The 922,746-nt window shown below is 61.4% G+C and carries 772 protein-coding genes, 5 tRNA genes, 3 rRNA genes, 31 pseudogenes and 1 riboswitch (2 of these 812 cut by a window edge); of the genes and pseudogenes, 351 read left to right on the top strand and 460 right to left on the bottom strand.

The window, feature by feature from the left end:
• The 8 genes from B0G71_RS35425 to B0G71_RS35390 form a co-directional block, all read right to left on the bottom strand.
• Positions 1 to 242 carry the beginning of a glycosyltransferase family 25 protein gene (locus B0G71_RS35425; RefSeq protein WP_258875797.1) on the bottom strand. 583 nt of this gene lie to the left of the window's left edge, so 242 of the gene's 825 nt are visible here — the first part of the coding sequence; the start codon lies at positions 240 to 242; its stop codon lies beyond the left edge, outside the window.
• Positions 242 to 1,543, bottom strand: a complete 1,302-nt coding sequence (locus tag B0G71_RS35420) for a flippase (protein ID WP_258875730.1) — start codon at positions 1,541 to 1,543, stop codon at positions 242 to 244. Before B0G71_RS35420 ends, B0G71_RS35425 begins: the two co-directional genes overlap by 1 nt.
• 39 nt (positions 1,544 to 1,582) lie before the next feature.
• Positions 1,583 to 2,827 (bottom strand): UDP-N-acetyl-D-mannosamine dehydrogenase, encoded by a 1,245-nt coding sequence (gene wecC / locus B0G71_RS35415; RefSeq protein ID WP_116147786.1) that lies wholly within the window; start codon positions 2,825 to 2,827, stop codon positions 1,583 to 1,585.
• A 34-nt stretch (positions 2,828 to 2,861) separates the two neighbouring features.
• The gene (wecB, locus tag B0G71_RS35410) at positions 2,862 to 4,010 is read right to left on the bottom strand and encodes a non-hydrolyzing UDP-N-acetylglucosamine 2-epimerase (RefSeq protein WP_116147784.1); all 1,149 of its coding nucleotides are present in this window, start codon (positions 4,008 to 4,010) and stop codon (positions 2,862 to 2,864) included.
• 94 nt (positions 4,011 to 4,104) lie between these two features.
• Positions 4,105 to 6,315 (bottom strand): polysaccharide biosynthesis tyrosine autokinase, encoded by a 2,211-nt coding sequence (locus B0G71_RS35405; RefSeq protein ID WP_116147782.1) that lies wholly within the window; start codon positions 6,313 to 6,315, stop codon positions 4,105 to 4,107.
• A 3-nt stretch (positions 6,316 to 6,318) separates the two neighbouring features.
• Positions 6,319 to 6,741, bottom strand: a complete 423-nt coding sequence (locus B0G71_RS35400) for a low molecular weight protein-tyrosine-phosphatase (protein WP_243856771.1) — start codon at positions 6,739 to 6,741, stop codon at positions 6,319 to 6,321.
• Positions 6,742 to 6,752: 11 nt separating this feature from the next.
• Positions 6,753 to 7,907, bottom strand: coding sequence for a polysaccharide biosynthesis/export family protein (locus B0G71_RS35395; protein ID WP_116147779.1), 1,155 nt, complete (start codon positions 7,905 to 7,907; stop codon positions 6,753 to 6,755).
• A gap of 200 nt (positions 7,908 to 8,107) precedes the next feature.
• Positions 8,108 to 9,523, bottom strand: a complete 1,416-nt coding sequence (locus B0G71_RS35390) for an undecaprenyl-phosphate glucose phosphotransferase (RefSeq protein WP_116147777.1) — start codon at positions 9,521 to 9,523, stop codon at positions 8,108 to 8,110.
• 443 nt (positions 9,524 to 9,966) lie between these two features.
• Here B0G71_RS35390 and B0G71_RS35385 point away from each other — a divergent pair, with 443 nt between their 5' ends.
• A complete protein-coding gene (locus B0G71_RS35385; protein ID WP_116122033.1) occupies positions 9,967 to 10,944 on the top strand; it encodes a 2-dehydropantoate 2-reductase in 978 nt (325 codons plus the stop codon).
• Positions 10,945 to 11,049: 105 nt separating this feature from the next.
• On the opposite strand, the gene B0G71_RS35380 is transcribed toward B0G71_RS35385, so the two are convergent.
• From B0G71_RS35380 to oxlT (B0G71_RS35370), 3 genes are all read right to left on the bottom strand, one after another.
• Positions 11,050 to 12,501 (bottom strand): aldehyde dehydrogenase family protein, encoded by a 1,452-nt coding sequence (locus B0G71_RS35380; RefSeq protein WP_116147775.1) that lies wholly within the window; start codon positions 12,499 to 12,501, stop codon positions 11,050 to 11,052.
• A 65-nt stretch (positions 12,502 to 12,566) separates the two neighbouring features.
• Entirely contained in the window at positions 12,567 to 13,538 is a 972-nt protein-coding gene (locus tag B0G71_RS35375) for a LysR family transcriptional regulator (protein ID WP_116147773.1), read from the bottom strand.
• A gap of 29 nt (positions 13,539 to 13,567) precedes the next feature.
• Positions 13,568 to 14,911, bottom strand: a complete 1,344-nt coding sequence (gene oxlT / locus B0G71_RS35370; protein WP_116147771.1) for an oxalate/formate MFS antiporter — start codon at positions 14,909 to 14,911, stop codon at positions 13,568 to 13,570.
• A gap of 405 nt (positions 14,912 to 15,316) precedes the next feature.
• On the opposite strand from oxlT (B0G71_RS35370), the gene B0G71_RS35365 reads away from it, so the two are divergent.
• Together B0G71_RS35365 and B0G71_RS35360 are read left to right on the top strand one after the other, a co-directional pair.
• Positions 15,317 to 16,264 carry a LysR family transcriptional regulator gene (locus B0G71_RS35365; protein ID WP_012427868.1) on the top strand — a complete coding sequence of 316 codons (948 nt, stop codon included), beginning with the start codon at positions 15,317 to 15,319 and terminating at the stop codon, positions 16,262 to 16,264.
• Positions 16,265 to 16,360: 96 nt separating this feature from the next.
• Positions 16,361 to 16,666, top strand: a complete 306-nt coding sequence (locus B0G71_RS35360; RefSeq protein WP_116147769.1) for a hypothetical protein — start codon at positions 16,361 to 16,363, stop codon at positions 16,664 to 16,666.
• Between the two features lie 62 nt (positions 16,667 to 16,728).
• Here B0G71_RS35360 and B0G71_RS35355 read toward each other — a convergent pair whose 3' ends face one another.
• The 5 genes from B0G71_RS35355 to B0G71_RS35335 form a co-directional block, all read right to left on the bottom strand.
• Positions 16,729 to 17,640 carry an NAD(P)(+) transhydrogenase (Re/Si-specific) subunit beta gene (locus B0G71_RS35355; RefSeq protein ID WP_116147767.1) on the bottom strand — a complete coding sequence of 304 codons (912 nt, stop codon included), beginning with the start codon at positions 17,638 to 17,640 and terminating at the stop codon, positions 16,729 to 16,731.
• Between the two features lie 64 nt (positions 17,641 to 17,704).
• Positions 17,705 to 18,523: a fumarylacetoacetate hydrolase family protein gene (locus B0G71_RS35350; protein ID WP_116147765.1), complete on the bottom strand. Its 819-nt coding sequence runs from the start codon at positions 18,521 to 18,523 to the stop codon at positions 17,705 to 17,707.
• Positions 18,524 to 18,552: 29 nt separating this feature from the next.
• Positions 18,553 to 19,800, bottom strand: a complete 1,248-nt coding sequence (gene frc, locus B0G71_RS35345; RefSeq protein ID WP_106282483.1) for a formyl-CoA transferase — start codon at positions 19,798 to 19,800, stop codon at positions 18,553 to 18,555.
• A 391-nt stretch (positions 19,801 to 20,191) separates the two neighbouring features.
• On the bottom strand, positions 20,192 to 20,911 hold the full coding sequence (locus B0G71_RS35340) for a GntR family transcriptional regulator (protein WP_012427873.1): 720 nt from the start codon (positions 20,909 to 20,911) through the stop codon (positions 20,192 to 20,194).
• Positions 20,889 to 21,107: a hypothetical protein gene (locus tag B0G71_RS35335; RefSeq protein WP_106282484.1), complete on the bottom strand. Its 219-nt coding sequence runs from the start codon at positions 21,105 to 21,107 to the stop codon at positions 20,889 to 20,891. The genes B0G71_RS35340 and B0G71_RS35335 overlap by 23 nt, the downstream gene beginning before the upstream one ends.
• A gap of 483 nt (positions 21,108 to 21,590) precedes the next feature.
• Between B0G71_RS35335 and B0G71_RS35330 the strand changes: the two genes are divergently transcribed.
• The gene (locus B0G71_RS35330) at positions 21,591 to 22,994 is read left to right on the top strand and encodes an OFA family MFS transporter (protein WP_116147763.1); all 1,404 of its coding nucleotides are present in this window, start codon (positions 21,591 to 21,593) and stop codon (positions 22,992 to 22,994) included.
• A 10-nt stretch (positions 22,995 to 23,004) separates the two neighbouring features.
• Positions 23,005 to 23,133, top strand: coding sequence for an oxalate:formate antiporter (locus B0G71_RS35325; protein WP_106282486.1), 129 nt, complete (start codon positions 23,005 to 23,007; stop codon positions 23,131 to 23,133).
• 110 nt (positions 23,134 to 23,243) lie between these two features.
• Here the strand turns inward: B0G71_RS35325 and B0G71_RS35320 are convergent, their stop codons facing one another.
• From B0G71_RS35320 to B0G71_RS35305, 4 genes are all read right to left on the bottom strand, one after another.
• On the bottom strand, positions 23,244 to 26,138 hold the full coding sequence (locus tag B0G71_RS35320; protein ID WP_116147761.1) for a YadA-like family protein: 2,895 nt from the start codon (positions 26,136 to 26,138) through the stop codon (positions 23,244 to 23,246).
• 430 nt (positions 26,139 to 26,568) lie between these two features.
• Positions 26,569 to 27,789 carry a sensor histidine kinase gene (locus B0G71_RS35315; RefSeq protein WP_116147759.1) on the bottom strand — a complete coding sequence of 407 codons (1,221 nt, stop codon included), beginning with the start codon at positions 27,787 to 27,789 and terminating at the stop codon, positions 26,569 to 26,571.
• Between the two features lie 280 nt (positions 27,790 to 28,069).
• The gene (locus B0G71_RS35310) at positions 28,070 to 28,495 is read right to left on the bottom strand and encodes a DUF3830 family protein (RefSeq protein WP_116147757.1); all 426 of its coding nucleotides are present in this window, start codon (positions 28,493 to 28,495) and stop codon (positions 28,070 to 28,072) included.
• A gap of 481 nt (positions 28,496 to 28,976) precedes the next feature.
• On the bottom strand, positions 28,977 to 29,897 hold the full coding sequence (locus B0G71_RS35305) for a helix-turn-helix domain-containing protein (protein WP_181916881.1): 921 nt from the start codon (positions 29,895 to 29,897) through the stop codon (positions 28,977 to 28,979).
• A gap of 173 nt (positions 29,898 to 30,070) precedes the next feature.
• On the opposite strand from B0G71_RS35305, the gene B0G71_RS35300 reads away from it, so the two are divergent.
• A complete protein-coding gene (locus B0G71_RS35300) occupies positions 30,071 to 31,072 on the top strand; it encodes a LuxR family transcriptional regulator (RefSeq protein ID WP_116149162.1) in 1,002 nt (333 codons plus the stop codon).
• A 110-nt stretch (positions 31,073 to 31,182) separates the two neighbouring features.
• On the opposite strand, the gene B0G71_RS35295 is transcribed toward B0G71_RS35300, so the two are convergent.
• Together B0G71_RS35295 and B0G71_RS35290 are read right to left on the bottom strand one after the other, a co-directional pair.
• Positions 31,183 to 31,944, bottom strand: a complete 762-nt coding sequence (locus tag B0G71_RS35295; RefSeq protein ID WP_106282490.1) for an ABC transporter permease — start codon at positions 31,942 to 31,944, stop codon at positions 31,183 to 31,185.
• Entirely contained in the window at positions 31,941 to 32,867 is a 927-nt protein-coding gene (locus B0G71_RS35290; protein WP_106282491.1) for an ABC transporter ATP-binding protein, read from the bottom strand. The genes B0G71_RS35295 and B0G71_RS35290 overlap by 4 nt, the downstream gene beginning before the upstream one ends.
• Before the next feature lie 390 nt (positions 32,868 to 33,257).
• On the opposite strand from B0G71_RS35290, the gene B0G71_RS41585 reads away from it, so the two are divergent.
• Positions 33,258 to 33,674 carry a hypothetical protein gene (locus B0G71_RS41585; RefSeq protein ID WP_181916880.1) on the top strand — a complete coding sequence of 139 codons (417 nt, stop codon included), beginning with the start codon at positions 33,258 to 33,260 and terminating at the stop codon, positions 33,672 to 33,674.
• Between the two features lie 169 nt (positions 33,675 to 33,843).
• On the opposite strand, the gene B0G71_RS35280 is transcribed toward B0G71_RS41585, so the two are convergent.
• The 3 genes from B0G71_RS35280 to B0G71_RS35270 all read right to left on the bottom strand — a co-directional run bounded on the left by B0G71_RS35280 (position 33,844) and on the right by B0G71_RS35270 (position 36,954).
• Entirely contained in the window at positions 33,844 to 35,505 is a 1,662-nt protein-coding gene (locus tag B0G71_RS35280) for a tannase/feruloyl esterase family alpha/beta hydrolase (protein WP_116147752.1), read from the bottom strand.
• Positions 35,502 to 36,635, bottom strand: coding sequence for an OpgC domain-containing protein (locus B0G71_RS35275; RefSeq protein WP_116147750.1), 1,134 nt, complete (start codon positions 36,633 to 36,635; stop codon positions 35,502 to 35,504). The genes B0G71_RS35280 and B0G71_RS35275 overlap by 4 nt, the downstream gene beginning before the upstream one ends.
• A gap of 130 nt (positions 36,636 to 36,765) precedes the next feature.
• The gene (locus B0G71_RS35270) at positions 36,766 to 36,954 is read right to left on the bottom strand and encodes a hypothetical protein (RefSeq protein ID WP_116147748.1); all 189 of its coding nucleotides are present in this window, start codon (positions 36,952 to 36,954) and stop codon (positions 36,766 to 36,768) included.
• A 232-nt stretch (positions 36,955 to 37,186) separates the two neighbouring features.
• Between B0G71_RS35270 and B0G71_RS35265 the strand changes: the two genes are divergently transcribed.
• Both B0G71_RS35265 and B0G71_RS35260 read left to right on the top strand, forming a co-directional pair.
• On the top strand, positions 37,187 to 38,344 hold the full coding sequence (locus tag B0G71_RS35265) for an acyltransferase (RefSeq protein WP_116149160.1): 1,158 nt from the start codon (positions 37,187 to 37,189) through the stop codon (positions 38,342 to 38,344).
• Between the two features lie 126 nt (positions 38,345 to 38,470).
• A complete protein-coding gene (locus tag B0G71_RS35260) occupies positions 38,471 to 38,731 on the top strand; it encodes a hypothetical protein (RefSeq protein WP_181916879.1) in 261 nt (86 codons plus the stop codon).
• An 82-nt stretch (positions 38,732 to 38,813) separates the two neighbouring features.
• Here B0G71_RS35260 and B0G71_RS35255 read toward each other — a convergent pair whose 3' ends face one another.
• Positions 38,814 to 40,718 (bottom strand): AAA family ATPase, encoded by a 1,905-nt coding sequence (locus B0G71_RS35255; RefSeq protein ID WP_116147744.1) that lies wholly within the window; start codon positions 40,716 to 40,718, stop codon positions 38,814 to 38,816.
• A gap of 530 nt (positions 40,719 to 41,248) precedes the next feature.
• Here B0G71_RS35255 and B0G71_RS35250 point away from each other — a divergent pair.
• Positions 41,249 to 42,274, top strand: a complete 1,026-nt coding sequence (locus B0G71_RS35250) for a nitronate monooxygenase family protein (protein WP_116147742.1) — start codon at positions 41,249 to 41,251, stop codon at positions 42,272 to 42,274.
• 352 nt (positions 42,275 to 42,626) lie between these two features.
• Positions 42,627 to 43,667 (top strand): AraC family transcriptional regulator, encoded by a 1,041-nt coding sequence (locus tag B0G71_RS35245; RefSeq protein WP_116147740.1) that lies wholly within the window; start codon positions 42,627 to 42,629, stop codon positions 43,665 to 43,667.
• A gap of 4 nt (positions 43,668 to 43,671) precedes the next feature.
• On the opposite strand, the gene B0G71_RS35240 is transcribed toward B0G71_RS35245, so the two are convergent.
• Entirely contained in the window at positions 43,672 to 44,985 is a 1,314-nt protein-coding gene (locus B0G71_RS35240; protein ID WP_116147738.1) for an MFS transporter, read from the bottom strand.
• Positions 44,986 to 45,443: 458 nt separating this feature from the next.
• On the opposite strand from B0G71_RS35240, the pseudogene B0G71_RS35235 reads away from it, so the two are divergent.
• Together B0G71_RS35235 and B0G71_RS35230 are read left to right on the top strand one after the other, a co-directional pair.
• Positions 45,444 to 46,286: pseudogene (locus tag B0G71_RS35235) on the top strand (shikimate dehydrogenase family protein).
• 123 nt (positions 46,287 to 46,409) lie between these two features.
• Entirely contained in the window at positions 46,410 to 47,033 is a 624-nt protein-coding gene (locus B0G71_RS35230; protein ID WP_116147736.1) for an ABC transporter ATP-binding protein, read from the top strand.
• Between the two features lie 103 nt (positions 47,034 to 47,136).
• Here the strand turns inward: B0G71_RS35230 and B0G71_RS35225 are convergent, their stop codons facing one another.
• The 9 genes from B0G71_RS35225 to B0G71_RS35185 form a co-directional block, all read right to left on the bottom strand.
• Positions 47,137 to 48,144: an NAD(P)-dependent alcohol dehydrogenase gene (locus B0G71_RS35225; RefSeq protein ID WP_116147734.1), complete on the bottom strand. Its 1,008-nt coding sequence runs from the start codon at positions 48,142 to 48,144 to the stop codon at positions 47,137 to 47,139.
• Between the two features lie 204 nt (positions 48,145 to 48,348).
• Positions 48,349 to 48,663: an antibiotic biosynthesis monooxygenase gene (locus tag B0G71_RS35220; protein WP_116147733.1), complete on the bottom strand. Its 315-nt coding sequence runs from the start codon at positions 48,661 to 48,663 to the stop codon at positions 48,349 to 48,351.
• Positions 48,664 to 48,822: 159 nt separating this feature from the next.
• Entirely contained in the window at positions 48,823 to 49,782 is a 960-nt protein-coding gene (locus B0G71_RS35215) for a hypothetical protein (RefSeq protein WP_116147731.1), read from the bottom strand.
• Between the two features lie 153 nt (positions 49,783 to 49,935).
• On the bottom strand, positions 49,936 to 51,492 hold the full coding sequence (locus tag B0G71_RS35210; RefSeq protein WP_181916878.1) for a tetratricopeptide repeat protein: 1,557 nt from the start codon (positions 51,490 to 51,492) through the stop codon (positions 49,936 to 49,938).
• A 136-nt stretch (positions 51,493 to 51,628) separates the two neighbouring features.
• On the bottom strand, positions 51,629 to 51,964 hold the full coding sequence (locus B0G71_RS35205) for a copper-binding protein (protein ID WP_116149158.1): 336 nt from the start codon (positions 51,962 to 51,964) through the stop codon (positions 51,629 to 51,631).
• Between the two features lie 55 nt (positions 51,965 to 52,019).
• Positions 52,020 to 53,315: a multicopper oxidase family protein gene (locus tag B0G71_RS35200; RefSeq protein WP_116147729.1), complete on the bottom strand. Its 1,296-nt coding sequence runs from the start codon at positions 53,313 to 53,315 to the stop codon at positions 52,020 to 52,022.
• Position 53,316: 1 nt separating this feature from the next.
• On the bottom strand, positions 53,317 to 54,729 hold the full coding sequence (locus B0G71_RS35195) for a TolC family protein (RefSeq protein ID WP_116147728.1): 1,413 nt from the start codon (positions 54,727 to 54,729) through the stop codon (positions 53,317 to 53,319).
• Positions 54,726 to 55,025: a hypothetical protein gene (locus B0G71_RS35190; protein ID WP_116147726.1), complete on the bottom strand. Its 300-nt coding sequence runs from the start codon at positions 55,023 to 55,025 to the stop codon at positions 54,726 to 54,728. Before B0G71_RS35190 ends, B0G71_RS35195 begins: the two co-directional genes overlap by 4 nt.
• 99 nt (positions 55,026 to 55,124) lie before the next feature.
• Positions 55,125 to 55,574 carry a hypothetical protein gene (locus tag B0G71_RS35185; RefSeq protein WP_116149156.1) on the bottom strand — a complete coding sequence of 150 codons (450 nt, stop codon included), beginning with the start codon at positions 55,572 to 55,574 and terminating at the stop codon, positions 55,125 to 55,127.
• A gap of 152 nt (positions 55,575 to 55,726) precedes the next feature.
• On the opposite strand from B0G71_RS35185, the gene B0G71_RS35180 reads away from it, so the two are divergent.
• Both B0G71_RS35180 and B0G71_RS35175 read left to right on the top strand, forming a co-directional pair.
• A complete protein-coding gene (locus tag B0G71_RS35180) occupies positions 55,727 to 55,924 on the top strand; it encodes a heavy-metal-associated domain-containing protein (RefSeq protein WP_116147724.1) in 198 nt (65 codons plus the stop codon).
• Positions 55,925 to 55,953: 29 nt separating this feature from the next.
• Positions 55,954 to 56,349 (top strand): DUF305 domain-containing protein, encoded by a 396-nt coding sequence (locus B0G71_RS35175; protein ID WP_116122063.1) that lies wholly within the window; start codon positions 55,954 to 55,956, stop codon positions 56,347 to 56,349.
• A 31-nt stretch (positions 56,350 to 56,380) separates the two neighbouring features.
• Here the strand turns inward: B0G71_RS35175 and B0G71_RS35170 are convergent, their stop codons facing one another.
• Positions 56,381 to 57,430, bottom strand: coding sequence for an AraC family transcriptional regulator (locus B0G71_RS35170; protein WP_116147723.1), 1,050 nt, complete (start codon positions 57,428 to 57,430; stop codon positions 56,381 to 56,383).
• A gap of 228 nt (positions 57,431 to 57,658) precedes the next feature.
• On the opposite strand from B0G71_RS35170, the gene B0G71_RS35165 reads away from it, so the two are divergent.
• A complete protein-coding gene (locus tag B0G71_RS35165; protein WP_116147721.1) occupies positions 57,659 to 58,495 on the top strand; it encodes a class I SAM-dependent methyltransferase in 837 nt (278 codons plus the stop codon).
• A 241-nt stretch (positions 58,496 to 58,736) separates the two neighbouring features.
• Here the strand turns inward: B0G71_RS35165 and prpF are convergent, their stop codons facing one another.
• From prpF to prpC (B0G71_RS35150), 3 genes are all read right to left on the bottom strand, one after another.
• Positions 58,737 to 59,924: a 2-methylaconitate cis-trans isomerase PrpF gene (gene prpF / locus B0G71_RS35160; protein ID WP_116147720.1), complete on the bottom strand. Its 1,188-nt coding sequence runs from the start codon at positions 59,922 to 59,924 to the stop codon at positions 58,737 to 58,739.
• 111 nt (positions 59,925 to 60,035) lie between these two features.
• A complete protein-coding gene (acnD, locus tag B0G71_RS35155) occupies positions 60,036 to 62,633 on the bottom strand; it encodes a Fe/S-dependent 2-methylisocitrate dehydratase AcnD (RefSeq protein ID WP_116147718.1) in 2,598 nt (865 codons plus the stop codon).
• A gap of 286 nt (positions 62,634 to 62,919) precedes the next feature.
• On the bottom strand, positions 62,920 to 64,089 hold the full coding sequence (gene prpC, locus B0G71_RS35150) for a 2-methylcitrate synthase (RefSeq protein WP_116147717.1): 1,170 nt from the start codon (positions 64,087 to 64,089) through the stop codon (positions 62,920 to 62,922).
• Between the two features lie 219 nt (positions 64,090 to 64,308).
• Between prpC (B0G71_RS35150) and prpR the strand changes: the two genes are divergently transcribed.
• A complete protein-coding gene (gene prpR, locus B0G71_RS35145) occupies positions 64,309 to 66,294 on the top strand; it encodes a propionate catabolism operon regulatory protein PrpR (RefSeq protein WP_116147715.1) in 1,986 nt (661 codons plus the stop codon).
• On the opposite strand, the gene B0G71_RS35140 is transcribed toward prpR, so the two are convergent.
• From B0G71_RS35140 to B0G71_RS35090, 11 genes are all read right to left on the bottom strand, one after another.
• Complete coding sequence (locus B0G71_RS35140; protein WP_116147714.1) at positions 66,251 to 66,706, bottom strand: AraC family transcriptional regulator; 456 nt, start codon at positions 66,704 to 66,706, stop codon at positions 66,251 to 66,253. The two genes, prpR and B0G71_RS35140, sit on opposite strands and share 44 nt — an antisense overlap.
• A complete protein-coding gene (locus tag B0G71_RS35135) occupies positions 66,703 to 67,872 on the bottom strand; it encodes an FAD-binding oxidoreductase (protein ID WP_116147712.1) in 1,170 nt (389 codons plus the stop codon). The genes B0G71_RS35140 and B0G71_RS35135 overlap by 4 nt, the downstream gene beginning before the upstream one ends.
• Positions 67,869 to 69,251 (bottom strand): NAD(P)/FAD-dependent oxidoreductase, encoded by a 1,383-nt coding sequence (locus B0G71_RS35130; protein WP_116147710.1) that lies wholly within the window; start codon positions 69,249 to 69,251, stop codon positions 67,869 to 67,871. The genes B0G71_RS35135 and B0G71_RS35130 overlap by 4 nt, the downstream gene beginning before the upstream one ends.
• Positions 69,236 to 69,550 carry a (2Fe-2S)-binding protein gene (locus tag B0G71_RS35125; RefSeq protein ID WP_116122072.1) on the bottom strand — a complete coding sequence of 105 codons (315 nt, stop codon included), beginning with the start codon at positions 69,548 to 69,550 and terminating at the stop codon, positions 69,236 to 69,238. The genes B0G71_RS35130 and B0G71_RS35125 overlap by 16 nt, the downstream gene beginning before the upstream one ends.
• The gene (locus B0G71_RS35120) at positions 69,547 to 71,391 is read right to left on the bottom strand and encodes an ABC transporter ATP-binding protein (protein WP_116147709.1); all 1,845 of its coding nucleotides are present in this window, start codon (positions 71,389 to 71,391) and stop codon (positions 69,547 to 69,549) included. The genes B0G71_RS35125 and B0G71_RS35120 overlap by 4 nt, the downstream gene beginning before the upstream one ends.
• Positions 71,391 to 72,341: an ABC transporter permease gene (locus tag B0G71_RS35115; protein ID WP_106282519.1), complete on the bottom strand. Its 951-nt coding sequence runs from the start codon at positions 72,339 to 72,341 to the stop codon at positions 71,391 to 71,393. Before B0G71_RS35115 ends, B0G71_RS35120 begins: the two co-directional genes overlap by 1 nt.
• Positions 72,338 to 73,291 (bottom strand): ABC transporter permease, encoded by a 954-nt coding sequence (locus B0G71_RS35110; RefSeq protein ID WP_106282520.1) that lies wholly within the window; start codon positions 73,289 to 73,291, stop codon positions 72,338 to 72,340. Before B0G71_RS35110 ends, B0G71_RS35115 begins: the two co-directional genes overlap by 4 nt.
• A gap of 82 nt (positions 73,292 to 73,373) precedes the next feature.
• On the bottom strand, positions 73,374 to 74,990 hold the full coding sequence (locus B0G71_RS35105) for an ABC transporter substrate-binding protein (RefSeq protein WP_116147707.1): 1,617 nt from the start codon (positions 74,988 to 74,990) through the stop codon (positions 73,374 to 73,376).
• Between the two features lie 94 nt (positions 74,991 to 75,084).
• Positions 75,085 to 76,359, bottom strand: coding sequence for an FAD-binding oxidoreductase (locus B0G71_RS35100; RefSeq protein ID WP_116147706.1), 1,275 nt, complete (start codon positions 76,357 to 76,359; stop codon positions 75,085 to 75,087).
• Positions 76,360 to 76,403: 44 nt separating this feature from the next.
• Positions 76,404 to 77,072, bottom strand: coding sequence for a haloacid dehalogenase type II (locus B0G71_RS35095; RefSeq protein WP_116122075.1), 669 nt, complete (start codon positions 77,070 to 77,072; stop codon positions 76,404 to 76,406).
• 236 nt (positions 77,073 to 77,308) lie between these two features.
• Positions 77,309 to 77,545 (bottom strand): hypothetical protein, encoded by a 237-nt coding sequence (locus B0G71_RS35090; protein WP_116147704.1) that lies wholly within the window; start codon positions 77,543 to 77,545, stop codon positions 77,309 to 77,311.
• A 278-nt stretch (positions 77,546 to 77,823) separates the two neighbouring features.
• Here B0G71_RS35090 and B0G71_RS35085 point away from each other — a divergent pair, with 278 nt between their 5' ends.
• The 4 genes from B0G71_RS35085 to B0G71_RS35070 all read left to right on the top strand — a co-directional run bounded on the left by B0G71_RS35085 (position 77,824) and on the right by B0G71_RS35070 (position 81,760).
• Positions 77,824 to 78,696, top strand: a complete 873-nt coding sequence (locus B0G71_RS35085) for a GNAT family N-acetyltransferase (protein WP_116122077.1) — start codon at positions 77,824 to 77,826, stop codon at positions 78,694 to 78,696.
• A gap of 5 nt (positions 78,697 to 78,701) precedes the next feature.
• The gene (locus B0G71_RS35080; RefSeq protein WP_116147702.1) at positions 78,702 to 79,628 is read left to right on the top strand and encodes a glyoxylate/hydroxypyruvate reductase A; all 927 of its coding nucleotides are present in this window, start codon (positions 78,702 to 78,704) and stop codon (positions 79,626 to 79,628) included.
• A gap of 184 nt (positions 79,629 to 79,812) precedes the next feature.
• On the top strand, positions 79,813 to 81,210 hold the full coding sequence (locus tag B0G71_RS35075; RefSeq protein WP_116147701.1) for an aspartate aminotransferase family protein: 1,398 nt from the start codon (positions 79,813 to 79,815) through the stop codon (positions 81,208 to 81,210).
• Between the two features lie 52 nt (positions 81,211 to 81,262).
• Positions 81,263 to 81,760: an Lrp/AsnC family transcriptional regulator gene (locus B0G71_RS35070; protein WP_011491802.1), complete on the top strand. Its 498-nt coding sequence runs from the start codon at positions 81,263 to 81,265 to the stop codon at positions 81,758 to 81,760.
• A 52-nt stretch (positions 81,761 to 81,812) separates the two neighbouring features.
• Here the strand turns inward: B0G71_RS35070 and B0G71_RS35065 are convergent, their stop codons facing one another.
• On the bottom strand, positions 81,813 to 82,769 hold the full coding sequence (locus B0G71_RS35065) for a LysR substrate-binding domain-containing protein (protein ID WP_116147699.1): 957 nt from the start codon (positions 82,767 to 82,769) through the stop codon (positions 81,813 to 81,815).
• A gap of 147 nt (positions 82,770 to 82,916) precedes the next feature.
• Here B0G71_RS35065 and B0G71_RS35060 point away from each other — a divergent pair, with 147 nt between their 5' ends.
• The 16 genes from B0G71_RS35060 to B0G71_RS34980 all read left to right on the top strand — a co-directional run bounded on the left by B0G71_RS35060 (position 82,917) and on the right by B0G71_RS34980 (position 99,322).
• Complete coding sequence (locus B0G71_RS35060) at positions 82,917 to 83,999, top strand: tartrate dehydrogenase (RefSeq protein WP_116147698.1); 1,083 nt, start codon at positions 82,917 to 82,919, stop codon at positions 83,997 to 83,999.
• A gap of 33 nt (positions 84,000 to 84,032) precedes the next feature.
• Positions 84,033 to 85,022, top strand: a complete 990-nt coding sequence (locus B0G71_RS35055) for a succinylglutamate desuccinylase/aspartoacylase family protein (protein WP_116147696.1) — start codon at positions 84,033 to 84,035, stop codon at positions 85,020 to 85,022.
• A gap of 34 nt (positions 85,023 to 85,056) precedes the next feature.
• A complete protein-coding gene (locus B0G71_RS35050; RefSeq protein WP_116147695.1) occupies positions 85,057 to 85,401 on the top strand; it encodes a cupin domain-containing protein in 345 nt (114 codons plus the stop codon).
• A 409-nt stretch (positions 85,402 to 85,810) separates the two neighbouring features.
• On the top strand, positions 85,811 to 87,169 hold the full coding sequence (locus B0G71_RS35045) for an MFS transporter (RefSeq protein ID WP_116147693.1): 1,359 nt from the start codon (positions 85,811 to 85,813) through the stop codon (positions 87,167 to 87,169).
• Between the two features lie 196 nt (positions 87,170 to 87,365).
• Positions 87,366 to 87,692, top strand: a complete 327-nt coding sequence (locus tag B0G71_RS35040) for a hypothetical protein (protein ID WP_116147691.1) — start codon at positions 87,366 to 87,368, stop codon at positions 87,690 to 87,692.
• A gap of 334 nt (positions 87,693 to 88,026) precedes the next feature.
• On the top strand, positions 88,027 to 89,499 hold the full coding sequence (locus tag B0G71_RS35030; RefSeq protein ID WP_116147687.1) for an NAD-dependent succinate-semialdehyde dehydrogenase: 1,473 nt from the start codon (positions 88,027 to 88,029) through the stop codon (positions 89,497 to 89,499).
• A 382-nt stretch (positions 89,500 to 89,881) separates the two neighbouring features.
• Positions 89,882 to 91,240 (top strand): MFS transporter, encoded by a 1,359-nt coding sequence (locus B0G71_RS35025; protein WP_116147685.1) that lies wholly within the window; start codon positions 89,882 to 89,884, stop codon positions 91,238 to 91,240.
• A 60-nt stretch (positions 91,241 to 91,300) separates the two neighbouring features.
• Positions 91,301 to 92,503, top strand: a complete 1,203-nt coding sequence (locus B0G71_RS35020) for an acyl-CoA dehydrogenase family protein (protein ID WP_404935435.1) — start codon at positions 91,301 to 91,303, stop codon at positions 92,501 to 92,503.
• Between the two features lie 24 nt (positions 92,504 to 92,527).
• Positions 92,528 to 93,082 (top strand): 4-hydroxyphenylacetate 3-monooxygenase, reductase component, encoded by a 555-nt coding sequence (gene hpaC, locus B0G71_RS35015; protein WP_116147681.1) that lies wholly within the window; start codon positions 92,528 to 92,530, stop codon positions 93,080 to 93,082.
• A 2-nt stretch (positions 93,083 to 93,084) separates the two neighbouring features.
• Positions 93,085 to 93,774 carry an EthD family reductase gene (locus B0G71_RS35010; RefSeq protein WP_116147680.1) on the top strand — a complete coding sequence of 230 codons (690 nt, stop codon included), beginning with the start codon at positions 93,085 to 93,087 and terminating at the stop codon, positions 93,772 to 93,774.
• A 29-nt stretch (positions 93,775 to 93,803) separates the two neighbouring features.
• Positions 93,804 to 94,754: a LysR family transcriptional regulator gene (locus B0G71_RS35005; protein WP_116147678.1), complete on the top strand. Its 951-nt coding sequence runs from the start codon at positions 93,804 to 93,806 to the stop codon at positions 94,752 to 94,754.
• Positions 94,751 to 95,650, top strand: a complete 900-nt coding sequence (locus B0G71_RS35000; protein ID WP_116147677.1) for a LysR family transcriptional regulator — start codon at positions 94,751 to 94,753, stop codon at positions 95,648 to 95,650. Before B0G71_RS35005 ends, B0G71_RS35000 begins: the two co-directional genes overlap by 4 nt.
• Positions 95,651 to 95,775: 125 nt before the next feature.
• Positions 95,776 to 97,098, top strand: a complete 1,323-nt coding sequence (locus B0G71_RS34995; protein ID WP_116147675.1) for an MFS transporter — start codon at positions 95,776 to 95,778, stop codon at positions 97,096 to 97,098.
• A 99-nt stretch (positions 97,099 to 97,197) separates the two neighbouring features.
• A complete protein-coding gene (locus tag B0G71_RS34990) occupies positions 97,198 to 98,247 on the top strand; it encodes an amidohydrolase family protein (protein ID WP_116147673.1) in 1,050 nt (349 codons plus the stop codon).
• Positions 98,244 to 98,912, top strand: coding sequence for an RraA family protein (locus tag B0G71_RS34985; RefSeq protein WP_116147671.1), 669 nt, complete (start codon positions 98,244 to 98,246; stop codon positions 98,910 to 98,912). Before B0G71_RS34990 ends, B0G71_RS34985 begins: the two co-directional genes overlap by 4 nt.
• 11 nt (positions 98,913 to 98,923) lie before the next feature.
• Positions 98,924 to 99,322: a hypothetical protein gene (locus B0G71_RS34980; protein WP_116147669.1), complete on the top strand. Its 399-nt coding sequence runs from the start codon at positions 98,924 to 98,926 to the stop codon at positions 99,320 to 99,322.
• A gap of 25 nt (positions 99,323 to 99,347) precedes the next feature.
• On the opposite strand, the gene B0G71_RS34975 is transcribed toward B0G71_RS34980, so the two are convergent.
• Positions 99,348 to 100,202 (bottom strand): AraC family transcriptional regulator, encoded by an 855-nt coding sequence (locus B0G71_RS34975; protein WP_116147668.1) that lies wholly within the window; start codon positions 100,200 to 100,202, stop codon positions 99,348 to 99,350.
• 19 nt (positions 100,203 to 100,221) lie between these two features.
• Positions 100,222 to 100,935, bottom strand: coding sequence for an alanyl-tRNA editing protein (locus B0G71_RS34970; RefSeq protein ID WP_116147666.1), 714 nt, complete (start codon positions 100,933 to 100,935; stop codon positions 100,222 to 100,224).
• Between the two features lie 221 nt (positions 100,936 to 101,156).
• Here B0G71_RS34970 and B0G71_RS34965 point away from each other — a divergent pair, with 221 nt between their 5' ends.
• Positions 101,157 to 102,077: a LysR family transcriptional regulator gene (locus B0G71_RS34965; protein WP_116147664.1), complete on the top strand. Its 921-nt coding sequence runs from the start codon at positions 101,157 to 101,159 to the stop codon at positions 102,075 to 102,077.
• Between the two features lie 10 nt (positions 102,078 to 102,087).
• Here the strand turns inward: B0G71_RS34965 and B0G71_RS34960 are convergent, their stop codons facing one another.
• The 11 genes from B0G71_RS34960 to B0G71_RS34910 form a co-directional block, all read right to left on the bottom strand.
• Entirely contained in the window at positions 102,088 to 105,120 is a 3,033-nt protein-coding gene (locus tag B0G71_RS34960; protein ID WP_116147662.1) for a winged helix-turn-helix domain-containing protein, read from the bottom strand.
• Positions 105,121 to 105,301: 181 nt separating this feature from the next.
• Positions 105,302 to 105,820 (bottom strand): DUF3331 domain-containing protein, encoded by a 519-nt coding sequence (locus B0G71_RS34955; protein ID WP_116147660.1) that lies wholly within the window; start codon positions 105,818 to 105,820, stop codon positions 105,302 to 105,304.
• A 47-nt stretch (positions 105,821 to 105,867) separates the two neighbouring features.
• The gene (locus B0G71_RS34950) at positions 105,868 to 106,857 is read right to left on the bottom strand and encodes an MBL fold metallo-hydrolase (protein WP_181916877.1); all 990 of its coding nucleotides are present in this window, start codon (positions 106,855 to 106,857) and stop codon (positions 105,868 to 105,870) included.
• 77 nt (positions 106,858 to 106,934) lie between these two features.
• Positions 106,935 to 108,662: an FAD-dependent oxidoreductase gene (locus B0G71_RS34945; RefSeq protein ID WP_116147658.1), complete on the bottom strand. Its 1,728-nt coding sequence runs from the start codon at positions 108,660 to 108,662 to the stop codon at positions 106,935 to 106,937.
• Between the two features lie 53 nt (positions 108,663 to 108,715).
• A complete protein-coding gene (locus tag B0G71_RS34940) occupies positions 108,716 to 110,263 on the bottom strand; it encodes an alginate export family protein (RefSeq protein ID WP_181916876.1) in 1,548 nt (515 codons plus the stop codon).
• Positions 110,253 to 111,203, bottom strand: coding sequence for a VOC family protein (locus B0G71_RS34935; RefSeq protein ID WP_116147656.1), 951 nt, complete (start codon positions 111,201 to 111,203; stop codon positions 110,253 to 110,255). The genes B0G71_RS34940 and B0G71_RS34935 overlap by 11 nt, the downstream gene beginning before the upstream one ends.
• Positions 111,204 to 111,251: 48 nt before the next feature.
• A complete protein-coding gene (locus tag B0G71_RS34930) occupies positions 111,252 to 111,503 on the bottom strand; it encodes a DUF1427 family protein (protein ID WP_116147654.1) in 252 nt (83 codons plus the stop codon).
• A 41-nt stretch (positions 111,504 to 111,544) separates the two neighbouring features.
• Positions 111,545 to 112,186 carry a phosphohydrolase gene (locus B0G71_RS34925; protein ID WP_116147652.1) on the bottom strand — a complete coding sequence of 214 codons (642 nt, stop codon included), beginning with the start codon at positions 112,184 to 112,186 and terminating at the stop codon, positions 111,545 to 111,547.
• 141 nt (positions 112,187 to 112,327) lie between these two features.
• Positions 112,328 to 113,797, bottom strand: coding sequence for a mechanosensitive ion channel family protein (locus B0G71_RS34920; protein WP_116147650.1), 1,470 nt, complete (start codon positions 113,795 to 113,797; stop codon positions 112,328 to 112,330).
• A 39-nt stretch (positions 113,798 to 113,836) separates the two neighbouring features.
• Positions 113,837 to 115,705 (bottom strand): amidohydrolase, encoded by a 1,869-nt coding sequence (locus B0G71_RS34915; protein WP_116147649.1) that lies wholly within the window; start codon positions 115,703 to 115,705, stop codon positions 113,837 to 113,839.
• A 239-nt stretch (positions 115,706 to 115,944) separates the two neighbouring features.
• Complete coding sequence (locus B0G71_RS34910; protein ID WP_116147647.1) at positions 115,945 to 116,580, bottom strand: hydrolase; 636 nt, start codon at positions 116,578 to 116,580, stop codon at positions 115,945 to 115,947.
• 382 nt (positions 116,581 to 116,962) lie between these two features.
• On the opposite strand from B0G71_RS34910, the gene B0G71_RS34905 reads away from it, so the two are divergent.
• Positions 116,963 to 117,784: an alpha/beta fold hydrolase gene (locus B0G71_RS34905; RefSeq protein WP_116147645.1), complete on the top strand. Its 822-nt coding sequence runs from the start codon at positions 116,963 to 116,965 to the stop codon at positions 117,782 to 117,784.
• Between the two features lie 657 nt (positions 117,785 to 118,441).
• Here B0G71_RS34905 and B0G71_RS34900 read toward each other — a convergent pair.
• Positions 118,442 to 118,720: a hypothetical protein gene (locus B0G71_RS34900; protein WP_258875796.1), complete on the bottom strand. Its 279-nt coding sequence runs from the start codon at positions 118,718 to 118,720 to the stop codon at positions 118,442 to 118,444.
• A 260-nt stretch (positions 118,721 to 118,980) separates the two neighbouring features.
• Between B0G71_RS34900 and B0G71_RS34895 the strand changes: the two genes are divergently transcribed.
• The 5 genes from B0G71_RS34895 (at position 118,981) to B0G71_RS34875 (ending at position 124,851) form a co-directional block, all read left to right on the top strand.
• Positions 118,981 to 120,135, top strand: coding sequence for a low temperature requirement protein A (locus B0G71_RS34895; protein WP_116147643.1), 1,155 nt, complete (start codon positions 118,981 to 118,983; stop codon positions 120,133 to 120,135).
• A gap of 785 nt (positions 120,136 to 120,920) precedes the next feature.
• Positions 120,921 to 121,700 carry an MOSC domain-containing protein gene (locus tag B0G71_RS34890; RefSeq protein WP_116147642.1) on the top strand — a complete coding sequence of 260 codons (780 nt, stop codon included), beginning with the start codon at positions 120,921 to 120,923 and terminating at the stop codon, positions 121,698 to 121,700.
• A 510-nt stretch (positions 121,701 to 122,210) separates the two neighbouring features.
• Positions 122,211 to 122,711, top strand: a complete 501-nt coding sequence (locus tag B0G71_RS34885; protein ID WP_116147640.1) for a DUF305 domain-containing protein — start codon at positions 122,211 to 122,213, stop codon at positions 122,709 to 122,711.
• Positions 122,708 to 124,186: a YncE family protein gene (locus B0G71_RS34880; RefSeq protein ID WP_116147638.1), complete on the top strand. Its 1,479-nt coding sequence runs from the start codon at positions 122,708 to 122,710 to the stop codon at positions 124,184 to 124,186. The genes B0G71_RS34885 and B0G71_RS34880 overlap by 4 nt, the downstream gene beginning before the upstream one ends.
• Positions 124,187 to 124,545: 359 nt before the next feature.
• The gene (locus tag B0G71_RS34875; protein WP_241974887.1) at positions 124,546 to 124,851 is read left to right on the top strand and encodes a hypothetical protein; all 306 of its coding nucleotides are present in this window, start codon (positions 124,546 to 124,548) and stop codon (positions 124,849 to 124,851) included.
• 215 nt (positions 124,852 to 125,066) lie between these two features.
• Here B0G71_RS34875 and B0G71_RS34870 read toward each other — a convergent pair whose 3' ends face one another.
• From B0G71_RS34870 to B0G71_RS34860, 3 genes are all read right to left on the bottom strand, one after another.
• Complete coding sequence (locus B0G71_RS34870; RefSeq protein ID WP_258875728.1) at positions 125,067 to 126,017, bottom strand: NmrA family NAD(P)-binding protein; 951 nt, start codon at positions 126,015 to 126,017, stop codon at positions 125,067 to 125,069.
• 66 nt (positions 126,018 to 126,083) lie between these two features.
• On the bottom strand, positions 126,084 to 126,626 hold the full coding sequence (locus B0G71_RS34865) for a carbonic anhydrase (protein ID WP_116147634.1): 543 nt from the start codon (positions 126,624 to 126,626) through the stop codon (positions 126,084 to 126,086).
• Positions 126,627 to 126,714: 88 nt separating this feature from the next.
• Positions 126,715 to 127,701 carry a nitrilase-related carbon-nitrogen hydrolase gene (locus B0G71_RS34860; RefSeq protein WP_116147632.1) on the bottom strand — a complete coding sequence of 329 codons (987 nt, stop codon included), beginning with the start codon at positions 127,699 to 127,701 and terminating at the stop codon, positions 126,715 to 126,717.
• A gap of 219 nt (positions 127,702 to 127,920) precedes the next feature.
• Between B0G71_RS34860 and B0G71_RS34855 the strand changes: the two genes are divergently transcribed.
• The 3 genes from B0G71_RS34855 to B0G71_RS34845 all read left to right on the top strand — a co-directional run bounded on the left by B0G71_RS34855 (position 127,921) and on the right by B0G71_RS34845 (position 133,552).
• Positions 127,921 to 128,892, top strand: coding sequence for a GlxA family transcriptional regulator (locus B0G71_RS34855; protein WP_116149150.1), 972 nt, complete (start codon positions 127,921 to 127,923; stop codon positions 128,890 to 128,892).
• Between the two features lie 527 nt (positions 128,893 to 129,419).
• Positions 129,420 to 130,337, top strand: coding sequence for a helix-turn-helix transcriptional regulator (locus B0G71_RS34850; protein WP_106283210.1), 918 nt, complete (start codon positions 129,420 to 129,422; stop codon positions 130,335 to 130,337).
• A gap of 278 nt (positions 130,338 to 130,615) precedes the next feature.
• Complete coding sequence (locus tag B0G71_RS34845; RefSeq protein ID WP_116147630.1) at positions 130,616 to 133,552, top strand: winged helix-turn-helix domain-containing protein; 2,937 nt, start codon at positions 130,616 to 130,618, stop codon at positions 133,550 to 133,552.
• Positions 133,553 to 133,594: 42 nt separating this feature from the next.
• Here the strand turns inward: B0G71_RS34845 and gcvA are convergent, their stop codons facing one another.
• The gene (gcvA, locus tag B0G71_RS34840) at positions 133,595 to 134,485 is read right to left on the bottom strand and encodes a transcriptional regulator GcvA (RefSeq protein WP_181916874.1); all 891 of its coding nucleotides are present in this window, start codon (positions 134,483 to 134,485) and stop codon (positions 133,595 to 133,597) included.
• A 132-nt stretch (positions 134,486 to 134,617) separates the two neighbouring features.
• On the opposite strand from gcvA, the gene B0G71_RS34835 reads away from it, so the two are divergent.
• The 7 genes from B0G71_RS34835 to B0G71_RS34805 all read left to right on the top strand — a co-directional run bounded on the left by B0G71_RS34835 (position 134,618) and on the right by B0G71_RS34805 (position 143,566).
• Positions 134,618 to 135,463 carry a transketolase gene (locus tag B0G71_RS34835; protein ID WP_116147626.1) on the top strand — a complete coding sequence of 282 codons (846 nt, stop codon included), beginning with the start codon at positions 134,618 to 134,620 and terminating at the stop codon, positions 135,461 to 135,463.
• Entirely contained in the window at positions 135,460 to 136,458 is a 999-nt protein-coding gene (locus tag B0G71_RS34830) for a transketolase family protein (protein WP_181916873.1), read from the top strand. The genes B0G71_RS34835 and B0G71_RS34830 overlap by 4 nt, the downstream gene beginning before the upstream one ends.
• Before the next feature lie 88 nt (positions 136,459 to 136,546).
• A complete protein-coding gene (locus B0G71_RS34825) occupies positions 136,547 to 137,311 on the top strand; it encodes an SDR family NAD(P)-dependent oxidoreductase (RefSeq protein WP_116147622.1) in 765 nt (254 codons plus the stop codon).
• A gap of 164 nt (positions 137,312 to 137,475) precedes the next feature.
• Entirely contained in the window at positions 137,476 to 138,519 is a 1,044-nt protein-coding gene (locus B0G71_RS34820) for a TRAP transporter substrate-binding protein (RefSeq protein WP_116147620.1), read from the top strand.
• 4 nt (positions 138,520 to 138,523) lie between these two features.
• Complete coding sequence (locus B0G71_RS34815; protein WP_116147618.1) at positions 138,524 to 140,383, top strand: TRAP transporter large permease subunit; 1,860 nt, start codon at positions 138,524 to 138,526, stop codon at positions 140,381 to 140,383.
• 150 nt (positions 140,384 to 140,533) lie between these two features.
• On the top strand, positions 140,534 to 142,582 hold the full coding sequence (gene tkt / locus B0G71_RS34810; protein WP_258875727.1) for a transketolase: 2,049 nt from the start codon (positions 140,534 to 140,536) through the stop codon (positions 142,580 to 142,582).
• Between the two features lie 18 nt (positions 142,583 to 142,600).
• On the top strand, positions 142,601 to 143,566 hold the full coding sequence (locus B0G71_RS34805) for a D-2-hydroxyacid dehydrogenase (protein ID WP_116149146.1): 966 nt from the start codon (positions 142,601 to 142,603) through the stop codon (positions 143,564 to 143,566).
• Positions 143,567 to 143,624: 58 nt separating this feature from the next.
• Here B0G71_RS34805 and B0G71_RS34800 read toward each other — a convergent pair whose 3' ends face one another.
• The gene (locus B0G71_RS34800) at positions 143,625 to 144,401 is read right to left on the bottom strand and encodes an SDR family NAD(P)-dependent oxidoreductase (RefSeq protein ID WP_116149144.1); all 777 of its coding nucleotides are present in this window, start codon (positions 144,399 to 144,401) and stop codon (positions 143,625 to 143,627) included.
• A gap of 191 nt (positions 144,402 to 144,592) precedes the next feature.
• Between B0G71_RS34800 and B0G71_RS34795 the strand changes: the two genes are divergently transcribed.
• Entirely contained in the window at positions 144,593 to 145,210 is a 618-nt protein-coding gene (locus B0G71_RS34795; protein WP_258875725.1) for a TetR/AcrR family transcriptional regulator, read from the top strand.
• Between the two features lie 62 nt (positions 145,211 to 145,272).
• On the opposite strand, the pseudogene B0G71_RS34790 reads toward B0G71_RS34795, so the two are convergent.
• Together B0G71_RS34790 and B0G71_RS34785 are read right to left on the bottom strand one after the other, a co-directional pair.
• Positions 145,273 to 146,757, bottom strand: a pseudogene (locus B0G71_RS34790) (esterase-like activity of phytase family protein).
• A 247-nt stretch (positions 146,758 to 147,004) separates the two neighbouring features.
• The gene (locus tag B0G71_RS34785; protein ID WP_116147616.1) at positions 147,005 to 147,976 is read right to left on the bottom strand and encodes a LysR substrate-binding domain-containing protein; all 972 of its coding nucleotides are present in this window, start codon (positions 147,974 to 147,976) and stop codon (positions 147,005 to 147,007) included.
• Positions 147,977 to 148,077: 101 nt separating this feature from the next.
• Here B0G71_RS34785 and B0G71_RS34775 point away from each other — a divergent pair, with 101 nt between their 5' ends.
• From B0G71_RS34775 to B0G71_RS34750, 6 genes are all read left to right on the top strand, one after another.
• A complete protein-coding gene (locus tag B0G71_RS34775) occupies positions 148,078 to 149,157 on the top strand; it encodes an ABC transporter ATP-binding protein (RefSeq protein WP_116147615.1) in 1,080 nt (359 codons plus the stop codon).
• Positions 149,158 to 149,222: 65 nt separating this feature from the next.
• Positions 149,223 to 149,936: an HAD-IA family hydrolase gene (locus tag B0G71_RS34770; protein WP_116147614.1), complete on the top strand. Its 714-nt coding sequence runs from the start codon at positions 149,223 to 149,225 to the stop codon at positions 149,934 to 149,936.
• 4 nt (positions 149,937 to 149,940) lie between these two features.
• Positions 149,941 to 151,278, top strand: coding sequence for an FAD-binding oxidoreductase (locus B0G71_RS34765; RefSeq protein ID WP_116147613.1), 1,338 nt, complete (start codon positions 149,941 to 149,943; stop codon positions 151,276 to 151,278).
• The gene (locus tag B0G71_RS34760; protein WP_116147612.1) at positions 151,275 to 152,183 is read left to right on the top strand and encodes an ABC transporter permease; all 909 of its coding nucleotides are present in this window, start codon (positions 151,275 to 151,277) and stop codon (positions 152,181 to 152,183) included. Before B0G71_RS34765 ends, B0G71_RS34760 begins: the two co-directional genes overlap by 4 nt.
• Positions 152,180 to 152,974 carry an ABC transporter permease gene (locus B0G71_RS34755; protein ID WP_116147611.1) on the top strand — a complete coding sequence of 265 codons (795 nt, stop codon included), beginning with the start codon at positions 152,180 to 152,182 and terminating at the stop codon, positions 152,972 to 152,974. Before B0G71_RS34760 ends, B0G71_RS34755 begins: the two co-directional genes overlap by 4 nt.
• Before the next feature lie 25 nt (positions 152,975 to 152,999).
• Positions 153,000 to 154,427 carry an aldehyde dehydrogenase family protein gene (locus tag B0G71_RS34750; protein WP_116147610.1) on the top strand — a complete coding sequence of 476 codons (1,428 nt, stop codon included), beginning with the start codon at positions 153,000 to 153,002 and terminating at the stop codon, positions 154,425 to 154,427.
• 80 nt (positions 154,428 to 154,507) lie between these two features.
• On the opposite strand, the gene B0G71_RS34745 is transcribed toward B0G71_RS34750, so the two are convergent.
• Both B0G71_RS34745 and B0G71_RS34740 read right to left on the bottom strand, forming a co-directional pair.
• Positions 154,508 to 156,187: a GMC family oxidoreductase gene (locus B0G71_RS34745; RefSeq protein WP_116149140.1), complete on the bottom strand. Its 1,680-nt coding sequence runs from the start codon at positions 156,185 to 156,187 to the stop codon at positions 154,508 to 154,510.
• Between the two features lie 120 nt (positions 156,188 to 156,307).
• Entirely contained in the window at positions 156,308 to 157,369 is a 1,062-nt protein-coding gene (locus tag B0G71_RS34740) for an ABC transporter substrate-binding protein (RefSeq protein WP_181916944.1), read from the bottom strand.
• 396 nt (positions 157,370 to 157,765) lie between these two features.
• Here B0G71_RS34740 and B0G71_RS34735 point away from each other — a divergent pair, with 396 nt between their 5' ends.
• From B0G71_RS34735 to B0G71_RS34725, 3 genes are all read left to right on the top strand, one after another.
• On the top strand, positions 157,766 to 158,389 hold the full coding sequence (locus B0G71_RS34735; RefSeq protein WP_258875724.1) for a hypothetical protein: 624 nt from the start codon (positions 157,766 to 157,768) through the stop codon (positions 158,387 to 158,389).
• Positions 158,390 to 158,644: 255 nt separating this feature from the next.
• Positions 158,645 to 160,297 (top strand): cyclic nucleotide-binding domain-containing thioredoxin-disulfide reductase, encoded by a 1,653-nt coding sequence (locus B0G71_RS34730; protein WP_116147609.1) that lies wholly within the window; start codon positions 158,645 to 158,647, stop codon positions 160,295 to 160,297.
• 204 nt (positions 160,298 to 160,501) lie between these two features.
• On the top strand, positions 160,502 to 160,792 hold the full coding sequence (locus B0G71_RS34725; RefSeq protein ID WP_116147608.1) for a hypothetical protein: 291 nt from the start codon (positions 160,502 to 160,504) through the stop codon (positions 160,790 to 160,792).
• A 401-nt stretch (positions 160,793 to 161,193) separates the two neighbouring features.
• Here B0G71_RS34725 and norR read toward each other — a convergent pair whose 3' ends face one another.
• Positions 161,194 to 162,789, bottom strand: coding sequence for a nitric oxide reductase transcriptional regulator NorR (gene norR / locus B0G71_RS34720; RefSeq protein WP_116147607.1), 1,596 nt, complete (start codon positions 162,787 to 162,789; stop codon positions 161,194 to 161,196).
• Between the two features lie 112 nt (positions 162,790 to 162,901).
• On the opposite strand from norR, the gene hmpA reads away from it, so the two are divergent.
• The gene (gene hmpA / locus B0G71_RS34715) at positions 162,902 to 164,083 is read left to right on the top strand and encodes an NO-inducible flavohemoprotein (protein WP_116147606.1); all 1,182 of its coding nucleotides are present in this window, start codon (positions 162,902 to 162,904) and stop codon (positions 164,081 to 164,083) included.
• Between the two features lie 79 nt (positions 164,084 to 164,162).
• On the opposite strand, the gene B0G71_RS34710 is transcribed toward hmpA, so the two are convergent.
• The 3 genes from B0G71_RS34710 to B0G71_RS34705 all read right to left on the bottom strand — a co-directional run bounded on the left by B0G71_RS34710 (position 164,163) and on the right by B0G71_RS34705 (position 165,461).
• On the bottom strand, positions 164,163 to 164,450 hold the full coding sequence (locus tag B0G71_RS34710) for a hypothetical protein (RefSeq protein WP_116147605.1): 288 nt from the start codon (positions 164,448 to 164,450) through the stop codon (positions 164,163 to 164,165).
• Between the two features lie 71 nt (positions 164,451 to 164,521).
• Positions 164,522 to 164,668: a hypothetical protein gene (locus tag B0G71_RS41580; protein WP_158608205.1), complete on the bottom strand. Its 147-nt coding sequence runs from the start codon at positions 164,666 to 164,668 to the stop codon at positions 164,522 to 164,524.
• Positions 164,669 to 164,936: 268 nt separating this feature from the next.
• Entirely contained in the window at positions 164,937 to 165,461 is a 525-nt protein-coding gene (locus B0G71_RS34705) for a phasin family protein (protein ID WP_116147604.1), read from the bottom strand.
• A 752-nt stretch (positions 165,462 to 166,213) separates the two neighbouring features.
• On the opposite strand from B0G71_RS34705, the gene B0G71_RS34700 reads away from it, so the two are divergent.
• Positions 166,214 to 166,705: a low affinity iron permease family protein gene (locus B0G71_RS34700; RefSeq protein ID WP_116147603.1), complete on the top strand. Its 492-nt coding sequence runs from the start codon at positions 166,214 to 166,216 to the stop codon at positions 166,703 to 166,705.
• Between the two features lie 54 nt (positions 166,706 to 166,759).
• On the opposite strand, the gene B0G71_RS34695 is transcribed toward B0G71_RS34700, so the two are convergent.
• The 3 genes from B0G71_RS34695 to B0G71_RS42760 form a co-directional block, all read right to left on the bottom strand.
• Positions 166,760 to 167,791, bottom strand: coding sequence for an alpha/beta fold hydrolase (locus B0G71_RS34695; protein ID WP_116147602.1), 1,032 nt, complete (start codon positions 167,789 to 167,791; stop codon positions 166,760 to 166,762).
• A gap of 127 nt (positions 167,792 to 167,918) precedes the next feature.
• Positions 167,919 to 168,233: a DUF4148 domain-containing protein gene (locus tag B0G71_RS34690; RefSeq protein ID WP_116147601.1), complete on the bottom strand. Its 315-nt coding sequence runs from the start codon at positions 168,231 to 168,233 to the stop codon at positions 167,919 to 167,921.
• Between the two features lie 198 nt (positions 168,234 to 168,431).
• A complete protein-coding gene (locus B0G71_RS42760) occupies positions 168,432 to 168,563 on the bottom strand; it encodes a hypothetical protein (RefSeq protein WP_404935493.1) in 132 nt (43 codons plus the stop codon).
• 284 nt (positions 168,564 to 168,847) lie between these two features.
• Between B0G71_RS42760 and B0G71_RS34680 the strand changes: the two genes are divergently transcribed.
• On the top strand, positions 168,848 to 169,594 hold the full coding sequence (locus tag B0G71_RS34680; RefSeq protein ID WP_116147599.1) for a hypothetical protein: 747 nt from the start codon (positions 168,848 to 168,850) through the stop codon (positions 169,592 to 169,594).
• A gap of 186 nt (positions 169,595 to 169,780) precedes the next feature.
• Here B0G71_RS34680 and B0G71_RS34675 read toward each other — a convergent pair whose 3' ends face one another.
• Together B0G71_RS34675 and B0G71_RS34670 are read right to left on the bottom strand one after the other, a co-directional pair.
• Positions 169,781 to 171,250: an MEDS domain-containing protein gene (locus B0G71_RS34675; protein ID WP_116147598.1), complete on the bottom strand. Its 1,470-nt coding sequence runs from the start codon at positions 171,248 to 171,250 to the stop codon at positions 169,781 to 169,783.
• Between the two features lie 302 nt (positions 171,251 to 171,552).
• Positions 171,553 to 172,422, bottom strand: a complete 870-nt coding sequence (locus B0G71_RS34670) for a class I SAM-dependent methyltransferase (RefSeq protein ID WP_116147597.1) — start codon at positions 172,420 to 172,422, stop codon at positions 171,553 to 171,555.
• Between the two features lie 128 nt (positions 172,423 to 172,550).
• Here B0G71_RS34670 and B0G71_RS41575 point away from each other — a divergent pair, with 128 nt between their 5' ends.
• Positions 172,551 to 172,700, top strand: a complete 150-nt coding sequence (locus B0G71_RS41575) for a hypothetical protein (RefSeq protein ID WP_166678903.1) — start codon at positions 172,551 to 172,553, stop codon at positions 172,698 to 172,700.
• A 15-nt stretch (positions 172,701 to 172,715) separates the two neighbouring features.
• On the opposite strand, the gene B0G71_RS34665 is transcribed toward B0G71_RS41575, so the two are convergent.
• Entirely contained in the window at positions 172,716 to 173,279 is a 564-nt protein-coding gene (locus B0G71_RS34665; RefSeq protein WP_258875723.1) for an ester cyclase, read from the bottom strand.
• Positions 173,280 to 173,568: 289 nt separating this feature from the next.
• On the opposite strand from B0G71_RS34665, the gene B0G71_RS34660 reads away from it, so the two are divergent.
• Together B0G71_RS34660 and B0G71_RS34655 are read left to right on the top strand one after the other, a co-directional pair.
• Entirely contained in the window at positions 173,569 to 174,624 is a 1,056-nt protein-coding gene (locus B0G71_RS34660) for a Dyp-type peroxidase (protein WP_116147596.1), read from the top strand.
• Positions 174,617 to 175,420: a family 1 encapsulin nanocompartment shell protein gene (locus B0G71_RS34655; RefSeq protein ID WP_116147595.1), complete on the top strand. Its 804-nt coding sequence runs from the start codon at positions 174,617 to 174,619 to the stop codon at positions 175,418 to 175,420. The genes B0G71_RS34660 and B0G71_RS34655 overlap by 8 nt, the downstream gene beginning before the upstream one ends.
• 63 nt (positions 175,421 to 175,483) lie before the next feature.
• Here B0G71_RS34655 and cydB read toward each other — a convergent pair whose 3' ends face one another.
• The 4 genes from cydB to B0G71_RS34635 form a co-directional block, all read right to left on the bottom strand.
• Positions 175,484 to 176,491 carry a cytochrome d ubiquinol oxidase subunit II gene (gene cydB, locus B0G71_RS34650; protein WP_116147594.1) on the bottom strand — a complete coding sequence of 336 codons (1,008 nt, stop codon included), beginning with the start codon at positions 176,489 to 176,491 and terminating at the stop codon, positions 175,484 to 175,486.
• A gap of 4 nt (positions 176,492 to 176,495) precedes the next feature.
• Entirely contained in the window at positions 176,496 to 177,884 is a 1,389-nt protein-coding gene (locus B0G71_RS34645) for a cytochrome ubiquinol oxidase subunit I (RefSeq protein WP_116147593.1), read from the bottom strand.
• Positions 177,885 to 178,097: 213 nt separating this feature from the next.
• Positions 178,098 to 180,878, bottom strand: coding sequence for an ATP-dependent Clp protease ATP-binding subunit (locus B0G71_RS34640; RefSeq protein ID WP_116147592.1), 2,781 nt, complete (start codon positions 180,876 to 180,878; stop codon positions 178,098 to 178,100).
• A 390-nt stretch (positions 180,879 to 181,268) separates the two neighbouring features.
• Complete coding sequence (locus B0G71_RS34635) at positions 181,269 to 181,649, bottom strand: TraR/DksA C4-type zinc finger protein (protein ID WP_116122142.1); 381 nt, start codon at positions 181,647 to 181,649, stop codon at positions 181,269 to 181,271.
• A gap of 231 nt (positions 181,650 to 181,880) precedes the next feature.
• On the opposite strand from B0G71_RS34635, the gene B0G71_RS34630 reads away from it, so the two are divergent.
• Positions 181,881 to 182,264 carry a DUF6566 family protein gene (locus B0G71_RS34630; protein ID WP_243856472.1) on the top strand — a complete coding sequence of 128 codons (384 nt, stop codon included), beginning with the start codon at positions 181,881 to 181,883 and terminating at the stop codon, positions 182,262 to 182,264.
• Between the two features lie 86 nt (positions 182,265 to 182,350).
• Here the strand turns inward: B0G71_RS34630 and B0G71_RS34625 are convergent, their stop codons facing one another.
• Entirely contained in the window at positions 182,351 to 182,707 is a 357-nt protein-coding gene (locus B0G71_RS34625) for a host attachment protein (protein ID WP_258875722.1), read from the bottom strand.
• Between the two features lie 389 nt (positions 182,708 to 183,096).
• On the opposite strand from B0G71_RS34625, the gene B0G71_RS34620 reads away from it, so the two are divergent.
• Positions 183,097 to 183,966 (top strand): LysR family transcriptional regulator, encoded by an 870-nt coding sequence (locus B0G71_RS34620; protein ID WP_116147590.1) that lies wholly within the window; start codon positions 183,097 to 183,099, stop codon positions 183,964 to 183,966.
• A gap of 55 nt (positions 183,967 to 184,021) precedes the next feature.
• On the opposite strand, the gene B0G71_RS34615 is transcribed toward B0G71_RS34620, so the two are convergent.
• Positions 184,022 to 185,008, bottom strand: coding sequence for a zinc-dependent alcohol dehydrogenase family protein (locus B0G71_RS34615; RefSeq protein WP_116147589.1), 987 nt, complete (start codon positions 185,006 to 185,008; stop codon positions 184,022 to 184,024).
• 347 nt (positions 185,009 to 185,355) lie between these two features.
• On the opposite strand from B0G71_RS34615, the gene B0G71_RS34610 reads away from it, so the two are divergent.
• A complete protein-coding gene (locus B0G71_RS34610; RefSeq protein ID WP_116147588.1) occupies positions 185,356 to 185,700 on the top strand; it encodes a DUF4148 domain-containing protein in 345 nt (114 codons plus the stop codon).
• A gap of 108 nt (positions 185,701 to 185,808) precedes the next feature.
• Here B0G71_RS34610 and B0G71_RS34605 read toward each other — a convergent pair whose 3' ends face one another.
• From B0G71_RS34605 to B0G71_RS34590, 4 genes are all read right to left on the bottom strand, one after another.
• Positions 185,809 to 186,222, bottom strand: a complete 414-nt coding sequence (locus tag B0G71_RS34605; RefSeq protein WP_258875795.1) for a GntR family transcriptional regulator — start codon at positions 186,220 to 186,222, stop codon at positions 185,809 to 185,811.
• Positions 186,223 to 186,404: 182 nt separating this feature from the next.
• Positions 186,405 to 186,743, bottom strand: coding sequence for a DUF190 domain-containing protein (locus B0G71_RS34600; protein ID WP_116147587.1), 339 nt, complete (start codon positions 186,741 to 186,743; stop codon positions 186,405 to 186,407).
• Between the two features lie 150 nt (positions 186,744 to 186,893).
• Entirely contained in the window at positions 186,894 to 188,108 is a 1,215-nt protein-coding gene (locus tag B0G71_RS34595; protein WP_116147586.1) for a mechanosensitive ion channel family protein, read from the bottom strand.
• Positions 188,109 to 188,332: 224 nt separating this feature from the next.
• Positions 188,333 to 188,821, bottom strand: coding sequence for an SRPBCC family protein (locus B0G71_RS34590; protein WP_116147585.1), 489 nt, complete (start codon positions 188,819 to 188,821; stop codon positions 188,333 to 188,335).
• Between the two features lie 253 nt (positions 188,822 to 189,074).
• Here B0G71_RS34590 and B0G71_RS34585 point away from each other — a divergent pair, with 253 nt between their 5' ends.
• From B0G71_RS34585 to B0G71_RS34550, 7 genes are all read left to right on the top strand, one after another.
• Positions 189,075 to 189,509, top strand: a complete 435-nt coding sequence (locus B0G71_RS34585) for a MarR family winged helix-turn-helix transcriptional regulator (RefSeq protein ID WP_116122153.1) — start codon at positions 189,075 to 189,077, stop codon at positions 189,507 to 189,509.
• Positions 189,510 to 190,350: 841 nt separating this feature from the next.
• On the top strand, positions 190,351 to 191,448 hold the full coding sequence (locus B0G71_RS34575; RefSeq protein WP_116147584.1) for a sugar ABC transporter substrate-binding protein: 1,098 nt from the start codon (positions 190,351 to 190,353) through the stop codon (positions 191,446 to 191,448).
• A gap of 8 nt (positions 191,449 to 191,456) precedes the next feature.
• Positions 191,457 to 192,446, top strand: coding sequence for an ABC transporter permease (locus B0G71_RS34570; protein WP_241974875.1), 990 nt, complete (start codon positions 191,457 to 191,459; stop codon positions 192,444 to 192,446).
• A complete protein-coding gene (locus tag B0G71_RS34565; protein ID WP_106283167.1) occupies positions 192,446 to 193,216 on the top strand; it encodes an ATP-binding cassette domain-containing protein in 771 nt (256 codons plus the stop codon). Before B0G71_RS34570 ends, B0G71_RS34565 begins: the two co-directional genes overlap by 1 nt.
• Before the next feature lie 150 nt (positions 193,217 to 193,366).
• On the top strand, positions 193,367 to 195,001 hold the full coding sequence (locus tag B0G71_RS34560; protein WP_116147583.1) for a D-alanyl-D-alanine carboxypeptidase/D-alanyl-D-alanine-endopeptidase: 1,635 nt from the start codon (positions 193,367 to 193,369) through the stop codon (positions 194,999 to 195,001).
• A 186-nt stretch (positions 195,002 to 195,187) separates the two neighbouring features.
• Positions 195,188 to 195,496 (top strand): hypothetical protein, encoded by a 309-nt coding sequence (locus B0G71_RS34555; RefSeq protein WP_116147582.1) that lies wholly within the window; start codon positions 195,188 to 195,190, stop codon positions 195,494 to 195,496.
• Between the two features lie 53 nt (positions 195,497 to 195,549).
• Positions 195,550 to 196,398: a transposase gene (locus tag B0G71_RS34550; protein ID WP_241974874.1), complete on the top strand. Its 849-nt coding sequence runs from the start codon at positions 195,550 to 195,552 to the stop codon at positions 196,396 to 196,398.
• A gap of 42 nt (positions 196,399 to 196,440) precedes the next feature.
• Here B0G71_RS34550 and B0G71_RS34545 read toward each other — a convergent pair whose 3' ends face one another.
• The 5 genes from B0G71_RS34545 to B0G71_RS42250 form a co-directional block, all read right to left on the bottom strand.
• Positions 196,441 to 196,650 (bottom strand): hypothetical protein, encoded by a 210-nt coding sequence (locus tag B0G71_RS34545; RefSeq protein WP_116147581.1) that lies wholly within the window; start codon positions 196,648 to 196,650, stop codon positions 196,441 to 196,443.
• A 409-nt stretch (positions 196,651 to 197,059) separates the two neighbouring features.
• Positions 197,060 to 197,692: a response regulator transcription factor gene (locus tag B0G71_RS34535; RefSeq protein WP_116122159.1), complete on the bottom strand. Its 633-nt coding sequence runs from the start codon at positions 197,690 to 197,692 to the stop codon at positions 197,060 to 197,062.
• Positions 197,670 to 199,319, bottom strand: coding sequence for a response regulator (locus B0G71_RS34530; protein WP_116147579.1), 1,650 nt, complete (start codon positions 199,317 to 199,319; stop codon positions 197,670 to 197,672). The genes B0G71_RS34535 and B0G71_RS34530 overlap by 23 nt, the downstream gene beginning before the upstream one ends.
• Complete coding sequence (locus B0G71_RS34525; RefSeq protein ID WP_116147578.1) at positions 199,316 to 201,481, bottom strand: ATP-binding protein; 2,166 nt, start codon at positions 201,479 to 201,481, stop codon at positions 199,316 to 199,318. The genes B0G71_RS34530 and B0G71_RS34525 overlap by 4 nt, the downstream gene beginning before the upstream one ends.
• 195 nt (positions 201,482 to 201,676) lie before the next feature.
• Positions 201,677 to 202,345: a hypothetical protein gene (locus B0G71_RS42250; RefSeq protein WP_258875721.1), complete on the bottom strand. Its 669-nt coding sequence runs from the start codon at positions 202,343 to 202,345 to the stop codon at positions 201,677 to 201,679.
• Here B0G71_RS42250 and B0G71_RS34515 point away from each other — a divergent pair.
• Both B0G71_RS34515 and B0G71_RS34510 read left to right on the top strand, forming a co-directional pair.
• On the top strand, positions 202,340 to 203,221 hold the full coding sequence (locus B0G71_RS34515; RefSeq protein WP_116147576.1) for a hypothetical protein: 882 nt from the start codon (positions 202,340 to 202,342) through the stop codon (positions 203,219 to 203,221). The genes B0G71_RS42250 and B0G71_RS34515 overlap by 6 nt on opposite strands.
• 196 nt (positions 203,222 to 203,417) lie before the next feature.
• Complete coding sequence (locus tag B0G71_RS34510) at positions 203,418 to 203,915, top strand: hypothetical protein (protein WP_116147575.1); 498 nt, start codon at positions 203,418 to 203,420, stop codon at positions 203,913 to 203,915.
• A 23-nt stretch (positions 203,916 to 203,938) separates the two neighbouring features.
• Here B0G71_RS34510 and B0G71_RS34505 read toward each other — a convergent pair whose 3' ends face one another.
• Entirely contained in the window at positions 203,939 to 206,185 is a 2,247-nt protein-coding gene (locus B0G71_RS34505; protein WP_258875720.1) for a PAS domain S-box protein, read from the bottom strand.
• Between the two features lie 386 nt (positions 206,186 to 206,571).
• Between B0G71_RS34505 and B0G71_RS34500 the strand changes: the two genes are divergently transcribed.
• The 3 genes from B0G71_RS34500 (at position 206,572) to B0G71_RS34490 (ending at position 210,096) form a co-directional block, all read left to right on the top strand.
• Complete coding sequence (locus B0G71_RS34500; protein ID WP_116147574.1) at positions 206,572 to 207,891, top strand: MFS transporter; 1,320 nt, start codon at positions 206,572 to 206,574, stop codon at positions 207,889 to 207,891.
• A 48-nt stretch (positions 207,892 to 207,939) separates the two neighbouring features.
• Positions 207,940 to 208,908, top strand: a complete 969-nt coding sequence (locus tag B0G71_RS34495) for a dihydrodipicolinate synthase family protein (protein ID WP_116147573.1) — start codon at positions 207,940 to 207,942, stop codon at positions 208,906 to 208,908.
• A gap of 111 nt (positions 208,909 to 209,019) precedes the next feature.
• Entirely contained in the window at positions 209,020 to 210,096 is a 1,077-nt protein-coding gene (locus tag B0G71_RS34490; protein ID WP_181916871.1) for a LacI family DNA-binding transcriptional regulator, read from the top strand.
• Positions 210,097 to 210,124: 28 nt separating this feature from the next.
• Here the strand turns inward: B0G71_RS34490 and B0G71_RS34485 are convergent.
• The 4 genes and pseudogenes from B0G71_RS34485 to B0G71_RS41570 all read right to left on the bottom strand — a co-directional run.
• Positions 210,125 to 210,256 (bottom strand): annotated as a pseudogene (locus B0G71_RS34485) (SDR family oxidoreductase); the annotation flags it as partial.
• Positions 210,257 to 210,731: 475 nt separating this feature from the next.
• Entirely contained in the window at positions 210,732 to 213,305 is a 2,574-nt protein-coding gene (locus B0G71_RS34480) for a hybrid sensor histidine kinase/response regulator (protein WP_116147572.1), read from the bottom strand.
• Between the two features lie 28 nt (positions 213,306 to 213,333).
• Positions 213,334 to 214,371, bottom strand: a complete 1,038-nt coding sequence (locus B0G71_RS34475; protein WP_106283147.1) for a 3-oxoacyl-[acyl-carrier-protein] synthase III C-terminal domain-containing protein — start codon at positions 214,369 to 214,371, stop codon at positions 213,334 to 213,336.
• A gap of 103 nt (positions 214,372 to 214,474) precedes the next feature.
• Entirely contained in the window at positions 214,475 to 214,636 is a 162-nt protein-coding gene (locus B0G71_RS41570; protein WP_181916870.1) for a hypothetical protein, read from the bottom strand.
• A gap of 327 nt (positions 214,637 to 214,963) precedes the next feature.
• Here B0G71_RS41570 and B0G71_RS34470 point away from each other — a divergent pair, with 327 nt between their 5' ends.
• Positions 214,964 to 215,161, top strand: a complete 198-nt coding sequence (locus B0G71_RS34470; protein ID WP_116147571.1) for a hypothetical protein — start codon at positions 214,964 to 214,966, stop codon at positions 215,159 to 215,161.
• Positions 215,162 to 215,265: 104 nt separating this feature from the next.
• Here the strand turns inward: B0G71_RS34470 and B0G71_RS34465 are convergent, their stop codons facing one another.
• Entirely contained in the window at positions 215,266 to 215,451 is a 186-nt protein-coding gene (locus B0G71_RS34465) for a hypothetical protein (RefSeq protein WP_106283145.1), read from the bottom strand.
• Between the two features lie 776 nt (positions 215,452 to 216,227).
• On the opposite strand from B0G71_RS34465, the gene B0G71_RS34460 reads away from it, so the two are divergent.
• The 3 genes from B0G71_RS34460 (at position 216,228) to B0G71_RS34450 (ending at position 219,216) form a co-directional block, all read left to right on the top strand.
• Positions 216,228 to 217,298 carry a GlxA family transcriptional regulator gene (locus tag B0G71_RS34460; protein WP_116147570.1) on the top strand — a complete coding sequence of 357 codons (1,071 nt, stop codon included), beginning with the start codon at positions 216,228 to 216,230 and terminating at the stop codon, positions 217,296 to 217,298.
• Between the two features lie 322 nt (positions 217,299 to 217,620).
• The gene (locus tag B0G71_RS34455) at positions 217,621 to 217,848 is read left to right on the top strand and encodes a hypothetical protein (protein ID WP_116147569.1); all 228 of its coding nucleotides are present in this window, start codon (positions 217,621 to 217,623) and stop codon (positions 217,846 to 217,848) included.
• Between the two features lie 372 nt (positions 217,849 to 218,220).
• Positions 218,221 to 219,216, top strand: coding sequence for a GlxA family transcriptional regulator (locus tag B0G71_RS34450; RefSeq protein ID WP_116122172.1), 996 nt, complete (start codon positions 218,221 to 218,223; stop codon positions 219,214 to 219,216).
• Between the two features lie 57 nt (positions 219,217 to 219,273).
• Here the strand turns inward: B0G71_RS34450 and rfbD are convergent, their stop codons facing one another.
• The 13 genes from rfbD to B0G71_RS34385 all read right to left on the bottom strand — a co-directional run bounded on the left by rfbD (position 219,274) and on the right by B0G71_RS34385 (position 231,532).
• Positions 219,274 to 220,176, bottom strand: coding sequence for a dTDP-4-dehydrorhamnose reductase (gene rfbD / locus B0G71_RS34445; RefSeq protein ID WP_116147568.1), 903 nt, complete (start codon positions 220,174 to 220,176; stop codon positions 219,274 to 219,276).
• The gene (gene rfbC / locus B0G71_RS34440) at positions 220,176 to 220,724 is read right to left on the bottom strand and encodes a dTDP-4-dehydrorhamnose 3,5-epimerase (RefSeq protein ID WP_012428088.1); all 549 of its coding nucleotides are present in this window, start codon (positions 220,722 to 220,724) and stop codon (positions 220,176 to 220,178) included. Before rfbC ends, rfbD begins: the two co-directional genes overlap by 1 nt.
• Positions 220,721 to 221,608, bottom strand: a complete 888-nt coding sequence (gene rfbA / locus B0G71_RS34435; RefSeq protein ID WP_116147567.1) for a glucose-1-phosphate thymidylyltransferase RfbA — start codon at positions 221,606 to 221,608, stop codon at positions 220,721 to 220,723. The genes rfbC and rfbA overlap by 4 nt, the downstream gene beginning before the upstream one ends.
• A 3-nt stretch (positions 221,609 to 221,611) precedes the next feature.
• Positions 221,612 to 222,673 carry a dTDP-glucose 4,6-dehydratase gene (gene rfbB / locus B0G71_RS34430; RefSeq protein ID WP_116147566.1) on the bottom strand — a complete coding sequence of 354 codons (1,062 nt, stop codon included), beginning with the start codon at positions 222,671 to 222,673 and terminating at the stop codon, positions 221,612 to 221,614.
• A gap of 115 nt (positions 222,674 to 222,788) precedes the next feature.
• Positions 222,789 to 223,784 carry a helix-turn-helix domain-containing protein gene (locus B0G71_RS34425; RefSeq protein ID WP_181916869.1) on the bottom strand — a complete coding sequence of 332 codons (996 nt, stop codon included), beginning with the start codon at positions 223,782 to 223,784 and terminating at the stop codon, positions 222,789 to 222,791.
• 231 nt (positions 223,785 to 224,015) lie between these two features.
• Positions 224,016 to 224,951: an SIS domain-containing protein gene (locus tag B0G71_RS34420; protein ID WP_116147564.1), complete on the bottom strand. Its 936-nt coding sequence runs from the start codon at positions 224,949 to 224,951 to the stop codon at positions 224,016 to 224,018.
• The gene (gene kdsB, locus B0G71_RS34415; RefSeq protein WP_116147563.1) at positions 224,948 to 225,739 is read right to left on the bottom strand and encodes a 3-deoxy-manno-octulosonate cytidylyltransferase; all 792 of its coding nucleotides are present in this window, start codon (positions 225,737 to 225,739) and stop codon (positions 224,948 to 224,950) included. The genes B0G71_RS34420 and kdsB overlap by 4 nt, the downstream gene beginning before the upstream one ends.
• Entirely contained in the window at positions 225,723 to 226,277 is a 555-nt protein-coding gene (locus B0G71_RS34410) for an HAD family hydrolase (protein WP_116147562.1), read from the bottom strand. Before B0G71_RS34410 ends, kdsB begins: the two co-directional genes overlap by 17 nt.
• Positions 226,274 to 227,134, bottom strand: coding sequence for a 3-deoxy-8-phosphooctulonate synthase (gene kdsA, locus B0G71_RS34405; RefSeq protein WP_116147561.1), 861 nt, complete (start codon positions 227,132 to 227,134; stop codon positions 226,274 to 226,276). The genes B0G71_RS34410 and kdsA overlap by 4 nt, the downstream gene beginning before the upstream one ends.
• A gap of 114 nt (positions 227,135 to 227,248) precedes the next feature.
• The gene (locus tag B0G71_RS34400) at positions 227,249 to 229,489 is read right to left on the bottom strand and encodes a polysaccharide biosynthesis tyrosine autokinase (RefSeq protein ID WP_116147560.1); all 2,241 of its coding nucleotides are present in this window, start codon (positions 229,487 to 229,489) and stop codon (positions 227,249 to 227,251) included.
• Between the two features lie 42 nt (positions 229,490 to 229,531).
• Complete coding sequence (locus B0G71_RS34395) at positions 229,532 to 229,969, bottom strand: low molecular weight protein-tyrosine-phosphatase (RefSeq protein WP_116147559.1); 438 nt, start codon at positions 229,967 to 229,969, stop codon at positions 229,532 to 229,534.
• Positions 229,970 to 229,971: 2 nt separating this feature from the next.
• Positions 229,972 to 231,183, bottom strand: coding sequence for a polysaccharide biosynthesis/export family protein (locus B0G71_RS34390; RefSeq protein ID WP_258875719.1), 1,212 nt, complete (start codon positions 231,181 to 231,183; stop codon positions 229,972 to 229,974).
• A gap of 58 nt (positions 231,184 to 231,241) precedes the next feature.
• Positions 231,242 to 231,532: a hypothetical protein gene (locus B0G71_RS34385; RefSeq protein ID WP_116147556.1), complete on the bottom strand. Its 291-nt coding sequence runs from the start codon at positions 231,530 to 231,532 to the stop codon at positions 231,242 to 231,244.
• A gap of 83 nt (positions 231,533 to 231,615) precedes the next feature.
• Between B0G71_RS34385 and B0G71_RS34380 the strand changes: the two genes are divergently transcribed.
• The 10 genes from B0G71_RS34380 to B0G71_RS34335 all read left to right on the top strand — a co-directional run bounded on the left by B0G71_RS34380 (position 231,616) and on the right by B0G71_RS34335 (position 243,809).
• Positions 231,616 to 233,031, top strand: a complete 1,416-nt coding sequence (locus B0G71_RS34380) for an undecaprenyl-phosphate glucose phosphotransferase (RefSeq protein ID WP_116149128.1) — start codon at positions 231,616 to 231,618, stop codon at positions 233,029 to 233,031.
• 138 nt (positions 233,032 to 233,169) lie between these two features.
• Entirely contained in the window at positions 233,170 to 234,309 is a 1,140-nt protein-coding gene (locus B0G71_RS34375; RefSeq protein WP_116147554.1) for an NAD-dependent epimerase/dehydratase family protein, read from the top strand.
• 28 nt (positions 234,310 to 234,337) lie between these two features.
• Positions 234,338 to 235,204, top strand: coding sequence for a glycosyltransferase family 2 protein (locus tag B0G71_RS34370; RefSeq protein ID WP_116147552.1), 867 nt, complete (start codon positions 234,338 to 234,340; stop codon positions 235,202 to 235,204).
• 86 nt (positions 235,205 to 235,290) lie between these two features.
• Positions 235,291 to 236,532: a capsular biosynthesis protein gene (locus B0G71_RS34365; RefSeq protein ID WP_258875718.1), complete on the top strand. Its 1,242-nt coding sequence runs from the start codon at positions 235,291 to 235,293 to the stop codon at positions 236,530 to 236,532.
• Positions 236,533 to 236,538: 6 nt separating this feature from the next.
• Positions 236,539 to 237,903 carry a lipopolysaccharide biosynthesis protein gene (locus B0G71_RS34360; RefSeq protein ID WP_116147548.1) on the top strand — a complete coding sequence of 455 codons (1,365 nt, stop codon included), beginning with the start codon at positions 236,539 to 236,541 and terminating at the stop codon, positions 237,901 to 237,903.
• A gap of 4 nt (positions 237,904 to 237,907) precedes the next feature.
• Positions 237,908 to 238,549: a DapH/DapD/GlmU-related protein gene (locus tag B0G71_RS34355; protein WP_116147546.1), complete on the top strand. Its 642-nt coding sequence runs from the start codon at positions 237,908 to 237,910 to the stop codon at positions 238,547 to 238,549.
• Positions 238,542 to 239,723, top strand: a complete 1,182-nt coding sequence (locus B0G71_RS34350; protein ID WP_116147544.1) for a hypothetical protein — start codon at positions 238,542 to 238,544, stop codon at positions 239,721 to 239,723. The genes B0G71_RS34355 and B0G71_RS34350 overlap by 8 nt, the downstream gene beginning before the upstream one ends.
• A 149-nt stretch (positions 239,724 to 239,872) precedes the next feature.
• Positions 239,873 to 241,306, top strand: a complete 1,434-nt coding sequence (locus tag B0G71_RS34345) for a mannose-1-phosphate guanylyltransferase/mannose-6-phosphate isomerase (RefSeq protein WP_116147542.1) — start codon at positions 239,873 to 239,875, stop codon at positions 241,304 to 241,306.
• A 190-nt stretch (positions 241,307 to 241,496) separates the two neighbouring features.
• Positions 241,497 to 242,276, top strand: a complete 780-nt coding sequence (locus B0G71_RS34340; RefSeq protein WP_116147540.1) for a WecB/TagA/CpsF family glycosyltransferase — start codon at positions 241,497 to 241,499, stop codon at positions 242,274 to 242,276.
• Positions 242,277 to 242,297: 21 nt separating this feature from the next.
• A complete protein-coding gene (locus B0G71_RS34335; RefSeq protein WP_116147538.1) occupies positions 242,298 to 243,809 on the top strand; it encodes a glycosyl hydrolase family 28-related protein in 1,512 nt (503 codons plus the stop codon).
• A 69-nt stretch (positions 243,810 to 243,878) separates the two neighbouring features.
• On the opposite strand, the gene B0G71_RS34330 is transcribed toward B0G71_RS34335, so the two are convergent.
• Together B0G71_RS34330 and B0G71_RS34325 are read right to left on the bottom strand one after the other, a co-directional pair.
• Positions 243,879 to 244,064: a hypothetical protein gene (locus B0G71_RS34330; RefSeq protein ID WP_106283119.1), complete on the bottom strand. Its 186-nt coding sequence runs from the start codon at positions 244,062 to 244,064 to the stop codon at positions 243,879 to 243,881.
• A 31-nt stretch (positions 244,065 to 244,095) separates the two neighbouring features.
• On the bottom strand, positions 244,096 to 244,323 hold the full coding sequence (locus tag B0G71_RS34325; protein ID WP_116147536.1) for a hypothetical protein: 228 nt from the start codon (positions 244,321 to 244,323) through the stop codon (positions 244,096 to 244,098).
• Between the two features lie 278 nt (positions 244,324 to 244,601).
• On the opposite strand from B0G71_RS34325, the gene B0G71_RS34320 reads away from it, so the two are divergent.
• The 3 genes from B0G71_RS34320 to B0G71_RS34310 all read left to right on the top strand — a co-directional run bounded on the left by B0G71_RS34320 (position 244,602) and on the right by B0G71_RS34310 (position 247,471).
• Entirely contained in the window at positions 244,602 to 245,597 is a 996-nt protein-coding gene (locus B0G71_RS34320) for a helix-turn-helix domain-containing protein (protein WP_116147534.1), read from the top strand.
• 399 nt (positions 245,598 to 245,996) lie between these two features.
• Complete coding sequence (galU, locus tag B0G71_RS34315) at positions 245,997 to 246,878, top strand: UTP--glucose-1-phosphate uridylyltransferase GalU (RefSeq protein WP_116147532.1); 882 nt, start codon at positions 245,997 to 245,999, stop codon at positions 246,876 to 246,878.
• Between the two features lie 284 nt (positions 246,879 to 247,162).
• Complete coding sequence (locus B0G71_RS34310) at positions 247,163 to 247,471, top strand: hypothetical protein (RefSeq protein ID WP_116147530.1); 309 nt, start codon at positions 247,163 to 247,165, stop codon at positions 247,469 to 247,471.
• On the opposite strand, the gene B0G71_RS34305 is transcribed toward B0G71_RS34310, so the two are convergent.
• Positions 247,472 to 250,213, bottom strand: coding sequence for an MGH1-like glycoside hydrolase domain-containing protein (locus B0G71_RS34305; RefSeq protein ID WP_116147528.1), 2,742 nt, complete (start codon positions 250,211 to 250,213; stop codon positions 247,472 to 247,474).
• A gap of 233 nt (positions 250,214 to 250,446) precedes the next feature.
• Between B0G71_RS34305 and B0G71_RS34300 the strand changes: the two genes are divergently transcribed.
• Entirely contained in the window at positions 250,447 to 251,397 is a 951-nt protein-coding gene (locus B0G71_RS34300; RefSeq protein ID WP_116147526.1) for a pseudouridine-5'-phosphate glycosidase, read from the top strand.
• 71 nt (positions 251,398 to 251,468) lie between these two features.
• Positions 251,469 to 251,918, top strand: coding sequence for a DUF2501 domain-containing protein (locus B0G71_RS34295; protein ID WP_116147524.1), 450 nt, complete (start codon positions 251,469 to 251,471; stop codon positions 251,916 to 251,918).
• A 148-nt stretch (positions 251,919 to 252,066) separates the two neighbouring features.
• Here the strand turns inward: B0G71_RS34295 and B0G71_RS34290 are convergent, their stop codons facing one another.
• Positions 252,067 to 253,029 (bottom strand): GlxA family transcriptional regulator, encoded by a 963-nt coding sequence (locus tag B0G71_RS34290; RefSeq protein ID WP_116147522.1) that lies wholly within the window; start codon positions 253,027 to 253,029, stop codon positions 252,067 to 252,069.
• A 149-nt stretch (positions 253,030 to 253,178) separates the two neighbouring features.
• On the opposite strand from B0G71_RS34290, the gene B0G71_RS34285 reads away from it, so the two are divergent.
• Positions 253,179 to 253,898 carry a GNAT family N-acetyltransferase gene (locus tag B0G71_RS34285; protein WP_116147520.1) on the top strand — a complete coding sequence of 240 codons (720 nt, stop codon included), beginning with the start codon at positions 253,179 to 253,181 and terminating at the stop codon, positions 253,896 to 253,898.
• A gap of 330 nt (positions 253,899 to 254,228) precedes the next feature.
• Here B0G71_RS34285 and B0G71_RS34280 read toward each other — a convergent pair whose 3' ends face one another.
• Positions 254,229 to 255,029, bottom strand: a complete 801-nt coding sequence (locus B0G71_RS34280) for a hypothetical protein (protein ID WP_241974867.1) — start codon at positions 255,027 to 255,029, stop codon at positions 254,229 to 254,231.
• On the opposite strand from B0G71_RS34280, the gene B0G71_RS42245 reads away from it, so the two are divergent.
• Both B0G71_RS42245 and B0G71_RS34275 read left to right on the top strand, forming a co-directional pair.
• On the top strand, positions 255,013 to 255,723 hold the full coding sequence (locus B0G71_RS42245; protein WP_258875716.1) for a hypothetical protein: 711 nt from the start codon (positions 255,013 to 255,015) through the stop codon (positions 255,721 to 255,723). The two genes, B0G71_RS34280 and B0G71_RS42245, sit on opposite strands and share 17 nt — an antisense overlap.
• 930 nt (positions 255,724 to 256,653) lie before the next feature.
• Positions 256,654 to 258,471 carry a serine aminopeptidase domain-containing protein gene (locus B0G71_RS34275; RefSeq protein ID WP_116147516.1) on the top strand — a complete coding sequence of 606 codons (1,818 nt, stop codon included), beginning with the start codon at positions 256,654 to 256,656 and terminating at the stop codon, positions 258,469 to 258,471.
• Positions 258,472 to 258,493: 22 nt separating this feature from the next.
• On the opposite strand, the gene B0G71_RS34270 is transcribed toward B0G71_RS34275, so the two are convergent.
• Complete coding sequence (locus tag B0G71_RS34270) at positions 258,494 to 259,753, bottom strand: RNA polymerase sigma factor (protein ID WP_116147514.1); 1,260 nt, start codon at positions 259,751 to 259,753, stop codon at positions 258,494 to 258,496.
• Between the two features lie 6 nt (positions 259,754 to 259,759).
• Positions 259,760 to 260,131, bottom strand: coding sequence for a YciI family protein (locus tag B0G71_RS34265; protein WP_116147512.1), 372 nt, complete (start codon positions 260,129 to 260,131; stop codon positions 259,760 to 259,762).
• Positions 260,132 to 260,617: 486 nt separating this feature from the next.
• Between B0G71_RS34265 and acnB the strand changes: the two genes are divergently transcribed.
• On the top strand, positions 260,618 to 263,203 hold the full coding sequence (acnB, locus tag B0G71_RS34255; RefSeq protein WP_116147510.1) for a bifunctional aconitate hydratase 2/2-methylisocitrate dehydratase: 2,586 nt from the start codon (positions 260,618 to 260,620) through the stop codon (positions 263,201 to 263,203).
• A gap of 6 nt (positions 263,204 to 263,209) precedes the next feature.
• Here acnB and B0G71_RS34250 read toward each other — a convergent pair whose 3' ends face one another.
• The gene (locus B0G71_RS34250; protein ID WP_116147508.1) at positions 263,210 to 264,649 is read right to left on the bottom strand and encodes a DEAD/DEAH box helicase; all 1,440 of its coding nucleotides are present in this window, start codon (positions 264,647 to 264,649) and stop codon (positions 263,210 to 263,212) included.
• A gap of 918 nt (positions 264,650 to 265,567) precedes the next feature.
• Between B0G71_RS34250 and B0G71_RS42240 the strand changes: the two are divergent.
• A pseudogene (locus B0G71_RS42240) lies at positions 265,568 to 265,672 on the top strand (hypothetical protein); the annotation flags it as partial.
• A 116-nt stretch (positions 265,673 to 265,788) separates the two neighbouring features.
• Here the strand turns inward: B0G71_RS42240 and B0G71_RS34240 are convergent.
• The 7 genes from B0G71_RS34240 to B0G71_RS34210 are packed head-to-tail and all read right to left on the bottom strand — an operon-like array spanning position 265,789 to position 272,354.
• Positions 265,789 to 266,700 (bottom strand): SDR family NAD(P)-dependent oxidoreductase, encoded by a 912-nt coding sequence (locus B0G71_RS34240; protein ID WP_116147506.1) that lies wholly within the window; start codon positions 266,698 to 266,700, stop codon positions 265,789 to 265,791.
• A 35-nt stretch (positions 266,701 to 266,735) separates the two neighbouring features.
• Positions 266,736 to 267,191 carry a MaoC family dehydratase gene (locus B0G71_RS34235; protein WP_116147504.1) on the bottom strand — a complete coding sequence of 152 codons (456 nt, stop codon included), beginning with the start codon at positions 267,189 to 267,191 and terminating at the stop codon, positions 266,736 to 266,738.
• A complete protein-coding gene (locus B0G71_RS34230; protein ID WP_116147502.1) occupies positions 267,188 to 268,354 on the bottom strand; it encodes an acyl-CoA dehydrogenase family protein in 1,167 nt (388 codons plus the stop codon). Before B0G71_RS34230 ends, B0G71_RS34235 begins: the two co-directional genes overlap by 4 nt.
• A 14-nt stretch (positions 268,355 to 268,368) precedes the next feature.
• Positions 268,369 to 269,583, bottom strand: coding sequence for an acyl-CoA dehydrogenase family protein (locus B0G71_RS34225; protein WP_116147501.1), 1,215 nt, complete (start codon positions 269,581 to 269,583; stop codon positions 268,369 to 268,371).
• 57 nt (positions 269,584 to 269,640) lie between these two features.
• The gene (locus tag B0G71_RS34220; protein ID WP_116147499.1) at positions 269,641 to 270,825 is read right to left on the bottom strand and encodes a lipid-transfer protein; all 1,185 of its coding nucleotides are present in this window, start codon (positions 270,823 to 270,825) and stop codon (positions 269,641 to 269,643) included.
• Entirely contained in the window at positions 270,822 to 271,151 is a 330-nt protein-coding gene (locus B0G71_RS41565) for a hypothetical protein (RefSeq protein WP_181916868.1), read from the bottom strand. Before B0G71_RS41565 ends, B0G71_RS34220 begins: the two co-directional genes overlap by 4 nt.
• Before the next feature lie 57 nt (positions 271,152 to 271,208).
• A complete protein-coding gene (locus B0G71_RS34210) occupies positions 271,209 to 272,354 on the bottom strand; it encodes an acyl-CoA dehydrogenase family protein (RefSeq protein WP_116147495.1) in 1,146 nt (381 codons plus the stop codon).
• 295 nt (positions 272,355 to 272,649) lie between these two features.
• Between B0G71_RS34210 and B0G71_RS34205 the strand changes: the two genes are divergently transcribed.
• Positions 272,650 to 273,354, top strand: coding sequence for a TetR/AcrR family transcriptional regulator (locus tag B0G71_RS34205; RefSeq protein WP_116147493.1), 705 nt, complete (start codon positions 272,650 to 272,652; stop codon positions 273,352 to 273,354).
• A 111-nt stretch (positions 273,355 to 273,465) separates the two neighbouring features.
• Here the strand turns inward: B0G71_RS34205 and B0G71_RS34200 are convergent, their stop codons facing one another.
• Genes B0G71_RS34200 through B0G71_RS34190 form a run of 3 tightly spaced genes read right to left on the bottom strand, consistent with a single transcriptional unit; the run spans position 273,466 to position 276,135 of the window.
• Entirely contained in the window at positions 273,466 to 274,989 is a 1,524-nt protein-coding gene (locus B0G71_RS34200) for a DUF1254 domain-containing protein (protein WP_116147491.1), read from the bottom strand.
• Between the two features lie 23 nt (positions 274,990 to 275,012).
• The gene (locus B0G71_RS34195) at positions 275,013 to 275,294 is read right to left on the bottom strand and encodes a DUF1214 domain-containing protein (protein WP_116147489.1); all 282 of its coding nucleotides are present in this window, start codon (positions 275,292 to 275,294) and stop codon (positions 275,013 to 275,015) included.
• Positions 275,295 to 275,346: 52 nt separating this feature from the next.
• Entirely contained in the window at positions 275,347 to 276,135 is a 789-nt protein-coding gene (locus B0G71_RS34190; protein WP_116147487.1) for an enoyl-CoA hydratase/isomerase family protein, read from the bottom strand.
• A 217-nt stretch (positions 276,136 to 276,352) separates the two neighbouring features.
• On the opposite strand from B0G71_RS34190, the gene B0G71_RS34185 reads away from it, so the two are divergent.
• From B0G71_RS34185 to B0G71_RS34165, 5 genes are all read left to right on the top strand, one after another.
• Positions 276,353 to 277,474, top strand: a complete 1,122-nt coding sequence (locus B0G71_RS34185) for a CaiB/BaiF CoA-transferase family protein (protein WP_116147485.1) — start codon at positions 276,353 to 276,355, stop codon at positions 277,472 to 277,474.
• A 92-nt stretch (positions 277,475 to 277,566) separates the two neighbouring features.
• A complete protein-coding gene (locus B0G71_RS34180) occupies positions 277,567 to 278,805 on the top strand; it encodes a thiolase family protein (protein WP_116147483.1) in 1,239 nt (412 codons plus the stop codon).
• A 136-nt stretch (positions 278,806 to 278,941) separates the two neighbouring features.
• Positions 278,942 to 280,495 (top strand): class I adenylate-forming enzyme family protein, encoded by a 1,554-nt coding sequence (locus B0G71_RS34175; protein WP_116147481.1) that lies wholly within the window; start codon positions 278,942 to 278,944, stop codon positions 280,493 to 280,495.
• 55 nt (positions 280,496 to 280,550) lie between these two features.
• Positions 280,551 to 281,297 carry an SDR family NAD(P)-dependent oxidoreductase gene (locus tag B0G71_RS34170; protein ID WP_116147479.1) on the top strand — a complete coding sequence of 249 codons (747 nt, stop codon included), beginning with the start codon at positions 280,551 to 280,553 and terminating at the stop codon, positions 281,295 to 281,297.
• Positions 281,298 to 281,547: 250 nt separating this feature from the next.
• The gene (locus B0G71_RS34165; protein ID WP_116147477.1) at positions 281,548 to 282,669 is read left to right on the top strand and encodes a porin; all 1,122 of its coding nucleotides are present in this window, start codon (positions 281,548 to 281,550) and stop codon (positions 282,667 to 282,669) included.
• Between the two features lie 225 nt (positions 282,670 to 282,894).
• Here the strand turns inward: B0G71_RS34165 and B0G71_RS34160 are convergent, their stop codons facing one another.
• The gene (locus B0G71_RS34160) at positions 282,895 to 283,494 is read right to left on the bottom strand and encodes a TetR/AcrR family transcriptional regulator (RefSeq protein ID WP_241974861.1); all 600 of its coding nucleotides are present in this window, start codon (positions 283,492 to 283,494) and stop codon (positions 282,895 to 282,897) included.
• A 195-nt stretch (positions 283,495 to 283,689) separates the two neighbouring features.
• Here B0G71_RS34160 and B0G71_RS34155 point away from each other — a divergent pair.
• The 3 genes and pseudogenes from B0G71_RS34155 to B0G71_RS34145 all read left to right on the top strand — a co-directional run.
• A pseudogene (locus tag B0G71_RS34155) lies at positions 283,690 to 283,782 on the top strand (IS5/IS1182 family transposase); the annotation flags it as partial.
• Between the two features lie 177 nt (positions 283,783 to 283,959).
• A complete protein-coding gene (locus B0G71_RS34150; RefSeq protein WP_199730181.1) occupies positions 283,960 to 284,139 on the top strand; it encodes a hypothetical protein in 180 nt (59 codons plus the stop codon).
• A 195-nt stretch (positions 284,140 to 284,334) separates the two neighbouring features.
• A complete protein-coding gene (locus B0G71_RS34145; protein WP_116147474.1) occupies positions 284,335 to 285,303 on the top strand; it encodes an SDR family NAD(P)-dependent oxidoreductase in 969 nt (322 codons plus the stop codon).
• A gap of 351 nt (positions 285,304 to 285,654) precedes the next feature.
• Here the strand turns inward: B0G71_RS34145 and B0G71_RS34140 are convergent, their stop codons facing one another.
• Positions 285,655 to 286,545: a LysR family transcriptional regulator gene (locus tag B0G71_RS34140; protein ID WP_116147472.1), complete on the bottom strand. Its 891-nt coding sequence runs from the start codon at positions 286,543 to 286,545 to the stop codon at positions 285,655 to 285,657.
• Between the two features lie 122 nt (positions 286,546 to 286,667).
• On the opposite strand from B0G71_RS34140, the gene B0G71_RS34135 reads away from it, so the two are divergent.
• Entirely contained in the window at positions 286,668 to 287,408 is a 741-nt protein-coding gene (locus B0G71_RS34135) for an SDR family NAD(P)-dependent oxidoreductase (protein ID WP_116149126.1), read from the top strand.
• Positions 287,409 to 287,455: 47 nt separating this feature from the next.
• Positions 287,456 to 288,049 carry an NADPH-dependent F420 reductase gene (locus tag B0G71_RS34130; protein WP_116147470.1) on the top strand — a complete coding sequence of 198 codons (594 nt, stop codon included), beginning with the start codon at positions 287,456 to 287,458 and terminating at the stop codon, positions 288,047 to 288,049.
• Between the two features lie 57 nt (positions 288,050 to 288,106).
• Here B0G71_RS34130 and B0G71_RS34125 read toward each other — a convergent pair whose 3' ends face one another.
• From B0G71_RS34125 to B0G71_RS34085, 9 genes are all read right to left on the bottom strand, one after another.
• On the bottom strand, positions 288,107 to 289,636 hold the full coding sequence (locus tag B0G71_RS34125; protein WP_116147468.1) for a UxaA family hydrolase: 1,530 nt from the start codon (positions 289,634 to 289,636) through the stop codon (positions 288,107 to 288,109).
• Positions 289,637 to 289,654: 18 nt separating this feature from the next.
• On the bottom strand, positions 289,655 to 290,788 hold the full coding sequence (locus B0G71_RS34120; RefSeq protein ID WP_116147466.1) for a mannitol dehydrogenase family protein: 1,134 nt from the start codon (positions 290,786 to 290,788) through the stop codon (positions 289,655 to 289,657).
• A 25-nt stretch (positions 290,789 to 290,813) separates the two neighbouring features.
• Positions 290,814 to 291,824 carry a zinc-binding alcohol dehydrogenase family protein gene (locus tag B0G71_RS34115; RefSeq protein WP_106283077.1) on the bottom strand — a complete coding sequence of 337 codons (1,011 nt, stop codon included), beginning with the start codon at positions 291,822 to 291,824 and terminating at the stop codon, positions 290,814 to 290,816.
• A 114-nt stretch (positions 291,825 to 291,938) separates the two neighbouring features.
• Positions 291,939 to 292,268 carry an L-rhamnose mutarotase gene (locus B0G71_RS34110; RefSeq protein ID WP_116147464.1) on the bottom strand — a complete coding sequence of 110 codons (330 nt, stop codon included), beginning with the start codon at positions 292,266 to 292,268 and terminating at the stop codon, positions 291,939 to 291,941.
• Between the two features lie 10 nt (positions 292,269 to 292,278).
• Entirely contained in the window at positions 292,279 to 293,127 is an 849-nt protein-coding gene (locus tag B0G71_RS34105; RefSeq protein ID WP_181916867.1) for an amidohydrolase, read from the bottom strand.
• Entirely contained in the window at positions 293,124 to 294,140 is a 1,017-nt protein-coding gene (locus B0G71_RS34100; RefSeq protein WP_116147462.1) for an aldo/keto reductase, read from the bottom strand. Before B0G71_RS34100 ends, B0G71_RS34105 begins: the two co-directional genes overlap by 4 nt.
• A 114-nt stretch (positions 294,141 to 294,254) precedes the next feature.
• A complete protein-coding gene (locus B0G71_RS34095; protein ID WP_106283074.1) occupies positions 294,255 to 295,199 on the bottom strand; it encodes an ABC transporter substrate-binding protein in 945 nt (314 codons plus the stop codon).
• A gap of 68 nt (positions 295,200 to 295,267) precedes the next feature.
• The gene (locus B0G71_RS34090) at positions 295,268 to 296,296 is read right to left on the bottom strand and encodes an ABC transporter permease (RefSeq protein ID WP_116122238.1); all 1,029 of its coding nucleotides are present in this window, start codon (positions 296,294 to 296,296) and stop codon (positions 295,268 to 295,270) included.
• Positions 296,289 to 297,809 carry a sugar ABC transporter ATP-binding protein gene (locus B0G71_RS34085; protein WP_404935492.1) on the bottom strand — a complete coding sequence of 507 codons (1,521 nt, stop codon included), beginning with the start codon at positions 297,807 to 297,809 and terminating at the stop codon, positions 296,289 to 296,291. Before B0G71_RS34085 ends, B0G71_RS34090 begins: the two co-directional genes overlap by 8 nt.
• 267 nt (positions 297,810 to 298,076) lie before the next feature.
• On the opposite strand from B0G71_RS34085, the gene B0G71_RS34080 reads away from it, so the two are divergent.
• Positions 298,077 to 298,817, top strand: a complete 741-nt coding sequence (locus tag B0G71_RS34080; protein ID WP_106283072.1) for a FadR/GntR family transcriptional regulator — start codon at positions 298,077 to 298,079, stop codon at positions 298,815 to 298,817.
• A 153-nt stretch (positions 298,818 to 298,970) separates the two neighbouring features.
• Here the strand turns inward: B0G71_RS34080 and B0G71_RS34075 are convergent, their stop codons facing one another.
• The 7 genes from B0G71_RS34075 to B0G71_RS34045 form a co-directional block, all read right to left on the bottom strand.
• Positions 298,971 to 299,840, bottom strand: a complete 870-nt coding sequence (locus B0G71_RS34075) for an alpha/beta fold hydrolase (RefSeq protein WP_116147460.1) — start codon at positions 299,838 to 299,840, stop codon at positions 298,971 to 298,973.
• A gap of 81 nt (positions 299,841 to 299,921) precedes the next feature.
• The gene (mhpT, locus tag B0G71_RS34070) at positions 299,922 to 301,157 is read right to left on the bottom strand and encodes a 3-(3-hydroxy-phenyl)propionate transporter MhpT (protein WP_181916866.1); all 1,236 of its coding nucleotides are present in this window, start codon (positions 301,155 to 301,157) and stop codon (positions 299,922 to 299,924) included.
• A gap of 69 nt (positions 301,158 to 301,226) precedes the next feature.
• The gene (gene dmpG / locus B0G71_RS34065) at positions 301,227 to 302,249 is read right to left on the bottom strand and encodes a 4-hydroxy-2-oxovalerate aldolase (RefSeq protein WP_116147456.1); all 1,023 of its coding nucleotides are present in this window, start codon (positions 302,247 to 302,249) and stop codon (positions 301,227 to 301,229) included.
• Between the two features lie 12 nt (positions 302,250 to 302,261).
• Positions 302,262 to 303,203, bottom strand: a complete 942-nt coding sequence (locus B0G71_RS34060; protein WP_116147454.1) for an acetaldehyde dehydrogenase (acetylating) — start codon at positions 303,201 to 303,203, stop codon at positions 302,262 to 302,264.
• The gene (mhpD, locus tag B0G71_RS34055; RefSeq protein WP_116147452.1) at positions 303,200 to 304,003 is read right to left on the bottom strand and encodes a 2-keto-4-pentenoate hydratase; all 804 of its coding nucleotides are present in this window, start codon (positions 304,001 to 304,003) and stop codon (positions 303,200 to 303,202) included. The genes B0G71_RS34060 and mhpD overlap by 4 nt, the downstream gene beginning before the upstream one ends.
• Entirely contained in the window at positions 303,993 to 304,955 is a 963-nt protein-coding gene (locus B0G71_RS34050; protein WP_116147450.1) for a 3-carboxyethylcatechol 2,3-dioxygenase, read from the bottom strand. The genes mhpD and B0G71_RS34050 overlap by 11 nt, the downstream gene beginning before the upstream one ends.
• Before the next feature lies 1 nt (position 304,956).
• Positions 304,957 to 306,798: a bifunctional 3-(3-hydroxy-phenyl)propionate/3-hydroxycinnamic acid hydroxylase gene (locus B0G71_RS34045; RefSeq protein ID WP_116147448.1), complete on the bottom strand. Its 1,842-nt coding sequence runs from the start codon at positions 306,796 to 306,798 to the stop codon at positions 304,957 to 304,959.
• A 213-nt stretch (positions 306,799 to 307,011) separates the two neighbouring features.
• Between B0G71_RS34045 and B0G71_RS34040 the strand changes: the two genes are divergently transcribed.
• Together B0G71_RS34040 and B0G71_RS34035 are read left to right on the top strand one after the other, a co-directional pair.
• Positions 307,012 to 307,827, top strand: a complete 816-nt coding sequence (locus tag B0G71_RS34040) for a DNA-binding transcriptional regulator (protein ID WP_116149120.1) — start codon at positions 307,012 to 307,014, stop codon at positions 307,825 to 307,827.
• A 189-nt stretch (positions 307,828 to 308,016) separates the two neighbouring features.
• On the top strand, positions 308,017 to 308,928 hold the full coding sequence (locus B0G71_RS34035; RefSeq protein ID WP_116147446.1) for a substrate-binding domain-containing protein: 912 nt from the start codon (positions 308,017 to 308,019) through the stop codon (positions 308,926 to 308,928).
• 289 nt (positions 308,929 to 309,217) lie between these two features.
• On the opposite strand, the gene B0G71_RS34030 is transcribed toward B0G71_RS34035, so the two are convergent.
• Positions 309,218 to 310,573 (bottom strand): MFS transporter, encoded by a 1,356-nt coding sequence (locus B0G71_RS34030; protein ID WP_181916942.1) that lies wholly within the window; start codon positions 310,571 to 310,573, stop codon positions 309,218 to 309,220.
• Positions 310,574 to 310,771: 198 nt separating this feature from the next.
• Between B0G71_RS34030 and B0G71_RS34025 the strand changes: the two genes are divergently transcribed.
• Entirely contained in the window at positions 310,772 to 311,668 is an 897-nt protein-coding gene (locus B0G71_RS34025; RefSeq protein WP_116147444.1) for a LysR family transcriptional regulator, read from the top strand.
• A 17-nt stretch (positions 311,669 to 311,685) separates the two neighbouring features.
• Here B0G71_RS34025 and B0G71_RS34020 read toward each other — a convergent pair whose 3' ends face one another.
• The 14 genes from B0G71_RS34020 to B0G71_RS33955 form a co-directional block, all read right to left on the bottom strand.
• Positions 311,686 to 313,371 (bottom strand): cation acetate symporter, encoded by a 1,686-nt coding sequence (locus tag B0G71_RS34020; RefSeq protein WP_116147442.1) that lies wholly within the window; start codon positions 313,369 to 313,371, stop codon positions 311,686 to 311,688.
• Complete coding sequence (locus B0G71_RS34015) at positions 313,368 to 313,691, bottom strand: DUF485 domain-containing protein (protein WP_116147440.1); 324 nt, start codon at positions 313,689 to 313,691, stop codon at positions 313,368 to 313,370. Before B0G71_RS34015 ends, B0G71_RS34020 begins: the two co-directional genes overlap by 4 nt.
• A 111-nt stretch (positions 313,692 to 313,802) precedes the next feature.
• The gene (locus B0G71_RS34010) at positions 313,803 to 314,789 is read right to left on the bottom strand and encodes a nitronate monooxygenase family protein (RefSeq protein ID WP_116149116.1); all 987 of its coding nucleotides are present in this window, start codon (positions 314,787 to 314,789) and stop codon (positions 313,803 to 313,805) included.
• A 35-nt stretch (positions 314,790 to 314,824) separates the two neighbouring features.
• Complete coding sequence (locus B0G71_RS34005; protein WP_116147438.1) at positions 314,825 to 316,033, bottom strand: CaiB/BaiF CoA-transferase family protein; 1,209 nt, start codon at positions 316,031 to 316,033, stop codon at positions 314,825 to 314,827.
• Positions 316,034 to 316,073: 40 nt separating this feature from the next.
• On the bottom strand, positions 316,074 to 316,886 hold the full coding sequence (locus B0G71_RS34000; RefSeq protein ID WP_116147436.1) for an oxepin-CoA hydrolase, alternative type: 813 nt from the start codon (positions 316,884 to 316,886) through the stop codon (positions 316,074 to 316,076).
• On the bottom strand, positions 316,883 to 318,022 hold the full coding sequence (locus B0G71_RS33995) for an acyl-CoA dehydrogenase family protein (protein WP_116147434.1): 1,140 nt from the start codon (positions 318,020 to 318,022) through the stop codon (positions 316,883 to 316,885). The genes B0G71_RS34000 and B0G71_RS33995 overlap by 4 nt, the downstream gene beginning before the upstream one ends.
• A 10-nt stretch (positions 318,023 to 318,032) precedes the next feature.
• A complete protein-coding gene (locus B0G71_RS33990; RefSeq protein ID WP_116147432.1) occupies positions 318,033 to 319,241 on the bottom strand; it encodes an acyl-CoA dehydrogenase family protein in 1,209 nt (402 codons plus the stop codon).
• A 12-nt stretch (positions 319,242 to 319,253) separates the two neighbouring features.
• Positions 319,254 to 320,435 (bottom strand): acetyl-CoA C-acyltransferase, encoded by a 1,182-nt coding sequence (locus B0G71_RS33985; protein WP_116147430.1) that lies wholly within the window; start codon positions 320,433 to 320,435, stop codon positions 319,254 to 319,256.
• A gap of 38 nt (positions 320,436 to 320,473) precedes the next feature.
• Complete coding sequence (locus B0G71_RS33980; protein ID WP_116147428.1) at positions 320,474 to 320,704, bottom strand: hypothetical protein; 231 nt, start codon at positions 320,702 to 320,704, stop codon at positions 320,474 to 320,476.
• Between the two features lie 163 nt (positions 320,705 to 320,867).
• Positions 320,868 to 321,779 carry a LysR family transcriptional regulator gene (locus tag B0G71_RS33975; protein ID WP_106283064.1) on the bottom strand — a complete coding sequence of 304 codons (912 nt, stop codon included), beginning with the start codon at positions 321,777 to 321,779 and terminating at the stop codon, positions 320,868 to 320,870.
• 95 nt (positions 321,780 to 321,874) lie between these two features.
• Positions 321,875 to 322,894, bottom strand: coding sequence for a zinc-dependent alcohol dehydrogenase family protein (locus tag B0G71_RS33970; RefSeq protein ID WP_181916865.1), 1,020 nt, complete (start codon positions 322,892 to 322,894; stop codon positions 321,875 to 321,877).
• A gap of 116 nt (positions 322,895 to 323,010) precedes the next feature.
• A complete protein-coding gene (locus tag B0G71_RS33965; RefSeq protein WP_106283062.1) occupies positions 323,011 to 323,442 on the bottom strand; it encodes a tautomerase family protein in 432 nt (143 codons plus the stop codon).
• 201 nt (positions 323,443 to 323,643) lie between these two features.
• Positions 323,644 to 324,528, bottom strand: a complete 885-nt coding sequence (locus B0G71_RS33960; RefSeq protein ID WP_116147424.1) for a 3-keto-5-aminohexanoate cleavage protein — start codon at positions 324,526 to 324,528, stop codon at positions 323,644 to 323,646.
• A 47-nt stretch (positions 324,529 to 324,575) separates the two neighbouring features.
• Positions 324,576 to 325,982, bottom strand: coding sequence for an NAD-dependent succinate-semialdehyde dehydrogenase (locus tag B0G71_RS33955; RefSeq protein WP_116147422.1), 1,407 nt, complete (start codon positions 325,980 to 325,982; stop codon positions 324,576 to 324,578).
• A 163-nt stretch (positions 325,983 to 326,145) separates the two neighbouring features.
• On the opposite strand from B0G71_RS33955, the gene B0G71_RS33950 reads away from it, so the two are divergent.
• The 5 genes from B0G71_RS33950 to B0G71_RS33930 all read left to right on the top strand — a co-directional run bounded on the left by B0G71_RS33950 (position 326,146) and on the right by B0G71_RS33930 (position 331,099).
• Positions 326,146 to 326,442 carry a DUF1330 domain-containing protein gene (locus B0G71_RS33950; protein ID WP_106283233.1) on the top strand — a complete coding sequence of 99 codons (297 nt, stop codon included), beginning with the start codon at positions 326,146 to 326,148 and terminating at the stop codon, positions 326,440 to 326,442.
• A gap of 274 nt (positions 326,443 to 326,716) precedes the next feature.
• Positions 326,717 to 327,493 (top strand): enoyl-CoA hydratase/isomerase family protein, encoded by a 777-nt coding sequence (locus B0G71_RS33945; RefSeq protein ID WP_116147420.1) that lies wholly within the window; start codon positions 326,717 to 326,719, stop codon positions 327,491 to 327,493.
• Between the two features lies 1 nt (position 327,494).
• On the top strand, positions 327,495 to 328,781 hold the full coding sequence (locus B0G71_RS33940; protein ID WP_116147418.1) for a CaiB/BaiF CoA-transferase family protein: 1,287 nt from the start codon (positions 327,495 to 327,497) through the stop codon (positions 328,779 to 328,781).
• A 54-nt stretch (positions 328,782 to 328,835) separates the two neighbouring features.
• The gene (locus B0G71_RS33935) at positions 328,836 to 330,200 is read left to right on the top strand and encodes an MFS transporter (RefSeq protein WP_116147416.1); all 1,365 of its coding nucleotides are present in this window, start codon (positions 328,836 to 328,838) and stop codon (positions 330,198 to 330,200) included.
• 98 nt (positions 330,201 to 330,298) lie between these two features.
• Positions 330,299 to 331,099, top strand: coding sequence for a TetR/AcrR family transcriptional regulator (locus B0G71_RS33930; protein WP_116147414.1), 801 nt, complete (start codon positions 330,299 to 330,301; stop codon positions 331,097 to 331,099).
• A gap of 187 nt (positions 331,100 to 331,286) precedes the next feature.
• Here the strand turns inward: B0G71_RS33930 and B0G71_RS33925 are convergent.
• Positions 331,287 to 331,715: pseudogene (locus B0G71_RS33925) on the bottom strand (transposase); the annotation flags it as partial.
• A 255-nt stretch (positions 331,716 to 331,970) separates the two neighbouring features.
• Between B0G71_RS33925 and B0G71_RS33915 the strand changes: the two are divergent.
• From B0G71_RS33915 to B0G71_RS42235, 3 genes and pseudogenes are all read left to right on the top strand, one after another.
• Positions 331,971 to 332,345: a phage holin family protein gene (locus B0G71_RS33915; RefSeq protein WP_116147412.1), complete on the top strand. Its 375-nt coding sequence runs from the start codon at positions 331,971 to 331,973 to the stop codon at positions 332,343 to 332,345.
• Entirely contained in the window at positions 332,342 to 332,581 is a 240-nt protein-coding gene (locus tag B0G71_RS33910; RefSeq protein ID WP_116147410.1) for a hypothetical protein, read from the top strand. The genes B0G71_RS33915 and B0G71_RS33910 overlap by 4 nt, the downstream gene beginning before the upstream one ends.
• Positions 332,553 to 332,779 (top strand): annotated as a pseudogene (locus tag B0G71_RS42235) (IS3 family transposase); the annotation flags it as partial. The gene B0G71_RS33910 and the pseudogene B0G71_RS42235, both read left to right, overlap by 29 nt.
• Positions 332,780 to 333,033: 254 nt before the next feature.
• Here the strand turns inward: B0G71_RS42235 and B0G71_RS33905 are convergent.
• The 3 genes and pseudogenes from B0G71_RS33905 to B0G71_RS33900 all read right to left on the bottom strand — a co-directional run.
• Positions 333,034 to 333,207, bottom strand: a pseudogene (locus B0G71_RS33905) (GlsB/YeaQ/YmgE family stress response membrane protein); the annotation flags it as partial.
• Between the two features lie 258 nt (positions 333,208 to 333,465).
• Positions 333,466 to 333,654 (bottom strand): hypothetical protein, encoded by a 189-nt coding sequence (locus tag B0G71_RS41085; RefSeq protein ID WP_147308738.1) that lies wholly within the window; start codon positions 333,652 to 333,654, stop codon positions 333,466 to 333,468.
• Between the two features lie 289 nt (positions 333,655 to 333,943).
• Positions 333,944 to 334,255 carry a DUF4148 domain-containing protein gene (locus tag B0G71_RS33900; RefSeq protein ID WP_116147408.1) on the bottom strand — a complete coding sequence of 104 codons (312 nt, stop codon included), beginning with the start codon at positions 334,253 to 334,255 and terminating at the stop codon, positions 333,944 to 333,946.
• 341 nt (positions 334,256 to 334,596) lie between these two features.
• On the opposite strand from B0G71_RS33900, the gene B0G71_RS33895 reads away from it, so the two are divergent.
• Positions 334,597 to 335,772 carry a porin gene (locus B0G71_RS33895; protein WP_116147406.1) on the top strand — a complete coding sequence of 392 codons (1,176 nt, stop codon included), beginning with the start codon at positions 334,597 to 334,599 and terminating at the stop codon, positions 335,770 to 335,772.
• A gap of 236 nt (positions 335,773 to 336,008) precedes the next feature.
• Here the strand turns inward: B0G71_RS33895 and B0G71_RS42230 are convergent.
• The 6 genes and pseudogenes from B0G71_RS42230 to B0G71_RS33870 all read right to left on the bottom strand — a co-directional run.
• Positions 336,009 to 336,206: pseudogene (locus B0G71_RS42230) on the bottom strand (hypothetical protein); the annotation flags it as partial.
• 102 nt (positions 336,207 to 336,308) lie between these two features.
• Positions 336,309 to 336,614, bottom strand: coding sequence for a putative quinol monooxygenase (locus tag B0G71_RS33890; RefSeq protein WP_116147404.1), 306 nt, complete (start codon positions 336,612 to 336,614; stop codon positions 336,309 to 336,311).
• Between the two features lie 49 nt (positions 336,615 to 336,663).
• The gene (locus B0G71_RS33885) at positions 336,664 to 337,638 is read right to left on the bottom strand and encodes a zinc-binding dehydrogenase (RefSeq protein ID WP_116147402.1); all 975 of its coding nucleotides are present in this window, start codon (positions 337,636 to 337,638) and stop codon (positions 336,664 to 336,666) included.
• A gap of 53 nt (positions 337,639 to 337,691) precedes the next feature.
• Positions 337,692 to 338,702, bottom strand: a complete 1,011-nt coding sequence (locus B0G71_RS33880; protein ID WP_116147400.1) for a zinc-binding alcohol dehydrogenase family protein — start codon at positions 338,700 to 338,702, stop codon at positions 337,692 to 337,694.
• Positions 338,703 to 338,939: 237 nt separating this feature from the next.
• A pseudogene (locus tag B0G71_RS42225) lies at positions 338,940 to 339,162 on the bottom strand (IS6 family transposase); the annotation flags it as partial.
• A gap of 255 nt (positions 339,163 to 339,417) precedes the next feature.
• On the bottom strand, positions 339,418 to 340,515 hold the full coding sequence (locus tag B0G71_RS33870) for an NADH:flavin oxidoreductase/NADH oxidase (RefSeq protein WP_116147398.1): 1,098 nt from the start codon (positions 340,513 to 340,515) through the stop codon (positions 339,418 to 339,420).
• Positions 340,516 to 340,602: 87 nt separating this feature from the next.
• On the opposite strand from B0G71_RS33870, the gene B0G71_RS33865 reads away from it, so the two are divergent.
• Positions 340,603 to 340,920, top strand: coding sequence for a helix-turn-helix transcriptional regulator (locus tag B0G71_RS33865; protein WP_116147396.1), 318 nt, complete (start codon positions 340,603 to 340,605; stop codon positions 340,918 to 340,920).
• A gap of 426 nt (positions 340,921 to 341,346) precedes the next feature.
• On the opposite strand, the pseudogene B0G71_RS33860 reads toward B0G71_RS33865, so the two are convergent.
• Positions 341,347 to 341,844: pseudogene (locus B0G71_RS33860) on the bottom strand (GAF domain-containing protein); the annotation flags it as partial.
• Positions 341,845 to 341,888: 44 nt separating this feature from the next.
• Here B0G71_RS33860 and B0G71_RS41560 point away from each other — a divergent pair.
• The gene (locus B0G71_RS41560) at positions 341,889 to 342,089 is read left to right on the top strand and encodes a hypothetical protein (RefSeq protein WP_181916864.1); all 201 of its coding nucleotides are present in this window, start codon (positions 341,889 to 341,891) and stop codon (positions 342,087 to 342,089) included.
• A gap of 206 nt (positions 342,090 to 342,295) precedes the next feature.
• On the opposite strand, the gene B0G71_RS33850 is transcribed toward B0G71_RS41560, so the two are convergent.
• On the bottom strand, positions 342,296 to 343,501 hold the full coding sequence (locus tag B0G71_RS33850) for an alcohol dehydrogenase catalytic domain-containing protein (protein WP_220377335.1): 1,206 nt from the start codon (positions 343,499 to 343,501) through the stop codon (positions 342,296 to 342,298).
• 500 nt (positions 343,502 to 344,001) lie between these two features.
• Between B0G71_RS33850 and B0G71_RS33845 the strand changes: the two genes are divergently transcribed.
• Positions 344,002 to 344,394 (top strand): DUF3331 domain-containing protein, encoded by a 393-nt coding sequence (locus B0G71_RS33845; RefSeq protein ID WP_116147394.1) that lies wholly within the window; start codon positions 344,002 to 344,004, stop codon positions 344,392 to 344,394.
• Between the two features lie 533 nt (positions 344,395 to 344,927).
• Here the strand turns inward: B0G71_RS33845 and B0G71_RS33840 are convergent.
• Both B0G71_RS33840 and B0G71_RS33835 read right to left on the bottom strand, forming a co-directional pair.
• Positions 344,928 to 345,167 (bottom strand): DUF6566 family protein, encoded by a 240-nt coding sequence (locus B0G71_RS33840; RefSeq protein WP_116147392.1) that lies wholly within the window; start codon positions 345,165 to 345,167, stop codon positions 344,928 to 344,930.
• Positions 345,168 to 345,195: 28 nt separating this feature from the next.
• Positions 345,196 to 345,384, bottom strand: a complete 189-nt coding sequence (locus B0G71_RS33835) for a hypothetical protein (RefSeq protein ID WP_258875715.1) — start codon at positions 345,382 to 345,384, stop codon at positions 345,196 to 345,198.
• A 568-nt stretch (positions 345,385 to 345,952) separates the two neighbouring features.
• Between B0G71_RS33835 and B0G71_RS33830 the strand changes: the two are divergent.
• Both B0G71_RS33830 and B0G71_RS33825 read left to right on the top strand, forming a co-directional pair.
• Positions 345,953 to 346,408 (top strand): annotated as a pseudogene (locus B0G71_RS33830) (alkene reductase); the annotation flags it as partial.
• Positions 346,409 to 346,623: 215 nt separating this feature from the next.
• Positions 346,624 to 346,902, top strand: coding sequence for a host attachment protein (locus B0G71_RS33825; protein ID WP_309546279.1), 279 nt, complete (start codon positions 346,624 to 346,626; stop codon positions 346,900 to 346,902).
• Positions 346,903 to 347,128: 226 nt separating this feature from the next.
• Here the strand turns inward: B0G71_RS33825 and B0G71_RS33820 are convergent, their stop codons facing one another.
• Together B0G71_RS33820 and B0G71_RS33815 are read right to left on the bottom strand one after the other, a co-directional pair.
• Positions 347,129 to 347,416 (bottom strand): DUF1330 domain-containing protein, encoded by a 288-nt coding sequence (locus B0G71_RS33820; RefSeq protein ID WP_116147386.1) that lies wholly within the window; start codon positions 347,414 to 347,416, stop codon positions 347,129 to 347,131.
• A gap of 281 nt (positions 347,417 to 347,697) precedes the next feature.
• Positions 347,698 to 349,743: an FUSC family protein gene (locus B0G71_RS33815; RefSeq protein WP_116147384.1), complete on the bottom strand. Its 2,046-nt coding sequence runs from the start codon at positions 349,741 to 349,743 to the stop codon at positions 347,698 to 347,700.
• Positions 349,744 to 350,200: 457 nt separating this feature from the next.
• Between B0G71_RS33815 and B0G71_RS33810 the strand changes: the two genes are divergently transcribed.
• Together B0G71_RS33810 and B0G71_RS33805 are read left to right on the top strand one after the other, a co-directional pair.
• Positions 350,201 to 350,596 (top strand): BON domain-containing protein, encoded by a 396-nt coding sequence (locus B0G71_RS33810; protein WP_309546278.1) that lies wholly within the window; start codon positions 350,201 to 350,203, stop codon positions 350,594 to 350,596.
• A gap of 327 nt (positions 350,597 to 350,923) precedes the next feature.
• Entirely contained in the window at positions 350,924 to 352,438 is a 1,515-nt protein-coding gene (locus tag B0G71_RS33805; protein WP_116147380.1) for an acetyl-CoA hydrolase/transferase family protein, read from the top strand.
• 199 nt (positions 352,439 to 352,637) lie between these two features.
• On the opposite strand, the gene B0G71_RS42755 is transcribed toward B0G71_RS33805, so the two are convergent.
• Together B0G71_RS42755 and B0G71_RS33795 are read right to left on the bottom strand one after the other, a co-directional pair.
• Positions 352,638 to 352,958 carry a DUF3331 domain-containing protein gene (locus B0G71_RS42755; protein WP_181916863.1) on the bottom strand — a complete coding sequence of 107 codons (321 nt, stop codon included), beginning with the start codon at positions 352,956 to 352,958 and terminating at the stop codon, positions 352,638 to 352,640.
• Between the two features lie 295 nt (positions 352,959 to 353,253).
• Positions 353,254 to 353,520 carry a hypothetical protein gene (locus B0G71_RS33795; RefSeq protein ID WP_116147376.1) on the bottom strand — a complete coding sequence of 89 codons (267 nt, stop codon included), beginning with the start codon at positions 353,518 to 353,520 and terminating at the stop codon, positions 353,254 to 353,256.
• Positions 353,521 to 354,693: 1,173 nt separating this feature from the next.
• Here B0G71_RS33795 and B0G71_RS33785 point away from each other — a divergent pair.
• The 5 genes and pseudogenes from B0G71_RS33785 to B0G71_RS33765 form a co-directional block, all read left to right on the top strand.
• Positions 354,694 to 354,790, top strand: a pseudogene (locus B0G71_RS33785) (IS6 family transposase); the annotation flags it as partial.
• Between the two features lie 109 nt (positions 354,791 to 354,899).
• Entirely contained in the window at positions 354,900 to 355,871 is a 972-nt protein-coding gene (locus B0G71_RS33780) for an LLM class oxidoreductase (RefSeq protein WP_116147372.1), read from the top strand.
• A gap of 350 nt (positions 355,872 to 356,221) precedes the next feature.
• Positions 356,222 to 357,265 (top strand): SDR family oxidoreductase, encoded by a 1,044-nt coding sequence (locus B0G71_RS33775; RefSeq protein ID WP_116147370.1) that lies wholly within the window; start codon positions 356,222 to 356,224, stop codon positions 357,263 to 357,265.
• A gap of 473 nt (positions 357,266 to 357,738) precedes the next feature.
• Positions 357,739 to 358,212 carry a hypothetical protein gene (locus B0G71_RS33770; RefSeq protein ID WP_116147368.1) on the top strand — a complete coding sequence of 158 codons (474 nt, stop codon included), beginning with the start codon at positions 357,739 to 357,741 and terminating at the stop codon, positions 358,210 to 358,212.
• A 100-nt stretch (positions 358,213 to 358,312) separates the two neighbouring features.
• Positions 358,313 to 359,020, top strand: a complete 708-nt coding sequence (locus B0G71_RS33765; protein WP_147308737.1) for a hypothetical protein — start codon at positions 358,313 to 358,315, stop codon at positions 359,018 to 359,020.
• 303 nt (positions 359,021 to 359,323) lie between these two features.
• Here B0G71_RS33765 and B0G71_RS33760 read toward each other — a convergent pair whose 3' ends face one another.
• The gene (locus tag B0G71_RS33760; protein ID WP_116147364.1) at positions 359,324 to 360,226 is read right to left on the bottom strand and encodes a LysR family transcriptional regulator ArgP; all 903 of its coding nucleotides are present in this window, start codon (positions 360,224 to 360,226) and stop codon (positions 359,324 to 359,326) included.
• A gap of 73 nt (positions 360,227 to 360,299) precedes the next feature.
• Here B0G71_RS33760 and B0G71_RS33755 point away from each other — a divergent pair, with 73 nt between their 5' ends.
• The 6 genes and pseudogenes from B0G71_RS33755 to B0G71_RS33730 all read left to right on the top strand — a co-directional run bounded on the left by B0G71_RS33755 (position 360,300) and on the right by B0G71_RS33730 (position 366,145).
• Positions 360,300 to 361,340, top strand: coding sequence for an arginase family protein (locus B0G71_RS33755; protein ID WP_181916862.1), 1,041 nt, complete (start codon positions 360,300 to 360,302; stop codon positions 361,338 to 361,340).
• A gap of 93 nt (positions 361,341 to 361,433) precedes the next feature.
• Positions 361,434 to 362,216, top strand: coding sequence for an ABC transporter substrate-binding protein (locus tag B0G71_RS33750; RefSeq protein WP_116149110.1), 783 nt, complete (start codon positions 361,434 to 361,436; stop codon positions 362,214 to 362,216).
• Between the two features lie 406 nt (positions 362,217 to 362,622).
• Positions 362,623 to 363,501, top strand: a complete 879-nt coding sequence (locus B0G71_RS33745) for a site-specific integrase (RefSeq protein ID WP_116147360.1) — start codon at positions 362,623 to 362,625, stop codon at positions 363,499 to 363,501.
• A gap of 15 nt (positions 363,502 to 363,516) precedes the next feature.
• A pseudogene (locus B0G71_RS33740) lies at positions 363,517 to 363,711 on the top strand (transposase zinc-binding domain-containing protein); the annotation flags it as partial.
• 58 nt (positions 363,712 to 363,769) lie between these two features.
• A complete protein-coding gene (locus tag B0G71_RS33735; protein WP_116147358.1) occupies positions 363,770 to 365,038 on the top strand; it encodes an IS256 family transposase in 1,269 nt (422 codons plus the stop codon).
• A gap of 429 nt (positions 365,039 to 365,467) precedes the next feature.
• Complete coding sequence (locus B0G71_RS33730) at positions 365,468 to 366,145, top strand: hypothetical protein (protein WP_147308736.1); 678 nt, start codon at positions 365,468 to 365,470, stop codon at positions 366,143 to 366,145.
• Between the two features lie 89 nt (positions 366,146 to 366,234).
• Here the strand turns inward: B0G71_RS33730 and B0G71_RS33725 are convergent, their stop codons facing one another.
• From B0G71_RS33725 to B0G71_RS33680, 9 genes are all read right to left on the bottom strand, one after another.
• Positions 366,235 to 367,239, bottom strand: coding sequence for a LysR family transcriptional regulator (locus B0G71_RS33725; RefSeq protein ID WP_116147354.1), 1,005 nt, complete (start codon positions 367,237 to 367,239; stop codon positions 366,235 to 366,237).
• A 3-nt stretch (positions 367,240 to 367,242) separates the two neighbouring features.
• Positions 367,243 to 367,953, bottom strand: a complete 711-nt coding sequence (locus tag B0G71_RS33720) for a TetR/AcrR family transcriptional regulator (RefSeq protein ID WP_258875714.1) — start codon at positions 367,951 to 367,953, stop codon at positions 367,243 to 367,245.
• Positions 367,954 to 368,187: 234 nt separating this feature from the next.
• Positions 368,188 to 369,051, bottom strand: coding sequence for a 4Fe-4S dicluster domain-containing protein (locus B0G71_RS33715; RefSeq protein WP_116147352.1), 864 nt, complete (start codon positions 369,049 to 369,051; stop codon positions 368,188 to 368,190).
• Between the two features lie 10 nt (positions 369,052 to 369,061).
• The gene (locus B0G71_RS33710) at positions 369,062 to 372,040 is read right to left on the bottom strand and encodes a molybdopterin-dependent oxidoreductase (protein ID WP_116147350.1); all 2,979 of its coding nucleotides are present in this window, start codon (positions 372,038 to 372,040) and stop codon (positions 369,062 to 369,064) included.
• A 108-nt stretch (positions 372,041 to 372,148) separates the two neighbouring features.
• Positions 372,149 to 372,421 carry a hypothetical protein gene (locus B0G71_RS33705; protein WP_116147348.1) on the bottom strand — a complete coding sequence of 91 codons (273 nt, stop codon included), beginning with the start codon at positions 372,419 to 372,421 and terminating at the stop codon, positions 372,149 to 372,151.
• 76 nt (positions 372,422 to 372,497) lie between these two features.
• Entirely contained in the window at positions 372,498 to 373,202 is a 705-nt protein-coding gene (locus B0G71_RS33700; protein WP_116147346.1) for an OmpW family protein, read from the bottom strand.
• Between the two features lie 676 nt (positions 373,203 to 373,878).
• Positions 373,879 to 375,867, bottom strand: a complete 1,989-nt coding sequence (locus B0G71_RS33690) for an acyl-CoA synthetase (protein ID WP_116147344.1) — start codon at positions 375,865 to 375,867, stop codon at positions 373,879 to 373,881.
• The gene (locus B0G71_RS33685) at positions 375,864 to 376,820 is read right to left on the bottom strand and encodes a fumarylacetoacetate hydrolase family protein (protein ID WP_116147342.1); all 957 of its coding nucleotides are present in this window, start codon (positions 376,818 to 376,820) and stop codon (positions 375,864 to 375,866) included. The genes B0G71_RS33690 and B0G71_RS33685 overlap by 4 nt, the downstream gene beginning before the upstream one ends.
• Positions 376,821 to 376,853: 33 nt before the next feature.
• On the bottom strand, positions 376,854 to 377,924 hold the full coding sequence (locus tag B0G71_RS33680; protein ID WP_116147340.1) for a VOC family protein: 1,071 nt from the start codon (positions 377,922 to 377,924) through the stop codon (positions 376,854 to 376,856).
• Positions 377,925 to 378,266: 342 nt separating this feature from the next.
• Here B0G71_RS33680 and B0G71_RS33675 point away from each other — a divergent pair, with 342 nt between their 5' ends.
• Positions 378,267 to 379,022 carry a TetR/AcrR family transcriptional regulator gene (locus B0G71_RS33675; protein ID WP_116147338.1) on the top strand — a complete coding sequence of 252 codons (756 nt, stop codon included), beginning with the start codon at positions 378,267 to 378,269 and terminating at the stop codon, positions 379,020 to 379,022.
• A 68-nt stretch (positions 379,023 to 379,090) separates the two neighbouring features.
• Here B0G71_RS33675 and B0G71_RS33670 read toward each other — a convergent pair whose 3' ends face one another.
• From B0G71_RS33670 to B0G71_RS33645, 6 genes are all read right to left on the bottom strand, one after another.
• Positions 379,091 to 379,828 carry a membrane integrity-associated transporter subunit PqiC gene (locus tag B0G71_RS33670; RefSeq protein ID WP_116147336.1) on the bottom strand — a complete coding sequence of 246 codons (738 nt, stop codon included), beginning with the start codon at positions 379,826 to 379,828 and terminating at the stop codon, positions 379,091 to 379,093.
• Complete coding sequence (locus tag B0G71_RS33665) at positions 379,825 to 381,420, bottom strand: intermembrane transport protein PqiB (RefSeq protein ID WP_116147334.1); 1,596 nt, start codon at positions 381,418 to 381,420, stop codon at positions 379,825 to 379,827. The genes B0G71_RS33670 and B0G71_RS33665 overlap by 4 nt, the downstream gene beginning before the upstream one ends.
• 8 nt (positions 381,421 to 381,428) lie before the next feature.
• Positions 381,429 to 382,814 carry a paraquat-inducible protein A gene (locus B0G71_RS33660; RefSeq protein ID WP_116147332.1) on the bottom strand — a complete coding sequence of 462 codons (1,386 nt, stop codon included), beginning with the start codon at positions 382,812 to 382,814 and terminating at the stop codon, positions 381,429 to 381,431.
• A gap of 93 nt (positions 382,815 to 382,907) precedes the next feature.
• Positions 382,908 to 384,383 (bottom strand): efflux transporter outer membrane subunit, encoded by a 1,476-nt coding sequence (locus B0G71_RS33655; RefSeq protein WP_116147330.1) that lies wholly within the window; start codon positions 384,381 to 384,383, stop codon positions 382,908 to 382,910.
• 2 nt (positions 384,384 to 384,385) lie between these two features.
• Positions 384,386 to 387,559: an efflux RND transporter permease subunit gene (locus B0G71_RS33650; protein ID WP_116147328.1), complete on the bottom strand. Its 3,174-nt coding sequence runs from the start codon at positions 387,557 to 387,559 to the stop codon at positions 384,386 to 384,388.
• A complete protein-coding gene (locus tag B0G71_RS33645; protein ID WP_116147326.1) occupies positions 387,556 to 388,734 on the bottom strand; it encodes an efflux RND transporter periplasmic adaptor subunit in 1,179 nt (392 codons plus the stop codon). The genes B0G71_RS33650 and B0G71_RS33645 overlap by 4 nt, the downstream gene beginning before the upstream one ends.
• Positions 388,735 to 389,160: 426 nt before the next feature.
• Between B0G71_RS33645 and B0G71_RS33640 the strand changes: the two genes are divergently transcribed.
• Positions 389,161 to 389,940, top strand: a complete 780-nt coding sequence (locus B0G71_RS33640; RefSeq protein WP_116147324.1) for a TetR/AcrR family transcriptional regulator — start codon at positions 389,161 to 389,163, stop codon at positions 389,938 to 389,940.
• An 87-nt stretch (positions 389,941 to 390,027) separates the two neighbouring features.
• Here B0G71_RS33640 and B0G71_RS33635 read toward each other — a convergent pair whose 3' ends face one another.
• The 4 genes from B0G71_RS33635 to B0G71_RS33620 form a co-directional block, all read right to left on the bottom strand.
• Positions 390,028 to 391,083, bottom strand: a complete 1,056-nt coding sequence (locus B0G71_RS33635) for an AI-2E family transporter (protein WP_116147322.1) — start codon at positions 391,081 to 391,083, stop codon at positions 390,028 to 390,030.
• Between the two features lie 18 nt (positions 391,084 to 391,101).
• Positions 391,102 to 391,431, bottom strand: coding sequence for a hypothetical protein (locus B0G71_RS41080; protein WP_147308735.1), 330 nt, complete (start codon positions 391,429 to 391,431; stop codon positions 391,102 to 391,104).
• 148 nt (positions 391,432 to 391,579) lie between these two features.
• Positions 391,580 to 391,870, bottom strand: coding sequence for a hypothetical protein (locus tag B0G71_RS33625; protein WP_181916861.1), 291 nt, complete (start codon positions 391,868 to 391,870; stop codon positions 391,580 to 391,582).
• Positions 391,871 to 392,049: 179 nt separating this feature from the next.
• Positions 392,050 to 392,232: a hypothetical protein gene (locus B0G71_RS33620; protein ID WP_116147316.1), complete on the bottom strand. Its 183-nt coding sequence runs from the start codon at positions 392,230 to 392,232 to the stop codon at positions 392,050 to 392,052.
• 760 nt (positions 392,233 to 392,992) lie between these two features.
• Between B0G71_RS33620 and B0G71_RS41075 the strand changes: the two genes are divergently transcribed.
• From B0G71_RS41075 to B0G71_RS33585, 7 genes and pseudogenes are all read left to right on the top strand, one after another.
• Entirely contained in the window at positions 392,993 to 393,265 is a 273-nt protein-coding gene (locus B0G71_RS41075; RefSeq protein ID WP_147308734.1) for a hypothetical protein, read from the top strand.
• A gap of 350 nt (positions 393,266 to 393,615) precedes the next feature.
• Complete coding sequence (locus tag B0G71_RS33615) at positions 393,616 to 396,156, top strand: DUF3772 domain-containing protein (RefSeq protein ID WP_116147314.1); 2,541 nt, start codon at positions 393,616 to 393,618, stop codon at positions 396,154 to 396,156.
• A 257-nt stretch (positions 396,157 to 396,413) separates the two neighbouring features.
• Positions 396,414 to 396,728 carry a hypothetical protein gene (locus B0G71_RS33610; RefSeq protein WP_116147312.1) on the top strand — a complete coding sequence of 105 codons (315 nt, stop codon included), beginning with the start codon at positions 396,414 to 396,416 and terminating at the stop codon, positions 396,726 to 396,728.
• 508 nt (positions 396,729 to 397,236) lie between these two features.
• On the top strand, positions 397,237 to 397,836 hold the full coding sequence (locus tag B0G71_RS33600; RefSeq protein ID WP_116147308.1) for a YMGG-like glycine zipper-containing protein: 600 nt from the start codon (positions 397,237 to 397,239) through the stop codon (positions 397,834 to 397,836).
• A gap of 187 nt (positions 397,837 to 398,023) precedes the next feature.
• The gene (locus B0G71_RS33595; protein WP_258875650.1) at positions 398,024 to 398,947 is read left to right on the top strand and encodes a site-specific integrase; all 924 of its coding nucleotides are present in this window, start codon (positions 398,024 to 398,026) and stop codon (positions 398,945 to 398,947) included.
• Between the two features lie 8 nt (positions 398,948 to 398,955).
• On the top strand, positions 398,956 to 400,161 hold the full coding sequence (locus B0G71_RS33590; protein ID WP_116144540.1) for an IS91 family transposase: 1,206 nt from the start codon (positions 398,956 to 398,958) through the stop codon (positions 400,159 to 400,161).
• A gap of 521 nt (positions 400,162 to 400,682) precedes the next feature.
• Positions 400,683 to 401,414, top strand: a pseudogene (locus tag B0G71_RS33585) (type IV toxin-antitoxin system AbiEi family antitoxin domain-containing protein).
• A gap of 62 nt (positions 401,415 to 401,476) precedes the next feature.
• On the opposite strand, the pseudogene B0G71_RS33580 reads toward B0G71_RS33585, so the two are convergent.
• The 9 genes and pseudogenes from B0G71_RS33580 to fdnG form a co-directional block, all read right to left on the bottom strand.
• Positions 401,477 to 401,770: pseudogene (locus B0G71_RS33580) on the bottom strand (IS256 family transposase); the annotation flags it as partial.
• A 511-nt stretch (positions 401,771 to 402,281) separates the two neighbouring features.
• Entirely contained in the window at positions 402,282 to 402,500 is a 219-nt protein-coding gene (locus B0G71_RS33570; RefSeq protein ID WP_116147306.1) for a hypothetical protein, read from the bottom strand.
• 301 nt (positions 402,501 to 402,801) lie between these two features.
• Positions 402,802 to 402,897, bottom strand: a tRNA-Sec gene (locus tag B0G71_RS33565).
• A gap of 30 nt (positions 402,898 to 402,927) precedes the next feature.
• Positions 402,928 to 404,841 carry a selenocysteine-specific translation elongation factor gene (gene selB, locus B0G71_RS33560; protein WP_116147304.1) on the bottom strand — a complete coding sequence of 638 codons (1,914 nt, stop codon included), beginning with the start codon at positions 404,839 to 404,841 and terminating at the stop codon, positions 402,928 to 402,930.
• Positions 404,838 to 406,268 carry an L-seryl-tRNA(Sec) selenium transferase gene (gene selA / locus B0G71_RS33555; protein ID WP_116147302.1) on the bottom strand — a complete coding sequence of 477 codons (1,431 nt, stop codon included), beginning with the start codon at positions 406,266 to 406,268 and terminating at the stop codon, positions 404,838 to 404,840. Before selA ends, selB begins: the two co-directional genes overlap by 4 nt.
• Positions 406,269 to 406,303: 35 nt before the next feature.
• Entirely contained in the window at positions 406,304 to 407,299 is a 996-nt protein-coding gene (gene fdhE, locus B0G71_RS33550) for a formate dehydrogenase accessory protein FdhE (RefSeq protein ID WP_116147300.1), read from the bottom strand.
• Between the two features lie 110 nt (positions 407,300 to 407,409).
• Positions 407,410 to 408,066 (bottom strand): formate dehydrogenase subunit gamma, encoded by a 657-nt coding sequence (locus B0G71_RS33545; RefSeq protein ID WP_116147298.1) that lies wholly within the window; start codon positions 408,064 to 408,066, stop codon positions 407,410 to 407,412.
• On the bottom strand, positions 408,053 to 408,985 hold the full coding sequence (gene fdxH / locus B0G71_RS33540) for a formate dehydrogenase subunit beta (protein ID WP_116147296.1): 933 nt from the start codon (positions 408,983 to 408,985) through the stop codon (positions 408,053 to 408,055). The genes B0G71_RS33545 and fdxH overlap by 14 nt, the downstream gene beginning before the upstream one ends.
• 9 nt (positions 408,986 to 408,994) lie before the next feature.
• A complete protein-coding gene (fdnG, locus tag B0G71_RS33535) occupies positions 408,995 to 412,063 on the bottom strand; it encodes a formate dehydrogenase-N subunit alpha (RefSeq protein WP_147308733.1) in 3,069 nt (1,022 codons plus the stop codon).
• 193 nt (positions 412,064 to 412,256) lie between these two features.
• Between fdnG and B0G71_RS33525 the strand changes: the two genes are divergently transcribed.
• The 5 genes from B0G71_RS33525 (at position 412,257) to B0G71_RS42215 (ending at position 416,258) form a co-directional block, all read left to right on the top strand.
• A complete protein-coding gene (locus B0G71_RS33525; RefSeq protein ID WP_116147291.1) occupies positions 412,257 to 412,616 on the top strand; it encodes a beta-xylosidase in 360 nt (119 codons plus the stop codon).
• A gap of 201 nt (positions 412,617 to 412,817) precedes the next feature.
• Positions 412,818 to 413,882 carry a selenide, water dikinase SelD gene (gene selD / locus B0G71_RS33520; protein WP_116147289.1) on the top strand — a complete coding sequence of 355 codons (1,065 nt, stop codon included), beginning with the start codon at positions 412,818 to 412,820 and terminating at the stop codon, positions 413,880 to 413,882.
• 90 nt (positions 413,883 to 413,972) lie between these two features.
• Entirely contained in the window at positions 413,973 to 415,040 is a 1,068-nt protein-coding gene (gene mnmH / locus B0G71_RS33515; protein WP_116147287.1) for a tRNA 2-selenouridine(34) synthase MnmH, read from the top strand.
• Positions 415,041 to 415,064: 24 nt separating this feature from the next.
• On the top strand, positions 415,065 to 416,120 hold the full coding sequence (locus tag B0G71_RS33510) for a permease (RefSeq protein ID WP_116147285.1): 1,056 nt from the start codon (positions 415,065 to 415,067) through the stop codon (positions 416,118 to 416,120).
• A gap of 3 nt (positions 416,121 to 416,123) precedes the next feature.
• A complete protein-coding gene (locus tag B0G71_RS42215) occupies positions 416,124 to 416,258 on the top strand; it encodes a hypothetical protein (protein WP_012428369.1) in 135 nt (44 codons plus the stop codon).
• A gap of 245 nt (positions 416,259 to 416,503) precedes the next feature.
• Here B0G71_RS42215 and B0G71_RS33505 read toward each other — a convergent pair.
• From B0G71_RS33505 to B0G71_RS33470, 8 genes are all read right to left on the bottom strand, one after another.
• Positions 416,504 to 416,580: transfer RNA gene (locus tag B0G71_RS33505), tRNA-Val, on the bottom strand.
• Positions 416,581 to 416,644: 64 nt separating this feature from the next.
• Positions 416,645 to 418,135, bottom strand: coding sequence for a M81 family metallopeptidase (locus B0G71_RS33500; RefSeq protein ID WP_116147283.1), 1,491 nt, complete (start codon positions 418,133 to 418,135; stop codon positions 416,645 to 416,647).
• A complete protein-coding gene (locus B0G71_RS33495; protein WP_116147281.1) occupies positions 418,132 to 419,412 on the bottom strand; it encodes a Zn-dependent hydrolase in 1,281 nt (426 codons plus the stop codon). Before B0G71_RS33495 ends, B0G71_RS33500 begins: the two co-directional genes overlap by 4 nt.
• Before the next feature lie 33 nt (positions 419,413 to 419,445).
• A complete protein-coding gene (locus tag B0G71_RS33490; RefSeq protein WP_116147279.1) occupies positions 419,446 to 420,147 on the bottom strand; it encodes an ABC transporter ATP-binding protein in 702 nt (233 codons plus the stop codon).
• Positions 420,144 to 420,911, bottom strand: coding sequence for an ABC transporter ATP-binding protein (locus B0G71_RS33485; RefSeq protein ID WP_116147277.1), 768 nt, complete (start codon positions 420,909 to 420,911; stop codon positions 420,144 to 420,146). The genes B0G71_RS33490 and B0G71_RS33485 overlap by 4 nt, the downstream gene beginning before the upstream one ends.
• A complete protein-coding gene (locus tag B0G71_RS33480; protein ID WP_116147275.1) occupies positions 420,908 to 421,963 on the bottom strand; it encodes a branched-chain amino acid ABC transporter permease in 1,056 nt (351 codons plus the stop codon). The genes B0G71_RS33485 and B0G71_RS33480 overlap by 4 nt, the downstream gene beginning before the upstream one ends.
• Positions 421,960 to 422,820, bottom strand: a complete 861-nt coding sequence (locus tag B0G71_RS33475; RefSeq protein WP_106285786.1) for a branched-chain amino acid ABC transporter permease — start codon at positions 422,818 to 422,820, stop codon at positions 421,960 to 421,962. The genes B0G71_RS33480 and B0G71_RS33475 overlap by 4 nt, the downstream gene beginning before the upstream one ends.
• Before the next feature lie 90 nt (positions 422,821 to 422,910).
• Positions 422,911 to 424,119: an ABC transporter substrate-binding protein gene (locus B0G71_RS33470; protein ID WP_116147273.1), complete on the bottom strand. Its 1,209-nt coding sequence runs from the start codon at positions 424,117 to 424,119 to the stop codon at positions 422,911 to 422,913.
• A 275-nt stretch (positions 424,120 to 424,394) separates the two neighbouring features.
• On the opposite strand from B0G71_RS33470, the gene B0G71_RS33465 reads away from it, so the two are divergent.
• Together B0G71_RS33465 and B0G71_RS33460 are read left to right on the top strand one after the other, a co-directional pair.
• On the top strand, positions 424,395 to 425,243 hold the full coding sequence (locus tag B0G71_RS33465; RefSeq protein WP_116147271.1) for a FadR/GntR family transcriptional regulator: 849 nt from the start codon (positions 424,395 to 424,397) through the stop codon (positions 425,241 to 425,243).
• 415 nt (positions 425,244 to 425,658) lie between these two features.
• Positions 425,659 to 426,123, top strand: coding sequence for a hypothetical protein (locus B0G71_RS33460; protein ID WP_106285789.1), 465 nt, complete (start codon positions 425,659 to 425,661; stop codon positions 426,121 to 426,123).
• A gap of 245 nt (positions 426,124 to 426,368) precedes the next feature.
• Here B0G71_RS33460 and rrf read toward each other — a convergent pair.
• The 5 genes from rrf to B0G71_RS33435 all read right to left on the bottom strand — a co-directional run bounded on the left by rrf (position 426,369) and on the right by B0G71_RS33435 (position 431,711).
• Positions 426,369 to 426,482: ribosomal RNA gene (gene rrf, locus B0G71_RS33455) — 5S ribosomal RNA — on the bottom strand.
• A 207-nt stretch (positions 426,483 to 426,689) separates the two neighbouring features.
• Positions 426,690 to 429,571: ribosomal RNA gene (locus B0G71_RS33450) — 23S ribosomal RNA — on the bottom strand.
• A gap of 323 nt (positions 429,572 to 429,894) precedes the next feature.
• Positions 429,895 to 429,970 (bottom strand) — tRNA-Ala (locus B0G71_RS33445).
• A 52-nt stretch (positions 429,971 to 430,022) separates the two neighbouring features.
• A tRNA-Ile gene (locus tag B0G71_RS33440) sits at positions 430,023 to 430,099 on the bottom strand.
• A gap of 81 nt (positions 430,100 to 430,180) precedes the next feature.
• A 16S ribosomal RNA gene (locus B0G71_RS33435) occupies positions 430,181 to 431,711 on the bottom strand.
• Together the 16S, 23S and 5S rRNA genes with 2 tRNA genes alongside form the textbook arrangement of a ribosomal RNA operon.
• 795 nt (positions 431,712 to 432,506) lie before the next feature.
• On the opposite strand from B0G71_RS33435, the gene rpoD (B0G71_RS33430) reads away from it, so the two are divergent.
• Entirely contained in the window at positions 432,507 to 434,504 is a 1,998-nt protein-coding gene (gene rpoD, locus B0G71_RS33430; protein ID WP_116147269.1) for an RNA polymerase sigma factor RpoD, read from the top strand.
• Positions 434,505 to 434,588: 84 nt separating this feature from the next.
• On the opposite strand, the gene B0G71_RS33425 is transcribed toward rpoD (B0G71_RS33430), so the two are convergent.
• Entirely contained in the window at positions 434,589 to 434,969 is a 381-nt protein-coding gene (locus B0G71_RS33425; protein ID WP_116147267.1) for a hypothetical protein, read from the bottom strand.
• A 395-nt stretch (positions 434,970 to 435,364) separates the two neighbouring features.
• Between B0G71_RS33425 and B0G71_RS33420 the strand changes: the two genes are divergently transcribed.
• Complete coding sequence (locus tag B0G71_RS33420; protein ID WP_116147265.1) at positions 435,365 to 435,823, top strand: PRC-barrel domain-containing protein; 459 nt, start codon at positions 435,365 to 435,367, stop codon at positions 435,821 to 435,823.
• A 236-nt stretch (positions 435,824 to 436,059) separates the two neighbouring features.
• Here the strand turns inward: B0G71_RS33420 and B0G71_RS33415 are convergent, their stop codons facing one another.
• From B0G71_RS33415 to B0G71_RS33370, 10 genes and pseudogenes are all read right to left on the bottom strand, one after another.
• On the bottom strand, positions 436,060 to 436,875 hold the full coding sequence (locus B0G71_RS33415) for a YfaP family protein (protein WP_116147263.1): 816 nt from the start codon (positions 436,873 to 436,875) through the stop codon (positions 436,060 to 436,062).
• A 22-nt stretch (positions 436,876 to 436,897) separates the two neighbouring features.
• Positions 436,898 to 437,692 carry a YfaP family protein gene (locus B0G71_RS33410; protein ID WP_181916860.1) on the bottom strand — a complete coding sequence of 265 codons (795 nt, stop codon included), beginning with the start codon at positions 437,690 to 437,692 and terminating at the stop codon, positions 436,898 to 436,900.
• 92 nt (positions 437,693 to 437,784) lie between these two features.
• The gene (locus B0G71_RS33405) at positions 437,785 to 439,623 is read right to left on the bottom strand and encodes a DUF2300 domain-containing protein (protein ID WP_116147261.1); all 1,839 of its coding nucleotides are present in this window, start codon (positions 439,621 to 439,623) and stop codon (positions 437,785 to 437,787) included.
• 16 nt (positions 439,624 to 439,639) lie between these two features.
• A pseudogene (locus B0G71_RS33400) lies at positions 439,640 to 444,442 on the bottom strand (alpha-2-macroglobulin family protein).
• Positions 444,439 to 445,191 carry a DUF1175 domain-containing protein gene (locus tag B0G71_RS33395; protein ID WP_404935491.1) on the bottom strand — a complete coding sequence of 251 codons (753 nt, stop codon included), beginning with the start codon at positions 445,189 to 445,191 and terminating at the stop codon, positions 444,439 to 444,441. The pseudogene B0G71_RS33400 and the gene B0G71_RS33395 overlap by 4 nt, the downstream one beginning before the upstream one ends.
• Positions 445,192 to 445,221: 30 nt before the next feature.
• The gene (locus tag B0G71_RS33390) at positions 445,222 to 447,012 is read right to left on the bottom strand and encodes a DUF2138 domain-containing protein (RefSeq protein ID WP_116147259.1); all 1,791 of its coding nucleotides are present in this window, start codon (positions 447,010 to 447,012) and stop codon (positions 445,222 to 445,224) included.
• Between the two features lie 459 nt (positions 447,013 to 447,471).
• A complete protein-coding gene (locus B0G71_RS33385; RefSeq protein ID WP_116147257.1) occupies positions 447,472 to 448,668 on the bottom strand; it encodes a PLP-dependent aminotransferase family protein in 1,197 nt (398 codons plus the stop codon).
• A gap of 120 nt (positions 448,669 to 448,788) precedes the next feature.
• Complete coding sequence (locus B0G71_RS33380) at positions 448,789 to 449,961, bottom strand: FAD-binding oxidoreductase (protein ID WP_116147255.1); 1,173 nt, start codon at positions 449,959 to 449,961, stop codon at positions 448,789 to 448,791.
• Between the two features lie 127 nt (positions 449,962 to 450,088).
• Positions 450,089 to 451,588: an aldehyde dehydrogenase family protein gene (locus B0G71_RS33375; RefSeq protein WP_116147253.1), complete on the bottom strand. Its 1,500-nt coding sequence runs from the start codon at positions 451,586 to 451,588 to the stop codon at positions 450,089 to 450,091.
• A gap of 330 nt (positions 451,589 to 451,918) precedes the next feature.
• Positions 451,919 to 452,806, bottom strand: coding sequence for a LysR family transcriptional regulator (locus B0G71_RS33370; RefSeq protein ID WP_116147251.1), 888 nt, complete (start codon positions 452,804 to 452,806; stop codon positions 451,919 to 451,921).
• Between the two features lie 273 nt (positions 452,807 to 453,079).
• Here B0G71_RS33370 and B0G71_RS33365 point away from each other — a divergent pair, with 273 nt between their 5' ends.
• On the top strand, positions 453,080 to 453,448 hold the full coding sequence (locus B0G71_RS33365; protein WP_116147250.1) for a response regulator: 369 nt from the start codon (positions 453,080 to 453,082) through the stop codon (positions 453,446 to 453,448).
• 177 nt (positions 453,449 to 453,625) lie between these two features.
• On the opposite strand, the gene B0G71_RS33360 is transcribed toward B0G71_RS33365, so the two are convergent.
• The 6 genes from B0G71_RS33360 to B0G71_RS33335 all read right to left on the bottom strand — a co-directional run bounded on the left by B0G71_RS33360 (position 453,626) and on the right by B0G71_RS33335 (position 460,740).
• On the bottom strand, positions 453,626 to 455,005 hold the full coding sequence (locus B0G71_RS33360) for an MFS transporter (RefSeq protein ID WP_116147248.1): 1,380 nt from the start codon (positions 455,003 to 455,005) through the stop codon (positions 453,626 to 453,628).
• Positions 455,006 to 455,250: 245 nt separating this feature from the next.
• Entirely contained in the window at positions 455,251 to 456,063 is an 813-nt protein-coding gene (locus B0G71_RS33355; protein WP_116147246.1) for a CoA ester lyase, read from the bottom strand.
• Positions 456,060 to 457,448 carry an MmgE/PrpD family protein gene (locus B0G71_RS33350; protein WP_116147244.1) on the bottom strand — a complete coding sequence of 463 codons (1,389 nt, stop codon included), beginning with the start codon at positions 457,446 to 457,448 and terminating at the stop codon, positions 456,060 to 456,062. Before B0G71_RS33350 ends, B0G71_RS33355 begins: the two co-directional genes overlap by 4 nt.
• Positions 457,449 to 457,515: 67 nt before the next feature.
• Positions 457,516 to 458,694, bottom strand: a complete 1,179-nt coding sequence (locus tag B0G71_RS33345) for a CaiB/BaiF CoA-transferase family protein (protein ID WP_116147242.1) — start codon at positions 458,692 to 458,694, stop codon at positions 457,516 to 457,518.
• Between the two features lie 10 nt (positions 458,695 to 458,704).
• Positions 458,705 to 459,868, bottom strand: coding sequence for an acyl-CoA dehydrogenase family protein (locus B0G71_RS33340; protein WP_116147240.1), 1,164 nt, complete (start codon positions 459,866 to 459,868; stop codon positions 458,705 to 458,707).
• A gap of 29 nt (positions 459,869 to 459,897) precedes the next feature.
• Positions 459,898 to 460,740, bottom strand: a complete 843-nt coding sequence (locus B0G71_RS33335) for a MaoC family dehydratase N-terminal domain-containing protein (protein WP_116147238.1) — start codon at positions 460,738 to 460,740, stop codon at positions 459,898 to 459,900.
• A gap of 285 nt (positions 460,741 to 461,025) precedes the next feature.
• Between B0G71_RS33335 and B0G71_RS33330 the strand changes: the two genes are divergently transcribed.
• The 3 genes and pseudogenes from B0G71_RS33330 (at position 461,026) to B0G71_RS33320 (ending at position 465,725) form a co-directional block, all read left to right on the top strand.
• Entirely contained in the window at positions 461,026 to 461,844 is an 819-nt protein-coding gene (locus B0G71_RS33330) for a 2OG-Fe(II) oxygenase (RefSeq protein WP_116147236.1), read from the top strand.
• A 323-nt stretch (positions 461,845 to 462,167) separates the two neighbouring features.
• Positions 462,168 to 464,084 (top strand): FUSC family protein, encoded by a 1,917-nt coding sequence (locus tag B0G71_RS33325; RefSeq protein ID WP_116147234.1) that lies wholly within the window; start codon positions 462,168 to 462,170, stop codon positions 464,082 to 464,084.
• 623 nt (positions 464,085 to 464,707) lie between these two features.
• Positions 464,708 to 465,725, top strand: a pseudogene (locus B0G71_RS33320) (IS110 family transposase).
• Positions 465,726 to 465,978: 253 nt separating this feature from the next.
• Here B0G71_RS33320 and B0G71_RS42210 read toward each other — a convergent pair.
• The 7 genes and pseudogenes from B0G71_RS42210 to B0G71_RS33290 all read right to left on the bottom strand — a co-directional run.
• Positions 465,979 to 466,227 (bottom strand): annotated as a pseudogene (locus B0G71_RS42210) (PAAR domain-containing protein); the annotation flags it as partial.
• 40 nt (positions 466,228 to 466,267) lie between these two features.
• Positions 466,268 to 466,948 (bottom strand): hypothetical protein, encoded by a 681-nt coding sequence (locus B0G71_RS41070; RefSeq protein WP_147308732.1) that lies wholly within the window; start codon positions 466,946 to 466,948, stop codon positions 466,268 to 466,270.
• A complete protein-coding gene (locus B0G71_RS33310; RefSeq protein WP_116147230.1) occupies positions 466,932 to 468,323 on the bottom strand; it encodes an N-acetylmuramidase family protein in 1,392 nt (463 codons plus the stop codon). The genes B0G71_RS41070 and B0G71_RS33310 overlap by 17 nt, the downstream gene beginning before the upstream one ends.
• A gap of 50 nt (positions 468,324 to 468,373) precedes the next feature.
• The gene (locus B0G71_RS33305) at positions 468,374 to 471,061 is read right to left on the bottom strand and encodes a type VI secretion system Vgr family protein (RefSeq protein ID WP_116147228.1); all 2,688 of its coding nucleotides are present in this window, start codon (positions 471,059 to 471,061) and stop codon (positions 468,374 to 468,376) included.
• 112 nt (positions 471,062 to 471,173) lie between these two features.
• Positions 471,174 to 471,758: pseudogene (gene tssG, locus B0G71_RS33300) on the bottom strand (type VI secretion system baseplate subunit TssG); the annotation flags it as partial.
• 719 nt (positions 471,759 to 472,477) lie between these two features.
• Positions 472,478 to 473,218, bottom strand: a complete 741-nt coding sequence (locus tag B0G71_RS33295) for a CbtA family protein (protein WP_116147226.1) — start codon at positions 473,216 to 473,218, stop codon at positions 472,478 to 472,480.
• Positions 473,219 to 473,229: 11 nt separating this feature from the next.
• The gene (locus tag B0G71_RS33290; RefSeq protein ID WP_012428410.1) at positions 473,230 to 473,451 is read right to left on the bottom strand and encodes a CbtB-domain containing protein; all 222 of its coding nucleotides are present in this window, start codon (positions 473,449 to 473,451) and stop codon (positions 473,230 to 473,232) included.
• A 38-nt stretch (positions 473,452 to 473,489) separates the two neighbouring features.
• Positions 473,490 to 473,632, bottom strand: a riboswitch (cobalamin riboswitch).
• Positions 473,633 to 473,695: 63 nt separating this feature from the next.
• Between B0G71_RS33290 and B0G71_RS33285 the strand changes: the two genes are divergently transcribed.
• The gene (locus B0G71_RS33285; RefSeq protein ID WP_116149102.1) at positions 473,696 to 474,283 is read left to right on the top strand and encodes a histidine phosphatase family protein; all 588 of its coding nucleotides are present in this window, start codon (positions 473,696 to 473,698) and stop codon (positions 474,281 to 474,283) included.
• A gap of 18 nt (positions 474,284 to 474,301) precedes the next feature.
• Here B0G71_RS33285 and B0G71_RS33280 read toward each other — a convergent pair whose 3' ends face one another.
• The 4 genes from B0G71_RS33280 to B0G71_RS33265 form a co-directional block, all read right to left on the bottom strand.
• The gene (locus B0G71_RS33280) at positions 474,302 to 474,742 is read right to left on the bottom strand and encodes a hypothetical protein (protein WP_116122366.1); all 441 of its coding nucleotides are present in this window, start codon (positions 474,740 to 474,742) and stop codon (positions 474,302 to 474,304) included.
• A gap of 99 nt (positions 474,743 to 474,841) precedes the next feature.
• Complete coding sequence (locus B0G71_RS33275) at positions 474,842 to 475,864, bottom strand: alpha/beta hydrolase (protein ID WP_116147224.1); 1,023 nt, start codon at positions 475,862 to 475,864, stop codon at positions 474,842 to 474,844.
• A gap of 19 nt (positions 475,865 to 475,883) precedes the next feature.
• The gene (locus tag B0G71_RS33270) at positions 475,884 to 477,242 is read right to left on the bottom strand and encodes an MFS transporter (protein ID WP_116147223.1); all 1,359 of its coding nucleotides are present in this window, start codon (positions 477,240 to 477,242) and stop codon (positions 475,884 to 475,886) included.
• Positions 477,239 to 478,315: an alpha/beta hydrolase gene (locus B0G71_RS33265; RefSeq protein WP_116147221.1), complete on the bottom strand. Its 1,077-nt coding sequence runs from the start codon at positions 478,313 to 478,315 to the stop codon at positions 477,239 to 477,241. Before B0G71_RS33265 ends, B0G71_RS33270 begins: the two co-directional genes overlap by 4 nt.
• 249 nt (positions 478,316 to 478,564) lie before the next feature.
• Here B0G71_RS33265 and B0G71_RS33260 point away from each other — a divergent pair, with 249 nt between their 5' ends.
• The 8 genes from B0G71_RS33260 (at position 478,565) to B0G71_RS33225 (ending at position 488,239) form a co-directional block, all read left to right on the top strand.
• On the top strand, positions 478,565 to 479,467 hold the full coding sequence (locus B0G71_RS33260; protein WP_116147219.1) for a LysR family transcriptional regulator: 903 nt from the start codon (positions 478,565 to 478,567) through the stop codon (positions 479,465 to 479,467).
• An 85-nt stretch (positions 479,468 to 479,552) separates the two neighbouring features.
• Positions 479,553 to 481,070, top strand: a complete 1,518-nt coding sequence (locus tag B0G71_RS33255; RefSeq protein ID WP_116147217.1) for an ATPase domain-containing protein — start codon at positions 479,553 to 479,555, stop codon at positions 481,068 to 481,070.
• A gap of 3 nt (positions 481,071 to 481,073) precedes the next feature.
• A complete protein-coding gene (locus B0G71_RS33250) occupies positions 481,074 to 482,732 on the top strand; it encodes an ATP-binding protein (protein ID WP_116147215.1) in 1,659 nt (552 codons plus the stop codon).
• A gap of 118 nt (positions 482,733 to 482,850) precedes the next feature.
• Positions 482,851 to 483,327 carry a MarR family winged helix-turn-helix transcriptional regulator gene (locus tag B0G71_RS33245; RefSeq protein ID WP_116147213.1) on the top strand — a complete coding sequence of 159 codons (477 nt, stop codon included), beginning with the start codon at positions 482,851 to 482,853 and terminating at the stop codon, positions 483,325 to 483,327.
• Between the two features lie 6 nt (positions 483,328 to 483,333).
• On the top strand, positions 483,334 to 485,436 hold the full coding sequence (locus B0G71_RS33240; RefSeq protein ID WP_116147211.1) for an FUSC family protein: 2,103 nt from the start codon (positions 483,334 to 483,336) through the stop codon (positions 485,434 to 485,436).
• 48 nt (positions 485,437 to 485,484) lie between these two features.
• Complete coding sequence (locus tag B0G71_RS33235) at positions 485,485 to 485,694, top strand: DUF1656 domain-containing protein (protein ID WP_116122375.1); 210 nt, start codon at positions 485,485 to 485,487, stop codon at positions 485,692 to 485,694.
• Complete coding sequence (locus tag B0G71_RS33230; RefSeq protein WP_116147209.1) at positions 485,691 to 486,719, top strand: HlyD family secretion protein; 1,029 nt, start codon at positions 485,691 to 485,693, stop codon at positions 486,717 to 486,719. The genes B0G71_RS33235 and B0G71_RS33230 overlap by 4 nt, the downstream gene beginning before the upstream one ends.
• Positions 486,716 to 488,239 carry an efflux transporter outer membrane subunit gene (locus B0G71_RS33225; RefSeq protein ID WP_116147207.1) on the top strand — a complete coding sequence of 508 codons (1,524 nt, stop codon included), beginning with the start codon at positions 486,716 to 486,718 and terminating at the stop codon, positions 488,237 to 488,239. The genes B0G71_RS33230 and B0G71_RS33225 overlap by 4 nt, the downstream gene beginning before the upstream one ends.
• Before the next feature lie 288 nt (positions 488,240 to 488,527).
• Here the strand turns inward: B0G71_RS33225 and B0G71_RS33220 are convergent, their stop codons facing one another.
• Positions 488,528 to 488,989 (bottom strand): (2Fe-2S)-binding protein, encoded by a 462-nt coding sequence (locus tag B0G71_RS33220; RefSeq protein ID WP_116147206.1) that lies wholly within the window; start codon positions 488,987 to 488,989, stop codon positions 488,528 to 488,530.
• Between the two features lie 34 nt (positions 488,990 to 489,023).
• Positions 489,024 to 491,294 carry a xanthine dehydrogenase family protein molybdopterin-binding subunit gene (locus B0G71_RS33215; protein WP_116147204.1) on the bottom strand — a complete coding sequence of 757 codons (2,271 nt, stop codon included), beginning with the start codon at positions 491,292 to 491,294 and terminating at the stop codon, positions 489,024 to 489,026.
• A gap of 377 nt (positions 491,295 to 491,671) precedes the next feature.
• Here B0G71_RS33215 and B0G71_RS33210 point away from each other — a divergent pair, with 377 nt between their 5' ends.
• Both B0G71_RS33210 and B0G71_RS42205 read left to right on the top strand, forming a co-directional pair.
• The gene (locus B0G71_RS33210) at positions 491,672 to 492,007 is read left to right on the top strand and encodes a type II toxin-antitoxin system RelE/ParE family toxin (RefSeq protein WP_116147202.1); all 336 of its coding nucleotides are present in this window, start codon (positions 491,672 to 491,674) and stop codon (positions 492,005 to 492,007) included.
• Positions 492,004 to 492,276 (top strand): annotated as a pseudogene (locus tag B0G71_RS42205) (helix-turn-helix domain-containing protein); the annotation flags it as partial. The gene B0G71_RS33210 and the pseudogene B0G71_RS42205, both read left to right, overlap by 4 nt.
• Positions 492,277 to 492,509: 233 nt before the next feature.
• Here the strand turns inward: B0G71_RS42205 and B0G71_RS33200 are convergent.
• The 4 genes from B0G71_RS33200 to xylA all read right to left on the bottom strand — a co-directional run bounded on the left by B0G71_RS33200 (position 492,510) and on the right by xylA (position 497,866).
• A complete protein-coding gene (locus B0G71_RS33200; RefSeq protein ID WP_116122382.1) occupies positions 492,510 to 493,709 on the bottom strand; it encodes a sugar ABC transporter permease in 1,200 nt (399 codons plus the stop codon).
• Positions 493,706 to 495,265: a D-xylose ABC transporter ATP-binding protein gene (xylG, locus tag B0G71_RS33195; protein WP_116147198.1), complete on the bottom strand. Its 1,560-nt coding sequence runs from the start codon at positions 495,263 to 495,265 to the stop codon at positions 493,706 to 493,708. Before xylG ends, B0G71_RS33200 begins: the two co-directional genes overlap by 4 nt.
• A 79-nt stretch (positions 495,266 to 495,344) precedes the next feature.
• The gene (gene xylF / locus B0G71_RS33190) at positions 495,345 to 496,373 is read right to left on the bottom strand and encodes a D-xylose ABC transporter substrate-binding protein (protein WP_116122384.1); all 1,029 of its coding nucleotides are present in this window, start codon (positions 496,371 to 496,373) and stop codon (positions 495,345 to 495,347) included.
• Between the two features lie 170 nt (positions 496,374 to 496,543).
• The gene (gene xylA / locus B0G71_RS33185; RefSeq protein WP_116147196.1) at positions 496,544 to 497,866 is read right to left on the bottom strand and encodes a xylose isomerase; all 1,323 of its coding nucleotides are present in this window, start codon (positions 497,864 to 497,866) and stop codon (positions 496,544 to 496,546) included.
• 271 nt (positions 497,867 to 498,137) lie between these two features.
• Here xylA and B0G71_RS33180 point away from each other — a divergent pair, with 271 nt between their 5' ends.
• From B0G71_RS33180 to B0G71_RS33170, 3 genes are all read left to right on the top strand, one after another.
• Positions 498,138 to 499,355, top strand: a complete 1,218-nt coding sequence (locus B0G71_RS33180; protein WP_116149100.1) for a DNA-binding transcriptional regulator — start codon at positions 498,138 to 498,140, stop codon at positions 499,353 to 499,355.
• Between the two features lie 33 nt (positions 499,356 to 499,388).
• Positions 499,389 to 500,474, top strand: a complete 1,086-nt coding sequence (locus tag B0G71_RS33175) for an aldose epimerase family protein (RefSeq protein WP_116147195.1) — start codon at positions 499,389 to 499,391, stop codon at positions 500,472 to 500,474.
• A gap of 170 nt (positions 500,475 to 500,644) precedes the next feature.
• Complete coding sequence (locus tag B0G71_RS33170; protein WP_116147193.1) at positions 500,645 to 500,947, top strand: DUF4148 domain-containing protein; 303 nt, start codon at positions 500,645 to 500,647, stop codon at positions 500,945 to 500,947.
• Between the two features lie 229 nt (positions 500,948 to 501,176).
• Here the strand turns inward: B0G71_RS33170 and B0G71_RS33165 are convergent, their stop codons facing one another.
• The 6 genes and pseudogenes from B0G71_RS33165 to B0G71_RS33145 form a co-directional block, all read right to left on the bottom strand.
• Positions 501,177 to 501,638, bottom strand: a complete 462-nt coding sequence (locus B0G71_RS33165) for a hypothetical protein (RefSeq protein WP_116147191.1) — start codon at positions 501,636 to 501,638, stop codon at positions 501,177 to 501,179.
• Positions 501,639 to 502,088: 450 nt separating this feature from the next.
• Entirely contained in the window at positions 502,089 to 503,021 is a 933-nt protein-coding gene (locus tag B0G71_RS33160) for an MBL fold metallo-hydrolase (RefSeq protein WP_116147189.1), read from the bottom strand.
• A gap of 221 nt (positions 503,022 to 503,242) precedes the next feature.
• Positions 503,243 to 503,494 (bottom strand): annotated as a pseudogene (locus B0G71_RS33155) (IS5/IS1182 family transposase); the annotation flags it as partial.
• 115 nt (positions 503,495 to 503,609) lie between these two features.
• Positions 503,610 to 503,759: a hypothetical protein gene (locus tag B0G71_RS41550; protein ID WP_181916859.1), complete on the bottom strand. Its 150-nt coding sequence runs from the start codon at positions 503,757 to 503,759 to the stop codon at positions 503,610 to 503,612.
• Positions 503,760 to 503,924: 165 nt separating this feature from the next.
• Positions 503,925 to 505,385 carry an amino acid permease gene (locus tag B0G71_RS33150; RefSeq protein WP_116147188.1) on the bottom strand — a complete coding sequence of 487 codons (1,461 nt, stop codon included), beginning with the start codon at positions 505,383 to 505,385 and terminating at the stop codon, positions 503,925 to 503,927.
• A 207-nt stretch (positions 505,386 to 505,592) separates the two neighbouring features.
• Positions 505,593 to 507,518, bottom strand: coding sequence for a potassium transporter Kup (locus tag B0G71_RS33145; protein WP_116147186.1), 1,926 nt, complete (start codon positions 507,516 to 507,518; stop codon positions 505,593 to 505,595).
• A gap of 596 nt (positions 507,519 to 508,114) precedes the next feature.
• On the opposite strand from B0G71_RS33145, the gene B0G71_RS33140 reads away from it, so the two are divergent.
• Positions 508,115 to 508,435, top strand: coding sequence for a pyrimidine/purine nucleoside phosphorylase (locus B0G71_RS33140; protein WP_116147184.1), 321 nt, complete (start codon positions 508,115 to 508,117; stop codon positions 508,433 to 508,435).
• Between the two features lie 112 nt (positions 508,436 to 508,547).
• Here B0G71_RS33140 and B0G71_RS33135 read toward each other — a convergent pair whose 3' ends face one another.
• On the bottom strand, positions 508,548 to 511,664 hold the full coding sequence (locus B0G71_RS33135; RefSeq protein WP_116147182.1) for an EAL domain-containing protein: 3,117 nt from the start codon (positions 511,662 to 511,664) through the stop codon (positions 508,548 to 508,550).
• Positions 511,661 to 512,455 carry an ABC transporter substrate-binding protein gene (locus tag B0G71_RS33130; RefSeq protein WP_116147180.1) on the bottom strand — a complete coding sequence of 265 codons (795 nt, stop codon included), beginning with the start codon at positions 512,453 to 512,455 and terminating at the stop codon, positions 511,661 to 511,663. The genes B0G71_RS33135 and B0G71_RS33130 overlap by 4 nt, the downstream gene beginning before the upstream one ends.
• A 370-nt stretch (positions 512,456 to 512,825) precedes the next feature.
• On the opposite strand from B0G71_RS33130, the gene B0G71_RS33125 reads away from it, so the two are divergent.
• Complete coding sequence (locus tag B0G71_RS33125; protein ID WP_116147178.1) at positions 512,826 to 513,887, top strand: catalase family peroxidase; 1,062 nt, start codon at positions 512,826 to 512,828, stop codon at positions 513,885 to 513,887.
• Positions 513,884 to 514,426 carry a cytochrome b gene (locus tag B0G71_RS33120; RefSeq protein WP_116147176.1) on the top strand — a complete coding sequence of 181 codons (543 nt, stop codon included), beginning with the start codon at positions 513,884 to 513,886 and terminating at the stop codon, positions 514,424 to 514,426. The genes B0G71_RS33125 and B0G71_RS33120 overlap by 4 nt, the downstream gene beginning before the upstream one ends.
• Before the next feature lie 87 nt (positions 514,427 to 514,513).
• On the opposite strand, the gene B0G71_RS33115 is transcribed toward B0G71_RS33120, so the two are convergent.
• The 6 genes from B0G71_RS33115 to B0G71_RS33090 all read right to left on the bottom strand — a co-directional run bounded on the left by B0G71_RS33115 (position 514,514) and on the right by B0G71_RS33090 (position 520,519).
• A complete protein-coding gene (locus B0G71_RS33115; RefSeq protein WP_116147174.1) occupies positions 514,514 to 516,256 on the bottom strand; it encodes an ABC transporter substrate-binding protein in 1,743 nt (580 codons plus the stop codon).
• Between the two features lie 108 nt (positions 516,257 to 516,364).
• A complete protein-coding gene (locus B0G71_RS33110) occupies positions 516,365 to 516,646 on the bottom strand; it encodes a DUF2160 domain-containing protein (protein WP_116147172.1) in 282 nt (93 codons plus the stop codon).
• Positions 516,646 to 517,455, bottom strand: a complete 810-nt coding sequence (locus tag B0G71_RS33105; protein WP_116122399.1) for a carbohydrate ABC transporter permease — start codon at positions 517,453 to 517,455, stop codon at positions 516,646 to 516,648. The genes B0G71_RS33110 and B0G71_RS33105 overlap by 1 nt, the downstream gene beginning before the upstream one ends.
• Positions 517,445 to 518,341, bottom strand: a complete 897-nt coding sequence (locus B0G71_RS33100) for a carbohydrate ABC transporter permease (RefSeq protein WP_116147170.1) — start codon at positions 518,339 to 518,341, stop codon at positions 517,445 to 517,447. The genes B0G71_RS33105 and B0G71_RS33100 overlap by 11 nt, the downstream gene beginning before the upstream one ends.
• Positions 518,338 to 519,426 (bottom strand): ABC transporter ATP-binding protein, encoded by a 1,089-nt coding sequence (locus tag B0G71_RS33095; RefSeq protein WP_116147168.1) that lies wholly within the window; start codon positions 519,424 to 519,426, stop codon positions 518,338 to 518,340. Before B0G71_RS33095 ends, B0G71_RS33100 begins: the two co-directional genes overlap by 4 nt.
• Positions 519,413 to 520,519, bottom strand: coding sequence for an ABC transporter ATP-binding protein (locus B0G71_RS33090; RefSeq protein ID WP_116147166.1), 1,107 nt, complete (start codon positions 520,517 to 520,519; stop codon positions 519,413 to 519,415). The genes B0G71_RS33095 and B0G71_RS33090 overlap by 14 nt, the downstream gene beginning before the upstream one ends.
• Positions 520,520 to 520,879: 360 nt before the next feature.
• On the opposite strand from B0G71_RS33090, the gene B0G71_RS33085 reads away from it, so the two are divergent.
• Entirely contained in the window at positions 520,880 to 522,778 is a 1,899-nt protein-coding gene (locus B0G71_RS33085) for a S9 family peptidase (RefSeq protein WP_116147164.1), read from the top strand.
• Here B0G71_RS33085 and B0G71_RS33080 read toward each other — a convergent pair.
• The 3 genes from B0G71_RS33080 to B0G71_RS33070 form a co-directional block, all read right to left on the bottom strand.
• Positions 522,767 to 523,555 carry an alpha/beta fold hydrolase gene (locus B0G71_RS33080; protein WP_258875713.1) on the bottom strand — a complete coding sequence of 263 codons (789 nt, stop codon included), beginning with the start codon at positions 523,553 to 523,555 and terminating at the stop codon, positions 522,767 to 522,769. The genes B0G71_RS33085 and B0G71_RS33080 overlap by 12 nt on opposite strands.
• 102 nt (positions 523,556 to 523,657) lie before the next feature.
• Positions 523,658 to 524,374 (bottom strand): glutathione S-transferase C-terminal domain-containing protein, encoded by a 717-nt coding sequence (locus B0G71_RS33075; RefSeq protein WP_116147162.1) that lies wholly within the window; start codon positions 524,372 to 524,374, stop codon positions 523,658 to 523,660.
• A gap of 176 nt (positions 524,375 to 524,550) precedes the next feature.
• The gene (locus B0G71_RS33070) at positions 524,551 to 525,573 is read right to left on the bottom strand and encodes an SGNH/GDSL hydrolase family protein (protein ID WP_116147160.1); all 1,023 of its coding nucleotides are present in this window, start codon (positions 525,571 to 525,573) and stop codon (positions 524,551 to 524,553) included.
• A gap of 322 nt (positions 525,574 to 525,895) precedes the next feature.
• Here B0G71_RS33070 and B0G71_RS42750 point away from each other — a divergent pair.
• Positions 525,896 to 526,000 (top strand): annotated as a pseudogene (locus B0G71_RS42750) (LysR family transcriptional regulator); the annotation flags it as partial.
• Between the two features lie 111 nt (positions 526,001 to 526,111).
• On the opposite strand, the gene B0G71_RS33060 reads toward B0G71_RS42750, so the two are convergent.
• Together B0G71_RS33060 and B0G71_RS33055 are read right to left on the bottom strand one after the other, a co-directional pair.
• A complete protein-coding gene (locus B0G71_RS33060) occupies positions 526,112 to 526,696 on the bottom strand; it encodes a hypothetical protein (RefSeq protein ID WP_116147158.1) in 585 nt (194 codons plus the stop codon).
• A 341-nt stretch (positions 526,697 to 527,037) separates the two neighbouring features.
• Entirely contained in the window at positions 527,038 to 527,427 is a 390-nt protein-coding gene (locus B0G71_RS33055; protein WP_116147156.1) for a hypothetical protein, read from the bottom strand.
• A gap of 464 nt (positions 527,428 to 527,891) precedes the next feature.
• Here B0G71_RS33055 and oxlT (B0G71_RS33050) point away from each other — a divergent pair, with 464 nt between their 5' ends.
• The 8 genes from oxlT (B0G71_RS33050) (at position 527,892) to B0G71_RS33015 (ending at position 537,835) form a co-directional block, all read left to right on the top strand.
• Complete coding sequence (gene oxlT, locus B0G71_RS33050; protein ID WP_106282701.1) at positions 527,892 to 529,223, top strand: oxalate/formate MFS antiporter; 1,332 nt, start codon at positions 527,892 to 527,894, stop codon at positions 529,221 to 529,223.
• Positions 529,224 to 529,287: 64 nt separating this feature from the next.
• A complete protein-coding gene (oxc, locus tag B0G71_RS33045) occupies positions 529,288 to 531,030 on the top strand; it encodes an oxalyl-CoA decarboxylase (protein ID WP_116147154.1) in 1,743 nt (580 codons plus the stop codon).
• Positions 531,031 to 531,054: 24 nt separating this feature from the next.
• Entirely contained in the window at positions 531,055 to 532,305 is a 1,251-nt protein-coding gene (gene frc / locus B0G71_RS33040) for a formyl-CoA transferase (RefSeq protein ID WP_106282699.1), read from the top strand.
• 105 nt (positions 532,306 to 532,410) lie between these two features.
• On the top strand, positions 532,411 to 532,842 hold the full coding sequence (locus B0G71_RS33035; protein WP_116147152.1) for a PAS domain-containing protein: 432 nt from the start codon (positions 532,411 to 532,413) through the stop codon (positions 532,840 to 532,842).
• Between the two features lie 80 nt (positions 532,843 to 532,922).
• Positions 532,923 to 533,849 carry a LysR family transcriptional regulator gene (locus B0G71_RS33030; RefSeq protein WP_116147150.1) on the top strand — a complete coding sequence of 309 codons (927 nt, stop codon included), beginning with the start codon at positions 532,923 to 532,925 and terminating at the stop codon, positions 533,847 to 533,849.
• Between the two features lie 347 nt (positions 533,850 to 534,196).
• Entirely contained in the window at positions 534,197 to 535,414 is a 1,218-nt protein-coding gene (locus tag B0G71_RS33025) for a YbfB/YjiJ family MFS transporter (RefSeq protein WP_116147148.1), read from the top strand.
• 49 nt (positions 535,415 to 535,463) lie between these two features.
• Positions 535,464 to 536,567 (top strand): nitronate monooxygenase family protein, encoded by a 1,104-nt coding sequence (locus tag B0G71_RS33020; RefSeq protein WP_116147146.1) that lies wholly within the window; start codon positions 535,464 to 535,466, stop codon positions 536,565 to 536,567.
• Positions 536,564 to 537,835 (top strand): MFS transporter, encoded by a 1,272-nt coding sequence (locus tag B0G71_RS33015; RefSeq protein ID WP_116147144.1) that lies wholly within the window; start codon positions 536,564 to 536,566, stop codon positions 537,833 to 537,835. Before B0G71_RS33020 ends, B0G71_RS33015 begins: the two co-directional genes overlap by 4 nt.
• Positions 537,836 to 537,853: 18 nt before the next feature.
• Here B0G71_RS33015 and pstS (B0G71_RS33010) read toward each other — a convergent pair whose 3' ends face one another.
• Positions 537,854 to 538,888, bottom strand: a complete 1,035-nt coding sequence (gene pstS / locus B0G71_RS33010) for a phosphate ABC transporter substrate-binding protein PstS (RefSeq protein ID WP_116147142.1) — start codon at positions 538,886 to 538,888, stop codon at positions 537,854 to 537,856.
• Positions 538,889 to 539,356: 468 nt separating this feature from the next.
• Between pstS (B0G71_RS33010) and B0G71_RS33005 the strand changes: the two genes are divergently transcribed.
• Positions 539,357 to 540,319 (top strand): CHAD domain-containing protein, encoded by a 963-nt coding sequence (locus B0G71_RS33005; protein WP_258875712.1) that lies wholly within the window; start codon positions 539,357 to 539,359, stop codon positions 540,317 to 540,319.
• Between the two features lie 61 nt (positions 540,320 to 540,380).
• On the opposite strand, the gene B0G71_RS33000 is transcribed toward B0G71_RS33005, so the two are convergent.
• Positions 540,381 to 541,418: a transporter gene (locus tag B0G71_RS33000; RefSeq protein WP_116147138.1), complete on the bottom strand. Its 1,038-nt coding sequence runs from the start codon at positions 541,416 to 541,418 to the stop codon at positions 540,381 to 540,383.
• Between the two features lie 309 nt (positions 541,419 to 541,727).
• Here B0G71_RS33000 and pstS (B0G71_RS32995) point away from each other — a divergent pair, with 309 nt between their 5' ends.
• Positions 541,728 to 542,753 (top strand): phosphate ABC transporter substrate-binding protein PstS, encoded by a 1,026-nt coding sequence (gene pstS, locus B0G71_RS32995; RefSeq protein WP_116147136.1) that lies wholly within the window; start codon positions 541,728 to 541,730, stop codon positions 542,751 to 542,753.
• Between the two features lie 71 nt (positions 542,754 to 542,824).
• On the opposite strand, the gene B0G71_RS32990 is transcribed toward pstS (B0G71_RS32995), so the two are convergent.
• Positions 542,825 to 545,560, bottom strand: a complete 2,736-nt coding sequence (locus B0G71_RS32990; protein ID WP_116147134.1) for a DNA-binding protein — start codon at positions 545,558 to 545,560, stop codon at positions 542,825 to 542,827.
• 352 nt (positions 545,561 to 545,912) lie between these two features.
• On the opposite strand from B0G71_RS32990, the gene B0G71_RS32985 reads away from it, so the two are divergent.
• The gene (locus tag B0G71_RS32985; RefSeq protein WP_116149098.1) at positions 545,913 to 546,590 is read left to right on the top strand and encodes an arylsulfatase; all 678 of its coding nucleotides are present in this window, start codon (positions 545,913 to 545,915) and stop codon (positions 546,588 to 546,590) included.
• Positions 546,591 to 546,637: 47 nt separating this feature from the next.
• On the opposite strand, the gene B0G71_RS32980 is transcribed toward B0G71_RS32985, so the two are convergent.
• Positions 546,638 to 547,087 (bottom strand): hypothetical protein, encoded by a 450-nt coding sequence (locus B0G71_RS32980; RefSeq protein WP_116122421.1) that lies wholly within the window; start codon positions 547,085 to 547,087, stop codon positions 546,638 to 546,640.
• Between the two features lie 613 nt (positions 547,088 to 547,700).
• Between B0G71_RS32980 and B0G71_RS32975 the strand changes: the two genes are divergently transcribed.
• Complete coding sequence (locus B0G71_RS32975; RefSeq protein WP_116147132.1) at positions 547,701 to 548,333, top strand: helix-turn-helix domain-containing protein; 633 nt, start codon at positions 547,701 to 547,703, stop codon at positions 548,331 to 548,333.
• A 30-nt stretch (positions 548,334 to 548,363) separates the two neighbouring features.
• Here B0G71_RS32975 and B0G71_RS32970 read toward each other — a convergent pair whose 3' ends face one another.
• Together B0G71_RS32970 and B0G71_RS32965 are read right to left on the bottom strand one after the other, a co-directional pair.
• Positions 548,364 to 551,363: an FAD-binding and (Fe-S)-binding domain-containing protein gene (locus B0G71_RS32970; protein ID WP_116147130.1), complete on the bottom strand. Its 3,000-nt coding sequence runs from the start codon at positions 551,361 to 551,363 to the stop codon at positions 548,364 to 548,366.
• A 42-nt stretch (positions 551,364 to 551,405) separates the two neighbouring features.
• On the bottom strand, positions 551,406 to 552,443 hold the full coding sequence (locus B0G71_RS32965; protein ID WP_116147128.1) for a DUF1338 domain-containing protein: 1,038 nt from the start codon (positions 552,441 to 552,443) through the stop codon (positions 551,406 to 551,408).
• A 168-nt stretch (positions 552,444 to 552,611) separates the two neighbouring features.
• On the opposite strand from B0G71_RS32965, the gene B0G71_RS32960 reads away from it, so the two are divergent.
• A complete protein-coding gene (locus B0G71_RS32960) occupies positions 552,612 to 553,544 on the top strand; it encodes a LysR substrate-binding domain-containing protein (protein ID WP_181916858.1) in 933 nt (310 codons plus the stop codon).
• Between the two features lie 19 nt (positions 553,545 to 553,563).
• Here the strand turns inward: B0G71_RS32960 and B0G71_RS32955 are convergent, their stop codons facing one another.
• Both B0G71_RS32955 and pcaQ read right to left on the bottom strand, forming a co-directional pair.
• Positions 553,564 to 554,697 (bottom strand): 4-hydroxyphenylpyruvate dioxygenase family protein, encoded by a 1,134-nt coding sequence (locus tag B0G71_RS32955; RefSeq protein WP_116147124.1) that lies wholly within the window; start codon positions 554,695 to 554,697, stop codon positions 553,564 to 553,566.
• Between the two features lie 250 nt (positions 554,698 to 554,947).
• On the bottom strand, positions 554,948 to 555,934 hold the full coding sequence (gene pcaQ, locus B0G71_RS32950) for a pca operon transcription factor PcaQ (RefSeq protein WP_116147122.1): 987 nt from the start codon (positions 555,932 to 555,934) through the stop codon (positions 554,948 to 554,950).
• A gap of 108 nt (positions 555,935 to 556,042) precedes the next feature.
• Here pcaQ and pcaH point away from each other — a divergent pair, with 108 nt between their 5' ends.
• Positions 556,043 to 556,747 (top strand): protocatechuate 3,4-dioxygenase subunit beta, encoded by a 705-nt coding sequence (pcaH, locus tag B0G71_RS32945; RefSeq protein WP_106282682.1) that lies wholly within the window; start codon positions 556,043 to 556,045, stop codon positions 556,745 to 556,747.
• Between the two features lie 3 nt (positions 556,748 to 556,750).
• Positions 556,751 to 557,338 (top strand): protocatechuate 3,4-dioxygenase subunit alpha, encoded by a 588-nt coding sequence (gene pcaG / locus B0G71_RS32940; RefSeq protein ID WP_116147120.1) that lies wholly within the window; start codon positions 556,751 to 556,753, stop codon positions 557,336 to 557,338.
• A gap of 147 nt (positions 557,339 to 557,485) precedes the next feature.
• Here pcaG and B0G71_RS32935 read toward each other — a convergent pair whose 3' ends face one another.
• Positions 557,486 to 558,718 carry a serine hydrolase gene (locus B0G71_RS32935; protein WP_116147118.1) on the bottom strand — a complete coding sequence of 411 codons (1,233 nt, stop codon included), beginning with the start codon at positions 558,716 to 558,718 and terminating at the stop codon, positions 557,486 to 557,488.
• Between the two features lie 164 nt (positions 558,719 to 558,882).
• Complete coding sequence (locus B0G71_RS32930; RefSeq protein ID WP_116147116.1) at positions 558,883 to 559,146, bottom strand: H-NS family nucleoid-associated regulatory protein; 264 nt, start codon at positions 559,144 to 559,146, stop codon at positions 558,883 to 558,885.
• Between the two features lie 464 nt (positions 559,147 to 559,610).
• Between B0G71_RS32930 and B0G71_RS32925 the strand changes: the two genes are divergently transcribed.
• The 3 genes from B0G71_RS32925 to B0G71_RS32915 all read left to right on the top strand — a co-directional run bounded on the left by B0G71_RS32925 (position 559,611) and on the right by B0G71_RS32915 (position 561,263).
• Positions 559,611 to 560,246, top strand: coding sequence for a LysE family translocator (locus tag B0G71_RS32925; RefSeq protein ID WP_116147114.1), 636 nt, complete (start codon positions 559,611 to 559,613; stop codon positions 560,244 to 560,246).
• Positions 560,247 to 560,544: 298 nt separating this feature from the next.
• Positions 560,545 to 560,748 (top strand): cold-shock protein, encoded by a 204-nt coding sequence (locus B0G71_RS32920; protein WP_106282677.1) that lies wholly within the window; start codon positions 560,545 to 560,547, stop codon positions 560,746 to 560,748.
• A gap of 290 nt (positions 560,749 to 561,038) precedes the next feature.
• Positions 561,039 to 561,263: a hypothetical protein gene (locus B0G71_RS32915; RefSeq protein ID WP_106282676.1), complete on the top strand. Its 225-nt coding sequence runs from the start codon at positions 561,039 to 561,041 to the stop codon at positions 561,261 to 561,263.
• 51 nt (positions 561,264 to 561,314) lie between these two features.
• On the opposite strand, the gene B0G71_RS32910 is transcribed toward B0G71_RS32915, so the two are convergent.
• Positions 561,315 to 562,946: an acyl-CoA synthetase gene (locus tag B0G71_RS32910; RefSeq protein WP_116147112.1), complete on the bottom strand. Its 1,632-nt coding sequence runs from the start codon at positions 562,944 to 562,946 to the stop codon at positions 561,315 to 561,317.
• Positions 562,947 to 563,155: 209 nt separating this feature from the next.
• Between B0G71_RS32910 and B0G71_RS32905 the strand changes: the two genes are divergently transcribed.
• Positions 563,156 to 563,902: a Crp/Fnr family transcriptional regulator gene (locus tag B0G71_RS32905; protein WP_116147110.1), complete on the top strand. Its 747-nt coding sequence runs from the start codon at positions 563,156 to 563,158 to the stop codon at positions 563,900 to 563,902.
• A 185-nt stretch (positions 563,903 to 564,087) separates the two neighbouring features.
• On the top strand, positions 564,088 to 565,647 hold the full coding sequence (locus tag B0G71_RS32900; protein ID WP_116147108.1) for a methyl-accepting chemotaxis protein: 1,560 nt from the start codon (positions 564,088 to 564,090) through the stop codon (positions 565,645 to 565,647).
• Positions 565,648 to 565,776: 129 nt separating this feature from the next.
• Here B0G71_RS32900 and B0G71_RS42745 read toward each other — a convergent pair.
• Positions 565,777 to 566,059, bottom strand: a pseudogene (locus tag B0G71_RS42745) (transposase).
• 323 nt (positions 566,060 to 566,382) lie between these two features.
• On the opposite strand from B0G71_RS42745, the gene B0G71_RS32890 reads away from it, so the two are divergent.
• Positions 566,383 to 567,465, top strand: coding sequence for a porin (locus B0G71_RS32890; RefSeq protein WP_241975019.1), 1,083 nt, complete (start codon positions 566,383 to 566,385; stop codon positions 567,463 to 567,465).
• Positions 567,466 to 567,604: 139 nt separating this feature from the next.
• Here B0G71_RS32890 and B0G71_RS32885 read toward each other — a convergent pair whose 3' ends face one another.
• The 9 genes from B0G71_RS32885 to B0G71_RS32850 form a co-directional block, all read right to left on the bottom strand.
• Entirely contained in the window at positions 567,605 to 568,738 is a 1,134-nt protein-coding gene (locus B0G71_RS32885) for a porin (RefSeq protein ID WP_116122434.1), read from the bottom strand.
• A 937-nt stretch (positions 568,739 to 569,675) separates the two neighbouring features.
• On the bottom strand, positions 569,676 to 569,834 hold the full coding sequence (locus tag B0G71_RS41540) for a hypothetical protein (RefSeq protein WP_181916856.1): 159 nt from the start codon (positions 569,832 to 569,834) through the stop codon (positions 569,676 to 569,678).
• 202 nt (positions 569,835 to 570,036) lie between these two features.
• Positions 570,037 to 570,243: a hypothetical protein gene (locus B0G71_RS32880; protein ID WP_181916855.1), complete on the bottom strand. Its 207-nt coding sequence runs from the start codon at positions 570,241 to 570,243 to the stop codon at positions 570,037 to 570,039.
• A gap of 461 nt (positions 570,244 to 570,704) precedes the next feature.
• A tRNA-Ile gene (locus tag B0G71_RS32875) sits at positions 570,705 to 570,792 on the bottom strand.
• Positions 570,793 to 570,945: 153 nt separating this feature from the next.
• Entirely contained in the window at positions 570,946 to 573,351 is a 2,406-nt protein-coding gene (rpoD, locus tag B0G71_RS32870) for an RNA polymerase sigma factor RpoD (protein WP_106282668.1), read from the bottom strand.
• Between the two features lie 91 nt (positions 573,352 to 573,442).
• Positions 573,443 to 575,314, bottom strand: a complete 1,872-nt coding sequence (gene dnaG / locus B0G71_RS32865; protein WP_116149096.1) for a DNA primase — start codon at positions 575,312 to 575,314, stop codon at positions 573,443 to 573,445.
• Positions 575,315 to 575,395: 81 nt separating this feature from the next.
• Positions 575,396 to 575,842, bottom strand: a complete 447-nt coding sequence (locus B0G71_RS32860; protein ID WP_116147100.1) for a GatB/YqeY domain-containing protein — start codon at positions 575,840 to 575,842, stop codon at positions 575,396 to 575,398.
• 234 nt (positions 575,843 to 576,076) lie between these two features.
• Positions 576,077 to 576,289: a 30S ribosomal protein S21 gene (gene rpsU / locus B0G71_RS32855; protein ID WP_106282666.1), complete on the bottom strand. Its 213-nt coding sequence runs from the start codon at positions 576,287 to 576,289 to the stop codon at positions 576,077 to 576,079.
• 68 nt (positions 576,290 to 576,357) lie between these two features.
• Positions 576,358 to 577,575 carry an NAD(P)/FAD-dependent oxidoreductase gene (locus B0G71_RS32850; RefSeq protein WP_116147098.1) on the bottom strand — a complete coding sequence of 406 codons (1,218 nt, stop codon included), beginning with the start codon at positions 577,573 to 577,575 and terminating at the stop codon, positions 576,358 to 576,360.
• Positions 577,576 to 577,696: 121 nt separating this feature from the next.
• Between B0G71_RS32850 and tsaD the strand changes: the two genes are divergently transcribed.
• A complete protein-coding gene (tsaD, locus tag B0G71_RS32845) occupies positions 577,697 to 578,725 on the top strand; it encodes a tRNA (adenosine(37)-N6)-threonylcarbamoyltransferase complex transferase subunit TsaD (RefSeq protein ID WP_116149094.1) in 1,029 nt (342 codons plus the stop codon).
• Positions 578,726 to 578,799: 74 nt separating this feature from the next.
• On the opposite strand, the gene folE2 is transcribed toward tsaD, so the two are convergent.
• From folE2 to B0G71_RS32825, 4 genes are all read right to left on the bottom strand, one after another.
• A complete protein-coding gene (gene folE2, locus B0G71_RS32840; protein ID WP_116147096.1) occupies positions 578,800 to 579,606 on the bottom strand; it encodes a GTP cyclohydrolase FolE2 in 807 nt (268 codons plus the stop codon).
• Positions 579,607 to 579,862: 256 nt separating this feature from the next.
• On the bottom strand, positions 579,863 to 581,770 hold the full coding sequence (gene dxs, locus B0G71_RS32835) for a 1-deoxy-D-xylulose-5-phosphate synthase (RefSeq protein WP_116149092.1): 1,908 nt from the start codon (positions 581,768 to 581,770) through the stop codon (positions 579,863 to 579,865).
• Between the two features lie 85 nt (positions 581,771 to 581,855).
• A complete protein-coding gene (locus B0G71_RS32830; protein ID WP_116147094.1) occupies positions 581,856 to 582,737 on the bottom strand; it encodes a polyprenyl synthetase family protein in 882 nt (293 codons plus the stop codon).
• Entirely contained in the window at positions 582,734 to 583,042 is a 309-nt protein-coding gene (locus B0G71_RS32825) for an exodeoxyribonuclease VII small subunit (protein ID WP_106282661.1), read from the bottom strand. The genes B0G71_RS32830 and B0G71_RS32825 overlap by 4 nt, the downstream gene beginning before the upstream one ends.
• Positions 583,043 to 583,328: 286 nt before the next feature.
• On the opposite strand from B0G71_RS32825, the gene B0G71_RS32820 reads away from it, so the two are divergent.
• A complete protein-coding gene (locus B0G71_RS32820) occupies positions 583,329 to 584,435 on the top strand; it encodes an aromatic ring-hydroxylating dioxygenase subunit alpha (protein WP_116147092.1) in 1,107 nt (368 codons plus the stop codon).
• Positions 584,436 to 584,657: 222 nt separating this feature from the next.
• Complete coding sequence (locus B0G71_RS32815) at positions 584,658 to 585,527, top strand: sulfurtransferase (RefSeq protein ID WP_116147090.1); 870 nt, start codon at positions 584,658 to 584,660, stop codon at positions 585,525 to 585,527.
• A 109-nt stretch (positions 585,528 to 585,636) separates the two neighbouring features.
• Here B0G71_RS32815 and B0G71_RS32810 read toward each other — a convergent pair whose 3' ends face one another.
• The 3 genes from B0G71_RS32810 to polA all read right to left on the bottom strand — a co-directional run bounded on the left by B0G71_RS32810 (position 585,637) and on the right by polA (position 590,890).
• A complete protein-coding gene (locus B0G71_RS32810; protein ID WP_116147088.1) occupies positions 585,637 to 586,521 on the bottom strand; it encodes a dienelactone hydrolase family protein in 885 nt (294 codons plus the stop codon).
• Between the two features lie 113 nt (positions 586,522 to 586,634).
• Entirely contained in the window at positions 586,635 to 587,984 is a 1,350-nt protein-coding gene (locus B0G71_RS32805; RefSeq protein WP_116147086.1) for an NAD(P)/FAD-dependent oxidoreductase, read from the bottom strand.
• Between the two features lie 164 nt (positions 587,985 to 588,148).
• Positions 588,149 to 590,890 (bottom strand): DNA polymerase I, encoded by a 2,742-nt coding sequence (polA, locus tag B0G71_RS32800; RefSeq protein ID WP_116147084.1) that lies wholly within the window; start codon positions 590,888 to 590,890, stop codon positions 588,149 to 588,151.
• A 1-nt stretch (position 590,891) separates the two neighbouring features.
• On the opposite strand from polA, the gene B0G71_RS32795 reads away from it, so the two are divergent.
• Entirely contained in the window at positions 590,892 to 591,635 is a 744-nt protein-coding gene (locus B0G71_RS32795) for a TIGR00730 family Rossman fold protein (RefSeq protein WP_106282655.1), read from the top strand.
• Between the two features lie 60 nt (positions 591,636 to 591,695).
• On the opposite strand, the gene B0G71_RS32790 is transcribed toward B0G71_RS32795, so the two are convergent.
• Positions 591,696 to 592,613: a transcriptional regulator GcvA gene (locus tag B0G71_RS32790; RefSeq protein WP_116147082.1), complete on the bottom strand. Its 918-nt coding sequence runs from the start codon at positions 592,611 to 592,613 to the stop codon at positions 591,696 to 591,698.
• Between the two features lie 97 nt (positions 592,614 to 592,710).
• On the opposite strand from B0G71_RS32790, the gene B0G71_RS32785 reads away from it, so the two are divergent.
• Positions 592,711 to 593,280: a chromate transporter gene (locus tag B0G71_RS32785; protein ID WP_116149090.1), complete on the top strand. Its 570-nt coding sequence runs from the start codon at positions 592,711 to 592,713 to the stop codon at positions 593,278 to 593,280.
• The gene (locus tag B0G71_RS32780) at positions 593,277 to 593,807 is read left to right on the top strand and encodes a chromate transporter (protein WP_116147080.1); all 531 of its coding nucleotides are present in this window, start codon (positions 593,277 to 593,279) and stop codon (positions 593,805 to 593,807) included. Before B0G71_RS32785 ends, B0G71_RS32780 begins: the two co-directional genes overlap by 4 nt.
• 56 nt (positions 593,808 to 593,863) lie before the next feature.
• Here B0G71_RS32780 and B0G71_RS32775 read toward each other — a convergent pair whose 3' ends face one another.
• The gene (locus B0G71_RS32775; RefSeq protein WP_012428586.1) at positions 593,864 to 595,390 is read right to left on the bottom strand and encodes an AMP nucleosidase; all 1,527 of its coding nucleotides are present in this window, start codon (positions 595,388 to 595,390) and stop codon (positions 593,864 to 593,866) included.
• Between the two features lie 199 nt (positions 595,391 to 595,589).
• Between B0G71_RS32775 and B0G71_RS32770 the strand changes: the two genes are divergently transcribed.
• Positions 595,590 to 595,985 (top strand): hypothetical protein, encoded by a 396-nt coding sequence (locus tag B0G71_RS32770; RefSeq protein ID WP_012428587.1) that lies wholly within the window; start codon positions 595,590 to 595,592, stop codon positions 595,983 to 595,985.
• Positions 595,986 to 596,086: 101 nt separating this feature from the next.
• Here the strand turns inward: B0G71_RS32770 and B0G71_RS41535 are convergent, their stop codons facing one another.
• Positions 596,087 to 596,263 (bottom strand): hypothetical protein, encoded by a 177-nt coding sequence (locus B0G71_RS41535; protein ID WP_181916949.1) that lies wholly within the window; start codon positions 596,261 to 596,263, stop codon positions 596,087 to 596,089.
• On the opposite strand from B0G71_RS41535, the gene B0G71_RS32765 reads away from it, so the two are divergent.
• From B0G71_RS32765 to B0G71_RS42195, 6 genes are all read left to right on the top strand, one after another.
• Positions 596,210 to 597,205, top strand: a complete 996-nt coding sequence (locus tag B0G71_RS32765; RefSeq protein WP_106282651.1) for a homoserine kinase — start codon at positions 596,210 to 596,212, stop codon at positions 597,203 to 597,205. The genes B0G71_RS41535 and B0G71_RS32765 overlap by 54 nt on opposite strands.
• Positions 597,196 to 598,002 carry a BPSS1780 family membrane protein gene (locus tag B0G71_RS32760; protein ID WP_106282650.1) on the top strand — a complete coding sequence of 269 codons (807 nt, stop codon included), beginning with the start codon at positions 597,196 to 597,198 and terminating at the stop codon, positions 598,000 to 598,002. Before B0G71_RS32765 ends, B0G71_RS32760 begins: the two co-directional genes overlap by 10 nt.
• A gap of 166 nt (positions 598,003 to 598,168) precedes the next feature.
• Positions 598,169 to 598,621, top strand: a complete 453-nt coding sequence (locus tag B0G71_RS32755) for a MarR family winged helix-turn-helix transcriptional regulator (RefSeq protein WP_012428590.1) — start codon at positions 598,169 to 598,171, stop codon at positions 598,619 to 598,621.
• A 174-nt stretch (positions 598,622 to 598,795) separates the two neighbouring features.
• On the top strand, positions 598,796 to 599,215 hold the full coding sequence (locus B0G71_RS32750) for an organic hydroperoxide resistance protein (protein ID WP_106282649.1): 420 nt from the start codon (positions 598,796 to 598,798) through the stop codon (positions 599,213 to 599,215).
• A 202-nt stretch (positions 599,216 to 599,417) separates the two neighbouring features.
• Positions 599,418 to 600,917 (top strand): deoxyribodipyrimidine photo-lyase, encoded by a 1,500-nt coding sequence (locus tag B0G71_RS32745; protein ID WP_116147078.1) that lies wholly within the window; start codon positions 599,418 to 599,420, stop codon positions 600,915 to 600,917.
• A gap of 48 nt (positions 600,918 to 600,965) precedes the next feature.
• Positions 600,966 to 601,061 carry a tryptophan-rich sensory protein gene (locus tag B0G71_RS42195; protein WP_258875710.1) on the top strand — a complete coding sequence of 32 codons (96 nt, stop codon included), beginning with the start codon at positions 600,966 to 600,968 and terminating at the stop codon, positions 601,059 to 601,061.
• A gap of 239 nt (positions 601,062 to 601,300) precedes the next feature.
• Here the strand turns inward: B0G71_RS42195 and B0G71_RS32735 are convergent, their stop codons facing one another.
• On the bottom strand, positions 601,301 to 601,477 hold the full coding sequence (locus tag B0G71_RS32735; protein WP_095422103.1) for a DUF3563 family protein: 177 nt from the start codon (positions 601,475 to 601,477) through the stop codon (positions 601,301 to 601,303).
• A 107-nt stretch (positions 601,478 to 601,584) separates the two neighbouring features.
• Positions 601,585 to 602,781 (bottom strand): PHB depolymerase family esterase, encoded by a 1,197-nt coding sequence (locus tag B0G71_RS32730; RefSeq protein ID WP_116147076.1) that lies wholly within the window; start codon positions 602,779 to 602,781, stop codon positions 601,585 to 601,587.
• Between the two features lie 420 nt (positions 602,782 to 603,201).
• On the opposite strand from B0G71_RS32730, the gene B0G71_RS32725 reads away from it, so the two are divergent.
• From B0G71_RS32725 to B0G71_RS32710, 4 genes are all read left to right on the top strand, one after another.
• Positions 603,202 to 603,903, top strand: a complete 702-nt coding sequence (locus B0G71_RS32725; protein ID WP_116147075.1) for a phosphatase PAP2 family protein — start codon at positions 603,202 to 603,204, stop codon at positions 603,901 to 603,903.
• A 136-nt stretch (positions 603,904 to 604,039) separates the two neighbouring features.
• Positions 604,040 to 604,813: a molybdate ABC transporter substrate-binding protein gene (modA, locus tag B0G71_RS32720; protein ID WP_116147073.1), complete on the top strand. Its 774-nt coding sequence runs from the start codon at positions 604,040 to 604,042 to the stop codon at positions 604,811 to 604,813.
• Between the two features lie 21 nt (positions 604,814 to 604,834).
• Positions 604,835 to 605,509 (top strand): molybdate ABC transporter permease subunit, encoded by a 675-nt coding sequence (modB, locus tag B0G71_RS32715; RefSeq protein ID WP_116147071.1) that lies wholly within the window; start codon positions 604,835 to 604,837, stop codon positions 605,507 to 605,509.
• 1 nt (position 605,510) lies between these two features.
• Positions 605,511 to 606,212: a sulfate/molybdate ABC transporter ATP-binding protein gene (locus B0G71_RS32710; protein ID WP_116147069.1), complete on the top strand. Its 702-nt coding sequence runs from the start codon at positions 605,511 to 605,513 to the stop codon at positions 606,210 to 606,212.
• A gap of 26 nt (positions 606,213 to 606,238) precedes the next feature.
• Here B0G71_RS32710 and B0G71_RS32705 read toward each other — a convergent pair whose 3' ends face one another.
• Positions 606,239 to 607,075: a TOBE domain-containing protein gene (locus tag B0G71_RS32705; protein WP_116149088.1), complete on the bottom strand. Its 837-nt coding sequence runs from the start codon at positions 607,073 to 607,075 to the stop codon at positions 606,239 to 606,241.
• 202 nt (positions 607,076 to 607,277) lie between these two features.
• On the opposite strand from B0G71_RS32705, the gene B0G71_RS32700 reads away from it, so the two are divergent.
• Entirely contained in the window at positions 607,278 to 608,072 is a 795-nt protein-coding gene (locus tag B0G71_RS32700; protein WP_116147067.1) for an SDR family NAD(P)-dependent oxidoreductase, read from the top strand.
• Between the two features lie 72 nt (positions 608,073 to 608,144).
• Here the strand turns inward: B0G71_RS32700 and B0G71_RS32695 are convergent, their stop codons facing one another.
• On the bottom strand, positions 608,145 to 608,528 hold the full coding sequence (locus B0G71_RS32695) for a tautomerase family protein (RefSeq protein ID WP_116147065.1): 384 nt from the start codon (positions 608,526 to 608,528) through the stop codon (positions 608,145 to 608,147).
• A 102-nt stretch (positions 608,529 to 608,630) separates the two neighbouring features.
• Here B0G71_RS32695 and B0G71_RS32690 point away from each other — a divergent pair, with 102 nt between their 5' ends.
• The 4 genes from B0G71_RS32690 (at position 608,631) to B0G71_RS32675 (ending at position 610,461) form a co-directional block, all read left to right on the top strand.
• Complete coding sequence (locus B0G71_RS32690) at positions 608,631 to 609,491, top strand: LysR family transcriptional regulator (protein WP_116147063.1); 861 nt, start codon at positions 608,631 to 608,633, stop codon at positions 609,489 to 609,491.
• A 58-nt stretch (positions 609,492 to 609,549) separates the two neighbouring features.
• Positions 609,550 to 609,792: a DUF4160 domain-containing protein gene (locus tag B0G71_RS32685; protein ID WP_116149086.1), complete on the top strand. Its 243-nt coding sequence runs from the start codon at positions 609,550 to 609,552 to the stop codon at positions 609,790 to 609,792.
• Positions 609,789 to 610,190: a DUF2442 domain-containing protein gene (locus tag B0G71_RS32680; protein ID WP_116147061.1), complete on the top strand. Its 402-nt coding sequence runs from the start codon at positions 609,789 to 609,791 to the stop codon at positions 610,188 to 610,190. The genes B0G71_RS32685 and B0G71_RS32680 overlap by 4 nt, the downstream gene beginning before the upstream one ends.
• A gap of 61 nt (positions 610,191 to 610,251) precedes the next feature.
• Positions 610,252 to 610,461, top strand: a complete 210-nt coding sequence (locus B0G71_RS32675) for a hypothetical protein (RefSeq protein WP_116147059.1) — start codon at positions 610,252 to 610,254, stop codon at positions 610,459 to 610,461.
• Positions 610,462 to 610,468: 7 nt separating this feature from the next.
• On the opposite strand, the gene B0G71_RS32670 is transcribed toward B0G71_RS32675, so the two are convergent.
• Positions 610,469 to 611,077 carry a hypothetical protein gene (locus B0G71_RS32670; RefSeq protein ID WP_116147057.1) on the bottom strand — a complete coding sequence of 203 codons (609 nt, stop codon included), beginning with the start codon at positions 611,075 to 611,077 and terminating at the stop codon, positions 610,469 to 610,471.
• Positions 611,078 to 611,189: 112 nt separating this feature from the next.
• On the opposite strand from B0G71_RS32670, the gene B0G71_RS32665 reads away from it, so the two are divergent.
• Positions 611,190 to 611,627: an MbcA/ParS/Xre antitoxin family protein gene (locus B0G71_RS32665; RefSeq protein ID WP_116147055.1), complete on the top strand. Its 438-nt coding sequence runs from the start codon at positions 611,190 to 611,192 to the stop codon at positions 611,625 to 611,627.
• The gene (locus tag B0G71_RS32660; RefSeq protein ID WP_116147053.1) at positions 611,624 to 612,325 is read left to right on the top strand and encodes an RES family NAD+ phosphorylase; all 702 of its coding nucleotides are present in this window, start codon (positions 611,624 to 611,626) and stop codon (positions 612,323 to 612,325) included. The genes B0G71_RS32665 and B0G71_RS32660 overlap by 4 nt, the downstream gene beginning before the upstream one ends.
• 148 nt (positions 612,326 to 612,473) lie before the next feature.
• On the opposite strand, the gene B0G71_RS32655 is transcribed toward B0G71_RS32660, so the two are convergent.
• The 4 genes from B0G71_RS32655 to B0G71_RS32640 form a co-directional block, all read right to left on the bottom strand.
• The gene (locus B0G71_RS32655; RefSeq protein WP_181916854.1) at positions 612,474 to 613,211 is read right to left on the bottom strand and encodes a metallophosphoesterase; all 738 of its coding nucleotides are present in this window, start codon (positions 613,209 to 613,211) and stop codon (positions 612,474 to 612,476) included.
• A gap of 144 nt (positions 613,212 to 613,355) precedes the next feature.
• Entirely contained in the window at positions 613,356 to 614,780 is a 1,425-nt protein-coding gene (locus tag B0G71_RS32650) for a cytochrome c (protein WP_116147049.1), read from the bottom strand.
• 19 nt (positions 614,781 to 614,799) lie between these two features.
• Positions 614,800 to 616,401, bottom strand: a complete 1,602-nt coding sequence (locus B0G71_RS32645) for a GMC family oxidoreductase (RefSeq protein ID WP_116147047.1) — start codon at positions 616,399 to 616,401, stop codon at positions 614,800 to 614,802.
• Between the two features lie 122 nt (positions 616,402 to 616,523).
• Entirely contained in the window at positions 616,524 to 617,117 is a 594-nt protein-coding gene (locus tag B0G71_RS32640) for a sugar dehydrogenase complex small subunit (RefSeq protein ID WP_181916853.1), read from the bottom strand.
• Between the two features lie 361 nt (positions 617,118 to 617,478).
• Between B0G71_RS32640 and B0G71_RS32635 the strand changes: the two genes are divergently transcribed.
• The 8 genes from B0G71_RS32635 (at position 617,479) to treY (ending at position 637,167) form a co-directional block, all read left to right on the top strand.
• Positions 617,479 to 618,141, top strand: coding sequence for a DUF1345 domain-containing protein (locus B0G71_RS32635; protein WP_116147045.1), 663 nt, complete (start codon positions 617,479 to 617,481; stop codon positions 618,139 to 618,141).
• Between the two features lie 466 nt (positions 618,142 to 618,607).
• Complete coding sequence (locus B0G71_RS32630; protein ID WP_116147043.1) at positions 618,608 to 622,051, top strand: maltotransferase domain-containing protein; 3,444 nt, start codon at positions 618,608 to 618,610, stop codon at positions 622,049 to 622,051.
• The gene (treS, locus tag B0G71_RS32625; protein ID WP_116147041.1) at positions 622,048 to 625,512 is read left to right on the top strand and encodes a maltose alpha-D-glucosyltransferase; all 3,465 of its coding nucleotides are present in this window, start codon (positions 622,048 to 622,050) and stop codon (positions 625,510 to 625,512) included. Before B0G71_RS32630 ends, treS begins: the two co-directional genes overlap by 4 nt.
• Positions 625,505 to 627,715: a 1,4-alpha-glucan branching protein GlgB gene (gene glgB / locus B0G71_RS32620; RefSeq protein ID WP_116147039.1), complete on the top strand. Its 2,211-nt coding sequence runs from the start codon at positions 625,505 to 625,507 to the stop codon at positions 627,713 to 627,715. Before treS ends, glgB begins: the two co-directional genes overlap by 8 nt.
• A gap of 110 nt (positions 627,716 to 627,825) precedes the next feature.
• Complete coding sequence (glgX, locus tag B0G71_RS32615) at positions 627,826 to 630,045, top strand: glycogen debranching protein GlgX (protein ID WP_116147038.1); 2,220 nt, start codon at positions 627,826 to 627,828, stop codon at positions 630,043 to 630,045.
• A 140-nt stretch (positions 630,046 to 630,185) separates the two neighbouring features.
• Entirely contained in the window at positions 630,186 to 632,108 is a 1,923-nt protein-coding gene (treZ, locus tag B0G71_RS32610) for a malto-oligosyltrehalose trehalohydrolase (RefSeq protein ID WP_116147036.1), read from the top strand.
• Positions 632,105 to 634,315 (top strand): 4-alpha-glucanotransferase, encoded by a 2,211-nt coding sequence (gene malQ / locus B0G71_RS32605; RefSeq protein ID WP_116147034.1) that lies wholly within the window; start codon positions 632,105 to 632,107, stop codon positions 634,313 to 634,315. The genes treZ and malQ overlap by 4 nt, the downstream gene beginning before the upstream one ends.
• Entirely contained in the window at positions 634,312 to 637,167 is a 2,856-nt protein-coding gene (gene treY / locus B0G71_RS32600) for a malto-oligosyltrehalose synthase (RefSeq protein WP_116147032.1), read from the top strand. The genes malQ and treY overlap by 4 nt, the downstream gene beginning before the upstream one ends.
• Positions 637,168 to 637,305: 138 nt before the next feature.
• Here treY and B0G71_RS32595 read toward each other — a convergent pair whose 3' ends face one another.
• Positions 637,306 to 638,649, bottom strand: a complete 1,344-nt coding sequence (locus B0G71_RS32595; RefSeq protein ID WP_116123870.1) for a hemolysin family protein — start codon at positions 638,647 to 638,649, stop codon at positions 637,306 to 637,308.
• 92 nt (positions 638,650 to 638,741) lie between these two features.
• Positions 638,742 to 639,563: a sensor histidine kinase KdpD gene (locus B0G71_RS32590; protein WP_116149082.1), complete on the bottom strand. Its 822-nt coding sequence runs from the start codon at positions 639,561 to 639,563 to the stop codon at positions 638,742 to 638,744.
• A 185-nt stretch (positions 639,564 to 639,748) separates the two neighbouring features.
• Here B0G71_RS32590 and B0G71_RS32585 point away from each other — a divergent pair, with 185 nt between their 5' ends.
• Both B0G71_RS32585 and B0G71_RS32580 read left to right on the top strand, forming a co-directional pair.
• Positions 639,749 to 640,090, top strand: a complete 342-nt coding sequence (locus tag B0G71_RS32585; RefSeq protein WP_027803023.1) for an FKBP-type peptidyl-prolyl cis-trans isomerase — start codon at positions 639,749 to 639,751, stop codon at positions 640,088 to 640,090.
• A gap of 32 nt (positions 640,091 to 640,122) precedes the next feature.
• Positions 640,123 to 640,902: an AraC family transcriptional regulator gene (locus B0G71_RS32580; RefSeq protein ID WP_116147030.1), complete on the top strand. Its 780-nt coding sequence runs from the start codon at positions 640,123 to 640,125 to the stop codon at positions 640,900 to 640,902.
• Between the two features lie 161 nt (positions 640,903 to 641,063).
• Here B0G71_RS32580 and B0G71_RS32575 read toward each other — a convergent pair whose 3' ends face one another.
• The 18 genes from B0G71_RS32575 to B0G71_RS32485 form a co-directional block, all read right to left on the bottom strand.
• Positions 641,064 to 642,254, bottom strand: coding sequence for an O-succinylhomoserine sulfhydrylase (locus B0G71_RS32575; protein WP_116147028.1), 1,191 nt, complete (start codon positions 642,252 to 642,254; stop codon positions 641,064 to 641,066).
• A 315-nt stretch (positions 642,255 to 642,569) separates the two neighbouring features.
• Positions 642,570 to 644,120: an amidophosphoribosyltransferase gene (purF, locus tag B0G71_RS32570; RefSeq protein ID WP_106282621.1), complete on the bottom strand. Its 1,551-nt coding sequence runs from the start codon at positions 644,118 to 644,120 to the stop codon at positions 642,570 to 642,572.
• Between the two features lie 162 nt (positions 644,121 to 644,282).
• A complete protein-coding gene (locus B0G71_RS32565) occupies positions 644,283 to 644,777 on the bottom strand; it encodes a CvpA family protein (protein ID WP_116147027.1) in 495 nt (164 codons plus the stop codon).
• 7 nt (positions 644,778 to 644,784) lie between these two features.
• Positions 644,785 to 645,705 (bottom strand): SPOR domain-containing protein, encoded by a 921-nt coding sequence (locus B0G71_RS32560; RefSeq protein ID WP_116147025.1) that lies wholly within the window; start codon positions 645,703 to 645,705, stop codon positions 644,785 to 644,787.
• Positions 645,706 to 645,734: 29 nt separating this feature from the next.
• On the bottom strand, positions 645,735 to 647,045 hold the full coding sequence (gene folC / locus B0G71_RS32555) for a bifunctional tetrahydrofolate synthase/dihydrofolate synthase (protein WP_116147023.1): 1,311 nt from the start codon (positions 647,043 to 647,045) through the stop codon (positions 645,735 to 645,737).
• Positions 647,046 to 647,342: 297 nt separating this feature from the next.
• Positions 647,343 to 648,215 carry an acetyl-CoA carboxylase, carboxyltransferase subunit beta gene (gene accD, locus B0G71_RS32545; protein WP_012428630.1) on the bottom strand — a complete coding sequence of 291 codons (873 nt, stop codon included), beginning with the start codon at positions 648,213 to 648,215 and terminating at the stop codon, positions 647,343 to 647,345.
• 80 nt (positions 648,216 to 648,295) lie between these two features.
• A complete protein-coding gene (gene trpA, locus B0G71_RS32540; protein WP_116147019.1) occupies positions 648,296 to 649,108 on the bottom strand; it encodes a tryptophan synthase subunit alpha in 813 nt (270 codons plus the stop codon).
• Between the two features lie 50 nt (positions 649,109 to 649,158).
• Positions 649,159 to 650,070 carry a site-specific DNA-methyltransferase gene (locus B0G71_RS32535; RefSeq protein ID WP_116147017.1) on the bottom strand — a complete coding sequence of 304 codons (912 nt, stop codon included), beginning with the start codon at positions 650,068 to 650,070 and terminating at the stop codon, positions 649,159 to 649,161.
• Between the two features lie 11 nt (positions 650,071 to 650,081).
• Entirely contained in the window at positions 650,082 to 651,275 is a 1,194-nt protein-coding gene (trpB, locus tag B0G71_RS32530) for a tryptophan synthase subunit beta (RefSeq protein ID WP_106313332.1), read from the bottom strand.
• A gap of 60 nt (positions 651,276 to 651,335) precedes the next feature.
• Positions 651,336 to 652,049 carry a phosphoribosylanthranilate isomerase gene (locus B0G71_RS32525; protein ID WP_116147015.1) on the bottom strand — a complete coding sequence of 238 codons (714 nt, stop codon included), beginning with the start codon at positions 652,047 to 652,049 and terminating at the stop codon, positions 651,336 to 651,338.
• On the bottom strand, positions 652,046 to 652,858 hold the full coding sequence (gene truA / locus B0G71_RS32520) for a tRNA pseudouridine(38-40) synthase TruA (protein WP_116147013.1): 813 nt from the start codon (positions 652,856 to 652,858) through the stop codon (positions 652,046 to 652,048). The genes B0G71_RS32525 and truA overlap by 4 nt, the downstream gene beginning before the upstream one ends.
• Positions 652,855 to 655,479 carry a FimV/HubP family polar landmark protein gene (locus B0G71_RS32515; RefSeq protein WP_116147011.1) on the bottom strand — a complete coding sequence of 875 codons (2,625 nt, stop codon included), beginning with the start codon at positions 655,477 to 655,479 and terminating at the stop codon, positions 652,855 to 652,857. The genes truA and B0G71_RS32515 overlap by 4 nt, the downstream gene beginning before the upstream one ends.
• 139 nt (positions 655,480 to 655,618) lie before the next feature.
• On the bottom strand, positions 655,619 to 656,740 hold the full coding sequence (asd, locus tag B0G71_RS32510) for an aspartate-semialdehyde dehydrogenase (RefSeq protein ID WP_116147009.1): 1,122 nt from the start codon (positions 656,738 to 656,740) through the stop codon (positions 655,619 to 655,621).
• 364 nt (positions 656,741 to 657,104) lie between these two features.
• On the bottom strand, positions 657,105 to 658,172 hold the full coding sequence (leuB, locus tag B0G71_RS32505; RefSeq protein ID WP_106313336.1) for a 3-isopropylmalate dehydrogenase: 1,068 nt from the start codon (positions 658,170 to 658,172) through the stop codon (positions 657,105 to 657,107).
• Positions 658,173 to 658,332: 160 nt separating this feature from the next.
• Complete coding sequence (gene leuD, locus B0G71_RS32500; RefSeq protein ID WP_116122652.1) at positions 658,333 to 658,986, bottom strand: 3-isopropylmalate dehydratase small subunit; 654 nt, start codon at positions 658,984 to 658,986, stop codon at positions 658,333 to 658,335.
• 87 nt (positions 658,987 to 659,073) lie between these two features.
• Complete coding sequence (locus B0G71_RS32495; RefSeq protein WP_116122653.1) at positions 659,074 to 659,232, bottom strand: entericidin A/B family lipoprotein; 159 nt, start codon at positions 659,230 to 659,232, stop codon at positions 659,074 to 659,076.
• A gap of 6 nt (positions 659,233 to 659,238) precedes the next feature.
• A complete protein-coding gene (gene leuC, locus B0G71_RS32490; RefSeq protein ID WP_106282608.1) occupies positions 659,239 to 660,648 on the bottom strand; it encodes a 3-isopropylmalate dehydratase large subunit in 1,410 nt (469 codons plus the stop codon).
• Between the two features lie 273 nt (positions 660,649 to 660,921).
• Entirely contained in the window at positions 660,922 to 661,626 is a 705-nt protein-coding gene (locus B0G71_RS32485; protein WP_116147007.1) for a Crp/Fnr family transcriptional regulator, read from the bottom strand.
• 199 nt (positions 661,627 to 661,825) lie between these two features.
• On the opposite strand from B0G71_RS32485, the gene B0G71_RS32480 reads away from it, so the two are divergent.
• From B0G71_RS32480 to B0G71_RS32470, 3 genes are all read left to right on the top strand, one after another.
• Positions 661,826 to 662,716: a hypothetical protein gene (locus B0G71_RS32480; protein ID WP_116147005.1), complete on the top strand. Its 891-nt coding sequence runs from the start codon at positions 661,826 to 661,828 to the stop codon at positions 662,714 to 662,716.
• 122 nt (positions 662,717 to 662,838) lie between these two features.
• A complete protein-coding gene (locus tag B0G71_RS32475) occupies positions 662,839 to 663,297 on the top strand; it encodes a hypothetical protein (RefSeq protein ID WP_147308731.1) in 459 nt (152 codons plus the stop codon).
• Positions 663,298 to 663,355: 58 nt separating this feature from the next.
• Positions 663,356 to 663,793 (top strand): PleD family two-component system response regulator, encoded by a 438-nt coding sequence (locus B0G71_RS32470; RefSeq protein ID WP_116147001.1) that lies wholly within the window; start codon positions 663,356 to 663,358, stop codon positions 663,791 to 663,793.
• A gap of 269 nt (positions 663,794 to 664,062) precedes the next feature.
• On the opposite strand, the gene B0G71_RS32465 is transcribed toward B0G71_RS32470, so the two are convergent.
• Positions 664,063 to 664,518 (bottom strand): helix-turn-helix domain-containing protein, encoded by a 456-nt coding sequence (locus B0G71_RS32465; RefSeq protein WP_106282603.1) that lies wholly within the window; start codon positions 664,516 to 664,518, stop codon positions 664,063 to 664,065.
• A gap of 241 nt (positions 664,519 to 664,759) precedes the next feature.
• Here B0G71_RS32465 and B0G71_RS32460 point away from each other — a divergent pair, with 241 nt between their 5' ends.
• On the top strand, positions 664,760 to 665,698 hold the full coding sequence (locus B0G71_RS32460) for an SDR family oxidoreductase (protein WP_116146999.1): 939 nt from the start codon (positions 664,760 to 664,762) through the stop codon (positions 665,696 to 665,698).
• 200 nt (positions 665,699 to 665,898) lie between these two features.
• Entirely contained in the window at positions 665,899 to 666,519 is a 621-nt protein-coding gene (locus tag B0G71_RS32455; protein WP_116146997.1) for an NADPH-dependent F420 reductase, read from the top strand.
• Positions 666,520 to 666,570: 51 nt separating this feature from the next.
• On the opposite strand, the gene B0G71_RS32450 is transcribed toward B0G71_RS32455, so the two are convergent.
• Entirely contained in the window at positions 666,571 to 666,939 is a 369-nt protein-coding gene (locus tag B0G71_RS32450) for a helix-turn-helix domain-containing protein (RefSeq protein WP_116149080.1), read from the bottom strand.
• 111 nt (positions 666,940 to 667,050) lie between these two features.
• On the opposite strand from B0G71_RS32450, the gene B0G71_RS32445 reads away from it, so the two are divergent.
• The 3 genes from B0G71_RS32445 (at position 667,051) to B0G71_RS32435 (ending at position 669,073) form a co-directional block, all read left to right on the top strand.
• Complete coding sequence (locus B0G71_RS32445; RefSeq protein WP_116149079.1) at positions 667,051 to 667,785, top strand: SDR family NAD(P)-dependent oxidoreductase; 735 nt, start codon at positions 667,051 to 667,053, stop codon at positions 667,783 to 667,785.
• Positions 667,786 to 667,855: 70 nt separating this feature from the next.
• Positions 667,856 to 668,455 carry an NADPH-dependent F420 reductase gene (locus tag B0G71_RS32440; RefSeq protein ID WP_116146995.1) on the top strand — a complete coding sequence of 200 codons (600 nt, stop codon included), beginning with the start codon at positions 667,856 to 667,858 and terminating at the stop codon, positions 668,453 to 668,455.
• A gap of 222 nt (positions 668,456 to 668,677) precedes the next feature.
• Positions 668,678 to 669,073, top strand: a complete 396-nt coding sequence (locus B0G71_RS32435) for a nuclear transport factor 2 family protein (RefSeq protein ID WP_116146993.1) — start codon at positions 668,678 to 668,680, stop codon at positions 669,071 to 669,073.
• A gap of 224 nt (positions 669,074 to 669,297) precedes the next feature.
• Here the strand turns inward: B0G71_RS32435 and B0G71_RS32430 are convergent, their stop codons facing one another.
• The 4 genes from B0G71_RS32430 to B0G71_RS32415 all read right to left on the bottom strand — a co-directional run bounded on the left by B0G71_RS32430 (position 669,298) and on the right by B0G71_RS32415 (position 675,093).
• Positions 669,298 to 670,104: an oxidoreductase gene (locus B0G71_RS32430; protein ID WP_116146991.1), complete on the bottom strand. Its 807-nt coding sequence runs from the start codon at positions 670,102 to 670,104 to the stop codon at positions 669,298 to 669,300.
• A 35-nt stretch (positions 670,105 to 670,139) separates the two neighbouring features.
• Positions 670,140 to 673,280, bottom strand: coding sequence for an efflux RND transporter permease subunit (locus B0G71_RS32425; RefSeq protein ID WP_116146989.1), 3,141 nt, complete (start codon positions 673,278 to 673,280; stop codon positions 670,140 to 670,142).
• Positions 673,277 to 674,392, bottom strand: a complete 1,116-nt coding sequence (locus B0G71_RS32420; RefSeq protein ID WP_116146987.1) for an efflux RND transporter periplasmic adaptor subunit — start codon at positions 674,390 to 674,392, stop codon at positions 673,277 to 673,279. The genes B0G71_RS32425 and B0G71_RS32420 overlap by 4 nt, the downstream gene beginning before the upstream one ends.
• 83 nt (positions 674,393 to 674,475) lie before the next feature.
• On the bottom strand, positions 674,476 to 675,093 hold the full coding sequence (locus B0G71_RS32415; RefSeq protein WP_116149077.1) for a TetR/AcrR family transcriptional regulator: 618 nt from the start codon (positions 675,091 to 675,093) through the stop codon (positions 674,476 to 674,478).
• A gap of 75 nt (positions 675,094 to 675,168) precedes the next feature.
• Between B0G71_RS32415 and B0G71_RS32410 the strand changes: the two genes are divergently transcribed.
• Both B0G71_RS32410 and B0G71_RS32405 read left to right on the top strand, forming a co-directional pair.
• Positions 675,169 to 676,629 (top strand): efflux transporter outer membrane subunit, encoded by a 1,461-nt coding sequence (locus B0G71_RS32410; protein WP_116146985.1) that lies wholly within the window; start codon positions 675,169 to 675,171, stop codon positions 676,627 to 676,629.
• Positions 676,630 to 676,705: 76 nt separating this feature from the next.
• The gene (locus tag B0G71_RS32405; RefSeq protein ID WP_116146983.1) at positions 676,706 to 677,287 is read left to right on the top strand and encodes a TetR/AcrR family transcriptional regulator; all 582 of its coding nucleotides are present in this window, start codon (positions 676,706 to 676,708) and stop codon (positions 677,285 to 677,287) included.
• Between the two features lie 311 nt (positions 677,288 to 677,598).
• On the opposite strand, the gene gltA is transcribed toward B0G71_RS32405, so the two are convergent.
• From gltA to B0G71_RS32370, 7 genes are all read right to left on the bottom strand, one after another.
• Positions 677,599 to 678,900 (bottom strand): citrate synthase, encoded by a 1,302-nt coding sequence (gltA, locus tag B0G71_RS32400; RefSeq protein ID WP_012428642.1) that lies wholly within the window; start codon positions 678,898 to 678,900, stop codon positions 677,599 to 677,601.
• 91 nt (positions 678,901 to 678,991) lie between these two features.
• Entirely contained in the window at positions 678,992 to 679,264 is a 273-nt protein-coding gene (locus tag B0G71_RS32395) for a succinate dehydrogenase assembly factor 2 (protein ID WP_106282590.1), read from the bottom strand.
• A gap of 1 nt (position 679,265) precedes the next feature.
• Complete coding sequence (locus B0G71_RS32390; protein WP_012428644.1) at positions 679,266 to 679,970, bottom strand: succinate dehydrogenase iron-sulfur subunit; 705 nt, start codon at positions 679,968 to 679,970, stop codon at positions 679,266 to 679,268.
• Positions 679,971 to 679,994: 24 nt separating this feature from the next.
• Positions 679,995 to 681,770 (bottom strand): succinate dehydrogenase flavoprotein subunit, encoded by a 1,776-nt coding sequence (sdhA, locus tag B0G71_RS32385; RefSeq protein WP_116146981.1) that lies wholly within the window; start codon positions 681,768 to 681,770, stop codon positions 679,995 to 679,997.
• Positions 681,771 to 681,774: 4 nt separating this feature from the next.
• The gene (sdhD, locus tag B0G71_RS32380) at positions 681,775 to 682,143 is read right to left on the bottom strand and encodes a succinate dehydrogenase, hydrophobic membrane anchor protein (protein WP_116146979.1); all 369 of its coding nucleotides are present in this window, start codon (positions 682,141 to 682,143) and stop codon (positions 681,775 to 681,777) included.
• A 3-nt stretch (positions 682,144 to 682,146) separates the two neighbouring features.
• On the bottom strand, positions 682,147 to 682,563 hold the full coding sequence (gene sdhC / locus B0G71_RS32375) for a succinate dehydrogenase, cytochrome b556 subunit (protein ID WP_116146977.1): 417 nt from the start codon (positions 682,561 to 682,563) through the stop codon (positions 682,147 to 682,149).
• Between the two features lie 157 nt (positions 682,564 to 682,720).
• Complete coding sequence (locus B0G71_RS32370) at positions 682,721 to 683,521, bottom strand: GntR family transcriptional regulator (protein WP_116146975.1); 801 nt, start codon at positions 683,519 to 683,521, stop codon at positions 682,721 to 682,723.
• 491 nt (positions 683,522 to 684,012) lie between these two features.
• On the opposite strand from B0G71_RS32370, the gene B0G71_RS32365 reads away from it, so the two are divergent.
• From B0G71_RS32365 to acnA, 6 genes are all read left to right on the top strand, one after another.
• Positions 684,013 to 684,996: a malate dehydrogenase gene (locus tag B0G71_RS32365; protein WP_106313340.1), complete on the top strand. Its 984-nt coding sequence runs from the start codon at positions 684,013 to 684,015 to the stop codon at positions 684,994 to 684,996.
• A 252-nt stretch (positions 684,997 to 685,248) separates the two neighbouring features.
• The gene (locus B0G71_RS32360; RefSeq protein ID WP_116146973.1) at positions 685,249 to 686,265 is read left to right on the top strand and encodes a CoA ester lyase; all 1,017 of its coding nucleotides are present in this window, start codon (positions 685,249 to 685,251) and stop codon (positions 686,263 to 686,265) included.
• Between the two features lie 160 nt (positions 686,266 to 686,425).
• Positions 686,426 to 687,613, top strand: coding sequence for a 2-methylcitrate synthase (prpC, locus tag B0G71_RS32355; protein WP_116146971.1), 1,188 nt, complete (start codon positions 686,426 to 686,428; stop codon positions 687,611 to 687,613).
• Between the two features lie 103 nt (positions 687,614 to 687,716).
• Complete coding sequence (locus B0G71_RS32350; RefSeq protein ID WP_116146969.1) at positions 687,717 to 688,223, top strand: hypothetical protein; 507 nt, start codon at positions 687,717 to 687,719, stop codon at positions 688,221 to 688,223.
• Positions 688,224 to 688,248: 25 nt separating this feature from the next.
• Entirely contained in the window at positions 688,249 to 689,700 is a 1,452-nt protein-coding gene (locus B0G71_RS32345; protein WP_116146967.1) for a bifunctional 2-methylcitrate dehydratase/aconitate hydratase, read from the top strand.
• A 40-nt stretch (positions 689,701 to 689,740) separates the two neighbouring features.
• Positions 689,741 to 692,458, top strand: a complete 2,718-nt coding sequence (gene acnA / locus B0G71_RS32340) for an aconitate hydratase AcnA (protein WP_116146965.1) — start codon at positions 689,741 to 689,743, stop codon at positions 692,456 to 692,458.
• Positions 692,459 to 692,569: 111 nt separating this feature from the next.
• On the opposite strand, the gene B0G71_RS32335 is transcribed toward acnA, so the two are convergent.
• The 8 genes from B0G71_RS32335 to B0G71_RS32300 form a co-directional block, all read right to left on the bottom strand.
• The gene (locus tag B0G71_RS32335) at positions 692,570 to 693,658 is read right to left on the bottom strand and encodes a hypothetical protein (RefSeq protein WP_116146963.1); all 1,089 of its coding nucleotides are present in this window, start codon (positions 693,656 to 693,658) and stop codon (positions 692,570 to 692,572) included.
• Positions 693,655 to 693,909, bottom strand: coding sequence for a hypothetical protein (locus B0G71_RS41065; RefSeq protein WP_147308730.1), 255 nt, complete (start codon positions 693,907 to 693,909; stop codon positions 693,655 to 693,657). The genes B0G71_RS32335 and B0G71_RS41065 overlap by 4 nt, the downstream gene beginning before the upstream one ends.
• 347 nt (positions 693,910 to 694,256) lie before the next feature.
• Positions 694,257 to 694,892 carry a response regulator transcription factor gene (locus tag B0G71_RS32325; RefSeq protein WP_116146959.1) on the bottom strand — a complete coding sequence of 212 codons (636 nt, stop codon included), beginning with the start codon at positions 694,890 to 694,892 and terminating at the stop codon, positions 694,257 to 694,259.
• A 113-nt stretch (positions 694,893 to 695,005) separates the two neighbouring features.
• Positions 695,006 to 696,097: an OmpA family protein gene (locus B0G71_RS32320; RefSeq protein ID WP_116146957.1), complete on the bottom strand. Its 1,092-nt coding sequence runs from the start codon at positions 696,095 to 696,097 to the stop codon at positions 695,006 to 695,008.
• Positions 696,098 to 696,251: 154 nt separating this feature from the next.
• Positions 696,252 to 697,091, bottom strand: coding sequence for an ABC transporter permease (locus B0G71_RS32315; protein WP_116146955.1), 840 nt, complete (start codon positions 697,089 to 697,091; stop codon positions 696,252 to 696,254).
• Positions 697,092 to 697,106: 15 nt separating this feature from the next.
• On the bottom strand, positions 697,107 to 698,384 hold the full coding sequence (locus tag B0G71_RS32310) for an ABC transporter permease (protein WP_116146953.1): 1,278 nt from the start codon (positions 698,382 to 698,384) through the stop codon (positions 697,107 to 697,109).
• A gap of 119 nt (positions 698,385 to 698,503) precedes the next feature.
• Positions 698,504 to 699,553: an ABC transporter substrate-binding protein gene (locus B0G71_RS32305; protein ID WP_106281714.1), complete on the bottom strand. Its 1,050-nt coding sequence runs from the start codon at positions 699,551 to 699,553 to the stop codon at positions 698,504 to 698,506.
• Positions 699,554 to 699,661: 108 nt separating this feature from the next.
• Entirely contained in the window at positions 699,662 to 700,759 is a 1,098-nt protein-coding gene (locus B0G71_RS32300; RefSeq protein WP_116122683.1) for an ABC transporter ATP-binding protein, read from the bottom strand.
• A gap of 129 nt (positions 700,760 to 700,888) precedes the next feature.
• Here B0G71_RS32300 and B0G71_RS32295 point away from each other — a divergent pair, with 129 nt between their 5' ends.
• Complete coding sequence (locus tag B0G71_RS32295; RefSeq protein ID WP_116146951.1) at positions 700,889 to 702,436, top strand: PLP-dependent aminotransferase family protein; 1,548 nt, start codon at positions 700,889 to 700,891, stop codon at positions 702,434 to 702,436.
• 8 nt (positions 702,437 to 702,444) lie between these two features.
• On the opposite strand, the gene B0G71_RS32290 is transcribed toward B0G71_RS32295, so the two are convergent.
• The gene (locus B0G71_RS32290; protein WP_116146949.1) at positions 702,445 to 706,218 is read right to left on the bottom strand and encodes a DUF748 domain-containing protein; all 3,774 of its coding nucleotides are present in this window, start codon (positions 706,216 to 706,218) and stop codon (positions 702,445 to 702,447) included.
• A gap of 228 nt (positions 706,219 to 706,446) precedes the next feature.
• Positions 706,447 to 707,865, bottom strand: a complete 1,419-nt coding sequence (locus B0G71_RS32285) for a DUF1254 domain-containing protein (RefSeq protein ID WP_116146947.1) — start codon at positions 707,863 to 707,865, stop codon at positions 706,447 to 706,449.
• A gap of 294 nt (positions 707,866 to 708,159) precedes the next feature.
• Between B0G71_RS32285 and B0G71_RS32280 the strand changes: the two genes are divergently transcribed.
• The 3 genes from B0G71_RS32280 (at position 708,160) to B0G71_RS32270 (ending at position 713,915) form a co-directional block, all read left to right on the top strand.
• Entirely contained in the window at positions 708,160 to 708,810 is a 651-nt protein-coding gene (locus B0G71_RS32280; protein WP_116146945.1) for an FMN-binding negative transcriptional regulator, read from the top strand.
• Between the two features lie 127 nt (positions 708,811 to 708,937).
• Positions 708,938 to 711,598, top strand: a complete 2,661-nt coding sequence (locus B0G71_RS32275; RefSeq protein WP_116146943.1) for a heavy metal translocating P-type ATPase — start codon at positions 708,938 to 708,940, stop codon at positions 711,596 to 711,598.
• Between the two features lie 343 nt (positions 711,599 to 711,941).
• On the top strand, positions 711,942 to 713,915 hold the full coding sequence (locus tag B0G71_RS32270) for a methyl-accepting chemotaxis protein (RefSeq protein ID WP_116146941.1): 1,974 nt from the start codon (positions 711,942 to 711,944) through the stop codon (positions 713,913 to 713,915).
• A gap of 79 nt (positions 713,916 to 713,994) precedes the next feature.
• Here the strand turns inward: B0G71_RS32270 and B0G71_RS32265 are convergent, their stop codons facing one another.
• Positions 713,995 to 714,648 carry a glutathione S-transferase family protein gene (locus B0G71_RS32265; protein ID WP_116146939.1) on the bottom strand — a complete coding sequence of 218 codons (654 nt, stop codon included), beginning with the start codon at positions 714,646 to 714,648 and terminating at the stop codon, positions 713,995 to 713,997.
• 219 nt (positions 714,649 to 714,867) lie between these two features.
• Between B0G71_RS32265 and B0G71_RS32260 the strand changes: the two genes are divergently transcribed.
• Entirely contained in the window at positions 714,868 to 716,331 is a 1,464-nt protein-coding gene (locus B0G71_RS32260; protein WP_116146937.1) for a polyhydroxyalkanoate depolymerase, read from the top strand.
• 110 nt (positions 716,332 to 716,441) lie between these two features.
• Here B0G71_RS32260 and B0G71_RS32255 read toward each other — a convergent pair whose 3' ends face one another.
• The 6 genes from B0G71_RS32255 to B0G71_RS32235 form a co-directional block, all read right to left on the bottom strand.
• Positions 716,442 to 716,876 carry a cupin domain-containing protein gene (locus B0G71_RS32255; protein WP_106281694.1) on the bottom strand — a complete coding sequence of 145 codons (435 nt, stop codon included), beginning with the start codon at positions 716,874 to 716,876 and terminating at the stop codon, positions 716,442 to 716,444.
• Positions 716,877 to 717,052: 176 nt separating this feature from the next.
• Positions 717,053 to 717,664 carry a flavin reductase family protein gene (locus B0G71_RS32250; protein ID WP_116146935.1) on the bottom strand — a complete coding sequence of 204 codons (612 nt, stop codon included), beginning with the start codon at positions 717,662 to 717,664 and terminating at the stop codon, positions 717,053 to 717,055.
• Positions 717,665 to 717,791: 127 nt separating this feature from the next.
• Positions 717,792 to 718,706 carry a 3-hydroxyacyl-CoA dehydrogenase family protein gene (locus B0G71_RS32245; RefSeq protein WP_116146933.1) on the bottom strand — a complete coding sequence of 305 codons (915 nt, stop codon included), beginning with the start codon at positions 718,704 to 718,706 and terminating at the stop codon, positions 717,792 to 717,794.
• Positions 718,707 to 718,859: 153 nt separating this feature from the next.
• Positions 718,860 to 719,159, bottom strand: coding sequence for a hypothetical protein (locus B0G71_RS32240; protein ID WP_116146931.1), 300 nt, complete (start codon positions 719,157 to 719,159; stop codon positions 718,860 to 718,862).
• A gap of 444 nt (positions 719,160 to 719,603) precedes the next feature.
• Entirely contained in the window at positions 719,604 to 719,762 is a 159-nt protein-coding gene (locus B0G71_RS41530) for a hypothetical protein (protein WP_166678917.1), read from the bottom strand.
• A 488-nt stretch (positions 719,763 to 720,250) separates the two neighbouring features.
• Complete coding sequence (locus B0G71_RS32235; RefSeq protein WP_116146929.1) at positions 720,251 to 721,693, bottom strand: hypothetical protein; 1,443 nt, start codon at positions 721,691 to 721,693, stop codon at positions 720,251 to 720,253.
• Positions 721,694 to 722,223: 530 nt separating this feature from the next.
• Between B0G71_RS32235 and B0G71_RS32230 the strand changes: the two genes are divergently transcribed.
• A complete protein-coding gene (locus B0G71_RS32230) occupies positions 722,224 to 723,333 on the top strand; it encodes an AGE family epimerase/isomerase (RefSeq protein WP_116146927.1) in 1,110 nt (369 codons plus the stop codon).
• A 105-nt stretch (positions 723,334 to 723,438) separates the two neighbouring features.
• Entirely contained in the window at positions 723,439 to 723,720 is a 282-nt protein-coding gene (locus tag B0G71_RS32225; RefSeq protein WP_258875709.1) for an HNH endonuclease, read from the top strand.
• Between the two features lie 86 nt (positions 723,721 to 723,806).
• On the opposite strand, the gene B0G71_RS32220 is transcribed toward B0G71_RS32225, so the two are convergent.
• Positions 723,807 to 724,082: a hypothetical protein gene (locus B0G71_RS32220; protein ID WP_116146923.1), complete on the bottom strand. Its 276-nt coding sequence runs from the start codon at positions 724,080 to 724,082 to the stop codon at positions 723,807 to 723,809.
• Between the two features lie 218 nt (positions 724,083 to 724,300).
• On the opposite strand from B0G71_RS32220, the gene B0G71_RS32215 reads away from it, so the two are divergent.
• Positions 724,301 to 724,504, top strand: coding sequence for a cold-shock protein (locus B0G71_RS32215; RefSeq protein ID WP_007178724.1), 204 nt, complete (start codon positions 724,301 to 724,303; stop codon positions 724,502 to 724,504).
• 112 nt (positions 724,505 to 724,616) lie between these two features.
• Here B0G71_RS32215 and B0G71_RS32210 read toward each other — a convergent pair whose 3' ends face one another.
• On the bottom strand, positions 724,617 to 726,239 hold the full coding sequence (locus tag B0G71_RS32210; RefSeq protein WP_116146921.1) for a methyl-accepting chemotaxis protein: 1,623 nt from the start codon (positions 726,237 to 726,239) through the stop codon (positions 724,617 to 724,619).
• Between the two features lie 269 nt (positions 726,240 to 726,508).
• Here B0G71_RS32210 and B0G71_RS32205 point away from each other — a divergent pair, with 269 nt between their 5' ends.
• The 3 genes from B0G71_RS32205 to B0G71_RS32195 all read left to right on the top strand — a co-directional run bounded on the left by B0G71_RS32205 (position 726,509) and on the right by B0G71_RS32195 (position 728,778).
• Positions 726,509 to 726,943 (top strand): PaaI family thioesterase, encoded by a 435-nt coding sequence (locus B0G71_RS32205; protein WP_012428699.1) that lies wholly within the window; start codon positions 726,509 to 726,511, stop codon positions 726,941 to 726,943.
• A gap of 121 nt (positions 726,944 to 727,064) precedes the next feature.
• Complete coding sequence (locus B0G71_RS32200) at positions 727,065 to 727,367, top strand: helix-turn-helix transcriptional regulator (protein ID WP_106281679.1); 303 nt, start codon at positions 727,065 to 727,067, stop codon at positions 727,365 to 727,367.
• Between the two features lie 58 nt (positions 727,368 to 727,425).
• A complete protein-coding gene (locus B0G71_RS32195) occupies positions 727,426 to 728,778 on the top strand; it encodes a pyridoxal-dependent decarboxylase (RefSeq protein ID WP_116146919.1) in 1,353 nt (450 codons plus the stop codon).
• Between the two features lie 166 nt (positions 728,779 to 728,944).
• On the opposite strand, the gene B0G71_RS32190 is transcribed toward B0G71_RS32195, so the two are convergent.
• The 9 genes from B0G71_RS32190 to B0G71_RS32150 form a co-directional block, all read right to left on the bottom strand.
• A complete protein-coding gene (locus B0G71_RS32190; protein ID WP_012428702.1) occupies positions 728,945 to 729,793 on the bottom strand; it encodes an ureidoglycolate lyase in 849 nt (282 codons plus the stop codon).
• 66 nt (positions 729,794 to 729,859) lie between these two features.
• On the bottom strand, positions 729,860 to 730,603 hold the full coding sequence (locus tag B0G71_RS32185) for an SDR family oxidoreductase (protein WP_116146917.1): 744 nt from the start codon (positions 730,601 to 730,603) through the stop codon (positions 729,860 to 729,862).
• A gap of 44 nt (positions 730,604 to 730,647) precedes the next feature.
• Positions 730,648 to 731,478 carry an amidohydrolase gene (locus B0G71_RS32180; RefSeq protein WP_116149075.1) on the bottom strand — a complete coding sequence of 277 codons (831 nt, stop codon included), beginning with the start codon at positions 731,476 to 731,478 and terminating at the stop codon, positions 730,648 to 730,650.
• A 7-nt stretch (positions 731,479 to 731,485) separates the two neighbouring features.
• Positions 731,486 to 732,526, bottom strand: coding sequence for an aldo/keto reductase (locus B0G71_RS32175; RefSeq protein WP_116146915.1), 1,041 nt, complete (start codon positions 732,524 to 732,526; stop codon positions 731,486 to 731,488).
• Between the two features lie 114 nt (positions 732,527 to 732,640).
• Positions 732,641 to 733,960, bottom strand: coding sequence for a UxaA family hydrolase (locus B0G71_RS32170; protein WP_116146913.1), 1,320 nt, complete (start codon positions 733,958 to 733,960; stop codon positions 732,641 to 732,643).
• Between the two features lie 42 nt (positions 733,961 to 734,002).
• Positions 734,003 to 734,335: a UxaA family hydrolase gene (locus tag B0G71_RS32165; RefSeq protein WP_181916852.1), complete on the bottom strand. Its 333-nt coding sequence runs from the start codon at positions 734,333 to 734,335 to the stop codon at positions 734,003 to 734,005.
• A gap of 25 nt (positions 734,336 to 734,360) precedes the next feature.
• On the bottom strand, positions 734,361 to 735,356 hold the full coding sequence (locus tag B0G71_RS32160; protein ID WP_258875789.1) for an ABC transporter permease: 996 nt from the start codon (positions 735,354 to 735,356) through the stop codon (positions 734,361 to 734,363).
• Positions 735,357 to 735,405: 49 nt separating this feature from the next.
• Positions 735,406 to 736,926, bottom strand: coding sequence for a sugar ABC transporter ATP-binding protein (locus B0G71_RS32155; protein ID WP_116146909.1), 1,521 nt, complete (start codon positions 736,924 to 736,926; stop codon positions 735,406 to 735,408).
• A gap of 8 nt (positions 736,927 to 736,934) precedes the next feature.
• On the bottom strand, positions 736,935 to 737,984 hold the full coding sequence (locus tag B0G71_RS32150; protein WP_241974843.1) for a sugar ABC transporter substrate-binding protein: 1,050 nt from the start codon (positions 737,982 to 737,984) through the stop codon (positions 736,935 to 736,937).
• Positions 737,985 to 738,257: 273 nt separating this feature from the next.
• Here B0G71_RS32150 and B0G71_RS32145 point away from each other — a divergent pair, with 273 nt between their 5' ends.
• The 3 genes from B0G71_RS32145 to B0G71_RS32130 all read left to right on the top strand — a co-directional run bounded on the left by B0G71_RS32145 (position 738,258) and on the right by B0G71_RS32130 (position 742,635).
• Complete coding sequence (locus B0G71_RS32145; RefSeq protein ID WP_106281662.1) at positions 738,258 to 739,046, top strand: IclR family transcriptional regulator; 789 nt, start codon at positions 738,258 to 738,260, stop codon at positions 739,044 to 739,046.
• Between the two features lie 131 nt (positions 739,047 to 739,177).
• Positions 739,178 to 739,723 (top strand): hypothetical protein, encoded by a 546-nt coding sequence (locus tag B0G71_RS32140; RefSeq protein ID WP_106281660.1) that lies wholly within the window; start codon positions 739,178 to 739,180, stop codon positions 739,721 to 739,723.
• 1,031 nt (positions 739,724 to 740,754) lie between these two features.
• Positions 740,755 to 742,635, top strand: a complete 1,881-nt coding sequence (locus B0G71_RS32130) for a hypothetical protein (RefSeq protein WP_147308729.1) — start codon at positions 740,755 to 740,757, stop codon at positions 742,633 to 742,635.
• Between the two features lie 189 nt (positions 742,636 to 742,824).
• Here the strand turns inward: B0G71_RS32130 and B0G71_RS32125 are convergent, their stop codons facing one another.
• The 3 genes from B0G71_RS32125 to B0G71_RS32115 form a co-directional block, all read right to left on the bottom strand.
• The gene (locus tag B0G71_RS32125) at positions 742,825 to 744,363 is read right to left on the bottom strand and encodes a ShlB/FhaC/HecB family hemolysin secretion/activation protein (protein WP_258875708.1); all 1,539 of its coding nucleotides are present in this window, start codon (positions 744,361 to 744,363) and stop codon (positions 742,825 to 742,827) included.
• A 409-nt stretch (positions 744,364 to 744,772) separates the two neighbouring features.
• The gene (locus tag B0G71_RS32120; protein WP_258875707.1) at positions 744,773 to 746,680 is read right to left on the bottom strand and encodes a filamentous hemagglutinin N-terminal domain-containing protein; all 1,908 of its coding nucleotides are present in this window, start codon (positions 746,678 to 746,680) and stop codon (positions 744,773 to 744,775) included.
• A 243-nt stretch (positions 746,681 to 746,923) separates the two neighbouring features.
• A complete protein-coding gene (locus B0G71_RS32115) occupies positions 746,924 to 749,284 on the bottom strand; it encodes a GNAT family N-acetyltransferase (RefSeq protein ID WP_116146901.1) in 2,361 nt (786 codons plus the stop codon).
• Between the two features lie 392 nt (positions 749,285 to 749,676).
• On the opposite strand from B0G71_RS32115, the gene B0G71_RS32110 reads away from it, so the two are divergent.
• A complete protein-coding gene (locus B0G71_RS32110; RefSeq protein WP_116146899.1) occupies positions 749,677 to 750,546 on the top strand; it encodes a LysR family transcriptional regulator in 870 nt (289 codons plus the stop codon).
• Between the two features lie 113 nt (positions 750,547 to 750,659).
• On the opposite strand, the gene B0G71_RS32105 is transcribed toward B0G71_RS32110, so the two are convergent.
• From B0G71_RS32105 to B0G71_RS32010, 20 genes and pseudogenes are all read right to left on the bottom strand, one after another.
• Positions 750,660 to 752,261, bottom strand: coding sequence for a peptide chain release factor 3 (locus B0G71_RS32105; RefSeq protein WP_116146897.1), 1,602 nt, complete (start codon positions 752,259 to 752,261; stop codon positions 750,660 to 750,662).
• Between the two features lie 404 nt (positions 752,262 to 752,665).
• The gene (locus tag B0G71_RS32100) at positions 752,666 to 753,646 is read right to left on the bottom strand and encodes a fimbrial protein (protein WP_116146895.1); all 981 of its coding nucleotides are present in this window, start codon (positions 753,644 to 753,646) and stop codon (positions 752,666 to 752,668) included.
• A gap of 57 nt (positions 753,647 to 753,703) precedes the next feature.
• Positions 753,704 to 756,307, bottom strand: coding sequence for a fimbria/pilus outer membrane usher protein (locus B0G71_RS32095; RefSeq protein WP_116146893.1), 2,604 nt, complete (start codon positions 756,305 to 756,307; stop codon positions 753,704 to 753,706).
• A gap of 226 nt (positions 756,308 to 756,533) precedes the next feature.
• Complete coding sequence (locus tag B0G71_RS32090; protein WP_116146891.1) at positions 756,534 to 757,277, bottom strand: fimbria/pilus periplasmic chaperone; 744 nt, start codon at positions 757,275 to 757,277, stop codon at positions 756,534 to 756,536.
• A gap of 90 nt (positions 757,278 to 757,367) precedes the next feature.
• The gene (locus tag B0G71_RS32085; protein ID WP_116146889.1) at positions 757,368 to 757,937 is read right to left on the bottom strand and encodes a fimbrial protein; all 570 of its coding nucleotides are present in this window, start codon (positions 757,935 to 757,937) and stop codon (positions 757,368 to 757,370) included.
• Between the two features lie 858 nt (positions 757,938 to 758,795).
• Positions 758,796 to 759,776 (bottom strand): fimbrial protein, encoded by a 981-nt coding sequence (locus B0G71_RS32075; protein ID WP_147308727.1) that lies wholly within the window; start codon positions 759,774 to 759,776, stop codon positions 758,796 to 758,798.
• A gap of 8 nt (positions 759,777 to 759,784) precedes the next feature.
• Complete coding sequence (locus B0G71_RS32070; RefSeq protein ID WP_116146884.1) at positions 759,785 to 760,936, bottom strand: fimbrial protein; 1,152 nt, start codon at positions 760,934 to 760,936, stop codon at positions 759,785 to 759,787.
• A 339-nt stretch (positions 760,937 to 761,275) separates the two neighbouring features.
• Positions 761,276 to 763,918 carry a fimbria/pilus outer membrane usher protein gene (locus B0G71_RS32065; RefSeq protein WP_116146882.1) on the bottom strand — a complete coding sequence of 881 codons (2,643 nt, stop codon included), beginning with the start codon at positions 763,916 to 763,918 and terminating at the stop codon, positions 761,276 to 761,278.
• Between the two features lie 131 nt (positions 763,919 to 764,049).
• Positions 764,050 to 764,310, bottom strand: coding sequence for a hypothetical protein (locus B0G71_RS42575; protein WP_309546288.1), 261 nt, complete (start codon positions 764,308 to 764,310; stop codon positions 764,050 to 764,052).
• A 54-nt stretch (positions 764,311 to 764,364) separates the two neighbouring features.
• A pseudogene (locus B0G71_RS42570) lies at positions 764,365 to 764,769 on the bottom strand (fimbria/pilus periplasmic chaperone); the annotation flags it as partial.
• Positions 764,770 to 764,868: 99 nt separating this feature from the next.
• A complete protein-coding gene (locus B0G71_RS32055) occupies positions 764,869 to 765,429 on the bottom strand; it encodes a fimbrial protein (protein WP_116146880.1) in 561 nt (186 codons plus the stop codon).
• Between the two features lie 447 nt (positions 765,430 to 765,876).
• Entirely contained in the window at positions 765,877 to 767,259 is a 1,383-nt protein-coding gene (locus B0G71_RS32050; RefSeq protein WP_116146878.1) for an MFS transporter, read from the bottom strand.
• A 120-nt stretch (positions 767,260 to 767,379) separates the two neighbouring features.
• Positions 767,380 to 768,819, bottom strand: a complete 1,440-nt coding sequence (locus B0G71_RS32045) for an NAD-dependent succinate-semialdehyde dehydrogenase (RefSeq protein WP_116146876.1) — start codon at positions 768,817 to 768,819, stop codon at positions 767,380 to 767,382.
• Positions 768,816 to 769,853, bottom strand: coding sequence for an aldo/keto reductase (locus B0G71_RS32040; RefSeq protein ID WP_116146874.1), 1,038 nt, complete (start codon positions 769,851 to 769,853; stop codon positions 768,816 to 768,818). Before B0G71_RS32040 ends, B0G71_RS32045 begins: the two co-directional genes overlap by 4 nt.
• 89 nt (positions 769,854 to 769,942) lie before the next feature.
• Positions 769,943 to 770,467, bottom strand: coding sequence for a formaldehyde-activating enzyme (fae, locus tag B0G71_RS32035; protein ID WP_116146872.1), 525 nt, complete (start codon positions 770,465 to 770,467; stop codon positions 769,943 to 769,945).
• Positions 770,468 to 771,069: 602 nt separating this feature from the next.
• On the bottom strand, positions 771,070 to 771,360 hold the full coding sequence (locus B0G71_RS32030; RefSeq protein ID WP_116146870.1) for an H-NS family nucleoid-associated regulatory protein: 291 nt from the start codon (positions 771,358 to 771,360) through the stop codon (positions 771,070 to 771,072).
• A 134-nt stretch (positions 771,361 to 771,494) separates the two neighbouring features.
• Entirely contained in the window at positions 771,495 to 772,694 is a 1,200-nt protein-coding gene (locus B0G71_RS32025; protein WP_116146868.1) for a serine hydrolase, read from the bottom strand.
• A 232-nt stretch (positions 772,695 to 772,926) separates the two neighbouring features.
• Positions 772,927 to 773,130, bottom strand: coding sequence for a hypothetical protein (locus B0G71_RS32020; RefSeq protein ID WP_106281630.1), 204 nt, complete (start codon positions 773,128 to 773,130; stop codon positions 772,927 to 772,929).
• A gap of 427 nt (positions 773,131 to 773,557) precedes the next feature.
• Entirely contained in the window at positions 773,558 to 773,818 is a 261-nt protein-coding gene (locus B0G71_RS32015) for a hypothetical protein (protein ID WP_116146866.1), read from the bottom strand.
• A gap of 87 nt (positions 773,819 to 773,905) precedes the next feature.
• The gene (locus B0G71_RS32010) at positions 773,906 to 775,387 is read right to left on the bottom strand and encodes a sigma-54-dependent Fis family transcriptional regulator (RefSeq protein ID WP_116146864.1); all 1,482 of its coding nucleotides are present in this window, start codon (positions 775,385 to 775,387) and stop codon (positions 773,906 to 773,908) included.
• Between the two features lie 311 nt (positions 775,388 to 775,698).
• Between B0G71_RS32010 and B0G71_RS32005 the strand changes: the two genes are divergently transcribed.
• Entirely contained in the window at positions 775,699 to 777,099 is a 1,401-nt protein-coding gene (locus tag B0G71_RS32005) for a GntP family permease (RefSeq protein WP_116146862.1), read from the top strand.
• Between the two features lie 102 nt (positions 777,100 to 777,201).
• A pseudogene (locus tag B0G71_RS32000) lies at positions 777,202 to 777,474 on the top strand (RidA family protein); the annotation flags it as partial.
• A 431-nt stretch (positions 777,475 to 777,905) separates the two neighbouring features.
• Here the strand turns inward: B0G71_RS32000 and B0G71_RS31995 are convergent.
• Positions 777,906 to 778,271 (bottom strand): helix-turn-helix domain-containing protein, encoded by a 366-nt coding sequence (locus B0G71_RS31995; RefSeq protein ID WP_258875706.1) that lies wholly within the window; start codon positions 778,269 to 778,271, stop codon positions 777,906 to 777,908.
• Positions 778,272 to 778,424: 153 nt separating this feature from the next.
• Between B0G71_RS31995 and B0G71_RS31990 the strand changes: the two genes are divergently transcribed.
• The 7 genes from B0G71_RS31990 to B0G71_RS31960 all read left to right on the top strand — a co-directional run bounded on the left by B0G71_RS31990 (position 778,425) and on the right by B0G71_RS31960 (position 782,107).
• Entirely contained in the window at positions 778,425 to 778,805 is a 381-nt protein-coding gene (locus B0G71_RS31990; protein WP_147308726.1) for a hypothetical protein, read from the top strand.
• 249 nt (positions 778,806 to 779,054) lie between these two features.
• A complete protein-coding gene (locus B0G71_RS31985) occupies positions 779,055 to 779,633 on the top strand; it encodes a hypothetical protein (RefSeq protein ID WP_116146858.1) in 579 nt (192 codons plus the stop codon).
• Positions 779,630 to 780,013 (top strand): hypothetical protein, encoded by a 384-nt coding sequence (locus tag B0G71_RS42190; RefSeq protein ID WP_258875705.1) that lies wholly within the window; start codon positions 779,630 to 779,632, stop codon positions 780,011 to 780,013. The genes B0G71_RS31985 and B0G71_RS42190 overlap by 4 nt, the downstream gene beginning before the upstream one ends.
• Before the next feature lie 33 nt (positions 780,014 to 780,046).
• Complete coding sequence (locus B0G71_RS31975) at positions 780,047 to 780,472, top strand: putative phosphothreonine lyase domain-containg protein (RefSeq protein WP_116146856.1); 426 nt, start codon at positions 780,047 to 780,049, stop codon at positions 780,470 to 780,472.
• 31 nt (positions 780,473 to 780,503) lie between these two features.
• Entirely contained in the window at positions 780,504 to 780,749 is a 246-nt protein-coding gene (locus B0G71_RS31970; RefSeq protein ID WP_116146855.1) for an excisionase family DNA-binding protein, read from the top strand.
• 23 nt (positions 780,750 to 780,772) lie between these two features.
• Positions 780,773 to 781,597 carry a Sir2 family NAD-dependent protein deacetylase gene (locus B0G71_RS31965; protein ID WP_258875704.1) on the top strand — a complete coding sequence of 275 codons (825 nt, stop codon included), beginning with the start codon at positions 780,773 to 780,775 and terminating at the stop codon, positions 781,595 to 781,597.
• 111 nt (positions 781,598 to 781,708) lie between these two features.
• Complete coding sequence (locus B0G71_RS31960; protein WP_258875703.1) at positions 781,709 to 782,107, top strand: hypothetical protein; 399 nt, start codon at positions 781,709 to 781,711, stop codon at positions 782,105 to 782,107.
• Positions 782,108 to 782,296: 189 nt separating this feature from the next.
• Here B0G71_RS31960 and B0G71_RS31955 read toward each other — a convergent pair whose 3' ends face one another.
• The 3 genes from B0G71_RS31955 to B0G71_RS31945 form a co-directional block, all read right to left on the bottom strand.
• A complete protein-coding gene (locus B0G71_RS31955; RefSeq protein ID WP_147308725.1) occupies positions 782,297 to 782,794 on the bottom strand; it encodes a hypothetical protein in 498 nt (165 codons plus the stop codon).
• A gap of 20 nt (positions 782,795 to 782,814) precedes the next feature.
• Positions 782,815 to 783,882 carry an alanine racemase gene (gene alr / locus B0G71_RS31950; RefSeq protein WP_116146850.1) on the bottom strand — a complete coding sequence of 356 codons (1,068 nt, stop codon included), beginning with the start codon at positions 783,880 to 783,882 and terminating at the stop codon, positions 782,815 to 782,817.
• A 99-nt stretch (positions 783,883 to 783,981) separates the two neighbouring features.
• Positions 783,982 to 785,274, bottom strand: coding sequence for a D-amino acid dehydrogenase (locus tag B0G71_RS31945; protein ID WP_116146848.1), 1,293 nt, complete (start codon positions 785,272 to 785,274; stop codon positions 783,982 to 783,984).
• Positions 785,275 to 786,184: 910 nt separating this feature from the next.
• Between B0G71_RS31945 and gabP the strand changes: the two genes are divergently transcribed.
• Entirely contained in the window at positions 786,185 to 787,588 is a 1,404-nt protein-coding gene (gabP, locus tag B0G71_RS31940) for a GABA permease (RefSeq protein ID WP_116146846.1), read from the top strand.
• 608 nt (positions 787,589 to 788,196) lie between these two features.
• Here gabP and lhpH read toward each other — a convergent pair.
• The 3 genes from lhpH to B0G71_RS31925 form a co-directional block, all read right to left on the bottom strand.
• Positions 788,197 to 789,204, bottom strand: coding sequence for a trans-3-hydroxy-L-proline dehydratase (lhpH, locus tag B0G71_RS31935; RefSeq protein ID WP_116149058.1), 1,008 nt, complete (start codon positions 789,202 to 789,204; stop codon positions 788,197 to 788,199).
• A gap of 20 nt (positions 789,205 to 789,224) precedes the next feature.
• Positions 789,225 to 790,343, bottom strand: a complete 1,119-nt coding sequence (locus B0G71_RS31930) for a branched-chain amino acid ABC transporter substrate-binding protein (RefSeq protein WP_116146844.1) — start codon at positions 790,341 to 790,343, stop codon at positions 789,225 to 789,227.
• Between the two features lie 260 nt (positions 790,344 to 790,603).
• Positions 790,604 to 791,521: a DMT family transporter gene (locus B0G71_RS31925; protein WP_181916851.1), complete on the bottom strand. Its 918-nt coding sequence runs from the start codon at positions 791,519 to 791,521 to the stop codon at positions 790,604 to 790,606.
• A 362-nt stretch (positions 791,522 to 791,883) separates the two neighbouring features.
• Here B0G71_RS31925 and B0G71_RS31920 point away from each other — a divergent pair, with 362 nt between their 5' ends.
• From B0G71_RS31920 to B0G71_RS31900, 5 genes are all read left to right on the top strand, one after another.
• Positions 791,884 to 792,609: a haloacid dehalogenase type II gene (locus B0G71_RS31920; protein WP_116146840.1), complete on the top strand. Its 726-nt coding sequence runs from the start codon at positions 791,884 to 791,886 to the stop codon at positions 792,607 to 792,609.
• 112 nt (positions 792,610 to 792,721) lie between these two features.
• Positions 792,722 to 793,444, top strand: a complete 723-nt coding sequence (locus tag B0G71_RS31915) for a haloacid dehalogenase type II (RefSeq protein ID WP_116149057.1) — start codon at positions 792,722 to 792,724, stop codon at positions 793,442 to 793,444.
• A gap of 48 nt (positions 793,445 to 793,492) precedes the next feature.
• Complete coding sequence (locus B0G71_RS31910) at positions 793,493 to 793,984, top strand: Lrp/AsnC family transcriptional regulator (protein WP_116146838.1); 492 nt, start codon at positions 793,493 to 793,495, stop codon at positions 793,982 to 793,984.
• 15 nt (positions 793,985 to 793,999) lie between these two features.
• Positions 794,000 to 794,314 carry a hypothetical protein gene (locus B0G71_RS31905; RefSeq protein ID WP_147308724.1) on the top strand — a complete coding sequence of 105 codons (315 nt, stop codon included), beginning with the start codon at positions 794,000 to 794,002 and terminating at the stop codon, positions 794,312 to 794,314.
• Positions 794,315 to 794,613: 299 nt separating this feature from the next.
• On the top strand, positions 794,614 to 795,750 hold the full coding sequence (locus B0G71_RS31900; RefSeq protein ID WP_258875702.1) for a porin: 1,137 nt from the start codon (positions 794,614 to 794,616) through the stop codon (positions 795,748 to 795,750).
• Between the two features lie 64 nt (positions 795,751 to 795,814).
• Here B0G71_RS31900 and B0G71_RS31895 read toward each other — a convergent pair whose 3' ends face one another.
• The 6 genes from B0G71_RS31895 to B0G71_RS31870 form a co-directional block, all read right to left on the bottom strand.
• Positions 795,815 to 797,287, bottom strand: a complete 1,473-nt coding sequence (locus tag B0G71_RS31895) for an NAD-dependent succinate-semialdehyde dehydrogenase (RefSeq protein WP_116146834.1) — start codon at positions 797,285 to 797,287, stop codon at positions 795,815 to 795,817.
• Between the two features lie 63 nt (positions 797,288 to 797,350).
• The gene (locus B0G71_RS31890; RefSeq protein WP_116146832.1) at positions 797,351 to 798,733 is read right to left on the bottom strand and encodes an aspartate aminotransferase family protein; all 1,383 of its coding nucleotides are present in this window, start codon (positions 798,731 to 798,733) and stop codon (positions 797,351 to 797,353) included.
• 133 nt (positions 798,734 to 798,866) lie between these two features.
• Positions 798,867 to 799,475 carry a hypothetical protein gene (locus B0G71_RS31885; protein ID WP_116146830.1) on the bottom strand — a complete coding sequence of 203 codons (609 nt, stop codon included), beginning with the start codon at positions 799,473 to 799,475 and terminating at the stop codon, positions 798,867 to 798,869.
• On the bottom strand, positions 799,472 to 802,438 hold the full coding sequence (locus B0G71_RS31880; protein ID WP_116146828.1) for an FAD-binding and (Fe-S)-binding domain-containing protein: 2,967 nt from the start codon (positions 802,436 to 802,438) through the stop codon (positions 799,472 to 799,474). The genes B0G71_RS31885 and B0G71_RS31880 overlap by 4 nt, the downstream gene beginning before the upstream one ends.
• A 137-nt stretch (positions 802,439 to 802,575) precedes the next feature.
• Entirely contained in the window at positions 802,576 to 804,138 is a 1,563-nt protein-coding gene (locus B0G71_RS31875; RefSeq protein WP_116149053.1) for a PucR family transcriptional regulator, read from the bottom strand.
• 48 nt (positions 804,139 to 804,186) lie between these two features.
• Positions 804,187 to 805,473 carry an MFS transporter gene (locus tag B0G71_RS31870; RefSeq protein WP_116146826.1) on the bottom strand — a complete coding sequence of 429 codons (1,287 nt, stop codon included), beginning with the start codon at positions 805,471 to 805,473 and terminating at the stop codon, positions 804,187 to 804,189.
• Between the two features lie 252 nt (positions 805,474 to 805,725).
• Between B0G71_RS31870 and gabT the strand changes: the two genes are divergently transcribed.
• The 5 genes from gabT (at position 805,726) to B0G71_RS31845 (ending at position 811,285) form a co-directional block, all read left to right on the top strand.
• Complete coding sequence (gene gabT / locus B0G71_RS31865; protein WP_116146824.1) at positions 805,726 to 807,024, top strand: 4-aminobutyrate--2-oxoglutarate transaminase; 1,299 nt, start codon at positions 805,726 to 805,728, stop codon at positions 807,022 to 807,024.
• A 3-nt stretch (positions 807,025 to 807,027) separates the two neighbouring features.
• Positions 807,028 to 808,230, top strand: a complete 1,203-nt coding sequence (locus tag B0G71_RS31860) for an aldehyde dehydrogenase family protein (protein WP_116146822.1) — start codon at positions 807,028 to 807,030, stop codon at positions 808,228 to 808,230.
• Positions 808,231 to 808,310: 80 nt separating this feature from the next.
• Positions 808,311 to 808,649, top strand: coding sequence for a tRNA-binding protein (locus B0G71_RS31855; protein WP_116146820.1), 339 nt, complete (start codon positions 808,311 to 808,313; stop codon positions 808,647 to 808,649).
• Between the two features lie 45 nt (positions 808,650 to 808,694).
• Complete coding sequence (locus B0G71_RS31850) at positions 808,695 to 810,299, top strand: amidohydrolase family protein (RefSeq protein WP_116146818.1); 1,605 nt, start codon at positions 808,695 to 808,697, stop codon at positions 810,297 to 810,299.
• Between the two features lie 8 nt (positions 810,300 to 810,307).
• The gene (locus B0G71_RS31845) at positions 810,308 to 811,285 is read left to right on the top strand and encodes a GTP-binding protein (protein WP_116146816.1); all 978 of its coding nucleotides are present in this window, start codon (positions 810,308 to 810,310) and stop codon (positions 811,283 to 811,285) included.
• A 121-nt stretch (positions 811,286 to 811,406) separates the two neighbouring features.
• On the opposite strand, the gene B0G71_RS31840 is transcribed toward B0G71_RS31845, so the two are convergent.
• From B0G71_RS31840 to B0G71_RS31830, 3 genes are read right to left on the bottom strand one after another with little or no spacing between them, the layout of a single operon-like run.
• Positions 811,407 to 813,233 (bottom strand): CocE/NonD family hydrolase, encoded by a 1,827-nt coding sequence (locus B0G71_RS31840; protein WP_116146814.1) that lies wholly within the window; start codon positions 813,231 to 813,233, stop codon positions 811,407 to 811,409.
• A gap of 13 nt (positions 813,234 to 813,246) precedes the next feature.
• Positions 813,247 to 813,780, bottom strand: coding sequence for a GAF domain-containing protein (locus B0G71_RS31835; protein ID WP_116146812.1), 534 nt, complete (start codon positions 813,778 to 813,780; stop codon positions 813,247 to 813,249).
• Complete coding sequence (locus B0G71_RS31830; protein WP_116146810.1) at positions 813,777 to 815,186, bottom strand: MFS transporter; 1,410 nt, start codon at positions 815,184 to 815,186, stop codon at positions 813,777 to 813,779. Before B0G71_RS31830 ends, B0G71_RS31835 begins: the two co-directional genes overlap by 4 nt.
• Before the next feature lie 182 nt (positions 815,187 to 815,368).
• Here B0G71_RS31830 and B0G71_RS31825 point away from each other — a divergent pair, with 182 nt between their 5' ends.
• Positions 815,369 to 816,298: a LysR family transcriptional regulator gene (locus B0G71_RS31825; protein ID WP_116146808.1), complete on the top strand. Its 930-nt coding sequence runs from the start codon at positions 815,369 to 815,371 to the stop codon at positions 816,296 to 816,298.
• Positions 816,299 to 817,107: 809 nt separating this feature from the next.
• The gene (locus B0G71_RS31820; protein ID WP_116146806.1) at positions 817,108 to 818,088 is read left to right on the top strand and encodes an NADPH:quinone oxidoreductase family protein; all 981 of its coding nucleotides are present in this window, start codon (positions 817,108 to 817,110) and stop codon (positions 818,086 to 818,088) included.
• Positions 818,089 to 818,596: 508 nt separating this feature from the next.
• Here the strand turns inward: B0G71_RS31820 and B0G71_RS31810 are convergent.
• Both B0G71_RS31810 and B0G71_RS31805 read right to left on the bottom strand, forming a co-directional pair.
• Positions 818,597 to 819,679 (bottom strand): CaiB/BaiF CoA-transferase family protein, encoded by a 1,083-nt coding sequence (locus tag B0G71_RS31810; protein ID WP_116146804.1) that lies wholly within the window; start codon positions 819,677 to 819,679, stop codon positions 818,597 to 818,599.
• Entirely contained in the window at positions 819,676 to 821,031 is a 1,356-nt protein-coding gene (locus B0G71_RS31805) for an MFS transporter (protein WP_258875701.1), read from the bottom strand. Before B0G71_RS31805 ends, B0G71_RS31810 begins: the two co-directional genes overlap by 4 nt.
• Positions 821,032 to 821,313: 282 nt before the next feature.
• Between B0G71_RS31805 and B0G71_RS31800 the strand changes: the two genes are divergently transcribed.
• The 6 genes from B0G71_RS31800 to B0G71_RS31775 all read left to right on the top strand — a co-directional run bounded on the left by B0G71_RS31800 (position 821,314) and on the right by B0G71_RS31775 (position 827,469).
• Positions 821,314 to 822,636, top strand: a complete 1,323-nt coding sequence (locus B0G71_RS31800; RefSeq protein WP_116146802.1) for a Rieske 2Fe-2S domain-containing protein — start codon at positions 821,314 to 821,316, stop codon at positions 822,634 to 822,636.
• Between the two features lie 27 nt (positions 822,637 to 822,663).
• Positions 822,664 to 823,626, top strand: coding sequence for a PDR/VanB family oxidoreductase (locus tag B0G71_RS31795; RefSeq protein WP_116146800.1), 963 nt, complete (start codon positions 822,664 to 822,666; stop codon positions 823,624 to 823,626).
• A gap of 59 nt (positions 823,627 to 823,685) precedes the next feature.
• A complete protein-coding gene (locus B0G71_RS31790) occupies positions 823,686 to 824,996 on the top strand; it encodes a CaiB/BaiF CoA-transferase family protein (protein ID WP_258875700.1) in 1,311 nt (436 codons plus the stop codon).
• Complete coding sequence (locus B0G71_RS31785; RefSeq protein WP_116146796.1) at positions 824,993 to 826,177, top strand: thiolase C-terminal domain-containing protein; 1,185 nt, start codon at positions 824,993 to 824,995, stop codon at positions 826,175 to 826,177. Before B0G71_RS31790 ends, B0G71_RS31785 begins: the two co-directional genes overlap by 4 nt.
• Positions 826,174 to 826,617: a Zn-ribbon domain-containing OB-fold protein gene (locus tag B0G71_RS31780; RefSeq protein WP_116146794.1), complete on the top strand. Its 444-nt coding sequence runs from the start codon at positions 826,174 to 826,176 to the stop codon at positions 826,615 to 826,617. The genes B0G71_RS31785 and B0G71_RS31780 overlap by 4 nt, the downstream gene beginning before the upstream one ends.
• A 72-nt stretch (positions 826,618 to 826,689) precedes the next feature.
• Entirely contained in the window at positions 826,690 to 827,469 is a 780-nt protein-coding gene (locus B0G71_RS31775; protein ID WP_116146792.1) for a FadR/GntR family transcriptional regulator, read from the top strand.
• A gap of 23 nt (positions 827,470 to 827,492) precedes the next feature.
• Here the strand turns inward: B0G71_RS31775 and B0G71_RS31770 are convergent, their stop codons facing one another.
• Positions 827,493 to 828,725 carry a porin gene (locus tag B0G71_RS31770; protein WP_116146790.1) on the bottom strand — a complete coding sequence of 411 codons (1,233 nt, stop codon included), beginning with the start codon at positions 828,723 to 828,725 and terminating at the stop codon, positions 827,493 to 827,495.
• A gap of 238 nt (positions 828,726 to 828,963) precedes the next feature.
• Here B0G71_RS31770 and B0G71_RS31765 point away from each other — a divergent pair, with 238 nt between their 5' ends.
• From B0G71_RS31765 to B0G71_RS31745, 5 genes are all read left to right on the top strand, one after another.
• Positions 828,964 to 829,776 (top strand): helix-turn-helix transcriptional regulator, encoded by an 813-nt coding sequence (locus B0G71_RS31765; protein ID WP_116146788.1) that lies wholly within the window; start codon positions 828,964 to 828,966, stop codon positions 829,774 to 829,776.
• A 140-nt stretch (positions 829,777 to 829,916) separates the two neighbouring features.
• The gene (locus B0G71_RS31760) at positions 829,917 to 830,969 is read left to right on the top strand and encodes an aromatic ring-hydroxylating dioxygenase subunit alpha (RefSeq protein WP_116146786.1); all 1,053 of its coding nucleotides are present in this window, start codon (positions 829,917 to 829,919) and stop codon (positions 830,967 to 830,969) included.
• Between the two features lie 8 nt (positions 830,970 to 830,977).
• Complete coding sequence (locus B0G71_RS31755; protein ID WP_116146784.1) at positions 830,978 to 832,039, top strand: alcohol dehydrogenase; 1,062 nt, start codon at positions 830,978 to 830,980, stop codon at positions 832,037 to 832,039.
• Positions 831,948 to 833,525, top strand: coding sequence for an aldehyde dehydrogenase family protein (locus B0G71_RS31750; protein WP_258875787.1), 1,578 nt, complete (start codon positions 831,948 to 831,950; stop codon positions 833,523 to 833,525). The genes B0G71_RS31755 and B0G71_RS31750 overlap by 92 nt, the downstream gene beginning before the upstream one ends.
• Before the next feature lie 192 nt (positions 833,526 to 833,717).
• On the top strand, positions 833,718 to 833,942 hold the full coding sequence (locus B0G71_RS31745) for an antibiotic biosynthesis monooxygenase (protein WP_258875699.1): 225 nt from the start codon (positions 833,718 to 833,720) through the stop codon (positions 833,940 to 833,942).
• Between the two features lie 353 nt (positions 833,943 to 834,295).
• On the opposite strand, the gene B0G71_RS31740 is transcribed toward B0G71_RS31745, so the two are convergent.
• From B0G71_RS31740 to B0G71_RS31730, 3 genes are read right to left on the bottom strand one after another with little or no spacing between them, the layout of a single operon-like run.
• Positions 834,296 to 835,282, bottom strand: coding sequence for an NAD(P)H-quinone oxidoreductase (locus B0G71_RS31740; RefSeq protein ID WP_116146778.1), 987 nt, complete (start codon positions 835,280 to 835,282; stop codon positions 834,296 to 834,298).
• A 14-nt stretch (positions 835,283 to 835,296) separates the two neighbouring features.
• Positions 835,297 to 835,626: a carboxymuconolactone decarboxylase family protein gene (locus B0G71_RS31735; protein WP_116146776.1), complete on the bottom strand. Its 330-nt coding sequence runs from the start codon at positions 835,624 to 835,626 to the stop codon at positions 835,297 to 835,299.
• A gap of 13 nt (positions 835,627 to 835,639) precedes the next feature.
• A complete protein-coding gene (locus B0G71_RS31730; RefSeq protein ID WP_116146774.1) occupies positions 835,640 to 837,076 on the bottom strand; it encodes an NAD-dependent succinate-semialdehyde dehydrogenase in 1,437 nt (478 codons plus the stop codon).
• Positions 837,077 to 837,430: 354 nt separating this feature from the next.
• Between B0G71_RS31730 and B0G71_RS31725 the strand changes: the two genes are divergently transcribed.
• Positions 837,431 to 838,387 carry a LysR family transcriptional regulator gene (locus B0G71_RS31725; protein WP_116146772.1) on the top strand — a complete coding sequence of 319 codons (957 nt, stop codon included), beginning with the start codon at positions 837,431 to 837,433 and terminating at the stop codon, positions 838,385 to 838,387.
• Positions 838,388 to 839,065: 678 nt separating this feature from the next.
• On the opposite strand, the gene B0G71_RS31720 is transcribed toward B0G71_RS31725, so the two are convergent.
• Positions 839,066 to 839,536 (bottom strand): RDD family protein, encoded by a 471-nt coding sequence (locus B0G71_RS31720; protein WP_116146770.1) that lies wholly within the window; start codon positions 839,534 to 839,536, stop codon positions 839,066 to 839,068.
• Positions 839,537 to 839,684: 148 nt separating this feature from the next.
• Between B0G71_RS31720 and B0G71_RS31715 the strand changes: the two genes are divergently transcribed.
• A complete protein-coding gene (locus B0G71_RS31715; protein ID WP_116146768.1) occupies positions 839,685 to 840,947 on the top strand; it encodes a putative Na+/H+ antiporter in 1,263 nt (420 codons plus the stop codon).
• 52 nt (positions 840,948 to 840,999) lie between these two features.
• On the opposite strand, the pseudogene B0G71_RS31710 reads toward B0G71_RS31715, so the two are convergent.
• Positions 841,000 to 841,125, bottom strand: a pseudogene (locus B0G71_RS31710) (phosphate ABC transporter substrate-binding protein PstS); the annotation flags it as partial.
• 432 nt (positions 841,126 to 841,557) lie between these two features.
• On the opposite strand from B0G71_RS31710, the gene B0G71_RS31705 reads away from it, so the two are divergent.
• Positions 841,558 to 842,475, top strand: a complete 918-nt coding sequence (locus B0G71_RS31705; protein ID WP_116146766.1) for a CHAD domain-containing protein — start codon at positions 841,558 to 841,560, stop codon at positions 842,473 to 842,475.
• Between the two features lie 36 nt (positions 842,476 to 842,511).
• Here B0G71_RS31705 and B0G71_RS31700 read toward each other — a convergent pair whose 3' ends face one another.
• Positions 842,512 to 842,736 carry a hypothetical protein gene (locus B0G71_RS31700; RefSeq protein WP_116146764.1) on the bottom strand — a complete coding sequence of 75 codons (225 nt, stop codon included), beginning with the start codon at positions 842,734 to 842,736 and terminating at the stop codon, positions 842,512 to 842,514.
• 171 nt (positions 842,737 to 842,907) lie between these two features.
• Positions 842,908 to 843,105, bottom strand: a complete 198-nt coding sequence (locus tag B0G71_RS31695; protein WP_116146762.1) for a DUF3562 domain-containing protein — start codon at positions 843,103 to 843,105, stop codon at positions 842,908 to 842,910.
• Positions 843,106 to 843,501: 396 nt separating this feature from the next.
• On the opposite strand from B0G71_RS31695, the gene B0G71_RS31690 reads away from it, so the two are divergent.
• From B0G71_RS31690 to B0G71_RS42740, 7 genes are all read left to right on the top strand, one after another.
• The gene (locus tag B0G71_RS31690; RefSeq protein WP_116146760.1) at positions 843,502 to 843,948 is read left to right on the top strand and encodes a hypothetical protein; all 447 of its coding nucleotides are present in this window, start codon (positions 843,502 to 843,504) and stop codon (positions 843,946 to 843,948) included.
• 162 nt (positions 843,949 to 844,110) lie between these two features.
• Positions 844,111 to 844,818 (top strand): phosphate signaling complex protein PhoU, encoded by a 708-nt coding sequence (phoU, locus tag B0G71_RS31685; RefSeq protein WP_116146758.1) that lies wholly within the window; start codon positions 844,111 to 844,113, stop codon positions 844,816 to 844,818.
• Between the two features lie 317 nt (positions 844,819 to 845,135).
• Complete coding sequence (locus tag B0G71_RS42185) at positions 845,136 to 845,261, top strand: hypothetical protein (protein WP_258875698.1); 126 nt, start codon at positions 845,136 to 845,138, stop codon at positions 845,259 to 845,261.
• 627 nt (positions 845,262 to 845,888) lie between these two features.
• Positions 845,889 to 846,260 (top strand): PAS domain-containing protein, encoded by a 372-nt coding sequence (locus tag B0G71_RS31680; RefSeq protein WP_116146756.1) that lies wholly within the window; start codon positions 845,889 to 845,891, stop codon positions 846,258 to 846,260.
• On the top strand, positions 846,257 to 847,597 hold the full coding sequence (locus B0G71_RS31675; RefSeq protein WP_116146754.1) for a diguanylate cyclase: 1,341 nt from the start codon (positions 846,257 to 846,259) through the stop codon (positions 847,595 to 847,597). Before B0G71_RS31680 ends, B0G71_RS31675 begins: the two co-directional genes overlap by 4 nt.
• A gap of 66 nt (positions 847,598 to 847,663) precedes the next feature.
• Positions 847,664 to 848,455, top strand: a complete 792-nt coding sequence (locus tag B0G71_RS31670) for an EAL domain-containing protein (RefSeq protein ID WP_116146752.1) — start codon at positions 847,664 to 847,666, stop codon at positions 848,453 to 848,455.
• 113 nt (positions 848,456 to 848,568) lie between these two features.
• On the top strand, positions 848,569 to 848,895 hold the full coding sequence (locus tag B0G71_RS42740) for a tetratricopeptide repeat protein (RefSeq protein WP_404935422.1): 327 nt from the start codon (positions 848,569 to 848,571) through the stop codon (positions 848,893 to 848,895).
• Between the two features lie 159 nt (positions 848,896 to 849,054).
• Here the strand turns inward: B0G71_RS42740 and B0G71_RS31660 are convergent, their stop codons facing one another.
• The 3 genes from B0G71_RS31660 to B0G71_RS31650 form a co-directional block, all read right to left on the bottom strand.
• Positions 849,055 to 850,455, bottom strand: a complete 1,401-nt coding sequence (locus tag B0G71_RS31660) for an amidase (RefSeq protein WP_116146750.1) — start codon at positions 850,453 to 850,455, stop codon at positions 849,055 to 849,057.
• 24 nt (positions 850,456 to 850,479) lie between these two features.
• Positions 850,480 to 851,589, bottom strand: a complete 1,110-nt coding sequence (locus B0G71_RS31655; RefSeq protein WP_116146748.1) for a GTP-binding protein — start codon at positions 851,587 to 851,589, stop codon at positions 850,480 to 850,482.
• A gap of 80 nt (positions 851,590 to 851,669) precedes the next feature.
• Positions 851,670 to 852,371, bottom strand: a complete 702-nt coding sequence (locus B0G71_RS31650; RefSeq protein WP_116146746.1) for a cyclase family protein — start codon at positions 852,369 to 852,371, stop codon at positions 851,670 to 851,672.
• Positions 852,372 to 852,679: 308 nt separating this feature from the next.
• Here B0G71_RS31650 and B0G71_RS31645 point away from each other — a divergent pair, with 308 nt between their 5' ends.
• Entirely contained in the window at positions 852,680 to 853,498 is an 819-nt protein-coding gene (locus tag B0G71_RS31645) for an IclR family transcriptional regulator (RefSeq protein WP_181916850.1), read from the top strand.
• Positions 853,499 to 853,534: 36 nt separating this feature from the next.
• Here the strand turns inward: B0G71_RS31645 and B0G71_RS31640 are convergent, their stop codons facing one another.
• From B0G71_RS31640 to B0G71_RS31630, 3 genes are all read right to left on the bottom strand, one after another.
• Positions 853,535 to 854,938 (bottom strand): MFS transporter, encoded by a 1,404-nt coding sequence (locus B0G71_RS31640; protein WP_116146742.1) that lies wholly within the window; start codon positions 854,936 to 854,938, stop codon positions 853,535 to 853,537.
• A gap of 152 nt (positions 854,939 to 855,090) precedes the next feature.
• Entirely contained in the window at positions 855,091 to 855,837 is a 747-nt protein-coding gene (locus B0G71_RS31635) for an SDR family NAD(P)-dependent oxidoreductase (protein ID WP_116146740.1), read from the bottom strand.
• 44 nt (positions 855,838 to 855,881) lie between these two features.
• The gene (locus B0G71_RS31630) at positions 855,882 to 856,658 is read right to left on the bottom strand and encodes an SDR family NAD(P)-dependent oxidoreductase (protein WP_116146738.1); all 777 of its coding nucleotides are present in this window, start codon (positions 856,656 to 856,658) and stop codon (positions 855,882 to 855,884) included.
• 1,415 nt (positions 856,659 to 858,073) lie between these two features.
• Here B0G71_RS31630 and B0G71_RS31620 point away from each other — a divergent pair.
• Positions 858,074 to 860,476 (top strand): recombinase family protein, encoded by a 2,403-nt coding sequence (locus tag B0G71_RS31620; protein WP_258875697.1) that lies wholly within the window; start codon positions 858,074 to 858,076, stop codon positions 860,474 to 860,476.
• Between the two features lie 192 nt (positions 860,477 to 860,668).
• Here the strand turns inward: B0G71_RS31620 and B0G71_RS41060 are convergent, their stop codons facing one another.
• The 3 genes from B0G71_RS41060 to B0G71_RS31610 form a co-directional block, all read right to left on the bottom strand.
• The gene (locus B0G71_RS41060; RefSeq protein ID WP_181916849.1) at positions 860,669 to 861,436 is read right to left on the bottom strand and encodes a hypothetical protein; all 768 of its coding nucleotides are present in this window, start codon (positions 861,434 to 861,436) and stop codon (positions 860,669 to 860,671) included.
• Positions 861,437 to 861,936: 500 nt separating this feature from the next.
• Positions 861,937 to 862,299: a hypothetical protein gene (locus B0G71_RS31615; protein WP_116146735.1), complete on the bottom strand. Its 363-nt coding sequence runs from the start codon at positions 862,297 to 862,299 to the stop codon at positions 861,937 to 861,939.
• 289 nt (positions 862,300 to 862,588) lie between these two features.
• Entirely contained in the window at positions 862,589 to 862,804 is a 216-nt protein-coding gene (locus B0G71_RS31610; RefSeq protein ID WP_116146733.1) for a hypothetical protein, read from the bottom strand.
• Between the two features lie 179 nt (positions 862,805 to 862,983).
• Between B0G71_RS31610 and imuA the strand changes: the two genes are divergently transcribed.
• The 4 genes from imuA to B0G71_RS31590 are packed head-to-tail and all read left to right on the top strand — an operon-like array spanning position 862,984 to position 869,256.
• Positions 862,984 to 863,691, top strand: a complete 708-nt coding sequence (imuA, locus tag B0G71_RS31605; RefSeq protein ID WP_116146731.1) for a translesion DNA synthesis-associated protein ImuA — start codon at positions 862,984 to 862,986, stop codon at positions 863,689 to 863,691.
• On the top strand, positions 863,621 to 865,090 hold the full coding sequence (locus B0G71_RS31600; protein ID WP_181916848.1) for a DNA polymerase Y family protein: 1,470 nt from the start codon (positions 863,621 to 863,623) through the stop codon (positions 865,088 to 865,090). The genes imuA and B0G71_RS31600 overlap by 71 nt, the downstream gene beginning before the upstream one ends.
• 6 nt (positions 865,091 to 865,096) lie before the next feature.
• Complete coding sequence (locus B0G71_RS31595) at positions 865,097 to 868,246, top strand: error-prone DNA polymerase (protein WP_116146729.1); 3,150 nt, start codon at positions 865,097 to 865,099, stop codon at positions 868,244 to 868,246.
• A 47-nt stretch (positions 868,247 to 868,293) separates the two neighbouring features.
• Entirely contained in the window at positions 868,294 to 869,256 is a 963-nt protein-coding gene (locus tag B0G71_RS31590; RefSeq protein ID WP_116146727.1) for an SOS response-associated peptidase family protein, read from the top strand.
• A gap of 129 nt (positions 869,257 to 869,385) precedes the next feature.
• Here the strand turns inward: B0G71_RS31590 and B0G71_RS31585 are convergent, their stop codons facing one another.
• Positions 869,386 to 870,162 (bottom strand): hypothetical protein, encoded by a 777-nt coding sequence (locus B0G71_RS31585; RefSeq protein ID WP_147308722.1) that lies wholly within the window; start codon positions 870,160 to 870,162, stop codon positions 869,386 to 869,388.
• 260 nt (positions 870,163 to 870,422) lie between these two features.
• Here B0G71_RS31585 and B0G71_RS31580 point away from each other — a divergent pair, with 260 nt between their 5' ends.
• The 9 genes and pseudogenes from B0G71_RS31580 to B0G71_RS31540 form a co-directional block, all read left to right on the top strand.
• On the top strand, positions 870,423 to 874,826 hold the full coding sequence (locus B0G71_RS31580; protein ID WP_116146723.1) for an ATP-binding protein: 4,404 nt from the start codon (positions 870,423 to 870,425) through the stop codon (positions 874,824 to 874,826).
• 1,535 nt (positions 874,827 to 876,361) lie between these two features.
• Positions 876,362 to 877,222 carry a hypothetical protein gene (locus tag B0G71_RS31575; protein WP_116146722.1) on the top strand — a complete coding sequence of 287 codons (861 nt, stop codon included), beginning with the start codon at positions 876,362 to 876,364 and terminating at the stop codon, positions 877,220 to 877,222.
• A gap of 166 nt (positions 877,223 to 877,388) precedes the next feature.
• Positions 877,389 to 878,831, top strand: coding sequence for a hypothetical protein (locus B0G71_RS31570; protein ID WP_116146720.1), 1,443 nt, complete (start codon positions 877,389 to 877,391; stop codon positions 878,829 to 878,831).
• 253 nt (positions 878,832 to 879,084) lie between these two features.
• A complete protein-coding gene (locus tag B0G71_RS31565) occupies positions 879,085 to 879,930 on the top strand; it encodes a restriction endonuclease (RefSeq protein ID WP_116149045.1) in 846 nt (281 codons plus the stop codon).
• A 63-nt stretch (positions 879,931 to 879,993) separates the two neighbouring features.
• Positions 879,994 to 880,208: pseudogene (locus tag B0G71_RS42180) on the top strand (hypothetical protein).
• A gap of 900 nt (positions 880,209 to 881,108) precedes the next feature.
• Entirely contained in the window at positions 881,109 to 882,506 is a 1,398-nt protein-coding gene (gene gmtY / locus B0G71_RS31555; protein ID WP_116146718.1) for a gamma-mobile-trio recombinase GmtY, read from the top strand.
• Positions 882,499 to 885,600, top strand: coding sequence for a gamma-mobile-trio protein GmtX (gene gmtX, locus B0G71_RS31550; RefSeq protein ID WP_258875696.1), 3,102 nt, complete (start codon positions 882,499 to 882,501; stop codon positions 885,598 to 885,600). The genes gmtY and gmtX (B0G71_RS31550) overlap by 8 nt, the downstream gene beginning before the upstream one ends.
• Positions 885,597 to 886,235 carry a gamma-mobile-trio protein GmtX gene (gene gmtX, locus B0G71_RS31545; RefSeq protein ID WP_116146716.1) on the top strand — a complete coding sequence of 213 codons (639 nt, stop codon included), beginning with the start codon at positions 885,597 to 885,599 and terminating at the stop codon, positions 886,233 to 886,235. The genes gmtX (B0G71_RS31550) and gmtX (B0G71_RS31545) overlap by 4 nt, the downstream gene beginning before the upstream one ends.
• Before the next feature lie 149 nt (positions 886,236 to 886,384).
• A pseudogene (locus B0G71_RS31540) lies at positions 886,385 to 886,513 on the top strand (RidA family protein); the annotation flags it as partial.
• Positions 886,514 to 886,535: 22 nt separating this feature from the next.
• On the opposite strand, the pseudogene B0G71_RS31535 reads toward B0G71_RS31540, so the two are convergent.
• Positions 886,536 to 888,533 (bottom strand): annotated as a pseudogene (locus B0G71_RS31535) (ATP-binding protein); the annotation flags it as partial.
• Between the two features lie 244 nt (positions 888,534 to 888,777).
• Positions 888,778 to 889,125, bottom strand: a complete 348-nt coding sequence (locus B0G71_RS31530) for a hypothetical protein (protein ID WP_116138977.1) — start codon at positions 889,123 to 889,125, stop codon at positions 888,778 to 888,780.
• Between the two features lie 212 nt (positions 889,126 to 889,337).
• Here B0G71_RS31530 and istA point away from each other — a divergent pair, with 212 nt between their 5' ends.
• Genes istA through B0G71_RS31515 form a run of 3 tightly spaced genes read left to right on the top strand, consistent with a single transcriptional unit; the run spans position 889,338 to position 891,809 of the window.
• Positions 889,338 to 890,840, top strand: coding sequence for an IS21 family transposase (istA, locus tag B0G71_RS31525; RefSeq protein ID WP_116138979.1), 1,503 nt, complete (start codon positions 889,338 to 889,340; stop codon positions 890,838 to 890,840).
• Entirely contained in the window at positions 890,827 to 891,594 is a 768-nt protein-coding gene (gene istB / locus B0G71_RS31520) for an IS21-like element helper ATPase IstB (protein WP_116138981.1), read from the top strand. The genes istA and istB overlap by 14 nt, the downstream gene beginning before the upstream one ends.
• On the top strand, positions 891,591 to 891,809 hold the full coding sequence (locus B0G71_RS31515) for a hypothetical protein (RefSeq protein WP_116138983.1): 219 nt from the start codon (positions 891,591 to 891,593) through the stop codon (positions 891,807 to 891,809). Before istB ends, B0G71_RS31515 begins: the two co-directional genes overlap by 4 nt.
• 85 nt (positions 891,810 to 891,894) lie before the next feature.
• Here B0G71_RS31515 and B0G71_RS31510 read toward each other — a convergent pair whose 3' ends face one another.
• Positions 891,895 to 893,496, bottom strand: coding sequence for a hypothetical protein (locus B0G71_RS31510; protein WP_181916847.1), 1,602 nt, complete (start codon positions 893,494 to 893,496; stop codon positions 891,895 to 891,897).
• Positions 893,497 to 893,803: 307 nt separating this feature from the next.
• On the opposite strand from B0G71_RS31510, the gene B0G71_RS31505 reads away from it, so the two are divergent.
• The 7 genes from B0G71_RS31505 to B0G71_RS31475 all read left to right on the top strand — a co-directional run bounded on the left by B0G71_RS31505 (position 893,804) and on the right by B0G71_RS31475 (position 901,797).
• Complete coding sequence (locus B0G71_RS31505; RefSeq protein ID WP_116146714.1) at positions 893,804 to 895,504, top strand: PAS domain-containing methyl-accepting chemotaxis protein; 1,701 nt, start codon at positions 893,804 to 893,806, stop codon at positions 895,502 to 895,504.
• A gap of 256 nt (positions 895,505 to 895,760) precedes the next feature.
• Positions 895,761 to 896,369 carry a DinB family protein gene (locus B0G71_RS31500; RefSeq protein ID WP_116146712.1) on the top strand — a complete coding sequence of 203 codons (609 nt, stop codon included), beginning with the start codon at positions 895,761 to 895,763 and terminating at the stop codon, positions 896,367 to 896,369.
• A 274-nt stretch (positions 896,370 to 896,643) separates the two neighbouring features.
• Positions 896,644 to 896,895 (top strand): hypothetical protein, encoded by a 252-nt coding sequence (locus tag B0G71_RS31495; RefSeq protein WP_007178686.1) that lies wholly within the window; start codon positions 896,644 to 896,646, stop codon positions 896,893 to 896,895.
• A 340-nt stretch (positions 896,896 to 897,235) separates the two neighbouring features.
• Positions 897,236 to 898,228 (top strand): DedA family protein/thiosulfate sulfurtransferase GlpE, encoded by a 993-nt coding sequence (locus B0G71_RS31490; RefSeq protein ID WP_106281617.1) that lies wholly within the window; start codon positions 897,236 to 897,238, stop codon positions 898,226 to 898,228.
• A gap of 90 nt (positions 898,229 to 898,318) precedes the next feature.
• A complete protein-coding gene (locus B0G71_RS31485; RefSeq protein ID WP_116146710.1) occupies positions 898,319 to 900,049 on the top strand; it encodes an FAD-dependent oxidoreductase in 1,731 nt (576 codons plus the stop codon).
• A gap of 140 nt (positions 900,050 to 900,189) precedes the next feature.
• The gene (locus B0G71_RS31480) at positions 900,190 to 900,465 is read left to right on the top strand and encodes a hypothetical protein (RefSeq protein WP_116146708.1); all 276 of its coding nucleotides are present in this window, start codon (positions 900,190 to 900,192) and stop codon (positions 900,463 to 900,465) included.
• 96 nt (positions 900,466 to 900,561) lie between these two features.
• Positions 900,562 to 901,797 carry a winged helix-turn-helix domain-containing protein gene (locus B0G71_RS31475; protein ID WP_116146706.1) on the top strand — a complete coding sequence of 412 codons (1,236 nt, stop codon included), beginning with the start codon at positions 900,562 to 900,564 and terminating at the stop codon, positions 901,795 to 901,797.
• Positions 901,798 to 901,819: 22 nt separating this feature from the next.
• On the opposite strand, the pseudogene B0G71_RS42560 reads toward B0G71_RS31475, so the two are convergent.
• The 3 genes and pseudogenes from B0G71_RS42560 to B0G71_RS31460 form a co-directional block, all read right to left on the bottom strand.
• Positions 901,820 to 901,942, bottom strand: a pseudogene (locus tag B0G71_RS42560) (LysE family translocator); the annotation flags it as partial.
• Positions 901,943 to 902,132: 190 nt separating this feature from the next.
• Positions 902,133 to 902,390: a hypothetical protein gene (locus B0G71_RS31465; protein ID WP_012428738.1), complete on the bottom strand. Its 258-nt coding sequence runs from the start codon at positions 902,388 to 902,390 to the stop codon at positions 902,133 to 902,135.
• A gap of 110 nt (positions 902,391 to 902,500) precedes the next feature.
• Positions 902,501 to 904,684 (bottom strand): hypothetical protein, encoded by a 2,184-nt coding sequence (locus B0G71_RS31460; RefSeq protein ID WP_116149039.1) that lies wholly within the window; start codon positions 904,682 to 904,684, stop codon positions 902,501 to 902,503.
• Positions 904,685 to 905,289: 605 nt separating this feature from the next.
• Between B0G71_RS31460 and B0G71_RS31455 the strand changes: the two genes are divergently transcribed.
• The gene (locus B0G71_RS31455) at positions 905,290 to 905,697 is read left to right on the top strand and encodes a hypothetical protein (RefSeq protein ID WP_116146704.1); all 408 of its coding nucleotides are present in this window, start codon (positions 905,290 to 905,292) and stop codon (positions 905,695 to 905,697) included.
• Positions 905,698 to 905,876: 179 nt separating this feature from the next.
• Here B0G71_RS31455 and B0G71_RS31450 read toward each other — a convergent pair whose 3' ends face one another.
• The 3 genes from B0G71_RS31450 to B0G71_RS31440 form a co-directional block, all read right to left on the bottom strand.
• Positions 905,877 to 906,431, bottom strand: coding sequence for a TetR/AcrR family transcriptional regulator (locus B0G71_RS31450; RefSeq protein WP_116146703.1), 555 nt, complete (start codon positions 906,429 to 906,431; stop codon positions 905,877 to 905,879).
• 74 nt (positions 906,432 to 906,505) lie between these two features.
• The gene (locus B0G71_RS31445; RefSeq protein WP_116146701.1) at positions 906,506 to 907,237 is read right to left on the bottom strand and encodes a GNAT family N-acetyltransferase; all 732 of its coding nucleotides are present in this window, start codon (positions 907,235 to 907,237) and stop codon (positions 906,506 to 906,508) included.
• Between the two features lie 44 nt (positions 907,238 to 907,281).
• Positions 907,282 to 908,163 carry an NmrA family NAD(P)-binding protein gene (locus B0G71_RS31440; protein ID WP_116146699.1) on the bottom strand — a complete coding sequence of 294 codons (882 nt, stop codon included), beginning with the start codon at positions 908,161 to 908,163 and terminating at the stop codon, positions 907,282 to 907,284.
• A gap of 240 nt (positions 908,164 to 908,403) precedes the next feature.
• On the opposite strand from B0G71_RS31440, the gene B0G71_RS31435 reads away from it, so the two are divergent.
• Both B0G71_RS31435 and B0G71_RS31430 read left to right on the top strand, forming a co-directional pair.
• Positions 908,404 to 909,408: an alpha/beta hydrolase gene (locus B0G71_RS31435; protein WP_116146697.1), complete on the top strand. Its 1,005-nt coding sequence runs from the start codon at positions 908,404 to 908,406 to the stop codon at positions 909,406 to 909,408.
• Positions 909,409 to 909,470: 62 nt separating this feature from the next.
• Positions 909,471 to 910,439, top strand: a complete 969-nt coding sequence (locus B0G71_RS31430; protein WP_116146695.1) for an alpha/beta fold hydrolase — start codon at positions 909,471 to 909,473, stop codon at positions 910,437 to 910,439.
• 202 nt (positions 910,440 to 910,641) lie between these two features.
• On the opposite strand, the gene B0G71_RS31425 is transcribed toward B0G71_RS31430, so the two are convergent.
• The 8 genes from B0G71_RS31425 to B0G71_RS31390 form a co-directional block, all read right to left on the bottom strand.
• On the bottom strand, positions 910,642 to 911,844 hold the full coding sequence (locus B0G71_RS31425; RefSeq protein ID WP_116146693.1) for a betaine/proline/choline family ABC transporter ATP-binding protein: 1,203 nt from the start codon (positions 911,842 to 911,844) through the stop codon (positions 910,642 to 910,644).
• Positions 911,841 to 912,494 carry an ABC transporter permease gene (locus B0G71_RS31420; protein WP_116146691.1) on the bottom strand — a complete coding sequence of 218 codons (654 nt, stop codon included), beginning with the start codon at positions 912,492 to 912,494 and terminating at the stop codon, positions 911,841 to 911,843. Before B0G71_RS31420 ends, B0G71_RS31425 begins: the two co-directional genes overlap by 4 nt.
• A gap of 15 nt (positions 912,495 to 912,509) precedes the next feature.
• On the bottom strand, positions 912,510 to 913,406 hold the full coding sequence (locus B0G71_RS31415; protein ID WP_116146689.1) for a glycine betaine ABC transporter substrate-binding protein: 897 nt from the start codon (positions 913,404 to 913,406) through the stop codon (positions 912,510 to 912,512).
• Complete coding sequence (locus tag B0G71_RS31410; protein ID WP_116146687.1) at positions 913,403 to 914,119, bottom strand: ABC transporter permease; 717 nt, start codon at positions 914,117 to 914,119, stop codon at positions 913,403 to 913,405. Before B0G71_RS31410 ends, B0G71_RS31415 begins: the two co-directional genes overlap by 4 nt.
• Positions 914,120 to 914,646: 527 nt before the next feature.
• Positions 914,647 to 917,670, bottom strand: a complete 3,024-nt coding sequence (locus B0G71_RS31405; protein WP_116146685.1) for an FAD-binding and (Fe-S)-binding domain-containing protein — start codon at positions 917,668 to 917,670, stop codon at positions 914,647 to 914,649.
• Between the two features lie 33 nt (positions 917,671 to 917,703).
• A complete protein-coding gene (locus tag B0G71_RS31400; RefSeq protein ID WP_116146683.1) occupies positions 917,704 to 918,453 on the bottom strand; it encodes a 2-keto-4-pentenoate hydratase in 750 nt (249 codons plus the stop codon).
• 38 nt (positions 918,454 to 918,491) lie between these two features.
• Entirely contained in the window at positions 918,492 to 919,778 is a 1,287-nt protein-coding gene (locus tag B0G71_RS31395) for an MFS transporter (RefSeq protein WP_116146682.1), read from the bottom strand.
• Between the two features lie 213 nt (positions 919,779 to 919,991).
• Positions 919,992 to 921,212 (bottom strand): alanine--glyoxylate aminotransferase family protein, encoded by a 1,221-nt coding sequence (locus tag B0G71_RS31390; protein ID WP_116146680.1) that lies wholly within the window; start codon positions 921,210 to 921,212, stop codon positions 919,992 to 919,994.
• A 161-nt stretch (positions 921,213 to 921,373) separates the two neighbouring features.
• On the opposite strand from B0G71_RS31390, the gene B0G71_RS31385 reads away from it, so the two are divergent.
• Together B0G71_RS31385 and B0G71_RS31375 are read left to right on the top strand one after the other, a co-directional pair.
• A complete protein-coding gene (locus tag B0G71_RS31385; RefSeq protein WP_116146678.1) occupies positions 921,374 to 922,099 on the top strand; it encodes a GntR family transcriptional regulator in 726 nt (241 codons plus the stop codon).
• 597 nt (positions 922,100 to 922,696) lie between these two features.
• Positions 922,697 to 922,746, top strand: the start of a protein-coding gene (locus tag B0G71_RS31375) for a hypothetical protein (RefSeq protein WP_116146676.1). 340 nt of this gene lie beyond the right edge of the window; 50 of the gene's 390 nt are visible here — the first part of the coding sequence; its start codon is at positions 922,697 to 922,699; its stop codon lies off the right edge, out of view.

Below are 922,746 nucleotides of genomic sequence, written 5' to 3'. Positions count from 1 at the left end.
CGCCACACCGACCGATGGCTCATGAAGCACGCCACCTCCGCACTAGTCAGCGAACGTCCGTAGCGGCGGCGAGCCGCGGCGTCGTCGTAGACGGCATTCAGTTCGCTATGCGTGAGCAAACGCCCGTCGACCGCGTCCTCGATATGAAACTCGACGCCACGGTCGGACAACAATGCTGCGATCGCGTCGCGGCGTCCCGAGCGAGGCAGAGATATGACGTGAATGGGTGCCAGACTTTCCATCATCGATTCAACAATTGCGTAAAGTGGTGGCGCAAAGCCGGCTTGCTCAAGATCATCGACACGTAGACGACCAGCAACACCGCTTCTGCGACAAGCAGCGATATCGCCGCCCCCTGGGCGCCGAAGCGCGGCGTCAGAACGATCGCCAACACGACGTTCAGCACACCTGCTGCCAGCATCAACAACGACCGGATACGAGCGTTGCCGAACGGCACCAGTACTTGCAATCCGAGGAAATAAGCCAGATTGCCGAAGACGGTCGCAAGGCAAAGCATATTCAGGAGCGACGCGGCACCTGCGTAGCCGCCGCCCAATACCAACGTAGTGAGCGGTGCCGAAACGCGGCCGACAAAGACCAGTCCGCCAAGCGTGGCCAACACGGTGGCGAGCGCGCCAAATACCGTCAGCCGGGCGGCGGACCTGGGCTGCGCACCGAACAACGAAGTGATACGCGGATAGCAAACCGTGTTGATTTGAGCGGGTACCATGTTGGCCACGGTCTTGAGCTTGTCGGCGGCCGTATAGATGCCCACCTGATAGGGCGTGGTCATTGAAGCGAGGATGACCGCGTTCGTCACGCCGAAAAGACTTACGGACGCCGAGGAGACGAACATGTCGGCACTTTCCTTGATGCGCTGCATGACCGAGCGCACCGAAACGGAAGGGCGTCGCAACACGTCCAGGCGCCGTGCCGCAACCAGCGAGAAGACGCCGGTAAAAACCGCCGCCCCTGCCTGGATTCCGGCTGCGAAAGCGACATCGTCGCTGTGACGCACGAAGACGAAGGTCAGCGGTAAAGCCGCAAAGCGGCCAGCCAATGCTACTGTCGCAAAGACTGAGAAACGCTCCAGCCCTTGCAATAGCCAGTTCAATGTAAAGACATTGCCGATGACCATCGGCCAGGCTGCGAGCACCACGGGAAACACCGAAGCCAACTTGCGATCGAAGTGCGCAACGACCAGCAGCACGGCAAACGCGATCACACACAGACACGCTTTCGCGGCCATCGTCGACCATACAAGTTCGTTCAGCCGCTCCGGATGCCCCCGGCGCTCGACCACCGCTTTGGGACCGCTGAGAAAAAATCCCCATTCGGTCACGAGCATGCCGTATGTGGCAATCGCCGTCGCATAGCCGAGCATGCCAAAATGCGCCGCCCCAAGCACCCGCGTCAGATAGGGAAAGGACGCAAGCGGCACGAGATAGTTACCGATCTGCCAGACCATCATCGCCACGAAGTTCGTGCGCATACGCGGCGTCTTCAGCATCGGCATGCTGCCCGTAGTTCCCCGATCACTCACGAACGGCTCCAATTGGGGGCCGACGAGCGGCGCGCGCGATCACGCATGCGCCAGCACCCCACGCGTGTCGATCACCACCTTCGCCTGAAAGCGGACGGGATCCACACGCCGAAACTGCGCATGGTCGACCAGAATGACAATAATGTCCGCCTCCAGCAGCGCTTCGTTCAATTCACAGAGGCGAACCTTGCCATCGAGCGATGCCGGCAACGTTCTCACATTCGGTTCGACGACGACCACCTGGCCGGCGAATCGCTCCGCTAGTTCGTCGGCGATTTCGACGGCCGGGCTTTCGCGCAGATCGTCAATATTCGCTTTGAACGCCAGCCCGAGACACGCAATCACCGGATCCTTGAAGCGCCGCGCCGCGCGTTCCACGCGCTCTATTACATAGCCCGGCTTTGCGTCGTTGACCGTTCGCGCGGTGCGGATCAGGCGCGCCTCGTCCGGCGCAGAGTCCACGATGAACCACGGATCGACGGCGATGCAGTGGCCCCCCACTCCCGGCCCCGGCTGCAGGATGCTCACCCGCGGATGGCGGTTCGCAAGACGGATCAACTCCCATACGTTGATATCGAGCTTGTCGCAGATGATCGAAAGTTCGTTCGCAAAGGCAATGTTGACGTCGCGGAATGAGTTCTCCGTCAGCTTGCACATCTCGGCAGTGCGGGCATCCGTCAGGATACAGTCGCCTTGCACGAAGCTTTGATAGAGCTCACGCGCCAGCTCGCTACAGCGCGGCGTCATGCCGCCGATTACGCGGTCGTTCTCGACCAGCTCGCGAATCACGTGGCCAGGCAGCACGCGTTCAGGACAATGAGCGATGCGGATGTCCGACTGCTCGCCCGCCTCTTGCGGGAAGGAGAGATCGGGACGGAGTTGTGCCATCCAAGCTGCCATCTGCTCAGTTGTCCCAACCGGTGAAGTCGATTCGAGGACGACAAGGTCGCCCTTCTTGAGCACCGGCGCGATCGCCTGGCTCGCTGCTTCGATGAAGCGGAGGTCCGGCTTGTAGCCGTCGGAGAAAGGCGTCGGCACAGCGATCAGAAACGCGTCCGCAGGCTCCGGCGTGATGGTCGCGCGCAGATAGCCTTGCGTGACTGCCGCGTGCACCAGCATGTCGAGTTCAGGCTCGACAATATGAATGGCGCCACGGTTGATGGTGTCGACCGCATGCTGACTGACGTCCACGCCGATGACACGTTTGCGGCGTGCCGCAAACACGGCTGCAGTAGGAAGCCCAATGTAGCCGAGGCCGACCACCGAAACAGTTTCAAAATCCATTTCTTTTCTATATCCGTAAGCAGGGTATGTTCGCTCAGACCGCCAGAGCCGGACCGAAACGTTTTTCAAGTAGCGCGCTCGCAATGCGAGCGCAAGCATGGCCGTCGCCATAGGGGTTGCCGCGCACGCTCATCGCCTGGTAGACGGTTTCGTCGCACAGCAGCTGCGATACGGTCTGGATGATTTTCTGCACGTCGGTGCCGACAAGTTTCACTACGCCCGCATCGACAGCCTCCTGACGCTCGGTGGTTTCGCGCATCGCAAGCACCGGCTTGCCGAGCGAAGGTGCCTCTTCCTGAATCCCACCGGAGTCGGTCAGGATCAGATAGGCACGGTCCATCAGACAAACGAACGGCAGATAGTCGAGCGGCTCGATCAAATGAACATTGGCAATGCCGCGGAGAATCCGGTTCACCGGCTCGCGCACGTCCGGGTTGAGGTGAACCGGGTACACGATGTCCACGTCGGGATACGAATTCGCGATCCGAGCCAGCGCCGTGCAGATACGCTCGAAACCGCCGCCGAAACTCTCGCGCCGGTGTCCCGTCGCCAGAATCAGGCGCCGTCCTGGCGACAGCAACGGGAGATGCCGCTGCGCTTCGTCGCGTAGCCGCGTATCGCTTGCCAGTTGCTGCCGCACGTGCAGGAGCGCGTCGATCACCGTATTGCCCGTTACCACGATGCGTTCGTCCGGCACGTTCTCCGCGAGCAGATTCTGTCGGGCGCGCTCGGTCGGTGCGAAGTGCATCGCGGCAAGCACGCTGGTCAGCCGACGATTCGCCTCTTCCGGCCACGGCGACAGAAGCTCACCCGTTCGCAGGCCCGCTTCCACATGGCCGACGGGCACGCGCTGGTAAAACGCCGCGAGGCTGGCGGAGAAGGTTGTCGACGTATCGCCATGCACCAGCATCAGGTCCGGGCGGCAGTCCTTCAATACATCCCGCATGCCGAGCAGGATGGAACTCGTCACGTCATAGAGATCCTGATTCCGCTTCATCACGTTCAAGTCGAAATGAGGACGGATCTGGAACAGGTTCAATACCTGATCGAGCATCTCGCGATGCTGGCCGGTTACGCAGACGAAACAGTCAATTCCCTCGGCGCTCTTGAGTTGCCTCACGAGAGGCGCCATCTTGATGGCCTCAGGACGGGTTCCGAAGGTAAGCAGAATCCTCTTGTTCATAAGCGAGTGGTTGGCTGGTCGCGCACCTGGAAGCGCCGCGACACGACTATCGTGGAAGACGCCGCGTGGCGCCGTGACTAGATGCTGCAATCCGTCATGCGGATTTTTCGGCCCCGTATTCGGAGAACGCGCCGTACGCACTGGCCCGTTGCGGAACGTCGTTCAGCAGAACGCCGTCGACGGTATGGCCGCCGTTACTCAGCTGACGCACGCTCTCCTGGAGTTCGGCCGCAGAGTGCCGTCCGTGACGAACGACGAGTAACGTCAGGCCCGCGTGCTTGCCGATCAGTACCGGGTCGGTCACGGCCAATACCGGCGGCGAATCGACGATGACCACGTCGTACTGTTTGCTGAACTGTGCCAACAATTTGCCGAAGGACTCGCTCATGAGCATTTCGGCCGGACTCGACGCAACGCTGCCACTCATTAGTACGTCGAGGTTGGGCAGGACCTGGTAGTGCACCGCGCTTGACGGCTCGACTCCGCCGATCACGTCTGACAAGCCGGGTTTGCTCGGGAGCGAAAAGTATCTGTGCACGTCACCTCGGCGCATGTCCGAGTCGACTAACAACACGCGTTTGCCGCCAGCCGATAGCACCGCTGCCAGATTCACCGAGAGAAACGACTTGCCGACGTCGGGCCTTGGCCCCGTCAACATCACGATGTTGTTGTGCGAATTGAGCAAGCCGAACTGCAACGCCGTTCTCAAGCTACGGATGCCTTCCACCGCCACGTCATCGGGTTGCGCCGCCGCGAGCACGTTCAGTTCCGACCCGCCGCCGCGAGCCGATTGATGCAACGTCCGCTGCCGCGCGCTTCGAGACACGATCGCGTACACCGGCACGCCGACCGCGCCTTCGATTTCCGACGGCGTCTCGAGTCCGCGATTCAAGGTACTACGCACGAATGCGATAGCGCATCCGAGCAGCACACCGATCAGGCCCGACAGCGCGATCACCAGCGCTTTCTTCGGTTTGACCGGTTTTTCGGCTACCTCTGCGTAGTCGACCGTGTGGACGTTGCCGAGTTGGCCCGCCTTCAGCACACGCAACTGCTGCGTGCTATCCAGCAGCTTGGTGTACAGGTCGGTGTCGACCCGCACGTCGCGCATGAGGCGCAGCGCCTGTTGCTGTGTGCTCGGCAAAGCCGCGACTTTCTCGTTGAACGAGCGTTGTTGTTCCTGCAACTCACCGATCTGGGCGTCGATCGCCTGCACGGATGGATGTTCCGCCGTGTAACGCTGCGCGAGCGCGGCGCGCTGCTGCTGCAACTCGACCAGTTTGGTTTTGCTATCGACGATTGATTGCAGCAGAAGCTTGCCCTCTGCTTCCAGATCAACAGTGCCGTTTTGCGCGCGGAACGCGTTATATTTGGCCTCGGCCTCGTCCAGATCCGCACGCAGTTGGGGAAGCTGGTCGGCGAGGAACTGCAGCATCTGCTGTGCTTGCGCGGACTTCCGGTCTACATTTCGCTGAACATAAATGCTCGCCACGCGATTCACGGTAGCGGCGATCCTCGCAGCATCCCCGCCTTCGAGCGAGACGGCGACAATACCCGACTGTTTGGCCTTCTCGCTAATGTCGAGTGCGGTCCGCAGATCCGCTGTCGTCAGTTGCGTCGAGGCCCTCGCCAGATTGAACGACGTGCCAGCGCGCGCGACCATGTGGTCCACTCTCAATTGCACCGGCCCGAACCGTGTGACGCCCTGCTCCGCGATGCCCACGCGGCCGCGTAGCACCGTATGGCCATCCGCATCGCGCAGTTCGAACGCCTGATCCGCACCGACCATCAATTTGAAACGCTGATCGTACAGCGCAGCTGGGACGTCGAATTGGGTCACGCCCAAAGCCTCTCCGCCCCAGGCGAAACTGCTCATTCCGAGGAAGGGACTCGCCGGACTGCCGGCCGGCGCCTGCCGTGCGATCAGCGCGCCGATCAGAGGAAATCGGTGCGGCGTGGCATTAACATCGAGATGCAAACTCCGGACAGTTTCTTCGACCACCATTCGCGAACGGATAAGTTCGATTTCCGCGTCGGTCGATGCCTTGCTCTGGAACAGCGAAGCGAGGTCGCCTAGCTTGTCGTTGAGCGTATCGCTGCCGGGGTCGCTGTCGACCTGAATCATTACATCGGCTTTGTACAGAGGCGTGCCGAAAAATGCATAGGTAATGCCGAGAAACAGCATTGCCGCCGTGGTCAACACGATCAAGAGCCGATTTTCGCTCAGCAATGCGAAAACTTCGGATAGCGTGATTTCCTTTTCGCCCAGCGCGTCGGCCGAGCGTTCTCGATCAAGTAATTTCATGATTTAGTGCGTCAGCCTGATAATGTCGTCGCACCATTTCAAAACGCTGTGCTCGATTTGCGCGAAGGCCAGTTCGAAAATGACACGATGCCGCTGATATGGATCCACAATGTCGAGCTGTTCATGTTCGCCCAGACGAAAAACCTTTCCTCTTGCAGAAGGAAAGCGATCGAGAATCAACGTGCGCTGGGAATTCGTCATGGCCAGCACGACATCCGCCGCGCGTACGTGTTCGTTGCTAAGCGCCTCGGCTACATGACCGCTGATGTCCACGCCGTGCTGGCATGCAACCTGAACCGCGAGTGGATCCGCGTGCCTGCCAACGAGCGCTCGCGTACCCGCGGAACTCACTGAGACAGCAGGCAGCGCCCGTTCAAGAATGGCCCGCGCAACCGGACTGCGGCAAACGTTTCCCTCACACACCATCAAAACCCCGGTCATTTCGCAATGACTCCAGCTGTCAGACCCGTGTTAATCAACGGCATCAACAGACTCAACACGCGATTGAAGCGAACAAGACCGCTACCATCCACGTACACCACGTCCTTCGGTTGCAATTCGAAATCCTTCGCAAGCAGCATCGCGACCGGTGAATGCGCGTCGAGGTGAAACACCTGCGGCGTCCCGGTCAGTGAGCCGCGGATCACGAACATCTGCGCGGCATCGGCGGTCGAAGCGTTCACACTGCCGGCCTGCGAAAGTGCATCGGCCAACGTCATGCGACCCGTTCGGCGTGGAATCGCCGAAACCGGTTTGTTGACTTCACCCATCACATACACGTCGTTCTCATCGCGCGAAACGACACGCAGCAGATCACCCGCCTGCAGAAAGAGGCGCGACGGGCTCAATCCTTGAGCGAGCATTTGCGTCAGATTCACGCGATAAGAGCGATCACCGCGCACCAGAACGAGGTCGCTCTGATCGGCCGCCTCACTGAACCCACCGGCGCGGCTGACAGCTTCGTAAAGCGTCATTGGCACATCGTTGACCGCCAGCACGCCCGGGCTATGCACTTCCCCGTCGACGTAAACTTCATGCGCGCGGTAAGAAGCCATTCGCACTGTCACCTGCGGCTTGACGAAGTACCTGGCAAGCGCACTGCTTAGCCGCTGCTGAATCTCTTCGGCGCGCAGGCCCGCCACATGCAGCGTGCCCGCATAGGGAAATGTGAGTGCGCCGTTCTGGTCGACGACAAATCCCGCAAGCGGATCTCCCGGCCTCGTCGACGATTGGGTTTGCGAAGAGCCGAGTGCCGCAGCGAATTCCGGATGATCCCAAACGACGATCTGCAGCACGTCACCGGGACCGACCGTGTAGGCCTGGGGCGCTCCAGAGAGTAATTGCGAAACTTCGAGCTGCTGCTGTTTGCGGCTTTGTGCGAGCTGCGAAATCAGCGCAGCATCGAGTTCCGTTATCGCGATGTCTGGCGTACCACTCGTTGCACTCGCCTTTTCGCCCGGCGCACCAATGCTGGTTTCCCCAGCCGTGCCGGAAGTGACATACGTACCCGAGTGATCCTGCGCCTGAGACGTGTCCATCCTCATCCCCGGCGCCACCGAGCACGCACTCGCCAACAAACTTACTGCCGTCATCACCACCCCAAGCCTGAAGGCGGGTCTGGCCAGAAATACCGCTAACATCGTGTTCAACCTATTCAAACCAGCGTGCCGAGGCAACGCTCTCGCCACCCAACATCGGGCAGATGTAATCCATAACTCGTGGCGATCTCTGCCTTTCTATGCAGAGTATTGCCTCACAAAAACTCGCCGGCGCCACATCGCGAAACCGCATTTCAATACGCATTCCGATGCAACAACCCTCTCACCACCGTCGCCAGCACAATCCGCATATCCAACCCAAACGACCAGTTCCGCAAGTAATACAAATCGTGCTCAACTCGCGCCTGCATCTTCTCGACCCGATCCGTCTCACCGCGAAAGCCATTCACCTGCGCCCACCCGGTAATACCAGGCTTAATCCGGTAGCGATGGATATACCCATCGACAATTCCCCGATACTGATTATCGTGTTCGATCGCATGCGGCCGCGGCCCAACCACCGACATTTCCCCACGCAACACATTCAGAAACTGCGGCAATTCATCAAGGCTCGTGCGACGTAAGAACGCGCCGACACGAGTCACCCGCGCGTCTCCTCGCGTGGCCTGCAGAACCACACCTGGCTGCGCCGAGTGCTCGCGCATCGAACGAAACTTGTAAATGCGAAAGACGCGTCCGTCCGCACCCTTACGCCGCTGGGTAAACAACACCGGTCCCTTCGAAGTCGCCTTGACGGCAACCGCAATCGACAACATCACTGGCAACAAAGCCAGCAGCGCCACACTCGCGAACAACCGGTCGAAAACCGCTTTCTGAACCAGCGCGTACGGTGTCATCGGCGAGGCCATCAGATTGATCGCCGGCGCGCCGATCAGATCGACCACGTTTCGATCGAACATCGCGAGACTGCGCACATCAGGAATGAAGCGCAAATTAACAAGGTCACCACTGAATTCGTCGAGCACCTTCAGCACGGTGTCTTCTTCGGACATCGGCAGCGCGATCCATACCTCTTCAATCTGTTCACGGCGCACCCAGTCTGCGAATTCGCGCAGCCGCTCGAACGACGGCAAGCCGTCAAACCCGGACTCACCATCCTGTCGCGTGTTGAACGTGGCAACCGCCCGGAAGCCCGCATCCGGTGAGTTCATGATGTTGGCGATCACAGCGTCGCGATGCGCGCCGGCGCCAACCACAGCAACCATTCGCAGATTCCGGCCGCCACGTCTCATCCGGCCGAGTACCGCATGCACCACCCACCGCGAAGCGACCAGCGCCGCAGCGGCGATCACGGTCCAACTCACGCACCAAAGCCGGGACACCGACGCAGCGCGATGAAGCAGGAACAACATCGCGAGCCCGCAGGCTTGCACGGCGATCCAGCCGAGCACCAGTTTGACGCTCAGCCGCCATTTCGAGCGGCCACGCCATGAGCCATACACGCCGAACCAGGGCAGCAGCAAAACAGCGAACGCAATATCGAGAGCGACGAAGGCGCCTTCGAGAATCGAATACCCTGAGCGAGGCATGAACAGCAGCGAGGCGAGCGCCGCCGACAACGCGATCAACGTCGCATCTAGCAGGCGCGCCAGCACGCTTTCCATCTCCGCCAAATCCCGGCCAGCGGTTTTACGAATCACCGTGTGCATGAGACCGGGCCTAGCGCGGAGCCGCCGATCCGACACCGCGCGACTCCCGCACAGACGTCACACGCAAGAACACAACGGGATAACTCACATCAAGCTTTGACTTCATGGCACCACTCTCAAAATTCCTTTCGCGATGCCACGTGCATGCGCAACTTCTCATAGAGGCCGCATTCTGCGCCCACGAAGATTGGAGAGGCTTAAGAGATTTCCGAATCGTTCGCGGCATTCGTCCGCCATCTCCCCTTGCCTTCCGATTCGGTCCGGTCCTGTCCTACGTTTTTTCGGGCGCCGCGCCACCCATAACCTATCCCTAATGCACCTCTCCACAAACTTTAACTATCCGCAATCGTCCCGCCCCCGTATGCTCGAACAATGACCTGCAACCGTGCACGGCAAGACACGGCATCGGGCAAGCGACTATTCATCGTCAGAGGAGCGGCATCATGAAGATCTGTGTCTTCGGAGCGGGAGCAATCGGCGGCTTGATGGGTGTGCAACTCGCACGCGCCGGTGCGGATGTGAGTTTCGTCGCGCGCGGTCCGCATCTCGCGGCCATGCGCGAGCACGGTGCGCGTCTGATCATGGACGGTGAGACGTTCAGCGCACCGGTGCGCTGCACGTCCGACCCGCGCGAACTCGGCGTGCAGGACTTCGTGATCATTACGCTCAAGGCGCATTCGCTGCCCGGCGTAGTCGATGCAATGCAGCCGCTGCTCGGCAAGCACACGGCCATCGTCACGGGCGTCAACGGCATTCCGTATTGGTACTTCTATCAGCACGGCGGACGCTTCGCCGGCACGCGTCTCACCAGCGTCGACCCGGACGGCAGTCAATGGACGAAGCTCGGCCCCGAACGGGCGATCGGCTGCGTGCTCTACCCGGCTGCCGAAATCGTCGAACCCGGCGTCATCAAGCACGTGTACGGCAAGAAATTCCCGATCGGCGAGCCGAGCGGAGAACGCACGCCGCGTATTCAACAGTTGCACGAGATCATGCAGGCGGCGGGTTTCGAGGCGCCGATCCGCGACAATATCCGCGACGAAATCTGGCTCAAGCTATGGGGCAACCTGTGCTTCAACCCGATCAGCGCATTGACGCACGCCACGCTCGACGTGCTCACCAGCGACCCCGGCACACGCGCGGTATCGCGCACGATGATGCTGGAGGCCAAGCGCATTGCGGATCAATTCGGCGTGCACTTTCGCGTCGACGTGGAAAAGCGTATTGATGGCGCGGGCGCGGTCGGCGCCCACAAGACATCGACGCTGGTCGATCTGGAGAATCGCCGGCCGATGGAGATCGATCCGCTGTTGACCGTCGTGCAGGAAATGGGCCGCCTCGTCGCCGAGCCGACGCCGACTATCGATGTCGTGCTGGCGCTCATTAAACTGCGTGAACGGATGGCGTTGCAAGGAGATTGAGACTCGATAGAGAGCGCGCGATCAGAAATTCGTTCGCTCTCCCGCCTATCGGCAAAGGCAAACATAAAAGGATCGAACGCCAAAACGCGTTCGATCTTTTTTACGCTACTGATCGATGGCGAGCCACACAGCCTTGGGCTCGGTGAAGTTCTCGATCGCGACGTCACCGTGTTCGCGGCCGAACCCCGAGTCGCCTGATCCTCCCCACGGCAGACGCACATCGGTGTAGCCGTATGTGTTGATCCACACGGTCCCCGCCCTCAGGTCCCGCGCAACCCGATGCACCCGGCCGATGTCCGCGCTCCACACCCCCGCCGCGAGGCTGTACAGCGTGCCGTTTGCAATCCTGATGGCGTCGGCTTCGTCGTTGAAGCGAATCACGCTCGCCACAGGCCCAAATATTTCCTCCTGCGAAATGCGCATTTCATGCTCGACGTTGGCAAACACAGTCGGCTCGACAAAGAAGCCGCGCTCGCCCACGCGCGCGCCACCCGTTACGAGCGACGCGCCCTCTGAACGACCCGCTTCGACGTAGCCCAGCACCGTCTTCATCTGCGCCGCGGAGATAAGCGGTCCCATCGACGTTTCGCGCGACGACGGATCGCCGACCTTGATCGACTTCGCGCGCGCGGCGAGGCGCTCGACCACTTCGTCGTACACATCGCGATGGGCGAGAATGCGCGACCCCGCCGAACACACCTGGCCGGTATTGAAGAAGATGCCCGACGCCGCGGCGCGCACCGCGTTGTCGAGATTGGCATCCGGGAAAATCAGGTTGGCCGATTTGCCGCCGAGCTCCAGCGTGACGCGCTTGAAATTGCCGGCGGCGCCTTGCAGAATGCCGCGCCCCACCGAGGGCGAGCCCGTAAACGTCACCTTGTCGACGCCGGGATGCGCGACCAGTGCGTCGCCGACCACCCGCCCTTTGCCCGTGACGATATTCAGCACGCCCGGCGGCACACCCGCTTCAAGCGCGAGTTCGCCGATGCGCAGCGCGGTCAGCGGCGTAATCTCCGCGGGCTTGACGATCAGCGTGCAACCGCACGCGAGCGCCGGCGCGATCTTCCACATGCCGATCATCAGCGGGAAATTCCACGGCACGATCGCGGCGACTACGCCGACCGGTTCACGCAACGTGTACGTCAACGCATCGGGGCGCACCGGCACGACCTGACCGTTGATCTTGTCGCACCAGCCTGCGTAGTATTCGAGCGTATCGATCGCGGCCGGAATATCCTGGCGCATCACCGCCGCGATCGGTTTGCCGGCGTCGAGGCTTTCGAGCGCGGCGAGTTCCTCGAGATTCGCGCGCATCAGACCGGCGAGGCGCATCAGAATGCGGGCCCGCTCAGCGGTCCGAATGCCGTTCCATACTTTCAACGCAGCGCGCGCGGCGCGCACGGCGGTGTCCACGTCGGCGGCGCTGCCTTGCGCAACCAGCGCGATCGGCTCTTCGGTGGCGGGGTTGATGTCGACGGAATATTCGCCGGTGCCGGGCGGCAAGCGCTTGCCGTCGATCAGCAGATCATGGCGCCTGAGGTCGGTTTCAGTTTCCATCATGAAGCTCCTTGCTTGGATGTTGCGTGGGCTGAGTGCGTGCGAGCCGCTTCGATTAAAAGACGCTAGGGCTCGTGGAGGACGGCGCCGTCGCGTGCAACGGTCGGCTTCGTCTGCATCTGCGAAGCGGACGGCGACACGTCGGCGGTCTGTGAAGGAGTGGAGAATTGCGCCCAGGCTGCTGCGGCGTTGGGTCGGAGGGAACGGTTGCGGCGATGCACGAGCACTGTCGCCAGATTCATCGCGGGTGCGAGCGGCCGGCTGACCAATGAGGCGCCTATTGCGGGCCAATGCGTGTCGATTGGCAATATGCCGACGCCGAGGCCGAGCTCAACCATGCGCAGCACCGCCGCGACATGTCCGAGTTCCTGCACCGGCCGTCGTTTAACGCCGTTCGCGTTGAAGGCGAGTTCGAGCGCCCCACGCACACCTGTGTCTGCGTTCAGCGTGATGAGCGCCCATTCGTGCAACTCGCTCCATGCAACACTCGCGTGGCGCGCAAGCGGATGCGCAGGCGGCATCACCGCATGGAGCGGTGTCGTGAAAACCAGTTGCGCGTGCAACAGGTCGCCGGCAAGCGGCTCGGCCATCGAGACCACACCGAAGTCCACCTCGCCCTGTTCGACGCTCGCGAGCACGCCGCTTTGAGGCTGATCCCTGACGGAGACAGCTAGCTCAGGAAAAGCCGCCGCGCAGCGCGCGAGTCCCTGCGCCACCCAACTCGACGACAACACCGGATTGCTGGCGAGCACCACCACGCCGGTGTGACCGTCGTAAGCCGCCCGCTCTTCGCGCAGCGTGAGTTCAATTTCATCGAGCAGGCGGCCAATTCTTCGCTCGAGGCTCGCCCCTGCGTGCGTCAGTTCGACCTGGCGCGTGGTACGGTCGAACAGCTTTAATTCCACGGCTTCTTCGAGTTCGCGCACGCAACGACTCACCGCCGACTGTGTCAAGTCGAACTCACGCGCCGCGCGCGTAAAACTCCGCTCACGCGCGACGGCGACAAATACCTTGAGTTGCTGCAACGAAACATTCATGACGTCACTGCCGGGTGTGGGCCATTCACCTATTCTCCTGTCTGCTCAGGCCAATGGCTCAAGCGCGAAGCCTTGCCGTTGCCGGCAACGGCCAGCACACCTTGCGGCTCATTGTGCGTTTCGATCCAGCGCGAGCGCATCGGCGCGAGTATGAACTTCGCGGAAATGCCCGCGACGATCGTCACGACGGCGGAGACGATGAACACGAGATTCCATCCGCCCGTCGCCGACAACACCGACGCGATCGGTACCAGCAACGAAGCCGTACCCTTGGCGGTGTACAAGGTGCCGGCGTTGGCTGCGGCATATTTGCTGCCGAAGGTATCGGCACAGATCGCCGGGAAGATCGAGAAGATTTCGCCCCAGAACAGGAAGATCAATGCGGCGAACGTCATGAACGCGTACGGGTTAGTGCCGTATTGCATCAGACCGAGCAACGCCAGGCCTTCGCCAATAAAGATCACGAACATCGTGTTTTCACGGCCGAGTTTGTCGGAGATGAAGCCGCACAGCGGACGCGTAAAACCGTTGCAGACGTTGTCGATGGAAAGCGTGGCGGTCAGCAGCGGCAAGGTCATGCCGAAGAGCGTCATCGGGATGCGTGCGAGGCCCCAGTCTTTCGCGATCGGACCGATCTGCGCGGTCGCCATCAAACCGCCCGCGGCCACGGCGACGAACGACACGTAGATCACCCAGAACACCGGCGTCTTGATCATCTGCCCGGGGGTGAAATCGACCTTCGACACGGCGAACTTCCTCTTCGGTGCGGCTTGCGAGCGCAAGTTCGGCTTCTTCAACAGCAGCGCAAGCGCGAGAATGCACCCGCCTTGAAGGATGCCGAAGAAAAAGAACGTATGCTCATAACCCGAACGCGTGATCATGTTGGCAATTGGAATCACCGTCACCGCGGCGCCCGCGCCGAAGCCCGCAGCGGTGAGACCCGCTGCAAGTCCGCGCTTGTCGGGAAACCATTTCAACGCATTGCCCACGCACGTGCCGTACACGCCGCCCGCACCGATACCGGCGATGACGGCGGAGACGTACAGCATCGGCAGGGTCGTGATGTACGAGTTCATCACCCACGCAACGCCCGCGCAAATCGCGCCGCCCGCGACTACGGGCCGCGGTCCGAACCTGTCGACGAGCCAGCCTTCGAGCGGCACAAGCCACGTTTCAGTGAGGATGAAAATCGCGAACGCAAGTTGAATGGATGCTTCGCCCCAGTGATGCCGCGCGTTCATCGGCGTGACGAACAACGTCCACGCATATTGAAGATTGGCCACCAGAGCCATGCACACCATGCCGATGACGAGTTGCCACCAACGGTTGCCCCAAAATGCGCGGCTCGTAGTCTGCTGACTGATATCGTCCATTCGCTTGTCTCCACTATTTGTCTGGTGCAGCCGGCTGGCGTCCCGCAGGAAATCGCCCTGCAACGCGCCGTACTGTATGCGTCCCACCTTATGTTATGACCCGAAAAAGCCGCGCTCTTCGGGAATATCTGATATTTGCGTCTTTAATTCGCTGCTTTAAAAATAGATCGACTTAAATCATCTCTTTGTGGGAATTTCTTTATTCCGATCAATTAATGCCTTTAACCGCGAGACGCCGGTTGTTTCGCCCATCAGGGCTCGCATCCAAGCGTTAACCCGAGTTTTTCGCCACGCGCTCCGGCGGCAATTCCGCTTTCTTATACAGAGCCATGCTAGGGTCATTGCTGAATTACTAATAATTAAAGTTTGTTATTATGTTGATTCACATTTGCTTATACATCGGTCATGACGATGCGGAATGCGACTCTGCGGCAACTGAAGGTTTTCGAAACGGTGGCGCGCCACCTGAGCTTCTCGCGCGCCGCCGAGGAATTGCACCTCACCCAGCCGGCCGTTTCCACTCAGGTCCGGCAACTCGAAGAACACGCCGGGCTGCCGCTGTTCGAACAACTCGGCAAAAAAATCTATCTGACGCCGGCCGGCACCGAAATGCTTCACTACAGCCGCGCGATCATTCAGCAGTTCCACGAAGTCGACGAAGCGATGAGTCAGCTCAAAGGCGTCTCCGGCGGCAAGCTGAATGTCGCGGTGATCAGTGCCGGCGACTACTTCTTTCCGCGGCTGCTGGCTGAATTCACGCGCCGTTACTCGGGCGTCGTGCTCAACCTCGCCGTGCACAATCGCGAGGAACTGCTGCATCAGCTGGCTACCAACCAGACCGATCTGGCGGTGATGGTGCGTCCGCCCCACGAGACCGATGCGACCAACGAGCCGTTTGCACCGCACCCGTATGTGATCGTGGCGGCGCCCACGCATCCGCTCGCCAATAAGCGCAACATCAAGTTCAGCCAGTTGGCGAACGAAGCGTTTATCGTGCGTGAGCGTGGCTCGGACACGTGGAATTCGATGGAAGAAGGCTTCGCCGGGCGGCTTGCCAACCTCAAGATCGCCATGGAGATCAAAAGCACCGAAACGATCAAGCAGGCCGTAATCGCTGGCATGGGTATCGCCTTTCTGTCCGCGCATACCATCAGCCTCGAATTGCAGCTCGGTCACCTTGTCGTACTCGATGTCGAGAGCTTTCCGGTCATGCTCAACTGGTACGTGGTGCATCGAAAGAACAAGCGACTGCCGCCGGTGGCAGTCGCCTTCAAACGCTTCCTGATGGAGGAAGGCGCGAATCTGATCGAGAAGATCACGCGCGTCAAGGAATTGAGCGTGTATAAGCAGTAGGCTATGAAGATCCAATGAAACTTTAACTATTGCAGATTCATCAGGACTTCTATGCTGCAAGCGAGTTCCATCACTCGTCTGCCCAGGAGTCCGGTCATGAATCACGCTTTGGTTGAGTCTCATCCCAGCGCACACACTGCCCGTGTTGCCGCGAACCATCCCGACGACGCCCACCTGAGCGCGTACAACGCCGCCTTCAGCGACCTCGGCCTGCGCTTCCGCTGGGACCGCGCCACCCTCGACGTGCTCAAGGAATTCAATAGCGAGGCGGCGCGGATCACTGCCTATATCGAGCGCTTTCACGCCCATCTGCATAGCGCATACGACGCCGACTTTCTCGCTCAAATGATTCTGCACAAGAAGGCGCAGTACTTCAGCGAGTTCGCGCCGACGGCCGATTGAGGGTGTTCGCGGGGTCACGGTCCCGCGACGCGTCACGCCCGTCCACCTGAAGGTGTGAGCATTCATGGCATTCGCCGTGTCGCGGCGCGAGCCGGCCGGCGGCGGTCGCACGCACGTTGCCGCACCTGGGCACTCACACCATTGCTGCCGTTTCGACGATACGGGTAGGCCGCCGTGCGTACGCAGTATGTCGTTATGTCGCGCAGCATCCAGCTCTGCTCTTCCCCGCCGCGCCATTCGATTCGTGCGAACAGCCCATGCTTGCCCATCGTCAGGCTATGACAGCGCGCGGCAAAGGCGAGTGTGCTCGAATCGTGACCATGCTCGTGGCTGTCGGAGTACTCGCGGCTGAGCATCAAATGTACGCCCATCGCACAAGCCAGCGCGCTCATCGCGAGGAGCGCGGCGAGTCCGAATGGCTGCGCCGGTTCGGTCACGAATCCGTAGCCAAGCCAGCCGCATAGTAACAGCGCAAACAGGTTGACGATGCCGTGCCCCGGACGCGCCACCACGCTGAGTTGCAGTGCGCCGCGCAGTTTGCAGAACGCGATGGCCGACGTGGCGAAGATCAGTGCGCCGATGAACACGGCGACACAGAGCTCGACGCGCTCGACATTCGCCTGCGCCGCCGACGACAGATAACGCGCGAAGCCGCCCGACATCACAGCGAGCCCCATGCTGCTGGCCAACAGCGCAACGAGGCGCGGGCGCCGCGTCAAGTTGCGCCGACGCACCAGCCACGCGCCGAGCACCGCGCCCGCCACGGCTGCGCCGACCACGCCGTCGCTCGCGCCTATGCCGGCTGCGAAAAGACCGGCGAGCGCGGCGGCCAATGCGCCCGCATGCCAGTCAGGACGGCGCTTCGGTCGCCGTTCGAGCGGCAGTTGCCCGACAGCGGCAAGCGCAACGGCCAACACCGAAGCAAACACCAGGGCCAGCGAACACCAGACGGTACTGTCATACGCTAGCGGCATGCGTGCTCCTTCGTACCGGAATGCATGGGCGCGATCCCAACGGATCGCGCAATCGGTCAAGCGTTCAGACAGCGCCTGCCACGGCCGGCTCCGCGCCTGCGGCGGCGCCCGCGCGCACGGCGCTCAAGGTGTTGCTCAGCGTGCCGATCCCGTCGACCGTGACCGTTACTGTCGCGCCATCCTTGATCGAACCGACGCCGACCGACGTGCCGCACGCGATCACATCGCCCGGCTCGAGCGTGAGATCCTGCGAGATCAGACTCACCTGCTCGGCGGGCGAGAAAACCATGTCGGCGAGCGGATAGTTCTGCCGCTCCACGCCATCGAGCATTGTGATGAGATGTGCCTGCTGCCAGTCGAAACCGGAGACGATCGCCGGGCCGACACAGCAGAACGTATCGAAGCCCTTCGCCCGGCACCATTGCGGAAAGTGCGGATTCTCGTTCAACAGATCGGCCGCGGTGACGTCATTCACGAGCGTGTAGCCGAAAATCGCTTCGGCCGCCTCTTCGACACTCGCATCGCGGCAGCGCCGTCCGATCACAATGCCGAGCTCGCCTTCATAGGCGATCTTGCCGGCATAGCTGAGCGGCCGCCTGATCGGCTCACCTGAACCGATCACCGAACCCGCGGGCTTCAACAAGAAAAGCGGGTGCGCCGGCACCGGTTTGTCGAGCTTCGCCGCCAGCGCGTGAAAGTTGTTCCACAGCGCGACGATCTTGCCGGGCGCGCACGGCGCGAGCGGCGTCAGTGCGCGCGTCGACAGCACCGCGCCAGTCGGCACCGGGTGCTCCAGACCTTCATACTCGTGCAGATAGCCACCCTCCACACGGCCGAACACGACGCCGCCGTCGCTCGACATGAACCGCATCCATGTATCCATACGTCGCTCCCTGTTTACGTGGATCGGGCCTAGATCGCGCCGGCGGTGCGCAGCGCACTGACCTGCTCGGGCGAATAGCCGAGTTCGGCCATGACTTCGTCGGTATGTTCACCCAGCAACGGTGAGCGCGTGACCTCGGTCGGGCTGTCGGACAGTTTGATAGGATTGCCAACCGTCAGATACTTGCCGCGAGTCGGATGATCCACTTCGACAATCGTGCCGGTTTTGCGCAACGACGGTTCTTCGGCGATTTCCTTCATCGACAGAATCGGTCCGCACGGAATGTCGTACTTGTTCAGAATCTGCATGGCCTCGAACTTGGTCTTCGTCATGGTCCAGCGTTCGATCTCGGCGAAGATATCCTTAAGATGCGGCAGACGCGCGGCGGGCGTTGCATAGTTGGGATCCGTGGCCCACTCTTCCTTGCCGATCACATTGCAGATCTTCGCCCAAACCGGCGCCTGCGTGATGAAGTAGATATACGCGTTCGGGTCGGTCTCCCAGCCCTTGCACTTCAGGATCCAGCCCGGCTGACCGCCGCCCGACGCATTGCCCGCACGCGGCACCGCTTCGCCGAACTCTCCGTTCGGATACTGCGGATACTCTTTCATCACGCCGGTACGTTCGAGCCGCTGCTGGTCGCGCAGTTTCACGCGGCACAGGTTGAGCACGCCGTCCTGCATCGCGGCGAGTACGCGCTGACCGCGTCCGCTGTGTGTGCGCTGATAAAGCGCCGTGACGATACCGAGCGCCAGATGCAAGCCGGTGCCGCTGTCGCCGATCTGCGCGCCCGTCACGACCGGCGGGCCGTCGTCGAAGCCGGTGGTCGAGGCCGCGCCGCCCGCGCATTGCGCGACGTTCTCGTAGACCTTGCAGTCCTCGTACGGCCCAGGACCGAAGCCTTTTACCGACGCGACGATCATGCGCGGATTCAGTTCCTGAATCCGCTCCCACGTGAAGCCCATGCGGTCCAGCGCGCCTGGCGCGAAGTTCTCGACCAGCACGTCGCATTTCTGGATCAGCGCCTCGAGCACCTGCTTGCCTTCAGGATTCTTCGTATCGATCGTGACGGAGCGTTTGTTGTGGTTAAGCATCGTAAAGTAGAGGCTGTCCACATCGGGAATATCGCGCAGCTGCTCGCGCGTGATATCGCCCGCGCCCGCCCGCTCCACCTTGATGACATCCGCGCCGAACCATGCAAGCAGTTGCGTGCAGGTAGGCCCGGATTGCACATGCGTGAAGTCGAGAATGCGCACACCGTCGAGTGCTTTGCTCATGTCCTGTCTCCTGTGTCGACCAAGGCTTGCGCATCAGCGCCTTACTCTGGTCCTGAGCAACGTAGTTGTTGAAAGGGCGTCTACTTGTAATTTCCTGGCAATTTCGGGGCGTTCTCCGCGGCGCTGACTATGTATGCGGCTTGTCTTCGCGGCAAAAAACGTTGGCTCTGTCTCTTGATGCGAGTGAGACACCGGCATCGGCTTTCGGTCCGCATCTTTTGATATATCACATACCATATTTTTCAGACCGTCAAGCGAGGTTTATCCCGCATTCGCCGGGAAGCCGCGCGCCGCCTGCGTTCGACACAAATAAAAAAGGCCCGCGGTGTCTGCACCGCGGGCCCTTCCTGTCCTACTCATCCGTCAAACGCCGCCTCGCGAGGCCGCCGCGTCAGTCCAGAAAATCGCAATTCGCCTCGACGAACGCCGCCAGATCCAGCGAATGCTGACGGGTGAGACGCTCGGCCAGTTCGGTATCGCGCTTCTCCAGCGCTTCGATAATGCGCAGATGATCGACGATCGAGCGCGATGCGCGGTCGCTCTGCGAAATGGTCATGCGGCGAATCGCGCGCACGTGGATGAAGATGTTCTTGATCGTGTCGAGAATGATCTGCGACTTGGACAACTCGACAATCGCCTGGTGAAACGCAATGTTGGCGTCCGAATACTCGGCGATGTGTTCAGCCGGCGTCGCGTCGCGGAAGTTGTCGAACATGTGGCGCAGACGGGCGATCTCCTCGTCCGTGGCGTGCAGCGTGGCAAGACGCGCCGCCATGCTTTCGAGCGCGGCCCACATCTGGATCATCTCGACGATTTCACGCTTGCTCTTGCGCACGATATAGATGCCGCGGCGCGGCACCATGCGCAGAAAACCTTCCTGTTCGAGCAGCGTCATGGCCTCACGCACCGGCGTGCGGCTAACGCCGAGCGACTCGCTCAGCACCCGCTCGTCGAGACGGATTTCCTCACGGTTCTGATAGATGTCCGCGTCGGCAATGGCCTGGCGGAGCATCGCATACGCCTGATCGCGCAAACTCGCGCTCGCGCCGATCGGCTGCAATGACAACGTCAACGGTGTGGCCACTGCTTCAGTTTGAAGTTCTGACGACATTCATCGCCTCTTGTTGAACATGCGCACGATACGGTCTTGCTACTGCCACGCGTTGCTCGCCCAAGCCGACGAAGCGGCCATGTTGCGCTGCAAGCTGCGCGACCGGCTGCGGAATCCAGCGGGTCAACAGCACAGTGGCGGCAGAGCCTAAACCGACAACAGCAATGGCAAACAGCGAGAGAGGAACAACTTCCATTTGTAACTCCGAATGATTGAGTGAAGGAATAACTCAATCATATGCTGCAATGCCGCAAAAATCAATATTCCGTATGTAGTATATCAGTCGCTGTTGTTTTTAGGATTATCTGCTCACGGTAGCACGGGCCGCTCCGGGGTGTTCGGCCAAGCGGGCCGACGTGGCAAAAGATGCCGAAGTCCGGCTGCCGTCCTGTGAGAATCCGGTAGCTTATTCCGGACAACGCCACCATCAGGCCGCGATTCGACAGATTACGGTCGTGTTTCATCAGGCAAACGCCATATGTATTTGCATCTCATATTGCCAAGGGCTTGATCGCCCCCTATCGTTCGACGAAGTTGATTTCGTCGCGAATCCGAGCACGCCATATGCAATGAAAATACATATATTGGCGGCATCGAAAACCGCAATTTTTACGCCACAAGACCTAAAGCATTCTTGTGCAAGGCCGATAACAACTAATTCGTCACCGGGAGACCGACCATGAGCAGCATCACCGAGCCGAGCGGGAATTCAGGCTCCGCCCCCTTCTTTTCCAAGCAGGCCACCGTCGCGAAGCCAGGCTTTTCGCGCTGGATGGTTCCGCCCGCGGCCCTTGCCGTTCACCTCTGCATCGGCCAGGCGTACGCCTTTTCCGTGTTCAACGGTCCGTTGACAAAAGTCATCGGCATCACGCAATCGACTGCTGACGACTGGTCGCTGACCTCGCTCGGCTGGATCTTCTCGCTGGCGATCGTGTTCCTCGGTTTGTCGGCGGCCTTCGCCGGCAAGTGGCTCGAACGCGTCGGCCCGCGCCGCACGATGTTTACCGCCGCATGCTGCTTCGGCGGTGGATTCCTGGTTTCCGCGCTCGGCGTATATCTGCATCAGATCGTGCTGCTCTATCTCGGCTACGGCGTGATCGGCGGAATCGGGCTCGGCCTCGGCTACGTGTCGCCGGTGTCCACGCTGATCCGCTGGTTCCCGGATCGCCGCGGTATGGCGACCGGCATGGCGATCATGGGCTTCGGCGGTGGCGCGATGATCGCCGCGCCGTTGTCCGTGGCGTTGATGAATCACTTCCGCAGCGCGACCAGCATCGGCGTGGCCGAAACGTTCGTCGTGCTCGGCATTGCGTATTTCATCTCGATGACGATCGGCGCACTCGCGATCCGCGTGCCGCCGGCGGACTGGAAGCCGGCCGGCTGGACGCCGGGCGCCACGAATCAGAACAAGATGATCTCGCGCAATCACGTGCATATCGATCAGGCGTTGAAGACGCCGCAGTTCTATCTGATCTGGCTCGTGCTGTTCCTGAACGTGACGGCCGGCATCGGCATTCTCGGCCAGGCCTCGGTGATGATTCAGGAGAGCTTCAAGGACACGGTGTCGGCAGCCGCGGCGGCCGGTTTCGTCGGCCTGCTGTCGCTCTTCAACATGGGCGGCCGTTTCGTGTGGGCGTCGGCGTCGGACTGGATCGGCCGTAAGAACACGTACTTCATCTTCTTCGCGCTCGGCGCAGTGCTGTACTACCTCGTGCCCGGTTTCGCGGCGTCGGGCCACATCGCCCTTTTCGTGCTCGCCTACTGCGTGATCCTGACGATGTACGGCGGCGGCTTCTCGACCGTGCCGGCTTATCTCGCCGACATGTTCGGCACGGCGTTCGTCGGCGGCATTCACGGGCGTCTGCTGACGGCGTGGGCCGCGGCGGGCGTCGCCGGTCCGGTGCTGGTGAACTACATTCGCGCTTATGAAGTCGCGCAAGGCGTCGCCAAGGCGGACGCGTACACGATGACCGTTCACATCATGGCCGTGCTGCTGGTAGTCGGCTTCGTCTGCAACCTGCTGATCAAGCGTGTGGACGACAAGCACCACATGACCGACGCACAACTCGCCAAAGGCGCTTAAGGAGACTCGCATGTCGACCATTCAAGCAGTGAATCAGACCAGCAAGGTCAAACTTGCCGTCTTCTGGCTGTATGTGACACTGCCGCTGGCATGGGGCGTGGTCAATACGCTCTCGCAGGCGATGAAGCTCTTCAAGTAAATGTCGTTCGGCACCCCGCGCGCTCGGACGTGCGCGGTGCCTCTGCAGCGAGTGTCACTCGCTGACTGTCTAGCGGCGCGTTTCAAGCACGCCGATTTCCCGCCGCCCCGCTACCACTGATACGCCGCCCCGGCCGTGACCGCAGTGGTGGCGGAACTGATGCCCGCGCCGAGTTTCACCTTCAAACTCTGTGTGACGCGCGCCGAAAGACCCACCGCCACCGCCTGATAGCCTTTGTAACCAGCCGTTCCGACGCCGATTGCGAGGTTCTTCGTGGCATCGACTTCGGGGATCGAGGTCAGCGCCAGCGCCGATGCCGTTCCGGAGTACGCGCTGCGCGCCATGTCGCTCAAACCGCCCTGGAACTGCTGCATGTTGACGGCGTCGGTCGGCCCCTGCCCCGCCGCGACGTTGGTAATACGGCGCTCGCTGCCGGACGAGCCTACCGACACCGTGTTGGTCACATCGGCCACCGAGCCCTCGCCGATTGCGACCGAATTCGGCGCCGATGCTTTGGCGCCACCGCCGATCGCCACAGAACCGTTGCCGATTGCCTGCGCAGCGTTACCCGAACTATTGACGGCAACATAGGGCGTGCCGCTGGTCTGGTTGTTCCGCACCACGTTGATCTGCTGGCTAAGCGTGCTGACAGTCTGGTTGGTGGTCCAGAGTTGCGCTCCTGTCACCGCGTCGGTACTGGTGGCCGATAGCGTGCCGTCCTGCAGATTGGTCAGTTGGACTTTCGGCGCATTGGCCACCGCGCCGCCGAGCGTGATTCGGTCATGCGCCGAACTGTCGTACTGCACCGCATTCGCAACCGCGCCGCCAAGGTTGCCGACGGTGGTTTGCAGACCGGCAATATCGCTGCTGTTCTGCGTCACGCGCCCGTCCAGGTTGGTGATCGCGCCGCCGACATTGTTCACGACCGTGCCGCCCACGCTATACGACGGCGCCGAGACCGAACCGTCCGCGTTGACGGTCGCCCCGCCGCCGAGCGCCACCGCCGTGCTCGCCGCCTGCGCGTACAGCTGCGAGCCATTGACCGCGTTGCTGCTGGCCGGCCCCACCGCGCCGGCTGCCACGCCTGTGACGACGCGGTTGCCCGCCGTGCCGGCCATGTCGATCAGCTTGCCGTCCGTGGTCGCACCGACGTTGATGACGCGCGACACGGGATCCTGCGTGACCATCCCAATACCGCCGCTCTGCATGCTTTGCTGCAAGGTGTTGAGGCCGGTGTCGAGCGAGTCGAGCGCGTTGCCGACGGTGGTTTGCGTACCGCCCTGCATGTGATAGCTGGGGCCGGTCAGCGAACCGTCGGCGTTGATCTGTGCGCCGCCGCCCAGCGCGGCCACCATCGGTCTGAACTGGCCGAGACTGACCGCGGAGGCATCCGTGGTGCCGGCCGCAATGCCCGTTAACTCCCGTGCGCCGCCGGTCCCGGTGAAATCGACGCGAGCGCCGTTCGTGTCCTTCGCCACCGTGAGATTACGCGAGGTCTGATCCTGCTGAACCAGCCCGATCTCGCCATTGCTGATCTGGTTCGTGATGTTGCTCACGTCGCCTTCGATCGTCGTGGTGCGCTGATCGAGGCTGCTGATATTCGTGGTGTTGTCCGTGGTGCGCTGATCGAGATTGCTGATATTCGTCGTGTTATCCGTGACCCGTCGATCGAGGTTGCTGATATTCGTCGTGTTGTCCGTGACGCGCTGATCGAGATTGCTGATATTCGTCGTGTTATCCGTGACCCGTCGATCGAGGTTGCTGATGTTCGTCGTGTTATCCGTGACGCGCTGATCGAGGTTCGTGATGCTGCCGGTGTTCTGCGCGATGGCCTGATTGGTGGCGAACAGTTGCGCGCCGTTGACGGCGTCCGAACTGCCGGCGGCAAGATTCGCGGCGCGCACGTTGGTGAGCCGGACCGGCGCGCTACTGCTGCCTAGCGTGACGGTATCGTGAGAACTCGAATCGTACTGAACGGAATCGGCGCTGGCCTGGGTGGTGGTCGTGACGACGGCTGCGAGCGCCGAGCCGACATCGTTGTATATCCTCCCACCGACTTTATAGACGGGCTTCGCAATCGTTCCGTCAGCAGCAACGTCGGTCCCGCCTCCCAGCACGCCCGCCATGCCCTTCAACTGCGAGACGTTAGTGGCATCGCTGCCCTGGGTGCCGGCCGCGACATTGGCGATCTGCCGTTGCAGCGTGGCGCTGCCGATTGAGACGGTATTCGCCCGGTCCGCGGAGGAATCCGCACCCAACGCAACCGATCCCGCTGCCGTGGCCGTCGCGCCGGAACCAAACGCGATTGCCTTCGTGGCGGCCTCCGCGATAAAGGCGCCGCTACCCGCCGCGATCGAGTTCGCCGCGTTCGTCTGGACGCTCGTCCCGATCGCCAATGCGTTGACGTTCTGAACGGCTGCGTTATAGCCGATTGCAACACCGTTCTCTGCAAAATTGTTGCTTGTCGCACCAGCGCCCACCACCGTCGCATTCGGTGCCAACGCAGCGGCTCCCGCGCCGACGGCGGTCGTATTGACGCGCGCCGCGCCCGAACTGGTGCCAACGGCGAGTGCGTTATTGTCGATGGCCATCGCGCCGACGCCGATCGCCATTGCGTTCTCGCCTCCCGACGCGGACGTCGTCAAAGCGGGTGTCGTGAACTGACTGACGGCAATGAATTGAGTGACGGGTACGGGATCAGCCAGCGCAGCAGTTGCAAGCGTTAGCGTTTTTGAACGGTTCACGTTGGACTCGGGCGTTTGGCCGACAGTCGCCGGATCGGCGACATCCCATTCGACAGGCGCATTCATGAGTGGGTTGGGCGACTCCCCGGCCGCTTTCGCTGGCAAAGCCATCACTAACGTCCCAAACAGACTGGTGCCGACGGCTAGCAGTGCGCTATAGCCCGCAACCCCTCGCCCACCACGGCCTTTCGTCACCTCGGACCCCGCCGCGTATGTGCGGGTCGTGCTATTCCATACGGTCTCATAAGACTTGTTCAACATTCCTCCCAATCTTTTATAGAAGATCCAAAGCACCAGGATTTTTACTATGTCATCCTAATTATTTAACGCGATCCAATAGAAACTTAAGACAGCGTGACTACCTGGTCACGACCACAAAGTCGCCGAGCACAAATATACCGTGTAAAGCGATTTTTTAGCTTATATTGGAAAAACGGCATAACGCGTTTAAGACCAAAAATGCCAAACGTCTTATATCGCGCTCATTATTTCTAGGCACTTCTAAGAAGAAATTTTGACTATTCCGAATCAGCGCACGAGGCAGCGCTAATTCCGTTCGAAGTTCTCAAACGGGACGAAAATCGACCGCAACGGGTCTACCCTCGGCAGTCAAACGGAAGTCATACGGGAGAACAACACGTGAAGAAGCGTGAACTGATAGAGCGGGTGACGCTATTCCCAGGCAGATCTATCAGCCACCCGCGGCCTCCAGACGCATCGGAAAACTGATCTCGAAGATCGTCCCCTCGCCTTCGTGCGAGTCGAAGCGAATCTCGCCCTGCAGCACCCGGCACAGTTCCTTGACGATCGCGAGGCCCAGGCCCGCGCCCGGAATGTCCTCGTCCGTGGCGCGCTCGAACTCCTTGAACACGCGCTCGCGGTCCGACGCGCCGATGCCCACGCCCGTATCCGATACGCGCAGACGCCAGCGATCGTTTTCCATCGCCGTCATGCTCAATTCGACCTCGCCCGCCTTGGTGTATTTGGCCGCGTTGGTCAACAGGTTCAGCGCGACCTGTTTGAGTTTGAGACGGTTGGAGACGACCACGTCCAGCGCGCCGTCGAAGGCGGTCTGAAGCTGCAGCCCTTTCGCTTCGATCGTGCTTTCGCAGGAGATCACCAGTTCGTCGAACAGCTCGCGCAGTGCGAAGCTTTCCAGCACGAGCGGACTGTCGTCGCCGAGCACCACCGAGTATTCGACCAGTTCGTCGACCAGCGTTTTCATATCGGCCGCCTGACGGTTCGCCAGCGCGAGCGCGGTCTCGATTTTGGCCGGCGCGCGGCCGATCAGTTGCAGCGCCATCGAAAACACATTGAGAAAGTTGCGCAGATCGTGCACGACGCTGCGCGTGATCTGCATGCGCGACTCGTACAGGTCGCCGACCAGCCGTTGCTTGAGCGTCAGCTCGTGATTGGCGCGCTCGAGGCGCTCGGTATAGTCGTCGATCGTGCGGTCGCGTTCGTTGACGACCTCGCGAATCGACGTCAGCGTGACAAAGCTCACGGCTTCGTCGATGAAGTGCCGCGCCCGCTCCTCGTGACGCCGCGTGAAATACGGCCGCGCTTCGCTGAATTCGACGATCGCGCCGGTCAGCATCTGCCTGAACAGATCGAGCTCGCGCACCAGTTCGTCGATCCGGTAGCCTTGCTTCCAGCGCAATTTGCCGTGCAGGCGCGCGTCGCGTTCGATCGCGCTCTCGACGTGGTCGAGATCCTGGCTCTCCAGCACGCTGCAGATTTCGTCGAGGATATTCGGGATGTGATCGGCCAGTTGTTCGTAGGTCAGCCGGTCAGATTCGGTCAATTCTGCGTCATGAAAGACAGCCTTCATCCAGCGTTCGGTCAGTTCGACCTGTTGCAGGCGCAACTGTTTGGCGAAAGCGGTGAGCGGCAGTACGTGCGAGTCTGTCATGTGGGAGACCTGGCGCCGCATGGCGGCGAAAATAGGTGTTCCGCGCCGTCCCAGCAACACTACCTTCGGGACATACTTAACGCGACCGCATGGACTGCAAACCGCGCTCAGGAGGCAATGGTGAGCGCTGCGCAAGCCGCCCGGGCGCCTCCAGTATGCGCGATTTATGGAACAAAAATTAACCAGGGTTAGGACGTGTCCGCCCGGCTCGTCCCAAAGAAGGAAGTCCGGGAGGTTGCCACCCGGAGGCCATCCCCTTGCGCGAAACTGCGCCGCCGCTTCAGATCTTTTCGAACAGCACGTCCTGCGCGCCTTCCCACAGCACTTTGGTGCCGAGCTCGCGCAGCTTCTCCTTGCCTTCGACGATCGTCAGGAAGTGATTGCCCGCGAGCTGCCCCATCTTGCTCGCGAAGCAGCACGAACCGTACGCGAGAATGATCTCGGTTTCGCTGTAGCCGCCGGGATAAAACAGGATATCGCCGACCGACGGATGGCTCGTATGGTTCTCGAAGCCGACCGCGTTGCCGTCGTTTTCGAGCTTGAAGTCGCCGAGCGGCACCCAGCATCCTTCGCCGCTCCAGCGCACGTGAATGAGCTTTTGCCGGTACGGCAGGAGCTTCAGGAACGCGGCCACGGTTTGCGGTGCGTCCGGGTGGGTTTCGGCGGTAAAGACATGGCCGCAGGAGGTGATTCGGAGTCGGTTCATCGCCAGGTTTCCAGTGTGAAGGTGAAGGGAACGGTCGGTCGGAGCAGTTGACGCAGGGCGGGGGCCAAGCCGCGGGCACATGATTCTGTCGTCCGATGCAAGGCTTCGACAGATACAGTTGCTGTCCGACTGGTCAGTCCAGTTGGCCCCGTGCCAATGTTTTGAGCGAATTACGCCCGGCAAGCCACATCGGCACACGCATGCCAGGTCCAACCACCTCGCCGCCACGAAAGTTCGTAGTTTGCAAGCTGCGCAATGCACAGCACACTGCGCGATGTGCGTGACTCGCCGAAAGCGGCTCATCGGTTGAATCTTCCGGCGACCCGATCTTCTCCGCGGTCGGAGTCAGGGCGGCAGCACTGGCCGGCGGCGAAAGCGGCGAGGGGCGAGGCGCTCTCATCAGGCTGCCTCGAATCGTCCACTGCCGTCCCGCCATTGCCGCGCTGACCAGCCGGCCACTTCCAGCCGCGCAATCCGTACTTCAGCCGCGCAGCCGGTAAGCGAGCGGCGTTACGCCGTAGCCACGCTTGAACTGCACGGAGAAATGACTGGCATTCTCGAAACCAACCGCGATCGCAATCTGCAGCACGGTTTGACCGGTGGCACGCAACAGCCGCGCGGCTTCCTCGAGCCGCAAGCGCGATACATACTGATGCGGCGTCTCGCCGGTCTCGCGGCGAAACACCCGCGCAAAATGGAAACTGCTTAGCCCCGCCTGCGCGGCCAGTTCGCTGATCGCCAGATCACCATCGAGATTGGCGCGAATGTAATCGGTTACACGGCGGACCCGGCGCGGCACGAGGCGCTCCGGGCGCGCCGGCGTTGCGGCGGGCCCGGGACGGCCGCGCGCATAGTGCTGCAACAGATGCGCGGCTAGCGCGTGGACCAGCGCATCGACATACAGACGCGAGTCGGACGGATCGGCGGCGGCGCGATGCAATGCAGAAAGCATTGCGGCGATCAGCGGATCGCGAAACTGCATCGCGTCGCCGAGGGACAGCTCACGGGAGCCGCCCAGTTCCATCTGCTCGGCGACGCTATCGACCAGGCTGCGCTCGAGGTGCAAATGGACGGTCGACAGCGGCGCATCGCTGATCGAACGCCAGCGCCAGGAGATCGGCGCGGGCGGCACGAACCAGACGTCGCCCATATGCAGATCGGCGCTTTCCCAGCGGCCGTCCAGGTTGCGTTCGAGATGCTCGGCGCCGCTCGCGAGCGTCATCAGCGTGAGGTCCTGCAAGCCGGGCGCTTCCAGCAGCTCCTGCTCGGCCGGTTCGAGATACGAGCGCAGCACCAGGTGCCGCCACGGGCGATCCACGCTCGACACCAGTTTCTGGCCCGCCATGTAGCGGTCGTAGGCGAGCGTCGTTGTGAGTTTTGGAATTCGTACCATCACGTCCATTCCCAGGGAGGTGCCATATGAAGAGTGAACCCTGCCATGCCCGCGTTGCCGATTCTCTATCGCAGCAAGAACTCAAAAATGATAGCAAGGAACCGGCTACCGCAATTTCTGGAAATAGCTAATCATTCAGGTTGTCGTCTTTCACGCGTTTCGAACGCTGGAGCTACCGTTTCATGGAACACGAATGCGATACGGTGCCGCACTGGTTGACCGGTTCGCCGCAAGGTGAAGCCGGGCACGCGTCGGCAGCATACAACTCGGCGGTTGCCGCCCAACCGGCTTACCCGGCCGGCACACGGCAACTCGAGAAATCAGCCCACGCGGCTGAAGCATCCAGGGCACCCAACCGCACCGCAACAGGCGTGGCGCCCGCAGGCTTTCTCACGCTCTTCACCGAGGAGGAGATCGGCACGCCCTCGCCCGCCGCGCGGCGCGCCGCACCCGTCATCAGTCCGCTGGTGCGCTTTGGCAGCGCGCAGGACCGCATCGAATTCGTGCGGCGGCGCATCAGGCAACTGGGCTTCGACTCGTTCAGCTATACGGCCACGCGGACGTCGGCGCATCACAAGACGATGTTCGTGCTGACCAGCTACGAGTCGCAGAACTGGCTCACGCGTTATTTTCGCGAGCGGTATTTCGAGCTCGACCCGCGCGTGGCCCTCGCCTCGCCGACCGGCATGCCGTTTCTCTGGAACACAGCCGATATGCGCGCCGACCTGCCGCGTGCGCAAATGCGCAGCGAACGGCTCGGCGGGCTGATCGACATGCTGGAGGCGACCGGGCGCAAAAGCGGCATTCTCACGCAGATGCCGCTGCCCGAGCCGGAACTGAGCGCGAGCCTGTGCTTCAACTCCGAGATCGGCAATCCGCGCTGGATGACCGAGTCGATCGTGGCCGAAACGCTGATGTTCGCGCACACAATCCACGAATTTATCTGGACGCACGCGAAGAGCGTGATCGGCATCGCGCCCGCGCAGCAGCAACGCGTGACGCTGAGCGAATTGCAGCATGCGGTGCTGAAGGCGGTCGTGCAGGGTCAGCGAGACAAGGAGATCGCCTACTTCCTTGGGCTGTCGCCGCATAACGTCGATTACCACTTGCGCCGTCTGCGCCAGTTGTTCAACGTGCGCAACCGCGTGCAGTTGATCAATGTCGCGCAGGCTTATGTGACGTAGAGGCTGGCAAAGCTCAGAGCCGGCACGCAAACGCGTGCCGGCCACTCGGAAGCCGGTTGCGATCGCACCGCGCTTGCTGGGCTGACGCCTGCATGCGCGCGCCCATGCCCTCAGGTCTTGAGCCGATAACCCGTCTTGAAGATCCACGCGACGATCAACAAAAACACGGCCAGAAACAGTGCGGTCATGCCGAGACTCACCTCGACATTCACATCGGCGAGACCATAGAAGCTCCAGCGAAATCCGCTGACCAGATAGACGATCGGATTGAACAGCGTCACGACCTTCCAGAACGGCGGCAGCATATTGACCGCATAGAAACTGCCGCCGAGAAAAGTCAGCGGCGTGATGATCAGAAGCGGCACGAGTTGCAGCTTCTCGAAACTATCCGCCCAGATGCCAATAATGAAACCGAGCAAACTGAACGTCACCGCCGTGAGCACGAGAAACAGGATCATCCAGAAAGGATGCTGCACTTGCAGCGGCACGAACAAGCCCGCAGTCGCGAGAATGATCAGCCCGAGCAGGATCGATTTGGTGGCCGCCGCGCCCACATAACTCACGACGATTTCTAGATACGACACCGGCGCCGACAACAACTCGTAAATGGTGCCGGTAAAGCGCGGAAAGTAAATCCCGAACGAAGCGTTCGAAATGCTTTGCGACAGCAGCGACAGCATGATCAAGCCCGGCACGATGAAGGCGCCGTAACTGATGCCGTCCACTTCCTTGATGCGCGAACCGATCGCCGCGCCGAACACGACGAAGTACAGCGAAGTCGAAATCACCGGCGCGATAATGCTCTGCATCAGCGTGCGCCAGGTGCGCGCCATCTCGAACTTGTAGATGGCGCGAATAGCGTAGATATTCATTGGTTACCTCGGAGCAGACTGACAAAGATGTCTTCGAGCGAACTTTGGGTCGTGTGCAGGTCCTTGAAGCGGATGCCGGCGTCGTCGAGCGCCTTGAGCAGCGCGATGATGTCGGTGCGCCCGCCCTCGCCTTCGTAGGTGTAAATCAGTTCGTTGCCGCCCTTCGCGACGTCGAGCCCGTAACCGGCGAGCGAGGCCGGCACTTGCTCGAGCGGGCTTTCTAGTTGCAGCGTCAACTGCTTCTTGCCGAGCTTGCGCATCAACTCCGTTTTCTCTTCGACCAGCATGATTTCACCCGCACTGATCACGCCGATGCGATCGGCCATTTCCTCGGCCTCGTCGATATAGTGCGTGGTCAGGATGATCGTCACGCCGCTCTCGGCGAGCGAGCGCACCAGCTTCCACATGTCGCGACGCAGTTCTACGTCCACGCCCGCGGTCGGCTCGTCGAGGAACAGCACGCGCGGCTCGTGCGAGAGCGCCTTGGCGATCAGCACGCGCCGTTTCATGCCGCCCGAGAGCGTGATGATCTTGCTATTGCGCTTTTCCCATAGCGAGAGGTCGCGCAACACCTTTTCGACGTAGGCCGGATTTTTCGGCTTGCCGAACAGCCCGCGGCTGAACGAGACGGTCGCCCAGACGGTTTCGAAGGAGTCGGTGGTCAACTCCTGCGGCACGAGGCCGATCAGCGAGCGCGCACCGCGGTAGTCGGTTGCGATGTCGCGGCCGTCCACCGTCACGCTGCCGGCGCTGGCGTTGACAATGCCGCAAATGATGCTGATAAGGGTCGTTTTGCCCGCCCCGTTTGGCCCGAGCAAAGCGAAGATTTCCCCGCGGTTGATCGCCAGATTGATGTTTTTAAGTGCATGAAAACCGGTGGCATAGGTTTTCGACAGGTTCGTGACTGAGACGATTGGCTGCATGGAATCGACGATGGCAGACACCGTTGTTTGATTAGAGGGAGCGATGCTAAAGCAGCATCGCACCCGCAATGTAAAGGAAAGTGGGAAAGCGTGCAGCGCATCACGGCAGTGCGCCGGAAGCGCGCGGGGTCGAGGCAGGGATGGAAGCGCGCCGCACCGGCACGGCAAAAGGCGCAAGTTGACCGGCTTCGCTGCAGTGCAAAATAGTTCGGTTTCCAAAGCGGTTTGGTCGCGCGACGCCGGGAACGCCTCCTGCTCGATTGCAGGCAGTGCCGCCGCGGCGCCTGTCCGAGCAAAACGCGCTCGAGCGAGGCACACCGCTTGCGGCAGTCCATGCATGCAAGTGACAGGCGCTTGCGTGACATTAGACCGACTCTATGGAGGTGAACCATGAAACGCATTACCAGGACGATTTTCGCTTCGGCACTCGTGATGGCATTGTCGGGCGGCGCTTATGCGCAGGCAGGCGGCGGCGCGGGAGGGGCCGGCGGCGGTGCGGGTGGTGGCGGCACCGGCGTGGGTGCGGGCGGCGGCACGACCGGCGGCGCGGGTGGGACTGCCACACCGGGCACGGGCGCCGGGTCGATGAAAAGCCCGAGCGAGTCCGGCTACGGCTCGCCGGGTGTGACCGGCACCGGTGGCGGTATGGGCACCGGCACGGGGGCGACACCCAACAGCCCGTCGATGAACCGCTCGAACAGCGGCATGAGCAATGGCATGAACAAAGGCACGAACAAAGGCATGAGCAACGGGACCGGTAATGGCATGAACAACGGTGCCGGCGGCACGATGCAGAACGGCCAGTAACACAGGCGTCGTTAGATTGACCGGTTCAGTTTCGAACGGGGCGGCAGCGCTGATGTAAAGCATCGCCGCCCTCTTTTTTTGAAGCGTCGATCACGCGTTCATCCACCGGGGGCTCGGATCACGCACGCGAGTCATTCCTCTTGCGAGGCATTTTTTCACTAACTACCGTTCACGGCTCCGCGCAAACGAAACTGTTGGCGGAATTCACATTGCCTTTGCCGACATAGCGCGGAAACAACGGATAGCGGCACAGCGGACGCGAGCGCCCATTGGTCGCCGCCGCGATATCGGTTGCCGTCAGCGTCTCGGGCGATGCCCCGCGAGTCACCCAATTGTCGAGCGCGCCCAGCAGATCGACCGATGGAATGAACACGCCGCTGCCGTGCTGGAATCCCGGCACCATGTACAAGCGCATGAAACTATTGACCTGGTCGATGCCGAACCTCGCCACCAGCCTGTCGTAATAAGCGATGGTCTGGTTCGGGCTGATGACCTCGTCGGCGAGGCCTTGCAGCGTGATGAGCTTGCCGCCGCGCGCGATGTAGCGCGTGAGGTCGGGGTTCATCGCGCCGATCGTCTGCGACAGCGCGACCAGTTGCGCGCGATATTTGCCGGGGTGTTGCGGGTCGAACCTGAGCGAGTCGAAGCCGGCGTCCCGCGCGACGAAGTAGCGGATATAGCCGTCGCCTTGCGCGAACAGGTAGCCGTTGGCAAAAAACGTCGGCACCGGCAAGCGCTCCGGCTGATGCGCAAGGCCGAGCAGGCCGGTCAGATGCGTGCCCTGAAAAATGTTGTAGCCGCGATAGCCGTCGACATCCCACGCCAAACGGTAGGGCAAGGAGAGCCCGTCGCGCATCACGAGCAAAGTGGAGAGTTGCGTGTTGGTGAGGCATTCATCGTGCGAAGGCGTGCGTCCGCTGCAGCGCAACGAATCGATGATCTCCGCCTCGCGCTCACGGCATGCGGCGACGTCGCTGACAATGCCGTCCGCCGCGCCGTCGAGCCGGTCGCACGCGGCGAGCGTGCGTTGATAGACGTGTTCGAGCAGCATCGGTGGAATGAAGCCGCCGGGCGTGCTGTATTCCGCCTGGCCGAGTTTCACGCCCAGCAGACGTACGCCAGTGAAATTGAGCGCGGGCGAATTCGCGATCACGCCGTCGTAATCGTCGGGATAGCGCTGCATCACGGTGTAGCCTTCGCGGCCGCCGGTCGAACCGCCGGCGAAATACATGCGTTGCGGCGGCCGGCCGTATGCGCGGACAATCAGCGCAAGCGCGGCATCGTGGGTTTTCTTCAGATGCGCAAAGCCGAAGTTGGTGACCGCCTCGTCAACGAGGCCGAACACCGCCACCGATGAATCGCCGACGTGCCCTGAGTCGTCGCCGAAGGTTGCATAGCCTTGCGCGAGCGGCGCGCGGTTCGGCGAAAACGGCATCACGCCGGTGCCGCTCACCACCACGCCGTTGTAACCGCCTCCACCAATCTGCAACGCGCGGCCGTTCCAGCGGCGCGGCAAATTCAGATCGAAACGGATATCCGGCGTCGTGGCGCTGAACCCTTTGATGCGGCCGGTGATACGGCAATACTCGCCGCCTTGCTGATTGCCGGGTGCGGTCGCGCTCACCATCGCCGCGCTTTCGATCTGCACGCCGGCAGTGGGCAACGCAATCAGTTCGGGTTGCAGGACGGCACCCGCCAATTCCGCACAGCGCATGGCGAGCGGCGCTTCCGCGAGCGCCGGCTGAGCAGCAAGCCACAACATCGCGCCGACAATGCGGATGACCGCGCGCGAGTTTCGCGCGACACGCGCACAGCGCCGCCGCGACCTCATCCGTAACCCGCGCCATTGGCGACCGCAGCCGACTTCTGCCCTTTCCAACCGTTCCAGCCGCGCGCGATCATCAGCACGGCGCCGATAGCGACGAGATCGCCGCCCAGACCGATCAGCACGCCGCGAAAGCCATGAAACATATGCGGCGTCGCCGTATCGACGATCAGCGAAACGAGTGTGCCCGCAACGAAACACACGAGCCCCGTGCGGCCGACGGTCACCACGGCAGGCAGCCGCCGCGCGAGCCACGCGATGCTGCCCAGACGCACGAACTGTGCGGCGAGCCAGGCTATGACGATGAAGTTGATCACGCGGTCAGGAGACAGATTCTGTTTAAACGCGCCGGGCAAAGGTTGCGTCAGCACGAAGAGTTTGACGATAGCGAACGCCAGCACTGCGACCACCGCGACTCGCGTGAACCAGCGCGCGGTACGGGTTGCGTGAAAGCGCTCGCTGATGGGCTGCACCCGGCAGAGAATCCCGAGTACGAACATCAGTTGCCATGCAAACGGATTAAAAGCCCAGGCGGCCACATCGTCAATGCTGAATAATGCGGCCAACGGCCGGGCCAGCGCCCAGATCAGCAAGCTCAGGCTCACCGCCATGAGCGGCGAACGCCGCGCCAGCGGCACCGCGAACGGCACGCTGAGCGCGAAGACCACGTACATGGGCAATACGCTCGACAGATAAGGCTGGCGCCGCAGCAGCATGATATCGAAAGCGTCGCGCAGCGGCTGAACCGCAAAAGGCGGCCAGCCGGTGAGCTCCACCATGGGACGGTTCAGATTCAGCGTTGCGAGAACGGCGCCGGACAGCAGCGTCAAGACCGCCGTCAACAGATAGGCACGGTAGATTTCCCAGCAGCGCCGCATGAAGCGCATCTTCGCCGCGTTCTCGCCGCGGCCCGCGAGCACCGCCGTGTACGCCGCCGCCGATGCATAGCCGCCAAGAAACACGAACACTTCCGCCGAATCGCACAACGCGTAGGCATGCAGCATCAGATGCGACAGCGTGCTGCCGGGAATGTGGTCCAGCACGATGACGATCAGCACGACGCCGCGGAAGAAGTCCACTTCGATCGAACGCCCTCCAGGAGGACTTCCATCGGGGCAGCCGCGACGGGTTTCCATTCAGGTTCTCGCAGGAGAGACGCACGCATGCCGCGCGTCGTTTTTCGTAGAAACACCATGACAATAAAACGTTCCCAGCGAGGCTGCGCAGATCAACGCCGCGCGCTGACAACCCGCCTCTAATTTCGGATCACGTGGCGGCGATTTGAAATTCGGTTGTCGGCATGCGGTAATACTGAGTCATCGCGTCTTCAATTCGCGGCAAGATTTGCCGCTTTAATTCGGCGTCGAGCGGGGGATCGGTAATCGGCGCGGAAAATAAATCGCTGGATGCGATGCGCGATTTTTTTCGCTTTTTTTCATCGTAGGATGGTTTCATGCACGCCCGTCGGACCTCGCGCGATTCGCGCGACGCCACCGTTCGACGGCGGCCACTCATGTGGACCGGACACGCGGGCGGCCGATCCGCGATCGGCCGGCTCGCCGAGCGTCATTGCGACGCCTTCAACTCGCCACGGCCGACCCGAGCGTCACCGATGCGCGCCGGTCCTTCCACTACCGCCCAGAACGGCTGCGCCGCGCGCGCCGCCTTCGCAATGGAAGACGACCACATGAACAACAGAATTGCCGGCTTCGACGGATTGCGTGCGATCGCAGTCCTGATGGTATTTTTTCAGCACCGCCTGTTCGGCGACATCGGCGAGATCGGCCATCTCGGTGTATGGATCTTTTTTGCGCTGAGCGGTTTTCTGATCATCGGCATTCTTGCCGCGCGACGCGCACGCATTGAAAGCGGCGCGAGCCGATTCGGCGCCGAATTGAAGCGCTTTCTGTTTCGCCGGACCCTGCGCATTTTTCCGATCTACTACCTGATGCTGGTGGTGATGTGCGTGCTGATGGCATTCGGCATGGCAAGTCCCGAACTGGCGAGCGGCATGCCGTTTCATTTCGCCTATCTGTCGAATATCTGGATCGGCTCGGTGCTGCACTATTGGCCGGGGCGCTACTCGCATTTGTGGAGCCTCGCAATCGAAGAACAGTTTTATCTCGTGTTCGCACCGCTCCTGCTGCTGCTTGCCACGCGCCGGCATCGCGCGGTGTGTGTCGCGATCGTCGTGGCCGGGCTGGGTTCGCTGCTCGCCATGCGCGCGGCGCATTGGCAGGAAATCACCATTTACACGCATCCGCTGACGAACTTCTGGTTGCTGGCGTTGGGTGGCATTGGCGGCTTGATGATCGCGGGACAAGCGAGCCGCTTGCGAGGCTGGCTCGGGCACGGCGTGACACTCTTCGCGCTGAGTCTCGCGCTGGTGGGCTTCTGCGCGACCGAACCGAGATGGAGCGAGGTGGACAGTCCACTGCTGTTCACCATGGTCAGTGCTTCGTACGGTATGTGCATCGCGGCGCTGGTGTGCTCGATTGCCTGCTGCCGCAACGCCTTCGTGATCGGCCTGCTCGAAACGGGCTGGCTGGTGAGCTTCGGGCGAATCAGCTATGGCTTTTACCTCTATCACAATCTGATCCCGGACCTGACGCGCAACCATCACGCCGCGGCGCTCTTTGGCGGCACGGTGCCCGTGTGGGCGCACGTCGTGGGCATCGCTGGGTCGTTTGTGATCTCGCTTGCGATGGCGATGCTGTCATGGCGGCTGATCGAAGAGCCGATCCTTCGTTTGAAGACGCGGCCTGCGTCGGCGGCGTCGCCCTCGCGTCGTGAGCGGACGGAGCATTCGTCGAGGAACGACAGCACCGCATCCGACGCAGCCTGATCCAGGCGCGACTTACGCTCACTTGCAAGCGGCGCAGTTGGGGGCACCATTAGCTCGCGTTCGAAATGGGCCGTGGTACGCGCATTGCTGCACAACGGTGTACCCCAATCAACCGGAGAGCCCGTCGTGGCAACCATGGACAATTCCCCGAACGAGCAAGAGCACGAGCCCGCGCGCCAGCCCGAGGAAGATCCCGGCAGACCGCCCACCGAGGTTTCCAAGCCGATCGGCGACGCAATCCCCACGCCGGTCGAACCGGGTCTCGATCAACCACTGCCGAAAAAAGGCGAGACGCTGCCGCCCGCTAACGAAGCCGATGGCGCGGCACTTGGCGATACCGAAACGCCTCCGGGCGTTCCGGAGCCCGGACCATCGGATTTCGCGTAGCTAGTGCCAGCCAATAAAAAAGCGGCGCCATTAACTGGCGCCGCCCATTGATTGTGATCGGGGCAATCAGTCGATCAACCGTTCAAGCCGCTTCCGGCTCGTGAACGATCTTCAGTGCGCTCTTGTGTTCCCTGATCAACCGGTACACGGTTTCTCCGGGCACGGTCTCCTGCTCGAGCAATTCGTCCGCAATCGCGCGCAGCACCGGCTCGTACGCATGCAGCAAGCCGTAACACAGTTGGTTCAATTCCTTGAGCAGCACATTCGCATGCTCGATGGCGCTTTTCATTTGCAGACCCGCGTACTGCGACGGCAGCGCCGCCAGGCTGAACAGATCGCCGTCGCTGTTGAAACCGAATTTCGACACCATGTCGAGGCTGATGCGCGACGCTTCCTGCAAATCCGAAGCGGCACCGCTCGATGCTTCGGAGAACGTCAGAATTTCCGCGTTGCGGCCGCCGAGCAACACCTGGATTTCGTTGCGGATCTCGGTCTCGCGATACAGATGCTTGTCTTGCGCTTTCGTGATCAGCGCGACGCCAAGCGCACCGCCGCGCGGCAAAATCGTGACCTCTTCCAGCACCCCCGTGCCCAGCAGCGCGGCGACGAGGCCATGCCCCGCTTCGTGCACGGCGATACGGGTACGTTCGTCTTCGCTCAGCGCGCGCTCGGCGCCGCTCACGTCGCCGATGCGCGCGATCTTGATCGCTTCCATGAAATGCTTCGAGGTGATTTCGGTGCCGCCCGCCTTGCGAGCGACGAGTCCCGCCTGATTCACCACCATCGCGACCGTTGCCGGCGACAAACCGGTGGTGAGGCGCGCCAGTTGATCGTAGTCGATGTCAGCGGCTTTCGACTTCAGCTTCTCCGCGTAGAAACGGAAAATCTTCGCGCGGTCTTCGCGATCGGGCAAACGGACCTGCACGGTGCGATCGAAGCGGCCCGGCCGGCGCAATGCCTCATCGAGATTGTCGGGGTGATTGGTCGCCGCGACGATAATCACGCCTTCGTTCGAAGCGAAGCCATCCATTTCCGCCAGCAGCTGATTGATGATGCGGTTGCTCTCGGCTTCGACTGGACCGCTGCCCGTATCCGTGCGCTTGGCGAGCCCGTCGGCTTCGTCGATGAAGATCACCGTGGGCGCATTCTTGCGCGCCAGTTCGAACAGATGCTTGACCTTCTGGATGCCGACGCCGTAATACTTCGCGCTGAAATAGCTGCCCGTGATCGAGATGAAGTTCGCGCCGCACTCGCCGGCCAACGCCTGCGCAAGCCGCGTCTTGCCGACGCCGGGGCCGCCCACCATCAGAATGCCGCACGGGGCGCGCACGCCCATCGACGTGAACTGCTTCGGGTCGGAGAGATAGCCGCGAATGTCCGCGAGCGCCGCCTTCGCTTCGCCCGCGCCGATCACGTCGTCGAAACGCAGTGCGGGCGCCCTCGCGAGCAGCGTCGCGCCGCCGCGCATTTCGCGGCGCATGAACCACACCATGCCGCCGACCAGCAGTAACGGCAGCAGCACGCTGATGGCGTCGCGCACCTGATCGAACGCCTGCACCCAGCGCGCGCCGCCGGTTTGAATATCCGCATCGGGAAGCCAGACGAGTTGATAGGCGGCGGCTTCGTCCGTCTTCGGCTCGCCGAGCAGCAGCGCGTGAGAGAACGTCGCGTTGTGGTCGGTGACGAAGTATTTCGTGCCGTCGCGCTTCGAGACCAGAATCGCGTTGGGACTCACGCCGATCGCGGCAACCTTGGCGTCGTGAATATCGCGCAGCATTTGCGAGGCGTCTTTCTCTTCGTGCGTCCATGCCGAGGAATCGTGGCGCATCTGGCTCGCAACGCCGGTCAATGCAGGCGCGACCTGTGCCGCTCGCTGCTGGTAATGCCACACGCCGAAGGCGAGCAGCACTGCGATAAGCGCCGCCACCACCGAGGCGGCGATCTTGCGCGTGCGTCTTTTACCAAGCGAATTGTTTCGCGGCTTCATGAGTCACTTCCAAAAACGGGCCCAAAGCGAGCCCCGATACTTGTCAAAGTTCAGGTGGGCAGAGGTTGGCGGAGGGGAATCGACTGATGCGACACCATGCAAGACCGGAAGACAGGACAGCCAACCATACGTCCCTTTTTTACGACGTGTCCACGGCCAGTATGCCGTGCCGCCGCTTCTTCCAAATCGCAGAAAAGGCCTAGTTCTACCGTCTATCCGGCGCTTTCGAGCCGCCATATTTTGGGGAGCGAGCGCTGTGTTCAGCCCGCTGTGAGACTGCTCCGGCGCACAGTTTATCAGCGCTAAATTCATTGCGTATTCCGCACATCTACTATTAACCGCTCCCTATTTAAAGCGGTCAGAATTACTGAATATAGTCTTGTCCATGCGCGCTTATCCTCCGACGAAAAATGCCCTGCCGCCGCGTTCATCTGCATCTACTCTAAAAAGACCACCGTGGATGCAGGTTCGCCGCGGCGAGCTGCACAATCCTGTGCATCACCGCGACGCCACACGATGGGGGGACTGCCATGCACGACAACACGCCGGTATTCGATACAGCGCTGACCCGTTTGCTCGGTTGTCGGCATCCCGTCATTTCGGCTGGTATGGGCGGCCCGGCGCGCGCGGAGTTAGCGGTGGCCGTTTCTGAAGCCGGCGGCTTCGGTCTGCTCGGCATGGTTGGAGAAGCGCCGGAAGTGATCGAGTGCGAAATCGCCGCCGTGCGCGCGACGACGAACCGGCCGTTCGGCGTCAACCTCATTCCTTTCCGGACGGAGCCCGCGCTGCTCGATGCGCAACTCGACGTGTGCCGGGCGGCGCAGGTGCCGGCCATGTGCTTCTTCTGGGACGTCATGCCTGACGTGGTGAAACGGGCTAAAGATGCCGGCGCGCTCGTTCTCTGGCAGGTCGGCTCGCTCGACGAAGCGCTCGCCGCGCAGCAGGCCGGCGTGGACGCAATCATCGCGCAAGGCGTGGAAGCCGGCGGCCACGTGCGCGGGCGCATCGGCATCATGGCGCTGCTGCCGGAACTCACGCAGCGTTTGCGCGTGCCGGTGGTGGCCTCCGGTGGCTTCGCTACGGGTGGCGGCCTGGTTGCCGCGCGCGCGCTCGGCGCGGCGGGCATTCACTGCGGCACGCTATTCGTCGCCACGCATGAATCTTTCGCGCACGACTATCACAAGCAACGGATCGTCGACGCCCGAGCGGGCGACACCGTGCATACCGACATCTACGCGATCAACTGGCCGCCCGGCTCGCCGGTGCGCGTGCTGGCCAACAGCGTGACGCGCGAGGCCGGCGGCAATCTGTTCGGCAATCGTCCGCATGTGTTGCCGCGCGAAGAAATCGCACACGACGACCAGGGACCGATCTACAAATTCAGCACGGTCTCCCCGCTACGCGACACGGTGGGCAATCTGGAAAAAATGGCCTTGTTCGCGGGGGAATCGTCGGCGCTGGTCGAGCGATGCGCGTCGGCGGCGGAAGTTATCCACCGGCTCATGAACGAGGCGGCGGACGCAGCGGCGCGGGTTCGCGCCGCAGGTGTGCATTGACAGTCAGGTGATGGGAAGGTGCGACGGGCCTCTTCGGGCCCGTTCGCATCGTCGCCACTTGCTCTCTCAGGTTCTGCTGTTTTTATTGGCTTTTGTTAGCGATGCCGGCCTGCATCGATCTGGTTCTCCTCGGCGCGGCGCTATATCTGCGCGCAGTTTCGATTCCCGTTGCGGCGGCGGTCGACTGCCTGCCACGCCGTCCGCGAAAACGATCTGCATCTGATCACGCAACATTAATGCAGCTTTTTTGTTAGGCTTGACCGTCCGTCTCAAATTCGGACGGCGGCACGTGAAATCCCGCATGCGCGCCGCAGCCCGCCGAAACACATTTCCCGCTTGCAGCAACCGATTAATGAACCAGCGTACTCCGCCGCACCATGTGGCCGCGGCCGCCGCGGCCAATTCGCGCTCCGCCACGTCGACGAGCCGTTTCAGCACGCACGGACTGGCGCCCGACGAACAATTCCTCGCCTGGCGCCGTCGCGTGGGGCATGTGGTCGACGCGCCGCCGTCGAAAGCGCGGATTGCCGGGGGATTTCGCGGCGAAATCGATTTATACGCGGTCGGCGGCATGGTTTTTACCGACTGCCGCACCGATTCCATGCTGCTGGAGCGCTCGGTAGCCCGCGTATCCACCGATTCGCGGCGCGACTACGTGTTTCAGCTCTTCGTGGAAGGGGAAATTGGCCACGTCACCGGCATGCACAAAAAGCGCAGCGCGCCGGGCTCGGTGGCAGGCATTGTCGCGTTCGATCTGAACCAGCCGTTTCGCGCCGAACGCCCGGACTGCCGCCTTCTCAGTCTGTTCGTACCGGCCGCGGTGGTGGACGAGGCATTGCGCGACGGCGCGGCGATTCACGGCCGCATCGTCCAGCAAGGCTCGCCGTTGACCGGCGTCGTGCTGGATCATATGACGGCGCTCGCCCGCGACATCGCGCGGCTCGATCCGGCCAGCGCCATCCATGCGTTGCAGGCGGGCACGCAGTTGCTGATGGCCGCGTTTCGCAAGGAGGCGCGCCTGAGCGGCGCGGGCCGCGCCGCGCTGCAGGCCGCGGTGATGGGCCGGATACGCCGCTATATCGAGGCCAATCTGCACCAGGGCGACCTCACGCCGACCAGCGTGGTTCAGGCGCTGCAACTCAAGCGCGCGACGATCTATCGCTGGTTCGAGCACGAAGGCGGTCTCGGCGCCTATATCCGCAATCGACGTCTGCGCGAGGCGGCGGACGAACTAGTCCGTTATCCGCATCTGCAGGTCGCGGAAATTGCATTTGGACTCGGCTTTCAGAGCGCGTCGGACTTCACCCGCGCGTTTCGCCGCGCCTTCGACATGAGCCCGCAGGACATGCGCGCCCGTGCCTTCGTCCTGCAGCAGTTGCACGACGCGGCCTAGCGCTTCAGGCAGGCGATTGCGACGCGCTTGCAGCGCACGCGTCCGCCTCGGGCTCCACTTCCGGGAACGCCTTCAGCGCGATCAGCGTTAGTGCGGCGGCGGCCATCAGATACCAGGCCGGGATCATCGGATCGCCTGTCCGGCTGATGAGCCACGTCACCAGAAACGGCGAAAATCCGCCGAACAGCACCACGCCAAAACTGTAAATCACCGACAGTCCGGCCGCGCGCCGGTGAGCGGGGAATGCTTCCATCATCAGCACCGAGGCGGCGCCGGCATTGTTCACCGCGAGCGCCACGTAAGCCGTGATGATGACGAGCGCCGCGAGATCGCCCGCACCGTGTGTCAGCGCCCAGAACGCGGGCCATGCCGCCGCCAGCGAGGCGAGAAGCGACGCGTACTGCAGCGGCTTGCGGCTCGCGAGCCGGTCGGCCGCGCGCGCGATGAGCGGCGTCACGAGCAGAATCACGACGCCCGAAAGGCACGCCGTCAACAGACTGATGGTCGGCGGCCGGTGCAAGGTACGCGCCAGATAGGCCGGCATGTAGAACACGGTGATATAGATGCTTACCGAAGGCGCGGCCATCATCAGAATGCCGCAAACGAGCGGGCGCGTATGCTCCGCGAACAGCCGCCGCGGACTGAGCCGGGTGCGCTCCCGCGGCGCGGCCGCCGGCATGCGGCGGCGCAGATACCAGCCGACCGGGCCGATCAGGCCGCCCAGCACGAACGGAATCCGCCAGCCCCATTCGTGCATGGCGGCGGGCGACAAAAGCGCCGTGGTGCCCGCCCCGACCAGCGCGGCGGCGAAAGCGGCCGCGCCCTGACTGGCGCCGCGCCAGCTCACCATGAAACAGCGGTGTCGATAGCCGGCCGATTCCATCAGCGAGGCCGACGCCGGGCCGATCTCGCCGCCCGCCGCGAGCCCTTGCGTCAGGCGCGCGAGCACCATCAGCACCGTCGCCGCCGGGCCGATCGACGCATAGCCCGGCAGGCAGGCGATCAGCCACGTGCCGAGCGTCATCAAGGCGAGCGATACGGTGAGCCCGGCTTTACGGCCGCGGCTGTCGGCAATATGGCCGATCATGAGCGCGCCGAGCGGGCGCATCACGAAACCCGCGCCGAAGGTGGCGAGCGACAGCAATAGCGACGACGCCGGATTGTGCGACGGAAAGAACAGATTGCCGATCACGACGGCCGAGAAGCTGTAGACAGTGAAGTCGTAAGCGACGAAACCATTGCCGATTACGATGGCGGCGACGATACGCCTGAGTTCGGCGCGGGACAGCGGGACCGCTTTGCCGGCAGCAGTGTGCATGAGTGACTGTCGACGCATGTGTCGAGGTATTCAGGAAGGTTATGGAAGAAACGCGAGTTGCCTGTTCGACTTAACGGCGAGGTATCACGCTGCACTTTTACGGGTCCGGGCCTTGGGTCTCGCACAAACTGGCGCGCGCCGCCAGTAAGCAACGCAGCCAGAGGCTCAAGCGGCGCGCGGCCGTCCCTCACGCTTCGGCTCGACCGCTGCACCACGGCCGCGACCGTCGCCACGCGCAGACTGCGCTTGAAATACGGCGAACTCATACCATTCCACAAACGCGAAGCGCAAGATATTTCTGCATTCATGGAGGAATGACGCTGCGCGTACTGATGTCAGGAGGAAGCGGTTTTCTCGGGGGAACCGGTCCACGGACCGTTCGCGCAGTACATACTCAAGCCAGATCGCCCGGCATCGCGGCATGACGAAAGCCAGGCAACACTCTGGAGACACACAACATGACACAATCCGACGCCTCTTCTTTTTCCACCTCGCTGGATGAAGGCCTCAGCGGCGCCACGCGAGTGGTTTTCATCGTCGGCGATCCGATCGCGCAGGTCCGTTCGCCGTCCGGCGTGACCATCGCTTTGCGCGCGGCCGGACGCGATGCGGTGGTGGTGCCCGCGCACGTCGCGCCCGCCGATCTGCCCGCATTTTTTGCGGGCGTGACGCCCATGCGCAATGTCGACGGCGTGATCATTACCGTGCCCCACAAGTTCAGCGCCATCAGGTACTGCGGCTCGCTCACCGAGCAGGCGAGCTTTCTCGGCGCGGTCAACACTTTGCGCCGCACGGCGGACGGCATCTGACACGGCGGCATGTTCGACGGCACCGGTTTCGTGGCGGCGCTCGTCGATGCGGGTTGCGATCTGCGCGGCAAACGTGCGCTGCTGGTCGGTGCGGGCGGCGCGGGCTCCGCGATTGGACATGCGCTGGTGCAAGGCGGTGTGGCGTCGCTCGAGGTGCGCGATAACGATGCCGAACGCACGGCGTCGCTGATCGGCCGGTTGAACGCGCTCGGCCCGGGTGAAGTGCGCGGTGCGGCCGCTTCCGTGGATGCCAATGCCTATGACGTGGTCGTCAATGCATCGCCGCTCGGCATGCGCGCGGACGACCCGCTGCCCATCGACGTATCGCGTTTGCCGGCCACGACATTCGTCGGCGATGTGGTGACGAAGCCGCCGCTTACGCCGTTGATCGAAGCCGCCCGCGCGCGTGGATGCCCGACCGTGACGGGCACGCAAATGTTCGCCCGCGTGTGCGACCGGATGGTGGCGTTTTTGCTGGATGCCGATCGGTAAGCGAAGCTTCGGACGCGACAGCGTCCACGGCTCACGCTGCTACACTTGCGCGACGCCAACCTGTAGAAGACATCTGCCACGCGATTCAACGCGGCCAGTCGTCTCCTGATTCACGCTCCAACCATGCTTCGATTCGAAAACCTCAGCAAACGCTACGGCGAACGCCCCGTCTTTGAGGCACTGCATTACGACACAGCATCAGGATGCGTCGCGTTGAACGACGAATCCGGCAGCGGCAAGTCGACGTTGCTCGGCATCCTCGCGGGCACAATCGAACCCGATAGCGGAGAGGTGTGGCTCGGCGGCCATTCGCTGCGCAGTGCGCCGCGGGTCGCGCAATCCGTGCTCTCCTACGTGCCCGAAGACTGCATGCCTTGTTCGGATCAGACCGGTCGCGAGTATCTGAACACGGTGGCATCGGCGCGAAACACCGCTGTCACCGCCGGCGCGTTGACGCTCGCGGACCGCTTCGGTCTCACGCCGCATTTCGACAAACGCTTCGAGCAGATGTCGTTCGGTACGCGCAAGAAGTTTTTCCTGACGTCGGCCGTGCTCGGCGACACCCAGGTGCTGATCGCAGATGAACCCGTCGGCGGACTCGACGCCGCCGCCCGCGCCGTGCTGGTTGATCTGTTCAAGACCCTGGCACAAACACGCACGGTGTTTTTCTCGAGCTACGACGAGGTCTTTACGTGTGCGTGCGAAGCGCACAGCGTCAACTTCGCCGACTTGGGAAAGCGCGCCTGACACGCTTGCATGCCCTGCATACCGTTTGTAGCCCTTGCGGCGATATGGACAACGCGAGCGAAACCGGCACACGTCGGCATTCACTCGCACACGCTAACGGTCCTTACACCGCCACGCAAATCTTCCCGAAGTGAGCGCCGGATTCCTCGTGCGCAAACGCCTCGCCGAGTTTCTCCAGTTCGAACGTGCTGTCGATCACCGGCTTGATGCCGGTCACTTCAAGCGCGCGGATCATGTCGCGCTGATCCTGACGGCTGCCGACGATCAAGCCTTGCAGGCGCTGCTGCCGCGCCATCAGCGCCGCGGTCGGCACCGGCCCTGCCCTTCCGGTCAACACGCCGATCAGCGCGATATGGCCACCTATCCGGCACGCGGTGATCGACTGCGGCAAAGTGCCCGGCCCGCCGACTTCGATCACATGATCGACACCGCGGCCACCGGTCAGCGAGCGGACCTGCTTGCCCCATTCCGGGTTCTCGCGATAGTTGATCGTGTGGTCGGCTCCGAGTTCGCGAAGCCTCTCTAGCTTCGCGTCCGATGAAGACGTCGCGATCACCGAAGCGCCCATCGCTTTAGCGATCTGCAAGGCGAAAATCGACACGCCGCCGGTGCCGAGCACGAGCACCGTGTTGCCGGCCTTCAACTGGCCGTCCACGACGAGCGCGCGCCATGCGGTCAGCCCCGCTGTAGTCAACGTTGCGGACTCGGCGTGGCTATAGCCGCGCGGCGCATGTGTGAAGTAGTGGCTCGGCAGCACGACGGCTTCGCGTGCATAGCCGTCGACGCCGTCGCCGGGTGTGGTCGTGAAATCGGCGATGGCAGGCGGCCCGTTTTCCCAAAACGGGAAAAAGCACGACACCACGTGATCGCCCGCTTTGAATTCCGACACGCCCGCACCAACTGCCTCGACGACGCCCGCGCCGTCCGCCATCGGAATCCGCCCTGCTTCAGCAGGCAGATTGCCGCTCACCACGCCATAGTCGTGAAAGTTCAAGGAGTTCGCGTGAATGCGCACGCGAATCTGGCCCGCCGCGGGCTGACCGGGATCGGCGATGTCGACGACCTGGAGATTGGCGACAGTAGCGGGCGAACCGATTTTGACGGCTTTCATGTTTTCGTTCCTCTGTGAGTTGCGCCGGCGCGCGACGCGTCGCGGCGAAATGCTCGCAAAAGAATACCGCAAGCCTGCTCAGCGCGTAGTCGAGGCGCGCACCGGCTGACGCCGGCGAAACACTCGCTCAAAGCGCATTATCAACGGGGGAGTCCCCTCACGACGCCCGTGAATGACACGGGACGCGTCGCGAACGTCATGCATTCATTTGACGGTTTGAATGACTTCGAAGCCTTCGAATTCCGGATGCCCGAGATAGAGCACGCGATTGTCGCCGCCCGCGTTGCGATGCGCGGCGCGAAAGGCCTCGGATTGCGTCCACGCCTCGAAGGACGCGTAGTCCTTCCAGATCGTATGGCTGGAATAGAGAACGTGATCGTCCTTCTGCGGACCCTTCAGAAGATGAAATTCCACGAAACCCGGCACCTCTTTCAGATGCGTATCGCGCGTGGTCCACAGATGTTCGAAAGCAGCTTCGGATCCGGGCGTCACTTTGAAACGGTTCATGGCAATGTACATGCTGAAGGCCTCTTTGCAGTCACGATGTATCTGACGGATTGCCGGATTCGAACGAATCGTTCCGGCAAAACCGTCAGGCGGCCTTTTATTATATGCGCGCCACTCTTCGTACCCGTGTCAAGACTGCGATACGGCCAACGCACCCGACACCGTCCGCGTTCAGGCCGCCTTGTCCTGCGCCACCTGTTCGAGCCATAGCCGGCTGTCGGGAAACCAGAATGCGTCTGGCCGCGGCGGCGACACGAGTTTCACCGGCAGCGACGGATTGAATATTCTGGACCATGCCGACAGATACGACGGCGTCTTCACCAGATACCCGCAACGGGACAACAGCAGACTGGAGACCAGCGCTTCGCGGCCGATTTCGAGTCCCGGATAACCGCTGAAATGAATGGGCGTATTGCCGTACGCGAGGAGTTTCGCGGGCGCCACTTTGACCGGCCTGGAAAACGGCCACACGGCGAAGTAGTCGAGAAACGCCTGTTCGTCGCTTGAAACGAAAACGTTGCTCAAGTGCGGGTTTTCAGCAAGTGTCGTTTCTATTTGGCGGCAGAAATCGCTCCATGAAACCGGGATGGCTTCCAGCGATTTGTCCGTGCCTCTGAAATGCGCACCAAGCGTGGACGCGCCGATCTCTAGCTTGCTGCAGATCGCATCGACTTCATCGACGATATGGGCGGCTGGGCGGTAATGTGCGAAGAATAGTTCGCTGGCGCTCTTGAGCTGAAGCTGAGTCTCATAGCGTTGACGAAACCCTAACTGGACCAGGTCGCGAACCGTCGATTTTCTCACCTTGCGCGCAAGCGATGCCCCGGCCTTGCCATTCACGGACTCGAAGAAGGACGAGAACCAGTCGATGGTTCCCTCAGCGTCTCCGTAGAGACCGCCGCGTGCGCTGATGGACGGCGTCAAAGACTTCTCATTGCAATACATCAGAATAAACAGGACCATCTGCATCACGGAGAAGAAACCAGAGTTCTCCTGAATTTCAATGGCAAAGATTCCCCTGTTTAACCGCTGTGTTGCATGAAGTGAGATGCGACGCGGTGTGGCAACGGAATGCTTGAACCCCTCACTGCGTCGGATCTGTTTCGCCCGATCGACTACTTTTCTTAGCATGCCCGGCTCCTAATGGAATCTAGGTATTTTTAATTTCGCACGCGTCTATGCATGAAGAAGTTCACGACGCCCGAGCATAACATCTGCGAAGCGCGCGGCGAGTAAGTTCCGCCCGTCTTCGTGAGCTAACGCACAAAGGATCGGTAAGACTTCCTATAACTTGCGCCCGGTCGAGCGGCGCAAAGCATCGGCGACACGTTCGAGCACGCCGTCCCAGTCGCCGCGTTGCGACTGCGTGAAGAGCCGCACGCTGGCGTACCAGGGGCTATCGTCGCGATCGCGCAACCAGCGCCAGCAACCGGCGAAGCGGTTGAGCAGCCACACCGGCTTGCCCATTGCCGCGGCCAGGTGTGCAACCGAAGTGTCGACGCAGATCACCAGATCGAGGTTGTCGATCAGCGCGGCGGTATCGGCGAAGTCCGTCACGTCGTCCATCCAGTCCGTCAAACGCGCGTTGCATGTTGCATCGGCGCGCTTCGCGGGGTCATCCGTCTTTTGCAGACTGATCCAGCGCACATTGGGCAACGCGAGCAACGGCGCGATCTGCGCTGGGGTCAAGCTGCGCGCCCTGTCTTCCGTCAGACCTGAATGGCCACCTGCCCACACCAGGCCGACGCGCGGCAAGCCGGCGTCGGGCAGCAGGGCAAGCCGCGCGCGCCATGAAGCGGAGCGAGCGGCATCCGCATGCAGATAGGTGCCGGCGGGAATGTTGTCGAGCCGCGTGCCGAACGCCATCGGCAGCGACATCAAAGGACAATGCCAGTCCCAGTCGCTCAGGTCGGACAAGCCGTCGTCGAGCATCACGAGGCCTGGCAAATGCGCGAAAGATTCTTCGTACAAGCGCCGCAACGACGGCGGGCATATGTAGCCGACGCGCGCAAAACGTTCCAGCGCCATCGGCAGATAGCGCACGAACTGCAGGCTGTCGCCATGGCCCTGCTCCGGGATGACAAGCAGACGCGCGCCGTATGCGGGCGCTCCCTGGCTGGCACTCGGGATGTCCAGGCGCTCGCCCTTCCATTGAGGCAGGGGCAGCGTCGGGCGCGCCGATACGGGGCGCCCGTCCGCATCAACGAAATTGGCCCAACGGTCTTCGAAATACGGCCAGGCCTCTTCATAACGGCCGGCGGCCAACAGGACCTGACTGAGGCTGGCACGCGCGCCGAGGTAGGACGGCGCGAGCGTGATGGCTTGCCTGAGATGCCATGCGGCTTCACTCAGCGAGCCGAGATCCTTGAGGACCACACCCAGATTAGCAAGCGCTTGTGGATGATCCGGCTGGAGTTCGAGCAAGCGACGGTAGACCACCGCGGCATCTTCGGAACGTCCGAGCACTTGCAGGATGACCGCCATGAAGAAGCAGAGCGGCAGTGACGCCGGTTCGAGCGCGAGCCCGCATTCGGCCGTTTGCAAAGCGCTTGCATACGCACGCAGTTTGATCTGGATAATACATAAGGTGCCGTAATACGCCGGGTGCGAGCGCACTTCGAGCGCCCGCTCGACCCAGCTTTGCGCCGACTCGAGCTGATTCGATGCGAGCGCAACCAGCCCATGCGTATGCAGCGCGTCCGCATGTCGGGGGTCTTGCCCGATGACCCGGTCGAGGAGTGTTCGGGCCATGTCGAACTCGCCTGCGAGGCGCGCCTGCTCGGCCTGATTGAACCAGACATCAAGGGTTTCTTCGGATGGCAAAGCGGGATGGGTCGGCATGTTCGGCGCAATAAGAAAGATGGTCTCGTGTCGCGGGCGATGCTGCCTGCCCCGCGACACTGTGTGCGCGGATTATCCTTACCGCTCATCGGCCAGTCTGTAGGAGCGCTCCGAAACGCCCCTCACGCGAAGCGCGCTACCGCTTCTCCAGTTTCACCACCGTCAGCACTCCGGCCACCTCGTCGGCGATGAAGTCGATCGTGTCGCCCGGCTTGACCTGCGCGAGGATTGCCGGGTCCTTGACCTTGAATACCATCGTCATGGCATCCATGCCGAGGTTTTCCAGAGGCCCATGCTTGATGGTCAGCTTGCCGGCCGCCGCGTCCACTTTCCTGACTTCGCCATGCGACATCGCCGTTTGCGCATCGGCGCTCGCACTCATTTGCGACTCACTCGCCTCGCCCGCCGCGTACGCCGACGCGGAAATCATCACCATGCAACCCATCGCCATTGAAGCCAACCGATTCTTCATCTCACACGCTCCCACGTTAAATACGATCCACACGGCCAGCTCGCGACCGTCGACGTCAACCATCCGGCAACTCGCCGGTATATTCATAAGCCACCGTTCCCTTCGGATGCCTGAACCAGCCCGGGTCGCGGTAGTCGTTGCGACCCAACCCTTCGCGCACTTTCACTACCGCAAACATGCCGCCCATTTCGAGCGCGCCGAATGGGCCCGTGCCGGTCATCATCGGCAATGTGTTGTCGGGCAGCGGCATCTCCATCGCGCCCATCGAGCCCCCCGTGCTGCCCATCGCCATGTAGTCGGGCACCAGCCGGTTAATGCGTTTGGCAAGGTCCTGCTGCGGCACGCCTATCATGTTCGGAACCTTATGCCCCATCGCGTTCATCGTGTGATGAGACTTGTGGCAATGAAATGCCCAGTCGCCGGGACGATTCGCGGCGAACTCGATGGCGCGCATCTGCCCGACCGCGACATCGGCGGTCACTTCGGGCCAGCGCGCGGACGGTGGAATCCAGCCGCCGTCCGTGCCCACCACTTCGAAGTGGTAGCCGTGCAGATGAATCGGGTGATTGGTCATGGTCAGATTGCCGACGCGGATCCGCACGCGATCGCCCGCGCGCACCGGCAATGAATCGATGCCAGGAAACACGCGCGCATTCCACGTCCACATGTTGAAGTCGGTCATCTCGTTGACACGCGGCGTGAAGCTGCCCGGGTCGATGTCGTAGGCGGACATGATGAACACGAAGTCGCGGTCGACCTGCATCACGCCCGGATCTTTCGGATGGACGACAAACGCGCCCATCATGCCCATCGCCATCTGCACCATCTCGTCGGCGTGCGGGTGATACATGAAGGTGCCGTGCCTCTCAAGCTGGAATTCATAGACGAAGGATTTGCCCGGCGGAATATGCGGCTGCGTGAGACCGCCCACGCCGTCCATGCCGCAGGGCAGCGACATGCCGTGCCAGTGGACCGTGGTGTGCTCCGGCAAGCGGTTGGTCACGAAGATGCGCACCTTGTCGCCTTCCACCGCCTCAATGGTCGGCCCAGGCGCCTGACCGTTGTAGCCCCAGAGGTTCGCGCTCATGCCCGGCGCCAACTCACGCACCACCGGTTCGGCAATCAGATGAAACTCCTTCCAGCCGTTCTTCATGCGCCATGGCAGCGACCATCCGTTGAGTGTGGCAACCGGCGCGTACGGCCGGCCGTTCGACGGCGCGCGCGGCGGCTGCATGGAGGACGTGGCCATCGACGGTGCTTCGGGGAGCGACGCGGCGCCGGCCTTGCTCACCAGTGCGGCTCCCAGCAAAGCGGCGCCCGAGCTGCTCATAAAATGTCGACGAGACACCATGTCATTGACCTTTGGATTCTTCGGATTGGGTGGACGACGCCGCGAGCGCGGTCATCGGCAAACGGCCGCCGACCGCCTGTTGCAAATCGGTCTGCGCTAGCCAGTAGTCCTTCAGTGCGTCGATAGCGCTATTCACCGCGCCGACCTGGTCGCGCGAATCGGCGAGCAGTTCGAACACGCTCGCCAGCATGCCGTTATAACGAAGCAGCAGTTCGTCGGAGATGGTTTTGCGGATCGGCACGACTTCGTCGCGATAGTGCTTCGCGAGCGCGTAGCCGGACACGTAGGTTGAATACGCTTCGCGCACTTCGGAACGCGCGTTGATGGCGGTCCCGGCGAGGCGATTCGCCGACTGCATATAGATCGCTTCAGCGCGCGCCACTTTGGCGCTGCCCCAGTCGAATAGCGGAATCTCCACACTGATTTCATAGCCCTGCTCGCGTCCGTCGGACGTCGTGAAATTGTTTTGATAGCCCACGTCCAGCACGTTGATGAAACGCGTCGCCTTGCTCAATCCCAATGAACTCGCGGCGCTTTGCGTTTGCAGTTTCGCGGCCTGAATATCGAGCCTGTTTTGCATCGCAAAGGTTTCCAGATCCTGCAACTCGGGGCGTGTGGCAGGCAGATCCGGCAGAAGCTCGGGCAATGCGTATTGCGCTTGCGAACCCCACAGGCCCATCACGCGAGTGAGCTTTTCTCGCGCGGATGCCGACTGCTGCCGCGCTCGTGCCACTTGCGCCATCGCATCGGCGTAGAAGGCCTGCTCGCGCGCGTAATCGAGCTGGCTGAAGTTGCCGGCCTGCTGCATGCGCCGTGCGAGTTCGGTGCTGGCCTCGGCCGAGCCCTTCACCTGCTCCGCGTAGGTGGCCGACTGCTTTGCAGCGACCGCGCGGATGTAGGCGCGCCGTGCATCGGCGGCGACTTCGAGCATGGCGTTGGCGGCTTGCAAGCGGGCCTGTTCGAAGCGACGGCTTTCGATGCGCGTCGTCAACGGCATCGTCAACACGCGCAACATGCCGAGCGTGAACGTGCGACTGATACTCAGGTCGTCGCTACCACGCGTGCGGCTAAACGAGAAGCCGGGATTCGGCAAGCGTCCCGCCTGAACGAGGTCCGCCTCGGCGATACCCAGTTCGCCGTACGAAGCCTGCAAACCGCGGTTGTTCAGAAGCGCGATCTGGACAACCTCGTCCATGCCGAGCGGCGCGGACAGCAGTTCCTGTGTGCGTTGGGCGACGGCATTCCGGTCGTCCTCGGTCTTGATCAGGACGGCGTCTTTACCGAGTCGCTCGGACGCAACGCTCGACACGGTGCCGAAACCGCCGTCCTTCGAAAACGCCGTGCAGCCCGCAAGTAAAGTCACCGCGACGGACATGGCCACGGTGCGGGCGACAGGAAACAGGCACGGCCTCATTTCGCCGCCCCTTCACGATGAGAACTGTGAGCGTCTTCTTCGGCCTCAGCGATGCCCGAATGGAGCGAGCCATGGCCCGCTCCGGAGCGGCCCGCTGCATGCGTCACCGCCCGGTTGAGCGCCGGCCAGCTCGCCGCCTGCTGCTCACGGTATGGCCGATAGTCGGCCAGTACCGACGGCGTATCGAGCGCCGGCACGGATGCCGCCGCATCGGCCGGGTCAGGGAGTAGGGATATAGCGTGCGCAAGCGCCGGCAGACATGCCGCCGCGCCGAGCGCCACAATGAACGTTCGCATGAATCGTCTCGTCAAGTACGGCCACGACGCACGGCACACGGCCGTCCATCGGGGCGGAATGAAACAACGGGAACCACGCAGCGTGAGGCTGCGAAAGAACTAGACGAGAGAGATGCGAGGAGGCCGTTCGACGCCGCCGGTCAGAAACGACGCGACGCGCACAGCGGGAGGCAGGGGAACAGCGAAATGAGCCGCGTTGGCGGACAAGGACGCAAGCGGCGTAACGGGCAACGCGCCGCCGAAACAGCAGGACGCGCAAGTGGAGCATGCGTGCGCATGATGCTCGCCGCCTGCGGGACTGTGATGCTGAAGATGAGCCCCGGCGTTATTGTCGGCGTGGTCGGCTTGTTCGGCCAGCATCGCGGCATGGTCGTGATGATGGGTCATTGCATCGGTTGCCGCCTGGCGCGCGGGTGCCGCATCGCCCACGGAATGCGAGGACCCGCATTTCATGGAGACGGCCGCGAACGACTGAACCGGTAGGCTCAGCACGAGCAGCACGACGATGAAGAGTTTGAGCCAGTAAGACATGGGTACGGAGTCTAGCATGCAGATTTGCAAAATCGTAAAGCTGAAAACGATGCCGCGCATGATGGCTTTGCGCGCGCCAATAAGATTTCAACCAGCGACGAAAACCTGCTTGACCTTACCGCCGTGGGAAGGTCCACGCTGGAGTCATGACTTCTCATTGGAGGTAGGAAATGGAATTCGACGTCCCGGATATGTCCTGCGGCGGGTGCGCCAACGCAATCAAGCGTGCAGTCACGAGTCTCGATCCCGCGGCGAGGCTCGAAGTCGATGTCCCCGTTAAAATCGTCAAGGTTACGTCGACGCTGGCGGCCGGACAACTCATCGAGGCCATCGAGGCGGCGGGTTTTCATCCGTCGCCACGAGGCTGACGGACACCCTTTCCCAACGGACATTCACAATGAAAAAACTTCACGCCTTTCGTGCCCTTTGCCTGTTCAGCGGCTTTGCATTTGCTGTCGCGACCGCGCCCGTCCACGCCCAGCAACCGGCCGCCATGCCTGGCATGGACATGTCGAAGTCGGCGGATGCCGGCACCGGCGACGCGACGCAAGCCTTCAAGGCCGCCGACGACAAAATGATGCGCGACATGAGCGCCGACTATACGGGCAACGCCGACAAGGACTTCGTCGCGCACATGATTCCGCATCATCAAGGGGCGATCGAAATGGCGCAGGTCGAGTTGAAGTACGGCAAGGACCCAGAGTTGAAGCGGCTGGCCAGAAACATCATCAAGGCGCAGCATGATGAAATCGCGTTCATGAAGAGCTGGCAGGCGAAGCACGGGGTGAAGTGAGGACGGCGCACCCGCTCGCGCGGCTGGCGCTCTAGGCGCCTCGATCGTCGAACGATCCGTCCACGGCGGCGGCCGCCGCGCCGGCAGAGCCCGCGGAAGTCGCCGCCGTCTCGCCCCGGCTCCTCCGCCACCCGGCCGGCGGCATTCCGAACTCGCGCTTGAAAGCCCGATTGAACGCCGCCTCCGACTCATATCCCACCTGATCCGCCACCGCCGCCAGCGACTTCGTCCCAACACGCAACTCCTGCGCGGCAATCTGCAAACGCCAATGCGCGAGATACTGCATAGGTGGCTGACCGAGCAACTGGGTGAATCGCTGCGCCAGCGCGGAGCGGGACAAGCCCGCTTTGCGCGCCAGTTCATCGACCGTCCAGCCGTGTGCCGGCTGCGCATGCATCAACGCAAGCGCACGACCGACGAACCGGTCTCCCACACCGGCGAGCCAGCCCTTCCGATCGGACGGCAGCGCGTCGATGCAACGTCGCACTGCCTCCACGAAGAGCAGCTCCGATAGCCGCGCAAGAACAATCGCACTGCCCACTCGCCATTCCGCTGCCTCAGCCGCCGCGAACCGTAACGACGATTCGAGCCACGCGGACTGCGGGTCATTGCGCATGTCGACCTTGAAGATGCGAGGCAGTGCGGACAGCACCGGATTGCTCAACGTGTCGTCGCACGCGAGAAAGCCGCACACCAGACGCGTGCGGTCTCCACCCCCGCCGTAGCGAAGCGCCATTAACTGTCCCGGAGCATTGCGCAACTGATTCTCGAGCAGTTCGCCAGTGGGTCCGGGCGCGATGTCGAGCGAACTGCCGAGCAGATGCGCTTCGCCTTGCGGTACGACAAGCAGTTCGCCCGCAGCCACGTAAATAGCGGACTCAGGGTCCTCCGGGAGAGAAGCCCAGCAGCCTCCCTCGGTGATCAGATGGTAGGAGACGATACGTTCGGCCGGAGGAAGGAAGCTGCCGCACAACGCCGCGTCAGCCTGGCCGTACAAACACCAGGGTGCGGTGAAGTCGCCATTTAAATACACGGCGCCACCAAGGCGAACCAGGCGGAGCACGTCAGAAAGAGCGTCCATCGTTGTCCACGAACTTCGGCGTCCTGCGCAAAAGATCTGGACGCCCGGTCATTCACCGATTTAACAGTCGCACCGATACTAGCATCCATGCGAATCCCTTACAACAATGCTAAGGAATCTTGAATGAATAGAACACTTAACCACAATTAAGGAGGCACCACATGAATTTATAAACCCTGGCGCAATAACACTAGCGTGCATCGCACAACTTTTTCTCTGGAGCATCTCATGTCTGAAGTCCAATCTTCTTCATCACAAACCTCCGAATTCGCTGACGTCAAAGCGCGCCAGCACGCCGCGTGGGAAACGGGCAATTACGCCGTGGTCGGCACAACGCTACAGATCGTCGGAGAAAACCTGTGCGAAGCACTCGACTTGCGCGCCGGCAGCCGCGTGCTCGATGTCGCGGCGGGAAACGGCAACGGCACGCTCGCCGCCGCGCGCCGCTGGTGCGACGTCACCTCGACCGACTATGTGGCCTCGCTGCTCGACGCGGGGAAAGCTCGCGCGCAAGCGGAAGGTCTGACAGCGGTGCAGTTCCGCGAAGCCGACGCCGAAGCGCTGCCCTACCCGGACGCCTCGTTCGATATCGTCATGTCGACCTTCGGCGTCATGTTCACGCCCAATCAGGAAAAGGCGGCCGGCGAGCTGGCGCGCGTATGCAAACCCGGCGGCAAGATCGGCCTCGCGAACTGGACGCCGGATAGCTTCGTCGGCCAGGTGTTCAAGACGATCGGAAAATATCTGCCTCCGCCGCCTGGTCTCAAGTCGCCGGCGCTGTGGGGCACCCGGGCGCGGCTCGACGAGCTCTTTCATGGCAGTGTGCGCAGTGTCGCCGTGACGAGCCGCGAATTCATGTTTCGATACCATTCGCCGGCGCATTGGCTCGAGTTCTTTCGGACCTACTACGGCCCGATGAACAAGGCATTCGCCGCAATGGACGGCGAACGGCAAGCGGCCTTCCAGCTCGATCTGATGACGCTGATGGAAAGCCGCAACCGGTCCGGCGACGGGACGCTCGTACTGCCCAGCGAGTATCTCGAGATCGTGATGGTGCGGCAATGAACGGGGTCGGCCGCGTACTGGCCGGCGCGGCTGTCTACTTTTTCGATCGATGGCCACAGGCCAGCGCCGTCGGCTTGCGGTGTATGTCGCTAGCTCTCGGCCTGCCGCTGTTTTCGTCAGTTTGTTTCTTCGGTCTTCGGTTCGTTCTCGCCAGCTTCGGGCTGATGTCTTAGGCTTTGCCGTTGCATCAAAACCCGTTTTTTCCCGGCTTCGTCCGTTGCGGACGAAGCCGGACGTTCGCTCAGCGCTCCTGCGGCACCCGCACCCAGCCTTCCATCAGCACCCGCGCGCTGCGGCTCATGATGGCCTTGGTGACGGTCCACTCGCCGCCGCGCTCGCTCGCCTCGGCGCCGACCCGCAACGTGCCCGATGGATGACCGAAGCGCACCGATTCTCTGGCGCCGCCGCCCGCCGCGAGATTCACCAGCGTGCCGGAAATCGCCGCCGCCGTGCCGATCGCTACGGCTGCGGTGCCCATCATGGCGTGATGCAGCTTGCCCATGGACATCGCCCGCACCAGCAGATCGACATCGCCCGCGTCAATCTGCTTGCCGCTCGACGCCACATACGCAGCCGGTTTCGCGACGAACGCGACCTTCGGCGTATGCTGGCGCGTGGCGATCTCGTCGAGGTTCTTGATAAGCCCCATGCGCAACGCCCCATGCGCGCGAATCGTCTCGAACATCGCGAGCGCCTTGGGGTCGCTGTTGATCGCGTCCTGCAACTCCGTGCCCTTGTAGCCGATCGATTCCGCATCGACGAAGATGGTCGGAATGCCCGCGTTGATCATGGTCGCCTTCAGCGTGCCCACGCCCGGTACGTCCAGATCGTCCACCAGGTTGCCGGTGGGGAACATCGAGCCGCCCGCGCCCTCTTCTTCCGCAGCCGGATCCATGAATTCGAGCTGCACTTCCGCGGCCGGAAAGGTCACGCCGTCGAGTTCGAAAGCGCCGGTTTCCTGCACGGCGCCATCGGTCATCGGCACGTGTCCGATGATCGTCTTGCCGATATTCGCCTGCCAGATGCGCACGACAGCCATGCCGTCGCGCGGAATGCGGCTCGGGTCGACGAGACCCGCGCTGATCGCGAACGGCCCGACCGCGGCGGAGAGATTGCCGCAATTGCCGGTCCAGTCGATGAACGCCTTATCGATCGATACCTGCCCGAACAGGTAATCCACGTCGTGATCGGGCCGGCTGCTTTTGGCGATGATCACCGTCTTGCTGGTGCTCGATGTCGCGCCGCCCATACCGTCGATCTGCTTGCCATACGGATCGGGGCTGCCGATCACACGCATCAGCAGCGCGTCACGCGCGGCGCCGGGCACCTGGGCCGCTTCGGGCAAATCTTGCAGGCGGAAAAACACACCCTTGCTGGTGCCGCCACGCATGTAGGTGGCTGGAATCTTGATCTGGGGTTGGTAGGCCATGAAAATCGTGTCCTGATGTGGGCGGGTGACATGGCATAGCGTGCCGTGTCACCCTGTCCCGCGTTGTAGCGTCCGCCGCTTCAGGCGAAGCGATCCGAAAAACCAGCCATCTCAAGCCGCCTTCTTCGACGACTCGAGAAAGTCCTGCGCAAAGCGTTGCAGCACACCGCCGGCTTCGTAAATGGAAACCTCTTCGGCGGTGTCGAGCCGGCACGTCACCGGCACCTCGACCTGCTCGCCGGTCCTGCGATGAATCACCAGCGTGAGGTCAGCGCCCGGCTTGCGCTCGCCGACCACATCGAACGTCTCCGTGCCGTCGATTGCCAGCGTGAGCCGGTTCACACCGGGCTTGAACTCCAGCGGCAGCACACCCATGCCCACCAGATTCGTGCGGTGAATGCGCTCGAACCCTTCGGCGACGATTGCTTCCGCGCCGGCCAGACGCACGCCCTTCGCCGCCCAGTCACGCGACGAACCCTGGCCATAATCGGCACCGGCAATCACGATCAGCGGCTGCTTGCGTTCCATGTAGGTTTCGATTGCTTCCCACATGCGCGTGACCTTGCCCTCGGGTTCGATGCGCGCGAGCGATCCGGCTTTCACCTTGCCGTCTTCAAGCACCATCTCGTTCTTCAGCGTCGGGTTCGCGAAGGTGGCGCGCTGCGCCGTCAGGTGATCGCCACGGTGCGTCGCGTAGGAATTGAAGTCCTCTTCCGGCAAGCCCATCTTCGCCAGATATTCGCCCGAGGCGCTATCCGCCAGAATCGCGTTGGACGGCGACAGGTGATCGGTCGTGATGTTGTCGCCGAGCACGGCGAGCGGACGCATGCCTTTCAGGGTGCGCTCACCGGCAAGCGCGCCTTCCCAATACGGCGGACGGCGAATGAAGGTGCTCATCGGGCGCCAGTCGTAGAGCGGATTGGCTTTCTCGCCTGTATCGACGGAAACCGCGAACATCGGTTCATACACCTTGCGGAACTGCTCCGGCTTCACGCTCGACGCGACGATCGCATCGATTTCCGCATCCGACGGCCAGATGTCCTTCAGCGTGACGGCGTGGCCATCGGCATCGATACCGAGCACGTCTTTCTCGATGTCGAAACGGATCGTGCCCGCAATCGCATACGCGACTACCAGCGGCGGCGAAGCGAGAAACGCCTGCTTCGCGTACGGATGAATGCGGCCGTCGAAGTTGCGGTTGCCCGACAGCACGGCGGTCGCATACAGGTCGCGCTCGACGATCTCCTTCTGGATCGCCGGATCCAGCGCACCGGACATGCCATTGCACGATGTGCACGCATACGCCACCACGCCGAAGCCCAGCTGCTCCAGTTCCGGCAACAGCCCGGCCTCTTCCAGATACAGCGTGACCGCCTTCGAGCCCGGCGCGAGCGAGGTCTTCGCCCACGGCTTGCGAGTCAGTCCGCGCCGGTTCGCGTTGCGCGCGAGCAAACCCGCGGCGATCATATTGCGTGGGTTGTTGGTGTTCGTACAGCTCGTGATCGCGGCGATGATCACCGCGCCGTCCGGCATCAAACCCGGCTCGTTCTCCACCTTGCCGCTGATGCCGCGCGCCGCCAGTTCCGACACCGGCAAACGGCGATGCGGATTCGACGGACCGGCCAGTGTGCGCACCACGGTCGACAGATCGAACTTCAGCACGCGTTCGTATTCGGCATTAACGAGGCTGTCTGCCCACAGGCCGGTTTCCTTCGCATAGGTTTCCACCAGCTTCACGAGTTCGTCGTCACGGCCGGTGAGCTTCAGATACTTGATGGTCTGTTCGTCGATCGAGAACATCGCGGCCGTGGCGCCGAATTCGGGCGCCATGTTGGCGATCGTCGCGCGGTCGCCGAGCGTCAGATTGGCCGTGCCCGCGCCGTAGAACTCGAGGTACGCGCCGACCACCTTTTCCTTGCGCAGGAATTCGGTCAACGAGAGCACCACGTCGGTCGCCGTGATGCCTTCGGCCGGCTTGCCCGTCAGTTCCACGCCGACGATATCGGGCAGGCGCAAATACGACGCGCGGCCCAGCATCACGCTTTCCGCTTCGAGCCCGCCCACGCCGATCGCGATCACGCCGAGCGCGTCGACCATCGGCGTATGCGAGTCCGTGCCGACCAGCGTATCCGGAAACGCCACGCCGTCTTTCACCTGCACCACCGGGCTCATACGCTCCAGGTTGATCTGATGCAGGATGCCGTTGCCCGGCGGAATCACGTCGACATTCCTGAACGCACGTTTGGTCCAGTTGATGAAATCGAAGCGGTCTTCGTTGCGGCGATCTTCGATCGCGCGGTTCTTCGCGAACGCATCCGGATCGAAACCGCCGCACTCGACGGCCAGCGAATGGTCGACCACGAGTTGCGTCGGCACCACCGGATTGACCAGCGCCGGATCGCCGCCTTGCGCGGCAATCGCGTCGCGCAGGCCGGCGAGGTCGACGAGCGCCGTCTGGCCGAGAATGTCATGACACACCACGCGCGCCGGGAACCACGGGAAATCCAGCTCGCGCTTGCGTTCGATGATCTGCTTGAGCGACGCAGTCAACGTGACCGGATCGCAACGGCGCACGAGGTTTTCGGCGAGCACGCGCGACGTGTACGGCAGTTTGTCGTAAGCGCCGGGCTGGATCGCGTCGACCGCGGCGCGCGTGTCGAAGAAATCGAGCTGGGTGCCGGGAAGGCGTTTGCGGTTTGCAGTATTCATGGCGTAGGGGACAAGACAGTAATGATCCGGGGACGATGGCGGCGGCCGATCACGATCGGCGGCCCCTTTCTTATGGCGTTTCCCTGGCGGGCCCGTCAGGCAGCACGTGTAGTTTAGCGCGCGGCAGCATGCCGGTCGGGTTTGCAGGCGGCCGCGCAAACGCGCCGCAAAAAACGGCGCTGGCTTGGGGTTTAAGAAAGCCAAGGCCCAACTTCATTGCGCCGCGCTCTTTAGACGCAATGGAGGAGAAACGCTTACTTGCGTGCGGTTATGCGCTCACGCGACTTCAAACACGCTTGGCGAGCGGCACGAACGGCAGGTCGTCAGGTCCGGTGTAATTCGCGCTCGGACGGATGATCTTGTTGTCGATGCGCTGCTCGATGATGTGCGCGCTCCAACCCGCCGTGCGCGCGATCACGAAGAGCGGCGTGAACATTGCCGTAGGCACGCCCATCATGTGATACGAGACCGCGCTGAACCAGTCCAGATTCGGGAACATCTTCTTCGCCTCCCACATCACCGACTCCAGCCGCTCGGCGATATTGAACAGCTTGCTGTTGCCGGCTTCCTTCGAGAGCTTTTTGGCGATTTCCTTGATGACCTTGTTGCGCGGATCGGAGATCGTGTACACCGGATGGCCGAAACCGATCACCACTTCCTTGTTCTCGACGCGCTTTCTGATGTCCGCTTCGGCTTCGTCCGGCGTCTGGTAGCGCGACTGGATCTCGAACGCGACTTCATTGGCGCCACCGTGCTTCGGTCCGCGCAGCGCGCCGATTGCGCCGGTGATAGCCGAATAGATGTCCGAGCCCGTGCCGGCGATCACCCGGCCGGTGAACGTCGACGCATTGAATTCGTGTTCGGCGTACAGGTTCAGCGACACATGCATCGCATCGACCCATGCCTTCGACGGCTCAACGCCGTGCAGCAGATGCAGGAAGTGGCCGCCGATCGAATCGTCGTCGGTTTCCACTTCGATGCGCTTGCCGTTGTGCGAGTAGTGGTACCAGTAAAGCAGCATCGAGCCGAGCGAGGCCATCAGCTTGTCAGCGATATCGCGCGCGCCCGGCAGGTTGTGATCGTCTTTCTCCGGCAGCACGGTGCCGAGCACCGACACGCCGGTGCGCATCACGTCCATCGGATGCGCGGCGGCCGGGATCCATTCGAGCGCGGCCTTGACGTTGGCGGGCAGACCGCGCAGCGCCTTCAGCTTCGTTTTGTACGCGGTCAGCTCGGCCTGGGTCGGCAGCTTTTCGTGCACGAGCAGATAGGCGATTTCTTCGAATTCGCAGGCGCTCGCGATATCCAGAATGTCATAGCCGCGGTAATGCAGGTCGTTGCCGGTCTTGCCGACCGTGCAGAGGGCCGTGTTGCCCGCTGTCACGCCGGACAGGGCGACGGATTTCTTCGGTTTGAATGCGCCCGCGTTGGGCGTGCTGTTGTCTGCTTCGCTCATGGGTTCGTCTCCTAATGCATGGGGATGCTTTTTGAACGCAGCCTGAAATGCAAAGAACGGGCCAGCCGCTTCGACGTGCGCTAAGTGCCTGATTTCATAAGAGACACGCGATCGCATCAACCGGCATTCAATTTCACAACTGAAATGCTGATTTCAAATCAGAAACGGATGCGCGCATAATAGACGCACTTCACCCGCCTCGCCGCGAGCCGCCCTCCCTTGAGCACACCTCTTTTCGAACCCGCCCAGCGCCCCCGCATCTGGGCCGTGAGTATCAGCCGACTGCGCGATCTGTTCTTCGATATCGCCGGCGAATACGTGGAACGCGCGGATCTGCGCATCGTCTCGCACGGTTTCGAAGACGCCGTGCGCGAGATCGACGCCGCGGGCGCGGGCCGTCCGGATGTGGTGATTGCCGGCGGCTCGAACGGCGCGTATCTGAAGACGCGCGTGTCGGTGCCGGTCGTGCTGATCAGCCCGACCGGCTTCGACGTGATGCATGCGCTCGCACGGGCGCGACGCGACGGCGCGAAGGTCGCGCTCGTCACGCACGGCAACACGCCTGACGAAGTGCGCCGCTTCGTCGCCGCCTACGCGCTCGACGTCACGTTCGCCTCGTATCAATCGGCGCAGGACGCGGAGAGCGTCGTGCTCGATCTGCGCGATCGCGGCATCGACGTGGTGGTCGGTCCTGGCATGGTCACCGATCTCGCGGCGAATGCCGGCATGGGCGCGGTGTTTCTATATTCGCGCGCGTCGGTGCGCGCGGCCTTCGACACCGCGCTCGAAGTCGCGCAAGCCACGCGGCGCGAAACGGTCCGGCGTCAACGGCTCGACAATCTGCTGCAGCATCTGCGCGACGGCGTCGTCGCGCTCGACGCGCAAGGCCGCGTCGAAGCGATGAACCAGCGCCTGGCCGCCGTGCTCGGCCTCGACGCGGCGAAGGCCGTGGGCCGCGTGCTGCTCGAACTCGCGCCCGATCTCGCGGGCAGCCTGCCGGACGCCGACGGCGACACCTTGTGCACGGTGCGTGGCTTGAGCTATGTCGTGCATCGCGGGCCGCTGGCGAGCAGCGGCGCGGCGGCGGGCACGGTGCTGACGTTTCAGGAATCGCGCGCGGTCGAACGGCTCGACCGGACCTTGCGCTCGCGCCAACGCGTGCAGCAGTTCAGCGCGCGTTACCGGCTCGACGATATCGTCGGCGCGTCCGAATCGATCGAACGCGTGCGCGCGCTCGTGCGGCGCTACGCGCGCTCGGACGCCACCGTGCTGATTCTCGGCGAAAGCGGCACGGGCAAGGAGATGGTCGCGCAGAGCATGCATCAGTTGAGCGCGCGGCGCGACTTCGCCTTCGTCGCGATCAATTGCGGCGCGTTTCCGGAGGCGCTGCTGGAGAGCGAACTGTTCGGTTACGAAGAAGGCGCGTTCACCGGCGCGCGCAAGGGCGGCAAGGCGGGGCTGATCGAAGTGGCGCACCGTGGCACGCTGTTTCTCGATGAAATCGGCGAAATGCCGCTGTCGCTGCAAAGCCGGCTACTGCGTGTGCTGCAAGAGCGTGAAGTGGTGCGGCTCGGATCGACTGAGCCGACGCGGGTGGATATTCGCGTGGTCGCGGCAACGCATCGCGCGTTGACCGAGGGCATCGAAGCGGGCAGCTTTCGCGCGGACCTGTACTACCGGCTCAACATTTTGAGCATCGCGCTGCCGCCGCTGCGCGAGCGGCCGACCGATCTGCTGCCGCTCGCCGTCGAACTGCTACTGCAAGCCGCCGCGCGCGAACCGAGGCTCGCGGCGCGCCTGCCGGACGCGGCCGCCGCCGGGCGCCTGCTTGCCGCGCTCGCGGAGCCGCTCAAGCGCTACGCGTGGCCGGGCAACGTGCGTGAATTGCAGAACGTGATCGAACGGATCGCGGTCGAACTCGCCGATGCGAATGCCGAAGCCGAAGCCAATGCGGGCGCGACGTCGGAACACGCCGCCGAACCCGTTCTCACCCGCGACATGCTGCGCACGGTCGCGCCTGAAATAATCGAGCCGCACGCGCGCACGAAAAAAGCCGCGCTGACCCTGCGCGAACGCAGTCGTCACGTGGAAGCCGACGAAATCCGCGCCGCGCTCGCCGCGCACGACGGCGATCGCGACGCGGTCTGCGAGGCGCTCGGCATCAGCAAGACGACGTTATGGCGGAAGCTGAGCGCGACGCAGTAGGCGTCCCGTTCAAGCTATTCAAGCCGCTAGCGCCACTCAAACCGCCAGCGCCATTCGCTGCGCTCGCCCCACCGTGCCGCGCCGCATTGGCCGCGGCCCGCGCGATGAACATGCTGGGCGTCATGCCGCAGCATCGCTTGAAATGGCGGCCGAAGTGGCTTTGGTCGAAGAAACCGACCTCCGTCGCCACCACCGATCCCGGCACGCCTTCGAGCAGCAGCGTCTGCGCGCGCTGGATCCGCAGCCCGCACAGATAGCGGTACGGCGATGAACCGTATTGCTGCCGGAACACCGTGGCGAAACGCGACACGCTGAGCGCGGACAGCGCGGCGAGTTGGGCGAGCGTCACCGGTTCGTCGAAGTGAGCTTCGATGAAAGCGCGGGCCGCATTGAGGCTGATGGACTGTTTCATGACGTCACGATGGTCGAGCGGGCCGCCGGTTGTTTCGTGAAACGCCGGATGGAAAACGCGTCGAGAGGAATCGCCGTGCTGCCCGTATCGACGAGTTCCGCCAGCGTTTCGCCGACGCCCGGGCCGATCTGAAACCCCGACCCACTGAAGCCGAACGCGTAGAACAATCCGTCGACCTGACCGCTCGGACCGATCACCGGCTCGCTGTCGGGCAGATAGCTTTCCACGCCGCTCCACACGCGAATCACATGCAGCGGCGCCAACGCGGGCACGAGCCGGCGCATTTGCGCGAGTTGCCGCACGGTGTTGATCGGCAACACGGAAGCGCGGCTCGTCACGGCGTCGGCGGGACCGGCAGGACCTCCACCGACGATGATGTTGCCGCGCGGAATCTGGCGAAAATAAATGCTTTCTTCCTTGATCGACGTGAACACGCCCATCGACGACTTGAACACGTACGGCACCGGCTCCGTCACGCACATTTGCGGTCCGCGCGCGGTGAGCGGCGCGGATTCGCCGAACTGTTCGGTCAGCCGGCACGCCCACGCTCCGGCGCAGATCACGAGTTGCGCCGCCCAATACACGTCGCCGCGCGCGCTTTCCACGCGAAACCGGCTACCGTCTTTTTCGACGCGCACGATCTCCGTGTCCTCGATCACCCGCGCGCCCAGCCGGGCCGCCGCGCGGCCGAACGCGGGCGCGGCGAGGCGTGGATTGGCGTGGCCGTCGAGCGGAGAGATCGAAGCCGCCAGCACCTCGCGGCCGAGAAACGGAAAGCGCCTGAACAGCGCTTCGCCGTGCAGCACTTCGAGTTCGAGACCGTAGGCGCGGGCGTCGATCGCGTACTGGTCGAAATTCTCCACGTCCTTCTGGTGGTAGCACACACGCGTATGACCCGACGGCAGAAACTCGATGTCCTCGCCGAGCAGTTCCGTGGAACGTTGCCAGGTACGCAGCGCGCGGTTCGCCATCGCCAGTTGCGACAACGCACGGCCCTGACGGCGAACGCCGCCGAAGTTCACGCCGCTCGCCTGCTGACCGGTGAGTCCGCGTTCGAGCAGAATCACCGAACGGTTGCGCCGGCGCAGGAAGAACGCTGTCGTCGTTCCCACGATGCCGCCGCCAATCACGATCACATCGGCTTCGTTCGCGGTCGTCGCGCTCATTCGATCACCTCGTCGCTCACCGCTTCGGTCAACGCCACCGGCAGCGGTTTGACCGGCGCCTGGCCGCGCAGCCGTCCCACTGAAGACAGCGGCACGCACGCCGCAGCCGCAATGATTTCCGCGCCCGCGTGGCCGCAATAGCGCCCCTGGCAACGACCCATGCCGACGCGCGAAAACGCCTTCGCGCGATTGGCCTCTTTAGCGCCGGTCGCGCGCACCACGCGACGCAACTCGCCTGCCGTGATCGTTTCGCAACGGCAGACAATCGTTTCGTCCGGCAGCGACGTGGCGAATTTCGCCGGCCACGGAAACGCTTCACGCAAGCCCGCGGCAAAACGCGTAAAGCGCGCGAGTTCGGCGCGCAAGTGCTCCACGCCGTCGACCGGCAGGCCGTGATCCTGCAAGGCGGCCAGCGCCGCGAGACGGCCCGAGCGTTCCGCTGCGTCCGCGCCGCGCACTCGCGCGCCGTCGCCGGCCAGATAGACGCCTTTGATGCTGCTGCGGCCATCGGAGTCGATTTGCGGCAGCCACTGCCGAGCGGCCTCGTCGAACAGAAAGCGACAGCCGGCAAGGTCCGCGAGTTGCGTCTCGGGCCGCAGGTGATAACCGAGCGCGACGGCATCGCACTTGAATTCGAGCCGCTTGCCACGGGGCAACGTCACCTCGACCGCGCTCACGCCGTCTTGCGCCGAGCCTTTGATTTCGAGCGGCACTACACCGCGATGAACCGGCACGCGCGCGTCGGCCAGCACGCGCGTCAACGCAATGCCTTTTCTGAGCGCGGCGGGAATCGCCAGCAAACGCGGCAACGCGGCCACGCGCTGCATGAACGTCGAAGTGTCGAGCACCGCGGCAACCTGCGCGCCCGCTTTCACGTACTGCGCGGCCACAAGGTACAACAGCGGACCGCTGCCCATCATCACGATGCGCGAGCCGATCACGCAGCCTTGCGACTTCAACGCGACCTGCGCGCCGCCGAGGCTATAAGTGCCGGCCTGATGCCAGCCCTTGACCGGCATCAGCCGATCCGTCGCGCCGCTGCAAACGATCAGCGCGTCGAACGCGAGCTCGTGATAGCGCGTGCCGCTCACCAGATGCACCGTGTTCGGCGAAATGTTCCAGACCAGCGTTTCCGGCAGATAGTCGATCCTGCTTTTCAACGCATCGAAGCTCTCATGCAGCGACGTGGCTCGCTCGGCCTCGGTGCCGTAGAGCGTCTCGTAGCTGCGCGAAAACCCTTCCGGCTGACGCCGATAAATCTGCCCGCCGTCGCGCCGCCCTTCATCGATCACCACGGGCCGCAGCCCCGCTTCGACGAGCGCCTGCGCCGCGCGCACACCCGCCGGGCCGGCGCCGACGATGACTACGCGCGGGGCCATACACCCTCCCCGGCTTCCGCCAGCTTCGTGACGATCGACATGCCGGGCAGTGCCGGCGTGCTGCATGCGCGCACGCGCTCGCCTTGCGCGGTCCACACCCAGCAGTCCTGGCAGGCGCCCATCAGACAGAAACCGGCGCGGCGGCCGTCGCCGAATTCGGAGTCGCGCAACGTACGCGTGCCGGTGAGCAGTGCGACCATCAGCGTGTCGCCTTCGGCGGCCTCGCGCACGACGCCGTCCACCGTGATCGGAAAGGTCTTGCGGCCCGTTTCCGCGACGCGTACAAATCGTCCGCTCATGCCGCGGTCGCCTCCACGGTCTGCAGGCGGTTCAATTCGGCGGCCGGATGGTGGCACAGAATCTCCGCGCCCGAAGGCAGTTTCTTCAACGAAGGCGGCGTTACGTTGCACTTGCCGTCGATACGCACCGGACAGCGCGCGCGGAACGAGCACAACTCGGCAATGTCGGCGCTCTCGCCCATCGCCGGCAAGGCGGTCGCGACAATGTCGCGGCGCGCGTCGAGCCAGCCGGGTTTCAAGGCCGGCACCGAATCGACCAGCAGGCCCGTGTACGGGTGATACGGCGGCGCCGCCAGCACCTCGCGCTGCCCTGCTTCCACGCGATGCCCTGCGTACAGCACGATCACTTCGTCGCAGATCGCGCGCACCGTCGAAATATCGTGGCTGATGAACATGTACGACACGCCCAGTTCGCGCCGCAATTCGGCGAGCAGATCGAGAATCGCCGCGCCGACCACCGTGTCGAGCGCGGAGGTCACTTCGTCGCACAGAATCAAGGCTGGATTGGCGGCGAGCGCACGTGCCAGATTCACGCGTTGCTTCTGGCCTCCAGAGAGTCCGGCAGGCGTACGCTTGGCGATCGAAGCCGGCAGCTTCACCAGATCGAGCAACTCCAGCATGCGTTTTTTTGCGGCCGAGCCACGCAGATGGTGATAGAACGCAAGCGGCCGCCCCAGAATATCGGCAATCGAATGGCTCGGATTGAGCGCCGTATCGGCGTTCTGAAACACGATCTGGATCTGCCGATACTGCTCCGGCGTACGGCGGGAGATTTGTGCGTGCAACGGCTCGCCGTTGAACAGCACCTCGCCGCGCCCGCGGTCGACCAGGCCCGCCACCACGCGCGCGAGCGTGGTCTTGCCGGAGCCGGATTCGCCGATCACGCCGAGCGTGCTGCCGCGTGGAATCGACAGACTGACGTCGTCGAGCACGCGCACGGCAGGCACGCCTTGCCGGTCGATCCGTCCATAGCCCGCCGACAGCCCGCGAATCTCCAATAGCGGCGGCACGTGTTTGCCGAGATTTGGCGGCAACGTCAGCACGGCTTCCGGACGCCGCGTCGCGGCCAGCAACTGACGCGTGTACGCATCCACGGGCGCGTCGAGCACTTGCGCGACCGCGCCGTTCTCCTTCACCGCGCCACCGTTCAACACGACGATGCGGTCCGCCATCTGCGCGACCACCGCCAGATCGTGCGACACGTACACGGCCGTGGTGCCGAGTTCGCGAATCACCTTCTTGAAGGCCGCAAGTACTTCGATCTGGGTGGTGACGTCGAGCGCGGTAGTCGGCTCGTCGAACACGACGACGGCCGGATCGGTGATCAATGCCATCGCTGCCATCAAGCGCTGCAACTGACCGCCGGATACCTGATGCGGATAGCGCGCGCCGATCGTTTCCGGCGCGGGCAGCGCGAGCGAGCGGAACAGTCCGATCGCTTTGGCGCGTGCGGCTTCTTTCGTCATCAGGCGATGCAGCAGCGCCGGCTCGATGACCTGATCCATGATCGTGCGCGCCGGATTGAAGCCCGCCGACGCGCTCTGCGCGACGTACGCGACGGTGCGCGCGCGCAACGCGCGGCGTCCCTTCGCATCGAGCGACAACACCTCGAGCTCGCCGATGCGCACCGACCCGCCGCTGATCTCGCAGCCCGCGCGCGCATAGCCGAGCAATGACAGCGCGATGGTCGTCTTGCCCGAACCGGACTCGCCGATCAGCGCGAGCACCTCGCCCTTCTTCACCGAGAAATCGACGCCCTTGACGATCTCCGTCACCGGCCCCGGTGCGGCACCCGCGACGACTCTCAGGCCCTTTACCTCGATCATGTCCCGCTCAGCCATCACGCACCTCCCTGCTTGCGGTTGCGACGCCGCAAGTTGTCGATCAGCAGATTCATGCCGATGGTCAGCGTCGCAATCGCGACGGCCGGCATCAGCACGGCGGGCGCGCCTTCCGACAAGCCGCCGATGTTCTCGCGCACGAGCGAACCCCAATCGGCGTTCGGCGGCTGCACGCCGAGGCCGAGAAAGCTCAACCCGCTCAGCAGCAGCACGATGAACACGAAACGCAGGCCGAAATCGGCGAGCATCGGATGAATCATGTTGGGCAACACCTCGACCCGCGCGATATAGAAGATGCCTTCGCCGCGAGCGCGGGCCACCTGCACGTATTCGAGGCTCATCACGTTCACCGCGAGCGAGCGCGAAATGCGGAACGCGCCGGGAATGTAGGCGGCCGCGGCGACCGTCGTCAACATCGGAATCGACGACCCAAACGCGGCGATCACGACGAGCGCGAGCACCTTGCTCGGAATCGAAATCAGCGCGTCGAACAGGCGGCTCAGAACTTCATCGACCACGCGGCCCGAGACCGCCGCGAGCAGGCCGAAGAATGTGCCGATCACGCTGGCGAGCACGGCGGCCGCGAGCGCGAGGCCGACGGTATAGCGCGCGCCGTAGAGAATCCGGCTCAGCATGTCGCGGCCGAGGTAGTCGGTGCCAAGCGGGTACGCCGCGCTGTAACGGCCGAAAATTTCCGTCGAGGTCAGCGCACCGCCTTTGTACGGCGCGACCAGCGGTCCGATGAACGCGACCAGCAGCCAGAACGCGACCATCAAGAGACCGATCAGGCCGAGTACCGAGAAGCGGTGCACCAAGCGTTTGAACACGCCGTGTTTCAGCGGCGCGACTTCGACAGGCGCGGGCTCGACGACCACTTCATCGCGGCGCACGTCGTACAGTTCGGTGCCGGCGTGAGGAACATGGTGGGGATTGGTAGGTTGGCTCATCATCGACGCAGCCTCGGGTTGGATACGATTTGACACAGGTCGGCGATCAGCACGAGCGCGAGATACGCCGCGCAGAACACCATGACGCAACCTTGCACGAGCGGCATGTCGCGGTTGGTGACCGCGTCGACCATCAGGCTCGCAAGGCCCGGATAGTTGAAGATCGATTCGACGATCACCACGCCGCCGAACAGATACGACAGACTCAGCGCCACGGCGTTGGCAATCGGCCCGACGGTGTTCGGCAACACATGCCGCCACACCACGCGCACCGGCGAGGCGCCCTTGAGCAAGGCCATTTCCACATACGACGAATTGAGCTGGTCGAGCACCGCGGCGCGCGTCATGCGCGCCATCTGCGCCACGAGCACGCAGCACAGCGTCATTACCGGCATCGCGTAGATGCGCAGCAGCGCGCCGAACGAATGCACTTCCGACAGATACGACAGGGCCGGCAGCCAGCGCAGCTTGACGGCGAAGATCAGCACGGCGATCGTCGCGATCAGGAATTCCGGCACGGCGACCGTGGAGAGCGTCAGCACATTGAGCGTGCGGTCGAGCAGCGAGCCACGGAACATCGCCGACGAAATGCCGATCAACAGCGCCACCGGCACGGACACCACCGCCGTCAGTCCGGCGAGCACCAGCGAGTTCGGCAGGCGCGTCGCGATCAGTTGACTGACGGGCAGATTGTTCGACAACGACGTGCCGAAGTTGCCGCTCACCACGTGAAGGAGCCACACGAAGTAGCGTTGCAGCGCGGGCTGGTCGAGGCCGAACTGATGCCGCAGCGCGGCCACGGCTTCGGGGGTTGCCGCCTGGCCGAGCGCCTGTTGGGCCGCGTCGCCGGGCAGCAGCCCGGTGATCGCGAACACGACTGCCGACACCAGCAGCAGCGTAAGCAGCGCGAGGCCAAGGCGCGCGGCGATGAGACGTTGCGCATGTGCTTTCATCGAGAATCGCCTCCATTGCGGTTGAAGCCGCGCACCGCCGATGAGGCGGCGCGCGTGTTGCAGGGCGTGCCCTGAGTCGAGCTCAGGCTTCGAGCCAGACGTTTTCCGCGAACATGTAGCCCATCAATCCGGCGAGAGGAATGGAACCGAGGCCCTTGAGCTTGTTCGTGTACGCGTCGAGCGAACTCTGGAACATCGGAATGCCGACGCCGCCCGTGTCATGTACCAGCACCTGCATATCGCCGTACAACTGCTTGCGCTTGGCGTCGTCCGGTTCGCCGCGTGCCTGCAGCAGCAACTGGTCGAATTTCGGACTCTTCCAGTTAGCCTCGTTCCACGGTGCGTCCGACTTGAAGAACTGCGTGAAGATCACGTCGGCGCTCGGCCGCGCGTTGATATTGCCGAAACCCAACGGATGCTTCATCCAGTGGTTCGACCAGTAGCCGTCGGCCGGTACGCGCGACACCTGCAGATTCAGACCGGCTTGCGGCGCGACCTGCTGAAGGAACATTGCCATTTCAACCGAGCCTTCCGCCGCCGGCGACGCGAAAATCTGGATCGGCGCGCTGCCCACCTTGGCTTTCTGGAAATGGAACTTCGCTTTGTCCGGATCGAAGGCGCGTTGCGGCAAGCCGGCCAGGTAGTACTTGTTGGTCGGATCGATAGGCTGATCGTTGCCGATGGTCCCGTAACCCTGGAAGATCGCGCGGCGCATCTGCTCGCGGTCCTGCAGGTACATCATGCCGCGACGGAAATCGTCGTTGCCGGTAATGCCGCCTTCGTCGCGCACGATCAGGTCAGTGTACACGCCGCTCTTCGTCTCCAGCACCGAGAAGCCGCCCGCACCCTTGATCTGCGTGGTCGAACGCGGGCTCACCGCGTTGATCAGCTGCACGTCGCCGGAAAGCAGCGCGTTCACGCGCGCCGACTCGTCGCCAATGCCGATCAGCTCGATTTCGTCGAGGTGCGGCATGCCCGGCTTCCAGTACTTCTCGTTCTTCACGCCGACCGTGCGCACGCCCGGCGAAAATTCCTTGACCTTGAACGGGCCGGTGCCGATCGCCGTTTTGAAATCCTTGGTGCCGTCCTTGATGATCTGGAAATGCGAGGTAGCGAGGATCACCGGCAAATCGGCGTTCGGACCTTCCAGCGTGATCGTCACTTCGTTCGGGCCGGTGGCCTTCACTTCCTTGATCTGATCGGCCAGCGTCTTCGCTTTCGAAGCGGTGGCCGGATCCTTGTGGCGCATGATCGAATAGACCACGTCGGCCGGCGCGAGGGCTTTGCCGTCGTGGAACTGCACGCCATTGCGCAGCTTGACGACCCACACGGTGGCGTCTTTCGTATCGAGCGAGGTCGCCAGCGACATCTTCGCGCCGAGATGCGAGTCGAGTTCGGTCAGGCAGTTGTAAAACATGAAGCCGCGCACGTAGTCGGTGCCGAGCGCGCCCTTCGCGGGGTCGAGCGTATCGGCCGCGGAGGCGGACTGCGTCGCCACGCGAATCTTGCCGCCCTGCTTCGGCTTGGCTTGCGCCAGCGCCTCGCCGCTCGCGGTCAGAAGGCCGGCGCCCGTCACCGACATCATCCCGGCTGCGGCCATCGCGCGCAGCACGCCGCGCCGCGATGCACCTTTGGCGGTCAACCGCTCCAACTCGGTGCCGAGACCAAGAGCGCCATGTTGCGAGTTTTCCTTATTCATCGAACTTCTCCGCGAGGTAGAGCTATGGGGTTGAGCAGGCGTGGCTGCGTTTTTTTAACTTCCGGGTGCAAGTGTCAATCCAACAACGAAACCATCAGTAGAAAATGTCTTTGATACGGTAATACGTGCCCACCAGCGGCAGAAACCAGGGCTTGCCGGTATGCCCGGGAATCGCGGGCCACTCCGACTCGCGCCACGGGTTCTGGTCCTCGTGGCCGTCCATCACATCGGCCATCACCTGGCCCATGTGCGTCGACATCTGCGTGCCGTGGCCGCTATAGCCCATCGAAAAATAGATGCCGTCGTGCTGCCCGGCGTGCGGCAGACGGTCGGCGCTCATGTCCACCAGACCGCCCCAGCAATAGTCGATGCGCGCGCTTGCGAGCATCGGGAACATCGCGGCGAGGCCTTCCTGCAGGATGCGTCCGCTCTTTGCATCGGACGGGCGTTCGGACGCCGTGAAGCGCGCGCGGCCACCGAACAGCAGACGCGAGTCCGGCGTCACGCGGAAATAGTTGTGCATCAAACGCGTGGTCGTGTACGCGCGCCGGTTGGGGAACACTTGCGCCAGCAACTCGGGCGACAAGGGTTCGGTCACGACGATGAACGAACCGATCGGCGCGAGGCGCCGCCGATACCAGCCGAACGGGCCGTGCCGCGACGGACCTGTCGCGATCAGCACCTGCCTTGCGCGCACTTCGCCGCGCGCCGTGGCGATCCGAAAGCCACTGCCGTCTTTCACGATGGCGGTGACCGCCGCGTTCTCGTACAGCTTTGCGCCGCGCCGCACCGCCGCCTCGGCGAGACCGACCGCGAACTTGCCCATGTGCATCTGGCCGCCGTGGCGTTGCAGCAGCCCGCCGTGAAAACTGTCGGACTGGATTTCGCTGCGAATACGGCTGCGGTCGATTAGTTCGATATCCGTATCGACTTCACGGCGAATCGCTTCCGCGGTCTTCTCAAGATGCGCGAGGTGATGCGGCTTGGAGGCCAGTTTCAGCTTGCCGGTCGCGATGTAGTTGCAGTCGATGTTTTCCTCGCGGATCAGCCGCTCGACCGTATCGACCGCATCTGAAAACGCACGGTAGCAGGCACTCGCGCGCTCCACACCGAGTTGCGCGACCAGCGCGACGAAGTCCTGCGCGACACCGGTATTGACCTGCCCGCCGTTGCGCCCGGACGCGCCGCCGCCGATACGGCCGGCGTCGAGCACGGTCACCGCGGCGCCGCGCTTGCCCAGCGCCTGCGCCGCCGACAGCCCGGTGAAGCCGCCGCCGATCACCACCACGTCGGTCTGGCCGTCGACCGGACCCTCGCACGCCGAAAGCAGGGGCGGCGCGGTGTCGAGCCAGTAGGAATCGAGCTTCATCCGGTCTGTCCTTGAGATGGGCAATGAACGTGAAAAACCGGCGCTTACAGGCCGAGTTCCGAAGCCAGATGCGGAATGTCCTGGACCTCGTAGTACTGGTAATAAGGCGTGGACGGTTCGTGGCCGCGGTTGACGAATACCTTGTGCTTGATGCCCATGTCGTGCGCGGTCATCAGGTCGTAGCGCAGGCTCGACGATACGTGCAACACGTCTTCCGGATTGCAGTTGAGCTGGTCGAACATGTATTCGAAGCCTTGCATGCGCGGCTTGTACGACTGCGCCTGCTGGGCGGTGAACACCTTGTGGAACGGCGCGCCGAGCTTGTCGACGTTGCTCTGGATCTGGTCGTTCGAAGCGTTCGAGAGAATCACCAGCTTGTACTTCTTCGCCAGACGAGCGACGCCTTCCGGCACGTCCGGATGCGGGCCCCAGGTCGGCACGGCTTCATAGATGCTCTGCGCACCCGCTTCGTTGAATTCGACGTTCACGCGCTTGCACGCGCGGCGCAGCGCATTGACCACCACGTCGCGATACGGCTTCCATGCACCGAGCACTTCATCGCGACGATAGCCCGCGTAGAACGCGACGAGCTTTTCGAGGTCTTCACCGCTCAGCAAGTGGCCGTACTGTTCGCGCGTCATGTCGGCCATGCGGAATTTCGTCAGCGTGCCGTAGCAGTCGAAGGTGATGTATTTCGGTTCGAATTCGATCATGGTGCAGTCCTATCGTGATGGTGAACCCGCTGTCGGAGTTCATTGGCGGAAACCGCTTTGCGTGAGACCGGAGCAACGCGTCTAAGCGCGCGAGCCGGTCGACTAAACCTCAATTCCTGTTAAAGATTTAATCAGCGCAAAAACATAGATGTTCCTGATTAGTGCGCTGCTGGTGACACAAACATTGCGTTTTAACGCCGCTGACAGCACAGAATGCGGCGTTCGGGCGGAAAGCCTTATCCCGCCTGGATTTGCGGCCGGCGCGCGAGGCGTGCATCGCGCGTTCGGGCGCGCAGCTTGATCAGCACGCTTTCGAACCGCAGGCTGGCCTGGTAAGCGTGGCGGCCGGGATTCCTGCCGCCGCCGTAGCGCAGCGTCGCGCCCGGCTTCAACTCGGCGAAGGTCTCGCCGATGCGCTCGGACAGCGGTTCGACAAGACTTCGCTCGACGTCGTCCGGATTGAAGCTGTCCATGAGCAAGGTCTCCTGGGTGATTAACCAGTGGTCCGCGCGGTGCGTTTCGTGAATGCTTGCGCCATGACAAAATCGTAGAGCCGCGGGCCTGACATATATCGCCGACAAAATTCGCCTCGCAGCAGAAGTTACCTGTAATGCGCACCCAGACCTGGCGTTTTGCATCGAATTTCGATGCGGCCCTGTCCGTGGGCCTCGATAAAAAGATCGTCCTAGTCACACCGCGCACCGGATGACACAGTGACGGCGTAAGCCTTCAGTCAATCAGGGAGTACGGCGTGTCCGATTCGATTACCTATAGACGCTTCACCCTCGACGACATTCCCGCCGCGCACGCGTTGACGGTCGAACTCAAATGGCCGCATCGCGCGGACGACTGGAGATTCGTCCTCCAGCTGGGCGTGGGTTTCGTCGCGGAAGACGCGAGCGGCGTGATCGGCACGGCCCTATGCTGGAAATACGGCGCGCAGCGCGCCTCGCTCGGCATGGTGATCGTGTCGCCGCAAAGCCAGGGGCGCGGCATCGGCAGAAAGCTGATGGAACTGGTGCTGGAAGAACTGGGCGGCCGGGTCACGTTCCTGCACGCCACCACCGCCGGCCAGCCGCTTTATGAAAAGCTCGGCTTTCGTGCCGCGGGCACGCTCGACCAGCATCAGGGCGCGGCGTTTCAGCCGCCGCTCGTATCGCTGCCGCCGGGCGAGCGTTTGCGCCCGCTCGGTTCGAGCGATACGGCGCGCCTGGTCGAACTGGCGTCGCGGGCCAGCGGACTGGATCGCGGCGAGGTATTGCCCGCGCTGCTTGACACCGCCGATGGCATCGCGCTCGACCGCGATGGCGAACTGATCGGCTTCGCGCTGTTTCGCCGCTTCGGCCGCGGCTTTGCGATCGGTCCGGTGGTCGCGGCCGCCTCGGAGGATTCGAGCCGCGCCAAGGCGCTCATCAGCCACTGGCTCGCGCTGAACGAGGGCGTGTTCGTCCGCGTCGATACGCCCAGCGATAGCGGTCTCACGGAGTGGCTGGAAGAGTTGGGCTTGCCGCGCGTGGACACGGTCGTCAGAATGGTCCGCAACGCCACGCCGGGCGAGCCCGCGAGCGCCGGCCAGGACTCGCATTACCTGCAATACGGCATCATCAACCAGGCAATCTTCTGACCGACATGGCCTTCCTCTATAAAGCCGATCCGGCGCGCGGCGCGCAGTGGGCGAAACTCTTCGCGCAGAAAGCGCCTGAGCTGCCGTTCCATATCTGGCCCGATCTCGGCGACCCGGCCGCCATCCGTTATCTCGCCGCCTGGCAACCGCCCGAAGATCCCACGCGCACCTTCCCCAATCTGGAGGTCGTGTTCTCCGTCGGCGCGGGAATCGATCAGTTCGATCTGTCGGGCGTGCCGGAGCATGTGCCCGTGGTGCGCATGATCGAGCCGGGAATCGTCGAAGGCATGGTCGAGTACGTCACGCAGGCCGTGCTGACGATTCATCGCGATCTGTTCGACTACGGCCTTCAGCAACAGCAGCAAGTCTGGCGCGAGTTGCCGCTCAAACCGGCGAGTCAACGCCGCGTCGGCGTGCTCGGCCTGGGTGTGTTGGGCACGGCCGTGCTGGAGCGGCTGCGGCTGTTCGGCTTCGACTGTGCGGGATGGAGCCGTTCGGGCCGCCAGATAGAAGGCGTGACCTGCTATGCGGGCGAAGACGCGCTGGATGCGTTTCTCGCGCGCACCGATATCCTGATCTGCCTGCTGCCGCTCACGCCCGCCACGCGCGGGCTGCTCGACGCGGCGTTGTTCGCGAAGCTGCCGCGCGGCGCGTCGCTGATTCAAACCGGTCGCGGTCCGCATCTGAATCAGCAGGATCTGCTGGCGGCGCTCGAGAGCGGCCAGTTGCACAACGCCATTCTCGACGTGACCGATCCCGAGCCGTTGCCCGCCGGTCATGCGTTGTGGACACATCCACGCGTGCGCATCACGCCGCATATCGCCAGCGCGACGCGGCCCGAAACCGCCGTTGAAGTCGTGCTGGAGAATCTGCGCCGCCATCGCGAAGGCATGCCGATGGTCGGTCAGATCGACCGCGCGCAAGGCTATTGAGGGCAGTACCGCCTGAAACGCCCGCGCGGTGGTGCTTTTCAGCGTCCGCAGCAGAAAATGCCAAGACGGTGCATCAAAACGCGTCGTGCGAGCTTTTCAGGCAATTGTTTAGGTAAGCGGGCGATCGCCGCTGATCAGTAGTATGGAACGGTCAACAGCCCCTTCCCGCGACGAGATACCCACCATGCCGATTCAATCGCTCATCGAAGCCGACCGCAAGCATCTGATTCACCCGGTCATCAACTACCGCGCGCACGAAGCACGCGGCGTCACCGTCCTCGAATCCGCCAGCGGCGCGTTTCTGCGCGACGCGGCCGGCAACGAATTGCTCGACGCGTTTTCCGGACTCTGGTGCGTGAACGTGGGCTACGGCCAGCAGAGCATTGTCGACGCCGCTGCCGCGCAGATGCAGAAACTGCCCTACGCGACCGGCTATTTCCATTTCGGCTCGGAACCGGCCATCGAACTCGCGCAGAAGCTGGTCGAAGTGTCGCCCGCGTCGCTGCAACACGTGTACTTCACACTCGGCGGGTCCGACGCGGTCGATTCGGCGCTGCGCTTCATCACGCATTACTTCAACGCCACGGGGCGGCCGTCGAAGAAGCACATCATCGCGCTGCAACGCGGCTATCACGGCTCGTCGACGACCGGTGCCGGTCTTACCGCTCTGCCCGCGTTCCATCGCAACTTCGATCTGCCGCTGCCGAACCAGCATCATCTGCCGTCGCCGTACGCCTACCGCAGCGATTTCGCCGACGACGCCGCGCTGATCGCCGCCTCGGTCGCAGCGCTCGAAGCAAAGGTGGCCGAGCTTGGCGCCGACAACGTCGCCGCGTTCTTCTGCGAACCGATCCAAGGCTCGGGTGGCGTGGTCGTACCGCCGGTCGGCTGGCTCAAGACCATGCGTGAAAGTTGCCGCAAGCTGGGCATTCTGTTCGTCGCCGATGAAGTCATCACCGGTTTCGGTCGCACGGGTCCGCTGTTTGCCTGCCAGGGCGAAGACGTCGAACCGGATCTGATGACGGTCGCCAAAGGCCTGACGGCGGGCTACGCGCCGATGGGCGCCGTGCTGATGTCGGACGAAATCTATCAGGGCATCGCGGACGGCGACGCCGAAGCCGTGGTCGGCCACGGCCATACATATTCGGCCCATCCGGTGAGCGCGGCGATCGGCCTCGAAGTGCTGCGCCTCTATCACGAAGGCGGCCTGCTCGCGAACGGCGTGGCGCGCGCGCCGCGTTTCGCGCGCGGCCTCGATGCACTGCTCGCGCATCCGCTGGTGGGCGACTCGCGGCATCGTGGCCTGCTGGGCGCGCTCGAACTTGTCACCGACAAGGACAGCAAGGCGGGCTTCGACCCGGCGTTGAAACTGTCCGAACGGATCGCCGCCGCCGCGTATGAAAACCGCCTGATTTTCCGTGCGTTCGGCGACAACATCCTCGGCTTCGCACCGGCGCTTTCCTACACCGAGGCCGAGTTCGATCTGATGTTCGAACGGCTCGAAAAGACCCTCGACGACGTTCTCGCACAAGCCGATGTGCGCGCCGCGTTGAAGGTCAAAACTCATGCCACTGCATGCTAGAGTAGAGGGCCATCCCAGCCCCCACCACGATCGCCGGAGCGACAACGTTACGATGAGCAGCGACTGCAAGCTAGACCGGATTGACCTGCGCATACTTTCCCAGTTGCAGAAGAAAGGCCGCATAACCAACGTCGAGCTTGCCGACGCGGTCGGCTTGTCGCCCAGTCCTTGCCTGATCCGGGTCAAGCGTCTGGAGAAAGCCGGCTACATCATCGGCTACGGCGCGCAGATCCAGCTCGAAAAGCTCGGCGACGTGCAGATCGTGTTCACCGAAGTCACGCTCGCCGATCATCGGCGGGAAGACTTCATCAAGTTCGTGAATGCGATTCGCGACGTCGACGAAATTGTCGAGTGCCATCTGGCGAGCGGCGGTTACGACTATCTGCTGAAGTTCGTCACGCGCAGCGTGAGCCACTACCAGAGCATCGTGGAAGGACTGCTGGAACGCGATATCGGCATCGAGAAGTACTTCAGCTACGTGATCATCAAGTCGCCGTTCGTGAAGAGCCATTACCCGCTCGAAACGCTGTTCTCGCAGAATCATCACTAGGCATTGCTTTGTTGTGGCCGGCCGGATCTTGCCGTCGTTCAGCGTGCAGTATTCAACGTTCGGCAATGCCGGCCACGTTCGCGCCGGCCGCATCGTCGCCCGGCGCGTTGCCTTGCGCGAATTCCTCGCTCAAAAAGTCCACGCAGACGCGCACCTTCGCCGACTGCGCGAGGCGTGCCGGATACACCGCCCACAGGTTCGCCGGTTGCGTGACCTCGGGCAACACCTGCCGCAACTGGCCGCTTTCGAGCAGCGGCCGCACATCCCACATGGAACGCAGCACGATGCCGCGTCCGGCCAGCGCCCACTCCACCGCCACTTCGCCGTGATTGGTCGACAACGGTCCGGTGACCTTGATCGACACGGTCTCGCCGCGCACCGTCAAACGCCACAGACCGAACGGATGGTCGCGCTCCTTGATCGCGAGACAGGCATGCGAGGACAGCTCGGCAAGCTGGCGCGGCGCGCCATGCCGCGCGATGTAATCGGGCGACGCGCACAACACGCGATGATTCGACGCGAGCCGCCGCGCGATCAGATGCGGCGCGATCTCGTCGCCGATCCGCACGTCCAGGTCGAAGCCCTCGCCACCGACATCGACGAGGCGGTCGAACAGATCAAGCCGCACGCTCAGTTGCGGATAGCGCTCGGAAAAGCGCGCGAGCGCGGGCGCGACGAAGCGCCGGCCGAAGCCGAAGCTGCTGGAAATGCGCAGCTTGCCGCCGGGAATGCGGCGCGTGGTGGAAACGTCTTCCACGAGCTGATCGACGTCGTCGAGAATCTTTTCGGCCCACGTGTAGACGCGCTCACCGGCTTCCGTGATCGCGACGCGGCGCGTGGAACGGTGCAATAAACGCGTACCGAGCGTAGTCTCGAGCACGTTGATGCGTTTGCTGACATACGCCGCGGACACCGACAAGGCCTCCGCCGCCGCGCTGAAACTGGACTTGCGCGCTACTTCGCAGAACACGCGCAAATCGCCGAGATCGGGTGATGGGACGGCGGTCATGGGTCGATTGCTCGCACCTGAGTTTGTACACGAATCGTGCACAGTGGCTTAACTAAAGCGACTATTTTAGTCTGAAATAGCAGGAATAAAATAGCCGTTATCGAATCGTCCAGAAGCCCCAACAGAACCCAAGCGGAGGAGCACAACATGTCGAAGAAATATCGGATCGCAGTCATTCCCGGCGACGGCATTGGCGTTGAAGTCATGCCGGAAGCCGTCCGCGTGCTGGAGGCGGTGAAAACGCGCTTCGGCATCGAGCTGGAGTATCAGCACATTGAATGGGCGAGCTGCGAGTACTACGCGAAGCACGGCAAGATGATGCCGGACGACTGGAAAGCGCAACTGCAATCGGCCGACGCGATCCTGTTCGGCGCGGTCGGCTGGCCCGACACCGTGCCCGACCATATCTCCCTGTGGGGATCGCTGCTCAAGTTCCGCCGCGAATTCGACCAGTACATCAATCTGCGCCCGGCGCGCCTCTTTGCCGGCGTGCCTTCGCCGCTCGCCGGCCGCAAGGCGGGCGACATCGACTTCTGGATCGTGCGTGAAAACACCGAGGGCGAGTACTCGTCGGTGGGCGGCGTGATGTTCGAAGGCACGGAGCGCGAATTCGTGCTGCAGGAATCCGTCTTCACGCGGCACGGCAGCGAGCGCGTGCTGAAGTTCGCATTCGATCTCGCGCAACGGCGCGAGCGCAAGAAGATCACCGTGGCTACCAAGAGCAACGGCATCGCGATCAGCATGCCGTGGTGGGACAAGGTTGCGGCCGGCATCGCGGAGCAGTATCCGGACGTGACGTGGGACAAGCAGCACATCGACATTCTGTGCGCGCGCTTCGTGCTGAGCCCGGATCGCTTCGACGTGGTGGTGGCCACCAATCTGTTCGGCGACATCCTGTCGGATCTCGGCCCTGCGTGCACCGGCACGATCGGTCTCGCGCCGTCGGGCAATCTGAATCCGGACCGCAAATTTCCGTCGCTGTTCGAACCCGTGCACGGATCGGCGCCGGACATCGCCGGCAAGAACATTGCCAATCCGATCGCGATGATCTGGTCGGCCGCGATGATGCTCGACTTCCTCGGCAACCACGAGGGCAAGGAGCGCGAGGCGCACGACGCGATCCTCGCCGCCATTGAAGCAACGCTGGTGGAAGGCCCGCATACCGGCGACCTCGGCGGCAAGGCGAACACCACTGAAGTCGGCCAGGCGATTGCGGCAAAACTCGCCTGAGTCTTTCGTTCACTTTCTGCCAGGACAACTCGCATGAGCATGGAAGCCTACCCCATTGAAGTCGAATTCCCCGATATCTCGGCGCACGAACAATCGGCGTCCGGCATCGCTTACGTGCATACGTTCGATTCGGGCGCGCCGGGTCCGCATGTCATGATCAACGCGCTGACGCACGGCAATGAAGTGTGCGGCGCGATCGTCGTCGACGAATTGCTGCGCCGTGAGTTGCGGCCGCGGCGCGGGCGTCTCACGCTGGCGTTCGCCAACGTCGACGCTTATCGGAGTTTCGATCCCGCGCAGCCGGATGCGGCCCGCTTCGTCGATCAGGACTTCAACCGCGTGTGGACCGCCGCGATGCTCGACGACACCTCGCGCACGTCCAGTGAACTGGAACGCGCGCGCGCGATGCGGCCGGTGATCGACGCCGTCGACGCCCTACTCGATCTGCATTCCATGCACGAGAAGAGCAAGCCGCTGATCGTGGCGGGACCGCTGCAAAAAGGCATCGATCTCGCCGTGCGGCTCGGCACGCCGGCCACCGTGATCTGCGACGAAGGCCATCCGGAAGGCCGCCGCATGCGCGACTACGAAGGTTTCGGCGATGCGGCCAGTTCGAAGAACGCGCTGCTGATCGAATGTGGACAGCATTGGGAACAGAGCGCGGTTGCGGTCGCGCGCGACACCACCGCGCGCTTCCTGTTGCTCGCCGGCGTGATCGACGAAGCGGACCTGCCGGAAGGTTGGCTTGCTCCACTGCCGCCGGTACAGCACATTGTCCGCGTGACGCAGCCGGTGGTGGCCACCAGCATGGATTTTCGTTTTGCGGCGCCGTACACGGGTCTCGAGATCTTCGCCGAGTCCGGCGCCGTAATCGGCTGGTCCAACGGCGAGCCGGTCACCACGCCCTACGACAACTGCATGCTCGTCATGCCTTCGCTGCGGCAACTGCGGCCCGGCGTGACCGTCGTCCGGTTAGGCAAGATCGAGCAGACCGTGACGAACACCCAAGCCAGCGGCCAGTAAAGCGGCCCGTGCACACTCAAAAGGTAACGTGAAGATGAAGGTACAGCAGCTCAAGCAAAGCGTGAATCTGCAGAATCTTGAAGACTGGGGCAAGGTAGGATTGCCCGATACGACGCCAATTCAGGTGTCAGGCGTGCAACGCGTTATCAAGGGCAGCGAAGCCGTCGATACCGGCATCTTCGAATGCACCGCCGGCACCTATCGCCGCTCGGTCAAGCAGGCCGAGGTGATGCACTTCATTGCGGGACGCGGACGCTTTACGCCTGACAACGAAGAGACCATTCACTTTCAGAGCGGCGATACGCTCTTTTTCGAAGCTAATACAGAAGGGCTCTGGGAAGTCGAAGAGACGATGCGCAAGGTCTACGTCATCTTCTGAACGTCGCGTCATAAGTTGCACCGAGCGGCGGCCTGCACCGCGCCAAACCGCTAAGGCCGGCGCTCCACCCTCTCTCTTGCCCCTCCTCCCCGCGCGCGCCTCGACCATTCGGCTCTGTCGCGCCGCCTCCCAGCGCTCCCCGCTTTCCCATGCGCGTCCGCGACAGCGTCGGGTAATCCCGCGTTGCTCCCATGTTGTCGTCCTACTTACAATTCAGCTTCGTTCGCAGATAGAATCTACGTTCTTATTATGAACATTTACGCGTTGCAACTATTACTTGCCGTCCCTGCGGCGTAACTGGTTCGCCGCGGCATGGGCGTCGCACGGCTTCTAAAACGGCGTCCGATCGTATAAAAAGAAAAGGCTCGTTCCCGCGAGCCTTTGCTTATCCGGCAGTGAGGAGACCATCATGAACCGCAGCACGGCTGTGAACGTTCAAGCATTTATCAACGAACATCCCTTTTCGCCGTTCCAATGGCTCGTGTTCTCCATGTGTTTCATCATCGTCCTGCTGGACGGTTTCGACACGGCGGCGATTGGCTTCATTGCGCCTTCGTTGATCGCTGAATGGGGCATCACCAGACCGGCGCTCGCGCCCGTGCTGAGCGCGGCGCTGTTCGGCCTCGCCTGCGGCGCGCTCGGCTCGGGTCCGCTGTCCGACCGGCTCGGGCGACGTTCCTTGCTGCTCGGCTCGGTGCTGCTGTTCGGCGTGGCGTGCCTCGGCTCCGCCTTCTCGACCAGCATCGAACAACTGACGACACTGCGCTTCATCACCGGCGTCGGTCTCGGCGCGGCCATGCCGAACGCCGTGACGATGATGGGCGAATACTGCCCGGACCGCCGCCGCGCGACGGTGATCAACCTGATGTTTTGCGGCTTCCCGCTCGGCGCCGCGTTCGGCGGGTTCCTCGCGGCGTGGATGATTCCGCATTTCGGCTGGCGCAGCGTGCTGCTGCTCGGCGGTATCACGCCGCTTCTGCTTCTGATCGTGCTGGCGATCAAGATGCCGGAATCGGTGCGCTACATGGTGGCCAATAACAAGCCGGTCGAACGGATCCGCGCGGCGCTCGCGCGCATTTCGAGCGAAGCTGCGCAAGCGGGCAGCTTCGTCATGACCGAAACGGCGCCGCAAACCGGCGGCAAGGGTGCGGCGGTAGTGCTGTCGCGCTCGTACATCATCGGTTCGGTGATGCTGTGGATCACCTATTTCATGGGTCTCGTGATCTTCTACGCGTCGATCAACTGGATGCCGATCCTGCTGAAGGACGCCGGACTCACGCCGCAACGCGCGACACTGATTTCCGCGCTGTTCCCGCTTGGCGGCGTGGGCGCCGTGCTGTGCGGCGTGCTGATGGACCGCTTCAACGCGAACCGGATCATCGCGGCCTGTTATGCGTTGACGGCCGTGAGCGTGTACTTCATCGGTCAGGCAGTGGGCAATGTGGGCGCGCTGGTGTTCATCGTGTTCGTCGCGGGCGTGCTGATGAATACCGCGCAATCGTCGATGCCCGCGCTCGCCGCCGCGTTCTACCCGACCGAAGGCCGCGGCACCGGCGTGGCGTGGATGCTCGGCATTGGGCGCTTCGGCGGGATTGCCGGCTCGTTCCTCGTGGCCGAACTGACGCGTCGCCATTTTTCGTTCGCGGGCATCTTCGCCATGATCGCGGTGGCGGGTCTGATTTCGTGCGTGGCGTTGCTGATCAAGCAGGCGGCGCGGCCGCATGTGGCGAACGTGGGTGCGCCGAAGGCGGAGTCGTTCGGGCATTGAGCGGGTGAGTCGAATGCGTACCTAATCGACTCAAATCATGAGTCGATTAGCTCCCACGAGGCTGAACGGCCGGTTGCACGTAATTCTGAGGCCGGATTCGGCATAAAGCTGTTGTCCCTGACAGTGAAGGGTTCGTGACTTTCCCGATAAACTACGCGCTTGTTGACCCGTGCCCATCTACCACAGGATTCAGGGAATGAAACGCGTAGTCGTATCCGCGCTGCTTGCGGCGTGCCTCGCGCAGCCGGCCGTTCAAGCCGTTGCGCAAACCGTCAGCGATCAATGCTTCGCGATCGGCGATATCGCCGGACAGGTCGCCTCCTGGCGCGCGCACAAAAAGACCAGGGCGCAAGCGCTCGAGCAGGCGGCCAGGTACTACAACGATGCGGCTGACCGGCAAGCGGTCAGCGCCATCATCGAGAAGATCTACAGCCCGGACGCGCCGCGCATGACGCCGGATCAGGCCAGCATGGCGTTCACGTCGGATTGCGCGAACCGTAAGGCGCAGACGCCCAGGCAGTAGCGCCTGCACTGCCTCTGGCGTTTGCGCAGCGCCCTGCTACGTCAGCGCGTTGCCGTGACAATGCGCTGAACCCCGCTCATTGCCGATCGGTTCTGTCGAACGACCAGCCGGTTCAGGCGACCTTCCACGCGCAGGCATCGGCCGTTCTTGAACGTGCCGGCATGAATCAGCAGAAAATGCTGTGATCGCCACAAAAAAAACGGCATGCGCACCACCGGCGCCTCGATTGGCAATTTCATCGATTGCGGCAGAGGCGTAGCATCGATCCATCAATCGACGCGCGTACGCGGCCGCGTGCCTCGCTACGTCAAGGGCAACCTGAAGGAGCAACCGAATGTCTCTCGCATTGACACGCAATGAACTGATTCGCTCGCAGAACCTGATCGACGGAGCATGGACCGGCGCCGCCGACGGCGCCCGCTTTGCCGTCACCAACCCGGCCACCGGCGAGACGATCGTCGAAGTCGCCGACAGCGGCGCCGCTGACGCGCGTGCCGCCACCAACGCCGCAGCCCGCGCGTTCCCCGCCTGGCGCGACAGGCTGCCGCGCGAGCGCGCCGAGATTCTGCGCCGCTGGCATGCGCTGATCGTCGCCAATACCGACGACCTCGCGAAGCTGATGTCGATGGAACAAGGCAAGCCGCTCGCGGAGGCCCGCGGCGAAGTCGCTTATGGCGCGTCGTACGTGGCCTGGTTCGCCGACGAAGCGACCCGCATCTACGGCGATCTGATTCCGCAGCAGCAGCGCGGCAAGCGCATGAGCGCGGTGAAGGAGCCGGTCGGCGTGGTCGCGGCGATCACGCCGTGGAATTTCCCGCTGGCCATGATCGCCCGCAAGATCGCGCCCGCGCTCGCGGCGGGTTGCACCGTGGTCGCCAAACCCGCCGAAGACACGCCGCTCACCGCGCTCGCCCTCGCCGCACTCGCTCAGGAAGCCGGTTTGCCGGATGGCGTGCTGAACATGCTGTCGGCGTCGCGTGAACAGGGCATTGCCGCCGTTGCCGACTGGCTCGCCGACGCACGGGTACGCAAGATCACCTTCACGGGTTCGACGCCGGTGGGCAAGCATCTCGCGCGCGAATCCGCGGGCACGCTGAAAAAGCTCTCGCTGGAATTGGGCGGCAACGCGCCCTTCATCGTATTCGACGACGCCGATCTCGACGCGGCCGTTACCGGCCTGATGGCGGCGAAGTTCCGCAATGGCGGCCAGACCTGCGTGTGTCCGAACCGCGTCTATGTGCAGGCCGGCGTCTATGAGCGTTTCGCCGATCTGCTCGCGAAACGCGTCGGCGCGCTGAAAGTTGCGCCTGCAACCGACCCGCAAGCGCAAATCGGCCCGATGATCAACGAACGCGCGATCGAGAAAATTGCCCGTCACGTGGAAGACGCCGTCAAACATGGCGCGAAGGTGCTAGTGGGCGGCAGGCGCCTGACGGAATTCGGACCGAACTACTACGCGCCGACCGTGCTGACGGACACGAAGGAAGGCATGCTCGTCTGCTGCGAAGAGACCTTCGGCCCGGTCGCGCCGCTATTCCGTTTCGACGACGAAGCCGAAGCGATCCGTCTCTCCAACGACACGCCGTTCGGCCTCGCCGCCTACTTCTATACGCAGGACGTGAGGCGTATCAACCGCGTGGCCGCGCAACTCGAAGCAGGCGTGATCGGCATCAATGAGGGCGCGGTGTCGAGCGAAGCGGCGCCGTTCGGCGGCGTAAAGGAATCGGGCTACGGCCGCGAAGGGTCGAAGTATGGGCTCGACGATTACATGTCGATTAAGTACATGTGCCAGGGCGGGCTGGATTGACGGGCCGCCCTCCCGCAAGAGCCTGAACACCTGAACGCCTGAACACCCTGCCGCCGAACGCCATCGCTTCCCAGTTGTGAGAAGCGCTGCGCCGAGGCGGCAGTTCTCATTTTACCCGCAATAAATCCAGTACGTCGCCAGACCCAACGCGTTCGCCGCTCAAGAGAACGCAGCCCCTCTCGCCGTAACACCCCTCGCGCGAAATACCGTAACCGTCATGCACACGATTCATGACGGCCATTTTTGGCCTGAATTTGACCGCCTATTTCCGCGGTCATATTGTTCGACCATGCCTGCCGGCTCGTTTCGCCGCTCCTGCCGAACACCATGACAAGAACGCGCGACCCTCCACATCGTGACCCTCCACCTGCCATGACCCGCCATGAATTCTGACGCGACAGCCGCTCTGACACCTCTGCCCGCAACCCGGCCCACCAGCAAGGTTCGTCGCGCAGTGACGACCGCCGTGCTCGGGCAGGTCCTCGAATGGTATGACTTCTTCCTTTACGGCACCGCTGCCGCGCTCGTGTTCGGCAAGCTGTTCTTTCCCGTCGGCAGCGATCCATTGACGGGTACGATCGCCGCATTCGGCGGCTTTACGGTGGGCTTTATCGCGCGGCCTATCGGCGGCGTGTTATGCGGCCATATCGGCGATCGCTACGGCCGCAAGACGGTCATGATGCTGACGCTGCTCGTGATGGGCACGGCCACCGTCTGCATGGGTCTGCTGCCGACCTATCAACAGATCGGCCTTGCCGCGCCCGTCTTGCTGGTGCTGTTGCGCATTCTGCAAGGCCTCGCCGCCGGCGGCGAATGGAGCGGCAGCATCCTGCTGATTCACGAAAGCGCGCCCGCCTCGCGGCGTGGCGCGCTCGCCGCCTGGAGTCCGTGCGGCGCGGCGTTCGGCTTCGTGCTGTCCACCGCCGCGTTTCTGCTCGTGCAAACGCTCTCGCCCGCCGACTTCCACAGCTGGGGCTGGCGCGTGCCGTTCCTCTGCAGCGCCGTGCTGGTCGCGCTGGGTCTGTGGATGCGCCGCTCCGTCGACGAAAGCGCGGAGTTCGCCGCCGTCAAGGCGACGCACCGCGACGCCCGCATGCCGATCGTCGAAGTGCTGCGCCAATGTCCGCGTCAGGTGCTGACCGTGTTCGGCCTGCGCTTCGGTGAAGGCGCGGCGTCGTACATCTTCTTCGCGTTCTCGATTGCGTACGGCCAGTTCATCGGCCTCAAATCGAGTTGGGTGCTAGGCGGCCTGACCGTGTCGATGCTGTTGATGATTCCCGTGTCCCTGTTGATGGGCCGTCTCACGGACCGCGTCGGTCGCAAGCCGGTTTATCTCGCCGGCGCCGTGGCGATGGTGCTGGTCGCCTACCCGTATTTCACGCTGCTCGGCTCCGGCGTGCTGTGGAAAGTCGTCGCGGCGCTCGTGCTCGCCAACAGCATCACGCTCGGCATTCTGGAAGGCGCGCAGCCTGCTTTCATCAGCGAATTGCTGCCCGTTCATTTGCGCTTCTCGGGGCTCGGCATTGGCCGCGAGATTTCGTCGGTACTCGGCGGCGGCCTCTCGCCGATGGTGGCGACCGCGCTGCTCGCGCATTACCGCAGCGCCGCGCCGGTGGCGATTTATCTCGCCGTGCTCGGCTTGATCACGGTGCTCGCGACCTGTCTCGCGCCGGAAACCTTTCCCAAAGCGCTACGCCTTCAGGCGAAAGCCAAAGAGCACGCCGGGCACGAAAGCGTCTAAGCGCGCTTCTTCCGCACCCATTCACTTTCTTTCGAAGCCGTCATCATGCAAAGCCTTCAGATGAGCACTCTTTCGACTTACGCCTACAAACCTCGCGCGACCGATCACGCGGATCCGTATCCCGACTACACCGGCCCGCTCACACTCGATGCGCTGATCGGCGAGATCGAGCGCCGCCGCGACGAGTTCGATCATCTCTCGCATGTGCCGCGCGACATGATCGCGAAGATGAAGCGCGCCGGCATCTTTCGGGCGAGCACGCCGCAGCGCTTCGGCGGCGACGCGCTGCCGCCGGCGCAATTCCTGCGGATGCTCGAACGCATCGCGAGCGCCGACGGCTCCGCCGCGTGGGTCGCGGCGTTCGGCTCGGCGAATACCTACCTCGCCGCTTTGCCGATCGAAACGCAGCAGCAGATTTACGCCGCCGGCCCCGACCAGGTTTTCTCGGGCGGCCTCTATCCGCTGCAACCCGCGACGAAAGCGCCGGGTGGCTTCGTGGTCAGTGGGCAGTGGCGCTTCGCGAGCGGCTGCAAGGGCGCCGACTGGATCGGCGTCGGCATCGGCGGCACGCCCGCCAATTCCGGCGATGCGGGCGCGGGCAAGCCGTTCACGGCCGTGTTCCCCGCGCATGAAGTGGAGATCGTCGAGAACTGGAACGTGGTCGGCATGCAGGGAACCGGCAGCCACGATTTGCGGCTGCGCGAGAAATTCGTCGATACACAATGGACCTTCGTGCGCGGCGGCGCGGCGCTGATCGACGAACCGCTTTACCGCTATCCCGCTGTCGCGTACCAGGCGCAGGTGCACGCCGCCGTCAACATCGGCCTCGCGCGCGCGGCGCTCGACCTGCTGACGGACATGTCCGGTTCGACCAAAACCACCACCGGCGCGCCGCGTCTCGCCGACCGTGGCTACTACCGCTCAGGCCTCGCGAAAGCGGAGGCCAACTGGCGCAGCACCCGCGCGTTCTTCTACGAATCCGCCGAGGCCGCGTGGCGGACGATCATCGACGGCGATCCCGTTTCCCAGGAGCAGGCCAATCTGTTGCGCCTCAGCGCGACGCACGCCGCGCAGATCGGCGCGGAAGTGGTGATGCAGGCGTATCAGATGGCGGGCATCGCCGCGATCTATCGCGAGAACCGTTTGCAGCGCCTCGTGCGCGATTCGATCGTCGTGACACAGCATGCGTTTCTCGGCGAAGGCACGTATGACGCATCCGGCGCGCTGTTCGCCGGCGTGCCGCCGGTCACGCCGTTTCCCTAACGCGGCGCGTCCCGACTCAGGCCAATGCAAAAGGAAAACATCGTGACGATCGAAGACACCAGAAAGCGTTTCCGCGATGCGATGGCGTGCCTGCCGGCCGCCGTCAACATCGTCACCACGGACGGACCCGGCGGCCGCTGCGGCATCACTGCAAGCGCGGTTTGCTCGGTGACGGACGCGCCGCCCACCATGCTGGTCTGTATCAATCAGGCCAGCTATGTGCATGACGTACTGCATCGCAACCGCAGCGTGTGTATCAACGTGCTTGCCGCCGGGTGCCAGGAAGTGGCCCGTGATTTCGCCGGCATGACAGCGTGCTCGATGGACGAGCGTTTCGGACGCCATGCGTGGACCAGCGGCGCTTTGCAGGCGCCGGTGCTCGCGGATGCGATCGCCAGTCTCGAAGGCGAGATCGTCGACATCAAGACGGTCGGCTCGCACTCGGTCATGTTCGCGCAGATTCGGCACATCGCGTTGCGCTCGGACGGCGACGGGCTCATCTATTTCGGCCGCGAGTTTCATCGGCTGACACGGCCGCAAGCGGCGGCGCACCTGGCTGCAGCGCCGGGCGCGAGGTGAGCGTGGAAGTCTGCTTCTTTCTCCTTGGCCACGGTACGTCTGCATCTGCGCCTCGCTTCGAGCCAACACCGCGAAACGTAGAGGGATTGCGCCGTTATGTGACCCACGTACCCGCGGCATCGGACGACTGCGATCCTTTGTCGAAGTCCGACGTATCCGCGCGACCTCGCTGCGTGCTGCAATGGTATTTCGACGACCTCGAACTGCTTGAACAAGCGCTGCAACCGAAGGGTGCGATTCACGACGTCGTAAAGGAATCTGCGAGCACGGGTCTCACCTTTGTGCAGCAAGCCATGGCGGTCAGGCAATTCACCACCCCGGATCCAGGCGATCTTGACGCACGCGCCGAACGCTGCACCTACCTCGTCAGCTACGAAGGCGAAGCGCAAGACTTCAACGCGTGGCTCTCGCATTACCTCGCGCATCATCCACCGCTGATGGCGCAATTGCCCGGCATTCGCGAGCTCGAAATCTACACGCGGCTCGATTACCGCTCGGGTCTCGACGTCGAGCGCGCCATGGCCATGCAACGCAACAAAGTCGTCTTCGACGATTCCGCGTCGCTAGCGGACGCGCTGGCCTCGCCGATACGCGCCAGCATGAAGCAGGATTTCAACGCTTTTCCGCCCTACAGCGGCGCGACGCTGCATTTCCCTATGCGTAGCATTTACGGTAATCTGAAACCCAAATAAACGCCCGCCCTCGCCGCGATCCGAACGTCATGACCAAGTCGCACCCCGGCATTACGGATTTGAACCTGCTGCGCGTATTCCTGGCCATCTCCGATCTGCGCAGCCTGACCGCCGCGGGCGAGCGTCTCGGACTCACACAACCGGCGGTCAGCCACGCGTTGCGCCGGCTGCGCGTTTTATTCGACGACCCACTGTTCGTTCGCACGCCCACCGGCATGGTGCCCACCGACGCCGCATTGCGCCTGCACGCGCCGTTGACTCAAGCGCTCGGCATCATCAACGACGCGGTCCAGCAAATCGCCAAATTCGATCCCGCCACGGCGCAGCGCGTGTTTCGCGTGTCCATGTCGGATATGTCGGAGTTCTATTTCCTGCCGCCGCTTCTTTCGATGCTCGACCGCAGCGCGCGCGGCATTCGCCTGGAGATCGCGAACGTCTCTGTCGATTCGGTGAGTTCGGCCATGCGCAGCGGCAAGATCGACCTGGCGCTCGGCTACGTGCCTGGTCTCGATCCAGGATGCGTGAGCAGGACGCTGTTCGTCGACGAACATGTTTGCGTGGTGCGGGCGGGCCATCCGCTGCGCAAACAGAAGCCGACCAAAGACGACCTTGCGAGCCTGCGCTACGTCTACGCCAGCACCAATGCGACCGGTCACCGGATGGTCGAACAGTGGCTCGAAGAATTGAATCTGCGCCGTGATATCGTGCTGCGCCTGCCGCATTTCGTGGTGGCGCCGGAGATCGTTCAGCATACCGACCTCGCCGTGATCTTTCCGCGAAGTATCGCGCAGCGCTTCAATCGCAACAAAGCCTTTCGCATTTTGCCGTTGCCGTTCGCGCTGCCGCCCATCGAAATCCAGGTCCACTCGCACTCGCAATTTTCGGCGGATCCGGGCATTGCGTGGTTGCTCGATGAGATTTACGGCATGTTCCATCAATCGCCTGATAGCGGTAAGACACGAATGGGAAAACCGCTATGAACATCAGAGCCCTGCAATGCTTCGTGATTCTCGCGGAGGAACTCAATTTCAGCCGCGCCGCCGAGCGCCTGCATATCGCGCAGCCCGCGCTGAGCCAGCAGATCCGTTCACTCGAAGAACGGCTCGGCACGCAACTGGTGGATCGCGCACGACGTCCGTTGAGTCTCACCGAAGCGGGCCACTATCTGTGCAACGAGGCGCGTCAGATTCTCGGCTCGCTGGAACAGGTGACGCTCGTCGCGCAGGAAATCGGCGTGGGCCGGCGCGGCTGGCTGAGTGTGGGCTTCACGCGTTCGTCGATGTACAGCGTCTTGCCGCCCGCGCTGAACGCGTTTCACAAGGCGTATCCGCAGGTCGAACTCAAACTCTTCGAAATGCTCACCGAAGAACAGACCGATGCGCTGCGCGACATGCGCATTCACATCGGCATCGGCCGGCAGCCGCTGACGGTTGAAGGCTGCACCTCGTATACGCTGCTTCGCGAGCGCGTCGTGGCCGCGCTCGACCCCAGTCATCCGCTTGCAGCGCAAAAGAAGGTGAGCATCGCCGATCTCGCCGACACGCCGCTGATTCTGTACCCGAAGCATCAGAATGCGCAGTTCAAGCGCTCGGTGCAATCGCTCTATCGCGATGCGGGCATCACCCCGCTCGTCGCGCACGAGGCTTATGAAATCCAGACCGCGATTGCCCTGGTTGCGGCAGGCCTGGGCGTGACGTTTATCGGCGAATCCGTGGCGCGGCACGCACGCACCGATGTGGTTTACCGTCACCTTACCGGACCGGGCTCGTCGTACCGCTCCACGCTTGCCGCCACCTTCCGCACCGACGACGCTTCGCCCCACCTGCGGGCGTTTCTGGCTTGCCTTCCCGCACCGCTCAAAACCAGTGCACTATAAGCAAAAAGCTATAGAAGAATAAGCAAGCGGTCTTGGACTCCCTGTCCGCACGTTCTTATCATTGACCTCACACATGATTAGAACGCAGCGTTGGCTAAGGCTATCGCCGCAAGGTAGGAGACAGGATGACCGCGATCAACGAAGCCGTAACCATGCGAAAAGTCTACGGGCGCCTCATGCCCCTGCTCTTCGCGATGATGTTCTTCAACTATCTCGACCGGATCAATATCGGTTTCGCCGCGCTGGACATGAACAAGCAGCTCGGTTTCAGTCCGGCCGTGTTCGGCTTCGCGGGCAGCATCTTCTTCGTCGGCTACATGCTGCTGGAAGTGCCGAGCAATCTATTGCTGCATCGCGTCGGCGCACGCCGCTGGATTGCCCGCATTCTTCTGACGTGGGGCGCGGTCGCCGCGGCCACGGCTTTCGTGTTCAACGATTCGAGCTTCTACGCGCTGCGGTTTCTGCTCGGCGTGATGGAAGCGGGCTTTCTGCCGGGCGTCGCGGTCTATCTGACGAAATGGTTTCCGGTGCGTTACCGTGCGCGGGCGGTTGGAGGTTACATCATCGCCGGTTCGTTTTCGGCGGTGCTGGGCGGCCCGATTTCGACCGCGTTGATGACCTACGCGAACGGCATTCTCGGTTTGCAGGGCTGGCAGTGGATGTTCATCCTCGAAGGCGTGCCGGCCATGCTGCTCGGCCTGTTGACGCTGCGCATCATGACCGAACGCCCCGCCGACGCCGACTGGCTGTCCGACGACGAAAAGCGCTGGCTCGAGTCGACGCTCGCCGCCGAGCGTCAAGCCGTAGGCGGCAACGCGCATTTTCCCTTGCTGCGTGTGGCGGGCGACATCCGCGTGTGGAGCCTGGCGTGTCTATTCGGTTGCGCGCTGGTCGGTATTTATGGCCTCTTCCTCTGGCTGCCGCAGATCGTCAAGAGTCTTGGCCATCTGAGCAATCTCGAAGTCGGCTTTCTGTCGGCTGCGCCGCCCTTGCTCGGCGTGTTGGGCACCTTCCTGATCAGCCGCAGTTCCGACCGCACCGGCGACCGCAAGAAGCACCTCGCCTTCGTGTACGGCATGAGCGCGCTGGCCATTGCCGGCAGCGCGTACGCACCAAACCCCGTGATCGCTTATGTGCTGCTGTGCGTCACCGGTTTGTTCATCTATGCAGGCAACCCGCTGTTCTGGAGTCTCGCGTCCTCCTTCAGAACCGGCGCAGCAGGCGCGGCGACGATCGCGCTGATCAACACCATCGCGCAGTTCGGCGGGCTGGTCGGCCCGTGGAGCATCGGCCTCGTGCGCAATGCGACCGGCAACTTCAAGCTGGCCTTGCTGACGATCGCGGCCTTTCTGATTGTCGCGACGATCATCGCGCTAGTCATGCGGGTCGCGCCGGTTGAAGACGAAGCGAACTCGCTCGCCACCGGCGACGCCGCGCCGCGCGCCTGAAAGGCCGAGCGGCAACACATAACGCCTGACAAAACAGCGGACTGAATCTGCGCACGCATTACCTGCGTGCGCAAGGACAACTTACAGGATTTGCACACCATGATCATCGATTGTCACGGTCATTACACGACCTCACCGCGCCAGCATGAAGCCTGGCGCGCGCAGCAGATCGCCGCGCTGAAGGACGGCGGCACGACGCCACCGCGGCCCGTCATTACCGACGACGAGATTCGCGAGAGCATCGAGGGTGGCCAGTTGCGGATTCAGCGCGAACGCGGGACGGACCTCACGATTTTCTCGCCGCGTGCGGCCGGCATGGGTCATCACCTCGCCACTGCCGAAGCCAACGCGCTCTGGTCGAGCGAATGCAACGACCTCGTGCATCGCGTGTGTGACCTGTTTCCGCGCAATTTCGTCGGCGTATGCCAGTTGCCGCAAGCGCCCGGCGTCGCGCCCGCGAACTGCATCGGCGAATTGCGGCGCTGTGTCGAAGAGCTCGGCTTTATCGGCTGCAATCTGAACCCGGATCCGTCCGGCGGCCACTGGTCCGGCTTGCCGCTCACGGACCGTTGCTGGTATCCGCTCTATGAAGCGATGGTGGAGCTCGACGTGCCGGCAATGATCCACGTCTCGTCGTCCTGCAATCCGAATTTCCATGCGACGGGCGCGCATTACATCAACGGCGATACGTCGGCGTTCATGCAGTTGCTGCAGGGCGATCTGTTCGCCGACTTTCCCACGCTGCGCTTCATCATCCCTCATGGCGGCGGTGCGGTGCCCTATCACTGGGGACGTTATCGCGGACTCGCGCAGGACATGAAGCGTCCGCTGCTCAGCGAATATCTGCTAAAGAACGTGTTCTTCGATACCTGCGTCTATCACCAGCCCGGCGCCGAACTGCTCGCCAAGGTCATTCCGGTGGGGAACATTCTGTTCGCGTCGGAGACCATCGGCGCGGTGCAGGGTATCGATCCGGAGACCGGCCACTATTACGACGATACGCGCCGCTATATCGACGCCATCGAATGGCTCAGCGACGCGGACCGTCAGCGTATCTACGAAGACAACGCGCGCCGTGTCTATCCGCGGCTCTCGCGTCAACTCGATCTACAACTCGCTGCGCAAGTAACTCAAGGGGCAACGGTATGAATCCAATCGGATGGCGCGAATACGACTCCGCGCCTCAGGCCGACGCGGCCACGCTCGAAACACTTCGTGAACTGGCCGTCTCGCTGCTGAGCGACAACATGGCGCGCGCGAGCGGCATGGTGGGCTTGCGGCCTTATCACCAGCCGCGCCCGATGGCCGGCACTGCAGTCACGGTCCACACACGGCCGGGCGACAACCTCGCGATACATCGCGCGTTCGACTTTTGCCGGCCCGGCGACGTGCTGGTGATCGACGGTGCGGGCGACCTCACGCAGGCGCTGATGGGCGAGATCATGGCGAGCTTCGCGGAAAGTCTCGGCGTGCAAGGCCTCGTAATCGATGGCGCGATCCGTGACGTCGGTTCGCTGCGACAGCGCGAGTTTCCCGTCTATGCGCGCGGCGTGACGCATCGCGGGCCGTACAAGAACGGACCGGGCGAAATCAACGTGCCGGTCACGGTCGGCGGCACGGTGGTGCATCCTGGCGATATCATTGTCGGCGACGAAGACGGCCTGCTCGCGATCACACCCGCCGACGTGGCAGCGGTGATCGAAGGCGCGCGCCGCCAGCACGCGAAGGAAACGGCGGCGCTGAAGTCGATTGCCGAAGGCAAGTTCGACCGTTCGTGGGTCGTTCCGCACCGGGAACGGATGATGAACAACTGACCGTGAGCCCCATGGCGCAATATCTGAACGCTGCAACACTCCTCGAACTCGCGCGCGCCGCGCAGACGCGCGCCATCGCGCCCTGCACGTGCACGAAAACGCCGCTCGACGGCTGGCAATCGCAGCCTTTATCGCTCGATGAAACGCAGTTCGAGGAAATCGGCACCTTGATGCCGGAGGACGATCCGGAGCCGACGTTCAGCGAGTATCTGCCGGGCAAGACGACATACTGGGCGGTGGATGCGCCTATCGCGCCGCGCTACTTTCCGTATAACCGCTGCGCCGTGTGGCAATGCTCGCTGTGCGGGCGGCTTTATCTGCGTTACGTGGAAGGCGGCGGGTATTTCGTGGACCGCAGGATCCGTGCGGTGAAGGCCGAGTTGATCGAGGATGTGCCTTTGCCGGCGTGATAGCGGCGACGCGGACGCACGCCGCCTAATGCCCCGGCTTCAACGCCGCATACGCCCCGGGCGTGATCCCATAGGCTCGCTTGAACAGCCGGTTGAGATGGCTTTGATCGTAAAAGCCCACGGCCGCCGCAGCCGTCGCCGCACTCTGCCCTGAGGCAAGCATCCGCTTCGCCGCCAGCAACCTCACCTGGGTCGCGTAGGCGTGCGGCGGCAGCCCGAATTCCTTGCAGAAAGCGCGCGTGAGGTAGTAGCGGCTCAGTCCCACCAGTTCCGCCAGTTCATCGACTGAAATATCGCGCTCGTAATTGGCGGCGACGTACTCCCGCACCTGCTCCATCTTGCGCGCCTCGCGCCGAGGTTCTCCCACCTCCTCAGCCGAGCGCCCATAACGTCCGACCAGCATCCCCATCGCAGCCCACCAGTTCGCCTGACGCTCCATCAGCGAGACAGCGCGCTGTTCGTCCAGGCTCGCATGCGCCTTGACCAGCAGGCCCGCGAGGTGCGGATCCTGATACAGCCCGGGTGGAATCAGCAGCGGTCTGTCGGCGCGCGCGTCGGGAGAGAAGACTGCGCTGAGCGCGCCGAGCCCTTCCATGTCCAGGTAGATCGCGCGATAAATCCATTCGCGCCCCTCCCAGACCTCACCGCTATGGTATTCGCCTGGCCCGAAGACCAGCACGCTGCCGGGGCCGGCAACCTCGCTGCCCGCGCGCGTGTGACATTGGCCCGCGCCGGTTTCGGTCATGACGATGACGAGTTCGTCATGCAGATGCCGGTCGAACTTGTGATTGCCGTAACGGGCGCTCGCGAGACATGCGCCGTCGAGCGCGCCGTCGCGCCAGCAGACCACTTCCGGCTCGCTCTTATCCGATGTCTCCATAGCTCGTGCCCCCTGTTCTTCAAACCAGTTCGATTCTGACCCGGCGATTACGACGGCCCTTGTTCTCTATCTTCGCGATGCGAATGGGCCGCGACTGCGCGGTGTTGGTCAGGTGAGTGCCGCCGCATGCCTGCCGGTCCAGATCGCCGATCTCGACGATGCGCACCGTGCCGTCCGGCGTCGGCGGCGGCGCCACCGAGAGGCTGCGGATCAGACCTTGCGTCGCCTTTGCTTGGTCGGCGCCGACGTAATAGGTGCGCACCTCCATCGCGCTGCGGATCACCTCGTTGACCGGCTCTTCCAGCAGACGCAGCGCGTCGTTGTCCGCTTCGGGCAGATCGAAGTCCATGCGCGCGGTGCCGTCGGCGTTGATCTGTGCGCCGGTCACGAGTGCGCCGGCAAAGCGCTGGTACACCAACGCGTTGAGAATATGCGTGACGGTATGGAGTTGCGCGACCGTGGCGCGGCGCGCCGAGTCGATGGCCACGTGCACGTTGCCGTCCAGTTCGAGCGGTTCGTCGAGCAGATGCCAGAGCATGTCCCCTTCCGCGGCGACACCGGTGATGCGCACGGCGCCATGCGCGTGCGTCAGCGTGGCGGCGTCCGACACCTGGCCGCCGCCGCCCGGATGCAAGGCGGAACGGCCCAGCACGACCGCGCCAGGCCGCGCGGCAATCACGGCCGTTTCAAAGTCCAGCAGATCCGGCTGCTCGTGGCAAAGATAATGCGGCACCTTGATGTCCTCGCGGAAATTGACTGAATACGCCTAGGATACCCAGTCCCGCGGGCGGCCGTCTTGGTTAAAAATGCCCTGCGGAGGCTGACCGGGCAAACTCATGTCGGCGGATATGGAACAGCCTCTGCCGGAAGCGCTCCGGACAAGGCCCGTTTCTCGCGAATTCCAGTATCCTGAACCATCTCCCTGAACGCACCCAACCGCCCCGGCTTTCCTCAATGAATCTATCTTTTGAAGTCCTGCAGGTACTCGATGCAATCGATCGAACCGGCACGTTTGCGAACGCCGCCGAAACGCTTCACAAAGTGCCGTCGTCGCTCAGTTATCTGGTTCAGAAACTCGAACTCGATCTCGGCGTCAAGCTGTTCGACCGCACTGGCCGGCGTGCCACGCTGACGCACGCGGGACGCGTGGTCGTCGAGGAAGGCCGGCGTCTGCTGGAAGCGGCCGAAGCGCTCGAATTCAAGGCGAAGCGAATTGAGCACGGCTGGGAATCCGATCTGCACATCGCCGTCGACGAGATCATTCCGTTCGACCTGCTCTGGCATCACGTCAGCGAGTTCTACAAGCTGAAGCTGGAAACGAAGCTGCATCTGTCGAAAGAAGTGTTGGGCGGCTCGTGGGACGCGCTGCTCACTCGTCGCGCGGATCTGATCGTCGGCGCGGCCGGCGATCCGCCGCCTATTCCCAATCTGATCGCGAAACCGATCGGCTCGCTGAAACATGTGTTCGTGGTGGCGCCGGATCATCCGTTGGCGTCGATACCCGGACCGCTCACGATGGACATCGTCGCGCGCTATCGCGCGGTCGCGATCGGCGATACGTCGCGCAAACTGGCGCCGCGCACGATCGCGCTCGCCGTCAATCAGGAAGTGCTCACGGTGCCCACGCTCGAAGCCAAGCTTGCCGCACAGATCAGGGGCCTCGCCGCGGGCACAATTCCGGAATGCCTCGCCGTCAACGCGCTGAGGCAGGGCGAGCTGGTGCAAAAGGAAGTGATCGGCATGCGCGACGTCACGCACTTCTACCTGGCGTGGCGCGACAACGAGAGCGGCAACGCGCTGCAATGGTGGGTCGATCAGTTGAACCGGCCGGACCTGATCGACGACGTAGTGCAACAGCGCATGCTGCACGGTTGAGGTTCGATGACTAGCAGGCTTCGCTGATCTCGCCCGGTGGCGGGTCGTCGAACGACGCCGCATTGGCATCCGCATGCGGGTGCATCCGCGTATCGATTGCTGTTGCAATACCGGCCGGCGCGCACGCTTCAGCCGCCGCACGCAGCAATGTTTTAGCCGCCTTGAAGTCGTCCCAATCGCGGCCCTCCGTCAGTCTCGCGCAAGCGGACCTCAGCAGTTGCACCGCCTCCGCGCTCCGGCCTTGCGCATGCCAAAGCCGCGCGAGGCTAGTCGCGGCCCGCAGTTGCAACGTGCCGCAACCCTGTACCGACGATTCTTCGACCGCCGCGGTCAAACTCGCCTGCGCCTGCGTCGCCGCGGCGCCGAACGGCGACTGGCCAAAGCCGTCTTCCATCAGCACTAGTTCGGCGTGCACGCGTCTGAGTTCGGCCGCATACCACTGGTCGCCGGTTTCGTCGCCCCGCGCGAGCGCGTCGACCACGGCGGCGATGCCCTCTTCGAGCTGTCCGGCACGGCCGAGCGCAAGGCCGTATTGCGCGACGAGCATGGCGCGTGGCGCGGCGTAGCCGAGCGCGTCGAGATCGTCCAACGCGGTGCGGAAGCTGTGCACGCGCTGCGCGCTGCTGTCATCCAGCGAATGCAGGTATTCGTCGAAACAGCGGCAGCACGCATGCGCCACACGCAGCCCGCCGCGCGTCGACACGTCCTGCAATAGCGCGATGGCCTGAGCCGCCCGCTTACGATCGCCCGCGAGCAGCGCCAGCGGAATTTCCGCTTCGACCAGCACATAACACGTGACGATAGCCTGCTCCTGCCGGCACGCTTCGGCAACGCATGCCTCGGCGACCCTGAGCGACTGATCGCGCGCGCCCTGCAAGCCGAGCACGCGAGCAAACGTCGCGCGGCCGACCACACCCTGATCGATGGATTGCCCGAGCGGCAGCCGATGCTGCAGACGGCCGGTATGCTGCAAGAGCTGATCGAGCGACGCGCGCGCCTGGTGCTGATCGCCCGCATAGTGCGAGGCGATGCCAAGCAGGCGATGAGCGAGAATCCTGTTGGCGGTATTGCCCGTCTCGGCGGCGAGCAAAGCGAAGCGCTGCGCGAACGCCAGCGCGTTGCGCGCCTCGCCGGACGACTGGCTCGCGTTCCACATGCCCCACAACGCGCGCGCTTCGAAGGTCTGATCACCGAGCGCAATCGCGAGCGCGAGCACTTCGGCCCAGATGCCGAGCGTCTCGCGATCCGGTCCATTGACGTAGACAAGCGCCGCACCGAGCGCGGCCAACAGTTGCATGCGCACGCGTAAATGGCGCGGCGAGCGCGAGCCCTGATACGTCGCGTGCACGGCGTCGAGCGCGCGCCGCGTCCACACGCAGCATTCGTCGACCAGCGAAAGCTCATACAGCAGCGACACGAACTTCACCGCCAGCGTTTCACCCAGCGCGGCGTCGCCTTTGGGCGATAGCGCCCAGCCCAGCGCGGCTCGCAAATCGTCGAGTTGCTCGCGCATGCGGTGATGCCAGCCGTGCCGTTCGGCGCCCGCGGCGTCCGCTTCACGCGCTCCATTGGAGGCGTCGCTCGACGGATCGCGTTCGAGCAGGTTGGAGAAATAGTGTGCGTGAGCGAGCGTGATGAGACGCCGCTCGCCGTTGTCGTCGAGCTTTTGCATCGCGTAGGCACGCGTGGTTTCCAGCAGCCGATACCTCGCCTTGCCGCGCTCGGCCTGCATCACCACCAGCGATTTTTCGACGAGCCCGGATAGCGCCGCGATCACGTCGGATTCGCGCAAGCGTTCGTCGCTCACCAGAGCGATCGCCGAGTCGATCATGAAACTGTTGACGAAAACGCCGAGCCGGCGCAACGTCGTGCGCTCCGCGTCGTCGAGCAACGCGTGGCTCCAGTCGAGCGTCGCCTTCAAGGTCTGGTGGCGCGGCAACGCAGTGCGATTGCCGCCCGTCAGCATGTTGAAGCGGTCGTCGAGATGATCGGCGAGCGTCTCGATGCCGAGGATGGCGGCGCGGGCCGCCGCCAGTTCGATAGCCAACGGAATGCCGTCGAGGCGGCGGCATACGGTGCCGGTCAAATGGATGCTTCTGTCGTCGGACGAAAAACGCGCGTCGATCGCGCGGGCGCGTGACAGGAACAACTGGACGGCACTGTGTTGCAACACACACTGGCTCTCAGCGTCGCGGGCGGGCACGTCGAGTGACGCCACCCAGTACAGGTGTTCGTCCACGACACGCAGAGGTTCGCGGCTGGTCGCGAGAATCCGCATGGCCGGACTCACGTTCACGAGCGCTTCGGCCAGTTCGGCCGCGGGACCTAGCACATGCTCGCAGTTGTCCAGCACGACCAGCACACGCCGTTCGCCGATTTCCTTGCTGATGCGGGCCAGCGTAAGCGGGCCACTCGCGGCGCTCACGCCCACGCTATTGGCGAACATGGCGAGCGCGCTGTTCGCGTCCACGGCGCACGCAAGCGGCACGAGATACACACCTTCGGGAAAGTGCGCCAGTAAGCTGCGTGCGATCTCGATGGCCAGGCGCGTCTTGCCGATTCCGCCCGAGCCGACGAGCGTCACGTGACGCGTTGAAGCGAGCGCCTGTGCAATGTCGTTGATTGCCTGGTCCCGCCCGATCAGCGGCGAGCTATTAGCCGGCAGATTGTTGGGAGTACCGCGAAGGGATGCGCTGTCTTCAGCGGCGTCGGACGCGTTATCGCGAGCGGCATTGCCCGCCTGTTCTGCGGATGCGTCTCGCGACACCAGCCGGTAGCCTCTTCCCGACACGGTCTGTATGAGGTTGCGGCTCTCGCCCAGCACCTTGCGCAGGGCGGACATATGCACCTGAAGATTGTTCTCTTCAACGATAGTGTCCGGCCAGACCTGCTCGAGCATGGCGCTCTTCGACACCAGCGCGCCGTTCGCGCCGATCAGCACGGCCAGGATGTCGAATGCACGGCTGCCGATGCGCACAGGCTGGCCGTCGAGAAACAGTTCCCGGCTGGCGAGGTCCACCTGAAGCGGGCCAATGCGGATCATTGCCTGAGTATCCAAGACGCTGCGGGAAAGAAAACACTGAGCATTGATCACTCAGCGTTATGTCCCCGAAGTCTAGACCAACCGCGAATACGCATGCGCGGAAAAAACTGAACCTATCGTTCAAATTTTTTGTACTGAGCAAGCGGCTGCTGGTGACGGACCGCGTGCCCGCAGTGGCGCGCTAACGCGAGTCGCCCGTCAAGACAGTGGACGTCATGCAGGCAATGACGGAAGCCAGAATCATGGCGTCTGCATTGGCGGGAACCGCGCTGCGTATTCTCGGCTTGTAGATTGCATCGTCACGGCGAATCGTCGCGCCGCTCAGTGCGCAGCGTCCCTTGATGCGGGCGCGGCAGCAGATCCACACCTGGTCGACGTATTGACAGCGGGTCGCGTCCCGCCACAGCACGGCGATCGATGTGTCCGACAGACGCTCGAGTATTTCGATCTGGATATGACGCGACGGCGTGTCCGCCGCGCCGGCGACGCGTTTAGCCCGCGGCTTGAGATAGGCTTCGCCTTCGGTCTCGTTGCAATAGCCCGCCAACAGCCGGTTGATCACGTGATCCCATACCGGCGCGCGCCGGTCGTCCGGCATCGCCGGCGCGTTCTCGCTGACCTGACAGCACGCTCCACGACGAACGCGCGTCTCGTACTGAACCGTATCCGTGCGTTGCGTCAAGGGGGTTTCGATATGCATGATGCTGCTCCCGAAGTGTGTGCGGGTGGAACCGATCAGCACTGATGTCACCGGCCGGGTGCGGCCTCGTAGTTGACCGGCACCCAGTCGTATCTGCGGCCGTTTTTTCTGACGTGCCCGAGGCCCGGAAAGGCGACATGCGCCGCGCCGATCAGATAGCGTTTGCTGGCCGCGAGTTCGAACGACGAGCGGCGCGAGCGCTGCGCGTCCGCCGCGCTGGTGTCGTATTCGACCGAAGCCGCGGGGTCCCGTAACTGGATCGACGCGACGTGGATAATGTCGCCCCACACCAGCAAATCCTGCGATTCGCTCTCCACCAGATAGCCGGTATGGCCCGGCGTGTGGCCGGGCAACGCGACCGCGCGAATGCCCGTTTCGAGTTCGGCGTCGCCACTGAACGGCTTGAAGCGTCCGGCCGCGACGTAAGGCGCAACAGAGGCGCTGGCCGCGTCGAAGAAGGTGCTGAGAAAAGCCGGCGCTTTCGACTTGTTGAGCGGGTTCAGCCAGTAGTCGGCTTCAACCTGGCTCACTCGCACAACCGCGTTCGGAAATGCCATCTGGCCGTTCGATACGATGCCGCCGACATGGTCCTTATGCAGATGCGTCAGCAGCACTTCGTCGATCTGCTCGGGCTGATAGCCGGCCGCGCGCAAGTTCTCGGGCAGTTTGCCGCAGCAGTCGCCGTACAGCACGCCAGCGCCGGAATCGATCAGGATCAGCTTCGAACCGGTGTTGACCAGAAACGCGTTGATGGAACCTTGCACCGGCGCCTGCAGAAAATCGCGTTGGAGATCGCGAGCGATTTCGGCTTTCGACACGTCCTTCACCACTGTATCGATCGGAAACGGATGCGTGCCGTCGAGCAGTGCGGTCACTTCAAAGCCGCCGAGCATGATCCGGTAGAAGCCTGGTCCCTGCGTTTTCACCTGAGGCGCGGCGGCGAACGCGGAATCGCTTACCATGCTCGCCGCCAGACTCAATACGAACGCGCACCACATGTTTGCATGCATCGTCCATTTGCGCCGTATCCACTTCATGATTCGATCCCTGGTGTTCATCGTGAATATGCTGAAAAGCATAGCGGCCACTTGCCAGGCGCACTCGCTAATTTTTATTAATCATCCTGAGTAGTCACCGTCGCGAGCTGGCTCAGATACGCATGAATCTGCGCGACGACCGCTGCGCCGTCACCCACGGCGGCGGCCACCCGTTTCGCGGATTCCGAGCGCACGTCGCCCACCGCGAACATGCCCGGCACGCTGGTTTCGAGCGGATATCGCGCGCTGGCTTGCGAGAATCCATGTTCGCTGCGCGCAAAACCGGTGACGACGAAACCGCGGTTATCCAACTCCACGCCGCTCATGTCGAGCCAATCCGTCTTCGGGTCCGCGCCAATAAACAGAAACAGATGGCGCGATGCCACCACTTCGTCCTCGCCATCCTGTTCGTGCCGCACGTGCAGATGCGTGAGTCCGGCTTCGTCACCTTCCAGCGCGCGCAGTGTGCAACTGGTGCAAAGCGTCACGTTGGGCAAGGAGCCGATCCGGTCGAACAGATACTTCGACATGCTCGCGTTGAGGTCCTTGCCACGAATCAGCACGCGAATGCTGCGCGCGAAGTTGGCGAGGAACACCACCGCCTGACCGGCGGAATTGCCGCCGCCCATCAGCACGATGTCCTGGCCTTTCACCAGCTTCGCTTCGATCGTCGACGCCCAGTAGTACGTGCCGCGTCCCTCGAAGCGCTCGAAACCCGCCACCGCCGGCTTGCGATACGCGGCGCCGCTCGCCACCACGACCGTGCGCGCGTTGATGCGCTGGCCGTCGAGCAGCGTGAGCAGGAACATGCCTTCGTTGCGGCACACCTCGACGACCTTGCCGGGAATCGCCAGATGCGCGCCGAACTTCAGCGCCTGCTGGAACGCGCGCGCGGCGAGCGCCTGCCCCGAAATGCCGGTGGGAAAGCCGAGATAGTTTTCGATGCGCGAACTCGCGCCGGCCTGGCCACCCGGCGCCCTCTGATCGAACACCGCAACCGAGAGTCCTTCCGTCGCGGCGTACACGGACGCCGCAAGTCCCGCCGGTCCCGCGCCGACGATCGCGACGTCGTACACATGCGACTGCTCGAAGGTCGGCACGAGTCCGAGGCACGACGCGAGCTGCACTTCGTCCGGCGCGCGCAGCACGTTTCCGTTCGGGCAGAACACCAGCGGAAAATCGCCGGGGCCGGTGGTCATGCCGCCCAGCAGCGTGATGGCTTCGGGATCGGTGCGCGCGTCGATCACCATCGCGGGATAGGCATTGCGACGCAGAAAACCTTGCAGCCTGATGAGCCGATCATCGTTCCCATTGCCGACGATGATCGGCCCCAGCCCCTGCTCGATCAGCCCGAGCCGCCGCAGAATCAGCGCGCGCATGATGTGTTCGCCGAGTTGCGCGTCGGCGACGATCAGCGCCCGCAGGCGCTCCGGCTCGATCACGAGCGTCTCGGCGTCGGTCAATGCCACGCCGTCGATCAATGCGGGCTTGCCGGAGAGTTGGGCCATCTCCGCCATGAAGTGGCCGTCTTCATGTTCCGTGACGAGCGTCGAGCGTCCGAAACTGTCGCGTGAATAAATGCGCACGCGGCCGCGCAACAGCACGAACAGGCCGAGCGCGATCTTGCCGGTTTCGAAGATCAGTTCGCCGGCCTTGAACGACATCGGCGTGGCGAAACGCCGAAGGCTTTGAATCTCCGCGGGTGAAAGCCGCGGGAACATCTGGTGCTGCCGGTATTCCAGCGACGAATACGGAAACTCGAGTTCGGACGGCGCCGCTTCGACCTGTAGATCAGGCGTGCTCATAAAAAATAACCTCTTCTGACACGCCTCGCTGACGACGTGTTGCCGATACGGCGTTACCAGCCGAACTTGAGTTCGGCGCCTACATAGTCGGAATTGCGCGCACCCAGGTCGCGCAGCGACGGTCCGACCTGAAAATGCACGGCTTCGAGGGCGGCGGCGAGATTCGCGGTGACCGCATAGTCGGCGCGCAGTTGCGTATAGAAACCGGTCCAGCGGCTGCCGTGTCCCGCCGTCCCCGGCACGACTGCCGAGCCTTGCTGATATACCGCGTCGGCGGTGGTCTCGCGCCATTGCAGCCCGACGCCCGCGAGCAGCGAGAGCTTGCTGTTCGGTTTGACGATCAGCGACGGCTTGACGTGAATCACGTTCGAGTAGCCGGTATAACCGGCGAGCGCGAAGTAGTAGCCGTTCGGAAAGAGCGGATTGAAGGTGCCGATGCGGCCGTCTCCCGGATGCGTGTCGCCCGAGGCCGCATCGATCTGCAGACCGAGACGCGGCGTCCACGGCAGCGAAGCCAGCGTGTAGCCGGCGAGCGTGCCCACCGCCCACGCACCGATCGTCTTGTTGCCGACATGGCCCGACTGATACATCGCCTCCGCGTCCCAGTCGATGTGATTGACCGAGCCGGCGTAACGCGCGTCGAACACGTCGCGATGCTCGTTGCCGGTAGCGTCGAGAAAGCGCGCGTTGCTGCGGTTGTAGCGCGAGTAATAGGCGGACAGATCGCCCGGACCGACTGCCTTGCGCTCGACCCGCACGCCGCTGAAGGTCAGGTCGCGATTGGAAACATCGTCGAAATCCGAGTTGTCGCGGTACTGCACCGGCTGCGTCGCATAAGCGATCCAGCGCCACGGGCCGGTTTCATAGTCGGCCCAGATGGCGTCGAACGCCTGGCGCACGTTCGGGCCGTCACGCACGGAAATGAACCGCTGCAAGTCGAACGCCATCTCCTGGCGGCCGACGCGGAACTTGAAGGTGCCGGGTCCGAGCGGCTCGGTGATGGCGACGAACGCCTGGCGCAGGTCGAGCGGATTCTTGTCGACCGGCGAGACGTTGTCTTTACCGAAAGGCCGCGCGTCCTCGAACTGCGTGAAGATCTGCACATGAGGGCCGAGGCGCACATCCGCGTGAACTTCGAGACGTTGCAGCACATACGTGTCGTCGTGGCCCGAACCGAGGCCGAAGAGCGGCGCGTCGTTCATTTCGAGCCGCTCGCGCAGCACCATGCCGAGCGAGATATACGCGTCGGGATTGCCGAACAGCGGAATGTATTTCAGCGAGTCGAAGGGCTTCTTCGGCACGCACGGATTGGCGAGCGCCGACCAGTTTTCCTGCCAGCGGTTGAACATGACAGCAGGCCGCGCGCATGAAGTGCCTGCCGCCGTTGCCGTTGCCGTTGTGCTCGGCGTACTGGTCGTGCTGGTATCGTCCGCACCGCCGAGCGCGGTGTCCGCCGCCGACGCCGGCAGTGCGGCCGCCAGCCCCGCGCTGATCAACAGCGCGCGGGCCGCGCGCAGCGCCGAGCGCCGGCGTAACCGCTCGCGCGGCCGCACCGCCTGCAAGGTCTGCAACGTCCGCATGAGGCCTGCTTTACTGGCCATCGTGCACTTCGGCGATATACCCGCCCGGGAATTCGAGCACCGCGCTCTTGCCGGCTTCGCTGCTGTACGGCTGCGATACCACCTTCGCGCCGGCCGCTTGCGCGCGCTCGAGCGTCTGCGCCAGATCGTCGACGGCATAGCCAGTCGTTTCACGTCCGAACGGGAACGGCAGCTTGCCGTCCGTGACGAACACCACCATGCGGCCGAAGCCCGAATTGATGCGGATCTCGCGAATCGTCTCGCCGGGACGGCCAATCACGCCGGCATCCGCGCGCGGGTTATCCGACACCACCTTGCCATGCGAAAAATGCACCCAGCGACGCACGAAGTTGTTGGCCTCATAACGCGACACATACACGCGGTTATCCGGCACGCTGTGCAACGGCGCGTAGTTCGGCGCCTTGGTGTGCCAATAGAGCTGCATCGTCAGGCCGCCCGGCCATTGAATGATCGCGTCCTTGCCGATTGGATCGTCGAAGCTGTCGACCAGCACGTCGGCGCCAGCCGCGCGCGCCGCCTTCACCGCCTGGTCGATGTTGGTGACCAGATAGCCGGTGCGTTCATTGCCGAACGGATAGGGAATCGGCGTTTCGAAGCCGAACACCGACAGCATGCCGACCGGCGTCTGCACGTATTGCGACGCGGTCTTGCTCGGCGTCGGCGTGACCGTGAACACTGCGCGCGGCGACGCCTTGCCGCCGAACGTGGCGAGAAAGCTGGTGACGAACGCGTCGAGATCCGCCGAGGCGACGTACACATGGGTCGTGTCGTACTGCGCGCCGACCGAGACGTCGGGCATGCGCGCCGCGAGCGCGGTCTTGCCGCTCGAGACTTCCGGCGGGCCGTTATCGGCGAATGCGGACGAGACCGGCGCAAGGCCGATCAGTAAGGCTGCGCAGAAAGCCGCAATGGGACGAAAGCGTTGAAGCGATGTGAACATGTGATTACCCGATCGTGTTAGCAATATCTGAATAGGCGGCTGGCAGGATCAGCCACCCTCTTTTGTCGCGCCGGGCGTGGCCGGCTTTTGCGCCGGGCTGCCCGGCTGCCGCTCGACGACCTGAACCGTGGTCGCCTGCGCGAAAAACTGCGCTTTGACGACCGGTATCGCGTGCTCGCCCAGCACCATGCCGAGCAGGCCGGCAAGCGCGATCAGCGGCGGCGCCGGCGACTGCACCTTGAGCAGCCAGTAAAGAAGTCCAACGCCGAAGCCGACTCCCAATGAAATGATGTAGCCCATGCTGATTTCCTTTGTATGCACACTTGCGGCGAACCGCGTCGTCAATTCGCCCACTCCGAACCCAGCACCAGCCCGCAGAAATTCAGCCGGCGATAGTTCGGGTCCCACCTGTCCAGCACGTCCGCATTGACGGTGCCGAACGTCGTCTCGGGACGATGCTCCATGCCGCGCGCGTAGGCTTCGATGATCTGCTTCTTGAAGCCGGCTTCGCGCGGACAGGCCTGCACGATCTCGTCGCGCTGCTGCGCGGTGAACTCGCCATAGCGGGCGCCGCGAATGTCCATCTGCACGCCCGCGCTCACCAGCGCGACGAGCGGCGACAAATGCTCCGGAATGCCCGGCGTGGTGTGCAGCGCGATCGCCGCCCAGACCTCGCCGATCGCGCCGACGGCAACGCCGTACTGGAGCATGAAGTCGCGCGCCTCGTTCGCGCTGTCCACTTCATAGCGACAAGGGGACCGCTGATGCCGCACATTCAACCCGACGTTGTGAAACAACGCGCTTACGTACAGCAACTCCGTGTCGAACGTGAGCTTGTCGCGCACGCCGGTCAACACGCCGAACAGATATGCCCTGAGCGCGTGATGAAACATCAGGCTCGACTCCGTGGCGCGGATCCGATCGGTTGCGGCCCGCGCCAACGGACTGTCGGGAATGTCGACTCCCGCGATGGTCTTCTTCACGTCTCCTCCTCCCTATCCGACATTCGCTTGCGGGCGCGCCTCGCCGACAGACTGTTCAATGCAGCGTAGCGAATTAACCTCATAAAGACTTTGGCGAATCCTTAAAAAGACTTAATCGACGCGGCACGGCTCGCACTGCGTTCACAGCGTGAGGTCATGGATGCGCCGGACCCCATCGCGAATCCATTGCAGCAGACCGCCGGAGCCTGAATCGGCCTCGTCCGGCGACGCCAGCATCAGCTTCTCCGTTTCATGGTGTTCGGACAGCAGCCGGCACATTTCGCGTCCCACTTCGGGGCGCCGCGTGAGAATCGGCGTCAACGCGGCCTTGTCGAGCCGGAAAACGGTGACTCGCGTCAGCGCATGAACGATCACGCCGGTCTTGACGCCCGCCAGGATGCCCGACTGGCCGATCGAGTCGCCCGGCGCGAGACGGCGCAGTTCGAGCTCGCCACTGTCCTTCGGCACGGTGACTTTCGCCACGCCGCTCGCCAGAATGTGCAACGCGTGGCCGCTTTCGTCGGCCGCGCTGTAGATGGTTTCGCCGACATCGAACTCATGGCGCGTCAGTTGCGCGGCCAACTCCGCGATGCCGCTGTCGTCGAGCGTCTGGAAAATGAGCACGCTGCGCAGCAGGCGCTGCTTTTCATCCGCGGCCTCGTTCACGGGCTCGACCACGGACAGCGGATGCAGCACCACACCGCGCGATGACAGATGCCGGTGCGCGAGATCGAATAGCTCGTTGCGCACGTCGATCTTCCTGCTCAGCGAATCGACATAGCAGACGATCTCGTACTCGATCGCGTCGTTGGTCGCACGCCGCACGCTGACTACCGGCTTCGGCTCGGCAAGCACGTTCTCCGAGCTTGCCGCCGCGTTGGCGAGCGCCTGCAACACGGTGGCGGGCCGCACCGAAGGCTTGACCGGCAGCAGCACGCTGATGCCGTGCGTATGCGAAGGCTGGTTGGCATTGACGATATTGGTGCGCGCCGCCACGCTGTTGGGAATCACGACGATGTTGCCCTGCCCGTTGAGCAGGCTGGTCGCGCGCCAGTTGGTTTCGACCACCTTGCCTTCCACTTCGCCGATCGTCACCCAGTCGCCAATCGAAAACGGCCCCGTTGCGTTGAGCACCACGCCTGAAAACACGTCGTTGAGCGTGCTCTGAATCGCGAGACCGAGCACGATCGCGAGCGCGCCCGAGGTCGCGAGCAGGCCGCGCACCGGCAGTTCCAGCACGAAGGCAATCGCGCCGACCGCGGCCGCCAGAAACACCAGCGCGCCGAACACGTCCTGAAACAGGCGCTCCTTGTGCCAGCTCTCCGGCAGCACGGTGCGATCCAGCACGATCGTCACGAGCCGCGCGCCTTGCAGCCACCACACCACCTCCAGCAATTGCGCGAGCAGATGACGCACCGGCTCGTCCGGCCACGGCGCCGCGCGCAGCGGATTCATGCCGTAACCGAACAGCACATAGGTCGACAAGCCGAACATCAGCGCGCGCAGTGCGAGACGTCCCTTGTCTGTTTTACGGGTCATGAAACGCCAGGCGAGGAAATCGAGAACCAGAATGCCTAGCCCATACAGCACACCATCGTTCAGGGTCGGCATAAAGGTTCTCGCTGGCCTCGTGGCATCAAGCGGTGAAGGTCAGAACGCGAAACAGCTACAACCCAGCGCGCCCCAGAAGCCGTTCGAATCGCTGACCGGCACGTTCTTGCGCCACGCCCAGCCGTGCGCGTGGGCATGCACGCCGCACAGATTGACGCAACCGTCCACGCACGCCACCGCCGTCGGTTTATAACGGCTGTAGCCGCCGAACTCCGCGACCGGCGACCACGACGGACTGACCGGCAGATCAGGCGGCGCGAGCGGCGCGAACTCGTCGTCCGCATAGACGACCTTGCCGCCCACCACCGTCATGTTCGAGGTGAGGAACTTGATGCGGCTCTCGTCGACGGTGAAGAAGTCTTCGCTGAGCACCGCGAAGTCCGCGAACTGGCCGGGCACCAGCGCACCCTTGCGCTCTTCCTCGTTCGAGAACCAGGCGCTGCCCACCGTATAGCGGCGCAGGGCTTCCATGCGATCGAGCCTGTTCTCGGCCGAATACATCTGCGTGCCGCCCACCGTCTTGCCCGACACCATCCAGTACAGCGAGACGAACGGATTGAAACTCGCGACGCGCGTCGCGTCCGTGCCCGCGCCGACCGGCAGGCCGGCGTCGAGCATGTGGCGGATCGGCGGCGTGCGCTTCACCGCCTCTTCGCCGTATTGATGAATGAAGTACTCGCCCTGATACGCCATGCGGTGCTGGATCGCAATACCGCCGCCGAGCGCCCGCACGCGCTCGATGTTTTTCTGCGTGATGGTCTCGCAGTGGTCGAAGAACCAGCGCAGTCCGTTGAACGGAATTTCGGCGTTGACGCGTTCGAACACATTCAGGAAGCGTTCGATCGACTCGTTATAAGTCGCATGCAGCCGGAACGGCCAGCGGTTCGCCACCAGCAGCTTGACGACGGCTTCGAGTTCGTCTTCGAGCGAGTCGGGCAGATCCGGGCGCGGCTCCAGAAAGTCTTCGAAGTCCGCAGCGGAAAACACCAGCATTTCGCCCGCGCCGTTCACGCGCAGGAAGTCATCGCCCTCACCGGGTTTGGTCATCTTCACCCACCTGGCGAAGTCTTCGATTTCCTTCTTGGCGTTCTGCGTGAACAGGTTGTATGCGATCCGCACGGTCAGTTCGCTGTGCTTGGCCATGTCCATGATGACGGCATAGTCGTCGGGATAGGCTTGGTAACCGCCGCCCGCGTCGATCGCGCTCGTCACGCCGAGGCGGTTTAGTTCGCGCATGAAATGGCGCGTGGAATTGCGCTGATCCTCGGGCGCGAGCTTCGGGCCTTTCGCGAGCGTCGCGTATAGAAGTCCGGCGTTTGGCCGCGCGATCAGCATGCCCGTCGGATTGCCGCGCTTGTCGCGCTGAATCTCGCCGCCGGGAGGATTAGGCGTGTCTTTCGTATAACCTACCGCGCGTAGTGCCGCTGCATTCAGCAGCGCGCTGTCGTACAGATGCAGGATGAACACCGGCGTATCCGGCGCAATCGCATTGATTTCTTCGAGCGTCGGTCCACGGCGCTCGGCGAACTGGAATTCGTTCCAGCCGCCCACCACGCGCACCCACTGCGGCGCCGGCGTGCGGGCCACCTGCTTGCGCAACATGTCGAGCGCGTCGGCGAGCGACGGCACGCCGTCCCAGCGCAGCTCCATGTTGAAATTCAGGCCGCCGCGAATGATGTGCAGGTGCGAGTCGTTCAGCCCCGGAATGACCGTACGGCCTTTCAGATCGATGTGGCGTGTCGCGTCGTTGGCGTGCCGCATCACGGCATCGCGCGAACCCGCGGCGACGATACGGCCGTTCGCCACGGCGAGCGCATCGGCGAAAGAGCGCTTGTCGTCCTGCGTGGCGATCTTGCCGTTGAAAAAGACGACCTCGGCCGGCGTCGGCGCGGAAGGTGTGGAAGTCATGGCGGTCCTCATGGGAGAGCGCTCCGCCGGCCACGCACGGAGCTATTTCCGGGCAAGCCCGGAAATCGGGAAACTGGGAAGCCTGGAGGCGCACGGCCGGCGCGCCTTCTAACGAGCACTCGAACGGATGCCGCGGCCGGCATGAGCCTGGTGGACATGCCGGCCCACGGTCGTTGAACGGCGCGGCATCCATACGCTCCGGCCGGCGTCATGCCGCGCCGGTGCGCTGAGTCAGCCGGTTAGCCCGCTTCGCTCGCGTGCTCGCCGAGAATCGACTTGGCGTATCGGACGCCGATGCCATAGGCGCTGTGCGCCTTCAGGATGTCCATGCAGCCTTCGTACGTTTCGCTGCGTCCCCAGTCACGTTGCAGTTCGAACATGTACTGGAACGAGGTCATCGGCACCGCGCCGGCCTGGATGATGCGTTGCACCGCGCGTTCGTGCGCTTCCGTGGTGATGTCGCCGCACGCGTCGGTCGGCACGTAGATTTCGTAGCCTTCATTGATCATCTGGATGGTCGGGAACGATACGCATACCTCCGTCCACAGGCCGGCGAGCACGATCTTCTTGCGGCCGGTCGCCTCGATAGCCTTGCGGAAATTCACGTCTTCCCACGAGTTCATCGACGTACGGTCGATCGGCGTGTACTCCGGGAAAACCGACTGCACTTCCGGCACCATGTCGCCGCTGAACGACCTGGCGGCCACCGTGGTCAGGATCGTCGGGACCTTGAAGAGCTTCGAGGCCTTCGCGATTGCCTGGACGTTGTGCAGGATAGTGGTCCGCTCATGCGACGTCGTTCCGAAGAACATCTGCGGCTGGTAGTCGATCAGGGCAACCGCACATGAATCAGGGGTCAAGAGTTCTTTAGGCATTACGGGCTCCGTATTGAATGGACAAAGCATGTCTGAGAGACGTGCCGTGCTCGCTTGAACAGCGAGGAAAACTGGAGCCGAGTCTATCGACGGGGCTTCGCGGAGTCCTTGTGGAAGTCCTTAATCGTTCTTAAAAATGATGACAGTGTGGAGTTGATTGCATTCCTGCAAGCGCGAGTGCGAGGTGTCGCCAGGTGGGGTCGACGCGCGCCGGTAGATCGGCGCACACAAGCAAGCGCATTCAGAAGAATTAAGCAATCTGAAGTTCTCTACAGTGGCTCGCACCGTACGATTGAAAACTGCGATGGCCGCCACAACGGGCGGCAGCGGCAACGCACACGCAGGCAATGCATCCCACTCACAGCATGGAGAGCGTCACACGATGAACACGGTAACCACGAAAGACGGCACGCGAATCTTCTTCAAGGACTGGGGCACCGGCAAGCCCGTTGTCTTCTCGCACGGCTGGCCGCTCGACGCCGATGCGTGGGACGCGCAAATGCTGTTCCTGGTGCAGAAGGGCTATCGCGTCATCGCTCACGACCGGCGCGGCCACGGCCGCTCGGATCAGCCGTCGCACGGCAACGACATGGACACCTACGCCGACGACCTGGCCGCGGTCATCGATGCGCTCGATCTGAAGGACGCGACGCTCGTCGGCCATTCGACGGGGGGCGGCGAGGTGGCCCACTACATCGGCCGCCACGGCACCGCGCGGGTGGCGAAGGCCGTGTTGATCGGCGCCGTTCCGCCGCTCATGCTTAAGACCGAAGGCAATCCGGACGGCCTGCCGATGTCGGTGTTCGACGGCATTCGCGCGAACGTGGCGTCGAACCGTTCGCAGTTCTATAAGGACCTTGCCGTGCCGTTCTACGGCTTCAACCGGCCCAATGCCGAAGTCTCGCAAGGCACGATCGACGAGTTCTGGCGAGAAGGCATGCTTGGTTCGATCCATGGCCAGTATGAATGCGTCAAACAATTCTCCGAAGTGGACTACACCGAGGACCTGAAGAAGATCGACGTGCCCACGCTGATCCTGCACGGCGACGACGACCAGATCGTGCCGATCGACGACTCGGCCCGCCTGTCGGCGAAGCTGGTGAAAAACGCCACGCTGAAGGTTTATCCTGGCGCACCGCACGGCATGTGCACGACTGAAGCGGCCAAGGTCAACGCCGATCTGCTCGAGTTTCTGCAAAGCTGATAACGGCCGGAGTGCCGGTTGTGGATGCAGTCGCACGGCGCAAGTTGAATACGTTGTAGACGCGGCGCGGCAGCCTGGCGGATTCACTTCGTCGGGCGCCGCGCCGCGTTGTTTGCCGGCTCGAATTAGCTTGTCCAAGATAGGTTGTCGGCGTTTTTGCTTTGCGTTCATACTCCCCGCCGAATGCGGGTTCAGAATTTCCATGCCGCATTCGCATGGCGCCATGGTTATCGCGACGGCGCACAGGTGTAATCAAAGGCCTACGGGTAACCGCGCCGCATATGCGCGGCGGTGCGACAAAGTTAGTGCGACTGCTTTACTTTCGCGCCAGAGTTGCATCTCGCGGATTCGATCGGCTGTCGTCGACCCTCAACTGCCATTCGACCCGACGCCCGCACTACGGCTTCCAGAAGTGGAACCGCCATTCGAGCAGCCGTCTCGGCCGGCAAGTTCTCGCCCTTGCGGACCTTCGACGAGGCTTCCTTGCACGTCGGCGATGTGTCGGGTTGCCGCCATTAACAGCGTCGCGCAGCAGAGGGCCGTTTCCTGCATTCGCGAACTCACAGTTTCGGTAAAGTCGAGATGTGGCGCGGTAGCGGTAGGTTCGGTTTGTCTGTTGCCGCCCCTTTCGTCTGGCGTGCCCGAGTAACCGTCGCCTTAGACCCGTTTCCACATCCCGCTCAGCGAACCGGACGCGCAGATCTCCCGCATCCGCAATACGATGGCCAAACCGTCAGGATGTATCATGACAGATACCGGCGTCTCCCATGTCGTCGTCAGGTAGCCAACACCTGTGCCTAGCGCCCAGCCGCCGAGAACGTTCCTCTGCCAATGGGCGTGCGATTTCATGCGAGCAAGGCCATCGTAGAACGGCGAAAGCTCATGCGTCCATACAGCAGGGTAGCGCCGTCCATAGTGGACGATTAAAGGCGTCACGAAGCTCGCCTGGAGCGTCACTTCGCCGCTCGGAAAATTTTGTCCTTCCTAAACCAGGCATTCATCGCCCCCGCGGCCCTTGGTCAGGCGCATGATCTCGACAAGTACGTCGCCCTGGCGGTAGTCGATGAACTTGTCAGCGCCCACTATTCGATCATTATGTAGGCAATCCTAGATAATCTACGAGCCGCCTCGTCCTGCCATTCTTATCGCGACACAACCCGCGGACGCGCCCGGCGCAAGCACGACAATGAGGCGATATGCACAACACAAAATATTTCGAACCCAATCGCCGCGCCACCTGGCTCGAGTTGTTCTTCGACCTGATTTTTGTGGTAGCGATCGGTGACGTAACGCATATCTTGAGCCACACGCACGATGGTCATCTTGACCCACTCCAGTTCTGGCAATACGTCCTGATTTTCATACCTTTGTGGTGGATTTGGGCCAGCCACACGATGTATGCCAATCGGTTCGATGCCGATGACCGGAAGCATCGGGTGGCAACCCTGTTCATCATGTTCCTGCTGATTATCATCTCAGGCTTGATCGACCAACGATTCCTGGCCAGCTTTGACGTTATCATCGTCTGCTACGCCGGTTCGAAATACATCGTCGCCATGATGTATTTCGTGTCCAAATACCGGCATAAGGAAAGCGAGGCACTCACAACGGCAGTTGGCTGGGTAATCGTCGCTGGCACCACCATCGGCCTCGCTTCGATCCTGTTCCCGGCGCCACAGCGATATGTCGTGTTTTACCTTGGAATACTGTTCGATCTGATTGTGTTCATCTTTTTTTTGCCGCGTCGTCTCCAAGGCATCCCAGCGCATACCGAACACCTGATCGAGCGTGTAGGTCTGCTCACGCTCATCATGCTGGGAGAGTCCGTTATCAGCCTGTCGACGGGACTGGCCAATATCAGCTGGACTGTGGAGAGGCTGGTGACCGCCGCCACCGGCTTCGTGACGATATCGAGCATCTGGTGGGTCTACTTTGACAGTTTTCACCTGCTGACCAAACAGAAGCTCGCGACCGGCCATTCGGTCCTGTACTCGCATTTTTTCGTTTTCATCGGCCTGTCGATCCTGGCCAGCCTGATCCGGCACGCGATCCTGGACGACATAGTGGTATCCGACTTCCGGGTGCTGTCGGTCATCGGCGCGGTCTGCTTTTTCATTGGCAAGCAGTACGGCTATTTCATGGAGCGTCCCGCGTTGCGGCGCCAACTGGTCGTCAACACCCTGATCGTATTCGTGTTGATCGGGTTTGCCCTGCTATTACCCAGAACCGGTTACATCCTGTTTGGTATTACCGCTGCGGTGATTTGTTATGCTTTCCTTAGTCTCAGATACCTGAACGTCCCGCCCCAGCGTCACGACCGTCCGCGCCACAGCGCTATCACAGGAGACTAGCCATGAGCGACACCGCAAGTTCTCCAGCCACGATGCGCGGCTGTGCCATCTGGGTCTGTGGAGACGTTCGGCCGCTCGTCGTCCTGCAGCGGCCGCTGTGCCCGCGTCAGACAAACGTCAGCTACGGCCGATCAAGCAACGTTCACTATCTTTAATTGAATGGCCGCTTCCTGAGTTGAGACGACGTCTGAGTGTCCCAGCGACGGTGCGGGCGAATGACGGTTCCTGGCCGACACGGGGCAGCACCGCGGCAGACCGATGCAGCACTGATTGGGCGACGATCTGATAGAACGCCCATACTCCCGCCGAAACTTCCGCCGCAGCAAAGCGAACGACGCCGGGTCCGGACTCGATCTCAAAGATCCGCGCTAAATGCCGTTGCGTTCGATACTGTGGATGAGGCAACTCGATGGGCGGTTCCGGCGATCGCCCTCCATTCGAAACTCCATGGATTCAACGCGGGAGACGTCAACGACTTTTTCAACAGCATCGGCCGGATTCTGTCCGACGACGCTCGGCGGAAGCCGGCGCCTTCCCGTCCCCAGTTAGTTTCTGCGAATGCCGCCACTGCGCTCCAGAGCGACCGTTCTGCCCCGCCGCTCGAACGCAACTAGACGTCACCGATTTGTGTCCCCGCCTGTCCATGCTCACAAAGGACTGTTCTGCGCATATCGAGCGAGCCGCTTGTCGATCCAACCCCGGTTCCTGGTGGCTTGTCACCCTCACCAGGTGCTATGTTAAGCACTGCGGGACTAATGGCGAAAATCAGTGATGGGACAGGAATAATGGCGAAAATTATCAATCTCTACCGCTATCCAATCAAGGGTCTCTCTCCCGAGCCCTTGACGAAAATGGCCGTCAGCCACGGGCAAGGACTGTCCTTCGACCGCGCATTCGCGCTGGCGCTCGGCACGACGCGTTTCGATCCGGAAGCCCCCGAGCCGCTCGACAAGGGCCATTTCCTGATGCTGCGCAAGAATGAAAAGCTTGCCGCGCTGGCGACGCGGCTGGATCCAGAGACCGGCACGCTAACCATTCGCTATCGCGGTGAGCTTGTGCTTGAGGCGGCGACGACGAGTGCTGCGGGCCGCGAGGCGATCGAGGATTTCATGGCGGCTTATCTGGGCGAAGCGACTGAAGGCCGCCCCCGCCTCGTCTCGGCCGCAGGCCACAAATTCACGGATGTCGGCGTGGTCTCGCCAGTCATGATGAAAGCGATCTCGGTGATCAACCTGGCCTCCGTGCGGGCGCTTGAGGAGGCGACCGGGACTTCCGTGCACCCCCTGCGCTTTCGCGCCAACATCTATCTCGACGGCGTGCCTGCCTGGGCGGAGCTCAACTGGCTCGGTCGGGAAGTCGAGATTGGCGGGGTACGCTTTCGCGGGGCCCTACCGACGCGGCGCTGTGCCGCCATCAACGTCAATCCCGAGACCGCCACACGCGACGCCAATCTGCCGAAAGCGATCATGCAGCATTTCGGCCATGCCGATCTCGGCATTTATCTTGAGGTGCTGAGCGACGGCGTCTGTTCGGTCGGCGATGCGGTGACGGTCGTCGCCGCCTGACGAGCCCGGAGGGGTAATCAGGGTTTCGAGATTCTGTTCGTCGGACCAGCGCTTCACTTCCGGCTTCCTTCGGATTCCAGGTTGCCCGCAGCACCGTTGCCTTTCGCTAACTTCCCCTTGTCGGGCCCGACGCGGTTTGGCCGAACCCGGAAGTTAGTCGCAAGCCGCACCGCCAACGGCGTCGAACTTCGGCTCTCGACCCGTATCGGCTGTCGGGAACGGTGCGGCATCAAGGGCCGCGGCTGATGATCTTCGGACCTTGCTTCGCTCCGGTTCACAGCCTGTGTGGGCCACGCGATGTCATCTTCAGATCGTCCTCCTCGCGCACTACCATTCCTTTACGAACTGATGACCTTGACGCGATTTGACGGCACTCGGCAGGCTATGCCGCGGCGCCCAATCGGGCCGCAAACCCTCATCTGCGCGAAATCTGTGTGAGATACGGAATAACTCCGCATCTGACAGGTTCACTCCAATGAGACACCTGTTTATAACAACGGGAGAACCATCGTGCGTACCCCAAGCCCCCGTACCGCGCTGACGATCCTGAGCGTCGTCATTGTTCTGGCGATCTCGGCGCTTTGCGACTCACCTGCCTTCACTGCCGGCTTACAGACCGACGGTACGTCCAACGAAACCCCCTTCCTGGCGGAGAACAATACCGCCATGACAAGGATGATGGACGGCATGTCGACGAGACCGACAGGCAACGTTGATCGCGATTTTGTCGCAATGATGGTGCCTCACCATCAAGGCGCCATCGACATGGCGCAGGCCGAACTGCGTTACGGTCACAACGAACAGTTACGCCGCATCGCGCAAGAGATCGTCGTCGAGCAACAACAGGAAATTGTCGCCATGCGCGTCGCACTCGGGCAGCCATTGCCGCCACCTGCCGCCGCCCCGGACCAGCAAAAGCCGGCGTCTATGCCTGTCGCACCTGTTCACCGGCCGTCCGACCACGGCATGCAAATGAACACGCCAAACCCTATGCAGGAGGACCAGCAATGAAACGCCAATCAAGAATCACCATCGCGTTGTCTGCAGCCATGCTGGTGGCGACTCAGCTCGCGTGCGCTGGGCAGGCCCCTGGATCGCAGTCCGATCCTGACATTCCCGTAAGCCATCACGACCGCGTTTACGCCGCTGAGCAGTTTTCGAACACGGTGTCGGTGATCGACCCGGCCGACACCACGCTGCTCGGCCTGATTCGGCTCGGCGATCCCTCGCCGGGCAATTTCAGTCCGTTGTATAAAGGTCAATTACTTGTGCACGGCATGGGTTTCTCGCCGGACCATCACACGATTGCGGTTGTCTCGATCGGATCGAACTCGGTTTCATTCATCGACACGCAGACTAACGCCGTCAAGCATGTCACCTACGTTGGCCGCTCGCCTCACGAGGCTTTCTTCACGCCCGACGGAAAGGAGGTCTGGGTGACCGTGCGTGGTGAAAACTACGTCGCGGTACTTGACGGAAAAACGTATGAGGAGAAAACACGCATTACTGTCCCGGCTGGCCCCGGAATGCAGATATTCTCGCCGGACGGGAAATACGGTTATGTCTGCTCGTCCTTCAACCCGGAGATCGAGGTGGTGTCCGTGGCCGACCACAAGATCGTCGGCACGGTCCAGCAGGCCAGCCCTTTTTGTCCCGACCTGGCGGCGACGCCTGACGGCAAGCAGGTCTGGTTCACGCTCAAGGACACCGGCAGGGTCCAGGTGTTCGATGCAAGGCCGCCATTCGCGCTGATCAGGACACTCGACACAGGCCCAATCACGAATCACGTGAACATCGTACATAACGACAAGGGCACGTTCGCGTACGTCTCCGTTGGGGGCTTGAATGTGATCAAGGTGTTTCGAACTGACAACTTTTCGCAGGTCGCGACGATACCTGTCGGCAACTTGCCGCACGGGCTCTGGCCGTCGGGCGACGGCAGCCGCATCTATGTCGGGCTGGAGAACGCCGACGCGATGGCTGCGATCGACACACTGAGCAACAAGGTCATCGCGACTGTGCCCATTGGCCAGGCGCCGCAGGCCGTCACCTATGTGCCGAATGCGGTGCCGGAAGGTGATGGTACGCAGAATCTGCAGACGTTGGGACTCGCTGGTCAGAGCGTCCACCTTGCACTGGTGCCGGCGGGCGCGGGCAAGATGGCGGACGTCACCCATGCACCTACGACTGTCGCGTTGTTCGACCAGGGCCTGGTGCAGGTTCTCCAGGCCGCTGTCACTGGTCTTCAACCGAAGCAACCCTATGTTCTAGGTCTTGCCGATAACCCCGACGGCACGGGTGACCTGCAAGTGCTCGCGAATTTCATGTCCAATCCGGCCGGCTCGGCGATCGTCAACGCTCTCGGGCAGATTCGCCAACTGGTCACACCAGGAATGGGCCATGCCGCTGACAAGCGCCGCTACCTCGTTGTCGCCCCGCAAGCGTCGGGTAAGCCAGGTGCCCCCGTACAGGTGCAGTCGCCGTAACCGGTTCCGCCGCCACGTCTCGTTCGCGGTGGCGGAACGGTGTGCGGTGCGGCTATCTGATTCTGGTAGTCACGGGAGCGATCCCGTCGCGGCGGCGAATTGAACGACCTGCTCCTGAGGGGAACAGACGCCGGAACGTCTGAGCGACGGCATGAGGGAACGACGCTTCATGGCCGGGTCCTGCCTGTTGGGGATCCGCAGGACATGACCCGTTCGAATCAGTCCCGCTTCGCAATCACACCTCCGCTACAGGACAATCATCTCGGCGGAGTGGTAACGTCGTGTCGACAGAACCCCGCGTTTGTAAGGTCCCTGTGCCACACTTTGATGTCAACCTATCGTCGACGCAGGTAAATGCGATGGATCAGCTACATACTGCCATGACTGCCCCCATTCTTTGCGCCGACTCGGCGGTGTGGTTTTCCGCCTATGGGTTCGGCTGGGGATACTGCGCTTTCGCGCTGCCGTTTGAAGTCGTTAGTGAAGAGCTTGGCGCTCGCAATGAAACCGTCCAACAGGTGCGACTCGCGTTCGAGTTGAACAAACGACGAATTCTAAGTACCGTGCAACAGTATGAAGCAGCATCTGCAACAGGCGAGCGCATAACGCTCTCGGTCGCGGATCTTCAGCGCCGGACGCCCGAACTCGTTTACTTCGGAGCATAAATGCCGACAGATCGCGCTTGGCCGACCTCTGCCTGACGGCGATCGGCCGCACGCGACCCACAGCCGCCCTTCAATCCTACGCAGTCTGAACGGCTGCTCACAGCGCGTATCTGCCCGATAGCCGTATCATCGCTCGACCTGAGTTGCACTTGACGTTTAGATCTGAGCGAGCAGTCAGCGCAAGAGGTGTCGTCAATCAGCACGTCCCTCGAGGTCTAGCGTTGCGTTGTCGGTTGAAAAATTCGGCGGTTCTCGATGACATAATCGCGCACTGAAATCGGCTTTCGACCGGTAAGCTGTTCGACGATGTCGTTCGCGCCGGCGAATTCGCCCGCCTGGTAACCGCGATACACCGACGTAATGTGCTGGATGAAATGTGCCGATAAGCCGATTTGCTCAAGGCGCGCCTCAAATGAATCGAGGCTTTCCGGCTCGTAGCGCACGGGGCGGCCGAGCGCGTCGCCAACTATCTTGGCCACCTGCTCGTGATTCAGTTCTTCGGCACCGAATAATGGGTATGTCTTGCCCGCATGAGACTCGGGATCTAACAGGATGCATGCAATCACCCGCCCTTGGTCGGCGGCGGCGATCGGCGCGTGACGACCATCAGCGGCAGGCACGCGCAGCAAGTCATGATTCGCGATTTGCGAGAGCTGAAACCCGTAGGTCAGCCATTCCATAAACAATGTCGGCCGCAAATGCGTGACCGGAACGCCGGCCCAATCGAACACACGCTCGCCATACCAGTGCGCGAGCGAGGCCTGGCTGCGCGCATGGGCGCTCGCGGAAATCTGCGACATGTTGACAATCGAGCAAACGCCTGCGAGCTTTGCGGCGTTCGCAAAATAGGCGGTCGCATCGACGAGTTGCGCTTGCATGATCGGGTAGACGAAGTACGCACCAGTCACGTCTCGCAGCGCCGCTTGAACAGCATGACTGTCCAGCAGATCGCCAACAACGACTTCAATGTCTTTTGCCCGCAGTGCGGAGGCGCGCTCGTCGTCGCGATGGACCAGGGCTCGCACGCGCGCGCCCTTCGATAGCAGTTCGTCAATCGCGGCGCCGCCCGTGGCGCCTATGGCGCCCGTAACCAGATACAGATCATGCTTCATCTCATACTCCAGGTTGGAGGGAAGAGGCACGCTGAGCTCTTCACTCGTCGACATATGGGACAGCGGTAGGTATTCAGGACAGACTCTGGGATTTACCAGCTCTCGCATCCCGTGGATTCGTCAAACTGTCGACTCGCGCAAAGGTGCGGCAGGAACGACAGTTTTGATGTGGCCGGTTTTGACGTCATAGACCAGACCCGACACGATCAGGCTATCCGGGAGCTCTTTGTTCGCCCTGAGTGCGGCGACGTCGAGAGCCACTGCCTCGTACGGCTGCGTGATTGCGAGATCATCGAGCCCGGCCATATCTACACCAAGATGCTTCGCGAGCAACGCAGGTGCATGCTTATGGCAACCGATGATCCCGCAATCGGTATGCTGGAGCAGGACGAGATTGCGCGCACCGTCGGGGCGTCCCGCTGCTTTGGCGACGACACTCAGCACGGCCAGCGTTTCAAGCAGCGAATTGTTGATGCGGCCACCGACGTTACGGATCACGGCCGCTTCGCCCTGCTTCAAGCCCAGCACGTTGGCGGGATCGACGCGAGGATCGACGCAGCCGACGACGACCGTTCCCGTCGATGGCATCATCTTGAGTTCGGGTGCGAACGCGGTGTTAGCGAAGTCGGCGTTGCGCTCCAGCATGACGTCGTTAAAGTCCATTTTCTTTACTCCTGCGCGTTTGGGGCAGAATTGCCCGGTTGAATTCCATTTGTCGGTTGCATCGAAATCGCGCGACTCCACGTGTGGCTCACGCGAGTGCTTCCAAAGGCGTGGCTGGCTCTTCACCCGGCGCGAGTAACGCTCGCTCGATCACGTGTGTCTTCGGCGTGCGGTCGATCACCAGCCCGAGCACGTCTGGACGGCTGTAATGACCGCGCGAGTCCATCATGCGTTTGCGCTTGTCGATCTGCCAGAAATCCAGATCCGCAATGATCTCGCCTTCCCCTTCACGCAGCGGTTCGCCGCCCATGTACTCTCCCTCCGGCGAAATGATTGCAGTGAAACAGCCGCTGGAGATTGGGCCAATCTGGTTTGTGTTGGTATCTTGCAGAATCTGCTGTTGTTGTTCGGGAGTCAGCCACGCAGTCGCGTTGACCACGAAGGCCCCGGCCTCCAGCGCGTGCTGGCGGATGTTTACGGAAATCTGCTCCGAGAAAAGATCACCTGCGAACGAACCAGGATACATGGCCGAATGGATTTCCTCGCCATCGGCCATCAGCGCGTAGCGTGCAAGCGGGTTGTAGTGCTCCCAGCAGGCCAGCTGGCCAACGCGGCCCACGGCGGTATCGATTGCACGCAGGCCTGAGCCATCGCCCATTCCCCAGACCATTCGCTCGTGATAAGTCGGCGAGAGCTTCCGGCGCCGCTGCACGAGCGTGCCATCGGCATCGAACAGGAGTTGCGTGTTGTAGATCGTGCCGCCGTCGCGTTCATTGACGCCAATCGACACCACCATTCCAGCCTGGCGTGCCGCCTCGCCGATTGCGCGAGTCGTGTCGGACGGGACAGTCACCGCCTGCTCGAGCAGCTTGTAATGCTCGGCACCCATGGCGAATGGCGATTCGATGAACGAGAAGTACGGATAATAGGGAACGACAGTCTCGGGGAACGTCGCGAACTGGACGCCCTGCTTGCCGAGCTCCAGAATTTTTCTGACGACTTTATCGACAGTACCTTCCCGGCTATAGAGGACAGGCGCGATCTGGACGGCTGCGGCACGGATGATTTTCGACATGATGATGTTCCTTTCGCTGGCTGCGACGCGGATAAGAGAAGTGCTTGTACCTTAACGTCGCGGGCCATTACGATCCATGTCGTTGTTGCCACCATTCATGACATCCGTCGCCGTGGAGCAGTAAGCTCACTACTTAGATTCATCAGTCTGCTATTGGGGAATTCAACCCAGACGGCGCTCATTCAGACCATGTTCATACTGCGAACGGCAGGATCAGATATGCACCGGATTGGCTTTATAGTGCCGAGAAGATTTCAGATGATGAGCCTCGCGGCTCTGACGGTGTTCGAGATCGCGAACATGCCGCCGAGAGGCCCGTGCTACGAGGTCCATCTCCTGTCTGAACGCGGTGGTCCTGTTGTATCTTCGGGTGGCATGACATTGGAAACCGAGGCGTTTGGCGAGCCGGCATTCGACACCGTCATCGTGGGCTCGATCACTGAAATGAAAATGCCATCTTCCGACGCACCTGTGGTTGCGTTCGTCAAAGAGGCAGCGAAGGCATCCAGACGGATAAGCTCGATCTGCAGCGGCGCGTTTGTCCTCGCCGAGGCAGGACTACTGGATGGCAGACGCGCAACCATGCATTGGGCTCACGCGTCCGAATTCAGGGCACGCTTCCCGAATGTCCGCACAGAAGAAGATCGGATATTTGTCAACGATGGTCCGTTCTGGACTTCGGCGGGAATGACAGCGGGCATCGACCTCGCCCTGGCGTTGCTCGACAGCGACCTCGGCCCCGATGTCGCAAAAATGGTTGCCAGACTGCTTGTCATGAATCAGCGTCGACTGGGTGGTCAGCTGCAGCACTCCGCACTGCTGGACATGACACCCAAATCCGATCGGATCGAACTGGTCCTCGCGCACATTCGCCGCAACCTGCGCAATCCCCTCACCATCGAAGAGCTTGCGGAAGTAGCGAACCTCAGCCCTCGCCAGTTCAGCCGCGCATTCGTGGCCGAGACGGGTCAGTCGCCTGCCAAAGCTGTCGAACAGCTTCGTCTGGAAGCAGCCAGGTTCATGATTGAGCAAGGCCGCCACACTATCAACGTCGTGGCACAGGAAACGGGTTTCGCGGATCGGGAACGGATGCGCCGCGCGTTCGTCCGCACGTATGGGGTACCTGCTGATATTCTGCGCAGGAGCGCCCGGGGGAACCCGCCGCCGGCTACTGAAGTCGCTGCGGCGTAGCGACCTTGGCCCACGCGCGGCTCATCCACAGATGGCCGATGTCCGAGCGAAGGAGACGTTCGAGTGTCCGCATCTCGGCAACGACGAGCGGCCAATATTGGCCGACTTCTGTCCGACTCGGCCTCGGCGCAGTAGATGCTCACGCTACCAGACAATGTAGTCCAGTCATACCAACCTTGTCGCTCAGTCGCACAACTGCGGCGGCAGTCGCACTCACTCTGTCGCCCTACGCCACCGATATCTGTTACGCCTATATGTCAGCGCAAAAATAAATCATTTCGGCAAGCTGAAAAAAATAAAACCGGCTGCGCCAACGATAAGGCGCGACACCACGCCTGAACGCTCCAGAGCCCACGCTTCCGCATCAAATATGTCCTTCTGCCTGTTATTAAAGCACCGCCCATTTAACTCCGCACTATCACCTTCCGCGCCGATTAAGCCATAATCCCGCTTGCTTACATTTTTTAATTTTCAGGTAAATTGCTAAAAGCAGTGCGACCGCTGCGCGACGATCGAGGTGACCCATTATGTTGAACGCCACACTGACCGCCACCACCGCCCCGGCCGCACGATCCAAAGACTCGCTGGGATGCCTCTCGAACCAGCTCGGCCGGGACCTCGAACTCGACACGGGCGAGTTCAAGTTTTATCGCAAGTCCACCGCGGACGACAAACCAAGCGCGGTCGCCATGCACGGTTCCGATCGCGGCTTCCTGATCGGCGTGTCGCTCAAGCCAGGCCACCGGCGGCGCATCTATTCGGCGCACCGTTGGACGACCCACGACTTCGGCCAGGATAGCGTCTATATCCGCGACTTCGCGGACGACTACCAGGCCGATCTGCAACGCGGATTCGATTTCGTGCTGATCGAACTGTCGCGTGCTTTCATCGCCAACGCCTGTTATGAGCGCAACGGTTCAAACGTGCCGCGCCTCGCCACGCTCGCCGGTCGCCACGATCCAACGCTCGGCCACTTCGCGCAGATCCTCTCGCTCACGCTGGACCGCAAGAGCGACGCAAGCCCGCTGTTTGTCGAACAGTTAGGTCTCGCCATCGGCACACATCTGCTCGATCGATACGGCGACACGGCGTGCTCGTCCTTCAGCAAGACCCGGCGCCTTTCGAGCTTGCAGGAAACGCGCGCCAAAGACATGTTGCTCGCCAAGTCGCAAGGCAACGTGTCGATCGAAGAAATCGCCAACGCGTGCAACCTCTCGCGCAGCTACTTCATTCGCGCCTTTCGCGAAACCACGCATCGCACGCCGCATCAATGGCTGCTCGAACGGCGCATCGACCGGGCTCGCGATCTCCTGAGAAATTCGGACTATTCCCTTTCCCAAATCGCCATTGCATGCGGCTTCTCCGACCAGAGCCATTTCACGCGGACCTTCTCGCAACTGGTCGGTACGCCGCCCGGCACATGGCGCAGACAGGCCACCGGCTGAGCGGCCAGACGTCGAACACACGCCGCTGACGGCGCCTGCCGCCTCCTGAATCATGCCGCAATTGCAACGAATCAACCGTATTCGCACGCACCGTTAGACTTTCCTACAAAGCATCGCACTAACCGACAAGACGCGCGTGATTTGCCAAGGTACTTTCGAGCCCATCGACGATGGCTGTTCGAGCCTGCGCCGCCGCAGCGAGGACATGCAAGGCGCTCAATAGCTACCGAGCGGCACATCGCCCTCTCACGCTCATTGTCCCGGGACTTGAAAACGACATGATTGAACTAGGCCGCTTTCAAATCGATCTGGAAATGCGCATCGTGCGGCGAGACGGCGAAGCGCTGCATCTCGGCTCACGCGCCTTCGACATTCTCGCCGTCATCGTGTCCGCCGCCGGCCGTCTCGTCACGAAAGACGAATTGATGAATGCGGTCTGGCCGAACACCGTGGTGGAGGAGAACAACATCCAGGTGCATCTGTCGGCGTTGCGCAAAATTCTCGGCGCGGACCGGCATCTGATTCTCACCGTGCCCGGCCGCGGCTATCAGCTTGTGCATCGGCAAAAGCCGGCCCCTGTGCGGCCCGCCGATCAGGTCTGCGCCGGGCGTCCTTTGCCTTCGCCCAAAAGCCGTCTCGTGGGCCGAGACGCGGCAGTCGAACAGCTCCGCGCGATGCTGCAGGACGCGCACGTGCTGACGCTGGTGGGCGCGGGCGGCATCGGCAAAACCAGTCTCGCGATCGAAGCCGCGCGTCAAGCTGAAGAGAATTTCGCCGAGCCAACCTGCTTCGTCGAACTGGCCACGCTGACCACTTATGACGGCGTACTCGGCGCCATCGCGGAAGGCTGCGGGCCGCTCACGGAAGGCGCGACGCCCGCCGTCACGCAACTCGCCGCGGCACTCGCGCACAGGCATCGGCTACTGGTGCTCGACAATGCCGAGCATGGGATCGGTTTCGTGGCCGAAATCGTGGAAGCATTGACAGCGGAAAGCGATTCGCTGCGTGTGCTCGTGACGAGCCGTGAACCGCTGCGCATCATGCCCGAAACCGTATTTCGCGTGGATCCCCTGGACGTACCGCGCTTGCATTGCACCGATGCGGAGATCCTGCAACAGTCGGCCGTGAATCTGTTTCTGCTGCGCGCCAACTCATTGCAGTACAAGGTGGGGGCCGAGAGCGCCGAATTGCGGCTGGTCGGCGAGATTTGCCGCAGGCTGGACGGCATTCCACTCGCGATCGAACTGGCCGCGGCGCGCGTCGCGGCGCTCGGCGTGGAGGGCGTGCATCGGCGGCTGGACGATCGCATGGCCATTCTCGCGGGCGGCTACCGCACCGCGCTGCCGCGCCATCAGACCTTGCGCGCCACCTTCGACTGGAGCTTCGCATTACTCGACGAAGACGCGCAGTGTCTCTTCCGGCGGATCGCCGTGTTCGGCGGCGTGTTCACGTTCGAGGCCATGTGCGCGGTCGTGTGCGATTCCACGTTGACGATCGCGAATGCGATCAGCGGGATCAGCGAACTGCTGGCCAAATCGCTTGCCAACGTCGAGTTCGACGGGCCGGTCGCCAAGTACCGGCTGCCCGAATCGACGCGAGCCTACGCGTTGGAAAAACTGCAGGCCGAAGGCGAGCGCCCGGCGTTCGCTTCGCGCCACGCGCGCTATCTGTCCACCTGCTTTCAGTTGCGCACGGCGACGGCCGTGCCGCGCGACGCCGTGCGCGCCACGATTCTCCACCACTCATTCGACGACGCGCGCAGCGCGTTCGACTGGGCCTTCTCCCCCGAAGGCGATGTGTGTCTCGGCGTCGATCTCGCGTCCAACCTCGCCGATGCGCTACTCGACGGCGGCATGATCGCGGAGGCCTGCGCACGCGCCGAACGGGCGGTCGGCGTACTCGACCAGCTTCCGGTCGGCACGGTGGGCGCCGCCTGCGAGATGCGGCTGCGCGCGGCGTTGGCGACGGCCTTGCCGTCGGTTCACGGGTGCGTGGCGCGGTCGGCCGAACTGTGGCGCGATGTCTTCGCGCTGGCGATCGCGAGCGGCGACCGCGCGTTTCAGGCGCGCGCGCTGTGGGGCCTATGGAACATGATGCTCTCCAGCAGCAACATCCACGAATCGATGAAGTTCGCGCGGCAATTGCAGCGTCTCGCCGAAGACGAAAGCAATGCATGGCAAGCCGTTCTGGGCGACCAGGCAGTGGCCATATCGCAGCATTGTCTCGGGCAGCACGCGGAGGCCAAACGGAGACTGCTGGGCGCGCGCGAACGCTTTGCGCAACTTGAGGGCGAGTCGCAGCGGGACAGCGCGTTCGCCGTCGATCCGCTCGTCTATTGCAATGGGACGCTCGCGCGGATCGCCTGGCTTCAGGGCCAGCCTGGTGAGGCCATGACGCTGGTCGATACGCTCGTGAGCCGGGTTCGCCCGGAAACAATGGAGCCATCGCTCACGCACATGCTCGGCGCCGTGGCCGCGCCGCTCGCGCTGCTGTCGGGCGATCTGAGCCGCGCCGGGGCGTACCTGGAGATCATGCGCTCGCAGGCAGCGCTGCATCGCTTCGACGCGTGGGTGGAGTATTGCGGCTGCCTGAGCGCTTACCGCGACATCCTCGACGGACAGGTGGCGCCGGCGCTGCCGATCCTGGCCGCATCGCTCGATGCGTTGATTGCGCGCGGCTTCAGGCGCCTCGTTACGTTGTTTGTCGTCGTGCATGCGGAGGCGCTCGTGAGCGTGGGACGCACTCGCGAAGCGACCAGCCGACTGAACGACGCGCTGGCGTTTTGCCAACATCACGGTGAACTGATGTTTGTGCCGGAAATCTGGCGTGTGCTGGGGATCGCCGCGCACGCTGAAGCCGGCGTGCAAGCCGGTGCCGGCGAAGAATTCAGCGACAGGCTCACTCACGCGCTCACCTGTTTCGCGACGGCACTTGAAATGTCCCGCGCGCAGGGCGCGAGAATGTGGGAGCTGCGCGCGTCGCTGGCCACGGCGGCACTGCTGCGCGACCAAGGCCGGAATGACGAAGCGATCGAAGTGCTGGAACAGATCGCGCCGTATTTCGACGCGTCGGCCAGCGCCGCCGATGTGCGCTCGCTGTTCACGATGATCAGGGCGCTGCGCTCACGTCACGGCAAGACACTGCAACCAGCAGTGTTCGAAATGCCGCGGCATGAAGCGCATCGGTTTAGCGATTCCATCGAACGCGTCGGCTAGGCGCGCTACCTGCTGTTGAGTTGCGCGACGGCGGCGCCCACCTCACCGCTGCAGTTCAGCAAACAACCAGTCCTGAAAGTTGCGCAGCTTCGGCAAATCCGCACGCGACTTCAACAGATTCAGCGTGTAGCCATGCACGTTCAGGCCATCCACGCCGAACGGCGCGACCAGTCGCCCGGTTTCCAACTCGCGCTGCGCAAGCAGCAGACTCTCCAGACACACACCCAGTCCATCCACCGCCGCGCTCAACGCCATGAACGAGCGGTCGAAACGCGGCCCGCGTCCAATATCGATCCGCGTCTTACGATGCAAACGCATCCAGTCCCGCCAGCCGACCAGGCAGCCCTCGCTATGAATCAACGGATGGTGCTGCAAGTCCGCGACGCTACGCAGCGGATAGTCGCCGCTCATCAGCGCGGGCGCGCATAGCGGCACGATCGTCTCCGGCGGCAATTCCAGCACCAGCGTGCCGGCCGGTTGCAGCTTGCGCGGACCATAGCGGATGTCGATATCGACCGCTTCCGAAATCAGGTCCGCCGCTTCCGATGACGCATTCAAACGCACGTCGATATCGGTATGCGCCGCGCTGAAACGCGCGATGCGCGGCATCAGCCATTGGGTCGCGAAACTCGGCGTGCAGTGAATCGTGAGGATGTCGCTCTTCGCCACGCGGCCGATCTCGCGCGTAGCCGCGTCGATGCGCGCGAATGCCGAGCTGATTTCCTCTGCGTATTGCCTTCCCGAGTCCGTCAACAGCACCGTGCGATGCAGCCGATGGAACAGACGAATGCTCAATTGCTCTTCGAGCAGCTTGATTTGATGGCTAACCGCCGAGGGCGTCACGAACAGTTCTTCTGCTGCGAGCGCGAACGACGAGAGCCGGGCGGCTGCTTCGAAGGCTTGTATCGACTTGAGCGTAACGCGATTGTGCATGGCAGCATCCACGTGAATTCAATTCATCTATCGGCCATCTTAATTCGTTTGAGCGATATCTGGTGTCCGATTACGCTTGTCATCACTGGCTGCGGCATGGAATGCAGCCCACGCAAAACAGGAGACGAGACAGTGAATCCCAGAGAACCCGCACCGTACCCCCAGCTCGCGGAGCACGCCTACCAGATCCGCCGCAACGCGCTGCGCATGGGAGAGGTGCAAGGGCAAGGCTATATCGGCCAGGCGCTCGACATTGCCGACGTGCTGGCGGTCGCCTATTTCCGCGCCATGCGTTATCGCGCCGACGATCCCGACTGGGAAGGCCGCGACCGCTTTCTGCTTTCCAACGGCCACTACGCGATCGCGCTGTACGCGGCGCTGATCGAAGCCGGCATCATCGCCGACGAAGAACTGGAGACCTACGGCAGCGACGACAGCCGCCTGCCGATGTCCGGCATGGCGAGCTACACGCCCGGCATGGAGATGTCCGGCGGCTCGCTCGGCCAGGGGCTGACGATCGCGGTCGGCCGCTGCCTGGGTCTGAAGCGCAAGGGTTCGGACGCCACCGTCTACACGCTGTTTTCGGACGGAGAACTCGACGAAGGCGCGGTGTGGGAAGGCCTGATGTCCGCCGCGCACTGGAAGCTCGACAACCTGATCGCAATGGTCGATGTCAACAACCAGCAGGCCGACGGGCCATCTTCGGCGGTCATGGCATTCGAGCCGCTGGTCGACAAGCTGCTCGCGTTCGGCTGGTTCGTGCAGCGTGTGGACGGCAACGATCTCGCGGCTGTGGTCGCCGCGTTCGATGCAGCGCGCGCGCATCCCGAAGCGCAGCCGCGCATCATCGTCTGCGATACGCGCATGGGCTGCGGCGTGCCGTTCCTCGAAGCACGCGAGAAGAGCCACTTTATCCGCGTCGATGCGCACGAGTGGCAACTCGCGCTGCAGGCGCTCGAAGCCGGGAGAACCGTATGAGCGCCGCCGCACCGAAACCGCGTCTGAAGACTTCGGCGATGATCGCCTCGATCGCCGGCGAAGGCCAGATCACCCGCTCCGCTCCGTTCGGCCACGCGCTGGTGGAGCTGGCGCGCAACCGGCCCGAAGTGGTCGGCATGACCGCCGACCTCGGCAAATACACCGACCTGCATCTGTTCGCGAAGGAATTTCCCGAGCGTTTCTATCAGATGGGCATGGCCGAACAACTGTTGATGGGCGCAGCCGCCGGCATGGCGCACGAAGGCGCGCAGCCGTTCGTCACCACGTATGCGGTGTTCGCCGCGCGCCGCGCCTACGACTTCATTCATCAGGCGATCGCCGAGGACAACCTCGACGTCAAGCTGGTGTGCGCGCTGCCCGGCCTCACGACTGGCTACGGTCCAAGTCACCAGGCGGCAGAAGACCTCGCTCTGTTCCGCGCGATGCCGAACCTCACGGTGATCGACCCGTGCGACGCACTCGAAATCGAGCAGATGGTGCCGGCCATTGCCGACCATCGCGGCCCGGTGTACGCGCGGCTTTTGCGCGGCAACGTGCCGGTCGTGCTCGACGAATACGACTATCAGTTCGAACTCGGCAAGGCGAAGCTGCTGCGCGACGGCGCCGAAGTGCTGATCATCTCGTCGGGGATCATGACGATGCGCGCGCTCGAAACGGCCACGGCGCTCGCCGCCGACCGCATCGACGTGGGCGTGCTGCACGTGCCGACCATCAAGCCGCTCGATGCCGTCACACTGCTGCGCGAAGCGCGCCGTCCGGGGCGCCTCGTGATCGTCGCGGAGAACCATACCGTGATCGGCGGCCTCGGCGAGGCGGTCGCCACCGTGCTGCTCACCAATGGCGTCACCCCGCCCTTCCGTCAGATCGGCCTGCCCGACGCCTTTCTCGACGCCGGCGCGCTGCCGACGCTGCACGACCGCTACGGCATTTCGACCGAAGCGATGTGCGACACGATCAAAGGCTGGCTGCGCTAGGCGTCGATTTCATCAGTACAAGCAAGTGTAGTCACCGATAGCAAAGACAGTAGCAAACCATAAACATCACATTCAGGAGATCCGCAACATGTCAGAGTCACGTCTTCTCGACGGCAAGGTCGCCGTTATTTCCGGCGGCGCGTCGCCGCGCGGCATCGGCATGGCGACCGCACGCAAGTTTGCCGCTCATGGCGCGCGCATCGCCATTTTCGATCTCGACGAAAACGCCGCTATAGAGGCTGCGGCGTCGATCGGGCCGGAGCATCGCGGCTATGTGTGCAATGTCACCGACCGTGGCGCATGCCAGGCCGCCGTCGAGCGCACCGTCGCCGATTTCGGTTCGATCGATATCCTGATCAATAACGCCGGCATCACCCAGGCGGCCAAATTCCTCGACATCGACCCGGAAAGCTGGGACCGCATTCTCGACGTCAACCTGCGTGGCGTGCTGTATCTGTCGCAAGCGGTCGTGCCGCAAATGAAGAAGCAGAAGAGCGGTTCGATCGGCTGCATGTCGTCGGTATCGGCGCAGCGCGGCGGCGGCATTCTCGGCGGCCCGCACTATTCGGCGGCCAAAGCCGGCGTGCTTGGTCTGGCGAAAGCGATGGCGCGCGAACTCGGCAACGACGGCATTCGCGTGAACTGCGTGACGCCAGGCCTGATCCAGACCGACATCAACGCCGGCAAGATCAGCGACGACAAGCGCGTCGAAATTCTTTCGGGCATTCCGCTGAATCGCCTCGGCGTACCCGACGATGTGGCCGGCGCGTTCCTGTTCCTCGCGTCGGACCTGTCGTCGTATATCACCGGCGCGGTGATCGACGTGAACGGCGGCATGCTGATTCACGGCTGATTCAACGCCGATTCGTCCAGCAGGACAGGCTGCGCGGCGGGAGGCCGGCGGCCTCGATGGAGACCTCGTAGTAGAGAACAAACGGACGCGGCGCGCGACACGTGCAGCCGCCGCGCTCGCGACCCCAGAAAACATAACGACACGCCACATTGGAGGAAGACACCATGACTACCCGTTCGAACGCCCCGCAGGGCATCAGCCGCCGCACCTTTCTGAAAGCCGGCGCGACCTTGTCCGCAGCCGTGCCGTTGTGGAGCGTCTCGCGGCGCGCCATGGCGGCGCCCGAGTTCTCGTACAAACTCGCCACCGGCCAGGACCCGACGCATCCGGTCAACATCCGCGCTCAGGAGGCGATCAATCACATTCGCGAAGCGACCAACGGCCGCCTCGACATCAAGCTGTTTCCGCAGAACCAGCTCGGCTCCGACACCGACCTCCTCTCACAGGTGCGCAACGGCGGTGTGGAGTTTTTCAACCAGGCCTCGTCGATTCTCGCGACGCTCACGCCGGCCGCGGGCATCGTCAATACCGGCTTCGCGTTCAAGGACTACGACGCGGTGTGGAAAGCCATGGACGGCGACCTCGGCAATTACATTCGCGGGCAGATCGGCAAGTCCGGACTCGTTTCGGTCAGCAAGGTGTGGGACAACGGCTTCCGGCAGATCAGCTCGTCCACGCGCGCGCTGCGTGCGCCGGCCGACCTGAAGGGCTTCAAGATCCGCGTGCCGCAAGCGCCGATGCTGACTTCGCTGTTCAAGGCGCTCGACGCGGGCCCCGCGCCGATCAACTTCAATGAACTCTATTCGGCCTTGCAGACCGGTGTGGTGGAAGGCCAGGAAAATCCGCTGCCGATCATCGCCACGGCCAAGCTCTATGAAGTGCAGAAGTACATCAGCCTCACTTCGCACGTGTGGGACGGTTACTGGATTCTCGGCAACCGCGCCGCGTGGGAGCGACTGCCGGCGGACATGCGCACCATCGTCACGCGCGAATTCGAAAAGGCCGCGATGCTGCAGCGCGCGGACATCGCGAAGCTGAGCGGTTCCCTGCGCGACGATCTGAAAACCAAGGGCATTACTTTCATCGACGTGGATCGTGAGTCGTTCCGCGCCGCACTGGCCAAGACGAGCTTCTACCACGACTGGAAGAGCAAATACGGCGACGAAGCCTGGAGTCTCTTGGAGAAGTCCGTCGGAAAACTGGGGTGATGCGATGATCTCGATCTCTTACTCACACGAGCGGCAGCACCGCTTCGCCTGTGCGCTCGATTCAGCGCTCGGGCATCTGGTGGAGATTCCCGCTGCCTTGCTCGTGCTGGCGGAAATCGTCGTGCTGCTGGCCGGCGTGACGAGCCGCTATATCCTGCACGCGCCGCTCGTCTGGTCCGACGAACTGGCCTCCATGCTGTTCCTCTGGCTCGCCATGCTCGGCGCCGTGATCGCCTTGCGGCGCGGCGAGCATATGCGGATGACCGCGCTGGTCGGCATGGCGCCGCCGGGCGTGCGCGCGTTTCTCGACGTCGTGGCGATCGCCGCGCCGATCGCGTTTCTCGCGATGGTGATCGGGCCGGCCATCAGCTTCGCGCAGGACGAGTCGTTCATCACCACGCCCGCGCTCGAACTGTCGAATTCGTGGCGCGCCGCCGCCTTGCCGATCGGTTCCGCACTGATGCTGCTGGTCGCCGTAGTGCGCCTCGCGCGCATGGGCAACTGGCGTCTCGTGCTGGGCGCGGTCGCGACGGTCGGCGCGCTGGTCGGCATTTTTATCGCGCTCGGACCGGTGTTGCGCGATCTTGGCAATATCAACTTGCTCATTTTCTTTGTCGGCCTCGTGGCGCTCGGCGTGCTGAGCGGCGTGCCCATCGCGTTCTCGTTCGGTCTCGCCACCTTCGGTTATCTCGCGCTGACCACGAACACGCCAATGCCGGTGGTGGTCGGCCGCATGGACGAAGGCATGTCGCATCTGATCCTGCTGTCCGTGCCGCTTTTCGTGTTCCTCGGCCAGTTGATCGAGATGACCGGCATGGCAGCGGCGATGATCGCGTTTCTCGCGAGCCTGCTGGGTCACGTGCGCGGCGGTCTTTCGTACGTGCTGGTCGGCGCGATGTATCTCGTCTCCGGTATCTCAGGATCGAAGGCCGCCGACATGGCCGCAGTCGCGCCGGTCCTGTTCCCGGAGATGAAAGCGCGCGGCGCGAAACCCGGCGACCTGGTCGCGCTGCTCGCCGCGACCGGCGCGCAGACCGAGACGATTCCGCCGAGCCTCGTGCTGATCACGCTCGGCTCGGTGACCGGTGTGTCGATCTCCGCGCTCTTCACCGGCGGCATGCTGCCGGGCATCGTACTGGCGATCACGCTGTGCATCGTCGTGCAATGGCGCTATCGGCGCGAGGACATGTCGAGCGTCAAGCGCGCGACGCGCAGCGAGATTCTGCGCAAGCTGGTGATCGCGTTTCCGGCGCTCGCGCTGCCGTTCGTGATTCGCGCGGCGGTGGTCGAAGGCATCGCGACGGCGACCGAAGTCTCCACCATCGGCATTGCGTATGCGGTGCTGGCCGGCTTGCTGATCTATCGCCGCTTCGAGTGGAAGCGGCTCAAGCCGATGCTGATCGATACGGCCACGCTGTCCGGCGCGATTTTGCTGATCATCGGCGCGGCCACCGCGATGGCGTGGGCTTTGACGCAATCCGGCTTCTCGGGCCAACTCGCGCAGACGCTGGGCGCTTTGCCGGGCGGCGCGGCGATGTTCATGGCGGCATCGATCTGCATGTTCGTGATTCTCGGCAGCGTGCTTGAAGGCATTCCGGCCATCGTGCTGTTCGGTCCGCTGATGTTTCCGATCGCGCGGGCCATGCATATCCACGACGTGCATTACGCAATGGTCGTGATCCTCTCGATGGGCGTGGGCCTGTTCGCGCCGCCGTTCGGCGTGGGCTACTACTCGGCTTGCGCGGTGAGCCGCATCCATCCGGACGAAGGCATGAAGCCGATTCTCGGCTACATCGCCGCGTTGATGGCCGGGCTGATCATCGTGGCCGCCGTGCCGTGGATTTCGACGGGCTTCCTGCATTGAGCCTTTGATCTCCTGAAGCGCGAGGCCAAAACCGCAAGGCTTCGCGCGATGTTCTTCCGCCCGCTTCTTTGGGCCACGCCAATCGATTGATTCAATTTGTCTGACTGCCGCCGCTGCCCGTGAAGCAGCGGCGTAGAGGAGCCTTTTGCCATGTCCACCACCGAAGCCCCGTCTGCCGCATTGAATGCTTCGCCTGCTTCGATCACGCCGCAGGTCCAGGTTGCGCAAACCGCGCCCTTGCCGTTAGCCGACGCGATCCGCTTCCTTTCCATCGATGCGATTCTGCGCGCCGGCGAAGGCCATCAGGGCGTGCCGCTCGGCATGGCGGAAATCGCGACCGCGCTGTTCACGCGCCACCTGAAATTCAATCCGGCTGATCCGACCTGGCCCGACCGCGACCGCTTCGTCCTCTCCAACGGCCACGGCTCATTGCTGCTGTATTCGCTGTTGTATCTGACCGGATATGACGCGATCGGGCTGGAACAGATCAAGTCTTTCCGCGAACTCGGCTCGCACTGCGCGGGGCATCCCGAGTACGAACCCGCGCACGGTATCGAGGCCACCACCGGTCCGCTCGGCCAGGGCATCGCCAACGCGTTCGGCATGGCGATCGCCGAAGCGTATCTCGCGGCAAAATTCGGCAGCGGCCTTGTCGACCACTACACGTATGCATTCGTCGGCGATGGTTGTCTGCAGGAAGGCGTCGGCCAGGAGATGATTTCGCTGGCCGGCCATTTGCAACTCGGCAAGCTGATCCTCTGCTGGGACGACAACCGGATTACCGACGACGGCAGCACTTCCCTCTCGATCAGCGAGGACGTCTGCGCGCGCTTTCGCGTCGGCGGCTGGCATGTCATCGAGGTCGACGGACACGATCTCGAAGCGGTGTCGGCGGCATTGACTATCGCCCGCGCCGACCTGCGGCCTTCGATGATCGCGTGCAAGACCGTGATAGGCCGCGGCATTGCGCGTCTGCAAGGACAGCGCGGCGGTCACAGCGGCAAGCTGTTCCAGGCGGACGCCGACGCGGCCCGCGACGCACTCGGCTGGCCGCACGCTCCATTCGAGATAACCGCGGAGATTCTCGGAGAGTGGCGCGCGGCAGGACGGCGTAGCGACCCGCAGTACTACGCATGGCACGAACGTCTCGCCGCGTTGCCCGCCGCGCAGCGGGACGAGTTCGAACGGGTCCAGTCAGGCCACCTGCCGCACGGCTGGCGCGACGTGCTGGCCGACTACCGCAAACGCGCCGTGGAGCGCGACGAGCCGCAGCCCGGCATCACCGTGTCGGGCGAGATCAGCGATCTGCTCGCGCCGCTGCTGCCGGAACGCATGGTGGGCTGCGCCGATCTCGAAGCGCCCACCGGCCACAAGCGTCAGCTGCATGCCTTTACGGCCGAGGACCGCAGCGGCGCCTACGTCCACTGCGGCGTGCGCGAACATGTGATGGGCTCGATGGCCAACGGCATGGCCGCGCATGGCGGCGTGATCGCGACCAGCGTCACCTATCTGGCGTTCTCCGACTATCAGCGTCCGGCCATGCGCATGGCGGCGCTGATGGGCCTGCCGGTGCACTACGTGTTCAGTCACGATTCGATCGGCGTCGGCAAAAATGGACCGACGCATCAACCCGTCGAAATTCTCGCCTCGCTGCGCGCGATGCCGAACATGCGCGTGCTGCGTCCCGCCGATGCCGTCGAAGCCGCCGAGTGCTGGGCGCTCGCGCTCGAACATCGGCGCGGGCCGAGCACGCTGGTGTTCGCCCGCCAGGCGCTACCGTTGGTGCGCCGGGAACATAGCGCCGAGCCGTTGTCGCAACGTGGCGCCTATGTACTCGAAGAGGCTGAGGGCGGCGCGCGCGTCGTGACGCTATTGGCAACCGGTTCTGAAGTCGCATTGGCCGTGCAGGCGCGCCGCCAGTTGCAGGACGAAGGCATCGCGACGGCCGTGGTGTCCATGCCGTGCTGGGAGATTTTCGACGAACAGGACGACGCCTATCGCGCGGCCGTGCTTGGCGCGGGCACCGTGCGAGTCGGCGTGGAAGCGGCGTTGCGGTTCGGCTGGGACCGCTATCTCGGTGAGCGCGGCGGCTTTGTCGGCATGACCGGTTTCGGCGCTTCCGCTTCGGCGGAGACGCTGTACGAGCACTACGGCATCACTGCGCAGCATATCGTCGCTGAAGCGAAGCGGCATCTGTAAATCATCGGGGACATGACCATGCATAAGATCGTTTTTCTGGACCGCTCGACCCTTGCGCCACAAATCGTGCTGCGCGAGCCGCGCTTCGAGCATCAGTTGATCGAGCACGAGCGCACCACGCCGGAGCAAGTGATCGAGCGTCTGGCCGGCGCGTCGATTGCGATTACCAACAAGGTGGCGCTGACGGGGGAAGTGTTGGAGCAGTTGCCGCAACTGAAGCTCGTTGCGGTGGCCGCGACCGGCACGGATTGCGTCGACAAAGCGGCGGCTCAGCGGCTCGGCATTGCGGTGAGCAATATTCGCGGCTACGCGATCAACACGGTGCCCGAGCATACGTTCGCGCTGATCCTCGCGCTGCGGCGCAATCTGGTCGCCTATCGCGACGACGTGCTCGCTGGCGAGTGGCAGAAGTCCGGACAGTTCTGTTTCTTCACACACGCGATTCACGATCTGGCCGGCGCGCGGCTTGGCATCATCGGCGAAGGGGTGCTGGGGCAGCGTGTAGCGGAACTCGCCAAAGCCTTCGGCATGCAGCCGATGTTCGCCGCGCACAAAGGACGCGAAGGTCTCGGCCCGCTATACACGCCGTGGGACGACGTGCTCGCGACGAGCGACATCATCACCGTGCACAGTCCGCTCACGCCGCAAACGCGCAATATGCTCGCCATGCCCGAGTTTCGCGCGATGAAGCGCCGGCCGTTGATCATCAACACGGCGCGCGGCGGACTCGTGGATGAAGCCGCGCTCGTGCAGGCGCTCGACGAAGGGCTGATCAGCGGCGCCGGTTTCGACGTGACCGCGGGCGAGCCGCCCGCCGACGATAACCCGCTGTTGCGCGCCGCCGGCCGGCCGAATGTGATTCTGACGCCGCATGTGGCGTGGGCGTCGGATGAAGCGCAGCAGAGTCTGGCGAATCAGTTGATGGATAACATCGAGAGCTTCGTCAACGATACGCCGATGAATCTGGTGAGCGGAGCGTATTGAGCTTGCTAGCCGCGCCGCCTGCATGTCGAGCGACGCGGCTGCCTGCCTTGAATGCCGCTTACGCCTGACGGAAAATCGGCGCGCCCCACGGTGCCCCGATCGTGCCGCCATCCACGACGATTTCCGCGCCGGTCATTCCCGACGCGTCGGTGGAAGCAAGGAACAACACGGCTGCGGCGACTTCTTCCGGAGCGGCGAGGCGCGCCATCGGAACACGCGGCGCGAGCGCCTGTTCGGTGCCGTCGAGCGTCGCGCCCTCGCGCGCGCCACGCGTCCAGATCGGCGTGCGCGTGCCGCCCGGGATCACTGTATTCACGCGAATACCGCGCTGCACCAGTTCCGACGCGAAGACCTTCGCCATACCCGTGATGCCGGCCTTGGTGGCCGAGTACGCCGACGAGCCAGGCGAGCCGAGTTCACGCATCACCGAGCCGTTCAGCACGACTGCGCCACCCGCGCTCATCAATGGCAATGCGGCTTGCACGGTCAGAAAGACCGCCGTCAGATTCGTGCGGAGAATGGCCTCGAACGCCGCGGCCGTCGTGCCGCCGAGCGGCGTCGGACCCGAGATGCCGGCATTCGCGAACACGATGTCCAGCGTGCCGAATTTGCTCTTGATCTGTTCGAACAACGCGTCGATGTCCGCTTCGTTATCCAGATTGGCCCGCACGCCCAGCGCGTTTTCTCCGAGTTCGGACACGGCCTGATCCAGCTTCGCACTGTCGCGGCCGGTGACCACCACCTTCGCGCCTTCGGCAATCAGCAGCTTCGCCGTGACGAAACCAATGCCGCTATTCCCACCGGTAATCAACGCTGTCTTTCCTGAGAAACGCATCATCTCTCTCCTTGATTGCGCCGCGAACGCGCCGATAGTCACGGCCGTGCGACGCCTGTAACGGTTAAGCGGCCAACAAACGCCGCCGCGTGCGGACATCCGCGAAAGATGCCCTCATCCAACATTCTGCATGTTGATCATCATGCACATTTTCAGTATTATGCTCATCATGCAGATTGTCAAGAGGGGTGATGGAGATGGGCTACTCGCAGGCGCAAAAAGCAGAAAGCCGGCAGCGTGTGCTGGAAACAGCGGCGCGGCAGATTCGGGAAGATGGCATCGAGGCGCTCGGTGTGGCGGACTGCATGCGGCGCGCCGGTCTCACGCATGGCGCGTTTTACGGTCACTTCGAGTCGCGTGACGCGTTGATCGTCGAGGCGCTGGAGTATGCCGTCGCGCTGAGCGAGAAACGGATCGCCGCCACTGTCGCGGCGGCAAATGCGAACGGCTCGGCGAAGAAAGAACCGCTGCGCGTGATCGCCGAAATGTTTCTCAGCGAGAAACACATCAAGGATCCGGGCAACGGCTGCGCGTTGTGCTCGCTTGCCGGCGAAGCGCGGCACGCGGCGCCGGCGGTTCGCGAGAGTTTGACGCAATACGTGCACAAGCTGGCGTCGCGCATCGCGCAGACGTTGGCCGGCGATAGCGAAAGCCTGGCGCTCGGCATTGTCGCGACCATCGTCGGCGCAGTGACGCTGGCGCGTGCTGTCGACGACCCTCAAACAGCCAGATCAATTCTGGCGGGCTCGCTGGATCTGATCGTGGCGCAAGGCGCCGAAGCCTGGCTTGATGGAGCGGCGCCGGCATAGGCCTGCGCCGCCCTTCTGTCGCCTCAATGCGCGTCGAAAACTACAAGGCGCGCGTCGGCACTTCAATGATCGTCGTCGCGATCGAAGCCGCACATGCGGTCCGACTCGCCGTGGTCGCGGCGGTGGTCGCCGTGATGATCGTCATCCACGCCGGGCAATTTTTGCGCAACGTAACCGGGCAAGTCGCTCGGGTCCCACGCGAAGGCGAAAAACTGATTCGGGTTCGCGATACCGGCCGGGTGGTTGGTATCGGTAATCGTGCCTAAGAAGTCGTTGTCGTTGGCGACGAACAAGGTGTGCTTCTTCACACCGCCCACCACGACATCGGGACCGAATGCCAAACCTTCCAGCTTCGCCGGAATATCGTTCGCGTTGTAGCCGTGGGCGGTGAGCGCGGCGACCAGGTCCACAAACAGCGTCTTTTGCACCGCATACGGCGCGAGGCCGACCTCGCCGCTCGCGTTGCCCACGTCCTGAGCACCGTTCAGGTCGATATGAAACACCTTCTTGAACACGGCCGTCGAGTCATCGCCCAGACCCTAGCCGTCCCGCTCATCCATCAGCATTTCGTGATCGTTGACGGCCACCACGTCGCTAATGGTCGGATATTTGGGTTTGGCTGGCGTGCCGATGTTCGTCAGCGGATACGCGAACTGGGTCGTCTTGCCGGTGCGCACGTCGATCCTGACGATGCGCGTGTACGCGCCTTTCGTGCCGCCATCCTGGATCAGCGGGCTTTGCATCGCGCCGAACAGCGTCTTGCCGTCCGGCGAGATCGCGAGACCTTCCATGCCCTTGTTGGCGACACGGCCCGAGATGTTCTCCGAGATTTCGTCGTTGCCGATCGGGCTCAGTGTGGCAACCGCGAACGCGTCCGGCAGCTTGTACGTGTCGATCCGGCGGCCACTGCGGCGATCAAAACGGTACACGTAAGGGCCGTACTCGTCCGAGATGAAGACGCTGTCGCCGTCGTTGCTCACGCGCACGCTTTCGGGATCGAAGCGCGCGTCGCGGTCGTTCGTCGACAGGCGTGTCGGATCGAAGTTGTCGGAGCGGCCGGTGAAGTAGTTGGTGTGGTTGCGGCGGTTGAGCGCGGGCGCGCCGTTGGGCACGCCCGCGGCAGCGCCTGTGCCGTAGACCAGCCTGTCGTCGGTGCGGAGCAGCGTCGTGGCGAGCAGGGTCGGCGTCATCGTGTACGGAAGCGACGCACCGCTCGCGCCGGGTTTCAGGCGCAGGCGCAAAGTCTGAAAACGGTTGATATACGAAGCGGTGTCGTCGATCGCCGGGTTGTACGACACCGCATTCGGGCCGCGGTCCGGTACGGCGACGAACGTATGGCATCCCGCGTAAGCGATGCCTGAACCGAGACCACCGAGCAGATTGCCCGCCACGCCGTTCTCCAGCGGCGCCGCGGTTTCCTTCGATAAGTCGCTGGCGAGGCCGCTGAGCTGGCCGACCGCGATGAGATCGATGCCGGCATGCGCGGCCGTTGCGAAGAAAAGCGACGAAGCGATCGCCGTCAGAGCAAAGATTCTTGAACGGGACACGGTGTCTCCTTGATTGGAAGGCTTGTTTGTCGACGGATCGGGCGCGCGGCGTCGTGCGTGGGCGCTTTTGTCCGTGTGGATGTGCGAAAAACGTTGAAGGCGGGCCGGCCCGCGGGCCGTCGGCCGATTGAAGGCCGCCGGTAATACTGCGTGAGGTTCGTGACCGAATAATGACGTCTGGAACCAGCCTTGAGACAACGGCGGCAGCATTGCACTGCGCCGGAAGGGTCGATGGGTGCCCGCGCCCTTACCCGATCGCCAATCCTGCGTCGGCCAGCGAACGGCGCAAACCCAACTTCGGATACGCCCGATCGACCGCGCGCACGTCCGCGCGCGTTTCCTCGATGATCCAGTCGCGCACGTCCGCCGCGGCGGGCCGCAGCGGGCGGCTCTCCGGCCACACCAGACAGCAGCGCCGGTTGGTGACGATCAGTTCCTGTTCGGCCGGCTGAAGCGCGCCTTCCAGCAGCCAGTGCGACACCACGTTCAACCAGCCGAGCGCCACGCCCTGGCCGAGCAACGCGGCCTGCACGACGATCGCGTAGTCGTTGAAACTCAACATGCTCGCGGCGTGCCGGCCGTGTGCCGAGAACGCTTCAAAGCGCTCATGCCAGCCGCGCTCGCCGTCGTCCATGACGATCACCGTGTCGCCGTGCGCGCGCCCTGCCTCGGTGGCCGCGATCTCGTCGTAGCGCCGGTTGCACACCGGCAGCAGTGTCTCCGGCATGACCAGCACGCTGTTCTCGCCGATTTCGTCCTCGCGCCGAAAGCGCATGCCGAGATCCACGTCGACGAGCGGCCCGCCGATGCGCCCCGAGATCAACTGGAACCGCAAGTCGACATGGGGAAACGCCTGATTCAGCCGGTTCATGCGCGGCATCAGCCAGTGCGTGGTGAAGGCCGTGGACACCGACAGCGTGACCGACTCCACGCCGGTGGCGCGCGCCTCGATCTCGCGGATCGCGCCTTCAATGCCGTTGAAGCCCTCGGAGATCTTCCGATACAGAATCTTGCCGTTCTCGGTCAACTCGATGCCGCCGCGCACGCGCTCGAACAGCCGCACGCCGAGATGGTCCTCCATGCGCGCGAGCATGCGGCTTACCGCGGGCTGGCTCACATATAGCTCCTGCGCCGCGCGCGTGAAGTTGCCGCAGCGCGCGGCGGCTTCGAACACGAACAGCGCATTGGCGCTCGGCAGTTTTTTGCGGAGATTAGGCATGATCTGATGTTATGCCTTCTCCAACAATTTGGGAATTGCCGCCAAAAAAGGCGAAGCCTATATTTTCCCTAACGCAGGCTTCTACAGCGAGACATGACGCAATGGACGCACGAGCGAAAACAGGTGTTTCGATCCGATCGGCAGCGAAACGTTATGGCCAGGTGGTGGCCCTCGACGACGTTTCACTCGACATCGCCCCCGGCGAATTCGTCTCGCTGCTCGGCCCTTCAGGCTCGGGCAAGACCACCCTGCTCGGCATTCTCGGCGGCTTCGTGCAGCCGAGTTCGGGCGCGGTCTGGGTCGGCGAGCGCGACATTACATTTGCGCCGCCGCATAAACGCGACATCGGCATCGTGTTTCAGAACTACGCGCTGTTTCCGCATATGAGTGTCGGCGAGAACGTCGCGTTTCCGTTGCGCGCGCGCCGTCAGCCGAAAGGCACGTGGGCGAAGAAAGTCGCCGACGCGCTGGCGATGGTCGAACTCTCCGGCTACGAAAGCCGCGGCATCGGCCAGCTTTCCGGCGGTCAGCGGCAGCGCGTGGCGCTCGCCCGCGCGATGGTGTTCGAGCCGCAACTGATCCTGATGGACGAGCCGCTGTCCGCGCTCGACAAGCAGCTGCGCGAAACCATGCAGATCGAACTGCGGCGGCTGCATCGCAAGCTCGGCGCGACGATTGTCTATGTCACGCACGATCAGCGCGAGGCGCTCACCATGAGCGACCGCGTGGCCGTGCTGAAAAACGGCCGGCTGGTGCAGATCGATACGCCCGAACGGCTCTACGACCGGCCGTGCGATGCCTTCGTGGCGAGCTTCATCGGCGAGGCGACGCTGCTCGACGTGACGCGCGCCGGCGACGACGCCGTGCGTCTCGGCGATACCGTTCTGCGCACCGCGCATCCGCTGCCGCATGGCAACAAACTGCTGCTCGCGGTGCAGACCGAAAAACTCGTGATCGACGGCGGCGGCGATGGCAACGGCGGCGTGAACCGTCTATCGTGCCGCGTCACCGAGGTGCTGTATCAGGGCGAAAGTCTGCGCGTGTTCGCCGCGCTCGCCGACGGCACCGCGATCAGCCTCAGGCAACCCGGCGGCCACGACGCGCGCCGCCGCATTCCCGAGCCAGGCGCGCAGATGAGCGTCACGCTCGACCCGCAGGACACGATCGTCGTGCCCGCCTGATTTTCTCCGCCCACGCATGGGGCACTCCCTCCCCGTTTCACCGCACATTGCAAAAGGATGATTTCATGAAGCTCACCGATTTCAAGGTCCTGACGTTCGACGTCGTCGGCACACTCATCGACTTCGAGCGCGGCGTGCTCGCCTCCGTTAGGCGCATTGGCGGCCCGAAAGCGAAGGACCTGACCGACGACCAGATTTTCGAGCCGTACATGCGCGGCCGTGCGGCTTATCCGGGCCGTTCGAGCCACGAAATGGCGAATGTCTATCTGTCGCTCGCGAAAGAACTCGGTCTGCCTGACGACGCACAATCGGCCGCCGCCTTCCAGCGCGACGTGCTCGAATGGCCGGCGTTCGCGGATTCGGTCGCGGCGCTCAAGCGTCTGCGCAAGCACTTCCGCCTGGTCGCGATGACCAACGCGGACCGCGTGGCACTCTCGGCCTACGCGCACACGCTCGGCGATCCGTTCGACGACACCGTCTGCTGCGATGAAACCGGCGTGGCCAAGCCCGACCCGCAATTCTTCGCGTACAACCGCGGCCGTCAGGCGGCGTTCGGCTACAAATTCGGCGAAATCCTGCACACCGCGCAGAGCCAGTATCACGACATCGGCATCGCCACGAAACTCGGCTATGCGACCTGCTGGATCGAACGCCGTCAGAACGTGAAGGGCTTCGGCGCCACGCCCGTGCCGGAAGCGGTGACCACGCCGACCTTCAAGTTCGCGACGCTCGGCGCGCTCGCGGACGCTGTCGAAGCCGAAGCACACCTCGCCGCCTGAGCCGATGCTCGCGCCGATGACACCTCCCACGCCCGCGCCTGATTCGCTCTGGCGCGCGCTCCTGACGGCATCGCCTGGCGCCGCTGCGGCGGTCAGCACCGGCGTACCCCTCACGCACGATCTCGACGTCGAGGTCGCCGTGATCGGTGCGGGCTACTCGGGGCTCGCCGCGGCGTATACGCTGCAAAAGCGCGGCGTCGACTGCGTGGTGCTCGATGCGAATCCGGTGGGCTGGGGCGCGAGCGGGCGCAATGGCGGCGTGGTGTCGTCGAAGTTCCGACTGTCGTTTCCCACCATCGACAAGCTGCACGGCCTCGAAACCGCGAAGCGCATGCATCGTCTCGCGCACGACGGCGTGCGGGTCGTCGAGACGCTGGTCGATGAATTCCAGTTGGCGGGTGCCCGCTTCGAACACACCGGCAGCCTGCGCTGCGCGCACACGGAGACCGCGCTCACCGCGATCCGCGCTGAAGCCGACTGGGTTCGCACGAATCTCGGCGATACCTCCATGACCGCGCAATCGCGTGCCGACATCGAACGCGAGACGGGTTCCAAGGGCTTTGTCGGCGGCGTGCTGAGCGCGGACGCCGGCACCATTTTGCCGCTCGAATACGTGCGCGGACTCGCGAGCGGCCTCACACTGCGCGGCGTGCCGATCTACGAATCGACGCCGGTGCAGCAGATGCAACGCGCGCCCGGCGAGCCGCGCGTGACGCTGCGCACACCCGGCGGCACGGTGCGCGCGAAGCAGGTCATCGTCGCGACCAATGCGTATTCGGATCTCACCGACGCCACCGCACCGTACCAGCGCGAACTCGTACCGTTTCGCAGCGCGATGATCGCCACCGAGCGACTTCCCGCCGACCTCGACGCGCGCCTGATGGTCGAGCGCCGCAGCTACACCGAAACGCGGCGCATGATGAAGTGGTTCCGCAAAGTGGACGGCCGCATGCTGTTCGGCGGACGCGACGCGTTCGGCAAGGAAGGGCAAACAACCGGCTTCGACGCGCTGCAGCGCGCCATGGTCGCGCTCTTTCCCGATCTCGCAGACCTGCGCGTGGAATATCGCTGGTCGGGTTATGTGGGCATGACGTTCAATTCGCTGCCGCATGTGGGACGCAGCGACGACGCCACGACCTTTTGTCTGGGGTATAACGGGGCAGGCGTCGCGATGGCGAGCCTGCTCGGCCAGCATGCCGCCGCGCTCGCGCTCGGCGAAACGCCCGAGCTTTCACTGCTCGGCGCGCCCGGTCTGCGGCCGGTGCCCTTCCATTCGCTGCGCGCGCCGGGTGTGAGACTCGTCGCGGCGTGGTATCAGTTTCTCGACGCCGTAGGTGCATGATGACAACCGCCAAACGGATGCTCCAGGGAACCACCTTGATGCAGGCCACCGAGTCCGATCCCGCCGCGCGCTATCAACGCCGCGAGGACCGCACGATGCTTCTCCTGATGACCCCGGCGCTCCTCGTGATCGTGGTGCTGCTGGTCGTGCCGCTCGCGTGGCTGTCGTGGCAGTCCATCTATCACGACGGCTTCACGCTCGAAAACTACCGGCGCATGTTGACCGGCGCTTACCTCGATACGTTTCTGCTGACGTTCAAGCTGAGCATTATCGTGACCGTCATCACGCTGCTGCTCGGCTATCCGGTGGCGTACTTCGCCGCCTCGCTGCCGCCGAAGCTGAGCGCGCTTGTGCTCGGCATGGTGATTCTGCCGTTCTGGACCAGCGTACTCGTGCGCACCTATGCGTGGCTCGTGCTGTTGCAGCGCACGGGGCTGGTGAACAAGGCGCTAATCGCCTCGGGACTCGTCGACCGGCCAGTGCAGCTTGCCTACAACCAGTTCGGCACGGTCATCGCGATGGTGCATATCCTGCTGCCGTTCATGGTGCTGCCGCTTTATTCGGCGATGCAGAAAATCCCGTCGAATCTTTCGCAAGCCGGTGCGAGTCTCGGCGGCTCGCCGCTGCACGTATTCCTGCGCGTGTTCCTGCCGCTGTCGCTGAGCGGCGTGTTCGCCGGCGTCACGCTCGTGTTCGTGCTGTGCCTCGGCTTCTACATCACGCCTGAACTGATGGGCGGCGGCAAGTCGATCATGGTGTCGATGGTGGTGAGCCGCAACGTCGAGATCTACAACAGTTGGGGCGCGGCGAGTGCGGTAAGCGTTGTGCTGCTGATCTGCGTGTTCGCGATTTTCTATGCCGCGAGCCGCGTGGTGCCACTCGACAAGACCTTGGGCGCGAAATGAACAAACTCCCGTTCGGACGGATCGTCCTCGGCGCGAGCGTCGTGCTGATTCTGCTGTTCCTGATGGTGCCGGTGCTGATCGTGGTGCCGCTGTCGTTCTCCGACACGCGCTTCATGACCTTCCCGCCGCCCGCCTACTCGCTGCGCTGGTATCACTCGTTCTTCGACAATCCCGCATGGATCGACGCGGCGCGCACCACGCTGAGTGCTTCGATCTGCGCCGCGCTGATCGCCACGCCGCTCGGCGTGGCCGCCGCCTACGCGATCCAGAACGGCACGCACTGGATCATGCGCTATCTGCGCACCCTGCTGATGCTGCCGTTGATGGTGCCGATCATCATCGTCGCGGTCGGCGTGTTCTTCGTGTACTCTCAGGCCGGCTACGTCAATACGCTCGGCGGCCTGATTCTCGCCGATACAATGCTCGGGCTGCCGTATGTGCTGATTTCGGTCGGCGCCGATCTGCGCACTTTCGACCGCACGCAAGAGATGGTCGCGCGCAGTCTCGGCATGAATCGCTTTCGCAGTTTCATGACGGTGACGCTGCCGCAGATCAAGGCAAGCGTCATTTCCGGCGCGGTGTTCGTGTTCATTCAGGCGCTCGACGAAACGGTGGTCGCGCTGTTCGTGTCGGGCGGTTCGAACCAGACGCTCACGCGCCGCATGTTCGTGACGCTGCGCGACGAGATCGATCCGACCATCGCCGCGATCAGCACGATGCTGACCGCGCTGACGCTGTGCCTCGTAATGATCGTCGTGGTGAGCCGCCGCTCCAACGCGGCGCGCGCCTAACCTCTCTCTGAAGAAACGTGACTACATGCTCAACGCACTGAAGTTTTATATCGATGGCGCATGGGTCGAGCCGTCCACCGGCGCACGCCGCGCCGTCGTCGATCCCTGCACCGAGCAAGCCATCGCCGAAGTGGCGATGGGGACGCCCGCTGACGTGGATCGGGCGGTAGCCGCCGCGAAGCGCGCGTTCGTGTCGTTCTCGCAGACCACGCCGGCCGAACGCCTCGCATTGATCCGCCGCATTCTCGAAGTATTTCTCGAACGTCAGGACGAAATGGGCGACACGATCTCGCGCGAACTCGGCGCACCGCGCGCGATGGCGCGTGCGTGGCAAGCGGGCATCGGGCGGCGGCATCTCGAAGAACTGATTCGCACGTGCGAAACCTTCACGTGGCAGCGCAGGAAGGGCACGACGCTCGTCAATCACGAACCGGTCGGCGTGGTCGCGCTGATCACGCCATGGAACTGGCCGATCAATCAGATCGTCTGCAAGGCCGCGCCCGCCATTGCGGCCGGATGCACGATGGTGCTCAAGCCCAGCGAAGTCACGCCTCTCAATGCGTTGCTGTTCGCGGAGATACTCGACGCGGCAGGCGTGCCGCCAGGCGTGTTCAATCTCATCAACGGCGACGGGCCGACTGTCGGCGCGGCGCTCGCGGCGCATCCCGATGTCGATATGGTGTCGTTCACCGGTTCGACACGCGCGGGCGTCGAGATAGCGAAGCTCGCGGCGCCGACCGTGAAGCGCGTGCATCAGGAACTGGGCGGCAAGTCCGCGAACATTCTGCTGGACGACGTCGATTTCGAAGCGGCTGTGACGGCCGGCGTCAACTCGTGCTTCAACAACAGCGGCCAGTCGTGCAATGCGCCGACGCGCATGCTCGTGCCCGCGGCGCGCCATGACGAAGCCGTGGAGATCGCACGGCGCGCGGCGCAGGCGCAACGTGTCGGCCCCGCCGATCACGAGCGCACGACCATGGGACCGGTGGTCAGCAGCGTGCAATTCGAGCGTGTGGAGCGGCTGATTGCGGCCGGCATCGACGAAGGCGCGCAAGTCGTGGCGGGTGGCCTCGGGCGTCCGCCGGGTCTGGAACGCGGCTATTACGTGCAACCGACGGTCTTCGCGGATGTGCGCCCTTCCATGACGATCGCGCGCGAAGAGATCTTCGGCCCGGTGCTCGCGATCATGCCGTATCGCGACGAGGAAGAAGCGATTGCGATCGCGAACGACAGTCCCTTCGGACTCGCGGCTTATGTTCAATCCGCCGATCTGGAGCGCGCGCGGCGCGTGGCGTTCAGGCTTCGTGCGGGCAGCGTGTATCTGAACTATCCGTCATGGGATGCGGGCTCGCCGTTCGGCGGATACAAGCAGTCGGGCAATGGACGCGAATACGCCGAATGGGGACTTGAGGCGTTTCTTGAAGTGAAGGGTATTGTCGGATTCGGCGACTGAGCGCCGGGCGCCGATTAGACCGTTCATCGCTTGATGCTTGACGGGCCGCCGCGCTGCAACGCGACGGCCCGTCATTGCATTCACATACGCCCGCGCAACATGTCCGCAATCCGCTCCGCGATCATGATGGTCGGCACATTCGTGTTCGCGCACGGTATGGACGGCATCAGCGACGCGTCGCACACGTAGAGGCCGCTGACGCCATACACCGCGCCGCGCGGGTCGCAGACAGCGAGCGGATCGTCGGCCGCGCCCATGCGGCAGGTTCCGGACGGATGCCAGGTGCCGCCCACGGAACGCGTCACGAAGCGCGTCAACGCGTGATCGTCGGCGAGCAAATCGTTTAGCGTCACGCCTTGTGTGACCACGCTGCGCACCAGCCACGCGCGCAACGGTCCGGCAATGTCCAGCAGCAGGCTCAGCATGCCGCGTTGCAATGCGTTCCACGCGCCCGGCACGGCCACGCTCGCGACACGCGGCGAATAGCTCGAAGGCAGCAGCGTCGCGCGGTGCTTCGCCATCATCGGATCGGCGAGTGTGCGCGCGCCGAAGCGCAGCGCGAGCTTCAGCCGTTCGAGATCGCGCGCGTCGGCGAGCATGTTGAAATCGACGATGGGTTCGTCTTTCGGATCAGCCGACGCGAGACTCACGCGGCCGCGCGAGTACGACTTGTTCACCCAGAAGAAGATCGTGCCGAGCCGGTGGCCGACCGAATGCCAACCCGAGCGCGACAGGATCGCACCGTGCATGTCTCCGGGCACTGCCCCGCTCACCCCCGACGAGAAACGCACGATCGCCTGCTCGTGATGCTCGTTCGGATATAACGTGCAGGAAGCGCGCGGCAGAAACGCCGACACGGCAATCGACGGATGCTCCATCAGATTGCCGCCGACACCGCCTCGATCCGCCACCACCTCGATACCGAGCGCGGCGAGCTCGGCTGCCGGGCCGATGCCGCTTCGCATCAGCAGCGCGGGGCTGTGAATCGCGCCCGAACAGACGATCACATGTTTGGCGCGCAACGTTTCGTTGCGGCCGTCCTGGCTGATCACGCGCGCGCCGATCACGAGCTTGCCGTCGAACAGGATGCGCTCGACGAGCGTGTGCGTGCGGATCGTGAGATTCGGTCGAGCGCGCACGGCGTCGTCGAGATAGCAGACCGAGGTCGGGATGCGTTCGCCGGCTGCGCTCACCGCGATCGATCCAATGAACGTGCCGTCCTGCCACTCGCCGTTCTGGTCGTCACGCCGCGGGTGGCCGCGTGCGTCGAGCGTGGCGAGCACCGCGCGCACGAATGGCGAGATACGCGCCCACGGCGCGCGCTGGATACGAACCGGTCCGCTCTTGCCATGTAGCGCACCGTCGAAGTCGCAATCGGTTTCGAGCTTGCGGAAGTACGGCAGGCAGGCGCTCCAGTTCCAGCCGTGCGCGCCGAGCGCGTGCCACTCGTCGTAGTCGGCCGGCGCGCCGCGATTCGCCATCAGCGCATTGATCGCCGAACCGCCGCCGAGCAGGCGCGCCTGTTCGTAACGGCGCGGCGCAGCCGGGGCGCTCATGCATGCCTTCAGTCGCCGCCAGATGTTCGCGGTGTCGAGATAGGCGCGGCCGGGATAGCGGCTGCGCACTGCCTCGGGCATATCCGTTCGCGAGATATTGCGGCCGGCCTCGACGAGGCAGACGGTCTTGCCGGCATCTTCCGACAGGCGCGCGGCGAGCACGCAACCGGCCGAGCCGCCGCCGAGAATCAGATAGTCGATCACGTTCGATGAGTGCGCAGACGATGAGCCGTGCGGGACGCGCGACAAGCGCTCAGCGTTGCGCGCGCAATTCGGCGCGTTGGCGTTCAACGGCCTCGACTCGCGCGCGCAAGATGATGGCGCTTACTGCATGAACTTGAGCCAGCGCGCCTTCGCCTGGACGCCCGCGTCCGACGCCCACCATTCTTCCGACATCAATGCCTGCTTCGACGCATTCTCCGGCGAACTCGGCAATTCGCTTGCGCGCTTCGCGTCGATCTTGCCCGTCTTGAATGCAGCCGGATTGCCCGGGCCGTAGTCGATATAAAGTGGCAAGTTGGCTTGCAATTCCGGCGACACCGCGGCGTTGATGAACTTGATCGCCTCAGGCAGGTTCGGCGCATTCTTCAGCACGCAGAGTTGCGTGTCCTGCAGAATGCCGTCGTTGAAGGTGAAGTCGACATCGGGATTGTCCTTGCGCACCGCGCTTGCACGGCCGTTCCAGATCATCGTCATGTCCACTTCGCCGTCGTGCAGCAATTGCGCCGACTGGCCGCCCGAGGTCCACCACACGGTCACGTCCGGCTTGATCTGCTGCAGCTTTTTGAACGCGCGGTCGACGTCGAGCGGATAGAGCTTGTCACGCGGCACACCGTCGGCGAGCAGCGCGGCTTCGAGCACGGTCTGCGGATCGTTGCGCAATGCGCGCGTGCCGGGGAATGCCTTCACGTTCCAGAAATCGGCCCAGCTCTGCGGCACTTTTTTCAACGACTTCTTGTTGTAGCCGATCACCGTCGAATAGAACTCGTACGCGACCGAGTACGGCGTGCGGTATTTCTCCGGCATGGCCGCCCCATTCGGAATCTTCGAGAAGTCGAGCTTTTCCAGCAGACCTTCCTTGCCGCCGCGCAGGCAGTTGGAGGTCGGCGTGTCGACCACGTCCCAGATCGGCTTGCCGGTCGCGGCCTGGGCTTTGATCTGCGGCCACGCGTCCGGAATGCTGTCCTGGTTCACCGTGATGTTAAGCAGCTTCGCAGCCGGGTCGAGAATCGCCTTGGTCTGCGCTTCCTGATAGGTCCCGCCTTGCGAGACAAAGGTGATCTTGCCGGCGGCGGCAAACGCGGGCGTCAAACACGCGGGCGCGAGATTCGCGACGCCGAGGATCAGAACAGCGGCAAGCGGGCGCAACATGGGCTTCTTGATCACGACGGGGTCCTCGAAACGGTTGAGCGAACATATCGTCGATGTCATGCATCGTTGAGCCCAATATAGTGAGTCTATTTATTCGCCACAACGCCGGAATTGTTTGAGTGCCCATGACGTCACGTTATAACCCGGCAAAACCCCAATGCCGTGAACACGCCTGCTTGCGTACTGCTCAAGGCGCGCGGCTCACTCGACACGGCGCGGGGACTTCTCAACGAAACGCGCAGAGGCGGCGGGCAGCTGATAGTGACGGACCGGCCGTCGAGCGGTGTCAGAACGGTGTCAATACGCAGGGAGAAAACCGCATAAATCGCATTGCAAAACGCCGCGCCAAATGTTTTTTGGCGGTCGATTATCATGACTCGATCACCTCACTCGAATGGTTCGGTGTTGGATATGACGAATACAGGCAAGGCGTTGGTCGTCGCGCTGGTGCTGGTGGACGTGGGCTTCATCGCTTACCAGCTTCTCCCTAAAAGCAATCGCTCCGAAGTGGCGCCGGACGCGGTGACGGCCAGTTCCGTCGCCACGGCGCCAGTTAGTCCGCGCGTGGACGGCACGCATGTGACCGCGGGCAACGTGGTTGCCACTTCGCCGTCCGCGAACAGCACGGGCGAGAGCGCGGGCGCACCGTTGTCGCCCAAAGCGGGGCCTGCCCTCAACGGCGCGCAGCCACAGGCATCGCGACATAAACCGCCGGGCCGCGCGCCTGCATCGGCGGAAGCGCGCGAGTCTGTCGCTGCGAAGGCGAACACCGTGCAGCCGATTGCACGCGCGCGAAGCGATCTGACCCGGCATGGTTCGAATGCCGTTGCGGCTGCCATGACGGAACAACTCGTCAGGGAATCGTCCAAACCCGATCCGTCGCTGCCGATGCCACCGCCGACGCAGGCCGCACCGGCCAGCCAGGACCACCGTGGGTCGAACCCCGTCGCCGCCGCGATGACGCAGGAACTGGTAAGACAATCCGCACGAATCGGTCCAGCTTCTCAGGCGCCGGCTCCAGGCGGAACGCAGTAATACTGCAGTCCGAACTAATTGAATGACCGCGTGGCTTCGATCCACAGGTAGCTCCCCAACTACACGGCAGCATGGCTGTCGCGTGCATTTCGAACGTCGCACCTCGCCGCAATTGGCCCAATCGCCGAACGTTTGAGCGCGATGCCGCGTGCGCTTCGTCGCAGACTCGAAGCATGAAGTCGCCGGGCGAACGGCCTATACTGGTTCGGACTCCCGCAGACCGTCCCTCCTCCACCTGCCTGTCTGGACCCAGCCATGCTGACAACCGACGACATCCGGTCAGTACCGCTCTTCGCCACCCTCTCCGACGACGAACTCGACCATCTTGCGCACACGTCCGCGGACCTCCATCTGTCCGCCGGGGAGTTCGCGGTTCACGAAGGCGGCGAACGCGCACTGTACGTCGTGCTCACCGGCAAGATGGAAGTGATCAAGACGTTCGACGGTATCGAGCGCACGCTAGGCTGGCGTTTGCCCGGCACGATCTTCGGCGAAGTGCCGCTTGCGCTGAGTTCGCCGTTTCCCGGCGCGTACCGTGCGGCGGAGCCGTCCCGCGTCATGCGCGTGGACGCTCAGCGTTATTACGAACTGGCGGCCGCATCGCCCGCTGTGGCGCTCAAGATGGGCGCGCTCGCGCGCGAACGCATCGGCGGCTTGCAGGGGCTTTCCGCTGAACCGCCCAAGGCGCGCGTCACCATGGTCGGCAGCCGCTGGGACGATGCCTGTACGGCGCTGCGGCATTTCCTCGCGCGCAACCAGATCAGCTACGACTGGATGACGCCGGACGCGCCCGAACTGCCCAGGCGTTGGCCCGGAACCTGTCCGGCGGAAGAAGAGTGTCCGTCGCTGCGACTGGTCGACGGCACGGTGCTGAACCGGCCCGAGACCCGCGAGCTTGCCGGACTGCTCGGTCTGCAAACGCAGCCCCGTCTCGCCGAATACGACACGATGATCATCGGCGGCGGCCCGGCCGGTCTTGCCGCGGCGGTGTACGGCGCATCGGAAGGCTTGCGCACCATCGTGCTGGAACGCGAAGCGCCCGGCGGCCAGGCCGGCACCTCCTCGCGTATAGAGAACTATCTGGGCTTTCCTAACGGCGTCTCCGGGGACGAACTCGCGAGCCGCGCACTGCAGCAGGCAAGGCGGCTCGGCGCGGAGATTCTGGTGACTCGGTCAGTCGACCGGATCGATGTGCAGGCGCGTAGCGTTCACCTCGACGGTGGCGACATCATCCGGACGCGCACCATCATTCTTGCGACGGGTGTCACGTGGCGGCGTTTGTCGATGGAAGGCTTCGACCGGTTTATCGGTAAGGGTATTTACTACGGCGCGTCGCGCAGCGAAGCGAACGCGACGCATGGCCTCGACGTGTATCTGATCGGCGGCGGCAATTCGGCCGGCCAGGCCGCGTTGTACTTTGCCAATCATGCACGCATGGTGACGCTCGTTCTGCGCGGCGATTCGCTCGAAAAGAGCATGTCGCGCTATCTGATCGAGCAGCTGCGCGGCAAGTCGAACGTGGCGGTGCGACTGCGGGCGGAAGTCGTGGGCGCGTACGGCGATACCCATCTGACGGCGATCGACGTGCGCGATGCGTCGAGCGAGGAAGCGCGCCGGCAAGATTGCGGAGCATTGTTCGTGTTCATCGGCGCCGACGCGCAGACCAGCTGGTTACCCGAAGAAATCGCCCGTGATGCGCGCGGCTACGTGCTCACCGGCGACGACGTCGTCAAGGCCGGACGCTGGTCTCATACCCGGGATCCCTACCTGCTCGAATCGAGCGTGCCCGGCGTGTTTGCCTGCGGCGACGTGCGCCTGAGCCCGGTCAAACGCGTTGCTTCCGCAGTCGGCGAGGGCAGCATGGTCATCGCGTTCGCCCACAAATATCTGCAGCAGGACGCCCGCTAGCGACGGTCGCGCCGCGCGGCTATTCGGCCCGCGCGCGAAAGCGCGGCGGCCGCTGGACGGCGGCGCCGACAACGCCTATTCTTCAGCGGAATACGTCGGTTTTCCGATCATCGCAGATTGACTAAAAAACAGGCTTCTGTTCGGCCGATTGGAACCTGCCCCGCCGGCGCACACTTGGCGTACCCATTGCGCAAGGAGCCCACGATGTCTACCCGCCACGATAAAGATAACGAGTTCGAAATCGGCCTGCCGGCTGCTTCGACGCCTGAATGGACCAGTCCGGTGCCGGGCGCCGACGCCGCAACAATGCGCGGGTTGCACCTCGCGTCGGAGAGCGTGCTGTGCCTCGCGACGCAGACCTACGACGCCGTTGCGCGCGGCGACGCGGCAGGCGCGGAGGCGACGCGCGCCTCGCTCGAACAGCAACTGCAACTGGCCACGTGCCTGATCGACGAGCTTCTGTTCGACGGCAGCGGCCCGCATACGACGCATTGACCGGCCCGCCGGCCGAACAGCACCCATCGCAGTCTCACCCTCTGAAAATTGACATGAGCGCTCTGACGGTAATTTTCTGCATCTGGGCCATGGTGGCCTTTTGCGCAATCCTCTTTATTCGCGGCGCCACGTCGCGCGTGGAGCGTCCAACCCAGGCACCGCAAAAGCGCCCGGCGCGCTTTTCGATCGCGGAGTAACTTCAAGCAGTGATTCCGATTCGCACGTGAGAACACCTGCGAATCGTTCGAACGTTCTCATCGGAATAGTCGTACGGCAAAAGCGGCGCGGCAGCCCATCATCACCATAGGTCGCAACGACCAGGCAGCCGCCGCAGCATGAATCCGAGCGGTGCAGTGCTGCCGGCTTCATCTGCGCTGCCTTTTATCCCATGGAGATCGTCTTCATTTAAGGCCGAGCCGTTTAGCCAACCGGTTCAGATTCGCTCGGTCAAGACCAAGCTCGCGTGCGACCGCCGCCCAATTCTGATCGTGACGGGCCAACGCGTCGACAACGGTGTTCCGCTCGAACTCGGTGACCGCGCTACGAAAATCCTTCGATCCGGTCTCAGTTGTTTCAGCCTGCGTTTTCTGGACCCTGTCTTCGTCCGGTGCGGCCGCCAGCGCAAAGTCGGCGGCCGTCAACGTCAGAATCCGGCGACGCTCGCGATTCGCCGCCAGCGCCTTGAGCGCGCTTCGGCCGATCAGGTGCTCCAACTCACGCACGTTCCCCGGCCATGGATAACGCAGCAGCATGGCTTGCGCGTCCGTCGCCAGACGCAGACTCAAAAGACCGAGCCGCGAGCGATTCTCTTCGAGAAAAAACCCCGCCAGCAGCAACACGTCGCGGCCGCGCTCGCGCAACGGCGGCACGCGTAACGGATAGACGCTGAGCCGATGATAGAAGTCCGCGCGAAACCGCCCGGCGCGAACCTCTTGAGCCAGATCGCGATTCGTCGCGGCGATCAGCCGCACGTCGACCTTGTGCTCGTGGTCCGAGCCGATGCGCTGCAACTGGCCGTTCTGCAAAACCCGCAACAGCTTGGCTTGCACAAGTAGCGGCAGCTCACCCACTTCGTCGAGAAAAATCGTGCCGCCGTCGGCCAGTTCGAACTTGCCGCGCCGGTCCGACGATGCGCCGGAGAACGCGCCCCGCACGTGCCCGAACAGTTCGCTCTCGACGAGCGTATCCGGCAGCGCGGCGCAGTTCAGGCTGATCAGCGGCTTGTTCGCCCGCGCCGAGAGCGCGTGGATCGCGTTGGCCACGAGTTCCTTGCCGACGCCGGTCTCGCCGGTGATCAGCACAGTCAGATCGCTACCGGCGACCACCTCGATTTCCTTCATCAGATGCGTGTGCGCGTCGCTGCTGCCGACCATCTCGCGCCGGCTCTGGCTGCTCGCCTGCCGGTAGGCTTCAGCACGCGCCCGCTCTTCCTCGCTGCTGCGCGCAAGCGTGTCGATTCGCTCGACGACGCTCACGGTAGCGGCGGCAAGGCCCAGAAACGCCCGCAGCGACGCCATGTCGATGCTGTCGAAGCGCGCCGGGTCGAGCGCGTCGAGCGTGAGCAGCCCCCACGGCCTGCCGCGCACGAACAGCGGACAGCCGAGGCAGTCATGCACTTCGAGATGCCCGGCCACGCCTTGCACGAGGCCGTCGTAGGGATCCGGCAGATCGGAGTCGGCGGCGAAGCGGGTCGGCTCCGGCCGCGACAACAGCTGCTCGAAGCGCGGGTGGTCGCTTATACGAAAGCGGCGTCCGAGCGTATCGCTGCTCAATCCGTCGATGGCGAGCGGCACCAGCGTGTCGCCCTCCAGACGCAATAGAGCGGCCGCGTCGCCGGGAAACAGCGCGCGCAGGCTGCTCAGCAGACGGCGGTAGCGTTCGCGGTCGGACAGTTCGCGCGAAAGATCCTGGATCAGCGGTGTCAGGACGTCCAGCAGTGCTTCCGCAGTCAGATTGACTCCATCAGGAGTCTTTTCGACTAAGGTCGAATTGACCATCATTAAATTCAGATCGTTGATTTAATTACATTTTATACCTGGCACGAAACATGGATACATCAGCACATCAGTCGAAGCACGACTGGATATCCACCAACTACCAGGACTTCCCATGCTTTCCGCCGAACACCGCGCCATCGTCAAAGCCACCGTTCCTCTTCTCGAAAGCGGGGGCGAGGCGCTGACCACGCACTTCTACGACATGCTGATCAGCGAACATCCCGAAGTGCGTCCCATGTTCAATCTCGCCAATCAGGCGAGCGGCGCGCAGCAGCGCGCACTGGCCAACGGCGTGCTGATGTACGCACGTCACATCGATCAACTCGAACAGTTGGGCGGGCTGGTCTCGCAGATCATCAACAAGCACGTCGCGCTGAATATCCTGCCGGAGCATTATCCGATCGTTGGACAGTGCCTGCTCAGATCTATCCGCGAAGTGCTCGGCGCGGAGATCGCCACCGACGCGGTCATCGAAGCGTGGGCCGCCGCCTATCAGCAACTCGCCGATCTGCTGAGCGGCCTCGAAGAGAAAATGTACGCCGAGCGCGAAGCGGCGCCGGGCGGCTGGCGCGGCACGCGGCTCTTTCGCGTCGCCCGTAAGGTGCGGGAAAGCGACGAGATCACGTCGTTTTATCTGCGTCCCGACGACAATGGCGAGTTGCTCGCGTTTCATCCGGGGCAATATATCGGCGTGCGGCTCGTGATCGACGGCGAGGAAGTGCGGCGCAATTACTCGCTCTCGGCCATGTCGAACGGCGAGGAATACCGGATCAGCGTGAAGCGCGAACCGAATGGCAAGGTGTCGAACCATTTGCACACGCACGTCAATGAAAACGATACCGTGGAACTGTTCGCGCCGGCGGGGGATTTCAAGCTCGAAGACAGCGACAAGCCGCTGGTGCTGATCAGCGGCGGGGTGGGCATCACGCCCACACTCGCCATGCTGCAAGCCGCACTGAAAACCGATCGCCCCGTGCACTTCATTCACTCGGCGCGTCACGGCGGCGTGCATGCGTTCCGCGACGTGGTCGACCAGCTGGCCGCGCGCCATCCGAAGTTGAAACGTTTTTATTGCTATGAGCAGCGCCGCGCGGAAGATGCCGACGCGCACGGCATCGGCTATCTGGACGAAAAGCATCTCGACGCGTGGCTGCCCAGGACGCGTGACGTCGACGTCTATTTCCTCGGACCGATCGCGTTCATGAAGGCCATCAAGAAGCATTTGAAGGCGATTGGCGTGCCGGAGTCGCAGAGCCGGTATGAGTTCTTTGGTCCGGCTTCCGCTCTCGAATAAAGCGCGGGTTGCGGTTGACGTGCAAATAGCCGGAGCCGGCTATTTGCATGCAACGGCCGGGCGCGTTGAAGTCACGCCTTTAGCAAAGCGTTGCGCTCGTCACCCAGGACATGCTCTTGAAGCGCGCGATCATGGCGTCCACCAACTCGCGTTGCGCTTGAGCCAGCGCGATCGTGACCTCTTCAAAACCGCTGCCCGGAAGCGTCGTGACAGCGACTGTCTCGACGTTGCGGGAGAATGGAAATAGCACCTGCCAGATTGCGGCAATGCGCATACCGTGAAGTGCCGCGCGCACCACGAGTCGATGACGGCCCGGGGTGTGCGATGTCAGTACCTGCAATCCGCTCTCAGAAGATTCACTGGTCATGTCGTGTCCTTTTATATTGACTGATCCGCGTTGCTCGCGGCTTTTCGATGTTTGCCGATTCTCCCACCTTATTAAGGCATCTTGATGATTCCGCTCAAGCGTCTGAGCAAGGCGTCGGCATGCTCGCGCTCGACCTTCGATATTTCGCGCTGGTTCAGTATTGTCTCGATACGTTGACGCCAATAATTCGGTTCATTGACGACCGACGTGTCGGCCATCGAATCACCTTTTGAAAGCAATCTCTCTAGCGTTGTGACTATCGTTTCAATATGCGAAAGATCGTTCCTATAAGAAGCGTGACTTCCCATTACATTCCCGGCTTACTTTATCAAGCGCCTTTGGACCGCCCTTCAAACGGGTTGGCAAGCAATGCGATACCCATTTCGTTTCCGAATCGGCCGATCCGTCTGCTTGGAGGAAAGCGAAACAACAGCCCCCGGCGCATTTGCGCCAGGCTGCGTGAGCATTGCTGTTGACTGACTGGCTTTATTTGACCCGCGCCTGAGCAGGCACCGTCAACTGACTGGCTTGCGCCATGGCAATGGCTTGCGCAGTGGCTTTGCGCATCGTGTCGTAGGCAGCGCCCGCACTGGAAACCGCCGACTTGAACGCAGTGACCGCGAGTTCGGAACCTGCGGGCGCATTGCGCGCGAAGTCGTTGAACGCCGTCTGCATTTTCGTGTTGGATTGTGCGAACTGGTCTTCGAAAATCTTCAGAAACTCGGCTTGTGCGTCATTCGCGATTTCAAACATGTGACTGTTATAAGACAGTACTTTCTCTGCGACGGGCTTGGCGTTGCTGGCCTGATGAACAAACAGCTCGACCGGCGTCTTACCCGATATCGCCATCTGCCATGCCTGCTCGCTCTCCGCAAGCGTGGCCCTGGCTGCCTGCAGGTTCAACTTAGCCAGCTCTTCAAAATACTGGAATGTTTGCTGCGCAAACGAAAAGGCGACGGCAACATTGGCACTTTGCAGGGAGATGAATTGTTCTGGCGTCGAAAAATACACTCTGGACTCCTTCGTTAAGACGTTCACATTGCTCAGACAAGAGACATGCGAAACCAGCGGGATGCAAGCAGATTGTTGACCCTCGAATTGCCCCAAGCTGCTCGAATCGTTTTGCGATGCAGCATTAGATGAAACATTCTAACTTTGTTAAATCTGCACCTGGCGCACTCTTTTGTAGGTAATTACCCTTGGCTGATGGCGCGGTTCTGGCTGAGGAATCGCGTGGCGGCGATGGCTGAAAGATCAGCGGAATAGGCGCCGCCTCGGCGCATGCGCCGACGTGTGGGAAGCAACGTGGAGAACACTGTCGATAAGCGGCTTGGTCGCGCTATGAAATGCGTGAGCAGATGTGCGATAGACGGTCAAATGCATGCGCATGTGACCGTCTTCGCAGCGGAGAAAAGAATCAATGTGATGCGGATTTACAACCATTTATCCGCAGCGCAGCGCCATTCAATGCGGCGGCAATACCAGTGGGCTTCAATTGGTATCAGCAATAAACGTCGGGAGTATTTTGGCCGCGTGCACGGGATCGGGCGCCCATGAACGCCAATTCCCTCTTCCTGCGAATCAACACGGATCGGGTGCCGGACACTCAGCGCGCTGAGGGCGCTGTCGGATTACCTCGAACAGCATCCTGAATCGAACGTGTTGGGGTAAATCGGCGGGCCGCTGACGTGCTTCGAGCCATGCCCGTGGGCCAGGTCGCGCCTGTGCGATGATGCCTCACGTCAAACCGCCCCCCGGAGGTCATGATGAGCGGCAAATGGTTTTCGAAGTTCGCAAGCTTCCTTTCCACGATGACCGGCAGGCCGCTCACCTTTGTCCTGGCCGTCGCCATGGTGATCGTCTGGGCCCTCACCGGCCCGCTCTTTCACTACAGCGATACGTGGCAACTCGTGATCAACACGTCGACCACGATCGTTACGTTCCTGATGGTCTTCCTGATCCAGAACACCCAGAACCGCGACACCGCCGCAATGCAGATCAAGCTCGACGAGTTGATCCGCGCATTGGGAGGGGCTCACAACGCCCTGCTCGATCTGGAAGAACTCGAGGAAAAGGACTTGACGCGCTTTCGACGACACTACGAAAAGCTGGCTGAAGAAGCGCGCGCTGTGTTGCGCGCCGGCGGCAGCGACACCGATTCGCCGTTCGTCGACAATCGCGATGATCGTGACGAAGACCGGCGAAGCGGTAAAGGTCGCGACGGCAAACCTGGAGCGGCGGAGCAACGCGGCTAGCCAATGCATTGGTTGCGTGCGCACGCTTTGCAATAGCCGTCAGCGCGCGCAATGCTAGAAACGTGCGACGTCGATCACGGCATCGGCAAATGCTTTCGGCGCTTCCTGCGGCAGGTTATGGCCGACACCACCGCCGATGTTCCGATGCGCGTACTTGCCGGTGAACTTCTTCGCGTACGCCGCCGGGTCCGGATGCGGCGCGCCGTTCGCGTCGCCTTCCATCGTGATGGTCGGCACGGCGATCGTCGGCGCCGCGGCCAGGCGCTTCTCCAGATCGTCGTATTGCGGCTCGCCCCTCACCAGTCCCAGACGCCAGCGATAGTTGTGAATCACCACCGCGACATGATCAGGGTTGCTGAACGATTGTGCCGAGCGCTCGTACGTTGCATCGTCGAAATTCCATTTCGGCGATGCCGTATGCCAGATCAGCTTGTTGAAGTCGTGGCGATTCGCGTCGTAACCCGCCGCGCCGCGCTCCGTCGCGAAGTAGAACTGATACCACCAGGCCAGTTCTGCTTTCGGCGGCAACGGCGTGCGGTTCGCCTCCTGGCTGCCGATCAGATAACCGCTCACCGAGACCATCGCCTTGCATCGTTCCGGCCACAGCGCGGCGATGATATTCACCGTGCGCGCGCCCCAGTCGAAGCCGCCGAAAATCGCCTTGTCGATCTTCAACGCATCCATCAACGCGATGATGTCGACCGCCACCACCGCCTGCTGGCCATTGCGCGGCGTATCCGCGGACAGGAACCGCGTCGTGCCATAGCCGCGCAGATACGGCACGATGACGCGATAGCCGGCCGCTGCCAGTAACGGCGTGACTTCGGCAAAGGCATGGATATCGTAGGGCCAGCCGTGCAGCAGGATCACAACCGGACCGTTCTGCGGGCCCGCCTCGGCGTATCCCATGCTGAGCGTGCCCGCGTTGATCTGCTTGACGGTGTCGAACGAGGCGGCGCTCGCTCCCGCCTTCGTGCTATTGGACTGTGCGTTGGCAAGCCCGCTTAGTCCCAGTTCCATCAGGCTGAGGCCCGCAACCGCCGTCCCGAGCAGACGACGCCGCCGGGTGTTGATCTGGTCAGACATGGCTAATTCTCCTTATGTGCGACAGCGCTGAATTGAACGGTGCGCCCGCGCGACGCACCGAATGGTTGAAGCGAAACATCGCGAGGCGTGGTCGACAGAAGCGCCCGCCCTCGAAGCCGAGTTTAAGTTACGGCTTCGCGTAGATCGCGCCGAGACCGATCACTTCTGAGTCCGACGCACGCGAGCCCGATGCCGAGCTGCCAGCCGTCGCCGAGCCGTATGACGATGCCGTCGGTCCGTTTTGCGCACTCACGCGAGCTTCGGCAGCCAGGATATTCCTGGGGTATTGCGTCTCATCGCTCGCGGGGTTGTAACCGGCCTTCTCCAACTGCACGAGTTCCGCGCGAACCTGCGCCCGGGTGAGCGGCTGATTCGATTGTGCGAACGACAAAGCCGGCAGAGCAACGGCAGCGGCGACGATAAGCGATTGAATGACTTTCATGACTTTCACCTCGAGAAAATGTCTTCCACGCAAACGCCCGTTTGCGTTCTGGTTAGCAAGGCCAGTTCGGCTGGCTTGGAAGCATTAGACCCCGTGGACGTATCTGGCTTATGTCGGCAATGCCCGTTGATGAAACGTTATGTACCTTGATACGGTGCGGATACATTGCGATACAAAGAACGGGGCGACGTTAAGGCTTCATCCCGCCGCTAAGTCCTCGCCCATGATGAGCAGAAAGGGTGTTGCCTGGGAGGAAATGCTCAGTTTCCTGTAGAGATTGCGCCGGTGAACCTTGGCCGGGGCGGGTGATACACCCAACTGTCTCGCCATGTTCCTGGTCGATTGACCGGTGAGAATCATCAGCGCGACTCCGGTCTCGCGATGGGTCAGTCAAGCATTGGATCGCCTGTGCAATGCTTTGTGTCTCCGCGATCAACTGAGGTTTTCTGTTGGGCCAAAAGACCATCGCCACTGGGTTGTCGAAGTGGACCACTTTGCGCAACCGGTGGCGGAGTTTTTCTACCAGACGTCCGAGCCGCTGATGAAACGCGACATCGCATACCTCAAGCGGTATGTCAGTGCGAACGCAATTCAAAGCGGGGCGGTAACTTACAATGCTGCGGATGAGCCAATCTTCTACAGCATCGAAGCGAGACCTGCTGACTTCCTATTTCTCGAGTGGCGATGCCATTCGCAGTCGAAGCGTCAGTGACATCGTGCTGTCAGGCATGCTCGACGTGCCACCGCTCCCCGCTCGTGTGCTTGCGGATTGGGACAGGGAGACGTCGTCGCGCATGGTCCTCGAGCCCGGTGACGTCGAGGTCATGCCGTTGGCGCGAACGCAAGTGCGCTGGCCGGACTATACGCGCTGCGTGCGAGCAGCGTCCGAATGGACGGCTGCGCTCGGCTTGCCCGGCGTGCTCGCCGTCAGCGACATCGCGCTCATGGCCTGCCGTGGCGCGAGATATCACCATGACGGCGCGCAATATGGCGGTGCGGCCTTCTGCAATCTTTTTCTCAGCGAAGACAAGGGGCTGGATGTGCATTTCCCCGGTACGGGTCATCGCATTCCTCTGACCCGCGGCACGGCCTTGATATTCGACACCGGCCAGCCACATGGGGTGATCCGGCGCGGCAGCAGCGGATTCAATGCTGCCGACTTCGCTGCGGATCAGGATTGCACGCAAATATTCCTGACGTGGGAGCTTCCCATCGAAGACGTGCATGTGGCGCAGACGCTGAACGTTGCCTTCGACATTGCCTCTTCAACCTCTTTGCACGCGGATAAAGAGCAAGTGTGCGTGAATGGCGAACCCGCCATGGTGTGCCCGGAAACCGGTCGTTGGTGTCGGGTCGAATGATCGTCGAGGTTTAAGCGGGCTGTCGCGGTTGAGCCTTGCCTCCTGCAGGCAAGCCTTAACATTGCCCTCCAGGCGTTCGCCGCGCTGGTGGTGACCGCACCGGCGTTTCTTGCGGCCCGCGGCCTGAGGCGACTCGGCCGCAACCGCACATGCATGGCCTGACGACGCGTTAAGCCATCGCGTTCGCTATACGGCAATACCTTGCGTGACCGGCGCGGCGCAAACCGCTTCGCATTCGTGCGCTGCGGGCGCGATCGCCGTGATTGGCGCGACTAGCTTTGCCAGCGGCAGGCGTACCACGAACTCCGAGCCGCGGCCCAGTCCCCCGGAAAACGCTTCGACGGTGCCACCATGGCTCGCGACGATATCGCGCACCACCGCCAATCCGAGTCCATGCCCCCTGGTGCCCAAGGCGTGGCCCGCAAGCCCGCGCGCGTAGGGCTTGAAGATGCTTGCAAGCTCGCCCGGCGCGATGCCGGCCCCTTCGTCGCTCACGCTGATATAGCAGTAACGCCCGGCGCGGGACGCCGTCACCTTGATCGCATCCGCAGCCGCCGAATATTTGAGCGCGTTGATCAGCAGATTGACGAACACCTGGGTCAGCTCGCCGAAGTCGCCTTGCACCCGCAGCGGTGCGTCGCCGGCCGTCACCTGAATCGGTGCGTGATCTGGCGCGCCCGCTTCGGCTACCAGCACACAATGCGCGAGCAGATCGCCGACATCGACCGGCGCGCGATTCACCACCGCTCTTTCGCGCGACGTACATGCCAACGCGCCCAGCGCCGGATCAACAGAACCGGCGAACCCGGCATCGTCCGGCGCCATCAATTGCTGGGCCAGTTGACCGAGCACGCTTGCCTGCCGTGAGAGTAGAAGGGCGTATCGCGTCAACTGTTCGTCGTGGCCGTACTGGGTGTTCAACAAACGCGCGAGCAGTCCGAGCGGCGTGATGGCATTGCGGATTTCGTGGCCTATCGTTGCGCCGCTCAAAGCCTGTTCCGATTCATCGCTACGCCCGGCAACAGTGACGACGTGCTCGGCACGTTGCACACTCCGCCCGCCAGCCCGCTCGCGCGCATGCCCGGAAGCCTCGACGCGCGGCCGCTCGATCTTCGCATCGTGCAGACGCTCGATCTCCCGTGCCTGCGCAGTGCGAAGCTTCTGCACGCAGTACGTGCACAAACCGATGATCGGCCGCGCAGCAAGCTTCTCCTTCAGCGAGGCTTCATAGTCGAGCAGCGCAACCCAGTCGGTGGTTTCGTTGCAGACGGCGTCGCCGGCCACTCGCAATCCTTCGAAGCCTCGCCCCAGCGCGTCGTTGATCGCCTTCGACCATAAGCCCACGGTGGCACCGCCGTTGAAGCCCGTTTTAGGCGAGGCGTAAATCTGCGCGCCGTCGAGAATCTGCAATTGGCCTGCATCGATATATTCCGCGAGTGCGGGCGCGGTTCGCGTGAGCATATAGCGGGCTTTGTCGGGTCCCAGCAGCGCGGGCGCGATCCACACGGCCGCTTCGCGATTGGCGAGTCCCGCATGCAGGAAGTCCGCGGTGACGCTGAGCAATTCGCTCCGCGATTCGTAGAAGTGACACAGATGGGAGCCCCAAGTGAGGGCGCCAAGCGCTGGAAAACCGCTTTTACGAGGTCCGGTGGTCATCGTTTCCCTCAGAGTGCGTGGGTCAAGAACCACAGTCGCGCCAGGCTTTAACGATGTCCCGCGCGCTCGAATATGAATGTCACGGCACCACTCGCGTCGATCCGCCGATCCTGTTGAAGGACAGGAAGCGGCTCCGCCGCGTTGGTGCTCGATATTTGGGATTCAGCAGAATTTGAAAGTACGCGAGGGCCAGCTTTGACAGAATAGATATTTTCCCTATGCATGATTTTGGGCGGCAATGAGCGTCTGGTCACATGCGCGTCAATCACGTGTGGTATTCGATCTGGAAAGGGGCAATGCGCTCACGGCGGCCAGGTGCTCGCCACGAGCAGATCCTCCGCATTGTTCGGCGGGCGCAGACCGTCGGTCCTGCCGGAGAAGTAGCGCTGCGTCAGATCGGCCGCCGGGACGTGTATCGCTTCGCCAAAGCCGGCTTCATGGGCCAGCGCCAGCATCTCCGGTGGAGTGAAGAAGCTGATGAAAGGTGTCCCGCTTGCTCGCGCGCCCTTCTCCGCCATCTCGAGCCCCGGACGTACCTCGGGGTCCGCCAGATGCAGCGGGAGCAGGAAGGTCATGGCAAGCGTCGATCCCGGCGCGAGAGCCGCGACCTCGCGCAGCGTGGCCATGTTCGCTTGCAGTGTGAGATACATACTGACGCCCGTGGAGACCACGATCGCCGGCTTGCTGTCATCGAAGCCGGCAGCCGTCAACTCGTCCCGCCAGTTCCGGCCCGCTTCGAAATCGACCGGCACGAAGCGCAGCCAATCCGGCACGCCGTAGCCGAGTTCATTCAGCCGCTGGCGCTTCCATGCCTGAGGACCTGGCGGGTCGATCTCGAACACCTTGAGGCGGGACGCGATCTCCGGCCTGCGCTGCGCGAAGCTGTCGAGCCCCGCGCCGAGGATCACGTACTGACTCAGCCCGCGCCCGGCCTGTTCCACGACCAGATCTTCGATGAAGCGCGCACGAGCCACGATCGAAGCGCGAAACGGACGCGTGAACTGCGGGTCCATGTCTCCGCGTCCGCGCCAGTCGTCGCCTGGAGCCAGCAACTTGAGGCCCACTGTGTCTTCCAGCACATGCGGCGGCGGGTCCGCCTCGACATGCAGCGCGCGCCACAAGGCGACACGCGCAGCGGTGCTGTCGGGCGCCGCATTTCGCTTCTCGTTCATGAGTCTCGATCCGGTTCTTTGTTTCCGGGCTCCGATTCGACATCGCACACCAGCACCTGTCGCAATCCTGCCGCGCGCAACAGGCTATGATTGCCAGGTGAATAGACGAGCCGATGACGGGGGACAGCGTGTCACAGACAAGCTCTGATCGCAAGACGACCTTCAGCACACGCCTCTTATGGTTCATTGGACTGTGGCTGCTCGGCGTTGCCGGCGCAGTGCTGCTCGCGCTGCCGTTCCGGCTTCTGATCGCCGCGGCCATGCATTATCAGCATTGATTCGTTGTTTCCACCTCAATGCCGGTCGAGCATTTTTGGCAACTGGCCAAGCTGTCGAAATAGCGATAGCCAATCTTCGAGGTGCCAGGTTTTCTCGATCAGATTTCCGCGCATCTGATGGAAAGAATGAATCGCGAATTTCACATGCTTCGAACTCGCGTCGATGCCGAGCAGCTTGCCCGTTTGCGTGCCGCTGATCTCCGCGCGCACCCCTATCCGGTTGCCATGCACCAGCAAATCGAGAATTTCGACTTTCAAGTCCGGCAGCGCGGTCGCTATGTCGTGGAACACTTGAACCATTTGACCGGGCCCGGGGGCGGCGCCGCGAGGCTCCGGGATGTACTGCCAGTCAGGGGTGACAACCTTCGCCAATAACTCGACGCTTTTCTGCTCGAACGCTCGATAGAATCCTTCAACCGCTTCTCGCGCCACCGCTTCATCGGTACCTGAGGTCATGATCTGCTGCTCCTGAGGGTGCAAGTCGCCATGGTAGACCGAATCATTCCGGGCGGCTTCACGGCATTCAACGTCAGCCCGCCTTCCATTTGCATGCGAATGAATGCGGCCGTTTTTTGCCAATCCGCCGCGCCATAGCGCGTCCCGAAACTGGCACCCAGTACCCACAAATTATCTGCCCGGTATAACATCTGTGAGCGTGATGGACGTCAACCATGTCACGCATGTTGCGCCCTTCATGCGACAAGCCAAAGCGGCATGCGTGCGTGCGGCGTCGCGGTGACCGCAACAGCTAACCTGCTTCAATCATTCAAACGAAACTCGCGCCCGCCTCCGGCATGAAACGCGCAGGCGGAACGACGTGGGTTCTACTGCTGTACGAACCCGTAACGGTCTCTAAACAATCAAGCCGATGCCCAACGAAATCCCGGAACCGCAAGCAATTTGTAATGACGTCTCCCGCAGCGCAATCTTCATTGTCGCGACCATCGCGAACGACCGCGATCAGGAAGCCAAGGTGCGCGAGTGGTGCGGCGACATTGCCGCCCTTGTGCGCGCGGTCGGCAAGCGTGTGCCTGCCGGCAATCTGTCGTGCGTCTGCTCGTTCGGCTCCGACGCGTGGGACAGGCTGTTCGGCGCGCCGCGGCCCGCCCTCCTGCATCCGTTCCGCGACATCGGCGAGGGCGAGCGTCGCGCGTTGGGGACACCGGGCGATTTCCTGCTGCACATCCGCGCCGATCACATGGATCTCTGTTTCGAACTCGCCACGCAGTTGCTGGGCGCGCTCGGCGACGCGGTCACCGTGGTCGATGAAGTTCACGGATTTCGCTACTTCGATATGCGCGACATGGTGGGTTTCGTCGACGGCACCGAGAACCCGACAGGCCGCGCCGCCGATGAATACACGCTGATCACCGAAGACCCCGGCTTCGAAGGCGGCAGCTATGTCCTCGTGCAAAAGTACCTGCACGACATGGACGGATGGAATGCGCTTTCGGTCGAGACTCAGGAGCGCATTATCGGCCGCAAGAAATTGTCCGACGTCGAACTCGACGCAGCGGTCAAACCGTCGTCGTCGCACAGTTCGCTGACCACGATCACCGAGAACGGCAAGGAAGTGAAGATCTTGCGTGACAACATGCCATTCGGCCGTCTGGGCGCGGCCGAATTCGGCACCTACTTTATCGGCTACGCGCGATCGCCCGCGCCGATCGAGCAGATGCTGGAGAACATGTTCATCGGGCGGCCGCCGGGCAACTACGACCGGCTGCTCGACTATAGCCGCGCCGTCACGGGAGGCCTGTTCTTCGTGCCGTCGGCCACCTTGCTCGAAGAACTCGCAGACCGCGATCCGCCGAGCGTCACGGCCGCCATCGAAACACAACCCGAACCCTCTTCGCCCGCCGAGCCGCGCCACGACGGCTCGCTGAATATTGGCTCTCTCAAGGGAATCTCCCAACATGAATAACCTGCATCGCGAGCTCGCCCCCATTTCCAGTGCCGCCTGGTCGCAGATTGAAAACGAAGTGGCGCGCACCTTCAAACGCAGCGTAGCCGGCCGTCGCGTGGTCGACGTCAAGGGTCCGGGTGGAACCGAGTTGTCCGGTGTCGGCACGGGGCATCAGACCGCGATTGCCGCGCCTCAACAAGGCGTCGTGGCCAGGCTCGCGGAGGTCAAGCGCGTAGTCGAGTTCACCGTGCCGTTCGAGTTGCAGCGCGAGGCGATCGACAGCGTGCTGCGCGGCGCGAACGACGCCGACTGGCAGCCCGCGAAAGACGCAGCGAAAGAACTCGCCTATGCGGAAGATCGCACGATCTTCGACGGATACGAAGCAGCGGGAATCGGCGGGATTCGCGAAGGCTCGTCGAACGCGCCGCTCGCGCTGTCCGCCGACATCGGCGATTATCCGCACGCGATCGGCAATGCACTGGAGGCGTTGCGGCTCGCCGGCGTGGACGGCCCTTATTCCGTGCTGCTCGGCTCCGACGCCTACACGGCGCTCAGCGAGGCACGCGACCAGGGCTATCCGGTGATCGAGCACATCAAGCGGATCGTGAACGGCGACATCGTCTGGGCGCCCGCGCTGAGCGGCGGAAGCGTGCTCTCCACGCGAGGCGGCGACTTCGAGTTGCACCTCGGTGAAGACCTGTCGATCGGCTATCTCAGCCACACCGAATCGGTCGTGCGCCTCTATCTGCGCGAAACGCTGACATTCCTGATGTTGACGAGCGAAGCCTCCGTGTCGCTGACGCTCGCTGAATAAGCGCGGGCCGTTGCGGGCTCAGGCGCGCAACGGCCGTTTCATTCGCGACCGGCGGCGCCGGTGTCAGTGGTAGCCGGCATCCCCTTCCCGCACCTTGCCGCGGAACACGCGGTACTGCATGGCGTTGTAGACGAGGATGACCGGCAGCACGATCACCGTGCCGACCAGCGTGAAGAGCTGGCTCGAATGACTCGACGAGGCTTCCCAGATCGTCAGCGAAGGCGGCACGATGTTCGGCCAGATGCTGATCAGCAAGCCGCTGTATCCGAGAAAGCACAGCGCAAGCGTGAGCAGGAACGGCATCGCTTCATGCTGCAGGCGAAGCGATCGAAAAATGCCCCACACGCAGGCCAGAACAAGAATCGGCACCGGCATGAACCAGCCGAGATAGCCGCTTCCGAACCAGCGATGCTCGACCGCCGGCAATCCGATCACGGTCCACAGACTCACCACGAAGATGATCCCCAGCAGCACGGCCAGCAGCGGCCGCATCACCTCGCGCATCTTGTGCTGCAGTTCGCCTTCGGTCTTGAGGATTAGCCAGCCGCAGCCGAGCGTCGCATAGGTGAAGAGCACGCCGATGCCGCAGAACAGGCTGAACGGCGACAGCCAGTCGAACGGGTCGCCGGCGAAACGGTCATCGACGATCTTGATGCCTTGCAGCAGCGACCCCAGCACGATGCCCTGGCAAAGGCCCGCGAGAGCCGACCCGGCGATAAAGGCGAGATCCCACGCATGCTGGGTCCGCGTGGCCTTCGCGCGCAATTCAAAGGCCGCGCCGCGAAAGATCAGCCCCACGACCATCAGGATCAGCGGCAGATAGTTTGCCGGCAGCAGCGTCGAATAGACGACCGGGAACGCCCCGTATAGCCCCGCGCCGCCGAGCACGAGGAACGTTTCGTTGCCGTCCCAGACCGGCGCGATGGTGTTGAGCATGACTTGCCGATCGCCTTTCTCCTCGAAAAACGGAAACAGCAGGCCGATGCCGAGATCGAAGCCGTCCAGCATCACATAGATGAAAACGCCGAGGCCGATGATCGCAGCCCACACGACCGGAAGATCGATTTGCATGGCCTCACTCCCGTTCCAGCGCGTCCAGCGGACGATTGCGCAACACCGGATGTTTAACGGACCGGCGGGCGTCGACCTGTTCTTCCGGTCCACGCTTCATCATCTTGAGCATGTAGTAGACCCCCATACCGAATACCAGGAAGTACACCAGCACGAAGATCAGCAATGACACGCCCGCTTGCTGGGCACTGATCGGCGAGAGTGAGTCTTCGGTTCGCAGAACACCATAGACCGTCCAGGGTTGGCGGCCGACCTCCGTCGTCACCCACCCGGCCAACAGCGCGACGATTCCCGACGGCCCCATGCACAGCACGAAAACCTGATACCAGCGCGTCTCATAGAGCCGGCCTCGCACCCTGAGCAGCAACCCGAGCAAGGCGGCCAACAGCATCAGCATGCCGAGGCCCGCCATGATCCGGAAGGTCCAGAAGATGATTGGCGAATAAGGGCGGTCTCTGGCGGGAAAGGTCTTGAGCCCGCGGATTTCTCCATCCCAGCTATGGGTCAGAATGAGGCTGCCCAAATGCGGGATTTGCAGCGCATAGCGCGTGACTTCCGCATTCATGTCGGGAAAACCGACCAGATTGAGCGCCGTGCCGCCTTTCTCGGTTTCCCATAGGCCTTCGATTGCAGCGATTTTTGCCGGCTGATATTGGCGCGTATTGAGGCCATGCGCATCGCCGACAAAAATCTGCACCGGCGTGAGCAAAAGCAGAATCCACAACGCCATCGAAAAGCTGCGTTTGACGGGTCCGTCGCGCCGGCCATGCAACAGGTGCCACGCCCCGCACGCAGCGACGATAAAGCCCGCCACAATGAACGCGGCGATGGTCATATGCGCGAGCCGGTACGGGAACGACGGGTTGAAAATCACCTTCAGCCAGTCGACCGGTACGATCCGGCCGTTCATCATGGCGAATCCTTGCGGCGTTTGCATAAAGCTATTCGACGCGAGAATCCAGAAAGTGGACATCAACGTGCCGAGCGCCACCATCAGCGTGGCGAAGAAGTGCGCGCGCGGACTCACGCGCTGCCAGCCAAACAGCATGACACCGAGAAAGCCCGCCTCGAGAAAGAACGCCGTCAACACTTCATATGTCAGGAGCGGTCCTGTGATGTTGCCGGCAATGGTGGAAAAGCCACTCCAGTTGGTGCCGAACTCGTAGGCCATCACCACGCCCGAGACCACGCCCATGCCGAAGCCGACCGCAAAGATCTTCGACCAGAACAGAAACATGTCCTTGTAGACCGCGTCGCCGGTCAGCAACCAACGCCCTTCCAGCACGGCGAGGAAGCTGGCCATGCCTATGCTGATTGCGGGGAAAATGATGTGAAACGAAACCGTGAATGCGAACTGAAGCCTGGCGAGGTGGAAGGCATCGAAGATTTCCATGATTGAACGGCGGCTCCAGGTTGTACCGGCACTTGCGCAAAGATGAACGCCTCGCGAAGCTGAGAGACATCACTCAGCCGGCGAACCGCGCGCCTCCCGTCTCTTTCCTGGTAGAAGAGTTCGGGAGGCATCATCAGGTCCGCTTCCGGATAATACCCGCCACACCGCCGACACGCTCGCTGCGTGTCCTTGCCCGTTGCCCACGCCACGCCGTCAGGAACTGGCGCCCTCCGTGGACTCCGTGCTGCCGACTTCGTCGGACGACTTCTTCTTTGTCCGGCTATTGACGCGCTTCGCCTTGGGCGGCGTCGCCTCGCCGCGAACGAACTTCACTTCGCCGCTGTCCTTGTCATAGCTGACCTCGACATTGTCGCCCGATTTCAGTTTGCCGCCGAGAATCTCCTTGGCAAGCCGCGTTTCCAGTTCCTGGCGAATCTGGCGCTTCAACTCGCGGGCGCCGAACTCCGGCCGGTAGCCGGCCTCGGCCAGATGGTCGACAACCGACTCGTCGATCTTGAGCGTGATGTCCTGAGCCGCCGCGGTGCGCGTGACCCGCTCGAGCTGGATCCGCACGATCGAGCGGATATTCTCGCGAGTAAGTCCGTGAAAGACGATCACCTCGTCGATGCGGTTCAGGAACTCCGGACGGAAGTGGCCCTTGAGCACATCCATCAACTCCTCGCGAAGCTTCTTTTCCGGCAACTGGTCCGCCTCGGGCTTCTCGAGGTTATCCATGATGATATGTGCGCCGAGATTGCTGGTCGCGATGATGATCGTGTTGCTGAAGTCCACCACGCGGCCCTTGCCGTCGGTCAGACGGCCGTCGTCGAACACCTGGAGCAATACATTGCTCACGTCCGCGTGGGCCTTCTCGATCTCGTCGAGCAGAATCACGCTATACGGCCGCCGCCGCACCCGCTCGGTCAACTGGCCGCCCTCGTCATAGCCGACATATCCAGGCGGCGCGCCGATCAGGCGTGCCACGGCGTGACGCTCCATATACTCGGACATGTCGATACGAATGACCGACTGTTCATCGCCGAACACCGTTTCGGCCAGCGCCTTCGCGAGTTCGGTCTTGCCGACGCCGGTCGGTCCGAGGAAGAGGAAAGTCGCGATAGGCCGGTTCGCCTGGCCGAGTCCGGCACGCGATAGGCGTACGGCGTCGCTCACGGCAAGCACCGCGTCGTCCTGGCCGACCACGCGCTCACGCAGTTTGTTTTCCATGTCCAGCAGCTTCTGGCGCTCTTCCTGTGTCAGTTCCGTGACCGGAATGCCGGTTTGACGCGACACCACTTCGGCGATGGCCGCCACGGTGACTTCAAGCGTTTCCGAACCGGTCTTGCGCTGCCATGCCTCCATCTGCTCATCGAGTGTCGTCTGCTTTTCGCCGATACGTTCCTCGAACTTCTTCGCCTCGTCATAGCGCTTTCGCGAGGACGCGTAATCCTGCTCGCGCTTGAGTTGAGACATCTCGGCTTCGAGTTCCTGGATGTCCGCCGGACGCGAGGTCGCGCCGATCCGTACGCGCGCGGCGGCCTGGTCGATCAGGTCGATGGCTTTGTCGGGCAGAAAGCGCGACGTGATGTAACGGTCCGACATTTCAGCGGCCGCGACAAACGCATCGTCCGCGAAGGTCACCTGATGATGCGCCTCCAGCTTGTCGCGCAGACCGCGCAGGATGACGATGGTCTGCTCGACGGTCGGCTCGGGCACCAGCACCGGCTGAAAGCGCCTCTCCAGCGCGGCGTCTTTTTCGATGTACTTCTGGTATTCGTTGAGCGTCGTCGCGCCGATCAGACTGAGTTCGCCGCGAGCCAGCGCCGGTTTGAGCACGTTCGCGATGTCGAGACCGCCCTCGCCGCCGCCCTGGCCGGCGCCCACGATCATGTGCAACTCGTCGATGAACAGAACCAGCTCGTCCTTCTTTGCCGTCACTTCGTCGATCAGCGTTTTTGCGCGTTCCTCGAACTCGCCGCGATACTTCGCGCCCGCCACCATCGAATTGATATTGACCTCGACGAGCCGCTTGCCGCGCAGATTTTCGGGAACCTCGTCGTTGACGATGCGCTGCGCCAGGCCTTCAACAATGGCGGTCTTGCCGACGCCGGGCTCGCCGATCAACACCGGATTGTTCTTCCTGCGCCGCGCGAGCACCTCGATCGTGCTTTCGATTTCCTGCGCGCGGCCCAGCACCGGGTCGAGCTTGCCCTGGCGCGCGAGCGCCGTGAGGTCACGGCCGAACTTGTCGAGTGTGGGCGTGCCGGTCGGTGCATCGACGCGGCCGTCCTCGGCGCCTTTGCCGACCACCTTCACCACTTTCTGCCGCAGCCCTTCCGGCGTCACACCATACTTCTTCAGCAGCGTGCCCGCGATACTGTCCGGCACCGCCGCAAGCCCGATCAGCAGATGTTCCGGGCCGACATACGAATGACCCAGATCGCGCGATGCCTGGAACCCGTACTGGAACACTTTCTTCAGGCGCGGCGAGATGGTCATTTTCTCGATCGACGCATCGGGATTCGCGGTGCCCTTCTGCGCGTGCTGATCGATATAAGCCTTGATGTCCTGCGGCGAGAGCTTGAGTTCCTTGAGCAGCGCGGTGCCGACATCGTTGTCCGCCAGTACATACAGCAGATGTTCGGTGTCAAGCTCGCTTCGCTGGAGTTCGTGCGCTTTCTCTGCCGCACGCTGCAACAACTCGAGCGTCTGTTCGCTGAAGGCGTCGGTTGCGTCGACCGATTCGCGCGGCACCTCCGCGGAGAGACTCTCGTTATCGTCGTCTTCCTCGTGCGCGCCGCCCATCCCGCCGAAGAAGCGTGACAGACCACCGCCTCCCAATAGCGAGTCGAACGGGTTCGCCATGCTCTGGTGGCGCATTAATTGACGGTAGTCGTAGTCGCAAATCGATAAAGTTTTCCGCTCGCCGTTCTGCACAACGGTCACACGGGCGACGGCGGGACGGGCGTTACAGATTTCGCAAAGGGCGGGCATCGTAAAATCACCTTTCTGAGTTAAGGCATCCGATGTTGTTAAAAATTTTAGGACGCGTTCAAGTGAAGGGAGAACGCTCGGAACCTGTCGCCGGCCTTTCGTTATGGTTATGCGCGAGGCCGATGCTCCGCTGTTCAGCGTTCAAAATGGGCGTCGCTTTCGAACAGATAGCGATGCACGAGCGGCTTGCGTCAACCGGCATGCGCTTGCGCTCTCTCACTACGCGTCTGGTCGCCGCATGATTGGCATAACGAACCTAAATAAGCCGCCCTTGAATTCTATGAGTGGATTGTGAGTAAGGGGACATTGGTTTTTCCGATGGGGCGCATGGGCCGACATGCCGACGCTATCGCGCGGCGAGGCGACGCGCTCTAATGCGCCTGGTCGTCACTACTTGCGAGCCTCGCGGCGGCTCTGCTCCGCCACGGTGAGAATCGCTTCTGGCATGACCTCGAGCCGCTCTTTCGGGATTGGCTGGCCGCTTTCGTCGGAGAGGCCGTAAGTGCCGTCGTCGATTTTCTGCAGCGCCCGCCCAATATCCGCAATGCGCTGGTCGTTCACGTCGTGCAGCGACTGATTGATTTCATTCTGCGCCATTCCCTGCGCCGCGTCCTCGTACTCCTCGGCCTCGTCGCCGTGCTCCTCCCGAGCCGTTCGATCGTCTGCGATCGTCTCTGCTTCGCCGCCCAGCAATTCCCGGCGCAGCGCCTCCAGGCGCTTGCGCTGCTGCGCGATGAACTCGTCACTCAAGCCGCTCTGTTGGTTCGACATGGTGTTCTCCCTCCGTATGATTGGCCCGCTGAACGTTGGGACGGCGCCGTCAACTGTCGTCGACGTTGTCCGCGTAATGGTCGACGGTAACCTTGCATTCGTCGATCACGACCTGAAGAAAAGCAGGCTCGTTTCTTTCCACCCATCTTTTCACGTGCAGGAAACGCTGCGTGCCGAGGTCGATTTCTTCATACGAGTGCGAGGTTTCGTGCGCGCCAGCTTGCGACCACCATGGTCATGCTACCGGGATTACGGCATGATGGCGCTAGCAGCGACACGCAGGCTAAGGAGAAAACGATGCCAGCATCCACTGTTTTCTATGGCGAGTTCGAGATGGTCGTGCGCCCCGAGACCAATAAGTTCGGCGCCTGGATCGCGAGTGTGAGTCTGAAAAATAGCGCGGGTAAAGTGGTCGATATTCGCCCGATGACCGTTCAGCCCGAATGGCTGACCGAAGAAGAAGCGATCAGAGACGCGGTCGAATGGGGCCGCAGGTTCATCGATCGTGAGTTCGAGACGCCGCAACCGCACTCCTGGGTCAGCGCCCGGTCTCGCGCGGAAGACTGGTTCCGCGATGCAGAGGAAAAATCGCACGGGCCGGACATCAGTTCCTGAACGCGGCAAACCTGAACGCTGCAAAGCCGGCCCTGCAACACGCTTGCAGGCTCAGTGAAATCTTTGCGCAGCCGCTCTCTACTTCTCTACTTACGCAGACGCGCCTCGATTTCCTGTTTACTGAGCGACACCAGATCTTCGCTGATCTGCTCGAATATCATTCGACGCGCTTCCTCGCTCAGATTCGAACGCACCATGCCGAGGAATTTCGCCTCCATGGCGAGCCGCAGCCGATTGTAGAGTTGACGGAGCCGCCCTTCTTCCAGATAGGTGGCAACCCGCTTTGCAAATTTCTCGCGGTCTTTCTCAGTCAGCGCCGTACCGGTGTATTCGTCGTTGACGAGAACTTCGACCTCCTGCAAGTCGAGCTTAAGCCCAGGCGTCTGGAAAACACGCGCGCGACCTCCGTCAGCCACGACAAGCCAGGTAACTTCAACCATCATGCACCTCTGAGCAGAATTTCCAGCGCATACGCGGCGCTCGCTCGCCGACAATGCCGGCGACACTCACTCAAGATAGCAGTTCGGACCGGCTACGCCCAAGATCAATTCACTGATTTTCTCGAGCCGTGCCGCCGCATTACCCACCGCGGCTGAAGACAAGCCGAGTTGCTGCCCGGCATCCGCGACACTGCGCAACTACGCGGCGCGGGAAAAGGCCTTGAGAGCGTTGAGACTGTCCAGACGCGTCCGCACGATCGCGGACATTGATGTCCGATAAGCCAGGAATGTCAGCATATTGATGGTCGCGGACGCAGTCCTCGGCTTCGGCCCGACGCCAAACCGCGAAGTTCGGTACGATAAGGCCGCCTGTCGCACGAGCACATCCTGCTATGAACGAAATGACAATGGATTGGGGCGATGTCCGCGTGTTTCTCGCGATCGCCCGTTGCGGCACACTCGGCGCCGCCGCGCGTCAACTGGGACAAACCCAGCCCACCATGGGTCGCCGGCTGCGTGCGCTCGAAAGCGCGGTCGGCCAGGCCCTGTTCCAGCGTACCGCCGACGGCTTCGTACTGACCGACGAAGGCACTGCGGTGTTGAGTTTCGCGGAGCGAATGGAAGAAGAAGCGCTCGCGTTCACACGTTCGCTCGCAGGGACCACGCAGCAGTTGACGGGGTCGCTGCGCGTGTCGTCCTCGGACTGGTTCGGCATTCATGTGCTCACCCCCGTGTTCGCCGGGTTTCTCTCACGGCATCCGCAGCTCTCGATCGAGTTAATCACAGATTCGCGACGCTACAGTCTTTCACGCCGTGAAGCGGATCTCGTGTTTCGCATCACGCCGTTCGACGAACCCGACGTGATCCAGCGAAAGGTCATGGATCTGAACTACGCGCTGTACGGGCACGCCGATCTGGTGGCGCCGCAGGCCGGCGATGGCGCGGGGCAATCGCTCATTACGATGGACGGCGCCTTCGAGGCCTTGCCCGACGTGACATGGATTCGCCGCATGCTGCCGAATGCGCGAGTCGCGTACGCCAGCAACAATCGCGGCGTTCAGGCGCGCATGTGTGCCGAGGGCGGCGGCTTCGCGGTGCTGCCGTGCGCGCTTGGCGACAACACGCCGGGACTGCGGCGCATCGACCTCGGCGAAACGCCACCGGGCCGCGAAGTGTGGCTCGGCTACCATCGCGACCTTCGGCGGCTGGGGCGGTTGCGGGCGTTGATCGACGTTGTCGTCGACAAACTCGCCAACACGTAATTGACGTCTGGCCGCCGCTGAATTCACTCACGATTGCCGCCCCGCGCGGCCAGCGTCACTCGATATCGACGACGATCTTGCCCCGCGCGCTGCGATCGGTGATTGCGTCGTACCCTTGTTCCGCCGAGCGGAGATCGAAGCGGCGCGGATCGAGTCGCGGCGTCAATTGACCCGCTTCGACAAGGCGCGTCGCCTCGCGCAGCATCTCGCCGTGATGCGCCCGGTTCTCGCCGCTCAGCAGCGCATGCAGGGTGAATACGCCCGAGTACGTCGCCTCGCGAAACGACAGCGGCGCGAGTGCATGCGTACCCCAGCCAAGCGCGCTGACCACATGGCCGAAATGCTTGACCGCCGCGAACGATGCATCGAGCGTCGCGCCGCCCACCGTGTCGGCAACCACCTCGAATCCCGCCCCGCCCGTATGCTGCGCGACATATTGCTCGACGTTCTGCGCGGCGTAATCGATCGGCGTGGCGCCGAGGCGCATGAGTTCGTCCTGATCGCGTGCGCTCGCAGTCGCGAACACCTGTGCTCCCAGCGCCCGCGCGAGTTGCACCGAAACATGGCCCACGCCACCCGCGCCTCCTTGCACGAGCACCGTCTGCCCGGCCTGAAGCTTCGCGCGATCCACGATCCCCATGTAGGCGGTGATGAACAGGAGCGGCAGAGAGGCGGCTTCGCGCATCGACAGATTGGCGGGCTTCAGCGCGAGCAGATCCGCGTCGACCGCGGCATATTGCGCGAGCGAACCTTGAATGCCGCCGACACCGCCTGTCATGCCGTAGACCTCATCGCCCGCTTTGAAACGCGTCACGCCCGCACCCACCGCCTCGACCACGCCGGCCATGTCGATGCCGAGCACCAGCGGCAGCGGATGTTTTGCATGAGCGGCGCCGCCTGCGCGGATTTTCGTGTCGAGCGGATTGAGACCGGCCGCCGCGATACGCACCCGCACCTGGCCGGGCGACGGTTCAGGGCGAGCCACGGTGGTGAGTTCCAGCGATCCGTTGTACTGGGAGAGAACGAGGGCTTGCATTGTCATGGTCAACGTTCCTTGCAAATACCGGTGAAAGGAAAAGCAGATGGAGCGAATAGTGACCCATGCAAACAGGTCTGAAAACTTACAAATACGCACGCTTGCCATGCATTAATGCATGAGGCAACGCCTGCGCCGCCGACCGCTTTGCGCACCCGACCCCTGAAGGGGGCAGGCCCAACATTTCAATTTCGTAATGAACCGGTGGGGATCGCGTCAGGTGCGCAAGCGCAATATGGTTTCCAGACGCTCAGAGAAGAAAGACCCGCGCAATACCAGTAGCATCGAATGAGCTGCTGCTATTCAACGAATTCCCCTCGATCAACCCTCGTATTTATTTCGGAGTCTGAATCATGAAGAAAACTATTGTTTGCCTCGCCCTCGCTGCCGCCGCCCTGTCCGCGCCGGTGCTCAGCTTCGCGCAATCCAACGGGCCGGTGACACGCGCCGAGGTCCGCAGCGATCTCGTGCAGTTGGAGCGGGCCGGCTACAGCCCGGCGCGTTCCGACGACGCCAGCTATCCGGCCGACATCCAGGCCGCCGAAGCAAAAGTCGCCGCGCAATCCACGCATGAGCAAACGCAGAGCTACGGCGGTGTGCCGGCGAACGGCACGTCGTCCGGCGGACCGGCGCATACGGCGATGCAATCGACCTGTATCGGTCCGGCCAGCTTCTGCACCCCGTACTTCGGCAAATAAGCGATATGCCGCGCCGGTCCCGTGCTTGGCGCCAGACGCACGGGACCGAGTTTGATGAAGCGCAGCGTTTTCATGCGCGAGGCAGACGTCGCGGCGGCCGCACGCGGCTCAATCCTGCAAGCCGCGCACGTACCGATAAGAACAGCGGCTCGAATCGACAAAGCGCACGCGAAACTCGACCGGCTGGTCTTTGAACGTGAAGGCCGTGCGTTCGATGCGCAGCACCGGCGCGCCGACTTCGATATTCAGCGCGCGCGCCACTTCTTCGTCGGCGGCTGCGCCGCCCAGATCTTCCACGACGCGCACGACTGAGATTCCAAAATGCTCCTGGTAAAAGCCATAAATGGAACCGCGCCGTGCCTTGAACATCTCCGCTTCCAGCGTCGGGAACACGTCGAGCGGAAACCACAAACGATCGAGCATGACAGGCACGTCATCATGCAGCCGAAGATTGTCGGCGGTGGCAAGCCGTGCGCCGCGCGCGAGCTTGAGCGTCGCGGCGAGTTCCGGGCTCGGGCCAATCGCGGCGCACTGGATTCGCCCAGACCGTCCCTATCTCGGCGAGCCCGAAGCAAAAGCGAAGGAGGCCGGCGGTTTTGCGGCGCGTATGGACGCTTACTGAACGCGGCGCCTGGCCGACGCTTGCCGGTTGGCGACGAGTTGGGCACGTCGAACCTCACGCAGTGTGAGCACGAAATCGTAGGCTAGGACTTCGTAGCGTTGCCGCTGTCATCGCCGATAACGCCGAACTCGACGGCCGTCTTCACGTAGAACAGATGCACGCCATCGGCGCGCAGCCGGTCGAATAACCGGTCGGCTTCGTCGCTCGTCACCGCCATCACGACGGACAAAGGCTGGTCCGCCAGCTCGAAGAAATGTGTGGAGTGAATGCGGTGATGGTGGCCGATTCCTTCGCAGCCTGGTATCACGGTCGCGCCGCGCAGGCCAAGTTCGCCCGCAAGATGGACGAGCCAGTCGGCCAGCGGCTTGCCGCGATGGCGGCGATCCTGTTGAGTAAAGAAAGTGACCTGATAGCCGTTCATGTCGGTGTCTCCTGTCCGCGCTGATTCGCTGTCGATTATTCTTATCAGTGGAGAGGCACGGGCATACCTGCGTCGCCCGTTCAGTGCAGTCGTTGGCATCATCAGCCAAGCTATGGAATAAGTGTAGATGCCGGGCAGAACGAGTGCCAGCTAGGGCTGCCGGGATGCCCGGCATTCCTGCTGCCAGCAGCGCAGGCCGAACAGTGGCACGAGCCCATAAGCGTGGTCCAGCATGTCCGACTGCAGGTTTTCGTATGGTTCCCAGCTGGTTTCGTCGACGTAGAGAAAAATCTCCAGCGCGACAACGGGCTGGCTGGACTGCACCTGGCGAATCACAACGGGCATGTCGTGGCGGATCGCCGGATGAGCGCGAAAATGCGCACCCAGATAGAGGCGATACAGGCCGAGGTTCGTGCGGCGCTGCCCGCCGCCGGGCGCGAATGCCGCGAGCGGTGGGTCGATATCGCTGTGCAGCCGGGCGAGCAGCGCCTCGTCGGGAAAGCGGACCGTGTCGGCGTCGAAATGAATCGAATGCTTGACGCGCCTGCAGCCGGACTCGGTCATGCCACGCCAGTTCTTCACACCGTTCGTCAGCAAAACGTAGCTCGGCACCATGACGATCGAGTTGTCGAAGTTCCGCACCTTGATCGTGTTCAGCGCAATGTCGATCACCGTGCCGTCGGCGACGAAGCCGGGCACTTCGATCCAGTCGCCCACCCGCAGCATGTCGTAGGCGGCGAGCTGGATGCTGGCGACGAAGCCGAGCAGCGTCTCCCGGAAGATGATGATGAGGAGCGCCGTCATCGCGCTGAGGCCCGTTAGGAAGTAAGCGGGCGAACGCTCGAGCAACACCGAAATCACGGCGATCAGCGCGATCACGTAGAACACGATGGTGGCGATCTGCAGGAAGCTCTTGATCGGCCGCTCGCTCGAGGACGGGAAGTGGCTGTAGCGCTCGCTGACGCTGTCGAGGAACGCCAGCGCGGCGCGCAGCAGCGTGTACACCATGTAGCAGGCCGCCAGCACCGACAGCGGATGCCCGAGTGCCGCGATCATCGGGAACGTGATGCCGGAAAGCAGCGGGCCGGCCGCGTAGACGATGGCGGCGGGCACGAGCGGCGCGAGCCGATGAAAGACCTTGTGGCGCTCGGCGGCTCGCAGCCACTTGTGCCGTTCCTGGCGCGCGAGGCGGCTGACGATCAACAGCATGATCGTACGCGTCACGTAGTAGCAGATCGTGCTGGCCAGCAAAATCGCGACCAGCAGCGCCACGACGAGCAGTATCGCGACAAGCTCGCTGTCGGTGTAGACGTGGAACTGATGCCAGGTTGGTCCGCTTTCGATTCGCAGCGCATTGTCGAACATGGTTTCTCCCATTGCCGGCGAACCTGTCGCGGCCGCAGCGATTCCCGACGCCCGCAGCTTACGTACTCTCTTCTCCAACCGCCGCCGCAGCCATGTTCGCAACGTGTGACCCGGGAAGAACCGCGGCTGCGATTGCGCGTGCGGCTCTTGAACGGCAGACTGCATCGTACAACTTGCGGATTCGCGAATGCACTGATTGAACCCTGCCCTGCCCGGGTCGAGTTTTATCCCTGCTTGATCTCAAGGAGCCGCGCGTCAAGCCGCCGCGCTAGCGCCGCGCCGCCTTCGCGCATCACCACGTCGTGATTCCATTGGAAAACCGGTCGCAGCAACGGCGCCAACGCATTCATCCACGCGCGTTTCGTGTGCACGCACCAGTCATAGCGGACCACGGTCAGGTTGCGCCCGTCGGTCGAAAAGCTCCACCGGCCTGCGCCTTCGACGTCGCCACTGGCCTCCCCCTCCAGCGCGACCAACGGGTCGACGCGCGTCACCCGCATATCGAACACGAGGCGGTAGGGCAACCGGCCTTTCCACGTGTAGCGTTGAACGACGCCCACGCCTTGATCCGAACCCGCCTCCAGTTGGTCCACGCGCTCGACGTTATGCCACCATTCGGGCCAGCGCGCCGAGTCCTGGATTGCCGCCCACACTTCCTGCACTGGCGCATCGATGCGCCAGATGGTGGAAAAGCGGTATTCGACCGTGCGCAAGCTGCCTCCATTCTTAATCTTGTTCCGGAGATTTTGGCAGATGCTCCTTGCACTTGCCACCACCGGCGAAACTGCGCCGCGCGACAAAACGTAGAACAGCCGGAAGCAGCCGGCGGCCGCTGACGCGCTCGGCGTCAGGATTAACTGTTGCTCGTCGTCCGATAGGAGTTATGCTACGATAAAAGTTCGCACACGAACTAAATTACAGCAAAAAAAGCGCCGTCCGCCGGAGCGCAACAGGTGAGGTTGAAACATGGATCATCGGCTCGTGTATCTGCTCAACGTGGGCCAAAAGCGCCTGCATCGGTGGTCGCAAACTCGGACCGCCGCAGGTGGAGTCACTGCGGCGCAGGCGGGGCTGCTTTTCTTTCTCGGGAAAAACGACGGTGCACTCACGAGCGAGGCGGCTGCGGCGCTCGATCTCAAGGCACCGGGAATGAGCGGGCTGGTCGACAGAGCGGAGCGGGCCGGTCTCCTGGAACGCCATTCGGACGAACTCGATGGGCGCGCATCGCGACTTTGGCTAACGGCGGCAGGACGCACCGCACTCAAGCGGTCGAAGTCGGGCCTCGCTGAGCTGAATGTCAGGCTGACGGAAGGATTTACGGAGGCCGAGATCGACGTGGTTGCGCGCTGGCTGACGAGTTTGCAGGACAAGTTCCCCGATGTCGACGAGGAAACGGCGTAAGGCGACACCTGAGGACGGCGGCAGCAGCGTGTCGCCGTGTTGCCCGGCAGTGTTCGCCGCTCCCATCAGCGTGGAATCCTGGTGAAGTCCGGCCGGCGTTTCTGAGCAAACGCCAGGAATGCTTCTTTTGCCTCCACGGCGGCAAGCCGCCCCATGAATGTGACTTTCTCGATCCATCTGGACTGTCAGCCGCTCGGTGTCCCGCATGAGCCGTTTCGTTGCTGCCAGTGATCCGTAGGCACGCAGGGCACATTTGAGTCCATCAACATATTCGCATGCGAAATATATAATATTCGCATACGAAGTAACCGTGTTTGTCATCGACCAGGCGGGTCAGCGAACGTCGTTGCGGGACGCAAGTGCGACCCGCTTTTGGAAAACATCGGGAATTCGACCGCGAACCCGGCGACTTCCGGTACGCCGCACTTCATGCGTTCTGCAAGCTTTCAGAAAAGCGCGATATGCGTCGCGAATCCCAATAATTGGTCTGCAGCAACCCTGAACCGTCGGGCAGTATGGAGCGAACGCTTCCCGTTCTTCTCATCCGTCTTCTTTCAGGCATCAACTCGGTAGTAATACTATTAAATCGGTGTATCGTGCACAAAAAAAGCCGCGCGTTGCACGCCAGTCATTCATATTCAAACGAGTTAAGGGTATACATCGATTAGTAGCCAAAAGTGCGTGATATAGCATTTTCGTGGGGTAGTCATGCGTACGCGCGTGCACGTGGGCTTTCCGAAAGGAGCGATGCCCAGCTCCGGCACCTGTCTTGCCGGAGTTTTTTCTGCTTGCGCCGTTACAACCAGTGAAACGTTCTACAACTGAGAGACGGGAGACTGAGATGGCGCAATCGAAGGAAGACAAGGACGAAGTACAGGGGACGCGTCGTGGATTGCTGCAGGGCGCAGGCCTGACCGCAGCACTGGCGCTAATGGGTGGAATGGGCGGCATGAGTGGAATGATCTCGTCGGCCCAGGCGGCGGAAGGCGGCTCGTTTCCGGCACACAAACGTTGGAAGATCGTGTTCGTCAACCATGTCACGACGAATCCCTTCTTCGTGCCCACGCAATACGGCATTCAGGACGCGACTGCCTTGCTCGGCATGGACTATCAATGGACCGGCTCGGCCAATGCCGACATCGGCGAAATGGTGAATGCGGTCAACGCGGCGATTGCCGCGAAAGCCGATGCGATCGCAGTACCGATCGTCGACCCCAAGGCGTTCGACAAACCCATCCAGGCCGCGCTCGACGCCGGCATTCCCGTGTTCGCCTATAACGCCGACGCGCCTTCGGGTTCCACCAATCCGCGCCTTGCGTACATCGGCCAGGATCTTTATCTGTCCGGCTACCAGATGGGCGAGCGGATCGTGAGCCTCATCGACAGCGGCCTCGTCGCGCTCTTTATCGCCACCCCCGGCCAACTCAACATTCAGCCCCGGCTCGATGGCGCGGCGGCTGCAATCAAGAAATCGGGCAAGAAGATCGACGTGCAGACCATCGCCACCGGCGCGACCGTCAACGAAGAACTCTCGAAGATCAAATCCTTCTTTCTCGGCCACCAGGATCTCAAAGGCATGTTCGCGGTGGACGCGGGAAGCACCCAGGGCGTCGCCGAAGTCATGAAGGAATCCAACCTGCCGTCCAAGGGCGTGCACGGCGGCGGCTTCGATCTGCTGCCGCGCACGGTCGATCTGATTCACGACGGCTTCCTCGACTTCACCATCGACCAGCAGCCGTACGTGCAAGGTTTCTATACCGTGGTCGAGGCGTTTACCTTCCTCGCCTCCGGCGGCCTCGTCGGGCCGGCCAACGTCAACACGGGCCTGAAGTTCGTCACCAAGGGCACGGTCGATCCGTACCTGAACACATCGACGCGCTATGAAGGCAAGAGCACGAAGCCCCAGATCGTGCCACGCACGGGTGCGATCAAAGGGTGACGTCTTCCGTGACGGACGCCCAGCAAGCCGCCAAACGTCCGAGGCGCTGGTCCGGCGCGCTCGGGCGTTCCAGCGAGATCCGCATCTTCGCGGTGGCGCTCATCCTCTGCATCTACTTCGAGACAGTCAATCATGACTTTCTGCTGACCGGCGCGAGTCTGCAGAATCTCTCGCAATTCATCGCGCCAGTGGCGATCATTGCCTTTGGCGAAATCATGCTGATGATCGGCGGGGAGATCGATCTCTCTGCCGGGATGGTCTTCGCGTTTGCGCCTTTCATCATGCATTTCGCCATCGAGGCGGGCTTGCCGCCGTGGCTCGGCATGCTCACCGGCCTGGTGGCCGCGGCCATCGTCGGGCTGATCAATGGCGCGGTGACGGTGTACCTGCGCATCCCATCGTTCGTGACGACGCTCGGCACCTTGTTCTTCGTGAACGGCCTCACGCTGACCATCTCGCGAGGCACGCCGGTTTCGCCACCGGAAAATTCAGCGTTCGCGGCATTCATGGGCGAATGGGGCTACAGCGAAATCATCTGGACGCTCGCCATTGCGGCCTTCATGCACGTGCTGCTGCGCCACACGCGCTGGGGTTTGCATACGATCGCGTCGGGCGCGAATCCGCTGGGCGCGAGCGAGGCGGGGATCCAGGTCAGACGCCTGAAGCTCGGCAACTTCATTCTTGCGGCGCTGCTCGCCGGACTGACCGGTATCCTGGAGGGATTCCGCATCACGTCGATCGATCCGCAAGCAGGCGGCAACCAGATCATGTTTCTCGCCGTCGCCGCTGCCGTGATCGGCGGCACACCCTTGGCCGGCGGGTCGGGCACGATCATCGGCGGACTGATCGGCGCGGCGGTGCTCGGCATTCTCAACGACGGCTTCACGCTGATCGGCATCAACGCCTTCACCTTCAACATGATTCTCGGCGCGGCGATTCTCGGCGCCATGATCTTCAACATCCACGTGGTTCGTCTCGCGCGCAAGGGGGAGTTGTAATGTCCGAAGTGCTGGAGGCGCTGCGCGGCGAAGACATCGTCAAACGTTTCGGCGCGGTCACCGCGCTCGATGGCGTTTCGCTCACGCTGAAACAGGGCGAGATTCTTGGCGTGCTCGGCGACAACGGCGCGGGCAAATCGACACTGATCAAGATTCTGACAGGCTTTCATCAGCAGACGAGCGGCAAGCTTTTTGTCGGCGGCGAGGAAACGTTGCTGCGCTCGGTCGATCACGCCCGTTCACTCGGCATTGAATGTGTGTATCAGGATCTGGCGCTCGCCAATTCTCTGAGCATCTATCACAACATGTTCCTGAATCGGGAGATCATCCGCCGAGGGCCATTTCGGCTGTTGGACAATCGCGCCATGCGCGAGCGCGCCGCGGAGTGTCTTGAAGAAATCGGCGTGCACGTGCCCTCGGTCGATCTGCCGGTCGAGCAGCTTTCGGGCGGCCAGCGGCAAGCTATCGCGGTCGCACGCGCAGTCAATTCGAACGCAAAGATCCTGTTGCTCGACGAACCGCTGGCCGCGATGGGCGCCCGCGAGGCGGGACTCATCATCGACCTGATCCTTCGGCTCAAGGCGAAAGGCGGCCTGTCTATCGTCATGATCATGCACAACTACGCGCAGACGCTCGACATCGCGGACCGTGTGATGCTCATGCAACGCGGACGGGTGACTTATCAGCGCGAGGCAGCCAGCACGTCGGTGGAAGAACTGATGGATATCGTGCGGCGCGAATATCGGGCGATGCGGTCGGCGACGCATTAATAGCCGAACCGGCGACCCGCCGGCTTTGCTCCTGGAGCTTATCGAATAGCCGCGCCCCGCTCGCAAGCGCCGAACCCGAATACGTTGCGAGTCGAGCCGCTTAACGAACAGTCAAGTGCGGTCAAGTCCAGCCAACGCCGGAGACATGCCATGAGCCCGACAATGGATCGACAGTGGACGCGGTGGGCCGCAATCGCGAGCGCCGCTCTGCTGGTGTCGTGCGGCGATTCGCTCAGTTCGAGTCCGACAGTTCCCGATTCGATCATGCAGGTGATGCAAAAACCGGTCTACAAGAACGCGACCTGGTCGATGCAGGTGGTCGATCTCGACTCGGGCCACGTGATCTACGACCTGAATTCGAGCGCCCAGATGTTGATCGGCTCAGTGCGCAAGCTCTTTTCGGTCGGCTCAGCACTGAATCAACTGGGCGCGCGGCACCAGTTCGTCACGCCGGTCTACCGGCAGGGCACGCTCGATGCGGGCGGCACCCTCACCGGCAATCTGATCCTGCTGGCAAGCGGCGACCTGACGATGGGCGGCCGAGCCAACCCGGACGGCACGATCGCCATCACGAACTTCGATCACAACGAGGCCAACTCGCTGGGCAACGCCATACTCGCCACGCCCGATCCGCTCGCCGGCTTCAATTCCCTCGCGGCGCAGGTGGCGGCGGCGGGCATCAAAACGATCAATGGCGATGTCGTGATCGACGACCGGCTTTTCGAGCCCTTCGACTTTCGCGGCGAATTCGACGTGCGGCCGATCTTCGTCAATGACGATGTGGTCGACGTCACCCTGAACCAGAGCGCCGAAGGCTCGGCCGTTCCGTTCGACTGGCGGCCCAAAACAGCCGCGTTCAGCGTGCAATCCACGCTAGCGACGGGCAGCGCGGCCTCGCAACTGGACATTGAACTCGCACCGGAACTGCCGTTGTGCATCGGCTCACCAGGTTGTATCGGCAACATAACCGGCAACGTGCCGGCGGGTTTCACACCGCCACTGACGAACGCCTACCCGCTGATCCGCACGTTCCGCGTGACCCAGCCTTCCAATTACGCTCGCACCGTGTTCATCGAAGCGCTGGCGCGCGCGGGTGTCACGGTTTCGGCGACGCCCGTCGCCGCCAATCCGGTTCAGTTGCTGCCCGCGCGAGGCTCGTATTCGAGCGCGACGCAGGTTGCGCAACTCATTTCGCAACCGTATGAGCAATACGTCAGATACGTCATGAAGGTCAGCTATAACATCGGTGCCGACACCAGCCTCATGCTGTTCGGTCTCGCACGCGACGGTTCGACGACGCTGACCGGCGCGCTAGCGGCGGAACAGGTCCAACTCTCGAACACGTTCAAGATACCGTCGAGCGAGTACCACTTCATCGACGGCAGTGGCGGCGGCGACTCGACGGCGAGCGGCACGGCGGTCATCGCCATGCTCAGAGGCATGAGCACGACGCAGGTCTTTTCGCCCTTTTTCGACGCGTTGCCGGTGCTGGGCGTGGACGGATCGCTGGCCACCATCACCGCCTTCGAATCCGATGCGACGCTTGCAGGGGCGAAAGGCCAGGTGCACGCGAAGACCGGCACTTACGTCACGGAGAACCCAAACACGCCATCGCTGCCGTTCCTGAGAGGACAATCCCTCGCCGGCTATATCGATGCGAAAAGCGGCCACCGGATCGCGTTCGTACTGACGGTGAACAACGTTCCTATTTCGGGCATCAGCGACGTGCTCGCAGTGTTTCAGGACGAAGGCACGATATCGGCGATGCTCTGGAAACTGCAGTAGTGCGGGCGCGTCCGCTCTTTGCGTCGATATAGCCGGTCATCGGCAGACGCAGACCGGGCCGGCTAAGGATTTCCTGACCCGAAGTTCAGCATCGACCCCGCTCATTTTCTTGATCTCCTGACAGCACTGCGAAAACTGGCCGCATACGATGAACGCACGCCGATCGTCCTTCGTCCGAGTGCTGCCATGGTTCCGTATCTGTCTGAAAGAGAAAATTCGATCGAGCACGTCAATGCGATGTGCTTGCGCCTCTTCGACCGGTGGTGCGAAACCAGAAGCGTCGTACCGCTAGCGTATCTGCTAAAGGGCTGGCCGATGACGAACGGCGACCCCGACACCCTCCGGCGTCTCGGAACCGCGTTGCGTGAGCTCAGACGGCAACATCTGCACGATTCCAACGACGCCGCCTTTCAGGAAGTCTGCGAGCTATCGGATTGTGTAGACGATCTGCTGATCCTTTCCTCCCTGCCAACGTCGGTGACAAGCGGCTGGTAGCGCGAACGGCGACAGCCGGGCCCGCGCAATGCAATGAGTAGGGGGAGGACAGCGTGCATTTCAACGAAATCAGTGACGAAGAGTGGCTGCTGCTCGCGCCCGTCCTGGCCGATCCCCCGCTTATACACCGGCAGCGCGGCCGGCCACGCGCAGCGGTTCGCGCGGTGGCGAATGCCGTGCTGTGGGTACTCACAACCGGCGATCCCTGGTCCACGTTGCCAAGCCACTATCCGTCGGTGCCGACGTGCCGGCACCGCTTCGAGGCGTGGCGTTCGAGCGGCGCCCTTGCGCAGATGTACCGGATCCTTTCGAGCAGCGGCCGCAAGTTCCGGTGCGGTCCGCAACTGACACTGGAACGCCGCAACGCCGTGACGCGCGGCATCGACCGCCAGACTCGAGACGAAGGTTTTCGGCGGGTGTTCTGGAGAGACCAGGCGTCGTGGCAGACATCGCGCGAGACATGGCAGTCGTCCCAAACGGCGGATATTTTCAAGGATCTTGCGCGCGATCTCCCGCACCCCGCCAACTCCGAGCATGCCATGCCCGAGCGCGTCGAACCCCGCGCGCCGGTGACACACCTCCCTGCCATTCATCGAGTCGCGGCGCCATGGATGGGCCTCGCGTCGAAAGGCCGAACCGAATCCGACCCGCGCGGTTACGTCATCTACATTGCCGCCGATCGGCTGGCGAACGCCCGTTTCCGCGGATGGACCGAGATCGTGCGCGACGATCGGCGAGTTGCGCGCTCAGGGCTGATCGGGCCGAGCTTCAAGAATTGCGAGACGGCACAGCAATACGCGCTCGAATGGGCCTGGCGGTGGATCGACGAGGAAAGCGGTGAAGACGGCAACGCCGCCGAACTGGACAGCGACGTCCGGCAGCAAAAAACGCGCGCGGGGTGAGCGACGCATCGACGCGGCGGATGCCCCGGCGCGTCCGCTGCGTCAATGCACCACGCCGAAGATCGCGTTGACGCCCTCCGCGGGTGTCAGGCCCACGTCGAAGTAACCTTCCAGCCTCAAAGCGGTCGCGTCGTCGAGTATGAAAGGCGGCTGGATGAAGCCGGTCGCGAATGCGTGGTCGTACCAGTCGCTCAGCCACGCGCGCAATTTGGTTTCGTGGCCCGACAGCGTCCCCAGGTTGTCTGCGTTCATCTATAAACTCCTTTGTGCGGCCTTGTTCACGTCAACTGGCGAGCGGTTCGAAGCTCATTCTGCACAGATCCTTTGCCGGCGGAAATACGTGCCAGGTACCATCGTCGTGCCGGAAGAAGAACAGCAGGATCGGACCGTCCGGACGCCTGATTTCGACGCATACCCGGCAAATCCGACCGTCCGGCGAACCATGCAGCGTAAGCACACGAACGGGTAGCGTACCCGCCGTTGCCAATAATTTGTCGCGCAGTCCGCGTAGTGAGCTTTTTGTCGCATCCACATCTGCCCCCGCACTTCAGGTTCCCATTTGACAATCGTGGGACAACGGCGAGGATTCTTCAGTCAGCAGCGCCGGATTGTTGATTCGGGAAATGCTGCTTCTCGCCTCAGGATATCCCTAAAGCCTCTGTCACTCCGTCACCAGACCGTGCCTGATCGCATACCGGATCAGCTCGGCGTTGTTGTTCAGGCCAAGCTTTTGCATCAGACGCATCTTGTGGGTGCTGATGGTCTTGGCGCTGAGCGAACACGATTCGGCGATCTCGTTGATGCTTTGACCGGCCGCCAGCATCCGTAATACCTGAAATTCACGGTCGGACAACACCTCGTGCGGCGGCGCATCGCCGGAATGCGTTTCGAAGACCATGGCGTCGACCAGTTTCGGGTCGATGAATCGCCCGCCTCCGGCCAGTTTACGGATCGCCGCGAGCAGCACGTCCGGATCGCTGTCTTTCGTCACATAACCGGTCGCGCCGGCGCGCAGCGCGCGCGACACGACCTGCGCCTCGTTATGGATACTGAGCACGAGGATCGGCAAGGGCGGCTGCTCGAGACGTACGCGGCGGATCAGATCGACTCCGCTGATGCCGGGCATCGTCATGTCCAGTAGCACGAGATCGAAGCGCCTCGCGCGCAGCCGGTCGAGTACTTCCGAACCTTGCGCGGCTTCGGCGGCGACGACGATATCCGAGGTCGTCGCGATAATCTGTTTCAGTCCGCCACGCACCACGGCGTGGTCGTCAGCAATCAGGACGTCGATCATTTTCTGCCCCGCCTGTATGCGGAATGTAAATGGAAATAGCGGTGCCCATGCCCGGCGCACTGTCGATGGTCATCGCGCCGCCGATCAGACGCGCGCGCTCCTGCATGCCGAGCAGTCCGTAGGAATACCCGGTCCGCGCCATGTAGGGATCGAAACCGCAGCCGTCGTCGCTTACGTGAAGTTTGAGCGCCGACGCCGTGCTGGTCAGCGTGACGTCGGCCCGCGTTGCATGCGCGTGGCGCCCGACGTTGGTCAGCGAAGCCTGAACGATGCGAAATACCGCTGTGGCGCACGTCTCCGGCAGCACCGGTTCGCCTCCGTTGATATGCAACTGGCAAGGAATGCCATGGCGCCGAATGAAGTCCTCCACGAGCCACTCCAATGCCGACACGACCCCGAAGTTCAGCGCCACCGGCCGCAGATGGTTCGCGACATTGCGGACCATCCAGATGGTCCTTTCGACGAGTTCGCGCATGTCCTCGGCTTTGCGCATCGCGTCCGGATCCTGGCCGAGGCGCATTTTCAGCAGCGAGACATCCATCTTCAACGCGGTCAGCAACTGGCCGAGTTCATCGTGAATCTCCATGGCGATGCGCTTGCGCTCTTCCTCGCGAATCGCCTCCATATACGCGGACAACTCGCGCAACTGGTTGCGCGATTCGAACAGCTCCTGCTCGATACGTTTGCGCGACGTGATGTCGTTGAGGCCCACGTAGATCGCCGGAGTATCGCCGAAAGTCGCCACGCGCGCGGTCGCCATGGCCCAGAACGGCGAGCCGTCCACGCGCCGCATGTGGACTTCGCTGTTGTTGAAACTGCCCTCCGTGCGCAGATGCGAGACGAGCCGGTCACGATCGACGGGGTCCATATAGAAGTCGACGATATTGGTCAGCGTGCGCATGCCGTTATCGAGACCGAACAGTTCTCGCAGTGGCTCATTCACGTACAGGATGACGCCTTCGGGCATCGACGTGATGCACAGCGGGATCGGGCTGGTTTCGACAATCGTGCGAAAGCGCGCTTCGCTCGCCTGCAATTTCGCTTCCGCACGGCGGCGCTCTTCGATCTGGGCGGACAGCCGCGCGTTCGACTCCGCGAGTTGCCGCGTGCGCTGCTCGACCTGCTGTTCCAGCGCATCGCGCGCGCTCGACAGTTCCGTCTCGGCCTGCTGGCGCACCGCTATCTCGTTCAGAAGCAGGCGGTTCTGCGCGATGAGCTGCCGGTGCATCACGCGCAAGGCGAGATGGGTTTCGATGCGCGCCATCATTTCGTTGACGCGCACAGGCTTGGCCACGTAATCGACGCCGCCGGCCGAGAAACCCTCGACCATGTCTTCCGCGCCGGTCAACGAGGTCATGAAAATCACCGCGATGTCGCGCGTGCGCGGATCCGCCTTGAGCCGCCGGCAGGTCTCGAAACCGTCGATGCCGGGCATCTTCACGTCGAGCAGGATCAGGTCGGGTTGAGAAAACAGCGCGCGTTCGAGCGCCTCTTCGCCATCTAGCGCGACGAGTACCCGAAAGCCGCGGTCCGTCAGGCTCTCCACGACCACGCCGAAATTCGCCGGCGTGTCGTCCGCGATCAGAATGGTCGGCCGTTCGCCGGCCTCCGTATTGAGCTCGTTCATGGCCTGGGCTCGACGTTCAGATGCCGCTCGACCAGATTAAGGATGGCTTTCGACTGGTAGTCGCGAGCGAGCGCGCAGAGTTGCGCCGTGAACGAGCGATAACGTGAATCGCCCGCCGCCACGCTCTCGGCCCAGACGATAATTTCATGCATATCGCCAAGGCGGGCAAGGTGATGCAGTTCTTCCATCTGTTGCTGAGGCACGGCCGCAAGACTGATTTCGGGCGTCGCGGCGCGAGCGGACGACGGCTGCGACGCATGGCTCCACGTCAGTCCGAGCAAAGTGGCGATTTGTGCCAGCAGCGCTTCGAGGTCGACCGGTTTGGGCAGGAAGGCGTTGACGCCCGCTTCAATGCTCATCACCCGGTTGACCCCGGATGGGCTGGCGGACATGGCAACGATGGGGACATTGGCGAACTCCCGCGATTGGCGCAGGTTGCGTGTGAGGTCGAATCCGTTCATCTCGGGCATCACGATGTCCGTGAGAACCAGCGCGGGTCGTTCGCGCTGCGCCACCTCCAGCGCCTCGCGGCCGTTTTCCGCCTCGACGGTATCGAAGCCGAGACGGCCCAGCAGATCCACGATGATCGCGCGATTGATCTCGACGTCGTCGACCACCAGCACCTTCCTGCGTGGCCCTTCATAGCCCGTTGCGGTGAACGAGAGCGGCGCCGGCTCCGCCGTCTTGCGCAACACGGGTGCCACGCTCGCTGCCGGCAGTTCGAAGCGGAAGGTACTGCCCTGCCCGATCTGGCTCTCCACCTCGATCTCGCCACCCATCGCTCGCACGAATTCGCGGCTGATGGCGAGGCCAAGCCCCGCCCCGCCGGCTCGCCGTTCGGCCGCGCCCAACTGCTCGAACGGCTCGAAAATCGTATTCAACTGATCGTGACCAATGCCGATCCCCGTGTCGCGCACCTCGAAACGGACACGGTTGGGCTCGGACCGCGAGATATGCAGGCTGACGCACCCTGAATCGGTGAACTTCACGGCATTGGCAAGCAGGTTGAGCATGACTTGCCGCAGGCGCCGCTCATCGGCACGCACACCGGCAGGCGCCTCTGCGCTGATGTCGCAAATGAAGTCGAGGCGCTTCTGCTCCGCTTTCACGCCGATGATGTCGCGAATGACATCGACAAACCCCGCCAGCGGCACGTCGCCGATTTCGACACGCAGCTTGCCCGCTTCGATCCTCGCGAAATCGAGCGTGTCTTCAATCAATGTCAGCAGATGTTCGCCACTATGGCGAATGGACGCAGCGCGTTCGCGCTGCCGCTCGCTCAGCGTGTCATCGCGTTCGAGGATCTGGGCATAGCCGAGAATGCCGTTCAGCGGCGTCCTCAACTCATGGCTCATATTCGCGAGAAATTCGCCTTTGGCCCGGTTGGCCGCTTCGGCCAGATTGCGTGCTTCGCGTTCAGCCGCCGTGTCCTGCTCGTCACGATAGGCGCAATACAACCGCGCGCCCATCGCGTTAAATGCAGCCGCCACGCGATCCAGTTCGTCCGGCTCGCGCCGTTTGCGCCGCTGGAGACTGAACGGCCGGGGCGGTTCACGAAAATCGTAGTTTTCCACCATGCGCGCGATGGCCGCGACATGCCGCATCACGAGACGGGACAGAATGTAGACGATAAACAGCGAGACGAGAAAGGTGTTGGCGGCCTGAGTGACCAGGATCATCACCGCGGTACGCGTCAGTTCATGGTAAAGGTCGAGCAGCGTCGCCTCGACGTAGAGCTTGCCGATCTCGCGCTGCTTGCCTTGCACGCTGTAGTAGAGCGGGAATTCGCGGGCGATGACCCGACCGGCCGAGCGATGGCCCGCGCTCAGATAAGGAGATTGCCCCTCTTTGCCCGCCTCACGAATTTCCACGGCACGAATGTCCGGGAGACGCAGAATGCCGTTCAACTCCAATTGCAGCTGCGAACCATCCAGACGCCAGAGCGCTTCCGCGAGACTGTCGCGACTGCTGCGATCAATGTCCACAAGGCGATTTTCAATCTGCTCCACGCCCCGGTAGTAGTCGCTGTAAAGCTGCAACCCGGTCAACAACACGGTGACGACGCAACTGACCAGCAGCACAGTCACGAGAAGCCGCGAGACGAGGCTACTCCTGAAGCTGCCGATCAAACTCCACCATGCGTCGAACAGGTTGTGCTTCATACATCCCCGCGAGTGCTACGGTTCTTGTTTCGTCTATTCTGCACTCGTTGCGCGCTGCGCGGCCCAGATCTGTTGGCCGCCGCATCGGCAGGGTGGCGATTTGACGCTCGCCTGCCCCAGCCAGTTACTCTCATTTGCCGGTCTGCGCCGGTGGTGTTTCCGGGAGAAACGCGTTCCGATCGAGCTGACGTGAATCTACATGACGTAAATGTTCGATTCGACAGGCGGCATATCGTTGATCGCCGGCGGCAAGCAGATTCGCGGATACAGCAGAATCTCATCGATGCATGACGTCAGCTCGCCGAGGATCGGCCGCACGCGGCCGCCAAGGGCGCCGGGGTTCGACATCCTGAGTTCGCGCAATCCGTCCGACAATTTTTTCACGGACGCGTGCCCCCAATCCGGCAAAGGCCAGCAGTGCAACAGATAGCTGAGCGGTATCACGCTTCTGCTTTCACACCAGATGTCGAACAGGCGCTCGCAGCCGGCATTGAGGAACTCAACCGCGACTTCGCGGCTTTCCGAATGACCGTTCATAACGGATCCACTGAGATAGACGATTTCGATAGACCATCCTAGGGAGGCCGAAAGTGTCACACAGTCAGGAAGCGCGGAAAAATGCACTTCCGATCCGCTGAATATGCCGTCAGGAAATCCTGAATGGCCGTGCACGAGCGTTCGCGTGCCTGGAGCCTTGCATCGACCTGTTTCAGATCGCATCGCGCTGCCTGACAAAGGGATTACACGATTTGTCAGCACCGGCAGGACGTGGCACGATGAAATACCAGTCAGGCAAGAACCTGTGCGGACAAGCGCCTGTTTGAGCGCGTCACGGCTGATTCGAGAAACCATCCATTCATGCATCGCAGGCGCTTTGTTCTGGCCGCGCTAAGTGCGGCGGGCAGCACGCTTCGGGCACGCGCCGCCCCGGCCGACCCGTCCGTCCACTTCGACATCGTCTATCCCCGCATTCGTCCTACCCGCGACGTGCAAGCCGCGTTTGCGCTCGCCGTGCTCGATCTCGCCATGAAAATGGCCAACGCCTCCTACACGTTGCGATCCGCCGACATCGAAATGGAACGCGGCCGCGCGCTTGCCGAACTGGCCGGCCCCGACAATATGATCAATCTGCACTGGACGAGCATGGAGGCGCAGGCCGAGCGCGGCCGGAACGTCGTGCGGATTCCGATACACCGTGGTCTGATCGGCCACCGGGTGTTCATCATCAGGAAGGATCGGCAAGCCGATTTCGACAAGGTCGAGCACTTCTCCGATCTCAAAGCGTTCATGTGCGGCCAGGGACTCGGCTGGATCGATACGAAAATCCTGAGAGCTGCCGGCCTGAACGTCCAGACCTCGACCTATGACACGATGTTCGAGATGACCCAGGGCGGCCGCGTCGACTTTTTCCCACGCGGCTTAGTGGAAGCATTTACCGAACTGGAAGGACGCCAGCACCTGGAGCCCGATCTCGTGGTCGAGAACCGCCTGCTGCTGAAATATCGATCGGATTTCATTTTCTATGTTGCAGCGGGCCATGAAGCACTGGCACAGACCATCGAAGCGGGGCTCGTCGCCGCGTATCGCAATGGCGCGTACATGAGGCTGTTCAACACCCATCATTACATTCAGGATGCGCTCGCGCGCGGAAATATCGCGTCCCGGTTGACCTTCACGCTCGACAACCCCTTCCTTTCCGAAGCCGACCGGAGGATTCCAGACGAGTACTGGATGAGCTGATGTCGCCGGCGGCGGCTTACTCCGTTGGCAAAAAAAAGAAATGCCTGGGCCAAAATCAGGAAATCCTGACATCAAACTCAATCGGGCGTCGCCGTATACATGGAAAGGCGGCGCGAATCCCCCGACGCGACGCCCTTTCGAATGCAAGCGGGGTCATTCATCGCCACTCACGAATCCTACACATGGACATTGACAGGTGAAGCCGCACACGTTCGTCCTACAGGCGCGGCTTTGCGATCGCGCCACGGCGCTCAAGACGCGCATGGCCGAAGCGCATGACAAAGCGCAGCAACTGGTCGAGCGCGCCGAGGGCTGCCTCGCGGTGCTGGATCACGTGCGGCAGGGCACGTCCACCGCGGCCAACATCTCACTCGCGGACGATGCAGGTCCGCTCATCGCGGCGCTGCATCGCGCGGAAAGCGACTGGCACGATCAGTTGCAGATGTTGAAGGCGCTGCTGACCGAACTCATGCAGCAAAGTCGAAGCAAGCGCGGCGAGATCGAGTCGCTCGCCGCGCTTGCGTTTCGCTCGCAGACGACTCCTGAAGCAATCGCCGCAGCCGAGCGCGCCGTCGAAGTGCATCAGTCCCACTTTCAGGAAGTCGACGCGCAACTGGAAGTGGCGCGCGCATGGTTCGAAAGCTTCGACCTGCAGATCAACGCGATTGTCGCCGGTTTGCGGAAGTCGTCTTAACGGTTCGACCAGGTTCTCGACTGCTATGAAGCGTCGTCGGCCGGTATGCGCACGGTGATCGACGTGCCGCTGCCCACCGCGCTGAGCACCGAAATCTCGCCGCCCAGCATCAGCACGCGTTCTCTCATGCCCACCAGCCCGAACGACTTCATCCGCGCCGCCATCGAATCGAAGCCGCAGCCGTCGTCGCTTATTTCGAGGACCCAGCAGCGTCCGGTCCGTTCGAGCGAAATCGTGACCTGGGTCGCTGCGGCATGACGCGCGACATTCGTGAGCGCCTCCTGCACGATGCGAAACAGTGCGATTGCCCGCGCCTCGTCGAGGACCAGACTATCGTCAGGAATCCGTAGATGGCAGGCCACCCGGCCGTCACGCGAGAATTCGGCAGCCAGCCACTCCAGCGCTGCGACGATGCCGGCATCGATCGCGGCGGGACGCAGCGATGCAACCACATTGCGAACCACCTGCATGGTGTCGTCGGCGAGCGCCAGCAGGTCCCGGAAACGCCCGGCCAGCGCCGGATCGTCTTGCGCGAACTCGATTCGCATGGCCGATACACCAAGCCGCAGCGCCGTCAACTGCTGTCCCAGTTCGTCGTGCATCTCGCGGGCAATGCGCTTGCGCTCTTCCTCACGCGCGGTTTCGCGTAACGACGTCAACTCCTGCAACAGCGCATACGATTCGCGCAAACGAAGTTCGGCCTCCATCCGCTCGGTGATGTCGGTCCAGATCGTCAGCGCACCGCGTATGTCGCCGTTAGCGCCGTGCTCGGGCACCGCGCTGACGTGCCAGCCCACTGGCTTGCCGTTCTTCTCCGACGTGAGATCCACCTTCGCGCCGATGCCGCTTGCCATCACCTGCTCCAGCGTGGCGGTGATCATCCGCAACTCGGGCATCACACTGTCCGATAGCTCGGCAGGCGCTTTATCGATGGCGTCCGCTGCGCGAATCCCGTTGACCTGTTCGAACCTCGGATTGACGTAGCTATAGCGACAGTTGCGGTCGTAGCGAACGATCATCTCCGGCGCGTTTTCGGTCAGCGTACGAAACAGTTGCTCACTGCGCTTGAGTTCGTCGATGTCGCGGCATATGGCAAGCACGGTGGCGACCTGGCCGTCGGCGGCAAACTCCGGCACCATCCGCATGTGCCCCCATCGCACCTCGCCGTTGGCGTTGCGGAACCGCACTTCGTCCATGCGCTCCGTGCCGGTCTCGACAACGCTCCGCAGACGGTCCCGATACCGTGGCACATCGACCACTGGCGACTCGTCCACGCTTCCCGTGCCGGTGGCATCGTCGGCCGTCGGCGGCAGGATCGCTCGTAGTGCCGGATTGGCGTACACGCGACGGCAGTCGCGGTCATAGCGCGCGATATAGTCCGGCGAATGCTCCACCAGCGCTCGGAATGCCTGCCCGCTCGCATGCAAGCGCTCTTCCGCCTTCTTGCGTTCGGTGATGTCGCGCCCCAGCGCCAGCACGCTCGTGATCTCGTCGTGCAGCCCGCGCTCCGCGAGAATGCGGACGTGGTGATAGCTCACGTCATTCGCGCCGTCGCGCAACGTGAGTTCGTGCGTGCGTTCCGCGCCTGTTGCCAGCGTGGCCGCCAGCGCATTCTGATAGGCGACGAACTGGGGATCGGCGGTGTGTTCGGTCGGCGTCGCACCGAGCATTTCGTGCAGGGGACGGCGCAGTATCGCGGCAAGTCCGGAGTTGGCATAAACCAGCCGACAGTCGAGGTCATACCGGCAAATGATATCGGGCGTGCTTTCCGCGAGGCGGCGGAATTGCGCCTCGAGTTCCAGTTGCGCGATCAGGAGCTGCTCGGTGCGCTTGCGCTCGGTAATATCGCGCACGAGCGCGAGGTTATACGGTTGGCCTTCGTACTCGAAATAGCTCGCGCTGATCTCGACCGGCAAGGTCGTGCCGTCCTGGCGGCGCTGCATCGACTCGATCATTATCGAGCCGTTCTCGCGCAGCTCTTTCCAGACGTCGAGCCACCGTTCAAAGTTCCACTCGGGATCGACATCCATCACGCGCATCCGCAGCAACTGCGTCTGACTGTATCCGAGCATGCGGCAGGCCTCCTCATTGACGTAGATGAAGCATGCATGCTGGTCGATCAGATAGGCAGCATCGCTGACCAGGTTGAGCGCGCAGCTCTTCAGGTGCATGAGCGCATCTGGTTCGGCCGCGGGGAGCTCGAGGCGTCCAACGTCCTGCCGGGTCGCGGCTGCCGGCGCCTTGTGTGGGTCACCGCTGATCTCTTTCATTGAATTGCGCGCGTGTCGGGTCAGTGGTTGCGTGTCGTCGTCGATAACCGGCCCCGTCCGCCTGTATCGCGGGCAGGGCAGACAACTTACTCGATAAGCATAGCCCGGAATGCAGCGGCGGAAAATTCGGTCTGGCGCCAGGCGAAGGAGCGATTAGCCGCCTCTTCGCTTTCAATAACGTGGCATTCGTCGGCCAATCGCCGGGGTTTACCCTTTAACGCATCGCTATCGCTTGCAATCTCTTCGAAGAAAGGCACAAAATGTAAGCGCTATCATTTGAATCAGTGAAGCAAAGATGTCAGTAAAAACCCCACGATTCGCGCAAAATGCCGTTAAATGTAAGCGCTAACATTGGTGATAGAACGAAACATTCGGAGACAACGATCATGAGCGCAACACCGAGCCTCGAGCAGGCGCCACCGCGAATCCGCCGCGCCCAGATCGTGGCGCTCACACTGCTGATGGTGAGCGGCATCGTCAACTATCTGGACCGCGGCACGCTCGCGGTCGCCAATCCGCTGATCCGTCACGACCTTGGGCTGTCGCTCGGACAAATGGGACTGCTGCTCTCCGCCTTCTCGTGGAGCTACGCGCTGTTCCAGTTGCCGGTGGGCGGCCTCGTCGACCGCATCGGGCCGCGCAAGCTGCTCGGCATCGGCCTGATCGTGTGGTCGCTCGCGCAGGCGGCGGGCGGATTCGTCTCCACCTTCGGCTGGTTCATCCTCGCGCGGATCGTGCTGGGTATCGGCGAGGCGCCGCAGTTTCCATCGGCGGCCCGGGTGGTCAGCAACTGGTTTCCGCTGCGCGCGCGCGGCAAACCGACCGGCATTTTCAACTCGGCGTCGCCGCTCGGCACGGCGCTGGCGCCGCTGTGTCTTTCGGTTCTCGTCGTGCAGTTTCACTGGCGCTGGGCCTTCATCGTGACGGGCGTGGTCGGCCTCGTCGTCGCGCTCGTGTGGCTCGCGGTGTACCGCGACCCTGTCAAGGCGACCATGACCGAAGCCGAGCGGCACTATCTCGAGGGCGACGAAGCGGACCGCAAGCCGGCACCCACGGTCACCTTCGCTGAATGGCGCTCGCTGTTTTCGCACGGCACCACGTGGGGCATGCTGATCGGCTTCTTCGGCTCGGTCTATCTGAACTGGGTGTACCTCACGTGGCTGCCCGGCTATCTGACGATGGAACGGCACATGAGCCTGATGCATACGGGCGTCGCGGCATCCATACCGTTCTTCTGCGGTTTTGTGGGCTCGCTGACGGCCGGCTGGTTCTCCGACCTCATCACGAGCCGCAGCACGAGCCCGGTTGCGAGCCGCCGCAACGCGGTCGTGATCGCCATGCTCGGCATGGTCGCGTTCACGATTCCCGCAGCGCTCGTCGAAAGCAACACGATCGCGATCGTGTGCATCTCGGTGGTGATCTTTCTGGCGAATGCCGCATCCGCGAGTTCATGGGCGCTCGCCACTGCCGCCGCGCCGCCGAACCGCGTCGGCTCGCTCGGCGCGATTCAGAACTTCGGCGGTTTTCTGGGCGGCGCGCTCGCCCCGATCCTGACGGGCTACATCGCGCAGAGCTGGTCGTTCGTCCCCGCGCTGCTGACGGCCGCGGGCATCGCGTTTATCGGCGCGATGAGCTACCTCCTGCTGGTGCGCAAGCCGATCGAAGACCCGTCCACCCCAACCGAACCCGTGCGAGCGCCCGCGTGAAAAGCGCGCCGCCCAGACTCAACGAACCCTTTCAGGGAGATCACGAGCATGACCACTTGCAAGCAATTCGCCACCTCGATCGAAGGCATCGTCCCCGTGATGCTGACGCCATTCGACGACGCCGGCGCCATCGATTACGCCGGACTCGAACGCCTGATCGAGTGGTATATCGCGCATGGATCGGATGCGCTCTTTGCCGTCGCGCAGTCGAGTGAAATGCAGTTCCTGACGCTCGCCGAACGGGGCGCGCTGGGACGCTTCGTCGTCGACAAGGTGGCGGGCCGCATCCCGGTCGTCGTCTCCGGCCATATCAGCGACGACCCCGACGCGCAGGCCGAGGAACTCAACCTCGCGGCACGCACCGGCGCACAAGGCATCGTGCTGGTGACGAACCGGCTCGATCCGAAGCAGCAGGGCACGGAGACGTTCACGGCGAACCTCCGGCAACTGCTCGCGCGCCTGCCGTCCGACATTCCGCTCGGTTTGTACGAATGCCCCGCGCCCTACCGCCGTCTTCTCTCCGATGACGAACTGAAGCTGTGCATCGATACCGGCCGCTTCGTCATGCTGAAAGACGTGAGCTGCGATCTCGCCACGGTGAAACGGCGCGTCGCGCTTGCCGAAGGCTCGCCGCTGAAAATCCTGAACGCCAATGCGGCCATCGCGTGGGACGCGATGAAGGCGGGTTCCGCCGGCTTCAACGGCGTGTTCACGAACTTCCACCCGGATCTGTACAAGTGGCTGCGCAACGATGCGGCGCAAGACCCGGCTCTGGCAGAAGAGCTCGCTACGTTTCTCGTGCTCGCCGCCGTCTCCGAGTCGCTCGGCTATCCAGCTCTCGCGAAGATCTACCATCAACGGATCGGCACGTTCGGCTCGATTCGCTGCCGCGTGATCGACTACGACGTGCGCGAACGCTTCTGGGCGCTGGACGCGGTGCTCGACAAGATCGTCGCCGGCACTGAGCATTTCCGTGGGCGTATCGCGGCACTCGGAGCGCACCGCCCGGTCCACTAAGGCTTGCCTGGAGGATTTCCGGATCACACAAGCGTCCGCCGCCGCTGTCGCGCGCGTCCGCGGCGGTAAGATGGCGAGCGTTCCCCGATTCACTCTGCGCGCTCCAACCTGATGCCTGACTCTCTCGACCCGCCGGCCGCCGCCCGCACCCAGACGAACCGCGCTCGCCGCGGCACGGGCCGCAGCGTGCTTTCCGATGTCGCCAAGCTTGCGGGCGTCTCCACCGCGACCGTCTCGCGGGTCTACAACGAGCCGGACAAGGTCTCCGCGAACGTGCGTGAGCGCGTCGAGCATGCCGCGCTCACGCTCAACTGGTTTCCGAACGCGGCGGGCCGCGCCCTCGCCTCCACGCGAAGCCACATCGCCGGCATCATCATTCCGACCTTGGATGATCGCGTGTTCGCCTCACAAGTGAGCGGCATGCAGGCGGCGTTCGCGGCGCGCGGCATCACGCTGGTGCTCGGCTGCTCGAATTACGACCCCGCGCAGGCGCTCACGCAGGTGCGCGCGATGCTGGCGCGTGGCGTGGAAGCGATGGCGGTGGTGGGCGAGGCTCATCCGCCCGAACTGTTCGATGCGTTGCGGCTCTACCGCGTGCCGTATGCGGTGACGTACGCGTATCGCAAGGACAGTCCCCACACCTGCATCGGCTTCGACAATCATGCGGCCTATGAGGAGATCACCGAACATCTGATCGGCCTCGGGCACCGCGCGTTCGCGGTGTGCATCCAGCCGACACGCGACAACGACCGCGTGCAGGCGCGCGTCGCGGGCATTCGCGCGACACTCGAACGTCACGGCCTCGCGGTGCGGCCGGAGCATATGTTTGAAGGCGAATCGACGATGGGATTCGGGCGGCGCAGCCTGCGCACGATCTGGCAAGCGTCGGGCGAGCGTCCCACCGCGATCGTCTGCGGCAACGATGCTATCGCGCTGGGCGTGTTGCGCGAGGCCGAGGAACTGGGCATTGCGATTCCGGGCGAATTGTCCGTCACCGGATTCGACGATCTGGAAATGGCGCGGGAAATCCGCCCCGGGCTGACCACCATGCGCGTCGACACCTACGAGATCGGCCGGCTTGCCGCGCAGTATCTGCTCGACACGCTCGACGGCAAGCATCCGCTGCACGGGCACGAGGTGCATGCGTTGTTTCAGCTCAGGCAATCGACGGGACCGGCCGCGAGATAGTCTCGCGGCGCGATGCCTCATCGACGGATTACAGTGTGGCGGTCACGCCGCCGTCCACGTGAAGAATGTGGCCGTTGACGAAGTTCGAGGCGTTGCTCGCCAGGAAGACCGCGGCGCCGACGAGATCTTCTACGTCGCCCCAACGCCGTGACGCTTCACGGGCCTGCTCAACCATTGCATGATCGCTCTCGGGTTGCAGACGCTGTCTCGCGACGCGAAAAGATGCAGTACACCGGCTTCGCCCACAGGCGGCTCGAGCGTATCGAAATGACGTGCGACCAGCGCCCCGGGAAACTCATGATCGGTCCATCCCGCCACGCTCGCAATCGCCACGGACAAGGGAATGTCGAGGAACACGAATCGCAGGCTCGCGCATGCGCTCCCGGTAACGCATGTTCAATGCGGAGCACGACAGCACCGCGGCACCTTGGATTGCGTCCATCCGCCCGCAGAGAAGGTCGAGCCATGGCTCGCGATCGCTGTCGCACCGATATGGACATAACGGTAGATCGCCCCTGCGAATCACGCCAAGGCGGCTTCGTGCTTGCCCGATAGCAAAGGCTTATGAAGCGCGATTCTCCGGCACGTCGCGAGGCGGATAAGCGCCGCCGTCGCCGAACGGCGCTTAACGCCCATTAGTCGCCCATTGAGTCCCCGTTCTCGCCGCGCGCTTTGGCTGAAGTGAAGTAGGTCCGCAACGCGGGGGCCGAATGATCGCTCAGCGAGCAGATTTGCGCCAGCCAGTCGGCTTCCGCGGGCCATTCGCCGTCCACCACGCGCGGATAGATCTGCCGCACGAACTGATGCAGCGCCTTTGCGCCGATGTTGCCGCTGATGCCGAGCAGCACGTGCAAGGCGCCGTGCGTCGATTCGAGGTCGCGGGCCGCCACGCTGGCGGCAAGCTGCGCCACAGTCGAGCGAATCTGTTCGATGCCGTTGAGGAACGTCTGGTCCAGCAAATCGAGCGCCACCAGTTCTTCGAGGTGTTTCTCGTCGAGCAGCGAGCCTTCCCTGATCGGCGCCGGCCTGGCGGCTTGCACGGCGGGCGTCTGTGCCGGTTCTGGTTTGCCCGGCCCTTGCGACGCACGTTGCTGGGCAAACTGTCTTGCAAGAGACGCATAGAGCGCGCCGATCTGCACGGGCTTGACCATGACCTCGTTCATGCCTGCGGCCAGGCATGCCTGCACGGCTTTCATATCGGACTGGCCGGTCAATGCAACGATGGGAAGCCGGGCATACGCGTCGGCACGAGCACGGATCGACGCGGTCGTTTCCACGCCGCCCATGCCCGGCATGTTCATGTCCATCACGATGGCATCGACGGCGTCGTTCTCCTCCAGCCTCGCCAGCACGTCCGGCCCATGTTCGGCCTCGACGACGCGCGCGCCGCATCGCTCCAGATAACCTTTGGCAATCCGCCTGCTATAGGTGTCGTCGTCCGCGACCAGAATCGTTTTGCCGGCGAAACCGTCGAACGGGTGGCTCTGAACATGCCGATCGCCGCTTTCGAAAAGCTTTTGAAGCGTCGCGATCAGTTCCACCGCGCTGGCGGATTTGCTGATCAGATCGTCCATGCCGGCGCGGCGGGCGAGCACCCGCGTCACATTGCCCGGCTCGGCCGTAAGGGCGGCGATCAGAACATTCCAGTTTGGGTGTTGATGGTCGGCGCGAATCTTCTCGGCCGTGGTGTAGCCGTCCATGAGCGGCATATTGATGTCAATCAGCACGAGGTCGTGCGGCGCCGACTGTTGAAGCACCCTCAATGCCGCCTCGCCGTTTTCCGCCTCGCTCACCTGCGCCCCGACCTTCGACAACGCGCGGCGGCTTCGCGTCCGCTGAGCGGCATCGTCGTCCACGACGAGAATGCGTTTGCCGGCAAAAAATGGCGTGGCGCGCTCGAAAACCTTCTGCTCATGCTCGGCCACTTCGCGGCTGGAGACCGCAGGGAATTGCAGCGTGAACTGCGTAAATTTGCCGACCTCCGAGCGGCAGGCAATCGTGCCGCCGAATGCGCGCATTGCGCGCTGGCAATAGGCAAGGCCGAGCCCCGTACCCGCCGAATTGCCCGCGGTGCGGAAAGGCTCGAAAAGATGAGGCAGGAGGTCGGGCGCGATGCCCGGGCCGGTGTCATGAACCAGCACCGTCTGGCGGTCGATCGTCAGCGTGAGTGTCGCCAATGGATGCGCCGCAATGTGATGCAGCGCGTTCTTGATCAGATTGAACAGCGTGAACAGATAGACGGTTTCGTCCACCTTGAAGATGAAGTCGTCCAGCACCACGAGCCGGACTTTGGCGCGCTCCTTCTGATCGCCGAAGCCGTATTCGTCCAGCGCTTTACGCGTGGTGGCCGCCGCGCTCAGATAGGTGAAATGATCCGCGCGGATGGGTTTCGCGCTGACTTCATCGAGTGTCATCGCGATGATGCGCAGCCCCCGATCGATCGACAATTGGCCATGGGCAAGGTGCCGGTAAAGCAATGCCGCCCTGTCGTGCGACATGGCCGGCGTCGGGCTGGCATCCGTCACCGCGGGCAGCGCCTCTTCCATGCGATCCAGCACGTGCCTCAACTGGCTGAGAGGATTGCGCATTTCATGAGCGATCGAACCGGCGAGCGCACGGAACGCCACATTTTTTGCCTGCGCGACGATGCCTTTCAGATTGCTGTAACTGAACGTAAGGCCGGCGAAAATACCGAACGTAAAAACCGGCAGATACGTGTAGAGAAATAGTTGCCCGTCCACGTGCAGGGATTGCGGAATGACGATCCTGGCGCACAGGATGGCAAAACCAATACCCAGCATCAGATTGAGTGCTAACGCAACGACCGACGGAAAAATGGCGATCAGGAAAAACACCATGCCGAGCTCGGCCATCGACCAGAGCATCGAATAGTGACCGGCAATCAGGTAGTAAGTGAAAAAGAACGGTAGCGAATAGGCTACCGTTACGAAGTAATACCACGGCAGGAAGCGCGCGACCGAAGCAGGCCAGAAACGGTGCAATAGCAGCAGCGTACAGGCCGCCGTACCGATAGCGCGCATCGGCAGGCTTTCGTTGGGTTGAGGATCGATGTACGTCCACCACAGCCAGTACAGCGGATGCCCGATCGCACCGATTACGCCAACAGCCAGCACGCTGTAGTCCGACACCTTGGCCGATTCATAAACCAGTCGGTTGAGATAACGGATGCTCCCTGAAATGGCTCTCATGTCGTGCTTTATCTTGACTTGCCCAGCCTCAGAATTTGAAGCTGCTGACGTTGAACGACATGCCGGCGCTGCCGACCCAGCACAGCACTCTGTCGCCTCTCTTCAACCGCCCGCCGTCTTTTGCCAGTGAAATGGCAGCCGGAATCGACGCCGAAACGAGATTTCCCGTCTCCGGATAGATGTGATACATCTTGTCGTCGATCCCTACCTTGGCACCATAACCCTGCCACGCCGCCTTGGAGGATGCATGGGTGAAGACGATGTCGATGTCCTTCTTGGGAACTGGCAGTTTAGTCAATACCGCGGACAACTCGTCCGAATTTTTGTGAAGCTCATGGCCGAATGACGTGAAACGCATATCGCCGTTCTTGCCGATCCGCTCGGTCGGATGGCAATACCCTTCATAGCCGGGAATTGGAATAGTGCACAGGTCCGACACTGCCGGCTTCGCGCGAAACGCGAAGGTGAAATTATCCGGCTCTTTGGCGACGAGCAACGTCGCGGTCGCCGCCTCGCCAATCGTGAACGACGGCAACGTATATTCGATTTGAGCCTGGCTCTTCAACGCGAAATTCCCCGGATAGAGTGGGCCGCCCGCAAGCATATTGAACTCGGCATTCACAATCATAGCGTTTCTGTACTGACCCGACTTGAAAAGGCTGTCGATGATCGCCATGGCCCGGGTCCAGCTCATGCATGCGTCGACCACATCGAAACACTCGGCGTTCACGAAGCCGAGCGTGCTGGCCATCATGTGGCTGTTGCCGGGCTCGAGGAAGCCTCGTCCGATACCGACATAAATAAACAGCTCGATGTGTTCCGGCTTCAGATACGTTTCCGATAGCGCCTTGCGCGTCGCCATGGCGACATGATCGATAGGCGACTCGTGGCTTTCACACCAGCGCCGGTTGACCAGTCCGCTTCTGTCGAGCAAGGTCTTGATGGTGCGCATCCCCCGGTCGATATCACCCTCGTAGTCCCTGGAATGGAATCGAATCATATCGATCACTTCCTCGTTCGTCACGATCCTGGAGGGCAAGCTGACGGCTACGTCTTTGATAAGCATAAAGAATCCATGAATAAATTAACGCGGTGGGTAGAAGTACCTTTTGCGCCATGGCACGCGAGTATCTGGGACACCAGATACGCGGCCTCGCGGCGCTGGTACATTAACGCGTCCACCGCGATTCATGAAAAAAGTCGCGTCTGGTGTGTTGGCAATGGGAATGTTGGGTGGTGGGGAGGGCTGCAGCGCCGATGGTGCCGTCGGTGCGGATCTGCGCGGTCGCGTTCAGCGGCGTGTCCTTCTGCCTGCGTGAGCCCTTTTTCATGTCCTGTTCCGTCAAGAACGTGACCTCATCCGCCGCGCGCGTCCGTAGCCTCCTTCCAGCGACTAGACTTGGCTTCGGTCTTTCGAGGGGGCGCTTCTCTCAAGCGAACCCCACCCCTCGATCTTTCAGCCTGCCGCTCCCTCGGGCGGCAGGCTCTTTTTTTTGTGGACCGCTTCAAATTCAGGCAATAGCCGCTCGTGAGCCGGGAGGATCAGGCCGCTGCATGCGGCTCCAGCTTCATCCGCGACGGCGGCTGCTGTCGTAACCCGTGGGTCGAAGACGAGTACCGTTCCAGTGGGAAAACCGCGTGACGCTTTCGAGGCAAGCATGCAGCTACCGACCGTAGACAACTTCATCAAAGACTCGCAGCACGGCGTCACCTACAACATCTGCGCCTATCGCAAGCTTTCGGTTCAAGAGATGACACGCGCGATGCAAGTCTTTATACAACAACAGGGCAAGCGCCAACCGAAGCAAGGAACAGTCGTCAAGATCTTTTCCCTGCTCGGGTTTGGGGATCAGTAGCCGTGTTGAAGCCTGGGACGTCGATTGACGGACGTTGAACGCGCTCGCCATTGCAGGTGTGCCGGCATGCTGCGCGGCAAGATGAACAGGGTCGACTAAACCGTCTAGTCCAACATTGACAGCAGATCGGCGAGGTTCGTGTCGGGCAAGCGCTTCGCAACCATGTCCCAGAAGATCACGTCGTGCATTGCGCTCGCATCTTCCGCCGTCTTCCATTCGCGCGCACCGACGATCGAATCAGCCGTTTCGCGAGCTGCGGATACGATGGTCTGAATATCTTGTTTCTGCATGAACCCGTTAACGGTCGCATAACGAGCTTATTTAGCCTCATGCGCAATCGTTTGCCAAAAAAGTTTAATCACTGCCCCCCGCACGGGACGATGCCAGCGGTGACCTGACTGAACATGGCGCATCACGGAGTTCAAGCGTCCGCTGTGCCCGAGGAGGCGGGACAAGACGGCCGCTCTGCGACTCAGGTGAACCGCGGTGCATGTGAGCACGCACTTGTACTTCGCGCATCCTGAGCGTCGGGCGAAATTCTACCTCTTCCGCCGCGCCGCACCGTTTTGCGGCGTTAATTGGAAAACTTAAGTCCGAAACGAGCACATGGTTGGAGCCGCCTGACAACCTACCCGAGACACAGGTATTCCCGACATCGGCCGTGGCGCTCGGTTGCGACACCCGCGGCGCCGCAAATGCACCACCTTTGATCAACCCGACATGCATTCACCAAAAAAATATTTCGCCGCTAATAGACTATGCACTTTTATAGAGCAGAATTATCATATCGACGAGATAAATCGATAAATGGATGCACTTTGCATGCCGCCCCTGTCTGTTGCGAACCGCGATAATCATTTCTCAATCTTACCCGTTACGGAACGAATCAGGCGCTCAGCAAGGCTGCTCGCCATCTTTCCACTCAACTCCGCAACAGCCAATGTGTTGGTTAATTCAGCCATGAAATACTGCCAAGAGAATTACACGTATAGCATGATCTAATAAGAAAAAAGACGGAGTCTTGGGGAGAAGTCTCTGTAGACCACATATTTCCGGGGGAAAATAAATGGATTTGGTACATACTCTGCCGCGCAGTTCGCGGCACAGTGCCGTGCCGATGCAAACGAACGATCTGACTCGCATCGACATCGCGCTGTTCAACGGATTCGCATTGCCTACGGTCGCCGCACTGATCGAGATTTTTCAGCGGGCTAATTCGCTGGTCGCCGCACCGCGATCCGGCCGCGCACGTTACGACGTCTCGCTGCTTTCCGCCGCGGGCGGACGCATCGCCAGTTCATCATCGGTCTTTGTCTGGACCGACGACGTCCAGTCGCATCGGGGCACCAATGAGCCGCACCTGTTGTTCATCGCAGGCGGCGCCGGCGTGCAGCAGGCATGCCGCGACGAGCGATTGAGCGAGTGGCTTCGCCGCAGGCATCCGTTCAGCGAGATCGTGCATCCGATCGCGGAAGGCCAACTGCTGCTTCAGGCCGCCGGGCTGCCCAGCCGGTACTGCCCGCTTCTCTACGGAGACAACGAAGCACCCGGGTTGCATCGGGCGCGGTTGACGGAAGCGCCAGGCGCCGTATCGACAGCGCTGCGTATCGTCGAAGAGGATCTCGGTGCCGATCTTGCGCGGCGGGTTGCCGAGTCGATCGCGCCGCAACCCAAGACGCCCTTCGGCTCGTCGGTCACGCTTGACGTGACGCCTCAGATCAGTGAGAAGATTCTCGCGTCGGCGCGCTGGCTGGAAGCGAACGTCGCCCGGCCCATCTCGATCGACGACGCGGCCCAGGTCGCAGCGATGAGCGAGCGCAACTTCCTGCGCCGCTTCAAGAGCGAGATCGGCATGACGCCCTCGGACTATCTGCTTCGCGCGCGCCTGAATATGAGTTGCCGGATGCTGATTGAATCGCGCCTGCCTGTCGACAAGATCGCGCGCCACTGCGGTATCGGCAGTGGCGGACAGTTGTCGAAGCTGTTCAGGAAATATCTGGAGACCACGCCAACGGACTATCGAACGCGCAACCACGTGGCACTGCAGAATCCCAAAGCACCGCTACCGGATCAACGGCGCGAGTTCGATCCAGGCGTTCTGATCGAAACCGACTACGCAAGTCAAGTCGAAGCGTAGGACACAACCCAGCGGCACTTGAAAGAACATGCCGCGTTGAGCGCCTTCCATGTCATGTTCAGTCAACAGCGTGACGCAATCCGCCGCTCGCGTCTTGAGTCCGCTTCGAACGAATACACTTGGCCTCGGCCTTTCGAGGGGCGCCTCTCCTGGTCAACCCCCAACCCCTCGATTTTTCCAGCCTGCCGCTCCTTCGGGCGGCAGGTTTTTTTTCCCCCTTCATATCAGGGTGGAGTCACGTGTGCCGCTATGCGCCAGGCTTCTCGCGAGGCACATGCATCCGCGTCCTTGATTCATACGAAACCTCCCTAACGGAGCGCGCATGGATGACAAAGTGATTTACGTGTACGAGTACACGGGTGGTTTTGGTACGTACCGTACTACTGGAAAAGGTTTCGCATGTCATCTTCCCCTTGTTGGCGACAACGTAGTCATGAAGGTCGATGAACTGGGATTCGACGATGTTCTTAAAGTGAAGTCTCGACTCTTCGAGTACGACAAAGCGGGGGCATTGACCGTTACGTTCACACTATCTCATACCGTCACATAGGATCACTATATATCGACGGCAAGTTAACTTTTTCGATAATCGCACGCCCTATCAGGCCCACACTCGATATTCAAATTCCCTCCAAGGATGAAGGCATCCTGGTTCTTTGCTCGATACTCCATTGCAGCCCGTTCAATAGAGCCGCATTTCATTCCCTCTCAAAACTTACCCACATTTCAAATTAAACCCGCCTCCTATCCAGCGGATAAATCCATTTCTCCCGAAACAGCTCATGACTTGCCAATTCTTGCCAACACCTTGGCAAATTCGGCCAGTCGTTAATGCAGTGCAACAACGTTATGTAGCATTCGATCAAACAATTAAGAGCGGCTTAGAGACGGCCGGCAAGTCACTCATTTCCGGGAAAGTACGATGGAGTTTCTTTGCAACGTGAAGCATAAGAATGCACTTCAAGCACCCGCTTTGCCGCAGAGCACCGGCGCCATCCATATCGGCATTGCATTGTTCAATGGATTCGCACTGCCCGATGTGGCTTCCATCATCGAGATATTCCAGTCGGCGAATGCCCTGAGTGACACCGGCGAGCCCCGTCGAACGCGCTATGAGGTCTCGCTGTTGTCGGCATCCGGCGGGCGTATTGCCAGTTCTTCCTCGGTGTTCGTGTGGACCGACAGTGTCGAATCGCGCGGGCACGACGATAACTTCCGCGCGCTTTTCATTGCCGGCGGCACCGGCGCAACGAACGCGTTCCGTGACGATCGTCTGATCGTGTGGCTTCAGCAGGCGTTTCCGAGAAGCGGCATGGTCCATGCAATCGCGGAGGGACGCCTGATGCTCGAAGCGGCGGGTTTCTCGAACGCCTACGGCGCTCGCATTGAGAACGACAGTTACGCACGGAGCGCATTCCCATCGCGACCTCTCGTCGACTCGCCCAGCCCGCTGCGAACCGCGTTGCGCATCGTTGGCGACGATCTTGGCCCCGAGGTCGCGCGGCAAGTCGCCGACTGGGTTGCGCCTCAGGGCGAAACGCAGTTCAGTGCCATCCTGCGTAGCAAAACGGCATCGCATATCAGCGACAAGATCCAGGCGTCCGCGCAATGGCTCGAGGCCAATGGCGCTCGCCCGATATCCATCGACGATGCCGCACAGATCGCGGCGATGAGCGAACGGAATTTCCTGCGGCGCTTCAAGAGCGAAATGGGTGTGACGCCGTCGGAATACCTGCTCTATGTGCGACTCGACATGAGCTGCCGCCTTCTCGCCAAAACCAGCTTGCCCGTGGACAAGATCGCGCGTCGGTGCGGCATTGGCAGCGGTGGACGGCTCGCCAAGCTGTTTCGCAAGCACCTGCTTACCACGCCGACGGAGTATCGAATCAGCAAACAAGGTTCGCGCAGTGCGTCCTAACGCACGCCGGCGGTAAATCCACGGTCTCTTTCCAGAGCCCTGAGAACTCTGGAAACTTCAAGCGGTGCGCTCGAATCGCTCGTCTAGCGTCTGAGCAAGCGCATCCCACCAATGGGGTCGCACGAGGCCGAATCGCTCGTCGAAGCGGTCGTTGTTAAGAGCCGAATTGCGCGGACGTGCCGCACGTGTCGGAAACGCCTCGCTCGGTACAGCCTCGATGTGCGTGACGCGTACCCGGCCCGACGGTGCGAGATTGCGCGCATAGTCGATGATCGCAGAAGCATAGCCGTGCCAACTGGTCACGCCTCGCGAGGTCAAATGAAAAAGTCCGCTTTGAAAGCGTGCTTCCTGGCGCTCGCGCATCGCTTGTGAAATAGCGTGGGCAGTAACGTTGGCAAGCATTCTTGCGGGCGTCGGTGTGCCGAGCTGATCATCGACGATCTTGAGCGCTTCACGTTCTGCGGCGAGCCGAAGCATCGTCAGCATGAAGTTTGCCCCGCGCGTCGCGTAGACCCAGGAGGTGCGGAAGATCAGATGATCGCATTCGGACGCGATGATTGCGAGTTCCCCATCGCGCTTGGTCGCACCGTACACATTCAGCGGCGCGGTCTCGCTATCTTCCGTGTAAGGCTCCGCCGACTTTCCGTCAAATACGTAATCCGTCGAGAAATGAACAAACAATGCGCCCGCACTTTTTGCCGCGCGGGCCATTACGTCGACAGATTCGGTATTGACGAGCCGTGCCGTCACGCAATCGTCTTCCGCCTTATCAACCGCCGTATAGGCCGCGGCGTTGACAACGACGTCCGGGCGGTAAAACCTCATCAACCCGTCAAGCAGCGCCGGCTTGCTGAGATCCGCGACTTCGCGATCCCAACGAACTACCTCACCCAGCGGCGAAAGCGAGCGCGCGAGCTCCCAGCCGAGTTGTCCTTGCACGCCTGTGATCGCGATTCTCATCAATAAACCTCAGCCTCGTTAAAGCGGCTACCGGCGGCATCTTTCGACGAAACGAACGGAACACCGTTCAGTTCCCATTCGACGGCGATGTCCGGATCGTCCCAACGCAACGTACGTTCGTGTTCCGGATGCCAGAATGCAGTCGCTTTATAAAGGAACTCAGCAACGTCCGACAATACGACGAACCCGTGTGCAAAGCCCGGCGGAATCCATAGCTGCCGTCGATTCGAAGCGGACAGCCGTACGCCGACCCACCGCCCGAACGTGGATGACCAGCGCCGCAGATCGACGGCGACGTCGAATACCTCACCCACTACCACCCGAACCAGCTTGCCTTGTGGATGCTGGATCTGGTAATGCAGGCCTCGCAGAACGCCTTGCGCTGAAATCGAATGATTGTCTTGCACGAACGTATAGCCGCGCGCCACTTTTTCTTCGAACTCAACCTGATTGAACGTCTCGAGGAAAGCACCGCGTGAATCTCCAAACACTTGAGGCTCGATGACCTTCACGTCAGGAATTGCAGTATGTCGAACTTGAATGGTCATGTGTGGATAGCCGGAATGAGAGATGACAGATATCGGCCGTAGTCAGTCTTCTGCAAAGGCGCCGCAAGACGGGCCAGTTGCTCGGCATCGATCCAGCCACGCCGGAATGCGACTTCCTCCGGACTTGCAACCAGCAAGCCCTGTCTCTGTTGTAGCGTCGCGATAAATGTCGCCGCATTGATCAGCGATTCGTGCGTGCCGGTATCGAACCAGGCAAAGCCTCTGCCCAGCGTTTCCAGATGAAGCGCTTCGCGCTCCAGGTAGTGCCGATTCACGTCAGTGATTTCCAGCTCGCCGCGTGCGGACGGCTCGATATTCGCAGCAATGTCGCAGACGTCGCCGTCATAGAAATAGAGACCTGTAACGGCAAAATTGGAACGCGGCTTCTGGGGCTTTTCCTCGATACTCAGAACCTTGCCCCGAGCGTTGATCTCCACCACGCCGTAGCGTTGCGGGTCGTGCACGTGATATCCGAAGACGGTCGCGCCTTTGGTTCTCAAATGCGCATTGCCGAGATGCGCACCCAAGTCCGCGCCATAGAAAATGTTGTCGCCCAGAATCAGCGCGGACGGTTTCCCACCGATAAACTCGCGGCCGAGTATGAATGCCTGAGCGAGCCCGTCCGGTGACGGCTGTACTGCGTACGTGATCTGCATACCCCACTGACTGCCGTCGCCGAACATCGCCGCGAAGCGCGGCGTGTCGTCCGGCGTCGAGATCAGCAGAACCTCGCGAATGCCCGACATCATCAGCGTGGACAGCGGATAGTAAATCATCGGCTTGTCGTAGATCGGCAGCATCTGCTTGGAGATAACGCGCGTGATCGGGTACAGCCGCGTACCAGACCCGCCGGCGAGAATAATGCCCTTACGGTTCGAGTCCATCGTTCAAGCTCTCTTCAGTACGCTTTCGGGGTTCCAGCGCCGATAGGCGCCAGAGCGGATTTCCTCGAGCCACGCATCGTTTTCGACGTACCACTGCACCGTCGTCGACAACCCGCTCTCAAACGTCTCGCGCGGCACCCAGCCGAGTTCGCGACGCAGCTTCGTTGCATTGATCGCGTAACGCCGATCGTGTCCCTTGCGGTCCGAGACGAAAGCGATCTGCTCGCGATAACTGCCACTCTCGCGCGGTTTTATCCCGTCGAGAAGATCGCAGATGAAATGAACGACTTCGACGTTGGCTTTTTCGTTATCCCCGCCGATGTTATATGTCTCCCCCGGTATGCCACGGGCGAGCACCGTGCGAATCGCCTCACAATGGTCGCCGACATACAGCCAGTCACGCACATTGCCGCCGTCGCCGTATACCGGCAGTGCGCCGCCGCTTAGTGCACGTTGGATCATCAACGGAATCAGTTTCTCCGGAAACTGATAAGGCCCGTAGTTGTTCGAACAGTTCGTGGTCAGCGTAGGCAATCCATAGGTGTGGTGGTATGCGCGGACGATATGGTCCGAACTCGCTTTCGATGCCGCATAGGGACTGTTCGGCGCGTACGGTGTCGTTTCCGTGAATGCGGCATCGTGGGCCGACAGCGAACCGTACACTTCATCTGTCGACACATGCAGGAAGCGAAACACATTACGGTCCGTACCGTTCAGCCGCTCCCAATACAGCCGCGCGACATCGAGCAGTTCACCGGTGCCCGTCACATTTGCATCGATAAACTCGCGCGGACGGTCGATCGAGCGATCGACGTGACTCTCCGCTGCAAAGTGCACCACGGCACGCGGTCGATATTCTTCAAAGATCGCGCTCATGGCTGCGCGATCGCCGATATCGCGGCACACGAACACGTGACGAGGATCGTCGTGCAGCGCTCGCAACGTGCCGTAATTGCCGGCATACGTCAACTTGTCGATATTGAGTATCGGCTCATCGTGTTGGGCAAGCCAGTCGATGACGAAATTTGCGCCGATAAAACCGGCGCCACCCGTGACGAAGATCATTTGAAGTTCTCTTAGATGACGGCTCTTACACTGTGAATCGTAAAGGCGCGACTATTTTTCTATCGGCCATATCGTTGGCGCATTCAGACATTCGCCAGTTACCCGCGTGGATCGCTCACACTGACTCATTCGGATCGATCGCGTCAGTCGCCGAATTCAATCCCTGCCGATTCGCATCACGAAACTCGCTCGGCGTGAGAGAGAGTCGACGTCTGAATATTTTTGCAAGCCGCTCGCCACTTCCCATTCCGCAACGTCGCGCGATCGTATCGATCGGCAAACTGGTTCGCTGGAGCAGGCTGCGTACGACACCCAATCGAATCTCGAGCAAATACTCCGAGGGCGTGATCGACACCTCCGCCCTGAAACGACGCAAAAAAGTTCGCTCGCTCATATTCGCGACCTCGGCTGCGTGCGCAATCGAGATCGGGTGCATATAGTTCTCTCGCAGCCAATTTGCCCCCGCTCTGATCGGTGTCGTCCATTCCATCGATGACGCGCCGACGGTTTGCGCATCGGGACTACTAGTCGACGCCCGAGGACTTGCGTGTTTTCTCACAGCATTACGCGACGAAGTGAGATAAAGCAGAATCTGCGATTCGATCTGTTTTCGCTCATGCGTGCTGGTCGCCGCCAACGCCGCAACAAACGATACCCCGGCTTCTGTCATAGACAACGCCAGTCTCGAGCGCGTGCGAGCGCTGCTCAACTGTCGTCCGCGCCGCGCGGTACTCGGCGAAGCCATCACGAATCGATGCAATGAGCTATCGCTATCCCACACGACGATATCGGCTCGCGCCACCAAGGTCGACACCACGCGCAACACATCAGGATCTTCAGCCGCACCCACCCTGCACTCCGCGCCGACTACGAACACACCGTCGAATTTCTCCGATAACCGCGGTTCGATCGCCTCTGTCCAGATCCGGATTGAAAGCGAGTCATCCACATAGCCGCCTCCAATCGACAGAAACGACACCTTGAATATCAGGCCAGGCGACGGCGACCTTTCCTCCCCGATACCGTCGTCGTGAGCGCCATTGAAGATATCCGCCAGCGCGTCGACCTCTTTGATAGAGAACCCGGTGAATACGACTATCGCAATCTTCACTTCCGAATCCATGGAAGATGATGCGGCGCTCTCGGAGAATGCTCCTTTAGCTCTTGTGCGGTTTGTGTACGGGTGCATGTTCCTGTTTCCGCGGCCAGCGCTGGCGTGTCACCTATTCTCACCGCCGATATTACTCACAGCGTGCTGTTGACAACGATCGCTGGCTACCGGTGCCATAGATTTGTCTGAAATGACGCTAGCCACTGTGCGAAACGCACCAAGCATGCACCTTTACTTCTTGAAAACACCGACAATGTGCTGTTGTTCCAATACCAGTAGCGAAGTAATCCGCCGTTCGTCGAGCAATGCCAACGCATCCTGCACGCGCGTGGCGGGTGACACCATCGTGGGCTCTCTCGACATGAAGTCTCGCGCGCATTTTTCGAATGCATGGGGTCCGTGGAGTTCGATCAAGCGGCGAACGTCACCGTCGGTAATCAGGCCCCAACCCGTTTCGTCGCGAACGATTGCAATCCCAAGACTGCCGCGCGTCATCTCGCTGACGATCTCCATGACCTTCGCATCGGGTCCGACGAACGGAAGCTTGTCGCGCACCATCTCGTCACCCACGGTGCTCAGCAATCGCCGTCCAAGCGATCCTCCAGGGTGAAAACGCGCGAATCCCTCCGGCTTGAAATCGCGCGCCTCCATTAACGTCACGGCGAGGGCATCGCCCATTGCTAGCGCCGCAGTCGTCGAAGCGGTCGGCGCCAGTTGAAGCGGACAGGCTTCTTTCTCGACACCGATATCCAGATGGCAATGCCCCGCGCGAGCAAGCGTCGACTCACGATTGCCCGTCATTGCGATCACGAAGTTGTGATTGTTTCGCAGAAATGGGAGCAACTGCACAACCTCGTGAGTTTCACCCGAATTTGAAATGGCGAGAAACACGTCGTCACTGGTGACCATTCCGAGATCACCGTGGTACGCCTCGCCGGGATGCATGAAAAACGCCGGCGTGCCGGTGCTCGCGAAAGTTGCCGCGATCTTCTTGCCGATGATTCCAGACTTACCCATGCCGCACACGATCACACGGCCGCGCGTTTCGAGAATACGCGCTATCGCCTGCGTATAGTCGTCGTCCAGGGCCGACGCGAGCGCGGCAACGGCACTGGACTCCAAAGCGAAAACGCGTTTCGCCGACGAGATGTAATCGTGAGCCGTCATGATCTCCCCGAAGCGTTCACAAACAGTATTTCCCTTACTCGCGCCACATCCTCGTTCGTATCGACACCCGGCGGCGGAGCTTCAGGCCATTCGAATACGCGAATCGGCATACCCAGCCAGATCGCGCGCATCTGTTCCAGCTTCTCGAGTTCTTCGAGTTCGCATGAAGGGGTCTCCGTCAATCGGTAGAGCGCGGAGCACCGATAGGCGTAGATACCGATATGACGCAAGTACGCGGTCAACGGCCACTCGCCTTGGGGAAGATCGCGGCAAAACGGAATCGCCGAACGTGAAAACACGATTGCCTGCCCGTGGGCGCCGACCACGAGTTTGACGACGTTTGGATCAGTCAAATGGGACACTTGGGTCAAAGGGACCGCAACAGTCGCCATGTCGAGAGTCTGCGCATTCGCGCAGAATTGCACGAACGACGCAAGCAACGGCTGTGGAACGAGCGGTTCATCACCCTGCACATTAACGACGAGATCATCTGGATTCCAGCCCGATTCACGCGCAACTTGCGCGCACCGATCAGTTCCGGACTGATGTTCGGGGTCGGTCATCCGGACCGGAATCCGGTACGCCTCCAGACTGTCGACAATCCGCTCGTCGTCTGTGGCCACCACGATATCCACCGTCTCGGGCAATGCCGCTCGAACAGATCCATACACCCGCACGATCATCGGCGCGCCGGCCAGATCGATCAGTGGCTTGCCGGGCAAGCGAGTCGAACCAAAACGAGCTGGAATCACCACGTGGATCGAAGCAAGGCTACTGGACGATCGCACTGCGCACCTCCCCGGTCAAAAACGATTGATACATCTCGTCGAGCGTCATCCCGTCGGCCAACAACACGTTCTCTGCGACTTCACGGGCGACGCCGTGGCCGCCACGCGCGCGCGTGACATGATCCGCGTGCCGCAATACAAGCACGTGTGCATCGCCTGGGGCGAACGCGCGGCCGGCGCGCAACATCACCGGCAAATCGATCACGTCGTCGCCGACGTAGACGATCTCCTCGTCCTGCAAGCCCCGCTCCAGCTTGATCGCCTCGTACGCGGACAACTTGTCGTGGCTGCCGGTCACCACCAGGTTAAAACCGAGCTCTTTCGCCCGGCGTGTAAGCGGCGCACTCGATCGACCGGACAATACGCCCGTCGCAATTCCGTATTCACGCAGCAGTCCGATCGCCACGCCGTCGCGTACGCTGAAAGACTTGAGGTGTTCACCTTCGCCATTGAAATGCAACGAGCCGTCCGTCAGCACGCCGTCCACATCGAATAGAACAAGGCGGATTTTTCCCCGATACTTTCGTGGCCCGCTCATTGAATATCCAGCGCCGGGAAGCTCTTGACCAGATCGTCAAGGTCCTTCATTTGCCGGAGAAACGGTTCGAGCACGGCAAGCGGAAGCGCGCTCGGACCATCACAACGCGCGTGATCGGGATCGGGATGTGCTTCCAGAAAGAGACCGCCCAGACCGACCGCCAGACCCGCACGTGCAAGCTCGACGACCTGGCGGCGCCGGCCGCCTGAAGCGGCGCCGCCCGGATCGCGATATTGCAGGCTATGCGTCACGTCAAAGATCACCGGCGCGCCATCCGACGCTTCGATCATCTGCCGGAAGCCAAGCATATCGACCACCAGATTGTCGTAGCCGAACGAACTGCCGCGCTCGCACAGAATGACGCTGTCGTTACCAACTTCACGGCACTTGCCGACAATGTGAGCGACCTGCGTCGGGCTCATGAATTGCGGCTTCTTGATGTTGATTACGCGGCCCGTTTTCGCAATAGCTACGACGAGGTCCGTCTGCCGCGCGAGAAATGCCGGCACCTGGAGCACATCGACGACCTCCGCGACACGCGCGGCCTGCTCGACCTCGTGTACATCGGCAATGACCGGCATGCCGAACTCACGTTTGACCGCTGCAAAGATACTCAAACCTTCATCCATTCCGACCCCACGATAAGAATGGATCGACGAACGATTCGCCTTGTCGAACGAAGCCTTGAAGACGAATGGAATGTTCAACTTCGCCGTCGTCTCGACATAGTGGCGGCACGCGTACAGTGTCGAATCGAGGTCTTCGAGAACGTTGATGCCGCCGAACAATACGAACGGCAGACGGTTCGAGACCGTTACCGCGCCTGTGATTTCTACCGCACGATCGTTTATCTTCATCGCTCACGTCCACGCCAGAAAGAGTTAGAACGGTTGACCTGAATCGCCCTGCTCAGAGATATCCGGGCGCGGCGACCTTCAGTCTTTGGGTCTCATGCACTGTACGCGTTGACGTTAGCTACGCGTCTCGCCACCGTATTCATAGGCTGCATAGCGATATGAACCATATTTGGAGCCGTAACCATACCGCGCGTGCGACAGATTCAGCCCGTTAAAGAGTACGCCGTTTGCCTCAACGCCGTTTTGGGCGAGCCGCTTGACCGACTCTCCGATCTCGCCCGCTTTCGTCACCGCCGCCCGGGCGACCAGGAACACAGTGCCTGCGTTCGGCGCGAGAATTCCGGCATCGGCGGCTGCGAGTGCAGGCGCCGTGTCAATCAGCACGATGTCGTACATCTTCGACAGGTCCTGGATACAAGACGCCACACGGTCACCTAGCAACAACTCTGCGGGATTTCGCGGCAGTGTCCCAGTCGAAACAAAGTCCAGTCGCGGAATCAGATCGCGCCGCACGACCTGCTCGAATGTCGAGAGACCCGACACCAGCTCTGAAAATCCGCCACCGCGTTCAAATCCGAACGACTGATGCAAATGCCCTTTGCGCAAGTCACCATCGATCAGCAGCACTCTTTTGCCTCCCGCCGCCAGCACCGCCGCAAAATTCGCCGACACGAACGACTTACCCACGGCCGGCGCCGACCCGGTCAACAGTACGACGTTGTTTCGCGCGTTGACCATGGCAAACTGCAACGCAGTTCTCAGACTACGTAAGCTTTCGATAGCCGGATCGCTAGGCGAATCGGCGGCGAGAACGTGTGTACCCGCTTTCTTTGCGCTCGACGTCTTGCTTAGCTCCTGTTGACGCTTACTCAACGGGATCGTCGCGTACACATGAAGCCCCGTGCGGCGCTCCAACTCGGTCGGATCGCTGATGCCGCGGAACAGCATGTTGCGCACAAAGGCAAGCACCGCGCCCGCAAACAGGCCGACGACCAGCGATCCAGCAAGGACGATCAACTTTTTCGGCTTGACCGGCTTCTCAGGAATCGCTGCCGTGTCGACAAGCCGCACATTCCCCGTCTTGCCCGCCTTGACGAGCTGCAATTGCTGAAAGTTGTTCAGCAAGGACGTGTAGAGATCAGTATTGACCTGAACGTCGAGTTGCAACTGAACAATCTGCTGCTGCACGTCGGGCAGTTGCTTGATTCTGGAGGTTGCCGCGTCGCTGTATTGACGCAACGTCGCAATCTGCGAGTCGATCGTGCGGATAGCCGGATGGTGTCCATTGAATCGTGCCGCGAGTCCCTGGCGTTGCTCCTCGAGTTCGAGCAGCTTGGTCTTCGCGTCGACGGACTGCTGCAATACCACCTTCGCTTCCTCAGTCAGGTCCACGCTGCCGAGTTTGTTGCGTGCCGCCGTATAGCGTTGCTGGGCTTCGTCGAGACGCCGCTTGATCACCGGCAATTGCGAGTTCAGAAACTCCAGAGACTGCGCCGCTTCAGCAGACTTTCGTTCGACGTTCTGCCGAATGTACTGATCGCCCACCGCGTTCAACTCCGCCGCTACGCGCACCGGGTCGGTATCGAGCAGACTGGCAATCAACACGCCCGATTGCTTCACCTTCTCTTGAACGTCGAGGTTGTTTTGCAAGTCGGTGATACTTTTCATTCTCGAGTGGCGTCTAAGGACAAACTGCGTATCCGGCTTGCCTCGAATGGATTTCACCCAGAGAAGAATCTTTCCACAGCACGACGGTACTGACTCGACCCGTCCAACCTGACCGACAAACGGTTCAGGGAGATCGTCGCCGGTCAACTGGTAGTGCGTCGCGTCGATCACCGTCAGGCGGAATTTGTCGTCCTCGAGCGATGTCGGTACGTCGAATTGCGCCACGTCGATACGCTCGTTTCCCCATGCGTAGCCGCCGATGCCGAATAGGCCAGGTGTGGAAAGCTCCTGATTGCGGCGGGCTATCCAGTTCCCGATCAACGGAAAGTAGCGCGGCTGTGCGTCGATAAACAGTTTGAGGTTGTCGACCGCACGCGTAACGACAAGGCGTGATGCCAGAATCTGACTTTCTGCAGCAGCCGTCGACTTCACGTCGAACAACGACGAAACATCGCCCAGCAGGCCTTTTTCCGCCGAGCTTTCCGGGCTGTCTTCGACCTGTATGAGCAGATCGGCCTCATAGACCGGATTGCTCAGAAACGCGTAGAGCGTGCCGGCCACGACGAAGAAGGCGACCACAATGCCGATCAGCCAACGGCTTTCTATCAGCACGTCGAGGATCGTCACGAAGTCCAGTTCTTCTTCGCTATCGGGTGCCCCCGTGGGAGGCAATTTAGTTTGCGTCATCAAATAGGTGCCAAGGTAGCGAGCGGAAAAACGCCCGCTCGGTTAAGCCACAATTTTGAGTCGCTCGACCCAGTCTTCGATCGCGCGGTCAATCAAGGTGAGGCACGCTTGAAAATCCGAACGCTCGCCTCCGTAAGGGTCGAAAATATCCTGATCAATGAATTCTCCCAGCCGAAATACCTTTCCACGCGTGGTCGGATAACGATCGACCACGCTCTGCTTCTGTTTTGCGTCCATCACGAAGATCACATCCGACTGCGCACACAGAGACGCCGAGAGCGGCCTGGCGCGGTGATCGTCGATCACAATGTCGCGCTCGCGCATCAACTCACGCGCAATCCGGTCGGCAGGGTGGCCGATGAGCGCGCCCAGTCCCGCGGACTCGACCCGAACATGGCGCAGCCGTGCGCGCAAAAGGCCAACCGCCATTGGACTTCGGCAGATGTTGCCGATACAGACCACGAGAACCGATTGGACCATGTTCAGTTACCCGATGCGGTTCGTTGCAGGTAATAAGCACCGGTCGCACTGCCCACCAGAGGCGTCACGACGCGGTACCACCTGATCACGCCTGGCGCGTCTACATACACGACGTCGTCCGGCTTCATTTCAAACCCGGCGGCAAGCACCATTCCGGTCGGCGACTTGCTGTCGAGATGGAATATCTTCGGAAGCCCATCGTCCGATTTCGCGCGCACCACGTAGATTTCACCCGCATCGCCGGTCAACTGGCTGACACCACCCGCGTCGCCCAGCGCATCGCTTAGCGTCAGGTGACCATTCGTCTTGAACACGACAGGCCCCGGCTTCACGACTTCGCCCGAGACCACGACCCGATGTTCGATTAAAGGCGGGACCCGGATCGCGTCCTGGTCACGGATCGCAATGTCCTTCGGATTGAGCCCACGCTTCAGCATTTCAGGAAGATTGATCCGATGCGTGATGCCGCCGCGGGTCAGTTCGATTCTGCTCAGGTCGCCGGTTGCCGCGACGCCGTTTGCCTGATTCAGCATCTCGGCCAGCGTCATCGGGACATCGGTGATCTGCTTGACGCCCGGCTGGCGCACTTCGCCGTCGATATAGGCTTTCTGACTGCGGTATCCAATGACGCGCACCGTCACCTGCGGATCGTTGAGGTTCTGCTTCAGGTGATCGATCAATTGTTGCTGCAATTGCAGCTCCGTCAGTCCACTGGCCTTGATCTTCCTGACATAGGGAAACTGGACGTATCCGTCCTTGCTGACGACAAAACCAGGCAGACTCTGCGCCGTCATACCCACCGTAGCCGGAGAAGCGCCCGAGTCCGTGCCGATCGCGTAACTGAGGTTAGGCATCACCAGTTCCGGGTGATCCCAAACGATGATGGACAGTACGTCCTGCGCTCCGATCCGATAGGGTGCGGGTGGCGCGATCAACGATGCATAGCTGGTGTCTGCCGCAATGGCCGCCTTGCGAGTTGACGATTCCTGCTCGATCAGCTTGAACGTAATCGGCGTGATCACCGGCACTGAAGAAGGATCCTCGGGATCGATCGGCTTATGGGGATCGAAACTCATCCCTGGCGCAAATGCGCAAGCGCCAAGTGCAACCACCGAACACAAGGACAAGCGTTGAATAAGTAATGCAAAGCGATTTCTCATTGGCAGTGTGCTAGGGCAGTATGGATCTGCAGACTTCGAAATGACCGACTGCAAAAGCGAAGACCCGTGGACTATTCGAGGGCCCTTGAATGTCAGTCGCGCTTTACGGTTGTTAGACCGCATCGCACAGTCTGCCGTCGCTTTCTTGACGGCTTGTCTTACCGGGATCGGATATTACCGATGCTGCGACGCGGCGAATCGCGTTGACCGAAAACGGCATGCATTTGGCGAAATACGGAAAGTCCCGGGCGGCGCCGGTCGACTTCGAGGCTGGGTCCCCGGACTTTTTACCCAATACGACTGAATCGGAGATCGAGGCGCCACGCGGCTTCCGGCCGATGCCAAAACGCCATGCATGAGCACGTTGAGTCGATTCGGACGATTCATTGCCGTTTTCCGTCATCGGAATTGTCGTCGCCAACCTCGTGGTTATGATGCGACGCAAAACCGGTTAGCGCCTGCAAACAAATCGCTAGGGGAATGAAAATGCAATCAGTCAAACCGCTTGAGTTTCATCCCGGTACTCGCGCACCTGAATTTCTCTTCGCGCTGCTTGATGCGTGTCTCGTATTGGCGGGCGCCGAGATTGCGTATGTATTCCGTTTCGAAGACTTCACTGCGTGGAGTAACTCCACGCTGCTTCTCGTCGCCTTCAATACGGCGATGACCGCACTGCTATTCCCCACGTTGGGTATCTATCAATCCTGGCGAGGACGGAATCCGCTGGAGATGGTGACGCTTGTTACGATCGGCTGGGTGGCCGTCTTCGTCCTGGGACTCGTACTGGTCTTCACGACACATCAGGCACACACCCTGTCGCGGCTCTGGTGCGGGACGTGGCTCGTCACGTCGCTTGCGCTGCTCGTCACCTTGCGGCTCGCGCAATATCACTTGTCGAAACAGCTATGGCGACGCGGCATCAATGTCCAACCGGTCGCCATCGTCGGCGCGAATCCGCTCAGCCTTACGTTGATCGATCGCTTGCGTAAGAACGCCCAGTCGGGCTTCTATCCGGAATGTGTCTTCGACGAGGATCCGCAGGCCTCCACGTATGCCGGCGGACTTCCGGTGATCGCCTCTCTCGACGGACTTGCCGATACGGTGCGCACCCGAAGCATCAAGGAAATCTGGCTCGTTCTGCCGCTGCGGGAAGAAGCGCGGGTACACGCCGTATTGAACGCATTCCGGCATGACTTCGTGAACGTCCGCTTCATTCCGAACGTGCGTGACATTTCCCTTTTCAACCACTCGGTCTCCGAGGTCGTGGGGCTATCCGCAATCAATCTATTGGCGTCGCCGTCAGCAGATCCACGTTTTGTACCGAAACAGATTTTCGACCGCACCTTCGCGGCTCTTGCGCTGCTCTGTTTGTTGCCGCTGATGCTCGTCATCGGAATTCTCGTGAAGTTGTCCTCGCCCGGTCCGGTTTTCTTCCGCCAATGGCGCAAGGGCGCGAACGGCAACGAATTTCAGATCTACAAGTTTCGGACGATGGTGGTTCATTCCGAAGATGCCGGCCAGTTGACTCAGGCCAAACGGCGCGATCCTCGTGTGACGCCGATAGGCGCGCTGCTACGCAAGACCAGTCTCGACGAGTTGCCGCAGTTCATCAATGTCCTCAAAGGCGACATGTCCGTAGTCGGTCCGCGCCCGCATGCGTTGCAGCACGACGAACTCTACAAAGACCTCGTGAACGGCTACATGTTTCGCTACAGGATCAAACCTGGCATTACGGGCTGGGCGCAAATCAACGGCTATCGCGGCGAAACCGACAAGATCGAAAAGATGCAAGGACGAATCGCCTTCGATCTCTATTACATCGAGAACTGGACGTTCGGTCTCGATCTCAAGATCGTTCTGAAAACGTTTATCCATGGCTTCGGTGGCGCCCAAGCGTATTGAAGGCACGCGTTACTTTCGACCTGCACGCATTCCGGATTTGCCAGTCGCCAAATCCGTGTCTCGCGTCCCCGGTTCAGCGCTGCGATTCACAGTAAAAGCAGCCCTTTTTTTGACCTTTATCTCAATCTTCGAGCTCGCATGAATATCCTGATCACCGGCGGTGCCGGCTTTATCGGCAGTGCACTCGCGCGTACGCTTAACCGCCTCGGCGACACTGTTACGGTACTGGACAACCTTTCTCCGCAGATTCACGGGACTAATCCGGATGAATCTCCGCTGTTCAAGTCGTTGCCTGAATCCGTGCGCTTCATCAAAGGCGACGTGCGTCGCCGTGAAGACTGGCAAGCCGCACTGGAGGGTCAGGAAGCCGTCATTCACCTGGCTGCGGAAACGGGGACCGGTCAATCCATGTACCAGATCGACCACTATGTGGAGACCAACGTCCGCGGCACGTCGCTAATGCTCGATTTACTCGCCGAAGCGCGCGACGCTGGGCATGGCACCGTCCGCCGGCTCATCGTGGCGTCGTCCCGTTCGATCTATGGCGAAGGCAAATATCGCGGCCACGCGGGCTACGTATATCCGGGCACGCGGAAAGCCTCTGACATGCGTCTCGGACTGTATGATTGCCTTTGCCCGGAAACCGGCGAACGTCTCGAACTGGTCCCAACCGACGAGACCTCCAAGACGCATCCCAGCTCTGTCTACGGCATCACGAAGCTGTTTCAGGAACAACTGGTTCTCACTGTCTGCGAGACGCTCGATATCGGCGCGATCGCACTCCGCTTTCAGAACGTGTATGGACCGGGCCAGTCGCTGCGTAACCCGTACACCGGCATTCTCTCCATCTTCTCCACGCTGCTGCTTCAGGGCAAAGACGTCAACATTTTCGAGGACGGCCTCGAGAGCCGCGACTTCGTCTATATCGACGACATCGTCGAATCCATTGTGCTCGCGCTTGATGCGACGAATAAAGCCGGTGTCGCCTACAACGTCGGATCCGGTAAGGCAACGAGCGTGCTTCAGGTCGCGCAAACGCTGAAGCGCTTCTACGGCGCCACCGGCGCGCTCAACATCACGGGCAATTTCCGTCTCGGCGACATCCGCCATAACTATGCGGATTTGAAAAAGATTCGCAAAGAGCTCGACTTCGAGCCGAAGGTGTCGTTTGCAGAAGGTGCGATGCATTTCTGCAAGTGGGTCGAGGAACAAACCATCTCTGATGCAGGCTACGACCAGTCGGTCGCCGAGATGCGCAGTCGCGGGCTGTTGAACTAAGCGCCCTCACTCTTCAAGGAAATTCGTGATGAAAATTGGCATTGTGACCGTGCTTTTCAAATCGGACCCGGTGATCGCAGGGTTTATTGCGAGCATGAACGCTCAACGATTCACGGATTTTCATGTCCTCTGTATCGAGAACGACGTCGACAACCGTGCGTGCGAAGCGGCAATTCGCGCGGATCTAAAGGTTCCGTTCACATTCATTCGCAACAAATCGAACCTGGGTGTGGCCACGGCGAACAACCAGGGACTGGACTTCTTTCTTCCAGATGAGAGCTTCACGCATGTCCTCTTCCTGAATAACGACATTGAAGTCAACGCCGATTTCCTCCAGCAGCAAGTGGATATTCTGAATGCCAATCCACACGTCGACGCGCTCGCGCCAAAGAGCTTTTACTATGACACGCCCGGCAAACCGTGGTATGCCGGTGGCAAACTGAGCTACCTCAAAGGCGGCTGCCGTCATTTCGGCCATAACAAACCCGATCGACTGACCAAAAATCTTTTGTATCCGGTTGACTACGCGCCAACTTGCTCGCTCATCGTCAGGTCGCGTCTGTTAAAGGAATCGGGAATCCGGATGTGGGAGGAGCTCTTCGTCTACTACGACGACACGATCTTCTGCCTCGAACTGAAAAGGGCCGGAATCAAGATGTATTACACGCCGACCATTCATCTTCAGCACAAGATCAGCTCTTCAACGGGCGGCAGCCGCTCAGATTTTTCACGTTATTACTTGACGCGCAACTGGCTTTACTGCGGATTGAAAACACGCAATCTCGCTGTCGCCGCGTCGGCAATCGTGTTGACCGTTTTTCATGCGGCGGCACGTCACAAGATCGAACTTCGCGCATTACGCGACGCGCTTCTGATGAAACGGGCTGTCGCATAACCACGTTCGACATCGTATCCGGCCGGCGGTTGGCTCGCTCACACACTATGAAAACTAAAGTTGTCACGCTGGTTTACTACCATCCAATGGCGCGCTTCTTCTGCGCGATAGAGGATGCATGGAAGCAGTTGGATCCCAACGTCGAATTTCTCCATCTGGCGGTTTTTCCAAGTGCGTGGGCGTACTTCCGGTTGCATGGGCGTGCGACCAAGGCGCTGTCGTGGAGGGCATTTCTGAAGAGGGTGAAGGACCGTTCGACCGATCCTGACGTCATTTCGGCTCTGATCCGCTTCCACTCATCCGATCCCGGTATGACCGATCCGCAACGGGACGCGCTTGACCGCCACGCACGGAAAATGCTCGACGTGAGCCGATCGGTGATCGAGCAGTTCGATCCGGACGTAGCCATCCTGAGTGGCGACACACGTTTGCCCGCCGAGGTGTTGATGCGCACCCTGGCCGATTCGCGTGCGACGACGTGGTTTTTCGAGCAGGGACCGTATCGCACCACGCTACTGGATCGCGAGGGAGTCAACGCGAATTGTTCGTTCCGTACGGCTCTTGCCGATCTTCCTGCGACGGGTCCTGAGTTGGTCGTACCTAGTCAGCGTCCGAGATGGAACAATCGTCTGTACTCGATGGTCGACAAGCTTGTCGTTGCACAATCGCGGCTTACCGGGTTGCTGCCTCCCGATCTCCGACCGTATCGCCTGGAGAAGTGCCCGTCTGCGCGTTACAAGGCATTGGTGCGCCAATCGGACACCGTGTCCGACCGGCGAAAGACTCTCCTGCTCGCAATGCAGGTGCCCGAAGACGCGAACAACATCTATCACAATCCACTTCAGCTCAGCGACGCTGGATTGATCGAGTTCGTCATGGCCGGTATCCCACCCGACTGGAAAGTCGTCGTCCGTGAACATCCGCTGTACCGCCGCAAATACAGCGCGGCATTCTACGCGCTAGTGGAACGCCTGGAGAGAATCGAACTCAGCGGCCGGTCGCTCCCCGAGGATATTGCCCGGACATGTATAACGGTCACGGTCAACTCGTTGACGGGACTTGATGCTTTCGCGGCCGGCCACAGGGTCATCGTGCTCGGCGAATCGTTTTACGATCATCTCAACGGAATTCTGCCGGCACGTACGCCAGCCGAACTCGGCCATCTGATCGAACACCCCACCGACAGGTCGAATCCCGCCCCGAACATGTTGCTTGGCGCGCTGGTCAACCGGTACTTCTTCCCCGGCCACTTTACCGACGTCGATCTCGGCTATACGCGCGGTATCGCTGCGCGCGTAATCGAGTCGCTCCGCGTTGAGACTCGATAAACAGTTATGACAGCAGCCGGACTTCCGCCGTCGCCGAGCATTGCCAAACGTATTGCGTCGAGTTTCGTCTTCAGACTCTCGGGCGCAGTGACGAATTTTTCGTTCGTGATCTTTCTCGGCCGTTATCTCGGCGCGTCGCAGACGGGTCTCTACATGATTGGCCTGGGGTTTCTGTCGGTGCTGTCGACATTCTGCCGGCTCGGCCTCGAACAGATCGTGATTCGCGAGGGCGGTCCGATGGTACGCGATCGTCAGTGGACACAGCTACGAAGCTTGTACCGCCAAACCATGCTCCTCGCCGCTGTCGCGAGTCTCGCCCTCACGCTGACGGTCATTCTTCTATCGAAACCCCTGGCGCTGTATGTCTTTGATAAGCAGGAACTTGTCTCTGTATTGGTGTGGTTCGCGGTAGCGTTATTACCGACTTCGATCGCGATGATGCACGTACCGTTTCTGCAGATCATCGGCAAGCCGGAAAGAAGCATTGCCGTGTTCAGCCTTTGGGTACCGCTCATCTCGTTCCTTTCACTATTCTGCATGCCGCCCTCGAACGCGGTGACGGCGGCGTATATCTTCGTTGGCGCATCAACCGTCAACCTCGCTATTGCGTACATTCCCTTCAGCAGGTTCATGCGCAGCGCCGGTGGTCTCACCAGTCCGATCGGCCCGGTATGGAATGTCCAATTACTGCGGCCAGCACTGCCGCTGCTGATCGGCAACACCTGCCAGATGGCGCTGCTCTGGATCGCGGTTTTTGCGCTGGGCATTCACTCTTCTCCTTCCGACGTGGGCGGTTATTCGGTCGCACAACGCGTTGCGCTGACGCTTTCGGGCTTCCTGATCCCACCCATCGACGCGCTAGTGGGGCCAAAACTTTCGATGATGCGTGGCACCGCCAGCAAGCACGACATCGAGTGGATTGTTCAACGAGTATCGGCTGCACTGCTGATCCTGGTGTCGGGTCTTTTCGTCGTCCTGGTCATATCGGGCCACCACCTGCTGCGACTATTCGGCAATGACTTTGGGGCGGGTTACGGCCCCCTTCTATTTTTGAGCGCGGGACAACTCGCCGTGGTCGCAAGCGGTTCAATACGTCCCTTACTGGTCGTTCACGGACTGGAGAGAGTCATCCGTAATGCGATGGTGATAGCGACCCTGGCGTGCATTGCCCTTGCCGCGTTTCTCGTGCCGGCGCTTGGCGGGACCGGCGCGGCACTCGCTACCGCTCTTGCACTGGCAGGCGAAAAACTCGTAGAGGGACTTGTGGCGTGGAAGGTTCTGGGTATCTGCGTCTATCCGTCGCTGTCGTTCTACCGACGTGAGATCACCACCCTCCTGAAGCCCCACGCCAAACGTACACAAACGGAATAGACACGTGAATATAGGCATCTTCTTCAAGATCCGGAATCGTCTTCGGACGTCACTTCAGAGCATCGTGTATCCATTTTTCTTCACTCGGTTCGGGGCACGTTCCCGCATTCTCAGGCCAATCCGGATCGACGGATCGGACAACATCGCGATCGGCACTGACGTCTTCATTAACAACTTCGCATGGATCGAGACGATTCACGCGTTCTCCGTGCAACCCAGACTTGAGATCCGCGACCGTGTATACATCGGCAACAGCGCACATATTATTGTCACCCAGTCGATCGAAATCGGATGCGACGTACTGATCGCCGACCGGGTCTATGTCGCCGACTATATTCACGGATACGAAGACATCCACAAACCGGTCAAGACGCAAAACCTGATTCAGCGCCGCCCGGTCAGCATCGGGGATGGCTCGTGGATTGGCGAGAACGTCGTAATACTCGGAGCCAGAATTGGCCGCAACTGTGTGATCGGCGCTAACGCCGTCGTCACAAGCGACATCCCCGATTTCTGCGTCGCCGTCGGCGCACCTGCCCGCGTGGTTCGCCACTGGCATCCGGATCATATGGAATGGTTAAAGGGCGGGCCTTCTGCGCGTAACGCCTGTCCCGCTAGTGTCACAACCGAAATCAATCATGCTTAGTGCCCTCTTCCGGCGCGAAATCCGCGCCTCGTTACTGCTGACCGCAATCCTGCTTGTCAGCGGCGGTTGGATCGTTGTGGTTCGCGTTGGTAATTCCGCGATGATCGCCGCAATCGTCGTCGTTCTATTTTGCAGCTTCCTGGTATCCGTACGTTTTCCTCGAGCGATCCGTGGAAGCTACGGGATTCTGGTTATCGCGATCTTCGTTGCCAGCTACGCGCAGGATTTTCAGATCGACGACAAGGAACTTTTCGTCATTCTAAAAGCGCTAATCGCGGGCGTCGCGTGCATCTATTTCAAGCGGACACGCCGCGACTTCCGCGAGCTTTTCGTCGATGTAATGTATTACATGGCGATCATCTCGCTGGTCCTTTATCCGCTCGCGTACGTGGCCCCCGGCATCGCACGCCATATCGATGACGAATACAGCACGGTCTTCGGCCTTCTCTACGTCCGCTCGACCGATCTTCAGCGCTTCAATCACTACCGCAATCAGGGCATCTTCTGGGAAGCCGGTGTTTACGGCGTCATGCTGACGATGGCCTTTGCATACAACTGTCTGAAGTACAAGAAACGACCCAATTGGGTATTTATTCTGGCTGCTCTCTCCACTCAATCCATGGGAGCCCTGTCGGTCTTGATGCCATTCGCTGCCTATTGTTACGTGCATCAGCGCCAGCCGCGGCTCGCAAATCTCGCAGCCGTCATGTTGGGCATTGTGGTGGCACTTGTACTGGCCGCCCCTGGCGCGATCGACGACGCCTTCTCCACCCTCTTCGGCCGCTCGCTGCAAGGCGACTCGAGTATCACCGTGCGAATCAACGACATGACACTCGGGGCGCGCGCCGCGGCTGACAGCTTGCTGCTCGGCCGTCCAAGCGGCGATCTCGACGCCTACAACGCACTTGCACTGGACGAGTATGGGTACATCAAGGAGAACGACGCCGGCATATCGAACTCGATTACCGGCATGATCTACAAATACGGGGTACCTGTCACCGTGATCTATTGCTGGGTTCTCTGGCTCCGGGTGCGTAGGGATTTCGGATCTATGGCGCCACTTGTTTTTGCCGTTTTCGCCGGCTTGCTAATGATCGAACCACTCGGTCTGTCTATCTTCATCTTCATGCTTCTCGCCTATCGAGACTATCCTTCGGTAGCCGGCCGGCAATAGGCCCGACATGTCTCACGAAGCCCAATTTCAAAGCGGTTGTAGTGGGTTACCCGGATCTGCCAAAAGTATGTCGAATAAAGACAGTCGACGCACAACACATAGGTTGCTCAGTAGAGTCACACCGAACGAGGCACACAGGATAGAAGCACATGAGCATTTTCCCAGTTGTTCTATGTGGCGGCAGTGGCACGCGGTTGTGGCCGATGTCTCGTGGCGGTCAACCAAAACAGTTTCTTACGCTGGCGGGCGAGCACTCGCTGTTGCAGACTACGCTGAAACGCGTCAATGCCCTCGACAACACTAAGCCGCCGGTTTTGGTTTCAAATGCCGAATACCGCTTTCAGCTTGCCGATCAATTAAAGGAAATCGCTCTCGACGTCTCAGCGATCATTCTTGAGCCAGTTTCGAGAAACACCGCAGCGGCGATTGCGGCCGCGGCACATTTCGCTGTCCAGGATGATCCCAAGGCACTGTTGCTGGTACTGCCGTCCGATCACGTCATTCAAAACGTAGACGCGTTTCACAGTGCCGTCGAAACCGGCATAGCTCTGGCGCGCGATGGACGGCTCGTCACATTTGGAGTGGTGCCGACTGCGCCGCACACCGGGTTTGGATACATCCGCAAGGGTGAGTCGTTGGCGGACATGGAGCACGAGGCATACAACGTCAGCGCCTTCGTCGAGAAACCTGACGCCGCGCTCGCTGCCGAGTTGCTGGCTAGTCGCGATTACCTGTGGAACAGCGGGATTTTCCTGTTTGGCGCGGCCGTCTACCTGGACGAACTGAAACGATACGAGCCAGACGTTGCCCGTCTCGCGGACCAAGCATACAAAGATGCACGTCCTGACCTGCAATTTTTCAGGCTCGGCAAAGATGCCTTCACCGAATGTCCCAGCATCTCGGTGGACTACGCAGTTCTTGAGCGTACCGATCGCGCGGCGGTTATCTCTGTGGACGATCTTGGCTGGAGCGATATCGGATCGTGGTCCGCACTGCATGAGATTGCGCCGCAAGACGAGCAGCGCAATGCGCTTATAGGCGACGTGCTGCAAGATTCCGTATCGAATTCCTATATCCGCGCTGAACACCGCATGGTCGCGGCAATTGGCGTCAGCGACCTGGTAATCGTCGAAACGGCAGACGCTGTGCTCGTCGCGCATCGCGATCTGGCCAAAAACGTGAAGACTATCGTCGACAGCCTCAACGCAACCGGACGGCGCGAATCCGTTACCCATCGGCGCGTGACGCGCCCGTGGGGCTCGTATGAATCCATCGACCAGGGCGAGCGCTTCCAGGTCAAACGGATCGTTGTCAATCCCGGTGCTCAATTGAGTCTTCAACTGCACCATCATCGGGCCGAGCATTGGATCGTGGTCAGGGGCACGGCGTTGGTTACGAACGGCGACCGCGAAGACTTGTTGACCGAAAACCAGTCTACCTATATTCCCGTTGGGGTATCGCACCGACTGTTCAATCCGGGAAAGATCCCACTCGAGCTGATCGAAGTTCAATCCGGAGCGTATCTCGGCGAGGACGACATCGTTCGGCTTGAGGACCGCTATGGCAGAACCGGCACCGCATAGCGCTTAAGCGCTGCGCGCGCCTGCTTCTATAGAGGCGGGCCGGCGGATCTCACCGCGCGATCTTGGGTGTATCAGGCCGACACAAGGGAGATTCCACAAGGTCCTAAGTTACTTAGTTATCCAAATTCTCTGGCAGAAATAAATCCTGTCAGAGCGCTTCGTCACGTCTTATCGACCTGAGGCCTGTTAAATGACCACCAAATGCACGATGTTCGGGATAGAGATAGACGCCATCTCAATGGATACGGCCGCAAAGACGTTGGCACGGTGGCTTGAATCGCCGCGCACAAGATGTCGTTACGTGGTCACGCCGAATGTGGACCATATCGTCAAACTTCGAAACTCGCTGGCATTCCAGGCTGCGTATGCAGACGCTTCGATGATACTGGCAGACGGTAAGCCGCTGGTGCTCGCATCGCGGATGATGGGTCGCGCATTAAAGGAGGCGGTGCCCGGCAGCGATCTCGTACCCAGTATCCTTCATCAGGCGCGATCAATGAATCAGCCCATGCGCGTGTTTCTGCTAGGCGCCGGCCCAGGTGTAGCGGAGCGCGCCGCGCAGATCATTACGCAACGCTGGTTGAACGTTCTGGTAGTCGGTACGTACTGCCCTCCTTTCGGATTCGAGACGTTGCCGTCCGAGTGCGATCGCATTCTCGACGAAATCGCCGCAGCTGAGCCAGATCTGTTGATCGTTGGACTCGGTGCGCCCAAGCAGGAGCTATGGGTGCATGAAAACAGGGCGCGCATCAGCGCAAAGGTGGCGATCTGCGCGGGCGCGACGATCGACTTCATTGCAGGCGAGAAGGTGCGCGCGCCGGTCTGGATGCGCAGGACTGGCCTCGAATGGCTGCACCGGATCGTCACCGAGCCCCGGCGTCTGTTGCGTCGCTATGCACACGACGCTTTAGTCTTCCCAACTGTTCTGGTCAGGGAACTCGTGAGCAACGCCGTTGCGCGCAATAAATGATCGACGACAGAGAGTCATACCGTGACTAACCGACGACAGGCAATCAAGGGTGCCCTCGCAGGCACGATTCTCAGCGCAGCGGCGGCCGTCAACGGGCAAACGAAACGGGACGCTTCATCCGTAGATACGGGGTTATCGAAGGACACGCCGTCTGGAGCAAGCAACGCTCAATCAATCGCATTCAAGGCGGCCGCGCCGACGAGTATCGTCCGGACGGTGGCCGAAGAGTTGAACGACGCCGACATCAATCCCAAACGATTTGGTGCAAAGGGCGATGGCCGCACCGACGACAGCGCGGCGATCCAGTCTGCGATCGACCTGCTCGAAGCACGTGGCGGCGGTGTGGTTCGCTTTCCTGCCGGGCGCTATCGCTGCAATGTCATTTTGAAGAACGGCGTGTCGCTCGTATCGAGTAGCACGATGTTCGGCTATCTTCCGGGCCACATTTCCGGCGTAACGCTGGTACAGGCAGACCACGGCTTCGTGGTCGATACGCCAACGGCACTCGTACGCGGAATCGGCATCAGCGGCATTAATTTCGAAGGACGCGGCGCCAATTTCCCCGGTGGCGGGGTGCGCTTTCAACTGGTCAAATGGGCGGCTCTACGACGTTGCACCGCCAACAATTTCGCCGATCAGGGCTTTCAGCACCTCGCAGGGTTTGGTGTCGTGTTTGAAGATATTCTGACGACGAACGTCTTGCTCAATCGCCAGCGCGACCGAATTTCCGGATGCATCGAAACGTTCGGCACCGACGATTTCCTCAACCGCATCGAAGCCAACCCTTCTCTGATCGCGGGTCGCGGTCTGGTCACGCCGGACCTTCTTCTGTGCGGGATTGTCGTGGGCGGGGCAAACAACTTCCTGTCGAATTGCATTGGCGAGGATGCCGAGCGCGGTATCTACATCGCACCGTTGCGAGGATCACAGCACCGCATTTCGCAATGCCGTGGCGACTCCAATATCGGCCACGGCTTCTATGTGGATGGCAGCGCCATATGGAGCACATGCTTCGGCTACAACAATAGTTCCGCCGAGGTCGGCACCTACAGCGGCTTCTACATGTCGTCGAAGTCGCGCTCGAACGTGCTGACCTCATGCCGCTCCGAGGGCCGAAAAGAACGTCTTCAGAAGTATGGTTTCGAGGACTACGTCAGCGAATCCGATCCGGATGCGCGTAATCAATACTTCGCCTGCGCGGGCAGTTTCAATCAGGCTGGATTATTCCTGGTGCAGAACCATGAAGGGTCGAGCGTGTCAGGCGCGCCGCTCACCATTAAGCCTCCGGCTGGGACGCGGATCGTCAACGTCACCGGCTCAGGTCTCGTTGTGCTTGATAACTACATGACGCCCACGGACATCTCGTATTTTTCCGGCGCTGCCGATGGTCAAACGATTCGCGTACTGGGTAATCCAAATGTGACGATCGTTCACGGATCTGGCATCGTGACGCGTTCATCTAAAGACGTTGTGCTGAAAGCGGACACGATCTACGCATTTACCCGATACGTCGACAAGTGGTACATGAATTGAGTGGAGCGGAAACAGTAGGACCCGTGCGATGCGAAATGTTGCTTCACCTTGAACGAGCCTCGCACGGTGCTATTTAAGAATGGCCAGCAGATCGGCAACGCTTATATCGGGCAATTGTTTGGCAAGCATGTCCCAGAAGATCAGATCGCGCATAGCACTCGCATCTTCGGCCGTAGTCCACTCACGCGCGCCGACGATGGAGTCGGCCGTCTCGGAAGCGGCACTAACGATTGTCTGAATTTCTTCTATACGCATGAATGCGTTATCGGCTACGTTCGGGACTTATTTAGCCCTGCGCGTTGAGAAAATGGCAAACCGCCGAAAAATTCTGCTTGGATCCGGTTTTCAGGCGGGTGAACTGGCAGTGGCAGTCCCATGATAGCTGGAGTTTTTGCCGCAAATTACCCCAGGAAAGCCCTACCTTGAAAAAGATCGGCTCGAGTGACATCCCGTACAGGTTGAGCGGAGCGGCGGCCACCGTTCTGGCGATTCGTTTTATATCGCGTTCTCGCATAACCCATATCTATAAATGCGCTATACACTCCGTCTCATTTCACGGGCAAATTTATGCATATACGCATAAATCCCGTCCAAATGGATTACAGATGTATCGGACAACGGATTCTCTCCGCTAAAACGGAATTTCTGCAGCCGGGTCGTGAACAGCCAATGTGTTGGCCAAATCGGACATGTAATAATTACGCTAAAATTGATGGTTAGCATGCAAAAGATAAGAAAAACACAGAGTCCAGGGCGGGGCTTCGAAGGCTAAAACATTCCGGGGGAAAACAAATGGAGCTGGTACATACTCTGCCGCGCTGTTCGCGGCAAAGTGCCGTGAGAACACAGACGCGTGAGATGACTCACGTCGACATAGCGTTATTTAACGGGTTTGCGCTGCCAAAAGTCGCGGCAATTATCGAGATTTTCCAGAAAGCGAATGCGTTCAGCGCATCACAGCAATTACATCGCGCGCGTTACGACGTCTCTTTGCTGTCGGCGGCAGGCGGCCGCATCGCAAGCTCGTCTTCGGTGTTCGTCTGGACTGAAAGCGTCGAGTCGCATCAGGTCAGGAATGACAGACATCTGCTGTTCATTGCAGGCGGCGCGGGTGTACCGCATGCGTGCCGCGACGAACGCCTTAGCAATTGGCTGCGCCGCAGGCATCCGTTCAGCGAGATCGTTCATCCGATCGCCGAGGGCAGGCTGTTACTGGAAGCAGCAAAGCTTCCCAGCCGCTACTGTGCCCTCTTATATGGCGAGAATGAAACGGGCGACTACTATCAGGCACGAGCACTGAGCGAAGCCCCGACCGAGGTCGCCACAGCACTGCGTATCGTGGAAGAGGATATGGGACTGGAAGTGGCGCGTCATGTCGCTGAATCGGTTGCCCCTCAGCAGGATGTGCCTTGGGACACGTCCATTTCCCGCAGCGGAGCGCCCAAAGTCAGTGAAAAGATCATGACGTCGGCGCGCTGGTTGGAGGCAAACGTCGACCGGCCCGTTTCTATCGACGCGGCCGCGAAGGTGGCCGCGATGAGCGAGCGCAACTTCCTGCGCCGCTTCAAGAGCGAGATCGGGATGACCCCCTCCGACTATCTGCTTCGCGCTCGTCTTAACATGAGTTGCCGGATGCTCGTCGAGTCGCGCTTGCCTGTCGATAAGATTGCACGACGTTGTGGCATTGGCAGCGGCGGTCAGTTGGCCAAGTTATTCAGGAAGTATCTTGCGACGACACCCACCGATTACCGCTTGGGCAGGGCACCGTCTCCCGCGGAGCAATCCTGAGCGTACGTCTCGGCTAAGCTCCTCCGGTAAAGCGCGTCGCAATTCCGTTGGCCGCCCCTTCCTCCCCAACTTTCCGCGAAGAGACTATTTCTAGCATCGTTATGCGCGGACTGGATCGCAACAGAACCTCGCCGCTGTCATCGATGCCATGGATCCACGCGCTATACGCCCTGCGCCGTGGTGCTCCCCGCCAGGCCTTCACGTATCCGCTTTAGCCAAAAGCGGCGCTTCTTCCGCCATCTCGCATCCATAGCCGGTTTTCGCCTCTATGGTTACGCTCGACCACCCGAGTCGATCTATCCGACACTACGCAAACGCTGCCTGGTCAGCTTCGCTTTGGCCCGTCTTGGAAGGCCGGCTACTCTCTAACGTCTGTATCGCGAACACCCCGGACAACTCATGCTCAAAGTTACCAAGGCCATATTTCCGGTGGCGGGTCTCGGCACCCGGTTCCTTCCCGCCACGAAGGCGAGCCCGAAAGAGATGCTTCCGATTGTCGACAAGCCGCTGATCCAGTACGCGGTCGAAGAGGCAATGGCGGCCGGCATCACCGAAATGATCTTCGTCACGGGCCGCAGCAAGCGTGCGATCGAGGACCACTTCGATAAGTCATATGAAATCGAGGCCGAACTCGAGGCGCGCGGCAAGGACAAGCTGCTGGAACTCGTGCGCAGCATCAAGCCGAGCCATGTGGACTGTTTCTACGTACGTCAGCCGGAAGCGCTGGGCCTGGGCCACGCGGTGATGTGCGCCGAAAAGCTGGTGGGCGACAACCCGTTCGCCGTGATTCTCGCGGACGACTTGCTGTATGGCACGCCGCCCGTCATGACGCAGATGATCGAGGTGTTCGACCACTATCACAGCTCGGTGATCGGCGTCGAAGAGATCCCGGCTCAGGAGACGAAGTCGTACGGTATCGTCGACGGCAGGGAGTGGGAAGACTCGATCATCAAGATGTCGGGCATCGTCGAAAAGCCGGAGCCGAGCGTGGCGCCGTCGAATCTCGGCGTGGTCGGCCGCTATGTGCTGAAGCCGCGCATCTTCGACCATCTGCGTGCGTTGAAGCCGGGCGCAGGTGGCGAATTGCAACTCACGGACGCGATTCAGTCGCTGCTCGCCGACGAACAGGTGCTGGCGTACAAGTATCACGGCACGCGTTTCGACTGCGGCAGCAAGCTGGGTTATCTGAAGGCAACCGTCGAGTTTGCCTTGCGTCACCCGGAAGTGGCCGCCGATTTCGAGGAATATCTGCTTGCGCGCTCGCCAGTGGCCGCAGGCTGACAGACTGATCTGCCGCGGATACGTCCAACACCTCCGCAGGTTTTGCGACCGAAGGAATGGGCATTCGTCCGGCGGCCGGTGAATCTTGACGATATCGGCCAAGACTATGGTTCATTCAGCCGCGCCTTCGTGCCGCTAGCGCGGCATCGGTAATATCAAAACCTGTCGCGCCGTCTCTCGGCGTCGAAGAGCGATTGTCCCAAGTCAGTCGACCATTCGACCGCAAACTTCGAACGGACGGTTTTCATTCAAGGCGGTTTAACGTAGCGGGCGCACAGGAAGTTATGGGCGAGTTTATTCCAGAGTATCTGGTCCGAGAACAGGCAGCCGTGGGTGCGCTCGTATTGTTCGCCATTCTGCGCATTGTCTGCGCCGCTGTCGCCGTCGAGAAGGGTTGGCGCATATCCGTCGTGCAATCTTATTGCATTGCGATTGCAGTACTTTACTGCGTACCCCAGTTATTTGATCTGTTCGCGCACTCGTACGGAATGCGAGCCGCGGCTGCGGCCGCGGAACTCGAAGGTAAGGCGGCGGGCTCAGCGGTTGCACTCTTTTTCGCGCCCATTCTGAGCCACAAGCTCGGCTACGAATAGTTACCGCGCCGCAGCGGACGCGGCATCTTCCCCCACCGCCGCATCCGCCGACGCAACATCGGCCGCTACATGCGACAGCTTCATCATGCGCGGCTGAAGCAGCAGCGCGACGAGCCCGCTCCAGCCGGTCTGGTGCGAAGCGCCGACGCCGCGTCCGTTGTCACCGTGAAAGTACTCATGAAACAGGATGAGATCCTGCGAACGCGGGTCGGCCTGCAGCATCGGATAAGCAGCCATCACGGGCCGCACACCTCGCGCATCTTTAAGAAAGAGCGTGGTGACGCGCCGCGCAAGGTCGTCGGCAATCTCGCTCAGCGAACAACGCTTGCCCGATCCTGTCGGATAGTCGATGCGGAATTCATCGCCGTAGTAGCGATGGAACTCATATAGCGATTCGATCAGCAGGTAGTTGACAGGAATCCAGACCGGCCCGCGCCAGTTCGAATTGCCGCCGAAAACGCGCGAGTCCGATTCGGCCGGCTGATATTGAATGCAGACATTCACGCCGTCATGGTCGAAGACATAAGGTGTATCGCGATGCACGAGCGACAGCGCTCGCACGCCGTGCTTGGAGAGAAATTCGTTTTCGTCGAGCGCGCGGCGCAGCAGTGTCGTCATCCGGTGTCCACGCAACAACGACAGCAGCGTGGTATTGCCCTTGCCGGGTTCGGTCCAGCGCGACACCAGCTTAGCCAGATTCGGTCGATGATCGAGAAACCAGGTTAGCCGTTCGCGCAATCCCGGCAGATGACCGTACACGCGATCCTCTAACACGTGAACGGCGAACATCGGAATCAACCCGACAATCGAACGAATGCGCATTGGCACACGGGTTCCGTTTGGCAGGTGAAGTACGTCGTAGAAGAACTCGTCCTGTCCGTCCCATAGCCCCGTTTTGCACCCTTCGCTGCAACTGACCGCTTCCGCGATATACAAAAAGTGCTCGAAGAACTTCACCGCAATTTCAACATACGCGCTGTTCGTCATTGCGAGTTCGAGGCCGATCTGCATCAGGTCGAGTGCGTACGAGGCCATCCATGCCGTGCCATCCGCCTGATCGATGCGCCCGCCGGTGGGCAGCGGCGAAGACCGGTCGAAGATGCCCACGTTGTCGAGCCCAAGAAAGCCGCCCTGAAAGATGTTGTGATCATCGGCGTCCTTGCGGTTGACCCACCACGAGAAATTGAGCAGGAGCTTGTGGAACATGACTTCAAGAAACGCGTGATCGCCGACGCCCGTCACCTCGCGGTCGAGTTCATACACGCGCCATGTGGCCCACGCATGCACCGGTGGGTTGGCGTCGCCGAACGCCCACTCGTAGGCGGGTAATTGTCCATTCGGATGCATATAGCGCTCCTTCACGAGCAGCAGCAATTGCTTCTTCGCGAAGTCGGGATCGATCATGGCGAACGCGACCGCATGAAAAGCGAGATCCCACGACGCGTACCACGGGTACTCCCACTTGTCGGGCATCGACACGATGTCGCCATTGCACATGTGCCGCCAGTCCGCATTGCGGCCGTTCCTGCGAGCTCTCGGTGGCGCCGGTTGGCCAGGGTCGCCGTCGTGCCAGCGCGTCACGTCGAACTGGTAGTACTGCTTCGACCACAGCATGCCGGCGAGCGCCTGGCGCTGCACGAGCCGCGCATCGGCGTCGGCGATGTCGTGCTGAAGCGCCGCGTAGAATTCGTCGGCTTCCTCTTGCCGGCGCGTGAAAAGCGCTGGCATGTCGAGATGCGCGGCGTCCGCAGCCGCTTCGGGACGCCAGCGCAGGTACAGCACCGAGCACTCATGTGGCGCAAACTGCAGGGCCACATGCGCGGCGGCACGAGTGCCCTTGTCGCGCCGGATTGCGTGCTCGTCGCCGTCAACGAGGTAGTCGTTGAAGCCGTCTTTAAACGGCCCTGCTCCATCGACGCCGAAAATCCGGCGCACATTCGTTTCGTTTTCGCAGAAGAGCCACTCGATCGGCTGTTGCGCAGACGCCGTCACGATCATCGTTGCGAGTGCGGGGTGGCGCGCGACGACACACGCGCCATCCTCGCTATTCGACTCCAGCGTAAGCGACGGCTTGCCGGGCTTACCCGACCAGGCCCATCTGTTGCGCGCCCAGAATTGCGGCAGTAGATGAAGCGCCGCGCGCTGATCCGCGCGGTTTTCGACGGTCACCCGCATCACGATATCGTCAGGGGTGTGCTTCGCATACTCCACGCAAACGTCGAAGTATCGGTTGTCGTCGAACACGCCCGTATCGAGGATTTCATATTCGGGCTGGTCCGCGCCGCGCCGCAGATTTTCGTCGATGAGGTCCTGGTACGGGTACGCGTCATGAGGATACTTGTACAGCATCTTCATGTACGAATGCGTCGGCGTGCCGTCGAGATAGAAGTAAAGCTCCTTCACGTCCTCGCCGTGATTGCCCTCCTCATTCGCCAACCCAAAGAGCCGTTCCTTGATGATCGGATCGTGGCCGTTCCAGAGCGCGAGCGATACGCACCAGTCGAGTGGGTCGTTGCCGAATCCGGCAATGCCGTCCTCGCCCCAGCGGTACATGCGGCTGCGCGCATGATCGTGCGGAAAGTAGTCCCATGCGGTGCCGTGTTCGCTGTAGTCTTCGCGAACAGTGCCCCATTGCCGCTCGCTCAGATAAGGCCCCCAGCGGCGCCAGCGGTCGAGTTCGGGGCCATGAAGACGGGCACCTTCGTTCGACTGGAGCAGATTGGTTGCGTGTAGCGGCGACATGGCACCTCCGGGACCCGACATCGACCATCCAACACGTTCAGGACATCAAGCGTCTGTCCTTTTTCATCAGGAGTACCGTTGCGCGGCGCACCGCCGTGCTTCAACAAACGCTTCCAGCAAGGGCGGCCAGACACTTCTCTAATGATAAGCGCCATCGCGCTGCAACGAGTGAACCTTGCGGCCGCCTCTTGTTGCATACTTAAACGAAATATACCGCCGGGAAGATCGTGACGATGACGAACCTTGCTCACTCATGGTTGAGTTTCAGCGGAGCTGTGGCCGCTGCACAGGCTGCCGGCCGCCCGCTCGTCGCGCTGGAATCGACCATCATCGCTCACGGCATGCCCTATCCTGAGAACGTTCGCACTGCGCGCGAAGTGGAGGCCGTGATCCGCGGGCTGGGTGCCGAGCCCGCGACTATCGCATTGATCGACGGGCGAATCCGCATCGGCCTTTCGAACGACGAACTGGAACTGCTCGGGCGCTCGGACCAGGTACACAAGGTCAGCCGCCGCGATCTGCCGGCCGTGCTGGCCGGCGGCGGCCTTGGCGCCACGACGGTAGCCGGCACGATGATATGCGCCGCCTTGGCCGGCATCGAGGTCTTCGTGACCGGAGGCATTGGCGGCGTGCACCGGGGCGCGCCGGAAAGCTTCGACATTTCGGCCGACCTGCAGGAACTGGCGAAGACTTCGGTGGCGGTGGTTTGTGCGGGTGCGAAGTCCATTCTCGACATCGGACTCACGTTGGAATACCTGGAAACGAACGGCGTGCCGGTGCTCAGTTGCGAGCAGGACAATTTCGCCGCGTTTTACACGCGCGACAGCGGTTTTCGCGCGGACCTCAGGCTGGACGACGCGGCGGAGCAGGCGCGCTTCATCCGCACCAAGTGGGACTTGGGTCTCGCGGGCGGCGTGGTGTTGAGTACGCCAGTGCCGGAAGCGGCAGCGATGAAGTCCGAGGAGATCGACGCGCTGACCCAGCAGGCGCTCGCGGAGGCCACGGAGAAAGGTATCACCGGTAAAGCCGTGACGCCCTTCCTGCTGGCTCGCATCAAGGCATTGACGAGTGGACGCAGCCTGACGACAAACATCGCGCTCATCAAACACAATGCCGAAGTCGGGGCGAGATTGGCGCTGGCGTTGGCACATGCAGGGCGCGGGGCCTGTTCGAATCGTCGATGACCTCGTTCTTTGTTTAAGTCCGTAAGGCACTATAGTGAAGACTACCTTCACTCCACGGCAAGAGGGCTTCCATGATCGCATGCAACCGTCGCACCTGGGCCAACGGGCTCCTGGTCGCTACATTGCTCTATTTTCCAACCGCCCACGCCCAACTCGGCAACCTTCTCAATCAGAGTGGAAATGGCGCCGCCGCTGGTGGACTCGACAGCCTGGGCGGTTTAGGCAGCGGGTTGTCGTTGCAGTCGCTAACGTCCGGCAGCACGGGCAATGTCGCGGGCGTGCTTGAATTTTGTATCAAGAACAACTATCTCGGTGGCGGCGCGTCGTCGATCAAAGATGGGCTCATGAGCAAGCTGCCGGGCGGTTCATCGTCGAGCGACAGCGGGTACACCGACGGCGCCAAAGGCATCCTGAACAGTGGCGACGGTAAGCAGGTGGACCTGAGTGGCGGCGGTCTGAAGGAGCAGATCACGAAACAGGTCTGCGACAAGATTCTGGCCCAAGGGAAATCTTTGCTTTGAGCAAGTGACGGCGCACTCCATCCGAAGAGAATGGCGATGTGACTTCGTTCGCGTTGAGAGCGCGTTGGCAGCTATACCGAAACGAAACCGGTTGACCACCGGCTGTTCTGATCAAGTCGCGATGGTTCGGCGAACCATCGTCGGAACGCTAGCGCATTTCGGCTCGAAGTTCGCGCACCCCGCGGCCGAGCCTTCGGCGCAGCAAAGTCCGCAACGTCGCCGAGTCGGCGTAACCCACCTCGCTCGCAATTCTCTCGAGGTCGTAGCCGATTGAGACGAGGTTCTGCGCCCGCTCGATTCGCAAATCCTGAAAGAAGGCCAGTGGCGACTTACCGAGCACGGCCTCGGTACGGCGCTGCAAAGTGCGCGGTCCGATCGACAACGCTGCCGCTGCCGCCTGAAGCGAAAACCCTGCCGAAAGATTGTCGCGAGCCCATCGCTCGAATCGCGCGACCAGCGGATCGGCGTGAGCGAGGTGATCCGGAATGATGTATTCGGACTGGGAAGAACGCTTGTCTATGAGCATGAACCGGGCAACCAGCGTCGCCAGTTCGGGGCTTGCCTGACGCAGCAACCAGAGCGCAAGGTCGAGATGACCGATCGCGGAACCCGCCGTCACCACGCGTTGTGAGGCGACGACCATGCGCGAATCGTCCAGATTGACAGCCGGATAGCGTTGGCGGAAGAAAGGCGCGAGCGACCACGTGGTTGTCGCCTCGCGGTTATCCAGAAGTCCGGCTTCGGCCAGCAGGAAAGTCCCGATACAGGCAGCCGCGACGCCGACGCCGTCGGCATGCCAGCTGCGAAGGTACGCCATCGTATCGCGCACGTCTGGACGGCTCAGCGCCTCGATCAGGCGCTCAGGCTGTCTGACATTCGGCGCAGACACCACCACCCAATCGGGACGGCTAACGGTGCTCGCGGGTTCGACCGCGGTCGACAAGCCATGCGCGGTCCGAATGCGTTTGCGCACGCCAACGACTCTGACATCGAAAGGCGGTGCGGCGAAGCCTTGGGCCACGGCCAGCTCGTTGGCAGTCGCAAAGGTATCCAGCAGGACCGTGAGCCCGGTATCGAACAGGCCGTCCAGTGCGAAGATGACCACTTTCATGTCGCAAATAGCTCTATTAATGTCATTTGCGACTATAGCCTCGCGCCTGTCGGGCGTCTAGACTGCACAGCAATACGGCCAGCGTGACACGCTGGCGGATCATTCAGTCAAGCCGCCTGCACACAGTGGCGCTTGCAAAGGGAGAAAGCATGAGCGGTTCGATAGACGCTGACCTCGACCGTCCGATCTGGGCGGCCCTCACCACGAAGCAGACGCACCTGGGATATGGCGATGCCCTTGCCCGCCGATACCACCTCGATGTGGCGCCCTTCGCTGCCTTGGCATCGGAAACGCCCGCGGCATATCAGGCGCTGCTTCAGCTTTTGCTGCCTCACGAGCAGGCCGCCGTGCTGCGCTCCGATGAATCGATCGGTCAGCTAGACGGGCTTCAGACCACACACGCGGGCGTGATCCATCAAATGATCGCCCGGCACCGCACAGCAGCGAGCGCGGACGACCGCGACGTAATTCGCCTGGGTGACGCGGACGGGAAAGATATGCTTGAGCTCGCCCAGAAGACCAAACCCGGTCCTTTCGGCAAGCGAACGGGCGAAATGGGCAACTACATTGGAATTCGCGAGCAGGGGTGTCTTATCGCAATGGCCGGCGAACGGATGCGCGTTGACGGATACGTTGAGATCAGCGCTGTTTGCGTAGATGAAGACTATCGGGGACGTGGCCTTGCGGGGCGGCTCATCAAAGTCTTGCGAAGAGAGATCGAGCAACGGGGGGACACGCCGTTTCTCCACGTGTTCAGCAACAACACCGCCGCGATCGGGTTGTACGAGCGTCTGGGATTTGAATTGCGTCGCACGTTTCAGATTACTCGTGTCGGACATGCTGATTCACGTTCGGGCGCAGGCGCTTAATCCCATTCCGGAAGACGTCGAATCAGGGGCTTTGGACGTTTTGTATCGCTTCGCGACTCTTCCTTAACTTCCCCTCATCCTCGACGAGTCACGAAACTTCGACGCGCCATATAGCCCGAAAAAAGGGAAGGTCACCCGGCCGAGACAACCAGCGTCGATTCAAGCCCAGTTGATGGAGGGTCTCGGTCCTGGACAGTTTGCGTCACCGCGAACGGGTTTCGCAGCAGCCTGAAAATACCGCTTGGGCCGGCACCAGGCCGGCCCAACCTGCTCGTCAGGCAGCCGGGGCAAGATCCGTTGCGGCATCGCACCACCGGCAGAACGCTTGCATCAGCCGATGCGCGCGTTTGTAACCGTCACCGTCGGGCCACCCTTGTCCCAGTCTTCCAGGCTCAGCCCGGTTTTCTTCCAGACCGGATTGGCGCTGGTAATCGATCCATTCACGACGTAGCCATTCAATTGCAGGCCCTGCACGTTGAATGAACCGCCGGGACTGCCCGTATCCGTATGGCCGGTAATGCTGATGCTGACCGTCTTGTTGACCGGACCCGGGAAGAAGCCAAAATAAACGTTAATCCCGCCGCCGGCGCAGTTATTCGTCGTCGGGCTGACGATGCGGATGTTTTGAAACACGGCGCTATTGTCATTCGGTTCGATATCGAGACCGGCGCCGGGAGCCGTTCCGCCGATATTTTCCCAAAGCGGACTATTAAACGTGATGCCGCTGCCGCTGATAATCGATACGCCCTGGCGTCGGCATCCGGTCGCGTGGTGCGAATTGACCGTGATGTTCGTGCTGTAGCCGTTGCTCTTTTTATCGCTATTGTTGATATAAATGCCGTCTCCCCAGCAATTGATCGTGGTCGGAGACGTAATGGTGCAATTCGTCGCGCCGTTAATCGAGATCCCCATTCCCCATTCGCCCGACTTGGCCGAATTCAATTCCTTGCTGCCGTCGAGATACGGGCTTTCAAGCGTGACATTATCCACGTCCGCCAAGCGCAGGATTTCATACGTATCGGTATTGTGCGCCAGCAGTTTGATCGAAGCGCCGCTTGCAAAGCGCACGTGGCTATTGGTGCGCAGGTCGAGGCCGGCCACATCGATCCGGCTCTTGCCGGTAATCAGCAAAATCTGTCCAATGGAGCCGTCGATTGCGCGCTGGAGTGCGACGCGATCGTTCGTGGTCCCATCGCCTTTTACGCCGAACGACGTGTCGAGAAGAACGCCCTGGGTGCTCGTCGGCGAGCTCGCGCCAGCGGGGGAGCTTGCCGCCGCCGGCGAGCTTGCCGTTGCCGGCGCGCTCGCTCCGCTCGACGAACTGGCGCCGCTCGGGTTCGATGCGCCGCCGCCGCGTCGGTATCGGTCCGCGACCGCGTCGGGACTAGCGGCATCGCCACCACCGCCGCATGCGGCGAGCACGAACGCGCCGCCGCCGGCCAACAACGACGTCAGAAATTTACGACGGACCGTGAGTTCAGTATTGGAAACGGGGAGGCTTGCCGCTGGTGTATTCTTAATCATTCAAGTCTTTCCAACTATGCCGGCGCGATCAAAAGCCAAAGCCCAGGCGAACGACCGCAACCATACAGGCGTTAATAGGGAAATTAAGCGAGATAACGGGCGCAAAGCCCGAACGCTTAAGTACGAGTTACCCCGCGTAATCGGCATGCGAATACGCGCGGGCGCAAGCGAATACCCGAAGAGATCTCCGCTTAAAGCAAAGAGAACTTCAGGATTGGTAAAGCAGGTCTTCCGGAAGGGTTCGCCAGACTTGCATTTCGATGGCGCTGAAGCGGCCGATGAGATGCATAGTAATAGCTAGAAGGTAAATTATTACCATCTCTTAATAATCGTATCAGATTAACAAAGTCAGTCCTACGTCACACTTGTTACAATATGTACATCATATCATCATACTTTTTACAAGATCCGGAACAAATTCCCTGAACCTCCATCTTTTCAATGACTTCCGTACCGATACTTTTGTCTGTTGAATGGTAAATTTTTCTAAACGTATGACGAGAAAAACGTATCAAGAACGACACATTTTTATTGTCTGATTAAATAGAAATAAATATATGAGTAATTTATTCGAAAGGAACTGAACACGGAGAATTCGCATTATGCGCGCTTTCACGCACCAGCGCACGACGCGGAGGCCGAATCGAGCTGCATTGGCGGTTTCCAGCGCGCGTCGGACACCTGCGCGCGCAGCGTGTTTGAACGTCGCTCGCCTACTTGTCCGATAAATCGATTTACCGGTGTCATGTATCAAACAACGCATTTGGCGTATTTTTATTTTGTCGGACGAGTACCGGCGAACAATCTCATTCCGCTTTATGTCCCGGTTTTGTCTGCAGAACGATTTTCCCCGAGAATAAATTACTTCAGCAATCGCCAGCACTATGTGCGAATTCGCACAGTGCGCGTGAAATTACTTTAAAACGTAACAGCTACGGGTAAATCCTTAATCGACTTTTTAAAAAATACGCGCAATCAGTGAATGTTTGTTAAAAGGCAAACGTTGTTGAGATCAAATTCATTCTCTGCCTCATGCAATGTTGTTTAGCGCACCGAAGCGGCCTCTAAAGAGCGATCCAATCGACCAAAACGCTCAAAACAAAAAGAGGCTCACACTGATGCACTACGAGACAAGAACATTGCGCGGTGCAGTTGCAAAAGACCTTGCAACGCCCGCTTTTTGCAACCCGGCCCCAGTCGGCGACAACAACCAGACCGATCGAGGCTAGCCATGAAACCGATCGCATTCGGTGGACGCTTTGGATGGTTTCATGCTGGAGAAGGCACGCATGGCATGGTGCTCTGCAGCCCGTTCGGCCATGAGGAGCCGTGGTGCCACAAGGGCATCCGATATCTCGCCGAAGAACTGTCCGCGTACGGTATTCCCACACTGCGCTTCGACTATCTGGCAACGGGAGACTCCGCGGGCGTCGACGGCAATGCCCATCACCTTGAAGCCTTCGTGTCCGATATCGTCGCGGCCGTCAAGCGCCTGAAGGAACAAACCGGCGTGACCAGCGTGACGCTCTGCGGCTTGCGTCTCGGCGCAACCCTCGCTGCGCTGGCGTCGCGTGCATGCGCGGCCGACTCGCTCGTGCTGCTCGCGCCCGTCACACGCGGGCGCACCTATCTGCGCGAACTGGCGGCGGTGCGCAAGGTCTGGCTCGACAATCTCGCCCCGTCCTTGCGCGCAACGCAGCGCGACAAGCCGTTCAACGTGCTGGGACAGGTTTACAGCGACAGGCTTTGCAGTGAACTGGACGCGCTCGATCTGTCGAAGGCGATGGACATGCACTCCGCGGTTCTCACGCGCGCGCTCGTGCTCGATGCGCGCGCCCGCGCCAGCGCCACGCTGTGTTCGACGCTGCGCGGACGCGGCGTCGCGGTCGAAACGGGCGTGCTGGAAGGCTACCTTGAATATATGGATGAGACGAAGTCGTCGACTGTGCCGGCTCGCGCGTTCGACGAGGTCGTCAAATGGATCGTGGACGGCGCCCCGGGAACGCGCGTCCACAACCAGGTGAACAGAGGCGCACGGCCGAGCGTATCCCTCGACGACGAAGCGATCATCGAAACGCCCGAAGCCCGCGAGCGCCCGGTCATCTTCGGCGCCAACGGCCTGTTCGGCATGCTGTGCGAACCACGCGGCAGGATCGCGTACGGGCCCGTCATGCTGATCACCAATACTGCCGGCAGCGTGCATCATGGCGACAGCCGGCTTTCGGTTCGAATCGCGCGGGAAATGGCCCGGCGCGGCATTCCATCCATGCGCATCGACGCGCGCGGCATCGGCGACAGTCCTCCGCGTACGCCACAAGGACCACTCGATCTGGTGCCGAAGATCCACGCATCCACGACCATCGAGGATGTCGCGACAGCCGCCGCCTGGCTCAAGCGCAAGGGCTATCAAACGGTCATCTCCTTCGGGATCTGCTCGGGCGCCTACAGCGCCTTGCGCGCGGCGCTCGTGGAGCCGGCTCTCACGGCCGTCATCGCGGTCAATATCGTGCGTTTTTACATACCCCCGCACATGTCGATGGCTGAACTGGAGGAGTTGCAGCGTAACTCGCTGAAGCGTGTCGGGCCCGCGATATTCAAGCCGTCCAAATGGTGGCTCGTCCTGAGCGGAAAGCGCAAGTTCCGGCCCATCGCGCAGGCCGTCGCTGCAACTCTGCTCGCGCGTCTGCATTCGCATCGGCTGGACGCATCCGGCCACCGTACCGGCGCGGCCGAAGCCGATACGCTGACGCACCCGCACGGCGTCGTTCACACGCTCGAACGCAAAGGCGTGCGGACTCTCTTCGTCTACGGTTCAAGCGACGAAGGAATGGATCAGCTCAATGCGCATTTCGGTAAGCGCGGGAAGAAGCTGTCGCGCTTTTCGCATGTCAAGGCGGTCGTTCTCGATGAGCTCGATCACGCGCTCTTCGATCCGCGAGCGTCGGCAAAGGTCATTGCGCTGAGCGAGGCGTTCATCAAGGATCTGCATCAGAAGGCAGCGGCGCCGAAGGTCGTCAATCCGCTGTTGGCCGTGCAGCAGCAGCGTTGAGCGAGAAGCCGGGGCGATTTTTCTAACTTCCCGCCGATGACACCTCGGCGCGCTTGCGCTGCAGAAATCGGCGCACGGACGGATCGCGCTCGAGTCCGATCGCGAGATCGTACGCGCCGAGCGCTTCAGCCGCCGCGCCGGCACGCGTGAGCAGATCGGCGCGCGCGGCCCAGTACGGCTGGTAGTCGGCCAGGCGCGGATCGTCTGCGTACGGCTCGAGCGCGTCGAGCGCCGCCAGCGGGCCGTCGCGTTCCGCCAGCGCGAGCGCGCGGTTCACCGCGACCACCGGCGACGCTGCAATCGCGAACAGCGCATCGTAAAGCTGCACGATCTCGTCCCAGTTCGAGCGATGCGTGCGGCAGCGGTGCACATGCGCCGACTGCAGCGCGGCTTCCAGCTGAAAGCGTCCGATTGCGTTGAATGCGCTCGCGCGCAGTAACAGTGCGTCGGCTGCATCGATCATGGGCGCGTTCCATGTCGCCGGATCCTGAGCCGAGAGCGGCACATAGTCGCCGGCCGCATTGCGTCGCGCGTCGCAACGCGCCTGCGCATACAGCATGAGCGCGAGCAGACCCAGCGTCTCCGGCTCCTCGGGCAACAGTTCGACGAGCAGGTGTGCAAGGAACAACGCCTCGCCGGTGAGATCGCGCCTCTCTGTATCGCGGCCGAGCGGGTCGGTCCACCCTTCCGCATACGCCGCATAGACCGCTTCCAGCACCGCCGCAAGCCGGTCCGGCAACTCCTCGCGCTCGGGCACGCTGAACGGAATGCCCGCCGCGCGGATCTTGTTCTTCGCCCGCACGAGGCGCTTGCTCATCGCGGCCGGCGACATCAGGAACGCGGAGGCAATCGTCTTCGCTTCGAGCCCCAGCACGACTTGCAGCATCAGCGGCGTGCGAATCGCGGCCTCGAGCGCAGGGTGCGTGCAGGCGAACAGCAGCGCAAGCCGCCGGTCGGGCAACGCGGCTGCTTCACGCTCGTCGATCTCGTCGGCGAGGATCGTGAGCTGGTTCGTCACTTCGTCGCCGACGCGGCGATGCCGCGCGCCGTCGATTGCCCGGCGCCGCGCGACCGTCATCAGCCACGCTTCGGGATTCGCGGGGCAGCCGCGCTCCGGCCAGTCGGCGAGCGCGGCCGCAAACGCGTCGGCCAGCGCGTCCTCGGCCGCGGCGACGTCGCGCGTGCGCATTGCCAGCAGCGCGACGAGCTTGCCGTAACTGCGACGCGCGACCGCCTCGGCGATCGCACGCGCCGCGCCGTCAGCGCTCACGGCCGCAGCCATACTGACTCATGCAACGGAAGGCGCATCGTACGGAGCGGTCCAGACCGGGCGCACCTCCATGAGGCCGTGCGCCGCGCCGGGGCAACGCGACGCCCACGCGATCGCCGCGTCCAGGTTGGGCACATCGATCAGGTAGTAGCCGGCCAACTGCTCCTTCGAATCGGAGAACGGTCCGTCAAGCACCTGCGGCTTACCGTCGACGAGCCGCACCGTGGTCGCCGTGTTCGTGTGCTGCAGCCGGTTGGCGCCGACCAGAAGGTCCGCTTTTTTCAACGATTCGGTGTACGCGTGATAAGCGGCGACGCCTTGCTGCCGCTCGCTGTCGCTCATCTGGTTCCAGCCGTTTTCTTCCGAATAGATCATCAACAGGTATTGCATAGGAGCCTCCGTCATGGGTTGAGGCGGGTGAACTGCATCGGGCCGCCATCACAATGACGCGTGGGCCGCATGCTGACGGACAGCAGGCCGCGAAAAATGTCGGACGGCAATGCATGGTAAAGCTAATCGGCTTCACGCAGCGCATGGAGATCGTCCAGCGCTTCGGCAAGGAAGGCGGCAAATGCGTGGCAGGTTCCGCTGATCGGGTCGGATTCGAGGGATGCTATTCCGGTGACTTGCGCGGCACGGCGGGGCGGCTCACGAGCCGCCCGTGCGCAGTGTTCATCCGGGTTTCAAGGGACGCCACCGTTGAGCCGGCGTCTCTCGGCCTTCCAAAACCAGTTCTTCGACGGCCACTCTTATATAAGATATAAGACAATTGACCTCAAGCGCCCATCCCTTTAAAATTGCACCCAAACGCTATCCGGCACAGCCATGGCGGGCCGGAAGCGATCCCCTGAAACGCCAACATCAGCAGGTTCTTTCATGCTTGAAAACTTTCGCGCTCACGCAGCCGCACGCGCCACGCTCGGCATTCCGCCACTGCCGCTGACCGCCCAGCAGACGGCCGAACTGGTTGAACTCCTCATCAACCCGCCCGCAGGCGAAGAGCAAACCCTGCTCGACCTGATCACCAACCGCGTGCCCGCGGGCGTCGACGAAGCCGCCCGCGTGAAGGCCGGCTTCCTCGCTGCCGTCGCCAAGGGTGAGACCGCCTGCGCGCTGATCTCGCGCGCTCGCGCCACGGAACTGCTCGGCACCATGCTGGGTGGCTACAACATCCAGCCGCTGATCGAACTGCTGTCGGACGCGGAAGTCGGCACCGTTGCCGCCAACGCGCTGAAGAAAACCCTGCTGATGTTCGACGCGTTCCACGACGTCAAGGAACTGGCCGACCAGGGCAACGCCAACGCGAAGGCCGTGATGCAAAGCTGGGCCGACGCCGAATGGTTCACGAGCCGTCCGGAAGTGCCGCAGAGCCTGACCATCACCGTCTTCAAGGTGACGGGCGAAACCAACACGGACGACCTCTCGCCGGCGCCGGACGCCACCACCCGCCCGGACATCCCCTTGCACGCGCTGGCAATGCTGAAAAACGCGCGTCCCGGCATCACGCCGGAAGAAGACGGCAAGCGCGGCCCGATCAAGTTCATCCAGGCGCTGAAAGAAAAAGGCCATCTTGTCGCCTACGTCGGCGACGTGGTCGGCACCGGCTCCTCGCGTAAGTCGGCTACCAACTCGGTGCTGTGGTTCACGGGCGAAGACATCCCCTTCATCCCGAACAAGCGCTTCGGCGGCGTGTGCCTCGGCGGCAAGATCGCCCCGATCTTCTACAACACCATGGAAGATGCGGGCGCGTTGCCGATCGAACTCGACGTGTCGCAAATGGAAATGGGTGACGTGGTCGAGCTGCGTCCGTACGAAGGCAAAGCGCTGAAGAACGGTGCGGTAATCGCCGAATTCCAGGTCAAGTCCGACGTGCTGTTCGACGAAGTGCGCGCCGGTGGCCGTATTCCTCTCATCATCGGCCGTGGCCTGACCGCCAAGGCGCGTGAGGCGCTCGGCCTGGCGCCGTCCACCCTGTTCCGCCTGCCGCAGCAGCCGGCCGACAGCGGCAAGGGTTTCTCGCTCGCGCAGAAGATGGTCGGCCGTGCGTGCGGCCTGCCGGAAGGCCAGGGCGTGCGCCCGGGCACCTACTGCGAACCGAAGATGACCTCGGTCGGCTCGCAGGACACCACCGGCCCGATGACCCGCGACGAACTGAAAGACCTGGCGTGCCTCGGCTTCTCCGCCGACCTCGTCATGCAGTCGTTCTGCCACACCGCCGCTTATCCGAAGTCGGTGGACGTGAAGACGCACCGCACGCTGCCGGACTTCATCAGCAATCGTGGCGGCATCGCGCTGCGTCCCGGCGACGGCGTGATCCACTCGTGGCTGAACCGTATGCTGCTGCCCGACACCGTCGGTACCGGCGGCGACTCGCACACGCGCTTCCCGATCGGCATCAGCTTCCCGGCGGGTTCGGGTCTGGTCGCGTTCGCCGCAGCCACCGGCACGATGCCGCTGGACATGCCGGAATCCGTGCTGGTTCGCTTCAAGGGCAAAATGCAGCCGGGCGTCACCCTGCGCGACCTCGTCAACGCGATCCCGCTGTACGCGATCAAGCAAGGCACGCTGACGGTCGCCAAGCAAGGCAAGAAGAACATTTTTTCGGGCCGCGTGCTCGAAATCGAAGGTCTGCCCGATCTGAAGGTCGAGCAGGCGTTCGAACTGTCGGACGCATCGGCCGAGCGTTCGGCTGCCGGCTGCACGGTGCACCTGAACAAGGAACCGATCATCGAGTATCTGAACAGCAACGTCACGCTGCTCAAGTGGATGATCGCGCAGGGTTATCAGGACCCGCGCAGCCTGCAGCGCCGCATCAAGGCAATGGAAGCATGGCTCGCCGATCCGCAACTGCTGTCGCCGGACGCGGACGCCGAGTACGCAGCCGTGATCGAGATCGACCTCGCCGATATCCACGAGCCGATCGTCGCCTGCCCGAACGACCCGGACGACGTGAAGACGCTGTCCGACGTGGCCGGTGCGAAGATCGACGAAGTGTTCATCGGCTCGTGCATGACCAATATCGGTCACTTCCGTGCCGCGTCGAAGCTGCTGGAAGGCAAGCGCGACATTCCGGTCAAGCTGTGGGTCGCGCCGCCCACCAGGATGGATCAGAAGCAACTGACCGAGGAAGGCCACTACGGCGTGTTCGGCACGGCCGGTGCGCGCACCGAAATGCCGGGCTGCTCGCTGTGCATGGGCAACCAGGCACAGGTGCGCGAAGGCGCGACGGTCATGTCCACGTCGACCCGTAACTTCCCGAATCGTCTGGGCAAGAACACGAACGTGTACCTCGGCTCGGCCGAACTGGCGGCAATCTGCTCGCGTCTGGGCAAGATTCCGACCAAAGAGGAATACATGGCCGACATGGGCGTGCTGACCGCCAGCAGCGACAATATCTACCAATACATGAACTTCGACCAGATCGAAGACTTCAAGGAAGTGGCAGATACCGTCGCGGTGTAAACAGGCTTAGCGTTTGCCGCGGCCACCCGCGGATCTGGCAGCCGGCTTGCGTGACTCCGCAACCGGCTTGCTGGCGGATTTGCTGCGTGGCTTTGGCACGCCGAATGAGTGACCGCGGGACGAGCTTGTACCTTTACCCGCGGCCACAGCGCCCTGCGCCGCCGGCTTGCGTTTGTTTTCGCCACTTTGCGGGCGCGATTTTTTGCTGGGCACCTGCGCTGCGCCCGGCGCAGCTTGCGGCACTTTCGGCTTCTTAGGCTTCTTGGGTTTCTTGATGATCTCGCCTGTCGCGCTAGTTTGCGGCACGCGGTGTTCGGCTTCAAAACCCGGCTCTTCCTCACGGCGCAACGTTTGCCGGATCAGCGCTTCGATCGCGGCCAGTTGCGGCGCTTCATCGGCGCAGACAAGGGACACCGCCACGCCGCTGGCACCCGCGCGGCCGGTACGGCCAATACGGTGCACATAGTCTTGCGCCACGATCGGCAGATCGACGTTGATCACCAGCGGCAGGTCGTCGATATCCAGCCCGCGCGCCGCCACATCGGTGGCTACCAGCATTTGGACTTCGCGCGTCTTGAAGCGCTCCAGCGCACGCAGGCGCGCCGGTTGCGGTTTGTCGCCGTGGATGGTGTCGACCGCATAGCCCGCTTCATCCAGCATGGCCGCGAGGTATTCCACGCCGTTGCGGGTTTTGACGAACACCAGCGCGTGCTGCCACTTGTTCTCAGCCACAAGGTGCATGAAGAGGTCCGGCTTGTTCTTCTTATCCACCGGCACCACCCACTGCTTGATCCTGCTGGCCGTGACGTTGGGCGGGCTGACGCTGATATTGACCGGGCCGCGCAGAATGCCCGCCGCCATCACGCGGATATCGTCCGTAAACGTGGCGGAGAACAGCAGGGTCTGGCGCTCGGCGGGCAAGGCAGCAAAGACGGCGTTGAGTTCGCGCGCAAATCCCAGATCGAGCATGCGGTCGGCTTCATCCAGCACCAGCGTTTGTACCTGATCGAACTGCACTGCGTTCTGGCGATGGAGATCCAGCAAACGGCCCGGCGTGGCAACGAGCACATCCACGCCTTTGCGCAGCTTCATCATCTGCGGGTTGATACTCACGCCGCCGTAGGCGGCCAGAAATCGTAAGTCGAGGCCTTTGCCGTACTCGATAAAGCTTTGCAGCACCTGTTCGGCCAATTCACGCGTGGGCACCAGCACCAGAACACGTGCGCGGTTGCTGGACACCGCCGGGCCGTGCTGCACCAGCCGTTGCAACAGCGGCAGCGCAAAACCCGCCGTTTTGCCCGTGCCGGTCTGTGCCGCGGCCATGACGTCCTTGCCACTGAGCACAGCAGGAATCGCCTTGGCCTGCACCGGCGTAGGTGTCTGGTAATTGAGGTCCTGCACATTACGCAGCAAAGGATCGATCAGGCCAAGCGAGGCAAAAGACATTGGCGTATTCCTAGCTAAAGCAGCAATTCTAACGGTTACCGCCTGACACATTGCAATCGGCGCAGGTGGGCGACGATGAATGCGTTAGACGTCCGGGCGTTTCGTGGACACCGTCGGTCTTCGGATGGCGGTGGGAATGCAGCGTACGCAATCCGTACTCTACGCACGTCTTCTACGCGGCTCGGCAACGCCTTATGTCTCGCCGGCAAACCATGGATGGCCGTGATCTATTACACCTGGGATCAATACTGCTTATCGCAAGAACGTAAGGCGTCAGGCCAACGTTTTCCGATCTGCTCGATATTCCTCATGCACTCGCTGCGCACCGCAAGCTTGCTGGACGACGGGTGGCGATTTTGACCTCGGCTAGCGGCGCCGGCACGCTCGTTACCGATAGTCTCGGTATGGCAACTTCGAGACCCGACCTCCTGACGAGGCGACCGCTGCAAAGCTGCGAGCACTCCAGACCGGCGGTGCCCGACCTGATGGCCTGCGCGATTCGCGATTCGCTGCCCGGCAGCGACAGACCTGTAATGGCGTTTGTGAGTCCCCACGCGCCGGAGATCACGCGCATGCTCAACGAGCAGACAGTGCCCGCTTTCCCGTCGCCCGAGAGAGCGTAACGAGAGCGCTAGCTGCAATGGGGCAGCATCGCGAGTACATGCAACGTGCCGTGAGTTCGGACGAACAACACGCCGAAGCAGAAGCCGACGTTAGCGATCTACCCGCCGGATCACTTAACGAAGCGCCGGCGAAAAAGCTGTTTGCGCGCTTCGGCGTGTCAGTGGCGCACGAACGTATCGTCACGAACGCAAATGACGGAGAGACTGCTGATCGCGAGCTGGGTGGCAAGGTCGTGCTCAGCTGCTGTCTAACAAGATCACACACAAGAGTGATGTCGACGGCGTAGCCGTCGGTGTGGCCACTGACAGTATCGGAGCGCGCCTGAACCGCATGCGCGACGAGGTTGAAACCGCAACCGGCGCATCTGCGGACGCATTTCTCGTGCAGGAAATGGTGACAAGTGGAACAGAACTGATTCTTGGCCTTCATCGCGACGCGTTGGGCACGGCCTTGCTGCTTGGCATCTGCCGAGCGCCCCTTGCGCGCCATCCACGGCACCCGGATACATCAAACTTTCATCCGCGCAACGCTTCCACTGCGCTATTGATGAACCGCTGCACCTCTTCGCCCGCTTCGCTATACGCGCGCGCACTGCTCCAGTCGGCAATTTCGCCGAAGCGGCGAGCGATGGTCTCCGGCGTCAGTTCCTCATCGCGCAGATGGCAAGGCGCGGTCTCCATGACTGTCGCAACTGAAAACGAGCCCCCGCCCGCGGATAGCACGACCCTGGAAGGCGCGTCGCCGCTGCACAGGAACAGCACGCCGGGCGTGACGCGCTCGGGGCGAATGGCGTCGAGCGCGTCGGCGGCCAACAATGCCTCGGTCATGCGGGTTGCCGCGATCGGCGCGATCGTGTTGACCCTGATGTTGCTCCTCACGCCTTCCTGATGAAGCACGTTCATCAGCCCGACCAGCGCCATTTTGGCGGCGCCGTAGTTCGCCTGGCCGAAGTTTCCATAGAGCCCTGCGGCGGACGTCGTCATGACGATACGGCCGTACTTTTGCTCGCGCATGATGTCCCACACTGCTTTCGTACAATGCACCGAGCCCATCAGATGCACGTCGAGCACTGTCTTGAACTCCGCCAGATCCATCTTCGCGAAGCTCTTGTCGCGCAGAATGCCCGCATTGTTGATCAAGATATCGACGCGGCCGAACGTGGCCATCGCCTGCGCAACCATGTCGGCGACCTGCGTATAGTCGGCAACGTCGGCACCGTGCGCGATCGCGCTGCCACCCGTGGCGCGGATCTCATCCACGACTGCTTGCGCCGCCGACGATGAACCGCCGGTACCATCCCGATTTGCGCCGAAATCGTTAACCACCACTGCTGCCCCGCGCGCGGCAAGAGCGAGTGCGTGTTGCCGCCCAAGGCCCGCACCTGCTCCTGTGACAACGGCGACTCTGCCGTCGAAGCGAATGCTCATTTTATCTCCCTCTCCTTAAGTACAAGCCGCGCGGGTCAGTAGAAGAAGCGCACGATGGATTCGGCCACACACGCGGGCTTGCTCTGCCCGTCGATTTCAACAATCATTTCGAGCTTGATTTGCGCGCCGGTGGTTCCCAGCGGGTCCCATTCGACAAGCCTGAACTGTGCGCGCAAGCGCGAGTTCACGGGAACCGGTGCCGCAAAGCGCACCTTATTGAGGCCATAGTTGAGCGCCGAACCGATGCCACGTACCTCGAACGCGGTCGCGAGGAAGGTGGGCAGCAGGCTCAGCGTCAGGAGGCCGTGCGCGATCGGCATGCCGAATGGACCGCTGCGCGCGCGCTCGACATCGACGTGGATCCACTGGTGATCGCCGGTCGAGTCCGCGAACAGATTGATGCGGTGCTGATCGATGACGAGCCAGTCGCTTATGCCGATCGATTCCCCGACAAGCGGCTTGAGGGCTTCGATGCTTTCGTAATGTTTCATGCGTTTTCCGTGGACAAACTCAACGCATCGCGCAGCGAGGCCGCGCAATATGCGTCGTGCTGGTCGCTGGTCCCGTACAGAAGGTCGCCAACGACGGCGCGTTTGAAATAGTGGCCAATCGTGTATTCCTCGGTCATGCCGATCCCGCCGTGCAACTGAATTGCCTGACCGCATACCTGCCTCGCCGTCCGGCCGATCAGCGCCTTGGCCGCCGATACCGTGTGCTGACGCGTCGCTTCATCGTCGTTTTCGAGCGATGCCAGCAGCACATACAGCATTGAGCGTGCAAGCTCCATCTCGGCGGCCATGTCGGCCATCCGGTGCTGCAACGCCTGAAAACTGCCAATCGGTACGCCGAATTGCTTGCGTACCCTCAGAAACTCCGCCGTTGCTACGACCGCTGCTTCCATCGAGCCCACGAGCTCCGCGCACAGCGCGGCGGTTCCGTGAGCAAGGCCGTGGCGAAGCGCGCTCAGACCACACCCCGGATCGCCCAGCGCCGCTTGCTGGCCGACCTGCACGCCGTCGAGTTGCAACTGCGCGGCCCAGCTTCCGTCATGCAGCGGCACCGGGCGCACCGTCACGCCTTGCATCGTAGCGTCGACGAGGAAGAGCGCCGGGTGGTCGCCGCTTGCACCGTTGCCCGCGATGCGCGCCGATACGATGAACTGATCTGCGCCGGGCGCACCCAGCACGGCCGTCTTCTGTCCGTGGAGCCGGAAGCCGTTTGCATCGCGAGTCGCGAGCGTCTCGACGACCGCCGGATTGCCGCGCGACGAAGCCTCCTGGTACGCGAGCGCGATACGACACGTGCCCTCGGCGATACGTGGCAAGAGCACATCCATCTGCGCGGGCGTGGCCGCCGCCACGAAGGTCTGCACCGCCAGCACCGCGCAGCCGACGAAGGGATCGACCACCAGCCCCCGACCCAGCTCCTGCGCGATCAACACGGTGTCGAGCAACGATCCGCCCAGACCGCCGTACTCTTCCGGCAACGCCGCGGCAAGCCAGCCGTTCTCGGCGAACGAGGACCAGTTCCGCGCGTGATGATCGCAGCCCGCCTTGACCTGCGCGGTGCGTCTGTCGAATGCATACGCTCGCGCGATGTAGCGACGTACGCTGTCCTGCAGCATCTGCTGTTCCGAATTCAACTGGAAGTTCATGGTGATCTGTCGCGTCAGAGTTGAAACATCAGCTTGGCAATGATTCCGCGCTGAACCTCGCTCGTGCCGCCGTAAATCGTCGACGCACGTCGAAAAAACATTTCGCTGGCAATACCCGGCCCTAGGCCCGGAGCTGGCATCGGCAATGCGTCGTGCGTCGCACCGGACCCGACATGCGCGTCAGCTTCTGCATAGGCATATGCCCCGTAGTGGCCCAGTGACTCGACCAGAAACTCGCTCATGCGCTGCTGGAGTTCGGTGCCGCGAATCTTGAGCATCGAGCCCAGGACATGAGCGCCAGGACTATGGTCTTCCTCCATTGCCGCGACGCGCTGCACCAGCATGCCAATGGCTTGCAATTCGGCTTCGAGACGCGCGAGCCGTTGCGCGAATTCAGGCCGTTCGATCAGCGGCTTGCCCTCCACCACCAGCGTGGTGGCGAGCTTGCGCAACTGCCGCCGAAAGCGTACGAGCGTCGGCAGATCCGCCGTCGCCGCATGCTCGTTGTTGAGCAGAAACTTCGTGACGGCCCACCCCGCGCCCTCGCCTCCGACACAGTTGACCACCGGCACACGCACGTTGTCGAAGAACGTCTCGTTCAGGTGATGACAGCCGTCGATCGTCAGAATGGGGCGCACTGTGATACCCGGCGTTTTCATATCGGCGAGCAGGAAGCTGATGCCGGCCTGCTTTTTCACGGACGTGTCCGTGCGCACCAGCATGAAGATCCAGTCCGCCTGATGCGCATAACTGGTCCAGATCTTCTGCCCGTTCACGACGTAGTGGTCGCCTTCGCGTACGGCCTGCATGCGCAGCGAAGCGAGATCGGAACCGGAGCCAGGCTCGGAAAATCCTTGGCACCACAGACGGTCGCCGTCGAAGATCGGCGGCAAATGTTCAGCTTTCTGCGCCGCCGTGCCGAAGTGATTCAGCACGGGGCCGAGCAGGCGTTGGCCAAACACGTCCTGGGTCGGCGCGCCCGCCGCCGCGCACTCCTCGTCGAAAACCAGGCGCTGTTGCGCGGTCCAGCCGGTGCCGCCATGGTCCGCCGCCCAGTAGGGCGCGCCCCAACCGTGCTGGTTGAGAATGCGTTGCCAGCGCACGAGATCGGCGTGCGGCGAACGCACGCCGTGCTGCGAGCCGGCCAGCTCGGCCGGCAGGTTCTCACGCAGGAACGCGCGGACCTGCTGGCGAAAGGCGTCGAGGCCCGTGTCCGGTCGAAAGTCCATCGGACGTTACTCCTGTTGAGGAATCAAGATGAGATTATTCGAAGCGGCAGCGCGCGCTCAGACGCGCTCGTACAAGGTCACGACGCACGCGCCGCCCAGCCCGACGTTGTGTTGCAACCCGAGCCTCGCGCTGGGCACCTGGCGCGCCTCGGCCGCGCCGCGCAGCTGTTGGACCAGCTCCACGCATTGCGCAATGCCGGTAGCGCCGAGCGGATGCCCCTTCGACAGCAGCCCGCCCGACGGGTTGGTCACGAACTTGCCGCCATACGTGTTGTCGCCATCGACGACGAACTTTTCCGCCTCGCCCTCAGCGCACAGACCGAGCGCCTCGTAAGTGAGCAGCTCGTTGTGCGCAAAACAGTCGTGAAGTTCGACCACGTCAATGTCCTGTGGGCCGATACCCGCCTGCTCGTACACCTGGCGCGCCGCCGCCTGCGTCATGCCGGCACCTGCGATCAGGCGCATGTCGCGGTTCTCGAAGGTGGCGGCGAAATCGGTGGTCATTGCCTGCGCGGCGATCTTCACCTTGCGGTTCAGGCCATGCTTCTGCGCGAACTGTTCCGAGCAGACAATCGCCGCGGCAGCGCCGCTGGTCGGCGGGCATGCCATCAGACGCGTCATCACCCCTTCCCACAGCATCGGCGAGGCCATTACCTCGTCTTCGGTGACAACGTTGCGGAATACCGCGAGCGGATTATTAGCCGCGTGGCGGCTTGCTTTAGCGCGGATTTTCGCGAACGTCGAGAGCTTCGTGCCGTACTGCTTCATGTGCGCAAGTCCCGCACCGCCGAAATAGCGCAAGGCCGGCGGCACGTCTGACGCGCCGACGAGATCTTCGGAAATCGCGTCGAAATGGTCGAACGGCGACGGACGGTCCTTGAAGATCGTGCCGAGCGCGCCGGGATTCATCTGCTCGAAGCCGAGCGCGAGCACGCATTCCGCAGCGCCGCTCGCCACCGCCTGACGTGCGAGATAAAGCGCCGTCGAGCCAGTCGAACAGTTGTTGTTCACGTTGATGACCGGCACGCCGGTCATGCCCACGTTGTAGAGCGCGCGCTGACCTGCGGTTGAATCGCCGTACACGTAGCCCACATAGCACTGCTGCACCTGCGCATAGCCGATGCCTGCATCGGCCAGCCCGGCGTTTGTGGCCCGGGCGGCCATCTGCGGATAAGGTTCGTTCGCGCCCGGCTTGGTGAACGGAATCATGCCGATGCCGGTTACGTACACGTCTCGACTCATGGTGTGCTCCGCGATAAATCGGTTGAAAGGAAATTCATGGCGACGCGATCGCCTTCCTGCATACCCAGTTGCTGTAGCGCGCCGGTGAGTTGCGCCACGCGATGGACGAACTCGCGGAAACATCGCGCGCGCCCCGCCAAGCGCGTGGCGACCCGCTCGGGATATTGCTGCACCGCGCGATGCAAAGACCGGGTTGCGTACATCATGTCTCCGTCACTTTTTCTGGCGTTATAGCGCTTGTTGTGTGAACTGGATGTTAGAAGCGAAGGCCAAACGCGACGATTGCGCTTGGCCCGGATTACATTGGAAAAGACCCCAATCGACACAACTATGCCAATCGGGTCTAACGCTAGCGGCGTACTTTATGCGGCTCGGCGCCGGTTTCACATCAGGCTGCGCGCGATGATCAACTTCTGGACATGGCTCGTGCCTTCGTAGATCTTGCAGACACGCACATCGCGGCTATAGCGCTCGACTGGGAAGTCTGTCAGATAGCCGTAGCCGCCATGAATCTGGATCGCGTCCGAGCAAACCTTTTCAGCAATCTCGCTCGCGAACAGCTTGGCGATCGATGCCTCCTTCGAACATTCGATACCTTCCCCGCACAGACGCGCGGCATGCAGCGCGTACTGATAGGCGATCTCGACCTGCGCGGCCATATCGGCGAGATCGAAACTCACACCCTGCAGTTCCGCGATCGGGCGGCCATAGGCTTCGCGATCCTTTGCATAGGCGACAGCGGCGTCGAGCGCAGCGCGTGCGACGCCGGCCGCGATAAACGCGATGCCGATGCGCCCGTCCGACAAACCGGACATGACGAGGCGATAGCCTTCGCCTTCGGCGCGCAGCAGGTTCTCGCACGGCACGCGGTAGCCTTCGAGTGAAATCGCGGCCGTATGCGCCGTGTGCTGGCCAAGCTTGCTCTCGATGCGAGTGACGGTGTAGCCCGGCTGTTTCGGGTCAATGATAAAAGTACTCGCGCCGCGCTTGCCCGCGTCCTTGTCGGTCAACACGAAGGCGATCGCAACGCCCGCTTCGCTGCCGTTCGAGATGAACTGCTTCGCTCCGTCGAGAATGTAGTGGTCGCCGTCGCGGCGGCCCGTGGCGCGCAGTGCGGCGGTGTCGGAACCGGCTTGCGGCTCGCTCAGCAGGAACGCGCCGATCGACTCGCCCCGCGCCATGGCCGGCAGATAGCCACGCTTTTGCTCCTCAGTGCCGTGGATCGAGATGCACAGCGCCGTGAAGTTATGCACGTGCAAAATCGTGGCGAGCCCCGCATCGGCGCCGGCGAACTCGTACTGGGCAAGGCAAAATTCGACGACGCCCGCCCCCACCCCACCGTACTCTTCCGGCACCAGCATGCCGAGAAAGCCAAGCTCGGCCAACTGCTTCAGTTCGGCGTGCGGCCACGCGGACGTGCGGTCCCGCTCCGCGGCGGTCGGTGCGATCACCTCCGCGGCGATGCGGCGCGCCGAGTCGCGAATCATGATCTGTTGCTCAGTGAGAAATGCTGTGGATTTGTCTGCCATGGGTGTCTCCTTATTCCGGGTGCGTCGATCGCCGTTCTGAATTCTCGCTCCGCAACGTCGCAACCGCCTGGTGGCCCGCTGCTTATTTACGCGGGGGATTATTTTTTCTACTCATGAGTAAATTGTTATTCTTCGTCGTCACATTGTCAACCTGAAAACTTTCCTGCTCTTTCGGCCGGGCCCTGGCAGGTGACAGTACGGTGCTTCGCAGTGCATTTCCAGTTGAGTTCCAGCGTCATCACCGCCGGTTCGACCGCATGGTAAGATTCATTTAACAAATGACGGCATCTTGACCATGACCTCGACTGCGCGCAAATCTACTGGCACCCGAAAATCGAAAGAGTCTTCCGCGCGGTGGAAAGACGCGCTGCCTTCGCGCGAAGACCTGCAAAAGCTGAAGAAAACCGCTTTAATCCGCGAGGCCGGCCGGGCATTCAAGGCGAAGGGGTTTCACAACACGTCGCTCGACGAAGTGGCCGAGGCGCTAAACGTCACCAAGGCAGCGCTGTACTACTACGTGAAGGGCAAGCGCGAACTACTGTTCGAAACGCAGAAACTCGCGCTCGACATGGGTGACGTCGCCCTGGAGGAAGGTCAGCATGGCAAGACCGGGCTTGACAAGCTCGAACGGACCATCGGCCGGTTTGTAGTACTAGTGACAGAGGATTTCATTTCGCACGCGTTCGTGTCCTCGCTCGACGACATGCTGCCGGAGCACCAGGAAATCGTTCGCAAGCGCCGCCGTGCTTTCGATCTGCGTATCCGGGAATATATCCAGGAGGGCATCGAAGACGGTTCCGTCGCGCCTTGCGAGCCGAAACTGGCCGTGGCCTGGCTGATGGGCTCGATCAACTGGATTCCGAACTGGTTCAATCCGGAGGGCGGCTACGGCCCGGAGGCGATCGCAGAGGTGTTCGTCAACTTCATGTCACGCGGGCTCGCGGCTGGATCCGCGAAGGCCCGCCCTCGTCCGCGCAAGACCACCACCGAAGCAGCCTAGACGTTCCGAACGCCGCCACGAGACGTGCACGCGCTGGACCGCGCGTATGCATGTGCCGGCAGTGAGCCGTGTATTCGCGTCGCGCCTTCCCTCGACACGACGCGTACACGCTCACTGAATCCGCTGCGCGGCAGGCGGAGTCCAGTGACCCGCCGTGATCGCCGCTGCGGGCCAATATGCTCGCATCATCAAAGAAAAATCCCCGTCGTGCGGCGCTGGCAGCCAGTTCGCCCGTTGTGCTGGATCGGCAGGCGGCTCGGACTGAATGTACACGGTCAGCGAGCCATCCGGGTTCGGCCTGAGATCCGTATTGCGCGTACCGATTGCATAACGGCCAAGCGGGTTCGGCACGAAGAAGTGATATGCGTCATACAGCGTCAGCGACCAGAAGCCCTGCACCGGCGGCCACTGTCCCTTCGCGAACGTGATCGCATACCGGTTGTGCGCATTGAGCCGCTCGCCGGCTGCATCGAGGTCCAGATAGAAGTACGTCGCCTCCTCCGGCTTGTTGACGAAAATATTGGAGCGCGCGACAGCGGTCCGGGTCAAATAGTCAGTGCCGAAGCGCCCGCCGTTGCGTTGCGTCGTCCAGTGATGTGCGAGTGGTATGCCAAAGTTGCGGAACTGAAGCAAGGGGTCGACGAGATCCTTGTCCGCGCGCGTCGCTTCGTCGATTATCGCGGCCTTGAGCGACGGATTGCGCCGCGCCGCCGCGATCACCGCAAGCGCTTCCGAGTAGCGTGCCTCTTCACCCGGCATGGGTGGGGCGTCGGCCAGTACCGCAGGCAAGCCGTCGAAGAAGCGCTCCGGAAACACCCAACGCGCTTCGCCGGGACTGGCACCCTCGTGAGCCGGCATCGGAAACGCGGGCAACTTTTTCCAGTCGTGCTGTTTGAACACGCCGTCAAACATCGCCAGCGGATACATGTCGATGCGGTTCAGCAACGGCTGGATGGCCGCGTTGTCCTGCGGCGTGTCGGTCTGAAAAACGCGCGGCACGACAAATGCCGTGCGGGTGCCCGAGCGAATCACCTGCGCGATACCCTCCGGCACCGCGCCGTGCCAGTCCGGGCCCGCCAGCAGATAGAAGCCGGGTTTCGTGTCGTACATCGACCCGAGGTTGGCGACGCTGTCGGTGCGCAGATCGACAATCTGATAGACCCAGAAACGCTTGCCGAAATCCGGAACCTGGATCACGACCGGGCTCTCGTCGAGCGCCGCGACGCCCGCGCCGTACACAACGTCCTGATTCGGGCACGCGACCAGCCGCTCTGCGGGGTCCACGTAACCGGTCAGCATCGCGAGACGGTTGAGCGGGGCAATCGGCATGATCCCGCCGACGAGCCCAGGCGCCGGCGCGCGGGTGAATGCAAGACGGCGGTTATAGGCGTTGACCATCGGCCACGCCCAGAAGTAGGTATTGCGCGCGACCATGCGCGCATAAGCCTCGGTCATGGGCGAGGCCGGTATAACAGGCGCTTCGTCCGTGCGGACCGCGCCGCTCGCCGCTGCGGGGCCGGCCCCTGCGGCTTGCGTAACAACCGGCACGCGGCCGGTTTCGCACCCGCCCAACGCAAGCAGTGCAAACGCGAATGCCGCGAACAACTGGAATGAACTCGAAAGCAGTTTGCGCATGAATGATTCCTCCGAAAGTCGACTCAACGCTGCCCGACTAGCGGGGGCGGGAAATACTGTTCCGCCGCCGCGCCAGCCACCGGGCCATATAGCCGGAACGTCAGGTTGTAGTTCGTACCAGGCTGCGTGGGCAACCAGTTCGATTCAGGGACACTGTCAGGACGCACAGGACCGAACGCGAGCGTGACAGAGCCGTCCGCGTTGGGCTGCACACGCGACTGGCGGTTTAGCGCATAACGTCCCAGCGGATTCGGCACCACCTTGTAGTGAGTCGAATCGACTTCCGTGACCGATCTGGTCTCCATCAAGTAAGTACAGGTGGCCGCTCACGCGCGCGCAAGCGGCCACCGGGGCGAATCAGCGGCCGGTGAACTGAGGCGCACGTTTTTCCTGGAACGCGGCAAGTCCCTCGCGGATGTCGTCGCTGTGTTCGTGGAGCGCGGTCATCAGCAGTTCCTGGCGCAGCGCCACCTCGGCGGGCTGCTCGATACCGTCATTCACAAGCGCCTTCATCCGGCTCAAGCCGAGCGGACTCTTCGCGGCTATCGTCTTCACAAGCGCGTCAACCGCCTCGCCAAGCTGCGCGTCCTCGACGACCTGATTGACAAGTCCCGCCGACTCCATCGACCCGGCTGAGACGAATTCGCCCGTGTACATCAGATATTTCGCGCGCGTCACGCCGATCTTGCGCGGCAGGCGAACCGAGCCGCCGCCGCCGGGCAGCAGACCGTAATTCGCATGCGCGTCGCCAAAGCGGGCCGACCTCGCCGCGATCACAAGGTCGCAGCACAGCACCAGTTCAAGGCCGCCCGCGAGCGCCATGCCGTTCACGGCGGCAATCACCGGCCGGGGGAAACGTTCGAGACGGTTCAGCAGCGCGAGCAGCGCGTCGAGGAAGCGGCTTGCGCCCGGCTGGTCGCCATCGCGCTCGCCACGTACAAATTTCAGATCAGCGCCGGCGCAAAACGCGCGGCCCGCGCCGGTCAACACGACCACACGCGCGTCGTCCCGTTTCGCGGCTTCGTCGAGCGCCTGTTCGATTCCCCGAACCACGTCGGGCGTAATCGCATTCATCGCTGCGGGGCGATTCAGTGTGATCCACATCGCTCCGTGCCGTACCTCGGCGATAACGGGCAATTCCTGCATGGTGTCTTCCTCCTGAAAGAGTCTCGGTTCGCTTGCCCGGCGCTGGATGTCCGGGCTTGATTTTAATATTGCGTATCAATACTAACTCATCGGTAGAAACTATGCCAATATAGCGCCTCAACAGCGCGACACGCGCGACGACAGCGCGGCGCATGCACAGTCTTCACGCGACCCGCTGGATCGCAGTACCAAACATCTTGCATGACAGGAGACACCTATGAGTTTGCCTTTGGAGGGTGTACGCATCCTCAGCCTTGCTGAACAGTATCCCGGCCCGTTCGCCACGCTCGTGATGGCCGATCTGGGCGCCGACGTGATCGTGGTCGAGCGGCCGCCGGCTGGCGACCCGGCCCGACAGTTGCCCGACTTTCACGCCGCACTCAACCGCGGCAAACGCTCGGTCGGCGTCGATCTGAAAACCGACGCGGGACGCGCAGCACTGCGCGAACTGATCGCTTCCGCGGACGTGTTGATGGAAGGTTTCCGTCCCGGCACGATGGCCCGCCTCGGCTTCGGCTACGACGATGTCGCGAAGCTCAATCCGCGCATCGTCTATCTGTCGATCTCGGGTTTCGGCCAGAACGGACCGTATCGCGACCGCCCCGCGCACGATCTGTCTTATCAGGCAATCGCAGGCCTGTTGCACCGCCAGGCTGCCAGCGGCCAGATAGAAGCGCCGCCTGAACTTGCAATCGGCGACCTCTCCGCGGCGATGTTCGCCGTCACGGGCTGTCTTGCCGCCCTGCTCGAGCGTACCCGCACCGGCCTCGGCCAGTACGTCGACGTGTCGATGACCGACGGCCTCGTATCGTGGATGAGCGTGTTTCTTTCGCCGGCGATGAACGGCGGACGCCTCGGCATGGCTGAAATCAATGCCCAGCCTGCTTACGGCGTGTTCCGCTGCGAGGACGAGCTTTTGCTGACGCTGTCGATCGCGCACGAAGACTGGTTCTGGGCTCCGCTATGCGAGCTTCTCGGCCTCACCGATATCGCGCACGTGACAAACGCGGAGCGCGCACCGCGCGAAGCTGAACTTCGCGCCCGCATTGCCGAAGCGCTGCGCCGCAAGCCGCGCGCTCAATGGGCGCCGCTGCTCGATCTGGCAGGCGTGCCCTGGGGGCCGGTGAACAGTCTCGACGAAGTCGTGAATGACCCGCACTTTCGCGCCCGCGGCATGTTCCGCGAGGTCGACGAACGCGGCGGCCGTCGCGCCTGGCACGTAGCGCAGCCACTCGTATTCGGCGGCGTACATCCCGGACCTACGCGCGCGGTGCCCGCCGTCGGCGAGCATGACGCCGAGTTGCTCACGCAAGCCGTCAACGCACGGGCAGCCGGGTAAACATGGACTTCTACCTTATCGACTATATTTTTACTCCCAAGTAGAATTTGATTCATTGGATGTGCCTATCCTCAAACAGCATGGGAATTGAAATGAAAGATATCTATGTGGTTGGCGTCGGCATGACGCCGTTCGGCAGGCTACTCGACCAGAGCATTAAATCGTTGGTACGCAACGCCACCCAAGCGGCGCTCAAGGACGCGGGCATCGAAAAGAGCGCTCTGGAAGCGGCGTTCTACGGCAATGCATCACAAGGTCATATGGACGGCCAGCACATGATTCGTGGCGAAATCGCGCTGCGCGACATGGGCATCGGCGGCATTCCGGTCGTGAATGTCGAGAATGCATGCGCGAGCGGCAGCAGTGCATTCGTGCTGGCGGTCAACCATCTGCGCTCGGGCGCCGGAGACGTTGCGCTGGCTGTGGGCGCCGAAAAAATGTTTTCGGAAGACCGTGAGCGCATGTTCTCCGTATTCGATAGCGCACTCGACGTTTCGCGAGCCAAAGAAATTCACGCGGAGTTGTTGCGCATTGGCGAAGGCGTCGAGATTCCGGCAGGATCGACGTCGCCGAAGCCCTATAGCGTGTTCATGGACGTCTACGCGGCGTTCTCCCGCGCGCACATGAAACGCTTCGGCACCACGCAGCGCCAGATCGCCGCCGTGTCGGCGAAGAACCACCGTCACTCGGTACACAACCCACTGTCGCAATACCGGGTCGCTTACACCGTGGAGGAAGTGCTGGCCGCGCCGCCCATTACGTACCCGTTCACGCTACCGATGTGCTCGCCGGTATCCGACGGCGCTGCTGCTGCCATCCTGTGCACCGCCGACGCGCTCAAGCGTCTGAACATCGATCCGAAGCGCGCGATCCGCGTGCTGGCTTCGGTGGTCCAGTGCGGCACGGACCGCTCGCCCGACGACATCGAGCAGCACGTCACCGTGCAGGCTTCGCGCCGCGCATACGAGCTGGCCGGCATCGGTCCGAAGGACGTGTCGGTGGCGGAGGTGCATGACGCGACCGCAATGGGTGAGATCGTACAGATCGAGAATCTCGGGTTCTGCGACTTCGGCGACGGCGGCCCGATCTCCGAGCGCGGCGAAACGTCAATCGGCGGCCGGATCCCGGTCAACCCGTCCGGCGGTCTGGAATCAAAAGGACACCCGGTGGGCGCGACGGGCCTCGGACAGGTGCATGAGCTCGTCACGCAACTGCGCGGCGAAGCCGGCCCGCGTCAGGTGGATAACGCGCGGTTCGCGGTCGCGGAAAACGGCGGCGGCCTGTATGGACTCGAGGAAGCGGTGGCCTGCATCACGATTCTGGCGCGCTAGGGCATCACGGGCGAGCGCACCGCAGCGGCCTCCTTCAGGAGGCTGAGCTGGCGGCGGGCAAGAAGCCGCTGCCGCCGCCTATCATGAATGAAAAGGTAGCCGCCGAGCACGGCTACGTCGACTCAAGGAGACTGATATGCGTCTTGCTGATTACTTCGATTCGGCTGTGTCCCGGCATCCGGACCGCGAGGCATTCGTCGATGGAACGACGCGCATCACGTTCGCCGAGGCACAGAAGTTCGTCCATGCCGCCGCGCACGCGCTCACGCTCGAGCCTTCGCTGAGGCCCGGCGCACATGCGGCGATCTACGCACCGAACGACTACCGGGTCAGCCTGCTGCAGTTGGCGATCAACCGCGCGGACATGGCCTGGGTTTCGGTCCACACACGCAATACGGTGGAAACCAATGCGGCCGTGCTTGCGTTCGCCGATTGCGAGCTGGTTTTCTTTCACAGCGCATACGCCCACATCGTGCCTGCGCTGAAAGCCGGCCTCGCGGCTGGTTGCAGGTTCATCTGTATTGACCAGCCGTCGGAACATGGCGAGTCGCTCGACAGCTGGATGCCGAATCATCGTGACCCGTTCGTCGCGCCGCCGGAAAACCCCAATCAACATGCGCTGCTGCAGCCGACCGGCGGAACGACGGGACCGTCGAAAGGCGCGCTGCATGACAATCGCTCGCTCGAAATGGGGCTGATCGCGGTTTTCTCCGAACTGAACATTAATCGGGACTCGCGCGTGCTGGCTGTGGCGCCGCTCACGCACGCCGCGTGCATGCTCACGCTGGCCGCGGCGATCCGCAATGGCTGCACCGTCGTGCTGCCCTCGTTCGACCCCAAGGTGGTCCTGCGCACGATCGCTGAAGAACGTATCACGCATTTGTTCCTGCCGCCCACGGTCGTCTACGCACTGTTGAGCGATCCCGCGATGGCGGGCGCCGATCTTTCGTCGCTACGCTGCCTCGCCGTCGGCGCAGCGCCTATTGCCCCGGAAAAAATGAAGGAGGCTGTCCGCCGCCTCGGGCCGGTGATCTACGAAGTCTATGGGCAGAGCGAGTGCGGCTTTCCCGTAGTCGTCAAACGGCCGTCCGACTATCTGCTGACTGATGGCACCTTCGATGAAGTCGCGCTGCAATCCGCGGGAAAGGCCGCGCAGTTTGCGTGTGTCGAAATCATGGACGACGCCGGCAACATCGTCGGCCCCGGAGAAAAGGGGGAAATCGTCGTGCGCTCCACGACTGTCATGCTCGGCTACTACAAGAATCCCGAGGAAACGGCACAAGTGTCACAGTTCGGCTGGCATCACACGTCCGACATCGGTATCAAGGATAAGCGCGGGTTCATCACCGTGGTCGATCGCAAGAAGGACATGATCGTCAGCGGGGGCTTCAACGTCTTTCCGGGCGAAATCGAGGCGGTCATCAACTCGCACCCCGCTGTTCTCGATTGCGCGGTAATCGGCGTGCCGGATGAGAAATGGGGCGAGGCGGTCAAGGCCATTGTCCAGTTGAAGAACGGCGAACATGTCGGCACGGAACAACTTACCGAGCTATGCAAACGCGAACTCGGCAGCGTGAAAACGCCGAAGACTTTCGAGTTCTGGGAAGACCTGCCACGCAGCGCGGTCGGCAAGGTGCTCAAACGTGAGATTCGCGGCAGGTACTGGGCAGGTCAGTGGCGCGCGGTGTGACGTCCGCGCTTGATCGCTTCATTCTTAGACATCAAACCAGGAACAGGGCAAGAACATGAATCTGCAGAACAAGGTTGCAGTCGTCACCGGCGCGGCATCTGGCCTCGGCCTCGCCACCTGCAAGGTGCTTGCGGCAGCGGGCGCCAAGGTGGTGGGCTTCGATCTCGACGGCGCGAAGCTCGGAGAAGCGCTCGGGCCCGATATCAAGGGCGTCGCGGTCGACGTGGCGAATGAAGAAAGCGTCAAGGAAGGTATCGCTACGGTCGTGCGCACGTACGGAACCGTGCACGTCGCGGTCAATTGCGCAGGCATTCTCGGGCCGTCCAAGACGATCTCCAAAGGACAGCTTTTCCCGTCCGATCTGTGGCACCGTGTGCTGTCGGTGAACCTCACCGGCACCTTCAACGTGCTGCGTCATGCGGCGCTCGCGATGACAGCGAATGAGCCCGAAGAAAACGGCGAACGCGGCGTAATCATCAACACCGCATCGGGCGCGGCGCGTCAAGGTCAGATGGGACAGGCGGCCTACAGCGCAAGCAAGGCCGGCGTGATCGGCATGACGATTCCGGTTGCGCGCGATCTTGCCGAGCACGGCATTCGCGTGCTGTCGATCGCACCGGGTCTGTTCGAGTCGGGTATGTCGGCAGGCATGCCGCCGAAGGTGTCCGAGACGATCGTCGGCAAGCTGCTGTTTCCCCAACGCATGGGCAAACCCGAAGAATTTGCGGGCCTCGTCCGGCATATTGTCGAAAACGCCTATCTGAACGCCACCACCTTCGATATCGAGTGCGGAACGCGTTAATCGTCACGGCGCGCGGCGCGCCGTGATCCAAATGTCCCTTTCCGCTTCCAATCGTAATCCGCGTTAATTCGATGGTGCAGCACCCGGCCTTCACCAGGCAACGAGCGTCCATTTTGATAAGGATTCCTTTTAATAAAATGAGATGTGGTGATTTTGAAATGAAGTGACCGGCTTCAACAATCAAGAGAAGCCCACCTGATTTTGCCTTACCCGCGTCTGTCGATGCGGCATAAACATAGAGGAGACATGCATGCGTTTTATTAGCAAGGGCATTTTCACCACCAGCTTGGCGCTCGCGGCGGGCAGCGCCGCCGCGCAGTCGAGTGTGACGTTGTACGGGGTGGCAGACACGTTCTTCCAGTACCTGAACAAGGGGGGAGCGAGTTCGGTTTCCCAGCGAAGCGGCGGCTCAACGGGTTCGATGGTCGGCTTCAGAGGCAAGGAGGATCTGGGCGGCGGGTTGAAGGCCGTGTTCGACCTGGAAAGCGGTTTCAACATCAACAACGGTGCATCCTTCGCCGATACCACCACCCTTTTCTATCGCCAGGCATGGATAGGGCTGCAGCAGGACAAGTACGGCACGCTTAGCTTCGGTCGTCAGTATCAGCCGAGCTTCTGGGCCGTTTATCCAACCGACCCGTTCCGTGGCAACGAAGTACTCTCGCCGCTTTCGGCGGCCGATCTCGCCGCGGCCTCCGACCGTCGTACGCTCGCGGTTCAGTATGCGCCGGGACGGATCAGCAATACGATTTTCTATCAGTCGCCCAACGTTGCAGGCGCGAAGCTTTATGCCATGTATGGTTTCGCAGCGACGGCTACGCAGCCAATCCCGACCACATCGGGGAATATGATCGATGTCGCGCTGACCTGGCAAGGCGCCGGCCTTTACGCAGCCGTGGCTTACCTGAACCAGCATTCCGGCGTGGAGACCATTGCGGGTCTGCCGCGCTCGCTTAACCTGCTCGGGACTGAGCATTTTAGCGGCGCACTGGCGTATCAGATCGGCATAGTGAAACTTCAGTTTAACTACTCGTATGCGCGCCCCAAAGATGCTGCGCCTGGGTCGATGGCGGCGCTCCTCGGCGCAGGACACGCTCTGAGCTACGGCGAGTTAGGTGCGACGATCCAGGCCACGGACGCCGACGAAGTCCAACTCGCAGTTGTCGAGCGCGACGTGCGCGGCGTGCACGACAATGCAGTCGGCTTCCAGGTGGGCGTCGACCACAATGTGTCGAAGCGGACCAGCTTTTACGCGCGGGCGGGCTACATCAAGAACAATGGCAGTTCGACGATGAGCTGGCCGGGTATTTCAGTGACGGAGCCTGATGCATCTCAAACGCTTGTCGCCATCGGCATGACCCATCGCTTCTGACATTCCCGCGGTTTTGTTCCGTGAAGGCCCGCCGATGTGGCGGGCCGCCGCCGTGTGTGTCGCGTCTGTATCGACCGCGCGCGGAGAGATCAAGTTGGAAACGAAGGCCTGCGAGGCCGCCCCGCTCTTGCCGAACCTGCACGACTATTCACAACGTTCGCGACGTGAACAACGCATGCGTCATTAGTCTCGCCTTCGTGCGTCGTGGCATCGTGTCGAAGGAAGTCAGGTGGCAGAAGATGATTTGCGTTTTCGGGCACTACGCGCGCCGGCAGGCCACATCGAGAGCGCCTGCTCGGCAACAGCCTCAAGCATGGCACGACTGAAGCCGGCCTTCGCCTGAACAGCCATGCCGTGGGCGACGGCGCACACATACGCCGCTAGCGCGGCACAGTTGGCAGTCTCCGGCAAGTCCCCTTCAAGCTGCGCCCGTTCGAGCCGCTCGCGCAGCGATGCTTCTCCGTCCGCCCGCGCCTCGATGACCGCGCGGCGGACGGCTTCCGAATCGTTCGAGACCGCGAGCGCACCGTGGACGCCCAGACACCCTTTGCGATCCGGATAACGCGTATTGAGTTCGGCCGTGCCCTTCAGAATGCATGTTGCCACTTCTCGCGAGGTCGGCCGCTCCAGCGCCGCCTTGAAAAAACCTAGGTAGTGCTCGTAATAGCGCTCAAGCGCTCGACGGAACAAGTCCTCCTTGTTGCCGAACGCGGAGTAAAGCGCAGGGCGTTGGACACCCGTGGCCTGCGTCAGATCGGCGTACGACGCGCCCTCGTAGCCCTTGCTCCAGAACACGCCAAGTGCCGCATCCAGCGCGTGATCCACATCGAACTCGCGGTGACGTCCCATAACTCACCTTGCCTCGCTCTTCTCATAACGGTCGGGATTGACCAGCGATCTTCCCGAAACCATACCGGACGTTATCGTAACATACGTTACGATTCACCACCATCCGCAGGGATAGGTCCAATCACCTACCGAGGAGTCCTCTCGTGCAGGGCATCGTCAGACGGCTTAACGGTGATCGCAAAGCGCCGGACCGAGCACGGCAGCCGTCCCGGCAAATTTCGCTGGGTGATTGAACGGACTCATTCGTGGCCCCACAACTTCCGTTGACGATCTCGCGACGGCGCGACGTCTCATCTTGACCAGACATCAATCGACGTTTCAACGACGGACCGCTTGACAGCCTCGCGCCCAATAACGTAACGTTCGTTATCGTAATGAATGTTATGCAATTCACCCGACGTTCGAGGGCGTTGGCATCGAGTTACCACATGAGGCCCTTTCGTGCAGAAATCATTGAATGGCAAAGTCACCCTCATTACGGGCGGGTCGCGCTGGCTCGGTGCCCATACGGCGGAAGCATTCGCCGAGCTAGGGGCAGACCTGGCGATCAGCTACGTCGCGTCGGCCGACAAAGCCGACACGGGCGAGGTAATCAGCGTGGCGGGCGGCCTGAGTATCTGACGGGTTCGGGCCGGCACGTGCGAGCCTGCGCCCACCTTTCTGACCCGCCCTGTCCAGCTTCTCAGTTGCTGGTCGGGGCACCCATTTGATCTTTCAACGTGCTGATCCTGTACAGCGGAACGCGCTCGTCGGTACGTCAGGATCAGGCAGAAGAAGATCAGAGTCCTTAGTAAACATGAAACCCAAGGAAAAGAAATGACCGAAAAATTTGGTGCAAAGTCGACCGCCGACGAGGTGCTCTCTGGTGTCGATCTCAGGGCAAAGCGGTTTCTCGTCACAGGTGCATCATCGGGCATCGGGCTCGAAACCGCCCGCTCACTGGTTGCGCATGGCGCCAGCGTGGTCGGTGCCGTCCGGGACCTCGCCAAAGCTGAACGGGCTGTTGCTTCCGTCCGTGACGCTGCGTCGCGGGCCGGCGGCAGCCTCGAACTGATCGAACTTGATCTTGCCTCGCTGCAGAGCGTTCGCGCCTGCGCTGACAAGCTGCTGGCTGACGGCAGGAAGTTCAATGCCATCATCGCCAACGCCGGTATCATGGCAACGCCGTTTGGGCGGACGGTCGATGGCTTCGAACTTCAGTTCGGGACCAATCATCTTGGTCATTTTGCTTTGGTCACCCGGATCGAGCGGCTGCTCGTCGATAACGGGCGTTTGGTCGTGTTGTCGTCGCAAGCGCACCGCGTCGCCGATGTCGACCTGAACGATCCGAACTTCGAGCAACAGACCTATGACCCGTTTGTCGCCTACGGCCGATCAAAGACAGCCAACGCTCTATTCGCAGTCGAATTTGACCGGCGACATCGCGATCGCGGCGTTCGGGCAACCTCGGTAATGCCAGGCAACAGTCTCACTGATCTCCCGCGCCATTTCTCTCAGGAAGACCTGAAGGGTCTATTCGAGACCGTCGGCAAGGCGCGCGCCGAAGCAGGTCTGCCCCCGCCCGAGCTAAAGGAAATTCCGCAGGCGGCGGCGACTTCGGTATGGGCCGCAGTCGTGGCGGACAAAGCCGAGGTCGGCGGACGTTACCTCGAAGACTGCGCGGTCGCCCCGATCAACGACACTGCCAACCCGTTTGCCGACGGCTCGCGAGCGTATCTGCTCGACGTTGAGAAGGCCAGCTTGCTTTGGGCGAAAAGCGAGCAGTTGATCAACGCCGCGTCCTGAGACAATCAAAGGACATGATATCGACCGGTTCCGCCATCTCTTGTTAGGTGCAGTCAGCGACGGTCTTTTGACTGTGCCGGCGGTTTCCGAGCTAAAGGGACGAGCGCCACGACGAGCGGTCGGGCTGGTACGGAAACGGCGTCGCGAGTGACAGGTTTGATCGCCGCGGCGCCGGCAATCTTATTGCCGGTCCGGAGAACCGCAGAACCTCGACCGATTGCTGCCCGAAGATGCCATTGGATGTGTGCACGGCGCACCTGGCAACCGTCCTTGCCTGACCGCACCCGCGCCGAGACGAATGTGAATGAGCCTCTCTGAGCGACGCCTCGAGCGCCGAATGATGCCGTTTTCCTACATGCGCTGTGGGAGTGCCAAAGCAAAAAAGTCCGTCGCGCGACGCACGCGTGCCGGTACAAAGCGTCGTTTCGGCCAGATGAGACTGACGTCTCTGACCTCACTTATGAATTCGTCGAGAACCGTGATCACGTCCGGATGTCGGAGTTCATCGGCAAGAGACACCTTGGCGAACAGGCCAATACCGACACCGGCCAGAACGCCAGTGCGGATCGTTTCGACACTGTTGGACGAAAGATTTCCGCGCACGGACACACTGAATCGACCTTCCGGGCCTACAAACGGCCAATTCGCCGACTCCGTCAGGCCGCCATATAAAAGGCAATTGTGATCGACGAGCTCGGCGGGAGTCTTGGGTATTCCGTGTTGCTCGAAGTACCTGCGGGAGCCGACGCATACAAGCGGGGTGCTAGCCACGCGCCTGACAACCGCATCGAGATCGTCGACGGCGCCCACCCGGATCGCCAGATCGATCCGATCTTCCACCATATCTCGTACGAACTCCGAAAGAACAAGATCGACCTGAAGGCCGGGATTGAGTGACAACAACTCCGGTATGAGTGGAAGGACGTGAAGGCGGCCGAAAGTAGCGGATACGGCGATCCGGATCAGACCGGACGCATTAAGCACGCTGCTGGTCAGTTCGCTGTCGGCTTCATCCATTTCATCAACAAGGGGTTTGGTCCGGTCGTAATATCTCTGGCCCTGGTCCGTCAGCGTCACGCTGCGCGTGCTTCGATTGAGTAGCATCACGCCGAGGCGTTTTTCCAGCGCGCCGATCGCCTTGCTGATCGCGGACTGCGACTCGCCGGTTCTACGCGCGGCGGCGGAAAAACCGCCAGCCTCGACAACGGCGATGAAAGCGTTCAATTCGTGAAACCTGTCCATGGCATTCCTCTCATCTGATCCATTCCGTCCAAGAATAGATCTTATGGGAAATTTGCGGATTATCATTCCCGGCGATGGTAATTACCATGGACCTGTCATTCACGAACAGGCAGAAGGTCTCAATGTCCACTCTCGCAGGCAAAATTGCAGTCATTAGCGGCGGCACCACCGGTATCGGTTTAGCGATCGCCCAGCGGTTTGTTGCCGAAGGCGCTCACGTCTTTATCTTCGGCCGTCGGCAGGCACAACTCGACGAGGCGGCCGAACTGATCGGGCGCAACGTCACCGCCATCCAGGCTGACGCCGCGAACCTTGATGACCTCAACCGGGTCGCAGCGGCAGTCAGGGACAAAAAGGGTGTCGTCGATATCATCGTGTCGAATGCGGGCTTTACGGAGCAAGCTTCGGTCGACACTCTCACGCCTGAGCACTTCGACAAGGCGTTCAACCTCATGGCCCGCGGTCCCGTCTTCCTGGTGCAGAAGCTGCTGCCGCTGATGTCAGGGGGCGGATCGATCATTCTGGTCTCGTCGGGCATGCACATCATGGGCATTCCTGGCCACACCGCCTACGCGGCGACCAAGGCCGCGTTGCGCTCCTATGCCCGCACCTGGGCTGCGGAGTTTAAGGACCGCGGCATTCGCGTCAATCTGCTCAGCCCTGGTGCAACGGACACTCCGATTCTCCACACTCAATCGATGGCACGCGAGGATCTGGTCAACATGTACCAGAGCATGATCCCGCTCGGTCGACTCGCTCGGGCTGACGAGCTTGCCAACGCGGCGCTCTTCCTCGCATCCGACCAGAGTTCGTACATGACGGGCGCGGATTTGATGGTCGATGGCGGCATCGCCCAGGTCTGACAGCTACGGTCGGCGGCGAGGCCTTTCGATATACACAGGAGATTTCAATGAGCTACGCAATCATCGGGCTTGGCAAGATCGGCACGGCCATCGCTCAGGCGTTTGCCCATACGGGCCTCGAAGTAATCGTGGCAGGCAGGCGATCGCTGGACGCACTCGCGGCGCAGATCGGCCCGTCTGTCGTCCCCCAGCGTGTCGATGACGCGGTCAAGGCCGACGTCGTCATCCTGGCCGTCCCCTTCGCCACGCATAGCGAAATCGGACGGACCGCCGAGAGCTGGCAGGGGAAGGTGGTCATCGACGCAACCAACGCATTCGGCGTTCCCCCGGAAGAACTGGGCGGGCTGCCGTCGACCGCCGCCCTTGCGAAGTCGTTCCCGGGGGCGAAGGTGGTGAAGGCCTTCAACCACCTGCCGGCAAGCGTCCTGGCCAAAGGCGCGAGGACGCCCCAGGGAGGCCGGCGGGTCGTGTTCGTCTCCAGCGACGATGACGCGGCCAGCGCCTCGGTGGCCGCACTTGTCGACAAGCTCGGCTTCGCCCCGATCGAGCTGGGGAAGATTGGCGAGGGCGGCCTGCTGGTCCAGGCACGGGGCAGCACGTGGGCTCAGCTTATTTTCCAGGACCTGGCCAAGTTCGACTGATCGAAGCGATCCTGGAACCGTAAAATGTCCTTCACGCCTCGGGGGACTCGCCTGCTTTCACATGACAGCGCCGAGTTGCCACGGAACAAACTCACTGTCTCCCATGCCGTGCTGTTCGCTGCAGGTTTTTCTTCCTGACGCCGTGTCCAGCATCAACTGGAATATCTGGGCTCCAGCCTGAGCAATACCAAGCGTTCCATCAAGGATCGTTCCACAGTTGAAATCCATATCCATGCTCATCTGCTCGAACATCCGGGTGTTCGTCGCGAGCTTCAGCGAGGGCGTCGGTTTGCACCCGTACACTGACCCACGGCCCGTGGTGAAACAGATCAGGTTCGCGCCGCCCGCGACCTGCCCCGTCGCCGATACCGGGTCATAGCCGGGGGTGTCCATGAAAACGAGTCCGTGCTGCGTGACGGCTTCGGCGTATTCATACACCTCCATCAAACCCGTACTCCCGCCCTTGGCGACCGCACCCAGTGATTTTTCCAGAATGGTCGTAATCCCTCCGGCCTTATTACCCGGCGAGGGATTGTTGTTCATGTCGCCGTGATGGGCGCGCGTATACGCTTCCCACCAGCGCAGCTTTTCCAATAGCCTGTCCGCCACCCGCGGCGAAGCCGCACGCGACGTCAGCAGGTGTTCCGCGCCATATATCTCCGGCGTTTCGGACAGTATGGCCGTTCCTCCATTGCGTACCAGAAGATCAACGGCGCAACCCAATGCCGGATTGGCGCTGATCCCCGAGTACCCATCCGAACCGCCGCACTGCAGCCCGACTTTCAGGTGCGTTGCCGACACGGTACTGCGGTTTGCGCGATCGGCGAGCGTCAGCATGTCGCCGACTATCTCTATGCCCTTTTTAATGGTTTCACGCGTTCCGCCTTCTTCCTGAATCGTCAGCGTGGCGATCAAACCGTCCGGTCTGGCGGCCAGCGTATCGACCAGCGGCGCGATCTGGTTCACTTCGCAACCGAGGCCGACCAGCAGCACGCCTGCGAAGTTGGGATTGTTCGCGTACCCGCGCAAGGTACGGCGCAGCAATTCGATCCCCTCGCCAGACCCGGCCATGCCACAGCCGCTGCCATGTGTGATAGCCACGACTCCGTCGACTGATGGAAACGCCTTGAGCGCATCGTCCTTAAACGCGTCGGCGATATGCCGGCATACGGTTGCCGAGCAATTTACGCTCGCGATCACGCCGATAAAGTTTCGTGTACCGACGTCTCCATTGGCTCGCACATATCCCTGAAACGTTGCCGGCCGCCCGTTCACTTCAGTCGCTTCGTAAGCGGTACCGCTGGCGAGTTCGTTCCCAACCTCGCTCATGCCGACGTTATGGGTATGAACATGCTCCCCCGCTTCAATATGATGCATGGCGACACCGATGACCCGCCCGTACTTCAGAATGGCAGCGCCCTTTTCAATGCGGCGCACAGCCACTTTATGGCCAGACGGAATCGACGCGCGGGTGCGCAGTGTGGACGCCCCGAGATTCACCTCGACCCCAGCCGGTACTGCATGGCGCGCGACCGCGACATTGTCCTGTTCGCGCAGAAGAATAAAAGAATCCGATTCCGTGTTCATGACTTTCCCGAAACAGTTCTAAACCGATGCGACGCGCTCGAGCATCGCGCGTATTCGCAGCGGTCCGGGCTCAACGCCGAGTGTGTCGGCAAGTTGCACAAGCGGCAGAAAACGCCGCTGCATTTTTTCTGCGTGATTCTGAGCGATGTCCGCGATCCGATGCTCAAGAAAGGGATTGAGCAGGCGATCACGTAACTCGACGAGATAGGCCAGAGCCTGCTCGTGCTGACCCAACGCTGCAAATGTCGGGAGTACATCTTCCGCCCAGACAGTTTCCAGATTCGCACGCAGGATCGGGTCGTTCATTGCCTGATAGACGGTCTCGTCAGCCGGCCTGCGGTCCTCCAGCCAGCGCTCGGCCAGATAGCTGTGACCGAGATTAAGCAGGAACAGCTTCAGACGCTCGAAGCGCTGCAGGTCGTCTGTCAAAACGATGTTCTCGTGTGTGCAAGGCAGAACCAGCCCCGGCTGCTGCTCAATCGCCCACAGCGCATACGGTTCGGCAACCGCGCCTACCGGTTCAATCGCCTGTGAAACGATGCGATCGACGAGCGAATTGGCCCATATGCAGTGCGTTCGCAGGTAGGTAATAAACAGTTCCGGCATCCGCCAGTTTGTCGCGAGCGTCACAACAAGTTCGCGCAGCGTATCGCCGTTATTGACCACGAGTTCGCATGGAAAAAGGGAGAGCGGCGCATCGGGGTTGCGTTCCCAACGGCCATGAAGCAACACCAGCAGCTTGGCCGGAAAGCTATGTGGCACGCACTCCGGGTGAGTCACGAGGGCCGCGGTGTCCCGGTCATCGAGCTGGAATCCCCGGTCTCCCGTATTGGAGACAATCACTTCGACATGTTCTGCTACGGCATCTCGCACTTGTGCCCAATGCGTCCCGGCGTGCCATGCTGCGCGCACCGCGTTGGCGCTCAACATCTCGTCCACCGGCACGCCGCGCCACATACCTCTAATCCGTACCGGATAAGGCCTGCCCTCTGCCATCGCCGCAATACGCTTCTGACTGGACTCGCTGCTGGTGGTCTGCACGACCGTAATGCCACCGAGCGCGGCGCCGCGCGTCAGCGCTTCCGAAACGAACAGGTCGACATGCGCCTGGAGAAAGCGGCTGGTGCCGAACTGGAGAATTGGCTGGCTCATGGCTTATATCCGATCTGCGCCTTCGTCAGCATTCGATGATGGCTTTCACCACGCCTGCGGACGGTTCGAGCAGTTTCGAAAATTCCGCGGGAACATCGGCAAGTTTCATCCGGTGTGTGTTGAGTGCCGCATCCGGCACCTGGCCGGCGCGCATAGCCCTGAGCACCGTTTCGAAATCTTCCGCAGTGGCATTGCGGCTTCCGATCAGGGTGGCTTCGCGCTTGTGGAACTCCGGATCGGAGAAAGTGATCTTGTCTCTCACCACGGAAATCAGCACGTATTTTCCGCCGTGCGCAATAAACTCGAAGCCACGCTCCATGGCAGCCGGATTGCCCGTCGCGTCGAAGACCACATCGAAGAATTCACCGTCGGTGAGTCTCGTCAGCTCATCCACGTCGGTATCGCCGATTTGCACGGTAGCCGCCACTTCGATTTTCCCGGCGCAGAAGTTCAGGCGATCGAGCCGTGTATCGAGCGCTGTCACCGTGGCGCCGCGCAGACGTGCAAAGATCATCGCGGCCATCCCGATCGGACCTGCCCCGACCACCAGCACGCGCTGTCCTGCCTGAACATCGGCGCGACGAACCGCGTGCGCGCCAATGGCGAGAAACTCGATCATTGCCGCCTGATCGAGCGTGATGCCTTCAGCCTTGTGAACGAACTGACGCGGCAAACTTAGGTACTCCGTCAATGCGCCATCCCGATGCACGCCCAATACCTGAATGTTCACGCAGCAATTCGTTTTTCCGTTCCTGCAGGCAATGCACTGGCCGCATGACAGATAGGGCATGACGTAGACCGGGTCGCCGGCGACCAGGCCGGAGTCCGCATCGGCTTCTTCGACCGTGCCCGACAGTTCGTGTCCCATCACGCGCGGGTAGGAGAGAAATGGCTGGTTGCCGGTAAAGATGTGCAGGTCAGTGCCGCATACGCCGACGCGCCGCACTCGTAGCAGCACTTCGCCGCGCTCGCGCGATGGCATTGAGCGCGTCCCGGCGCGTAGTACTCCGGGCGTTTCACAAATAACAGTGAGCATGAGGTTTCCCTTTTCAGATACAGAGCCCGCGACGCCATGATGCGGTTTCGATGCGGGCCCGGTTAATTTGATTCTCTATGGCGAGATCACCCGAGTGCAGTGTCGGGACCATGCCTATTCGACGTAAAAAACCTCTTCCATCCGTGCCCAGTGTTCCGACGGCGCACGACTCGGCAACGGTTTCTGGCACGGGCCGCACAGGCTCCACCAGCGTTGCGTTTCCGGGTCGTTCGCAATCTCCGCCATATCGCTTTCATAGTCGGACCCGACGTATTCCCAGTAGCCGAACAACAGGTTCTCGGGCTCCCGCAGGAATATCGAGTAGCGGGTGACATTCGAGCGTTTCAGGTGATTGAGCACCGTCGGCCAGACCTGCGCATGCAAGCGTTTGTATTCGTCGATATGCCGCGGATCGATACCGATCACCATTCCCATGCGTTGCATCACACTCTCCCTATTCTTCGAGCCGGTAGAAGCGATAAGCGTTGCCGCCGAATACGGCGCCTTTGTCCTCTTCATTCGCATATCGATCGCAGTAATCGTCACAGGCGGCAAGCCAGCCGGCGTAGTCACCGAAATGTGTCGCGAGCCGCTGGACAGGCCAGTCACTTCCCCACAGAAGACGACGCGGGCCGAACAGTCGGAATAGCGTCTCCACATAGGGCTCGAAAGCGGCAACGCCGATTTCTGGCGGCGCTTCCGTCCATAAGCCAGACAGCTTGCAATGCACATTTTCGAGTCTGGCCAGATCGGCCATGTCGGTTCGCCACGGCTCCAGTTGGCCGGTAGCGATCAGCGGCTTGGCTGCATGATCTATAACGATCCGCAGGCCGTGGTAACGCTTCGCGAACGCGACCAAACCGGGGAGTTGACGCGGAACAACCAGCGCATCAAATGCAAGGTCATTGGCGAGCATCGCGGTAATTGCCGGCCGCAATACCGGGTCGTCAATCCAGTTGTCGTCTGGAAGATCCTGCAGCATCGGCCGCAGCGCTTTCAACTTCGGGTGGCGGGCCAAAGCATCGATCTGTTGCGGCGCGTCCGGTGCTTTCAGGTCGACCCATCCCACCACTGCGCGAATGAAAGAATGACGCTCCGCCAGTTCGAGCAGGAACCTGGTGTCATCGCTGTCAGGCAAGGACTGGACCAGCACGGTTCCGCCGATGCCGCATCGTTCAAGCAGCGGTTCAAAATCGGCCGGCTCGAAGTCTCGATAGATCGCTCCAAGACTGGCAGGCGGCCAATGTCCTACACGCGCCGCCAGGCGCCAGAAATGGTGATGTGCGTCGATACGCAGGCTCACAGGCTCCCCCCGGGCACAGGTGCGGCGTCCGCAATCAGACCATCCGACTTCAGCTTCTGCCACAACCCGGCCGGCAGCGTCTGCTCGAACCACGCGACGTTCTGCCGAAGTTGTTCGACACTGCGCGCGCCCACCACGCACGACACAACCGCGGGATGCGCAAGCGGAAACTGCAGTGCCGCAGCGGGTAACGGGACCTCGAATTCGCGGCAAACCTCAGCCAGCCGGTGAACGCGCGACACGACAGCGGCGGGGGCGTCCCCGTAATTGAACTTGCCATTACCGGCCAGCACGCCGGAATTGAACACACCGCCGGCCACGATCGAATTCCCATGCCGTACGCAATCGTCGAGAAACGGTGACAGGCAATCTTGCTCGAGGAGCGTGTAACGGCCCGCGAGCAACGTCACATCGATCTGTATCTCCTGCATGGCTTCATGCACAACCTGCCATTCATTCACGCCAAGACCGAAGGCTTTGACCTGCCCTGCACTTCGCAGCGCGTCGAGTGCGCGAAAGCCCCCACCCGTGGTCAGCTGCCTCCAGAATTCGACGTTCGCGTCTCCATGTGTCATTCGACCGACGTCATGCACATACAGTAGATCGATCTGCGGAAAGCCGAGACGCTGCTGGCTGTCTTCGAACGACCTCATGACGCCATCGAAGCTGTAGTCGTAATGCGGCCGGAAAGAAAGCGGCTCGGCCCACCCGTCGTCGCCGCATTGAACAGTCGGGTCCGGACGTAGAAGCCTGCCCACTTTCGTACTCAGCACGAACTCGTTGCGTGGGCGCGCTGACAACGCGTCGCCCACGCGGCGCTCGGAAAGCGTGTACCCGTAGAACGGCGCGGTGTCGAAGTAGCGCAGACCAAGCGACCACGCTTCGTCCATCAGTGCGCGCGCCTGTTGCGGCGGCATGGTGCGATAGAGGCCGCCAAGTTGCGAACAACCCATGCCGAGTGCGCTCAGTTGCACGCCGCCACGCGACAGCTCACGCAGATCACCTGCTTTCATCAAAAATTCCGCCTTCAGGGATTCGTTTCTCGATGTTCAACGCTTTACCGCGCGTCCTGAACGGCGCAGTCCTCAAGCGCGGACAACGCCACCGGGCGTCGTCCGCGCCGCGCTTCAATACAAGACGTTCTTCGCAGCCGGCTGATCGATGTTGTTCTTGTCGACCATCACGACACCGGTATCCAGTTGCTTCGTAACCGGCTTGTGTTCGATGACTTCCACCGCCGTTTTGACGCCTTTGTAGCCCATTTGATAGGAACCCTGAACAGCGATGGCCTGGATGGTTCCGTCCTTGACGAAGCCCTGCAGGTCCTGGTTGCCGTCAAAGCCGATCGCGACGATCTTGCCGGCTTTCCCGGACTGCGCCAACGCGCGTCCCACTCCTACGGCAGTCGGTTCATTCGCACCGAAGATGCCCTTCAGATCCGGATTGGCCGACAGCACGTCGGTCGTCTGATTGAGCGCGGTCGCCATCTGCGACTGCGAATAGAACGGTCCGACAATCTGCAGCTTCGAGTGTTCCGCGAGATACTTCCGGAACCCGCCCACGCGGCCAATCTCGGAACCCGCGCCGGCAACGTACGACATCACAGCGACCTTCCCTGTCTGTCCGACACGGTCGATCATTGCTTTGGCGCACATCTCGCCGGCCTTGGCGTTATCGGTCGAGAGAAACGACTGGTAATACTGCTTGCCGGAATCGGACACGAGCGAGTCGATCAGGACAACCGGAATTTTTGCCTCCCAGGCCTTCTTCATTGCGGGGACCAGTGCATCCGGATCGGACGGCGCGAGCACGATCGCCGCAACATGCCGGTTCACCGCGTTCTCGACCATATTGACCTCGTCGGCCACCGCTGACTCGGTCGCCGGTCCCTGAAACGTCATCGTGTAGCCGTTCAGCCCCTTCATGCCCTCCGCTGCACCTTTCTGCACGTTCTGCCAGTAATTCGAGTTGGCCGTTTTGACGATAACGGCGATCTCTCCGCCCGCCGCATTCGCGTGCGCTGCCACTGCGGTCAAAAGCGCGGCGGCCCATGCCAGATATTTCTTTTTCATGTCTCACTCCTTGGGTTGGTGATTGCAATGCATTGTTGGACTTCTCGAATGGCATCATTCGATGTGCTTTATCTACGGTTTCTAACCTGATCGATCCAGACCGTGCCGAGAATGACCAGTCCGATAATGATTTGCTGGACGAAACTCGATACGCCGTTCATGTTCAGGCCATTGCGCAGCACGCCGATGACGAACGCACCAATGGCCGTACCCGAGATCGTGCCGACACCGCCCATCAGGGACGTCCCGCCAATCACGGCGCTGGCGATCGCATCGAGCTCGTACATGACGCCTTCGTTTGGTTGCGCTGTGACGAGACGCGACATCAGCACGCAACCCGTCAGACCGGCGAGCACGCCGGACAGCACATAGGTAAATAAAGTGACGCGTCGGACATTGACGCCGGAGAGCCGCGCAGCTTCGGCATTCGATCCGACTGCGTAGATGTGACGGCCAAGCGAGGTGCGCGTCAGCATGATCGACACGGCCACCGCCAGCACGACCATGATGATCACGGGATAGGGAATGCCCGGAAATACCGTATCGGGGAAGCCGTCCGCTCCGATATGCGAGATGCGGAACAGCGCGCCGTTTCCGAGTTCGCCAAACGCGTCACCAAGTCCCGAAACCGGGCGCGCGCCAGTGATCTGAAGTGCGAGACCGCGCGCGACCAGCATCATGCCGAGCGTGGCGATAAACGGCGGCAGACCCATACGTGTCACGCACAAGCCATTGACGAGTCCGCACAGGCCGCCCACCACGACGCCGCCGAGCATGCCGAGGGGAATCGGCACGCCAGCCTTGACCAGCAACGCGGCGACCACACCGGACAGCGCGAGTACGGAACCCACGGACAGGTCGATTCCGCCCGTAATGATCACGCAGGTTGCCGCCACGCCGAGATAGGCAATCGACGTCACCTGCAACGCGACCGTCATGCCGTTTTCCACCGAGAAGAACGCCGAACTGGTCGATGAAAAGACGACCACCAGCATGATCAGACTGCCGAGCGCGGCAAATTTCTGGATCAGGTCGCGACGGCGGAGTTTCGCGCTGCTGTCGACGCTAGCGGTCTGGTCAGATGTTATTTCAAGCATGGTTTCGTCCCGATGCGAAGTGCATGATTTCTTCCTGATTGGTGTGACGCGTCTCCAGAACTCCGGCGATCCGGCCTTCGTGGAATACCGCGATACGATCGGACATGCCGAGAATCTCGGGCAATTCCGAACTGATCAGCACGACGCCGATGCCCTGCGCGGCGAGCTGATCCATCAGCGTGTAGATCGCGTATTTCGCGCCCACATCGATCCCGCGCGTGGGTTCGTCGAAAAACAGAATCTTCGATTCGCGAAACAGCCATTTGCCGATGACAACCTTCTGCTGATTGCCGCCGGACAGGTTGCGCGTGAGTTGATGGACCGTCGGCGTGCGGATGCCGAGCGTTTCGACGTAGCGCCGTGCGGTGGCCGCTTCGTCGGCAAAGCGGATGAAGCCCGCGCGCCCCGACACCGCTTCGATATTGGCCAGCGTGATGTTGGTCGCGACCGGCATCTTCAGCGCGAGGCCGTCGCTCTTGCGGTCTTCCGACAGATACGCGATACCGTGGCGAATCGCATCGATAGGCGAGCGGATCGAGACACGCTCGCTGCCGATATGAATCTCGCCGCCGTCCGGCTGGTCGGCACCAAAAATCGCCCGCGCCACTTCGGTCCGGCCTGCGCCCATCAAACCGGCGAAGCCGAGAATCTCGCCGCGCCTCAATTCGAACGAAACCGGCCCGAATGCCGGTGCGCGCGACAGATTGTCGACACGCAGCAGCACGTCCTGCGTCGGAACCGACCGGCGCGGCGGGTACGCATCGTTCAGTGCCCGGCCGACCATCCGCGCAACGATCTCATCCATGCTGGTCGCCGCGAAATCGTCGGTTGAAATGTGGCGCCCGTCGCGCAGCACCGTCACTCGGTCGACAATCTGCTTCATTTCGTCGAGACGATGAGAGATGTAGACAATGCCCACCCCGCCCTCGCGCAACTCCTTGATGATCCGGAACAGGTGCATGGTTTCGGATTCCGTGAGCGACGAAGTGGGTTCGTCCATGATCAGCACCTGGGCGTCGAGCGAGAGCGCCTTGGCTATTTCAACCATCTGCTGCTGGGCGATCGACAGCGTCCCCACCAGCCTCGTGGGTGGCAACGACAATCCAATGCGGGCGAGCGCCCGCCGGGCGTCGCCATTCAGCCGCGTGCGATCGATGAACGGTCCGCGTTTGGGCTCGCGTGCCAGGTAGATGTTTTCCGCAATGGAAAGGTGCGGCACCAGATTCAGTTCCTGGTGAATGATCGCAATGCCGGCTTTCTGTGCCTCGAGTGAGGACGCGAACCGCCGTTCCAGCCCGCGAAAAACAATCGTGCCGGCATCCGGCTGGTATTGGCCGCTGACGATTTTCATCAGGGTCGACTTGCCCGCGCCGTTCTCGCCGCAAATCGCGTGTACTTCGCCGCGGCGCAATTCGAAGTGCACGTCATCCAGTGCAACCACACCGGGGAACCGCTTGCCCAGCCCGCTGAGTTTCAATAGCTCCGTAGGTTCCTTCGAACCGAAGCCGCCCACCGCGCGCGGGGCCAGTTCAGCGCTCAAGTCTGTCACGCGTGTCTCCTTCTTTATGCGGCGCTTGTGATGGTCAGGCCAATCTGAGGCAGATTAGAGAATAAAAAGCGAAACTGGTCAAGCCAATTTTCATACTTTGTAGATTGGCCTTACCTAGAATAAACCCCTATGTTTCCCATCGAATGCGCGGAGAACCTGTCGGAGCTTGCGTGATAGACTTGACCGCCAGGCGCGCCAGGCGCCCGGGCCACTTTTCCTTCTGCCAGCAAGATGAAACAGACTGAGCCAAAGCGGCTTTACCAATTGGTCGCCGACCAGATTCGCGGCCTCATCCACGGGGGCGATTTCCCTCCGGGGTCGAGGTTGCCGGCTGAACGCGAGTTGTCGCAGCAACTGGGCGTTTCGCGCCCGTCGCTGCGCGAGGCGCTAATCGCGCTGGAAATCGGCGGCAGCGTCGAGACGCGCATGGGTTCGGGTGTCTACGTGCGCGAAACCGCAAATGAAAGCGAAGGATCGCTGGCGGTACTAGGCGAAAGCCCGACGGAAATCATGCAGGCACGAGCCGTAATCGAAGGCAGCCTCGTCGTGCTCGCCAGCACGCGACTCACAGCCGCCTCTCTGGACCGGTTGCGGCGCAGCGTGGATGCCATGCATCGCCTTGCCTCCGCCGGCAAATCTCCGCTGGAACCAGACCGGCAATTCCACCTCATCATCGCGGAAGCGGCGGGCAACACGGTGTTGAGCCGATACGTGGCCGATCTGTTCGACGCGAGGCGCGATCCGATCGGGGCGAGGATTAGCGAACTCGCCGAAAATACGACTACATGGATGGCTGCCGTTGAAGAGCACGAGAGAGTCCTGCATGCACTGCAGGCAGGAGACCCGCTTGCCGCACAAGCAGCGATGCGATCGCATCTGAAGTCTTCTGAAGAGCGTTGGGTCGGAAGCGACATGAAGAAGGTCGCGCCCAACGATGCGGACAGTAAAGCTGCCCGCGTGCGATTGGGTTGAGTGGCGAATTCAAGCGGGTTGTGGTTCCCTCGAACTTTCGCCGGGTGTGCAGCGAGTTTAAATGGGCTCCGAGGAGAAGCCGACGGTCACCGCACGGCGACGCTTCATCTTTTGATCTTGCACCGGCTTCACGCTCCCTCATCGTGAAGCTCCTCACCGCCCGAGGAACTCAAGCACCATTTGATTGAACTTCGCGGCATGCTCCCACTGCGCCCAGTGGCCGCATCGACCGAAAACGTGAAAGTCTGCGTTGGGCAGGCCCCACACGAGACGCAAGCCGACATCCATCGGAACAAAGCGGTCGTCACGACCCCAGATGACGAGTGCTGGCGCCGCGATCTCAGAAAGACGATGACCGGCATCCGGAAACTGCTTCGGGTTCGCAGCGAGGCTCTTCACGAAGTTCTCGAGGTGATCGCGCCGCGCCAGCATGTTCGCGAGACGTGCCTGCATCAGTTCCTCGGTCAGCGTGGTGGTGTCGAACACAAAGACGTTCAGCATCCGTTTCAGGTTATCGAGGGTCGGTTCGCGATAGAGCGCCTGCAGCAATTTGATGCCCTCGGTGGGCATCGGCACGAACTGGCTGGGGCCGCCTGTGCCGCCGCCCATAAGCACCAGCTTGCCGACCCGCTCGGGATTCGCCAGAGCAAACGCGACCGCGCTATGGCCGCCCATCGAATTGCCGACGATATGCGCGCGTTCAACGCCGATCGCGTCCAGCAATCCCTTGAGCATGCGCGCATTCAGATCGGAGCGCGAGCCGCTGCATACGACGGAGTCGCTCTTGCCCCAGCCTGGGCAGTCCAGCAGAATCACCCGGTAGCCGGCATCGACGAACGCGTCGACGTTGCGGTTGAAGTTCGCCCATCCGCTCGCGCCTGGGCCCGACCCGTGAAGCATCACGACCGTCTCATCACCGAGGCCGGTATCGTTGTAATGCAGACGCAGTTCGGCATCGCCTTCGCCGATGCTCACGAATTTGCTGGTTGCGGTTTCGCTTTGAAGTTTCGTCGCTGCTGTCATTTCAGTTACCTCGTTTGTGTTCGTACCGGGAGCAGGCGCTACGTAACGAGCGCCCGCGCATGTGTCTGGCAGGCACGCGCGCTAGTGCGCGACGGCCATGAACTGCCCGCGCGGAAACCGGGCCACTACGAGCAGCGCCGCGACGGCCGCCACCGCGATCAGCGGAATGCTCGCGGCCACCAGCACCGACGCACTCTGCCCGATGGCGAGCAACTGGCCCGCGATCAACGGCCCGAGGATCGAGCCCATGCGGCCCACAGCGACGGCGGCGCCCACGCCCGTGCCGCGAACTTGCGTCGGATAGATGCTGCTGGCAAGCGCATACAGCACCGATTGCCCGCCGACGAGGAAGAGACCCGCCAGCAGCCCGCCGAACGCCATCGTGGCGCCGGTGCTCGCGCTGGCGAGCACTGCCAGCGCCCCGGCTATGCCCACGTACATACCGGTAACCGTGGGCCGCCGGCCGATTCTGTCCATCAGACCCGCAATGACGATCGCGCCGATACCGCCGCCGATGTTGAACATCATCTGCACGACGCCCGACTGCGTACGCGTGAGTCCCCGGCTTAGCACCATCGACGGAAGCCAGTTGATCAGGAAATACAACACGATCAGCGTGCCAAGAAAGCTGACCCACAGCGCGAGCGTGGTGCCGGCGCGACCTTCCTTCCACAGCGCCCGCGCGACCCCCGGTGCCGCCTCATGATGCGCAGCGTCGTCGGACCTGGTCGCGATGAATTGCGCGGATTCCTTCAGGAAAAGCGCGAGCAACGGCAGGGTCAGCAACGGTCCGATGCCGCCGACGTAGAAGATATGCCGCCATCCTTCATCGCCCGGGCTCACGATGCCGATGACCGCAGCGATTGCCGCGCCGAAAGGCATGCCGCAATACATCGCGCCCACCGCCGTGCTGCGTTGCTGCGGCGGCACGGCCTCGGAACAGAGGGCGATCAGATTGGGCATCGCGGCGCCGAGCCCGAGACCTGTCATGAAGCGGGCGGCGAGCAGACTCTCGAAGTTCCAGACCTGCGTCGTCGCGATGGAGAAGAGGCCGAAGAGCGCAACCGACAGCATCAGCACGCGCTTGCGGCCCATCCGGTCGGCGAGGCGTCCTCCGATCGCGGCCCCCGGCAGGAGCCCCAGCGCACCGACGCTGAAGGCCCAGCCCATCTGCGCGACAGCGAGGTGGAATTCGCGCGCCATGCGTGGGGCGGCGACGCCCGTCGATTGAAGATCGAGTCCTTCGAGCAGCGCGACGACGAGGCACAGTCCGATGGTGATGGCGCCGTTTGCGCGGCGCGGTGCTGAGATGTTCATGAAAAGTCTCCGATGTAGGTTCGGCATCGCTCTTGGCGGCGATCGTGCCGTGGGTAGCGCTGTGTTCGTTCAGACGCGCGCTTCGAGTTCGCGCTTCAGGTCCAGTGCGACATCGACGATCATGTCCTCCTGCCCGCCCACCATGCGGCGGCGGCCAAGCTCGACGAGAATGTCGACAGTCTTCAGGCCGTACTTCTTCGCCGCAACTTCCGAATGGCGCAGGAAGCTCGAATAGACGCCCGCGTAACCAAGCGCCAGCGTCTCGCGATCCACGCGAACCGCGCGATCCTGCAACGGCCGCACGAGATCGTCTGCGGCGTCGAGCAGCGTGTAGAGATCAGTGCCATGATTCCAGCCGAGGCGCTCGGCTGCCGCGATGAAGACTTCGAGCGGCGCGTTGCCCGCTCCCGCACCCATGCCCGCCAGGCTCGCGTCGATGCGGTCACACCCTTCCTCCACCGCGACAATCGAATTTGCGACACCGAGGCTCAGGTTGTGATGCGCGTGCATGCCCGTTTGGGTGGCGGGATCGAGCACCTCCTTGAATGCGCGAAAGCGCGCGCGGATGTCGTTCATGTTCATTGCGCCGCCCGAGTCGACCACATAGATGCATGTCGCGCCGTAGCTCTCCATCTTCTTCGCTTCAGCGGCGAGATGCTCGGGCGTCGTCATGTGGCTCATCATCAGGAAGCCGACGGTGTCCATGCCGAGTTCGCGCGCGTATTGGATATGCTGCTTCGAGATATCGGCTTCGGTGCAATGGGTGGCGACGCGCACGATGCGCGCGCCTGCGTCGTATGCGGCCTTGAGATCGTGGATGGTGCCAATGCCCGGCAAAAGCAGCGTGGCAATTTTTGCGTGGCTCACGACATCCGCCGCCGCTTCGATCCATTCGAGATCGCTGTGCGCACCGAAGCCATAGTTGAAGCTGGATCCTTGCAGACCGTCGCCGTGCGCGACCTCGATGCTGTCGACTTTCGCCCGGTCCAGTGCGCGGGCGATATCCTGCACGTTCGCGATCGAATACTGATGACGGATCGCATGCATGCCATCGCGCAGCGTAACGTCGGAGATATAGAGTTTCTTGCTCATGTTCATGCTCCCTTATGCGTTCGCGAGAGATTGCGCCATGCGTTCCGCAGTGGCTAGCGCGGCCGATGTCATGATGTCGAGATTGCCGGCGTACGCTGGCAGATAGTGTGCAGCGCCTTCCACTTCAACGAACACGGAAGTTTTCAAGCCACTAAAGCGGCCAAGGCCCGGAATGTTGAGTGGCGCATCAGCGGTGATCTCGTCGAACTGCACCTTCTGCTTGAGGCGATAGCCCGGCACGTAGGCCTGCACTGCTGCGGCCATGGACTCAACGGATGCCTCGATCTTCGCGCGGTCCGCGAATTCGGAGAGAACATAGACGGTGTCGCGCATCATGAGCGGTGGCTCGGCCGGGTTGAGCACGATGATGGCCTTGCCCTTCGCCGCACCGCCCACGGCTTCGATCGCCTTGGAGGTGGTCTCGGTGAACTCGTCAATGTTGGCGCGCGTGCCCGGCCCTGCCGACTTGCTGCTGATCGACGCGACGATTTCCGCGTAGTGCACTCTCGCCACGCGCGACACGGCCGCTACCATCGGAATGGTCGCCTGGCCGCCACAGGTCACCATGTTGACGTTGCGGCTCTCGACATGCGCATCGAGGTTGACGACCGGCACGCAGTACGGGCCGATGGCCGCGGGCGTGAGGTCGATCAGGCGGATGCCGGGCTTGAGCGCACGCAGGAACGCATCGTTCTTCACGTGAGCACTTGCCGAGGTCGCATCGAATACAAATTCGATGTCGTTGAATACAGGCATACGCACTAATCCCTGAACGCCTTCATGGGTTGTCGCGACGCCGAGACGCGCGGCGCGTGCGAGGCCGTCGGATGCCGCGTCGATGCCCACCATCGCGGCGATTTCCAGATACTTGCTGTGGCGCATGATCTTGATCATCAGATCGGTGCCGATGTTGCCGGATCCGATGATCGCGGCCTTGAGTTTGTCGGTGGTCATGGAAGTTCCTGGTCGGTAAAAGTAGCGCGGACGCTGCCCAGTCCGTCGATTTGCGCGGTGAACGTGGCGGGTCCGGTGACAGCCACCATCGGCCCGAGCGCACCTGTCAGCACGATGTCGCCGGCACGAAGCGGCGTGCCGAGTTGCGCCATGCGATCGGCGAGCCACACGGCTGCGTTTAGAGGATTGCCGAGGCATGCCGAGCCGTTGCCGCGAGAAAGCACCTCGCCGTCCTGCGAGAGCGTCATCGCGCAGGCTGCGAGATCGAGTTCTGCGAGCGGTACGGGACGGCTACCGAGCACGAACATTGCGCTCGATGCGTTGTCAGCAACCGTGTCCACGAAGCGGATGTCCCAGTCGCGGATGCGGCTGTCGACCACTTCGATTGCGGCAAGCGCGTAGGCGCTCGCGTCGATCAGGTCAGCGAACGTGTGCCTCTCAAGCACGAGGTCGCGCTGCAGCACGAGCGCGATTTCCGCTTCGACCTTCGGCTGGATCAGGCGCGAGAGCGGCATCGGTGCATTGTCGCCGTAGGCCATCGATGCGAAGAGCGTGCCGAAGTCCGGCTGGTCCACGCCAAGCTGGCGTTGCACCGCAATCGACGTGAGACCGATCTTGCGGCCGACCACGCGTTCGCCTTGCGCGCATCGCGCGTCGACGCGGGCGCGCTGCACGGCATACGCGAGCGCCGCATCGTCGCCCCCAGGAATCTCATCGCGTACGGGTGCGACGGATTGTCTTGCGGATTCGGCATCGCGAAGGCGCGCGGCCAGCGCAAGCACGGTTTGCTCATTGGGCATGAAAGTCTCCTTGGGTCCCGGGTTGTGCATGCATCGCGCCGAAGCCCGCGATCCATTCGGGGATAGGCCGGTAATAATCGAGCGACGCCCGATAAGAGCCGTAAGCGGCAAGCGCGCCAAACGCGGCGATCCAGGTGCGGATCTCGTGAGCGGACTTGCCGCCGTCGCGGGTGATCGCCGAGTTGGTCATGCAATCGACGGCGGTGAGGTCGCCGGCGGCGAGCAGATCCAGAAATGTGCGGTCCCACTCAGGATTGAGTGGATGCAGATGGCTGTCGCCGGCGGTAAAAGACTTCGCTGCCGCCACCGTGCGCGCCTGCCGCGCCTCGCGCGATTCGGCAGACGGATTGCGCCCGGCGATCAGCCGCTCGGCGACCTCGGCGTTCGCACCGGCGATCTCCGGCACGGGCGGTTCGTGTGAGATGCCGCCGGAACCGATCACGAGCACGCGCCTGGCTGTGCGCGAGAGAAAGCGGCCGATCGCATCGCCGAGCAGGCGCGAGCGGCGGCACGATGCCATCGGCGATGCTACCGAGTTGATGAACACCGGTACAACCGGGTAGCGATCAAGTCCACCGGTCAGCACATCGAGGGCTTGCGCGCAGCCATGATCCACCTGCATGCGGTACGACACGGACACATCGACTTCGCTTGCAAGCACGGCCTTTGCCAGAGCGAGCGCGACGTCCTCCGGCACGTCAAGCGGGCCGGCAAGACTGTTGAAGTCCCCGATGGCCGTCGCCGCGATACCGATGCAAAACTGCGGCATCACGTCATAGAAGAAGCCGTTGTAGTGATCAGGCGCGAACGCGATTACCAGTTCTGGATCGAAGGATTCGACGCGGGCGCGGGCGGCACGCTGCACTCGCTCCACTTCCGCGACGATCTCGGGCGCGGGATCGTGATAACCGTGCAGCGGCGTGTGAGACAGGCATTCGAGAAGGATCGGCATGTCAGACTCCCGTTTCGACCGCGATGGCCGTTTCGCCTGCAACTTCATTCGCGGGATGAATATCCGGGAAAGCGAGCGTTGGCGAACCCAGCTTGCCCGCCAGTTCTTCGATGCCCCACGACACTTCCTGCGGCGAACACATGCCCGCGACAAAGCGGTCCGGGCGCAGCAGCACGACCGATTCCGGCACGCGCGTGAACCAGTCCTTCAGTCGGCCGCTCACGTCGCCGACGGCGATCACGCCCGCCGGCACGTCCTCGCGATACATCAACTGCGTATCTGGCTTCGCGATCACGAAGCAACCGCCGAGTCTCTTCCACGTTTCGCGTGCCTCCGGCGTCAATCCGAAGCTCGGGTCCGAACCCCATCCGATGATCGCGAAGCGATTGCCGATTACATCATCGAGACGCAAGACGGCGCCATCGACTGAACGCACGCGCGGCTGGATGAACATGCGGCCCACGGGCGACTGGCTCGCGGAGTCGCGCCCGTGTACGAGACGGCCGAGCAGCGACTCACGCTTCTCGCTCATCAGCCCGAGCATCCGTCCGAGCGCCGTATGACCGAAACCGTCGAGCAGGCGCGCGAGGAAGCCGTCGCGCTGCTCGCGTTCGGGCAATATCACTACGCCCGATTCATAACGCGGCATCGGCTTGAAACGCATCTCGACGAAATATCGCTTGAACGAAGGAAGCATGCCGAGCGACCGGACGAAGCCGTCGCGGAACTTCGTGCCGAGCCTGCTAGTTGGCGCGAAGATGTCGCCGGCCACCTCCGACAAGTGGATCATCGAGCGCGCGTGCGCGCGCCGCTCGGTCGTGTATGTATCTAGCAGGCTGTCGCCGGCGAGACCCTTTACCACCAACGCCAGCTTCCAGCCGAGATTGTTCGCATCACGAATACCGCTGTTGTAGCCTTGTCCCTGCCACACCGGCATGATGTGTGCGGCGTCTCCCGCGAGCAGCACGCGCTTCACGCGGAACGTGCTGGCAAGCCGCGCGTTATGCGTGTACACGCGTTTCCTGATGTAATCGACCTTCTCGGGATTGCCGACCACCTTGCGGATCAACGCCGCCATGTTCTCGGGCTTCGAGAGTTCTTCTTCCGTTTCCCCCGGCATGACCATAAATTCGAAGCGCCGGATTCCGTGCGGCAACGCCGCCGACACATAGGGGCGCGCCGGGTCGCAATGCATGTAGACATGGGGTGAGCCGATCGGATCGTTGCGCACGTCGACGACGATCCACTGATTCGGCTTGGTGCGTCCTTCGAACGGTACGTCGAGCACGCGGCGCACGAAGCTGTTGCCGCCGTCCGCGCCGACCATGTAGGTAGCGCGGATCGACCTGATCGCGCCACTCGCAGCCTGCGCGTCGATCGTCACGCCGGTGTCGTCCTGTGCAAAACCCGCTACGGTGTGTCCGAATAGCACCTGTACGTGCGCGAAGCGTTGCAGCCCCTGAAACAGGATGCGATCGGCAAGCGGCTGAATGAACGCGTTGCGGCGCGACCAGCCGAATTCGTCAGTGCGTGGCTCGATTGACGCGAAACAGCGGCCCGTGCGCGTGACGAAGCGCATCCAGTGGTCCGGCGTCGTATGAGGCAGCAGTTCCTCTGCCAGGCCGACTGACTGGAACACACGCAGAGCTTCATCGTCGAGCCCGATAGCGCGCGGGTAGTCGATGATCTGGTCGAGCTTTTCGATCAGCACGACGCGTACGCCCTGCAGTCCCAGATAGTTGGCGACCATGAGGCCGACGGGTCCGGCGCCGATGATGGCGATGTCGGTTGACACAATCTCGGGACGGCCGCTGACGGCCGCCGTGTCGATGGCGGAATGCATGTCTGTCTCCTAAGGTGCGCGACGAATGAGGTTCGTGGTCGCGTCCGGTACTGTCTGGTTCAGTCACAGCCAGGAGAACATGCGTGACAGCGTCACGTGTCTCCTTGAATAGTTGGTTTTGATGCAGTCTATGGAGCGCGCCCCAGCCGCTCAACAAAATCCAGAAAATGTGCATAGAATGCACATAATTGATTTATAAGGATGTTTTCAGCGGTGACGAAATACACGAACGTTCGTGGGCTGGCGCGTGGCCTCCAGGTCCTGCGCGCACTGAATTCAATCGAAAGCGGTCGCGCCACGAGCCAGCAGATCAGCGATGCAATTGGCTTGCACCGCACGACAGTGCGTCGCTTGCTGGAGACGTTGGTCGAAGAGGGGTTCGTTCGACGGAGTACGTCGGACGACAGCTTTCGCCTGACGCTCGACGTCCGTTCGTTGAGCGAAGGCTTCACGGACGATGAACGCATCGCGACCATCGCCCCGCCGATCATGGGTCGATTGCTCCAGAAAGTCGCGTGGCCATCCGATCTGACGACGCCCGACGGCGACGCCATGATCATTCGCGAGACGACGCATCGGTTTAGTCAGCTATCTTTTCATCGGTCGATGGTCGGCCGACGCTTGCCCATTCTGCTGACGGCTTCCGGCCGTGCCTATTTCGCGCTGTGCCCCGACGGCGAGCGAGAGGACATTCTCGATATGCTGCGATCGGGTGCCGGCGGCGATGAACAAAAGGCGCTGGCCTCCAACGATGCCCTCGTTCGCAGTCTCGTCCGACGCGTGCGCGCTGATGGATTCGGTTCGAATCACGGCGATTGGACGGCTCAGAACAAGATCGGCGCCGTTGCGGTTCCGATCGTTTCGCGCGAGCGGGTACTTGCGAGCCTGAACGTAGTTTTTCTGTCGCGCGCGGTAACGCTTGCGGAAGCGAAGCGCCGCTATGTGCCCGAACTAAAATGGGCCGCGGACGAGATGGTGACGGCACTCGAAGCCGAGGAAGATGCGTCCCAGTCCGGGAAAAAAACTTAGTGAAATAAGCGCGTTGGATGGCTACATCGGCTTATTATTCCGCAAGGTTGGTGAAAATTGGCCCGAGGTAACGATTTCGCATGGCTGGCAAGAACCTTCATAACACGGCAATGCTCTCCCGCAAGCTTACGCGGTCGGCTCCAGGCCACTGCCAGTGGACACACCATGCTTGGACCTCTGAGATTATTCATGCTGCTTTGGTCGTTGGCGGGGATCGTGCAGACCGTGCATGCGACCACGATCGGCGTCGTCCTACCGGGCTCGTCGCTTGTTTTTTACCAGACGATGCTCAAGGGAATACAACAGTCGGCCCGTGATCATCATGTAGATCTGCTGACCCGCAGCCCGTCCGACGGTGAGTCGCTCGATACATCAAATATCCAGTTGCGCATTATCGATTACATGGTGACGCAAGGAGTCGCGGGTGTGCTACTTGCACCGGAACCATTGAAAAGCGACACGCGGGTTTCAATCCCTGTCCCCCTGATCCTTGTCGATCGGTATAACGCCGATTACGACGGCATCTCGACCGTATACACAGACAATTTCGGCGCAGGCAGGAAGGCCGCCCTCAGCCTGGTACCGGTTTTGAAAAAGGGTGCCAAGGTGGCGATGCTGCGGCTCGCGCCCAACGTCAGTTCGACTACCGCGAGAGAAAGCGGATTCTTAAGCGTCGCCCGGAGCGAGGGATGGGATGTGGTGATCGATACCTACGTCGGGTATCGCCCCCGCGATGCCGAAGCACGGATCGCTGAGGTGTTAAACACGTACCCAGGCCGCCTGGATGCCGTTTTCGCGCCGGCCGAACCCATCGCCTACGGCGCTCTGCGGGTAATTGAAAATGCGGCAGTCGGCCAGCGCCCGCGCCTTGTGCTGTTCGACTGGCGTCCGGAATTCCTGGAAGGCCTCAAAAGAGGAATCGTATACGCCGCCATATTGCAGGACCCTTATCGCATGGGTTACCTCGGCTTGGCATCGCTAGTGGAGGCACTGCAGGGCCATCCGCCGCCCCGCAATATATTTGTCGACGTGGTCACCGTTACGCCAAAAAACATGAACGACCCGGCGATCCGTTCCTCGTTGGCAAAGTACGCGAAATAGCCGGCGTGAGCCACGAGCGTGTTCAGTAGCGCTTGACGGGGCAACCGTTGCCGCCACTTGAACCCCCACCCAGTCCGTCCTTCTATGGACTGCTTCAGGCTTGGGGAAATCACATGCATCCGCCCGCCTCTTGAAGTGCCCACGTCACGGAATCGCAGCTAATTGACCAGACACCGCAAAACTTCATGCTGAGATCACTTCATGTCCGCCGTGTTGCAGACGCGAGTGGCCTACACGGCCACCGTCCTGGCGGTGACGTCACCCATGCGTGTGGCACGCGATGCCCATTTCACTCCCCGGCGCTCCCTGCCCGATGCGGGTGCGCCATCAACCGCAAGCCGCTCGCTATGCCGCCAATGCCCGCGAACATCGCGCCGCCAAGCAGAGCGAGTATCGGCCCGTGCTGTCCGTCCAGTCCAAAAAACAACGCAACCAGCGCAGCGCCCGTGGCCTGTCCGATCAGGCGCGAGGTCGCGACGACACCGCTGGCGCCGCCGCTGCGCGCGTGCGGCGCGCTTGCCATCAACGCCTTGATGTTCGGCGACTGGAAAAAACCGAAGCCGACACCGCAGATCCCCATCCGTATCGCGATCGAGTACGCGCAAGGATGTGCGGGTAGCAACGAGAGCGACACGAGACCCACGCACAGACAGGCGAGCCCGGCCGCGCCCAGTGCGCCAGCCGGATAGCGATCCGACAGGCGTCCGGCAATGGGCGCGACAAGCGCAACGACAACGGGCCAGGGCGTAATCAGGAACCCCGTCTCAATCTGGCTGCGATGCAGCACGTCTTCGAAGTAGAACGGCAGCGATACGAACGCGAAGCCCTGCGCGGCGAACGCGCACACCGCCGTTACGGCCGACAGCGCGAACTCAGGCCGCCGGAACAGATCGACGGGCAGCATCGGCGCGAGTCGCGCGGCCTCGCGCCGTATCAGGCACACGCCGAAAATCAGTGCGATGACAAGCGCGCCGAGCACTCGAATCGTGGGCGCACGCTGCCCTCCTTCGCCGAGCGCGAAGATCAGCGATGCAAAGGTGATCACGTTCAGCAAGGCCGCGACGGGATCGAACGGATGCGCGCCTCTGGCCGTATGTGGCAGCGCGGGCACCGCAAACGCGAGTGCAATCAGCCCAAGCGGCACATTGATCATGAAGAGCCATGACCACGATGTGGTCGAAAGGATCAATGAGGCGAGGGTCGGCCCGACGGCGACCGACACGCCGACGACAAGCGCATTGACCCCCACGCCGCGTCCAAGCCGATGTCGCGGATACAGCGCACTGACGAGCGCAATACTGACGCTCGTGATCGCGCTGCCGCCCACTCCTTGCAGAAGCCGTGCGGCGGTGAGCAATGACAGCGTCGGCGCCGCCGCGCAGGCCAGCGATGCGGCCGTGAACAAGGCCAGGCCGCCGATATAGACGCGCCTGTGCCCGAACACATCGCCCAGCGCCGCGAAAGGCAGTATCGTCGCGACCATCGCGAGTTGATAGCCGTTGACGATCCATACCGATTCGGCCGGCGTCGTATGTAGATCGGCGGCGATCGCGGGCAGCGCCGTGTTGGCGATTGCGGTATCGAGCGTCGCCAGCGCAACGGCGAGCATGACGGCCACCGTCGCGAAGCGGTTCGCCGCTGGCATCGGCGCCTCGACGCCAGTTATCACCGCATTGGAAAGGTCGGACAAGATGCCTCCTCGAATCGAACGAAACATGATGTCGTCATTGTTCGACGCGCCACGCGGAAAGCGCGGCGAGCTTTGATTCCGGGGAGGAATACCGGCGCTCCAGCGAATAGATTTACGCTAGAGTGGGACCGAACAACGGCCGGCGGAGAAAGAATGAGAATCGAAGACCTGCACGTGTTCTCCGTGCTCGCTGAAACGCGTAATCTGCATCGAGTTGCCCAGAAAACGGGGCTGACACAATCCGCCGTGTCGAAGATCCTGCAACGGCTGGAAACGGAATTCGACACCCGCCTCGTCGACCGCACAGGCCGGGGTGTCGAACTGACGGCGGCAGGACGCGTGCTGGTGGAGCGTGCTGCCGATGTCGGTGCATCGGTCGCGCAAACCTATGCTGACATGTCAGCGGCAAAGTCCGCATCGGCGGGCAAGATTCGCATCGGCGTCGTGCCCGCCCTGCTGGAATCCGCGCTGCTGCCCATCCTCGCCCGCTATACGGCTCGCGAGAGCACCGTCTCGTTCCGGCTCTCCGTGCAGGTGTCGGCGCTACTATTCGACGAACTGAAGGACGGGCAACTCGATCTCGCGCTTTGCTTTACGCCGCAGACCGTCGCGGACGAAGAACTCCAGTCCGATGACATCGGCAGCCAGCGCTACCGGATCGTCGCGCGGCAGGGTCATCCGCTCGCGCATACGCCTGCCGATCCACGCCTGCTGCAAGCGGCAAATTGGTTGCTGCCGCTGCCAGGACATGGGTTGCGCCAGATCGTGGATCGCTACTTCCAGGACCACGATCTGGCGTCCCCGCAGGCCGTGATCGAAACCGACGCGTCGATTTCGCTGCTGACATCGCTGCTGCGCAACAGCGATCTGATCACGATGCTGACCGAACAGATGCTCCAGACCTATGCGGGACGCGATCTCGCGGCCCTGCCCTACGAAACGGCATTATTCGAAAGCAAGGTTCGGCTTTTCTATCGCAGGAAAACCCCCATGTCGCCAGCCGTGCGGCGATTTCGCTCGACGTTGCGTGAAGCGCTGACCGATTCCTGAATGCAATCGCTTGCGCTTCAATGGTCGACGGCCTTTATCGGCAGCAAGCCCGTCTGCCCATAGAACTCCTGCAACGCAAACGCTTCCTGCTCCCGCTGCGCGCGAGCACCGCGATCCAGTATCGAAAAGAGCCAGATTCCCGCAAACGCTAGCGGCACTGAAACCAGCGCGGGATTGTCGAGAAACACGGGCGTATGCGCGTGATGCAGCACGTCGACCCACACCGATTTCGACAGCAGCGTCAGCAGCACGGCGGATATCAGGCCGAGCGCGCCGCCAACTACCGCGCCGCGCGTCGTCATGCCGCGCCAGAAGATCGACGACACCAGCACCGGGAAGTTCGCGCTCGCCGCGATGGCCGCCACGAGGCCGACCAGAAACGCCACATTGACATGCTCGAAGAGAATGCCGAGGCCGATGGCGACGACGCTTAAAATCGGCGTCGCTGCGCGCGAAATGCGCATTTCATGGGCTTCATTCGGCTTGCCTCGCGCGAGCCAGCACGCGTACAGATCGTGCGAAACCGTGGTCGCGCCGGAGAGCGTGAGGCCCGCCACCACGGCCAGGATCGTCGCGAACGTGACGGCGGCGATGAACCCGTAAAACAGGTTGCCGCCCACCGCCTGCGCCAGCTTGACGGCAACCATGTTTGAACCACCCAGCAGGTCGCGCGTGAGATTGAAATGCCCGTCTGCCGCCGTCTTGAAGAACTCGGGATGCTGCGCGAGCAACGCAATCGCGGAGAAGCCGATAACAAACGTCAGCAGATAGAAGTAGCCGATGAACCCCGTTGCGATGAATACCGACTTGCGCGCCTCTTTCGCGCTCGGCACCGTGAAAAAACGCATCAGGATATGCGGGAACCCCGCCGTGCCGAACATCAGCGCGATGCCGAGCGACAGCGCGTTGAGCGGGTCCTTCAGCAGCTTGCCGGGCGCCATGATGCTGAGCGCGCCGGGATGAACGTCGACGGCGCGCCGGAACATCTCGTCGGGACTGAAACCGAACTGAGCGAGCGCGGTAACGGCCATGAACGTCGCGCCGCATAGCAGCAGCACGGCTTTGATGATCTGCACCCACGTGGTGGCCGTCATGCCGCCGAAGAACACGTAGACTACCATCAGCGCGCCGACAATCACTTCCGCCATCCAGTACTTCAAGCCGAACAGCAACTGGATCAGCTTGCCCGCGCCGACCATCTGCACGACCAGATAGAACACCACGACGACGAGCGATGTGCTCGCCGTCAACAGACGGATCGGCGCCTGCTCGAAGCGGTAGGCGACCACGTCGACGAACGTATATTTGCCCAGATTGCGCAAGGGTTCAGCGAGCAGGAACATCACAAACGGCCAGCCGACCAGAAAGCCGATCGAATAGATCAGGCCGTCGAATCCGAACAGATACACCATGCCGGAAAGGCCCAGGAACGACGCCGCCGACATGTAGTCCCCGGCGATCGCGAGCCCGTTCTGGAAGCCGGAGATACCGCCGCCCGCGCTATAGAAATCGCGCGTCGTGCGCGTTCTACGCGAAGCCCAGCGCGTGATGCCGAGCGTTACGAGCACGAACAGCAGGAACATGCCGATCGCCACCGGGTTCAGTTCGACGCGGTCAGCCACCGGAGCTTCGATGCCCGACGCGCGAGCGAGCGCCGCTGTCGATGCGAGACCCGCGCACAATAAAGAACGAACGAGCTTCATGCTTCACTCTCCTGCGATGCGTTGACGAGTAGCGCGCGCATCGAAGGATCGAAGCTGCGGTTTGCGTGAAACACGTACCAGGCGGTCAGCGCAATCGCCACCGCAATGATGCAGACGCCCACGAGTACGCCGATCGTGGTCGTCGCGCCCGCATACAACGGTCGCGCCAGCAGATGCGGCGCCACCGCGACGAACAGGATAAAGCCGTAATACGTGGCGATCATCAGCGCGGTCAGCGTGAAGCTGAATCGGCGGCGTGACGCGATGAGCCGCCGGTACGCGGGGCTCGCCTGGATTGATTCGATATGGGCTTGCTGCATGCGTTTGTCTCCTGCCTGCTGTCTGTTGTCTGTTGTCGGAACGAAATGAGCGTCTCGGGGCTCGATGCAACCGCGCCGCGGGCTTCTGTCGGCACCGCTTGCCTGGCAGCGTCAGTGGCTCGCCAGCCGTCCCATCGCCTGCCGCATGTCGCACTCGAACCGGAGCACGATGTCAGCAAGCGGTTCGATCCGGTCGGTGAAGGCGAGCGACTGTCCGGCGGAAAGCAATCCCTTCGACCAGTCGCCCGTCACATAAGCGTTGCGACCGATCTTGCCCGCGACCATCGGCATCAGGTCGGCAATCGTGATGTCCGGGTTCTGTGCCTCGAGTTCCTTCACGGCCGCCGTCGTCTCGTTGCGCAGCGTCCGCACGGTATTGCGCACGGACTGCATGCACAGATCGGTATCGGTCGGTCCGGCTTCCACCAGACGGCGTTTGTAGTCGTCGTGCGCCCAGATCTCTTCGGCCACGGCGAAGCGCGTACCGACCACCACGCCCGACGCACCCATCGCGAGCGCCGCGGCAAGCTGCGAACCGCGACCGATGCCGCCGCCGATCAGATAGGGAATGTCGAGGTGGCTCTCGGCCCACGCGGCGTTGACGAACGAGCCCACCATGTCGAGACCGGGATGTCCGCCGCATTCCGCGCCGACGATCGCCACGGCATCGACGCCGACAGCGGCAGCCTTGACCGCGAACCGGAGCGCGGGCACTTTGTGAAGCACCTTGACGCGAGCCGCTTTGAGCAGCGGCATGAATTCCTCAGGATTGCGCCCAGAGGTTTCGACGTACTTCACGCCTTCGTCGGCGACCAGCTCGAACACCTCGCGCGTTTTCTCGCCCGGGACGAGCTTCGGCAGCATCGACACGTTGACGCCGAACGGGCCGCCCTCGCACAGTTCGCGGCAGCGCCGGATCTCGGCCCGCAGTGCATCAGGCTCAGGGAAGCTCGCGGCCGTGATGAAGCCGATGATGCCGGCACGCGAGGCGGCGGCGACATAGTCTGCATCGGCGAGCCACATCAGGCCACCGGCAACGATCGGCAGCCGCGTGCCGAACAGTTCGGTCACAGCATTCGTAAAAGCGGTTTGACTCATTGAACGGTCCTTGTGCAATAACGCGTGATCCAGCGTCACACGACGCCTTCTGCCTTCAGTTGCGAAAGCCGTTCGGCGGACAGCCCGAGCAGCGACTGGAGTACATCGTTCGTGCCTTCGCCGAGTTGCGGCGGGGCTGTGCGAACCGGAAGGCGCGCGCCGTCGAAGCGATATGGCGGCGCGAGCACATGCGTGCTGCCTGCTTCGGGATGTGTGTAGGTGGTCACGAGTCCAGCCTCTTCCGCTCGCGTCGAATTGAGCGCTTCGTGAAGGCCCGCGACCTCGCCACAAGGAATGCAGGCTTGCGTCAAACGTTCGAGCAACACCTTGCGCTTGCGCTTCCTGATCTCTTGCTGGAGTTCGGGTGCGAGTACTTCGCGGTGTGTGGTGCGGGAAATGTTCGTGCGAAAACGGTCGTCGTCGACGAGATCGGGACGCTCGATGACCTCGCGACAGAATCGCTCGTACTGGCGGTTGTTGCCGACCGCAATGACAAGCGGGCCATCCTCTGCATCGAATACGCCGTAGGGCATGATCGACGGATGCGAATTGCCGTAGCGCGGCGGATCCTCGCCCATGATCAACGCCTCCAGTCCGTAGTACGACGTGATCATCAGCCCGCAATCGAAGAGCGCCATTTCAATGTGGCGTCCCTTGCCCGTCTTCTGACGCTCGAAGAGTGCTGCGAGCACCGCCTGTGCGGAGTACATCCCCGTGAACAGATCGACGGCGGCTACGCCGAACTTGAGCGGCGGCTGATGGGCCTCGCCGTTGAGCGCCATCAGCCCGGCTTCGCCCTGAATGACAAGATCGTAGCCGGGCCGCGCCGCTTCCGGCCCGCGCCGGTCGTAGCCGGAGATCGAGCAGTAGATGAGGTTCTCGCGTCCTTCCTTGAGTTCCTCATAACCGAGGCCCAGTTTCTCCGCGCCGCCGAACTTGAAGTTCTGGATCACGACGTCGCACTGCTGTGCCAGTTCGCGGGCGATCTGCTGGCCCTCTTCCGTTTGCAGATCGAGACACACCGATCGCTTGTTGCGGTTCACGCTGTTGAAGTAAGCCGTCTCGGTCGTGCCGACGCGGATGCCCCAATCGCGCGTGTCGTCGCCGCGCTTCGGATGCTCGACCTTGATGACTTCTGCGCCGAGATCGCCGAGCACCATCGCGCACCACGGCCCCGCCAGCACGCGGGATAAATCGAGAATGCGAACACCGGCAAGCGGCAGGGATGAATCGAGGTTCGACATGACAGATCCGGAATGACAAAGAGTGACGAAGGCGCCGCGTCTAGCACGAACTGACTTCGGACGCACGGCGCAACGCCGAAAAATCGGCGGCGCGCTTATCGAAAAAGGCGTTGATGCCTTCGGCGGATTCATCGTCGCCAAGCGATTCCGCCATGTAATCGGCTTCGAGGTCGAGCTGCGCGTCCACCGTGTTTCCACCCGCGTGGCGGCACAGACTCTTGATCCGTGCGATCGCGCGCTCGGGTCCCGCCGCGAGCGATTGCGCGAGCGCCACGGCTTCCGACAGCGCGCTGCCCGGCTCGGCGAGTCGATTCGCGACGCCGAGTGCATGCATGCGTTCGCCCGTGACGGGCCGCCCCGTCAGACACAGCTCCGTCATCAGCTGCCGGGAGACGGCACCGGACAGAAACGCCGTCGCCCCGCCGTCGGGCGATAGGCCCACCTTGACGTAGGCCACGGAGAACGACGCGTTGCGCGCGGGCACGAGCATGTCGCATGCGAGTGCGATCGAGAGCCCCGCGCCGGCTGCCGCGCCTTCGACCGCTGCGATCACTGGCTTGCCGCAGTCGCGCAGCGAGCGAATCATGTTGTGCAGACTTTCGATGCCCGCGCGCCGCTCGGACGGCGTCGCCAGGCGCCGCTGCGCCAGCCGTTTCAGGTCGCCGCCCGCGCAGAACGCGCCGCCCACGCCCGTCAGCACGATAGCGCCGACTTCGCGATCGTTTTGCGCCGCTTCGATGGCAGCCGGAAGCGCCGCGTACACCTCGGCCGTGAGCGCATTGCGCGCAGACGGATTGTTGAAGGACAGCACCTGCACCGCGCCTTCGCGGTGTGCAAGGATAGGTTCGTTCATCGTGATTCACTCCGGTTCAAGGTGATGTAGCGTTCGAGATGGTGGTCTTCATCGCCCAGTTGATGGTCGATCATCACGAGGCGCTTCGCGTAGTGGGCAAGCGGCAGTTCCCATGTCATGCCGATGCCGCCGTGCAACTGGATGGATTCTTCGGCGACCTGCGCACCGACGCGGCCGATCGTGTACTTTGCCGCCGACAGCGCGCGTTCGCGCTCTACCCGGCCCGCGCCAAACGCGGCGGCCGCATTGATCACCGCAGAGCGGGCCTGCTCGATCTCCAGCAACAGATCAGCCATGCGGTGCTGCAATGCCTGGAAGCTGCCGATCGCGACGCCAAACTGCTTGCGCGTGCGCAGGTACTCGAGCGTGTGTTCCTTCGCGACGTCCATCGCGCCGAGTGCCTCGGCGCACAATGCGAGCACGCCCGCGCCAATGCTGTGCTCAAGCGTCGTGAAGCCCCCATCGCGTTCGCCGAGCAATGCCGTGTCGGGAAGACACACTTCGTTGAGGCAGATTTCGGCAGCGCGCCCGCCGTCGATCTTTCCGTAGCCGCGCAGCGCGACGCCTTCCGTCTCGCGCGGAACGACGAAGAGCGAGATGCCCTCTTCGGCGTCGGCGGCACCGCTGGTACGCGCCGAGACGAGAAAGAAGTCGGCCTCGGCGCCCAGCTGGACGACAGCCTTCCTGCCCGTCAGCACCCAGCCATTCGAACTGCGCATGGCGCGCGTGGTCACCTTCGCGAGTTCGTAGTGCGAGCCGGGTTCGTCGTGAGCAAGCGCCGCAGCAGTGTGGCCTTCGATCAAACCGTCAATCAGCGCCTTCTGTGCGTCGCTGCCAGCCAGGGCCAGCGCGCGCCCGACCATCAGGGCGCCGAGGAACGGTTCGACCACGAGGCCGCGTCCCAGGCTCTCGAAGACAACGGCAATATCGAAACCCTGTCCGCCGAAACCACCGTCGGCCTCGTCGAAGAGCGCGCCAACGACGCCCAGTTCCGCAAAGCGAACCCACAGTTCACGGCTGAAGCCCGAATCGCTGCGCGCGAGTTCGTCGCGCTTCGCGAAGCCGTACTGCTCGCTCACGAAACGGTTCAGCGTATCCGCCAGCATGCGGCGGTCTTCGGTATGCTGGAAATTCATCGCGGTCCTCTTACAGTCCCAGGATCATCTTCGAGATGATGTTCTTCTGGATTTCATTGGAGCCGCCGAAAATCGACAGCTTGCGGTTGTTGAAATAAAGCGCGGCGGCGCTCGCGGCCTCGTCGGGGCCAATGGGCGCATCGTCATGGTCTTCGTGCAGCGCTTCTTCGACAAAGGGCTGTGCGTACGGCCCCATCGCGCGGCGCATCAGCGACGTCAGTTCCTGGCGAATCTCGGTGCCGCGAATCTTCAGCATCGAGCTTTCCGCGCCCGGCACACCGCCGCCCGCTACCGCGGCGATCACGCGCAGGTTGGTCGTCTTCATGTTCTCCAGGTCGATTTCGACGCGGGCGACGCGCGCCGCAAAGAGCGGATCGTCGACGAGCGGACGGCCGTTGCGCGTCACGTTCTGCGCCGCGCGGCGCAAGCGCGCCAGCGCTGCGACCGAGAAGCCGACGCCCGCGATGTTGGTGCGCTCGTAGGTCAGCAGATACTTCGCGATCGTCCAGCCCCGGTTCTCCTCGCCGACCAGATTCGCAGCGGGCACGCGCACATCGGTGAAGAACACTTCGTTGATTTCGTGTTCGCCTTCGAGCGTGATGATGGGACGCACTTCGATGCCCAGCGAATTCATGTCGACGAGCAAGAAACTGATGCCCTCCTGCTTGCGTACATCCGTCGCCGTACGCACGAGGCAGAAGATCATGTTCGCGTGCTGGCCGAGCGTCGTCCACGTCTTCTGGCCGTTGACGATGTAGTGCTCGCCTTCGTCATCGATGCCGCGCACCGCGCTCGTCTTAACCGACGCCAGATCGGAACCCGAACCCGGCTCCGAATAACCTTGGCACCACCAGTCGGAACCATCGAGAATGCGCGGCAGCCAGTGACGCTTCTGCGCTTCGTCGCCGAACTTGATGAGCACGGGCCCCAGCATATTTACGCCGAACGGCACGATGCGCGGCGCGCCCGCCAGCGCGCACTCGTTCTCGAAGATGAACTTCTGCACGGTGTTCCAGCCCGGACCGCCGTATTGTTCGGGCCAGTGATTCGCGAGCCAGCCCTGTTCGTTCAGGATCGCGTGCCATTCGGCCATGTCGTCGCGCGTGAGGCGCAAGCCGTTGCGCACCTTGCGGGAGAGCCGCGCGGGCAGTTTGTCGTTCAGGAAGCGCACGACCTGCTGGCGAAAGGCTTCCTCCTCAGGGGTGAAGTTCAAATCCATATGCTGTTTCTCTCAATAGACTTCGAAGAGGCCGGCGGCGCCCATGCCGCCCGCAATGCACATCGTGACGACCGCGTACTTCACGCCACGACGCCGGCCTTCGATGAGGACGTGACCCGCGAGGCGCGAGCCCGTCATGCCGTACGGATGGCCGATGGAAATCGCGCCGCCGTCGACGTTGAGGCGCTCGGACGGAATGCCCAGGCGTTGCTGGCAATAGACCGCCTGCGAGGCGAATGCTTCGTTGAGTTCCCACAGGCCGATATCGCCGACCGTCAGCCCATGGCGTGCGAGCAGCTTCGGTACGGCAAGCACCGGGCCGATGCCCATCTCATCCGGCTCGCAGCCTGCTACCGCGAGACCCCGGAATGCGCCGAGCGGAGTGAGGTTCGCGCGCTCGGCGGCTTTCGCTTCCATCATCACGCAGGCCGATGCGCCATCGGAAAACTGCGACGAGTTGCCTGCCGTGATGAATTTGTCGGGGCCTTTGACGGGGGCGAGCTTCGCCAGCGCCTCAATGGTGGTGCCGGGACGATTGCAGGTATCCGCCGAGACCGTGACCTCACGCTGGCTGACGGCGCCCGTCTCCTTGTCGGTCACGGCCATCGTGGTCGTCACGGGCACGATCTCGTCGGCATAGCGGCCGGCGAGTTGTGCCTCCGCCGTGCGCCGCTGGCTTTCCACCGAGAAACGGTCCTGCGCTTCGCGGCTGATGCCGTAGCGCTGCGCCACGATGTCGGCGGTATCGATCATCGTCATGTAGAGCGAAGGCTTGTGCTCGACGACCCACGGGTCGAGCGCGGTCACGCCGTCTTCACGCGTACGGATGCTGGAGATGCTTTCGACGCCGCCCGCGATCATCGCCGGCGCACCGTCGACAACGATACGGCCAGCCGCCATCGCAATGGCCTGCAGGCCGGACGCGCAGAAACGCGTCACCGTCGTGCCCGCGATCGACAGCGGCAAGCCTGCACGGATCACCGTCTGGCGCGCGATGTTGCGGCCCGTGTTGCCTTCCGGATAGCCGCAACCGAGGATCGCGTCCTCGATCAGTTCCGGGTCGACGCCCGAGCGTTCGACGGCCGCACGCACCGCGAACGAAGCCAGCGTGGGACCGGGTGTGATGTTGAATTCTCCACGGTGCGCTTTGGTCAATGGCGTGCGCGCGGTGGAGACAATGACGGCTTCTCGCATGGTCTGGCTCTGCAAAGTGGGATGAAGAATGGAACGATTCAGGGGGTGTGATTGAGGCTCGCCAGCGTGGCGTCGCGCTCGACGAGATCGACGATCAGCGGCGACGGCTGCCAGAACACCGGGTCCTGTTCGGCGGCTCCGATAGCGTCGCTCAGTGCGCACCGCACCGCGACGCCCAGCGCGTTGACGGGCGGATTGTCGACAGTGACGACAGGAATGCAGTTGCGCAGCTCACGCCTGACGGCGTGTCCGGCCGAGTGGGAAGTCATGTCCCGCGTCTCCATGTATTTCGTGTTGACTGATTGTTAAATGCGCAGCGCGCATTGACAATCCAACTGACAGTTGACGAACTGTTAACTGAAAGTTGACACTGGACATGGGAAAGCCTTGATCGAGCGGGATGATGTGCCCGTCGGAGTGAAGCCGGGCGGTCTAGCTCCAGGCTTGCGCGAGCGAAAGGATTTCGGCGCGCAGGTAGTCGATCAGCGCCTGCGTCGCGGGCGACGGGTAGCGATTAGGCAACGTCACGATATACAACGTGTTCTGCATGCCGGCTACACGGAAATGCGGAAGGACTCGCGTCAGTTCGCAGCTCATCGGAGCGAGCGGCACGTAGGCCGGCAACAGACCGATGCCCATGCCCTGACACACGGCTTCCGTCAGAAATGGATAGTCCGAAGACTGCAGCGCAGGCTGCATCGTGATCACGTGGACGTCTGTCTCGTCCTCGCGGTGCGTGAGCGTCATCGTGACGCGGCGGCCAGGATAAGGTGATGCGACCAGCGTCTGCTTTTCGAGGTCGCTCGGACAGTCGATGGGACCGTGCTTGTCGACGTAGTCCGCCGACGCAACCAGATTCCAGTCGATCGAGCAGATAACGCGCGCCACGTAATCGAGCGGCGGCGTTGTCGTAATTCGTATCGCGACGTCGACTTCGGCTGCGATCAGGTCTTCGATCCGGTTGTTGAACGTGACCGTGAGCGCGATGTTCGGATGCATGCGCGCGAACTCCAGCAGCTTGCCGCCGAGAAACATCCTGCCGAAGCCCGTGGGCACGCTAATGCGAACACGGCCGCTCAACGTCTGTCCGAGGCTGTCGATCGAGGCCCTCGCCGTGCTCAGGTCTTCGAGCATGCGCTGTCCGCATTCGTACAGCGTGTGGCCGGCTTGCGTCAGTTCGAAACTGCGTGTGGAGCGGCGCAGCAGTTGCGCACCCGTCTCGCGCTCCAGCAGCTTGAGCCGCTGACTGATGTTCGCGCGCGTCATGCCCAGTTTGCGTGCGGCGGCGCTGAGGCTACGCGACTCGACGATTTCGACGAACAGGCTGACCAGGTTCAGATCCATGATTTGACGGTGCGCGTGATTGCCAGGCGATCGACTGCGGCCGCTTTCCTATTTCCAGAATAGGCCGCCAGTTTAAGTCAGCCGCGGCCAGGACCTCAGCGCTGCGCGAACACCAGCAGCGGCTTGGCGTCGTGTGCAGCGCTTTCAGCAGCCACGAAGGCTTCGTGTGCGCGGTCGAGGCTGTAGCGCTGCGCTGCCGGCGGCTTCAAGGTGCCCTCGGCCATACGATCGAGCAGACTGCGCAGCGTCTGGCTGGCTTCACTCACTCCTTTGCGTGCGAGCCACGAGAAGATCAGCCAGCCGCGCACCTCGGCAGCCGAATAGATCAGCGCCGGGGCGAAAATCGGCATCTCGAACGCTGCCGGATCCGTCTGACGATGCGACGACAAGGCGCCGTAGACAAGCATGCGACCATTCGTGGCCAACTGACGCGCAAGCGTGGCGCCTGTCTGGCCCGCGACGCAGTCGATCGCGCTTACGATGCCTTTGTCGCCAGTGGCCGTTTTCAGTTGCTCGGGCCAGCGTTCGTCAGCCGTGCATAACACGACGTCACCGCCCAGTGCCTGTATCTCGGCGACCTGCTCTTCACGGCGCACGAGGTTGATGGTGCGGAACCCCTGTGCCTTTGCGATCTGCAGCACGAGGCGTCCGACTGTCGAGCCCGCCGCGCTCTGGACCAGCCAGTCGCCGCGTTCGAGCTGATGCTCGGACATCGTCATCGCCCATGCCGTCGTCGGGTTGATCAAGGCCTGCGCCGCGTCTTCGTCGGAGACTGCAGCCGGAACCGGTATCGCACGGTCGGCTGGACTGATGACTTGCTCTCGCCACGTTCCTGGCACGTCCAGCAGCACAACACGTTCTCCTACCCGCGTGCGTGACACGTCGCTGCCCACGGCGTCGATGACGCCGACGCCCTCTGACCCGGGCGACGCCGGAAGCACCGGCTGACGCTGACGGGCGAAACGACCGCGAATCACGTGCAGGTCGGAGGGATGCACGGGTGCGAGAAGCATCTTCACCCGGACTTCACCGGGCCCGGGGGTGGGTTCGGGCAAATCACGCCAGTGGACTACCCCTGACGGCTCGCCGTTACGTTCGATTATCAAGGCCTTCATGTGCTCTTCCATACGGTCGGGAGAGACTGCGGCGAAAGCCGGACTTTCACCGCAATCGATTGGGTTCAGCGTGTCAATAGACTCAGCCCCAATAGCTTCAGACGAAGCTGATCGCTTCAACCTTCGCTCGGCTCATATGGCGACGCCCGGTTTTCGCGTTTCCATTTCTTTTCAGCTTCCGTATCGGGCCGAGGTGGGCGAATGCCGTCGATCAACCACAGTTGTTGCGGCGTTTCGCCGACATGCAGTTCGTAGTGATAGCCCCGCTCCTGGACGAATGGCGCAATGGCAGCGTTCGCCTTGCGCAGCCACGACTCCGTCCACGCGACGTCGTTGGCGATATGTCTGGCGAAATGATCCAGTCGGATTCTGACGAAATCGCCTCGCGACTCACCTCCCATGAAAAAGGAGTCTTTCGGCTGTTCATGAAACAGAACGCCGACGTAAAAGGGAGGAATGATGTAGATACCGGTGATTCGTTTCGCCATCTCCTGCTTGTCTTCAGCCGTGTAGGCACCGGGGGGATGATAGATATTCCACAAGGGCATTTTTGTCTCCATACATCAATAGATGCCGCGTTTCTTATGTCAGAACATCCAGTTGTCTTGAAAGATAAGGCGAACCAGACATGAGCGACGCGGCGTGATAGATAGCCCAAGGATAGGCTACCGTTTGAAATCAATGCTTGCGCAATGCAGCATTGATGGCGACTCGTCACATAGAAGTGCAATCACATCGTCGCACCCGTTCTAGTGGCGACGGGGAAGGCCGAGTATGCTGCGCGCCTCGTCGGGTGTTGCCACCTCCCCGCCGATGCTTTTGACGATACTGACCGCGCGTTCCACCAGCGCCGCGTTGCCCGGCGCCAGTTCCCCTTTGGCCAGATAAAGGTTGTCCTCCAGGCCGACGCGTACATGCCCGCCGAGAATCACGCTTTGCGCCACGATCGGAAACTGGGCACGCGAGATGCCGAATGCCGACCAGCGGGCATTCGCGGGCAGATAGCGTTTCATCTGCAGAAGGCTCTCGGTATCCGCGGATGCGCCCCACGGCACGCCAAGACATAACTGGAACAACGGCGCCTGCAGGATGTCCTGCGTTTCGATCAGATGGCGAGCGAGGCGCACGTGGCCCAGATCGAATACCTCGAGTTCCGGTTTCACGCCGGCTTCTTCAATCAAGGTTGCCATCTTGATCAGATGGTCCGGCACGTTCACGAATGCGCGATTGCCGAAGTTCATCGTTGCGATGTCCAGCGTGCAGATTTCCGGGCGCAACTCCAGCACATGCCGCACGCGCGCCTCGGGCGTCATCATCGTGCTGAGTTCGCTTCCGCGGTTCGGGTCCTCGTCGCTGGGAACGAAACGCGCCCCCGGTCCTGTCGTCAGGTTGATCAATATCGGGCATCCACTTTTGCGGATGCGCGCAACGACTTCGCCGTAGTGCGCCAGCTCAGTGCTTGGCGCGCCGGTCTTCGGGTCACGAACGTGAATGTGCGCGATGCTCGCGCCCGCTTCACATGCAGCAATGGCCTCATTGGCAATCTGCTCGGGCGTTACCGGAACGGCGGGGTTCACGCGCTGGGTATCGTCGCTGCCAGTGAGTGCACAACTGATAATCGTCTTGCTCGTCATGGTGTCTGTTCAAAAAGAGAAAAGAATCAGGCGCTGCAATCGCGCGCTCAGGCGGCCCGCGCGGGGCCGAACGGTGAAGCGCCGACAGGCGCAACGCGGATCAGTTTCTTGTTGACGAATTCGTCGAAGCCCAGCAGAGACAGCTCTCGCCCAAAACCTGAGCGCTTGATGCCGCCGAACGGCAGTTCCGCCGACGTGCCGAACGGCTGATTGATGAACACCATGCCACTGTCGATCTGTGCGGCTACTTGCTCGCCGCGGTCGGTATCGGCCGTAAACACCGACGCACCGAGACCATAAGGCGTCCCATTGGCTAGCGCGATCGCAGCCGCTTCGTCCTCGGCGACATAGAAAGCGGCGACCGGGCCGAACAGTTCTTCGGCGAAGATGGGGTTCCGCGGCGAGATGTCGGTGAGGACAGTCGGTTGCAAATAGAAGCCCGGACGCTCGACACGTTTTCCGCCACACGCAATGCGAGCGCCATGCGAAGCCGCGCGATCGATCTGCTCAAGCAGCAGCTGCAACGCGCGCTCCGACGAAAGTGGTGCGACGGCGGTCGCCGGATCGGCTGGATCGCCCGTCTCGAGCTCTGCCATCCGCTGCGTGAAGCCCTCCAAAAAAGCGGCACCGCGTTCCTTGCCGACCACGATAATGCGCTTGGAGCCCACGCAGCATTGACCTGCATTGAGCATGCGGCCTGCGACCGCGCTTTGGATCGCCCAATCGAGCGGCGCATCGTCGAGCACGATGAACGGATCGCTGCCGCCCAGTTCCAGAACGACCTTCTTCAGATTACGGCCCGCACGCTCGGCGACCGCAGCGCCGGCGCGCTCGCTGCCCGTCAGCGTTACGCCCTGCACGCGCGGATCGTCGATGACACGGCCAGCCTGTTCGATCGAGATGAACAGATTCGTATAGACACCTTCCGGCGCGCCCGCTTTCTCGAACAGCCGGGCGAACGCCAACGCCGATTGCGGGACGCTTTCCGCATGTTTGAGCAGCAGCACGTTGCCGACCATCAATTGCGGCCCGGCCACACGCGCAATCTGGTAGTACGGAAAATTCCACGGCTCGATGCCGAAGAGCACACCGATTGGCTCGATATGCACGGCAGCACCGGGCGCTTCATCGAGCGCGCGCGGTTTCAGATAGGCATGCGCGTGTTTTGCGTAGTAGTCGAGAATGTTCGCCGCCGACTCCACTTCCTTGCGCGCCTCGCCCCTTCGCTTGCCCATTTCCAGCGTCAGATAACCCGCATATTCGTCGGCCTTCTCGCGCAACAGCGTCGCAGCGCGCGACACGATGCGAGCCCGGTCGCTGACGGGACGACGACGCCAGTCGGTTTCAAAAGCGCGCTGCGCGGCAGCGAGTTTCGCTTCGAGCGACTCGTCGGTTATATCGTCGTAGGTGGCGAGCAGTTCGCCGCTTGCAGGATTGATCGTCGTGTACGGCATGAAGTTCTCCGCAAAAAAGTTGGCAATGAGTCATCGCGTTGATAAATGCTAACACCGTTAACAAACTCTACGACCAGCTTTTTGGCCAGGAAAAACCCTCATTGATATTCATGTTAACGCCGTTACTATTGTCGTGTATCTTCTTCAAATATGGGAAGGCGAAATGGCAAAGGGATATTGGGTGGCAGCGTATCGGGCGGTCCATGACGCGAGCAAACTCGCGGCGTACGGCGTCCTCGCGACACAGGTAGTGAAAGCAGCGGGTGGAAAATTTCTGGTGCGAGGCGGCGAAGTCGTTGCGTTTCAGGCTGGCATAAAGGAACGGACCGTCGTGGTCGAATTCCCGAGCTTCGATCAGGCGCTCGCTACATTTCAGAGTGAGGCATATCAGGAAGCTCTTGCCGTATTGGGAGACGGCGCCGAAAGAGACGCGCGCGTCGTGGCAGGCCTCGATGATTGAAATGCTCGTCCGCTCCCCGCCGTGGACTTCCGGAGAACGTTTTGGCTTGTGAACACAAATCGCTGCGTACTTTGGTCGAACATTGGCTTCCCTCCTGCACAGGCTCGGCCCGCGATGGGCGCCAGCTGTGCCTTTACTCATTGACATTGATCAACCACCGGAGTTGGGAGGCCACCTATTCAAGTTAATGCCGGCGCTATTTTTTTGATTAAATGTTATGCTTGTTAACATGCAGGCATGCGAGAGATACAAATCTGAAGAACCCGGAGCAAAAATGGACGAAGCAATTGTTCAGACAGAAATCAAAGGCCACGTAACGGTCCTTACGATGAACCGCCGACCGCACAATCTGATGGGCCCGACGCTTTATCGCGCGCTACTCGATGAATTCGACGAGGCGGTCAAACGCGGCTCGCGCGCGATCCTGCTGCGCAGCGGTCTGCGGCATTTCTCGGCCGGCGCTGAAGTGGCGCTCTTTCCGGATCGTATTGCCAAACAAGGCAAAGCACTGATGGATCCGCCCGAGGTGCTTCGTGGCTTCGAAAGCCTTCCGATCCCCATCGTTGTCGCGGTGAACGGCACCTGCCTCGGCGGTGGCTTCGAAGTGGCGCTCGCCTGTGACTTCAGCGTCGTCGCCGAATCAGCCAGGATCGGCTCGGTCGAGGTCGCGCTCGGCTTGCACCCGCTGCTCGGCGGCATCCAGCGTCAGGTGATGCGTGCCGGTCCGGCGCGTGCGAAAGAGCTCGCGTTGCTCGGTCGTCGTTACGACGCGGCGACACTCGAACGCTGGGGTTTGATCAATCTCGTCGTGCCCGACGACAAGCTCGATGAAGTAGCGTTGTCCGTCGCGCAGGAACTGGCGGCCGGTCCGACCGTCGCGCATGCAGCCACCAAGCAGCTAGTACGGGTCGCGGTCAACGAAGGCGTGGCCGCTGCCGACGAGGCGATGTTCGAACTGCAAAAGCCAATCTGGGCGTCGCAGGATCTCAAGCGTGGACTGGAGGCCTTCGATAAGGCCGGCCCCGGCACCGCCGTTTTCGAAGGAAACTGACATGACCGGACCGCTCGAAGGACTCAAGGTCGTCGACTTTTCCCGCGTGCTGGCCGGCCCGCTGTGCGCGCGGACGCTAGCCGATCTCGGTGCTGACGTCATCAAGATCGAGCCGCCTCGGCCCGACGTATCGCGTGCCGCGTTCCCGAATCGCGACGGCATGTCCGGCTACTACGCCCAGCAAAATAGCGGCAAGCGCAATATCAGCATCGATCTAAACGCGCCGGGCGCGCGTGAGTTCGTGCTACGCCTGTGCGACGAAGCCGACATTGTCGTCGAAAACTTTCGAGCCGGGACACTCAAGGGTTTCGGACTCGACTACGACACGCTTTCCCGCCGCAATCCAAAGCTGGTCTATGTATCAATCACCGGCTATGGCCAGCGCGGTCCGTGGGCGTCGCGCATGGCTTACGCACCGACCGTGCAGGCCGAAACGGGATTCACGCACAACACGTTGCGGCATTTCGACAGTGCAAGCGAGGGCCACAGATGGACCGATCCCCTATCGCATGCGGACGTCTATGCGGGCCTGCAGGCGACCATTGCCGTGCTCGCGGCAGTGCGCAAGCGTGAAGTCACTGGGCGCGGCCAGTATATCGACGTGGCCATGGCGGCAGTGATGCTATCAATCAACGAGCGCGCGCACCTCGATCTCGCGGGTGTCGATACGGGCGCCGAACCGGGCATCCTTGGCGCCGCCGATGGACCGCATTTCGTCGGCCCCGGTGGCGAAGAGTTCGTGGCGGCGCAAAGCATCGTCGGCAGCAACACGTTTCCGAACTACTTGCGCGCCATGCGCCGTATGGACCTTGCACAGGACCCGCGTTTCAGTAGCGCTGAGCGCCGCCTGCAAAACTACGAGGCGCTGCACGCAGTGATCCAGACGTGGATGCTGTCGTTCCGCGATCTTAAGACGCTCGATGCGCAACTCGACGAAGCCAAGATCGCGATGGGCCAGATTCGTACGCTGAAGGAACTGGCCGAGACCGACTGGGCAAGGCAATGGGGTGCTGTACACGAGATTTCGGATCGTCGCGGCGGGTCGTATCTGATACACGGCTATCCATGGAACTTCTCCGATGACGAGCTTGGCATGCGCAGCGCGCCCGCGTTTCGCGGCGAGCATAACGAGCAGGTGTTCCGCGAAGCAGGAATGGCCGATAGCGAAATCCGCCATGCAATCGATACCGGCATTCTGGTCGGCGGCCCAGTACCGTCCGCAACGAAGATCGGGGCCACCGTTCTTTCGCAAGCGCGTGAGTTGCAGAATGTGACCGACGAGCTTTGATCGCCGCGATATGCGTCGTAGCACCTGTATCGACACAAGACATCGGAGGACCGAATGGAAGTGGTCAATGAAGCTCGTCAAGAGGAGGCATCGTCTGATGACGACGCCCTCCTTCGGAAAGCCTACGCTTCGGCGCAATGGAGAATACTGCCGATACTGTTTGGCCTATGGATGCTGGCGTGGGTTGGTCGTTCGAACGTCGCTTTTGCAAAGTTGCAAATGGTGGTGGACCTCCGGTTCAGCGAAACGGTCTACGGACTGGGCGCCGGCCTCTTCTTCGTCGGCTACGTGCTGTTCGGCATACCGACTACGATGCTGCAAAAGAAGCTGGGAGCACGTGCCGTGCTTGCTGGCATTGCCGGTGCATGGGGACTGACGAGTGTCGCGATGACATTCGTCAACAGCGCGCCGACGTTCTATGCGCTGAGGTTCCTGCTCGGCGTATTCGAGGCCGGTTTCTACCCCGGTGTCGTGCTGTACTTCAATGCGTGGTTCCCGGGGAAAAGGCGCACGCGCAACTTCAGCATCTTCCACTCAGGATCACTTTTCTCGACGGTCACGATTGGCTTAACGGGTGGATTCGTACTCGATCACATGAGCGGACTGGCCGGATTTCAAGGCTGGCGATGGATGTTCTTCGCTCAGGCGGTCCCTACCGCCGTACTGGCCGGCGTTGCGTTCATGATCCTTCCCGACCAGCCCCCCACCGCCAGGTGGCTCTCGGCGCGCCAGCGTACGCTCATCGAGGACGATCTCCGGCAGAACGCCGAAACGATGAGCGATACCGGCGAAGACGAACGCCCTCTGTTATTCAACCCCGCCATCTGGATCTTGAGCGCCGCCTACTTTAGCCTGCTGGCCGCTACCGCCGCACTGTTTTTCTTCTCCCCGACGATACTGCGTGAAGCGGGATTCGGCGGATTCAAAGAGATCGGCCGTGCGGTCGCTGGTGCCTGCGCATTGGGGGCATTGGGCAATGTACTTATCTGCAGCATCGGGGGCAGTGCGCAGCGTCGCCGGCTCTTCTGTGCGCTGGCGTCGGTCTTTACTGCTGTGAGCCTTTCGGCGCTCGTTTTCGTATGGCATGGCAGTACGACCGCGACGTTTTTCCTGCTAGTTCTTGGTTTCGCGGGAACGGGAGCCGGTATAACGCTCTTCTGGCAAATGTCTGTCGGTCTTCTCAGCGGCAAGTCGATGGTGGTCGGCGTGCCATTGATCAGTTCCGTCGCCAACATCGCCGGCTTCGTTACACCGTTTCTGATTGGATATGTCCGCGACGCAACGGGCACTTACGCGAGCGGGTTTATTATGATCGCCTGCGTCCAGGCACTCGGCGTCGTGGTGCTTCTTTTCGGCGTGCAACGCATTGTCAGGAAGCGACCGTCCATTGACGATGTATCGGTTCGATGTCCAATGTGATGAGAAGATGCCGGCGTGGGCGCGCAAGGTACTCGTGGCGAGCCCACCGGCAGCCTACCGAGTCATTACGCGGCTAGAATGCCCGTAGCGGACTACGGTTGTCGGCGCGCGATCAGCAATACTGCGTGCCTCTTCGCGCAGAATATATAATCGATTCCTTGTTTTACTCCACGAACGAAGGCCACGTGAGTCCCAAGTCACCTATCGCGAAGAATGCGGATTACCACCACGGCAATCTCCGCAACGCGCTCATCGAAGCGGGGCGCAGTGCGCTCATGGAAGTATCCGCACAGGACTTGAGCCTGCGTTACCTCGCGCGCATGGTGGGCGTATCGGAAGCCGCGCCCTCGCGTCATTTCTCGGGTATCGACGAATTGCTGGCGACGATCGCGGCGAGTGGTTATCGTGATCTCGCTGCGCTGCGCGTTGCGATCCGTGACAGCGAAGATACGGCGCTTTCCAAAGCGTACCGGATGATGCGGGAGTATGTTGAGTTCGCACAGCGCCACAATGGACTGTTCGGCCTGATGATTGGCCCTCGCATCGTCGCGCATCAAGCGTATCCAGAGCTCATCGAGGAAAGTAACCGGTCTTTTGGCTTATTTTCCGAAACGATCGAGGCACTGGCAATCGAAACTGGCTGGTCCCAGGCCGATCTGAAGCTGGTGACGCACGCGGCGTGGAGCATGGAACATGGTCTCGCCACGCTCATCCTGGCGAATCGCGCACCACGAGCTGACACGAAAGTCTCAATCTCAAAGCTAATCGATTTTGTATTGATGACCTTGCTTAGCGCGATCACGGCCGGTCCGGATCACCTCGAGCGCGTGATCCAGCAATGCGAACTCTCCGGAAAGAAAGCGGTGTCGCGCACGGCTCGCAAACGCGCCAAAGCGTAGTCATCGCCGCCGTTGTCCTGATGTCAAGTTTCAGTTAAGGAAGGTCTGCACAATTCATTTTCGAAGTGCCTCCCGTTCGGTTTCAGCGTGGTGTCAACGTTGAGAGCATGTTAGGGCTTTGATTGCCCAACTCGTGCACCACGCCAAGCCAGGCTTGCTGAGATTTTCGGCCTCAGCGTTCTGGTATTCAGGCTTTCCGCAAAGCGCAGCGCGCCATCCACAAATTGCCCAGAGCAAATAACGTTGTGATCTGGGCGGTGTTTTTCATTAATCCCCTATACCGGGTCTTCGTGTAACCAAACTGACGCTTGAGGACGCGGAACGGGTGCTCGACCTTGGCACGGATGCCTGCCTTCAGGCGTTCGATCTCGTCGTATATCCTGTCCAGTCGGTCACCCAGATCCAGTTGTCTGCGCTTGCGGGGTCTCATCGCGATATGCCAGCGAACTGCGTCAGTCTCGCAGCGCTTCTCGATACCCTGATATCCGGCGTCAGCGTACACATCCGTTTCTTTCCCGTGCAACAAGGCTTCGGCTTCGGTGATGTCATGCACGTTGGCCGCCGTACCGATCACCGTGTGAACCGGGCCGGACTTCGCATCCACGCCGATGTGGGCAAGCGAATTGAGTGGCAAAGCGCAGCAACTCTATGCCGACTTTGTGGATGTCGTACGCGAATCTACGGTGGAGCGGCCGCTCGCGGCGCTGGCAATTGCCGCTGGCGTCGGATTCATCCTCGGGGCGTTACGCGCGGCAAATCGCTCGAGGCCCGATAACAGCCGATGCGACTGGAGAGATCGGGAGTAAGGCCATTTACATCAGGTGGCGCGCCAGGGCGCTTCCACAACGAGCCGACCTAGAGGAGTTCCGCAATGTCCATGCGTTCGAAAGTTGCGAAGTGGCGAAACGTCGGCAGATTTTGCGTCGGGCGAGCCAACGACTATGGTGAGTTGCTCGGGGTCGAACTTGAGGAGACCAAAACGCGCCTGGTCCGCGAGTTGAGCGCACTGGTTGCCCTGGCCGTCGCCGGGCTGTTCACACTGTCGTTCGTGTGCATTGCGATCATCGCGACCGCGTGGCGTACGCCTTACTTTCTCCAGGTGGTATGGGGCGTTGCCGCGACGTGGCTGGTGGTTTCAGTGATTTCTTTGCTCTTCGTCCGCGCCCAGAAACCTGGACGCTCGCTTCATCTTTTGCAGAGAGAAATCCGGAGCGATCTCGACACGTTGAAGGAGGCGCTGAAATGAACCGCACCGTTAACATCAGGGAAGCCGAGGCCGCCATCCTGCTGCGCATGGCGGAAGCACCGCGCGTCACGCTGCCATTGGCGCTATGCGTCGGCGCCATCGTCCTCGGACCTCGCCGGACTATCGTCATTGCCGGCCACTCCGGGATCACCGCATGGCTTGGAGGCACCGTCCGGAAGGTCTTGCTCAGCAAAACCCAGGCTGCAGCGGCAGATAGTCGGTCACGAAGTGCATGATGTGGAGTCGGCGGAACTGGCTGCGTTGCTGATGCGACGTGCCAGTGTGGCGGATCGCGCGGCAGGACGTCCGCTGCCGCACTGCGATAACGGCAGCCGGATGAAGGGTGCGACGATGCTCGCCACCCTGAAAAACCCAAGGGCGTGGCCTCGTTCAGCCGGCCCCCGGTGAGTGACGACAACCCGTTCGCGGAATCGCAACGGAAAGAACTAAAGCCGGTTGCTTGAAGTGACGCGACAACTGGCGCGGGGCCAACAAGAGAGGACCGGCACCAAGGCGTTCCGAAGTTGAAATATCGCGCGGAAATTCGCTTGAGTTGATTCGGCGATGAAGATGCGGTCGGGCGCGTCTTCATCCCTTTTCGTTGGTGCTCGGCCGCCTGCCGGACTGATTCTGGCCCAGCCCACTTACGATCGGTAGCGGCGCGCTCAGTGTATAAAAGGTGAGCGCTCTAGAGTGGACGCGTGCGGCCCCGGCTGAAAAGTCGCAGAACAGCGAGCAGGATGACCGCACCAATGAACGCCGTTATCAGCGAGCCGATGATGCCACTGCCCAGATGAAGTCCGAGGGCTCCCCCAAGCCATCCTCCGATAAACGCTCCAACAATTCCGACGATGATATCGACACTGCGGGAGCACTTTCCCTTCTGTGGAATCCACTGACCGAGAACGTCGTCGATGGTCTGGCTTATCAACTTCTGGAAGCCGTCGAGACCCGTCGGGTGTCGCGACTGATGATCGATGGCCTGGCAGGTTTCGAGCGCGCTGCGGTTGATAGTCACGGGGTTATCGAGTTTCTCGCGGCACTGACCAACCCGTTGCGCACCGCGATCCGGAAAAGCGACAGATCTCCAATCAATCATTCGGAATACGGAATACGTTGCTCATGCATGTGTTCGTACCATGTTAATAACCGCGCGGGTCGGCCGTTCATCGTCGGAAAGCGACGTGCTCCGGTTGATGATCGAGCCGGTGACAACGACGATTGACGGAGGCGGGCTCGCACCCTTCGCGACATCCGACTCGACAATCAACGCTGCTTCCGTAACTGCATCTCGTTGATAGTCATCCACGAAGTGTGTTTCCTGCGCCCCATCCGGACACTGACTCTCACAAAAGAAGTCCCCACCTGACTGGCGAAGAAATTCGAGGAGTATTGCCGCGCCCCTTTCCAAGCTTGAATCCAGCGGGCGTGGGGCGCCCGCTGGAGGAAGTTCGATACGAAACTGGCCCGCTGCCGAGCATTGCCGCGATAGGGAGCCAGTTCTTCAAATACGGACGCCCAAGGTGCTGCGCGCTCGGATGACGGTGCTCAATGACTGCACGCATTCTGCATCTTGTTGGCTATCGCGTATCAACGCATTAGGGATGGTTGTACATCGCGTTCCAGTCCGCCTTTGACACTGCTGGGCGTCCTGCTTCCGACGAACCGCTCACTACACCGCCGTAACCACTTGCCGAGCCGTTCTGCGCAGCAACCTTGGCTTCAGCAGCCTGAATTTCAGCCGGATAGGTCGCATCGTTACGGGCTGACGGGTCATAGCCAGCCTTTTCGAGTTGAATCAATTCAGCGCGCACCTGCGCACGGGTCACCGGCTGGCTCGATTGGGCGAACACGGCAATCGGAGCAGCAAGGGCAGCGGCAACGACGACAGCTTGAACAAGTGAATTCATGGTACTTACCTCCAGACTTTGTTTGTCTTGTTACGAACACCTTGTTCGTAACCATGACTACATTTTAGGTAAGCGCACTCTTAATATTAAGCCCGAGGTCAGGAACGGATTGTTGCAATATATCGAGCAACCCTGAGTAACACTGAGGACTGCAACTCCAAAAAAAATCCACGTTCGAGAGGGGGAGCAATCCACATTCCTACACCGCAAATAAACAACACTCCGTAATTGGTATCTATGCCGCCACGAAATGACAGGCTACGCTTCATTCACGGTTCAGTTCTATTGTTCGAGCGTTGAAAAACTTTCCCGGTTAGCTTACCCATTACTGTGGATTGCTAATGAACAAGATACTTATTTCCACCGCCACTGGCGCACTTTTCGCTGCCGCGGCGTCGTCGGCCTTTGCACAAAGCTCGGTCACGCTGTACGGCATCGTCGATGAAGCCATCCGGTATCAGACGAATGCTGGCCCGGGTGGCAACGACCAGGTCGCCATGACGTCCGGCCCGGAAACTCACAGCCGCTGGGGCCTGAGAGGCAGCGAGGATATGGGGGACGGCTGGTCCGCGGTGTTCCGCCTTGAAAACGGCTTCGAAGCTTTTAATGGGCAACTACATGTCCCTGGCACCCTGTTCAGTCGGCAAGCTTTCGTGGGTCTGTCGAACAAAACGTGGGGCTCGCTGACTTTTGGCAGGCAATATGCGCCGGCCTATGACACCTTGGGCGACATCTTCGACCCGCTGACCGTTGGCAACTATTGGCAAAACAGCTGGATGTATAACGGCATCGGCCCCTACCTCGAAGTCAACAACTCGGTCAAGTACAAGGGCAGCTTCGATGGCCTGGATGTCAATGCCCTTTACGGCTTTGGCAACCAGCCGGGCGCGGTTGGTCTCGGCGCCACCTATGCCGTCGAACTGACATACACGTACGGCCCTGCCATGCTCAACGCAGGCTTCCAGCAGGTCTCCGTTCCGACATCTGCGACCGGCTCTTCGGCTGGCACCAGTGTCGGCAGCTCAATCAATGGCGCCAAAACCAACTTCCTGCACATCAGCGGCGCGTTTCAGGTCACCCACGATATCCGCCTCCTGGCCGGTTGGCTGCGGGGGCAGGACCAGACTGGTTTGACCGACAGCTACATGCAGCAATCTGGCGCGCCGACACTGAAAAGTGGCAGTCCCAACCGTATCGACGACACTTATTACGTCGGTGCGAACTGGCACGCCATGCCTGCGCTGCTGTTCACGTTCGCCTACTACTACGGGCAAACGCGCAATGCTGAACTGCTCGACGGCACGCTCGGGAGGGGGGTGAACCAATCGGGCACCGTTCTCGCCGAATACTCGTTTACGAAACGGACGGAGGTCTACGGGATCACGGACTTCGCGCGCGGCACAGGCGCGTTCTCCGCCGACTACCCCGGCGGAGTCAACGGTGAGGGCGTTCCGACCAACACCATTGGCCGGACCAATCAGGTAGGCGTGGCAATCGGACTTCGCACGATATTCTGAAGACGCGTTCGTCCCCTTCGACGCGGACTCCGATTTCATGCGGATTTTAGCCACGGGGTGAAGCCAGCCGCCCGGACTTTGGGTCTTCGGCGGCTCATATGGCCTGGTGCCGTGGCGACTTCCCGCGCGCCGCGAGGAGCGAAAAAGACGGCGGTGCACCGACGCAGCGGTTTCATGCGACTATCCGCAGCATCGTCGAAGTCCTGAAAAGGTCGACGACACCCAGCGGGTGCCATCGAATGGTCCACTTCGACACCGCGTTTTGCCATCATTTCCTCAAGGTTGGGCGGGCCCAGCGATTATGCGACGTGCCACTGCACGCGCCACAGCATCAAATCCAGAGGACGGTGCAGTCGCTTCACCACGTTGGCGATGCCAGGTCGCAACGTGTTGCGCGGCGTCCCGTCGTCCTGGCCATCGCGGTCGTCAGCCATTTCTGTCCGCCGGATTTTGCCTCAATGCCTTGTTGCGACAGACCCTGCCGCATTGGGGCGTCGTGGTTTCGCGCGGGGTAATCGTTCCGTTGCCCCTGGGACTTACTCATCCCGGTCAACGGCAACAGGGTGGAGGACGGCAACCATTGGCGCAGCCATCAACCACTCGCCGGCCTGCTCTCGATACCTGAGGTAATGGGCGCTCTCACGGTGAGCTTCCAGCGCAGCTTCGTCCGCATAAGCCTCGATCAGGTGGAACGTGGCGGGTCGTGTGCTGTCGCGGTACAGGTCGTAGCGCCGGATGCCCGGTTCCTGTCTGCTATGCGTGAGCAGCACGCGTAGCGCTGCCTCGACGTCGGATTCCCTTTCGGGGCGGGCCTGTAGCGTGGCAATGACTTCAACGGTCATAAAGGTTCCTTTCTATCTTACGGTTGAATTGGATAAGTTTGCTGGCGGCTCACAGCCTGATCACCACTTTGCCTTGTGTGTGTCCTGCTTCAGCCTCACGCAATGCCGACGGCACCTCGTCGAGCGAAATGATGCGGGTAATCTGCGGGTCGATGCGTCCTTCCGCAACCGATCGGGCCAAGGTTTCGCCTGCGCGCGCGATGTCACGCAGGTTGTCGGCGTCTCCGTGCTGGTAGGCGAAGCCCAGTGCCACGTCATGCAGCGAAATGGCTTTTTCCCAGGGCGGAAGGTCCTTGTCCTGTGGACGACCGACCACGCACACCATCTCGCCGTTGTGGCGGAGCAAAGGCAGCAGGGCCGTGGCCGAGTCAGCCGACACCAGATCGATTACCGCATCGACGCCGCGACCCTGGGTCAGGCGCATGGCCTCGGCCAGCACGTCAGCCTGGCGGTAGTCGATAACCTCGTCAGCGCCCAGCGAGCGGACGCGGTCCACCGAACGTGATGCGGTTGCAATGACGCGCGCGCCGGCCTGGCGGCACATCTGCACCGCAAAACCCCCTACGCCGCCGCCAGCGCCCGTAATCAGAACCGTCTGGCCCGGTTGCTGCAGTTTCAGTTTCCGGTGCACCGCCTGCCAGGCCGTCAGCCCGGCGCAAGGGAGTGCCGCAGCCTGCTCGAACGACAGGTCGTCCGGCAAAAGGCTCAATACCGCCGCGTCGACGACGACGTACTCCGCATAGGCTCCCCAGCGATACAGATTGGTCAGTGCCATCACGCGCTGGCCTGGCTCCCATCCCGTCACATCCGGGCCCAAGGCATCGATCTCGCCAGCGGCATCGATGCCCAGGATATGGGGCATGGCCAGGCCGGCGCCATTGCGCGCGAACTTGAAGTCCACCGGGTTGATGCTCGAGGCCCTCACTCGCAGGCGGACTTCGCCCGCGGCTGGCGTGGGGATGGAAACATTCGCTGGCACCAGTGTGTAGTCCGGTCCCGCTTGTTGAAGAAGCAGAGTTTTCATTGTGTCATTCATGCTATGGCAGCTTTGGTTTTCATGGCGCGTTCCTCAAAATCTCAAAAGCCGGACAGCACGATCTTGCCGCGCGCCTTGCCACTCTCGAGCAAGGCATGGGCGCGGCGCAGATTGGCCGCGTTGATGGTGCCGAAATGGTCCGCCAGCGTCGTGCGCAGCACGCCAGCGTCTACCAGCCCGGCGACCCGGACCAGAATATTGTGCTGCTCGATCATGTCCGGGGTCTGGTACATCGAACGGGTGTACATCAATTCCCAATGCAGCGAGATGCTCTTGGGCTTGAGGATCGGCACGTCGAGCGACTCGGGGTCATCGATCAGCCCCAGCTTGCCCTGCGGCGCCAGCATCTCGGCGATTTCGATCAGGTGCTTGTCAGTGTGGGTCAGGCTCGCCACGTAATCGACCTCGTCAATCCCAAGGCCGCGCAACTGCTCCGGCATCGGTTGCGTGTGGTCGATCACATGATGCGCTCCAAGCTCGCGCACCCAGTCGCGTGTTTCCGGCCGCGATGCGGTGGCAACCACGGTCAGGCCGGTCAGCTGGCGCGCCAGCTGGATCAGTATCGAGCCGACGCCGCCGGCGCCGCCAATGACCAGCAGCGTCCCGATCGGGTTTTTGCCTTCGCGCACTTGCAAACGGTCGAACAGCAACTCCCACGCCGTGATCGTGGTCAGCGGCAGCGCGGCCGCTTCCTCGAAGCTAAGACTCTTCGGCATCGGGCCGACGATGCGCTCGTCGACCAGGTGCAGCTCGCTGTTGGTGCCCGCCCGTAACAGCGAACCGGCGTACATGACGCGATCGCCGGGCTTGAACAGGGTTACTTTGTCGCCCACGGCGCGCACCACGCCGGACGCATCCCAGCCCAGCACCTTGGGTACCGCTGGTGGCGGCAGCACGCCGCCACGGATCTTGGTATCGACCGGGTTCACCGAGATCGAATGCACTTCCACCAACAGGTCGTAACCAGTTGGCTCCGCCTCGGGCAACGTGGTGTCGGTCAGGGCATCCGGCGAACCGAGCGGAACCGACTCGTTATAGATAACGGCTTTCATATGTACTCCATAAAAATGACGCTTCAAGTTACAGCGGGCCGCGTTTGTTCACTCGCTAATATCGTCAGGAACGCATAGGGCAATGACCCTCGCGCCGTGAATGAACTGCATGCCCTGCACTGATGCTCAGTAGTAGTGGCGCAGGTTGATCATCGTATAGGCGGGAGTCTTGAATGCGGAGTGGACCGGCCCAGGCGCTGCACAGGCTATGTCTCTCGTTAAACATAGATATTCTGATCAGATAGTATGCTCGAATTCGGCGTCGACGGTCCAAGCATGCGAGCGGCGATTCGTTTCTTGAGTATCGGCAATGACACGCCGCGTTCATCTGATGTCTGGGCAAGGCGAAGTGTTGCCTGATTGGGCCAAAGCATGAGAGAAACGCCTGCGTGCAAAGTACATAGCGAAGACCGCACATGTGTCGTCCGCGCCTGCGAGTCGGCTGATGGCTTCTATGAGCAAGTGAAGGAGCCGATTACCGTCTATCCCGGCCTTTCAGTGAGTGACATCTTCAATGCGTTCTACGAATGCGGCCGCCGGATGACGGCCTTCACTGGAAACTCCGACAAACTCCTGGCATGGACCCACACGCGGCGCCGGGCGCTCGCGCTTAGAAGGCAAATCAGACGTGCCGTCTGCCCGCCGCATGAAGCGCAGCGCAAACGGCACATCAGTACACCAGCACATCACTACAAAAGGGAACCGACGCGCAAACTTACGCGACCGCGTAGCGTTCAAGCCAATGAGCATAAGGCGCCGGCAACGTCCACGACGGACGCTCGATACTCAGCTTCTTCGCCGCATGATACGGCCAGTGCGGATCGGCCAGATGCGCGCGGCCGACCATCACCAGATCCAGTTGACCGTCCTTCACCGAACGGTCCGCCAGTTCCGGCGTGTCGATACCCCACGCCGACGAAACCGGAATCCCGGCCTCGCGGCGCACGCGCTCGGCGATCGGCGCGAGAAACGCCGGCGCCCACGGAATCGCCGCCTTCGGCGTGGAGAAGCCCACGCTGACGCTCAGCATATCCAGTCCCTCACGCTTGAAATTCCTCGCCAGTTCGATCGATTCGACAAGGGTTTCCTCGTCGCGGCCGTCGTACTCGATCACGCCGAAACGCGCCGTCAACGGCAGATGCTCCGGCCACACCTTGCGCACCGCCGCCAGCGTTTCGAGCAGGAAGCGGCTGCGGTTCTCCAGGCTGCCGCCGTAGGCGTCGTCGCGCTGGTTGGAATGCGTCGAGAAGAAGCTCTGGCCGAGATAGCCGTGCGCGAAATGCAGTTCGAGCCATTCGAAGCCCGCGTCACGCGCACGCTTCGCGGCCGCGACGAAATCCTCGCGAACGCGCGCGATGTCGTCGAGCGTCATGGCTTTCGGCACCTTCGGCAGACCGCCGCCGAATGCGATTGCCGACGGCGCGATGGTTTGCCAGCCGCGGCTGTCGTCGGCGGCGATATGGTCGTCGCCTTCCCACGGACGGTTGGCGCTCGCTTTGCGGCCCGCGTGACCGATCTGGATGCCGGGCACCGAGCCCGCGGCCTTGATCGAGGCCACCACCGGCGCGAAAGCCTGCGCCTGCTCGTCCGTCCAGATGCCGGCGCAGCCCGGCGTGATACGGCCTTCAGGCGACACGGCCGTTGCCTCGACGATCACCAGGCCCGCGCCGCCGCGCGCCAGACCGGCCAGGTGGATGCGGTGCCAGTCGTTGATCAGGCCGTCTTCGGCGGTGTACTGGCACATCGGCGGAATCGCAATCCGGTTACGCAGGGAAACGTCTTTGAGCTTGTAGGGCTGGAACAATGCGGACATCAGGCTAAACTCCTCTGGACTTGCTTGTACGGTAGTTCGATAAACATCGAATAACGAAGTATCGCAGAAACCTTTATCATTTGCAGCATGCGCACTTATAACCACCCCGCCGCCGAGGATTTCGCGCTCGGGCGGCTCTTTCATGCACTCAGCGACCCGGTCCGCCTCGAGATCGTGCGGCGCCTCGCGTCGGTCGACGAGGCCACCTGCGGCGAACTCGACGGCGGCCGCCCGAAGTCGAGCGTGTCCCATCACTTCCGGATCCTGCGTGAAGCGGGTCTCGTGCGCACGCGCGTGGCCGGCACCGTGCATCAGAATTCGCTGCGGCGCGCGGAACTGGACAGCCGATTTCCCAGCTTGATGGAGGCGATTCTCAAGCAGATCGTCGCGGAACCGACGCTCTGACCTGGCGGCTTCCGCTAAGCCCGCCAGGCGTTTGTCGGACTTTCCGATGAAAGCGGTCATGCGGCGCGCGCATTGGGCGTTAATGAATCAAGTTATTTGTGCAGGAGGTGCGGGTCGCCAGGCCAGCATGCTCGATGCTTCGTCTAGCCCAGGTGTGGTAGACGGCGCCTGAATCGGCACTCAATCGCGGCGCGCAGCATCCGAACGACTATGAAGGAAGCCGCCAAGAAATGTGGGGGACCGATCTACTCCGTTCTGTTAAAGCGTCGACGAGTTTTCCGGAACTCTGCATTGATCGCGTCGAGTTGCCGTCGCTCTGCTTAGCCTTGTGCGCATACTTGCCGACATCGCTTTCGACAAGCAGGTCGGTGACCGAATGATGCCGCTGCGGATCGAACCGTGTTTGTCCGACGCTAAAGCGGATTTCATAGCTGCGAGTTCGATCGCCGCAATCTCCCGCTCCACGATCTGCGCCAGGTCGCGCAAGAGTCCGCGCTCTTCGCTCCCGAATTCTCGCGGGCGCATATCGATCACACACAGCGTGCCGAGTTTGCTGCCGTTCGGTGCAGTCAGCGGTTGCCTGGCATAAAAGCGAATGCCGGGCGAGCCTGTGATGAGCGGATTGTCATAAAAGCGCGCGTCGTTGCGAGCATCGGGAACCACCAAGACGTCATCGTGCAAAATGGTGTGCCCGCAAAAGGAAATGTCGCGCTACGTCTCCGCGACGCTTAAGCCTATACATGACTTGAACCACTGTCGGTTCTCATCGACCAGACTCACAAGTGCGGCCTGCACATTGAAAAGGCGACGTGCGATTCGCGTCAGCCGGTCAAATCGTTCCTCACCGGGCGTGTCTAGCAGTCGGAGCGCGCGCAGCGTGGCGAGGCGCACAGGTTCGTTAATGGGAATGGGCGCGGCAAGCATAACAGTGTGGATCCCTTGCAAACAAGGTTTGAGGGACAGGCGTTATGGATAACCAGAACGACGGCGTCGCGAGATGCGAACAGGCTGGCCGCGAGCAAACCAGCCAAGCTCGACGTAACGGCGACAGTCACCCCCGCCTCAAGATGCTGGTCGAATACAGGCCGCAGCCCGCGTATTCGGGCTGTTTAGCGTTACAAAAATCGCATGAAGTTTTTTCGCACGGCTATCTGAGTTGCAAACAATGACCTAACCGCGATCCCACAACGAGTAGCAATTACGTTTCAAAACTTGCATATCAGATCCGCCGTCATACGCGGGTAACTTGGCGCGGCAAGTCGCTGAGGCAGGCTTGTCTGCCTGCTTGGCGGCTCACGCGCTCGCCTTAACCGTTAAGACCAAATGCAAGCCCGAAGGGGAGCAGCAGTCGAGCGGCACGTGTCGTCTGCCGGCTCTATGCGGCTTTCTTCACGCTGCTGTGCGGATCGATGACGAATTTCTTCGGCGAGCCCTCGCTGAACGTCTTGTACGCCTCAGGCGCCTGCTCCAGCGTGATGATCTCAGTGTTCAGCATGGCGCTAAGATAGGGCATCCGATCCCACAGGATCGCCATCATCAGGTCGCGGTTGTAGTGCATGATCGGTGCCTGCCCCGCCGTTAGTTTCGGCGACTTGATCCAGGCCTTGCCGAAGTCAATCGGAAGCTGGCCCTTCTTCGTCAGATCGGTGCTCGCCTTCGGATCGGCGTCGGTATAGATGCCGGGGATGCCCATTGCCCCACCGGCTCGCACCACTTCGATAAGCGTGTTGATTACCGCCTCCGAGTGCTCGCTGTTCGCCTCCGGACCACAGCCGTGCGCCTCCAACCCGACGCAATCCACGCCGCAATCCACCTCCCGCTTGCCCAGGATCGCTTCGATCTGGTCGGCCACCGGCGTGTCCCTGGTGAGATCGACCACCTCGCAGCCATTATTCTTCATCAGGTCCAGCCGTGCCCGGTTGGTATCGGCCACGATGATGCAGGACGCGCCGATCAGGCGAGCTCCCGCCGCGGCACACCGGCCCACCGGCCCGGCCCCGGCGATATACACCGTAGAGCCCACCTTGGCCCCGGCCTCCATCAGGCCATGAAAGCCGGTCGGCAGGATGTCCGACAACAGCGTGAGATCGCGGATCTTCTCCATCGCCTGGTCCTTGTCCGGGAACGACAACAGGTTCCAATCGGCGTAAGGCACCATGAGGTAGTCGGACTGGCCACCCTGCCAGCCGCCGAGATTGAAGCCATAGGCGCCGCAATCGACGGCGTCATTGACGTTCATGCACACATCGGTGTGCCGCTCCTTGCAATTGCGGCAGCGCCCGCAAGAGACGTTGAATGGGACCGAACATATGTCGCCCGTCTTGATGAACTCGACGTCCGGCCCGACCTCGATGACTTCCCCCGTCATCTCATGTCCCATCACCATCCCCACAGGCGCGGCAAAGCGGCCATGGTAGATATGCTGATCGCTGCCACAGATATTCGTCGTCACGATCTTGAGGATGGCGCCGTGATTGGCTTTCTTGCCTGTCGGCGTGACCAGCTTCGGATAGTCGAAAGTCTGCAGTTCCATCTTCATCGGACCCATGAACGTTACTACGCGATTGCCACTCGCAGCCATGATATTTCTCCTTGTTCGGTGGTTGAGGTCCGATCGATGTTCCAATCGTGGCCCGGGTAAGGCGTCGCGCTCGAATGGAGCGCGCTGGTCATCGCGATCCCGACCACGTATGCAGGCCAAGAGATGACGCCCATCTCGTCGACGTGGCCATTGACCCGATGACGGTGACAACAAGACTAGACTCCAGCCGGTTGTACTTCTTCCTCATTCCTGCAAAGACGTGTCGGATATCTGCGCTCGTGCTGCGCGGATTTCAGATGTGAACGTACGGCAGCAATCCGAAAAAATTGCGCAGGTGCAGGGAAGAAAATCGGCCAGGCGCGTCCTATCGTTGTCCTACCGTGCTTTGATCGAGCAGGGCATCCTTTCAGAAAAACACCGTCGCTGCGTGACGGGAACACGCACGACGATCGTTTGATCACGTGATGGACCTTTCGATTGCTGGCTGTGTCAGTTGGCTGATCTCTCTGTTTGTCTGATGAGAATCGAGGAACCGCATCATGCAAGCTGCCCTTGAAGAACACAGAACGAGGCAATCGACGATGGCCCTCCTCTCGGCCGAAGGCGAACTGCATCTGCCCGTTAAGTCCCGTCACGTTCGCCCGATGCGCGATGACGGCTACTTCCGGAAATGTGTTATCCGGCTCCTTGAGCGTACCAGTCCGACCTCGGCAACTATTGCGTGGAGCGACGCGACCTCCTGCTGCTACGGCGCACAGCTATGGCGTCGCCGCATCGCGAAGAAAGCCGGGGTCTGTTGCCTGAGCGGCCAGACCATTGCAAAGGGCAACGCCGTATATCGACCCAGACGTGTCCGACCCATACCACGAAACATCGATGCAATGATTCTGGCCGCAGTGCTGGAAACCGTCTCTCTGGAAGAAGGCATCTGACAGTTCTCCACTTGTTGGTCACGGGTCAAGCACGAAGAGGTTTTGATCGAGAGGAATCTTCTCTACAAATGGCAGAGCGCTGCTCTCGTTAGTGCAGGATTCGTTGCAAGCGTCCTCATGCCGGTCTTGCAGATCATGCTTGAACCTTTTGGCGATGGCTCTTTACAGCCTCGACTGCCTCGGTAAATGTATCGCTGTCATTTTGAGCGCACGCCCCAGGAGCGGAGAGCGACATGAACCCAGGCTAGCGGACGCAGATCTGTTCATGCTCGTGACCCAAGGCGGTCGTCGGAGCGATGCAGGAAGTCGCGTATCGTGTAGCCGACTGCGCTGCGCATGCGTCCACAGATCCTGACCATGAATATGTCATCCCATTGAGGAGATTCAGAACTGTCTTCGCTCTTCTCGCGTTTCACAGGCAGGCGGCTGCGTCGGGATAAGTGCGGTCGCCCGTGTTCGTGCAGTCCAGGTTCATCGAAGGGTAGCGTCTTTCGCTAAACTGCCGTTTTTTATTCGCTTTCGCTGAGGTTCCATCACATCGGGTGGTGCGACCCTTCCACCTTGTGATCGACAAACCGCGTGCCCCATTCGATGCCGTCCCGCACCGCCTCCTCCTCAGCAAGCCATTCCGGCTGAACCGTATCCGGACGGAATTCGGCCACGGTGCTGTCGGCACGGCGCACACTTACCTTCGCCTGCCAGGCGCCGTACGCGTTCTGCTCCGGCTGCACCACGATCTCGTAGCCTCGATGTTCCAACGTGTGCCGCTGCATCACTCGCTCCGGTTTCGTATCAAGGGCGTCAACCTGGAAGCACGAACTCGGTGCGCATGTGTTCGATCACCTTCTTGAGATGATGTGCGTAATCTGCGCCGAGGTCATCGAGCGGCACTATGTTCCAGTTGCGGCCGGATGCGTCCGGCGGATGTCGCTCTGGCAGCGGTATGCGCACGCGCAAAGCCCCCGGTACGTCGACGCCGATTTTCGCCATGCGGCTCTGCAGTTCGTCGCGAATATGCTCCGGGGATCGAACAGTCTTCGGCATCGGTCTGCCTCCCTTTGGTCGCAAGTCCGGGTTGTGACTGAACGGCGCATACGTTCATCGTGCAAGAGCATGCGCTAACGATGCTTTAAGTCTAGTCGCTAATCCGGAAATGTTCGGACAATCGGCCGCTTCTGCGGTGTTATTGCGGATCTGGCTGACGTGGCGGCCTGCAATAAATTTGCGCGTTGGCTATTTTGAGTTCGTGGAACGTCTGTAATGTGCGGACGTTCTTTCGACGCAGCGTGTGAAGTTCGAAGCGAACCCCCGGTCTTGAACCTTTCGAAAGCGGCAGTGTAGTTGAGAGCCGGGCATGGACGCATCCAATCCCCAATGCAGCGATGGATCGAATGAGCGCAGGATCGCGACACATCTGAGCAGGAATTGGAAAGAAGCGCACGCGGGTCATGGCTAGACTCGGCGTAAAGCGGAACTCTGTGATGTGAACGACGCCGACGCTTTGAAGCATCGATGGCAGCGCTTTTCGGGCCACGTCCAAAACGCCAGGAGCGAATTTATGTCCGATACGGAAATCGCACCCAAGGTACCCGGGCAGAACGACGAACAGGTCAAACTGCGCAAGCTCTTCGAACCCATAAGGATGGGGCCGCACACACTCCGTCATCGTGTCGTGATGGCGCCGCTGACGCGTTCGCGCGCGAGCCGACCAGGCAACATACCGTCGCAGCTCAATGCCTGTTATTACGCGCAGCGCGCAGCGGCCGCGCTCATCATCAGCGAAGCGACGCAGGTGTCGATGCAAGGACAGGGCTATGCATGGACGCCCGGGATCCATAGTCGAGAGCAGGTCGAAGGCTGGCGGCTCGTGGCGGACGCCGTGCACGAGGCGGGGGGATTGATGTTCATGCAGCTCTGGCACGTCGGACGCATATCGCACCCCTCGTTGCAGCCCGATGAAATGCTGCCCGTTGCGCCGTCCGCACTCCTGCCGAAAGCAGAGGCGTTTGCGCAGGAGCGCGGGGAGGCCCCACGGTCCGTCATCGATGGGCGTTGGAGATAGACCGTCGTTGACCGGCGAACTCGCTGCCGCCACACGACGATTTGCGATGGCCGCCGAGTCGGCGACCCGTCACGCTGGGAGGCCGCGCCATGGCTGTCACTACTTGGGTTGTCGTTGCGGACGGCAGCCGTGCTCGAATCTTCGAAACGCCGGGACTTAAACTGGATTTGCGAGAGATCGAAGATCTCGTCAATGTCGCCCCTGCTGGAGCGGCGCTGAGCGAAAAAGATCGTGAAAAATTCGCGAAGACCGTCGCCGACTACGTCGAACAGGGACGGCTTCACCAGCGGTATCAGCGATTGCGATTTGCCGTGGAGCCGAAATTTTTGGGGATGCTGCGCGCGCGTCTGAGCGAGGAAACGCGTCGGATGATATTCGAAGAGATCAACGAAGACCTCTCGGCCCTCGATGCGCGCGAAATTCAAGCGCACCTGCGAAGGCATTGACGGTGACCGCGACGGACCCCTCACGACAAGTTCTGGCGACCAGTGATCGGCGATCGACCAGGATAGCTGTCCTCCTCCGAAATTCGGAGTATCAGCTTACCTAGCCCAGACACCTCGCACAGACAACGCGTAATGCGAGCTGCCGACGGAACGCAAGCGCGCTCCGGTCGCGTGGTCGTGAGCCAAGCCCGCTGAGTTCCACGCGCCGGAGCGTCGCCGCCTTTCGTCACACGCCTTCGACGAGAACTGCGCGGTAACGCGCGCCCTTGAATCGGTGCTGAACGACCTCCTGATACGCCGGGCTGTCGTACCACGCACGCGCGGCCGCTGTCGACGGAAACTCCACGATCACGACACCCTCTGGCGCGTCGCCCTCAAGGACCTGCTGAGGTCCGTAGGCAGCGAGAATCTTGACAGGATGACCTTTGAAGGTCTCGCCCACTTTGCTTTGGTAGACGTCGAGCTCACCTTGATCCTGCGTGCTTTCCCTTGTGAAGACAATATAAGTCGCCATGTCGTGCGCTCCCGCGGTGGTGTGAAGGTGCACAGGATGATGCCATGAACCGCATTTAGCCTCCAGCGCAGCGTCGGCGCGGATGCCGACCCGTAACTTGGGCTAGACAACCACCCGATCCTCGCAGTCCGACATTCCCGAGCCGATCACCGCAGGGATTTCCCCAGGCGATCTCCCTCCTCGCGTCGGACGCCTATCGGACCCACTGCGGTCATACGAGGTTCTGCCACGCAGGAGGCTGCTTCCCGCGGAACAACGCCCACCCATTGACCGCTCGCCGATCAGGAAGCGTTGCCAGGCGCCGCATTGGGAAACAACGACAGCCGAAGCCCAATGAGCGCATGCAGCGCACCTTTGCGCAGCTTGTAGCCGGGTGCATCCGGATCGGCCGCGAAGTTGGCCATGATCCGCGCGATGGCGGCATCAACGTCGATTGCAAGTGCCAGAGGTACGCTTTGACGGTGACCCGATTCGACACACCGTTCATAGTGCGACCGAATGTCGTCGAGCACCCGGTTTAACACGACTGGCAACTCCCCGGGAAACTTGCCCGAGAGTCTGCGCAGGTCGAGTGTATTGAGCGCGATGCGCATGTCGCGCAGGCTTTCGATCGACGGGTTGGCGTAGTCCTCACTTGGCGCCACGCGCGGAATAAGCTGCATGAGCCGGTCGAGCATGCGCGCGTTCAGATCGCGTTGCTGACCGACTGATAACGTGGACCCGCTCAAAATGACATCCCTCCAGTTGGAACGGGTCAGCCGCGCCGCCGCGGCATCTGCTCCAAACGGGCGGATTACCCCCGTCATCAATGAAGCGAAGAGCACCCCGGCCAGCCCTGCGAGATTGGCATTCAGGAAGTTGAGAATGTTCGCGTCATACGCGCTGTCGATACCGAGAAAGGTCGCGGTCGTCAGCGCAACAAGGGTCGATCTCAACGCCCATTTCGGGCGAGGTATCAATAGTCCAAGTGGAACGAAGACGAAAGAAAAGAAAATGACCAGCACCGGAAAGTCCTGGCCACTCGGTAACACGACGAACAGATAGAACGCTGAAATGAAAACGCTCATCGTCGCGCACCTGACGAAAGTGATCATCATGGGCACGGGCTCATCGAGTGCGGCGAAAAAGCAGACGCCGATAGCGCCCAACGAGACAGCCGCCGCACCGTCCTGCCAGCCGGAAGCGATCCACAGGCACGACAGAACGAAAACGACGAGTCCCGCCGAGAAGGCGGAGAACAAGGCAAGACCACGGTCGAGAAACGCGTGCCGGGTGCCGACCCGCCAATGCCGGAAGCGCGGCCGCCAGTTCCCCCGTTCGTGAACGATGATAAGGCGCAGGGTCCGGCAATCGACCCAAAGATCCACTAACTGCCGCAACCGCCACAGCGCGCTGGATAACAACGCCGCCTGCCAGGTCGTCAGTTCGTTACGGGCCGATTCCAGTTGCGCAATACGCATCCGCAATAGGGGCGCCTCGCGCTCCGGGTTCTCGCTGAGCGGCGCGTCCATCCAGCGTCCGATATCGCGCAGCAGTTCGCCGATGCCTGCGGGCGTGTCGGTGCCCGATTTCTGAACGGCCGCGAGTATGTCCGCGAGCGCCGACGTGATCGGCAGTATCAACTCCATCCGGCCTTGAAGTTCCTCGCTGCGAGCGAGTATCACGGGGCTGGCGTGATCGTACGCCAGCTGGCTCAACAGCAACTCGAAGCCGCGCGCACTCGACGCCATCTTTTGACGGCTTCCTGAAACCAGCGCTCCCGCAACTCGGCCATCCAGCGACTCTTTCAGGTAGAGAGTGGCCTCGCGGAACCACGAGTCGGTTCGCTCGATCAGCGTTGGCGCGAGCCGGTTCGGGAAAAGAACGCTGCCGACGATGCTTGCGCAGACGATGCCAAGCGTGATTTCTTCGGTCCGCGCCACTGCAACATCGAAGATGGTCAATGGGTTCGACACGGCTGGCAGGGCAATGACGGACAGCGAATAACTGGCAAGCAGAAACACGTAACTGCGCGCGGCTCGCGTCGAGATCGAAATGTACACGAACACGCTTGTCCATAGCGCTATGAGCGCGCTCAGCAGATAAGGCGTTTCCGCGAATGGCGGCACGAGGGCGACGGAGGCAAGCGCCCCAAGCACGGTACCGAGCGCGCGGTATAGCGCCTTCGATCGTGTCGCTCCGACAAACGGGTTCGATACGATATAGACCGATGCCAACGCCCAGTATGGCCTCGGAAGGTCGAAGTAGAACGCGATGTAAAGCGCGAGCATCCCTGAGAGAAAGGTCTTTAGCGAAAAAATCCAGTCACGTAGCGAAGGGAGTTTCATCGGAAAGATCGCGTTGGGATGAGTCTCTCTCCCAGCAGGTCGGGTTGGGCTTGCAGTGAAACCACCAACAGTGTGCTACGTTTCGCCGGATTCTGCGTGGTCAATCACACGTGGCTGCATGCGCGTCGAGGCCGCAAGTTTTTCGTGCGTCGGCAAAGCGCAGGGCCCAGACCACCAGTTTCCTTTTTTCGCGACCGCGTGTGCCTGGGATCAGCTTGTATCCGGACCTTGCCATCCCTGCCTTGCGGCTCTTCACATGACCGATCAACGCACGAGGCTGTCGTGCCAACGACGGGATGTTCACCTTCTGCGCTCAGCATGGGCGCCTCTGCGCAATGAATCAAGTAACACGAACATTCTGTAACGACCCAATGGACCCGAAATCGGGCCTGGTTATCCTCTAGATAAAGTATCGCTTGGATATCGCGCATGGCCGCCTAGAATTCATCGTGCCCCCATGACATTCAAGCGAACCTGGAACCAGACGATGAAGACAATCAATGTGCTCAGACTTGCCGCGGTCACGCTAGCGACCGTGTTTTCCGTCAACGTGTGGTCGCAAACGGCTGGTACCGCCGCGCCCTCCTCAGGCGCGCCGTCGGCAAGTGCAGGAATGTCGAAGAAAGAGATTCGTAAAGCTAACAGGGCGCTGAGCAGGAAAGTGTCCCAGGCGCTTCAGAAAGGCGGCGTTCAGATGAACGGCATGAACGTAATTGCCAAACGCGGTGCAATCACGCTCGCCGGGCACGCCGCCGATCCGACTCAGATCGACAAGGCCACCGCTATCGCACAAGGTGTCGATGGCGTCTCGTCGGTGAAGAACATTATGACGGTTCAATATGGAGGGCAGTAGGCCGCGGCACGCGAGTGTGTCCATGGCGCACCCTTGTGCGCCGCGAAGTTCGTGTGAAATCGATAGGCGCGTGATGAGTATCGGGTAGTCTCGAAGCGCTGGTCGGGCGATCGCGGCGGTCCGCCTGAAAGAGCTGCGCCATTTCCCACGCAGCATGGTGACGGCGAATTCGGTGATTCGGCGGACCGTACGCATGAGAATACCGAGTGTCGCAATGGCGCGCAATGATAGTCACCGCCGCGCCGGTGGCCATGCCGCCAGGTTTTGCGTTGCTCGAGAGTCTGGCCCAGCGTCTTCGTCGTACCACTATTCGTTCAGCAATCTGCCATGTCATCTTCACGCATCCTCGCCCCCGCATTGCGCTCGTTGGTCCGTTCTGCCGACGAAGCCGCTGCCCAGATTCGCCCCAAAATGACCGTCGCAATGAGCGGCTTTACCGGATCAGGCTACCCAAAAGCGGTGCCGAGTGCGCTGGCGAGGCAAATCCAGGCGGCGCACGAGAGCGGGGAGGATTTCCGCATCAACGTGCTGACAGGCGCCTCGACGGCCCCGGAACTCGACGGTGCGCTGGCCCGCGTCGACGGCATCTGCATGCGCCTGCCGTATCAATCCGATCCCACGCTGCGCGACAAGATCAACGCGGGCGAACTCGAATACCAGGACATCCACTTGAGTCATGTTGCGCAATATGCGTGGTTCGGCCTGTTCGGCGATATCGACGTGGCAATCGTCGAAGTCGCCGGCATTCGTGAGGACGGGCTGCTGATTCCTTCCGCGTCGGTCGGCAACAACAAGACGTGGCTTGAGAAGGCCAGGAAGGTGATCCTCGAAGTTAACTCGCATCAGCCGGCCGGCCTCGACGGGATGCACGACATCTACTACGGCACCGCGCTGCCGCCGAACCGCGAGCCGATTCCGTTGACGAAGAGCAGCGACCACATCGGCGAGCCGTATCTACGCTGCCCCGCAGACAAGATCACCGCGATCGTCGAAACCAACGCACCGGACCGCAGCAATGCCTTCTCGGCGCCGGACGCGACGTCGAAGCAGATCGCCGCGCATTTACTCGACTTTTTGCGTCATGAAGTTTCGCGCGGACGTCTGCCGACGAACCTGCTGCCACTGCAGTCGGGTGTCGGCAATATCCCCAACGCGGTACTCGCGGAATTGAACGCGGCAGGCTTCTCGAATCTGACGGCGTTCACGGAAGTGATCCAGGACGGCATGCTCGATCTGCTCCTCGACGGCACGCTTAGTTGCGCTTCGGCGACGGCGCTGTCGCTGAGCCCGGACGCGGTCACGCGTTTCGCGAACGATATCGACATGCTGCGCGAGAAAATCGTGCTGCGTCCGCAGGAAATCAGCAATCATCCGGAACTCGTGCGCCGCCTGGGCTGTATTGCTATGAACGGGATGATCGAGGCCGATATTTACGGCAACGTGAATTCGACACACGTGATGGGCACGAAAATCCAGAATGGAATCGGCGGGTCGGGGGATTTCGCGCGCAACGGATATCTGTCGTGCTTCATGTCAACCAGCCTGGCGAAGGATGGGGCGATCTCCCGGATCGTGCCGATGGCGAGCCATGTCGATCATACCGAGCATGATGTGGCTGTAGTCGTGACCGAGCAGGGTCTCGCGGATGTACGCGGCCTGTCGCCGAAGCAGCGGGCGCGGAAAATCATTGCGAACTGTGCGCACCCTGATTTCCGGCCGATGCTCGAGGATTATTTTGAGCGGGCATGCCGTGAGAGCTTTGGCAAGCAGACGCCGCATCTGCTGGGCGAGGCTCTAAGCTGGCACGAGCGCTTCGTGCGCACCGGCTCAATGAAGCCGTAATGGCGGCGTTCCGCGCCTTGCGTGCTGGCGCACACAGGCGCAACACTCCTTCCCCTTGCGCACCACCAGCGATCGTTTTTGATCGGTGATCCCCGTAGTCGGCTTGAATATGCCGCTTGTTGTCCGAGTACTCGCGTGGCCAAGTCGCCTTTCACCTGCACTGCGATAGCATTCGCGCGCATGGGAACCGGTAGTTGCTTCACGTATCCCCGCCATGCATGACGAACCTCGGACTTGTGGGATCACTGAGCGCACCGTCTTCCCGAGACAGTGCGGCGGGAAGGATCATCTCGCCTGCGTTGGCAGGACGGGGACGCGAAAACGGCATGAACACGGGTGTCCCGGCAGCGATTGTGCGCCCGCTGAGCACGCACGTCCCCTTATGTGGTGCGTGCCTCAGTCGCCATATCTGCTCTGCGTAACAGCACCCCTGCGGATCACGCCAGGAAACGGTAATAGCGTTCCGGTCGGACCGGTCGAGAACGTCCACCAGTTCGCTTCGGCTGTGAGAATGCTTCATGGAGCGACGCTCCGCGTCGCGCGACGGCGCTGTCCGGCGTACAAGCCCCTGCGACAGAACAGATGGGTGATCGGTTAGCGTTTTCGATCGCAGCAGGTCCAGGATGCCCGACCAGATTCGGTGCTGCTGCCGCCTCGTGACCATGACGTGTTGTCCTCCGTACTGAGCCACCGGCCTCTCAACCGCATCATGGAAGTGAGACCACCGCATGAAGACCCTGCTCCATCGCAGAAAGCCACAGTCTCGCGGGCACCGGCCCTAAGCGAGGATATAACCCACCGCTAGCGAAGCTAGGTTAGCTTCCCTGATAAATATCGCACGACAGTCCGATCACGCACGGTTGACCTCCCCGGGTTTTGCCATAACCATTCCGTCCGCCGGGCTGGGCACCGTAGTCCCAGACATTGTCGCGGTCCATCGGTCTCGCCGGCTGCGTTGCATTCATTGGCTGCTGCCCGGATGACTGATCAACATTGCCCGACGGTTGCATTCCTTGAGCGTCGGCAGCACCAGCCGCCGTGAGCAGAAATATCGCGACGACTGCGGACGTTTGCACTTTCATTTCATCACCTCTTCGTAGTCAACGGGTCGCGTGAGCGACACCAGTTTAGCTGGGAAGCGAGTCCGCACAAGAGAACGCACGGTTGAACCGTCGCTTCAAGTGAGCCGCGCCAAGAAAGCCTGATCGACGCGAAAAGAGGATTGGCCTTGAGCGCAGCCAATATCTACTTCATACCCCGTGCCTATCGCCGGCAACCATTTAAAACTCAAGCTTCCCGAGCGACCAAACGGTCGCTATGAGGCCATTTCCGCTTGCCCTCGAAGTCGGTCGAGCCTCTCGCGTGTCGAGGCACCGGCGCCATCATGACGCGCCTGATCCCGAAAGAATGACAGCGGCACACGGTAAGCCGCACGATCTGCGGGCCAAATCGCCCAAGCGCTTATTTCCATGGAATTGGGAGGGTGCTGAGTACAGCGTACCCGGTCGGGGTCCAGGGCGCGAGTTGGAGTCCGAATTGGCAATTTCAATGGACATTGTGATCCCTAGGCATGTAGCAGTAGCCTCTGCAAATATGTTATAGCGCAGGCAATGACACAGAGTTAGCGAATAATTGAGTCAGCTCTCCGGATGATGTGGAGGAGGCTTCTGGAGGCTAGATAAGGTTGGCCGCAGACCAGGTGAGCTGCGCACCATACTTCACTATCTGATCACCGTTCGAAGAACGTCGCAGCCAGGAAATCCTTGACCGGCCCTCTTGCAGTGTCCGAGTGCCAATGAAGAGAGTTTGTAGCGCCGTTGCTCCAAAGAGCGCGTCGCTCTGCGGCTCTTTCATCGCGAAACAATCCAGATGAAATTGACGCCGGAAAATAGCGCTCTGATCCCCCTTGACGCCAGTGACGAAGACGTGGCTTCTCGGCACTACTTTCAATGAATAAATGACCAACGTCTCTACACGAGCCACGCTGTGCGCCCGCACGCGAGGCGTCGACCGGAAAGCGTCGAGAGCAACATCTGCAGTGCTCCGGCTAAGACCGTTCCTCTTACCGATTCAGTCATTCAGATAACTCGCGACGAAGCAAGATTTCGACACGTTTTGACAGAAACGAGAAAGAAACGCTGGCTCCCTTCCTTTAGACTTATTCCCGTCGCCCGAAAGGTTGTAGTGCAAGTAGCGATCAACGAATTGCTTAGAGTGTCGGACTGACGGATTTGATATCTTGCGACCGTGACGCGATGATTCTTCGAGCGCTGGTATCTGCGCTACAAGCTAAGCCTGCGCGATCTCGTCAAAATGATGGCTGAGCGAAGACTGGCGCTTGCTGACACGACGCAGAAAATCGCAGCGTTCGAGGTGGCCTTGAAAGCGCTGATTAGATACCTGCTCGCAGGCGTCTTTCAGCCCCTCGGAAATCTAGATTTTGAAATATGCAGGCCAGAGCATGTTTACTCCCAATTCCATTCCCTATCAGCAACAACCTGGCTTTCAGCGCACCTACCGCCAAGGCCGCTTGAGCCTGGGTCTTTTCTTTCCCCTCGAAGCCTTCACCGGCGATACGCCGAGTATGTCCGACCAGGTGAGCCTGGCCCAACGTGCGGAAAAGCTGGGTTTCTCTGCCCTCTGGTTTCGCGACGTGCCGTTGCGCGACCCCAGCTTCGGTGACTCGGGCCAGGTCTTCGATCCTTGGGTCTACCTGGGTTTTATGGCGGCACACACTCGCTCGATTGCGCTGGGTACCGCGTCGGTCATCCTGCCAATCCGCAATCCCCTACACACCGCCAAGGCCGCGACCAGTGTCGATCAGCTCAGTGGTGGCCGCCTGCTACTCGGCGTGGCTTCCGGTGACCGTCCAGTAGAGTTTCCAGCATTCGGTGTGGACCCGGAGCAACGCGGCAGCCTGTTCCGCGAATACCTCGAGGTATTTCGCGAGGTTCAGCTCACCAGTTTCGTGCCTTTGACCTGGTCTGGCGGCAGGCTGGAGGGGGCAGATCTGATTCCCAAGCCGACCACAGCGGAGATTCCTTTCTTCGTCACCGGCCATAGCCGCCAGACGCTGGAGTGGATCGCCCGCTACAGTCATGGCTGGATCACTTATCCGCGCGCACCGAAGGCTCAGCAACTGATTGTCGAGCGCTGGCGCACGGCGGTTCGTGCCGAATGTGGTGAACTGTTCAAACCCTTCACCCAGTCGCTATACATCGACCTGACAGATAACCCGCAGACACCACCACGGCCGATCCACCTGGGCTATCAACTTGGGCGATATCACCTGATCGCGCTGCTGCACAGCTTGCAGGAGGAGGTCGGCGTTAACCATGTGATCGTCAATTTGAAATACGGCCAACGCCCCGCAGGGGACGTCATACAGGAGCTCGGTGAGTTCGTTCTACCTGACTTCGTCGTGTCGACATGAGCCGGGAGGGTGCCGGAAAGCGACGATCGGCGCGTTCTATCCGGCCACCGCCACGCCCGGCACATCAGCACTACCCGCTCAGGTAGCCAAAACCTGGGCGAAGAAGGTCCGGGTGCGAACCTCGATACTCTTGCGCGGCGCGGCTTCCGGCGGCCCATGGGGTCCTGATCGGGGCGGTAAGGAGGGCGAAGCGCGCACCGATCAACGGCGCCATAGTTCTTCAGCGGGCTTCGATCTCATAGGGGAATTACAGATTAAGGCGATGTCGCTTCGTGGGGCTGGGAAGCAGCAGACCTGAAGTCGCGATTGGCTGAACATTCTCGTTACGAATCTCTGGAGAGCACACGAACATGAAAACAGTAGTCGTATCAGGCGCGGTGGGAGTTATCGGACGCGGAGTACTCGCACACTATGAAACCAAGGGCGTCGATCTGGTCGCCGTTTCCAGACGCGCACCTGATTTCCCGACGCGCGCCAGGCATTTAGCAGTCGACTTGCTGGACAGAGAGGCCTGCGAGGCGCTACTTGCACAAGTACCGGAAGCGACGCATCTCGTGTTCGCAGCCTACCAGGAGAAGCCGACGCCTGCGGAACTGGTCGAGGTGAATCTGCGGATGTTGAAGAACATGGTTGAGGTCATGGAAAAGCACGCTCCGAACCTGCAGCACGTCGCGCTGATGCAGGGAGGCAAGGCATACGGCGTGCATATTGGCCCGATTCCGTCGCCAGCGAAGGAGAGCGACCCGCGCCATATGCCACCGAACTTCTATTACGACCAGGAGGATTTCCTTCGGGACCGTTCAGTCGGCAAATCGTGGTCCTGGACTGCATTTCGTCCCGAGGGTGTTGCAGGGGTTGCCGTGGGCAATCCCATGAATCTGCTGATGGTGATTGCTGTCTATGGAACCTTAGCGAAGGCCCTGGGCGTTCCAATGTCTTTTCCTGGCTCGCGCGCCGCTTACGACGCGCTCTACCAGATTACCGATACTCGAATTCTCGCGAGCGCCGTCGATTGGGCAGGCGAGTCCGACGCATGCCGAGGCGAGATTTACAACATCACGAATGGCGATTACTTCAGATGGTCTCGCGTCTGGCCGCGTCTGGCGGAGTTTTTCGATGTGTCGGTCGGCGAGCCGTTCCCCATGTTGTTACAGCAGATGATGGCCGACAAGGCAGAACTGTGGAACAGGCTGGTCGAGAAGCACAACCTTCGAGACTACCCGTACGACCAGATCGTGTCGTGGAAGTTTGGCGACATGATTTTCAAAACGACCTTTGACAATATCTCTAGCACGATAAAGGCGCGCAAACATGGTTTTCATGATTGCATCGATTCAGAGGAAATGTACATCGAGATGCTAACCGAGCTCAGGGAGCAACGTTACATTCCTTGAAAGGTTCTGTCGCGCGAAGGCCATCATATAAAAATTCGACGACTGAGATTGACATGGCCGCGATGGCCATAACGGGCAAAACGCCCATTTGCACGATCAGCACGCAGTCGACCAGCACCATCGCCGACATCCCAAGGCGCTCGCGCCAGAGACGGCTGCCACAGCCCCGGCCAAGTATTCGCCCGTGCTTCGCCTCGCAGCGCATATGCGAAAAAAAGTCGGGCGCGAGGCCCGACTAAAGGACGCGCGACATCGAGGTCCGTGTCGCGCACCTGAGAGAATTGCGATTCTCGACGGAACCTGACGAACTTAATGTGACGCGGATCACTATTGCGAACTGAATCTCCCGCTACGCCGCTTGCTTAATCCACCCCTGCTCCTCCATCGCCCACACGCTGTCTACCATTCAGGGGCTGGGAGCGGCCCGCGAGCCTGCATTACGCCTCGCTACGCTGTTTGTAGCCGGAGATACTGTGGGACTTCATGCCGCCGTACTCGAAGCCGCCCGACATCAGGTGGACAAGTTCGAGTTTCGTGTCGAAGCCGACTCCCAGTTCGCGGTGGAGGGAGAAGGCGTTGAGGCAACAGTGGACGATGTCAGCCTTGACATTCCCGATGCGACCGGCGCAACGCTGGACACTATATCGCACGACGACGGGCAGGCGGTGATCAGGGTTAGTGGAACCGCCTCTTTGAATATCGACGTGCACTTCAGCTTTGAAAAATTTGACAGCGTTGATCGCGATTACGTGGGCATGGGTAGCGCCACAATTTCTGACGACGTCGAAATTGAGTTCGAGGCGCTGGTGACGGTCCAGATCGATGCAGATGTGCTGACACTAGACGGTGTCGAATTGCTGCCGGTAACGCACGACATGCATTTCAACGACATCGAACCGGACTGGATGACCGACCACGACAACTACGACACTTACGACCGGCAGTAAGGTGAGCGCAAGTTGGTCATATCTATGACCGCATCCTGCCGCAAAGCCGGCTTGGACCACTTCGCTCACTGAGCGCGCCACAAACAGGATGATGGAAAACATGGCGATCAAGCGGTGGCTTCATCTCAGTGAGCTCGGTAGCGACCCGTGGGTGCTGCCCATCTATACCGCTTGGAACCAGGCCGTGGAGGAACACCGTGTGGCGGCGCGGACGGATGCAATCACCGAGGCGGGACTACACATCACGACTCGGCTGAATCTGCTTCGTCACATTGTGCGCCGGCTAAATCAGGATTGGGACGCCCTGGCAAAAGAGATCAACAACCACGTCAGTAGCGAGCACCACTACACACCGGACCGCGAAGGCATCGCGTTGCCCGTCGACGATCACATGAAGTACCTGATAATAGCCGACTTTCATTCCGTCCTCTCTGAGGTCGACGCCTGCATCGACTCCATGAAGGCCTTCATGCACGCCCTGCACGACCACGTCGGCCAGCCCATCACGCCAAAGCAACGCATCGAGATGATCAATTCGTGGATGCACGAGCGTGGTGTCGACCCCAAATGGTTTAACCGACTGTCCAGCGCCCGGAATTTCATCGCGCATGTCGGCGCGTTCTATCTAGCCCTAGACACCACCGATCCTCACTGGGACCTGCTGCTGGTCAAGAGGAACATAAAGCAGTTTGATGACCCAGACACCCACGTGCGGTTCTTCAGCGTCACGCAGATCGTGGAGGATTTCCTGGACTGTAGGGCGGCAATGCAAGTGCATCTCGTCGCCCTGTTCGAAGCCGCGAAATGATCGCGCTTTCGGGCACTACTCACTGAGCATGGTGAATGCCTGCTCGCTGCTTGTGAACAGTCACCACAGAGTTGGAAACTGTTAGCCCGTAAAGGATCGTGTTATGCCATTTGCATCGAACACACGGCCGAGACGATCATCGCACTCGGCCGTGGGGCGCTGGTCGGCCATCAAGAGACAGCGGTTCGGCGCCACCGAATGGCCGGTCATGGCGCCATCGCAGCCAGCTAAAGCATCGATAGTCGGTGTCTCTATCGCCGTGGTCTCGCCGCTGCCTCCTGGCGAATCCCAAGTGGGTCGAGGTCAGGTATCTGAGTCGGTGTTTTCGAGGCTACTTCGAGCAGCAGCCAGCACGGCCTCAGACAGCGTCGACAGCAGGGGTGAATCGACCTTCCAGACCTGCCAATAGAGTGGAATGTCCAGCACGGTGGAAGAAAGGCGTATCAGATTTCCTGCAGAGACGTGCTCTTTCACAACGGCGGTGGGCAACATACACCAGCCCAGCCCAAGCAACGCCGCTCTTACCTGATCATGTGTGCCACTGGGAATGAAATGCACGGGGCACGACAACGGCTTACGGCTTGCGCGTCGCACCAGCTTACTTTCAATGAAATCGTTTCTGTCGGCACGAAGCATCGGTGTGACGGCAATCGATCGCTGGTTGAATCCTGAGTCAAACCATTCCGCCGCGAAAGAACGACTCGCTACCGCTATGTAGTTCAATGCACCAATGTGCCGAACTGTGCATCCAGGGACCGCGACGCTTTCCGACGTAACTGCAGCAACGACAGTACCGTCACGTAACGAGCGCTGCGTGTGATCTCTATCCATCGCGCGCAGATCGAGTTGTGCCGTCGACTTCTTTGCGAATTCCGCCATTGCGCCGAGAAACCACGTTGCGAGTGAATCGTAATTCACCGCCACGGATACTACACGTGCCTCGCGGCGAGCCTCGTCGATCAATAGTTCGGCCGCCTCGTCCTGTAGCAACTGAATTTGCTGGGCCAACCGCAATACGACCTCTCCGGGCTCGGTTAGCCGAACCGGCGAAGAACGTACGACAACCGGGCGCCCCACACGATCCTCAAGCGCCCGGATGCGCTGCGACACCGCTCCCGGCGTAACGTTTAATTGCCTGGCAGCAGCGTCAAAACTTCCCTCTGTTACCACTGCGCGTAGCGCAGCGAGCTCTCGCAGTTCGATCATGGGCGGTAACAATAGTTTTGCTAAAGTCAGATTATAAACATTAGCTTCACAAGTGTTTGTGGCGCTTGTACCTTTGAGCCGTTCCCCGCAAACGACCCTGAGAAATCAAGTGCAAGCCCATACGTCGCAATCGAGCCGCCCAACAGCCACAACGCTCAGAAATACATCCGAGCCACTGCGCCCGTTCCTCGACTGGCCGGTCGTAACGACCCCATCCGAATGGTCGGGAAACGTCGCGCTGCTGGGCGTTCAGCGCAGCGAGCCTTACACCAGAGATGGAGTTCCCAACGATCAGGCGCGTGCGCCCGACGAAATTCGCCGGCTGTCCTTCCAGTTCTGCGATGGACCCGATCACTGGGACTTCGATCTCGATCGCCCCCTCTGCGAGTTGGCCGGGATGCGTCCAATCGACTGCGGAAACATGACGTTCAGCGATGGCGACTATGAGGCGTTTAGTACCTGGCAAACCTCGGTGTTGCGACAGATGTGGCGTAGCGGCATGCAGGTCGTTCTATTGGGTGGGGACCACGGCATCACTATCCCCGCAATCGAAGCAATGGACGTCTTAAACGAGCCCGTACACATCGTCCACATCGACGCGCATCTGGACTGGCGAGACTCTGTCGGAGACGTTCGTAACGGATATAGCAGCCCGCTGCGTCGTGCCAGCGAAAAACCGTGGGTAGGTGGGATGACGCAAATCGGATTGCGGGGCACAGGAAGCGCGCGTCGCAGTGAAATTGAAGCTGCGCAAGCGTACGGATCGCGGCTTTTCACGGCAAATGAAATCCATCGCAACGGAATGCAACAGGTCGTCGACACTCTTCCCGAAGGAGGTCTTGTCTACGTCACCATTGACGCCGATGGACTTGACCCGTCGCAAATGCCGGGCGTGCTTGGTCCGTCACCGGGTGGCCTGAAAGTGGAGCAAGTGATCCCTTTGCTGCATGCAATCGGGCGGAAGAGCACGATCGTGGGGCTTGATGTCGTGGAAATTGCGCCTTCGTTCGACTACGAAAACGCCATTACCTGCATCACAGCCGGCCGACTCGTAATCAATGCCTTGGGAGCGAGTTGGCGCGATGGTCCTCCTAGTATTCCGAACGCACGGTAAACATAGTCCCCGAACTGACTTTACGGGTCTGTCATCGATGTCTGCCCGGTCCAAAGAGGCAATCGAAAACGACACATATTGGAGATGATCAAAATGAAAAAACTTCTGGCAACCCTAACTATCGCATTGCTGGCCACATCAGTCTTTGAAGCCGCATATGCGAAGGACAGTGACAGCATTTACTTTGGCGTCGATCCGAGTTACGCGCCATTCGAATCCAAAAGCGCCGGCGGCAAACTTGTCGGCTTCGACATCGATCTGGGTGACGAGATTTGCAAACACCTGCATGCGAAATGCGTGTGGGTGGAGAACGATTTCGACGGGATGATTCCCGCTCTCAAGGCGCGGAAATTCGACGGCATCCTGTCGTCCATGATGGTCACGCCGAAGCGCGCGCAGCAAGTCTCATTCTCGGACAAGCTCTACGCCGCGCAGTCCCGCTTGATTGTGAAGAGGGGCTCACCGTTGCAACCGACCGCGGAGTCGCTTGCGCATAAAAAGGTAGGGGTTCAGCAAGGTACAGTTGAGGAAACCTATGCCAAGACGTACTGGGGTCCAAAAGGCGTCGAGGTGATTCCGTACCAGAACCAGGACTTCGTGTATGCTGACCTGAAGCTCGGACGACTGGACGCGTCGTTGCAGGACGGCGTACAGGCGTCGCTTGGTTTTCTCAAGACGTCTAATGGTGCCGACTACACATTCTCCGGAGCCTCGCTGAAGGACGCTGACATTCTCGGGGCGGGCACGGCGATTGGTCTGAGAAAGGGTGATGATGAGCTTCGCAGCCGAATCGATGATGCGATTTCCGCTATGCGTAAAGACGGCACTTACGACCGATTGCAAAAGAAATACTTTGATTTCGACATCTATAACTGAGTAGATTCCCTGACGCGCGGCCGCTACCGTTGACATTGTCTCCTTGAGCCAAGCGATCTGGGCGAGTCTGCGACCGCCGAAATGCCGGAGCGAAGGTCCGCGACGGAGCGGCATGGCCCCCTCGACATGCTCACAAGCTGGGTCCCCTCCCGATAGTCGGCAACCGCTTCGACAATAGATGACTGTCCGGAATGTGTCGACCAACAGTCGGTCGCGTGCGGTAGCCGACCGTCCACAGTGGGTCGATTTGGTGCGCTCGCCGTCGGCCCGGGTTCGGCCAACGGACTAAACCGCTCGCGCGGTATGGGGCTTCGGTCCAATGCTAGTGGTTCTGGAGAGGAAGCCGACTCTGTTTTCATGTTGAAGGGCGAGGCAATCCGCCTCGTCGTTCAACGGGAGCAGAGTCATGACCCACACACCTCAGCCCATCAGTCCCCTGCGCCAGCGCATGACCGACGACATGCGCATGCGTCAGCTCGCACCGAAGACGCAGGCCGGTTATCTGCGTGTCGTACGCGAGTTCACGCGCTTTCTCGGACGCTCTCCTGACACCGCCACCGTCGAGGACCTGCGGCGCTACCAGTTGCATCTGGTCGACCACGGCGTGTCACCCGTGTCGCTCAACGCGGCGATCACCGGACTGAAGTTCTTCTTCGAGATCACGCTCCACGAGCCCGACCTGATGGCACGCATGCAACCCGTGCGCGTGCCTCGCGTCCTGCCGGTCGTGCTCAGCCCGGACGAAGTGGGCCGCCTGATTGCCGCCACCGGCAATCTGAAGCATCAGACCGCACTATCGGTCGCCTACGGTGCCGGCTTGCGCGCCAGTGAGGTGGTGGCGTTAAAGGTCGGCGACGTCGACGGCCAGCGCATGACCCTGCGCATTGAACAGGGCAAGGGCCGCAAGGATCGTTACGCCATGCTCTCGCCGGTGCTGCTTGAACGCCTGCGTGTCTGGTGGCGAGTGGCGCACGCGCAGGGCCGGATGCTGGAGCGCGGCTGGCTGTTTCCGGGCCTCGATCCGGTCGATCCGCTCAGCACGCGGCAGCTCAATCGCGCCATCCATGCCGCCGCCGAGGCCGCCAACATCGACAAGCGTGTCTCGATGCATACGCTACGTCACAGCTTTGCGACCCACCTGCTGGAGCAGAAGGTCGACATCCGCGTGATCCAGGTCCTGCTGGGGCACAAGAAGCTGGAGACGACAGCACTCTATGCGCAGGTCGCCACCGACCTGCTGCGCGAGGTGATCAGTCCGCTGGAGAAACTTCAGAACAACGGCTGAACACGGCACACAGCCGTGCCCGAAGTCGCGGACGTCTTCCGCGCGCATGGGCCCTTGTGGCGACGGACCGTACAGCTGAGTCTGGGACAGCTGAAGGTCATGTCGGCGATCGAACAGTGCCGCAGCGCGGCGCTGGGTGGACATGTGTTGCGGTGTTCCGGTTGCGAACAGATCGAGGTTGCCTACAACTCCTGCCGTAACCGCCATTGCGAGCCTGTCAGATTTTTAGTGTGTCGAGGTCATGAGACGATAACGGAAATAACGTCCAATGACCGAAACAACAGTGACCAAGAAGAGCAAGAACCCGAAGGCGCCGAAGCTGTTCCCCGATGAGCTGATCGATCAACTGCTGGCGCAGGTGCAGAACAGGAACGCCGAGTCGGTTCTCGGGGAATCGGGCCTGGCCGGGCAACTGAAGAAGCAACTGGCTGAGCGCATGTTGGCCGCGGAGCTGACGCATCACCTGGAGAGCGAGGCGGAGCAAGGCAGCGCCGGCAACCACCGCAACGGTACGAGCCGCAAGACAGTGCTCACACCCAACGGCGAACTGACGCTGGATATCCCGCGAGACCGGCAGGCGACGTTCGAGCCGCAACTGGTCGGCAAGTACCAGCGCCGGCTGGCGGGATTCGACGACCACGTCATCAGCATGTACGCGCGCGGCATGAGCGTACGCGAGATCCAGGCTCACCTGCTGGAGCTGTACGGCCTGGAAGTGTCGCCCGATCTGATTTCCACGGTCACCGACGAGGTGCTGGCTGAGGTCGAGCAGTGGCAACAACGCCCGCTCGAGGCGATGTATCCGATTGTGTATTTCGACGCACTTCGACTGAAGATCCGCGACGAGGGCACGGTCAGGAACAAGGCGGTGTACCTGGCGCTGGGCATTCGGGCTGACGGCCGCAAGGAAGTGCTGGGCTTGTGGATCGAACAAACCGAAGGCGCCAGGTTCTGGCTGAAGGTTTTCAACGAGTTGAAGAATCGCGGTTTGCACGACATCCTGATTGCGGTGGTCGACGGCCTGCGTGGGTTCCCGGAGGCCATCGAGGCGGTGTTTCCGGCCGCGCAGATCCAGACCTGCATCGTGCATCTGATCCGTAATTCGCTGAATCTGGCGAGCTGGAAGGACCGTAAGCCGCTGGCTACCGCGCTCAGGCCGATCTATCAGGCCGCCTCGGCTGAAGCGGCGGCCGCGGCGCTCGAGGCCTTTGCGCAAAGCGAATGGGGCCGCAAATTCCCTACCGTCCCGGCCATGTGGCAACGCCAATGGGAGCAGGTGATTCCCTTCTTTGCCTATCCTCACGAGGTGCGTCGAATCGTTTATACGACCAACGCCATCGAGAGCATGCACATGCAGTTGCGCAAGATCGTCAAGAATCGTGGCCACTTCCCGAGCGACGAAGCCGCCAGCAAACTGCTGTATCTGGCCTTGCGCAACATTGAAAAGGATTGGAAGATGCCGCCTATCACCTGGCGGCAAGCTGTCAATCAGTTCGCCATTCTGTTCGGTGAGCGATTCACCGCCGCCATCAGCTGAGATTTTTAACCGGCCTCAGCACACGAAATTTCTGACACCTCCTCTATCGCCGGACACGAGCTTCGCGCTCAACCGCTTACCCCTTCAGTCCCCTTACGCTGCGCACACAAGACCCTGCCCCCGCGCTGTTCGGATGGGGGTATTGCAGAGTAGCCCCATCCGAACAAAGCCCTTCAGACCGCCTTCCCATTTTTCCCTTTCCGAGCCACTTCAATATTGGCAACTGCTAATTAGCACGGCCGCGCGTCTGGACGGGCCACCGCCTTTCATGGATCACCCAACACCACGCAAAAAACCCTCGGACTTGCCGTTGCCACCCTGCTCGCCGTCGCCGCTATTGCGCTGTGGACCCTGCTCGCCCGGTTCGAACCATCCATCAAGTCCGCCATCGAGACGGAAGGCGCGCTTGCGACCCAGACGCAGGTGCTCGTGGGTAGCGTCGAATTCTCGCCCTTGACCGGCGTGGGCGCGCTTGATGGACTTACAGTGGGAAACTCCACTGGTTTCTCTTCGCCCTACGCCGTAGTGGTGGACCGTATCGCCTTGCATGTGGAGAGCGGCTCACTTATCGGCGGCGGCCCTGTCATTGTTGATTCCGCCACAGTCATCGCCCCGCAGATTACTTACGAGGCGCAAAGTCCCACCGCCACCAGCAACCTGGAGACCATCAAGAACAAAGCCCAAGCCTATTCCGCCACCCCGGCCGCCATCCAGGCCGGCAGCCACCCGCGCAAGGTCATCATCCGCAACCTCATCGTAATGGGCGGCGCGCTCTCACTTGACATTCACCTGCCCGGAGGCGCGCTCACGGTACCGCTGCCTCCGCTGCGTCTCGCCAATGTCGGCGCGACCACAAACGGCGCCACTCCGCCCGAGATCATCCGTGCCGTTTGCGCGGCGCTCGCGGACGAATCGAAAAAGGCGGTCACCGAGGCCATCGCCCAGAAGCTCAAATCCGTTATCAGCGTCCTCAAGCCGCCCGTAGGTGGGTTGCCAAAGTTGCCTTCGCCCCCGTCGCGGCCGTCGCCTCCGTCGCTGTCGTCCCGGCCATCCCTGCCATCGCTGCCCCCACCCGGCCTACCCTTGCCGCCCCCTCCGGGCTTTTAGGGCTTTTAGGGCTTTTAGGGCTTTTAGGGCTTTTAGGGCTTTTAGGGCCTTGCGTCACTCATAGCCGAGCAACGAAGGCAGCACATGAGTCATGGACAAGACCCGCGCCCGCCCTCGCACCTGGCCCCAGCATCCTCCTTCCCGGCCGACTCTACAGCCAACGCGGCGTGAGTCGTCGTCGAGCGGCGGGCAGCTTCCATGCCCCGTTCGAAAAACTCCGCGGTATGGTCGATGAATGCCCTGACCTTTGCGGGCAACAGCGCGCGCCCGATATAGGCCAGTCGGACTTCCGCCGCCGTGTCGACGATCTCGAAGTTTTCCAGCAGACGCACGAGCCGGCCAGCCTTGATATCCTGTTCCACAAGCGTGAAGGGTAGCAAGCCAACACCGAATCCCTCGAGAATGATGTCGCGGTTGAATAGCGGGTTATTCGAGGCGATTTCGTATTTGATTGGCACTGCCACGTTTTCCTGATCGATCCGGAAGGTAAGCGTCGGCTTGTGCATCGAGGGGGGCACCGTGACAAACACATGATCGGCCAGGTCGGCAGGATGCCGCGGTGGCGCGCGCCTCGCCAGGTATGCCTGCGTTGTGACAACGACCAGCGGCAACCGCTGGAGAAGGCGCGTCACAGCCAGATCCGTCGCCAGCATGAACGGCAGTACGATCCCCAGGTCGTATCCATCGGCCGTCAGGTCGACAGATCGCTCGGTCAAAGTGATATCCAGAGTGATATTCGGATGTTTGCGCTTGAATGACGCAATCAACGGTGCAAGCCATGTCAACGCAGTTGTAGTGTGCGCGACCACGCGTAATACACCCGCCGGTATTCGTCCTCGACCTGCGGCGCTCGCTTCCAGGCAGTCCAGATCGTCGAGAACGCGGCAGCATCCCTCGTAAAAGTGCTCCGCGGCTTCCGTGAGCGAAAACTGCCGCGTGGAACGGTGAAACAGGCGCGTTCCCAGACGCTCTTCAAGCGATGCGATTGAGCGTGAAACAACCGATGGTGACAGGTCCAACGTTTCGCCAGCGCGTCGGAAATTTCTCACTTCGACGATGGTGCGGAAGAGACGCAAGCTTTCGATATATTCCATGGTCTAAGTTTTCGAGCATCTTGACATCTTGCTATCACAACACATTGCGGCCTCGCTCAGCGATTCACCCGCCTGCGGCACACGTACCTTATGCATCGGCGGTGTTTTTTCCATTGGCTGCCGAGACAGTACAGACGAAGCAAATTCCGCCAGCATTATCTGGATCGACTGGTCGGTCGCTCCCTCTGGATCGCACATATTTAAGAGCTGCATGCCATCGCACAGACTCACGAATCCGAGCGCGAGCGCGTCCGCCCGCAGTGGCAATGCGTGGTCGCTTTCGGTCAGGCGCGTCCGGATATGGGCGCTGACCTGTAAAAGCGTTTCTCGTCGCAACGCATGAACCCGCTCCTGAAAGGCGCTGTCGCGGCGCGCAAGGAGGTACGCCTCAACCCAAAGCGGAAAGCATTCGCGTTCACGGTGGGAGCGGACAATATGAGCAATCTCGCGCGCAGGCGTGCCGCCATCTTCAGGGGTCGCCTGAACATTCTGCTGCGCCTCAGCGGCGTCGCGCCGCAACAGTTCCGTCAGCAGGTCCTGTTTGTTACTGAAATTGGAGTAGAACGCGCCCCTCGTGTACCCTGCGGCCTCAACGATGTCCTCCACGCTCGTCGCAGCGAAACCCTTCTCGATGAACATGGTCCTTGCGGCGCCGTACAGGCGCTCCCGGGTCTGCTCTTTTCTGCGCGCGTGGCTCAGGCGTTCGGGCTTCATGGCGTGGCTAAAGGCGATCTCACCGTCCGCGCTCGCCTGCGCAAAGACGAACCTGTGAAATCGCTGTTTCTCGAAGACCCCGCTGAAACCGGCTCAGGTTACCCAGCGGACTATCGATATTAAACTCACAACTGATCATTTAGTCAATATGTAAATTAAGGGCTCGAGCGAGGCTGGAGCCAGCGGCCGCACGTTCGGTCCGCCGACTCAGCCACCGGCGCCCAGATTGGCGTATCAGTTGCCCTCCACCTCGACGGCAGACAGCGCGAGGCTGATTTCACCGAGGTACACGCTTTCACCGACGACACACTCGCGCGATGCATTTCCCAGAGCATGACAAATCTCGATCCGGTACATTCCGCTATCTTTCGCGAGACCCCCGAACCGAAAATCGCCGAACGCGTCCGAGACAGTTTCTGCAACGAGTTGATCGCCCGAATACAGGACAATCGCGGCACCCGCGACGCATTCAACTACGCGCCCGACCGTAGCACTGACGCTTCCGCCTATAAAGCAGCTTTTCCAGCGTTTCAAGCCGCTGTACCACACGCGAGGTTTTGTCTCCAGATTGAGCCGCAAAACCTCGAGCCCTTCACGCCGGGCTTTTTCCGCCATGGCGGCGTCATCGAGCTTGACAGCCTTGAAGACGCCAGTGGGGCAAGCCTGCTCGCAGCGCGGATGCTTCCAACCCTGGTCGAGCAGATGCGCGTCGAAGATCCACGTCTGCGGCAGTTGCAGTTCCTCGTTCCAGACTATCGCCTTGTACGGGCAGGACTTGACGATGTCTTTGCGCCCTCGCGCCTTCTCCGGATCGATGATGACGATACCGTCGGATCGCTTGCGGATCGCATCGCCGCCGACGCGCATGCAGGGCGCGTCGTCGCAGTGGTTGCACATCACCGGCAAGTACGTCGTTTCGACCATGTGCGAGTCGCCCTGCACGCGGCGCAGGATGCGAATGGGGCTTTCGGCGCTGGCCGCGGCAGGCGCGGCGTAGCCGGGAAAGTCATTACCGACGTGCTCATCGCGTGCAGCGATGACGCAGTTCTGGCAGTTCTCGCATTGCCCGACCTTGATAACCAGATTCCACTTGCTCATCGTGTGCTCCTCACGCTGCGCGACGGATCATGAAAGCGTCCGCGCCTTTCCACTTTTCCACCTGCACAAGACATGAATTCGGACTCATGCTGCTCGTACCCGCCGTCTGGGGACGATCCGACGTCAGCAGATTCATGCAGCCGCCGATTTCGACCCCCTCGCCTTCTATTTCGATCAACTGGAATTCAGCGCTCGCCTCGTAGGACTTGACTACCCCGGCAGCGACCAGGGGCGATACATCAGCCGCGCAGATAACCGCACCCCGGTCGTTGTAGACCTTGACGAGATCGCGATGGGTAATGCCGCGGGCCGCCGCATCGACGGAACCGAGTCGCAACAGCCAGAAGCGATGTCCGCCAATCAACGCACGATGATCTTCGATGCTGTTGACCGACGAGTTCTTGCCGTCGCAATGGGTGTGGAAACTGTAACGGCTATGCGTGGCGATCAGTTGCAGTGGATACCGCTGGGCGAGTGGGGAGCGCAAGCCCTCCCAGGACGGGATGTATCGGTTCACCGGCGGTCGCTCCGGGTTGTCCGCTGTGTGCCGTTTCAGCAACTCCGGTACGAACTCGAGCTTGCCGCTAGGCGTCTGCAGGCCCATGCCGAATTTCTCGGCATACTGCGACGGCATCGGATGCGGCTCCGGCAGATCCTTGCGTCGGCCTTCCGCGAACCAGCGCATATCCACGGGGGAGCGCAAACCCGGTTTTTCGGTCGGCACAACGAAGTAGCCCTTGCGGCAGAACTCGCGCCACGAAACGTGATCCGGCAGATCCGACGATTCGAATACCCGCTTGACCCAGTCCAGCTCGCCGCAGCCCTCGGTGAACACCCCGCCGAGTCCCAGCCGGGTCAAAATAGCGGTGAAGATGTCATAGTCGGAGCGGGACTCGCCCAGCGGTTCGATGCACTTATGTTGCAACGTGATCATACGGTGATTGACCGTGTTGAAGCCGTGATGCGCGTAGCCGCCGGAATTCGACCATTCGCCGATGTCCCACCGCTCGAGCGATGTGCATGCAGGCAGAATGATGTCGGCGAACTGCGCCTCGCCTTCCATCCAGATCGACTGATTGACCACGAATTCGATGCTCTCGTGACGGTACGCGTCGGCCCAGCGCCCCGATTTCGTGACCGTGCTGAAGGAAGAGCCACCATAGCGATAGATCATGTGGATCGGCGAATACCCGGGCATCGGGTAACTGAACGGCGCGAACTGCGCTTCCTGGGACATGCCGTCCCAGAGATAGCCTGTGGCATGGCCGTCGATGATGGCATCAGGCAACTGCTGCCGCGGCACCATCTGCTTGACCGGATTCATGGTCAGGATGTGCGGCATGCGTTGATAGTTGTTCACGGCGTTCGCGGTCCACGCGAGCTCGCCCGACATCCCACCATCCGCGTAGCCCGGAAAGTAGAAGTTGAGGTCGTGCGGAGCCCCGATCTGGAGGCAGCCGAAATTCACGCCCGGCTTGCCCCATCCCTGCATCGCCATCATCATGATCATGCAACGTGCCCATTGGGCCCCCGTCGCACCGCGTCCAGCTCCGCCGAATCCCGCACCCGTCATTCCGACGGCGAGATAGACCTTCCTCGTCCCCCACCGCCGAGCGAGGGCTCGAACGTCTTTGGCGGGCACTCCGGTTTCCAGTTCCTGCCATTCGGGCGTCTTGGCCACGCCATCGGTCTCGCCGGTCAGATAGGCCCGCCATTCGTCGAACCCGGTCGTCCGGTTAGCGACGTAATCCTTGTCGTACAGCCCTTCCGTGAGCCACACATACATGATGGCGGTGGCGAGCGCTGCATCCGTTTGCGGTCGTACCGGAATCCAACGCCCGCCCAGCAACTGGGCGGTCGGATTGCAGTGCGGGTCGATATGAACGAACTCGATCCCCAGTTCCTTGGCCCAGAGGCGCCGCGGCGTGCCTTCGAATCCGGCGTAGGCGCCATTCGTGCTTTCCGGGTCACTGGACCAGAAAACAATCATTTCGGCCTCCTTAAGGCAATCCTCGATTCCGCCATAGCCGGAGGGCACGCCAACGCGCATCGAGTTGCCGAAGTGATGCATGGCACCCCAGTACCAACCCTCCCAGCTGTCCGGATTCGCGGCCACCCGCGTGAAGCCGATCAGGTTGGCAAAACGCGTCAGCGCACTGAGGTAGTAGCCGATATTGCCCCACTGGTGATGCGACGACATGGGAAACGTGATGGAGCCCGGACCGTGAACACGCTTTTGCCGGTTGATTTCTTTCGCGACGATGTCCAAGGCCTCGTCCCAGCTGATCGGCACGTAGCCGGACTTGCCACGGCTTTGCGGATTGCGTTCGCCGTCAGGGTCGAAGTCAACCCGCTTCATCGGGTGAAGGATGCGCTTCTCGGAGTAGACGAGCGACTTGACCGACAATGCGTGCGGTGCGACGAGACCGCGCCGCGGCGGGCTGAAACGGCGCCCGCGCGCCTCGATCTCCCAGCTCGGCGCATCCTTGCTGTCGAGATCGACCGGCGTCACGCGAACGATGCGTCCATCCTTCACGTACACGAAGAGAGGGCCGCCGTTGGTGCACGTCGTGTAGCGCTGCGTGCCGTCGCGCATGGGTGTACCCATCGGCAGGCTGATGGTTTGCATCATGCTGAGCGTTTGCATGAACCACACCAGCAGTTCATCTTCGCCTTCAGTCACCACCGTGAAATTTTTCGCCGCATGGATGATCTCCAGGTAGTCCGGACTGGGGGAGAGAAATTTCAGGGCAGTGGCCACGTCCTTGAACACCATGCGGACGTCGGGCCGCGGATGCGTGCCCGCACACGACCGGATGCGGCCGTTCTTGATCTTGAGGACGCGACCGACGCTTTGATCCATGAGCCCGATCCACGCGACGAGATCGCGCTCTTTTAGCCGGTCGCGATAGGCAGGGAAGCGGCGCGCCGTTAGGTCGAGGACCTTGGGCATGGCAAAGAGAATGGTTTTGAGGATCTGTCGTTTCATTTTTTGATCCAATGGGAAGACTGCGCAGGTGCAATCATCAGGAATTACGGATCGGCTCCGCCGAGCGGGCGAGCCGATCAGGCGGATTCGATCATGTCTCGTGATGGTTCAAAGACCCGGGAAAGCCGGACCCCATTGCAACAATGTCTCGCGTCCGAACGGATAGCTCAGGGTCGGCGAGTCGCTGTTGACGAGGTCGCCGTCCACGTAATGCTCCACGTGGAAGCCCGCGGGATCGGTCCAGTAATCGAAGATCTGGCTGCCGTGGAAATGGCGGCCGATGCCCCAGCGGTGCTTGTAGCCCTTATCGACCATGAAGTCGCGGACGGCAGCCAGGCCCGGGTGGCGAAAAATGACGTATTCGATGTCTTGGATGAGCATGGAAAATCTCGCAATTGATGCGTTGGCGGCACGACCCGCCGCCAGGATTGATGTCAGGAAACGCTGGTCGTCACCACTAGAATGTGTAGGCGACGTTCAAAAAGACGTTAATGGGCTCAATCCGGAGCGTCGACTTCGAAACGATCTGCGTTCCGGTTGCCGTCTGTCCGTATATGGTCATGTGCGTCTGGAGCGGCATGTAGCCAACTGACGCTCCGACAGACCAGTGTTTGGCAAACGTGTAATTTGCCCCGACCTCGAACACGGGGTTCCACGATGCACTAAGGGTCGCGTGTATGGATCCGCCCGGACCGACACTATCGGTGATGAACTGGTGGTTGGTTGCGCGAACCTGGGTGAACCACGTGTAGTTCACACCCAATCCGACAAAAGGGCGAAATTTCGACTGAGCGTCGAACAGGTGATACCGAACCTCGATGGCGGGCGGCATCGGCCTCGTCGTGCCCAGGGTGCCGTACTTCGAAAGCGTCCCATCGCCATCCAGTTTCACTGTCAGTGGCAGGCCAATGAGCGTGGCGATGCCGATGTGGTCGGTCGCGTAGTACTCGGTCGTGATGCCGAGCGTATTCGTTGACGACGCGTGTGCACCAGTCCCCGTTAATTGCTGATTGACCGGCACACCGCCCACGCTTTCCACGGTAAGCGGCGTGGCATGACCCTGTGGCGCTATGTAAAGCCACCCTGTTGCCAGCGTAAAGCTTCCGGCTGATTGCGCATTCGCATTTCCAGCAAGTACAGCCGAACAGATAAAACCCGCCATCACGGCAAGCCGAACATTTTTCCTGTAATTCCTCACGCGTCTTCTCCTGCCTCACCGGCTAAATATCTTTTTTATATCGTGCACGCGGCTTGCGATCCGCCCGTTGGTCCAGCTATTTGGATTGGAACTCGGATGTTTATGCCTTATCCACAACCCATCTCCTTATGTTAAATAGGCATACTAAATATAACGATATGATTTATCCCGACCCCAGCGTTGCTTCATGCATGTTCACCGCATCGAGTCCTGAACTGCGAACGTCTGTTACTTCCTTTTGCTCTTCTGCGCGGTCGCGAGGTTTGACAGGTGACCAGGCATGTTAGTGACGCATGACAAGCCGCTCGGCCTGCGGTGGGAATACGCTCCACGAACCGTCGCGGTGCCGGAAAAAAAACAGCCCGACAGGCCTTGTCGGTAAACGCAGCTCAATATGCACACACTTCCCCGCATGCGACTGGGGACGACTTAACCGGGTAACGCGAACCCGGGTCCCGGAAGTCGGCGCAAGCCATTTCTCAACAAGCGAACGCAAGGATCTCTCTGATGCAATACCCATCTTCTTCCCCAACCAAAAAACCAGTGACATTCGCGATTCAGCCGTGCCCTCACCGCGCATGCGATTGACTGGACACCTGCGTCGATGCGAGCAACCCTGTCACTTCGATACCTTGTGCATCTATGACATTCCGTTGCCGTCACCGCTGCTGCCCGAACCCTGCGCGACAGCGATTGAAAACGCGAACGGAAAGCGTCCGAGCATGGAAGCCGCCAACGATTCGAGTTCTGCGTCGGGAAGTTCGACGTGAACTGACATCCCACGCAAGGCATCGTCCGTAATGCTAACGGTGGCGCCCTCGACGCCAGCTTCCACGAGCGCCAAGCGCAGGGCGTCTACCGTTTCAAGCCGCTTCAGCGCGGGCTTGAAAATCTTGCCGACACCAGTCAAGGGCATTGCTTCAACGATCCGGATGCCCTTGGGGAACGCAGCTCGCTCGCTGATCTCGTCACGCAGGAACGCGGCCATTTCTTCTTCATTCGCCGATACGCCTGGCTTGAGCTGGACATAAGCGACCGGCAGTTCGCCTGCGTGCATATCAGGACGCCCTACCGCCGCAGCAATCTGGACCGCGGGATAGCGATGCAGCGCTTCTTCGATCGCTGCAGGATCGATGTTGTGTCCGCCGCGAATAATCAGTTCCTTCTTACGCCCTGTGAGCCAGAAGTAACCATCTGCGTCGCAGCGACCGAGATCGCCTGTATTGAGCCATCTGCTGCCATCAGCCAGGTCCATCCAGATGCCGTTGTTCTGCTCCGGCCGCATATAGCCGATGAACACGTTCGGACCGGAAATCACCAATTGACCCACCTCGTCCGCAACACAGTCCCTCACATAACGGCCCGTTTCGTCGACCATCACGGCTTTCATGGCTTGGCCCGGCAGACGAAGGCCAATCGAGCCGACCCTCCGTTCGCCAAGCGGCGGATTGACGCTGCTAACGCAGGTACCTTCCGTGAGCCCGTAGCCTTCGAGGATCCTTATTCCGGTTCGAGCCTGAAATGCACGCAGCAATTCCACCGGCATCGGCGCGGCGCCGCACAGCCCGTATTCGAGCGAACTGATATCGCGGCCGCCAACGGGAACGTCCTGCAGCGACCCAAAGAGGGTTGGCACGCCGCTGAAAAAGTTGATCCGGTAGTGCTCGACGATATCCCAGAAGCGTTGGACAACGCCTTCTCCGCGATAACCTTGCGGCGTGCCCAGCACGACATGTGCACCGCGTGAAAACGGCAGCAGCCCCGTCACCATGACGGCGTTGACGTGGAAGAGCGGCAATCCGCAGAAGATCGTCTTGCCCGGACCCACGCTTTCACCGAGGAATTGTCCGACGCTCCATGCATTGGCGACCTCGTTGCCATGCCGGCGCATCGCGATTTTTGGCAGGCCTGTGGTGCCGCCCGTGCAGAAGTAGGACGATACGTCATCGCCGTTCACCCGGTGCGGGGTGGAGAGCGCCACGCCCGGCTCCCGTGCGACGACTTCGCCGAAGTCGTGGATGCCGATGTGCGAAGGAACCGCGCCTCGCACACCTTCCTCGCCATGCAACCTCGAGCATTCGCCGCGCTGAAGCATTCGGGCCGCAAATCGCTGTTCGCCCGGTGCATGGTCGGCGAGATTGATCAACGCGAGATGCTCGAGCGACGCAACCTTGTGCAAGACCGCCTGCACTTTCGGCCACAGGTCCGTGCCGGGATACGGCGCCAAAGTGACAAGCACACTGGCGCCCGAGGCATTGAGCAGCTCGCCTATCGCGTCGCTTTCGAGCAGTGGATTGATCGCGCAGACAATGCCGACCGCCTCGCCGCCCCAGACCACGAAGTGCGCTTCGGGCAGATTCGGCAATACATAGGCAACGACCGTGTCTCGCTTCACACCCAGGCGCGAGAACATGTTCGCCGCGCGCGTGATGTCGCGCACCAAGTCGCTGTAAGTCCAGCGCTCCGGGTTCGCGTAGTCGTCCGCGGTTGCGAAGAACGAAAGCGCGGGTGCCGATGGATTGATCGCGGCGCCCCGGCAGATCATTTCGTAAGTGCTCGACGGAAGATCCGCCGGTTGCCCCTGCGATTCGATGGCGAGGACATCCTGCTCGTTCGCGACGGCTTTCATGCTGCCTCTGCGACGACGACGTTGCGCTGGGTGCCAAGATCGATCGAGCCATCCTGGCTGACGATCCGTGCTTCGACCAAATCCCCATCCTGAAGGTACTGCGGTCGCTCGGCTTGCAGCGCGAGAAAAAGACGCCATTTCTCGGCTTCGGGCAGCTGCGCCGCGACGCGTTGCTTTTCCGGCGATGGAATGATCAGCGCGCAACCGGACGGCGTACCCGTTGCGAGCAAATCGCCGACGTGCAGGTCTTGAACGCCAGACAACTCGGTCAATGTCTCTGCCGGACCGTACACAAGACCCGAAGTCGAATCGTTCTGTCGAACCGTTCCGTTGACGGTCAGCGTCAGCACGAGCTCCTTGAGCTTCGGCATGTCGTGCTTTTCGAGCAGGCAAAGATACGGGCCGACCGGGCCGAACGTACGATAGCTCTTGCCCTTGTAGAACTGCATCTGCGGAATCTGCACATCGCGCGCGGAATAGTCGTTCACGATCACGGCGCCGGCGATGTAGTCGTGCAGATTCTCGTCGGTAACCGTTGTGCGGGACGTGAATTCGCGCTTGAGGACAAGACCGAGTTCGATCTCGTAGTCGAGAAACCGCACCGAATTCGGCTTCACCAGCTTCGAGTCCGCAGGAACGATGCAGCTCGTGGCCTTCGTGAAGATCATGTTGAATTTCTTCGCATCCGGATCCATGCCGGACTCGATCATGTGCTGGCGGTAATTCGCGCCCTGGCAGATGAACTGCTGATTGGCGGTTACGGGCGAGAGCCATTGCACGTCCGCTTCGGGAATCGTGGGACCGTCCAGCGTCAAGAGCCGCTCGACCGGATTGGCATGGATAAACTCCGCCGTCGTTTTGAACTCACCGGGAATCGGCTTGATCGCGTTGTGAGCCACTACGCCCCACTGGGCGCGACCATCGTGCAGATAATGCAGAACATGAATTGCCATTTTGGCTGTCTCCGGATTCGGTAAAGGGGTGCGTCAGGCAAAAATCTTCAACAGTGCCCGAAGCCGCGCCAGCGTGACGTCGGGGCTTCGGCGCAGGTTTGCGATCAGCGCCGCGATGCTCGCAAGCGTCAATCGCGGCTTGGTGAAGCTGCTCGGCATCGTCGGCCCCCATTGGGCCATCGCCTCGCGGCTCACGGCATGGATTCCCGTGGGTGCTTCGCTGGTGAAAAGATCACCGTCGCAGTAGTGCTCGTGCTTGTCTCCCCACGGGTCTTGCCAGTAGTCGAAAATCTGGCTCCCGAGGATATGTCGGCCGATGCCCCACGCGTGCGTCCATCCGCTCTTGCGCAGAACGCGCTGGCCCATGCCGACCGCATCCGCATCGACGAGTTCGTAGGCGCTATGGCTGTATTTCGGCGCAAACGTCTGTGCAAGCGCGAGCGTGTGATGATCGGCGGGTTTATCGCCGAGATCGAGCCGCATAAACGCGACAGCCGGCGACCCATCGGGCAGCACCTGCACGTCGCTCGGGATGAAACCGAAATGGCGCGTGTACCACGCACAGGTTTCCTGATAATCGGCGAGTTCCAGCACCACGTGCCCGAGCCTGATGATCTCAGGAGCGCTTTCGGGGGGACGCTGAGTGCCGTTGATGCGAACCGCGGCATCGACGGAATTGAACGCCAATGGCAGACGGTGCGGCAACGAAGTGGCGGGCGCCTGGCCCCAGATCGCATCGACACGAAACCCCGACGGATCCTCCAACTGCACCACGTAGCCGCCACCCGGCAGCGCGGACATCTTCGCCTCCGACGCGCCCGGCAGCCTGGCGAGCGCATTCAGTTCGGCTTCGCTGCCGACCTCGAGGCCAAACCCGACAAATCGCGCTTTGGACGCCTTTCGTACGACGTAACAGAAGTGCGACGCGCCTGTACCGCGCAGAAGCAGCATCTCTTCGTCACGCGTTACCGTTCGAAGCCCGAAGTCAGTGAGAAACCGTTCAGCTTGCCCGAGGTCCGGCCTCTCGAACATGAGGTAGGCCAATGCGGTCGCTTTCGCCGTTGGATTCGGGTGACGAGCCGGTTGTACAGTAGTCAGTTTCATGGTGGGCGGTAATCAGGCAGTTGGGATCGGCGATACGGCGCGCAGCGCTGGTGCGCCGCGGCCCGCGAGCATGCGAGCGCACGCAGCCTCACCAGACGGGCAATTTGCCGGCGCGAGATCGATAGCGGGCCGTAATGGCCGTAATGGCCGGATGGTCGAATGGGTAAGGTGATGCCGGCCGCTGGGCGCAATGCCGGTTCCGATTGCTGTCTCCACAGTCACTCCGCTGTTCTAGTAAGACCGGCTCCTGACGCCGTTTATGACATTAAACTCATCGATGATCGTTTTGTCAATAAAGACATTCGAATCTATACTGTGGCCATGACCAGTTTTGGATCCATCATGACAATCACGACAAAGCGCGGGGCAGCCAGGCGCTCCCCGCCTGGGGCGCCCGCCTCCTCGGCCGCCGTCATCGAAGAAAAAGAGCCTCGCGGTGCGCGCCGCAAGCGCGAGACGCGCGCACGTCTGCTCGACGCCGCCCTCAGGCTGATGGCTGAAAAAGGTATGGAAGGCGTGGCGATCAATGAAATCACGGAGGCCGCCGATGTCGGCTTTGGGTCGTTCTACAACCACTTCGAGTCGAAGGAGGCGATCTACGCGACGCTCGTCGACAACGTGTTCGAAGAGTTTGCAGACGTGCTGGATCGCCTCGCCGGGGGCATTACCGACCCCGCGGAAGTGGTGGCCGTCTCGGTACGCCACACGGTCCTGCGTGCGCGGCACAACCCCGTGTGGGGACGCTTTCTGATACGAGAAGGGTTTTCTGAGCGTGCGCTGAGCCGTGGGCTGGGCCAGCGACTCCTGCGCGACATTCGAAACGGCATCGCTGCAAAGCGGTTTGTCGTTGCCGACCCGTTTATCGGCTATCTTGCAGTGGGCGGCACAGTGCTCTCTGCCATCGCGGCCGAGCTGAACTATGTTGCGCCGGGCGCAAGCGCCCCGGATACGCTGAAGGAGCTGGGTTTCAGCGGCAAGCACTTCCCGGAGCGCACGGCAGCCATGCTGCTGCAAATACTCGGCCTGAAGCGCGCGGAGGCGGAAAAGATTGCCGCGCGTCCACTGCCCATCGTCGAGGCAGCCGACGAGGCAGCTTGAAGTCGGCTAGGCGTGAGGGGAGCGAATCTTGCGATCGGTCCCCGTCGCGACTGGCAATGGACCGCGATTTACCCCCCGGAGCGCGCAGCCGCCCTGTCAACCGCGGTTTGCGCACCGTCTGAAAATAGCGGGCAGGACAGCGTTGTCATTCCCGTTCTGCTGGACGCGCCCGCAGGGCTAAACGGCTGATCCACCGCGGTCGCAGCGAACTTGCGCACGACCTCGGCGATCTGGGCAGCGATTGCGTCGATCGCATGACGATGGCCGTCGACGATCGCCTGATACCCGCCAGAGACAGGCTCGCTCACTATGCTGCGGCAAGTCAGGGGCTCGGAGCCCGCAGACCTTCGTACATTCCATACGACGTCAACCAGTACATGCGAACCGGGCCACGATTCAAAGCGCTGAACGTCGACGCCGACCTGATAGACGGGAACCTCCTCACCGCGTCCAGCCGCGCTGCGAGAGGATGCGCCGGCCTGTCGGCTGACGCGAGCCGCGATTGCATCGCGAATCTCGTCCGGAAGGGCCGACGACCAGCGATCGTCTTCCAGCACCTGCACCTGGGCCGGGTTGAGCTGGACCACAAGCTGACTTCTGGCGACGGTGGCCGGCACTTTCACCGGGCGCACGTCGATCTGCAAAGCGGGGCTTGTCGTATGCTTCGCGATGGTCGGCTCTGCGTCGGTTCCGAGCGTATAAAAGCGCGTCGCGGGCGTTGCGCACGCCCCTAGCAGGGCGAGCCCGACGACAGAGACGAGTGTCCTCACCGTGGTGCGGAACGAGCGGGATTGCCTTGCGATCATTGCTGGTCTCCTTTCTTGCCAAACAGCAGCGCCTGCGGATGGCGCTCCAGGTATTCCGAGAGCGCATTGAGCGACTGCAGTGTGCGTGTGAGCTGCTGCATGGCGTCCTGAACATCCGACTGCATCGGCGCGGTCTGCCGCAGCGTCGATTCCGCGGTCGCGAATGTCTTTTGCGCGGCAGCGAGCGTGTCGCGTGCTTGCGGCACGACCTCGGTGTCCATATGGCCGAACAGCCTGCTGGCGTTCTCCAGCGCACCGTCGAGATGGGCGCCGATCCGGTCAAACGGCACCTGGTTCAGTTTCCTTGCGATGTCCGCCACCTGCACCTGGAGTTCGTCGAGGGTGTTCGGCACGGTCGGCAGTTCGAGCGGGTTGCTGTGCACGTCGACGCTCGCGCGAGGCGCTTTCGGGAACATGTCCAGCGCGACATACAACTGTCCCGTCAGGAGATTGCCGGTCCGCAATTGCCCGCGCAGCCCTTCCGTCACCAGGTGCTGCAGCATTTCGTGCCCGCCCGCCGTGTCCGGCGCCGGCAGCGCCGCGCTGGAGCGCCGGCTGAGCCGGTCAGGGTAAAGCGCCATCGACACTTTCATGCTGAAGCTCTTCTGCTTTTCGTCGTACTCGATACCAATCCCGGTCACCTGCCCCAGCGCAATCCCGCGAAGGTCGACAGGTGCGCCAACAGACAGCCCACGCAAAGACTGATCGAAACGCATGACCACATTGAGCGGCTGGCCGTCGGGCTCGCGCATGGCGTCCGATTCGTCTGCGGCGAGCCGGAACTCCGCCCTATCTGCTGCCGGTCGACCAGCGTCCTGCCCGGCCGGAGACTGGAACGCCAGCCCTCCGACGACGACAGTCGCGAGTGATTGCGTATTGAGCTTCAGCCCGTTGGAATCGAGACGCAGGTCGACGCCGCTTGCATGCCACCACCGCGTATTGGTACCGACGTACTGGTCGTACGGCGCATTCACGAAGACATTCACGATGACGCCCGCGCCGTGAGGATCGAGCGAGTAGCCAACCACCTGACCCGCCTGGATACGGTGGTAGAAGATGGGGGCGCCGATATCGATCGAGCCCAGCGACTCACCTCGCAGCGTGTACTGATGCCCCGGCTGTCCCGTGGTGACAAGGGGCGGGCTTTCAAGACCGAGGAACGCGGATTGCCTGTCGGTCGAGCGCCCGATGTCCACGCCGATGTACGCGCCCGAGAGCAGCGTACCGAGGCCCGAGATGCCGTTGGCGCCAACGCGCGGGCGTACCACCCAGAACCGCGTGCCTTGCGTCGCAAATTTCCCGGCGTCCTTGCTCAACTGGATACTCGCGATGATTCGCCGCAAATCCGCGGACAACGCAACGCCTTGCACGACACCGATTTCTACGTCCTTGTACTTTACCTTCGTCTTGCCTGCCTCGATGCCCTCGGCGTTGTTGAAGGTGACCGTGACGACGGGCCCCTTTTCTGCAACGGATTTGGCCACCAGCGCAACGCCGATCAATGCCGAGATCAGGGGAACTAACCAGATGAGGGATGGCAGCCAACGTTTGCGCGGCTTGAGTTCAGGTCCGGATAGATTGGAATGATGCATCGTCTGTTTCAGGAAATGCGGTTGGTGGGGAAAGGAGCAGCCGGCACTTCATCGTTCGCAGTTGGGGTGTGACGCTGCCCCGCATCCACGTTGTCCCAGATAAGCCGCGGATCGAACTGAAGCGATGCGAGCATGGTCAGGACCACGACCGCTCCGAAAGCGAGGGCGGCCGGTCCCGCAGTGATGACGGCAAGCGAGCCGAAATGCACCAGATTGACCGTCAGTGCCACGACGAAGACGTCGAGCATCGACCATCGGCCAATTCGCTCGACGATCCGGTACAGAGTTGCTCTTTCACGAGCGCGCCAGCCCGAACCGCGAGAAGCGGCTACCGTGAGTAGCGTGAGAACAAGGAGCTTGAGAACCGGCACGAGAACGCTGGCGACAAAGACGACGACAGCAAGGGGCCAGTCTCCCGATGTCCAGAAGTAGGCGACGCCGCCAAGGATCGTGTCGTCTTCCGAGCCGCCCACGGAGGAGGCATGCATGATCGGCAGCAGGTTCGCCGGAATATAGGCAAACGCGGCAGCAAGAAGCAGACTCGCCGTTCGCGTCAGGCTGTCCGGCCTGCGTTCGTGCAGCACATGCTCGCATCGGGAGCAACGCTGGTGGGCCTCCCCTTCGATAGGCGTCTGAACCAGTCCGCACGCGTGACAGCCGACAAGTCCGGCGCGTCGTGCCGTGATAGCGGGCGGTGAGCCAGCTTGGCGCGCTCCCAATGGCCGTGTGAAACGCCCTCGCCCTGTACTTACTCTTGACCAGCGAACGTCCGCCATCTGGGAACGCCCGATTTCGTCACGGACCGCCCAGAGCCGGCTCGGGTCGAATGAAGCAACAACGCCCAGCATAAGGGTGAGCGCGCCCGTTGCGAACAATCCCGGTCCCGGGATCACTTGCGCGATGCTGACCATTTTCACAATCGTCACCAGCACGCCGAGCATGAATACCTCGACCATGCCCCACGGCCGAACGAGCTGCACGAGACGCACCATCGCATTGAAACGGGGCGGCAGTGTGCCGAGCCGCAGCGGGACCAGCACATACAGCAATGCGAGCAGTTCGATCAACGGGAAAAGCACCGCCGAGCAGAACACCATGATCGCGACGACGCGCATGTTGCCGGACCAAAGCGAGCGCACGGCGCCAAACAGCGTCGCCTCGGATGTCATGCCGTTCGCGCGCAGCTCGATCACAGGGAAACTCTGCGCGATGCAAAACACGATCAATGCGGCGAGCGTCACAGCGCAAATCCAGTCAAGCGGCCATCCACTACCCGGTAACGCTGTCATGCCCGCACCACAGCGCGAACAGGCTGCGCGGCGTCCTTTGACACTGGAAGGCTTGCGAAACAGCAGATCGCATTCGTGGCAGACAATTAGTCTCTGATATTCCATACGGAGATAAAGCGGAAATCCGGGGGGCATTCACCCTGGCGCAACGCGAGGGCGTTCCTGGCGGATCGCCCTCGCGTTTCACGGACGCCTGGGTCAATGCGTTGATGCTGTCGTCTGCGGAGTCTGCTGAGCCGGGGGCAGTTCCCCCATCGCCTGGAATAGTGCGGCCGTATCGCCCATGCGCTGCCCAGCGGCGCGCGCTGCAGCGATCTGTGCGTTCAGGTAGCGCGATTCGCTGGCGTGCGTTGCAGCGGAAGGCAGCGAGCCCAGGCGGTGGCGCGACGCCGTGTCCTCGAAAGCCGTGCGCGCAGCATCGATGGCGACTTCGCTCAACGCGAGAGTCTGTGCGTCGTTATCCAGCGCGGCGAGCGAATTCGCCACGTCCTGGAACGCAGACAGCACGGTCGCCTTGTAGTGCAGCACGGCGGCGTCGTACGCGTCGATCGACGCGCGGCGCTGCGCGAACAGCGCGCCGCCATGGAAGATCGGCTGCGAGAGGCTCGCGCCGATAGCCCAAAGGCCGCCCGCGCCCGAAACCACTGCCGGCCAGCTAAAGCCGCCGCGACCCATCGCGCCCGTCAGCGACAGGCTTGGGAAGAGTTGCGCCGTTGCCTCGCCCACATCGGCGGCCGCCGCCTTGACGGCGGCGTCGGCTGCCTGGATGTCCGGGCGCGAGCGCAACAGGTCCGAAGGCACGGCGACGGGCACGTGCTCGGGTAACGAAAGGCTGTCCAGATCCGGCACGCTCGGGGCATTGTCCGGGGTCCGGCCCATCAGCACCGCCAGTGCATGAACCGCCGTCGCGCGTTGCTGACGCAACTCGGGCAACGTCGCCGCGATGGAAGCCGCATCCTGTTTCGACTCGAGCGCCTGTACACGTGAGACGGAGCCCAGCGCGTAGCGCTGCGCATCTTCGTTCGCCGCATCGTTCGACACGGCGACGAGCCGCTCGGTGAGCGCGATCTCCCGATCGAGCGCCGCCACATTGATTGTGGCGGCCACGATGTTTGCAGCGAGCGCACGGCGCGACGCTTCAAGTTCAAACGCCTGCACATTCACACGGGCCGCGCTCGCGGAATTCGCATAGCGCGTCTGGCCGAACAGGTCGAACGTGTAATGCGCTTGCAACTGCCCGGCAAAGAAGTTGTACTGCACCTGCTCGGGCAGACCAAGCTGGGGCGCGACCGGTGAACGGGCGCGCTGAACCTGCGCGGCGCCATCGATCGATGGCAGCGTCGATGAGCCGCTCTGCGCGCGCAATTGCTCCTGCGCCGCGGCGAGCGTGCGCTGTGTTGCCGCGAGCGTCGGGCTGTCGCGCAGTCCTTCGTCGACGAGTGCGTCCAGCGCGGCGCAGTGGTAGAGCTGCCACCATTGCGGCCCGGGCGTGGCGCCGACATCGAAGGTCTGCGCAACGCCACCCGCTGCCACTGTCTTCGCAGGCTGCGCCTGCGCACCGTAATGCTCGGGCGCCGGCATGGCAGGCGGCTCGCCGCTGGGCCCGAACGAGCACGCCGTCATGGCGAGCGCCGCAGCCGCCGCAACCACGGATGTCTTGTAAGTAAAAGTCATGATTAACCCTCCGTATGCTCGACGACGACCGGTTGCTCGCCGCGCTCGTCACTGCGGACCCTGAAGCAGGTCGCGTAGAGCGCCGGCAGGAAGAACACCGTCAACAATGTGGCGACGGTGATGCCGCCCATCAGCGCAGTCGCCATCGGCCCGAAGAAGCCCGAGCGCAGCAGCGGAATCAGCGCGAGCACGGCGGCGGCGGCCGTCAGCATGATCGGCCTGAAACGTCGCACCGTAGCGCCGATGATGGCGTCGAAGCGCGCGTGCCCCGCCGCGATGTCCTGATCGATCTGGTCGACCAGAATCACGGAGTTGCGCATGATGATGCCGAACATCGCGATCACGCCAAGCAACGCGACGAAGCCAAACGGCTTGCCGAACAGCAAGAGCGCCGTCACCACGCCGATCAGACCCAGCGGTGCGGTGAGCACGACGATGAACGTGCGCGCGAAGTTCTTCAGCTGCATCATCAGCAGCGTCAGCACCGCAATGATCATCAGCGGCATTTCCGCGTTGATCGACGTCTGGCCCTTCACGCTCTCCTCGACCGCCCCGCCCACCTCGATCCGGTAGCCCACAGGCAGCTTCGCGCGCACAGCCGTGAGTGCGTTCTCGATGTCGTGAGTCACGTCGATGCCTTGCGCGTCGCCGCGCACGTCGGCCTGCACGGTGATGGTCGGCTGGCGGTCGCGCTCCCAGATCACGCCGTACTCAAGCGTGTCGCGCACATGTCCGAGCGAGCCGAGCGGAACGGGGCCGTTCGGTGTCGGCATCGCAAGGCTCGCGAGCTTTGCGGGATCGACGCGCTCGCTCTTCGGCGCACGCAGATCGACGTTGAGCAGCTTGTCGCGCTCGCGGTACTGCGTGACGGTGTAGCCGGACAGCGTCATGGCGAAGAAGCTCGAAACGTCCTCTGACGTAACGCCAAGCTGGCGTGCGCGGTTCTGGTCGATCTCGAACGAGATCGAACGTTCAGCCGGCTCGTCCCAGTCGAACTGGACGTTGCGCGTGCGCGAGTCGGCACGGACCTTCTCTGCGACGGTATCGGCGATCGATCGCACCGTCGCGATATCGTCGCCGCTCACGCGGAACTTGATCGGAAAGCCCACGGGCGGACCGTTTTCGAGTCGTGCCACACGTGTGCGAGCACCGGAAAAGTCCTTCTCCAGTTTCGCGTCGAGCCAGTGCATCAGTTCCTCGCGTGTTTCGACGTCCTTCGCGGTGATGACGAATTGCGCGAAATTGGGCTGCTGGAGCTGCTGGTCGAGCGGGAGATAAAAACGCGGCGCACCCGTGCCGACGAAGTCGACATAGTGATCGATCCCGGCCTTGCCATCGAGGACCTTCTCAAGGCGCTTCGATTCACGCAGCGTAGCCTCGAACGAAGCGCCTTCCGGCAGCCTGATGTCGACCAGCAGTTCGGGACGCTCGGAGTTCGGGAAGAACTGCTGGGGCACGCGTGTGAACGCAACCATGGCGAGCGCGAACAGGCCGCAAGTGATGCCGAGCACGACCCAGCGCCGCTCGATGCACCACGTGATCCAGCCCGACAGGCGGCGGTAGAAGCCCGTGTTGTACACCGCGTGCTCATGGTCGTGTCCCGCGCCTGCGTGAACCTTGCGCTCGGGCAGCATATGAAAGCCGAGTAGCGGCACCAGCACGACCGCCGCGAACCAGGAGACGATCAGCGCGATGGCCGACACCTCGAAGATCGAGCGGGTGTACTCACCCGTGCTCGATTTCGCCAGCGCGATGGGCAAAAAGCCCGAGACAGTCACGAGGGTTCCGGTCAGCATCGGAAATGCCGTGCTCGAATACGCAAACGCCGCCGCGCGCACGCGGCTCCAGCCCTGCTCCAGCTTCACCGCCATCATCTCGACGGCAATGATCGCGTCATCGACGAGCAGGCCGAGCGCAAGCACCAGGGTACCGAGGGAGACCTTGTCCAGCCCGATACCGAAGACATGCATGCACAACGCAGTCACGGCGAGCACGATCGGGATCGTGATCACAACCACCATGCCCGTGCGCAGACCGAGCGAAACGAGGCTCACGACCAGCACGATCGCCACCGCCTCGCCAACCGCCTCGACGAAGTCGTCCACCGAGTGCTTGACGGCGTGCGGCATGCTCGAGACAACTGCGAGCTTCAGACCCGCCGGCAGCGTCGCCTGCAGTTCAGCCGCCCTGGCGTCGAGCGCCTTGCCGAGGTCGATGACGTCGCCACCCTTTTGCATCGTCACACCGATGCCGAGCACCGCCTGGCCGCCAACGCGCATCTGCGTCACGGGCGGATCGTCATAGCCGCGCTTGATGGTTGCAATGTCGCCAAGACGGAACGAGCGCTTGTTGATGGTGATCAGCGTGTCCGCAAGCGCGCGCTCGTCCTTGAACGCGCCGCTCGGCCGCACGAATACGCGGTCGTCCGCCGTCGTGATGGTGCCGACGGGCGCGACGGCGTTCTGCGCGTCGATTGCCTGGGCGAGCTGCTGAGGCGTGATCGAAAGACGCGTGAGCTGCGCATTCGAAATCTCGACGAAGACATGCTGATCAGGGTCGCCGAAGTAGTCGACCTTGGCAACGCCCGGCACGCGCAGCAGAACCGTACGCAGCTGGTCCGCGTAGTCGTGCAGTTGCGCGGGCGTGAAGCCGTCGCCTTCGAGCGCGTAGACGTTCGTGTAGACGTCACCGAACTCATCGTTGAAGAATGGTCCTGCCGTGCCCACTGGAAGCGTCGCGCGGATGTCGCCCACCTTCTTGCGAACCTGATACCAGGTCTCGGGCACCTCCTTGACGGGCGCCGAGTCCTTCATCGCGAAGAAGATCATTGACTCGCCGGGACGCGAGTAGCTCTTGATATTGTCGACATACGGTGCCGCCTGCAGCTGGCGGCTAATCCTGTCCGTGATCTGTTCCTGCACTTCGCGGGCGGTCGCGCCCGGCCAGTACGTCTTGATCACCATCGTGCGGAACGTGAACGGCGGGTCTTCCGACTGCGCAAGCTTGGTATAGCCAATCACCCCGAAAAGTGTGGCCAGCCCAATCAGGAAAATCACGAACTGCTGATGCGCCAGCGCCCATGCGGAGAGGTTAAAGCCCGTACCGCTGGCGCGTTCCTCGCCGGAAGCATTCGCCGGCGCGGGTTCGAGCCCGTGTCTGTCGTCGCGCGCGTTCATACCGAGCCCTCCGGATGCAGCGGAGGCACCACTTGCACCTGCTGGCCGGAACTCACGGCGTGCACGCCCTGCAGGATGACGCGGTCGCCATCGTGCAGCCCCGAGCTGAGCGAGACCGTGCGCTCGTCGTACCGCTGGATCGTGACGGGGCGCAACTCTAGCGTGTCGCTGCCTTTACGCACGACCCACACGGCCGGATTTTCACCCTTGTGAAAGAGCGCCGTCACCGGCAGCGTAAAGACCTGGCCGCCGGCAGCGAGATCGTCGGCTGCGCTGAATGCCACATTCGCGGTCATGCCAAGACGCACGTCGGGACTCGGTGCAGTCAGCGTGAGCTTCACACGCCACGTGCGGCTTTCCGGGTCAGCCGCCGCCGACACCTCGCGCACCTGCGCTTCGAACGTCTTGCCGGGCAGCGCGGGCAACGTGACGCGCGCCTTGCTGCCGACGGCAAGCGAGCCCACCGTCCTCTCGGGCGCATCACAAGCGATATCGACGTCGCCGGTCCAGTCGAGGTGATACACAGCCTGGGTTGCCTGAACGTTCTGGCCGGTATCCGCATCCTCCGACGTGACGACACCGTCGTGGTCCGCGGTAAGCGTCGCGTAGCGCAGGTGATCCGTCGCGAGCGCCATCTGGGCGAGCGCGGAAGTGCGCTGTGCGAGTGCGGAAGCGTAGGCATCCTGAGTTTGCTCCATTTGCGCGGGCGCAATCAGGTTTGCGCGCGCCTGCGCCTCATCGCGGTCAAGCTGCTGCTTGGCGAAGACAAGGCGATGCTCGGCGGCATCGAGTTGCGCGCGCGCATTGACGAGGTTGTTCTGCAGATCTGTCGGGTCGAGCAACGCAACCGTCTGCCCCGCCTTGACCGAATCGCCGATACGCACTCGCCGCTCGATGACCTTGCCTCCCACCCGGAACGACAGAGGCGTGGAATAGCGCGCCTGCACCTGTGCGGGCAGCGAGGTGCTGTCGACGCGCCCATCCGGATGAACCGCAAGCGCAACGACGGGCTTGACTTCGGGGACTACTGCGTCGCGCTGGTGGCATGCACAGAGGACGATGGCGCTGCACGCGGCAACGACGACAGTCGCCCTGCGTGTCGATGGGAAGAAGGAAGGTAACAGGGAGCGCACTCGTTTCAGCGCGACAAGACCGGAATGTTTCACGATGTTCACAAGGCAGGTGGTGAATTCAGGTAGAAAGTCGTCCGCGCCTATGGCCAGTCGCGCCTGCGAGACGCGTGCGTTGCCAGTAGCGCGAAAACAAAGCCAATGATGCGGAACTAATCCTCTTTAACGACCCGATAGAACGGCGGTCCGAGCTTCTTCGACAAGCCATTGCAACCGGTACGCAACACGCGCCTCGAAGCGGATCAGCACCATTTGACAGGCGCATTCGCTGATGTACGCGCGCACATCTGCACGACGTCTGCGGACTTGGGCGCTGTGCAGCTACCGCGCCCCGGAGACGCGTTCGCTACCCCTCGGCCCCGCCCGTTTCCCGCTTCAACCGCCGCACATGTGACATTAGACCCATTTCTGATTTTATTGTCAACTATGAGATTTAAATCTACAATCTGAGGATACAGAAGAGGAGCTAACATGCCCAACGTTCCGAGTTCGCGCACGAGCCGTCGGCAACCGTTGAAGGGATCCAGTCCATCCAGTCCGGGCCTCGAACCCACCGCAGCACGATCGCCGCGTGTGGCCCGACGCAAGCTCGAAACGCGGCTTCGTCTGCTCGATGCCGCGTTCGAACTGGTGGCGGAGAAGGGAATGGACGGCGTCACGATCACTGAGATCACGGACGCCGCCGACGTGGGATTCGGGTCCTTCTATAACCACTTCGACTCAAAGGAAGGGATCTTCACTGCGCTCGTCGAATGGTTATTCGAGGAATTCGCCAGTACGCTCGATCGTCTCGCCGCGGGATTGCCGGACCCGGCCGAAGCGGTTGCAGTGTCGGTACGACATACGCTTTTACGCGCCTACCGGGAGCCCGTTTGGGGGCAACTACTGATACGCGAAGGGCTGTCCACACGCGCACTGAGCGGGGGGCTGGGTCAGCGGCTGCTGCGGGACACGAAGAGAGGGATTTCGGAACGGCGCTTCATGGTCGCGGACGAACTGATGTGTGTGTTTTCTGTAATCGGCACTGTCGTCGCTGGAGTAGCAGCTGAGCTTCACCTCTCCGGATCTTCAAAGAAGGCGGTTCGTGCACGAAAGGCCCTTCGATCCAGGCATGAAAAGTTCGCCGACAGCACGGCGGCCATTGTGTTGCAGGCGTTCGGCCTCAAACGCACCGAAGCCGAAAGGATTGCGCGCCGTCCACTCCCCGCGCCCCCTCAAGCCACGAGCGTCTCAAACAATACGGCGGCATGACCCCAGGCACGGCAGGCCCTCGCAGGCGCTCGAGCATCATCCGCAGCGTGCTAGCGCGCCGCGAAGCGACCGCTGATCTGCAGTCGATCAGTCCTGGTAAAGCGCACTTGCCAGATAGCCCCGCCGTAGTTCCCGCAGCGCTGAAACAACGACGGCACTGACAGGCAGCGCAAGCAGCACACCGAAGAAACCGAACAGTTGCCCAAACGCCAGCAACGAGAAAATGACCGTCAGCGGATGCAGGCCGATGCGCTCGCCAACGAGCCTGGGTGTCAGAACGACACTCTCGAGAACCTGTCCGAGTCCATATACGACGGCCACCGCTGCGAAGCCGTACCAGTTCCCAAACTGCAGAAACGCAGCGAGCAGCGCAAGAATCGTCGCGGTCGAGAATCCGATATACGGGACGAACACGGCAAGTGCGGTAAGAAGACCGACAGGCAGCGCGATGTCCAGTCCGGCGATCGCCAGCACCGTGGGGTAATACACCGCAAGTATCACGACGACGAGCAGTTGCCCACGGAGGTACTGCGCCAGTATCTGGTCGATCTCCGCAACAAAGTGCCGGGTTCTTCCGAGCCAGCGCCGCGGCACAAAACTCTCCATGCGCTCGATCGCCTCGTGCCTGTCATAGAGCAAATAGAATAGGACGAGCGGCACCAGCACCGCATTGCCGACGAGGCTGATCATCATATTGCCGCTCGTGCGCACGTACTGCCACACAGCGAGAACAGCGCCGTGCTCGCCTGAAATCAGTCGCGCCGTCAATGCGTAGCGAACATGGGCCAGATCTAGGGAGTAGTTGATTCCCAGGTGAGCCAGTTGGGGTTTCAGCGTAGCGTCGAGTTTGGCCGCCAAAGAAGGCACCTGTTTTGCGAGTTCGGGCCCTTCCCTCTGGATGACCACGAACACCAGGAAAATGAACAGCAGGACAAGCGACGCGAACAGGGAAATCATGAGAAACGCCGCGAGACCGCGGGGTGTGCGATGACGTACGAGCCACTCCACGCCCGGCTGCAAAACGTACGCGATCATGGCACCGAGCAGAAACGGTGTCAGGACGGGACGCAGGATCCATAGCAGGACGCCAGCGGTCAGCGCAACGGCTCCCCAGAACAATGATTGGCGATGGTGGGCAGTCATAGGCACGCCCTTTTGGCGTTAAAGCAACTGTTCGGCACGCGCGCGGCGCGGGTCATGGTTCATATCCGCACATTTGTCCTGTGCCTTTACGGTAGCCAAAGCCGCACTTGCGGGTTTGGACTCTTTAGGGCGGCTACGCCCCTGCTTTTGCCGGTTATCGGATCGGCGGCGCTGCTCGGCGCCGTCGTCAGTCAGTCGAAGCAGGACGGGGGGACCGGGCGCGATGAAGGGTCGCGGCACCAGCAGCACGCCGGGTAGACCTTCTTCGTTCGTACTAGCGGCTACCGTTTTTGCTGCCACTGCCGAGGCGGCAAGACTTGCAAGCAAAAGCAGCGCTTTCGGCTTCATGTCACTTGCACAAAATGGGCTTGACTCGCACGCGCCGCCTGTACCCTGCTGTGATCACCACGCGTTTGCGCGCGCCAGCATCTGGACTGGGCCGGTACAGCCGCCGCGATTCTCATATATGATATTATTATCATATTTGGTTGCGTCGTCAACTATTTCCTGATCTGTCTTCTTCCGCGGCATGCGTTGTCGCTCGCAACACAGCACTATCGCCGACATGGAACCGCTTGCCAGTCGGCGAAACCAGTGAAACCGGTCTGATGAACTCGGTGCCGTCCGGCTGCACGCATGCCGAATACCTGACGACCGCTACCCATTCGTATATTTTCCCGCCGCGCGGCATCGCCTTGATCTGTTCAACCAGTCCGCCGGGCTCCCGGGGCATCTCCCAAAGGTCGCCGTAGTAGCGACATTTCTGATCAACCGACGCCAGTACCATGAAACCTCCGTTCGAATCTATTGACGGAGCACCCACGACTGTTGTCTCGATTGACACGTCGGAGGCCGCAATGGCATGGACCATTATCGACAAGAGCAGGACGGCAACTGCCCTCTTCATTGAGTGCTCAAACTTGAGTATTGCATCTGTTCTCAGGCGACCACGTGAGCCGATGAAATTCAGTGCACGCGCTCGCTATTCAGTGCAAGCAGGCGCTCCAGTTCCAGCAGCGCCTCGCCAAGCAGGTCAATGGCGCCGTTGGGCGTGGACGCGGTAGCAGCACTGCGAAGCGCTGCCTGTACGATCTGATGAGCGCTTTCTGGTTTTGCTTTACCGATCCTCGCGATGAAATGCTTTTCCATAAGTACTCCTTATCCGAGCAGAAAATCCAATACCTGATGAATGAGGCAACGGCCGAAAGTATATGCGCCGCAGATGTTGAATCGCCGGTCGCAACTGTTTGTTTCCATCTCGTCAACGCCCGGGCGTAGCGCCGCCCTGCCCGCCCGGGGCCCGTATCCGGCAAAGCACGAAAACGGCGGGCTTATTCGCGCAAGCTCGTAACGTTGCGCGTGCTGGAACTGTTCGTTGCTGCGCAGTTGCTTGTAAGTGGTTAGTAATTCGATAGACTTTCGCTCAACGAACTGGCAACCGGACACCGTACTGCGCCAGCACGTTATTTCAGAAATCCGCGTCCTTTTGTATCCGACGCTCTCGTGGAGATACCAACATGGCAAAGGCAAGGAAGTTGATCCCTGGTACTGTTCTCGCGTCTGTGCTATCCGCACCGGCTGTCTCATTCGCCTACAGCGCCAGCCCGCTAATGAGCCAACAGCTACGCGTTCCGGTTCTGCACGGGGGTGCAAGCTACCTGGACAGAACAACTGCCGCCGCAGGTTATCCGATGGACTTTGCATGTGCAAAGGCGCGGACACAGGCACAACAACAGGCGTTTGATCAATATGGCGGTATGAAAAGTTCGTCCGCAAAGCGTTCGTCAGTGCAACTCGCTTCCGGCGAGGGCGCAATATCGGATATTTGAAGCTAGCGGCGCCACGCGGCAGGTGGCCAGTTTCGCAGCCGCCCATGCCATCGTGATTCCCCAAAAACCAGGAAATGACAATGAAGCAACTCTATTTGGCAACGTTCGTTATCCTTAGCAGCTCATCAGTGTTCGCTCAAAGCGTAACGACGCAGCAGCTTTCGTCCCAGCAGCTTCCCTCACAACAGGTTTTGTCACAACAGCTTTCGTCGCAGCAACTGGCGCAGGCAACCTCTCAGGCCCAGAGCCAACCGTCGGCGCAACTGCCGACGCAGCTTTCGTCACCATTGCCGGCACAGCTGCCTCAACTGCCCACGCGCCCCTCATCACCGCTTCCGCCATTCCCGCAATAAAAGGGATAGAAGCTGCCTGCGGCCGCGAAGTTTTGCGCGAATTCGCACGGCACTCGCGGCCGCTATCTGTATCGGAGTTGTCATTTTTGCCGCGCTTCCTGCCGAGAACCGGCGCAGCGAACGGGCACGGCAACGCGGCGGCGACTCTATTCCCAGGCGTGGCGCCCACGAATAGCCGTCGCATTTCCGTCAACATTTTCACACTTCCATCATTTATGATATAGTCGTCACTTTCTACGTCGGACGGCGAACGTCTCTTCCGCTAAAGGCATCGGCATATCGATGGATGGCGCCTGCTGCGCCATCGGGCAGGCAATGACGTTTTTGGCGTCTCTTTCCCTGCCCGAGCCATGCAACAAGTACTTCTGGTCACGTTCCGCCTCATCGTCCTTGCATTGACTGGGCTTCTTCCGACCGTTGCATGCTCGGCTGTCACTTCGCCTACCGGCGCGGACGGTGGCTACTTTCTGCCCGTCGCTGGCGCCGGTTCCGACGCGGCGGAAGCACTCAACGCGCTTCAGGCAAGGGAAGACGCCATCAGGCAGCGCGCATCGACGGCAACCGGTGATGCCGAACTGATAGAACTAGGCTCGCTGAGCCGGCGCATCGCCGACGACGTCGACAGACTGCTCGCAGCCGCGCTGCAGCCTGAACTCGGCAAGACGCATGCGCAGCTCGATGTACTGGGAGCGGCGCCCGTTGCCGGCCCAAGTTCGGAGACACCCGCCGTCGCCCGGCAACGCGACGCCCTCACTGGGCAGCAAGCTCGGCTTGATGCCGAGGTCAGCCAGGCGGAAGGCATCAAAGGCAAACTGATCAATGTCGACGCACAGATTGCGCGATTGCTTCATGCACATCTGAAAGACCAACTCGCGCTTCGCACCGACAGCATTTTGAGCGCTGCGTTCTGGGCACCGATGGTTCACCCGGAAGCGGCTGACTACAAGAATCTGCGAGCGTTTGGCGAGCAGGTCGAAAAGCAGATGCAATTGATGTGGCAACCAGGTCGCCGCATCACGACCGCGCTTCTCCTGCTGATCGCGCTGGCCTGCGCAACAGTCGGTGCGCGCATTCTTGAACGAGCGGCAGGATCGGTTTGCCTTCGGCGTTTGCCCGAAGGACGGCTGCGGCGCAGTGCCTTCGCGATATCGACTGTGTTTGCGACGCTGGCAGCCACGATGGTCGCGATACACATTGTCAGCCTGGCCATTGTCAATCAACAAAGCTTGTCGCCCGCCCTTCAAACCTTCACGGACGAGCTTGTCAAACACATCGTCAATTGTGCGTTGGTCCTCGCGCTTGGCAGGGCGTTCCTGTGTACCGAGCATCCAACCTGGCGCGTCCCAGCTATCGCTGATCAGGTCGCGCACGCGCTTCGATCCTTTCCGCGGACGTTGGCAGCGCTCCTGCTGTTTTCAGGGGCGATAGAGCAGATCGATAGAGCCGTCGACACCAGCCTTCAACTCACGATTTTCACTCGCGGTCTCGTCGCGTTGATCGTCGCGTTGACCATCGGCGCTTCGTTGATTCATGCAAATCGCGTACGCACCGCACTCGCCGCAGCCGGAAATTCACCTGAAGGTCGTTCGACACTTGCGGGTCTGATTCATGCTGCCGTCTGCGTCGTCGTAGTGGGCGCCCTGGCTGCACTACTCTGCGGGTACATTTCCGTTGCGCGCTTCCTGACCTACGAACTCGTCTGGTTCGACATCGTCCTGTGCAGTCTCTATTTTCTCGTGATACTCACGCGTGATCTGGGCGAAAGCGTCTTTTCGCCGGCACATGCGAGCGGCAATACGATCAAGCATCTCTTTGGCCTCCAGAATACCCATCTCGCCCAAATTTCGACGCTGATTACCGGGGTTTGCCGAAGTGCGCTCATCGTCGCTGCAGTCATTGCGCTGCTCACAGGCGGCCTCGGAACAACGCCCGCCGATCTCATCGACAGCATTCTCGAGGTACTAGGCGGCGACCGGCTGAGTGCGCTCAATATCGTCCCCGCTCATATCGTCAGCGCCCTGCTCACATCCGTCGTCGGACTGTATCTGGTGCGGTCCGTGCGCAAATGGTTCGACAGGGAGTTGTTGCCGAAGACAGACATGAGTCCCGGCATGCGCGCGTCGCTGCTGACGCTGTTTGCAAACATTGGCTACGCACTCGTCGTGCTGCAGACTTTGTCTGTGCTGGGAGTCAGATGGCACAACCTTGCGTGGATAGTCAGTGCTTTGTCAGTGGGAATCGGTTTCGGTCTGCAGGAGATCGTGAAGAACTTTATCTCCGGACTCATCCTGCTCGCGGAACGGCCCGTGAAGGTGGGCGACATGATCAGTATCGCCGGCATTGAGGGGGACATACGGCGCATTAGCGTGCGTGCCACCCAGATCCAGCTTGCAGACAAGTCAACCGTGATCGTGCCGAACTCTCAACTCATATCCCAGAACGTGCGCAACGTTACGATGGGAAACACCACACAAGGTATCGCCTCCCTGGTGCTCACATTCGCGTTGGACGTCGATCCGGAGTGCGTTCGCGACATTCTTCTCGATGCCTTCAGTGATCACCTTTCGGTTCTGGAGCATCCGGCGCCGTCCGTCCTGTTCAGTCAGCTGACGCCCGACGGCATCACGCTCACGGTCACAGGACATGTCAGGAGTCCCAGGATCGCCGCCGACACCCGAAGCGAACTCCTGTTCGACATCCTGAAGCGGCTACGCGCCGCCAAGATCTCGTTGTCGAACCCACGAACGGTTTTGATCCATGCCCCGCACGGTTCGCTTCCCAATGCGCAAGGGGCCGCTTCGGGCGGAGCGCCCCGTAGCGTTTTTTCATTTGCCGGCGCAACCAGCGTATCGGAGAACACCCGGAATACCGTGGGCAGCGTCGAGGTGTAGCGCGGGTCTTGCGCGGATTTTCCTCGTCGCCGGGCAGCGCCAGTCTTTGGGCTACGGCGCTGCAATGACGGCTCACGCAGTAACGGGCGACGAACGTTGCGCACACGGAAACACTGTATTTGCGTAAGTATTTTGTAATACACGGATAAGAAGATTACGAACTTCGAGGCCATGGGCAGATAGATTCTCAAATTCGCCCGGGTCGCTTTCTGGATAACCCGCGCGCTGTTTCTGACGCCCGAGATTGGAAGTTCATCATGGCCAACGCGTTCATGCCCGTTCTCAATGTCGTGTCCATTCTCAATCTTCCCACAGACCAATTCAATAAGGAAAACGATCCTTTTGCGCGTGAACTGGCGCGCAAAGCCATCGTTCAACTGCAGCAAACGGGCCATGAACGCATCGATGGTGATGCACGCAATCCTGCAGACATTCACGTGACTTTGGCGAGCCTGGCAGCTCGACAGCAGGCGTTCAGCGGTACCAGCGCAGCGAAATTCGATTCATCGGTTTCCGGCGCAACGACCGCGTCGCGCCTGACGTCGTATCGTTCGATTTATCGGCAAAGCTGATTGGGCGCCAAAGCGCGCTATTGGCAAACCTTTCCCAATTTATCGCGTCTTGCCTTGATTGACTGGATTGCATCGGGACGTCAGGCAGCTCGTGGTCCTTCTCTTTCCTATGTGAGATCGCCAGCCGTTGTGCGCCGGATCTCAACCAAGCCTGTTTTATTGAATAGGAGAATTGATGTGCGACTGAAGATGGTTGTGCAGTTGCTGGCGACTATCGCCGCATGCGTGTGCGGTAGTGCGCAAGCTCATACGCGCGTCGGGGTCATGGTAGGGGTTCCGCCCCCGGTCATGATGGCACCCCCGCCAATGTTCTACGCTGAGCCACTCCCCGTCGTCGTCCAGTCGATCCAGCCAATTCCGACGACCGTTTATGTCGAAAATGCGCAGACAAGTCCGGCAGTGGGCAGCTGGTGGTATTGCCCGGCCACAAAAAAATATTACCCGTACGTCAAGAGTTGTTCGAGCGGTTGGGTAGAAGTGCCCGCGAGACCAACCGGGATGAAATGACATGCCTAATAGCGACCTGATTTTGAGCGCAAAACGGCGCCTATTCATAGTAGCCGCCGTGATTAGCCAAGCCGGCATCGTCACGCTCGCCGGTTGCGTTTCCACTGCAACGCCGATGAGCCCCACAGTGATGGCGCTGCCCGGCACTGGCAAATCGTTCGAACAATTCCGCAGCGATGACGCGATGTGCCAGCAATTCGCTTCCCGGCAAACAGGCGGCGCCAGCACTCAGTCGGCCGGGGCAAGCAGCGCGCTCGGCGGTACGGCCATCGGCACCGCGCTTGGGGCTGCCGCTGGTGCAGCGTTCAACGGCCGCCGTGGCGCAGCGGTAGGTGCAGGCATGGGCTTGCTCGGTGGCAGCTTGATCGGTGCCGGGATGGCACATAGTTCTACCAGCAGCCTCCAACTTCGCTATGACCAGGCGTACGTTCAATGCATGTACGCAAATGGCGAGCGTGTGCCAGTTCCGAGCGGCGCAGCCGCTGCATCGCAGACTCGCGACGAGGCACCGGCGCCTCGGCCGCCCTTCCAGACGCCACCTCCGCCGGCCTTCAACACGCCCCCGCCACCGGGTTACTTGCAAGTGTTCTGCTGCGGTTAGCGGGGTGGCACGTTTTCCGGGGACGAATTTGGGCAATCAACCCAGGGTGGTCAGATAAGGATAGTTGCACTAAACCGCTGACGCGGTAGGGGTGGAGAGCGAGTGCCTATAACTGACGTTCATCGGAGGTGGTAATCAGGCGCTGGATCATCAGCGAGGAGAAGCGGACGCTTCCCAGGAGCAATATATGAATGCCAAGCCGGGCTTCATCATTGTTTCCAGGAGGTGCTCCATGACGCCACTGCGTCAACGTATGTTACACGACATGCAGATCCGTAATCTCGCCGAGAATACTCAGCGATCCTATCTTCTTCAGGTTTCAAGCTTCGCCCGGCACTTCCGCCGTTCGCCCGAGTTACTGGGTCCCGAGGAGATACGGGCCTGGCTTATCTATCTTCGGGAAGAGCGCAAGCTAGCGCCCGCCAGTCTCCACCCAACGATTGGTGCACTGCGCTTCCTCTACCGCGTGACGCTCAAACGCGACTGGAGCGACGAGGACTTTCCATTGCCGAAGAAGCCGCTGAGACTCCCCGTCATCCTGAGCCTCGATGAGGTAACAACCTTTTTCGACGCTATTCCCAGCCTGAAGTACCGTGCCATTCTGATGACCGCATATGCCGCCGGTCTTCGAATTTCAGAAGTGGCGCACCTGAAGACCACCGATATTGACAGCCAGCGCATGGTCATCCGTGTGAACCAGGGGAAGAACCGTAGGGATCGTTTCGTGATGCTCTCACCACGGCTGCTCGAGATCCTGCGAACGTACTGGCTCAATGCTCACCCTCGCGACTGGCTTTTTCCCGGCGACATCCCCGGACACCCGATTACCACTGCCGCGATCTGGCAGGCATGCAACAGGGCACGGCAGCGCAGCGGCATCCAGAAGCCGATTACGCCGCATGTGCTGAGGCACGCGTTCGCCACTCATCTACTCGAAGCCGGTACTGATGTGCGCAAGATCCAACTGCTCATGGGTCATAGGTCCCTTGCCACCACTTCGCGGTACCTGACAGTGGCCACGAGCACCGTGTGCTCCACCACCAGCCCCTTCGACCTGCTTCCGCACCCCGCACCCATTCCGTCTGGGCCCGCTGTGCCAGAGGACGTCTGAACGCAGTCATGCGGCCGGCGATCGAAGTGGCGGACATCTTCCGCCGCTGCGGCCCTCAGTATCGGCAAACCCATGCCGAGGGGCTCAGTCGTGCCCAGCGTCGCGTGATGAGCGCCATCGAACTGTGTCGTACCGCCGCGCTCGGCGCCCATCTCGAGCAGTGCAATACGTGCTCACATCAGCGCATCACCTACAACTCGTGCCGGCATCGCGCCTGCCCGAAGTGCCAGTCGCTCGCTCGTGCGCAATGGCTCGAACGTCGGCGCGCGGAACTCCTTTCATCGGTCGAGTACTTCCATGTCGTCTTCACGCTTCCCGAATCCATCGCTGCGCTCGCCTTGCAGAACAAGAAGACGCTCTACGATCTGCTGTTTCGCGCCAGCGCCGAGACGCTGCGTACGATCGCCGCCGATCCGAAGCACCTGGGTGCCGAGATCGGCTTCATCACAATCCTGCATACGTGGGGGCAGAATCTGCTGCATCATCCCCATGTGCATTGCGTGGTGCCAGGCGGTGGCATCGCCCCGGACGGCGAGCGCTGGATCGCCTGCCGTCCGGGCTTCTTCCTGCCCGTGCGGGTGCTCTCACGGCTCTTTCGCCGATTGTTTCTCGGACAGCTGCGCCGCGCGTTTGACGCCGGCGCGCTGCGCTTCCATGGCCAGCTTGAGCCGTTGCGTGACCCGCGAGCGTTCGCCGCCTGGCTCGCGCCCGCTGCTCACGCGGATTGGGTCGTCTACGCGAAACCACCGTTTGGTGGCGCCGAACACGTGCTCGACTACCTGGGCCGCTACACCCATCGCGTCGCCATCTCCAATAACCGGCTGCTTGCCTTCGACGAGCGCACCGTGCAGTTCCGCTGGAAGGACTACCGGCACGAGGCCAGGCAAAGGACCATGACGCTCACGGCCCACGAGTTCATTCGCCGCTTCCTGCTGCATGTGCTGCCCGAGGGCTTCAGGCACATCCGCAGCTACGGGTGGATGGCCAACTGCCACCGGTCTGACAGGCTCGCTACCTGCCGGCAACTGCTCGGCGTCGAGGCTCCCGCCGCTGCGTCAGCCGAGCCCAGCGAAGACTACCGTGACCGCTACCAGCGACTGACCGGCAAGTCGCTGCGCGACTGCCCCGTGTGCGGCACGGGCCACATGCTCCGTATTGAAAGTATGCCCGGTAGCCTCCCACGAGCCCCGCCAGCTTCCGTCCATGCACACTAGTTGCCAATGCACCTGTTTTTGGACACGTTTGCCTATCCCGACGAGGCAAGCGCGGCTGCACTCGTACCTTCGATTCGTCGCAGCACCCGAATGGCACAAAACGTCAAAGCCTTTGCCCGCGGCTCACTACATTCGTGCGTCTCTCGCCACGCGGGCGTCACGCGACTGTGTCGAGCACAGGTGCGATAACCCACCACGGGCCTCGCAAATTACCGCAGCAGTCATTCAATGCCCATAGCGGTCACCGCCTGCGGAGCGGTTTAGCGCAAACGGTTTTTTAGTTACCGACCGCGGACTGATCTCAATGGGCCTGGTGATGCGCCTGTAGCCGCGATCGCTAACGAAAAAACGCTCTGCATTATCTGACCACCGGTGTCTGATTTCACATTATGCTGGGCATGATCAGCCTGACCAACAGCACGGCAAACGAACCTTCCACCTTCGCGTTGCATTAAAAAATTGCAGATAATCAAACAAACTGGGGAATATACTGCATCCAGATAACGCAACCATAAGAGTCGATGAGCAACAAAGCGGTCCAGCGGCTGATGCAGGAGAACCGGCGCGGCCATCCTATCGATTCCGACATGCTTCGGCGCATGGGAATCAGCGCTGCGCTCGCCGCGCACATGGTCAAATCCGGGTGGCTGCAACGCCTCTCGCAGGGCGTCTACCTTTTGACCGGGGACACACCGACACGTGACGGTTCGATCGCGTACCTGACCCGACGCATTGCCGGTCTTCACGTCGGAGGAAAGACAGCCCTTTCCTGGCAGGGCGTCCGTCACAACATCGCGTTTCGCGAAAAGGTTGTGCTATGGGGCCAGAATCCCTATCGCATTCCGTCCTAGGTCGACCAGCATCTGATCTATTCATTCCAGACCACATCCCTCTTCGACGACGACCTGCCCTACGACAAGGGCCTAAGGCCGCTTCCCGCTGGTGACCCAGAGGTCAAGGTGTCAGTGCCCGAGCGAGCAATCCTGGAACTCGCCAGCGACATTGGCAAAGGTCAGTCGCTTGACGAAACGAGCAATCTGATGGTGAGCCTGCGTAACCTGCGAGCCGACGTGCTCGACGAGCTTTTGAGCCACTGCCATCGGGTGAAGGTTGTCAGGCTCGTGCGCGACCTCGGACGTGAGGCCGACTTTGCATGGGCTCGGGGACTTCAAAAACATGTGGACCGTCTTGGCACCGGTAAAAGATGGTCGAATCAGACAAAGAATGGCCGGATAACACTCAAACCAGAATGAGACGGCCGCGGGACTTGAACGAGCGGTCGTCAAGAGTGGTGTGTACGGGTCGATCGGCATGATCAGGCGGCCAGTGCTCGAGGAACCGGTGTGCTTGCAATCACCGGGGTTCCGTCCTTGAAGGGGACGCCCTTCAGAAGTGCCTTGATCTTGTCCACGCCGCGGATCTTTCATGACTGCTTGGCCGCCTCGATCAACTTGAACGCCATGGCGAGGAAGGTCGCGCGCGACAGACAGTTACGCGTGCGGCTCGTGCGATGGCGCACCGTCGCGAACGTCGATTCAATCGGATTCGTGGTCCGCACGTGCTGCGAGTGTTCGGCCGGGAAGTCGTAGAACGCGGTAAGAGTTGCTCGAGCACCGTCTAGACCGACGGCGCCAAAGTGGACAAAGTAGGCCCCACCAAACGACCAGGTCCAGGTCGCCTGCGTTTTCGGGTCACGGTATCTGGCGGGCACAACGCCCCGGGCAGATGTAGCGCGCGTAGCCCGCGCCCGTCCGAAGATGTCCTGCACGGTAAATCCGTAATCGGCGACCTTGATCCTGATGTCTGCGAGCACCGCCTCAAACTCGGCCGCCCGCGCTGTCGCCGCCTGCTCCTCGAGCGCGGCGATCTGTGTCTTGAGCTCCCTGTATGTCGCCAAGATTCGCATCCCTCAGCGGACACCGTCACGGCGATCATAACGCCCTTCGATTCGGGACGACCGGTGACTGGCACCCCGTGGCAAGGCGCGACGAGACGCGACTCCGGCGGGTATCGAGGTAAACCGTGAATGCCTGTTGTCGCTCCGTAGGTGGCGACATGTTTGCAGCACGCCCCACGTGAAACGAGCGTGGATTTTCACAGTGAAAAGCGGTTCAGCACTCCTACCGCTGCGCCCACGCGAAGTTCTCGTCCTCGCCAAGAAACTTGAGGCCCCAGACGACATCCTCCGCACCCGGTGATCCAAGAATCCCTGAAGGGACGTTCAGCCGGATGTTGCACAGCATGCCGATGGGACTGGCATTGTCCTCATACAGCATTTCGGACTGCACCGAACCGGCCAGATACTCGAGGCTGGCGCGCTCGAGAACCGATACAGGCATTCGGGGATCACGCGCCGGCAATGAGTCTGTGACGTTGCGGTAAAGAATGGTTCATGCAATCCGCGCCTTGGTTTCACACAACGAAGATAGCGAAGGCTGAAGCCGGAGCAAGCCGCCTGATTTCTATGATCCCAATGGCCACCATCGCAGGGAACGACCGTATCGACTGCCAGTATGCAGGCGGCTACCGTCATGCGTAACAAAACGTAAATTGGGCAGGCGATTTTTAAACCAATTAACTTCCAGGCGGAAGTTTTATGGTTACCTCTACAGGAAGCGAAGAAACGCCTCAGGAACGTCCTGGCGGAAGGCAGCCGGAGTCGAACCGACCTGAGAGCGTCTGACGCCCTCAACTGGGTTTGAAGCCCAGCCGCGCCACCGGACGCGAATGCCTTCCTGCGGTGATCGAACTGCACGTTGCCGATGCTCAGAGCAGATCGAGCCAGCGAGTATCCGTGCGCAGCAGATGCAGCCCACGGTGGAAGCGAGTATATCCAACCCGGTCGAAGAACTCCAAAAGCTGGATCGCGCGTTTGCGGCCCAGTCCGGTGGCGTCGCGAAACGGTGCGGCCGCAACCGTGCCGGCATTCTTTTGCGCCTCGTCTGCCGCAATCGAAGCCAGTCCCCGAATCATCTCCGGGTGATAAAAGAGGTCGCGCACGACCTGAAACAGCTCGCCCCGCCGCGCGAGCTTGCGCATCAATTGCCGCACGCGCTCCTCCGGCACGCCGTTCGCATCGGCCAGATCGCGCACCCAGGGCGGGTCGAAACGCCCTGCTCTCACCGCCGGCAGCAGCATCGCCGCGAGTGCGCGATCCGCTTCGTCGAGCGTTACCGTATGGCCCGGCAGATGCAACCAGGGCCCGCGTCTGACGATCTCGCCACGCGTCGCCGCATCGTCGACAAGCGCGCGCCACAGCGCGTCGTCCACCAGCGGCGCCGCGATGCGCCGCAAGCGCGAGATGTCCGGGCCCAGGTCGTCCGGTGAGCGTTCGTGGTACTGCGCGAGCGTAGTCGTCAAGCGCGCATTGAGTGCTTGCCAGAGCGCATCGGCAATTAGCAATGCGTCCTCGCCTGGCAGTGCCACGACCCGCGTATCGGCCGGCAATGCGAGCGCGGCTGCCGGCATGCCCGTCAAACGTTCCAGCAGCGAGCGCGGCAAGCCATGCGGTGCTCTCGCGATGACGGCGTCGAGCGTGCCGGTGTCGAGCATGATCTGAAGCGCGTCGAGCCACGCCAGCCGCTCGGCCGAACGACGCTTGCGCGACGGCGCGAACGGATCGAGCACATGGCCGCCGCCAATCGTGCGATTGGCCTGCGCGTTGCGCACCACGAAGCGATCTCCCGGCAGCGCGCAAACCGGCCGCTCGAACACGAGTTGAACGCGGGCATGCTGACCGGCGCCGAGTGTTTCGCCGTCGAGCAACGCGACGTGCGCAACCTGATGCTGCGTGCCCAGATGCACATGCAGCGGCGCCCAGTGCTCCAACGCCTGCGGTGCATCGGCGAGCAGCGTCAGCATGACGTCGATTCGCTCCGACGCCTGCGAGAGCCGTGGATCGACGATCCAGTCGCCACGATCGATCGCGCTCTTCTCGATGCCCGCCAGGTTCAATGCACATCGCTCGCCAGCGCGTCCGCTCTGCGCCGGACGATTCTGCGCATGAATGCTGCGCACACGCACGGGTTGATTCTTCGGCGCGAGCAGCAGCGTATCGCCCACCGTCACGCGGCCCGACACCACAGTGCCGGTCACGATCGTGCCTTGGCCCGAGAGCGTGAAGACTCGATCGACCGCGAGACGGAACAGGCCGTCGTCGCGCTTCATTCGCCACGTCGCGGCCGCCGCGTGCAGATGCGCCTTCAACGCGGCGACGCCGGGATCGTCGGCCTGCACTGCGCAAGTATCGAACACGGGCGCGTCCTGCAGCACGCTGCCGCTCAGAAACGCCCGTACTTCGTCATGCACTTCGCGCAGACGCTGCGCGTCGACGCGGTCCACCTTGGTCAGCGCGACGGCGCCTTGCCGAATCCCGAGCAGTTCGACAATCGCCAGATGCTCGCGCGTTTGCGGCATCACGCCGTCGTCGGCGGCGATCACCAGCAGCGCGAAATCGATGCCGCTCGCACCCGCGGTCATCGTATGCACTAGCTTTTCGTGACCCGGCACATCGATCAATCCGAGCACGTCGCCGTTCTCCAGCGGCACGTACGCGTAGCCCAGTTCGATTGAAATGCCGCGCGCCTTTTCTTCCTTGAGCCGATCCGTATCGACGCCCGATAGCGCTTTCACCAGACTCGTCTTACCGTGGTCGATATGCCCCGCCGTACCGACGATCATGCGCGCACGCCTTTCAATTGCTCGACCAGTTGCGCTTCATCGGCGGCTTCGAGACAGCGCAGGTCGAGGCGCAACGCATCGTCCGCGATCCGGCCGATCACGGGCCGCACCATCTCCCGCAGCATCTTTTCGAGCGCGAGCAATTGACGGCCACCGCGCTTACCGTCCACCGTTTTGACGACCAGTCCGTAACTCGGCAGTACGTCGACCGGCAACGCGCCGCTGCCAATCTGGCTGAACATCGGCTCCGCCGTCACCGCATAACGTTCGCCGACTGCATGCTGCAACGCGGGCTGCACGCGCTCCGCGGCGAGCCGGATGTCACCGGCGGCACGGGTCAATAAGCGCAACGTGGTGAGCCGCTCCGTGAGCCTCTCCGGCGCACGATAAATCTGCAGAACAGGCTCCAACGCCGCGAGCGTCAGTTTGCCGACGCGCAACGCGCGTTTGAGCGGATGCTTCTTGATCTTCGCGATCAGATCGCGTCGCCCGACAATCAAACCGGCTTGCGGACCGCCGAGCAACTTGTCGCCGCTGAAGGTGACGATATCCGCACCGGCTTCGACGGTTTCGCGCACTGTCGTCTCGCGCGGCAAGCCCCATTGGCTCAGATCGACCAGCGTACCGCTGCCGAGATCCACGGCAACCGCGAGGCCGCGCGTGTGGGCGAGCGGCGCGATTTCATCCAGAGCGACCTCTTTGGTGAAGCCGCTGATTGCATAGTTGCTCGCGTGGACTTTCATCAGCAGCGCGGTTTGCGGGCCGATGGCTTCCTCGTAGTCCTTCAGATGGGTGCGGTTCGTCGTGCCGATTTCGCGTAGTTTCGCGCCCGCGCGGCTCATAATGTCGGGAATGCGAAACGCACCGCCGATTTCAACCAGCTCGCCGCGCGACACGATGACTTCTTTCTTCGACGCCAACGCCGACAGCGTGAGCAGCACCGCGGCCGCGTTGTTGTTGACCACGGTGGCCGCTTCGGCACCGGTCAATTCGCAGATGAGGTCATCGATCAAATCGTCGCGGTCGCCCCGCTTGCCGGTGCCAAGATCGAACTCGAGGTTGGCCGGTTGCGTGAGCGCTTTCATGACGGCCTGAACCGCCTCGTCGGGCAGCAATGCACGGCCGAGATTGGTATGCAGTACCGTGCCCGTCAGATTGAAGACGCTGCGCAAGCGCGACTCGTTGCGCCGGCGCAGTGCAGCTTCGACAGAACTCTTCAGTTGCGCGACGTCGAGCGCGCTCACGGACGCATCGCCCGACTGCGCGCCCGCGCGCCAGCGATCGAGCGACTCGCGCACCGCGCCCAACACCTGCGTGCGGCCGTATTCGACAATCAACGCCGCGAATTCGGCCGACGCCATCACCTTTTCCACCGACGGCACGCGCGCCATCAGCGCCCGCAATTCAGAGCCGCTTACATCGCTCACGAGCCAATCCCTTTTCTAGTCGCATTCATTCGCTGCTAGTCGGACTCGCCGGAAGACTCATCCGCGTTGACGCCCTGTTCGGGCCACAGCCACGGATGCGGCGACGCCCGCCGGTAACCTTCCGCCCCCATCAGCAAATCCAGCGTGAGACTGGCGAGATCATCCGCGAACGGTTCGAAATCGTAGTCCTTCGACTGAATGCCGATCTTCCGGTAAGTATGGCATTCGTCGCACGACTCCGCTTTCAACGCGGCGTTCTTCGATTCGGCTTCGCGCGCGGCTTCGCCAGCGTCCGGCGAGCCGACTGTGTGATAAGCGATGCCCTTGGTCGAATCGCAGTTCGAGCACTTCGTGCGCACCATGTGCCACTCGGTCGAGCACAGGCCGCATTGGAGGTAGCGGTAATTGTCATGCGCACCGCCCACGCGCACGATACTCGCCACCGGATGCGATCCGCACACGGGACACAGGCCGAGCGTCTCGATGTACGGCACCTCGTGCTTGTCGATATCGGCGGCGAGGTCGGTCCACACCACTTGCAGCGCGGCCACGATGAACGGTGCGCTCGCCGGATCGATTTCTTCGAAGCGCTGCCCGAAAATCGCATCGGCCTGGAATTCGAGCGCGGCGGTGTCGAGCGTGCGCAGGCGGTCGATCAGCGCTTCGAGGGGCGGCGTGAGCGGGCCCGCGGCTGCCACCTTGTCGAGCAACCGGTGCAGCACGTCGCGCCACGCCGGATCACGCACGCCGGAAAACGCGGGAATCAGCGGCATGGAATGCTGCTGCGCACTCGCGATCAACTCGGCGCTCGGCGGCGCTGCCTTGAAACTGGCGATCACGGCTTGCTGCGCGTCGGCGAGCACGGCCATCAGGCGCAAATAGCCGGCGATCGGATTGTCGAGCGCCGCCAGTTGGCGCAGCCGCGCGGCGCGCGCGGCAAACACCGCGAGCCGTTCCGGCATGCGAAGGCGCGGAATCGCCGAATGATCGAGCGATTCGATATCGCCGGCTTCGAGAATACGTTGAACCACGGTATCGACCTCTAAAAACTGAAGAGCCGCCGCCGTTCATTGAACGGGAGCGGCGGCTCGGGTGCAGCGCGCCGGCAGCCGCACTGCCTCTACTGACTATGCATGGCCCGCTATTTACGGATGACTTCCTTGAACCAGTTCGGATGATGCTTTCGCGCCCAGCCGTAGGTCACTGTGCCGCGCGTCATGGCGCCTATCGACCCCTTGATCCACAACGCCGCATAAATATGCACGACGATCCCGACGATCAGCACGAACGCCGCCGCGGCATGCACGAGCGCCGCAAGGCGGATGATCTCGATTGGAAAATAGAACGAGAAATAGCGCCGCCAGATCACGATACCGCTCGCCAGCAACAGCAGCAGACAGATCACCATGGTGAAAAACAGCAGCTTTTGACCGGCGTTGTACTTACCGATCGCGGGGAGTTTCTCCTCACGATTGTTGAGCACGTCGTCGATCTGCCTCATCCACTGAAGGTCGGCTTTGTCGAGATAATTGTGATGCCAGAAGCGCAACGCAAGAATCAGAAACGACAGGAACATCACGCAGCCGACGAACGGATGCAGAATCCGTGTCCATTGCCCGCCGCCGAAGATCGCGTAGAGCCATGACATGGCGGGATGAAACATGGCAAGACCGGACAGCGCCAAAAGAACGAACGTGATCGCAGTGATCCAGTGATTCGTGCGCTCATTCGGCGTGTAGCGCACGATCAGGCTGTTGCCTCTCACGTCCTTCAGATCAGTATGCTCAGGGTGCTTCATTGGGCGCCTCCCGCGAACGGCGTACTTCATCGGCTTCGTGCTGGGCTTCGGCTTCATCGGCTTCCGACACCTCGTTCGGCCCCACGCGCGTGTAGTGGAAGAACCCGGCTACGGCCGCGAACGCGATACCTGCAAGCGCCAGCGGCTTTGCCAAACCTTTCCACAGCGCCACCATCACGCTGATCTTCGGATTCTGCGGCAACCCGTGATACAGAGTGGGCTTATCGGCATGATGCAGCACGTACATCACATGCGTGCCGCCCACGCCGGCAGGATCGTACAAACCGGCATTCTGGAAGCCACGCTCCTTCAGATCTTCAATCCGGTCCGAGGCCTGCTGCTTCATGTCCTCCTTGGTGCCGAACATGATCGCGCCGGTCGGGCAGGTCTTCACGCAAGCCGGTTCCTGGCCGACCGCCACGCGGTCTGAACACAGCGTGCACTTGTACGCGCGGTTGTCCTGCTTCGAAATGCGCGGTATGTTGAACGGGCAACCGGTGATGCAATAGCCGCAGCCAATGCAGTTCTCCTCGTGGAAATCCACAATGCCGTTGGTGTACTGCACGATCGCGCCCGGCGAAGGACAAGCCTTCAGGCAACCCGGATCCTCGCAATGCATGCAGCCGTCCTTGCGGATCAGCCACTCGAGATCGCCCTCGGTGTTCTCGTACTCCGAGAACCGCATGACGGTCCACGAATGCTCGCTCAGATCGCGCGGGTTGTCGTAGATGCCGGTTGTCGTGCCGATTTCATCGCGCAGATCGTTCCATTCCATGCAGGCGGTCTGACACGCCTTGCAGCCAATGCACTTCGACACGTCGATGAGCTTGGCGACCGTGCCCGTAACCGGCACACGCACTTGTGGTTCAGGCAAGGTCGTGGCCGAGAGGCGTCTGATGTCCAGTGATTGCAGTGCCATCTCTTCTCCCTATGCCTTTTCGACCTTGACGAGAAACGATTTGAATTCCGGTGTTTGCGAATTCCCATCGCCCACGGAAGGCGTCAGCGTGTTGACGAGATAGCCCGGCTTCGCGAGTCCCTTAAAGCCCCAATGCAACGGCAATCCGACTGTCTGGACTTTCTTCCCTTCGATCATCAGCGGTTTGATCCGTTTGGTGACGAGAGCCACGGCGATGATATGCCCGCGATTGGACGATACCTTGATGCGATCGCCGGCCACCACGCCCACTTCTTTCGCCAGATCCTCGCCGATCTCCACGAACTGCTGCGGCTGCACGATCGCGTTCAGATGCGCGTGCTTGGTCCAGTAGTGGAAATGTTCCGTCAAACGATACGTGGTCGCCGTATGCGGGAAGTTTTCGTGCGTGCCGAACGCGGCGTGATCAGCGGGGAACACGCGTGCCGCCGGACTGTTGACGGCCGCCTTGTTGTTCGGATGCAGGGGGTTGTAGCCAAGCGGCGTTTCAAACGGTTCGTAGTGCTCCGGGAACGGCCCTTCCACCAGACCATCGCGCGAGAAGAAACGCGCGACGCCTTCCGCGTTCATGATGAACGGATTCATGCCGTTTTCGGGCGGTTCGTCGGCCTTGAAATCGGCAATGTCCGCTCCTGTCCACGCCTTGCCGTTCCATGCAATCAGCTTGCGAGTCGGATCGAACGGCTTGCCGCTGACGTCGCACGAAGCACGGTTGTACAGAATCCGCCGGTTCGCCGGCCAGGCCCACGCCCAGTTCAGCGTATTGCCGATACCGGTCGGGTCGGAGTTGTCGCGGCGGCCCATCTGGTTGCCCGCCTGGGTCCATGCGCCGCAGAAGATCCAGCAGCCGCTCGCGGTGCTGCCGTCGTCGCGCAACTGCGCAAAGCTCGACAACTGCTCGCCCTGTTTGGCGAGCACCTTGGTTTTGTCGGTCGTGTCGGTGACGTCGGTGAGCGCCTTGCCGTTGAACTCCATGGCGAGTTCTTCGGGCGTCGGGCTTTCCGGGTCGGCATACGGCCAGCTCATCTTGAGAATCGGATCGGGATACTTGCCGCCGTCCTTCCGGTAAGCCTCGCGAATGCGCAGCCATAGCCCCGACATGATCTCGAGGTCGCTCTTGGATTCCCCGGGGCCGACCGCGCCCTGCCAGTGCCACTGCAGCACACGGCTGGAACTGACCAACGAGCCGCGTTCTTCCGCGAAACAGGTGGTCGGCAAACGGAACACTTCGGTCTGGATCGCAGTAGGATCCACGTCGTTGAACTCGCCGAAATTCTTCCAGAACTCCGACGTTTCCGTAGCGAGCGGATCCATGACGACGAGCCACTTCAGTTTGGCGAGACCCGCGCCGATCTTCGCCTTGTTCGGCGCCGCGGCAAGCGGGTTGAAGCCTTGCGCGATGTAGCCGTTCATCTTGCCTTGATTCATCAGCTCGAAGACCTGCAGCATGTCGTACGACTTATCGAGCTTGGGCAGATAGTCGAAACCGAAGTTGTTCTCGGCTGTCGCGTTGTCGCCCCACCATGACTTCATGAAACTGACATGGAACGCGCGATAGTTGCGCCAGTAGCTCAACTGATTCGGCCGCAGCGGCTGGCTCGCGCGTTTCGCGATGTAGGCGTCGAAGTCCTGCTCGGCTTCCAGCGGCAGCGTCATGTAACCCGGCAACAGGTTCGACATCAGACCGAGGTCCGTCAACCCCTGAATGTTCGAGTGACCGCGCAGCGCATTCATGCCGCCGCCCGCAATGCCGATATTGCCCAGCAGCAACTGCACCATCGCGCCCGTGCGGATGATCTGCGCGCCGATCGAGTGATGCGTCCAGCCGAGCGCGTACAGGACCGTGCCGGCGCGCCCTGGAACAGCCGTCGATGCGAGCATCTCGCACACCTTGAGGAATTTTTCCTTAGGTGTGCCGCACGTGCTTTCGACCTGTTCGGGCGTGTAGCGCGAGTAGTGCTTCTTCATCAACTGATAGACGCAGCGCGGGTGCTGCAAGGTCGGATCGACTTTGGCAAAGCCGTCGTCGCCGCGTTCGTAGTCCCATGAACTCTGGTCGTACTTGCGCTTGTCGGCGTCGTAGCCGGAATAGAGACCGTCGGTAAACGAGAAATCCTCACGGACAATAAACGGCATGTCCGTGTAGTTCTTTACATACTCGTGCTGGATCTTGTCGTTGGTGAGCAGATAGTTGATCACCCCGCCGAGGAACACGATGTCCGAGCCGGTCCGAATCTGCGCGTAATAGTCCGCAACCGACGCCGTGCGCGTAAAGCGCGGATCGACCACGATCAACCTCGCCTTGCGATGCGCCTTGGCTTCAGTGACCCATTTGAAACCGCACGGGTGCGCCTCGGCCGCATTGCCGCCCATCACCAGAATCACGTCCGCGTTCTTGATGTCGACCCAATGGTTCGTCATCGCTCCACGGCCAAACGTCGGGGCAAGACCTGCCACCGTCGGGCCATGTCAGACACGCGCCTGATTGTCGAATGCGAGCATGCCAAGACTGCGGACAGTCTTGTGCGTCAAATAACCTACTTCATTGCTGCCGGCCGATGCCGCGAGCACGCCGGTGGTCAGCCAGCGGTTGACCTTCTTGCCGTCCGCCGTTGTCTCGACAAAGTTGGCATCGCGATCTTCCTTCATCAATTTCGCAATGCGGTCGAGCGCGTCTTCCCATGAAATGCGCTTCCATTCATTCGAGCCGGGCGCGCGATACTCCGGATACTTCAGACGGCTTTCGCTATGAATGAAGTCGATCAGGCTCGCGCCTTTCGGGCACAACGTGCCGCGATTGACCGGATGATCGGGATCGCCCTCGATATGGATGATGCTGGACTTTGCGTTCTTGGCGTTGTCGCCGAGTCCGTACATCAGGATGCCGCAGCCTACCGAACAGTACGGGCAGGTATTGCGGGTTTCGGTTGTGCGCGACAACTTGTACTGACGAACCTCCGCTAACGCGGGCGCGGGTGAGAAGCCCATAAGGGCAAGGCTCGATCCGGCTAGCGTGGTGGCGGAGACCTTCAGAAATTGTCGCCGGGACATATGGGTCATCGAATGGCCTCGGCTCTTTATGGGGACACCAATATTGATTATAGAGAGCGGTATGAAATCCTGCAGCGAGGAGTTACGCCATCTACAGTGCAACTGAATATGAATTGCCACAGCCGGTTTCAACAGCCGAGGCACCGTTATTGCTGACAGGAGGCAGACGCCTCGACGCTTACTCCTGACCTTTGGCACATATATGACCGCTCCGCTTTTCACATCTTCTCCCGCACGCACTATTTACGGCGCAGTGAAATGGCGCGCGTCGGCTGGCCTTGTGTCGCTTGCGCTCGGTGGTGCGATGCTCGTTCTAAGTTCGCACGGCGTTGCCCAGATCTCGCAAGGCAGCGGCTCGTCGCAGCAGGAGAGCCGCACTTCTTCGATGGGGTCGGCGCCGGATTCGTCCGCCTCGGCAGTTCATGAATCGCATAAGCCACAGACGAAAGATGGCGGCTCGGCGAACACGCGCGGCAAGACGGGCGGCCCGGGTCACAAGCCCCAAGGCGCGGGCGGCTTCGATAACGGGCTCTACGGCACCGGCGCAGGCAGCAACAAATAACGTGTGAGATTGCCGCATCTTGGTCGCCCGCTCTCCGGCGGCGGGCGCGTCACGGGTATGCCGCGCGTTTATAGGTACCTTCAGAAGAATCGACGACGTGTTTCGCGCTCTGGCCGGATCGCTTCGACGACCGCCGTCCCTGCGCGTTGCCCGAACAACCATCATAATGTCGGTCATTCGTCGTCTGAAATGCCTGCCACAATGACCCATACTCCCAGCCACGCAAGCGCGTCGCCCCGTCTCACCAGTCTGTCGCACGGCGGCGGCTGCGGCTGCAAGATCGCGCCAGGCCTGCTCGCCGATCTGCTCAAGCGCAGCGCGCCGCTGCCGTTCTTTCCCGACCTGCTGGTCGGCAACGACACAGCCGACGACGCCGCCGTCTACAAACTCAACGACGAACAGGCGATCGTCGCGACTACCGATTTCTTCATGCCGATCGTCGACGATCCGTTCGACTTCGGCCGCATCGCCGCGACCAATGCGCTGTCCGACGTCTATGCCATGGGCGGCAAGCCGATCATGGCGCTGGCCATCGTCGGCATGCCGATCAACGTGTTGCCGCACGACGTGATCGCTGCCGTGCTGAAGGGCGGCGAATCGGTATGCGCGGAAGCCGGCATCCCGCTCGCCGGCGGCCATTCGATCGATTCGGTCGAGCCGATCTACGGCCTCGTCGCCATCGGCGTGGTCGACCCCAGGCGCGTCAAACGCAACGCGGGCGCGCAAGCCGGCGATGTGCTGATCCTCGGCAAGCCGCTGGGCGTGGGTATTCTCTCGGCAGCCCTGAAGAAGGACCGCCTCGACGCCGCCGGCTACGCCGCCATGATCGGCGCGACGACCAAGCTCAACCGGCCGGGCGCGGACCTGTCCAAACTCGACGGCGTGCACGCGCTCACGGATATCACCGGTTTCGGGCTGCTCGGCCACACATTGGAATTGGCGCGCGGCTCAAACCTCACCGCTCGCTTGCGCTACGCGGACCTGCCGTGGTTGCCGGACGTGGTGAGCCTTGCGGAAGCAGGCATTTTTACGGGCGCTTCGGGGCGCAACTGGGACGCATACGGGAAAAACATCGATTTGCGATCCTCATTTTCCGCGACCGCGCGCACGCTGCTCACCGATCCGCAAACCTCGGGCGGCCTGCTGGTCTCGTGCGCGCCGCAAGCCGTCGACGAAGTGCTCGCCCTGTTCAGCGCCGACGGGTTCCGCGAAGCATGCGTGATCGGCGAAATGGTCAACGGAGAAGGACGCGTCGAGGTTATCTGAGCCGCGAGCGGCAGGCGGAACGACGCGGCCGTATGGACGACGCGTGCGATAATTGCATCCCGCCGCAGCGACCCTTTGTGCCCCAACGCCTTGAAAAACCTACTCGTCAGCCTCGAACAAGCCGGTGATTTCGACGAAATCATCGATGTGCGCACGCCTCTCGAGTTTGCGGAAGACCATATTCCGGGTGCGCTCAACGCGCCTGTGCTGAGCAACGAAGAGCGCGTGCTGGTCGGCACGACTTACAAGCAGGTATCGCCGTTCGAAGCGACGCGGATCGGCGCGGCGCTGGTCGCGCGCAATATCGCGCACCATCTCGAGACCACGTTCGCCGACCGGCCGCGCAACTGGCGGCCGCTGGTCTATTGCTGGCGCGGCGGCAAGCGCTCGGGCTCGGTGACCACGCTGTTCAATATGATCGGCTGGCAGGCACGCCAACTCGAAGGCGGCTACAAAGCCTATCGGCGCGCCACGCTCGACACGCTCACCACGTTGCCGAAGACATTCTCCTACGTCGCGCTGGTTGGCCCGACGGGCAGCGGCAAGACGCGCCTGCTTGCGGCCCTGAACACCGCGGGCGCGCAGACGCTGGATCTCGAAGCGCTGGCGGCGCATCGCGGCTCGTTGCTCGGCGCCTGGGCCGGCGTGCCGCAGCCGTCGCAGAAGCGTTTCGATACGCTGCTCGTGAGCGCGCTGCGCACGTTCGACCCGGCACGGCCGGTGTTCGTGGAAGCGGAAAGCCGGCGCATCGGTTCTATCGCGCTGCCGCTTGCCCTGCTCGACACGGTTCATCAGAGCCGCTGCGTCGAGGTGATCTCGAGCCCCGAAGATCGCGCGGCCTTTCTGCTGCACGACTATGCCCATCTGTTCGACGATCCCGAGTCACTCAAGGGACAGTTGCAACGAATGATCGGTTTACATAGCCGGGAACGTGTCACGGGTTGGCAGCAACTCGTCGACGACAACCGGCGCGCCGAACTCGCGCGCGAGTTGATCGGGCGTCACTACGATCCGGCGTACGCGCGCAGCAGCCATCAGCATTTCGTCCAGTTGGCGCGCGCATTGCAATGGAATTTCCGGCCTAACGACGCCGATGTCATCGATCAGGCAAAAGCACTGCTTGCAAAGCTCGACAGCAGCGCACTCGCTGTCACCTGATTAAACCCAACGTTCAAGACCCCTATGCAATCAACCCTTCGACAACCACGAGTCGCGCTAGGCTGGATCGTCTTTCTGCTGATCGCCGTGGTCGGCCTCTTTTACGTGAAGTGGTTTCCATACTACAACCGGGCGTTCGTGGCGGCGAGCCAGCACTCGATCGGCAAGTCGATTCTGATGGGCACATCGGCGAGCGCGCCGGCGGCGTCGTGGCAATCTGCCCTTGACTACGCCCTCGCCTACGGCAAAGCAATCTGGCAGGCCATGGTGCTCGGGCTGCTGCTCGGTTCGGCGGTACAGGCGCTGATTCCGCCGCAATGGGTCGCGCGCGCGCTCGGCCGGACCGATTTCAGCAGCGTCGTGAAGGGCGGCCTGATGTCGTTGCCGGGCATGATGTGTACATGCTGCGCCGCGCCGGTAGTGGCGGGCTTGCGTGCGCGTCAGGCGGCGCCGGGCGCGGCGATCGCGTTCTGGCTCGGCAATACCGCCTTGAATCCGGCTACGCTGATCTTCATGGGCTTTGTGCTCGGCTGGCAGTGGATGGGCCTGCGCCTCGCCTTGGGCATCGTGATGGTGTTCGGCCTCGGATACCTCGTGAACCGCATGGTGACGCCGAAGGAAGCCGAAGCGTCGCGCGAAGCGATGGCGCAGCTGGTCGCCGTCGATGTGCCCGGCACCGCCTTCGCACGCTGGGTGAAAATCCTCGGCACGATGACGCTGCGGCTCGTTCCCGAATACGTCGTGCTGGTGCTGATTCTCGGCGCGGCGCGCACGTGGCTGTTTCCGCATGTCGGACCGGACATCGACAACAGCCTGCTCTGGATCATTGCGCTGGCCATAGCCGGCACGCTGTTCGTGATTCCGACCGCGGGCGAAGTGCCGATCATCCAGGCCATGCTCTCGTTCGGCATGGCGGCCGGCCCGGCTGGCGCCTTGCTGATGACGTTGCCGCTGATCAGCGTGCCGTCCATGGCGATGCTTGGACGTTCGTTTCCGCGCCGCGTGCTGACGGTCGTGGCGCTGGCCGTCGTGGTATGCGGCGTGATCAGCGGATTGTTGGCGATAGCTTTGGGGTTCTAAACCATGAAACGTATTGCGGCATTTGCCTTGACGTGCTGGTCGGCGGCCGGCCTGCTCTACTTCGGACAGCATTCGGTGGCGCTGATCGTGGTGAGCGGCGTAGTGACGCTGGCAGGGTTCGATCTGCTGCGTCCGTGACCGCGCGCTGCGACTCGCCTACGCCGCCGGCGCCTCGCGAATCGCAGCCAGCCACAGCGCTACCGCATGCGCGGCGGGATCCACGTGATCTGGCGCGCGCACGAGTGGTGCTACGTCTAACTCAAGGTAATTCGGAGAGGAGAAACCGGCGGGACAGAGCGGCACGCTGAACAATGCGCCGAGGTGATACGAGAACCTGACAGTAGACGAAAGCGAAGCCGCTTTCGTCTACGTCACGGATGCGTTGGTAGGCTCGATTGGATTCGAACCAACGACCCCCACCATGTCAAGGTGGTGCTCTAACCAACTGAGCTACGAGCCTTTAGAGGCGCGAATTATAGAGAACCCGCACGCTCAGCACAAGCCCCTGACGGCACTTCTGTCGATCAACTCGTCGATGCCCACTCGGTTTGCGTATCCAGCGGATAAACCGGCCGCCTCACCTGCTTGAAAGCGAACAGGCCGTAATCCGAACTCGTCACGCCGCGGCTATCGCATTCGACCAGCGCCGCCGCAATCGGCACGAACACCGGCCGGCAGTACATGCGCGACTTCAGCAACAGGAAACGCGCGCGACGCGGATCGATGCCGACACTCTCGAACACGCCGAGGTCCCACGGTTCGTGCGTGCGCTCGGTCATCACGAGCTTGACGGTGCCCGTGTCGAGGACCGCGGCGCGGCCCATGAAAGCGCGCTGCCCGGTGTAGGTCGGGCCGCTGATCACGTACTCGCCGTCTGTCAGCGCGCGCACCACGCCGGTCACGGCGAGCGGCGGACGCGGCGTGAGCGCGTCGCTCGTGACCTTGTTGCCGATGGTCACGGTCACCGTACTGCCCACGCCCGCCGACATCAACGCGGCGACCGCCTGCGGATCGCATAATGGTCCACTCACGATGCCGTCGAGCTTCTGCTTCAACGCTTCCTCGAGCAGATCCATCGTGTCGCATGTGCCGCCCGACATGCAGTTGTCGCCGTGATCGAGCAGCAGCACGGGCTTGTCGGCGTCCGCTGCGAGCGCGGCGGCTTGCGCGACGGATTCGGCGAGCGGCGCGCTGCGATAGACGAAGTCTTCGCGCTCGTTCCAGATCTGCCGCGCGATGCGCTCCGCGACCGCTTCGGCGCGAGCGCGCTCGCCGTTGCCCACCACGACGACGCTGATGCAGGGCGCCTCGATATCGGCAAGCGAGAAGCCAGACAGCACCGATACCGCGAGCATGCCGTCGGCCTCGGCGGCACGCGCGGCGTCGACCGCGCGCTTCATCGCGCCTTCGGCCGTCGCGCTGCGCAGCGTATGCGTGAGCAGCGGCGGCTGACGCCACGCGATCACAGGCTTCGCCTTGCCGTGAATCAGGTCGAACATCAGACGCGCCGCGTGTGCACCGGTCTCGTACATATCGACATGCGGATAGGTCTTGAAGCTGACGATCACGTCGGCGTTGTCGATCATCTTTTGCGTGACGTTGCCGTGCAAGTCGAGCGCGACGGCGATCGGCGCATCCGGCAGCAACGCGCGTACGCGTTCGAGCAAGTCGCCTTCGCCGTCGTTCGAATTCTCGGCGACCATCGCGCCGTGTAGATCGAGCATAACGGCGTCGCAACCCACGGCGGCCGACACGATCGCCTCGCAGATCGCTTCGTAAGCGGCGGCCTCGACCGGCCCGCTCGGATTCGCCGACGCCGACACGGGCGTCACGATGTCGGCATGCTCACGCTCGGCGGCGTCGATGAACGCGCCCATCGCCGTTTGCATGCCTTTGTTGTCGTTGAACGCGTCTTCGCCGTAGCTCGGCCCGTTACGGCCGAATGCCGCCAACGGCGTGGCCACCGGCGAAAACGTGTTGGTCTCGTGATTCATCCGCGCGATGAGGATCTTCATGCGTCCGCGCTCCCCGCTTTCTGCGCGGCGTTCAGCATGGCCTGCAACAGCACGTTGCAACCGGCTTCGAGATGATCCGCGCGCGCGTCTTCGATTTCGTTGTGGCTGATGCCGTCTTTGCAGGGCACGAAGATCATCGCTGCGGGCGCGACTCGCGCGAGATAGACGGCGTCGTGGCCGGCGCCGCTGATCACGTCCATCGACGAAAATCCGAGTGCGTCCGCGCCCTGCTTCACGGCTTCGACTAATTCGGCGGCAAACGGTTGCGGCGGAAAATACACCACTTGTTCGACGTCCACCGTGATACCGGTTTTCTCGCGCGCTACCGAGCATGCGGCGCGCAACGCGCTGTCCATTGCCGTAAGCGTGGCGTCGTCGGCGGCGCGCAGATCGACGGTGAGTGTCACGCGGCCTGGAATCACATTGCGTGAGTTGGGATGCACGTCGAGCCAGCCGACTGTGCCGCGACCGTGAGGCGCGTGGTCGAGCGCGATGCGGTTGACGGCGTGAATCAGATCGGCCGCGACGAGCAGCGCGTCGCGGCGCAATTCCATCGGCGTCGGGCCGGCGTGCGCCTCCATGCCGTGCACCGTCACGTCATACCAGCGTTGACCGAGCGCGCCCTGCACTATGCCGATTGTTTTGTCGTGTGCTTCCAGCACCGGACCTTGTTCGATATGCGCTTCAAAATAGGCGCCTACCGCATGTGGTTTAGTGATCTCGCCGGCATAGCCGATCTGAGACAGCGCGTCGCTTACCGTGATGCCTTCTCGATCGTGTTGTTCGAGCGCGTGCTCCAGAGTAAATGCACCGGCGAACACGCCGGAGCCCATCATCACCGGCACGAAGCGCGAACCTTCTTCATTGGTCCATACCGCGACTTCGAGCGGTGCGAGCGTCCGCACATTGGCATCATTCAGCGTGCGCAGCACTTCCAGTCCCGCGAGCACGCCGTAATTGCCGTCGAACTTGCCGCCTGTAGGTTGCGTGTCGATGTGGCTGCCGGTCATCACCGGGGGCAGGTCGTCACGCAAACCCGCGCGGCGCGCGAAGATGTTGCCGATCGCGTCCACCCGCACGCTGCAGCCGATCTCCTTCGTCCACGCGATAAAGAGGTCCCGTGCCTCGCGGTCCAACTCCGTGAGTGCGAGCCGGCACACACCGCCTTTCTCGGTGGCGCCGATCCGCGCGAGTTGCATGAGACTGTCCCAGAGCCGCGCGCCGTCCACTCGCAGATCTGCGAACGTCGCGACGGTTGTTGATTCATGAACTTGCATCGATGCTTCCTCGTGTTGAAGACTGAATGCGCGTCAGACCACGCCGACGCCGAGATAACGGTCCTTGATCGAGTCGTCGGCGGCAAACGAAGCGTTGTCGCCCGCATAGACGATTACGCCCTGCTCAATGATGTAGTGGCGATCCGCGAGTTGCGTGCACACTTCGAGATTCTGCTCGACCAGCAGAATGGCTACGCCCGCCGCGCGGATCAGCTTGAGTTGCGCGACGATTTCTTCGACGATCACCGGCGCGAGGCCTTCGACGGGTTCATCGAGCATCAGCAAGCGCGGGTGATTCATGAGCGCTCGGCCGATTGCAAGCATCTGCTGTTCACCGCCGGAGAGTTGCGCGCCTCCGTTCGTGCGCCGCTCTTTCAGGCGCGGAAAAATGCGGTAGATGTCGTCGAGTTGCCACGGCGAATCTTTACGCGCGCCGAGCCGCAAGTTTTCTTCGACGGTAAGCAGACGGAAGATGCCGCGATGCTCGGGCACAAAGCAGACACCACGTGACGCGATCCTGTGCGGCGGCATGCCGCTGACCTTGGCGCCGTTGAACGTGACCGTGCCGCGCTGCGGCGCGACGACGCCCGCAATCGCTTTCAGCGTGGTCGATTTGCCGGCGCCGTTGCGGCCCAAGAGCGTGACCGTTTCACCATCGTTGATCTGCAGGGATACGCCTTGCAGAATGTGGCTTTTGCCGTAGAAGCCGTGAATCTGCTGCACGTCGAGAATCATGCGCGGCCTCCGGTGATCATGTTGCCGAGATAGGCGCTGCGTACGCGCTCATCGCCGCGAATGTCGTCGGGGCGGCCCTCCACCAGCACACGCCCTTGCTGCATGACGGTGATCGTGTCGGAAATGTCCATCACGATGCCCATATTGTGTTCGATCAGCACAACCGTGTAATCGTCGCGCAGGCCGCGAATCAACTGCTTCATGTCGTCGAGGTCGTCGATACCCATGCCCGAGGTCGGCTCGTCGAGAAAGATCGCCTTGGGCCGCGCGGCGAGCGCCATGCCGACTTCGAGCCGCCGCTGCTGACCATGCGAAAGCGCGCCCGCCGATACGTCGCTGAAACGCTGCAACGCGAGCCGCTCGAGCACGCTGTCGACAATGTCCGCATGCGTGAGCGCACCGTGCGGCGGCGTCCACGCATTCAACGCGCGCACTGCGTCGACACCTTGCGCGGCAAGCCGTAGATTTTCTCGCACGCTCAGATTGGCGAACAGGCTCGTTACCTGAAACGAACGGGCAACGCCGCGTCGTACGCGCTTATAATCCGGCTCGCGCGTGACATCGTGACCGTCGAAAACGATCTTGCCTTCGGTAATAGGCAGCGTGCCGGTCAACACGTGAAAGAGCGTGGTTTTGCCCGCGCCGTTCGGTCCGATCACGGAATGCACCGTGCGCGGCATGATGTTCAAGGTGACGTCGGAGAGCGCTGTGAATTTGCCGTAGCGCTTCACCACGCCGCTCGCTTGCAGAATGGCTTCGCTCATACGGACTCCTTGTCTGCATCGTTGCCTGCATCAGCGGATGATTTACGGCGCAACGATTGCCAGACGCGTTCGCCCAATCCCCACAGACCGCGCTGCATGTACAGGCTGACTGCCATCAGCACGATGCCAAGCAGCAGGAGCCAGCGCGGCCACAACGTGGAGAGCCAGTCAGCGAACAACACGTAAAACGCAGCGCCCAATACAGAAGCGAACAGATTGCCGGTGCCGCCTATCACCGTCATCACGAGGATCATTTCGCTCGTGTGATAGTCGATGTTGGAGAGCGGCGCGATGCCGGTCATCAGCGCGTGCAGCGCGCCCGCGAGACCCGTGACCGCGCCGGAGATCACGAACGCCATCAGCTTGAAGCGCTTGACGTCGTAACCGACCGCTGCCGCGCGTGCTTCATTGTCACGGATCGCGAGCAACGTACGGCCGAACACCGAGTGCGATACACGCATCAACAGCCAGAACACCACGAGGAACACCACCGCGACGAATCCGTAGTATTGCCACGGCGAGGTCAACGGCACGATCACCTTACCGAACAATCCCAACGCCGGGCGTGGGATGTCGAGCAAGCCGTTGTCGCCGCCGGTCAGATCGGGTGTGGTGTAGGCGAGGAAGTAGAACAGTTGGCCGAATGCGAGCGTCAACATGACGAAATAGGTCCCGCGCTGGCGAATCGAAAACCAGCCGACCAGCGCCGCGGCCGCCGCGCCGATCACCGCCGACGCAAGCAAGGCCATGGGTACCGGCAGCCCAGTTTTGGTAAGGACCAATCCCGCGCAATAGCTGCCGAGCCCGAAGAAAATGCCTTGCCCGAACGAGAGCAACCCTGTGTGGCCGAGTAGTAGATTGCAGCCGAGCGCGGCGAGTGCGAACACCAGCACTTCGGTAGCGAGCGATCCGGAGCGCAACGTGAGCGGCAAAATGCATACGACCAGCAGCGCCAGCAACAGGAAGCGATAACCGTGCAATGAGTGCTTCAGGCCCGCTGGCGTCTTCGAGGAAACAGCGCTCTGCACGATGGGTTTCGAGGTATCGATCATGCCGCCCTCCCGAGCAGACCGTTCGGTCGCAGCAATAGAACGGCGGCCATCGCGACGTAAATCATCAATCGCGCGCCTTCCGGCCATAAGGTGCTCATTACGCTTTGGACGATTCCCACCAGCAGTCCGCCCACCAGCGCACCAAGAAAATTACCCATGCCGCCGACCACCACCACGACAAATGCGACGCTGAGCGCTTCAATACCCATGAAAGGATCGACGCCGCGAATCGGTGCGGCAAGCACGCCCGCCAGCGCGGCCGTTGCGGCGCCGAGCGCGAACACGAGGCTGAAGACACGCAACACGTTGATGCCGAGCAGCGAGACCATCTCCGTCGATTCGCTGCCCGCACGCACCGCGCTGCCGAGCCGCGTACCTTCCAGCACCCACCACAAGAGCGCGGCCAGTATCGCCGTGAAGCCGATTACAAAGAGACGGTACTTGGGATACACGAAGCTGCCCCAGATCACCACGCCGTTCAGCACGTCGGGCACGGCCACGTTATCGCCGAGCGGTCCCCAGATAAGGATCGCGCATTCCTGCACGACGAGCGCGAGACCGACGGTCACGAGAATATGAAACTCATGCTGCTGCGCATACACGTGCCGCAGAATCAGTTTCTCGACGACCCACGCAAGCGCGCCCACGACGACCGGTACGACTATAAGCGCGGTCCAGAAACTCATGGACCATTGCATCGCCTGATAGCAGAAGTACGCGCCGAGCAGATAGAACGCGCCATGCGCGAAATTCACGAAGCGCAGCAAACCGAACACGATCGACAAACCGACCGCGAGCAGGAAATACAACATTCCCACTCCGATGCCGTTGACGATCTGCAGGAGATAAACGTTCATGGCGTCCGTCTAAAGGGTGGTGCAAAGAGAAGTCGCGATGCGGTATTGCGATATGCGCGCCGTGCCGCGCTTGCATGCGGCACGTGGGCGTCAGGCCATCTTGCAGCCGGTTTTGTCGAGCGGCAGGAACGATTGGCCGGAGCTCACGATATCCGCGTAGTCGTCGGCGTTCTTCATCTTGTTCTTCGCCTTGCCCTTCAACAGATAATACTTCTTCAGCACCTGATGGTCGCCTTTGCGGACTTCTTCCGGGCCGGTCAAACCATCGTACTTCATGCCTTCGAGTGCGGCGACCACTTTCTTCGGGTCGACGTTACCTGCTTTCACGATGCCGTCGAGCAGGATCTTCGTGCAGATATACGAGCCTGCGAGGCTGTAGTTGGGATTGGCCTTGAACGCGGCATTCGCGCGTTTGACGAGATCGCGATTCAGCGGTGAATCGATGTCGTGCCAATACTGCGCGCCGAAATAGACGCCTTCGCACAGGTCCGCACCGAGCGATTCGAATTGCTCGAGTCCGGACGCCCAGGCCATCAGAATCGTGCAATTGTTCTTCATGCCGAAGCTCACGGCCTGGCGCAATGTATCGGACGACTGCGAGCCGAAGTTCAGAATCAGCAGCACGTCAGGCTTCGCCGCCACTGCGTTCGTCAGATAGCCGCTGAACTCCTTCTCATTGAGCGAGTGGTAGCTGTTGCCCACGTGTTCGATGCCCTTTTCTTTGAAGACCGTCTTTGCGGCCGAGAGCAAACCGTCGCCGAACACGTATTGCGGCGTGATCGTGTACCAGCGTTTGGCTTTGGGCATCATCTGGATCAGCGGACGCACCGTCTGCTCGATCGCGCCGTAGGTCGGCACCGACCAGCGGAATGTGGCGTCGTTGCAGTCCTTGCCGGTGATCTCGTCTGCGCCCGCCGTCGTGATGAAAACGCCGCCCGCCTTCTGCACTTCCTTGCCCATTGCCAATGCTTCGGAAGACAGAATACCGCCGGCAAAGAAGCGCGCATTCTTCTGTTGCGCGATTTCCTGAACCCGACGCACGGCGGTTGCGGGCTTGCCTTCCGTGTCGAGCACCGTGTATGCGAGCGGTTGACCCAACACTTTGCCGTACTGCTCAATAGCGAGCTTCATGCCGAGGTCGGCGTATTTGCCGTTCGCCGCGAATGGACCCGACATCGGCACCGGACAGGCGAACTGCAACGTTCCGGCCTGTGCGAACGCGCTTCGCGCGACCAGCGAGCCCAACGTGCCCGGAACGGCCGACAACGCGGCCAGCTTCAACATATTTCGGCGATTCAAAATGACGCTCCTTAGGAAAGAGACACGCACTGACCGACTACGAAACTGCACACGCTGCGCGAACGACTACTCGAGCTTGCTGGCCGCCGTGAAGTTTTCCACTGCATCGGCTTTGTTCTATTTATCATGATAAATAGGTTGGACTTGATCGTAGGTACAATAAATTCGGGTGTCAATAAGGCAAAATTCCTGGCGGCGTCGGAGCAGTCTTTCAGGTAGCGACGGCGCCGGCGGATCGATCGAAGATCGTGCAGGACAAACTGGGAGCATCGAATATGGCCATGGACCGCGCCAAGGCTGGCGCCGCGATTGAGATCAAGCAGCAGAAACGCGGCGATCTGGTCGCCGAGGAAATCAAGCGGCTCATCACGGAGAAAGACCTGAAGCCAGGCGACCGGTTGCCTCGCGAGGTGGAATTGCAGCAGCTCTTTTCCGTGAGCAAGAGCACGATCCGCGAGGCGTTGAAATCGCTAGAGGTGCAAGGTCTTATCAAAGTAACCACCGGCCCGAGCGGCGGCGGTATGGTGGTGGAGGTGCCGCTCGATCGCACGCTGCAACTGCTGCAAAACTATTTGTTCTTCAAGGACGTTTCGATCGACGACATTTACACCGTGCGCAAACTGCTGGAGCCCGAACTCGCGGCCGGGGCCGTGCCACATCTGACGGAGCAGGACTTCGAAGCGCTCGACGCGAGCATTGCGTGTTGTGATCAACCGGCTTCGTCACATGGCGGGAAGGATATCGTGCGGCAACGTCAGGAAGATGTGAATTTCCACGACATCCTCGCGGCGGCGAATCCGAATCCGTTCCTGCGTTTCAGTTGCGAGTTGATCAATGAAATGATCCGGCAGCTCATCGAGTTTCGTAACGATACGCCGCAAGCGGAGCATGAGCGTTTCGGTCAGGCCAACGTCAAGATTCACAAGGCGATTACAAAGGCGGCGCGTGGGCGTGATGTGGAGAAAGTGCGAGAGTTGATGGTGATCCACATGACCGAGGCGCCGCGCTATGTGAAGCGGATGAAGGGGAAGTTGCGTGGACGTTTGATCCTGGATTCGGAGATTCGTCGGCGAGTGCGGGCGCGAAGTGTGGCGCCGGTTTCGGAGGAGGATGACGGCGAGTGAGCGACGCGTTGCCGGGGTAGGTTGAGGGCGGGTTGCTGCCTCGTTGCGACGCCGGGTAGGGGTGCGGCTGCGCGGATAGAGGTCATTTTCTCTTATGAAGAGACGCAAATGGCCCGTTGCGTCTGGCATATAGCCGAGGTTTCGGCACGGTCGCAATCCGGCATCGCGCGGAACGAAGTTCGAAGTTCGAGGTTCTGGCGAGAGAAATGCCTCTCGCAGGAAAGAAGATTGAAAGGCATTGCGCCCTTAGGCCTGAAAGACGCACGCGCCAGACTCCACGCAGAGGTGGTGACGAGGGCCGCCAGACAGCCTTCCAAGCGTTCCGGCCATGGCGTGCTCGACTGCACAATAAGGGCTCAATCTTTTACGATCCGCGCCGTTATTGCATCTGCACAGGCATAAACATTGGACCTTCATGGCACAACCTATTCCGTTATCTCGCCACACTGGCGCTGCGCGTGCGCGGCATGCCAAGGCCATGCTATTGCCGATCCCCCGGCAAACCGCCGACGACCTCGCGCTGCGGGTCCATCTGGCCCTCGACGCCTTGCGCCGTGGCGCCGGCAGTATGAGCGACGCGCAAACGCTCACGCAAATCATGCTGCTGACGGGCTTTCTAGCGGAATCGGGTTTCGGTTCGGTGACCGGTGAGCAGCTAGGAGCGGCGGAACGTGCGGTGTCGGCAGTGTTCGACACTGGTCGTGAGGCCGGCAAGTGGGAATTGGACGATACGGGCTTCGCGCTTTTTGCGACGATCGCTACGAATTACGACCGACAGTTGCGTAGCGCGCCCCTCTGGGCGATCACCGATGCGAGTGAACGACTTGACCGGTTCACCGCCGGTGTGCCGCATCAGATCCCGGTGCGTAAGCGGGCTTAGCCGGATCGCACGATTTGGGGCGGCGAGGGAAACCTCGTCGACGAGTTTTCTCGCAATCGACGGATCGTGCGGCGTGAAGGTGTGGATGCCGGACGGGCGTATCTGGAACTGACGGGCTACGCGGATGCGCGGCGGATGGGGCGGGAGTGAAGGCGGGTTACACGGTGGGTTTTTCCGCGCATGGCGGTGGAGTAAACGCAGAAACCCCACCTTTTCGGGGTGGGGTTTCTGATTGCTGCTGGGGAGCCTGACGATTACCTACTTTCACACGGGTAATCCGCACTATCATCGGCGTGGAGTCGTTTCACGGTCCTGTTCGGGATGGGAAGGGGTGGGACCGACTCGCTATGGTCATCAGGCATGACTTGTTGCTGCACTGCTTGTGGAGCAATACAGCCAATCGGGAAGAAGTAGTTTCTGGTGATGCTCACCAGGGGTAAAGCTGTTGGGGTTGTGTTGTTTCTGGCACAACACGATCACTTAACCTGAGTGTCCTTGCCCCCTTCGGGGGTGGGATGCCCGTCAGTGCTGAAGCACTGACGATCATCGCAAAACACACCTGTTATAGGATCAAGCCTTACGGGCAATTAGTATCAGTTAGCTTAACGCATTACTGCGCTTCCACACCTGACCTATCAACGTCCTGGTCTTGAACGACCCTTCAAGGGGCTCGAAGCCCCGGGGATATCTCATCTTAAGGCGAGTTTCCCGCTTAGATGCTTTCAGCGGTTATCTCTTCCGAACATAGCTACCCGGCGATGCCACTGGCGTGACAACCGGTACACCAGAGGTTCGTCCACTCCGGTCCTCTCGTACTAGGAGCAGCCCCCTTCAAATATCCAGCGCCCACGGCAGATAGGGACCAAACTGTCTCACGACGTTTTAAACCCAGCTCACGTACCTCTTTAAATGGCGAACAGCCATACCCTTGGGACCGGCTACAGCCCCAGGATGAGATGAGCCGACATCGAGGTGCCAAACACCGCCGTCGATATGAACTCTTGGGCGGTATCAGCCTGTTATCCCCAGAGTACCTTTTATCCGTTGAGCGATGGCCCTTCCATACAGAACCACCGGATCACTATGACCTGCTTTCGCACCTGCTCGACTTGTCGGTCTCGCAGTTAAGCACGCTTATGCCATTGCACTATCAGCACGATTTCCGACCGTACCTAGCGTACCTTCGTACTCCTCCGTTACACTTTGGGAGGAGACCGCCCCAGTCAAACTGCCTACCATGCACTGTCCCCGATCCGGATTACGGACCAAGGTTAGAACCTCAAACAAACCAGGGTGGTATTTCAAGGGCGGCTCCACGCAGACTGGCGTCCACGCTTCAAAGCCTCCCACCTATCCTACACAGACCGGTTCAAAGTCCAATGCAAAGCTACAGTAAAGGTTCATGGGGTCTTTCCGTCTAGCCGCGGGGAGATTGCATCATCACAAACACTTCAACTTCGCTGAGTCTCGGGAGGAGACAGTGTGGCCATCGTTACGCCATTCGTGCAGGTCGGAACTTACCCGACAAGGAATTTCGCTACCTTAGGACCGTTATAGTTACGGCCGCCGTTTACCGGGACTTCAATCAAGAGCTTGCACCCCATCATTTAATCTTCCGGCACCGGGCAGGCGTCACACCCTATACGTCCACTTTCGTGTTTGCAGAGTGCTGTGTTTTTATTAAACAGTCGCAGCCACCAGTTTATTGCAACCCCTTCACCCTCTGCGCGCAGGCGCATCAGGCTACAGGGGCGTACCTTATCCCGAAGTTACGGTACCAATTTGCCGAGTTCCTTCTCCCGAGTTCTCTCAAGCGCCTTAGAATACTCATCTCGCCCACCTGTGTCGGTTTGCGGTACGGTCTTGTTAAACTGAAGCTTAGAGGCTTTTCTTGGAACCACTTCCGATTGCTTCTTCACCGAAGTGAATGGCCTCGCACCCTTGAATCCTGCGCCCGGATTTGCCAAAGCGCCTTCTCCAATGCAAGGACCGGGACTTCCAACACCCGGACAACCTTCCGCGATCCGTCCCCCCATCGCATTTAACAATGGTGCAGGAATATTAACCTGCTTCCCATCAGCTACGCATTTCTGCCTCGCCTTAGGGGCCGACTCACCCTACGCCGATGAACGTTGCGTAGGAAACCTTGGGCTTACGGCGAGGGGGCTTTTCACCCCCTTTATCGCTACTCATGTCAGCATTCGCACTTCCGATACCTCCAGCACACTTTCCAGTGCACCTTCGCAGGCTTACGGAACGCTCTCCTACCATGCACATAAATGTGCATCCGCAGCTTCGGTATATTGCTTAGCCCCGTTACATCTTCCGCGCAGGACGACTCGATCAGTGAGCTATTACGCTTTCTTTAAAGGATGGCTGCTTCTAAGCCAACCTCCTGACTGTTTTAGCCTTCCCACTTCGTTTCCCACTTAGCAATATTTGGGGACCTTAGCTGGCGGTCTGGGTTGTTTCCCTCTTGACACCGGACGTTAGCACCCGATGTCTGTCTCCCGTGATTGCACTCTTCGGTATTCGGAGTTTGCTATGGCGTAGTAATCCGCAATGGACCCCACAACCATGACAGTGCTCTACCCCCGAAGGTGATACACGAGGCACTACCTAAATAGTTTTCGGAGAGAACCAGCTATTTCCAGGTTTGTTTAGCCTTTCACCCCTATCCACAGCTCATCCCCTAACTTTTCAACGTTAGTGGGTTCGGACCTCCAGTACGTGTTACCGCACCTTCATCCTGGCCATGGATAGATCACCTGGTTTCGGGTCTACACCCAGCGACTGAATCGCCCTGTTCGGACTCGCTTTCGCTACGCCTGCCCTAATCGGTTAAGCTTGCCACTGAATGTAAGTCGCTGACCCATTATACAAAAGGTACGCCGTCACCCCTTCGCAGAGGCTCCGACTGTTTGTATGCATGCGGTTTCAGGATCTGTTTCACTCCCCTCCCGGGGTTCTTTTCGCCTTTCCCTCACGGTACTGGTTCACTATCGGTCGATCACGAGTATTTAGCCTTGGAGGATGGTCCCCCCATCTTCAGACAGGATTTCACGTGTCCCGCCCTACTTGTCGTACACCTAGTTCTTCCTCGCTGTTTTCGTCTACAGGGCTATCACCTGCTATGGCGGCACTTTCCAGAGCCTTCGACTAACAATGAAGATAAAGAGTACAGGCTGGTCCCATTTCGCTCGCCACTACTCTGGGAATCTCGGTTGATTTCTTTTCCTGCGGTTACTTAGATGTTTCAGTTCACCGCGTTCGCTTCACGTAGCCTATGTATTCAGCTACGGATGACCCATACGGGCCGGGTTTCCCCATTCGGATATCGGTGGATCAAAGCTCGTTTGCCAGCTCCCCACCGCTTTTCGCAGGCTACCGCGTCCTTCATCGCCTGTGATCGCCAAGGCATCCACCACATGCACTTGTTCGCTTGACCCTATAACGGGTGTGTCTCCTGCATGATCCACGGGGAATCACACGCTCGCCACCCTCGCTACAGGTTGAGTATTCGTGTTGCGCCGTATTCCAAAAGCGATCTTTCGATCTCTCTTTTCATACATTGATACAATCACAACCCTGATTCACCTACTCAACCACCCATCTCTAAGTGATCTTTCGTGAATCTCTTTACTACTTCTTCCTGATTGTTAAAGAACGACAGCCGATATAAAGCTCTGCTTCATATCACTCTGACTGGCTCAATCGCCAATGCACAACGCTCTGCCTTTTACTGCCCGCAGAACGCTACGCATTGAGGATTGGTGGAGGATGACGGGATCGAACCGACGACCCCCTGCTTGCAAAGCAGGTGCTCTCCCAGCTGAGCTAATCCCCCAGTCATACAGCTACCCCAGAGGTTCAGACGATCAGCACACCAGACAAGACTTTGGTGGGTCTGGATGGATTCGAACCATCGACCCCCGCCTTATCAAGACGGTGCTCTAACCGACTGAGCTACAGACCCCTGAGTCTGTCCTGATTTCACAGCCGATAAGCGTGAGCGCTCAACGCATTGCTTTTACACAACTGACGCGTTTAGCTCGAGAAAGGAGGTGATCCAGCCGCACCTTCCGATACGGCTACCTTGTTACGACTTCACCCCAGTCATGAATCCTACCGTGGTGACCGTCCTCCTTGCGGTTAGACTAGCCACTTCTGGTAAAACCCACTCCCATGGTGTGACGGGCGGTGTGTACAAGACCCGGGAACGTATTCACCGCGGCATGCTGATCCGCGATTACTAGCGATTCCAGCTTCACGCACTCGAGTTGCAGAGTGCGATCCGGACTACGATCGGTTTTCTGGGATTGGCTCCCCCTCGCGGGTTGGCGACCCTCTGTTCCGACCATTGTATGACGTGTGAAGCCCTACCCATAAGGGCCATGAGGACTTGACGTCATCCCCACCTTCCTCCGGTTTGTCACCGGCAGTCTCCCTAGAGTGCTCTTGCGTAGCAACTAGGGACAAGGGTTGCGCTCGTTGCGGGACTTAACCCAACATCTCACGACACGAGCTGACGACAGCCATGCAGCACCTGTGTTATGGCTCCCTTTCGGGCACTCCCACCTCTCAGCAGGATTCCATACATGTCAAGGGTAGGTAAGGTTTTTCGCGTTGCATCGAATTAATCCACATCATCCACCGCTTGTGCGGGTCCCCGTCAATTCCTTTGAGTTTTAATCTTGCGACCGTACTCCCCAGGCGGTCAACTTCACGCGTTAGCTACGTTACCAAGTCAATGAAGACCCGACAACTAGTTGACATCGTTTAGGGCGTGGACTACCAGGGTATCTAATCCTGTTTGCTCCCCACGCTTTCGTGCATGAGCGTCAGTATTGGCCCAGGGGGCTGCCTTCGCCATCGGTATTCCTCCACATCTCTACGCATTTCACTGCTACACGTGGAATTCTACCCCCCTCTGCCATACTCTAGCCCGCCAGTCACAAATGCAGTTCCCAGGTTAAGCCCGGGGATTTCACATCTGTCTTAGCGGACCGCCTGCGCACGCTTTACGCCCAGTAATTCCGATTAACGCTTGCACCCTACGTATTACCGCGGCTGCTGGCACGTAGTTAGCCGGTGCTTATTCTTCCGGTACCGTCATCCCCCCACCGTATTAGGGCGGAGGTTTTCTTTCCGGACAAAAGTGCTTTACAACCCGAAGGCCTTCTTCACACACGCGGCATTGCTGGATCAGGCTTGCGCCCATTGTCCAAAATTCCCCACTGCTGCCTCCCGTAGGAGTCTGGGCCGTGTCTCAGTCCCAGTGTGGCTGGTCGTCCTCTCAGACCAGCTACAGATCGTCGCCTTGGTAGGCCTTTACCCCACCAACTAGCTAATCTGCCATCGGCCGCCCCTGTAGCGCGAGGTCCTAAGATCCCCCGCTTTCATCCACAGATCGTATGCGGTATTAATCCGGCTTTCGCCGGGCTATCCCCCACTACAGGACACGTTCCGATGTATTACTCACCCGTTCGCCACTCGCCACCAGGATTGCTCCCGTGCTGCCGTTCGACTTGCATGTGTAAGGCATGCCGCCAGCGTTCAATCTGAGCCAGGATCAAACTCTTCAGTTCAAACCTGTTACTGTTTTTCGGTTCAGTTAAGAACCGGTCGCTCACTCAACGTACTGACGAATGATCTCTCCATCTTTCAATGGAAAAACCTTCCTTTCATTACTGTGTGAGACTTGATACTTTCGCTTCTTCCGGCAGATCCCGAAGGATACGCCGGCGCGTCGCGCATCAAGCGCCCACACTTATCGGCTGTTAATTTTTAAAGATCGATTACGCATTCACTACCGAACCCGCACCGCCAGTCGTCAGCATCACAACCACCCGGTACCGCTTCGTTCTGCGTCGCTGCATCAGCAGCAGAGAAACGAGATTATGAAGAACGACTGGCACGTCGTCAACCCCCTTTTGTGAATTTTCTTTTGACCAGGTGCTGATCGACGCTAGAACACGCTATCCCTATATAGAGGGGGAGCGGTGCATTCGCGATCCCGTCGTGTGAGGACAACCGAACTCCTCTATAGTGAGGAGCTTGAAAACAGCGAATGTGCACGCACCTAGGTGCATCGGCCCAGCCACCGCTCCAAGCCCGACCGGCGGCCAAAGGACGAACCTGCGACAAACGCGCATGATGAAAAGATGTGCACACGATGAGCGCAAAGTCTCAAGCTCGGATATAATGCGAGCCGCGCGAATTTCGCACATTTCTATCGGCCCGCTTCGAGCGGGCTCATCTTTTTTGCTCCCCAGAGCACAGCCAAACAACCGCGTTGAGTCACTCAGGTGATGTTGAGCCATGCTCGAAACGCCTGACGGTCGCGTCTTGCGTCTCATAGCGAAGCCTCTAGAGGAGAATACGTGAACCCTTTTGATCGCGAAGATTCGCAACACGAAACCGCCGCCTACACCGCCAAAGCGCCCTCGGGCCGCACGGCCAAGGGCAAGGGCGCCGGTAAAGCGATCCCCGTGGCGGCCGAGTTGCCGCCGCAGCAAGCCGAAGAACGTCAGCGCCAGATGCGCGCGCTGATCCAGCTGGGCAAGGAGCAAGGCTACCTGACCCACGCGCAGATCAACGACCACCTGCCCGACAACTTCGCGCAGACGGCCGCTATCGACAGCATCGTCAGCGCGTTCAACGACATGGGCGTGCAGGTCTACGAACAGGCCCCAGACGCGGAAACGCTGCTGCTTAACTCGAACGCCCCGGCCGTCGTGTCGGACGATCAGGCGGACGAGGAGACCGAAGTCGCCCTGTCCACCGTCGATTCCGAATTCGGCCGCACGACCGACCCGGTGCGTATGTACATGCGCGAGATGGGCGCGACCGAACTGCTGACGCGCGCCGGCGAAATCGCGATTGCGAAGCGCATCGAAGACGGCCTGCATGAAATGGTGCAGGCAATCGCCGCTTGCCCGCTCGCGATCTCGGCCATTCTGGCGAGCGCCCAGCAGGTTGCCGACGGCGAACTGCGCATCGACGAACTGGTCGACGGTCTGAATGAAGACACGCTCGCCGCCGAAGAAGACAGCACCAGCGCGGACGCATCCGCCGACGTCGACACCGACACGGACAGCGACGACGACGAAGACAGCGACGACGACGTCGGCCCCGCCGACTCCTCGGCAGCGGACGAAGCACGTCTGAAGCAACTCACGAGCGACTGCCTCGAAATCTTCGCGCAAGTCGGCATGCTGTCCGACCAGATGAACGCATCGCACACGCGCGGCGACGTCACCTCGAAGGCGTACCAGCGCGCACGCGAAGATATCCAGCAGCACCTCGCGAAGATCCGCTTCACGGCACGCACCATCGACCGCCTGTGCGGCGACGTGCAGCAACAGGTGGCGCAAGTTCGTGCGATCGAGCGCAACATTCTGCAAATCGTCGTCTCGAAGAGCGGCATGCCGCGCGAGAAGTTCATCGAGTCGTTCGCCGGCCATGAAGCCGACCTCAGCTGGACGGAACGCGCGGCGCGCGGCGCGTCGTCGTACGGCGCGGCGCTGGAGCGCCATTTGCCGGCAATTCAGTCCGAACAGCAAAAGCTGATCGAAATCGAAGCAACGGTTTCGCTGCCGCTGAAGCATCTGAAAGAGATCAACCGCCAGATGGTCGCGGCTGAATCGAAGATGCGCAAGGCGAAGAGCGAGATGATCGAGGCGAATCTGCGTCTCGTGATCTCGATCGCGAAGAAGTACGTGAACCGCGGCATGCTGTTCCTCGATCTGATCCAGGAAGGCAACATCGGCCTGATGAAGGCGGTGGACAAGTTCGAATACCGTCGCGGCTGGAAGTTCTCCACGTACGCAACGTGGTGGGTTCGCCAGGCTGTGACGCGTTCGCTCGCCGACCAGGCTCGCACGATCCGCGTGCCGGTGCACATGATCGAAACGATCAACAAGCTGAACCGCATTTCGCGCGAAATCCTGCAGCAGACCGGTCAGGAAGCGCATCCGTCCGTGCTCGCGGAACGCATGGAACTCTCTGAAGAGAAGGTGCGCGGGATTCTGAAGATCGCCAAGCAACCGGTGTCGATGGAAACGCCGGTCGGCGACGACGGCGACGCCACGCTCGGCGACATGATCGAAGATTCGGCGGCGTCCTCGCCGGCCGACGCCGCGATGCAAGCCGACTTGCGCGCCGCCATCGACGACGCGCTCGACTCGCTGTCGCCGCGCGAAGCGAAGGTGCTGCGTATGCGCTACGGCATCAACACGAAGTCGGACCACACGCTCGAAGAAGTCGGCAAGCAGTTCGACGTCACGCGTGAGCGGATTCGCCAGATCGAGAGCAAGGCCATGCGCAAGCTGATGCACCCGAGCCGCGCCGACCGCCTGAAGTCGTTCCTCGACCGCTAAGCCACCGCTAATCAACCGGTAAGCCGCCAATAGCGCTTGCCGTGCGTCACGCACGGCAAGCGCTTTCTTTTTCCCGCGCCCCTTTCACGCAAGCAGCGAAATGATCCCGCCAATCGTGATTCCGGCTGCCAGCCAACGTCCGGCCGTATAGAACGCGTTGTGCGCTTCCTGAGGCTGATCCGGACGCTCGAGTCCGAGCGTGCCGTACGCAAACGATTTGACCGCTGAGACGCCGGATGCCGGCGTGTCCTCCCTTGCGGAATCGCTGACTGCGTCACCCTGACCCGTATTGTTATCCTGAGCCGCCGTTGCCACGCCTTCCGCGGAGATATGGACGGCATCGTCCTGCGCGGGCGCATCCATGGTCGATGTCTGTACGACAGCGTCGTGCGCTGCGGACGGCCCTTTGGTCGTCGTGCGATCCGGCCCCGGCAGTGTCGACGACAACGCACTGTCGATTTGCATAGCAACCTCCGTTGATTTTGTTTCTGCTGCGTCGGCCGGCGTCGCACACACAGCCGGTTAAAACTCCTATCGACCTCGATTCGCGGGAACTTGAGCACCGGTAAGAAAGGGTAAGGACTATCTGCAGGATCGCCGCGCCACACGTTGCGGATCTGGTGGTCGAACTCGCGCTGAACCGCCGAAAAAACCAGCTCCGGTCCGCGCCCCTTTTTCCGGTCACGTCGCCCACAACTGTCGATTGCCCACATGCCTCGCCGTACAGCCGCGCGCGCAAAAACCCATCACACGGCCAGCAGCAGCAACCACCTGTAAAGCGCTCCCGCGCCAACCACTCCCCGGCTAACAGGCATAGTCGTTGCGCGCTCCCCACGTACGCTTTTTATGAGGAGCACATCATGACTACGCTCGATCCCCAAGTGCCGGCATCCGCCGATCCGCAAGGGGCAACTATCGTTGGAGTCGGCGACGGTGACGGTCCCGGACCGGACGTCATGGCGGCAGCCACGCTCGACGGCAACAAGGTGATGTCGTCGGACGGCGAACATGTCGGCAAGATCTCGGACATCATGCTCGACGTGCGCGGCGGCCGGATCGCTTACGCGGTGTTGTCCACCGGCGGCTTTCTGGGCATCGGCGACACGCTTCACGCGATTCCGTGGAGCGCGCTCACGCTCGACACGGACGACAAATGCTTCGTGATCGATGCGAGCGCCGATCGGATCAAGAACGCACCGGGTTTCGATAAGGATCACTGGCCTTCCATGGCGGACATGCAATGGGGCACGGCCGTGCACGACTACTACAACCGTCAGCCGTATTGGTCGGTCATGCGTGATGGAGTGGAAGAGCGGTGATTGGACACTGACCTCTGATCGTCAGACGGGCAGAGTCGAACTGCGCAAGCCGGCCTTTCAAAGGCAGGATAGCGCGCGAACTTGTCCATGGCATTTGTCCACAGAAACTGTTTAGAAGCCTGTGGACAACCTGCGCATGACTCACCCAACTCCTTGAACGCGTTGGCTTTCACCGTCGCGCTCCGAATGAGTCGCGTGCCTCACGGCTTGCTGCTGACCGACGAGTGTTTCCCGCTTTACGGCAATACAAACGTTTTCACGAGCGTCAATTCACCGGCTTTACGCATGGGCACGCGAATCGTTTCGCTCTTTTCGTTCGGCGTATTCTCGTTCGTGATGATGGTCACTTGCGCCACGGTCATATCGGCGCCGCTGTTCCCGCTGCCGTAGTAATTCACATAGACCAGATACGTACCCTTCAACGGTGCCGCGGACGAATAAATCTCCGGCCCGTATCCCGTCGTCACGTCGACGTCGAGCGCGCCGCCGTTCGGCGCGACGCGCTCGCCGTACCAGGTGTGTGCGCCGTCGGGCGAGACGACGTGCAAATCCAGATCGGTGCCGTCGGTGTCCCACGCGAGCAGCACGCGCAGCTTCGGCTGGGTCTTGCCGCTATAGGTGTCGTAGAACTGCACGCGCTTGCGGCTGCCGTCCGGCGCGCGCAGTTCGACACTGTTGCTGCCGGCGGGAAACGCATAGGGACGCGAAAATTTGCCGTCCTCTTCCACGCGCTGCGGCAGCGGCGTGCCATCGACCACCAGCGTCCCCACCGAGGTGCCCTTCTTCTTCGGCGTGCTGCGGATCTGCCCTTCGATCAGCGCGGACCTGGACTGCCCTTCCGGCGTCGATACCGCCACCGCCGGGTAATGCACGTCCTGCGTATAGCGTTCGCTGTCGCCGCTCGTGTTGCGCCAGCCGTTCAACGGCGCGGCGAAATCGATATCGCTCGCGTGCGCCGCCGGCGCTGCCAGCAAGCAGGCCAAACCCGCCGAACAGGCCATTGCGAGCCAGGCGCGGCTCGCCTTTATCCAACCCGTCGTCTCGACCTTCATCGTCACTGCTCCCATCCCGCTGTCAGAGTCGCTCGCTCTTCACGAGCATCAGGTCGCCGATCTTGCGCAGCGGCACGACCATCGTTTCACGCCGTTCGTTCGGCGTGTTTTCGTTGAACACCAGCGTCAACGTCGCCGTAATCACGTCGCGGTCGTGCGCGGCGGCGTCGAAGTTATAGCCGGTCGAATCGAAATTGCCCCAGTAATTCAGAAAGAACAGCCACGTGCCACGCTCGGGCGCCGCCGACGAAAAAATGCCCGGCCCCGCACCGTCCACCGAATCGACATCGAAGCCGCTGCCGTCTTCGAGTGTCGGGTTGGCGAAGAAGGCATGCAGGCCGCCCGGCGTGATCACATGCAGATCGACCTGCGCGTGCGGATCGTCCCACGTGACCAGCGCGCGCAATTTAGCTTGCGGCTTGCTGCGGTCGGCTTCGTAGAACTGCATGCGCTGATGCTGTTTGCCATCGGCGGAAATCAGCTCGATGCTGTTCGAGCCCGCGCCGAAAGCCCATGGCCGCGCAAACGCGCCTTCCTCGTCGGTATAAAGCGGCGTGGGGTTGCCGTTGACGACAAGCGTCGGCGGCTTACGCGCGTGTTTGTCGATGTGCTTCAGGCGCCCTTCGATCAGCGTGCGATAGCGCTGCGCGCCGCGATCGACCGGCGGTCGCGGATAGGCCGCGACGAAACGCTCGCCCTCGTTGGTCAGCCCACTGTGACGCCAGCCGCCGAACGCGCCGGTCAGGTCCGCAATCGCGCCGTCCGCGTCAGCGGCTTGGGCGTTTGGCGCACCCGTGCAGAGCGCAAGCGCAGCCATGGTTGCGGCCAACGTCACGACGGCGCGACCACGGAAATCACGCCGTGGAAACGGCCAGCGCAACAAGGATATCGGCGAGCGCGAGACGGTATTCATTGGATCGGATTGTCGGTGCGAATCAGCGTGCGCGCGGTGCGCTCGACAAACGTCTCGTCGAGCCCACGCGGATGATGCTGAAACGCGAGGTGAATGTATTCATGCGCCAACGCAATCCGGTCCTCTTCGGTCTGCAACCGATACACGTACACGCGATTGCGCTGCGCATCCGCATACGGCCGACCTTCGCGCACGGCGCACACCGCGGGCAGATCGGGCGTTTCGTAGCCCGCCGCGCCGTCCATGCGCCGCGCCCATATCGGCGCGTTGCGCTGCAGCCATGCCTGCGCGCCGGCCACTTCGACGCAATCGCCCGACAGCGGACTCTGGAACGAAGTCAGCGTCGCTTGCGGCCACGTGCGCGCGAGAATGGCGTCGAACGTCAGGCCGGCTTGCGCCGACGCCTTCGCTGCCAGCCAGCTCATCTGTCCCGGCGCGGCCTTGTCGTGGTGGTACTGAACGGGCACGCCGGTCAGCACGAGCGCGTCGGTGAGATCGGCGGCATGGCGCGCGGCGGCTGTCGGCGCGCGCGGCAGAACGCGCTGCGTCTTGCTGCTGTCGTCGATACGGAAACAGCCGTGGTCGTGGCTGCCGTGCTGCACGACGTAAGTTCGCGCCGCGACCGCCAGCGCCTTCGCCGCTTCCACCTGGCTCGTGTCGCCTTCACGCTCGACCACGCGCGCCACATAGTCGTTCATGCCGAAGCGGCCGACCACTTGCGGCGCACCGGCCGCATCGCGATCGAGCCGCAACTCGCCGCGGCTGGTCACCCGCGCCCAATTACCGTTGACGAAGCCGACGCGGAAGTCGCCGCGCAACGGCCCCTCGGGCGCGGCGGCCGGCCCCTTGTCGCCAAGCACTTCGCGAATCGGATAGCGGCTGAAGAAATCGACCAGCACGCAGGCGCCGTCGTCCGGCACGGTGACTTGCGTAAGCAGCGGCGCAATGCGCGGCGCGGCGGCTGCCAGCACGCGCGCGCTGCCGCCCGGACCGCCGAGCCACACCGGCGTGCCGTCCGCGAGCCAGCCGGCGGCGCCGCCGATCGAAGCGCCCGGACGCGCCGGATCCGGCATCGTCCATGTCTTGGCGCGCAACACGCTGCCGTAAAGCGACACCGTGCCTTCGCCGCGTCCGCTGGTCAGCACCGACACCAGCGTGCTCGCGGCCGCTTCGCGCGGCCGGGCGGGCATAGCCTGCAAAGCGGCGAGCAGTTCGGCCACCGGCACGCGCCGCGTGGGCGTCATGGCGCGCAGATCGCGCAGCCAGGCCGGCGCGTGAGCGGCTGTCCAGTACTTGCGCCAGTCGGCGGAATCGAGTTGCAGGCGCGCGGGCTCGAAAAAAAGTCCGCATGACTGCACCAGCGCATGTTCACGGTCGATATGACCGCCCGTCATGCAGCAATACACTTCTTCCGGATCGCCGCCATTGCAGGCGTAATCCGGCGTGGCGATATTGCGGTCCACCAGATAGCCGTAGACGAATAGCTTCCAGACGCTGCCGAGCGGCGTCTCCAGCGTCGCGGGCAACACATTCGCGGCCTGCGGCGAGAAGCCGAGCGCGGCGCCGTTGCCGTCGGCTTGCCAAAGCCGGCTCTGGCCGTCGCGCAACCAGGCGAAGCGCAGCATCTGCGACGAAGATCGCGCTGACATTCCTGCGGAGGTCGCGGTGTTCATCCCGGTAGCGGCATCCGTTGCGTTCGCCAATGCGGCTGTAGACGAGGCCACCGCATACGCCGACACGCCCGGTCCAACGCAACCGAGTCCCACGCCCACGGCGAGCGCGATCCGCAGCCTGACTGCCAAACGATCGCGTAGAGGCCGAAGCGCGCGGAACATGGCGGTCTTGTCTCGCTTATTGAATGCGCAACGTCGTCACGCGATCGCTCTTGCCGCCTTCGAACGCCTTCGCGTCCGGCTGATACATGCGGAAGTAGCGCGCGGGCGGCAACGCGAACGTGCCCGGCAACGCGAAGCGCACCAGTTGCCGCAGCGTGACCGGTCGGTCGAGCAAGGGCACGGGCTGGTGATACGTCAGCTCGCCCATCTCGTACGACGCCACGCGCTGGAACGGCTGCGGACCGCTGGCGCCGTCCTTCGCGCCCGGCAGACCGTCGATCGACACGCCCCAGCTCGTCGCCTCGACATCGCCGCCCGGCGGCAGCGGCACATCGAGCAAGCCGTAGTGGTAGGCGTTGCCGGAGCGCGGCGTAAGCGTGACTTCGTCGACGTAGAGCGCATTGCTGTCGATCGCTTCGCCCTGCTTCACCACACGCGCGGTGAATGCGGAGCGGCCAAGCTGACTCTCGCTAGCGGCTTCCTTTTTCTTCGGATCGGTCGCGACTTCGACCGGTTCGAGCTTGTAGAAACGCCGCTCGACAGTGATGTTCAAGCGGCTGTCCTCGCTCGTGTGGCTGCGGAACGAGACGAGCGCGTTGACGTCGGTGCGCGCGGCGCCGGCGTCGAGGGTGGTTGGCTGTGCCGCGCCGGTCCACTTGTAAAGCGGCGTGCCGGTCGGCGTCGTGGCGCGGGTCCAGCCCGTGCCTTGCAGCGACGGCAACGACGCGGCAGTCGGATCCGCGCCGAGCGACTTGCGCAGCCACAGCAGCGTCAAGGCGCGATCGAGCGTCGGATAGTCGGCGCTGCTTTTGGCCAGCAATGCCGGAGCATCGGCGGTCGCTCCGCCGTCGCCCGTCATTGCGATGAGGCTTTGCACCAACGGCGCGGGATCGTTCACGAGCGTGAGGCGCGCGGCGCTTGCCGCGGCGTCGAAGCCATCCGGCAACTGTGCGCTCGTGCCGCGCGCCATGCTCGCGATCAGCAGCGTCGCCATCTGCTTGCCGCGCGGTGAATCGGCCTGCGCGAACACGATGCTGTCCGACGCGCCGTACGTGCCGCTATGCGCGGGCGCTTTAGCGGTGGTGGCTGCGGCATCGCTCATCAGATCCGCGGCCACACCAGCGACCGGCGTTGCGACCGGCAGACCCATCTGCTGCATCAGCCACAAAGCCAGCGCGCGATGCAACAGCGGCTCTTTGGCCCCGGCGTCGCGATAGACGTCCATGGCGTGCTGCCAGTTGTCCGCGGGCAGGCTGATGCCGAGGCTGCGGCTCGCGAGCCAGTCCGCGTAATACGCATAGGCCGTAATCAGCGCGCTGCCGCCTGTGGTATCGCCCCATCAGCCGAAGGTGCCGCCGACGCCCGCGAGCATGGCCAACCGCTGGCGCTGATTGCGCAACAGCGCTTCAAGCCCTTGCGTCGAGCTCGCATTGTCGCCTTGGCCGATCGCATCGTGCGCGAGCGCCAGCGGAATCAGACGGCTCGACGTTTGCTCGGCGCAACCGTACGGGTAGTTGATCAGATCATCGGCGACGCGCATGAACTGGCTCTGCGCGCTGCCGATGAAGCGCACGCTGACGTCCTGCGCATCTTGCGGCAGATTGAGCGGCGTGTTCGAGCCGTCGAGCGCGACCGTGTTCTGATGCAGATCGAGCCAGCCGCTCGCATCGAGATGAATCGCCGTCTGCAGACGATCGACGTCCTTACCCGCGCTGCGCAGCGACGCGTTGATCACGCCGTCCTTCAGCGCGCCGCTCGGCAAACGCAGATAGTTCGCGCCGCGCTTGAGCGTGACCTTCTGATTGAGCGACAACCCGCCGCCGTCCACCACCCACTGCGCGTCCATATCCGCATCGGTCTGATTGAAGGCGATCATGTCGATGGCAGGCTGATCGTTCACGCGGAAGTGCGACGGCCCGCTCCACTTCAGATACAGCGCCTTGTCCGAGCGCACGTAAGCAGTGCGTTGACCGACCATGCCATCCGGCGCCGCCGCGCGCACCGTAATGCGCCAGCGCGCCAGCGAATCCGGCATCTTGAACGTCATGGTGGCATGGCCGCTGGCGTCGGTCTTGAGGTTGCCTTTCCACGCGGCCGTGTCCTGATCGTCGCGACGCGGCCGTTCGAGCACCTTCACGCCGCGCTCGTTGTAGTTGGCGCGCTGCGGTCCGCCGGGTGCGCCCTTTAGCGGCGAGCGCGCGAGGTCGTAGGTGATGAACGACAGGCTCGACGAAGTCCGCACGTTATTGCGGCGCGGGTGATAGAAGAAGTCGACGATATTCGGCGCAATTTCCGGCTGCAGCACGTAGACCATTTCATCGACCACGCTCACCGTCAGGTTCGCCGCTTCCGGCTTGCCGTTCAACGTGCTGTCGAAATTCAGCGTGACCGTGTCGCCCGGCCCGTACACGGTCTTGTCGCTCTTCACGTTCAGTTCGATCTGCGGCTGCGCGACCACGATGCCCGCGTTCTGGAACACGTATTCGCCGGCATGCACGTACAGCACCGAGAACGTCATGTTCGGCGCGAAGTCAGCGCCGACCTTGACGCGCGCTTTCCATTGCGACGGCGCCACGCGTTGCAACTGCAACCAGTCGCCGCCCGCCGTAAGCAACGCGCGACGTTCGACGTTGTCGCGTTCGAGTGTGAGCAGCGCGTCGTCCACCGGCATCGGGAACGTGATCAGTGCTTCGGCGGTATCGCCGATCTTGTACTTGTCGCGATCGAACACGATCTCGACGCTGCCCGGAATCGCCTTGAGGCCATCGCCCGCGACCCAGTGGCTGGTGGCGGCGAGCAGGTTGCCCAAGTCGTCCTTGACCGACAACATGTACGAACCCGGCTCATCGAACTGCACCGGGAACGACAGCTTGCCGCTCACGCCCTTCAGCGCGCCTTCGCCATGCGTTTGCGATTCGAGGCGCGTCCATTCGTATTTCGATGGCGCATGCGAAGCCGGATCGACCGCGCCGAGCGCCTGCAAATCGAAGCTGACCGCTTCCTTCGGTTGCGAGAACGACTTGGCCGTGGTCAACCGATACGGCGTCGCGCCGCGCGCGATCAGCACTTCGCGCGTCACGCGCACCTTGTACGCCGCGCCGTCCTGCGCGAACAGCGTCAACGCATAGCGGCTCGGTTCCTTCGCGGCAGGCAGCGTGAGGCTCGCGTCGCCGTCGCTATCCGTCTTCAGTTCCTGCTGTTCGAGCTTGACCGGAAACAGCCCCGCATAACGCAATTCACCGTCGACGATCGTCACTTTCTGCGCGCGCAGCGTGACCGAAATCTTGCTGTCGCGCACCGGCTTGCCGTCCGGATAGCGCAACTGGATCTTGCCCTTCAGCGCCTCGCCGGTCGCGTAGTCGGCTTTATCCATCGACAGGTTCACGTCGAAGTGCGGCTTCACATATTCGGCGACGCGAAACGCGCTGCCATACACATCGCCGTTGTAATCGAAGCGCAGCGTGTAGCCGCCGGCGGTGGCATCGGCGGGCAAGGTAAACGCAGTATCCGCGCCGGTGTCGGAGGCGAAATGCACTTTGCTGGTCGCGACCGGCGCGCCGCTCGGATCGAGCACGTCGAGCTTGATATCGGCCTCGGCCGGCGCCGACGATTGCGTCGCGTTCTGGAACGTGCGGCCGATAAACTTCACATGCACCGGATCGCCCGGCCGGTACATCGGCCGGTCGGTCACTGCGTAGATCTTCGTGTTGTAGATCTCGCTGTCGTAATAGAAATTCTCGGAAACGAACACGCCGCCCTGCGGATCGGTGCCGAGCACATAGCTGCGCTCGGGGCTCACGTGTTGCAGCACCAGCGCGCCGTCGCCGCCGGTCGTGCCGCTTTGCAGAACGCCCACGCCGTCGGTCCAGTTCACTTCCGTATTCGCCACCGGCTTGCCGTTATCGCGCCGCGTGGTCCACACCAGCATGCCGCTCGACGCCGCCTTCACGACCGCCACCGTGTCCGACACGAACAGCAGCGTATGCGCGCGATAGTTGCCGATCACCGCCTCGACGATGTACAGCCCCGGCGGCAGCTTGCCGACCGGAATCATCACGTTGCCTGAGCTGGCTTCGATAAAGTTACTGCTGCTGCCCGCGAGATTCACGCCCTTGGGCGGCTCGATCACTTTCGCGTCCCAGATCGGATAGCGGAAACGCGCGACCATGTCGTAGCCTTTGAGCGGCGCAAATTGCGAGTTCGGCTCGAATTGCGTCGGCTTGCCGGTCTGCTCGCCGAGCTTGAACTGCGGCGCGGCTTCAGTTGCCTTGCTGCGAGTCGCGAACGACAGCACGCGCTGCCACGCGCGGCGCGCTTCGGTGAACCAGCGGTCCCACAGATACGCGAGCGTGTTCGCGAGCCCTTCGCCCTGATAATTCGGCGCGACATTCAGCCGATGCAGATTCTTTTGCGCCTTCAGAAAGTCCAGCGGCCTGGGCACGCGATACACGACGATGTCCGCGCCGCCATAAGCCTGCAACGCGTCCTTGAAATCGCGTCCAGGCGCTTCGAGCCGCACCTGCGCGAGTTGATCGCTGCCGAAGCTCGCGTCCGAAAGCAGGAAGAACGGCTGACCGTCCACTTTCTGCGAGCTGAAGTTGCTCGATGGCGCAGTTTGCAGCGTCGGATTCCCCGCGATGCTAGCATCGGCGGCGGCAGCGGCGCTCGCTGCGTCGTCGTCCGCATAGGCGGCTGGTGCGACGGCGAGCGTCATCACCGCGAACAAGACTGGCAGCAGCGCCGCGAACCTGCATGCCGCGCGACGGTGCGCACTGCCCAACCAACCGCTTGATCGTGTGACGGAAATCATTCGGGTCATGGTGTCAGAAAGTCCAAACGAAACACGCCAACGAAATTCGGATTGCCGTCGAGCGGCTGCCAGCGGGAATCTTTCCATTGCATCAGGTCGGAAACGGCGACGGCGCGCAGACCGGTATCGGTCGGCGTGACGGTGCCTGTGTGATAAGCGATGTAGCGATCCAGCCAGATCATCAGATGCTGGTCGTCGCCCTGGTCGAAGAACAGCAGATCACCGGGCAGGGCCTGGTTCACGTCCTTCGAAACAAAACGGCTGTTGCGTTGGATCAGCGCGATCGCCGATGCGTATGCGCCGGTGGAACCGTCGAGTTGGGTCCAGCGGTTGGCGATCGTGCGCTGGGACGCGGACAATTGCAGTTCGGGCGGCATGCTGCTCGTATCCGCGAGACTGGTCATGCCGTTGGCGCGCAGCCATCGGGTGTCGTGCGGACGGAGCGTCTCGCCGACCGCGAAGCGCACGAGGCCCGCGCAATCGCGTTGGGTCCAGCGCGGCGTCGGTCCGCGCCGCATCTGCTGATCGACGATGCGCGCGAACCACGCGCGAAATGCCGCGGATTGTTGCGGTGAGAGTGCGTCGGGGTCGGCGGATGCGGTGGTACTGGTGAGCGCGTGCGCGTAGGGCGCGAGTGTCGCGATGGCGAACGCGGCAGCCGTGCTCGCGAGCCACGCTCGGCGCGATGTGAGGGCGGCATGCGCAGGCTGCGCAATGGCCACGCGCCGCGCCACGCGCTCAGGCGCGTGCGCCGCCACTACCGCGTCGGATACGCGAAGGCGGCGCACTCAGTCGCCCTCGGTGCCGGGCTGATCCGCGGGCGTATCCGCCGCGCTCGTATTCGAACCCGCATCTGCTTTCGCGCGGTCGAACCACCACTCCACCGGCACCCAGCCCGTCGAGCCCGGCAGATTCTGCGGCAGCGTCAACGAAACTGGCGGGTAGTGAGCGAGCGCGTGCAGCTTCGGCATGAGATGTGTGCGCGACGCATTGCGGAACACCGCTTCCTGATCCGCCGGCAACGCTGCGCCGGCCTCGCGTTCGATCAGCGCGGCTGCCGACGACGGCGCGAGCGTCAGAATCGTGCGCGGCAGACGTTGCGGCGCGAGCGTGTCGGCGAGCGCCGGGTAGCGCTTGTCGAGCACCGCGAGCGTGTCGTCGACGAGGCGGCCGTCCGGCGAGAAAATCAGATAGCCGTGTGCGAGTGCGAGCGTGACCGGGAAATAACGTTCCGCCGACAACTGCGACGCGAACGACGCCTTGCTGCTCACCGCCGTGCCCGAACGCGCGCTCACCGGACGCTGCCACACGGTGACGTCCGCGCCCTGATCGCGCGTGGTGACCGGCAAGCGGCGATAGCCGGAGTCGGCGCCGTCGGCTTTGGCGGCCTTCGCTTCATAGGCGCCGATCACATCGCCGAAAGTCTTGCCGAGCGCGGTCTTCAATGCGGCGATGCCGGCCGCGTCCTGCTGCTTCACGCGCGCGACGAACACCGGCGCGACCAGCGTGGACTTTGCATACCAGCACACCGCTGCGGGGCCGGTGAGCTGATCGCCGATCGCGGCTGCGTTGCCCGCGCCGCCGCCGGCCACTTTGCCCAACAGACCCGAGGCTTCTTTCCAGTCCGCCGGCAAGCTCGTGCAGGCCGCCGCATTGGCCGGCAACGCGCGCCACAGGTCAGCGCCGTTCCACTGCTGCGGCAACTTGCCCGGATCGATCAGCGCCGAGGTCTGCCAGTTCGCCGCGGCGTTGCCGTTGCCGTTCGGGGAGAAGTCGAAACGCAACGCGTCGATACCGGAGAAGAACGCCTGATAGCCGAACGACAGGTAGTTCGCCGACACCACCAGCCGATGGCCCTTTGGCGCGTCGCCGGAAGCATCGAGCCGATAGGCATGCGCGGCATCGTCGCGGCCTGAGGACAGCATCTCGGACACGGCGTCGGCCCGCTCGCTCAGCAAGCCGCCCTTGCCGTCGAGCAGTACGCCGGGCGCGGACAGCACCACCAGCCGGTCGTCTTTAGTGGCGAACAGCAGCGTGCGACCGACCGCCAGCTTCAATGCGTAGACTGGCACGTCGCCGGAAAGCTTGGCCACCTGGCTCAGCTGCGCGTCGCTCGTGGCGACGTTGCCCACGCCTTGCAGCAGCTTGGCGAGGCCGTTGCGATGCATCGACATCGCCCAGTAGCCGAGGCGGCCGTCGGGCGAGCGCCACAGCAGCACATGCGCGGGTTCGTCGAAGACGCGGCGGATCAGTTCGTCGCGCCAGTCGAGTTGATGTTCGAACGCGAGACGCCGCAGCGCGCCTTCGGCCGACAGGCGCGTATTGCTCGATTCGTAATAGTCGACGAAGTCTTGCGTCAGCACGTCGTGCAGCAGCGGCACGCGCAGGATGTCGCGCGGCAAACGCGACAGCGCTTCGCTGTCGATAACCGCGTCAGGGTGATGAATATCGAGGACGACTTCGCTGTTCTCGGCGACTTTGCGATGACCAAAAGGACGCCACACCGCCTGAATGATCACGCCGGCCACGACCAGAAGACCGGCTACCAGGATTGCAATCTTTTTGCGCGACATCTTCATCTGATTTCTTCTGGCTCGATGCGACGGTATTAACGCGGATGCCCGGTGGATTAAGCCAGCGGGATCAATCTCCGAAGGCAGCGATGATAACCGATATTTTTAACTGAAAACCAGCGATGCTTCCTATTTAACAGTGGGACTTTGCTTGAGGAGTTTGACAAAAATCGGACACATGCCTGATTAAGGGAATAGGAAACGCTTCCATTGGATGCGGCGATTCGATTCGTTTAAATGGCCTGAGCCAGTGCCGCGCCTATAGGCCGGAACACGCGGGGCATGGCCTCGACGCTGTGGGTACAGCGCCCGTCGGCTTGCATGGCATTACTCGTCCGAAGTCATTATGCTAAATCCGCTTGATTTAGCGTGCGCGTAAAAAAACCCGGCTGCACGCAATGTGCTCGCCGGGTTATTTCAGGCATCGCGATTACTGCTTTGATGCGAGCATCACCTTAGCCGCCGTCAAAAATGCTCAAGCGCCTGCTTCATTCTCCGCACGCCGGTTTCGATATCCGACACACCGGGCGCGGCAAACGACAAGCGCAGTGCCGACGAATCGATATTGTCTTTATAGAACGCGACGCCCGGCACAAACATCACATTGCGCTCGATACAGGCGCGCAGATAATCGGACGCATTCTGACCGGCCTTCAATCGCGCCCATACGAACATGCCGCCAGCAGGACGATGAAATGCGATCTGTTCCGCCAGTTGCGCGTCGAGCGCGTCGCATAGCGTGCGGCATTTCACAGCGTAGGCGTCGACGATCCGCGGCAAATGCTGCTCCAGCGCACCGCTCGCGAGATACTCCGCGGCGATCGCCTGGGTCCACGGCGAGCTGCACAGATCGACGGTCTGCTTGGCGACCACGCAGCGTCGCAGAATCTCCGCGTGCGCGAGCGTCCAGCCCACGCGCAAACCCGGCGCGACGATCTTCGAGAGACTGGAGAAATGCACGACCCAATCGCGCGACCCCGGCACCTGTTCGCTCAGGGCGAGCAGCGAAGGCAACGCCGCGCCAGTGAAGCGCAGATCGCCGTAGGGATCGTCTTCGACGATCAGAAAGCGGTGACGCGCCGCCAGCTTCACCAACGCCGTGCGGCGTTTGAGCAACAAGGTCGCGCCAGTCGGATTCGCGAACGTGGGCACCGTGTACAACAGCTTCGGCGGCCGGCGCAATGTGCCCGAGTCGAGTAGCGCGGCGAGCGCGTCGATATCGAGGCCGTTCTGATCGACGGGAATCGTGACCACGTCGGCCTCTTGCAGCTTGAGCGCCTGCAAGGTCGCGGGATAAGCGGGCTGCTCGACCAGCACCGCGTCGCCGGGCGCGACCATCACGCGCAGCAGCAAATCGAAGCCTTGCTGCGAGCCGGTCGTCACCAGCAAGTCCTGCGGCGTGCAAGACACGCCGCGGCGCGTCATCAGGTGCGCGAGTTGTTCTTTGAGGACAGGCAGGCCGTCGGTCGGGCCGTATTGCAGGCAGAGCGTGGTGTGTCGCGACGCGCGCGATGCAGCGGCATCGAGCCCGTCACGATCGAACAGGTCGCTCGCCGGATAGCCGCCGGCGAACGAGATCATGCCGGGTTGCGCCAGATACTTGAACAGTTCGCGGATCGGCGAACCGGTCGGCGCTTCGAATGCGGGATTGAACGTGAACATGGTGACGGGCCGCTTCTCAGGAAGAAAGATCGTCGCCGATTGTGGCCATCGGCGAGTTGGGCGGCAAACGATATCTACGCACTACGTATTGCGTTTTCCGCATCACCCCGATGCACGCGGCTACACCACGTTTTTCTCCACGATGGGCCGGTTTTCCAGCACACGTGTGAAGCTCAGTGAGCCCAGATCGAGCGTCGTGTAGCGGCCATGCAGAATCAGTTCGCTGATGCCGCGCCCCGTTGCAGGACCTTGCTGCAAACCGTGACCGCTAAAACCGTTGGCGAAAATGCAGTTATCGACATCCGGGTGATAGCCGATGATCGCGTTCTGATCGAGCACGTTGTATTCGTAGTAGCCGGACCAGCAATTCTGCACGCGCAACGCTTCGAATTGCGGCACGCGATGCGCGAGCGTCGGCCAGATCACGTCGTCGAAGAGTGCGTGATCGACTTCGTCGAGCGGCAGATCGTCGGGGTCGTTATCCGCCGACGGCGACGTGCCGCAGATAAACGATTTGCCTTCGGGACGGAAGTACACGCCGCTCGGATCGATCAGCAACGGACACCGTTCGAGCTGCCCCGGCGAGCTGACGTTGAAAATACTGCGGCGCCGCGCGTAGACCGGAATGTCGATGCCGACCATCTGCGCGACTTTGCGCGACCATGCGCCGGCTGCATTGACCATTACGTCGCAAGCGTAGGTCTCGCCGCTCGCGGTCTGCACTTGCGTGACGCGTTTGCCGTCGCGGTGAACGGCGGTGACGTCGGCGGCGATGTAGCGCGCGCCGAGCGACTGCGCCTTCTTGCGGAGTGCCTGCACGAGTCCATAGCCGTCGAACCAGCCCTCGCCGCTTTCACCGTACGCGCCGGCCACGAGGTCTTCTGTGTTGAGCCAGGGAAAGCGCGCTTGCAATGCGTGCTGGTCGAGCAGGCTGATGTCGGCGCCAAGACTCGTTTGCAGCGCGTGATTCTCGCGCAGCGTCGTCTCGCCGGCCGGTGTTGCGAGAAACAGATAACCGCCTTCGTGCAGATCGATCGACGGCTTCGCGCCATCGACCTCGAGCCGCTCGCCGATCGAGCGCAAAAACTCGATGCCGTATAACGACATCTGAATGGAAAGCGGTGTGGAGAATTGCTGACGGATCGACGCCGCCGATAACGCCGACGACGAGCGCGCATAAGTCGGATCGCGTTCGATCACAGTCACGCCGACTGTCGGATCGGAAAGCCGCAAGAAATACGCAATCGAGCTGCCGATCACCCCACCGCCGACGATCACGACTTTGGAACTCACGTCTTACTCCACGAGTAGCGTGGCCGCTCGCAAACGCCGGCGGCGCAAACGGATTGCTGAAGAGGTTATGTCAGTTAGCAACGGCGCAGGAATGCGCCGTTGCTTTGCACCGGTCAAGCGAACGGCATCAGCCGATATTGAAGTCGATACCTTGCGCGAGTGGCAACGCGGACGAGTAGTTGACCGTATTGGTGGCGCGGCGCATATAGGCCTTCCACGCATCCGAACCCGACTCGCGGCCGCCGCCGGTTTCCTTCTCGCCGCCGAACGCGCCACCGATTTCCGCGCCGCTCGGTCCGATGTTGACGTTCGCGATGCCGCAGTCGCTGCCGGAGTCGGACAGGAAGCGTTCCGCTTCGCGAAGATCGGTAGTGAATACGCACGACGACAGGCCGTGCACCGCCGCGTTGTTCGCCTCGACTGCGTCGGCGAAATCGCTGTAGCGCAACACGTAGAGAATCGGCGCGAACGTTTCCTTCAACACCACCGACGTTTGCGACGGCATTTCGACGATAGCCGGACGCACGTAATAGCCGTTTTCATAGCCCTTCACGTCGACGCGCTCGCCGCCGAACACCTTGCCACCTTCGGCCGTGGCCTGCTGCAGTGCTTCCTGCATGCGGCCATACGATTGCTTGTCGATCAGCGGGCCCATCAGCGTGCCCTTTTGGAGCGGGTTGCCGATCGGCACCTTGCTGTACAACTGCTTCAGACGCTCGATGGTTTTGTCGTACACGCTCTCGTGCACGAACAAACGGCGCAACGACGTGCAACGCTGACCCGCCGTGCCCACCGCCGAAAACAGAATGCCGCGCATGGCGAGTTCGTGATCCGCCGTTTGCGTGACGATGCCCGCATTGTTGCCGCCGAGTTCGAGCAGCGAGCGGCCGAAGCGCTTCGCCACTTCCACGCCGACCGTGCGACCCATTTCCGTGCTGCCCGTCGCGCTGACAATCGACGCGCGCGGATCGGCCACCAGCTTCGCGCCCACGTCGCGGCCGCCGTTGATCAAGGCGGTAAGGCCGGCCGGCGCGTCGCCGAACTCGTGCAGCGCTTCGCTGAGAATCTGATTGACGGCGAGTGCGGTGAGCGGGGTCTTTTCCGACGGCTTCCAGATCACCGCATTGCCGCAGACCAGCGCGAGTGCCGCATTCCACGACCACACCGCGGCCGGAAAATTGAACGCCGAGATCACGACGCAGATGCCCATGGGATGCCACGTCTCCGCCATGCGATGCCCCGGACGCTCCGAGGCGATCGTCAGGCCGTACAGCTGGCGCGACAGACCGACCGCGAAATCGCAGATGTCGATCATTTCCTGCACTTCGCCCAAGCCTTCCTGAAGAATCTTGCCGGTCTCGAGCGTGATGATGCTACCGAGCGCCTGCTTCTTTTCACGCAGACGGTTGCCGAGCAGACGCACCAGTTCGCCGCGCCGCGGCGCCGGCACGTTGCGCCAGGCGGTGTACGCCTCTTTCGCCTGGGCAAGGGCCGTGTCGACTTCCGCCACCGTGTTGCTGGCCACTCGGCCGATGAGTTCGCCGCTGATAGGCGAATGAACCGCGATGTCGCCGGCTTGCGCCGCGTGGGCGATGCCGAGGTCGGCGAGGATGGTGGAAGCGTCCATGAAAATCCCTTTAATTTCCGATGCGAAACAAGAGTAAGTTCGGAAACTATACACGCGGGCTTTTATGGCGGCAAGGGTATTTGCCCGGAGCGGGCCGGGGCAAAGCCCGCAAAGTCTTGCTGTGCCTATGCAAGTCGGTCCGCCGAATCAATTGTTTCGCGTTTTGGCGAACGTGGGCGTCAACTCACGCCCGCACATCGGCTCTGACACATTAGTTTCTTATTGGAAATACATGACGCCGCCAGAGAGGGCGCCCGGAACGACATCTGGACCGGCAGCTTGATCGTCACCGATCAATGGCGCGCGACTGAACGCCGGCAACTATCGGCCTTAAACGCCTGCCATCAGCCGGTCGACCAGCACGCTCGCGAACGGCGGCAGGTCCTTGAGGCTGCGCACGCAGATCTTGAGCTTGCGCTCGGCCCAAGGATCGTTCAGCCCGACCGTGGCGATCTGCATCGTCTTCCTGTGCCGCAGCGCGACCGACTCCGGCACGATGCCGATGCCCACTCCCGCTTCGATCATCCGGCAAGCGGCTTCGAAGTTGCCGACCTGGATGCGCAGTTTCAGCCGCGCGCCGAGCGCATCGGCGGCACTCGTGATGAACGCGTGGATCGCGCTAGAGGTCGGCAAGCTCACGAAATTGGCCGTGAGCACTTGCGCAAAGTCCACCGACGCCAGACGCGCCATTGGATGATCGCGCGACGTGACCAACACGAGCCGGTCGTCGCGATACGGCAGCATTTCCAGGTGCTCCGCGTGCACGTTACCCGCGACGATGCCGATATCCGTCGCGCTATCCGCCACACCCTTGACGATTTCACCGCTCAACACTTCGCGCAGGTCGATGTTGACGTCAGGATGATCGCGCAAGAAATGGCTCAGCACGGCCGGCATGAACTCGCTGATCGCCGTGGTATTGGCCCAGATGCGTACGTGTCCCTTGATGCCTTCGCCGTACTCCTGCATGTCGCCGGCCAGATGCTCGACCCGTTCGAGCACGAGCCGCGCGTGATGCACGAAGGCTTCGCCCGCGGGCGTAAGCGTCACGCCCTGGCTGGTGCGATAAAGCAGCTTGAAACCTAGTTGTTCCTCGAGATTCTTGACCCGGTTGCTCGCCGCCGGTGCCGACAGATGCGATCGCTCCGCGGCGCGCGCCAGATTTTGCGTGTCGGCGATATTGATGAGCAGACGCAAGTCCACGAAATCGAAATGCATGATGGCGGCCTGGTTGAAGCGCCGCTGGGCGCTTGCAAGACAAAGGCCAATCTTAACCGGGCGTGAAGAAAGTGCCGGACGGTTTCCGCCGAGCCGTCGGTTTCGCCCGCAACGTCGCACGTCGCCTTCCTGCATATAGCCAGGCACAGCACTTGCTTTATGTTGCGGCTCGACAGGGCAAGAACATATGGCAATTCAGGCCGCCTCCCTGTCAAGGCTGGCGCCACGGACACCCGCGGCCCGGTCCAACCGAATATTTCAGGCATAAGCACTATGAGTCGCGTATTACTGGTCGACGACCAACCCGAGGCATTGTCCGCGCTACGCGCCGTGCTGGTCGGCCGTGGTTACACGGTCGCCACGGCGGCGGACGGCGCCGAAGCTTTTGAACGACTGCAACGCACGCGCGTCAGCGCGGTGGTGTGCGACTGGCGCATGCCCAACATGGACGGCGCCGAACTGATCGAATCGATGCAGGCCCGCAGTGAACTGGCTTCCGTACCCGTGATTCTCACGAGCGGCAGCGGCGAAGCGCCCGCCTTCCCCGTCAAAGGCTTTCTGAGGAAACCATTTGCGCTGGACAAGCTGCTCTCGCTGCTGGCCGAATGCGAAAGCGATGCGGCGGCGCCCGCCGTCTGCTGAGCGCTTCGCGGCCCGCTGGCGAGCGCCGTCGATGCACTCGCTCGCGCGCGTCGCGCACAAAAGCGGGGCACGCGGTAGGTTCGCGAGCGCAGCGGTGCGGCGTCGAGGTGCGGTTACTTTGGAACGCGTTCGCGTCTGGAAGAGCCAATCGACGGACCACCTCATACGCTCGATCGGCTACACCGACTTTTCGAACCACTCTCCGCCCGGCGTGAGCTCGGCATCGGGCGAGATGTCCTCTAGCGTCTGCTGACTCGTTTCGATCCGCAGCGCAAGGATCGCCACGCTCAGCAACAGCAGAACGCCGCCGACCATCGTCAGCACGCCGGTCACACCGAAGTGCGTGTACAACAGCAGCGCCACATAAGGTGTCGACATGGACGCGGCGCGTCCGCATGTGCCGGCGACGCCCGTCCCCCGCAACCGGTGCGCGGTCGGGAACAGTTCCGGGATGTAGCCGAACAATCCGAGCGTGCATACCGTATAGATCGCCGTCACCAGTGCGAACCCAACGATGGAAATCGCCGCCGGCGCCCGCATCTGCACGTACACGAACCCGAGCGCGATCGTCACGAGCGAGAACAGCACGATGCCGTTACGCCGGCCGATCCGGTCCGTGACCAGATACCCGACCACCGCGCCGGCCGGTGCGCCGAACGACATCAGCAGCACGAATCCCAACGATTGCACGATCGTCAGCCCTTCCTTGACGAAGAACGTCGGCAACCACGCGACGAACCCATACAGCGACATGTTGATCGCCATGCAGGTGAGCGCCGCCACCAGCGTGCGGCCGATCATGCCGCGCGCGAATAGCGCAGAGAACGGCGCGGCCGGCACCTCGTGGCTCATCACGCGGGCCACCGGCGGCAACTTGCCGACCCGCGCTTCGACTTGCCGCTCGATCGCCGACACCGTTGCCTCGGCTTCGTCGAGCCGTCCGACCGTTTCCAGCCAGCGCGGCGATTCCGGCATGCGATGCCGCAGAAACCACACGACGAGCGCACCGATCCCGGCAATCGCAAACATATAGCGCCAGCCGAGATGCGGAATCACCCAGTAGCCGATCGCCGTCGCGCCGAGGAGGCCGGAATTGATGATCAACGCGAGCAGCGAAGTCCAGCGACCGCGCGTGGCCGGCGGCACGAATTCGCACAGGGTCCCGGCCGCCACCACCAGTTCTGCCCCAAGCCCCACGCCCATGATGAAACGCAGCAGGATCAGCCAGTAAATATTCGGCGCGAAGCACGCGGCGATCGACGCGAGACCGAAGATCGCCAGATTCGCCTGATACGAATAACGCCGGCCGAAGCGGTCGCCGAGATAACCGGACAGACCCGCGCCGATCATCATGCCCATGAAGGTCGCGGAGATGAAAAACGAACCGAGCCGCAAATCGGTGAAGCCGCTCTTGACCATTGCGGCTAACGCGCCGTTAGCGAGATAGATATCGAATGCGTCGAGGAAGGCGCCTGCGCCGATCAGGCCGAGAATGTTCCAGTGAAAACGGCTGATGGGCAGACGGTCGAGCCGCGCGCCGGAATTGACGGTTGCCAAATTGTGTCTCCTGATGGGTCCGCGCACGGTTGGACCGCGCGCGCAAAACAGTGATGCATGGCTGTCTTTTTATGACGACGGCTCTTTGCATGGTGTTGAGTCACGCGGCGCGGATGCGTCCCCCCGCGTGACGTCAAGATTGCGTCACGCCGCGTCTTCAGGGAATTGGCATTATTGGAAGCCGATGTTTTGTCGCGGTTAATGGACGGCTCGCGGCTTCGCGTCGGCGATGCGCTTGCCGCACCCTACGCGCCCGCGAGGATCCTCCGCGCCTTCAGGATCACCGGCATATCGACCATCTTGCCGTCGACCGCCACCGCCGCGCCCTGGCTCGTTTCCACTGCGGCAAGGACGCGTTGCGCCCATGCCTTGTCCGCGTCGCTCCACGCGTACGCGCGATGCACCGCATCGATCTGCTTCGGATGAATGCACAGCTTGCCGCCGAAACCGAAGCGCCGGCCGCGACGCGCATCGGCTTCGATGGCCTCGGTATCGGTGATGGTGGTCGACACGCCGTCCACCGGCGCGCCGATGCCGGCAAGCCGCGAGGCCAGCACGATCTGCGAGCGGAACAGATGCAGTTCCTCGCCGTCGCCGTCGATACCCAGATCGATCTGAAAATCCAGCGTGCCGAACACGATGCGTTGCACGCGCGGCGCGGCGCACAACACCGCCAGGCTCGCAAACCCACGCGCGGTTTCCACGATCGGCATCACGCTCAAGGTGGCATGCGCCGTCGCCAGCACGGCTTCAATCTGGTCGCGCGTCTCCGCTTTAGGCAACACGATCCCGGCGACACCCGGCTGTCCTGACAGCGCGGCGACATCCGCGTTGAACCAGGGCGTGTCCGAGCTATTGATGCGCACCCACGCGCGCCGTGATGCTTCGCTCGATACAGCGGCTAACACCACCGCGCGCGCCGCCGGTTTTTCGTCGGGCTGCACGGCATCTTCGAGATCGAGAATCACCGCGTCCGCGCCGGCCGCATGCGCTTTCTCGAAGCGCTCAGGGCGGTTGCCCGGCACGAACAGATAAGAGCGCGGCAGTGCGCCGCTCATGCGGCCACCGTCGCGTCGGACTCGGCTTCAAGGACCGATCCGACCTGCGTTTGTTTCGCGATTTGCCACGCATTGCCGAGCAATCGCGCGGCCTCGCCTTCGGTGGCCGCCCCCGAAAATGCCGCCAGCCGATGCAGCTTGGTGGCGATTTCATCGCGCGACAGCGTATTGCCGGGGTCGCCTTTCGGTTCGTCGACGCGGCCTTTGAACGTGCGGCCGTCGGTGGTCGTGACCGTTACCTTGCCGATCCAGCGCGCGGGATAAGCGGCGTCGACTTCGGCGTCGAAAGCCATCTCGACGTTGTCGCGGAAGGCGGCGATCGCATCCGCGTCGAAGCCCTGCTCGAATTCGGTCACGCCCGCATAGCCGTGATGCGCGACGAGCCCCAGCACCGTGCCCATGTTGAACTTCGCCTGATGAACGGTGCGCGGCGTGACGACCGCGCCGAGCACGTCGAGCGCGCCTTGATGGACGTGCGCCACGACCTTCGCGATGTCGCGTGGCGCGAGACGGTGTTCCCGCACCACGGCGAGCAACGCGTCGGCGGCGGGATGCGTGTGACGGCACGCCGCGTGATACTTGAACGACGTCTCCGCCGTCGCCCAGCGGCTACCCAGGCGGTCGACGAGACGCGCCGGGTCGGCATCGCTCGACATGCCCGCCGCCATGCCTTGCGCGCCTTCCAGAATGTGCGTCGCGCCCTTGAAGCCGTCGGCGGCGAGTTGCGCGGCCATCAGTCCGTTGGCCGCCGCCATGGCCGTATGCAGTTGTTTCGAGTCGGCGGCATCGCGCAGAAACTCCCACAGGCCGCTTGCCTGCGTACCCGCCGAGCCGAACGCGTCGAGCATTTGCACCGGCGACAAACCGAGCAACCGTCCCGCTGTCGCGGCGGCCGCGACCGTGCCCGCCGTACCCGTGGTGTGAAACACCTTGTAGTGCGAGCGCCCAAGAAACTCGCCGATGCGGATGCCGACTTCATAGCCCGCGACCGCCGCCGCGATCAAGTCGCGCCCCGACTTGCGATGCGCTTGCGCCAGCGCGAGCGCCACCGGAAACACCACCGTCGCGGGATGAAACACCGAGCCGTTGTGCACGTCGTCCTGTTCGGCGAAGTGCGACGCCGCGCCGTTGATCATCGCCGCGAAATACGGCGTGGTGCGACTGCGGTCGATCAACACTTCGCATGCGCCGTCGTTCGACGCGCCGCCGGCCTGGCGGGCGAAGCGCGCGATCGTCTCGACCGGCCGCGCGCCTTTGCCCGCCAGCGCCGAGCCGAGCCAGTCGACGTAAAGGTTGACGGTGCGCTCCACCACGGCGTGTGGAATGCTGTCGAAGTCGAGTTGAGCGGCAAAGGTGGCAAGCGTCAAACTAGGATGGTCGTTCATGTGAGGTCGCTTCGAGTTCGTTCGGGTCGCCGGCGTGGCGTCGCTTACACGCCTGCACAGGACATATTCAGATCGTGCCGGCGGCTCGCAGCGCGTCGATCCGCGCGCTGTCGTAGCCGAGTTCGCGAAGAATCGCATCGGTATGCTCGCCGAGCGCGGGAACCGGATCCATACGCGGGTCGATATCCGTCGGCAAGCCCGGCGGCAATAACGCGGGCACCATGCCCGCCGGCGTGCCGACCTCATGCCAGCGCTCGCGGGCCTTCAGTTGCGGATGCGCCCATACGTCGCTGAGCGAGTTCATTTGCGCATTGGCAATACCGGCGCTATCCAGCCGCTCGATCACTTGCGCCACGCTCAGCTTCGCAAAAGCCGCGACGATCACCTCGCGCAAAGCGTCACGCGCCGACGTGCGTTTCGAGTTCGAATTGAAGCGCTCGTCGGTGGCGAGTTCTGGCTGCATCAACACGCGCTCACAAAAGAGCTTCCATTCGCGCTCGTTCTGCAGACCGAGCATCACCGTCTTGCCGTCGCCGGCCGGGAACGGGCCGTACGGATAGATCGTGGCGTGCGCCGCGCCGGAGAGCGCGGGCGGCGCTTGACCGTCGATCGCGTAATAGAGCGGATAACCCATCCACTCGACCATGCTCTCCAGCATCGACACGTCGATGCGGCACCCGCGCCCCGTGCGGCCACGCAATAGCAGCGCGCTGAGAATGTTCGAGTACGCGTACATGCCCGCCGCGATATCCGCAATCGAGCATCCGGCCTTGGCCGGCTCGCCGGGCGAACCGGTGATCGACAGAAAACCGGATTCGCTCTGGATCAGCAGGTCGTAAGCTTTCTTGTCGCGATACGGTCCGTCTGAACCATAGCCGGAAATATCGCAGACGATCAGCTTCGGATACTTCTCGCTCAGCGTGTCGTAGCTGAGACCAAGCCGGTCCGCGGCGCCGGGGGCGAGGTTCTGCACCAGCACGTCCGCGTCGGCGACGAGGGCATCGAGAATCTCCGTCGCGACAGGCTGTTTCAGATCGAGCGCAAGACTTTCCTTCGAACGATTGGTCCAGACGAAATGCGACGACAGTCCATGCACGCGCTCGTCGTAGCCGCGCGCAAAGTCGCCGACGCCGGGCCGCTCGATCTTGATCACCCGCGCGCCGAGATCCGCGAGTTGGCGCGTGCAGAACGGCGCGGCGATCGCGTGTTCGAGCGTGACGACTTTGATACCGTCGAGTGGTCTCATGTTGTTGGCGTCAGAACGAACGCGGCAGCCCGAGAATATGCTCGGCCACGTACGAAAGAATCAGATTGGTGGATATCGGTGCGACCTGGTAAAGCCGCGTCTCACGGAATTTGCGCTCGACGTCGTACTCGCAGGCAAAGCCGAAGCCGCCGTGGAATTGCAGACAGGCGTTGGCCGCTTCCCACGACGCATCGGCCGCGAGCAGTTTCGCCATGTTCGCCTGGGCGCCGCACGGTTGATGCGCGTCGAACCGGCGCGCCGCCTCGAAGCGCATCAGGCTGGCCGCCTCGACATTGACGAACGATCGCGCAATCGGAAACTGCACGCCCTGGTTCTGGCCGATCGGACGGCCGAAAACAATGCGCTCTTTCGCATACTCGGTGACCTTGTCGACGAACCAGTAGCCGTCGCCGATACATTCGGCGGCGATCAACGTGCGCTCCGCGTTCAAGCCGTCGAGGATGTACTTGAAGCCCTGCCCTTCTTCACCGATCAGATTCTCGGCGGGGATTTCGAGGTTATCGAAGAAAAGTTCGTTGGTCTCGTGATTGACCATGTTCAGAATCGGCTGCACGGCCATGCCGTGACCGATCGCTTCGCGCAGATCGACGATAAAGATCGACATGCCCTCAGATTTCTTCTTCACGTCCGCAAGCGGCGTCGTGCGCGCGAGCAGGATCATCAGATCCGAATGCTGCACGCGCGAGATCCACACCTTTTGTCCGTTGATCACATAGCGGTCGCCGCGCCGCTCGGCGGTGGTCTTGATCTTCGTGGTGTCCGTGCCGGTGGACGGCTCGGTCACGCCCATGGATTGCAGACGCAAATCGCCGCACGCGATCTTCGGCAGATACTTGTGCTTCTGCTCTTCGGAACCGTGGCGCAACAGCGTGCCCATGTTGTACATCTGGCCGTGGCAGGCGCCCGAGTTGCCGCCGGCGCGATTGATTTCCTCCATGATGACCGACGCTTCGGTCAGCCCGAGCCCCGAGCCTCCGAAGTCCTGCGGAATCAGCGCGGCCAACCAGCCGGCCTTGGTGAGCGCGTCGACGAAAGCTTCCGGGTAGCCGCGCGCTTCGTCGACTTTGCGAAAGTATTCGCCGGAAAATTGCTGGCACAGATCGCGAACGGCTTCGCGAATGTCCTGAAAGGAATCCTGCTGCGTGGTTTGCATAAACGAATCTCTTGGGGTTCAGGCGAAGCTCAGGCGATAGCGGCCGTGGCGCGCATGGTCAGATAGCCTTCGTGGTCTTTGGCCCACAACTCGATGATCTTGCCGTCGGCGGAAGGCTTGCCGCACACCGTGAAAGCCTGGCCGGCGAAGGTCGGACGCACCGCCTTGAAAGCGAAACTTTGCAGCGTGGCCTGCGGTTGTTCGCGGCGCACAAGGTCGACCAGCAGGGTTGCAATCAACGGACCGTGGACGATCAGGCCTGGATAGCCTTCGACTTCCGTGACGTATGGATAGTCGTAGTGAATGCGGTGACCATTGAAGGTCAGCGCCGAGTAGCGGAACAGCATGACGGCGTCGGCGTCGATCGCGCGGCGCCACGTTTCGCCTTCCGGCGCGAGTTGCGGCTGCGGCGGACGCGCGCCTTCCTGCGGCGCGTCGCGATAGACAATGTCGTGTTCTTCTTCGAGCTTCAGTTCGCCGCCGGCTTCGATAGTGTGCTGCACCGTGACGAATACGAGACGGCCGGAGCGGCCGGTCTTGTCTTCGATATGGGCGATCGTCGAAGTGCGCGTGGCCTGCTCGCCCACCTTGAGGGGCGCGTGAAAGGTCAGGCGGCCGCCGGCCCACATGCGGCGCGGCAGCGGCACGGGCGGCAGGAAACCGCCGCGCTTCGGATGGCCGTCCGCGCCGACTTCGGACATCGGCGCAACCGGTAGAAAGTACAGCCAGTGCCACAGCGGCGGCACGCTGTCGCCGCTTTCTTCGCGATCGAGCGTGGCGGCCATCGCCTTCAATGGGAAGGCGGTGATGTCGTCTTTGAGCACCTCCTGCTTGTCGAGCCAGTCGTCGAGTTTCTGTGGGGAAGCAGACATGGGCACCGTCTCCGTATACGCGTATTGGGCTTAATAGAGTCTTACTATGAACGAGGCAGCATGTGCTGCGAAGTTTGCATTTTCGAAGCGAGTGTTTGGATTTGCTTAAGGCTCGCTGAATCGCCGTGCGGCGGGGCACTGCGACCGAATCCGTCCGCACATCATGCGCTCGTTGCCGAGACACCGGCTGCGAACAGCGCGGAATTGAAAAGCAAGAGTCGGGGGGTGCGGCATCACGCCCGTGCTTACACTCAATCATGGTTACGATCCCGTGATGGAGAAATTATGGACACGGTTGCGAAGGTTAGTGAGTCGCGCACGCTGGATTTGGCGTTGGACCTGAAAGCTGGCACGGGACAAAAGCCGGACGTGAAAGGCACTGAAACGGAGACGCGCGGCTCGCCTGCGCAGCGTATCGGTGCGATCGACTGGTTCGATGTCGAAGCAGAATTGAACGCTTACGGCTGCGCGATGCTGCGCAATCTGCTGAGCTCAGAGGAATGCGATTCGCTGACCGCGCTCTATCCCCACGATGCGTTGTTTCGTAGCCGCGTCGTCATGGCGCGCCACGGTTTCGGCCGCGGCGAATACAAGTACTTTTCTTATCCGCTGCCGACGTTGATCGCCGATTTGCGCCGCGAGCTTTATCCGCGTCTCGCGCCGGTGGCGGATCGCTGGAATCAGGCGATGGGGATCGACGTCCAGTATCCGGCCGCGCATGCGGCATTTATCGAGCGTTGCCACGCCGCCGGTCAAACGCGCCCCACGCCGCTGATGCTTCAATATGCGACCGACGACTACAACTGTCTGCATCAGGATCTCTATGGCGAACACGTATTCCCGCTGCAGGTCGCGATTCTGCTGTCCGAGCCCGGCATGGACTTCACCGGCGGCGAATTCGTCATGACGGAGCAGCGTCCGCGCATGCAGTCGCGTACGGAAGTGGTGCCGCTCCGCAAGGGCGATGCGGTGGTGTTCGCGGTCCATCACCGGCCGGTTCAGGGGACGCGCGGTCCGTACCGGGTGAATCTGCGGCATGGCGTGAGCCGCTTACGCTCGGGCCAACGACACGCGCTCGGGGTGATTTTCCACGATGCGGCGTAAGGCAGGCCGGGGTCTGGCTTGCCTTGGTTCGACGTGAGTTCCTGCGCTACTGCACTACTGCGCTGCGGCAAAATTCGACACGCGCAATTTTGACCCGGTATCATCCGGGAAAACCCGAACCCGCTGGATGCGCTGCACCACCCTTTGCAGCGCTTTCGGCGTGTCTGTTCGAGTGTTATCGCCCGTCGACGGACGGGGTTGTCAGCCGGTGATCCCGGCATGGCAGCCCAGTTCGGCGATACGAAGGTGGCGGGCCCGCGCGCCCGCCCTGCCGCAATCGGCCAAAAGCCGGTGGCGGCCAATCAGCCTGGATATCATCGATCATGATTGCCGCCACGTTATCGCGTGTCGCCGACCGTCTGCTAGCCGCGGACGCGGGACTCGTGCGCCTCCATACCGCGCTGCGCGTCGCGCTCGCCTGCCTGCTCGCTGGCGTGGCCACTATCGCGTGGACCGTTTCCCAAGATCAGCCCATCACCCTTGCCGCGCCCGGCATCCTCTTTGCGATGGTCGCGCCGTTATTCGTGCGCGATGCGCAGCGCACCGCCTGGTTCGGCACGCTCTTCTATCTTTATCTCTGCGCTTGCGTGTGCTTTGCTATGGCGAGCGTGTTGAGCCATTATCCGCTGGCCGGCGATGCGGGCTTGCTGGCGGTGATGTTCATCGGCATGTTGTGCCAGGCATGCGGACCGCGTGCATTGGGCTGCGCGATGCTGGGCGTGGTGTGTTTTTACCTCGGCCTCTATCTGCATCCTTCGACGGCGCATCTCGTGCAGTCGCTTTTGCTGTCCGCGTTCGGCCCGTTGATGGTCGCGCTGGTGGGCCGCGTCATGGTGCCGATGCGAGCCGCGGCGAGCTTTCGCCTTGCCGTTCATACGGTGATGCTGCGCGCTTCGCGTGTGCTTCACGCTCCGGTTGCCGCGCATCTCTCCGCGTTGAATGAAGCCGCGCTGTCGCTCGAAGAACAGTTGGCGCTGCTGAATCCGTCGGATTCGAAAACGATTCGTGAACAGATCGTCGAAGTAGAAGTCGCGGCTGGGCAATATGCGTTTGCATCGGGATCTGTGGATGATGGCGTCAAGGCGAGTGCCGGTGTATTACGTCACGCGATTGCGCGCCTCAAGGAGATTGCGCAACGAGGCGACGCGCGACGCGTTTCGTCTGCACCGGCGAGCGCTTCAATTACGCTGACCGCGGCGCAGCGCTTCGCCGACTTGCGCAGCAAGCTCTGCTGGCTCCCCGCCACGCGCGCCACGACCGCTGCATTGCTCGCGATGCTGATAGGCCATTCGCTTTCGCCGGAGCGCTGGTTCTGGGCGGTCATTACGACGTTCGTCGTGTTTCTTGGCACACGGTCGCGCGCGGACACGGTGTATCGCGGTGCGCAGCGTCTCGTGGGGACGCTCGCTGGCGCGCTCGTCAGCGTGTTGCTGGTCGCACCGCTGCATGATTCGCCGGTGTTGCTGGTGATCGCGATGGTGCTGTGCGTATTCGGCTGGGCTTACTACATCTTGAGCGCGTATGCGCCGGGCGTGTTTTTCATCACCGTGCTCGTCGGCCTGGTCTACGGCGAACTGGGATTCGCGATGGGGCCGCTGGTCGAACTGCGGATCGAAGAAGTGCTGGTGGGTTGCCTCGTGTCGTTCGCCGTCGCGATGCTAATGATGCCGCTTGCAGCGACACGGCATGTCGAGGCGAGACTTGCGGCGGTGCTGGGCGCGCTACGCGACGTCGTGCGGCTCTCTGGGACAGGCGCGCAGGCGGGTGACGCGGTTGCCGCGATGCGCAAGCTCGATCGCGGTTGGCATGATCTGCGGATCGCGCTGCGGCCGCTGCAGACGCAGCGGGTGGTGGTGTGGAATCCGGACGTCGAGTTGGCGACGGGTTCGTTGTTGTGTTGCCTGCATTGGGCGCGGGTGTTGAGTGGGTTTGCGCAGAGCGGCGCATTGCAGGAAGCGGTAGCGCTCAATGCGGCGGAGGTAAGCGCGGCGCATGTCGAGTCGATCGTGGCGCGGCTCGATACTTTGATTGCGCGTTATGGCGGCGATGCGACGGGCGCTGCGCGTGGCGGGTCAGATGATCGTGGACTGATGATGCCTGCCTTTGCTTTCGACTTGAACCGGGCATCGGCACTTACACAACTGGACGGCGCCGTCGCGCAGTTGTTCGATCGGTTGACGCAGCCGGTTTCGGATGGGCGGCGCGTTTTCAATTGGGCGTTGAGGGGGAAGAGTGTGTAGAGGGTTTGGGAATGGCGGTGGGTGGAAACTTGTCCACAGAAATTGTTCGCAAGCCTGTGGATAAGTCTCTCCCCACAGCGCTGAACCCCACGCCATAAGGCTTTGCGGGCCATGTGAGGGAAAATTGAGCATTCCCCACAGCCCGCCAAACATCGTTCCCCCGCGTTTCCCCATACGCTACGGCGCGGGGAAACTGCCTTTCCCCTGAATGGGAAAGGGCCGACATATTAGACATGTGTTTTGCAAAGCATTCGAGCTAACGGCGATCCCTAACGGGAGCTAACACGGCAAGTGACTTGTTTACATTCGGACAGGTGAGTTGTCCATGCTGCGGTGTGGGCGTATGGGGGACGACATGGATTTTCCTCACGGAGTCTGGTGATAGGGCTCCTTCGCAATCCACAGGCGCAACAGCCTGATAGTGTCCGGGTTCGTCACAATCACGTCCTGTGATTCCTTCGTCGTGTATCCACGCCGCAGGAAACGTCGTGGATATACCAGCTACACGATGCTGGATATAGTGGAATGGCCTCGTCCCACCCTCGGTGGTAGTGCACGAAGGTGCTCCGCCTGAGAGCGTGGCAGTATCAGAGCTCCTGATCTGCAATTGACCGGAGGCCGTCATGAGCGTCGCGTTGCTGAGCATCGATCTTGCAAAAAATATCTTCCAGCTGTACGGCGTGGACGAACGCGGTCACCCAGTGTTGAGTCGGCGAGTCAGCCGCAACCAGCTCCTCGAATCCATTGTCAATCTGCCCTCTTGCCGTATCGTGATGGAAGCCTGTGGTGGAGCGCATTACTGGGCCCGCCGGTTCTCGGCGATGGGGCATCATGTGCAGATCATTGCGCCCCGATTCGTCAAGCCGTTCGTCAAATCCCAGAAGAACGATCGCAACGATGCGGAGGCGATCGTCGAAGCCGCGTCCCGTCCGACCATGCGCTACGTTGCGCTCAACAGCGTTCAGCAGCAGGATATCCAGTCCATGCACCGCATCCGCAGCCTGCTCATGCGAGACCGTATCGCGCAGATCAACCAGATACGAGGCCTGTTAGCCGAATACGGTGTGGTCATTGCACAAACCGCACTGAAAGTACGTGCAGCAGCTTCCGTCAATTATTGACGACGAACGCAACGAGCTCACAGGGTTGGGTCGATCAATGATGCGGGATATGTACGAGCGACTCGTACTGCTGGATAAGCAGATCGCCCGGTATGATGAATTGATCCATCAAGTGCACAAGGCATCCCCTGTCAGTCAGCGACTTGAGAAGATTCGAGGCGTTGGGCCACTGATCGCAACTGCTGTCATCGCTGCAGCGGGGAGTGCCACTGAATTCTCAAACGGCAGACAGTTTGCGGCGTGGCTGGGCTTGACCCCACGCCAGCACTCATCAGGCGGCAAGGATCGTCTGTTCGGTATCACGAAGCGCGGTAACGGATATCTGCGAATGCTGCTGGTACACGGCGCCAGATCGGTCGTCCAGCAAGCCATAAAACATACCGATACGCTCTCCCGATGGATACGCGAGGTTCAGGCGAGACGGGGAACAAACATCGCCGTCGTGACACTTGCCAACAAGATCGCCAGGACGATCTGGGTATTGCTCGCACGCGGCCTGGAGTACGCACCGCCGGTATGAACGGAGCAACGATCGGATGGCGGCAATTGTTTTACCTCTTCATTGGTTGCACAAGTGATCTGATTCAATGGCAAACAGGTCGGACCGTCGGTGACAAAACCTGCGCAGTCTTAGGGCTCCCGAAGCCGTGGATATAAGTAGGAGTCGCCGGGCGAAATCCATTGGGGCCAGGCACATGCGTGCCACAGAAAGGCCGAATGTATATATGCAATCCTGCACCTGCTCGCTGTAGAAAAGATCGTTTGGCAAACGGGACGAGGCCATGTATAAGGCTGCAACCGCACGTTGCGTGATGGCCCTGACGCGCGACGGGGACACCGTGGTCCGTGATGCTGTCGTCGCCCTCAACGATGACGTTGGGCACCACCTCGGGGTGCGGCGGGCAGGTCACTTCGTCGCCCTTGCGGGCCACGCGCACGCCGCCATAGCGCATGACTTCAGAGGCGGTGATAACTTCGCCGCCGTGGTTGGTGGTGTCACCGAGTTGGATGAGATCGATCATGATTTTTGTGTATTAGTAGAGTGGGGGACATTCCGACGCACTATTGCATCGTTGATGAGGGGAACGGCTCCTGTAAATCGCTGGTTTTTATCCAACCCGACGTAACCGTTCCTGTTGCAGGATGACTGAAACGAACGTAAGAGTAATTACCACTTTCCCTAAGCACCGCAACCACATTACCAGCCACCAGAAAACCACGGTTTTTAACCAAAGATGCATCATTATTTTTAAAAAACGTTTTGCCTTTTACAACCTTTATGCTAAGTGCAGGCAAAACGTTTTTCACGGCGTAGCGAGCGGCCTCGCGGTCAAGGGGAGTATATCGGAAAACACCAGTAGAATTATTGCAGCCAGCCTGATTTTTCGATGTGCGAATGACCCATTCTTTACCTTTTACGAAGATTTCTCCTTGAATATCGAAGTCACGCGACCTATTTTCATAACGATAATTCTTTCCCGCCAAAACAAATGTTTTTATTTCGGTCGTGCGATACGTCCCGTTTTCAACCTTGCCAGGCTTGTCATTTGATCCGTAAAAATAGAATGCGCAAGACGTGTTCCTGTCGTCCGCTGCATAATATCCGAGTAGATTTCTGCTTGACTTTAGAGCAATCAGATTGGAGCTATCGAAAATTAAGAGATCGGAAGCGCGTGCGTCATCAAAAGCCAAGATAGCAAGCGACCATAAAACTCCTAAAATTAATCTATTTAAACTTATCATAATTGGCCTTCATGTTATCTGCGTAATGGGGATTCTGCGTGCGCCAATTGCTCCCGTTATAGGCCGTCGCAAAGGCCTCCCAATCTTTATGTCGCAACGCCGCGATTGCATTTGGCTTTGCGTTCTTCATAAATAGATCGAACATTTTTACGTGGTTATCAATACTTTCCATGCAATTATTGACCATCTCATTGACTGTCTGGCAGCCACAATCCGAAAACGATTCCCCCATAATTTGAAACGCCCCCCAGGAGCAGGACATGAGGGCTGCCGCGCGATCAATAGCTGCGGCCTTTACTAATCTCTCATACTGGTGCAATCCTTCATGCCCATATCCACCATATTTTGCAAAGCAAATATCAGGAAATTTCTTAGAATATGGATTTTTTTCATGCCTCCAATTCGCTTGTTTGTTCGGTGGCAGTGTTAGCCGGTAAACATAGTGCCGTTCAAGCAGAATTCGTGGCAATCCATTGTCGTCGAATCCCCTGCCTCCGGTCTCCGTATACGTTACGGCTTTAACTGCTGCGGACTCACAGCCAAATGACGCTCCTAGATACGAAAAATGTGTGTCTGTAAGAATAGACGACTTGGGATAATTCAGCCGCGAACCGAGAAGGTTAAATGCAATGGTTTGGGGCTTGCCCGTATCAACCACCCTGTAATGGTGTTCAATGGTGATCTTTGTCTTCTTCTTACGAGTCCTTTCATCCTCCGCTACCTCTTTTTTGCGTGTTGGGATATCTTTTTTTATTTTTCCCTGTTCGGTCACTTTCTGCGACCATCCAATGTACGGACCGAAGTCGTGAACAAGACGTTCAATCGTCATTACCTCGCCGTCCTTCACTACAGGCAAATTTAGGTTTTGCTCCAGTTCGTCCTTCGGTGTCAACTGCGTGGTCGCCTCTATGTGGTATTCGGGACTGACAATGGTGAATGCGCTTATGTCCTTAGAGGGCTTGACGGTCGCCTTCCACACATATTCACCACGCCGGTTCTTCACCAGAACGTCGATTGGTTGATTGCGTGCGGCATTCTGTATTGTCACCGCGTAGCCGTCCTGATCCGTTGTGGTTTCAGTGGAGTTCGAAGGCACCGTAGCAGAAGGGGCAACTGGCAGCAGCGGGTCGGCGACAGGTACCGATGCCCCCGATGCCGGAACCACGGTCGTGGCTGGCGCAGAATCGCCTGTATCCGGGCCGATCTTCCACTCTGGGGCCGGTGGTGCGCCCGTGCCCGTTTTCACCTGTACAGCCAGACCCGCGATAGGATGCTTCAGCACGTCGCGGAAGACAAAAGTCACTTCGACAAGTGGGCTCGGCGGTGTCTTTGGATGTGATGCTACATGCCCGCCGTGCGCGTGATGATTGCTCAATTCGTTTTCCTTATTCGTTGCGTTGAGATGGTTGTGGTCCTGCGATTTTTTCAGGCGTTCGCTTCCATTTCCTCTTCGTCGTAGCAGTCCTCATCGACTGCCCAGTCCCCGGCACCTACCTCGCAGCGGAGCTTGACCGCTGTCGGCGTATTAGCCGTGGCGGTAGCGCCGTCACTGAGCATGCCTTGCTGCTGGATCGTGTTGTCTGGAAGATAGATGCGATACGGCTGGTTATCGAGAGTTGCACCCACGCCCCGATTGACGACGACTGTACTTACGTCAAAGATCTGCGTGTAGGCTTGCACTGCGACCTGCGGCAAGGCCGACAGCGGCATTACAGGCAACGGCATACGCTTCGAATCCGGGCCCGGCACATCCCAGCTCGCCCCCTTCTCCAGAATCACCCCTGGCGAGCCGTTGATAATCCCGCTGCCGTTGATCTGGATATACGACCCACCCGCGCCGATCCAGACTTCCTTCGACGCGGTGATGACGACCTTGCCGTCCGAGCTGCTGATCGTGATGTCCTTCAGGGCCGCGAGCGCCATCTGGTCGCTCTGCGCCTGGATATCGACGCGGCCTTTCGCGGCGACCAGTTTCAGCCCAAGCTGGTAGGCGAACATCGAGATAGCGCCGCGCACCGACGCGAACAGTGAGCGCCCCGACGACACGCTCACGTCACGTCCTGCCGTCACCGCATGATCCTGTCCACTCACGATGTGCGTTCCCTGCGCAGCGGTCATTCCGATGCCCGCCGCGCTCGCAACGACAAGATCGGGCCGCGTCATTTCGGGGAACGGATTTTCACGCCAGTGGGCGGTGTCGCCCCGGATCGCGTCGTTCTGCGCCTTGATGGCTTTCGCGGCGTCGTGCTGGCTCGCGTCGGACGACTGCGCGTTGTGCTGCTGCGCGAGCTGCGCCATGTCCTCGTGTTGCGCGCGCGCCTGCGTCAGGCGCTGCACCGTCTCGCCCATGTCTTTCGCGGGCGACTGCGCGCCGCTGCGCGTCTCGGTGGTCACCAGCATGCCCCGGTTTGCGCGGACCACGCCCCATGAATCGGTGGCGAGTTCCCAGCCGATGCCGCGCGCCTGTTTGCGCCCCTCGCCGGGCACGATGCGCGTGTTGTAACCCACCACCAGCCGCGAGTTCGCCTGATCGCTCGTCACCTGCGCCTGTAACCGGTCCGGTGTGTCGTCCGCAACGAACTGGTTCGACCCGCTCCCTTCCAGATTGCGACTGAGCAGGCCTGACAGGGCATGGTTGTCCTGTAACGGCCACGGCGGCATGTTGTCCGCGTTGTAGGCCTGCCCGATGACGAACGGCCGGTCCGGGTCGCCGTCGATGAAATCGACGATCACTTCCGTGCCGATGCGAGGCAGGCTGATGGCCCCGTGACCATCGCCCGCCCACGGTGACATGACCCGCGCCCAGCACGACGAATTCTCGTCCCGGTTCGGCGAGCGGTCCCAGCGGAATTTAAGCGTCACGCGGCCATACGGCTCGGTGGACACGACGTTTCTATCGAAGCCCGTCACCACGGCGCTCTGCGGTCCGGTCGTGCGCGGCTTGGGGACCGTGCGCGCCGGACGGAATACATTGGTCGCCGGTTGCACGGTGAAGTCGGTGTCGAACCGGTAGACGCCCGGACCGGTCGATTCCATCGTCTCTTCGGCATCGAGCTTCGCGCGGATCACCATGTATTCCTGGTTCGCCTTGCGATACGGATGGTTCTCCAGATGGAAGGTCGTGCCGCATACGACATTGCGCAGCGCGCCGCGGCCTTCGGCCCGCTCGCCGCGCGCGAACAGTTCCTCGATGCGGATCTGCGCGAACTTCTCGCCCTCGGCCGTGCTGGTGAAGTCGCCCGGCCACTCGTAGCGCGTCAGATCGTTGTGAATCGTCTTCTGCGGCTGGACCTTGCGCACCCCGAGATTGGCTTCGGGCTGCTTGAAGTCATAGTCGCCGGTCGTCCACACGCCCGACTGCAACGTCTGGGCGATATCGAACGCGTCGATATACTCCGCGTCGATCCTGTGCCCCGGCGGGTAGTACGCGAGCGTGTGATACGCCTCGCTCTCCACCGGCCTGTGCGCGCCTACATGGTCCACGAACACCATCCGGTGATAGCCCTTCGAGTGCTCGAAAAACCAGTAGATGCCGTTCTCAGCCATCAGCCGCTGCACGAAATTCAAATCCGTTTCGCCATACTGGACCTGATAGTCCAGTCGCGGGTATATCCGGCTGGCGCGCCAGGCGCAGGAAAACGGATAGATCCGCAGCACTTCGCGAATGATGTCGATAACATTCTTACGCTGAAAGATCCGGTAGTCCGAACGCTGTCCGGCAAGCCAGAGGCCGGGTTGCAGCGTGAGCCGGTAATGGCTCTGCCGGTCCTGCTGTTCGACAAAGCGCGCGCTCGTCACGATGCCGCTGATCTCACGCATGCCGCAGCCGATGTTCGACGTCCACGAAGGGCCGGAAACCCCGCTCATTCCTTCAAGCTGGATAGCCACGGTCAGCGGCCTGCCGATCATCGCACGCAGGTCGAGGTTCGCCGCGTCGTCGCCGAACATGTCGAGGTCTTGCGGCGTCACCATGTCCAGCGTGTAGGTGTAGATTTCCGACAGGGCTTCCTCGCCACGGATTGATCTGAGCACCAGTGCGGGCTCGCCTGACGGCGATTCCGGCAGCGCCGCGCCGCTCACGGTGATGGTGCGGCGGGTCGAAAAATCCAGCATGAGTATCCTTCCTCCAGGATGAATGGATGCGGCTCACGGCCACTCAGGCCATTCAGGCCGCGCTGCGGGTGCCCATGCGTGGCGGCCAGAGCGCGACGGGGCCGCGCTGTACCGAGCGCATCGAGGTCTGCACGAAGGTATGCATCGGGACGTGGCGCGCATGGGCAGGAAACGGCTGGCTGGCAATCTCGGCGGGATCGTGGCCGGCGAGGCTCGTGACAAAAAAGGAGAATGTTTCGTCATCCTTCCGGTCGAGGCCTGCCGCGGCCTGAGCGGAGGCCCACGCCCGGTACAGCAGAGTCAGGTAGCGGTGGTGAAAGATGTCGAGGAAGTTGACGAGCGTCGCATCCCGCCGGTTCTGCTCACGCTCGCGTGCAATCTCGGTCATGTGAATCGGCAGTGGCCCGTTCGGCCCCAGCATGCCCAGACTGAGAAGCCGTATCTTCAGACGCCCGTTGACCTCATGCACGTCGGCAATCTCGCGCGGCGCGAATGCGAGGCTCGGTGCCTGGCCGAGACGGAACGGCTCCGCCTGCGGACGCCGCGCGGTGCCGACCGGGTCAATGCGGGGATCGGCGCCGATACGGCGCAGCAGGGAAATAAACCCGTAGCGCCAGGGTTCGGCCATCAGACGTTCAACGCTTTCCGGTGAAAGCGCCACGCCGGGCATGGGCAGATCGAAGCGGACGCGCTCCATCAATCACGACGCGCCTATTGCGGCCCGCACGGGAAAGACAGGAGCCGTGAGGCGTGGATACGTAAGACGTGGATACCTGTCGCAGCGTACAGCTTTCATCGTTTGACCTCTTCCCCGAGTTCTTTCAATCATCGGGGATAGTCGTTGGATAGTCAGCAGGACTATTTCGCAATAACGCTGGGAAATGTCAGCGACGTCCAGTTGCATTGACGGTTATCTACCCCGTCCTGAGCATGTTATGTATCGTGCATCGACACGGGCCATCGGGCTGGCGTCGGCGCAGGCAACGAGAGAGTGTCCGCAGATCAGGAGGGGAATTGTGCCGACATGCAGAATCAATGCGCGGGTCGTGTACGCAGCCGTGACATCGGACAAATCCGGGAACGCGCAGCAAGCGACAAGATGAAAAAGGGCGACCGGAGTCGCCCTGAATGGTCACGCAAAACACCTGCCGTGTCCCAATGATGCGGACAACCGGAGGCCGTGTGCCAGCAACCAGGTTGTTAAATTCGAACGGAACAGATGTTTGTAGCTCTTGAGCGTCGCGGGCGAATTTATCCACAGAAATTGTTCGCAAGCCTGTGGATAACCACCCCACAACCGCCCCAACTCCTTGACGCAGAACCCATCTTGACCACTGCGCGCAAACTGCGGAGAGCGAAGCACGGCAAGCAAACCGCCGAGCGCAACCGCCGAAGCGGCCGCACTCGTCATGCCAATCAAGCCGACTTCACCGCCGACCGCCCCGCCACCCGCATCAACGCAATCCGCTCGACCAGTGCGCCAAACAGCAGCCCGATCGTCGCCCACATAATCGCCTGCATGCCGAGCGCCGCGACGCGGAATTTCCACAGCAGCACCGCCGGGAAAGCCTCCGGCACTTCGTTGATCGCGGGCATCGACAACTGCACCGCCGCGATGATCACGATGAACACCACCGCCCCCACGATCGAGCCGTTCCACGCGCCAAGTTTCATCGCCGCACGGCGCCGCACCTTGAGCGAGAAGACCATCGCCGCCAGCGAGATCGCAATCATCAGGAAGAACAGCCCCGTGCGCGTCCCGATCGTCTCAGGGTCGCCGACCGAGGGCGGGTTCGCCGGATACTTCAGATTCGGCACGATCGCGAGCGCAATGAACGCGCCAAGCGCAAGCCATGCGGACAACGCGCGCGGGCTCAACGCGCCCACTCGGCCATAAGCGTAAGCGAAGACCAGCGAGAACAAGCCGCCGAATGCCGCGCCGTAAGTCAGCACGCCAGTCAACAAGCCGATACCCCGCTGCGTGTCGCGGCTCACCATCTCAGGCTCGGGCGCCTCGCCTTTCGCGGCGTCGGCCTTTTCTTCGAATGAAATCGCCTGATTGACCTGCGGCTCGCCCACTACCCGGGCGAATCCGAACGTGAGGAGTCCCGCGACGATGCCAGCAAGCATCCCGCGTACCAACAATTTACCCACCATGGTCGACTCCGTTAGTGGCAGGGAAAGCCGAGCAGATGGCGGCCGTCGTGCACGAACTCATGCACGTACATGCCCGGCACCAGCGAGGTGGCACCCTGTTCCGCACCCACGAAGTAAAGCGCGAGCAGCAACAGCAAACCGCCGAACACGACCCAGGGCAGCAACTCGCGCAGCGGAATCGGCGTGGGTTGAGCAACAGGCTGATTGGCGGGATCGAAAACAGCTTCGGTCATGATGGACATCTCCTGGGGTAACGCGCCCCGATAGTCATTGCAGAGGATTGGTGCGAAGCTCAGGTCTGGCTTTCGGCTTGTGCTGCCGATTACAGTGGCGCGACCGCGCCGGGCTCTCACCGGCTTCCGCGCTTCGCAGTCCCGCTATTCTACGCGCTAAACTTCGGCACCCGGCAACGCAAAACACACGTTTCATGCCGCCGGCGTTGGGCTTCGGGACGTGGCTTGATAGGACATGAACGGAATGGACACAAGGCTGTTACTGGTCAGCCACGCATCGACCGCGGCCCAGCGCGCAGGCCGTTTTCCCGCCGACGATTCACTCGACGCCCGCGGCCTCGCAGAAGCCGAAGCCCACGCCGCAGGCTTGCGCCTGGCGGTCGCGGAAGACGCGCCGGCTTTCGTCAGCCCGGCCGCCTGCGCGCGCGAAACGGCGACGGCGCTGGGCCTCACGGCGTCGGTCGACGCCGGCCTGGCGGATCTGAACTACGGCGCATGGCAAGGACGGCGGCTCGCCGACCTCGCCGCCGAAGCGCCGCAAGACGTCGCCGCATGGACGCGCGATCCGGACGCCGCGCCTCACGGCGGCGAGTCGTTCAGTCAACTCGTGAAACGGGTACGAGAATGGCTCGAAACGTTGTTAGACGGCGGGACGGATCGTGCATCGAGCAACGTGATCGCCATCACCCACGCGCCCGTGCTGCGGGCAGCGATCGTGTATGCGCTCGGAGCATCGCCCGTCGTATTTCCGCGTATTGAAATCGCACCGCTTTCGATCATCGAGTTGCGGCGATCATCGCGTGGCTGGACATGGTGGCCGGCGACACACTAGCCGCTCTCGCCGGGCGGCTTATTTACCCGACACCACCAGACGCAGCTTGTTCGACCCGGTCGGCGTCAGTGTGATATCGGTCCGCTTACCCTTCGCGCCCAGATAAAAGTGCTGACGTCCCGGCGAATTCTGATCGTGCGTCGCGTCGGGCAGACACGATGCGACGTCCGCCGCGACAGCTTGCAGCGCGTCGGCATTCGATCCGGCGTCGTGATGCGGCGTCCACGTGCATTGATAGGCACCGTGACTCGCCGAACATTGCGCGTCGTCGCCGTAAGGTTGCGCGACGCCCTTGCCGTCGTCCGACGTCAATGACGCGAGCCCGCCAGGGGCCGCCGCGACGATCCGCTTCAGGGATGTGCAAGGGCTAGGCGCATCGTCGGCATACGCACCGCCGGTCAGCAAAACACCCAGCGACGCAGCGGCGAGCGCGGTGGCAAGCAATCGGGTTCTGTTCATGTCGACGCGGTCCTTGAAGTCACTCGCAGGTACCAGCGCGGTAGCACGCTTCATGCCCATGAACGCGGATTACTCAAGACCGCGCTTCAGTCACCGTCATTACAATCCAGTACCGAACAAAGCCGCCAGCCCCTGCGCCGACCCGAAAATCCCCTTGGCATCGTGCCCGACACCATCGATCACAAACGTCCGATGCTTCGCCAATCCTTCGGGATGCCGCAACGCCATATAGCGCGCATAAGCCAGCCCGCGCCCGAGCCGGTGTTCACCCTGCGCCAGCGCGGCGCACGAACGGTCGAGAGCCGGATGCCGTGGATCGCAATCCGCGCCGCCGAGCAGCACGGTCACGTCACGTTGCGCGTAACGCGCTTCGAGCGTGGCCGCTGAAGCCGCGTCACGAGAGTAAGCGGGCAAATCCTCGAGCCCATACTTCCAGCGATTGAACGACGGACACCTCGCCTGATCGAACGCCGCAAACTCGCCGGACACAGCGGACGCAACCGACCCAATCGGCCGCATTGCATCGAAGTACACATACGACGAAGGATTCGCGACCACATAGCGCAGCGCGATACCGCGCGCCGCGAGGGACGCCTCGTCTCGCGCTACTACCGCGTAGCGCTGCACGACCTGCGCGCCGCCCGAGTGTCCCGCGATCACCACCTCGGCGAGCGATGCGAACTGCTCGCGCGACGCCAGCGTGTCCACAATCGCGTCCAGCACATCGAACGAACTGATCGGCGCGGGACCTTCGGCGTTCTCGCCGGCCATCCAGCTCGTCCAGTCCCAATGCAAAGTGGACGGCGGCAGCTCATGCGCGTCGACATCCGCAGTCGCGAGAAACTGCGGCACGATCAGCAGCGTATCGGCCGCGCTGCCGCCGGCAAGCGCGCACGAACGCTGCGCGAGTTCGAAATACGTGTCGCCGTTGCGCAGGCGGCCATGAATCAGAATCACGGCGCGTTGGACATCGCGCGTCGGCGCGAGCCAGTCGCCGTTGGAAAACACCGGCACGGTGCCGCTGCCGGCTCGCGTCGTGACGCTCAGATGCCGGCTCGCCACGACCGCGACCGGATGTTCATTCGGCGCGCGTTCGTCGTCTGTGATGAAAGGCTGGGTCATGCAATAGGCTCGTGGTCGATCAATGAGTGGCGGGTCTAGCCGCCGCGCCGCTCGACATGCGTCCGGCGCGCGTGAAGTACACCATCGCGAGCGACACGAAGCCGGCAAAAATCAGGTAAAACGCGGGCGTGAGGCTGCTGCCGGTCACGCGCGTCAAGCCGGTGATGGTGAGCGGCGCCATGCCGCCGAACAGCGTCACCGCAATGTTGTACGACAGCGCCACGCCCGCCGAACGGCTGCGCACGGGGAACAAGGTCGCGAGCATGCCGGGATGCGCGCCGGACATCGCGGCGAGGAACAGCGTCGCGATCATCTGCGCGATGAACAGGTGCCCCGGCGTCGGATTCGTCACGACGAAGTGATAAAGCGGATACACGCAGACCATCCACGCGATCACGATGGGATAGAACAGCCGGTATGCGCCATAACGATCGGCGAGCTTGCCGGACAGCGGAAACAGAAACAGATTCAGCACACCGGACACGAACGCGCCGAGCAACGCGGTGGACAACGGCAAATGCAATTGCCGTTCGACATACACCGAGAGATAGGAATGCCAAACATAATTTGTCGCCGCGCCGACGATAATCACACCCATCGCGCAAATCGCCGCGTCGCCGTTGTCGCGGAAGAACTGGCGGATCGTGACGCGCAGCGGTTTTTCCTTGTGCTCGAGCAGGCGCTCGAACTCCGGCGACTCGGCCACGCGATGCCGGATATAGAAGCCGAACGGCCCCGCCAGCGCGCCGAACAGAAACGGCAAACGCCAGCCCCACGCCACCAGTTGCTCATGCGTGAGCTGCGTGGTCAGCAGATAGCCGACGCCGGACGACAGCAGCAACGCGAACGCCTGGGCCGACATGTTGAAGCTGCCGTAGAACATCTTCTTGTGCGAGGGCGCGTACTCGACCAGCATCGCGGAAGCCGTCGCGAACTGTCCGCCCACGGATAGCCCCTGCAATAAGCGCGCAAGGACCACCAACAGCGGCGCAGCGATGCCGATGCTCGCATAGCCCGGCGTGAGACCCATCAGCAATGTACTGGCCGCCATCGAAATGATCAGCAGCGAGAGCGCCTTGCGTCGTCCCGCGCGGTCCGAGTAGATGCCGAGCAGAATGCCGCCGATCGGTCGCACGATAAAACCGACGGCAAACGTCGCAAGCGTCAGCATGATCGACACGAAGCCGCTGCCGCCGGGAAAGAACACTTGCGCGATGATCTTCGCGAAGTAGCCGTAGATCAGAAAGTCGAACCACTCGAGTCCATTGCCGAGCACGGAGGCGAAGATCGCGCGACGCACCATCGACGGACTCAAGCTGTTCGGTGCATCGGCTCCAGCCGCGACACCGTCGCGCTGATTGAAGGTCGCTTCGCTCATTGCCCGCATCCCGAAGTGTCGAACATTGCTGACAGCGCGCATACCGACGTCAACATGCGCGCACCGTCGTGCCCCACGCCCGGCACGATATGAAAGTGCTGCTTCAGGCCGTCTGGATGACGCGACTGGATATACCGGTAGTACGCTTCTGCGCGCGCCACGCGTTGCGGCCCTTGCGCTTCGGCAGCACAGGTTCTGTCGAGCGCGCTCTGCTGCGGATCGTCATCAGCGCCGCCGACGAGGTAGTCGACCCGGCGCGACGCATAGATCGCTTCGAGTTGCGCGGGCGTGCGGTCGTCGAGATACGGCGGCCGGTTGTCCATGCCGTATTTCCATTGATTGAAGTCGGGACATTGCGCGGCATCGAACGGCGCGGCAATGCCTTGCGCGTCAGGCCGTTGCGCGTCGAAATACGCATACGTGGACGGGCTCGCCACCACGTAGCGCACGTCGATGCCTTCGCCGGTCAACGCGGCGATATTACGCGCCGCGACGGCGTAGCGCTGCACGACCTGGCCGCCGCCCGAATGCCCGGCGAACACCACATGCCGCAGATTGGGAAACAGCTTGCGGTCGGCGAGCCGCGCGACGATCGCATCGAGCACCTCGTACGAACTGATCGGCAGCGGCGCGCGCGCCGCTTCGCCGCCCATCCAGGCATCGCCGGTCCAGCGCAGCAAGTCGGCAGGCTCGTTGTGTACGCGCGTGTCGAGCGTGGCGAGGAACTGCGGCGCGATCAGCAGCGTAGTGTCGGGGTCCGCATGCGCGGCATCGCGAGCATTCTGTGCGGTGCGAAAGTACACGTCCGCATTGCGCAGCTTGCCGTGAATCACGATGACCGCGCGCGTCACCTGCGGCTGCGCAACGTTCCAATCCTTCGACAGATACAGCGGGAATTGCGCTTGCCCTTGCGGCGTGTCGAGCGTGAAGCGCGTGTTGGAGATCGTCGCCACCGGCTTCAGATGCGGCTCGTAAGCATGGACCGCGAACGCGGATTGCGCAAACGTCATCAGCACTGCCGCGCCTGTCGACATACACAACGCCGCAATACGTCGTGAACGATTCAAAGTCATGCAGCTTGCTCCTGATCGCCGTGCACAGTCTTGAACGCGGCGCATCGTCAAATCCGTCGTAGGGAAACCGAATACTCGGAATCGGAGGCGAATACCGACCGTCACACCGGCTTGGTTCGGACGGAATGCGATGGACGAGATCGTAGGAGCGGACATGGTAAATGTAAAATACCTGTTTCATGCACCATTCATATTTAGTATGTATGGCATCGAACCGGCCTTCATGTGCTGGTGAGGAGACGAAACACCATGGAGCTGCGGCATCTGCGTTACTTTCTGGCGGTCGCCGAAGAAGGCCAGTTCACGCGCGCGGCAGAAAGGCTGGCCATGCAACAGCCGCCGCTCTCGCAGCAGATTCGAACGCTGGAAGAAGAGATCGGTTTCGAACTCTTTGTGCGCATGCCGCGCGGCGTCACCTTGACGCCGGCCGGCCAGGCCTTTGCGGAAGACGCGCAACGCTTGCTGCAAAATCTGCAGCAGTCTGTCGAAAAGGCGAGCCGGATTGCGCGTGGAGAACTCGGCACGATTTCGATCGGACTGACCAGTTCCGCCTCGTTCCATCCATTCACGACCGAGGCGATCCGCGCGTTTCGCGCGGTCTGCCCCGAAGTCGCCGTGGACCTCGCCGAGCTCAACGCGGCGGAGATCATCGAGCGTCTGGCTGCGGGCCAGATCCAGGCGGCGTTTCTACGCAAGCCGGTCGACGCCCGCGAAGGCGTGGCGTTCGAGTTGCTGCTCGACGAACCGATGGTCGTCGTGTTGCCGGTGGGGCATCCGTTGCTCAAGGGCAAGAAGCGGCCGCAAGTGTCGCTGAAAGCGTTGGCGCACGAAGACTTCATTCTGGTCCGTCGTCCGGGCGCACCCGGCATGTATGCCGACATCCTCGCCGCTTGCCGGCAAGCGGGCTTCGTCCCGCGCATTGCCCGCGAAGTGCCGCGCATGGTGTCCGGCATCAACCTCGTGGCGGCGGGTCTGGGCGTGACCTTGGTGCCCGCTTCCATGCAGCGTTACGACCAGGTGGGCACCGTGTACTGCACGCTCGCGAACCCTTCGAAACTCAGCGCGCCGCTGCACCTTGCCTATCCCGCGGCACTGCACAACAGCGCGGCCACGCGCTTCATTCAACTGGTGAAGGAGCGCGCCGGCGCATGAATCCGTCAACCGGCACGGATTTTGCGTTCTCGCCGTACCGGCTGAATAACCAACAGCCATCCATCGACGTCAAATACGCTACGCCATGTCAAACAGACAAGCCGCCGACAAGCCGGCCCGCCTTTCCTCAGGAATCGATGGAATCGACGACATCCTGGGAGGCGGTCTCACGCCCCATCGCATGTACCTTGTGGAAGGTGCGCCCGGTACAGGTAAAACTACCTTGGCCTTGCAATTCTTACTCAAGGGAGTCGAAGAGGGACAGAGAGGTTTGTACATCACGCTCTCCGAGACCCGTGCCGAGCTGATCGCGGTAGCTCAAAGCCACGGCTGGGATATCGGCGGCTTCAACATTCTGGAGCTGGTGTCGGACGAAGGTCTCGACCCGCAGTACGAGCAGACCGTGCTGCACCCGGCCGAGGTCGAACTTGGCGAGACGGTGCGCAACGTCATCCAGCAGGTCGAGGAGCTCAAACCCTCGCGCATCGTGCTAGACAGTCTCTCCGAATTGCGTCTGCTGTCGCAGAACCCGCTGCGTTACCGGCGGCAGATTCTCGCGCTCAAGCGCTATTTCGCCACCCGAGAATGCACGGTGCTGCTGCTCGACGACAATTCTTCCGAGCCCGGTGACGTTCAACTGCACAGCATCGCGCACGGCGTGGTCAGTCTGGACAATCTGGTGCGCGACTATGGCGGCAACCGGCGGCGCACGCGCATCGCCAAAATGCGCGGCATCAAGTTCCGCGAGGGCTACCACGACCTGACGCTCGACACCGGCGGCATCCGCGTGTATCCGCGCCTTGTCGCGGCGGAACACCACGCGCAGTTCGAGACCGAGGCGGTCAGCACCGGCACGCAGGGACTCGACGCGTTGCTCGGCGGCGGTCTGATCCCCGGCACCAATGCGCTGATGATCGGCCCTTCGGGCGTCGGCAAGACCACTACGGTGGTGTCGTGCCTGATCGCCGCGCTCGAACGTGGCGAGCGCTGCGTCTACTACGTATTCGACGAGACCCTCGTCACGTTGACGATCCGCTGCGCGACGCTCGGCATGCATCTGGCGCCGCACGTCGAAAGCGGTCTGCTGACGCTGCGGCAGATCGATCCGGCGGAGATCTCGCCCGGTGAATTCGCCAGCGATGTCCGCCGCTCTGTCGAGCAGGACGGCGCGCGCTTTGTCGCGATAGACAGTCTGAACGCCTATCTGCAGGCAATGCCGGGCGAGCGCTATCTGCTGCTGCAAATGCACGAACTGCTCGGCTATCTGAACCAGCAAGGCGTGATCACGATGCTCGTGCTGGGGCAGCACGGCATCATCGGCGAGGTACAGACCGATATCGACATCAGCTACCTGAGCGACGTGGTGGTGCTGTTCCGCTACTTCGAACACCACGGCGAAGTGCTCACCGCCGTGACGGCCGTAAAGAGCCGCGCCAATGCTCACGAGCGCTCGATCCGCCAGTTCCGGCTCGGCAGCAATGGCGTGGAAGTCGGCGAGGCGTTGCGCGACTTCGAAGGTGTGCTCTCCGGACTGCCGGCTTATCGCGGCAACACAGCACTGCTCGGTGCGACGAACCGCGTCCTCGACACGTCCGGGCAGTAGGCCATGGAGCAACGCGTCCTTATTCTTGCGCCGTTTGGCCGCGACGCCGATGTGATTGCCGAAGTGCTGCACAAAGATCAACGCCTCTGCGTGGCATGCCGCGATGCGGACTCGCTCACCGCTGAACTCGACGCCGGTGCGGGCGCCGCGTTGATCGCTGAAGAAGCGCTCACGGGCAACCATGCGGCCCGGTTGTTCGAGTGGCTGGAACAGCAGCCTGCGTGGTCGGATTTCCCGTTTATTCTGCTCGCCGCCTCACGCGTCGGACATCGCTCGGAACGCGGCCTCGAAGTGCTCGAACGGCTCGGCAACGTTGTCGTGCTCGAACGTCCGCTGAATTCGGAGACGCTGCGGCGCGCGGTCGCGTCGTCGTTGCGGGCACGCGCGCGGCAATATGAATCGCGCCGCCATCTGGCCGAGCGGATCGAAGCGCAAGAAGCACTGGTGCAGTTGAACGATTCGCTGGAAAGCCGTATCGCCGAACGTACTCAGGAACTCGCCTCCGCCAACAATCGGCTGATGATGGAAATTCACGAGCGCGCCAAAGTGCAGGCGGTGCTTGTGCAATCGCAGAAAATGGAGGCGCTCGGGCAACTCACCGGCGGCATCGCGCACGACTTCAATAATCTGCTGAACGTCATCATGGTGAACGCCGAGCTGATCGCGCGAGTAACCAGCGATGAGCGCCTTCGCAGCATGGCCGCCACCGTCAAACGCGCGACCGAGCGCGGCGCGAAACTAACGGGACAGTTGCTGACTTTCTCGCGCAACAGCAACCTCGATCTGAAAGCAGTGGACGTGGTGGCGCTGCTGCAAGGCATGCGCGACATCATTACGGTGTCGCTCGGGTCGAGCATCCGTTATACCAACGAGTTCGAAGGCCAAGAGATGTGGACTCAGGCCGACGCCAATCAGCTCGAACTGGCCATTCTCAATCTCGCCATCAACGCGCGCGACGCCATGCCGGGCGGCGGCCAGCTCGCCATTCGCGTGAAGCAGCGCGAGGCGCCCGATCAGACACTCGCTGAAGGCCGCTACGTGGTGGTCGAAGTCGCCGATACCGGTTCGGGTGTGCCGCCCGATGTGGTGTCGCGCGTGTTCGATCCGTTCTTCACCACCAAGCCGATCGGCAAGGGAACCGGACTCGGCTTGAGCCAGGTCTACGGCATTGCGAGGCAGGCCGGCGGCACCGCGCGTCTGTTCAGCGAGGAAGGCGTGGGCACCACTGTCGAACTCTGGCTGCCGTTGCGCGAACGCGTGGCGCCGCAGGCCGAAGCGGCGTCGGATGCGGAAGCGAACGTGATCGGCGAAAAACGCGTGCTGGTGGTCGAAGACGACAGCGAGGTGCGCGCCATGCTGGTCGAGTCGCTGAGAATGCTCGGCTACACGGTGACCGAAGCCGCCGACGGACGCGCGGGCCTGAACCGTTTGCAGGACGACAAACCGGACCTGCTGATGGTGGACTTCGCGATGCCCGGCATGAACGGAATCGACGTGATCGCCGAGGCGCGCAAGATGCGCGAGGATTTGCCCGTGATCCTGGCAACGGGCTATGCGGACGTGGACATCTCCGGGCTGGCGGTGAAGCGCTGCACGATTTTGCGCAAGCCTTTCCAGCTGGACGATCTGGCGCGGACGGTCAGGCTCGGGCTCGCGGCCTGAGTCACGCCGACGTAGCGAACCTGCGCGCATGCCGATGCGCCCAGCCGTGCCGTATCGTCATAAAAAATTCCAGAATCAATAGTTTGCTAACGAATTTTTTAGAAATACAATACCGGCCATGTCGAATCTCGATGCCTTGCGCCGGACAGTCAGCAGCACGCTGGTCGTCGCCGCCCGAAAATGGCGGCGCACGAGCCACGGCGTGCTCGCGGCCTTCAATGTTTCCGAGGCGTGCGCCACGCCGCTCCTGACCGCCAGCCGGCTCGGCGCGGCCGTGCGCCAGGTCACGCTCGCCGATCACATCGGTATTGAAGGGCCTTCGCTCGTGCGGCTGCTCGATCAACTGTGCGCTGCGGGCCTGATGCGTCGCGACGAAGACCCCGAAGACCGGCGCGCGAAGACCGTGGTGCTCACCGAAGAAGGCCGCGCCGTCACCGCGAAAATGGAAGAAGAACTGGTCACGCTGCGGGCGCAAGCGTTGAAAGGCGTCTCGCGCAGCGACCTGGAAGCCACTTTGCGCGTGCTGGCCGCGTTCACGGCCGACGCCGGCGAGCACGCCGATCAGAGCAGCGATCACAGCGGCGATCCGGCGTAACGGTTGATGGTCTACCCTTCCCTTCGCGACTGGCTGTTCTCCGTCAAGACATTTGCCGCGGCGATGATCGCGCTCTACATCGGCCTCGCGCTCGAACTGCCGCGGCCTTATTGGGCGATGGCGACCGTCTACATCGTGTCGAATCCGTTTGTCGGCGCCACGCGTTCGAAGGCGCTCTATCGTGCGCTCGGCACCATGCTCGGCGCTTCGGCAGCCGTGCTGCTGGTGCCGCCCTTCGTCGAATCGCCGTATCTGTTCAGCGTAATCGTCGCGCTATGGACCGGCACGATGCTGTATCTGGCAGTGTCCGACCGCACCGCGCGCAGCTACGTGTTCCTGCTGGCCGGCTATACGATGCCGATTATCGCGCTGCCTTCGGTGACCAATCCGGGCGGCGTGTTCGACCTCGCGGTCAGCCGCACCGAGGAGATCACGCTGGGCATTGTCTGCGCGAGCATTGTTGGCAGCGCGCTGTTTCCGAGCCGGCTTGCACCGACGATCATCAATCAGACTGACGCATGGTTTCGCGACGCCGCGTTCTACGCAACCGAAACGCTTTCTGGACGAATTGCCGGTTCGGTCATTTCGGGTGCGCGGCAACGCATCGCGGCCACCATCAATGGCCTTGAATTGCTGCTCAGCCAGTTGGCCTACGATCACACGCGGCCCGACATATTGGCGCGCGCACACGAACTGCGCGGGCGCATGCAGTTGCTGCTGCCGATCATGTCGTCGCTCGCCGATCCGCTGATCGCGCTTTATAACAGCGGCCGGCAGACGTGGCCCGACGGGCTGGAGAGCCTGCTCGCCGATGTCATCAAATGGTTCAACGAGCCGATGCCCACCGTGAGCGAAGGCTATCACCCGGACCCGACGGCCGATGCATTGCGTGCGCGCATCGCGGCAATGCAGCCACCGCCGTCGGCGCTCGCGGGCTGGGATGGCGCGCTGCTCTCGAACGCGTTGTGGCGTATGAAACAGGTGATCGATGTCTGGCAGGACTGCCGCTCGCTGCGCATCATCATCACACGGGAAGAAGGCTCATGGCGTCCACGCTTCCGTCATTGGCGGCTGGGCGGTACAGAGCGCTTCTACGATCGCGGCATCATGCTGTTCTCCACGGGCACGGCCGCGGCGGCCGTGGTTCTCGCGTGCAGTTTGTGGATCGGCTCGGGGTGGAACGACGGAGCGAGCGCAGTCACGCTCGCGGCCGTGGCATGCTGCTTCTTCGCCGCGCTCGACGAGCCCGCGCCGTTCATCTTCCGCTTTTTCGTGGCGACCGCCATCAGCGTGGTGGCGGCGGGCGTCTACCTGTTCGTCGTGCTGCCGCATGTGCATGACTTTCCCTTGCTGGTGATCATGTTCGCCGCGCCGTTCATCTTCGTCGGCACACTGATTCCGCGCCCGCAGTTCAACCTGGCCACGGTGCTGGTCGCCGTGAACACGGCCACTTTCATCAGCATTCAGGACGCCTACGACGCCAATTTTCTGGTCTTCCTGAACAGCAATCTCGCGGGCCTCGCCGGCTTGCTTTATGCGTATCTGTGGACGCGCGCGACACGCCCGTTCGGCGCCGAACTCACGGCGTCCCGCCTGTTGCGTTCGAGCTGGGCCGACGTGGCGCTCACGGCATCGACACGGCCGATCGAAGATCCCCGCAATCTCGCTGCGCGCATGCTCGACCGCCTGATGCAGTTGATCCCGCGACTCGCCGCGACCGACGACCGTCGTCATCCGTCGATCGAAAGCTTTCGCGATCTGCGCATTGGCCTCAACGCGCTCGATCTGCGCCGCCTGACCCCCAATCTAGGCGGCGACGCGCCGGCCGCGATCGATCACGTGCTCGACGACGTGCGTCAGTACTATGAAAGCTGCGTCGACCGCCGCAAGCGCGAGCCGGTGCCGGAGAGCCTGATGTCGTCGATCGACGCCGCCGTGGCGAGTGTCACCGCACAGGGCCTCGCCAACGCCGGCGCGCCGAGCCCAAGCGCGCAGACCTCGGCGCGCCGGTTGCGCGAAGCGCTGCACGCGCTGGTCGGCTTGCGTCTTTCGCTGTTTCCGGCCACGCTGACAACACCCACGCCGCCCGAACCGGAGGCCGCAGCCTGATGCGCTCATGCCGTTGGCCATTTCCTTTCCTCTTGCCCACCTCCCGCGATGATCGGTGAAATCGATATTTTCGGCGTGTTCGTGCCGGCCGTGCTCGTCCTGATGTTGGTCGCGTATCTGATCAACCTGGTCATTCGCACGGTGCTCGCGCGCGTCGGCTTTTACCGCTTCGTCTGGCATCGCTCCATCTTCGATCTTGGCATCTATGTGCTGGTGCTGGGCCTTGTCGTTGTCGTTTCACACAGACTAATAACGTGAAAAAAACCTGGTTCTCCGTCGGTCAAATTCTGCTGACCCTGATCGTCGTCGTCGCCGCGGCCCTCGTGCTGTGGAAACTGGTTGGCTATTACATGTTCGCGCCGTGGACTCGCGACGGACACGTGCGCGCCGACGTGATCCAGGTCGCACCGGACATCTCGGGACTGATTTCGTCGGTCGAGGTGGTGGACAACCAGCAGGTCAAGCAAGGCCAGGTGCTGTTCGTCATCGATCAAGCCCGCTACACGCTCGCGCTGCGCCAGGCGCAGGCGACCGCGCAACAACGCCGCGCCACGCTCGACCAGGCGCGCCGCGAAGACGCGCGCAACCGCAAGCTCGGCAACCTGGTCGCGGCGGAAGTGGCAGAAGAAAGCCGCTCGCGCGTCGAGGCTGGCGAAGCCGCGCTCGCCGATGCGAACGTGGCGATCGACACCGCGAAGCTGAATCTGCAACGCGCCACGATCATGAGCCCGGTCGACGGTTATCTGAACGACCGCGCGCCGCGCGTCGGCGAATATGTCGCGGCGGGGCGCGCGGTGGTCTCGGTGGTCGATATGCATTCGTTCCGTGTTGACGGGTATTTTGAGGAAACCAAGCTGGGTGGCATCGACATCGGCCAGCCGGTCGATATCAAGGTGATGGGCGAACCGGCGGTGTTGCGCGGACATGTGCAGAGTATCGTCGCCGCGATCGAGGATCGGGACCGCACGCAAGGTTCGAATCTGCTGCCGAATGTGAATCCGGCTTTCAGTTGGGTGCGTCTCGCGCAACGGATTCCAGTGCGTGTGGCGCTCGATGAAGTGCCCGCGGACTTCCGCATGATCGCGGGGCGGACGGCGACTGTGTCGGTGCGTGATCTGTCGCCTGTCGGGAAGAAGCATCCTGATGCGGGGGCGTCGGGGGCGGTGGCGGCTTCTTCATCCGCGTCTGCTACGTCGGCTACGTCTGCTGTTTCGACTGGCCCGGCTGGTTCGGCTGCACAGCCGGCGCCGGCGGCGGTCTCGTCATCGGGCGCCTCGCAATGACGCTGTCGCGCGCCCTGCCCTTATTGCCGTTGCTGCCGTTGCTGCCATTGGCCGTTGCGCTCAATGGATGCATGAACGTCGGTCCCAACTACGCGTTGCCGCAACAGGCGTTGATCAACGCACCGCTCGCCAACGCGCCGATCGAAGGCGCGGACACCTCGCTGACCACACGCCAGAACGTGCCACCCGTGTGGTGGAAGCTGTACGACGATCCGGTGCTGAATCGACTCGTCGACGAAGCGCTGCAATCGAATACCGACTTGCGCGTCGCGGCGGCCAATCTCGCGCGTTCGCGTGAAGCGTTGGGCGTGGCGCAGGCGCAGGGCGGTTTTTCCGGCAAGAGTTCGGTGGCGATCGAACGCGCGCAGGAATCCGCCGAGCAATACCTGCTCACCGAAAAGCTGCCGGTCGTCAACGAAGGCGACATCGGCATCAGCATCTCGTATGAAATCGATCTGTTCGGCAAGCTGCGGCGCGGGGTGGAAGCGGCGCAAGCGGACACCGAGTCGGTACAAGCCGCGGCCGATCTCGCGCGAATCACCGTGGTGGCGGACGTGGTGCGCTCTTACGTGGAGCAATGTTCGGCCGCCGAGGAACTCAGGATCGCGCAACAATCGCTGGCGCTGCAGAAACAGCGCGTGGACGTCTCGCGCCGCCTGCGCGATGCAGGCCGCGGCAATCAACCCGACGTGACGCGTGGGCAGACCCAGGTCGATACGTTGTCGGCGGATATTCCGCGTTATACGGCGCGCCGCAAGATCGCGCAGTACCGGCTCGCGGCGCTGCTCGCGCGCGCGCCTTCGGATCTGCCGCCGGCCGTGCTCGCTTGCGACAGGCTGCCGCAACTCCGCCAGCCGGTTCCCGTCGGCGACGGCGCTGCGCTACTTAAACGCCGACCGGATGTGCGCGAGGCCGAGCGTCAATTGGCGGCATCCACGGCGCGGATCGGCGTCGCCACCGGGGCGCTGTATCCGACGGTGAGCATCGGGGCGTCGGCGGGGTTGACCGGCGTTCTGGAAGACCTCGGCACGTCGCCCACGGCGCGTTGGGGCTTCGGTCCGCTAATCAGTTGGCAGTTTCCCACGAACGGCGCGCGTGGGCGCGTGCGTGAAGCGCAGGCATCGAGCCAGGTGGCGTTGGCAAAGTTCGACGGTGTGGTATTGACCGCGTTGCGCGAAACCGAAACAAGTCTCGCGACCTATTCGTCGGATTACGCCCGCGCCGATGCGCTGCGTGCCGCGGTCAAGTCGGCGACAGAGTCGGCGGATGAAACGCATCGGCTGTATCGCGCGGGACGTGAGTCGTTTATTTCGGATCTGGATGCGACGCGCACGTTGACGTCCACGAAGTCTCAGGCTGCGGCCGCGGACGGCCAGGTGGCGATCGATCAGGTGAACCTGTTCCTCGCGCTCGGCGGCGGTTGGGAAGTTGATCCGCAGAACGCTTCTGTTGGTTCCAAGCCTGCGGTCGCGGTGCCGGTCAAGGCGACGCCAACGACGGCGGCAACGAAAGCGCCTTGAGCGCCGCAAAGCGATGCTCCGGCCATGCACACACGTCTGGTGGCGACGCGCGCTCAGTTTACGAATTATTTTTGATTGCCTTTCTTTTGCCTTTCAATTCAGATTAAATACATGTCACCAACCACTCATTACGGGGACCTGTATGTCGCAATTCATGAAAAGCGCAGCCACGCTCGGCGGCTGCATCGGCATTTTTACGGCGGTCGTCGCCGTGGTGGAATTGCTAGCAGGTTGAGCGTGCGCAGCGGACTCTTTCGTTAAGGGTGAACGCGAAACTCGTCGGCGGCGTCATGCGGGGCGGCGCTTTGCCGCCGCCTGGTGGATTGCCGCCCGTACCCTCGGATAGGTGCCGCAACGGCACACGATGTGCGACATCGCCGTGTCGATGTCCGCGTCGGTCGGCTTGGGATTGTGCTTGAGCAGTGCGCAAGCCGCCATCAGTTGAGCGCTCTGGCAATAGCCGCATTGCACCACGTCGAGATCGATCCACGCGGCCTTCAACGCTTGTGCTTCCGCACCCTGCAAACCCTCAATGGTCGTAATCTTCTGCGTGTGCAGGCTCGACATGAACGTCTGACAGGCGAAGTTCGGTTCGCCGTCGACATGGATCGTACACGCGCCGCAAATACCCACGCCACAGCCGAACTTGGTGCCCGTCATGCCGAGCTCGCAACGCAGCACCCACAGAAGCGGCATGTCCGGTTCGCTCTGTACCGCCACTGCCCGGCCGTTGATGTTCAGCGATCCCATGACTGTCTCCCTGTGTTCTTGAATTCGGCCTGCTTCACGCCAGTTTCAACGGCAGCGAGCGCAAGCGCTGGCCCGTCAACTTGAACACCGCATTAGCCACCGCCGGCGCGACCGGCGGCACGCCCGCTTCACCCACGCCTTGCGGATGCATCTGGCTCGGCACGATGTCCGTGTCAATCACCGGACAATCGTCGATTCGCACCACCGGGAAATCCAGAAAGTTTTTTTGCTGCACCTGGCCGTCGACGAGTGTGATCTCGTCCTGCAACGCGGTGGAGAGACCGAAGACAACCGCGCTCTCCATCTGCTGCCGAATCAGATTCGGATTCACCGGCATGCCGCAATCGATCACGCAGATCACCCGATGCACCCGAATCTTCTTACCCGGACCGATCGACACCTCCGCGACCTGCGCGACCACGCTGCCGAACGCCTCGTGCAGCGCGACGCCACGCGCGCGCGGCGCGCCGTCGGCGGCACGCGCTAGCGGATGCTCCCAGGCCGACAGAGCCGCCACGCGCTTTAACACCGCCAGATGCCGCGGATGCTGCTCGAGCAGTGCGGCGCGAAATGCCATCGGATCCTTGCCGGTCGCTACCGCAAGTTCGTCGGTAAAGCCCTCGGTGAAGAACGCCTGATGCGAGTGACCCACCGAACGCCAGAACCCGACCGGCACCGGCAATTCGACGATCTTGTGCGCGACGCGCGCAGCCGGCCATTCGTAGGGCTGATCGAAGGCGCCTTCGCAGGTGGTCTTGTCGATGGTAAGACGCGGCGCGCCGTAGTAGCGCGCGAGCGCTTCCGGCACGATCGCCTGACTTGCCGACGTGGCCTGCCATGCCACCAGTTTGCCGTCGTTGTCGAAACCGGCCTTCAGCCGCGACAGACACGCCGGACGATAGAAGTCGTGGGTGAAATCCTGCGCTCGCGACCAGAGCGTTTGCACCGGACGGCCCCCGCCTTCGCGCGCGATCGCCGCGGCCTGAGCGATGAAATCCAGCTCCAGACGCCGGCCGAACGCGCCGCCGAGAAGAAGCGTTTGCACGTCGACTTTATCCTCGTCGAGTTCCAGCACTTTCGCCACATGGTGCCGCGCGAGGCCGGGCATTTGCGTGGAGACCCAGACCGTGGCTGTACCGTCCGCGACCTGCACGGTGCAGTTGAGCGGTTCCACCGCGCCGTGCGCGAGATACGGCGCACGATATTCCGCGCTAAAGGTGCGCGTCGCGCGGGTCATGGCAGCATCGACGTCGCCGAGGCGGTAATAGGCGTGGCCGTCGCTGTCGTCGAGTGCTTGCGCGAGGTGGCGGTCCACGTCCGCGTTCGACAGCTTCGCCGCCGGGCCGTCGTGCCAGGTCGCGTCGATGGCGGCGACTGCGTTCATCGCGCGGAACGGGTTGTCGGCGATCACGGCGACGCCGCCGGTCCCGCCGCTGTACGGCGCGACGGCGAACGCCTTGAGGAAGCCCGGCAATTTGCCGGCGGCCGTCGCGTCGAATTTCGCCACCGTGCCGCCGAGCGTTGGACACATGACGACACTCGCGTAGAGCAGGCCGTCCGGCAGCGCGTCGATGCCGAAGCGCGCCGTACCGTTGATCTTCGACGCCGCTTCGATACGGCGCAGCGGTTTGCCGATCAGCTTGAAGTCGGCGGGATCTTTCAGCGTCACCTTGCGCGGCAGCGGCTGCTGCGCGGCCATCGACGACAATTCGCCGAAGCTCGCTTTATGCCCCGACGGGTGCAGCACCTGACCGCCTTCAGCGCGGCACTCACCGGGCGGCACTTTCCATTGCGCGGCCGCCGCGCCGATCAGCATGGCGCGGGCCGACGCGCCGGCTTCGCGCATGGGCGTCCATAGATCGTTGATGCTCGACGAACCGCCCGTCATCATCGTGCCGGCTTCGCGCACCAGCTTGCGGGTCATCCAGACGGTGGCGCGCTTGACGGTACTGTCGTTGTCGGGGCGAAACGGCAAGTCGTCGATGATGCTTTGCACGCTGTTGTAGATCCTGTCGATGGGCGAGTCTTCGACGCGCACCCGCGACCAGTCGGCGTCCAGTTCTTCGGCAAGCAGCATGGCGAGACCGGTGTGGATGCCCTGCCCCATTTCCGCCTTGCACATCATGATCGTCACGCTGTTGTCGGCGGCAATTTTGACCCAGCCGTTGAGCGCCACTTGCGTGCCTTGCGCCGGCAGCGGCATGGACGTGGTCAAACGCTGCCCCGGCGGCAGCACCGACCAGCCGACCAGCAACGCGCCGACAGCGCCGGCGCCGCCGAGCAGAAAGGTTCTGCGTTTCAACATGGCATGGTTCGATCAGCTTGCACGATGGCTGGAAAGCTGTGAGAGCGCGGGTCGGCGCCTGGCGTTGTTCCTCGGAATAGTAATAAGACGGGCCACGGATGTGGGACTTAAATGCGTGGGTCCAAGTCAGGGCGGCTTGGGGCGGGGGATAGGGAGGATGGCGGGGATGGGGGGTTGTCGTGGGGTGTTTCATTAAATGGGGGTGAGCAGGACGAAGTGCATTAGCCAGCGCGTCCTATTTGCGACGTTATCGGATTTCTGATCTGACTCAAATGTAGGCTGCGCGAAGCACGCAATGCTGTGAGTTCAGCGCAAAAATAGCAACTTCATCAAATTCTGCCGACTACCCTCTCATACAAATTTTTGTATAATCGTAAATGATCGATGCGAAGTCACTCAAGTTCTGCGGTAGCTCACTGGACGACTTGCGCGAGTTCCCGCTTTCGGCCCGACGCGACGCCGGCCATCAACTCGATCAGGTCCAGCGCGGTCGTGATCCCGACGACTGGAAACCCATGAATACGATAGGCCCAGGTACACGGGAAATTCGGATTCGCGACGCAAACGGTGCATTCCGGATCATTTACGTCGCAAAATTTGCAGACGCGATCTACGTGCTGCATTGCTTCCAGAAAAAGACGCAAAAGATCGGCAAAACGGATCTGGATCTCGCCGCCCAGCGCTACCGCGAAATGAAAGAGGTTAAGGCATGAGCAATCGAACATTTTCGAGCGTCTGGGACGCTATCGAAGACACGCCCGAGCAGGCGGAGAACATGAAGCTTCGCTCGGTGCTGATGATGGCGATCAAAGACCATATCGCCCGCACCGGCATGAGTCAGGCGGAAGCGGCCAAGTGCTTCTGCGTCACCCAGCCGCGCGTGTCCGATCTCATGCGCGGCAAGATCAATCTGTTCGCGCTCGACGCGTTGGTCAACATGGCGGTCGCGGCGGATATGCGTATCGAGATGCGCGTGCTGGACGGCCCCTCGAAACGCAGCCCAAGCGCCTCCGGCGATAAATCGGCAGCGCGCAAGAAGCCTGCTGCAGCCGCAAAAAAAACGGCAACTGCAAAGAAGCCGGCCACAAAGGCGCCCGCACGGCGCAGCAAGCTCGGCGCCGCCGTTGCCGCGCAGATGCGCTGATAGACAGCTCACGCGCCACATCAGTAGAAAACAGATGCGACGGCCTCGCGCCACCGCACCCCCCTTCCACCTCACCGCCGGTTCGACCCCGACACGACATCGATCCAAACGGCCAGCACGAGAATGCTGCCCTTCACAATCATCTGCCAATAAGCGTCGACGTCGAGCATCGACATGCCGTTGTCCAGGCTCGCCATCACCAGCGCGCCGATCAGTGCGCCGTAGACCGTGCCGGAACCGCCACGCATCGACGTCCCGCCGATAAAGCACGCAGCAATCGCATCGAGTTCGCCCATCGATCCCGCCGACGGCGAGCCCGCCGCCAACCGCGCCGTGTTCACGATGCCGCCGAACGCGCACATCAGCCCCATCAGCGCGAAGATCGCCAGTTTCACGCGATTGGTGTTGACACCCGAGAGCCGCGTCGCTTCGAGGTTCGAACCGACCGCGTAGATACGTCGCCCGAACACGGTCTGCGTGGCAATCCACGTAAAGATACCCAGCAACGCGAGCAGCAACAGCACCGGCACCGGAATACCGCCATACCGATCGAGCGTGGCAACGAAACCGGCGAGTATCACACCCGCGCCGACCACCTTCACCACGTCCTGCCAGACCGGCACCACGCGCAACTGATAACGCTCGCGATTGCGGCGCTGCCGTATCGTCAGAAAGGCGAGCAGCAGAAAAAGCACCACCGCGAGCGTATCGCCAGCGAGCCGCGGCAAATACCCTTGGCCGACAAACACGAAACTGTCCGACACCGGCGCGATCGTCGATCCACCGGTCACGCCGAGCAGAATGCCGCGATACGCAAGCATGCCGCCGAGCCCGACAATAAACGAAGGCACGCGCCGATAGGTGGACCACCATCCATTGAACATGCCGACCAGCACGCCGAGCAGCATCACCACGGGCAACGTGACGCCGATCGGCCAGTGCCGGTTGACGTCGAGTATCGCCGCCACGCCGCCGAGCAAACCGAGCAGCGACCCGACCGACAGATCGATCTCGCCGGCAATGATCACGAACACCATGCCGCACGCGAGCATGCCGGTAATCGACATCTGCCGCAGCAGGTTCGACAGATTGCGCGGCGTGACGAACGCGCCGTGCGTGAGCATCGAAAAGAAAATCCAGATCGCGGCCACGGCAATCAGCAGCGCGAGAATCTTGTAGCGCGCGAACAATTGCTGAATGCGCTGCGGACCGGCGAATGCGCCTCGCGGCGCGGCTTCGTCGGCGCGTTGGGAAGTAACGTCGGGCGTCATGCGGCACTCGCTGCGGTTGGGTTCGGGGATCGCTGCACGGGACGGATCGCGGCGCTGAGAATGTCCTCTTGCGTGAGGCCGTCGTTGATGAAATCGCCTCGCAACTCGCCTTCACCGATCACCAGCACGCGATCGCTGATGCCGAGCACTTCGGGCAGTTCGGAAGACACCATCACGATCGACATGCCGCGCTGCGCAAGTTGAAAGATCAGCTTGTAGATTTCATATTTCGCGCCGACGTCGACGCCGCGCGTGGGCTCGTCGAGAATCAGCACTTTCGGATTGGTCAGCAACATGCGTGTCAGCACGGCCTTTTGCTGATTACCGCCCGACAGACTCGCAATCGACAACATGGGATGCGCGGCGCGCACTGAAAGCCGTTTCATCTCCGTATGAATCGTATCGAGTTCGGCTGCGGAGTCGATCCGCCCGCCCGATGCGAAGCGCTGCAACACGGCCAGCGTGATGTTATGGCCCACGCTCAGCCCCGGCACGATGCCGTGGCGCTTGCGATCTTCCGGCACCATGCCGATGCCTGCGCGAATCGCATCGACTGGTGCGCGAATCTTCAGCGGCTTGCCGTCCATCACAACGGTCGCCTCGCTCACGCCCGGATACGCGCCGAAGATCGCCTGCATCAACTCCGTGCGCCCCGCGCCTACGAGACCGGCCACGCCGAGAATCTCGCCATGCCGCAGCGCGAACGACACGTCGTTCACACGCTTGCGGCGCGGATTGGTCACGTCGAAACAGGTGACGTGGCGCGCCTCGAAGATCACGTCGCCGATCGGATGCGGCTCGCGTGGAAACAGGTTCTTGATTTCGCGGCCTACCATCAACGAAATGATGCGGTCGGTGGTGAGCGCGCGCATTGGCTCGGTCGCGACATGACGTCCGTCGCGAATCACGCTGATCGTGTCGCACACGGCCGCCACTTCATCGAGCTTGTGCGAGATGTACACGCAGGCCACGCCACGCCGCTTCAGATCGCGCACGATGTCGAGCAGAATACGGATCTCGGAAGAAGTCAGCGAAGAAGACGGTTCGTCGAGAATCAGCAGCTTGGCGCGCTTGTTCAGCGCCTTCGCAATTTCGATCAACTGTTGATGGCCGCCGCCATAGTTCATCACCGGCTGTGCGGCATTGATTCCGCTGATGCCGAGTTCGCGCAGCAGTTCGTCGGCGCGCTGATACATCGCGGCATAATTCATGCGGCCGCCGGGCAGCGTGATTTCATTGCCGAGAAAGATGTTCTCCGCCACCGACAACTCAGGCACCAGCATCAACTCCTGGTGAATGATGATAATGCCGGCGCGTTCGGTATCGCGCACGCTGGCGGCTTTCAGCGGCTCGCCTTCCCAGATGATTTCGCCGTCCCACGTGCCCCACGGATACACGCCCGAGAGCACTTTCATCAGCGTCGATTTGCCCGCGCCGTTCTCGCCGCACAGGCCCACGCATTCGCCGGGCGCGACCGTGAGGTCGATGCCGTCGAGCGCCTTCACGCCGGAAAACGCCTTGACGATGCCGCGCATCGTCATGAGAGCTTGCGTCATTCGCTATGCCTCGCTGCAAGGCGCGCGACGGCGCCGACGCGCATGACACGCATCGAGGTCCGCCGCGCACACGTTACGCTCATTGGCTCGCGAGCTGGGCCTGGCTATAGAAGCCGTCCTTGACGACTACATCGACATTGCTCTTGGTGAGCAACGTGGGTTGCAGGAGCACCGTGTCGACTTTCTTCTTGCCGTTGTCGTATTGCGAGTTAAAGGCGGGTTTTTCACCCTTTGCAAGCGCCACGGAGAGCTTGGCGGCTTCGCCGGCAATCAGTTTCAGCGGCTTGTAGACGGTCATGGTCTGCGTGCCCGCAATCACACGTTTCACGGCCGCGAGGTCCGCGTCCTGGCCCGATACCGGCACTTTGCCCGCCATGTGCTGCGCGGCGAGCGCCTGGATCGCACCGCCCGCGGTGCCGTCGTTCGAGGCGACGATCGCGTCGATCTTGTTGTTATTCGCCGTCAGCGCATCTTCGACAATGCGCAGCGCCGTGGACGCGCTCCATTCCGGCACCCACTGCTGACCGACTACTTTGATGTCGCCTTTATCGATGGCAGGCTTCAGTACCTTGAGCTGACCCTCGCGCAACATCTTGGCGTTGTTGTCGGTCGGCGCGCCGCCGAGCAGGAAGTAGTTGCCCTTCGGCTGCGCGTTGTACACGCCTTGCGCCTGCAATTCGCCGACCTTCTCGTTGTCGAACGAAATATAGGCGTCCACGTCGGCGTCGAGAATCAGGCGGTCATATGAAACGACCTTGATGCCGGCTTTCTTTGCTTCGGCGACCACGTTGCCGAGCGTCTTCGAATTGAACGGCACGATCACGATGACATCGACGCCGCGCGAGATCAGGTTTTCGATCTGCGAGATCTGCCGCGCTTCGCTCGCATCGGCGGATTGCACCGACACTTTCGCACCGAGTTTTTCCGCTGCGGCGACGAAATAGTCACGATCGCGCGACCAGCGTTCGACGCGCAGATCGTCGATACAGAAGCCAATTTCCGGGTGATCCTTGCTTGCATGCGCGAGCGGCGCGGCAAGCGACAGGCTGGCGAGCACCGCTCCACATACGAGCGAACTCAATACGTTACGACGCGTTGCGAATTTCATCTCTGTCTCCTTCTTCTGATAGCCGGAATACCGGATTGGACGGTTTGCGCTGCGAGCCACAAGACCGGACAAGCGACAACCCAAAGCTTCCTGTTTCGCGCGGTCGACGTGGCCGCGCGATTTTTTTTTAGTGTTGCAACTTCTTGATGCACTGCTTCCTGAAACGCTGATCAACGTCCGCTGTAAATCGCCTGATTCACGATGTTTTCCATCAACTCCTGATGGCCGCTTGCGTGCTGCGGGTTCAGACCGCGCGCCATTGCGTCCTCAGCGAGCGCGGAGAGCGAATAATCGCCGGAAGAAATCTTGCGGCCCAACTCCGCATCCCAGCCCGCGTAGCGCTGACGTTTGAATTGATCGAGACGATCGTTTTCAATCAGTACCGCCGCGCGTTCGACGGCGAGCGCAAGGTTATCGATCGCACCAATGTGACCGTAGAACAGATCTTCCGGATCGACGCTTTGGCGCCGTACTTTCGAATCGAAATTCATGCCGCCGGTTGTGAAGCCGCCGTGCTTGAGAATTTCGTAGAAGGCGAGCGTCAGTTCTTCCACACTATTTGGGAATTGATCCGTATCCCAGCCGTTTTGCGGATCGCCGCGATTCGCATCGACGCTGCCGAAAATACCCAGCGCGTAGGCCGTGGCGATCTCGTGATGAAACGAGTGGCCCGCCAGCGTCGCGTGATTGGCCTCGATGTTCACGCGAATCTCTTTGTCGAGCCCATGCTGCAGCAAAAAGCCATGCACGGTCGCGACGTCGTAATCGTATTGATGCTTGGTCGGTTCCTGCGGCTTGGGTTCAATCAGCAGCGAGCCTTTAAAGCCGATCTTGTGCGCATGGTCGACGACCATATGCAGAAAGCGGGCGAGTTGATCGCGTTCACGCACGAGGTCGGTATTCAGCAAGGTATCGTAACCCTCGCGGCCGCCCCACAGCACATAATTATCGCCGCCGAGTCGTTGCGTCGCATCGAGCGCATGGCGCACTTGTGTCGCCGCAAACGCGAACACCTCCGGATCGGGACTGGTCGCGGCGCCGGCCGCATAACGGGGATGCGAGAACAGATTGGCCGTGCCCCATAGCAGCTTGATGCCCGTGCTTTCCTGCTTGCGCGCCAGATAGTCGGCAATGCGCAAGAAGTTCTCGCTGTATTCCTTCAGGCTCGATCCTTCGGGCGAAACGTCGGTATCGTGAAACGTGTAGTACGGCGTGCCGAGCTTCGAGAAGAACTCGAATGCGGAATCCGCCTTTTGCTGCGCTCGTTCCATTGCGTCGCCGGCCTGCTGCCAGGGACGTCGAAACGTGCCTTGCCCGAAAATATCCACACCCGGCCAGACGAACGTATGCCAGTAACATACGGCAATGCGCAGATGTTCTTCGAGCGTCTTTCCGAGTACCTTTTTGCTTTTATCGTAATGGCGGTACGCAAGCGGGTTATCCGATTGAGGGCCTTCGTAGCGGATCTCGGGAATGTGTTCGAAGTAAGACATCAGCGTCTCCAGTTTATGGTGCACCGCAACCCATGCGACGTCGCCGCGCCGGTTGACAAGGTGACGCCATGCTGCCGCTTGCACGATGCGTCGGCAATTGCGAAATTGCGCAGCGTGCTTGATGTTTCTTACCGCCCTTGATTTTGTTTCGCACCGGCGCGCGATTCGGGGCCTAGAATAACCAGACGCTTAAAACCGGTGCCGTTCAAATTAAGCATCTAACAGGAGACGAAGGCGCGACGGGTCATTGGCCCGCGCGCCGCTCACCGCCATGACCCGTCCGCAAACGCCACAGACGACCCATCGGATCGCACTGCTGTTCAACGCGAACAAGGTCTACGACCGCGAGATCATTACCGGCATCGGCAACTACTTGCTGTCCACGCGCGTGGCGTGGGACCTGTTCCTCGAAGAAGATTTTCGCTGCCGGCTGACGGGCATCGAACGCTTCGACGGCGACGGCATCATCGCGGATTTCGACGATCCCGCCGTGGGCGAAGCGCTGCGCGATTGTCCGTTGCCAGTGGTCGCCGTGGGTTCGTCGTTCGAAGATCCGGCGCACTATCCTCCGGATTTACCCTATATCGCCACCGACAACAGCAAGCTCGTCTCGCTCGCCTACACGCATTTGATCGGCGCGGGTCTCGAACACTTCGCGCTGTACAGCTTGCCGCAGGCGCAAGAGAACCGCTGGGCGCAACAGCGCGAACTCGCGTTCGCTCATCTGCGTAGCGCGGATGGACACAGCGCGGAGCAGATCGACGGCGAGATGTATCGCGGTCTCTCGACCAGCGCGCCGTCATGGAACCAGGCGACCGAACAGCTCACCGCGTGGCTGCGGGATTTGCCGAAGCCGGTCGGCATCATCGCCGTGACCGATGCGCGCGCGCGGCATCTGCTTCAGGCGTGTTTGATTGCCGGCATTCCTGTGCCCGAAGAAGTCGCGATCATCGGCATCGACAATGATCCGTTGACGCGCACGTTGACGCGTATTCCGCTTTCTTCGGTGATTCAGGGCACTGAGGAAATGGGCCGCACCGCGGCTCACCTCTTGCATCAGATGCTGCGTGGTGCGCGCTTTCCCGGGCGGCGCATTCTCGTTCCGCCTGTCGGCATCAACGTGCTCGAATCGACGAAGCACGAACCGCTGGCGAGTCCGTATGTGATGCGAGCGCGGCACTTCATTCGACAGTACGCGTGCCAGGGCATTCGCACCGAACAGGTTGCCGACTATGTGGGCGTGTCGCGTTCGTCGCTCGAAGAGTACTTTCGGCGCGAACGGCAGTGCACCGTGCACCAGGAAATTTTGCGTCATAAACTCGATGTCGCGAAAGCACTGCTGGCAAAGCGCGATGCGTCGAGCGCGGAAGTGGCGATCCGTTGCGGCTTTACGTCGCTGCAATACATGTACGCGGTCTTTCGGCGTGAACTCGGCTGTACGCCGCGTGAATACCAGGAGCAGGCGAATTCGACGTCCGCGCCGGGCTGAGCATGCCTATTCTCTTTTTTTCTCACTGACGACATGATCAGCATCGCACAACTTTCTTCCGAGCCGTGGGGCACATTGCGCGGTGGCGATTCCGTTCGACTCTTCACGTTGCGCAATGCGCACGGTATGAAGGTCGCCATCAGCGATCTGGGCGCGACGCTGGTCTCGTGGCATGCGCCGGATCGCGCCGGCGTGCTCGGCGATATCCTGCTCGGTCACGACACGCCCGCCGACTATGTGGCGGCCACCACTTATATGGGCGGCCTGATAGGCCGCTGGGCGAACCGCATTGCCGATGCGCGCTTCACGCTCGATGGCATCGAGTACACGCTCGACCGCAATGAAGGCGCGAATCTGCTGCATGGCGGCACGGTGGGTTTTCATCGCGCGCTGTGGGACGTGAGCGAGGACAACGGCGCGTTGCTCATGCGGCTGGAGTCGCCCGAAGGCGACGCCGGTTTTCCCGGCAACGTGACCACGCAGGTGCGCTACTCGCTCGACGACGACGGCACGCTGACCATCGCCTATGAAGCGATCACCGATGCCGCGACGCCGCTCAATCTGACGAGCCATCCGTATTTCAATCTCACGGGCCGGCCGGGGGCCGACATTCGCGGCCACGTGTTGTCGATCGATGCCGACCGCTTCTTTGAAGTCGATGCCGCGATGATTCCGTGCAAGCTCGCGGAAGTGGCAGGCAATGCCTTCGATTTCCGGCAGAGCGCGCCGATCGGCGCGCGGCTCGACTGGCCGCACGCGCAGTTGGCGACCGCCGGCGGCTTCGATCATTGCTACGTGCTGCACGATGCACGCGACGCCGGCAAGAACGGCGCCACTCCGCCGGTGCGCCAGGTTGCCTGCGCTTACGATCCCGGCAGCGGACGCGAATTGACCGTCTCGACCGATCAACGCGGCTTACAGTTTTATAGCGGCAACTGGTTAAAAGGCGACACAGGACGCGGCGGCGTTGCGTATCAAGCACATGCCGGTTTGTGTCTCGAAGCGGGCGGCTTTCCGAACCAGGTCAACATGGCTGAGCAGGACGAAGTGATCGTGCGAGCCGGCAGCACATATCGGCAAGTGACTGCATACCGTGTCGATGTACGCCAAGGCGTCTGACGCGATTGTTCACCTATTACGAACGACATTACATCACGCCGACTTACTGTTTGTGGCAACACTGAATTACCGCATCAGGGGTTTCCCCTAGACCCCGCCCTTCCTAGAATCCGTGCGTGGTGCCGAAGATTGTTGCGGCGCCCAATAAAATATTCTCGGAGGGAAGCATCATGAAATCGCTTATCAAGGCAGTGGCACTAGTTGCGGTGTTCGCAGCGCCGGTGGCATCGTTCGCGCAATCCGAGCAGCCGGTCACGCGCGCCGAGGTCAAAGCGCAATTGAAGCAGCTCGAACAGGCCGGCTATAACCCCGCGGTCGCAACCGACTCCACCTACCCCGCTGACATCCAAGCGGCCGAAGCTCGCGTGGCCGCGCAGAACAGTGGAACGACGGGATATGGTCCTTCCACCACTGGCTCGTCCGAAACCGGCTCCGGCGTTCCTGCTGGAAATCCGAATCTGCAAGGTCAGTAGTACGCAATCTGTTTTCGGCAACTCGATGCGAGCGCATGGTTCAGGCATGCGCTCGCGTTTGTGCGTCGAATGCGTGACCATGACAGCGCGACGGCTTATAGCGCTCGCTTCGGTGGAGTTTAAGGGGTCGGTTTTTGCGGTCGTTCTGACGGTGCGGGTGAAGGAGGCGCATGCGCTTGTGCATGACGCCTCGCTTCGTTGATGCTTTTGGTTCACCGCTACCCGTTGATCAGTGCCGCACGGCGACCGTTTGCTGCGTTTGCGTTTTTACGATCGACGCGGTTTTCGCGGGCGTTCTTTTTCGCTTGGCGACGTTGGCGGTGGGTTGCGATCCGCTCGCGAGCTTGGATGCTTCGGCAAGAAGACGCGTTGCGTGGCTGGCCGTCAGACGCGCTTGAGAGACGCCCTTTGCATCGAGTGCGATCACCTGGAAAAGCTCGCGATCGTTTTCGAGGTCTTGCCGATATTGCTCCGCAGTGTCGACGAGCAGTTCAAGCATGATCTGGCGGCGGCGTCTTTCGTCACTCGTAATGGGAGGATTCCTACATATCGAGGACGCGAGCGTAATCAACGTGTTCAGTTGACTCAATTGCCGATCGCAGAAGTCGAATGCAGACAAGGCGAGTTTTTCGTACTGGAGTGCGTCGACAGGTGGGCGTGAAGCGGATTGACTCTTAATGGGCTTGGTCATTTTGCGATCTCCCTGATGCTTGCTCAGATCGCCCGACACTCTCTTTGGGAAGGGTGAGCGGGCACGTAGCGGGATTGGAAGACCGGGATACAAACAAACCGGCGAGCCTTGCGGCTCCCCCACTACAGCCCGCCCATTGGAATATAGACGTGCAGCAGCAGACGCACGACCCGCTGGGCGGGTGTGCGGTTTGTATCACTGGCTTCCAAACCAGGTCGCCGGGTGTTTCCCGACGGCGAGGTGATTATAAATCAGGCGGGATTATGAGAGGGTAACTGTGCAGGCTAAAGGCTCGGTTTTGGACGATTGCACAGGTTAATGATGTACGCAGGCTTGTGCGCGCAGACGCCGGTTGCGTTGCACTAAGCGGACTGTCGCCGAGCGCGCCATACATTTCCCGATGTCTGGTCCGTGCGACCTATACGACGATGGTTGATATTCTAAAATCTATCAGTAGTCCCATTGCACCGGCACGAAATGGAAGCGTTCACCCTTCTTTGCAATGTGACCAATAGACGGGAACGCGACATGCGCGGCGGCCAGCAGAGCGCCCGTTTCAGCGGCTTCGTTGAGCAGCGCGATACGCACATCCGCAGCCACCTCAGGCTCGTGCTCGAAGCCATTTTGCCATCGGGGATTGTCGAAGTTGACTTCGAAAATCGCGTCGCCTACGAACGTCAGCTTCTCGCCGTTTGATGCGATGTCCACGACGCAGTGCCCCGGGGTGTGTCCGCCCGTCACGCGGGCCGACACGCCCGCTGCGACTTCCACGGTCTGATCGAACCGCACAATGTTTTCGCCATAGAGCTCGACGAACTTTGCAGCAGCCTTGCGGAGTGCGGGAGGAACCGTTTCCGGCATCACCGTCTTGCTGAAGTCCGGATTTTTCCAGAACTCCACTTCCGCAGCCGACACGTGAATGCGCACGTCCGGACGCAGCTTGGCCTTGACGCCATCAACGTTCAGGCCGCCGACGTGATCCATATGCATATGCGTAACGACAATGTCGGTGATCGCAGCCAGGTCGATGCCAGCCGATTCCAGGCGCATCACCGACCGGCCGGCGCGCGAGAAGTATTCGAAACCGTCACCCACGCCCGAGTCGATCATGATCAGGCGTTCGCCGCTGCGCACGAGCGCGATATTCAGCGCCCAGTCGTACATGTCACGTTGCAGGAAACGACCATCGAACCATTCGTTGCGGTCCGCTTCGCTCACGTTAGTGGACATGGTGGAGGTCGGCAGCGGCAGAACGCCATCGCTGATCAGCACGACATCGACATCACCCACGCGCACGGCGTAGCGAGAAGGCACGAGTTCGCCTGAACCTTCTTTGCCGAGGTTGGCGGTGACAGGCTGCACGTTACGGGTTGTTTCGCTCATGGCAATAGTCCTCTTAAACAATGGGGTAAGCAGCACCGGGCGGCGTGGTTCATTAACACGAGCATGAATTTCGCGCGCTGCGTGTTGCTCGCGTTTAGACATGACCGTGAGACTGATTCTAGTGAGCGGGGGTGAATGCCAGTAGCGTCGCGAATGTGCTCAGCGTGTTGTCCGAACGGCAACAATCGGCGAGTTTGAGGAGGGTATGTGAATGACGGAACGCGCTCGAGACGAATACGGAGGCGCGAGAAGTGATGCAGCCAGGCATGTGTGCGTTCGACAAACCATCGATACTTGCGACGGCCGCTGCCATGTGTGGGACGGTGCCTGGCCATCATCGGCTTGATGCCGCAATCGCACAATATCCGCCGATGCCGCTTGGGGTTGTCGCCGCGATCGGCGTGGATCACGCGCGCGCGTTGCAGTGGATGTCCGCGCAATCCGCGCATCGGCGGAATGGCGTCGCCGGTTGGTTGTGAAGGAAGGACGCCGCTACTTGCTTAGCGGGTGTGAGCCCCGTGACTAAGCGACGGCCGCATGAACTCGCGGAACCGCACATCTACCGGTGCGAGCAAATGCAAACTCGGTCTACTGCCTCTCCCGCTCGTCCGGCATATGCCGCCGCATAAAAACATCAATACCATCCACCCGCGACGAAGCAAACGCCCTGACCACCACAACTCCCACAATACCCAAAACAACCAGCACAGCCGGGATCTCAAACAAGGTCATATCCACGATAAACCTCCTCATAAACCGGGAGCAGCCACGGCGCGCGACACCATCACCGCGACTACACCTCACACTCCCAGTTTACGAAGACAGACCTCGACCACCAAACGAGCATTTTTCATCGCTATGTGAGAAATACTCGCCGTAGCGCCAATCCGGCGTCACGCTCGCTCAATGCCGCTCCGGATAACGCAACCTCGAATGATTCCGGCCATAAGACATGTAAATAGTCATGCCGATCACAAGCCACACAACAAGCCGCACCCACGTAACAAGCGGCAGCCCAGCCATCAGCAGCAGGCAAAACAGAATCCCCAAGACAGGCACAACCGGCACGCCAGGAACCCTAAAAGGACGTGAAGCATCCGAGTCACTGCGCCGCAAATAAATCACCGCGCCGCACACAAGAATGAACGCGAACAAAGTGCCGATACTGACCATCTCTCCGAGCACGCTGATCGGCGTAAGCGCCGCCACGATTGCAACAACCGAGCCAATCAGAATCTGGCTCAAATGAGGCGTCTGAAGACGCGGATGAACTCGCGCGAACAGAGGCGGCAGCAAACCATCCGTCGACATCGTGAAGAAAATGCGGCTCTGCCCGTACAGCAGCACGAGAATCACCGTGGTCAAACCTGTCAGCGCACCGATCTTGATCAGAATGGAGAACCAGTTCATGCCGATGGCATCCACACCCTTGGCGATCGGATCAGGCACATTCAGTTCAGTGTAAGGCACGAGCCCAGTGAGCACACCTGCAACGAGTATGTACAAAATCGTGCAGATGATCAGCGACCCGAGGATGCCGATCGGCATGTCCCGCTGCGGTCTTCTCGCCTCCTGCGCCGCGGTGGAAACCGCATCGAAGCCGATAAACGCGAAGAACACCACGGCCGAGCCGCGAAGAATGCCGCTCATGCCGAAGTTGCCGAACTCGCCGGTATTCGCGGGAATAAACGGATGCCAGTTCGCCGGCTTGATGAAAAACAGGCCGAGGGCGATAAAGGCCACCACCACGACCAGCTTGACCGCCACCATGATGTTGTTGAGCCGGGCCGATTCCTTCGTACCGAGCACGAGCATGATGGTAAGAATGGCAATGATCGCTATCGCGGGTAGATTGACGATGCCTGTCGCGGTGGTGCCATCTGCCAGCTTGATGACGGTGCCAGGTGCAGTGGCGAGAACGGGCGGGATATTGATACCTACGTTATGCAGCAAGCTCACGATATAACCGGACCATCCGACCGCCACCGTGGCGGCGCCCATCGCGTATTCGAGGATCAAGTCCCAGCCGATGATCCACGCGAATATTTCACCCAGCGTGGCATACGTGTACGTGTAACTGCTGCCGCACACCGGCAACATCGCCGCCAGTTCCGAATAACAGAGGCCGACGAACGCGCATGCAATGCCCCCGAGCACGAACGACAAGATGATGCTCGGGCCGGCGAATTGCGCTGCGGCGGTGCCCGTCAGAACGAAGATGCCGGCGCCGATGATGGCGCCGATACCCATCGCGGTGATGCTGGTGGCGCCGAGTGTTTTCGATAGTGAGTGGCCTTCTTCCGCGTCGGCGCTTCCTACTATATCGGCGACGGATTTCCGTGCCATGTAGCTCGTATCAGCCATGATGAGTCGTCCCGTTCGAATGGTGTTGGGCACGAGCCGACCCGGCTTGCTTCGGCTCGCGGATCACGACAAAAACATCTGTTACTGAAAACTAGCGGGTAAGGTAAGGGGAATGGAAAATTCAGTGTAGTCCGAATTAAAAACAAAGTGAATATTTGATTCTGTCCCGCCCACGGTTAAAACTTTGCTCGCGTTCTTAGATAATCCTCAAATCTCCACTCGCGCCCCCAACTCGATCACTCGATTGGCCGGCAGCTTCAGATAAGCCGCGACGTTACCCACGTTATGCAACATGACCGAGAACAAGCGCTCTCGCCACATCGCCATGCCGCTATCACGAGTCGGCACGAGAGTCGCACGGCTCAGGAAGTAGGAAGTCTCGGCCGGCTCGAATGCCAGCCCGTGAGCCTTGCAAACTTCGAGTGCGCGCGGTAGATCGACTTCATCCATGAAACCATACGTAATCGTGACCTGGTAGCATTCCGAATCGAGGGAACGCACGCTCACACGCTCACTGGCAGGCACCCACGGTATCTCCTCGTTGTCGACCGTCACGAAGACGACGCGTTTGTGCAGCACGCGGTTATGCATCAGATTGTTGATCAGCGAATGCGGCACACCGTCAGGATCCGGCGAAAGAAAGATCGCCGTGCCACCGCAGCGAATCGGCGATTCCTTCAGCAGCGTCGCCAGATAAGGCTTGAGCGGCGTCGTCCCGGCTCTTACGCGCGCTTCGGCACGCATCATCTCCCAGCCTCGTCCCCAGGTTGCCATGATCGTGTAGATAATCAGCCCGACCAGAAGCGGGAACCAGCCGCCTTCCATGAACTTCAGCAGATTCGCGGAGAAGAATGCCGCGTCGATCACGAAGAAGAAACCGGTCGCGACCACGCACAGCAGCCAGTTGTAATGCCACGCATAGCGAATGACGAAGAACGTCAGAATGGTTGTGATCAGCATCGTGCCGGTCACGGCGATACCGTACGCGGAACCGAGCGCCGTGGATGAACCGAAGCCGAGCACAGCAGCCAAGACTGCAGCCAATAACGTCCAGTTGATGCCGGGCACGTAGATTTGCCCCATCTCCCTTTCCGAGGTATAGACAACGTTCATGCGCGGCAGAAAGCCGAGTTGCATCGCCTGCTTGGTCATCGAATACGTGCCCGAGATAACGGCTTGCGACGCGATCACGGTCGCAACCGTCGAGAGCACGATCATCGGATACAGCGCCCATTGCGGAAACAGTTTGTAGAACGGATTTTGCAGCGCGCCCGGATCGGCAAGCAGCAACGCGCCCTGCCCCAGATAGTTCAGCGCGAGCGCCGGAAACACGAGGCCGAACCACGTCAGCCGGATCGGTTTCGCGCCGAAATGTCCCATGTCGGCATACAGCGCTTCCGCGCCGGTCAACGACAGAACGACCGCGCCCAAAGCAACGAACGCCAGCCACCGATGATGCATACAGAACGCCAGCCCCGTGAGCGGATTGAGCGCGACGAGAATCGCGGGCGCCCGCATCATGTTGACGACGCCCACCACCGCTAGCACGATGAACCAGAGCACCATCACCGGTCCGAACACGATGCCGATACCGGCCGTGCCGCGTTTCTGCATCAGGAACAGCGTGACCAGCGCAACCAGCGTCACGGGTATCACACAGGTCTTGAGGAACGGCGCGGCCACTTCGAGACCTTCGACCGCGCTCAGCACCGAGATCGCCGGCGTAATCACACTGTCGCCGTAAAAGAGCGCCGCGCCCATGATGCCGATGCCCAGCAACGCATGGCGCAAGCGCGGCCGCCCGGCTACAGACGACGCGGCCAGCGCCAGCAGCGCCATAATCCCGCCCTCACCGTGATTGTTCGCGCGAAGAATCAACGTGACGTATTTGAGCGAGACGACGACGATCAACGACCAGACGATCAGCGACACAATACCCACCACATTCAGCGCATTGAGCGACAGCCCGTTGGCCGAATCGAACACCGTCTGCAACGTATAAAGCGGACTGGTGCCGATGTCGCCATACACCACGCCCAACGCTGCCAGCGCGAGCGCGGGCGTCGCCGGGCGGTGATGCTCACGCCCGCCGGAATTGCCCGCATCGGCCGCGGCGGATACTGACTGGCTCATGTCTCGCTCCCAGTTACGTGTTCTCGCGGTGCAGCATTCGGCTTGAGTCGATGCACGTGCGGAACCGATTCCTGCTTTTATCAGGCCTCGTTTTTTTCGAGGAGTCGCCTGCGTCCCACGCAACAGTCCGCCTCGCGCAAGCAACTTTCGTACGAGAAACACGCGTCCCAATCCCTAACGCCTGACGCGCATTCATATTGTTCTGATGTTTCGCGTATCTGCCTTTGGCTAGCGCGAACTGTCTCTTTTCCTGAAGACGGTGTGCCACTAATTCAACATATACCATCGGCCGTTTGCCGCGCTACTGATACGTGAAGTAGTGACAGATTTATTCTTGGGCAGACATGCGAGGCGCAAGCAGGCGCTGCACTGCTTTGCCATGCGTATCGCCACCATGGCGATGGTCACGATCGGTGCGATGCTCGGCCATGTCATCGGTCATGTGGTGCGCAGGCCCGCGGATCACCAGGCCATTAGGTCCACTCCGCGTATGACGCCGCCGACCGCCTGTATGATGGCGGGTCCGCGTAGACCTGAACGTCCGGCCAGAGTCCACGCAAACGCATCCATTCACGACAACCCAGAGGAAGATTGGCATGACGGCAGCAACACAATTCGATCAGGTTTCCATTGTTAAACGAGCAAACGTCTATTTCGACGGCAAGTGCGTTTCGCACATGGTTCTGTTCGCCGACGGCACGCGCAAAACGCTTGGCGTGATCCTGCCGGGCGCGCTCAACTTCGGCACCGACGCGCCGGAACTCATGGAAGTACAGGCCGGTCAATGCCGCATCCGCCTCGAAGGCAGTGACGAGTGGAAGACGTACGGTGCGGGCGAGTCGTTCTCGGTGCCCGGGAAAAGCCGCTTCGATATCGACGTGATCGAAACACTCGACTACGTCTGCAGCTATCTGTAAAACGTGTCGCGTCGCGCGACGTCGACAATCGCCGGTTGGGCACGCGCCACCGCCCAACCGGCGAAGAGACAAGCACGGATTGAAGATTCGGTTGCGATCAACGGCGCTCGTCTCACGTTCGCTCAGCCACGCACCGACGTGTTTCGACATTGTTCAATAGCGCCTCGAAATCCTCGATGGGAAGCGGGCGGCAGAAATAATAGCCCTGATACGCGTAGCATCCCGCCGCAGCGAGGAAATCCCGCTGAGCCTCGGTTTCGACGCCTTCGGCGATCACACCCAAACCGAGGCTGCGCGCAAGCGCCACGATAGTTCTGGCAATCACGGCGTCGTTCGGATCGATCAGGACGTCGCGCACGAATGAGCGGTCGATTTTTAGCTGATCCAGAGGCAGCCGCTTCAGGTAGGACAGCGACGAATAGCCGATGCCAAAATCGTCGAGCGCGAAGACAATGCCTTTCGCTTTCAGCGCGCTCATCTTCTCAATGATGTCCTGCACGTTGTCGACCAGCACACTTTCCGTCAGCTCCAGTTTCAGCCTGTCAGGCCGCGCGCCGGTGCGAGCGATAATCGTCAATACGTTGTCCACGAAATCGGGTTCGCGGAACTGTTGAACGCTGACATTGACCGCGATCGTGAGATGCGCCATGTCGGGCCGCGTTGCCCATTGCGCCAGTTGCGCGCAAGCGGCCTCCAGCACCCAGCTCCCCAGCGCAAGGATTAGTCCGGTCTCTTCCGCGAGCGGAATGAACTCGGCAGGCGGCACGATACTGCGCTGCGGATGCTGCCAGCGCACCAGCGCTTCCGCGCCTGTCACTCGCGTACCCACAACCTGCGCCTGGTAGTGGAGCAGGAACTGATTGTCCTCGATGGCGTTGCGCAGGCCCGCTTCCAGCGCGGCTCGCTGCACCACGACGGTCTGCATGTCGGGATCGAAGAAACGCACGGCATTGCGTCCCCGTTCCTTGGACTTGTACATCGCGAGGTCGGCCTGCTTGAGAAGTTCGTCGATCGAGGCCTGATGTCCTCTGAACACGGTGGCGCCAATGCTCGCACTCGTGCGGTACTCGATCCTGCCAAGCTGGTACGGACTGCCGAGAACGGCGAGGATTCTTTCGCCCACGGCCTCCGTCTGATTGGCCGCCTCCTGCCGGTTCTTATGCAGATTGCCGAGCACCACCACGAACTCGTCGCCGCCGACTCGCGCCACGGTGTCGCTTTCGAGCACGCTATCTGCCAGACGCCGCGCCACTTGCTGCAGCAGCAGATCGCCTTTGTCGTGGCCCAAGGTATCGTTCAACGTCTTGAAGTGATCCAGGTCGATGAACAGCAGCGCGCCGCATGCTTCGTTGCGGGCGCTGGCCGTGATCGCCTGCCTCAGGCGGTCCAGCAACAGCGTGCGATTGGGCAACCGGGTCAGCGCATCGAAGAAAGCCAATTCCTTAATTCTCTCTTCCGCGATCTTGCGCTCGGTAATGTCGTGATGCGTGCCGACATAGTGGCTGACGGTGCCGTCGTCGCTCATCACGGCGGAGATCGTGAGCCATTTCGGGTACACCTCGCCGTTCTTGCGGCGGTCCCAGACTTCTCCTTGCCATCCGCCCGCACTGTGAATCGCTTCCCGCATCTCTTCGAAGAATGCGTCGTCGTGGCGGCCGGATCGCAGCACGCGCGGTGTCTGGCCGACGATCTCCTCGGCCGTATAGCCGGTACATTCGGTGAAGGCCGAGTTCACGCGCAGAATGGTGGCGCTCGCGTCGGTGATCATCATCGGTTCCATCGAGTCGAATGCGACAGCGGCAATGCGCAGCTCAGCCTCGACCTGTTTGCGCTCGGTAATGTCGCGGCCGCTCATGCGAAAGCCGATGAACTCGCCCTTGGAATCGGTAATGGGAACCCAGGACGCGGACAGCCACATAAGTGAGCCGTCCTTGCGAACACAGCGAAACTCAAGGTCATTGCCGCGCAAACCCTGTAGCGCCTTCTGGAATTCAGGCGCCACGCGGGGAATGTCCTCGGGATAAATCACGGTGCCCGCAAAATCCGGTAAGGCCATGCACTCGTCGACCGTGTAGCCGATGTACGCCTGCACCGCCGAGTTGATCCAGCGCGGCTTGCCGTCGGGTCCCCACCAGATTTCCCAGTTGACCGTACAGTCGGCGATCGCGCGGAATTTCTCTTCGTTCTCGCGCAATTCCTTTGTCATTGCCGAGGCAAGCCGCATCGCCCGGCCGCGGCCGGTCATCATCAGCCAGGTGAGCAGCGCCAGCAACAAGCTGAGGCCCGTGCCGGTGCTGGCGATAAGGAGCGCGGCGTTGCGGCCGAAGCGGGCCTTGAAGTCGTCGTGGGCGCTCATCGAGAGCGTCCAGTCATGTCCGCCGACAACCAGATATTCATAGGCCGACATATCCGCAGGCCGATGGTGACCGGGCGCCTCGGGCGTCTTGTGCAACAACGTGGCGGCCGACATTTCGACGCCGTCGTAGATAGCGATGGTGAGACCAGGCGGCTGCTCGCCATACAGGCTGGCGATGACATCGTGCATGCGGAACGACGCGAACACCCAGCCGACCAGGTGCGCGCGGCGCTCGGCGACGCTGTCTTGTGGCTGGCCTCGTGCATAGATCGGCAGGTACATGACGAATCCGGGGCGAGTATTGCCGCCGGAATCCACCGAGAGGCGAACTTTGCCGGAAAGGGTCGCTATGCCGGAGTCGCGCGCCTGCTCCAGGGCGCGCCGCCGGACCGGATCCGCCCACGCATCGAAGCCGGGCGCAGCGCGATTGATGCCGATGAAAGGCTCGCGCTGGATGATGGGCGCATAGTTCTCGCGCGCGCCTTCGGGCTCGATCGCGTAGTCGGGCACGCCCTGCCGGCGCATGGCCGTTATATGCTCGAGCTTTTGCGCCGCCGGCACCCACGCGACGATGCCGATCGCCTGGATGCCGGAGAAGTTGGCGTCGAGATTGAGCGTGCCGACGTAGTCACGAAACCGGCCGCGGTCGATCTCGCCTGTCGCGGCGAACAGGCTCTGCACACCGCGTAGCAAGAGCTCGTACGTGCCCATGCGCTGCTCGATGCGGCTGACGGCGTCGCCCAGCGAATAGTTGAACTGGGACAGCAGTTCATGACGCGCGGCTTGCCGCTCATGGTCCCACAGCATCCAGGTCACGCTGAGCGCGGCGGACAGGACCAGAAACGGAAGCAGGACGAGGCGTGCCCAGTTCACGGCTGCGTCTTGAAATCGACCATCGAATCGGCGAGGTCGGGTTTGAAGTACTTCTCGAAGATGCGCCGCACGGTGCCGTCCGCGCGCATCTCATTCACCAGCGCGCGCCACTTTTCCCGCTCGGCCGGCGGCAGTGCCTTCTTCGACATGATGAGGCCGTGACGGACGGCGGGGTCGTCGAATTCCACGATGGTGGTGACGTCGCGGATTTTCTTTTCATCGATTGCAGGGTAATCGAAAGGCTCGATGATCATGCCTTGAATGCGCCGCAGAATCAGCGCCTGATACAGCGGATCCAGACCGCCGGCCTGGCTGACACGATTTTCAGCGGACAGCTTGTCGACCAGCCGGTTTGCCGAGTCGCTATAACGGAAGCTGCGGATGACGCCGAGCTGAAACTGATCGTTGTGTTCGAAGTCGGCCAGCCGATGAATTCCAGCGTCCTTGCGCACCAGCAGATAGTACTTGTTGCTGAAGTACCAGGCGAAATCCGCGTACTCATTACGCTCGTCGTTGGCAATGCCCGACAGGCTGAAATCCAGAGCGCCGGATTCAATCAGCTTCCAGATCCGGGCTCGCGACATCAGGCTGACTCTGATCTGGCAACCGCTGCGGCGAATCAGTTCGTCGGCGAAGTCCTTGTCGATCCCAGTATCTGTGTCGACGGAATAGAGCAGGCCGTGATCGTGCAAAGCGAGCGTAAACGAACGCGAACATTCGGGACCCGCGGCCATGGCGCTACCCACGCAGCTTAGCGCCAACAACAAACCCCCGAGGCAATGTCGAATCACAGTGTCTCCGTCGTACGAAGATGACTTGAGTACCACATTCAGTTTTCCCGACGATGGCACCGACGAGATCCTGCTATTGGGTCATTTTGAATGCGGCCAATGAGATGCCATTTTTTTTACGGACTGGCCAGCATACACCTGTCCGTAGTGCCAGCGGAACATCCAACCGAAAGCGCTCTTCACGCAATATCGGCAACGGGCTGCAGTTCTTGAGACGGCGGTTGTTATTTTTTTGCGCGGAAGCGGATTCTGTCCATTTGGAGAACTTCCACGATCAGACGCCGAGTAAGCACAATTCATCAACCAATGGCACTATTCTTCCCACCCTGCTAGATTTTTACTCAGCCGAATCATTGATCGGGAGAGATCGATGGCCGACAGACCGACTTCCAATGCCTCCGCCGTCCGTTCGCTGGTACTGATTGCCGTGGTCGTGGCCGCGCTGGTCGCGGCCTTCGCCTATACGGCCGGCTGGCTCTCGCCAGGGCGTCTCACGCCGGCCAAGATCGTCAACGGTCTGGCGCCGCCGGGCGGCGCGGCGCTCGGCTTCCGGCGCAATCATGCCAAGGGCGTCTGCTTTACCGGCACTTTCGAATCGAACGGTGGAGCCGCGGTCCTCTCCAAGGCGCCGATGTTCGCGCCTGGATCGTATCCGGTCACAGGACGTTTCAACCTCGCGACGGCCGACCCCAAAGCGCCGGACGCCACGGTCAGGGTGCGAGGCCTCAGCCTGCGCATCGTCGGACCGGATGGAAGCGAATGGCGCACAGCGATGATCGACGCGCCCTTCTTCCCGGTCGCCACGCCGCAGGCGTTCTACGCCCTGCTTCAGGCGTCGGCCAACACGAAAGATCCAGACGCGATGAAGAATTTTGTCGCCGCGCACCCGGAGTTCGGCACATTCGTCGGCTGGGCCGGCAGCGCGCCGTGGACGGCCTCGTACGCGCAGGACCGCTATAACAGCCTCAATAGCTTCATCTTCACGAATGCACAAGGGCAGGAGCAGCCTGTACGCTGGTCCTTTGTACCGGCAGCACAGCCCGAGGCTGTGTCCGCCGACCAGTTGAAGGCGAAAGGCGCCGACTTCCTCGCCGCGGATATCACGCAGCGGGTGCAGAGCGCTCCGCAACGCTGGACGCTGGTCATCACCGCCGCCAACCCAGGCGATCCGACCGCCGACCCCACCAAAGCCTGGCCGGAAGACCGACGCAAGGTTGAGGCAGGCACGCTGGTGGTCAACGCAATCGAGCCCGAGGCCGACGGTCCGTGTCGCGATCTCAACTTCGATCCCACGGTCCTGCCGTCCGGCATGCACGTCTCGGACGACCCGTTTCCGGCCGCGCGCTCAGCCGCCTATTCTGTCTCGTTCAACCGGCGGACCGCCGAGGATAAGGACTATCCGCGCCATCCGGCGGGAGGAGCCACGCCATGACGACCCCGATCCACGCTCGCTTCACACCGCTGCAACGCGCGCTTCATTGGCTCATGGCGATCTGCATTCTGGCGATGCTGTTCATCGGCGTCGGGATGGTGTCCACCGTCCGCCCGGATTATCTTTCGCTGGTGTCGATTCACAAGCCACTGGGTATCGTGATTCTCGTGCTGGCGCTGATTCGCCTGGTAGTGAGGTTGACGCGCGGCGCACCGCCGCTGCCGGCGTCGATGCCGGAACCGATGAAACTCGCCGCCCGCCTCTCGCATCTCGCGTTCTACTTATTGATGATCGGGCTGCCGCTAATCGGCTGGGGCATGCTGTCGGCGGCGGACTATCCTGTCGTGGTGTTCGGAATATATTTGCCGTCCATCCTGCCGCATAGCAACGGTCTGCACACGCTGCTATGGAACGCGCACAGAACGCTGGCGCTGTGTTTCTTTGCGCTGATCGTGCTTCACCTGGCGGCGGCGCTTCTGCACGCGCTAGTCAGACGTGACGGTGTGTTCGAGGCGATGGCGTCCTGGTCGAGGCGGTGAGGCACGCGCCTTCGGCGATTGAAACGAAGCGGGCGACCTGCACAGGCCGCCCGCGTCAAACTCTACTGAGTTACCGCATCGCCACGCTCACCGCACCTTTCCCTGCTTCCACGCAGTCAGCAGCTGGTCGTACTTGACCGTTTCGCCTTTCGGCTTCTCGTTCGCCAGCTTCTTCCACGGTGCGTGCTGATCCGACAACCATTTGTCCGGAGAGCTTTCCGGATTCAATTCCGGCGCGCAGACCTTCATCCCCGCGCGCTGCAGACGCCCGAGTACCTGGTCCATTTCCTTCGCCAGATTGTCCATCGCGGCTTGTGGCGTCTTCTCGCCGGCGACGGCTGTCGCGACGTTCTTCCACCACAGTTGCGCCATCTTCGGATAATCGGGCACGTTGTTGCCAGTCGGCGTCCACGCGACACGAGCCGGGCTTCGATAGAACTCGATCAACCCGCCATACTTGTCCGCGTTCTTCGTGAAGTAATCGCTATGAATATCGGAATCGCGAATGAACGTGAGACCGGTAATCGACTTCTTCAGCGAGACGGTTTTGGACGTGACGAACTGCGCGTATAACCACGCGGCGGCGCGCTGGTTCGGCGGCGTCGACTTGAAGAAAGTCCACGAACCGACGTCCTGATAGCCGTTCTGCATGCCGTCCTTCCAGTACGGACCGTGCGGCGAGGGCGCCATCCGCCACTTCGGCGTGCCGTCCGCGTTGGTCACGTTGCCGGGTTTCAGCATCGACGCGGTGAACGCGCTGTACCAGAAGATCTGCTGAGCGATCTTGCCTTGCGCCGGCACCGGGCCCGCTTCGTTGAAGGTCATGCCCGAGGCTTCGGGCGGCGCGAACTTCTTCAGCCAGTCGATGTACTTGGTGGTCGCGAACACCGCGGCCGGACTATTCGTGCCGCCGCCGCGCGAGACCGACGCACCCACCGCATGGCAACCGTCCGGCGTGACGCGCACGCCCCATTCGTCGACCGGCATGCCGTTCGGAATGCCCTTGTCGGCTTCGCCCGCCATCGAAAGCCATGCATCGGTAAAGCGCCATCCCAACGACGGGTCTTTCTTGCCGTAGTCCATGTGCCCATAGACTTTTTCGCCGTCGATATTCTTGACGTCGTTCGTGAAGAATTCGGCGATGTCCTCATACGCGGACCAGTTCACCGGCACGCCCAGCTCGTAGCCGTATTTCGCCTTGAACTTGTCCTGCAGATCCTTGCGCGCGAACCAGTCGGCGCGGAACCAGTAAAGATTCGCGAACTGCTGGTCGGGCAATTGATAGAGCTTCTTGTCCGGCGCGGTCGTGAAACTCGTGCCGATGAAGTCTTTGATGTCGAGACCAGGGTTCGTATATTTCTTGCCTTCGCCGGTCATATAGTCGGACAGCGGCATGATCACGCCATAGCGATAATGCGTGCCGATCAGGTCGGAGTCCGAAATCCAGCCGTCGTAAATACTCTGGCCGGATTGCATCGAGGTCTGCAGTTTCTCGACGACGTCGCCTTCCTGGATGATGTCGTGCTTGACTGAAATGCCCGTGATTTCGGTGAACGCCTTGGCGAGCGTTTTCGATTCGTACATGTGCGTGTCGAGTGTTTCGGACACCACGTGCACTTCCTTGACGCCTGCCGATTTCAGCGTCGCAGCGGTATCGATGAACCATTTCATCTCGTCCATCTGCTGTTGCTTCGATAGCGTGCTGGGCTGGAACTCGCTATCGACCCACTTCTGCGCTTCGGGCGTGCCGGCGATCGCCGCGTGGCTCGTGAAGCCAGTCGCGATGACGCCTGCCACGGCGAGCGTGACCATTCGTCTCCTCTGTTGCATGGCTTTCTCCTGTGTCTCCGCACCCCTTGGATCAACTGCCGAGGTCCGCCCGGGGCATCAACGGAACCGGTCTGTCCAGATACGCAAACCTTCAGGACGCAGTGCTGTTCATCCTTTCCACATGACGATCAGCAGCACTAGCATCGACGCCGCAAAACCGGGCCATGCGCTCGCGTGTTCCGCGCTGAGGCCGATCCACGCGAGATTGATATACGCCGCAATCAGCAGTCCGATAAAAAGCCGGTCGCCACGCGTGGTGCCGATCGGCAGAAAGCCTTTGCGTTCGGCGGTGGGCGAGCGAATTTCCCACACGGTCATGCCCGCCAGCATCACCACGATGCAGCCGAAGAAGATCGCCACTTCCGGTGTCCAATACATCCACGTGAGCATCAGACTCTCCCCATCGCAAAGCCCTTCGCGATGTAGTTCCGCACGAAATAGATGACGAGCGCGCCGGGCACGATGGTGAGCACGCCCGCCGCCGAGAGCACGCCCCAATCCATCCCCGCCGCCGATACCGTGCGCGTCATCACCGCGGCAATCGGCTTGGCGTTGACGGTGGTGAGCGTGCGAGCGAGCAGGAGTTCGACCCAGCTGAACATGAAGCAGAAGAACGCGGTCACGCCCACGCCCGACTTGATCAGCGGCAGGAAAATCTTGATGAAGAATGCCGGGAACGTATAGCCGTCGATATAGGCGGTTTCGTCGATTTCACGCGGCACGCCCGACATAAAGCCTTCGAGAATCCACACCGCCAGCGGCACGTTGAACAGCATGTGCGCGAGCGCGACCGCGATATACGTGTCCATCAAGCCCACGCTCGAATACAGCTGGAAAAACGGCAGCAGGAACACGGCGGGCGGCGTCATCCGGTTGGTGAGCAGCCAGAAGAACATGTGCTTGTCGCCGAGAAAGCGATAGCGCGAGAACGCGTACGCGGCAGGCAGCGCAACCAGCACCGACATCACCGTATTCATCAGCACGTAGATGATCGAATTGATATAGCCCCAGTACCAGGACGGGTCGGTGAAGATGACCTTGTAGTTGTCGAAGGTCACGTGATGCGGCCAGATCGCGAACGCCGACATCGTCTCTTCGTTCGTGCGCAGCGAGATCGACAGCATCCAGTAGAGCGGAATCAGCGCGAACAGGATGTACAACGTCAGCACGGCCACGCGCATCCAGCGGTTATTGCGCATGCTCGTCTCCCAGCGTTGCAGGGCCGCCTTTGCCCACGCGCTCCATCCAGTTGTACAGAATGAAACATAGCAACAGGATGATCAGGAAGTAGATCAGCGAAAACGCCGCCGCCGGGCCGAGGTCGAATTGGCCGACCGCTTTCTGCGTCAGGTACTGCGACAGGAACGTGGTCGAATCGCCTGGGCCGCCGCCCGTCAGCACGAACGGCTCGGTGTAGATCATGAAGCTATCCATGAAGCGCAGCAGCACGGCGATCATCAACACGCCGCGCATCTTCGGCAGCTCGATATAACGGAACACCGCGAAACGGCTGGCGCCGTCAATTTCGGCGGCCTGATAGAACGCGTCGGGAATCGCGCGCAAGCCGGCATAGCAGAGCAGCGCGACGAGCGGCGTCCAATGCCAGATGTCCATCACGAGCACCGTGATCCACGCGGCGGCGGGACTGGCCGTGTAGTTGTATTCGATGCCCGCGTGATTGAGTGCATAACCGAGCAGGCCGATATCCGGACGCCCGAAAATCTGCCAGATCGTGCCGACCACATTCCATGGAATCAGCAGCGGCATGGCCAGCACCACCAGCGAAGCCGACGCACGCCAGCCCGACGCGGGCATTGCGAGTGCAAGACCGACGCCGAGCGGAATCTCGAACAGCAGCACGCACGCGGAGAAGATGATCTGCCGCCCGAGCGCGCCGCGCAGGTCGTCGTCGTTGATGATCGCGCGAAACCACTCGGTGCCGACGAACACATGTTGCGTCGGGCTGATAATGTCCTGCACCGAATAATTGACCACCGTCATGAGCGGCAAGATGGCCGAAAACGCGACGCAGATGAACACCGGCACGACCAGCAGCCACGCCTTCTGGTTGACGGGCTTGCTCATCGCGTGATCCTTTCGTCGTTGCTGAAGAATACGGTTTCCGCCGTGGCGAGCTTCAACCAGACCGCCCCTTCATCGACACGCAGATGCGGTTCGACTTTTGCCCTGAAGACGTGGCCATCGCATTGCGCAGTGACGAGTTGGTAATTGCCGAGTTGCTGCACACGCAGCAGGTGCGCTTTCACTGCGCCGGCTTCACCATCGCTCGCCACGCGCACGAATTCCGGGCGAATGCCGAGCGTCAGCGTGCCGTTGGCGTGCTTCAGGGTTTCGAGCGTAGGCGGGTCGAGTCGTAAATGCTGCGTGCCGATCCTGATGCCGTCGGCATTCAGTTCGATCGGGCAGAGATTCATGCCCGGACTGCCGATGAAATAGCCGACGAACGCATGATCGGGCCGCAAAAACAGCGCGCCCGGATCGCCTTTCTGCACGACACGGCCGTTCGTCATGACGACGACTTCATCCGCGAAGGTCAGCGCCTCCACCTGATCGTGCGTCACGTAGATCAGCGTAAGTTTCAGTTGCTGATGAATCTTTTTCAACTGACGACGCAGGATCCACTTCATATGCGGATCGATAACAGTTAAGGGTTCATCGAACAGGATCGCGGCGACGTCCTTGCGCACGAGGCCGCGTCCAAGCGAGATTTTCTGCTTCGCATCCGCCGAGAGATTGTTCGCCTTGCGCGGCAATTCACGCGTCATGTCGAGAATTTCTGCCACTTCGTGAACACGCTGTTTCACGTCATGTGCCGACATTTTCCGGTTGCGCAGCGGGAACGCGAGGTTGTCAAACACGCTCATCGTGTCGTAGATCACCGGGAACTGGAACACTTGCGCAATGTTGCGCTCGCGCGGGCTCTGTGCCGTGATGTCGCTGCCGTCGAACAACACCTTGCCCTCCGAGGGCGTCACCAGACCGGACACAATGTTGAGCAGTGTGGACTTGCCGCAACCGGACGGCCCGAGCAACGCATACGCGCCGCCGTCTTCCCACACCATGCTCATTGGTTGCAACGCGTAGTCGTCGAGCGTGGCCGGATTGGGTGCATACGCGTGCGCGAGATTCTGGAACTCAATGCGCGCCATGAGCGGCCTCCGGGCCAGACACCAGCGTCGTGTCCGCGCCGAACACGAAGAGTTCGTCGGGGTCGATGTACACGTCGAGTTCCGTACCCAGATCGATCTGATGCACGCCTTGCAGTTGCGCCACCAGATCGACGCCGCCTTGCCGCGTATGCAGATGCAAGTAGGTTTCGGAGCCGCTCAGTTCGGCCAGTTCGAGCCGGCAAGGAACGGCAACGGAGCGCGGCGTTCGCGGCGCGAGTCGCAGATGGCCGGGACGGACGCCGATGCGGACCGTTTCGTTTGCGCTGACAGCCCGCACGCTGGCCCGCCCGAGCGGCACGTCGATACCGATTGGCAGGCGCGCGGTGCCGTCGGCGGTGAGATTGCTGGCGAGCATGTTCATCGGCGGGTCGTTGAAGACGGCCGCGACGTCGATATTGGCCGGCGCGTTGTACACATCGAGCGTCGGTCCGTGCTGCAGCACGCGCCCCTTGTCGACGATCGCCGTATAGCCGCCGAGCAGAAGCGCTTCAAGCGGTTCGGTCGTCGCGTAGACGACGGTGGTTTTGCCGTCCGCGAACAGCGTCGCCAGTTCCACGCGCAGTTCCTCGCGCAGCTTGTAGTCGAGATTGACGAGCGGTTCGTCCAGCAAGACCAGAGACGAGCGCTTGACCAGCGCCCGCGCCAACGCGCAACGCTGCTGCTGGCCGCCGGACAGTTCGCCCGGACGCCGTTGCAGCAGGTGATCGATATGGAGTTTGGCGGCGACTTCGTGGACGCGCCGTTTGACTTCGTCGGCGGGCGTCTTTTGCAGCTGCAGCGGCGACGCAATGTTGTCGAACACCGTCATGGCGGGATAGTTGATGAACTGCTGGTAGACCATCGCGAGGTTGCGTTGTCTCACGCTGACGCCGGTCACGTCGTTGCCGTCGGCCAGCACCCGGCCGGAAGCCGGGCGGTCGAGTCCGGCCATCACGCGCATCAGGGTGGTCTTGCCGGCTTGCGTCGGTCCAAGCAGCACGTTGATCGCGCCGGGGACAAGCCGCAGATCGACGCCATACAGGTCCGTGTGGGCGCCCGAAACGACTGTCACCCGCTCCAGTTCCAAGACCAAATCGCTCTCCTTTGTTCTAGTGCGTCTCCGGTACTGCGGGTGCCTTCTGGTCCAACTTGGGGCGGACGGCGAGCGCACCCCTTTTTTCTGAAAGGAAATCAAAACAACGGGTTCGATGTTCCTTTTTGTTCGTTTACGTTTAAATTGGTGTTAACCATACAATCGGTCAACAACGAAGTTCACCGGCGCTTACCACATTGATAACGATTGCTTTCGTTGAGTGTTTTACTTTGCGTCAATCGTAATCTGGTTGTCAGCGTAACAGAATGGCAATCCGACCGACGAATAGCCTGTTCGCGCCGCGCGGATAGGACGCAGGTTTGACGCGCGTGGTCAAATGGGGCTTTTGAGGAGGACCGCATGAGTGCTGTCAACGATAAAGAAGCCGCTGACCGGACCGTTAAGCTCTACTCGGTACGCGACTTTTTCCGCAGGCCCGAAAAACACCAGTTCACGATTTCGCCGGATGGCCGGCATCTCTCGTTCTTGACCCGGCACGCGGGCCGCCAGAACATCTTCGTTCAGGAAGTCGGCCCCGACGGCTCACCGTCAGGGGACGCGCGGGCTTTGACCAGCGAAACCGAACGCGACGTGCCGGGCCATACCTGGAAAGGAAACGACCGCATACTGTTCGTCAAGGACTTTGGCGGCGACGAAAACTATCACGTGTTGTCCGTGCCGATTCATGGCGGCGAACCGGTCGACCTGACGCCGTTCGACGGCGTCAAGGCGAGCATCGTCGACGATCTCAGAGATGACGACCGCCATATCCTGATTCAGATGAACCGGCGCGACCCGCAGGTGTTCGACGTGTTTCGCGTCGATGTCGTCACGGGCGCCTTCACTCCGATCGCTGAAAACCCCGGGAACATCCTGGGCTGGATGACCGATCACGCTGGGAACCTGCGCGTCGCGACGGCCTCGGACGGCGTCAACACGACCTTGCTCTACCGCGATACCGAAACCGAACCGTTCCGCCCGATCCTCACGGCCGACTTTCGCGAAACGGTGTCGCCGCTGTTCTTTACCTTCGACGATCAGCGCTTGTACGTGCTCTCTAATCGAGGCCGCGACAAGACGGCCATCTTCGAGTTCGACCCGCAAACCGCGCAGGAGGGCGAACTGCTGTTCGAAGCCGAACACGTGGACGTGGGCGGCATGACCTTTTCGCAACATCGGCGCGTATTGACCGCAGCGTGGTATGTGGATGACCGTTTGCATCGGCACTTCTTCGACGAGTGGGCTCGTTCGATCCACGAAGATCTGGCTCGTCAGTTGCCCGGCCAGGAGATCGCGATCACGAGCATCACGCGCGACGAGTCGCGCGCGATCGTCCACGCTTCGAGCGACCTGTCGCCGGGCTCGATCTGGACATACGATATCGCCAGCCGTCATCTGTCCAGGCTCACTGAGCTGATGCCCTGGCTCGACCCCGCCGACATGGCGCGTATGGAACCGATCCACTTCGCCGCGCGCGATGGGTTGCGGATCAACGGCTATTTGACGTTGCCCGCGGGCATTGAACTCGGGCAAAAGCTGGAGCGCCCGCTTCCGCTGATCGTCAATCCGCACGGAGGACCATGGGCGCGCGATTCTTGGGGCTTCAACCCTGAAGCGCAATTGCTCGCTAATCGTGGGTATGCCGTCTTGCAGCTGAACTTCCGCGGATCGACGGGCTATGGACGCGCGTTCTGGGAAGCAAGCTTCGGTCAATGGGGCAAGTCGATGCAGGACGACATCGACGACGGTATCGACTGGCTCGTCGCGCAAGGTCTGGCCGACCCAGCGCGCGTGGGCATCTACGGCGCGAGCTACGGAGGCTACGCGGCGCTCGCCGGCGTCGCATTCACTCCCACGCGCTATGCGGCAGCGGTCGACTATGTCGGCGTTTCGAATCTGTTCACGTTGCTCGAATCGCTGCCGCCGTATTGGACGCCGATGCTCGACATGATGTACGAGATGATCGGCAACCCGCAAACCGAAACGGGCAAGCAGGCGTTGCACGATGCGTCGCCGCTATTCTTCGTGGATCGAATCGTGACGCCGTTATTCGTCGCGCAAGGCGCCAACGATCCGCGAGTCAAGCAAGCCGAAAGCGACCAGATCGTGAGCGCCCTGCGTGAACGTGGGATCGACGTCAAGTACATGCTCAAAGACAACGAAGGACACGGCTTCCACAACGAAGAAAACCAGTTCGAATTCTACGAGGCGATGGAGGTCTTTCTCGCGCAACATCTAGGCGGCCGTTCAGCGGCGTAGCGGGCCGACAGATTCCGCATGGGACGGCGTCGGCGCATATCCGCGTCGGCCCGCCGTGCGTCGAATACCGCGATACCAGTTGAGTCCGCCTCTGAAACCCGTGCGCGCGAACTCGCCCGCCACATAGGCGATCTCTTCGCTGGTGAGCCAGGCTGGCAGCGTCTCGGGGTCGAGCGTGTTGTCGAGAAAACCTGCGCCGGGCGCCAATATTCCGGCGACGACGCGTTCGGGCCCATCGCCCGACATGCTGAAGGTGATGCGTCGAATCGCGGCTTCGGGGTCGGCCTCGAACTCGCGCTCGGCTACACCGGGCGTCTGGAAGTACTGCATATAGAATGTTCGTATTCCTTGGCGATCCAGTGCAGTAAGCAAATCCTCCCGTGCAGGCGGATGAAACGGCACGCTCATGCCGACAACGGCACGGAACAGATCGGGCCGCAACATCGCCGAGTTCCAGGCGACCGGCGCGCCCCAATCGTGGCCGACGATCACAGCCTCGCTTTCATCGAGCACGTTGACGAGTTCGACCATATCGCCGACGAGATGCAGCATCGTGTACGAGTCCGCATCGGGCGGTGCATCGGTGCCGCCATAGCCGCGCATATCGGGTGCGACGGCGCGAAAGCCCGCGGCGGCGAGCGCCGCCAACTGGTGCCGCCAGGAGTACCAGGACTCCGGAAAACCATGACATAGGAGCACCAGCGGGCCGTCGCCCTGGGTGGCCACCCGCATGCGCAATGCGCCGACTTGCAGCGTCTCGAGGCGAAGTTCGTGCAAGGTCGGCTCCATGAGATTCAGTTTAGCGCGGCGAACAACGCCGGGTTCCGGCGATCAAGCAACCCTGATGGACCATTTTGCCTAGTGGCCTATTCGCTCACCTCAAGGGGATACGTGTGCGCGCGCCTCGATGTTAACCCGCTCATGAATGGCCTCGCAATGGCGAACCAGCGCCGGACGCGAGAGTACGTACTGCTTCAACGGCGTGTCGATCCGGTAGAAATAGATGTTGGCGACAAAGCCGTAGATCGCCGCGTCGACGGTTGTCGGCTCGGGCCCGAAAACAAATCCGTTGTCGCCGAGCAGATCCGCCACGACACGCAAATCGTCGATACCTCTCGCATAGACCTGCTCCGGCTCATACCGGCCAATGCCTTGATAGTGATAACGCAACCGGTTGTATTCGCGCGCGGCTTCGAGGTCGCTTGCGCTCACGTCCGCGTGTGTGGCGAGAATGGCGCCGCGGAAAGACGGCCAGAAGCGGTCGTCGCGCCAACGTGAAAAGCTCATCGGCCAGTACAGGTCGTCGAGCGTCCTTCGAACCAGGAAGTCGAGATTCAATTGTCCCGGCGAAAGCGCGTGGTCAATGCGCAGGTCGTACCGACGCTTCAAATGGGCGATGATTCCGTCGCTATCGCCGATCGTTGCTTCGCCATCGACCAGATATGGCAACTGTCCGCGTGGCGCGAGGCTCGTATCGAGAATGTGCCGATGCTCGAAGTCCATCCCGCAGAGACGCATGAACGCAAATACCTTGAGACCGAAAGGATTGTTATCGGCGACGCCAAACAGGTCGGGATAGGAATAGAGCGTCAGCATGAGAGACTCCTCGCCAAGGCCGTCACTCCGCGAAGAGGTCACTACTGCGGAGCGCGGAAGTGAGCGGATAAGATGCGCTCAAGCTTACTCGACTCCCGGTCGACCGTCATGTGATTGGCGTGCGATGACGGTACATGGGCATAAACGGTTTTTCTCCATGCGCTGTACGCCGTCTCTCAGTGTCCCAGACCGCTCCTGGCGATTTGCTGCTCGACGAACTGGGCAAACAGTAAGTGCAGATGCGTGGTCGGATGAAGGTCGTCGGCGAACATGTACGTCTGGTCCGCGTTGCTGGTCACGTAGGTTGGCGGCGAGCACAGCAAGGCCGTGTTGTCGGGCGTCTTCTTGGGGTCGCAGGCCTGGCCGGTGTTCGACACGGCAAAGCCATTGGCCTGGAAGTTGGTGATGATCCCGTTCAGCCACGTATAGGCATCGACCTGGATGACTTTTGCCTGCACACCTGCGGTCTGCAACGCGGTGTTCAGCGTATCGTTAAACAATTGCGATAGCTGGCTCAGGTTAGCCCCGCCATCGGACGAGGCAAGGCCGGTCGGCGAGAGCCCGACGTTTGGAAGATTGACCACCACGACGTGCGCGCCGCCGTTCTGGACGATCTGCCCGATGACTTGAGCCAGCGTGTTCGCCGCCGTTTGCACGGTCGACGCCGCGGCCGGCAACTGCCCGGCGCGAAGCACGTCGTTCGCGCCGGCCCAGACGAGCACCAGTTGATTGGCGTTGAAACTGCCATGCGCCGAGAGATAGCTGGACACCTGCTGATTGACCGGCATCTCGACGTTGCCGATCACCGCAGTCAGAAAATCGGACTGATTGGCCGGGGTCGCTACGGTAGCACCGCCTTCCGCATAACCGAGGCCGCCCTGCGCACTGAGTTTATGCGTGACGTCGATCGTATAGGCAGCCTTTAGCGTGTCGCCGTAATATTGCGCGACATCCTGAGTCCACACCTGCCCGGGATTCGTCGTGAAACGGCCGCCGCCAACCGCGCTTGCAAGCGGCGCGTAGGTTCCGACGTCGGAAAGGCTGTCGCCGAACGAGACGATTTGCAGATTAATGCCGCCGGCCGGTGTGGCGGGGCTACCGCTATTATTCGAGTCGCCACCGTGGCCGCCGCACGCGGTAAGTAGTGACAGCGCTACTGCAAAAATTGCAGCGCGTACCGTGTCATTTATTCCTCGCATTTCAGCGTCTCCCTGGCTAGCGCGAGAGCCGTTGCGACATTGCGGCTTTATCGCCGGTCGCGCTCTCCCGATAAGCACACTCTTCAAGCAATAAGCGTGCGCTATCGCGGATGACGCTGCTGCGACGTCATGCGCACGTTCGAGAATGGGAGCGACGCGAGGCATTGCAGCGCATATGGCCGCCGTCAATCGAAGGATTCCGTATCAATCCGGCGGCCAGTTGCGGCACGCCCCTCATAGCGTGTCGGGCGCATTTCGCCTGCGTAGAATCACGCATTCACTTCGAAACACGCGCTCTTACTACACGCAAAACGGATCCGAAATAGAAATCAAGTGGATCGAGGACTTCCTCGCACTTGCCCAGTATCAAAGCTTCTCGCGCGCGGCGGAGTTTCGGAACGGGAGTTGCCGCTTCTGTAGCCGACGAAGAGCTTCGTAGGCAGGACCGTCGTGCGTGTCAGTCTGGTCGAGCCGACCGACGTCCTTGCACGGCAATGCGTGGCGCTGGCGACGGCGTCCGCGCCGCCCGCTCCGGTGGTTAGCGAGCCCGGTCGATTGCGCTGACAGCCAACTCCCGCGCAAGATCCGCGTAGAGTTCGGCCCACTTCCCTGTCAAGCTGGGATCATCGGTCAGAAAAAGCGGGTGTTCGGCCCAGGCGCTGACATCCGCGCCTTTCCAGGCCATTTCGAATATCCGCAGTTCCTCGTCCTCGCTGACACCGACGTCGACCAGTTCGCCGAACGAGGCCAGGTTGGAGAGAGACACATTGTCGGCCGCGGTGCCGTGGATAGCGGCCAGCGCGCCGGCCGCGCGCTTGCGCGCATCGTCACGGCTGCCGGCAAGCAAGAACACGATGCTTTCGCCGTGCGCGTTGTTGACCACCGCCCGATACAGCGAAGTTTTGCAGCGCTGACTCAGTTGCGTGCCCATGGTTGCCCCCGGTTCCGAAAACTGTTCGTCGTTCTGCTCCGCCGCCTGCGTTGCGCTGATTTGCGTCTCCAGGCGCTGCTGCCGGCGGCGGTATCTGTCGCTGCTCCAGTACAGGTAAATACCGCACACGAGCAGGCAGGCCAGCGCGAGAATTCCGACGCCTCCAAGTATCGCCAGATCCGCATGCGCCATTTCGGGCCTCCTCAGTCTCGCGTGTGCCACGCCCGCCATTTGCGGGACTTGCGGGCACGCCATCTATCAGAATACGGCGGCCCCGCTCGACTTTTTAAACCGTCCCACGCATGAACCGCGCGCGGAGGCGAAGAAGCCGTCTGCTCGCATCGCCAGCGTGGCCATGATCTTGCGAGCGCAGGGACGTTGCTTCGAGTATCTGATGGGAATGGCTAATGATCAACAGAGCACACCTCTCTATTGACCAATCGATCGCGCTATAGGACGCTATCAGGCTGATGCCAATGCGCCGGACGACTGTCACGCCGCCCGCGCCATCTTCCGAAACTACTGCGCCGCATCTAAACCCCGGCCAGCGCCGGCAGTTCCAACTCGTACAAAACGCGTTCGCGCCAGTTGCTCATCTCTGGTTGATGACCCGCGCGGCTCTGACGCGGCACGCTTTCCACACGCCTCGGCAGCGGCGCCGGGTAACGCGCACGCTTCTTCTCAAGAATGGCCTGACTCAAGAACTCCGCGCTATACGCTTTCAACAAGTGCGCATGATGTGCTTCGATATACGCGGCGATCTGCGCCTGTTCGCCGTCGATCATGGCCAGCAACGCCAGCGTTTGCGTATCCCAACGAAAGCGCAGGCCGAGTTCATCGAAAGCGGCGTTATAGGCGCACAGTTGCGCCTGGATTTCAGCTTGGTGCGCGCTGTCGCCAGCGTCGAATTGCGAGGGGTTCATGGTCGTCTCCGTCAGGCAGGTGGCATGAACGAAGAGTAGAAGAGCGCATAAATAAACAATAGTTAAAGTTTTTTCGAAAAACGATAGTGCTTTGTTTATATATTGGTTTACCCCAAGTGGTCACAGCATCGAGATGCGCGCACCTTGGACAGCCAGCCATCGCCGGCAATCGAGCCATGGGCAAGGGCGACAGCGCATCCATTAGGAATGCCGAATGCAAACCATAAAATGTTTTAACTTTTCCTTATTGCTGTTCTCGCGCAGCATCCACTCAGACGCGCTGCACGACTCATCGCCTCTCACTCGCCGGTTTTTCGCTCCACGGGTAAGGGTTTTCGTTAGTGCAGCTCCCTCTGGCCGACCATCGGCGCCTCGCTGCCGCAAATAAAACGGCGATGAAGCGGTTCGATCACGTAAGTCCAACGCGCCATTTGAGCGCGACGGAATATACAGGAGACGGAGACATGGGACATTCCAGCGCATCGGAAAGAGGCCGCACTGCATTCACGCATCACCGCTGGGTGCAACTCGCGATCGGCATTGTGTGCATGGGACTCGTCGCGAATCTGCAATATGCGTGGACGCTGTTCGTCGTACCAATGGACAACGCCCACCACTGGGGACAAGCGGCGATCCAGACAGCGTTCACGATCTTCATCGTCACCGAAACCTGGCTTGTGCCGGTCGAAGGCTGGCTCGTCGACAAGTTCGGGCCGCGTCCCGTTGTCATTGGCGGCTCGCTGTGCGCGGCGCTCGGCTGGATCATCGACGCCCATGCAAGCAGTCTCGCCGAGCTGTACGCCGCGGCAGTCATTGCCGGGATCGGCGCGGGCTGCGTGTACGGCACCTGTGTGGGCACGGCGCTCAAATGGTTTCCGGATAAGCGCGGTCTCGCGGCGGGTTTGACCGCGGCGGGTTTCGGCGCCGGCGCGGCCGTCACCGTGATCCCGATTGCCGACATGATCCAACGCTCGGGCTACCAGCACACCTTCATGTTCTTCGGCATTTTCCAAGGCGTCTGCATTCTGCTGCTCGCCACCATGCTGATTCGGCCGAAGCCGCCCGCCAACGCTGTCGCCGCCAAGCGCATCGTTGCCAGCAAGATCGACTACACGCCAGGCGAGATGATCCGTTCGCCGCTCTTCTGGGTGCTGTATCTGATGTTCGTGTTCGTCGCAGCCGGCGGCATCATCGCGACCGCGCAGCTCGGGCCGATTGCGAAGGAATACGGCTTTGCCAAGCTGCCCGTGAATCTGATGGGCATCACGCTGCCGCTCCTCACGATGACACTGTCCATCGACAACCTGTGCAACGGTTTCACCCGTCCCTTGTGCGGCTTTCTGTCGGATCGCATCGGCCGGGAAAACACGATGTTCATGATCTTTCTCGGTGAAGGCGTCGCGCTGCTGGGACTCATGCAGTTCGGCCACAACCCGTACGCCTTCATGTTCTTCGCGGCTGCCGTGTTCCTGTGCTGGGGCGAAATCTTCTCGATCTTCCCGGCCACCTGCGCCGATACGTTCGGCAGCAAATACGCCGCCGCCAACGCGGGAACGCTGTACACCGCGAAGGGCACCGCGTCGATGCTGGTGCCGCTGGCATCGGTGCTGTCGGCGAACGGCGGATGGAGCACGGTGTTCATCTGCGCCGCCGTGGTGTCGATCGCGGCAGCCGTGTCCGCGAAATTTATCCTCGCCCCCATGAGAAAGCGCTGGATCGAAAACTCAGGCGCACCGGCCAGCGTCGTTATCGCCGAAGCACGGCTGCAGCCGTCGTCCGGCGGCTCGCCTGATTGACTGACCACGCGAGCGCCCCGCTCGCGACACACCACACTACGCCCCGCCAACAAGGAGAGATGTCATGGCAGAAGCCGACCAGCCCACAACAGACAACACGTCGACACAACAGGCGACCGAGACGACCGACGGATTCCATCTCGTCATCGACGCGCTGAAACTGAACGACATCGACACCATCTTTGGCCTGGTCGGCATCCCGATCACCGACCTGGCGCGTCTTGCCCAGGCGGAAGGCATGCGGTTCATCGGCTTTCGCCATGAACAGCACGCGGGCAATGCGGCGGCCGTTTCCGGTTACATGACGAAGAAGCCGGGCATCTGTCTGACGGTGTCGGCACCGGGCTTTCTGAACGGACTGACCGCCCTCGCCAATGCAACCACCAACTGCTTCCCGATGATCCTGATCAGCGGCTCGAGCGAGCGCGAAATCGTCGATCTGCAGCAAGGCGATTACGAAGAGATGGATCAGTTGAATGCAGCCAAGCCGTACGCGAAGGCCGCTTATCGCGTGCTGCATGCGGAAGATATCGGCATCGGCGTGGCACGCGCGATCCGCGCCGCGGTGTCGGGCCGCCCTGGCGGCGTCTATCTGGACCTGCCCGCCAAGCTGCTCGCGCAAACCATGGACGCCGTGAAAGCGCAGCAATCGCTGGTGCGCGTGATCGACGCGGCGCCGCGTCAATTGCCCGCGCCGGAATCGGTCAAGCGCGCCATCGATGTGCTGAAGAGCGCCAAGCGTCCGCTGATCCTGCTCGGCAAAGGCGCGGCGTACGCGCAGGCCGACGCGGAGATTCGCGGCTTCGTCGAACAAAGCGGCATTCCGTATCTGCCGATGTCGATGGCCAAGGGCCTGCTGCCCGATACACATGAGCAATCGGCGTCGGCGGCGCGTTCGTTCGTGCTGCAGGAAGCCGACGTCGTCGTGCTGATCGGTGCGCGTCTGAACTGGCTGCTCTCGCACGGCAAGGGCAAGACGTGGGGCGCGGAGCCGAAGAAGTTCGTCCAGGTCGACATCTCGCCGACGGAAATCGACAGCAATGTCGCGATCGCCGCGCCGGTGATCGGCGATATCGGTTCGTGCGTGGCGGCGCTGCGTGAAGGCCTCGATGCGAGCTACAAGAAGCCGGACACCGAATGGACCGGCGCGATCGCGGAGCGCAAGAACAAGAATCTCGCCAAGATGGCCGCGACGCTCGACAAGAACCCGTCGCCGATGAATTTCCACAGCGCGTTGCGCGCGATCCGCGACGTGCTGAAAACACGGCCGGACATCAACGTCGTCAACGAAGGCGCGAACACGCTCGACTACGCGCGCAGCATCATCGACATGTACGAGCCGCGCAAACGCTTCGACTCGGGCACGTGGGGAATCATGGGCATCGGCATGGGCTTCGCGATCGGCGCGGCGGTGACGAGCGGCAAACCAGTCGTCGCGATCGAGGGCGACAGCGCGTTCGGCTTCAGCGGCATGGAACTCGAAACCATCTGCCGTTATGACTTGCCGGTTTGCACCATCGTCTTCAACAACAACGGCGTGTATCGCGGCACCGACGTGAACCCGACCGGCGGCAAAGATGTCGCGCCGACCGTGTTCGTGAAGAACGCGCGCTACGACAAGATGATCGAGGCATTCGGCGGCGTCGGCTATCACGCGACCACGCCGGAGGAACTGACGAAGGCGCTGCTCGAATCGATCGCCTCGGGCAAACCGAGTCTGATCAACGCCGTCATCGACGAAGCGGCCGGCACCGAAAGCGGCCGCTTGACCAATCTGAATCCGCAAAGCGCGGCAATGAAAAAGTAGTCTGGGTAACCACGGAGATTCAACATGACCAAACCTCTCGAAGGCATCAGAATCATCGACTTCACCCATGTTCAAGCGGGGCCCGCTTGCACACAGTTGCTCGCCTGGTTCGGCGCGGACGTCATCAAGGTCGAGCGGCCGGGTTCCGGCGACGTGACGCGCAACCAGTTACGCGATATCCCTGATGCCGACGCGCTGTACTTCACGATGCTCAACAGCAACAAGAAGTCGCTCACCCTGGACACGAAGAAACCCGAAGGCAAGGAGGTGCTCGAAAAGCTGATCCGCGAGTCGGACGTGCTGGTCGAGAATTTCGGCCCGGGCGCGTTGGACCGGATGGGTTTTTCGTGGGAACGCCTGAACGAACTCAACCCGAAGATGATCGTCGCTTCGGTGAAGGGCTTCAGCGACGGCCACCACTACGACGACCTGAAAGTCTACGAAAACGTCGCGCAATGCGCGGGCGGCGCGGCCTCCACCACCGGCTTCTGGGACGGCCCGCCGACCATCAGCGCGGCCGCCCTCGGCGACAGCAACACTGGCATGCATCTGGCCATCGGCATTCTGACGGCCCTGCTGGGACGCGACAAAACCGGCAAGGGCCAGAAGGTCGCGGTGTCGATGCAGGACAGCGTGCTGAACCTGTGTCGCGTGAAACTGCGCGATCAACAGCGGCTGGAACGCGTCGGCTACCTGGAAGAATATCCGCAGTATCCGCACGGCGAATTCAGCGACGTCGTGCCGCGCGGCGGCAATGCGGGCGGCGGCGGCCAGCCGGGTTGGGTGCTCAAGTGCAAGGGCTGGGAAACGGATCCGAACGCGTACATCTATTTCACGATCCAGGGCCATGCGTGGGAGCCGATCTGCAAGGCGCTCGGCAAGCCGGAGTGGATTGACGACCCGGCCTACAAGACCGCGGAAGCACGTCAACCGCATATCTTCGACATCTTCAACACGATTGAAGGCTGGCTCGCCGACAAGACCAAGTTCGAAGCGGTCGACATCCTGCGCAAGTTCGACATTCCGTGCGCGCCGGTGCTGACCATGAAGGAACTGGCGAACGATCCGTCGTTGCGTGCGAGCGGCACGATTGTCGAAGTGCCGCACAAGAAGCGCGGGTCGTATCTGACCGTCGGCAGCCCGATCAAGTTTTCGGATCTGAAGCCGGAAGTCACCGCCTCGCCGCTGCTGGGCGAACACACCGAAGAAGTGCTCGCGAGCCTCGGCTACAGCAAGCAGGACATCTTCAACCTGCGCGAAGTGAAAGCGGTTTAATGGTGCTACGCAAGGCCGGGTATCAGCCCGGCCTTGCCGATGCGGCGTGCTGGCGGCGCCGTATTCTATTGAGCATTCGTGTTTTTCAGATCGAGGGGGAGCGCCATGCAAAACGCCATCGACTTCCAGCAACTTGCCAACGCAATCGGCGACGCGATCATCATTTCCGACGCCCACGGCAGCATCACATTCTGGAACCCGGCGGCTGAACGCATGTTCGGCTTCACGCAAAGCGAGGCGCTCGGCAATTCGCTAGACCTGATCATCCCGGAGCGTCTGCGCGGCCGGCACTGGGACGGCTATCACAAGACCATGGCGACCGGCGAAACCCGCTATGGCAACGACGTGCTGCGCGTCCCCGCCGTGCACAAGGACGGACGCTCGCTGTCGATCGCCTTTACGGTCGCGTTGCTGCATTCGCCGCAGAACGAACTCACCGGCATCGTCGCCGTGATTCGCGACGAGACCAGCCGCTTCCAGGAGGATCGCCTGCTGCGCAAGCGGCTTGCGGAACTGGAGGCGTCCGCCGGCGCGTGAGCGCCCCTGCTTCGCTCCCTTTCGGTCCATCGCTGTAGACTCTGCCAGATCGCGTTTTCAATCACACCGGATCAGGCAACATGGACCGCATCGACGCAATGAAGGTGTTCGTCGCCACGCTCGACGAAGGCAGCCTGGCGGGCGCAAGCCGTCGACTCGGCCGCTCGCCCGCCGCGGTTAGCCGCGCTATTGCGTTCCTCGAAGAGCACGTCGGCACGGCCTTGCTGCATCGCACGACGCGCACCATCAAGCTGAGCGAAGCCGGCGAACGCTATGCCGCCGCCTGCCGCCGCATTCTCACCGATCTCGAAGAGGCCGACCTGCTGATCGCCGGCGAGCGCTCCGCGCCGCGCGGGCTGCTCACGATCACCGCGCCGGTGGCCGCCGGCCAGGACATGCTGCAGCCGATCATCGACGACTTCGTCGACCGCTATCCGGCTGTGTCGGTCCGCCTGAATATGCTCGATCGTCCAGTGAGCCTTATCGACGAAGGGATGGATCTGGCGTTGCGCATCGCTCACCTGCCCGATTCGACGCTGGTGGCAATTCCGGTCGGCGAAGTGCGGCGGGTCGTTGCCGCGTCGCCTCGCTACCTGGCGAAACACCCTCCCATTACCGAACCTTCCGATCTGGCCCAGCATCAGATCATCTCCATGACTCACTTCGGCCTGGACTCGTGGAGCTTTCCGCCGCCGAACGGTTCGACGATTCCGCGCGTGGTGCAGTTCACGCCTCGCTTTATCGTCAACAGTATTCAGGCGGCCGTGGCCTCGGCGGTCGCGGGGCACGGCGTCACTCGCATGTTTTCCTATCACGTCGCCGAACAGGTCAAGGAAAGCACGCTGAAGATCGTCCTGAGCGACAACGAACCCGCCCCGCTGCCCGTCCACTTGCTGACGCCGCACGGGCGCCTTGCCGTGCCCAAAGTGCGCGCATTCGTCGATTTCGCGACGCCGCGTCTGCGCAAGCATTTCACGCAGTCCGAGCGGATTACCACTCGAAATTGAATCGTTTCGCGGAAGAATGTCTGCCGTGCCGCGTGGATTCTCTCTTCAATCGGTTCAATCTAGACTTACCTCCATCGAGATCACCTGGCGCAAGCCGTCGGCCATTCCGGTAATTCACTGATACGACCGACGTGACGCTCGACTCGGCAATCTTCGCCACGGACACACATCCGCACATGGACGGCGGCCCCAGCGTGGGCGCTCCAGGCATTGTTTGTCGCATTGCGAGGCATTGCGGTGCAGTTCGCGATCCTCATGAGAGGCATTGCGAGCAGTGACCTTCGTACCTTTCGTGTCGAATCGGCCAGCAAGACGAGTCGGCGCGCAACCGAACCGTGGAGGCAGTGATGCAACGTGCAGTCGTCAACGAACCGATCCCGCCGGGATTCAACGTGTGGCGCGGCGCGCTGGCAGGGGCTAGCGCGAGCCTGGTCGGTATCGGCCTCGCGCGCTTCGCCTACACGCCGTTGTTGCCGGCCATCGTCAGCGCGCACTGGTTTCCGGCCTCGACCGCCGCGTATCTCGGCGCGGCCAATCTCGGCGGCTATCTGGCGGGCGCGCTCGCGGGCGGCTGGCTGGCGCGGCGCTTCGACGCGACCACCGTGTTACGCGCGATGATGCTGCTCGCGACCGTCGCGTTCGTCGCCTGCGCCGTTCCGGTTTCGTTTCTCTGGTTCTTCGTCTGGCGCTTCGCATCGGGCCTCGCAGGCGGCGCGCTGATGGTGCTGGCTGCGCCGACGGTCCTCGCGCACGTGGCTCCGTCGCGCCGTGGTTTTGCGAGCGGCGCGATCTTCAGCGGTATCGGTCTCGGCATTGTGGCATCCGGGACGATCGTGCCGATCCTGCTGCGCCAAGGTCTGATGCAAACGTGGTTGGGACTCGCCGCGATCTCCCTCGCGTTGACGGCCGTCGCATGGAACGGCTGGCCCGGACGAGGCGAATCCGTCGCACAGCACGCGTCGCATCACACACGGCATAGCCAGACCTATCCGGCTGCGTCGCTGCGCGCGCTCTACGCCGAGTATGCGTTGAACGCCGTCGGCCTCGTTCCGCACATGATCTTTCTCGTCGATTTCGTGGCGCGCGGCCTCGGCAAGGGTCTCGATGCGGGCGCGCAATACTGGGTGCTGTTCGGTCTCGGGGCGATTGTGGGCCCGCTGCTGACAGGTCATCTGGCTGACCGCGCCGGTTTCAGTCCGGCATTGCGTGTCGCCTATGTCCTGCAGATCGTCGCGGTCGTGTTGCCGGCTGTCGTGCGCGGCCCAGCGGCGTTGATCGTGTCGAGCGTCGTGGTCGGCGCATTCGTGCCGGGCATCGTGGCGCTCGTGCTCGGCAGGATCAATGAGTTGCTCACTCATCATCCGGCCGCCCAGAAAGGCGCGTGGAGCGCGGCGACCACCAGTTTCGCCGTCTTGCAGGCCGTCGCGGCGTACGGTTTGTCGTTTCTGTTCGCGCACGACGGCGGCAACTACACGACGCTGTTCGTGATCGGTGCGGCGTCTTTGGCGCTTGCTCTCGCGGTGGACCTGTTCGCCGCGCTTCGCTTCGGTCCGAAGCAAGCCTAGCCACTCCGCTGCAGGCGACTCTACCCACTACTCGAACTGTGAGAACCCCATGACCTCGAATGCCCGTTTTATGCAAGCACTCGGCATGCAGCATCCCATCATTCAGGCGCCGATGGCCGGCATCTCGACGCCCGCCCTCGCCGCCGCTGTTTCCAATGCCGGCGCGCTCGGCTCGATCGCCGTGGGTGCGAGTACCGCGCAGCAGGCGCGCGAGTTGGTCGTCGCGACACGCGCGCTCACCAGCAAGCCGTTCAACGTCAACGTGTTCTGCCATCGGCCGGCGTACAGCGATCCGCTTCGCGAAGCCACCTGGCTGGCGCATCTGCAACCGCTGTTCGCTGAGTTCGGCGCCAGAACACCGGTCGCGCTCAAGGAGATTTACACCAGCTTCGTGGTCGACGAGGCAATGCTGCAAGTGTTGATCGAAGAACGTCCCGCTGTAGTCAGTTTTCATTTTGGGCTGCCCTCGCGCGAATGGATCGACGCACTGCATCGCGCCGGCATTCTGCTGTTCGGATGCGCGACCACACCGCACGAAGCCCTGCAAATCGAGCAGGCGGGACTCGATGCGATCGTCGCGCAAGGTGCCGAAGCAGGCGGTCACCGTGGCGTCTTCAATCCGGACGACGACGCGATGATCGGCACCCTCGCGCTGGTCCGGCTGATCGCCAGACAGTCGACGCTGCCGGTCATCGCCGCGGGCGGCATCATGGACGGTCAAAGCATTGCCAGCGCATTGCTCCTCGGCGCTAGCGCCGTGCAGATGGGCACCGCGTTCGTGCTGTGTCCGGAATCGGGCGCGGATGCCGCCTACCGGCACGCGTTGACCAGTCAACGCGCGTACCGGACGGCCGTGACGGCCGCGATCTCCGGCCGCCCTGCGCGCGGTTTGAGCAACCGGCTGTATATCGACGTAGACTCGCCGGACGCGCCGCCGCTGCCCGACTATCCGATTGCATACGACGCCGCCAAAGCGCTGAACGCCGCGGCCCGCGCCAAGGGCGATTCCGATTTTGCTGTCCAGTGGGCCGGCCAGGGCGCGCCGCTCGCAAGAGCGTTGCCCGCGGCGCAATTAGTTGCCACATTGATGAGCGAACTTGCCGAAGCGGAGGGTCAGTCACGCTCGCATTCGTTTGCCGGGAAGGCGATATGAATACCCCCTCGCAAGTTTCCGTGCCGTCCGGTCAGTCAACGCGCGGCCTCGACTATTCCGCGCGACATGAACGTTACTGGCGCCGCAATCTGGCCGTGTGCGTATTTGGCTCGTTCACCACGCTCGTCAGCCTGAGCATGCTGCTGCCGTTCTTGCCCATCTACGTCCAGCAACTCGGGGTGCAGTCGCAGTCTGCCGTTATCCAGTGGTCGGGCATCGCGTTCGGCGCCACGTTTCTGGGCACTGCTGTCACCGCGCCAGTGTGGGGGCGCCTTGCCGATCGTTATGGCCGCAAGCCGATGCTGGTGCGCGCGGCCGTCGGCATGGCCGTGGTGATGTCGTTGATCGGCATTGCGCACAACGTGCATCAACTCGTCGCCCTGCGTTTGCTCGCGGGCCTGGTGGGCGGCTACTCGTCGGCGTCGACGGTGATGGTCGGCACCCAGGCGCCGAAGGAACGTGCGGGCTGGGCGCTGGGCGTGCTGTCGACGGGCGCGCTGGCCGGCAATCTGATCGGGCCGCTCGTCGGCGGTTTTTTGCCGGGGTGGCTCGGCATTCGCGGCACGTTCTTCGCCGGCGGCGCCATGATCGCGGTCGCCGCGTTGCTCACGATCTTCGTCGTCAAGGAAGATTTCGATCCGGCCGCTCATTCCACGCGGCGTCCCGCCGAGCATGCGCCGGCGAGCACACATCGCAACAACTATCCAGTGATCGCCGCCTTGCTCGTCACCGCGATGATGGTGCTGCTCGCCAACATGTCGATCGAGCCGGTCATCACCGTCTATGTGGGCAGTCTCGGCGTGCCGTCACTTCATCTGGCGCGCGTGGCGGGCATCGTGATGGCCTGTTCGGCTTTCGGCAGCATGCTGACAGCCGCGCGTCTCGGCGCGTTGGCCGATCGGGTCGGCAGTTGGAACGTGATCGTCGCTTGTCTGGTGTTGACGGGTCTGGTGATGATTCCGCAAGCGTTCGTTCACGCATGGTGGCAACTGGCGGGATTACGCGCGCTCATGGGCATGACGCTGGCCGGTCTTCTGCCCGCGATTGCCAAACTGGCCCGGCATGCAGTGGAAGAGCACAAGACCGGTCAGATGCTCGGCTATTTGCAGTCGGCGCAATTCAGCGGACAGGTTGTCGGTCCGATTATCGGCGGCGTGATCGCTGTCCATCTCGGGCTGCACTCCGTGTTCTTCGTCACCGGGTCGCTGCTGGTGGCGTGCGCCGCGCTTGCGCAGTGGGCACGGACTCGTCAGAGTCTCGCTGCCTGAGCGGCGAGACTGCCGTCGTCATTCGCCCGCGACTGCTTTACCCGACGGATTCTTCACCCGCGCGTGCAACTGCGTGCGAATCTCGCTCGCGACCGACGGCGGCAGCGGAATATAGTCCAGGTCCTCCGCGGCCTGACTGCCGTTCGTCAGCGCCCAGTCGAGGAATCTCAGCGTTTCCTCGCCGCGCTCCGGTTTGTCCTGCGTGCTGTGCAGCAAGACATACGTCGCGCCGACAACGGGCCATGCGTTCGCGCCTGCCTCGTTGGTCAGGATCGGAAAGAGCGATCTGGACCAGTCGGCGCTCGCGGCGGCGGCCTTGAAAGTTTCGGGTCCTGGCTGAACCACGGCACCCGACGCATTTTCCATGGCCGCGTACGCCATATGATTCTGCTTCGTGAAGTCCCATGCAACGTAGCCGATCGCGCCCGGCAAATGTTGTACGAAGGTGGCGACTCCTTCGTTGCCTCGCCCGCCTATTCCGCGCGGCCAGCGCACTGAAGTCCCCTCGCCGACCTTGCTCTTCCACTCGGGGTTCACCTGCGCGAGAAAGTGCGTCCAGATCAGCGTGGTGCCTGAACCGTCGAGCCGACGAACCACGGCGATAGGCGTGTCGGGCAGCTTGATCGTGGGATTGATGGCGGCGATGGCCGGAGCATTCCAGCTGACGATTTTGCCCAGGTAGATATCTCCAAGCACACGCCCCGAAAGAATCAACTCGCCTGGCTTGATCCCCGGCAGATTGACGACCGGCACGACGCCGCCGATCACGGTTGGAAACTGAATCAGCCCGTTCTTCATCAACTCGTCGTCGCTCAGCGGTGCGTCCGAGCCGGCGAAATCGACCTGGCTGACCATGATCTCCTTCAAGCCTTCCGTCGACCCGACAGCGCGATAGCTCACCGTGCCGCCACCCGCACGCTGGTATGCGGTGGCCCATTTCGTATAAATAGGCGCGGCAAAGGTGCTGCCGGCGCCAGTAATGTCAGCGCTGTGCGCCGCGACCGCCAGGAAAGCGCCAGCCACACCGGCCAACAATGTTTGTGTATAGCTCACGAAAGACCTCACTCGGAATTGTTGTTGAAGCTCATGAAGTGAAGCTCGCCGGGTAACGACGCGTGGCGTGGAGAAACTATTGTCTGGCGGACTTTCTTACGCTTTCTATTGCCACCGGTTGTTCGTCGCGCTGTGGTGTGCCGATCTGAAAGAGGGCTCGCGCAGCGCGGTGATGACAACTTTTCTTATTACAGGACGATGAAGAGCGAGAGGCAAATTGAATCGCTCTATCAACACGGCACGGAAATGACACACCATTCGATTCGCCATACTGAACAGCGTGGCGTCTCCCTCCGAGCGAAGGTAGGTTGAATCGTCGCGCGAATTCCGTTTTGTCCGCAGTGCCGGCATGCCCCTCGGGATTTTTACGTTGTAGGATGGATATCGCAGTTGCTAAGCTATCCGACACGCGTCACCTTACGTTCACCTCACTTCCGTCCGCTTCAGGGACTCATGCAACTCGAGCCGATGAACTCCACACCTGACACGCGTGATCCCGCATCTGCAACCGCATCCACACAGGAGCGGGTCGCAGACAATCCCAACAAACGAGGCGGCACGATTGCGCCCGACATGTCGCCGGCAGTGGCCTTTTCGACGCTGGCCACGCCAATGGCCGCGCAAGTGGCGCTACGCATCGATAGCTTGTGCGTGAGCGCGGATGCGGAAAGTCCGCACAAACTGCGTGTCGTGCTGCGGCGCTTGCGTTCGCTGTGGTGGGCTTACGATCCGCTTATCGACAGATCGCGGGCAAGATGGCAGCGGCGCGAATTCAAGGCGCTCGCCGATTCCGCCGGTCAAACGCGTGACTGGGATATCCTGAAACACTTACTGGCGGAAGACGTGTCGACACCGCATGCTTTCGCGGCGCTCATCGAACGTCTCGATCTATTGCGTGGCAATGCACTGGTGCGCAGTCGCGCAACGATTGCAGACGCGAACGCCGAAGCCATGCTGACACAGCGAATCGCGAGCGTGATTCGGCAACTCGACGCGTGCTCGTTCGAGGAACCGCTCACGGCATTCGCCGCGAACCGTGTTGCAACGGCGAAGCAGACGCTGCGAAAACGTTTGAAGCGTGTGCTGGAAAATCCGGACGCGGGTTACGCCGAACTTCACGACGTCCGCATCGCGGGAAAGAAAGTGCGCTATCTGCTGGAGTTTTTCGCGCCGCTACTCGATAGCGGCAGCGAGATCAGCGTCGCGGAGCTGACGCAATTGCAGGACGAACTGGGCAAGCTGAACGATATTGTTTCGAGCGAAGCGCTGCTTCTGGCGCATGCGGATCGGCTTGGTGAGCCCGGCATGGTAGTCGACGCAATCGCGTATCTCAGGAATCGCAAAGGCCAGCACATGCAGCGTGCGAATGCAGAGTTACGCGCACTCAACGACCGGCTTGCCGTCGAGCGTCCCGGCGACGGCATGTACTGACGCTGACGATATCGCGCTATACGGCGACTGCCAGTACCGCCGAAGCCGGACACAGCAGCTCTTATCGTTCCTTGCGGCGGCGAAATGCCCACCATCCCGCGAGCCCGGTAAAGCCGGCGACAAGCAACACCATCACCCAGAAGCCGTGCCGGTTTTCAGCGAGCGGAATACCGCCCACATTCATGCCGAAAAAGCCCGCGACGATATTGATCGGCATCGCCAAAACCGTCACCAGCGTGAGCGTAAACAGCGTACGGTTGTTCTGCTCTTCGAGGCGGGAGATGATCTCCTCCTGCAGCAGCCTGACCCGTTCGATCAGCCCGGCCACATCGGAGAGAACCACGGAAAACTCTTCCGTCGACTCGCGCAGATCCTGCACGTCCTCCGCATGAAGCCAGCGCGGCGGCCTTGCCAGCAGACGGAAGATCGCGCCGGGTTCAGGCGCTAGCATGCGCTGCAAGCGCGTCAGCATACGACGCATTGCGCCCAGGTCGATCCGGTTCTGTGTGGGCCGCTGCGACAGGAACCGGTCCTCGATCCGGTCGACGTCGGCGCTGGTCCGCCGGACGATCTGCACCAACAGGTCAGCCTGGTCATGCATCAGATGAACCAGCAATTCCGCCGGCGACCTGAATACCTCCCCCTCCCGAACCGACGCACGCAGTCGGTCCACCGAGCGCAGCGGCTTGAGACGCGCGGTCACGATGATTCGCTGATTCGCGTAAATCCACAGCGTCGCGATCTCGGAGGGAATGAACTCGAGATTGAACATGACGTCGTTCACGACCGCGCGTAGTGCGCCGTCCGCGTGTTCGATGCGCGTGGAGTGAGAGCCTTCGCGCAATGCGTCGAAAAACGTCTCGGGCAAATCGAGCTGGGCTCTCATCCAACGCTCGCTGGCGCTATGTGCGAGATTGAAGTGAAGCCAGAGAAACTCGCTGCCTTCCTTCGCGGGGCCGTGGGCGTCGTGGGCCTGGAGCCATTCGGCGACTTCGTCGGCGTCGATCGAGCGGCCGGCGCGATTCGAAGAAAAGAGAAAGCCGCAGACCATGCCGGACGAGTCCGCGCCGTAGGTTTGCAGTAGCAGATCAGATTTCATAGGTCATTCAGCGTTTGCTTCCCATGCGGGATTGGCCTATCCAGCAATCTGGCGGCCAAAATCAGAACCGTGGCGGTCACCACCCGATTCCAACTTCCGGCGCCGCGCAGATTGAACCGGAATCAAAGGTCCGAGCATATCGCGGCCGATCAAAAGAAGGTTAACCCACTAGTTTTCATGACGTCGACTTAGCGAATGCTTAAGCTTAGCCAAGCGGATCATTTAATTTGAGTAGTCACAAGAACGTCATATTTCGCCCTTAAGTTGCAGCCCATCGAAGGCGATTGCGTCGCCGTGAGGAGTCTCACCATGAATCTCAAGCAACTTACGCTGGTTGTGTGTGCGCTGTGTGCCAGCGCCGCACACGCTGCCGACATCACCGGTGCGGGCAGCACCTTCGCCGCGCCGATCTATACGAAATGGGCCGACGCCTATCAAAAGGCCGGCGGCGGCAAGGTGAACTATCAGGGCATTGGTTCGTCGGGCGGCATCAAACAGATCATTGCGAAGACCGTGGATTTCGCCGGCTCGGACGCCCCGCTCAAAGACGACGAACTGGCCAAGGACGGCTTGTTCCAGTTCCCGACCGTTGTCGGCGGCGTGGTGCCGGCAATCAACGTGCCGGGTGTGAAGGCCGGCGAACTGGTGCTGTCGGGCGAAGTGCTCGGCGGTATTTATCTCGGCAAGATCAAGAAGTGGAACGATCCCGCGATCGTTGCGCTGAACCCGAAAATCAAGCTGCCGGATACCGATATCGCCGTGGTTCGCCGTGCCGATGGCTCCGGCACGAGCTTTATCTGGACGAATTACCTGTCTAAGGTGAGCCCGGAGTGGAAGTCGAAAGTGGGCGAAGGCGCAACGGTGAGCTGGCCGACAGGGACCGGCGGCAAGGGCAACGACGGCGTGGCCGCTTTCGTGCAGCGTCTGCCCGGCGCGATCGGCTACGTCGAGTGGGCGTACGCGAAGCAGAACCACATGACCTATGCGTCGCTGAAAAATGCAGCGGGTACAGTGGTCGCACCGGCGACCGACACCTTCAAGGCAGCGGCAGCAGGCGCGGACTGGTCGAAGTCGTTCTATCAGATCCTGACGAACGAGCCAGGCAAGAACGCATGGCCCGTGGTCGGCGCGACCTTCGTGCTGTTGCATACGACGCAGGACAAAGCACCGCAGGGCGCCGAAACGCTGAAGTTTTTCGATTGGGCGTTCAAGAACGGCGGCAAGGCAGCGGATGATCTCGACTACATTTCGCTGCCGGAATCCGTGACGGCCGAAATCCGCACGCAGTGGAAACAGAAAGTGAAGGACGCGTCGGGCAAGCCGGTCGCGCCGTAAGCGTCGGATTCGAGGGGCGCGCGTCGCATGCGCGCGCCTTTCTACATTGCGCGCCTGACCGGTGGCTGGCGTCAGGTCGCGACTTTCGACATCACCGCCGTGGCCGGATCGTAGCGGTAGCCCTTCTGCGCAAGCTGATGCGTCATCGTCGCGGCAATCAGTTTTTGCTGCGTCTCCCGCGACACCAATTCGTGATCCGGTTTGAGCCGCTCCAGTTCGGATGAAAGCCGCCTGACAAGCGCCACCTCGCCGGTGCTGCGTGCGTCGATGAACAAGATCTTCTCGCTTGCCAGACCGAGCCGCTGCTTGAGGTCTTTTGCATGCGCGACCCACTGTTCGGCCGTCGTGCGAAGCTCGCTCATGGCCTTTGCATGGGCTTTGGCCTGCGTCGACATTTGCCGCTGCAAAGCCGCGACCTCCTCCGTATTGTCGTTCTGCTCGGCACGGGCTGCTAGCTGCTGGGCGCGTTGTGCGTGTTGCGCTATGGCCGCGGTTTGTGCCGCGACGCGCTGCTCCAACTCCGCGACATGGCGTTCGGCGGCCTCCGCGCGCTCTCTCACGGCGGAGGCATCCTGCGATAGCCGAGCGAGGTTTGCACTCACGAGTGTCTTCGCCTCGGTCACGGCGCTGATCTGCTCGCGCGCCTCGTCCAGTTCATGCGTGACGCGCTGCAACTCGCTGAGTTGAGCCGACGCTTCCTCGGCCCGCACCCGGGCCGCCTCGCGCTCCGCGATCAGCACAGCACGCGCTTGTTTCAACTCGGCTTCCACTGCGACGAACTGCGCGTGGTTCTCGCTTGCCTGCGCTTCAGCAGCCTGTACCTGCGACGAAGCCGCGTTCAACTCCGTCAGCAAGCGTGCCGACTCTTCTTCCTTGGCCTGATAGGCGCTGTTCAACGCCGCGATCTGCTGCTGGGCTTGATCGCGTTCCTCAGTGGCTCGCGCTATTTCATCGTGTCTGGCTGAAAGCTCCGCGGCCAGCTCCGCTCGAGCCTTGCGTTCTTCTTCTAGCGAAGCCGTCGCGGCTTGCTGTTCGGCAACTTGCGACGCTGCGCGCTGCGCAAGTTCTTCTACCCGCGCTTCGGCTGCCTGCGCGCGCGATGTTGCGGCGCTCAACTCCTCGGACAATCGCGTCGCTTCGTCCGACTTCGCCTGATGGGCCTCGCGCAAAGCGGCGAGCTGCTGTCGCGTTTGATCGTGTTCCTGCGTGACTCGCGTTACATCGTCGTTCCTGGCCGAGACAACCGCCGTCAACTCTTCGCGTGCTTTGCGTTCTTCGTCCAGCAACGCGTTCGTCGCAGTCAGATTGGCACGATCCTCCGATGCACGTTGTTCGAGCTCTTCTACACGTGTCTCTGCTGCCTGGGCGCGTGACGTCGCCGTGCTCGCTTCCTGCGACCAACGCGTCACTTCTTGCGAGCTCGCCTGATACGCGGCTTCCAACGTCGCGACTTGCTGCAGCGCCTGGTCGCGCTCCTGAGTGAGCCGCGTTATTTCGCTGGTCTTGCTGGAGACGGCTGAAGCCAGCTCTTGACGTGCCTTGCGTTCCTCTTCCAGCGACACCTCATAGGCGCTGCGCAGCGACGTGATTTCCTCCAGTGCAAGATCACGCTCCTGGGTGACGCGCGTCATCTCATCGTTCGTGACGGAGACGATCGAAGCTAATTCCTCGCGTGCTCTGCGCTCCTGTTCAATCGATACCTTCGCAGATTCCAACTCCTCGGCTTGCAACGACACACGCCGCGCCAGTTCTTCCGCGCGCGCCTCCGCGGCTTGTGCACGCGACGAAGCCGCGCTCGCCTCCTGCGACCATTGCGTGAGTTCTTGCGACTTCGCCTCATGGGCGTCGCGCAACGCGGCGATTTCCTGCTGAGCGTGATCGCGTTCCTGCGTGACTCGCATTACTTCGTTGTTCTTGCTCGTCACGACCGCGGCCAACGCTTCGCGCGCCTGGCGTTCCTCTTCAAGCAACGCGCTCGCGGCTTCCAGTTTGGTCTGGTCCTCGGACGCGCGCTGCACGAATTCCTCGATGCGTGCCTCCGCCGCTTCAGCGCGCGAAGTAGCCGCGCTTGCCTCTTGCGCGAATCGCGTCGCCTCTTCTGTCTTCGCCCGACAGGCATCGCTCAATGTTGCGGCCTCGTGCCGCGCCTGATCTCGTTCCTGAATGACTTGCGCGACCTCATCGGTTTTGCCGGTCAGCGCCGTGGCCAACTCTTCACGTGCGAGACGTTCCTCGTCGAGCGAGGCCTTCATGCCTTCCAGTTCGGCGTCGTGTGCGGACGTACGCTGCTCCAGTTCGGCGACGTGAGTTTCGGCCGCTTCGGCGCGACCGGCGGCGCTCGCGCGTTCCGCTTCGAGGCGTAGGGCAGCGCTTTCCGACGCGCTCAGCGCGTCCGTCAGCGCGCTGAGACGGTTGCGCCCCGTTTCGATTTCGTCGATGCTCTTTTGATACTCGGCAAGCGCTTCGTCCCGTTCCGCGAGGGCTGCTTCCAGGTCCTGGTTCACCGCGGCGAGACGTTGGTTGAACGCCTTCTCCGCATCGTGCTGGGACGCCGTCCAGATCCGATCCGCGGCGCTGATCACCGTTTCGGCGAGACCCTCCGGCAATCCGGCCTGGACCTGTGCTTGCGGTGTGTCGGCCTGCCGCGACTCGCGCCAGCGTTGCAAGGCCGCGACTATCGCCACTAGGGAACCGCCGCGAACCTCTTTCCAGATTGTCACTGGCGAAACTCTTTTGCCCTCTTCGACCATGCGATCGGCGATTGCAGCGATCTGTTCGTCGGTGATTGGGTCTGTGTCCGTGGACATATGCGCCTCAAGAATCAATGTAGCGGGGCGAAAGGTTAAATTTTCAATACGTTACTACGTCTGCGGACGTCCGGCGACGTTCGGGATACAAGCTAAATGACAGCTAATGGCACGCGGACCGATGATATTAGGGCTCGGCGGTCTTCTCGAATGCGCGGAATAGCGGACCATAAGGCCGCTATATCGTCGCGGATCGTTCGCGCAAGAGAGGTATCGGCGATACCGGTAGAGGCGCTTGCCTTGTTAGCCCGCACCGACGTTGCAACAATGCAGCGGCACCGAGTGGGGCGCCGTCGGCGTGGAAACGCGAAGCGGCGTCGACATGACACACCTGATACCGAGGCACACGGCAATGCGCATTTCGTTTCTGCATACGATGGATGGGAACCGCCAGGTGTTTGAGCAGGCAGCCAAAGCGCTTGGATTGCGGGCCGAAGATCTTCACCATGAAGTGAGGGCGGACCGTCGCGAGGCCGTGGATCAAACGGGAGCGTTTTCCGACGAGTTGCGCGCCCGCACAAAGCAGCGTCTTCTCGCGCTGGCAGCCGATTCGGACGCTGTCATTCTCACCTGCGGCACGCTCGGGCCCGCGGTGGCCGATATCAAGAGTCCGCCCGTGCCCATCGTCCGGGCGGATGTCGCTTTGGCTGCTGCGGCAGCAGACGTGGGCGGGAGCATCGTCGTGTTGTGTGCGGCTGAATCGGCTATCGACTCGACGAGGAAGCTTTTTACGGAGCATGCGAGCAAAAGCGCTGCGTCCGTGGAAGTCGTTCACGTCGGCCACGTTTGGGCGCTGTTCAAAGCGGGCGAGATTCAAGCATGCCTCGCGGCGACGGCGTCATCAGCCGACGCCTCGTATGAGGCAGGCGCGAGCGTTGTCGCATTTGCTCATCCATGGATGGCGGCCGCCGCCGGCTTGGTCCAGAAGGGTAGAAGGCCACTCGATAGTCCGAGCGCGGCGCTGCACGCGGCCACACAGCGATTCAGCGAACGCTCGGGAGACGCCTCGTGGTGCCCGCCTCCACGATAACCGCCTGCGACGACCCACACTTCGAAGCCGTCACGCTGCAAATCCGCTTACCACGGCGATCGTTTGTCGCTCTGACCGAAGCGCACGACGCGTAACTCAGCTTCATCCACGGCGAACACCGGCGCTGTTTGCAGCTGCTGCTCGTGCAAATCGAGAAGCCTCGTGATCGGCGCGCAGTCCGCTGCCGCGATTCGCCAGATTTCCCGGGTCGCGCTACGAGCGGCGGCATCCAGAATACGTTCGGCTTCGAGATAAAGATCACGCCCCAGCGCGCCGAACCCGGCCTGCTGAAGATACCAGGCCAGGTAAAGCGTCTTCACCAGCTTTGCCAGTAATTCGCCGTTGCCCTTGCCCGCCTGGAATGCGGCCAAAGCGAGATGCCAGCGCAACGACTGTTCGCGCACGTATGTGGTGGTATGCGGCAAAAGTTTGGCTTTACCCAGCGGCTTTCTGCGCACCTGATTCCCCGTTGGTCGTTTTTTACGATTCTGAGACATGGATCGATTATCTTGTCGATGCTGCTTTTAATTTCAGCATCGTAATGCATACGACAACGGAAAATCCATTACCGAGACGATTTAACAGAATTTATTAATATTCCGATTGCATAACGGGCTTGTGATTAATCGCAAGCGAGGCTATAGAAATCCATCAAGCCTATGTTTTGATTATATTTTTCTTAATCACGCTGAGCGGGTTTCTGCGCTGACCGGGCGAGATTGCTATCAAGGCCGGCGGATCGCGAAAGGCAACATAGCGCGCTGCGCACTATCTGAACTAATGCCTTCCGTGCAAAGACAGCAGGATTATCAAACCGCGATATCAAACGCGACCGGCGACCCATACTAATATTGGACGTTACAACGACGCAATCGGCCGTCGCTCGCCCGCGATGATTCAAAGTTTCCGATGAGAAAAATACGAGAATGTCGCGCTCGCTTCGATCGCGCCAATCTAATTGACCGCTCAGGCCACACGCACGGCTCAAAGCGCGCGCGACGATCCCGCTGACAGCGCCCGAAACTCGCCTGCGGACTTGCGGCTCGCCTCAAATGTTATTATCGGAAACAACATTGCCCCTCCAAGCGCGCATTCAGAGCATCAAGCCCCATGGACACCCATCTCGCCAAGTCCGCCGATCCGTCCATCACCGACCTCGGCCGCCGCGTCCGCGCCGCCCGCCAGGCGCAGGACCTGACGCTGGAAACCGCCAGCCGCCTGTGCGGCGTGTCCCGCTCGACGCTCTCGAAGGTCGAAAACGGGCTCATGTCCCCCACTTTCGACGTGCTGCAGAAAATCGTCCTCGGACTGAAGATCGAAATCGGCGCGCTGTTCGGCTCCACGCCAAAAGTCAGCGCGAGCGGCCGCCGCGCGCTGACCCGCAAAAACGAAGGCCAGCGCCACGCCTATCGCGGCTACCAGATGGAACTGCTCGCCACCGACCTTGCGCACAAGGCGATGCTGCCGTTTCGTATCCGCATCTCCGCGCACACGCTCGACGCCTTCGACGATTGGGGCCGTCACGAAGGCGAGGAGTTTCTGTATGTGATCAGCGGCAGCGTGTGTCTCTATTCGGAGTTGTACGCGCCGACGCATCTGAATGCCGGCGACAGCCTCTACTTCGACAGCCGCACCGGTCACGCAGCGGTCTCCACGAGCGAGGAAGACGCCGAAGTTTTGTGGATGGCGACCAGCGCCGATATTCCTCAAGCGCCGGCCACCATCGAATCGACGAAGAAGTAAATGCAGGCGCAGCAGCGCGCGTGAGCGCGCTTAGCGCGCCGCCAACGCCCGCTGCGCCAGTTGCGCGATATGCATTACGTGACGCCCAGTCCCCTGCTCGATCTGTTCACGGCAACTGAAGCCGTTGGTCAATACGATCGTCTCCGCAGCCGCCGCACGCACCGCCGGAAACAGCGTGTCTTCGCCAATCTTCGTGGAGAGCGCATGGTGCTCCGCGTTGAAGCCGAACGATCCCGCCATGCCGCAGCATCCTGTATCGAGCAGTTTCCATTTAACGCCGAGCTTGTTCAGCAGCGCGGTATCGCCCTGCATGCCGAACAGCGCCTTCTGATGACAATGCCCGTGCACGATCACGTCCGCGGCGAGCGTCGGCCAATCGAACGGCTGATGCGCGACGAAATCGGAGAACAGGAAAGTTTGCGCCGACAGCCTCTTCGCCAATGCATGATCGGGCAGTTGCTTCAGCAGTTCGTCCTTGAACACCGACAAGCAGCCCGGTTCGAGACCGACTAGCGGCACGCCGGCGGCGATATCGTCCGCGAGGTCGTCGAGAATGTGCGTGAGAAGTTCGCGTGCGCGTTCGAGCAGCCCGAAGTCATACAGCGGACGCCCGCAGCACAACCGGTTCTTCGGCAACACGACATGCCAGCCTAATTGCTTCAAAACATCGGCGGCTGCCTGCGCGATCTCGGGCGTGAAGTGATCGTTGAATGTATCGACCCACAGGATCACTTTCTTCACGTCGCCGTGGGCATCACGCGCCGATTGCGGCGAACGTCGCGCGATCTGCCTGTATGTGGCACTCGCGAAACGAGGCAGTTCGCGCGTTTGCGCCACGCCGGCCACCCACTTGCCGAACGAAGACAAACCCGGCGCCGACGTCATGAAGTTCGTCAGACGTGGAAAACGCGCCGCCCACGGCGCCCATTCGCCGATACGTCCCATGAACAGCGCCTGCCGTGGCCGACGCTTCGTCTCGTAGTAATGCGAAAGAAATTCCGCCTTGTAGGAAGCCATGTCCGTATGCGTCGGGCAATCTGATTTGCAGCCTTTGCAAGCGAGGCACGTATCGAGCGCTTCTTTCACTTCGCGGCTTTGCCAGCCGTCGGCAATCACGTCGCCTTGCAGCATTTCCCAGAAGAGATGCGCGCGGCCACGCGTCGAATATTTCTCTTCGCGTGTCGCGCGATAGCTCGGGCACATCGTGCCGCCTTCGAGCGAGCGGCATTTGCCCATGCCGATGCATCGCTCGATCTCGCGCTGAAAACCCTCGCCCTCCTGGCTCGCAAACGTCAGTCTGGTTTGCAACGTGACCGGCTTGTAAGCGGGCCCCATGCGCAGGTTTTCGTCGGCGCGATAGGCGTGCACGACTTTGCCCGGATTCAGACGATTGGCCGGATCCCAGATCGCCTTGAACTGCTCCATCGCCTGCATCAATTCGGGGCCGTACATGATGGGCAGAAACTCGGCCTTGGCCTGGCCGTCGCCGTGTTCGCCCGACAGCGAACCGCCGAACTCGACGACGAGTTCAGCCGCTTCGCGCAGAAACTTGCGCCACGTCGCGACGCCTTCCGCACTGCGTAGATCGAAGGTAATGCGCGCGTGCACGCAGCCATCGCCGAAATGGCCATAGAGGCTCGTCTCGTAACCGTAGCGATCCACCATCGCCTGGAACGCGCGCAGATAATCGCCGAGACGCAGCGGATCGACCGCGGCATCTTCCCAGCCGACAATCGGGTCCGGCGTGCCGGTATCGACCGACAGCGCCACCGCCGACGCGCCCGTCTCTCGGATCGACCAGACCTTGGCCTGCAACGCCCGGTCTTCGACAAGCATCGCCGACACATTCGGCCCTGCTTCCCCCGATGCAAAGTAAGCGGCGGCGGCTCGCGCTTTGAGCATCACGTCGGCTTGCGTGTCCGCGCCGAATTCGAGCACGACCCATGCATCGCCTTCAGGCAGCAACGCGATCTCGTCCTGCTTCAAGCCGCGCGCCTGCAAACCGCGAATGATCGCGCGGTCCAGTCCTTCGATGGCGATCGGCCGGCAGCGCATGAAATGCGGCACGGCATCCGCCGCCGTGTAGATATCCGTGAAGCCGACCACGACGATCACACGCATCGCCGGACTTTTCACGAGGCGCACTTTCGCCTGCAAGGTGAGCGCACACGTTCCTTCGGTGCCGACCAGTGCGCGCGCGACGTTGAAGCCGTTTTCCGGCAGCAGCTGGTCGAGATTGAAGCCGGACACGCGCCGCTTGATCCGCGGAAATTTCGCGCGAATGCGCTCGGCGTAGGTATCGCGCAACTGCTTCAGCGCGGCGTAGATATCGCCCTGACGGCCGCCCTCGGCGATGATGCGTTCGAGCTCCTGATCGGAGGTTGGACCGACCCAGAAACGCGCGCCGTCGAAGGTCGCGACTTCCAGCGCCTCGACGTTTTCGACCGTTTTGCCGGCCATCACCGAATGCGCGCCGCACGAGTTGTTGGCGATCATGCCGCCTAGCGTGCAGCGGCTGTGCGTCGCCGGATCGGGTGCGAAGGTGAGGCCGTGCTGTTCGGCGGCATCGCGCAAGGTGTCGCAGACCACGCCGGGTTCGACGATCGCGACGCGCGCCAGTGGATCGACGGACACGACACGGTTCACATACTTGCTCGCGTCCGCGACCACCGCGACGTTGACGCATTGCCCGTTCTGCGACGTGCCGCCGCCGCGCGCGAGAAACGGCACGTCATTGCGGCGGCAGGCGGCGAGTGTGGCCAACAGGTCGTCGACATCCGCGGGCACGACAACGGCGAGCGGCACTTGCCGATAATTCGACGCATCCGCCGCGTACAGCGCTTTTGAACCCTGGTCGAAGCGCACTTCGCCTCGCACATGGCTGCGCAAATCCGCTTCGAGCGCCTGCATCACAGCCGCGGTGCCGGTGAAAGACGTGGCCACGCGCGGCGCCCGCTTCAGTGCGCTAGTGCCGTTTTCGTGCCGTTCGTCGACGCCCGCGCCCTGTTCCTCATCAAATGACGTTCCCACTGCGCTCCCCGTCTTTCGTGGCTGTGCGCCGCCGCTTCGCGCTCAGGCAGCCTGGTTCGCGGTCATCTTGAAGATGCCCTGTGCGTTGCCCGCGTCGAAACGCAGGTCCGTTTCCCAACGACGCGCGTCCTGATCGAAAGTCCGCTTGCGCGTGATGAACTCGTAGAAGGAGCCCGGCACTTCACGCGTCACGACGCTGCCGTCAGCCGCACGGAACTCGCGCTGCACGAGGTCGGCACGATACGCCGTCTGAAACACGCGTCCCGAACGCGAGCGCTCCACTTCCGGCTTCATCGGACGACCCTTGGCCATCTCGTCGTCGGACAATTGAAAGACATCCGCGACGCGATCCGTGGCATGGTTGAACGCGTTGCCTTCCGTGGCGATCCACGCCATCTCCGCCGATTCGTTCAACAATACTTCGTAATCAGCTTCGCGTGGGGTGTCGTGCTGGCGCGCAAACGCGCCGACGATCACCGGCAGCAATTCGTGCGCCGCGTCGACCGGCAGCACGCCGTCGCGCTCGAGCTCCCACAACTGGCCGACGGCGCGCGGCGTCAACGGATCGCGCGACGCGCCGATCACGTTGGTCACGGCCTGCTGAAACTCCGCCGAGAACCGCTCAGGGTGCAATTCGCTGACGAAGAACTGCGCGATTTCATCGGGCGCGTCGTCATGCGCCCACGCGCGGCCGGTCATGCCGAGTCGGTCGAGCGGATAGCGGCCGTTGATGCTGAAGCCGAGCGGACGAAGAATGCGCGCGAACGCGGCTTCGCCCGTCGGCAGCGCGCCGCTGTGCGGCCAGCGCACCGTGCGCAACGCGCCATGATCGAAGTACACGCTGCCGCCCGCCGCGATCGTCTCCTCGGTGTACTGGCGGCCGTTCGCCGAGCGCGCCAGCAGATCCTCGAACAGCGCCATGTTCATCGCCTGCGCAAGCTCGGCGCGCGTGACGATGCCGCCCTCCCATTCGTCCAGAATGCGCGGATGATTCAGCGTCACGAAGAGCCGTGCGGTTTTTTCGGCGCCAAACAATTTCAGCAGCAGTTGTTCGACATTCGCATTCCTGGTGTTTCGCATAGCGGTTCTCTACGTAGCTCTGATGGGCGCCTGATTCACATGTTCGACCCGACCTGCCGAGCCGGACCCAAGGCGCCGGACAGCACGATCGAAGACGTGATTATTCAAATCGCCGGGCTTGCCGTAAAGCGAGATAAAATCGCCACTTGATGCGTTTTTGGAATCAAGGTGCGAAAGTTCAAGATCCCCAACATGGGCGCGCTGCTCGCTTTCGAAGCCGCCGCGCGGCATGAGAGCTTCACGCACGCGGCGCGCGAACTCTTTCTCACCGAGAGCGCGGTGTCGCGACAGATCAACACGCTGGAGAGCAATCTTGGCGTGCGGCTGTTCGTACGCGTCAAACAGCGCGTCGTGCTGACGAAGGCGGGCAAGGTGTATAGCGCGCAGGTGCGGCGCTCGCTGGAGCAACTCGATCGCGACACGCTGTCCATCATCGCGCACGGCAGCGGCGGCGGTTATCTGGAACTGGCGGTTCTGCCGACTTTCGCATCGCAATGGCTGATTCCGCGGCTCGCGGCATTCAATGCGCAGTATCCCGACGTGCGCGTGAACATGGGCGTTCGAACCGGCACGTTCCCGTTCGCCGAGACCCATTTCGAAGCCGCGATTCACTACGGCAAGCCCACGTGGCCGGGCACGTCGGCGGATTTCCTGTTCAGCGAAGAAGTCGTGCCGGTGTGCGCGGCGAATCTGCTGAAGCGGCCCGTTCAAAGCGCCGCTGAGCTGTTGGACTATCCGCTGCTGCATTCCACCACCCGGCCGGACGGCTGGGCGTCATGGTTCGCGAGCGTGGGCGTCGACGACAACCGGGCCATGCAGGGCGTGCGCTACGAACTCCACACCATGCTGATCAGCGCGGCCGCGGCTGGTCTCGGGATTGCGCTGGTGCCGCGCTTTTTCGTCGATGCGCAACTCGATCAGCTCGGGCTCGTGATTCTGGTCGATGCGCCCGCCCTCGCCGACTCCGCGTACTACCTCGTCTATCCGACCGAGTTGAGTCACGGCAAGCCGCTGGCGAGTTTTCGCGAGTGGCTGTTGCACGAGGCCGCGGCCTACAGCGCGGTGAATCCTCTGGTGGGCGGCCCTCCCGATTCCGCTTGAGCCCGCGTTACTGCAAGCCTCAAGCGCCGGCTTGTTCCCGCGCTTTGGCCAGTGCGCTCAGATTGCCCTCGCCGAAGCCGTGATGACCTTGACGCTGCACGATCTCGAAGAATATTTCGCCGGCGCGGCGTCGCACGAAAGTCTGGAAAAACAGCAGCGGCACGCCGTCCGCGCCGATTTCGCCGTCCACCAGCACGTGCGTGCGCTTGAGCCGCGCGACATCGAGCCCATGACCCGGCAGACGCGCGTCGAGCTGATCGTAGTACCGCGGCGGCGGCTCGACGAATTCGACACCGTTCGCAAGCAGCTGCTCGACGCAGGCGAAAATATCGTCGGTGGCGAGGGCGATGTGCTGCACGCCTTCGCCCGGATGGTCCGGCAAATACTCGTGCATCAGGTTGGTCCGGCTCGTGCCTTCCTCGTACAAGGGCACGCGAATCGCGCCGCATGGCGACACCATCACGCGCGATTCCGCCGATACATGCCAATTGGCGTGCAACTCGTGAATCTCGCGGAAGTTGAGCAGGTCGCGATAGAAGTCGAGCCACTCCTGCATCCGGCCTTCACCGACCGTTTGCGTCAGGTGATCCACGGCAACGAGGCCGTGGCCGGCATGGCTCAAGTCGGCATGCGCCGTGTCGATTTCGATGGGCCGAAAGTCGATGTCGAAGATCGAAATGTCGCCAAGTCCGCCACGCTGGCCGCCGCGCCCGCGCCAACGGTCGACGAAATAGATATGCGAGTCGCCGATGCCCTGAATGGCCGGAATCAGCAACTCGCCGGTGCCGATCTTCTCACCTTCGAACGCCCATGCGCCGAGTTCGATCGCGCGGTCGAAGGCGCGCAGCGCGTCCGCCACGCGAATGCCGATCGCGCAAATGCCCGCGCCGTACTCCTCGGCATAGCGCGCGGCGAACGAGTCCGGCTCGGCGTTGATCAGAAACTGCATCTCGCCCTGACGATAGAGCGTGACGTCCTTGCTGATATGCCGTGCAATCGCTTTGAAGCCGAGCTTGGTGAAGGTTTCACCGAGCGCCTGCGGATCGCGCGCGGCGAATTCCACGAATTCGAGGCCGGCAGTGCCGAGCGGATTATGCTCAGGCGCCGCCACGGCACGCAGCGCGGCGTCTGGAGTGGGCAAGTCGCTGGGCATGGCAATCTCCTTTACAGTCTTTCGATGCGGTTCGCACTGTTTCTGGTGTCGGTGCAGCCGCCGCCACATCCGCGTTGAGATACCGCATGCGTGGTGTGCCGCGGCATTGTGGCCCGCGACGGCTTTTGCACCGTGTTTGTACACCGTGTGACAGGGCGTTCGCAACCTTCATTTTGTACCGGATGGTTCACACAATGGCGCCACCGCACGCCTCGCGCTACCCGGCCTTCACGATCGAGCTCAAAGCGCCCTATTTGCGGCTCCGCTTCTGCGCCGCCCTCTTTCCTGTTGCCTTGTCCGCACTCGACGCCATGCGCTGTTGCGCGACCTCACGCACCGCCTCGATCAACGCCCGCCCGACCGGAGACGGCTGCGTGTCCGAGCGCCGGATCAATCCGACCGGCTCGCCGGTGCCGGCGAAGGGCAATGGCAAACGTACCAGCATGCCGTGCGCCAGTTCGTATTCGACCGCGCTAAGAGGAACGAACCACACCGCGCCGTTCTCCAGGGTCAATGCGCGGCCCGTCGAAACCGACAATACCTCGATGAACGCCGACAACGGCGGCACACCCCATGCGCTCAACAGACTGTCCGCCGATTGCCGGATCAATGTGCCGAACGGCGGCAACACAACCGGAAAGTCCTCGAGCGACGTGGCCGGCAACCCCGCGCCCGCTGCCAACGGATGCCCGGCGCGGACCACCGCGATCAACGGCTCGCTGAACAACTGCTCGAAACTAAGCCCGACCATCCGTTCGGGATCGGCCAGCCGACCGATCGCAAATTCGATCGTGCCCGCTTTCAGGCGCTCGAGCAATTCGGGGTTGGCGCCGGTCGCGAGGCGCACGATCACGCGCGGCCACAGCGTGGCGAACTGCTTCAGCACCGGCGGCATCAATGCCGCCGCGACGGTCGGCAGAATGCCGATTTCCAGCGTGGCCGCGGCCGCGCCTTCCGCGCGCGCCAGCAAATCCACACCTTGGCGCAGCGCGCTAACGCAGGCGCTCGCGTGCGGCATGAAAAGCTGCCCCTCGCGGGTCGGCAGGGCACCGTGGCGGCCGCGCTCGAACAGCTTCACGCCGAGAATCGCCTCGAGCTCGGCAACGGTCTTGGAGACCGCGGGCTGGGTGATCGAAAGGCTGTCGGCCGCCCGCTGGACGCTGCCGAACTGCGCAACGGCCAGAAAGCATTGGAGGTGACGGAATTTGACGCGGCTGTCCGCGAGACTGCGTTGCATAACGACAGGTTATACGAAACGAGCGAAAACGTCATTTTTCATAACCTCTTAGGTTGGATAAAGTCTTTCCATAACGCCGTATCTCACAATTCTTCGAAGGAGACACTGATGGACGATTCCTTTCTCAGCGCGCGTGACTTCACGTCGCATCCCGCTTACGTCTACCCCGGCTATGGTTCGTCGGTCAAACGCGGCCCGACGCGTCCGCTGATTCCGCTGAAGGAAAAGCTGCGCGACCAGCGCGTGCCGGTCTACGGCAGCGACGACCTCGGCGCGCTCGATCACGACCTGACACGTAACGCCGTGCGTAATGGCGAACCGCTTGGCGAACGCATCATCGTGACGGGCCGTGTGCTCGACGAAGGCAACCGCCCGGTGCGCAATACGCTGGTCGAAATCTGGCAAGCCAACGCCGCCGGCCGCTATGTCCACAAGGCCGATCAGCACGACGCGCCGCTCGACCCGAATTTCCTCGGCGCGGGCCGCTGCATCACGGACAACGAAGGCCGCTACCGTTTCCTGACGATCAAGCCGGGCGCGTATCCGTGGGGCAACCATCCGAACGCGTGGCGTCCAAACCATATCCACTTCTCGCTCTTCGGCGACCATTTTGGCTCGCGGCTCGTCACGCAGATGTACTTCCCCGGCGATCCGCTGCTGGCGTTCGACCCGATCTTCCAGGGCACGCCGGAGCACGCCCGTGACCGCCTGATCGCGGATTTCTCGCTCGACACCACGCAAGAGGCCTATGCGCTCGGCTACGACTTCGACATCGTGCTGCGCGGGCGCAACGAAACTCCGATGGAGCGCTAAGCCATGACCACTCTCAAGCAAACGCCTTCGCAAACGGTTGGGCCTTACTTCGCGTACGGCCTATGTCCGCAGCAATACGATTTCGACTTCAAGAGCCTGTTCACGCCTGTTCTGGCTGATCGCGAAGCGGCCGGCGAACACATCACGATCGTCGGCCAGGTGTTCGATGGCGACGGCAAGATCATTGGCGACGCCATGCTCGAAGCCTCCCAGGTGGACGCGAATGGGCACTTCCCGGAGTCGCGTGAGGAAATCCTGAAGACCGGCTTTCGCGGTTTCGCCCGCGTGGGCACCGGAACGGATCCGCACAATCGCTTCGTCGTGGAAACGGTGAAACCGGGCCGCGCCAGTCCGGATGAAGCGCCGCATCTGAACGTGATCCTGACCATGCGCGGCATGTTGCTGCACACGTTCACCCGCATCTATTTCGAGGACGAGGCGGCGGCAAACGAGAAAGACCCGGTGCTGGCAGCGGTTCCAGCGGACCGGCGCGACACGCTGATCGCGCGCCGCGAGCCGAATGTGGCGAACGTTTACCGTTTCGACATCCACATGCAAGGCGCTAAGGAAACCGTATTTTTCGATCTTTGATCGCAGTTTTTCTACACTTTCATATAGCTTTCACATACACTGATCACGATCCTTCTAGCGACTGGATCGCGAAACTCCGAGTAGTTGAGCCCGCCTTGCGCGGGCTTTTTTTTGGTCTTTTTTACTTTCTAGTCTGATGAATGGCGCTCACTGTAACGAGCAGCGCAGCCAGCGGCTGATTCTCACCACGTCGGCAATGTGATCGTGCGCGCCCGGCGCACCCAGCACGACGATGTCCACCGGCCTGCCGCGCACCTTCATTCGCACCACGACGCAGTGTCCGGCCTCGTTGATGAAACCGGTTTTCTGCAACACGATCGACCGGTCGCCGCCTCGCACCAGCGCATTCGAGTTGTGATAACTCAGGCTCGCCCGCCCGCCGCCGGGTAAAACTACCTGATCGCGATCGGTGGAATAGGCGCGAATCAACGGATAACGGCTGGCCGCGGCAACCAGCAACGACAAATCCCGCGCGGTCGAAACGTTCTGCGGCGACAAGCCGGTGCCATTCACGAACGATGTATGCCGCATGCCGAGCGAGCGAGCCTTCGCATTCATCGCAGCGACGAAGCCCGGGCGGCCGCCCGTGTAATCGCGACTAAGCGCGGCCGCAGCGCGGTTCTCCGACGACATCAGGGCGATATGCAGCATGTCATGGCGCGACAGCGTCGCACCGACACTCAAACGCGAGCCGGTGAACTTGTCGAAATCCTGGTCCTGAACGGTAACGTTAAGCGGCGCGTTCAATGCATGCTTTGCGTCGAGCGACACGACCGCGGTCATCAGTTTGGATACCGAAGCGATTGGCATGACCCGGTCAGCCTGCTTTTCGGTAAGCACGGTTTGCGTTCGTTCGTCGACGACGTAGACGGATCTGCCGCGAAGCAGCGCGCGCGATTTGGGGGTGTAGCCGCAGCGCGCCAACAGACGAGGGCCCTGATGCGGCATCGACGCACGCGAGGCTGACGCACGTCGCGCATCGCCCTTTGCCGCCACGACCGCGGGGCGTCTCACGGCGCGTGGATCGCGCGCATTGCGCGCGGCTTGCCGGCGATATTTGGGTGTGACTTTGCCGGCATGCATCGTCCGCTCGGGGCTCGTCACGTGCTTGCGCTTGTGCGCGACACGACGCCGGGTCTTGTCGGCGGTTGGCTGCCTCGCTTTGCTCGAGCGTTTGGCTTTCGCTTTCGACGTATGTTTCGTGGATGGTTCGACATGCCGATTCGCACGCGCGGACGGCTGCCATGAGGCCGCGTGCTCCGCGCCAAACGACCCGCCGATATTCAGCCACAACAGGCCGAATACCGCGAGACAACGCAGCCATGCCGGGAAACGAAAAGCCGGAAAGTCAGATGAAGGAGTTCGACGACCGTACGGCATGCAGCTTCCAGTTCTGTGCCGCCTGCGCCCGCATGAATGGGCACGGAATCGGCAACGACCCGCCGATCTTAAGTCAGATCGTACATGCGATCAACGGCAAAGGACCGCGCCAACTTGCTATGCGACAACCGTACGCAAACAGAAGACGCGACCCTTAGCCACCCTTAGCAACGGAAATGATCGATGTTCTGTCCAGCGTAAATTGCACGCGCGAGCCAGTCCGGTTTATCACCATGACCGTCCCACGTATTGCCGTATGCGTCGCGATACATCACGGCCCGGGTTGCGGCCGCATCGGTTTCGATCGCTTCGGCGAGCGCTTCTATCGTAATGCCGTATTCGTCCATGCGCCGCCGAATCCATGCGATCAGGCGCTCACGTGCATTCCCGTCGAAGTCGAGCTGCCGTTGTTCCCCAAGCTCTTTCATAACGTACCAGTGTCGCGGCTAATAATGCTCGCGTTAGAAAAGCAAAAGGCTTCGCTAAAACAACGCGAAGCCTATGCGTGATTCAGATGGCTCGAGTGCGAATCGAATTCGCGATGCCTCTCCCGATGCGGGAAAACTCGCACCTGGAAATCATGCCCATTAAATCCTGGATTATGGGGAATTCGTCGGCAACCGGATCGAATTGCGCTCGCGTCTCGCCCCGTGGTTCGGGGCTGCTTCAGCGTATGGAAAGCGATTCTAGCATCCAATTTCTTTTGCTTGCAGCAACGAATTGTTAGTCCGCGATGCACGGCTTTCAATACGTTCGGGTTATCCGGACTGCAACCAGAAGCGGTAATACTCATTGACAGGAAATGCGTGCACAGCAAGAGCAAAAAAGCAGAGCCGCTTCTCTCATGTTATGTTCACTGACTAGCCCGCTCGCGCACAGGAGACATTCGATCATGACCGCTTCAACCGCCATCATCACCATCCTCGCCGCACTGCTGTTGGGCGCCATGAGTCCGGGACCGAGCTTCGTCATTGTCGCTCGCAATGCGATCGGGCTGTCGCGCGGCGATGGTCTCGCTACCGCCCTCGGCATGGGTGTGGGCGGCGTGTTCTTTAGCGGCATTGCGTTACTCGGTCTCTATACCTTGCTGGCAAGTGTGGAATGGCTCTACGTCGGCCTGAAAGTGGCGGGCGGGCTGTACCTGATCTACCTCGCGTCGAAAATCTGGCGCGGCGCCGCCAAGCCGCTTGCCTTCGATGCCGCGCAAGCGGTCTCGGGCAATGCTCGCAAATCGTTCTGGATCGGCTTGAGCACACAACTCAGCAATCCGAAGACTGCCGTCTACTACGGCAGTATTTTCGCAGCGCTGCTGCCGCAACATCCGCCGTTGTGGTGCTACTTTGCGTTGCCGCCCGCGATCTTCACTATCGAAGCCGGCTGGTACACGGTTGTCGCACTGTGTTTTTCGAGCAAGCGGCCGCGCGAAATCTACCTGCAATGGAAAGCCTGGGTCGATCGCGTCGCGGCGAGCGCAGTCGCCGCGCTGGGATTGCGCCTGATCCTGACGGCACACAAAGTGGGCATCTGAAAACGCGTAGCCGCTCGGACGGTTTGTCGTGCTCCGCGGCACGGCAAGCCGGGGAGCCAGCGCCTTATGGGCAAGCCCTCAACACGAGCCGCGCCCCGCGCCCGGCAAAACAGTTACAAGATAAGTGTTGACGCTGATACACCCCGGCGGTTAATGTGGCACCCGAAGTTCAAGAAGTTCGATTGCTGTTCATCAATGTCTCGCTCCCTCAGCGGTATTCGTTGTCCTCTCCCTCCTTGACGCTTCACACGCTCTCGCACAGAGCACATCTTTCTATTTTTTACCTCAAGGATTCTTCATGGATACCGGTACCGTTAAGTGGTTCAACGACAGCAAAGGCTTTGGCTTCATCACTCCGGACAAGGGCGGCGACGACCTGTTCGCGCACTTCTCCGAAATCACCGGCGACGGCTTCAAGACGCTGGCTGAGAATCAGAAAGTGAGCTTCGAAACGAAGCAAGGCCCGAAGGGTCTGCAAGCGGCTAACATCAAACCGCTGTAAGTTTGAAGGGCTCGGTGTCCGGCAACGGACATCGGGCTGCAGCGACATCCTCGCGGAGCTTTGTCTCCCACAGTTGGCGCGTATCGCTTTGAGCTGCATGTCATTCCAAGCAGCTTGCCTGAGCGCCAAACGCCTCGTTGCACCTCATTCTCCCCTCCGGCTTCAACGCCCATTTTCCGCTTTCCGACTGCATCAGGATTCGGCTCGCAATGGCTTGAATCAGCTCGTCCGCGCGACTCGTACAAGGGTCCGCAAGGCTGGCGCGCACTCGAACATCATTAAAATATAAAATGCAAAACAAACATATTCAGCACTACAACGGCTATGCCGTCAAACCCTCGGCGCACCGTTTGCCCGATGGCACTTTTTCATCCAATCTGTTGCTCGAACGCGCTGACAGCGCGCGCACCGAAGGGCGCTACCAGTTCTATTCGCTCGATTACTTCACGAACGAAGAACAGGCCTTGCAGCACTCGGCACGTTGGGCACGTCATTGGGTCGACACGCGCGGCTAAGCTCGCGACCGGCGTGGCATTCGCCACGCCACATCATCATGCGCGCCACCTTCACGGCTTTTCTTCGGCCTTGATCCGCGCGCGCAATTCGAACTTCTGAATTTTTCCCGTCGATGTCTTCGGCAGTTCGCCGAAACGCACCGCTTTCGGCAACTTGTATCCCGCAAGAAAAAGCCGGCAGTGCGCAATGATCTCTTCCGCGCTCACCTGAGCCCCCTCCTTGAGTTCGACGAAGGCGCACGGCACCTCGCCCCACTTCGGATCAGCCATCGCCACCACGGCCGCTACAGAGACCGCAGGGTGACGGTACAGCGTATCTTCGACCTCGATGCTCGAAATGTTCTCGCCGCCGGAAATGATGATGTCCTTGCTGCGATCGCGAATGCGAATATAGCCGTCGGGCATTCGCACGCCGAGATCGCCGGTATGGAACCAGCCGCCCTGGAAGGTGGCTTCCGTCGCGCGCTCGTTCTTCAGATAGCCCTTCATGCAAATGTTGCCGCGGAACATGATCTCGCCGATCGTCTCGCCATCGTCGGGCACGGGTGTCAGCGTGTCCGGGTCGAGCACGGTCACCGCGGCCTGCAAGTGATAGCGCACGCCTTGCCGCGCGTTGAGTTCGGCGCGCTCGCTGTCGTCGAGCGCCTCCCACTCCTCCTGTTTCGCGCAGACTGCGGCCGGCCCGTAGGTTTCGGTGAGTCCATACACATGGGTGAGATCGAAGCCGATCTCCTTCATCTTCGCGATCACCGCGGGCGCGGGCGCGGCGCCCGCCACCATCGTCGACACGCGATGCTCGATGCCCTCGCGCCATTCGGCCGGCGCATTCGCGAGCGCGCTCTGCACGATCGGCGCGCCGCAATAGTGCGTGATGCGTTCGCGGCGAATCAGATCGAACACCGTCTTCGCATCGAATTTGCGCAGACAGACATTGACGCCTGCGCGCGCGGCCACCGTCCACGGAAAACACCAGCCGTTACAGTGAAATAGCGGCAAGGTCCACAGGTAGACGGCGTGCTTGGGCATATCCCATTCGAGGATATTGCTCAGCGCGTTCAGATAGGCGCCGCGATGGTGATAGACCACGCCCTTCGGATCGCCGGTCGTGCCCGAGGTGTAGTTCAGCGCGATGGCGTCCCATTCGTCGGCCGGCAGGGCCCACGCGAATTCGGGGTCGCCGGATTGCAGGAACGCTTCATAATCCGTGGCGCGGATGAATTGAGCCGGGTCGGCCGGCATCGCGTCCGCCACGCTGATCACGCGCAAGTTCGGGAATTCCAGCGCGGCGCGATGCGCGAACTCGCCGTACTCGGTATCGACGATCAGCGCCTTCGCCTCGCCGTGGCGCAGCATGAACAACAGCGACGACACGTCGAGCCGCGTATTCAGCGTATTGAGCACGGCGCCGGCCATGGGCACGCCGAAGTGCGCTTCTATCATCGGAGGAATGTTGGGCAGCAAGGCCGCGACTGTGTCGCCACGCTGAATGCCGGCCCGCTGCAGCGCGCTGGCCAGACGCCGGGCGCGCTCGTAGGTCTCGCGCCAGTTGCGGCGAATCTCCCCATGGACGACCGCCGGCCGCTCACCGTAGACTTCCGCCGCGCGCACGATGAAATCGATCGGCGTTAACGGGACATAGTTGGCTTCACGGCGCTCGAGGCCTGCTTCGAACATATGTTTCATCGCATCGTCTCCTGTCGACCAGCGTTAGCGCTTTAGCGCTTACTCTGGTCCCATGCAACATGGTTGCTAAGGCGCTGAGCGCGCCGTCGATTATTCTGATTGAAGAACTAGGCTAACAATGGTTATGGTGAACTGTCTGTCATTCAAATGACAGAGTGGCGCGCCCTGGCGCTTCCGCACTCACCTCCGCCCAAAAACCGCCAGCCGCCATGAACGACGCTCCGCTCACCGCCCCCGCCGATGCCCGCCCACGCTGGCCGGAACGGGTCGCGCGCGCCGATCTGCCGGGCCTGTTCGCTACTTGCGCGTGGTTCCGGGCGCTCGCCGCGGAGCATCAGTCCATGGTGCTCGCCAGCGCGCACGCGGAGCATCTGGAAGGCGGCGCATGGATCGCGCGCCGCCAGGAACCGTCGGACTACTGGATCGGCGTGCATTCCGGCCTCATCAAACTTGCAATTTATAGCCCGTCGGGACGCAGCTGCACGCTGTCCGGCGTGCCGCCCGGCGGCTGGTTCGGCGAAGGCAGCGTGATCAAGCGTGAATTGCGCAAGTACGACGTGGCGGCAATTCAGCCTTCACTGGTCATGTTCGTGCCGTCGGAGACGTTTCACACGCTACTGGGATCCAGCTTGCCGTTCAATGCGTTCGTGATTCGCCAACTGAACAACCGCATGGGCGAATTCATCGCGTCGATCCAGAATAGCCGGTTACTCGATGTCGATGCGCGTGTCGCTCAGTCGCTCGCCCAACTGTTCAACCCGGATCTCTATCCCGACACCGGCCGCACGCTTGCCATTTCGCAGGAAGAAGTCGGCCTGTTGGCGGGCGTTTCCCGTCAGCGGATCAACCAGGCGCTGCAAAACCTCGAGCGGCTGGAGATTTTGCGCCTCGCGTATAACCAGATCGATGTGCTCGACCTCGAACGCCTGGGTGCGTTCGGCCGGGAACAGCTCTAGCACCCAACGCCTACGCTTGACAGCCCCTTCAGCTCCGCATGTTTCGGCGGTCGCCTGCGCGCGCCCGTTCGACTGTATTTTGAGCACCCGGATAAAGAAAGCGCCGCACGCGCCGTTATGCGAGCTATGCAGCGCAGATTGCAGCGCGTCCCTATTCCAAGCTCAACGTATTGTCGAATCCGATAATGAACCGTCTGACACTGAAACAGAAGTTGTGGGTGCCGTTGCTGCTGTGCTGGGCCGCGCTCCTGATCGTGACCGTTGTGAACGCGTACGAAGCACGTAACGGTCAAATGGACGCACGGCGCGCCGATCTGGCCGACGTGACCGACATGGCGGTATCGATCGTCGCGGACTATGCGAAGCAAGCCGACGCCGGCAAGCTCTCCGTCGACGACGCGAAGCAACAAGCGATTGTCCGCGTCAATGCGCAACGCTACGGCGCCTCCGGCTACGTGACGATCGTGCGCAGCGATTCGGTCATGATCGACCACCCAATGAGCCCGAAGCTGAACGGCAAGGATATGGGCGGCTTCCGCGACGCCAAGGGCAACGCGCTGTACCACGACATCGCACAGGCCGGCGGCTCGGCGGCCGGCGCCGGCTACCTGCGCTACTGGTGGCCGAAGCCCGGCGAAACGACGCCGAGCGAGAAGATCGGGTACGTGAAGCGCTTCGGCCCGTGGGGCTGGGACTTCATCGCGGGCGCTTACATGGACGACATTCAGGCGCAGTTCTACACGACGCTCGCACGCTCGGCCGGCATGCTGGCGGTACTCGGCCTGATCGTGTCGTTCGTGGCGTCGCGCGTGGTGCGCAGCGTGTCGCGCTCGATTGGCGGTGAGCCTTCCGCCGCGGCCTCGATCGCGATGCAGATCGCGCGCGGCGATCTGGCCACTCGCATCGACCTGCGCCGCGACGACACGTCGAGCCTGCTGTTCTCGTTGCGTGAGATGCGCAATCAGCTTGCTTCCACCGTCTCGCGGATCAAGAACTCGGCGGAGACGATCACCGTGGCATCGAAGGAAATCGCCGCGGGCAATCTGGATCTGTCGAGCCGCACCGAGGAACAGGCCGCGTCGTTGCAGCAGACCGCAGCCAGCATGGACGAACTCACCAAGACCGTCACGCAGAACGCCGACAATGCGGCCACCGCGTCCGAACTGGCGAGCGACGCGTCGGCCATCGCCGCGCGCGGCGGCCAGGTGGTCAACGACGTGGTCGAGAAAATGGCGGGCATCACCGATAGTTCGCGCAAGATCGGCGAGATCATCAGCGTGATCGAAGGCATTGCGTTCCAGACCAACATTCTGGCGCTGAACGCCGCGGTGGAAGCCGCGCGCGCCGGCGAAGAAGGCCGCGGCTTCGCGGTGGTCGCGGGCGAGGTGCGCAATCTCGCGCAACGCAGCGCGACGGCGGCCAAGGAAATCAAGGTGTTGATCGATCAATCGGTCGCACAAGTCGGTGAAGGCTCGACGCTCGCCGGCAGGGCGGGCAGCACGATCGGCGAGGTGGTCGACGCGGTGCGCCGCGTGACGGCCATCATGAATGAAATCTCGGCGGCTTCGAAGGAGCAGAGTTCAGGTATCGGCGAAGTCAATCTCGCAATCCGTCAGATGGACGATGTGACGCAGCGCAATGCCGCACTCGTCGAGCAGGCGGCCGCCGCGGCCGGTTCGCTCGACGAGCAGACCGAACACCTGCGACATGCCGTCGCCGTGTTCAAGGTCGAGCAAGCTGCGTGATCGGAACCTGCGGGCCGAGGTCCATCTGACCGATCGGCGGTCAGCGGTCAGCGGTCAGCGGTCAGCGGTCAGCGGTCAGCGGTCAGCGGTCAGATAAGGCTGTCGCCGGAAATCCGGTGACAGCCTTTTTTATTTGCCGTTGCGAAGCTGCGATTTACCGAGCACGCGCATGCCGCTCCTTCGCGTGACGGGCCGCTCGAGGATCGCATCGGTCTCGAACAGCGTGAACACGATGTCGGCCAGCACGCCCGACTTCTTCCAGCGCAGGTAGTAGCGATGCGCCGTTTGATACGGCGCGTAGCGCTCCGGCATCGCGCTCCAAGGCGCGCGCGTGCAGCACCCAGAGCATGCTATTCACCACCCAGCGGATATCGATGCTGGGACGCCCACGGCGAGGTCCAGGAGCCTTCATCTCAGGTAGCAGCGGGACGATGCGATGCCATTGCTCGTCAGTGAGATCGTAAGTGGTCGGCAAATGAGGCTGCGGCTCGCGAGTGGAATTATTTATGCGGTAAAAGCGCGCGGCCGCTGCATAGGCTAGCGTCGCCGCGAAATAGCGTCTATCAATCAATGGATTTCAGACTAACCGAAGCACGCTCGCGCGAAGGTTAACTCTTGTCAGCCAGCGCGCGCGGCGGACTCGAATGAACAATCCATAACCGCATAGCAGATATTCCAATGAGACAAGTTAAGCTCCTGAAGACCGCAGCCATCGTGAGTGGCACCGCCCTTGCGATGACCTCCGAGCACGCCTTGGCACAGAGCTCGATTACGTTGTACGGCGTCGCCGATATGAGCGTGCGCTATTTGACCAACTCCAACGCCAGAAACGACGGCCGCCTGTTCATGACGAACGGCGCGATCACCAATAGCCGCTGGGGTCTGCGCGGTTCAGAGGATCTGGGCGGCGGCATGAAGGCGATCTTCGATCTGGAAAGCGGCATCAATTTGCAGGACGGCTCCGCCTCCGACAGCCAGCGGCTCTTCAATCGCAATGCGTATGTGGGCCTGAGCAGCCAATACGGCACGCTGACGCTGGGGCGTCAGAAGACGCCGTTGTTCGATCTGCTCGGCGACACCTACGACCCGCTCACGGTCGGCAACTACTTCGAGAACTCATGGTTGCCGGGAGCGCTCGGCGCGGGCCTTTACGCGGACAACGCCGTGAAATACACCGGCAGGTACAAAGGCCTGACCATGGCCGCGATGTACTCGTTCGGCACCAACTCGGAATCGAGCGGCGCGGGCGGTTTCTCCGGCCAGGTGCCGGGCCATCTCGGCGCGGGCACGATGTACGGCTTCACGTTGTCGTATGCGGCCGGCCCGTTGAGCGTCGCCGGCGGTGTGCAGCAGAACAGCGACAACAGCAATCACAAGCAGACTATCTTTAACGCGAACGCGGTGTATGCGTTCAGCACGACGAAGGTGTACGTCGGCTATCTGCACTCGAAAGACGACACGGGTTTCGTCGACACCGCGCTGGCACAGCAGACGCTCGTGCCGGGCGTCGATATCCTGAAGGGCTCGGGCCGCGTCGACAACGGTCCGTTCGCCGGCGTCACCTGGCAGGCAACACCCGCGCTCACGTTGACGGGCGCGGCGTACTACGACCACATGTCCAACGCGGCGATCGGCAACGGACAACTCGGCAGCGGCAATCGTTATACGTTGGTGGCGCTGGCTGAGTACGCCTTGTCCAAACGCACCGAGGTGTACGGGACGGTCGATTTCGACAAGGTATCGGGCGCGGCTTCGGTCGAATTGCCGGGCAAGAACAACCAGACCGGCGTTGCACTCGGTCTGCGTACGATTTTCTAAAAGAGACAGGGCCGCGTGTGCCCTGCACGGCGCGCGGCATCCGGCATTCTCGCCGGGTGCCGACCATCGAATCGCGCGCACATAAAAAAAGGTGCCGCGAACGGCACCTTTTTGTACAACAACCAGCTTCTGCCGAAGCTTAGAAGCGGTGACGCAGACCGACCGTAGCAGCCGTCTGGTTCTTCGACGACGACGGCAGTTGCGTGTTGTCGCCACTGTAGATCGAAGCGACACCGCCGTCGCCCATTGCGTGCTGGTACACGGCTTGAGCGTACACGTCTGTACGACGCGACAGCGAGTAGTCAGCCTGCACGCCGATCTGGTGGTAGCGCACCGATTCCGAACCACCGTTCGCGCCAACGCCGTAGCCCTTGCCGTCCGTGAACGTGTAAGCAACGCCCAGGCCGAGAGCCGGGGTCAGGTTGTACTTGCCGTTGACTTCGTAGTTGTTAGCGCGCAGCGATTGCTGACCGCCCACGAAGTTGTCCGAACGCGATTGCGTCCATGCCAGACCGACGGTTGCCGGGCCGAATGCGTACGAACCAGCAACGCCGAATTCACGTTGACGGAAGTTGCCGACGTTGCCTGCCAGCGTGTTGACGTACGAACCGTCCGAAGCGCCCGTGTTACCTGCGCCCGGGTTGTTTTGCTGTGCGTAAGCAGCGCCCAGGTGCAGACCTTGCCACTGGTATGCAGCACCCACGCTGTATTCGCGGTTGTTTGCGAATGCGCCAGCCTGGTTCGAGAAGCCGTACGTGCCGCCGAACGAGAAGCCAGCGTAGTTAGCGCTCGAGTACTTGATCGAGTTGTTGACTGCGTAGCCGCCGTTCGTGTTCAGGTTGTCGTTGTTGAACGGGTGCGCGAAGTACGTACCGCCCCAGCTGCCCGTTGCGGTCAGCGGTGCCAGGTAGTCTTGAGCTGCGTCATATTGACGACCCAGCGTGACCGTACCGAATTGCGCGCTCGACAGACCGACGAACGCTTGACGGTTGAACATGCCGTTGTTGTTAGCGAACTTGCCGTTGTTGATGTTGAAGCCGCTTTCCAACGTGAAGATTGCCTTCAGACCGCCGCCCAGATCTTCCGAACCGCGCAGACCGAACATGCTTTGGTTGATGCCGCCGCTACCGGCTGCCCACTTTGCGTTGTGGTTGACGTTGCTGGTGTACGTCAGGCCCGCGTCCAGCAGACCATACAGAGTCACGCTGCTTTGTGCGTGAGCGACGGATGCGAACGATGCGGCAACCGCAACGACGATGAGACTCTTTTTCATGCGTGGGACTCCTGTTCGATAAATTTACGCGGGGAGCGGGACCTGCCTCGGCAGCATGTGCATCGCACCTGTTGCCGCCCTTTGACCGACCCGTTTCGGATCGCCGGGCACCCTTGAAACGAAGCGTGAGTGTAGGGGGACGCCCTAGTAGCGCGGCCTGCAATTCACGCAACAGGATTTTTCGTAATCAGCAACAATGCAATTGGCTCGTGCATTAAGTCTTTGTTTTCCCAACGTTTACCGCGAAATCAGCTTGTTGTCGCACCTGCTATGGCGATAAGCAATTTGCAACTTCTCAATATTGTCAGTTGTATGCATGCAACAGCGTTTTAATAATCGTGACGTAATCGGGTCGGAGCAATTAGGAAAATGAGAGATGTCTGATTGCTCGAAAAGGAGGCAATTAGCCGCATGCACGCGGGCGCAGTAAATTTATTTTGGAAAACCTGGAACTTAATTGAATTAATGCTGTCGTCGATTACCCCTAATCGAATTAGCCGGGTAATAACTGGTTTTGACCATGATTTCTTTTGCGAGGGCAATTGATTTTGATGGCCTGCTGTTATTCCGGCGCTGTGGGGAGCGGTTCGATAGCGTTGAAGCTCCGGGCATGCGGCGGAAGTGCTTGCCCTGTATGGATGTAGCGAGCAATGGGGCACGGCGTACGGCTCCGGCAAGTGCGCATAACGCCCGCCAGTGTCATGTAGTGTGAACGACGCCCGTTTTTACAAAGCCTGGACCCAGTAGGGGAAGCCTTCAGCACGGGCGTTGCCCGGAGGTGAAATGCGGCGCCGACCGCCGCGTGACAAAAACCCGTGCTGAAAGCGGATGGCAAACATCTAACAGCCTTCCGCCCTCATTAAACGGCACGAGCGTGCCATTCTTTTACACGGAGTTTCCCTGGTTCCTTGCGACCACGGCCTTATGGCTTGTCTCGCTACCGCCGGAGGGCCTCCTCGTCCTCGGGCGAAGCGCCCGGCGTGAGCGGATCGATTTCGGGTGGCACACCCGGCAAGGGGCGCGGCTGCTCACCGGGTTCGTCCAGCGGTTGATTCGCAGGATCGGCGACGGGGTCAATGGTGGGGTCGGTCTGCATGTTGAGTGTCCTAAGGCTGGGAATGTCTCCCAACGATTAGCGCGCAACGTGTATTCCCGAGGTTCCAGCGCAGCGGCCAAGCTGCCGCGACCTCGCGGGATAGTCTCGATCGGTTGATGTCCGGCTGTAGAAAGTGCTTCAGCGCGCGGCGAAACTTTCAACGCCCGATCGCGCGACTGCGCGCGCCGCGCCGTGTCACCAACTATTGCCGATCAAGCCGCGAGCGCGTCGTTTCGCCAGCCGAGCCGGTCAGGAACGGCTCCAGCCCGAACAGCCACGCAAAACAGAAAGTGACACGCGACAACGCGCTGGTCTGCCGCCGAGGCACGCTTCCGCGATCGCTTTCCAGCGGCGTGGGCAACAAGGGTTGAATCTGGGCAAACTCAGCAGCGGTGTGGTCGCGTCGCATGGTCATTCTCGTTATTGATATGGTGTGGAAGCCGTGCTTATGCAAACGACGTGCCACTCTCGCCGAGCGGACTTCGGGCCGATTGAATTTCAGATTAGCCCTGCTATCGCCACGGAGTCTGTGCGCCAGAGCGCCAACGGAAAACCAGCGAATGAGGAGACGAATCCCGGAAGCGAAAGATTAAATCCGACGGAGTTTGCGCCAACGAGCGCAAAAGGATAACGAGATTTCCGCAGCGTGAAATATGTTGTTTAACACGCGCCGGGGTTCCGCATCAATCAATCGCAAGCGCTTCTGAATGCCGCCTTTATGGCGACGACACCTTTTATCCAACTGAATGGAAATCCAAGGCGCGATTTAATAGCGGAACGGAAGTGACATATTGCCGCGCACACTACCGCCTTCGCCCTATACAAACAAAAAAGGGTTCCGACTTTATCGGAACCCTTTCTCTGCATCGATGGTGGGCCGGGTCGGAGTCGAACCGACGATGTCCTTTCGGAGGCGGATTATGAGTCCGCTGCCTGCAACCAGCACGGCGTCCGGCCCAAGAAAAAAGACCCGGTCGTGAAGGCCGGGCCTATTCGTTGATTGGCCGACATACTACACGAAAAAGGGACCTTCGCAACCGCTTGGCTACGGCGAAACAACCGCGAGGCCCCTTAAAACCGCTACATCATTTGCAACCAACGCCGGCTTCGATCAATTCCCTTCAAGGAACGACTTCAGCTTGTCCGAACGGCTCGGGTGGCGCAGCTTGCGCAGCGCCTTCGCTTCGATCTGACGGATCCGTTCACGCGTCACGTCGAACTGCTTGCCGACTTCTTCGAGCGTGTGATCGGTGCTCATCTCGATACCGAAACGCATGCGCAGCACCTTCGCTTCACGCGGAGTCAGCGAGTCGAGCACGTCCTTCACGACATCGCGCATGCTGGCATGCAAAGCCGCGTCGGCCGGCGCAACCGTGTTGTTGTCTTCGATGAAATCGCCCAGATGCGAATCGTCGTCGTCACCGATCGGCGTTTCCATCGAGATCGGCTCCTTCGCGATCTTCATGATCTTGCGGATCTTGTCTTCCGGCATTTCCATCTTTTCGGCCAGCGTTGCGGGATCCGGTTCGAGACCGGTTTCCTGCAGAATCTGACGCGAGATGCGGTTCATCTTGTTGATCGTTTCGATCATGTGAACCGGAATCCGGATCGTACGCGCCTGGTCAGCGATCGAACGCGTGATGGCCTGACGGATCCACCACGTTGCATACGTGGAGAACTTGTAGCCACGACGATATTCGAACTTGTCCACCGCCTTCATCAGACCGATGTTGCCTTCCTGAATCAGGTCGAGGAACTGCAGACCACGGTTCGTGTACTTCTTCGCGATCGAGATCACGAGACGCAAATTCGCCTCGGTCATTTCGCGCTTCGCCTGGCGCGCCTTCAGTTCGCCCGCCGCCATCTGACGGTTGGTTTCCTTCAGGTCCTTCAGCGGCAGGACGACACGCGCCTGCAGATCCAGCAGACGTTGCTGCTGCTCGCGAATCGCCGGAATGTTCCGCGTGAGGATCGCGCTATAAGCGTGACCTTCACCGACTATCTTGTCGGCCCACTCGAGATCCGTTTCGCTGCCCGGGAAACGCGCGATGAATTCCGCACGCGGCATGCCGCATTTGTCGACCACCGTGTGCAGGATCTGACGCTCGACCTGACGCACTTCGTCCACCTGCGCGCGCAGCGTGTCGCACAGACGCTCGACGGTACGCGCGGTGAAGCGGATCGTCATGAGCTCGTTCTGGATCGTTTCCTGTGCCTTCAGATACGACTTGGACTTGTAGCCTTCCTTCTCGAACGCGCGACGCATCTTGTCGAACCATTCGCTGATCATCGCGAATTTTTCGAGCGACGCACGCTTGAGCGCTTCCATCTGCGCTGCGTTGGCCGTGGCTTGCGCCGTGCCGTCGTCTTCTTCCTCGTCTTCTTCCGAGTCTTCTTCGACTTCCTCGTCTTCGCTCTCGATCGCTTCCGCTTCCTGCGCGGAGAAACCGTCCGCGTCTTCCGCGTTGGCGTCGATCAGGCCGTCGACCAGTTCGTCGATGCGAATTTCCTCATTCGCGACGCGCTCGGCCATTGCCAGGATGTCGGCGATCGTGGTCGGGCAGGCGGAGATGGCCATCACCATGTGCTTCAGGCCGTCTTCGATCCGCTTGGCGATTTCGATTTCGCCTTCGCGCGTGAGCAGCTCGACCGTGCCCATTTCACGCATGTACATGCGGACGGGGTCCGTAGTGCGGCCGAATTCCGAGTCGACGGTGGACAGCGCGACTTCCGCTTCTTCTTCCACCTCGTCGTCCGACGAAGCCGCCGGCGCGTTGTCGTTCAACAGCAGGGTTTCAGCGTCAGGGGCCTGCTCGTACACCGCCACGCCCATGTCGTTGAACGTGCTGATGATGCCTTCGATCGCCTCGGTCTCGGTGAAGTTGTCCGGCAGGTGGTCGTTGATCTCAGCGTACGTGAGGAAACCGCGCTCCTTGCCAAGCTTGATCAGCGCGCGCAGTTTCGAGCGGCGCTCCTCGAGCTCCTCGACCGTGCCCGGCTGTGACGACGCGAAAGCGTCTTTCAGCAGCGCTTTTTCCTTTGCACGACGGTCGCGAGCCTTGGCCTTTTCAACCTTGGCCGGAGCAGCAGCCGTGGGGTTTTCTTCGCTTTGGGTTGCGTCGTCATCGACGGGTACTTCGTTCAGCTTTTTCGTCATGGAGTTCGCCGTACCGGCTGTAGTCTCGACTCGCGGCTGGTGGACGCCAGCCGGTTGAACCGTGGATACTGGAACCTCGCGCACTGCCGCATCGTCCTGCGCGGCAGCCGCTTCCCTTGCGCTTCTGACACCCGACCCCTTCGTGGCCGGCACTGCTACAGCTTTCGCCGCCCTGACCGGCTCCGCTCGCGCAGCCGAAGTGGTCGAGGACTTCTTCCCGGCAACCGGTGCAACACTGACCGCAGACGCTTTTTTGGCAGAAGAAACTAACCTGGCTTCGGTGACCTTTCTGGTCGGCTCCTTGGAGCTTGTGCCTGTTGTTTTCCTTCCGCCCGTTGTTCCGTCCGCAGTCTTTGCCATCGCATCGCCTTTTCGCCTTTGCTAGGAAAACCCTTGAAAAACAATCCGCTGGAAACCTTTTATTATAGCACCGAGGGTCTCCGCGCTCCGCCTACAGCCCGAGCTGGCGCTTCATGTCAGCCCGCTTCCGATTGAGCTCCGACAGCTCCGCAAACTCCTCCGGCGTGTGCCGGGATTGCCGCGAAAGCTGCTCGAGACGATCGCAGTAAGCGTCGTACCGCATCTTCAGGATCGCCGCCTTCAACTCCTCTCCGACGATCCGTTCCTGCTCGCGCCGCTCCTCGATGACGGTCGCATCTTCCGGGTCCTTCAGCAGCAAATCCCGGACGTTTTCATCATAGTCTAGAATTTTGCGAAAGATTTCCTCGAAAGTTGGGGCGTTCGCACCGTTTCGCAATAGGTCGGACAACAACTGAAACTCCGCGGAATCGCCCAGCGCACGCGCGTGCGTGGTCACTTCCTCGAACAGTTCACCGTGCCGCGTAACCGTAAGCAACGCCTGTTCAGCCTCTTCGTCCAGCACGCCCACGGTGCGCGGATACATCACCAGATTGCGCAGCGTTTTTTCCTCGATGCCCGTCACACTGCGCCGGTCCTTGCGGGCCGGTGCGGCGCGGGCCGCCGCCGCGATGCGGGAATCGACCTCGCACAGCGCGGCGACTTCGTCGAACGGCACATCGAGCCGATCGGCGAACATATGCATGATCTGCGCGCGCAGGGCATTGGCCGGCAGCGCCTGCAGCAGCGGTTTGGCGTCGAACAGCGCGCGGGCACGGCCTTCCGGCTGATCCAGCTCCTTGCCGGTCAACACTTCGTTCAGCATGAACTGCGACAGCGGCATGGCCCGCTCGACCTGCTCGGCAAAGGCCTCGGTGCCGTATTCACGCACATAGCTGTCCGGATCGTGCTCGGACGGCAAAAACAGGAATCGGATGGTCCGGTTGTCCGCCGCGTGCGGCAGACAGGCATCCAGCGCGCGGCGGGCAGCGCGCCGGCCGGCCGAATCGCCGTCGAAACTGAAGATGACCGTGTCGGTCTGGCGCATCAGTTTCTGCACATGAATCGGCGTGCAGGCCGTGCCGAGCGTGGCGACCGCGTTCTGGAACCCCAATTGGGCCAGCGCAACCACGTCCATGTAACCTTCCACGACCAGCACGTAGTGTTGTTCGCGGATCGCCAGACGCGCCTCGAACAGCCCATACAGTTCGCTGCCCTTGTTAAATAATGGCGTTTCGGGCGAATTCAAATATTTGGGCTCGCCGCTGTCCAGCACGCGGCCGCCGAAGCCGATCACCTGCCCCTTCACATTGCGAATCGGGAACATGATCCGCTCGCGAAAGCGGTCGTACCGGCGGTTCTGGCCCTGAGCGTCGGACTTTTCGCTGACGATCACCAAACCCGATTCGACCAGTGCATCGTCACGATAGTTCGGAAAGGCCGGTTCGAGGTTCTGCCAGCCATCCGGCGCGTAGCCGAGTCCGAAACGGGCCGCGATCTCACCGGTCAAGCCGCGCTTCTTCAGGTACTGGATCGCGGCCGGCGCGCCGCGCAGTTGCTTGCGATAGAAGTCGCAGGCGGTCTGCATGACATCCGAAAGCGCCGTGGTAACCGCTTTGGATGCTGCCGGCGCATAGCCGCCGCCTGACCCGCCGCCGCCATAGCCGGGCGACGGCTCGTTCGGCACGGTCAACCCGACGGACTGCGCCAACTCATTGACCGCCTCGGGAAACGAGGACCCGACGTGTTCCATCAGGAAACCAATGGCCGTACCGTGCGCGCCGCAGCCGAAGCAGTGATAGAACTGCTTAGTCGGACTAACCGTAAACGATGGGCTTTTCTCGTTGTGGAACGGGCACAGCCCCATGAAGTTCGCGCCGCCCTTTTTTAACTGCACATACCGGCCGACCACGTCGACGATATCGACGCGGTTGAGCAGGTCCTGCAGGAATGACGGAGGAATCACAGTAAATGACGCTGCCTTAAAAAACTCAACGCCGTGCACGCCGTCGAAAAACAGCATGCACGACGCGAAAAAAACGGAAATTTACTTCGCGAGCGCGGCTTTGACTTGCGCCGAAACAGCAGTCATGTCGGCGCGGCCGGCCAGCTTCGGCTTGAGTACACCCATCACCTTGCCCATGTCCTGCGGTCCGGTTGCGCCGGTTTGCGCCACCGCTGCCTGGACTTCAGCAACGATCTCCGCCTCGGACATCTGCTCCGGCATATAAGCAGACAAGATCGCCAGTTCCGCCTTTTCCTTGTCGGCCAGATCGGTGCGGCCAGCGGCTTCGAACTGGCTGATCGAGTCCTTGCGCTGTTTGATCATCTTGTCGATGACAGCGGTGATCGCGGTGTCGTCGAGCGTGATGCGCTCGTCGACTTCGCGCTGCTTGATCGCGGCGAGCAGCAGGCGGATCGTGCCGAGGCGCTCGGTCTCACGTGCCCGCATGGCGGCCTTCATATCGTCGTTGATCCGGTCCTTGAGACTCATCACTCACCTGAATGCGTTGAAATTGGAAAAACCGGCCAGACTAACCACTCAACACGCGCATCAACACGAATACCCGCTTGGGACTGCTTCCTCAAGCGGGTTGGCACACTGTGCGTGGTGATTGCGACCCTGCCGGCTGGCCCGAAGGGCCGTGTTTTCCGTGACGGCGCCTGTCGCGCCCTCAGCGGTTGGATGTCGCCGCTCCGTCAGACGGGAACCGCGGCAACGCCAGAATCAGTAGAACTTCTTTGGCAGCATCTGGCTACGCAGACGCTTGAAATGACGCTTCACCGCGGACGCCTTCTTACGCTTGCGCTCAGCCGTAGGCTTTTCGTAAAACTCGCGAGCGCGAAGTTCCGTCAGCAAGCCGCTTTTCTCCATGGTGCGCTTGAACCGGCGCATGGCAACTTCAAACGGCTCGTTGTCTTTTACGCGGATGGTCGTCATTTTTCAATAACGGAACTTTGTCAAGGTTCAGGAGTATAGCAGAGCTTTCTCACAAAGCCAGAGCGCCGTCAAGCCCCTCTGGCATACTCCGCGGCCGCCTCGCCGGCCGCCACACCCGACGCCCACGCCCACTGAAAATTGTAGCCGCCCAGCCAGCCGGTTACGTCGACGGCTTCGCCGATGAAGTACAAGCCCGGCGCACGCGCGCTCATCATCGTCGATGATGACAGCTCGCGCGTGTCGATGCCGCCGCGCGTCACTTCGGCTTTGCGATAGCCTTCCGTGCCGTTGGGCGTGAGCGTCCAGCGCGACAGCGCCTCGCCGACGCGACGCAGGGTTTTGTCCGGCAGATCGGCCACTCGCGCTTCGGCGGGAATCTGATGGGTTTCCAGCCAGACATGGGCGAGCCGCTGCGGGACCCATTCCGACAACAGATTGGCGATCTGCCGCTTCGTACCGGTCTTCGCTTCCAGCAAGGCGGTCGCAGCGTCCTGCTCCGGCAGCAAGTTGATGTGAATCGGCTCGCCGGGCTGCCAGTAGCTCGATATCTGCAGCACACCCGGGCCGGAAAGACCGCGGTGAGTGAGCAGCAGGTCTTCGTTGAATTCGGCGCCGGTCTTCTTGTTGCCGGTCGCCAGTTGCACTTGCAGCGAAACGCCGGAAAGCGCCGCGAACGGCTCCCAGTCGCCAGCGGCGAAGGTCAGCGGGACCAGCGCGGGGCGCGTGTCGATCAGCTTGTGACCGAACTGCTTGGCAAGGCGGTAGGCGAAATCGGTGGCGCCGATCTTGGGAATCGACAGCCCGCCGGTCGCGACCACGAGCGCGCGCGCGACGATCGGCCCCGCCTGCGTATCCAGCGTGAAGCGCCCTTCCGGATCCTGCCGCACCTGCTCGACCGACAAAGGCGTGCGCCAAGCCACGCGGCCCGCGTCGCACTCGCTCTTCAGCACATTGATGACCGCGTCGCTGGACTGGTCGCAGAAGAGCTGGCCTTTGTGCTTCTCGTGCCACGTCACATGATGGCGCTTAAGAAGCGCCATGAAGTCGCGCGGCGTATAGCGCGCGAGCGCCGAGCGGCAAAAATGCGGATTGGCCGACAAGTAATTGGCCGGGCCGGCATACAGATTCGTGAAGTTGCAGCGGCCGCCGCCGGAGATGCGGATCTTCTCCGCGAGACGCTGCGAGTGGTCGATCAGCACCACGCGGCGGCCGAGTTGCCCGGCCACCGCCGCGCACATCATGCCGGCCGCACCCGCGCCGATCACTGCGATATCGAAGGATTCCATGGGGCCGCATTGTACCCGCGCGTCGGCGGCGCCTTGCCCGCGCTGCTATACTTTCAGGCTTGCCTCCTCACTTTCGGGCGACGGAGTTTTGACACTTCTGCGTCCGTTCAAGCCCACCATCATGCTCGTTCTCGGCATCGAAAGCTCCTGCGACGAAACCGGTCTCGCGCTCTACGACACGGAGCGCGGCCTGCTCGCGCACGCGCTGCATTCGCAAATTGCGATGCATCGGGAGTACGGCGGCGTGGTGCCCGAACTGGCGTCGCGCGATCACATCCGGCGTGCGCTTCCGCTGCTCGAAGAGGTAATGGAACGCGCGGGCGCGGCCCGCAGCGACATCGACGCAATCGCCTACACGCAAGGCCCCGGTCTTGCGGGCGCGCTGCTGGTTGGCGCGAGCGTCGCCAATTCGCTGGCCATGGCGTGGGACAAGCCGACCATCGGCATTCATCATCTCGAAGGGCATTTGCTGTCGCCGCTGCTGGTGGATGAGCCGCCGCCATTCCCGTTTGTCGCGCTGCTGGTTTCGGGCGGTCATACGCAGTTGATGCGCGTGACCGACGTGGGCGTCTACGAGACGCTCGGCGAAACGCTGGACGACGCCGCCGGCGAAGCCTTCGACAAAACCGCCAAGCTGCTCGGCCTCGGTTATCCGGGCGGCCCGGAAGTTTCGCGCATGGCCGAATTCGGCACGCCCGGCGCGGTGGTCCTGCCGCGTCCCATGCTGCATTCCGGCGACCTGGATTTCAGTTTCAGCGGCTTGAAAACCGCTGTTCTCACGCACGCCAAAAAGCTCGGCGGCTCGAATATTTGCGAGCAGGCGAAAGCCGATCTGGCGCGCGGTTTCGTCGACGCGGCAGTCGACGTGCTAGCGGCAAAGTCGTTGGCCGCGCTCAAGAGGACGAAGCTCAACCGGTTGGTCGTTGCTGGCGGTGTCGGCGCGAACCGGCAGTTGCGCGAAGCGCTGTCCGCTGCCGCGAAGAAGCGCAATTTCTACGTGCACTATCCGGACCTGTCGCTGTGCACGGACAACGGCGCGATGATCGCGCTGGCGGGCGCCTTGCGACTGCAGCGCTGGCCGGATCAGTCTGGCAAGGACTACGCGTTCACGGTGAAGCCGCGCTGGGATCTGACCTCCCTCGCACGCTGAGCCCGTATGTTCTAGTCGTAAAAAAGCCGCTCTCAAACGAAGCGGCTTTTTTCATGCATCGGCAAACGCGCGTATCAAGCAGCGCGCTTATCCCGCTCGATCACCGCGTACGCGCTGTGATTGTGAATCGACTCGAAGTTCTCGGCTTCCAGCACGTAAGCGACGATCCGCTCGTCCGCGTTCAAACGCTGCGCGACATCGCGCACGAGGTCTTCGACGAACTTAGGATTTTCATAAGCGCGCTCGGTCACGAACTTCTCGTCCGGGCGCTTGAGCAAGCCCCACAGTTCGCATGAGGCTTCTTCTTCGGCGATACGGATCAGTTCTTCCACGGCCACATCGCCCGCCAGTTCGGCGTTGATCGTGACGTGCGAACGCTGGTTATGCGCGCCGTACTGCGAGATTTTCTTTGAACACGGGCACAGGCTCGTCACCGGCACCAGCACCTGCAGGAACAGGCGCGTCGCACCGTTGCGCGTCTCACCCGTGAGCGTGACTTCGTAGTCGAGCAGGCTTTGCACGCCCGATACCGGCGCGGTCTTGTTCACGAAGTACGGGAACGACACCTCGATGCGGCCAGCCTCGGCCTCGAGCTTTTCGAGCATCGCGGCGAGCATGGTGCGGAACGTGGCGGGCTCCAGCGGCGCCTTGTTCTCCTCGAGCAACGCGACAAAACGCGACATGTGCGTGCCCTTCTGGTCAGCCGGCAGATGCACGTCGAGATTCCACGTACCGACCGTCGGTTGCACCTCGCCGCCTTGCGTGCGCACCGTCAGCGGATGGCGCACGGCCTTCACGCCGACCCGTTGAATCGGGATCTGACGGGTGTCAGGCGTGCTTTGCACATCGGGCATCACAAAGGCGGGATTCATCTGATTCATTTTCTTGTCCTTTCAGGAAACGCCGAACCGCCCCAAGTCTTCGCCCCGAAAAAAGTCCCCTTTGGGGACTCCCCTCGCGAGGGCTGGCGCGAAGCGACAGGTTCGGCGGCTCCCAGCGGCCGCCCGGATCAAGGCGCGCAACGGCGAACGCCGGCCCCTGCCGGCGTTGGATGATGGGCCCGAAGGCCCACCGATTCAAGTTGGAGATTGCTTATGGCCGCCATGGCGCGGCGGCCGCACCGCGAGCGACGACGCTTTACGCGACGCGCTTCACCGACGACTGGCCGCCCACCGCGCCGCTCGACAGGAAGCGCTCGCGGATCGACCTGGTGATACCCGCGGCGTCGAGACCACACGCGGCGAGCAGCTTGGCCGGGTCCCCATGATCGATGAACCGATCGGGAAGGCCCAATTGTAGTACGGGTCGCATAACCCCACTTTCAAGCAGGGCTTCGACGCAAGCAGAGCCCGCGCCGCCCATCACACAGCCTTCTTCGACGGTCACGATAGCGTCGTGCGTTTCGGCCAGCTGACGGACCAGCGCGGCGTCCAGCGGCTTCACGAAGCGCATGTTCGCGACGGTTGCGTCCAGTTGCCCGGCCGCTGCCAGCGACGGCGCCACCATCGTGCCGAACGCCAGAATCGCAATGCGCTTGCCGGCCGGCTGCGACGTTTCGCGACGAATCTCGCCCTTGCCGAGCGGCAGCGCCGCCATCTGCTTGACAGTGGCGACGCCCGTGCCGGCGCCGCGCGGATAGCGCACCGCCGTCGGGTTCGGCTGCTGCAACGCCGTGTACAGCATCTGGCGGCATTCGTTTTCGTCCGACGCGGCCATCACCGTCATGTTCGGGATGCAGCGCAGGAACGCGAGGTCGTAAGCGCCCGCGTGCGTGGCGCCGTCCGCGCCGACCAGACCCGCGCGGTCGATGGCGAACACCACCGGCAGGTTCTGCAGCGCGACGTCGTGAATCAGTTGGTCGTAAGCGCGTTGCAGGAAGGTCGAGTAGATCGCGACCACCGGCTTCATGCCTTCAGCGGCCAGACCGCCGGCGAACGTCACCGCATGTTGCTCGGCGATGCCGACGTCGAAGTAACGATCCGGGAAGCGCTTCTCGAACTCCACCATGCCCGAGCCTTCGCGCATGGCGGGCGTGATGCCGACCACACGTGCGTCCAGCTCGGCAGCGTCGCACAGCCATTCGCCGAACACCTGCGTGTAGGTCTTCTTCGACGGCGTGGTGGCCGGCTTGATGCCTTCAGCCGGATTGAACTTGCCCGGCCCGTGGTACAACACCGGATCGGCTTCGGCGAGCTTGTAGCCTTGGCCCTTCTTCGTCACGACGTGCAGGAATTGCGGACCGCGCAGTTCCTTGATGTTCTGCAGCGTCGGGATCAGCGAATCGAGGTCGTGTCCGTCGATCGGGCCGATGTAGTTGAAGCCGAACTCTTCGAACAGCGTGGCCGGCACGATCATGCCCTTGGCGTGCTCTTCGAGCTTGCGGGCGAGATCGAGCATGGGCGGTGCGACGCGCAGCACGCGTTCGACACCGGCACGCGCGGCGGCGTAGAAGCGGCCCGACATCAGGCGCGCCAGATGGCGATTCAGCGCGCCGACCGGCGGCGAAATCGACATGTCGTTGTCGTTCAGGATGACCAGCAGCGGCACGTCGTCTTCGACGCCGGCGTTGTTCATCGCCTCGAACGCCATGCCGGCGGTCATTGCACCGTCGCCGATCACGGCGATGCCCGTGCGGTTGTCGCCCTGCAGCTTGCTCGCGATCGCCATGCCGAGCGCGGCGGAAATCGACGTGCTGGAGTGCGCGGTGCCGAACGTGTCGTATTCCGACTCGTCACGCTTCGGGAAGCCCGAGATGCCGCCCAGCTGACGCAGCGTGTGCATCTGCTCGCGGCGCCCCGTCAGGATCTTGTGCGGATAGGTTTGATGGCCGACGTCCCAGACGATCCGGTCGCGCGGCGTGTCGAACACATAGTGCAGAGCAATGGTCAACTCGACCGTGCCGAGGTTGGACGAAAGATGGCCGCCCGTCTGCGATACGCTGTCGAGCACGAAGGCACGCAACTCGTCGGCAAGCGGTTGCAGTTGGCGGCGATCGAGGCGGCGCAAGGCTGCCGGGTCGTCAATGGTTTTCAGCAAGTCGTACATCGTCGTTCCATTGTAGGAAAACTTACGCGCCCGCACTTCATACATGCGCCTCATAACGGAGACGCGCGGCGGCGGGCTTTCGCGTTCAGCTAACCCGGTTCACCACCAGGTCGGCCAATTCGGCAAGACGCTGCGCGCGTGCGCCGAACGGCGCCAGCGCGGCGTGAGCGTCGCTGCGCAACTGCGCCGCGAGCGCGCGCGATGCGTCGAGCCCAATAATCGACACGTAGGTCGGCTTGCCGTCCTTCGCGTCTTTACCTGCCGTTTTGCCGAGCGTCGCGGAATCGGTCGTGACGTCGAGAATATCGTCGACGACCTGAAAGGCGAGGCCGACAGCGGCCGAATACGCATCCAGCGAACGCATGGCGTCCGCGTCCGGCGTTTCGCCCGCCAGTGCGCCCATGCGCACCGCGGCGCGCAGCAACGCGCCGGTCTTCATGCGATGCATGGTTTCGAGTTGCGTGCGCGTCAGCGTGTGGCCGACGCTCGCCAGGTCGATGGCCTGCCCGCCGCACATGCCGATCGAACCGCTCGCCAGCGCCAGTTCGCGCACCAGCGCGGCCTGCTGCGCCGGGGCGAGAACGTCCGACGTCAGCGAAACGAACGCCTGGGATTGCAACGCGTCGCCGACCAGCAATGCCGTTGCTTCGTCATATTTGACGTGTACGGTAGGCTTGCCGCGACGCAGCGCGTCGTCGTCCATGCACGGCATGTCGTCGTGGACGAGCGAGTACACGTGGATCATTTCCAGCGCCGCTGCCGCCGCGTCGAGGCACTCGGCGCGCGCGCCGGTAAGTTCGCCGGCCGCGTGGCACAGCAGCGGGCGAACCCGCTTGCCGCCGCCCAGCACGGCGTAGCGCATGGCTTCATGCAGCGTGGCGGGCGCGGTTGCCTCGTTGGGCAGGTAATGTTCTAGCGCCGTTTCGACGCGCTCCAGTACTGAGCGCATCCATTGTTCGAATGTCATAGGTCGTCCCCGCTTTCAGTAGCGGCTGTGCCTGCGGTATTCATGGGCAGCGGCTTGAGCGTCTCGCCGTCGAGCACGCGCACCTGCTGCTCGACCTTTTCGAGCTGCTGCTGGCAAAACGCCACGAGGGCGGCGCCGCGCCGGTAGGCGGTGAGCGACTCCTCGAGGCTGAGGTTGCCGCTTTCCATGCGTGCAACCAGCCCTTCCAACTCTGACTGGGCGGCCTCGTAATTCTCGGGCAGCGGCGTGGTGTCGACGCCTTCGGCTGGCGTGGCAGCAGTATCTTTCGACGCGGTCTTCGCCATGAATAGTCGCAAAATTAAAACAAGTCGGACATTCTACGGCAAAAGCGATAGTTCCGAGCCGCCACCGCCCTACGCCTCGCTTTCCCTCTGTGCGCCGTCCCAGCAGTCTCGCAGAAAAAAAACGATCGGTCTGCGGCGAAAACGTCGAACTTTCCTGAGAATTTTGACCCAAATCAGGCACTTAACGGCCCCAAAGAAGGGGAAACAGGTATAATTGCGGGCTCCCTAAATCGAAACCTTCGATGGTTGGGTTGTTCACTGCTTTCACGTCTTCACGGGAGTGGGAATGTCCAATCTGAGCAATGCATTGCAGTTGCGGTCTGTCCACAGCCAGCTGCCAGTCACGGCTTACTTTGACGAAGCGCTTTTAACGCGCGAAATCGAAACCCTTTTCAAGAAAGGTCCTCGTTACATCGGCCACGATCTCATGGTGCCCGAAGCGGGGAATTATTTTGCTTTGCCCAGCGAGAGCGAAGGGCGTGTGCTCGTCCGTAACCAGCAGTCGCAAGTCGAACTGCTGTCGAACGTGTGCCGCCACCGGCAAGCCATCATGCTCAACGGCCGCGGCCAGACGGAGAACATCGTCTGCCCCCTGCATCGCTGGACGTACGATCTGCATGGCGAGCTCCTCGGTGCACCCCATTTCGCGGACAACCCCTGCCTGAATCTCGGCGCCACGTCGTTGCAGAACTGGCAAGGTCTGCTATTCGAAGCGCAGGGACGTGACGTCGCTCGCGATCTGGCGCGGCTCGGCACGAAGGAACACTTCGATTTTTCGGGCTTCATGTTCGATCACGTCGAAGTGCACGAGTGCAACTACAACTGGAAGACCTTTATCGAGGTCTATCTGGAGGATTACCACGTCGCGCCGTTCCATCCGGGCCTCGGCAGTTTCGTCAATTGCGACGATCTGACTTGGGAGTTCGGCGAGTGGTACAGCGTGCAGACGGTCGGCGTGCACAAGGATCTGGAGCAGCCGGGCAGCCCGACGTACCGCAAATGGCACGACGAGGTGCTGCGCTTCCGTGGCGGGAACCCGCCCGAATTCGGCGCGATCTGGATGGTGTACTACCCGGGCATCATGATCGAGTGGTATCCGCACGTGCTGGTGGTGTCATGGCTGATTCCGCGCGGCCCACAGAAAACCACCAACGTGGTGGAGTTCTATTACCCTGAGGAAATCGCGCTGTTCGAGCGCGAGTTCGTCGAAGCCGAGCGCGCCGCCTACATGGAAACGGCCCGCGAAGACGACGAGATCGCCGAACGCATGGACGCCGGCCGCCGCGCGCTGATGAATCGCGGCGAATCGCAGGTTGGCCCGTATCAGAGCCCGATGGAAGACGGCATGCAGCACTTCCACGAATTCTTGCGGCGTGAACTCGGTACGATCTGATCGGCGCTAAATCAGAGTCACCAGATTCATCTGGTTGCAATCAACGCATGGAAAGACGGGCTTCGACCCGTCTTTTTTTGTTTAGACTAACGACATAGCTCGGCCAGCCGTTGGTGGCAGCAAGTTGCTCCAACGGAGCCGCCATCCGCTAACTTGGGTCGACCGCTTTGCATGGGACCCGAGTAAGCGCTAAAGCGCTAACTCGGGTCGACAGGAGACGTCATGCCGCACACTCACTACACCACTCTGATTTCCGCGACCAATCTCGCGGAACGGCTTGCCGCCGCGCCGGGCAGCGTGTTCGTCATCGATTGCCGGTTCGATCTGGCCGACACGGAAGCGGGCGAAAAAGTCTATCTGGCCGGGCATCTGCCGAGCGCGCATTACCTGCATCTGGATCGCGATCTGTCGGGGCCGAAGAACGGTCACAATGGCCGCCATCCGTTGCCGGATCGCGCGCGGCTGGTGGAGACGCTGGAGTCGCGCGGCCTGAAGCAAGGCCAGCAGGTCGTCGCGTATGACGCGCAAGGCGGCATGTACGCCGCCCGTGCGTGGTGGCTGCTGCGCTGGCTCGGTCACGACGCTGTCGCGCTGCTCGACGGCGGCCTCCAGGCATGGGAAGCCGGCGGTTATCCGCTGACGCAGGACGCACCGGCTCAGAATACGGGCGACTTCAAAGCAGGCGCTCCGCTGTCCGTCACGGTCGATGCGCAAACGGTCGAACGCAATCTGGGTTCGAAGGAACGCGTGGTGGTCGACGCGCGCGCGGCCGACCGTTATCGCGGCGAGAACGAGACACTGGACCGTGTCGGCGGCCACATTCCGGGCGCGCTCAATCGCTTCTTTAAAGACAACCTCACCGCCGACGGCCGCTTCAAACCGGCTCACACGTTGCGCGAGGAATACCACGCGCTGCTCGCCGACACGCCGCCGGAGCACGTGGTCCTGCAATGCGGCTCGGGCGTGACGGCATGCGTGAATGCCCTGGCGATGGAGGTCGCCGGCCTGCACGGCGCGGCGTTGTACGCGGGTTCGTGGAGCGAGTGGAGTTCGGATCCGAAGCGGCCCATTGCGACAGGCGCAAATCCTTGAGCGCCGCAGCGAACACCACAGCACGCCATTAGCAAAAGGCCGTTGCCGCCCGAAAGCGGCAACGGCCTTTTTTTATCGCAAGCGAGGAAGCGCGGGCCTGCTGGCCGCCTTAAATCGCAATCGCAGCCACCCCATGCTGTTTGAACCATGCCAGCGCACGGCGCCAGCCGTCTTCCGCGTCGGCCTTCCTGTAGCTCGGCCGGTAGTCCGCAAAAAACGCGTGACCCGCATCGTCATACACGACGAACTGCGAGCCGCGTCCCGCTTGCGGACCTTGCGCGATAGCCTGCTTCATCTGTTCGAGCGTCCCCTGCGGGATGCTCTGATCCTGCAATCCGTAAAGCCCTAGCACCGGCGCGCGAAGCTGCGCGACCTGATCGAGCGGATTCTCCGGCATCATCGCGTTTTTTGCGCCCGTTACCCGCCCATACCAGGCAACCCCCGCCTTCAGCCCCGGGTTATGTTCGGCGTACAACCACGCCATCCGCCCGCCCCAGCAGAACCCATTCACCCCCAGCCGGTTGAGATCGCCGCCATGCCCGCCAGCCCAGGCGACGGTCGCGTCGAGATCGCGCATCACTTGATCGTCCGGCACTTTGCTGACCAGTTGCTCGTTCAGTTGCTGCATGCTCGTATAAACCGTCGGATCGCCCTGCCGTTCATACAGATTCGGCGCGATCGCGAGATAACCCTGTTTGGCGAAGCGCCTGCACACGTCGGCGATATGTTCGTGCACGCCGAAAATCTCGTGCACGACAATGATCACCGGCAGGTGCGTCTTGCCCTTCGGCTGCGCGCGATAGGCGGGCACCAGCGTGTCGCCGGAGCGCACCGCCACTTCGCCGGCTTCGAGGCCGTCGCTATCGGTATGAATGGTTTGCGCCGAGACGGGCAGCACGGCGGCGGCGAAGCCAGTGCCGAGCGCAGCCTTGATGAAGGTACGCCGGTTGAAGGGGACGTGCGGGACCAGGCTGTCGATGTCGGGTTGCAGCATGCGGCGCTCCTCGGTTGAACGTTGGAGGCAACAGGATACGCCTGACAGGCATCCTGTTGCAGATGCAACGTTCCCGAGCAACGGCCGGGCGAATCAGCGCACGTCGGCGCGCCTCAGTGCAGCTTGACCCGCGGCAGCGTGGTACGGCGCAACCAGTGAGCGAACGTATCGAGCACCATCCGCGCGTAGCCGTGCAGCGCGGCGATGTGCAGCCGGTACAGCGACATGTACATGAAGCGGGCGAACAGCCCTTCGATCAACATATTGCCGCCGATCACCCCACCCATCAGATTCCCGACCGCGCTGAAATGCCCAAGCGACACCAGCGACCCGAAGTCTCGATAGGTGAACTCCGGCAGCGGCTTGTTTTCGAGCCGTGCCGTCAGCGCCTTCATCAGGAAGCTCGCCTGCTGGTGCGCCGCCTGTGCGCGCGGCGGCACGTTACGCTCGTTGCCCGGCCACGGACAAGCGGCACAATCGCCGAGCGCGAAGACGTTGTCGTCGGTTTCTGTTTGCAGCGTACGGCGCACGATGAGCTGACCCAGCCGGTTGACCGGCAAGCCGTCGAGCTCGCTCAAAATCGCCGGCGCCTTGATGCCGGCCGCCCACACCGTCAAGTCGGCGCGCACGGTTTTGCCGCTCGCGGTGCGAATCATGCCGGGCGCGACTTCGGCCACGGTCTCGCCGATCATCAACTTCACGCCGAGCTTGGTGAGCAGCTCGGCCGTGGCCGTCGAAACGCGCTCCTGCAAAGCCGGCAGAATGCGCGGCCCCGCTTCGATCAACACAATGCCGACATCATGCCGCGGATCGAGCTTGTGCAGACCGTAGGCGGATAGCACCTGCGCCGTGTTGCGCAATTCCGCCGACAGTTCCACGCCCGTCGCGCCGCCGCCGACAATCGCCACCTGAATGCGCGGCTCGCTGGGCGCGCCGGCATCCGGCGCTGCTTCGACGGGTTCATGCACCTGATGCTCGGCGCGCATGCAGGCCGCGATCAGACGTTTGCGAAAACGCTCGGCCTGGCTGACGGTGTCGAGTGCGAGGGAAAATTCAGGCGCGCCTTTCACACCGAAGAAGGCGGTCGTGCTGCCGATCGCAATGATCAGCGTGTCGTATTCGAGTTCGCGTTCGGGCAGCAGCTCGGCGCCGTCATCGTCGAGCACGGTGCCGAGCGTGAGGCGCCTGTTCGCGCGGTCCAGCCCGGTCAGGTCGCCCTGCTGAAATTCGAAGCCGTGCCAACGCGCTTGCGCCGCATACTCGAGCTCCTGGGTGAACGGGTCCATGCTGCCCGCCGCCACTTCATGCAAGAGCGGCTTCCAGATATGTGTGGGGTTGCGGTCGACGAGCGTGACCTGCGCCTGCACACCGCCCTTGTTCTTATGGGGTGCATAGCGATCGCCCAAACGCGTCGCCAGCTCCAATCCCCCCGCGCCTCCGCCAACGACGATAAAACGATGCATGGAACTCTCCGTATTTGCCGATGGGTTATGCGTCGTGCGGCGCACACGAGAATCACATGAGCGCCGTCTTTCAGCGATTGTCCGCGAGCAGCACGGGTTGTCACAAGCCATCAATACGCATGTGTGACATGCGCACGACGATATCGCGCCCCGTCACACGCACGTCAATGCGCTTCTTCCCAGTTCAGGCCGGCGCCCACTTCGGCGACCAGCGGCACTTTCAGGTCAGCGACACCGCACATCAGCTCGGGCAGACGCTTGCGAACATCGGACAATTCCGCGTCCGGTACTTCGAGAATCAATTCATCGTGCACCTGCATGATCATGCGCGTGCCGATGTTCGACGCCTCGATCCAGTTCTGCACCGCGATCATCGAGAGCTTGATCAGATCGGCGGCCGTGCCTTGCATGGGCGCGTTGATCGCGGCGCGCTCGGCCGCCTGACGGCGCGGACCATTGCCGCCGTTGATCTCCGGCAGCCACAGGCGGCGGCCGAACACTGTTTCGACATAACCCTTGGCCTTCGCGCTCACGCGCGTTTCGTCCATATACCGCGCCACGCCGGGATAACGCGCGAAATAGCGGTCGATATAAAGCTTGGCTGCGTCGCGCGTGATGCCGAGGTTCGCGGCGAGACCGAACGAACTCATGCCGTAGATCAGGCCAAAATTAATGACCTTGGCCACGCGACGCTGATCGTTCGACACTTCGAGCGGCGTCACGCTGAAAATCTCCGCGGCCGTGGCGCGGTGAATGTCTTCGCCCTGCGAGAAAGCGCGCAGCAGCGATTCGTCGCCGGAAATGTGCGCCATGATGCGCAATTCGATCTGCGAATAATCCGCCGAGACCAGCTTATGTCCGGGCGGTGCGATAAACGCTTCGCGAATACGGCGGCCTTCGCCGGTGCGCACGGGAATGTTCTGCAGGTTCGGATCGTTCGACGCGAGGCGCCCCGTGACCGCCACGGCCTGCGCGTAGTTCGTATGCACGCGGCCCGTGGTGGCGTTGACCATGCGCGGCAGCTTGTCGGTGTAGGTGGACTTCAGCTTCGACAAGCCACGGTGTTCGAGCAGAATCTTCGGCAGCGGATAGTCTTCGGCGAGCTTCTGCAGCACTTCTTCGTCCGTGGAAGGTGCGCCGCTCGGCGTCTTCTTGACCACCGGCAACTCCAGCTTCTCGAAGAAGATCTGCCCGATCTGCTTGGGCGAACCCAGGTTGAATTCGCCGCCGGCCAGCACATACGCTTCACTTTCCAACTGGATCAGACGCGTGGCGATTTCGCTGCTTTGCTGGCGCAGTTTCTCCGCGTCGATCAGCACGCCGGTGCGCTCCATCTTGCGCAGCACACGCGAGGTCGGCAGTTCGATCGCGCGATACACGTACTCCAGTGTCTTCTCGGCAGTCACTTGCGGATACAGCGCCTGGTGCAGCCGCAAGGTGATGTCGGCGTCTTCCGCCGCGTATTCGGCGGCCTTGTCCAACGCGACTTCGTCGAAGCCGATCTGCCCGGCGCCCTTGCCCGCGACCTCTTCGTACTTGATCGTCTTCACGCCGAGATGGCGCAGCGCGAGGCTGTCCATATCGTGCGTGCGATGCGATTCGACCACGTACGACTGCAGCAGCGTGTCGTGTTCGACACCGCGCATTTCAATGCCGTAGTTCGCCAGCACCTGCTCGTCGTACTTGAGATGCTGACCGACCTTCTTGTGCTCGGCGCTTTCGAGCCACGGCTTGAGCCTGGCGAGGACTTCGTCGCGCGGCAATTGCATGGGCGCGTCCGGGCCGCGATGCGCGAGCGGCACATACGCCGCGCGGCCGGCCTCCACCGACAACGACAGCCCCACGATCTGAGCAGTCATGGGATCGAGCGACGTGGTTTCCGTATCGAACGAGGTCAACTCGGCCGCGTTGATCTTCTCGAGCCACGCGTCGAATTGTTCCCACGCCTGCACGGTGTCGTAGTGCCGCTCGTGATCCACGGACAAAGCCGGCGGCACATCCGTTTCCGGGCCTTCCACGGCATCCGCGATTTCCACTTCGCGCAACCACGTCTTGAAGCCGTGGCGCGTGAACACCTCGCGCAGTTCCTCGCGCGATTCCGGTCGGCTTTGCAGGCTTTCCTCGATCGACACGATATGGTCGGTCATGTCGCAGTTGCGCTCCACGGTGACGAGTTTCCTCGCCATTGGCAGAAAATCGAGCGCTCTGCGCAGATTGTCTCCTACCGCACCTTTTATTTCGTCAGCATGTGCGACGATGCCATCTAGCGAATCGAATTGCGTCAGCCATTTGATCGCTGTTTTCGGCCCGCATTTCTCGACGCCGGGCACGTTGTCGACGGTATCGCCGACCAACGACAGGTAGTCGACAATGCGCTCCGGCGGCACGCCGAACTTGGCGAGCACGCCGGCGCGGTCGAGCGTTTCGTTAGTCATCGTATTGATGAGGGTGACATGATCCGACACAAGCTGCGCCAGATCCTTGTCACCCGTCGACACGATCACATTCATGCCACGCTTTTCCGCTTCCGTGCTGAGGGTGCCGATGACGTCGTCGGCCTCGACGCCGTCTATCATCAACAAGGGCCAGCCGAGTGCCCGCACGGCCACATGAATCGGCTCGATCTGGCGCGACAGGTCATCCGGCATCGACGGGCGGTTCGCCTTGTAGTCGGGATACCAGTCGTCGCGAAACGTTTTGCCCTTGGCGTCGAACACGCACGCGCTATACTCTGCTGTGACTTCCTTGCGCATGCGCCGCAGCATGTTGATCATCCCGTAGAGCGCGCCCGTCGGATTACCGTCGGGGCTGCGCAGATCCGGCATCGCATGGTAGGCCCGGTACAGATAACTCGAACCGTCGACCAATAGCAGGGTCTTACCTTCAAGGCTTCGTTCTTCAGGCATTATGACTAAGAGAAAAGTGATTCCGAGTCTGCGATCACTCGCAGATCAAGAGCGCGCAACGGCCAAAAAGGCCCGCGCATCGTGGCAGATGTTCACGATTATGGCAGAGTTTATCGAGGCGACCGAGTACCTCTCGGAGATTCGTCCGGCTGTCAGCATCTATGGTTCAGCGCGCCTGAAACCGAACTCACCCTACTACAAACTGGCCACGCAAATCGCGCGCAAGCTCTCGGATGCCGGCTTCGCCGTGATCTCGGGCGGCGGCCCAGGCATCATGGAAGCGGCCAACAAGGGCGCGCATGCGGGCAAGGCGCCTTCGGTCGGTCTGAACATCGAATTGCCGCACGAGCAGTCGGGCAATCAGTGGCAAGACATCTCGTTGCGCTTCCGCCATTTCTTCACGCGCAAAGTCACGTTCGTGAAGAACTCGGACGCCGTGATCGTCATGCCCGGCGGCTTCGGCACGCTGGACGAACTCGCCGAAGTGCTCACGCTGATCCAGACCAAGAAGTCGCGCCATGTGCCGATCATCCTGGTGGGTGCCGAGTTCTGGGAAGGCCTGCTCGCGTGGTTCAAGAACTCGCTCACGCCCATGGGCCTGATCAATCCGACCGACATGGACCTCATGCAGGTCATCGACGATCCGGACCAGGTGCTCGAAGCGGTGCTCAAGTTCTATGAAGACCGCGAAGAAACCGAGCCGCAACCGACCAAGTCGGACGAAGACCGGATGTTCTATCTGTGAGGCTGCGCGCTTCGCGCCATGGCGCGAAATGATGCACGCAGCGGTGTGGATATGCAGATCCTAACGGGCAGCCTCAAGGCTGCCCGTTTCCATTTGATCGAACTGATCGCCTTGCGCTTGCAGCCATTCGCAGAACTGGCTCACGAGCGGCGCATCCGCGACCTCGCGCCTCGCCACCCACCAGTAGCCGCGCGCATCGATACGCGGACCCGCCAGCGGCATCACGAGCCGTCCCGAAGTTAGCTCATCCGCCAGCATGGGCACTGGGCCAAGCGCCACGCCGAGGCCGTCCACCGCAGCCTGCAAGGCCAGATAGAAGTGATCGAACGACTGTTTTTTGCGGCATTTCGCCGTCACGCCAGCCGCTGCTAACCAGTTGCGCCAGGCATCCGGCCGCGTGTCGGAATGCAGCAGCACGTGCCGCGCGAGATCGTCGGCAACCTTGATCGGCGAGCGTTGCAGCAACGCGGGGCTGCACACCGGGATCTCGGTCTCGCCGAGAAAATGGTTGCTCACGCAATTGGGCCAATGCGCGGGACCACGCCGCACGGCAACGTCGAAAGCGTCCAGCGTCTCGACCGGCGCATTCGAGGTGGCCAGTCGCAACTCTACGTTCGGCACCTTACGCTGGAACTGATGCAGCGGCGGCAGCAGCCATTTCATCGCGAAGGTAGGCAACGCATTCACGCGCAGCACATGGACGACGCCGGTGTCGCGCAATTGATCCGTGGCGTGCGCGATGCTGTCGAATGCAGCCTGGACGGTGGACAGGTAGCGGCGTCCGTCGTCGGTCAGACGCACGCGCTTTCCGCGACGCTGAAACACCTGCACGCCGAGCCATGTTTCGAAAGCAGCGACTTGCCGGCTGATTGCACCGTGCGTCACATGCAATTCGTTCGCTGCCGCGGTGAAGCTCTCATGCCGCGCGGCAGCTTCGAATGCGCGCAAGGCGGGAAACGGAGGAAGATTACGGGCCATGCTAGTGATTCTAGATCACAAAGCGGTGCTCAAAAATCGTTTTGCTCGAGGCCGGTTCGGCGCTAACCTCCTGAGCTTGAACTGGAAGCTAACCGATATGGACCACGATCTGACCTCGTCCGAGCCCGCGCTTGCGGCTACGCCCACCTTGCGGGAAATCTTCGGCGGCTTTCTCGGCCTCGGGCTGATCTCCTTTGGCGGCGCACTGCCGCTGGCGCGGCGCGCACTGGTCGAGCAACGCCGCTGGCTCAGCGCCGACGAATTCGCCGACTTGCTGGGCCTCTGCCAGTTTTTGCCGGGCGGCAATGTGATCAACCTTTCGGTGGCGATGGGCATGCGCTTTCGCGGCGTGCCGGGCGCGCTGGCCGGTCTGCTTGGACTGATCGCGGGACCGTCGCTGGTGGTGATCGGCCTCGGCGTGCTGTACGAACACACGCAAAACGACCCGCACGTTCGTCATCTGTTTGCCGGTCTGGCGGCCGCCGCGGCTGGCCTGTTGATCTCGATGGCCCTGAAAATCGTGCTGCCGCTGCGGCGTAGCCCAATGGCCGCGCTCATCGCGGCACTCGGCTTCATTGCAATTGCGATCATGCGGCTGCCGCTTCTGCCCACCATGCTGGTGCTGACGCCGCTCAGCATCTACATCGCATCGAGAAGCGCACGATGAACGACACGCTCATTTCCCTCGCCGTTATTTTCAGTCAGCTTTCGCTGCTCGCGTTCGGCGGCGGCAATACGATTCTTCCGGAGATGCAGCGCCAGGTGGTGGATGTGCATCACTGGATGCCGGCCAGCGAATTCAGCGCGCTGTTCGCGCTCGCGCAGGCCGCGCCGGGGCCGAATCTGATGATCGTCACGCTAATCGGTTGGCACGTGGCCGGCTGGGCGGGCATGCTCGTGACGTCGGTGGCGAAGTTCGGGCCGTCGTCGCTGGTGACGATCCTCGCGATGCATGCGTGGGAGCGCTTCAAGGACCGCCCGTGGCGGCGCTATGCGCAGTTGGGACTGGTGCCGGTGACCGCCGGCATCGTCGCGGCGAGCGCGGCGCTGATTGCCGAAGCGTCGAATCCAACCGCCATTGCGTGGGCGATTACGGCGTTCACCGCCGTCATGGCGATGACCACGCGCATCCATCCGCTGTGGCTTCTCGCGGCCGGCAGTCTGATCGGCTTAACCGGCTTTGGGCAGTTTTGACTGTGATCGAGCAGGAGCGAGCCGCAGCGGCGCTCGCCCTTGCTCACCAAAAACGCTCACTGAAACGCGACTTCCGCAAAGCTGCGCAGCTTGCGGCTATGCAAACGATGCAGCCCGTTCATCCGCAATAGCTCCATCGCCTTCACGCCGATCTGCAGATGCTGATCGACCTGCGCGCGATAGAACTGATCGGCCATGCCGGGCAGCTTCAATTCGCCATGCAAGGGCTTATCCGACACGCACAGCAAGGTGCCGTAAGGCACGCGGAAACGGAAACCGTTAGCGGCAATCGTCGCGCTCTCCATATCGAGCGCAACCGCCCGGCTTTGCGAGAGCCGCTGCACCGGCTCGCGATGATCGCGCAACTCCCAGTTGCGGTTGTCCACACTCGCCACCGTGCCCGTGCGCATCACGCGCTTCAGTTCGACGCCGTCCAGCTGCGTGACCTGCGCGACCGCACGCTCCAGGGCCACCTGCACTTCGGCGAGCGCCGGAATCGGCACCCACAGCGGCAAGTCGTCGTCGAGCACGTGGTCCTCGCGCACATAGCCGTGCGCCAGCACATAGTCGCCGAGACGCTGCGTGTTGCGCAGTCCCGCGCAGTGGCCGAGCATGATCCACGCATGCGGACGCAGCACGGCGATGTGATCGGTGATGGTCTTCGCGTTCGACGGTCCGACGCCGATGTTGATCATCGTGATGCCGCTGCCGTCGGCGCGCTTCAGGTGATACGCGGGCATCTGCGGTAGACGCGGCGGCGCCGTGCCTTCCTGTTCCTGCTCGCCGAGATTCGCGTTGTACGTGACCACGTCGCCCGGCTCGACAAACGACGTGTATTCGCTGCGATAGGCGCGCAGTTCTTCGTCGTCGGTATGGGCCATCATCGTGCGGCCGAGTTTGACGAACTCGTCGATATAGAACTGGTAGTTCGTGTACAGCACGTAGTTCTGGCAGTGCGTGGGCGAGGTCGCCGTATAGTGCTTCAGCCGATGCAGCGAGAAATCGACCCGCGCCGCCGTGAACAGCGCAAGCGGATGCGGCTCGCCCGGCAGCGGTTCATACGTACCGTTGACGATGCGGTCGTCGAGCAGCGCCAGGTCCGGCGTGTCGAACACGTCGCGCATGAGGAACAGGCGCTCGCGGTCCAGATCGCCTTCGAGATGGATACCCTCGGCGAAAGCGAAATGAATTGGAATCGGCTGGTCCGACACGCCGACTTCGATCTGCACGTGATGATTCTTCGCCAGCAGGCGCAATTGCTCGCGATAGTAGTTGCCGAACAGATCGGGCCGCGTGACGGTCGTCTCGAACACGCCCGGACCCGCGACGAAACCATATGAACGGCGCGAGTCGATATGCGTGTTGACCTCGGTGCACACCCGCACGAACGGATAGCAGGCGCGCACCCGGCGTTCGAACAACTCGTTGCGGCGATAGCGCGCGAAGGCGTCGCGCAGGAACGAAGTGTTCGCTTCGTAGATCGCCGAGAGGCGGGTGACGGCCTCGGTCGCGTCGTCGAAGGATTCGGTTGGGAAGCTGTTGGCGGGAGTCTGCACCGCGCGTTGATTGGTATCGTTGTTCATCTTCATTCGCCTCTAATGATGAGGCGACATTACCACGGAACCGTTGCTCGCCAAATCACCTGACGGTGCTGCAACACACGTTGCGGCAGCGCCCGCAAGTTTGCGCGCACGCCGCGCGAAAGCGGCGCAAAATAAGGCGGTCGCGCCCGAGGACCAGGTGGGATTTGCTAGAATCGGGGCACCATATTGGAGAATCACCATGAAGCCGCTCCTTCCCGTCGCCGTTGCACTGGCCTTCGCCTTTGGCAACGCCGCGATGGCTGCCCAGCCTGTCGACGATACACCTGCTCCCGGCGTGCCTCAGTCCGCCAACGAACGGGCCGGTCTGCCCGACCTGGAGAAGATCAATCGTCCGGCTGCCGAGGTCAGTTCGAAGGTCGAAATCAACGTCCCGCGCACGCCGAGCTTCTACGAACGCAGCGCCAACGGCACCGAAATCACCGAGTATCGCGACAAAGGCAAGCCTGTCGAAATCAACGTGCATTCGAACCTCGGCACGCGCTATCAAATGAGCGCGCCGCTCGACACGTCGCCCTCCGTGCGCGACAACGGCCGCGCAAGCACGCGTTTGCCGTCGGTGCACCTGACCTATTGACGCATGCCGGGGCGGCGCCCCGGTGTGGGCCGCCGCCCGGATCCGCGCGCCGGCAAGACGCCGTCTCGAGCCTCAGACTGCCCGGTCGGCCACCTTGGCGGTCAGGCATTGAAAATACCGCCGCGCTTCACGGCGCCGCAAGAACGCTTTCCGATACCGCATTTGCCGCACATCGCACTGGCCGAATCGCGCCAGCCCGACCAACCTGATCCGACGTTTCCCGCATGGCTGTCTTCACCGCTGTCACCGAACCCCAACTTGCAGAATGGATGAGCCATTACGATCTCGGCGACGTCGTCGAATTTCGCGGTATTTCCTCCGGTATTGAGAACAGCAACTTCTTCCTGACGACGACGCGCGGTGAATACGTCCTCACGATTTTCGAAAAGCTGACGGCCGAACAGCTGCCGTTCTATCTCGACCTTATGCGGCATCTGGCCGCGCACCGCGTGCCGGTGCCGGACCCCATGCCGCGCGAAGACGGCGCGCTGTTCGGCACCTTGCATGGCAAGCCCGCAGCCATCGTGACCAAGCTCGAAGGCACGCCGGAACTGGCGCCGGGCGTCGAGCACTGCATCGAAGTCGGGCAAATGCTGGCGCGCATGCACCTGGCGGGACGCGACTACACGGGGTATCAGCCGAATCTGCGCAGCCTGCCGTGGTGGCAGGAAACCGTGCCGACCATCCTGCCGTTTCTGGAAGGCGAGCAACGCGATCTGCTGTCGTCCGAACTGGCGCATCAGGAAGCCTTCTTCGCCTCGGCCGACTACGCCGCGCTGCCTGAAGGCCCGTGCCACGCCGACCTGTTCCGCGACAACGCCATGTTCGCGCACGCCGCGCCGGAGACGGGCCACGAAGTGCGCCTCGGCGGTTTCTTCGACTTCTATTTCGCCGGCTGCGACAAATGGCTGTTCGACGTGGCGGTGACGGTCAACGACTGGTGCGTCGACCTCGCCACCGGCAAGCTCGACGACGCGCGCACCGAAGCCATGCTGCGCGCCTACCAGACCGTGCGCCCCTTCACCGCCGAAGAAAACCGCCATTGGGGCGACATGCTGCGAGCGGGAGCGTACCGTTTCTGGGTCTCGCGCCTGTATGATTTTTATTTGCCGCGCGCGGCCGAATTGCTCAAACCGCACGACCCCGGCCATTTCGAGCGCATTCTGCGCGAACGCCTGACCGGCGTTGCACTTCCAGGCATTCATACCTCATGCAACTGATCGAAGTCCCCGCGAAAGCCGGCTATGTGTGGTTCCGGCAGGGTATCTGGCTGTTCCGCAAGAACCCGCTCGCGTTCCTGACGCTGTTCTTCACCTATCTGCTGGTGATGACGCTCGTGGCGCAGATTCCGGTGGTCGGCGGCGTGTTGCCGCTGGCCTTCATTCCGGGCGTCGCGGTCGGCTTCATGGCGGCGTGCCGCAACACGATCGCCGGCAAACCGGTGTTTCCGACCATTCTGGTGGACGGTTTTCACTCGTACGGCCCGGTGGTCGCCAAACGGCTGCTGGTGCTCGGCGTGCTCTACGTCGTCGCGATGGCATTGGTGCTGGCCGCGTCAGCGCTCGCAGACGGCGGCATGCTGCTGAAGGTCATGCTCGGCGCCGCCACGATGGATCAGGACGCGATCGCCAACAGCAATATCCCGCTGGCGGTGATTACGGCTTTCGTGGTCTACATTCCAATGGCGATGATTTTCTGGTTCTCGCCCATTCTCGCCGCGTGGCATGACGTGCCGCCCGTCAAGGCGATGTTCTTCAGCCTCGTCAGTTGCTGGCGCAACCGCGGCGCGTTCATCGTGTTCGGCGCGCTGTGGTTCGCGGTGGCGATGACGGTGTCGCTCGGCTTGTCCGCGCTGATGCAGGCGCTGGGCGCAGGCGACTTCGCGTTCGCCATCCTGATGCCCGCCACGATGATCGTCACGACCATGCTTTACTGCTCGTTCTACGCGACCTATCGCGGCTGCTTCGGCGTGCAAACGCCCGAAGCACCGGACTTGCCGACCACGCCGGCGGCCTGATTCCGTTCTGGCGCGGGCGCTGCTCCGGCGCCCGCGCCGCGCTCGCGGCGGCGCCTGCCCTCGCCGTTCCCTGCATCTCCAAACTGCACTCGTCAACCTGCGTCGATTTGCGGCACAATGGTTTGCGCGCAATCCATTTGCACGCTCTTTTTATACGAGATGCATCATGACCCAGCGCCCCGCTTTGCCCTTCACGCTCGACGAGCAACTCTGCTTCGCCCTCTACTCCACCTCGCTTGCCATGACCAAGGCATACAAGCCGCTGCTGGACAAACTGGGCCTCACATATCCGCAATATCTGGCCATGCTGGTGCTGTGGGAGAGCGACGACGTCACGGTCAAGGACATGGCCGCGCGTCTGAACCTCGATTCGGCGACGGTCACGCCGCTGCTCAAACGCCTCGAAACTCAAGGACTGCTGGAGCGGGTACGCGGTGTCGAGGATGAGCGTCTCGTGTATATCCGGCTCACCAAAGCTGGCTCGGCACTCAAGCGCCAGGCGCGCGAAGTGCCCGCGGAAATCTTCTGCGCGACCCAGCAGACGCCCGAATTTCTGCTGCGTTTGCGCGACGATCTGACTCGCCTGCGCGCCACCCTCAACGATTACATGGACCACTAGCCGGTTCGCTGCAAAACGCGCGCTATCGCTACGATGCGAAAATTAATTTGCACACAAATGATTTGTGTACTATCTTACTCACATGCCGCTGCGACAGCGCTCCGCCAGAACGGCGGGCTCAGCAAAGAGCGGCAAATTGGCAGATCCTGACAACCCAGACAAAGGAGCAGCACCATGAACATCCTCTACAAGGCAAGCGCAACGAGCACCGGTGGCCGCGACGGCCGTGCAGTATCGTCGGACAATGCATTGGACGTGAAGCTGGCAGCACCGCGTGAATTGGGCGGCACGGGCGCAGCGGGCACGAATCCGGAACAGCTCTTTGCTGCAGGCTACTCGGCGTGTTTCCTGAGCGCCATGAAGTTCGTCGCTGGCCAGAAGAAGCAGACTTTGCCGGCTGACACGCAAGTTACGGCGGAAGTCGGCATCGGCCCGAACGACAAGGGCGGCTTCGCACTCGACATCGACCTGCGCGTCTCGCTGCCGGGTCTGGACGCCGGCGCGGCCAAGGAACTGGTCGACGCAGCGCATCAGGTCTGCCCGTACTCGAACGCCACTCGCAACAACGTCGACGTCCGCTTGCAAATCGCCTGAGCGACGGATTCGATGCATCGTTAGAGAATCGCTCGAGCGGCGCGGAAAACTGCGCCGCTCGTCACGAACAGCGCCCGCACCCTGCACAATAGGGGCGGGCGCTGTTTCGTTCGCGGACGCGGCATGCAATGTGCAACGCAGGTCCACAGCGCAACCGGCAAGAGCGCCGCCATTCACCTTATTTTCACTATCCACGCTCCAGATGACACGCGTCCGACGCTTGAACGACTCTTTCGACACCGGGCTGGTCTGGTTTCGCCGCGACCTGCGCAGCACGGACAACGCCGCGCTCTACAACGCCCTCAAACATTGCCAGCGCGTGTGGTGCGTATTCGTGTTCGATACGACGATCCTGCAGCCGCTGATCGACGCCTGGCAGGCTCGTCATCCGGACACGCAGCCCCAGGATCGCCGCGTCGAGTCGATTCTCGCCGCGGTGGGCGAACTGGACGAAGCATTACGTGCCAAGGGCGGCGGCCTGATCGTGCTGTACGGCGACCCCACACACCTGGTGCCGAAGCTCGCCGGCGAACTTCGCGTGGACGCGATTTTCGCGAATCACGATTACGAACCGGTCGCGATCGCGCGCGACGAGACGGTCCGCGAGACGCTTACCGGAGCCGGACGCCAATGGCTGAGTTTCAAGGATCAGGTGATTTTCGAGCGCGACGAGGTACTCACTGGGCAGAACAAGCCGTTTACGGTGTTCACGCCCTACAAGAACGCGTGGCTCAAGCAATTGACGGCTTTCGATCTGAAGCCGTATCCGGTGGAAACGTACGAGAAACATCTGGCGGCAGTGCCGTCAAAGCTCAATCGCCGTTTGCCGACGCTAGATCAGCTCGGCTTTGCGCCGAGCAACCTCGCTGAACTGGATCTGCCCACTGGCATGAGCGGCGCGCAGCGCCTGTTCGACGATTTCGCGACGCGCATCGACAGCTACAAGGACCGGCGCGATTTTCCCGCTGTCAAAGGCCCGAGCTATCTGTCGATGCATCTGCGCTTCGGCACGGTCTCGATCCGCACGCTCGCGCGCCTCGCCCACGAGATGTCGCTGCAACCCGACGGGGAAGGTTCGGCGACGTGGCTGTCGGAACTGATCTGGCGAGACTTCTACTTCATGATCCTGGCGCATCATCCGCGGCTCGCGAGCGGCGCGTCGTTCAAGGGAGAGTACGACCGGCTGCGCTGGGAGCAAGGCCCGGAAGCCGACGAGGCGTTCGCCGCATGGTGCGACGGCCGCACCGGCTACCCGCTCGTCGACGCGGCGATGCTGCAGCTGAACCGCACCGGCTATATGCACAACCGCTTGAGGATGGTGACAGCAAGTTTTCTGGTCAAGGATCTCGGCGTGGACTGGCGGCTCGGCGAGCGGTACTTTGCCGAACAGTTGAACGACTTCGATTTCTCGGCAAATAACGGCGGCTGGCAATGGGCGGCGTCGACAGGATGCGACGCACAGCCCTACTTCCGGATCTTCAACCCGATCACGCAGTCTGAAAAATTCGACGCCGAAGGACGCTTTATTAAGCGGTATCTGCCCCAGCTCGCGAAGCTGCCGTCGAAGTGGATTCATGCGCCGTGGCTGGCGGGCAGCGAAAAGCTCGCGGAGTTCGGCGTGACATTGGGCAAGGACTATCCGGCGCCGATCGTCGACCATGCCGAGGCGCGGGCGCGCACGCTGGCCCGTTTCGGCAAGTGAGCACACGCTTACGTCGGCGGCCTGAGCGCAGCGATCGTTTTATGGCTGGTGCAGTTGCTGTTCAACGCAGCCTGGAGGTGGCTTTTCTCCGGCCTGCATCGACCGGACGTGGCACTGGCCGATTTTCTGATGGTGCCGATATAGATTGTCGCGCTGACATTTGCATTCTGGCGACGACACCGCTAGGCAGGCGGACTATTGATGCCTTATGTGGCTTGGGTGTGGCTTGGGTGTGGCTTGGGTGGCGTTCGCCGCGGTGTTGAATCACGCGTTGTGGCAATTGAATCCGGCTGTCTGAGCGCTTGCAACGATTTGCGACAGCTTGGGCGCCTCACCCCCGAACACCGGCGTTGCATCCACGCCGATGCTTTAACTGACGCAACTTAGTGCTGGGTCATCCACGACGGTTGGCGAACGTTCGCCTCACGGTCCAGCTTACGCATACGGAATTCCAGATCGTACAAATCCGTTGCTTCAGCGAGGAAAGCGTCAGCGCGTTCTTTCGCGAGTTGATCGGGCGATTTGGTAAGAAACAGAAACAGGCGGCTAAGCAGATACATGGTCAACCTCGACAATGAGTTTAGGCGTTAACGCCTAAGGGATAACCCTCATTATAGGGAAAACCCTAGGAACATGCCAGCACTCATTTCGAAGTGTTGCAACGAGATCACCGCGCCGCCGCCGAGGTCGCTGCGGCATCGGCTTCCGCGATACGGCCGACGCCCGTGCGGCGCTGGTGCTTGAAGAATTCCCACACCATCGCGCTTGCGTCGGGACCTTTGGCGGAATGAAACGGCACGGCGTCGTCGCCGCCGCTCCAGGCATGGGCAAGCCCCTGCACGCGGCACAGCCGGACCACGCGCCGTCCACCGCGCAGATAATCACGCATGACCACGCCACCCTTGCGGTCTTCGCGGACTTCTCCCGATTTGCGCGCGCCGTTCTGGTCGACGATGCGGTTCAGCCGCAGAAACTGCACTGCCAGTTGGTCGGCATTGACCGGCGAGACCACATGGTCGGCATCGCCGTGGATGATGATGGCCGGCATGCCGGGGTAACGCGCCACGTCGGCGGTTTCGTCGGCCAGTTCGGCCGGCTCGCGGCGCGCGCCGCGCCGCATGACGTCCATCGCCGTAATGCCGGAACGCGCCTCGCCAAAAGCAGGGCCGGAATGCAGCGCGACCGCCGCGAAATGCTCCGGATGATTGAGGGCGAGCAGCGCCGTCAGGCCGGCGCCAGCGGAGATTCCGGCGACATACACGCGCTCGCCGTCGAACCCGTGCTGGGCGACCAGCGCATCCACTAGCGAGACCACCGCGCGTGCTTCGGCGCCGCCGGCGCTTTCGCCCGCGTCGTACCAATGCCAGCAGCGGTGCGAGTGCACGTGCTTCGACTGTTCCGGGTAGACCACGGCAAAGCCGAAGCGGTCGGCCAGCACGTTCATCCGCGTGCCTTCGGCGAATTCTTCGATCGACTGCGTGCAGCCGTGCAGCATCACCACTAGCGGCATGGCCTCGAGCGCGTGGCCCGTCGGGACATACAAGCCATACTGAAGATGATTGACGAGCCGGCCGGGCGCGGCAGGCGCGGAGTGGAACGAGCGCGTCCACGACCCGCTCGCCCACGCCGAGGCGCGCGGACGCACCCGCGATTCACGAGCAGTGGCGCGCGGCGCCTCGCGTTTGGCGGGCGCGCGCACGATCGCGGCCGGCTTGATCGGGCGAACTTTGGTGGACGGCTTACTGGTGGCGGGTCGCGCCGGTCGCGTCGTGGTGCGCTTGGTAGTCTTGCGGGCGTGCTCAGTCTGGATCGCGAGCAGGCGCTTGAGACCGCGCAGCCAGATTTTCGATAGACTTTTTGCCATTGGCAGAAAAACCTCGCAAAAAGGGACAGGGTCCGTCCGGTGGAACGGTACTTTGTTGTGCAATGCACAATAACACCAATCCCCATGCGATGCTGGAACCCTGGAATACTATCCGGGACCCCAATTTCCGCTGGGCGAACCTTGTGGCGAGGCCAGCGTCAAAGCTCGGCAAGGCTCGTTCGCTATCCGGCTGCCACCCGCTTGTCGCTTTGTTTGCCACTTGTCAGCCGAATGTTTGCCGCCTGTTCGCCAGCGAACTCCCTGCGACAGAAAAGTCTCGCGCGCAGCGCAACCGCCCTGCAGCTCCCGTCTATACTGGCGGTTAATTATTTGCCGCGCCGGCCGCGTCGGCGATTTGCGCCGTTCGTGCGTTAACTCATCACCAATCCGATTCTACGCGGCCTTGGTCGCCCTTTTGCCATGCCCGATTTAGCTCCCCACCTTTGGTATTCGATCACCAGCCTCGGCAGCGCCGGCATGACGCTGCCGCTCGCGTTCGCCATCGCGTTGTGGCTGGCGGTCGGCTACACGTGGCGCATGGCGGCCGGTTGGCTGCTGCTGCTCGGCGCGGCCATCGGCATCGTGACGGTGACGAAGCTGGCGTTTCTCGGCTGGGGTGTCGGCGTGCGCGAACTGGATTTCACCGGCGTCAGCGGTCACGCCATGCTGTCCACTGCCGTTTATCCGGTCGTTCTGTTCCTTATGCTCTTGCCGACGCGGCCGGTCATCCGGCTGGCCGGCGTGCTGCTCGGCCTTGCGGCGGGGATCGCGGTGGGTCTGTCGCGCGTGGTGCTGAGCGCCCACTCGCCTTCTGAAGCCATTACCGGCTGTCTGACCGGCGCCATAACGGCGCTGGTGTTCGTCAGACTCGCCTGGCATGCTGAGCCGGGTCGGTTGTCGGCGCTGCCCGTCGCCGTCAGCATGATGGCCCTCGCGGTGCTGGCGCACGGCGTGCACGTGCCGACGCAGCGCTGGGTCACGCACATCGCGCTGAAAGTCTCCGGTCATGACCGGCCCTTCATTCGCGCAAAGTGGAAGGCTGTGCGCGACGTCCGTCCCGCCATGGCGCCGCTGTCGCAAACGCTCAACACGCTAGCGCCGCCGCATTCGTCCGACGTCTGAATCATCTCCCGTTGTTCGACATACCGCCTCATGCGCAAGGCTGAATAATTGTCATAGGTCACCGTTATAACCTTGCATATATTACGATAGCGTTTTAACCCCGCCGATCCGGTTCACGCCGGACTTCCAGGTCTTCATGACACTCTCCCGCCGGCTTCTAAAGCAAGCGTTGTTCGTCGCCAGCGCCGTCTCCGTCGCCATTAGCGCCAATGCGCGCGCCGACGAACTGGTGGTCTCTGCCGCCGCCAGCCTGACCAACGCCTTCAAGGCGGTCAGCGAAGTGTTCGAGCAGCAGCATCCGGGCACCAAGGTGCTGTTGAACTTCGGCGCCTCCGACGTGCTGATGCAGCAGATCGTCAAGGGTGCACCCGCCGACGTGTTCGCGTCCGCGGATCAAAAAGCCATGGACAAGGCCGCCGCCGAAAAAGTGATCGTGCCGGCTACGCGTAAGGACTTCGCCGCCAATTCGCTGGTGCTGATCGTGCCGACCGACAGCCATTTCGCGCCGACCAGGCTGAACGATCTGACGTCGGCGAATGTGAAGCGCGTGGCGTACGGCGATCCGGCGTCCGTGCCGGTCGGCCGCTACACGCAGGGCGCGCTGCGCGCTGCTGGCGTGTGGGATGCCGTGAGCGCGAAGGCCGTGCTGGCGTCGAACGTCCGTCAAAGCCTCGACTACGTGTCGCGCGGCGAAGTCGACGCCGGCTTCGTGTTCAGCACCGACGCCGCCGTCATGCCGGACAAGGTCAAGGTCGCGCTGAACGTGCCGACGCAAACGCCGATCACCTATCCGGTCGCGCAAGTGGAAGGCAGCCGCCATGCCGCGGACGCGCAAGCGTTCATGAACTTCGTGCTGTCGCCGGCCGGTCAGGCCGTGCTCGCGAAGTACGGTTTCAAGCCCGCGCACTGACTACCGGGACGACGCACGCTCATGCAACAGGCCTGGATTCCGCTCCTGCTGTCGTTGAAAGTGGCGGGCTGGGCCACCGCGCTCAACCTGGTATTCGGCGTCGCCGCGGGCTTCGGTTTATCGCGCTGGCGCTCCGGCGCGCGCGACGTGATCGATTCGCTGCTGATGCTGCCGCTGGTCATGCCGCCCACCGTGCTCGGCTATTACCTGCTTGTCCTGCTCGGACGGCGCGGTGTGATCGGCGGCTGGCTCGAGCGTTTCGATATTCGGTTGGTGTTCACATGGCAGGGCGCGGTGATCGCGTCGACGGTCGTGGCGTTTCCGCTTGTGTTGAAATCGGCGCGCGCCGCCTTCGAGGCCGTCGATCCGCAACTCGAACGGGCCGCGCGCACGCTCGGCATCAGCGAAACGGCCGTGTTTTTTCGCGTGACGCTGCCGCTCGCCGCGCGCGGCATTCTCGCCGGCGGCCTGCTGGCTTTCGCGCGAGCGCTCGGCGAATTCGGCGCGACGCTGATGATCGCGGGCAATCTGCCGGGCCGCACGCAAACGCTGTCCGTGGCGGTTTACTCGGCCGTGCAAGCCGGCGACGACAGCACCGCGAATTTCCTCGTGCTCGTGACCTCGGTGACGTGCGTCGTGATCCTGTTGCTCGCGGGGCGCCTCGTTCCGCAGCACACGCTATTGAAGTCGGGTTGATATGCTGCTCGCCGTCGACATCCGCAAGACCTTCCAGAGCGCCGAGCGCCGCTTCTCGCTCGACGTCGCCTTCAAGGCCACCTCGCAACGCGTGGTACTGTTCGGACCATCGGGCGCGGGCAAGAGTCTGACGTTGCAGGCGATCGCCGGCCTGCTGCGTCCCGACGAAGGCTCGATCACGCTGCATGGCAACGCGCTGTTCGACAGCGCGCGCGGCGTCGATCTGAAACCGCAAGCGCGCAAGCTCGCCTATCTGTTTCAGGACTACGCGCTATTTCCGCATCTGAATGTGCGGCAGAACATCGGCTTCGGCTTGCAGCAGGGCTGGCTCAATCCGCGCAGGCGCATCACGCATCCGCAGATCGATTACTGGCTCGACGCGCTGGAATTGAAGAACGTGGCGGGTAATCATCCAGCGCAGCTTTCCGGTGGACAAAAGCAGCGCGTGGCGCTGGCGCGAGCGCTGGTCGCGCAACCTCGGGTGCTGTTACTGGACGAACCGTTTTCGGCACTCGACAGCGCTTTGCGTCAGCGCATGCGCCGCGAGTTATCGGATCTGCAGACGCGGCTCGATATTCCGATGGTTTTGATCACGCACGATCCCGACGACGTCGCCGCCTTCGGCGATCAGGTCGTGCAGGTCAGCGACGGCCGCGTGCGCGAGGATCATCCGTTCGCCGGCTATGCACGCAGCGAGCCTTGACGCGCAACAGCGAGCGCTTCCCGCGCTCAATCCTTGACGCCAAGTATCACGCTCGACGCCTTGAACGCCGCAACAGCGCCGCCGCCTTCCACGAGGCCGAGCGTGTCGACGCTTTCATTGGTGACCACCGCCGTGATCACCGTCCCGCCCGCCAGCACCAGCGATACCTCGGCATTGACCGCGCCGCGCTTCACGCTCTGCACCGTGCCGCACAGCTGATTGCGTGCCGAGAGTTTGAGCGGCGCGCCGCTCGCGTTGTCGACGAGCAGCACGACCCACGAGGCCTTGATCAATGCGAACGCCGCCACGCCCTCGACAAGCCCCAGCGTCTCGGTGCTCTCATGCGTGATGACGGAAACGATCGCGTGGCCGCCGGGCAGCGCCAGCGTGATTTCGTCGTTGACGGTGCCGCGCGTGATCGCCGACACCGTGCCATATAGTTGATTGCGCGCACTCGTCTTCACGCCGATGCGGCCGATCAGATCCCAGTCCGTCGCGAATCCTTCGATCGCCGCGCCCGCGCGTTCGAGAAAGCGTCGATGCTCGCGCTCCACCGCACGAAACGTCTCGATCAGTTTGAGGGCGCGCGGCGTCAGCGTGGTGCCGCCACCGCCTTTGCCGCCGGTCAGGCGCACCACGAGCGGCTCGCCCGCGAGATTGTTCATCGTATCGACGGCGTCCCACGCGCCTTTGTAGCTGATGCCGACAGCTTTCGCCGCGCTGGTGATCGAGCCGGTCTCGCCAATCGCCGCGAGCAGCGCGATCCGCGATGCGCCGCCGAGCGTCTGCGCGCCCGCCTGAAACCAGACAGAGCCGCCGAGTTCAAGCGTTTCGCGGGAAAGATCGGTACGGTCGGGTGTCATGGCGAAGAGCGGTCGATGACCGAGGAGAGGACGACGAATCATTATAGCGACGCAAACCTGCGCCACCGGCCGCTAACCTGGCGGACCTCGAAAACGGATAGATGGGATACTTCGAGTTCGACGCTTCGAACACTACATCCTTTGCATTTTCGGCGCGGCTGGCCACGGCCAGCGCGCTGCAACTTCAACAAGGAGCAAGACAGTGAACATCGACTTATCGGGCAAGACTGCTCTCGTCAGTGCATCCACGGCGGGCATCGGCCTTGCCATCGCCACCGGCATTGCCGCATCAGGCGCGCATACCATCATCAACGGACGCAAACAGGAGGCGGTGGACCGCGCGATCGACACGATCCGCAAGAGCACGCCGCAAGCGAAATTGCAGGGCTTCGCGGGCGACCTCGGCACGCTGGAGGGTTGCGAGGCGTTGACGAAAGCCGTGCCGCAGGCGGATATCCTGGTGAATAACCTCGGTATCTTCGGGCCCGGCGACATCTTCACCACCGAAGACGATGACTGGGAGCGCTACTTCCAGATCAACGTGATGTCGGGCGTGCGGCTCACGCGCCACTACCTCAAAGGGATGATGGAGCGTAAGTGGGGCCGCGTGGTGTTCATCTCCTCCGAATCGGGATTGAATATTCCGCCGGACATGCTCGCTTATGGTTTCTCGAAGACGGCGCAACTGAGCATCGCGCGCGGCATCGCCAAACAGGCGGCCGGCAGCGGCGTGACGGTGAATGCCGTGCTGCCCGGACCAACCTTGTCCGACGGCTTCCGTTCGATGGTCGAAGACACGGCCAAAGAGCAAGGCAAAACCGTCGAGCAGGTCGCCACGGAGTTCGTCCGCGAGCATCGAAGCAGTTCGATCATTCAGCGCGCGGCCACCACCGAGGAAGTGGCGAACATGGTCGTGTACGTCTGCTCGCCGCAGGCCTCGGCGACGACCGGCGCGGCGCTGCGCGTCGACGGCGGCGTGATCGATACGATTGCGTGACGTTGCCGCTTTTTTCAGCGAGCGGCGGGCGGCATGGCCGCCCGTTTTCACATCACGTGACGGCTGCAGCCATCACAATGCGTACTGCGCAATCCCATTGCCGAACGACCAGTTCTCCTTCAGCACTTCGACGAGGTTGATGAATACATCCTCTCGTCGCACTCCGGGCGATTCCGCCAGTTCGTCCGCCATCCGCTTGTACAGCGCCTTTTTCATCTCAAGGGTGCGGGTGTTGTTCAGCGTGATTTGAATGATCACGAGATCGTCGCTTCGCTCGACGTTCAGATACTGGTTGTCGTACACGAAATTGCCGGCCTCATGCTCGGTGATCAGCATGAAAATGTCGTCCTTCGGCACGTTGAAGGTGTCCACCAGCGCGCGCTGGATGCTCTGCGTCACCGCCTTCCGGTACTCGACGGGCTTGCCTGCGCGCAATGCGATTCGTGTGAGCGGCATGATGAAATCTCCTTGGCTGCGTTGATTGGGTAAAACACAGCTTAGGCGCGCTCATTCATAATGAACAGACATCATTGATGATTTCATCTATATTCATCAGAAATGAAAGTTCTCGATCTCGATGCGGTCCGGGCCTTCGTTCTGGTCGCCGACCTGCACAGCTTCACGCGTGCCGCGGACGCGCTGGACACGACCCAATCGGCCGTCAGTCTTAAGCTCAAGCGGCTGGAAGCGCATCTGGGTAAGCAATTACTGGAGCGCACGCCGCGCGTGGTGCGTCTTTCCGCCGACGGCAACGCCTTTCTTAGCGCCGCGCGCGATCTGCTGAACGCGCATGAACGCGCGCTGGGGTCGCTGTCGGTCGAACGACGGCGGCTCGCGCTGGGACTCAGCGAGCATGTCGCGGGACCGGACCTGCCGCACCTGCTCGGCAAGCTCAATGCGCACGACCCGGGTCTGGTGATCGAATTGCATCTGGGCACGTCGGCCGCGTTGCTCGCGCAATTCGACGAACGCCGCCTCGACGCGGTGATTGTCCGCTATGGCGCCGACGAACCGCCGCGCGACGACGCCCAGGTGCTGTTCAGCGAACCGCTCGGCTGGCTCGCCACGCCGGCGTGGCTGCCGCGAGTCGGCGAGCCATTGGCGCTCGCGCTGTTGAGCCCGCCGTGCAACGTGCGCGACGTGGCGCTCCGCGCGCTCGCGCAGGCGGGCGTCGGCTGGCAGGAGGTGTTCGTCGGTGGCGGCGTGGCGGCCGTCGGCGCGGCCGTGGCGGCAGGACTGGCGGTGTCGCCGCTGGCGCGCCGCGTGGCGCCGCGTGGGCTGATCGACGTCGGCCCCCGGCTGGGTTTGCCAACGCTGCCGGAATCGCGCGTGACGCTGCATTCGCGGGTGAGAGACGAGCGGTCGGTGGAGACGTTGCGGCTGGTGACGAATGGGTTGGCGAGCGTTTTGAGTTACTGATGGCGTCCATTCAGATGAAAACCCAAGCGGCTACGGTATACGGTATATAATCGTGGCCATGCCCATCATTGCCCGGATCGACGGGCTGCTCGTGGTGATTTACCCTCACGATCACGCTCCGCCACATGTTCATGTACTCGGTCCGGATGGTGAGATTATCTTTATCTTGAATTGTCCCGACGGCCCGGTATCGATCCGCGAGGCTCGAGGGTATTCAGAACGCGAAGCGCGCCGGCTGGCTAAACGCCTTAATGAAATGGTGCCGTTCCTGTGCTCCGCCTGGAAAGGAATCCACTCATGAACAGCAGCGAAGAATGGCGGCTTGCTCAGGAACGCGGCGCCGAAACCGCCAAGCGCCCCGCCGCCCGCAGCGCAAGCTACAAACCACGCACTAAACGGCTCGATATCGCGCTGACAAACGGCATCTCGTTGTTGGTGCCGATCGCTTTTATCGAGGGTTTGCACAACGCGGCGCCTGCGGATCTCCGCGAGATCCAGATCTTCGGTCTTGGGTCGGCGCTCGTCTTTCCGACGCTCGACGTCGTGGTGTCGGTTCACGGCCTGATCGACGGCGTTTTCGGATCGAAGGCGTGGATGCGCGATATCGGCCGCAGCGGCGGCAGCGTCAAATCCGACGCGAAATCGGCTGCGGCGCGTGAGAACGGCAAGAAAGGCGGGCGTCCGCGCAAAGCCGCCTAGCTGCGCAAATCCGCATCGCGGACCGTGAGGCGCTTGCCGGCAGCGCAGCCTCGTGTACCGCATGGTGCCTGAACTGGAATTCGACGATGCCGTCGAGCGCGGCGAACTGATCGCCCTGGTGCCGAAGCAGCCCACCGACGTCGAGTCGTACCGGCACGGGTGGAAGGTCCAGTCGCCGCGCCTGGAAAAACCATCGGCGCGCATCCTCGAACTTGAACGCACAAAGTTAGGTCTGCCGCGCAGCAAACCGAAACACAAACGCCCAGCTTGATTGCGGATCAGTGAAGGATTGGCGGCAGCGAACCGCTGCTGGCGGTAGCGGGATTGCTCGTTGCGTCCGCCGGATTGGCGCTAACGTTTGCGGATGAGGCCGGCACATTCACGTGAGATGCAGCCGGTTTCGCCGCGCCGGTTTTTGCCACGACCTTGGCCGTTTGCGGATGAGCCTGACGAGCCGGAACCACCAGATTCGCGCGCACAACCTTGCCCTGCCCCGCCTTCGTCTGGACCAGTTGCGCGTGCGGTTTTTTACTCTGCGCGACCACGGCCGCTTTCGATCCGGTTTTGCCTGTGTGCGTGGAGTTGGTCCCGCTCTTCGTGGCGCCCTTGGCGGCCATCTTGTTCACGCCGGCATGCGCCGCGCGCTGATCAGCGTGCGCCGTCGCCGCTACAACGCGCTTCGAGACGGCCTTTGAAGTGGCCTTCGACGCCGTCTTCGAACCGGCATTAGACTTGACCTTGGCCGCCCCCGGCTTCTTTGCCAGGCTTGCGACATGCCCGCTCGCCTCGGGCGGATTCCACACTTCGGCGTAACCGGCGGCCGTCGCCGCGCTCGACATACACCACACGGCAAGCGCCGCTCCTGCTGCTACTGCTCGAACGCCCATCTCCTGCTTCTCCTGATCTTCGATTTTATGACGAGCCAGGATTATATTCTCTTGCAAAAATCCATATTTAGACTAATATCATTTTCAAGTACAAATTAGGACTTACCCACTCATGGCTCACGCTGCCCGCGCCACCCAATCCGAAGCGCCGATTCGTCGGCCGGTTTCGGAACCCACGCTAACGGAAATGTCCGCGGCGGGTCTACGTGCGTTCTTCAACATTGCGCGCGACTGGGACCTGAGCGCGGAAGAACAGATCGTGCTGCTCGGTTCGCCGGGCCGCTCGACCTATTTCAAATGGAAGGCCACGCCTGAAACGGCCCGCCTCGGGCGCGACACGCTCGAACGCTTATCGCTGCTGCTCGGCATCTACAAGGCACTGCAAATCCTGCTGCCGCAAGCCAGTGCCGCCGACACCTGGATCAAACGCCCCAACAGCGCGCCGCCGTTCGGCGGCCGCCGCGCGCTGGACCGCATGCTGGCGGGCAACATCAGCGACCTCGTGGCCGTGCGCCAGTACCTCGACGCAATGCGAGGCGGCTGGGCGTGACACAACCGCATTGGCAGGACCGCTGGCGCACGGCGCCGCTCGATTGGTCGCCCGCGTATCGCGTGATTCCGACGCGCTTTCCGGCCGTCAATCTGTTCGACCGGGTTGCCTCGCCGGAAGATTTCGACGCGCTGTACGCGCTCGAAGCAATGACCAACGACCGCCTGCGCACCGAAGTCGGCGAACTCGAACTGGTGCCGCGCGAAGAGCGCCGCTTCGGGCCGGGCTACGGGCCGATCATGGCCGCGTTGACGCATCTGAATCCGCTCGGCAGCCGTTTCTCGGACGGCACGTACGGCGTGTTCTATTGCGCCCGCTCACGCGCCACCGCCATCGCCGAAACGCGTTATCACACGGGGAAATTTCTGGAAGCGACGGCCGAGCCGCCCATGCGCCAGCAGATGCGGCTCTACACCGTCGTCGCGCAAGGCAACGTGGTGGACATTCGCGACGACACCTCGGTGGATCTCGCGGTGCTGTCCCCGGATGACTACCTGGCCGGACAGTCGCTCGGCCGAACCGTCCGCGAGGCGGGTGCGCCGGGTATCGTGTACCCGTCGGTGCGCGATGACGGCGGCGAATGCCTCGCTGCGTTCAAGACCACGCTGCTACGCGACTGCCATCACGCGGCGTATCTGGAATACAACTGGAACGGCGCGACTGTGGATATGGTGTTCGAACTCAGCCAGGTCGGCTGATCGCGCGGCGTGAATGGTCGATGCGTGGCCGATTCGTGGCTGATTCGTGGCCAATGCGTGGCTGATGCGCGACCGGAGCGCGGCCGGCGTGTGGCCCATGTGCGGCCAATACGTGGCCAACGTGTGGGCCGGCGCGCGCCGCCCGCCGTCAAGGCAGCGCCAGCGCCGCCGCGCCTTCCGCGCGGGCCTCTTCGGTCGAGACGGACCAGCGCCGCAACGCGAGCGGCTCCACGATCGTGAGCTTGCCGCCCGGTCCGAACGCACCGGTGTCGATGAACAGCTGCGAGCCGACCTGCTTGATGTCGCGCATCGGCGTGTGGCCGCAATAAGTCAGCGAGAGTCCGCGCTGCCGCTGCGGATCGCCATTGCCCAACGCCAGGTCGCGGCCCCACAGCAATCGCTGGCGGGTTTCTTCGGAGAAATTGCCCGCGTCGAGCTCCGCGTCCGAGCCGAAAAATTCGGCATGCAGAACATTAAAGCGTTCCTTGCCGCTGCCGACCACGCGCACAAGCGGCAACCCGCGCAAGATCTCGGCGTAATGCTGCAAGCGTTCGTTGGACAATTGCGCCGCCCAGATGCCGCCGATTCCGTACCACCATTGACGCCGCAAGCGTCCGTCGGCCACGGCGCACAGGGTGTCTTCGTGATTGCCGAGCACAGCGAAAAACCAGGGCTTGTCGAGCAGCGCCAAAGCCAGTTCGGAATGCTCGCCGCGGTCCACCAGATCGCCGACCGAAAACAACCGGTCCCGCGCCGGATCGAACGTGATCACGCGCAGCAGATAGCGCAATGCATCGACGCAGCCATGCAGATCGCCTACCACGAAGTCGCGGCCGCTCTGGTTCGCGGCGTGATGCTGGACGGAATTGACGAGTACGGAAGCCATGGTTTCATGATAATGCGGCATCCGCGATACGTATGCGCGCTGCCCATCGTTTCCTGGCGCCGCAGCGGCCTGAAATGACGCAAATTAACGCCAAAGCGACGCGTTTCCGGCAGACTTTACCGGAAACACCCGTTCGCGTGGTCACTATTGCTGAGTTCGCAATTTGCCGATTTGATCGGCCGTCACGGTGGACTGCGGATTGCCGAAGTGCCTGGTCACATAGTTGGTGATGGCGGCCACCTGTTCATCACTGAGTTGATTGGCGAATGCGGGCATCAGCACGTCGGCCTGTTTCGTCGTACGAGTGACGCCGTGCAGAATCACCATCGCCAGATTGTTGGAGTCGCTCGCGCCCACAGCCGAGTTGTGAATCAACGACGGATACGCCCCCGGCGCGCTCGCGCCGACGCCTTGCCCGGTCCAGCCATGGCAGCTCGCGCAATTGGCGACGAACAGTTGCGCACCGTTCACGGCGTGGACAGCGGTGCCGCGCAGCGCCGTCACGTCGTCGGCGGGATTGCCCCACTGGTCGCGCGGGCGCGATTCGCCGCCGCTGATCGGCGGCACCGCGCGCAGATACGCGACGATCGAGCCGAGATCTTCACGCGTCAGATATTGCGTGCTGTCGGTCACCACTTCGGCCATCGGACCGGCTGCATTGGCGCGGCCCGGCGCCGCACCGGTCGACAGATACGACATCAGTTCGTCATCGCTCCAGTTGCCCACACCGCTGTTTTTGTCGGACGTGATGTTGTACGCGTGCCAGCCGGCCTGCACTGCGCCGGCGAAACGCGCGCTCGACTTCAAGCCCTGAGTGAAATTGCGCGGCGTATGGCATTCCTCGCAATGCGCAAGCCCTTGCACCAGATACGCGCCGCGATTCCATTCGGCGCTTTGCCGGGGATCTGGCACGAAACGGCCCTCGGTGAAATTGAACAGGTTCCAGAACACCATCAGCCAGCGTTGATTGAACGGGAAATTCAGGCTGTTGCCCGGCGGCGTGTAGTGGATCGGCGTGAGCGTGTTCAAATACGCGCGAATGGCCAGCACGTCCCGATCCGTGACCTTGGTGTACTCCGCATATGGGAAGGCCGGATAGAGGCGCTCGCCGCCTTTGCCGATGCCCTCATGCATGGCGCGCAGAAAATCGGCATCGGTCCATTGACCGATGCCTGTGTCCGGATCGGGCGTGATATTCGGCGTCACGATAGTGCCGAACGGCGTGTTGATCGGCAGGCCGCCCGCGAAAGGCCGCGCTTTGTCCGCGGTATGGCACGCCATGCAATCGCCGGCGCGCGCGAGGTATTCGCCGCGCTTGACCAGGTCGCTGCTGGCCGCCGACACCGGCAAGGCCGCGCCGCTGACCGCTTGCGCGGCGTCGTCGGCGCGGGCCTGGGTGATTGGCAGTTCATCGTTGCGCTGTGTGCCGGGACCGTGTGCCTCATACCAGGCGACGTACAGCGCGAACAGCGAAAAAATCGCGGCCAGCGTCGCGACCCGGAGATGGCGGCGGCGGCCCTTCTGCGCCAGCGCCTCGAGCCGCTGCGCGCGGGAGGTGTTCTTCGTCATTGTGGCTCTCCGTTCACGCTCAGATTTCATGCTTGAGCTTGTCGGCCAGCTTCAGCGACAAAGCCGCGATCGTCAGCGTGCAATTCACCGACGCCGCGGTCGGCATCACGCCGCTGCTGGCGATGAACAGATTGGAGTGGTCGTGCGTGCGGCAGTCCGCATCGACGACCGAATCCGCCGGATCGCTACCCATGATCGTGGTGCCCATGATGTGATTGTTCGGCGCGAAGGTGTCGTCGAAAGTGACCTCGGCGCCGCCGAACAGCGCGGCGATCTGCGCATACAGTTCGTGCGTGTTGGCCGCGCTTTTCTTCACGTAGTCGTTGATCGAGTAATAGATTTCCGGCTGCGGAATGCCGAGCGAATCCTTGTGATCCGCCGACGGCACCACGCGGTTCTGCGGCTCCGCCAGATGCTCATGGAAGCTGTTGATATTCAGCGTGCGTGCCGCGCGGTCGCGTATCTGCCGGTCGAGTTCGGCGCCGGTCAGACCTTGCTTGAGCAGCGCGGCGGTCACGCTCATCGTGGGCACGCCGTTCGAGAGATGCAGCTTCTTCGCGGCGTAGTCCGAGCGAAACGCGCCATCGCGAAAGTTGACGATCGAGGTCATCTCCATCGGTCCGCGTCCGGGCCACAAAGGTTCATTGGCGAGGAACGTGACACCCGTGCCCGGATGGTCCATCAGATTGCGGCCCACCTGGTCGGAGCTGTTGCCGACGCCGTGCGGGAATTTATCGGATGTCGACATCAGCATCAGCTTCGGCGTTTCGATGCCGTTCGCGGCCAGCACGAACAGTTTGCCGGTCACGCGCGTGCTGTTGCCGTTCGGGTCCTTGTAGTGGACGGCCGTGATCAGACCTTTGTTGTCCGCTTCGACGCGATACACCACCGCTTCCGGAATCAGTTTCGCGCCGGCCTGTTCCGCTTTCTCCGCATGCACGACGCCGTTGTACATCGCGGCGATCGGGCAGATCGGCATGCAGTTGTTATTGCCGCAGCAGGTGGGCCGCGCATCGTATGGACGGCTGTTGCGCGCCACCGGCTCGGGCACGACCTTGAAGCCTTGCGCAATGAGCACGTCGCTGAAACGCTGATCCATGTACGAGAGCGGAAGCGGGTTCATCGGATACGGCTTCGAGCGCGGCGAGCCGAGATCGATCGAACTGCCGGGGCCGGACACGCCGAGTTGCACTTCTGCCGCCGAATACCAAGGCTCCAGCGTCTCATATGGATACGGCCAGTCGCGTCCCACGCCATACAGCTTGTGCAACTGGAAGTCCGAGGGCAATAGCCGCCAGGCGGCCGCGGCCCAATGCCAGGTCGTGCCGCCTACCAGCCGCAGATACTGCGAGCTATAAGGATAGTCGCCTTTCTGGATCAGATAATTGTTGGCGGGCGCGTACTCGGGATGCGGCGCGTAAGGCGTCGATGGATACGGTGTCGCGAAGTCCGACTTGACCGGCGAGTTGCGGAAGTTCTCGACGATTTGCCAACGCGGAATGCGTGGCCCGGCTTCGAGCAGAATCACCGACGCGCCGGCCAGCGCCATCTGATGCGCGACCAGTCCGCCCGCCACGCCCGAACCGACCACGACGATGTCGGCGGAATTTGAGTTTGCCATTGTTGCCCTCTTGCAGGCTTGCTGTGCTGCCTGTTGTGCTGCCTGTTTGTGCTTGCTGTATTCACGTACCTGCGTCGGACGATTCAATCAAGCGATGCGGCACGCGCGAGAGGAAGGTCTCCTTAAGCGCTCAGCGGTTTCTTCGTCCAGTAGAACGGCACGTCCCGGCAATAGGACGGAATCGTGAGCACGTCCTTGACGGGCTCGAACATCAAGGCTTTTTCATAAGCGACCACGTCCACATGCGGCATGTCGCCGACGAGGCCGAGATACCACGCGCGCATGATCGCGCTCACGGTTTTGGCGAGCGCCGGCTGGTCGACTTGCAAAGCCTGCGTCACGGTATCGGACGGGACGCCGCCATGGCCCTGCAGCCATGTGTTGAGCGCGCCGACGTTCTGCGTGAACTGACTGTCGGATTTGACGAGGGCATCGTAGACGCGTTTGCCAAGCGAGGCGTCGAAGCCCGTGCGGCCGGTGAGGCGCTGCGAGAGTGCGAGGAAAGCGTCGAGGCCGCCGCCGGCGGGCGTGTCCGCAAACGCCGGGGCGATCCATGAAAGCGAGCGGCCGGCGCCGGCGAACGCAAGCGCCGCGGCCGCCGCGCATGCGCCGAGCACCCACGCTCTGCGCGAGGCGGAAACCGATGCTGACGGCGACAACTCTGCTGGATGCGTCGCTTCGTGGCGCGCATCATTGTTCTTGGGTACATCTGTCATGGAGACTCCAGATGGTGAGTGATTCTCAACGTGCCTCGCGACCGTGGCGTGCTGCCATTCGCGCGTGGCGTCGATCTCTACCCCAAACCTGGTCTAAGCGCCGCTTGAGCGGTCTTTTATGAGCCCGCGCATACCCAGTGCGAACTGGAGCGACGCGGTGCTGATGACATTCGCATGAAACTGTCTGCATGGCATGACATGCCCAGCAAAAAAACCGGGCCGCCTGCCAATCGCCTTTCAACTGAAAGCGGCGCGCAAGGGCGTTGCGAAAGACTATAGCCTGTGACCCGTCCATTCGACAAATGATGGACCCGGCGCGGGTAGAATCCGCGACACTGAGAGCACGACACCCCTACATTCCATGCTCACCAAATACTACCCACAGGTTCTTCGCAATCGACCGCGCATGCTGGTCGGCCTTGCGCTCGGCATTATCGCCGCGGGGCTCCTGCCCGCGCATACACGTGCGATGGTCCGCGTGCTGGCCGGCTGGGACGCAGCGGTCTGGAGTTATCTGGCGATGATCTGGGTGCACATGGCCGTCGCCGACGAAGGCCGCGTGCGCGAGTTCGCCCGTCGCGACGACGAGAACGCCGGCGTGGTGCTGATCGTGATCTGTATGGCGACCATCGCGAGTATTGCCGCCATCGTGATGGAACTGGCCTCGGTCAAGGGGACGGCAGGCGCTTCCACAGTTTGGCACTACGTGCTGACCGGGCTCACGCTGTTCGGCGCATGGTTCCTGATCCCGACCATCTTCACGCTGCACTATGCGCGGCTTTACTACGATCTCGAAGCAAAGGAAACGCCGCTACTGTTTCCCGACAAGGCGCTCCAGCCGGACTATTGGGATTTTCTGTATTTTTCGTTCACTATCGCCGTCGCCTCGCAAACGTCGGACGTGGCGTTGCGCTCGCGTTCGTTCCGCCGCGCCGCGCTCGCGCAATCCGTCCTGTCGTTCTACTTCAACGTGGCTGTGCTGGGCTTGTGCGTGAACATCGCGGCGGGTTTGCTCGGCTCGTAATATTGCCGACACAACGCGAACTCGCGAACACCCTTGCCCTATGAGACTCCGCCTTTTGCGGTCATCGCCCCGCCGCTGACGCGTCACGTGTAAATCCCGGACCGCAGTCGCCCGTTTTACACGCGGCGGCCGTCCATTCGACGTCTGTTGGCGCCTCGCGCCTTTTTTGCGCCTCCTTCGGAAGCTTACTGCGAAGCGTACGCTCCCCTCTCCATCACTCCCGTTCGAGCCGCACTGGCACAGCGTTTGCTGCGTCTCCCGAAGCGATCTGGCCGGCCCGCGCAATCGACGCCTGGCGTCAAAGCACCCTTTACTGGCCAGCGGCGTGACGATCTTTGCACTACATTGACCAGTACGCGCCGTCGCTTTATGCATCGCGCGGTATTCGGCTCTGGAAGCCCAATGAGCGCTGTGATCGCATGCCAACTGCATCCACACCGCAGCAGGACGAATCTGGAAACCACCGATGGAACCTCGAAACGGGTACGCGCCGCGGATTTACTTTTTTCATTCACTTCTGGTCGGGCCGCTCGATGCGTGGCCAGCGCAGTTCGCGCACGCAGCCGCGCTGGGCTTCGATCACGCGCTGATCGGCAGCCTCTTCGAGCCTGGACAGGCCGGCCACGGACAGGTGGTCGGCAGCCACGCCCGCCTGCATCCGGTATTCGAAACCCAACAGCAGTCGGCCACCGAGGCGATTCGCACGCTTGCGAACGCGGCAAAGCAGAATGGCCTGACCTTGCTGGTCGATCTGGTGATCGACCGGATGGCCGCGGACGGCACTCTGTACGCCGAACATGCCGACTGGTTCCACCCCTTCGAATCTGAAGAGGCGCGGCTCGATCCGCGCCATGTGCATCGCGAGGACAACGTCGCGTATGCGAACTTCAACGAGGCGGGCAGCAGTGCCGCACTGGTCGGCTGGTGGACGCAGCAACTGCTGGCGCTCACCGAGGCCGGCGTGGGCGGGTTCCGCTTCGATTCGCCGCATCGCGTGCCGGCCGCCGTCTGGCGGCAATTGGGCGCCGCCGTCCGCGCGCAGCATCCTGAGGTGCGTTTTCTCGCCGCCACGCCTGGCCTGGCGCGTGACGATCTGCTCGGCCTGCAAGGCGCCGGCTTCGACAGCGTGTTCTCGTCGGTGCGCTGGTGGGACTTCCGCGCGAGCTGGATGGTCGAGGAGCATGCCGCGCTCGCGCGCATCGCCGCGCCAATCGGCTTTCCGGAAGCGCCGTACGGCACTCGTCTCGCCGCCGAACTGACCGATGTGCACGACGCCGCCATCGTCGAGCGGGCTTACCGGCGCGCGCTGTTTACCTCGGCGTCGATCGGCACGGGCTGGATGATGCCGATGGGTTTCGAGTACGGTATCGCCGAGCCCATGTCGCAAACACGCGGTGACGCGGCGCAGTTCGCCCGTGCCGCCCAGGCGAAAAAGTTCGATCTCACTGAAGCCATCACGCATGTGAACCTGGTGGCGAGTAAATCGAAAACGCTGCACGCCAACGGTGAGTTGCGCCCGCTCAGCGGACCCGGCGCACCGGCGGCGATATTGCTGCGCGCCGACCAGCCCGACTTGCGCCATGCCGACGAAGCCATCCTGATCGCGATCAATCCCGAACTCGGCGCGCCGGTACGCGTCGATCCCGCGCGCTTCCTTGCGGGCGTGCCCGGCAACTTCACGCGCTTCGTGCCGCTCGACGCGCCCGCCAACGCCTCACCCGCCACCCTCACGCGATTCACACTTGCACCTGGCGCGGTCCGTCTGTTCCGCGCGGTCACGGAGAAGCCGATCCGCCTCGCGCCGCCCATCGACAAACCGAACAGCAAGCGCAGCGGCCGCAAGACCGTACTCGAGGCGCTGAGCGCGCCGCGCGTGGCCATTGAGAGCGTGACGCCCTCGGTCGACAACGGCCGTTTCGCGGCCAAGCGCAGCGTGGGTGAGCGCGCGGAAATCACCGCCGCGATCTTCGCCGAAGGTCACGACAAGATCGCCGCCGCCGTGATCTGGCGCGCCGCCGACGAAACCGCCTGGCACGAAGTGCTGATGGAACCGGCCCAACCCGCCGGCCTCGATATCTGGAAAGCGCGCATCCCGCTCGAACGCATGGGCCGTCACGAATTCACCGTGATCGCATGGCGCGACGACTTCGCTTCACTGGTCGAGCACGTGCAGAAGAAGCTGAAGGCGGGACAAACCGTCGAACTCGAACTCGACGAAGCGTCGCATCTGTTCGCGCTGGTGCTCGCCGAGGTCGAAACTTCGGAAGGGGCGCTCATCGAACCGCTCGAACATATCGTCAAGCTGTTCACCAAGGCCGATGCGGAAACGAAGCTCGCGCTGCTGCTCTCGCCGACCACGGCGAAGGCGATGACCGCCGCGCGCCACCGGCCGTTCCTGAGCCGCGATCCGGTCATCTACAAGATCGACGCTGACCGCACCGCCGCGCGCTTCGCAAGCTGGTACGAAATCTTCCCGCGCTCGATGAGTGACGACGAATCGCGCCACGGCACCTTCGCCGACGTCACGGCCAAACTGCCGCGCATTCGCGATATGGGTTTCGACGTGCTGTATTTCCCGCCGATTCACCCGATCGGCGTGGCGAATCGCAAAGGCCGCAACAATACGCTGACGGCGCAGCCGGGCGACGTCGGCAGCCCGTACGCGATCGGCGGGGTTGAAGGCGGCCATACGGCCGTGCATCCGCAACTCGGCACGCTCGACGACTTCAAGGCAATGCTCGCCGCCGCGCACGACCACGGCCTGGAAATCGCGCTCGATTTCGCGGTGCAATGTTCGCCGGATCATCCGTGGCTGAAGGAGCATCCGACGTGGTTCGCGTGGCGCCCCGACGGCACGCTGCGCTATGCGGAGAATCCGCCGAAGAAGTATCAGGACATCGTCAATCCCGACTTCTATGCGCACGACGCCAAGCCCGATTTGTGGCTCGCGCTGCGCGACGTCTTCCTGTTCTGGATCGAAGCGGGCGTGCACATTTTCCGCATCGACAATCCGCACACCAAGCCGCTGCCGTTCTGGGAGTGGGTGATCGCCGATGTACGGGCACGCTATCCCGACACGATCTTCCTCGCCGAAGCCTTCACGCGCCCGCGCATGATGAACCGGCTCGGCAAGATCGGTTTCTCGCAGTCGTACACGTACTTCACGTGGCGGGAATCCAAGCGCGATTTCATCGAGTACATGACCGAGCTCACGCAAACAGGCGCGCGTGATTCGTACCGGCCGAACTTCTTCGTCAATACGCCGGATATCAACCCGCGGCATTTGCAATCGCAGGGACGCACGGGCTTTCTGATTCGCGCCGCACTCGCTTCCACACTGGCCGGTTTGTGGGGCGTGTATAGTGGTTTCGAGCTATGCGAGGCCGCTGCACTGCCGAACAGCGAGGAATATCTCGACTCCGAGAAGTACCAGTTGCGCGCGTGGGACTGGAACCGGCCCGGCAATATCGTCCCCGAGATTACGGCGCTGAACCGGATTCGCCGCGCGAACCCGGCGCTGCAAACGCATCTCGGCCTGACATTCCTGCCCGCGCATAACGACCACATCCTGTTCTTCGAAAAGGCAACCGAAGCGCGCGACAACGTGATCCTCGTCGCAATCAATCTCGACCCGTTCAACGAACAGGGCGCGGATATCGAATTGTCGTGGGAGACTTTCCAGAAATGGAATCTGCACGATCATGGCCCGCTGGAAGTCACCGACCAGATGACCGGCGCCCGCTTCGAATGGCACGGCCGCTGGCAGCACGTTCAGCTCGGGTCGGGCCAGCCGTTCTCGATCTGGCGCATCGCGCCGCTCGGCGGCCTGCCCGCCGAGCGGCCCGATGAAGCCGACAGCGACTATCACGCAGACGCTGGCAACCCAACCTCAACGGAAGGTGCGACATGAAGCGTGACGACCCAGCTCAAACCACGACACAGTCACCGGTGGGCAATGCCCCCGGCAACACGGCCAGGCCGCGCACCAATCGGCGCGGCAAGCCCGCCGCCTTGAGCGACGATCCGCTCTGGTACAAAGACGCGATCATCTATCAGGTGCACATCAAGTCGTTCTTCGACGCGAATAACGACGGCGTGGGCGATTTTCCCGGCCTGATCGCGAAGCTCGACTACATTGCCGAACTCGGTGTGAACGCGATCTGGCTGCTGCCGTTCTATCCGTCGCCGCGACGCGACGACGGCTACGACATCGCCGATTATCGCAACGTGCACCCCGACTACGGTCAGATCGCCGACGTGAAGCGCTTCATTCAGGAAGCGCACGCACGCGGTATTCGTGTGATTACCGAGTTGGTCATCAACCATACGTCGGATCAGCATCCGTGGTTTCAGCGCGCGCGCCGCGCGAAGCCGGGCTCGAACCATCGCAACTACTACGTGTGGTCCGACACGGATCAGAAGTACCAGGAAACGCGGATCATCTTTATCGACTCGGAGCCGTCCAACTGGACGCACGATCCGGTGGCGGGCGCGTACTACTGGCATCGTTTTTACTCGCATCAGCCCGATCTGAATTTCGACAATCCGGCCGTGCTGAAGGAAGTGCTGCAGGTCATGCGCTTCTGGCTCGATATGGGCATCGACGGGTTGCGGCTCGACGCGGTGCCGTATCTCGTGGAGCGTGAAGGCACGAACAACGAGAACCTGCCGGAAACCCACGCCATCCTGAAGAAGATCCGCGCCACCATCGACGCCGAGTATCCGAACCGGATGCTGCTCGCCGAAGCCAACCAGTGGCCGGAAGACGTGAAGGAATATTTCGGCGACGAAGACGAATGCCACATGGCATTCCACTTCCCGCTGATGCCGCGCATCTACATGTCGATTGCGAGCGAAGACCGTTTCCCGATCACTGACATCATGCGGCAAACGCCGGACCTCGCCGCCACGAACCAGTGGGCGATTTTCCTGCGCAATCACGACGAGCTGACGCTGGAAATGGTCACGGATTCCGAGCGCGACTATTTGTGGAACACCTACGCGAGCGACCGCCGCGCCCGTTTGAATCTCGGCATTCGCCGCCGTCTCGCGCCGTTGATGGAGCGCGACCGCCGCCGTATCGAACTGATCAATTCGTTGCTGCTTTCCATGCCCGGCACACCCGTGATCTATTACGGCGACGAACTCGGCATGGGCGACAACATCCACCTGGGCGACCGCGACGGCGTCCGTACGCCGATGCAGTGGTCGTCCGATCGCAACGGCGGATTCTCGCGCGCCGACCCTGAGCAACTGGTGCTGCCCCCGGTCATGGGCTCGCTATACGGTTTCGACGCGGTGAACGTGGAGGCGCAAAGCCGCGATCCGCATTCGCTGCTGAACTGGACCCGGCGCATGCTCGCCACGCGCCGCGCGAAGCAGACTTTCGGGCGCGGCACGATCCGCTTCCTGAAGCCGGAGAACCGCAAGATTCTCGCGTATCTGCGTGAAATGCCGGGTGAACCGCCGATCCTGTGCGTGGCGAATCTGTCGCGCGCGCCGCAAGCAGTGGAACTCGATCTGTCCGAGTTCAACGGTTCGGTGCCGATCGAAATGACCGCGGACTCTGTGTTCCCGGCCATCGGCCAACTGACTTATCTGCTGACGTTCCCGCCGTACGGCTTCTTGTGGTTCATGCTGTGCCCCGGCGGCCAGCGTCCGACGTGGGCACAGGCTCATTCGGAATCGCTGCCGGAATTCGTCACGATCGTGATCCGCGAAGGCCAGGTCGGTCCAACGCCGGAAAACGTACGTCTGCTCGAATCGGAAGTGCTGCCTTCATGGCTGAGCCGGCGCCGCTGGTTTGCGTCGAAGGATCAGAAGCTCAACGCGGTGCGGCTCGCGGCATTGACCACGATTCCGCACGGCGGCTTCGCCTTTACCGAAATCGAAGCGGACGTGGGCGGTCACACCGAACGCTACGTGGTGCCGATCGCCATCACGTGGGGCGGAGAAACCACTTTCCCGCTGTTCAAGCAACTGGCCTTCGCGCGCGTGCGGCGCGGCCGCAACGTGGGGCATCTGACGGATGCCTTCGCCTTGCCGATCTTCGCGCATGGCGTGATGCGTAAATTGCGCGAACGCGCCGTCGTGCCCACCGTGCAGAAGAGCGAAATCAAGTTCCTGCCGACCGAGCGTTTCGCCGAACTCGAAGGACTCGGCGAACGGCCGGAGATCCGCTGGCTCGCCGCTGAGCAGAGCAACAGTTCGCTGATCATCGCCGACGCAGTCGTGCTGAAGCTGGTGCGTCGTCTCGTGAGCGGCATTCATCCGGAAGCCGAAATCAGCCGCTACCTCACGCAACTCGGTTACGCGAATACCGCGCCGCTGTATGGCGAAGTGGTGCGCGTCGATCCCGAAGGCGTGCCGCACACGCTCTGTATCCTGCAAGGCTATATCGAGAATCAGGGCGATGCGTGGAACTGGTCGCTCGATTATCTGCGCCGCTCGGTGGACGAACTCGCCATCGCTGTCGATACCGAAGCGCAATCGGCGCCGGACCGCACCAACGAATCAATTCTGCTGGAAGGCTACAGCGCGTTGGCCGGCACTATCGGCAGGCGGCTGGGCGAACTGCACGTGGCGCTCGCCTCGCCGACGGACGACCCGGCGTTTGCGCCGGAAGCGGCCGACGCGGAGCAGGTGAAGGCGTGGGTGGACGGCACGCAAGCCATGCTCGCCAGCGCGCTCGACCTGCTCGCGCCGCGCATCGAGCAGATGAGCGATCCGGAAACCAAGGCGCTGGCGCAAAGTCTGATTGACCGGCGCAAAGAACTGGTGGCCGCCGTCGACAAGCTGGTTTCCGCCGACGCGGGCGCGCTGCGCATCCGCATTCACGGCGACTTCCACCTCGGCCAGGTACTGGTCGCGCAGGGTGACGCATTCCTGATCGACTTCGAAGGCGAGCCGGCACGCTCGCTTGAAGAACGTCGTCAGAAATCGAGCCCGCTGCGTGACGTGGCCGGCTTGATGCGTTCGCTGTCGTATGCGAGCGCGGCGGCGCAGTCCACCACGGAGGCGGCGCCGCAACAGACCGCCGATCGCAAGCGCGCGCTGTTCGATCGTTTCCGCGCGCATGCCACCGAAACGTTCCTCAGCGAGTATCGCGCGGCTGCCGCCCAAGCGTCGACGCCGCTCGTCGCGCCCGAAGCCGAACAGGCCTTGCTCGATCTGTTCCTGATCGAAAAAGCCGCCTACGAAATCCGTTACGAAGCGGCCAACCGTCCGACATGGCTCAGTTTGCCGGTACGCGGCCTCGCCGCGCTCACCAGCCGATTGCTCGGCGACACCGGTACGCCCAGCCACCATTCATCAACCCAGGCGCCAGGCGCCGCCACACCGCCTAATCCGGCCGAGGGCGACTATGAGTGAGCATGATCCGGCCGTAGGCCTCCAACCGCTCGAGATCGACGCGCTCGTCGAAGCGCGCCACCCCGATCCTTTCTCGCAACTCGGGATGCATCAGACGGACGCCGGACCGGTGGTGCGCGCGCTGTTGCCGAACGCCGCGCACGTCAGCGTGATTGCGCGTGCCGACGGTGCGCTGCTCGGCGAGCTTGAACAGTTGCGGCCGGGGCTGTTTGCCGGTCGCGTCACGACTGCGGCGCCGTACCGTTTGCGGATCGACTGGCATGGCGTGGTGCAGGAAATCGAGGACACGTATTCGTTCGGTCCGGTTCTCGGCGACGAACCGCTTGGACGGCTCGCCGGCGGCGATCCGTATGCGGTGCTTGAATGTCTCGGCGCTCGCCCAATGGAATTCGACGGCGTACCGGGCGTGCGCTTCGCCGTGTGGGCGCCGAACGCACGGCGCGTTTCGGTGGTGGGCGACTTCAATGCGTGGGACGGCCGGCGTCATCCGATGCGGCTGCGGCATCAGGCCGGCGTATGGGAATTGTTCGTGCCGCGTGTCGGGCCGGGTACGCGCTACAAATACGAGCTGCTCTCGCGCGATGGTCATCCGTTACCTCTGAAGGCCGACCCTTGCGCGATGCAAACGGAGAAGCCGCCGGGCACCGCATCCATCGTCGCGCATGTCGACGAGATCGAGCAGTTTCCGTGGACCGATCACGAATGGATCCAGTCGCGCGCCGGCAAGCAGACGCCGCGCTCGCCGATCTCGATCTACGAAGCGCATGCCGAGTCCTGGCTGCGCGTCGCGGAACAAGGTCAGCGCGGGCTCGATTGGGATGAACTCGCGGAGCGCATGATCCCGTACGTGAAAAGCATGGGCTTTACGCACGTGGAGTTCATGCCGATTGCCGAGCACCCGTTCGGCGGTTCATGGGGTTATCAGCCGCTCGGGCAGTTTGCGCCGTCGGCGCGCTTCGGCAAGCCCGAACAGTTCGCGAGGTTCGTCGACAAAGCGCACGAAGCCGGACTCGGCGTGATTCTCGATTGGGTGCCGGCGCACTTTCCGAACGACGCTCATGGTCTGATCGACTTCGACGGCACGCCGCTCTACGAGCATGCGGACCCGCGCGAAGGCTATCACCAGGACTGGAACACGATGATCTACAACCTCGGCCGCAACGAGGTGAGCGCGTTCCTGGTCGCTTCGGGGTTGGCGTGGCTGAAGCGCTATCACGTCGACGGTCTGCGCGTGGACGCGGTCGCGTCGATGTTGTATCGCGACTATTCGCGCGCCGCCGGCGAGTGGGTGCCCAATATTTACGGCGGCCGTGAGAACCTCGAATCGATTGCGTTCCTGAAGCGCCTGAATCATGAAGTCGGCTACGTGCCAGGCGCGCCGGGTGCGATCACGATCGCCGAGGAATCGACCGCATGGCCGGGCGTCACGGCGCGTGTCGAAGACGGTGGTCTCGGCTTCCAGTTCAAGTGGAACATGGGCTGGATGCACGATACGCTGCACTACATGGAGGAAGATCCGGTCTACCGCCAATACCATCACCACATGCTGACGTTCGGGATGGTGTACGCGTACTCGGAGCGCTTCGTGCTGCCGCTCTCGCACGACGAAGTGGTGCACGGCAAGGGCTCGCTGCTCGGCAAGATGCCCGGCGACAGGTGGCAGAAGTTCGCCAACCTGCGCGCGTATTTCGGCTTCATGTGGACGCATCCCGGCAAGAAGCTGCTATTCATGGGCGGCGAATTCGGCCAGTTGGCGGAGTTCGACCACGATACGTCGCCGCATTGGCATCTGCTCGACGATCCGAACCACCACGGCGTGCAAAAGCTGGTGCGCGACCTGAACCGGTTGTATAGCGAAGAGCCCGCGCTGTATCTGCTCGATTGCGAGCCGGGCGGCTTCGAGTGGCTGATCGGCGACGACAGCGGCAACAGCGTGTTCGCCTATCGCCGCACCGATGGCGCCGGCCGCGAACTGGTCGTAGTCTGCAATATGACGCCGGTGCCGCGTGTGGGTTACCGGATCGGCATGCCGCGCGGCGGACGCTGGTCGGAAGTGCTCAATACGGACGCCGGCGTGTATGGCGGGTCGAACATGGGCAACGGCGGCCTGATCCATACCGACGAACAATCGAGCCATGGCTGGCCGCATTCCGCTTCGCTAACACTGCCGCCGCTTGCAACGATCGTATTGCGCGCGGACTAGAGAAGGACGAGCGGTGAAGCGAGCGCGCGGCGTGCGAAATCTTCGCGCCGCGCGCTCGTTGCATGAAGACCCACGATCGCGTTCAACAATCAGAACAAGGAAGGGGAATCATGTCGCATGCAATGCCCGACCGGCTTCTGCCCGGTTCGCCCTATCCGCTCGGCGCTAGCTGGGATGGCCTCGGCGTCAACTTCGCAGTGTTCTCGGCGAACGCGCAAAAAATCGAGCTTTGCCTGTTCGACCCCACGGGCCGCAAGGAAATCCGCCGCTACACGCTGCCCGAATGCACCGACGAAGTCTGGCACGGCTATCTGCCCAACGCGCATCCGGGCACCGCCTATGGGTTTCGCGCGCATGGGCCGTATCAGCCGCAGCATGGGCATCGCTTCAACCCGCACAAGCTGCTGCTCGATCCATACGCCCGCAAACTGGTCGGCCAGTTTCGCTGGTCGGACGCGCTGTTCGGTTATCGCGTGCATTCGAATCGCGCGGACCTATCCATCGACCGGCGCGATTCGGCGCCGGCCATGCCGAAGTGCGTGGTGATCGACGAGGCGTTCGACTGGTCGCACGACAAACGCCCGAACGTGCCGTGGGGCGAAACCATCGTCTACGAGACGCATGTGCGCGGCGCCTCGATGTTGCGCGCCGATTTGCGTCAGCATGAACGCGGCACGTTCGCGGCACTGGCTTCGCCGGAGTTCATCGAACATATGGTGAAGCTCGGCGTGACCGCGATCGAACTGCTGCCCGTGCATGCGTTTCTCAACGACCGCTTCCTGGTGGAGCGCGGCCTGCGCAACTACTGGGGTTACAACACGGCGGCCTTTTTCGCGCCGGAGCCGTCGTATCTGAGTACGCACCGGCTCGACGAAATGCGCATCGCCGTGCGTCAGTTGCACGCGGCCGGCATCGAAGTGATTCTCGACGTGGTCTACAACCACACCTGCGAAGGCAACGAGATGGGGCCGACGGTGTCATGGCGCGGCCTCGACAACGCCAGCTATTACCGCTTGATTCCCGGCGACGAACGTCACCATATCAACGACACAGGCTGTGGCAATACCGTGAATCTGCCACACCCGCGTGTGCTGCAAATGGTGATGGATTCGCTGCGCTACTGGTCGACGGCGTTCAATATCGACGGCTTCCGTTTCGATCTCGGCGTCACGCTCGGCCGTGAGCAGCACGGGTTCGATCCCGGCTCCGGTTTCTTCGACGCGTTGCGTCAGGACCCGATCCTGTCGCAACGCAAACTGATTTCCGAGCCGTGGGACATCGGTCCTGGCGGTTATCAGTTGGGCAATCATCCGCCAGGCTTCAGCGAATGGAACGACCGTTTCCGCGACACCGTGCGACGCTTCTGGCGCGGCGACGCCGGTTTGCGGCCCGACCTCGCCGCGCGCCTGACCGGCTCGGCGGACCTCTTCAACCGGCGGGCGAGGAAGCCGTGGGCATCGGTCAATTTTGTCACCTCGCATGACGGTTTTACGTTGGCCGACGTCACCTCTTACGAGCAGAAGCACAACGACGCCAATCGCGAAGGCAACAACGACGGCCACAATGAAAATTGCAGCCGCAACTGGGGCGTTGAAGGGCCGACCGACGACCCCGCGATTCTCGCCACTCGCAAACGTGTGGCGCGCTCGCTGATCACCACGCTGCTGATGGCGCTCGGCACGCCGATGGTGCTGGCCGGCGACGAATCGCTGCGCACGCAGAACGGCAACAACAACGCGTATTGCCAGGATAACGAAATTTCATGGATCGACTGGGAACGCGCGGATTCGCCGGACGGGCGGGAGATGACCGCGTTCGTCGCGCGCGTGATCGCGCTGCGCAAGCAACATCCGCTGCTGCGCGAAACGCGTTTTCTGTTCGGCGATCGTGAAGTGTTGCCGGGCCTGTTCGATGTCGGCTGGTTCGACGAACACGGCGACCCGCTCACCATCGAAGCCTGGCAGGATCCCGAAGGCCGCGCGTTCACGCTGCGCCGCGCGGGTCCAGGCTTAAACGGCGAAACAGAAGTATTGTTGATGATGCTTAACGCTAACGAGGAAACACTGCGTTTTACGCCTCCCGCACCGCACCTGGAATGGCACGTGCTGTTAGACACTGCGGAGCCGGAGAGCGCGCCGCATCGGCTGGCGGCGGCGGAGGTCGAAGTGGCCGCGCACAGCCTCGTGATGCTGGCCGCGCAGCCAGTGGGCGACGCCGATTGGCAAGCGGGCTGGAAGGCCGGTGCGCAGCATGGGCCACGGCTTCTGACTGCGCTGCCGCCCGATCCGGGTGCGCATCCGCCCAGTAGCGATACGTCGCCGACCACTTAGCCGGCGGCGCCGCGACCCGACAGCATGCGGGCTGCGTTATTGCGCGTTGTCGTCGTACGCGTTGTGCGTGTGTCTCAGGCAGCGCCGGCGAGCGACGTGTAACACGCGGCTCGAAAGCAAAAACTGAATGGTGACGAATCATGTCCGAAAGTCCGATTGATCCTCATGCGCATCACCACGCGCATTGTTTGCCGTTCGGCGCGCAGTTGCTAGGCGCGACGGGCGCGAAGCCACGCACGCGGTTTCGCTTCTGGGCGCCTTCCTGTCAACACGTTCAGGTGGAAATCGAGAACGGCCCCGCGCAAGGCGCGCACGATATGACGCCCGCCGGCAACGGCTGGTTCGAAGCGAGCGTCGACAGCGGCGCAGGCACGCTCTACCGCTTCCGGCTGGATGGCGAGCACGCGGTGCCCGATCCGGCGTCGCGTTTTCAGCCGCAAGACGTGCATGGGCCGAGCGAAGTCATCGATCCGCGTGCGTACCGTTGGGAACATACGAACTGGCACGGCCGGCCTTGGGAAGAAACGGTGTTGTACGAGTTGCACGTCGGCGCAATGGGCGGTTATGCGGGCGTGCAAAAGCGGCTGCCGGAACTCGCCGCGCTCGGCGTCACCGCCATCGAGTTAATGCCGTTGAACGACTTTCCCGGCAAGCACAATTGGGGCTATGACGGCGTGTTGCCGTATGCGCCCGATTCCGCTTACGGCCGCCCCGAAGAGTTGAAAGCGTTGATCGACGCCGCGCATGGTCTCGGCCTGATGGTGTTTCTCGACGTGGTCTACAACCACTTCGGCCCGGACGGCAATTATCTGCATGAATATGCGCGTTCTTTTTTCCGCGAAGGCACGCATACACCGTGGGGCCCGGCGATCGATTTCGAGCGCAACGAAGTGAGCGACTTCTTCACGGATAACGCCGTCTACTGGATCAACGAATATCGGCTCGACGGGCTGCGTTTCGACGCCGTACACGCCATTGACAACCACGCGTGGCTGCGCGAATTATCCGACCATATCCGCGCCAAAGTGCAGCACGGCCGGCACGTGCATCTGGTGCTGGAGAACGAGCACAACAGCGCGAGCCTGCTGGAAACGCATTTCGACGCGCAATGGAACGACGACGCGCACAATACCTTGCACGTGCTGCTGACCGGCGAAACTGAAGGCTATTACCACGCGTACGAAGACCAGCCGATCCGGCGTCTCGCGCGCGTGCTGTCGGAAGGCTTTGCGTATCAGGGCGACCCGTCGCCGATTCACGACGGCAAGCCGCGTGGCGAAGCGAGCGGTCATTTGCCGCCCACGTCGTTCGTGATGTTCCTGCAGAACCACGATCAGATCGGCAACCGCGCGTTCGGCGAGCGTCTGCGCAAGCTGACCACGGACGATGCCTTGCGCGCCGCCACCGGCCTGCTGCTGCTGTCGCCGCAAATCCCGCTGCTTTTCATGGACGAGGAATACGGCTCGACGCAACCGTTCCTGTTTTTCACCGACTACAGCGGCGATCTCGCCGACGCGGTCCGCGAAGGACGCCGCCGCGAATTCGCGCGCTTTTCCTCGTTCAGCGACGAGAAACGCCGCGCCCAGATTCCCGATCCGAATGACGTGAAGACGTTTGCGGCCTCATCGCCGCCGGCGTCGCACGAAGCGGCGAAGCAGGACAGCGATGAAGCGAAAGACCGGCTCGAGTGGATGCACTTCTACAAGTCCGCGCTTGCCGTGCGCGCCAAGCTGATCACTCCGCGCCTGCAACACAGCAAGTCGTGCGGCGCGACCGTGCTGACCGCTGCGAATGGCGGCGACGCCAATGCGCTGATCGCGCGCTGGAAACTCTGCGACGGGGAGACGTTGTCGGTCGCGCTGAATCTCTCGAAAGAGAGCGTGGTGTGCACTGAGATTCCCGCCGGCAAAGTGATTTTCGAAACGCCGCCGCGCGTGCGCGAACAGGTCGAGGTCAAGGTTTTGCCGCCCTACGCGTTCGTCGCATGGTTGACGGGCGACGTCTGCGGCTACGCCATCGGCCACGATGCTCGCGTTGCGGGACAACAGGAGCGCCACGCGTGACTACCCGACGCCCTCACGACACGATCGTCACTCTTGCCTCGCGCGCCGGCTTCGAGGTGGAGTGGCAGGATGCGCACCATACGACGCAGCGTGTGCCTGAAAGCACACTTACCGTATTGCTCGAACGGATGGGACTGCCGTGCGGCAACGCAACGGAAATCCGCCACAGCGCCGCCGCACTGGAAGCCGAATTGTCGGGCCGCAAACTGCCGCCGCTGATGACCGCGGAAGTCGGACGCGGCATCGCCTTGCCCATTGCGGCGATTAAATCGGGCAGCCACTATCGGATCGAACTGGAAAGCGGCTCGATCATCGACGGCCGGTTTACCGCGCCCAAAGGCGAAGAAGCCTTACTCGCACCAATCGACGAAGCGGGCTATCACACGCTCGTGATCCACGAACAACGCATCACGCTAGCTGTGGCGCCGCCGCGCTGCTACACGGTGGCCGACGCCTGGCGCACGCTGGACGACGACGCAAGCGGCGATGACACGCCCGCGCCGCCGCTTTGGAGCATCGCCGCGCAGTTGTACGGCTTGCGCCGTACAGGCGACGGCGGCATCGGCGATTATTCGGCGCTCGCGCAAATCGCTGTGGAAAGCGCGAAGCGTGGCGCGCACGCGCTCGCCGTCAGTCCGACGCATGCGATGTTCAGCGCGGAACCGGAGCGCTTCAGCCCGTATTCGCCGTCGTCGCGTTTGTGGCTGAACGTCACGCATATCGATCCGGCCGCTGTGTTCGGCGCGGACGCGGCCCACGCCGCGCTCGAAGCCACCCAGGCTGGAGACGCATGGTCGAAACTCGAACGCTTGCCGCTGATCGACTGGCCGAACGCGGTCGTGCTGAAGCTGAAGGTCTTGCGCGCGCTGTACGAGCAATTCTGCGAACACGAACGCGCGCAAAACACGCCGCGCGCGCTGGAGTTTCATGGCTTCTGCGAACGCGCCGGACGCGCGCTCGAAGACCACGCGCGCTTCGAAGCGTTGCAGGCGGCGCAACTCTCGCAAGAGGGCGGCAATGGACATTGGCGCAACTGGCCCGAGGCTTTGCGTGATCCGCGCAGCCCGGAAGTCGAAGCCTTCGCCGAGAGCAACCGTCACGAGGTCGATTTCCATCTGTTCCTGCAATGGCTCGCCGCCAAGGGTTTGTCGCACGCGCAACATGCGGCGCGCGAGGCCGGCATGGCCGTCGGCCTGATCGCCGATCTCGCGGTGGGCTGCGATAGCGCCGGCAGTCATGCATGGTCGTATCGCGACGACATGCTGCAAGGCGTATCGGTCGGCGCGCCGCCGGATCTGTTCAACCAGGCCGGTCAGGCATGGGGGCTCACCACGTTCTCGCCGCGCGCCATGCGCACGCAGGGCTTCTCCGCGTTCATCGACATGTTGCGCGCGGCGTTCGCGCACGCGGGCGGCATCCGCATCGATCACATTCTCGGCTTGCGGCGGCTGTGGCTTGTGCCGGAAGGCGAAAGCGCCCGTAACGGCGCGTACCTGCGCTACCCGCTCGAAGACTTGCTGCGGCTGATCGCGCTCGAATCGTGGCGGCATCGCGCGATCGTGATCGGCGAAGATCTCGGCACGGTGCCGCCGGGTTTTCGCGAGCGGCTCGAGGAGCACGGCATCGCCGGCATTCGCGTGCTGTGGTTCGAAGGCGCGCACGACGGCAAAGGATTCAAGCCGCCTTCGGCTTGGGACCGCAATGCTGTCGGCACCACGACCACGCACGATCTGCCGACAGTCGCCGGTTGGTGGCGCGGCAGCGACATCACATGGCGCAACAAGATCGGCCAGACGATGGCGCGCGCCGACGGCCGCGATCCCGAAGAAGCCGCCCAGGAAGAGCGCGCGAAAGATCGCGCCGAGTTGTGGCGAGCTTTTCAACTGGCCGGCGTGGCCGCGCCCGACGTCGCCGCGCCGCCGCCCGACCGCGCGCCCGTGGACGAAGCGCTCGCCTTCGTTGCCGCGACGCCCGGCCCGTTGGTGACATTTCCGCTCGAGGATTTGCTCGCGCAGGTCGAGCAGCCGAATCTGCCCGGCTCGATCGACGAACATCCGAACTGGCGCCGCCGCGTGAGCGTGCCGATCGACGAACTATTCGAAGACGACACATTCTGCGACCGGCTGCTCGCGGTGGATCGCGCGCGCCGCGCCGCGACCGCCCCGGTTCCTTCTTCCAATGCTTCTTCGGAGCCTGATACGCCATGACCGTCCCGCGCTCCACGCTTCGCCTCCAGTTTCATCGAGGCTTTACCTTCGACGATGCCGCAAAGCATGTCGACTACTTCGCCGCGCTCGGCATCAGCCACGTGTACGCGTCGCCCATCACGACGGCCGAGCCGGGCTCGATGCACGGCTACGACACCGTCGACTACACCCAGGTCAGCGCCGAATGCGGCGGCGAGGCGGGTTTGAAACGCCTCGTCGACAAACTGCGCGCGCACGACATGGGGCTGATCATCGACACGGTGCCCAACCATATGGGCGTCGGCGGATCGAGCAACGCGTGGTGGCTCGATATTCTCGAATGGGGCCGTCACAGCGCCTATGCGCGCCATTTCGACGTGGACTGGCATTCGCCCGACCCCGCCTTGCGCGGCAAGGTGCTGCTGCCCACGCTCGGCGCGGCGTACGGCGAGGAACTCGCGGCGGGTCGCATCGCGCTGCATTTCGCGGCCGACATTGGGCGCTTTTACATCGGCTACGGCCCGCATGTGTTCCCGGTATGTCCGACCGACTACGCGTCGATTCTGCAAAGTGCCGACCGCTCCGATCTCAACGCGCTCGCCGAGCGCTTCCATGGACTCACGACGCAGCCCAACGATCATGCGCGCGCCGCCGAAGGTCGCGACATGCTGCGCGAATTCGTCGCGCAAAACGGTGACTCGGCGATCGAGATCGCGCTGCAGGCGTATTCTCCGGACGACCCGGTCACGCGTGACCGTCTGCATCGGCTGATCGAGCGCCAACACTTTCGCCTGGCGTGGTGGCGCACCGCGTCCGACGAGGTGAACTGGCGGCGCTTCTTCGACATCTCGACGCTCGCCGGTGTGCGCGTGGAACGGCCCGAAGTGTTCGAGGCCGTGCATGCGCTGCCCTTCCGTCTGTACCATGAAGGGGTGGTGGACGGCCTGCGTATCGATCACGTCGACGGCCTCGCCGAGCCGCGTGAATACTGCCAGCGTTTGCGGCAGCGTCTAACGGAACTGCGTGACACCACGCCGTATGTGGTGGTCGAGAAGATTCTCGGACGCGGCGAACCGTTGCGTGACGATTGGCCGGTGGACGGCACGACCGGCTACGATTTCATGAGCGACGTGGGCGCGCTGCTGCACGATCCCGCCGGCGCCGAACCGCTCGCGCAAACGTGGACCGAGCTGACCGGCCGCAGCCCGCGTTTTGCCGACGAAGCGCTGGTCGCGCGCCGCAAGATTCTCGCGGAAAATCTCTCGGCGGAACTCGACCGCGCGGCCCGCGCGCTGCATCGCATTGCGCGCGATTCGCTGGCCACGCGCGACTTTACTTTCACGACGCTGCGGCGAGTGCTGACCGAACTCGTCGTGCATTTCCCAGTGTATCGAATCTATCCGCAGAACGGTCTGCGCAGCGCGACGGATAACGTCTATTTCGACCAGGCTTTGGAGGGCGCTCGCCAAACCCTTTCGCGCGCGGACCTCGTCGCGCTCGATCGTGTGAACGCGTGGCTCGGCGGCAGCGCCGAAGAGCCGCCGTCCGGCCGCGGCGGCGCGGCGTCGCAAGGCCAGAACGGTGCGCCGCCGAGCCATGCCGGTTCCGCGCGACGCACCGCACAGACGTTGTTTTCGCAGTTGACCGCGCCCGTCGCCGCGAAGGCGGTCGAGGATACGGCGTGCTATCGCTATGGCCGGCTGTTGTCGCGCAACGAGGTCGGCTCGGACCCGGGCGAGTTCGCGTTGTCGGTCGAAGCGTTTCATGCGGCGAATCTGGAGCGCTCGCAGCGCTTCCCTCACGCGATGCTCGCGACCGCCACGCACGATCACAAACGTGGCGAAGACGTGCGCGCGCGGCTTGCCGTGTTGAGCGAGATCGCGCGCGACTGGAGCGCGACGTTGCGCGCGTGGTCCACATTGAATGCGCTGCATCGGCGCGCGCTCGACGACAATTCTGTCAGCAGCGTCGGCCAGGACATGAGCTACGACTGGGCGCCCGGCCCCGCCGCCGAAGCGATGCTCTATCAAACGCTGGTGGGCTGCTGGCCCCCGGATCTGCGACCCGACGACGAAGCCGGCGTAAAGGAGCTAGCCGAGCGCGTCGCGCAATGGCAGTTGAAGGCGCTGCGCGAAGCCAAGCTGCAAACCAACTGGCTCGCACCCGACGAAGCCTACGAGGCCGCCTGTCGCGATTTCCTGTTCGACATCCTCGCGCCGCAGCGGCGCGACGGTTTCCTGAAGGAGTTGTCCGCGTACGTCGCGCGAATCGGGCGTGCCGGTGCGCTCAATAGTTTGCAGCAGACGGTTCTGCGGCTGGCATCGCCTGGGATTCCCGATCTTTATCAGGGCACCGAGTTGTGGGACTTCAGTCTGGTCGATCCGGACAATCGCCGGCCCGTCGATTTCGCCAAACGCGAGGCGTGGCTCGTGCAAACGCCGCCGTCGGAATTCCTGCCGGGCTGGCGCGATGGACGCGTGAAGCTCGCGGTGGTGCAGCGCGTACTCGCGTTGCGGGCGCATTTGCCGGAATTGTTGAGTCAGAGCGAGTATCTGCCGCTTGCGGTGCGCGGCAAGCACGCGTCGAGTGTGATCGCGTTTGCACGGCGGCATGGCAATGCGTGGGCCGTGGTGGTGGCGAGCCGGCTCGCGGCTGGATTGCTCGGCGACGAAAGTGACTTGCCGATGGTCGAGCCGGCCAAATGGGAAGACACCGCGTTGGAGATGCCGCCGGATTTGTCCGCGAGAGCGCTATTCGACTGGTTGAGTCCCGCTGCGCCGAAGGTCGATGAAAACGGTCTGCTGTATCTGCGCGATGCGCTGGGTGCAATGCCGGTTGCGGTGTTGGTGGAGGATGGCGTGCCGCGCGGGTGATCTTGCGGCTTTTGCAGGTGAAGGCGGTTGGAGCGTAGGTGCTTCAGCCGCCTTTTTGTTTCAGGCGTCCGTCGGCGAGGTGGCCACGCGGCATGATCGAGGCTAGCGCCGCGCCGCCCAAAGCAGCGCTGTCTCCGCTCAACCGCCTTCGTCGTCGAACGTTTTTGGATAAACCCGCACCAGCACGATACGCGGCCCTTTCATTTTCTTGACCACGACGTCGAAGCGGTCGAACTCGACTCTCTGCCCTTCGCTAGGCAGATCGTTAAGCGCCTGAATCACGAGGCCGCCGACCGATTCGGCCTTGCCTTCGTCAATGTCGATCCCCAGCGCGCGTTCCAGCGACACCACCGGCAAGCTGCCCTTGCCCATCAAGGTGCCGTCGTCCATGCGCGTCCAGTCGGCGTCGCCTTGACGGAACTCGTCGTGAATCTGGCCCACCAGCGCGCCGAGCAGATTGTCGAGCGTCAGGAAACCGATCGGCTTCTCCCGCTTATGGCCGACCAGCGCAAAGTGCGGCGCGCCCTTGCGGAAGCGGCGAAACAGTTCGAGCGCCGGCATTTCCGGCGTGACGTATTGCACGGGCCGCGCGTATTTGGAGAGATCCTCAAGTGTGCTGCCCGCATGGCGGGCCAACAGCAAGTCCTTCAAGTGGATCATGCCGGCCACGCGTTCGCCGGATGCGTCTTCGAACAGCGGATAACGGCTAAAGCGATGCCGCGCCACCACCTGCATGTTTTCGCGCAACGGCAAATCGCGGCGCAAGCCGATCATTTCGTAGGCCGGACGCATGAGGTCCGACACGGTCATGCGCGAAAAATCGAGCGAGTGCGCGATCGTGTTCCACTCGTCCTGACTGTAGGCGCCGTCCGTCGAGCCCAGTTCCGTGGCGACGTTGGCGCGGCGGCCGCGCAGGATCAGCTTGAGTTCGTCGGTGGAATAGTGCGAGTCGTGGCCATGATCGGCGTCGAGGCCGGCCAGTTTGAGCACGGCGTTGGCGCTCGTGTTGAGCACCCAGATTGCCGGATACATGGCCCAGTAAAAGCCATAGAGCGGCGTGGCGGCCCAGAGCGAAACTTTTTCCGCCTCGCGGATCGCCAGCGACTTCGGCGCCAGTTCGCCCACCACGATGTGCAGGAACGAAATGCACGAGAACGCGAAGAACAGCGAAATGCCGTGGATCAGCTTCTCCGACTCCACGCCGAGCAGGCTGAAGACCGGAGTGAGCAACTCCGCGAACGCGGGCTCGCCGATCCAGCCGAGCCCGAGCGATGCCAACGTGATGCCGAGTTGGCAGGCGGACAGATAGGCGTCGAGGCGCCCGTGCACTTTGGCCAGCAGACGCCCACGCATGCCATGTTTGGCAGCGAGGCTTTGAACGCGTGTCTGCCGCAGTTTGACCAGACCGAATTCAGCGGCAACAAAGAAGCCGTTGAGGGCAACGAGAAACAACGCACCGATAAGGGCGACAACCTGGATCAAAGCGAAAGGCTCCGGCAACAAAAGTTGTCAGTATAGAGGGTGAAAGCTCGGTGAAATCTGAATCGTGCGAACGAAGTGGCTGAGCCCACCGTTCACTTTGCGGCAGTTGCGCTCAGTGGGATGCGTAGCGCGAGCGTGGCGGTATTGCTGCCGGTTGTGTCGCCGCCGCTTGCTTCGCCTTGCTCGAAACTGCCGCCGTGCGCTTCCGCGACGCGCTTGCACAACGCCAGCACCCACGCGATCCGTTTCGCTTCGCGCGGCTCGCGCGCCTGCTTGCGGGCAAACGCTTCGAGCACATGAGGCAAGGCGGGATCCAGCAATGCGGCGCTGTTCGTGTCGTACGCGAGGCTGGCGTGCCACGTGCTCGTGTCGGCTTTCGTGGACAGAACGACCGTGGCGCCTTCCGGGCTCGTTTCGACCGCGAACGTCAGCATCAGCCATAACGCGGCAGCGAGGCGCTCGCGGTCGCCGTTGAGTTGCTCGGTGGCGAGTTGCGAGTCGAGCGTCACTTCCACGCCGCGCGTGCGAGCCAGGCCCGAGCGGACTTCTTCAACGGTTTCATCGAGCAACGGATGCAGTGGGAATGACGCACGGTTCAGCGCCAGCGATTTGGTTTCGGCGCGCGTAGCGTCGACGATCGTCTCGAGCAACTTGACCTGCTGGTCCACACCATTGCGAATGCCGGTGACGGCGCGCTGAGAGTTGGGGTCGTTCGCGTCGAGCTTGCGCTCCAGCACATACGCCCAGCTATGAATGGCATTCAACGGACCACGCAGATCATGCGACACCAGCGACAGCACATGGTCACGCATGAACAGCGCGGTTTCCGCGCGCAGATGCGCGGTGCGTTCGGATACGGCGAAGCCGGAAGGGACCGGCTTTTCGCCGGCAGTTCCGGTTGAAGACGTTGTCACGATCGAGCCTCTCAGGCAGTTCATGATGGTTGAAAGAAGCCCCATTATAGGCATGCCGTCCGGCGCGACCAGCCTGGCCGAACGGCCAACTGGCACGCAATCCGTGTGCCACGCGGCAATCCTCGGCATGCGGCGCCAACACGCCTACAATGTCGGTTTTTACGTTTCTGACTGAGGAGCGACATATGTCGACTGTGACTACCGAATCCGGCTTGAAGTACGAAGACATCGTTGAAGGCACCGGCGCCGAAGCCGTGGCCGGCAAGACCGTCAGCGTGCATTACACCGGCTGGCTGACCGATGGCCAGAAGTTCGACTCGAGCAAGGACCGCAATGACCCGTTCGCATTCGTGCTGGGCGGCGGCATGGTCATCAAGGGCTGGGACGAAGGCGTGCAAGGCATGAAGGTAGGCGGCACGCGCAAGCTGACCATCCCGCCGCAACTCGGCTACGGCGTGCGTGGCGCGGGCGGCGTGATTCCGCCGAACGCAACGCTCGTGTTCGAAGTCGAATTGCTGGGCGTCTAAGTTTTACGCTGTCCTGTGACTGCGCACCGTCGATGAGCCACGCCGCCGTTACCGCTCCTAGCGTTTCGCTGCGCCGCTACGGCGCGATCGAAGCGTCGGACGTGCACGACTTTCACCAGGTCGTGCTCGGGCTCGACGGCGCGATGGTGATGGCGGTGGACGGCATCGCGCAACGGCTGGATGCCGGCTCCGGCTGGCTCATCCCGGCGGGCGCGCGGCACGATTACGTGGGCGTCGGCGAAAACCGGCAGTTAGTGCTGGATTTGCCGGCCACATCGCTGGCCGTACCGGAACGCCTGTTCAACCGCGCGCGGGCCGTCCGTGTGGAGGGCTCGCTTGCGCAACTCGTGCAACGCATCGCGGCGCACGCGACCGGCGACGCTCTCGGCGACGAGCTCGACGCTCGGCGTTTTCATTGGGACGCGGCCGCACGCCTCGGCGCGGCGTTGGTGGCCGACGTGGGCGCGGCGGTTGGCGCACCGGCAGCCGGCGCGGGGCTCGACTTTACGCGTATCGACCGCTGGTTGCGCGCGCATTTATCGGAGCCTTTGCGGATCGCGGACCTCGCCGCGCATTGCGGCTTCGGCATGCGGCGCTTTCATCAACTTTTTATCGAGGCCTTCGGTGAGACGCCGCGTCGCTATTTGCAGCGGCTGCGGCTCGATACGTCGCTCGCGCTGCTCGCCGATCCGCGCCGTTCGCTGACGGATATCGCGTTGGATATCGGCTTCGGCGATCAGAGCGCGTATACGCACGCGTTCACGCGGCGTTTCGGACTGGCGCCCGGTCAGTGGCGCACGTTGCGTCACTGAGTTTTCGCGGCACCAGATTCATTCCACTGAATCTCGCCGCGTTGGCTCCATTGCACTGACGGACCGCACCGAAGCTCGTTGCGCGAGCCGCCTGATCGGAGCGGCCCGCTTGTCCTGCTTCACGCTGTTATTCGAGCCTTTGTCGCTCGAACCTTCTCCGCTCAACCCGCCAGACCGCGCTCCAGATCGCCGCGGATATCGCCGGCGTTTTCCAGACCGACGGCAAGACGGATCAGGCCTTCGCTAATGCCTGCCGCCGCGCGCGCTTCCGGCGTCACGCGACCATGCGTGGTCGTAGCCGGATGCGTGATCGTGGTACGCGTGTCGCCGAGGTTGCCGGTAATCGAGCAGATCTTCGTGTTGTCGATCACACGCCATGCATTCGCGCGCATCTGCTCCGGCGAATGGCCCTTCAGTTCGAACGAGAGAATCGCGCCGCCCGCCTTCTGCTGACGCATGGCCAGCGCGTGCTGCGGATGCGATTCAAGCCCCGGATAAAACACGCGGTTCACGGCCGGATGCGCCTCCAGCCAGCGCGCGATCTCGAGCGCATTCGCCGACTGCTTTTCGACGCGCAACGACAGCGTTTCCATACCCTTGAGCAACACCCATGCGTTGAACGCGGACAACGTCGGCCCGGCGCTGCGCACGAACGGAAACACCTTTTCCATGATGAACTGCTTCGAACCGACCAGCGCGCCGCCGAGCACGCGGCCCTGACCGTCGAGGAACTTGGTGGCCGAATGCATCACGACATCCGCGCCGAGCTTCAGCGGCTGCTGCAAGGCCGGACTGCAGAAACAGTTGTCCACCACGAACAGCGCGTTCGACGCCTTGGCGATCTTGCTGATCGCTTGGATGTCGGCGACTTCGGTCAGCGGATTCGACGGCGTTTCCAGGAAGAACATCTTCGTCTCCGGACGCACGGCGTTTTTCCACGCGTCCAGATCGGTCGGATCGACGAACGTGGTCGTGATGCCGAACTTGCTGAAGATCTGCGAGAACATGCCGAGCGTCGAGCCGAACAGCGCCTGCGAGCTGACCAGATGGTCGCCCGCCTGCAACGCCGACATCACCACCGACATGATCGCGGCCATGCCCGACGCCGTCGCCATGCAGGCTTCGCCGCCTTCGAGCGCGGCGAGACGATCCTGGAACATCGAAACGGTCGGGTTCGTGAAGCGCGAGTAGGTGTAGTTGTCTTCGGAATTCTTGAATTTTTCGGCGGCGTCGGCGGCGCTCTCGAACACGAAGCTCGAGGTCAGGAAAATCGCTTCCGAATGCTCGTTGAAGTCGCTGCGCACCGTGCCCGAGCGGACTGCCAGCGTGTCGAAGTTCAGGGAGTCGTCCATGTTGGTTCTGGTTTCCAATGTTCCATGGCTGCGGTTGGTGTCTGCGGCTCACATGCTCACATGGAGTGAGCTGAGCGCATCAAGCCGAATCGCAGCAACAAAAAAGCCCGCTTTTGCGTCGGCATAAGCGGGCTTCATGTGCGGGGAAAGCTGGAGCGGAGGTAGATGAATGCGGCTTTTCCACCATTCGCTTTAGCTGTTTCGGGTTGCCCCGCGTCCGCAAGCTGAGTTCAAATCGACGCAAGCCGTCATGCTAACACGCTCCCGGCACGGCGTGCAGCGTGCCTTGCCGGGAGCGTATAACTCGAATCGCGCTCAACCCACTGACAGTTGCAAATGCAATTGCGAACGGGCCGGCGCGCCGCCGTCGATCGCTTCGCTCGCGGCGTCGCGGTCCGATTGCGAGGACGGTGCGAGACGCGCGGTTTCGATGCGGTCGAGGTACTCGGTGGTGACGTCGCCGGTCACGTAATTGCCGTCGAAACACGACGCTTCGAATTCCTTCAGCGCCGGGTTGATGTCGCGCACCGCTTGTTTCAACGCGTCGACGTCCTGATAAACCAGGTGGTCCGCGCCGATCATGCGCGCGACTTCGTCGTCCGTACGGCCGTGGGCGACGAGTTCACCGCGCGTCGGCATGTCGATACCGTAGACGTTCGGGAATTTCACCGGCGGCGCCGCCGACGCGAAGATCACCTTGTTCGCGCCCGCATCGCGCGCCATCTGCACGATTTCATGCGACGTGGTGCCGCGCACGATCGAGTCGTCGACGATCAGCACGTTCTTGCCCTTGAACTCGATGCCCATGGCGTTCAGCTTCTGGCGCACCGACTTCTTGCGCACGGCCTGGCCCGGCATGATGAAGGTACGGCCGACGTAACGGTTCTTGAAGAAGCCTTCGCGATATTCCACGCCCAGCTTCTTCGCGACCTGCATCGCGGCCGGACGGGACGAATCGGGAATCGGCATCACGACGTCGATTGGAACGTCGGGCAGCTCGCGCTTGATCTTCTCCGCGAGGTAGTCGCCCATGCGCAGACGCACGTTGTAGACCGGCACGCCGTCGAGCACCGAATCCGGACGCGCCAGATACACGAGTTCGAAAATGCAGGGATTCAGGCTCGGGTTGGTGGCGCATTGCTGCGAGTGCAGATTGCCTTCGATGTCGATGAAAATCGCTTCGCCCGGCGCCACGTCGCGCACGAATTCGAAGCCGATACCTTCAATCGCCACCGACTCCGACGCCAGGATCCACTCGACGCCTTCCGCCGTTTCCTGCTTGCCGAGGCACAGCGGACGAATACCGAACGGGTCACGGAAGCCCAGCAGGCCGTAGCCGGCGATCAGCGACACGATCGCATACGACCCGCGCACCCGGCGATGCACGCCGGACACCGCCTTGAACAGCGCAGCCGGATCGAGTTGCAGGCCCGAGCTGGAAAGCTGCAATTCGTGCGCGAGCACGTTGAGCATGACTTCCGTGTCGGAATTGGTGTTGATGTGGCGGCGATCGATGCGGAACATCTCATCTTTCAGCTGCTGCCAGTTGGTCAAGTTGCCGTTGTGGGCGAGGATGATGCCGAACGGCGCGTTCACGTAGAACGGCTGGGCTTCTTCTTCGCTCGATGCGGAACCGGCGGTCGGGTAACGGACCTGGCCGATACCGGTGGTGCCGGGCAGGCTGCGCATGTTGCGCGTGCGGAACACGTCGCGCACCATGCCGTTGGCCTTGTGCATGTGGAAGTTGCTGCCGTTCGCTGTCGCGATGCCGGCGGCGTCCTGACCGCGATGCTGCAGGAGCAGCAGGCTGTCATAGATCAGCTGATTGACCGGAGAGTGGGAAACTACGCCTACGATGCCGCACATGGCATGTCCTTCAAAGGTACGAAATTCGTCATGGCGGCCGCTGCCTGCGATCGTGTCCCAAGGGACTTCCTTCGAGACGTTAGCGAAGCTAAGCGACCGAACGTAAAGGCAGCCGGTTTGCGCCGGTGTCCTGCTGCGTCTCCCTCGCCGCTCGCCTGATCGTCACACTCGGACGTAAGCAGCCAGCGGCTCGGGAAGCAGCGGTTTCATTACGTGCACGCCCTCGACCGCATAGGGCCGAAGCAAGGCGTTGCGCCAGAATTCCTGTTGGGGCAGTTCGGTCAAGCCAGCCAGGGCGACCAGAATCAGCACCAGAACGACCCCGCGCACGAGGCCGAACATCAAACCGAGCGAACGGTCCACGCCGCTCAAGCCGGTTGCCTGCACGATGCGGCTCAAAAGGGCGTTCAGCACGCTCGCCACGAGCACCACACCGACCACCACCAGCGCAAAGGCCAGCAGCCATTGGGTCAACGCCCCGCCCGGCCACGTGGACGGGATATACGGGACAACGTAACCCACAAAGCGGCAAGCAATGAAAAACGCCGCGATCCAGCCGATCAGCCCGAATATCTCCGACAAAAACCCGCGCCATGTGCCGCGCAGCGCTGACAAACCGATCACCGCCATTACAGCGTAGTCGAAGGCAGTGAACATCGCTCGCTTACTGTGCGGTGCCGCTGTTCGCGCCCGACGTCAAGCCGACCTCGCGAACCTTTGCAATGGCCGCGCTCGCTGCTGCGCGGTCGGCGAACGGGCCGGCTCGCAGCAACGTGAGCGTGGAGCCGTCAGCCTGCTTGCGATGTTCGGTATATGCGGGCACACCTGCCGCTTTCAACTTGGCCGCCCAATTGCGTGCGTTGGCGTCGTTCGCGAAGGCGCCGAGTTGGACGGCGAAACGGCTGCCCGCCGGCGATGCCGGCGTGCCGGAATTCGCGTCCGCGCTGGCGGCCGTGTTCGAGTTGTCGGAACTTGGAGCTTGAGCAGCCGGCGCGGTCGCGGCGTTATGCGTGACCGGCGGTTTGGCCGCCGGTTTGGCAGGTGTTGCGGGCGCCGGCGTAGTGTTCGCCGCCACGGACGGTGCTTGCGGCTTAACTGCCGGCTTGGCTGCGGACGCCGCTGCGTTCGTCTCCGTGCTCGCTTGCTTCGTGGTGCCGGACTGGCCTTGCCTTGCTGCCGTTGCCGGCGCAAGACCGGATGCGGCGAGTGCCGCGTCTGGCGTTGCAGGATTATCCGGCGCTACGCCGGCCTGCGTGTCTTCCTGAGCTTTAGCGAGCTTCGGCGCAGGACGGCTGGGAATGTCGATGGAGATGTCGTCTGTGACGGGCTTAGGGTGCGAGTCCAGCACCATGGGCAGGATGACGACCGCCGCCACGACCATCGCGATCGCGCCGACGAGCCGGCGACGCGCACGCTGCTTTTCCGGCAACGTAGGGTCGAGCAGCATCGCATCGGCGTCGACGGTGCGCTCCGTGCGGCGGGTTCGCCGCTCCACGCGCTCGCCACGGGCGGCCCGGGAGGAACTGGTGTTTGCGCCGCGCCGGGTGGGTGCGTCGTCTTTCTTGCCGAACGAGAAAATTCCCATGAATCGCTTGGTTCGAGCCTGGCGCCCGTTCAGTGTTGCTGCGATTTACGGTAGGCCATCACGCCTGCTACCGTATAGAAACTGCCGAAAACCACGATTCTATCATTCTCTGACGCTCGTTTTAGCGCGTCTTGGAAAGCCTCTGCCGGCGTGGCGTAACGCGTCACGCTGCTGTCGACTCCCTGTTCCACGCCCTGCTCGCGCAAGGCCGCTTCGAGTTCTTCCGCTGACGCCGCCCGCGGTGTCGGCAAATCGGTGACGCACCAGTGATCGATTTCGCCTTTCAGGTGCGCCAGCACGCCGGCAATGTCCTTGTCGCGCATCGCGCCGAACACCGCGTAGGTGTACGGGAAAAAACCCATGTTGCCGAGATTTTGCGACAACACCGCGGCCGCGTGCGGATTGTGGCCGACATCCAGCACGACGGCCGGCTTGCCCGGCAGCACCTGGAAACGTCCCGGCAGTTCCACGTTGGCAAGGCCGAGGCGGATGTCTTGCGCCGAAACCGGCAGACGGTCACGCAGCGCTTCGAGCCCGGCCAGCGCCGCCGACGTGTTGATCAACTGGTTCGCGCCGCGCAATGCCGGATAAGCCAACGCCGAGCGCCGCATGGTTGGGCCGACGTAACTCCATTGCTGGCGCTCGCTGCCGGCCTGGCCTTCATAGCGAAAATCGCGGCCGAACAGCCACAATTCGGCGCCGATTTTTTCCGCGTGATCGATCAGCGATTGCGGCGGCACCGGGTCCGCGCAGATCGCCGGCTTGCCCGGACGGAAAATACCGGCTTTTTCGAAGCCGATTTTCTCGCGCGTGTCGCCGAGATATTCCGTGTGATCGATATCGATGCTGGTGATGATCGCGCAATCCGTATCGAGGATATTGACCGCATCCAGGCGGCCGCCCAAGCCGACTTCGAAAATCACCGCGTCCAGTCCGCGCGAAGCGAACAGACTCATGATCGCCAGCGTCGTGAATTCGAAGTAGGTCAGCGTGACCGGTTCGGCGAGGCTCAGGCGCGCGGCTTCGACGGTTTCGAAGTGCGGCAGCAGATCGGCGTCGCTCGCCATTTCGCCGTTGACCCGCGCGCGCTCGTTGAACGTGAGCAGATGCGGCGAGGTGTGACAGCCGACCGTGAACCCGGCGCGCAGAAGAATGGATTCGAGAATCGCGCAAGTGGAACCCTTGCCATTCGTGCCGCCGACGGTGATGACCGGACACGCGAACGACAGCTGCATCGCGTCGCGCACCTGGCTGATACGGGCCAGCCCCATGTCGATGCCGACCGGATGCGCGGATTCAAGGTGCGTGAGCCACGCGTCGAGGGTGGGGAATGTGGTCATCGGCGAATCGCGAGTAAATCGAGTAGGCAGTGTTGCGAATGGGCGCGGAGCGAAGCGTGCGGCTGCGGCTGCGGCTGCGGCTGCGGTCTAGTCCCGGCGGGCGCCACTTTATGCGCGCAAACCACGCACACCTGCGCCGGCCGCGCTGTCAGCAACCGTCGCCGCGTTGCGAGACCGTGATTATCCCGGAAATGACAGCGCGCCGCTTGATCACTCACGCGGCGCGCTATTTTTTACTGCTTTTCTGACGGCCGCCGCACTCGAGAACGCGCGACGACGGTTCACGGCAGAGCCTGCTTACGCGACTGCGTCAGCCGGTTGATGACTCAGCAGCGCCATCAGTTGAGCAAGCTCTTCACGCAGCTTGCGACGGTCGACGATCATGTCGATCGCGCCCTTGGTCAGCAGGAACTCGGCGCGCTGGAAGCCTTCCGGCAGCTTCTCACGCACGGTTTGTTCGATCACGCGCGGACCGGCAAAGCCGATCAGCGCCTTCGGCTCCGCGATCACCACGTCGCCGAGGAACGCGAAACTGGCCGACACGCCGCCCATGGTCGGGTCGGTCAGCACGGAGATGAACGGCAGCTTGGCCTCGGCCAGCTTGGTGAGCATGGCCGTGGTCTTGGCCATCTGCATCAGCGACAGCAGGCTTTCCTGCATGCGCGCGCCGCCCGAAGCGGTAAAGCAGATGAACGGCACTTTCTGTTCGAGTGCGTTCTGCGCGCCGCGCGCGAAGCGCTCGCCGACCACCGAGCCCATCGAGCCGCCCATGAACGAGAACTCGAAGCAGGCCACCACCACCGGCAGCGTATGGATCGCGCCGCCCATGACGACCATCGCGTCGGTTTCGTCGGTGTCGTCCATCGCCTCTTTCAGGCGGTCCGGATACTTGCGGCTGTCTTTGAACTTGAGCGCGTCGACCGGAACGATTTCCTGGCCGATCTCATAACGACCTTCCGGATCGAGCAGGCCGTCGAGCCGCTCACGCGCGCCAATACGCATGTGATGGTCGCACTTCGGGCAAACATGCAGATTGGCCTCGACGTCGTTGCGGTATAGCACCGCTTCACACGACGGGCACTTGATCCACAGCCCTTCCGGAATCCCCTTGCGGTTTTTCGGGTCGGTTTGTTTGATTTTCGGCGGCAGCAGTTTGTCGAGCCAGCTCATAGTGAATCCTTCTCGGGTCTACGATCGCGCAAACGGCGGGACAAGCCCGCCGCTCACACTACAGAAGACAAAAATAACTGTTATCGGGCAGTCGCGACGCTATCCAGCGCCTCGCGCACTTCGGCGACGAAACGCGTCAGCGTCTCGGCAGCGGCTTCCGGCGCGGCCTGTTCGAGCAATTGCACGATGCGGCTGCCGATCACGACGGCATCGGACACTTCAGCCACCGAACGCGCGGTTTGCGCGTCGCGGATGCCGAAACCGACGCCCACCGGCAGGGGAACGCGCGACTTGATGGCCGGGATTTTACTCGCGATGCTGGAAACGTCCAGATTTGCCGCTCCGGTCACGCCTGTTAACGACACATAATAGACGTAGCCGCTGGCAATCTTGCCGACTTCCGCGATACGCTCGTCGGTCGACGTGGGCGCCAGCAGGAAAATCGGATCGATGCCGGCAGATCGCATCTGTTCAGCGAAGTTAGCACACTCTTCGGGCGGATAATCGACAACCAGTACGCCGTCTACGCCGGCTTCCTTCGCCGTCCTCGCAAAGGTTTCGGTGCCCATGCGTTCGATCGGATTGGCATAGCCCATCAGCACGACGGGCGTGGTGTCGTTGGTCTCGCGAAAGCGCTTCACGTCGGCGATCACGGTGCGCAGCGACACACTCTGGGCCAACGCCCGTTCCGACGACTGCTGAATCACCGGACCATCGGCCATTGGGTCGGAAAACGGCACACCGAGCTCGATCACATCCGCGCCGCCGGCGGCGAGCGCATGCATGAATTCGACGGTGCGAGCGGGATCCGGGTCGCCGGCCGTCATGAACGGAATCAGGCCTTTCTTACCCTGGGCGGACAGCGCAGCAAACGTGTTCTTGATACGGGACATGGAATATTCTCGGATTTGGGCCACTGCGCAGCGTGCTGATTGCACGCCGCTCACTGCACTTCGGTCTGCCGTTGAGTTTTGGCTTTGACCCGACGCGCAGCAGGCGGATTGGCAGCCGCGCTGACGCGTTCGCGCGCAATCGCGCAGTAGCTCTCATTGATTTCATAGCCGACGAATTCGCGCTGCTGACGGGCGCAAGCGACTGCGGTGGTGCCGCTGCCCATGAAAGGATCGAGCACGCGCCCGCCCTTCGGACAACTTGCCAGCACCATCCGCTCGACAATTTCCAGAGGCTTCTGGGTGGGATGCGCGACGCGCTCGGCATGTTGCCGATGCAGCCGCGAAACCGACCAGACATCTTTTGGATTATAGCCAACCTCGAGCCACTTGCTGCCTTCGAACAATTTACGCGAACGCGCCTTCTTCGTAGCGGCATCGTACGGGATGCGGACGGGATCGAGATCGAAGAAGTAATCCTTCGACAGTGCGAAAAAGCCGATGTTGTCGTGCACCGAAGTGAACCGGCGCACCGTACCGCCCATGCTCGGCACACGCCGGTCCCAGATGATTTCGTTGATCATCGTGAGTTTTGTCTTCAGGAAGCTGAAGATTTCCGGCGCGTACTGCCAGGTGCAGAAAATGTAGAGCGAACCCGACGGTTTGAGCTTCGGAATAGCCATTTCGAGCCAGCCACGCGTCCAGGCGAGAAAATCTTCGCCCGTGCGCATGTCGGAGTCGTTGCCATAATCCTTGCCGAGCCCGTAGGGCGGATCACATACGATCAGATCGATCGATCCGTCGGGAATGTTCGCAACATCGGTCAGAAAATCGCGGTTCAACAGCTGGATGCCGGCAGGCACCTGCGGCAATAGCAATGCAGGCGCCTCGGCCGCCGGACTATCGGCGGCCGGCGTTTCCGTGGTTTCAATTGCCGGCTGCGGCTCGTCGAACTCGTCACGCATCGTCGCGGCGCTCAGAACTGAATGCCCGATCGCTCAGCGACCGTATGCATGTCCTTGTCGCCGCGGCCCGACAGATTGACCAGAAGGTACTTGTCCTTCGGCAGCGTCGGCGCGAGTTTCGCGGCATAGGCCAGCGCGTGGCTGGATTCCAATGCCGGAATAATGCCTTCGATCCGGCAGCAATCGTGGAACGCCTTGAGCGCTTCTTCGTCGGTGATGCCGACATATTCAGCGCGTTTGCTGTCTTTTAGCCACGCGTGCTCAGGGCCCACACCCGGATAGTCCAAGCCCGCCGACACCGAATGCGTCTCGATGATCTGGCCGTTCTCGTCCTGAAGCAGATAGGTGCGGTTGCCATGCAGTACGCCAGGGCTCCCGCCGATCAGCGACGCAGCGTGCCGGCCGGATTCGATGCCGTCGCCCGCTGCTTCGACGCCAATCAATTTCACCGAAGTGTCGTCAATGTACGGGTAAAAGATGCCCATGGCGTTCGAACCGCCGCCAACGCACGCAATCACCGCGTCCGGCTGGCGACCGACCAGTTCAGGCATCTGCACCTTGCATTCGTCGCCAATCACGCGCTGGAAGTCGCGCACCATCATCGGATAAGGATGCGGTCCCGCCACCGTGCCGATGATGTAAAACGTGTTTTCGACGTTGGTGACCCAGTCGCGCATGGCTTCGTTCAACGCGTCCTTCAAGGTCCGCGAGCCGGATTCAACCGGCACGACGGTCGCGCCGAGCAGCTTCATGCGGTACACGTTAGCCGCCTGGCGGCGCACGTCCTCAGCGCCCATATAGACGACGCATTCCATGCCGAAACGCGCGGCGATGGTCGCCGTGGCCACGCCGTGCTGACCCGCGCCGGTTTCCGCAATGACGCGCGGTTTGCCCATGCGCTTGGCGAGCAGCGCCTGGCCAATCACATTGTTGACCTTGTGTGCGCCGGTGTGATTCAGGTCTTCGCGCTTGAGGAAAATCTGCGCGCCGCCGAGCATTTCGCTCCAGCGCTGAGCGTGATAAATCGGCGACGGACGGCCGACGAAATACTTCAATTCGCGCTCGTATTCGGCGACGAATTCCGGGTCTTGCTTATATTTGTCGTATGCCGCACGCAACTCGTCGAGCGCGTGGACCAGCGTTTCAGCGACGAACACGCCGCCAAATTGGCCAAAATGGCCTCTTTCGTCAGGCAAGTTATACATGGTGATCACTTTTCTCAGTGTGGCGCGCGGCTCTCATGCGAGACAACCGCTGCGCCGGAATCATTCGGCGTCCGCTGCGCGCACCGCGCGTACGAATGCCGCCATCCGGGCGTGATCTTTCACGCCCTTGGCGCCCGGCGTTTCGATGCCGCTCGAGACATCGACCGCGTACGGGCGCACGCGATGGATCGCTTCACTGACGTTTTGCGCGTTCAACCCACCACTCAAAACGGCCCGACGCGCGAGCTCTGCTGGAATAAGTGACCAATCGAAGACCTTCCCGCCGCCGCCGTATCCTTCGACATGGGTGTCGAACAGAAGGCTGCTGGCTGCTGAATAGCTAAGAGCCGATTTTACCAAATCGGCCGGCTGAGTATCCGCCGCAACGCGCAATGCGCGCAACCAAGGCAAACCCGCAACGCCAGCGAGCGATTCGCACTGCTCCGGCGTCTCATCGCCGTGAAACTGCAGCAGCGTAAGGCCGACATTGCTCACGACCTCGCGGATCCAGTCCGGCGTGGCGTTGACGAACAAGCCGACCACCGAGACGAACGGCGGCACATCGTGCACCAGCTCGACCGCCTGCGCGACGCTGACCGACCGCGGGCTCGGCGGGTAGAACACGAGGCCGATTGCATCGGCGCCGAGGTCGATCGCGTGGAACACGTCTTCGGGCTTTGACAGGCCGCACAGCTTGATACGCGTGCGATGCGGCGCGGCCTGCTGCTGGGCGCCTTCGTGGGATTCGTTTGCGAGGTTTTCGGTTGAGTTCATGTTTGCGCTTGCTCGATCCATACGGTACTCCACGGCACGCTGCCCGTGTGCGGCGCGGGCACGGCGAATTGCGCAGGATAGCCCACCTGCGCCAGATACAAACCGTCCGGCATGAAGGTCGGCGCGGCGAAATCGCGATCGCGGCTCGCGAGCACCTCGGCCATCCATTCGACCGGACGACGGCCACCGCCGATGTAGACGAGGCAGCCCATCAGGTTGCGCACCATGTGGTGCAGGAACGCGTTCGCCCGAAAACGGAAATGGACGAAGTCGCCCTGTTGCTTCACGTCGATCTGATACAGGTGCTTGACCGGCGTTTTCGCCTGGCATTGCGACGAACGGAATGCCGAAAAATCGTGTTCGCCGAGCAGATGAGCGGCGGCCTTCTGCATCGCGTCGACGTCGAGCGCCGTATGCACCCAACCGGCCCGTGTCGCCAGCATCGGCGAGCGCACTGGATGGACATACAGCACGTAGTAATAGGTCCGCTCGAACGCGGAAAAACGCGCGTGGAACTCATCGGGCATCGGCTTGGCCCACTGCACCGAGATCGTCTTCGGCAGGAACGAATTGGTGCCGCGAACCCAGGAAACGTCGGCACGATCCAGTTCGGTATCGAAGTGCACGACCTGCCCAAGGCCATGCACGCCCGTATCCGTGCGACCTGCGACGACGGTTTGCACCGGTGTCTGCGCAAACTCGCGCAGTGCCCGTTCGAGCTCGTCCTGCACGGTGTTACGGTGCGGTTGCGACTGCCAGCCACAGAATGCCGAACCGTCGTACTGCACGCCTAGAGCAATACGCTTCACGACAACGGAGCGAGCGTCGAGAGCAACGCGCGGGCCTCGGTGCGCGTACCCGGATCGTTCGCCTCGATCACTTCGTTGATGAGCGCGCGCGCGCCGGACAAATCGCCGAGTTCGATGTATTCGGCCGCCAGTTCGAGCTTGTTGCGGGCGATGCGGCTGAGATCGTTCTGCGTGAACGCCGGCAACGGCTGGGCCGGGCTCGGCGGTAACTCGAGGTCGAAATCGAGCTTCAACGCGCCGAAGCCGGCCGCACCCAGACCGCTGCCAAAACCCGCGCCCAAGCCCGCGACGGCCGCGTGGCCTGCGGTGCCGGCAGTGATTTCGTCGGCGATATGCGGCGTGTCGTCGTCCGGGTGGAGCAATGGCACGGCTTGTTGTGCCGTGGTTTCCGGCGACGCGACCGGCTGGCTCGACAGTGAGGCGGGCGCTTGCAAGGCATCGGCGGGCGACTCGACGCGCGGGGGCAATGGCATGTCGAGGCTGCCGAACGCATCGACGGCGTCGCGCGGGAATTCGGTCGGCACGGCTGCGGGCGCGGACTGCGGTTGCGCTCGCGGTTCTGGCTCGCTCGACGGTTCCAGCCGCGCAGCCGGCGCGTCATCCCATTGCAGGCGGTGGGAGGGTTCCACATGCAAGAAGGCGTCGTCGACGGGCTCCAGCGGCGCCAGGGGCAAGGCCTCTGCGCCTAGTTCCGCTGCGGCGGCAAGGCTCGCGGCCGTGGTCGCGCTGTCGAAGTCGTCGTGGTGGGACGCTGGGAGGGGTTCGGGATTGGCACCGCTCTGAGCGGACGGAGCAATGGCTGGATTCAATTGCTCAGGTTCGACGGATGCGGGTGTTGCGGCGCGCTCTTGCGAGATGTGGTCGGACGCGCTGAGGTCGGGTGAAGGGAAAGCCCTGTGGGCTGCGGGAAGGTCTTGTGCTGCGTGGTCTGCGGCTGGGTGCTCGGCGTGCACTTGATCGGCCGCCGTGCTTTCGGCGGCGGTATGTTGGGCCTCGCCGTGCCCGGCGGCCGTGCGTTCCGCAGCAGCACGCTCAACCTCTGCGTGCTCCGCCGCCGTGCGCTCTGCCGCTGCAGCTTCAGCCGCAGCCTGCTCCGCTGCCGCCCGCTCCGCCGCTGCATGTGCTGCCGCAGCGCGCTCCGCTGCCACGCGCTCCGCCGCTGCATGTTCTGCCGCCGCGTGTTCTGCCGCTCTCTGTTCTGCCGCTGCCCGTTCCGCCGCGGCCCGCTCTGCCGCGGCTTGTTCTTGCACTACACGTTCCGCCGCCTCTTTCTCCGCCGCCTCCCGCGCGGCAGCCTGACGAATCTCCGCGTCGCGCTCTGCCGCAACCCGTTCCGCCATTTCACGCGCCGCCGCGTTGCCTTCCGCAGCTTCACGCTCCGCAGCCGCCTGTGCCGCCGCATTTCCAACGACCGCATCAGCGCCGACGTCCGACGCTCCGCGCGCCGGAGTCTGCTCGGGCGTCGAAGCGGCGTCCTGCGAGCCCGTTGCCCGCGGGGACACCCCCTTATCGCCGTCCGCCGACGCAGCCTCCGCCGCCCGTTCGCGCTTCCGCCGCCCCATACGCAGCGCCGTCAGCAGCGCGACCAGCGCCGCGCCAATCGCCGCCGCCACGCTCAACTCCGTCTGCGACATGCCGGCAGCATTCGATGTCGATGCCACCGGCGTCGCGCCATGACTCGGCACAGCCGCCGCTGACGACACGCCAACCGGCGGCTGCGCGACCCCGGCCGACGCCGTGCTCGTAGCGGGCGGCGTCCCACCGATGCCGTGCTTCTGCAACTCCATCAGCACGCGATTTTTCAGCGCGAGCAATTGCTGCAAGCTCGACACCTGCGCGCGTGGTTGCGATGCCGGCTGCGCGGCGGTCATCGCCGGAGTCGTTCCGGCGCCCGCCGTTGATGCGCCCTCAGCCTCGCTAGCCGAGGGCTGAATCGAGCCGGCCCACTCATGGGTGCCGCTGGCCGGCAATGCCGCCGCCTGCGATCCCGCGACCGGCGCGGATGCAGCCGTGCCACCCGGCGTTGCCGAGCTTGCTTCGGTGGCCGCACTGGCCATCGCCGAAACAGCGGGAGCGGCCGGCGTCGCCGCGCGCGCCGCCGCACTTGCTGCGCTTGCCGCCGCCGCATTGACCTGCGCCACGGCACTTGCCGCGTCGGCCGCCGGTGCCGCGTTGGTTGTCGCGTTGGGTGCCGCATTCGATGCCGAACCAGGCGCCGCCGCAACACCCGCCGCCGACGCCGCCAGCGCACCCGACGCATCCAGCACCGGCACCGTCAACACCGCGCCCAGCCGCAACCGGCTCGGGTCGTGGCTCATGAAGGCATTCGGGTTCGCATCGAATAACGCGCGCGAGGCGCGTGCGAGCGTCGCCTTGTCATGCGACTGCGTGACGGCAATCGCCACGTCGTTCAGCGACTGCCCGGGCCGCACCGTCACCTGGCCGCCGTTCGCGTACGAAACGGAGGCGGCGTCCGGCGCGCTGGCGGCGTCGCCCGGCGCGGCGACCGCGCTGCCCACGCCAGCGCACGCAAGCGCGGCGGACACAGCGGCGGCGGCCGTCAATCGGCTCGCACCCTGAAGATTGAACATAGCCCGAAGGGATGAGAGTCGAAGGTTCATCGGGACTCCTGGCGCGTCAGCGCGCAGCCCTTTTTTGCGGTTGGAAAGAGACAAGATAATCGGAGCACACAATGAAAAAAGCGCCGCGCAAGCGCGACGCTTCTTGAGTTTTCTACGCGTCGTGAGCGCGTAGTTTACTTTACTTGTCGAGCACAATGCGAAGCATACGACGCAGCGGTTCCGCGGCGCCCCACAACAGCTGATCGCCGACCGTGAAAGCCGACAGATATTCGCCGCCCATCGCCAGTTTGCGCACGCGGCCGACCGGCACCGTCAGCGTACCCGTCACCACCGCCGGGGACAGATCGCGCATCGACGCTTCGCGCTCGTTCGGCACGACCTTGACCCAGTCGTTGCCCGACGCGAGGATGCTGTTCACCTCGTCCAGCGGCACGTCCTTATTCAGCTTGATGGTCAATGCCTGCGAGTGGCAGCGCATGGCGCCAATCCGCACGCACAGGCCGTCCACGGGAATCGAACCCGGCGTGCCCATGGCCGGCTTGCCGAGAATCTTGTTGGTTTCCGCGCCGCCCTTCCACTCTTCCTTCGACATGCCGTTGCCGAGATCCTTGTCGATCCACGGAATCAGCGAGCCGGCGAGCGGTACGCCGAAGTTGTCGGTCGGCATGCGGTCGCTGTTCATCGCGGCAAGCACGCGACGGTCGATGTCGAGAATCGCCGACGACGGATCCGCCAGGTCTTCCTTGGCCGCGCCGTACAGCGTGCCCATTTGCTGCAGGAGTTCGCGCATGTTTTGCGCGCCCGCGCCCGAAGCGGCCTGATACGTCATGGCCGTCATCCAGTCGACGAGGTTTTCGCGGAACAGGCCGCCGAGCGCCATCAGCATCAGGCTAACCGTGCAGTTGCCGCCGATGAAATTCTTCTGGCCCTTGACCAGCGCGTTCTTGATCACGTCGAGGTTGACCGGATCGAGAATGATGACGGCGTCGTCCTTCATACGCAGCGACGAAGCCGCGTCGATCCAGTAGCCGTTCCAGCCCGCAGCGCGCAGCTTCGGGAACACTTCGTTCGTGTAGTCGCCGCCCTGGCACGAGATGATCGCCTCGCACTTCTTCAGGTCGTCGATGCTTGTTGCATCTTTGAGCTTGGTCTCGTTTTTGGCGAACGACGGCGCGTTGCCGCCCGCGTTGCTGGTGCTGAAAAACACCGGTTCGATAAGATCGAAATCGCCTTCCTGCTGCATGCGTTGCATCAGGACGCTGCCGACCATGCCGCGCCAACCTACGAGACCTACGTTCATGACTTCATACCCTTCGAATGGAAACTTCCCCGCATCTTTGCCCGCAGTGACCGCGCGGGGAAGATGAGCGGGCACGACGGACGATCAGCGTTTCGTGATCGTTTTCGGGGTAATCGTTTTGGTGGTGGTAATGGCGAACTCAACCGCACGGGCCGTTTTGCCGTGCAGTGTCGAAATCGAGGAGATTTGAGCTGTATGCGCCATCGCCACAATATACACGAAAACCGGAATCCGGCGACGTCAATGTCCGCGGTTGCCGTGCGTCGCTGTTGTCTGAATTGCGCGCGAATCGGCCTGTTTCGAGGCAGATTCGCGCTTTAACGGCCGTATGTGAACCTGAAGACCGCTTATCTTGCCTGCGAGCTTACAGCGCGGCGACAACCGCGTCGCCCATCGCGACAGTGCCGACCTGCTTGCAACCCGGCGTGAGAATATCGCCGGTACGATAGCCCTGTTCGAGCACCTTTTTCACCGCGTTTTCGATGCGATCCGCCTGCTCCGCCTTGTTGAGCGAATAGCGCAGCATCATGGCCGCCGACAGAATCGTGGCGAGCGGATTCGCGACGCCCTTGCCGGCGATGTCCGGTGCGGAACCGTGCGACGGCTCGTACAAGCCCTTGTTGTCCTTGTCGAGCGAGGCCGACGGCAGCATGCCGATCGAACCCGTCAACATGGCCGCTTCGTCGGAGAGAATGTCGCCGAACATGTTGCCGGTGACAACCACGTCGAACGCCTTCGGCGCCTTCACCAGTTGCATCGCGGCGTTATCGACGTACATGTGCGACAGTTCGACGTCCGCGTATTCCTTCGACACGTCGATCATCACGTCGCGCCAGAACTGCGAGGTTTCGAGCACATTGGCCTTGTCCACGCTCGTCAACTTCTTCTGGCGCTTTTGCGCCGCCTGAAACGCGACGTGCGCGATGCGGCGCACTTCAGGTTCCGAATAACGCATCGTGTCGAAGCCTTCCTTCGCGCCTTCGAACAGGCCGTCCGGCGACGAACGCACGCCGCGCGGCGCGCCAAAATAGATGTCGCCGTTCAGTTCGCGCACGATCAGGATGTCGAGGCCGGAAACGATCTCTTCCTTCAACGACGACGCGCCCGTGAGCTGCGGATAGCAGATCGCCGGACGGAAGTTCGCGAACAGTTGCAGGTGCTTGCGCAAACCCAGAATGGCCTGCTCCGGACGCAGCGCGCGTTCGAGCGAGTCGTACTTCCAGTCGCCGACCGCGCCGAACAGGATCGCGTCGGCCTCTTTCGCCAACGCCAGTGTCGAATCGGGCAGCGGGTGGCCCTTCGCTTCGTAGCCCGCGCCGCCAACCGGCGCTTCTTCGAGTTCGAACTTTTCGCCGAGCACGTTCAGAACCTTGACGGCTTCCTTGACGATTTCGGGACCGATGCCGTCGCCCGGCAACACTGCGATTTTCATGCGAATTCCTTGAGGTTTGCTTCGAGACTGTTGAGTGCCCCTGGACCCGTCGCTTCGCGCCAACCAGCCGCGCGGGGACAAGAAAAGTCGGAGCGGCCTTGGCGTTTTTTCTGGGAACTTGAATCAGCCGGCGGGCCTGGTTAGGCCCCGACGAACGCCCTTATCCGACGATGCGGTGATTCAGCCAAGGCTGCTTCGCAATACGCTCCGCTTCGAACTGGCGAATCTTGTCCGCGTGCCGCAACGTGAGGCCGATGTCGTCGAAACCGTTCAGCAGGCAGTATTTGCGAAACGCCGCGACTTCGAACGGATATTCGGTGCCGCCGTCCGACGTGCGCACGACTTGCGCCTCGAGATCGATCGTCAGGCTGAAGCCGTTGAACGCATACGTTTCGTTGAACAGGTGATCGACTTGCTGCTCAGTCAGCACGATCGGCAACACACCGTTCTTGAAGCAGTTGTTATAGAAGATGTCGGCGAAACTCGGCGCGATCAGCGCGCGAAAGCCGTATTGCTCCAACGCCCACGGCGCGTGCTCACGCGAGCTGCCGCAGCCGAAGTTCTTACGCGCCAGCAGCACCGAAGCGCCCTGATAACGCGGCTGGTTCAGCACGAAATCCGGATTCAGCGGACGCTTCGAATTGTCCTGACCCGGCTCGCCGTGGTCGAGGTAACGCCATTCGTCGAACGCGTTCGGCCCGAAACCCGTGCGCTTGATCGACTTCAGGAATTGCTTCGGAATGATCGCGTCCGTGTCGACGTTCTCGCGATCGAGCGGCGCCACGACGCCGGTGTGTACGATGAATTTATCCATGACGCTTGCGCCTGTTTCAAGACCGGGCAATGCGCGCGGCGGCCGGAAAGCCGCTCGGCGCAAAGCCGGCAAAAAATCAAAAACCGCTTATTTTTCAGCGTGGTTGCTGATCGAATTGCCGAGGTGCGACATGTCCTCGCCGAATCCGTGCACCGTGTTGCAACCGGCCAGACCGAGCAATAGCCCAGCCAGCGTACCGAGAGCGAAGCGGCGCAATAGAGTGGTGCGATTCATGTTCTTCATCATGCGTGTTTATCCAAGCTTGCGAATATCGACGAAATGCCCTTCGATGGCCGCAGCCGCAGCCATTGCGGGGCTCACGAGGTGGGTACGGCCACCGGCGCCCTGACGACCCTCGAAATTCCGATTCGACGTGGACGCGCAACGCTCGCCCGGATCCAGCCTGTCGGCGTTCATGGCGAGACACATCGAGCAACCCGGTTCACGCCATTCGAAACCGGCATCGGTAAAGACCTTGTCGAGGCCTTCACGTTCCGCCTGCGCTTTCACGAGACCCGAACCCGGCACCACCATGGCCAGACGAATGTTCGGCGCCACGCGGCGGCCCAGCTTCTTCACGACGTAAGCCGCGGCGCGAATGTCCTCAATGCGCGCGTTGGTGCACGACCCGATGAAGATTTTATCCGGCTTGATCGATTCGATCGGCGCATTCGGTTCGAGCGCCATGTATTTCAGCGCGCGCTCGATGGCGTCGCGCTTGACCGGGTCTTTCTCGCGATCCGGGTCCGGCACGTAGCCGTCCACGGCCGTGACCATTTCCGGCGACGTGCCCCATGTGACTTGCGGCACGATCTCAGCGGCGTTCAGTTCGACCACGCGGTCGAATTGCGCGCCTTCGTCCGACTTGAACTGCTTCCAGTACTCGACCGCGTGATCCCACTCCACGCCTTCCGGCGAGAACGGGCGGCCTTTCAGATATTCGATGGTGGTGTCGTCGACCGCGACCATGCCGGCGCGCGCGCCTGCTTCGATCGCCATGTTGCAGACCGTCATGCGGCCTTCCATGGAGAGCGCGCGAATGGTCGAACCGCCGAACTCGATCGCGTAACCGGTTCCGCCTGCCGTGCCGATCTTGCCGATGATGGCCAGCACGATGTCTTTCGCGGTGCAGCCGCGCGGCAACGCGCCTTCGACCTTCACCAGCATGTTCTTGCTCTTCTTCTGCAAGAGGGTTTGCGTGGCCAGCACGTGCTCGACTTCCGACGTGCCGATGCCATGCGCCAGCGCGCCGAATGCGCCGTGCGTGGACGTGTGCGAGTCGCCGCAGACGATCGTCATGCCCGGCAGCGTAGCGCCCTGCTCCGGCCCGATGATGTGCACGATGCCCTGACGCAGATCGTTCATCTTGAACTGCGTGATGCCGTAGGCGTCGCAGTTCGAATCGAGCGTATCGACTTGCAGCTTGGAAACCGGATCGGCGATGCCGTGGCTGCGGTCGGTGGTCGGCACGTTATGGTCCGAGACCGCCAGATTCGCGCTAATACGCCACACCGGACGCTTGGCCAGCTTCAGGCCTTCGAACGCCTGAGGGCTGGTGACTTCGTGCAGCAGGTGACGGTCGATATAGAGAATCGTCGTGCCGTCTTCTTCCGTGTGGACCACGTGTGTGTTCCACAATTTGTCGTAGAGAGTCTGTGCCATGGTATGCGGGGTAGTAATGACTTCGGGCTGACTGTGTCGGTCGATTATGCCACGCAGAACCTCGCTCCGGGCCGCTGAATCTCGCGAAAAACCGATAAAAAACAGGGAGTTGGGTGGTAGTGGCGATACCTGTATCGGCGTTACCCGGCAAGGGCGCGCGCGTAAGCTGGTTGCTTGCAAACGAAATCTGTTCCGGAGCGAACAAACCTGTTCGTTGGAAATGGAACAAAGAACGCTGTTCTGGCGGCAAGGATCCGTCTCTGGATTTGCGTCTCAAGGACCGGGATTTTCGATACTGGCAGCGTGCAGGCGATCAAAATCAAGAATAACGATCTCCCCGAATTTCAGATCGACGATACCCTGACTCTCGAGGTTCTTGAGCAGCTGGTTCGTCGTCTGCCGTGTAAGCGAAACCATTGAAGCCAAGGTGTCTTGCGAAAGCTTTATCCTGCTCCGTTCGGCATTAATCCCGCCGTAGCCGCCAGCGATCAGCAATAAGCGACTTGCCAAGCGTTGAGCGGCCGGCAACAGTGTCATGGCTTCGTTGTTTTCGAAGGAGATTCGGATTTTTTGCGCCATCAACAAGCCAAAATTCCGCCAGTAAGCAGGGTTAGCCTTAAGCAGGCTTTCCAACGATGCACCGGGTACATGAAGCACGAGAGTGTCACTTATCGCTGAGGCATCGTGCGGACGAGGCAGCCCGTCGAACATCGAGATTTCCCCGATCCAGGCGGTTGGCCCAAGTACGGCGAGCAGCGCCTCTTTTCCATCCGCTCCGACGGTGCCGATCGACAATGCACCGTCGAGAACCGCGTACAGGCCGAACGACTGGTCGCCGCGCCGATAAAGCTGTTGCCCCTTCTTTAGCCGGAGCAGGTCAGAGTGAGCGACAAGATAGTCCTGAAGCTCGATCGGTAAATCCTTGAACCACGGTGTTGTTGCCAGTTGTGGCCTATAGCTTTGTACATAGGAATTCATTTGGCGCCAATCTGTCGGGTAGCTGATAGATATTAGCCGGTTTCGACGACATGATCGGGGCTCATGTCTGACGGCGCGGAGCGGTTATCGCGGGCGTCGGCCCTGTTCGAGCGGCACGAGTGGCAGCAATGGCAAAATGCCTGGGGCATGCCGCACCACGTGAGTCGAACGAATCTCTTCCTTTACGAGGTACGCAGTCGTGGAACATAAACATATTCCGGGTCTTGTCGATGTCATCAAGGTGGATCAGCCTGCCGGCATCCTTCAAATCGCGCGTGACGGCACGCTCGACCGCGCCTTTGGGTCAGGCAAGCCACTGCTCAACCGTCTGTTGGTCCGCCGCATACTCGGGGTGCTGTCGTACAAAGGTCATCGATTCCCGACGATGAGCGCGAGAAAGGCAACTGGACGCGAGATCCAGCAGGACGCGTTGTGGCACAAACTCAACGCCGCCGCACCGGATATCCGCGCGGCGCCCGCCGACCTGGAGCCGTTGGCAGCGTGGGTTCGCGGCACAAACACTGACGTTGCAGTCGGGCCGCTTGTGCAGCAGGTCATAGGTCGTTTATTCAGTCCCACCTTCGAAGCTGGCGAGGCCACCTGGGCCGCTGCGCAAGTCCTTGCTGCATCGCTTGCGCCGGGCAATGCGCTGCGTAATCTGGCCTGGAAAGTAACCGGCAAGGTGACGCGCGCCAAGGCGTTACTCGTTTCGATGGTCGGTGGAGACCTTGCAGGCGTCCACGCCGTCAGCGTAGCAATACACAATGTCGTAAAAGGCCTGAATCACATGCGTGGTCTTTATCTCGACGCCTCGGTGCGGCAGACACTCACAGCCGAGGTGGCCAGCCATCGCTGCCTTTTCGCCCCAGGCGTGGTCCTTCGTCAAGCGACATCGAGTGGATCGGTCGGTGGCTGCCCTTACTCCGCGGGTACGCTGCTGTTGTTGGAGCTGGAGAAGGCTCGGCAGACGAGTGGCGACGAATCGATGATTTTCCTTGCCGACACCTGGAGTCGCTGCCCGGCCGAGCAATGGGTGCCTGCGATGCTGGAAGGTGTATGGAGGCGAGCCACAAGCGCTCGTGAACAGTAAGACCCGCTTCGTTTGCACCGTAGCCGGTGTGTACGCGTCGAGCAAGCATATCGGCAGTCGAGACATTCTCATGGTCATTCGGCCGCCGGCCTTCGTGAAGGCACCTGCTGGACTTTCTCCCCATGGACACTCTCGAACGAAACCGCCCGTTGTCTGCATCCGAGATGTTGCTCGCTCGTTGGATGCTTGAGCATGGCGAGCCAAAGACGCGAGAGTTTCTCGAACAGCTCGCAGCGGCCGAGGTAACGCCATCGCGCTGTCCTTGCGGCTGTGGGTCCATCAATTTCCAGATCAAGGGCCGCGAACCTGCACCACCGGGCGCACACATCCTCGGGAACTTCATTTCCGGCCCGGTCACTGCGCCGGCCGGAATATTCATATTCGAGAGCGGCGGTTTGTTGAGCGGCATCGAGGTCTACGGGCTGGCGGGCGACGCTCCTGCACAGTTGCCCCGAGAAGAGACGCTTCGGCATTTCTCTACCGGTGGCGGTGTCATCGAAGGTCCTGGCTCGCACGTCGAACTGGCCGTTAGCGGCAGATCTCGCGTTTCGACACGGCACTTGAGGGCTGTCAGTTTGTAAGCGTCATACGAGTTGGCACAGTCGTTGCGCGAAGGCAGAGACTAATAGGGCTCTTGCTATGTCTGTCATCCTGATCGTTGACGACGACTCGGATTCGTTATGGCTACTCCAGGTTGTTTTAGAGGGGCGCGGCCACCACGTCGTACTCGCTGACGATGGACATCCGGCGTTGGAGATTGCAAGTCGTTACCTTCCTGATGTAATTGTCACTGACTGGAACATGCCATGCATGGACGGGGACGTCCTGTGCGAGCGGCTCAGGTGCTATCCGGCGCTGGCCCTGATTCCGATCATCATGACCTCGGCGCAGTCGGCGCCATCAGATAGAACTGGGCTATGGAATATTTTTTTCCGCAAGCCTGTCGATATCGAACTACTCGCGGCGACCGTCGACTCCCTGGCGGCAAAGCGCTTGGAAAACAGGTCAAGCCGGCCTCACTGCGGAGCCACGCCGCTATGTAGGTGGCCTGCGGAAGCTCTGAAGTACTGGGCATAGCAGCGCTGCGTTTGATCCGGCAGGCAGCAGTGACTTTCCAGGGATTGTCCTGCGTTTTCCAGCGGCGCTCGACCATCTCTTACACGATGGCAGCCCAGCAAACGAATCGGTGCCGCGTTCCGAGCAGGAGGACTAAAGGACACGGGCAACTCGACGTCGAGTGTCGTTCGCTATCCAAGGCTTGAGGCCGATAATTCACCAAAGACACCGCCCACCTGTCAGCTCGACCACTGCGCAAAATCTACAAAGAATGACCGAGTGCGTCCTGCTCATTCCTTGCTCTCAGGAAAGAGACATCCGCCATTGCGGACCAGCGCCTTTATCTCTTCGCCCACCTGCAAGGGGCTTCCGCGTAAACGAGCAACGAAATCCTTGCGACGCCGCACGTACGACTTCGAATCGTGCTTCGCGCTCCAAAGGACGATGGCAAGCACGATGGGAATGAGATCCAGGCCCTTCTCGGTTAGCGTGTAAAAGTCCTTGCGCCTGTCGTCGGGGTTGGGCGCCCTCGAGAGAATTCCTTGCTCGTCAAGAAAGGCAAGGCGCGAAGCAAGCACATTGGTCGCGATTCCCTCTTCCGATTTCAGGAACTCGCCATACGTCTTCTTGCCGACGAAAACGATATCGCGAATGATCAGGAGCGACCACCGGTCGCCGAAGATCTCCACGCCGTAGTTCACCGCGCAGTGGGACCGAACGTCTTCTTTGGATGTCGTCGTCTTCATGGCTGGATTTTAACATCGCTTGCGTAACGCAAGTAAATTCCCTTGTTTACTTGTTTTTTGCAAGTAATGTGGCTAGCATGGTCGTTCGGGGGATGCGGGCACCGCTTACTTCACCAAGAGGCTACATGGTCACTATCAGCATCGTCCGCGCAGGCGGCATGGCGGTGGCGATCGGTGGCCCTCGGCTGATTGCGCCCATACCACCGCTTCTCGCATCACATCGCCTACAAGGAGCAATAACATGCACGTTTTCGTCACCGGCGGCACCGGTCATATCGGTCCGTACATCATCTCCGAGCTCATCGCCGCCGGCCACGAGGTCACCGGCTTAGCCAGGTCGGACAAGTCCGCTGCGGCGGTGTCCGCGCTCGGCGCGAAGGTGCGTCGCGGAGATATCTCAGACCTCGATGGGCTCAAGGCGGCTGCGGCGCAGGCCGACGGCGTCATCCACATCGCGCATAGGCAAGACCTGCTTCCCTCCGGCGGACTTGACGCCGTGGCCGCTGCGGAACTTCAGATCATGCTCGCGTATGGCGAGGCACTGGCCGGAAGCGGAAAGCCGCTGGTCGTGTCGGCAAGCATCGGCTCTCCCGGATGGGAAAACCTGGGCCGGCCAGCCACCGAGCAGGATCCGGCCCTTCCCGGCGGCGATGCGTACAAGGGGACTCTGCGAGTTCGCAACGTCGTGGAGCTCACCGTAGTCGGTCTCGCGGAGCGGGGCGTGCGGTCTTCGGTCGTGCGGATTCCTCCTATTGCACACAGCACGACCGATACCGGCTTCCTCCCGCTGCTGATCGGGCTCGCGAAGGAGAAGGGCGTCGTCGGCTACCCCGGGGACGGCGCGAACCGGTGGCCGGCCGTGCACAGCCGCGACCTCGCTTCCTTGTTCCGCCTGGCGCTGGAGAAGGGTCCGGCTGGCAAAAGCTGGCACGGGATCGAGGGCGAGGCCATCCGGTTCCGCGAGATCGCCGAGGCTATTGGCAGTCGTCTGGGCCTGCCGGCGGTGAGTATTCCCGAGGACGTACTGATGCTGCCGGGATACTTTGGATTCCTCGCGAATCTGGTCACGCTGGACCTCCCGGCGTCCAATCTCATCACGCGCCAGACCCTCGGCTGGGAGCCTGCTCAGCCCGGCCTTCTCGAGGATCTCGACAATGGCCACTACTTCCCCGCCCTCTGAGTTGAGCTGAGGCAGGGAGCCGAGTCGCATTGAGCCCGGCGGACAGCAATGTCGCGACGCCGTGATTCATCCGCGAAGACTCTGCCGACCCGGCGATGGCATGAGGGACGGCCGACGCGGCTCGGCGCACACAAAACATTCACCGGGGGATGCCCCGTTTTGAAAGTACGAGCACCGCTTAACTGACCAGGAGACTGCACATGAGCACTATCAGCATCATCGGCACAGGTGGCATGGCCACGGCGATCGGCGACCGCATCGTCAGGGCTGGGCACACCGTCGAGGTGATATCCCGCGACGCTGCCAGGGCGCGGGCGCTGGCCGACAAGCTCGCAGCTGGAGCGACCGCAGGGACGTACGGCGTCGCGCCGGCGGGCGACATCGTCATCCTCGCCGTGCCGTACGGCAGTGCGACGGCGGTGGTGACCGAGTTCGGCGAGGCGCTCAGCGGCAAGGTGATTCTCGACATCACCAACCCGATCGCCCCCGACCTCACGGGCCTCGTCACCCCCCACGGCAGTTCTGGTGCGCAGGAGATCGCCAGGAGCGCCCCCGCGAGCGCGCATGTCGTGAAGGCGCTCAACACCCTCTTCGGCCCGGTACTTGCGCGGCGTGGACGCCTCGACGCGTTCATCGCCGCTGACGATCCGCAGGCCAAGGCGCGGGTCTCTGCCTTCCTCGAAAGTCTCGGGCTGCGTCCGTTCGATGTCGGCGGCCTGCACATGGCCTCGACGCTCGAGTCGCTCGGCCTGATGCTCATCGGGCTGGCCAAAAACGGCGCCGGCACCTTCGACATCGCCTTGAACGTCGATGTCGGCTGAATCAACACCAACGCGGAGGGCCGTCCAACTCCCCGGTTCTTCAGCATCCCGCTAACGCAACCGGTCCCGCTCGGCAAGCATGCTCACCATTTCTGCCATGTTCTCGGTGCCCCAGATACACAGCGGGACAATCTTGTCGGCCAGACTACGGCCGAGCGGGGTCAGCGCGTAGTCCACGCGCGGTGGCACCTCCTTGTAGTCGGTGCGCGCAAGCACATGATCGGCCTCCAGTTCCTTCAATTGCTGGATCAGCACCTTGGCGCTCACGCCGTGGACGTTGCGCTTGAGCTCGCCGTAGCGCTTCGGGCCGTCGAGCAGGAAGTACAGGATCAGCGGCTTCCACTTGCCCGAGATGATGCTGAGGGTGGCGGCCAGCCCGTAGGAGTAGCGCCCGCCGCAGTTTTGAGAACAGTCAGTCATTTTCGTGGTTACCAAAAGGTGCATACTTGTTCTTAGGTTATCAGAACTGCATACTGGTCTCAAGTAAGCAGTTCCCCTGCTTCCGTACAACTCCAAGGAAGGATGCACGTCATGACCAGGTTGAATGGAAAGACCGCAGTGATCACCGGCGGCGCTACCGGCATCGGCCGCGCCGCAGCAAAGCGCTTTATCGAAGAAGGCGCCTTCGTCTTCATCTTCGGCCGCCGGCAGGAAGCGCTCGACGCCGCTCTGGCCGAGCTCGGGCCTAATGCCCGCGCGGTGAAGGGCTCGGTCTCGGATGAGGCCGACCTCGCCCGGCTCTACGCGGCGGTGAAGGCCGAGCGCGCAAGCCTGGACATCGTCTTCGCCAATGCCGGGGCGGGAAGCCAGCTTGCGCTCGGCAAGATCACCGCCGAGCACATCGACGAAACCTTCGACACCAATGTGAAAGGCACGATCTTCACGGTCCAGCAGGCGCTGCCGTTGATGGGTGAAGGCGGTTCGATAATCCTGACCGGATCGAGCGCCGGCACCACCGGCGCCCCGGCAATGAGCGCCTACAGCGCGAGCAAGGCGGCTGTGCGCAACCTCGCCCGGACCTGGGCAGAGGAACTGAAGGGCACCGGCATCCGCGTGAACGTGCTGTCGCCCGGGGCGACGGCGACCGAACTCGCTAAGGAAGCGCTAGGCGAGGAAGGCCAGAAGGTCTTCGCCTCGATGACTCCGCTCCAGCGCATGGCCGATCCGGCGGAGATCGCAGCGGCGGCCGCCTTCCTCGCGTCGCCGGACAGCAGCTTCATGACCGCCAGCGAGGTCGCCGTCGACGGCGGCCTGGCGCAAATCTGACGCTACGCCCTACGGCGCTCCATTCGATTATCCGGAGCGCCGTAGGGCGCGGTAAACCAAAGGAAAATATATGAGCTACGCAATTATCGGCTTCGGCAAGATCGGCCAGGCCTTGGCCAAGGCGTTTGCCCGCAACGGCATGGAAGTTTCCGTTGCGACCACTCGCGACCCGGACAGTTTTGGATCCGCTGCGGCCGCAATCGGACCTGAGATCATTCCCAAAAAGCTCGCGGAAGCCGTCAAGGCAGACGTCATCTTTTTGGCTGTCCGTTTCGAGTCACACCCGGATGTCGCGAAGGCACTGCCCACCTGGCAGGGGAAGACCATCGTCGATGTGACCAATGCCTACGGCGTGCCTCCTGAGGAAATGGGAGGACAGCCCTCTTCCAGGGTCATCGCGCACGCCTTCACTGGCGCAAGACTGGTCAAGGGCTTCAATCATCTGGGCGCTGCTGTACTTGAGCAGGATCCGGCCGTGCATGGTGGCAGGAGAGTCGTGTTCCTGGCGAGCGACGACGATGGCGCCGCAGCGGAGATCGGTGCGCTTGCGGAAAATCTCGGTTTCTCGCCGATCAAACTTGGCGGACTTTCCGAAGGTGGACTGCTAGTGCAGGCGCGCGGAAATAGCTGGGGTCAACTGATCTTCAAGGACCTGATCAAGTTCGACTGATAAGTCGTTATCGCGAATCTTTATGCGATCCTGACTCGTGGTCCAACGGCGGCCGCCGTTTTATTGAGGAGCGCACGTCTCTCACGTCGTTCAACCCGGAAAACCTGTCGCGGTCGAGGGAACAGAGACTGTCCGACTTCAGGGACGCGATCGTTCCCTCGCTTGCTTCAGTCGCGGGTCTACTTCGATCGTATCCGATGCAACAGTAATGGAGAGAGTTCGATGAGCACACAAGAGAATGTCCAGATTGTGAAGGATTTTTTTGCAGCAATGGGCCGCGGCGATGAGCAAGGTCTGCTGGCGATTTCTGCCGAAGACATTGAGTGGATCATTCCGGGCGACTGGCCGCTGGCCGGCACACACCGCGGACACGCCGGATTGGCGGATTTGCTTCAGAAAGCTTCGAAAATGGTGGAAACATCATACCCAGAGCCCCCCGAATTCGTAGCGCAGGGCGACAGGGTTCTGGCCGTCGGTTTCGCCACGGGCAAAATCAAAGCCACGAATAGGAGGTTCGAAGACCATTGGGTCTTCGCCATCACCATTCAAAATGGCAAAGTGACGAAGATCCGGGAATATATCGACACACTTGCACTGGCGCGGGCCTCCAAACCTTAAAGCTGAGGCCGGCAATGAATCCAACAACAACAGTCAATCAGTTGGGTCGAACTAAGTACGCCGATATCACGGGCAGCCACGTTAGTGCGGTTACTTACCTCGTCGAGACGCGAACTCATCGAGCTTCACATGTGTGATTCACATTGATCGTTTCAACTAAAATGGGCGTTCAGAAACAGGGGCTCGTCAAACCCTGGCCACAGGGTGATGCGTGGACGAGCGCTTCAACCAAGTCCGAATGTTTTTCTCAAGCTTGAATCGACGGGACCAGCGGGCATGAAGCGGCGTAACTTGCTCAGCAACGACGCCTGTCCAGCAGGCGTGCGACGCATCCGCCAGGCGCCAAGCGCCGCTTCGACAATGGTGTTTGCCACGCCTTCGGGCTCGGGCGCACCTTTGACGCTGTTCACGACTGCGCTCGATGCAAGGGCACGCTCCCGGTCATAGTCGGCGATTTTCGAACCCGCCTGGGGCGCATTGATGTCGAGATTGGTTCTGGTAAAAGATGGTTCGACCACCGTTGCGCGTATGCCGAACTGGCGCACTTCATGATCCAGGGTTTCAGTCAGCCCCTCGACGGCATGCTTGGTAGCCGAATAAAGACCCATATACGGAGCCGGCAAAAAGCCAAGCACCGAACTGACATTGACGATCCTTCCGCCACCTTGTGCCCGCATGTGGGGAAGTACCGCGCGTATTGTGCGCAGGATGCTGAATACATTGGTGTCGAACAGCGCCGCAGCCTCGGTAACAGAGGCCTCCTCCACCGCACCGATCAGACTCGTTCCAGCATTGTTGACGAGCACATCGATACGCCCGGCGCGATCGAAGATGGTCTGGACTCCGGATTGAACAGAGGCGTCGTCGCGAACTTCCATCTCGACAAGCTCGACGCCGGAGATAGGCGTCGCTTTTGCGATACTTCGCACGGTGCCGAACACGCGGCAACCGCGGCTCGCAAACTTCTCGGCGGTGGCGCGTCCGATACCGGATGACACGCCGGTCACGACGACAACGGTAGAGTTCGACATTGCAATTTCCTTCGATACAGTGAATTGATTGTGTTTTAGCCGCGCACGTCGAGCGCATCCTGTGGCAACTGTTCGGAAGGCGATGTCCGCTCATGCCGGCCTTGTTGCGAGCCTGCGGCATGGTCGGGCCTGATCCTGAACCAGATCGAATACATGGCTGGCAGGAAGATCAGGGTCAGAATCGTTCCTGCAAAAGTGCCGCCGATCAGCGTGTACGCAAGGGTTCCCCAGAACACCGAATGCGTCAGCGGAATGAACGCAAGAACCGCCGCCATGGCGGTCAGGATCACCGGGCGGGCACGCTGCACGGTGGCTTCGACGACCGCCTGAAACGGATCCAGGCCGGCGTGCTCGTTCTGGTGAATCTGCCCGATCAGGATCAGCGTGTTTCGCATCAGAATCCCCGACAGCGCGATGAGGCCGACCAGCGCGTTGATACCGAACGGCTGCCGGAACAGAATCAGCGTCGGCACCACGCCGATCAAACCGAGCGGGCTGGTGAGGAACACCATCACCATCGCGGAGATCGAGCGCACCTGGAAGATGATGATGATGAGCGTAACCGCCAGCATGATGGGGAAGAGCGGCAACATGGCTTTCGTCGCTTTAGCCGATTCCTCGATGGAGCCCGCCTCTTCGATACGGTAGCCGGCCGGAAGCCTGGCGATGACAGGTTGCAGCTCTCTGGTGATAGCCGTCGAGACGTCCGGCGGCTGCAGGTTGTCGGCAATGTCGCCACGTACCGTGATCGTCGGCACACGATCGCGCCAGCGCATGATCGGCTCCTCCATGCGCACGTCGACCTTGCCCACCTGCGACAGCGGAATGCGTTGCCCATTCGCGCCGGCCAGCGTGAAGTCTCCGAGCCGTGCCGGGTCGAGACGCACATCGCCGGCCGAACGTGCGACGACCTGCACGGTTCGAATATCCTCACGCACGGCGGTGACAGGCACGCCGGTAAGGAGGAATTGCAGTTGCTGCGCTACGGCGCTGGACGTCAGCCCCACCGCCTGCAAACGATCCTGCTGCAACGTGAAGTGCAGCGTGGGTGAGCGCGTACCCCAGTCAGCGTTGACCGTGCGCATCATCGGGCTGGCCTCCATGCCCCGCTCGACTTCTCCCGCAATACCGCGCAGCTTGTCAGGGTCGGGTCCGGAGATACGGTAGGCGACCGGGTATGGCGAATACGGACCGAATACGAGTTGCGTGACCCGCACGCGCGCCTCGGAGGCGAGACCGTTGGCGACTGCCTGACGCAGTCGCTGCTTCAATGCGTCGCGTTCATCCTGGCTGTCCGTGCGCACTACGATCTTGGCAAACGACGGATCGGGCAGTTCCGGTCCCATCGCCAGGTAAAAGCGGGGCGCGCCTTGCCCGACGTACGCGGTGACGATCCTGGCTTCCTTCTGCTTCGCGAGCCACGCTTCGACCTTCGTCGTGGCGGCGCTGGTTTGCGAGATCGACGTGCCATAGGGCATCTGCACTTCGACCAGCACTTCCGGACGGTCGGAGATCGGGAAAAACTGTTTTTTGACCACGCCCATGCCGAGGATGGCCAGGACGAAGAGACCCACGACCGAACCGGCGACCAGCCATTTGCGCGCGATGACGCGCGTGAGTAGCTGACGGAAACGGTTGTAGCGCGGCGTGTCGTAGATCGCGCCGTGACCGCCTTCGACCTTTTTGAAGTCGGGCAGCATCTTCACACCCAGGTAGGGCGTGAAGACCACGGCGACGACCCACGATGCGATCAGCGCAATGCCGACGATCCAGAACATGTTGCTGGTGTATTCGCCGGCCGTGGAGCGCGCGAAGCCATTGGGCATGAAGCCGACGGCGGTCACCAGCGTGCCCGCCAGCATCGGCGCGGCCGTATGACTCCACGCGTAGGCGGAGGCGGCGATGCGGCTGTAGCCTCCCTCCATCTTCACCACCATCATTTCGATCGCGATGATCGCGTCGTCCACCAGCAGGCCGAGCGCCAGGATCAGAGACCCCAGCGTGATGCGGTCAAAGTTTTTGCCGGTTGCGGCCATCACGACGAACACGACCGCGAGTGTCAGCGGTACGGCCGCGGCAACGACCAGGCCGACACGCCAGCCCATGCTGACAAAGCTCACCAGCATGACCACCAGCAGCGCGACGAAAAACTTCACCATGAACTCGTCGACCGCCGAATGAATGTTGACGGCCTGATCGGTGACTTTGGTCAGGCTCATGCCGAGCGGCAGCCCGGCGTTGATTGCGCCGACCTCGCCGTCCAGCGCCTTGCCGAGGTCGAGCCCATTCCAGCCTTCGCGCATGACGATGCCCAGCAGCAGTGCAGGTTCGCCGTCGTTGCGGATCATGAACGTCGCCGGGTCTTCATAACCACGCGTAACCGTGGCAATGTCCGACAGCTTCAACGTGCGGCCCTGCGCGACGACCGGCGTGTCGCGGATTTTCTGCAGGTTGTCAAAGGCACCGTCCAGGCGAATGAACACCTCCGGACCTTTGGTCTCCACGGAGCCGGCCGGCGTCAGGGCGTTCTGACCGTTGAGCGCGGCGAACACGTCCTCGGGGCTCACGCCCAGCGTTGCCAGCCGGTCATGTGAGAGCTGGATATAGATTCGCTCCGCCTGCTCGCCGATGATGTCAACCTTCTTCACGCCCGGCACGTGCAGCAACCGTTGGCGCAGCGTCTCGGCATCGCGCACGAGCAGGCGCTGCGGCTCGCCCTTCGCCTTCAGCGCAAACAGCGCGAAGGTGACATCGGCATATTCGTCGTTGACCAGCGGTCCGATCACGCCAGACGGAAGGTTGGCCGCCTCGTCGCTAATTTTTTTCCGAGCCTGGTAGAACTGCTCCTGCACTTCCGAAGGCGGCGTGCTGTCGAGCAAGGTCAAGGTCGTAAAGGCCAGCCCAGGCCGTGTGTAGGTTTCGGTCCGGTCGTACCAGCGCAGCTCCTGCATGCGCTTTTCGATCTTCTCGGCGACCTGATCGTGCATTTCCTGCGCCGTGGCTCCCGGCCAGGCGGTGATGATGGTCATCACCTTGACCGTGAACGCGGGGTCTTCCGCCCGGCCCAGCTTGAAGAACGAAACGAGGCCCGCCAGCGAGATCAGGCAGATCAGGAACAGGGTAATGGAGCGCTCGCGGACAGCGAGCGCCGACAGGTTGAAACGGCCTTCGCTCACGGACGGACTCCCTCGGAAGCGACGGCGACGGCTTGACCCGTCACCCGGACCTGTTCGCCTTCGCGCAGCAGTTGCGCGCCGAGCGCGACGATCCGGTCGCCTTGCTTGATCTTGCCGGCGACGCGGGCGCTATCGTCGTCAAGATGTTCGACAGTAACGGGCCGCCAGAAAACCTTTGCAGGTTCGCCGTTGATGACCCACACCCCTGGTCCCTTGCCCGCGTCGAACAGCGCGCCGATCGGCACCTGTAAACCGCCTGGGACGGCGGAACGCGCATCCGGAATCTGGACCGTCACCGTGGCGCCCAGTGGGGCGTCGGCCAGTTCTCCTTGCAGCACATACCGCGCTTCAAAGGTCCGGGTACGCGCATCCGCTGCCTCCGAGAGCTGGCGCAGCGTTGCCGGTACGCTCGCGCCGCCGTTGCCGAACAGCGTGGCCTGGGCGGCCGAACCGACGGCGGGGCGCAAGGTTTCGGGTAACTGGATCACAGCCTCGCGGCGCCCGGCGTGGGCCAAACGCACCACGGGCTGGCCGGCGCTCACGACCTGGCCCGGTTCCGCCAGCGTTTCCATCACGACGCCATCGCCGTCCGCTACCAGCCCGGCATAACCCGTCGCATTGCGCGCAACGCCGGCGTCAGCCTCGGCCGCACTGAGCTGAGCTTTGGCGGCATCGGCCGCCGCCTTGATCTGGTCATAGGCCGATGCCGATATCGCGCCGGTGCCGCGCAGGTCGCGGTAGCGCTCTTCATCCTGCGCGGTCTGCTGCGCCCGCGCTCGCGCGGCGGTGACCGCGTCCTGCCGGGCCTGCGCGGCAAGCCTTAGATCGATGGGATCGATGCGCATCAGCGGCTGACCACGCTTGACGGTTTGCCCGGCATCCACCAGCCGCTCCAGCACCTTGCCGGAGACGCGAAATCCGAGATCGCTCTGCACGCGCGCGGCGACGGTTCCGGTAAACGAACGGGAGGCGGGGATCGCCGCCTGAGCGATGGCGGCGCGTACCAGGGGCGCTTCGGTACGCGGATCGGACGGTGCTTTTGCGCCGCAGGCGACTAGCGCAAGTGGCAGTGCACAGACGACTGTAGAGGTAGCAAGGCGACGCCGGAGCATGAAAGACCCATAGACGGAGTGATCGGGGCTTTCATTGTGGTTCTTGTGACCAATTTAGTCAATGGTCACATCGGAGAATTCCGTCAAGGGGACAGACTGCGGAGCACAAGACTGGACAACTGCGCAGGGGCGACCTTGGTGTAGTCGAAGCTGTACTGCAGTAGCAATGGGTTGAGGTAGGGGCGCATCACCAGATAGATCGCCATCGCGGTCTCATCGAGCGGCGTTTTGCGCTCGAAGTCTCCGCTCTGCCTGCCCTCCTGCAGGACGTCCTGAAGCAACTTCTGGATGCGCTCTTCATACGAAACTACCGCCTGCCAGTTCTCCGTGGCCGCCGATGCGGCAATCTCGTAGAGCTTACGGTCCTGGAAAAAAAGCCGGAGGCTCGCTTCGGTGAACACGCTGAACATTCGCCGCAGCTTTTCTGGCGGCAGATCGGTCTGTGCGACGGCCGCCCTGACCTCGGTTTCGATCTCGTTCAGGCAGTTCGCGCAGATCATCTCGCCGATGGCCTGCTTGGACTCGAAGAACTTGTAGATGTAGGCCTTCGAAAAACCGATGGCTTTCGCGAGGTCGGAGACCGTCGTTTTCTCGTAGCCATACCGGCTGAAGTGCTCCGTGGCGGCGCCAACGATCTGATCCCGCACTTCGTGGTCTGCGGGGCCGCGCGATGGGGTGGGAGGAGTGGTGGTGTTTTTCATGGGTATAGCATACAGGAGTAGACAACTAGTGACCATTTGGTATTATAGTCACACCCGGACTTTGCGAAGACGCTCATGCTACGTGTACACATCCTTGCCGCCGTCATGGCCGCCGGCCTCTCGGCAGGCTGCGCTGTAGGCCCCGATTATGTCCGGCCCAAGGTTGCCATGCCGGACCATTTCCAGGGCCAGGCCGCGGTGGATTACCGGCAAGCGGCGGCCAGTGCCGACCTTGTTACGTGGTGGACCGGCTTCGGCGATCCGCAACTTACACGATTCGTTACGCTCGCGCTGGAACAAAACCTGGACCTTGCGCAGGCCGCCGCTCGCGTCGCTCAGGCGCGCTCGGGCCTCGGGGCGGCGACTGCCGCGTTGCTGCCCTCCGGTAACGTCAGCGGCCAGGCGGCGAGAGTCTATCAATCTGTAGAAACCCCCTTGGGGCAGGTCCTGAATTCGACGCCCAATTTCGACCGTTACGGTAACGACTATGAGGCCAATTTCAACGCGAGCTGGGAACTGGACGTGTTCGGAGGACTGCGCCGCAGCCGGGAAGCGTCACTTGCCGAATATCAGGCTTCGGAAGCGGGCGCGGCGGCCACGCGCCTGGCTGTGGCGGCGCAGACTGCCGATATCTACATCACGATTCGTGGCTTGCAGGCTCGTCTGAAGGTCGCCCGACGGCAGGTGCAGACGCAGCAGAGTCTGCTTTCGACCATCAACCTCCTGTATAGCAAAGGATTGGCGGCCGACCTTCAGGTAAGCCAAACCGAAGGTGCGCTATCGCAGGTTCAGGCATCCGTCCCGGTCCTCGAGGCGGGTCTGGATGCAGCGATGAACGCGCTGGATGTAATGCTGGGTTCACAGCCCGGCACGCATCGAGCCGAACTGGTCGACGCTGGCGACATCCCGGTCGCCCCGCGGATCGCGGACACAGGATCCCCGGGAGAGTTGCTCAGGCGCCGGCCCGACCTGATCGTGGCCGAGCGTCGCCTTGCTGCATCGAACGCGCGCATCGGCGTGGCCGTCGCCGAGTATTACCCCAAGGTGTCGCTCAGTGGACTGCTCGGCAGCGCCACCTCGGTGGCCAGCGGCAACCTGTTCAGTACCGGCGCCAATCAGGCCGCCGGCGTGCTGGGGCTGCGCTGGCGTCTGTTCGATTTCGGCCGCATCAATGCGCAGATCGAGCAGGCCAAGGGGCAGCAGGCGGAAATGCTGGCCGCGTATCGGCTCGCCGCGCTTCATGCAACCGAAGACGTCGAGAACTCATTCTCGGCACTCGTCAAGCGGGAGGAAGAGGCCACGGTACTCGCGCAGGGAGTGAACTCGCTCGGCCGGGCGCGAGCCGCCTCCTTCGCGGCCTATCAAAAAGGCGTCGTCAGCCTGATCGAAGTCTTGCAGGCCGACGACAACCTGCTGCGCGCCTCCGATGAGCGGGTGCAGGCGCAAACCGAATCCGCACGCGCAGCGGTTGCCGCCTTCAAGGCGCTCGGCGGCGGATGGCAACCTCGCGAATCCGAAGCGGTCGCCGTCAAGTAGCAACCCTACGCGCCCCACGATTTGCCGGTAGCGTGGATTCTGGCCATCGTTCTTTGCTATATGAGCGCTTTGCCGCATGCCACACAAACGAACGACGCGAGCCGAAAGTCGCGAGCGAACCCGGCGGCGCTTGCTCGACGCAGCAGCGTCGAGCATCGCCGAAAAAGGGTTTGCCGCAACTAGCGTGGAGGATATCGCAGCCCAGGCCGGCTATAGCCGTGGCGCGTTCTACTCGAACTTCAGCAGCAAGAGCGATCTATTCGTCGAACTGCTCCGGCTCGATCACCAGAACATGCAAGAAAGCTTGCAGAAGCTGCGAGACGCCGCACCGCCCGGCGAAAACCTGCAAGCACAGCTCACCTTGTTGTACGCGCAATGCTATCGCGACAACAACAGCTGCATCATCTGGGCTGAGGCACGTTTGCATGCCATGCGTGATGGCAAATTCCGCCGACATGTGAACGCCCTATACCTGCAAAAGCACGACATGGTCGCGTACTTCCTTGAGCAGTTATGCAAGCGCCTCAACATGCGGTTGCCGGGTCCTTTCGCCGACCAGGTGCTCGGCGTTATCGCCTTGATCGACGGCATCCTCTGCTTCAACATGACCATGCCCAATGATCTGTCGGACGCTTCGGCCGAAGCAGAATCGCGGTGATGACCCGACCGCGTCGCGAGACTCCGCGCTCGACCCATTTCCTGCCAGTCGAAACGTTGAAGGCCGCTGCAGATGTCAACGGCCGTTGCGAGCAGCGATGGAGGCAATCCGCCGAGCGCCAGAACAGACTTGGTTTGCAAAGAACCACCGCCGCCTGCTGCACCGCCGTGCAAATGCATGCTCAGTGCGCGGGACAGGAAGCTGAAAACAAAACGCCCCGACGGAAAACCCGTCGGGGCGTTTTTATCAGCAGCATCCGCCCTCACTCGCAGCGCACGCGGCCACTACGAATCAAGCGGGCTCAAACCCGATCAACGTTGCGCGATCGGCTTCGCTTCACGCTGCGTGTCGCCGATGAACAGCTGACGCGGACGGCCAATCTTCTGTTCCGGATCCGCAATCATTTCGTTCCACTGTGCAATCCAGCCGACCGTACGTGCCATCGCGAAGATACACGTGAACATCGACGTCGGAATGCCCAGCGCGCGCTGCACGATACCCGAGTAGAAATCGACGTTCGGGTACAGCTTGCGCGACACGAAGTATTCGTCTTCCAGCGCGATCTTTTCCAGCGCCATGGCCAGTTTGAACAGCGGGTCGTCGTGCAGGCCCAGTTCTTCCAGCACTTCGTGGCAGGTTTCGCGCATCAGCTTCGCACGCGGGTCGTAGTTCTTGTAGACGCGGTGACCGAAGCCCATCAGCTTCACGCCCGAGTTCTTGTCCTTCACCTGCTTGATGAACTCAGGAATGTTGTCGACCGAGCCGATTTCTTCCAGCATGTTCAATGCGGCTTCGTTCGCACCGCCGTGCGCCGGGCCCCACAAACATGCGATACCGGCTGCGATACACGCGAACGGGTTCGCGCCCGACGAACCGGCGAGACGCACGGTCGAGGTCGATGCATTCTGCTCGTGGTCCGCGTGCAGGATCAGGATGCGATCCAGCGCGCGCACCAGCACGTCGTTGACCTTGTACTCTTCGCACGGGTTCGAGAACATCATGTGCATGAAGTTCGCGCTGTACGACAGGTCGTTCTTCGGGTACGCAAACGGCTGGCCGATGCTGTACTTGTACGCCATGGCGACCAGCGTCGGCAGCTTCGCGATCATGCGAATGGCCGACACTTCACGGTGACGCGGGTTGTTGATGTCCAGCGAGTCGTGATAGAACGCCGACAATGCGCCGACCGCGGCGACCAGAATCGCCATCGGGTGCGCGTCGCGACGGAAACCACGGAAGAAGAAGTGCATTTGCTCATGCACCATCGTGTGGTTCGTGACCGTCTTCACGAATTCGGCGTTCTGCTCCGCGTTCGGCAATTCGCCCTTCAGCAGCAGGTAGCAGGTTTCGAGGAAGTCGGCGTTCTGCGCCAGATTGTCGATCGGATAACCGCGATACAGCAGCTCGCCCTTGTCGCCGTCGATGTAGGTGATCGCCGAATTGCAAGCCGCCGTCGACATGAAGCCCGGGTCGTACGTGAACTTGCCAGTCTGGCCGTACAGTTTGCGGATGTCGATCACGTCCGGGCCGAGAGTGCCCTTGTAAATCGGCATTTCAACGCTCGGCGAATTGTCGCTGAACGATAGCGTGGCTTTAACATCTGACGGGGTCATAGCACATCCTCAATCGAAGTATGGAAACAGGGTTTCGATAATTGCACGCCTGGAACAACGGACAAGCTGCGCTCAAAGCCGGCTACGCCGGTCAGGCATTCCGCAGCAGCTCCAGCACCCGGATTACATCCGGGTCGGCAAGGTCGCCTTCCGGTTCCTTGCGTACGAGCAGCAAGTCCATCAGGTCGTTATCGCTCAGCTCGAGCAGGCGCGTGAGGGCGCCCACATCTGCATCACTGAGGTCATGCTCATATCGGCTGAAAAAACGCTCAAAGATCAGATCGTTTTCCAGCAGGCCCCGCCGCGCGCGCCAGCGAAGACGCGCGCGGCGGAGAGGGTCGGACTGATGCGATGTTGATTCCATCTCAGACAGCGCGGCGAACCATCAATTCCTTGATCTTGCCAATCGCCTTGGTCGGGTTCAGGCCTTTCGGGCAAACGTCGACACAGTTCATGATGGTATGGCAACGGAACAGACGGTACGGATCTTCCAGGTTGTCCAGCCGTTCGCCCGTCGCTTCGTCGCGGCTGTCCGCGATGAAACGGTAGGCTTGCAGCAGGCCAGCCGGGCCGACGAACTTGTCCGGATTCCACCAGAAACTCGGGCACGATGTCGAGCAGCTAGCGCACAGAATACATTCGTACAGGCCGTCGAGCTCGTCGCGCTCTTCCGGCGACTGCAGACGTTCCTTTTCCGGCGGCGGCGTATCGTTGATCAGGTACGGCTTGATCGAATGATACTGGTTGAAGAACTGCGTCATGTCGACGATCAGGTCGCGAATGACCGGCAGTCCCGGCAGCGGACGCAGCACGATCTTTTGCGGCAGATCGTTCATGTTCTGCAGGCAGGCCAGACCGTTCTTGCCGTTGATGTTCATGGCGTCCGAACCGCACACGCCTTCGCGGCACGAACGGCGGAACGACAGCGTTTCGTCAACTGCCTTCAACTTCAGCAGCGCGTCGAGCAGCATGCGTTCGTGCGAGTCAATCTCAATCTCGTACGTTTGCATGCGCGGCGCTGCGTCCTTGTCCGGGTCGTAGCGGTAAATTTCAAATGTACGCTTTGCCATTTCTGAATTCCTTTGACTTGTGCCTTAGAAGGTCCGCGCTTTCGGCGGAACCGATTCGACCGTCAGCGGTTGCATGTGAACCGGCTTGTAGTCGAGGCGATCGCCTTCGCTGAACCACAGCGTATGGCGCAGCCAGTTTTCGTCGTCGCGATGTTCGAAGTCGTTCTGCGCGTGCGCGCCACGGCTTTCCTTACGCGCTTCGGCGGAAACCATCGTGGCGCGGGCCACTTCGATCAGGTTCGCCACTTCCAGCGCTTCCACGCGCGCCGTGTTGAACACCTTCGACTTATCTTTCAGGTGGATGCTGTCGACGCGGTCAGCTACTTCGCGGATGCGCTCGACGCCCTCGGCCAGCAACGCCGAGGTGCGGAACACGCCGGCGTGCTTCTGCATCGTGCCGCGGATGTCGTTGGCAACCGATTGCGCGTACTCGCCCGAGGACGAGCTATCGAGCTTCGCCAGACGCGACAGCGCGAAATCAGCGGCGTCGGCCGGCAGCGGCTTGTGCTCCTTGATTTCCTTCACGTGCTTGACGATGTGGTTGCCGGCTGCGCGGCCGAACACCACCAGGTCGAGCAGCGAGTTCGTGCCGAGGCGGTTCGCGCCGTGCACCGACACGCACGAGCATTCGCCCACTGCGTAGAAACCGTTGACCGGCACTTCGTGACCCTTCGACGTACCCACGACCTGGCCATGGATGTTCGTCGGAATACCACCCATCTGATAGTGGATGGTCGGCACGACCGGGATCGGCTCTTTGATGCAATCGACGTTCGCGAACTTCAGCGCGATTTCGCGGATCGACGGCAGACGCTTCATGATCGTCTCGGCGCCAATGTGCGACAGGTCGAGCAGCACGTGATCCTTGTTCGGACCCACGCCGCGGCCTTCCTTGATTTCCTGGTCCATCGAACGCGACACGAAGTCACGCGGCGCCAGATCCTTCAACGTAGGCGCGTAGCGTTCCATGAAACGCTCGCCGTTCGAGTTGCGCAGAATGCCGCCTTCGCCGCGCACGCCTTCGGTAATCAGCACGCCCGCGCCGGCCACGCCGGTGGGGTGGAACTGCCAGAATTCCATGTCTTGCAGCGCGATGCCCGAACGCGCCGCCATGCCCAGGCCGTCGCCGGTGTTGATGAACGCGTTGGTCGACGCCGCGAAAATCCGGCCCGCGCCGCCTGTGGCGAACAGCGTGGTCTTGCCTTCGAGAATGTAGACGTCGCCGGTTTCCATTTCCAGCGCGGTCACGCCAAGCACGTCGCCTTCGGAGTCGCGGATCAGATCCAGCGCCATCCATTCGACGAAGAACTGCGTCTTGGCCTCGACGTTTTGCTGATACAGCGTGTGCAGCAGCGCGTGACCGGTCCGGTCAGCCGCCGCGCAAGCGCGTTGCACCGGCTTTTCGCCGTAGTTCGCGGTGTGGCCGCCGAACGGGCGCTGGTAAATCGTGCCGTCCGCGTTACGGTCGAACGGCATGCCCATGTGTTCGAGTTCATAGACGGCGTTCGGTGCTTCGCGGCACATGAACTCGATCGCGTCCTGGTCGCCGAGCCAGTCGGAACCCTTGATCGTGTCGTAGAAGTGGTAGTGCCAGTTGTCTTCGCTCATGTTGCCGAGCGATGCGCCGATGCCGCCTTGAGCAGCAACCGTGTGCGAACGCGTCGGGAACACTTTGGACAGCACGCAGACCGACAGACCGGCGCGCGCGAGTTGCAGCGAAGCGCGCATCCCCGAGCCGCCTGCGCCGACGATAACCACGTCAAACTTGCGACGCGGCAGAGAATTCTTGATTGCAGCCATTCTTTTACACTCTCCAGAGAATCTGCGCAGCGTAGCCCGCCGACGCGAGCAGCCAGACGATCGTCAGCGCTTGAAGCAACAGGCGGATGCCAACGGGCTTCACGTAGTCCATCCAGATGTCGCGGATACCCACCCACGCGTGATAGAACAGCGAAAGCAGCGTGACGAACGTGGCGAGCTTCATCCATTGCGTGGCGAAGATCGAGGCCCAGCCGTCGTACGAGAAATCGCGCGCGCCGAAGAACCAGGCGAGCAGAATGACGGTGTAGACCGCCATGATCGTGGCCGTGATGCGCTGCGCCAGCCAGTCGCGCAGACCGTAATGCGCGCCGACAACAAGACGCTTCGAACCGATTCGGTTATTTGATGACATTTTTTAGAATGCTCCGAACAGTTTTGCCGCGAATGCAATGGTGAGCAACGACGACACGACGAGAACGACGATGGAGGTCGACTTGCCCTTTTCCTTCGTTACTGCGTTGTGGTTCGTGTCCATCAGCAAGTGACGGACGCCGGCGCAGAAGTGAAACAGGAAGGCCCACGCGAGAACGAGCGTGATGAGCTTGACGATGATGTTGGAGAGGAAACCTTTGAAGACTTCGAAACTGAGTTCAGAAGTGAGGCTCTGATCGAAGAGGTACAGCAGGAACGGAAGAAAAACAAAAAGCAGACCACCGCTCAAGCGGTGCAAGATCGATACTCGCCCCGCTAGCGGTAGACGGTACGCCGTCAATATCTGCCCGATACCGATGTTCCGGAATTCCGGCCTCGGTTTTTTTACGGCTTCAGCCATGCTAGACCCCTACTATGTAGTCACACTAATCCGCAATTTTAGCGCCTTTTTATATCGCGCTGCAGCGAAAACCACGACAGGTCCGTTACAGCACGCGCGATAAAGGCGCCTTCAAACAGGCGCGCGTGTGGGACGCAGCGCCCTTATTCAGCCCGATTCAGCTTAGGTCGTTCTGATAGTAATACCCGGTTGTGACATACCAACCGCGGCGCACTTCAACCGGCCGGTCCCCATATGTATAGGACACGCGCTCGACCGATAGCAGCGGAAAACCCGCGGGCACATGCAGCAGATCGGCCACGGAAGGCTCGGCCGCGACCGCGCGGATCTTCTCCGTGGCGCGGATCATGCGGGTGCCGAACTCAGTCTCGAACATCGCGTAGAGGGGACCTTTATACTCCGACAGCCGCTCGAGCGTCAGGCCGCGGAACACGGCGCCCGGCAGCCAGATTTCGTCGAGTACGGTGACCTCGCCGTCGAACTGCAGCAAGCGCTTGATCAATACGACCGGATCGGCCGGCTTCAGATCGAGTTGCCGGGCAATGTCCGCCGAAGCGCGCAGACGCCGGCATTCGAGCAGACGGCTGACGTGCGGGTGTTCCGCGCCGTCATCGGCCAGTAATCTGAGGAAGCGAAACTGGGCGCGGTCTTCATTGTGCGTCGCAACAAACGTGCCCTTACCCTGGCGGCGCACCAGCAGGTTGTCGGCGGCAAGTTCGTCGATCGCTTTGCGCACCGTTCCCTGACTGACCTTGTATCTGGCCGCCAACTCGACTTCACTAGGAATGATTTCGCCCGGCTTCCACTCGCCGCTTTCAAGGCTCTGCGTGATCAACCCTTTGATCTGCTGATACAAAGGACTGAAAGTGGGCGACGTGGCAGTAGACGCAGCGGGTACACCCTCACCCGCCACCCCTTGGCCGCTCGGATTCGTGGTGTTCGCCGGGTTCGAATTCATGCGCGCATTTCATCATAAAGGGCTAGGCCGCGTCTAGGGTTTCCCCGCAACAGATATGTCTTATATAAGACATAAGATAATGTTGACTTTGCCTCTGACGACTCCTACACTCCTTGTCGAGCAAGGGTTTGCGGGATTTTCGGCGGCTGCTTGATGCAGCGCCGCGACGCACCGGCGGCCACTCTGCACCATGCTGTTCCCACGCAGTTCAGGTTTCGATTTCGCCGCCATTCGCTGGTCAGACGCTTGCCGAAACGCGCTGTTTGCAGGAGCCCGCACCGTGCAGCGGCTACCCGGCGCCTCGAATTCCGCTCCCGTGCGGCAGTACAGATTCCGGCATGGCGGTCTCGCCGCAACACGCCGCTCGGCCTCGGCAGATTCCGAGGCAGTCCGCGACAGTGAATTCCGCCGTGTTTCATAACGCTTCGCTGAACGCGCATATAGAATGGCGTTTTCCCTAGCGTCTAACGCATCGTCCTGGAGATTTCTCAATGGCTAAGCCCGCAAAGCGCGTTGCCGTCACCGGCGCCGCAGGTCAAATCGCTTACTCCCTGCTGTTTCGCATCGCCAATGGCGATCTGCTCGGCAAGGATCAGCCGGTGGTCCTGCAACTGCTCGACCTGCCGCAAGCGCAAGGCGCCGTCAAAGGCGTCGTGATGGAACTGGATGATTGCGCATTCCCGCTGCTGTCGGGCGTCGTAATCACCGACGATCCCGAAGTCGCATTCAAGGATGCAGACGTGGCCCTGCTGGTCGGCGCACGTCCGCGTTCGAAAGGCATGGAGCGTAAAGACCTGCTGTCGGCTAACGCCGAAATCTTCACGGTTCAGGGCAAGGCGCTGAACAAGGTCGCGAGCCGCGACGTGAAGGTGCTGGTGGTCGGCAACCCGGCCAACACGAACGCTTACATCGCCATGAAGTCGGCGCCGGATCTGCCGAAGAAGAACTTCACCGCCATGCTGCGCCTGGACCACAACCGCGCGCTGTCGCAACTGGCCGCCAAGTCGGGCAAGCCGGTCGCGTCGATCGAAAAGCTGGCTGTGTGGGGCAACCACTCGCCGACCATGTACCCGGACTTCCGCTTTGCAACGGCAGAAGGTCAAGACCTGACCAAGCTGATAAACGACGACGAATGGAACCGCAACACGTTCATCCCGACCGTCGGCAAGCGTGGCGCAGCGATCATCGAAGCGCGCGGCCTGTCGTCGGCAGCGTCGGCGGCTAACGCGGCGATCGACCACGTGCGTGACTGGGTGCTCGGCACGAACGGCAAGTGGGTCACCATGGGTATTCCGTCGGACGGTTCGTACGGCATTCCGGAAGACATCATCTACGGTGTGCCCGTCACGTGCGAAAACGGCGAGTACAAGCGCGTCGAAGGCCTGGAAATCGACGCGTTCTCGCGCGAAAAGATGGACGGCACGCTGAACGAACTGCTGGAAGAGCGCGAAGGCGTTCAACACCTGCTCGGCTAAGCGGCTGGCTGATGCAGACGAACCGGAACTCGTGAGAGAACGCCAGGCTGCCCTCGGGGGCCTGGCGCGAAGCGAAAAGTCTCGCGCGGCGCTTACAGCCCCTGCCGTGGCGGGTTCCGGTTTTTTACATGCGAATGCTGCTATTCGCGTCTGATCCGAGCGCGTTTTGCGCAGTTACCGCGATGGTCCGGCAGAGCGCACCCGAATCGGATTTCTCCAAACCAAACATTACCCACGCTCCTGACGCCGAGAATGCGCGCCCTCACACCCGCCGAAGTGCTGTTTGACGGCGAAGTGCCGCCCGCCGTGCTGCCTGCCTGCGATCACTACGCCGGCAGCGAAAAGCTGATGCTGAAATCGTTGGCCTTGCAGCAGCAACTGGGCCCTGTGTTCGACATCACGCTCGATTGCGAAGACGGCGCGCAGGTCGGCCGCGAAACGGAGCACGCGGAGCTGGTCGCGTCGTTGCTGGGCAGCGAGCATGACCACTTCGGCCGCGTCGGCGTGCGGATTCACGACTTCGATCACGCGCACTGGCGCGACGACGTCCGTCTCATTCTCCGTGCCGCGAAGCGAGCGCCTGCTTACATCACCCTGCCGAAAATCCGCAACGTCCCCGATGCCGCCGAGATGGTCGCATTCATCGAGGCGACGCGGCGCGAACTCGGGATCGCGCAACCGGTGCCGGTGCAATTGCTGGTCGAAACGCACGGCGCGCTGACGCGCGTGTTCGATCTGGCCGCGCTGCCCGGCGTGGAAGCGCTAAGCTTCGGCCTGATGGACTTCGTCTCCGCGCACAACGGCGCGATTCCCGATACCGCCATGCGCTCGCCCGGCCAGTTCGATCATCCGCTGGTGCGGCGCGCGAAGCTCGAAATCTCGGCTGCCTGCCATGCATACGGCAAAGTGCCTTCGCATAACGTCAGCACGGAGGTGCGCGACATGAGCGTGGTCGCCAACGACGCCGCGCGCGCCCGCAACGAGTTCGGCTATACGCGCATGTGGAGCATCCATCCGGCGCAGATCGAAGCAATCGTCGCCGCATTCGCGCCACGCGACGAAGAGATCATCACCGCCACCGAAATCCTGCTCGCCGCGCAGTCCGCGCAGTGGGGTCCGACGCGCCATCACGACACGTTGCACGACCGCGCGAGCTATCGGTACTACTGGTCGGTGCTGCGTCGAGCGCAAGCGACGGGGCGCGCCGTCCCGCAAGACGCGGCGCCGCTCTTCGCGAAAGTGGGCACTGACGTTCCAGCAGGATCATAAGCGTGAAAGTCGCTGCGGCAATCGGCGCGGCTGTTGTGAGCGGTCTATCCACACGCCGTGAGGCAGTCGAAACAGCCCTCTGTGTGGCGCTGCGCGAGACGGGCGTTGAACGCACAGGTCAATCAGAAGCATCGAGCAGGCACAAAGGAGATTGCGGGAGATGAGCGAAACGACGCAAACCGCTGGTGCACAAGGCGGCGACCAATCCCAAAGCGGCTTCAAACCGAAGAAATCCGTCGCCCTGTCCGGCGTGACAGCGGGCAACACGGCCCTCTGCACGGTCGGCAAGACCGGCAACGACCTGCATTACCGCGGCTATGACATTCTGGATATCGCGAGCGCCTGCGAATTCGAAGAAATCGCCTATTTGCTCGTGCACGAAAAGCTGCCGACCCAGGCCGAACTGACCGCGTACAAAACGAAGCTGAAGGCGCTGCGCGGGCTGCCCGCCAACATCAAGGCCGCGCTCGAATGGATCCCGGCCGCCGCGCATCCGATGGACGTGATGCGCACCGGCGTGTCGGTGCTCGGCACCGTGCTGCCGGAGAAAGACGATCACAACCTGCCGGGCGCGCGCGATATCGCCGACAAGCTGATGGCCTCGCTCGGCTCGATGCTGCTTTACTGGTACCACTACTCGCACAACGGCAAGCGCATCGAAGTGGAAACCGACGACGATTCGATCGGCGGCCACTTCCTGCATCTGCTGCACGGCGTGGAGCCGTCAAAGGCTTGGGTCGACGCGATGCATGTGTCGCTGAACCTGTACGCCGAGCACGAATTCAACGCATCGACCTTCACGGGCCGCGTGATCGCCGGCACGGGCTCGGACATCTATTCGGCGATCACCGGCGCGATCGGTGCGCTGCGCGGACCGAAGCACGGCGGCGCCAATGAAGTCGCGTTCGAGATCCAGTCGCGCTACCAGACGCCGGACGAAGCCGAAGCGGACATCAGAAAGCGCGTCGAGAACAAGGAAGTGGTGATCGGTTTCGGCCACCCGGTGTACACGATCTCCGATCCGCGCAACAAGGTCATCAAGGAAATCGCCAAAAAGCTCTCGAAGGAAGCCGGCAACAGCAAGCTGTTCAATATCGCCGAGCGGCTGGAGTCGGTGATGTGGGAGGCGAAGAAGATGTTCCCGAATCTGGACTGGTTCAGCGCGGTCTCGTATCACATGATGGGCGTGCCCACGGCAATGTTCACGCCGCTCTTCGTGATCGCGCGCACGGCCGGCTGGAGCGCGCACATCATCGAGCAGCGCGTCGACAACAAGATCATCCGTCCGAGCGCGAATTACACCGGACCTGAGAATTTGAAGTACCTGCCGCTAAATAGGAGAAAATAGCGGTCGCTGTGCGCTTTCAAAGCGCGTGCAGTTCAACCACGCGGTCGCCAGGACCGGTAGCCCGCGGAATGTTTAACTGAAACTAGATAGAAAGGTTTTCTCTATGAAAAAGCTGATGATCGCCGCCGTGATTGGCGCCCTGTCCACGACGATGCTGTCCGTCGCGACTGACGCCGCCGCGCAAACGGCGACCACCACGAAACCGGCTGCCAAGGCTACTGCAAAGCGCCCGCAACCGAAACGCCTGATCAAGCGCAAAGCGAACCCGGCCAAGGAAGCGAAGGTCGATCCGGTGCCGGATGGCGCGGAAAAGTGGTCGTGCAACGAAGGCCTGGCTTTCGAACTGAAGGGTGACATGAAGCGTGACCAGATCGTCACGGTTCACTGGGCTAACAAAAATTACAATCTGCCGCGCGAAGCGACCACCACGGGCGCCGACCGCTTCCACGACGCCGCAACCGGCATGGACCTGGTCGTGATCCCGACGAAGGCAATGTTGTTCTCGGACAAGGACAGCTCGCGTCTGGCCGACGAATGCAAGACGGCAGCCATGGCGCAAGGCGCGCCGGCTCCGACGCAATCGAACGCGATCGACAAGACCAGCAACTAAATATCGTCATCAGGAAAGCTCCCCGATGTCCGCTCCGATTTCCAACGTGCGACCCGCTCCGGACCCAGTCCTGACCGATATCGTCGACTACGTTCTGGATTATCAGATCGACAGCACGCTCGCGCTGGAAACCGCGCGTCACTGCCTGATCGATACGCTCGGCTGCGGACTCGAGGCGCTCACCTACCCGGCCTGCACCAAACTGATGGGACCGATCGTGCCGGGCACGATCGTCCCCAACGGCGCGAAGGTGCCGGGCACGTCGTTCCAGCTGGATCCCGTTCAGGCCGCCTTCAATATCGGCGCCATGATCCGCTGGCTCGACTTCAACGACACCTGGCTTGCCGCCGAATGGGGGCATCCGTCGGATAACCTCGGCGGAATTCTGGCGACGGCCGACTGGCTCTCGCGCAGCGCCATCGCAGCGGGCAAAACGCCGCTGGCGATGAAAGACGTGTTGATCGCCATGATCAAGGCGCACGAAATTCAAGGCTGTATCGCGCTCGAAAACTCCTTCAACAAGGTGGGGCTCGATCATGTATTGCTGGTGAAACTGGCGTCGACTGCGGTGGTCGGCCAACTGATCGGCCTCACGCGCGACGAACTGATCAACGCGGTGTCGCAGGCGTTTGTCGATGGGCACGCGCTGCGCACGTATCGCCACGCGCCGAATACCGGCTCGCGCAAGTCGTGGGCGGCGGGCGACGCGACCTCACGCGCCGTGCGTCTCGCGCTGATCGCGAAGACTGGCGAGATGGGCTATCCGTCGGTGCTGACCGCGAAGACCTGGGGCTTTTACGACGTGCTCTTCAAGGGCAACGCATTCAAGTTCCAGCGTCCGTACGGTTCGTACGTGATGGAAAACGTGCTCTTCAAGATTTCTTTTCCGGCAGAATTCCATGCGCAAACGGCGGTGGAAGCCGCGATGAAGTTGCATGAGCAACTCGCCGCGGCGGGAAAGCGCGTGGAAGACATCCGCAAGATCACGATCCGCACGCACGAGGCCGCGATTCGCATCATCGATAAAAAAGGTCCGCTGAACAATCCGGCCGACCGCGATCATTGCATTCAGTACATGATCGCCGTGCCGCTGATCCACGGCCGCCTGACGGCCGCGGATTATGAAGATTCGACCGCGCAGGACGCTCGCATCGATGTGCTGCGCGCGAAAATGGAATGCGTCGAAGACGCGCAATTCACGCAGGATTACCACGATCCGGAGAAGCGTTCGATCGCCAATGCACTGACGATCGAATTCAACGACGGCTCGACATTCGACGAGGTCGTAGTCGAATACCCGATCGGTCATAAGCGTCGTCGCGAAGAAGGCATACCGTTGCTGGTCGAGAAGTTCAGGACCAACCTCGCGCGCCGCTTTCCGGTCAAGCAACAACTGGCGATTCTCGACGTGTCGCTCGATCAGGCAAGGCTCGAAGCCATGCCGGTCAATGAATACGTCGATCTTTACGTCATCTAGTTATGTACTGTAGTTCCGCGATCAAACCAAGGAAAACACCATGGCCCACAACCTCCACAAAACGCTCAAGGAATTCGACAGCGGTTCCGGCAAAGGCAAGTTCTACTCCCTGCCGCAACTCGGCAAGGCGCTGAACATCAAGATCGACCGCCTGCCGGTTTCGATCCGAATCGTGCTGGAATCGGTGCTGCGTAACTACGACGGCAAGAAAATCGCCGAAGAACACATCGAGCAACTCGCCAACTGGAAGCCGACCGCAGCGCGCGTCGACGAAATCCCGTTCGTCGTGTCGCGCGTCGTGCTGCAAGACTTTACCGGCGTGCCGCTGCTCGCCGACATCGCGGCAATGCGCGGTGTCGCGAAAAACATGGGCAAGAATCCGAAGTCGATCGAGCCGCTGGTCCCGGTCGATCTGGTCGTCGATCACTCGGTGCAGATCGATCACTTCCGCGAAAAGAACGCGCTCGACCTGAACATGAAACTGGAATTCCAGCGCAACAACGAGCGCTATCAGTTCATGAAGTGGGGCATGCAGGCATTCGACACGTTCAAGGTCGTGCCGCCGGGCGTCGGTATCGTTCACCAGGTGAACCTGGAATACCTCGCACGCGGCGTGCACAAGAAGGCTGAAGGCGCGGACACGGTCTACTACCCGGATTCGCTGGTCGGCACGGACAGCCACACCACCATGATCAACGGCATCGGCGTGGTGGGCTGGGGCGTGGGCGGTATCGAGGCGGAAGCCGGCATGCTCGGCCAGCCGGTGTATTTCCTGACGCCGGACGTGGTCGGCGTCGAACTGAAGGGCAAGCTGCGCGAAGGCCTGACGGCGACCGACCTGGTTCTGACCGTCACCGAACTACTGCGCAAGGAAAAAGTGGTCGGCAAGTTCGTCGAATTCTTCGGCGAAGGCACGGCATCGCTGTCGCTGCCCGACCGCGCGACGATCGGCAACATGGCACCGGAGTACGGCGCGACCATGGGCTTCTTCCCGGTCGACGAAAAGACGATCGACTATTTCAAGGGCACGGGCCGCACCGACGCCGAAATCGCCGCCTTCGAAAACTATTTCAAGGCGCAAGGTCTGTTCGGTATTCCGAAGGCTGGCCAGATCGACTACACCAAGGTCGTCACGCTGGATCTCGGCACGGTGACGCCGTCGCTGGCAGGTCCGAAGCGCCCGCAAGACCGTATCGAAATCGGGCACGTGAAGTCGACCTTCAGCGACCTGTTCTCGAAGCCGGTTGCGGAAAATGGCTTCGCGAAGAAGGCGGACGATCTCGAAGCGCAATACACGACGAGCAACGGCGTCGACGTGAAGAACGGCGACATCCTGATTGCCGCGATCACGTCGTGCACGAACACCTCGAACCCGAGCGTGCTGCTGGCCGCCGGCTTGCTGGCGAAGAAGGCGGTCGAAGCCGGCCTGACGGTCGCGCCGCACATCAAGACGTCGCTGGCGCCGGGATCGCGCATCGTCACGGAATACCTGACGAAGACCGACTTGATGAAGTACCTCGACAAGCTCGGCTTCACGCTGGCCGCTTACGGTTGCACGACCTGTATCGGCAACGCGGGCGATCTGACGCCGGAACTGAACGAAGCGATCACGAAGAACGACATCGTCGCGGCAGCGGTGCTGTCGGGCAACCGTAACTTCGAAGCGCGCATTCACCCGAACATCCGCGCCAACTTCCTGGCCTCGCCGCCGCTGGTCGTCGCTTATGCGATCGCCGGCAACATTACGCGCGACCTGATGACCGAACCGGTCGGCAAGGGCAAGGGCGGCAAGGACATCTACCTGGGCGACATCTGGCCGACCAGCGAAGAAGTCAACGAACTGCTCAAGTTCGCGCTGGACGCCGACGCGTTCCGCAAGAACTACTCGGCGCTGACCAAGAAGGGCGATCTGTGGAGCAAAATCGAGGGCGAAGAAGGTCAAGTCTACGACTGGCCGAAGTCGACCTACATCGCTGAGCCGCCGTTCTTCGGCAAGGACTTCTCGATGACGCCGGCCGACAGCATCGCCGCCGTCAAGGACGCACGCGCGCTGGGCATCTTCGGGGATTCGGTCACGACCGACCACATCAGCCCCGCTGGTTCGATCAAGGAAGACTCGCCGGCAGGCAAGTGGCTGAAGGAAAACGGCGTGCAGAAGGCCGACTTCAACAGCTACGGCTCGCGTCGCGGCAACCATGACGTGATGATGCGCGGCACGTTCGCGAACGTCCGCATCAAGAACCTGATGATCCCGACGAAGGCAGACGGCTCGCGCGTGGAAGGCGGCCTGACGATTCACCAGCCGGACGGCGAACAAATGTCGATCTACGACGCAGCGATGAAGTACATCGACGCCGGCACGCCGACCGTGGTGTTCGCGGGCGAAGAGTACGGCACGGGCTCGTCGCGTGACTGGGCTGCGAAGGGTACGCAACTGCTGGGCGTGAAAGCCGTTGTCGCACGCAGCTTCGAGCGGATCCACCGTTCGAACCTGGTCGGCATGGGCGTTCTGCCGCTGCAGTTCATGGGCTCGGATAGCGTGCAATCGCTCGGCATCACCGGCGAAGAAACGTACGACATCGAAGGCCTGGGCGCTGACTTCAAGCCGCAACAGGAAGTGACCCTGGTGATCCGCGACAAGGACGGCAAGGAAAAGCGCGTGCAGGTGCTGCTGCGTATCGACACGCCGATCGAAGTCGACTACTACAAGCACGGCGGGATTCTGCCGTTCGTGCTGCGTTCGTTGCTGGCTGCTTGAGGTCTTTGCTTACCTGAGTAGTCGCTACGAGCTGTTTTGCAGGAGCTGCGTCCTGTGGAGGACGCAGCTGACTTTGAAGCCCGACCGGTGGTCGGGCTTTTTTTTCGCTGCTTACTTTTGGGCGCGGCCTGTCTGGAAGGCGTCGGGGCTGTCTGTGATGCGGCGCTGGGTCATGCGGGCGTTCCAGTCGGTGTCGCCTGGTGTGGGTGTGCTGACGCGCGTTGTGATCTTCGAGCGACGCTGTTGTGCCGCCCAGTCGCCTAGCGCTGCGCGCTCGGCTGCGTCGGTTGCGGACGTGGGGCGTTCGGGCTGCTCAATCCGTTCTGTCCGTTCTGTCCGTTCAGACTGTTTCGACGCGGAAGGCTGCGTGGCTGGGTTGGTCGCGCGGCTGAGTGCGAGACGTTTGTCGATTTGCAGTTTGCTGAGGCGTGCCATCGGCGTCTGGTAGTGGGCCGTTGCGAGTTCGATCGGCGCCATGTGCCGTATGGACACGCGGCCAGTGGGCCGAGGCTCGAGGTGTTCGACGTGCTGTGGCTTCGGCGTGCCGCGAACAGTCGTGTCACGTATCGCGTCCGGCGACTTGGGAGCGCCGGGCGCTGTCGACTTCGGCCCCGAGCTAGCGGCCGATGGCGCACTCCGCGTGGTCGTCCCGGCGAATTCGGCCGACGGTTGCGCCGGTTTAGCTTGCTCTCGCGGACGAATCGCTGTCGCACCGCTGTCCATCGACGCGACCGATTGTGTTCTTGCGCTGGCCGCGGCGGTCGTCCTGTCGGCATCATGCTTCGCACAGGTGGCCAGCAACCAGGCCAGCGCGATGCTACAGCTCGCGAAAATTGCCGCGCCGAGGACGTGATCGGAACGGGTCGAACTCGGACGCGCTCCGCCCATCCCAAGGTAGTACCGGGCTTCGGCCAGTTGCTCCTCAAAACGATGCGAATGGTCGGGTTGCTGCGGCAGCTTGTAAAGAAAGAGAACCTTGGCGCCGGGTGGAACCAGCCCACGACTCGCTGGCGACGCCGAACGCCGCATCGCATTCTGAATCACCTGTTGCGCGGCGACGTGTGCAGCGGGTTGCGGTTCACGTCGCGCCGCGGTCCGCGCCTGACGACGCCACGAACCGAAAGGCGGCGGCAGGGCGTCGAAGGGCCGCAGACTCGGAAGCGCCAGATCGCCTTCGATCAAGGCAAGCGGTCGGTTCATTGTGAGCTGCTCCGGAAGGCGCGGGACGTGGCTTCAAGTTGCGCAACGAGGGTTCTGGCGCGCGCAGTTAGCGCGTCGATTGCCGCAGCGCCCTGTTCCGGCGGCGACAAGCTCGCACGCTGCAACGCGTCCATCAAACTATGCGCGCCGACGAGCGCCACTGCGCCGCTCAGGCGATGCAGCACACTAGGGAAATGGTCGAAGTCGCCATCACGAGGTAACGCGTCGAGGCGCGCGAGGTCGTCATTCATTGCTTGACGCCAGTGGTTGAGAAACGCGTTGAGGTCGACGCCCTCTTCGGACAACGCGTCCAGGAAACGCGTTTCAAAGGGCTCAAAAGGAACGCTTGATGAGCTCTCCGATGACTGCGCGACGCGGGCAAAAAAAGACACCGGTGTGTTGCCGTTAGCCATTTCTACGGATAACTCCCGTTGTTCGACGGTGAACGGCGCGTTGAAGATCGCGCGCGTTCGTCGCTCTGTCTTTGAAGACAAAAACGCAGGAATCCGCGGACGCCGAATCCAGTAGATCGCTTATCGTTTGGTTTCCTATGCACCGAGCGGAGCGAGACAGGCACACCGTTTTCATAGCCGCGAACCTACTCGACCAACCGGTGCAAAGTCGCGAACTCAATGAGTCCTGCCAACGACGTCAGGCCGAGTTTCTCCTGGATACGGCTCTTGTATGTGCTGACGGTTTTATCGCTGATAAACAGGGCGTCTCCAATCGCCTTGTTCGACATGCCTTTTGAAAGCATCTGCAAAATCACCAGCTCTTTATCAGACAGCAAACCGATTCTCGCCTCCTCGCCTCCCCGGCCATCGACGAGCGCAATACCGCCGCCGTGCTTCATCACCGGGAACACGGTGTAGCCGGCGAGCACCGCTTCGACACCGCGCATGATCTCCTTCATCTCCTGCGACTTGCCGACGAAACCGTGGACACCCGAGCGCATCGCGCGCGGCGCGAACGTGGCCGGATCTTGCCCAGACAAGACCATCAGGCGGATCGGCGGATGAACGAGTTTGAGACGTGGAATCACATCGAGTCCACTAATGCGCGGAATGTCGAGATCCAGTATGGCGAGCTCCGGAGTATGGATTCGGGCCATCTCGACAGCGGTCTGGCCGTTATCGGCCTCGAGCACATTTTCAACGCCAAGCAATTGCACGAGTTGCATTTTGATGATCATGCGGAACGCAGGATGGTCGTCAATAATTAGAATAGTTGACATTTTTTCTTAATCCTTCTGAATACACAGGCTTTGCGACGTTGGTCGCTGCGTGTCTCAAACTCAAAGACGCATCGATGTGCGCGGTACGGTTGCTAGCTCTCGATCCAAAATCACTACGAGGCCGCCGCGACAAGCTCGATCTCGATGCGTCGATTCGGCGCGAGGCATCGCAGCAACACATCTCGCTGCGTTTGCCGGCAGGTCACCAGCGGATTCGCGCTGCCTCTGCCCTGTGCGGTCGTCGGCGACCTCACCCCTAGCGACTGCAGATATCGTTCGACAGTCCGCGCTCGCTGCGTCGACAAACGCAAGTTGTATGACTTGTCGCCAAGGCGGTCAGCGTAGCCGGTGATCTGCAGTTCACGCAGCGAGGGCATCTTCTTCGATCGAATTGCCACGTCGTTCAACTGTCGTTTGCCGGCGGGCAATATCGCGGCATCGTCACCGCCGTTGAAGCGGAAAAGAGAATCGGCTTTGAGCATGATCTTTCGCGACGAATTCGCAGCCGAGGTGGTCACAGGCGCACGGCCCGGCACCGGCGCGGATACCGGCGTTTGCATCTTCTGCTTGCATTGCAGCGCGGTTTCCGCCGACTGACGCAACTTGTTCTGCACATCAGGCAAGCGCTGCTCGGCGTCGGAGAAACTGCGTCGCCACGCGTCATGGCCGGCCTGCATCAGTTCCACTTCGGCACACGCGAGCGGCGGCTGAGCCTGCGGACATTGGGCAACAGTAGGATCTGATTTAATGGTATTAACGATCTTCCACAGATCGGGGCGCACCGTGGACACCGTGCGCAGCGCCGGATTGGTAGCGGATAACGGCGCACCGCTCTCCAGGCTCATGGTAATCACGGCCGCCTGGCCGATCGCTTCTTCGACGAAGCCCCAGCGGTCGTTAGATTGCCGCGCCTGTTGAGCGGCATTGATCCAGCATTGTGCCTTGGCGTGAAAATAGCCGGTCTGATCGCCAGGCAAACGGTCGAGCCGCGCCTGCAGGCGCGCCAGCGCCGTGCTGCTGCTTACCGCCGGCGCATAAGTGCTGATCCATTGTGAGTTGACAGCGCCCGCCGCTTCGTCCTGTGTAACGCCGAAACCGCTATGCAGCAAGGTGGCGTCTTCAATGCCGAGCCGGTCTCGCGCGGCGTGGTTGGCGCAACCCGTCAAAACCAGCGCGCAAACAAGCACCGTGAGGTGGTGTTTCATTAATTCCCCGCGTCGAGCGAATCTTCTTATTGAGGGCTACGAGTATGCAGAGCCGTCGATGCACAGGGAATGGGAGCAGTCTTAGATTAATGTCAAAAGGTGATTGGCTATTATGCGTTTTGGATGAAGCGCGGTCGCCCGCTCGCGTCGATACTCAAGCCTTGACTGCTCGCGCTGCATTTCTCCCACGCAGCCATTCGAGCGCCAGTAACAGGCTAGTGGAAAAAACAATCAGAATTGTTGCCAGCGCGGCGATGGTCGGGCTGATATTTTCTCGGATGCCGGTAAACATCTGTCGGGGCAACGTTGTCTGATCCGCGCCCGCCAGGAATAAGGTGACGACGACTTCGTCGAATGAGGTCGCGAACGCGAACAGCGCGCCTGAAATCACGCCCGGCGCGATCACCGGCAAGGTGATGCGGAAGAACGTCTTCACCGGATTCGCGCCTAGCGACAGACTTGCCCGCACGAGGTTGTAGTTGAACCCCTGCAACGTCGCGGCCACCGTCGTCACGACAAAGGGCACGCCGAGCGACGCATGCGCGAGAATCAGGCCGATGTAGGTGTTGGCCAACCCGAGCGGCGCGAAGAACAGATACATGCCGACACCCACTACCACCACCGGCACGATCATCGGCGAAATCAGGATCGCCATGAGCAGACCCTTGCCGCGGAAGTTCGCCTTGGTCAGTCCGATTGCCGCCAACGTGCCGAGCACGGTTGCAACCACCGTCGCCGACGGCGCGACGATAAAGCTGTTCTTAGCGGCCATGCGCCATTCATCGGATGTGATCAGATTCTGATACCAGCGCAACGACCAGCCGGGAATCGGATACACCAGAAACGTGCTCGACGAAAACGACAGCGGCACGATCGCCAGCACCGGCAAGATGAGATAGAGCAGCGTGAGCACGGCCAGCGCACGCAACGCGAAATACCACACGCGTTCGACCAAAGACGTATGCGGCGCGAACAAAGGCTTGGCAAGTTTCATCGCAATAGACTCCGTTCAGCCGAGGCTCAGTGACGAGCGCGTGAAGCGTCCGTAAATGACGTACAACACGAGCGTCGCGGCGAGCAGCAGGCCGCCGAGGGCGCACGCCATGCCCCAGTTGATCGTCACGTTCGTGAAGTACGCGACGTAGTAGCTGACCATCTGATCGTTCGGTCCGCCGAGCAAGGCCGGCGTGATGTAGTAGCCGATCGCCAGAATGAACACCAGCAAAGCGCCCGCGCCGATGCCCGGATAAGTCTGCGGCACATAGACGCGCCAGAACGCGGCGAACGGATGACTGCCGAGAGAGATGGCGGCGCGCTGATAGGTGGGCGGGATCGACTTCATCACGCTATACAGCGGCAGGATCATGAACGGCAGCAGAATGTGCGTCATCGAAATGTAGACGCCGGTGCGGTTGAACAGTAACGCCAATGGGTCATGCAGCAGCCCGCTGCCGATCAGCGCCTTGTTCACCAGCCCTTCGCTTTGCAGAATCACGATCCATGCGGCGACGCGCACGAGGATCGAGGTCCAGAACGGAATCAGCACGAGAATCATCACCAGATTTGCGCGGCGCTCGGACAGCGTCGAAATCCAGTAGGCGAGCGGATAGCCGAGCAACAACGCGAAGAGCGTCACCGCCGCGCCGATCACAAAGGTGCGGCTAAATACGGCGAGATAGATCTGTTGATCAGTATCGGTCGGAATGATGTGGCCGAACGCGTCCTGCTTGTGGTCCAGCGAAGCCAGAAGATAGAACGGCGAATACGCGCCGGAATTTTTTGCAATGGCCTGCCAGTACGCGACGTCGTTCCAGCGCTCGTCCAGTTCGACGAATTTCGCGTGCATCTGGGCGGGCGTCAGCTGCAGGGGCTTGTTGTTGTCGTCGACGAACGGCATGGCGCGCGCGGACTTGGCGACCAGCGAACGGTAGCCGGGAATCTCCACGTTCAGGCGTCGCGCGAGCGCGCCCATGCCGTCGCTGTCGGCGATCGCGGCGAGATCGACCGCCAGCGCGGCATACGCGGTGTCGGGCGGCGGCGTCTTGCGATCCCATGCGCTCAATGAGGCCAGTGTATGCGGCAGCGCGTTGACGACCTCGGGATTTTGCGCGGCGCGCGTGAGCAGCGCACCGATCGGCACGACAAAAATGAGCAGTAGAAAAATCGCGAGCGGCGCGATCAACAACAGCGCCATCGCACGCTTCCTGGCCTCCGCCGCTTTGAGTTCGCGTTTGAGTCGGCCACTCGATTCAGGCGTGGAATCAGCAGCGATCGTCATCGTAGTCACACCCGTCTCTCCAGCTCTACATTGGAACCGCACGCACATCCATAAAAAATGCGCGCGCGTCATTGCACATCTCGAAGGCGCGACCACTCTCCCAGCCGCGCCCTCTCACGCAAGACTAATTACTTCGACGCCCACGACGAAAACCGCTGTTCCAGTTCATCGCCATGATCCGTCCAGAACGCCAGGTTCTGCAGCACTGCGTTCTTCCCATTAGCCGGCGAGTTCGGCAGATTCGCAAGCGTCTTCGGATCGAGCGCCTTGATTGCCGCGACATTCACCGGACCGTACGCGATATGGTGCGCATAGTCCTGCTGCGGCTTCGACGCAAGCGAATAAGCGATGTACTTCTCGGCCAGCGCCTTGTTCGGCGTCCCCTTCGGAATCGCCCAATAGTCGAGGTCGTAGATGCTGCCGTTCCAGACCACCTTCAGATTCTTGCCTTCCTTCTGCGCGGCGTCGATCCGGCCGTTGTAGGCGGTGGACATCACCACATCGCCTGCGACCAGGAATTGCGGCGGCTGCGCGCCCGCTTCCCACCACTGGATGTTCGGCTTCAATTCGTCGAGCTTCTTGAATGCGCGGTCCTGACCTTCCTTGGTGGCGAGCACCTTGTAGACGTCCTTCGGCGGCACGCCGTCGGCCATCAACGCGAATTCGAGGTTGTAGCGCGCGCCCTTGCGCATCGCCCGCTTGCCGGGGAATTTCTTGACGTCCCAGAAATCGGCCCAGCCGGCCGGCGCCGTTTTCAGCTTGTCCGCGTTGTACGCCAGCGCCGTCGACCACACGAAGAAGCCGACGCCGCACGTTTGCGGTGCTTCGGGAATCAGATCAGTCTTCTTGCCGATCTTCGACCAGTCGAGTTTCTCGTACAGCCCTTCATCACAGCCACGGCCGATATCGCCCGATTCGACTTCCACCACATCCCAGTTCACATGCTTGGCTTCGACCATCGCCTTCACTTTGGCCTGCTCGCCGTTGTATTCGACGGCGGTGACTTTATTGCCGGTCTCTTTTTCGAACGGTTGGTTGAATGCAACCTTCTGCGCGTCGCCATTCGCGCCGCCGAAATTGACGACCGTCAATTCCGCTGCATTGACTTGCGCGGCGCCCAGCGCGAGCGCCACGGCACCGACAGCGATGGCGCAGCGCGATTTCCCGATCTTGCTCATGGTGTGTTGCTCTCCTTGGGTGGTGTGCTTCAGTACGTTCAGTGCGACTTTGTTATGTGCTGCTTGACCTGCTCTACCTGCGTCGAACACATTGCGTAGTCGACGCGTTCACGCCCCTGCGAATACTCGCAGATGTTCGGGTGCGAATTCGAGTGCGACCGGTGCGCCGGGCGCAAAGGTGTCGAGCACGCCGGTGCCGAGCGGCACCTTCACGAAGCACTCGTCCTGTTGCGGCAGACCACAACGCATGCGTACGTGGTCGCCGAAATAGATCAGCCCGCGCGCTTCGCCGGCGAGCGCGTTGGCGCCCGGACGTGACGACCCGCTTGCGAGCTTCATGCGCTCGGGCCGGATGCACGCGACCGCCGGCGTGCCCGCGCGCGCACCGCCGATATTGCGACCGGTGAGGCGCGTACCGTCGATCAGATGGAATTCGCAATACTCGCCGTCGACGTTCGCGATCGTGCCGCGCAGCTTGTTGCTGTCGCCGATGAAGTTCGCCACGAACTCATTGCACGGCGATTCATACAGACGATCCACAGTATCGAGTTGCTGCACGATGCCTTTATCGAATACGGCGACGCGATCGGACATGGTCAACGCCTCGCCCTGATCGTGCGTGACGTACACGAACGTGACGCCGAGTTTCTCGTGCAGTGATTTAAGTTCGTACTGCATGTGTTCGCGCAACTGTTTATCCAGCGCGCCGAGCGGCTCGTCCATCAGCACGAGTTTCGGCTCGAACACCAGCGCGCGGGCGAGCGCGATACGCTGCTGCTGGCCACCGGAAAGCTGCGCCGGATAGCGCTTCGCGAAGCTCTCCATGCGCACCATCTTCAGCGCGTTATTCGTGCGATGCGCGCGCTCTTCCGCCGAAATCTTGCGCACGGTCAGCGGATACGCGACGTTCTGCTCCACCGTCAGATGCGGGAACAGCGCGTAGTTCTGAAACACCATGCCGATGTTGCGCTTGTGCGGCGGCACGGTATTAAGCAGCGTGCCATCCAGCCAGATTTCACCACCGGTGGGAAATTCAAAACCCGCCAGCATCATCAGACAGGTGGTCTTGCCCGAACCGGAGGGCCCGAGCAGCGTCAGAAATTCGCCCTGGTAGATATCCAGATCGAGCTGTTTGACGACCAGCGTTTCGCCGTCATAGGTCTTGCGCACACCTCGAAAGCTGACGATCACGTCTTCGGTTTTCATCGTCCAAGTCTCCTCTGCGGTCCGGCTGGCTCCCGTGCAAAGCAGCGGGATTGCATCAATTGCGTGGCTCACTATAGACCGTTACGGTTCTACAATATGGAACCATTTCATTATTCCGGATAGAACCACTTGGACACCGTGATCTTGTCGGATTGGCTCGCCGCGCGGCTCGACCGCACGGCCGCCGAACCGGTCTACCGGCAGACCTTGCGGCTCATGCAGCAGGCCATCCTGACCGGCCAGCTGCCGCCTGGCACCAAGCTGCCCAGTTCGCGCACGCTCGCCGAAGACCTCGGCATTGCGCGCAACACGGTGCTGCACGTCTACGACCAGTTGACCGCCGAAGGCTATGTGATCTCGACCACCGGCAGCGGCACTTATGTTGCCGACACGCGCCCGGACACGGCCGCCGTGAACATGCGCAGCAAGCCGGCAATGGCGAGCGTCGACAAGGAAGACAGCGCACCCAGGGAAACTCCCAAGCCGCCGAAACGCGACCTCAGCGATCTGTCGACTCGCGGACGGCGTCTGATCGACAAAGCCGGCGTGTCCGCGAAACAGTGGGGCGCGTTCATGCCGGGCGTGCCCGACGTCGCGGAATTTCCGGCGCGCACATGGAGCCGCCTGCAGGCGCGCTTGTGGAAGGAAGCCAATCCCGATCTGCTTACTTACGCGCCCGGCGGCGGCTACCGGCCGTTGCGGCGAGCGTTGTCGGATTACCTGCGCGTGGCGCGCTCGGTGAATTGCACGCCGGATCAGATCATCATCACCACGGGCATTCATCAATCGATCGATCTGGCGGTGCGCCTGTTGACCGATGTCGGCGACCGCGCGTGGGTGGAAGAACCGTGCTATTGGGGCGCACGCAGCGTGCTGCAGTCATCGGGGATTACCCTCGTGCCGGTGCCGGTGGATGACGAAGGCCTCAATCCGTGCGAACAGGACTTGCAACAGCCGCCGCGGCTCGCGCTCGTCACGCCGTCGCATCAGTATCCGCTCGGCATGGTGATGAGCCTCGCGCGCCGCCGCACGCTGCTCGAATACGCGCGCCAGCACAACGTATGGATCGTCGAGGACGACTACGACAGCGAGTTCCGCTACGGCAGCCGTCCGCTCGCGTCGCTGCAAGGACTCGACGAAGCCGGCCAGGTGATCTACGTCGGCAGTCTGGGGAAGATGCTGTTTCCGGGCTTGCGGATCGGCTACATGATCGCGCCCGAGCATCTGGTGGACACGTTCCGCACGGGCGTGGCCGAGTTGTATCGCGAAGGTCAGCTGATGCAGCAGGCGGTGATGACCGACTTCATCATGGACGGCCATCTCACGTCGCACGTTCGGCGCATGCGCGCGCTATACGGTGAGCGGCGGCAGATTCTGATCGATGCGATCACCGCGCGCTTCGGCAGCGAACTGCCGGTGATGGGCGACGAGGCCGGCCTGCATCTGGTGCTCGGCTTGCCGGATCACGCGAACGACCGCGCGGTGACCGCCGCCGCTTACGACGCCGGCGTGATCGTGCGTCCGCTCGCGAGCTACTACAGCAGCGATACACCCGCGCGTCGCGGGCTGCTGCTCGGCTATGCGTGCGTGCCGAACGACAAGATCGGCCCCGCGTTCGACACGCTCGCGCGCGTGATCGAGCAAACCACGTTGAAGGCGCCGACGCGCGCCGCCTGAGCGCGCGCTCACTTCAAACCGAAGTCGACCCGCGTCGTCGCACCCTTGTCGTTGATGCCCTCGGCGTTCAGTTTCGGCGCGACGATAAACACGCGGCTGCTGTCGATCTTGCCGTCCAGATACTGCTGTACGCTCTGCGCTCTTTGCTGCGCGAGTCGGCGCAGGCTGGCGTCGTCGATCGGGGCGTTGGCGGCAAGGGCGCTCTTCATCTCGTCGTCCGGCAAGCTCTTGGTCAGGCCGACAAAATTGCGCGGCTTCTTGAAGTCGGCCGACTTGTAGGCCTTGCTCAGATACTTGTCGTAGTCCTTCGGGTCGACGGTGACGGTCGACAGATCGACGCTCTCTCCGTTGCCCACCATGTCCTTGATCTTCTGCTGCTTGACGAGACGATCGACATAACCAGTGCGCAACGCGGGTTCGTCGACAGCCGGATCGACGCGGCCGATCAGGTCCATACGGATCGACGGTTTGTCGGACAGCGCCTTCACGATCGTGTCGAGTTTCTGGGTGTCGGCGTCCGTGAGTTTCGCCGAGCCGGGTTCGAACTCGACGTAGCCCAACTCCTCGCCCTTGCCGCCGAACGCGTTGGCGATCAACGAGAACGGCGCGGTCACCGCCTTCTGTAGCAGATTGAGCACGGCGTGCCAGATCAGGCCGCCAATACTGAACTCGGGATTCGACAGCGAGCCTGACACGGGCAGGTTCACGTCGATTTCGCCGCGCGAGTTCTTCAGCAGCGAGATCGCGAGACGCACCGGCAATTTGGTTGCCGTATCGTTATCGACGTGATCGCCGAACGTGAGCTGGTCGATGAAGATGTGGTTATTCGCGTCCAGCTGATCGTTCTCCAGCTTGTAATGCAGATCGACGTTCAGCTTGCCCTTGGTGATGGGATAACCGGCATATTTCGCTGAATACGGCGTGAGATTGGTCAGTTCGATATCGTGCGCGACCGCCGTTAGGTCGAGCGCCGGCTTCGCAATCAGCGGATTGACAGTGCCGCGAATCGACAGCGGGCCATTGGCCGCCAGTTTCGCGGCGATGTCGACCGGCGCGGGCGTGGTGGATTGCGTGCCGAACCCGCCGACTGTGCCCTGAATGTTGACCAGGTTCGCCGTGAAATTCGGCTTGATGAAGTTGTCGGTGTACGTCACGCGGCCCTGTTGCAGGACCAGTTGACCGAAGTGCAGTTTGACCGGGCTTGACGGCGGCGTGGCCGCCGTCACCGTGGCAGGTGCCGCCGATGAAGCCGGCGCGGGCGCAGCCGCGACCGCCGATGCTGGTTGCGGCGTCAACGGCACAGGGTCCGCACCGCTCTTGTCGCGCGTCAGCGATTGCGGCGCGCCGCTTTCATGCGCAACGACGTCCTTCAGGTTGAGCTTGCCCTGCGGATCGAGCAGCACGCGTCCATAGAACTTGGTGAACGTGACGCGGCCCGCGTCGACCACCGTGCCATGCTCGTCGTAATCCGCTTTCAGGTTGGACAATGCCAGTGAGCCCCATCCCGCGAACGGGTCGGAGGTCGCCTTGTCGAGCATGCGGACTTCGACGAGCGCCAGGTCGCCGTGATAATTGGCTTTCAGCGACTTTGCCTGATTTAATGTCAGGTCGCCGTTCGCATTGAGCAGCGCGCTCGCGATCACCGCATTCAGCTTGCTGCCGAAGTACGGCTCGAAGGCCGCTGCGTCGAGCCGGTTGGCGTTCACCTTGACGGCCACCTTGAGCGGCGTCGCCGTGACGTCGCCCTTTACGCCGAGCGTGCCCTTCCTGTTCAGCGTGGCCTGCAAATCGATCGGCAACGGACGGCTCAGGTCGTCGCTGACGTTTTGTACCTTCAGTTGCAGCGGCGTGATGTTCAGTTTCACCGGCTGCGGCGTGGTGTTGTCGGTGAAATTGGCGGTGGCGTCCTTCAAGGTCAGTTCGCCGATCTTGTAGTGCCACGCGGGGCCTTCCGCCTGCGCCTTCTTGACCGCGTGAATCGCGGTGCGCTGCGGAGCGGCTTCGTGCTGGCCGGCAAGCGCGGCGAGGTTGATCTTGCCGTCTTTCAGACGCTGCGCATCGACCGCGAGGCCGGTCGTGTCGACGCTGGCGATCTCGGCGTTGCGCGCCGCCACATCCACCTGCCTGATCTTCACGCTACCTTGCGCGAGCGAGATCAGCGGGTCCTTGCTTTCGCGCGCCGCGACTTTCAGCGATTGCAGATCCAGTTGCGAATCGGTGACCATCACGGCTACCGGCGACTTCGACCAGTTCGCGCCGACATTGGCGGTGGCGGACAGCGCGCCGTCCGTGATCTGCGCGACGGTTGCGGTGTCGATATACGGTTGCAGCAACGGCAGCTTCAACGACTTCACGTCGATCTTCGCGCTCGCCGTCTTCGCGACGAGGCCGAACGCGCCGGCCACGCCGAGCGAGCCGCCCGCGTCCTTGAAATCCGTGTTCAGCGTGTAGTGCGCGGGCGCGGTGGCGAGCGTCGAAAAATCGGTTAGCGTCACGGCCAGTTTTTGCAGGCCGACGTCGACGGGCCGCGAGGCGGCGTTGTCGTGGACATTCACGGTGCCGTCATTGAGCACGAAGCGTTTGATCGACAGATCCAGCGGCGGCGCTGTCTTTTTTCCCGCGGCACTGGAACTGGATGCGGCAAGCGGCGCGCTCGCCGCCGGTCGCGCCGCAGCGGTTTCAGACGCGGGGGCAGACGCAGACGCTGGCGCCGGCGCCGGCGCGAACATCTTCTCGACGCTCACCACGCCTTCTTTATCGCGCGCAAGGTTGGCGGTCGGCGCGTCGATACGGATCTCGTCGAAGTGATAAAGGCTCTTCAACGGCTCGAGCGTGGCGGCGGCTACATGCAGCGTGCGCGCCGCGAAGAACGGCGCCTTGCTCTGATCCTGCACGTCCACGTCGTTCATATCGACGGTGCCCGCCACGCGCAGCGAAGGCGCGTCGTTGGAGACCACGAAGTTGAGCTTGAGATCGGTGGACAGTTTGCCGGACTGCACGATGACCGGCAGTTTGGTCGGCACGTACGACATGAGACGCGGCACATCGAGCCCGTCGAAGCGCAACGACACTTCCGACTCGCGCGACGCGGCAAACGGCTTGGTCCTGCCATCGATGGCAAGCGGACTGCCGTCGATCCGCGCACGCAGCAAGGGCTCGACGAAGATATCGGTTTTCGACGGCAGCGTGGCGATGAACGGAATCCCGAGCTTCCATTGATCGATCACATGCGTCGCGCCGAGCAGTTTGTCGTCGAACGTGATCTGGCCATTTTCGAGCCTGATGTTCGACACGGAGAACAACGTGGGTTTGCTATCCGGCTTGGCCGGTTGCTTCGAGAATTTCTCGATCAGGTCGGTGAAATTGAAGCGCTGCGCATCGTAACGAACAATATGAAAGCGCGGCGAATCGAGCTGCACTTCGTCGATGATCGGCGCCGCGCGAAACAGCGAACTCCATGACGGCTGCACGATGAGCCGCGAGATATCGACGAAGTCGCCCGCGCCGCCGCGCTCGCCGATATGCACACGATCGGCTTCGAGCTTGAGCGTGTACGGATTGAGCGCAATGCGCCCGATGGTAGCGGGACGGTCGAGTTGTTTGCTGAGCTGTTGCTCGGCAATGTGGCGGATCAGCGGCGGCGCCGCGAAGAAGCCCAGCAGACCGAACAGTACAACGAAGATCAGCAGACCGGTGATGACACGCCGGGTGCGGCGTGACTGCGCGACATCGCGCATGGTCTGCATGGACGAGGCTAATGATGCTTTATTGAGGCTTGCCATGCTCGGTCTTGGGTAGTGCGGCGGCAAGCCCGCCGCGAAAACGAAAATCCCGCAAGCGGCAGTATAAGTCGTGAATCTTTCGTGGGATATAAATGTAAGGCGTGGCTTACACAATACTCCGCGCAATAGCGTCGCAGGTCCGCCGAGCTGATGCGGCGGACCTGCGACGTTCGATGCGTCAAGCGCTCGTTACTGAAGCGCGGCTGTCACGGTGTGGACACGGAAGCATCACTGGCGCACGACGGCGGGCGGTTGCCAACTGCCGTCGGTGGCTTGCGGCTTGGGCGCGTACAGACGCAGCACCAGTTGCAGATCGGCACGCGGCGCCGGCAGCCAGTTGCCGCTCCGGCTCCGCGTGGACGACACCGTCACGTCGAGCGAGCCGTCGCGATTGCGGCGTGCGCCATTGCGATCGCCGACCGCGAGACGCGCCGGCGCGCTTTCGCCGAGCGCGCCGTCCTTCGTGTAGGCCGTGATCGACCAGAAGCCGCGCACCGGCGGCAACTGATTCGGCGCGAAGTGGATCACGTAGCGGTTTGCGCCGTTGAGCGCGCGACCGTCGCTGTCCTGCGTAACGACCGCGCGAACTTCGTCGTCTTTCGTGCCGATGCCCGGTTGCGCATAAGCGGCATAGGCGCGCATCGCGTAGTCGGGGCCGTAGTTGCCCACGCCTTCGCCGAACCAGTTCCAGCCGTTGCCGCTCAGCAAATTGGACGGTGGCGTGACGACGCGTTCATGGCCGTCGGCGAGACCGGCCGCGATGGCTTCCGGCGCCTTCGGGAGTTTGACCGGCTCGCCGGGCGTCACACCGAGGTCCGAGAGGAACTTGAGCGCGTGCGGATCTGCCGGAGTCGGCGGATTGTCGGGCAAGGCCTGCGCGAGTCGCGTGAAGAAGCCGCTCGCGTCGAGCGCGGCGACCTGCGCGGCCGGCGTGCCGGCAGCGCCCGCGGCGGCGGCGTCGGCATTGCTGCGCGGCGGCGTGATCGACGCGGACCGGCTGTCGCCCGCGTAGACGCTCAGCGGCGCGACGCGAATGGCGCGCTGCAGCTTACGGACCGCCGTCAGGTCGCGCGTGCCGTTCGACTGGATACGCACGCTCACCCACGCGTTGCGAGTCGGCACGTCGACGCGCTTCACACCTTTGGGCAAATCCCCTTGCCAACCCGGACCGACAAAGGCGATCGCCTGCGCCTTGATGCCGGCCGCGCGCGTGTCGAACTGCGAACTGGTCGACCACACCACGTTGGTCCACATGTCGAGCACGCGAGCGTCCACATAGCGGCCGTGCGAATCGGGCAGCGAAACGATCACCGGTTCGCTTCCGACGTCCAGCCAGCCGGTCGAATCGAATGTATCGAGACTCGGCTGCATTGGATTGGACGCGCCAATCGGCGGCAATGCCTGGGCGTGGCGCAGCGTATTGAGGGGCGCCTGGCCGGGATAGGTGCCGACCGCCGCATCGCGCGCGACGCCCATCAACACCAGCGGATAGCCGAATACGTACGAGTCGGCCACTTCGTCCTTGATCCAGCCCGTGGATTTTTGTGTCGCGGTGGGGGTCGACGCGCAACCGGCCAGAAATGCGAGGCCCGCGAACGATGCGCAGGTCCAGTGAATCGAAAACAGTGCTCGGCGATTTTTTATCATTCGTTCAGGTGGCGGAACGTGTGGTCCTAAGGGAGACGCCGGCGTGCAGCGAACCCTGTGTGCGCGGCCTTCCAAAGCCCAACGCAGACAGTCCGCGGTTCGCGATGCCGACAACATCGGGTTGTATCGTATCCTTGCCCGGCAGGCAAGCGCAAAGGCAGGATTCGCGCCGGTTCGCGCGCAAGCCGCCTTTTTGCGGTACGGTTGACGTTTTTTGTCACGTCGCCCCGGCACCCCGCCTCTCGGGCGGCTTTTCATCATTGCTCTTTCGCCCCCTCGTATCCGGAGCGCTTCATGTACATGCCCGCCCATTTCGAAGAGAACCGCCCGGAGGTTCTCCATCGGCTGATCGCCGAGCAGCCATTCGGCGCGCTGATCACCAACGGGCCGAACGGGCTCGATGCGAACCATGTGCCGTTCGAGTTCGAAGTCCCGTCCACGGCCGCTGAAACGCACGGCATCCTGCGCGCTCACGTCGCCCGCGCGAACCCGGTGTGGCAGGAAGCCGCCGCGAATCCGGAAGCACTCGTGATCTTCCAGGGTCCGGCCGCTTATATCTCGCCTAACTGGTATCCGAGCAAGCACGAAGCGCATCGGCAGGTGCCGACTTACAACTATATGGTGGTGCATGCCCACGGCCGCATCGCCGTGCGCGACGACGAGTCGTTCGTGCGCGGCCTGGTTGCACGTCTGACGCGCAAGATGGAAGCTGGCGAACCGGTGCCATGGAAAATGGGCGACGCGCCCGCTGACTTCATCTCGCAGATGCTCGGCGCGATCGTCGGTATCGAGATCGAGGTGACACGGCTGGTCGGCAAGTGGAAGCTCGGCCAGAACAAGGCGGCCGACGACCGCCGCGGCGCGGCCGAAACCCTGCTGGCACGCGCAAGCGACGAACAGAAGGCCATCGGCCAAGCCATGCTGAACGCGCCGCCGGCCTTCTGAGCGAGCGTTCCGGCGATGCGCGCGCGGCCTTGAAACGCGTCCCGCAATTCGTCCTTGACCTTCCCATCATGGGAAGGTCAATACTGGGTTCATGATGCGGCCGATGCCGCCACGAGCCTTGCCTACCATGACCGAACTTGCCAACTCGCAGCGCCCCGCGGACGCTGCCGCCTCTTCCGCCCGGATCGCCGAACTCGACATCGGCGGAATGACTTGCGCCTCGTGCGCGCTGCGCGTCGAGAAAGCGCTCAACAAAGTGCCGGGCGTCACGCGGGCGTCGGTGAATCTCGCCACGGAGCGAGCGCGCATTGAAAGCGACGCCGCCGTCGATCCCGAGACGCTCGCCAACGCTGTGCGCAAGGCGGGCTACGATGCCACGCTGTCCGCCGCCGCGGACGCGCCTTCGCTCGTTGCCGAGGCGCAGCAATCCACGCAACTGGCGATCGGCGGGATGACCTGCGCCTCGTGCGCGATGCGCGTCGAAAAAGCGCTGGCGAAAGTGCCGGGCGTGCTGGGCGCGTCGGTGAATCTGGCCACCGAAACCGCAACCGTCAGTCTGGATGGCGTGGCCGCCGAGCCGGACGCGCTGATCGCCGCCGTCAAGAAAGCGGGCTACGAAGCGAGCCTGATCGTGCCGCCAGATACATCGGCCGCGACCGACCGCGCCGACCACGTTGCGCCCGCCGACCGCAAGCGCGACCAGACCCGCCGCGAACTGGCCGCGGTGCTCGCCTCCGCGGTGCTGACGCTGCCACTCGTCGCGCCGATGCTCGGCGAATGGTTCGGCCTGCATGCGATGCTCTCGCCATGGCTGCAACTCGCGCTCGCCTCGATTGTGCAGTTCGTGTTCGGCGCGCGCTTCTATCGCGCGGCCTATCGCGCCGTGCGGGCCGGCGCGGGCAACATGGACTTGCTGGTGGCGCTCGGCACGTCGGCGGCGTATGGCATCAGTGTCTACGAACTGGCGACTCATCCGGGCGACATGAATCATCTGTATTTCGAGGCGTCGGCGGTCGTGATCACGCTGGTGCGTTTCGGCAAGTGGCTCGAAGCTCGCGCCAAGCGCCAGACTACGGACGCTATCCGCGCCCTCAACGCGCTGCGTCCCGACCGTGCGCGCATTCGCGTCGGCGCAGACGAACGCGACGTGCCGCTCGCGCAAGTGGGGGTCGGCACGGTGGTGCTCGTGCGCCCCGGGGAACGCGTGCCAGTCGACGGCGCGGTGCTCGAAGGCCGCACGCATATCGACGAATCGCTGATCACCGGCGAAAGCCTGCCGGTGCCGAAGCAGGTGGCCGACGCGGTCACCGCCGGCTCGATCAACGGCGAAGGCGCGATTGCCGTGACGACCACCGCGATCGGCGCGGAAACCACGCTCGCGCGGATCATCCGCCTCGTGGAAAGTGCGCAGGCCGAGAAAGCGCCGATCCAGCGCCTCGTCGACCGCGTCAGCGAGATCTTCGTGCCGGCGATTCTGGCGATTGCCGCGCTCACGCTGGTGGGCTGGTTGATCGCAGGCGCCGGCGGCGAAACCGCGATTCTGAACGCCGTCGCCGTGCTGGTGATCGCGTGCCCATGCGCGCTCGGCCTGGCCACGCCGGCGGCGATCATGGCCGGCACCGGCGTCGCGGCGCGGCACGGCGTGTTGATCAAGGACGCCGAAGCGCTGGAAACCGCGCATCGCGTGACGATCGTCGCGTTCGATAAAACCGGCACGTTGACGCTCGGCCAGCCGTCGGTGACGGCGTTCGAGCCGATCGGCGGCATCGGCCGCGATGAAGCGCTGGCGCTTGCGGCGGCGGTGCAGCGCCATAGCGATCACCCGTTGGCGCGCGCGGTGTTGAAGGCGCATGAAGTCGCGGCGGCGCACAGCGGCGATGCGACGGCGGCTGACGCCGGCGGTGTGGTGGCAGCGAGAACTCGCGGTGCGGCGGCAGCGAGCGCCGGCGGTGCGCTGGCAACGGACATCGGCGTCGCGGCGGCGTCTGGCCAAATCCCGCCGCCGCATGCGAGCGCCGCGCGCGCGGTTGCAGGCCGTGGCGTCGAAGCGGACGTCGACGGCCGCACACTGGCGCTTGGCAGCACGCGCTGGCTCAATGAACTCGGCATCGACCTGCCGCCGGAACTCGCCGCTCGCGCTCACGAACTCGAAGCCGCAGGCAACACGGTTTCCTGGCTCATGCAGCGCGATCCGCAAGCGCCCGCGGCACTCGCCTTGATTGCTTTCGGCGACACCGTCAAACCGACCGCACGCGCCGCCGTCGAACGGCTCGCGGAAATGGGCATCAAGAGCGTGCTGCTCACCGGCGACAATCGCGGCAGCGCGGCAAGCGTGGCAAGGGCGCTCGGCATCGACGAATTCCACGCGGAGGTTCTGCCCGACGACAAGGCCCGCGTGATCCGCGACCTGAAAATCCGCAGCGCCGGCATCGTGGCGATGGCGGGCGACGGCATCAACGACGCGCCCGCGCTCGCCGCCGCCGACATCGGCATCGCGATGGCGACGGGCACCGACGTCGCCATGCACGCGGCCGGCATTACGCTGATGCGCGGCGATCCGGCGCTCGTGGCCGACGCCATCGACATCTCGCGCAAGACGTGGCGCAAAATCCAGCAGAACCTGTTCTGGGCGTTCGTTTATAACCTGATCGGAATTCCGCTGGCCGCTTTCGGTTGGTTGAACCCGATGCTCGCCGGCGCGGCGATGGCGTTTTCGAGCGTGAGCGTCGTGACCAACGCTCTGCTGCTGCGCACCTGGCGCGGCGCGCAGAATCGCTCCGCGAGCTGAGCGAACACGCAGAGACATGCCATGCAGGCGGCCGCGCCGATTTCGGGCTTCGTCACCAGCGCTCTGTGGCTGCGCGCCTGACGCGGCGCGCAAGTCGTTCGACGCACTGAGCGGACGCAGACAGAAATACCCGGCACACGGCGGGGCCAATTTGCAGCGCCGCCACCAACGCGCTATTGCGGTGAGCCGCGCATCGAAGCGCTCCGCCGACAGCATGGCCAATTACTAAGTGCTTTCAAATCCCTAAAGAAAGCGGACGTCGCAGCCGTAAACAAGCCATCGATGCCGGGCATGCCTATGCATGGCTCGCGCGCGCCTGTTCTCCTTTACTCGAAAGACGCCCATGGAATTTCTCTCTTTGCGCCGCGCCAGCGTTGGCGCGCGGCTCGCCATTCTTTCGTGCATGCTGGTGGCGTTGATTTTCGCCGCGTTCACGTGGGCGCTCACCCGCACCGCCGGCCAGCAGATCAGCGATCAGGTGCTCGAACGCATCGCCGATAAGGACCGCTCGATCGCCGCAATGATCAAGCTGTTCGACAAAGCCTTGTCGAACGAGGTCGATCGCTCGATGTCGCTGTTCGCGAGTTTCCTGCCCGCCGGCTACACGCTCGACGAAACCCAGAAGGTCGACATCGGCGGCGTCGCCACGCCGACCATCAAGGCGGGCGACAAAGTCCTGAACATGGATTTTTCGATCCCCGATCTGTTTCTCGAACGCAGCGGCGCGGTGGCCACGATCTTCGCGCGCAGCGGCGATGATTTCGTGCGCGTCACCACGTCGTTGAAGAAACAGGACGGCTCGCGCGCGATCGGCACGCTGCTCGACCGCAAGGCGCCGGCCTACGCGCTGCTGCTGGCAAACAAGCCCTATACGGGACTCGCCGCGCTCTTTGGCAAACGTTTGATCACGCAATACCGGCCGATCACGGACGCAAGCGGCCGCGTGATCGGCGCGCTGTTCGTCGGCGTGAACGTGGACAAGGAAATCCAGTCGGTGCAGGACGGCATTCGCAACCTGAAGATCGGCGACAGCGGTTATTACTTCGTGGTCAACGCGTCGAACGGCGCGGATCGCGGCAAGCTGATCGTGCATCCGGCCGCTGCGGGCCAAAACGCCGACAACGCGAATGCGCCGTATCAGCAAATGCTCGACATGAAGGAAGGCCAGCTCGAATACAGCTCCGCCGATGCCACCCTCGGCGAACGCGGCTCGCACGACAAGTTCGTGTCGTTCGTAACCGTGCCAGAATGGCAATGGCTGGTGGGCGGCGTCGCGCCGCGCGACGAAGTGATGGCCAACGTCATCACCACGCGCAACGAATTCCTGCTGCTCGGCTTCGTGCTGGTCGGCGTGTTCGCGGCCGTATTCCTGTTCGCCGTGCGACGCCTCGTGAGCCGCCCTCTCGACGAAGCCGCCAAGGCGTCCGAACGTTTCGCCTCGGGCGATCTGAGCGTGCGCGTCGCAAAAGGCGCGAACGCGCGCGCCGATGAAATCGGCCGCCTGATGCAGTCGATCGACGGCATCGGCGAAGGTCTCGCGCGGATCGTTTCGCAAGTGCGCAATGCATCGACGGATATGTCGCAGGGGACCGAAAAGATCGCCACCGGCAGCGGCAATATCGCTGCGCGGATCGCCACTCAGGCGAGCAGCCTCGAAGAAACGGCGGCCAGCATGGAAGAGATCACTTCGACCGTGCAGCAGAACGCCGACCACGCCGCGCAAGCCAACACGCTCGTCACGCGCGCCGCCGATGCCGCGCTCGAAGGCGGCCGCGCGGTCGAACGCGTGGTGTCGACGATGGGCGAGATCAGCCGTTCGTCGCAGAAGATCGCCGAGATCACCACCGTGATCGAGGGCATCGCGTTCCAGACCAATATCCTCGCGCTGAACGCAGCGGTGGAAGCCGCGCGTGCCGGCGAACATGGCAAGGGTTTCGCGGTGGTGGCTTCGGAAGTGCGCGCGCTGGCGCAGCGCAGCGCAGCTGCGGTGAAGGAGATCGAAAGTCTGATCGCAACGTCCACGGCAACCGTGCAAAGCGGTTTCCAGATCGCCGAAGAAGCCAGCTCGACAATGCAGGGCATTGTTCAACAGGTCGGCCAGGTGCGGGCGATCATGGGTGAAATCAGCGTCGCCTCACGCGAGCAATCGGGCGGCATCGAGCAGGTGAATCTCGCCGTCACGCAAATCGGCGAAGCCACGCAGCAGAACGCGACGATAGTCGGCGAGGCAGAACTCGCGGCAGCCGAGTTGCGCGATCAGGCCGCGCGTCTCGCGCAGGTGGTCAGCGTGTTCAAACTGGGAAGCGGGCGCGATTGAGGCAGGGTTGTCACGGCGCCATGCTGCCTGACGCAGCGCGCGCCGCCTGCCGTTGCAACAGTGGAAATGCCTCGCTTCGTCAGAACTCCACATCCAGTTCGTCGATCTCCTCCACTTCCTGTTGCGCGTCGGCGATCCACTCCTGCATCTCGGGCAGTGCCATGATCCGCTGCCCGTACTCGACGATCTCCGGATCGAGTTTGACGTCGTAGGTCACGAAACGTGTCACGACAGGCGCGTACATCGCGTCCGCCGCAGTGCGCTCGCCGAACAGAAACGGGCCGCCGTACTGCTTCAGACAATCGCCCCAGATCGTCACGATGCGGTCGATATCCGACTGAGCCCGCGCCCACACCTTGAAGCCCGGAAAGTGCGCTTTGAGATTCATCGGCAGAGCCGAACGCAGCGAGCCGAACCCTGAGTGCATTTCGCCGCAAATCGAGCGGCAATGCGCGCGGGCGCGAATATCTTCGGGCAGCAGTTTCGCGCCCGGTTTCAGTTCATTCAGATATTCCGCGATCGCCAGCGTGTCCCAGACCTTGATGCCGTCATGAACGAGGCACGGCACCAGGATCGACGGCGAAAGCAGCAGGAGTTCGGCGCGTGCCGCAGGGTCGTCGATCGGCATCACGATCTCTTCAAAAGGCAAACCGCTAAACTTGGTCAGCAGCCAGCCGCGCAAGGACCACGACGAATAATTCTTGCTGCTGATGGTGAGCGTGGTATCCGCCATACGATTCTCCTCCAGATGAGGCGCTCGATCGGCGCCCGACGCCATGCGTGCACGTTGCCGTGCGCGCGCGCACCAAAGCGCGGCAAATTCGGCCCGTTCTCCCGACCGGCGCAAATGCTATGCCAACGTGAGCGCACGGCTGCACGAGTGCGTATGCATGCATGGCACATGACTTGCCTTTATTTGGGCTCCTTCCTCTTCAGCATTCGTGCGAAGGTTATGAACCTGTTCGCATATCCCACATACCAGGCTTTCGCCGACATGATGCTGCCGATGCGGCACGGCGCGGCGCTGGTGAATCATTCGCTCGACGCCTGGCCTGCGTTCGGCGAGACCTCGCATGGACGTTCGATCCGCGCGGCCTGCGAGTTGTTGACGCTGGCCGGACTCACGCCCGTGCGGCCGCCGTTCGAGATCGACAGCGTGATATCGGAAGGCAAATCCGTGGCGGTCGTCGAGGAAATCGCGGCGCACACGCCATTCTGTTCGCTGCTGCATTTCCGCAAGGCAACGCCGCCGTCGGCGCCGCAACCGCGCGTGCTGGTGATCGCGCCGATGTCCGGCCACTTCGCGACGCTGCTGCGCGGCACCGTGCGCACGATGCTGGCCGAACACGACGTCTACATCACCGACTGGCACAACCCGCGCGACGTGCCGCTAAGCCAAGGCCGCTTCGGCTTCGACGAATTCGTGCAGCACGTGATCGATTTCACGGAAACGATCGGGCCCGGCGCGCATCTGCTCGCCGTTTGCCAGCCGACGGTCGCCGCGCTGGCCGCGGTCGCGCTCATGGCCGCCGACGATCATCCCGCGCAACCGGCGAGCATGACGCTGATGGCCGGTCCGCTCGATACGCGTATCAACCCAACGCGCGTCAACGAACTCGCCAAAAGCAAACCGCTGGAGTGGTTCGAACAGAAGCTGATCAGCGCGGTGCCATTCGGTTTTGCGGGCGCGCACCGGCGCGTGTATCCGGGCTTCATGCAGTTGACCGCGTTTATGGCGATGAACCTCAACCGGCATCTCGACTCGTTCGAGACGATGTATTACGAGCGAGCCAAAGGCGATCCGGCAAAGGCCGACACGATCCGCACGTTCTATGAAGAATACTTCGCGACGATGGATCTCACGGCCGACTTTTATCTGGAAACCGTCGATACGGTTTTTCAGCGGCATGCACTGCCGTTGCATGCGCTCGAAGTGAAAGGGCGCCTCGTCGAACCGTCGAAGATTCGCCGCACCGCGTTGCTTACCGTGGAAGGCGAGAAGGACGATATCTGCGCCGTCGGTCAAACGCTCGCCGCGCAGGACATGTGCGACAAGTTGCGGCCGTATTTGAAGACGCATCACGTGCAGACCGGCGTCGGGCACTACGGCGTGTTCAATGGACACCGCTGGGAGCGGCACATTTATCCGCGCGTGCGCGCCGTGATTTACGACAACGAACCGCGCGCCGTGCTGGTGAGTTCGCGCGCGCGCACGATCCAGCCGGTGCCGGCCGCGACGGCGGCAGAAGTCACTCCAGCGGCGCCGGCGGCAACGGCGGTGGTCGATGTGGAAGTGGATGCGACGACGACGAACGCTGCGAACGGAACTAGCGCCACGTCAAGTGCGAGTCCGGCGGCGGCCATCAAGCCGCAAGCGTCACGCACTCCGCGCAGACGGCCGCCGGCGGCGCAATGAGTTGCTGTTCGGACGCGCGCGGCGGCGGCCCGCTTGCTTGCTTGCGTAGTACCCGCTAGCTTGCTTGCGTAGTACCCGCTAATCAAGCGCGCAGCCGCCTTCTACCTTCGCTAAGCCGCAACGCTCTTCCACGGCGTCACGGTCGGCACGTCGCACGGCCCTTCGACTTCGATCGATTTGAAATCGGCCGGCGAGACGATTTCGATGTACTCCATATCTTCCGAGTAGTCGAACAGATAGTGGACGATACCCGGCGCCTGATGCACGCAATCGCCGGCGGCGACGAGCGTCTCCTTGTCGCCGTACATGAAGCGCGCCCAGCCCTTCAGCATGATCACAATGTGGAAATCGGCCTCATGACGGTGCCAGCCGGTGCCTTGCTCTGGTGCGTGGTTCGCCTTGACGAGTTGCGCGAGCACCTTGCCGCCGGTCGCCTGCGCGATGCCTAAATCACGGTAGAGAAAAAAGTCGCGTAAGCCCTGATCCTCATAGGACGTGTCTTGCGGACGGACATGACTGAATTGCGTGGCGAATTCGGTGGACATGATCGCGCTCCTCGCGAGTGAGCCGGCAGTTGAAAACGACGCGTTGGAGCGTCGGTTGCAAGCATCAAGCGCGCCAGTGTGCGGGCGCTGCATTTGTTTTTGCGCGTTTTCGGAGGCGATGCCGTGAATGTCGCGCCATCTGGCGTGGCGCGACGTGGTTTTGAGCGCTGTGCTGTCTACGCCGTCGGGCGGAACATCTGGAACATGTCGCCGATTTCCGCGTAGTCGGCGCGATAGCCGGCACGCATGATCGGCTGCGCGGCGTGGGTGTCGAACAAGCCGTCTTTCAGATACGCCTCGTTGATATGCACACCGACCACTTGCCCGAGCGACAGATAGTTGTCCATCGGCTTACCGTCGAGCGTATGCAGCCGCACCACTTGCAGCAGCTTGCATTCGAGCGCAGCCGGCGATTCCGCGACGTGCGGCACGGCCACGTTGCGGCCCGGCGCGGGCGTGAGGCCCGCGAGTTCGAATTCGTCGACGTGCGGCGCAACGGGCGCCGACGAGCGGTTCATCTGCTCGGCGAGCGGTTTGGTGGCCAGATTCCAGACGAATTCGCCGGTGGCTTCGATGTTGGCGACGCTGTCTTTATGGCCTTCGCTGGAGAAACCGATGATCGCCGGAAAGCTGGCGAACGCGCCGAAGAAACTATAGGGCGCGAGGTTCAAGGCGCCCGCGATGTCGCGCGAAGAAATCCAGCCGATCAGACGCGGCGCGACGATGGCTTTGAACGGATCGTGCGGGAGGCCATGGCCGGTGGCGGGATCGTAGAAGTAGTGGGGCATGGAGATGGGGCCTTGCAGATGGGGCGAGACGGCAGTTATACCGCAGAGCGGCGCAGGCTGCTGGGCGGGCCTGAAGTGCGAGGCTTCTCGTAACGCCGCGCCATTAAGCCTCGCCCTTTCGCGTCAATCAACCTCGACTAATCACACGCTTGCGCCCTTGCTTCACCTGCTCCAGATGCGCATCGTCCCAGTCATGGAAACCCGCGCCGCTGCGCACGCCGACACGCCCTGCTTCGACGTGCTCATGCAACAGGTCGAGCACGTCTTCGTCCTTGGCCAGTTCCGGCATCAGATGGGAAGCGATGTCGAGGAAGGTGTCGAGGCCGCCCATGTCCGCGCCTTCGAGCGGTCCGACGATCCCCCAGCGGCGACCCAGCGACGCCTTCATCACGCGATCGATCACGTCCGGCGTCGCCGCGCCCGAGCGCACGATATGCAACGCCTCGCGCAGCACCGCGAACTGCAACCGGTTGCCGACGAAACCCGGAATCGCCTTCGCCAGTACAACGGGCTCCATGCCGATCGCACTCATCAACGCAGCCGTCTGCTGCGTCACTTCGGGCGCGGTTGCCGTTCCCGGCACGACTTCGACGAGCGGAATCATGTGCGGCGGATTCCAGAAGTGCGCGATCACGAAACGGTCTTTCGCCTGCAACGGAGCGGCGAGTTGATCGGGATGAAAACCGCTGGTGTTGCTCGCGAGAATCGCGTCGCCGGCCAGCAACTGGGTCAGCGCCGCATACAGGCGATGCTTCAGTTCGAGGACTTCGGGAATCGCTTCAATCACGAATTGCGCCGATGCCATCACGTCGAGTGCGGCATGCGTTTCGATGCGCGCCAGCGCCGCCTGTTTGGCCGCCGGGTCGATGCGGCCGGCGTCGATCAACTCGTCGAGCACCGCCTCCGCCTTCGGCGCGACGCTCGCGAGCCGTGTCGGATCGACGTCGTGAACGACCGTCCTGTGGCCATGCAACGCGCTTTGCGTCGCAATGCCGACCCCCATCAACCCCGTACCCACTACGCCGATCACTGCGTTGTCCAAGCCGCTCTCCTGGTGCCGTCGATAAAGCGTTCAAGCATAGCGCAGCAAGCCGATTCGTAAGTCCGAACGTGACAAAGCCGGTCTTCCGCGAGGAAAGACCGGCTTTGCGGACTTCAGGCCGACGCCGCGTCGTGCGGCGCCGTCACGCGCGAATTAGTAGCGCGGGGGCGGACGATGGTCGTCGCGGTGATGCGGATCGTAGTCGTGCGGATGATGGCGCATCCAGTCGTCGTGCGCCCAATAGCGATGGCCGTCATAGTAACGATCGCCGTGCCAGCCGATATTGATCGACACGCCCACCGGCATCATGTGCGGGTGACCGTAGACCGCCGGTCCCGGGCCGTTTTCGACAACCACTCGTTCTTGAGCAAATGCGCTGCCGGCCGCGAGCAATGCGCCGCCTGCCAGCAAGGTTGCGATGATTGAACGCGATGTCTTGTTCAAGGTTTTCATAGTGACCTCCCATCAAAGTTTTGTATCAAGCCAGCGTCCGTGCTCGGATCGACCTGGACCTGCATTTTCAGGTTTGCACCAGACGCCGTACGCTTGAGACCAACTTTAGCGGCGCAAACCTCATGAAGACGTGAGCACTTGTAAGCGCACATTTCATAGAAAGGGACCGATGCCCAAAGCGCATTTTGCCCGTCCCGCCCGGTGTACAAAGCCATGCGCTATGACTGGGCCACGCGGGTCCGGCGGCCATCTTTTCAGGCGCCGTTACATTCATTTCGGCCAGGAAATATTCGGAGACAAGCCCTGAAGGGCGAAAGCGAGCCTGAAAAACAAAAAGCCACGGTACGCGTTTCGCGAACTGTGGCTCCAACACTGATGCAATGCGCACCCGAAGTGCGCGCCCGTACGCGGTTGCTCCGCGCTAGGGCCGGTACCGCTTTGCTCTTAGTCGCTCAGCTTGACGCCGAACAACGTACCTTGTGCTTTACGGACGCGTTGTGCTTCGCGGCTACGCGCTTCGTACGAGTAGTCCGAATCCAGCGGCAGATGGGGCGACGCAAAGAGGTCGCTGACCTTTTGGAACAATGCAAAAATGAAGCTCATGGCGACTCCCGGTTAGTTACTGCATTTGCTAGGGTTTTCCCTTAAGAAGAAGTATGGGGTTTTCCCTAGGCAAAAGCTAGTGCAATGCAGCAATTTTTCGATGTGGTGGGTTGTCGCAGGGTATTTTTCACATGTTGCGTTGCATCATGACAACGTCCCTGTTTTTGATTTCCAGGGTCGAAAGGGGCTGGGGTGCTGCAGTGGAGTCAACGCCGGCTCTTTTACTGGGCACCAACGTTGGACTCGCCGCGGCCTTGCGTGGGGTGATCGTGGCCGCGTCAATGGCGCCTGGCGCTGACTGTCCGGACTTGTCAGCGTCGCGCTTTCTACGGACACGATTAGCCCTCGCAGCGTCCGCGCCGAATTGTCTTGCGACTTCACGCAGCGACCGTTGCTGAAAAATCGGGCTGCGGGCGCCGGACAGCACCCAGCGATAGAAAAGTCGATCACCGCGACCGGCTTGTCGCCGGCGCGGCGCTTACTGAGTGTCAGTGCGGGCTAACCGCTTTCTGCTTGTGTCCATGCTGCGCTCGCCTTGCGCGCCTCGCATGCGTCGGCGTGGCGGCGGCTTGCTGGGGCGCCGTGAGCGTTGCCGCAGCCACATCGGAAGCGGCATTGGTGGCGGCATTGGTGGCGGCAGCGGTCGCCATCGCCAGGTGCGTGTCGAGCAAACTGGCCATGGCTGCCTGCTGGTTCTGCATCATCTGCTCGATGCGCTGCTGCTGGGCGCTCGTTTCACGCGTGAGGCGCATCAGCAGCACGGTTTGCGTGATGCCGATCGCGACCGTCACCAGCAACGCACCGACCACGATCGACAGCATCCATTTCATGCGCCGCGAATGATCGGTCGCGGCGTGGCGCTGATCGGCGATCACGCCATAAAGCGCGTCGACGGTATCGGCAAATGCGGTTGCCCGCGCGCGATCGAGTTCCGGCGCGGCGCGCAGCGCAGCCGCGGCCGCTTCGGCACGGCGGGCTTCCCGCCAAGGCGTGGCGAACGCCGCGTTAGCCTGTGCGGACGCCGAGGAATCCATCGACGTCTCCGACGCCGTGCTGTCCGGCGCGGCGATCGCAGCTTCCGTCGGCGCCCTATGCTGGTTCGGCACCGCGCCCGGCTTCAACCCCTCAGCAGCAGCGTCCGGCTGTGCCGACCCAGGTTCGTCCGCTGTGCCCGTCACGTTGGCCGCGACCGCGGCTTGTTCTTGTGAAACAGATGCCGATGCCGAAGCTGCACCAGAAGCCGAAGCCGCCTTGCCAAAAGTCGCCGCGAACCGTTGCGTCGCCTTGACACCGCCATCGGTCGACGCCGCCGTCACACCAGCCATCGCATCCGGCTCGGCCGCGTGGCGCAGCGCGGTCACGCTGCGCGCCACGGTCGCTGCCGCCATCGCCGGGGTAAGCGGCGCCGATGCGTCGCGCGCTGGTGTCGTCGAGTTGTCCTCTGCAGACGCGGCCGTGTCCGCTGCCGGCTTCGCATCGCCCAAAGCCAGTTCGTCGGCGGGAGAAGCCGCCACCACCAAAGGCTCGATTTCGAGCCCGCTTAACAGCGCGTTGACCGGCACCGGTTGGTCGTCGTCGGGCTTAGCAGCGCGTGGCGCGCGGCGCGTAGCCCGTGCGTCCACCAACGCGTTGTCGCCGCCATCGATCGCGCCGACTGCGGCCAACACCACATCAGGTAATTCGAAGCCATGCAGCGTGCCTTGCCGGATATCGATATTCATCGCTTCCAGCGTCGCGCGGGTGGGATCGTCGGGGAACAGGTCGAGCGTGCTGTCGTCGCGGGAGGCGTCGCTCAGTTGCGCGAGGCGTTGTGCCGAGCGCGCGGCGCGCGCCAGCTTGTTTTCAGTTTCGGTCGGGACGGTGGCCTGGCGGCGCTTCTTCGAAGCGACGCGCTGAGGCCGGGACTGCGTGGATGCTACGGAATCTGCCATAGAGAAAAAAGCGGTCGTCGCCGGAAAGCGGGCGCCGAGCACCGCTCGTCAATGCCGTTGGAATTTTTCGAGAGCGCATTGTCGCATGGCCGCCCGCGCCCGCCGAAGCCATTCGGCGATGATTTTCCGTTTCAGGAAGTCACGTCGTCCTGCCGGAACTGCTTGACGCCATGCAAGTGCCGCAAGCGCGCGGCGGCCACCATCAGGCGTGCGATGAGTTCGAGATTCCCGAGCAATGCTCTCCCTCCTCAGCGGTAATTATCTGAAGTAGTCTCCGCATCGGTGACGCAGTGCCAGTGCGAGCCGTTTGCTCTATGCTAAGCCGCACATCGCCAAGGCATGTCGCGCGGGCCGGTCGCACGACCGGTCGCCATCCTGATTTTGCGGCTGTCCGTTTGCAAAACAGGTAGCATCCAGGCTCGCTGGCAGGTTCGCCGGCAACCGCGCCGCGCTGAAGCTCAGGCCACGGGAGCAACAAATACGTCCGCCGCCGCTTCGCTTCGAAATACCCTGTTCGCCCCATTTTGACTATGCAGAGCATGAACCCACCCGCCGCTTCCACCCTCGCACTCGCCGCCAATCTGCGCGATCACTTCACAGGCGTGGTGCTGCCGATCTGGCGCGGCCCGGGTTTCAATACCGCACTGAAGCTGCCCTACGAAGCCGTCAGCGCCGAAGGTCATCAGCCGCTGCCCACCGAGCGCTATCGGGCCATGGCCTGCGCGCGGCAGTTGTTCGTGTTCTCGCAAGCAGGCGACGCAGCCCATGCGCAGGTGCTGTTCGACGCGTTGACGCATACCTTTCAGGACACGCGCGACGGTGGATGGTTCTACAGCGTGGACGCGCAAGGCGCACCGCTCGACACCACCAAGGACCTGTACACGCACGCGTTCGTGGTGTTTGCCTGCGCAGAGTATGCGCGGCGCTCCGGCAATCGCGACGCGCTGGAAATCGTGCATCGCACGTCCGCGCTGATCCAGTCGTACTTCGCCGCCGAGGACGATCTGTTCAACGCCGCGCTGAACGCGGATTTCTCCAGCGTGACGGGCACGCCGATCCAGAACCCCTTGATGCACCTGACCGAAGCCTGGCTAGCCGCTCGCGAGGCCACGCATGACAACGCTTTCGACGCCGCGCTGCGGCGCCTCGCCGGCGCGGTCGCGCAGCGCTTCGTGCATGCGCCGACGGGCTGCATCGCCGAATTGCCGATCGGCGCGGACGACAACCGTCTGGAACCCGGGCACCAGTTCGAATGGTTCTGGCTGGTGAAACAGGCGGGCGCCGTGTTCGAAGGCTCGGGTCTCGCCGAAGCCATGCCGCGCGCATTCAGCTTCGCGCAACAATATGGCGTGGATCGGGAAACCGGCGGCGTGTACGCCTCGCTCGACGAAACCGGCCGGATCAAAGACGCGACCCAGCGGATCTGGGCCCAAACCGAATATCTGCGCGCGCTGGCGAGCCATGGCGAACCGGCGGCGCGCGCCGCGCTGCCCCGGCAAATCGAACTGTTCCAGCAACGGTTCCTGCGTCCGCAGGGCTGGTTCGAATGCAAAACGCCGGCAGGTGAAGTGGCGCGCGCCGATATGCCGTCGACCACGCCCTATCACCTCGCTACCGCCTATGAGGCGCTGCCGGCGTGAATGCCGCCGGCCAGGCCACACGACGGTCGAGCATCAGAGACTCTGCTAGCCATTCGTCAGGCCATGGCAAAGAAACCTGCTGAACCTTGGTATCGACCACCGCCTGTGGACGAAATCTGCCCGCTCTGCGGCCGGCCGATCCCGGCGAGCCAGCGCGACTTGCACCACTGGGTGCCGAAAACAAAAGGCGGCAAGGAAGTCGCCGCCCTACACCGCATTTGCCACCGCCAGCTCCACGCGCTGTTCACCGAAACCGAACTGGCGCAGCGCTATTCGACGGTCGAGGCGCTCCTCGGCGACGAGGCGATACGCACCTTCGTGCGCTGGGTTCGCAGCAAGCCGAATGATTTCTACGAGCGCACGCGCCGCAGTGGGCGCAAAAACTGAGCGTCGAACGGACCGATCGAAGCCGGCTGAGCGCCGGCCGCGATCTCGCGACGGGACGCGGGCACGAAGGCCGACCGCCCGGTCGATCAGTACTCTTCGCGCTGCCAGGGGCTCCAGTCGCTGTCGGCTGATTTAAAACGCATATAAGTTGCGCTGTGGCCGGTGGGGGTGTCCGACGTGTCGCCGTGCGGCTTCTGATCGGTGACGTGGAGGGCGAAAGCCTGGCGGTCTTCGGTATCAACCGTGATACGGCCGACCGGGTCCAAGATGCCTTCCTGAGGTGATTTAGACTCCAATATCGCCAGATAGGGGGTCAAACGACTCCAGAACGAGGTAAGTTCTTCTTGCAAATAATGTGTCAATGTTTTTCCTGGAAGAGTAATACGAGCAGTTTACCCTACCTGCGGGAACAGCCTTCCAACTGCTTTCCAGGCCTCAAAAAGACCGGGGCGGGGGAATACCCGAATACTGGTTGGTTGGCGTCCGTCATTAAGACGTGATACAACTCCTACTTCGCGCTCGATCTCGTGTTGAGAAATAGCGGTCGCGAATGCAACACACAACATTTACTGGATTAAAAATGGCAACAGGTACTGTGAAGTGGTTTAACGATGCAAAGGGCTTTGGCTTCATCACGCCGGACGACGGCGGCGAAGACCTGTTCGCGCACTTTTCGGAAGTTCAAGGCAGCGGCTTCAAGTCCCTGCAGGAAAACCAAAAGGTGACGTTTGAAGTTAAGCAAGGCCCGAAGGGCAAGCAAGCTGCGAACATCCAGCCGGCCTAAGTACCGTCAGGTACGTTGAGGCACCCTTAGGCGCTTGCGTCTAATGCAAAATGGCCCGCTTCGGCGGGCCATTTTCTTTGTCTGACGATTTCCTTTTAAGCCCGTTCGCGGTCTAGATCGCGCGCATACCGGCTAACGAAAAATCGGCCGATTGCCCTTGCACTTCGTCGATTTGTTGCATCCGCAACACAGTTTCAGAAATTTCGAAGACGGAAACAGCCTGTTTCAATTGCTGAGTCTGCTGATGCAGCGAAGCCGCCGCCGCTGCAGCCTCTTCGACGAGCGCCGCGTTCTGCTGCGTCATCTCATCCATCTGCACGACCGCCTGATTCACCTGCTCGATGCCGGTGCTCTGCTCGAGCGACGACGCGCTGATCTCCGCCATCATCTGCGTGACGCGCGAGATCGAAGCGGACACGTTGCTCATCGCCGCGCCGGCGTGCTCGACCAGCGTCGAACCGCCCTGAATCTCGGCGACCGATTCGCTGATCAGCGTTTTGATTTCCTTCGCCGATTGCGCGCTGCGCTGCGCGAGGCCGCGCACTTCGCCCGCCACCACGGCGAAACCGCGCCCCTGCTCGCCCGCGCGCGCCGCTTCGACGGCCGCATTCAGCGCGAGGATGTTGGTTTGGAAGGCAATGCCGTCGATCACCGAAATGATCTCGGCGATCTTGTCCGAGCTCTGCGCAATGCCGCGCATCTTGTCGACCACCTCGTTGACCACTTCGCTGCCGCGCGAGGTCGCCTCCAGCGCGGTCTCGGCGAGCGCGTTGGCCTCACGGGCATGCTCGGCGTTCTGGCGCACGGTAGCCGTCAGTTCCTCCATGCTCGACGCGGTTTCTTCAAGCGACGCCGCCTGGTTTTCGGTGCGCGCCGACAGATCGGCGTTGCCGGTCGCGATTTCGTCGGCGCCGAGGTGGATGGAGTCCGCGGATTCGCGCACGGTCTGCACCGTGCGCGCCACGCTCGCCTGCATTTTCGCGAGGCCCGAGAACAGCCGGCCGATTTCATTGGTGCCGCGTGCGGCGATCGGTTGGTCGAGACGGCCGTGTGCGATCCGGTCGAAGTGACGGCCCGCTTCTTCCAGCGGCGCCACCACGCCGCGCCGCAGCGCCGCGTACACGGCGAACGTGCCGGCTACCAGCGCCAGCAGGATCACGATGCTGACGGCACGGAAGGTCGCCATGCGCGTGTCGATCGAATCGAGCGATGCGCGGCTTGCCGTGTTGCCGAACTGCACGAAGTTATGCAACTCGCCGAGGTACGCGTCCTGGAACGATTGCGTCGGCTGATCGAGGAAGGCCTGGATGTTGTTCGAGTCGAGAAACTGCACCAGCTCTGCGAGCGCGTCGTGCAGCTTTTTGTAGCGCTCGGCGAGCGCGGCGGCACGGGCGCCGTTTTCATCGCCGGTCTTCGGCGCGCTCATGAAGGCCGCGAACGACTGGTCGGCGGCCGTCAACTGTTCACGGGCGTGCTGCACGATATCAGCCGGCTCGGAGCCGCCGCGCACCATGCGCGTTCCGGCGCGCGAAAGGTTGATGCGCGCGTCCATCAAATGCTGGGTCGTTTCGTTGACCGCGTCCACCTGCTTCAGAGCAATGTTCGACAGATCGCCCACGTCGTCATGCGTACGCGTGAGCGACCAGAATCCCAAACCTATCGTGACAAGCTGGAAAACGCAAAACGCGGCCAGAACACACAACAGGCCGGATGCGACCTTGATCTTGCTGAACATCGTGAATACCTGAAGACAAAGAATGACGGGAGCTACATCAGGGTTAACGGCATAAGCGCGCCGCGCTTGAGGCCAATTCCATCAAAGATCGCCTTACGCCCCCTTTTCATCGGTCAACGTCAGCATTGCAATCAATTCGCGCAACAATGCGCCGCACGAATTGCCGATTCACCTTGACGCGGTGCATGCGCGCTTCCTAGAGTGGGTAGGGACTGCACGACGCAGGCCAGTGCAGATTGCCACCGCGGGCCACGCCCGAAGGAATCACAATGACCGACCTCCTCGACCGGGCGCGCGGCGCACTGCATGCCCAGCCGTTCAGCATGCTGTTAGGCGCCGAGTTGATGCAGACAAGCACCAGCGAACTCACGCTGAGCCTGCCGATCCGCGACGAGTTGCGGCAGCAGCACGGCTTCGTGCATGGCGGCGTCATCAGCTATCTCGCCGACAACGCGCTGACCTTCGCGGGCGCGCTGCTGCTCGGGCCGAAGGTCGTGACCGGGGAATACAAGATCAATTACCTGCGGCCGGCCATCAACGGCACGCTGATCGCGCGCGCGAAGGTCGTCTACGCGGGCCAGCATCAGGCGACCTGCCAATGCAACGTGTATGTGATGGAAGGCAACCGCGAAAAGCTGATTGCCGTCGCACAAGGCACGGTCAACCGGATCAGCGAGAACGGCGAACACGAACACGCGGGCTGACGTCACGGCACCTGGATGAACCACCTTTAGCGCCGCCTTCGGGGTGCTTGTCCATGCGTTGTCATTTAGCTAATATGCGAAACGTTATCGACTGATGGCTCCGTTCCACACGCACCGCTTCATGACAGACGAACTTACCCGCATCAACGCGCTCGCCAACGCAAGCCGCCTCGCCGTCATGCGCTGGCTGAAAGAGCCGACGCGGCATTTCCCGTATCAGGACCACGCCGATATCGAAACGGTCGGCGTGTGCTGCACGTTCATCACGGACAAGCTCGGTATTGCGCCTGCCACCACCACGCGTCACATGCGCATTCTCGCCGATGCGGGACTCGTGCGTGCGCAGCGCATCGGCAAGTTCACGTACTACAAGCGCATCGACGCCGAGTTGCAGAAGCTCGGCCGCGACCTCGCCAATCTCTAGGCGCGTGGCCTTCTTGAGGCTGCCGCGCCATCACGTTATCGATACTTGAAGGCCTCCTATGAACGAACTCGCTCTGATTGCCGACGCCGACCGACGCGCGCACGCTTACCTCGCCGGTATCGGCAAGCGCCGGGTGTTTCCCGACGCAACCGCGCTCGCGCAACTCGCCGCCTTCGACGAAGCCTTCCCGCAGCACGGCCACGCGCCCGCCGACGTGCTGCGTCTGCTCGACGAAAGTGGTTCGCCCGGCACGGTCGCGTCGAACGATCCGCGCTATTACGGCTTCGTGATCGGCGCGGTGCTGCCGGCCGCGGCGGCGGCCGAGCGTCTGATGGGCGCGTGGGATCAATGCGCGTCGACTTTCGACAACTCGCCCGTCGCGGCCACGTTGGAGAAAATCGCGGCGCGCTGGGTGCTCGACGCGCTGGATCTGCCGCGCGAATCCGCGATCGGCTTCGGCACCAGCGCGACGGCGTGCACGCTCGTTTGCATCGCGGCGGCGCGGCGCGCGCTGCTTGCGCGCAAGCGCTGGGATTTCGACAACGATGGCCTGGACGGCGCGCCGCCGGTGCGCGTCGTGATCTCCGAAATGGCGCACATCACCGTCAAGAAGGCGTTGCGCGTGCTCGGCTTCGGCATGAAGCGCGTGATCAGCGCGCCCGTGGACGAGCACGGCCGCATCGATCCCGCGCAGCTACCGCCGCTCGACGACATGACGATCTTCTGCGTGCAAGCGGGCGAAGTGAACACCGGAGAGTTCGATCCGTTCGCGGCACTGATTCCGCGCGCCAAAGCCGCCGGCGCCTGGGTACATGTGGATGGCGCGTTCGGTCTGTGGGCGCGGGCATCGTCGAAACGGGCGCTGACCGATGGCATCGACGGCGCCGACAGTTGGACCACCGACGGCCACAAGTGGCTCAACACGCCCTACGACGGCGCCATGGCGATCTGCCGCGACGCGCAGGCACTTTCATCGGCGATGAACAGCGACGCGGTTTACCTGACCGGCGCGCACGACGCGCAGAAGAATGTGAACCTGGAGTTCTCGCGCCGTGCGCGTGGCATTCCGATCTGGGCGGCGCTGCGTTCGCTCGGGCGCAGCGGCGTGCAGGAGATGGTGGACCGGCATTGCGCGCAGGCTGCGCGGATCGCCGAAGGTTTGCGTGGTGCCGGCTTCGAGGTGCTGAACCGCGTGGTGCTGAACCAGGTGCTGGTGCGTGCGAAGACCGACGCGCAGACGGTCGCGATTCGCGAAGCGGCGCAGGCGTCGGGCGAAACGTGGTTCGGTCAGACTGTCTGGCAAGGCCGGCCGGCGTTTCGCATCAGCGTGTCGTCGTGGCGCACTGAGGATACACACGTCGATCAGTTGGTGGCGCTGCTCGCAAGACTGCTGGCCGAACACGGCGATTGAGCAGCGTGCCGAAAACGAGTGCGGCGATGGTTAGGCCGCGCCGCACGCGCGACTGCGAATAGAGAGAGACGCGCGTAAGCGGCAGCGGCGCACACAAAAAAGCGGCTCCTGCTTGCTGGTGCAGGAACCGCTTTTCTTCATGCCCCGCGAAGCCCGCAGGCGCGAATCACTCCGCCGCGTACGTCTTCTGCGTTTGCTCGCCCAGACCTTCAATACCCAGGCGAATCGTCTGACCCGGCTTGAGAAACACAGGATTCGGCTTCACGCCCATGCCGACGCCCGGCGGCGTGCCGGTCGAAATCACGTCGCCCGGTTGCAGGCTCATGCACTGCGACACGTACGACACCAGTTTCGCGACGCCGAACACCATCGTCTTCGTGCTGCCGTTCTGATAGCGGTGGCCGTCCACTTCGAGCCACAAGCTCAGGTTCTGCGGATCGGCGACTTCGTCACGCGTGACGACCCACGGACCGATCGGGCCGAACGTGTCGAAGCCCTTACCCTTGTCCCACGTGCCGCCCTTTTCGATCTGCCATTCGCGTTCCGACACGTCGTTGATCACGCAATAACCGGCGACGTAATCCAGCGCGTTGGCTTCGTCGATATATTTCGCCGGCTTGCCGATCACCACGCCCAGTTCGACTTCCCAATCGGTTTTCTTCGAGCCGCGCGGAATTTCAACGTCGTCGTTCGGGCCGCTGATCGCGCTCGTCCACTTGTTGAAGATGACCGGTTCGGCGGGCACCGGCAGATTCGATTCGGCCGCGTGATCCGCGTAATTCAAGCCGATGCAGATGAACTTGCCGATCTTGCCGACGCACGGACCCATGCGCGGATTGCCTTCGACCAGCGGCAGCGAAGCCGGATCGAGCGCGCGCAGTTTGGCGAGACCTTCGTCGGTCAGCGCGGCGCCGTCGATATCGGCGACCACTTTCGACAGATCACGAATCTTGCCTTGCGCGTCGAGCAAGCCCGGCTTTTCCTGACCTTTCGGCCCATAACGAAGCAGTTTCATCCTGGCACTTCCTTTCAGTGGTGTTCGGTTCGTGGTTCAGCTTGGGTCGGCATACGTCGGCGTACGTCAGTTCGACCAGCCGCCGTCGATCACATGCGCATGGCCCGTGGTAAACGACGACTCGTCGGACCCGAGGTACAGCGCCAACGCGGCGATCTCTTCCGGCTTGCCGATGCGGCCCATCGGCTGGCGCGCGACAAAGGCGGCCTGCACGGCGTCCAGCGTCGCGCCTTGCGCCTGGGCCTGCGCGACGATCCGCTGTTCGAGCGACGGCGAAGCCACCGTGCCCGGGCAGATCGCGTTACAGCGTACACCACGCGTGATGAAGTCCGCAGCAACGGACTTGGTCAGCCCGATCACCGCGGCCTTGGAGGCGCTATACGCGAAGCGGTTAGGCACGCCCTTCACGCTCGACGCCGCCGACGACATGTTGATGATCGAGCCGCCGCCGTGCTCCAGCATGGCCGGCAGGAACGCGCGGATCATGCGGTACATCGCCTTCGCGTTCAGGTCGAAGGCGAAGTCCCAATCCTCTTCGCTGCATTCGAGAATATTGCCCGCATGCACGAAGCCAGCGCAGTTGAACAGCACGTCGAGCGCGCCGACTTCGGCGGCCAGCGCCTTGATCGCCGCGTCGTCGCGCACGTCGAGCTTGCGCGCCTCGACCGGCTTGCCGGCGAGTCCGTCGATGCGGATATCCGTGGCGATCACACGCGCGCCTTCGCGTGCGAAGAGTTCGGCGGTGGCGAGTCCGATGCCTTGTCCTGCCGCCGTGATCAAGGCCGTCTTGCCGGCCAGTCTTTGTGTCATCTACGACTCCAGTTGAATGGGCTGTTGCTTGTCTCTTCCAGAAATCACAATCGATAAAACGCGGCGGCATTGCCGCCGAAAACCGCTTCGCGCTCGCCGTCGCTCAAGGACGCGAGCAAGGTGTTCGCCACCGAATGCCAGAGCAGATAATCGCCGTTCAGGTCGAGCACCGGCCAGTCGCTGCCCCACATCAAACGCGCCGGACCGAATGACTTCAGCAGATGCTCGACGTACGGGTGCAGCGTTTCTTCGGTCCAGCCCGGCGATGCTTCGGTGACCAGGCCCGACAGCTTGCAATGCACCTGTGGCAGTTGCGCGAGCCGCGTGATCGCGTCGGCCCAGCTCTGGTAGCCCGCGCGTCCGTAGCGGATCGGCGGCTTCGCACCATGATCGACGACGATGCGCAGCGCCGGAAAACGCTTGGCGAAGGTTTCGAACGGCTCGACGTGGCGCGCATAAATGAGCGCGTCGAACGCGAGGTCGTGCGCGATCAGCGCTTCGATGGCCGGCGCGAGATCGGGGTTCGCGATCCATGTGTCGTCCGGTAGATCCTGCAGCATCGGCCGCACGCCCTTGAACTTCGGCTCATGCGCCAGCGCTTCGATCACCTGCGGCGCGGTGGGCAGCAACAACGGCACCCAGCCGACCACGCCGGCAATCGACGGCTCATGGCGCGCCAGGTCCAGCAAATAACGCGTCTCGTCGATGGTCGGCGCCGCCTGCACCGCCACCGTCCGTTCGATGCCCGCGCGTTCGCGCAACGGCTTGAGATCCTCCGGGCCAAACGTCCGGTACAGGATTTTCAGTTCCGGCGTGAGCCACTCGTAATCGCCACGAGCGGGATTCCAGTAATGCTGGTGGGCATCGATATGCATCGTCAACTCAATCCTCCGGCGCGGGCGCGCGGCTGTCGAGCAAGCCTTCATCACGTAACGCGGACCACAAGGCCGCGGGGATCGGCTTCTCGAACGACGCGGCGTTCTCGCGCAATTCATCGGCACTGCGCGCGCCGGTCAACACCGTGGCGACCGCCGGATGCGCATACGGAAACTGCAAGGCGGCGGCTGCCAGCGGCACGCCGTGCGCACGGCACACCGCCTCCAGCCGCGCGACGCGCTCGATCACTTCGGGCGGCGCCTCGCCGTAATTGAACTTCAGATCACCTTCGACACCGCGCGCCAGAATGCCCGAGTTGAACGCGCCGCCTAACAGGATGCTGACGCCACGTTTTTCACAAGCGGGCAACAGGTCGTCGAGCGTGGTCTGTTCGAGGAGCGTATAACGGCCCGCGAGCAACGCGCAATCGATATCGAACTCGGCCATCGCATCGAGTATCACCGCGCCTTCGTTGACGCCGAGTCCGACGGCCTTGATCGCGCCAGAAGAGCGCAGCGTGTCCAGCGCGCGAAAACCGCCGCCTTCTGTCAGTTGCCACCAGTAATGGGGATGGTTGTCGCCGTGCGTGACACGGCCGATATCGTGCACCAGCAGAATGTCGATATCGACAATGCCGAGGCGCTGCTGGCTATCTTCGAACGAACGCAAAATGCCGTCGTGGGTGTAGTCGTAGATCGCTTCGAATGGGAGCGGGTTTTGCCAGCCTTCCTTGTCGTCGAAAGGCGTGGTGCGCGGCACGAAACGGCGGCCAACTTTGGTGGACAGCAGATATTCGCCGCGCGGATAGCGCCGCAACACGTCACCCAGACGATGCTCGGCTTTCGTGTTGCCGTAATGCGGCGCGGTGTCGAAATAGCGCACGCCGGCGTTCCAGGCCGCAGCAATGGTGGCGTGAGCTTCTTCGTCGGACAGATCGCGGTACAGGCCGCCGAGCGGCGCCGTGCCGAGTCCCAAACCGGTCACCTGCAACGGCCCGCGGCCGATGCGGCGCCGTTGCCCGATCTTCGATCCGGTCGTTGCGGTCATTGAACGCGTCTCCAATTTGTCGTGTTTTACCATGCATGGGCGAGGTTTGCCCACGGCGCGTGCGGCCTGCCGCTAGCCATGACCGCGAATGAGCCGCTCTGCGCGGCTCGGCGCTCAGTGCGGCTCGATCGCGACGACCCGATGCTGCGCTGCGGCGCTCGACGGCAAGCAAGCCGGCCCAACCGGCTCGAACGTCTTGTACGTCAGAATGAATTCCTGATGACCAAGCGTCTCCGACTTCGAAGCCGCACCGCGCGAGACCGCCACTGTCTGCTCGAACACTTCGCGGCCTACTTCGTCGAGCGTGCCGCGGCCTTCGAGAATGCGGCCTGCATCGACATCCATGTCGCCGGAGAGATTGCGATACGTCGCGGGATTCGCGCAGACCTTGATCACCGGCGAGATCGCCGAGCCGACCACCGAACCGCGCCCCGTGGTGAACAGAATCACATGCGCACCACAGGCGATCAGCTCGCCGATCTCCGCGTTATCGCTGATGTTGGGGAAACCGAAGCGCGGCTCGCCGTCCGGCACCACGTCGAGCAGATACAGTCCGCCCGTTGGCGGAATATCGCCCGGCTTGATGATGCCGACAATCGGCGACGCTCCGCTTTTCGCATACGCGCCCAGCGATTTCTCTTCCTGCGTGGTGAGGCCGCCGTCCGCGTTGCCGACCGCGAAACTGCCGTGGCCAAGAATCGAGTAATAGCGCGCCGCCTTCGCGACGCAAGCGACGATTTCGTCGCCGAGCGCCGGACGCGCCGCGCGCGTCTTCATATGGAATTCGCAGCCCACCAGCTCGCCGGTTTCCTCGAAGATGCAGGTCGCGCCCGCGTCGATCAGATGATCGAACGCGCGGCCCACCGCTGGATTCGCCGTGATGCCGCTGGTGCCGTCCGAGCCGCCGCAGATCGTGCCGATCACCAGTTCGCTCAGTGCCATCGGTACTTTCTGCTGCGCGGCGAGTTGCTGGCGCGCGCCGCGAATCCAGTCGACGCCGTATTGAATCGTGCTGCGCGTGCCGCCCTTTTCCTGGATCGTCAGCACTTCGACGGGACGGCCGCTCGCGCGCACCACGTCCACCAGATAGTGCTTGTTCATGCTCTCGCAACCCAGCGACACGAATAGCACCGCGCCCACGTTGGGATGCGTGGCGAGCCGCTCGAGCATCTTTTCCGCATAGCCGTTCGGATAGCAGCCCGGAAAGCCTATCAGGTGCACAGGCGGTTCGCGTTCGGCGGAAGGATCGTCGAAGGCGTCGAGCGGTTCGCGAAACTGCGTAACGATCTCGCGCGCGACGTGATGCGCGCACTCGACCAGATACGCCACCGCGACCACATTGCGGATGCCCTTGCGGCCATCGCGGCGCAGATAGCCCTCAAGCGCGGGCTGCTGCGCGGCGACAGGCAGAGATGCTACGGAAGTGTCAGTCATGATCGTTCCAGCGCGGCGCGAGGCCACGTCGTTGTGCGCACATCAGTGATGGACGAATTCGTGGCCCGCGTCGTGCGTGTACGTCGGCAGGTAATCGCTTTCAAGGTTGTGCGTATGCAGATGCGCACCGCGTGCCACGGCTTCTGTCACGTGACCGATCACCGCGCCGTAGCGCAGCACCTTGTCGTCCTTTGCGAGTTCATGGCGCGCCACCTTGTGACCGAGGTCGATGGTTTTGCTGAGCGTCACGCGCTCGCCCTCGATCTCGATCTGCGTGCCGCCGTCGAGGCGCGCCGCCGCGATCAGGCAGTTGTCGGCGGGGCTGAGCAGGATCAGGCGCGGGTCGGTTTGCAATGGCAACGGGCGGCTGGTCAAATGAGTTCTCCAAGGTGCATGTGCATCAGTTCTGCCCTTCGCCGCTCGCAACGCGCGCCACCATCAGCGAGCCCAGAATGATCGCGCCATAGATCGCCTGAATCCAGAAAGACGGCACCTGGGCTAACGTCAGCAGGTTCTGCACGACGCCGAGCAGCAACACGCCGGTGAGCGCGCCGAACATGGTGCCCTTGCCGCCGTCGAGCGAAATGCCGCCGATCACCGCCGCCGCGAACACCGTGAAGATCATGCCGTTGCCCTGGTTTGCATTGATCGCGCCGACATAGCCGGTCACGATCAGACCGCCCACCGAGGCAAGTATGCTCCCGAGCACGAATACGCCCCACGTGATGCGCTCCACGCGAATCCCAGCAGCGCGGGCCGCTTCCGGATTGCCGCCGATGGCGTACAACGCGCGCCCCAGCCGGTGATAGCGCAACATGAAGGCCGCGATCGCAAATGCCACTGCGGCGAGCCATACGGACAAAGGCAAGCCGAGCACGATAGTGGTGGCCAGCGCGAAGAACGACGGCGGCATATCGAACAGCGTGCCGCCCTTGGTCGCGCCGACCAGCATGCCGCGCAACACGATCAGCATGGCCAGCGTGACGATGAACGCATTGAGCCGCAAACGCACCACGAGAAAGCCGTTGATGAAGCCGATCACCGCGCCCACCGCCACGATGGCGAGCAAGCCGGCCGCCGCCGGCCATTGCATGCCGAAGCCCGCCGACGCCGCCGGCATCACCAGCATCGCGCCCACGGCGGGCGCGATGCCGACCGTCGATTCGAGCGACAAGTCGAACTTGCCGGTCAGCACGATCAGCGATTCGGCGAGCACGACGAGCGCCAACGCCGCCGACGCGCCCAGCACACTGATGAGATTCGCCTTCGTCAGAAAGCTCGGGCTGACAAACGCGCCGATCACGACCAACAAAGCAAGCGCGGGCAACAACGCCAGTTCACGCAGCCGTGCGAGTTCGGAGCGCGCGCGTTTGCCTCGCGACGCCGGCGCGGCCATCTGCGGCTGAGCCTGACCTTGCGCGGCGCCGAAAGCGGGACTGGACACACTATTCTTCATGAAGACTGACTCCTTCAACGGATGCGATCAGGTCGTGGTCCTGCCAACCCGCGGGAAATTCGGCCGCGACACGGCCACGGAACATGACCAGCACGCGGTCACAGGTGCGCAGATCGTCGAGTTCGCCGGACACGACCAGCACGGCCTTGCCCTCTTCGCGCACGCGGTCCACGACGGAGAGCAACGCTTCCTTCGATTTCACGTCGACGCCCGCGGTAGGATCGATCAGCACGAGCACATTGGGGTTAGTGGCGAGCGCGCGCGCCATCACCACCTTCTGCTGATTGCCGCCGGATAGGCCCGACACGACATGCTCCGGACCTTGCGCGACGATGCCGAGCGCCTCGATCATCTTCTGGCCGAAGGCGTTCTTCTTCGCGGGCGGCGCGATGCCGAATTTGCCGAGCAGACGTGCGATCGTCATGGACGCGTTTTCCGCCACCGATTGCGTGAGCACCAGCCCTTCGTGATGCCGATCCTTCGGCACACAGCCTATGCCATGCGCGAGCGCCGCGGGCACATCGCCGGGTGGCAAGATTGCGCCGTCGACGCTGATCGTGCCGCGCGTGGGCGCGCGCAGGCCCGCAATCGCTTCGGCCACGCTCGTGCGGCCGCTGCTCGTCGCGCCGGTCAAGCCGACGACTTCGCCGCGCTTCACCGTGAACGACACGCCTTCGTAATCGGCGCCGGCCAGTTCCTTGAGTTCCAGCGCGACCGCCGTATCGGCGGGCAACGCGGCGCGCGCTGCAGCGTCGGCGACGGCGAGACCGCCGCGTTCGCCGGTCATCGCTTCGATCAGTTGCTCGCGCGGCAACGCGGAAACCGGCGCGCTGACGATATGCCGCGCATCGCGCAGCACCGTCACGGCCTGGCAGATTTCATAGACTTCCTGAAGATGATGCGAGATGAAGAGAAACGTCACGCCTTCGCGCTGCAACTCGCTAATACGCCGGAACAGACGCTTGATCTCGTCGCCGTCGAGTTGCGCGGTCGGTTCGTCGAGAATGATGAAGCGCGCGCCGTACGACAGCGCGCGCGCAATCTCCACCAGTTGCCGCGCCTCCACCGACAGATCGCCGGCGCGGGCATCTTCGCGCACGTCGATCTTCCAGTGATCGAGCAACGCGCGCGCATCGCGCCGCATGGCTTGCCAATCGATCACGCCGCCGCGCAACGGCTGGCGGTTGATGAACAGATTCTCCGCCACGCTCAGATCGCGGATGATCGTTGAATGTTGATAGACGCATGCCACGCGCTCGCGCCAGGCGTCACGATCCGCGATCGATGGCGCGGCCGCGCCGCTGAAACGCACCTCGCCGGTGTCGGGCTTGCGCAGGCCGGTGAGAATCGACACCAGCGTCGATTTACCCGCGCCGTTGCGCCCGACGAGCGCATGCGACTCGCCGGGCATGACGCGAATGCTCACGTCGTTCAGCGCGGCCGTCGAGCCGAAGCGTTTGGTGACCTCGAGCGCTTCGACGACGGGCACGGAGGACGTGAGCTCTCTCATTGGACCGCTCATTTGACCGTGTTGCCCCACAAGGCTTTGTCGTCGACGTTCGATTTCGTCACGAGCGGTGCGGGCAATTGGTCTTCCAGAATGCCCGGCGCCAGCTGGATGATGTTGCTGCCGTGATCGGTCGGACCCGGCTTGAAGGTCTGACCTGCCAACGCCGCCTTGATATAGAACAGGCCGTATTTCGCGTACGAGTCGGCGGGCTGCGACACGGTCGCGTCGATATCGCCGCGGCGGATCGCGTCGAACTCTTGAGGAATGCCGTCGTTGCTGACGATCACGACATGCTTCGCATTGCCGGCGGGAAACAGCATCTGCTTGCGACGCAAGGTTTGCAGTGTCGGCGACAGATAGACGCCGCCTGCCTGCATGTAGATGGCTTTCACGTCGGGATTCGCGGTCAGCAGACTGTCGAGTGCGGTGGCGGCGACGTCGCCCTTCCAGGCCGCGGGGATTTCCAATACCGACACGCCGGGATAACCCTTCATGCAAGAGCGGAACGCTTCAGACCGATCGCGTCCGTTGACCGATGCCAGGTCGCCCATGATCTGCACGACCTTGCCCGACTTCACGTGATCGCCAATGTATTTGCACGCCTTCTCGCCGTACGCGTGATTGTCCGCGCGCACGACCATCGCGACCTTGCCCTGCGTCGGCGCGACGTCTACGGCGACCACCGGCACGTTCTTCGCCGCAGCGGCGTCGAGCGCGCGGCTGATCGCCGCCGAATCCAGCGGGCCGACCACGATACCCTTCGCACCGAGGTTGAGCAGGTTGTTCATGTCCGTGATCTGCTGGACCGGATCGCCGTTCGAATTGACCGGCGCGAGGATGTCGAGACCGCTCTCCTTCGCGTACTTGGGCAGATAGTTGTTGTACGACTGCCAGAACGGCGAGGTCAGCAGCGGCAGACCGAGGCCGATCTTGCCGGCCTCGGCGGCTTGCGCGGCACCCGTCGCGCCAAGGCCGGCGAGGCACGCAGCGGCTGCCGCGACGGAGAACGAAGTGCGGAACAAACGGCGGGCCGTGAGCGGCCCTTTCGCGAACGACATGGTTGTCTCCAGATATGCGTTGTGGGAACTGCGTGAACCGGGTCTGAGGCCGGCACTTCGTCCTGCGCTCTTTTTATTCGGGTCTTGTCGAGTCTTGGCGACGTTCATTCACCAATGAACGTATTATTCATATATGGACTTTTCGAAGTCAAGGAATATAGACTGCAGGGACCGTCCGTATTTTCCCTGGACGTGCGCCATCTCCGCGAGATTCGTCCCGCACGTACACTCACGCGCCACATAATGAGAACAGCCCAAGGAACCTCCCTCACGATGGACGCAGACGACAAAGACGACGCCGACCGCTACCGCGCCCCGGCGCTCGACAAAGGCCTCGACATCCTCGAACTGCTCGCCGAGCAGAAGGAAGGACTCACGCGTGCCGAAATCACCAAGCTGCTCGGACGCAACGCGAGCGAGATGTATCGCATGCTCGAACGGCTGGTCGCGCGCCAGTACGTGGTGCGCTCCGCGGGGGGAGACCGCTATTCGCTCAGCCTCAAGCTGTACGCGCTCGCGCACCGTCATCCGCCGATGAACCGTCTGATCTCCGAAGCGCTGCCGCTCATGCAGCGCTTTGCCGATGCTGCCGAACAATCGTGTCATCTCGTGGTGTACGACCGCGGCAATCTGCTGGTGATCGCGCAAGTGGATGGTCCGGGTACGTGGGGCATGTCGGTACGGCTCGGTTCGCGCGTCGGCCTGATCGACACCGGTTCCGGGCGCGTGATGCTCGCGTTTCAAAGCATCGAGCAGCGCGAACAGATGCTGGCCGAACACACGAAGGTAAAGGGCGAGGTCACGATCGATCGTGACGCGCTCGAACAGGCTTGCGAGCGGATTCGCGCAGCGGGTTTTTCGCAGAAAGACAGCCAGCAGACGTTCGGCGTGACCGACCTCACGTTTCCGATCCAGGGTCCGTCCGGCCAGGCGATCGCAGTGCTGACCTGTCCGTACTTGCGACGCATCGACGAATACGTCGCCCCGACGCTCGAAGCCGCCACCGTGCTGTTGCGCGAGACGGTACAGGCACTGTCGATGTTTCACGAGAACGCCGCCTAGCGCGTGGTGCGGCGGATCGACGCTGAGCGGCGTTGCGTCGAAAATCGGCCGCTCGCGCACATGGTTTAGAATGGCGACCCTCTCAAAAATCCCGCCGCATGGCTTCGCCCATGCGCGCTCATCGATAAGCAATGGCGAAACTTCTGACCGATTCCGAATTCCAGCGTTTTTCCGAACTCCAGCAGAAGCAGTCGAGCTTCACGATCACGCCTGAAGAAGCCGACGAACTGCGCGACATCGTCGCTCATGCGCAAAAGCGCCGCGACGATCGCGCGGCGGCGATGCAGAGCATCGAGACGTTCATTCAGCAATTCGACATCAGCCCGGACGAGCTGTTTTCGCCGGAGCAGATCGGCGAAGCCGCGCGCACGTACGGCCTGATTCCGGCCGCGAAGAAAGAGCGCGTGCTGCCGCCGCAATTCACGTTCAACGGCAAGCCGTATCAGTGGACGACGCGCGCGCTGCCGGACGATATTCGAGTGCCGTTGTTCGATGCGTTCAAGGCGGGTGAATCGGTGAAGTCGTTTATCGCGACGCCGAAGGATGCGAGTCGTTGTGCGGCGACGATTGCGCGTTTGGAGCGCGAGACCGGGGCGGTTTATGGCGATGCGTGGTTGGAGGAGTTGGCGGTGACGCGGTCGCAGGTCGATGAGGCGGCGGCGAAGCTGGCGGCTTAAACCCGCTCTCATCATATCGGCCATGATGTCTACGTCTTTGCTGCGAAATGTATCGGGCGCGCCGCAGGCATTTGTTAATGCCTGCTCTGCAATCCATTTCATAGCCCTTGATTCAGCGCGTGCGCTCCCTGATGGCAAAGCGCAAGCCGTCCGTGTTCTTTGCCTCGCGCGCTGCCGTTAAACGTCGAGCACATCCCAGCGGTTCGCGTGACAGCCACACCGCGTAGGTTGGGTGCGGATACGTGGCGTGTTGTGCCACATACGACAGCGGCCAGCCTGTCATAGTTTCGCTGTCGAAATCCAGTTCAGCCGTGCCCTGAATGCACGACACCACATCACAGGCCCGCATCCGCCTATTCGAACTCCGCCGGTGTGGTGTCAAGATATGGCTACACGACGGCCCATCCTGCGGCAGGGGCCGATTGGACACCGGAGACTTCGCACAACTACCGTTGTGCCCGCGTGCCGATTAAAATTTCCGTGTCAACACCTCTGGCCGTCTGTCCACCCTCTTTACCAAGACTTTCGTTTGGTGCCGTGGCTTTATTCAAATCGTTTGTCCGACGCATTCTGAGGCGACCGATCAATATCATCAGAAACAAAAACTCAGCCGAGCTGTAACCTCGCGCCGGAATTTTCTTATCAGCTTGCAGGATAAAAGGTAGCCACCGACGGAGCGCATAAACCTAGAACATTGAAATTGCTCCTCGTACATAAAGTCAACAATAACGTCCGCCGGGGTCTTGCCACACGCCCCTCAAATATTACAAACTGCCATCTCGCTTACAGAATCCACACGCGCGTTCGCTAACGAGAGTTACGAGTAGACCACTTGAAGGAATAACCCACCTCCTTGTGCAAGTCGTCGAAGATGGACGTCACAGATAATCCACATATTTAGGATAACGATTTCATCTATCGGCATATCTGATTCCATCCAAGGAATCTCGCATCGACAATAACATCGACGGAATTGGGATTTCTGTTTTCACACGCAAAAATATCCTAATTCATCCGCATTCTTTCACAAAATGATCAAGAAAATTCCAACGAGACTAACAGGCTTTTTCGTCAGATGGCTCACGACGACCCTTCTCTCAATCTCACTCGCTGCATGCGGCTCGGGCGACGGTAGTTCGTCGCAGCTCACATCTACGGATTCAAGCGCCGTAACAAGCGAGCAGTCGAACAAGACGCCTCTGCGTCCCCCGCCGTTTTCGGAAGTTAAGTTTTCGCCTTCAGCGCTCAGCAAAACGAATTCACCATCGGTATTGAAAGCGTCCACTCAGTCCGCGGGATCGTTGAGCGGCTATGTACAAGCTCAGTGGATCTGGAATTCCTATCGTATAAGCGTGTGCTGGGAGAATCCAGCTCCCTGGAATGATGCGCAGCGTGAGTGGGCAAAAGAGGCTGTCACTAGCACTTGGGACGCGAATTCGGACGTGACGTTCGTCGATTGGACGACGTGTCCGGAATCCGGCACATATCTGGGTGTTCGTTTGTCCATCACCGACGGTCAACCAATCACACGGCAGTTGGGTGAAGCAGGGATAGGCTGGAAGTCCAACGTTAAGCTGAACATGGATTTCGGCTCATGGTCGCCTATTTGTTCCTTTCGGGATCAGTTAGAAAGCTGCGTTAAGACGGTGGCTGTTCATGAGTTCGGCCACCTGCTGGCTTTTGCCCATGAACAGGATCGGCCGGACACACCTGAAGGTTGCAAAGACCAAGGCACGGGTATGACGGGAGGTGTCGTCCTTGGGGCGTGGGATTTGAACTCTGTTATGAATTACTGCAATCCAGAGTGGATGGGGCTTGGCTTGCTGAGTCCCGTTGACGTCAACATGGTCCAGACGTATTACGGTAAGCCCGGAAGCAAAATTTATTCGGTCTTCACGGCCAACGATCCGCCTATCGTGGCAGTACAGGACAGCAAGTCTTTCGACTATGTGACGGATTACCTCACCATTCCCAACGCGGACGGCTTCGTGCTTCGTCATTTCGCTGCCACGTCTGATGGAAACAAGGTAGCCTACACACTGATTAACCGGCAGAAAGGCAGCACGATTTTCGGCTACATTGACACTCATACCGACACGCTCAAAGAACAAAAAATAATTGCCGAAGAAGTTCTGGACATGAAACTGTCCGCTGACAGCAAATACGCGTATGTCGTCTGGCAGCAGGGCACTGCCGCCGGGGTGCGCGCCTATGATCTGGAGACGCTCAACGTCGCTTGGAACTTGCCACTTTCGGGGGCGAAGCAGTTAGCTGCGCCTCGTAGTGCGGCGAGTCAGCAACTCTATGTTGTCAAGAACAATGGGAGTGGTAGTGCGCAGTCGATCGTCGTAGTGGATCTGAACGCTCATACTCAATTTGCCACGTATTCAGTCGGCACAACCCACTCTTTATCATTGGTCGTGGGTCTAACACCCGACGAGAAAACGCTTTACCTTGTCGATCCGAGCACAGAGGACCATCTTGCTCCGTTCATTGCCTCCCTAGACACCCGTAGCGGCCAATATAGCGTTCTGCAAACGATCAACCCTGCGGATGCCGGAGTTCATGACCTGCAAGTCCTCGATGGCGATCAAGTTCTTCTTGGAACGAACAAACAGGGTATTGCGCCGCTCATTTATGACGTCGCCGCGAAATCATTTAGAGCTATAACCGATGGTATTCCGAGCGGCTGGAGCCTCCCATTCGTCTACTCCCCTGACGGCAAAGTTGTGTTCACCATGGGCCAGTACTGGGACGGCGGGATTCCGTATTATTCGTTTGTCCGTCTCGATAGCTACAGATTGAATATGGCCACTGGCCCCGTGGTCTGGGACGGATCTAACCATCCGGTTTGGAGTGTCGGCTTCGGCCAAGACGTGGTGACTCGCCCGTTCGCGGTAGTGTATCGCTGATCGGAATTCGGCTAGCCATTTCCAAGCTGACATGCCGTTCAGTCAGGAGACTGAACGGCTGCCATCAGAAACTCATCATGAGCAACGCTTGGACAACGCAGTCGCAAGCGATCTAGTTTTGAGGATCCTCTCGAGGTGAGCGAAGAGCATTTCGACCGTCTCCGGCGTCACCACTGCTGGTTGATTCAACTAAAACGTCGTGGACACGGTAACCCAGGTCTGCTGTCGAGCCGTGTGCTCAAAAACATGGCCCGCACGCATCGCATAAGTTAACTGCGCGACCACATGCTTGCCGCTGTAGCTCGCGCCGATGCCATAACCTTGCAAGCGCACGAATGCGCCCGGTATCGGGCCGTCCGGACGTGTTCTGCCTCGCGCATCGTCATAAAACACCTGCACAGAGGCGCCCGGCAAACTGCTGATAGATTTGCTCGCGGCGATCGAAAGGATCAGACCGTCGTCGACCGAAGCCGCGTTCTGATCATAAGCGCGCACGGCAGAAGGACCGCCGAGCCCCATTCGTTCCGAGCTGTCGAGACTCCGACTGGCCCATTGCCCGCGCATCTGGACTGAAGCGCGAATAGTGGGCGTAATGGCCTGGACGTAAGCGACGGATGGTTCGGCCTTGTAGAAGTCGAATCGTCGGCTGCCGAGCATGGGTGCGCTACTTGAATAGTCGAACTCGCTCTGCTCTGCCGTGCCGCGACTGAGCACGGCGCTGTACTGAATCACGTTGCGGCGCGTGCCGATTTCACCAGCCAGGGCGCCATCCGCGCGCACTGATGCAACGAGGCTGCGCAGGCCGGTTCGAAGCACGTTGTCGAACTTTTCGTCGCTGGACCGTTTGAGGTCGAGATTGGCACCAAGATCGAGACTCCCGGAGTCTGAGCGGATCAGCGGCTGGACGCCGTAAATGCTGACGACATTCGCCGATCCGGTACCCAAGCCCGTGAACATCTCACCTAGCCGGTAATCCACATGCGAGTACGCGATACCCGCACGGCTCGCACCGAGGCCAGTGAGCATGTCGTAAGAGATGCGGCCGAGGCGCGTTTGCCCGTCTTCGCCTGCCTGGGTCTGCATGAAACGCGGCGTCAGATAGACCGTGGCCTGTAACTGGTCGCCTAGCCCCAGCATATTGTTAACGCCGCCGGTCAGGCCGAATCTGCGCCAACCCGCTTGCCGCGAGCCCGCGTTATCGATAGTCGCCGCACCGTAATACCGGTCGCCAGGCGCGACATCGACTGTGACTACCGTGCCGCCCGGTTGGCTTCCGGCAGACAACGTGGATGTCGCCGATCCGACACCGGGAATGTCCTCGACAAGGCGTGCGTTGCGCTCGATATCGTGCAGCGAAGGTGCGCCGTCACGCGTGCTTTCAAGAATTTCCCGAAGCCGTTTGGTCGCGACGTCGGAGCTGTTTTCGACAGTGACCGACTCGACATGGCCGCGCGCGATCTCGAAGTGGATGACGCCGTCCGTCACCGTCTGCGGCGGCAGGATGACACGCACGAGAGAGTCGCCACCGTGGTACAGGACCGTGGTAAGCGCATCGCGCAGTACGCGCAATTCTGAAAGCGTGACGTTACGCCCACGCCACGGCGCAAGGAATTCGTCGGCGCGTTGTTGTTCCTCCACAGACAACGCGCCGCCAAACTCGAAGCCATGGACGGGAAATGAAAGCTCGCCGTTTTCGGGTGCCGTCTCGGGTGGAGTCGAAGGCTGCATCGGCGCTGCTCGATCAACTCCGGGTTCGGCTCCGGCTCCTCGCGTCAGTTCGGGAGTCTGTCGGAGCAGCGAGCCGGCGTTCGTCGGCTCGTAGGCTTGCGCGGAAGCGTGCCATACAGTCACGCCGAGCAACGGCAGCCAGGCGCGGTCAAATCGACGGCGTGTGTGCCAGTAGGAGTGAGCGGCTTTCAAGTTTGCGATGCGCTGGAAAAATAAGCGCCAGCAGAGCCTCGTGAGAGCCCTGCCGACGCACGAATCGGGAATGAGGAAGGTTTGTTACGACGCAAATCAGAAAGGGAGAGGCGAAGCGCCTCTCCCTTCGTTACGCCGGCTTGTCTGTTCGCTCAGTGAGTTATTGCGACTCGCCTGATGAAGAACCGCTCAAGTACTTTGTCACGCTCGCTTGCGATCACAGGTTTGCGGACTTCGCCTTGATGCGGATGTTGCCGTCCGCGTTCTGCGTGTTGGCCGGCAGACTGACCTCGCGAGCCGTCAACTTGCCGCCGACGCGAGCCACGTACGCATCGACAGCAATCTTGTCGCCTGCCTGGATGCGCCCGGTTTGAACGTCGAAGGCGTTCAGCGTGACATCGTTACCGGCTTTGGTAAGGGACGAAGCCTGCTGCGAGACAGTGGTCGCTGCGTTCAATGCCACGTTGCCGTTGCGGCTGATCACGTTGCCCGTTTGAACGAGGTGACCGCCTTGCATAACCTGCACGCACGACATCCCGTCCGGACACGGCGGCATATATTGCATGGATTTAACCGAAATATTGCCATCTGCCTTCAGATTCCCCGTTAGCGCGATGTCGCCGCCGTTGATATTGATGGTCTTGCCCGTGACATTCGCCACATGGATTTGACCAGCGGGTGACATAACAGTAGTCACCGGATCTTGATAGACCGCCTCTGATGTCAGCGAGACGTCGGCGGCGGCCGAAGTTTTGACACCATTGGCCTGGATGATATTGGCACCGGCCACGTAGACCGAACCGCTAGTCGCGCTCACGTCTGCTCGCTGGTGCACGTCTCCGTCAGCGGAAACCGACACCATGCTCCCCGCGTGGATCGGTGCGTTGATGTCGACAGCGACGCCGCCCAGCGACACCTGATCGGCTTCAATCCGACCGTTAGTTGTGACAGCACCGCCGGCAGCGGTGATATCAGCAAGGTCCGATACGATCTTGCCGTCCATGGTGACGTTGCCACGCACCGAACTGATGTTGACGTAGCCCGATGCCGCTTGTATCTTTGCGCCCGACTCCACCGCGATGTCGTGGCCCTTGAGTGCGCGAGCGCTGCCGTCAGGTGCCGTGGATGCGTCGAAGGGTGAAGACGGAGAAGGAAATGCCGGCGCAGTCGTAATCCAGATAGAGTTGTCGGCAGTCAAACGGCCACCTACACCGATCTTGCCGTCACGTTCCGCACCAAGCGTGATACTGCCGCCTCGACCCAATGAGGCACTGGTTGCCTCGATCTGCCCTGTGTTTTGAACGACGGTACCCAGCATGGCGCCGGTCGCCGCCGCGGACAGCGTGACGTTGCCGCCCTTCGCGGCGATAACACCGTAATTGGCAGCCAGCGCATTCTGTGCCTGCCGGCCGAGCGAGACCCCAAAGCCTGAATCGCTCATCTGCATCGCTACGCCGTTCGCGGCACCGAGCGCCACGTCTTTTGCGCGGATCGTGCCGTGGTTAGCCGCCTGAGGGCCCAACAGAATCACCGCTTCGTCCGCGGTCAGTTGGCCGTTATTAGTGACCTTACCTTCACCGCCGCGCGAAAAGAGATTGATGTTCCGGGTGCCGTTCAAGCCTTGCCTGCCGCCGTCCATGAACTGCTGGTCATTCACGTCGAGGGTCGAGGCTACGAGGCTTCCAACATTGACCTTGGCGTTCTGGCCGAACACGACACCCGCCGGGTTGACCACGAACACCCGGCCGTTCGCGTTCAGCACGCCGTTGATCTGCGTGGGGTCCGCCGTGGTCACACGGTTGAGCAGAGCCGACGTGGCGCCCGGCTGACTGACGACAACCGACTGGTCTTGCCCAATGTTGAAGTTCTTCCAGTTGACGATCATCTTGTCGCTGGACTGCGAAATGGTCGTTTTGTTGCCCTGCGTTTTGATGGCGCCGGCACCTGCCGCCACGACGCCGCCGTCGACGGCCCAAGCGGTATTGGCACAACCCATGGCCGCCATCAACATTGCCGGCATGAGCGCCAGCCGGTAGCCTGTTTTCCCCGTGCCCTGGTAGGTCTCGCGGGTACGTTTCTTGTGATTCATTAGTGGACCTGTTAAGAGAGCTAAATAAAATCCCAACCGAGCGACAGTTCGCTGACTACACCTTTGCCAAGACTCGGAGCCAGGAAGTAACCTGACCGTAAGATTTTATGAAAGGTCCACTCAAACAGTGTTGAGAAACGTCCGAAGATCTGGCGCTTTCGTCACTATGCAAATTCCGATGACACGCTGCGCGCAAGGAGAACTCCGTCGCGATGTCGATATGTTCTGACAAGACACGCGAAATTTCCTCGATGGGCTGCCTTGCCGCTCATCGCTTTGTCAGTGAGTCGCCACCTCATCCAGCGCCATCCTGAACCCCACCACACCCGGATCCTCCGTCCGCGTGATCGTAAAACCGCTGGCTTTGGCGAGCCCGATCATCGGGGCATTCTCGCGCAGCGCCTCGCCGACCAGCCAATGAATGCCGCGCGCTCGCGCATATTTGATGATCCGGTCCATCAGCAATTGCCCAAGGCGCCGGCCTTTCTGATCCGAGCGCACCGCCACCGCGAATTCGGCGGTTTCGTTGTCGGGATCGGCGACTGCACGCACCACACCCAATGTTCGCGTGAAGCCTTCGTCGCTCTGCACCGTGGCGATCAGCGCCATTTCGCGGTCGTAGTCGATCTGCGTCATGCGCGCCAGCTGCGAATGGTCGAAGCTGCCCACGGCGCCGAAAAATCGCAAGCGCAAATCCTCGGGCGTCATTGCTTCGACGAAGTCATGATGCGCGGCCTCGTCTTCCGGACGGATAGGCCGGACCGTCACTCGCACTCCTTGCCAGTCCAGCGTTTCTTCGAAACGACGCGGATAGGGGACGATCGCGAGGCGGCTGCGTGTCGGCGCAAGGTTCAGCGTGGGCTCGACAATCATCACGTGATCGCGGTACACCCTGAGCGTCAGCGTGAGACCGACAAGCTCCTTGACGTCGCACACGGCTTGCGAGAGCGACGTCAGCGCGGCCAGCGCCGGTTCCGGCGCAACCAGCCGCGCGTACGGCGAACGCGTGACGATGTCGCGCGCGAGCATTGGGTTGAGGGGCGGCAACCCGTAGACGCACAACGGCTCGGACACGCCGTCCGCCGATGGCGTCGTGAAGCGCAAGACAGGGCCGAAGTTGCCGTCGTCGTAGAGTTCAACAGCGATGTCGACGACGGGTTTGGCGGACGAGTCCGTTTCCACCTGCAATCCGAACCGCCCCAGAAACCGCGCCGCCGCTTCGCCGGTTAGTTGGTGCTCACCTGCTGCAAGTGCCTCGCGCGCCTGAGCCTGAGCCGCGTCAATGCATTCGGGAATTTGCGCCGGCAGACCCTCCGGCGTTTGCATCAGCAGTTCGCGTCCCGTCCGGTAATCGACCAGCCGCGCGAAGGCGCGCGCGAGGCGTTGCGGCGTCGTATGAACCGGGATGCCCTGCGCGTGCAGCGCGTCGCGCGTGGCGGCATCCACGCCGCCGAAGAAACATGCGAGCAAGCCGCGATAAGCGAAGCGCTGATTCGCGATCAGGGCCTGCGCCACCTCGCCGACCGGCGCGCCGTGCGTCGAAGCGTGGACCACGAAGGCCGTGCCGGTGCTGCGATGATCCGCGAGCAGCTTGAGCGCGGTGCCGAAGTGCTCAGGACGCGCGTCGTCGCCGAGTTGCAGCGGGTTGCCGCCGACCGCGTACGGCAAGGTCTGCATCAAGGCCTCCGATGCCTCATCGGGCCACGGCGCAAGGGTATCGCCGGCTGCGGCGAAGGCGTCCCGAGCCAACGTGGCCAGGCCGCGGTCGCTCGTAATCAGCGTGGCCGTGGCGCCCGCCGCCACGCGGCCCACGCCGAGGGTCTCGATCTCGTCGAGCAGGTCGTCGAGCGCGTCGACGCGCACCATGCCGGCGCGGCGAAACGCGGCGGTGTAGAGCGCGTCGGCGGGATCGGTGCGGCCGGAGCGCAGCGCCAGCACCGGCTTGTTGCGCGCCGCCGCGCGGGCTGCGGACATGAATTTGCGCGCCGCCCGCACGCTATCCAGTTCGAGCAGGATGGCGCGCGTGCCGGGATCGCTGGCCAGATAGTCGAGCACGTCGCCTGCGTCCACGTCCGCCTCGCCGCCGAGCGCCACCGCGTGCGAGAAGCCGAGGCCGCGCGCGTGCGCCCAACCGAGCACGGCGTTGGTCAACGCGTTCGACTGCGACACCCACGCGACGCCGCCCGCCTTCACCGTGCACGACGGCGCGCCCAGATGCGCGCGCAGCGCCGGCGACACCACGCCGAGACTGCCCGGCCCGACGATCCGCAGCAGATTCGGCCGCGCCGCCGAAAGCGCGTGCCGTAGCGCGAGCCGGTCCTCATCGCACCGCACCTCGCCGACGATAATCGCCGCGCGCGTGCCCAATCCGCCGAGCTTATGGATGATGCCGGGCCACGTCGCCGGTGGCGTGCAGATCAGCGCGACCGTGGGCGCTTCCGGCAGATCGCCCGGATCGTGGATCACGGCGTGGCCGCCGAGCCTTTCGTACTTCGGATTGACCGGCCAGAGCGGGCCGTCGAAGCCCCCGTCCAGCACGCGCGTCCACACCATCGCGCCGGTGCTGCCAGGCCGCTCCGAGGCGCCGATCACGGCGACGGATTTGGGTCGAAACAAGGCGTCGAGATTGCGAACGGTCACAGGCGCTCCGGGGCAGGGAAAGCGAGCCGGCTCCGTCGCCAGGCACGCGTCATCGTCAGCATAGGCGAAGTTGAGCGTTCGCGCGGCGCTTCTCCTTCAGCGCCCGGCCGGCACCCGATCGCGGCCGGCAGTCCAAGGCGCGCTAGGGATTTTTGTTATCGAGATCAAACAAACAACGAGCGCCAATGCGACAATCTTCCAGCCGCCGCGATGGCGGTTTGCCTTAAAAAAATTGCTGGCCGATGGCGGTTCGAATCGCGTGCGCCGGAGACGCGCCAAAAGTGATTCGTTTGGGGACAACGCACGGCTAGTGGTGCAGCACAACCACAGTTCGCAGCCCGACCCTCTCGCCGGCCGGATCGCGCACGATTAAAAGTAATAGAAGGTGATTTATGCGGCGCTTGCCATCGCTGATCGCGTTGCGCTTCTTCGAAGAGACGGCCAGGCACATGAGCTTCAACCGCGCCGCCATTGCGCTGTGCGTGACCCAAGGCGCCGTGAGCCGGCAAATCAAGCTGCTCGAAGAGTCGCTCGGCGCGAAACTGTTCGAGCGCGACCATAAGGGCATTCGTCTGACGCAAGCCGGCCTGCAATTGCTGCCCTGCCTGTCCGAAGCCTTCGATACGATCGAGCGCGGCTTTCGTCAAATCACGGCAGCCAAAGGGCGACGGCGCCTCGTGCTCGCTCTGCCGCCCACTTTCGCCACGCAATGGTTTTCGCCGCGGCTGGGTTCGCTCGCGGTGGAACTGCCCGACGTCGAACTGTCCGTTCGTACCGAGGCGAACGGCGACTTTCACTGTCAGATTCGCTTCAGCCGCCAGGCGCTTCCGGACGCGCACTCCGAATTGCTGATGATGGAGCGCCACGTGCTCGTGGGCGCGCCGCGCCTGCTCGGCCAACCGCTCGACGCGCTGCTCGAACGCATGCCGGCGCTCCATGTGCTGCACAACGACGCCCGGCTCGAATTGTGGCCGAACTGGCTGGCCAAGGCGGGCATGCCCGCGCGTTACGCGGACAACGGCATCGAGTTCTCGACGTTGGAACAGGCGATTCGCGCGGCGAGTAAAGGCGCGGGGCTGGCGATCGTCGACCGGAACATGATTGTCGAGGAACTGGCGGACGGCAGTCTCGCGCAGTTTTCCGACGTCGAGGTGAGCGGGCCGTTTGGTTACTGGCTCGATATTCCCCAGCGGCATGTCGGGCTGGAACATGTGCAGGCGCTGGCGGGGTGGATGCGGGAAGAGGTGTTGAAGCTGGGGTGAGCGTCGATGCTCCAGGCGGCAAAGGTACGGGCGTTAATGCAGAAGGCCCCGTTTTTGACGGGGCCTTCTGATTTGCGTTGCTTTGTTTTTCGGTCGAAACCAGTGAGGCGAACTTACATCGCCTTTTTGAACGGCGCGCCCGAGTGCTCGCGCAACTCGTTGAACACGATCTTCGGCCACGCCTTCTGCGCGACTTCGATCTCCGACACGTGCGAAGCCAGATACGTCGGTGCGTCGGAAGCGTCGAGCGCGATGCGCGCCGCGTACGAATCGGTGAAGCGGCGCAATTCGGCTGCATCGTCGCTAGTTACCCAGCGTGACATGCGGTAGCGCGCCGGCGCCATGCGCACGTCGACCTTGTATTCCGTCGACAAACGGTGCGACACCACTTCGAACTGCAGTTGACCGACCGCGCCGAGAATCATCAGGCCGCCCACTTCCGGACGGAACACCTGGATCGCGCCCTCTTCGCCGAGTTGCTTGAGCGCCTCGCCGAGTTGCTTGGCGCGCATCGGATCGACCACTTCGACGGTCTGGAAAATTTCCGGCGCGAAAAACGGCAGGCCGACGAATTGCAGTTGCTCGCCTTCGGTCAGCGTATCGCCGAGACTCAGCGTGCCATGATTCGGAATACCGATGATGTCGCCCGGATACGCCTCGCTCACCGTCTCACGACGTTGCGACAGGAACGTCACCACGTTATTGGCACGGAAAGTCTTGTTCGTGCGCGTGACCTTCACGGCCATGCCGCGTTCGAAATGCCCCGAGCACACGCGGATAAACGCCACGCGGTCGCGGTGCGCCAGATCCATGTTCGCCTGGACCTTGAACACGACGCCGGTGAATTTCGGCTCGTCCGGCATGACCGGACGCTGCACGGTCATGCGCATGGACGGCGGCGGCGCCAGGTCGACCAGCGCGTCGAGAATTTCCTTCACGCCGAAGTTGTTGATCGCCGAGCCGAACAGAACCGGCGATTGCTGACCGGCGAGGAACTGCTCGCGATCGAAATCAGGCGACGCGCCGGTGATCAGATCGATCTCTTCCTTCGCCTTGATCCAGGCGTGGCCGAAGCGGCGCTCGCCTTCTTCGTCGCTCGGCGCTTGCAGTGTTTCTACTTCGCCGCCGGCCTTGTCCTGTCCCGCGCGGAAAATGCGCACCTGATCGCGCTGAATATCGTAGACGCCCTGGAAGTCCTTACCCATGCCGATCGGCCACGTGAACGGCACGGCGGCGACACCCAGATGCTGCTCGATTTCGTCGAGCAGTTCGAGCGGCTCGCGCACTTCGCGGTCGAGCTTGTTGATGAAGGTGACGATCGGCGTCTTGCGGCTGCGGCAGACTTCGAGCAGCTTGAGCGTTTGCGCTTCGACGCCGTTCGCGCCGTCGATCACCATGACGGCGGCGTCGACCGCGGTCAGCACGCGGTAAGTATCTTCGGAGAAGTCTTCGTGGCCCGGCGTGTCGAGCAGGTTGATGACGGCGTCGCCGTACTCGAACTGCATCACCGAGCTCGCCACCGAAATGCCCCGCTGCTTTTCGATTTCCATCCAGTCGGACGTTGCGTAGCGGTTGCTCTTGCGGCCCTTCACGGTGCCGGCAATCTGGATCGCGCCCGAGAACAGCAGGAGCTTTTCCGTGAGCGTGGTCTTACCCGCGTCCGGGTGGGAAATGACCGCGAACGTGCGGCGGCGTTTGAGTTCGGAGACTGACATCGGGTCTGGCGGTCACGGATAGGGGTTCGGGCGGTTCCCGGCGGCTTGTGGCTGCCGGTGTGCCACGCCTTGCGCGGCGGCGTTGAGCTGCGGGAATTGGGCCGACGACCCGCATCACAATGGCAACCCAGCCGCGTCGGAAACAGGTCACGAACGAGCGTTCGACAATACGGGAATCGCCAGCGCAGAACAGCGCAGGGAACGAATGATACACGTCATGGGCGCGAGAGGGTTTAAAGGCGCCTCAATGACTACGCAACGCGCGGCCAACCAATCCCTGCATCGCGGTGACGGGACAGATGGCCTTCTCTTCTGAAAATGTGCCTTGCGGCAATAGCAGCGGGCTGCAACCGTTATGCAGAACGCGTCGTCCGCAAGATCCGGCAAGGACGCGAGATTTACGCCTACTGATAACTCATCGTGAAGACAGCGGTCGCCCGAACCGTTCCCGCGACCACGGGCGCGGCTCCCAGCCGATAATACTGTGAGAAAAACTGAAACGACATATTGCCAGTCGTGCTCGACGTAAGCGGAAGAACAGCATCCAGCGTAATCGGCGACTGCGACGCGTCCAGCAGTTGCACACCGATACCCGTCGCCGAACCTGCGTTTGCCAAAACTGACGCGACGCCTGAATTGCCGGACGTCGAACTAAATGTCACAGCTACCTTAACGCCGGACTGGCAGTTGAGACCCAGAGAAAACGGTGTTTTGGCGGCGACTGAGCCGGCAGTCGGAAACATCGCCGGGCTGATCGTCGCGAGCGGAATTGTCTGGTTAGCGCTTGCGGACGTCACCGAGCACGTGACGCCTCGTACGGGCGTATTGTTCGCGACGGACAGCGTGCTCGCGCCGTTGTTAAGCGTGTAGCCGGTGTTCAGCACGCCAGTGTTGTAGGACGCGCCCGTAATTGAACCACCAGTGACTGGTCCCGTTTTGACAAGCTCAAACGTTCCCGAAACAGTGAAGCTACCATCGGCGCCAGTGGTTCCGATCTGGGAATCGGTGGAGCAGGAGCCCGTTCCTACCATCGGCTTGCCGTTTGCATCGCGCATCCGCATACCGACTCCCGCGACGTTCGTCGGATAAACCCCCGTCATACCGGGCACTGCTGTGCCGCTGGCTGGGCACGCGACTATCGGTTGGTTGAAAAGCGAACTCGCCGAGCACTTTCCAATAATGGTGAATCTCTGAACCGCCCCTGGAATTACGTCGCCAACGGCGGTCGAGTCGGAGACGGCTACCGAGCCATAGGTGAATGTCGCAGGCAAGCCCGTCGTGGCGGGGCACTCGGCACACGCATGCACCGACCACCCAGCCGCCAATGCCAATACGACAAGGACGCGCATCAACCAATGCGGAGCAAAAATCTGTTTAAGCATCATGTCCACCTTTATAGCTCTTGATCGAAGCCGGTCATTTACTTATCCCAAGCGTTCGGCTCAAATCCCACCGGCGCAGTGCCCTTCCACCGACGTATAAGCCGTCTCCGCCTTGCCGTTCTTCACCGGCAACGCATACTGAATTCGACATACATCCCCGTCTTTCTCGCCGAACTTAACGACAAGCGTCCCCTTATCCTCAAGGCCGCGCGCAAAAATCCGGCTATCCTGCGCAACCACACCAACATGATTGCCCTTGCCATCGAGCACATCCGCGCCGAACGGCAATACTTCACCACCCAGCCGCGGCGCGCGAATCAGCGCCGCCCGTCCCGTCACCGTCTTGTACTTCAACATAACAACCGACCCCAGCCGCGGCACCGCATGCTCGGACGTCGACTGGAACTCCACATCGGTCGATGAGCCCTTCGGATCGATATCCACCGTGTTCATGCCATACGGCGTCAGGTACGGCACCACGGCATAACCACGACGATCGACCGTCACACCAGTCGCGCTCGACACCGTCGCGCCCACCGCACCCGGCGCTTCGACGATGCCGAACGTATCGCCGACCGTCTGCGAGAACGTCACGCCGCCCGGATGCGCGACGATCGAGCCGCTCACGCCTGCCGAAACCTGCGCCGAGTTGGCTCCCGCGCTCGCCGACGCCGTCATCTGCGCATAAGGCGCGCGATACACGCCGCTCACGCCGCCGTTCACATTCGCCCCCGACGACGAACCCTGCCCAGCCGTCCCATACGCGTTGTACGAGTACTGGTTGTGGTCGCCCGCGGATCCGCTGATATTCGCCTGCATCGTGGCTGCGCCGTTACCGGCATTCAGGTTCGTCGTCAGCACGGGTGCATGCGGCGTGTGGCCGAGCGGAATCGTCATGCTGAGCATGATCTCGTTCGACAACGTGCCGTCCGAGTTGCGCGTGCGGCCCGCCGTCACGCTGTATGTGCCGAACTTGAAGCCGTTCGAATAGCCGGCCTGATAGAACACGTCCCTGCCAGGCCGGTTCCAGTAATGCTGCGACGACGCAGTCAAAAACACCGAACCGTGGTTATTGCTCAGGCTCTGGTTCACTGTCAATTGCAGGCGGCCGCGTTGGCGGTCGGCCGCGTTGACGTTACCGCCGTGCTCCGCGAGGTCGCGCAATGATGCGGCGTCCGCGAAGTTCAAGTATCCCGAGTCGGAAAAGCGGTAAGCGCCCAGCGCGATATTCGTCGAAGTCGGATCGATGAATTTACTGTAGCCGATGTGCAAACTATTGCCATGCAGCGATTCGTGGCCGGGCACGTCGGTGCGCGCGGCCGTGATATCGGTGGCGATGGCGCCGTACTTCGTGTTGAATGCCGCACCCATGTTGGCGGCCATGTATCCACTCGATGCAATCGCGCCACCATACAGCGTGACCAGATTGGTGAGGCCGCGCTGCATCGTGAACTGGGTGAAAGCAGGTTTCGTTTGCAATGAGTCGTCGCGCAACTGGCCGGCCGTCACCGCAAAACGCGTCGTGCCCGGCCGCAGCGATTGTGCCACCGCTGCGTAGGGCACGGTGAAGCTCTTCGTGCGGCCGTCCGCCTCGGTGACGGTCACATCGAGATTGCCGCCATAGCCGGTTGCGTACAGATCCTTGATCTCGAACGGACCCGGCGACACGCTCGTCTCGTAGATCACCTGACCGTTCTGCCGCACCGTCACGCGCGCATTGCTATCCGCCGTGCCGCGTACGATCGGCGCGTAACCGCGCAGCGATTCCGGCAACATGCGGTCATCGGTTGCGATCTGGGCGCCGCGAAACGACACGCTGTCGAATACGTCACCGGTCGTTTGCGCATCGCCGAGTGTCACCTGCGAGCGCAGCTTCGCGACATCGTGTTGCACGTAAGTGGCGATGTTGTCGAACTGCGTCGCCTGACCCGTCGCCGCCGATACTGACGACTGGTGACGGAAGTGCCACGCGCCGATGTTCACGCCGGCGTTCAGGCCGAGATACTCCTGCGTCGAATGCGTGCCGTTGCTGTTCGACTGATAGGCGTTCGCGTTGTAGCTGAGAAAGCCCGCGTTCACGCCGTTCTCCCATAGCTCGGGGGACACATAACCGCGTGCCGAGTTGCGCATGTATTTCTGCGGGACGGTGATCGCGAGCTTCTGCTCGCTGAAGTCAAACTCGATACTCGCCTCAGGGATGGTCGCCGCAACGTCGATGCAATCGCTCGCCGTGGACTTCGTGGCGCCGTCCTTGTGGTCGGCGTCGACCTTCGCGAAATCGATGCCATAGCCTTCGAGCGTCTTGCGATCGAAGCACGCACGCGCACTCTCGCCGTCTTGCGTCGCGACGAAGCGCACGTTGTCGTGGGCAACGCGCACGTCGTTGATCAACACGTCGACGGAATACACGCCGGGCGACACGATGTTGCCGCGCGCAAAGCGCGAGACATCGACGGTCTGTTTCGCGTCGGTCTGCAGGAACGTCGTGTCGAACGTGACGGCACTGGATGCTTGAGTTGCATCCTTCGCGCTGGCACTTTCCTGCGCCATATAACCCAACGCCGCAAAGACCGACAGCACGACGGCAGTGACCGGCTTGAGACCGAACGAACCGTGATCGTCGTTGAAGTGAGAATTCGATTGGATTTGACGCGAGGATTTCATGTCCGTAACACCGCTTGCAGAAAACTTCGGCCTCTTGATGAGGTACAAGTCGATGTTATGGATTTACGAGATAGGAATCCCTAGGACGGCTCTGAATTACGAGATAAGGAAATGAGGACGCGCGCGTTGACGCGTATCGCGGCTTGCGTGATACGGAAAAGCTCGAACTGGAAAGGGATCGGGCAGCGTGAAGCTGCCCTGGAAGGACACGAGGGCAAGCCTCGCGTTATTGGCTCAGCGTCGCATCGCCCTCAATCGGGCCGCCGAAGTCGCTGATAGCAACGTAGTGCACTTTGGCGCTGGCCTGCACGCCGGCCATCTGCGGCACGGGAATGATCTGCGTGCCGTGCGGCGCGACCATGCCGCCGTTGTCGTTCTTGTAGGTGTGACCATCGGCCGTTACGTCGATCGCGCTGAACGACACGTAGTAAGCGCCCGGATTGGACACCGCTAGCGCCTGCCCTTTGCCGACCGGCGCAGGCACGACCTTCCAGTCGAGTTGACGCGGCGCCTCCTCGGGCCCGCCGGGCAGCTTCGGCGGCCGCACGAAGACCTTGATCCGCGTGCGGAATGCGAACTGGAGCGTATTGGCATCAGCGGTGTTCGCGGCTTTGGGCGGAATATCCAGAACGTTCAGCCAATAGATGGACTCACGGTCCTGCGGCAAGGCTTCGCCGCTGTACATCACTCGCAACGTCTGCGACTTCTGCGGGTCCATGCGGAAGATAGGCGGCGTGATCACGAACGGCACCTTGGACTCGCCGGGCTTCGCGTCGGCGTTGCCGTCGTCCATCCATACCTGCACGAGCGACGGGTTGCGGCTATCGTTTTCAAGCTTGACCGTCACTTCCCGCTGATCCAACGGATACACGACCCGCGTGCCGCCGATCGTTACGCTCGCGTGCGCCGCGCCCGCGAACAACGCACTCACCAGACCCGCCACTGTCATCCATCGACGTATCGTTTTCATCACCGTTCCTTTTCAAGCTTGACGACGACTAATCTTAAAATTAGTCCATAAAAATGGCGTTCGCCGCAACAAACGCCGTTTTTTTGCTATTTATTGATATTGCATCGTGTACTGGACCGACGACGTCACCGAGCCTGGTTGCGCCTTGCCGGTTGCAAAGTACTGAGCGAAGTAGTTCACCGTAGCGCTGCCTGCCGAGATGGGTGCTCCGTTGGCACTGATGTCGTTGTTGGCGCCGGTGAGGATGTTGATCGGTTGCATGTTCGCATTCAGCAAGCGGATTTCGACGTTCTGCGACGGGGTGATCGTCGATTGGTTCACCAGATAACCGCTCGACTGATCGACCGTCGGACCGTTTTCAAAGCGCGCGACAGCCTTGGTTGCAGCACCGGAACAGCCAGTCAACTTCATCTGGATGGCGCCGGCGCTAGTCGTGCCGGCTGTTGCGTTTGCCGATGCCAACGCACCTGCCGGAACCGGCGGCAACGTGACGGCGATATCGGCTGGGTTACCGGAGGACACGCCGTTGATCGAGCAGGTTGTGTCGGAGACGCTGCCGGTGAACGTGATCGTGCCGTCCGCGGCATGAGCCTTCATCGACAGCATGGCGACTGCGCCGACAGCAACCACGAAAAGTCCGGAAATAAAACGTTGTTTCATTTAATGCTCCTGAGATTCAATTCATTGAAGGTTTCGAAATCAGCGGTCACTTCGTATCGTCACGTCGAACCGCTGCGGTTATCGTTGCTTTCGTTTGACTCTGTGTTTGCATCCACTGAAGCTTCGATCACCATGAATAGAATCTTAAAAAAGTGCGATCTGGCAGTCGCTCAGACGAGTCTTAAATTATTGAGATACGGTTAATAACTCGATGCCGACGCTTTCCCATGCCTGGCATGGCTTCGCAGGGTTCACAAAGGTTTTTTGCGACGAGTCACGCACGCTCAATTAAGAACAATCCTAGGCTCCCAGGCCTCAAAAAACGTGTGGACGCTCAGCGGGAAAGATGCGGGAAATGGTGCCGAGTCCCGGGTGACGAGCAGGTTGCTCACGCCGTCGTCGTAGCGCCACCGGACGATTCAGACCAGCCGCATAGAAGCAGCGAAGTCATTGACACGACAGGGTGAGCGTCGCCTTCGCATTCGCTGAACCGACGCTCACGTTCCCGGATCGGAAGCAACGTGCTGTGAGGGGCGATCCACGATGCCGCCGTCTGTCTGGCCCGCGGTAACCGCGAACGGATTGGCATGTCCAGCCGCGGCGGAATCGGGTCCGAAGACGATAGCGTTCGCTGAGTAAAGAATCTGGTCAGCGATGCCTTGTGCGGTCGAATCCGGCGTCAAGGCCAACGTCGAAATCGTGTTGCTAACCGACACGGCGTTCGATACGGTCGCGTAGACACGCAGGCCCGCATCACAACCGAGCCGCACATTCAATGGAGTGTTGCCGGTTGCTGGCCGCCGGCATCGCGACCTGAACTAACGAATTGTCCGAATTCTCGGAGCCACTTCTTTGCACCTATTGATAACTCATCGTAAAGATAGCGGTCGCCCGAACCGTTCCGGCAACCACAGGCGCGCCCCCCAGCCGATAGTACTGTGAGAAAAACTGAAACGACATGTTGCCTGTCGTGCTCGACGTAAGCGAAAGAGCCGCATCCAGCGCGAGCGGCGACTGCGACGCGTCCAGCAGTTGCACACCGATGCCCGTCGCCGAACCTGCGTTTGCCAAAACTGACGCGACGCCTGAACTGCCGGACGTCGAACTAAATGTCACAGCTACCTTAACGCCGGACTGGCAGTTGAGACCCAGAGAAAACGGTGTTTTGGCGTCGACCGAGCCGCCCGTCGGAAACGCCGCCGGACTGGTCGTCGCGAGCGGAATTGTCTGGTTAGCGCTTGCGGACGTCACCGAGCACGTGACACCTCGCACGGGCGTGTTGTTCGCGACGGACAGCGTGGCCGCGTCGTTGTTGAGTGTGGTGCCGGTCCTCAGGATGCCGCTGTTGTAGGACGCGCCCGTAATTGACCCGCCAGTGACTGGTCCCGTTTTGACAAGCTCAAACGTTCCCGAAACATTGAAGCTACCATCGGCGCCAGTGGTTCCGATCTGGGAATCGGTGGAGCAGGAGCCCGTTCCTACCATCGGCTTGCCGTTTGCATCGCGCATCCGCATACCGACTCCCGCAACGTTCGTCGGATAAACCCCCGTCATACCGGGCACTGCTGTGCCGCTGGCTGGGCACGCGACTATCGGTTGGTCGAAAAGCGAACTCGCCGAGCACTTTCCGATGAAGGTGAAGCCCTGAACCGTCCCTGGAATCACATCGCCCACGGCGGCCGAGTCGGAGACGGCTATCGAGCCATACGTGAATGTCGCAGGCAAGCCCGACGAGGTCGGGCACTCGGCATACGCATGCACCGACCACCCAGCCGCCAATGCCAATAAGACAAGGGCGCGCATCAACCAGTGGGGAGCAAAAATCTGTTTACGCATCATGTCCACCTTTACTGATAGGACATTGTAAAAGTGGCAACCGCGCCTACCGTCCCCGCACCGACAGGCATACTTGTCGCCATGTAGCGGACTATCAGCGGAATGTTCAATAGCCCAACACCTGCCGTACCGGCGAACGTCTGGTTGGGATTGCCCGCAACCGCAGAATCGGCACCAAAACTTACAGGATTCCCGCGGATTAGGATCTGCAATCCAACCCCCTGAGCACTTGACTCCGGCGTGAGCGACAGGATGCCTGACCTGTTGGCAGGCGAAGTGTTGTCTGTTAGCGTTACGAAGACCGCTGCGTTCGGCCCGGTACAGTCGAGGTCAATCGAAAAGACTTGCGCACCAGCCGTTGAACCAATTCCCAGGAAAGCCCTCGGACGGACGGTGGGGAGCGTCACGGGCAAAGTTTGCGTGACGACACTACAGGTGGAAGCCGCGACGCTGGCAGGAGTCACTCTAAGATTTGCCACGGTCAACGAGCCGAGCCGAAACGTCCCAACCAGCGCTCCGTCGATGGTGCCGGCAGCTACCGGGCCGGTAACTACAACCTCAACGCCCAACATCGCTCCGCTCCACCCCCACGATCCATTAAAGGTTTCCTGATTGCCGGCTCCCCAATAGCTTTTTGAGCCGCCTGCGTCGTGAAAAAACCGCATGCCGATACCCGGCACATTGGTTGCAAACGTATAGGGATTGGATCTCACCTGTGCCCCGCCTGTGACTGTACGATTGGCCGGCGTGTTTCCCGAACAGGTGGCAAAACTTTGAGTCGACGGAGACGCATACTGCTCACTGGTGTAAAGGACCCGGCCTTCGGCGGCGTCACGCGAGACGGTCAGGGCAGGAATGTCAAACGTATAATTTTCGGTGGTCTGACCGTTTAACCACGAACAGTCGGCTTTCGCCTCCGATATGCATAAGCTCGACACGAGCAACATCCACACGCTCGCAGCCGTCGGTGATTTCAAGTGCTGGCTGACAAAGCCGGTTACCGGCGACTTTTTGGCCCGATCGCATCTCGTCGCTTCTGCAACCAAGCCGACATGATTGCTGTTGGCATCGAGCGTGTCCGCGCCGAACGGCAGCGCTTCTCTGTGCGGGCGCCGCGCGCGAATGAGTGCCGCCCATCCTGTCACCGTCTTGTACTTCAGCATAGCCGCCGTCCCAAGCCGAGTTATTGCACGCTCTGATGTCGACTCAAACTCAACGCCGGTTGATGAACCCTTCGGATCAGTACCCACCGTGTTCATGCCATGAGGCGTCAGATACGGCGCGAGCGCATCTGAATCTGCGCCGACAGCTCCTTTTGTCGGCGTGCGATGCCCCGCTCGGCTGAATCTGGGCCGCAGGCGATGGGCAACATGCACCGACATCCGCCCTACCGACGACTGGCCGCCGCATCGACTAACGCCACTCACCGGCTGCTCGCCAGAGATTTCTCCATCACAGGTCTCATACCTGGTCGATCTCATCCCGAACATCTGTTCACCTTCTCAATTCGTTTGATGGGGTTGGTCCGAGCGTGCGTCGTCCTGCGTCGACTGAATGCCGCCCACGCAATGCCCTTCCACCGACAGATACACCGCGCCCGCCTTACCGCTCGACTTCGGCAACACATAATCAATCTTGCACTGCTCCGCCCCAGCCGCACCCCACTTGACGAAAAGCGTGCCGTTATCATCGAGGCCGCGCGCGAATATCCGGCTGTCCTGGGCAACCACACCCACCGTGCGCCCGTTGGCATCGACCACGTCCGCGCCGAACGGCAGCGCATTGCCGCCAAGTTGCGGCGCGCGAATCAATGCGGCGCGGCCGCTCACCGTCTTGTACTTGATCAGCACCACTGAACCCAGTCGCGGCACCGCCTGTTCCGAAGTCGACTCGAACTCGACGTCGGTGGATGTACCCTTCGGATCGATTTCCACCGTGTTCATGCCGTACGGCGTCAAATACGGCACCACAGCGAAGCCTCGGCCATTGAGCTTGACGCCGGGCGAGTTGGTCACGCTGGCGCCCGCCGCACCCGGCGCTTCGACGACGCCGAACGTGTCGCCCACCGTCTGCGAGAAAGTCACACCGCCTGGATGCGCGACGATCGAGCCGCTGACGCCGGCGGAGATCTGGCTCGAACTCGTTCCCGCGCTAGCCGATCCCGTCAACTGGGCATACGGTCCACGATAGGCGCCGCTGGCGCCGGTGCTCAGCGTGCTGTTGCCTTGAGCGGCGCCATACGTCCCATACGCGTTGTACGAGTACTGGTTGCGCTCGCCGAGCGAGCCGCTCACGTTGGCCTGGAGGTTGGTGTTTCCGCCCGAACTGCTGAAGTTCGTCGACATCAGCGGCGAATAGCGGCCGCGGCCGAGCGGCAACGTGGTGCTCAACATGATCTGGTCGGACATCGAACCGTCCGAACTGCGCGTGCGTCCCGCACTGATGCTGTACGTGCCGTACCTGAAACTATTGGTGTAACCTGCCTGGTAGAACAGATCGTTGCCGCTTCGATTCCAATACTGCTGCGCGGAAGCGTTCAAAAAGACCGTACCGTATCGCTTGAAATTCTGATTGAGGGTGATCTGAAAACGGCTGCGCTGCCGATAGACCGAGTTCAGATCGTCGCCGCGCATTGCGCGGTCACGCAGCGTGGCGGCGTCAGTGAGGCTCATGTAGCCGGCCGTCGAATACCGATATGCCGCGATGGCAATATTCGTGTTGGTCGGGTCGATGAACTTGCTGTAACCGATACGCCAACTGGTGCCGCGCGACGTGCCTTGACCGGGAATCTGGGTCTGTGCAGCCGTCACGTCGGCTGAGAGCGCACCGAACTTCGTGTTGAGCGCCGCGCCCACATCCGCAGCGAAATAGTCGTTGGCGGCCACGCCGCCGCCATAGGCGGTGATCAGATTGGTGAGTCCTCGCTGCAAGGTGAACTGCGCGAAATACGGGCTGTTCTCGAGCGCGGAGGTACGAAGCTCACCGGCGGTAACTGAAAACCGTGTGGTGCCAGGCCGCAACGACTGGGCAACCGAGGCGTAAGGCACGGTAAAACTCTTCGCGCGGCCGTTGGCTTCGGTCACCGTGACATCCAGATTGCCGCCGTAGCCGGTCGCGTAAAGGTCCTTGATTTCGAACGGGCCCGGCGAGACGGTGGTTTCATAGATCACCTGGCCGTTCTGACGAACCGTCACGCGTGCGTTCGATTCCGCCGTGCCGCGCACAATCGGCGCATAGCCTCGCAGCGATTCGGGCAGCATGCGATCGTCGGTGGCGATCTGCGCGCCGCGGAATTGCACGCTGTCGAATACGTCGCCGGTCGTGTAGCCGTCGCCGACCGTCAACTGCGATTTCAGCGCGGTAATGTCGCGCTGAAGGTACGTGGCAATGTTGTCGAACTGGGTGGGTGCGCCGGTTTGCTGGGTCGCAGACGACTGATGACGAAAGTGCCACGCGCCGATGTTCACGCCGGCATTCAGTCCAAGGTAACTTTGGGTCGACTCGAAGCCCGATCCGCCGCTGTGATACGCGTTGGCGTTGTAGCTCAGGAAGGCTGCGTTGACGCCGTTTTGCCACATCTCAGGGGGGACGTAACCGCGCGCTACATTGCGCATATACTTTTGCGGCACGCTTAACGTGATCTTCTGGTCCGCGAAGTCGAAGTCCATCGTGGAGTCGGGCACAGTTGCCGCGAGGTCGACGCATTCATCCGGCGCGCCGGCATCCGCCGTCTTGGCCTCATTGCTCGCGGCGACCTTGGCGAAATCGACGCCAAGCTTCTCCAGCATGGCCCGGTTGAAGCAAGGACGCGCGTCGACAGTGCCGCGCGCGGCCACAAAACGCACATCCTGGCGTGCAACGCGAATGCCATTGACGAACAGGTCGACGGAATACACACCCTCGGATACCGGATTGCCACGCGCGAAGCGCGACACGTCCACGGTTGCATTCGCGTCGGTCCGCAGAAATGTCGTGTCGAACTCCACCGCCGCAGGTCCGCCTTGCTCGGACGCCTGCGCGTCTATCGGCTGAGCCCCTGACATCGCGAACGCCAATGCTGCAAGTGCCGCGATGGGGTGCAGCCTGAACGCACCGGAGAGTTCGCCTACGCGAACAGACGACGCGCGACGGAATGAAGCTTTCATGTTCTGAGCGGTGTTCAATATCCTGCAACAGGCGTGCGTCGTCCCTGTGCGTTGTCAGCGCAACGCACGCCTTGTACGAGAATGGGTTAGCCAGGGGCGGCAGCGTGCCGCCCGATTGAAGACGTGGTGGCCTAGTCGCCGAGTGCGGCGTCACCGCGAATCGGACCGCCGTAGTCGCTGATCGCGACGTAGTGCACCTTCGCGCCCGCCGCGACGGCGTTCATCTTCGCGATCGGCAAGACCGCCGAAGCGTGCGGTGCCACCATGCCGCCCCGTTGGCTGCTGAAGGTATGGCCACCGCTTTCCACGTGAATCTCGCTGAACGACACGTAGTACGGTGTCGGATTCGAAACGCTGACGGCCTGATCCTTGCCGTCCGTCGACGCGGCGATCTTCCAGCCAAGTTGCGCGGGTGCGTCTTCCGGCTCGCCAGGCAGCTTGCCGGGTCGTACGAAAACCTTGATACGGGTGCGATAGGCCAGAGTCAGAGTATTGACATCCGCGGCAGTCTTTGCCTTCGGTGGAATGTCCAGAACATTGAGCCAATAGACCTACTCGCGATCCTGCGGCAGCGGTTCGCCGGTGTACATCACGCGCAACGTCTGCGCCTTCTTCGGATCCATGCGAAAAATCGGCGGTGTAATCACGAACGGCACCTTGACCTCACCGGGTTTGGCATCCGCCTTGCCGTCATCGATCCAGACCTGCACGAGCGAGGGCGAGCGGCTGTCGTTTTCCAGCTTCACCGTGACTTCGCGCTGCTCAAGCGGATACACCACGCGCGTGCCGCCAATCGTCACGCTCGCCCGTACATCGCCAGCCAGTAGCACACAGGCAAGGCCGATTCCCATCATCGAATTTCTGAACAGCGTTATCACGATCGGCCCGTCAAATTTCTCAAAATAAGCGTGCAAAAAGGCGCTCGCATGGCGAGCGCCCGAGACCCACACTTACTGGTATTCCATCGTGTACTGAACCGATGAGATGACCGTGCCGGGCGCGGCAGCGGCCGTCGCGTAATACCGCGCGTAATACTGCAGAGTCGTCGCCCCGTCGACATCGATGGTCACGCCGTTCGAGCCGATATCGTTGTTCGCGCCCGTCGTAACGTTGATGACCTGCATCTGTGCGTTGAGGAGTTGGACCTCCACATTCTTCGCAGTGCCACTGCTCGACAGAAAACCCGTCGCCTGGTCGACTGTCGGGCCGTTCTCGAAGCCGGCAATCACCTTGGTAGCCGTGCCGCTGCAGCCCGTCAGGACAAATTGCAGATCGGCCGAATTCGTTGTACCAGCCGTGTTGCCTACCTGTGTGAGCGACCCGGTCGGAACATCAGCCAGCGTGACCGTCTTGTCTGCCGGTGTGCCACTTGCGTTTCCGTTGATCGAGCAGGTCGTGTCCGTAACATTGCCAGTGAAGGTGATCGTGCCGTCCGCCGCATGAGCGTAGAGCGGTACCAGACAGAACAGACCGCTGGCGGCGATCGCGGTTGCGGAGATCATTGATTTCATTGCTTCTATTCCTAACAATTACAAAAAAACGGGATTCAACGGAGATCTTGGAGTTACCCAAGGATTCCTATTTCCTAGCCAAGCAAATACCATTTATATGGTTCTCACTTTGCTTCGTTAAGACAAGTTAGGATATTAAGGCTTCCTAGATAAGAAGTATCTGGGACAAATCGCCTCTTTTCGGATTCGGCCGAGAGACATGGCGCGTCGAGAACGGGCGAGAGTGCGGGCATTGCGAGCTTTTGAGGCGCGCAATGCCGGTCAACCGGTGGTGACGCGTTGACAGAGCGCGGCAATCGGCCACGCAAGACACGATAACCACGGAAGACATCGCCGAATGCCGTGCCGCGCCGCGTCGCGCCGACGAGTGCCATGGTTTCGAGCCCAAAAACAAAAACCCGCCGCATCGTTGCCGATGCGGCGGGTTCTCTTCAACGTTCCAGCGAACTAGGCGCCGCTAGCTTCGTTCAAAGTCAGATGCTTCGTTTCCGGCGCCCACGCGATCGACACCACCATGCCGATCAGCAACACCGCGGCGAGCACCATCATCGTGATATGGAAGCCTAAATGGACGATGCCGAGTGGCAGCAGAAACGTGCCGACGGCCGACCCGAGCCGGCTGCACGCAATCGCGAGTCCGACGCCGCACGCGCGCACTTCGGTCGGAAAGCACTCCGGCGGAAACACGCCGACGAGATTCGAGAACGCCGACATGGTGAGCGTGAAAATCCCGAATGCGACGATCATGCCGAGCGTCGCCGACTCCGGCAGCACACTCAACGCAATCAGCGATACGCAAGTCACCGCGAACGAGCCGATCAGGAACGTGCGCCGCGGAAGTTTGATCGTGAGCCAGATGCCGATCAACGCGCCAAGCACGAGAAATCCGTTCAACAGAAAATCCGCGCTCGAGTCATTGTTCAAGTGAATCGCTTTCAGAATGGTCGGCAGAAACGTATAAACAGCGAAGTACGGAATGACGAGACATACGAAGAACGCGCAATTGAAAATCGTACGGCGAATCAGATCGGCCTTGAACAGACGCATGAAACCGCCCGCCGATTGCGCGTGCTCGTCGTGGCCGCCGGCCAGAGTGACGTTCGGACCGAAGTGCTTCAGCACGATCGACTTCGCCTCCGCCGTGCGTCCTTTGCCATGCAGCCAGCGCGGCGACTCCGGTGTGCCCATACGCAGCACGAGAACGATCAACGCCGGCACACCCGCCGACGCCAGCAGCCAGCGCCATGCATCTGGCGAGGCATCGGCGTAATGCATGCCGAGCACATTCGCCACCACGTACCCGACGGTCCACACCACGCTAAACGAGCCAAGCAACGTGCCGCGATGTTTGCGCGGCGAGAACTCCGCGAGGATTGCATGCCCCACCGCAAAGTCGCCGCCCATGCCGAAACCGATCAACACCCGCAGCAAACACAACTCGAGCGGTGAACGCACATAGAACTGCGCGAACGCAGCCGCTGTGATGATGATGAAGCTCAGCAGGAAAATCTTCTGGCGTCCCATGCGATCCGACAGCCAACCGAAAACCAGACTGCCGATAAAAATGCCCATCAACGCGGAACTGCCGATCATGCCCATCCAGAAGGCGTCGAGCGGCATCTGCCGATTCAGCGACGCAAGCGCATAGCCGATCGTGCCGAGCGCGAAACCTTCTGTGAAGTGCGCGCCGAACGTCAGCCCGGCGATCTTGACGTGGAAGGCGTTCAGCGGAACGTCGTCGAGAGGAATGGGGCCGTGCGCGGATGCCGCTGCCGTCGGCAAAGTGGGGGCGAGGCCGAGAGTGGCCGCCTGCATATCCTGATTGCTCACGCTGTCTCCTTCGTTAGTATGGATCGCCGGGCGCGGTCGGCATGCCGCCGCGCACCGATTGCGTCGTCCGCCGGTCCGTCACGCATGGGCATGACGTACGGCGAACGCGCGGTGTGAAGATCAGCGTCCGAGGCCGCCCATCATCATGTACTTCAGTTCGGTGTATTCATCGAGCCCGTACTTCGAGCCTTCGCGGCCGAGCCCCGACTGCTTGACGCCGCCGAACGGCGCGACTTCCGTGGACACAATCCCCTCGTTGATGCCGACCATGCCGCTTTCCAGCGCTTCGCCGACGCGCCACGCGCGCGCCAGATCGCGCGTGTAGAAATACGCCGACAAGCCGAACGGTGTGTCGTTGGCCGCTTCGATCGCTTCCGCTTCGCTCTTGAAGCGGAAACACGCGGCAACCGGTCCGAAGGTTTCTTCGCCGGCGATCAGCATCGAGCTGTTGGCGTCGACGAGAACAGTCGGCTCGTAAAAAGTGCCGCCGAGCGTGTGCGGCTTGCCGCCGGTCAGCACCTTCGCGCCCTTTTGCAACGCGTCGGCCACGTGCGTTTCGACCTTCTTCAACGCAGCCTGGTTGATCAACGGACCTTGTTCGACCTCGCCTTGCAACGCATTGCCGACGCGCATCTTACGCACTGCTTGCGTCAACGCGGATGTAAACGCATCGTAGATGCCGTCCTGCACGTAGAAGCGGTTGACGCACACACACGTCTGCCCGGTGTTGCGGAATTTCGAAGCCATCGCGCCTTGCACGGCGGCATCGAGGTCCGCGTCATCGAAGACGATGAAAGGCGCGTTGCCGCCGAGTTCGAGCGACAGCTTCTTCAGCGTGTCCGCGGACTGCTTCGCCAGCAGCTTGCCGACGCGCGTCGAACCGGTGAACGACAGTTTGCGCACCACGTCGGATTCCGTGAGCGCGCCGCCGATCGCCACGGCGTCGCCGGAGACGATATTGAACACGCCGGGTGGAATGCCCGCTTTCCCGGCCAGCACCGCCAAAGCGAACGCGGACAACGGCGTTTCTTCCGACGGCTTGAGCACCATCGTGCAACCGGCCGCGAGAGCGGGACCGGCCTTGCGCGTGATCATGGCGAGCGGGAAATTCCACGGTGTGATTGCCGCGACCACACCGACCGGTTCCTTCGTCACGATAATCTTCGCGTTTGGATTTGGACTCGGAATCACGTCGCCGTAGGCCCGCTTCGCTTCTTCCGCGAACCATTCGAAGAAGCTCGCCGCGTAACCGACTTCGCCGCGCGCTTCGGCAAGCGGTTTGCCTTGCTCAAGCGTCAGCAGTTCGGCGAGCGCGTCGCGATTCTCCAGCATCAACTCGCCCCAGCGTTTGACGCGCGCGCTGCGCTCTTTCGCGGTCAACGCACGCCATGCGGGAAACGCGCGCTCGGCCGCCGCAATGGCCTGCGCCGCTTCCGCCGCGCCGCCTTTGGCCACTCGCGCGACGACCTCGCCGGTCGCGGGATTCAAAACAGCGTACGTGTCGGCGCCTTCGTACCATTCGCCGCCAATGTAATGTCCGGTGCGGAGAAATTCGTTCATGCGGCTTTCTCCAGCGTTTCGACGAACATGCCCTGCGCAAGGCGCGGTTCGCGCGCGATGCGTTTGCCTGCGGTGTAGTCGTTGATCAGATCGCACGGCGTGTAGTTGCGTTCGAGCTCGAACAGTTCATCCGCCGAAAGCGTCGTGCCGAGCGCGGCGAGCGCGCTGTCGAACTGCGCCGGCGTATCCGCACCGACCAGCATGCTTGCAACACCGCCGTGATTCAGCACCCACGCTTGCGCGATCTGCGCAGCGGAAACGCCACGCCGCGCGGCCACGCGCGCCACCGACGCGGCAATTTCACGCGACGCCACATCGCCATACATTTGCGCGGTAAAGAAGTCGGTCTGATTGCGCGTCGAATTCGGATCGCACGTCAGCAGCCCGCGCGCCAGCGGACTGAACACGGACACGCCGACGCCCTGATCCTGGCAATACGGAATCATTTCGCGCTCTTCTTCACGGTATGCCAGGTTCAACTGCAACTGCATATTGATCGGCTTGTGCCACCCGTTGCACTCGCAGACCTGCATGATCTTGGCGAACTGCCACGTGTACATGGTCGACACGCCGATATAGCGCGCCTTGCCGGCGCGCACGATATCGTTGAGCGCGCCCATGGTCTCTTCGACTGGCGTATTCACGTCGAAGAAATGCAGCATGTAGATATCGACGTAATCCATGCCGAGACGCGTCAGCGAGCCGTCGATGCCGTCCATGATGTGCTTGCGCGAATGACCGCCGGCGTTCTGATACGCGCCCATGTCATAGCCGACCTTGGTGGCCACGACCATTTCCTCGCGGCGCGTGAGACGCTTCAGAATGCGGCCCACCACTTCTTCACCGACGCCGGTCGAATAGAAATCGGCGAGGTCGATAAAGTTGACGCCGGCTTCGAGCGCATGACGAACGATCGGCTCGCTTTGCGCTTCGTCGAAAATCCACGGCTTCCATTGCGGCGTGCCCATGTTCATCGTGCCGAGGCACAGACGCGAAACCTTCAGACCGGACTGGCCGAGGCGAATGTATTCCATAGTGCGTGTCTCCTTCCTTCCTGAAAACTAGCGGTGCGGACGGTTAGTTGCGCATTGCAGGGCGCGCGACCGAACCGCGCTGCCTGCCATTAACGTTGCTTCGGTGTGTAGAACGGGTTCGATACGTCGCGCGCGGCAGCGAAGACTTCATCGCGATGCGGCAACCCCTTCATCGCCGCGAGGATCGCGTTCTTGCACGCGCGGTAGTTGTTCTCGAAGACAGCGTCGAGATCGTCGGTCGACGGGTTGACCCAGTTCGCCGACACCACCACCCAGTCGTTCTCCGCTTCAGGCGGCAGCGTGCCGTTCTCCAGCGACTCGGCCACCGCCTTCGCGATACCGGCTTGCGAAGCGCCCCACGTCGCGTTGCCGTGGAAGTCGCTGCCGATCTGCGCCTTGTTCACATAGAGCGTGAGCGGCTTGGTCGGCACGCCCGGACGCGCGATCACGACGAACGGCGCGTGACCCGCCGAAGGCGTCGCCAATGCGGTGGCGAATGCCTGGCCAGCCGGGCCGTTGCGCGGGCCGACCAATACGTTGATATGCGCGAGATTGACGCCGGGGCCTTCGAATCCTTCGCCGATAAAGAGTTGTTTGTCCGTCGATGCGCTCATGGTCTTCCGTCGAGGTTGAGTGGATGGCCGATTGTGGGGTTCGGCATCCGCGACCATGTATCGATGAGTTTTGATGCGGGGTATGAGAGGAACTCAACTCCGGGTTAGCCCCGAGCGCAGTGGCCCGCGGGTATCGAGACGCGCAAAGGTGAGGGTTTTCGGGACTATCACGGCAGCGGTGCGAAAGGTGAGCGTATCGACGAACAGTCGCGCACCTGCGCCGCGACACTCCGCAAAGCGACGTGCGCATCAGGCGCGACTAAAAGAGGCTCAAGCGATGGCTTCAGCGATTCTTCGTACAGCCTGGGAACCCCTACCAGCAAGGGCTGGCGCGGGTTTCGGAGGAAATGGATCAGTCACCGCGGCCTGCGATAGCAAGCCTGTCGCAAGCTGCGTGATTCGATGAAACCAGGCTGACCGAAACAACCGGTCCGTCGCGAGCCGCGCATCCGCGCCTATGGTTCACGCGCCGGGTTCACGCGAAAGGTGAGTGTTTTCGGGACTTGCCTCGCCGCGTGCGAAAGGTGCGAGAAACTCCGCACGCGACATCACTTTAAATAATCCGGCACATGACGGGTGGAGACGTCATGCGCCAACGCACTTCAACCTTCGATCAGAAAGCGCTCGCGATTCTTGCCCACGAGCCACGCTGGCGAGCGGCCGCGGCCGCTCCAGGTCTCGCCGGTTTTCGGGTTGCGATACTTGGCAACCGAAGGCGTCTTGCGGGCCGTGGCGCCTTTGCTGGTGAAACCCAGTTCTTCCGCCGTCAGGTCGTATTCGGCTACTTTCTGCTTGATCTCGGCGATCGCCTGCGCGATTTCCTTCTCGCGCGCCGCCGCGACTTCCTTGTGGAGTTTTTCTAGCTGGGCGGTCAACTGCTTGTACGAGGCCATGACGGGTGCTCCGATCATTAGACGAGAACTGAAGTGCGGACACTATCAGACGAATAAATTGCCGGATAGAGAAGCCCGACGCCGCGAGCGGGTAACACGCTTAAAAGAAGCCGGCCCGGACGCGGCCGGTTCGCTCAATCGTCAATTGCATCGTACACGCGGCGTTCGAAATCCACTGTCATTGAGAACGGTTCGACGGAGCGCCTTTGAATCAGCATCAGACCGATCAGATCTTCCACCGGATCGGCGAACCAGCTTGTACCATACGCACCCGGCCAGCCGAACGAGCCGATCGAACGATAGCCAAGCGGCAACTGCTGCGCCGGATCGTCGACGACGGACAAGCCGAGGCCGAACCCCTGGCCTGCCCACAGCGCATGACCGAAGGCCGACACACGGCGCTGGTCGCGAGTCAGAAAATTGGAGCGCATCAGATCGACTGAGCGGTGCGACAGCAAACGCGTCGTGCCGACCCGTCCGCGACCGAGCAGCAGTTGCGCGAATTGCAGATAGTCGTGCGCTGTGGAAACCAGGCCGCCGCCGCCGCTCTGGAAGCGGTCCGGATCCGCCCATCGGCTCGACGACGGATGGTCCTCGACGATCCGCTGCCCTGAGCCCTGTTCGACGCCATAAGCTGTGGCGAGCCGGCCGAGTTGCGCGTCAGGCACCCAGAAAGCGGTATCGCGCATGCCGAGCGGCTCGAAGATCCGCGTCCGGAAAAACTCGCCGAGCGGCATGCCGCTCACGCGTTCGATCAGCACGCCGAGCACATCGGTGGCAACGCCGTAGTGCCAGCGTGACCCAGGCTGGAACATGAGCGGCAAACTTGCGATGCGGGCAAGCCAGGCGTTGCCGTCCATGCGCGCTTCGAATCCGTTGAAAGCGGCGGCGTACGCGTCGGCAAGAGGCCCAGTCGCGGTGAAGTGGTAGGCGAAGCCGGCGCGGTGCGTCAGCAGGTCCAGCACGGTGAGCGACGCTCTGGCGGGGTCGGTTTCGTCGAGCGGGCCGGCGGGGTCGCGCAGCACACGCGGCGCGGACAACTCCGGCAACCAGAGTGAGATCGGTGTGTCGAGGGCGAGCCAGTCTTCTTCGATCAGCATCAGGATCGCGGCGCTGGTGACCGGCTTGGTCATGGACGCAATGCGGAACAGCGTATCGCGCTCCATCGGCAACCGCGCCGCGTCGTCGCGCCAACCGAGCGGCTCGAAATAGCCAATCTCGCCGCGCCGCCAGATCATCGACACCACGCCCGCCACTTCACCGCGTTCCACATAGCCTTGCATGGCGTTGGTCAGTGCCGTCAGCCGAGACGCGGAAAGTCCTGCTCGTTGCATGTTTATCCTGATCGTGGAGAGATTGGCGGCCCGTTCACCCTGACGCGCGCCGTCCGTCCCCGCGGTCCTCCGAAGCGTAAAGCGGCGCCAGCGCGTGCACAACCAAATGACGTGCCTTGCCATCCTGTCGAGACGCGCTGCGCCGTGCCGCTTACGTGGCCGTTACGTTTCCCCATTTTTGCGAAAAACGTTGCCAGAAGGGTACGTCACAGCCATCCACTGCACCGGGCGTTCAGGCTTTCAGGCGTTGTTCGAGAGCCGAAAGGGCGGCGTTGAGCCGTTTGACGCGGTTCGCCTGCGCCGGCACCAGCGCCGCGCCGGAAACGGAATCGATGCGGTTTCGCCAATAGGACAGCGGGATGTGGTCTGCTGCGGAGATATGCGAGATTACGTGCTCAAGATGTTCAATATCTTTTTCGAGTTGGTGATGATTCATTGCTTTCCCCGGATTACTCGTTGAACTATTTTCAATGCGTAACGCGAAGCACAAAGCGTGCCGCACTATTTTCGGTTTTCGGTCTAAACGGAAAATCCTTCCTGGCACTTTCCGCATAGACGGCAAAACCGGCAAAAGCTGCCTGCTGCTTGAATCTTGAGCCACTGAAAAGACAATACTGCGGCTCAACTTCGCGTTCCGTTAGGTGCCGCACCGACTTGGCTATTCGACGGGAATTCGCATGTTTTTAATTGCGTCCGGCGACAAGGGAAATAATATGAAGCGCGGTATTAATATCCATTGCGCATCATTGCCGCGGATAGAACCCGCATTGGATGCAGGTCTTTACGACCGCCATACGCTTTTAGCGCGACTGAAGGAAGAAAGCTTGAGGCGTTGATCGAGCCGGCCTTGCGCCGGCGAACCGTTATTTCCCCCGGCAGGCGTAAATCAGGTTCAGCGTGCCGTTCTCAGTGGATTGACGCACGACATCGAACGCGCCGCCGCAACTTGCGCTGGCCTGCTGCGAGCAGGAGTCGGAACCGGCGGGGCACTGCACCAGCGTGGTCGCGCGGCCGTCCGGCAAAAACAGCGGCGCGCTGCTGCTGCAACCGCCCAGCGCGACCATGGCGCCGGCCGCCAGCGTGGCGCAGGCCCGGCGCGCGTAGAAGGAGAGATTGCATTTCATTTGAAACCCCGATCACGTCTTGTTTTTCGATCACGGGATTGTGCCACGCGTCAATTACGCTGCGTCAATCGCTGTCGCGGAACGTTGTCACACGTCGATGCCGTACGCCGCGATCTTCTTATAGAGCGTCGCGCGACCCATGCCGATCTGGTTTGCAGTCTCGATCACGCGGCCGCCGTTGGCGCGCAAAGCGTCGCTCAGGAAGCGCTTCTCGAAGACCGCCATCGCCTCGCTCCATGAGGCGGGTTGCGACGCACTAGCCTGCGCGTTTGCCGCATGCGCCGTCGAAGGCACCTCCGGCAAGGGCGCATTCGGACGGTACGCGCCGCCGCCGTGCGCCGAGCCGATAAACGACGCCAGCGCCCGCGCATCTATCCGCTCATTGTCGGACAGCATCACCGCACGCTCCAGCGTGTTGCGCAACTCGCGCACATTGCCCGGCCAGCCGTACGAGCACAGCAACCTCAGCGCGTCGTCCTGCAATTCGAAGTGACTGGCGCCGCGCGCCTGGGTCGACAGATCTTCAAGCATGGCGTAAGCCAGCGCCTCGATATCCGAGGTCCGTTCGCGCAACGGCGGCGCATGGATCGTCAGCACGTTCAGCCGATAGAACAGGTCAGCGCGGAATCGCCCGGCCGCGACCAGCGCAGGCAAATCGGCCGAGGTCGCCGCGATGATCCGGACGTCGGCGCGCACGATCCGGTTCGAGCCGAGCGGTTCGAACTCCTTGTCCTGCAACACGCGCAGCAGCTTGCCCTGCAAGGGCAGCGGCATATCGCCGATTTCGTCGAGAAACAGCGTGCCGCCGTTCGCCAGCTCGAACTTGCCGACGCGCCCTTTGCGATCCGCGCCAGTGTAGGCGCCCGGCGCCGCACCGAAGAATTCGACTTCGAGCAGGGTGTCGGGAATCGCCGCGACGTTGACCGTCACGAGCGGCTGATTCGCGCGCGCCGAGCCGCCGTGGATGGCATGCGCCAGCAACTCCTTGCCGGTGCCGGTTTCGCCGAGCAGCAGCACCGGCGATTCGAGCTGCGCGGCGCGGCGCGCCTGGCGCTTCACTTCGAGACTGGCCGCGCTCGTGCCGACGAAACTGCCGAACGTATATTTGGCCCGCCGCGCCTGCGCGAGCGACCGGCGCGTCGCGATCAATTCTTCCTGCACGCGCGAGTAGTGGGAAAAGAGCGGCGTCAACGCCTTCAGTTCGTCGAAGAGCGCAAAGCCAACGGCGCCAACCGTGGCGCCCGCATCGTCCTTCAACGGCAAACGCGTGACGACGAGCGGTTCGCGGTCCGTTTCCAGAATATCGAGCAGAATCGGTTTGCCGGTGTTGACGACCTCGCGCATCAGGCTGTTCGGAATCACCGCTTCGCAATCGCGGCCGATGGCCTGGTCCGGGTCCGAAAAACCGAAGCGCGCCGCATAGCGTTTGTTGATCCAGACCACGCGCGCGTCGGCATCGACGATAAACGTCCCTTCGCTAAAATTTTCGAATGTGCGGAAGAGCGAATCCATCGCCCGGCGCAGTACGTCGCCGTAAGTGGCAGGCAAGCCTGCCCAGTCGTTCATCATGCTGTCGCTGTCTCCGGCTATCGTTTTATTGTGCTTGTCTCATTTCGTAGACAAGCTTATCTCATCGGCGAGATCGCCAGCAAGCCCATGACATAAGGGTTTAACCTTGGTTTGACCTAATTTCAGCCATTTTGCGTCCCGTTTTAGAGACGTTTGGGTACAATCGCCGCGATCACGTTTTGAGCTTCGGTCTGCGAAGTCAGGCGGCTGGCCGTTGCCGCTGATATGGCACGGAACCTGCATTTGCGGGCGCCGTGCCGCCGCACCTTCGAGACGGCGACCATGTAGAACAACCAAGCTTTGGAGACTCAATGTCCTTTGTCATCGTCCTCGCCGCGCTGGCGTTTCTGATGTTTGCCGCCTATCGCGGCTACAGCGTCATTCTATTTGCGCCGATCGCCGCGCTCGGCGCCGTTCTGCTGACCGATCCGGCGGCTGTCGCGCCGGTTTTCACCGGCATCTTCATGGAGAAGATGGTCGGCTTCGTGAAACTATACTTCCCGGTGTTTCTGCTGGGCGCCGTGTTCGGCAAGGTCATCGAACTGTCGGGTTTCTCGGAGTCGATTGTGGCTGCCGCGATCCGCTATATTGGCCGCTCGCGCGCCAATGCGGTGATCGTTGCGGTGTGCGCGCTGCTCACCTACGGTGGCGTCTCGCTGTTCGTGGTGGTGTTCGCGGTCTATCCGTTCGCCGCCGAGCTGTACCGCCAGAGCAATATTCCGAAGCGCCTGATGCCCGGCGCGATCGCACTCGGCGCATTCTCCTTCACCATGGATTCGCTGCCGGGTACGCCGCAGATCCAGAACATCATCCCGACCACTTTCTTCAAAACGACGTCGTGGGCTGCGCCCGCACTCGGCGTGATCGGCTCGCTGTTCATCATCGTGGTCGGCCTGACGTATCTGGAATGGCGCCGCCGTGCGGCGATGGCGACCGGCGAAGGCTACGGCACGGAACTCGTCAACGAGCCGGATCGCGTGGAATCGAAGCAACTGCCGCATCCGTTGCTGGCGGTTGCGCCGCTGGTCCTGGTGGGCGTCGCGAACTTCCTGCTGACCCGCTGGATTCCGAATTGGTACGGCGCGTCGTACACGGTTGCGCCGGACATTCTGCCGGGCATTCACGCACCGGTCACGACGACGATCAAGGCCGTGGTCGCCATCTGGGCCGTGGAAGGCGCACTGCTCCTCGGCATCATCATGGTTGTCGTGACGGCGTTCAACCGGGTGCGCGAACGCTTCGCGATCGGCACCAAGGCTGCGGTGGCGGGCGCGCTGCTGGCTTCGTTGAACACCGCGTCGGAATACGGTTTTGGCGGTGTGATCGCCGCGTTGCCGGGCTTTCTGGTAGTCAGCAACGCGTTGAAGAGCATTCCCAATCCGCTCGTCAACGCAGCCGTGTCGGTGAGCTCGCTGGCGGGTATCACGGGTTCGGCGTCGGGCGGCATGAGCATCGCGCTCGCGGCCATGTCGGACACCTTCATCAAGGGCGCGGAAGCGGCACATATTCCGATGGAAGTGCTGCACCGGGTCGTCGCCATGGCGAGCGGCGGCATGGACACGCTGCCGCACAACGGCGCGGTGATCACGCTGCTGGCGGTGACGGGCTTGACGCATCGACAGTCGTATCGCGACATCTTCGCGGTCACGGTCATCAAGACGATGGCGGTGTTCTTTGTGATCGCAGTCTATTACGCGACTGGTTTGGTCTGAGCGGGCGTGTGTTGGGCACGATGCCGGCAACGCGCCGGCGTCCTGACTTTTGATCGGTTACCTTGTCATCCCGACAACCGTTCTTACCCAGCACACCCTGTCATGAGCTCAGCGCCCTCTTTCTGGATGATTCCCACAGCACCCACGCCGGTCGGCCCGTTCTCGCATGCTGCCGAGGCCGACGGCTGGGTCTTCCTGACCGGCCAGATGCCGACCTGCCCGACCGACGACGCCGCGCCGCTTCCCGAAGGCGTGGTCGCCCAGACCAAGCGTGTGATGGACAATCTCGTGCTGGTGCTCCAAGGGCTGGGCCTCGGACTGCAAGACGTGGTGGCGGCACGCATCTTCCTGACCGAATTCAAACGCGATTACGCGCCGATTATCTACCCCGGCTGAGCATGCAAAGTTTTACCGATTTCAGCTATCGCGTGCCTCATTGTTGTTCATCCACTCCCATTGAGCGACGCGCGGCCAAAACCAAATGTTTGTTCCTACCCCCTAAGTTCACAAACAATGTACTCGATTTGACTTTGTAACTTTGACCGATTCGACTCAAAATTACGGGCCTACGACCGTCATGACCCGGCTTGTGATTGCTTTCGAGTTCTTACAATTGGGCAAGCCGGCGCAGCCGGCGCGTCAGGCTTTCGAGTGTGTGCAACTTCGGAACCGCCGTCAGGCGGCTGTCCACACCCTTGTGGTGTGGGCAGCGAAGTTGTGCACACGGGGCAAACCAGCACGTTGAGATAACGGTCGTATATAGGGCCACAGCATTCGGGGCGTCGCTCGGCGACTGCGATGCGCTCTCACTTCTTCTGCGCTCTCGCGATGGTCGCTTCGAAGGTGTCGGTCAGCTGGTTCAACGTTATTCCGATTGCAGCGCACCACTCCCGGACTTCAATAAAGTCGAGCCGGCGCTGCCCGCTCTCGCACTTGCTGACAAACGGTTGGTCGACATTAAGCCTCGCGGCTAGCTCGCTCTGCAGGATGCCTGCGGACTCTCGCGCCTCCCGAAGGGTGGCGAGAAAGAGACCGTATTGTTGTGTGTAGATAGATTTTTCCACGGCTGGACCAAGCTGGCACAAGGCGAACAGCTTGCAGCCGAAGTTCGTATATGCCAAAATCGCATATGCGAAAATCGCATATAACAGTTTGTACGCGAACGCGGTCAATGAACGAGGGGTTGATGCCCCGGCATCCGGCTAGGATGCCGAACAGCAGTTCTCGCGGTTGGCCCGTTGCAACCTTCAATGTCTTTTTCGGCTGACGTGATGCTATTTACTGACAGCAGTTGGGAAGAGCCACATCCTATAAAGAAGAGGCTCATGCAGCCATTTCTTCCGTGGCGCTGCGTTGGATGGTCGGATGCGACGCCAAACTTCTTTGTCGTTGCCTCCTCTCGCGGCGCGGACTGGAGCCCGGACGGTTGGATGGTGGACGGTGCCGAGGCGCTGATTCAACTGGTACTGCAACTTGGCGATGTCAGCTTTTCGGTTCACCTGTTGGCTCGCAATAAAGCTGACGCTTCCGTCACGCTCTGTCGAGTAAGCGGGTTGTGGCAGGAGGCTGGGGGCAAAGATAAGGACGTCGTGCACTACTGGTATTCGACCAGCGACGGAGAGACAAGACGATGTTGGCCTGCCGCATCCGGTACGCATGTTAAGAGACCACGGTTGGTGAAAGTATTGAGCTTCGAAAACGGGTAACTACGAGTGCGTTTCGAAATCTACGGCGGGCAGCAGAACGAGCCTATCCGTGAGTATCAAAAAAACGACACCGGCCTCTGACTAGCTCCTGCCGCCATGAACCGAATCACAACCAAAGGAGTAGCAGCGGCGCGGCCGTCTCGTCAAAGGCGAGACGCGCCTTCGCCGGAAGAAGCACGGCTTGCGCGGATAGACCATGCGATTCATCGTGCGGTCGTCGCTGCCGTCCTGGTTGACCCAATAGGCGCCATGGCACTTCTCGACATCCCCGACGAGGAGCTAGGCAGGCTAATCAAAAATCGTGTGTGGGAAATCGTAGGCGTGGCGACCATTCTCAATCTCGACATACAGTCGATGCGCGAAGAAGAAGAGAAGCTACGCAAGCGAGCTAACCGTATTTCGAAACTGCGAACATCGCACGACGATTTGACACCGAGCGCATTGGAAGGCTCGGGGCATAGCTCCCTTGTGCGCGAAGGAAAATTGCTACCCGCACAAGACTACTGCAGGGCAACAGGTATCACGGAGAAGAAGCTGAACAAGTATCTCGGGTCAGCGCGAATCTTCAGCGTTGAAATGGCGCAAGAGACGTACATCCCTGCGTTCTTTCTTTCATCACTGATTCATCACGATGCCTTCGCGAAGGTCATACGTCGGTTGGGCGTCACTACATCGGGACTGGAAAAATGGCATTTCTTTACCACACCAATCGCGGACCTTAGAGGCTCCACGGCGCTCCAACTCCTCGCAATTAAAGACGTCACAGCAGTAGCGAAAGCTGCCGGTGATTTCGCGAAGCACAAGGCCTCAAAGCCACCAAAGCTGTGAAGGATTTTCTACGCATCGTTCTTCAAAATGTGTGGTTGTTGGTCGTGCCGGCAGTCGGGTTCGTACTCAGCCTAGTCGTGCTGCGTATCAAGAAGCGGTACGTGAAGGAAGGCGATTTGCTTTGGCGGTCGGGTTCCAGGGAGCGCGTCCAACACCCCTCTGAAACAGGAAGTAGCGAGATGAGCGCGAACGGCAGCATTGACCTCGCGATTGCGCTTCGCAAGTTCCACGAATTAGGCTTGGAGGACGGGGACTTAGGATATGCCTACTGGTATGAAGTTGGACAGCTGCTCAAACGAGCGGCGGGTATGCAAGCGAAGATTGATTCGCTCAGCAAGGATTTGGAGCAATGTCGCGCGAGGCTCGGCAAAGCTGATTGATACGAAAGCAGCGCCGTACGTGAGGAGGCTTCCATGAGGGAAGGGATTAGTGTGGAAGAGCGACTGTCCAGGAAATCGGACAAGCCGTCTGAGGACTTGAGTTGCAACTGGCACTACAAGAAATCCGCGGACTACAGCGACTTTGCCTCGACCGTTGCATCTGGGAAATGGTGCATCTTTGTGAGCCCCACCGACGTGGACGAGGCGTGGAGCAAAATCAGCGGCGCTATCGAGAATGACCAGCTGATGTGTGCCAAGGTGTCCACCGCTCTGCGCAGCATGGGTCGCGATGGGCACGTCATCTGTGTCTACACGCGTGACTGGGCCGATAGGCAAGACCTCATGCGCACCCGTGAAGTGCTGCAGTCGATGGGCTTCGCGAAGGAGCTCGGCTACAAGCGCGACATTGATACACGAAACCGGATTTACGGCTCTGGCGAGTGGTACCTGCGTGCGTAGCCAGTCGCCGCAATCTAACCGGAGAGCCACAATGTCGACGAACGCGAAGATTCTACCGCCGCCTGACGCCGACGATTTCATGTCCACCGCCGAAGCCGCGAAGCTGCTATTCGTGTCCCGTCCACATGTCGTGAAGCTGCTCAAGCAAGACAAACTCAAGCTTCACCACAAAGCTGGGAACACACGATTCCTGACGAAGGCGTCAGTGCTGGCCTATCAGGCGCACCAGCGTGCTGCGGAAAAAGCCTACCAAGCTTCAACAGGTGACAACGAATGAGCGGAATCTAAAGGAGTCTACCCGTGTCCGATTCGCAAGGTGAGGGGCTGGAGAAAGCCGTCGCTTGGCTGCGAGAGGCAGACGGTTTGCTCATCACAGCTGGCGCCGGCATGGGCGTCGACTCGGGCCTTCCTGATTTCCGTGGGCAGGAAGGTTTCTGGCGAGCGTACCCCGCGCTTCGGCATCAAGGCCTCTCGTTCGAGGACATGGCAAACCCTGTTCGGTTTGCGGAGCACCCGAAGCTTGCGTGGGGCTTCTACGGACACCGGCTGAAGCTTTACCGCGAGACTATCCCGCACGAAGGGTTTGCGATTTTGCGACGGTGGGCGGACCGCATGGGACGCGGGGCGTTCGTTTTCACAAGCAACGTCGATGGACAATTCCAAAAGGCCGGGTTCCCGGAACACCGTGTGCACGAATGCCATGGGTCGATTCACGCACTCCAATGTCTGGAGACGTGTACGGACGATACCTGGTCGGCGACTGGTTTTCATCCGCTCGTCAATGAAACAACCTCCGAGTTGGAGAGCCCGATGCCCCGTTGCTCTCGTTGTGGCGCTCTCGCGCGTCCGAATATCCTGATGTTCGGCGACTGGGGTTGGGTCGGCCTTCCCTATGAGAAACAGCAGCAGCGACTTGCAGCCTGGATTTCTTCCGTCTCGAAGCTTGTTGTTGTGGAAGTGGGCGCCGGGAAAGCGATACCAACGGTACGACGCTTCAGCGAACGATTCTCGACGCAGAGGCTCATTCGAATCAACCTTCGGGAGTCGAACACAAATCCGTCGCATGGAGTCGGCTTAAAAGGCGCCGCCGCTGCGACGCTCAAAATGCTTGACGCCCAGTTGTAAGTTTTCGTAAATCACATTCAACCGCATAGTGCAGATACGGTTCGGCAGCCAGGTGTTCGCGCTCTCCTGAGCGAAATCGCGCGCGGAGCGACGACATGCGAGCCGTGTCCGATGGTCAACCCGGCCCGGCAGTTGCCACAGCTTATAGAGAACGAGATGACGGACCAACGTGTGCCCGATGATTTTCCGAGAGAGCCGGACCCAGGTTCGGTAACTGGGGTTCAACCAAAGCTTCTCGTTCGCGAAGTCGATGGGCGTTATCAAAGCGGTCTTTCGGAAAAGCAACTGTGGGCGCGCTATGACGCATGTGAGGACCTTGCTAGTCAGCTATCCGCATATGCATCGCGAAAAACTGCTACCGCTGGTCTGTCGCCAGACGTGGCGCTGACCCGGGCCGAGCAAGGCGTGAGATTGAAGGTCGACGCTGGCGAGTGGGACTTCTCTCAACACGAGGTGGCTTGGGTCATGAAGCGCACGCGGCAACTGCTACTCGCTGCCACTGGTGAATAGCGACAAAAACCATTGAGAAGCCGACACCGCGTCCCCCCCAGAGGACCCAGCGCCCAAATCCGTCGCGCTGCATTGACGAGCAATCTCTGCGACAGAGCACCCGTTGCGCGATTGCGGATTATTCATGAAAACGGCGCAGTAGCGCAACGATGGTGCTAGCGGTCGGGTACCGCTCGCAGACGCCTTAAGTCACCACATTTTTTGGCCGAGCGTATGAGAGGTCATTCTGTTGGCATTCCGCCGTGAACGCTGTACCAAGGCTGGGATTGGAAGCCGGTGCTCAGAAGCAGCTTGGAAGTTCGCTTCGGAACGCCGGTGCGCGGCAACGATTTCTTGACGCGGCGCCGTCTGCAACTGATTATCGAAAAGTCTAAGCAACCAGGCAATCGGCTCAGTCGCTTCCGTGCTTAGTTTCCAAGGTTGGTCAGGACAAGCCAACGAGACGGTCTTACCGAGCGCAAGGTCAACATCGGTGTAGGTCCTTATCTCACCTTGCCCGAATCCCGCGTCGAACAAGAAGAATGAATCGAACATCGTTCGAATGATTGTCCCGAGATGAAATGGCATACCATGCCCAGTACGAAGCGCCAGAAAGCAAAGGTGATTTCGAAGCGATAACTCGGTCACGGCTGCAGTGCTGACCAGGTTTGCTTGGCTGCGAGGTCTGTTTTGGAAAGGCGATGCCATAGGTGAAATTCCTGTGGCCATCAAGCCACTGTGACGGGCACGCGACGAGCCAAAGCACACATCAATTCATATCCAATCGTCCCTGACGATGATGCGACGTCGTCAATTTTTACCTGCTCGCCCCAAAGCTCGACCGTCGAACCAATCTTGGCATCGGGGCAAGGCGTGAGGTCCACGGTCAGCATGTCCATCGACACGCGGCCGACCGTGCGCGTCATAATGCCGTCGACTGAAATCGGCGTGCCTGTTCGTGCATGGCGCGGGTAGCCGTCGGCGTATCCGCATGCGACCACGCCGATTCGCATGTCGCCTTCAGCTTCGTACGCTCTTGCGTAGCCAACTGTGTCGCCTGCGCTTATCGACTGGACCCCGATGATTTCGCTGCGCAGCGTCATGGATGCTTGTAGGTGTATGGTTTTGATGTCCTTCGACAGCCCCGAAGGTGAACCGCCATAGAGCACGATTCCGGGCCGCACCCAGTCACGATGAGCTTGCGGATGCCAGACCGTTGCCGCTGAGTTCGAGAGGCTGCGAGGACCGGGAATGTCACGGGTCGCCTCGTCGAAGCGTTCAAGCTGCCAATCGACGCTGTCTTCGTCAGCGCTGGCGAAGTGGCTCATGAGCGTAATGTTGCCGATACCGGCCGCCGTAGATGCGCGTTCCCAAGCTGCCGGATAATCGCCGGGAGTAAAACCGAGGCGGTTCATTCCTGAATTCATCTTGAGATAGATGTCAATGGGCCGCTTTGGTCTGGCGGCGACAATCAGTTCGCGCTGCTCGTCACAGTGCACGGCGACCGTCAGCCCAAACTCTTCGGCGGTTTTCACATCCCCGTCAGTGAACACGCCTTCGAGCAGCAAGACCGGCTTCTTCCAACCGAGCTCTCGCACACGAACCGCTTCATCGAGGTCAAGAAGCGCAATGCCGTCCGCTGCTTCGAGTGCGGGATAGATGTGTTCGATTCCGTGCCCGTATGCGTTCGCCTTTACAACGGCCCAGACGCAAGATTTCGTAGCCTTGCTTCGAACGACGTCAAGGTTGTGTCGTACGGCGTCGGTATGGATATAAGCTTTAATAGGACGCGGCATGGCTCTTAGCTAGTGGAGGAGGATTTTGACGACCATCGAGGCCCTGCTGCAAGTTGGAAGACCAGTCGCGTAGGTGAATCGGTGAAGAAATTTTGTCGCTTAGGTGAGCGCGAAATTCGGCGGGACGTCTGCGTCGTCGGCGTAGCGGAAGACGTTTAAGTCGTCGTACTGGATGGCGGGCTTTCGACCGGAAATGAGGTCAGCAAGAAGCTGGGCTGAACCGCATGACATTGTCCAGCCAAGGGTGCCATGGCCTGTATTCAGGTAAAGGTTGAGCACAGCGGTGTGGCCGACAATCGGCGTCCCATCCGGCGTCATCGGACGCAGGCCCGTCCAGAAGGTTGCCTTCGACGTGTCGCCGCCGCCGGGGAACAGGTCGTTCACACACATTTCGAGAGTCTCTCGCCGGGCCTCACGCAGGCGCTTATCAAAACCTGCGATTTCCGCCATGCCGCCGACGCGGATTCGCTTGTCGAAACGGGTGATGGCGATGTTGTAGGTTTCATCGAGGACCGTTGAGACTGGTGCTCGTGTTTCGTCAACGATAGGAGCGGTGATTGAATAGCCTTTGAGCGGATACACTGGAATCTTGACGAGCCCAGACAGGAAGTTCGTCGAATAGGAACCGAACGCAACAACGAATGCGTCCGCATGAATGAGTTTGGCACCGTGACGCACGCCGACAACTATTCCGCCCTCGACCACAAGTCCGTCAACCTGCGTGTTGTAACGAAAGTTAACCCCTGCCTGCTCGGCGAGCGTAGCCAGTCGCGTTGTGAACAGCTGGCAGTCACCAGTCTCATCGCCAGGCAAGCGAAGCCCGCCCGTCAACTTATTCGAGGTCGACGCAAGCGCGGGCTCCGCCTGCGCGAGTTCGTTGGCGGCCAACAACTCGTACGGAACATTCGCTTCTTTGAGAACAGCGATGTCTTTCGCGGCATCGTCGAATTGCTGCTGCGTGCGGAAGACCTGCAGCGTGCCACCTGTCCGCCCTTCGTACTGGATGCCAGTCTCAGCGCGCAGCGCTTGCAAACAATCTCGACTGTACTCGGCGAGGCGCACCATGCGGCCCTTGTTTACGGCATAACGGTCGGCCGTGCAGTTCTGCAGCATCTGCCACATCCACTGAAGCTGGAACTGCTTGTCTTTGTCGTCCGGCCGGATAGCGAGCGGGGCGTGCTTCTGGAACATCCACTTGACTGCTTTAAGCGGCACACCTGGAGCAGCCCAAGGGGCGGCATATCCTGGGGAAATCTGCCCTGCATTCGCAAAGCTCGTCTCAAGTGCAGGACCCTGTTCGCGGTCGATGACAGTCACATCATGGCCAGCACGCGCGAGGAAGTACGCGCTAGTTACTCCGACGACTCCACTGCCAAGCACAACAACTCGCATATATCGAACTCCGCAGCTAGGAACGCAATTAAGTGGTGGTGTTAAATACTGTGAAGATACCGGGCCTGCAGTTGAGTGATGGATGTTATTCCAATATATGCAGTTGAGAGAACTGTTTTTATTGTATTTTTAAGGATAAAAACCTTCTGTCGAATGATGGTGTGTGGCCACCTGATTTCTGTTCAACATGAGCGTAAGACTTCATCGAGCGCGGCAAATAGTTCGCGCAGTCGACTCGCTTGTTCTTCCCGCTCAAGATAGGAGATTGCTGCGTTCAACTTCTATGACGAGTCGGAATTTCGCACTTGGCGACTGCATGGCCAAAAGCGACGACGGCAAGGCAGATGATGCGCCTCATTTCAAGTAGTGCTACCCCGATGTCGCGGCCGATGGATTCTACGTTTCGTAGATATTCGTGGCATTTTCAGTGAAATATCATGCGTTCAATCGTAGCCATGTTTCCACTATGCATGCATACCGTCATCCTCAGTAGCAGGTAGCAAACGTTCTGAACCGTGATTGCATCACGTTCGTCCCTCGGCTCGCAAGTCGTTACAGAGCCATTCAACGGTACCCCTAAGTTATTCAGCCCTCGTCGTTGCGCTAGCTGCTACGCGCATCGGATGGCCCCGACTGTTGCACACCATTTGAGCGACGAAAGCGGCGACGGGAAAAGCGGTAGCGCGTTGACCGATGGTGCAGCGATTCGGAGGTCGCGACGTGCACTGAATTACATCAGCGAACGTAGACGGTCCGACAACTCTGGTGCTGCCTATCTATCTCGGTCGTGTAGGTGCGGGTTATCTGGCGTTCGGCATACATCCACACTCCGTCTCACGGTGAATAACAGGAACCGGGTCGAGTTCCGCAACTGAGATGGTCAAGTCACAGTCCTTAACCTGGAGGAGAAATGAGTTTGCGAAACGAAGCGGGACTTAGCACTGGTCTCAAGCAACGCCACGTAACGATGATGTCAATCGCGGGGGTCATCGGCGCGGGTCTATTCGTCGGGTCCGGACACGCCATCGCGGCAGCGGGTCCCGCGGCCTTGATTGCCTATGCGATAACGGGAACGCTCGTCGTCCTCGTGATGAGGATGCTGGGCGAGATGGCGACAGCACATCCCGACAGTGGGTCTTTCTCAACATACGCTGACCGCGCAATCGGCCATTGGGCTGGATTCACTATCGGCTGGTTGTACTGGTGGTTTTGGGTGCTCGTTATTCCGATTGAGGCGACTGCGGCCGCGACAATTCTGAACGCTTGGTATCCAGGGATTGCAACGTGGGTCTTTGCTCTGGGCATTACGTCGGTGTTGACAGTGACAAACCTCTTGTCTGTAAAAAATTACGGCGAGTTCGAATTCTGGTTTGCGCTGACTAAAGTCGTCGCTATCGCCATCTTTCTGTGCGTGGGCTTTGCCGCGATTGTCGGCGTCGTGCCGCACTCAAACGTATCCGGCGCAGCTCGGCTTTTTAATAACGGCGGCTTCATGCCGAACGGAATCGGAGCAGTGTTTTCCGCGATGCTGACGGTCATGTTCTCGTTTATGGGAACAGAAATCGTGACGATTGCGGCAGCCGAATCCGACAATCCGAAGCGACAAATCGTACGCGCCACGAACTCCGTAATCTGGCGCATTTCGCTGTTTTATCTTGGCTCGATTCTCATCGTTTCGGCCATCGTGCCCTGGAATGACGCTTTGCTTCCGTCACACGGTTCATATCAACGTGCAATGGAGCTGGTCGGAATTGCGCACGCGAAGGCCATCATCGATGTCGTCGTGCTCGTTTCGGTAGCAAGCTGCCTGAACTCGGCCCTGTACACGGCATCACGGATGCTTTTCTCGCTGTCGAAGCGCGGCGATGCGCCAACGGGTTTGCAACGAACGGATGTCGCGGGCACACCACGAGCTGCAGTGTTCGCTTCCACCGCATTCGGGTTCCTGACGGTGATTGCGAATTACATGATGCCTGACTACGTTTTCAACTTCCTACTTGCCACTTCGGGAGCAATTGCTTTACTCGTCTACTTGGTAATTGCGGTTTCTCAGTTGCGCATGCGCTCAATTCTCGAAGCGCGGGGGGATACTATTCACCTGAAAATGTGGTGCTTCCCGTGGTTGACTCGTGGCGTAATTCTGCTCATTTGCGGTGTTCTCGTTTCGATGTTCTTGCGCGATGGCCAGAGAGTGGAAGTGGCGGCAACCGGCGCATTGGCGCTCGTCGTCGTCGTAGCATCGCTGCTAAACCGTTCCTATCGAAAGGCGCGAGAGCTTTCGATGACTACAAGCGTTTCCGTCAGCTCCCGCTAAGGTAGCCACCATAAGAGCGCCAGAGTCACGCGGAGACTTAGCGGAGCAATACGTCCACGCACCGACCTCGACGTGGCTATTTAGTCGAGCCGAACACGCGGGCGGTTCAGTGTCGGTATCGCAATTGTTATCAGTGAGATTTCCGTCAGATTGGCGGTCGCGTCACTACATCTGATTGCGCTTTGAACGGGGCGGCTCGGTGCTGGTTCACTTGCGGGTCGATTTTTGACAAGTCCGGGTGGTGGACAATTTCTGCGTATGACGTGTTGTTGTTCGTGGTGGTGTCCGCCTCTCAACACTTCGTGACCGCGCCGGAACGACTTGTTGTCCTTCCACTCGTCTCCCCATCGTTGGTGGCGGCTGAGTTGCCAGGAAATTTCTAGTAACTCAACTCGCTTCTTGAGTTGCGGCATCCGTTTTCCAGAGACGCCTCGATGTGTTGAGCGCCAGTGAAATAGGTTGACCTCAGGGTCGGAGGACAGGAGGCGCCGCACACTGTCGCGTGAGGGCAGAAATGCCATCGGCGCAAGGTGCTTTTTCAACGCGCGAAAAAAGGCGCGGATGCTGCGTCGCAGCTTTCCGCGCTAACTGGTACTGCAAGGAGTCGTTTATCGAACGAGGAATCCGTACGTCAAGGGGTCACGCTCATCGAGAATCCATTGTGCAAAGCCGCAGACATACGCCTTGCCTTCGACTTCCGGAACCACTGCTTTGAAATCACCAACGGTAGTTTCGCCGAGCACGCGACCTTTGAACACAGTCCCGATGATGGATTCATTCACCAGAGTGTCGTCCTTGCCGAGTTCGCCACGCAGGTACAGCTGAGCGACACGTCCGCCTGTGCCCGAGCCGGTAGGAGAGCGGTCCACTTCCCGGTCAGCAAACACGCAGCAGTTCGCTTGTGTCGAACCTTCATGCCGCGGCTTATTGGCAATGATGGTGCCGTAGATGTGATTGATTTGCGGGATGTCCGGATGCTCAACCGGGAAAGCTTTGTTTGCTGCCTCCTTCACCTCTGCGCCGAAGCGGACCAGGGCTTCGACCGAGGATTCTCGAATCTGCAGGTCGTGAGGTGCCCCGTCGGTGTAAAAGTAGAACGCACCACCGAAAGCGATGTCGCCCCGGACCGTGCCGAAGGATGGCGTCTCAACCATTGCATCGCGCTTCCAGATGAACGAAGGGACGTTCACGAAGCGGACAGTGCCGGCATGTTCGCCATCCCACTGCACGAACGCTTCGATGAAGCCGCACGGTGCATCAATACCGATTCGCGTTTCAGGAATCTGGCGTTGGACCCAGCCCAGCTCGACTGCCGCGGTGGACAGCGCGATAACGCCATGTCCGCAGTGGTCGCTGTATCCCTCGTTGTGGAGGAAGATGATTCCGAAGTCGGCCGTGGCGCTGACTGGTTCCGTTAGGTACCCACCGTACATGTCTGCATGGCCGCGCGGCTCGAACATCAACGCTTTGCGAATGTCGTCTGCGTTCTCTTTTAGCCATGCGCGGCGCTTTACGATGGAGTCGCCAGGCAGACGCGGAAGCCCGCTCGTGACGATGCGGAAAGCCTCTCCGCCGGTATGGACTTCGACAGTGGAAATGGTGCGGGTGATTTTCATGGATTCGTCACTGCGCGCATTCATTGACCGTAGGGTACCGGCAGGCCGTTCTTGATAACATACACGGTTGTTGGTGCGCCCTTCAGGTCGCCGTCGGCGTCGAACGAGTACGTTCCAGCCACGCCCTTGTAGTCGGTCTTGGCTAGCTGGCCAATAATCTTCGCTTTATCGGTCGTGGTGCCAGCCTTGACCATTGCATCGGCTAGCAGTTTGACGCCGTCGTAGTAGCTAACTGCGTATACCTGCGTATCGGTGCTGTAGGCAGCCTTGTACTTCTGCAGGAATTCGCGGCCTGCTGGCGTCTTATCCAACGATGTACCGCCTTGCGCGCAGTAGACAATCGACGCCGCATCGCCCGCAACCTTGCCCATATCGGCCGAACAGATACCGTCGCCACCGAGCAGCTTGGCGCGCAAGCCACGCCCTTTCATTTGCTTCGCCATCGGCGCGCCTTGCGAGGCATAGCCACCGAAGAAAATAACGTCAGGGTTTTTGGACTTGATGCTGGTAAGAATGCCGAGGAAGTCAGTCGCCGACGAGTTGGTGAATTGCTGGTCGACGATTTGGATTCCGTTGGCTTTGGCTTCCTTCACGAACTGCTCAGCAACCCCTTGACCGTACGCCGTACGGTCGTCGATGACTGCGGCGGTCTTCGCCTTCAAAGTCTTGGCTGCGAATTGTCCCATTGTGCCGCCCAGCTGCTCATCACTTGCGCCAATGCGGAAGATGTTCTTGAAGCCTTGCTTGGTCAGTGCAGGATTTGAGGCAACAGGCAGCATCGGAACTCCCGCCGTGTTGTACACCTTTGAAGCCGGGATAGCCACGCCCGAGTTGTACGGACCCATCACTGCAACCACGCCGCTGTCGACCATTTTTTGCGCTACCTGAACGCCGACTTTTGGGTCAGCCTGGTCGTCCTCTGAGTCCAGTTTGAAGGTCACCTTTTGACCGCCGACACTGACGCCGGCCTTGTTCAGCTCGTCGATTGCGAGACGCGCTCCGTTCTCATTGTCCTTTCCGTTTGGCGCCTGCGGTCCCGTAAGCGGAGCCGAGTGACCGATGGTGACGACGGTTTGTGCGTTTGCTGAAGCGACGAAGCCGGCGGCCGTTAAAACAGCCATTGTTATGGTCAGGCGCATTATGTCTCCAAGGTTTTAGACTGATGAGCGACCAGACTAATTCAGCCTTGGTCTCCGGACAACCTATCGAAAGTAGGAAAAAACCCGCGTTGTGATGATTTTGAAGAGGATGCGGGATTGACTGCCGGGAGACCTACGATGCCGCGACATCCCCGCAACGTCGAGTTTGCGAGTCGTCAATTTGTGAGAGGTCAATCGCGTCTCCGGCATTCCCCGTTGTGGTCCGGAACAGCGACGCGACCGGATGCATCGCAGTCGACTCAGCGATTCACCGCCGACACGCTCGACCGCGCTTCCGCGGACGTTTTGGTCGGGTGCAGCCGCCGTCGAGCACGGGACATGACAATGGACGCAGTGACCATTGCAACGCCCAGCCATAAGGTAGGCGGCAGGGGATGCGCAGAATGCAGTGCAAGGAAAATGGTTGAGAGCACGGGCGTGGCGTAGCTCAACGCCGTGGTTAGGCCTGTATTGCCTTTTTTCATCGCAAAATCCCACAAGTAAAACGCTGCACCCATAGGGCCGAGGCCCATGTACACCAGAACGAGCCAGTCTTGCGCAGGCAACCGTGGCCAGTTGCCGGTGTGGAAGTACAACGCGAGGCACGCCAATCCTGCAGGAAGCGAAAAGGCGCCGACCGACAGGCTTGAAAGCGAGTTGAATCGCTTACCGAGTACCGAGTACGCGGCCCACGCAAATGCTGACAGAAGCGCGAGCAGATAAGCGAAAGCTTCCTTCGTCACGTACGAACTCATCGAAGCTGGGCCGTCGTGCGACATATGAGGTTCTTGGACCGACCAGCAGGCGGCGGCCGCTCCTCCAAAGCCAAGGAAGGCGCTCGCGAACAGGAAGCGGGGTTTCTGCTCTGCGGGTGCCATCCGGCCGGTTATGCACACGATGATGATTGGCCAAAGATAATGCACAAGGCTCACGCCGATTGGGTCACCAAGCTGCAGCGCATAAAAATAGACGACGTGGTAAGCGAACATCAGACCGCTGCCGGCGAGGAGGAGCGCCAGCGGCATTTTCCAATGACGCACCCACGGTAGACCGATGATGCCGCCAATTGTCAGTGCGACGCCGTTGACGAACAAGGTAGGCGCGCCATGCAAAAGGTCAACGCTGGTCGCGAGGGTGCTCCACATCAAGACAGTTACGGCCACGCCGATAGCAGTCATCTTGGTTCCTCCAAAATGACCCGAATCTGCAATATTCGATGGCGGTTGTCTTCCCCTTGAACGTATGGAAAGCTCGCTCGCGTTTCGTACTTGTCGAACAGGGAGCGCGAAAAACTCGGGGGATGGGAGCGCGACAGATGAATGAGGCCAGGTTCGCATGCTGAGACTGTCCCAATATTTTTTTGACCTGCGGGTAGGGAAAACGCTTACGCTCTGGAGCGAACAGGAAAAGGCAGCAGAAACTGCTGCCGTCCGAGGTCTGAACGGTGAAAGTTGCTTTTCGGTCCATCGATTAAAGTTCTGCTTGCTGCCGGTGCTCAATAAACTGTCCTCTCCAACTGGACACATGAGAGGAGTAACCCGTGAACCTGACCGACTTCAACACCCTTACGTTCGACTGCTACGGCACCTTGATTGACTGGGAGAGCGGAATCTTCCAGGGCCTGAAAACTTTGCTGGACCGGGCTAAGACCCCAATCACGCGAGACCAGGTGCTGGAGGCGCATGCCCGTCACGAGTCGTCGCAGCAGAAGTACACGCCGGCGAAGCGCTATCAAGAGTTGCTGCCCATCGTCTACAAGCGTCTGGCCGAGGAATGGGGTCTGCCGTTCACGCACGACGAATGCGTCGCTTATGGTCGCTCGGTCCAGAACTGGCCGGCATTCGAAGACAGCGCAGAGGCACTCCAATACCTGAAGAAGCATTTCAAGCTCGTCATCCTGTCGAACATCGACAACGAGAGCTTCACCTACAGCAACGCTAAACTGAAGGTCGAATTCGACGCCATCATCACCGCGGAAGATGTGGGTTCCTACAAGCCGTCGCCGCGCAACTTCGAATACATGCTCGAAAAGCTCGGTGACCGTGGCATCAAAAAGGAAAAGATTCTGCACACGGCAGAAAGTCTCTTCCATGACCACAAGCCTGCGAACGAATTCGGACTGACGTCGTGCTGGATTTATCGCCGTCATTCGCAGCCGGGCTTCGGCGCGACGATGAACCCGGGCTCGCAACCCAACATCGACTTCCGCTTCAACAGCATGGCGGACCTCGCTAAGGCGCACCAGGAAGAACTGGCAAATAAGTAAGACAATGGACTCTCGTTGGCCTTGGCGCTGGGCGCCGCTTTTACGCGGTCGAGGCAGACGAGACCATTGGGGCGGCTAAGATTGATTGCAGGCGACTGAAACAGGGGGCGTTGTGGCATTGACGGATTTCAAGGCATTCACATTTGACTGCTACGGAACTCTCATTGATTGGGAGTCGGGTATCGCATCAGGTCTGTCGGCGTTGGCGTCCCGAGTCGCCGAGCCTCTTACACGCGATGAGATTCTTGAAGCCCACGCCCGCCACGAGTCGTATCAGCAGAAAATCACGCCGACCATGCCGTATGACCGCGTGCTTCAGGTAGTCTTCAAACGGCTGGCAGAGGAATGGGGGGTGGCGTATCGCTGGGAAGAAGCGGTCGCGTACGGTGCCTCAGTCGGAGATTGGCCTGTATTCCCAGACTCGCCAAGTACGCTGCAATATCTGAAGAAATACTTCAAGCTGGTTGTCGTCTCCAATGTAGACAACCGCAGCTTCAGGACCACAAATGAAAAACTCGCTGTTGACTTTGACGCCATCGTGACGGCTGAGGACGTCGGTTCGTACAAGCCTTCGCGGAACAACTTCGAATATTTGTTCTCTACGCTCGCGTCGATGGGCATTGGTAAGGACGATACACTGCATGTGGCGGATAGCGTATACCATGACCATCAACCTGCGAGCGAACTGCAGCTTCATTCGTGCTGGATTCAGCGACGCTATGAGCAGCGCGGAGCTGGCGCGAACGTGAAATACTCGGCCGAGCCATCCGTTGACTACAAGTTCACGAGCATGGCACAACTGGTCAAGGCGCACCACGAGGACCTGGCTCGCTGACAGAAACGTCGTCTTCGATTGACACCCAGCAATTCGAACAAGCACGATATGCGACAAAAGCTTGACCGGACAGACATCAAGATTCTTGCCGAACTGCAGAAGAGCGGCAATATGACGAACGCCAACCTGGCCACTGCTGTCGGCTTGTCGGCAAGCCCTTGTCTGCAACGCGTGAAGCGCCTCGAAGCCGCGGGAATCATCTCGGGTTACGGAGCTCATCTAAATCTGGCCAAGCTGACCAGTACGGTCACCGTGTTTACCGAAATCATGTTGCGCGACCATCGACGTGAAGACTTCACGCGCTTCGAGGCGAATCTGCGCGATTTTGATGAGATTACAGAGTGCCATCTTGTCAGTGGTGGGTACGACTACCTGCTGAAGTCCATCGTCAAGAACATCGGACACTATCAGGAGGTCATCGAAAAGCTGGTGGACCGCAATATCGGAATCGAGAAATACTTCAGTTATATCGTGATTCGGTCTCCCTTCGTCAAGCAGTCTGTACCGCTCGAAAAGCTGCTATCTGAAGACGATGACTAATGGAGCGTGTGCAAGATGACAAGAGTCCGGTATGTCTGTGCGTCTAGCAGCAAGTCAATTCATGGAAAGCTGAACGAGCATGCTGCATGGTTCGACTTGCATCAGGTTGCTCATCTCTTCGGCATCCGGCCTGAGCGCGCAGCCAAGTTTCTGTGGCAGGTTGGCGCCTCCGGCGAAATCAACGAGGAGAAGGACCTCAAGCGCAACGAGCGACGTGGCTGTCTGTTGAGCCACCGAGCAGTGGTCGCCGTCGGCTATCACATGAACTACGGTCGTGCGAACGCATTCCAGAAGTGGTGTGCGTCGGAGCTTGCAGCATTGCTGCACTGAATGATTTTGCTTCAGCTCGCTTTGCCTCTTCAATTCTTCAACACCTCCGCAGCACCCACTCCAGCGCAGCGTCGTATCTCGGCAGAACCGTAACAGATTCCGCGCACTCAACGGGCCGCCGTCAGCCAACGTACGAAACGTTCGAACCCAGCGCATCGGTTTCCTATCTTTCGTCGATTGGTGCCAAAAATAGTTGCGGGAATACTGACCTCCGGTAGCTCGGCAGTCAGAAAATCACATCGACGGTTCTTCATCGGTCGCGCTGCCGGGCGGATGTTTCATACCATTCGGAGGGGACATTGAAGAAGACAGTGCTGTGCGCTGCGATGCTTTTCGGGGCAACGACGTGTTTTGCTCAAAGCTCTGTGACACTCTACGGAGTCGTCGACGATAGCTTTTCTTTTACGAACAACCAGTCAGGCTCCCACAACTACCAGATGGTCAATGGCGGGCGTGGCAGCAGCAAATGGGGCTTCCGCACAGTCGAAGACCTCGGTGGCCAGCTGGACGCGGTTACCGTCCTTGAGAACGGATTTGACTTGAATACCGGGAAGTTCGGCAACGGCGGTCGACTGTTCGGACGGCAAGCCTACGTCGCGCTGAATGGACCGTTCGGTAGCTTGCGACTGGGGCGGCAGTACGACCTCATCGCAGACGCTCTGATGCCGCTTGCTTCATCGCTCAGGTTTGGTGGCGTGCTCACGACGCGGGCCGGAGACGTAGATAATGTCTGGGGTGATTACTCAGTCAGTAACACCATCAAGTATTACACCCCGGATTTTGCCGGCCTCAAGCTTGGCGCGCTTTTCAGCCTGGGTGGCGTCGCAGGCAACTTCTCGCAGGGTCGTGGTGAAGGGTTAAGTCTGACGTATTCGGGCGGCCCTGTCAGCGCCTCGGCCGCATTGCTGAGGTTGAACAACCCTGCGACATCGCTCTACGACGCAACAGCAAATCCTCAGGCTGGCGCCAGTTTCGCTAATCCCATCACGAACCCGACATTCAGTGGTTACGTGTCGGCGCACACTTTGCAGATTGCTGGGACCGGCGTCAACTACGCCGTGGGCAATGCGACAATTGGCGTGCTATACACCAACACGCGATTCGAAGACGTGGTACCAACAAGTTCCACTCCATTTTCAGGTACAGCGACCTTCAACAGTATTGAGGCCAACGCGACCTACAGAATCACGCCCGCGGTAATGGTCGGCGCTGCATACAACTACACGAAGGCGGAGAGCGCGAAGTACAGCCAGGTCAACGTCGGAGCAGAGTACGACCTGTCAAAGAGGACGATGCTTTACGCAATCGCGGCATGGGAACACGCCATCGGAACAGATTCAACGGGCAAATCAGCGGTTGCTGCCATGGCGTTCGTGACGCCGTCGAGCACAAGCAATCAGGTGGTCGTTCGCGTCGGTGTGCGGCAGGCGTTCTGAAGCAGTCAAAAGGAAAAGGCCATCGTCCCTGCGGACGATGGCCCAATAGAAAACTGCCTACGACTTATTCAAGGCCTCCTTGGCAGATGTACTTGATGGACAAGTAATCATCTAGGCCATACTTTGAACCTTCGCGTCCGTAGCCCGACTCCTTCACACCGCCGAACGGCGCTGCTTCACTTGCCACTGCGCCTTCATTAAGGCCCACAACTCCTGCTTCCAAGGCGCGTGAGACGCGGTCGGCACGGCGCATGTCCTGCGTGTAGAAGTAGGCAGCGAGACCGAACGGCGTATCGTTGGCCAGGCGAATTGCTTCTTCCTCAGAGTCAAAGCTGTACAGTGGAGCGACTGGGCCGAAAGTCTCTTCGCAGGTCACCAGCATCTCAGTGTTCGCATGCGCGAGAACGGTCGGGGCGTAGTAGTTCGGCCCCATTTCCGCGAGACGCTTGCCGCCAGTGAGGACCTTGGCACCCTTAGACACGGCATCGGACACATGCAGGTCAATCTTGTCGATGGCCTTCGCGTTAATCATCGGTCCGATTTGAGCTTGCGGGTCGGTGGCAGGCGCGACCTTCAGAGCGCCCACGCGCGCCGCAAGAAGCTCTGCGAACTTGTCGAACACGCCGGCTTGGACGTAGATTCGGTTCGGGCACACGCACGTCTGACCGCCATTGCGGAACTTTGCCGCCATCAGGCCTACGACAGCAGCGTCGAGGTCAGCGTCGTCGAAGACGATGAACGGCGCATTGCCGCCAAGTTCGAGGGACAGCTTCTTGAGCGTGCCAGCCGACTCACGAGCCAGATACTTCCCGACGGCCGTCGAACCCGTGAAAGTAATTTTCCGAACTCGTTCGTCTGCGAGCCAGTCGCCAACCGCTTCGATACCTTGGTCACGCGAGGCGCTGAGCATGTTGAGCACGCCGGCGGGCACGCCCGCTTCTTGTGCCAAAGCAGCCAGCGCAAGCGCCGTCAGCGGCGTGTCTTCTGCGGGCTTGCCGACAACCGTGCAACCGGCTGCCAGCGCCGGCGCAATCTTTCGCGCAATCATCGCGAGAGGGAAGTTCCACGGCGTGATGGCCGCAACGATACCGATAGGTTCTTTGACAGCGCGCATCTGCTTGCCACGTTGCTGCTGCGGGATAATGTCGCCGTAGATGCGCGTTGCCTCATCAGCGAACCAGGCGACATAGGAGGCGCCATATGCAACTTCGCCCTTGGCCTCGGCCAGTGGTTTTCCCTGCTCCATCGACATGATGGCTGCGAGGTCATCGGTGTTCGCGACAATCAGTGCGTGCCAGCGTTGGAGAATCTGAGCTCGCTCGCGCGGAAGACGCTCGCGCCAGTCTTTGGCCGCTTTCGCTGCCGCGTCCGTTGCGGCACGTGCGTCGGCCTTGCTGCTATTGGCGACTTCCACGATGACCTGACCGGTGGCAGGGTTCGTCACCGGGTAACGTGCATTGTTGGCCGCTTCCGTCCACTCGCCACCAATCAGATTTTGACGACGCAGAAGCTCTTCGCGCTTCAGTTTCAGTTCCATGAGAGATACCTTCGCTATTAATCTGTTCACCGCCGCTGCTTTGGCGGACTCGCACTTCGTTGGTTAGTCTTTCAGCGCGCGACGCACGTCTGCGATTTCCAGAACGTCGTCGAGCGTCTTGCGCACACGCTCCACCATGATGTCGACTTCGTTCGCGGAGAAGCAGAGTGCAGGCGCGAAGCCGAGGATGTTGTCGCCGAAAGCACGGAAGATAATCTTGTTACGCCCCGCAGCTTCAAAAATGCGGTCTGCGAGTTGCAGCGAAGGGTCGAAACGTGCCCGTGTTGCTTTGTTCGACACAAGTTCGACCGCACCCAGCAAGCCCAGATGCCGAGAGTCACCGACAAGCGTGTGGTCAAGCAGACTATCGAGGCCAGCAGCAAAGCGCGGTGCCTGTTCTTGGCCATTCGCCAGCAAACCACCTTCGGTGTAAAGCCGGAGGACCTCGAGGCCGATGGCTGCGCTCACCGGATGGGCCGAGTACGTCTGACCATGACCGACAGCTTCACCCGGCTTGCTCCCGTCTGCGATACCTTGATAGATAGCATCGGACATCAGAACAGCACCCATCGGGGCGTAGCCCGCCGTGAGGCCCTTTGCAATAGTCATGAGGTCCGGTTCGACATCTTCGTGCTCACACGAGAACATCGGACCGGTACGGCCGAATGCCGTGATGACTTCATCTGCGACGAAGAGAATGTCCAGTCGGCGGCACGCATCGCGCATGGCTTTGAGCCAGCCCTTGGGCGGGACGATGACACCGCCGGAGCCCTGAACGGGCTCGCAGAAGAACGCCGCGACGTTTTCTGCTCCGAGCTGTGCAACCTTATCTTCAAGCGCTTTGACCGAAGCCGCGATAATCGCTTGTGCGTCATCCGGTGTGCTGCTGCGATACGGATACGGAGACGGAATAAGGTGTTGCGTGGGCAACGGAACGTCGAAGTTCCGATGGAAGCTGCCGATTGCAGTCAAACCCGAGCCAACCGACGAGGAGCCGTGGTATCCACGCTCCAGCGCGATGAAGTGCTTTTTGCTCGAACGGCCGGTTGCGTTGTAGTAATGCGTAATGAAGCGCAGGGCAGAATCTACCGCATCCGACCCGCCGAGTGAGAAGTAGACGTGCTCGAGGTTGCGTGGCGAGATATTGACGAGCCGCTGCGCGAGTTCGATTGCGGGCTTGGACCCGAAATGGAAGTAGCCGGTCGCATACGGCAACTTGGCCATCTGCTCGGACGCGACCTTCACAATGCTGTCGTGACCATATCCCGTGTTGACACACCAGAGACCCGCGAAGGCGTCCAGCAGCTCGTTTCCGTTTGCGTCGTACAGCCATGCGCCCTTACCCCGTTCCAAGACGGTGACGCCTCGCGCTTCGTGCGCGCGGTAGTTTGCCACCGGATGGATAAGGTGCTTGCGGTCTGAGTCAATTAGCGTTGCTAGTGACATTTCAAAAATCCTTGATAAGTTGTTGCTTGACCTAAGACTACCCGCGTGCCGCAGCATTTGGTTTCGGCGGCTGGGCTACCTTGCGAGTGTCTCGGTCGATACTTCGGGCCCTGCGGCATATCCTGCTGTCGGGTCAGCTTGCGGCTGGTACCAGGTCGTCGGAGAAGAGCGGTGCGGTCAATGCGGTCAGCAGTCGAATCTCTTCTGTGATTGCCTTTTCAGGGACCACTTCCGCGCACATGAAGGCAAAGGCACCGACAGTCCGGTTGCAAACAACGACAGGGATGTTGACCAGAGTTGCTGTTCCTAGCGACTTCAACTTCGCATGGTCCGGGAAATAGTGTTCCAGTTGTTCGTCGGAATTCGCCACGAGAACCTCACCACGCTCGAGCACCTTACGCGCCCAATCGGACCCCGAGAGCTGTTTCCAGCCGCCAACCGGGTATTCGCTAGGAACGGTGGAAAAAATGCGGCGGACCGCACCAAGCTCTTTCGGGGACTCCGGGCGGGGTCGAGATACGAGCGCTGTCGCTTGCAGGAAAGGCAGGCGCAACTTGACCACTTCAAGCCAACCCTGAATTGCGGTGTCCCTCGATGGAGCGCGGTGAATTGCGGCAGCCGCTTTGGCGAGGTTCGTCGAAAGGTCACTGTTCGCGCCGGCCGCAGCGACGTTGCTGGTCCGAGAAAGCAGCAGGGCTGCTGCGCCCAGTGACGCAACACTCGCGAAGTTTCTTCTATTCATACTGTTTCTTCCTGAGCTGAGGGTTCAACGGGTTGAGATGCCGGGGTCTTCTTTGCTCGTTCGTCGAGCCACTGCGCGAGGTGAATCGCTTTCCGGCCGGTGGTGTTGCGAATCTGAGAGCGGCAACTGAAGCCGTCGGTCACCAGAACCGAGTCCTGTTCGAGCGGCTCGATTTTCGGCACGAGTTCCGATTCGGCAACGGCGCGCGCGACGTCTGCTGTCTTCGTGTGATAGCCAAAGGCTCCCGCCATCCCGCAGCAGCCGGTCTGCAGCACAGCGCCAGATGCGGCAGCAGTGTCTACGAGTCGGGACTCTGCTTTCACGCCTCCACAGGCCTTCTGATGGCAGTGCCCATGGATGTAGACGGTTTCATTCAGCGTGGGCACTTCAAATCCTTGCGACTCGAGATACTCAGCGAGAGTTTTGACGGATGCGGACAGCGCTTCCGCATTCTTGTCATCCGGGAAAAGAGAGCGAAGCTCATCGCGGAACACGGACAGGCAACTGGGTTCCAGAACTACGACCGGCACTCGATGCGCGATAACGTGCTTCAATTCCGTCATAATTTCCACGAGGTTTCGTTTTGCGTGGTCTAGCATGCCTGCGTCGTAATAGGGGCGGCCGCAGCAAATCTGCTTGCTCATGATTTCGACATCGACGCCATAGGACTTCAGGACACGCACGGTTGCCTGAAGTACCTCAGGGGAGAAGCCATTATTGAAGGTGTCGGTCCACAGCAGAACGGATTTGGCTGCTCCTGGATTTCCGCTAACGCCGCGAAGGAGTCTCTTTGCGGTCTCGCTGTTTCGAAACGCTTCCGACGCGATGGCGGGGAATTTCACATGTGCGGCGAGCCCGAACTTCTGCGAAACCGCACGGAACGCGCGCATCTTCATAGCGGCGTTGATGACGCTGCTGATACGCGTGGCGACAGGAAGCCACGAGCCAATGTGCCCAATCATCGTGTCCATCAAAGGACGTTTGGCCCGCTGGTAGTGCTGGTACAAGAAGTGGCTCTTGTATTTGGCCAGGTCAACGTGCGTCGGGCAATCGCTGCGGCAGCCTTTGCAGGCCAGGCAGTTGTCCAGGGAATCCTTGACGTCCTTGTTGTCCCATCCATCGGTGATGACTTCGCCTTTTAGCAGCTCAAAGAGCAAGCGGCTGCGGCCTCGCGTCGAATACTTCTCCTCGCGTGTAGCACGGTAGCTCGGGCACATGGTCCCGCCTTCGAGCGACCGGCATTTGCCCATTCCAATGCAGCGTTCAGTAGCGCGAGCGAATGTGTCGGGACTTTGCAAATTCCCGAACGAGAAATGACTCGGCACGTCGACGCGACGGTAAGTCGGTCCAAGCCGGAGATTCTCATCAACGGGCATCGCGTCGATGAGCTTGCCGGGGTTCATCCGGTTTTTCGGGTCCCAGATTGCTTTGAACTCCCGGAATGCGTCCATGAGCTCAGGCGAATACATAAGCGAGAGCAACTCGCCCTTTGCCTGACCGTCTCCGTGCTCGCCTGAGAGCGACCCCTCGTATTTCACCACGAGCTTCGCAGCCTCTTCGAGGAACTGGCGCCACGTGAGGATGCCCTGTCCGTTACGCAGGTCAAAGTTGATGCGGGAATGGATACAGCCGTCGCCGAAGTGACCGTACATATTGGTCGTGTACCCATAGCGGTCGACCAATGCGGAGAACTCGCGCAGGTACGCGCCGAGCAGGCGTGGCTCCACAGCAGCATCTTCCCAACCGACCACTGGGTCGGGCTTCGACGGGTCGTCGCCAATCGAAGTCGCCGAAGCGCCAGTTTCGCGAACGGACCAAAGACGTTTCATCATTGCCGCGTCGGACACCACACGCGCGTTTGGCCGGCCGGGTAGCGAACAAGCCAGGTCTGCTGCTGCTTGCGCACGAGCGACCGCCGATTCGCGACTGTCGGTACCAAACTCGACCATCAACCACGCGTTGCCGTCAGGCAGTTCCGCAATATCGGCGAGCGCGAGTCCTCGCTCACGCAAGCCACCGACGATGCCAGTGTCGAGCCCTTCCATTGCGATGGGCTCAAGGGGTAGCAACTGCGGTACGCAGTCCGCGGCATCGAAGATAGTCGGAAAGCCGAAGACGGTCAGGACGCGAGCGGTTGGGTTGCGCACGAGCGTCGTCGTGGCGCGCAAGACAGACACGCACGTACCTTCAGAGCCAACCAATGCTCGGGCGATGTTGAAGCCATTTTCGGGGAGGAGCTGGTCGAGGCTATAGCCTGAAACGCGGCGCTTGAGCTTGGGGAAGCCAGCGCGAATCTCAGCGGCACGGCGATTGGCGAAGTTTCGAAGCCCCTGCACGATTTCTGCGCGTCGACCGCCTGCTGCGATGTGCTCTTGATATGCCGCCTCGTCGGTCGGGCCAACCCAGAAACGCTCACCGTCGTAGGTGAGAATTTCCATGGCTTCGATGTTCTCGGCAGTTTTTCCTGCCATCACCGAGTGGGCGCCACACGAGTTGTTGCCGACCATGCCACCAATCGTGCAGCGGCTGTGAGTTGCAGGGTCTGGGCCGAACGTCAGGCCTTTAAGGGCTGCCGCGCTTTTCAGTTGGTCGCAGATGACACCAGGTTGAACGACAGCGGTACGGGCGCTTGCATCCAGCTGTTCGATTCGAGTCAGGTGGCGCGAGGTATCGATGATGACCGCGACATTGACGGCCTGCCCGCACATTGAGGTGCCGGCACCGCGCGTGAGCACGGGAACGTCGGCGTCATGGCACGCACGCATGACTGTGACGACGTCTTCAACCGTGCGGGGAAGGACGACGCCGATAGGAACCTGACGGTAGTTCGACGCCTCAGACGCGTAAGCCGCGCGGGACCCTGCATCGAACCTTATTTCAGCATCTGTCGTTTCTGCGAGTTGCCGCTGAAGCGCGAGAAGCTTGTTGAGGTCCGGGCGTGAGGAAGACGATTTTGAAGTCATTTGGTCGCGAATTTCGGAGAGAGCGGTGGGAAGGCGGTCCAACGCGAACTACACGATGACCAAGAAATCCCGCGTCATTCCAAATTAAAACGCGACATAAGGCTGGAGTCTTCCTACTTAAAGTAGGAAGGCGAGGCTCAATCTTCGCGAAGCCGATACAGTGCCATTGCGACTTGAACCTGGAAGCGAATCTTCGGGTCTTCCAGCGTCACATTGAGAACCTCCTCGATTTTTTCGAGGCGGTATCTCATCGTGCTGATATGTATGCCAAGCGAGCGCGCCGCATTGACTAATTGGAACCCTTCATCGGCAAGCGTGCAGAGTGTCTCGAGCAAAGACTCGCCGCGTGGCCGCGATACCAGCGGCGTGACAAGGCGCTCGATGAGCATGTCCCTCGCATTCGCATCGCCAAGCAGCGCGCGGGGGAACAGAATTTCATCGAAACGATGAAGTCTGCCAGGGCGCAGCGTTGGGAGCAACGCATCAACGTCCTTCGAGCCAGTGGCCATGCCATCGATGCCCGTGTGGACACGGCTGATTGCCATTGCGGCGCGGTGGTCGGTCACCGCTTCCCACAACGACTCCGGCGAGGCCTCGGCCGGAAGAATGAACTTAATCTGATTAAGCCATATTGCAAGCAGTTCCGGTTGGCCAGTAGCCCGAAGCTGATGTTTCAGAGATTCCACCCAACGCTCGCGACGATTCAATCCTTCTGTCGTGAGCGGGATGGGTTCGTCTAAAAGTACGAGACCGATTCGATATTGATTTGTCTGACTCCAGCCGCAGACTCGCGCTCGCTCGACCGCGGCGGGTGTGGCCGTGAATTCGCCGTCAAGAAGGCCAGCGACGAGAGCATAGCCCAAGCGGTCTTCTTGCTGTGCGAGCTGCTGCTGGTGCATCAGGTGGAGAGCTGCCACCACGCTTGCATGCTCCATCGCGCGGGTATCGAGTTCATCGGCTTCCGCACCTTCGAGGTCGAGCCAAGTTACTGCGACGAGCGAATCATGAAGTCTGACAGCCAACCGAAGTCGATACAGAACACCGTTCGCAGTCTGGAATTTCACGCGGGTCGGCCTTTGCGCGCTTCTCGAGTCGACGGGTGATTGCGAGAGAGAGGATACAAACTGCTCTTCCAGCAACGGCGAATTTTCATCATCGACTGATGTGCCAAGGATTTCGCCAGAAACGCTCGTGAACGCGACTTCTCGGCCGACGAGCTTTCGCAATGTTTCTGCGATGTCGCGTAAGCTTTTGGCGGTGACCGCAGCGTTGGTCAACGCTCGATGCAGCTGTTCAGACCGCTCGATAAGTTCAGCCTGGAAGTTGATTATCTTCGCGAGAATTTCGTGTGTGACTTGACTGAATTGCACGGCCCACGGCAGTTCGAGAAGAGGGAGGCCAACGCTGCGAGCTTCGCTGATGGCTTCTTCAGGAAAGTGGTCTCGAAATTGAGGGACCGCAAGGACGACGCCGGCCAGCCCAACGTCGCTCAGTTCACGTACTAACCGTCGCGACGTTTCTGCGTCGCGCGGCCAGTTATAGCCGGTTGTCAGTAATAGTTCGCCCGGCTTCACCCAGTTGACGATGTCTGGGTGGTCGACCATGTGAACCCAGGTAATCTCGCGCTGAAGACTCTCTTCTCCAGCAACGACCTCAGCTTCACGTAAAACAGTCTCACGGATGGCGGTGTCGAGCTTCATGGCGGCGAATAGTTTCGCCGCGGTATCAGCCTGACACCGCGGCATCAATTAAGCCTCTTTGGGCTGTCGGTAACCGAACAAGACGCCGAGTAAGCTGAACGTGGCGGCAAAGATAACGTAAATAGCAGGTGCCATCGGCGTTCCCGTCGTGCTGATGAGCCACGTGAGAATAAGCGATGCAAAACCGCCGAATGTCATGACTGCGAGATTGTAGGCGACCGAAAGGCCCGTCGAAAGCACCTTTGTCGGGAACGTTTCCGACAACGCAGCCAGGATGGGGCCGGTGTAAATCGCGATGAGCACGCCAAAGACGGCCTGGAAGACGCACAGAGTTGCGACCGACGGTGACTTAACAATCATTGCGAACAGCGGCCATGCGAGGACGAGCATTGCCGCTGAGGCACCGCCCAAAAGCCACTTGCGGCCAACCTTGTCTGAATACCAGCCAGTGAACGGCGAACAGACCGTGATGACACCACCGCCGACCATTGCCGCAATGAAGGAGGCTGATTGCGGAAGCTTCAATACCTTGACCGAGAAGGTCGGCATGTAGAACAGAATCACATAGATACAAACTGTCCACAGCACGACCATTGCGAAGCTCGCGAACGCTTGCCAAGGATAGTCACGCAGAACGTCACCAAGCGGAGTTTTCGACTTCTCTGCGTCCAGGAACACCGGAGTCTCCTCCAGGTTCCGACGAATAAAGAAGCCGATAGGTCCGATGAGCAGTCCCGACAAGAAGGGGATGCGCCATCCCCAACTTTCCATATCTGCGGTCGACAGGCCAAGTGTGATGCCGGTCCCGAAACATGCGCCGAGCAATACCGCAAAGCCAATGCTTGTCTGAATCCAGCTGGAGTAATACGCCTTTTTGCCTTTTGGGGCATGTTCGGTCAGAAATGCCGTTGCCGTACCCATCTCGCCGCCGGCTGAGAAGCCTTGGAGAAGACGCGCGAAGACAATCAGGCAAGGTGCCGCCGCGCCAATCTGGGAATAAGTTGGTGCCAGACCAATGATTGCAGTGCCCGCGCACATCAATAGAATGGTCAGCGACAACGCCGCTTTGCGGCCTGCGCGGTCGGAATAGATGCCGATGAGAATGCCGCCAAATGGGCGCACAAGGAAGCCGACGCCGAATGTTGCTACCGAAAGCATCAGCGAGGTGAGGTCGTTGCCTGTCGGGAAGAAGAGTTTCGCGATGGTGATGGCAAAGAAGCCGTACACCATGAAGTCGAACCATTCGAAGCCGTTCCCTAAGACCGTCGCTACGATGGCGCGCCGTCGTGCCGTGCGCTCGTCCTGATACTTTGCTGCAAAATTTACCGTGTTCATCTCCGCTCCCGATACGTGTTCAAGCGCTTTTCAATGGGGCGACTCGGTCCTCGAGAAACCAGCCGTGTCTCATTGAATCCAGCCAGAAATCGCATAACCATCCACGTTTGGTAGGAACGACAACCTCAAGATTAGTACACGAAGTAGGAATTGCATCAAAATAACTGAAAATCAGCTCGCAAATTCCTACTTAAAGTAGATGTTCTCGTCATTTGTGGCTTCCTACCATGGGTTCACCTCAGGAGGTCATTCATGAACAAAAATCTCGATAAGTCGCAAAGCGCGGCTGCGCTTCGTCAAACGTACGTGGCTCGTGGAGTCTCGACCGCCCATCCGATTGTCGCCACCCGCGCAGCGGGCGCCTATCTCTGGGACGAGACTGGCCGCAAATTCCTCGATTTCGTTGGCGGCATTGGCGTTCTCAACGTCGGCCATAACCATCCGGCGGTTGTCGCAGCGGTGCAGCAGCAACTTGAGTCGTTCTCGCATGTGTGTTTCCAGGTCGTGAGCTATGAGCCGTACGTCCGCCTGGCAGCGCGTCTTTCCGAACTCGTGGCACCTGGCCAAGGTTACAAATCGGTGCTCCTGACCACGGGCGCAGAAGCGGTCGAGAACTCCATAAAGATTGCACGCGGTTACACGAATCGGCCGGGCGTTATCGCATTCCGCGGCGGCTTCCACGGCCGCACGCTGCTCGGCATGTCGCTGACGGGCATGAGCGCACCGTACAAGCAGAACTTCGGACCGTTCGCGCCGGACGTCTATCACGCGCCGTACCCCAACGCGTACCACGGCATCTCGTCGGATGACGCACTGAAGGCACTCGAGACGATTTTCAATACGCAAATCCAGCCGGACCGAGTCGCCGCGATTATTCTCGAACCCGTCCAAGGCGACGGTGGCTTCCTGGCCGCGCCGGCGGAGTTCATGAAGGCGCTGCGCGAGCTCACGACGAAGCACGGCATTGTGCTGATTTGTGATGAAATCCAAACCGGCTTCGGTCGCACGGGCAAGATGTTTGGTTTCCAGCATTCCGGCATTCAACCTGACCTCGTAACGGTGGCGAAGAGCCTTGCTGGCGGCCTGCCAATCTCCGGCGTGGTCGGCCGAGCCGAAATCATCGATGGACCGACCCCGGGCGGTTTGGGTGGCACGTATGGCGGTAATCCGCTGGCTTGTGCGGCTGCGAATGCAGTGCTCGACATCTTCGAGCAAGAGAACCTCCTCGAGCGCAGCGTCAAAATCGGCGAGCAACTTCGCGCGGGCCTCGAAGAGCTCAAGGCCGAGCATGCGGAAATGGGTGAAATCCGTCAGACCGGTGCTATGGTTGCCGTTGAGTTCGTCTCTGACGCTCAGGCAAAGACGGCCGACAGCGCGCTCACTCAGCGCATTCTGGATGCGGCACGCGAAGAAGGGCTGCTCATTATCAAGTGCGGCGTCGACCGGAACGTCGTTCGCTTCCTGTCGCCCCTGACTGTGTCCGACCAAGACGTCTCAGACGCGCTCGGCATGTTCGGTCGCGCCGTCGCTGCGGCCAAAGCTGCCGCGTAAGCGATGCTTGACGGACGGCTTGACGAGGCCACCCAACGCCTGCTTGCGCATCCGTTCGGCGCGCGAGCAGGCGTTACACGTCGTTTTGACATCAATAGTCCGTTCGACGGTTCGGTGGTTGGCACCGCACCCGACACCGACTGCCGAACCGTTGCAGCGCGTTTCGAACGCGCTGTTATCGCTGCAGGAACGCTTCACACTACACGTGTCGTTCAAGAGCGGTTGTGCACCTGGGCGAAGAAAATTGCCGTGCAGCGAGAGAAGCTGGCGCGCACCATTAGCCTGGAGACCGGCAAACCAATCAGGTTCGCTCGCATCGAGGTGCTGACGGCGCTAGCGACTCTCGACCTTTACTGTCCGGCCCCGGTTGCAGCCCTGGCGCGGGAGTGGACAGCGGCGGAGGTGACATTTGGCATCTTGAATTGGTGCGACCCGGTTTTGTCATTGGTAACAGAGACGGTGGCGGCGCTAGGCAATGGCCGCGCGTTGCTTGTGAAGCCCTCTACGCGAGCCCCGCTATCTTCGTTATCGCTGGCCGCGCTTTGGAACGAAGGTGACGACCTCGACGGATTGCTGTGCGTCGTTCCTTCCACTGACGCGATTGGAATGCTACGTGCAGCACTCATGTACTCTCACGTGAGCGAAGTCCGGTTTCGAGGAAGCCGTGAGGTAGGCAGCTACATCCTGCGTGCGTGCGGCGAAGCATTAGTGCCTGTGACAGTGACTACGGTCACTCGGTCTCCGCTTGCAGTCGACGAGCACTCGGACATCGAGTCCGTATGCGACTCAATCATTCAGCGGGCCTTCTTTCCCCCTTTGCGAGCGGAAGCCGAGCGCGTATCGTGTATTTACGTACGCGATTCTATCGCGGACTCGGTCGTCTCCGCGCTCATCAGCCGGGTATCTCAGTTACGTGTCGGAGACCCGCTTGATGAGCGAACCGACGTTGGACCGCTAATCGACGATGTCGCGGCGACCCTGCTAGACGAACAAGTCGAAGAAGCGGTAGCCGCGGGGGCGGCGCCATCGGTCATCGAGCCGGCGGCGGAGCCACGACATTTCCGTCCCGTGATTTTGGACTATGCTCAACCTGCCATGCGGGTTTGCCAGGGGGAACTCGAAGGACCTCTGCTCCCCGTGGTCAGGTACAGGCATCCAGACGAGCTTCAGGATGCACAGATGCTGAACGCGGACTCGGTGGCATAACGACCGAACCACATCAGCCGTTTGCGGCTTTGTCTCGAGACCCCGCTGGGCTTTGGAAACAAATTTTCTATTGTCACAAGATGAGCGATACAACCCCCTACGAAGCGTTTTCAATGGTCGATATGCGCGCCGGTCGCATCGCCCGCGTTGAATTGAACACGGAAGCACGCAAACCTGCCTACAAGATTTGGATTGACTTCGGTGAACTGGGTGAACTCGCGACCAGCGGTCAATACGTAGCACTCTACAAAGCTGAAGAGCTTGTCGGTCAGATGGTCATTTGCGCGGTGAATTTGGGCGCCCGGCGTATTGCCGGATTCAAGTCTGAAGTGCTGATGCTCGGCGTCGAGGGCGCGGACGGCGCAGTTGTTTATCTCAAGCCGGAGCGCGATGTCGCCCCCGGCACGAAAGTATTCTGAGAATTGACGAAAGCCTGAAAAGGGCAATTCGATAAAGGAGACAGCATGAGCGCGCCTGGTGCGGATATTGAAGTCGGCGAAGAGATGGTCGCCGGTTTCGCAAAGAAAGGCTTGGGGCAAGTGCAAGCGGCAACAGAGCGTAACCGCGGCGCCGGTCCCTTCCTTCGACTCGTTTTGCGCGGCGCAATGGTCATCGATGGTACGGGAGCGCCTCCTTGGGGACCGGCCGACATCGTGGTCGAAGACGGGCGCATCACTCACGTAGCCGCCGTCGGTGTACCGGGTCTACCTATCAACCCGGCTCGTCGGCCCGCGGCTGGCGACCATGAAATTGACTGCTCTGGGAAGTTCGTCACACCGGGCTTCATCGATTGCCACGCCCACATCGGCACGCCATTCCACGCTGAAAACGGCGAGATGCTGCCAGCTGACTACATCTACAAGCTTTGGCTCGCCCATGGCGTAACGAGCGTCCGCGAAGCAGGCACGATGAACGGGCTTGCGTGGACGCAGCAGCAGGCGGCGGCAGCTGATGCTGGCCAGATTGCCGCGCCGACGCTGTACCCATACGTTTATTTCCCGGCAGTCAACGACTACCTGAAGACTATCTTCACGCCGGAGCAGGGTCGGGAGTGGCTTCGAATGGCCCACGCAAAGGGCGCACGAGGTGTTAAGTTCTTCGGCGCTCCACCGGCAATCATGGAAGCCGCTCTTGATGAGAGCAAAAAGCTCGGTTTGCGGACCTGTTGCCACCACGCGCAGCTATCTGTTGGGCGCATGAACGCGTTGCGCACGGCGCGCTGGGGCCTGACGAGCACCGAGCACGCCTACGGAATTCCTGAGGCGTTGTTCGATGGCCGCACGCTGCAATCAGTGAACGACGACTACAACTACAACGATGAGTACATGCGGTTCGCCACTGCCGGTCAGACATTTCTGCAGGCAGCGAAGCCCGGCAGCGCGAAGTGGAACGAGGTCATCGAGGCATTCCTCGAAGCGGGGCACACCTTCGTTCCGACGATGAACGTCTACGACAGCAATCGCGATTTAATGCGTGCGCGTCGTGCTGACTGGCACGACGAGTATACGGACAGCACGACGTGGAAATACTTCCAGCCGCAACGTGGCGGTCATGGCGCGTACTTCTACCGTTGGTCGGTGAAGAACGAGGTCGAGTGGAAGGAGAGCTTCAGCATCCTCATGGCCTTCCTGAACGAATACAAAAATCGCGGCGGCCGGGTGTGCGCGGGCAGTGACTCCGGCTTCATGTATCAGGTCTATGGTTTCGGGTACGTTCGCGAGCTCGAACTGCTTCAGGAAGCCGGCTTCTCGCCGCTCGAAGTTCTGCGCGCGGCGACCTCGCATGCAGCGGAGCTTCTTGGCATCGAAGCTGACGCAGGTACTCTTGAGGTCGGCAAGCGGGGCGATATTCTCGTCCATGACCAGAATCCGTTGACCGACTTCAAGCTGCTCTACGGCACCGGTGCGGTCCGCTTGAACGAGGACACCAACGGACCTGAGTTCAAGCGTTGCCTGTTGAAGACCATTCGAGGTGGGATGGTCTACGACGTCGACGAGCTGCTGTCAGACGTTCGCGACATGGTTGCTGACACCTGGTCGGGTTCACCTGGTAATCAACGGGCGCGGTGAGGGGCAGCATGGAAAATGGACCGCAATTCATCATCGTCTCAGGCATGCTGGGTAGTGGGAAGACCACACTTCTGGAGGGCCTGCTTGCCAGCGAGAGCGCAACCGACACTGCCATCATAGTCAACGAGGCGGGTGAGATAAACATAGACGGCGCTGTGCTGTCTGAATCGGCGCGCGGAATGTCGTTGGCTACGCTCAGCAACGGGTGTGTCTGCTGCTCATTGACGAACGACCTGGTCACCACGGTGCAGGACCTCGTCGAGTCGCGCCGGACCTCGGGGCAGAGTCCGTTCGCTCGGATTGTTCTGGAATGCAGCGGTCTCTCGCGACCTGGACCTATCGTTTCGTCATTGCAGGAGCTCTCCGACCTACGCCTCCGGCTGCATCTGGTTACGACCTACGATTGCAGTCGACCGTCGCTGCGGACTGGTGAATTTGAAGACGCTGTGGCTCAACTGGCTGCCGCTAGCACAATTGTTCTCACCAAAGTTGACCTTGTATCGAGCGCCAGGCGTGACGAGGCGTTTGAATCGGCAGCAGCCGCCAACCCGCTCGCAAGAGTGGTCAACGAGTTCTCTGCGTCAGTTCGCGTTCGCGAAGCATTCCTACCTCCAGAAAGTGGAATGCCGATAGTGCTCAACGAACAATCGAGGCAACCCAAGCCTCCAAGATTGCTCCACCCGAGGGTCCGCGTCTTCCGAGCCAAGCTCGACGAAAATCAGTCGTGGGAAGCAACACTCGACTGGTTGGAGAACCTGGCAGGAGCGCTCGGCGAGCGGCTGTTGCGAATCAAGGCGATTGTGCCGGGGGATAACGGAAGCGACCGCGTTCTGCTGCAAAGCGTAGGAACGACATTTTCAGCACCGCGCCGTCTCAGTCCGAACACGACCGCGCCACTCGGAGCCATTGTCATCGCAACGGACTGTGGGCGGCAGGACTTAGAAGAGATTCCCGTGGAACATGCGGTAACCTGGTTCGACCATTAGTGATTTAAACCACACGGGAGGCTCCGACTCGCGTGGCGCTCGGGTGGGCGCAGCAATGTCGCTTTGTTGAAGCTGCCCGCCGCGCGGCGGGCTTCTTTAACCTCAGGGCGTGGAACGTCTTCTACGCGATGGCCGATTGAAGCGGCACCTCGACGAAGCTCCCACCAATGCCAGCGTGTACCGAGAAGACGGGCGGGCGACCATATGGCATCGGTACAAAGTGACCTGCATCGGCACCGGAAATTGATACGCGCAATCTGCTCCCCTTTTTCAACGTCCAGGCAACTGGGAGCAACGGGATAACGAAGTCGGTTGCAACTCCAACCTCAAGACGAGATGCATCAGCGCGGTGATATGAACGGAAAGGCCACGCAGTTACATATTCTGCGGGGGCTTCGGACGTTTTCCGGTGTATCGCGCGAAGCATTCCCTCCGTCATGTAGAAGACGTTCCCTTCGACGTCGACTTCAGACAGATAGACGAATATCGACGCGTCACCCTGGTCGACCGCCATTCGAAGGGTTGCCACTGCGTGTCCTGCGACGGACATCGGTTCAGCCACCGGCGCAGTTTCGTAATGCAACATTGCGGCGGAACAGTCAGACCAGTCGGGGTAATAGTCGACGATGGTCGCTGCACCAAGGCGCTCGTAACGCGTTTGCTTGCCACTTGATGTTTCGAAATCAACCTTGAAACTATCGACGGATTGTCCGGCCGAGGATTCGGTAAGCTTGTTTCCAGCGGACAGGTTGAATCGAGTGCGCGTTGAGACTGGAGGCCAGACCGCTGACGACTGCCAATGTTCGGCATGAACGTTGTAGTAGTGTATCGGTGCCTCAGCAGCCAGGCCCGCGTCGTCGCCCATCAAATGCGTGTCGAAGAACCGGAGTAGCTCAGCGAGCAGATTGAATTCCGGGGCCTCTTGCTCTCGCCAGGGTGAGACATTTGTACGGGCACCATGGTCCCAAGGGCCCAGAAGCAGCCGGTCCTTCGGATTTGCGCGAGTCAGGAAGCGCGTAATCGCGCCGTTGGCGTAGCCCGCGCCGTCGAACCAGCCTGACACAGAGTAAATGGGGACCTCGGGTGAAATCTGGTCGAGGTAGTGATACGGGCTGCAAACGGCGAGGGTGAACTCTGGGTTGTGAAGCATCCCTTCATCTCTGAATGCGAATTCGCCCGCTGCGTCTGCGAGAGAGAAGTTGCCGCGATGCTCATTGATAGCGGCAGCGAGCAGGCTGCCGTCAGTATCTTGGTCCACGCGATGCGGTCCCTGCAGCCCGGGGTCCTCGTAGTACGAGATTTGACGGATGAGGTCGCGCCGGTCATGGTCCATTGCCACCATGAGATTGGAGTACGCCTGAGTCCAGACCTTCGAAACCAGGCCCCCCGGGTACAACTGTTCACTATAAATGTCCGACACACCGAATAGCGGCGCAATCGCTTTGACAGCCGGATGCCCTGTACTGGCAAGAAAGCAGGCGGCAGCGCCAACATACGAGATGCCAGTCGAGCCGATGACGCCGTTCGACCATGGCTGCCGGACGGTCCATTCTGCGACTTCACCGTAGTCATCGCGCTCTGTGGGAGAACGAAGGGCATCGCGCGTGCCGAAGCTCGCTCCAGTGCCCCGGACATCGACCACAACGACGGCGTACCCTCGAGGCACGAAAAAATCTCGGTAACGGGCCGCGGCCGGCGCAGCCTCGGCAACATTGCCGTCTGTCTCGAAACGCCTGTAGTACGGGGTAAAGATGAGCAGCGTCGGGAATTGTTCCGCTTGCGGACCTGCTTGGGGGATGTAAATGTCAGCGGCTATACGACAGCCGTCACGCATGGTGATGTACAGCGATTCCGGCGCAGATGGGAGCTGAAACTGCGCAGGCCTGCTTGAGAGGTACTGGCTAGGAGGCACATTCCAGGCCGAGTTTTTGTCATCGCGGTCTGACATGATGGTGTGTTCCTTACTGGTGGTTCAATTCAAGAGATTCGACGGAAAAAGGCTCAACGCAAAGAAAGGCAGGCAGCGCTGCCTGGGCCAGGCAGCGAACGACCGGAATGTGCCCATCCCGGTAATAGCCGTCTTCGGTATGAAGGAGATTGACAGTAGCCAGTATCTTTCCCATCCACATTACAGGGACGTTCAGGATGCTCGAACATCCGGTCGCAAGAATCGTCTCGGCGTCAGTGAAGTTAGCGACGATGTCATCCCGGTTGCGTCCAATGAATGGCTGTCCAGTAACGAGCACTTTCTGGAGTCTGGGAGCCGAGTCGATGCGCTTGATGCCGCCTGCTGCGTAAGAGTCGCGTAGGTTGCTGTATGCGCGTTTGACAATCCCTTCTTCGATGTGGACGGTCAGAACGGTGAGCAACTTACGGCCGACAATGTCTGCGATTGCATTGTCCAGAGCTGCGAGCGTCGACCGTGGTTGTTCCGTGAGCGTGTGAGCATCTGTAATTGAGCGCAGCCCGGAAAGGATGTTTTCAGAGACGGTCATGCGTCACCTCTGGAGGGAATCGGCATGCCGTCGGGGTGAACGGGTCTGCTTTCTGACGTCGCAATTTCCTCCAATGCCAGACCGCGAGTCGGGATACCGAAGACGAGAACGATGGCTGCACCCGCAAGCAGAACGCAGGTCGTGACGCCGAACACGCCTGCGAAGCCTAAAGTCGGATAGATGAGTCCGACGAGTATTGGTGCGATGACGGCTCCGATGCGACCAAACGACGATGAGGTACCGACGCCTGTCGCGCGAAGGTGCGTGGGGAAGATTTCCGGCGTGTACGCATAGACACCGCCGAACGTGCCGTTCATGAAGAACGAGAGACAAATACCAGCGACCGCGATTTGCCACGTCGCATCAGAGAAAGCCATCCCAACCGCCGACAGTCCACCCAAAACCATGTAAGTCGCAATTGTCCCCTGTCGGCCCACGCGCTCGTTGAAATATGCTGCGGAAAGGTACCCAGGGATTTGCGCTGCGTACATCAACAGGGAAAATCCGAAACTCTTCGTGAGAGTCATGCCGTGCTGAACGAGCAGGCTGGGAATCCATGTGAAGAACGCGTAATAGCTGAACGCAATCGCGAACCACATCGCCCACGACATGGCCGTTGTTCTGCGCAGCTTCGGCGACCAGATGGCCGTAAAGTTGCCGAAGAAACTTGAAGGGCTAACCTTCGGACTCGACTGCACAATCGTTTCCGGGACGGGCTCAAACGTTCGCCCTTCTTTGAGAACGAGCGCCTCGATTCGGTCCATTGTCGCGTTTGCCTCTGCAATGCGTCCGCGGCTTTCAAGCCACCGGGGCGATTCCGGCAGTTCTCGTCTCCACCACAGCAGGATGAAAATAGGCAGCGAGGTGATGACCACGACGTAGCGCCAGCCATCGTGGAAATGCGGGATTATCAAATTGCCCAAGACGGCCGACATGACGTAACCGAAGGCGAAGAACCCTGCTAGCGCGCCTGTGAAAGCTCCTCGATATTTGCGTGCGACAAACTCGGATAGAAATGGCGCAACGATGGCGCTTTCTGCACCGGCTCCGAAGCCCGCGAAGATTCGAATCGTGTAGAAAGCTTGCCAGTGGTTTACTTGAGAACTGATGACCGAGGCGATGCAGAAAATAATCAGCGCCGTCATCATCACGAAACGGCGCCCAAAACGGTCGCCGGCCAGGCCAGCAAGCATTGCTCCGAAGAGAAATCCTGTGTAGGTGCTGCTGGCGATGAGGCCATTCTGCAAAGACGACAGCCCCCAAGCTTTGGTGATGGCTGGCAATACGAAGGCCATCGACGAAGAATCCATCGCGTCGAAGGTGTAACCCAGTCCGCCCATGAACAACAACTTCTTATGAAAACCACAGAACGGCAATCGTTCGAGGCGTGCTGCGACGCTAGACATGCTCTGTCTCCCGTCTCCCCGTTTTCACGGGAAGGCAATTAACTCATTTTCGAGAAGCCGCTCACTGACGACTCCGACTCGTGGTCCCGTTGAACCGTGCAAGAACATTTAACGGCTTCACGTTTTATGCGTCAAATGCGAAAAACAATCCATAATGTGCAAAAAACGCATATGGAGCGCACATGCTTAATGTTCGGGAAATTGAAGCGTTCAAGGCCTTCATCGAATGTGGGTCGGTAACGCTGGCAGCTGACCGGCTCTCGCGGACCCAACCACAGGTTGGCCGGCTGCTTTCTTCGTTGGAAGAGTCGGTCGGTTTCAGACTCTTCGACCGTGTTGGGAAGCGGCTGCATGCGACCCCTGAGGGATGGCGCTTCTATGAAGAGGTCGACCGTGTAATTCGTGAACTCGAGTCGCTCACGCGTTCGGCAGCGCAGATTCGTTCGGGTGCTTCAGACCACCTCCGAATCCTGGTGGCACCGCACGCGACGAATGCATTGGTTTCGCCTGCCTTGGTGGTTGTACAGGACAAGTTGCCCGGCTTCACAGCGGAGGTCGCTACGCGCGTGCGACTCGACATCGAAACGTGGATAACTCACGAACAATTCGACGTTGGGCTTAGCATCCTGCCCATTGACAACCCAGGTATCGAGGTCGAGCCGTTTATCCGGACACGGGCAGTTCTCGTAATGTCCGAGAATCACCCACTAGCTGAAAAAGACGTCCTGTCGTTCGACGATATTCTGGATTCACCGCTGGTAGCGACTCATTCGAGGTCGCTACTTCGTCAACATCTTGAGCGGCTGTTCCGTGACCGAAAGCGAACACCGAACATACGGTACGAAGCGACGAACGGTCTCATCGCGTGTGAGCTTGCTGCTCAGGGTCTAGGTGTCGCGTTGGCCGACCTCTTTGTCGCAATTTCATCTGGCGCACCCAACTTGGTCGTGCGCCCGCTCACAGAAGAAATTCCTTTGGAATATGGGTTTTTGTATCCGATTGGAAAGACGCGGTCCAAAGCTGCAAGCGTCTTCACTGCTGCCGTACGAGAAACCGTACAGGAGACATTGTCCCGATTACCGACGCCGCACGCGGCTTTCGATTTTCTATAATTCAAGACGACACAGATGTTTCCGCGGCTAATTACTGCGGAACGGACTGCGCATTGCGCGTCGAGCAGCAGGAAAATCGATGGAAAGCTCCAACCCTCGTTCGCCAGGAGGGGAGCCAAGCTTCCCTCAGTTCCGGTGCACTGTTCAATCCGGCAGAGGTATTAGTCCCTGCCTCTCGGCCCGTTGCGGGATTCTCTCTAGCAAACATCCTCTGTTTTTGTGAATGCCCCTTGGTGAAGTTGAGCCCCGCCTTATCCTAAGCGAGGCCTTCAGACACGTTCCACAGCATCATGAGATGCCCCTCGGAGCCAGCGTCGCCCGTCAGCCGTTCGCCTCAGGGCGCTAACTTCGCCACCCTGTCCGGTGTCTCAAGGCTATCCCACAGTACCGGTTGTCCCGCGACCGCTGCCGTTGATGTCCGACCAGTCGCGCGGCTGCACCGCGGAACGGGCAGCAGTATGTATACCGCGCAACAGGGGTGATGATTTCGCATGGACACACTGCGAGCAAAAATCTGGCCGCGAGCGTGGGAAATTTGCCTGAAAAAGTTATGTTGGATTGGAAGTGGCCGCTGGAAACGCCAGCAAAGAATGGGAGGAATCTTCACGGTTGAGGCGCGGCCATACGGGTACTGCCACTTTGCAGTAAGCTGGCCACGGAGGACCATTCTTAAGGCACAGCCGTCCATAGTTTTGCGTTCAACCTGCGCGCGCCGCATGCAACTGCTGGGCGCACATCGCGGAACAATCTTGCGGCACATCGAACGCCGATAGCGAATGTGCAAACTTCAATAGCCTCTGGAGGCTTCAATGCATCGAGCGGTCGTTAAAGCATTTGAAAGTCCACCTGTCATAACTCTCGAAACGGCCGAGAGGCCTGCTCCGGCGGAAGGCGAGGTTGTCTTGCGCGTGACTGCCGCGGCGCTCGGCTTTGTTGACGGACTGATTGTCCAAGGCAAGTATCAGCTGAAGCCCGACCTTCCGTATGTGCCCGGAGGCGAAATAGCCGGAGTCGTCGTAGATGTGGGCGAAGGCGTGAGAGGCATCGCTACAGGAAGCAGGGTTGCTGTTTGGCAGTTCGGTGGTGGCCTTGCCGAGTATGCAGTGGCCAAGGCCGCAGACGTAATTGCTTTGCCCGATGGGATTGACGACCGCGTGGCAGCTTGCGCTCTCGTCGATTACCTGACGGCTCACTATGCGTTGTTCGTGCGGGGTTGCCTACGGCCCGGCGAAACGGTGCTGGTGCTGGGAGCCGCGGGCGGAGTCGGGCAGGCTGCGGTTCAGCTTGCATCCTCTAAATCCGCCAGAGTGCTAGCCGTTGTCTCGTCGCAAGATAAGGCGGCGAGGGTTTTGGAACTTGGCGCCACGGAGACCATTGAACTGGAACCAGACGGTCCTGCATTGCGCGACCAACTCCGCGCAATGGCTGTAGACGGGGTGATTGACGTGATTGTCGACCCTGTCGGAGGCGCAACTTCGGAGGCGGCGTTTCGTTCACTCGACAAGGGCGGTCGACATCTCGTCGTGGGCTTTGCGTCCGGGACCATACCGAAGCTGCCGACGAATCTTGCATTACTTAAATCGGCGAGTCTCGTCGGAGTGGATGTCCGGCATTTTGTCGGCGCTCACAAACTGGAGGCGCTTGCCGCAACCGGCGCGTTGTTCGAGCAATTTGCGAATAAATCGTTGCAGCCCGTCGCATACATCGAGCATTCGCTAGACGAGGCGCAACAAGCATTTGCGATGCTCGGTGAGCGGAGCAGACCTGGCAAAGTCCTGGTCAAGCCATAGGTATCACTCTTGCTCGTGGCGAGGAACGCTCATCAACGACCGCGTGAAGTTTTCGAGCCTTACTCCCGGCGCTCCTGCCAGCGCACCTGGCGGAGGCGTTCGTTCGCTTTCACTATCAGCCTCCTCGGCCAAAGCAAGTTAGGGGTATCTGCGTACGCATCGAGAAAGATTGCTAACTCTGGTTCATCGCCAGACGTGGCGTTGACCCGCGCCGCGAAAGGCATGAGATTGAAGGTCGACGTTGGCGAGTGGGAATTTTCCCAACACGAGGTGGCTTGGGTCATGAAGCGCACGCGACAACTGCTACTCGCTGCGAGCGATAGCTAGCGAGCACATCTGCCAAGAAATCTGAAGCATTATCCCGCCCCCACCAAAGGAGCCGGACCCTCTCTATACTTCCCTCGGTGACAGACATCCGAACACGCATTGCGCTCGATAGACTGCTTCGCTGGCTCAAGGAAGAGTCAACAATTTAGTCGACGCTGCAGTTGCTCTGCGCTCGCTGACCCTACTTGCACCAAGACTCAATCAACGTCGAAATCTCGATTTTGGATACTTCAGTCTTGAGTTGAGCAACCTTCGACATGCTAAACCGAGGTGCTGGTGCAGGCCGGACGATGCCGCCGACATCGATGAATGTCTGGCGTGCCTTCAGGTGTTCATTTTGATGCGCTTCGTCCATGCTCAGTACAGGACTAACACATGCATCGGTTCCATCGAAGATGGCGCTCCATTCATCTCGCGTCTTTCCAGCGAAGGCTTTCGCCAGCCTCTCGCGGATAGCCGGCCAGTGGCACCTGTCCTTTCTCGACGGAAAATCATCGGGCGCAAATCCCAAAGTCGCTAGCATTAGTTGCCAGAAGGGTTCTTCGATGGCGCCTACGGCGACCCATTTTTTGTCCGCCGTTTGATATGTGTCGTACCACGGCGCACCACCATCGAGTTCATTTGTGGCGCGCGGTCCATGCCATTTCCCCTGCGCACGAAGACGATAGAAGAGTGACATCAAGTAGCTCGCGCCATCAACCATGGCAGCGTCAATCACCTGGCCTTCCCCGTTGGTGCGGGCATCTAACACTGCGGCCAGAATGCCGAAGGCGAGGAACATCGAGCCGCCGCCATAGTCGCCCACAAGGTTCAGCGGGGCAACCGGTCGTCCTTCCGTGCCGATAGCATCAAGCGCGCCAGTGATGGCGATGTAATTGATGTCGTGGCCGGCGCTCGCGGCCAGTGGGCCCTCTTGCCCCCATCCGGTCATCCGACCGTATATAAGTCGCGGATTGCGTGCCATGCAGGTGCCTGGACCGAGGCCAAGTTTCTCCATCACCCCCGGGCGATTCCCCTCAAGCACAATATCGGCGACTGAGATGAGGCGCAATGCTTCTTCTCGGTTCTCAGCATTCTTGAGGTCAAGCGAAACGAAGCGGCGACCGCGTTGCGTGAAATCGCTCTCACTGACAGAGGTCGTTGGGCGTGTGATTTGAATCACATCTGCGCCCATATCGGCTAGAAGCATTGCGCAGAAAGGTACCGGCCCAACTGCGCCGAATTCCACCACCTTTAATCCTTTCAGGGGTCCTACGTGGCTCATTGAGTTCCCTTGTTAGCTTGAGTGGCGAGCCGCCGGCCGGCGATACACACGCAGATGGACGAAAGGAGGAACAACACGGCGACGACAATCATGCCCGCCGACAGACTATGGGTCTGCTGTTGCACGCGACCAATTAGCAGCGGAGCCACCCAGCCGCCGACAATTGCCCCAAAAGAGCTGATGACGGCAATTACGGCGGGCCGAATCCGCTGAGGAAGATAGGTTTGTGGAATCGACCAGAAGATAGCAAGCGAAGCGTAGACCCCGATGTTTGCGAGCATGAAGCCAATAAGCGCCGTCGACAGGCTGCTGGACATGGCGACCGTCCCGTATCCGATAGCAGCGATGACCGTGCACGCGACCGTGTGCCCGATGCGCTCCTTTCGGCGGTCGGAGCGGCGCGACAGCATTGTCATTCCGACCATGCCGGCGAGCGGCGGGATTGCTGCGACCACCCCAATGTGGGTCAGGGGTACGCCGTAGATGTGAAGAATTTGAGGTAGCCACGCCCCGACCGTCGCGTTGCCGCAAAAAATGCCGACATATCCGAGGATGAGCACCCAGAGCGTCGGCTGCCGCAGCGCAGCCAGCGTATTTAGCTCCTCGGCCGGGGACTTATTCAAACGGGAAACTTCAAGCTCATTTGCCAACCACGCCTTCTCGTCCCTCGAAAGCCACTTCGCTTGGTTCGGCCTGTCAGTGAGATAAAAAATTCCAAACACGCCGAGCATGACTGCAGGCAGACCCTCGAGCAGAAACAGCCATTTCCAGCCGGAAAGCCCGAATGTACCGTTGAGCTGCAGGATGGCACCGGACACTAAGGAAGCGAGAACGTATGCGGCCGGAACCGAGTAAGTGAAGATTGCGTTGTAGCGGGCGCGGTAGTTCTCAGGAATCCAGTAGCTCAAGTACAGGAAAACACCCGGGGTCAGGCCTGCTTCTGCGATGCCAAGAAGCGCGCGCACCGTATAGAAGCTGATGGGGCCGGTCACAAATGCCATCGACATCGTCACCAGGCCGAACAGTATGGCAATACGGGTCAACGTGATTCGCGCGCCGAACCGAGCCAGCGCAAGGTTGCTCGGAACCTCGAACAGTGAGTAGCCCAGAAACAAGATGCCCAACCCGATGCTGTACATCTGCGGGGTGAGTCCGAGCTCCTTATTCATCGAAAAGGAAGCAAAGCTCAGGTTGCCGCGGTCGAGCACCGACACGACGTAAAGGGCAATCAAGTACCACATCAGCCGTCGCCCAATCCGGGAGACCGTGCGAGCGCCGTCAATTCCCGCCGCAGCTTTGTGGCGGCTGTCGTCGATAGCCGCGTCGATGGTCGTTCTCTGTGGCAGGGACACGTGTTCTCCAAGATATTTATATGTTGGTGGGCCAATCTGGTAGGTGCAAATATAGATTCTCGCATGAATCAAACCAAGTCCGGGAAATCCCTATCGAGAACGCCCGGCCGCGGGTTGAACATTGGTTTACCCATCTAAATCAGCAATTTAGCCGCATTTTGATGGCCGTTTGTCGATGCTCCATGGAGCTCCATCGGTACATTTTGGGTGACGAGAGTAGTTGACCGAGGCAGTGTCTTGGCTTAAATTGGTCCCACCAATTCGAAAACATGGAGCCTCACAATGCTTTCTCATGAAGACAACGAAGCGCTGGTTCGCGTCGGCACGGGCACCCCTACCGGCCAGTTCATGCGCCTCTTCTGGCTGCCGTTTTTGCCCTCGTCGGACCTGGTCGCAGACGGCGAGCCTCAACGCGTGAGGCTGTTGGGGGAGGATTTGCTGGCATTTCGCGACAGCGAAGGCCGCGTGGGACTTATCGACCACGTCTGTCCGCATCGAGGCGCTCCGCTGGTGTTCGGTCGCAATGAAAAGTGCGGTCTGCGTTGCGTGTATCACGGCTGGCAGTTCGGCGTGGACGGAAAAGTGCTTGATACGCCGGCCGAGCCTGAAGAGAGTCGCCTGAAGGAGAAGGTCCGCATCAAGAACTATCCGTGCCAGGAACGTAACGGCATCGTGTGGGCCTATATGGGCGAAGCGCCGCGCGATGCACTGCCGCCATTGCCGGACCTCGAATGGAACATGGTTCCCCTGGAGAACGTGCACTTCAGCTTCCGTGTTCAGGAGTGCAACTGGCTGCAGGCTGTCGAAGGCGAAATCGATTCAGCCCATGCCGCGATTCTTCATGGCCGTATCGATTCGCAGGGTTCCATCAACGACTGGACTTCCAAGAAAGACTTGCGGCCGGTGTTTGAATGCCAACGGCGCGACTTCGGCATCAGCATCGCTTCGCGTCGCATCCTTGACGAGAAGAACCACTACTGGCGCGTGAATCAGTTCCTGTTCCCGTTCTACACGCTGGTTCCTCCGCAGTCGAAGTATCCCGAGCTCAGCGGCCACGCATGGGTGCCCATCGACGACGAGAACACGCTTTGCCTGATGTTCTCCTACACGCCGGCCACGCCGCTGTACGAGAAGTCGCGCAAGGTGTTCGAGGAAGGCTACGGTGGTCGCGAAACGGGCCACGCGAGCAAGGACGCCTTCGAACCCCGTCCGGTCTCGCAGCCGTATGCCAAGTATTGGACCAAGTTCAATCTCGCATCGGGCTTCCTCTTTAACTACGACGCTCAGACCAAGACCTGGTTCTCGGGCCTCCCTGGCCTCTGGGTTCAAGACGCGGCTTGCCAGTCGGGCGTATCGCCCATTTACGACCGTCGGAAAGAAAACCTCGGCATCAGCGATACCGGTATTGCGATGACGCGCCGCATGCTGCTCGAGAACGTCCGCAAGCTCGCTGCTGACCGGACGTCACCCGTTCCGCTGGACAACCCCGAGTTGTGGATGGTTCGTGCTGTCTCCCTGACGATGTCGGCCGGCTCTTCCTGGACCACGGACGGCGCGGAATTCATGAGGGCTCGGCTCGGCACCGACTTCGGATACACGCCCTAATCGTCGAACGTTTACCGCAAATTCACTATGTCCCAGCCTAACGCCGAGCGAATCGACGTCCGTCTTGTTCAAATCCGGCTCGAAGCGGATGACGTCGCATCCTATGAGTTCCGCCCGATTGATTTGCCCATGCTTCCGGCATTCGAAGCTGGCGCGCACATCGACCTGCACCTTCCCGAGAATCGGGTACGGAGCTATTCGCTCCTCAACGACCCGCATGAGCGCCATCGGTACGTCATCGCGGTTCAGCGTGAGGCTTCGGGACGTGGTGGTTCCGCGTGGATGCATAACACTCCCCGCGTAGGAGACCGCTTCACCATCTCTGCGCCGCTCAACGACTTTCCGCTGAACGAACAGGCAGAGAACTCCGTGTTCATCTGCGGCGGCATCGGCATCACGCCGGTGGTGTCGATGATTCGTCGACTGGAGCGCCTGGGTGCGAAGTGGCAGTTGCACTTCGCGGCCCGCCACCGCGCTCGTGCAGCGTATGCCGAAGAGCTCGCGCTGCTTCCCGAATCCGACAGCAGGGTCAAGCTGCATCTCGAAAGCGATGGCGCCCGTGTGGATATTCGACGTCTCGTGTCAGAGGCGCCTGCAGGGACGCATTTTTACTGCTGCGGCCCTCGCGGCATGGTTGATGACTTCATCGCGTCATGTGCGGACCTTCCGCAGGAGCAGGTTCACTTCGAGCGATTCGCCGCGGCTAGCGAGTCTGCTACCGGAGGCGGATTCGATGTTGTTCTGCAGAAGAGCGGAAAGCGCATTCCGGTCCAACCGGGCAAAACCATCCTCGACGCACTGCTCGACCAGGGAGTGGACGTCCAGTACGCCTGCTGCGCGGGCGTATGTGGCACTTGTCGCACTGGCGTCATCGACGGCGTTCCCGACCATCGGGACGACTTCCTTACCGACGAAGAGAAGGCCGGCAACACAGCGGTCATGGTGTGCTGCTCGGGCGCATCCTCGAAAACGCTGGTGCTGGACCTGTAAATAAAACGGCTGAGAAGCTGTGCGTTCGAATGAGCGCGAACTGGAATATAGGAGACTTCATGTCCTCGACGTTTGCCGAAGAGTTCCCCCAGCACGAACCCCGCCCCAAGGATGCTCCCAAAGCCCTGGCCGGAATTCGAGTGGTGGATTTCACGCACTTCATCGCCGGGCCGTTTGCCACGATGATGCTCGCCGACATGGGCGCCGACGTCATCAAAATCGAAGCGCCCGTCCGTGGTGACGAATTTCGATACTACCCGCCGGCCCATCCCGAGGATGAAAGCATCGGCGCGCCGTACCTCTGGTCGAATCGAAACAAGCGAAGCATCGCTCTTGACCTGAAGTCGGAGGATGGGCGGCGGATTGCTCGGGAGCTGATTGCATCCGCAGACGTCGTCGCTGAAAACTTCTCGACCGGTGTGATGGAGCGCCTGGGCCTGGACTACAAGACGATTCGCGAGAGCAACCCCGAAGTCATCTATTGCTCCGTGTCGGCGTATGGTCGAGAAGGCGCTTTTGCAGACCGCCTCGGCTTTGACCCCATCGCTCAAGCAGAGAGCGGCTTCGTATCGATGAACGGCTACCCCGACCGCCAAGGGGTCCGCGCGCTCTCGCCCGTTATGGACATCAGTACGGCCATGATGGCGAGCAATGCGATGCTTGCCGCGCTCGTTGCTCGTGAGCGCACTGGAAAAGGCCAGGCTGTCGAGGTTTCGCTGTTTGATAACGCGGTGCTGATGACCGGGTATGCAACGCTTCAGCACGTGTTCACTGGCGCCGAGCCTCAGCGACATGGCAATACGAGCCCCGACACGTGTCCCTCCGGCGTCTTTAAGGCCGCCGACAAAGCGTTCTATATCAACTGCGGCAACAACAAGATTTTCCACCGCCTTGCGAACCAGGTGCTGGAAATGCCCGAGCTCGCCAATGACCCCGTGCTTGCCGACCGCAATGGGCGCATCGCGCGTCGCGCGGAACTGTTCAAGGTGCTTGACGAGGCCTTCGCGAAGCTCCCATGGTCACACTGGCAGCAACACATGCGCGCAGCCTCGATTCCCTGCGGTGAAGTGCGCTCCGTCGGAGAGGCTATCCGGTCGGCGGAGGCCCAGGAGCGCAAGCTTGTGACCCGAGTAGAGCATCCTGACCTCGGCTGGTTGCCGAATGTAGCGCTGCCGTTCCGCTTCAGCGAAACGCCTGTCGATGACCCGCGGCCGGCACCTCGAATCGGCGAGCACAGCTTCAATGTGTTGACCGAAGTCTTGGGGTATGACGTCGAAGCGGCGTCCGGCCTGCTCGAACGGGGTGCAGTCTATAGCTTTGCTGGCAAAGACGCTGCCGCGTCGACAAATCGCATTGAGGCGGCAACATGAGCCATGAGCGAACGCTTCGTGGCAGGGTCGCGGTAGTCGGCGTTGGTGAGAGTGAATACTTCAAGTTCGGCCGGTCGCCGCATCCCGAGTTCAAGCTCGTCTTGCAGGCCGTCCTGGCTGCATGTCGTGACGCTGGCGTAGACCCCTCTGACATCGATGGGTTCGCATCCTTTGGTGAGGACCGAAACGATGCGGTCCGGCTGGCCACCGCGCTGGGTGTAAAGCGTATGCGCTCCACCATCATGCAATGGGGCGGCGGTGGTGGCGGCTGCGCTGCCGCTGTGGCGAACGGGGCGGCGGCTATCAACGCGGGGATGGCCCATTGCGTGGTGGTGTACCGCGGGCTTGCCCAAGGACAGTTTGGTCGCTTCGGACAGGCAGCCCCGCGTTCAACAGTCTCCGGCGACATGGCCTATCAGATGCCCTACGGGGTTCTGGCGCCACCCCAGAAGTTCGCACTTCGCGTCCAGCGTTTCATGCATGAGCATCGCGTCGAACGGGACGCGCTACGTGCCGTGGCACTCGCCTCGAACTTCCACGCTCAGGCGAATCCCCGCGCAGTCATGTATGGCAAGCCGCTGACAGCCGACGCTTACGAAGGCTCCCGCTGGATTGTCGAGCCGTTTCGTCTCTACGATTGCTGCATGGAGAATGACGGGGCAGCGGCGCTGATTCTGGTTGCCGCTGACAAGGCCCGAGATTTCGCCCGGCCGCCGGTGTATCTCCTGGGCGCAGCCAGCGGAGCGGAGTGGCGCGCCGGAGCTGTTCCCCACAACGCCCCCGACTACGCGTCTGCGAACTACCGGTCAATCGCAACCGACCTTTTCGAGATGGCCGAAGTTGGGCCGTCAGATGTCGGTTCGGTACAGGCGTATGAGAACTTTACGGGTGGCGTCGTGATGTCACTGTGCGAGCACGGTTTTTTCAAGCCGGACGAAATCAACGACTTTATGACGCTCGAAAATCTCAGTGCGCCCGCCGGCAAGCTTCCGTTGAACACCAGTGGAGGGAATCTTGGTGAGGTCTACCTCCAAGGCTTTGAGCTGGTCATCGAGGCAGCCAGACAGGTGCGTGGAGAGTCGACCAGCCAGGCGCGAAACGGGAACATCGCACTGGTCACCGGCGGTCCGATGGTGTCGCCCGCGAGCAGCCTGATTTTTGGTTCGGAGGCCACCTTATGAGCGGGTTCTATCTTCCGACCGGCTTGCCGGCGCCAGTTCCAGAAGTCGACGGCATATCGGCACCGTACTGGGAAGGCCTGCGCCAGGAAAAGCTGTTGGTCCAGCGGTGCGCACATTGTCGAACCTGGCAGTTTGGACCCGAGTGGATTTGCCATGCGTGCAAGCAGTTCGACCCCACTTGGGAGGAGATTGCTCCCCAAGGAAGTACCTTCAGTTGGGAGCGCGTATGGCATCCATCCCATCAAGCTCTAGGGAACAATCTGCCGTATCTGGTAGTGGTCGTTGAACTCCCTAACGCTGGCAACGTCCGGATGTTAGGGAATCTACTAGGCGACCCTGCCCAGACCGTCTCGATAGGCGCGCCGGTTGTAGGCGTATTTGAACATCACCGCGACTCCGACACCCCGTACACCCTCTTAAACTGGATGCTTACAGCGTGACGGGGTGTCTGGCTCGGATGGGGTGACCTGTATAATTTCTAACTATTCATGGCATCTTCATCGGTAAGCAATATGGAACTTACGTCTGCCGCAACGCGTGAAGCCACCCCGCGCGCCGAGCTCGTCGGCAAAATGCTTGCCTTCTTCAAGGAGCGCGGCTTTGAGAGCGGCGAGCGCCTACCCTCCGAGCGGGCTCTGGCAGAGCGATTCGGCGTGGGCCGCAATGCGTTGCGCGAGGCGTTGTCGACGTTAAGCGCGCTTCGGGTCATCGAATCGCGCCCGAACTCCGGCATCTATCTGCGTCGAATGTCTACCGACAGTAGCTTCGAGACGATTGTGCTCCTGACCGAGATGGGCTCCGAGCCCTCGATGAGAGAGGTCAAGGAAACGCTCGAAGTGCGATGGGCGTTGGAGCTTCGCGCTGTGCAGCTCGCATGTGAGCGTCGAACCGAAGCTGACCTCGATGGCCTGGTATCAATCATTGATGCAACGAAGGCCGTGCTCGCCAACAAGGGCAACATCTCCGTTCAGGACACGGCCTTCCACATGGCGCTGGCCCGCTGCACGCACAATGAAGTCCTCGTGCGGCTGCTGAATTCGTTCTATCGGATTTCTGAAAGCCGCCGCTTTGCACTTTTCTCCGATTCGGCAAGAGGCGAGATTTCGGCAGAGCATCATGCGAAGCTCTACGAAGCCGTGAAGAAGCGCGATACCAAAAAAGCAACCATCCTGATGGAAGGGCACTTCGCCAGTGCGGTCGACGCATGGAACGAGATTCTCGGCGAGGAAGATGCGCCTGCTGTCAAACCGGCCAAGCCCCGGACGAAGCGCCCGACAGGCCAAACCGACTGACCTGCCGCGGCGTTTTGCATCGTTTAAAAGGTGTGGACGATACCCACGCGGACGAGCAACTGCTTGTTGTTGGATGATGCGGTCAACTGTGTGATTGAGGCTACCGCAGGCTGCCCCAACGAGTCCGTTCCCGACGCCTTCTGATAGATGGCAAACGCGTAGAGCTCGGTGCGCTTCGAAAGCAGATAAGACGCAGCCAAGGTGTCCTGGTTGTACGTCGCTTCGCCGAACGAGCCAATGCTCGCCTTGTGCGTGTAGCCGTAGGACGCGTTAACGCTGAGGGCAGGCGTGAAGGCATAGCTGACGTTGACTTCACCATTGTTGATTATTGCCGTACCCGAGTATTTTGCAGGATTCGGTCCGGCTGTTGTATCTCCAAGACCGCCATAGCTTGCATGGGTGTACGTTCCACCGACGGTTAAACCGCCAAACCGATACTTCGTACCTGCAATGAGAAGCTGCATCGTATTGGCCGAGGCGAAGCCTGAGTAAATTGGGTTCGTCTGCACTGATGTGGCTGTCGTCCCGATTGTCCCCATGTTGTCCGTATTACTGCCTCCAGCATTTCCGTTTGTTCCGAAATAGGAGAGGTTCGGGTCTCGCGCATTTGTGTAACCGACGCCAGCTGAGAACGGCCCCATTGCGTATGTTGCCGCTAGAGACCAGATTTGATTTCGCCCCGGGGCTCCCGCTAGGCCACCAACAGAATACATCCCACCGACTGTTACGCCGTGAAAATCGGTCGACCGAAACTTGATTGTATTGTTGAGTCGAAACGAGTGACCTAAGTCATCGAAGTCACCTGGGTTAGCGCCCATGTGGCCAGGTATTTCTCCCGACTCTGAAAACGGCGCCAGCATGTCGGCGACGATGCTGTACTGACGCCCGAAGGTGAGCCGACCCCCTGGAGCAGCGAGGCCGACAAACGCTTGTCGCCCGAACATCAGCCCCCCTTGCGCGAGTCCGCCGGTATTGATGTTGAAACCATTCTCCAGTGTAAAGATGGCCTGGTAGCCGCCGCCAAGCTCCTCAGCCCCTTTTACGCCCCACCGGCTACCACCGATGCCTGCCGCGCCATCCGAGAGCGCGAATTGCTGTTCCCCCTTGAGCGCTCCCGCTGTACGGCCAGTTTGAACGTTGCTGGTGTAGGCAAACCCTTGGTCAATCAACCCGTAAAGAACAACAGATGTTTGCGCGTGCGCTGGCAACGCAGCAATGCCAGCGAGCGCGCTCGCCGCAATCGTGAACTTCCTCAACGTCTCCTCCTTTTGATTTACGAACTTCGACTTTCAATCAGGTGTAAACTGGTCCAACCAAATTGGTCCACCAGAATTGGTGGGCCAATCGTAGAAGGCAACAGGTCGGCTGTCAAACTGAGGACAACCCTGGAAGGGCTGATGGCGGCGAAGCTCGTTGAGAAGTACGATGCAGTTTGTAAGGTTGTGCCGCTCGCCAGTTCGTTCGTCCCGGGCGGCAACGGCCACGGAGAATGCAATGGAGACCCCAGCCAGAATTTCGGCGGATGCATGGACCGCGCACGCTATCGCGGCAATTGGTACTGACTCGTTTGGAAGTCAGCTTGAGCGCTATTTGATGGGCGTTTGCGGAATAGACTTCTTCGCCTGTTATCGTGTCAGACCGGATGCGGTAACGCCAATTGCATCGAGCGACCCAAAGCGTTTTGGGTCTGAGGCAAGGATTACGCTCTATACGCGCCACTCCCTCTGGGCTGCGGACCCTGCTTTAAGCCAAGCGACGGTGCAACTTCGTCGCAGCGACTTCGCTTACTCGCGATTAAAGAAGACGGACCTTCCCCAAGGACAACTGCGCGCGGAGGTCTACCCGCAGCTCGTCGACCGTATGCTTCTATGTCGTCACGGTAGCTCTGGCACCTACGCACTTAGCGCGTTGCGGTGGAGCGCCAGCCACCCATTTCAGCAAGACCAGATTGAGAATCTGCTCGCAGCGAGCCCTATAGTTTTTGCCCTCATTGACCGTCACTACGCCACGAGCGCGGCGACGCTCTCTCCCGCTGACTGCCTTGCTTCCATCGACTTGATTCAACAATGCCTGCACGAATGCACGGCGATGCCGCTGCGTGAGCGCGAGGTTTGCGCTCGTTTATTGGTTGGAGACACCATCGCAGACACCGCGCTCAAATTGCAAATTGGCACCGAAACTGCGCGTAGCTACGTGAAGCGCGCATATCAGCGGTTGCAAATCACTTCGCAGAGGGAATTGATGGTTGCATACCTTCGCCTGTGGCACGACTGGACCCAGAAAGGGAGGGTAAGTACCGAGCGATAAGTAGGGTGTTTGTCCCCCAGTGGGGTGGCAGACGCTCAATATGGCGGGAGATACAGTGTCTCAACCTGAAAACATGTGCGCATTTCTTTGCGGCGGCCCCACGCCGCTGATTGGTGCACCAACAGAACAGGAGACACGTTGTGTATCTACGAAATGCTTGGTACGTCGCAGGTTGGAATGATGAGTTCAAATCTGGTGCTCTGACTGCTCGCAAGCTGTTGGGAGAGGACCTGGTGTTCTATCGCCGCTCGGACGGAACGCTTACGGCATTGAAAGACCGCTGCTGCCACCGGGCGGCTCCGCTTTCGAAAGGCGAGCAAGAAGGTGACGCCGTTCGATGCATGTACCACGGCCTGCTTTTCGACTGCCAAGGGCGTTGCATCGAAGTCCCAAGCCAGGAGCGGGTCTCGGACAAAATGCGCGTCCGCGCTTATCCGGTCGAGATACACGACAACCTCGCCTGGATATGGATGGGCGAGCCGTCAGCAGCCAGGGCCGATGAGATTCAGCAACTGCACTGGGCTGATAAGGAGGGATGGTCCGTCGAGGAAGGGCGCTACATGCACTACGCCTCAGGTGCTCAACTCATCACGGACAACCTGCTCGACTTCTCCCATCTCGGCTTTGTACATGGGAAGTCCATCGGAACCCGCAGGCAAGGGAGCATCCGGCCCGAGACGGAGTTTTCCGAGGAGACAGTGCAGGTTCGATTCACCACGCTGAGTAGCGGAGCTCCTTCATTTGCCCGAGAACTCGGTGACCTGCCCAACATTGTCGACCGGTTCAACTACTACGTCTGGCATATTCGTGGAAATCTGTTCGTCCAGGACTCCGTGATTGCCCCCGTCGGTGAAGGCTATGAAAGCAACACGCCGAGGACCATCAAGCTGCATACCTTCATCGCGGTGACTCCCGAGACGGAGCACACCTCCCACTACTTCTGGGCAACGGCACACAACAACTTCCAGACACGCGTCGCCGATTTGACCGGCAAGCTGACTGCCCAAGTCGAAAACGCCTTCGACGAGGACCGTCGAATCATCGAGGCCCAGCAGAAGGTCATCATCGGTTCGCCCGATGCCCCGATGATTCCGATTGCAGCCGATGCAACCCTGTTGAAGGTTCGGCGGATGCTCGACGCGATGCTTGCGAATGAGCAGTTGTCGAACATCGCAGTCCACGTCGCCCAATGAAAAGAGCTATGCAAAGCTACGACATTACTGAGTGGGGTAAGCCCCTACAGCTCGTTATGCGCGACACACCTGCTCCGAGAGGAGCGCAAGTTCGCGTGAAGGTAGAAGCATGCGGCGTCTGCCACAGCGACCTTCATATTCAACATGGCGCGCTGGACTTGGGCAACGGGCAGAAGGTCTCGTTCGAAAGCGTCGGTGTCCAGTTGCCCTTCACGATGGGTCACGAAATCGTCGGCGTAGTTGACGCGGTCGGCGACGACGCGACCATCGCAATTGGAACAAAATGCGTCGTCTACCCGTGGCACGGTTGCGGCGAGTGCTTCAATTGCCGCAACCGGCGCGAGGTCGATTGCGAGAACGGCCGGGCCCTCGGCACTCGGAAGCCTGGTGGGTACTCGGACTATGTAATGGTGCCCCATTCGCGATACCTGCTGGATTATGGGACGCTCAATCCTTTGTTTGCAGCGACTTGCGCGTGCTCAGGGCTCACCGCGTTCAGCGCGCTGCAGAAGCTCCCGCCCCTGCTTGAAGACGACGCGCTTGTACTGATTGGCGCCGGCGGCCTCGGCTTGGCGGCGATAGCCATCGCGAAGATATTGACCGACGCAAAAATCATCGTCGCGGACATCGACGATGCGAAGCTCGCAGAGGCGAAGCAGGCAGGTGCCGATGCGGTCTTGAACACGCGGTCTCCCGAAGCCTTCAGAGAACTGCGAAAGCTGGCCCCAAACGGTGTTCGTGCGCTCGTCGATTTCGTTGGCAGCGGGACAACCGTCGAGATGTCCTTGAGCGCTGTTTCGCGCGGCGGGACGGTCATCGTAGTCGGCTTGTTTGGTGGCGCCTTAACAGTCTCTACAGCGCTCCTTCCGATGCGTAACGTAACTCTGCGCGGGTCCTACGTTGGTTCGCTGGAGGAAATGGACTCTTTGCTCGGGCTGATGCAAAGGAGTGAGCCACAACATCTGCCTGTTCGGCTGCATGCCCGCCCGATGTCGTCAATCAACGATGCACTCCGCGACCTCTCCGCTGGTCAAGTGCTCGGTCGCGTCATCGCAGTCAACGAAGCATAGCGACATTCAATTCAACCTGGAAATCGAGATGGTTTTGGACAATCCTGGCGCGGTGATGACCCACCTGCGCTTCAACCCCGTGCGCATGCTTATTGGTGGCGAACTCGTAGATGGTATCCATCATGCGGCCGTGATTGACCCCGCACTAGCGTCGGAATGTGCGGTTGCCCCGATGGCAACTCCGGAACAGCTCGAACAGGCGGTAGGTGCAGCCAATGCAGCATTTCCCTTGTGGGCAGCAACTCCCATAGCCGAGCGCCGGCGCCGCTTGCATCTGTTTGCAAAAGTGCTCGAGTCGAACGTAGCTGAGCTGGCGGCGATACTGACTCTGGAACAAGGCCGCCCGCTGGCACTGACGCGCGTCGAAATCGAGCGCGCCGCGATGTTGCTGAGAGCCATGCTGACCATCGACATCGGAGACGACGTGTTGCGAGACGATGATTCCGGTCGCGTCATCCTGCAGCATCGGCCGCTCGGCGTCGTGGGCGCAATTGCTCCCTGGAATGTTCCTATCGGCCTCGCCGTGCCGAAGATTACCCATGCGCTCTATACCGGCAACACTATCGTCCTGAAGCCTTCGCCGTACACACCGCTGGCTACGCTCAAGCTCGCGGAACTGGCTAAGGATGTATTTCCGCGAGGCGTATTCAACGTCATCAACGGCGACAACGACATTGGCGCGCTGATGAGCACCCATGCTGATGTCGCAAAGATTACCCTGACCGGCTCCATTGCAACTGGAAAACGAGTCGTCGCCAGCTCAGCGAGCACGTTGAAGAGGCTCACCCTCGAACTGGGTGGAAACGATGCGGCCATCGTTCGCAAAGACGTGAATCTGGACCAGGTTGCTCCCGCGCTCTTTGGCGCTGCGTTCGTCAATAGCGGCCAGGTCTGCATGGCCATTAAGCGAATGTATGTGCACAGCGCGATACATGACGAGCTGGTCGAACGGATGGCGGCGATTGCCCGCGGCACGTCAATGGGCGGCGGATTTATCCCGAATGTGAAGCTCGGCCCGGTTCAAAACCAGGCCCAATTCGACTCGATTCTTTCCGTGCTCAAAGAAACGAAGGCCGACCCGCGCGCTCGCTTTGCGGTGGGAGGAAACGCTCTCGATAAGCCAGGTTACTTCATCGAGCCGACCATTGTCACTGGGCTTACTCGGGGCGTGCGTCTTGTCGACGAAGAGACGTTCGGGCCCGTATTGCCAGTCATGCAGTACGAGGACGACGAGGACGCCGTCGCACAAGCCAACGCCGGCGAGTACGGTCTCTGCGCGTCGGTCTGGAGCGGGAACGTCACCGAAGCGCAGAACGTCGCTGCCGGTCTGGTCGCTGGAACAGTCTGGATAAACCGCCACGTCGGCGTCGACCCTCTGGTGCCTTTTGGCGGCACAAAAGAGTCCGGCTTGGGCAGGCAGTTCGGCAAAGAAGGTCTGCTGTCCTTTACCGAGACTCGCGCCTTGTATTTGCCACCTGGCGCTTAGCGCCACCTCGACCGCAGTCGTCCTCCAAAGGCGACGCGGTCTCTGGTGAAGGCGAGAAGCCCTGCGTGCTGGATGAGGTTCGTGAGATACGATGTGCGTCAAGCAGCAAGAAAATCTATGGAAGGCTCGACGAGAACACCGCCTGGTTTCCCCTCAACCAAGGCGTTGTTCGTACCGTACCTCGCAGAGCTCATGAAGACGATGCCGGAGGAGCCGACTTTCCTGAGCGTCGTGTTCAGCGAAGACTTTGCGGACGCAGGCGAATTGGTCTTATTCGAGGTATGGAACGGCACCCAGGAAGAGTGGCTCAGCGAGCAGCCTCAGAAACCCTACCGAGCCATCTACGACGATGCAACGAAGGACCTTGTCGCCGACAAGGAAGTTCGTTTTCTGGTGCCCATCGTGGTTCAAAACTAACTCTTCAGCTGTTCACGGCGGAACGTCGCGCCGCAAGCGCGCCTTCCCCGTACCGCCTTGGTTCCTCTTCCTACGTTTGAGCATTCTCTCTAGCATACATGCCTTGTTTTTGGAGTGCTCCTTGGTGAAGTTGAGCCTCGCCTTATCCTGAGCGAGGCCTTCAGACACGTTCCAAAGCATCATGAGATGCCCCTCGGAGCCAGGGTCGCCCGTCAGCCGTTCGCCTCAGGGCGCTAACTTCGCCACCCTGTCCGGTATCTCAAGGCTATCCCACAGTACCGATTGTCCCGCGACCGCTGCCGTTGATGTCCGACCATCCTGTTTGGGAAAGCACATCTCGTACTGCGACGGCTTTAGCACATCGTCAGGATGATTTTCCCAACGTTCGCCGACGATTCCATACGCCGATGAGCATCTGCGGCAAGCCCTAGAGGGAACGTGCTGTCTACGACAGGCTCGAGGCGCCGGCCACCCGAGAACCGATTGAGCCAGTGCTCACGGAAACGTCGCACCATGGCGTGCTTTTCAGCCTGGGCGCGCGACTTCATCACCGTGCCGATAATCTGGATGTGACGATACAGAATGGTCTCCAGGTCAACACTCACCTGGCCGCCCCCGCCCAGAATCCCGACCTGCACCAGACGCCCACCATTCGCAAGCGACGCAATGTTGCGCGCAAAATATGGCTCACCCACGAAATCAACTACAACATCGACGCCCCGGCCTTCCGTCTTCCGGGCAACGACGTCGGCGAAATCCAGGGTGTGGTAATCGATGGCATGGTCAACACCCAACTGGACAACGCGTTCCAGCTTCGATGCCTCTGCGGTCGCGAAGACCGTCGCTCCTGTCGTGTAGGCCAGTTGGACCGCAGCAGAACCGACCCCGCCGGCCGCCGCGTGAATGAGCACGGAGTCCCCTTGCTTCAGGCGTCCAAGATGCATCATCGCTTCATGCGCCGTGACGAACACTTCGGGGATGGCCGCCGCGTGCACGTAATCGAGCTGTTCCGGAATCGGCATCGCCATGCGCCAGTCGATGCGGGCAATTTCGGCATATGCGCCACCGCCGACCACACCCATCACCCGGTCGCCGACCTTGTAGCCTTCCACCGATGCGCCGACTTCCAGCACTTCGCCCGCGATTTCCAGCCCCATGATGGTCGAATCGCCGAAATTCGGGCGGCCGTAACCGCCACGTCGATGCGTGAGGTCAGCGCGGTTCACGCCTGCTGCACATACACGGACCAGCAGGTCGTCGGGGCGCAGTTCCGGGTCTGGAACGTTGGCGAGTTTGAGTACATCGGCGTCGCCGAATTCGTTGAAGGTGATTGCTTTCATGATTGCGTGTCCTGTTATGCCTGTACATCGCCGAGCGTCGATTGCGCCGCGGCGGAAGCCGAGATAGCGGCCGGAAAACCCGCGTAGAACGCGAGGTGGGTGATGGTTGCTGCAAGTTCTTCGCGCGTGACTCCGTTGCTCACGGCCCGCCGCAGATGCGCGGGGAGTTCGTCGTGATGCCCTCCAACAATCAGGGCGGCGACAGTCACGAGACTTCTGTCACGCGGCGACAACGCTGTGTCGGCCCAGACCTGCGGAAACAGCACGTCGTCGACGAGTTCGGCGAGTTTCGGTGTGAATGCGCGCGCGGCTTCGCGCGGGCTGTCGAAATTGACTTTTGACATGGTTGATGCTTCCTCAGACTTGGCTGATGAATTTGTTGGTGAGATAGAACTCGATGCCTTCGGCGCCACCTTCCGAGCCGATTCCGCTTTCCTTAAGCCCGCCGAAAGGAAGCTCGGTGGCCACGATGCGGTACTGGTTGATACCAATCATCCCGGCTTCCAGGCCGTCGCCAACGTCGATGGCAGTGCGCGCGTTGTTCGTGAACGCGTAGGCCGAGAGGCCATACGGCAAGCGGTTCGCTTCGGCGAGACCGTCTTCCAGTTGGTCGAAACGCATCAGCACTGCGATGGGGCCAAAGGGTTCTTCATGCATCACGCGAGCATCCATCGGCACGTCGGCAAGCACGGTCGGTTCGAAAAAGTAGCCATCTCCTACGATGCGTTTGCCACCGGCGAGCACCTTCGCGCCGCGCGCCACCGCATCGGCGACGAGTTCTTCCATCTTGGCAATCTGGCGCGGATTCGCGAGCGGCCCGACCTGCGTGCCGGGCTGCATCCCGTCCCCCACCTTGAGCGCCTTGGTAGCAGACACGAAGTGCTCGGCGAACTCGTCGTAGACCTCACGCTGAATCAGGAAGCGTGTCGACGAGATGCAAACCTGGCCGGTCCCGCGGAAACGGTTCGCCGCGCCTTCGACGGCGGCCCGTTCGACGTCGGCGTCCTTGAACACGAGCACAGGGCCATGGCCGCCGAGCTCGAGCGTAATCGGCTTCACGCCCTCGGCTGCCCGCGCAGCAAGCAAACGACCGATGGGAACGGAACCTGTGAACGTCACCTTGCGGATAATCGGCGACGCAATCAGCGTCTTCGACACCTCGTCGGGCACGCCGAACACTACCTGCAGCACGCCTTTGGGCAGACCGGCATCGTCGAGGGCGCGGGCAAGCGCCAGCGCCGTCGCCGGGCTTTCCTCGCCGGGCTTGATGATGACGCTGCAGCCAGCGGCCAGTGCCGCCGATAGCTTGCGAGCCGGCGTGATGGCCGGGAAGTTCCAGGGCGTGAAAGCAGCGACGGGTCCGATGGCCTGCTTTTTCACGAGTTGCTGCACACCGGGACGATTGGACGGCACCACGCGACCGTCGATGCGTCGCGCCTCTTCTGCGAACCACTCGAAATATTCGGCAGCGCGCAACACCTCGTCGCGGCTTTCCGCGAGCGGCTTGCCCTCTTCGAGCGTCAGCAATTCGGCGATGTGAGCGGCGCGCTCGCGAATCAGGTTCGCACCGTTTTTCAGAATCCGTGCGCGCTCCGCCGGTACTGTTTTGCGCCACACGTCGAACGCGCGCTTTGCCGTTTGCAATGCCTGCTCGAGGTCAGCCCCGGTTGCGAGCGGCACGCGGCCCAGTTCCTGCAACGAGGCGGGATTGACGACCGGAGCGGTATCGCGTTCGCTGGCTGCAATCCATTCGCCATTGATGAAAAGATACAGGGAGTCGTAGTGAGCGTTCATTGTTTCCAACCTCAATATAGTGGGCAATTCGAAATGAATTCGCACTCAGGCCAGGCCAGATAATTGAGCTTCCCCCAACGTAGTCGGGTCTAGCGAGACTGGAGGGGGGCTTTGGCTTGTGGCTGTCAGTGAGTGCCTGTCTGCGGAACCCAGTCTAGGCGGGAAGCCCGAACGGTTTTAGCCAGGGCAGAAGGAATGATTCTTTCCGTGAGAGGGAGAATCCGCGCGCCCAACGCGGTTATGCTTACAGAAATGCAAGGCAGCACTCGCCTATGACGGCCGGACGCCCGTGCACCATGGCGCGTGGACTGTGCGGCGCCGAGACGATGAAATCAGACGAATGGGACTGGTGGGATGGATAAGCTATATAACATGTCGGTTTTTGTAAAAGTCGTCGAAATGGGGAGCTTCACTGCGGTTGCGAACCACCTCGACACCACTGTGGGAAACATTTCACGCGCGGTCTCAGTGCTTGAGGAGTCGCTAGACACAAGGCTCATGCAGCGCTCGACGCGCCGCCTTGTCATCACCGATGCGGGACGGCGGTTCTACGACCGGTGTGTCGCCATCCTGACCGACGTGGAGCACGCCGAAGCCGAAGCGCGTGACGCCCTGCTTGAGCCACGTGGCACGTTGCGCGTCCACTCGGTGCCAGGGCTTGGCCGCATTCTGGTGACTCGCGCCGTTTTGGCGTACCGCGACTCGTATCCGGAGGTCTCGGTCGACCTTCTGCTGTCCCAGCGCATGCCGAACCTGCTGGAAGAGCAACTCGACGTCGGTATCGTGATTACTCGAACACTGCCCGACTCAGCCTACGTCAGCCAGAACATCGGCACGAGTCATTGCATCCTCGCAGCATCACCCGAGTATCTGGCAGCCCATCCGGCACCGACGTGCCCGGAAGACCTTATCGACCACCAATGCGTGCTGCTCGGGACAGTCGATTACGCACCCGACGAGTGGCGTCTTGAGAGCGCTGCTGGCGACGCGACCTTCCGCCCCACGGGACCGCACTTCAGCGTCAACGATATGGATTCGATGTCACAAGCGCTGCGCGACGGTGCGGGCATCGGCCTGCTCGCCGCATTCTCCGCGATGGATGACCTGCGCAACGGCACGCTTGTTCGCGTACTGCCCGGGTACCACACACATGTTCGCAACGTCTATGCGGTCTATCCGTCTCGACAGTTTGTCGACGCGAAAATCAAGCGGTTCGTCGAAACGCTGAAGACACATGTGGGGGAGTATCTGGACGCCTACGCCAAAGAACTCGAGATTGAGCCGGCTGTGTCGTTGTCGACAGGGCGCTAGCGCCATCGGGGTAAGGCAGACGAACCGACCTTCTTCGGAAGCGAAAATGGACCGGCGGTAGACACGAACGTATCCAAACCGTTTCGGCAAGCCATCACACCGAACGGTCGTGCCGTTGTGGAAAGAAATGAGATACCGGGCCTTATACAGATGGGCTTGGACCTCGCTTCGCTTTATGCCGCCTTGGCCGACCTGCACTGGCTAGATAACGAGCACCGTCCCTCGGCCTAAGCACCCCAACCCACAAGTCCCCTTGTTTCACCTTCCTTCTTTAAGCATTCTCTTTAGCGTACATCTCTTGTTTTTGTGAATGCCCCTTGGTGAAGTTGAGCCCCGCCTTATCCTGAACGGGGCCTTCAGACACATTCCGAAGCGTCTTGAGATGCCCCTCGGAGTCAGCGTCGCCCGTCAGCCGTTCGCCTCAGGGCGCTAACTTCGCCACCCTGTCCGGTATCTCAAGGCTATCCCACAGTACCGATTGTCCCGCGACCGCTGCCGTTGATGTCCGACCAGTCGCGCGGCTGCTCCGCAATGCAGGCAGCAGAATGTATACGGCGCAACAAGGGTGATGATTTCGCATTCGAAGGACGCGCTCGGAAAAACTAGCCGCGAGCCAGGCAGATTTGGCTGCAAAATAATTCAGGTGGAATCGCAGCGAGGAGGTGATGCAGGAAATCTCTACGGAATTTGAGCAGGTGCCAAACCAGCGATGACAACAGTATTTGCCATCCGGTCATGCAGCGCTTGTCTACGCGGATTGAACGGAACCCATAGAAATCCCGCTCCGCATGTAGCGAAGGTGAGCATGTAGCCCGCTGTGCGCAAGAAAGCTTGCCTGACCGTCATTGGCTGCCCCGTATCTGCATCCACGATTTGCAATCGCAAGGCGCGCTTACCGGGAGATGTGCCCCATACGGCCCAAAGAATGCCAGTCACGAGAATCGGGACGCACTGGCCAACCAGCAGCCAAAACACAAGAGTCGAAGCAAAGGCGTCAGGCGCCAGCAGCAGGTCTTGAGTTGAAGGTCCGAGAGGCACGAAAAGCACGATGACGGTCCACCAAATCGAATCAATGAACAAGGCCCGAGCGCGCTGGGAATAGGTGGCGTAGCGCGTAGTATTGTCGGATTGTCCGGGCGATTGCGGCATCAATCAGTTCCCCTCGTCGAGCGATTCATCTTAGCCTGAGCAGGCGCCGCGGATGCAATGTCCTCGCCGCCGGACCGATTGATGTGTATGGTATTTGTAATATTATGATGGCGTCGTCAACACGAAAGCGTCTCCAGCCCCTTATTCAATGCCTCATTCTGTTGAAGTTTCTGCCGCCGTTATCTTTGCCCTTGCGCTCATTCATACGTTCGCCGTAGCACGCATTGAGAAGCTGTCGCACCGCTTCCCGCGGCATGCCGGCGTCTTCCACTTTCTCGCGGAGGTGGAGGTCGTCTTCGGATTCTGGGCGCTGATTCTGTGTCTCGTGATGTGGGCGCTCGTCGGGTCACACGCGACCATCGAGTACCTGGAGCATCGTGAATTCACGGAGGCGCTGTTCGTCTTTGTCATTATGGTGGTCGCCGCGAGTCGACCCATTCTCGTACTGGTAACGGCCATTGTGATGCGGCTCGCGCGGTTTCTGCCTGTGCGCACCGAGGTTGCCGTTATCTGGTTCTCCCTGTCCGCCGTTCCCCTCCTGGGCTCCATCATCACTGAGCCTGCGGCGATGACACTCGCTGCGCTATTGCTGCGCGACACGCTGTTCTCCGCGCGAAGTTCCGAGCGGGTGAAGTATTTCGGCTTGGCGTTGCTTTTCGTGAATGTGTCCATCGGTGGGGTCATGACGGCGTATGCAGCACCGCCGGTGTTGATGGTCGCGAGTGCCTGGGGTTGGAGCACCGGATTTATGGCAGCCACCTTCGGATGGAAAGCAGCGCTCGCAGTTGTTTTCAATGCTACGGCTTTCGTCGCCCTGATTGCCAGGAGCTTGCCGACGCCCCGAGGGAGCGAGGGTGGTACAACCTCACAGTCCCAACACGTACCGGTTGGCGTCACGCTAGTTCATCTCGCGTTTCTCGCGCTGGTCGTCATTAACTCGCATCACGCTGTCGTGTTCGTCGGGGCGTTCCTCTTTTTCCTGGGCTACACGCACGCTTACGAACGCCACCAGTCGCCTCTCATGCTGCGCGAAAGCCTCCTGGTCGCGTTCTTCCTTGGTGGCCTGGTTGTGCTCGGCGGACTACAGCAATGGTGGCTTCAGCCGATTGTGCGTTCCATGGATGCGATGACACTGTATTTCGGCGCAACAGGTCTGACGGCGGTCATGGACAACGCTGCCATCACGTATCTCGGGTCGCTCATACCTGGGTTATCAGACGGCGCAAAGTACCTGCTCGTGGCAGGAGCGGTGACGGGCGGAGGATTGACGGTGATTGCAAATGCTCCGAACCCGGCCGGCCTCGCGATACTTGGAAACCGGTTTTCAGGAGGCGCAGTGAGTCCGATGAAACTGCTCGGCGCCGCGCTCATGCCAACCATAATCGCAGGCCTAGCCTTTCTGGTTTTGTAGGCAGGTTCGGTGGTTGACTGGCATTGCCGTGCCCTATTTAGAGACCTTAGACGTCGGCCCACTTCGTGTAAATGGGTGCAGCGAAGGTGCTACCGGCGCCAGTGATGTCGGCGGCAAGAGCGGCGGAGCAGAGAAGTGCACCGCTCAGACAGGCAATGGCAATCAATGTTGGTTTCATGAGCTGCCTCCCCGAAAGTTTTGTAGGAATGCTCAATCGAAGCTAGACGCGCTCCGTGTCAAATGTGACGTTCGGAACCAGACAGTGCCAGACACAACCTGTGTTTGGCAGGGGCGCCTTCGATGACCGCACACCCGGATTCAAGGATTGGGAGCCCTGACCCGGTGCCGGTCTCCGCTCAAAGAACGGCGCCGACAGTTGCCCGCCGAATTCATGCAATCCGTGTCGCCCTTAAGCATTTACAGACATCCTGGGTTTGTCTATGGCACTTTGGTGAGCCCAATGGGCGCATTGGCTTTCGGTGATTATTCGTTGTACGATACGAATATCAGTTAAGGCTGCACTCATGGCACGTCGTAGGATTGCTCAACGGGCGCGTTGCTAGCCGCTCACTGCCTCGCCCATCCTGCCGTCTCCGCGGGCGTCCCGGAAATGAACTCCCCCATTCTCATGTCGGCAACAGCGGAAGCGGGACCGTTCACACCGATTTCTGACGACGACAGCGGAGAAGCGAACTCGTTAACCGTGGTTACGTCGACAGGTGAGGCGTTTGTCTGCCTGGCGACGTCAATTTCTGCGGACGCTGCGCGGCGTGCTCGCGCACTTCATTTGAAAGCCGACCCTGAAGTTTTGCACAAGCTTCGCGTCGCGCTGCGGCGGCTACGTTCGCTTTGGTGGGCATACGAGCCACTGCTGGACCGGAAGGATTCGGAATTGCGGCGTGGCGAGTTCAAATCACTGGCTAACGCCGCCGGTAAAACGCGTGACTGGGACGTGCTACGCGAGCTGCTTGGGACGGACCTGGTGATGCAGCACGCATTTGCCTCGCTTCTCGAGTCTGTGGACCGGCATCGTGCTGACGCGCTGTCGTTCAGCCGCCAAACAATCGGGAACGCCGGCGTGGCACAGGTGCTGCAGCGGGCCCTGGCAGGTGCGCGGCGCCAGCTGGAGTCGCGAACCACCAATCCAGCGATTGCCGGGTTTGCTGAAGAACGTGTGGAATCGGCTGAGAAGGCACTGAAGAAGAGAGCAAAGCGCGCAATTCAACCTGAACATCCCGACTACGCCGCGCTGCACGACGTACGCATCGCGGGTAAAAAGCTGCGATACCTGCTGGAGTTTTTCTCGCCCGTCCTCGACGGTAGCCATCAGGCCACGATTGAACTGCTGACATCAGTCCAGGACGAACTCGGCAAGCTGAACGACTTCGTCACGAGCGAAACGTTGTTGCGGGAATATGCGTTGCAACTGGGTGGGTTCGCCGCCGTCGAAGAGGCCGTCAGGCATCTGGGCGACCAGAAAAAGCGTCGCATGTGCATCGCACACGAGATGTTGCGCACGACATGGTGACGGGTCAGCCAACGTACCCTGCATCTACAGCAGCGGTTAGCGACGGGCAGATTTTCGTTTCTTCGCGTCGATGCGGTGTGCCAAATCGGTCAGAAGCCACTTCGCGACTACTTCAGGCCCATTGATTCCGTGGTCGGCAAACTTGATTTCGCTCTCGTAGTAGACGATGACGGTGCCTGCCATCACCCGGTACCGGCCACGGTGGCGTAAGCCATTCAGTTCGATTTCAATTTCTCTGGTCGTCTCATAGCTGTCGGCCATCAATCACTACTCTGCGGTAACTCTGATTTAACAAAAGGTACCGAACCGGACTGTCTTCGTCAACGGCAGGCAAACCAAAAGAGTGCCGGTATCCAGAACAGCCCCTTTCCTGTAGGCGACATCAAAGCTGGACATCGCGGGGCGCGATGTGCTGAACTTTGTGGCAACCGCCTAGTGCCGTTCCTGCGGAACATTGCGCAGATTTTCTCGAACGCGTTTGGCGACCAGGACGGTCAGGTAGTCCAGGATGCGTGCACCGTCGCTGTATTCGGCCCACGTGTCCGCATACATCTTCGAAACTGTCTCAGCAGGTGTGTTCGTGTCAGTGGCGATTGCCTTGACGACATCTTCAAAGTTGGGCTGGGTCATCGAGTGCTCCTGGCTTTCGAAGAGAGGGGACGCGCGTGCGGAGAGGCGATTAAACGATGTTGCCGACCCGCGTGCAAATTGAATCGACCTATCGTTGAAGCAGGCTGGTTGTCATCGTTTACCTGCAGAGCTTCTGGTGTCACCAATGATGTGTTTACTTCACCGCACCATCCTCGCTTCTGGTGACGAGTCAAACGCGCGCGGCACGTGCGTACTGCACAAATTTCAACGGTCTCAGCACCTTGCCCCGGTTGCTCACGAATTGCCCACAGCCTTGCGAACAGATTGTGTGGACAACTTGATGGTTCTGGCATGAGGGGGCATCTCGAATGCGGTCTGGCAATCGCAAATTAACGGTATATACTGTTTATACCGTTTATCAAACTGGAGTGGGTCATGAGTGAACCCAGCGTGAGGAAGCCGACGAAGAAGGCCTTTCACTTTCCGAAGAGTGCCAACGGCCATGCGAAAGCCGTTGAGAAGGCAGCGGATGAGAAGAGCGTGGCCGCAGCACGAGATGCCCAGCCGGCTCCGACGAACGCCGACAAACGGAAACGAGCGAAGTCCGGTGAGGCCGCGCAAGTCAATCCGGCAGCCGATGTGAAAGCGAAACGCGCGAAGAAAGAGAAGGTGGTGCGCGACAGCTTCACGATGCCGAAGTCCGACTACGAGAAAATCGCGGCGCTGAAACAGCGGTGTCTCGACGCAGGCGTCTCGGTGAAGAAGAGCGAGCTTATCCGCGCTGGTCTGCTCTTGCTCGACTCGGCTCCCACCGCCGAGGGTCTGCTGGCAGCTGTTTCCGCGGTCGAAACCGTCAAGACCGGTCGACCAGCAAAATCGTAGCTTTACCACGCTCCGAGCGGGCCGCCCCTGCAGCCCGCGTTTCACCGCTGCGCCGGATGCCTGCGCACTTTTCGTGGAGCTTCTGCCACCCTTCCTTACGCTGCAGTGGTTATGAAACCGAGGGGCAAGTAAAAAGCAGCTGGTCGGCTGACAGGAGTTCCGATGCCCGATAACCATCTTTCCAGTCGATTCGACGCTGACATCAAGCGTATATTGTCCAAGGTTTTCGAGATGGGCGGCACCGTTGAATCGCAACTCATCAATGCGATGCAGGCGCTGAACCACCTCGATTTGGAGCTGGTCGACAGAATCACCATCGATGAGCGTCGACTCAATGCCCTCGAAGCGGAAGTCGATGAAGAGTGCATCAACATCATCGCGCGGTACCAGCCGGCCGCACGCGACCTGCGTCTGCTGATGGCCATCTCGAAAACCGTCACGAACCTCGAGCGGGCTGGGGATGAAGCGCGGAAGGTCGCGAAGCGGACTCGACGAATTGCGCAAGACCGCAATGCACTGGCCATCCATATCACGGAAATCGCGCTATCCGGCGAGATGGCCATAACTATTCTCCGCCGTGCGCTTGATGCGTTCGCGCGCCTCGATACAGTTTCCGCCGCACAAATCGTCCGCGACGATGACGCCATCGATGAACAATTTCGTGCGGTCATACAGAAGTTGGTGACTTCCATGATGGACGACCCGCGAGTGGTCTCCATGGCGCTGGACTACCTTTTCATCGCGAAGGCCATTGAACGCATTGGCGACCATGCGACGAACATAGCGGAAATCATTATCTATGTCGTCAAGGGCAAGGACGTGCGCCATGTTTCTCGCGAACAACTCGAACACGAAGCCTTCAGCGAATAACTATTCCGTTGTCGTCGGCGATGACAGCAACCACCACGCCACCGTCGCTTTCACGTTGCTGCAACTCTAGTCGGCGGTGCATCGAAAAGCTGACCGACCAATTGCGGGGCCTGAGACACGACCTCTTTTTTATCGGTATGCGTCTTGCTTAGGAACGGGCTATGTCAGCGGGGAGACCGTGCCCGGGAGCGCGTTATGCGCAAAGCATACCGACAGGAGCTTGATTCCACAAAGGCGCCCACTATCTGCGACAGTGAAAAAGGTGCAAAATCTTTTGTAAGTTACATACATCATGGCCAACGCAACGAGTTGCACTCATGACCGGCTATGCCATCGAGTTCGACCGGGCAAGACATCTTGGCATTACCGTGCTTTCGAAACCGTTTAACATTGATGAACTAACGGCGCTCATCGCTACGCTAGACCCCTCAGGCCGGACATGAAAGTCCAGTCTCGTGACTCAGGGCTTGCCGCGGGCCGGCCCCGCCGCCGCGGCTTGTCGGGTGGCCGTGCCGTGGCGCCAGAAAGTTGCCGACAGAGAACGGCGGTCCAACGACATGACAACGTCGTCCGCCGGCGCTTTAGCCTTTGTTCGCCGCGACTGAATCTGGTGCCTGAAGTGCCAGTGGTATTGTGAGGAGCGTCAAATCCCGCTGCTATTGTGCGCCGCCTGTCCTCTTGCAACCGATTCCGGTCATTGCGCGACGACGAGACTGTCAAGACGCACGGCGTCCCGCACCAGTGCAATCCCTCGTAACCGCTCATCGCGGGCATCGACAAGTCGAGAAGGACGAATTCTCGCTTGTGCTGGGCCGCGGCTTTAATGTCTTCCCCGCCAACCCCCAGCTTCCGCCGGTTCTTCGCGCGAGCAATTGTCCGCGCCACGCACCCAGCGGGTTCTCAAATGACGATGTGGGCATGCGACGACTCACTTCATGTCACACATCGGCTAAAGTTTCGACTTCGCGCGGCCGACAACGTATCTGCAGTGATTTGCGTTGCGGCTGCTACCTATTGCTTGAACCAGACCGTCAAGCCGACTTCGTGTGACAGGATGGGGCGGGACGAAAATGAATAAAGAATTTGAAGCTGTGCGGATTGAAGAACTCCTCGCGCTGGATGGCGAGCACCTCGATGCGCTGCCTTTCGGCCTTATCGGCATCGCTCCGGACGCGATTGTCACGTTATACAACGCAACGGAATCGAAGAACGCCGGATTGCGACCGGAGAGTGTGCTCGGGAAGCATTTCTTCGAGGAAGTTGCGCCCTGTATGAATAACTTTATGGTGGCGCAGCGATTCGCTGACGAGGACGGACTAGACCATGTAGTTCCCTACGTGCTGACCTTGCGGATGCGCCCCACGCCAGTGCGCCTGCGATTGCTCAAAGCTCCAGAATACGCGACGCGTTTTGTGCTGATTGAGCGAAGGGCGACAAATTGAGCACGGCGAACATAGAACCGAACGACGTCGAGTCGGAGTATGAGGCCCTGCTCTCGTTCATGTATCTTTCTCCGGTCGGCATTGTCCGCAGTGACAAACACGGCACTGTTGACATGATGAACCCGCTCGCGGCGCAGGTTCTGATGCCTCTGGTGAAAGACGGAGACATTGAAAACATTTTTGACAGCCTTGCGTCCGTCGCACCGGAGCTCCGCAATCTGGTGAGCAGTTTTCAGGCAGAGCGCGGGCCGGTTTGCGAGAACCATCGGGTGTTTGTGACACAGGCCAAGGATGGTCCCATCGTCCTTGGCTGTTCCATCATCAAGGTGGCCGACAATTTATTGATGACGGTCTTGTCGGACATATCGCGACAAGTCGCTGCCGAGCGTCGGGCCCGGCAGACCGAGGCGTGGCTGGCCGGAATCTACACGAGTGTCAACGACTTCGCGTTCTTTACGCTGGACTCGCGCGGTCGTATCGAAAGCTGGAATTCATCTGTCGAGCGCTTGACGGGCTTCACTGAGGCCGATGTCATGGGGCGAACGCTTTCGCGCTTCTATGCCCGGGACGAGGTTGGCTCGCACCACTCGCCTGAGCACATCGCCCTGACGCGTGACGAGGGTTGGCACGTCGAAGAGTTCCGGTGTGAAACAAAGACTGGTCGTCGCTATTGGGGCCAATTGCTCGTCGCTGTGCTGCGCGAGGCGGAAGGGGACATCGCAGGATACTCGGTCGTTTTGCGCGACGTGACTGAGCGGAAGGTTAACAGCGATAACCTCAAACGTCTTCTTACAACGGACCATCTGACCGGGGCAACGAGCCGCGCGCACTTCTTCGAAATTGCGGAAGCAGAGATTGCACGCGCCCAACGGCAGAGCCGGGCGCTGTCCATCATTATGCTGGACGCAGACCACTTCAAACGTATCAACGACACTGCAGGGCATCAGGCAGGCGATGAGGTCCTGAAGCGTATCGCTGCCGAGGCGAAGGCGGTGCTGCGAGTATCGGATGTTGTTGCAAGGCTCGGCGGGGAGGAGTTCGTTCTGATGCTACCCGCCACCACAACTCACGAGGCAATGGAGGTCGCCGAGCGACTGAGGCGAGCGGTAGGACGCGCCAGTATTGAGACCGGAGTCGGACAGTTGAGGGCGACGATAAGCCTGGGTGTCGCGAGCCTGGGAGACGCAGCCCCGACGCTTCAAGAGTTGCTAGCCGCCGCTGACCGCGCGCTTTATGACGCGAAAAGAGCAGGCCGAAACTGCGTGCGCGGCGACATGTTAAATTCAACGGAGGTTTCCTGTTCCCCCTGCGAAGAGGGTAGTGCGGGTCAAAAATGACCGCTGCCCGGCGACAGGCCAATGGTCGCAATCCCAACCAGCAAATATCGGCGGCGTTAGACAGACATGGATTCATTGAAGATTCATAACCACGACGGAAGTAACGGACAATCGCAAAAATGTTCCGGGTGCAGAGACGCAACGCCATTGCCTGTCGAGATTGGTTTTGCATTTCAGCCTATCGTCGACGTAAGCGCCCAAACCGTATTCGCATGCGAGGCGCTCGTGCGAGGTGCAAACGGGGAACCGGCGCATTCGGTGCTGTCGCAAATTGACGACGCCAGCAAGTATCAGTTTGACCAGCAGTGTCGGCAGGTTGCTATCGCCAGCGCGACCGCGTTGGGTCTTGATGCGTTCCTTTCCATCAACTTCATGCCCAACGCGGTCTACAGGCCGGAGGTATGCATAAGAAGCACTCTGGACGCCGCGCAGACGCATGGTTTCCCGATTGAAAAAATCATCTTCGAGACGGTTGAGGGTGAACATTTGGCCGACCGCACCCATCTGGTCGAGATTTTCAGGGCATACAAAAAGTTCGGCTTCTTGACGGCCATTGACGATTTCGGAGCGGGTTATTCAGGACTCGCACTGCTCGCCGATTTCCAGCCCGACATCATCAAGCTCGACATGGGACTGCTCCGCGGCATCGACACTGATTCAGTCCGCCAGCGCATCGTGCGAGGCGTCATATCAATTTGTGATGACCTCGGTATTCGTGTCGTCGCCGAGGGCATCGAAACCCGGGAGGAGCGCGACTTCTTTGTTGCAAACGGCGTCAGTCTGATGCAGGGCTACTTTTTCGCGAGACCCGCTTTCAAAGCGATACCTACAATCGACGCGTTTGCATACCGTCTGTAAGAGTGCACGGGACTGTGCGTCTTCCTGAAGTACCGGCCGCAGAGGTGAAGCAACAGTCTTCTGGCAGCGGTACTCGCATTCGGCGTCGGCCACGCGCTTGGCGTCTCCGTTTCATGAATTCCGGGTGCCGACGTGCCGCCCCCGGCGATACCGTCAGAATCCTCGCGATGGGGTACGCAGCAACAAGGGAAGCTATCAGAGCGGGAAAGAAATTCTTAGCGATACTAGCGACACTGGATGAGCCAATTACTGCACTTCAATGCGCGGTCGTTCTCGAAGAGCTGAGACGCTACGATGCGGCGGTGGCCTATCAGCGATGCATAGAACTTGACCCGACGCATGCAGACGTTCACTTGAATCTTGCCCGGCTGAGCGAGATTCGTTGCGACGAACAGGGTCTAGTTCGACACCTTGGTGCTTATCGCCGGCTGGTTGGCTGAACTGGACTCCGCCGACGATTTATGCGTTTCATAGCACGGCGTTCGACTTGTCAGCTCGTACATGAGGATGCTGAATCTCTGCGGCATGTCCAGGCGCCGGCCCGATGCAATCCATAGTTGACACGCGAAGCGCCACGTGCTCGAGGCCCGGTCGCCGCTTCAGGCGAAGGGCGGAGTTAAGGTGGCCCAAGGCCTCGCTTCCTCAAACGCAGCGGCGGCGCGAAAGATGTCAGTCTCACGGCCGAGTTTCGCGACCATCTGCATCCCAACAGGCAAACCCGAAGAGGTGAATCCGACAGGAACGGACGCGGCCGGTTGACCCGTCAAGTTAAACGGGTAAGTGTAATATTGCCAAGTGCAGAGATTACTTCCCTCTAGCTCCTTCGGAACATCTACACCGACATCACACGCTGCGATGGGCAGTGTAGGCGAGAGCAGCAAATCGAACTCTTCGAACACTGCCCGGACTCGCTCCCGGAAGTCGTACCGGTCGAACACCGTCTGGTAATAAGAGCGCATCCCCTGGTTTATCGCGACTGCGAGCGTATCCGCGACAGCAGCGTCCAATAGCTGTGGAGAGTCGTTGAGTATTTTGCTGAGACGAGTCCCAACGCCAGCGTAAAACTCTGCCATCCAAAGGTCGGCTGGGTCCGCACCAATCCCATCTTTAAGCAGAACCACTTCGCAACCCATATCCTTAAAGTTCATCAGGGCAGACTCTACGATGCTGACGACTTCAGCGGTCGGTTTTGCGTAACCTAGGTTCGGGCTCCAAGCTATTTTCATCCCCTTCACGGGCTGCTCGCAAGAGTGAAGGAAGTCGGGTACGCTGCCCTGCAGAGAAAACGGGTCGCGTGTGTCGCCCCCTGCGATGACGCCCAAAAGCAATGCTGCGTCTCGCACCGTACGGGCAAGCGGTCCTACATGCCCGAGCGTCGGAGTTGCCGAGGGCGGGAAGACGGGTACGCGCGCGAACTGCGGCTTGATGCCAAAGATGCCAGTGAAGGCTGCCGGGGCGCGAATCGAGCCGCCTCCGTCTGTGCCTAACGCAAATGGAGTCAGCCCCGCGGCGACGCTTGCCGCGGCACCACAACTCGACCCCCCGGGCGTCTTGGTGACATCCCAAGGGTTCCGAGTAATCCCCGATAGTGGGGAATCACCGACTGCCTTGCAGCCGAACTCGCTTGTGGTCGTCTTTCCGACAATACAGGCGCCCGCCGAAATCACCCGGCTTACCGAGGGCGCGTCTACGGTCGCTATGTTCTCGGCCATAGCACGGGAGCCGAAAGTTTGACGTATGCCCCCCACCGCAATGAGGTCCTTCACCGAGATGGGTATCCCATGCAAAGGGCCGACCGGGTCACCCCGCATAATTGCCTTCTCCGCGCGTCGCGCGCTGTCCATTGCAACGTCCGGTGTCAACGTTACAAAGCAGTTCAGTCGTGGCTCGGCGGCTTCGATGCGCTCCAGCGTCTGCTTTACGACCTCGACTGGCGATACACGTTTCTTGGCAATGTCGTCCCGAAGCTCAAGCGCGGTGCTGAATTGATAGGAATTCATAGCTGTTCCATTCTTACTGGTGCTTCAGACCATCACGAGGCCGTTATAGACAGCGTCGTCGTTCGTTGAAACGCACGCTCGAAACGCTTCTGACATCCGTTCCCGTTCCAGCCCTTTCCCAATGACCACCAGGCGCGTCTCCGCGACGCCCTGCGGCCACCCGTCCGCGTACGTGAGCGGGCTGAACACGCTCTGAACGCCTTGCACAATGACCGGACGGTCAGTGCCGTGGAAATTGATGAGCCCCTTGACGCGATAAAGGCTGCCGTCGTATGTCCGCGTCAGTTGCGAAAGGAACGACAGAAACTTTTCGTACTCGAGCGGGCGGGCCTCGCGAAAACTGACGGAATAAACGCCAACGTGATGATGCGTATGAGGGCGATGCTGTGCGCACGTTTCGCAGTGACCCTCGTGATGGTCATGTTCGTCGGGGTTCGCGCAAACGACGTCCTCGCCAATCCACTTTTCAATCGAGGACTCGCCTGTGTTTGGGTCGAATAATCCGATGTCAAGAATCTCATCGATAGCCGCTTCCCCGAAGTTCAGAAGGCGACGCGGAGCGAACGGATTAAGCGCGGCGACTAACGAGAGCCCCCTTTCGAATTCGACGTCGTCGACGAGGTCACGCTTGGTCATGAAAATCTTGTCTGCAAGCGCGATTTGTCGCTCTGCTTCTGCCGCGTCCCGAAGTTGCAAGGACACGTGTTTCATGTCGACGAGCGTCACGATGGCGTCGAGCCGATACGTAAGGCTCAGCGACATATCTGTATAAAACGCCTGCGCCAAAGGCAGTGGATTAGCGAGCCCGGTCGTTTCGATAAGAACCCGGTCGAATTCAATCTTCGGCGAGGCAAGGCCGGCGCGACGCATATATAACTTGTACAAAGCCTCCATCAAATCGTCCTTGCTGGAGCAGCAGATGCATCCGTTTGAAAGTTCCATCATGTCGTCGGACGTACGACTTATAAGGTCACCATCAATGCCGATTTCTCCAAACTCATTCACAATGACAGCAATCTTGTCACCCGCGGGATTGGAGAGAATGCGGTTGACGAGCGTAGTCTTGCCCGCTCCGAGGAAACCCGTCAGGAGGGTAATTGGAATGCGCTGGTCGTTACCTGAGGTGGTGTCCATGCCAGATTGACTCCTGGTTCGTGGGAGCACCTTAACGCAAGGTGACGTCAAGGTGCTCGCCACATAAATTAGTCGATTGTTTACTGCTCCAGCACTGCCCAGGCGCGAACTGGCGACCCGCTACCCTGGTGAATCTTCAACGGGGGGCCGTAGAACATGAACTCTCCTTGACCCACCAGTTCCTCAAGATTCACTAGCCACTCGTAATGTGTAATCCCCCGGTCCCGGCACACGCGATGGCTGGGGAACAGATTGTGTGAAGGCTTATCTGTAGACGGACCCTCGACGCCGTGAAGCTTCGACCCCCGGTCTGCAAGCCAGTGGGTAGCTTCTGCAGTAAGGCCGGGATTGCTCCAGACGACCTTCAGGTCGGGGTAGTGGCGCTTGTGCAGACCTGTATTCAGCAAGACAATGTGCCCATCGATGTGAACACCAGCCTTCCTTTCGCCTTCTTCGAGGTCTCCTACGTCGATGTCCCCAAGGTCCGGGATGTGTGTCATATCAAGACATACAGCTTTGCCCATGAACATCGCCAGGGGCATTTCGTCGACGGAAGCGCCGTCGGGGTTCGTGTGATAGAAAGCGTCGACATGAGTGGCGATGTGGTCGAGCGTGCTAATGAAGGTTGTCGCAAAGGTCATCGGGTCGTCAGGTACGCCCATGCCCATCGATAGCGACTTTTCATGAGTCAGATGAGGGGCAATAATTGGGCGCTGGAAGAGCTTATGCGCCGGCATGTTGTCCGAAAGGGTGAGTGTGAGGTCAATGAGACGCTGTGCCATAAAAATCTCCTACCAATTATTTAGGACTGAAATCGCCTATGAAACAGATTGATGGCGACGAGTTGTTTGAACCTTCAGGCTACCGGCCGACGTCCATATAACGGACTCTCTTACGACGTCGTGTCGTTTCGGTGCCATCTCTGATGGCGTGTCCGCAGGTTCTGTCCAGAAGAGCGCATGTAGAACTGCATTTCCGGCTTAAATACTTTACTCACGAGAAAAATCGCTCACAACGGATAGCGGCAAAAATGAGTCCACAATACGGACCTTATGCATTACGATGTCCCTTTCGACGTTTTGTGCTGACTATGCCGACCACCCAGGAAACAGAAGGAAAAAGCTCTGGAACTCAGAGCATCGAGCGAGCTGCGAAAATCCTGCGAGAGATTGCCTCCTTCAGCGTGCATGGACTGCGTCTGTCCGATTTGGCCACCCAACTCAAACTCGAAAGACCGACCATCCATCGAATTTTGAGTTGCCTCGTGCGCGAAGGCCTCGTTATGCAACACCCCCAATCGCGTCGATACCTCCTGGGGCATGGTTTGTATGAACTAGGGCTAACGGCTGCCACCCAGTTCAAAATGCAAGCCATTTGCGAACCTTCTTTGAAGCGGATTGCCGAAGCAACTTCGGACATTGCTTTCTTAACCATCAGAAGCGGCTCCGATGCGATTTCTGTTGCTCGTGTCGAGGGCGGCGAGCCCATCGATGTGGCCGCCATTGAGATTGGCGTACACCGGCCGCTCGGTGTGGGCGCAGGCAGTCTCGCGCTGCTAATGCTGTTGCCCGACGACGAGATAGCGCGCATATGTAATGCCAACGCAAAGCGTCTCATCGCCTATGGCCTTTCGGTCCCGCGACTACTAAATATCGTGAAGCATTCCCAGGAAATCGGGTACGCAACACACGATGGAAGCCTGTTGCCTGGACTCAGTGGCGTAGGAACAGTCATTCAAGACAGCGATGGAGCTCCACTTGCTGCCCTAAGTGTCACGTCGATTGCAGACAGCCTGCCTGCCTCCCGGCAACGCGAAATCCTCTCGCTATTACGCACTGAGTCCCGGGTTATTCAAAACCTGGTGCATCAAGCCAACTTCGACATCTCTGATTTGAGGGGACGCGTCTGAATAGACAGCTGCCGACTACCGCGTGCCCCTCCGTCGTCAGTTCGCCTTTGCCAGCTCGGGCCGCAGCTCAGCCGAGCTGGGCTCGTGCGCTGGGTGAGTCCATGTGTCTTGCGCTGGGTCGACATGGCGTGTCGCGAAAATCAAAAGGCCAGACAGGAAACACGGCACGGCACCGAAGAGAAGTGCGCCATGGAGCCAATCGCTGCCAGAGTTAAGCGCGGCCGTGATGCCGATACCCGCGAGAATTGCGCCAACAGGGCCCATAGCGTGCACGATTGCACTACCCGTTCCTCGGATGGCGGTCGGATAGCTTTCGCCGATAAAAAACAGGGCGGCGGCGTACGGTCCGTTGAGAAAGAACAAGCCGAGGCTATAAAGACCGACCACTACCGGGAAATCGTGCGGTCCGTAGAGCATGCCCGCGAAGGCAAATCCGCCGCACATCCAACCAAGCGCCAAGGTATTGCGGCGACCAATCTTGTCACCGATGAATCCATGGGATAGGTAACCGATATAACCAACCACGTTTGACAGGATGAGAATCAGCAACGAGTTTTCGAAGGACACGTGATGCACCTGGGTGATAACGGTCGTTCCGAGCACGCCGAATACCTGAATTGCGGCCCAGTTGAGCAAAAGACCCCCGCCCAAGACTAAGGTTGGCCGAAGCGATTCGCCCCGGAACGCAGCCCGGATGCCCCCGCTCCCGTGTTGCTGATAGTCAATCCCGTACCGTTTCGCGATGGCGCGCGCGGCGGAATCTTCGCCTCGTGCACGCAAGTCGTTCACGTGCTTGTGCAACAAGAATTGCGGGCTTTCTTTCAGGCGCCGGGTCATAAAGAAAATGATGATTGCCGGGAACGTAGCGAAGATAAAACAACCCTGCCATCCCACATGAGGGAGCAACAATGCCGTCAGTCCAGCTGCTACCAACGCACCAATGGGCCAGCCACCTTGCACCAGACTGTAGACGAATCCCTTTCGCTTGTTCAGACGAGGGTCGTTCGCTGCCGTGTAGAGCTCGTTGAGGTAGGTAGCGTTGACCGTCTCTTCGGCGTATCCCAGTCCCGCAAGCGAGCGAATCACAACGAGAGGCCACTTCCCAAGCGAGCCACCAACAACAGTAAGGCCAGAACATACCGCGGCGCCGGCCACGGTGAATAGAAGACTGCTCTTACGACCGGCTTTGTCCAGCACGGGACCAATAAAAAAAGCGATGAGAGCCGTCCCAGCGGCCACCAGCGTTGCAATCTCGGCTTGCTGGGTTGGAGTCCACTTGTAGTGAGCACCGATTTCCGGCAGCAGGGTCCCAAAGAGAATAAAGTCGTATACCGCGAATACCCAGGCGAAAAACGCGACGATAGTTGCTCGCTTAACGTCTACCGGAAGGATGGGTTCAATCCGGAAGTCGCTCGTTGGATGTGGATTAGTCTTAGCCATAATTTGTCGCTTCCTTGGCCTTCTCATCGAAGGCGTGATTTGAGTCAAATAGTTATGTACACCTAACATTCATAAGTTCGGTGACGATGACGATTTGCATTGAATTTCCGGTAGACGCTCAGCCGATTTGGCGCTATCAAACTTCCAAAGGTCTAAATCATGTAGTCGCCGCCATTGGGATTGAGGGTTGCTCCGACAAAATAAGACCCTCCATCTGAAGCCAATAGAACTGCAGCTGGTGCAATTTCATCGACGCTCGCCGCGCGTCCAATTGGAAGCTCCGCCAGCTTCGCAACACGGAATGTCTCGGGAAGGCTGCGGAACAACTCGGTATCCACTGGACCAGGACAAATGGCATTCACGGTGATGCCCTGGTTGGCCACCTCGTATGCGAGGGAGCGAGTGAAGCCAATAACCCCGGCCTTCGCGGCGGCGTAGTGCGCCAGCTCCTTGGCCCCTTTGTGCGCAAGCTGGGAGCTAATGTTGATGATGCGGCCGCTACGTTGCTCCTGCATGGCCGGTAGAACAGCACGTGAACAGAGGAACACGCTTCGCAGGTTAATCAACATCATGTCGTCCCACATCGCCGTCGGCATTTCTGCGACGTATGACGCGGACTCGATTCCTGCATTATTGACCAGGATGTCAATCCGTCCGAGCGCAGAGACCGCCGATTCGATGGCCGCATTGATGCTTTGCTCGTCGCCCACATTCGCTTCAATCGCGAAGCCGCGGCCACCAAGGTCGCGAATTTGAGTGACGGTCCGCTCTGCATCCTCCTTGCGAAGGTCCAGCACGGCTACATCCGCGCCGGCCCTTGCGAACGCGAGCGCAATCGCCTGGCCAATTCCGCGGGCGCCGCCTGTAACGACTGCCATTTTGCCGCTGAGACTTTTCATAACCATCGACTCCAGTCTGTCTGTGAGACGTTGAAATTAGCTAGCTAGTGGCTTTGGATGACCAGACCGCCGTCGACAGTCACAGTCTGGCCTGTGAGGTAGCGCGCCTTTTCCGATGCCATAAAGGTGATGACATCCGCCATGTCTTCCGGCTCTCCGGCACGTCCGAGGGGAATTTTGCTGCCAACCGCGTCCAGACCGGCCGCGCCAAGCGAGTGCTGCTCGGAAAGAGCCTGTGCGGTGCGAACGAATCCTGGAGCGAGACCGTTAACTCGAATCCCGTCGCGGCCAAGTTCGACGGCCAGGCCTCGTACCAACCCCACGACACCGGCCTTCGCAGCCGAATAGTGAGCGTGCTCGTCCCACCCGTAAGCGACCCCCATGATGGAGGACACGGCGATAATGCTGCCCTGACGCTTTTGCTTCATCCCCGGGACTGCAGCACGGATGATTCGGAACGCTCCCTTGAGGTCGATGTCCATGGTGAGGTCCCATTTTTCATCGGTCAGCTCGGATAGAGGTACTTTGTGCGCTATTCCGGCGTTCGCTACGACAGTGTCGATTGCACCGTAGCGTTTCTCGACACTGCTGACGACCTCATTGCATGCCGCGCTGTCGCGGACATCGAGCAGGTGGAATTCAGCTGCGCCGCCGCTCGCTTCTATCGCAGCCGCGACAGCCCGACCCTCGGCTTCCAGAACGTCAGTAACGATAACTCGGTACCCCAATGCGCCGAATGCGTTAGCGGTCGCGCGGCCGATGCCGATGCCGCCGCCGGTAATCAAGACAACCTTTTTCTCGTCACGGATTTCGCTGCTCATCTTCGTTTTCCTCACGTGTATGCAAATGTGCTGACCTTCGGCGTTCTACGAGGGCACCCAGGTTCACCGCGCCCGGACATCGCTAGACCCAGCCAACGTCGCGCTGAAGAGCGCTTACGTGAGTCAACTATAAAGCTGCCACCCCCAAATTCAATCTGGTCAATAACAAATGATTCCGTATTATGGACTATACAAACTGGCCCTATCTGCACCATTTTTATATCACGTAACGGTGCATAGAAAGCACCGCTATCGTGCACAAATGCCATTTAATCAAGGCATTCTTGCGCTCAATCCCTGCGGTCCCGTTTCCTTTCAGATAATTTATTGCACAGACTGTTAGAACTTGGAGGCGTATTTTAGAAAATAGTCCATACTATGGAACTCGTGGCTGGGGCTCTGCACGGTTGAGTGACGGACGTCACTTCAAATGGTTTTTCTTAATCTGCGCTGGAATGTGAACGCAGTCTCCTGCGAGCAAAGCAAAGGCTGCCGGCAATTTTGTCCGAGGTCCGCAGCCGGCGACGTACCAGAACCCCAAATCAGGCACGACATGGACTGGTCAGAGTCGCGTCGGCCTCGCTTGCTAACGCCAGAGACCGCAGCAAATTTCTGATTGCAGGCGTGGCATCAGTTTCCGCTGCGGATACGAAACAGAAGGCGCCAAACGTCGGCGCTGTGAGAGCGGCATGGAAAAAATCGCCTGCGGGCACCACCGTTCCCAGGAAAGCGGGAGCGCGTAAGTCGGTGGCAAAACAGGCAACCGTGAAAGCGGCGGTAACCCAAGCTGCTTCGAAAACCCAGAAGAAGACGGAAGCCTAAAAAGGCGGCCGCAAAGAGCTCGCCGGTCGCGAGGAAGCACGTCGCAGCAAAAGCAGTTACAACTGGTCGGGTCAACGAGCTGGGTGCAAAGGCCGACTCGAAGGCGTCGGCGAAGAAGGTGGCCACGAAGAAGTCGGCTAAGGTCGCGTTTAAGCACCCGGTGGCCAAGAAAGTTGTTGCTACGAAAGTTACTGCTACCAGAGAGCCAGTGCCCACGGACGTCGTTGCTGCGAACACGGACGCTGCAGCGGCTTCTGGCGTTACAGCCGAGCTAAGCTTAAACGACTATCAGCTGTTCGCGACTACGGTAGTGGTTGCGACCGCTATCCTGTTCGGGTGATGCCTTTATATAGTGGGCGCCTTCAAAGGGGCTGCGGCCGCAGCCGGTCTACGGCAAAACAAGTCGGAGCATTTCAGGTGCTGCCCGGTAAGGAAGGGCGGACCAGTAGCGAAATCCTGGCATGGCCGTTGTCCGGGACCATGTGGTGGCTGAGCCACTGCCAGGCAGGCTGTCAGAGAGCCGGTGCACAGCCGAGCTTGACTTCGTGCTCGGGTGAACTATGCATAAGAGTGGCAGTTCGCTGGAGACAGCCATGCCTATGTACAAGCCCACAAAACGACAACCGTCCACGCTCTTGAAAGCGGCACAATACATCCGGATGTCGACGGACCAGCAACAATGTTCGCCGGTTTTCCAGAGGCAGGCTATCGCGCAGTATGCGGCAGCGCACTCCATTCGTATTGTTCGCGACTATGAAGACGCAGGTATCAGCGGGCTCACGCTGCGTGCTCGCCCCGCGCTAACCCGGTTGCTTATTGATACGGCCGACCCGGCGCGATGCTTCACACTGATTCTAGTCTACGACGTAAGTCGCTGGGGCCGATTTCAGGACATTGATGAGTCGGCGTTTTACGAATATGTATGCCGGCGCCACGGGGTAAAAATAATCTATGTTGCCGAACCCTTCGAGGTCGACGCCAGTCCGCTGTCGCCAGTGATGAAGGCGCTCAAACGCGTTATGGCAGGCGAGTACAGCCGTGAGCTTTCACGCAAGGTATTTCTCGGGCATTGCATCCTTGCAGAACGAGGCAATCATGTCGGTGGACGACCGCCCTATGGGTACCAGCGGCTACTTCACGATTACAGGCACGGTACGACGCGGGTACTCGATAGGTACGAGTACAAAAGCATCCGAACGGACCGCGTCACATTGACACCAGGGCCGGCAAGCCATGTCGGCATTGTTCGAAAGATTTTTCAGTGGTATGCATGGGAGCAGGCAACGTGCGCGGCGATTGCACAGCGGCTTAACGACACAGGCCTTCTTAACGGCGACGGCAGGGTTTGGCTACCGCGGTACGTCGCCCAGATACTGCACAACCCCGCTTATGTCGGGACAGGCCTTTATAGTCGGACATCGTCGAAGCTAGCTGGCGAGTGGCGTCGCGTCCCGGAAGCAGAGTGGATTTCGGTACCTAACGCTTTCCCAGCAATCGTTAACCTCAAAACGTTCAATGCCGTGCAGCAACGGTTCGCTGACGCCCGCAAGCGGCCCAGCCGAAAGGCATTGCTTGACGGGCTACGCAAAGTGGTTGCCCGTCACGGGCGCGTCAACCAAGGGTTGCTTAGACGGTACCGACGCACACCTTCAGTCAGAGCGGTGATGACCGAATTCGGTAGCCTTAACGCGGCATACCGCGAAATCGGCTATGCGCCCAACCTCAATCCCGTGCGCGAAGAAAATCGCGACCGGGAGCACCGCATGGAAGCATTGGTAGCAATGCTGACAGCCAACGCGCTCACGGAGCGGGGGCACACCGTCACTTACGAGAAACAGTCGCTCACTCTCTGCGTGGACCATGTGCTCACGTTCCAGCTGGTCGTCCGCGCGCCGTGGATGGTGCACGGGACAACACCTTACTGGAGTGCGCGCTGGCCCAATCTTTTCGCAATCGATTTTCTGGTGTTCTGCCGCATGGCCCGCGACAGCAAAGAACTTCTGGATTTTTTCGTGATTCCGTCTGGATATTTGACACCTGGCAAGTTCGAAACACTCGTTGGACCGTCCGCGCGCGACTACACAATGTATCGCCACCTTGACCTGCGCGTATTACTCGAGCTGGCCGACCAAGTCAATCTGACGGGTGCTGTGATGTTGGCTGTCCAGTCCGAGAAAGCTTCCTCGACGCGTCTGCAAAATGTTTTAGACCGTGTGCAACCTAAGCCTCGACACCTGAGCAAGCCTTCCCGTCCTCCTCGAGTCAGACGCATCCAGCTCTCGATGCAACAGCAAGTGTTCAAGGCAAAATTTCTTTCGGCCGCCATGGAGCAAGTTGCCGAAGTCAACCGCGAGCTCGAACGTGCCCTGAGTGAGTTACTCAGACACACCGGATTCGTCGCTGTACTCGCCGACTCGGGAATATCTGTTTTACCGCGGCTACTCGTCTCGCGAGTCATTTGGGCACACTCGTCGCAGGCACTCCTTGCAAACTCCGTTTCGACCGATGGGCAAATCGGGGAGCGTTCATCAGGTACCGCGGTTTGCTTATATCCAGAGTCGCTACCCAGGCTCACAGTCAACGTCCTGCAACGCATGAGCACGGCACGAGCAGATTCGGCAATGGGGCTGATGAACAAAACAACCTGCGTTGCAGGCGATTTTGCGCTGGCATTGCTGGCTGCGACACCGGACGACGACCTCCGTGTAATTCCGGCGGGCGCATGCGCGAATGGGCGGCTACGTAGACGACTGGCACGGCAGGAGCGTGAGCTACGCGAGGAGCTAGGCGCTATTGAACGATTCACAGCGACGTACCAGCTGGAATTGGTGGAATTGACATTGCACCGGTCGCTCGGCCGGCAATTGGTAGCGCAGTCGCGGATTCAGACATGGTTGTACAACCGTGACTACCGGTATCTTGAACTACTTCAGTCGGTTGCCGGCCGAGCGGGCCCTCTAAACACTCCACGGCGCGTCATGCGGGTCGCACAATAAGAGGCGCGCGGCACTGCAGACCTCGCGCAAAGTCGGTGAGGTCCAGTCGTCGCCATCCAAGTCTGAAATCGAATCTCTGCGGCGAGAGCGAATGGCTGGTGGGGCTCAGACGGTAACTTTTGGGCGAAGCTGCACGGACTAGAAGCAGGACGCCTGCATGCAAACGGTGCCCCTGCAATTTCGCCTCGCTCATTAGCTCGATTTGCGCGACTCAGTGCGAGAATGTTTCCCGTGCTGATAGATGCTCCAGCCCGATGGCCCTTGAATGAACCCGAAGCCGGAGAGTGACGTTCCCCAGTAATCGCTTTCCTTTCCTAGTCTGCTGACCCAAAACTCACGCTCGAACAGAGCAATCAAATTCTGCCTGTTGCGCTCGAGTGTATGCTCGGATTTTTGCAATACTGCATGCTCTATTGCTTCCTCGAACCGACGACTTTCGAACTGTAGCGGATAGGGGCACAAGACAAGGAGTGCCGGGCTGTGACGGCTAACGAGAACGTCTAGAAGATACCTGGCGACAACTACACCTAACCGACTTCCTTGCAGGTCATGCCTGAGTTCAAGTCCTTCGAAATAAATAATAGGACCTCGTTCGAGCACACGACTGATGTCTTCAGCAGCCGTTTCGACTAGCCCTGAAGCCAGTTGTTCGAGCGAATGCGACACAACATCGCATGCGTAGCAAAAGTCGTCATTGGTGACGGCAACGCGGCCCGCCTCGATGACATCGAAACGTATCCAGCACGCGGGGCGGAGGTCATTTGCGAGGTTCGCGGAAGCTCGTATCTCTCTGATTCGTGGGCTGTGGCCTTGCCATCGGTTTCGCGATGTCGTATAGCGTATCGTCGCACCGGTGGCTGGTTCCACGATGCACTGTGCTGTAGTGTCAAGGTCGCCGTGGCTTCGAAAGAAACCATCGAACTGTGGTTCTGTTGCGGACCCTTCGAAGTTGTCTCTCATATCAGGAACCTCTGGGCGATGCTGAGTTGCGAGCAAGACCCGACTCAAATTTCAAGCAAATTCCGCCATCTCATCTTACGAAGTCTCTCGAAACGACTGCAACAGGCTGACGATTGAGTCTGAAAACTGTGCGCTCTCGAAACGGCACGCAGGGCCCAAAGGGCACTGTCAGGGAATGTCTTTTAACTTCTTCACTCATCTGAAGGGTTCTTTCAAGACGCGAAGCCACTTACTGGATGGAAGTCTTTTTAGCTCACGGGTTCAAGCCACCCGTGAGTATCAGCCCACGCACGAACCCGAGCACTGTCAAAGGCTTGAGCTTCATCTGGCGTTTCGCACGTGGCAAGAAACATCAGAACCTTCAATGAGTATCCGGGCGGACGTAAGCGTCCCGCTGGCATCGAAGTGCTCCTGCTGAAGGAGAGGGTGTCCGCAGATTCATAGCCCTTGTACACTTCGGGTTCCATGATTTTCCCCTGCCTCAACGGAAGGCTCGAATCTCATGCAAAGTCAATACCCACACATTTTTGCCAGATACGAGCCACTACAGGCGACGCGAAGTTCACCGTGAACTGTTCAGTGAACAAGTGGCTCACATTGGCCTTCTGAATATCTGTCTGGCAGCCAACAACCGACGCTGCAGCTATAGCGTGAGCTTCTGCGGCAATTGTCACCCTCTCGAGCCATGTCGCAACGCAAGCATTTCTAGCGAGCCAAAGGCGAGACGACTCCACCATGTTTTCGCTACTCAGCCAGCGTCCCTGCAATTTGTATGCAGCGACGTCACTGACAGCGAGATAGCAGCGCAGAACCGCCGCGTGCGCGTCGGTCAAAACGGGAAGCCTAATCGTATCTTCAAACATGCCAATCTCCGGTGCAGCTTGCACAGATAGGACAGTATCTAGCAATTTTGCGCGATGGCATTGAGCAAGTCTGCAGTGTTGCGCGAAAAGCCTGTTTGTCCGGCTATCTCGCGACCGTTGTCCCGCCGGCCAAATGCCTTGATTTCCATTGCCTGCTCGTGAGCCAGCATCCGCGGCCAAGGCCGCCATCGTCTCCCAGGTGGGTCAGGTTTGCTCCCGCGCCAAGGTCATTTTTGCGTCGGCGCAACAAATACTTCTCCGATTGGAGCGGCCACACCGGCGATTGCCATTACGCATGGTGCCTGAGCCGCTTGGTATCTACCCCGGCTGCCTTCAGCGCAGCGTCAATTGCCATCAGTTCCTGGCCGAAATCGAGCGACCACTCTTCGCCGTCACACCGCACGGTCATGCCGTTGTGCATTGAAATCAGGCCGCGAGCCTTGAACAAGGCATCCACAAGCTTTGATTCGCGTTCGGCTTCCCTGACCCATTCATCCGCTCTCATGTGAAGTATCCCTCAGAAAAAAACATGCAGCCGACCTCGGCATCCAAGCGAGCGCACGTTCGACATCAGGCGCGCTGCTCCATAACGCTCGTGGTCCCGCCATTGCAAAAAAGTGTCAGTTCACGACGGCGGATTTGCGTGTACGATACTGTATAAATATACAGGTTTTTGCTCGCTCAATGTCCACTGCTACTGTCCCGGTTGAGGAGATACATCCGTCCTTGTGGCGGGCGTCGCAGCTCGCGCGTAGCCGTGGAAGGGTTGTGGAGACTGGCTACCCGGCGCTATCGGCGGAACTACCCGGTGGTGGCTGGCCCGTCGGAGCGCTGGTCGACCTGCTGGTCCAGCAAGCCGGCGTGGGTGAGCTCCGGCTCTTGCGCCCGGCACTCAGTGCCACAGGTGACCGGCCGGTTGCGTTCGTCCAACCACCGCATACCCCCGACGGCTTGGGGCTCAGCTACATCGGGCTGTCCCTGGACCAGGTGCTTCGAGTGAACACACCGAAGACCGCAGATGCGCTGTGGTCAGCCGAGCAGATTCTTCGCGCCGGCAGTTGCGGCGCACTGATTTTCTGGACGCAGTACGCCCAGGCTTCTTCGCTTCGCCGTCTGCACCTTGCTGCCCAGTCGTCGGAAACGCTGTTCATCATGGTGCGGCCGCTGGCCAGCGGACAGGACGCGTCGCCTGCGCTCCTGCGGCTCGCGCTCAGACCATCCGCCGATGGGCTGACCGTCGACATCGTGAAACGACGAGGGCCCTCCCGCGCAGAGCCTCTGTCGATTCCCCTTCAACCAACCCCTGTTCTGCTTTCCCGCCATGCGCGTCTTTCTCGCCGTCCACCTGCCGAAGTTGCCGCTCGAGGTCTTCAGACCGAAGTGGTCACCTGAGCATGCTCACGGCAGCGCCGTGCTTGAGAAAGACAGGGTCGTCATTGCAGATGCCACTGCGCGTCTGGCTGGCGTGCGTCTTGGAATGAAACGCGGTGGGGTACTGACGCTGTCCCCTGAGACGGCGATGCATGAACGCGACATTGGCCGGGAAGGCGCTGCGCAGCGCGAAGTTGGCATCTCACTGATGCGCTTTTCACCTGAGGTTGCACTGCTCGATGAGGCCACAGTCGTGGTCGAGGTCGGCGCGAGTTTGCGCCTCTTCGGTGGCTTGCTTGCATTGAGTCGTGAAGCGAAAGCCGTCCTTGGTGCTCTCGGGTTCACCGCGCGCATCAGCGCGGCCCCGACGGGCCAAGGTGCCTGGTTGCTCGCGAAATACGGGAATCGTCGAGTTTTGAAACTCGCGTCGCTAGAGCATCGGCTGTCCGCACTGCCAATGGCCGCGGTCCCTGAAGTCCGTCCGTTTTTCGACTGGTTTAATGGTCTGGGCTGCGAGACCATAGCGGACATACGGCGCCTGCCCCGCGCAGGGCTGCAACGCCGGTGTGGCGAGCACTTTCTGGATTCTCTCGACAGGGCCTTCGGCACGGCGCCCGAACTGTTCGACTGGCTGGAGCTGCCGCCAACCTTCTCCGCGCGCCTTGAGATGCCGGACCGGCTTGAGCACGCAGACGGAGCGGTATTCGCTGCACATCGATTAATTGTTCAGCTATGTGGATGGCTTTCCGCAAAACAACTCGCAGTCACAGGCGTCCGCCTTTCACTTGAGCATGAGCGCGGACGCGACGCGATTGAGCCAACCATCGTCAACATTGCATTGGGCGAACCGACATGGCGTGAAGAACATCTGGTCAGACTGGTGAAGGAACGGTTGCATCGCATCGAACTCGTCGCGCCGATGATTGCCTTGCGGCTCGATGCTACGAACGTCGAGTCTGCAGCGCCGGCATCTGACACGCTGTTCCCTGAACCCGGTGGCTCTAAAGAGGACCATCAAAAACTGCTCGAACTGCTTGTCGCGCGGCTGGGCGAAGACAACGTCCTGCGGCCGGCGCCAACGGCCGACCACCGTCCCGAAATTGCAAACCGCTGGATTCCTGTCACGCAGAAGAAAAAGTCAGACACCCTCCCGGATGGACTACCGAGGCCAACCTGGATGCTCCCGACACCCGTCCGCCTGCTGATGCGCAAGCACCGCCCGTTTTATGGCTCGCCGTTGCGCATGGTGTCGCCTGGCGAGCGCATTGAAGCCGGTTGGTTTGATGGTGAGCTCGTCACGCGTGACTATTTTGTCGCGCAGGGCGAAGACACAAGCTGCTACTGGATTTACCGTGAACGCGTCAGTAGCCGTGACGCTGAAGAAGACCAGCGCTGGTTTCTCCATGGCCTCTTCGGATGATGTGCTGTGGATACGACCTTCAATATCCTTCCGGCTTACGCCGAGCTTTTCTGCCGGTCGAACTTTTCATTCCTGCGAGGCGCTTCACACGCAGAAGAGCTTGCCGAGCGCGCGGCGCAGTTGGGTTACTCAGCGCTCGCCGTAACGGATGAGTGCTCACTGGCTGGCGTGGTGCGCGCTCACGTCGCCGCGAAGACAGCAAAGCTTCCTTTTATCGTCGGCGCCTATTTCAAGCTGGTCAACGCCGACGGGTCGCCGGCGTTCGGAATTATCCTGCTGGCGAAGAATCGAGAGGGATACGGCAACCTGTCCGAACTCATCACTCTCGCCCGGACACGCGCACCGAAGGGCGAATATCGACTCACGCCTCAGGACCTGTCGCGACCAGAGAAGGAATATCACCATCTGCTGGGAGCGCCAGATTGTCTTGCGATTCTCGTCCCCGACTTCCCCGCAAAAGAGGACGTGCTGGAAGCGCAGGTCGAATGGCTCGACGACACGTTCACGGGTCGTGCATGGGTCGGTCTGGTGCTACATCAACGCGCAATGGACGACATCCATCGTGGTGCGGTTGAGTTTGTCGCTCGCAACTTCGATGTCCCCGTAGTTGCGCTCGGCGACGTTGTCATGCATGTGCGCTCCAGGAAACCTCTGCAGGACACAATGACCGCTATCCGTGTCGGCAAGCCTGTTCATGAATGTGGCTATGACCTCGCGCCCAACGCAGAACAGCATCTGCGCTCGCGATTGCGACTGGCCAATTTGTATCCAGATGACGCGCTCGCTGCGACTGTAGACATTGCGAATCGCTGCACTTTTTCGCTCGATGAGTTGCGCTACGAATATCCCGACGAACTGGTGCCCGCGGGTATTACGCCGGCTGCGTATCTACGGCAGGAGACATATATCGGCGCGCAGCGGCGCTTTCCATCTGGCATTCCGCACAAAGTGCAGGAGCAGATTGAGCATGAGTTAGACCTGATTGGAGACCTTCAATACGAGCCGTATTTCCTGACCGTCTATGACATCGTGCGTTTCGCGCGGAGCCAGCACATCCTCTGTCAGGGGCGAGGGTCGGCTGCCAACTCTGCCGTTTGTTACTGCCTGGGTGTTACAGAGGTCGACCCCGCGCGCGGCAACATGCTGTTCGAGAGATTCATCAGCAAGGAGCGCGGTGAGCCGCCGGACATTGATGTGGACTTCGAGCACCAGCGACGCGAAGAAGTCATTCAATACATCTACCGGAAATACGGTCGCGACCGCGCTGCGATTGCGGCCGCAGTGTCGACGTATCGGCCACGCGGGGCGCTGCGCGAGACGGGAAAGGCCCTCGGCGTTGACCCGCAGATTGTCGACCTGGTGGCGAAGTCACATCACTGGTTCGATACCAGTCAGGACCTGCTGAAACGCTTCGCGGAGTCAGGCCTTGACCCGGAGAAGCCGCTTATCCAGGCGTGGGCAAGACTTGCCTCCCAACTCCTCGGCTTTCCACGGCACCTGTCGCAGCACTCAGGTGGCTTTATCATCAGTCGCGGCAAGCTCACGCGCCTCGTCCCCGTTGAAAACGCCGCGATGGCAGACCGCAGCGTGATTGAATGGGACAAGGACGACCTTGAATCACTGGGCTTGCTAAAGATTGACGTCCTTGCCCTCGGGATGCTGTCAGCGATTCGCCGCACGCTCGACATTGTGTCGGAGCAGCGCGGTGAACGTTTCGAAATGCAGGACATCCCGCCTGAGGACCCCGCGACGTACGAGATGATTTCTGCGGCGGACACCGTTGGAGTCTTCCAGATTGAATCTCGCGCCCAGATGTCGATGCTGCCGCGCATGCAGCCCCGCACGTTCTACGATTTGGTCATCGAGGTCGCCATCGTTCGGCCAGGCCCAATTCAGGGCGGCGCTGTTCACCCGTACCTGCAGCGGCGGCAGGGCTTCGAGCCCGTGACTTATCCGAGCGATGCGCTGAAGACCGCGCTTGGCCGCACGCTCGGTGTGCCAATTTTCCAGGAGCAAGTAATGCAGGTTGCCATCCTGGCAGCCGGTTTCACTCCGGGCGAGGCTGATGGCTTGCGGCGAGCCATGGCCGCCTGGAAGCGCAAAGGCGGCCTCGAAAAATACTACAACCGCATCGTGGTCGGCATGCAGGAACGCGGGTACGACCTTGCCTTCGCCGAGTCAATTTTCGAGCAGATAAAAGGCTTCGGTGAGTATGGCTTTCCAGAGAGCCATGCGGCCAGCTTCGCGCTGCTCGTGTACGCGAGCAGCTGGTTGAAGTGCCACGAACCAGAAGCGTTCCTCGCCGCGATGCTGAACTCGCAGCCAATGGGCTTTTACTCGCCTTCGCAGTTGGTGCAGGACGCGCAACGTCATGGTGTCAGGGTATTGCCAGTAGATGTCTCCATCAGCGGATGGGATTCGTCACTTGAGCACGGTGCTAGCGCGACCCGACCGGCTGTTCGCCTCGGTTTGTCGCTGCTTCGTGGCATGAAGGATGGCGCCGCAGAACGGATTGAAAATGCGAGGGCAGTCCGGCCGTTCGTGAACGTCAGCGACCTTGCTCGCAGGGCGCAGCTGGACCGGAAAGACCTGCATGTTCTTGCCGACGCGAATGCGCTGGCGTCGCTCGCTGGAAACCGCCGCGAGGCGCTCTGGCAGTCGGTCGCCGCGGTGCCGGACAAGGACATGCTGGCCATCGCCGCGGTTCAGGATGAAACCCCTGAGCTGGGCGCGCCAACGGAAGCGCACGACATCGTCGCTGACTATCGGTCTGCCGGCCTCACGCTTGGGCGACATCCTTTGGAACTGCTTCGGCCGCAACTGCTTGAGAACCGCCTGATGCCAGCTTCGACCTTGCGTACCTATCGCGACGGCCGCCTGGCCCGTGGGTGTGGGCTTGTGACCGTACGTCAACGCCCTGGCACCGCAAAAGGTGTGATGTTTGTGACTTTGGAAGACGAGACCGGCAACGTGAACGTCATCGTCTGGCCCAGCCTTCTCGAGAAGCAGCGCAAGGAAGCGCTTGGCGCATCTTTGCTTGCCGTGTACGGGACGTGGCAATGCCAGGGAGAAGTGCGACATCTTGTGGCGCAGCGCCTGGTCGACATGTCTCACCTGCTGGGCGGCCTAATCACAACGAGCCGGGACTTTTGCTGACCCGGCTGAAGAATTGCGTATTATCGAAGCATAGAACGGAGGCATCCATGTGCTACTCGGCCCAGATTCAAGCTGACTACCGCAAGTTCGTACGCATGTTTGGCGCCATCATGGACATAGGCGAATTCGCTCGCCTGTTTTTCGAGCGCGCTGAAGGTGTCAGTAAAGCGAAGGTGCCCAAGGCGATGGAACATGCCTTCGCCAAACCACAAACGGACGCGGAACGCGAAATTAAAGCAGCCATCGACCGGTTCAATGCAGCTCAGAGCTCGAAGCTTGAGCAGGACCTGTTCAAGCAGCGGAAGCGCCTGGCAGACGCGGAACGTACGCTTCAAACAAACATCACCAAGGCAGCCACCGAGAGTCAGCGAATCGCGACGGACAAAATCTCCTGGGCACTTGGCAAGCTTGAGGACATCCAACGAACCACGCCCAAAGCACGCGATTCGCGCATTTTCCCCGGTCACTACGCGCCGGTTATGGTCATGGAGGATGGCCAGCGCGTCGTGAAGCCAATGCGCTACCAATGCCGTATTGCTGGCAAGCCCGCCAGTTACGACGTCAAATATCCCGGGACCTACAACGCACGGCGCGACAATCTCGAGGGCTTCTGGAAGCCGTGCTTTGGCAACACTCACGGAATAATGCTCGTCGATGTGTTCTATGAAAATGTGCGCAAAGCCAAATTTGAAGGCACGCTGTCCGAGACGCACGACCGTGACGAAAACGTTATTCTTGAATTCAGGCCGAGCAACGGCGAACTAATGCATGTCGCATGCCTGTGGTCTCGCTGGACCGCGCCGGGTCAGCCGGATTTGCTCTCGTTTGCTGCAATCACGGACGAGCCACCGCCCGAAGTCGCAGCGGCCGGCCATGACCGCTGTATCATCCCAATCAAACCTGAAAACATCGACACGTGGCTCAATCCAGACCCGAAGAATTTAGACGCGATGTACGCGCTACTTGACGACAGGGCGCGGCCATACTATGAGCATCGACTGGCGGCATAGCGGTGCCAAACGAGCATCCGAAGTGGACGTCAGCCGCTCCATCCGCGAGTGAGGATATGGGGATGACGTCGTAGTGATTGACGCAAGCTGCTCTGGCGACACGTTGGCCCGGTACAAGGCACCGACTCTCTAATAAGCTTTACATTCTCGGCGGGTCGCGGCTGAAGCAACACGTTTGGCGACCGAGTACAGTCGAGTCGCAACATGGGTCGCTGCGACATATTGCTTCGTGTTGGCCGCCCCTTTCGAAGTATCAGCGGGCCTCGAAAACTGGACCAAGATTCCCAAATTGGCAAGCTTAGGCGCGAAGGGCCCGACGTCAGAAAAAAGATTTACCGGTACGTCGGCATTTGTGAATGTGTTCCTAGTTGCTTTCGCAGTGACATGCTCAACAGCTACAACACCCGGAAACGTAGGTAATTGAAGCGTCGGGTGCGTCGGTTTGTGCGTCTTTGCATGCGCGCGTTCGAACCATTCAATGAACTCGACAAAATCTCGGTCATTCAGGGTCTCAGCAGCCATGAACATCTGTTCCTCGTCATCGGTCGCCTTGGAGTCTCGTCGCAGTATGACAGCCGTAAGCACGCCAATGACCATCGGACCGATGTCCTTGCTTGCGCACAAAGCAACTCGCCGATAAGCATCAAAGAGCAGCGACGTCTCGGCGTCGCCGTCCGCTAACTTTTCGAGCAAATCGTTTAGATTCGCAGACTCAAACTTCTCATCACCCTGCTTTCTAACCTCGTCGAGCAGTTGAGCCAGGAATACCTCTGCTCGATGTTTGCTCCAGCGACCTACAACTTGTGCCTTAAACTTATCAATTAACAGGTCAATACCAATATCCTTGGCTTTATCGACCAGCATTTTTCCTGCTGCAGAAGCAATTGCAACCGATACTATGTCCATGATTTCTTCGTGCTTCCCATCTATGATGTTGAACTACCGATTCAAACCGCATACCGGCAAAGCAAGGTGAAGAGCCATCGTGAATTCGTTGGTTACCTCGGCCGTCCTCTCAAACCAGTATCTACCGGTCGCTATGTCCTGCGACAGTCTTTCATAAGCCCCTCATCGGCGAGATTGCTATGCACATTTTCGCAATGATGCCGCAAACCGTCATGATAGTTTGATGCTGACAATCAAGCTTTACCAAACGTTCGTCGACCATGGCTGCCCACGTTAAAAGCACTGCTATTCCCGCTGCAGGATACGTCTATCAAACGATGCAGGGGGTCAATCTACTTTGCGATTGGCTTGATGCCCCCACCCGCTACACGAGAGTTCGCTTCGAGTGCGACGCAGACGAGGTTGCTCCTCAAGGCCTCGACGACCTTGTCGCGGAGCGCCCTGACGGGAAGGTTGACTTGTGGCAGGTCAAGTTCACCCCGGCAGAAGAAAAGCATTTGTTGGATTGGAACTGGTTGCTAGAGCGGCCAGGAAAGAAGGGAGGGAAATCCCGGTCAAACCTGAGAAAGTGGTTCGATGCGCTTAAACAAATCGAGAGCAACCGCGTTGGGCATGTTCGCCTCCTAACAAACCGGATACCCGATTCCAGCCTCGAAGCATGCCTCGCCGGGGGCAGCCGCATTGATTATACGAAGGCGCCTGCGGAAATCCAGCATCAAGTGATTGAAGAGCTGGGCGGCCCATCCAATGCAAAGGAGCTTTTTGATGCGCTCGACGTCCGTCACAGCGACAAGGGTTTCGCAAGTATCGAGAGCCACGTCACGGCGAGGCTCAGACGCCATTCAACACCTCAGGGTGTTGAGGCGCTCAAGAACCGGGCCATCCATTGGTCCATTCAAAAAAATCAGCCTGCCCCGGACGGCTGGATTACGCTCGAACTGCTTCGCGCGACCCTGCTTGTCGAGGCTCCCGAACCGCTACCCGAAAACTTTGCCATCCCACCGGGATACCGCGTACCTGACACTGCGTTTTTTCTTTCGTTCATTAACGCCATTGAAGCTATTCCAACTGAACCGATTGTGCTGACTGGGCCGCCTGGTCGCGGCAAGAGTACCTTCCTCAGCAAAGCATGCGAGCTATTGCAAAAGAAGGGCGTACCGTTAGTGCGGCATCACTACTATCTCTCGTCAACGGACCGGTCGCACGACCGCCATACGAGCTTTGTCGTCGAAGAGTCTCTACTAGCTCAAATCCAGCACTTTCATCCCGACGTCCACGTGCCCGACCGCGCTTTAGGCTCCGCCCTCGCCGCATGCGCGGCTCACTACAAGAAACGCAATAAGCCATTCGTTCTCGTTCTTGATGGTCTCGACCATGTCTGGCGCAACCAAGGCCAAGACAAGCGCCCGCTAGATGAAATCTTCAATCAAGTGCTGCCGGCATTCGACAATTTGGTCGTTGTGGTAGGAACCCAACCCGTCGAAGACGCACAGCTGCCGAGTCGGTTGCTTGCCGGCACGCCTCGCAGTACCTGGAGAGAGCTCCCGGTCATGTCGGCGGACGCGGTCCTTCAATACGTACGGAAACAGGTCGAACAAGGTCGGCTACAGATAGAACACAAGCGCCCGTACGCTGAAGAGGAAATCCAGTCAGCTGCGACTGAAGTACGTGCGCGTACGAATGGTCACCCGCTGCACGTAATATATGCAATAGAAGAACTCATCCGCTCAGCCCGCCCACTCTCGAAATGGAGCGTTGAACAACTCCTTGGAGATATGAGCAAGGATGTAAAAACATACTATGCCTCACTATGGAATCTTCTTCCAGCTAGCCAGAAGGACGTGTTGAGGCTCGTCTGCGAATTCCAGTTTTTTTGGCCGACATCTGGTTTTGCTCAGATAGCTCGGATTGCCGGTGCGCCGGTACCCGAGGTTTCCGCAGTAATGCATTTGCTCTACAGTTCTCCAGCGGGGCTCAAACCATTTCACGAAAGCTTGGTCGTCTTTATCAAGCAGACCGATGACTATGCGCCTCGAGTCAAAGCGTTGATACCATCGGTGGAGCGCTGGCTTAGCCATGAGGCGCCAAATAGCTTGCGCGTCAACTGGTTGTGGTCTGTGAAAGCGAAACAAGGCCATCCCGAAGACCTCATTGAAGGTCTACAAAGGGATTGGATAATCGACCGATTATGCGAGGGATACCCTACTGAGCTATTCGAGAGTCTTATGGCAGACGCAGAGGAACACGCTGTTTGCCGTGCGCGCTATGCAGATGCCTATCGCCTCCGTCATCTAAAAACGAGGTCGCTGAACAGCCTGTCCTACCAGCTTACTGGAATCGATGCGGTGCGCCTCAAAGCTTGCACATGGACGCTTGCGCGAGACTCTAGCGTTATGGAGGAAGCCGTTGCATCACGGCACGAGACATCTACCCTCGACGTGGCAGCACTAAGCCGCGCCCTTGTGACGCGCGGTGACTACGGTACCGCGCGAAAGAGCGCCACGGAAGCCCTGCATCGATTCAGAGGTGAAAGTCGTTTCGTAGGCCGACGTTGGGGCTACGAGTCGCGGGCGGAGGAACTGTACCTCGCGAGCACCTTCGTTGGCCTCGGAGTGGCTGGAAGTACGCCCGAACGAGCTGCAGAAATCGTCATGTCGAGCTCCCTTGAAATCGGGGAAAAAGTCGTCGGGGCTTACGTCGACGCTGACAATGTCAGCGGACTTGTTCAGATAGCGAGCCTACTTCCGCAGGGTGAGCAGAAAGCCATGGTATGCGATGCCGCGGTTCGAGCCGCGGCTTTAGCTGATGCCGAGCTCGTCTCGTGGAGTAATTTTCAAGACTTGTCTTGTGGCCTGTTGGCTGCGTGCATGGGTGCAATGAAGGGAAAAGACATTCTGGTCTTCCCCGGTGGCTCTGAGGTCGATTGGTCGCAAGCGCAGTACGACGATAGGCAAGAAGCGTTGACGCAACTTGCGCGCTTTTGGTTCTTCGGCGCAGTACACCTGCACATGACAGTTGCTGGGGAAGATTTTTGCTTTATTAAGACACCGACGTTCAAGGACCGTGAGAATGTATCTGACTACCTCGAGAACCTCACGGCTGTTGCGGCGGACGTAGCAAAGCGCTGGTCAGCCGGGGAATCGGTCTCGTTCCTCTATGTCCATCGGTCGTTCGAATCTATCCCGGTGCCGGATTACAGCAACTATCAGCGTGGCGAAGGCGCGGCGACTTTTCGCCGAGCTCTAAATGCGCTTGCGGTTGACGTTCATCTGCTAGATTCGCGGATAAGCGGCAACACCTTGGTCACCTCCAAAGAGGTAGATGAAGCATTGCGGCTTTCGTGGTTTGACGCCGACCATTTTCGTTCAGTCTATGTATCGGAACTCGTCAAGGTGCTCACCGACGACGCAGCAGAATTCTTTATTCTCCGGCAACGAGACGACCGCAATGCCGTGGTCGAAGAGGAAACTGGAGCCCGGATGCGCGCGTTCTTGGACCTCTGTGAGATGTCACTCCGGCACGGCCTCGCAAACCTGGCGGGAGAACTCTGCCGGGTGACGTGGGAACTGGTGCTTGGTTACGGGCAACGAAAAGACCCCGCCCTCCCAGATGTGATGGATGCCATCAGCTACCTGACGTCCGTTGCTCCCGACGACGCTCGTCGACTGCTCTACGAGATTTCGCCTCAGATTGAAAACGTCTCCGTTTATACGGACGGCAAGGGAACCAGGCATGTCGTTGCTGAGGCCAATGAGCTTCTAGCAAGGTTAAATCGAGAAGCACTGGCTGAAAAACACAGACAACACGTCGAGCTTGGACAATGGGATGAAGCAGAAAAAAGTCTTGCGACCTATATGACAACCGCAGAAGCCATATCCCGCACGCTCGCCGCAGTAGCCAGAACGGGTATGCAAGTTGAAGCTGTCCGCGATTTGGAGGATGCCGCCAAGTTGGGGAACAATAACGCGTCGCAGCTTCGTGACTTGGCTAACGAGCATATGGGTTGGGACATCGGCACGATAGCGAAGCCAGAATCAGGCGGCACATCAACTGAGTTTCCTCCGTTTGAAGGCGACGTAAGCACATACGCCGTCAACGAACTGAAAAGACTTCAGACAGACCTTGCTGAACACTATGGTGTTCGCCGTGAAGTTTTGAAGCAATGGTACGCTCATTGGGAATCGCAGGGTCTAGGCTCGGACCTTATCCAAAACTTAGAGCCTATGTTGCTATCTGCTGACTGCCGCGATAACGACCTTGCGGGGCTTCTTGACGCTGCGTTTGCGACAAAGCTCAGGCTTGAAGGGCCAAGAGCGGCTTTCCCCTATATCGTCCAAGCGCAGCGCATGAACGGTGGGTGGCTGGGGCCGATGTATTTTGAAAGCAGGAAAGAAACCGAGAGTCGACTTCGCATCGCGGCAACGAAGTATCGGAGTCGTGGCGACGAATTCTTCCTTAAGTCTGCGTTCGGTCTTTTCGGGCCAAAACCTGACCGAGTTATTCCAACCGACATCATGGTATTTTTCCTAGGACAACTAGGCCGCACCGGCGAAGCAGTAGCGTTCGCAGAGGCAATGGTTCGCAGCGTTCAGGAGGATACGAGAACTCTCCGACTCGAGAGACCTGCGTGGGCCGGGAAATTGATGAACGGAGCTTCAGCTTGAACTCTGACCTTGCGATGCTCATCGCGCGCTTAAGATGGCCTGTCGCATCAACTCGATGGTGGGCAATGCAAGAGCTTGCCACCCTCCTACTCGCACCTGAGATGCGTGAGGAGGTGACAACTTCCTTGCTTCAGGAGTTGAAGGGCTGCAAAGTGGAGGCGGAGACTGTCGAGCTCGTATGTATATTCTGGATGGCGACGAAGAGAGGTTTTATCCCGCCGCCAGAACTGGGTTCGAGTCTCGAACGGCCTTCCACACTATCCTCTCTCTTAATCCGCGATTGTGGCCTTCCCTCGGAAGACGACCGCGAGCATCATTTGCAGGTTGCTCCTCCGGATTTTCAAGAATCGCCAAAGTTCTTCGAGATGCAAGGCGCTGACGTGCCGCGGTTTTTCCTGACCGCGATGCAGCGACTGGAGCAACGTTCGAACTTACCGTTTGTTCGGCAGTGCAACTACGAATGGACATCGTCCGCAGACTCTTTTCCAGGCGCCCCTTACCAAGGCGACGTAGGACATTTTGTTCGTCCCATTGGGCCTAACACTACCGGCGCTTTCGCCAATCGAAATTTCCTTCGTATGGCGTCCGCTTATCAACGGACGCTTGCGGTCGCACGAAAGTTTTGGCGTATGCCCGCCGACTTGGTGAACCGCCTGGCACTGGATGTCCTTCCTCTTGACCCGACACTTGCGTTCATGCGACCGTCTCGTCCGTCGTGGCTTCCGGCGTTCGATGGCCATATCACCCACGACTCCGCTTCGGTTGAGATGTATATTCAACGCCTCGCCCGGTCGTTGCGGTCCGTAGCACAAGGACGCGTGTTACTTTCGCTATCGACCCCCGTACATGTTGACCCGCTCAGCGTTACCGAGCTATCCATAGTTCGTTGGCGACACCTCGGTGAGAGTTTGGTAGACGCGCAAGGCCTACTTGAGCGATTCTCTAAAATCCAACGAGGCGGGGGCTATGGAGGATGCCAGACGTCAGGTTTGCAATGCGTTACTTCCGTACCAGTTTTGACACTCACGGACGTCTTGGATAGCAAGTCTAACGCTGCCCCGCTCGCTTCGACGTATGGCTTCAGTCGCCTCGGCTACCTTCAACGCGATTTGTATCCTTCGCGGCTCCACTATCCGGTCGTCACCGATACAGAAGGTCCCATTTCCATTCATCCGAACGACGGTTGCCTTAGCATCTCGAGCACGAGCGGACCAATCGCAACACTAAGCTACTGGAATGCTGGATGGAACCCCGTTCACCCGACCGATATGAGCGGACTGTGCGGAACTGCGCTTGTTACCGAACCAGACATGGAAACATTCGCCCCTCGCCAAAAGTCACATCGAGAATTCTACCTTTGGTGGGTGACTCGCAAACGCCGCGCTACGTCCTACGAGGCATTTGCATCTGAGAAAAGCTTCTGCGGCATAATTTTCACTGAATGAAGAGCCGTCAAGCGTATCCAGCGGGACGGCATTTTCGAAGGCGATGCAACGAACGACGCGGCTTGAAAATGCCGACGGCCAACACGAAACATGCATTCAGAAAAATTTAACGAAGTTGAACACGAAGCCATCGTCCTTTTGGCGGCTTGGGAAATGCTTGGAGGCATGGTTAACTATGCATTTTTCAACAAACTCAAGCGAACCAACGACGTCCTTTTGATGTTCGACAACTCCAACGATAAGAGATTGTTCAATATCTTGTTAGGTGATTTTCTATCTCAGCCTAACGAACGCGGTTCAAACGACAGCTTTCTTAATTTGAAGAAGCCACCCAAGTCAGGTCGCCCCACCGACTACACGTTCCTTTTTTACTTGCGACAAATATGCGCAGCGCCGAAGCTTGCGAGGAATAGCGACTGCATACAGAAGCCGCTTGACTCGCTATCGACGTGGCTCGAAGCCGACTGCCTCGTTCCTGACGTCTGGTTCGGCGAGATAGATGTCCAAGTGGACGTTCGCATAGAAAGGATTCGCTACATCAAGATTTGTGGGGATATTGCCAAGCACAACTTTTCGCGCCTGCAGTCGAACGTCGAGAAAATCGTCCAGACACTTAAGCGAAGTGGTGTTGAGATTAGTGCAGAAGAGGGATTTAAAGCGTTACCAGGTTTCTACGAATGGTTCCATGAGAACATATTTACATATCACTCAAGCCATATAGCCGAAATGCTGAACGACTTGCTTTGGGGAATCAACGACTATCTGGCTGATGAATTCACGCAATCGTACACACAAGAACCTGAGGAGGACCATCGGTACCGTTATGAGTATCCGGGGGATTGCAATCATTCATTCGCTCGGTCCGCGTACTGGAGCCTAATGAACCATGTACGTCATGGACCATATCTGCCGCGGTTCAAGGTGTCCCCGTCGCTTACCACCGAGTATTGAGTATAGGCCGATTATTGCGAGGTAACGGTGTTGTATGACACCACCTCCCGTGAAGTCTTCCGGGGTCAACACTTGTTCAAAAGCGATGGTTCAAATGACGGATACTTCAGTCGTAGCGCATTGGCTACTTCGACGGCCGTACTACAAAAGAAATGCGAAGGAACACATGACGTACGCCAGCGCAATCCGTCCAATCCGCAACCGGCTCCGCAAGTTTTCCTACGCTAGCGTTTTGGCCCAACTGTCTCAGTTCATCGGGACCGAGTCAACGGCAGATGACGGAAAGCCACGTGCCCCATGGCTTGCGGAGCGCGTCGCCGTCTGGGTATTGCGCGATGAACCGCGGATGTACGGTTCCGAGGCAATCACACGGCAAGAACTACTGCAGTGTATTGACTTGGCATGGAAGGTCGCTGACCTGGCCTTCACCGGATTCGGGCCCGGCCGCTCATTTCACCTCGCGCTAAGGTCGTGGATTCTCCCGCAAATTCCGCATCAACGAGAGCAAGAGCTGGGACCCTTCGCGCGTCAGATTGACCTCATAAACCAACTGCAACCGAACTCGCATCTCTACCGTCTTTTCCAAGAGAGCTTGGGCATGCCGCCCATGGACTTTCTCGGCCTTGCGACCCTTTTCCGCAAACACTCACTCGAAGATATTTCGACCGTCATGGCTCCGAGATATAGAGTGGCTTTGCAGGGAATTTTTGGGCGAGCACCCGTCGAAAAATTTTATCAAAGGATGCTTATCCCCCGACCGGTGACTGCGGAGCAATTCGAAGAGGTCAGTTCCGACGAGTGGTTCCAGCCGAACCTGCTGTATAGGTCACCTTTCACACGTTTGGAAAACGACACTTGGTATTTCTGGGGGCGCTGCTGCCTCGACCGCAACCTCGGATACGCGTTGAGTGACATCGTTGGCCGCAGCGAGAGCCCCGGGATTCGACAGAGCTTCGAAAAACTGTTCGAAGAGTATGTCGGGCGTAGCCTCAGTCTGACTGGCCTTGAGATTCTGAATGAAGAGCAAGTTCGGACCCGCTTTTCGGTCGGCGGCAAGTGCTGCGATTTCGCAGTATTAGATGGGGCTGATTTGGTGTTGCTCGAGGTCAAGAACAAGGCCCTGACTCACACACTACCCGCGACAGGAACAGCACGTGATTACGCATCGAAGCTCAGTGCAACCGTGAAGAAGGCGGATGAACAACTGAGAAACGTCGAGGCTTTCGTACAGAGGACCTATCCCAACGCGGCCGTGCACAAGGTCGTTATCACCTACGGTGACCTTTTTGCGGCTGAGACGGACCAGCTATTCACGGCAAGTGCAGACCACTTCGCATCGGGAAACCCGGTCTACATTCTCAGCGTCGACCATGTCGACAGGCTTATCGAGGCTGTCCGGCTGAAAAAGTGCGGATTCGCGATGTTTTTTGAAGACTATACGCGACGTCGAAGCATCCCGGAAAAGCGTCTCTTACTGCTGTCCGACCTACTGAACGAGGCCCCCTATCGGAGCCCAGAGCTGCCGCCTCATCTGTTCGATGTCTACGCTCCGTTCTACGAGAAGTTGATGGAGAGAGCGAAGCCGAATCAAATGGCGACAGCTTCCTGAGACTGGCACCGCCGACACACCCGATGTTAGTGACAATACGCGCAGGCAACTACACCAATTTGACGCTATCGCCGGCAAGTCGGATACACCGCTCTGCCCTGCTCGTGTTCGGGCATAATTCTTCGATTGGCACGATTGGACTCGGGAAGAACGGTGGCCTGCGGCGCAGGCGGAAAAATGACGCCGGCATGATTACCGAACGCGCGGGGACCATATGCAACGTATGAAGACGCCGAATATCCGAACCTTCGACATGAAGCTCGTCGATGACCTGTTCGAAATGAATGGCGGGTATGTGCTCAATTTCTCCGACCGAACCATGGGCATCTTCTTTCTGGAAGAGCTCAATGTCGACATTGACGACCCCGTCTACCATGATAACGGCACATCCAAAGCAAAGCGGCTCCGGTGCTTTCTGAACAAGGTCGACTTGGTCACCGCCGTTACGACGCTCAAGGCCCTGTGGAAATATCGCGAAGCCGTTAGGCAATCGCAGGGACGGGATGAATGGGTCTCCAACGCGGAGGGGCAGTTTCTCTCCCTGATTAACCGTCTTGAAGGCAAACCCGAGGGGACCGCTAGTCCGAATCCGCCGCCCAAGCCGGCGTTCGATACTCGCCGGATTCTGGCGCTCAAGACCAAGCTTATTGAGCTATCGTCCTTGCCGCCGCATCCGCGGGGATACGCGTTTGAAGCATGGCTGAAGGAGGCGTTCGACTGCTTCGGTCTCGAAGCGAGGGAGCCGTTTCGCCATCGCGGCGAGCAGATAGACGGCAGCTTCGTCCTGCAAGGCGAAACCTATCTCGTCGAGGCGAAGTGGCAGTCCGCCCAGACTCCCGCGGCTGATTTGCACGCTTTTCACGGGACGCTGGAGCAGAAAGCCGCATGGGCACGCGGCCTGTTCGTAAGCAACAGCGGCTTCACCCCGGACGGGTTGGTAGCCTTCGGTCGCGCAAAGCGTGTTATCTGTATGGACGGACTCGACCTGTTTGACGCCCTCGACCGGCAGATTCCCTTGAACCATGTGCTCGAACGGAAGGTTCGACGTGCGGCAGAATCGGGACTTCCCTTCGAGCGCGTGCGTGACCTTTTTGCCTGAGCGTCACCTCGAACGAGCAACGCGTCGAACAGGTCGGCGCACTATGAAAGGAACGCGAACGGGATGCAGCAGGCTACCTGTAAAGGTTACGTGATATGGGGCCACGCCATTAAGCAGCAGGAAGAAGTTCTCGCGCCCGAGCGGTCCGCCGCGAGCAGGACGATTTCGCGGGACCGCAAGTTCGTAGACGCCTCGGAGTTCTCGGCGTCTTTGACACTGAAGAAGCGCAGGACGTCGGATTATCGTGGGCGCGCGCATGGGTCGACTCGCACGGATAGCGCCGGCCATCTACACGGGGCAATATCCAGCGGTTTTGGGGGGCGCGCGCCGCGGCCCTCCGGCAAATGCTTACGGAGGTAGTACAGAAATGAGCGAATCGTAGATACCCTTATTCATACACTTATACTACAAAATCAGCTTCTAGCTAATTCTAATATATCACAGAAACTTGCAGCGTCGCGTCTTTGCCTTTACCGATACAGAAACCACATTTAACGATAATAACAAAATCAATCCACGTTTAAATACTATACCGAAAAAAGCATATTTAACCGCATGGGAATAAAAATCTGGCGTGGAAACAAAATCCAAGTTAAATTTGTTGAATGATGTAGATAATTTTGATAAATTACGGAACGGCGCAACGCCAAATTGACTTGCATGACAACTGACATTGCCACTCGGCCTGGCCACCTCTCTATCTATGAGAAGGTTAGTTAGAGAGATTCGCAATGCGACAAGTCACAAATTGTAGGGAATTAGGCAGAGCAACATGGTATCCCGCCGTTTTCTTGTTCCGTCGATGGTTCACTGGCGGAGCCAAGCTTCCGGTGTTGACGCATGTCCACGCTGGCATCTTTTCGCCTGAACCGCCGACGGTAATTGTTCGCCAGCCCCCTGAGACGTGGACTGGGTGCCCTTGGCGAACTACGCCCGACACACGGGCAGCAGGCACTTATCCGCTTCCAACTAACCGCTGTTTTCTTGTAACTGCCGGGCAGAGCATCTGCCTCAGTTGTTCAACGCAATCACGTCCATTCATGCAGACCGAGCCGTTGCAAGTGGTCGAGCAATTATCCCCAAATCCGTTTGACTCAACCTTGCGACGAGCGCCGATGGACTGCCTCCTTGGTCAATCAGCCATGTTTCAACCGGTGTTCACGTATTAGGATGGGTAGATGTTTTTGTCCACAAAGGCAAAAGTAATCACAGACGAATCCGGTGGATGGGTCGAACTTCCAGCCTTGCTTACACCGGCCGGGGTGTTGCTTTCATTGCTAGATTATTTCTTGGCTCGACAGCACGTGCGAAGCCTTTCTTGGATGCGGAAAGTGATTCGGTCCGTCGAGTTGTTCTTGGAATATTTGCAAGCTAATCCGCAGCAGCGGGATGGGCCGCTTTTATTCAGCAATTTCGCCGAACGTCTCTATAGCGGTACGTTCGACCTGACGACCGGCTTAGATGGTACTGGTCTTTGTTGGAGCCCACGCTCAAGCGAAGACGCTCGCAATACCATCACAGACCTGACATTGCTGTTCGATTGGATGGGCGAAAATAATCCTTTTGCATCCGCACTGAATCCGAAGGTAAAGGCAACTGGATACGACCTCCAGTGGCTTCGAATCGCGCGGCAGTACAGAAGGGACAACTCACTTCTCGGGCATCTTTGGTCGTGCACGGACAGCAACCCGCAGACCCGAAAGGTTCAGCCGAAGACCGTACCGTCCGTGCACGGTTCCGAGCCACCAGCCTTTCCCGACGACCGGTTCGACGAACTTATAGAGAAGGGATTCAGGGTCGGCAGCCGCATTGACTATCGCGGCATCCTGATTACCCTCCTTCTCCACGCAGCAGGTTTCCGAGAATCAGAGCCTTTTCACCTCTTCATTGAAGACGTTTTGCCAGACCCAAGGAAGCCTACGTCGGCACTTGTGCGTATTCACCATCCGTCGGAAGGGTTTGCTCCTAACGGCTGGCGGGACGCATTCGGACGTCCCCGACAGGGAAACCGGGCGAGCTATTTAGCCGAAAAGTTCGGTTTGAGGCCAAGAGACGACATGCTGGACATTCGTCATGCTGGCTGGAAAGGCGGCCGCTATGACGGGAAATATTACAAGCAGGCCTACTGGTTCGAGCCTAGATATGGCGAACTGTTTCTTGCAGTCTGGCAGAAGTATTTGCATCAGGTTGCCCGCATCGAGCGCACTCATCCTTTTGCGCTCATTAATCTTACCCGCGACCCGTTGGGCGGCATGTACACAATCGGTCAGTACGTCAAGGCCCATGGAGCTGCCTGTCGACGCATTGGTCTGAAGGTCGCTAAGGACCTTGGCACGACGCCCCATGGTCATCGGCATGCTTATGGCAGGCGCCTCAAGAATGCCGGTGTGGAGAAGACGATGATTCGCCGCTTTATGCACCATTCATCATTGGAAAGCCAGGTCGTGTACACCCAGCCTTCATCGACGGAAATCCAGTCCGTCTTGGAACTCGCCGCGAACAAACTGGCACTTACTATCGGCGCTCCTCCTGTCTTCCCAATGGAAGCGTTGCTTTTGAAGGTCGAAGATGAATAAGACTCAGCATCCAGACAACGTCTATGCGGCACTGTTGGAGGTCGCGCCTGCCGGAATTCGCGAAAGATTGGCAGCAGTTCACGCATTGTGCAAGGAACGTTTCGACGCTGGCGAACGTGACCTTTCCGTCGCGACTATCGGTCGACTGATGACCGAAAGGGGTTTAATGAATGGTCGGGGACTCCTCAACAAAGCATCCACCCGCTATCAAGACCTGATTGGAGCTTGGCAACTCCATTTTGACCGCGAATGGCTGGGCGACGTCGCGATGCTGCCCAAGACTCATCCTGACGCAATACTTAAGGACTTTTTAGCGAACGACGACATAAAAGCCAATCGGAAGATGTCGCTGCGCGCGTTTCACGACCTGTGCCGTCGACATCACACGACCGGAACACTCGATTGGTCCGTTTCAACGATTGGTCGACTCTGTGCGGAACAAGGCGTTATTGGTGCAAAAAGTCTTCTGAGCCCGGAGTTCAAGCCATTCAAGGAGCTACTCGCGGCATGGGCCGACCACGCCCGACCGTGGTTGACCGACCAGAAAGAGTCCGAAATGCCGGAGCGTCGGAAGCAGAAAAGCCATGACACGACCCTCGAATGGGTGCGTCGCGACTACCCCGACTTCGCAGAATGGCGGGATTTGGCAGTGGAGTGGATAGCTCAAGCAGGACCTGGGCTCAATCAACGACTCGCCGCCTTAGCAGCGTTCTTCAAGCACTATTTAACTCACAAAGACGTGCCGAAAACGCCTGCTGCGTTCCTCATGAGAGGACGCGCTTTGCCGGACTTCGCGGCGACTGCGTGCGACGGCAATACCGCAAGCGCGGGCTACAACAACCAAATTCATTTGTTTCTCCAATGGGTGCTGTTGAAGGAATTCAGCGATGTCACCGACCACGACGAGAGAGTAGTTTCCCCCGCATTTAGGAACCCGTTGAAGATGCTGTCGGGGACCGGAGTTCCTCGGCCAGATGAAAGTGTTCGTGCACCACTGCCTTACGGGTACGTTCACGAGTTACGACACATTCTGGCTGCGGGACCGAACTTCCGGGATTGGCGGTTCGCGCAGACAGCCCTCGGTGCAGCCCCTGGGAAATTGGGAGCACCCGGAAGAGATTGGTTCAAGGTTTCCCCTGAAGTCATTGACCAGAATGACCCCGACTGCGTCTGGCGCTTGAAAAAATACAAAGACGGAAAGGAAGCCTACCAAATGTGGAGCCCTGTTCGGTGGACTGCGCTGCTCGTCAAACTGCTCTTACCACTTCGCACCTTTCAAGTTCGTGTGCTGGACTCGGGCGAATCCGATTCGTGGGCCTGCCGCGCCGGTGTATGGAACGAGAATAAGCACCCTTTGGCAGTAGCCAACCGCGGGAAGGCGTGGCAACAAGGAGTTCTACGTCGAAGCGTCAATGACAGCGGCAGAGACCCGGTTAAAACTCTGTTGTACATCAACACCAACAAAACCGCGGACCAATCGAAGTCTGGCCCGAACAAGGGCTATGTATTTCCTTGGTACATCGACAAGGACCCTGTGGGGAATGTTTTTTATTGGCTAGAGAAGCTGAGAAACTGGCAGTCGAAGTACAACCCCGTGACCCAGCGAACGTCTTGGGCAGAGCTAGACGCGAGGCATATTAGCGCGAAAACGGTTGCGCAACTGGCTGGCTACCCCGACGCTTGCTTCCTGTTCCGAATGGCCGAAATGGAAGGTGTTGAGCGCCGGCTGCCCATCTCAGGCGGGAATCTCGATGCTGCATGGCTAAGACTACTCGAAGAGTTAGAGGGGCGATTAGCTGCGCGCAACGAAACGTATGCGAATGGCAGTCGGATTCGGCTGGTAACGCGGGACGAAACTGGTCGGTTGGGTACCGAATTTCCTCTGCACTGTCTGCGTGTCTCTCTGGTCACCGCGCTAGCCCTAGAAGGAGGTGTTCCATTCGCCATCTTGCAAAAACTTGTTGGCCATAGCCGCCTCTTAGTCACGCTGTATTACACCATACCAGGCCACGCTAGGATTGAGGCCACGCTCACCGAGGCGGCTGAGCGGTTGGACGCCGCGAAGGAAGCCAGTATTCAAACGTTCCTGCTCAACACCGAACATGAGAGGCTGCTGGAGACTGCTGTCTGCAACAGCGCGAGCACATTGGCTAGCGCAATTCCGGTGCATCCACATGCCCGGAACGCGGCTGGCTGGATGCCGATGCATCATGGCCTGTGTTTGGTGGGCGGGAACACCAGTGAATTAGAAGACAATCGAAAAATTGGCGGTTGCTATAACGGTGGACCGGAAATAGGGCCAAATCTCTCGCTTTATGGTCCTGTCCCGGGCGGTAGCCGAAACTGTGTGCGCTGCCGATGGTTTGTCACAGAACCACATCATCTTCCCGCACTCGCGGCTCAGTTCAACACCATCGCTTATCACTTCGATGACGCTCGTGACAAAGCGATGATTGCCGAAGAAAAAGTCCAGACGTTGAGGCGCCTCAAGGCGAAAGCGGAGAACGAATCCAGTGGGATGCCTTTCCTTCAACATACAGAACTACGTCACGCCGAACGCATGTGGGAAGCGGCGATGAAGCGTTTCAGTGATTTGGCCGAAGACCTAGTGTCCTGCTGGCGACTAATTGAGCGATGCAAAGTCGTTCTGGATAAGGGCCCGCGCGACGGGATGCAGCTAATTATCCAAGGCTCCTGCACGGATGTGCAGATGGTCTTCGAAGAAACCGAATCGGAATTATTACAACTCGCCGGTGTCTGCGAGCAGCTAGAACTCTATCCCGATTTGGAGGCGAGCAAGGCCGTAATTCGCCGCAGCCAATTGCTGGATTCAGCTCTCTACAATGAAGGACTGCCCCCGGTATTCATGCGTCTCTCCGAAGAGCAACAGTTGAAGGCAGGTAATGCGTTCATGGCTCGCTTGGCGCGACTCGTCAATCCAGAGAACTTGCAGCTCGGGAAGCGAGCAATCATTTCTTCTATCGACGCTGGCGACAAGCTATACGAGCAACTAGGCATTGATTTGTCGGAACTTTTGCCTATCGACCTGCACCCGACACCCAAATCAATTGTCCTAGCATCGGCCGAAACATGAGCAAACCTAACCACCCAGACGTTGTCCTAAAACGGCTCTTGGACAGCAAGCCTCGCCCACAGAAGTTGAGAAACCTGCAATCTCTTCACGAAATATGCGGTGCCTCATATGAGACGGGGGAACGAGACTTTTCCGTCGCAGCCATCGGGAAGCTTTGCGAAAAGCACGGGCTGCTGAAAGCCCGGGGCCTCTACAACGCTCCGCTGGCGGACTATCGAACTCTAATTGCTGCCTGGGCCGCTTACGCAGGGCCTGTTGTACCTAAGCCAAAACTTCAGTTGGCTACCGAAGACTATGTCAACCGCATCGACGACCCCGCTGTGCGAATGCTGGTGCAAAAAGTTATATCTGAGCGAAACAAGCTCAAGGCACAGCTCAATACGCTTAGGGCAGCAACTACCGTTGTCATCGACCGGCGCCCCGTAGAGTCGCTGACCGCTAAAACACCTTTCGAGCCGGCCAACGGCTTGACCGACTCGGAGAGGAAGGCATTGTTGAAAACTCTTTCTCCAGCATTTCTGGCCGAGCACGGATGGACCGAAATGGAGTTCGGCGAAATAGTCAATTCACGCGGCAGAACGCTGTTTGACCCGGGCTTCGCCACCGGCCTACGAAAACTGATTGGAAATGCATGAACGATTACGGCGGCCATGCCAGTTCAACACGGCTCGAACTTTGTATTTCGATGTTTGTAACATTAAAAGTCGCGAACCCTCGAAGAGCCCGTCAGTGGCGCCCTTTCAGACGTTGTCTCAAAACATTGTACGATTAGGGACCAACAGGCGCGATGAACGAGATCTACCGCGCCTACTTTCCTGCCGGTGCGCTGCCGGCACGAACCTGTATTGGCGTCACCGGGCTTGCGCGCGATGCGCTGGTCGAGATCGATTTCATCGCCAAACGGCCGGGCTGAGCGCGCCGAGCCGAATGGCGTGTCAATGCGTCGACTCCTCGTCGAGTCCGTAGTGATCGGATAAGGCGTCGTGCAGCGAGATTGCGAGTTCGTCCATCTCGGTGGTCCAACGTCCGTTGTCGTTGCATAGTCGCTGCAGCCGCCGGCATTGGTCGACGAACCGCGGTTCCTGCACGACGACAAACGCGCCGCTCGCGCTATGCGCCCAGCCGGCCAACGCCTGCAGGTCTTCCGCTTCGACGATCGCAAGCAGCCTTGGCAGATCTTTTTGCAAGTGCTCCTTGAGCATCGCCCTGTAGCGCGCCCTGTCGTCCGTGCTGAGCGTGCTCGCGGCGCTGGAAGCGGGAACCATGGGTTCGGCTGGCGCTGCGTTCTCGGGTACAGCCAGCGCCGATGCCTGTGCCCGTCCCTGTGCCCCCGCCGGCGCCACCGCCAGCAACGCGGCTTGCAATTCGCTGAGCGACGCCGGCTTGGGCACATATCCGCTAAAGCCGTGCTCGCGCCAATTGCGCGCCTCTTCATGTTCGGCCACGGCGCTGAAGGCCAGCACCTGAACGGTCGCATTCAACTTGCGCAAGGCGGCCAGCAGCTCGTAACCGTCCATCTCCGGCATGTGGATGTCGGTCAGCACCACTTCGAAACTTGCCTGCTGGAACATTCTCAGTGCTTCTTTACCGTCGTGCGCGATCGTCGGCGCGCACCCCAGCTCGACCAGTTGTTCGTCGATCAGATTCTGGATCAACGGGTTGTCTTCCGCGACGAGAACGGGCAGACCTCGCAGCGCCGGATAGATTCCCGCCGAATCGCCCATTGCGGACGCCGGAGTTGGAGCGGCAACGGCAACGGCAATCGTGTCCCCGCGCGCCAGATCGACCGCCGACCGGATCGCCGAGCGGCTGAATTCAGTCACCTCGAACACGCCGTCGCCGCGCGCTTCGGGATGGTGCGGACCGCCACGCGTGATCCACACGACGCCGACCGGCTGCAGCGCGCGCAGAGCGGCAATCACATCGAGATCGTATTCGCCGGTGACGACTAACACGTCCGGCCGGTTCGCGCGCAACCACGCCTGCGCGGCGGCCGATGAGAACACGAGGTGTCGGGCCCAACCCTCGCGCTGGAACCAGCAGTTGAGGTTTTCACCGACTTCCTGCTCCACGGACAGGATGAGCATCGTTCCGTGCTCCTCACAAACCGTTGCCGGCGCTCGCGAATCGACGGGAGGCTTGGTGAGCGGAATCGATATGCGGAATGCGCTGCCCACGCCGGACACACTCTCCGCGGTAATCTGACCACCCATCAGCGCGCACAGGCGCGCACAGATCACCAGGCCAAGACCCGTGCCGTCGGCTCCCCGCGAAGCACTCTGTTCGCCTTGCGCAAAAGGTTTGAAAAGCCGCGCCAGCGTTTGCTCGTCCATCCCGGCGCCCGAATCCGAGATCCGGCAAACCAATACCGCGCGGTCCGGCGAATCGTCCGTTACTTCGGCGCGCAGCGTGATCTTGCCCGCTGAGGTGAACTTGAACGCATTGCTCAGCAAGTTGTTGACGATCTGCGCGATGCGCATGCGATCGCCGATCAAGGTCTGCTCAAGAGTCGGAGAGAAGATCGCGTAGAAACGGATCGAGCGATTCCCATGCATCGGCGCGTAGGAGAGCGCAATGCTTTCGAAATCGTCGATCAGACAAAACGGCTCCGTGACCAGCAACATCGCACCGGCATCGATCTTCGAAAAGTCGAGAATGTCGTTGACGACGCGGCGCAGCGCACCCCCGGCAAGGCCCAACGTTGCGAGCCGTTGCGAATGCGCCTCGAGGCCCGGCGTGCGAGCCAACAGTTCAAGATTGCCGAGCAGCGCGTTCAACGGCGTACGGATTTCGTGGCTCATGGCGGCGAAGAAATTCGTACGCGCACGCATCAGCGCCTCGGACGTTTGCTGTGCTTGCCGCAATTGCTGTTCGAGCATGGTCTGCGCCGTCACGTCGAGAATCGCGCAAAACAGCACGTTCTCGCCGGCGTGTGAACGGCTGTGAGAATCCGACACTAAACGGCGGCGTCAATCAGAGATGCGGAATGGTCATGCTCTGCTAAACGGTTTGGGAATGGTTTGCGCGGAGAGCGAGAGGCGCTACCCGGTGCGTCGGAAGGAGCCCGTAGGGCGAGTGCAGACGCACCCGACGCGGTTCATTTCAGGAAGTGGTGACGCTCAGGTCAAGATGCGGTAGAAGAAGGAATACCGCCGAAGAAACAGGCCCGACACCGGCTCAAACCGCCAAGTTCACTCCGATGTCGAGCCCCACACGCGCATGGGCACGGGTGCCGGCCCAGTATGGCACGGTCCACCAGTCCCGTCGATAGCGTTTCGGCATTGACGGGGATTGCCGATGCCGGCCACCGGCCGCCTGTTTGTGTGCGCCCGCTGCCGGGCGCAGGTCATCGTTTGCCGCCGTTGCGACCGCGGCCAGATCTATTGCGACGGCGACTGTTCGGAGGTCGCACGTCAGGCCAGCATGCGCGTGGCCGGCCAGCGCTATCAGCGCAGTCGTCACGGCCGCTTCGCGCATGCCGAACGGATGCGCCGCTATCGCAGCCGCCGGAATAAAGTGACGCATCAGGGTTCCTCTGCGCCTGCCGCCGATGCTCTACTGGCACCGACTTCGACGACGTCGGCGGCAACAGCGGCGGTATCCGCCACCGCCCCAGCTGTGCCTGAGCAGTGCCATTTCTGCCACTGCGTCTGCCCGGGCTTCGTGCGCCTGGGGCCACTACGCCGTCGGGTCTTCCGTGATGTTCGTACTACTACCTACTGCACAGGAAGTGACCCATGACCATTGGAGTTGAACTTGAGGCGCAGATCCTGCGCTACTACCACGTCGAGAAGTGGCGCTGCGGCACCATCGCACGGCAGTTGCACGTGCACCGTGGCACGGTCCAGCGCGTGCTGGCGCAGGCCGGTCTGCCCCGCATCGGCGGGATGCTCAGACCTTCGCAGATCGATGCCTACCTGCCGTTTATCCATGACACGCTCAAGAGGTTTCCGTCGCTCACGGCCAGCCGGCTGTATGCGATGGTCACCGAGCGCGGCTACCGTGGCAACCCTCATCATTTCCGGCACCTGATCGCGGTACACCGTCCGCGTCCTGCACCAGAGGCTTATCTGCGGCTGCGCACCTTGCCTGGAGAGCAGGGCCAGGTTGACTGGGCCCATTTCGATCACCTGCAGATCGGGCGCGCGCGCCGGCCACTCATGGCCTTCGTCATGGTGCTGTCATGGTCTCGGCAGATCTATCTGCGCTTCTTCCTCGATGCCCGCATGGACAGCTTCCTGGCGGGCCACGCCGGCGCGTTCGCGGCGTGGTCCGGATTGCCACGAATCCTCCTCTACGACAATCTCAGGAGCGCTGTGCTCGAGCGTCAGGGTGATGCGATCCGCTTCAACCCCACGCTTCTCGCGTTCGCCGCTCATCATCGCTTCGAGCCGCGTCCCGTGGCAGTGGCCAGAGGAAACGAGAAGGGACGCGTCGAAAGAGCTATCAGGTATGTACGCGAGAATTTCTTTGCCGCGCGCAAGTTCACCGATCTCGACGATCTGAACATCCAGGCCGCGCAATGGTGCGCGGGCATGGCGGCGGATCGTCCCTGCCGGGAAGAACCCACGATCACGGTGCGCGAAGCCTTCGCCCGCGAGCAGCCCAGCCTGCTTGCGTTGCCGGAGAATCCGTACCCCTGCGAACTGCAACTGGCCGTGAAGGTCGGCAAGCAGCCGTATGTGCGCTTCGATCTGAACGACTACACGATCCCGCATACCCACGTGCGGCGCGTACTTACGGTCCGGGCTGATCCCCGGCAGGTGCGCATTCTCGACGGCGCCGATCTGCTTGCAACTCATGTGCGCAGTTACGATCGCGGCGCGCAAATCGAGATTCCCGCACACATCGACGCCCTCGTTGCACGCAAACGCGAAGCCCGTCACCATCGCGGCCTCGACCATCTCGCCCGCGCAGCGCCGGCCAGTCACACACTCATGCTGCGCGCGGCTGAACGCGGCGCCAATCTGGGTAATATCACCGCCCACCTGCTGCGGCTGCTCGACCGTTATGGTGCAGCCGAACTGCAGGCAGCGATCGAGGAAACGCTCGCCAGCGATGCCGCGCCTCACCAGAATCCGGTGCGTCTGGCGCTGGAGCGTCGGCGCGAGTCGCGTCAGGTACCGCCGCCAGTGACGGTGAACCTGCCCGAGCACGTGCGTAGCAAGGACACGCTGGTGACCCCGCACCGGCTCGACATCTACGACCAGATAACGGGAGGTACTGATGAGCTCGCCTGAGAACCTGCAGGAACGCGCGAACGCCCTGCGCCTGTACGGGCTGCTGGCGCATTGGCCGGAACTCACTGACGCCGGCTGGGTTGCGCCGCTGTTGCAGTGGGAAGAAGACGAGCGTGCCCGCCGTTCGCTTGAGCGACGCATCCGGGACGCCCATCTGGGCAGCTTCAAACCGCTGTGCGACTTTGACTGGACCTGGCCCACGCGCTGCGACCGGGCCGCCGTCGAAGAACTGATGTCGCTCGAGTTCGTCAGAGACACCGCCAACGTCGTACTGATCGGCCCGAACGGCGTGGGCAAGTCGACCCTGGCGCTGAACCTCGCCTACCAGGCGCTCGTCAACGGGCACACGGCGCTGTTCACAACTGCTGGCCAGATGCTCGGCGAGCTCGCCGCGCTTGACAGTGACTCAGCGTTACGCCGGCGGCTGCACCGGTACGCCACGCCTGACGTGCTCGTAATTGACGAGGTCGGATACCTGTCCTACTCGAATCGCCACGCCGACCTGCTGTTCGAGCTGATCAGCCGCCGGTATGGCGCAGCGAGCACCGTGGTCACCACAAACCGGCCGTTCGCAGAATGGTCGGAGGTGTTTCCGAACGCCGCCTGCGTCGTCTCGCTGGTTGACCGGCTGGTGCATCGCGCCGAAGTCGTCGCGATCGAAGGCGAGTCCTACCGGGTGAAGGAGGCGCGTGAACGGGCGGAGCAGCGCGCAAAGAAACGCAGCGCAGCACGTATGGAGAAGAAGAAATCATGAAGCGCCTTCACCTGCCTTCGGGCATCACTCACGGGCTGGACTTCCTGATCCCAGACAACTGGTCCGCAGATCAGGCGCTCGCCGTCGTGGAACTCATCGACGATCTACGCGAGCGTATCGCCGCGCACTATCAGATTCCGCTCAATGACCTGCTGCACGAACAACGCGCGCCTCCCGACAATCCTCACCCTCGTGACATCGACGATCCATTCTGATGACCATCACCCAACAACAGCGGCCCATAACCGCCTCTGTTGTTGACGCTTCTACTCAACTTTGCGCCGCCATCTAATGGCGCTTTTACACCGCCGCTAACACGGCGTAACGTGCCGGCGCATAAATGAATTGCAGAAACCGTGAGGGCGCGCCGCCGTCCTGGTCTGGCGACGGCGAGGTTTGCGGCTCGTTTCGCTGCGTCGTTGCGGATGGATGCGAAGACTGAGGCGGCATCTGAGGCGGCATCTGCGCCGGCCGCGCGGGCACGACGAAGGCAGCGACTCGCGCAAACGACATCGCCGACGGCTGATCCGGCGCCTGAACCAGAAATTCGCCGACGATGTGCCGCGGGAGCCGGCTGCCGTCGGCCTCGATCCCGAGCAACTCGATCGCCAGCGCGTTGGTGGTCAGGACTGAATAGTCGCTCTGCCGGACAATGCACAAGCCGACCGGCGTCGCGCTAACCAGAATGTGGTTGAGCATCTCGCTTTGCAGTGCGCGGGAAGTCTCCGCAAACGAATTGCGCAGCAACCGCAGCCCGAAATAGCGAGCCGTCAGCACGATTGCTATCAGGATGAGCGCTGTGAGGCAGCCTAGCACCGTCAGTTGCCAGCCGAGCGCGGCGGCCAGCGCGCCCCACGGCACATAGCCGACCAGAAGGCCGAAGCCCAACCCCAGTGGCTCGTGAAAAATCACACCCTCGCGGCCGTAGTGAAAGATCCGGGTGGGGGTAGCAGCGGCTGCCTGTTGCACCAGTTTGATGATCGATGCGTCTAGCGGCATCGACGACACGACGACGCGGTGGTCCGCCGTCATCAGCAGATTCACGCCCTCGTGGTCAGGCGGCGCCATACGCAGTGCGAGCGCATCCAGCGGAAGGCTCGTGCTGATTAGCACGGTCGGCGTGTCGCCGTCATAGTAGGCGCTCACCACGGAAACCACCTGGCGATTCTGCAGCGGATCACGGTACGGTCCGAGCCAGATACGCTCGCCTTTTGCCGGCACGCGCCTGCCGGTTTGCGCCTCGATCTGACGCTCGAGCGTCTCGCGCAGCAAGCTCACGATCGGCGGTTGCGGCGCTGGCATTGCGGCCTGATCGTGCCCGCTGGCCGGGTCCGCGAGCGCATGGGTGAGCGAAGGCAGAATGGCTGCGTAGTCTTCATTCAGCCCGATCAGCGTTGCGCGCTGCCGGATTTCAAAAGCCTGCTGGGTCACGAGCGTCGATTGCGCCGCTTCGTAGAGGCGCCCGAGTTTTTCGCTCAATTGCGAGTCCCAGGCGTTGCGCGTGGTTTCGCCGACCACAATGTCGAAATTCGAGTCGACACCGTCTGTCTTGCCGAGCGCTACGCCGGTCTTCAGGATCGCCTGCTGTATAGCGTCCGGGGCGCTCCGCCCGCCGGATGGGCCATAGTAATAGTCGAGCGTCAACGCGTCGCGCCTCAGGAACGACTCCTCCTGGTGGATGAGCAGAGAGATGTCGGTGGCGTTCTGCGACGCGAGGACCCGGCGATACTCGAGTTGCTTGAGCCCAGCGACGACAGTCAGCACCAGCGCGAAGATCAGCACGAGCAGCATCAGCGAACCGATCGTCGCCAGGTAGAGCCGCTGTTGGCGCTTCGCGCTCTGCGCGAGCGTGGCGAAAGCCTGCGCTAATGACTCTTGAGTACGGTCGAGGATTTTCTGCATCAGCTCGCGAGTGTGGCGCGTGGGTGGCAAATTCGCGCAGGCAGACCGCTGCGAAACCGGGACTGGATGCGTCCCCAGTCCTCATACCGGCGCAGTGTAGTCCTTTTGAAGGTATAGCGCGACGCATCCGGCACTGTTTCACGCCGCCGTCCACGACGCGTCAAACAACCCTGTATTAACGGCGTCGGCCTGCCTAAACCTGAGTGGTTTACTAGGAAACCCTAAAGGGCAAGGGGTCAATTGCCGTTATTGCTTGCAAACATGTAAGCACCGCGCCCACGCGCGGGCTAGCACAGCAAGGAAAGCCATGCGCAACAACCAGCCTGTCAGCGGGCAAGAGTACGAATTTCCGTCGTCACACATGCTTGTTTCGGCGACCGACCTGACCGGTCGCATCCAGTACTGCAATCCGGCCTTCATCGCGGTCTCGGGTTTTACGCGCGACGAACTGATCGGCCAGCCGCACAACCTGATCCGCCATCCAGACATGCCGCGCGAAGCCTTTGCCGACATGTGGGCGACGATACGCGACGGCCGTCCCTGGACTGCGCTCGTGAAGAACCGCCGCAAGAATGGCGATCACTACTGGGTGCACGCCAATGTCACGCCGGTAGTCGAGAAAGGCGCGGTCGTCGGCTATTTGAGCGTGCGCGTGAAACCGGTGCGCGCCGCGGTGCGCGCCACTGAGGCGCTCTACGCACGCATGTGCAGCGGCGAGTCCCGCGGCGTGCAGCTGCGCCGTGGCGTGATCGTGCGCACCGGCGTGCTGGGGCGTCTGCAGGCGCTGATGCGTCTGCCGGTCGCGACGCGCGCGGCGTTCGGCTACGCGATCACGCCGCTGGCGCTGCTGCTCACCGGCCTCGCCGCATGGCGAGGCGCGCCGCCCGCGCCGTTCTGGATCGGATTCGGCGTTGCCACGGCGCTCAGCATCGCCTCGTGGCGAATGCTGACGCGGCAACTCGCCGCACCGATCAACGACATGTCGGGATTCGCCACGCGTCTCGCCGCCGGCGATCTGACGGCTGATCTGCATATCGCGCGTCACGACGACCTCGGCGACGTGCTGCAAGCGCTGAATCAGTTGAAGGCGAATCTCGCGGCGATCGTCTACGACGTGCGCGCCCAGATCACCGGCATACTGGACAACGCGCGCGAGATATCCAGCGGCAATGTCGATCTCGCGAGACGCACGGAATTGCAGGCGGCGTCGCTCGAAGAAACCGCCGCTACCATGGAAGAACTGACCACGACCGTCCAGGCCAACGCCGATGCCACCGTGCGCGCGCTCGATCTGGCGAAAGAGGCCCAGGCGGCGGCCGCGGCCGGCGGCAAGATTGCCGGCCAGGTGGAGCAGACCATGGCGGGCATCACCGCGGCATCGCGGCGTATCGCCGACATCACCGGCGTGATCGACGGCATCGCGTTCCAGACCAATATCCTCGCGTTGAATGCCGCCGTCGAAGCAGCGCGAGCGGGCGAAGCAGGCCGTTCGTTTGCCGTCGTCGCGGGCGAAGTGCGCATGCTGGCGCAGCGCTGCGCGGCGTCGTCGAAGGAAATCAAGTCCGTGGTCGAAGCAAGCGCATCCGAAGTCGCGGCCGGCACCGAACTGGTTGCACGGACAACCTCGCAAATGCGCGTAATCGACGAGGCAGTGGGCCGCGTGTCGTCGATCATCGTCGAGGTGGCGAACGCGAGCAACGAACAGGCCGACGGGATTCGCCAGGTCAATCAGGCGGTTTCGCATCTGGACGGCGCCACGCAGCAGAACGCCGCGCTCGTCGAACAGGCGGCGGCCACCGCGCAGCGCCTGGCGGAACAGGCGGACGTGCTGGATGAAGCCGTGCGGCTGTTTACCGTCGCCGACGCAGCGCCGGCTCGACGCGCCGTCGGCACAAAGCGTCGGGCGTTCACCGTCGAAGCAGCGCCGACGCCCGCGCCTGAGATCAAACGACACCACGCGCCAGTCATCGCAGAAGATGCCGAGCAGGAAGAAGCCACATTGATCTGATAGATCGGCGTTACTCCCACCTCGACAGTCCAGTATTGACACAGCACGATGGCACCGTCAGCGCCCAGTTGTTTGCAAGGGCAGGCTGACCCGAGTAACAACGGCGTTTAGCGGCCCGCCTCCTCTGTGGACGGGCCTATTTTTTTGGGCTGGCGCTGGTGCGCCGGTATATATGCAGTTGACTCACGCGTTACGTGCCGCCACGAAGACGCTCAAGCGCGTCCTCCCATGCCGATTCCCACCACCGGAGGCCGACGTGATTCCTTCCGACCCGCCACGCATTAATCCGCTGTCTTCGCACCTCACCGCCATGGCGCGCAACAACGCATGGTCGAACCTGCGTCTCTACCGCGCCTGCCTCAGATTGACCGACGAAGCGTTCGCCGCACGCAGGGTGAGCTTCTTCCCGTCATTGCAGCTCACGTTGAATCACATCCTGCTGGTGGACCGTTACTACTTCGACGCGCTGATCGGCGGCGGCGCAGGTCTCACCATTTTCGATAACGAACTGCCCTATCCGCGCGCAGCCGACCTGTGGGATGCACAAGCGCGGAGCGATCAGCAACTGCTGGCCTTCTGCGAATCGTTAACTGACGACGATCTGCCACGCGAAGTCCAGATCGACCGTGGACCGTCGGTTGGGATACAACGCGAGCAGATCGGCAGCGTACTGCCGCATGTTTTCGTTCATCAGATTCATCATCGTGGACAAGTTCACGCGATGATGAGCGGCACAGAGGCCGCCCCGCCGCAGCTCGACGAGTTTTTTCTCGCCGCCGACGCACCGCTGCGCGTTTCCGAACTCGGCGATCTGGACGCGATGCGCGAGTCGCAAACGATGCCGCGCCGCGCCGAATTCCCCTAACTGGAACGCGCGTCAACTTCGTGACAGTCATGGAGAAGATTCGCACCGGCACGGGGCACGAAAAATGCATCCGTCGTTACGGAGAGTCGCGTTAAACTGGTTGTCACGGCCGGACGTCACGATGGGCGTTGCCGGGCGCGCCGCGCCAGTCAACGCGCTTGGCGGCGCAAGCCATGCAGGCAGGCGAACGGGCAAACGTGACGGCGGCGCGACAGACGCCGCCCTATCCTGCCCGTACAATAGTTCGATCATCAACGGAACGAGGACAACTTCGATGCGCACTACCGGGTCTTCCGGGTCAATGGCCCTGCTCACCGAATACGACGACGCAACGGCGCGCGAACTTCGCTCGCTGCGCCTCGAATCGACAGAAGACGGCAAAGGCATTCTTTTGATCGAAGTCGATGAGCGCAAGCCAGGCATCCACCGCGAAGTGCGCTACGAAATCACGCCGGCCGAACTGATTGCTGCCATTCGCGCACACGGCGCGGAATTGCCGGGCGAACAGCACAATCATCGTCAATGAAATTCGTCACGCGGCATTGCATCTCTGGTGCGAATGCCGCGTGATGCTTTAGCATCGCCGTTCTCCAATTGCCTGCTGGGCTGGCGTCCGCGGACGTCAATCGGGCATTATTTCCGCTAACGCATACCGCGCGACATTCGCATCTATTTCGGTTTGTTCAGGCCGCCGTGCTAATGCGTCTTTCAGCTGGCTCAGTGCACTTGAGATAGCGCTTTCCATACCCAAGTAAAGGGCTACTTTTCAGGGCGTTTGCACGTCTTGAAAATGCGTCCATAATCCTTGCATTCTCCTTTGCATTTCCTACCTGCGCCGCGCCCGAAAGGGCCGCGGATGTAAGCCGATGCTACATGATCTCGTCGAGCAATATGGGCCGGCGCTCGTGTTCGTAAACGTGCTCGCCGCCTCGATCGGGCTGCCGGTTCCGGCCATGCCGTCGCTCGTGCTGTTCGGGGCGATGGCCGCCATGCATCCCGGTTCTGTGGGCACGCAGTTGGCGCCGGTGCTCATCCTGTCGATATTCGCCACGCTGATCGGCGACAGCGCGTGGTATTTGGCCGGCCGCATGTATGGCGGCAATACGCTCAAAACGATTTGCCGGCTGTCGCTCTCGCGTGACACCTGCGTGAAAAAGACCGAGCGCTTTTTCGGCCGCTGGGGCGTGCGCGTGCTGGCGGTGGCCAAGTTCGTGCCGGGATTGTCGATCGTGTCGATCCCGATGGCGGGCGCCATGGGCACGCGCTACCGCACCTTCCTCACGTATGACAGCATCGGCGCTGCATTGTGGTCGGGCACCGGCCTGATCATCGGTGCGTTGTTCGCCAAGCAGATCGACATGCTGTTTGCGCTCGCCGGGCGCCTTGGGCGCACAGCCGCGCTGGTCGCCGTCGGCCTGTTGCTGGCGTATGCCGCGTATCGCTGGATCCGCCGGCGTCAGCTGATTTCGAAGCTCGCGACCGCGCGCATCGAAGTCGACGAACTGGCGTCGCTCGTGACGGCCGGCAAAACGCCGGTGCTGTTCGATATCCGTTCGCACGAGAAGCGCGCGCTCGATCCGTTCATCATTCCGGGCTCGCAATTCGCCGACGAGCGGCAACTCGACGAGATCGTCGCGACCTATCCGCACGATCAGAAGCTGGTGATCTACTGTTCCTGCCCGAATGAGATTTCCGCGGCATGGATGGCCAAGCAATTGAACGAAGCCGGCTTCTCCGACGTGCTGCCGCTGCGCGGTGGCATGGAAGCCTGGCGCGACTCGGGCAAGCCGGTGGAATCGCTGCCCGACATGCCGCCGCCCGAAGTGGCGGTCGAAGGCGTCGCGCCGAAGGCCGTGTAGCGCAAGCAGCGCATCGTGATTCGCGCCTTCGGGCGCCGCGCCGCTTCGCCTCTCGTTCGATCCATCAATGAACACCGAAGGAGCGGTTCAATGCTTTCGACTCAAGAACCTGAAGTGCAGCAACCGGACGTGCCACAACCAGACGTCGTCGCCGACGCGCCGTTTTCGTCGCTCTCGACGCGCATGCATCAGATGTTCCCCGCGCTCACGTGTGCCGAAATCGGCCGTCTGCGCAAGTTCGGCGAGATCGGCCACTGGAAGTCCGGTGAACTGTTGTTCGAGACCGGCCGCACCGGTCCCGGCATGTTCGTGGTGCTCGAAGGACGCGTGAAGGTGTATCAGCGCGACGGCATTGGGCGCGAAGTGCTGATCAACGAACATGGCGCCGGGCATTTCCTTGCCGAAGTCGGTCAACTGTCTGGTCGGCCCGCGCTGGTCAACGGCATGGCGATCGGTCCGGTGGAAGCGTTGCTGATTCCGCCGGAGCGGCTGCGCGCGCTGATCGTTGCCGAAGCGGAACTCGGCGAGCGCATCATGCGCGCACTGATCCTGCGGCGCGTGTCGCTGATCGAAAAGGGCGCGGGCGGGCCGATCCTGATCGGCAACAGCAACGACGCGCGGCTCGTCATGCTGCAAGGCTTCCTGTCGCGCAACGGACATCCGCATTCCGTGATCGACGAACGCGACGAAGACGCGCTGCGTCTGATCGAGCAATTCGCCGCGCAAAAGGAAGACATGCCGCTGGTGATCTGTCCGGACGGCTCGGTGCTGCGGCACCCGAGCATGCCGGAACTCGCCACGTGCCTGGGCTTGCTGCCCGATCTCGACGATGCGCATGTGTACGACGTCGCGATCGTCGGCGCCGGACCGGCTGGGCTCGCCACTGCGGTGTACGCGGCCTCCGAAGGCCTGTCGGTGATCGTGCTCGACAGCCGCGCGCCGGGCGGCCAGGCCGGCGCGAGCTCGCGGATCGAAAACTACCTCGGCTTTCCAACCGGCATCTCCGGCCAGGCGCTGGCGGGCCGCGCGTTCGTGCAGGCGCAGAAATTCGGCGCGCACGTCGCGATTCCGGTCAATGTGAAGGCGCTGCATTGCGCGGACCGGCCGCATCGGCTGGAACTGAAGTGCGGCGGACACATCACGGCGCGCGCGATTGTGATCGCGAGCGGCGCGGTCTACCGGCGTCCTGCGCTCGAAGGGCTCGACCGTTTCGAAGGGCGCGGCGTCTATTACTGGGCTTCGCCGGTGGAAGCCAAGCTGTGCAAGCGCCAGGAAGTCGTGCTGGTGGGCGGCGGCAACTCGGCGGGCCAGGCGATCGTCTATCTGGCGACGCACGCGGCCAAGGTCCACGTACTGATCCGGCGCAGCGGTTTCGAAGCCACCATGTCGCGCTATCTGATCGACCGGATCCGCTCATTGCCGAACGTGTTCGTGCATCCGAATTCGGAGATCGGCCGGCTTGATTCGGACGACAGCGGTTTGTCGTCGGTCGCGCTGAAAAAACCGCTGCCCGACGGCACCGATCATTTCGACACGCGCCATCTGTTCCTTTTCACCGGTGCGGACCCGAATACCGACTGGCTGCGCACCTGCGGCGTGGAACTCGACGAGAAAGGCTTCGTACTGACCGGGACGAGCGCCGACGGCGCGTCGGCCTGCGATCTCGCGACGACGGTCGAAAGCGTGTACGCAATCGGCGACGCGCGCGCCGGCTCGACCAAACGCGTGGCCGCGGCCGTCGGCGAAGGCGCCGCCGTGGTCGCGCAGATCCATCAACTGCTGGCGGTGTCGGCGGGAGAAGCGGTCGCGCTGGGCGCCTGAATGAACTAGATGATCTGAAATGCCCGTCGGCCTTGCAACCGCCGGCGGGTAACCTGCTGTTACACACACCTTCAACTGGTTGCACCTGCTTGCCTTTCTGTCTCGTAATATCTCTGTCAGCTATTCGACAGGAGACAAGCATGTTCCAACGCGCGATTGTTTTCGCCGCCTTCGGCCTTGCCGCCGCCTGCGCATCGACTGCCGCCTCGGCGCGGGTGGACGTCGGCGTGTTCGTCAATACGCCGGGTCCGGTGTATGCCGCGCCGCCCGTCTACGCGCCACCACCAGTCGTCTACGCGCCCCAACCGGTCTACGGTTACGGCTACCGGGACGACGACTATCGCGGCCGCCGCCACTGGCATCACGATCATGGCCGTCATCGCGGCTGGGATCGGCATCACGGGCGCGGCTGGTAAAGGCAAGTTCGGGCGCTTCACGCTACAGTAGCGACTGCTGATCCAGGCCGGGCCTCGTGCCCTTCCCTTCGCAGTCACTCACTGATCGACGCCCGCGTGAAGACTCTTTCGCTTTCCGCCGCCCGCACTCTGCATCTGGCCGCGCAAGGTTTGCTGACGCCGCCCCGCCGCAAAGCCCTCAAGGCCGACGTGCTCGACTCGATCCGCCGCATGGCGCAATTGCAGATCGACACGATCCACGTGGTCGCGCGCAGTCCCTATCTTGTGTTGTTCAGCCGGCTCGGCGCTTATCCGCCGCAATGGCTCGACGAACATCTCGCCGAAGGCAAGCTATTCGAATACTGGTCGCATGAAGCCTGTTTCGTGCCGATAGAAGACTACGGCCTGCTGCGCCATCGCATGCTCGATCCAAGCGGGATGGGTTGGAAATACGCGGCCGAGTGGCACAAGAAGCATCGCAAGGAGATTGACAAGCTGCTTGCGCACATTCGCGCGACGGGACCGGTGCGCTCCGCGGATTTTGCCCGCGAGGCGGGCAAGGGCAACGGCTGGTGGGACTGGAAGCCGGAGAAACGTCACCTGGAAGTGCTGTTCGCAATCGGGCAATTGATGGTGGCCGAGCGGCGCAATTTTCACCGCGTCTACGATCTGACCGAGCGCGTCCTGCCGGGTTGGGATGACGCGCGCGATCTGCCGCCCGCGCACACCCTGACGGACGCCGTGTTACGCCGCACGTGCCGCGCGCTCGGCGTCGCGCGCGCCGACTGGGTCGCCGATTACTACCGTATGCCGCGTCGCCCGTATCGAGACGAACTGCGCGCGCTCGCCGACCAGGGCGAGTTGATTCCGGTAAGCGTGGAAGGGTGGAAGCAGGACACGTACGTGCATCAAGACTTCGCCGCGATACTCGACGATGCCGCGAGCGGCAAACTCACCTCGACGGTCACCACGGTGTTGTCGCCGTTCGATCCGGTGGTGTGGGATCGCAAGCGCGCAGCGGCGCTGTTCGACTTCGACTACGCGATCGAATGCTACACGCCCGCGCCAAAGCGCAAATATGGTTACTTCGTTTTGCCGCTGCTGAGTCGCGGCCGTCTTGTCGGCCGCGTGGATGCGAAAGCGCACCGCACTCAAGGCGTGTTCGAACTGAAGTCGCTGCACATCGAACCGGGCGTGCGTCTGAGCGCGCGTCTCGCCGGCGATCTGCGGCGCGCGTTGCAACGCTGCGCGGACTGGCATGGCACCCCGCAGCTGGAAATCACATCCGCGCCGCCGGAATGGCTCGACGCGTTAGACGTCGGCGACACTTTGGGCGACAGTGTGGCGGCCTGACCGCCGCACCAACGTCGCACTCAATGCAGCGCCGCACACCCTGCTGCAAGCCGGCCGCCGCGAGCAGCGTATTGGTGGGGCCGGGCGTAATCAGCACGACGACAATGCCGATGGCGAGCAGCGCGATCGCAGACACGAAGAGCATAAAAAAAGGCGCAATGTTGGGGACAGTGCGCCGTTTTAGCATAGACAGCGGCCGCGCCGAAATGCAGCAGCCAATAACGATGACGAATCGCGACGCGTGATGCCGTCACCCCCAACCGGAGCAACGGCAGTCGGCACCGGCAGGCATGCCGATGTGACTCGCACCGCCCACCGGCGACGCGCAGCCGCCTTTAGTGATCCAGTTTCGCGCGCAGTTCGCGAGCGGCTTCCAGCAGACCTTCGTAACCCGAACGCGCATGCTCCGGCAGATCAGGATCGCCGACGAATGTGCCGAGCGTTTCGATCAGGCTATACAGAATGCCCTTCGCGGCGCCGGAGGCAATGCTGCCCGACGAAACCTGCTGATCGACGTGACTGAGCGCTGCGTCGAGGTTTTCCAGATCGGGCCGGTCGCCCGTGGGTGGCTTAGGCGTTACGTCTTGCGTCATGATGAAACTTCGCTCCTGTTGATGCAGCGGTGAACAAGCCATCCTTGCATGTTGTTATATACCGATCGTGCGTTGCCGTCTATTCGTGATCTGCACGCATGCGACCGGCGTCAAGGCGTCCATCGATACATCAGAATTTTTGCGCGGGCATCGTCCTCGAGTAGCACGACATACTCGCCATTGTCGCGTTGCACCGCGCTGATACCAAGATACACGTCCACCCAGCCGCTCGTGTTGCCGACGCTCGCGCCCGGCGTCATGTAGCCGGCCACCTGGCCGGTACGCGCATCGTAGACATCCACCCTCTGCGTGTACAGCTCCGCTACGAAGATGTAATTGCCCGCCACCGCGACGCCCACGGTCGTCGTTTGCGGATTGCTTTGCGTGTTCCAGGGCAGCGAGATCGTGTACTGCTGCGTCGGCGTACCGGAGCTCCAGTTGTCATAACGCGCGAGCACCGGGCCCGCCTCTTTCCAATGCGTCGCATCCCATGGAATCGCGCTTGTGAAGCCGGAGATATACATGGTGTCGGTCGCCGCGATGTAGACGATCCGCGCGATCCGCGTGAACGGTTGCGGCATCGCGAACATCTTCGAGCTGGCGTATGTGTAGATCGGATTGCCGGCGGGATCGAGACCTTGCAACGGCATTTCACGGATGCCGCTCAGCGGCGTGGCGAGCCAGACATTGCCCGGCGCGTCGACCCACCAGAAGCCGTTGCCGACCGTGCTGCCGGTCGACGGATTGCTGCTGATCTCGCTGGCGTCGACGCTGCCGTTGCCATTGCTGTCGCGCCACAGCCATTCGCCATACGCGGGCTGCGCGGCGGGCCATGTGCCCGGCAGCGGATTTTGCGCGAGCAGGCCGGATGGAATTGCCATTTCACCGTGTGCGGCGTCGAAGCGATAAACGTTCAGATAATGCGCGCCGGGATCCAGCGTGTAGAGAAACCGCTGACCGTTGATTCGACGCACCATCGGCTCGCCGCGCACGCCTCGCGGCTGATGAAACGCGGGATCGTCCGGATAGTCGAAACGATCCAGCGTGAAACCCGCATACGACCATTCGCGGCCGACGGGTTGGTTGTAGTCGAGCGTGAAGCGCTTGGAGCCGGTGTAGACGGAGCTGGGCGTGGCGGGATCGAACGCGGCGCTATCGACGAACGTCAGACCGTACAGGCGCCAATTGAGGGCGTGCGAACTGTACACGTAGCTTTCGAGCACCGCGCCTTGTCCGACCGATGCCGATCCGACCGGCCGCGGCCCTTCGCCATTCTGCGCGACGTACAGATTGCCCGCAGGATCGACACCGATGCCCGTCACGCCGTTGAAGCGCCAATTGCCCGGTACACCCTTGACCGGGTGAAAGATGCCGTTGCGCGTGCCGATGGGCGCGGCCGCTTGCGGTTGACCGTTGCCGTCTTTATTAAAGACGAGAATCCGCTGCGACGGGCCATTGTCCGCAACGAGGATTTGCCCGGCCGGCGTAACGGCGATGTCGGCCGGCACGGCGCCCCCGGGCAGCGTCAATGTGCCGGCGAGCGCGGTGCCATTCGCGGTGTAGTGCTGAATAGTTAGGTTTCCGGATGAAATACCGCTCATCACCCATAGTGTCGAATCGGTGTCCACCGCAATGCGTCCTGGCGACGTCACATTCCACGAGCGCAAACGCTGCATCGAATTCGCGTCGAACACGACGAGCCGGTTCGCGTAGGTATCGGCCACGTACAGTTCGCTGTCGGTCGCGGCCATGCCACGAATGCCCGCGTCGTTGCCGGTGGCTACCGTCTCGAGCGGCAGAAAGCTGTTCTTCGTCGCATTGGCACTATTGCCGATGCCACCGCTGAAAGGCGCGCCGGTCGCCAGATTGGCGAGCGTGCGGCGCGTGATGCCGTACCAGGTCAGACTGGCTGCGGGATAGTCCGCCCCGACCAGGGCGTTACTTTCGTTGCCGATCGACATCGCCGCATACAGGTACGTGTGATTGACCGCGACCGCGTCGCCACCGGCCGCGCCCCAGCCGTGCGTCGAGCCGGCTACGCCGATCTTGTCGCCCGCGCGATAAGCGGCGATTTCACTGCCGCTCTCGTCCCAAGGCGCGTTGGTGTACACGGTGCCGTCTGCGCCGACGCTGATGGCCTGAATATCCTGCTGCATCCACTTGCCGTCGCCGAAACCAAAACTATTGCCGATCCATGAAGTGGTGTAATTGAGTTGCGATTGCGCTGATGAATTCAGTGGAATAAGGCTGCTGAAGATAACAGCGGCCACACCCAGGCGAGAGAACAATGTCACGACGGTATTTCCTTGCGAGGTGCGAAGCGCTTGCCGGCGGCATGTCCGGCGCGTATTCGCGCGCATGCCGATTGATGGGCAGTCGCGCATGTGTAAGAGATTGGCGCTTTATCCTCGCATAGAAAAATCGTAAATATATTGATAAAAAATCATTTTTAAATGTTGAATCACTCAGATGATTCGAAGCGCATAAGCGTATGCGCGGATACGGTGCTGTCTGCCTTTCGCGCGGATGCGATAAGCACACCGGCGCGCGACGGTCAGCACATGGTCCTCGCGTTCTATCAAACCATCTTCGCCCACGTCGAGGTATTCGAAAGCGCGCCTAGGGTGGTGAGAACGGCGGCGGCGCATAGGACCGAGTCAACGCCGTGGCCCGCAGCTGGTTCGGCTACGGAAGTTCGACGAAGCCGCGCGACCGGCGATCGACCAGCGGCGGCGGGACTTCTGCAGCCGGCCAGGAAGCGACGGTCACAGGAAGCTTCGGCCAGACATTCAAGCGACTGCTGCATCTCCGAAAGCGGTCGCCTAGTCGGCCTATCAAGTTTCACGCTCAGTTGCCGTAGAGACGGTGTAGTCACTTGATGCTCGGGCATGAATTAGACATGCATTTCGCAAGTCTTCTATTGCTCCCATTTCGCGCATTTGAGAATGCGGGTGTCGCCGCCGGCGTCGTCGTTTCGTTTTACTACGTCGTCGTAGTTTTCATAATCGGTACGCTGGTCTACGAGATTATCAACCACGTAGGCATCGAGCCCCGAGTTGGTGAGGCCAATGTGACAAAGCGTACTGTTCCTGCACATTGGGAATGGCAAAGCCGAGGACGTGCCGTCATGCGGGTGTACGTAAAGGACTATGAAGTCCTTGATCTGATCATCGACGGTCGGAAGACTGTGTATCGGCCAATCCCGTGGATTCTGGAACGAGCGAAGAGCGGCACCACTGTGCCTGTCGAATATGCAACAGGCCGGCTAAATGGCAAGATAACGGTTAGGAAATTTATGTATCTGTGAGGGTGGAAGTGGCCGTCCGAGCAAGTCGAGTGTCGAGACTACGGCCGACCACATCGGACCGCGTACGGCCAACTGCGGCCTTCCAGCCGCTGATTCGCGCAGACATTCGAGCGTCCGCTCTGCTGCATCAACCGGCTTATGGTCGCAGCCAGCGAATCATCCTTTTCCGCTGATCGACTTCATTCGTACATCTTGAGCATCCCCGCCAGCGCTCCTTCGATTATCCTGTTCGACAGACGCGGATCATTCACGGCGCGAGCGAGCGCTATTGAACCCACGCAGGTGCTGAAGATCATCACCGCTTTAGCATGGGCGTCTTCTGTATCCGGCAAAGACTGTGCGAGCGAAGCGATGATCTCACTGACACGTTCAGTGAATGCCTCGCGGGTTGCTTCGGGCGCGCGCGGTACGTCGTTGACTAACGCTGAAATTGGGCAACCTCTGCCCAGGTTGTCCCGATGGCTTTCCGACACATATGTGCTTATTGCGCGCTCAGGCGCCGTCTTGAGCGCGGCCTGGAAATGCTCGATGTCCTGCAGCGCCATGATGAAAGCCTCGGTCACAAGCGTATCGCGTGACTCGAAATGCTTGTAGAAGCCGCCAACAGTCAAGCCAGCTTCTTTCATGATGTCGCCGACACTAACCCCATCAATGCCACGCTCGCGGAAACGACATGCGGCGACCTGCACAATCCGCTGATGCGTGGCGAGTTTGTCAGCTTGTGAGTGCCCCATTTTTCAGTCTCAAAGATGTATTGTGCTGTGAGTCAATCTGCAATGCCGTTCGACCGGTGCTCCCGCAGCAGCGGTTAGCTCGCGTCGCCCGACGACCTCACAATTGCCGTCAGTTGCAAAGTCCTGGCAATGCGAAAGCCGAGCTCCCGATACAGACGAACGGCGGAAAGATTATTGGTGAACACATGAAGGAACGGCACTCTGTCGCGTTCCTGGATGGTTGCCGACAGATGCTCCATCAACAGCCGGCCCAGCCCTCGGCCACGCCATTCCGGGTGCGTGCACACGGCGCTGATTTCGACGTACTTCCCGGCAGTCATTCGTTCGCCCGCCATCGCCACCAGCTGGCCGCCCTCCCTGATGCCAAAGAAGTGACCTAGTTCGTTGGTCCGGGCGTTGAATGGTCCGGGTTCCGTTAGCTCGGCGAGTCGGAGCATATCAGGTGTGTCGTCGACGCCGAGTCGCACGATCCGCTCGTCGGACGATACGGTGAACCTGTTGGCGGCAACCATCTGATTGGCGACAGCCTCGCGCGCGACGTCGAAGCCAGACGGCAAGTCCGGCTTGCCCGCCGTGAAAAATGATAGGCGCTGTCCCGGCTGGAGCATCGCTGCAACTTGCGAGACGCTTTGCGCCGAGTAATTCCGTGCGGCCCCGAACGGCGCAAATTCCGGGAGATACCGGGCACCGCCTTCGCGGCGCTCGATGAAGGCTGGAGGCGCTTCGCTCAGAGCGATCCAGACGGGATTGGTGAGGTATTCCTCGGTCGCGATCTCACTGGCTGCATCGATGTGGGAGGACTGCATGACAAGCTCCTGTTTTGTTCGTCTTCTCTGCTGTGGAATCGCGGTCAGGCGAACCGTGCCGCGTGCTTCCTGATAAACACCTGTACCGTCATTGGCGGCGTGCCGGTCAATTCCTCGATGAAGGAATTGGTGCCGGCAAAAACGCCTTCCTGGTAATCGACGGCAACCGACAGCAGATGCTGCGTGAACGTGTCACTGAATTTTGCATCGGTATCCAGCCGTTTTTTGAACAGGTCGAGATCGACCGGTTGATACGTGACCGTCCTACCCAACGCCTGGCTCATCTCGGCCGCAATCTCATGGTGATTCATCTCGACCGGCCCGTAGAGCGGATAGACCTTGCCCGCGTGCGGCGCCGGATCGCGAAGGATCGCGGCAATCACGCGACCCTGATCCTCGGCTGCAATCGGCGCATGGCGCCCTTCGCCAAAGGGCAGACGCAGCATCCCGTCTTTTTTGATGGACGCGACTTGACCCGGGTAGGTCAACCATTGAGCGAAGAACGTGGGGCGCAGATGTGTGACCGGCGTGCCGGCCCAGTCGAACACCTGTTCCGAGATCCAGTGGTCTCGCGCGGCATGGCTTTTCGCTTCACGGCGAGCCGAAATCTGCGACATGTTCACAATCGATTCGATTCCGGTCTCACGGGCGGCCTGTGCAAACGAAGCGCTGGCCGCTATCCCACCGGCCTCGATCGGATAAACGAAATAGGCTGATGAGATCCCTTGAAGAGCGCGTGCGACGTCGTCGATATCCGAGAGGTCGCCAACCAGCACCTCGACGCCTCGCGAGCGCAGCCGTTCTGAACGGGCGTCCTCGCGTCGCACCAGGGTTCGTACCTGTTCGCCTGCAGCCAAGAGGGTATCTGTCGCTGCTCCGCCCGTGTCACCAGTCGCGCCTGCGATAAAAAATTTACGAAAAGCCATTTGAAAGCTCCGCTCAATTCATTAATTGGGAAGATGGTGAGTGCTTCAGTCACCGGATCTGAACTGGAGTATAGTCATAATCCTGAGCGGCGATAGATAAGAATTCCGTACTAGTCTTTTTCGGAATGCCGTTCGCAACGTAGCCGGCAAGCGGGTGTGGCTACGTTCGCGAATGCACGCTGCAAGTGGAATTCAAAGACCGCGCCCGCCGACGACCGTCCATCGGAGAATGTTCCTGCCATGCTCGCCCACACCTTCGCCTCACCTCGTCACTCCACACGCTATTGGGAGGCCGGCCCCGCCGACGGGCCATTGATGATCTTCCTGCACGGCTGGCCCGGGGTCGGTCTGATGTGGCGTGCGCAAATCGAAGCTTTCGCGTCGACGGGCTGGCGCTGCATTGCGCCGGACATGCGCGGATACGGCGGCTCGTCGACTCCGGGCGCGCCCGATGCCTATGCGCTCAAGGAGGTGGTCGACGACATGGTCGAACTTCATGACCATCTGGGCGGGAGTCCGGCCATATGGGTCGGCCACGACCTGGGAAGCCCGGTGGCCGGGGCGCTTGCTGCGCATCACGCGAAGCGCAGCCGCGCCATCGTGTTCGTCTCCGTTCCGTATATGCCCGAGAGCTTCGGGTTGCGCAGTCTGCTGCCACTGGTCGACCGGACGCTCTATCCGGCCGACCAGTATCCGGACGGGCAATGGGACTACTACCGTTTCTATCTGACGCATTTCGACCAGACCGTTACCGACTTCAATGCCGACATACCAGCGACACTGGCGGCGATCTACCGGTCTGGAGACCCGAAGTCGGTGGGCCGCGTCTATCGCTCCGCGCTGGTTTCGCGCAATGGCGGCTGGTTCGGCTCGGCACGTCGTGCGCCGACGGTGGCGCCGGACGAGACGCTCTGGCCGACGGCCGACTTCGACGCGCTGGTCGATGCGTTCCGTTTGACCGGGTTTCGTCCTGGTAACGCCTGGTATCTGAACGATGATGCCAACATCGCCTACGCTCGAACTGCGCCCGACAGCGGCCGCCTGAGTCAACCCGTGCTGTTCGTGAACGGCGAATTGGATGGCATCTGCGACATCATGCGCAGCGTTCTCGGCGAGCCCATGCGAGATGCCTGCACGGATATGGCGGTAGCGACGCTGGACGCGGGCCACTGGCTTCCGCTCGAACGCAAGGCTGAACTGGTCCAGGCCATCCGCGCCTGGCTCGAGGCGAAGGCGCTGTCGTAGCCATGACGAACGAATATTGACCCGCATCGGGTCCTGCACATCGACTAAAGGAGTGGAATGACATGAGCGCCTCCGACAGCAATGGCATCAAACAATACGACATTGCGACCAACGGCATTACCTTGCATGTGACGGAGCAAGGGGAGGGACCGGCCGTGCTGTTCTGCCACGGTTTCCCGGACACCGCCTATACGTGGCGGCGGCAGATGAAGGCCATTGCGTCGGCGGGTTTTCGTGCGATTGCCCCGGATATGCGCGGTTATGGACGAAGCTCGGCTCCGGCCGACGCAAGCCTCTACACACCGTTGCACACAACAGGCGACCTGATCGGCCTGCTCGATGCGCTAGAGATTCCCCGCGCCATCCTCGTCGGTCATGACTGGGGTGCGACGCATGCGTGGAACGCGGCGTTGATGCGCCCGGACAGGTTCGCGGCGGTGTTCTGCCTCAGCGTCCCTTTCGTGCCGCGCGGAGACGTCAGTGTTTTCGACAGGATGCGAAAGGCGGGACTTCAAGACAAGTTCTATATGTTCGAGCAGATTCGGCCTGACGCTGACGAAATCTGGGCTAACGCCGCGGTCACCATTCCCGGCATTCTGTATTGGGCATCGGGCACTGCGCCAGCCGGCCAGCAGTGGAGTCCAATGGATCCGGCTCGGAGCCTTTATCGCACTGCTCCCGGACCGTTGCCTTCGTGGGCGTCCACGGACTACGTCGCGTATAACATCGCGGAATTTCAGCGTACCGGGTTCCACGGAGGATTGAATTACTACCGCGCGGCGGAGCCGTATTTCGTCCTGTCCGCTCCGTGGAAGGGCGCGAAGATCGTTCAGCCGTCGTTTTTTATCTGGGGCAAGGCCGACGGTCTGAGAGATTTATATCCGCTTAGCATAGACGACCTTCGCGCTGGCTTACCGGGCCTTGTGGGAGGACTCGAACTCGATAACGTGGGGCATTGGGTACAACATGAGGCCGCCGCCGAGGTCGGCGACCAACTGCTGAAGTTCGTGCGTACCGTTGATCTCGCATGATCGTTTCGGACACTGTCCGGTGTACTCTCTGCTCCAGGCTCCGTTTAATCGAGCGAAGAAATTGGCGGCGTAACGCAGGCTGACGGGAGTCTTCAATGACCCTTGTACTCAAAGAAGGGACATCGACCAACAGGGCCACCGGTTGTCCGCGTTGGCTCGACTCCCGCCGCCGCGCTCGCGCAGCATCAGGGCATTGCGCAGTTCACCCATGCTGAACCATCGCAGCCTGCACGGCCGCCGCTTCCGCAGCGGCAACAGCAGGCGACACGATCGCCGGCTGCCCGGTCTGCCGGCGCGAGCGCCCCGAGCTCAGATAGTCCGCAATCGAATCCTGCGTGACTTCGCCGACGTAGCGGCCGTCGCCATCCAGCACCGGCATCCATGACGAATTGAACTGGTACATCTTCGACAGCACGATGCGCAGATGCTCCTCCGCGCCGACCGTCGCCTTGAACGCGGACAAATGATCGCCGCAGACGCCTTGGCCCGTGCGCGCCGCGCGGCGCGTCACATAGCCGAGCGCCTGCTGCCTGTCATCGACGATGGTCAGGTAGCGGCTGTCGCTGTCGTCCATCATCTGGAAGGCGCGCGCGACCGGCATGTCGGCATGCGCGGTTTCCGGCTGCGTGGCGGCGTCGCCGGCCTTCACCAGCAAGAGGCGCTTCAATGTGCTGTCCTGACCGACGAACGCACCGACGAACTCGTCGCGCGGATGTGCCAGCAATGTATCCGGATGATCGTATTGCACCAGTTGACCACGCCGGAACACGGCCACACGGTCGCCGAGTTTGATCGCCTCGTCGATGTCGTGGCTCACCATGATCACCGTCTTGTTCAGTTGACGCTGCATCTGGAAAAACTCGTTCTGGATCGACTCGCGATTGATCGGGTCGACCGCGCCGAACGGCTCGTCCATCAGCAGCACGGGCGGATCGGCGGCCAAGGCGCGAATCACGCCGATGCGCTGCTGCTGGCCGCCCGACAGTTCACGCGGATAGCGCTTCAGATACTGCTTCGGATCGAGCGCGACCATCGCCATCAACTCGGTGGCGCGTTCGCGGCAACGTTTCTTATCCCAGCCGAGCAGGCGCGGCACGACCGTGATGTTCTCCTCGATCGTCATGTTGGGGAACAGCCCGATCTGCTGAATCACGTAGCCGATGTGACGGCGCAATTCGACTTCGTTCAGACCGGAAGTGTCCTCGCCGTTGATCAGCACGCGGCCCGAAGTCGGCGCGATCAGCCGGTTGATCATTTTCAGCGTGGTGGTCTTGCCGCAGCCCGACGGGCCGAGAAACACGCAGATTTCGCCTTCGCCGACAGTCAGGCTCACCGAGTCGACCGCCTTCATCTGCTGGCCGTCCTTCTGCGCAAACGTCTTGGTCAGTTTGTCGAGTTCGATCATGTCTTGTGTACTCCCTTCGGGGTCAGCAGGCGTTGCAGCGCTTGCAGCAGCAGGTCGGCGACGATCGCGAGCACGCTCACGAGAACGGCGCCCACCAACAGTTTCATCATGTTGCTCTGGCCGATCGCCCGGATGATCAGCGTGCCGAGACCGCCCGCGCCGATGACCGCGGCGATCGTCATCACGCCGATGTTCATCACCACCGCCGTGCGCACGCCGCCGAGAATCACCGGCACGGCAAGCGGTAAATCGACGAGGCGCAGCCGTTGCCACACCGTCATGCCGATGCCGATGCCCGCTTCCTTGATGCCGGGGTCGACGTTGCGCAGCGCGAGGTAGGTGTTGCGCATGATGGGCAGCAGCGAATAGAGGAACACCGCGGTAATCGCGGGCACAGCCCCGATGCCCTGGCCGAAGCGCGAAAACACGGGAATCATCAAGCCGAATAGCGCGATGGAAGGCAGCGTCAGCACGACCGTCGCCACGCTCAGCAGCGGCGCGGCGAGCCACTCGTGCCGATTGATCAGGATGCCCAGGGGTACGCCGACGACGATCGCGCAGCCCACCGCGATCCCCACGAGCCACACGTGTTGCGCGGTGAGTTGCAGCAATTCAGGCCAGTTGGCCGATAGATAGTCGAATACAGTCATAAAGAAGATCTCCGCTCAGGGCAGCTTGTGCGTGCGCAGGAATTCCGCCGCCACTTCGCGCACTGGCTTGCCGTCGATGTCGACTTGCTTGTTCATCTCCAGCATCGTGTCGTTGTTGAGCGCGTCGGAGAGCGCGTTCAATTGCGGCGCGAGTTGCGGATTCTGGTCAAGCGTCGTCTTGCGCACCACCGGTGTGGCGTTGTACGCGGGGAAGTAGTGGCGGTCGTCTTCGAGCGGCGTGATGTTGAAGCCCTTCACGCGGCCGTCCGTCGTGTAGATCAGTCCGATCGGCACCTGGTTGTTATGCAACGCGGTGTAGACGAGACCCGGATCCATCTGACGCGTTTCCTCGCGGCTGAACTGCATGCCGTAGGCGGCTTCGAGTGGCTTCAGGCCGTCCGGTCGATTGGCGAACTCCGCATCCATTGCGAACACGTGCTTCTTGTTCGGCTCCGCCGCCATCTTCGCCGCGAGTTGCGAAATCGTGCGGATGCCTGTTTGCTGCGCGACTTGCTCCGGCAAACCGAGCGCGTACGTGTTGTTCAGCGGCGAGCAGTCGAGCCAGATCAGACCACGTTTTGCATCGAGCGCTTTTACGCGTTCGTACATCGTCTTCGGATCGAGCTTCTCGGTGATCTTGTTGTAGACGATCGCGGCGGTGCCGGTGTATTCCCACGTGATGTCCACCTGACCGTTCTCCTGCGCGCTGCGCAACAGCGTGCTGCCGAGGCCGGTGCGGGCGTCGATCGTGTAGCCCTTCGCGCGCAGGTACTGCGAGGTGATCTCGGTAAGAACGTACTGCTCGGTGAAATTTTTTCCACCGAGTACGAGCGTCGCCGCGTTCGCGTGAATACTCGCAAAGAGCAATGCGCCAGCGGCGATCCAGCGGCTGCGCTTGAACAGATTCGTCATGCCGTCACCCCACGTCGCGCGAGCAGGTAGCGGCTGCCGGTCGAGACGATGCCGTCCAGAACCAGTGCGAGAATCGCGGTGGCTGCCGCGCCGAGCAATAGCTGCTGCTGGTTGTTCAGATAGATGCCGGGAAAGATCAGCGTGCCGAGACTGTCCGCGCCGATCAGATAGGCGAGCGGCGCGCTGCCCACATTGATTGCGAGCGCCGTGCGCACGCCGCCGATGATGATCGGCATGGCGTTGGGCAACTCCACGCGCAACAGCGACTGCCAGCCCGTCATGCCGAGGCCGCGCGCGGCCTCGCGTAATGCGGGCGAGACGTTCTTCATGCCTTCATAGGCATTGCGTGTGATGGGCAGCAACGACGCGAGAAACAGCGCCACGAGCGCCGGAATATCGCCGATACCGAAGATGCCGAGCGCGATCGCCAGCACGGCCAGCGAGGGAATCGTGTTGCCGATGTTGAATATCTGCATGAGACGTTCGGCGTGACGCGAGAACGAGGGACGGCTCAGCAATACGCCGGCGGGAATGCCGACCAGCAACGCGAGCGCCATGGAATAACCGACGAGCAACAGATGTCGCTTCGTGTAGTAGACCAGATCGGGCGCGTACTGATGGAGTGCGCCGGGGTCGATCGCGCGACACAGCAACGCGACGACGATACCGATGGCTACAAGACTGCCGATCAGCCTGGCAGGACGTTGAATCATGAAGATGCGCCTCCTTGTTCGAGCGACGCGCGGAAATAGCCACGCCGCACAGGCGCCGTGACGGCGCTGCGAATGGGAAGTTCGGGACGCGGCACATGCCGCGAGGTGAACCGAGTGGTGCCGGAGGTTTGTCTTTCTCCCGGCGCGAAGGCGGGGTGATTTCGCCTTCGGCGGCGGACCAGTCAGCAAAACTGGTGCCAGATCCATCGATGATGTTGGATAGCAGCGCTAGGCTCCTACCCGGCGGGGTTTGGGTGCCCCTTTTGAATACCGGTTGTTTTACCGGCAACGGGGGCGGACGCAAACTGCTGCCAGTTTGCATCTAACCCCTTCTAACTTAGCTTATCTAGCTGCAATTTCGCGGTCGAGATACTGCGATTATACGGGCGATGGGTGGCTTCGTCTACCTATGTGGTTACTGCGGAGGAGGTGGACGGAATGCTGGCTTTGATTTTTGCTTGATTTCCGCTCTCCCGCAAAAGCTCACCGGCGGGTTTTTCAACGGCTTTTTCGACTCCCGGAAACGCTCACCGCAACGCCATCGCCAGCACACGCGCCACGTGGATCGCGTCGACGCCCGCGCCATCGTGAATCTGATGCCGGCAACTCGTGCCGTCCGCGACCATGAACATGTCGCCGTCCATCTTGCGCACCGCCGGCAGCAGCGACAGTTCCGCCATCGCCTGTGACGTCGCGTAATGCTCGGCCTCGTAGCCGAAACTGCCTGCCATTCCGCAGCATGACGATTCCACCGTCGATACCTTCAATTCAGGAATCCACTTCAACACGGTTTGCACGGGCGTGAAGGCGTCGAAGGCCTTTTGATGGCAATGGCCATGCACCAGCGCCTGCTGCTTCGCCAAAGGCTTTAGCACAAGCTGCAGACGCCCGGCCTTTTCCTCGCGCACCAGAAACTCTTCGAATAGAAACGCCTGTTTCGACAACCGCTGCGCTTCGTCGCCAAAGCCATAGTGCAGGAACTCGTCGCGCAACGACAGCAAGCAAGACGGCTCCAACCCGACGATCGGCACGCCGCGCTCCACGAACGGCTTGAACAGATCGAGCATGCGCCGCGCTTCCTGCTTCGCTTCATCGACGAGACCCGCCGCGAGGAACGTGCGGCCGCAGCAAACGGGCCGCTCGCCCTGGCGCGTGTTGAAGTGCACCGTGTAGCCCGCAGCCTCCAACACCTGCTGCGCGGCGCGCGCGTTCTCCGGCTCCATGTTGTTGTTGAACGTGTCGACGAATAGCAGGACTTCTTTGAGCGCGTCACCTTGGTCTGCTTTGCGCGATGACACCGCATCGGCCAAAAACGACTTCTTGAAGCGCGGCAAGCTTCGCTCGGGCGCGAAGCCCACGGACCGCTTGAACCACGCCGACAGCACCGGCACGTTGTCGGCCAGCGCCATCAAGCCCGGCATGCGGCTAGCCGTCGACGCGTAACGCGGCATGAAAGCCACCAGCTTGTCACGCAGACGCAGCCCGTGACGCTTGACGCGCGCCGCCCGTGCCTCGATCTTGAACTTCGCCATATCGACGCCCGTCGGGCAATCGCGCTTGCAGCCCTTGCAGGACACGCACAGATCGAGCGTTTCCTTCACGCCGTCGCTCGCGAGACCCGCTTCGCCGAGTTGACCGGAAATCGCGAGGCGCAAAGTGTTCGCGCGTCCGCGAGTGACGTGCTGCTCGTCCTTCGTCACGCGATAGCTCGGGCACATGGTGCCCGCGTCGAACTTGCGGCAGTGGCCGTTGTTATTGCACATCTCGACGGCCTTCGCGAGACCGCCGGCCAGATCCTTGCCGCTGCCCGGCAAGGTCTCCTGTCCGGTCAGCGGATCGCGTTCGACATTCCATGCCGACCAGTCGAGCGCAGTGTCAATGCGATGTTCCTTGTAGCCCGGCGCGAAGCGAAAATTGCGCGCGTCGTCCATCTTCGGCGGACGCACGATCTTGTCGGGATTGAAACGGTTGTCCGGGTCGAATAGCGCCTTGATCTCGCTGAACGCCTGATTCAGACGCGGCCCGTATTGCCACGCGACCCATTCGCCGCGGCACAATCCGTCGCCGTGTTCGCCCGAATAGGCGCCCTTGTATTCGCGCACGAGTGCCGCCGCTTCATCGGCGATCGCGCGCATCTTCTGCGCGCCGTCGCGGCGCATGTCGAGAATCGGCCGCACATGCAGCGTGCCGACGCTTGCATGCGCATACCATGTGCCTTCCGTGCCGTTTCGGTGGAACACTTCGGTGAGGCGGCTCGTGTATTCGGCCAGATGTTCAAGCGGTACGGCGCAATCTTCGATAAAGGACACCGGCTTGCCATCGCCCTTCATGCTCATCATGATATTGAGCCCGGCCTTGCGAACTTCCCACAGCGCTTTCTGTTCGTTCGCGTCGGGCATCTCGACGACCGAATCGGGCAAGCCGAGATCGGCCATCAATTCCGTGAGCTGCTTGAGCGAAGCAAGTTGCGCCTCGCGGTCCTCGCCCGCGAACTCCACCAGCAGAATGGCTTGCGGCTCGCCGACTAGCGCCTTGCCGATCACCGGACGAAACGCCGGATTGCTCATCGCCAGATCGATCATCGTGCGATCGACCAGTTCCACCGCCACCGGCTTCAGCTTGACGATATGCTGCGTGAGATCCATCGACTGCCAGAAGGTCGGGAAGTTGACCACGCCGAGCGTTTTATGCGCGGGCAGCGGCGCGAGCCTGAGCGTCAATTGCCGGCTGAACGCGAGCGTGCCCTCCGAGCCGACCAGCAGATGCGCGAGGTTCGCGACGCCGTCGTCGGTATAAGCGCGCGGGTTCTGGCAATCGAACACGTCGATGTTGTAGCCCGCCACGCGGCGCAAAACCTTCGGCACGCGTGCCACGATTTCGTCGCGCTCGCGTTCGGCGATCTGCTTCACGCCCGCAAGTATCTGCTGCAAGCGCGCGCCTTGCGGCGCCTCACGCAACGAGGCGAAATGCGCTTCGCTACCGTCGGCGAGAATCGCATCGATCGATTCGACGTTGTGCACCATGTTGCCGTATTCGATCGAGCGCGAGCCGCACGAATTGTTGCCGGCCATGCCGCCGATCGTGCATTGCGCGGCGGTCGAAACATCCACCGGAAACCATAGTCCATGCGGCTTGAGCCATGCGTTCAAATGATCCAGCACGACGCCCGGCTCGACCGTCACCGTGCGCGCTTCGGCATCGAAGGCGACGATATTGTTCAACCACTTGCTCGTATCGATCACCAGCGCTTCGCCGACCGTCTGGCCGCATTGGCTCGTGCCCGCGCCGCGTGCGAGCAGCGGCACTTTCTCGCTGCGCGCGATTTCCAGTGCGATGCGCAGATCGTCCTGATCGCGCGGCACCACCACGCCGATCGGCGTGATCTGATAGATCGACGCGTCGGTCGCGTAACGACCGCGGCTCGCCGCGTCGAACAGCACGTCGCCGCGCAGCGATTTGCGCAGATGCTGCGCGAGCGGACTCGTCAGCCGCGCGGCGGACGGAACGAGGTGGATCGGCTTGACGAGTAAAGCGGAAGTGGGGTTCGTCATATCGTCGGCCTATGGCAAATACAGGGGAAGCGGCTAGTACAGTGTGAGACTGACTGGTGCGAGTCCTCCAATGCGCCCGCTCGCCGTACCCGCCGTCTTCGGAAAAAACATGCCGGTGTATGAGCCGGCCGTGACGACCATCTCAGGCGTCACGGCAATGCCGCGCGACGTGGCGTGATTGACGAGCCACGTCAGCAGGCGCCGCGGATCGCCGGCCGGATTGGCGGGCGTGGCTTTAACCACATCCTGTCCGTCGAAATCGAATTGCAGCGAAGGCGCCACGAACGGAAAGTCCTCGCGATACGGCGTGAACTCGCCCACGATCAGCGCGCCGTGATTCTGCAAGTCCGCGAGTTGAGCGAGCTTGTCGATGGCGGGCCACCCGGCGTAGCGGCTCGCGACGATTTCGATGGTCGCGCCGATCGAGCCGATACTCGCCAGCACTTCGGCCTCGCTATATGGCGTGGCGGAAACATCGAAGCGCCGCCCGAAACGAAACGCGATTTCCAGTTCGAGCCCCAAGGGCGTGAAGTCTTCGTGCGGCAAACGGGCGCCATCGGCATGCAGGTCGAGGTCGGGTAAGGGCGCGCCCTGAATTGGACCGCTCTCGGACTTCGCGCCGATTTTCCAACCGGCGATCCGCGCGCCGCATGCGCCCAGGATCTCGTGCTGGATTGCGTAGGCCGCGGCGGCATCGGCTGGAATTTGCTCGGGCGGCAACGTGTCGAGCGTAGCGTGATTGCGGCGTGCGTCGGGGAGAAGCCGGCTAAGTGCTGTCGTCATAGTGTCGTCATGCGGAGAGGGGAAACGGCGCGGCGTGCTCAAGCGCCCATTCCCGTGGCGACATGCGCTTTGTCAGCCGCGTTGAGCGCGAATTTGCTTTCCGGCTGCATGCGGAACGCGAGCACCACGCCGATCGCCATCAACAGCATGCTGCCGACGAACGGCAATTCCCAGCTGCCGAAGTAGTCGATCAGAAAACCGCCGACCACCGGCGAGATGATCGCGGCCAATGCCGAGCCGGTGTTCATCATGCCGCTCGCCGTGCCCGAATATTCCGGCGCGATGTCCATCGGAATCGCCCACATCGGACCGATCGTCATTTCTGCAAAGAAGAAGCCGGACGCGAGACACGCCATGGACAGATACAGGCTGTGCGTGAACATCAGCGGAATCAGCGAAAGCAGGCAGAAGAACATGCAGACCGACACCATCCAGCTACGTGCGCGCTTCAGGCTGCCGGTGCGTGTGAAGACCCAGTCGGTCACGATGCCGCCGAGCGTGTCGCCGATCACACCGGCGAAGAAAACCACCGAGGCGAAGATCGCCGACTTCTGTAATTGCAGGTGATAGCTGTGCAGAAAGTATTGTGGAATCCAGCTCAGGAACAGCCACAGCGTCCAGCCGTAGCAGAAGTACACGATCGTGACCGGCCACATGCGGCGAAACAGTTTGCCCCACGGCACGCCGGCGGCTTTCGGCTTCGGCGCGGGCAGCACGGCGAGTTCGTCACTCGTGATACGCGGATGGTCTTTCGGATGTTCGGTAAACGTGAAGGCCCACACGGCGACCCACAACAAGCTGAACACGCCGCAGATATAAAACGATTCGCGCCAGCCCCAGGTCGCCATCACCAGCACGATCAGACCGGGCGCCACCGCGTTGCCGATCCGCGACGCCGCGTGTGTGATGCCCTGCGCGAAGCCGCGCTTTTCCTTGGCGACCCAACGCGCCATCGCGGACGTGGCGGCGGGAAACGTCGCGCCTTCGCCGAAGCCGAGCAGCACGCGCGCGGCCAGCAGCGAAACCAGCCCGCCGGCGAAACCCGTCAGCAAAGTGGCGACGCCCCAGATCGCGCCGCAAAAGATCAGCGTGCGTTTCGCGCCGAAGCGATCACTGACCCACCCGCCGATGATCTGAAAGATCAGATACGGATACGCGAAGGCCGAGAACACCAGGCCAACCTCCGTATGCGAGAGATGGAATTCCTTGCCGAAACCCGCAGCCGCAGTGCTAACGTTGACGCGGTCGAGGTAGGTGATGAAGTACATGATGCAGAGCATCACTAGAACGATACTGGTCGCACTGGTCACACGAAACCGCTTCATCGTCTATCTCCATTGCATGTGTCGACGGCGGGCCCGAGATGGCGCGCTGCGTCGTTGTCCGGCGGCGGCTCGCGCCGCGGGACCATTGCATTCGTTCGTGCCGCGTTCTGTGCGCGGCTTCGTGAGGGAAGTGCTCCCCGCCTTCCCTGTTCCGCGAGTCGCTGCTGGCTGCGCTTCGCTCGATGCCCCAAAGAGACAGCGTTCGGGGCGTACTCAGGCCGCGGCTTTCAGGCCGGATGCCTTCGTCGGCTGGCTCAACCACTCCATAGCGGCAGGTAAACCACTTTCCTTGAGCGGCACGCCTGCGAGCCGCAGACCCATTTCGCAGCCGGCCAGCGTGGCCAGCAGCATCAGGTCGTTACAGTCGCCGAGATGGCCGATGCGGAACATGCGCCCTTTCATCTTGCCGAGGCCCGTACCGAGCGACATGTCGAAGCGTTCGTAGATGAGCTTGCGCACCGCATCGGCGTCGATGCCGTCGGGCATCATCACGCCCGTGAGCACCGGGCTGTACACCGACGGATCCGCGCACTGAATTTCCAGGCCCCACGCACGCACGGCGCGACGCGTCGCTTCTGCGAGACGTTCGTGACGGGCAAACACGTTGTCGAGCCCTTCGCCGAGAATCATTTCGAGCGCTTCGTTAAGGCCGTAGAGCAGGTTCGTGTTCGGCGTGTACGGCCAGTAACCGGTCTTGTTCATCTCGACAATCTCGGTCCAGTCCCAGAAACTGCGCGGCAGTTTGGCCTGCTTGCTGGCGGCCATGGCTTTCGGCGAGATCGCGTTGAAGCTGATGCCCGGCGGCAGCATCAAACCTTTTTGCGAGCCCGAGACGGTGACGTCGACGCCCCATTCGTCGTGACGGTAGTCCGCACACGCGAGGCCCGAAATCGTGTCGACCAGCAGCAAGGCCGGATGACCCGCGGCGTCGATTGCACGGCGCACGGCGGCAATGTCGGAGGTCACGCCCGTGGAGGTTTCGTTGTGCACCACGCACACGGCCTTGATTGCGTGTTGCGTGTCGGCACGCAGACGCTCCTCGATCATTTGCGGCTGCACGCCGCAGCGCCAGCCTTCAATGCCTGGCAGGCCGAGGAACTCCGGCTTCAGCCCGAGGCTTTCCGCCATCTTTTTCCACAGCGTGGCGAAGTGGCCGGTCTCGAACATCAGCACGTGATCGCCGGGGCTCAGCGTGTTCGACAGCGCCGCTTCCCAGGCGCCCGTGCCCGAGGCCGGGTAAATCACCACGGGCTGCTGCGTCTTGAAGATTTTCTTGATGCCGTCGAGCACCTTCAGACCGAGTTCGCCGAACTCTGGGCCGCGGTGGTCGATGGTCGGGTAGCTCATCGCCCGGAGGATACGGTCGGGCACCGGGCTCGGACCCGGGATCTGCAAAAAGTGACGGCCAGCGGGGTGAAAGTCTAGCTTGAGCATTGGGCTCCTCCGATTGAATTTTGCATTCAAAAAACTATATCAGACGACATGTGACGATCCCAAGGCGAAAATTGCGTATCGTCACCGGTGTTTACCCGCGCTGTTAACTAATCTTTCAGCTTCCGATAAAATCCGAGTTAATGGATGTTGAGGACTTTTGTATGCAAAATTCGGATTTCGAGGCGAGCATTGCCACTTCCCCACTGATGCCGAAGGTCGAGCGGCAACGCTTGCATGACACGGTGGTAGAGCACATTCGGCGCTTCATCGTCGAAGGCGTGCTCGAGCCGGGCAAGAAACTGAACGAGCGCGAGCTATGCGAAACGCTCGGCATTTCACGCACGCCGCTGCGCGAGGCACTGAAGGTGCTGGCCGCCGAAGGGCTGATCGAGATTTCGCCGAATCGTGGCGCGTCGGTGTCGAAGATGTCGGAGGCTGAATTACGCGAGACCTTCGAATTGATGAGCGGCCTCGAAGCTTTTTCCGGCGAACTGGCGGCCGAGCGGATGACGGCGGCTGAACTCGCCGAGATCAAAGCGCTGCATTACGCAATGCTCGCGTGCCGCGCGCAGAACGATCTGGCTGGGTACTACAGCCGCAATCAGGCGATTCACGACAAGATCAACGAGGCGGCCAGAAATTCAGCGCTGCGGCAGACTTATGTCTCGGTGAATCGCCGCTTGCAGGCGCTCCGGTTCCGGTCGAACTTCCAGATTCCGAAGTGGGACAGTGCGATTCATGATCACGATGAAATGCTGAAGGCGCTCGAAGCGCGAGATGGCAAGAAGCTGAGTGCGATTCTTCGGCAGCATCTGCTCGATAAGCGCGATGCGGTTTTACAGGTGCAATCGCGGGAAGCGGTGGCTGCCTCTCCGTTGAAGACTTGAGGTGAGTAGAGTTAATGCATTGGAGCGCCGGTCGCGTTTAGCGTTAGTGTGAGTTTGCACGCCTGCGCCGACGGCGTGTGGGGGTAATGTCTTTCCCCCGCGCCCTCAAACGTCCGTTCCCCTCGTTTCCCCACACGCTGCGGTGCGGCGAAACCTTCGCCCCCAAAGAAAGACCGTCCTACACATTAGGCAGGTGTCTCGCTTGAGATTCAGTCCCTGCCTACAGCGTCTGCCCGCTCTGGCCGATGGGCAGTTGCAGCCCGTTGCGCCATAAGGGCCTGCAGTTCTACACGATCAACACTGCGACCGATTACCACTGCGCACCTCTTTTCACGCTCGATATCATGGCATTGAAGAGTTTGTGAACGGTCCCGTGTAGGCATCGTGGCCGGAACCGTGCAGCAGTTCGGCAACGACTCAGGACCGGTTGCCGAGCGTCCGCGCGGTTTTTCGCGGACATGACTTCGCACTGGGGCACGTCATCACCTACGAGATGAAGATCAACGGCAGGCGGCCATTGTCGGCTAGCCTGCGATGGGTTCCGACAGCTCAGCTTGGCTACGCCTGACGCCAACGACGTACGAACAGGAAGGATTCATGGACCTCAATATCGTCGAGCAAGTCGCATTGACGTTGCGACGCGCGGG

This window comes from Paraburkholderia sp. BL27I4N3 (assembly GCF_003386115.1).
GTDB lineage: Bacteria > Pseudomonadota > Gammaproteobacteria > Burkholderiales > Burkholderiaceae > Paraburkholderia.
The sequence above is the reverse complement of the archived record's forward strand: the minus strand, read 5'-3'. Positions and strand labels throughout refer to the sequence as shown.

Bases quoted from the DNA above. Each gene is read 5' to 3' on its own strand.
- fae (WP_116146872.1), bottom strand. From the start codon at position 770,467: ATGAGCGCATCGACGGACAAACAACTCTTTATCGGCGAAGGATTCGAA.
- B0G71_RS31655 (WP_116146748.1), bottom strand. From the start codon at position 851,589: ATGGACACCACCTCAGGTAACGACCAGCGCATTCCAATTACCCTCCTG.
- B0G71_RS32785 (WP_116149090.1), top strand. From the start codon at position 592,711: ATGGACCACGATCTGACCTCGTCCGAGCCCGCGCTTGCGGCTACGCCC.
- B0G71_RS32320 (WP_116146957.1), bottom strand. From the start codon at position 696,097: ATGAAACACCACCTCACGGTGCTTGTTTGCGCGCTGGTTTTGACGGGT.
- B0G71_RS33805 (WP_116147380.1), top strand. From the start codon at position 350,924: ATGTCATCTTCACGCATCCTCGCCCCCGCATTGCGCTCGTTGGTCCGT.
- treZ (WP_116147036.1), top strand. From the start codon at position 630,186: ATGTCCGAAAGTCCGATTGATCCTCATGCGCATCACCACGCGCATTGT.
- B0G71_RS34880 (WP_116147638.1), top strand. From the start codon at position 122,708: ATGAAACGCCAATCAAGAATCACCATCGCGTTGTCTGCAGCCATGCTG.
- B0G71_RS41560 (WP_181916864.1), top strand. From the start codon at position 341,889: ATGGATAACCAGAACGACGGCGTCGCGAGATGCGAACAGGCTGGCCGC.
- B0G71_RS32675 (WP_116147059.1), top strand. From the start codon at position 610,252: ATGGTGCCTGAACTGGAATTCGACGATGCCGTCGAGCGCGGCGAACTG.
- pcaG (WP_116147120.1), top strand. From the start codon at position 556,751: ATGACCACTCTCAAGCAAACGCCTTCGCAAACGGTTGGGCCTTACTTC.
- B0G71_RS31630 (WP_116146738.1), bottom strand. From the start codon at position 856,658: ATGAGCAGCGAAATCCGTGACGAGAAAAAGGTTGTCTTGATTACCGGC.
- B0G71_RS33595 (WP_258875650.1), top strand. From the start codon at position 398,024: ATGAATGCCAAGCCGGGCTTCATCATTGTTTCCAGGAGGTGCTCCATG.
- B0G71_RS35195 (WP_116147728.1), bottom strand. From the start codon at position 54,729: ATGAGGCCGTGCCTGTTTCCTGTCGCCCGCACCGTGGCCATGTCCGTC.
- B0G71_RS33735 (WP_116147358.1), top strand. From the start codon at position 363,770: ATGACCGAAACAACAGTGACCAAGAAGAGCAAGAACCCGAAGGCGCCG.
- B0G71_RS31880 (WP_116146828.1), bottom strand. From the start codon at position 802,438: ATGACTTCAAAATCGTCTTCCTCACGCCCGGACCTCAACAAGCTTCTC.
- B0G71_RS35165 (WP_116147721.1), top strand. From the start codon at position 57,659: ATGTCTGAAGTCCAATCTTCTTCATCACAAACCTCCGAATTCGCTGAC.
- B0G71_RS41080 (WP_147308735.1), bottom strand. From the start codon at position 391,431: ATGAAGCCGAAAGCGCTGCTTTTGCTTGCAAGTCTTGCCGCCTCGGCA.
- mhpT (WP_181916866.1), bottom strand. From the start codon at position 301,157: ATGAACATCTCAGCACCGCGCCGCGCAAACGGCGCCATCACCATCGGA.
- B0G71_RS34095 (WP_106283074.1), bottom strand. From the start codon at position 295,199: ATGAAAAAGAAATATCTGGCATGGGCCGCCGCGCTTTTGACCGCAGTG.
- B0G71_RS34180 (WP_116147483.1), top strand. From the start codon at position 277,567: ATGAAAGATATCTATGTGGTTGGCGTCGGCATGACGCCGTTCGGCAGG.
- B0G71_RS33865 (WP_116147396.1), top strand. From the start codon at position 340,603: ATGCGCACTTATAACCACCCCGCCGCCGAGGATTTCGCGCTCGGGCGG.
- B0G71_RS35365 (WP_012427868.1), top strand. From the start codon at position 15,317: ATGACGATGCGGAATGCGACTCTGCGGCAACTGAAGGTTTTCGAAACG.
- B0G71_RS32015 (WP_116146866.1), bottom strand. From the start codon at position 773,818: ATGAAATGCAATCTCTCCTTCTACGCGCGCCGGGCCTGCGCCACGCTG.
- B0G71_RS34060 (WP_116147454.1), bottom strand. From the start codon at position 303,203: ATGACCACCGACAAACTCAAGGCCGCGATCATCGGATCCGGCAACATC.
- B0G71_RS32105 (WP_116146897.1), bottom strand. From the start codon at position 752,261: ATGTCAGTCTCCGAACTCAAACGCCGCCGCACGTTCGCGGTCATTTCC.
- B0G71_RS32650 (WP_116147049.1), bottom strand. From the start codon at position 614,780: ATGACGAAGAACACCTCCCGCGCGCAGCGGCTCGAGGCGCTGGCGCAG.
- B0G71_RS31395 (WP_116146682.1), bottom strand. From the start codon at position 919,778: ATGAAGCGGTTTCGTGTGACCAGTGCGACCAGTATCGTTCTAGTGATG.
- B0G71_RS34770 (WP_116147614.1), top strand. From the start codon at position 149,223: ATGAAGCTCACCGATTTCAAGGTCCTGACGTTCGACGTCGTCGGCACA.
- B0G71_RS35105 (WP_116147707.1), bottom strand. From the start codon at position 74,990: ATGAATAAGGAAAACTCGCAACATGGCGCTCTTGGTCTCGGCACCGAG.
- B0G71_RS32215 (WP_007178724.1), top strand. From the start codon at position 724,301: ATGGCAACAGGTACTGTGAAGTGGTTTAACGATGCAAAGGGCTTTGGC.
- B0G71_RS34905 (WP_116147645.1), top strand. From the start codon at position 116,963: ATGAACACGGTAACCACGAAAGACGGCACGCGAATCTTCTTCAAGGAC.
- B0G71_RS32670 (WP_116147057.1), bottom strand. From the start codon at position 611,077: ATGGGCGTTCGAGCAGTAGCAGCAGGAGCGGCGCTTGCCGTGTGGTGT.
- B0G71_RS32185 (WP_116146917.1), bottom strand. From the start codon at position 730,603: ATGACACAAAGACTGGCCGGCAAGACGGCCTTGATCACGGCGGCAGGA.
- B0G71_RS33215 (WP_116147204.1), bottom strand. From the start codon at position 491,294: ATGTTGAAACGCAGAACCTTTCTGCTCGGCGGCGCCGGCGCTGTCGGC.
- B0G71_RS33590 (WP_116144540.1), top strand. From the start codon at position 398,956: ATGCGGCCGGCGATCGAAGTGGCGGACATCTTCCGCCGCTGCGGCCCT.
- B0G71_RS34700 (WP_116147603.1), top strand. From the start codon at position 166,214: ATGATGAGCGGCAAATGGTTTTCGAAGTTCGCAAGCTTCCTTTCCACG.
- B0G71_RS33870 (WP_116147398.1), bottom strand. From the start codon at position 340,515: ATGTCCGCATTGTTCCAGCCCTACAAGCTCAAAGACGTTTCCCTGCGT.
- B0G71_RS32410 (WP_116146985.1), top strand. From the start codon at position 675,169: ATGCTACGTGTACACATCCTTGCCGCCGTCATGGCCGCCGGCCTCTCG.
- B0G71_RS33340 (WP_116147240.1), bottom strand. From the start codon at position 459,868: ATGCAAACCACGCAGCAGGATTCCTTTCAGGACATTCGCGAAGCCGTT.
- B0G71_RS35175 (WP_116122063.1), top strand. From the start codon at position 55,954: ATGAAAAAACTTCACGCCTTTCGTGCCCTTTGCCTGTTCAGCGGCTTT.
- B0G71_RS31955 (WP_147308725.1), bottom strand. From the start codon at position 782,794: ATGGCATCGCCTTTCCAAAACAGACCTCGCAGCCAAGCAAACCTGGTC.
- B0G71_RS34345 (WP_116147542.1), top strand. From the start codon at position 239,873: ATGAGCATTTTCCCAGTTGTTCTATGTGGCGGCAGTGGCACGCGGTTG.
- B0G71_RS31835 (WP_116146812.1), bottom strand. From the start codon at position 813,780: ATGACCGTCTCTGAAAACATCCTTTCCGGGCTGCGCTCAATTACAGAT.
- B0G71_RS31890 (WP_116146832.1), bottom strand. From the start codon at position 798,733: ATGTCACTAGCAACGCTAATTGACTCAGACCGCAAGCACCTTATCCAT.
- B0G71_RS34820 (WP_116147620.1), top strand. From the start codon at position 137,476: ATGACTACCCGTTCGAACGCCCCGCAGGGCATCAGCCGCCGCACCTTT.
- rfbA (WP_116147567.1), bottom strand. From the start codon at position 221,608: ATGGACTCGAACCGTAAGGGCATTATTCTCGCCGGCGGGTCTGGTACG.
- B0G71_RS34045 (WP_116147448.1), bottom strand. From the start codon at position 306,798: ATGCATTCCGCCATCGACACGGCGGCCGTCAGCGGCCGTCCCGAGATT.
- B0G71_RS33610 (WP_116147312.1), top strand. From the start codon at position 396,414: ATGGCCAACGCGTTCATGCCCGTTCTCAATGTCGTGTCCATTCTCAAT.
- B0G71_RS32885 (WP_116122434.1), bottom strand. From the start codon at position 568,738: ATGAAAAAGAGTCTCATCGTCGTTGCGGTTGCCGCATCGTTCGCATCC.
- B0G71_RS33960 (WP_116147424.1), bottom strand. From the start codon at position 324,528: ATGACGAGCAAGACGATTATCAGTTGTGCACTCACTGGCAGCGACGAT.
- B0G71_RS31610 (WP_116146733.1), bottom strand. From the start codon at position 862,804: ATGAGAGCGGATGAATGGGTCAGGGAAGCCGAACGCGAATCAAAGCTT.
- B0G71_RS34980 (WP_116147669.1), top strand. From the start codon at position 98,924: ATGGCGCAATATCTGAACGCTGCAACACTCCTCGAACTCGCGCGCGCC.
- B0G71_RS35265 (WP_116149160.1), top strand. From the start codon at position 37,187: ATGAACAACAGAATTGCCGGCTTCGACGGATTGCGTGCGATCGCAGTC.
- B0G71_RS34865 (WP_116147634.1), bottom strand. From the start codon at position 126,626: ATGGACTTTAACGACGTCATGCTGGAGCGCAACGCCGACTTCGCTAAC.
- B0G71_RS33345 (WP_116147242.1), bottom strand. From the start codon at position 458,694: ATGAGACCACTCGACGGTATCAAAGTCGTCACGCTCGAACACGCGATC.
- B0G71_RS35190 (WP_116147726.1), bottom strand. From the start codon at position 55,025: ATGCGAACGTTCATTGTGGCGCTCGGCGCGGCGGCATGTCTGCCGGCG.
- B0G71_RS34375 (WP_116147554.1), top strand. From the start codon at position 233,170: ATGAATATCCTGATCACCGGCGGTGCCGGCTTTATCGGCAGTGCACTC.
- B0G71_RS31740 (WP_116146778.1), bottom strand. From the start codon at position 835,282: ATGAAAGCAATCACCTTCAACGAATTCGGCGACGCCGATGTACTCAAA.
- B0G71_RS31875 (WP_116149053.1), bottom strand. From the start codon at position 804,138: ATGAAGCTCGACACCGCCATCCGTGAGACTGTTTTACGTGAAGCTGAG.
- B0G71_RS32980 (WP_116122421.1), bottom strand. From the start codon at position 547,087: ATGTCTCAGAATCGTAAAAAACGACCAACGGGGAATCAGGTGCGCAGA.
- B0G71_RS32020 (WP_106281630.1), bottom strand. From the start codon at position 773,130: ATGAATCATCACCAACTCGAAAAAGATATTGAACATCTTGAGCACGTA.
- B0G71_RS32775 (WP_012428586.1), bottom strand. From the start codon at position 595,390: ATGAACAACGATACCAATCAACGCGCGGTGCAGACTCCCGCCAACAGC.
- B0G71_RS32770 (WP_012428587.1), top strand. From the start codon at position 595,590: ATGAAGCCGCTCCTTCCCGTCGCCGTTGCACTGGCCTTCGCCTTTGGC.
- lhpH (WP_116149058.1), bottom strand. From the start codon at position 789,204: ATGAAAATCACCCGCACCATTTCCACTGTCGAAGTCCATACCGGCGGA.
- B0G71_RS32155 (WP_116146909.1), bottom strand. From the start codon at position 736,926: ATGAGAGAGCTCACGTCCTCCGTGCCCGTCGTCGAAGCGCTCGAGGTC.
- B0G71_RS34725 (WP_116147608.1), top strand. From the start codon at position 160,502: ATGTCTACCCGCCACGATAAAGATAACGAGTTCGAAATCGGCCTGCCG.
- B0G71_RS33620 (WP_116147316.1), bottom strand. From the start codon at position 392,232: ATGGAAAAGCATTTCATCGCGAGGATCGGTAAAGCAAAACCAGAAAGC.
- B0G71_RS35275 (WP_116147750.1), bottom strand. From the start codon at position 36,635: ATGGAAACCCGTCGCGGCTGCCCCGATGGAAGTCCTCCTGGAGGGCGT.
- B0G71_RS35000 (WP_116147677.1), top strand. From the start codon at position 94,751: ATGAACATCAGAGCCCTGCAATGCTTCGTGATTCTCGCGGAGGAACTC.
- sdhA (WP_116146981.1), bottom strand. From the start codon at position 681,770: ATGGCTGCAATCAAGAATTCTCTGCCGCGTCGCAAGTTTGACGTGGTT.
- B0G71_RS32025 (WP_116146868.1), bottom strand. From the start codon at position 772,694: ATGCAACGAGCAGGACTTTCCGCGTCTCGGCTGACGGCACTGACCAAC.
- B0G71_RS34000 (WP_116147436.1), bottom strand. From the start codon at position 316,886: ATGAACGAACCTATCCTTGCACACCGCGAAGGCGCGGTGCAGGTGCTG.
- B0G71_RS32710 (WP_116147069.1), top strand. From the start codon at position 605,511: ATGCTGCTCGCCGTCGACATCCGCAAGACCTTCCAGAGCGCCGAGCGC.
- B0G71_RS34010 (WP_116149116.1), bottom strand. From the start codon at position 314,789: ATGAGTCAAACCGCTTTTACGAATGCTGTGACCGAACTGTTCGGCACG.
- B0G71_RS34645 (WP_116147593.1), bottom strand. From the start codon at position 177,884: ATGGAAATCTTCGATGCCTTCCACCTCGCCAGGCTTCAGTTCGCATTC.
- B0G71_RS32470 (WP_116147001.1), top strand. From the start codon at position 663,356: ATGTCTGTCATCCTGATCGTTGACGACGACTCGGATTCGTTATGGCTA.
- B0G71_RS33670 (WP_116147336.1), bottom strand. From the start codon at position 379,828: ATGATCGCAAGGCAATCCCGCTCGTTCCGCACCACGGTGAGGACACTC.
- B0G71_RS34410 (WP_116147562.1), bottom strand. From the start codon at position 226,277: ATGAGCGGGCCACGAAAGTATCGGGGAAAAATCCGCCTTGTTCTATTC.
- B0G71_RS34975 (WP_116147668.1), bottom strand. From the start codon at position 100,202: ATGGAGACATCGGATAAGAGCGAGCCGGAAGTGGTCTGCTGGCGCGAC.
- B0G71_RS34200 (WP_116147491.1), bottom strand. From the start codon at position 274,989: ATGCGCAAACTGCTTTCGAGTTCATTCCAGTTGTTCGCGGCATTCGCG.
- B0G71_RS34420 (WP_116147564.1), bottom strand. From the start codon at position 224,951: ATGACGGCTCACGATTACATCTCGTCGGCGAAACGCGTTTTCGCTTTG.
- B0G71_RS33115 (WP_116147174.1), bottom strand. From the start codon at position 516,256: ATGCAACAGAGGAGACGAATGGTCACGCTCGCCGTGGCAGGCGTCATC.
- prpC (WP_116146971.1), top strand. From the start codon at position 686,426: ATGAGCGAAACGACGCAAACCGCTGGTGCACAAGGCGGCGACCAATCC.
- B0G71_RS32900 (WP_116147108.1), top strand. From the start codon at position 564,088: ATGAACCGTCTGACACTGAAACAGAAGTTGTGGGTGCCGTTGCTGCTG.
- B0G71_RS34295 (WP_116147524.1), top strand. From the start codon at position 251,469: ATGATCGCATGCAACCGTCGCACCTGGGCCAACGGGCTCCTGGTCGCT.
- B0G71_RS32070 (WP_116146884.1), bottom strand. From the start codon at position 760,936: ATGCTGAAGTACAAGACGGTGACAGGATGGGCGGCACTCATTCGCGCG.
- B0G71_RS32765 (WP_106282651.1), top strand. From the start codon at position 596,210: ATGGCTGTCTTCACCGCTGTCACCGAACCCCAACTTGCAGAATGGATG.
- B0G71_RS33880 (WP_116147400.1), bottom strand. From the start codon at position 338,702: ATGAAAGCCGTTATCTATAACGAGTCGGTTCCGCTCGGTTCGCCGGAT.
- B0G71_RS32010 (WP_116146864.1), bottom strand. From the start codon at position 775,387: ATGATGAACGACTGGGCAGGCTTGCCTGCCACTTACGGCGACGTACTG.
- B0G71_RS31715 (WP_116146768.1), top strand. From the start codon at position 839,685: ATGCCTCATTCTGTTGAAGTTTCTGCCGCCGTTATCTTTGCCCTTGCG.
- B0G71_RS34115 (WP_106283077.1), bottom strand. From the start codon at position 291,824: ATGCTCACTGTTATTTGTGAAACGCCCGGAGTACTACGCGCCGGGACG.
- treY (WP_116147032.1), top strand. From the start codon at position 634,312: ATGACCGTCCCGCGCTCCACGCTTCGCCTCCAGTTTCATCGAGGCTTT.
- B0G71_RS31795 (WP_116146800.1), top strand. From the start codon at position 822,664: ATGTCCCAGCCTAACGCCGAGCGAATCGACGTCCGTCTTGTTCAAATC.
- B0G71_RS32290 (WP_116146949.1), bottom strand. From the start codon at position 706,218: ATGGCAAGCCTCAATAAAGCATCATTAGCCTCGTCCATGCAGACCATG.
- B0G71_RS31830 (WP_116146810.1), bottom strand. From the start codon at position 815,186: ATGTCTAGCGTCGCAGCACGCCTCGAACGATTGCCGTTCTGTGGTTTT.
- B0G71_RS34090 (WP_116122238.1), bottom strand. From the start codon at position 296,296: ATGCTTGAAATAACATCTGACCAGACCGCTAGCGTCGACAGCAGCGCG.
- tsaD (WP_116149094.1), top strand. From the start codon at position 577,697: ATGCTCGTTCTCGGCATCGAAAGCTCCTGCGACGAAACCGGTCTCGCG.
- B0G71_RS32820 (WP_116147092.1), top strand. From the start codon at position 583,329: ATGTCCAATCTGAGCAATGCATTGCAGTTGCGGTCTGTCCACAGCCAG.
- trpA (WP_116147019.1), bottom strand. From the start codon at position 649,108: ATGTCCCGTATCAAGAACACGTTTGCTGCGCTGTCCGCCCAGGGTAAG.
- B0G71_RS32160 (WP_258875789.1), bottom strand. From the start codon at position 735,356: ATGGCCGCGCCGGCGTCGCGAGGCAAACGCGCGCGCTCCGAACTCGCA.
- selB (WP_116147304.1), bottom strand. From the start codon at position 404,841: ATGATCGTCGGTACGGCGGGGCATATCGACCACGGTAAGACGAGTCTG.
- kdsA (WP_116147561.1), bottom strand. From the start codon at position 227,134: ATGAAGATAAACGATCGTGCGGTAGAAATCACAGGCGCGGTAACGGTC.
- B0G71_RS35320 (WP_116147761.1), bottom strand. From the start codon at position 26,138: ATGTTGAACAAGTCTTATGAGACCGTATGGAATAGCACGACCCGCACA.
- B0G71_RS33170 (WP_116147193.1), top strand. From the start codon at position 500,645: ATGAAATCGCTTATCAAGGCAGTGGCACTAGTTGCGGTGTTCGCAGCG.
- B0G71_RS34310 (WP_116147530.1), top strand. From the start codon at position 247,163: ATGGGCGAGTTTATTCCAGAGTATCTGGTCCGAGAACAGGCAGCCGTG.
- modB (WP_116147071.1), top strand. From the start codon at position 604,835: ATGCAACAGGCCTGGATTCCGCTCCTGCTGTCGTTGAAAGTGGCGGGC.
- B0G71_RS31910 (WP_116146838.1), top strand. From the start codon at position 793,493: ATGCGACAAAAGCTTGACCGGACAGACATCAAGATTCTTGCCGAACTG.
- B0G71_RS31960 (WP_258875703.1), top strand. From the start codon at position 781,709: ATGGTCAACCCGGCCCGGCAGTTGCCACAGCTTATAGAGAACGAGATG.
- B0G71_RS32285 (WP_116146947.1), bottom strand. From the start codon at position 707,865: ATGATAAAAAATCGCCGAGCACTGTTTTCGATTCACTGGACCTGCGCA.
- B0G71_RS33890 (WP_116147404.1), bottom strand. From the start codon at position 336,614: ATGACCGTTGAAGTCATTGCCACGCTACAGGCCCGCCCCGAAAGGGAA.
- B0G71_RS33200 (WP_116122382.1), bottom strand. From the start codon at position 493,709: ATGACGCCCGACGTTACTTCCCAACGCGCCGACGAAGCCGCGCCGCGA.
- B0G71_RS33955 (WP_116147422.1), bottom strand. From the start codon at position 325,982: ATGCCGTACACGACGATCAATCCTGCAAGCGGCGAACTGCTCGCCACC.
- B0G71_RS33390 (WP_116147259.1), bottom strand. From the start codon at position 447,012: ATGAAGATGTCGCGCAAAAAGATTGCAATCCTGGTAGCCGGTCTTCTG.
- fdxH (WP_116147296.1), bottom strand. From the start codon at position 408,985: ATGGCACTGCAATCACTGGACATCAGACGCCTCTCGGCCACGACCTTG.
- B0G71_RS33105 (WP_116122399.1), bottom strand. From the start codon at position 517,455: ATGCGCAATAACCGCTGGATGCGCGTGGCCGTGCTGACGTTGTACATC.
- B0G71_RS35225 (WP_116147734.1), bottom strand. From the start codon at position 48,144: ATGAAAGCCGTCAAAATCGGTTCGCCCGCTACTGTCGCCAATCTCCAG.
- B0G71_RS35180 (WP_116147724.1), top strand. From the start codon at position 55,727: ATGGAATTCGACGTCCCGGATATGTCCTGCGGCGGGTGCGCCAACGCA.
- B0G71_RS32860 (WP_116147100.1), bottom strand. From the start codon at position 575,842: ATGAGTCTCAAGGACCGGATCAACGACGATATGAAGGCCGCCATGCGG.
- B0G71_RS35280 (WP_116147752.1), bottom strand. From the start codon at position 35,505: ATGAGGTCGCGGCGGCGCTGTGCGCGTGTCGCGCGAAACTCGCGCGCG.
- B0G71_RS35025 (WP_116147685.1), top strand. From the start codon at position 89,882: ATGAATTCTGACGCGACAGCCGCTCTGACACCTCTGCCCGCAACCCGG.
- B0G71_RS33765 (WP_147308737.1), top strand. From the start codon at position 358,313: ATGGCGATCAAGCGGTGGCTTCATCTCAGTGAGCTCGGTAGCGACCCG.
- B0G71_RS31775 (WP_116146792.1), top strand. From the start codon at position 826,690: ATGGAACTTACGTCTGCCGCAACGCGTGAAGCCACCCCGCGCGCCGAG.
- B0G71_RS32040 (WP_116146874.1), bottom strand. From the start codon at position 769,853: ATGGAATACATTCGCCTCGGCCAGTCCGGTCTGAAGGTTTCGCGTCTG.
- B0G71_RS35210 (WP_181916878.1), bottom strand. From the start codon at position 51,492: ATGCCGACCCATCCCGCTTTGCCATCCGAAGAAACCCTTGATGTCTGG.
- B0G71_RS32640 (WP_181916853.1), bottom strand. From the start codon at position 617,117: ATGACAGATGTACCCAAGAACAATGATGCGCGCCACGAAGCGACGCAT.
- B0G71_RS35385 (WP_116122033.1), top strand. From the start codon at position 9,967: ATGAAGATCTGTGTCTTCGGAGCGGGAGCAATCGGCGGCTTGATGGGT.
- B0G71_RS34450 (WP_116122172.1), top strand. From the start codon at position 218,221: ATGGAGTTTCTTTGCAACGTGAAGCATAAGAATGCACTTCAAGCACCC.
- B0G71_RS33120 (WP_116147176.1), top strand. From the start codon at position 513,884: ATGACGACCCCGATCCACGCTCGCTTCACACCGCTGCAACGCGCGCTT.
- B0G71_RS33070 (WP_116147160.1), bottom strand. From the start codon at position 525,573: ATGCGAGGAATAAATGACACGGTACGCGCTGCAATTTTTGCAGTAGCG.
- B0G71_RS32690 (WP_116147063.1), top strand. From the start codon at position 608,631: ATGAAAGTTCTCGATCTCGATGCGGTCCGGGCCTTCGTTCTGGTCGCC.
- B0G71_RS32005 (WP_116146862.1), top strand. From the start codon at position 775,699: ATGTCCTTTGTCATCGTCCTCGCCGCGCTGGCGTTTCTGATGTTTGCC.
- B0G71_RS31565 (WP_116149045.1), top strand. From the start codon at position 879,085: ATGAAGCTCGTCGATGACCTGTTCGAAATGAATGGCGGGTATGTGCTC.
- B0G71_RS33085 (WP_116147164.1), top strand. From the start codon at position 520,880: ATGAGTGCTGTCAACGATAAAGAAGCCGCTGACCGGACCGTTAAGCTC.
- B0G71_RS31635 (WP_116146740.1), bottom strand. From the start codon at position 855,837: ATGAAAAGTCTCAGCGGCAAAATGGCAGTCGTTACAGGCGGCGCCCGC.
- B0G71_RS33895 (WP_116147406.1), top strand. From the start codon at position 334,597: ATGAACAAGATACTTATTTCCACCGCCACTGGCGCACTTTTCGCTGCC.
- B0G71_RS32065 (WP_116146882.1), bottom strand. From the start codon at position 763,918: ATGAAAGCTTCATTCCGTCGCGCGTCGTCTGTTCGCGTAGGCGAACTC.
- B0G71_RS34385 (WP_116147556.1), bottom strand. From the start codon at position 231,532: ATGACGGAAAACGGCAATGAATCGTCCGAATCGACTCAACGTGCTCAT.
- B0G71_RS33820 (WP_116147386.1), bottom strand. From the start codon at position 347,416: ATGGCGACTTATATTGTCTTCACAAGGGAAAGCACGCAGGATCAAGGT.
- B0G71_RS34815 (WP_116147618.1), top strand. From the start codon at position 138,524: ATGATCTCGATCTCTTACTCACACGAGCGGCAGCACCGCTTCGCCTGT.
- B0G71_RS34130 (WP_116147470.1), top strand. From the start codon at position 287,456: ATGAGCTACGCAATCATCGGGCTTGGCAAGATCGGCACGGCCATCGCT.
- B0G71_RS33030 (WP_116147150.1), top strand. From the start codon at position 532,923: ATGGACCGCATCGACGCAATGAAGGTGTTCGTCGCCACGCTCGACGAA.
- B0G71_RS33840 (WP_116147392.1), bottom strand. From the start codon at position 345,167: ATGCAGCGGCACACGTTGGAACATCGAGGCTACGAGATCGTGGTGCAG.
- B0G71_RS33095 (WP_116147168.1), bottom strand. From the start codon at position 519,426: ATGGCGCGCATTGAGTTCCAGAATCTCGCGCACGCGTATGCACCCAAT.
- B0G71_RS33235 (WP_116122375.1), top strand. From the start codon at position 485,485: ATGATCGGTGAAATCGATATTTTCGGCGTGTTCGTGCCGGCCGTGCTC.
- B0G71_RS31780 (WP_116146794.1), top strand. From the start codon at position 826,174: ATGAGCGGGTTCTATCTTCCGACCGGCTTGCCGGCGCCAGTTCCAGAA.
- B0G71_RS33110 (WP_116147172.1), bottom strand. From the start codon at position 516,646: ATGCTCACGTGGATGTATTGGACACCGGAAGTGGCGATCTTCTTCGGC.
- B0G71_RS32275 (WP_116146943.1), top strand. From the start codon at position 708,938: ATGACCGAACTTGCCAACTCGCAGCGCCCCGCGGACGCTGCCGCCTCT.
- B0G71_RS34120 (WP_116147466.1), bottom strand. From the start codon at position 290,788: ATGAGCCAGCCAATTCTCCAGTTCGGCACCAGCCGCTTTCTCCAGGCG.
- B0G71_RS33970 (WP_181916865.1), bottom strand. From the start codon at position 322,894: ATGAAGGCCTTGATAATCGAACGTAACGGCGAGCCGTCAGGGGTAGTC.
- alr (WP_116146850.1), bottom strand. From the start codon at position 783,882: ATGCCGCGTCCTATTAAAGCTTATATCCATACCGACGCCGTACGACAC.
- B0G71_RS32805 (WP_116147086.1), bottom strand. From the start codon at position 587,984: ATGCATCGTTTTATCGTCGTTGGCGGAGGCGCGGGGGGATTGGAGCTG.
- B0G71_RS35090 (WP_116147704.1), bottom strand. From the start codon at position 77,545: ATGGACAGCTTCAATCCGGACGACGTCGAGCGAAGTCTTGTCGAACCG.
- B0G71_RS42755 (WP_181916863.1), bottom strand. From the start codon at position 352,958: ATGAAGCATTCTCACAGCCGAAGCGAACTGGTGGACGTTCTCGACCGG.
- istA (WP_116138979.1), top strand. From the start codon at position 889,338: ATGACCATTGGAGTTGAACTTGAGGCGCAGATCCTGCGCTACTACCAC.
- B0G71_RS32825 (WP_106282661.1), bottom strand. From the start codon at position 583,042: ATGGCGAAGACCGCGTCGAAAGATACTGCTGCCACGCCAGCCGAAGGC.
- B0G71_RS32685 (WP_116149086.1), top strand. From the start codon at position 609,550: ATGCCCATCATTGCCCGGATCGACGGGCTGCTCGTGGTGATTTACCCT.
- B0G71_RS33225 (WP_116147207.1), top strand. From the start codon at position 486,716: ATGACGCTGTCGCGCGCCCTGCCCTTATTGCCGTTGCTGCCGTTGCTG.
- B0G71_RS34340 (WP_116147540.1), top strand. From the start codon at position 241,497: ATGACCACCAAATGCACGATGTTCGGGATAGAGATAGACGCCATCTCA.
- B0G71_RS34015 (WP_116147440.1), bottom strand. From the start codon at position 313,691: ATGCAGCAAGCCCATATCGAATCAATCCAGGCGAGCCCCGCGTACCGG.
- hpaC (WP_116147681.1), top strand. From the start codon at position 92,528: ATGCAAAAGGAAAACATCGTGACGATCGAAGACACCAGAAAGCGTTTC.
- B0G71_RS31975 (WP_116146856.1), top strand. From the start codon at position 780,047: ATGAGGGAAGGGATTAGTGTGGAAGAGCGACTGTCCAGGAAATCGGAC.
- B0G71_RS32560 (WP_116147025.1), bottom strand. From the start codon at position 645,705: ATGGGAATTTTCTCGTTCGGCAAGAAAGACGACGCACCCACCCGGCGC.
- B0G71_RS33015 (WP_116147144.1), top strand. From the start codon at position 536,564: ATGAATACCCCCTCGCAAGTTTCCGTGCCGTCCGGTCAGTCAACGCGC.
- B0G71_RS33465 (WP_116147271.1), top strand. From the start codon at position 424,395: ATGGCCATGGACCGCGCCAAGGCTGGCGCCGCGATTGAGATCAAGCAG.
- B0G71_RS33600 (WP_116147308.1), top strand. From the start codon at position 397,237: ATGCCTAATAGCGACCTGATTTTGAGCGCAAAACGGCGCCTATTCATA.
- B0G71_RS33625 (WP_181916861.1), bottom strand. From the start codon at position 391,870: ATGGTACTGGCGTCGGTTGATCAGAAATGTCGCTACTACGGCGACCTT.
- B0G71_RS35395 (WP_116147779.1), bottom strand. From the start codon at position 7,907: ATGACGGCAGTAAGTTTGTTGGCGAGTGCGTGCTCGGTGGCGCCGGGG.
- B0G71_RS35080 (WP_116147702.1), top strand. From the start codon at position 78,702: ATGGCCTTCCTCTATAAAGCCGATCCGGCGCGCGGCGCGCAGTGGGCG.
- B0G71_RS32830 (WP_116147094.1), bottom strand. From the start codon at position 582,737: ATGACATTCGAACAATGGATGCGCTCAGTACTGGAGCGCGTCGAAACG.
- B0G71_RS33140 (WP_116147184.1), top strand. From the start codon at position 508,115: ATGACGGCAGCAACACAATTCGATCAGGTTTCCATTGTTAAACGAGCA.
- B0G71_RS33035 (WP_116147152.1), top strand. From the start codon at position 532,411: ATGCAAAACGCCATCGACTTCCAGCAACTTGCCAACGCAATCGGCGAC.
- polA (WP_116147084.1), bottom strand. From the start codon at position 590,890: ATGCCTGAAGAACGAAGCCTTGAAGGTAAGACCCTGCTATTGGTCGAC.
- B0G71_RS32445 (WP_116149079.1), top strand. From the start codon at position 667,051: ATGACCAGGTTGAATGGAAAGACCGCAGTGATCACCGGCGGCGCTACC.
- B0G71_RS33655 (WP_116147330.1), bottom strand. From the start codon at position 384,383: ATGACTTTTACTTACAAGACATCCGTGGTTGCGGCGGCTGCGGCGCTC.
- B0G71_RS34795 (WP_258875725.1), top strand. From the start codon at position 144,593: ATGGAGATGGGCTACTCGCAGGCGCAAAAAGCAGAAAGCCGGCAGCGT.
- B0G71_RS33290 (WP_012428410.1), bottom strand. From the start codon at position 473,451: ATGACCGAAGCTGTTTTCGATCCCGCCAATCAGCCTGTTGCTCAACCC.
- B0G71_RS41585 (WP_181916880.1), top strand. From the start codon at position 33,258: ATGAAACGCATTACCAGGACGATTTTCGCTTCGGCACTCGTGATGGCA.
- B0G71_RS33635 (WP_116147322.1), bottom strand. From the start codon at position 391,083: ATGACTGCCCACCATCGCCAATCATTGTTCTGGGGAGCCGTTGCGCTG.
- B0G71_RS33475 (WP_106285786.1), bottom strand. From the start codon at position 422,820: ATGAACGTTTATCTCCTGCAGATCGTCAACGGCATCGGAGTGGGAATG.
- galU (WP_116147532.1), top strand. From the start codon at position 245,997: ATGCTCAAAGTTACCAAGGCCATATTTCCGGTGGCGGGTCTCGGCACC.
- B0G71_RS33845 (WP_116147394.1), top strand. From the start codon at position 344,002: ATGCAAGCTGCCCTTGAAGAACACAGAACGAGGCAATCGACGATGGCC.
- B0G71_RS31985 (WP_116146858.1), top strand. From the start codon at position 779,055: ATGGCACTTCTCGACATCCCCGACGAGGAGCTAGGCAGGCTAATCAAA.
- B0G71_RS34135 (WP_116149126.1), top strand. From the start codon at position 286,668: ATGTCCACTCTCGCAGGCAAAATTGCAGTCATTAGCGGCGGCACCACC.
- B0G71_RS32390 (WP_012428644.1), bottom strand. From the start codon at position 679,970: ATGGCAAAGCGTACATTTGAAATTTACCGCTACGACCCGGACAAGGAC.
- B0G71_RS34380 (WP_116149128.1), top strand. From the start codon at position 231,616: ATGCAATCAGTCAAACCGCTTGAGTTTCATCCCGGTACTCGCGCACCT.
- B0G71_RS35170 (WP_116147723.1), bottom strand. From the start codon at position 57,430: ATGGACGCTCTTTCTGACGTGCTCCGCCTGGTTCGCCTTGGTGGCGCC.
- B0G71_RS31930 (WP_116146844.1), bottom strand. From the start codon at position 790,343: ATGCGCCTGACCATAACAATGGCTGTTTTAACGGCCGCCGGCTTCGTC.
- B0G71_RS35300 (WP_116149162.1), top strand. From the start codon at position 30,071: ATGGAACACGAATGCGATACGGTGCCGCACTGGTTGACCGGTTCGCCG.
- B0G71_RS33175 (WP_116147195.1), top strand. From the start codon at position 499,389: ATGATCAGCATCGCACAACTTTCTTCCGAGCCGTGGGGCACATTGCGC.
- B0G71_RS34695 (WP_116147602.1), bottom strand. From the start codon at position 167,791: ATGTCTGACCAGATCAACACCCGGCGGCGTCGTCTGCTCGGGACGGCG.
- B0G71_RS41060 (WP_181916849.1), bottom strand. From the start codon at position 861,436: ATGAGAGACAACTTCGAAGGGTCCGCAACAGAACCACAGTTCGATGGT.
- B0G71_RS33795 (WP_116147376.1), bottom strand. From the start codon at position 353,520: ATGAAAGTGCAAACGTCCGCAGTCGTCGCGATATTTCTGCTCACGGCG.
- B0G71_RS32370 (WP_116146975.1), bottom strand. From the start codon at position 683,521: ATGAATTCGAACCCGGCGAACACCACGAATCCGAGCGGCCAAGGGGTG.
- B0G71_RS34940 (WP_181916876.1), bottom strand. From the start codon at position 110,263: ATGGCCAGTAAAGCAGGCCTCATGCGGACGTTGCAGACCTTGCAGGCG.
- B0G71_RS34530 (WP_116147579.1), bottom strand. From the start codon at position 199,319: ATGAACGAGCTCAATACGGAGGCCGGCGAACGGCCGACCATTCTGATC.
- B0G71_RS33720 (WP_258875714.1), bottom strand. From the start codon at position 367,953: ATGAAGCCCGAACGCCTGAGCCACGCGCGCAGAAAAGAGCAGACCCGG.
- B0G71_RS32450 (WP_116149080.1), bottom strand. From the start codon at position 666,939: ATGACTGACTGTTCTCAAAACTGCGGCGGGCGCTACTCCTACGGGCTG.
- B0G71_RS32525 (WP_116147015.1), bottom strand. From the start codon at position 652,049: ATGAACTCAACCGAAAACCTCGCAAACGAATCCCACGAAGGCGCCCAG.
- B0G71_RS31765 (WP_116146788.1), top strand. From the start codon at position 828,964: ATGGAGACCCCAGCCAGAATTTCGGCGGATGCATGGACCGCGCACGCT.
- B0G71_RS35355 (WP_116147767.1), bottom strand. From the start codon at position 17,640: ATGCCGCTAGCGTATGACAGTACCGTCTGGTGTTCGCTGGCCCTGGTG.
- B0G71_RS34330 (WP_106283119.1), bottom strand. From the start codon at position 244,064: ATGCGTATAGAAGAAATTCAGACAATCGTTAGTGCCGCTTCCGAGACG.
- B0G71_RS31730 (WP_116146774.1), bottom strand. From the start codon at position 837,076: ATGAACGCTCACTACGACTCCCTGTATCTTTTCATCAATGGCGAATGG.
- B0G71_RS34190 (WP_116147487.1), bottom strand. From the start codon at position 276,135: ATGCAGGAATTGCCCGTTATCGCCGAGGTACGGCACGGAGCGATGTGG.
- B0G71_RS34300 (WP_116147526.1), top strand. From the start codon at position 250,447: ATGACGAACCTTGCTCACTCATGGTTGAGTTTCAGCGGAGCTGTGGCC.
- B0G71_RS33355 (WP_116147246.1), bottom strand. From the start codon at position 456,063: ATGAGCGGCGCACTGCCGCGCTCTTATCTGTTCGTGCCGGGCAACCGC.
- rfbC (WP_012428088.1), bottom strand. From the start codon at position 220,724: ATGACCATTCAAGTTCGACATACTGCAATTCCTGACGTGAAGGTCATC.
- folC (WP_116147023.1), bottom strand. From the start codon at position 647,045: ATGACCACATTCCCCACCCTCGACGCGTGGCTCACGCACCTTGAATCC.
- B0G71_RS33750 (WP_116149110.1), top strand. From the start codon at position 361,434: ATGAAAAAACTTCTGGCAACCCTAACTATCGCATTGCTGGCCACATCA.
- oxlT (WP_116147771.1), bottom strand. From the start codon at position 14,911: ATGGACGATATCAGTCAGCAGACTACGAGCCGCGCATTTTGGGGCAAC.
- B0G71_RS33810 (WP_309546278.1), top strand. From the start codon at position 350,201: ATGACATTCAAGCGAACCTGGAACCAGACGATGAAGACAATCAATGTG.
- B0G71_RS32405 (WP_116146983.1), top strand. From the start codon at position 676,706: ATGCCACACAAACGAACGACGCGAGCCGAAAGTCGCGAGCGAACCCGG.
- B0G71_RS34100 (WP_116147462.1), bottom strand. From the start codon at position 294,140: ATGAAAGCAGGTGATCTGCGTGAGCTGTCGCGTGGCGGCGTGCAACTG.
- B0G71_RS34680 (WP_116147599.1), top strand. From the start codon at position 168,848: ATGCTGCGGATGAGCCAATCTTCTACAGCATCGAAGCGAGACCTGCTG.
- frc (WP_106282483.1), bottom strand. From the start codon at position 19,800: ATGAGCAAAGCACTCGACGGTGTGCGCATTCTCGACTTCACGCATGTG.
- B0G71_RS34625 (WP_258875722.1), bottom strand. From the start codon at position 182,707: ATGATGGTTGAAGTTACCTGGCTTGTCGTGGCTGACGGAGGTCGCGCG.
- tkt (WP_258875727.1), top strand. From the start codon at position 140,534: ATGTCCACCACCGAAGCCCCGTCTGCCGCATTGAATGCTTCGCCTGCT.
- B0G71_RS32030 (WP_116146870.1), bottom strand. From the start codon at position 771,360: ATGGCCTCGTACAAGCAGTTGACCGCCCAGCTAGAAAAACTCCACAAG.
- B0G71_RS34635 (WP_116122142.1), bottom strand. From the start codon at position 181,649: ATGTCGAACCAACAGAGCGGCTTGAGTGACGAGTTCATCGCGCAGCAG.
- B0G71_RS32280 (WP_116146945.1), top strand. From the start codon at position 708,160: ATGTACATGCCCGCCCATTTCGAAGAGAACCGCCCGGAGGTTCTCCAT.
- B0G71_RS34920 (WP_116147650.1), bottom strand. From the start codon at position 113,797: ATGCCGACCCTGAACGATGGTGTGCTGTATGGGCTAGGCATTCTGGTT.
- B0G71_RS31690 (WP_116146760.1), top strand. From the start codon at position 843,502: ATGAGTGAACCCAGCGTGAGGAAGCCGACGAAGAAGGCCTTTCACTTT.
- B0G71_RS32435 (WP_116146993.1), top strand. From the start codon at position 668,678: ATGAGCACACAAGAGAATGTCCAGATTGTGAAGGATTTTTTTGCAGCA.
- B0G71_RS32795 (WP_106282655.1), top strand. From the start codon at position 590,892: ATGACTAAGAGAAAAGTGATTCCGAGTCTGCGATCACTCGCAGATCAA.
- B0G71_RS35400 (WP_243856771.1), bottom strand. From the start codon at position 6,741: ATGGTGTGTGAGGGAAACGTTTGCCGCAGTCCGGTTGCGCGGGCCATT.
- B0G71_RS33725 (WP_116147354.1), bottom strand. From the start codon at position 367,239: ATGGAATATATCGAAAGCTTGCGTCTCTTCCGCACCATCGTCGAAGTG.
- B0G71_RS34365 (WP_258875718.1), top strand. From the start codon at position 235,291: ATGGCGCGCTTCTTCTGCGCGATAGAGGATGCATGGAAGCAGTTGGAT.
- oxc (WP_116147154.1), top strand. From the start codon at position 529,288: ATGGCAGAAGCCGACCAGCCCACAACAGACAACACGTCGACACAACAG.
- B0G71_RS34475 (WP_106283147.1), bottom strand. From the start codon at position 214,371: ATGCTTATCAAAGACGTAGCCGTCAGCTTGCCCTCCAGGATCGTGACG.
- B0G71_RS33460 (WP_106285789.1), top strand. From the start codon at position 425,659: ATGGCACAACCTATTCCGTTATCTCGCCACACTGGCGCTGCGCGTGCG.
- B0G71_RS32170 (WP_116146913.1), bottom strand. From the start codon at position 733,960: ATGACTGACACTTCCGTAGCATCTCTGCCTGTCGCCGCGCAGCAGCCC.
- mhpD (WP_116147452.1), bottom strand. From the start codon at position 304,003: ATGCCCAATGAGCAAACCGTGCTTGCGCTGGCCGCGCGCCTTCGCGAT.
- B0G71_RS35310 (WP_116147757.1), bottom strand. From the start codon at position 28,495: ATGAACCGACTCCGAATCACCTCCTGCGGCCATGTCTTTACCGCCGAA.
- B0G71_RS41530 (WP_166678917.1), bottom strand. From the start codon at position 719,762: ATGAGCTTCATTTTTGCATTGTTCCAAAAGGTCAGCGACCTCTTTGCG.
- B0G71_RS31705 (WP_116146766.1), top strand. From the start codon at position 841,558: ATGAACTCCCCCATTCTCATGTCGGCAACAGCGGAAGCGGGACCGTTC.
- B0G71_RS31650 (WP_116146746.1), bottom strand. From the start codon at position 852,371: ATGGCACAGCGTCTCATTGACCTCACACTCACCCTTTCGGACAACATG.
- glgB (WP_116147039.1), top strand. From the start codon at position 625,505: ATGAGTGAGCATGATCCGGCCGTAGGCCTCCAACCGCTCGAGATCGAC.
- B0G71_RS34395 (WP_116147559.1), bottom strand. From the start codon at position 229,969: ATGGTCCAATCGGTTCTCGTGGTCTGTATCGGCAACATCTGCCGAAGT.
- B0G71_RS33940 (WP_116147418.1), top strand. From the start codon at position 327,495: ATGACCGGACCGCTCGAAGGACTCAAGGTCGTCGACTTTTCCCGCGTG.
- B0G71_RS31860 (WP_116146822.1), top strand. From the start codon at position 807,028: ATGCTTGACGGACGGCTTGACGAGGCCACCCAACGCCTGCTTGCGCAT.
- B0G71_RS32250 (WP_116146935.1), bottom strand. From the start codon at position 717,664: ATGCCCCACTACTTCTACGATCCCGCCACCGGCCATGGCCTCCCGCAC.
- B0G71_RS34370 (WP_116147552.1), top strand. From the start codon at position 234,338: ATGAAAATTGGCATTGTGACCGTGCTTTTCAAATCGGACCCGGTGATC.
- B0G71_RS34505 (WP_258875720.1), bottom strand. From the start codon at position 206,185: ATGAAAGAGATCAGCGGTGACCCACACAAGGCGCCGGCAGCCGCGACC.
- purF (WP_106282621.1), bottom strand. From the start codon at position 644,120: ATGTGCGGCATCGTAGGCGTAGTTTCCCACTCTCCGGTCAATCAGCTG.
- B0G71_RS35185 (WP_116149156.1), bottom strand. From the start codon at position 55,574: ATGCTAGACTCCGTACCCATGTCTTACTGGCTCAAACTCTTCATCGTC.
- B0G71_RS31925 (WP_181916851.1), bottom strand. From the start codon at position 791,521: ATGACTGCTATCGGCGTGGCCGTAACTGTCTTGATGTGGAGCACCCTC.
- B0G71_RS34455 (WP_116147569.1), top strand. From the start codon at position 217,621: ATGGATGACAAAGTGATTTACGTGTACGAGTACACGGGTGGTTTTGGT.
- B0G71_RS34275 (WP_116147516.1), top strand. From the start codon at position 256,654: ATGAAACCGATCGCATTCGGTGGACGCTTTGGATGGTTTCATGCTGGA.
- B0G71_RS32565 (WP_116147027.1), bottom strand. From the start codon at position 644,777: ATGTTCACTGCCTTCGACTACGCTGTAATGGCGGTGATCGGTTTGTCA.
- B0G71_RS31825 (WP_116146808.1), top strand. From the start codon at position 815,369: ATGCTTAATGTTCGGGAAATTGAAGCGTTCAAGGCCTTCATCGAATGT.
- B0G71_RS34080 (WP_106283072.1), top strand. From the start codon at position 298,077: ATGAAACAGACTGAGCCAAAGCGGCTTTACCAATTGGTCGCCGACCAG.
- B0G71_RS33165 (WP_116147191.1), bottom strand. From the start codon at position 501,638: ATGACCAAGCCCATTAAGAGTCAATCCGCTTCACGCCCACCTGTCGAC.
- B0G71_RS32430 (WP_116146991.1), bottom strand. From the start codon at position 670,104: ATGTCGAACTCTACCGTTGTCGTCGTGACCGGCGTGTCATCCGGTATC.
- B0G71_RS41070 (WP_147308732.1), bottom strand. From the start codon at position 466,948: ATGATAAGTTTAAATAGATTAATTTTAGGAGTTTTATGGTCGCTTGCT.
- B0G71_RS34690 (WP_116147601.1), bottom strand. From the start codon at position 168,233: ATGAAAGTCATTCAATCGCTTATCGTCGCCGCTGCCGTTGCTCTGCCG.
- B0G71_RS32665 (WP_116147055.1), top strand. From the start codon at position 611,190: ATGGCTCACGCTGCCCGCGCCACCCAATCCGAAGCGCCGATTCGTCGG.
- wecC (WP_116147786.1), bottom strand. From the start codon at position 2,827: ATGGATTTTGAAACTGTTTCGGTGGTCGGCCTCGGCTACATTGGGCTT.
- B0G71_RS31455 (WP_116146704.1), top strand. From the start codon at position 905,290: ATGCATTTCGCAAGTCTTCTATTGCTCCCATTTCGCGCATTTGAGAAT.
- B0G71_RS33485 (WP_116147277.1), bottom strand. From the start codon at position 420,911: ATGAGCGAAGCCATTCTGCAAGCGAGCGGCGTGGTGAAGCGCTACGGC.
- B0G71_RS32905 (WP_116147110.1), top strand. From the start codon at position 563,156: ATGAACGACGCTCCGCTCACCGCCCCCGCCGATGCCCGCCCACGCTGG.
- B0G71_RS41540 (WP_181916856.1), bottom strand. From the start codon at position 569,834: ATGCAGACCGACCCCACCATTGACCCCGTCGCCGATCCTGCGAATCAA.
- rpsU (WP_106282666.1), bottom strand. From the start codon at position 576,289: ATGACGACCATCCGCGTAAAAGACAACGAGCCGTTTGAAGTTGCCATG.
- B0G71_RS33220 (WP_116147206.1), bottom strand. From the start codon at position 488,989: ATGGGATCGCTGAACATCAACGGCCGGGCAGTGGCGGTACAGAGCGAA.
- B0G71_RS33945 (WP_116147420.1), top strand. From the start codon at position 326,717: ATGGACGAAGCAATTGTTCAGACAGAAATCAAAGGCCACGTAACGGTC.
- B0G71_RS33690 (WP_116147344.1), bottom strand. From the start codon at position 375,867: ATGAAAGCCGTCGCGAACGAGCAGGATGTCCTCGCCATCGAATCGCAG.
- B0G71_RS34955 (WP_116147660.1), bottom strand. From the start codon at position 105,820: ATGCATATCGAAACCCCCTTGACGCAACGCACGGATACGGTTCAGTAC.
- B0G71_RS31480 (WP_116146708.1), top strand. From the start codon at position 900,190: ATGTTCCAACGCGCGATTGTTTTCGCCGCCTTCGGCCTTGCCGCCGCC.
- B0G71_RS34575 (WP_116147584.1), top strand. From the start codon at position 190,351: ATGGCGCAATCGAAGGAAGACAAGGACGAAGTACAGGGGACGCGTCGT.
- B0G71_RS33660 (WP_116147332.1), bottom strand. From the start codon at position 382,814: ATGGAATATCAGAGACTAATTGTCTGCCACGAATGCGATCTGCTGTTT.
- B0G71_RS31615 (WP_116146735.1), bottom strand. From the start codon at position 862,299: ATGTTTGAAGATACGATTAGGCTTCCCGTTTTGACCGACGCGCACGCG.
- wecB (WP_116147784.1), bottom strand. From the start codon at position 4,010: ATGAACAAGAGGATTCTGCTTACCTTCGGAACCCGTCCTGAGGCCATC.
- B0G71_RS32645 (WP_116147047.1), bottom strand. From the start codon at position 616,401: ATGGCAAACTCAAATTCCGCCGACATCGTCGTGGTCGGTTCGGGCGTG.
- B0G71_RS34730 (WP_116147609.1), top strand. From the start codon at position 158,645: ATGCTGACAACCGACGACATCCGGTCAGTACCGCTCTTCGCCACCCTC.
- B0G71_RS34225 (WP_116147501.1), bottom strand. From the start codon at position 269,583: ATGGACTTTCGACCGGACACGGGCCTCGACGCCTTTCGCCAGCAGGTC.
- B0G71_RS34400 (WP_116147560.1), bottom strand. From the start codon at position 229,489: ATGACGCAAACTAAATTGCCTCCCACGGGGGCACCCGATAGCGAAGAA.
- B0G71_RS32635 (WP_116147045.1), top strand. From the start codon at position 617,479: ATGCTCACCAAATACTACCCACAGGTTCTTCGCAATCGACCGCGCATG.
- B0G71_RS34320 (WP_116147534.1), top strand. From the start codon at position 244,602: ATGGAGCTGGTACATACTCTGCCGCGCTGTTCGCGGCAAAGTGCCGTG.
- B0G71_RS34660 (WP_116147596.1), top strand. From the start codon at position 173,569: ATGCCCAACGAAATCCCGGAACCGCAAGCAATTTGTAATGACGTCTCC.
- B0G71_RS33275 (WP_116147224.1), bottom strand. From the start codon at position 475,864: ATGACCCAGCCTTTCATCACAGACGACGAACGCGCGCCGAATGAACAT.
- B0G71_RS33160 (WP_116147189.1), bottom strand. From the start codon at position 503,021: ATGAGCGAAACAACCCGTAACGTGCAGCCTGTCACCGCCAACCTCGGC.
- B0G71_RS34050 (WP_116147450.1), bottom strand. From the start codon at position 304,955: ATGCCGATCCTTCTCGAATGCCTGTCTCACACGCCGCTGCACGGTTAT.
- B0G71_RS34175 (WP_116147481.1), top strand. From the start codon at position 278,942: ATGCGTCTTGCTGATTACTTCGATTCGGCTGTGTCCCGGCATCCGGAC.
- rfbD (WP_116147568.1), bottom strand. From the start codon at position 220,176: ATGAGAATCGCGATCACAGGCGTGCAAGGACAACTCGGCTGGGAGCTC.
- B0G71_RS34265 (WP_116147512.1), bottom strand. From the start codon at position 260,131: ATGCAATACCTGTTGATGATCTATTCGGAAGAAAACGGCTGGAACCAG.
- B0G71_RS33685 (WP_116147342.1), bottom strand. From the start codon at position 376,820: ATGGCAATTCATGTTCTGCATTATCTGCACGATGGTCGCGCCCAGTGG.
- B0G71_RS31695 (WP_116146762.1), bottom strand. From the start codon at position 843,105: ATGACCCAGCCCAACTTTGAAGATGTCGTCAAGGCAATCGCCACTGAC.
- B0G71_RS34990 (WP_116147673.1), top strand. From the start codon at position 97,198: ATGATCATCGATTGTCACGGTCATTACACGACCTCACCGCGCCAGCAT.
- B0G71_RS34165 (WP_116147477.1), top strand. From the start codon at position 281,548: ATGCGTTTTATTAGCAAGGGCATTTTCACCACCAGCTTGGCGCTCGCG.
- B0G71_RS34710 (WP_116147605.1), bottom strand. From the start codon at position 164,450: ATGACCAGTGAATCTTCTGAGAGCGGATTGCAGGTACTGACATCGCAC.
- B0G71_RS35205 (WP_116149158.1), bottom strand. From the start codon at position 51,964: ATGAAGAATCGGTTGGCTTCAATGGCGATGGGTTGCATGGTGATGATT.
- B0G71_RS33365 (WP_116147250.1), top strand. From the start codon at position 453,080: ATGAGTCGCGTATTACTGGTCGACGACCAACCCGAGGCATTGTCCGCG.
- sdhD (WP_116146979.1), bottom strand. From the start codon at position 682,143: ATGTCATCAAATAACCGAATCGGTTCGAAGCGTCTTGTTGTCGGCGCG.
- B0G71_RS31820 (WP_116146806.1), top strand. From the start codon at position 817,108: ATGCATCGAGCGGTCGTTAAAGCATTTGAAAGTCCACCTGTCATAACT.
- B0G71_RS33745 (WP_116147360.1), top strand. From the start codon at position 362,623: ATGACCCACACACCTCAGCCCATCAGTCCCCTGCGCCAGCGCATGACC.
- B0G71_RS33210 (WP_116147202.1), top strand. From the start codon at position 491,672: ATGATCGATGCGAAGTCACTCAAGTTCTGCGGTAGCTCACTGGACGAC.
- B0G71_RS32580 (WP_116147030.1), top strand. From the start codon at position 640,123: ATGAGCCACGCCGCCGTTACCGCTCCTAGCGTTTCGCTGCGCCGCTAC.
- B0G71_RS31790 (WP_258875700.1), top strand. From the start codon at position 823,686: ATGTCCTCGACGTTTGCCGAAGAGTTCCCCCAGCACGAACCCCGCCCC.
- B0G71_RS32335 (WP_116146963.1), bottom strand. From the start codon at position 693,658: ATGAACCGACCGCTTGCCTTGATCGAAGGCGATCTGGCGCTTCCGAGT.
- B0G71_RS33850 (WP_220377335.1), bottom strand. From the start codon at position 343,501: ATGGCTGCGAGTGGCAATCGCGTAGTAACGTTCATGGGTCCGATGAAG.
- B0G71_RS33480 (WP_116147275.1), bottom strand. From the start codon at position 421,963: ATGATCGATACCTCGAAACCCATCGTGCAGAGCGCTGTTTCCTCGAAG.
- B0G71_RS32085 (WP_116146889.1), bottom strand. From the start codon at position 757,937: ATGAAACAACGTTTTATTTCCGGACTTTTCGTGGTTGCTGTCGGCGCA.
- B0G71_RS34860 (WP_116147632.1), bottom strand. From the start codon at position 127,701: ATGTCGAAAATCATCCGTGCCGCAGCCGTCCAGATCGCGCCTGTCCTC.
- B0G71_RS33950 (WP_106283233.1), top strand. From the start codon at position 326,146: ATGGCAAAGGGATATTGGGTGGCAGCGTATCGGGCGGTCCATGACGCG.
- B0G71_RS31735 (WP_116146776.1), bottom strand. From the start codon at position 835,626: ATGTCAAAAGTCAATTTCGACAGCCCGCGCGAAGCCGCGCGCGCATTC.
- B0G71_RS34930 (WP_116147654.1), bottom strand. From the start codon at position 111,503: ATGGGCTACATCATTTCATTGGGAGTCGGCTTCGGCGTTGGACTTCTT.
- B0G71_RS32255 (WP_106281694.1), bottom strand. From the start codon at position 716,876: ATGTCCACCGAATTCGCCACGCAATTCAGTCATGTCCGTCCGCAAGAC.
- dmpG (WP_116147456.1), bottom strand. From the start codon at position 302,249: ATGAGCAAGAAACTCTATATCTCCGACGTTACGCTGCGCGATGGCATG.
- B0G71_RS34545 (WP_116147581.1), bottom strand. From the start codon at position 196,650: ATGAACGCAGACAACCTGGGGACGCTGTCGGGCCACGAAACCAAATTG.
- B0G71_RS33510 (WP_116147285.1), top strand. From the start codon at position 415,065: ATGCAATCAACCCTTCGACAACCACGAGTCGCGCTAGGCTGGATCGTC.
- B0G71_RS33405 (WP_116147261.1), bottom strand. From the start codon at position 439,623: ATGTTCCGCGCGCTTCGGCCTCTACGCGATCGTTTGGCAGTCAGGCTG.
- B0G71_RS33240 (WP_116147211.1), top strand. From the start codon at position 483,334: ATGGTCTACCCTTCCCTTCGCGACTGGCTGTTCTCCGTCAAGACATTT.
- B0G71_RS34915 (WP_116147649.1), bottom strand. From the start codon at position 115,705: ATGACTTCCACACCTTCCGCGCCGACGCCGGCCGAGGTCGTCTTTTTC.
- B0G71_RS31570 (WP_116146720.1), top strand. From the start codon at position 877,389: ATGACGTACGCCAGCGCAATCCGTCCAATCCGCAACCGGCTCCGCAAG.
- B0G71_RS33125 (WP_116147178.1), top strand. From the start codon at position 512,826: ATGGCCGACAGACCGACTTCCAATGCCTCCGCCGTCCGTTCGCTGGTA.
- B0G71_RS35045 (WP_116147693.1), top strand. From the start codon at position 85,811: ATGAACCGCAGCACGGCTGTGAACGTTCAAGCATTTATCAACGAACAT.
- B0G71_RS35040 (WP_116147691.1), top strand. From the start codon at position 87,366: ATGAAACGCGTAGTCGTATCCGCGCTGCTTGCGGCGTGCCTCGCGCAG.
- B0G71_RS35070 (WP_011491802.1), top strand. From the start codon at position 81,263: ATGAGCAGCGACTGCAAGCTAGACCGGATTGACCTGCGCATACTTTCC.
- B0G71_RS33260 (WP_116147219.1), top strand. From the start codon at position 478,565: ATGGAGCTGCGGCATCTGCGTTACTTTCTGGCGGTCGCCGAAGAAGGC.
- B0G71_RS33370 (WP_116147251.1), bottom strand. From the start codon at position 452,806: ATGCATTTCGATTTCGTGGACTTGCGTCTGCTCATCAATATCGCCGAC.
- B0G71_RS32145 (WP_106281662.1), top strand. From the start codon at position 738,258: ATGGACGCAGACGACAAAGACGACGCCGACCGCTACCGCGCCCCGGCG.
- B0G71_RS33705 (WP_116147348.1), bottom strand. From the start codon at position 372,421: ATGCTCATCCAAGACATCGAATACGTCATTTTTCGCCACCCGGGCCTG.
- B0G71_RS41065 (WP_147308730.1), bottom strand. From the start codon at position 693,909: ATGAATGACGACCTCGCGCGCCTCGACGCGTTACCTCGTGATGGCGAC.
- B0G71_RS31990 (WP_147308726.1), top strand. From the start codon at position 778,425: ATGCAGCCATTTCTTCCGTGGCGCTGCGTTGGATGGTCGGATGCGACG.
- B0G71_RS32090 (WP_116146891.1), bottom strand. From the start codon at position 757,277: ATGAAAACGATACGTCGATGGATGACAGTGGCGGGTCTGGTGAGTGCG.
- B0G71_RS35125 (WP_116122072.1), bottom strand. From the start codon at position 69,550: ATGAGCGGACGATTTGTACGCGTCGCGGAAACGGGCCGCAAGACCTTT.
- leuD (WP_116122652.1), bottom strand. From the start codon at position 658,986: ATGGATAAATTCATCGTACACACCGGCGTCGTGGCGCCGCTCGATCGC.
- B0G71_RS33350 (WP_116147244.1), bottom strand. From the start codon at position 457,448: ATGAACGACCATCCTAGTTTGACGCTTGCCACCTTTGCCGCTCAACTC.
- B0G71_RS34495 (WP_116147573.1), top strand. From the start codon at position 207,940: ATGACCACTTGCAAGCAATTCGCCACCTCGATCGAAGGCATCGTCCCC.
- B0G71_RS33250 (WP_116147215.1), top strand. From the start codon at position 481,074: ATGGAGCAACGCGTCCTTATTCTTGCGCCGTTTGGCCGCGACGCCGAT.
- gltA (WP_012428642.1), bottom strand. From the start codon at position 678,900: ATGACCCCGTCAGATGTTAAAGCCACGCTATCGTTCAGCGACAATTCG.
- B0G71_RS33910 (WP_116147410.1), top strand. From the start codon at position 332,342: ATGAACCGCACCGTTAACATCAGGGAAGCCGAGGCCGCCATCCTGCTG.
- B0G71_RS32455 (WP_116146997.1), top strand. From the start codon at position 665,899: ATGAGCACTATCAGCATCATCGGCACAGGTGGCATGGCCACGGCGATC.
- B0G71_RS34035 (WP_116147446.1), top strand. From the start codon at position 308,017: ATGCTGCTTTGGTCGTTGGCGGGGATCGTGCAGACCGTGCATGCGACC.
- B0G71_RS31445 (WP_116146701.1), bottom strand. From the start codon at position 907,237: ATGCAGTCCTCCCACATCGATGCAGCCAGTGAGATCGCGACCGAGGAA.
- B0G71_RS34830 (WP_181916873.1), top strand. From the start codon at position 135,460: ATGAGCGCCGCCGCACCGAAACCGCGTCTGAAGACTTCGGCGATGATC.
- rfbB (WP_116147566.1), bottom strand. From the start codon at position 222,673: ATGATCTTCGTCACGGGTGGCGCCGGTTTTATCGGCGCAAATTTCGTC.
- B0G71_RS32230 (WP_116146927.1), top strand. From the start codon at position 722,224: ATGCAGAGCATGAACCCACCCGCCGCTTCCACCCTCGCACTCGCCGCC.
- B0G71_RS34145 (WP_116147474.1), top strand. From the start codon at position 284,335: ATGACCGAAAAATTTGGTGCAAAGTCGACCGCCGACGAGGTGCTCTCT.
- B0G71_RS32515 (WP_116147011.1), bottom strand. From the start codon at position 655,479: ATGAACCTTCGACTCTCATCCCTTCGGGCTATGTTCAATCTTCAGGGT.
- B0G71_RS33410 (WP_181916860.1), bottom strand. From the start codon at position 437,692: ATGGCTGCGCTTGCGCTCTGCACGGGTGCGCCAAACGCCCAAGCCGCT.
- B0G71_RS32695 (WP_116147065.1), bottom strand. From the start codon at position 608,528: ATGCCGCTCACACGAATCGCATTGCGCGCAGGCAAGCCCGTCGAGTAC.
- B0G71_RS33265 (WP_116147221.1), bottom strand. From the start codon at position 478,315: ATGACTTTGAATCGTTCACGACGTATTGCGGCGTTGTGTATGTCGACA.
- B0G71_RS35240 (WP_116147738.1), bottom strand. From the start codon at position 44,985: ATGCACACTGCTGCCGGCAAAGCGGTCCCGCTGTCCCGCGCCGAACTC.
- B0G71_RS33075 (WP_116147162.1), bottom strand. From the start codon at position 524,374: ATGCTGACGCTCTATTCCTATCCCGACCTGTTTGGCGTCGCCGATAAC.
- B0G71_RS32965 (WP_116147128.1), bottom strand. From the start codon at position 552,443: ATGCGAAACACCAGGAATGCGAATGTCGAACAACTGCTGCTGAAATTG.
- B0G71_RS34750 (WP_116147610.1), top strand. From the start codon at position 153,000: ATGCTCAACGCACTGAAGTTTTATATCGATGGCGCATGGGTCGAGCCG.
- B0G71_RS42185 (WP_258875698.1), top strand. From the start codon at position 845,136: ATGACCGGCTATGCCATCGAGTTCGACCGGGCAAGACATCTTGGCATT.
- B0G71_RS35200 (WP_116147729.1), bottom strand. From the start codon at position 53,315: ATGGTGTCTCGTCGACATTTTATGAGCAGCTCGGGCGCCGCTTTGCTG.
- B0G71_RS34850 (WP_106283210.1), top strand. From the start codon at position 129,420: ATGTTGAACGCCACACTGACCGCCACCACCGCCCCGGCCGCACGATCC.
- B0G71_RS31870 (WP_116146826.1), bottom strand. From the start codon at position 805,473: ATGAACACGGTAAATTTTGCAGCAAAGTATCAGGACGAGCGCACGGCA.
- B0G71_RS34290 (WP_116147522.1), bottom strand. From the start codon at position 253,029: ATGAAAGTGGTCATCTTCGCACTGGACGGCCTGTTCGATACCGGGCTC.
- B0G71_RS35255 (WP_116147744.1), bottom strand. From the start codon at position 40,718: ATGAAGCCGCGAAACAATTCGCTTGGTAAAAGACGCACGCGCAAGATC.
- B0G71_RS33245 (WP_116147213.1), top strand. From the start codon at position 482,851: ATGTCGAATCTCGATGCCTTGCGCCGGACAGTCAGCAGCACGCTGGTC.
- prpF (WP_116147720.1), bottom strand. From the start codon at position 59,924: ATGGCCTACCAACCCCAGATCAAGATTCCAGCCACCTACATGCGTGGC.
- B0G71_RS34350 (WP_116147544.1), top strand. From the start codon at position 238,542: ATGCTTAGTGCCCTCTTCCGGCGCGAAATCCGCGCCTCGTTACTGCTG.
- B0G71_RS31640 (WP_116146742.1), bottom strand. From the start codon at position 854,938: ATGGCTAAGACTAATCCACATCCAACGAGCGACTTCCGGATTGAACCC.
- B0G71_RS31645 (WP_181916850.1), top strand. From the start codon at position 852,680: ATGCCGACCACCCAGGAAACAGAAGGAAAAAGCTCTGGAACTCAGAGC.
- B0G71_RS32100 (WP_116146895.1), bottom strand. From the start codon at position 753,646: ATGATGCTTAAACAGATTTTTGCTCCGCATTGGTTGATGCGCGTCCTT.
- asd (WP_116147009.1), bottom strand. From the start codon at position 656,740: ATGAACGTAGGTCTCGTAGGTTGGCGCGGCATGGTCGGCAGCGTCCTG.
- B0G71_RS34995 (WP_116147675.1), top strand. From the start codon at position 95,776: ATGACCGCGATCAACGAAGCCGTAACCATGCGAAAAGTCTACGGGCGC.
- B0G71_RS35380 (WP_116147775.1), bottom strand. From the start codon at position 12,501: ATGGAAACTGAAACCGACCTCAGGCGCCATGATCTGCTGATCGACGGC.
- B0G71_RS34170 (WP_116147479.1), top strand. From the start codon at position 280,551: ATGAATCTGCAGAACAAGGTTGCAGTCGTCACCGGCGCGGCATCTGGC.
- B0G71_RS32745 (WP_116147078.1), top strand. From the start codon at position 599,418: ATGACACGCGTCCGACGCTTGAACGACTCTTTCGACACCGGGCTGGTC.
- B0G71_RS35390 (WP_116147777.1), bottom strand. From the start codon at position 9,523: ATGCACACGGTGATTCGTAAAACCGCTGGCCGGGATTTGGCGGAGATG.
- B0G71_RS32655 (WP_181916854.1), bottom strand. From the start codon at position 613,211: ATGGCTTCCGTACTCGTCAATTCCGTCCAGCATCACGCCGCGAACCAG.
- selD (WP_116147289.1), top strand. From the start codon at position 412,818: ATGACCCATACTCCCAGCCACGCAAGCGCGTCGCCCCGTCTCACCAGT.
- gmtX (WP_116146716.1), top strand. From the start codon at position 885,597: ATGAGCAAACCTAACCACCCAGACGTTGTCCTAAAACGGCTCTTGGAC.
- B0G71_RS31400 (WP_116146683.1), bottom strand. From the start codon at position 918,453: ATGACGACAGCACTTAGCCGGCTTCTCCCCGACGCACGCCGCAATCAC.
- B0G71_RS35290 (WP_106282491.1), bottom strand. From the start codon at position 32,867: ATGCAGCCAATCGTCTCAGTCACGAACCTGTCGAAAACCTATGCCACC.
- B0G71_RS35405 (WP_116147782.1), bottom strand. From the start codon at position 6,315: ATGAAATTACTTGATCGAGAACGCTCGGCCGACGCGCTGGGCGAAAAG.
- B0G71_RS32270 (WP_116146941.1), top strand. From the start codon at position 711,942: ATGGAATTTCTCTCTTTGCGCCGCGCCAGCGTTGGCGCGCGGCTCGCC.
- B0G71_RS34235 (WP_116147504.1), bottom strand. From the start codon at position 267,191: ATGAAACATTACGAAAGCATCGAAGCCCTCAAGCCGCTTGTCGGGGAA.
- B0G71_RS33710 (WP_116147350.1), bottom strand. From the start codon at position 372,040: ATGAAACGACAGATCCTCAAAACCATTCTCTTTGCCATGCCCAAGGTC.
- B0G71_RS34600 (WP_116147587.1), bottom strand. From the start codon at position 186,743: ATGAACGGCTATCAGGTCACTTTCTTTACTCAACAGGATCGCCGCCAT.
- B0G71_RS35110 (WP_106282520.1), bottom strand. From the start codon at position 73,291: ATGAAAGCACATGCGCAACGTCTCATCGCCGCGCGCCTTGGCCTCGCG.
- B0G71_RS32315 (WP_116146955.1), bottom strand. From the start codon at position 697,091: ATGAAACTTGCCAAGCCTTTGTTCGCGCCGCATACGTCTTTGGTCGAA.
- B0G71_RS35330 (WP_116147763.1), top strand. From the start codon at position 21,591: ATGAGCAGCATCACCGAGCCGAGCGGGAATTCAGGCTCCGCCCCCTTC.
- B0G71_RS33295 (WP_116147226.1), bottom strand. From the start codon at position 473,218: ATGGTGGGTAAATTGTTGGTACGCGGGATGCTTGCTGGCATCGTCGCG.
- B0G71_RS33000 (WP_116147138.1), bottom strand. From the start codon at position 541,418: ATGAAATCTGATCTGCTACTGCAAACCTACGGCGCGGACTCGTCCGGC.
- B0G71_RS32395 (WP_106282590.1), bottom strand. From the start codon at position 679,264: ATGGAATCAACATCGCATCAGTCCGACCCTCTCCGCCGCGCGCGTCTT.
- gcvA (WP_181916874.1), bottom strand. From the start codon at position 134,485: ATGCACAATCGCGTTACGCTCAAGTCGATACAAGCCTTCGAAGCAGCC.
- xylG (WP_116147198.1), bottom strand. From the start codon at position 495,265: ATGACGCAAGCTCTCATGACGATGCGCGGCATCGTCAAGGCGTTTTCC.
- B0G71_RS35140 (WP_116147714.1), bottom strand. From the start codon at position 66,706: ATGAAACAGTCCATCAGCCTCAATGCGGCCCGCGCTTTCATCGAAGCT.
- B0G71_RS42215 (WP_012428369.1), top strand. From the start codon at position 416,124: ATGAAACGTATTGCGGCATTTGCCTTGACGTGCTGGTCGGCGGCCGGC.
- B0G71_RS34480 (WP_116147572.1), bottom strand. From the start codon at position 213,305: ATGAGAGCCATTTCAGGGAGCATCCGTTATCTCAACCGACTGGTTTAT.
- B0G71_RS33335 (WP_116147238.1), bottom strand. From the start codon at position 460,740: ATGTCTGCTTCCCCACAGAAACTCGACGACTGGCTCGACAAGCAGGAG.
- B0G71_RS35335 (WP_106282484.1), bottom strand. From the start codon at position 21,107: ATGGAAGTTGTTCCTCTCTCGCTGTTTGCCATTGCTGTTGTCGGTTTA.
- B0G71_RS31895 (WP_116146834.1), bottom strand. From the start codon at position 797,287: ATGGAACTGAAACTGAAGCGCGAAGAGCTTCTGCGTCGTCAAAATCTG.
- B0G71_RS34875 (WP_241974887.1), top strand. From the start codon at position 124,546: ATGGATCAGCTACATACTGCCATGACTGCCCCCATTCTTTGCGCCGAC.
- B0G71_RS34195 (WP_116147489.1), bottom strand. From the start codon at position 275,294: ATGGAGACCAGATCGGTCACGGAAGTCGATTCGACTCACTACAAGGTG.
- B0G71_RS34110 (WP_116147464.1), bottom strand. From the start codon at position 292,268: ATGCAACGCATGGGAATGGTGATCGGTATCGATCCGCGGCATATCGAC.
- B0G71_RS34950 (WP_181916877.1), bottom strand. From the start codon at position 106,857: ATGAAGTGGATACGGCGCAAATGGACGATGCATGCAAACATGTGGTGC.
- B0G71_RS33325 (WP_116147234.1), top strand. From the start codon at position 462,168: ATGATTGCCGCCACGTTATCGCGTGTCGCCGACCGTCTGCTAGCCGCG.
- B0G71_RS32190 (WP_012428702.1), bottom strand. From the start codon at position 729,793: ATGAAACTGCTTCGTTATGGGCCGAAAGGTCAGGAAAAGCCGGGCTTG.
- oxlT (WP_106282701.1), top strand. From the start codon at position 527,892: ATGGGACATTCCAGCGCATCGGAAAGAGGCCGCACTGCATTCACGCAT.
- B0G71_RS42740 (WP_404935422.1), top strand. From the start codon at position 848,569: ATGAATTCCGGGTGCCGACGTGCCGCCCCCGGCGATACCGTCAGAATC.
- B0G71_RS34785 (WP_116147616.1), bottom strand. From the start codon at position 147,976: ATGCCTAATCTCCGCAAAAAACTGCCGAGCGCCAATGCGCTGTTCGTG.
- B0G71_RS34735 (WP_258875724.1), top strand. From the start codon at position 157,766: ATGACGAATACAGGCAAGGCGTTGGTCGTCGCGCTGGTGCTGGTGGAC.
- B0G71_RS33915 (WP_116147412.1), top strand. From the start codon at position 331,971: ATGTCCATGCGTTCGAAAGTTGCGAAGTGGCGAAACGTCGGCAGATTT.
- B0G71_RS33385 (WP_116147257.1), bottom strand. From the start codon at position 448,668: ATGTTCACGTTCAATCCCGCATTCGAAGCGCCGACCGGTTCGCCGATC.
- B0G71_RS33025 (WP_116147148.1), top strand. From the start codon at position 534,197: ATGCAACGTGCAGTCGTCAACGAACCGATCCCGCCGGGATTCAACGTG.
- B0G71_RS33020 (WP_116147146.1), top strand. From the start codon at position 535,464: ATGACCTCGAATGCCCGTTTTATGCAAGCACTCGGCATGCAGCATCCC.
- B0G71_RS35295 (WP_106282490.1), bottom strand. From the start codon at position 31,944: ATGAATATCTACGCTATTCGCGCCATCTACAAGTTCGAGATGGCGCGC.
- B0G71_RS32705 (WP_116149088.1), bottom strand. From the start codon at position 607,075: ATGACACCCGACCGTACCGATCTTTCCCGCGAAACGCTTGAACTCGGC.
- acnB (WP_116147510.1), top strand. From the start codon at position 260,618: ATGCTTGAAAACTTTCGCGCTCACGCAGCCGCACGCGCCACGCTCGGC.
- B0G71_RS31515 (WP_116138983.1), top strand. From the start codon at position 891,591: ATGAAGCGCCTTCACCTGCCTTCGGGCATCACTCACGGGCTGGACTTC.
- B0G71_RS31410 (WP_116146687.1), bottom strand. From the start codon at position 914,119: ATGATTCAACGTCCTGCCAGGCTGATCGGCAGTCTTGTAGCCATCGGT.
- B0G71_RS31945 (WP_116146848.1), bottom strand. From the start codon at position 785,274: ATGCGAGTTGTTGTGCTTGGCAGTGGAGTCGTCGGAGTAACTAGCGCG.
- gmtX (WP_258875696.1), top strand. From the start codon at position 882,499: ATGAATAAGACTCAGCATCCAGACAACGTCTATGCGGCACTGTTGGAG.
- B0G71_RS34655 (WP_116147595.1), top strand. From the start codon at position 174,617: ATGAATAACCTGCATCGCGAGCTCGCCCCCATTTCCAGTGCCGCCTGG.
- B0G71_RS32210 (WP_116146921.1), bottom strand. From the start codon at position 726,239: ATGTTCAGCAAGATCAAGGTCGCATCCGGCCTGTTGTGTGTTCTGGCC.
- leuC (WP_106282608.1), bottom strand. From the start codon at position 660,648: ATGGCACAGACTCTCTACGACAAATTGTGGAACACACACGTGGTCCAC.
- B0G71_RS33980 (WP_116147428.1), bottom strand. From the start codon at position 320,704: ATGACTTCCCACTCGGCCGGACACGCCGTCAGGCGTGAGCTGCGCAAC.
- istB (WP_116138981.1), top strand. From the start codon at position 890,827: ATGAGCTCGCCTGAGAACCTGCAGGAACGCGCGAACGCCCTGCGCCTG.
- B0G71_RS35270 (WP_116147748.1), bottom strand. From the start codon at position 36,954: ATGAAACCATCCTACGATGAAAAAAAGCGAAAAAAATCGCGCATCGCA.
- B0G71_RS32985 (WP_116149098.1), top strand. From the start codon at position 545,913: ATGCGCATTTCGTTTCTGCATACGATGGATGGGAACCGCCAGGTGTTT.
- B0G71_RS34535 (WP_116122159.1), bottom strand. From the start codon at position 197,692: ATGATCGACGTCCTGATTGCTGACGACCACGCCGTGGTGCGTGGCGGA.
- B0G71_RS34630 (WP_243856472.1), top strand. From the start codon at position 181,881: ATGGTCATGCTACCGGGATTACGGCATGATGGCGCTAGCAGCGACACG.
- B0G71_RS34020 (WP_116147442.1), bottom strand. From the start codon at position 313,371: ATGAAGCTCGTTCGTTCTTTATTGTGCGCGGGTCTCGCATCGACAGCG.
- B0G71_RS33615 (WP_116147314.1), top strand. From the start codon at position 393,616: ATGCAACAAGTACTTCTGGTCACGTTCCGCCTCATCGTCCTTGCATTG.
- B0G71_RS34465 (WP_106283145.1), bottom strand. From the start codon at position 215,451: ATGCAGAAACAAGATATTCAGACCATCGTATCCGCAGCTCGCGAAACG.
- B0G71_RS31495 (WP_007178686.1), top strand. From the start codon at position 896,644: ATGCGCACTACCGGGTCTTCCGGGTCAATGGCCCTGCTCACCGAATAC.
- B0G71_RS33375 (WP_116147253.1), bottom strand. From the start codon at position 451,588: ATGGACGCTTCCACCATCCTCGCCGACCTCGGCATCGCCCACGCGGCG.
- B0G71_RS32790 (WP_116147082.1), bottom strand. From the start codon at position 592,613: ATGGCCCGTAATCTTCCTCCGTTTCCCGCCTTGCGCGCATTCGAAGCT.
- B0G71_RS32095 (WP_116146893.1), bottom strand. From the start codon at position 756,307: ATGAAATCCTCGCGTCAAATCCAATCGAATTCTCACTTCAACGACGAT.
- B0G71_RS31505 (WP_116146714.1), top strand. From the start codon at position 893,804: ATGCGCAACAACCAGCCTGTCAGCGGGCAAGAGTACGAATTTCCGTCG.
- B0G71_RS32760 (WP_106282650.1), top strand. From the start codon at position 597,196: ATGCAACTGATCGAAGTCCCCGCGAAAGCCGGCTATGTGTGGTTCCGG.
- B0G71_RS34230 (WP_116147502.1), bottom strand. From the start codon at position 268,354: ATGAACTTCCAGTTGAATTCGGAACAGCAGATGCTGCAGGACAGCGTA.
- B0G71_RS33285 (WP_116149102.1), top strand. From the start codon at position 473,696: ATGGACACAAGGCTGTTACTGGTCAGCCACGCATCGACCGCGGCCCAG.
- B0G71_RS34210 (WP_116147495.1), bottom strand. From the start codon at position 272,354: ATGGCAGACAAATCCACAGCATTTCTCACTGAGCAACAGATCATGATT.
- B0G71_RS31420 (WP_116146691.1), bottom strand. From the start codon at position 912,494: ATGACTGTATTCGACTATCTATCGGCCAACTGGCCTGAATTGCTGCAA.
- B0G71_RS34205 (WP_116147493.1), top strand. From the start codon at position 272,650: ATGACCTCGACTGCGCGCAAATCTACTGGCACCCGAAAATCGAAAGAG.
- B0G71_RS35020 (WP_404935435.1), top strand. From the start codon at position 91,301: ATGAGCACTCTTTCGACTTACGCCTACAAACCTCGCGCGACCGATCAC.
- B0G71_RS33965 (WP_106283062.1), bottom strand. From the start codon at position 323,442: ATGCCCTTGTGGAATATCTATCATCCCCCCGGTGCCTACACGGCTGAA.
- B0G71_RS32730 (WP_116147076.1), bottom strand. From the start codon at position 602,781: ATGGCAAAAAGTCTATCGAAAATCTGGCTGCGCGGTCTCAAGCGCCTG.
- B0G71_RS35120 (WP_116147709.1), bottom strand. From the start codon at position 71,391: ATGGCTGAGCGGGACATGATCGAGGTAAAGGGCCTGAGAGTCGTCGCG.
- B0G71_RS34610 (WP_116147588.1), top strand. From the start codon at position 185,356: ATGAAGAAAACTATTGTTTGCCTCGCCCTCGCTGCCGCCGCCCTGTCC.
- B0G71_RS32750 (WP_106282649.1), top strand. From the start codon at position 598,796: ATGAACATCCTCTACAAGGCAAGCGCAACGAGCACCGGTGGCCGCGAC.
- B0G71_RS34910 (WP_116147647.1), bottom strand. From the start codon at position 116,580: ATGCCTAAAGAACTCTTGACCCCTGATTCATGTGCGGTTGCCCTGATC.
- B0G71_RS33415 (WP_116147263.1), bottom strand. From the start codon at position 436,875: ATGAAGGTCGAGACGACGGGTTGGATAAAGGCGAGCCGCGCCTGGCTC.
- hmpA (WP_116147606.1), top strand. From the start codon at position 162,902: ATGCTTTCCGCCGAACACCGCGCCATCGTCAAAGCCACCGTTCCTCTT.
- B0G71_RS34075 (WP_116147460.1), bottom strand. From the start codon at position 299,840: ATGACAGCAGCGACGAAACTTCAAAGCGAAACCGCAACCAGCAAATTC.
- B0G71_RS34620 (WP_116147590.1), top strand. From the start codon at position 183,097: ATGAACGAAATGACAATGGATTGGGGCGATGTCCGCGTGTTTCTCGCG.
- B0G71_RS34775 (WP_116147615.1), top strand. From the start codon at position 148,078: ATGGACGCACGAGCGAAAACAGGTGTTTCGATCCGATCGGCAGCGAAA.
- B0G71_RS35325 (WP_106282486.1), top strand. From the start codon at position 23,005: ATGTCGACCATTCAAGCAGTGAATCAGACCAGCAAGGTCAAACTTGCC.
- B0G71_RS31905 (WP_147308724.1), top strand. From the start codon at position 794,000: ATGACAAGAGTCCGGTATGTCTGTGCGTCTAGCAGCAAGTCAATTCAT.
- dxs (WP_116149092.1), bottom strand. From the start codon at position 581,770: ATGTACGACTTGCTGAAAACCATTGACGACCCGGCAGCCTTGCGCCGC.
- B0G71_RS31720 (WP_116146770.1), bottom strand. From the start codon at position 839,536: ATGCCGCAATCGCCCGGACAATCCGACAATACTACGCGCTACGCCACC.
- B0G71_RS32780 (WP_116147080.1), top strand. From the start codon at position 593,277: ATGAACGACACGCTCATTTCCCTCGCCGTTATTTTCAGTCAGCTTTCG.
- B0G71_RS34585 (WP_116122153.1), top strand. From the start codon at position 189,075: ATGGATCATCGGCTCGTGTATCTGCTCAACGTGGGCCAAAAGCGCCTG.
- B0G71_RS32955 (WP_116147124.1), bottom strand. From the start codon at position 554,697: ATGCCCAGCGACTTGCCCACTCCAGACGCCGCGCTGCGTGCCGTGGCG.
- B0G71_RS33270 (WP_116147223.1), bottom strand. From the start codon at position 477,242: ATGAGCGAAGCGACCTTCAATCAGCGCGACGGTGTCGCGGCTGGAGCC.
- B0G71_RS32150 (WP_241974843.1), bottom strand. From the start codon at position 737,984: ATGTCGTTCGCGAAAGGGCCGCTCACGGCCCGCCGTTTGTTCCGCACT.
- B0G71_RS33500 (WP_116147283.1), bottom strand. From the start codon at position 418,135: ATGAAGATCCTCATCGCGCGGATGAATCACGAGACCAACACGTTTTCG.
- B0G71_RS31415 (WP_116146689.1), bottom strand. From the start codon at position 913,406: ATGACGAATCTGTTCAAGCGCAGCCGCTGGATCGCCGCTGGCGCATTG.
- B0G71_RS31490 (WP_106281617.1), top strand. From the start codon at position 897,236: ATGCTACATGATCTCGTCGAGCAATATGGGCCGGCGCTCGTGTTCGTA.
- B0G71_RS32440 (WP_116146995.1), top strand. From the start codon at position 667,856: ATGAGCTACGCAATTATCGGCTTCGGCAAGATCGGCCAGGCCTTGGCC.
- leuB (WP_106313336.1), bottom strand. From the start codon at position 658,172: ATGAAAATCGCAGTGTTGCCGGGCGACGGCATCGGTCCCGAAATCGTC.
- B0G71_RS32850 (WP_116147098.1), bottom strand. From the start codon at position 577,575: ATGGAATCCTTCGATATCGCAGTGATCGGCGCGGGTGCGGCCGGCATG.
- B0G71_RS35030 (WP_116147687.1), top strand. From the start codon at position 88,027: ATGTCTCTCGCATTGACACGCAATGAACTGATTCGCTCGCAGAACCTG.
- B0G71_RS32810 (WP_116147088.1), bottom strand. From the start codon at position 586,521: ATGCTGCAACCCGACATCGACAGCCTGGTCCCGCACGTCCCCTTCAAC.
- B0G71_RS33675 (WP_116147338.1), top strand. From the start codon at position 378,267: ATGACAATCACGACAAAGCGCGGGGCAGCCAGGCGCTCCCCGCCTGGG.
- B0G71_RS41535 (WP_181916949.1), bottom strand. From the start codon at position 596,263: ATGGCTCATCCATTCTGCAAGTTGGGGTTCGGTGACAGCGGTGAAGAC.
- B0G71_RS33180 (WP_116149100.1), top strand. From the start codon at position 498,138: ATGACCCGTCCGCAAACGCCACAGACGACCCATCGGATCGCACTGCTG.
- B0G71_RS34805 (WP_116149146.1), top strand. From the start codon at position 142,601: ATGCATAAGATCGTTTTTCTGGACCGCTCGACCCTTGCGCCACAAATC.
- B0G71_RS32240 (WP_116146931.1), bottom strand. From the start codon at position 719,159: ATGAAAACCTTGAACAAGACATCGCGTTCAATCATCGCAACCTTGCTG.
- B0G71_RS31745 (WP_258875699.1), top strand. From the start codon at position 833,718: ATGAAGACGATGCCGGAGGAGCCGACTTTCCTGAGCGTCGTGTTCAGC.
- pcaH (WP_106282682.1), top strand. From the start codon at position 556,043: ATGGACGATTCCTTTCTCAGCGCGCGTGACTTCACGTCGCATCCCGCT.
- B0G71_RS31390 (WP_116146680.1), bottom strand. From the start codon at position 921,212: ATGCTCAAGCTAGACTTTCACCCCGCTGGCCGTCACTTTTTGCAGATC.
- B0G71_RS33545 (WP_116147298.1), bottom strand. From the start codon at position 408,066: ATGAAGCACCCTGAGCATACTGATCTGAAGGACGTGAGAGGCAACAGC.
- rpoD (WP_106282668.1), bottom strand. From the start codon at position 573,351: ATGGCAAAGACTGCGGACGGAACAACGGGCGGAAGGAAAACAACAGGC.
- B0G71_RS33490 (WP_116147279.1), bottom strand. From the start codon at position 420,147: ATGATTCTCGACGTGCAGCAGATTCACGGCTTCTACGGCAAAAGCCAC.
- B0G71_RS34470 (WP_116147571.1), top strand. From the start codon at position 214,964: ATGCAGCTACCGACCGTAGACAACTTCATCAAAGACTCGCAGCACGGC.
- B0G71_RS42760 (WP_404935493.1), bottom strand. From the start codon at position 168,563: ATGGCGAGACAGTTGGGTGTATCACCCGCCCCGGCCAAGGTTCACCGG.
- B0G71_RS32755 (WP_012428590.1), top strand. From the start codon at position 598,169: ATGACCCAGCGCCCCGCTTTGCCCTTCACGCTCGACGAGCAACTCTGC.
- modA (WP_116147073.1), top strand. From the start codon at position 604,040: ATGACACTCTCCCGCCGGCTTCTAAAGCAAGCGTTGTTCGTCGCCAGC.
- B0G71_RS32475 (WP_147308731.1), top strand. From the start codon at position 662,839: ATGGACACTCTCGAACGAAACCGCCCGTTGTCTGCATCCGAGATGTTG.
- imuA (WP_116146731.1), top strand. From the start codon at position 862,984: ATGTCCACTGCTACTGTCCCGGTTGAGGAGATACATCCGTCCTTGTGG.
- B0G71_RS31840 (WP_116146814.1), bottom strand. From the start codon at position 813,233: ATGTCAGACCGCGATGACAAAAACTCGGCCTGGAATGTGCCTCCTAGC.
- B0G71_RS32055 (WP_116146880.1), bottom strand. From the start codon at position 765,429: ATGAAATCAATGATCTCCGCAACCGCGATCGCCGCCAGCGGTCTGTTC.
- B0G71_RS31485 (WP_116146710.1), top strand. From the start codon at position 898,319: ATGCTTTCGACTCAAGAACCTGAAGTGCAGCAACCGGACGTGCCACAA.
- B0G71_RS32360 (WP_116146973.1), top strand. From the start codon at position 685,249: ATGCGCGCCCTCACACCCGCCGAAGTGCTGTTTGACGGCGAAGTGCCG.
- trpB (WP_106313332.1), bottom strand. From the start codon at position 651,275: ATGTATAACTTGCCTGACGAAAGAGGCCATTTTGGCCAATTTGGCGGC.
- B0G71_RS32975 (WP_116147132.1), top strand. From the start codon at position 547,701: ATGGACACCCATCTCGCCAAGTCCGCCGATCCGTCCATCACCGACCTC.
- B0G71_RS33005 (WP_258875712.1), top strand. From the start codon at position 539,357: ATGAACTCCACACCTGACACGCGTGATCCCGCATCTGCAACCGCATCC.
- B0G71_RS35055 (WP_116147696.1), top strand. From the start codon at position 84,033: ATGAGCATGGAAGCCTACCCCATTGAAGTCGAATTCCCCGATATCTCG.
- B0G71_RS34285 (WP_116147520.1), top strand. From the start codon at position 253,179: ATGAGCGGTTCGATAGACGCTGACCTCGACCGTCCGATCTGGGCGGCC.
- B0G71_RS32630 (WP_116147043.1), top strand. From the start codon at position 618,608: ATGGAACCTCGAAACGGGTACGCGCCGCGGATTTACTTTTTTCATTCA.
- B0G71_RS34030 (WP_181916942.1), bottom strand. From the start codon at position 310,573: ATGCCAGCGGCGAACCGCTTCGCGACGGTGGCCGTCATGCTCGCCGTT.
- B0G71_RS34890 (WP_116147642.1), top strand. From the start codon at position 120,921: ATGGCGAAAATTATCAATCTCTACCGCTATCCAATCAAGGGTCTCTCT.
- B0G71_RS34565 (WP_106283167.1), top strand. From the start codon at position 192,446: ATGTCCGAAGTGCTGGAGGCGCTGCGCGGCGAAGACATCGTCAAACGT.
- B0G71_RS33100 (WP_116147170.1), bottom strand. From the start codon at position 518,341: ATGAGCAAGCCCGTCAACCAGAAGGCGTGGCTGCTGGTCGTGCCGGTG.
- B0G71_RS34855 (WP_116149150.1), top strand. From the start codon at position 127,921: ATGCACCGGATTGGCTTTATAGTGCCGAGAAGATTTCAGATGATGAGC.
- B0G71_RS33055 (WP_116147156.1), bottom strand. From the start codon at position 527,427: ATGAACCCCTCGCAATTCGACGCTGGCGACAGCGCGCACCAAGCTGAA.
- B0G71_RS34800 (WP_116149144.1), bottom strand. From the start codon at position 144,401: ATGCGTTTCTCAGGAAAGACAGCGTTGATTACCGGTGGGAATAGCGGC.
- B0G71_RS35245 (WP_116147740.1), top strand. From the start codon at position 42,627: ATGAACCAGCGTACTCCGCCGCACCATGTGGCCGCGGCCGCCGCGGCC.
- B0G71_RS34895 (WP_116147643.1), top strand. From the start codon at position 118,981: ATGCACAACACAAAATATTTCGAACCCAATCGCCGCGCCACCTGGCTC.
- B0G71_RS33495 (WP_116147281.1), bottom strand. From the start codon at position 419,412: ATGCAAGTTCATGAATCAACAACCGTCGCGACGTTCGCAGATCTGCGA.
- B0G71_RS34305 (WP_116147528.1), bottom strand. From the start codon at position 250,213: ATGTCGCCGCTACACGCAACCAATCTGCTCCAGTCGAACGAAGGTGCC.
- B0G71_RS33990 (WP_116147432.1), bottom strand. From the start codon at position 319,241: ATGGATTTGAACTTCACCCCTGAGGAGGAAGCCTTTCGCCAGCAGGTC.
- gabP (WP_116146846.1), top strand. From the start codon at position 786,185: ATGAGTTTGCGAAACGAAGCGGGACTTAGCACTGGTCTCAAGCAACGC.
- B0G71_RS33570 (WP_116147306.1), bottom strand. From the start codon at position 402,500: ATGCCTGTATCGGTTCTCGAGCGCGCCAGCCTCGAGTATCTGGCCGGT.
- B0G71_RS33525 (WP_116147291.1), top strand. From the start codon at position 412,257: ATGACCGCTCCGCTTTTCACATCTTCTCCCGCACGCACTATTTACGGC.
- B0G71_RS31970 (WP_116146855.1), top strand. From the start codon at position 780,504: ATGTCGACGAACGCGAAGATTCTACCGCCGCCTGACGCCGACGATTTC.
- B0G71_RS31800 (WP_116146802.1), top strand. From the start codon at position 821,314: ATGCTTTCTCATGAAGACAACGAAGCGCTGGTTCGCGTCGGCACGGGC.
- B0G71_RS34490 (WP_181916871.1), top strand. From the start codon at position 209,020: ATGCCTGACTCTCTCGACCCGCCGGCCGCCGCCCGCACCCAGACGAAC.
- B0G71_RS32735 (WP_095422103.1), bottom strand. From the start codon at position 601,477: ATGTATCTGCTTAGCCGCCTGTTTCTGTTTCTTACCAAATCGCCCGAT.
- B0G71_RS32420 (WP_116146987.1), bottom strand. From the start codon at position 674,392: ATGCTCCGGCGTCGCCTTGCTACCTCTACAGTCGTCTGTGCACTGCCA.
- B0G71_RS34220 (WP_116147499.1), bottom strand. From the start codon at position 270,825: ATGAGTCGAGACGTGTACGTAACCGGCATCGGCATGATTCCGTTCACC.
- B0G71_RS34560 (WP_116147583.1), top strand. From the start codon at position 193,367: ATGAGCCCGACAATGGATCGACAGTGGACGCGGTGGGCCGCAATCGCG.
- B0G71_RS32485 (WP_116147007.1), bottom strand. From the start codon at position 661,626: ATGAATTCCTATGTACAAAGCTATAGGCCACAACTGGCAACAACACCG.
- B0G71_RS32305 (WP_106281714.1), bottom strand. From the start codon at position 699,553: ATGAGCAAGATCGGGAAATCGCGCTGCGCCATCGCTGTCGGTGCCGTG.
- B0G71_RS35340 (WP_012427873.1), bottom strand. From the start codon at position 20,911: ATGTCGTCAGAACTTCAAACTGAAGCAGTGGCCACACCGTTGACGTTG.
- B0G71_RS42250 (WP_258875721.1), bottom strand. From the start codon at position 202,345: ATGCATGAATGGATGGTTTCTCGAATCAGCCGTGACGCGCTCAAACAG.
- B0G71_RS32195 (WP_116146919.1), top strand. From the start codon at position 727,426: ATGAACGAACTCGCTCTGATTGCCGACGCCGACCGACGCGCGCACGCT.
- B0G71_RS33420 (WP_116147265.1), top strand. From the start codon at position 435,365: ATGACTACGCTCGATCCCCAAGTGCCGGCATCCGCCGATCCGCAAGGG.
- B0G71_RS34325 (WP_116147536.1), bottom strand. From the start codon at position 244,323: ATGCGAGAACGCGATATAAAACGAATCGCCAGAACGGTGGCCGCCGCT.
- B0G71_RS31435 (WP_116146697.1), top strand. From the start codon at position 908,404: ATGCTCGCCCACACCTTCGCCTCACCTCGTCACTCCACACGCTATTGG.
- B0G71_RS34525 (WP_116147578.1), bottom strand. From the start codon at position 201,481: ATGAAGCACAACCTGTTCGACGCATGGTGGAGTTTGATCGGCAGCTTC.
- B0G71_RS41075 (WP_147308734.1), top strand. From the start codon at position 392,993: ATGAAGCAACTCTATTTGGCAACGTTCGTTATCCTTAGCAGCTCATCA.
- B0G71_RS34250 (WP_116147508.1), bottom strand. From the start codon at position 264,649: ATGTCTTTTGCCTCGCTTGGCCTGATCGATCCTTTGCTGCGTAATGTG.
- B0G71_RS34125 (WP_116147468.1), bottom strand. From the start codon at position 289,636: ATGAACACGGAATCGGATTCTTTTATTCTTCTGCGCGAACAGGACAAT.
- B0G71_RS34005 (WP_116147438.1), bottom strand. From the start codon at position 316,033: ATGTCGAACCTCGATTCATCCCTGCCGCTTGCCGGTGTTCGCATTCTC.
- B0G71_RS33700 (WP_116147346.1), bottom strand. From the start codon at position 373,202: ATGGCGGGTTTTATCTGTTCGGCTGTACTTGCTGGAAATGCGAATGCG.
- B0G71_RS41570 (WP_181916870.1), bottom strand. From the start codon at position 214,636: ATGAAAAAGGGCTCACGCAGGCAGAAGGACACGCCGCTGAACGCGACC.
- pcaQ (WP_116147122.1), bottom strand. From the start codon at position 555,934: ATGCAACGCAGTCTCGCGGACAGCCGCGTCAAATTCCGTCACCTCCAA.
- B0G71_RS33835 (WP_258875715.1), bottom strand. From the start codon at position 345,384: ATGGCGAAAATCGGCGTCGACGTACCGGGGGCTTTGCGCGTGCGCATA.
- B0G71_RS32465 (WP_106282603.1), bottom strand. From the start codon at position 664,518: ATGAAGACGACGACATCCAAAGAAGACGTTCGGTCCCACTGCGCGGTG.
- B0G71_RS33425 (WP_116147267.1), bottom strand. From the start codon at position 434,969: ATGCAAATCGACAGTGCGTTGTCGTCGACACTGCCGGGGCCGGATCGC.
- B0G71_RS35215 (WP_116147731.1), bottom strand. From the start codon at position 49,782: ATGCTAAGAAAAGTAGTCGATCGGGCGAAACAGATCCGACGCAGTGAG.
- B0G71_RS31590 (WP_116146727.1), top strand. From the start codon at position 868,294: ATGTGCTACTCGGCCCAGATTCAAGCTGACTACCGCAAGTTCGTACGC.
- B0G71_RS34500 (WP_116147574.1), top strand. From the start codon at position 206,572: ATGAGCGCAACACCGAGCCTCGAGCAGGCGCCACCGCGAATCCGCCGC.
- B0G71_RS34755 (WP_116147611.1), top strand. From the start codon at position 152,180: ATGAACAAACTCCCGTTCGGACGGATCGTCCTCGGCGCGAGCGTCGTG.
- B0G71_RS34270 (WP_116147514.1), bottom strand. From the start codon at position 259,753: ATGGCTGCGGCCGTGAGCGCTGACGGCGCGGCGCGTGCGATCGCCGAG.
- B0G71_RS33715 (WP_116147352.1), bottom strand. From the start codon at position 369,051: ATGAGCAAGTGGAATCTGGTTATCAAGGTCGGGCAATGCGAGAACTGC.
- B0G71_RS31670 (WP_116146752.1), top strand. From the start codon at position 847,664: ATGGATTCATTGAAGATTCATAACCACGACGGAAGTAACGGACAATCG.
- B0G71_RS31575 (WP_116146722.1), top strand. From the start codon at position 876,362: ATGCATTCAGAAAAATTTAACGAAGTTGAACACGAAGCCATCGTCCTT.
- sdhC (WP_116146977.1), bottom strand. From the start codon at position 682,563: ATGGCTGAAGCCGTAAAAAAACCGAGGCCGGAATTCCGGAACATCGGT.
- B0G71_RS32205 (WP_012428699.1), top strand. From the start codon at position 726,509: ATGACCGACCTCCTCGACCGGGCGCGCGGCGCACTGCATGCCCAGCCG.
- B0G71_RS31755 (WP_116146784.1), top strand. From the start codon at position 830,978: ATGCAAAGCTACGACATTACTGAGTGGGGTAAGCCCCTACAGCTCGTT.
- B0G71_RS31660 (WP_116146750.1), bottom strand. From the start codon at position 850,455: ATGAATTCCTATCAATTCAGCACCGCGCTTGAGCTTCGGGACGACATT.
- B0G71_RS34845 (WP_116147630.1), top strand. From the start codon at position 130,616: ATGATTGAACTAGGCCGCTTTCAAATCGATCTGGAAATGCGCATCGTG.
- acnD (WP_116147718.1), bottom strand. From the start codon at position 62,633: ATGAATACTGCAAACCGCAAACGCCTTCCCGGCACCCAGCTCGATTTC.
- B0G71_RS31785 (WP_116146796.1), top strand. From the start codon at position 824,993: ATGAGCCATGAGCGAACGCTTCGTGGCAGGGTCGCGGTAGTCGGCGTT.
- B0G71_RS32300 (WP_116122683.1), bottom strand. From the start codon at position 700,759: ATGAAAACCGAAGACGTGATCGTCAGCTTTCGAGGTGTGCGCAAGACC.
- B0G71_RS31425 (WP_116146693.1), bottom strand. From the start codon at position 911,844: ATGATCGAACTCGACAAACTGACCAAGACGTTTGCGCAGAAGGACGGC.
- B0G71_RS33975 (WP_106283064.1), bottom strand. From the start codon at position 321,779: ATGGATCTGAACCTGGTCAGCCTGTTCGTCGAAATCGTCGAGTCGCGT.
- accD (WP_012428630.1), bottom strand. From the start codon at position 648,215: ATGAGCTGGCTCGACAAACTGCTGCCGCCGAAAATCAAACAAACCGAC.
- B0G71_RS31750 (WP_258875787.1), top strand. From the start codon at position 831,948: ATGCCCGCCCGATGTCGTCAATCAACGATGCACTCCGCGACCTCTCCG.
- folE2 (WP_116147096.1), bottom strand. From the start codon at position 579,606: ATGAATCAGATGAATCCCGCCTTTGTGATGCCCGATGTGCAAAGCACG.
- B0G71_RS31725 (WP_116146772.1), top strand. From the start codon at position 837,431: ATGGATAAGCTATATAACATGTCGGTTTTTGTAAAAGTCGTCGAAATG.
- B0G71_RS34825 (WP_116147622.1), top strand. From the start codon at position 136,547: ATGTCAGAGTCACGTCTTCTCGACGGCAAGGTCGCCGTTATTTCCGGC.
- B0G71_RS31850 (WP_116146818.1), top strand. From the start codon at position 808,695: ATGAGCGCGCCTGGTGCGGATATTGAAGTCGGCGAAGAGATGGTCGCC.
- B0G71_RS32260 (WP_116146937.1), top strand. From the start codon at position 714,868: ATGAACCTGTTCGCATATCCCACATACCAGGCTTTCGCCGACATGATG.
- B0G71_RS32915 (WP_106282676.1), top strand. From the start codon at position 561,039: ATGCAAAACAAACATATTCAGCACTACAACGGCTATGCCGTCAAACCC.
- B0G71_RS34460 (WP_116147570.1), top strand. From the start codon at position 216,228: ATGGATTTGGTACATACTCTGCCGCGCAGTTCGCGGCACAGTGCCGTG.
- B0G71_RS32345 (WP_116146967.1), top strand. From the start codon at position 688,249: ATGTCCGCTCCGATTTCCAACGTGCGACCCGCTCCGGACCCAGTCCTG.
- xylF (WP_116122384.1), bottom strand. From the start codon at position 496,373: ATGAAATTCGCAACGCGTCGTAACGTATTGAGTTCGCTCGTATGTGGA.
- B0G71_RS35075 (WP_116147701.1), top strand. From the start codon at position 79,813: ATGCCGATTCAATCGCTCATCGAAGCCGACCGCAAGCATCTGATTCAC.
- B0G71_RS35115 (WP_106282519.1), bottom strand. From the start codon at position 72,341: ATGATGAGCCAACCTACCAATCCCCACCATGTTCCTCACGCCGGCACC.
- B0G71_RS31810 (WP_116146804.1), bottom strand. From the start codon at position 819,679: ATGAGCCACGTAGGACCCCTGAAAGGATTAAAGGTGGTGGAATTCGGC.
- B0G71_RS33330 (WP_116147236.1), top strand. From the start codon at position 461,026: ATGGACACGGTTGCGAAGGTTAGTGAGTCGCGCACGCTGGATTTGGCG.
- B0G71_RS35005 (WP_116147678.1), top strand. From the start codon at position 93,804: ATGACCAAGTCGCACCCCGGCATTACGGATTTGAACCTGCTGCGCGTA.
- B0G71_RS31530 (WP_116138977.1), bottom strand. From the start codon at position 889,125: ATGCGTCACTTTATTCCGGCGGCTGCGATAGCGGCGCATCCGTTCGGC.
- B0G71_RS32920 (WP_106282677.1), top strand. From the start codon at position 560,545: ATGGATACCGGTACCGTTAAGTGGTTCAACGACAGCAAAGGCTTTGGC.
- B0G71_RS32815 (WP_116147090.1), top strand. From the start codon at position 584,658: ATGCCGCACACTCACTACACCACTCTGATTTCCGCGACCAATCTCGCG.
- B0G71_RS33885 (WP_116147402.1), bottom strand. From the start codon at position 337,638: ATGAAAACTCTGCTTCTTCAACAAGCGGGACCGGACTACACACTGGTG.
- B0G71_RS35065 (WP_116147699.1), bottom strand. From the start codon at position 82,769: ATGACCGCCGTCCCATCACCCGATCTCGGCGATTTGCGCGTGTTCTGC.
- B0G71_RS33680 (WP_116147340.1), bottom strand. From the start codon at position 377,924: ATGAAACTGACTACTGTACAACCGGCTCGTCACCCGAATCCAACGGCG.
- B0G71_RS32585 (WP_027803023.1), top strand. From the start codon at position 639,749: ATGTCGACTGTGACTACCGAATCCGGCTTGAAGTACGAAGACATCGTT.
- B0G71_RS34240 (WP_116147506.1), bottom strand. From the start codon at position 266,700: ATGAGCATTCGCTTCGACGGCAGAGTCGCCGTTGTCACAGGAGCAGGT.
- B0G71_RS33060 (WP_116147158.1), bottom strand. From the start codon at position 526,696: ATGGCGCATGCGGATCTGGCGATACTTGGAGGCGTCGGAATTCTCGCG.
- B0G71_RS32265 (WP_116146939.1), bottom strand. From the start codon at position 714,648: ATGGCGGATACCACGCTCACCATCAGCAGCAAGAATTATTCGTCGTGG.
- B0G71_RS32180 (WP_116149075.1), bottom strand. From the start codon at position 731,478: ATGCATATCGATGCCCACCAGCATTACTGGAATCCCGCTCGTGGCGAT.
- B0G71_RS31885 (WP_116146830.1), bottom strand. From the start codon at position 799,475: ATGAATAGAAGAAACTTCGCGAGTGTTGCGTCACTGGGCGCAGCAGCC.
- B0G71_RS34025 (WP_116147444.1), top strand. From the start codon at position 310,772: ATGAGAATCGAAGACCTGCACGTGTTCTCCGTGCTCGCTGAAACGCGT.
- B0G71_RS35100 (WP_116147706.1), bottom strand. From the start codon at position 76,359: ATGAAGCTCGATTCCTACTGGCTCGACACCGCGCCGCCCCTGCTTTCG.
- B0G71_RS35250 (WP_116147742.1), top strand. From the start codon at position 41,249: ATGCACGACAACACGCCGGTATTCGATACAGCGCTGACCCGTTTGCTC.
- B0G71_RS33995 (WP_116147434.1), bottom strand. From the start codon at position 318,022: ATGAATTTCCAGCATACCGAAGACCGCCGCATGCTGGCGGATACGCTG.
- B0G71_RS34985 (WP_116147671.1), top strand. From the start codon at position 98,244: ATGAATCCAATCGGATGGCGCGAATACGACTCCGCGCCTCAGGCCGAC.
- glgX (WP_116147038.1), top strand. From the start codon at position 627,826: ATGTCGCATGCAATGCCCGACCGGCTTCTGCCCGGTTCGCCCTATCCG.
- pstS (WP_116147136.1), top strand. From the start codon at position 541,728: ATGAATCTCAAGCAACTTACGCTGGTTGTGTGTGCGCTGTGTGCCAGC.
- B0G71_RS33650 (WP_116147328.1), bottom strand. From the start codon at position 387,559: ATGAACGCGCGCGACGACAGACACGGGCTCGAACCCGCGCCGGCGAAT.
- B0G71_RS31600 (WP_181916848.1), top strand. From the start codon at position 863,621: ATGCGCGTCTTTCTCGCCGTCCACCTGCCGAAGTTGCCGCTCGAGGTC.
- B0G71_RS32110 (WP_116146899.1), top strand. From the start codon at position 749,677: ATGCGGCGCTTGCCATCGCTGATCGCGTTGCGCTTCTTCGAAGAGACG.
- B0G71_RS32045 (WP_116146876.1), bottom strand. From the start codon at position 768,819: ATGAACGAATTTCTCCGCACCGGACATTACATTGGCGGCGAATGGTAC.
- B0G71_RS33760 (WP_116147364.1), bottom strand. From the start codon at position 360,226: ATGATCGAACTGCGAGAGCTCGCTGCGCTACGCGCAGTGGTAACAGAG.
- frc (WP_106282699.1), top strand. From the start codon at position 531,055: ATGACCAAACCTCTCGAAGGCATCAGAATCATCGACTTCACCCATGTT.
- B0G71_RS33305 (WP_116147228.1), bottom strand. From the start codon at position 471,061: ATGCTGGATTTTTCGACCCGCCGCACCATCACCGTGAGCGGCGCGGCG.
- B0G71_RS34140 (WP_116147472.1), bottom strand. From the start codon at position 286,545: ATGGACAGGTTTCACGAATTGAACGCTTTCATCGCCGTTGTCGAGGCT.
- B0G71_RS32460 (WP_116146999.1), top strand. From the start codon at position 664,760: ATGCACGTTTTCGTCACCGGCGGCACCGGTCATATCGGTCCGTACATC.
- B0G71_RS35050 (WP_116147695.1), top strand. From the start codon at position 85,057: ATGAAGGTACAGCAGCTCAAGCAAAGCGTGAATCTGCAGAATCTTGAA.
- B0G71_RS32175 (WP_116146915.1), bottom strand. From the start codon at position 732,526: ATGACCGCAACGACCGGATCGAAGATCGGGCAACGGCGCCGCATCGGC.
- B0G71_RS31385 (WP_116146678.1), top strand. From the start codon at position 921,374: ATGCAAAATTCGGATTTCGAGGCGAGCATTGCCACTTCCCCACTGATG.
- B0G71_RS34555 (WP_116147582.1), top strand. From the start codon at position 195,188: ATGGTTCCGTATCTGTCTGAAAGAGAAAATTCGATCGAGCACGTCAAT.
- prpC (WP_116147717.1), bottom strand. From the start codon at position 64,089: ATGAGCGAAGCAGACAACAGCACGCCCAACGCGGGCGCATTCAAACCG.
- B0G71_RS31405 (WP_116146685.1), bottom strand. From the start codon at position 917,670: ATGACGAACCCCACTTCCGCTTTACTCGTCAAGCCGATCCACCTCGTT.
- B0G71_RS33775 (WP_116147370.1), top strand. From the start codon at position 356,222: ATGAAAACAGTAGTCGTATCAGGCGCGGTGGGAGTTATCGGACGCGGA.
- B0G71_RS34595 (WP_116147586.1), bottom strand. From the start codon at position 188,108: ATGTTCGACAATGCGCTGCGAATCGAAAGCGGACCAACCTGGCATCAG.
- B0G71_RS34960 (WP_116147662.1), bottom strand. From the start codon at position 105,120: ATGATCCGCATTGGCCCGCTTCAGGTGGACCTCGCCAGCCGGGAACTG.
- B0G71_RS32935 (WP_116147118.1), bottom strand. From the start codon at position 558,718: ATGCCGTACGGTCGTCGAACTCCTTCATCTGACTTTCCGGCTTTTCGT.
- B0G71_RS31700 (WP_116146764.1), bottom strand. From the start codon at position 842,736: ATGGCCGACAGCTATGAGACGACCAGAGAAATTGAAATCGAACTGAAT.
- B0G71_RS31440 (WP_116146699.1), bottom strand. From the start codon at position 908,163: ATGGCTTTTCGTAAATTTTTTATCGCAGGCGCGACTGGTGACACGGGC.
- B0G71_RS34185 (WP_116147485.1), top strand. From the start codon at position 276,353: ATGAGTTTGCCTTTGGAGGGTGTACGCATCCTCAGCCTTGCTGAACAG.
- B0G71_RS32880 (WP_181916855.1), bottom strand. From the start codon at position 570,243: ATGCGACGCGACCACACCGCTGCTGAGTTTGCCCAGATTCAACCCTTG.
- B0G71_RS35230 (WP_116147736.1), top strand. From the start codon at position 46,410: ATGCTTCGATTCGAAAACCTCAGCAAACGCTACGGCGAACGCCCCGTC.
- acnA (WP_116146965.1), top strand. From the start codon at position 689,741: ATGGCCCACAACCTCCACAAAACGCTCAAGGAATTCGACAGCGGTTCC.
- B0G71_RS33150 (WP_116147188.1), bottom strand. From the start codon at position 505,385: ATGGCTGATACGAGCTACATGGCACGGAAATCCGTCGCCGATATAGTA.
- B0G71_RS35060 (WP_116147698.1), top strand. From the start codon at position 82,917: ATGTCGAAGAAATATCGGATCGCAGTCATTCCCGGCGACGGCATTGGC.
- B0G71_RS32930 (WP_116147116.1), bottom strand. From the start codon at position 559,146: ATGAAAGAGCTTGGGGAACAACGGCAGCTCGACTTCGACGGGAATGCA.
- B0G71_RS34615 (WP_116147589.1), bottom strand. From the start codon at position 185,008: ATGACAATGCAAGCCCTCGTTCTCTCCCAGTACAACGGATCGCTGGAA.
- B0G71_RS34675 (WP_116147598.1), bottom strand. From the start codon at position 171,250: ATGACCACCGGACCTCGTAAAAGCGGTTTTCCAGCGCTTGGCGCCCTC.
- B0G71_RS32575 (WP_116147028.1), bottom strand. From the start codon at position 642,254: ATGGACGACTCCCTGAACTTCGACACGCTGGCAGTCCGCTCGGGCACG.
- B0G71_RS32725 (WP_116147075.1), top strand. From the start codon at position 603,202: ATGCCCGATTTAGCTCCCCACCTTTGGTATTCGATCACCAGCCTCGGC.
- xylA (WP_116147196.1), bottom strand. From the start codon at position 497,866: ATGTCTTACTTCGAACACATTCCCGAGATCCGCTACGAAGGCCCTCAA.
- B0G71_RS32235 (WP_116146929.1), bottom strand. From the start codon at position 721,693: ATGGCAGATTCCGTAGCATCCACGCAGTCCCGGCCTCAGCGCGTCGCT.
- B0G71_RS32680 (WP_116147061.1), top strand. From the start codon at position 609,789: ATGAACAGCAGCGAAGAATGGCGGCTTGCTCAGGAACGCGGCGCCGAA.
- B0G71_RS32535 (WP_116147017.1), bottom strand. From the start codon at position 650,070: ATGCGTGACGAGTTCGACGAGCCGCAGCCGGCAATTGAAACCACGGAA.
- B0G71_RS31580 (WP_116146723.1), top strand. From the start codon at position 870,423: ATGGCTGCCCACGTTAAAAGCACTGCTATTCCCGCTGCAGGATACGTC.
- B0G71_RS32365 (WP_106313340.1), top strand. From the start codon at position 684,013: ATGGCTAAGCCCGCAAAGCGCGTTGCCGTCACCGGCGCCGCAGGTCAA.
- B0G71_RS35095 (WP_116122075.1), bottom strand. From the start codon at position 77,072: ATGATCGAATTCGAACCGAAATACATCACCTTCGACTGCTACGGCACG.
- B0G71_RS31510 (WP_181916847.1), bottom strand. From the start codon at position 893,496: ATGCAGAAAATCCTCGACCGTACTCAAGAGTCATTAGCGCAGGCTTTC.
- B0G71_RS31430 (WP_116146695.1), top strand. From the start codon at position 909,471: ATGAGCGCCTCCGACAGCAATGGCATCAAACAATACGACATTGCGACC.
- B0G71_RS31680 (WP_116146756.1), top strand. From the start codon at position 845,889: ATGAATAAAGAATTTGAAGCTGTGCGGATTGAAGAACTCCTCGCGCTG.
- B0G71_RS33780 (WP_116147372.1), top strand. From the start codon at position 354,900: ATGTTTACTCCCAATTCCATTCCCTATCAGCAACAACCTGGCTTTCAG.
- B0G71_RS32130 (WP_147308729.1), top strand. From the start codon at position 740,755: ATGATCAAGAAAATTCCAACGAGACTAACAGGCTTTTTCGTCAGATGG.
- B0G71_RS32925 (WP_116147114.1), top strand. From the start codon at position 559,611: ATGACCGCTTCAACCGCCATCATCACCATCCTCGCCGCACTGCTGTTG.
- B0G71_RS35305 (WP_181916881.1), bottom strand. From the start codon at position 29,897: ATGGACGTGATGGTACGAATTCCAAAACTCACAACGACGCTCGCCTAC.
- B0G71_RS33280 (WP_116122366.1), bottom strand. From the start codon at position 474,742: ATGAACAGAACCCGATTGCTTGCCACCGCGCTCGCCGCTGCGTCGCTG.
- cydB (WP_116147594.1), bottom strand. From the start codon at position 176,491: ATGCAAATCGATCTTCCGGTCGTGTGGGCTGCGATCATCGGCCTCGGC.
- B0G71_RS35360 (WP_116147769.1), top strand. From the start codon at position 16,361: ATGAATCACGCTTTGGTTGAGTCTCATCCCAGCGCACACACTGCCCGT.
- B0G71_RS34760 (WP_116147612.1), top strand. From the start codon at position 151,275: ATGATGACAACCGCCAAACGGATGCTCCAGGGAACCACCTTGATGCAG.
- B0G71_RS34870 (WP_258875728.1), bottom strand. From the start codon at position 126,017: ATGTCGACGAGTGAAGAGCTCAGCGTGCCTCTTCCCTCCAACCTGGAG.
- B0G71_RS32200 (WP_106281679.1), top strand. From the start codon at position 727,065: ATGACAGACGAACTTACCCGCATCAACGCGCTCGCCAACGCAAGCCGC.
- B0G71_RS34640 (WP_116147592.1), bottom strand. From the start codon at position 180,878: ATGCCCGCCCTTTGCGAAATCTGTAACGCCCGTCCCGCCGTCGCCCGT.
- B0G71_RS35220 (WP_116147733.1), bottom strand. From the start codon at position 48,663: ATGTACATTGCCATGAACCGTTTCAAAGTGACGCCCGGATCCGAAGCT.
- B0G71_RS33985 (WP_116147430.1), bottom strand. From the start codon at position 320,435: ATGCGAGAAGCCGTCATTGTCTCCACCGCGCGCACGCCATTGACCAAA.
- B0G71_RS35375 (WP_116147773.1), bottom strand. From the start codon at position 13,538: ATGAATGTTTCGTTGCAGCAACTCAAGGTATTTGTCGCCGTCGCGCGT.
- treS (WP_116147041.1), top strand. From the start codon at position 622,048: ATGAAGCGTGACGACCCAGCTCAAACCACGACACAGTCACCGGTGGGC.
- B0G71_RS31845 (WP_116146816.1), top strand. From the start codon at position 810,308: ATGGAAAATGGACCGCAATTCATCATCGTCTCAGGCATGCTGGGTAGT.
- B0G71_RS32495 (WP_116122653.1), bottom strand. From the start codon at position 659,232: ATGATGAAGAACATGAATCGCACCACTCTATTGCGCCGCTTCGCTCTC.
- B0G71_RS35135 (WP_116147712.1), bottom strand. From the start codon at position 67,872: ATGAGCGCGACGACCGCGAACGAAGCCGATGTGATCGTGATTGGCGGC.
- B0G71_RS41580 (WP_158608205.1), bottom strand. From the start codon at position 164,668: ATGGCCGACACGTCGGTCGTCAATGAACCGAATTATTGGCGTCAACGT.
- B0G71_RS31855 (WP_116146820.1), top strand. From the start codon at position 808,311: ATGAGCGATACAACCCCCTACGAAGCGTTTTCAATGGTCGATATGCGC.
- B0G71_RS33935 (WP_116147416.1), top strand. From the start codon at position 328,836: ATGGAAGTGGTCAATGAAGCTCGTCAAGAGGAGGCATCGTCTGATGAC.
- B0G71_RS34515 (WP_116147576.1), top strand. From the start codon at position 202,340: ATGCATCGCAGGCGCTTTGTTCTGGCCGCGCTAAGTGCGGCGGGCAGC.
- B0G71_RS33145 (WP_116147186.1), bottom strand. From the start codon at position 507,518: ATGAGCCAGTCAGTATCCGCCGCGGCCGATGCGGGCAATTCCGGCGGG.
- B0G71_RS32125 (WP_258875708.1), bottom strand. From the start codon at position 744,363: ATGCAGCCTTCGACTCCACCCGAGACGGCACCCGAAAACGGCGAGCTT.
- B0G71_RS31465 (WP_012428738.1), bottom strand. From the start codon at position 902,390: ATGACGCAAGACGTAACGCCTAAGCCACCCACGGGCGACCGGCCCGAT.
- B0G71_RS34765 (WP_116147613.1), top strand. From the start codon at position 149,941: ATGCTCGCGCCGATGACACCTCCCACGCCCGCGCCTGATTCGCTCTGG.
- B0G71_RS33640 (WP_116147324.1), top strand. From the start codon at position 389,161: ATGCCCAACGTTCCGAGTTCGCGCACGAGCCGTCGGCAACCGTTGAAG.
- B0G71_RS34935 (WP_116147656.1), bottom strand. From the start codon at position 111,203: ATGTTCACATCGCTTCAACGCTTTCGTCCCATTGCGGCTTTCTGCGCA.
- B0G71_RS31620 (WP_258875697.1), top strand. From the start codon at position 858,074: ATGCCTATGTACAAGCCCACAAAACGACAACCGTCCACGCTCTTGAAA.
- phoU (WP_116146758.1), top strand. From the start codon at position 844,111: ATGCCCGATAACCATCTTTCCAGTCGATTCGACGCTGACATCAAGCGT.
- B0G71_RS35130 (WP_116147710.1), bottom strand. From the start codon at position 69,251: ATGGCCCCGCGCGTAGTCATCGTCGGCGCCGGCCCGGCGGGTGTGCGC.
- B0G71_RS34965 (WP_116147664.1), top strand. From the start codon at position 101,157: ATGAATCTATCTTTTGAAGTCCTGCAGGTACTCGATGCAATCGATCGA.
- B0G71_RS33900 (WP_116147408.1), bottom strand. From the start codon at position 334,255: ATGAATTCACTTGTTCAAGCTGTCGTCGTTGCCGCTGCCCTTGCTGCT.
- B0G71_RS32890 (WP_241975019.1), top strand. From the start codon at position 566,383: ATGACCTCCGAGCACGCCTTGGCACAGAGCTCGATTACGTTGTACGGC.
- B0G71_RS34670 (WP_116147597.1), bottom strand. From the start codon at position 172,422: ATGAACGAGAAGCGAAATGCGGCGCCCGACAGCACCGCTGCGCGTGTC.
- B0G71_RS33665 (WP_116147334.1), bottom strand. From the start codon at position 381,420: ATGCATCATTCCAATCTATCCGGACCTGAACTCAAGCCGCGCAAACGT.
- norR (WP_116147607.1), bottom strand. From the start codon at position 162,789: ATGGTCAATTCGACCTTAGTCGAAAAGACTCCTGATGGAGTCAATCTG.
- B0G71_RS32140 (WP_106281660.1), top strand. From the start codon at position 739,178: ATGGCGAAACTTCTGACCGATTCCGAATTCCAGCGTTTTTCCGAACTC.
- B0G71_RS33815 (WP_116147384.1), bottom strand. From the start codon at position 349,743: ATGAAACTCCCTTCGCTACGTGACTGGATTTTTTCGCTAAAGACCTTT.
- B0G71_RS32350 (WP_116146969.1), top strand. From the start codon at position 687,717: ATGAAAAAGCTGATGATCGCCGCCGTGATTGGCGCCCTGTCCACGACG.
- gmtY (WP_116146718.1), top strand. From the start codon at position 881,109: ATGTTTTTGTCCACAAAGGCAAAAGTAATCACAGACGAATCCGGTGGA.
- B0G71_RS32325 (WP_116146959.1), bottom strand. From the start codon at position 694,892: ATGTCAACTATTCTAATTATTGACGACCATCCTGCGTTCCGCATGATC.
- B0G71_RS31450 (WP_116146703.1), bottom strand. From the start codon at position 906,431: ATGGGGCACTCACAAGCTGACAAACTCGCCACGCATCAGCGGATTGTG.
- gabT (WP_116146824.1), top strand. From the start codon at position 805,726: ATGAACAAAAATCTCGATAAGTCGCAAAGCGCGGCTGCGCTTCGTCAA.
- B0G71_RS35350 (WP_116147765.1), bottom strand. From the start codon at position 18,523: ATGGATACATGGATGCGGTTCATGTCGAGCGACGGCGGCGTCGTGTTC.
- B0G71_RS32415 (WP_116149077.1), bottom strand. From the start codon at position 675,093: ATGAAAAACACCACCACTCCTCCCACCCCATCGCGCGGCCCCGCAGAC.
- B0G71_RS34360 (WP_116147548.1), top strand. From the start codon at position 236,539: ATGACAGCAGCCGGACTTCCGCCGTCGCCGAGCATTGCCAAACGTATT.
- B0G71_RS34945 (WP_116147658.1), bottom strand. From the start codon at position 108,662: ATGAGCACGCCTGATCTACAGGTCGAAGCGGCGCCGTCCGAACTCGAG.
- B0G71_RS31585 (WP_147308722.1), bottom strand. From the start codon at position 870,162: ATGGACATAGTATCGGTTGCAATTGCTTCTGCAGCAGGAAAAATGCTG.
- B0G71_RS32990 (WP_116147134.1), bottom strand. From the start codon at position 545,560: ATGTCCACGGACACAGACCCAATCACCGACGAACAGATCGCTGCAATC.
- B0G71_RS35315 (WP_116147759.1), bottom strand. From the start codon at position 27,789: ATGACAGACTCGCACGTACTGCCGCTCACCGCTTTCGCCAAACAGTTG.
- B0G71_RS32910 (WP_116147112.1), bottom strand. From the start codon at position 562,946: ATGAAACATATGTTCGAAGCAGGCCTCGAGCGCCGTGAAGCCAACTAT.
- B0G71_RS32075 (WP_147308727.1), bottom strand. From the start codon at position 759,776: ATGATGCGTAAACAGATTTTTGCTCCCCACTGGTTGATGCGCGCCCTT.
- B0G71_RS33255 (WP_116147217.1), top strand. From the start codon at position 479,553: ATGTCAAACAGACAAGCCGCCGACAAGCCGGCCCGCCTTTCCTCAGGA.